This is a genomic window from Kitasatospora griseola (genome assembly GCF_044999035.1).
Classification (GTDB): domain Bacteria; phylum Actinomycetota; class Actinomycetes; order Streptomycetales; family Streptomycetaceae; genus Kitasatospora; species Kitasatospora griseola.
Genome location: NZ_CP173360.1, coordinates 6,716,438 through 7,639,183 on the forward strand (window position 1 = coordinate 6,716,438; position 922,746 = coordinate 7,639,183).

Sequence of the window (922,746 nt, forward strand, 5' to 3'; positions counted from 1 at the left end):
TTCCGGAGAGCTCAGGGCGATGCAAACCACGCCTTGACCGTGGCTGCGGGACGGCCACACCCGGACGTCGCCGGTACCGGTCGGTCGGTGCAGCCCCTCCGCGAGGAGGTCGCGGGCGAACACCCACTCCACGGTCTCGTCTGCTCCGGTGTGGAACGTCGCATGCACGGCATAGGGGTCGGCAGTGTCGTAGCGCAGGCCCGCGGGGACGGGCAGTGAGGACTCGCTGGACACGATGAGGCGCAGGTGCAGCTCGCAGCTGACCGTGGTGTTCATAAGCGCCAGGGCCTTTCGCTCAGTGTGCGCTCGGGGAATCGCACGTCGGCGAACGGACCATCCCACCTGAAAGCCCGGTGTAAACCCGTCTGTCCCGATTCCGGTGCGAGTCGTACCCCTTCCGGCGCATTGCGGAATCCCCCGAACGGCCCGACCTGCCGCCGACCGACCCGGTAACGGCACGGATTACCGGCGGTCGCACCGGACCGGTGCCCGGACGACTGGAGGAACGCACGAAGCTGCCGCCGCCGGACCCGCCCCGGGGCGGTGCCCCGCCCGCGGCGCTCCCGGCCGGCCCGCCGACGCCGCTGGTCGGGGCCGTCGGCCGGACCGGGGGCGCAAGCCGGGCGCGGACCGGGCACGACGAGGGGCGGGGGTGGTCGGAGCACCCGCGCGGATGGGGTAATGTTCTTTCTGCACCCGGGCGATTAGCTCAGCGGGAGAGCACTTCGTTCACACCGAAGGGGTCACTGGTTCGATCCCAGTATCGCCCACCGGAATGCAAAGGCGTAGGGCCTCGACTTGTTTATCAGGTCGGGGCCCTACGCCTTTTCCGCGTTCCCGGCCCGAGTTCTGACGGGCATTCAACAGGCCCGCCCCGCCCGGGAGCTATTCAACGGACGTGCCCGGCACGGGATCTGGGGGGCCGTCGGGGAACGGATTGGATGCCGGGGCCCAAGTGGTGCTACTGTTCATCTCGTTGCCCGGGCGATTAGCTCAGCGGGAGAGCACTTCGTTCACACCGAAGGGGTCACTGGTTCGATCCCAGTATCGCCCACCGAGCACAACACGGAAGGCCCCGACCATCAGGTCGGGGCCTTCCGTGTTGTGGCGTCCCGGCGGCCCGTCAGGCCGCCAACTCGCAGGCGTGGCCCGGCTCCAGGCGCGCACCGCACCGGCAGCGGGCCGGCCGCAGCGGCCACGCCGTGTCCACCCGCTCCGGCGTACCCGCCCGCTCGAACCAGCGCTCCAGCCCGCGCGCCTGCGCCGCGTGCCACACCGCCTGCCGCAGGTGCAGCTCCGCCGGCGACAGCCCGCCCAGCCGCTCCGGGTGCCGGGCCGCCACCGCGCGCACCAACTCCATTGCCGCCACCGCGTCCGCCGCCGCGTCGTGCGCACCCACCAGCGGGACGCCGTAGTGCCCGCACAGGTCGGTCAGGGTGCGGCGGCCCTTGCGGTAGCGGTCCACCTGCTTGTCCAGCACCCGTGGATCCAGCACCAGCAGCTCCGCGCCGCCCAGCACCTCCGTCAGCGAACCCGCCCCGTGCCGGCGCAACTCCCGGTCCAGCAGCGTCAGGTCGTACGGGGCGTTCATCACCACCAGCGGCACCCCCGCGCGGGACTGCTCGGCCAGCGCGAGCGCCACCTCCATCGCCACCGTGCGCGGCGGCCGGCCGTGCGCCCGCACCCGGTCGTCGGAAATGCCGTGAACGGCCCGGGCCTGCTCCGGAATGGGCACACCCGGATTGGCCAACCAACTGCGGACGGCCGCCGCCCCGCCCGCGGCGGACTGCACCACCAGGGCGGCCGAGACGATCCTGTCCTGCTCGACGTCCACACCCGTGGTCTCGGTGTCGAACGATGCCAACGGACCGTGGAACCAGGAACGGAGCTGCTGCATGACGCACCCTCAGACGCCGCGCGAACCCTTGCCGGGCGGCGCTGCCACCGAGGACCAGCGGAGCGCCGCGCCGTGTCGAAGTGATACCGCAGTTGACGGGAGGTCAACCGTCCCGGGCGACCTCTTGTGGCAGAAAGTGACCGAACGATCACCGCGGCCGCCCCGGGCCTTGGCGACGGGGACCTGGCCCGGCTCGGTACCATGCACAACGCAGCGGTTGTGCTGCGCCCCATAGCCAGAACGTCAGGAGAGACCGGTGACGGACGTCCGGATCATCATCAACCGCGAACCCGATCGGGAAGAGCGCGTGGTGACCACGGGCACTACGGCCGCCGAGCTCTTCGCCGACGACCGCGCCGTGATCGCCGCCCGGGTCGGCGGCCAGCTCAAGGACCTCGCCTACGCCGTCCAGGACGGCGACGAGGTCGAACCCGTCGAGATCTCCAGCCCCGACGGCCTCGACATCCTGCGGCACTCCACCGCGCACGTGATGGCCCAGGCCGTCCAGCAGGTCTTCCCGGAGGCCAAGCTCGGCATCGGCCCGCCCGTCCGCGACGGCTTCTACTACGACTTCGACGTCGAGAAGCCGTTCCACCCGGACGACCTCAAGACCATCGAGAAGAAGATGCAGGAGATCATCAAGCGGGGGCAGAAGTTCTCCCGCCGCGTGGTCACCGACGAGGCCGCCCGCGAGGAGCTCGCCAAGGAGCCCTACAAGCTGGAGCTGATCGGCCTCAAGGGCTCCGCCGCGACCGCCGGCGACGGCGCCGACGTCGAGGTCGGCTCCGGCGAACTCACCATCTACGACAACGTCGACCCGAAGACCGGCGACGTCTGCTGGGGCGACCTCTGCCGCGGCCCGCACCTGCCCAGCACCCGGCACATCCCGGCGTTCAAGCTGATGCGCTCCGCCGCCGCGTACTGGCGCGGCAGCGAGAAGAACCCGATGCTGCAGCGCCTCTACGGCACCGCGTGGCCCACCAAGGAAGAGCTGAAGGCCCACCTCGACTTCCTGGAGGAGGCCGCCAAGCGCGACCACCGCAAGCTCGGCACCGAGCTCGACCTGTTCTCCATCCCCGAGCAGATCGGCTCCGGCCTCGCCGTCTTCCACCCCAAGGGCGGCATCATCCGCCGCACCATGGAGGACTACTCGCGCAAGCGGCACGAGGAAGAGGGCTACGAGTTCGTCTACACCCCGCACGCCACCAAGGGGAAGCTGTTCGAGACCAGCGGCCACCTCGACTGGTACGCCGACGGCATGTACCCCCCCATGCAGCTCGACGAGGGCACGGACTACTACCTCAAGCCCATGAACTGCCCGATGCACAACCTGATCTTCGACGCGCGCGGCCGCTCGTACCGTGAACTGCCGCTGCGCCTCTTCGAGTTCGGCACCGTGTACCGGTACGAGAAGTCCGGCGTGGTGCACGGCCTGACCCGCGCCCGCGGCTTCACGCAGGACGACGCGCACATCTACTGCACCCGCGAGCAGATGGCCGACGAGCTGGACCGCACGCTGACCTTCGTGCTGGACCTGCTGCGCGACTACGGTCTGAACGACTTCTACCTGGAGCTGTCCACCAAGGACCCGGAGAAGTTCGTCGGCAGCGACGACGCGTGGGAGGAGGCCACCGCGGTCCTCGCCAGCGTGGCCGAGAAGCAGGGTCTGCCGCTGGTGCCGGACCCGGGCGGCGCGGCCTTCTACGGCCCGAAGATCTCGGTGCAGGCGCGGGACGCGATCGGCCGCACCTGGCAGATGTCGACCATCCAGCTCGACTTCAACCTGCCGGAGCGGTTCGAGCTCGAGTACACCTCGGCGGACGGCTCGCGGCAGCGGCCGGTGATGATCCACCGCGCGCTGTTCGGCTCGATCGAGCGCTTCTTCGCGGTGCTGCTGGAGCACTACGCGGGCGCCATGCCGCCGTGGCTGGCCCCCGTCACCGTGACCGGCATCCCGATCACCGACGAGCACGTGCCGTACCTGCTGGAGGTGGCGGCCGAGTTGAAGAAGCACGGGATCCGGGTGGACGTCGACACCTCGGACGACCGGATGCAGAAGAAGATCCGCAACGCCCAGAAGTCGAAGGTCCCGTACATGCTGATCGCGGGCAACGACGACGTCGAGGCCGGCGCGGTGTCGTTCCGCTACCGCAACGGCGAGCAGAAGAACGGCGTGCCGCGGGCCGAGGCGATCGCCGAGATCGTCGAGGCGGTGCGCAGCCGGGTGCAGGTCTGACACCGGTAGAGCGATGTGACGTGCGGGGCGGTCTCCTCCGGGAGTCTGCCCCGCACTGCTGGTTTCACGAGGTGCGGAGCATATGCTGGCGGGCATGACGAGTGAGCCGGAACTGCAGCGGGGCGTGGGGGAGCCGGACGGCTTCCGTCGCCTGTGGACACCTCATCGGATGGCGTACATCCAGGGCGAGAACAAGCCCACCGGGCCGGCTCCGGACGACGGTTGTCCGTTCTGTTCGATCCCGAAGCTGAGCGACGAGGACGGGCTGATCGTGCAGCGCGGCGAGTCGGTGTTCGCGGTGCTGAACCTGTACCCGTACAACGGCGGGCACTTGATGGTGGTGCCGTACCGGCACGTCGCGGACTACACCGAGTTGGACGGGCCGGAGACGGCGGAGCTCGGGGAGTTCACCAAGAAGGCGATGACGGCGCTGCGGGCGGCGTCGGGGGCGCACGGGTTCAACATCGGGATGAACCAGGGTGCGGCGGCGGGGGCCGGGATCGCGGCGCACCTGCACCAGCACGTCGTGCCGCGCTGGGGCGGGGACACCAACTTCATGCCGGTGGTGGGGCACACCAAGGTGCTGCCGCAGCTGCTGGCGGACACCCGGAAGGTGCTGGCCGAGGTGTGGCCGGTCTGATCCGGTGACGGGCCAACGGCAGGGGCCGTGCGGGAGGTGTTCCCGCACGGCCCCTGCCGTTGGTGTGTCCGGGGTCAGCCGGCGTCGTACTTGTCGGCGCGGAACGGGCGGCTGCCCTGCATCTCGGCGCGGATGACGTTGGCGCGGTTGGCGATCCGGTCGGTGGCGACGTCGTGCTCGTCGAGGAACTCGACCACGGCGGCGTGGATCAGGCCGACCACGGGGGTGGGGATGTACAGCGCGTCGTCGGACTTGAAGCGGCTGTTCCAGGCCGGGTCGGCCCAGGCCTGGCGCAGGCACAGGGGCTCGGGGAGGCCGATGGAGCCGCCGAGCCACTTCTGCAGGCCGGGGATCTTGTGGAGGGGGGCGCGGACGGCCTGTCGGACGATCTCGTCGTCGGTGACGACGGGGAGTTGGACGGTGCGGTTCTCCCAGAACCGGAGGGTCTTGGGGACGTCCTTCTCGGGGGTCTTGGGCTTGGCGCCGAAGTAGCCGGCGATCGGGCCGAGCGCGTGCGCGGTGGCGGTGACCTGCAGGCTGTGCGAGAGGACCATGATGCTGACCACCACGGTGGTGACCAACTGGCCCTTGTGCAGGACGAACTGGACGGCGATGCGGTGCCGGGTGTCGGTGCCGACGCTCTGCTTGTTGGCGAGCTCCGAGACGGCGAAGTCGCGCATCCGGTCGCCGTCCATCTCGGCGCCGGAGGGGCGGCCGATCTCGTCGGCGCCCTCGCCGGTGTCGAGCACCACCCAGTGGTTGATCTGCGGCTTGGGCAGGCCCCCGTTGGGGACTTCGGAGCCGGAGAGCGCGCCGAGGCGGTCGGAGATCCGGCGGGCCAGGTCCCAGACGTGGAAGGTACGGAAGTCGGGGTGGCCCTCGGCGGGGCGGAGGTCCTCGCGCAGCGACCACTCGGCCCAGCGGGCGCCGATGCCGAGGATGCCCTTGGGACCGGCGTAGTGCTGGACGTTGGTGTTCTGCTCGCGGGTGAGGCGGTCGAGGCCGGCCCGGAGCTCGTTGGCCTTCTTGTCGAGGTCGTCCTTGGGGACGGCCTTCGGGACGACGGCGGCGACGGCGCTGCCGCCGACCAGGTCGCCCCAGCGGGCGCGCTGCTGCATGACGGAGGCGACCACGGTGCGGCGGGCGAGGTACCAGCCGATGACGGGGCCGATCATCACGATCCGGCAGTAGAGGCCGAGCAGGCCGTCGGCCGGCGGGCGGATCGCCAGGAACAGGGTGAGGCCGGCGGCGAGCAGCAGGGCCAGCGTGCCGATGAAGCCGTCCCGGGCGGCGGACTTCTTGGCGCCGAGCCAGGCGCGGGCCTGGTACGCGGCGAGCCAGATCAGCGTGCCGGGCAGGAAGAGCAGACCGCAGACCACGCTGAGGGTGGAGAGCCGGCGGTCGCGGGCCTCGCGCAGGTCCTGGGCGGCGAGGCAGTGCTCGACGACCATCCGGACGTCGGTGCCGTGCGAGGGCACGATGGGTTTGCGGCCGCCGCCGAGGGTGCGGTCGATCAGGGCGCGGCTGAACGCCTCGCCGGCGCTGGGCCGGAACAGGGCGAACTTGCCGGGCTTGACCGAGACTCCGGCGAGCGCCCCGAGTTCGTTGTAGTCGCCGGTGCGGTAGGCGGCGGAGGAGAACGCCTGGGTGACCGCGGTCTGATGACCGACGTCCGTCCGTGGTACTTGCGCGCCCGGCGTCATGTCGAGCTGAGTCACCTGAGCAGCTCCTCCTCCCCTGATGGTCTGCGGCAGGTTACCGCGTGGCGGCCCGCCCGCGCGGATCATCAACTGATCCTGGGTCACATCTCGGCCGCGCGAACCGGTTTCGGGGTGATGTTGCCCCGCCACGGGGACTTCGACGCACGGGTTTAGGATCGCGCCATGACGAGTGCGTTCGCACCGGGCCCGGTGCTGGTTTTCGACGGTGACTGCGCGTTCTGTTCGAGCTGCGTGCGGTGGGCGGAGCGCTATCCGCGGCAGAGCCTGTCCTCGGCGGGGTGGGAGGCGGTGGCGTTCCAGTTCGCGGACCTGGAGGCACTGGCCGAGTTCACCGGCGGGCAGGTGTCGGAGGAGCGGGCGTCCCGCGAGGTGTTGTGGATCACGCCGGACCGCAAGGTGTACGGCGGTGCGCAGGCGGTGGCGCGGCTGCTGATGCGGTCGGGCGGGCCGTGGGCGTGGGCCGGCGGCCTGCTGGCGCTGGCGCCGGTGCGCCCGCTCGCCGGCGTGGTCTACCGCTGGGTGGCGCGCCACCGGGACCAGATGCCCGGTGGCACGAAGGCGTGCGCGCTGCCGCGCCGTTCCTGAGCGCCGTCAACCCGCCGTGGCGTACTGGGCGGCGAGGTGCGCGGGCATCGGCGAGTGGCGCAGGTAGCTGCGGGTGAACTGGCCGGTTCCGTGCGACAGCGAGCGCAGGTCGAGCGGGTAGCGGGCGAGTTCGAGTTCGGGGACCTCGGCGCGGACCAGGCTCAGACCCGGCCCGCCGATCTCGGTGCCGAGGACGTGGCCGCGGCGGGCGGACAGGTCGGTGAGGACGGCGCCCTGGTACTCGTCGGGCAGCAGCACCCGGACTTCGTCGACCGGTTCCAGGACCCGGACGTCGGTGTGGTCGGCGGCTTCCCTGAGAGCGAGCGCCGCGGCGGTCTGGAAGGCGGCGTCGGAGGAGTCCACGGAGTGCGCCTTGCCGTCGGTGAGGGTGACCCGGACGTCGGTCATCGGGTGGCCGTGCAGGCCGTGGGCGAGTTGGGCGCGAACGCCCTTCTCGACGGACGGGACGAAGTTGCGCGGGACGGCGCCGCCGACGACCCGGTCGACGAATTCGAAGCCGCCGCCGGGCAGCGGTTCCACGGTGAGGTCGCAGATCGCGTACTGGCCGTGGCCGCCGGACTGTTTGACGTGCCGTCCGTGGCCGCTGGCGGGGGCGGCGAAGGTCTCCCGGAGGGCGACCTCGTAGGGGACGGTCTCGACGTGGACGCCGTGCCGGTCGGCGAGCCGGTCGAGGGTGACGGCGAGGTGGGCCTCGCCGGTGCACCACAGGACGAGCTGGTGGGTGTCGGGGTTCTGTTCGACGCGCAGCGCCGGGTCCTGGGCGGTGAGCCGGCCGAGGGCCTGCGAGAGCTTGTCCTCGTCGGCCTTGGAGCGGGCCCGGACGGCGGTGGGCAGCAGGGCCTCGGGCAGCGGCCAGGGCGGCAGCACGGCGCCGTCGGTGGTGAGGGTGTCGCCGGTGCGGGCGGCGGTGAGCTTGGCGACGGTGACCAGGTCGCCGGCGACGGCCTGCGGGACGGGGCGCAGCTGGTGGCCGAACGGGCTGTGCAGGGCGGTGAGGCGTTCGTCGGTGCCGTCGGGCAGGTGGGCGGTGGTGTCGGGGCGGAGGGTGCCGGTGAAGATCCGCAGCAGGCTGAGGCGGCCGAGGTAGGGGTCCTCGCCGGTCTGGACGACCTGGGCGGTGAACGGGGCGTCGGGGTCGGCGGCGGGGAGGTCGTCGGCGCGGTCGGCGGGGGAGGGGAAGGCGGCGGCGACCAGGTCGAGCAGGGCGTCGCAGCCGGTGCCGTCGGGGGCGGTGGCCAGGACGGGGTGCAGGGTGCCGGCGAGGAACTCGCGGCGCAGTCCGGCGGTGAGCGCGGCGGTGTCGAGGTCGGCGCCGTCGAGGTAGCGCTCCATCAGGGCGTCGTCCTCGCCGGCCAGGGCCTCGACCAGGCGGGCGCGTTCGGCGGTGAGGTCGCCGGGGTGGTCGGGCTTGCCGTAGGCGCGGCCGGTGAGCAGGTCGGTGCTGCCGTGCAGGTGGCCGTCGCGCAGGTCGGGGTGGTGCAGCAGGCGGACGGTGTCGGGGGTGCCGAGGGTGTCCTGGAGCATCCGCAGGACGTCGTCGAGGCGGACCCGGGCGGAGTTGAGGTGGGTGAGGGCGAGGGCGCGCGGGAGGCGGGCGGCCTCGCAGCTCTGCCACAGGGCCCGGACGGGGCGGGCGACGGTCTCGTCGGCGGCGGAGTGGACGAAGACGGCGGCTTCGGCGGCGCGCAGGGCGGCGTGGAGTTCGCCGGCGAAGTCGGCGTAGCCGGGGGTGTCGAGCAGGTTGACGGTGAGGTCCTGCCAGGGGAGCGGGAGGAGCGCGAACTGGACCGAGCGCTGCTGCTGGTGCTCGATGTCCTCCCAGTCGGCGACGGTGGTGCCGTCGGGGACGGTGCCGGGCCTGGTCAGGGCGCCGGCGGTGAGGGCGAGGGCCTCGGCGAGGGTGGTTTTGCCGGCTCCGCCCGCCCCGACCAGGGCGAGGTTGCGGAGCCGGCCGGGTCGGTCGGCGGGTGTGGCGGGGGTGTGGGCTGTCCGGTCCGGCATGGCTGGCCTCCTGCCGCTCGATCAGCGTGGATACCATTGTCCAGCCGGGCGGGGCCATCCGCGCGGCCGCCCGGCGGGCAAGCGGCTCGCGGGTGCCAACCGAGGAGCGGAGCGGACCGGAAGGCCATGCTCAACAAGTACGCGCGTGGCTTCTTCACACGTGTCCTCACCCCGTTCGCGGCGATGCTGCTGCGGTGGGGTGTCAGTCCGGATGCGGTCACGCTGATCGGTACAGCCGGGTCGGTGGCGGGCGCCCTGGTGTTCTTCCCGCGCGGGGAGTTCTTCTGGGGCACGATCACCATCACCCTGTTCATCTTCTCCGACCTGGTGGACGGCAACATGGCCCGCCAGGCGGGCCGGTCCAGCAAGTGGGGTGCGTTCCTGGACTCCTCGCTCGACCGGGTCGCCGATGCGGCGATCTTCGGCGGTCTGGCGATGTGGTATGCCGGAAAGGGCGACAACGACATCCTGTGCGCGGTGTCGATCTTCTGTCTGGCCAGCGGCCAGGTGGTGTCGTACACCAAGGCGCGCGGGGAGTCGCTGGGCTTCCCGGTGAACGTGTCGGGTCTGGTGGAGCGGGCCGAGCGGCTGGTGATCAGCCTGGTGGCGGCCGGTTTCGCGGGCCTGCACAAGTTCGGAGTGCCGTACATCGAGTGGCTGCTGCCGGTCGCCCTGTGGGTGGTCGCGGTGGGCAGCCTGGTGACGGTGGCGCAGCGGATGCTGACGGTGCGCCGGGAGGCGGCGGAACTGGAGGCGGCGGGCGCCGCCGAGGGGGTCGAGTGAAGGAGCGGTTGGTCGACGCGGCCTATGCGGCCGGTTGGGCGGGGCTGAAGCACCTGCCGGAGCCGGTGGCCCGCGGCCTGTTCAACACCATCGCCGAGGTGGCGTGGCGACGGCAGGGCAAGGGGGTGCGGCAGCTGGAGGCCAATCTGGCGCGGGTCCACCCGGATGCGGACGCGATGCGGCTGCGGGAGCTGTCCCGGGCCGGCATGCGGTCGTACATGCGGTACTGGATGGAGTCGTTCCGGCTGCCGACCTGGAGCCGGGAGCGGGTCGCGCAGGCGATAACGGTGAAGAACCTGGATCAGCTGAACGAGGCGATGGCGGCGGGGCGCGGCGCGGTGCTGGCGCTGCCGCACATGGCGAACTGGGACCTGGCGGGCGCGTGGATCGCGTCCGCGGGCGGGTTCCCGTTCACCACGGTCGCCGAGCGGTTGAAGCCGGAGTCGCTGTTCGACCGGTTCGTGGCGTACCGGGAGAGCCTCGGCATGGAGGTGCTGGCGCTGACCGGCTCCCAGGTGTCGGTGGTGGGGACGCTGGCGCGGCGGCTGCGCGAGGGCCGGCTGGTGTGCCTGGTCGGCGACCGGGACCTGTCGGAGGCGGGTGTCCAGGTGGACTTCTTCGGCGAGCCGACCCGGATGCCGGCCGGCCCGGCGGCGCTCGCGCAGCGCACCGGTGCGGCGCTGTTCCCGGTCACGCTCTGGTACGACGGGCCGGTGTTGCGCGCGGAGGTGCACCCGGAGGTGGTGCCGTCCGGCGTGGGCGAGCGGCAGGAGCAGGTCGTGGCGATGACGCAGACGATGGCCGACGTGTGGGCGGAGTCGATCCGGGAGCACTCGACGGACTGGCACATGCTGCAGAAGCTGTGGCTGGCCGACCTGACGCCGCGGAGGGCGGAGCGGTGAGGATCGGCGTGGTCTGCCCGTACGACTGGGACGTGCCGGGCGGTGTCCAGTTCCACATCCGGGACTTGGCGGAGCATCTGATCCGGCTTGGTCACGAGGTGTCGGTGCTGGCCCCGGCGGAGGACGAGGACGCGCTGCCGCCGTACGTGGTGTCCGCGGGGCGGGCCGTCGCGGTGCCGTACAACGGGTCGGTGGCGCGGCTGAGCTTCGGCATCCTGTCGGCGGCCAGGGTGCGGCGGTGGCTGCGCGAGGGCCGGTTCGACGTGCTGCACGTGCACGAGCCGAACTCGCCGTCGCTGTCGATGCTGGCGGCCTGGGCGGCGTCCGGGCCGATGGTGGGGACGTTCCACACCTCGAACCCGCGGTCGCGGGCGATGATCGCGGCCTCGCCGATCCTGCAGCCGGGCCTGGAGAAGATGTCCGGCCGGATCGCGGTGTCGGAGTACGCCCGGCGCACCCTGGTGGAGCACCTGGGCGGCGACGCGGTGGTGATCCCGAACGGCGTGGACGTGCGGTTCTTCGCGGACGCCGAGCCGGACCCGAAGTGGCAGGGCGGCGCCGCCGAGGGCGGGCCGGGCACTATTGGCTTCATCGGCCGGATCAACGAGCCCCGCAAGGGCCTGCCGACGCTGCTGGCGGCGCTGCCGCGGATCCTCGCCGAGCGCCCCGGGGTGCGGCTGCTGGTGGCCGGCAAGGGCGACGAGGAGGAGGCGGTGGCGGGCCTGTCCGCCGAGGTGCGGGCGCAGGTCGAGTTCCTCGGCATGGTCTCGGACCGCGACAAGGCCCGGTTGCTGCGCAGCGTCGACCTGTACGTGGCGCCGAACACCGGCGGCGAGTCGTTCGGCATCATCCTGGTCGAGGCGATGTCGGCGGGTGCGCCGGTGCTGGCCAGCGACCTGGACGCGTTCCGCCAGGTGCTGGACGGCGGCGCGGCCGGCGAGCTGTTCCCGGTGGAGGACGCGGACGCGCTGGCGGCCGCCGCGGTGAAACTGCTCGGCAGCCCCGAACGGCTGCTGGCGCTGCGCGAGGCCGCCTCCCGGCACGTGCGGCGATTCGACTGGGAGACCGTCGGGGCGGAGGTGCTGTCGGTGTACGAGACGGTCACCGACGGTCGTCCGCCGGTCGCCGAGGCCGAACCGTCCGGCTGGCGCACGCGTCTTGGTCGCTGAACCACCCTGCTCGCGAGAGGTACCACCATGCCGCTGATCACCGTCGACTACACCGACCGGCTCGCCGACTGCTTCGACCGGCGCGGATTCGGGCTGGCCCTGAACCGGCTGGCGGTGAAGCTGATCGACGCCAAGCCGGAGGCCTGCAAGACCCGTTTCCGGCGCACCGAGGAGGCGGTGGTCGGCGCGGACGCCGAGACGTACACGCTGGTGGCGGTCGAGTTCGAGATCTTCCCGGGCCGGTCGGCGCAGGCCAAGGCGGCGCTCGCGGAGGCGACGGTGGCGGCGCTGCCGGAGTACCTGGGCGCCGATCCGGGGGCGGTGCAGGCCGCGGTGTCGGTCACCGAGACCGACCGGGACTCCTACCGCTCGGCGGTCTTCGGCGGCTGAGCCGGGTACCGTAACGCCCCGTGACTACCTGGATCTGGGCCCTCGCGGCCGTCGTACTGTTCGCCGTCTACCTGAGTTGGACGGCGGGCAGGCTCGACCGGTTGCACGCCCGGATCGACGCCGCCCGGGCCTCGCTGGACGCCCAGCTGCTGCGCCGGGCGTCGGTGGCGATGGAGCTGGCCACCTCCTCGCTGCTCGACCCGGCCGCGTCGATCCTGCTGCTGGAGGCCGCGCACGCGGCCCGGCAGGCGCAGGACGAGCAGCGCGAGGTGGCGGAGAGCGAGCTGAGCCTGGCGCTGCGCGCGGTGCTGGACGAGCCGGAGCAGGTCGCGGCGCTGCGGGCGGCCCCGGGCGGCGAGGACGCGGTGCGCGACCTGGTGGAGGCGGTGCGCCGGGTGCCGATGGCGCGGCGGTTCCACAACGACGCGGTGCGGGCGGCGCGGGCGGTGCGCGAGCACCGGTTGGTGCGCTACTTCCGGCTTGCGGGGCGGGCGCCGTTCCCCATGGCGTTCGAGATGGACGACGAACCGCCGACGGCGCTCACGCCCGAGGGAGCGCCCGCGTAGGCTGGGCGCTGATTTCTCGCCCACTGTTCCCCGTCCGTGGTGCTCTGGCCTGATTGTCGTATGCCGTTGGTGACGCTGGACCATGTGGCGTATGGGTCCCCACCCCCCGAGGCCTACGATAGGTCGATAGCACCGGTTCATCCCTGAGTGAGGTCTTACGTGTCCACCACCCCCACCACCGCAGACCAGCCGCAGATCGGTACCGCCCGGGTCAAGCGCGGCATGGCCGAGCAGCTCAAGGGCGGTGTGATCATGGACGTGGTCAACGCCGAGCAGGCGAAGATCGCCGAGGACGCCGGCGCTGTCGCCGTCATGGCGCTGGAGCGGGTGCCCGCCGACATCCGCAAGGACGGCGGCGTGGCCCGGATGTCCGACCCGAACATGATCGAGGAGATCATCGACGCGGTCTCCATCCCGGTGATGGCCAAGTCCCGCATCGGCCACTTCGTCGAGGCCCAGGTCCTGCAGTCGCTCGGCGTCGACTACATCGACGAGTCCGAGGTGCTGACCCCGGCCGACGAGATCAACCACTCCGACAAGTGGGCGTTCACCACCCCCTTCGTCTGCGGCGCCACCAACCTGGGCGAGGCCCTGCGCCGGATCGCCGAGGGCGCGGCCATGATCCGCTCCAAGGGCGAGGCCGGCACCGGCAACGTGGTCGAGGCCGTCCGCCACCTGCGCCAGATCAAGAACGAGATCGCCAAGCTGCGCGGCTTCGACAACAACGAGCTGTACGCCGCCGCCAAGGAGCTGCGCGCCCCGTACGAGCTGGTCCGCGAGGTCGCCGAGCTCGGCAAGCTGCCGGTCGTGCTGTTCTCCGCCGGTGGCGTGGCCACCCCGGCCGACGCCGCGCTGATGCGCCAGCTGGGCGCCGAGGGCGTGTTCGTCGGCTCCGGCATCTTCAAGTCCGGCGACCCGGCCAAGCGTGCCGCGGCCATCGTGAAGGCCACCACCTTCTTCGACGACCCGAAGGTCATCGCGGACGCCTCCCGCAACCTGGGCGAGGCCATGGTCGGCATCAACTGCGACACCCTGCCGGAGTCGGAGCGCTACGCCAACCGCGGCTGGTAAGCACTGCCGGGGAGCGGACCGGACCGACGGTTCCGGTCCGCGTCCCCCGGCCCCGGCCCGTCGCGCGAGCAATCGGCGCGGCGGGCCGCTCCGTGGGCTTTCCCGGCCCGTAGTTCGAGATGAAGAGGTAGTGACACCGTGAGCACCCCCACCATCGGCGTCCTCGCCCTCCAGGGCGACGTCCGTGAGCACCTGGTGGCGCTGGCCGCCGCCGACGCGCTGGCCCGTCCGGTCCGCCGCCCCGAGGAGCTCGCCGAGGTCGACGCCCTGGTGATGCCCGGCGGCGAGTCCACCACCATCTCCAAGCTGGCGGTGCTGTTCGGCCTGATGGACCCGCTGCGCGAGCGGGTCCGGGCCGGCATGCCGGTCTACGGCACCTGCGCCGGCATGATCATGCTGGCGGACAAGATCCTGGACGGCCGGGACGACCAGGAGACCGTCGGCGGCATCGACATGACGGTCCGTCGGAACGCCTTCGGCCGGCAGAACGAGTCCTTCGAGACCGCCATCCCGTTCGAGGGCATGGCCGAGCCGGTCACCGGCGTGTTCATCCGCGCCCCCTGGGTCGAGTCGGTCGGCGCGGGCGTCGAGGTGCTGGCCGAGGTGCCCGCCGCCGACGGCCCGGACGCCCGGATCGTGGCGGTCCGCCAGGGCAACCTGCTGGCCACCTCCTTCCACCCGGAGCTGACCGGCGACCACCGCGTCCACGAGTACTTCGTGCGGATGGTCGAGGCCGCCGCCCGCTAGGCGCGGCGCGGTGACCGTGTGCCACCCCGCAGTGCGGCACCGGTAAGATCTCCCCTGTTCATTTCCCATTGGCGACGAAAAGGAGCTGGCGATGTCCGGCCACTCTAAGTGGGCTACCACCAAGCACAAGAAGGCCGCGATCGACGCCAAGCGCGGCAAGCTCTTCGCCAAGATGATCAAGAACATCGAGGTGGCGGCTCGGACCGGCGGCGGCGACCCCGCGGGCAACCCGACGCTCTACGACGCCATCCAGAAGGCGAAGAAGAGCTCCGTCCCGATCGACAACATCAACCGGGCCGTCAAGCGCGGCTCCGGTGCGGAGGCCGGCGGCGCCGACTACTCGACGATCATGTACGAGGGCTACGGCCCGAACGGCGTGGCCGTCCTGATCGAGTGCCTCACCGACAACCGCAACCGCGCGGCCTCCGACGTCCGCGTCGCGATGACCCGCAACGGCGGCAACATGGCCGACCCGGGCTCGGTGTCCTACCTGTTCAACCGCAAGGGCGTGGTGATCGTCCCCAAGGCCGACGGCGTGGACGAGGACAAGGTCCTGGACATCGTCCTGGACGCCGGCGCCGAAGAGGTCAACGACCTCGGCGAGGCCTTCGAGGTGATCTCCGAGGCCACCGACATGGTCGCGGTCCGCACCGCGCTGGTCGACGCGGGCGTCGACTACGACTCCGCCGACGCCAACTTCGTGCCCAGCATGCAGGTCGAGCTGGACGCCGACGGCGCCCGCAAGATCTTCAAGCTGATCGACGCGCTGGAGGACAGCGACGACGTGCAGAACGTCTTCGCGAACTTCGACGTCTCGGACGAGATCATGGCCGAGCTGGACGCCTGAGTCCTCCGTCCTCGGCTCCTCCGCCCGGTGACCGCTCGCGGCCGCCGGGCGGAGGCGTGTCCGGGGACGGTTGTCCGTGGTCAGGGGTAGCCTTCCCGGGTCGGAGAGAGGTGGGGCAGGGCTCGTGCGAGTGCTGGGTGTGGACCCTGGGCTGACCAGGTGCGGCGTCGGAGTCGTCGAAGGGCTGCCCGGGCGGCAGTTGACGATGCTCGGCGTGGGCGTGGTGCGGACGCCGCCGGGGGACGACCTCGGGCCGCGACTGCTCGCCGTCGAACGCGGGCTGGAGGAGTGGCTCGACCGCTACTCGCCCGAACTCGTCGCCGTCGAGCGGGTGTTCGCGCAACACAACGTCCGCACCGTGATGGGCACCGCGCAGGCCTCCGCCGTCGCCGTGCTCTGCGCCACCCGGCGGGGGATTCCCGTCACCCTGCACACCCCGAGCGAGGTCAAGGCGGCGGTCACCGGCTCCGGTCGCGCCGACAAGGCCCAGGTCACCGCCATGGTCACCCGCCTCCTCCGTCTCGACGCCCCGCCCAAGCCCGCCGACGCGGCGGACGCCCTGGCGCTGGCCATCTGCCACATCTGGCGCGGCGGCACCACCAACCGCCTGACGGCGGCGATCAAGGCGCACGCCGCCGGCGGCAACTGGCACGGCACCCCGGCCGCGGAACCGGCCGAGCAGCAGAGCGGCGCGCCCCGGGCGGCGTACGGCAGAGTGCCCGGCCGCCCGCGCAACTCCACGCGCCCCTGACGGGGCGCACCCCCGCAGGTCCCGAAAGCTCCCACCTTCGAAAGGAAACGACTCACCATGATCGCCTTTGTGCAGGGCCCGGTTGCGGTGGTGGGGCCCGGGGTGGCCGTGGTGGAGGTCGGGGGCGTGGGGATGGCGGTGCAGTGCACGCCGTCGACGTTGGCGGCGCTGCGGGTGGGGGAGGTGGCGCGGCTGGCGACGTCCCTCGTGGTGCGGGAGGACTCGTTGACGCTGTTCGGGTTCGCGGACGACGACGAGCGGGCGACGTTCGAGGTGCTGCAGGCGGCGCCGGGGGTCGGGCCGAAGCTGGCGCAGGCGATTCTGGGGGTGCATTCGCCGGAGGCGCTGCGGGTGGCGGTGGCGAGCGGTGACGAGAAGGCGCTGATCGCGGTGCCGGGGATCGGCAAGGCGAAGGCGGCGAAGCTGCTGCTGGAGTACAAGGACAAGCTGGGCGTCCCGCACGGGACGGTGCCGGCGCAGAAGCCGGTGGCGACCGGCCCGGCGCCGTGGCACGAGCAGCTGCATTCGGCGCTGGTGGGCCTGGGCTACGCTCCGCGGGAGGCGGACGAGGCGGTGACCCGGGTGACGCCGGACGCCGAGGCGCAGGCCACGCCGGACGTGGGCGCGCTGCTGCGGCTCGCGCTGCGGGGCCTGAACCGGGCCCGCTGAGCATCGCCGAAGCAATCTGACGATCCGTCACCAAATCGACAATGGGGAGCCGTTTTCCGATGAGTCCGTACGAGTCCGAGCCCGTTGACCGCCTGGTGACGGCGTCCGCCGACGGCGAGGACCAGGCGGTGGAGGCGGCGCTGCGGCCGCGGATGCTGGAGGAGTTCATCGGCCAGGAGCGGGTGCGCGAGCAGCTCTCGCTGGTGCTGCAGGCGGCCCGTCAGCGCGGCGCGGCGCCGGACCACGTGCTGCTGAGCGGCCCGCCCGGGCTGGGCAAGACCACGCTGTCGATGATCATCGCGGCGGAGCTGAACGCGCCGATCCGGATCACCTCCGGCCCGGCGATCCAGCACGCCGGCGACCTGGCGGCGATCCTGTCCTCGCTGACCGAGGGCGAGGTGCTGTTCCTCGACGAGATCCACCGGATGTCCCGGCCCGCCGAGGAGATGCTGTACATGGCGATGGAGGACTTCCGGGTCGACGTGATCGTCGGCAAGGGCCCGGGGGCGACCGCGATCCCGCTGGAGCTGCCGCCGTTCACACTGGTCGGGGCGACCACCCGGGCCGGTCTGCTGCCGCCGCCGCTGCGCGACCGGTTCGGGTTCACCGGCCACATGGAGTTCTACGCGCCGGCCGAGCTGGAGCGGGTGGTCCACCGTTCGGCGGGGCTGCTGGACGTGGAGATCGACCCGGCGGGCGCGGCGGAGATCGCCGGCCGCTCGCGCGGCACGCCCCGCATCGCCAACCGGCTGTTGCGCCGGGTGAGGGACTTTGCGCAGGTCCGCCACGACGGTCTGGTCACCCGGGAGATCGCGGCGCGGGCGCTGGAGGTGTACGAGGTCGACGCGCGCGGACTGGACCGGCTGGACCGCGCGGTGCTGGAGGCGCTGCTGAAGCTCTTCGGCGGCGGACCGGTCGGTCTGTCCACCCTGGCGGTCGCCGTAGGGGAGGAGGCGGAGACCGTGGAGGAGGTCGCCGAGCCCTTCCTGGTAAGGGAAGGACTGCTGGCGCGTACCCCGCGCGGGCGGATCGCGACGGCGGCGGCCTGGCAGCACCTGGGGCTGACCCCGCCGCAGTCGACCCGGGCGCCGCGCGGGGCGCAGCCCGAACTCTGGGCGGACGGCCAGGCGTAACCGGGTTGCCTTATCGGCGGTTTATGTCCATGCCAAGGCTCGCCACTTTCGGCGCCGCACTGGCATGCTTGGCGTTGTCCGTTCAGTGCGGGTCGCCTAGACTCCGCCGGACCGCCCCTCTCGCCCGACGGGCCGACGTACACGCACTGGCCGCCCGGTGGGCGGCCGACAAAGGACCCTGGCTGTGAACTTCATCATCCTCCTCCTCCCGCTCCTGGCGATCTTCCTGATGTTCCGCTCGCAGAAGAAGCGGCAGGCGCAGATGCAGACCATGCAGTCCGCTCTGCAGCCGGGTTCGGGTGTCCGCACCATCGGCGGCATGTACGCCGTGGTCAAGGCGGTCAACGACGAGACGATCGAGCTCGAGGTCGCTCCCGGCGTGGTGGCGCACTACACCAAGGGCGCCATCGCGGCGGTCCTGGAGCCGCTCGAGTACGACGCGATCATCAACGGCCGTCCCGCCGAGGACGAGTCGGAGGAGGACGCGGTCGAGGCCGTCGAGGGTACGGACGCCGACGAGAAGCCGCTGAGCCTGTCCAAGGACGAGGCGAAGGCCGGCGCCGAGGCTCCCGAGAGCAAGTAGTACGGCCGGGGGGGCCTCTCTTCCCCGACCAGCGGCATCCGCCGCGAGCCCACAGGACCTCTTGGGCCGCCGTGCGTCCGTCTCTTCCGGGCCCCGCCCTGTGCGGGGTCCGGGGCCGGCCGCCGAGCGGCATGGACAGGGAGAAACGAACAAGGTGGCAACACCCAAGTCGCGGTCGCGCGACGGATACCCGGGGCGGGCGCTGGCGCTCATTCTGGTGGTCACCGTCGGCCTGGTGGCCCTCATGTTCGGGACGGGCTACACCAAGCCGCGTCTCGGTATCGACCTCGCCGGTGGCACCAGTGTCACGCTGACCGCCAAGTCGGACGATCCTTCCGCGATCAACAAGGCAAACCTCGACACCGCGGTCGGCATCATCCAGAAGCGCGTCAACGGCATGGGCGTCTCCGAGGCGGAGGTCCAGACCCAGGGCAACAGCAACATCATCGTCAACATCCCCGACGGTGGTAACACGCAGGAGTCCATCGACAAGGTCGGTGACACCGCGAAGCTGTACTTCCGCCCGGTGCTGGCCACCGCGCCGACCGGCATCAGCGCCCAGCCGCAGCCGAGCAGCGCGCCGTCGACGGCGCCCAGCGGCTCGGCCAGCCCGGCCGCCTCCGGCAGCGCCTCCGCGCCCGCCTCGCCGAGCTCCTCGGCCACCAAGGCCGGCCGCGCCCTGTCCGGCGCCCTGCAGGCCGACCCGAGCGGTTCCGCCTCGGCCCCCGCCACCGGCTCCGCCGCCCCGAGCGCCCCGACCACGCCGACCAACCCGGCCGACGTGAGCGCCGCGCTGACCCAGGGCACCGTCCCGGCCGAGCTGCAGCAGCAGTTCACCGCGCTGGACTGCTCGGTCAAGGAGCAGCGGCAGAACTACCAGAAGGCCAGCGACCCGTCCGCGCCGACCGTGGCCTGCTCGTACGACGCCGAGCAGAGCATCTGGTACAAGTTCGCGCTCGGCGGCGTCGCCGTGAACGGCCAGGACGTCACCAAGGCGCAGGCCGTCTACGACACCCAGTCCGCCAAGGGCTGGATGGTCGACCTGTCGTTCAACGACGCCGGCTCGAACGCCTTCGCGTCCACCACCGGCAAGCTCGCCACCCAGCCGGCCCCGGCGAACCAGTTCGCCATCGTGCTGGACGGCCAGGTGGTCTCCCACCCGTACGTGAGCGAGTCGATCACCGGCGGCAGCGCGGTCATCTCCGGCACCTTCACCCAGGCCGACGCCAAGTCGCTGGGCAACGTGCTCAGCTACGGCGCGCTCCCGCTGGACTTCGTGAAGAGCGACGTCACCACCGTCTCCCCGCAGCTCGGCTCCGAGCAGCTGGAGGCCGGCCTGATCGCCGGTCTGATCGGCATGGTGCTGGTGGTCATCTACTCGCTGGTCTACTACCGCGGCCTGGGCCTGATCTCGATCGCCGGTCTGGCGGTCTCCGCGATCCTGACCTGGTCGATCATGAGCCTGCTGGGCGCCGGTGTCGGCTTCGCGCTGAACCTGCCCGCGGTCTGCGGCGCCATCGTCGCGATCGGCATCACCGCCGACTCGTTCATCGTGTACTTCGAGCGCATCCGGGACGAGGTCCGCGAGGGCGCCCAGCTGCGGCCCGCCGTGCAGCGCGCCTGGCCGCGGGCCCGGCGCACCATCCTGGTGTCGGACTTCGTGTCGTTCCTGTGTGCCGCGGTGCTGTACCTGGTGTCGGTCGGCAAGGTGCAGGGCTTCGCGTTCACGCTGGGTCTGACCACGCTGCTCGACGTCGTGGTGATCTTCCTGTTCACCAAGCCGCTGATCACGCTGCTGGCCCGCACCAAGTTCTTCTCCAGTGGCCACCCGTGGTCCGGCCTGGACCCGAAGCGGCTCGGCGCCCGTCCGCCGATCCGCGGCTCCCGCCGCCGTCCCGCCCCCTCCCAGCAGACCCAGGAGGTCTGACCCATGTCGCTCCGCAACATCGGTCACCGCCTCTACCAGGGCGAGGTCTCGTTCGACTTCGTCGGCAAGCGGAAGATCTGGTACTCGATCTCCGCGGTGATCGTCCTGGTGGCCGCGATCGGCCTGGCCATGGGCCTGCACCTGGGCATCGAGTTCAAGGGCGGCTCGGTCTACACCGTGCACAAGCCCGGGCTGTCGGTGTCGCAGGCGAAGGACACCGCCAACAAGATCACCAACTCCAACACCGCGCTGGTGCAGACCACCGACAAGGGTGACGTCCGGATCCAGATCAGCGCCGAGGAGTCGGTGTCGGCGACGACCTTCACCAAGGAGTTCTCGCAGGCCGTCGGCGTCGACGAGAAGGACATCAACGCCCAGGTGATCGGCCCCTCCTGGGGTGCCGACATCTCCAAGAAGGCGCTGACCGGCCTGATCATCTTCATGGTCCTGGTCACCGTCTACCTGGCGATCGCCTTCGAGTGGCGGATGGCGGTGGCCGCCCTGGTCGCCCTGATCCACGACCTGCTGATCACCATCGGCGTCTACGCCCTGGTCGGCTTCGAGGTCACCCCGGGCACCGTGATCGGCTTCCTGACCATCCTCGGCTACTCGCTCTACGACACGGTCGTCGTCTTCGACACCGTGAAGGAGAACACCCGGGGCCTCACCAAGCAGTCCCGCCGCACCTACAGCGAGGCCGCCAACCACGGCCTCAACCAGACCCTGGTGCGCTCCATCAACACCACGGTCGTGGCGCTGCTGCCGGTCTCCGCGCTGCTGTTCATCGGCGGCGGCCTGCTCGGCGCGGGCACCCTCAACGACATCTCGCTGGCCCTGTTCATCGGCCTCGCCGCCGGCGCCTACTCCTCGATCTGCGTCGCCACCCCGCTGCTCGCGCAGCTCAAGGAGCAGACCCCGGAGATGAAGGCGCTGGCCAAGCGGGTCGCGCAGCGCCGGGCGTCCGAGGCCAAGGCGGCCGAGGAGGCCGCCGAGCGCGGCGAGGACGTGATGATCGACGAGGAGGTCCCGGCAGGTATGGTCGGACAGCGTAACCAGCCGACCAGCCGCACCCGGGGCAAGGGACGGCCGTCCGGCAAGCGCTGAACCCCGCGTCGTTAAGGAACCCCCGTGACCTCCACCATCGACCCCGCCCTGACCGAGCTGCTCAACAGCCGGATCCGGGACGTGCAGGACTACCCGAAGCCGGGCGTCCTGTTCAAGGACATCGCCCCCCTGCTGGCCGACGCCGAGGCGTTCGGCGCGCTGACCCGGGCGCTGGCCGAGCGGGCGAAGGAACTCGGCGCCACCAAGGTGGTCGGCCTGGAGGCGCGGGGGTTCGTGCTGGCCGCGCCCGCCGCGGTCGCGGCCGGACTCGGGTTCGTCCCGATCCGCAAGAAGGGCAAGCTGCCCGGCGACGTGTTCTCCCGCTCGTACGACCTGGAGTACGGGTCGGCGACGCTGGAGGTGCAGTGCGACGCGTTCGCCCCCGGCGAGAAGGTGCTGGTGGTGGACGACGTGCTGGCCACCGGCGGCACCATCGCCGCCTCGCTGGACCTGGTCCAGGAGGCCGGCGCCGAGCTGGTGGGCGTCGTGGTGCTGATGGAGCTCGGTTTCCTGACGGGCCGTGAGCGGCTCGTCCCGCACCTGCACGGTGCGCCGCTGGAGACCCTGGTCGTGGTCTGACCGATCCGATCGCAGGTGAGCCGCCCGGGAACAGATTCCGTTCCCGGGCGGCTTTCGCTGTAGGGGGTCGGCCGAACGCGGAAGCCCGTCGCGCCGCCGGTACGATGAAGGTTGATCCGTCCGCACGTAGGAGTGTCCTTGCCCGACGAGGTTGTGCCCACGGCTGCGACTGCCAGCTCCCGCCCTTCGCCCGGCGGTATGCGGGCTCGCCTGGCCCGGCTGGGCGGACAGCGCAGTTCGATGGTCAACCCGGTGCTGGAGCCGCTGTTCCGCACCATCCGGGCCAACGACCCGAAGGCCGACCCGGCCCTGCTCAAGGACATCGAGCGGGCGTACGCGGTGGCCGAGAAGTGGCACCGCGGGCAGAAGCGCAAGAGCGGCGACCCGTACATCACGCACCCGCTGGCGGTGGCGACCATCCTGGCCGAGCTGGGGATGGACGCGCCGACGCTGATGGCGGGCCTGCTGCACGACACCGTCGAGGACACCGACTACGGCCTGGAGACGCTGCGGCACGACTTCGGCGACTCGGTGGCGCTGCTGGTCGACGGCGTCACCAAGCTGGACCGGGTGAAGTTCGGCGAGGCGGCGCAGGCGGAGACCGTCCGCAAGATGGTCGTCGCGATGGCCAAGGACCCGCGGGTCCTGGTGATCAAGCTGGCCGACCGGCTGCACAACATGCGCACGATGCGCTACCTGAAGCGGGAGAAGCAGGAGAAGAAGGCCCGCGAGACGCTGGAGATCTACGCCCCGCTGGCGCACCGGCTGGGCATGAACACCATCAAGTGGGAGCTGGAGGACCTGGCGTTCGCCATCCTCTACCCCAAGATGTACGACGAGATCGTCCGACTGGTGGCCGAGCGCGCCCCGAAGCGCGACGAGTACCTGGCGACCGTGATCGACCAGGTGCAGGGCGACCTGCGCGGGGCGCGGATCACCGCGCAGGTGACGGGCCGACCGAAGCACTACTACTCGGTCTACCAGAAGATGATCGTCCGGGGCCGGGACTTCGCCGAGATCTACGACCTGGTGGGCATCCGGGTCCTGGTCGACACCGTCCGCGACTGCTACGCGGCGCTGGGCACCATCCACGCGCGGTGGAACCCGGTGCCGGGGCGGTTCAAGGACTACATCGCGATGCCCAAGTTCAACATGTACCAGTCGCTGCACACGACGGTGATCGGCCCCGGCGGCAAGCCCGTCGAACTGCAGATCCGCACCTTCGACATGCACCGCCGCGCCGAGTACGGCATCGCCGCGCACTGGAAGTACAAGCAGCGGGCGGTGGCCGGCGCGTCCAAGGTGCGCACCGACACCCCGACCCACAAGCGGCAGCACGACAAGGCCGACGCGGTCAACGAGATGGCCTGGCTGCGGCAGCTGCTGGACTGGCAGAAGGAGACCGAGGACCCCAGCGAGTTCCTGGAGTCGCTGCGCTTCGACCTGTCCAGCAACGAGGTCTTCGTGTTCACCCCGAAGGGTGACGTGATAGCGCTGCCCGCGCAGGCCACCCCGGTGGACTTCGCGTTCGCGGTGCACACCGAGGTCGGCTGCCGGTGCATCGGCGCCCGGGTGAACGGCCGGCTGGTGCCGCTGGAGTCGACGCTGGAGAACGGCGACACGGTCGAGGTCTTCACCTCCAAGGCGGAGAACGCCGGCCCGTCCCGGGACTGGCTGAACTTCGTGAAGTCGCCGCGGGCCCGGAACAAGATCCGCGCCTGGTTCTCCAAGGAGCGCCGCGAGGAGGCGATCGAGCAGGGCAAGGAGGCGATCGCCCGGACCATGCGCAAGCAGGGCCTGCCGATCCAGCGGATCCTCACCGGGGACTCGCTGGTCACGCTGGCCCACGAGATGCGCTACCCGGACATCTCCTCGCTGTACGCGGCGATCGGCGAGGGCCACGTCGCCGCGCCCGCGATCGTGCAGAAGCTGGTCCAGGCGATGGGCGGCGAGGACGGCGCGGTCGACGACCTCGCCGAGACGGCCACCCCGTCCCACCAGCCGCGTTCGATGCGCCGCCGGGCCAAGGGCGACCCGGGCGTGATCGTCAAGGGCGTGGACGACGTGTGGGTGAAGCTGGCGCGCTGCTGCACGCCGGTGCCCGGCGACCCGATCGTCGGCTTCATCACCCGCGGCAACGGCGTCTCGGTGCACCGCGCGGACTGCGTCAACGTCGAGTCCCTGCAGCAGCAGCCCGAGCGGATCATCGACGTCGAGTGGGCGGCCACCCAGTCCTCGGTGTTCCTGGTGGCCATCCAGGTGGAGGCGCTGGACCGCTCCCGGCTGCTGTCGGACGTCACCCGGGTGCTCTCCGACCAGCACGTCAACATCCTGTCCGCGGCGGTGCAGACCTCCCGCGACCGGGTGGCGATGAGCCGGTTCACCTTCGAGATGGGCGACCCCAAGCACCTCGGCCACGTGCTGAAGGCCGTCCGCGGCGTCGAAGGCGTGTACGACGTGTACCGGGTCACCTCGGCCCGCAACAAGTAGCACTCCGCGCGCAGCACTCCGGGTGCAGGCCGCCCCCGCCCCGCCGACACTGGCCGGGTGGGGGCGGCCCGCTGATTCCCGGAGGCACCGTGCACACGACTCGGACGATGACGGCGGTGGCGGGCGCGGCGGCGGCCGTCGCCGCCCTGACGGCCGGCTGCGGCGGCTCGGGCGGCTCCACCGGACCGGCCGCCGCGGCGAGCCCCGCGGCGGCCACCGCGACCGCCGGCACGCCGGCCCCCGGCGTCGACAACGGGGTGGCCGGGCTGTCGGCCGCCGAGATCCTGCAGCGCTCCGCCCAGGCGCTCCGGGACGCCCGCTCGGTGCGGGCGGTCGGCACCATCGCCGGCGGCGGACAGCCGATCACCATGGACCTGCGGCTGGACACCGACGGCAACTGCACCGGCACGCTCAGCCAGACCGACGTGGGCGGCTTCCAGGTGGTCAAGGCCGGGCATCAGCTGTGGGTCAAACCCGACCAGGCGTTCTGGCAGAGCCACGGCGGGTCCGCGCTCTCCGACCAGGTCGGCGACCGGTACCTGAAGACCACCAGCGACGACCCGGACTTCGGCGAGATCGGCACCCTGTGCGACCTCGGCGGCCTCGCCGACCAGCTCGGCGCCGCCACCAGCGACCTGACCAAGGGCGCCACCACCACCGTGCAGGGCCGCCCGGCCGTCCCGCTGGCCCGCAGCACCGACACCGGCACCGCCACCCTGTACGTGGCCGCCCAGGGGCCGCCGGTGCCGCTGCGGCTGGAGCAGGACGTCGGCGCGGTCGACTTCGGCGAGTTCGGCACACCGGTGCCGTCCGCCACCCCCGGCCCCGACCAGAGCCTGGACATCGACCGGCTCCAGCAGCCCGAGGCCACCCCGACCACGGTCTGAGGGCGGGTACGACGAAGGGGCCCGGTAGCCGTACGGCTACCGGGCCCCTTCAGTGACGCGGCGTCAGGAGGTGAACTCCTGCAGCGACTTCTGCGCCTGGTCGAGCAGTTCCTGACGGCCCGCCAGCTCCGCCTCCAGCTTGGCGGCCTTGGACGCGTTGCCGGCCGCGCGGGCCTTGTCCAGGTCGGCCTGCAGCTTGTCGACGGCGGACTGCAGCAGCGCGGTCATGCCGGTGGCACGGGCCCGGGCCTCCGGGTTGGAGCGCTGCCACTCGGCGTCCTCGGCCTCGCGGACGGCGCGCTCCACCGTGGCCAGCCGGCCGTCCAGCTTCGGGCGGGCGTCGCGCGGGACGTGTCCGATGGCCTCCCAGCGCTCGGCGACCTCGCGCAGCGCGGCCTTGGCGGCCTTCAGGTCGGTGATCGGCAGGATCGCCTCGGCCTCGACCAGCAGCGCCTCCTTGGCCTTCTGGTTCTCGCCCTGCTCGGCGTCGCGCTCGGAGAACGCGGCGGACCGGGCCTGGAAGAAGACGTCCTGGGCGCCGCGGAAGCGGGCCCACAGCTCCTCCTCCGCCTCGCGCTGGGCGCGGCCGGCGGCCTTCCAGCGGGTCATCAGGTCGCGGTAGGCGGCCGCGGTCGGGCCCCAGTCGGTGGACTCGGCGAGCTGCTCGGCCTCGGCGACCAGCTTCTCCTTGACCGTGCGGGCGTTGTCGCGCTCCGAGTCCAGGGCCGCGAAGTGCGCCTTGCGGTGCTTGGAGAACACCGAGCGGGCGTGCGAGAAGCGGTGCCACAGCTCGTCGTCGCTCTTGCGGTCCAGGCGCGGCAGCGCCTTCCAGCTGTCGACCAGGGCGCGCAGCCGGTCGCCGGCCTCCCGCCACTGGTTGGACTCGGCGAGCTGCTCGGCCTCGGCGACCAGCGCCTCCTTGGCGGCGCGGGTCTCCTCCTGGGCCTTCGCCCGGGCGGCCTTGCGCTCGCTCTGCCGGGTCTCGATCTCCCCGGCCAGCGTGTCCAGGCGCTTGGCCAGCGACTCCAGGTCGCCGACCGCGTGCGCCTCGACGACCTGCGTGCGCAGGTGCTCCAACGCGACCTGCGCCTCCTTGGCGGCCAGGTCGGTCTTGCGCACCCGGTGCTCCAGGAGGGCGGTCTCCGCCTCCAGGCCCTGGAACTTGCGCTCGAAGTAGGCGAGGGCCTCCTCGGGAGAGCCGGCCTGCCAGGAGCCGACCTGGCGTTCGCCGTCGGCCGTCCTCACGTAGACGTTCCCCTGCTCGTCGACACGGCCCCACGGGTCGCTGCTCACAGCGCCTCCTCCACATGACGCCACGCCCACGGGCGGGAGCGTCGTCCACAGTTGATGTGCGGCGAACCGATGGAGTCCGCCGTCCCGAGCCGTCGTTGTCGTGCCGAGGGTGACGGCCGACGGTCTGGGCACCCTATACAACAGCAACATAGGCGACCAGCGCCGGTGCTGTCCGCATCCGGCGCCGGTCGATTTTCGCGGCGGGTCAGCCCTTGGCCGCGGTGATGCTCTTCACGTCGACCGGAGTGGCCGGCGGGCCGTCCGTGCCGCCGCCCTTGACGCCGGCCTGGGCGAGCTTCTGGAGCGCGTCCAGGCCGCCGGTGATCTTGCCGAACGGGGTGTAGCTGGGCGGCAGTTGGGTGTCCTTGTAGACCAGGAAGAACTGGCTGCCGTTGGTGTTCGGGCCGGCGTTGGCCATCGCCACGGTGCCCGCCGGGTAGGTCGCGCCGGTCAGGTTCTCGTCGGTGAACTGGTAGCCCGGGCCGCCGGAGCCGGTGCCGGTCGGGTCGCCGCACTGGAGCACGTAGATGCCCTCGGTGGTGAGCCGGTGGCACTTGGTGTTGTCCCAGAACTGCTGGCCGGCCAGGAACACGAAGGAGTTGACGGTGTGCGGGGCCTTCGCCGCGTCCAGCGAGAAGGTCACCTTGCCCGCCGAGGTGTCCAGCGTCGCGGTGTACGGCGCCGCCGTGTCGATCGACATGGCCGGCTCGGCCGCCCACTTCTTGCCCTGCGACGACGGGGCCGGGGCGGCGGACGCCTTCTTGTCGTCCTTCTTGTCCGAGCTGAACACACCGGCCGCGGCCGCACCGACGCCCGCCAGCACCACCAGGGCCGCCACCGAGGCGACCACGGCGTTGCGCTTCTTGCGCTTGGCCGCGGCCGTGGCGCGCGCCTCCATCTGGCGCTTGTACTTCTCGCGGGCGAGCTCCCGCCGACGCTGTTCGCTGCTGACCACCGGGCGTGTCTCCTACTGCGCTGTGGGGAGTCGGACTTGTGACTGTCGGATGCGCATCGTCGCACCTGTCGGCGGCCAAGTGTAGGGACCCCGCGCGTCAGCTCGGGATCAACGCCACATGAGAAAGGCCTGAACGCGCCCGGGAACCGGTTCGCCCGCGGCCCGGTGCCGCCGGTAGGCTGCGGGGGAAAGAAGACCGCCACCGCATGAAACGAAGGACTCGCGTGTTCGTCGCCGGATTCCCCGCCGGGGCCTGGGGCACCAACTGCTACCTGGTCGCACCCGCCGCCGGCGAGGAGTGCGTGATCGTCGATCCCGGCCACGAAGCGGCAAGCGGCGTCGAGGAGTTGATCCGCGAGCACCGGCTCAAGCCGGTCGCGGTCCTGCTCACCCACGGCCACATCGACCACGTCGCCTCGGTGGTCCCGGTCTGCGGCGCCACGGGCGTCCCGGCCTGGATCCACCCCGAGGACCGGTACATGATGGCCGACCCGGAGAAGGCCCTCGGCCGCTCCCTCGGGCAGCAGCTGATGGGCTCCCTCACCGTCGGAGAACCGGACGACGTCCGTGAGTTGACCGACGGCGCCGTGCTCGACCTGGCCGGCCTGCAGCTCACCGTCGACCATGCGCCCGGCCATACCAAGGGGTCGGTGACGTTCAGGACGCCCGCCGCGGAGGCCACCTCCTCAAGTGAGTGGTGCCCGCCGGTGCTGTTCTCGGGCGACCTGCTGTTCGCCGGCTCCATCGGGCGTACCGACCTCCCGGGCGGAGACAGCGGCGCGATCATGCGCTCGCTGGCCCGGGTGTGCCTGCCCCTCGACGACGCGACCGTGGTGCTCTCCGGCCACGGCTCCCAGACCACCATCGGCCGAGAGCGCGCCACCAACCCCTACCTCCAGCAGGCAGCCGGGGCGGTCGGCGCCCCGGCCTTCCCGCGACGAGGAATGTGACGGAAGAGAAGTTGAGCACCTTCACCGCCCCCAAGGGCACCTACGACCTGCTGCCCACGGTGAACTCCGCGGCCTACCTGGCGATCCGCGAGCGGCTGTCCGCGCCGCTGCGCCGCGCCGGGTACGGCTACGTCGAGACCCCCGTGTTCGAGGACGTCAAGCTGTTCTCCCGCGGCGTCGGCGAGTCCACCGACATCGTCACCAAGGAGATGTTCACCCTCGCCAGGCGCCCGGAGAGCAGCGAGGACCTCGCGCTGCGCCCCGAGGGCACCGCCTCGGTGGTCCGGGCCACCCTGGAAGCCAACCTGCACAAGCTCGGCAACCTGCCGGTCAAGCTCTGGTACTCGGGCAACTTCTACCGCTACGAGCGCCCGCAGAAGGGCCGCTACCGGCAGTTCTCGCAGGTCGGCGCGGAGGCGCTCGGCGCCGAGGACCCGGCGCTGGACGCCGAGCTGATCATCCTCGCCGACGACGCCTTCCGCTCGCTCGGCCTGCGCGAGTACCGGCTGCTGCTGAACTCGCTCGGCGACCAGCAGTGCCGCCCGATCTACCGCGCCGCCCTGGTGGAGTTCCTCGCGGGCCTCGACCTGGACGAGGACACCCGCCGCCGGGCCGAGATCAACCCGCTGCGCGTCCTGGACGACAAGCGCGAGGCCGTGCAGGACCAGCTGGTGGACGCGCCCAAGCTGCGCGACTACCTGTGCGAGGACTGCAAGGCGTACGACGAGAAGGTCCGCGAGCTGCTCACCGCCGCCGGGGTCGCGTTCGTCGACGACCCCAAGCTGGTGCGCGGCCTGGACTACTACACCCGCACCACCTTCGAGTTCGTGCACGGCGGCCTCGGCTCGCAGTCCGCGATCGGCGGCGGCGGCCGCTACGACGGCCTGTCCGAGATGCTGGGCGGCCCGGCGCTGCCCTCGGTCGGCTGGGGCCTGGGCGTGGACCGCACCTTCCTCGCGCTGGAGGCCGAGGGCATCGAGCTCGACCTGCCCGTCACCACCGAGGTGTACGCGGTCGCGCTCGGCGAAGAGGCCAAGAACGTGCTGTTCGCGAAGACCGTCGAGCTGCGCCGGGCCGGTGTCGCCACCGACCTCGCGTTCGGCGTCAAGAGCATCAAGAACGCCATGAAGTCCGCGAACAGGTCCGGGGCGCGCTTCGCCCTGATCGCGGGCGACCGGGACCTCGCCGAGGGCGTGGTCCAGCTCAAGGACATGGAGTCCGGCGAGCAGACCCCCGTCTCCCTGGAGGCGCTCGTCACCACCCTGAAGGAGAAGCAGCTGTGATCCGCACGCACGACGCGGGCACGCTCCGACCGGAGCACGCCGGCACCACCGTCACCCTGGCCGGCTGGGTGGCCCGCCGCCGTGACCACGGCGGCGTGGCCTTCATCGACCTGCGGGACGCCTCCGGCACCGTGCAGGTCGTGGTCCGCGACCTGGAGTCGGTGCACGGGCTGCGCTCCGAGTACTGCGTGAAGGTGATCGGCGACGTCCGGGTCCGCCCGGAGGGCAACGAGAACCCGGACATCCCGACCGGCGCCGTCGAGGTCGTCGTCGAGTCCATCGAGGTGCTGTCCGAGGCCGCGCCGCTGCCGTTCCAGGTCGCCGAGTACGAGCCCGGCTCGGTCAACGAGGAGGTGCGGCTCCGCTACCGCTACCTCGACCTGCGCCGCGAGGGCCCGGCCCGCGCGCTGCGGCTGCGCTCGAAGGTCAACCACATCATCCGCACGGTGATGGAGGAGAACGACTACCTCGACATCGAGACGCCGTACCTGACCCGCTCCACCCCCGAGGGCGCCCGCGACTTCCTGGTCCCGGTCCGCCTCCAGCCCGGCCACTGGTACGCGCTGCCGCAGTCCCCGCAGCTGTTCAAGCAGCTGCTGATGGTGGCCGGCATGGAGCGCTACTACCAGATCGCCCGCTGCTTCCGCGACGAGGACTTCCGCGCCGACCGGCAGCCGGAGTTCACCCAGCTGGACATCGAGGCCTCGTTCGTCGACCAGGAGGACATCCTGGCCCTCGGCGAGAAGATCATCGCCGCGATCTGGCGCGAGGTGCACGGGTACGAGATCCCCAACCCGCTGCCGCGGATGACGTACGTCGACGCCATGTCGCGCTACGGCTCCGACAAGCCGGACGTCCGCTTCGGCCAGGAACTCACCGACCTGACCGACTACTTCAAGGGCACCGAGTTCCGGGTCTTCCAGGCCCCGTACGTCGGCGCGGTCGTCATGCCCGGCGGCGCCTCGCAGCCCCGCAAGCAGCTCGACGCCTGGCAGGACTGGGCGAAGGCCCGCGGCGCCCGCGGCCTCGCGTACGTCCTGGTGGACGCCGAGACCGGCGAGCTGCGCGGCCCGGTCGCCAAGAACCTGTCCGAGGAGCACCTGGCCGGCCTGGCCGCCGCCGCCGGCGCCAAGCCCGGCGACGCGGTGTTCTTCGCGGCCGGCAAGAAGACCGCCTCGCAGGAGCTGCTCGGCGCGGCCCGCCTGGAGATCGGCCGCCGCTGCAACCTGATCGACGAGTCCCAGTGGGCCTTCCTCTGGGTCGTGGACTTCCCGATGTTCGAGCCGATCGAGGACGACAAGGGCGAGTTCCAGGGCTGGCACGCGGTGCACCACCCGTTCACCGCGCCCACCGCCGAGTCGCTCGCCACCTTCGACACCGACCCGGGCAGCGCGCTCTCCAACGCGTACGACCTGGTGCTCAACGGCTCGGAGCTGGGCGGCGGTTCGATCCGTATCCACCAGCGCGACGTGCAGAAGCGGGCGTTCGACGCGATCGGCCTGTCCGAGGAGGAGGCGGCCTCGCAGTTCGGCTTCCTGCTGGACGCCTTCAACTACGGCCCCCCGCCGCACGGCGGCATCGCGCTCGGCCTGGACCGCGTGGTCACCCTGCTGGGCGGCTACGACACCATCCGGGACGTCATCGCCTTCCCGAAGACCTCCACCGGCGGCGACCCGCTGACCGGCGCCCCCACCCCGATCACCCCGGCCCAGCGCCGGGAGGCCGGCGTGGACGCCAAGCCGAAGGCCAAGGACGCCGCTAAGGCGGAGGCCGAGCCCACCGCCTGACGCACCGTCGGTAACTGACGGCACATCACAAAGATCACGATTCGTTCCGGCCCCGGTCGGTGCGCGCCCACCAGGAGTAGGCTCGCACCGCCCGGGGCCGGATCACTGCACGACGGGGTGCAGGGCGCAAGAGGGGTCAAGGATGACCGTACGAACCAGAGTTGAACTCCCCACCGACACCGCCGAGACCCGGCGCGTGCACATGGCGGCCTTCCCAGGCCCCGAAGAGGCGGACCTGGTGGACGCGCTGCGCCGCGACCCCGCCTGGCTGCCCGAACTCTCCCTGGTCGCCGTCGACGACCGCGAGGTCGTCATCGGCCACGCCCTTCTCACCCGGTTGAAGATCGGCAGCGGCAAGGGGCTCGCCCTGGCGCCCGTCGCCGTCGCCCCCGAATGGCAGCGCAAGGGCGTCGGCAGCGCCGTCGTCCGGGCCGCGCTGACGGCCGCCGCGGAGGCCGGCGAGCGCGTCGTGGTGGTCCTCGGCGAACCCGGCTACTACGGCCGGTTCGGCTTCGAGCCCGCCTCGGGACACCGCATCAGCGGCCCGTTCGACGTCCCCGACACATACTTCCAGGCACTCGTGCTGCCCGGCGCGGACCGCGCCCCGCACGGCATGTGCCGCTACGCCGCGCCGTTCGACGAGCTCTGACCCGCTCCGTTCGCCAGTGGCCGCCGGCCGACCTGCGTCGACCACCGGCGGCCCGTAGCCTGAGTGATCATCATCAGTGCGGTGGTCGGAAGGTGTGCGAAGTGGCGAACCCCAAGCGTGGCAAGAAGGCCGGCGGCGCCAAGGGCGTCCAGCGGGTTCCCAAGCGGATCTACGAAGCCGAACTGCTCCGGCTCCAGCAGGAACTGGTCAAGATGCAGGAATGGGTGCGCAGCGAAGGCACCCGGATGGTCGTGATCTTCGAAGGCCGGGACGCCGCCGGCAAGGGCGGCGCGATCAAACGCGTCACCGAGTACCTCAACCCCCGCATCGCCCGGATCGTCGCCCTCCCCGCCCCCACCGAACGCCAGCGCGGCCAGTGGTACTTCCAGCGCTACGTCGAACAGCTCCCGGCGGCCGGCGAGATGGTGCTGTTCGACCGCTCCTGGTACAACCGGGCCGGCGTCGAGAAGGTCATGGGCTTCTGCACCGAGGAGGAGTACTGGCAGTTCCTCCACCAGTGCCCCACCTTCGAACGGATGCTCATCGAGGCGGGCATCGTGCTCCGCAAGTACTGGTTCTCGGTCAGCGACATCGAACAGGAACGCCGCTTCCGCGACCGCCTCGACGACCCCATGCGGCAGTGGAAGCTCTCACCCATGGACGTCGAGTCCATCACCCGCTGGGAGGAGTACTCCCGGGCCAAGGACGAGATGTTCGTCCACACCGACATCCCCGAATCCCCGTGGAACGTCGTCGACAGCGACGACAAGCGCCGCGCCCGCCTCAACATGATCGCCCACCTGCTCTCCACCGTCCCGTACCGCGAGGTGGTCCGCCCCGCGGTCACCCTGCCGGCCAGGCCCGAACCGCGCGGCTACCAGCGGCCGCCGCGCGACCTCCAGAAGTACGTCTTCGACCACGCCGCGACGCTGCTCGCGCGGTGACCGCCCCCGGTTGACCGGTGCGGTTCGGCGGGCGTGCGATGGAGGGGATCCCGCAACGGCTGGAGGCACTCCATGTACGTCCGCACCGTCTACGCGACCGGCGACCCGGCCCTGCTGGAGGACAGCCTCGACGCACTGCGCGGCGAATCCGTCGAACTCCTCTCCGGCCAACCCGGCTACCGCGGCTACGGCCTGTTCGCCAACCGCCAACTCGGCACCCTCACCATGGGCTCCTGGTGGGACACCCCCGAGCACGAGGCCGCCAGTGACACCGCACTGGCCGACCGCCGCGACACCCTGCTCGTCCCCTTCGCCGCCACCGTCGCCGTCAACCGCTGGGACGTCGCCGCAGCCGAGCCCGGCCCCGCCGTCGAGAACGGCGGCTTCCGGCTGACCCGCTTCGCGTACGACCCGGCGGCCGTGGACGGGGTCGTGAAGGGTTTCGAGGAGAGCGGCCTGCCGGCGATCAGGGAGATCGACGGGTACGTGGGGGCCGCCATGCTCATCGACCGCGAGCGGTCGGTGGGCGTGGTCGGCACGATCTTCGCCGACCGACAGGCCTTCGCCGCCTCCCGCGCGGCCCAGGCGGCGGTGCGGTCGGCGGCGAGCAAGGCGTCGGGGACGGTGATCTACGGGATGGAGGAGTTCGACGTGGTCCTCCTGCACAGGTCGCAGTAGGGCGGGGCAGCAGGCGGGCGCGAAACCGGGGGCGCCTTCCGCTTCGCGCAGTTCTCCCCCAGCCCTGGCGGGCCGGGAGGCACCCCTACGCGCCCCTGTTCGTGTCCCCCCTCCCGTATAGGCTCTCGTACTGTGGACGAGCCCGACCTTTTCACCCATGCAGCCGAGGAACGTCAGAACGCCGAGCCGGGGCGCGCCCCGCTCGCGGTGCGGATGCGGCCGCGGACGTTGGACGAAGTGGCCGGCCAGCAGCAGCTGTTGAAGGAGGGGTCGCCGCTGCGGCGGCTGGTCGCGGGGGCGAAGGGGCCGGCGGCGACGAGCTCGGTGATCCTGTGGGGGCCGCCGGGGACGGGGAAGACCACGCTGGCGCACGTGATCAGCCAGGCGGTGGAGGGCAGGTTCGTCGAACTCTCGGCGATCACGCACGGGGTGAAGGAAGTCCGCGCGGTGATCGACGGCGCCCGACGGGCGGTCGGGATGACCGGTCGGGAGACGGTGCTGTTCCTGGACGAGATCCACCGGTTCTCCAAGGCGCAGCAGGACTCGTTGCTGCCCGCCGTGGAGAACCGCTGGGTGACGCTGATCGCCGCGACCACCGAGAACCCGTACTTCTCGATCATCTCGCCGCTGCTCTCGCGCTCCCTGCTGCTCACCCTGGAGTCGCTGACCGACGAGGACATCCGCACGCTGCTGCGCCGGGCGACCACGGACGAGCGGGGCCTGGGCGGCAGCGTGGAGCTGAGCGAGGACGCCGAGGACCATCTGGTGCGGCTGGCCGGGGGCGACGCGCGGCGGGCGCTGACCATGCTGGAGGCGGCGGCCGGGGCGGCGCTGGAGCAGGGCGGGGGCGTGCTGACGCTGGCGGCCACCGAGACGGCGGTGAACCGGGCGGCGGTGCGGTACGACCGGGACGGCGACCAGCACTACGACGTGGCGAGTGCGTTGATCAAGTCGATCCGGGGCAGTGACGTGGACGCCACGCTGCACTACCTGGCGCGGATGATCGAGGCGGGGGAGGACCCGCGGTTCATCGCCCGGCGGCTGATGATCTCGGCCAGTGAGGACATCGGCCTGGCCGACCCGACGGCGCTGCCGACGGCCGTCGCGGCCGCGCAGGCCGTCGCGCTGATCGGGTTCCCGGAGGCGCGGATCATCCTGTCGCAGGCGGCGATCGCGCTGGCGCTGGCGCCGAAGTCGAACGCCGCGTACCTGGCGATCGACGCCGCGCTGGCGGACGTCCGGCAGGGGTTGGCGGGCGCGGTGCCGGCGCACCTGCGGGACGCGCACTACGGCGGGGCGAAGAAGCTCGGGCACGGCAAGGGCTACCAGTACCCGCACGACCTGCCGGAGGGCATCGCCGCGCAGCAGTACGCGCCGGACGCGGTGCACGGCAAGGAGTACTACCGGCCGACCCGGCGCGGCGGGGAGGCCCGGTACGCGGACATCGCGGAGTGGACCAGGGCCCGGCTCAAGGGCGAGTGAAACCCGGGCGGTCGCAGCCTGTAGACTGTCCGCAGTGTGTCCCGGGTCCGGGGTTCCGCGAGGAACGACCGGCCGCACCAGCGGGGCAACCAACGGAGGCCTCCCGCGAGGGAGTTCTCCAGGAGCGGCGCGCACCGGTTTTCGGTGTCGCGGGCAGCCCACCACCTTTCCCGGTCGGTGGGCCTCTCGTGTGCAAGCACATAGTGCCCGGTCGCGGAGAGCGGCTGACCATCCGGCGACGGACGGTTTTTCTCCGGGCCGCGAGAAGCGTCCTCCGTCAACACCTGGTGACAGCCGTATCTGAACAGGAAAAGGAAACATGGCGAACCAGAAGCGCCCCAAGGTCAAGATCGCCCGTGCTCTCGGCGTTCCGCTGACCCCGAAGTCCGTCAAGTACTTCGAGGCCCGCCCGTACCCGCCCGGCCAGCACGGCCGTGGCCGCAAGCAGAACTCTGACTACAAGGTCCGTCTGACCGAGAAGCAGCGTCTGCGCGCGCAGTACGACCTCAGCGAGAAGCAGATGGCGCGTGCCTTCGAGGCCGCCAAGAAGGTCGAGGGCAAGACCGGTGAGGCGCTCGTCGCCCTGCTGGAGGTCCGCCTCGACGCCCTGGTCCTGCGTTCGGGCATCGCCCGCACCATCTACCAGGCCCGCCAGATGGTCGTGCACGGTCACATCGAGGTCAACGGCTCGAAGGTCAACAAGCCGTCGTTCCAGATGAAGCCGGGCTACGTCGTCACGGTGAAGGAAAAGTCCAAGGAGAAGGTCCCCTTCCAGGTGGCTCGCGAGGGCGGCAACGCCGGCGAGGGCCAGACCCCGAAGTACCTCGAGGTCAACCTGAAGGCCCTGGCCTTCCGCCTGGACCGCGCGCCGCAGCGCCGCGAGGTTCCGGTTGTCTGCGACGAGCAGCTGGTCGTCGAGTACTACTCGCGCTGACCCGCGAGCGGAACGCCCCCTCGGTCCTCGGACCGCGGGGGCGTTTCCCGTTTTCCGGGCGGTGCCGGGCGTCAGGGGCCGAGGGCGCGGCGGACGGCGGCGTCCAGGTCGAGGCGGGCGCCGAGGCGGAAGGCCTCCTCGTACTGCTGCTCGGTGAGGGCGGCGCGGGCGCGTCGTGCGCAGGCGAGGTGGGGGCCGCGGAAGGTGCGGGAGCCGAAGAACGGGGTGCCGACGGAGGTCCAGAGCCGGTGTGCGGCGCCCTGCAGGACGCGGGCCTCGTACGGGTCGGGGGCGGGGTCCTCGGCGGCTAGCAGGGCCAGCAGGTCGATCGCGAGGACCAGGCCGAGCGGATCGCGCAGCGGGTGGGTGAGCCGGATCGACTCGCGGGCGAAGCCGCGGGCGGCCCGCGGTTCGCCGGACTGGCGGCGGGCCCAGGCCATCGCGTACAGGCCGTAGCCGTGGGCCCACTGCTCGCCGTGCTGTTCGCAGCTGTCGCGGACGCGTTCCGCCCAGGCGGTGCCGCCCGGTTCGTCGCCGAGGAACAGGTGGGCCAGGGCGAGCCCGGCCATGGCCAGCAGGACGTGGGAGTCGAGCTCGCCGAGGGCGGTGTAGTGCCGCAGCGCCTCGCCGAGGAGTTCGGCGGCGCGGGCCGGGTCGTCGCCGATCAGGGCGGCGGATCCCTGGCGGTGGACGGCGTGCGCGAGGGCCCGGGCGTCGCCGGTGTCCAGGGCCTGGCGGCGGCACTCCGCGAGGGCGGGGCGGGCCCGGGCCGGGTCGCCCTGGAGGGTGGCGAGGTGGCCGGTGACCCAGAGGGCCTTGGCACGGGCGTCGGTGGGTTCGGGGGCGCGGGCGAGGGCGCGGTCCAGCCAGTGCCGGCCCTCGCCGAGCCGGCCGGTGCCGAGCCAGAAGTACCAGAGGGTGCCGGCCAGCGAGAGGGCGGGCTGCTCCTCGCCGGGTTCGGCGAGCGAGAACTCCAGGGCGGCGCGCAGGTCGGGGTGGGCGAGCCGGGTGCGTTCGGCGGTCTCGGCCTGCTGGGGGCCGAACCATTCGACCTCGCCCCAGGCAGCGACGGACAGGTACCAGTCGCGGTGGCGGCGCAGCAGCCGCCGGTGGTCGTCGCCGGCCCGCAGCCAGTGGGCGCCGTAGTCGCGCAGGGTTTCGAGCATCCGGAACCGGACGGGTTCGCCGTCGAGGCGCTCCAGCACGGACTTGTCGACCAGCGCGTCGAGCAGTTCGAGGACGTCGTCGAGCTCCAGGCCCCGGCCGCCGCAGACGTATTCGGCGGCGTCCAGGTCGAAGCCGCCGGCGAAGACGGACAGGCGGGCCCAGAGTAAACGTTCCTGCATGGTGCAGAGTTCGTGGCTCCAGCCGATCGCGGTGCGCATCGTCCGGTGCCGGGCCGGGACGGTGCGGCCGCCGCCGGTCAGCAGCCGGAACCGGTCGTCCAGCCGGGCCACCAGCTGCTCCACCGACAGGGCGCGCAGCCGGACGGCCGCCAGCTCCAGGGCCAGCGGGAGGCCGTCCAGGCGGCGGCAGAGCAGCGCCACCTCGGCGCGGTCGGCGAGGTCCAGCCGGAAGCCCGGCCGGACGGCGGCGGCCCGGTCGGCGAACAGCAGCATCGCCTCCGAGTCGGCCCGGCCCGGCGGCGGCTCGACCGGCAGTGGGGCGAGCGGCAGCAGGTGCTCGCCGGCCGCCCGCAGCGACTGCCGGGAGGTGGCCAGCACCCGCAGGCCCGGCGCGGCCCGCAGCAGCTCGTCGACCAGCGCGGCGCAGGCCTCGACCAGGTGCTCGCAGCCGTCCAGCACCAGCAGCAGGCGGCGGTCGGCGAGCGGACGGGCGCCGAGGTCGCCCTGGCCCAGCGCGGCCAGCACGGCGGGGCCGAGCAGCAGTGGGTCCCGCACCGGACCGAGCTCGGCGAGGCGCGCGCCGTCCGGGAAGCCGGCGGCCAGCCGGGCGGCGGCCCGCAGCGCCAGCCGGGACTTGCCGACCCCGCCCGGGCCGGTCACGGTGACCAGCCGGGAACGGCCCAGCAGCCCTGCCAGGGCGTCGAGTTCGGCGGCCCGGCCGATGAAGCGGGTGAGTTCGGCGGGCAGCCGACCCGGCCCGCTCGACGCTGCCGCCATGCTCTCCACGAGACGCCCCCGTCGCTAGTGCCTGCCCGGCCGATCCTGCCGGACGCGCGACCGACAGGATCGACCGGACCGGCCCTGGAACCCGTCCGACCCGCCGGCCCGTACTCCGCGAGTCACCTCCCCCAACGAGGCGACCGGGCGGTAGGTTACGCGCGGTGTTCGCACATCCGACCGGTTCGGACTCGGGCGTACCTGCCGATATCCGGTCGGGGAGCGGTCGGCAGTCACGGTAGGGTTCAGGCCTGGGATTGCACCCCGGAATTGCACGAGTGTGACTGGGACAGGCGAGGGAGCGCGCGAAGGTGTCCGTGGGAGAGCTGGCCGGTCTGCTGGTCGCCGTCTTCTGGGCGGTCCTGGTCACCCTGCTCGCCGTGGTCCTGGTCCGGCTGTCCAAGGTGCTGCGCGAGGCCACCGTCCTCGTCTCCGCCGTCACCGAGCAGGCCGTGCCGCTGCTGCAGGACGCGAACGCCGCCGTCCGCAGCGCGCACGAGCAGCTGGAGCGGGTCGACGAGATCACCGCCAACGTCCAGGACGCCGCGGCCGACGCCAAGGCGCTGTCCTCCACGGTGGCCGCCACCGTCGGCGGGCCGCTGGTGAAGCTGGCCGCGTTCAGCTACGGCGTGCGCCGGGCCGTGAACCGCCAGCAGGCCGGGCTCGCGGTGCCGCAGCAGAGCGGCGAGCGCGAGGAGCTGGCCCGGCTGGTCCGGGCCGAGGTACGGGCCGCGACCGCGCCGCGCGGCGGGCTGCTGTCCCGCGTGCGCCGGGCCGTGAAGGGCTGACGGCGATGGTGCGCAGAATCTTCTGGATGGCGGTCGGCGCGGGCGCGACCGTCTGGGCCATGAACAAGGCCAACGAGGCGGTGCACCGCCTCACGCCCGACTCGCTGTCCGGCACCGCCGCCCGCGGCGCGCTCCAACTCGGCGACGCCGCCCGGCAGTTCGCCCGCGACGTGAAGACCGGCATGGCCGAGCGCGAGCAGCAGCTGCGCGCCGACCTCGGCCTGGACGGCACCGCGGTCGTCGAACCGCCCCGCCGTCGCACGCTCAGCGGCGCGGCCGGCTCCGGCGGGGACCGAGCTATCTCGGCGGCCCCGGGTTCCCCGGCCGCCGCCCTGCCCACGTCTCGCGGCACGCGCCGTACCACCCCCCAAATCGTTGCCAAGCCCCGTCAGCGCGAGCTGCCGGGCCGCACGACCGATCGGAAGGACCCCCACTGATGGAGTCGGCAGAGATCCGCCGCCGCTGGCTGCGCTTCTTCGAGGAGCGCGGCCACACCGTCGTACCGTCGGCCTCGCTGGTCGCCGACGACCCCACCCTGCTGCTGGTCAACGCCGGCATGGTGCCCTTCAAGCCGTACTTCCTCGGCGAGGTCAAGCCGCAGTTCTCGCGCGCCACCAGCGTGCAGAAGTGCGTCCGCACCCTGGACATCGAGGAGGTCGGGAAGACCACCCGGCACGGCTCGTTCTTCCAGATGTGCGGCAACTTCTCGTTCGGCGACTACTTCAAGGAAGGCGCCATCAAGTTCGCCTGGGAGCTGCTCACCGGCTCCGTCGCGGACGGCGGCTACGGCCTGGACCCCGAGAAGCTCTGGATCACCGTCTACAAGGACGACGACGAGGCCGAGCAGATCTGGCGGGACGTCATCGGCGTGCCGTCCGAGCGGATCCAGCGGCTGGGCATGAAGGACAACTTCTGGTCGATGGGCGTCCCCGGCCCGTGCGGCCCGTGCTCGGAGATCAACTACGACCGCGGCCCCGCGTACGGCGAGGAGGGCGGCCCGGCGGTCAACGGCGAGCGCTACCTGGAGATCTGGAACCTGGTCTTCATGCAGTACGAGCGCGGCCACGGCGACGGCAAGGACGGGTTCGAGATCCTCGGCGACCTGCCGAGCAAGAACATCGACACCGGCCTCGGCCTGGAGCGCCTCGCCGCCGTCCTGCAGGGCGTCGACAACCTGTTCGAGATCGACACCAGCCGGATGATCCTCGACCGCGCCGCCGAGCTCACCGGCCACACCTACGGCGCCGACCACAAGTCGGACGTCTCGCTGCGCGTGGTCACCGACCACTTCCGCACCGCGCTGATGCTGGTCGGCGACGGCGTCACCCCCGGCAACGAGGGCCGCGGCTACGTGCTGCGCCGCATCCTGCGCCGGGCGATCCGCAACATGCGCCTGCTGGGCGCCACCGGGCAGGTCGCCAAGGACCTGATCGACATCTCGATCAAGGCGATGGCCCCGCAGTACCCGGAGCTGGAGACCGACCGCAAGCGCATCGAGACGGTCGTGGTCGCCGAGGAGAACGCCTTCCTGCAGACCCTGCGCTCCGGCACCAACCTGCTGGACGCCGCGGTCACCGAGACCAAGGCCGGCGGCGGCGTGGTGCTCTCCGGCGAGCAGGCGTTTAAGCTCCACGACACCTACGGCTTCCCGATCGACCTCACCCTGGAGATGGCCGAGGAGCAGGGCCTCCAGGTCGACGAGGCCGGCTTCCGCCGCCTGATGCAGGAGCAGCGGGACCGCGCCAAGGCCGACGCCAAGGCGAAGAAGATGGGCCACGCCGACGTCGCCGCGTACCGCGAGGTCGCCGACAGCGCCGGCGCGTCCGTCTTCACCGGCTACCACCACACCGAGGGCGAGGCCACCGTGGTCGGCCTGCTGGTGGACGGCGTCCCCGCGCCGGCCGCGAGCGAGGGCGACGAGGTCGAGCTGATCCTCGACCGCACCCCGTTCTACGCCGAGGGCGGCGGCCAGCTCGCCGACCACGGCCGGATCCGGCTGGACTCCGGCGCGGTCGTCGAGATCCGCGACGTGCAGCAGCCGGTGCCGGGCGTCATCGTCCACTCCGGCGGGGTGCTGTTCGGCGAGGTGGTGCTCGGCGCGTCCGCGTACGCCACCATCGACACCGAGCGCCGCCGGGCCATCGCCCGCGCCCACTCGGCGACCCACCTGACCCACCAGGCGCTGCGCGACGCGCTCGGCCCGACGGCCGCCCAGGCCGGCTCCGAGAACGCGCCGGGCCGCTTCCGCTTCGACTTCGGCTCGCCCGCCGCCGTGCCCGGCAGCGTGCTGGTCGACGTCGAGCAGAAGATCAACGACGTGCTGACCCGTGAACTCGACGTCACCGCCGAGGTCATGACGATGGACGAGGCCCGCAAGCAGGGCGCCATCGCGATGTTCGGCGAGAAGTACGGCGACGCGGTGCGCGTGGTCACCATCGGCGACTTCTCCAAGGAGCTGTGCGGCGGCACCCACGTCGGCAACACCGCCCAGCTGGGTCTGGTGAAGCTGCTCGGGGAGTCCTCGATCGGCTCCGGCGTGCGCCGCGTGGAGGCGCTGGTCGGCGTCGACGCGTACAAGTTCCTGGCCCGCGAGCACACCGTGGTCTCCCAGCTCACCGAGCTGGTCAAGGGCCGCCCGGAGGAGCTGCCGGAGAAGATCTCCGGCATGCTCACCAAGCTCAAGGACGCCGAGAAGGAGATCGAGAAGTTCCGCGCCGAGAAGGTGCTGCAGGCCGCCGCGGGCCTCGCCGAGGGCGCGGAGGACGTCCGGGGCGTGGCCCTGGTCGCCGCCCGGGTCGGTGACGGCATCGGCGCGGACGAGCTGCGCAAGCTGGTGCTGGACGTCCGCGGCCGGCTCGGCAACCGCCCGTCCGTGGTCGCCGCGTTCACCGTCGCCAACGACCGCCCGCTGACCGTCATCACCACCAGCGAGGACGCCCGCGCCCGCGGCATCAAGGCCGGCGAGCTGGTCCGCGCCGCGGCGAAGGCGCTCGGCGGCGGCGGTGGCGGCAAGGACGACATGGCGCAGGGCGGCGGCAGCAACCCGGCCGCCGTCGGCGAGGCGATCGAGGCCGTCCGGGCACTGGTGGCCGAGCGCGCGTGAGCGAGGAGCACAACATCGAGGAGAAGGTCTTCCGGCGCGGCCGGCGGATCGCCGTGGACGTCGGCGACGCCCGGATCGGGGTCGCGGTCTGCGACCCCGACGGGCTGATCGCCACGCCCGTGGAGACCGTCCCCGCCGGGGGCCGCTCGCAGGCCAGGCTCAAGGCGATCGTCGAGGAGTACGACGCGATCGAGATGGTGGTCGGCCTCCCGCGCTCGCTGAGCGGCAAGGAGGGCCCGGCCGCCGCCAAGGTCCGCGACTACGCGGGTCGGCTGGCCGCGCTGGTCGCCCCGGTCGGCGTGCGGCTGGTGGACGAGCGGATGACCACCGTCACCGCCGCCGCCGGGCTGCGCGCCTCCGGCCGGTCCTCGAAGAAGGGCCGCTCGGTGATCGACCAGGCCGCGGCCGTGGTCATCCTCCAGGCCGCGCTTGAGACCGAACGGGTGAGCGGCCGCGCACCCGGTGAGAGTGTCGAGCCGGTGGTCTGACCGGTCAGGTCTAGGTTCCGATCGGGGCCCGTGCGGACGCGCGTCCGCACGGGCCCCGATCGCATGCCCGCCGCCGGAGGCCCCGCCGTGACCGACCCGTACACCGCACCCGGACTGACGCCCGGTCACCTCGGCGCCCCCGTGCTCGAACCCGAGGGCGCCCCGCCCGGGCTGCCGTACGGCGTCGAACCGCCCGACCCGGGACGGCTGCGCACCGGTGCGGCCTGCTGCCTCAGCGTGGCCGGCCTGCTCGGCGTGGCGATGGCCGCCGCCGTCGCGCTGTTCCTGGTCTGGCCCGAAGGCAAGAAGCCCGCCGCCGACTACGTGGGCAGCGGCACCGGCCGGGTGCAGGTGTCGGTGGCCCAGGGCGCCAGCATCACCCAGATCGGCAGGACCCTGACGGCCAAACACGTGATCGCCTCCACCCGGGCGTTCACCGAGGCGGCCGCCAAGAGCCCGGCCGGCAACCGGATCCACCCCGGCACGTACACCCTCAGGGAGAGGATGTCGGCGGCCGCCGCGCTCAACGTGCTGCTCGACCCCGCCAACGCCAACGCCCTGACCATCCCCGAGGGCTGGCGCACCACCAAGGTCTACGCCGCCATCGACACCCGGCTCGGCCTGCCCGCCGGCACCACCAAGGCCGCCGCCGAGGAGCACCTCGCCGACCTCGGCCTGCCCCCCGACGCGACCGGCCACCCCGAGGGCTACCTGTTCCCGGCGACCTACCCCATCACCGGCGAGAGCACCCCGCTCAGCCTGCTCCAGGAGATGGTGAAGGAGGCCACCGGACGGCTCGACGGCTCCGCCGTCAACGAGGCCGCCGCCAACAACAACGTCACGCCCTACGGCCTGCTCGTCATCGCCAGCCTCGCCCAGGCCGAGGCCGACAACCCCGAGGACATGGCCAAGGTCGCCCGGGTCGTCTACAACCGGCTCGCCAAGAACATGCCGCTGCAGCTCGACTCCACCATCAACTACGCGCTCGGCCGGTCCACCCTCACCACCACCGTGACCGACACCAAGCTCGACTCCCCGTTCAACACCTACGCCCACCCCGGCCTGCCGCCCACCCCCATCGGCAACCCCGGCCGGGACGCGCTGCGCGCCGCCATCCACCCCGCCGACGGTGACTGGCTGTACTTCGTGACCGTCCAACCCGGTGACACCCGGTTCACCGACAGTTCCGACCAACAACGGAAGAACGTCGACGAGTTCAACGCACACCGTGCACAGAACCCGTCCCCGAGCGCCGCCGGCTCCTCACCGGACGTCCCCTGAACAACAGGCAGTGACGCCCGGTGGCTACGCTGCGGTACGGTAACGTCTCCCAGCAGAGGCGGCACTAGCACGCCGGTTCGACGGACACCCTGGACGCGGTAAGGGGATCGATGACTGATCAGAGCGGGCGCTACGGTGCCCAGGGCGACCAGGCGTGGTTCCCCGGCGAGCAGCAGCAGCCCCCGCAGTACGGTCAGCAGGACCTCGGCCAGCAGTACCCGCAGGGGTACGTGCAGCAGCAGGGGGTGCCGCCGCAGGGCCAGGGCATGGTGCCGCCGCAGGGGATGCCCCAGCAGCAGATGCCGCAACAGGGCATGCCGCAGCAAGGGATGCCGCAGCAGGGCTTTCCGCCCCAGCAGCAGATGCCGATGGGCGGCCAGGGCTACCCGCAGCAGCAGTTCGGCCAGCAGCCGCAGGCTTACCCGCAGCAGCAGGCCGGACAGCCGCAGGCGATGCCCCCGCAGGGCATGACGCAGGGTGGCCAACAGCCGTTCGCGCAGCAGCAGTTCGGCCAGCAGCAGGGCTTCCCGCCCGGGCCGGCGGCGACGCAGCAGCAGATGCCGATGGGCGGCCAGGGCTACCCGCAGCAGCGCGGCGCGAGCCTGGGCGGTCAGCAGCAGTTCGTCCAGCAGGGGATGGCGCAGCCGATACCGCAGGGCATGCCGCAGCAGGCGATGCCTCAGCAGGGCATGGCGCAGCAGGGTGTGCCGCAGCCGGTGCAGCCCCAGGCGGCGGGGCCGCAGGCCCGGCGGGCCGAGCCGGTCGGCGGGCCCGGTCCGGACGGGATCGACTGGGAGGCGGAGGCGGCTGCGCTCGACAACCCGGCGGCGGTGCCCGCCCCGGCCGAGCCGGACCGGTACGACGAGCACGCCGACGAGTCCGAGCAGTGGGCCGAGGACGAGTACGCCGAGGAGGAGCGCGGCTCGTTCCTCTCCGAGCAGGACAACTCCCGCGAGGCCGAACGCAAGCGCAAGGAGAAGGGCAAGAAGTCGGGCCGCCGCAACAGCGGCGCCTGCCTGGTGGTCGCCCTGGTCCTGCTCGGCGCGACCGGCGGCGCCGGCTGGTGGGGCTACGGCCAGTACCAGCAGCGCTTCGGCCCGCCGCCGGACTTCAAGGGCGAGGGCACCGGCTCGGTCAACATCACCGTCGCCTCCGGCGCGGTCGGCGGCGACATCGCGAAGGTGCTGAGGGACGCCGGCGTGGTGAAGAGCATCAAGGCGTTCACCATCGCGTACGACAAGAACCCGAAGGCTCGCGGCATCCAGCCCGGCATCTACACCATGAAGCACGAGATGTCCGGCGCGGCGGCCGTCCAGGAGCTGGTGGAGTCCAACGGCGGCAACGTGCTGATCCTCCCGGAGGGCATGAAGGCCGTCGACATCTACACCAAGATCGACGAGAAGCTGAAGCTGGACAAGGGTGCCACCGCGAAGGTCGCCAAGGACCAGGCCGGGAACCTCGGCCTGCCCGCGTACGCCAACAACAACCCCGAGGGCTTCCTCTACCCGGCCCGGTACTCCGTCACCGACGGCATGAAGCCCGAGGACCTGCTCAAGCAGATGGTGACCAACGCCGTCCAGCGCTACAACGAGCTCAAGCTGGACGAGGCGGCGCAGAAGGCCGGTCTGAAGAACGCCTACGAGGTGATCACCGAGGCGTCGATCCTGCAGGCCGAGGGCAACAACTCGGTGGACTTCGGCAAGATGGCGCGGGCCATGTCCAACCGCCTGACCACCAATGTCACCGGGCACAAGCTCGGCCTGGACACCACGCTGCAGTACCAGTTGGGCCGCAAGGAGTTGACCTACCAGGAGATCAACGACCGCTCGCTGAGGTACAACACGAACATGAACCCCGGCCTGCCGCCCACTCCGATCTCCAACCCGGGCGAGGACGCGATCAAGGCGGTCCTCGACCCGACTCCGGGTGACTGGGTGTACTGGCTGGCGGTCTCGCCGTCGGAGACCAAGTTCGCCGTCACCGACAAGGAGCACGCGAAGAACACCGAGGACTGGTGCATCGCGAAGGGCAAGCAGTACGACGCGAAGCAGGTCGTCTGCAAGTGAGCCGCGGGTGCGGCCGGTCAGTACGACTGGCCGCACCGTCGTGTCGGTGCTACCGGCACCCGCCGCCGTTGAAGTACGTGTCGACGGCGACGCTCTCGCCGTTGCAGTAGGTCATGGCGCGCTGCGCCGCCTCGCTCCGGTTGCCCACTCCCAGTGTCCGAATCGCTCGGCTGGCGCGTCCGGGAGCAGGGATGTCCGGTGGGCGGAACGGCTTTGCGGGGCAGCCGGGGGTAGCGAGTACCGTGACCCGGATGGAGACCTTGCAGACCCCGGACCCGGCCTTTCTCGAAGCCGCCCACGTGGACGTGGTGCGGGGCGGCCGGTACCTGCTGAAAGACGTGTCGTTGACCGTCCGGGCCGGCGAGCACTGGGCGGTGCTCGGGGCGAACGGGGCGGGCAAGAGCACGTTGCTGTCGTTGCTGGGGGCGGTCGAGCACCCCACTGCGGGGGCGGTGCGGGTGTTGGGGCGGCAGCTCGGCAAGGTCGATGTGCGGGAGTTGCGGGCGCATCTCGGGCACGTGAATCCGCGGCACCCGCTGCGTTCGCCGCTGACGGTGCGTCAGGTGGTGCTGACCGGGACCACGCAGTCCATCGAGCCGGATCCGTTCCGCAAGCCCACGGCCGAACAGCTCGACCACGCCGAGGAGTTGATCCACACGCTGGGCGTCGCGCACCGCGCGGACAGTGCCTGGACGACGCTGTCCCAGGGCGAGCGCGGCCGGGTGCTGATCGCCCGCGCGCTGATGCCCGAACCCCGGCTGCTGCTGCTCGACGAGCCCGCCACCGGTCTCGACCTGACGGCGCGCGAGCAGCTGCTGGAGAGCCTGGACGGGCTGCGCCGTCGGTTCCCCGAGGTCGCCTCGGTGCTGGTCACCCACCATCTGGAGGAGCTGCCGGAGACCACCAGCCACGCGCTGCTGCTGCGCGACGGCGTGGTCACCGCGGCCGGCCCCGCCGCCGAGGTGCTCACCACCGAGCTGGTGTCCGACTGCTTCCGCCACCCGATCCGGATCGGTCACAGCGAGGGCCGCTGGACGGCCCGCACCCGCCGGGACACTCCGTGACCGTCGGGGCCTGGACGCTGCGTCCCGCCACCGGCGCCGACCTGGAGCCGCTGGTCGAGCTGCGGGCGGCGGCGATGCGCCCCGACCTGGAGCGCCTCGGCCGGTACGACGAGCACCGGGTCCGGCAGCGGATGCGCGACGGGTACCGCCCGGCGCACACCTCGGTGCTGGAGGTGCCCGGCTCCCCGCCGCCGGCCGGCTGCCTGACGCTCCGCCCGGACGAGCACCGGCCCGGCGCCCTGGTGCTGGAGCACTTCTACCTCGCCCCGGCGCTGCACGGCCGCGGTCTCGGCACCGCCGTGCTGCGTGCCGCGCTGGACGACGCCGACGCCGCCGGACTGACCGTCCGGCTGACCGTGCTGCAGGGCAGCCCCGCCCGCCGCCTGTACGAACGGCACGGCTTCGCCTTCGCGTCCGAGGACCCGATCGACGTCCACCTGCACCGAACTCCCCGAAGGATCGTGTCGTGACCAACCCGCACCGGGCCGCCGTCCTCGGCTCGCCGATCGCCCACTCGCTCTCGCCCGCCCTGCACCGGGCCGGCTATGCCGCGCTCGGGATGGACGGGTGGCGCTACGACCGGTACGAGATCGACGAGGCCGGTCTGGAGGCGTTCGTCACCGGGCTGGACGCCGACTGGGCGGGCCTGTCGCTGACCATGCCGCTGAAGCGGGCGATCCTGCCGCTGCTGGACACCGTCAGCGACACCGCGCGCTCCGTGGACGCCGTCAACACCGTGGTGTTCGGCCCGGACGGGCGGCGGCACGGTGACAACACCGACGTCCCCGGACTGGTCAACGCGCTGCGCGAGCGCGGCGTCGGTCGGGTCGGGTCGGCGGCGGTGCTGGGCGCCGGGGCCACTGCCTCGTCCGCGCTGGCCGCGCTCGGCCAGATCTGCGACGGCGAGGTCACGGTGTACGTGCGCAGTGCCGAACGGGCCGCCGAAATGCGGGAGTTGGGGGAGAAGCTCGGGGTGGCGGTGCGTACCGCCGACTGGGCGGACGCGGCGCGGGCGCTGGCCGGTCCGCTGACCGTCTCCACCACGCCGGTCGGCGCCACCGACGGCTTCGCCGCGCAGCTGACGGGTGCCCCCGGGGTGCTGTTCGACGTGCTGTACCACCCGTGGCCGACCGCGCTGGCCGCGGCCTGCCTGGAGCGCGGCGGCACGGTGCTGGGCGGGCTGGACCTGCTGGTGCACCAGGCGGTGCTCCAGTTCGAGCGGTTCACCGGCGTCGAGCACGGCCCGCTGGCGGCGATGCGGGCGGCCGGCGAGGCGGCGCTGGCGTCCTCGTCCTGAGACGGCGCCCGCGCCCCGGGCCGTCGCGGGCACCGCTGAACTGCGGCTTCGCCGGTCCGTTCGGGCGTCGGCGGCGGACGCTCACTGTCCGCCACGCGGACCGTGCCTCCGACCGCCCTCCGGACGTGAAAGGATCGGTGCTTGCCCCGCCGCGTTCCGCGGCCGGGCAGGACGAGACGCCGGACCGGTCGCCGTTCACGGCGTGCGGGCCGCTGACGAAGGAGCTTTTCGGTGGGTAGCTTGCGCTGGCTGACGGCGGGGGAGTCGCACGGCCCCGCTCTGGTCGCGACGCTGGAGGGCCTGCCGGCCGGAGTGCCGGTCACCACCGCCATGGTGGCCGACGCGCTGGCCCGCCGGCGGCTCGGCTATGGTCGCGGCGCGCGGATGAAGTTCGAGCAGGACGAGGTGACCTTCCTCGGCGGTGTCCGGCACGGCGAGACCATGGGCTCGCCGGTGGCGGTCATGGTCGGCAACACCGAGTGGCCGAAGTGGGAGCAGGTCATGTCGGCCGACCCGGTCGACCCCGAGGTGCTCGCGGGCCTGGCCCGCAACGAGCCGCTGACCCGGCCCCGCCCGGGCCACGCCGACCTGGCCGGCATGCAGAAGTACTCGATCGACGAGGCCCGGCCGATCCTGGAGCGCGCCAGCGCCCGGGAGACCGCGGCCCGGGTCGCGCTCGGCGCCGTCGCCCGCTCCTACCTGAAGGAGACCTGCGGCATCGAGATCGTCAGCCACGTGGTGGAGCTGGCCGCCGCCAAGGCCCCGGCCGGGGTGCTGCCGCTGCCCGCCGACGAGGCCCGGCTCGACGAGGACCCGGTGCGCTGCCTGGACGCCGACGCGTCGAAGGCGATGGTCGCCGAGATCGACCAGGCCCACAAGGACGGCGACACCCTGGGCGGTGTGGTCGAGGTGCTGGCCTACGGGGTGCCGGTCGGCCTCGGTTCGCATGTGCACTGGGACCGCCGCCTGGACGCCCGGCTGGCCGCCGCGCTGATGGGCATCCAGGCGATCAAGGGCGTCGAGGTCGGCGACGGCTTCGAGCTGGCCCGGATCCCTGGCTCCCAGGCGCACGACGAGATCCTGCCGACCCCCGAGGGCGTCAAGCGCGCCAGCGGCCGCTCCGGCGGCACCGAGGGCGGCCTGTCCACCGGCGAACTGCTGCGCGTCCGGGCCGCGATGAAGCCGATCGCGACCGTCCCGCGCGCCCTGCAGACGCTGGACGTGCGCACCGGCGAGCCCGCCAAGGCGCACCACCAGCGGTCCGACGTGTGCGCCGTCCCGGCGGCCGGCATCGTCGCGGAGGCGATGGTGGCGCTGGTGCTGGCCGACGCGGTGGCGGAGAAGTTCGGCGGCGACAACGTCTCCGAGACCCGCCGCAACGTGCAGTCGTACCTCGACAACCTGATCGTCCGATGAGCACCTCACCCGTGGTGGTGCTGGTCGGCCCGCCCGGCAGTGGCAAGTCCACCGTCGGGCGGGTCCTCGCCGAGCGACTCGGCCTGCCGTTCCGCGACACCGACGACGACATCGAACGGACGGCTGGCAAGCCGATCCCGGAGATTTTCGTCGACGAGGGCGAACCGCACTTCCGGCAGCTCGAACGCGAGGCCGTCGAGGCCGCCGCCGCGGCTCACCCCGGCGTGCTCGCGCTCGGTGGCGGCGCCGTGATGGCCCCCTCCACCCGTGAACTGCTCGCCCCGCTGCCCGTGGTGTTCCTGGAGGTGGCGCTCGCCGACGCGGTCAAGCGGGTCGGCCTGGACGCCCCCCGCCCGCTGCTCGCGGTCAACCCCCGGGCCCGCTGGCGCGAGCTGATGGAGGCCCGCCGCCCGCTGTACCTGGAGGTCGCCACCGCCGTGGTCGACACCCAGGACCGGACGCCCGAGCAGGTCGCCGACGCCGTACTCGAAGCACTGGAGTTGAAGAACCCCCATGACTGACCAGATCGTCCGCATCCAGGTCGCGGGCAGCGACGGCCACGCCCCGTACGAGGTGCTGATCGGGCACCAGCTGCTCGGCGAACTCGCCCCGCTGATCGGCCCGCAGGCGAAGCGCGTCGCGATCATCCACCCGGAGTCGCTGGAGGCCACCGGCGAGGCGATCCGCGAGGACCTGGTCGACCAGGGCTACGAGGCGATCGTCCTCCAGGTCCCGAACGCCGAGGACGCCAAGAGCGTCGAGGTCGCCGCGTACTGCTGGTCGGTGCTCGGCCAGACCGGCTTCACCCGCAGCGATGTGATCATCGGCCTGGGCGGCGGCTCGACCACCGACCTGGCCGGCTTCGTCGCCGCCACCTGGCTGCGCGGAGTGCGCTGGATCTCGGTGCCCACCACGCTGCTCGGCATGGTCGACGCCGCGGTCGGCGGCAAGACCGGCATCAACATCGCCGAGGGCAAGAACATGGTCGGCGCCTTCCACCCGCCCGCGGGCGTGCTGGCCGACCTCGGCACCCTGGAGACCCTCGGCAAGCACGACTACGTCTCCGGCCTGGCCGAGGTGATCAAGGCCGGCTTCATCGCCGACCCGGTCATCCTCGACCTGATCGAGCAGGACCCCGCGGCCGCCACCACCCCCTCCGGCCCGCACACCCTGGAACTCATCCGCCGGGCCATCCAGGTCAAGGCCGACGTGGTCTCCGGCGACCTCAAGGAGTCCGGCCGCCGGGAGATCCTCAACTACGGCCACACCCTCGGCCACGCCATCGAGCGCAACGAGCGCTACAAGTGGCGGCACGGCGCGGCGATCTCCATCGGCATGGTGTTCGCCGCCGAACTCGGCCGCCTGGCCGGGCGGTTGGACGACGCCACCGCCGACCGGCACCGCACCGTGCTGGCCTCCGTCGGCCTGCCGCTCAGCTACCGGGCGGACGCCTGGCCGAAGCTGCTGGACGCCATGAAGATCGACAAGAAGTCCCGCGGCGACCTGCTGCGCTTCATCGTCCTCGACGGCCTGGCCAAGACCTCCGTCCTGGAGGGCCCCGACCCGTCGCTGCTGGTCGCCGCGTACGCCGAGGTCTCCGGATGACCGCCGTCCCGGTGCTCGTCCTGAACGGTCCGAACCTCGGCCGGCTCGGCTCCCGCGAACCCGACGTGTACGGCTCCACCTCGTACGCGGGGTTGGTCGCCCGGTGTACCGCGCTGGGGCTCGAACTCGGCCTGGACGTCTCGGTACGGGAGACCAACTCCGAGGCGGAGATGGTCGGTTGGCTGCACGAGGCGGCGGACGCCAAGACCCCGGTGGTGATCAACCCCGGCGCGTTCACCCACTACTCGTACGCGATGCGGGACGCCGCCGCACAGCGCACCGCCCCCCTCATCGAGGTGCACATCTCCAACCCGTACACCCGCGAGGCCTTCCGCCACACCTCGGTCATCGCGGCCGTCGCCTCCGGCACCATCGCGGGCTTCGGCCTCGGCTCCTACGAACTCGCCCTGCGGGCACTCGCCGAGCAACTGACCACCCGCTGAGCGGCCTCCGGCCCGGTGGCGGACTTGTGCCCGCCACCGGGCCGACGTGTACATTCGGCGCAGGGAGGTGACGGTGAGCCAGTACGCGCAGAGCCACCAGCCGGGGGGCCAGGTGCCGGGGGGGCAGGGCACGCCTCCGTTTCCGACGGCCCCTCAACAGCCGTACCCCGCAACGCCGCTGCCCGCCACCACCCAGGCGATCCCCACCCTCGGACCGACCGCGCCCCGACCCGACCGGCCGACCGTCCCGCTCAAGGCCGTCGCCCCCGTCGCCCCCAGCGGCACCGGATACTTCGTGCTCGCCAGCGGCGGCGCCGTCCAACTCCCCGCCCCGCCAGCGCCGATGCCCGCGCTGCCCGCCCCCCTGCCCACCGGCCCGATCGCCGTCCTCCTGATAGGCCCCGCCGGCGCCGGCAAGACCACCGTCGCCCGCCACTGGGCCGAACGCCGCCCCACCCCCACCGCGCACATCAGCCTCGACGACGTCCGCGAATGGGTCCAGGCCGGCTTCGCCAACCCGCAGTCCGGCTGGAACACCGCCTCCGAGGCCCAGTACCGCCTCGCCCGCCGCACCTGCGGCTTCGCCTGCCGCAACTACCTCGCCAACGGCATCTCCTGCATCATCGACGACGCCGTCTTCCCCGACCGCCCCGCGATCGGCCTCGGCGGCTGGAAACGCCACATCGGCCCCGGCATGATCCCCGTCGTCCTCCTCCCCGGCCTCGACCGCGTCCTCACCCGCAACGCCGAACGCTCCGGCAACCGCCGCCTCTCCGACGACGAGGTGGCCCGCATCCACGGCCGCATGGCCGGCTGGCGCACCTCCGGCCTCCCCATCATCGACAACTCCAACCTCACCGTCCCCGAAACCGCCGCCGCCCTCGACCAGGCCATCCTCACCCGCCTCCACCAGGGCTGACCCCACCCGGGCCTGGGCCTGGTCCTGGTCCGCTGCGCGGGGCTGTGCTGCGCTTGCCTTTCCGCTGCGCGAGTGTGTCCCTTGTTCGACCTGCAGGTTTCCGCTGCGCCGCTTTCGCCGGTGGCTTCGGGAGGCGGGGTTTTGGGCTCTGTCGGGGTGTCGGTGGGGGCTGGGAGAATGGGGGTGTTGGACGGGAACGGATGAGGAGTTGACGCGGGTGCCCGAGGGGCATGTGGTGCATCGGTTGGCGGGGCTGAACGGGGAGCTGTTCGGGGGGCGGGTGGTGGGGGTTTCTTCGCCGCAGGGGCGCTTCGCGGAGGGGGCGGCGCTGTTGGACGGGCGGGTGTTGGATGTCGCGGAGGCGCACGGGAAGCATCTGTTCCTGGGGTTCGGGGACGACTGGCTGCACGTGCACCTGGGGTTGTACGGGAAGTACGAGTTCGGGGTGGGGGAGGCGCCGGCGCCGGTCGGGCAGGTGCGGTTGCGGATGGTGAACGAGGGCGGGTTCGCGGATCTGCGGGGGCCGACGGCGTGCGAGGTGATCACGCCGGGGGAGAAGGCGGCGTTGCACCGGCGGCTCGGGCCGGATCCGTTGCGGGCGGGGGAGCTCGGGGACGCGGCGTGGGAGCGGATTTCCCGGAGCGGGACGTCGGTGGCCGCGTTGTTGATGGACCAGAAGGTGCTGGCGGGTGTCGGCAACGTGTACCGCGCGGAGGTGCTGTTCCGGTTGGGGATCAGTCCGCACCGGGCGGGGCGGGAGCTGCGCCGGGCGGAGTGGGACGCGATCTGGTCGGAGCTGGTGGCGCTGATGCGGGAGGGTGTCGCGGCGGGGCGGATCGACACCGTCCGGCCTGAGCACACGCCGGAGGCGATGGGGCGGCCGCCGCGGGTGGACGACCACGGTGGTGAGGTGTACGTGTACCGGCGGCAGGACCAGCCGTGTCTGGTCTGTGGGACGCCGGTGCGGACGGAGGAATTGGCGGCCCGGAACCTGTTCTGGTGCCCCCGCTGCCAGCAGTCCTGACGCTCCGTCACCAAATCGGGCCGCGGGGGAAGCCTTGACGGAAGGTTGACCGCTCCTTGGGCGAGGGCTCCGGGGCCCGCTCCTATTGTCGGGTTCATGTCCGCACAACCGTTCCGGGGCCCCCGTCCGACTCCGGCCCTTCCGGTCCTGCCGTACCGCAAACCCACCAAGGGTCGTGATTACTGGGTGCTGGACGACGTGCTGCCGGACCCGGACGCGGTGCGCGCCCGGCACCTGGCCCGTACCGACTGGGACGAGGGGTATCCGCACAAGCCGGAGTCCTGGCCTGGGCTGCGGGGGATGCCGGGCCTGGAGCCGGACGAGTTGGCGTACGTCGAGAAGCTGGTGCGGGAGACCGTCGGGGTGCCCAGGGTGTGGGCGCTGAGCGAGGCCGAGGGCGGCACCTTCAACCACAACTGCGTGCAGGTGGTGGGGGAGGGGGAGTGCGAGCCGCGTCCGCACACCGATTCGCGTTCGCTGTGCCGCTACGCGGCGGTGCTGTACCTCAACCCGAACGTGCCGAAGCGGTGCGGGACCAGTTTCTACCGGCAGAGCCTGCCGGGCGGCCGGCTCGGCGGGAACACGGTGGTCGCCCCGCACAACAACCTGGTGGACGCGCTCGGCACCCGTTTCGTCCCGCCGGACTCGTTCACCGAGGATCTGGCCGTCCCGCACCGCTACAACCGGCTGCTGCTGTACACCGCCAACCTGATGCACACCGCGACCGAGTACTACGGCACCACACTGGACGAGAAGCGGATGACCTGCGTGTTCTTCTGGATGGCCTGACCCGCCGTCACCTCGCGGGGCGGGGTGATCTGCGACACCTCCGGAGGGGTCCGCTCTTGCCGCTGCACCCGGGACGGTTCTACGGTGGACGGGCCGTGGTGTTCGGGAAGCCGGTGCACTGTGCTCGTCACAGGAGTCCGGAGCGGCCCTCGCCACTGTGATCGGGGAGTCGTCGGCTCCCACCTCGTGCCACTGGCCGTTCGCGGCCGGGAAGGCCGGGCGCCGACGCCGAACACCCCGTCAGCCAGGAGACCGGCCACGGCATCTCACGAAGTGATCCACGAGGTGCTGGAGCGTGATGCGCGGATGACCGCGTCCGATTCGACCATGCCCGGAAACGTCCCGGGCTCCCCTGTTCCTGCTTTCCGCTGGCGCCGCGAGGACACCTGGCGCACCGCCGGCCTGATGGCGGTGATCCTGGCCCTGCACGTGGCGGCGTTCGGGACGCTGCTGTTCCTGGTGGTGCCGGAGAAGTACCAGGTGGGTACCCAGGTGTTCGGCGTGGGCCTGGGCATCACCGCCTACACCCTGGGCATGCGGCACGCCTTCGACGCCGACCACATCGCGGTGATCGACAACACCACTCGCAAGCTGATGGCGGACGGCCGCCGGCCGGTCTCGGTGGGCTTCTGGTTCGCGCTCGGGCACTCCTCGATGGTGGTGCTGATGGCCGCGCTGGTGGCCGGCGGGGCCGCGCTGGCGGGCACGCTGATGGACGAGGGTTCGACGACCCATCAGGTGCTGGGCACCATCGGCACCACCGCCTCGGGGGCGTTCCTGTACCTGATCGCGGCGCTCAACCTGGTGGCCCTGCTGGGCATCCTGCGGGTGTTCCGGGCGATGCGGGCCGGCCAGTACGACGAGGCCGAGCTGGAGAAGCACCTGGATTCCCGGGGTTTCCTGGCCCGAGTGCTGAGCCGGGCGACCCGGTCGATCACCCGGCCCGGCCAGATGTTCCCGGTGGGCATGGTGCTGGGCCTGGGCTTCGACACCGCCACCGAGGTCACCCTGATGGTGATGGCGGGCTCGGGCGCGGCGTCCGGCCTGCCCTGGTACGCGATCGTCTGCCTGCCGCTGCTGTTCGCGGCCGGGATGAGCCTGTTCGACACCCTCGACGGCACGTTCATGAACTTCGCCTACCAGTGGGCGTTCTCCAACCCGGTTCGCAAGGTGTACTACAACCTGACCATCACGGGTCTGTCGATCGCGGTGGCCTTCGTGATCGGCACCATCGAGCTGGTCGCGGTGCTGCACGACAAGTTCGGCCTGGACGATCCGGTGTCCGACTGGATCGCCGGACTCAGCCTGGACAACGTGGGCTTCGTGATCGTCGGCCTGTTCGTGGTGGTGTGGGCGGCGGCGATCGGCTACTGGCGGATCGCCCGACGGTCCAAGGCGTTCGCCGGGGCGGGGGTCTGAGCCCGCGTGGCCTGACGGAACGTCAACCTGCGGCCAGGATCAGCGTTCCGGCGACCGCCAGTCCGGCGCCGACCACCTGGACCCGCAGCAGCCGTTCCTTGAGCAGGCCGCGCGCCATCAGCGCCGTCACCACGGGGTAGAGCGAGGCCAGCACCGCCGCCACCGCGACCGAGCCCAGGTGGGTGGCGGCGGCGTACAGGCCGTTCGCGGCGACGTCGGCGACGCCGACGGCGGTCAGCGAGGGCAACGAGCGGGCCGCGCCGCGCAGTTCGAGCGGCTCCCGGCGGGCGGCGGCGGCCAGCATGCCGATGCCGACCACCGCGTTGGTCAGTCGTTGCACGCACAGCGTCAGCAGCAGTCCGCCGCCGGTGCTGGCGTAGCCGATCAGGGCGAGCACCGCGCCGAACGCGAACGCGGCGGAGAGGGTGAGGACGAGCACCTGGCGGCTCACGGCCGGTCCGCCGCGCTGCGGGCCGCCCGCCAGCGCGACCCCGGCGATCGCCACCAGGATCCCCAGCCCCTGGACGACGCCCGGCCGCTCGCCGAGGAACAGGCCGACCCCGATCGGCACCAGCACGCCGACGGTGGCCAGCGGCGAGACCACGCCCATCGGTCCGAGGGCGAGGGCCCGGTAGAACGCGAGCAGGGCGAACGGCCCGAGCACGCCGGCCGCGACGGCGTACCAGAGCGCGGGACCGGCGTCCGCCCAGCCGCCGGTGGCGGTGACGGCCACCGCGAGGACCAGGGCGGCCGCGGTCTGCGAGAGCACCACGACGCCGAGCGCGGGCAGTCGGCGGGTGATCGTGCCGCCGCCGTAGTCGGCGACGCCCCAGAGCAGGCTGGCGAGCAGGGCGAGAGCGGCGCTCATGAGGCCGGGAGCGCGTCGGGTCGGGGCAGCATGGTGGACTCCGCAGTACAGTCGGTGGACCTGTCGTGCGGTCGCAGCATAGTTCACCCCCCTGAACCGACCCAACCAATATATTGGACTCAAGCGTGCCGGAACCCGATCTCGTCACCCAGGCCCTCGCCCGCAACCTCAAGCGGCTGCGCACCGAACGCGGCCACACCCTGGACGCCCTCGCGGCCCGCTCCGGCGTCAGCCGCGGCATGGTGGTCCAGATCGAGCAGGCCCGCACCAACCCCAGCGTCGGCACCGTGGTCCGCCTCGCCGACGCCCTCGGCGTCTCGATCGCCCGACTGCTCGACTACGACGAGACCTCGGTGGTGCGGATCGTCCCCGCCGAGGAGGCCGTGCGGCTGTGGAGCGGCCCGGACGGCGGCAGCGGCGTCCTGCTGAACGGCATCGAGGCCCCCGGTCCGCTGGAGCTGTGGAACTGGCACCTGCGCCCCGGCGAGACCCACGCCTCCGACCCGCACCCGGCCGGCACCGTCGAGATCGCCCGGATCGACGAGGGCGAACTCACCCTGGTGCTCGACGGCCGCGCCCACCGCATCCCGGCCGGCTCCACCGCCTCCTACGAGGCCGGCACCGCCCACAGCTACCGCAATGAGGGCGACGTCGACTGCCGCCTCACCCTGGTGGTCTCCGTCCCCCCGCCGACCGGCAAATGAGCCCGGCCGGCAAATGAGCCCGGCCGGTACGTGAGCAGCCCGATCGGGGCATGGGCAGCCCGGTCGGGGCATGGGTGGGGGCCCCGGGAGACTCCCGGGGCCCCTCACCGGCTGTCGGTCAGAGGCCGTACCTGCGGCGGTACAGCTCCACCCGGCCCGCAGTGTCCAGCAGGCGGGCCTTGCCGGTGTAGAACGGGTGGCTCGCGGAGGACGTCTCGACGTCCACCACCGGGTACGTCCGCCCGTCCGTCCACTCGACCGTCCGACCGCTCGACGCGGTGGAGCGGGTCAGGAACGACAGGCCGCCCGTCTTGTCCCGGAACACCACCGGACGGTACTCGGGGTGCACTCCCTGCTTCATCTGCTCCTCCTTCTGCAAGCCCTCGAACTGCTCAATTCCGTTGAACGTCAACGGGTTTCGCGGAACTCCACGTGCCGCCCGGCCACCGGGTCGAACTTCCGCAGCACGATCCGGTCCGGGTTGGTCCGGCGGTTCTTGCGGGTCACGTAGCTGAAGCCCGTGCCCGCCGTGGACCGGAGCGTGATCACCGGTCGCAGCTCGCTGCGCGCCATCTCGAACCTCCCAATCCCGGCAACGATTGCCGTTTTCATGTGGCCACAACACGGCCCCGCCCCTCGGCATTCCCGCCCACCGATCGGGCCCGTCCCGACGGGCGGCCCCCCGGACCCGTTCGTAGGCTCGGAGACATGTCCGACGCGCACGCCGCCCGACGCGAACGCCTCCGCGAGTACTGCAGCGCCTCCGGGGCCGACGCCGCGCTGATCACGCGCGCCGCGAACGTCCGCTACCTCACCGGCTGCCCGCCGTGCGGCGCCGCGCTGCTGCTCACCCGCGAGCGGGCGGTGCTCGCGCTGCCGGAGGACGTGCCGCCCGAGGAGGCGGTGGAGCGGGAGGTGGACGAGGAGGTCACCCGGCTGCCGGTGCCCGCCGAGACGGACGCCGCGGTCGCCGCCGCCGAGGCCGCGGCCCGGCTGCGGGTTGCGGACCTCGCCGTCGAGGAGCACGACCTGACGGTCGACCGGCACCGCGCCGTCGGCCGGCTGGCCGCGCCGGCCCGGCTGCTCGACCTGGACCGGGCGGTGGAGCGGCTGCGGGTGGTCAAGGACGAGCACGAGCTCGCCGACCTGCGGATCGCCGCCGAGATCGCCGACCAGGCGCTCGGCGAGCTGCTCGAATCGATCCTGGTCGGCCGCACCGAACGCCACCTGGCGATGGAGCTGGAGCGCCGGATGATCGACCACGGCGCCGACCGGGCCGCCTTCCCGGTCTCCGTGGGCACCGGCAGCCACTCCGGCCTGGAGCGCCACCAGCCCACCGACCGCCGGGTCGAGGAGGGCGACTTCCTCACCGTCGCCCTGGGCGCGCAGTACCGCGGCTACGGCATCTCCACCGCCCGCACCTTCGTGATCGGCGCCGCCCCGGCCGCCTGGCAGGTCGAGCTGCACCGCCTGGTGTTCCGGGCCCAGCGGGCCGGTCGGGAGGCGCTCGGGCCGGGCGTCGAGCAGCACGTCCCGGACGACGCGGCCCGCTCGATCCTGCAGGCCGCGGGCCACGCCGAGCACGCCGTCCACCCGCTGGGACACGGCATCGGCCTGGAGATCAGGGAGGCTCCGCGCCTCGGCCCCGCCGACATGGGTAAACTGGACAATCGCGTGCCGGTCACCGTCGGTCCAGGAGTGCATCTCCCGGGTCGCGGCGGAGTCCGGATCGAGGACACGCTCGTGGTGCGGCCTCCCGAGGAGGGCGGGCCCGAGCTGCTCACCATCACCACCAAGGAGCTCCTCGCGCTGTAGTCCCACAGGCTTCGGCGGCGCACTGCTTGGTGTTCTTTGACAGCGGACATATCAGGAGTAAGTGCGCCCGTGGCTACCACGAACGATCTCAAGAACGGCATGGTCCTCAAGCTGGACGGCGGCAAGCTCTGGTCCGTCGTCGAGTTCCAGCACGTCAAGCCCGGCAAGGGCCCGGCCTTCGTTCGCACCAAGCTGAAGGAGGTCCTCACCGGCAAGGTCGTCGAGAAGACCTTCAACGCGGGCATCAAGGTCGAGACCGCCAACGTCGACAAGCGGACGATGCAGTACTCGTACCGCGACGGCGAGACCTTCATCTTCATGGACATGGACACCTACGACCAGGTCCCGGTCGACGCCGCCACCGTCGGCGACGCCGCCAAGTACCTGCTCGAGGGCTTCGAGGCCCTGGTCGCGCAGAACGAGGGCGTCCCGCTGTACATCGAGCTCCCCGCCGCGGTCGAGCTGGTCATCTCCGAGACCGAGCCGGGCCTGCAGGGCGACCGCTCCACCGGTGGCACCAAGCCCGCCACCCTGGAGACCGGCGCCGAGATCCAGGTGCCGCTGTTCGTCACCACCGGCGAGAAGGTCAAGGTCGACACCCGCGACGGCAGCTACCTCGGCCGGGTCAAGTAATCGTGGCCTCTGCTCGCACCAAGGCCCGCACCCGGGCCTTCCAGATCCTGTTCGAGGCGGACCACCGCGGCGTGTCCCCCGAGCGGGTGCTCGCCGACTGGGTGGCGCGCTCGCGCGACCCCCGTCCGGACGAGGGCATTCCGCAGGTCGCGGAGTACACCATGCAGCTGGTCGAGGGCTACGCGCAGCACGCGCGCACCATCGACGACCTGATCTCCACCTACGCGGTGGGCTGGACGCTCGACCGGATGCCGATCGCGGACCGCAACGTCCTGAGGCTCGGCACGTACGAGCTGATCTGGGAGGACGGCACCCCCGACGCGGTCGTCCTGGACGAGGCCGTCGAGATCGCCAAGGAGTACTCCACGGACGAGTCGCCGGCCTTCGTGAACGGTCTGCTCGCCCGGTTCCTGGAGCTCAAGCCGACCATTCGGCGCTGAGCCCGCAGTGCCCCTCGAAGGCCGTCGGACCTGTTGGTCCGGCGGCCTTCGCGCGTAAGCTACCGGCAAGTAATGAGTTTCGCGCCTGCGCAGAAGGGCCTCAGCCATGCCGGAGATCACCAGCGAGTTCGACCGGGGCATCGCGCTCACCCCGCACCCCGACGAGCCCGGCCGCTACGACGGCGAACTCGGCGACGGCTGGCAGATCGGCGGCGGCGTCAACGGCGGACTGCTGCTCGCCTTCGCCGCGCACGCCCTCGCCCTGGAGGCCGGGCCCGGCCACCCGCACCCGCTGACCGTCAGCGGCACCTACGTCTCGCCGTCCCGCCCCGGGCCGGCCACCGTCCGCACCGAGATCATGCGCCGCGGCCGCACCCTGGCCACCGGCAGCGCGATCCTCTCCCAGGACGGCGAGGAACGGCTGCGGGTCACCGCCGCCTTCACCGACCTTGCCGCCCTCGACGGCGAGGTCGCCACCACCGCCGTGCCGCCCGTGCTGCCCGCCCCCGAACAGTGCATAGGGATCGAGCACGCGCCCAAGGAACTCATCTCCCAGGCCGCCCTGTTGCAGCGGATGGACCTGCGCCTCGACCCGGCCACCGTCGGCTGGGCGCTCGGCCAACCGTCCAAGGAGGGCCGCATCCAGGGCTGGTTCAAGCTGGCCGACGGCCGCCCCGCCGACCCGCTGTCGCTGCTGCTCACCGCCGACGCGCTGCCCCCGGTCACCTTCGACCTGGGCCGCCCCGGCTGGGCCCCCACCATCGAACTGACCGTCCACCTGCGGGCGTTGCCCGCGGACGGCTGGCTGCGGGTCTCGCACGCCACCCGCAACGTGGCCGGCGGTTACTTCGAGGAGGACTGCGAGATCTGGGACGAGGACGGCCGCCTGGTCGCCCAGTCCCGCCAGCTCGCCAAGACCCCGCGGTAGGCCCGTTCCTGACGGTCGGTTGCAGAGTTGTGACAGCCCGTGTGTGTGGGACGGGTGCGGATGGGGAGAAGTGGGTCAGCAGTTGCTCGACCGAGATCCCCGGGAGCCACCGATGTCCAGGAACAGCCGCCGGCCGCGCCGTTGCGGTGCCGAGCCCTCGCGCCGCAGCGACGAGGCCTTCGTCACCGGGATCCTGACCGACGAGGCCGACTTCGCCCGGGCGCGGGAGTGGCAGCTCACCGACGCGCCGGACTACGACACCTACCTGCGGGAGGCCGCCGGGCTGCTGGCCGGGGCGGTGGACGGGTACGCGACCGTCCGGGCCCGGATGTTCCACCCGGACGACTTCGCGGACTACTGCCTGCTGCACGGCGTCGACCCCGGCGAGCAGGCCGCCCGGGACGGCTACCTGGTCAACCCGCCGCTGCAGACCCAGCTGGTCACCTACCGCGGTGAGGACCTGGCCGACTTCGTGCCGCGCCTGGTCCGGGCCCGCGAGGGCGGTCTGACGCTGCGCCACGCCGACCTGGTGATGGACGGCGCGCTGTGCGAGGCGGAGCTGGCCGCCGCCGACCCGCGGGTGCGCTGGACGTACCAGCAGGCCTCCGAGGTGTTCCGCCGGGTGCTGGTCGGCGCCGGCTGCGGCGCGTACGAGTTCCGGGTCGCGGTGGACGCCCCCGGCGGGCCGCTGGAGGCGCACGCCCGGGTGCTGCACTGGGAGGACGGCGCGGTCCGGATCCACGACGAGGAGCTCGACCTGATCACCGCGGTGCTCTGCGCGGGCCTGTACGGCGAACTGCCGGGCGTCGCGGTGCTGCACGGGACGCAGGGCTCCGGCGCGGTGTGCGGCGAGTACCGGCAGGTCGCCTGGGCCTGGCGCAGCACCGGCTTCGACTGGTCGCCGGCCGAGCTCGCGGTGGACGGCGTCCCGGCCGGTCCGGGGTTCAGCCTCGGCACCGTGGTCTGAGCACGCGACAGCGGGGCGGGCCGCCGGAGAACCGGCCGCCCGCCCCGCTGTGACGTTTCTTCAGAACTTTTCGGAGCGCGCAGGCTCAGCTCGCGTCGTCCTCGCGGACGGCGCGCCGCGCGTCCGGGTTCAGCACGCCCCAGCTGATCAGCTGCTCGGTGAGGATCGAGGGGGACTGGTCGTAGATCACGGCCAGCGTGCGCAGGTCGTCCTGGCGGATCGAGAGCACCTTGCCGTTGTAGTCGCCGCGCTGCGACTGGATGGTCGCGGCGTAGCGCTGCAGCGGTCCGGCCTTCTCGGACGGGACCTGGGTCAGGCGCTCCAGGTCGAGCACCAGGCGCGGCGGCGGCTCGGCCGCGCCGCCCGGGGTGCCGCCGGGCAGCAGCTCCTGCACCGGGACGCCGTAGAACTCGGACAGCTCGGCGAGGCGCTGCACCGTGACGGCGCGGTCGCCGCGCTCGTAGGAGCCGACGACGACAGCCTTCCAGCGACCCTGGGACTTCTCCTCGACGCCGTGCAGGGAGAGACCCTGCTGAGTGCGGATCGCCCGGAGCTTGGCCCCGAGCTGCTTCGCGTAGTCGCTGGACATGGATCTCCCCGGACGAGATTGCGCGTGCGCTGAAATGGGAGTGACGAGCGCCCACGACGGGGCACCTTCGTAACTCACTGTGAGGTTACGTAGAGTGAGGGTGGCGCGTCAAGCCGAATGGGGCACTCGTGCGAACGCGTGTCGAGCGGGCCGAGATCAGCGCACTGCTACGATGAGCGAAGTTCTGGCTGCGGCCGGAAACCCCTTTAGACATCCTTTAAGGCCCGTCCCGTGAGGCGGGGAAGGAGGTCCGCTTCGGCATGACCACTCCCAGTTCTGCTCCGCGCGCCCCGCACCAGGTGCTGGACGCCACCGACGTCGCCCGGGTCGTCACCCGGATCGCCCACGAGATCGTGGAACGCGCCAAGGGCGCCGAGGACGTCGTGCTGCTCGGCATCCACACCCGCGGCGTCCACCTGGCCCGCCGGCTGCGCGCCAAGCTCACCCAGATCACCGGCCGGGAGATCCCGTTCGGCACGCTGGACATCACCATGTACCGGGACGACCTGCGGCTGAAGCCCGCCCGGGCCCTGGAGCACACCGAGATCCCCGCCGACGGCATCGACGGCAAGCTGGTGATCCTGGTGGACGACGTGCTGTTCTCCGGCCGCACCATCCGGGCCGCCCTCGACGCGCTCGGCGACATCGGCCGCCCGCGCGCCGTGCAGCTCGCCGTGCTGGTCGACCGCGGACACCGCGAACTCCCGATCCGCGCCGACTACGTGGGCAAGAACCTGCCCACTTCGCTGCGCGAGGCCGTGCAGGTCCAGCTCTCCGAGACCGACGGCCGCGACGCCGTCCTGCTCGGCGACCGCGACTACGCCGCGCGCTCCTCCCAGGCCCTTGCCGCCGATCCCCAGCTCCCGGAGTAAACCCGCGTGAAGCGCCACCTCGTCTCCGCCGCCGACCTCAGCCGCGACGACGCGCTGCTGATCCTGGACACCGCCGAGGAGCTCGCCCAGCTCTCCGGTCGGGCCGTCAAGAAGCTCCCCACGCTGCGCGGCCGCACCGTCGTCAACCTGTTCTTCGAGGACTCCACCCGCACCAAGACCTCCTTCGAGGTCGCCGAGAAGCGGCTGTCCGCGGACGTCATCAACTTCTCCGCCAAGGGCTCCTCGGTCTCCAAGGGCGAAAGCCTCAAGGACACCGCGCTGACCCTCCAGGCGATGGGCGCCGACGCCGTGGTGATCCGTCACCACGCCTCCGGCGCGGCCGCCCGGCTGGCCGGCTCCGACTGGCTGCACGGCAGCGTCATCAACGCCGGCGACGGCACCCACGAACACCCCACCCAGGCGCTGTTGGACGCGTTCACCATGCGCCGCCACCTCAACCCGGGCCCCGGCCGCGACCTGGCCGGCCGGAAGATCGCCATCGTCGGCGACATCCTGCACAGCCGGGTCGCCCGCTCCAACGTGCACCTGCTGACCACGCTCGGCGCGGAGGTCACCTTCGTCGCCCCGCCGACGCTGCTGCCGATCGGCATCGACACCTGGCCCTGCCAGGTCTCCTACGACCTGGACGCGGTCCTGCCGAAGGTCGACGCGGTGATGATGCTGCGGGTGCAGCGCGAGCGGATGAACGCCGCGTTCTTCCCCACCGAGCGCGAGTACTCGCGCCGCTACGGCCTGGACGGGCTGCGCCTCGCCACCATGCCGGAGCACGCCATCGTGATGCACCCCGGGCCGATGGTCCGCGGCATGGAGATCACCGCCGACGTCGCCGACTCGCCGCGCTGCACCGTGGTCGAGCAGGTCGCCAACGGCGTCTCGGTCCGCATGGCCGTCCTGTACCTGCTGCTCGGCGGCGCGGTTTTCGCCGACGGCTCAGCCGACTCCGCCCGCACCACCGACACCCCGGAGGCCGCCCAGTGACCACCTACCTGATCCGCAACGCCCAGATCCTCGGCGGCGCCCCGCAGGACATCCACCTGGCGGACGGCGTGTTCGCCGCGATCGGCGAGCAGCTCGACGTCCAGGCCGACATCGAGATCGACGCCACCGGCCTGGTCGCCCTGCCCGGCCTGGTCGACCTGCACACCCACCTGCGCGAGCCCGGCCGCGAGGACGCCGAGACGGTGCTGACCGGCACCCAGGCCGCCGCCATGGGCGGCTACACCGCGGTGCACGCGATGGCCAACACCTTCCCGGTCGCCGACACCGCCGGCGTGGTCGAGCAGGTCTGGCGGCTCGGCCAGGAGTACGGCTACTGCGACGTGCAGCCGGTCGGCGCCGTCACCGTCGGCCTGGAGGGCAAGCAGCTCGCCGAGCTCGGCGCGATGCACGACTCCGCCGCCGGGGTGCGGGTCTTCTCCGACGACGGCAAGTGCGTCGACGACGCGGTGATCATGCGCCGCGCGCTGGAGTACGTGAAGGCCTTCGACGGCGTCGTCGCCCAGCACGCCCAGGAGCCGCGGCTGACCGCCGGCGCCCAGATGAACGAGGGCCTGGTCTCCGGCGAGCTCGGCCTCGGCGGCTGGCCCGCCGTCGCCGAGGAGTCGATCATCGCCCGGGACGTGCTGCTGGCCGCGCACGTCGGCTCCCGGGTGCACATCTGCCACCTGTCCACGGCCGGCTCGGTGGAGATCGTCCGCTGGGCCAAGGGCAAGGGCTGGAACGTCACCGCCGAGGTCACCCCGCACCACCTGCTGCTCACCGACGAACTCGTCCGCAGCTACGACCCGGTGTACAAGGTCAACCCGCCGCTGCGCACCGCCGCGGACGTGGAGGCGCTGCGCGGCGCGCTGGCCGACGGCACCATCGACGCCGTCGCCACCGACCACGCCCCGCACCCGTCGGAGGACAAGGACTGCGAGTGGGCGGTCGCCGCGATGGGCATGGTCGGCCTGGAGACCGCGCTGTCGGTCGTCCAGCAGACCATGGTCGAGACCGGCCTGCTGAACTGGGAGGGCGTCGCGGACCGGATGTCGCACCGCCCGGCGCGGATCGGCCGGCTGGCCGGCCACGGGCGTCCGGTCTCGGTGGGCGAGCCCGCCAACCTGGTGCTCTTCGATCCCGCGTACCGTGGAGTCGTGAACCCCGACACCTTCGCCACGCGCTCCCGCAACAGCCCCTACAAGGGCATGGACCTGCCCGGACGGGTGCACGCCACCTTCCTGCGCGGCGAGGCCACCGTCCTCGCGGGCGAACTGGTCGAGCGCTGATGCTGCTCGCCACCGAGAAGGGCCGGGTGACCGACTGGCCCGGGTACATCGGTGCGACGGTCGGCCTGCTGATCCTGGTCGCGCTGGTCTACTGGCTGATGCGGCAGGGCTGGAACTGGCGGCGCACCCTCCAGTCCGACCTGCCGGAACTGCCCGCCGCGCCCGAGCAGCCGGGTGAGACCCTGCTGGCCGGCCCCGGCCGGTACCACGGCTCCACCAGCGCCGGGAACTGGCTGGACCGGGTCGTCGCCCACGACCTGGGCACCCGCAGCCTGGCCGAGCTGACCCTCACCGAACAGGGCCTGCTGGCCCGCCGCCCCGGCGCGGCCGACCTGTGGATCCCGGCCGGCGCCCTCACCGGCGCCCGCACCGACTCCGGCATCGCCGGCAAGGTGGTCCCCTCGGGCCTGCTGGTGGTCGGCTGGACGCACGGGGACAGCGAACTGGAAAGCGGTTTCCGGTTGGATTCCGCAGCCGAGCACGACGCCTGGGTCGAGGCCGTCGGGGCACTGGTAACACGTACGAGCACGAAGAAGACGGAAGAGGCCGCGACATGACCGCACCTGCCCCCACCACGCAGCGCACCAGGCGGGAGCGAGTGCCCGCCGTGCTCGTCCTGGAGGACGGCCGGACGTTCCGCGGCCAGGCCTACGGCGCGATCGGCGAGACCTTCGGCGAGGCGGTCTTCAACACCGGCATGTCCGGCTACCAGGAGACCCTGACCGACCCGTCGTACCACCGCCAGGTGGTCGTGATGACGGCCCCGCAGATCGGCAACACCGGCTGGAACGACGAGGACGACGAGTCGCAGCAGATCTGGGTCGCCGGCTACGTCGTCCGCGACCCCTCCCGGGTCGCCTCCAACTGGCGCTCCCGGCGCTCGCTGGACGAGGAGCTGGAGCGCCAGGGCGTGGTCGGCATCAGCGGGATCGACACCCGCGCGCTGACCCGCCACCTGCGCGAGCGCGGCGCGATGCGGGTCGGCATCTTCTCCGGCCCGGCCGTGGACGACCCGGCGGCGCTGCTCGCCAAGGTGCAGCAGGCCCCGGAGATGAAGGGCGCCGACCTGTGCGCCGAGGTCGCCACCAAGGAGGCCTACGTCGTCCCCGCGATCGGTGCGAAGAAGTTCACCGTCGCCGCCGTCGACCTCGGCATCAAGGGCATGACCCCGCACCGGATGGCCGAGCGCGGCATCGAGGTGCACGTGCTGCCCGCCAACTCCACCGCCGAGGACATCTACGCCGTCCGGCCCGACGGCGTGTTCTTCTCCAACGGTCCGGGCGACCCGGCCACCGCCGACCGCCAGGTCGACGTGCTGCGCGAGGTGCTGGCGAAGAAGACCCCGTTCTTCGGCATCTGCTTCGGCAACCAGATCCTCGGCCGGGCCCTCGGGTTCGGCACCTACAAGCTCAAGTACGGCCACCGCGGCATCAACCAGCCGGTGCAGGACCGCACCACCGGCAAGGTCGAGGTGACCGCCCACAACCACGGCTTCGCCGTGAACGCGCCGCTGGACAAGGTGAGCGACACCCCCTTCGGGCGGGTCGAGGTCTCCCACGTCTGCCTCAACGACGACGTGGTCGAGGGCCTGCAGGCACTCGACATCCCCGCCTTCAGCGTGCAGTACCACCCCGAAGCGGCAGCCGGCCCGCATGACGCCGCCTACCTCTTCGACCGCTTCGTGAGCCTTATGGAGGCCCAGCGTGCCTAAGCGCACCGACATCAAGTCCGTCCTGGTGATCGGCTCCGGCCCCATCGTCATCGGCCAGGCGGCGGAGTTCGACTACTCGGGTACGCAGGCCTGCCGGGTCCTCAAGTCGGAGGGGCTGCGGGTCATCCTGGTCAACTCCAACCCGGCGACCATCATGACCGACCCGGAGATCGCCGACGCCACCTACGTCGAGCCGATCACCCCGGAGTTCGTCGAGAAGATCATCGCCAAGGAGCGCCCCGACGCGCTGCTGCCGACCCTGGGCGGCCAGACCGCGCTGAACACGGCGATCTCCCTGCACAAGGCCGGCACCCTCGACAAGTACGACGTCGAGCTGATCGGCGCCGACGTCGAGGCGATCAACAAGGGCGAGGACCGCGAGCTGTTCAAGGGCGTGGTCGAGGCCGTCAACGCCAAGATCGGCCACGGCGAGTCCGCCCGCTCGGTGATCTGCCACTCGATGGAGGACGTGCTCGCCGGCGTCGACACCCTCGGCGGCTACCCGGTCGTCGTGCGCCCGTCCTTCACCATGGGCGGCGCCGGCTCCGGCTTCGCGCACGACGAGGAGGACCTGCGCCGGATCGCCGGCCAGGGCCTGACCCTCTCGCCGACCACCGAGGTGCTCCTGGAGGAGTCCATCCTCGGCTGGAAGGAGTACGAGCTGGAGCTGATGCGCGACAAGAACGACAACGTCGTCGTGGTCTGCTCGATCGAGAACTTCGACCCGATGGGCGTGCACACCGGTGACTCGATCACCGTCGCCCCGGCGATGACCCTCACCGACCGCGAGTACCAGATCCTGCGTGACATCGGCATCGCCGTGATCCGCGAGGTCGGCGTCGACACCGGCGGCTGCAACATCCAGTTCGCGGTCAACCCCGAGGACGGCCGGGTCATCGTCATCGAGATGAACCCGCGGGTGTCGCGCTCCTCCGCGCTGGCGTCCAAGGCCACCGGCTTCCCGATCGCCAAGATCGCCGCCAAGCTGGCCGTCGGCTACACGCTGGACGAGATCCCCAACGACATCACCGAGCAGACCCCGGCCTCCTTCGAGCCGACCCTGGACTACGTGGTCGTCAAGGTGCCCCGGTTCGCGTTCGAGAAGTTCCCGTCCGCCGACGCCACGCTGACCACCACCATGAAGTCGGTCGGCGAGGCCATGGCGATGGGCCGCAACTTCCCCGAGGCGCTGAACAAGGCGCTGCGCTCGCTGGAGAAGAAGGGCTCGCAGTTCACCTTCGTCGGCGAGCCGGGTGACAAGGACGAGCTGCTGGCGAAGGCCGTCGTCCCGACCGACGGCCGGATCAACACCGTCATGCAGGCGATCCGGGCCGGCGCCACCCCCGCGGAGGTGTTCGACGCCACCAGGATCGACCCGTGGTTCGTCGACCAGCTCTTCCTGATCCACGAGATCGCCGTCGAGCTCGGCGAGGGCGACAAGCTCGACCCGGAGCTGCTGCGCCACGCCAAGCGGCACGGCTTCTCCGACCAGCAGATCGGCGAGATCCGCGGCCTGAAGCCCGACGTGGTCCGCGAGGTGCGGCACGCGCTCGGCATCCGCCCGGTGTTCAAGACCGTCGACACCTGCGCCGCCGAGTTCGCCGCGAAGACCCCGTACTTCTACTCGTCCTACGACGAGGAGAACGAGGTCGCGCCGCGCACCAAGCCCGCCGTGATCATCCTGGGCTCCGGCCCGAACCGGATCGGCCAGGGCATCGAGTTCGACTACTCCTGCGTGCACGCCTCCTTCGCGCTGGCCGACGCCGGGTACGAGACCGTGATGGTCAACTGCAACCCGGAGACCGTCTCCACCGACTACGACACCTCCGACCGGCTGTACTTCGAGCCGCTCACCCTGGAGGACGTGCTGGAGATCGTCCACGCCGAGCAGCAGGCCGGCCCGCTGGCCGGCGTCATCGTGCAGCTCGGCGGCCAGACCCCGCTGGGCCTGGCGCAGTCGCTCAAGGACAACGGCGTGCCGGTGGTCGGCACCTCGCCCGAGGCGATCCACCTCGCCGAGGAGCGCGGCGCGTTCGGCCGGGTGCTGAAGGACGCGGGCCTGCCCGCGCCCAAGCACGGCACCGCCTTCTCCTTCGACGAGGCCAAGGCCATCGCCGACGAGATCGGCTACCCCGTGCTGGCCCGCCCGTCCTACGTGCTCGGCGGCCGCGGCATGGAGATCGTCTACGACGAGGCCTCGCTCGCGTCCTACCTGGAGCGGCACGCCGGTCTGATCTCCGAGCACCCGGTGCTGATCGACCGCTTCCTGGACGACGCGGTCGAGATCGACGTGGACGCCCTGTACGACGGCGAGGAGCTGTACCTCGGCGGCGTCATGGAGCACATCGAGGAGGCCGGCATCCACTCCGGCGACTCCGCGTGCGCGCTGCCGCCGATCACCCTCGGCGGGTACGACATCAAGCGCCTGCGGGCCGCCACCGAGGGCATCGCCAAGGGCGTCGGGGTGCGCGGTCTGATCAACATCCAGTTCGCGCTGTCCGGCGACATCCTGTACGTGCTGGAGGCCAACCCGCGCGCCTCCCGCACCGTGCCGTTCACTTCCAAGGCGACCGCCGTGCCGCTGGCCAAGGCCGCCGCCCGGATCTCGCTCGGCGCCACCGTCGCCGAGCTGCGCGCCGAGGGCATGCTGCCCCGGGAGGGCGACGGCGGCACGCTGCCCGCCGACGCGCCGATCTCCGTCAAGGAGGCCGTGATGCCGTGGTCGCGCTTCCGCGACGTGCACGGCCGCGGCGTCGACACCGTGCTCGGCCCGGAGATGCGCTCCACCGGCGAGGTCATGGGCATCGACCGGGTCTTCGGCACCGCCTACGCGAAGTCCCAGACCGGCGCGTACGGCGCCCTGCCCACCAGCGGCAAGGTGTTCGTCTCGGTCGCCAACCGCGACAAGCGCAACCTGGTCTTCCCGGCCCGCGCGCTGGTCGAGCTCGGCTTCGAACTGCTCGCCACCACCGGCACCGCCGAGGTGCTGCAGCGGGCCGGCATCCCCGCCACCGTGGTGCGCAAGCACTCCGAGGGCGAGGGCGCGGACGGCGAGAAGACCGTCGTCCAGCTGATCCACGAGGGCGCCATCGACCTCATCATCAACACCCCGTACGGCACCGGCGGCCGGATGGACGGCTACGAGATCCGCACCGCCGCGGTCTCCCGCGGCGTCCCCTGCCTGACCACCGTGCAGGCGATGGGCGCGGCCGTGCAGGGCATCGACGCGCTGCTGCGCGGCGAGGTCGGCGTGATGTCGCTGCAGGAGCACGCGGCGCTGATCAACTCCGGCCGCAACTAGGTCGACAACCGTGGGGGGCACACCGCACGTCGGGTGCCCCCCACGTCCATGCCCGAGCCCAGCCGTCGGAGGCCTTTGGTGTACAAGCTGCTGTTCAACCTGCTGTTCAAGAAGATGGACCCGGAGAAGGCCCACCACCTGGCGTTCTTCTGGATCCGGCTGGCCCACTCGGTGCCCGGCCTGCGCTCGCTGGTGCGGGCCGTCCTCGCCCCGCGCGACCCGAAGCTGCGCACCGCCGCGCTCGGTCTGGACCTGCCCGGCCCGTTCGGCCTCGGCGCGGGCTTCGACAAGAACGGCATCGGCATCGACGGCCTGTCGATGCTCGGCTTCGACTACGTCGAGATCGGCACCGTCACCGGCGAGGCCCAGCCCGGCAACCCCGCGCCGCGGCTGTTCCGCCTGGTCGAGGACCGGGCGCTGATCAACCGGATGGGCTTCAACAACCAGGGCTCCGCCCGGGTCGCCGCCCGCCTCGCCGCCCGCGCGCACACCAGCAACACCCCGGTGATCGGCGTCAACATCGGCAAGACCAAGGTCGTCCCCGAGGACGAGGCCACCGCCGACTACCTGAAGTCCGCCAAGGCGCTGGCGCCGTACGCCGACTACCTGGTCGTCAACGTCTCCTCCCCGAACACCCCGGGCCTGCGCAACCTGCAGGCCGTGCAGGTGCTCGGCCCGCTGCTGTGGGACGTCCGCAAGGCCGCCGACGAGGTGACGACGCACCACGTGCCGCTGCTGGTGAAGATCGCCCCCGACCTCGCCGACGAGGACATCGACGAGATCGCCGACATGGCGCTGCACCTCGGCCTGGACGGCATCATCGCCACCAACACCACCATCGGCCGCGAGGGCCTGCGGACGCCCGCCGCGCGGATCGAGGAGATCGGCATGGGCGGTCTGTCCGGCGCCCCGCTGAAGGCCCGCTCGCTGGAGGTGCTGGAGCGGCTCCGCAAGCGCACCGAGGGCCGCCTGACGATCGTCTCGGTCGGCGGCATCGAGACCGCCGAGGACGCCTGGCAGCGCATCCTGGCCGGCGCCGACCTGGTCCAGGGCTACTCCGCGTTCATCTACGAAGGCCCGTTCTGGATGCGCAAGCTCCACAAGGGCCTGTCCGCCCGCCTGCGCGCCGCCGGCTACGCCTCGATCGGCGAGGCGGTCGGCAAGGGCATCCGCTAGATCCCGTCCGGACGGCGACCACATTCTTGAGACTGAGGAAAGACACCGATGACTGACACCACGCCGTTCGGCACCCGCCTGCGGACCGCCCTCGACATCCGCGGCCAACTCTGCGTCGGCATCGACCCGCACGGCTCGCTGCTCACCGCCTGGGGGTTGAACGACGACCTGGCCGGCCTGGAGAGCTTCTCGCGCACCGTGGTGGAGGCGCTGGCCGACCGGGTCGCCGTGCTGAAGCCGCAGTCGGCGTTCTTCGAGCGGTTCGGCAGCCGCGGCATCGCGGTGCTGGAGCGCACCGTCGCCGAGGCCCGGGAGGCCGGCGCGCTGGTGCTGATGGACGCCAAGCGCGGCGACATCGGCTCCACCATGGCCGCCTACGCGGAGACCTTCCTGTCGCCGGACAGCCCGCTGTTCTCCGACGCGCTCACCGTCAGCCCGTACCTGGGCTTCGGCTCGCTGCAGCCGGCCGTCGACCTGGCGCACCGCAACGGCTGCGGCCTGTTCGCGCTGGCGCTCACCTCCAACCCCGAGGGCCACGAGGTGCAGCGGGCGGTCGGCGCGGACGGCGAGAGCGTCGCGCAGGCCGTGCTGCGGCGGCTCGCGGCGGAGAACTCCGGTGCGGCGCCGCTGGGTTCGTTCGGCGCGGTGGTCGGCGCGACGCTCGCCGACGCGGGCGTGGACCTGGCGATCAACGGCCCGCTGCTGGCCCCCGGCGTGGGCGCGCAGGGCGCCACCGCGCAGGACCTGCCGCGGGTGTTCGGCGACCAGGTGCGCAACGTGGTGCCCAGTGTGAGCCGTGACGTGCTGAAGCACGGACCGTCGGTGGCGGCGCTGCGACAGGCCGCGCAGGTGTTCGTCGATGATGTGAGGGCCGTCACAAACGCGTGAGCCGAGGGTGGCCAACTCGGCTGATTTGCCCGGATAAGTCCCGGGTCAGCACCTGCTGACCTGGACTTTTCGTGTTCTTTTCCTGACGCGGCGGCCCAAGTTGGGTAGTGTCCGGCGGTAGGACGCCAGTTGGCGGTGGTTCCGGCCACCGTCGCAGGTCAGAGCCTGTGGCGTCCGGGCACAACCCAGTCATGGCTCATCCCTTCCATCCACACCTGAGGTGAACGGCGTGGCTCTTCCGCCCCTTACTCCCGAACAGCGCACCGCCGCGCTCGCCAAGGCCGCCGAGGCTCGCCGGAAGCGTGCCGACGTCAAGAACCGGCTGAAGCACTCGGGCGCCTCGCTGCACGACGTCATCAAGGCCGGCAAGTCCGACGACGAGGTCATCGGCAAGATGAAGGTCTCCGCTCTGCTGGAGTCCCTGCCGGGTGTCGGCAAGGTCCGCGCCAAGCAGATCATGGAGCGCCTCGGCATCTCCGAGAGCCGTCGTGTGCGGGGCCTCGGTACGAACCAGATCGCCTCCCTGGAGCGGGAGTTCGGCGGCGCCACCTCCTGAACGGAGGCCGGTGTCGGAGAAACCTCCGCGATCCGGGATAATCGGTACATGAGTGAGCGTCCGCGGCTGACCGTGCTCTCCGGCCCCTCCGGGGTCGGCAAGAGCACGGTCGTCGCTCATATGAGGAAGCAGTTCCCCGAGGTCTGGCTGTCGGTGTCGGCGACGACCCGTCACCCGCGCCCGGGCGAGCGCGACGGAGTGCAGTACCACTTCGTCGACAACGAGCAGTTCGACAAGCTGGTCGCCAACGGCGAACTGCTGGAGTGGGCGGTGTTCGCCGGCAACCGGTACGGGACCCCGCGCCAGGCGGTCGTCGAGAAGCTCGACAAGGGCGAGCCGGTGCTGCTGGAGATCGACCTCCAGGGCGCCCGGCAGGTCAAGGAGTCGATGCCCGAGGCCCAGCTGGTCTTCCTGGCCCCGCCGAGCTGGGAGGAGCTGGTGCGCCGGCTCACCGGCCGCGGCACCGAGTCGCAGGACGTCATCGACGAGCGGCTGGCGGCGGCCCGGATCGAGCTGGCCGCCGAGGCGGAGTTCGACACGACGCTTGTCAACACCTCCGTCGAGCAGGTAGCGGCCGAACTGCTAGCCTTGCTCGGTGTAGCCTGACCGGATCGGCTGCATCCAGCCAATCCATGAAAACCACTTCGGAAGGTTCAGCGTGTCCTCTTCGATGACCGCGCCCGAGGGCATCATCAACCCGCCGATCGACGAGCTGCTCGAGGCCACCGACTCCAAGTACAGCCTGGTGATCTACGCGGCCAAGCGGGCCCGCCAGATCAACGCGTACTACTCCCAGCTCGGCGAGGGCCTGCTGGAGTACGTCGGCCCGCTGGTCGACACCCACGTGCACGAGAAGCCGCTGTCGATCGCGCTCCGCGAGATCAACGCCGGCCTGCTCACCGCCGAGGCGGTCGAGGGCGTCTGAGCCCCCGTGTCCCGTTCGAAGGCCCGTCCGACGCCCTGTGCGTCGGGCGGGCCTTCGGCATGTGCGGGCCTGTACGGGGGTGCGCGGGCCTGCGGTCGACTGCGCAGGCCCGTGCGGCCGGACGCGGGCGGGCCTGTGCGGGCCCGGAGGCGGGTTGGCCTGTGCGCGTCGACACGTCGCAGCGGTCCGGCGGCGGGTCGTAAGGTGGGCGGGTTGACCCGTCGTTAGGAGAATCGACCGCCATGACCGCGCCCCGTGTCGTCCTCGGTGTCAGCGGCGGGATCGCCGCCTACAAGGCCTGCGAACTGCTGCGCCGGTTCACCGAGTCCGGGCACCAGGTGCAGGTGGTGCCGACCGCCGCCGCGCTGCACTTCGTCGGCGAGGCGACCTGGGCGGCGCTGTCCGGCCGGCCCGCCGCCACCGAGACGTGGGAGCGGGTGCACGAGGTCCCGCACGTGCGGATCGGGCAGCAGGCCGACCTGGTGGTGGTCGCCCCGGCCACCGCGGACCTGCTCGCCAAGGCCGCGCACGGCCTCGCCGACGACCTGCTGACCAACACCCTGCTGACCGCCCGCTGCCCGGTGGTGTTCGCGCCCGCCATGCACACCGAGATGTGGGAGCACCCCGCCACCCAGGAGAACGTGGCCACGCTGCGCCGCCGCGGCGCGATCGTCATCGAGCCCGCCGTGGGCCGGCTGACCGGCGTGGACACCGGCAAGGGCCGGCTGCCCGACCCGGGGGAGATCTTCGCCGCCTGCCGGCGGGTGCTGGCCCGCGGTTCGCTGGAGCAGGACCTGACGGGCCGTCACGTGGTGGTCTCCGCGGGCGGCACCCGGGAGCCGCTGGACCCGGTGCGCTTCCTCGGCAACCGCTCGTCCGGCAAGCAGGGCTACGCGCTGGCCGCCACCGCCGCCGCCCGCGGCGCCCGGGTCACCCTGGTCGCCGCGAACACCGCGCTGCCCGATCCGGCGGGGGTGGACGTGGTCCGGGTCGGCACCGCGCTGCAGCTGCGCGACGCCGTGCTGAAGGCCACGGCCGAGGCCGACGCGGTGGTGATGGCCGCCGCGGTCGCGGACTTCCGGCCCGCCGAGTACGCCACCGGCAAGATCAAGAAGGTGGACGGGGTCGAGCCCGCGCCGATCGTGCTGGTCCGCAACCCCGACATCCTGGCCGAGATCTCCGCCGACCGGGCCCGCCCCGGGCAGCTGGTGGTCGGCTTCGCCGCCGAGACCGACGACGTGCTCGCCAACGGCCGCGCCAAGCTCGCCCGCAAGGGCTGCGACCTGCTGGTGGTCAACGAGGTCGGCGACGGCAAGGCGTTCGGCCAGGACACCAACAGCGCCGTGCTGCTCGGGGCCGACGGCTCGGAGGTCCACATTGCGGACGGTCCGAAGGAGATGCTGGCCGACGCGATCTGGGACCAGGTCGCCGCCCGGCTGGCCGGCCCGGCCGACCGGTCGGCCGACTGAGGCCCCAACGCCCGGCACAGTCCCGGCAGTTGGGTCCGGCTCGGGGTGTTCCGGCAATGTTTCCGCCGGTTTCACCCCGATGTGATCCATATCGCGGACACGTTCAAGGCGCACGGAGAGTGTCCGTGATCGGTAGCCGACCGTTACACTCCACAGCAGGAATCAAGTCTTTCCGGATGCCTCGGGACTTCCGAGCGCATTCAGTCAGCAGCCGCTGCAACCCCAGGGAGCGCTGTGTCTCGCCGCCTGTTCACCTCGGAGTCCGTCACCGAGGGCCACCCCGACAAGATCGCTGACCAGATCAGCGACACCATTCTGGACGCCCTCCTCAAGGACGACCCGACCTCCCGCGTCGCCGTGGAGACCCTGATCACCACCGGCCTGGTGCACATCGCCGGTGAGGTCACCACCAAGGCCTACGCGCCGATCGCCCAGCTGGTCCGGGAGAAGATCCTGGAGATCGGCTACGACTCGTCGAAGAAGGGCTTCGACGGCGCCTCCTGCGGCGTGTCGGTGTCGATCGGCTCGCAGTCCCCGGACATCGCGCAGGGCGTCGACACCGCCCACGAGCACCGGGTCGAGGGCGACGTCGAGGACGAGCTGGACCGCCAGGGCGCCGGTGACCAGGGCCTGATGTTCGGCTACGCCTGCGACGACACTCCCGAGCTGATGCCGCTGCCGATCACCCTGGCGCACCGGCTCTCCCGCCGCCTGACCGAGGTCCGCAAGAACGGCACCATCCCGTACCTGCGCCCCGACGGCAAGACCCAGGTCACCATCGAGTACGACGGCGACCGCGCCGTGCGCCTGGACACCGTGGTGGTCTCCTCGCAGCACGCCTCGGACATCGACCTGGAGTCGCTGCTCACCCCGGACATCCGGGAGTTCGTGGTCGAGCCCGAGCTCAAGGCGCTCGCCGACCAGGGCATCAAGCTGAACACCGAGGGTTACCGCCTGCTGGTCAACCCGACCGGCCGCTTCGAGATCGGCGGCCCGATGGGCGACGCCGGCCTCACCGGTCGCAAGATCATCATCGACACCTACGGCGGCATGGCCCGCCACGGTGGCGGCGCGTTCTCCGGCAAGGACCCGTCCAAGGTCGACCGCTCCGCGGCGTACGCGATGCGCTGGGTGGCGAAGAACATCGTCGCCGCGGGCCTCGCCAAGCGCGCCGAGGTGCAGGTCGCGTACGCGATCGGCAAGGCCGAGCCGGTGGGCCTGTTCGTGGAGACCTTCGGCACCGAGACCGTCCCGGTGCTGACGATCCAGGAAGCCGTCAGCAAGGTCTTCGACCTCCGCCCGGCCGCGATCATCCGCGACCTGGACCTGCTGCGGCCGATCTACTCCCAGACCGCCGCGTACGGCCACTTCGGCCGCGAGCTGCCGGACTTCACCTGGGAGCGCACCGACCGGGTCGACGCGCTGAAGGCCGCCGTCGCCGGCTGATCGTTTTCTCGACGACGCCGCCCGTCGAGGGGATTCCCCCTCGGCGGGCGGCGTCGTCGTTGTGTCGGCGGCGTCCGCTAGGTTGGGGGGCGTGAGCAGCGCGGACGGGGCCGGGGAGCAGTTGGCGTTCATCCGGGAGACGGTGCGCCGGGCGAAGCCCCGGGCCGCGCGCGGCGTCGTTCCGGCCGAGCGGCAGCCGGTGGCCCGGGTGCTGGTCGACAAGGGCGTGCTCAGCCTCGACCAGTACTTCGACTACGCGGTGCCCGAGGCGATGTCCGAGGACGCCCGGCCCGGCGTCCGGGTCCGGGTCCGCTTCGGGGGGCGGGTCGGCGCACACGGCCGGCGCGAGGGCGGCGCACTGCACGACGGGTTCATCGTCGAGCGCCGGGACGACTCGGACTACGCGGGCCCGCTGGCGCCGCTGGCCCGGGTGCTGTCGCCCGAGGTGGTGCTGACCCCCCGGCTGCTGCGACTGTGCCGGGCCGTTGCCGACCGGTACGCCGGCACCCTGGCCGACGTGCTGCAGCTGGCGATCCCGCCACGGCACGCCGGAGCGGAGGGCGAGCCCTCGCCGCGGCCGCTGCCGCCGCCCGGGGCGCCGGCGGTGGGGAGCTGGGAGCGGTACGCGCACGGGGCGGACTTCCTGGCCTCGCTGGCGGGCGGGCACGCGCCGCGCGCCGTGTGGACGGCGCTGCCCGGCCCCGAGTGGCCGTTCGAGATCGCCCGGGCGGTCGCCGCGACGCTCGCCTCCGGGCGCGGCGCGCTGGTGGTGCTGCCCGACGGGCGCTCGGTGGCGCGGGTGGACGCCGCGCTGCGGGGCGTGCTGGGGGAGGGCCGGCACGCGGTGCTGGCCGCGGAGGCCGGGCCGCAGGAGCGGTACCGGCGGTGGCTGTCCGTCAGCCGGGGCTCGGTGCACGCCGCGATCGGCACCCGCGCGGCGGTGTTCGCACCCGTGCGCGATCTCGGGCTGGTGGTGGTGTGGTCGGACGGCGACAGCAGCCACAGCGACCCGAACGCGCCCTACCCGCACGTCCGGGACGTGGCGCTGCTGCGGGCCGCCGAGGAGGGCGCCGCGATGCTGCTCGGCGGCGTCTCGATGACGGTCGAGGCCGCGCAGCTGGTGCGCAGCGGGTGGGCGCGGCCGCTGGCCGCCCCTCGTGAGGTGGTCCGGCAGGTCGCGCCCCGGGTGCGGACGGTGACCGAGCAGGACCAGGCGCGGGACGCCGCCGCGCAGGCGGCCCGGCTGCCCTCGGTGGCGTGGGAGACGGCGCGCGAGGCGCTTTCGCGCGGCCCGGTGCTGATCCAGGTCCCGCGCCGGGGCTACGCGCCCCGGCTGGCGTGCGGGCGCTGCCGCGAGCCGGTGCGCTGCCGTGCCTGCGGGGGGCCGCTGGAGTCCCCGGCGGCGGACGCGGCGCTGGTGTGCGCCTGGTGCGGCACCGAGGAGCACGACTGGCACTGCCTGGAGTGCGGATCGTTCCGGCTCCGGGCGCAGGTGGTGGGCGTGCGGCGGACGGCGGAGGAGCTCGGGAAGGCGTTCCCGCGGGTACCCGTGCGGACGTCCGGGCGGGACGCGGTTCTTGCCACCGTGCCTTCTTCGCCCGCGCTGGTGATCTCGACGCCGGGCGCGGAGCCGGTGGCGGAGGGGCCCGGCTATGCGGCGGCGCTGCTGCTGGACGGGTGGGCGCTGCTGAACCGTCCCGACCTGCGGGCGGGGGAGGAGACGGTGCGGCGGTGGCTGACGGCCGCCTCGCTGGTCCGTCCGGTGGGGGAGGGCGGGACGGTGGTGGTGGTCGCGGAGGCCGCGGCGCGGGCCGTGCAGGCGCTGGTGCGATGGGATCCCGCCGGGCACGCCGGGATGGAACTCGACGAGCGGGAGGAGCTCCGCTTCCCGCCGGTGTCGCGGATGGCGTCGGTGACGGGGCCTGCGCAGGCGGTCGAGGACCTGCTGGGGCTGGTGCGGCTGCCGGAGGGCGCGGACGTCCTCGGGCCGGTGCCCGTGTACGGCGGGCCCAAGGGGGAGACGGCGGAACGGGCGTTGGTGCGGGTCGCTCCCGGGCAGGGGGCGGCGCTGGCCTCGGCGCTCAAGGCGGCGCAGATCGCCCGGCTGGCGCTCCGCGGGGCGGAGACGGTGCGGATCCGGGTCGATCCGACGGACATCGGCTGAGCGGGCCCCGGCCAGGCTCCGGTCCGGGCGGGGCCGGCGTTTGTGCCGCCGTCAGCCGGCGAAGCCGCCCTTGGGCTGGATGATCTCCAGGTTGGTGCCGTCCGGGTCGTTGAAGTACGCGACCCTGGTGCCCAGCGCGGCCTCCGGGGTGACCTCGCCGGCCAGGAAGGTGTAGTCGTCGCCGAGGAACTCGTACCCGGCGTCCTTCATCCGGCGGTGCACCGCGTCGAAGTCGTCGACCCGGAAGCACAGGTGCATCGAGCCGGGGCGGTTGGCCGCGCCGTTGGTGCGGTAGCCGATCGGGTGCTGGAACTCGATCAGGTCGATGCCGAGGCTGTTGTCGAGATTGATGGTGGCGTAGCGGAGCTTCGCCGTCGGCAGGCCCTGCGAGACGCCGAACGGGACGCTGTGCATGGTCTCGTCGGCGACGACCGGCTCGCGGCCGGTCAGGGCGCGGTAGAACGCGATCGAGGTGTCCAGGTCGGAGACGGAGATGCCGACATGGGCGGCACGGGTGAGGTTCATCGGGGTGTTGGCCACGGCCATGGGATCGATCCCTCTCGTCGGCACAGGATGGCGTGCGAGATCGATTCTTCGGCGGGAGCGGGAGGGGGACAAACGGGGCCCGTGAGCTTCTACGGCCAGGTGGGCGCACGACCGGGTGGGCGCCGAACGCAGGCGGGCGCGAGAACAGGGGCGCTGGGGGCGCCCCTGGTTGCGCTCTTCTGCCTACCGGGTGCGCTGGGGCATCAAGGGGCTGGCCTGGCGGGCCTGGGGGATCGGGGGCCGGGGAGCAGGGGGCGCCGGGGGCGCCGTCTCGGTTTCGCGGGGGGCGGGGAGGAGTTCGGTGGTGGGTCGGCGGACGCCGTAGCGGCGGTGGACGGCCTGCTTGGTGACGCCGAGCGCGGAGCCGACGGAGTCCCAGGAGAAGCCGAGGGCGCGGTCGAACTCGACGGCGGCGGCAACCAGGGTCTCGACGCTCTCGCGCAGCTCCTGGGCGAGTCGGACGGTGGGGGCGGGGGCCCGGCCGTAGACCACGAAGCCGGCGGAGGTGCTGGGGCGGCGGGGGCGGTAGACGTTGCCCAGTTGGGCGGTGAGCGTGCGAAGGGCGTCGACCTGGCGCCGGACCCGTTCGATGTCCCGCACCAGCAGGTGCAGGGACGCCCTGGCCCGGGCGTCGTGGTTGATCTGCTCGGCCATGGCCTGGTTGCCACCTCTCGGTCGGGTCGCGTGCTCGGGGCGCTCGCGCGTCCCGGTCAATTCGCATTGACCAACGCACGTCGGGTCGTTGGGTCACGCCCGGAGTGCGAGTCGGGATTTGTCGGTGACCGTTCCGAACGGGTGCGGGGCATTGCATAGACTTCCCGGTAGGTCGTTGTTTCCGTCCCGTTCGGGTGGCAGAGGGAGTCGCAGTCTTGGCAGTTCAGCCGATCCGGATCTTCGGTGACCCGGTGTTGCGGTCGACCGCGAAGCCGGTGGTCACCTTCGACAAGGAACTGCGCAGGCTGGTGAAGGACCTCACGGACACCATGCTGGGGGCGCCGGGCGCGGGCCTGGCCGCGCCGCAACTGGGCGTCTCGTTGCGGGTGTTCACGTACAACGTGGACGGTGTGGTGGGGCACCTGATCAATCCGGACCTGTCGTTGACCGAGGAGGAGCAGGACGGCCCGGAGGGCTGTCTGTCGCTGCCCGGGCTGCGGTTCGACACCAAGCGGGCGTTCGGCGTGGTGGCGAAGGGCTTCAACATGTACGGGGATCCGGTGACGGTGGAGGGCACCGAGCTGCTGTCGCGGTGCATCCAGCACGAGACGGACCACCTGGACGGGATCATCTTCATCGACCGGCTGGACCGGGAGACCCGGAAGGCGGCGATGAAGGCGATCCGGGAGGCGGACTGGGGCGGGGCTCCGGCGCCGACGGTGAAGGTCTCGCCGCATTCCACGTTCGGCGTGATTCGCTGACGGACCGTCCGTTCCCGCGCAGTGTTTCGGTGGGATTGTCGGAGGGGCCGATGAGCCGAAGGCCCGATCGGACGACGATCATTTTCCGGCAATCCGATGTTCTGATCAGGGTGACTTCCTGCTGATCAGTTGGACTTCAAGAAAGGCCCATGCCCGTGCGTCTCGTCTTCGCCGGTACCCCCGAGGTCGCCGTTCCCGCCCTGGACGCCCTGCTGGCCTCCCGGCACGAGGTGGTCGCCGTGGTGACCCGCCCCGACGCGCCGGCCGGGCGCGGGCGCAAGCTGGTCGCCAGCCCCGTCGCGCAGCGCGCCGAGGAGGCGGGCATCGAGGTGCTCAAGCCGGCCCGCCCCAGTGAGCCGGAATTCATGGCCCGGCTGGCCGAGATCGCCCCCGACTGCTGCCCCGTGGTGGCCTACGGCGCGCTGATCCGGCCCGGCGCGCTGGAGATCCCGGCGCACGGCTGGGTGAACCTGCACTTCTCGCTGCTGCCCGCGTGGCGCGGCGCGGCCCCCGTCCAGCACTCGATCATGGCGGGCGACGAGGTGACCGGCGCGTCCACCTTCCGGATCCAGGAGGGCCTGGACGACGGCCCGGTGTTCGGCGTCCTCACCGAGACGGTGAAGCCCACCGACACCAGCGGCGACCTGCTCGGCCGGCTCGCGTTCGCGGGCGCCGAACTGCTGGTGCGCACCATGGACGCGATCGAGGACGGCCAGGCCCGGCCCGAGCCGCAGCCGGTGGACGGGGTGTCGCTGGCGCCGAAGATCACCGTCGAGGACGCCCGGATCGAGTGGACCCACCCCGCGCTGCGGGTCGACCGGGTGGTGCGCGGCTGCGCGCCCGCGCCCGGCGCGTGGACCACGTTCCGCGGCGAGCGGCTCAAGGTGACCGGCCCCGTGCGCCTGCTGCCCGGTGAAGTCGGCCTGGCGGCAGGCGAGTTGGCGGTGAGAAAGAACAGCGTACGGGTCGGCACCGGCAGCCACGAGATCGAGCTCGGCGAGGTCCGCCCGCAGGGCAAGAAGGCGATGCCGGCCGCCGACTGGGCGCGCGGCGCGCGGATCGAGTCCGGCGAGCGCTTCGAGGGCTGAGGCCCGTCGGATGCCGGGTTCGGCCGGGTCTCACCATAGAATTCACGGTGAGGCCCGGCCGCGCTGCCGGGTCGGACCTGATCCGCAGCACTTTGTTTCGAGGCACCCGTTGAGCACCCCCGCCGGCGCCAAGCGCGCCCCCCGTCCGCACCGCCGCCCCAAGAAGGACCCGGCCCGGATCGTCGCGTTCCGCGCGCTGCGCGCCGTCGACGAGCGTGACGCGTACGCCAACCTGATCCTGCCGTCGCTGCTCCGCGAGGCCGAGCGCAAGGGCATGGAGCGCCGCGACGCCGCGCTCGCCACCGAGCTGGTCTACGGCACGCTGCGCGGCCAGGGCACCTACGACGCGATCATCGCCGCCTGCGTGGACCGCCCGCTGCGCGAGGTCGACCCGCCGGTGCTGGACGTCCTCTCGCTCGGCGCGCACCAGCTGCTCGGCACCCGCATCCCCAGCCACGCCGCGGTCTCCGCGACCGTCGAACTCGCCCGGGTGGTGCTCGGCGACGGCCGCGCCAAGTTCGTCAACGCGGTGCTGCGCAAGATCAGCGCCCAGGACCTCGACGGCTGGGTCGCCCAGGTCGCCCCGCCGTACGAGGACGACGCCGAGGACCACCTCGCGGTCGTGCACTCGCACCCGCGCTGGGTGGTCTCCTCGCTGTGGGACGCGCTCGGCCGCTGGCAGCCCGAGGACTCCGGCCGCGCCGCGATGGAGCGCCTGCTGGACGCCGACAACGCCCGCCCCGAGGTGACCCTGGTCGCCCGCCCCGGCCGCTCCGACGTCGCCGAACTCCGCGAGGCGCTGCCGGAGGCCGAGGACGGCCGCTGGTCCCCGTACGCGCTCCGACTCGCCGAGGGCGGCGACCCCGCCGGCCTCGACGCGGTCCGCGAGAACCGGGCCGGCGTCCAGGACGAAGGCAGCCAGCTGGTCGCCCTCGCCCTCGCCAACGCCCCCGTGGACGGCCCCGACCGGCTCTGGCTGGACGGCTGCGCCGGCCCCGGCGGCAAGGCGGCGCTGCTCGGCGCGCTGGCCGCCGCGCGCGGGGCGGCCCTGGTCGCCTCCGAGAAGCAGCCGCACCGCGCCCGCCTGGTGGCCCGCGCCCTGAACGGAAACCCCGGCCCGTACGCGGTCATCACCGCCGACGGCACCCGGGGCGCCTGGCAGCAGGGCGCGTTCGACCGCGTGCTGGTCGACGTCCCCTGCTCGGGCCTGGGCGCGCTGCGTCGCCGCCCCGAGGCGCGGTGGCGCCGCCGCCCCGAGGACATCGCCGGATTCGGGCCGCTGCAGCGGGAGTTGCTCCGCTCCGCGCTGGACGCGGCGCGCGTCGGCGGCGTCGTCGGCTACGCGACCTGCTCGCCGCACCTCGCCGAGACCCGCGCCGTGGTGGACGACGTACTGCGCGGCCGCGAGGACGTGGAGTGGGTCGACGCCCGCCCGCTGCTCCCGGGCGTCCCGGAACTGGGCGACGGCCCGGACATCCAGCTGTGGCCGCACCTGCACGGGACGGACGCGATGTACCTGGCGCTGCTCCGGCGCACGGCCTGACGGCCGAGGGGCGCGAGAACAGGGGCGGGTGGGGGCCCCAGCCTTGGCGGGCTGGGAGGCGCCCCCACCCGCCCCTGGCGGTTCAGGCGCCGACGAGGACGGTGAGGAGGCGCTGGAGGTCGCGGTCGAAGACGGTGTCGGGGGCGGTGGGGGTGCTGCTCTGGGCGAGGGCGGTGGCGAGGTGGGGGTACTGGCCGGTGGCGGTGACGGTCTGGAGGTAGCGGATCAGGTCGCTGAGCCAGAGATCGCCGGCGGCGGTGGCGCGTTGCTGCCAGTCGGTGAACTGGCAGACGAAGCCGGTGAGTTGGGCGAACGCCTCCATCTTCGCGGTGCCGTCCAGCGAGGTGTCGGCGAGTGCGGCGAGATGGTATTCGGTCACCCGGAGGCCGTTCGGGCCGAGGCCGGGGCGGTGGGTGATCAGGGTGGTGGCCCAGCTGTGGCGGGTGAGGACGGTGCGCAACCGGTTGGCGAGCAGGGTGAGGTCGGCCCGCCAGTCGCCGCTGGGCTGGTCCGGCAGGTCGTACTCGCCGGCCAGCAGGTCGAGCATCAGGTCGAACAGGTGCTCTTTCTTCGGCACGTAGTTGTACAACGACATGGTGCCGGCGCCGAGTTCGGCCGCGACCTTGCGCATCGTCACGGCGTCGAGGCCGTCGCGGTCGGCGAGGTCGACCGCCGCCCGGGCGATCGACACCCGGCTGTGTGCCGGACGCGGCCCGCGGCCGGAGTATTCCGGGCGCAGCCAGATCAGCTCGGATTGCTCGCCGGACGCCATCGTTGGATCACCTCGGTGGTCAGTCTACGCAGGTGGTGGCGGTATTCGGCTGCGAGTGGGAGGGGTGGCCGCCTACGGTGGTGCACGCCGGGACGGCAGAACGTGGAAAGAGGGATCGGGTATGGACATTCCGCTGGTGGACGCGGTGGCGACGGTGCGGGACGAGCTGTTGGCGGCGGCCCGGGCCGGGGGTGAGCACCCGGATCTGGTGTTCGCGGTGGGGCCGGTGGAGATGGAGTTCGAGGTCGAGTTGCGGGCCGACGCCAAGGCGAAGGCGGGCTTCAAGATCTTCGCGGTGGGCGCGGAGACCGAGGCCGGGGTGTCCCGCGGTCGTACCCACCGGGTCTCCTTCACCCTCACTCCGCGCGCCGCGAACGGCGCGGATCTGCTGGTGCACGGCGATCCGGCCCGTCCGTCGGGCCCGGGCGACACCTCGGACCGCATCGCGGACTGACGCCCCGTCGGGGTCGGGGGATCTGCCGGAAGCGGCGGGTCCCCCTTTTGCATGCCCTGCGAGCCTTTTCTCCGTACGACGTACCCAGTAGTGTGCTGCACAGCACTACTACGTACGATGTACCTAGAAAGGGCCTGCCATGAGCGACCCGGTCATTGCCGTTCGCGGCCTGGGCAAGACGTTCGGCGCCACGCGCGCGCTGGACGGCCTCGAACTCGACGTCCCGGAAGGGGCGGTGTGCGGTCTGCTCGGGCCCAACGGGGCGGGGAAGACCACGTTGGTGCGGATCCTGGCGACGCTGGTGCGGCCGGACCGGGGGGAGGCCCGGGTGTGCGGGCACGAGGTGGGGCGGGAGGCCGCAGCGGTGCGGCGGGTGATCGGACTGGCCGGGCAGTACGCAGCGGTGGAGGAGGGGATCACCGGCCGGGAGAACCTCGAACTGCTGGGCAGGCTCCACCACTTGGGGGCGGTGAAGGCCAGGGCGCGGGCGGCGGAGCTGCTCGCGGAGTTCGGCCTGGAGGAGGCCGCCGACCGCCTGGTGCGCGGTTACTCGGGCGGGATGCGCCGCCGGCTGGACCTGGCGGCGAGCCTGATCACCCGGCCGCGGGTGCTGTTCCTGGACGAGCCGACCACCGGACTCGACCCCCGCAGCCGGCGGGAGATCTGGTCGGCGGTACGGGAGTTGGCGGCGCAGGGCTCGACCGTGCTGCTGACCACCCAGTACCTGGACGAGGCGGACCGGCTGGCCGACCGGATCACCGTGCTGGACCGCGGGCGGGCCGTCGCCGACGACACCCCGCAGCGGCTCAAGGCCGCCATCGGCACGCTGGTGGAAGTCACCCTGCCCGAGGACGCCGACCTGGAACGGGCCCGCGCCGTGCTGGCCGTGCTCACCGGCGGCGCACCGGCCGTCGACGCCGGGCAGTGCCGGGTCGGCGCCGTCTCCGACCCGGCCCGGCCGCTCGCCCTGCCGCGCCTGGTACGGGAGTTGGACGCCGCCGGGGTGGTCGCGCTGGACGTGGCGCTGCGCACCCCCTCGCTGGACGACGTGTTCCTCGCGCTGACCGGCGCGGGCGCTGCGGAGAAGACGGAGACGGCCGCATGAGCGCGACGACGATGCCCGTGGACGCCGCCGCGTCGGCCCGGCGGATCCTGCTGGTGTACCGCCACTCGCCCGGGCTGCTGGCGTCCTCGCTGCTGGTGCCGGTCGCCATGGTCGGGGTGTTCGGGTACGTGTTCGGCAGTGCGATGAACGTGCCGGGCGGCGGCTACCGGGAGTTCCTGATGCCCGGTCTGTTCGCCCTGGTCGCGCTGAACGCCGTGATGCCCGCCATGGTCGGCGGCGCGCGGGACGCCGGGCGGGGCGTCACCGACCGGCTGCGGTCGATGTCGGTGTCCCGGTTCGGTCTGCTGACCGGGCAGGCGCTGGCGGACCTGCTGGTGGCCGCCGTCGTGCTGGTGCCGACCGCGCTGGTCGGCCTGGCGGCGGGCTGGCGGATCCGGCACGGGCTGGGCCCGGCGCTCGGCGCGTTCGGCCTGCTGCTGCTGTTCCGGTTCGCCTGCGGATGGGTCGGCACCGCGCTCGGCCTGGCCGTCGGCAAGGAGGACACGGCCGGTCAACTCGCCGTCCTGACCATCCCGTTCTCGATGCTCACCAGTGCGTTCGTCCCCACCGGCGGCATGCCGGGCTGGCTGGCCGCGATCGCCGAGTGGAACCCGGTCAGCGCCGTGGTGGAGGCCACCCGGCAACTGTTCGGCAACCCGTCCGCGCCCGGGGGCGCCTGGCCCGCCCAGCACCCGGTGGCCGCCGCGCTCGGCTGGTGCGCGCTGCTGCTGGCGCTCGCGGTGCCGTTCGCCGTGCGGAACTTCGCCCGCGCCGGTCGCTGACGATCCGTCAACACGACTCCGGGCGTCAAATGCTGGACAACCCGGCCGGTGCGGCAGAGGGTTGGGCGTCATGGAGTACACCCACCTCGGCCGCACCGGCCTGTCCGTGTCCCCGCTGTGCCTGGGCACCATGAACTTCGGCGTGCACACCGAAGAGGCCGACGCGCACCGCATCATGGACGCCGCGCACGGGCACGGCATCAACTTCTTCGACACCGCCAACGTCTACGGTTGGGGCGAGAACAGGGGCCTCACCGAGACGATCATCGGCAACTGGTTCGCCAAGGGCGGCGGCCGGCGCGAGCGCACCGTGATCGCCACCAAGCTCTACGGCCCGATGGGCGACTGGCCCAACGAGGGCCGGCTCTCCGCGCTCAACATCCGCCGCGCCGTGGACGCCAGCCTGCGCCGCCTGCAGACCGACCACATCGACCTGTACCAGATGCACCACATCGACCGGGACACCCCCTGGGACGAGATCTGGCAGGCGATGGAGGTGCTCACCCTCCAGGGCAAGATCATCTACGTCGGGTCGTCCAACTTCGCCGGCTGGCACCTCGCCCAGGCCCAGGAGGCCGCCCGGGCCCGGCACTTCCTCGGCCTGACCAGCGAGCAGTCGATCTACAACCTGATCGAGCGCACCGTCGAACTCGAGGTCGTCCCCGCCGCCCAGCACTACGGCCTCGGCCTGATCGCCTGGTCGCCGCTGCACGGCGGCCTGCTCGGCGGCGTGCTGCGCAAGGAGCGCGAGGGCGTGCGCCGCACCCAGGGCCGGGCCGTCGACACCCTGAACGAGCGGCGCGAGCAGATCCAGGCGTACGAGGACCTGTGCGACGAGCTCGGCCACGAGCCCGGCGACGTCGCGCTCGCCTGGCTGCGCACCCGTCCGGCCGTCACCGCGCCGATCGTCGGCCCCCGTACCGAGGAGCAACTGACCGCCGCGATGCGCTCGTTGGACGTTGAGCTGGACGCCAAGACGCTGGAGCGGCTGGACGAGATCTTCCCCGGCCACCGCACCGCTCCGGAGCACTACGCCTGGTGACCCGGTGCCCCCGGGCGCGGCGCGCGCCCGGGGGCAGCGGTCACTGTGCGGCGGTCACTGCGTGGCCGGGAGTGGCGCGGTCGGAGGCTCGGCCGGGGTGCGGGTGAGCAGGTGGTGGCTGCCGCTGTCCGGGTCGCCGATGAAGACGAACAGCTCCAGCCGGTGCTGCCGGTCGCGCTTCACGTGGAAGCGCCAGCGGTAGGCGGTGGGCGGCTCGGTGTTCGACAGGGAGCGGCGCGCGTCGGGGCGGGTGTCGACGGCCGTGCGGGTGGTGAGGTCGAGGATGAGCCGCTGGCCGGCCTCCTCGTCGGTGAGTTCCCAGCGGCCGGCACCGGACAGTCGCCAGCCGTCGTCGTAGGCCCAGTCCTGGCCGTCCAGCCGTTCGACGGTGGCGGTGCCGTCCTGGTGGAGCGTCAGGTGGGCTTGCTGGTCGCCGTCCCAGCTGCCGGCGGCCTCGGCGACGGTGGCGTCGTGCAGCCCGGTGCCTTCGTAGTACTGCGCGACGCCGGCGCAGCCGGTCAGCAGCAGCGCGACGGCCGCGAGGACCGCCGTCCGGGGGCGGTGGCCGCGCATGGTTCGTTCCCTTCCCATGTTCCCCTCCCAAGGGTGACGGGCTCACCCTGTCAGAGAAGTTGAACGCGTTCAAGTTTCTCGCGAGAGTATGCATCGCCGCAGGTGGGAGGGTGGTCGACGGTGTCGCGGGCGAGGGTGCGGGAGAACGGGATGAAAGTACGTCAGGATGACCGGGTGAAGCCGATCAGCCATGCGGTGCCCTACTACTCCCAGTGGGAGTCGCCCGAACTCGTGCCCGACATTCTGGACGGCACGCTGCGGGCCGCCGACGATCCGCTGTGGGAGCGGTCGGGCGCGGCCGACCAGGCCGAGTACGAGTACTGGTCCTGGCGGCTGTGCGGCATGGCCTGCCTGCGGATGGTCCTCGACCACTGGTGGGGCGTCGCCCCGGCGCAGGTCCGGCTGGCCGAGGAGTGCGAGCTGGCCGGTGCGTACATCCGGCACCCCGACGGGCGGCTCGACGGACTGATCCACTCGCCGTTCGCCGCGTACGTCCGGGCCCGCTGGGGCCTGGACGCGCAGGCGGTCAGCCCGCTGCCCGTGGAGCGGCTGCCGGAGGAACTCGCCCGGGGCGTGCTGCCGATGATCTCCGTCCACCCCGCGATCCGGTCCCTGGCCCCCGAGGTCCCCCGCCTCGGCGGACACCTGGTGCTGGCCGTCGGCGCGGACGACGACGCGCTGTACATCCACAACCCGTCCGGCTTCCCCGACGGCTCCCAGCGCGCCGCCCGCGTCCCCTGGGTCGACCTCGACCGGTTCTACGCCGGCCGCGGCATCCTGCTCGGGCCGCCGCCGAAAGGTTGAACTGTACTGCGATGGACGGGTGTTGACGTTCCGTCGGCCCGGGTGCCCGCCGGTCGGTCCGGCGAGGACGTACCGGGCCGGAGGCGGCGTCAGGAGGCGTTCGGCAGACCGATCGGCGTGGTGGGCGGCAGGTCGGCGCGACACGCGGTGGAGATCGGGCGGAGCGCGTCGGCGAGTTCGTCGAGCTCGGAGCGGTGGAAGTGCGTCCAGACCCGGGACGCGGCCAGATCGGTGGCGGCCTCCAGGGCGACGTGGCGACGGCGGCCCTCGGTGGTCAGCGACCCGTCCGGCTTGAGCCACTGACGCTCGATCAGGCGGGCCGTCGCCTCGTCCCACTCGGTGTCCGTCCACCCGCGGTGCGGCTGCATGGTCTCCCGGCGGGTGTCCAGCGCGCAGCGCACCACCAGCGCCTCGCAGCCGTCCAGGCCCTCCGCGACCAGCGCCGCCACGTGCCCGTCGCCGCGGTGCTCGCGCAGCACCGTGGTGGCCTGCCACAGCCGGGCCAGCCGACCGTCCTGGGCGGGCAGCGCGGCGTTCGCGGCGGCCAGCACCCGACCCGCGCAGTCCAGGCCCTCGACTGCGCGCTCCAGCAGCTCCACCGAACGGTCGATCAGATTCGGCTTCACCTCCGCGAGCACCCGCCCGAGCGTGCCGGTCGCCCCCTCGACCCGCGCCTGCAGGGCCTGTTCGGGCGTGGCCCGGCCCCAGATCTCCGGCAGCGCGCGCTCCACCATCTGCGGCGCGAAGTTGAAGAACGCGGCCACCACCGGCGCGGCCTCCACCGCCCCCAGCGGCGCCGACCGTCCACCGAAGTAGCCGCGCCAGTAGCCGCGCAGGCCCGCCGCCTCGTACGCGGCGCGGGCCTCGGGGGAGAAGTAGGTGAGCGCGTGAACGGGTTCGAACAGCCACCACAGGGCACGTGCGGGGTGGACGACCTGGGTCATCGGATGCCTTTCGGTGAGGGTCGAGCTGAGGGTCCCACTGCTTCGTGAGCCTGCCAGAGCGGATCGGCGGCGGGAAGGGAAGATGTTGCGGCCGTGTGAACATCCCGGCGCCCCGGCAGGCGCCTGATCAGCGCTTCGTGCGACGCGAGCCGACTCCCGGGAGGCATGGTCGCCGGGGGGCTGCGGACGACTGCCGTCCCACGGGAGGCGTGGTCGCCGGGGTGCTGCGGACGACTGCCGTCCCACGGGCGGCGTGATCGCCGGGGTGCTGGGGACGACTACCGTTCCACGGGCGGCATCGCGAGCGGGTTGATCGGCATCAGCTCCCGGCAGATCGCCGCGATCGGCCTCAAGTCGGCCGTCAGGCTGTCGAGTTCGTCGGGCGACAGCCCCTCCCAGACGCGGCCGGCCGCCAGGTCGGTGGCGGCCTCGACGGCACGGTGCCGGACCAGGCCGAGCTCGGTGACCGCCCCCTGCGGCGTCAGCCAGCCCCGCTCGACCAGCCGTCCTGCGGCCGCCTCCCACTCCTCGTCCGTCCACCCGCGCATCGGCTGGAGCACCTTGCGGTCGGTGACCAGCGTGCAGTGCAGCACCGGCGCCTCGCAGCCGTCCAGCCCGGCCGCGACCAGCGCGGCCACATGGCCGTCCCCGCGGTGCTCGCGCAGCAGGTTCGCGGCGTGCCACAGCCGCCCGTGGACGTCCGCGGGCCGGGGCAGCGCGGCGTTGGCGGCCGCCAGCACCCGGCCGGCGCAGTCCAGTCGGGCCACCGCCTCCTCCAGCGCGGCCGTCGCCGACTCGACCCGCGCGGGCTCCACCGACTCCAGCAGCCGGGCCAGCGCCGCCGCCGCGCCCTCGGCCCGGGCGGCCAGCACCTGCGCCGGGCTCGCCTGCGACCACACCTCCGGCAGCGCCCGCTCCACCCGCCGCGGCGCGAAGTTGAAGAACGCGGCGATCACTGGCGGCGCGTCCGCCGCCCCCAACGGAGCGGCGCGGGCCGCGACATAGCCGCGCCAGTCGGCCTCCAGCCCCAGCGCCCCGAGCGCCGCCCGGTTCTCGGGCTGGAGGAAGGCCACGGCGTACACCGGCTCGAACAGCTGCCACAGCGCGCGGGCCGGGTGGACGGGAGCGGACATCGGGAGACCTCCCACGGAGACCTTGCCGACCGGGCGAGCCGGGTGGGCTCTCGCGGCCAACTCGGGCGGACGGCAACTTGGTTGGACGAGGGTGATCCCGGTGGGGGCCGGGGATCGTCCACGTGCTGATGACCATAGCGACGGCCGGGCAACCCCGGCCGGGATGTGATGACGATCACCCGGCGGCCGCGGTGTGCGCTAGCCGGTGACGCGGCGCGGGATGATGTGACGAGGCGCCCGGTTCCTGCGGCGCCGCCACCCCTTGCTCACGCTCTCGCACTCTCGCACGAAGGTAGTCGGTCATGGCGCAGATCAACCCCAGCATCCTGTCCGCGGACTTCGCCCGCCTCGCCGAGGAGGCCGAGGCGGTGCGCGGCGCGGACTGGCTGCACGTCGATGTGATGGACAACCACTTCGTCCCCAACCTCACGCTCGGCGTGCCGATCGTCGAATCCCTGGCCCGGGCCACCAGCACCCCGCTCGACTGCCACCTGATGATCGAACAGCCCGACCGCTGGGCCCCGCAGTACGTGGAGGCCGGCGCCGGCTCGGTCACCTTCCACGTGGAGGCCGCCGCTGCGCCCGTCCGCCTGGCCCGCGAGATCCGCGCCAAGGGCGCCCGGGCCGCCATGGCACTCAAGCCCGCCACCCCGATCGAGCCCTACGAGGACCTGCTCCCCGAACTCGACATGCTGCTCATCATGACGGTCGAGCCCGGCTTCGGTGGCCAGGCCTTCCTCGACATCATGCTCCCCAAGATCCGCCGCACCCGACAGCTGATCGACAAGCACGGCCTCGACCTCTGGCTCCAGGTCGACGGCGGCGTCGCCCCCGCCACCATCGAGGCCTGCGCGGAAGCCGGCGCGGACGTCTTCGTCGCCGGCTCGGCGGTCTACGGCGCCGCCGACCCGGCCGAGGCGATCCGGGCCCTGCGGGCCCAGGCCGAGACGGCGACGGCGGCGGCCGGATGGGGTTGCCGGCACTGAAATTGCCGCGAGGGCGGGGGCCCTGGGCGCGGGGCGGTCGCCGCAACTGCGGTGTGGGCGGGGCGGTCGGCAGCCGATCGTTCAGGGCGGACTCTTGGTGGTGGGCGTTCGGTGGCGGACTCTCGGTGGCGGACGTTCGGGGGGCCGGGCTGAAACCGGAACGTGTCCGGGCGGCGTCACGTGAGGGGTCCGGGCTGTCGTCGGGCGGCGTCATGTGAGGGGTCCGGGCTGTCGTCGGGCGGCGTCATGTGAGGGGTCCGGGCTGTCGTCGGGCGGCGTCATGTGAGGGGTCCGGGCTGTCGTCTGGCGGCACGGTCATGGTGGAGCGGAGCAGGGGTGGGGGCAAAGGTGCAGGTGGCGGTGGAAGTCGAGGGTGTGGGGGAGCAGGGGCCGGAGACGGCGGTGCCGAGTCTCGGGCGGCGGCGGTTGCTCGGGGCGCTGGCTGTCGCCGTGGTCGGTGCGGGGGCGGTCGGTGGGGCGATGGTCGAGGACGTGCTGCCCGGGGGTGCGCGACTTCGACGGGCGTTCGGGATGACCGGTCAGGAAGGCGCGGTGCCCGGCTTCGCGGCCGGGGCGGTGCGGACCGGGACCGAGCACTCCCGGGCCCGCGGCCGCGATGTCCAGCTCGTCGTCATGGACCCGCCCGGTGCGGACCGTCACGACCTGCCGGTCTGCCTGGCGCTGCACGGGCACGGCAGCGATGCGGCGGCGTTCGTCGATCTCGGGGTGCCGCAGTTCCTGGCGGCCGCGGTGGCCGCGGGCGTCCCGCCGTTCCGGATCGTCGCGGTGGACGGCGGCGACATCTACTGGCATGCCCGCAGCGTCGCCGACGACCCGATGGCGATGCTCACCACCGAACTCCCGGGCTGGCTCGCCGCCCGCCAACTGGCCGAGCCCACGCGGGTCATGGGCATCTCGATGGGCGGCTCGGGCGCCCTCCAGTACGCCCGTGCCCGGCAGGGAGGGGTGTCCGCGATCGCGCTGCTCAGCCCCGCGCTGTTCCGCAGCTGGGAGGACGCCCGCACCGTCGACGCCTACCGCGACCGGGCCGACTGGCGCGAGCACGAGCCGTTGCAGCACCTCGGCGAACTCGGCCAGGTCGGGCGGATCGGCGTCTGGTGCGGCACCGAGGACCCGTTCTGCCCGGCGGCCCGCAGACTCTCCGGCGCGCCCGGCGTCCGGACGCACTTCCCGCGCGGCCTGCACACCGGCGGGTTCTGGCGGCGCGTCATGCCGGACGCGGTGGCGCTGCTCGGGGCCCGTTGACCGTTCGGGTCACCCCGGTCTGTCGCTACGGGGGGCGGCGGGGGCGGCGGCCGATACTGGCCGCCATGAGCAACCTCGATCTCAAGCCCGCCCCGGCGGTCTGCGGGCAGCAGGCGACGACCGGCCCGGTCAAGGATCTGCTGACTGGTCGTCAAGTACCGCTGGGGGAGTCCACGGTGGTGCGGCGGCTGCTGCCGAACCTCGGGCGGCGGATGGTCGGCGCCTGGTGCTTCGTCGACCACTACGGGCCGGACGACATCGCGGACGAGCCCGGCATGCAGGTGCCGCCGCACCCGCACATGGGTCTGCAGACCGTCAGCTGGCTGCACGAGGGCAGCATCCTGCACCGCGACAGCCTGGGCAGTCTGCAGACCGTCCGCCCCCGCGAACTCGGCCTGATGACCTCCGGCCGGGCCATCTCGCACTCCGAGGAGTCCCCGCGCGACCACGCCCCGCTGCTGCACGGCGCCCAACTCTGGGTGGCCCTGCCCGACACCCACCGCCACACCGCGCCCGCCTTCGAACACCACCCCGAACTCCCCGTCGTCACCGCCGACGGCCTCACGGCCCGCCTGATCCTCGGCACCCTCGACGGCGCGACCTCTCCCGGCACCACCTACACCCCGCTCACCGGCGCCGACCTCACCCTCCGCGAGGGCGCCGCCCACCGCCTCCCGATCGAGGCGGACTTCGAGTACGCGGCCCTGTCCATGTCCGGCAGCGTCGAGATCGACGGCGCCCCACTCGAACCCGGCTCGATCCTCTACCTCGGCTGCGGCCGCCGCGAACTCCCCCTCCGCGCCCGCACCGACGCCGCCGTCCTCCTCCTCGGCGGCGAGCCCTTCGACGAACGCCTCGTCATGTGGTGGAACTTCATCGGCCGCACCGGCGAGGAGATCGCGCAGGCGCGGAGCGACTGGGAGAAGGGTTCACGCTTCGGTGAGGTGCACGGCTACGACGGGGCTCGGCTGCGCGCCCCGGAGCTTCCGAACGTCGCCCTCAAGGCGCGAGGAAATCGCGCCTGACCTGTGCGTATGCCGCACTCGGCGGTCGCGGCGATCAGCCCCTGCGAGGTGGCGTGCGACCGCCTCCGGCTCTGGGCGAGACGCCGGCGAGCGTCGCCGGCCGAGCTCCCGGCAGCAGTCCCGGAGACCTTGCCGATTCCCACCTGCGGGTGGGTTCTGCACGCTGTGGGTGGATGAATGCTGACCATTTGCTGGCTTATCTGACGAACCGTCAGTGGCGGGGGTGGGCCGTTCGCGCAGGTGGCAGACACGGGGCTGGCTGCTTCGCTGCTGCATCACCCGAGCTTTCCGGCCCGTTCTCGGCAGACCCCCGCTCGCGCGGGGAGGAGGCGGGCGGGACGCCGGTCGGCATCCGAATAGGCGTACACGCGCAGCCGCCTGCACCGCGCCGTGGTGATGATGGCCCTTGTGACGCCGCCGACGTGCGGGTCCCAGTGAGCCGCCCCGGTCGAACCGGCCGTACGGGCCCTTCCCCCTCGTCCCACGGAGGACATCATGACCATGCTGCTGATCCAGGGCTCCTTCGACGAGGCGTGAGGGAGCCCGCCATGAGCGACGCCACCGACTTCCTGGCGCTGTCCGAGCCGCTGACCGGCGAGGCATCCCTGGACGCCACGCGCTCCGACGCAGCACCTGGAGGACACCGCCCGTGCCACCGGGGTCGAGCCCCTGCCGGCCGACCTGCGCTTCCTCGGCGCCGGCCAGCTCACGGGCACCATGCGCAGGGGCACCGACAAGAGCACCTCGGTGGTGGCTCCCACCGGCCGGTCCCACGACCACCCGGGCGTCTGGGTCGCCGGCTCCTCCGTCTTCCCGACGGCCGGGACCGCCACCCCACCCTCACCCTCGCCGCCCTGACCCTCCGCACCGCGGACGCCCTCGCCAACACCCTGTGACCGGGAGGTACACATGTCCATGCTGCTCATCACCGGCACCTACCGGGTCACCGGTGACTCCCCCGACGGCGACACCGTCCGCTTCTACCCGGACGACGCGGCGTTCTGGTGCGACGTCCCCGGCATGCACAAGGTCAAGCGGAACGAGTACGGCGGGGTCTCGATCCGGCTGGACGGGATCGACGCCCTCGAAACCCACTACCCGGGCGTCGGCGACTTCGTGCACCAGCCGCTCGGGCTCGGTGCGCACGCCGCCCGGAACGAACTGCTGACGTGGCTGGGCTTCACCGAGGTCGTGCGCGACGACAAGGAGGAGGAGCGAGTCCGCTCCTCGAAGCCCGGGGCCGTGCCGGGCTACATCCTCACCAGCGGCGCCGACGTCTACAACCGCTGCATCGCACTGGTCGGCCGGGGCGACGCGCCCAAGATCGACACCGACCCGGATCCCGCGCGCAGCGGCACCCACCTCAACGTCACGGTCGACATGCTGCGCGCCACCGCCAACCACCACCTGCTCTCCCTCGGGCTGGCCTACCCGACCTTCTACAAGAACCTCCCGCCCGACCTGCGGACGGACATGACCGCCACCGCGCAGCAGGCCCGGAAGGACAAGGCCCCCGACAGCGTCTGGCTGAACGACAAGACCACCAGCGGCGCGAAGATCGAGAACCTCGAATCGCTCACCGACGACCTGGTCATGCTGCCCAAGCTCTTCCGCCACCTCGTCGACTACGTCCGCGTCTTCGGCCCGGACCTGGGCGGCGTACCCGCCTTCCTGGCGGGCAGCGCCGACGAGTACACCCTCCCCGAGGACCGCAACAAGAGGATCTTCGGCCTCCAGCACGTGGTCCAAGTGACCGACGGCACCCTCCGCATGACCCGCCCGATCGAGGACCTCATCTTCGCCGAGAAGTAGCACCAGCAAACATCCGGCGCGTCCGCGAGCCACCCCGGCCCGCGGACGCGCCGACCGCCTCCGTGGCGGCGGTAGGGGCACGGCACGGGGGGTCCCGGCGGGCTGGGGAGGGGGGTTTCACCAGGTGACGGGCAGTGACTGGAGGCCGCGGAAGACGAGTTCCGGTACGTAGGTGAGCTCGGACTCGTCGACGGCGAGGCGCAGGTTCGGGTAGCGCTTCACCACGGAGCCGATCGCCAACCGCATCTCGCGGCGGGCCAGTATCGCGCCGAGGCAGAAGTGCGGCCCGTGGCCGAAGGCGAGGTGCGCGGCCGGGCCTTCGCGGGTGATGTCGAAGCGGCCGGGGTCGGGGTACACGGCGGGGTCGTGGTTGGCCGCGACGATGACCGGCAGGACCGGTTCGCCCGCGCCGAGTTCGACGCCCTCCAGTTCGACGGGCTCGGTGGTGACCCGGACCTCGGCCGAGGTGAAGAGCCTGCTGTAGCGCAGCAGTTCGTCGACCGCCGGTGCGATCAGGTCCGGTGACGAGCGCAGCAGCGCGAGTTGGTCCGGGTGGCGCAGCAGGGTCAGGAAGGAGTTGCCCAGCTGGTTGACGGTCGTCTCGTGGCCGGCGATCAGCAGGCCTTCGAGGTTGGCCAGCAGCTCGGGTTCGGTGAGGTGGTCGCCCTCGTCGTTGGCGGCGACCATCGCCGAGATCAACCCGTCGTCCGGCTGCGCCCGCTTCTGACGGACCAGGTCGGCCAGCCAGGCCTGCATCTCGCCCTGTGCGGCCTGCAGTTCGTCCGGAGTGATGTTCGTGACGAACAGCCGCCTGGTCCACCTGCGGATGGCCTCCGCCTCGGAGTAGGGCACGCCGAGCAGCTCGCAGATGACCATCAGCGGGAGCGGGGCGCAGAGGCCTGCCACCAGGTCCGCGGTGGGATCGAGGGAGTCGAGCAGGGAGTCCACGACGGACTGCACGCGGGGTTCGAGCTGATCGACCATGCGCGGGCTGAACGCCTGCGACATCAGCTTGCGCAGGCGGGCGTGGCGCTCGCCGTCCAGGCTGGTGACCAGGAGCGGGTCGGTGGCGACGGACAGCTTCAGCGGGCTGCCCGGAAGTGTGGCCGCCTCCCGGCTGAACCGGCTGTCGCTCAGTACCTGGCGCACCGCCTTGTAGGAGAGGGCGAGCCAGACGTTCGCCGGACCGATCGTGGCGCGGACGACCGGAGCCTGCGCGAGCAGGGCCTCGGCCTCGGGCTCGTTGTCGAGGTGGTGCGGTGTGGTGAAGGGGAACGTGGCTTGCATCGCTGCCTCCTGACTGGGTGTCACCGGGCCCGGCCACCGGGTGCCGGGCGCGAACGGCCGGGACCGATGCGCGGATCGGTGACAGCTGGTTGGTGTGCCGCCGGGCGGCGCCGGCTCGCGATCGTCTCGATGTCGGTGGTGGTCGAACGGTTCGGCCGGAGCTGTCGGCGGCGCCGGTGGTCGGTTCGCCCGAACCGGGTGGTGAGCGCCGTGCGGAGGTGTTCCCGGGCGGCCGGACGATGGTCGAGGACGTTCTTCTGCGCGAGTGCGGACGGGAGTCTAGGGCGTTGTCACCGGCGGCGTCGACGGTTCCCGTGAACCCGGCCCGGTCGTGGCGGCGCTGGGCGCGGAGCACTTCCGCGACCGGGCCGGAAGGTCCATTGGCGGATTTGCGACGGGTGGCCTGTGAGGAACGACGCGTTTCATGGGGCGCACGGGACCGATTTCGCCACAGTGCCCGCTGCTTCGCAGGCATATGACGGTGTGATGTGCTCCGTTTGAGACAGCCTGTGATCGACCTATGGCGATGGTGTGACGTTGCTGCCATGCTCATCTGCGCAGCCGGACGATCATCGCCCCGGCCGCTACGCCCAGCGCTCAGCTCACCAGTGCTTTTTCCTCGAAGAGCGTCGCAGGCGCTGTCACTTTCGAGGTCCGCTCCACTGATCCAGACGCTCGAAGCGCGGTCGGGTCCGGGTTCGAACACCACCGGGTCGCCGGCTGCCCGTGCGCCCGATGATCCGGCCTCGTGCGCGGCCGGAGCCGCGGCATCGGGACGGCTACGGGAACACCCCGCCTTTCTCCATCCCTCCGGCTCACGAGGTGTCGATGTGATGCGCTTCCCCTTGGACTCGGACGCCGATCGTGTCGCTGTCATCGGCATCGCGGGCAGGCTGCCGAAAGCCCCGGATCCGGCGGCGTTCTGGCGACTGCTGTGCGACGGGACCGACGCGATCACCGCGCCGCCCGAGGGCAGGCAGGGCGCACGGCACGGCGGCTACCTGGACCGGGTGGACGGCTTCGATGCGGCATTCTTCGGCATCTCGCCCCGCGAGGCCGCCGGCATGGACCCGCAGCAGCGGCTCATGCTCGAACTCGCCTGGGAGGCCCTGGAGGACGCCCGGATCGTGCCGGGCACGCTGACGGGCGGCCCGACGGGGGTGTTCGTCGGCTCGATGTGGGAGGACTACACGTCCCTGACCTACCCCGGCCACATCACGCCGCACACGCTGACCGGCACCAGCCGGGGCGTCATCGCCAACCGCGTCTCGCACTTCCTCGGGGTGCGCGGACCGAGCATGACGGTCGACACGGCCCAGTCGTCGGCGCTGGTCGCGGTGCATCTGGCGGTCGAGAGCCTGCGCCGCGGCGAGTCGGCGCTCGCCCTGGCCGGCGGGGTGAACCTCAACCTGACCGCCGCCCGCGAGGAAGGGGCGGAGGAGTTCGGCGGCCTGTCCCCGGACGACCGCTGCTTCACGTTCGACGCCCGGGCCAACGGCTTCGTCCGCGGCGAGGGCGGTGCCTTCCTGGTCCTGAAGCCGCTGGACCGGGCCCTGGCCGACGGGGACCGCGTCTACGGCGTCATCCGGGGCAGCGCGGTCAACAACGACGGCGCCACGCAGAGCCTGACCGTGCCCAGCGCGCAGGCCCAGGAACAGGTCATCCGCGAAGCCCTGGCCCGGGCCGGCGTGCGTCCCGCGGACGTGCAGTACGTGGAGCTGCACGGCACCGGCACCGCCGTCGGCGACCCCGTCGAGGCCGCCGCCCTCGCGGCGGCCTACCGCGACCCGGCCGCGTCCGGCGACGCCGACCGCGCCCTGCGGGTCGGCTCCGCCAAGACCAACGTCGGCCACCTGGAAGGCGCCGCGGGCATCGTCGGCCTGCTCAAGACCGTCCTCAGCGTGCACCACCGCGCACTGCCGCCGAGCCTGAACTACGAGACCCCGAACCCCGGCATCCCGCTCGACGCGCTGGCGCTGCGGGTCCAGACCGCGCTGACTCCGTGGCCGCGGCCGGACGCGCCCCTGCTCGCCGGCGTGTCGTCGTTCGGCATGGGCGGCACCAACGCGCACGTGATCGTCGAGCAGGCGCCCGACGCGGCCGCGCCGGCCCGGCGGCCCGCCCCCGAGGCCCGGCCGGCGCCGTGGATCGTCACGGCGCGGACCAAGCAGGCGCTGCGGGCGCAGATCGCGCGCCTGCACGAGCACGTGCGCAGCCACCCGGAACTGACCGGCGCCGAGGTCGCGCACGCGCTGGCCACCACCAGGACCCGCTTCGCGCACCGCGCGGTCCTGCTCGACTCCGTCCAGGTCGCCGCCGACCGGGCCGGCGCCCCGGGCCGCACCGTCTTCGTGTTCCCCGGCCAGGGCGCGCAGTGGGTCGGCATGGGCCGGGAGCTGTACGCCGAGTACCCCGTCTTCCGGACCGCCATGGACGAGTGCGCCCGGGCGCTGGCCCCGTACACCGACTGGTCGCTGGCCGAGGTGCTGGACGGCGCCCCGCTCGACCGGGTGGACGTCGTGCAGCCCGCCCTGTTCGCGGTGATGGTGTCCCTGGCGGAACTGTGGCGCTCCTTCGGCGTCGAGCCCGACGCGGTGGTCGGGCACTCGCAGGGCGAGATCGCCGCGGCGTACGTCGCGGGCGCGCTGTCGCTGTCCGACGCGGCCCGGATCGTGGCGCTGCGCAGCCGCGCGCTGGTGACGCTGACCGGCCGGGGCGGCATGGTGTCCGTGGCCCTGTCCGCCGAGCGGGCCGAGGACTACGTGTCGCGCTGGGACGGCGCGCTGACGGTCGCCGTGGTCAACGCCGCCGGCTCGGTCGTGGTGTCCGGTGACACCCGGGCCCTGTCCGAACTGGTCGCCGCCTGCGAGGCGGACGGTGTCCGTGCACGCGTCGTCCCGGTGGACTACGCCTCCCACTCCGCGCACGTCGAGGCGATCCGCGAGCGGCTGCGCACCGAACTGGACGGCGTGCGGCCGCAGCAGGGCACCGTCCCCTACTACTCCGCGGTCACCGGCGGCCTCCTCGACGACACCACGGTGCTCCACGCCGACTACTGGTACCGCAACCTGCGCGAGCCGGTCCGCTTCGACCTGGCCACCGCCGCACTGCTGGCGGACGGGCACGACGTCGTGGTCGAGGTCAGCCCGCACCCGGTGCTGCTGCCCGCCCTCGAACAGAGCCTGGAAGAGGCCCGCGAGCGGACCGGTGCGCCCGGCGTCGCCACCGGCACGCTGGGCCGCGACCGGGGCGGGGCGGACGTCTTCCTGACCGCGCTGTCCCGGCTGTTCGTGGCCGGCGTGCCGGTCGACTGGTCCCCGGCCGTCGCCGGGGCCGCGCCCGTCGACCTGCCCACGTACGCCTTCCAACGTCGTTCGTACTGGCTGCCCGGAGCGACGGCCGGGCAGGGCGGACGGACCCCGGCCGACCCGGGGACGCACGCAGCGGAGCCCGCCGCGTCCGGCCGGGCGGACGGCGGCCCGGAGACCCATGACACCGGGGCGGGCGACACCGAGTCGCTCGACCTGGTCGACGTGGCCGCCGTGGTCACCGCGCAGATCGCGCTCGTGCTGGGCCACGAGGACCCCGCGGACATCGATCCCGCGCTCACCTTCAAGGAGCTCGGCCTCGACTCGGTCACCGGGCTCGAACTGCGCAACCGCCTGGCCGGCGCCCTGGACCGGAAGCTCCCCTCCGGTCTGATCTTCGACCACCCGACGCCCGCGGAGCTGATCGACTGGCTGCGCACCGGCCCCGGCGACCGGTCGGCCCCCGCAGCCCCGGCCGCCCACGACGACGACCCGGTCGTCATCGTGGGGATGGGCTGCCGCTTCCCCGGCGGGGTGGCCTCGCCGGACGACCTGTGGCGGCTGGTCGCGGACGGCGTGGACGCGATCGGCGACTTCCCGGACGACCGCGGCTGGGACCTGGGCCGCCTGTACGACCCGGACCTGCGCGGCGCGGGCACCACGTACATCGACCGGGGCGGGTTCCTGGAAGCGGTGGCCGGCTTCGACGCCCCGTTCTTCGGTATCTCGCCCCGCGAGGCGCTCGCCATGGACCCGCAGCAGCGGCTGGTGCTGGAGACGGCCTGGGAGACCTTCGAGCACGCCGGGATCGACCCGGCCTCGCTGCGCGGCAGCCACACCGGCGTGTTCACCGGCGTCTGGTCGTCCGGCTACGCGACCGGGCCGGGCCTGCCGGAGGACCTGGAGGGCTACCTGTTCACCGGCGTCGCGACCAGCGTCACGTCCGGCCGGGTCGCCTACCACCTCGGGCTGCGCGGCCCGGCGCTGTCCGTGGACACCGCCTGCTCGTCGTCCCTGGTCGCCGTCCACCTGGCCGCCCAGGCCCTGCGCGCGGGCGAGTGCTCGCTGGCGCTGGCCGGCGGCGTCACGATCATGGCGACACCGTTCGGCTTCACCGAGTTCTCCCGCCAGCACGGCCTCGCGGCGGACGGCCGCAGCAAGCCCTTCGCCGCCGCGGCCGACGGCACCAGCTGGGCCGAGGGCACCGGCCTGGTGCTGCTGGAACGCCTGTCGGACGCCCGGCGCAACGGCCACCGGGTGCTGGCGGTCGTCGCGGGAAGCGCGGTGAACCAGGACGGTGCGTCCAACGGCCTGACCGCGCCGAACGGCCCCTCCCAGGAACGCGTCATCCGGCAGGCGCTGGCGAACGCCGGGTTGGAGCCGTCCGAGGTGGACGCGGTGGAGGCGCACGGCACCGGGACCACGCTCGGCGACCCCATCGAGGCCCACGCCCTGCTGGCCGCCTACGGCCAGGACCGGGACGAGCCGTTGTGGCTGGGTTCGGTGAAGTCCAACATCGGCCACACCCAGGCCGCCGCCGGCGTTGCGGGCCTGATCAAGATGGTGATGGCGATGCGGCACGGCGAACTGCCGCGGACCCTGCACGTGGACGCGCCCTCCCCGCACGTCGACTGGGCCTCCGGCGGCGTCCGGCTGCTCACCGAGGCCCGGCCGTGGCCGGACCACGGCCACCTGCGCCGCGCCGGCGTCTCGGCCTTCGGCGTCAGCGGCACCAACGCCCACCTGATCATCGAGCAGCCCGCCGAGCCGGACTCCGGCCGCCGCTCCGAACCCGCAGGCCAGGACGCCCCCACCGCCTGGCTGCTGTCCGCGAAGACCGACGCCGCGCTGCGCGCCCAGGCCGAGCGGCTGCACGCGTACGCGACCGCCCACCCCGACGTCCCGGCCGCCGCGATCGGCCGCGCACTGGCCGCCCGCACCCGGTTCGAGCACCGGGCCGCGGTGGTCGGCGCCGACCGGGACGACCTGCTGTCCGGCCTGGCCGCGCTCCCGCCGGGACTGCCGACCCGTACCGGCGGGACGGTGTTCGTCTTCCCCGGGCAGGGGGCGCAGTGGGCGGGCATGGGACGTGACCTGTACGAGCAGTCCGAGGTCTTCCGCGCCGGCATCGACGCCTGCGCCGCCGCCCTGGACCCGTACACCGACTGGTCGCTGGTCGACGAACTGCGCCACGGCTCGCTGGATCGCGTCGACGTGGTGCAGCCGGCCCTGTTCGCCGTCATGGTGGCGCTGGCCGACCTGTGGCGGTCCCACGGCGTGCAGCCGGACGCCGTGGTCGGCCACTCCCAGGCGGAGATCGCCGCCGCGTACGTCGCCGGCGCGCTGTCGCTGCGGGACGCCGCCAAGGTCGTGGCGCTGCGGTCCAGGGCACTGGCCGCCATCGCCGACCGGGGCGGCATGGTGTCCCTCGCGCTGTCCGTCGAACAGGCCGCCGACTACCTGGCCCGCTGGGGCGAGCGGCTGACCACCGCCGTGGTGAACGGACCCGCGGCGGTCGTGGTGTCCGGCGACCTCGACGTGCTGGACGAACTGGGGGCCGCCTGCAAGGCCGACGGTGTCCGCTTCCGCCGCCTGCCCGTCAACTACGCGGCGCACTCGGCGCAGGTCGAGGCGATCCGCGAGCAGCTGCTCGCCGAACTGGCCGACATCACGCCCCGGTCGGCGGCGATCCCGTTCTACTCCACGGTCACCGGCGAGCCGGTCGACACCGCCGGCCTCGACGCCGGCTACTGGTACCGCAACCTCCGCGAACCCGTCCGGTTCGACCTGGCCACCGCCCGGCTCACCGCCGACGGCCACGACCTGTTCCTGGAGGTCGGCCCGCACCCGGTGCTGGTGCCCGCGCTGGAGGACGTCGCCGCCACCGGAACACTGCGCCGCGACCACGGCGGCCTCACCGAGTTCCTCGCCGCGGCGGGGCGCCTGCACGCCGCCGGGGTCGACGTCGACTGGACCCCGGTCCTGCCCCGCACCGCACCCGCGGCGGACCTGCCCACGTACGCCTTCCAGCGCGAGCCCTACTGGGTGACCGCGACCCCGCCGGCGCCCCGTGACGACTGGCGGTACCAGGTGGCCTGGGCGCCGACGGGCGGCACCGCGGCCCCGGTGGACCCGGCGCGCTGGCTCGTCCTCGCCACGACCGGGCACCCGTGGGCCGAGGCCCTGCGCGCCCGGGGCTTCGCGGTGGCCGACAGCTGGGACGCGGCCGACACCGGGGACGCCCGGCCGGACGGCGTGCTGTCGCTGCTGGCGCTGGACGAGGCGCCGCACCCCGACCACCCGGTGCTCCCGGCGGGCCTGGTCCGCACCCTGGACCTGGTCCGCACCCTGGACCCGGCGCGCAGCCCGGACCCGGTGAGGACGGCGGCCGTCCCGCTGTGGTGCGCGACCAGCGGCGCCGTGAGCACCTCGGGCACCGACCCGGTCACCAGCCCGGCCCAGGCCCTGGCGTGGGGCGCCGGCGCGTCCGCGGCGCTGGAGTTCCCGAACGGCTGGGGCGGCCTGGTCGACCTTCCCGCCGTGCCCGACGAGGACGGCGTGGACGCGCTGCTCGTCGTGCTCGCCGGCACGGGCGAGGACCAGGTGGCGATCCGCGGCGCCCGGCGCTTCGCCAAGCGGCTGCGCCGCAAGGCCGCATCGGGCCCGGCCGCGCAGCCCTGGCGGCCGCGGGGCACCGTGCTGGTCACCGGCGGCACCGGCGCGCTCGGCGGACACGTGGCCCGCCGCCTCGCCCGGCAGGGCGCCGAGCACATCGTGCTGGCCGCCCGCCGCGGCCCCGACGCACCCGGCGCGGCCGGCCTGCGCGACGAACTGGAGGCAGCCGGGGCACGGGTGACCGTGGCGGCGTGCGACGTGGCCGACCGGGACGCCCTGCGGGACCTCGTCGAGCGCGTCGGCGACATCCGCGCCGTCTTCCACACCGCCGGCGTCATCAGGGCGACCAGGCTGGCCGACACGACAGCGGCGGAGTTCGCCGAGGTCGTCACGGCCAAGGTCGCCGGGGCGCAGAACCTGGCGGAACTCCTGCCGGACCTCGACGCCCTCGTCCTGTTCTCCTCCACCGCGGGCGTGTGGGGCGACGGCCACGGCGCGGCCTACGCCGCCGGCAACGCCTTCCTCGACGCCCTGGCCGCACAGCACCGCGCCCGGGGCCGTGCCACCACCTCCGTCGCGTGGGGCATCTGGGCCGACGGCGGCATGGCGGCCCTGGAGTCCGTGCAGCGCCAGCGCACCCTGCTCGGCCTCGGCGAGCTGGACCCGGGCCGGGCACTCGACGCCCTGCAGGACGTCCTCGACCACGGCGAGGCCCTCGCGGTCGTCACCGAGGCCGACTGGGCGCAGTTCGCCCGCGCCTACACCCACGCGCGGCCGAGCCGGCTGCTGCGGGACCTGCCCGAGGCCCACAGCCGGCCGCAGGCCCCCCGGCCCGCGCCCGCCGCCGGCGGCGCCGACCTGCTGGAGCTGATCACCACCCACGCCGCCGGGGTGCTGGGACACGCCACCCCCGAGCGGATCGACCCCCGGCAGGCGTTCAAGGACCTGGGCTTCGACTCGCTGACCGCGGTGGAACTGCGCAACCGCCTGACCGCCGCGCTCGGGGTGAAACTGCCCGCCACCCTGGTCTTCGACCACCCCACCCCGGCCCGGCTGGCCGCCCACCTGTCCGGCGAGCAGGACGCGCCGCAGGCCCCGGCCCCGGCCGCGACGGACGAACCGATCGCGGTCATCGGCATGGGCTGCCGTTACCCCGGCGGCGTCGACACCCCCGAGGACCTGTGGCGGCTGGTCGCGGACGGCGTGGACGCGGTCGGCGACTTCCCGGCCGACCGGGGCTGGGACATCGACCGCCTGTACGACCCGACGGGAAGCCGTCCCCGCACGTCGAGCACGTCCAAGGGCGGCTTCCTCGACGCCGTCGGCGACTTCGACGCGGCGTTCTTCGGGATATCCCCCCGCGAGGCGCTCGCCATGGACCCCCAGCAGCGCATCCTGCTGGAGACCGCGTGGGAGACCGTCGAGTACGCCGGCATCGACCCGACCACGCTGGAGGGCACGTCAACCGGCGTGTTCACCGGCATCTGGTCCACCGGCTACGCCGCCGGGCCGGTCCCCGACGACCTGGAGGGCTACCAGGTCACCGGCACCGCGTCGAGCGTGGGGTCGGGCCGGCTGGCGTACCAGCTGGGCCTGCTCGGCCCGGCGCTGTCCCTGGACACCGGCTGCTCGTCGTCCCTGGTGGCCCTGCACCTGGCCGCTCAGGCGCTGCGCTCGGGAGAGTGCTCGTTCGCCCTGGCCGGCGGCGTCACCGTCAACTCGGCGCCCACGCTGTTCACCGAGATGTCCCGGCAGGGGGCGAGCGCGCCCGACGGCCGCTGCAAGTCCTTCGCCGCCGCGGCCGACGGCGCGGGCTGGGCCGAGGGCGCCGGCCTGCTGCTGCTGGAGCGGCTGTCGGACGCCCGCCGCAACGGCCACGAGGTGCTGGCGGTCGTCCGAGGCTCCGCCACCAACCAGGACGGGGCCAGCAACGGTCTGACCGCGCCGAACGGCCCCTCCCAGGAGCGGGTGATCCGGCAGGCGCTGGCCAATGCCGGGTTGGAGCCGTCCGAGGTGGACGCGGTGGAGGCCCATGGCACCGGGACCACGCTCGGCGATCCGATCGAGGCGCAGGCGCTGTTGGCGACCTACGGCCGGGACCGGGTGGAGCCGTTGTGGCTGGGTTCGGTGAAGTCGAACCTCGGCCACACGCAGGCCGCGGCCGGCGTCGCGGGCGTGATCAAGATGGTGATGGCGATGCGGCACGGTGAACTGCCGCGGACCCTGCACGTGGACGCGCCCACCTCGCACGTCGACTGGGAGTCCGGCGCGGTCCGCCTGCTCACCGAACCGGTCGCCTGGCCGAGGACCGGGCGTCCCCGCCGGGCCGGCGTGTCGGCGTTCGGCATCAGCGGCACCAACGCGCATGTGGTGATCGAGGCGGCCGATGAACAGCCCGCCGAGGCCGACTCCGCCGCACCCGCTCCCCGGGGCCGCGCGGACGACCGGGTTCTCTGGCCGCTGTCGGCCAGGTCCGAGGCGGCGTTGCGGGAGCAGGCGCGTCGGTTGGCCGCGTTCACCGCCGCACATCCGGAGGTGGGCCCGGCGGCGGTCGGGGGCGCGCTGGCCGCCCGCACCGTGTTCGAGCACCGGGCCGTGGTGGTGGGCGATGTCGCAGCCCTGGACGCCCTGGCCGAGGGTGGCACGGTGCCGGGTCTGGTGACCGGGGTCGTCCGTCCGTTGGGTCGGTCGGTGTTCGTGTTCCCGGGGCAGGGTGCGCAGTGGGTCGGTATGGGTGGGGAGTTGTACGGCTCGGAGCCGGTGTTCCGGGACGCGATCGATGCGTGTGATGCGGCGTTGGCGCCGTACACGGACTGGTCGTTGGTGGAGGTGCTGACCGGCGGCGGGTCGTTGGACCGGGTGGATGTGGTGCAGCCGGCGCTGTTCGCGGTGATGGTGGCGCTGGCCGCACTGTGGCGTGCGCACGGTGTGGAGCCGGATGCGGTCGTCGGGCATTCGCAGGGCGAGATCGCGGCAGCGTACGTGGCCGGTGCGCTGTCGTTGGAGGACGCCGCCAAGGCGGTCGCCCTGCGCAGCAAGGCCCTGGTCGCCCTGGCCGGACACGGCGGCATGGTCTCGGTCATGCTGTCCGCGGACGACGCCGCCGACTACCTGAGCCCCTGGGGCGAGCGGATCACCGTCGCGGTGGTCAACTCCGCCTCGACCGTCGTCGTCTCCGGCGAACGCGAGGCCCTGGACGAACTGCTGGCAGCCTGCGCCAAGGACGGCATCCGCGCCCGCGCCATCCCCGTCGACTACGCGGCGCACTCGGCGCAGGTCGAGGCGATCCGCGAGCAGCTGCTGACCGACCTCGCGGACATCCGGCCCCGGCCTGCGGCGATCCCGTTCTACTCCACCGTCACCGCGGAACCCGTCGACACCGCCGGCCTCGACGCCGACTACTGGTACCGCAACCTCCGCGAACCCGTCCGGTTCGACCTGGCCACCGCCCGGCTCACCGCCGACGGCCACGAGGTGTTCGTGGAAGTCAGCCCGCACCCGGTGCTGGTGCAGGACCTGGACGGCGTGGCGACCGGCACCCTGCGCCGCGACCACGGCGCCATCGGGGAATTCCACACCGCCCTGGCCCGCCTGCATGTCCAGGGTGTCGCCGTGACCTGGCCGCACGACCGCCCGCACGGCGTCAGGCTGCCGCGCTACGCCTTCCAGCGCAGCACCTACTGGCTCACCCCCGCGGCCGGCGACCACGGCACCGGGCACCCGCTGGCGGGCACCACGGTCGAACTGCCCGACGGCACCACCGTGCACAGCGGCCGGGTCTCCACCCGCACCCACCCCTGGCTGGCCGACCACGCCGTCGACGGCACGGTCCTGCTGCCGGGCACCGCCTTCCTCGAACTCGCCACCCTGGCCGGCGGGACCCTGGACGACCTCGTCCTGCACCTGCCGCTCGCGCTCTCCGACGCACCCACGGACCTCCAGGTCTCGGTCGGCGCCCCGGACGACGCCGGCCGCAGCCCGGTCACCGTGCACTCCAGGGGCGGCGACGGCTGGGTCCGCCACGCGTCCGGAACCCTCGGCGGCCGGGTGCCGGCCGGACGCCTCGACTGGCCCCCGAGGAACGCCGAACCCGTGGACCCCGAAGGGTTCTACGCCTTCCTCGACGGACTCGGCTACCAGTACGGACCCGCGTTCCGGGGCGTGCGGGAGCTGTGGCAGGGCGAGGACGAACTGTACGCCGAGGTGTCCGTCCCCGACGGCGCCCGCTTCGGCATCCACCCCGCGCTCCTGGACGCCGCGCTCCAGCCGCTGATCCTGCTCAGCCCCGACACCCGGGTCCGGCTGCCGTTCTCCTTCTCCGGCGTCGCCGTGCACACCACCGGTGTGTCGTCCGCCCGGGTCCACCTGGCCCGCACGGGCGCCGACACCTACCGCGCGACGCTGACCGACCTGTCCGGCAACCCGGTCGCGGACATCACCGCGCTGACCGTCCGTCCGGCCGCCCAGGTCCGGGCCGCGGTGCTGCACACCCAGTGGGTGCCGCTCGCCGCGAGCACACCGACCGAGGTGGTGCCGAGCCCGGTGCTCGCCGCGGAAGCCGACGCGGAGTCCGTGCACGCGCTCGTCCAGCGGGCCCGCGCGCTCGTCCAGGACTTCCTGGCCGAGCAGCCGGAGCGGGCGGCCGCACGCCTGGCCGTCCTGACCCGCGGCGTGGCCGGCGCGGCCGTCCGCGGCCTGGTCCGCACCGCCGCCGCCGAGCACCCCGGCCGGTTCGTGCTGGTCGACATGGGCGACGCGTCCGAGGAGGAGGCGATCCGGGCCGCCACGACGGCCGGCGACGAACCCGAACTGGCCCTGCGCCGGGAAGGCGTCCTCGTCCCGCGGCAGGCCAGGTACGCGCCGGAGCTGGCCGCCCCCGACGGCGCGTACCGGCTGAGCGAGTCCGGCACCGGGCAGCTGGACGACCTGGCCCTGCTGCCCTGGCCGGAGACCGCGCTGGAACCCGGCCAGGTGCGGGTCGCGGTACGCGCGGCCGGCCTGAACTTCCGCGACGTGCTCATCACCCTCGGCATGTACCCGGACCGGCCGCCGCTGGGCGGCGAAGGGGCCGGCACCGTCGTCGAGGTCGGCCCCGGCGTCACGGCCTGGCGGCCCGGCGACCGCGTCATGGGCATGATGCCCGGCGCCTTCGGGCCGCGCGCGGTCGCCGACCACCGGCTGCTGACGGCGATCCCCGACGGCTGGAGCTTCACCGAGGCGGCGTCGACGCCCGTCGCGTTCATGACCGCCTGGTACGGGCTGTTCGACCTCGGCGAACTGCGCCCCGGAGACCGGGTCCTGATCCACTCCGGCGCGGGCGGCGTGGGCATGGCCGCGGTTCAGCTGGCGCTGAACAGCGGCGCGGAGGTGTTCGCCACCGCGAGCCCCGGCAAGTGGGACGCCCTGCGCGCCCTGGGGCTGGACGACGACCACATCGCCTCGTCCCGCGACACCCGGTTCGCCGACCGGTTCCCGGCCATGGACGTCGTCCTCAACTCGCTCGCGGGAGAACTCACCGACGCCTCCCTGCGGCTGCTCGCCGACGGCGGACGGTTCGTCGAGCTGGGCAAGACGGACGTCCGCTCGCCCGAGGGCCTGATCTACCGGGCCTTCGACCTCAACCACGTCGACCCCGCGCGGCAGGGCGACATCCTCTCCAACGCCGTGGCGATGGTCGCCGACGGGACGCTGGAGCCGCTGCCGGTCACCGCCGCGGACCTCCGCCAGGCCGTCGCCTGCTTCCGGCTGATGAGCCAGGCCCGCCACACCGGCAAGATCGTCCTCACCGTCCCGCAGCCGATCGACCCCGACGGCACCGTGCTGATCACCGGCGGCACCGGCACCCTCGGCCAGGCCGTCGCCCGGCACCTGGCGTCCCGCCACGGGGTGCGGCACCTGCTGCTCCTCAGCCGCAGCGGCGCCGCGGTGCCGCACCTGGACGTGCAGGGGGACGTCGACGTGCGGGTCGTGGCCTGCGACGTCGCGGACCGGGACGCGCTGGCGGCCGTGCTGGACTCGATCCCGGCCGCGCATCCGCTCACCGCAGTCGTCCACGCCGCCGGCGTACTCGACGACACCGTCGTGGAACGGCTGACCGCGGAGCAGCTCGACCGGGTGCTGCGCCCCAAGGTCGACGGCGCCTGGCACCTGCACGAGCTGACCCGCGAGCACGACCTCGCCGCCTTCGTGCTGTTCTCCGCGGCCGCGGGTGTGCTCGGCAACGCCGGCCAGGCCGGCTACGCGGCCGCGAACTCCTACCTCGACGCGTTCGCCGCGCACCGGCAGGCCCTCGGACTGCCCGCCGTGTCGATGGCCTGGGGCTACTGGGAGCAGGAGAGCGGCATGACCGCCCACCTCACCGCGGCCGACCGGCAACGCCTCGCCCGCAAGGGCATCCGCCCCATCGGCGTCGAACGCGCCCTGGCCATGTTCGACACCGCGCTGGCTTCCGGACGTCCCGCGCTGACCACGGCCGACCTCTCGATGCCGCAGACCCTGCCGACGCCGAAGGCCTCCGCGTCGGACCTGCTGTCCGTGGTCGTCGCCCACACCGCCACCGTCCTCGGCCACTCCGATGCCGCCGCCATCACTCCCGGACTCGCCTTCAGCGACCTCGGCTTCGACTCCCTGACCGCCGTCGAACTGCGCAACCGCCTCGCCGGCGCCACCGGCCTGCGGCTGCCCGCGACCCTCGTCTTCGACCACCCCACCCCCGCCGACCTCGCCGACCACCTCACGGCCGAACTCTCCGGCGCAGTCGGGGCGGTGGCTTCGGTGGTGCCGGTCGTGGTTGCGGTGTCGGACGATCCGGTGGTGATCGTGGGTATGGGGTGTCGGTTGCCGGGTGGGGTGGGGTCGCCGGACGAGTTGTGGGGTCTGGTGTCGGGTGGGGTGGATGCGATCGGGGGGTTCCCGTCGGATCGTGGTTGGGATGTGGAGGGGTTGTTCCATCCGGATGCGGATCATCCGGGGACGTCGTACACGCGGTCGGGTGGGTTCCTGGCGGATGCGGCGGGGTTCGATGCGGATTTCTTCGGTATTTCGCCGCGTGAGGCGTTGGCGATGGATCCGCAGCAGCGGGTGTTGTTGGAGACCGCGTGGGAGACGTTCGAGGACGCGGGGATCGATCCGACGTCGTTGCGGGGCAGCCAGACGGGTGTGTTCACCGGCATCTGGTCCTCCGGCTACGTCGGCAGCCCCGATCAGGCGCCGCCCGACACCGAGGGCTACCTCGCCACGGGCATCTCGCCGAGCATCACCTCCGGCCGGGTCTCCTACCTGCTGGGCCTCCAGGGCCAGGCCGTGTCCGTCGACTCCGCCTGCTCCTCGTCACTGATGGCGATCCACCTGGCGGCGCAGGCACTGCGCTCGGGGGAGTGCACACTCGCCCTGGCCGGCGGCGTGACCGTGAGCGTGACGCCGTTGCAGTTCACGGAGTTCTCCCGCCAGCGTGCCCTGGCCGCCGACGGCCGGTGCAAGCCCTTCTCGTCGACGGCGGACGGCACGGCGTGGGGCGAGGGTTCGGGGCTGGTGCTGCTGGAGCGGTTGTCGGACGCACGCCGCAACGGTCACCGGGTGCTGGCGGTGGTGCGGGGTTCGGCGGTCAATCAGGACGGTGCGTCCAACGGTCTGACCGCGCCCAGCGGCCCCTCCCAGGAGCGGGTGATCCGGCAGGCGCTGGCGAATGCGGGACTGTCGACGGCGGACGTGGACGCGGTCGAGGCGCACGGCACCGGGACCACGCTCGGCGATCCGATCGAGGCGCAGGCTCTCCTGGCGACCTACGGCCGGGACCGGGTGGAGCCGTTGTGGCTGGGTTCGGTGAAGTCGAACATCGGGCACACCCAGGCGGCGGCCGGTGTGGCGGGTGTGATCAAGATGGTGATGGCGATGCGGCACGGCGAACTGCCGCCGACGCTGCACGTCCAGGAGCCCACGCCGCACGTCCAGTGGGACACCGGTGACATCCGGCTGCTGACCGAGGCCCGGCCGTGGCCGGAGACGGGGCGCCCCCGCCGTGCGGGCATCTCGGCCTTCGGGGCCAGCGGCACCAACGCCCACGTGGTCATCGAACAGTTCGCGGAAGAAACCCCCGAACAACCCGCCGCGGACGACTCCGCGGAGCCCACCGTGTGGCTGCTGTCCGGCAAGACGGACGACGCCCTCCGCGCCCAGGCCCGACGGCTCGCGGACCACCTCACCGCCCACCCCGAACTCCGGCTGACCGCGATCGGTCGGGCCCTCGCCACCACCCGCACCCTGCTCGCCCATCGGGCGGCCCTGGCAGGCAGCACCCGGACCGACCTCATGGCGGAACTGGCCGCCCTCGCCGACGGAGACCCCCGCGTCATCACGGGCGTGGCCGGTTCGCCGGCTCGGTCGGTGTTCGTGTTCCCGGGGCAGGGTGCGCAGTGGGTCGGTATGGGTGGGGAGTTGTACGGCTCGGAGCCGGTGTTCCGGGACGCGATCGATGCGTGTGATGCGGCGTTGGCGCCGTACACCGATTGGTCGTTGGTGGAGGTGTTGACCGGCGGCGGTTCGCTGGACCGCGTCGATGTGGTGCAGCCCGCGCTGTTCGCGGTGATGGTGGCGCTTGCCGCACTGTGGCGTGCGCATGGTGTGGAGCCGGATGCGGTCGTCGGGCATTCGCAGGGCGAGATCGCGGCGGCGTTCGTGGCCGGTGCGTTGTCGTTGGAGGACGCCGCGAAGGTGGTGGCGTTGCGGAGCCGGGCGCTGGCGGTGTTGGCCGACCGGGGCGGGATGGTCTCCATAGGCCTGGGGCATGGGCAGGCTGCCGAGTTCGTGGCCCGTTGGGACGGTCGGCTGACCGTGGCGGTGGTCAATGCCCCCGATTCGGTCGTCGTGTCGGGCGATCTGGACGCGCTGAGCGAACTGCTGACGGCCTGTGAGGCCGACGGCATCCGGGCCCGCCGGCTGCCCGTCAACTACGCGGCGCACTCGGCGCAGGTCGAGGCGATCCGCGAGCAGTTGCTGACCGACCTCGCCGGGATCGAGCCGAGGACCGCGGCCGTTCCGTTCTACTCCACGGTGACCGGCGAGGAGATCGACACCGCCGGCCTTGACGCCGACTACTGGTACCGAAACCTCCGCGAACCCGTACGCTTCGACCTCGCCGTCGAGACGCTCACGCAGCACCGCCACGGCGTGTTCGTGGAGGTCAGCCCGCACCCCGTCCTGGTGCCGGTGATGGACGGCGTGGTGACCGGCACGCTGCGCCGCGACAGCGGCCGGCAGGAGTTCCACCTCGCCCTGGCGCGCCTGCACACGCAGGGCGTGGCGGTCGACTGGACGCCGGTCTTCCCGGGCGAGCCCCACCACGTCCCGCTGCCGACGTACGCCTTCCAGCACCGGCCGTACTGGCTGAACCCCGTCGCGGCGAAGGGCGACGTGTCGGCGGCCGGCCTGGACTCGGCCGGGCACCCGCTGCTCGGGGCCGTCGTCGAACTGGCCGGGGACCAGAGCGTCCTGCTCACGGGGCGGCTCTCGACGGCCACCCGGCCGTGGCTGGCCGACCACGTCGTCCTGGGCTCCGTGCTGCTGCCCGGCACCGTGTTCGTCGAACTCGCCCTGCACGCCGGACGGCAGGCAGGCTGCGACGTCCTGGACGAACTGGTGCTGGAAGCCCCAATGATCCTGCCGGACGACGGCTCCGTGCCGGTCCAGGTCGTCGTCGGCGCACCGGACGGGACGGGCCGACGCCCCGTCACCGTGCACTCCCGGACGGGCGGCAGTTGGCTGCGGCACGCCACCGGCATGCTGGCGACCGCCGACCGCCCCCACCCGTACGACACCGGCGAGTCCTGGCAGCCGGCCGGGGAGCCCGTCGACCTGACCGACTTCTACGAGACCCTCGCCGACCAGGGCTACGAGTACGGGCCGGTGTTCGCGGGCGTGCGGGAGATCCGGCGGCAGGGCGACGAGCTCTACGCCGAGGTGGCACTGCCCGTCGACACCCGCGACCGCTTCGATCTCCACCCGGCGCTGCTCGACGCCGCACTCCAGCCGCTGACCCTGCTGGCGGCCGGCCGCCTGCCGTTCTCCTTCGCCGGGGTGTCGATGCGGAAGGCCGGCTCCACGGCCCGGGTCCGCCTCACGCCCACCGGTCCGGACACCTTCCGGGTCGCGCTCGCCGACGAAGCCGGGCCGCTGGCGGTGATCGACGCGCTGACCGTGCGCCACCGGCCGCCGGGCCTGCCGGCCGCCGGGACCGACCAGCTCTTCCGCCTCGACTGGGTGCCCGTCGAGAGCACCGGCGAAGCTCCGGCCGTCCACCACGTCACGGCCCCGGCGGGAGACCCCGTGGCGGCCGCGCACACCGTCGCCGCCGAGACGCTGGGCGTGCTCCAGGACTTCCTGCGCGACGGGGACGGCCGGCTGGCCGTCGTGACCCGCGGGGCGGTCGGGCCGGACCCGGTCGACCTGCCGTCCAGCGTCGTCTGGGGCCTGGTCCGCGCGGCCCAGGCGGAACACCCCGACCGGTTCGTGCTGGTCGACACCGACGACCGCGTCCTCGTCGCGGGGGACGAACCGCAGCTCGTCGTCCGCGACGGCGCTGCCCGCGCCGCCCGGCTGGTACGGGCCGAAGCGGCCCCGGTGCCCGGCCCGCTCGACCCGAACGGCACCGTGCTGATCACCGGGGGCACCGGAACACTGGGCCGCCTCGTCGCCCGGCACCTGCGCGAGCGGCACGGCATCCGGCACCTGCTCCTGCTCAGCAGGACCGGCGCGGAGGTGGACTTCGACGCCGAGGTGGTGGCCTGCGACGTGGCCGACCGGGACGCGCTGGCGGCCGTCCTGGACTCGATCCCGGCCGCGCACCCGCTGACCGCGGTCGTGCACGCCGCCGGCGTGCTCGACGACGGCGTCGTCGAATCCCTCACGCCCGACCGGATCGACCAGGTGCTGCGGCCCAAGGCCGACGCCGCCTGGCACCTGCACGAGCTGACGAAGGACCTCGACCTGGGCGCGTTCGTGCTCTTCTCGTCCGCCGCCGGTGTGCTGGGCGGCCCGGGCCAGGCGAACTACGCCGCCGCGAACGCCTTCCTGGACGCCCTCGCCGTTCACCGGCGCGCCCTGGGGCTGCCGGGCGTGTCGCTGGCCTGGGGCCACTGGGCCGAGGCCAGCGGGCTGACCGAGAACCTCACCGACACCGACCTCAAGCGCCTCGCCCGCGCCGGTGTGCTGCCGATGCCCACGGACCGGGCGCTGGCCCTGTTCGACCTGGCCCTGGGCGCCGAAGAACCCGCGCTGGTCCCCGCACACCTCGACCTGTCGGCGGCGTCCACCCGCCCCCTGCTCGGCCGCCTCACCCGTACCGGGCCCGCCCGGCGGACGAACCGGCCGGGCCTGGGCAGGGAACTGGCGGCCCTGCCCGAGACCGAGCAGCACAGCCGCGTCCTGGACCTGGTCACCGGCCAGACGGCCGCGGTCCTCGGCCACACCGACACCGCGGCCGTCGGCGCCGACCGGGCCTTCAAGGAGCTGGGCTTCGACTCGCTCACGGCAGTGGAACTGCGCAACCGCCTGTCCGCGGTCGTCGGGGTACGGCTGCCCGCGACGCTGACCTTCGACTACCCGACCCCCGACGCGCTGGCCGGCCACCTGCGGAACCTCCTCGTCGGCGCCCGGCGCCAGGCCCCTGCCTCGCCCGTGCCGGTCGGGGTGCCGGTGTCGGACGACCCGGTGGTCGTGGTCGGGCTGGGTGCCCGGTACCCGGGTGGGGTGGGCTCGGCGCAGGAGCTGTGGGGCCTGGTGTCGGGTGGGGTCGATGCGGTGGGCGACTTCCCGTCGGATCGTGGGTGGGACGTGGGTCGTCTCTACGATCCGGCCGGTGGTCCGGGGAAGTCGTACACGCGGTCGGGTGGTTTCCTCGCGGACGCGACGGGGTTCGACGCGGCGTTCTTCGGCATTTCGCCACGTGAGGCGTTGGCGATGGATCCGCAGCAGCGGGTGCTGCTGGAGACCGTGTGGGAGACGTTCGAGGACGCGGGGATCGATCCGACGTCCCTGCGGGGCAGCCGGACGGGCGTGTTCACCGGCATCTGGTCCTCCGGCTACGGCGCCGGGGCACAGCCGCCCGACCTGGAGGGCTACCTCTCGACGGGCACGGCGACGAGTGTGACCTCCGGGCGGGTGTCGTACCTGCTGGGGTTGGAAGGTCCGGCGGTGTCGGTGGACACGGCGTGTTCGTCGTCGCTGGTGGCGATCCACCTGGCGGCGCAGGCGCTGCGCTCGGGCGAGTGCTCGCTGGCCCTGGCCGGCGGTGTGACGGTGATGGCGACACCGGCGGGGTTCGTCGAGTTCTCGCGGCAGCGGGGGCTCGCCACCGATGGCCGGGTGAAGGCGTTCGCCGAGGCGGCGGACGGCACGGCGTGGGGTGAGGGCGCGGGTGTCGTGCTCCTGGAGCGGTTGTCGGACGCGCGTCGCAACGGTCACCGGGTGCTGGCGGTGGTGCGGGGGTCGGCGGTCAATCAGGACGGTGCGTCCAACGGTCTGACCGCGCCGAACGGTCTGTCGCAGGAGCGGGTGATCCGGCAGGCGCTGGCCAATGCCGGGTTGGAGCCGTCCGAGGTGGACGCGGTGGAGGCCCATGGCACCGGCACTACGCTCGGCGATCCGATCGAGGCGCAGGCGCTGTTGGCGACCTACGGTCAGGGGCGGGTGGAGCCGTTGTGGCTGGGTTCGGTGAAGTCGAACCTCGGCCACACGCAGGCCGCGGCCGGCGTCGCGGGTGTGATCAAGATGGTGATGGCGATGCGGCACGGTGAACTGCCGCGGACCCTGCACGTGGACGCGCCCACCTCGCACGTCGACTGGGAGTCCGGCAACATCCGGCTGCTCACCGAGGCCCGGCCGTGGCCCGACAACGGTCACGCGCGTCGCGCGGGCATCTCGGCGTTCGGCATCAGCGGCACCAACGCGCACGTGATCCTGGAGGCACCGGCCGAGGAGCCGTTGCCCGAGTCCCCTGCCGATCCCGCGCCCGCAGCCGTCGTGCCGGTGCCGTGGCTGCTGTCGGCGAAGTCGGACGAGGCCCTGCGCGACCAGGCCCGCAGGCTGCGCGGGTTCCTCGCCGAGCACCCCGAGGTCACACAGGCCGAGGTGGCCGCGGACCTGGCCGCGCGGGCCCGGTTCCCGCACCGCGCTGTGCTGACGGACCCGGCCGGCCTGGACGCGCTGATCGGCGGAGAACCCGGGATCGTCACGGGCACTGCCTCCCCGGGTAGGTCGGCGTTCGTGTTCTCCGGTCAGGGTGGTCAGTGGGCGGGGATGGGGCGTGGTCTGTATCGCGAGTTCCCGGTGTTCGCGCGGGTGTTGGACGAAGCGTGCGGGCTGTTGGGGTTGCCGGTGGAGGTGTTGTTCGAGGACGAGGAAGGAGTTCTCGGGGAGACGCTGTTCACGCAGGGCAGTGTGTTCGCGCTGGAGGTGGCGCTGTTCCGGCTGGTGGAGTCGTTGGGTGTGCGGCCGGACTTCGTGGTCGGGCATTCGGTCGGCGAGGTGGCGGCGGCGCATGTGGCGGGTGTTTTGAGTCTGGAGGATGCGTGTGCGCTGGTGGGTGCGCGTGGCCGGTTGATGCAGGAGTTGCCGGGTGGTGGGGCGATGGTGTCGCTCCAGGCGTCGGTGGCAGAGGTCGTGGGGTCGTTGGTGCCGGGCGCGGAGGTGGCGGCGGTCAACGCGGCGGATGCGGTGGTGGTGTCGGGGGACGAGGCGGCGGTCGCGGCGGTCTCGGAGGTGTGGTGGGGGCGTGGGCGTCGGGTGCGGCGGCTGGAGGTCAGTCACGCGTTCCATTCGGCGCGGATGGATCCGGTGCTGGGGGAGCTGGGCCGGGTGGCGGCGGGTCTGTCGTTCGGTGAGCCGGTGATCCCGGTGGTCTCCACCCTGACCGGGTGCCCGGTGGACATGGGCGAGCCCGGGTACTGGGTGCGGCAGGTCCGCGAGCCGGTGCGGTTCGCCGACGCCGTGGAGTGGCTGACGGGCCAGGGCGTTTCGGGGTTCGTGGAGGTCGGTCCGCATCCGGTGCTGGTGGGGAACGGGTTGATGCGGCGCGGTGGTGATTCCCCGGAGCGGTTGTTCGCAGGTCTGGGGCGGTTGTGGGCGGACGGTGCGATGCGCTGGACGCCGCCCGCGGCCACCACGGCGGGCGTGCGGGTGCCCTCGTACGCCTTCCAGCACCAGCACTACTGGCTCCAGCCCACCGCGCCGGCACCGATCGGTGACGGTCGGCTCGACCACCCGCTGCTGCGGGACGCCATGGAACTCCCCGACGACAACGGCGTGGTGCTGACGGGTCAACTCGCCACCGCCGCGCAGCCGTGGCTCACCGAACACGTCATCTCGGGCTCGCCCCTGCTGCCCGGCGCGGCGTTCGTGGACCTGGCGCTCCGGGCCGGCGAACACGTCGACTGCCCGGCGGTCGAGGACCTGACGCTGGAGACGCCGCTGGTGGTCGCGGACGGCGTGCAGGTGTCCGTGACCGTCGGCCCCGACCGGGCGGGTCGGCGCAGCGTCGCGATCCACTCGCGCGCAGACGGCGAGTGGGTGCGGCACGCCACCGGGACCCTGGGCGCCGTGCCCGTGGCACCGAGGGAGCCCTGGGCGCGGCAGTGGCCGCCGCAGGCCGAAGCGGTCGACCTCGACGCCTTCTACGACAACCTGGCCGACGCCGGGTTCGTCTACGGCACGGCCTTCCAAGGCCTGCGAGCGGCCTGGCGCGACGGCGACACCCTCTACGCGGAGGTGGCCGCGCCCCCCGGCGACAGCCGGTTCGCCCTGCACCCCGCCCTGCTCGACGCCGCGATCCAGCTCGTGACCGTCGCCGACGACCGGGCGAAGATGCCGTTCTCCTTCGCCGGGATCTCCCGGTGGCGCGGCGCCGAGCACGCCAGGGTCCGGCTGACCATGACCGGCGAGGACACCTGCGCGATCGGCCTCGCCGATCAGTCGGGCGCGCCGGTCGCCGAGATCGCCTCGCTGACCCTGCGCCGGCCGACCGGGACCACCACGCAGGACGTGCCGTACCAGGTGGCGTGGCCGGTGCTGGAAGCGGCGACCACCGAACCGGACATTCCGGTCCACCACGCCACCTCGCCCGTCGAGACCCTGCGGGTGATCCAGGACTTCCTCCGCACGGACACCCCGCGCATGGTGGTCGCCACGCGCAACGCCGTTCCGGTCCGGCCGGGCGAGGACGTCGACCCGCAGGCCGCCGCCGTCTGGGGCCTGGTCCGGTCGGCCGCCACCGAGCACCCCGGCCGGTTCGTGCTGGTCGACGGCGACGACGGCGACGAGGTCCGGCTGGCCGGCGACGAGCCCCAGCTGGCGATCCGGGCCGGCGCCGTGCACGTCCCCCGCCTCGAACGGGCGCGGACCGAACCGCTGCCGTCGCCGCTCAGCCCCGAGGGCACGGTGCTCGTCACCGGCGGCACCGGCACCCTGGGCGGCACGATCGCCCGCCACCTCGCCGTGCGGCACGGCGTGCGGCACCTGCTGCTGGTCAGCCGGAGCGGCCCGGACGCCCCCGGCGCGGCCGCGCTGGCCGCCGACCTGGCCGCGCTGGGCGCGACCGCCGACATCGTGGCGTGCGACGTGGCCGACCGCGAGGCGGTGGCGCGGCTGCTCGCCGCACACCCGGTCACCTCGGTGGTCCACGCCGCGGGCACGCTGGCCGACACCGTCGTGGAATCCCTCACCCCGCAGCAGTTCGCGCGGGTGTGGGAGTCGAAGGCCCTCGCGGCACGGCACCTCCACGAACTGACCTCGGACCTGGAGGCGTTCGTGCTGTTCTCGTCGGCGGCCGGCGTGCTGGGCGGCGCGGGCCAGGCGAACTACGCGGCGGCGAACGCGTACCTCGACGGTCTCGCCGCACACCGGCACGCCGAGGGACAGCCGGCCGTGTCGCTCGCCTGGGGCTACTGGGCGGAGGCCAGCGGCATGACCGGAGGTCTGACCGCCACCGACCGGCACCGCCTGGCCAGGGCCGGCGTCCGGCCGCTGCCGACGGCGGACGCGCTGGCCCTGTTCGACGCCGCGCTGACCGCGGGCGCCCCGGTCCTCGCCCCCGTCAGGTTCGACCTGCCGGCACTGCGCCGGGCCGGCGACCCGCCCGCCCTGCTGCGGGAGCTGGTGCGGCCCCGGCGCAGGCAGGCCGCCGACCGCGGGTGGACGCAGGCCGACGTGCTGCAACTCGTCGTGGGCCAGGTCGCCCTCGTCCTGGGGCACTCGTCACCGGAGGCGGTCAACCCCGACCAGGCGTTCACCGACATCGGGTTCGACTCGCTCACCGCCGTGGAGCTGCGCAACCAGCTCGACGCGGACACCGGCCTGCGCCTGCCCGCCACGCTCGTCTTCGACCACCCGACACCGACCCGCCTCGCCGCCTTCGTGCACACCCGGCTACACGGCGCCGCCGCCCCCGACCCGCTGCTCGCCGAACTCGACCGGCTCAGGTCCACGCTCGACGCGGCAGCCGCCGACGCCGACTACGAGACCGTCGCGGCCCGCCTCGAAGGACTTCTCGCGGCCTGGACCGCCAACCGCACCGGCTCCGCGGCCGGTGTCGACGAGGCCAGCGACGACGAGCTGTTCAGCCTTCTGGACGATGCACACCGCAGGACCGAGGTCATCCGCTCGGGCGAGTCCCGAAACGCTGAGGAGTAGTCATGTCCGACGAACAGAAGCTCCGTACCTACCTCAAGCGCGCCACGGCCGACCTGGGAGTGCTCAGCAAGCGCCTCGCCGACATGGAGGAGGCCGCGCGCGAGCCGATCGCGATCATCGGCATGGGCTGCCGCTACCCGGGCGGGGTGGAGTCCCCCGACGGCCTGTGGCGGCTCGTCTCGGACGGCGCCGACGCGATCACCGAATTCCCGCCGGACCGTGGCTGGGACGTCGTCTACGACCCCGACCCGGACCGGCCGGGCACGACCTACAGCCGGTCGGGCGGCTTCCTCGCCGACGGCGCGGGCTTCGACGCCGGGTTCTTCGGCATCTCGCCGCGCGAGGCGCTCGCCATGGACCCGCAGCAGCGGGTGCTGCTGGAGACCGCCTGGGAGACCTTCGAGCACGCCGGCATCGACCCGACCACGCTCGGCGGCAGCCGAACAGCCGTGTTCACCGGCCTGTGGTCCTCCGGTTACGGCAACCAGCCGCCGCCGGACCTCGAGGGTTTTCTCGCCACCGGAACCGCCACCAGCGCCACGTCCGGGCGGGTGTCGTACCTGCTGGGGCTGGAAGGTCCGGCGGTGTCGGTGGACACGGCGTGTTCGTCGTCGTTGGTGGCGATCCACCTGGCGGCGCAGGCGCTGCGGGCGGGGGAGTGCTCGCTGGCGCTGGCCGGCGGTGTGACCGTGATGGCGACGCCGGCGGGGTTCGTCGAGTTCTCGCGGCAGCGGGGCCTTTCCGTCGACGGCCGGGTGAAGGCGTTCGCCGAGGCGGCGGACGGCACCAGCTGGGGCGAGGGCGCCGGTCTGCTGCTGCTGGAGCGGTTGTCGGACGCGCGTCGCAACGGTCACCGGGTGCTGGCGGTGGTGCGGGGTTCGGCGGTGAACCAGGACGGCGCGTCCAACGGGCTTGCGGCGCCGAACGGTCCGTCGCAGGAGCGGGTGATCCGGCAGGCGCTGGCGAATGCGGGACTGTCGACGGCGGATGTGGACGCGGCGGAGGCCCACGGCACCGGGACCACTCTCGGCGACCCCATCGAGGCCCAGGCACTCCTGGCGACCTACGGTCAGGGGCGGAACGAGCCGTTGTGGCTGGGGTCGGTGAAGTCGAACATCGGGCACACCCAGGCCGCGGCCGGTGTGGCGGGCGTGATCAAGATGGTCATGGCGATGCGGCACGGGCAGTTGCCGCCGACCCTCCACGTGGACGCGCCGACCTCGCACGTCGACTGGTCGGCGGGCCGGGTCTCGCTGCTCACCGAGGCCCGGCCGTGGCCGGAGACCGGGCGTCCCCGCCGGGCCGGCGTGTCGGCGTTCGGCATCAGCGGCACCAACGCGCACGTGGTGATCGAGGCGGCCGATGAAGAGCCGGTCCAGGTTCCGACGGGGTCCGCAGGCGGGGTGGTGCCGTGGATGCTGTCGGCGAAGTCGGAGGTGGCGCTGCGGGAGCAGGCGCGTCGGCTGGGGGCGTTCCTGGCCGAGCATCCGGGAGTCGGCGCGGTTGCGGTGGGTCGGGCGTTGGCCGGGCGGTCGCGTTTCGAGCACCGTGCGGTGCTGAGCGGTGCGGAGGCGTTGGACGCTCTGGCTGCGGGTGGCACGGTGCCGGGTCTGGTGACCGGGATCGTCCGTCCGTTGGGTCGGTCGGTGTTCGTGTTCCCGGGGCAGGGTGCCCAATGGGTCGGTATGGGTGGGGAGTTGTACGGCTCGGAGCCGGTGTTCCGGGACGCGATCGATGCGTGTGATGCGGCGTTGGCGCCGTACACGGACTGGTCGTTGGTGGAGGTGTTGACCGGCGGTGGGTCGTTGGAGCGGGTCGATGTGGTGCAGCCTGCCCTTTTTGCCGTCATGGTGGCGCTGGCCGAGCTGTGGCGCGCTCACGGTGTGGAGCCTGACGCGGTTGTCGGGCATTCGCAGGGCGAGATCGCGGCGGCGTACGTGGCCGGCGCGCTGTCCCTGGAGGACGCCGCGAAGGTGGTGGCGCTGCGAAGCCGGGCGCTGGCGGTGTTGGCCGACCAAGGTGGCATGGTCTCCATAGGCCTCGGGCATGAGCAGGCCGCCGAGTTCGTGGCCCGTTGGGACGGTCGGCTGACCGTGGCGGTGGTCAACTCGGCGGACAGTGTGGTGGTGTCGGGCGATCTGGACGCGCTGGACGAGCTGTTGACGGCCTGTGAGGCCGACGGCATCCGCGCCCGCCGACTGCCCGTCAACTACGCGGCGCACTCGGCGCAGGTCGAGGCGATCCGCGAGCAGTTGCTGACCGACCTCGCCGGGATCGAGCCGAGGACCGCGGCCGTTCCGTTCTACTCCACGGTGACCGGCGAGGAGATCGACACCGCCGTCCTCGACGCCGACTACTGGTACCGCAACCTCCGCGAACCCGTGCTGTTCGACCGGACCACCCGGGCGCTGCTCGACCACGGCCACACCGTCTTCGTCGAGGCCAGCCCGCACCCGGTCCTGGTCTCCGCCGTCGAGGAGACCGGTCACCACCACGGCTCCGACCCCCTGGTCACCGGCACGCTCCGGCGCGACCAGGACGACTTCCTCACCTCGCTCGGCCGCCTGTACGTCCACGGTGTCCCGGTCGACTGGCGGTTCCCGGACGACACCGAGCCCGTCGACCTGCCGACGTACGCCTTCCAGCGCGAGCCGTACTGGCTGCGGCCCGTCCCGACGGTGTCGGGCGACCACCCCCTGCTCAGCACGTTCGTGGAACTGCCCGACGGCGCGGTGCTCAGCGGACGGATCTCGCTCGCCACCCACCCGTGGCTGGCCGACCACGCCGTGCGGGGCTCCGTGCTGCTGCCCGGCACCGCGTTCGCGGAGATGGCGGCCTACGCGGCCGGCCGGCTCGGCCGCGCGGTCGAGGAACTGGTGCTCGAAACGCCGCTCGTCCTCGACGACGCCCCGGTGCACCTCCAGGTCGTCGTGGGCCCCGAGGACGACGGCCGCAACCCGCTCACGGTGTACTCGCACGACGGCGACGAGTGGGTGCGGCACGCCACCGGAACCCTGGGCGAGGAGCCGGTGCTGAGCGCCTGGGACTGGCCGTCGGCCGGCGAGCCCCTCGACGTCGACGGGCTCTACGACTCGCTGTCCGTGCTCGGCTACGAGTACGGGCCGGCGTTCCAGGGCGTCACGGCGGCCCGGCGGGTCGGCGACACCGTCTACGCCGAGGTGGAGCTTCCCGCCGAGGAGCCGTTCGCTCTGCACCCCGCGCTGCTCGACGCCGCCCTGCACCCCATGGCGTTCCTCACCGACCGCACCGGCCTGCCGTTCGCGTTCACCGGGGTGGCGATCCGGTCCGCGGCCCGCGGGCCGCTGCGCGTCCGCCTGTCCGCCACCGGGCCGGACACCTACACCGTGGCCGTGGCCGATCCGGACGGCACCCCGGTCGCGGTCATCACGTCGCTGACCGTGCGGGACGCCACCACCGTCCCGGACAGCCTGTACGCACTCGACTGGGTCCCCCTCGAACCCGCGTCGACGGTCGGCGACCCTGCCGACCTGGTCGTCCACGAGGTGCCCGGGCCGGAGCCCGAGGCGGACACCGTCGAGGCGGCGTACGAGAGCGCGCAGCGCGTACTCGCCGTGATCCGGGACCACCTGGCGGGCGAGCGGACGCGGCTGGCGGTCGTCACCCGCAACGCCGTCGCCGCCGCGCCCGGTGACGTGGTCGGCCTCCACCACTCGATGGTCTGGGGCCTGGTCCGCGGCGCGCGGGCCGAGCACCCCGACCGGTTCGTCCTGGTCGACGCCGACCCGACCTGGGACCCCGCGCTGATCGCCGGCACGGACGAGCCGGAACTGGCGGTCCGCCAAGGGGCGTTGCGGGTCCCCCGCCTGGTCCGGGTCGGCGCGAGCCTCACCCCGCCGGACGGGACCTGGCGGCTGGAGGACACGGGCACCGGCAGCATCGACGACCTGGCGCTGGTGCCCCGCCCGGAGCTCACGGAGCCGCTCGGGCCCGGGCAGGTCCGGATCGCCATGCGGGCGGCCGGACTCAACTTCCGGGACGTGCTGATCGCCCTCGGCGTCTACCCCGGCGCGGCCCTGATGGGCGGCGAAGGCGCGGGCGTCGTCCTCGAAACCGGCCCGGACGCCCGGTTCCGGCCCGGCGACCGCGTCATGGGCCTGGTCCCCGGCGCGTTCGGCCCGGTCACCGTCGCCGACCACCGGCTGCTGGCCCGGATGCCCGACGACTGGTCGTTCGCCAGGGCCGCGTCGGTGCCGGTGGTGTTCCTGACCGCGTGGTACGGCCTGCGCGACCTGGGCGGGCTGGAGGCCGGTCACCGGGTGCTGATCCACGCCGGCACCGGCGGTGTCGGCATGGCGGCGATCCAACTGGCCCGGCGGCTCGGCGCGGAGGTGTTCGCCACCGCGAGCCCCGGCAAGTGGGACACCCTGCGCGCCCTGGGGCTGGACGAGGACCACATCGCCTCGTCGCGCACCCTGGAGTTCGAGCAGAAGTTCCCGCGCATGGACGTCGTCCTGGACTCGCTGTCCGGCGAGTTCGTCGACGCCTCGCTGCGGCTGCTCGTGCCCGGCGGCCGGTTCGTGGAGATGGGCAAGACCGACATCCGCGACGCGGCCGACCACCCCGACATCGTCTACCGGGCGTTCGACATCGCCGACGCGGGGCCGGAACGGCTCGGCGAGATCCTCGACGCCGTCGTACAGGCCTTCACGGACGGCGGGTTCGCGCCGCTGCCGTTGGACGTCCGCGGGGTCCGGGACGCGGTCGACGTGTTCCGGTTCATGAGTCGGGCGGCGCATGTCGGGAAGATCGTTCTCTCTGTTCCGGCGGGTTTCGATGCGGCGGGGACGGTGTTGATCACCGGTGGTACGGGGACGTTGGGTGGTCATGTCGCTCGGCATCTGGTGGTCGAGCGGGGTGTGCGGCATGTGGTGCTGGTCAGCCGTAGTGGTGGCGGGGCGGCGTTGTGCGAGGAGTTGGCGGGGCTGGGCGCGGAGGTGACGGTCGCGGCCTGTGACGTGGCGGATCGGGACGCGTTGGCGGCGGTGCTGGAGGCGATTCCGGCCGCGCATCCGCTGACCGCGGTCGTGCATGCGGCCGGGGTGCTCGACGACGCCGTGGTGGAGTCGCTGACCCCTGATCGTCTTGCCGCGGTCTGGGAGCCGAAGGCGCGGGCGGCGTGGAACCTGCACGAGCTCACCCGGGGGCTGGACCTGACGGCGTTCGTCCTGTTCTCCTCGGCGGCCGGCACGCTTGGCAGCCCCGGACAGGCCAACTACGCCGCGGCCAACACCTTCCTCGACGCGCTCGCCGCGCACCGGCGCGCCCTCGGACTTCCGGCGACCTCGCTGGCCTGGGGCTACTGGGCCGAGGCCAGCGGCATGACCGGGCACCTGACCGACGCCGACCAGGACCGGCTGACCCGAGCCGGGGTCGTGCCGCTGGCCACCGACCACGCCCTGTCGCTGTTCGACGCGGCCCTGGCCACGGACCGGGCCGCGCTGGTGCCGGTACGCCTCGACCTGTCCGTGATGGCGGGCGCCCCGGCGACCCCGGCGGCTCTCAAGGGCCTCGTCTCCCGCAAGGCGGCCCGGCGCCCGGCCCGGCGCGGTGCGATCGCCGAACGCCTGCGGACGCTGCCGGAGGCCGAACGGCTGCGAGCCGCACTCGACCTGGTCACCGCCAACACTGCCGCCGTGCTCGGTCACCGCGAACCGGGGGCCGGATGGGACCGGCAGCCGTTCAAGGACCTCGGCTTCGACTCCCTGACCTCCGTCGAACTGCGCAACCGCCTCAACACCGCCACCGGCCTGCGCCTGCCTGCCACCGTCACCTTCGACCACCCCACCCCGCGGCAACTCGCCGAGCACCTGCTGACCGAGATCCTCGGCGGGGCGGTGGCTTCGGTGGTGCCGGTCGTGGTTGCGGTGTCGGACGATCCGGTGGTGATCGTGGGTATGGGGTGTCGGTTGCCCGGTGGGGTGGGGTCGCCGGACGAGTTGTGGGGTCTGGTGTCGGGTGGGGTGGATGCGATCGGGGGGTTCCCGTCGGATCGTGGTTGGGATGTGGAGGGGTTGTTCCATCCGGATGCGGATCATCCGGGGACGTCGTACACGCGGTCGGGTGGTTTCCTGGCGGATGCGGCGGGGTTCGATGCGGATTTCTTCGGTATTTCGCCGCGTGAGGCGTTGGCGATGGATCCGCAGCAGCGGGTGTTGTTGGAGACCGCGTGGGAGACGTTCGAGGACGCGGGGATCGATCCGACGTCGTTGCGGGGCAGCCAGACTGGGGTGTTCACCGGCATCTGGTCCTCCGGCTACGGCGACCAGGCACCCGCCGACGCCGAGGGCTACCTCGGTACGGGCGCCGCGACCAGCGTGACCTCCGGCCGGATCGCCTACCTGCTGGGGCTGGAGGGCGCGGCGGTCTCGCTGGACACCGCCTGCTCGTCCTCGCTGGTGGCCCTGCACCTGGCGGCGCAGGCGCTGCGCTCGGGCGAGTGCTCGCTGGCGCTGGCCGGCGGCGTGACCGTGATGGCGACCCCGCTGGGGTTCACGGAGTTCTCACGCCAGCGCGGCCTGGCCCCCGACGGCCGGGTGAAGGCGTTCGCCGAGGCGGCCGACGGCACAGCGTGGGGTGAGGGCGCCGGTCTGCTGCTGCTGGAGCGGTTGTCGGACGCACGCCGCAACGGCCACCGGGTGCTGGCGGTGGTGCGGGGTTCGGCGGTGAACCAGGACGGCACCTCCAACGGCCTCGGGGCGCCGAACGGTCCGTCGCAGGAACGCGTCATCCGGCAGGCGCTGGCGAATGCGGGACTGTCGACGGCGGACGTGGACGCGGTCGAGGCGCACGGCACCGGGACCACGCTCGGCGACCCGATCGAGGCCCAGGCACTCCTGGCGACCTACGGCCGGGACCGGGCGGAGCCGTTGTGGCTGGGTTCGGTGAAGTCGAACATCGGGCACACCCAGGCGGCCGCCGGTGTGGCGGGCGTGATCAAGATGGTGATGGCGATGCGCCACGGGCAGCTGCCGCCGACGCTGCATGTCGACGAGCCGACCTCGCACGTCGACTGGGAGTCCGGCAACATCCGGCTGCTCACCGAGGCCCGGCCCTGGCCCGACAACGGCCACCCGCGTCGCGCGGGCATCTCCGCGTTCGGCATCAGCGGCACCAACGCGCACGTGGTGATCGAGGCGGCTGCTGAGGAGCCGGTCGAGGTTTCGGCGGGGTCCGCGGGCGGGCTGGTGCCGTGGGTGCTGTCGGCCAGGTCCGAGGCGGCGCTGCGGGAGCAGGCGCGTCGGCTGGCCGCGTTCACCGCCGCACATCCGGAGGTGGGCCCGGCGGCGGTCGGTGGCGCGTTGGCCGCCCGCACCGTGTTCGAGCACCGTGCGGTGCTGAGCGGTGCGGAGGCGTTGGACGCTCTGGCTGCGGGTGGCACGGTGCCGGGTCTGGTGACCGGGATCGTCCGTCCGTTGGGTCGGTCGGTGTTTGTGTTCCCGGGGCAGGGTGCCCAATGGGTCGGCATGGGTGGGGAGTTGTACGGCTCGGAGCCGGTGTTCCGGGACGCGATCGATGCGTGTGATGCGGCGTTGGCGCCGTACACGGACTGGTCGTTGGTGGAGGTGCTGACCGGCGGCGGTTCGCTGGACCGCGTCGATGTGGTGCAGCCTGCCCTTTTTGCCGTCATGGTGGCGCTGGCCGCACTGTGGCGTGCGCACGGTGTGGAGCCGGATGCGGTTGTCGGGCATTCGCAGGGCGAGATCGCGGCAGCGTACGTGGCGGGCGCGTTGTCGTTGGAGGACGCCGCCAAGGCGGTCGCCCTGCGGAGCAAGGCCCTGGTCGCCCTGGCCGACCAGGGCGGGATGGTGTCGGTCGGTCTCGGGCACGAGCAGGCAGCCGAGTTCGTGGCCCGGTGGGACGGCCGGCTGACGGTGGCGGTGGTCAACGCCCCTGGCTCGGTCGTCGTGTCGGGCGATCTGGACGCGCTGGACGAGCTGCTGACGGCCTGTGAGGCCGGCGGCATCCGCGCCCGCCGACTGCCCGTCAACTACGCGGCGCACTCGGCGCAGGTCGAGGCGATCCGCGAGCAGTTGCTGACCGACCTGGCCGAGATCTCGCCCCGGTCGGCGGCGATCCCGTTCTTCTCGACGGTGACCGGCGAGGAGATCGACACCGCCGGGCTCGACGCCGACTACTGGTACCGCAACCTCCGCGAACCGGTGCTGTTCGACCGGACCACCCGGCTGCTGCTCGCCTCGGGCAGCGATCCCGTCTTCGTCGAGATCAGCCCGCACCCGGTGCTCACGCCTGCGCTGGAGGAGCACGAGGCGGGTGTGGTGACCGGGACGCTGCGCCGCGACCACGGCACCCCGACCGAGTTCCTGGCCGCCGCGGCGCGGCTGTTCGTCGCGGGTGTGCCGGTGCAGTGGCCGTTCCCCGAAGGGGAGCCGGTCGCGCTGCCCACCTACCCCTTCCAGCGGACGCGGTTCTGGCTCGCCGGCGGCGCGGGAGACGTGTCCGCGGCCGGGCTCGACTCGGTGGACCACCCGCTGCTCGGCGCCGCCGTCGAGGTGGGCGAGCAGCGGGTCCTGACGGGTCGGCTCTCCCTGGCCACCCACCCCTGGCTCGCGGACCATTCCGTGCTCGGGACGGTGCTGCTGCCCGCGACGGCGTTCGTGGAACTGGTGGTGCACGCGGCCGGGGCGGCAGTGGAGGAACTGGTCCTGGAGGCGCCGCTGGTGCTGCCCGCCGACGGCGCGGTGGACGTGCAGGTCGTCGTGGGCGAGCCGGACGAGACCGGCCGCCGGACGGTCGACGTCCGGTCCCGTACGGACGGCTGGGTACGGAACGCCACCGGCACGGTGAGCGGGAAGCCGGTGGTCGGGCAGGAGCTGACGCAGTGGCCGCCGGCCGGCGCGGAACCGGTCACCGGGCTCTACGACACGCTCGCCGCGGCGGGCTACGAGTACGGGCCGGCCTTCCAGGGCGTGCAGGCGGTGTGGCGTCGCGGCGACGAGGTGTTCGCCGAGGTCACCGTCCCGGACGCGGCCCGGTTCTCCGTCCATCCGGCCCTGCTGGACGCCGCCCTGCAGCCGCTGGTGCTGCTGGCCGGTACGGAGGGCGACGTGCGGCTGCCGTTCTCGCTGGGCGGGATCGCGGTCCACCGCACCGGTGTGACCTCCGCGCGCGTGCGGCTGGCGGCGGTGCGCCCCGGCACGTACGCCGTCCACCTGGCGGACCGGTCCGGCGAGCCCGTGGCGACCGTCGAGGCGCTGACCACCCGTCCGATGGCCGAACGCGGCCCGCTGTACACCCTCGAATGGATTCCGCTGACCCCCGCCGAAGGCGTGCTCGGCGACGCCGTCGTCTCGCCCGGCTCGGTCGCCGAGGCGCTGACGGCCGTCCAGGACTTCCTGGCCGGGCCCGGCGAACGGCTCGTGGTGCACACCCGGGGCGCGGTCGCCGTCGTTCCCGGTGACGCGGTGAACGACCCGGAGGCCTCGGCCGTCTGGGGCCTGGTCCGGTCCGCGCAGTCCGAGCACCCCGGCCGATTCGTGCTGGTGGACGCCGACGAGCTGCCCGACGGCCTGTCGGTCGGCGACGAGGACCAGGTGGCGGTGCGCCGGGGAGCCGTCCACGTGCCCCGGCTCGTGCGCACCGCACCGGAGGAGGCGCTCGACGGACGGCTGACGCAGACCGGCACGGGCAGCCTGGACGACCTCGCCTTCCTGCCGTACGAGCAGGCCCCGCTCGGGCCCCGGGAGGTGCGCGTCGCCGTGCGGGCGGCCGGCCTGAACTTCCGGGACGTTCTGATCGCCCTCGGCGTCTACCCGGACCCGGCGCTGCTCGGCAGCGAGGGCGCGGGCGTCGTCACCGAGGTCGGCGCCGAGGTCACCGGCCTGCGGCCGGGCGACCGGGTCGCCGGGCTGCTGCCCGGCGCGTTCGGCCGAGTGGCCGTCGCCGACCACCGGGCGCTGGTGCGCATCCCCGACGAGTGGACGTTCACCCAGGCCGCCAGTGTGCCGATCGCGTTCATGACCGCCTGGTACGGGCTGTTCGACCTCGGCGAACTGCGCCCCGGAGACCGGGTGCTGATCCACGCCGGCACCGGCGGCGTGGGCATGGCCGCCGTCCAGCTGGCCCTGAACAGCGGCGCGGAGGTGTTCGCCACCGCGAGCCCCGCCAAGTGGGACACCCTGCGCGCCCTGGGGCTGGACGAGGACCGCATCGCCTCGTCCCGGACCTTGGAGTTCGCCGACCGGTTCGGACCCTTCGACGTGGTGCTGAACTCGCTGTCCGGCGAGTTCCTGGACGCCTCGCTGCGGCTGCTCGCGCCCGGCGGCCGGTTCGTGGAGATGGGCAAGGCCGACATCCGGCCCGGCGTGCTGGCCTTCGACCTGGCCGACGCGGGACCGGAGCGGCTGGCGGAGATCCTGGCCGAGGCCGTACGGCTGCTCGGCGCGGGCGAATTGCGCCTGCCACCGCTCACCACCTGGGACGTCCGCCGCGCGCGGGACGCCTTCCGGTTCATGAGTCGGGCGGCGCATGTCGGGAAGATCGTTCTCACTGTTCCGGCGGGTTTCGATGCGGCGGGGACGGTGTTGATCACCGGTGGTACGGGGACGTTGGGCGGTCATGTCGCTCGGCATCTGGTGGTCGAGCGGGGTGTGCGGCATGTGGTGCTGGTCAGTCGTAGTGGTGGCGGGGCGGCGTTGTGCGAGGAGTTGGCGGGGCTGGGCGCGGAGGCGAGCGTCGCGGCGTGTGACGTGGCGGATCGGGACGCGTTGGCGGCGGTGCTGGACTCGATTCCGGCCGCGCATCCGCTGACCGCGGTCGTGCATGCCGCCGGCGTGCTCGACGACGCCGTGGTGGAGTCGCTGACCCCCGATCGTCTTGCCGCGGTCTGGGAGCCCAAGGCGCGGGCGGCGTGGAACCTGCACGAACTCACCCGGGGGCTGGACCTGACGGCGTTCGTCCTGTTCTCCTCGGCGGCCGGCACACTCGGCGCGGCGGGGCAGGCGAACTACGCGGCGGCGAACGCCTACCTCGACGGCCTGGCCGCGCACCGGCGTGCCCAGGGGCTGCCGGGCGTGTCGCTGGCCTGGGGCTACTGGGCCGAGGCCAGCGGGCTGACCGGGCAGATGTCCGAGGCCGACGGTGAACGCCTCGCCCGCGCGGGGCTGCTGCCGATGGCGACCGACTACGGACTCGGGCTGTTCGACGGCGGCCTGGACACCGCGGAACCGGCGGTGGTCGCGGCCCGGCTCAAGGTGTCCGCACTGGGCGACCGGCCGGTGCTGCGCGCGCTGGCACGCGCCCGCAAACCGGTCCGGACCACCGGACTGGCGGGCGAGCTCGGATCGCTCCCCGAGGCCCGGCAACGCGAGATCCTGCTCGACCTGGTCAGCACCCACGCCTCGGCCGTGCTGGGCCGCAACGACGCAATCGGTGGCGACCTGGCCTTCAAGGACCTGGGCTTCGACTCGCTGACCGGCGTGGAGCTGCGCAACCGGCTGTCCACGGCGGTCGGGACCCGGCTGTCGGCGACGATGATCTTCGACCACCCGACCCCGGCCCGGCTGGCCGAATACCTGCGCGAGGTGGTCCTCGGCATGGAGCGCCGGACGGTCGCGCCCGTGCCGGTCGGGGTGCCGGTGTCGGACGATCCGGTGGTGGTGGTCGGGCTGGGTGCCCGGTACCCGGGTGGGGTGGGCTCGGCGCAGGAGTTGTGGGGTCTGGTGTCGGGTGGGGTCGATGCGGTGGGCGACTTCCCGTCGGATCGTGGGTGGGACGTGGGTCGTCTTTACGATCCGGCCGGCGCTCCCGGGACTTCGTACACGCGGTCGGGCGCTTTTCTGGCGGACGCGGGTGGCTTCGATGCCGCGTTCTTCGGGATCTCGCCGCGTGAGGCGTTGGCGATGGATCCGCAGCAGCGGGTGCTGCTGGAGACCGTGTGGGAGACGTTCGAGGACGCGGGGATCGATCCGACGTCGTTGCGGGGCAGCCGGACGGGCGTCTTCACCGGCATCTGGGCATCCGGCTACGCGGGCGGAGTGGACCAGATCTCGCGCGACGCGGACGGCTATGTGGCCACCGGCACGGCGACGAGTGTGACCTCCGGGCGGGTGTCGTACCTGCTGGGGCTGGAGGGTCCGGCGGTGTCGGTGGACACGGCGTGTTCGTCGTCGCTGGTGGCGATCCACCTGGCGGCGCAGGCGCTGCGCTCGGGTGAGTGCTCGCTGGCGCTGGCCGGCGGTGTGACCGTCATGGCGACACCCGCCGCCTTCATCGACTTCTCCCGCCAGCGGGGGCTCGCCACCGACGGCCGGGTGAAGGCGTTCGCCGAGGCTGCCGACGGCACGGCGTGGGGCGAGGGCGCCGGTCTGGTGCTGCTGGAGCGGCTGTCGGACGCCCGCCGCAACGGCCACCGGGTGCTGGCGGTCGTCGCGGGAAGCGCGGTGAACCAGGACGGGGCCAGCAACGGCCTGACCGCGCCGAACGGCCCCTCCCAGGAACGTGTCATCCGCCAGGCCCTCGCCAATGCCGGGTTGGAGCCGTCCGAGGTGGACGCGGTGGAGGCGCACGGCACCGGCACCACCCTCGGCGACCCCATCGAGGCGCAGGCGCTGTTGGCGACCTACGGCCGCGATCGGGACGAGCCGCTGTGGCTGGGGTCGGTTAAGTCCAACATCGGCCACACGCAGGCCGCCGCCGGTGTGGCCGGTGTGATCAAGATGGTGATGGCGATGCGGCACGGTGAACTGCCGCCGACGCTGCATGTCGACGAGCCGACCTCGCACGTCGACTGGTCGGCGGGCCGGGTCTCGCTGCTCACCGAGGCCCGGCCGTGGCCGGAGACGGGGCGTCCCCGCCGCGCGGGCATCTCGGCGTTCGGCATCAGCGGCACGAACGCGCACGTGATCCTGGAAGCACCGGCCGAAGAACCGTTGCCCGAGTCCCCTGCTCCCGAGCCCGCTCCTGCGGTCATGGTGCCGTGGCTGCTGTCGGCCAAGTCCGAGCAGGCCCTGCGCGACCAGGCCCGCAGGTTGCAGGCGTACGCGGCCAAGGCCCCCGATACGGACGGGATCGGCGCCGCGCTCGCCGCGCGGACCCGGTTCGTCCACCGGGCCGTGCTGACCGGACCGGAGGCCCTGGCGGCCCTGGTGCGCGGGGAGGCACATCCCGGGCTGGTGACCGGCGAGGCCCGTGATGCGGGTAGGTCGGCGTTCGTGTTCTCCGGTCAGGGTGGTCAGTGGGCGGGGATGGGGCGTGGTCTGTATCGCGAGTTCCCGGTGTTCGCGCGGGTGTTGGACGAAGCGTGCGGGCTGTTGGGGTTGCCGGTGGAGGTGTTGTTCGAGGACGAGGAAGGAGTTCTCGGGGAGACGCTGTTCACCCAGGGCAGCGTGTTCGCGCTGGAGGTGGCGCTGTTCCGGCTGGTGGAGTCGTTGGGTGTGCGGCCGGACTTCGTGGTCGGGCATTCGGTCGGCGAGGTGGCGGCGGCGCATGTGGCGGGTGTTTTGAGTCTGGAGGATGCGTGTGCGCTGGTGGGTGCGCGTGGCCGGTTGATGCAGGAGTTGCCGGGTGGTGGGGCGATGGTGTCGCTCCAGGCGTCGGTGGCAGAGGTCGTGGGGTCGTTGGTGCCGGGCGCGGAGGTGGCGGCGGTCAACGCGGCGGATGCGGTGGTGGTGTCGGGGGACGAGGCGGCGGTCGCGGCGGTCTCGGAGGTGTGGTGGGGGCGTGGGCGTCGGGTGCGGCGGCTGGAGGTCAGTCACGCGTTCCATTCGGCGCGGATGGATCCGGTGCTGGGGGAGCTGGGCCGGGTGGCGGCGGGTCTGTCGTTCGGTGAGCCGGTGATCCCGGTGGTCTCCACCCTGACCGGGTGCCCGGTGGACATGGGCGAGCCCGGGTACTGGGTGCGGCAGGTCCGCGAGCCGGTGCGGTTCGCCGACGCCGTGGAGTGGCTGACGGGCCAGGGCGTTTCGGGGTTCGTGGAGGTCGGTCCGCATCCGGTGCTGGTGGGGAACGGGTTGATGCGGCGCGGTGGTGATTCCCCGGAGCGGTTGTTCGCAGGTCTGGGGCGGTTGTGGGCGGACGGTGCGATGCGCTGGACGCCGCCCGCGGCCACCACGGCGGGCGTGCGGGTGCCCTCGTACGCCTTCCAGCACCAGCACTACTGGCTCCAGCCCACCACCCCGTCGGAGGGCCTCGACACGCCGGACCACCCGCTGCTGCGGTCGCTGGTGAAGCTCCCCGACGGGCAGGGCGTGGTGCTGACCGGAAAGCTCTCCGCGTCCGTCCACCCGTGGCTGGCCGAGCACACCGTGCTCGGTTCGACGCTGCTGCCCGGGATGGCGTTCGTGGACCTGGCCCTCCAGGCCGGCGAGCACACGGCCAGCCCCGTGCTGTCCGAGCTGGTCCTGGAGGCGCCGCTCGTGCTGTCCGAGCACGACGGCGTGCACGTGCAGGTCACCGTCGGCGCGCCCGACGACACCGGACGCCGGCCCGTCACCGTCCACTCCCGCACCTCCGCGGAGCCCGACGAGTGGACCCGCCACGCGACCGGCGTGCTGAGTCCGTCGACGACCCGGCCCGACCGGACGGAGGCGCCCGGGGCGGACGACGGCGAGGCCGTAACGATCGACATCGGCTCGCTCTACGACCGGCTCGCCGAAGCCGGCTACGACTACGGGCCGACCTTCCAGGGGCTCACCGGAATTCGGCGGCACGGCGAGGACCTGCACGCCGAGGTGAGGTTCCCGGCGGACCCCGCGCAGCTCACCGGCTACCGCGTCCACCCCGCGCTCCTGGACGCCGCCATCCAGCCGCTGACCCTGCTCGCCGGCCTCGCCGCCGAGGACGGCGGCGGCAGCCCGGCGCGGATGCCCTTCTCGTTCTCCGGCGTGTCGGTCACCGGGTCGGCCGCGACGGGCCGCGTGGTGCTGCACCCGACCGGGCCGGACACCTACGCGGTGCGGATCACCGACACCGCCGGGACGCCGGTCGTGAGCATCGACGAGATCGTCCTGCGGCCCGTCGAAGCGGCGGGTCGCGGGGCCGGGCGTCGGCCGAACACACTGTTCGCCGTCGACTGGACGCCGATGGCGGCACCGGACGGCCCGGACACCGAGACAGTCCTCCACGAGGCCGTCGGCGAGGGCGAGCCGGTCGCGGCCGCCCATGCGGTGACCCGCGAACTGCTCGGCACGGTCCGGGAGTTCCTGGCCACCGACACACCGGCCCGGCTCGTCGTCCTCACCGGCGACGACCCGGCCTCGGCCGCCGCCCGCGGCTTCCTGCGCAGCGCGCACAGCGAGAACCCCGGGCGGATCCTGACCGTCCGGCACGACGGCACGGCCGCGTCCCGACGGGCGATCCCCGCCGCGGTGCGGGCCGCCGTGAGCGACGGCGAGCCCGAGATCCAGTTGCGCGACGGAACCGCCCTGGTTCCGAGGCTGGTGAGGGCGGCCGCGGCCGGGCCACTGGACGGCGCGCCGCTGGACGGCACCGCACTGATCACCGGCGGCACCGGCACCCTCGGCGTCCTGGTCGCCCGGCACCTGGTCGCGCGGCACGGCGTCCGGCACGTGGTGCTCGCCGGCCGCCGCGGCGTCGAGCCGCCCGGGCTCCGGGAGGAGCTGGGCGACGCCCTCACCGTGGTCGCCTGCGACGCCGGCGACCGGGAGGCCGTGCGGGACCTCGTCGCCTCGATCCCCGACCTGCGGGTCGTCGTGCACGCCGCCGGGGTCGTCGACGACGCCCTGGTGGGATCGATGACACCGGAGCAGATCGACACCGTGCTGCACGCGAAGGCCGATGCCGGATGGCACCTGCACGAGGCCACCGAGCACCTGGACCTGCGGGCGTTCGTGCTGTTCTCCTCGGCGTCCGGAGTGTTCGGCGCCCCCGGGCAGGCCAACTACGCCGCCGCGAACGCGTTCCTCGACGGGCTCGCCGAGCACCGGCACGCGCGCGGTCTCCCGGCCACCTCGCTGGCCTGGGGCCAGTGGGCCGAGTCCAGCGGCATCACCGGGAACCTGAAGGAGGCCGACCACCGCCGGCTGGCGCGGACCGGGATGCTGCCGCTGGGCACCGAGCAGGCCCTCGACCTGTTCGACACCGCCCTGGCCGGCGGACGTCCGGCGCTGGTGCCGGTCCGCCTCGACCTCGCGGCGATCGACACCCCGCCCGCGCTGCTGCGCGGACTCGCCCGGACGCGGCGCGCGCCGGCCCCGGCGACCGGCCCCGACGACCTGCGGGCCGGGCTCGAAGCCCTGCCCGAGCCCGAGCAGCGCGCCCTGCTGCTCGACCTGGTCGTCCGGCACAGCGCGAGCATCCTCGGGATGGCCCCCGGCGGGATCGACGACCCGCGTCAGCTGTTCCGGGACCACGGCGTCGACTCGCTGACCGCCATCGAGCTGCGCAACCAGCTCAACGCGGCCACCGGGCTCCAGCTCCCGGCGACCCTGGTCTTCGACTTCCCGACGCCCGAACAGCTGGTCAACCACCTCTACGGGCAGCTGTGCTCGCCGGAGAACCGGGTGGCCGGGCCGATGGAGCGCCTGCTGCGCAAGGCCGTCGACGTGGGCCGCGCACAGGACGGCCTCGACCTGCTGGCCACGGCGTCCCGGCTGAGCGAGGCCACCGACGCGCCCAAGGTCGAGACGGTCGCCCTCGCGGCCGGCTTCCTCCAGCCGTCGCTGGTCTGCCTGCCGTCCGCGCTGGCGTCCGGCGGCGTCGAGGAGTACCGGCGGTTCGGCGCGGCGCTGGAGGCCGCCCGCGACGTCACGGCGGTCACCCTGCCGGGCTTCGCCGGCGACCCGCTGCCCGCGGACGCCGACGTCCTGGTCCAGGCACTCGCCGACGCCGCGTCGGTCGTCGCCGCGCCGGTGCTGGTCGGCCGTTCGGTGGGCGCGTGGCTGGCGCTGGCGACCGCCGGGGAACTGGAACGGCGGGGGGCCCGGCCCAGCGCCGTGGTGCTCATCGACGGCTACCCCGACGACCTGCCGGGCGTGCTCACCGGCATGCTCGACGCCGGCCACCAGGTCCAGCCGGTCGACGACGAGCGGCTGGTGGCCATGGGCCGCTACCTCGACCTGGCCGGCGCCCCGGAGCCCGTCACCGCGCCGGTGCTGCTGGTGGGCACCGGGAACCGCTCGTGGCCCCGGCTGTCCACCACCGCCCAGGAGGTGCTCACCGTCCCGGGCGACCACTTCACCGTGCTGGAGGAGCACTCCGCGGCCACGGCGCTGGCCATCAGCACGTGGCTTCTCGACTTCACCGGATACGGGGCCGGGCTGTCCGAACTCAGGGGAAAGGACTACGCATGATCTGGGACAACGTTTACATCGGTGGAACGGGGCGGTACCTGCCGCCTCGCACGCCCGCCACGGAGGCCGTGCCGGACACCGAGACCATGCGGCGGCTGCTCGCGCTGTCGGACTTCGTGTCGTTCACCCGCTCCGAGGACGTCACCGAGCACGGGATGGCCGTGCACGCGGCGATCGGAGCCCTGCGCGAGTCCGGTCTCACCGGCGCCGACATCTCGATGGCCGCCTACGCCCAGATGGACCACCAGGACCACCGGGCGTCCTCCTGCCACCTGCAGCGCGTCCTCGGCCTCGGCCACGCCCTGGTCTACGAGGTCGAGGCGACCAGCAACGGCGGCTCGGCCGCGCTGCAGTCCGCCGCCGCGCACCTGGTGGCCGACCCGGCCGCGACCGCGACCCTGGTCACGGCCACCGCCCGGTTCCTGCCGCCGCGGTGGGAGCGCTGGCAGCCCACCATCGGGATCTTCCTGGCCGACGGCGCGGTCGCGGCCGTGCTCAACCGCGAGGGCGGCCGGGCGCGGCTGATCGCGACCGCCAACAGCTCCGCGACCCAGATGGAGGTCCTCGCGGCCCCGACGATCCCGGACCCGGCGGGCCACCGCGACCGTACGCCGATCGAGGTCACCGGCCTGGCCCCGTACCTGACGCTGATGAGCGGGGCGCTGGTCTCCGCGGTCGAGCAGGCGGCCAAGGAGGGCGGCGTCGACATCGCCGACATCACCAGGTTCGTCGTCACCGGTCTGGGCCTGGCCCAGCTGGAGGTCGTCGTGCTGGAGCCGCTCGGCATCGACCTGAGCCGCACCACCTGGCCGATGCTGCGCGAGCTCGGCCACGTCGGGCCGTGCGACCAGCTGCTCGGCATCGACCACCTGCTGCACGACGAGAGCCTGAAGTCCGGCGACACCATCATGTCGATCGGCCTCGGCATGGGCTCGCGGTTCACCGCGGCCCTGCTGGAGGTCACCGAGCCGCCCAAGCCCCGTACCGCCACCACCTTCACCGAGCCGGTGCGCGTGCAGGCCCCGCCCGCCGACGCGTACGTCATCGACGCCTCGGGCGGCGACATCTTCGGCGAGGCCGCCGCCCTGCGCGAGCGCGGCCCGGCCACCCGCGTCGAACTGCCCGGCGGCGTGTCGGCCTGGGCCGTCACCGGGCACGACCTGGCGAAGAAGCTGCTGCTCGACCCGAAGGTGTCCAAGGACGCGAACAAGCACTGGCCGATGTGGCGCGACGGCGACGTCCCGCCGGACTGGCCGCTGATCATGTGGGTCGCGCTGCAGAACATGTTCACCGCCTACGGGGCCGACCACACCCGGCTGCGCAGCCTGGTGGCCAAGGCGTTCACCCCGCGCCGGATCGAGGCGATGCGGCCGCGCATCGAGGAGATCACGGCCGGGCTGATCGAAGAGCTGGCCGCGGTGCCGCCGGGGGAGCCGGTCGACCTGCGCGCACGGTTCGCGTTCCCGCTGCCGATCCAGGTCATCACCGACCTGTTCGGGGTGACCCCGCAGACGGGCGCGGACCTGCGGCGACTGGTGGACGCGGTGTTCAGCCTCGACGCGGACCCGACGGGCGTGCAGGCCGCCTCCGGCGAGCTGTACCTGCTGCTCAAGGAACTCGTGGCCGCCAAGCGGAGCAACCCCGGCGACGACATGACCAGCGACCTGATCGCCGCGCAGGAGGCGGACGGCACCCGACTGTCCGAGCGGGAGCTGCTGGACACCCTGCTGCTGACCATCTCCGCCGGCTTCGAGACGACCGTCAACCTGCTCGACCACGCCGTCCACGCGCTGGCCACCCACCCGTCCCAGCTCGACCTGGTCCGCTCCGGCGCCAGCACGTGGGAGGACGTGGTGGACGAGACCCTGCGCTGGCAGGCGCCGGTGCCGAACCTGCCGCTGCGGTACGCCGTGGAGGACATCTCCGTGGACGGCGTGCAGATCCGCAAGGGCGAGGCGATCCTGCTGTCCTTCGGCGCGGCCGGCCGCGACCCGGCGCAGCACGGGGCCGACGCGGAGGACTTCTCCGTCACCCGGTCGTCGCGGTCCGACCACCTCACCTTCGGGCACGGCGTGCACTTCTGCCTCGGCAGCCCGCTGGCGAAGCTGGAGGCGACGACGGCGTTGTCCGCGCTGTTCTCCCGGTTCCCCGGGCTGCGGCTGGCCGTCCCGTCGTCCGAACTCGAGCCGCTGGGTTCCTTCTTCACCAACGGTCACAAGACCCTGCCGGTCATCCTGGAGGAGAGCTGATGGCCCATTTCGCCTTCGTGAGCGCACCCGCGTCCGGGCACGTGAACCCGACCCTGCCGCTGGTCGAGGAACTGGTCCGGCGCGGTCACCGGGTCAGCTACGCCACCGGTCCGGCCACCATGGACGCCGCCGTCGCCGCCGGGGCGTCGCCGGTGACCCTGCCCTCGGAGCTGCCGCCCGACCTGGCGTCGCGGGGGGAGTTCACGGCGGAGCAGCTCGCCGTGACGATGGAGTACTACCTCGACGACGCGCGGGCCTCCTTCCCCGTCCTGGCCGAGCACTTCCTGGCCGACCCGCCGGACGCGGTGTGCTACGACTCGGTGACCTTCACCGGGAGGATGCTGGCGAACCTGCTCGACGTGCGGGAGGTGTCCCTGGTGCCGACCTTCGCGGAGAACGAGTCCTTCTCGGCGGCGCAGGTGTACCTGCCGGCCGACTTCGACCACGCCAACCCCCGGCTGGTGGCCGCGATCCAGGACATGGGGAAGTTCGCGCAGGGCCACAGCTTCCTCGACGACCCGAACCTGATGTTCGGCCACGTGCCCCCGACGAGCCTGGTGTTCGTCCCCCGCGAGTTCCAGCTGGCGGGGGACACCTTCGACGAGCGCTTCCACTTCGTCGGGCCGTCGCTGAGCAGCCGGCAGACCGCCGGGGAGTGGAGCCCCCGGTCGCCGGGCCCGGTGCTGCTGATCTCGCTGGGAACCGTCTTCAACGACCGGCCCGAGTTCTACCGGACCTGCATCGAGGCGTTCGGGGACAGCGACTGGCAGGTCGTCATGGCCGTGGGCGGGCTGGACCGGCAGTCGCTGGGCCCGATCCCGGCGAACGTCGAAGTGCACGCGCAGGTGCCGCAGATCGCGGTGCTGCGGCACACCGAGGTGTTCCTGAGCCACGCCGGGATGAACTCGACCATGGAGTCCCTGTACCACGGGGTGCCCTTCGTGGCGGTCCCGCAGATCCCGGAACAGCAGGCGATCGCCCGGCGGGCGGAGGAACTGCAGGTCGGCAGGACACTCACCGACCCGACCGTCCAGGGCCTGCGCGACGCCGTCCGGTCCGTCCGGGCCTACCGCCCCCGGGCGGCGGCCCTGAGCCGGGTCGTCCGCGGCGCGGGCGGCGCGTCGAAGGCGGCGGACGTCCTGGAGAAGCTGCTGACCCAGTGACGGCCGGACTCCACCGGGCGGCCCGCACCCGCCCGGTGGAGTCCGTTCCCGCGCACGGCCTCGTACGGCGTGCTCGGGCCGGGTGGTGGATCGGTCCGCTCGGGTGACGTCGCGTCAGAGGGTCGGTGCGGCGTACTCCTCGCCCGAGTGCGCGATCGCCGGCACCTTGGTCGAGGTCCACGGTCGCAGTCCCGCCGGCACCGGGCGCTTCGCGGCCGCGACGCGTGCCGGCGGGGCTCAACTCGCGCGGCACGGAAGACTTTTGGGGCCTTGCCGTCGGGGGCGGCGAAAGGCGGGAGACCGTCGGGTCGGAGGCTGCCGACCCGAACACGGCCGGTTCGGCCCGCAGCACGGCGACCTTCGCGAGACACTCCCCGCTCGACATCACGCCGGACGTGACCCCGGCGTCGAACTGCACGCCCCCACCTCCACCACCGACCTCGCCCACCGCGCCGACACCGCCCCCGGCGGCCCCACCGCCCTCCGCACGGCCGGCCCGGTCACCCTCCACCGCGTCGGCCGCTTCGTTCGCCACGCCCGCGCGGCCGCCGCCGAAGCGCTGCCGACGGCGGCCGGGCGGTGCGGATCGCGGGACTGCGAGCGTGGAAGTGTCGTGTATTCACACCGATGCCGACCCGACCGGTGTCAGCCGTCAGGCCGTGGGCACCCGTGGGGGGACCGCCGTCCCGGCCCTCGGCCCGGTGGAGCGGTCGCGGTCCTCGCGCCCGGACCGGGTCACGCTGCGGCCGCCACTCGCGCTCCTGTCGCGGCAGCCGTCCGAGCAGATCCTCCTGCTTCTCGGCGTCGAATGCCGATCACCGCTCGCGAGCTGCTCGACCTGGTCGTGGAGGTAGCAGAACCGGGCTTCTCGGTAGGGATGTTGGCCCCCTTCCGGCGTCTTGGCGCGGCCCTGCACACTGAGGCCGTTCTCCGGCACGACACCATGGCGCTCCCGTCCGACGCCCCCGAAAGGCGAGTGAAGCGATGAACCGACGCTCCGTCAGGTTTCGTCGTGAGATGCATATCTGACGCATCGGGTGCGACTTGAACGGACCGCAGCGTGAGCGTCACCAGCCCGCTCGGCGGTAGCGTCACCGACAGCGGCTGGTTGAGCGGCTCGCCCGTTGCGACCGAGGTCTACGACAAGGCCGGCGGCCAGGTCGTCAGCATGAGCGGGAGCACCAGTAGTGGCGAGCGAGCCACCGCGACACACAAGCAGTCCGGCGGCATGCCTGACCTCGTGGCCCGCTACCCCGCCGACCACGTCACCGCGACGGCCAAGAGCAAGCTCTCCGCCGGCAGTTGGCGCACCACCACGAGGGTCGTCATTAGCGACCCTGACAATGCCAACCGCGAACTGCAGATCGACGACAAGGGCGACGGCACCGCCGCCACTCCCGAGGTCTGCACCACCACCAGCTACGCCACCAGCGGCAACGCCGCGCTGGTCACCCTGGTGGACCGAAAGCTGTCGGTCGCGGGTCCCTGTGGTACGGCGGCGAACTCCTCCAACACCCTCAGCGACACCCGCACTCTCTACGATTCCAAGCCGTTCGGCCAGGCCGGCACGCTCGCCGAGCCGACCAGCGCCCAGACGCTGGACCACTACGACGCCTCCGGCAACCCGGTCTACGTCAACACCGCCACCACCGGGTTCGACGTGTACGGCCGCCCGGTGTCCAACACCCAGGGTGACGGCTCCACCTACGACAAGGACGGCAACCAGCTGACCGGGCGCGACCCGGCCGCTACCGCCGCCAAGTCCACCGTCGCGTTCACCCCGGCCACCGGGGCGATACCGACCAAGATCACCTCGACCGGCCCGACGGGCTGGATCTCCACCGTCGACCAGGACCCCGGTCGCAACCTGCCGCTGGTCTCCACAGACACCAACGGCCGCACCACCACTCAGCAGTACGACGGCCTCGGTCGCCTGACCGCCGTGTGGATCCCAGGCCGCGCTACCAACCTGTCCCCCAACAGCAAGTTCTCCTACGCGGTCAACGGCGTCACAGCGCCCTCAGTCGTGACCTCGCAGACCATCAACGAGATCGAGCAATACCTCACCACAACTCGGCTCTACGACGGCCTGGGCCGAGTCCGACAGACTCAAGCCAACTCGCCGACCACGATGGCCGGGCGCTTCCTCACCGACACCGTGTACGACTCGCACGGGTGGGCGATCAAGACCTCCGCCGCGTACTACGACAACACCGCCACCCCCAACGGCACGGTGTTCGTAGCGAACGACAGCCAGGTCCCCGCGCAGACCTGGACCACCTACGACGGCATGCAACTGGCATGGACCTCAAGGCACTTCAAGAACTTCTCGGGCACGAGTGGCTGTCCACGACGACCCGCTACATCCACGTCCGCAGCGACCACGTCGAACGCGCCTGGACGGCGGCCAACCAGCGGCTCGAAGCCCGCTTCGGAGAGGTGTGAACCAGTGCAGTGGAACCTGCGACTCAAAGCCGCGGAGCGCGGCATCTGGAAGTCGACCGACATGCGCCGCCGACTCGCCGAGGCCGGGCTGGAGATCAGCGCGGGCAAGATGTCCGCGCTGTGGACCGGCACGCCGGTCAGCATCCGCCTGGACGACCTGGACGTGATCTGCGCCGTCCTGGACTGCGACCCGACAGCGCTGCTGATCCGCGAGCCAGAGAAGGTCGCAGCCCGCCGGCCCACCGAGGCCAAGGCCGTCAACTCCTCCAGCAACGCGTCCGAGGCCGGCACGATCATCGCCCCGCGCTTCGGCCGACCCCGCTCGGAGCCGCCCGTATGAGCATCCAGCCACCTGCCAAGTGCCAGGTCTGCGGGATCAACCGCGTGGCCTGGACCAAGCCCCGCGTGGATGTCTGCTACACCTGCATGCCCGGCGGGCCGTTCACCCCGCCGCCGTGCCGCTCCTGCGGCTCGTCCGACTACTTCAGCCAGGGCCAGTGCACGCGCTGCCATCCCGGCGCCCCACTGCACATCGGGGCCTGCCGCGGCTGCCTCGCCTGGGGCGTCTACCGCCAGGTCAGCTGGCTGTGCTGGAGCTGCCGCTGGTGGCGAAGCCACTACGAGATCGCGGTCTGCCAGTTCTGCGACCGCGAGAGCCGGATCAACGGCCGCGGCGCCTGCCGCCTGTGCTGGGAGAACGCCCGGTTCCACCAGCAGGTCGGCCGCGCGCCGAACCTCGCCGAGGCCGCGCGCTTCGGCCAGCAGCTCTTCCTCGCCAATCTCCAGTACGACCAGACCGGTGCCGCCCGCCGGCGCGCGGCCCGCGAACGTGAGCTGCGTGAGCAGCGCCCGGCCCCTGAAGAAATCACGGTCACCGACGCCCGCCAACTTCTGCTCTTCCGCATGGCGGCGGGGCACGGCACCATCAAGCAACGGGCCCTGACCCAGCACTCGCCGCTTCTCCAGCACTGCGAGCCCGTCCTGCGCGAGCATGCCGAGCGGCACTCGTGGAGCACCCGTCAGACCAATAGCGTCGTCCACGCCCTCAAGCTCCTGGACGCCCAGCAGCAGTGGCACGGTGAGAAGATCCTCGCCAGTGATATCGCCGCCAGCATGCGCTACGGCGGGACGATGGTCTCCACCCTCGAAGTCCTCGACGCAGCACAGCTGTTGACTGACGATCGCGTGAGCGTCATCGAGCGCTACTTCGCCGAGCGTACCGTCGGCCTGCCCGAGCCCATGCTGGAGCAACTGCAGCTCTGGTTCGACATCATGCTCAACGGGAGCTCCACCGCGCCGCGTCGGCGCGCACGTACGAAGGGGACCATCAAGTGGCAGGTCCAGGGCATGGCACCCATCTGGCGCCGCTGGGCGGAGGAAGGGCACCGGTCCCTCGCCGAGATCACCCGTCAGCAGTTCATCGACGCCGTGCCGACGCAGGGCAGTAGCCGGGTCCACGCCGACCAGGGGCTGAGGTCCGTCTTCGACATCCTCAAGTCGCGCAAGCACATCTTCGCCAACCCGAGCCGAGGCGTACCCGGCGCCGTGTCCAACACCACCGTCCCCATGCCACTGGACACGGCCAAGGTCCGCGACGCGCTGAATTCGCCCGACACCACCGCCGCGCTCTCGGTCGCGCTGGTCGCCTTCCACGGCCTGACGGCCCCACAGATCTCCGCGATCCAGCTCACGGACATCGTCGACGGCAAGCTCGCCCTCGGAGACAAGAAGATCCCTCTGGCCGGCCCCGTCCTCACACGACTCGCGGCCTACCTCGACGAACGGGCGCGGACGTGGCCCAACACGCTCAACCCGCACCTGATCGTCACCCGCAAGACCGCCCCCAGAGCCATCGCCGCCAGCCGGCTCTTTGCGTTCCGCAAGGTCGATGTGAAGCCGCAGGCCCTGCGCGACGACCGGATCCTCCAGGAGATCTTCGACACCGGCGGTGACGTCCGCCGGATCTGCGACTTCTTCGGCCTCGGTATCGAGGCCGCCAACCGCTACAACGCCGCCCTCGGCCACCCCGCCCTGAACGGCACCAGCGACACCAGCGCCGGACAGCAGACGGGAACCCACGACCCCACGTAGACTCATCGCCGCACCTCGGGGCGCGAAACCGGAATCAACGGGGCGTCAGTTTTCGTGAACTCACGGGGTTTCGCATGCATCCGGGCGTCCGTGTCGAACAGGGTCAACTCGGCGCGGTGCAAGAGATGTTGGACCACGAAGCTGCGTCCGGCGACCTTCCACAGTCCGCGGCCCTTGCCGAGGGCGGCGATGGCGGCGGTCTCGACACCGCTGAGGCCGAGAAGTCCGGCGGTGGCGGCCAGCTGGTCGCTCTCCTGCCGGTAGATCACGCGGGTCGCGCAGTCGGTCAGCAGGCCCTCGGCGAGCGCCCGGGTCCGGGAGCCGGCGTCACCGGCCGACAGCAGGTCGGACAGGCGGTGGATGATCAGCATGTTTGCGATGCCCAGTCCGCGGCTCAGCTTCCACTGGCTCTGCATGCGCTCCAGCAGTGCCGCGTGCCGCATCACGCGCCACGCCTCGTCGTAGATCACCCACCTGCGACCACCGTTGGGGTCGCTGAGCGCGGCCTCCATCCAGGCGGACGCGCAGGTCATCGCCAGCGTCAGCGCGGTGTCGTCGCCCGAGGAGCCGAGCCGCGAGAGGTCGATTGTCAGCATCGGACTCTTCGGGTCGAACTCCGCGGTCGACGGCGCGTCGAACATGCCCGCCAAATCGCCGTTGACCAGTCGGCGCAGGGCATGGGCGAGGTCTTGGGCGGCTGCGCCGACGCGCCGGGTGGGATCGCCGAGCGCGGCGTCCAGGACGGCGGGCTGCCCGAGAACGGCCGCGACGTCGCCCAGCAGCGGGACCTGGCCCGTGCGCGCGCACCGGTCGACCACCGCGTCCAGCGCGATGTCCATCGCCGTGTACTCCATCGGCGCCAGGTCGCGCCGCAGGACCGTGCGGGCCAGCGAGCCGAGCAGCAGGAGCCTGCGCTTGCGAACCTCACCCGCCCAGTCCGCCGGGTCGACGCCGACCGGAGCGGGCGGCGCATCGAGCGGGTTGAGCCTTCCGTGAAGCCCCGGCCCCAGCGCGATGGTGGTCCCGCCGATCGCCTCCGCGACCGACGTCCACTCGCCCTTCGGGTCACATGGGACGTAGACGCGGTAACCAAATGCCGTGCTGCGCAAAGCGATGCTCTTCGCCAGCGCCGACTTCCCCTGGCCGATCACGCCGGCCACCAGCGTGTTCGGGTTGGTGAAGTTCTCAACCTTCCCGTACAGGGCGAAGGGGTCGAAGACGAACGACGCCTCGGCGTGGACGTCGCGGCCGATCAGGACGCCGGCTGACCCGAGGCCGCCCTCGGCGAGGAAGGGGTAGGCGGCCGAGGCGGTCGCGGTGGTCATGCGGTGCGCGGGAAGTCGCAGTCGGCCGCCGCGCAGGGAGGCGGGGCCGGGGCGTCCGGCTGCGGGGTAGGTGGGGAGGAGTTCGGCGTTCTCCTCGCGGCGGCTCTTCGGGCGGTGGGGGCGGTCGGCCTGGCGGGCGGCGCGGCGGGCGGCGGCGAGGTCGCGCTTGGCCTGGCGGCGGGCGGCGCGGTCCGAGCGGGTCGGGGTGAACAGGGGGGTGGCACTGGCGGAGCGGGGGCGCAGGAACGTTTCTCCTGTCAGACGCGAGGGGCTGTGGTCGGGGTGCCGCGGAGCTCGGAGGGGGTGGCGATCACCCGGACGCGGCCCGAGGTGGTGCTGTGGCGCTGGCAGATCACCATGTCGGGGGCGCCTTCCGGCAGCCGCAGCGCGCAGGCTTCGCGGGTGGGGCGGCGTCCGTCGGCCCGCGGGGCGCGGTGGTAGGCGTCGTGGAGGGCGTCGCAGGTCTGCCAGAGCCGGATGCGGGCGGCGTGGAGGTGGCCGGCCTCGGCCGGGGCGAGCGGCCGGGTGGTGCCGGTGTGGGTGTCGAGCAGCGCGAACAGGGCGACGCAGTGAGCGTGGAGCGCGTCCAACTCGCCGCGGGAGACGGGTTCTTGCTCCGGGATGGCGGTGTGGTGGTGGACGTCGACGCCCGCGGTCGCGAAGCGCAGGAGGCGGTGGTCGCTGGTGGGTGGGTGGTGCACGGCCGGCCTCCCGTCAGGTGCGGGCGAGCGGCAGGGCCGCCTGCGCGAACGCCTCGGCCTGCTGCCAGCGCAGGAGCCGCGGGTCCAGGCCGGTGCCGGCGGCGGCGGTCTCGATCGAGGCGCAGGCGCGGCGCAGTTCCTCCGGGGTGTCGGCGCTGACGACCACCAGGCCGGTCAGGTCGACGTCGGCGTGACCGGAGATCAGCTCGCGCTCGTGCTGCTTGGCGTCGGCGTACTCCATGCTGTCGGCCTCGGAGTCGACCTGGCCCTTGCGGACCCGCTCGGCGGCGTCGGCGACGATCGACGCCTTGGTGCGCTGCACCGCCTTGAGCGCGGCATCCAGTGCCTGCGGCCCGTAGGTGAGGGAGAGGGTGCGGCGGGCGCCGCCGGCGAAGACCAGCGGGTGGAGGAACCCGTGGGTAACCTCGGAGCGGGGCCACTGCTCGATCCAGTACACCGCATGGCAGGCCGTGTCGGTGGTCAGGCGGCCTGGTTCCTCGACGACCACGACGGGGCCGGCGGCGGCCGGGTCGGCGACGGCTTCGCCGCTCTCGGACCACTGCTCCAGGTTGGCGAGGGCCTTCGGGTCGTAGGCCGAGCGGATCACGGCGGCGATATCGCCGGTGCTGAGCCAGCCGCGGGGGTTGAGTCCGGCGTTGCGCAGCGACTGCTCGAAGCCGGGGACGAGCTGGGTCAGGACGCTGAACGCGCCGGACAGGCCGCCGCCGGCCTCGCCGATCAGGCGGCGGGCGCCCTTGAGGTCGAGGCTGATCGCGATGTACGCCTCGTGTGGGGCCGCGGTCGGGCCGGCGGCGGCGAGGAGTTCCTCGTAGACGGGGCCCGCGAGGGGGGCGTCGGGGCGGCCGTTCTCGGCCCAGTACCGGGCGAGGGCGTCGCCGCTGTCGGGGACGGTGCGCTCGATCACCTGGACGGTGGTGATGTAGCCGGTGCGGGCGAGCGAGGCCAGGCACCGGCCCCAGGCATTGACGTTGCCGGCCTGGGTGGAGGGGTCCAGCAGGGCGAACGCGCGGGAGCTGACGCGGATGACGGCGGTGAGGGTGTTCTTCTGGGGGTTGTGGATCGCGCCGAGTGTGCCGCCGGGGGCGGTAACGGCGCGCAGGCTGGCGTCGGTGCCGGGCAGGTGGAGCAGGCCGTCGCGGCGGGGCCGGGTGGCGGGCCGGGCGAGCCAGACGAGCTGGCCCTTGGCGCGGCGGAGGTAGTACCGGATGAGGATCGGGGCCCAATCTGCCACGGAGCGGCTGTGGAAGCGGACGATGACGAGGGCGGCGGCCAGGGCCCAGAGCGGGGTGGCGAGGGCGGCTCCGGCGAGTCCGGTGGCGACCATGGTGGCCAGGAGCAACGCGCCGGCGATGCCGACGACGGTGAGCTAGGCGGCGGTCAGCCCGAGCAGAACTCCCCGTCGGGATCGGCTGGGGAAACGGACGGTCGGTGTGGGAAGGTCAGCCGACAGGGGCGACTCCTTCGGTCAGGGCGGGGGCACCGGCCGGGGCGGGCGGTGGCCCCGGCCGGTGCTGGTCAGGAGGTCGGCGGCGTGGAGGGGCCGACGGGGCTGCTCGGCACCGAGGCCGAGCCGGTGGAGGCCACCGACGGGGCGGGACCAGCGGCCGAAGCTGGCGGGGCGGCAGGAGCCTGGGCGACGGTGCCACGTGCGGCGCTGAAGACCACCTGCGCGGCACCCCCGCTCCCACCGGCGGCGGCAACTGCGCTTGTGGGCTTGCCGGTTGCTCCTCCGCTCGCTCCGCCCCCGGAGGACTGGCCGGAGGCCGGGGCCCGGGAGATCAGCGGCTGGCCCTGGTCGCCGCCATACTGGGTGCGGCGGGTGATCAGCGCCTTTCCGATCGCATCGCCGCCGCCGGAGGAGGTGCCGGGGAAGCGGAAGGTGCTCTGCGACGGGGACGAGCCGTCGCCGGAGCCCGGGTTGCCGACGCTGCCGCCGGCCGGGGCATCCTGGCCGGGCACCTGCGCCGGGCCCTGCGGGGCGGCTCCGCCCATCGCTGCGCCGCCCGCTCCGCCGGCACCCGCGGTCGCGGCCATCCGGCCGGCCTTCTGGGCGGTCGCGGCACCGACCTGCAGACCGGTGGCGGTGCTGCGGTGCAGATCGTGGCCCTGCCCGCCGTCGCCCGCCCAGTGGACGAACTTGTAGATCGCCATCGGGCTGAGCAGCACCAGGGCCATGACGACGAGGCCGGCGATGATGTCGCTCAGCGCCTGGATGCCGTCCTTGGTGTCGCTCTGGCCGAGCGCGGAGACGCCGACGAGCATGATGATCGTCATGATCAGCTTGCTGAACACGACCGTGGCGGTGGCCTCGATCCAGCGGCGTCGCCAGTCGCGGGTCGGCTCCCACGCGCCGCCGGCCGCCGCGAAGGGTGCGAGTACGACGAGCACGAGAATCGTGACCTTGCGCAGGACCATCGCGCCCCAGTAGAGGATCGCCCCGGCCGCGCAACCGAGCGCCACCAGCGCAGGGATCGCCCAGCCCAGCGGTGACGTGATGCCGATCATCGATACCTTGACCAGGCGCCTGACCGCGTCGTCCATGCTGGAGTTGGCGATTTGGAACAGCCCGCGCGAGAGTGCGTCGACGATGACCAGGGAGACGCCGGTGAAGGTGATCGCCGTCATCGCGAACAGTGTGGCGCTCACCGTGCCGGTGACGGCCTGGCCGAGCGCCTGGCCATCCCGCCTCCAAGCCGCGCGGATCAGCTGGAAGATGAAGGTCATCACCAGCATGACCAGCGCGATCGGCAGGATGGTCGCGTAGTTGGTGCGGAACCACTCCGCGCCGAGGTCGACCGAGGTCGTCTTGTCGACGGCGCGGGAGGCGAGGTCGACCGCGGACTTGGCGAGGTCGCCGGCGCTCTTGGCGACCCAGTTGCCGATGGAGGCGGTGACGGAGTCGCTGACGCCGCCGACGATGACGTCGCAGAGCAGGCCGGAGCCGGGAATGTCGCAGAAACCGATGGGCGATCAGCTCCTCTGGTCGGGACCGATGGGGAAGGAGGTCAGGGGTAGACGGTGGTGGCGATGGAGGCGAGCGCGCAGTCGCGGCCCGGTCGGCACTGGACGGCCAGGGTGAGGCTGCGGTCCTCGGCTCCCCGGCCGCCGTCGTTCCAGCTGACGGTCTGCTTGCCGGTGACGGTGACGGCGTAGACGTAGGCGACGGTGAGCTGAGTCGGGTCCTTGCCGATGGCCTGCTGCCAGGCTGCGGGCAGGTGCGCCACGGCGGCTTCGCCGACGGCATGCTGACCGTTGTCGCGCATCCGGCTCCACAGGACCGGGTCCGGCAGCTGGGCGGCGAGGGCGTCCGGGTCGGCGTACTTGCTCTCGCCGGTCAGCCAGCCGCGGAGGCCGGCCAGCTGCTGAGGCTGGGTGGCGGTGCGGGTGTCGTAGCTCCACAGCGCGGTGGCGAACGCCGTCGCGAACTTGATGGGGTCGCTGGTGTGCGGCGGAGCAGCGACGACGGAGGGGCCCGGTGTCGCTCCGGCAGAGGGGGCGCGTCCGGGGCCGAGCGGCGAAACGGTCGAAGTCGCGGAAGCGGTAGGGGAGGAAGCGGAGTTGGCGGCGCTCGGGGCGCGGTGGTCGCCGCCCGCCAGCCGGGCGGTGAGCCCGGCCAGCAGGGCGACGACCACGAGCACGCCCAGGCCGATCAGCAGCCGGCGCAGCATGGTGGACTGGCCGGCGAGCGGCGAGGACTTCGGCATCAGTGGACGCTGGTCCCCACCGTCGAGAAGAAGCTGACGATGCCGTTCGCGGCACCCAGCAGGAGGGCGCAGCCCGCGGCGACCAAGGCGCCCTGCTTGCCCTTCTGCTCGCTGCCGTGCGAGCCGGTGTGGTGGCCCCAGGCCCAGACGATGCCACTGACGCAGAGCGCACCGACCACCGCGATGATCGCGAACAAGTTGATGCTGCCCACGGTGGACTTCAGGATGGACAGGCCGGGCAAGCCACCCTCGGACGGTGAGATACCAGGGTCGTACGCCAGCTGCGTGGCGGCGTCGGCGAGGTAGTAGGTGAGCAAACACACTCCACGGCTAGAGGGGCAGGAAGGTGCGCGGGCGGGCCGCGCTGGAAGGGGGTGAGGTGCGCGAAGTGCGCTGAGATGGACGGCAGTTGCCGTCAGGGGGCGATGCGGCGGGCGGCGATGATGTCGGCCTTCCACGAGGCGAGCGTGGAGATCTTGACGACATCGCCCGTCTTGGGGGCGTGCACCACGAGGCCCTGGCCGATGGCCATGCCGACGTGCTCCGGGCCGTTGGGGCCGGGTCGGGTGTACAGCAGGTCGCCCGGGCGGATGGCGTCGACGCTCACGCCGGTGCCGTTGTGGACCTGCTCGTAGGTCCGACGCTCGATGGTGATGCCGCCGACCTTGTACGCCTGCTGCGTCAGGGACGAGCAGTCGCAGCGGCCCATCGGGTCCTGGCCGTGCGCGTCGGTGCAGCTGCCGCCCCACTGGTAGGGCGTGCCCAGCTGGCCGAGCGCGAACTTGATGGCGCTCTGCACGGCAGGCGGGACATCGGTGGGGATCTGGTAGCCGGCCGGCAGGACGCCGGGCGGGATGACGCCCCAGTTCGTTCCGTCGTCGCCCCCGGTGCCGCAGCCGCTCGGCGTGGCCAGCGCGGACGGGCTCGGTGACGGCGTTGTGCCCGGAGAGGGAGTCGGCGTAGGAGCGGAACTCCCGGACAACACCTGGGAGATGGCCTGCTGCAAGGCGGTCGCCAGCGGCTCCCACTTGGCGTAGGCATCCGGATAGCCGGACCGCTGGACCTTCTGGGCCGCCACGGTGAGCGGCAGCTGCTCCCAGCCGGGAACCTCCAACAGGGCCTTGTAGAACCGGGTCGAGGCGTACACCGGGTCCTGGATCTGCTCGGCCGTGCCCCAGCCCTGCGACGGGCGCTGCTGGAGCAGGCCCAGGCTGTCGCGGTCGCCGTAGGACAGGTTCCGCAGGTTCGATTCCTGCAGCGCGGTGGCCAGGGCGATGACCTGCCCGCGGGCGGACACGTTCATCGAGATGCCCGTCGCTGTGATCGTCTTCGCGAAGGGGATCTGTACGGCCGGATTGTCCAGCCCGGCGACGAGTCCGACCTGGCCGGTCGCGCCGTCCAGGATCTTCTTGACCTGGGCGGCGACGGCCGCACTGTCCACAGGCTGTGGACCGGTGCCGGGGGTGCAGGTGTCGGACTTGGTGGAGTCGTTGGCGCTGACCGCCAGGGCGGGGAAGGCGATGGCGAACGGTGCCAGGAGCAGGCCGGCGAGACCGCCGCCGACCCACTTCTGCCAGCTCATCGTGCCCTCCGAACGTCACCTCCGGCCGCATCGGCGCAGGGGTCCGGCGGGCGGGGCTTGGGCATCCGCATCCGTGCGGTGGGGGCGAGCAAGGCGGGGGCTCCTGTCGGATCGTGCGGAGGGGTGCGGGGTGGGCCCGCCCGGCCGGGAGGCGGGCGGGCCGGAGGGAGCGGCAGCAAGCCGCGCTCGTAATCTCGAAAAAGGCATGGATGTCCCCTGGTAAGGGTTGGGTGGAATTCGCTTGCGGCGGCCGACGGTACCGAATCGCGGACTCGCAACCTAAAACGGTGCGGCGCCAACGATCCGGGGTATACCGGCGGCCTGCCCGGCGGACGCTAATGCCTTCTCGGCTCGCAACCAAAAACGGGTAGCTGGTCGGCATGCAGGTAGAAGGTGGTTTTCCGTCGGGGTGCCTCACCGTAGAACTGGACCGGCTCGGAACCTAAAACGGGATTCCGGGCCGGGTGATCTCCGGGGGTGCGGCAGACGATAGGCGGAGTGCGGCTCGCAACCTAAAACGATCTTCGCCAGGGTGGCTCGGGGTGCGTTTTAGGTTGCGAGCCGCACCTGGGCTAGGTTCCTGACGTAGCCGCAGCCCGAGTGTTCCGGAGCCGCCCGCCGGACTTCTGCCGCCCGCCGAAAGGCCAGGTAATTCCGCCGGTTGCCGTTGCTGCCCCATCCCCGACCAGGAGGTCAGCCCGCCCCTTGCCCTACGAAATCCATCAGGGTGACGCCCTTGTCCGACTCGCCGCGATCCCTTCGAACTCCGTCGATGCCGTGATCACCGATCCGCCCTACAATTCGGGTGGGCGCACCGCCCAGGAGCGGACCGGACGAACGGCGCGAGCGAAGTACACCTCGAACGACGCTGCCCACTCCCTCGCTGATTTCCCCGGCGAGAACAAGGACCAGAGGAGTTACACGTACTGGTTGTCCCAGCTCCTGGCCGAGTCCTATCGCGCGACCAAGAATGGCGGCGTCGCCCTCGTTTTCACCGATTGGCGCCAGCTGGCCGCAACGAGCGACGCACTGCAGGCCGGCGGCTGGATCTGGCGTGGCGCACTCGCTTGGTACAAGCCCGCCGCCAGGCCGCAAAAGGGTCGATTCACCCAGCACTGTGAATTCGTGCTGTGGGGGAGCAAGGGCCCGATCGACGGCGACGCCCACCCCGTCTACCTGCCCGGCCTCTATACCGCCTCCCAGCCCAGGAGCGGTCGGGTCCACATCACCCAGAAGCCCGTCTCGGTGATGCGGGAGCTGGTCAAGATCTGCCGCCCCGGCGGCACCGTACTCGACGTGTGCGCAGGCAGCGGCAGCACCGGAGTCGCCGCCCTGCTGGAGGGCCGCAACTTCATCGGCGTGGAGGTCACCCCGCACTACGCCGGCATCGCAGAGCAGCGACTCGCTGAGACCGAGCGGCAGATCGCCGAGGGCGCGACCGACCCTGACTCCGAGGCCGTCGAGCCGACCGAAGCCTGACCGCGCCAGCCGGGCCGCCGCCCGCGCGGCGGCCCGGTCCCGCTCCGAGCCTGAAGGAGATGACCTGTTCAAGAAGTACGGTGACCCGTCGACCTACTGGGACGCCGCCGGCAGGCCGCCCGACGGCCTCGACCGGGCGCTGCAGCCCCTGCTCGACCTCGGCGCCCACCTCACCCGCGCCGCGAAGAACACCATGGTCATCACCCCCGACCACCGGATCCACGTCGGCTACGTCTTCCCGCACTGGAGCTGGCCCTCCTGGCGGGTGCTCGTCCACGACGAGCCGTTCGAGCAGCCACTCTGGGGTGCACACCTCAACCGGAACACGCCCATCGAGGTCGTGGCCGCGGTCACGGCGACGGTCGCCCGACTCCACCAGGAGAAGCACCCACTGTTCGACTTCTGGGGCACCGCCGACCCGGCCTCCGCCCTCGACGGCTTCGCCGACGCGGGGTGGCAGAGGTCGCCCGGGCTGCGCGCCTACCCGTTCCGCTACCGGGCTGCCAACGGCGACAGGGCATTGGCCACCCACCACAACCGTGCCGGTCGGATGCTCGATCCGTTCCAGTCGGGCCAGGACGGCTGCTGGGACATCGACGGCGTCAAGGACGGCCGGTTCTGGTCGATCTCGGTGAGCGAAGCAGCCCCCGCGCCGGTCCTGACCGCCCTGGTCGACGCAATCACCCGGGTACACGACGCCCCTAACATCCTGCGCCCGGTGCTGTATCCGCCCGGTAGCACCGCAGCACTGGCCGGCACCGGTGCCGCAGGCGAGCCCGCACGGAAGGAGGCCCCCTGAGCACCCCCACCCCCGACCTCGAAGTGGTGGTCACACCAGGCCACTTGGCCGGACCGGGCGACGCCGAAGCAGCCCTCGCCCGTTTCCTCGAAACGTCCCCCACCTGGGGCCGCTACAGCCCGGGGCAGGACACCACCGTCGCGCTGCACGAGTCCCTCCTCGCCGCGATCGAACTCGACCACGACACCAGCACTGGGCCCCGCTGGACCATCGCCGCGTACGCCTCGCCCGTCGGCAAGCGGACCTGGCACGCGACCTTCTGCACCCGCACCCCGGTCGAGGTCGTCACCGCGGTGGTCGAGCGCCTCTCCCACACCCTGACCGCGACCTCCGAGACGGTGCGCGACGAACTCCTGTGGGGCCGCCGATCGCTGGACGACACCATCGCGGCCGACCTGGAAGCCGCCGACGAACCGTGGTCGCGGGAGACCAGCCCTGTCCACGGCGTCTACAGCTGCACCCGCCCCGACGCCACCGCCGGCATCGCCGTCAACCACAACATCGGCGACATCCGCGGGATCGGTCCGACCGTCACCGTCTGGGGCGGCCCCCGCGGCTACCCCAGCGAGCGCTGGCATGCCGTCTTCGCCAGCCACACCCCCACCGCCCTCATCAGCGCCGCGCTCGACGAGGTCGTCAACCCCCTGCCGGCGCTCCGCCAGCGCCTCCAGATCCCCGCCGCCAACCGCACCCAGGTCCACCTCGAACCGCGTCATCGCCGCAACCTCCCACCCGCCCGCGGCCAGCAGCCCACCCGCGAAGACCAGGGCGAGGCACCAGCCGAGCCCGGACCGGCGGACCCCGGCCGAGCCGGCCCGAACGCGGTCACCATCCGACGCACCGACGACGACGCGATCACCGCGACCGGCGGGGACGAGCGCACCGCCTTCCTCATCGGCACCACCGGGTTCGCCCCCACCCCCGGGCGCTCGAACCACTACACCCTGCCCGCCAGCCACCCCCGGTACGAGGAGAACGAGATCGCCACCGACGCGGCCGTCCTCCTCGCCACCGCCGGGTACGACGTCACCCTCGGCCCCACCCTCGGCGTCCGCCTGTCGCCACAGCCCTTCGTCCCCGTTACCGGAGAGCTCCTGCCGAGCAACACCGCGGAACGGCTGGCCGAGGGTATCGACGAGGTCACCACCCGCCTGCTGCGTGCCACCGACCCGGCTGAGGTGCGCAGGGCGGCTGGCGTCATCACCGGGGAGGGCGGCGTGCTGGACCGCAGCGCCAGGGTTCTGCGGGCGGCCGGCGGCTGGGCCCTCCACCACCGCGTTAGTGGAGACGCCGGTGAAGCGCTCCGGTTGACGGCCGAGATCGTCGCCTCCGGCCGGGAAGCGGCCGACCATGCAGTCGGCCGCCTCGGCACCGCCCACTCACCGCGGTCCGCAGCAGCCCGCACCCGAACCACGCCGACCGCACTTCCTACGGTCACCGGCCCGCTCGGCCACACAGGAGCGCCAAGCCACGACGGCCCGCGGCCGAAGTCCCGCTGACCCCCGCACCGACCCCCACGAGGCCCCGTCCATGCCCGACGACGTTCAGGTCGCCGCTTCCCCCGCTCCATCGCGCCTGCCGCAGTGACGGTCCGACCGCGCACCACATGAACCCGCCTACTTGGAGCAGTAGTTGACCACGGTCAATCCCCACTGGGCCAAGCGGGCCCGCGAACGACCCTGGCAGCAGGTCCGCATCACCCCAGCCCTGTACGCCGGCCCCACCCGGGACATCGAGCGCGCGATCCGGCCGCTCACCGACGCGGGAGCCGTACGCCTCGACGACGGCCGCGGCAACCAGCTGATCATCTCCACCGACGGCCGAATCCGGCTCGGACTCGAGCCGGAGGGCGGCGACGTGATGGGGAAGGTCGCCGTCCATGAACGCCCCTTCCGCCCGCCGCTGTGGACCGTCAGCCTCACCGAGAACACGCCGATCGAGGTCGTCGAGGCCATCACCACCGAGCTGGCCGACCGGCTGCGCACCGGCAGGCGGCTCACCGGGGGCGCTGCCGACGACGAGTGGCGCACCCCCCTCCAGGCCCACGGGTGGACCCTCATCTGGGACGCCGCGGCGGGCACTGAGACGGCGTTCGCCGAGCAGAGCCCGCAGGACAGGATCGTCCTCAACACCCAGGCGGTCCTCGACCCGGATGAGTGGGAGGAGGCCGGGCAGGAGGGATTCTGGAGCGTCGACATCGCAGGCGACTTCGACGGCTGGTCCGCCGCAGCCAGCATCTGCACGCCGGACCAGATCCTGCACACCATGGTCAGCGCGATGCTCGCCCCCGCCATCCGTGACATCGGAGACCTCGGCGACCTGGCCGTCGGCGCGGCGGTCGTCGGCGCCGCCGAACTGACGGAGATCCCCTCCAGCCCGACGCCGCTGGACACCCACCGCGCCCGAGCCGCCCGCACGACCTCCCCGACCCGCGCCGCCGCCGACTCCACCCGGATCGCCTTCTCGGCTTCCGCGCCCTTCTCGCAGCCGGCCTCTGGGCCGGGGCCGCGCTACCGCTGAACACTGGGGTGCGGCTGCGAGGCGGCCACCCCGCGGCCCGTCGCCGATCCCGAACCAGCAGCCCGCTCCGCCACCGTCACCCACGACCCCAGCCGCTGACAGCCCCCGAGGAACCGCCATCCCCGAAACCACGATCTACGTCACCCCTGCCTACCTCGCCGGGGCCAGCCACACCAACCGGGTCTTCGACCGCCTCGTCCAGCAGGGCTGGGGCCGCAGCACCGACGACGACCTGGGCCAGGAGTTCGCCTGGAGCCCGAACCACCGCTTCCGCATCGCGGACGGCCAGCTCGACCCCGGCTCCGCCTGGCGGATCACGGCCGCCCCGGAGCCCCTCGGCGTGCCGGCCTGGATGGCCGGCTTCTCGACCGAGACGCCGCCCGAGATCATCATGGCCGTCACCGACGTACTCGCCCGCACCGGGGCCACCATCGACTGGACGGGCGAGTCGCACCCCGCCCTCCAGCAACCGACCGACCGGCGGGCCCTGATCCGTACCCTCGCCGACGCCGGCTGGCGCAGCACCTACCGCGACGGTGTGCTCGACCTCGAAGCTCCCGACGAACTCGCCCGAGTCCAGGTCCGCCTGGACCCGCCCGGCGATCCGGACGACCTCATGGCCCACCCCCACCTGTACGTGGAGATCGGTCCGCGGGGCTCCGGCGGCTACCCGCCCTACTGGCAGGCCATGGTCACCACCAACGCCCCCGCGGTCGTCGTCGACGCCCTCACCCGGGCCCTCACCAACCCCACCCCCCTGCAGCGCGACCGGGACTGGATGGACGAGGAACTCCTGGCCCACCTCGGTCACCGGACGGAGGCCGGCCCAGCCGCCGCCAGCCCGTACACCGAGACGGACCTGCGGGAAGCGGCGGCCGAGCTGTGCGAGGAGGCCCTGGAGGAGGTCGAACACCTCGACTTCGTACCCGAGTGGTACATCGTGGACCGGGTCATCCCCAGCAGCCGGAGCCGCACCCCAACAACCTGGGGCCAACTTCCCTCGGAGCAAAGGGCCCTGGCGTGTTTGCTGGTGGAAGACATGGTCATCGCGGCGGCAGCGAGTGCACCGGCGCTCCTCGACCTGGACCTCGGCGCCAACCTCGACCCGCGGACCGCAAGCCGAAAGCCGACACCTCCCCTCACCGCGGCACTGAGTGAACTCCCCTTCAACATCAGCGACCTGAAGGACGCGGCAGCCTACGCCGCCGCGGCGCAGATCAACGGGACCGACCTCAGCGGGATCGCCGAAGCGCTGCACGACCGGCCGGTCGGCGACGGCACCACGTGGACCTGGGGATCGCTGCCGACCGCCCAGCACGAGCAGGCGCTCCATGCGATCGACCGTCTGCTGACCGGGGCCGCCGCGCGCACCCCGGAGCTCTTCGCCCCGGACGTCAGGCCCGCGCCGCTGGCCATCGTCGCCCCGGTCTACCTCGCCGGCCCCGGCCACGACCGCACCGCTGCGGCCAAACCCTTGACCGGCCGGGGCTGGACCACCGAGAAGCAGGGCCCCACCACGGTGTACACCAGCCCGTGCCGGCGGCTGCGCGCCCAGTCGACCACCGACGACACGGGGACGAGCTGGACTGCGTCCTTCAACTACCTGCTGAGCGGCGAGGAGGTCTGGCGGGTTACCGCAGACCCCCGCACCCCGCCGGAGATCGTGACCGCCCTGCACACCGCGCTTGCCGCCAACCCGAGCGAGTTGATCCGGACCGCCGGGAACGCCGAGGACGGTCTCGTGCCGATCATCTCCGCCGGCTGGCACGACAACAGCACCCGCGAACACCTGATTTGGGACGCACCGGGCGGCGAGATGGCCAGCGTTTACCGCTGCACCGCCCCCGCCGGGCAGATGTTCGTCGGGGAGAGCCGCGCCTGGCAGATCAGCGGCGGCAGCGAAGCCGAGGGCTGGACCATCGAGATGTCGGAGAACATCCCGGCCCCGCTCCTGGAAGCCGTCACCGCCGCGATGGCCGACCCGGCGCCGGTGGCCCGCCTCGGCCGTGACCTCACATCCGAGCACCTGCTGTGCCTCGACGTCCGCCCCCTCGTCCCCAAGGCCCCGCCCGGTCCGTCCGCGCGGTCGCTGGCCGCTCGCACCCGCGTCGGTCTCTCACAGCTGGCACCGGCTGCCAGCCGCTCGACTGCCGCCTCCAACCCACCCGACCAGCTCCGGCAGCCGGCCCGCTGACCACCGCGAGCGGCACCTGCGCCCGAACCCACGACCGATGCGGCGCGCCTTCGAGTCCCATTCGGCCACCACCCGCCGAACCCGCTGAACCCTCCACCGCCACCACGGAACAGACTCCACAAGGGACACGGCCTGATTACCACCGCCACCACCGCTCTCGACACCATCGAACGGATCGCCCGCGCTGCCGCCTACCCGCCCACCCAACGGATCATGATCCGCGGGCTGCTCGACACACCCGGCTCGTACGCTGCCCTTGCTGCTGCCGTCCACCGCGACGACCTCCGCCCGACCGCACTGGCCGCCATCCGCTCCCTCATCGAACAGGACATCGACGCGGGCCGACCCTGGCCCTCCGAAGCCGCTCGCTGGCTCAGCCGCGCCAACGCGGACTGGCGGACCAGCGCGGCGCTGGTCAACCGCTACGGTCTCTAGCCGAGCAACTGTTGTTGGTGTTGTTCGGGGCCTAGCGTCACGGGTGTGAGAACCACCTACATGCCTGGTCAGTGGATTGTCTTCCGGTACGACCTGGCATCCGTCGCGGTCAGTCCATCGCTGCCCCTCACGGACCGTCATCGCGAGCTGTTGAACGCGGTGGGAGCGCGCGGGCCGAAGGATCGGCAGCCGTTCCTGCTGTCGCCGGCGGGGTTGCCGGACCGGCGGATCAACGCTTTCTTCGAATCGCGCCGGGTCCGCAGGCGGTCGCCCCTGACCTGGGACAAGTACGCGCAGTCGTTGCGGCTGTGGCTGAACTTCCTGAACGCGACCCATGGCCGGTGGGACAACGCGACGGACGAGGACGCGGAGTTCTTCAAGGAGTGGCGGCTGACAGAGGAGCTGAACCCCCGGCGCGTCAAGCCGCCGACCTTCCGAGCCAACGTGACCTCGCTGCGGGTCTTCTACCGCTGGGCGGCGGCCGAGCACGGCGTTCCGGACCCCGTGGCCAGCTTCGACGACTTCGACCTCCAGCCCAGAGGTGCCCGCGATCGGGACATCAAGTGGCTCGACCCGGCAGGCTACGCACGCTGGCGCGACGTGGGCCTGCGCGGCAAGGACCTGGACGGCCGGACGAGCCGGGGATGGAAGGGGCGGAACGAGCAACGCGACGCGGCCTTCGCCGACGGCCTCTACTCGACAGGGCTGCGGCTGACCGAGTGGGGCAGCGTCCTGCTGCCCGAACTCCCGACCGACGAGGGGGTTCGCGGCTTCTCCACCTGCCAGCTCGCCTCGGCGAGCGCGAAGGGCCAATGGGGCCGTAAGTACTGGATCGCCCGGCTGCCACTGCTCAGGGTCCTGGACTACGTGGAGGGCGCTCGCGCCCGGGCCGTACGCAACGCCCAGGTCGCCGGCCGCTACGAGAACCAGCCGAGCGCCCGCAGGGTCGTCCGGGTCGAAAGCGGGCGGCTGAGGCTGACGGGCGCCGACGGGCGCGAGTCCGTCGTCGCGATGGACGATCTGAAGCCGCGGGAACGCCGCCGACTGTTCAGGTCGACGCCCCAGGGGCTGGAGCCGCTCGCGCTCTGGCTGAACGAGGACGGCCTACCCCGGCACCCCCACGCCTGGCACCACACGTTCGCGCAGGCCAACACCCGCATCAGGGGTATGAACCTGCCGGGCCTGTTCTGCACGCCCCACATGCTGCGGCACAGCTGCGCGCTGAGGTGGTACGCGGTCGGGCGGCTGGTCTACTCGCAGCAGTTCGCGCACCTGGACCAGGAGGAGGCGAAGGACTTCCGCGAGCAGTTCGGGGGCACCTGGCAGCTGGTGGCGACGATCCTCGGCCATGCCAGTCCGGAAACGACCAAAAAATTCTATCTTGAGCCGTTCGTCTCACTGGACGTCGAGTTCCTGCTGCAGCAGATCCACGGGATCGCCCTGGACGGCTTCCTGGCCACGTTCCTGGCCGGCCACCCGCTGGTCATCAACGACCCGCTGGCAGGCCGGCGATGAACGCGGAGGGCGGAGGACGCCCCGGAGCGCTGCCCCCGGCGGGCTACCGGCCGCGGCGACGGGTCTCGACCGAGACGCCGCTGCAGGTCCTGTTCATCCCGGAGGACGCCGAGGAGTGCTCCCGGGTCTTCGACTTCGAGCGGCTGACGGTCTCGCCGGAACTCCAACTGGCGTTCGCGAAGGGCTTCGTCCAACGCACCAAGGCGGGTGGGCGGTTGCGCAGGCTCGGCTCGGCCGAGAAGTCCTACAGGTTCTTCCGGGGCTTCGCCACCTACCTGGGCACGCTGAACACGCCGCCGGCCCGGCCGCAGGACCTGCTGCCGGTGCACCTGGACGGCTGGCGTCTGGAGCGGCTGAACTACACGTCCCTGTGGCACCAGGTGGGCGAGTTGATCAGCAACCTGCGGACCGTTCCCGGGCTGGGGCCGGAGTTCCGCACCGCGCTGAACCAGCGCCAGCCCGAGCACGCGAACCGCCGCCGGGGGCGGGCGAACTCCTCCTACAGCAGGGCCGAGAACCAGCGGATCCTGAACGCTGCCCGCCACGACGTACGGCAGGCCGCCGCCCGCATCCGCGCAGGCCAGGAGCTGGCGGACCGGTGGCGGGCGGGAGACCTGGACGGTGAACCTCCCCACCAGAGACGGCGGGGCCGACTCGCCGCCTTCGTGGAGGAGCACGCCGACGTCCCCCGCACACCCAGCGGCGGCCCCCAGTGGTGGGTGAGGCAGCTGGGGACGGTCGCCGAGCACGTGGAGGCCGTGCACCTGTCCGCGCTGGAGATCGCGGCGTTCGTGATCCTGCTGGTCCAGATGACCGGGGAGAACGAGAGCACGATCACCAACGCCCCAGCAGGACATCACCGCCCGGACGGGCACGCCGGCGGCATCGCCTCGGCCATCGTCGAGCTGGACAAGCCCCGGCGGGGCAGCCGACGCCACATGGACCGGCCGCTGGTCGACCTGCCGAAGTGGGCGGGGAGCGAGACGGAAGCCGCCGGGCCGGAGTCCGACCGGCGCGACAGGCTCCAGAGCCCGTTCGGGGTGTTCATGCTCCTGCACGAACTCGCCGAAGGTCCCCGCCGCCTACTGGGAAGCGACCGGCTGCTGGTCTGGTGGGCCCGCAGCGGCGGCGGTGGCATGGGCCCCGGCCTGCGCACCGGAGCGGCCGGCAACCTCATCCGGGCCTGGTCGCAGGCCCGGCGTATCCCCGCGGACCCAGCACCGGGCGCCGGGCCGGATGCCCAACCGCCCATCCTCGACGTGACGTTGGGACGACTGCGGCTGACCTACAACGAGTTGAACCAGGAGCCCGTCGCCCACACCGAGACGACCCTCGTCAACGACTACCTCCTGCGCAACCGCGGGAACCTGGCCGAGTACCAGCGCGTCGTCGCCGGCGCCCTGGCCCGGGAGGTCGCCAAGGCCAGGACCCACGCCGCCATGCAGGTCCTCACCGCGGAGGAGGTCGCCGAGGCGGCCGAGCACCCGGCTCGCGTCGCCGCCCGCCACGGCATGGACGCCGCGACGCTCCGTCGCCTGCTCGCCGCGGAGCTCGACACCGTGATGACCGGGTGCGTCGACCACGACAACAGCCCGCACGCACCGGCCGGACAGCCCTGCCGGGCCTCGTTCATGCTCTGCCTGTCGTGTCCGTGCGCCCGGGCGGCACCGCACCACCTGCCCCTGCAGATCCTGGTCCGGGACGAACTGGCGAACCGCCGGACCAGCACGACGCCGCTGCGGTGGGCCGAACGGTTCGCCCTGCCCCACACCCAACTGGACGACCTCCTGGACCGCGCCGACCCGCACGCCGTCGCCGAGGCCCGCGACTCCATCACCCCCGAGCACCGCCGGCTCGCCGAACGCTTCCTCGCCCGAGAACTGGACCTGCCGTGACCCAGCCGATCGACCCTGCCGACTTCCCCGACACCGCCCTGCCCGGCCCCGACACCCCGGTCCTCCTGCGCCGCAGGCTCAACCCCCAGGCCGGCCGCACCGCCCCGTCCCTGTTCCGCGACGAGCGCTGGGACCTGACCCCCGGACTCTTCGAAGGCCACATCCCGACCACCACGCTCAACTTCACCGCCGTCCCCGAGCCGTTCCGCACCCAGGTCAGGCACTACGTCTGGCAGATGATCAACCACGACATGCCCAGGCCGATGCGGCACACCCCCGGCGACCGGCCGGCCCTGCGGACCATCTCCGTAGGGTTCAGCAAGCTCAACGCGTTCATCCTCTGGCTGGCCACCCGCGGCCTGACCTCGCTCGGCCAGGTGACCCACGACGACCTTGAGGCGTATCTCGACGCCGTGGACGAGATGGAGAAGCCGGTCGGCGCCAAGGGCGACCTGCTGCTGGAGGTCCGCCGCCTGTGGACCTACCAGGAGCGCGTCCCCGAGGAGGCCCGCCTGCCGGACGAAGCACCCTGGAACGGGGACTACCCCTTCGAGCTGCTCGGCGCCTCCCGCAAGACCGGCGAGAACAGGACCCCGCGGATCCACCCCGACACCATGGAACCGCTGCTGCTCTGGGCGCTTCGGTTCGTCGGCGACTTCGCCGACGACATCATCGCCGCCCACCGCGCCTACCTGGCGCTCTCCCACCAGGGCAGCAACGACAGGGCACGACGCGCCCGCCACGGCAGCACCGCGCCCACGGCGCCCAACCAGCCGCACCAACTGGTGCCGCTCCTGGCCACCTACCTCGACGATCTGCGCCGCACCGGCAAGGCACTGCCGGGCCGGACCGGAGCGGACGGGAAGCTGGAGCCGTGCTGGCCCCACCTGGTGCGGATCCTCGACACCTCGGAGTCCGCGTTCCGCGAGCGCCGCCAGCGCGGCGCGCTCTTTCGCGCGATGGTGACCGGCTCCGGCATCCCGCTGGATGACGCCGCCTACCTCGACACCCCGGTCACCGGCCAGGTCCACGGCAGGCCCTGGCACGGCCGCATCACCTACGAACAGGCCCCGAAGCTGGCCCGACTCCTGCGGACAGCGGCGACGATTACGGTCGCCTACCTCTCCGGAATGAGACCGGGGGAAGTCCTCAACCTGGAGCGCGGCTGCAGCGCGTACGACGAGGCCACCGGCGTCTGGACCCTGACCGGGCGCCACTTCAAGGGGGTGAAGGACAGCAACGGCAACAAGATCCCCGAAGGCGAGGAGCGCAGGGACCCGTGGACGGTCATCGACGTCGTCGCCCGCGCCGTCGACGCCGTCGAGCGCCTCCACGACCACCGGCTGCTCTTCCCCGTCCACCTCGACCCGGCCAACCCCATCGGCGCCCTCAGCAGCCGGCCCGGCGAGGCCCGCACCAGCCGCGAGGCGCCCCGCGACATCGCCGCCTTCATCACCTGGGTCAACGACTTCTGCCGAACGGCCGGCCTGAGCGAGGCGATCCCGCCCGACCCGCACGGCGCCATCGTCCCCGCGAGGTTCCGCAGGACCCTCGCCTGGCACATCGTCCGCCGGCCCCGCGGCCTGGTCGCCGCCGCGATCCAGTACGCGCACGTCTACACCCAGGTCACCCTCGGCTACTCGGGCACCTACGCGTCCGGGTTCCCCGACGAGCACGCCTTCGAGGAGTGGCTCGCCCGCCTCGACCAGCTCGCCGAGGACGAACGCCTGCTGGACGCGGGCGAACACGTCAGTGGCCCCGCGGCCGACCGGTACCGGCACAGGGTCCGGGAGGGCAACGCCAAGTTCGCCGGCCGCGTCCTGACCAACCCCAAGCAGGCGCGCGATCTGGTCGCCAACCCCTTGCTGCAGATCTACCCCGGACGGGCCATGACCTGCGTCCACGACGCAGCGAAGGCCCTGTGCCGGGTGTTCACCACCCAGGGCAGCACCCGCCAGACGCCCGACCAAGACGACTGCCGACCCACCTGCCAGAACATCGCCTACACCGACCGCGACATCGCCGAACGCGAGACACGAGCACGGGAACTCCGGTTCCTGACCGCCGACGTCCTCGCCCCCTCCCCACGCCACCAGCGCGAACGCGCCGAACTCCAAGCCCTCCAGAGCATCATCGACACCCACCACCGCGGACGAGGAACACGATGAACGCCGCCACCACCTCATGGCCCAGGCCCGAGACAGCCCCCGAACGGATCGCCATCCTCACTGCGGCCGACCGCCTCCTCGCCGGCACACCCCAGCACTCCACCGGCCGACTCTCAGTCGTCCAGCTCGCCGCCGAGGCCCAGGTCAAATACTGGATCATCGCCCAGAAGCACACCGACCTGCGCGACCACTTCCAGAGACTGGCCGCCGAAGCCAAGCGGCAGCCCAAGAGCCCCGGCGAGGCCGCCGAATCGGACCACCAGGGTTCTGGCGAACTCGACCGTCTGCGGGCCCACTGCGCTGGCCTCGAAGAACTCGTCACCACCTACAGCCTGCTGATCAACGAGCTCAGCATCGAGAACGAGAACCTGCGAACACAGCTCACCGCCCCATCAGACCCGACGGTGACCTCCATCAACGGGCGTCGCACCCCACAGGACCGTGAGTGACCGTACGAGGCTGACCGTCGAACCGAGTCCGCCTGACGGGCGGAGCCCTGCCCGAACGTCGCGAGTTCGGCCCGATCGGGCCATTCGCCGTACAGCACACCATGACTTCCGGTAGATGTGCTGGCAAGCCAACGCGGCACTGTGCGAGGAGTGGTAGATGGGTGGAGAGATCCAGATCCGGAGCGGTTCGCTGGCCGCCGGGGAGTTGCGGCGTGCGGTCAGCGAGCATGTGCCGGGCGCCGCAGTACAGTTCGAGGTGCGGGAGCCAGCCAGCGACTACCGGGTTGGCATCGACGCCACCGTCGTTGTGGCCGTCGTATCCGGCAGTGCATCAGTGCTTTCGGCCCTGATCACCGGAATCTTCTCGCTCATGGCGGCTCGCCGTTCGGGCAGCGCGAACATCGTCATCCGCAGTGCCGACGGCCGGAGCATCGAATTCCCGGCGGACACGTCCGCAGAGGAGATTCCGCGGCTGGTCGAGCTGACCCGGCAGCTCGACCGCCCGAGTATCGAGCTGCCCTGAGATGGCAGCCGGCCTCTGGACACAGCGATCCGGCTCCTACGGCGGGCTTCTCGATCAATACCTCGGGGAGGAGCGGGAACCCCGCCACGTGTCCGGACTGATCGCGATGCTCGGTGTGCTCGGCGACACCGAGGGGTTGGAGGCGGTCGGCGACTGCCTCACCGAGCGGGTTCAGCTCCCAGGGGCCGGCAAGCCGGGCGACCTGGCTCCGCTCGCCCACGAGGCGTTCGTCAAGGCATTCGAGACCGGTGCGGGAGTACGGTCGGCGGCAGTGGCCGTCAAGGCTCTGGCCGTGGAGGCCCTGCTCGCGGTCCTCGAGATCGGTGGCGAGGAGGGCGAGGAGGCTCGCTCCAACATGGCCGACTGGGCGGCTCACCTGACGAGCGAGGTGGTCGGTTCAGATCCTGAGGGTGACCGATCGACGCTGCACGCCATGCTGGACGCGGCCGAACAGGCGATGGAACGGCACCTCCAACTCGCCCTCATGCTGCTCGACTGGACGGTTCGGCAGACCCGGGACCTCGGATACCACGTGACCACCGAGCCCGACCGCGAGCTGACGGCGCGTGCCGCCCGACTGCTCACGGACGGCACGCAGCGCATGGCCGACCTGATGACCCGACAGGAGTTGGACGAGGCCGCGCTGAATCTGGTGGAGCTGGAGCTCCATCGGGTGCTCTACGTCCTGCGCGAGGTCGAGGCCGCGAAACCGCTGGCGGTCGACTCCCTGCGCCGAGCAGACGCGCTGCTTGAACGGCGCACCGGCCGCGACGACCGAATCGCCCACCTGGACCGAATGCTGAAGGTCAGCCGGGTGACGGGCGATCCGGGAACCGTCGGCGACCGGGTCGAGCGCCTCGGTGAAGCCCTCCGCCACGCGGGTCATCAGGAGGAGCAGGCCGGTCGGCGGCTTGAGGCGGCCCGCCTCTACTCCAACCTCGCCTACCGCCAGTTCACCGCGGCGGAGTACACGGGAGTCACCCGTTCCTATCTACTGACGGTGTACTACTTCGAGAAGACACAGGCGTTGCGGGCGGAACACCTGTCGGACCCGCATACGGCCGATGCCCGGCATCCGCAGGCGCACCTGCGGTTCGAGGCGGAGGGGTTCATCTACGGCGCCTCGGGCCGGCTCGCACGGCCCGAGGCAGCGTCGGAGCTCTACGACCGGGCCGCGAGTGCGCATGCCCGCGCGGCAAAGCTGGCGTTCGACAACTTTGAGCTCCACACCTTCTACCTGACCGCCGCCTGTTTCTTCGATGCCCACTCCAGTCTGGCGCGGGCCACGCGTGCCGGTGGTGTCCCGGAGATCCTCGCGCTGCTGGCCGGGGCCACCGGCGCGTTCCACGAGTGCGGGGGAATGTTCCAGCACGCCTTTTCGAGCTACGAAGCGGTGCTGGGCCGAATTCTCGACAAGGCAGCCGACCCGTGCCCCGGTGACCGGGTCCGGGAGCTGTCGCGCACTCTGCATCCGGCGGCTCAAGAGGTCGCGGTCGCGTCGAGCGCGGTCGCGGCAGCCGCCGAATCCGGGAACCCGGAGGCCCTGCGGGCCGCGGTCGCCCGCCTGGCATCCCAGTTCATCTTCCTCTATCCGACAGGTTGAGCACCGACATGACCGACCGGCTCCTACCGGGGCGACTGCTCCTGGTCGAAAGACTGTCACCTGTCCCTGTGGTGGATAGGGACGGACGGTTCCTCATCGAGGGAGACGATCCTCAGGAGGCCCTGACGCTCGGTACGTTCAACGAGACGTACGACAGCACAGGTGTTGGGTATATCCGCTCCGAACGTTCCTGGCCGACCCGGCGGTGTGCGGTGGCCGAGTCGTACGCGGCGGAGTTCGAGAGGGTCCTGGGCTTCGTGCGTGCCCTGTCGGACGAGGTCTGCGTGGTGACTTCCACACCTCCCCGGTCCGTACACCCCGTGGTCGTGTTCGCCGAGCCATCTCCGGTCCCTGGTAGCGGGCCGCGTTCCGCAGGCGGGCGCCTTCGCCGGCTCCTGATCGACGCGGTGCGCGCAACCGGTGGAGCGGACGGCCCGGCCGGGTCCGGGATCGTGGATGCGGAACGCTGGTTGGAGCGCCTCGACCAGCACCTTCCGGTCGAGGCGTTGCGTCCCGACGAGCGACTCGTCGTCGGACCGGCCTTCCTGCCTGCGGTGACCGAACGGCTCAGGACGCGGGACTCCGGCGCGCGGCGGCAGATGATCCGCGCGGACCTGGGCCTGCCGACGGACCCGGAAGCCTACCGGTCTGCGGTGGCACGACTCACCGCCGAGGCCGGCGACATCACCACCCGCCTGGGCGACGCGTTCGCCACCCCCGGCCTCGCCGGATACCGCCAGGGCGCGCGGGCAGTACTCGACCTTCAGGCGGCGTACCCACGGGAAGACGGAGGGGTGCTGCTGCAGCTGCTGTTCACGAGGGGCGACGCCGGCGAGCCGTTCACGATCCCGGTGCTCGGGCTGCACATTCCGCCGCCCGCACAGGGCTATCCGTTGCTGCTGACGGACGGGAGAACCGAAATGCTGAGCAGGCCGCCGTGGCAGCTGGGGTGGAGCGTAATGCCGGAGGACAACACATGACGGCCGAGGCCCTTCCCACCGCACTGGCCCGGATCTCGACCGGGGACTGGGACGAGGCTGTGGCCCTGCTCGAGCAGGCCGACCGGGCGGCCTGCGACACGGTGGTGATCGACCTGGCCAGATGCCACGTCGCGGCATGCTGCAGCCGCCATCGCGGCCTGTTCGATCCCGCACTGGCCAGGCTCGCGGAACGCGTCGAGGTGACCGCCGACCCCGCCGTGGGCCCGACCTGGTACTACTACCGGGCGTTGGCACAGCTGATCCGGAGAGACGCCGCCGCGCCGGGGTGCGTCCAGGACTTCGTCGAGCTGGTGGACCGGCTGGGCGTCCCGGAGGCCGTCGTCCGCCTCGTGGCGGGCCTGCTCACCGTTCTCGGCCAGCTCGGCCGCACCGACCTCATGGTGCCGCTGCACCGGCTTGTCGAGGGCCGCGAGCCCACTGATCAGCCGGACTGGGCCGGCTGGGCGGAGCTCGCCGTCGGCCTGCGGGCCACCGGGGCGAGCGCCGAGGCCGAGCGCATCTGTGATGTGGTCCTGGAGCGTTCGACGGAACCGGGGCCGTGGGCACGGGCCGCCCTCACCAAGGCTGTCATGCTGGCCACCAGGCGGGACTTCGCCGCCGCGCGGGCGCTGCTGGCCCGCTCACGGAGCACCGCAGCCGCCGCCGGCCTGACACCGATGGTCGAGGCGGCCGAGGTGAACTGGGCCGTCAGCTACTTGAAGGCGGGTGATGTCGCGGGGTTGGAGAGCGCCGTACACACCTGGTTCGAAGAGTCCGTCCCGCTGCCCAGGGTGGAGCATGCGCTGCGGATGGCCCGGCTGCTCCGGGACGGCCGGAGCGACCTGTCGGCGCTCGAACTGCTCGGCCGGTACGCCGACATGGTCTGGCCGCAGGGCAGCGACACGGTGCAGCTCGCCTGGCTCGAAGCGCTGGTGCAGGTGTTCCGCGCGCTCTCGGACGACTCCACCGCGGCCGAACTCTGCCTGCGGACGATCGCTCTCGACGATCGGACCCTGCCGTCCGGATCCGCGGTGCTGGGGCCGGAGGACTACGACCGGATCGTCCGCGCGTACGAGCTCCTGGTGATGTTCAACGCAGAGCTGGAGCGGTTCGGCGAGGTCGAACACGGACGTGTTCTGGCGTATGTGGAGGCGTCGAAGGAGGCCGCGTTCTCGCGAGCACTGCCAACCGTGCACCCGGACCGGTCGGCGGTCGAGACCGCCGCCGAGACGCGCGCGCTGACCGAGGAGCTCGCAGGGCTGGAGGCCGCGGCGGAGCAGCGGCTGAGTGGCGCCCTGAGCGCGCAGGCCGACGCCCTGCGCTCGCTGGTCGACGACTCCACTCGGGCCATCGTGATCCGGGCGGCCCACGAGTACGAGCGCGAGCGCGATCTTCGGACCACCGCCGTCAGGGAACGCCTCGCCGAGCTGCGGGCGTCAGCCGGAGGGCAGTTGACGCGGTTCCCCTCGTTCCTTCGGACCACGCCGGAGAGCCTGCCCGATGCCCTGGCCGCCGCCCCGTGGCCAGAGCCGACCGCCGCCCTGGCCTACCGGCTGGACCGCACGGAGAACGAGCTGCACATCTATCTGACCGGCACCGACGGTCGGGTGTCCAAGCATGTCGGCGAGGTCAATCCGAGTGCGCTGGACGCCCTTCTGGCCGTGCTCAACCACCATCCGGAGGATGAACTCGACTACATCGCCGGGCGCCTGACCGCTGTCCTTCTCCCCGAACCCATCAGGCGCGCCCTCGACGATTCGAACGCGGGCACGCTGATGGTTTCCGCCGACGCGAGCCTGCTCACCGTCCCGTGGGAGGCCCTCGGCAAGGACGCGCACCGGCTCGGACTGCGCTTCACGCTATGCCGGACCCCCTCGCTGCTGCGGGCCGTCGGCCAGGTCTCGGGTGATCGGCGGGTAACTCAGGGCTCCGGGCGGGCGCTGATCGTCGCCGATCCCACCGGAGACCTGCGCGGGGCCAGGAAAGAGGGCGAGCTGGTGCGGGAGGTCCTGACCACTCGGGGCTTGGAGACGACCGCACCGGCCTCCTGCACCCGGGAGGCGTTCCTGGCGGCGCTGCCCGGCCACCCCCTCGTGCACTTCGCCGGGCACACCAACTACCTGCGGTCGGATCCCGCGTCCAGCCACTTCCTGTTCTCCGACGGGCCGCTCACCGTGGCCGAGTTGGCGCAGGTCGACGTCCACCCAGGTGCGTTGATCGTGCTCGGGTCGTGCGAGTCAGCCCAGTCCGGGACGGAATCCGGAGGGAACGGTACGTTCGGCATCGGCACGATGCTTCTGCTGAAGGGAGCCGCGACCGTGATCGGCACCAACTGGCCCGCTCAGGACACGGCGACCCTACGAGCCACCCAGCTGCTCTACACCCACCTGGCGGCCGGGGCAGGCGCCGGCCGGGCACTGACCGCCACCCGCCAGGAGCTGTACCAGCAAGGGGAGCCGATCTCCGTGTGGGCGCTGCTATCGGCGATGGGTCACCCGGCAACGCGGATTCCGGGACCGGCGTCGGCACCCTAGGGCTCCAGTACTGGTATTTAAGGCCAGCCGGGATACCAAGCGATTCGACGCCAGCGAACCAGCGTGACCTGGCACATGGATCTCAACAGTTTCAGACCAGAGATAGTTACCTCACCCGGTACGCCCGCAGTCGGCGTAACAGCGCCCTCGCCCACTTCGCCGGCACCGATCACTTCACCCAGCCCGGCACCGACCGCACCCACGCCCAGGCGCTCCGGCACATCCACCTCGTCGCCCTCCGCTTCGACTTCCAGTGCCGCAGCATCCAGCAGCTGCTCGACCAGGCTCCGGGGAGCGAGCGAGCCCGCTGGGATCCGTACACCCGCGCCCTCGCGGCGTTCGCCCTCCTCGGAAGCTCCGCCCCCGGTGCCCTCGAAGCCCTGGACCGTAGTCTCGCCGAGGCCGGCGACAACCTTCAGGTCTGCCACGCCCTGCTCCACGGCCTCTGGCTCGGAGACGGACTACCAGACCAGGCCGAGCGGATCCTGGAGCTGGCCGCCTGGCCCACCTTCGACGACACCGACCCGATCATGCTGTTTCGCACGGCCACCGCCTGGCGGAGCCTCGGCCGTCGATCCGAAGCCCTTGACGCGATCGACAGCGCCATCGAAGCCCTCGACCCGAACCAGCCCGACGTCCACGCTGACCTCGTCCGTGAACGCGCTCTGATCACCGCGCTGGCCCGAGAACCGCGGCACCACCGAGGACTATGACCCCGCTCGCCTCCCGGCGGCACCGGGAATCGCCACCCCCTGACGCAGAGGAGCAATACATCGAACAGCCGAACCCCAGGACCGTCAGCCCGCAGCCCCTCACCCGAGCCTTGCCGGAGGGGAGGAAGCCCGGACCTACCAGCGCGACCTGAGCCGCTGGGCCGCCCGCCGCGCCCACATCCAGCAGGCCATCAACTCGGCCTCCGCCCCGCGGGCAAGCGAACCGACCGCCACCGCACCACCCCCGCCTTCTCGGCCCCGCCGGCGGTAACCGCCTCGCTGGCCAACCCGGCACCGCTGAAGGTCACGGTCCGCCCCGCGGACCCGGCCTTTGAACGAGCGGGCCGACCAACGGCGATGGGCCGCACCCCTTCGCTTAAGTTCTAGTGGTCGTTGCAACATCCCAGCTCAGGGGATGCAATGGAATATCAGATCCGGGAGGACCGGGGCCCTCAGGGGCGGAGGAAGCTGACCGCTGAGCGGGCGGCATACTTCCAGCTCATGCAGCAGGGCTTCAACAACTCCGAGGCGTGCCGAATCGTGGGCGTCAACCGGAGGACCGGCATCACCTGGCGCAACGGGCGCAACGCGTACAAGGGCCGGCCGAGGACCGCACCCCCGGTACACCGGGAGCCGTCCTCGGCCGGCCCTTCCCGCTACCTGCGGGAGTCCGAGCGCCTCCACATCGCCGACCGGCTGCGCGAGAACGCCACGATCCGCCAGATCGCCGCCGAACTGGGCCGCAGCCCGTCAACCGTCAGCCGGGAGATACGCCGCAACGGGTCCCACTGGACGGGTGGCAGGTTCGTCTACCGGCCCCATGCCGCCCAGGCCCGGGCGGATGCCCGCAGGCCCCGTCCCAAGGCCGGCAAGATCGGCCGGAACCCCGAACTGCGCGAGTTCGTCCAGGCCCGCCTCGAACGCCGCTGGAGTCCGGAGCAGATCAGTCACATCCTGCGGCAACTGTTCCCCGGCCGGCCGGACATGCACGTGACCCACGAGACGATCTACCAGGCCCTCTACTCCCGCAAGCGCGGGGACCTCCGACGCGACCTGTCCCGTTCCCTCCGCACAGGCCGCGCCATGCGCCGCCCGCACCGTCAGTCCGCCAAGCGTCAGCCGCGCATGGCCAAGAACATGGTGATGATCAGCGAGCGGCCCGCCGAGGTCGACGACCGGGCCGTCCCCGGCCACTGGGAGGGCGACCTCATCATCGGCAAGGCCCACAAGTCCGCCATCGGCACGCTGGTGGAACGCTCCAGCCGGCTCCTTGTCCTGGTCCATCTCCCGGACGGCCGCCAGCCCGCCCAGGTCCGCGACGCGCTCATAGAGGCCGTCTCGACGCTGCCGCATCAGTTCAGAAGGTCCCTGACCTGGGACCAGGGCTCCGAGATGCACCTGCATCACCAGTTCAGCGCCGCCACGGAGATGGACGTCTACTTCTGCGAACCGGGAAGTCCATGGCAGCACGGGTCGAACGAGAACACGAACGGCCTGCTGCGGCAGTACTTCCCGAAGGGCACGGACCTGTCCCGCTACACACGCGAGGACCTGGACACCGTCGTCGCCGAACTCAACAGCCGCCCACGCAAAACGCTCGGCTGGGAGACCCCAGCCGAGCGCTTCGCTAAGCTCCTGGCCACAGCCAGTTGATCATCGTGTTGCTACGACCCCTGGAATTCGCCTCCGGGGGTGCGGGCCATCGCCGTTGACGAACTATGTGGCAGCCGCGTAGCTCGTGCGCAGCAACTCCATCGACCGATCGAGGTCCTCCACCGACCCGATCCGGACCTCCAGCTCGCCCGTCCCGAGGTGCCCGATTCTCCGGACGTCCCGGGTCCAGCCCGGGACCAGCCGGACCGTCGTCGGGTCGACCCGCAGGAAGACGACCAGAGCCTGAGCCTGTGCCAGCACCCGGACGCAGGCGAAGTTCCGCCGGCGGCGGTAGGCAACGTAGTGCTGCAGCGGCACCGCGTGGCCCTCGCCCAGGTCGAGCAGACGGGCGTCGAGCTCCTCGTACAGCCCGCGGATCTCGCCGCTGGCCTGCGCGAGGACGTCGGTGACCGTCCGACGGCTGGCCGCGACCGGGCGGGCAAGCTCCGTCCGCCCGGTCGAGAGGGCGCCGCACCCGCCAGCGACCGACGCCGCCAGCTCCAGCGTCACCAGGTCGTCCCCATAGCGCCGGTAGACCACCATGTCGATCCGGTGGTGGGACATTCCGGCCGCCGCCAGGTCGTACCGGGTGAAGTCCGCCGCGATGCACACCACCCGCGGGTTGCTCCAGTCCACCTGCTCGGCGACCTCGGCGCCGAGCCGCTGCTCGACGAGCGCCTCGAACTTGGCGCGGTTCTCCACCAGCCACGAGAGGTAGAACAGCCCCTGCGCGAGGACCGACTCGCTGCTCGTGCGCTTGTACTCGATCAGCACCGGGCTGCCGTCCTCGTCCAGACCGAGGCTGTCGATCCGGCCCCGGTGCACCGGACCGGTGGAGTACTCGCTCGCCAGGAAGCGGACGCCGCCCAGCATCTCCTCCATGTTCGCCTCGACGAGAGCCTGGAGGTGACGCTCCAGCTCCACGGTGTCGCCCTCGACACGACGAACATCCCCATCAGAAACGCGGAACACCTGCAGACCCGCCACGTACCCCCCAGCACACCATCCCCGGACCACCCAGGGATGAGCCGGACAACATACATGCCGGAAGCAGGACAATCTAGTTCTTGTTGCGTTTATCGCACTTTGCGTCAGCAAGGAATAGAGGGGAACGCCGGTGGGCCGGTGTTCTCGACGTGGCTGCTCTACTGAGGCAGTTGCGGCACCGGCAGCCCAGTAGCTGTCCCGATCCCGGTGAGAACCATGTTCTGAGCCATAGGGTTCGTCGCCACGCTCTGGATCACCGAGCCCACGCGCGCCCGGCGCTCGGTCAGACGAGCGGTTCGCGGTGGGCGGCGGCCTCGCGGACGAGCTGGGCGAAGCGCTTGCGGCTGCGCCGCTGGTGCTGTTCGACCTGTTCGTCGGTCCAGACTTCCGCGCTGGTGTCGTCGTCCTCGTCGTCGAGGTCGTCGTACTCGGTGTGGAGGAGCCAGCACGCGTGGATGCCGGTGAGGAGGTCTTCGAGGAGGTCGCGGGCCGGGCGCTTCGGGTCGAGCGGGGTCAGACGCAGTTCGACGTCGGCGAGGCCGGGCGCGTCGTCGCCGAAGTCGGCGAGGGTCTCCTCCAGGTCGTCGAGCTGTTCGCGCAGGACGTCGGGGTCGGGCAGGAGTCCGTCGGTGATGCGCAGGGCGTGGCGCACGAGGTCGGTGACGGCTTCGTACGGAGTGGCGCCGGCGTCGATGAGTTTTAGGACGAGGGTGGGGGTCTCGTGGGGCAGGGCTTCGATGTTGTCGGCTTCCTGGACGACCTGGTCGGGGTCGTGGCCGGAGGCGTCGGCAGTGACTTCGGCCGCGACGGCGAGCCAGTGGGCCGCGGCGACGGCGGCCGCGGTGGGATCGACGGCGGAGAACAGCTCGGCCGGGCCGAAGGGGTCCAGTTCGAGGAGCCGGTCGGCGGCGGCGACCTGGACGGGGGAGGCGTCCTCCCGGCTGAGGAGGACGGCCTGCTGGGCGCGGCCGGTGAGGTCGCCGAGTTCGGCGTTCTCCACGGCGGCGAGTTCGGTGGCGGCCTCGCCCAGGACGGCCTCCGTCAGCGCCGTGTCGGCGAGTTCATGGAGGGAGCGGCCGGTCTGGTGGGCGGATTCGAGTAGGCGGCTGTAGGAGGCGATCGTCGCGCCGCCGCTGGGCAGGTTCGGCTTGGCGATCGCGTCCGCGACCGCGCCAAAGTGCCCGCGTTCCTGTTCGCGGTGCCAGCCCTCGGTGTTGGGGTCCTGGGAGGCAGTGGCGCTGGCCGGGTGGGTGTAGGTACGCCACGCGGCCTCGGACAGGTGGGTGAGGGCGCGGGCCAGGCGCAGTAGCGCGTCCGTGTCCGTGCCGGCCGGGAGGGCGGCGATACGGGTGGCGAGATCACCCTCGCCGGTCCCCCAGGTGGCGATCAGTTCGTGCCGTTCGGGGTCGATGCTGTAGCGGGTCATGAAGCCGCACCTCCGGTGATCTGCTCGGCGGCGTCGCCGGGCATCGAGCCATTCTGGCGCATCGTCAGAACGCTCTGGCTCGTGCAGCTGGCTGGCGTCGACGGCTGGGAGAGGGCGAGCCCCCTCGTGGGCAGAGGCGGTTGAGCCCGGGTTGCGGGCTCCTCGGCGGATTCGGCTGAGACCAGCGGTGCGAGTGGATCGCGGAGACCATCGTGCTCGAGTGACCGCCGGATGGGAGGTTCCGACCTGCGCAAGGAGCAGGTTCGGCCCGCGTATGCCGGGGCTCGTCGGCTACCAGCGGCGGCGTTCTCGGCCGACTCCAGGAGGCACTCAGAGCGGCAGGTGGCTGCGGCTTCGGCTGTGGGGCTGGGTGTTCTTCGCCTGGTGGGACGTGCGGCTGGAGTGGCCGGTGGCTCGAAGGGGCGAGCCACGGGGGTGGGTTCCCTACTCAGGATGAGGCATCTCGAAGCATGTCATATGGTGCAGACCCGAACTCTTGGTGCCGCCATCTCGGGCTCTGGCGCGAACAGGGGAGGAGGGCTGCGCCGTGTCCGACAGTGCCGAGCCGATCCACGCACGCCTTGCGGAGCTGGCCCGCTCGCAGGAACCCGGCCAGGTTGTTGTTGATCTCGGCTGCGGTGCGGGACCGACGCTGCGGGCCGTCAGCCGGACAGCGCCGCAGGCTTCCCTCATCGGGATCGATCGTTCGGCGGCGTCGCTGCACCAGGCCCGGGCGGGTCTGGCAGGCCACAAGGGGCCGACGGCGGCGATCGTTGCGGATCTGCGCGATCCTCTCCCGTGTTCAGGCGAGAGCGTGGACATCGTCCTGTCGTACAACACCATCGAGTGCCTGCCGAACCCGCAGGCCATGCTGGCCGAGGTGGCGCGAGTCCTCCGGCCTGGCGGGCGGGCGGTCATCGCGCACGTCGACTTCGACTCGATGGTCGTTGCGGGCGCGGAAGCAGATCTCGACCGGCGGGTGTGCCACGCGTTCGTGGACGACGCGCAGAGCTGGATGGATCACGCGGACGGCAGGATCGGTCGCAAGCTCGGACTGCTCCTCGCCCGCAGCCCGCTGGATCTCGTCGGGGTCGAGCCGTTGCTGGCGTGGTCGACCGAGTTCACGGGGCACGCACGGGATCGGGTTGGCCAGGTCCGGAAGGCTCTGCTGTCCGCCGCCAGGCACGGTCGTGGCGCGGTCGCCCCTGAAGAGGTCGAAGCTTGGTACACCTCGGTGTGCGATGCGGACCGGCTGGGTGGCTTCTTCTTCTCCGAGCTGGCGTTCATCGCGGTGGCGGAGAAGGCCAGTAGCGGCCGCAGCGGGCATGGCGCAGCCTCGCACGACGGCCGGCAGGAGGTACGCGTGAGAGCCGGTTCGATGTCGGATATCCCGACTGCTGCTTGACCGACGTCTATGGGGAAGCGGCGGTCGCGAGGGCGGTGGCGGCGAACGTGCACAGGGCGTTCACGGTGGTGCTGAGCGGGGCCGTGGTGTCGAGCGCCAGCGCGGGCTGTTCGGGGCCGGACCACGACAGCTCCGGCGCGTCCGGTGCCGGATTGGTCCGGTAGGTGCGGACGGCGTCGCGGGCGTGGCGCACCGGTTCGGGGGCGTGGACGTGGATGAGGTGGAGGCGTTCTCCGAGGAGGTCTGTGGCGAGCCGCCGTTCCGCTTCGGCGGAGGTCACCAGGGTGGCGATGCCGACCTGATCCTGGCAGGCGGCGTGCGCGAGGGCGCGGAGCGTGGCGAACGCTTGCTTCCCGACGTCGGAGGGGTTCGTGCTTGTTGCTGATGGTCACTCAGGATGAGCTGCGATCAATGGTCTTGAGTGTTCAGGCTGCGCTCCGTGGCGAAGTTAATCGGGCCGTTGGCTGTGCGGGAAATGGGATACTCGGCAGACGGCGCCAGCTGACTCGACGTTGCGGCGCTGTGCGACTCCCGCGGCCCAGTCGCGGATTTGCCCTCTCACAGAAGTGGTCCTTCGTTCTATGGCTACGGTCCTCTCCATCGCCGACGCGCTGCGCGAGCGCTTCGCACAGGCGATCTCCACTGCGTTCCCCGACGCCGCGGACAGCGACCCCCAGCTGCGACGAAGTGACCGCGCCGACTTCCAGGCCAACGGCATCATGAGCCTGGCCAAGCCGCTGCGCGCGAACCCTCGCGAGGTGGCCGCGCGGGTGCTCGAGAACCTCGGTTCTGGCCAGGTGATCGCGAACCTGGAGGTCTCCGGGCCCGGCTTCATCAACGTCACCGTCACCGACGCGGCCATCCTCGAGAGCCTGGCTGCCCGTGCTGCCGACGCCCGACTCGGTGTTGGCAGCTCCGCCGAGGCCGGCGTCACGGTGATCGACTACAGCCAGCCGAACATCGCCAAGGAGATGCACGTCGGGCACCTGCGCTCGACGATCATCGGCGACGCGCTGGTCCGCACCCTGGAGTTCATCGGCGAGAAGGTGATTCGGCGCAACCACCTCGGCGACTGGGGTACCCAGTTCGGCATGCTCATCCAGTACCTCGTCGAACACCCCGCCGAGCTTGGCGACGACACCGAGCCGGAAGGCGCCGGCCCGTCGATGTCCCGTCTCAACCGCCTGTACAAGGCGTCGCGTGCCAAGTTCGACAGCGACGCCGACTTCGCCGATCGCGCGCGTCGGCGCGTCGTCGAGCTGCAGGCCGGCGACGCCGAGACCGTCGCCTCTTGGCAGGGCATGGTCGACGAGTCGAAGGTCTACTTCGAGGCCGTCTACGCCCGTCTCGGTGTCCTCCTCGAAGACGCCGACGCTGTCGGCGAGAGCTACTACAACCCGATGCTCGCCGACGTGTGCGCCGACCTTGAAGCCTCCGGCGTCGCTGCCCGCTCCGACGGCGCCCTGTGCGTCTTCTTCGACGACATCAAGGGCCTCAACGGCGAGCCCACCCCGCTGATCGTCCAGAAGAGCGACGGCGGCTACGGCTACGCCACCACCGACCTCGCCGCCATCCGCGACCGCGTCGGCCTGCTCGGCGCCGACCAACTCCTCTACGTCGTCGACAGCCGCCAGGCCCTCCACTTCCAGATGGTCTTCGAGACCGCCCGCCGCGCCGGCTGGCTCCCCGACAACGTCCGCGCCCTGCACCTCGGCTTCGGCACCGTCCTCGGCAAGGACGGCAAGCCCTTCAAGACCCGCTCCGGCGAGACCGTCCGCCTCATGGACCTCCTCGACGAAGCCGTCGACCGCGCCCGCGCCGTCGTCGCCGAGAAGAGCCCCCAACTCGCCACCGAGGAACTCGAAGACCGGGCCAAGCAGGTCGGCATCGGCGCCGTGAAGTACGCCGACCTCTCGACCTCCCGCACCCGCGACTACATCTTCGACGCCGATCGCATGGTCTCCCTCAACGGCGACACCGGCACCTACCTCCAGTACGCCTACGCCCGCATCCAGTCCATCCTGCGCAAGGCCCCCGAAGGCGTCGCCCCGACCGCCCACCAGGACCTGGCCCTGGAGCCGGCCGAACGCGCCCTCGGCCTCCTCCTCGACGAGTTCGGCGCCACCATCGACCTCGTCGCCGAGACCTTCGAACCCCACCGCCTCTGCGCCTACCTGCACAGTCTCGCGGCGGCGTACACCACGTTCTACGAGCACTGCCCGGTCCTGAAGGCCCCCAGCCGCGAGGTCGTGGAGACCCGGCTGCTGCTCTGCCAGCTCACTGGCCAGACCCTCCGCCATGGCATGGACCTCCTCGGCATCGGAACGCCCGAGAGGTTGTAGCTTTATAGGCGGCCGTCGGGGTGAGCAGCCATCTGAAGGGCGGCCTGGCGGTGGAGGGCGGCCGTGACTCTGGGGAGAGCAGGTGCGTCATGGCGGCGTCGGCCCGTACCTGCGCGGGCGCGTTCGCCAAGAGGGCGCTGGTGTTGAGGAAGTCGGCGTGGACCACGCAGCTGAACAGCATCCGCACCAGCACGTCACGGCTCAGCTCGCAGCCCAGGCCTGTCGCGCGGGCGAGCCAGGCCGGCAGGGGGATGCCTCCGGTCGGGACGATCTCCGGGGCGACGGCCGTGCGGGCGATGACCTGGAGTTCGGGGGGTCCACTGTGGTGTTCGTGCACGATGGCGCCGAACGGGACCCCCGTGTGCGAGGCGGCCAGCCAAGTGCCGGCCTCCTTGTGGGGGACGCCGATCTTGCGCTGCTGCTTCTCCGCCTGGTCCAGGCCGTGCTGCCAGGCGCACGAGCCCTTTCCGGCGTCGTGGATCAGGGTCAGGTACTCGGCCAACTCGCCTGCGCCGAAGGCCGATCCGAACCGGCGCGCCAGCGAGGCGGATCCCCGGAGATGGTCCTCCAGGGTGTGGCGGGCACCTGGTAGGTTCCGGCTGTGGGCCCACAGTGGTGCCGCTTCGCTGTTTGAACCGTCCATAGTGGCTACCTTGTTCACGGCCGGACCGTACCGCTGCTGACTGACGTCGGCGGGCAGCGGTTCGGAACCCCCAGTGTGCAGCCGACACGCGGATCGCGCCGAAGCAGGATGTCCGAAGTCTGTGGATTTGCCTGTCCGGTTGGTCGCGCAAGCGCGCGAGAGACGGTCGGTTTCCGCTGATGGGCCGGCGTGGCGGTCGCCCTTCGGGGCGGCCGAGGATCGCAACCTGATTGCGCACCTGTTGGGCGAGATCGGCCGGAGTGGCGGTCGTCCTTCGGGGCGGCCGAGGATCGCAACCCTACGTCTGGGGCGGCGGCGGCAGCAGCGGTCCGACGTGGCGGTCGTCCTTCGGGGCGGCCGAGGATCGCAACCTGTGGTCGGCGCTGTCCTACGACCCGTCCGCGATGTGGCGGTCGTCCTTCGGGGCGGCCGAGGATCGCAACTCCGTGCTGCTGGTCGCCGGCCTGGTGCTGCTCGTGTGGCGGTCGTCCTTCGGGGCGGCCGAGGATCGCAACCATCGCCACCAGGCTGCTGGTCGGCAGCGCCCGCGTGGCGGTCGTCCTTCGGGGCGGCCGAGGATCGCAACCACTCCCGAGCCAGCTCGGTTGCGGACGGCAGCGAATGTGGTGGTCGCCCTTCGGGGCGGCCGAGGATCGCAACATCCCCTCAGACACCGTCGTCACCATCCGGTGGGACGTGGCGGTCGCCCTCTGGGGCGGCCGAGGATCGCAACATGGACTACGTGTGCGACGTGACGTTGGGGACCGACGGTGGCGGTCGCCCTTCGGGGCGGCCGAGGATCGCAACCATCAGCTCGCCGTTGTCGTACCGGACGGTCATCCGGGTGGCGGTCGCCCTTCGGGGCGGCCGAGGATCGCAACAACCCGGCGACCACCGCCGTGAGTTCATCCGTGGCGGGTGGCGGTCGTCCTTCGGGGCGGCCGAGGATCGCAACACCCGGGCGAAGCTGCTGCTGAACCCGAGCGAGTTGGTGGCGGTCGCCCTCCGGGGCGGCCGAGGATCGCAACGAGAGGACCACCGTGCACACCACCCCCCGGCCCCGCCGTGGCGGTCGCCCTTCGGGGCAGCCGAGGATCGCAACCCCCGGAACCCGCCCCGCATCGCTCCGCCACCCCGACGGTGGCGGTCGCCCTTCGGGGCGGCCGCGGATCGCAACATCCCGCCCATGCTGCACCGAGTCGGTTGACCCGCCGGTGGCGGTCGTTTTGCGGGACGGCCGCGGATCGCAACGTCGCCGACGCGGCCCGGCGCGCCCACCAGATCGGACTGCGCCCAAGTGCGGTCGTCTCGTGGTCGGCGTGAGTGGAACGAGGGAGGCTCCGGGGCGGTTTCCGTGCTGAGGAGGGTTCAGAGGAGGAAGGCGGTTCGGTCTTCGGGTTGGGCGGGGTCGAGTCCGCGGTGGGGGTGGTAGGCGCCGTTCCACAGGAGGAGGTTGCCGATGATGGGTTCGGCGAGGCCGGTGGTGAGGGCGGCGTCGGCTTCGTGGCGGGGGAGTTGGGCGGTGTGGGGCTGGAGTCGGCGTAGTGGTTCCGGGCCGCACGGGTAGGGGGATCTGAGGGCGGCGATGTCGGCTTCGACGGCGGCGCGGTGGGCTTCGTCGCGGATGACGATGACGGGCCGGTTGAGGGTGTCGTCGATCATGCGGAAGGCGTCGTCGACGGCGGGGAAGTCGAGTTGGGTGCGCAGGGTGTCGATGTGGGTGCCCATGCCGGTGGGGCCGCTGCCTTGGAGGGTGTAGCGCAGCGGGTAGTACTTGTCGAGGGCGTCGAGGTTGTCGGGTCGGGCGAGGTCCGGGCCGATGTGGGCGGCAGTGGCGTCGAGTGCGGCGGTGTAGGCCTTGTCGCGGGGCTGTCCGGCGTCGTGGACCTTGAAGACGACGACGGTGCCGTGGGCCTGGTGGCCTTCGCGGTTGCACCGGCCGGCGGCCTGCTGCAGGGACTCCGCGGGCGCCCAGGCGCGGAACACACGGGGGAAGTCGAGGTCGACGCCGGCTTCGATCAGCTGGGTGGACACGACGTGGATGTCGCCGCCGTACTCCAGGAGCCTGCGGATGTGCTCGATGACCTCATCGCGGTGGCCGGCGGTCATCCGGGTGGACAGGTGCAGGACGGTACCGCTCGCCCGTTCTTCCAGGAGGCGGTGCAGGTGTGCGGCGTCCTTGGTGGTGTTCACCACCGTCAGTGTCTGGCGGCCGCTGCGCCGGCCGATTTCGTCGGCCATCGACTCCCAGGTGACGTCGGGGCCGGTGCGCCAGTCGTAGGTGACGCGCCGCAGCTCTTCGAACAACTCGGCCGGGTCGGTGATGAGTTGGCGGCGGGGGAGTCCGTCGAGCTGGGCGAGGGACCAGAAGGCGGGCTGGGTGGCGGAGGTGAGGACGACGGTGGTGCCGAAGTGGTCGACCAGGCCGCGCAGGGCGCTGAGGATCGGGGCCAGGAGCCGGTCCGGCAGGGCCTGGACCTCGTCGAGGACGATGACCGCGCCGGCCAGGCGGTGGATCTTGCGCATGGCGGCGGGCCGGTGGGAGAAGAGCGACTCGAAGAGTTGGACGGTGGTGGTGACGACGAACGGCGCGTCCCAGTTCTCGGCGGCGGTGCGCGCCCAGGTTCCCTTCGCGCCGTCCAGGTCGACCGAGCTGTGATGCTCCAGAACGGTCGGGGGAAGGTCCGGGTCGTCGGGGTCGAGCATGTCGCGGTAGGTGCGGGCGTTCTGCTGGGTGATGCTCGTGTAGGGGACGGCGACGACGACATGGCGGTGGCCGTGCGCGACGGCGTGGTGCAGGGCGAAGCCGGCGGAGGTGAGGGTCTTCCCGCCGCCGGTGGGCACGTGGAGCACGTACATGCCGGGCGCGCCGGTCGCTGCGGCCACCGCCTCCTCGTAGACCCGCCGGCGGATGCCGTCGATCTTCGAGGCGCGGCGCCGGGACAGGGCTTCGTTCCGGCGCGTGTCGAAGACTTCCAGCAGGTGCGTCATGTCGGCGTCGGCCCGGACCTGCGCGGGCGTGTTCGCGAAGTGGGCGCTGGTGTCGAGGAAGTCGGCATCGACCACGCAGCTGAACAGCATCCGCACCAGCAGGTCACGGTTCAACTTGCCTTCCGGGCCTGTCGCGCGGGCGAGCCAGGCCGGCAGGGTGATGCGTCTGGTCGGGACGATCTCCGGGACGACGGCCGCCGTGCGGGCGATCGCCTCCTCGATCAGCGCCTGGTTCGCGTGGGCGCCGGTTTTCACGGCGTGGACGAGATCTTTCACCTTCTGGAGTTCGGGGAGTCCACCGTGGTGCCCCTGCACGATGGCGCCGAACGGGACCCCCGTGTGCGAGGCGGCCAGCCAAGTGCCGGCCTCCTTGTGGGGGACGCCGATCTTGCGCTGCTGCTTCTCCGCCTGGTCCAGGCCGTGCTGCCAGGCGCACGAGCCCTTTCCGGCGTCGTGGATCAGGGTCAGGTACTCGGCCAACTCGCCTGCGCCGAAGGCCGATCCGAACCGGCGCGCCAGCGAGGCGGATCCCCGGAGATGGTCCTCCAGGGTGTGGCGGGCACCTGGTAGGTTCCGGCTGTGGGCCCACAGTGGTGCCGCTTCGCTGTTTGAACCGTCCATAGTGGCTACCTTGTTCACGGCCGGACCGTACCGCTGCTGACTGACGTCGGCGGGCAGCGGTTCGGAACCCCCAGTGTGCAGCCGACACGCGGATCGCGCCGAAGCAGGATGTCCGAAGTCTGTGGATTTGCCTGTCCGGTTGGTCGCGCAAGCGCGCGAGAGACGGTCGGTTTCCGCTGATGGGCCGGCGTGGCGGTCGCCCTTCGGGGCGGCCGAGGATCGCAACCGGCACCCGTTCCGGCGGCGCGACCGGCTACCCGGACGTGGCGGTCGCCCTTCGGGGCGGCCGAGGATCGCAACGAATAAGTCAATCGGCATCACCCCAGGTGAGCGGCCGTGGCGGTCGCCCTTCGGGGCGGCCGAGGATCGCAACCGCCCGAACACCCCGGAGCTGTGGAGCACGGTCAGTGGTGGCGGTCGCCCTTCGGGGCGGCCGAGGATCGCAACGCCGAGCTGGCGGCGCTCGCCACGAATCCGCCGGCGTGGCAGTCGCTCTCCGGGGCGGCAGAGGATCGCAACCGGGCAGAAATCCGGCCGTGTGGCATGGAGATTTCCAGTCATTTCTGTCTCCTGTTCGGTCGCGGATCGGTCGCCATTGGTCACCGGCTGGTCTCGGAGTTGGGTTTGTCGACCTTTTCGTCGGCTCTTGGTCAATGCTGATCGAACCTGTTCTCCGTGGCGGGTGTGGGGAGGTCTCTGCGCTCCGGTCGTTGTCGGTGGGCTGGTCTACGGTCGCCTCGGCGCAGCAGAACTGATGCTGCGCCATCTTCTGTGTGTGGAAAGGCGATTGTGGTGGCCGGAAGGGTTGCTGCGGCGGGGGAGCGGGATGCTCTTGCTCGTCGTCGGGGGAATTCGGGGTGGGTGTTCCCGGATCTGGTGGTGGAGGTGTGGGGGCCTCTTGCGTGTTTCACCAGGCCGGAGTTGAAGTCGGAGCGAGTGAGTTATCCGGTGATGACTCCGTCGGCTGCGACGGGGGTGTTGGAGGCGATCTACTGGAAGCCCGAGTTCCGGTATGTGGTGCGGGCGATCGAGGTGCTGCGGCCGGTTCAGTGGTTGCAGGTGCGTCGCAACGAGGTGAAGTCGGTCGTCACTGCGAAGAAGGTGCAGGAACTCCAGACGGTTCCGGGTGCCCGGTACGACGTGGAGGAGGACCGCGACCAGCGGAACACGATGGCGTTGGCGGACGTCGCGTACCGGATCCGGGCGCAGATCGTGGTGGCGCGGCACGCGAACGCGCCGGAGGAGAAGTTCCGGGAGCAGTTGCGGCGGCGGGTGGATCGGGGTGCGTGTTTCTCGCAGCCGTTCCTGGGGTGCCGGGAGTTCAGCGCGTCGTTCGGGCCGGCGAGCGAGGCGCCCGCGCTCGTGGGGCGGACCGAGGAGCTGGGTGTGATGCTGCACTCGATCGTCTACACGCCGAAGGGCGAGCGGTACCGGTGGTTCCGTGCGCGGCTGGTGGACGGGGTGATGGAGGTGCCCGAGGAGCCGCTGTCCGCGGACGCGGTGGCGTTGCCGTCGGCGCCGTGGCGTGTCGACGGCGAGGGGTGAACCGGTGCTGCTGCAGCGGTTGGCCGAGCAGGCCGAGCGGTTGGATGGCCTGCCGCCGGAGTTCTACCGGTACCGGCAGATCGACTGGGCGCTGGTGATCACGACCGGCGGCGCGGTCCCGTCCTTGGCCGATCGCCGGCCGCCGCCGAAGTCCAGGGGCGAGGCGACCGTCGAGGCGGTGCCGTACGTGCAGCGGTCGGGAACGCGCGTGCCGCCGTTCCTGCTGGTGGACACCGCCGAGTTCGTCCTCGGCCGCGCCCGCGGCGAAGGCGACGAGCACGGGCCGAGCGAGAAGGACGTGGCCGAGGCCGCCCGCAGGCGGGGGGAGTACCTCGCCCTGCTGCGCCGCTGGGCGGACGCGGTGCCTGACGATCCGTCGGCCGGCCTGGTTCTGGACGTGCTCACCCGCGGCCTCGCCGAGAGCGAGGTTCCTCCGGAGGTGGACGCCCGGCACACGGTCGGCGTGCTGGTGGACGGCCGCTGGTTGCACGAGCGCGCATCGGTGCGGGAGTTGTGGGCGCGCGTCGTACGCGAGCGCAAGGGCGCCGGCGGTGCGGAGCAGGAACTGTGCCTGGTGTGCGGCGAGCCGGGCGACCTGCTGGCGACGATCCCCGAGCCGATCAAGAAGGGCGCGATCCCGTCGACCGGCGGCAGCAACGAGGCGCAGCTGGTCAGCGTCAACTCGCCCGCGCAGGGCCGTGGCGGGGCCGTCAAGCTGGTCAACACCCCGGTGTGCGACCGCTGCGGGAGCCGCTCCATGGCCGCGCTGAACACCATGCTCGCCTCCGGCCGGCACCGCCGTTCCCTGTCCGACGGCGTGCTGCTGTGGTGGACGCGCGAACCCGTCGACGAGCCGCTCATCGAGCTCATCGACGACAACGACCCGGATCCGGACGCCGTCGCCCACCTCATCGACGCCCTCCACGAAACCCCCGACCCGGCCGCCGCCGGCCGCGTCGACCCCAACGACTTCTACGCCCTCACCCTGGGCCTGAACAACGCCCGCACCGTGGTGCGGGAATGGCTCGACGTCCCCCTGCACACCGTCAAGGCCAACCTCGGCGCCTGGTTCGAGGACCACGGCGTCCACGACGGCTGGCGCGGCACCACCCGCTACCTGCCCCTGTGGCACCTCACCCTCGCCGCCGGCCGCCACAACGGCACCCAGTACGTCAAGGGCACCGCACCCCACGGCATCGAACGCGAACTCCTGCACAGCGCCCTGCGCCGCACCCCGCCACCGGCGCGCCTGCTCCCGCTCCTGCTCCAGCGCATCCGCGCCGACCACCGCATCGACGCCCCGCGCACGGCGCTGCTGCGCCTCGCCCTCAACCGCTCCCACGACCGAACGGACCGCCCGATGCCCAGGCTCGACTCCGACAGCACCGACCCCGCCTACCTGTGCGGGCGGGCGTTCGCCGTCCTGGAAGCGATCCAGACGGCGGCCCTGCCCGACGTGAAGGCCACCATCGGCGACAAGTACTTCGGCACCGCGATGACCGCCCCGGCCGCGGTCCTGGCCAACCTCCGCCACGGAGCCAACGCCCACCTCAAGCGCCTGCGCCGCGACAAGCCGGGTGCTCACACCGCCCTGAGCGAGCGGCTGGCGCAGGTCCTCGGCGCGCTCACCGACGACCCGCCCACGCACCTGTCGCCCCGCGAGCAGGCCCGCTTCGTCATCGGCTACGAACAGCAGCGCGCCGCCGACTTCGCAGCCAAAGCCGCGGCAACGGCCGCCAAAGCCGCGGCGAAGGCAGCCAAGGCTGCCGCGAACACCCCCGACGAACAGCCCTCCTGACCGAACGTCAACCCCAGCCCGTGCGAAACCTTCTGGAGAACGAGACCGCCATGAACGACGCCCACCTCGACCCCGCCCGCAAGCACGACTTCGTCTTCCTCGTCGAGGCCGTCGACAGCAACCCCAACGGCGACCCCGACGCCGGCGGAAGCCCCCGCACCGACCCCGTCTCCGGACAGGGCCTCATCACCGACGTCGCCATCAAGCGCAAGATCCGCAACACCGTCGCCATGCTCAACCAGCACCAGCCCAAGCCCGGCTACGACATCTACGTCGAAGCCGGCGTCGCCCTCAACAGCCAGCACGAACGCGCCTACACCGCCCTCGGCCCCAAGACCCAGCAGGCCGACGCCCGCACCTGGATGTGCCAGACCTTCTACGACATCCGAATGTTCGGCGCCGTCATGAGCACCGGCAAGAAGCCCGCCGGCCGCGTCCAGGGCCCCATGCAACTCACCTTCTCCCGCTCCATCGACCCGATCACCCCCCTGGAGATCGGCATCACCCGCGTCACCCCCACCAAGCAGGAAGACGTCGACGCGTTCAACAACCCCACCGAGGACAAGAAGGGCAAGGAGACCGAGATGGGCACCAAGCACATCGTCCCCTACGCCCTGTACCGCGGAGCCGGCCACTTCAGCGCCCCGCTCGCCGCCCGCACCGGCGTCACCAGCGACGACCTCGCCATGTTCTGGCGCGCCTTCGAGATCATGTTCGAACACGACCGCGCCGCCGCCCGCGGCAGCCTCGCGCTGCGCGGCCTCTACGTCTTCACCCACGACGACGCCTTCGGCCGCCTGCCCTCCCACACCCTCTTCGACCGCATCCGCATCAAGCAACTCCACGACGCCACCGCCCGCAACATCACCGACTACGGCCCCATCGACATCGACGAAACCGGCCTTACCGACGCCGGCGTCGCCTTCACCCGCATCGTCGGATGACCCACCCCAACCCCCGACCGGGAGACGGCGACCAACCCCAAGTCGCCCTCTCCTGGCTGGAGCACTACACCTACTGCCCCCGCCAGTGCGCCCTCATCGTCCTCGAGGACGCTTTCACCGACGACGCCGCCACCACCCGCGGAACCCTCCTCCACCAACGCGTCGACACCCCCGGCAACCGCGGACGCGGAACCATCCGCACCCTGCACGCCCTCCCCGTCTGGCACGACGGCCTCGGACTCACCGGAACCTGCGACACCGTCGAACTCCACGACAACGGCACCATCCTGCCCGTCGAACACAAATCAGGCCGCTACCACCCGGGCGGCCCCGCCGACGTCCAAGCAGCAGCCCAAGCCCTTTGCTTGCAACACATGTTCCAACAACCCGTACCCCACGCCGCGATCTACTCCGCAGCCGACCGACGACGCCACACCATCACCATCACCCCCGAACTCCACCAACGCGTCGAGGCCGCCACCCGAGCCGTCCGCCAACTCCTCACCACCCATCAACTACCGCCACCCACAACCGACAACCGCTGCCGCCGCTGCTCCATGGCCACCACCTGCATCCCCACCATCCTCACCCGCACCCGCCCCTACCAGCACGCCCTCACCGACCTCTACACCCTCCCCGACGAAGAACCCACATACCCATGACCCTCGAACTCCTCAACACCCTCTACGTCCAAACCCAAGGCACCGACCTCCGCCTCGACCAGGACTCCCTCCGTATCCACCTCCCCGACACCCCCGGCCGCAAGACCCTCCCCCTGCGACGCCTCGACGCCATCGTTCTCTACGGCCACATCAACCTCTCCACCGAACTCCTCACCCGCTGTGCCCAGGACGGACGTCCCATCACCTGGATGACCCGGGGCGGACGCTTCCAAGCACGCCTCGAAGGCCCTGTCCGTGGCAACGTTCTCCTGCGCCACGAACAACACCGCGCCCACACCGACCCCGACCAGCGACTCGCCATCGCCCGCAACACCGTCGCCGGAAAAATCCGCAACAGCCGCTGGATCCTGCTCCGCGCCGCCCGCGACACCAACCCGACCGCACAGACCCGCATCCGCGAAGCCGCCGCCAAACTCGCCGAAGCACTCACCGACACCCAGCACACGGACTCGCTCGACACCCTCATGGGCATCGAAGGCAACGCCGCCCGCAACTACTTCGCCGCCCTCCGCGACATACACCGGCCCACCGACGGAATCCCCGCCTTCACCCACCGCAACCGCCGCCCACCGACCGACCCCGTCAACGCCACCCTCTCCTTCACCTACGGACTGCTGCGTAACCTCGTCCACGGCGCCATCGAACAGATCGGCCTCGACCCCTACATCGGCTTCCTCCACGGCCTGCGCCCCGCGAAACCGGCCCTCGCCCTCGACCTGATGGAAGAATTCCGACCCGTCCTCGCCGTCCGATTCGCCCTCACCCTCCTCAACCGCCGAGAACTGAGGACCCATCACTTCGACACCCTCGCAGGCGGAGCCGTCAACCTCACCGAAGACGGCCGCAAAACGGTCCTCGCCGCCTGGCAGGAATGGAAGACCCAACCCTGGGAACACCCGGCAGCCGGCCGGACAGTCCCCGCCGCACTCCTCCCGGTCCTGCAGTGCCGCATCCTCGCCCGCCACATCCGAGGCGACCTCCCCGGATACCTACCCTGGACGGCCGGCTGATGGACCTGCTGCTCACCTACGACGTCGACACCACCACACCCGAAGGCCGCCGCCGGCTCCGGAAAGTCGCGAAGCTCTGCGAAGGCCACGGCCTGCGGGTCCAGAAGTCCGTCTTCGAGATCGCCGCGACCGACGTCGACCTCCTGCACCTCCTCAACGACATCGGCAACACCATCGACGGCAACACCGACAGCATCCGGATCTACCGCCTCCCGCACAACGGCTTCAACGACGTACGGACACTCGGCATCGCCCGAGTGCAAAGCCACCGTGAGGACCTCATCCTGTGACAGAGCACGGTTCGGAACCCCAAGTGCACACACGCCACGCGGATCGCACCGAAGCGTGATGTCCGAGTTGAGTGGAATCAGCCGGTGAACGGTCTCCGCATCGCAGTCACTCGGGACGTGTTCACCCTGGTTATATGCGTGGCGGTCGTCCTTCGGGACGGCCGAGGATCGCAACTCCGAGCAGCAGCGCGCGGTCATCGAGCGGCTGCTGACGTGGCGGTCGTCCTTCGGGACGGCCGAGGATCGCAACACCACCGAGACCGGCACCTGGCTGCACCCCGAGACGTGGCGGTCGTCCTTCGGGACGGCCGAGGATCGCAACCTCCAGCACGCCGGGCGCGGACTCCACCAGCTGCGTGGTGGCGGTCGTCCTTCGGGACGGCCGAGGATCGCAACCCCGCGCCCGCGCGCGTTGCCGACGGCGTGCCGGTGTGGCGGTCGTCCTTCGGGACGGCCGAGGATCGCAACGCCCCGGCGCTGCGCGGCGGCACCCGGCAGTTCCTGGTGGCGGTCGTGCTTCGGGACGGCCGAGGATCGCAACTCGTGCGCGGCCAGGACGTCATACACGTCGCCCCAGGTGGCGGTCGTCCTTCGGGACGGCCGAGGATCGCAACGAGTCGTGGGCCGCACACCAGCTCGGCATGGATGGCGTGGCGGTCGTCCTTCGGGACGGCCGAGGATCGCAACACCCAACCGATCGTCACCTGGTGCCAGGACCCCGAGTGGCGGTCGTCCTTCGGGACGGCCGAGGATCGCAACCGCCGTACCGCGCTGGTGTCGGGCCCCACCGAGGTGGTGGGGGTCGTCCTTCGGGACGGCCGAGGATCGCAACCGCATGGAGCACGGAGCCAACCCGGTCGGCCAGGCGTGTGGCGGTCGTCCTTCGGGGCGGCCGAGGATCGCAACCCGCAGACTCCGGTGCCCGTCGTCGTCGACCTGCAGGGTGGCGGTCGTCCTTCGGGACGGCCGAGGATCGCAACCCGCAGACTCCGGTGCCCGTCGTCGTCGACCTGCAGGGTGGCGGTCGTCCTTCGGGACGGCCGAGGATCGCAACCACCCGACCGCCCGAAACACTGTCGCCGCCTTGGTCGTGGCGGTCGTCCTTCGGGACTGCCGAGGATCGCAACGGGCTCGACGAGCAGCAGGCCGCGAAGCGCCTGGACGGTGGCGGTCGTCCTTCGGGACGGCCGAGGATCGCAACGCGCCCTCGGGTCGAACGTGAAGGACTGCCGCAGCGTGTGGCGGTCGTCCTTCGGGACGGCTGAGGATCGCAACTCCCGGTCCGAGCGCAGCTCCGCGACCGTGTCGTCGAGTGGCGGTCGTCCTTCGGGAGGGCCGAGGATCGCAACCTCGCTTCGACGCTCATCGACGGCGCGATCGGCGAGGTGGCGGTCATCCTCCGGGACGGCCGAGGATCGCAACTCCTCCGGCCGGGCTGGTTGGCACGGGTGGCGGTCATCTTTCGGGACGGCCGAGGATCGCAACTACCTGGTGGGCGAGGTCACCTACGCGGTCCGCGGCGGTGGCGGTCGTCCTTCGGGACGGCCGAGGATCGCAATCTCCGGATGGTGTAGTCGGGGAGGGCGTGGAGTCCCAGGTGACGGTCATCGACGGGTTGTTCAGGTCGTACAACCCGGAGCATGGGCAGAGCGATGGCGTCAAGCCTCGGACTGGTCCCCCGAGCGGGTCACAGCGAGCCCCGAGAATTTCGGTGAGACCGAAGAAAATAGATGGGGTCTGGGTTTGATGCGGCCATTTCTGGCTGACGTTCGGCTCGGGTTGAATTGATTTAACTCCGCGATGCCGGGTCTCTGTCCGGTGACGTCCTGGGCGATCCGCGGGAATCTCTGGATCCACGGCTGGAGTGGCGCTACCCTGGAGACATGAACGCCACCCGGACCCTCCGTCAAGCCCCTGGCCTGGGGACCAGCTGGGGACCACACGTCATGCGCGCTGGCGTGCGAGGTGCACGAAACGCGCTCATCTGCACACGCACGACGTGTGCGTGAGTGCACTTCAGGCAGGAATAGGGAGACCCTTCCTGACTGGGGGTCAAGAGGTTCAACCGATGCCCGCCCATCGCGTCTGGTGCCGCAAGCGGGTGAAGAGCACCGAATCCCAGTGGGGCCGGCGACCTCGTCGGAGCTCGCCGTCGCGCAGCACCTGAGCCTCTCGTCCGGCTGCCGCTCCCTCGGTCAATGGCGTGATCGCCCGCGGCGAGATCACCGCCCGCGCCCGGTCCTGGCCGAGCGGCCGAGAGCGCGGAGGCCTTGTCCCGTTCCCTGGACGGGGCCTCCGCGCTTTCGGCCTCCCGAGTGTCGCTCGGCCAGCGCGTTCACAGGATCGCCGGGCTGTGCGGGACCCCCGGGTCAGGCGGTGGTGCTCCAGCTGTGGGCGACGTCGATGACGAGGCGGTTGTCGAGCTGGAAGACCTGGAACGGCAGGCGGGCGCGGACGCCGAGGCCGAACTGGGATTCGCCCTCCAGGCTGCCGGCGAAGCGGGCGTCCACGAAGGTGCGGTGGCCGGTCAGGTCGACGCCCGGGAGGGGGTCGCCCGAGCGGGCCGGGTAGACCTTCTGCCAGGTGGCGGGGTCGTAGGCGCTCGCGCCGACGACGATCTCCAGGACGGCGCCGCCGCTCACCGGGATCGGTGTGCCGGAGCCGGCCTGGTAGACGACGTTGGCGTTCATGTAGTGCACCCGGTAGGCGAGCGGGTTCTCCTGCGAGGTGCCCGGGACGTCGATCACCAGGCGGTCGAAGCACTCGTGGGCGCCGGTGCGGACGTTCGTCAGCGCCTGCGGCTGGTACGGGACGGTCCGGTCCTGCCGGTCCAGGCTGCCCCACACGGTCGAGCAGTCAGTGGTGGCCGTGACAGCCGAGGCCGTCGGGACCGTGGTCGCCGCCACCCCCGCGGCGAGCATCACGGCAGCCAGCGCGGTGGTCCACCGTCGCATGTCGTTCCCCCTTCCGGGCCGGCCCCGTTGGCCGGCCCGTAGTAGTCCACGCGTCGGCGGCCGGAAAGGTATCGGCCATCAGGGGGCTGCTCCTTCCGCGTTCTTGACCAAGGCGTGGTGAGCCGGGCACCCGGCACCACCCTCACCGCCCGGCCCTGCGTGCCGCCTCGCGGATCGCCTCCGCGTACGGGGTGTCGAAGGCCTGCGTCTCGGCGGGGAGGTCGTGGAAGGGGACGAGGGCGCGGTGGGTGGGGTTCACCGACTGCATCCAGGCCGACCAGGCGTCGTGGACGTCCTCGTCGGTGACCTGGGTGCCCTTGGCCCGGAGCAGTACCGCGTAGCTGCGGAACAGGTCGTCGGAGTCGGCCGGGGGCCGGGCGCTCGGCGGCAGGCAGGAGCGGATGAGTTCGGCGAGCTGGTCGAGGTAGGTCACTTGAGCATTGTCCCCAGCAGGATGAAGAGATAGACCGCGGCGAAGACCCAGGGCACGAACCGTTCGGAGACGCCCAGTTCCGCGTAGCGCCTGCGTCCGACCGGGGGCGGGTCCTGCTTGAGGTAGTTCCATTCGGCAGTGAAGACCTTGACCGGCAGGCGGTCCTCGAGTTCGTTGATGACCTTGAACTTCGCCGTGTTGAGGTCGCGGTAGCTTTGCAGTTGGAGCCACCAGGCGGTGGAGAGGGTGAGGCCGGCCGCGGTGACGGCGCCGACCGTCCACCACGCGGACGGTGCGAGCCAGGGGGCGCCGAACCCCACCACGGCGACCAGGGTGGTCTGTACGGAGAGGAAGAAGGCGTTGGCCGTGCCGCGGCGGGCGGAGACCCGGTCGGCCATCTCCACCGCGAGCTTGTACAGCTCCAGGACTTCCGGCGAAGGTTTCGGCTCGGGCGATGGCGATGGCGATGGCGACGGCGGTGCGGATGCGGTGGTCACTGGTCGTCTCCGACGGTCTGCGGCGCCTGGTTCTGCCACGCGGTGACCTGCCTGACGATGAGGACGACCAGCACGCCGGCCGCCACGGCCAGCACCGCGAACAGGAGAGACACGTTCGCGTTGGCGAGGACGTCGCTTTCACTGGTCCAGTCCTGCTTGGCCAGGCGCCACTGGATCGGCCTGACCAGGCCGAGCAGGACGAAGCATGCCCACCAGGCCTTGACCAGAGCGCCGGGGGCGGATCGCCGGGGCGAGCTGGCCTGCCAGACGTCCGAGACGATCTGGTAGGGGTACCAAAAGTTCACCACGGGGGTGATCCATGAGCCGACGATCCAGATCCGGGTGCGGCGCTGCGTGTCGCGGCCGCGGAGCGACTCGGCGTTGATGCGGGCCCGCCACAGCCAGACGAGGAACGCCACGCCCGCCGCACTCCAGGGCAGGTACGACAGCAGCGCCGACCCCGACAACGCCGTGAGGGCGTCGGCGTCGGCGGCAACGAGTTCCGCCTCGGTGGCCGTCCCGTCGAGGTAGGCGTGGATGAGCTCGTAGTCCCGCCAGTTGGCCACCAGGACCACCAGCTCCCGCAGGAGCACAATCAGGATCAGCACCGTCACCGCTGCCGCCCACCCGCTCACCGGCCTGCGCCGCGTTCCCTCGGTGGCGCTCGCGGCACCGGTACTGCCTTGCTGTGCGTTGTCCATGGTTCCCCTCTCTTGACGTCAGTTCTTCCGAAGTCACGCCGAGCGGTGCTACCAGAGGCCTGCCAGTTCGAGCAGCCGGTACGGCAGCGCCAGGACTGCGATCGCCACGGAGCCCTTGCCCAGGGTGGCGAGCGGGCTGCTGTCGCTGCGCAGCACGAACATGCGGCCGCGGACACCCGTCGCTGCGAGTGCGGCCTTCATCGCGCGGACCGTCCGACGGGCCGGCGACGGCTCCCAGAACACTGCCTGGACCGGCGTGAACGTGCGTCGAAGCCTGCCGCGAGGCGGTTCTGTGCCGGGAGCGGGCTCGATCGCCCGCACGTGCGGCGTCCAGTCCGCGCCGAACGTGACGGCGGCCGAGATCCAGGAGGTGTCCGCGGCGATCTCCTCCAACCGCAGCGGCACGGGTAGCCGGCCGTCCGTGCTGGCGGCCGTGTCGCTGACCCGGCCCGGTGTCAGCAGGACCAGCTTGCCTGCGGGCTGAGTGGCGACGGCCTGCTCGATCTCCCACCGCAGCCCCGCCCCGGTGCCCACTCGCAGCACGATGAGTCGGGACAGGTCCATCAGGTGGAGAATCGTCGGTTGCCAGTCGTCCAGTGGCAGGTAGAACCGGGCCGCGCCGAGCAGGGGCAGGGGCTCGCCCGGCCGGCCCACCGCGATCACGGGGCCGAACGCGGCCAGCGCGGCGGCGAGTTGTTCCTCCCGGGAGTGGAGGTTGAGCGCCACCCAGTCGTCGATCCTGGCGGCGGTGCCGTCGTCGGCGAAGCTGCGCAGGTAGAGCACGGGCCGACGGCCGTCGGCCTGCAGTGCACGGGCGGCGGGCCGCGCCGAGCGGGGCCGGGTGCGTCGCAGAATCAGGAAGCCTGCGCCGAGGGCGGCCAGTCCCGCGGGCAGCAGGACGAGTTGGACGGCCACCGGATTCTGGAAGCCCGACCGCTGGGCCGTGTTGACGGCGAAGTAGCCGGCGGTGAACAGGCAGTACCCGATGCTGCTCGCCGTCAGGAACAACGGTCGGCGCCACCACGGCTGCGGTTCGGCGAATCGGCTGACGGTGCGGGCGGCTTCCGCCGCAGCCGCCAGACGTTGCCGACGCAACATCAGCGCCGGTGCGGTGAGGACCACAGCCGCGACCGCGAGCCACAGCGCCGCCTGTGCTTCCGCGTCCACGGCCCGACGGAGTGCCGACCGGTCCCGTTCGACGTCCGCCTGCAGCGTGCCGGTGCGGGCCAGGGCACCCGGTCCGTCGTTCCGGCGTACGAGGTCGACGGTGGTGGAGACCGTGCTCCGGGCGCGGCCGGGCGGGGCGTTCTCCTCGAACCACTGTGCGGCCGCCACGAGTTCGGGCCGGACGGCCGTGTCGCCACTCGCGAATCGGTCCACCCGGGCGGCGAAGGCCGCGGCGCGGACCTGGGCATCACGAAAGCGGTCACCGGTCTGAATGTCCTGAGCTGCGGTGATCGCGAGGTGCAGTGTGAGGTAGCCGGCAGTCAGGGCGATCGCAGTGATCAGGCGGGCAACCGTCCGCCATCCGGAAAGCATTCAGCACCCCCTGCGCCGGAGTGTCCCCCGCTCCGGCACAGTTCGATGGTGGCACACGCTCGGACGGGACCAAGCCGCTTTCCCGAACTCGGCGCCGGGTCGACGACGGGGCGTGACTGTGCTGCCGGTCGAGGCCCGGGTAGCGGGAGTGCGGCGCCGGACCTGATCGTGCCCCACGTTCGGGTGGGCTGTCGGTACATGACACCCTGGCGGGAGCAGGGCCCCGGCCGTGGGCCGGGTGGATCGGGATCGACAGGAACGAGGCAACGTGCGACTCTCCGACGAATTCGGCGTGGTGGTCGAGGCGACGATTCCGGCGCCGCCGGAGCGGGTGTGGGAGCTGGTGGCGGACATCTCGACCTCGCCGCGGTTCAGTCCGGAGCTCCAGCGCACCGAGTGGTTGGAGGGTGCGGAGGGGCCCGCGGTGGGGGCGTGCTTCGCCGGGCACAACGCGAGGGCGGACGGGCATCGGTGGCAGACCGTCAATCGGATCACCGAGCTCAGCCCGAGTCGGCGCTTCGCCTGGTCGGTGCTGCCGGACACCGCCACCGCGCAGGGTGACGCTTTCGCCCACTGGTTCTACGAGTTGACCCCCGAGGGCGCCGGGACCAGGGTGCGCCACGGCATGGGGATGGGCAACCTGCCCACCCCGCTGCACGCTTTCGTCGCGGCCAACCCGGAGCGGGAGGAGGCGATCGTCGAGGCCCGCCTCGTCAGTCTCCGCGAGGGTATCGGGGCGGTCCTGGAGGGCATCGCCGCCGAGGTCGTCCGGGCCTGAGCCGACCGGTCAGCGGGGGGTGTCCTCGGTGGCCGCGCGGAGGTGGTGGACGACGTCGGGGCTCCAGTGCGGGATTTCGGGCCAGTCGCCGTTGTCGTCCTCCACGGGGAGGGACTTGAGGACGGCGGCCAGCCGCGGAGGGAGCCGCGGAGACATGCCCTGCTTGCAGAGGGCGAGTATTTCGGCGCGGACGCTGCGCGACACCAGGGGGCGGTCGGGGGAGGACAACTGCCAGGCAGGCTGGGGGAGTTGGGCCAGGGACTCGGCCTGGAGGCGCCAGAAGTTGGCGTCCTTGGGCTCGCCGCGGGACTGGTGCAGGAACCACAGGCAGGAGGCGGCGAGGTGGCTGCCGCCGCCGGCGGCGAACTCCCACCAGAAGCGGGCGCCCTCCTCGTAGTCGGCGAGGTTGAGCAGGACGCCCAGGACCAGGGCGCCGTCGGGGCGTTCGACCTCGCTGTCGACGAGTTTGGCGAGGGAGCTGGCCGCCGCCGGGTTGGCGAGGATCAGCGAGCACAGCATGGCCAGTTCGTGGCGGGCCTGACGGTGCGCCAGGCGCAGCGGGGCCGGGGCCGCGCCCCGGCCGCGTTCCAGGGCGACTCTGGTGGCGGCGGATCTTCCGCTCACGCGTTCCTCCGGGCGAGCTTCTCCTTGAGGCGGCTCTCGGCGTGGCGGGCGTGGGAGCGAACCGTCACGACCGTCGAGTCCAGGTACTCCGCGACCGTTTCGTCCCGGAGGTCCAGAGCGTAGCGGAGGATGATCACGTCCTGCTGGCGTTCGGGCAGGGAGAGGATCGCCTCGTAGGTGCCGAGCACGTCCGAGGCGAACCCCATGTGCATGCGGTGCATCGCCGTCCGGATCGCCACCCGCCACTGGTCCTGGGGGCCGTGCTGGTCGCGGTCGGCCGTCGCCGCGAGTCCCGCCCTGGAGATCTCCTCCTTCAGCACCCGCCAGGCCGAGGCGGCCGGGGCGGGTTCGCGCAGCAGCATCTGCCAGTCGCCCCACAGCCAGTCGCGGACCGCGTCGACCACGGCGTGGGCCTGCTCGTCGGACAGTCGGCAGGCGCGCGCCGCGGCGAGCCACGCCTGCTCGTGGGTCTCGCAGAACGCGTCGAACGTCAGCTGATCTCGCCGCTGCGGTGCCGCCAATCCGAACTCCGGGTCCACTGCCACCCCTCCCAGCGGGAGCGCCTCCCGCATCGACCGGATCGCGGCCCGCGACTCCTTCGCGCCAGACGCCGATGCCCTGACGAGGGGATTGTGCCCCCCTCACACCACCATTTCAGCGTATCGGGATCCCTGTGGTGAAAACGGAACTCTGCGAACATCCGTGGCACAGAAGCGAAAGTCGGACGGCCGGTTGAGGCTTCGTCAGCAGCAGAACCCGGTCGGCGAGTCGCGCGGGGGTTGGCCGGGGCGGGTGTGGGCATGGAGTCCGCAGGGCGCGACCAGGTCGGTTGCCCGGGCCGGTTCACGGGCGTGATCATAGGGGAATGATCGTATGACTTCCGCCCGAGGGGTGTGCCGCGGCATGTCCCCTCGGGCGGAGCAGACGGAGAACGCTCAGCGACCAGGGGGACGCGCGATGGCTGACGAGACCGCCCAGCAGACGCCGCAGATCGGCATCAACCTCAACATCCACCAGGCCCACTCGGCCCGGATGTACGACTACTACCTGGGCGGCGTGACCAACTTCCCCGCCGACCGGGAGGCCGCCGGTCGCGCGCTCGACGCCTTCCCCAACGCCCGGCTCGCCGCGCACGCCAACCGCGCCTTCATGCGCCGCGCCACCAGGACCATGGCCGAGCTCGGCATCGACCAGTTCCTCGACATCGGCACCGGCATCCCCACCTCGCCGAACCTGCACGAGGTCGCCCAGGGCGTCAACGCCGCGGCCCGGGTGGTCTACGCGGACAACGACCCGATCGTCCTCACCCACGCCGAGGCCCTGCTGGAGGGCACCGCCCAGGGCCGCACCGACTACGTCCAGGGCGACATCCGGGACGCCCGGACCATCCTCGACGCGGCCTCGCGGACGCTGGACCTGGACCGGCCCGTCGCGCTCAGCATGGTCGCCGTGCTGCACTTCGTCGCCGACCGGCCAGAGCAGAGCGCCCTCGACGTGGTCGAGGCGTTCACCTCGCGCCTCGCGCCGGGCAGTTACCTCGTCATCACCCACTTCACGGCCGACTTCGACCCCGAGGCCACCGCCCGGATGGAGAACGTCTACCGCAGCTCCGGCACCGACCTCCAGGCCCGCAGCCAGGAGGAGGTCACCACGCTCTTCCAGGGCTGGCGCCTGCTCGACCCCGGTGTCGTCGCCAGCCCCCGGTGGAACCCCGGCGGCGACGACACGGCCGTCACCGACGCGCAGGCGGGCTGCTACGGCGGGGTCGCCCAGCTGATGTGACGCCGCGAGCAGTCAACGCCGGTGCGGGACGGGCCAGTCGGGCGGGGTGAGTCCGCTCGGCAGGCCCGACCGGCACCGTCCTGTGCGCACAGGGGCTGAGCTGCTCCCGCCGGGCGGGCCGAAAACTCGTCGACGGATCGTCGGGCCTGCGGCAGACTGCGCGCGATGACTGAGCGAACCGACACGCCTCCCACCTGGGACGAGCGCACCCAGCTGACCACCTTCCTCGACTACGCCCGGGCCACCGCACGCGCCAAGTGCGAGGGGATCTCCGCCGAGGACGCCCGGCGGTCGCCACTGCCGGACTCGCCGCTGATGACGGTGTGCGGACTGATCAGCCACCTGCGGTGGAACGAGCACTGGTGGCTGGAGGCGGTGTTCCTCGGGGAGGAGCTGGTCGGGCCGTTGGCCGGGGCCACCGAGGAGGACCCGGACCCGGAGATGCGCACGGCGGTCGACGTCCCGTTGGAGCAGCTGCTCGCGGAGTACGAGGAACAGAGCGTCCGCTTCCGGAAGTTGGTCGCCGAGCACGACCTGGACGCGAAGGCCGTGCGGTCGTCCCGCAGCGGGCTGCACATGGACCTGCGGTGGATCCTGCTCCACCTGATCGAGGAGACCTCCCGGCACAACGGGCACCTCGACATCGTGCGCGAGCTGCTGGACGGGAGGACCTGGCAGTAGCCGGCCCCTGTGCGGGCACGGGGGCCGGCGGGGCGTCAGGCGTCGGCACTCGTCCAGGGGCGCAGCTTCTCCGGGTTGCGCACGCCCCAGATGTGGGTGATCCGGGCGTCGACGATCCGGAACGCGAAGACCGTGACGGTGACGCCGCCCTGCTGGGCGATCAGGCCCGGCTGGCCGTTGACGGTGCGCTCCAGGAAGGTCGTCCCGGGCACGAAGCGGGCGACGTCGAGATAGGCGCGGACGATGTTCTCCCGGCCGGTCAGCGGCTCCAGCAGGGCGCCGACCAGGCCGCCGCCGTCGGCGATCACCGTGGCGTCGGGGTCCAGCAGGTCCATCAGCGACCTGACGTCCTTCGCCTCCCAGGCCCGCTTGAAGTCCCGCACGATGCCCGCCTGGGCGCTCGACGGCGTGGCGGGCGCCGGCGAGGCGCGGATCCGGCGGCGGGCCGAGGTCGCCAGCTGGCGGCAGGCCGCCGCGGACCGGCCCAGGACCTCCGCCACCTCGGCGAACGGGTACTGGAAGATGTCGTGCAGCACGAACGCGACCCGCTCCGCCGGCGTCATCGACTCCAGCACCACCAGGAACGCCATGTGCACCGACTCGTCCAGGGTGATCCGGTCCGCGGGGTCGGCCGCCGCCCCGGCAGCCCCCTCCCGGTGCGCGGGCAGCGGCTCGGGGATCCACTCGCCCACGTAGCGCTCCCGGCGCGCCCGCGCGGAGCCCAGCAGGTTGAGGCAGATCCGCCCGGCCACCGTGGTCAACCACCCGCCGGGCGACTCGATCGCGGCCCGCTGCTGCTCGGACTGCGCGTACCAGCGGGCGTACGTCTCCTGCACGACGTCCTCGGCGTCGGCCAGCGAACCGAGCAGCCGGTACGCCAGGTTGGTCAGCCGGCGGCGCTCGCCCATGATCGCGTCGTCCAGCTCGTCCTCGTGGGTCTCGTTCACGCTGCCTCGCACTCCTCGTCGGTCGGGGCCCGGTCCCGGGCTCCCGATCGGTACGACGGAACAGCGGGTCGGAATGTGACGTCGCGCCGCCGCCTCACATTCCGTGCGGCCGCCTTGTCGTACTGGTCAGGAAGACGAACGGAGAATCCGATGACCACCTTTCAGGCGACCGCCGACCGCGTCGAGATCCAGGCGCTGCAGGCCGAGTTCACCGACGCGGCGATGATGCGGGACCGGGCCCGGCTCGCCGCGCTGTTCACCGCGGACGGCGTGCTGCGGATGCCCAACGTCCCGATCGAGCTGACCGGCCCCGAGCAGATCCGGCTCGGCGGCGAGAAGCTCCAGGAGCAGTGGGAGTTCTTCGTGCAGAACACCCACCCCGGCGCGATCGTGATCGACGGCGACACCGCCACCGGCCGCGCCCACATGCACGAGATCGCCCGGCTGCGCAATGGTATCCAGGGCCTCAACTACGCGATCTACCACGACCGTTACCGGCGCACTCCGGACGGCTGGCGGTTCACCGAGCGGGTCTACGAGCTCCGCTACCTGGACACCAGCCCGCTCGCCGGGTCCGCGCCCGAGCAGGCCGCGGCGCCGGCCACCCAGTACACCGAGCCGGTCTCCGCGGAGCGCCTGGAGCGGACGGCCGACGCGCTCGCCGCCCGCGGCTTCGGCGTGGAGATCCTGGCGGACGCCGAAGCCGCCCGCGCCCGGGTCCGGGAACTCGTCGCGGAGAAGGCCAGCGTCTACACCACGGCCAGCGAGACGCTGCGGCTGTCCGGCATCGACGACGACCTCAACGGCGACCGCTACCCCCGGTCCGTCAAGCCCCAAGTGCTGACCATGGACCGGGAGAGCGAGGCGGACGGGATCCGGCACCTGCTCGCCACCCCCGACGTGGTGATCGGCAGCGTCGCCGCGCTCACCGAGACCGGCTCCCTGGTGGTCGCCTCCGGCAGCGGCAGCCAACTGCCCGCGTACACCGGCGGCGCCGCTCGCGCGATCTGGATCGTCGGCGCGCAGAAGATCGCCCCCGACCTGCCCGCCGCGCTGCGCCGCCTGGAGGAGCACGCCCTCCCGCTGGAGACCGCCCGCACCGAGGCCGCCTACGGCGTGCCCAGCGCCGTCAACCAGCTGATGGTGTTCAACGCGCCGACCCGGTTCACCCAGGGCATCGTGCTGCTGCTCCGGGAGGCCGTCGGGTACTGAGTTCTGACGGCCGCTCAGGGGCGGCGGGTGGCCAGCAGGGTGGCGAGGTCCGGGGCGAGCCGGACCTCGGTGGTGAGCAGTGACGGATGGTCGTACCAGGCGGTGCGGCCGGTGTCCGGACGGCCCTGGTGGGTCGGCGGCCAGGCGGTGAGAGGCGTCAGGTCGTCGACCACCAGGGTGCCGGCCGCGGTCAGCAGCAGGTCCGGGTCGGCGGGCGGGGACTGCTTGCCGTTGCCGCCGCCGTCCAGCACCAGCAGGTCGAACGGGCCGTGCGCGGCGACCGCCGTCCAGTCGCCGTGCACGATCTCCAGGTCGGGGACGTCGGCGAACAACTCCCGGACGGCCGCGACCCGTTCGGCCTCCCGCTCGACACTCACCACCCGCACCCCCGGCCGCCGCCCGGCCAGCAGCCAGCCCAGGCCGACACCGCAGCCGGTGCCGGTCTCGCCGATCCGGCCCGCCGCGCCGCCCGCCAGCGCCCGGAGCAGCCGGCCGTGCTCCGGGCGGCAGGACTGGGCGAAGCCGAGACGCTCGGCCAACTCGACGGCGCGGACGACCGGTTCGGGCAGAGCGGCGCGGTCGGCGTAGGAGGCGGTTCCGGAGATCGACACGGCGGTCAGCGTATTCCTGTTCGGCGATGACGGGGAGTCAGACGGAGCGGCGGAGCAGGATGCCGCGGCTGCCCGGGGCCGGGCGGCAGGAGGCGGCGGCGCGCGGGGCCGCGAGATCGATCTCCTCGACCAGGAGCCAGCCCTGCTGGGCGGACAGCCAGGGCCGCAGGCGCCCGTCCAGGGCGGACGGGGCGAGCGCGACGAACAGCAGGTCGGTGCGCAGGGCGTGCAGCAGCTCCAGGTCCTGGCCGGCCTGCAGGGCCTCGATCAGCAGCACCGCCCCGAAGCGCCGGCGCACCGGCGGCGGGGCGGCCAGGTCGGCCGCGCTCAGCCGCAGGCGGGTGCGGCGGCCGAACGCAGAGAGCAGGCGCTGGCGCAACGCCGGATCGGGCTCGGCGGCGTGCACGGTGTAGCCGGCCTTGAGCAGCCGACCGGTCAACGCGCCGTCGCGCGCGCCGAGTTCGGCCAGCGAGCCACTACCGGGCGGACGGTGCCGGGCGACCCAGGCGGCCGTCGCATCGAGCCGGTCGGCCTCGTAGCGGGCACCGTCGGCGTCAGGCACCGCCAGAGTGTCGGTCACGGACATGTCCCGTCGCAGGTTCGAGGGTGCGGGCCGAAAACGACCCTAGCCACCGCCTTCGTTCGTGGTCCATACCACCAAGGGGGAAAGTTTACCGTTCACGGTCAATTCAAGGGAAGTGGCACGGAGGAAACAGGAGGGTGGGGCTGGAGGAACTGTTGGGGTGGGTGGGGGAGATGGGGCAGGAGGGTGGGAAGTGGATGACGGGGAGCTCCTGGGAGTGATGGGGCGCCGGGGGCGCCAAATACGTGGGAGGGGGCGGGAAGTGGCGCGGAGGAGACAGCAGGGTGGGGCTGGAGGAACTGTTGGGGCGGGTGGGGGAGATGGGACGGGAGGGTGGGAAGTGGATGACGGGGAGCTGTCGGGAGTGATGCGGTGCCGTGGGCGCCAATGCGTGGAGGGCGGCGGGAAGTAGCGGGGTGGGGCCGGCGGAACTGTTGGGGTTGCTGAGGTCTGTGCGTTGGCGGCCGACGTGCTGTCAAAAACAGCGCTGGGCAACGCCAAGGGCCCCGGCCGGGCGGGTGCCCGGGCGCGGGGCCCTTGGAGTGGTGGGTCAGGCGGGGTCGGAGAACTCGGTGAAGTCGGGGAGGTCGGTGAGGTCCGCGTCGAAGTCGTCGTCGTAGCGGTCGTCGCGCTCGGCGCGTTCCTCCCCGGGCTCGCGGCGGACCGGGGCGACCCGGCCGAGCTGCAGGGCGGAGTGCGCGGCCGACGCGCTCGCGTCGGAGATCACGCCGTCGGCGGGGTTCTCGCCGTTCTCACTGCCGTTGCCGTTCGCACCGCCGTTGCCGCCCTGGCCGCCGCCGCTGCGGCGCTGCGCGCCGCGGATGCCGCTGCCGCCGACCGGGCCGTAGCTGCCGCCGCCGGCCATGTGCATTCCGCCCATCATGCCGCCGGCCATCGGGGGACGGCCGGCCAGGCCCGCGGTGCTGGTGCCGGTACCGCCGCCGGAGCCCGAGCCGGAGCCGACGCCCGACACACCCTCGTGGTGGTCGCCCTCCAGGCTGGTGCCCAGGCGCATGGCACCGGTCTTGGAGCCGCTGCCGCCGGGCGGGGTGAGCCGGGTGGCGAAGCCTCCGGCCGCTCCGGCTCCGCCGACGCCGGGCGAGTCCGCCCCACCGCCGCCACCGCCGCCGCCACCGGAGTGGCCGCCGAGCGCGGCGCCGATGCCCTTGAGGTTCGGCTCCTTCAGGCCCAGCGTGTTGACCCCGCTGCCGCTGCCGCCGCGCGAGGACGAGCCGCCGACCGGGCCGAGCTTGGGCGACAGTGCGGCGAACGACGCGGCCAGCCCGGCGTCCGAGGAGCCGCCGCCCCCGCCGATCCGGGGCGTGCCGGCCGAATTGAGGCCGGTGCCGGTCGACAGGTCCGGGCTGAGCGGGTTCGCCACCATGGAGGCGATGCTGTTCAGCGACGTCCGGTTGCTGGCCTCGTTCTCGCTGAGGTTGCCGGCCAGCTTGTCCATCTTGCCGGCGGTGTCCCGGAACGAGCCCAGGATGCGCTTGAGCACGTCCTCGGCGATGGTCTGCAGGATCTTCTGGGCGACCTGGATCACCAGCTTGCCGAACGGGTCGCCGGACCCGCCCATCTTCAGGCCCGACACGATCCGCTTGAAGTCCATGCCGTGCGACTCGATGTCGTCCGCGCCGCGGCGCAGGTCGGCCGCGCAGGAGGCGACCTGGGCGAGATCGACGTTGAAGCCCTGGCCGTTGGAGTTGTTGGCCGGGGTCGGCACGATGTGCTGCGCCGCCTTGACGATCATGTCCTCGATCGGCTGGAGCAGCGTGTGGCCGAGCCGGCTGACCGCCTCGGACAGCAGCCGGTTCATCAGCTCGCGGCCGAGCCGGAGCACCGCCGCGGTGCTCCACGGGCCGGTCGACGAGGCCGCCGCCAGGCTCGCCTGGATGGAGAAGAGCTGGACGATCGACTGGGTCTTCGCCACCTCGATCACCACTGCTGCGGCATGCAGCACCTTGGCGATCGTCTGGCACGCCTCGACGATCACCTTGGAGTACTTGGTGATGGTGCTCCACAGCTCGGACAGTCGGTCCGCCGACGAGCCCTTGTAGACCTCGTGAAGCATCGTCAGTGCCTTGTCGGCCGCCATCTGGGCGGAGTCCAGAGCACTCGCGAACTTCTCCAGCTGGCTGGCCAGTTGGTTCAGTTCGTCTTCATTGGCATCGGGGAACCGTACGCCGAGCAGGCCTATGACCCCGTTGAGCCCCGATGGTAGTTGCACCGCCATTTGCCCGCCCCCAGCTGCTGCCCGCGGTAAGTCCCTGATAGCGCATTGCGACGATACACATACCGCACGCCGCCGACCACCTGCCAAACCCGAGTGTTATCCGCATTGTCGGCAAACCGGGACCTGACTACGGTGTGCGCATGGCATGGGGATCATGGTGGCGCGGCCGGTCCGGGACCGGTCCGGACGCCGCCGGGAGAAGCGCCGAACGGCCGTCCGCGCAGGTCGTGTTGGGTGCAGTGGCAGACGAACTGTCGGCACTGCACGGCGAGCCGTGGCGGGTCGAGGGGGAGGGCGGGGTCGAGGTCCGGGGGCCGGGAGGCATGGCGGTCCGACTCGCAGAATCGGACGATCCGCATCCGCACCATTTGGACTTGGTGTTCCTCGCGGACCGTGACCGTCCGGAGACGGCCGTCCGGGACTGCGTGACCGGCATCGGCGACGGCGACCGGGACCCGGTGCGCCGCGGCATCGAGGTGTGGGCGGCCACCACCGGCGTCTCGTTGATCGAACTCGTCGCCCACAACGGCCGGTTCGCCGGCCACCTCGACCCGCGCGACCCGGACGGCATGCCCGGCTGGCACGCCATCCACGGTGGCGTGGTCGGCTGGGGCACCGGCGCCCGCTACCACGCCGTCCAGGACTGGCTGGTGCGCAACCCGCTGCCGCCGGCCCTCGCCCCCGCGCTGGGCGGCGACCTCGGCCGGGACCAACTCGTCGGCATCAAGGTGCTGTTCGGCGGCGGGGACGGCGAGCAGACCGCCGAAGTCCGGGTGAACGGCGCACCGCACGCCGCCGCGTCCGCGGCGCTCGCCGGGCTGGACTGGCCGCGGGTGACCGGCGGCCGGGCCTGGGCCCGGACCTTCATCCTGCTGGTGCGGCGGGAGGGCACGGGCCGCGGCGCCCCGCTGCGGGCCGCCAGGCGGGCCTGAGGGCGCCCGCCGGACAGGCGGTGGCACCCCGCCCGCCAGAGCGGCGTGACGGCCCGTCAGGAGGCCGTGGCGGCCGTCAGGCGGGGTAGCGCCAGGTGCCGCCCGGGGCGCGGTACTCGGGCAGCCAGGCGGCCAGCACCTGGGCGGACGGGTAGAACATCGGCTCGGGCAGCGCGTCCACCGGGACGCGCTCCCAACCGGCGCACGCGTGCGGCTCGGTGACCAGCGCCTCGGCCAGGCTCGGCGGGGCCAGTACCGCCGCCGTCACCCTGGTCCGGCCCAGCTCGTGGTCGAGGAGCACCGCCAGCAGCCGCATCTGCCCGGCGGGCAGCACGATGCCGGTCTCCTCGGCCAACTCGCGGGCCGCGGCCTGCTCGAACGACTCGCCGGGGTGGTCGACCTTGCCGCCCGGCAGGCTCCAGGTCGGCGACTCGCCGGCCGTGGTGCGCCGTCCGATCAGCACCCGGCCGTCCCCGGTCGGCACGATCACGCCCGCGCCGACCAGCGGCGCCAGCGAGTGCGGACCGACCGGGAGTTGAGCGTCCGTCACCACTTGCCCTTCTGGTAGTCCTTCAGGAAGCAACCGTACAGGTCCTCGCCCAGCTCACCGCGGACGATCGGGTCGTACACCCGGGCCGCGCCGTCCACCAGGTCGAGCGGGGCGTGGAAGCCCTCCTCGTGCAGGCGCATCTTGTCCGGGTGCGGGCGCTCGTCGGTGATCCAGCCGGTGTCGACGGCGGTCATCAGGATGCCGTCGGTCTCGAACATCTCCTGCGCGCTGGTGCGGGTCAGCATGTTCAGCGCGGCCTTCGCCATGTTGGTGTGCGGGTGGCCGGCGCCCTTGTAGCCGCGGTCGAACACGCCCTCCATCGCGGACACGTTCACCACGTACTTGCGGCGCGCCGGGGACGCGGCCAGCGCCGGGCGCAGCTGGCTGATCAGGATGAACGGGGCGGTGGAGTTGCAGAGCTGCACCTCCAGCAGCTCGATCGGGCCGACCTCGGAGACGGTCTGCACCCAGCTGTTGGTGTCCGCCAGGTCCGGCACCAGGCCGCCGGCGTCGATCGCGGTGCCCGCGGCGATCCGCTCCGGCGAGGCCGAGCCCGTCACCAGCGCCAGCGCGGTGACCTCCTCGGCGCTCACCACGGGCTGCTCGTTGCGGCTCTGTCCGGGCAGCGCCGGCACGTCCACGGCGCCGGAGCCGAACCGGCCGATCACCGTGGACGCGGGCAGAGCCCCGGCGGGCAGCGGCGCCGACTCGGCGGCGAGCAGCTCCCGGTAGGCGGCGGGGGAGCGGCGCACGGTCTGCGCGGCGTTGTTGATCAGGATGTCCAGCGGGCCGTCCGCGGCGACCTCGTCGGCCAGCGCCATCACCTGCGCGGGGTCGCGCAGGTCGATGCCGACCACCTTCAGGCGGTGGATCCAGTCGGCGCTGTCCGGCATCGCCGAGAAGCGGCGGATCGCGTCGTTCGGGAAGCGGGTGGTGATGGTGGTGTGCGCGCCGTCGCGCAGCAGGCACAGCGCGATGTACATGCCGATCTTGGCGCGGCCGCCGGTGAGCAGCGCGCGCTTGCCGGTCAGGTCGGCGCGGGCGGTCCGCCGCTGCCGGCTGAGCGCGGCGCAGTTGCGGCACAGCTGGTGGTAGAACGCGTCCACCTCGGTGTACCGCTGCTTGCACATGTAGCAGGAGCGGGCCCGCTCCAGGATCCCCGCCAGCTCGGTGGTGGTCTCGGTGGTCAGACCGAACGCACCCGCCGTCTCGTCGTCGATCCGGCCCGGCGCGCCGGTCGCGGTCCTGGACGTCACCGCGCGGTCGTTGGCGGTCTTGCGGGCCCGGGTCTCCTGCCGGCGGCGCTGCTTGAGAGTGCGGAAGATCCCGCCGACGGCCATCCGGATCCGGATCGCGTCCGGGTGGTCCACGTGGATCTCGTCCAGCTCGGCGATCACGCTCAGGCACAGCTCAAGCCGCTCGGGGTCGATGCCCTTGCCGTAGTCGATGTCGTCCTCGACCGGTTCGGTGGCCGGCTGGGTCTGCGCGTTCGTCACTGCGGATGCTTCCTCTATCTCCCCATGGATACCGGCGAACTCTACGTGAGCGGGCCGGGCCGGGGCGAAGCCTGTGACCTGCCGCACAGGCGGTCGACGGTCAACGTCCGCCCAGCGCCCAGGCGATGCCCGACAGGGTGAGCATCGACAGCACCGTGGAGATCAGCACCGAGGAGCGCGCCAGCACCGGCGCCGCCCCGTACAGCCGCGCGTACACGTACACGTTCTGCGCGGTCGGCAGCGCCGACAGCAGCACCACCGCCAGCAGCTGCGGGCCCGGCAGGTGCAGCAGCAGCGCGCCCACCGCCAGCGCGGCCAGCGGCTGGACGGCGGTCTTCAGCAGCACCGTGACGGCCAGCTCGGCGCGGTCCGGGCGCTGCGGGGCCGCGCCGGGCGGGGCGTGCAGGGACAGGCCGAGGGTGACCAGCGCGGCGGGGACGGCCGCGCCGCCCAGCAGGTCCACCGGGTGCGCGAGCGGGCCGGGCAGCCGCCAGTGCGCCGCCGAGAACAGCGCGCCCAGGCCCGCGCCGAGGATCACCGGGTTGCGCAGCGGCAGCAGCGCCAGCCGGCGCAGCCGCTCGGCCGGGCGGGCGGCGCAGCCGGTGGCCGCGTCCAGCAGCGCCAGCATGACCGGGGTCACCAGCAGCACCTGGAACAGCAGCACCGGCGCGACGAAGGACGCGTCGCCGAGCACCTGCGCGGCCACCGGGATGCCGAGGTTGCCCGAGTTCACGTAGCCCGCCGTCATCACCGCCACCGTCCGCTCGGCGGACCCGCGCGGGAACAGGCGGCGGCCCGCCAGCAGGCCCAGCAGCGAGGCGACCAGCGTCCCGGCGGCGAACGCCAGCATCGAGGTGTTGGCGAACCCCGCCAGATCGGTGCGGGCCACCACCGTGAACAGGGCGGCCGGCATCGCCACGTGGAACACGAACCGGCCGAGCACCGTCTCGGCGTCCCCGCCCAGCAGCCCGGTCCGCCCGGCTGCCCAGCCGACCGCCGTCAGCACCCAGATCGGCGCGAACGCCGCGACCAACGCTTCCACCTGACCTCCCGCCGCAGTCAACCAGGCGTGCCCGAACGGTCGTTCGCCGGGGTCGGCGGGTGGCCCCGGTCACAGGCGGGCGGCGGCGGTGCGGCGGCGTGGGTGGCCCCGGTCACAGGCGGACGGCGGCGGTGCGGCGGCGCGGGTGGTCCGGGCCACAGGCGGGCGGGGGCGTTCGCGGGGGTCGGCGGTGGCCCCCGTCACAGGTCGGGCGCGGCGGGTGGCGGGGCGGCTGCGGCGGGTGGCCGGGGTGAGAGCCGGGCCACAGCGGACGGCCGGTGGCCGGGGTCACAGGGCGGGCCGGGCGGATGCGGTCCGGCGGCGGGCCCGGGGTGGCCCGGAGGCCTTGGCGCGCTTGGGCGCGGGCCCAAATTCCGTGTCGCCGGGCGGGGTTGGCGCTTCCTGGGAGCGTCCTGTGAGCCTCCTCATAAGCAGCTGGGAAAGTCGGCCCCGGCGGGCCGCCAGATCCCTTGTCGCGCAAGGGAAGCAGGCTGGTCGACGGGTCCGAGGTGCCCCATTTCGGGTTGTTTGCCGCTGGGTTGGGGGCTCAGGCAATGTCGTGGTTGTGCCCCGAGCCGTTCAGATGCTCACGGGGCTTCACGACGCAGCAGACCGCCACACACCAGTGCGGCGCCGCGTCCCCGGTGAGCACGAGCCGCCGGGCCGGCCGTCCCGGGCCGAGGAACCCCGCAGTACCGCGGAGTTCCGCCATGTCCAGCCCGGGTGCGGCGTGACCTGGAACACGACTCTCGGAGGTACTCGACATGCGACGCATCAAGACCAATCTCGGCCGACTGCCGCAGATCCGGATGGGCCACCACCGGATGCCCGACGCCTTCCTCGGCGTGGGCCTGGCCGGCGCCATCGCCGTCGGCGCCCTGCTGCCCATGAGCCAGGCGGTCGCCTCCCCGGCGCCCGCCAAGGCCGAGACCGCGGCGGTCGCCACCGACGGCCAGAACGCCGAGCAGCAGCCGCAGGACCAGCAGCAGCCGCAGACCCAGCCGGAGCAGCAGCCGCAGGAGCAGCAGCCCGCCCCCCAGCCCGAGCCGCAGCCGCAGCCGCAGCCCGAGCCGGCCCCCGCGCCCGAGCCCGCGCCTGCCCCCGCCCCGGCTCCGGCTCCGGCCCCGGAGCCCGCGCCGGCGCCCGCCAAGCCGACCTACGCGAACAACCTGGACGGCTGGATCGCCGAGGCCCGTGACGTGCTGGCCGCCGCCGGCAAGCCCGTCCCGTCCGCGAAGGCGATGCGCGCCGCGGCGATCGCCGAGTCCTCGGGCAACCCGAACGCGATCAACAACTGGGACATCAACGCCAAGAACGGCACCCCGTCGATCGGCCTGACCCAGATGATCCAGCCGACCTTCCGCGCCTACGCGCTGCCCGGTCACACCGACATCCGGAACCCCGTCGACAACCTGATCGCCAGCTCGCGCTACTGCGACGCCCGCTACGGCTCCATGGACAACATGGCCGCCGCCCGTGGCTACGGCGCCTACTGGCGGGGCTACTAAGTCGCCTCGTCCGCCGTCCGGCCCCCTGTGGAGCTCCTCCACCGGGGGCCGCGGCGTGTCCGGGGGTGCGGAAACCCGTAATCCGGCTGGGTGGGAAACCGCGTACCGCCGCTGAGCTGCGGATTCCAGGATGAGTGACGCCCCCGGGAGAACCGCCCGGGGGAGTGCCCATCTGAGGAGATCCCGGTCATGCAGCTCATTTCCCTGGCGACCGCACAGACGCCCACCGACGGCGTCGCCGGCTGGGCGGCCGGCCTGGTCGACACCCTCGGCGGACCCGGCGCCGGACTCGCCATCGCCCTGGAGAACCTGTTCCCGCCGCTGCCCAGCGAGGTGATCCTGCCGCTCACCGGCTTCGCGGCCGGCCGCGGCACCCTCAGTCTGCTGTCGGCCCTCGGCTGGACCACCGCCGGCTCGGTGGCGGGCGCGCTCGCCCTCTACCTGCTCGGCGCGGTCTTCGGCCGCGACCGGATGCACGCGATCTGGGCCCGGCTCCCGCTCGTCAAGGTCTCCGACCTGGAGCGCACCGAAGCCTGGTTCGCCCGGCACGGCACCAAGGCCGTCCTGCTCGGCCGGATGGTGCCGATCTTCCGCAGCCTGATCTCCGTCCCCGCCGGCGTCGAACGGATGGCCCTGGCCCGCTTCACCGCCCTCACCGCCGTCGGCAGCCTCGCCTGGAACACCGTGCTGGTGATGGCCGGCTACGTCCTCGGCGACCGCTGGGACGTGGTCGAGGGCTACGTCGGCATCTTCTCCAAGACCGTCCTGGTCCTCGCCCTGATCGCCATCGCGGTCTACCTGGGCCTGCGCCTGCGCAGCCGCGACTCCCGGCACCGCCGGGCCCGCTGAACGGCCGGGCGCCGGGCCTGCGGCGGATGCCGTCGCGGCAGGTCGGGGGACGACGACGGGCGGCGGGCGGTCGCTCACGGACAGCCGCCGGTGTCCGGTCCGCCCACCGGAGCCGAGACCCGGTCGTTCAGTTCCACGGCTCCCGGTCGATGTTCTCGCCCAGCAGCTTCGCCGCGGCCGTGCAGAGGTCCTCGCCGTAGAGCTGGTTGCTGCCCCTGTCGGAGCCCCACAGGTCGGTCGCGGCCCGGGCCACGGCGCGCCAGCTGTAGTCCTCGTCGCAGCGCCAGGTGCGGATCTGCGCCGCCATCTCCGGTGTCATCGTCGCCGGGTCGACCGTGTTGTACGCCATGGCGGCGACCCCAGGGACGCGGCGGGGACGGCGGCCACCGGATTTCGCGCGCGTCCGGCGGCGGGCAGAGCCCGGGCACCGCCGGCGGCGGGTCCTTCTCGGCGATGCGTCAAGTCGTCGACCGACGACCGATCATGACGGACAGTAGGCTCTCGTTCCATGGGGGAGGAACCGATCGTGACGGAGACCGTTCCCGTGCCGCGCCGGGCCGTCGGCGGGTTGCTGGGGATGCTGACCGCGCCGTTCGCGGCGCTGTACCTGGTGCTGGCCGGTGCGGTGCTGGGGCCGCTGCTGCCCTGGCCGGGCACAGGGGCTCGGGCCCGGACCGCGTGGCAGGGCGGCGTCGTCCGGCTGGCCGGCGTGGAGCGGGCCCGGCGGGTGGCGTGGTTCGGGGACCGGTTCCCCGAGCACTACCGGGCCGACGGCCGGAAGGTGCTGCGGTACCTGGCCCGGCGGACCGGTGTCGGGCTGGTGGCGGGCCTGGTGCTGGGCCTGATCGGGTTCGGGGCGGTGCTGGTGGTGCTGCTCGCGGCGGGGGTGCTGCGCGGCACGCTGAGCGTCGCGGATCTGCTCGGGCAGGTGCTGCTGGGCGGCGTCCTGCTGTTCCTCGCCGTACAGGGCCTGGCCTCGCTGGCCGAGCTGGACGCGCGGCTGGCCCGGGAGTGCTTCGGCCCGTCCGAGGCCGAGCTGCTGCGCCGGCGGATCGCCGAGCTCGCCGACAGCCGGGCCGCCGTGCTGCACGCCGTGGACGCCGAGCGGCGGCGGATCGAGCGCGATCTGCACGACGGCGTCCAGCAGCGGCTGGTCGCGCTGCGGCTGCTACTGGGCCGGGCCCGGCGCGGCGGGGACCCGCAGCGGACCGACGAGTTGCTGCGGCAGGCGCACCGGGAGGCCGCCGAGGTGCTCACGGAGCTGCGCGAGGTCGCCTGGCGGGTCTACCCGTCCGCGCTGGACACCCTGGGCCTGGACGAGGCGCTGACCGGTCTCGCCGAGCGCTGCCCGATCCCGTTGCGAGTGCGGCACCGGGTGGGCGGGACGCTGCCCGGGCCGGTGCTCACCGCCGCGTACTTCGTGGTCAGCGAGTGCGTCACCAATGCCGCCAAGCACTCCGCCGCCGGGGCGATCGAGGTCGCGGTGCAGCGGGACGGCGAGCGACTCACCGTCCGGGTCGAGGACGACGGGCGGGGCGGCGCGGATCCGGCGGGCGGCGGCCTGTCGGGGCTGCGCGGCCGGGTCGCCGCGCTCGACGGGACCTTGAACGTCCACAGCCCCGCCGGGGGCCCCACCGTCGTCACTGCGGAGCTGCCATGCGGGTGATCGTCGCCGAGGACTCGACGCTGCTGCGGGAGGGCCTGGTCCGGCTGCTCGCCGAGGAGGGCCACCAGGTGCTGGCCGCCGTCGGCGACGCCGAGGCGCTGCTCGCCGCGGTGGACGCGGAGCCGCCGGACGTGGTGGTGGTCGACATCCGGATGCCGCCCACGCACACCGACGAGGGGGTGCGGGCCGCGGTGCGGATCCGGGAGAGCCGGCCCGGGGTCGGCGTGCTGGTGCTCTCCCAGCACATCGAACGCGGCTACGCCGCCCAGCTGTTGGCGTCCGGCGCGGAGCGGGTCGGGTACCTGCTCAAGGACCGGGTGGCCGAGGTGGAGGAGTTCCTGGACGCGCTCACCCGGGTCGGCTCCGGCGGTGCGGTGATCGATCCCGAGGTGGTCCGCCGCCTGGTGGTGCGCACCGAGCACGCCGACCCGCTGGCCCGGCTCACCCCGCGCGAGCGCACCGTGCTCGAGGCGCTCGCCGAGGGCCACACCAACGCCGCGATCGCCCAGCGCCTGCACCTGTCGCTGAGCGCCGTCGAGAAGCACCTGAACGCCCTGTTCGACAAGCTCGACCTACCCCGCACGGCCGGGTACAGCCGCCGGGTGCTGGCCGTGCTGCGCTACCTCGGGGCGTGACGAGCGGCCGCGCCCGACGCCGCCGGGCGTCCGGCCGAAATCGTTTGTCGAGGAACCGGCCCGCTGTCAGGATCGAACGGTGAAAATGTCCCGGAACGCGCCTTCCGTGCGTCCCATCTCCGATGGCGACGTTCCCACTGCGGTCGACACCCTCGCCCGGGCCTTCGCCGACTACCCCTTCACACGGCACGTGATCGCGGCGGACGGTCACGAGGAGCGGATCCGGCGCTACCAGGAGCTGTGCCTGACGCGTATCGGCATGGTGTACGGCCGGGTCTGGGTCGCCGAGGAGGGCCGCGCCGTGGCCGTCTGGGCCGTCCCCGGCCAGGACCCGTCGCCCGTCCTCGACGAGCTCGGGCCGATCCTCGGCGAACTCAGCGGCGACCGGATGGCCGCTTCGGTCGCTGCGGACGAGGCCATGGCCCCGTACCGGCCCCGGGAACCGGGATGGTTCCTGGAGACCGTGGCGACCGCACCCGAGGTCCAGGGGAAGGGCCTCGGCAGCGCAGTGCTGCTTCCCGGCATCCAGGAGGCCGGGCGCGCCGGATGTCCGGCGTTCCTGGAGACCTCCGGTGAGGCGAACGTGCGGTTCTACGAGCGCCTCGGCTTCCGGGTCACCGCCGAGGTCCGGCTCCCCGGCGACGGCCCGCGCACCTGGTGCATGCGCAGGGACCCTCGCTGAGGGCCCGTGATCCGACCGACGGGGCGGTGCCCACCCCGACCGGGGCCGCAGCCCGCTCCCGGTCCCAGCGGCCGTCGCCATCGGGACCGGGAGACGCTCACTCGCTGCGCAGCACCTCGGCGACGGTCAGTCGGGCCGCCGAGCGGGCCGGTGCCAGCGCGCCCGCCGCCGCGATGAGCATGCCCGCGAGGCCGAGCGCGGCCAGCGTGGCGGGCGACCAGACGTGCATCATCCGGTCGGGGAGTTCGATCCCGGCGAGGCCGAAGGTGCCCGTCACCAGCAGGCGGTGGGCGAGCACGCCGAGCGGCAGTCCGACCAGTCCGCCGACCAGGCCCACCGCGGCCATCGAGGTGACCATCATCAGTGTCACCTGCCGGGGCGTCATGCCGATCGCCTTGAACACCCCGAGCTCGCGGCGGCGTTCCCGGGTGTTGAGCACCACGGTGTTGAAGACGCCGAGCGCGGTGACGGCGCCGAGCAGCAGGGTGAGGATGCCGGAGGTGCTGATCACCGCCACCGAACCGGCGTTGACGGTCGTCCCGGCGTTCGGGTAGAGCCCGGGGTCGACGGCCTTGACGGCGGTCTTGAAGGCGGCCGGGTCGGCGTCGGACGCGAGCCGGACGACGTACTGCGGGGACCGGTCGAGCGACTTGCTGTCCGGGGCGATCGCCTGCAGTCCCTGCCAGTCGGCGAACACCAGGTCGGGCGCGGAGATCAGGCAGGAGCCGACGACGGTCAGCTCGCCCTGCCGGTCGCCCACGGCGAGCGTCAGCCGGTCGCCGACGGCGAACCCGTGCTGGTGCAGGAAGCCGGCCGAGGCGACGAGTTCGCCGGGGCCGGCGAACCAGCGGCCCTTGAGGAGCAGCGGACCGAGCTGCTCGGAGTCCCCGCGCATCGCGTTCACGATGACCGGCTGCGGGTCGCCGACCAGCTGCGCCATCAGGTACGAGTCGGTCATCACCCGCTCCACGCCGGGCAGTTGGCGCAGCTTCGCCTCGATCTCCGGGTTGGTCAGGTTCGGCGCGGTCCGGTTCATCCGGCGCTGGCCGGAGTCGATCTCGACCCGTCGTTGCCCGGCGTGCTCCACCGCGTCCCCGTACGCGGTCATGGTGCTCGTCAGCCCGGTGGTCAGGGTGACGGCGGCGGACCCGAGGATCACGGCGGCCAGGGTCAGTGCGGTGCGGCCGGGCCGGGCGAACGGCAGGCCCAGGCCGAGGCTGACGGAGCGCGGCAGCCGGGCGCCGGCCAGGCGGCGCTGGATCCGCAGCGCCCGGCCGGTGCGCGGCGCGCTGCCCGCGCTGATCGCCCGGGCCGCGGAGAGCCGGTGGGCGCGCATCGCCGGGACCAGCGCGGCCAGCACCACCACGGCGGGCAGGCCGAGCAGGGTGACGGCGTCCGTCCAGGGGCTGATCACGTAGGCCGAGCCGCCGACGCCGCGCAGCGACAGGGTGACCAGCGGGACGGCCGCCAGGTTGCCGGCCACGGTGCCGAGCACGCAGCCGACCACGGCCGGTACGGAGAGCATCGTCAGGTAGACGGCGACCACCTGGTTCGGGGTGAAGCCGATCGCCTTCAGCACGCCGATGTGCCGGAAGCCGGAGACCACGGCGCCGCCGATCACGTTGCCGACGATCAGCACGGCCACGACCAGGCCGACGACGCCGAAGGTCATCAGCAGCGGGACGAAGAGCGTGGCCCCGCGGCCGGCCTGTTCCTTCACCTTCAGCCAGGACAGCCCCGCGACCAGCGAGCCGGGCGGCAGCTGCCGGGTGACCGCCTCCCGGGCGGCGTCCAGTTCGGTCGTCGAGCCGGCGCGGGAGAAGCGGTAGAGCACCTGGACGGCGGTGGGGTGGAGCGCGGTCAGCTGGGCGGGCGTCACCCAGCCGTCGGCGGAGCCGGTCACGCTGGTGGCCACGCCGACCACGGTGAGGCTGCCGCGGCTGGCCACCGCGCGGGTGGAGCCGATCAGGGTGTCCGGCGGTCGGGCGCCACGGGGCAGGGCGAGCACCAGTTCGCCGGGCGCGGTGGCCCAGCGGCCCTTCCAGACCTCCAGCCGGTCCACCGGCCCGCCCGGGTCGGCCCGGCCGACCAGGGTGGCGGACTGCTCCGGCAGGTCGCCGGTCGGGTCCTCCAGGTCCACGTGGGTCTGGCCGAACGGGCCCGCGGCGGTGGTGCCCGGCTGCTTCGCGGTCTCCACGAGCCGGTCCTCGGTGACCTTGGCCGGGTCGAAGACGGCGGTCAGATGGGCGCCGTGCTGGGCGCCGAAGGCCTGGTCGAACGGGGCGCCGGCCGCGTCGATCAGCCCGAGCGCGACCACCAGGGCGGTGGCGGAGAGGAAGACCACCAGGCCGATCACGAAGGTCTGCAGGCGGCGGCGTCTCACGGCGGCGCGGGACGCCTGCCAGACGGCGCTCATCCGGCCCACCCGTCCCGCGTCGTACCGGAGTTGTGCGTGCTCATGGCCGCTCCAGGGCGCTCTCGCGGGCCACCTTGCCGTCGGCCAGCTCGATCAGCCGACTGGCGCAGCGGATGGCCAGGCGCTGGTCGTGGGTGACCATCAGCAGGGTCTGCCCGATCTGGTTGAGGTCGATCAGCAGGTCCATCACCTGCTCGCCGGCCCGGCTGTCCAGCGCACCGGTCGGCTCGTCCGCGAGCAGCAGCGCCGGACGGTTCATCAAGGCTCGTGCCACCGCCACCCGTTGGCGTTCGCCGCCGCTGAGCGCCGCCGGGTAGACCGCGCGGCGGTCGGCGATGCCGAGCTCGTCCAGTAGCTCCAGCGCCCGCCGCCGGGCCTGCGCGGCCGAGCTGCCGGTCAACTGGGCGGCCAGCGCCACGTTGTCCAGCGCCGGCAGGTCGTCGATCAGGTTGAAGAACTGGAAGACCATGCCGATCCGGCGGCGCCGGTACAGCGCCAGCCCGGTCTCGGTCAGCCGGCCGAGGTCCTCGCCGTTCACCTCCACCAGGCCCGCGCTCGGCCGGTCGAGCCCGGCCACCATGTTGAGCAGCGTGGACTTGCCGCAGCCCGAGGGCCCCATCACCGCCACCGCCTCGCCGGCCCGGATCTCCAACGAGACCCCGTCCAGCGCGGCGGTCTCGCCGAACTCCTTGCGCACGCCGTCCAGTCGGACGACCACCTCCCCCTGCCTGCCCGGTTCCCCGCGCACGTCGCCCAACCGGACGACCACGCCCTCCCGCCTGCCCTGTTCCGTCATGGCACCGAAGCCTGCCCGACCCCGCCGGGCCCCGGCGTCCCTCCCCGGATGCAACCCCGCGCCGCCGTCATCCCGGGGATGTACGGCGCTGGACCCGGCGGATGATGCGCGCCCACCGGCGGCTCTGCCAGAGTGACGCCGTGCACGGGTATCGGGGGAGTCTGCTGGTCGGCGCGCTGCTGGCCGCGCTGGCCGCCGCCGGCTGGCTCGGCGTCGCGCTGCTGCGCGAACGCCGGCGCCACCGCAAGGCGCTGGAGGACCGCGGCTGGCTGCTGGAGCGCGAGCGGGAGAGCGCCGCCCGCGCCGCCGTCGACGCCGAACGGGCCCGGATCGCCCACGAGTTGCACGACATCGTCAGCCACAACGTGAGCCTGATGGTGGTGCAGGCCGGTGCGGCCCGCGAAGTGCTGGCGACCATGCCGGAGGCGGCCGCCGACGCCCTGGGCGCGGTCGAGGGCGCGGGCCGGGACGCGATGACCCAGCTGCGCCACCTGCTGGGCCTGCTCGCCCCGGCCGCGGACGGCAGCGACCCGGACGACACCGACCTCGCGCCGCAGCCCGGCCTGCGCGGGCTCGGCGCACTGGTGGACCGGATCGCCTTCGCCGGGCTGCCGGTGGAGGTGCGGATCTCCGGCGAGCCGCGCCCGCTGCCCGCCGGCATCGACCTGGCCGCCTACCGGATCGTGCAGGAGGCGCTGACCAACGCGCTGCGCCACGGCGACGGCGGAAAGGCCGAGGTGACGGTGCGCTACACCGACCGCTGCCTGCGGGTGGAGGTGCTGAACAGCGGGCCGAGCGTGCTGAACGGCGCCGCCCCGACTCCCCGGCGCCGGGCGGACGGCGCCGGCCGCGGCCTGCTCGGCCTGCGCGAACGGGTCGCGGTGTACGGCGGCGACCTGGACGCCCGGCACCGGCTCGGCGGCGGCTACCGGGTGCGCGCCCGGATCCCGCTGGCGGGCGCATGAGCACGCCCGTCGCCCCTTCGCCCCGGGTGCTGATCGCCGACGACCAGGAGCTGATCCGCACCGGCTTCCGGCTGATCCTCACCGCCCGCGGCATCGACGTGGTCGGCGAGGCCGCCGACGGCGCCGAGGCGGTGGCGCTGGCCGCCCGGCTGCGCCCCGACGTGGTGCTGATGGACATCCGGATGCCGGTGCTGGACGGCCTGGAGGCGGCCCGCCGGGTGCTGGCCCGGCAGCCGGGCTGCCGGGTGCTGATGCTGACCACCTTCGACCTCGACCGCTACGTCTACGCCGCCCTGGCCCTGGGCGCCAGCGGCTTCCTGCTCAAGGACGTGACGGCCGCTCACCTGGCCGCCGCCGTCCGGCTGGTCGACACCGGCGACGCGCTGCTCGCACCCTCCATCACCCGCCGGCTGGTGGAACGCTTCGCCGCCGACCGGCCGTTCGGCACCGACCCCGCCGATCCTGCCCCGGCCGTGCACCGCGACCTGGCGGCGCTGACGCCCCGCGAGTTGGAGGTCCTGACGATGCTCGGCGGCGGCCTGTCCAACAGTGAACTGGCCCAACGGCTGACGCTGAGCGAGGCCACCGTGAAGACCCACGTCGCCCGGATCTTCGCCAAGCTCACCCTCCGTGACCGGGCCCAGGCGGTGGTGCTCGCCTACGAGACCGGCCTGGTCCGGCCGGGACAGTGACCGATCCGGGACCGTCGCCCCTGGCCACGGCCCGCGTCGCGCGCGAGGATGGCGGTATGGACGCGCAGCGGTTCGCCAAGGCCCGTACCGCGCTGCACGCGGTCGCCGAGCACCTGCTGGCCGGTCCGCAGTACCGGCTCGCGGGCACCGTCCGGCTGCGCGCGTATCCCGGCGGGTTCGCCACCCGCTTCGAGCCGCGGTTGCGCGTCCGCAGTGCCCAACTGATCGCCGCCGGGCGGGCGTTGGACCTTCCGGGGGTGAGCTGCGCGGAACTCGGCGCGGCCGTCGGGATCGTCGCGGGCCGACCGGAGGGCCTGTACCGGGACGGCTCGGGCGTGGCGCTCGACCAGCCGCTGGAACTGGACGCGGCGGGCGCGGACGCCGTCGCCGCCTGCTTCGCGCACGGCGACGCGGCGCTGCGGGCGCTGTTCGCGCAGGCCGATCCGGTGCTGTGGCCCGAGCACTTCGACCTGGCGGTGACGGTGGACGGCGTGAACTACGGCCTCTCGCCGGGCGACGACTTCCTGGCCGAGCCGTACGCGTACGTCGGCCCGCCGACGCCGCGCAGCGGCGCGTTCTGGAACGCCCCGTTCGGCGCCGCCCGCACCCTCGCCGAGCTGGGCGATCTGTCGGCGACCACGGCGTTCCTGGCCGAAGGGCGCCGTCTCGCCGCCACGATCTTGTAGCTTCCTCCAAACCGTTTGTGGAAGGACGGACCTCCGGTTGTGTCGATCTTCAGGATTCGCTCGTTAGCTGGCCCTGGATCGGGGAATCCATAAGGATTGAACGCTGGGTGCGGCGCGCCCGAGATGCGCCGCACGGCACCGCCGTACCGCACCCCCGGTGAAACGTTCCTCCCCCAGCCAGAGAGCCTCTTCATGCGCTTCCTGAATGACCTCAAGCCCGCGTACGACTTGACCTACGACGATGTCTTCATGGTCCCCAGCCGTTCCGCAGTGGGCTCCCGGCAGGGCGTCGACCTCTCCTCCCACGACGGCACCGGCACCACCATCCCGCTGGTCGTCGCCAACATGACCGCGATCGCCGGACGCCGGATGGCCGAGACCGTCGCCCGCCGCGGCGGCCTGGTCGCCATCCCGCAGGACGTCCCGATCGACGTCGTCGCCGAGGTGATCGGCTGGGTCAAGCAGCGTCACCTGGTGCACGACACCGCGCTCGCCCTCGGCCCCGGCGACACCGTCGCCGACGCCCTGGCGCTGCTGCCCAAGCGCGCGCACGGCGCGCTGGTCGTGGTCGAGGGCGGAAAGCCCGTCGGCGTCGTCACCGAGGGCGACTGCCAGGGCGTGGACCGGTTCACCAGCCTCTCCGAGGTGATGTCCCGCGACCTGCTGCTGCTCGACCAGGACATCGACCCGCGCGACGCGTTCGACCGCCTCAACGAGGCGCACCGCAAGCTCGCCCCCGTGGTCGCCGCCGACGGCACCCTGGTCGGCATCCTCACCCGCAAGAACGCGCTGCGCGCCACCCTCTACACCCCCGCCGTGGACGACGCCGGCCGGCTGCGGGTCGCCGCCACCGTCGGCATCAACGGCGACGTCGCCGGCCGGGCCAAGGCCCTGCTGGAGGCCGGCGCCGACGTGCTGGTGGTGGACACCGCGCACGGCCACCAGGAGTCGATGATCTCCGCGCTGCGCGCGGTCCGCGGGCTCGACCCGCAGGTCCCGATCGTGGCCGGCAACGTGGTCTCCGCCGCCGGTGTGCGCGACCTGGTCGAGGCCGGCGCGGACATCCTCAAGGTCGGTGTCGGCCCCGGCGCGATGTGCACCACCCGGATGATGACCGGCGTCGGCCGGCCGCAGTTCTCCGCCGTCCTGGAGTGCGCCGCGGAGGCACGCCGGCTCGGCAAGCACGTCTGGGCCGACGGCGGCGTCCGGCACCCGCGCGACGTCGCGATGGCGCTGGCCGCCGGCGCGTCCAACGTGATGGTCGGCTCCTGGTTCGCCGGCACCCTGGAATCGCCCGGCGACCTGCAGACCACCGCCGACGGCCGCCAGTACAAGGAGAGCTTCGGCATGGCCTCGGCCCGCGCCGTGCGCAACCGCACCGCCGACGACTCCGCCTACGACCGCGCCCGCAAGGCCCTCTTCGAGGAGGGCATCTCGCACTCCCGGATGTTCATCGACCCGACCCGCCCCGGCGTCGAGGACCTGATCGACTCGATCGTGGCCGGCGTCCGCTCCTCCTGCACCTACGCCGGTGCGGCCGACCTGGAGGAGTTCCACCAGAAGGCGATCATCGGCCTGCAGAGCGCCGCCGGCTACGCCGAGGGCAAGCCGCTGCACTCCAGCTGGGCCTGACGGTCCCGGCCGCGGGCGGGCTCCCTCCGCGGGGGCCCGCCCGTTCATCGTCAGTTGACGGAGAGCGGGGTGAGCAGCGCCCGGCCGACCATCCCGACCGACCCCGACAGCGCGTCGGCCACCAGGCGGTACGCGGGCGGCAGGCGATGCAGCTCCCAGAGAGCCAGGACGGACGCCCAGGCGGCGTCGCGGGCCCGGTCGATGCTCCAGACGCCGAGGATGTGCAGCAGCGGGTCGCCGACGGACGGCAGCGGCAGCAGGGTGGCGCGGACCTGGGCCTCCACCTCGGCCAGCAGGCTGTTGATCCGCAGGTAGTCGGGGTGCAGCTGCTCCGGGGTGCGGCCGGTCAGCCGGCAGGTGTCGAGGACGGCGAGCGGGAGGTCGTTCTCGATGTGGGCGTTCATTCCGGCGAGCGCGAACTGCAGTGGGTGGACGTTCGCGGCGGCCCGCAGCTCGAACAGCGGCCGCCAGCAGGCCGCCGGCCGCCGCCCCGCGCGGTCGTCGTCCACGGCGGTCAGGTAGCGGGCGGCGAACACGGCATCGAGCTCCGCCATGGTGGCCGGGTCGTCGAAGTACGCGACCGCGAGATGGTCGCGGACCAGGCGGGTCACGGTCAGGTACATCGCGTTGAACACGGCGACCCCGTCCGCGACGGGCAGCTCGGCCGCGAGCTTCGCCATCCGGTCGACCACCTGGTCCACCGTCAGCACCGGTGCGGTCATATGCATCCTCCCTCGGTGACAAACCGACAAGCAGATGATGTGCCCACGATGGCAGGGGGGCGAGGGCGTGCCAAGACGAGACACCCGGAGGTGTCCCGCCCGCCGCCGCAGCGGCGGGTCCGCACGGCGGTCGTGATCGGGAAACTCCCGGGCGGACGCGAGTCGTTGGCCGGTCGGTGCGCGATTCGAGGGGGTCGTGCGGACGGGGGTGCGGGTCGGTGGTTCTGGCGTTCTCTCTCACGCTGCCGGGGTTGGCGCTGGCGTTGGTGATGTTCCTGGTCGCCTCCCGAGCGGTGCGACGGCTGGCCGGCTCGGGCCTGGTCCCGGCGCGGTACCGCAGGCGACCGGGCCGGTTCGTCGGACTGTCCTCGACGTCCACCGTGGCCCTGGACGTCTTCACCGGCTCGGTGAACACCGGCAAGGCGGCCGAGTTGGAGGAACGCTCCAGCGAGGCGATGCGACGCGACGAGGAGGGGGACGCCGCTCCGCCCCGCTCGATCGTCGATCTGGGGTCGGGCCGCGCCGTCATCGTGCTGCCGAAGCCGGCACCGGGTGCCGATCGCGGGACTGCCGAACGGAGCTCGGGTGCCGATCGCCGGACTGCCGACCGGAGTTGACGCTCCGTCTGCCGATTCTCTTCCGGGCGTCGCTGACCGCTCGCGGGTGGGCGGGAGAAAATGCAGGTGCGGGCAGGTGCGGGGATGAGGCAGGATGGGGGCTCGCGGTGGAGCCGAGGGGCTTCTGCCGCTTCCTGTTCCCGGAGGTTTCGCGTGGTGAAGCGATATTAGTGGCGGTCCCCACCGCCCTCCGGCCTGCCTGAAGTAGCGGCGGCCGGGCCTCCGGATTCTTGGACGACCTGTGGTGAAACCTGCCTGCCTGTGCGCGGGTGCGGTGTGCGGTCGTCGTTTTGGTGGTGCTTTCTGTGCGGGGCGGGTGCGTCCGATCGTCCGTTGTTCCTGTACCCCGAGAGGATGGCCATGGCCGCCACCGCATTCGACCGCAGCATCGAGCTGATGAGTGAACTGATCGAGAAGGAGGACGAGCTCAGGGAGGGTCCGGCGCTCGGCCGGCTGCTGGAGGTGCTGGCGGAGCGGCAGCGCGCGGATCTCTCCGAGCTGGCCCCGGAGCGGCAGGCCGAGCTGCTGGGGGCGCGGGCGGCGGCCGTGCTGCCGGGTGACCGGCAGTTGGCCGAACTGCTCGGGCAGGGGCGGGCGTTGACGGTGAAGTACGGGATCGACCCGACGGGGGCGGAGGTGCACCTCGGGCACGCGGTGCCGATGATCCTGGCCAGTCGCCTGCAGCGGATGGGCCACCGGGTGGTGTTCCTGGTGGGGGACGTGACGGCGCGGATCGGCGACCCGTCCGGGCGCAGCGCGGAGCGGCCGCCGCTGACCGCCGAGGACGTGACGCGCAATGTCGCGACCTACCGCGAGCAGGTCGGGCCGTTCTTCGACTTCGAGCGGGCCGAATTCCGGTTCAACAGCGAGTGGTTGGGCCCGTTGACGCTGCCGGACTTCCTCGGCGTGCTGTCCCGGCTGCCCGCCTCGGCGGCGCTGCAGCGGGAGGACTTCCGGACCAGGCTGGCCGAGGGCAGCGGGCTGACGCTGGCCGAGTTGGTGTACTCGGTGGTGATGGCGCTTGATTCGGTCGAGCTGGTCGCCGACATCGAACTCGGCGGCCTGGACCAGCTGTTGAACCTCCAGATGTGCCGCCGGGTGCAGACGGTGCACGGCCAGCAGCCGGAGGTGGTGCTCGCGACGGGCCTGATCGAGGGCACCGACGGCACCGGCGCCAAGATGAGCAAGTCCAAGAACAACTACGTCGGACTGTCCTTCCCTGCCGAGGAGATGTTCGGCCGACTGATGGCCTGCGCGGACCGGCTGCTCCCGGACTACCTCCGACTGCTCACTGAACTCCTGGACGAGGAAGTCGAGTTGCTGCTCGCCCAGGCTGCCGACGGCCGCCGCCACCCGATGGCGGTGAAGACCCTGCTGGCCGCCGCCGTCACCGCCACCGTGCACGGCGCCCCGGCCGCCCTCGCCGCCCGGGACGCCTTCCGGGCCCGCTTCTCACAACGCCGCTTCTCCGACGCCGGCCCGCTGCCCGCCGTGGACGCGGCCCGGCACGGTGCGGCGACACCGGCCGAACTGCTGGTGAAGGTCAGCGGCGAGCTGCCGAGCCTCAACCAGGTCCGCCGGGTCGCCGACGCGGGCGGCCTGAAGCTGGTGGTGGAGCGCCTCGACGGCGGGCAGCACACCGTGCCGCTGTCCCGTGCCGACGCCGACGAGCGCCTGCTGGTGGTGCTCGGCACCCACGAGCTGGCGGGCGCGAGTGCGCAGCGGCGGGTGTTCCTGCGCTGCGGGCGGAAGGTGGTGGAGCTGACGTAGCGCCGGGAGCGGCGCCATCGGGCCCCCAGGGCGGGGCCCGATGGCGAGCGCGGATGGGATCAGGCTTCGTGGAGCCGGGTCAGCGGCGGGTGAGGACGGCCGTGCCCTCCGGGGTGACGGTGACGGCGTTCTTGCGGCGGTCGGAGGGGGTGCGGGGTGCGCAGGACGAGGCCCTCCGCCTGGCGACCATGTCTTTGGGCCGACGGCCGTCCGTTGGCCCGGCCGCTCCGCCTGCCCACTGTCGCCCCGGGCGGCGCTCTGCCGTCGGCCTCGGCCGCGACGTCGCCCTCGTCCGACTCTCGATTGAAAGTGACGCATCGTCAGAAGACGTGCAGCGCAATCGGGTTGGTGAGTGCCGCCATCGGCCCCCACGGGAGGTCGGGGCCCATGGAGTTGCCCTTGCCCGGGGTGCCGTCGGGCTTGGGGTGGCGGACTTCGGCGCGGACGTAGGTTGCCAGGGAGGCGGTGGTGCGCCAGGTGATCGTGCCGGTGCCGGTGCCGGTGGCGGGGAGGGACTCCTGGTGGAGTTGGCCCTCGTCGGTGATCAGGCGGACGGTGCCGTTCGGGACGCCGGAGACGGCGAGTCGGATGTCGACGGGGGCGTCGGCGGGGACGGTGAGGCGCTCGCCGATGCCGGCCTGCCGGCCGTGGCCGGTGGCGGTGAACTCCAGCTGGACGGCCGCGGATTCGGCGATCCAGGAGCGGCCGGCGCGCAGGCCGGCCAGGATCGCGGTGCGGTGGAGGTCGTCGGCGAGGACCACGTTGTGCGGGGCGCCGATGACCTGCGGGGCGCTGTGGGCGTCGCTGTTGCCGAGGGCGGGGAGCCAGTTGCGGCCCTCGCGCAGGGCGGTGGCGAGGTTGGCGTCCCAGGTGTCGACGGCGGATTCGTCGTCGTACGTCCAGGGGCCGTTCCACACTTCGACGCCGTCGGCGTCCTGGTAGCCGAACTTCCACTGGCAGGCGACGTAGGGGCAGTAGGGGTGGGCGGCGACGACCAGGCCGCCGGACCGGTGGACCTGGCGGGCGAAGCGCGGGAACTGTTCGTCGCGGGCCCGGTAGCGCCAGTCCACGAACTGGCCGGGGGTCAGGCCGAGGGCCAGCCAGTGGCCGTTGCGGGTGGTGACCTCCTCGCCGGGGACGATCAGCAGGTCGGGTCCGGCCAGCGGTCCCCAACTGCCGTGCGAGGAAGAGGTGTTGTGGTCGGTGGAGACGATGAAGTCGAGGCCGGCGGCGCGGGCTCCGGCGGCGACCTCGGCGGGCAGGCGGCGGCCGTCGGAGTGCACCGTGTGCAGGTGGCAGTCGCCGCGGTACCAGGCCCGGCCGCGGCCGCGGGCCCGCTCCGGCGGGTAGGCGGGGGTGAAGGCCGGGCCGGGTGCGCCGAACCGGAGGGTGACCTGCACGGTGTAGGTCAGCCCGACGGGGGCGACCTGGTACGGGCCGAGGACGACGTGCCAGGTGCCGGGGTTGATCGGCCCGGGCAGGTAGCCGGGCGTGGCGGCCTCGCGGGACAGGCTGAACTCGGTGCGGAAGCCGCCCGACCAGCCGCGGAAGCCGTCGCCGCCGAGGGCGGTGCCGCGCTCGTCGAAGATGCCGATGTCGCAGGAGTTCCCGGGGGTGCCGGGCGGGACGGCGGGCCGGTCGTAGCAGTAGGAGACCGCGATCTCCCGTACGCCGCGCGGCACTTCGACGGGAAGGTAGACGAAGTCGGGCGCGCCGGTGAGGAGTCGGCCGGTGAGCGTGAGCACCTGATCGTCGGAGGGCGTCTCGGCGTGCGCCCGCCCGGCGGATCCGGCCAGTCCGACGGCGGCGACGGCGCCGGTGGCCAGGCCGGTGCGCAGCACGGCGCGACGTCCGGGCAACGTGCCGTCGGTCGAGGGGAGTTGGGAGTCGGGCACGGCGGCCTCCGGAGCTTCGGCGGGCGGGACGCAAGGCTGCCTACCCGGCGGGGTGAACCGGCGGTGAGGTGCGGCCCACCGGTGGGCGGAGAGGTGGTGAAAGTCGTCCGGACGTCCGGCGCGGAGGTTCGGTGTGTCGCGTGAACGCCCGGCATGAATATGACGAACTGATCATCCGTCAGTAATATGCCGCTTAAGGCTCGTTCCTCCTGTCCGGAGGCGCGGGCCGTGTCGCTGTCGGTCTTCGAGCGCGGCCCTAGCACCATCACAGGGCCTGCCGTGCGAGGAACGCCGCGACTGCCGCTCGTCCGGGTGAATCCGGGCCGGGAGGCTGCTGTGGGGTGCCCGGTGCGACAAGCCTAAGAGCCCCGGCGAGGGGCGCACGAACCTTTCCGCCGCGTGTTCGACACCTCCGTCGACCGGCACAACTCTGCTGGTGGAACGGGATGCTGACGAACCGTCGGAGCTGTCGTGCACCGGCTATGCTGCTTCGCGCCCGGGCCCCGCCGCACCGCCCGGACCCGCGTTCCCATCCCTTTGACCGTATGAGGACACCGATGCTTCGACCCGGATCGTCGCCAGGAACCCGGCTGCCCGCAGCCGTACTCGTCGGCCTGCTGCCCGCGGTCGTGATCGGCGTGACGGTGGCCCTCGCCAAGACCGCCGGGCCCGGACAGTCGATCTCGGGAATCCTGCTGTGCGGTCTGGTGGGAACCCTGACGGTGGCGGCGGTCGGCTTCGCGGCGGCCCACCGGGGCGGCGCCCTGGAACAGGCCCTCGCGGACGGCGCCCGGCAGGGCGAGGAACTGCGCGCCCGGCTGGCCCGTCAGCAGGCCGGCATGCTCGACCTGGCCAAGAACGAACTGCCCGAGGCGGTCGACCGGCTCCAGCGCGGCGAGTTCATCACCGACGTGCTCCGCTCCTACGAGCAGCGCCACCTGGCCGAGGCCGGCGAGGACTTCCACGAGGCCCGGCACGCCGTGCTGCGCGCCGTCCTCGACGCCGTCGACAACGAGGAGGCGATGCGCGAGTCCGCCCAGCGCGCGTTCGTGAACATCGCCCGCCGCGTCCAGGCGATCGTCCACCGCCAGGCCCTCGACCTGCGGCAGATGGAGGAGAGGCACGGCGACCTGCCCGCGGTCTTCGACGACCTGCTGATCCTCGACCACGGCAACGCGCTGATCGGCCGCCTCGCCGACTCCATCGCGGTGCTCGGCGGCGCCCGTCCCGGCCGCCAGTGGAGCCGTCCCGTCCCGCTGTTCAGCGTGCTGCGCGGCGGCATCTCCCGCATCCTCGACTTCCGCCGGGTCGAACTGCACCCGGTCTCCGAGGTCGCCGTCGTCGGCCCCGCCGTCGAACCGCTGATCCACGCGCTGGCCGAACTGCTCGACAACGCCACCCGCTACTCGCCGCCGCAGACCGACGTCCACCTCACCGCGGTCGAGGTGCAGACCGGCATCGCGATCGAGATCGAGGACGGCGGCCTCAGCCTCGGCGAGGAGGGCCGGGCCCGCGCCGAGCGGATGCTGGAGGAGGCCCAGTCCGGCATCGACCTCAACGACCTCGGCGAGACCCCGCGGCTCGGCCTCGCGGTCGTCGGCCGACTGGCCCGCGCCTACGGCTTCCAGGTCTCGCTGCGCCCGTCCGCGTACGGCGGCGTGCGCGCCGTGCTGATCGTCCCGCAGCGCTACATCACCACCGCGCCCGCGCCCAGCCGCGCGCACGGCATCGGTCGGATGGCCACCGGCCACCCGTCCGTGATCCAGCAGCACCCCAAGCACCCCGAGAACCCGGTGTGGAGCCCGCCGGCCGAGCAGCCGACCGCGACCCACACGCCGTCCGGCGGATTCGCCGCCGCTGCGGCCTTCCCGCCCGCCGAAAGCCGGCCGCGGGTGCCCGCGCCGTCCCCGGCCGAGGACGACTACCCGGTGGTGACCGAACGCACCGCCAACGGCCTGCCGCAGCGCCGCCGCCACGCCGCGCCGCTGCGCCCGGGCGGGTCGGCCCCCCGACGGCAGGCGCCCGCGCCCGCCGCCGAACCGGTCCAGCCCGGCCTGTGGTTGGCCGCGTTCACCGACGGGGTCAACGGCAGCACGCCCAGCGATCCGTCGGACGGCCGCCACGCCAGTGAAGAGTCAGCAGGGAAAGGCGAGAAGTGATTCAGCAACGGACCAACATGGACTGGATGCTCAGGGACCTCGCGGAGAGCGTCCCGCACGCACGGCACGCCATCGTCCTGTCGGCCGACGGCCTGCGGCTGGCCCAGCACGGCACCGACCCGGACACCGCCGACCGGCTGGCCGCGGCCTGCGCCGGACTGCAGAGCCTGGCGCACGCGGTCGGCAGTGAGTTCCCGCACGGCGACGGCCGGATGCGACTGGTGGTGATCGAGGTCGGCGGCGGCTTCTTCTACCTGATGGCGGCGGGCTCCCGGGCGTTCCTCGCGGTCCTCGCCGACGAGGGCGTGGACGCCGGACTGGTCGGCCAACGGATGCGGGACCTGGTGGCCCGGATCGGCGAGCACCTCACCACACCCGTCCGCACCGGCGAACAACTCGCGTGAGTCGGGGACTCCGATGAGCAACTGGGAAGAGGTCGGCCCCGAGCGGTTCTTCGTGATCACCCGGGGCCGCGACCGGCAACACGCCGTGACGGACTTCGACCTGGTCACGCTGGTCGTCGCCCGCTCCCGGCCCGAACCCACCATGCAGCCCGAGCACGCGGCGATCCTGCGGATCTGCGGCTCGCCGCTGTCGGTGGCCGAGATCTCCGCATACCTGAGCCTGCCGAACAGCCTGGTCATCGTTCTGCTGTCCGAGCTGCTCGGCACGCACAAGATCGAGGCCCGCGCCCCCATCCCGGCGGCAGCCCTTCCCGACCTTTCCCTGTTGGAGGCAGTGATCCATGGACTTCAGCGGCTCTGAGCCGGTGCGCGGGCCGCGCGAGGCCGAACTGCTCCCGGCCACGGTGGCGGCCGCCGTCAAGGTCGTCATCGTCGGCGGCTTCGGGGTCGGCAAGACCACCCTGGTCGGCTCGGTCAGCGAGATCCGCCCGCTGACCACCGAGGAGACCATGACCGAGGCCGGCGTCGGCATCGACGACTTGGCCGGGGTGGAACGCAAGAGCTCCACCACCGTCGCGATGGACTTCGGCCGGATCACCATCAGCGAAGAACTCGTGCTGTACGTCTTCGGCACCCCCGGTCAGGAACGCTTCTGGTTCCTGTGGAACGGCCTGTTCGAAGGCGCGCTCGGCGCCGTCGTGCTGGTCGACACCCGCCGTCTGGAGGTCAGCTTCGACGTCCTGGGCCGGCTGGAGGACCGCGGCGTGCCGTTCGTCGTCGCCGTCAACTCCTTCCCCGAGTCCCCGGCCTACCCGCTCGACGAACTGCGCGCGGCGCTCGACCTGCCGCCGCACGTCCCGATCGTCGAGTGCGACGCCCGCACCCGGGAGTCCAGCCGCGACGTGCTGATGGCCCTGATGCGCTACCTGTACGAGCTCGCCGCCCAGCCCGTCGGCTGACGCCCCGCACCGTCCCGATCTCCTGGAGAACTTCCGTGATCCCCGAAGAGCGCACGTACAACGGCGCCGTCCCCCCGCCGGGTTGCCCGGCCCACGGCGCCACTCCCCTCCAACAGGACGACCTGCGGCGGCTGTTCGGGCCGGAGGCCGAAGCCGACCCGGCCGGCCTGTACGAGAAGCTGCGCGCCGAACACGGCGAGGTCGCGCCCGTGCTGCTGCACGGCGACCTGCCGGCCTGGCTGGTGCTCGGCTACTCCGCCAACCTCACCGCGATGCGCACCCCGTCCCGGTTCTCCCGCGACTCCCGGCGCTGGACCGAGTTCCAGGAGGGCCGGGTCGCCCCCGACTCCCCGGTGCTGCCGGTCATCGCCTGGCAGCCGACCTGCTCGTTCGTCGACGGCGAGGAGCACCGCCGGCTGCGCACCGCCGTCACCGACGGCCTCAACAACTTCGACCGGCGCGGCATGCGGCGCTACGTCACCCGCTTCGCCGACCAGCTGATCGCCGAGTTCGGCTCCATCGGCAAGGTCGACCTGGTCTCCGAGTTCGCCGAACACCTGCCGATGCTGGTGATGACCCAGCTCGTCGGCATGCCCGAGGAGTACGGCCCGCGGCTGGTCGAGGCCGCCCGCGACCTGGTCCGCGGCACCGAGACCGCCGTCGCCTCCAACGAGTACGTGGTCGAGTCGCTGCGCCGCACCATGGACCGCAAGCGCTCCGACCCCGGAGCCGACCTGGTCACCCGGCTGATGCAGCACCCGTCCGGCCTCACCGAGGACGAGGTGCTCCAGCACGTGCGCTCGGTGCTGCTGGCCGCCAACGAGACCACCATCAACCTGATCGCCGAGACGCTGAAGATGGTCCTCACCGACGGCCGCTTCCGCGCCCACCTGTCCGGCGGCCAGATGACCCTGCCCGACGCGCTCGACCAAGTGCTGTGGGACTCCCCGCCGTTCATGCTGGTCCCCGGCCGCTGGGCGACCGGGGACACCGAGCTCGGCGGCCGGCACATCAAGGCCGGCGACATGCTGCTGATCGGCCTGGCCGCCGGCAACGCCGACCCGGCGGTGCGACCCGACCTGAACCAGCCGCTGTTCGGCAACCGCTCGCACCTGGCGTTCGGCAGCGGCCCGCACGAGTGCCCCGGCCAGGAGATCGGCCGGGCCATCGCCGAGACTGGCATCGACATCCTGCTCACCCGCCTTCCCGACCTGCAACTCGCCGTGGAGGAGAAGGAGTTGGTGTGGCGTGGCAACTGGATGTCGCGGCACCTGACGGAACTCCCGGCCCGCTTCACCCCGCGCGTCGCGTTCCAGCCGCAGGACCCGACCACCACCACCAGCGCCCCGGTCGTCTCCACGCCCGAGCCCGCGCCGCACACCCCGCCCGCCGCGACCGTCCCGCCGGCCGCGCCCGCGCCGGTCGTGCCGGAGCAGCGGCGCGGCTGGTGGGCCGGTCTGATGGCCAAGCTGCGCGGCTGAGACCTCGGGTGAACAGGGCGACGCCTCCTGTGCCGGTCTTCCGGTGCCGGGGGCGTCGCTTTTGGCGTCCGGTCGGGCATCGGTCGAATGACCAGTCGTCGGTGGTGGCGCCGTCCGGGCCCCGGCCTCGTTCCGGGTGGCATCGGTGCAGGTCAGAGCAGGTTTTGGTGCGCCGGCAGGTGACCGGCGAGTCGCGGGCTCGGGCGGGTGGGTGGTTGGCCGGCGCCGGAGTGGCCCGGTAGGAATGTCGCAGAGCGAGGGGGCGCGACGCAGCCCGGACGGACTCCGACCGGCGCGCTCCTCGCCCGGCCCGCCCACTGCACGGCGTGAACGTTCGACGCACCGATCCCGCACCGATCGGACGTGGTCGAACTTTCCCGGAGCGAGGCCGCATCCACCTTCGGAACGACACGATGGGACCCTCCCATGCACCACTCGGGCACCGGCGCACTCCTGTCCGCCCCCACCGAACCCTCGACCACCGCCCCGGCGGCGGGCTCCGGCAGCGGCCGCCTCGACCTGCTGCCCGTGCCGCAGGGCGCCGACGACGCGCACTGCGTCCACGTCACCCTGCACCTGGCCGGGGGAGCGGTCCTGCGCCGCCCGCACGGCGAACTGCCCGTCGCCGCAGGCGACCTGGTGATCAGCGGCGGCCCGCACCCGGTCAACCTGCTGCGCGGCGCCGACTGCGCGAGCCGGGTCTTCCGGGTGCCGTGCCAGGCACTGGGCATCTCCGCGGCCGAGGTACGGGCCGCCGGCGCCCTGCACGCCCCCGGCTCCACCGGCGTCGGCTCGCTCGCCTCGCAGTTCCTCGCCACGCTGGCCGCGCACTCCGACGGCCTCGTCCCGCTGGCCCGGATCCGACTGGCCCGCAGCGCCGCCGACCTGCTCGCACTCCTGATCACCGACCTGCTGGACGAGGACGCCCCCGGCCGGTCGGGCGGCTCCGCCGCGCTGCTCACCCGGATCCGGGCCCACATCGAGGGGGCCCTGACGAGGCCCGACCTGTCGCCGGAGTCCGTCGCCCGCGCCCACTGCATCTCGGTCCGCTACCTCCACAAGCTGTTCCAGCAGGACGGCACGACCGTCGGCCAGTGGATCCGCCACCGCCGACTCGAAGCCTGCCGCCAGGAACTCGACCGGCCGCCCCACCGCCGAGTCCCGGTCGCAGTCGTCGCCGGGCGCTTCGGCTTCGCCAGCCCCTCGCACTTCAGCCGGGTCTTCCGCGAGGCCTACGGCCTGACCCCGACCCAGTGGCAGGCCCGCACCGACGCCCGGCTCGCGGGGGTGCAGGCCGGCTGACGGTGGTCGGGGGCCGCGTACCTGGGTCCGTCCGGGCTGTGGCTGCCGAGCGGTTCGGGATGCCCCCGGCGGCCGCGTGACGGAGGGCGGGGTGTCGCGTGGCAGGATGGGCGGGACTTGACGGATCAGTGGAACGACGAGGTCAGCGACGTGACGACCGCCCCTGCCGGCACCGGATCGGGGGGCCTGCGTAGGCCGTCCGAGGTTTCGGGGGCCGGTCGCCCCCAGGTTCCGGGGGAGCAGTCGTTGCTCGGCCGGGACGCCGAGTGGGCGCAGATCGCCGAGTTGGTGGAGTCGGCGGTCGGTGCGGGCCGGGGGTCGTCGGTGCTGGTGGTGACCGGTGAGCCCGGCGCCGGGAAGACCTCGTTGCTGGACCGGGCTGCGGACCGGGCGGCCGCGGGCGGGGCGCTGGTGCTGCGGGCCCGGGGCAGTGAGAGTGAGCACGGGATCGGCCTGGCCGGGCTGCACCAGTTGGTGCGGCCGCTGCTGTCCGGTGCCGGGCGGTTGCCGGAGAGCCAACGGCGGGCCGTGCGCGGTGCGTTCGGCATCGGGGCGGGGGCGGGGGAGCCGGTCGATCCGCTGCACCTGCGGGTCGGGGTGTCGACGCTGGTCGGTGACGCGGCCGCCCGGCGGCCGCTGTTGCTGGTGGTCGACGACCTCCAGTGGCTGGACCTGGGCTCGCTGGACCTGCTGGCCTTCATCGCCCGTCGGCTGGACGGCGAGGCCGCCGCACTGCTGGCCGCGGCCCGGGAGGACACCGTCCCGCTGCGGTTCGACCGGGACTTCCCGCAGGTGACCGCCGGGCCGCTGGACCGGGCCTCGGCGGGGCTGCTGCTGGACGCCCAGCCGGTTCCGCCGTGCGGCCGGGCGCGGTCGCGGATCCTTCAGGAGGCGGCGGGGAACCCGCTGGCGCTGGTGGAGCTCAGCCGGGCCCTCGCCCACGGCCGGGTCGAGTCCGGCGGCAGCAGGGCGCTGCCGTTGACGAAGCGGCTGGAGAACCTGTTCGCAGCGGACCTGCCGGACCTGCCGGCGGACACCCGGCGGGCGCTGCTGCTCGCCGCGGCCACCGACACCGGCGAGCTGTCGGACGTGGTCGGCGCGGCCGGCGGCCTGGACTGCCTGGGCGCGCTGGAGCCCGCCGAACGCGCGGGGCTGGTCCGCATCCAGGACGGTCTGCTGCGGTTGCGGCACCCGCTGGTCCGGTCCGCGATCTACGGAGCGGCGTCGTTCACCGAGCGCAGGTCCGCGCACCTGGCGCTGGCGGGTGCGCTCGTCCATGAACCGGACCGGCGGGCCTGGCACCTGGCGGCCGCCGCGACCGGCCCGGACGCGGAGGTCGCCGACGCGCTCGCCGCCAGCGCCGAACGCGCCCGCAGCCGGGGCGGGCACGCCGCCGCCGCGGCCGCGCTGGAACGGGCCGCCGACCTGACGCCCGATCCGGAGCTGCGCTGTCAGCGGCTGCTGGCCGCGGCCCGGTCCGCGATGTTCGGCGGACACCCGCAGTGGGTGGGCGAGTTGACCGCCCGGGTGCCCGGGTACACCGACCGGCCGGACCTGCGGGCCCAGGCGGGCGTGTTCTCCGGCTGGGCGCTCGGGTTGACGCTCCGTCATGACGCGGCGCTGGAGACCCTGTTGGCCGTCGCCGAGCAGCACGTGGCGGCGCTGCCGGACGCCGCGCTGTCGGCGCTCGGGATCGCCGCGACCTCCGCCTTCGCCTCCGGCGACCCGTTCCACCGGGCCGAACTGCGGCGGCTGGCCGAGCGGTTGGCGGACCTGCCCGAACCGAACAGCCAGGCCTGGATCGCGGCCGCCACCGCCCCGCACACCGGCCGCGCCCGCGCGCTGGAGCTGCTCGCGGCGGCGAACGCGGCGATGGGGGAGGACGACCTGAGCGCCCTCACCGTCCTCGGCGGCACCGCCTGGTGCATGGACGAGACGGCGCTCGCCGTGGAGCTGCTCGGCCGCGCCCTGGACCATCTGCGCCGCGCGGGCACGGCCGGTACCAACGCCACCGTCTCGCAGGCCATCGCGCTCGCCCAGTACGAGTCGGGGGCCTGGACGGCGGCCCGCAACAGCACCGAGGACACGCTGTGGATGGCCGCCGAGGCGGGCGCGGAACTGTCCGCCGTCGGCACCCGGATCCTGCAGGCCACCCTGGACGCCCGGCAGGGCGACCCGGCGGCCCGGGAGCGGGCCGAGGCGGCGGTGCGCGGCGTCGACCTGCGCCGTTCGCTGGCCCTGCAGGTGCGCCACCGGGTGGCGCTGTCGATCGCGGCCACCGCGGCCGGCGACCACGCCGAGGCGTACCGGCAGGTCCGGGCGCTGTTCACGCGGGACATCCGGCCCCGGCCGGTGCACTACCACGCCTCGCTGTACTACCTGGGCGATCTGGCGGCGGCCGCCGTGCACGCCGACGAGGTCGCGGACGCCCGGGCGGTGTTCGAGTCCGTCCAGCCCGACCTCGGCGACGACCGCTCGCCGCGGCTGCACGCGATCGTCGAGCGGGCGGCGGCGCTGCTGGCCGAGGGCGAGGACGCGGAGCGGCACTTCCGGGCGGCGCTGGCCGATCCGGCCGGGGCCGGCTGGCCGTTCGAGCGGGCGCTGGTCCAGCTGGACCACGCGGAGTGGCTGCGGCGCCGGCGGCGGTCCGCGGAGGCCCGTCCGCTGCTCGGCGCGGCGCTGGAGACGTTCCGGCGGTTGGACGCCGGGCCGTGGCGCGACCGGGCGGCCGCCGAACTGCGGGCGGCCGGCGCGGAGGTGCCCGCCGCCGACGCCGGGGCGGCGCAGGAGCCGCTCACCCCGCAGGAGCGCCGGATCGCCGAACTCGCCGCCCAGGGACTGACCAACCGGGACATCGCCGCCCGGCTCTACCTGTCGCCGCGCACCGTCGGCTACCACCTGCGGAAGGTGTTCGCCAAGCTCGGCATCCGGGCGCGCGCCCAGCTGCGGGACGCGCTGGGCGGGCTCGCCTGACCACCGGACCGCCTGGCGGCCCTCCCCCACAGGGAGCCGCCGGGCGGTCGTCGTGTCACATCGAGCCGGGACTGCTCGCCGGGGCTACTTGCAGGCCCCGAGGTCCTCCCAGACGCCCCACTGGCCGGTGGAGCCGGGCTGCTCGCCCTGGGTCCACCACTTGGCGCGCCAGTTGTGGTTGCCGTAGGAGGCGCCGTCGCCGCTGTTGTAGACCCGGGCCGGGTCCCACGCGGCGGCCGTGCAACTGCCGTTGCCGCCACCCGGGGTGCCGCCGCCGGTGCCGCCGATGTTGACGTCGATGCAGGAGTAGAAGGCGTTGGCGGTGTCGGAGACGTTCCACACCGCGAGGACCTTCTGCCGGCCGGTGTAGCTGCCGAAGTTCACCTGGTGGCTGACGTCCGCCGGGGGCTGGGCGTTGTTGCCGGAGAACTGGGCGATCAGCTGGCTGCCGATGAAGTACTGCCAGTTCGCGGTGGCGTGCCGGGCCGACAGGTGCCAGCTGAAGGTCTGGGTGGAGGACACGTTGGCGACCTGCCAGCCCTTGGAGTCGTCGTCCAGCTCCGCGTACTCGGAGTGGCCGCCGCTGCAGCTGAACAGGCCCTTCGGGCCCTCGACGCTCTGCGGTTCGTACTTGATCTGCCCGCAGACCACGACGCCGTTGGCGCACTGCGCCTGGCGGCTGGCCGGGTCGGTGACCCAGCCGTGGGCGCTGGCGGTGCCGGCCGACAGGGTCAGCCCGAGCAGCGGGGCGACCAGCGCGCCGATCGCGGCGGTCACCTTTCTGTTTGCCTTCATTTCCGTGCCTTCCTGATGTGGGGTCAGGGCGATCCCTCCCGACGCCGATGGGGCGGGCCGGGAGACGGCCATAGGTCTAGACCGGATGCCGAGGGAGACGATAGCGCCGTACCGGGCGGGGTCAAGGGGGTGCGCCGGACGAGGACGCCGTGCGCTGCGCGAACGTGGTAACTTCCGGGCGTGCCACAGCGACTCTTCCTGACCACCCGGGGGCACATCGACCTCCTCCGGGTGTGTTCCGCTGCCTGTCGCCGCTCCTGAGCGACCGCCCGTCCTCCCTCGCCCGCCGCGCGACTCTCCGCGGCGGCGCCCCCGCGTCCCGGCCGCCGTGCGACCGTCCGCCCCCGCGTCCCGACCGCCCCCGGCGGTGCCGCGCACCGTCTTGCAGCAGAGGATCGATCCGTTGTCCGACCGCGCCCCCGTGTTCCACTGGTTCCTGCCCACCGGAGGGGACGGCCGCGACCCCGGCGGCGTCACCGCCGTGCAGGGCCGGACCGGCGCCGCCACCCGGCGGCCCGCCGACGTCGGATACCTCGCGCAGGTCGCGCAGGCCGCCGAGCAGGCGGGGTTCGTCTCGCTGCTCGCCCCGGTCGGACTCGGCTGCGTCGACCCGTGGATCCTGGGAGCGGCGCTCACCCGGCACACCGGCCGGATCGGCTTACTGATCGCCTTCCGGGCCGGTCTGGCCAGCCCCACCCTGATCGCCCAACAGGCCGACGCCTTCCGTCGGTTCGCCGGCGGACGGCTCCGGCTGAACGTGGTCACCGGCGGCGACCCCGCCGAGCAGCGCGCGTACGGCGACCGGCTCGCGCACGACGAGCGCTACGCCCGGACCGATGAACTGATGGCCGTGCTACGGGAGTTGCTGGCCGGGAAGCGGGTCGACCACCGGGGCGCCCACCTGCACCTGGAGGGCGCGCAGCTGGTCGATCCGGCGGTCGAGCACCCCGTCCCGCTGTACTTCGGCGGCGCCTCGCCCGCCGCCGAGCAGGTCGCCGCCCGCCGCGCCGACGTCCAACTGCTGTGGGGCGAACCGCCGTCGGCGATCGGCGAGCGGATCGGGCGGCTGCGCGCGCTGGCCGCCGGGCAGGGGCGGACGCTGCGGTACGGGCTGCGGCTGCACGTGATCAGCCGGGACACCGCCGAGCAGGCCTGGGCGGAGGCCGACCGGATCCTCGCCGGGATCGACCCGGCGGCGGTGCGGGCCAGCCAGGCCCGGTTCGCCGCCATGGACTCCACCGGTCAGGCCCGGATGGCCGCTCTGCACGGCCACGGCATCGGCACCGGACGGGAGTTGGTAGTCGCCCCGAACCTGTGGGCCGGCATCGGCCTGGTCCGGGAGGGCGCGGGCACCGCCCTGGTCGGCTCGCACGACGAGGTCGCCGCCCGGCTCGCCGAGTACCACGCCCTGGGCATCGAGGAGTTCGTGCTGTCCGGCTACCCGCACCTGGAGGAGGCGTACCGGGTCGGCGAGGAGGTGGTGCCCCGGGTCAGGGCCCTTGTTGGGCAAGGAGATTGACGCTCATTCAATTATCCGGGTGCAGCTGCCAGACCCGGGCCGGGGGAAGGTTCGCCAGCACGGTGCGGCACTCGGTCCGGCCGCCGCGCAGGTGCGCGGCCATCGCGCGGTCGACCGCCGCGTGCCGGTGCAGCTCGGCGCGGGTGGCGAACATCGCTCGGGCGCGGCGGGTGCCGAGGTAGGCGAACCAGGTCAACGTGCCGCCCGGGTGCAGCAGTTCGAGGTAGCGGGCCATGATGCGGTCGACCTGGGCGGGCGTGAAGTTGGTCAGCGGCAGGCCGGAGACGATCACGTCGTAGCGCCGGTCGGTGGCCAGCTCCTCCACGTACGCCTGGTGCACCGTCACCCGGGTCGTGCTCTGCGCGGCCACCAGGTCGCGCAGCCGGTCGGCGAAGCGCGGATTGGCCTCCACCACGTCCAGGCGGGCGCCGCGCGGCAGTTGGGGCAGCAGGACGCGGGTGACGGCGCCGGTGCCCGCGCCGGCCTCCAGGACGTCGATCGGGTGCGGGGCACGGGCCCGGACGGGGGCGGCCAGGGCGTGGGCCAGGGCCCGGCTGCTGGGGGCGACCGCACCGGTGGTGCGCAGGTCGCGGACGGCTTCACGGAGGAACGCCCAGCCGTCGGCCCGGGGCCGCGGCGGGGGAGAGGTCTGCTCGGTCATGGCTTCGACGCTAGGAACCGTGAGGACGCGGCAGATCCGCCGTGCGGCGGCCGTCCGGACCGACGAAAGTCGGTGGTGGGAACGGCCGTTCGTCGATTCCGCGAGCCGGGCAGGCTGCCTAGCATGGACGTCGTGAGGTGGTGGCGGAGCCCGCTGTGGGCGACCTTGGGGCGGGCGGCGGTGCTGGCGTTCCTGGTGGCGGCGATCGACAACAACGGCGCCAAACTCGGCGACGGACACCGGCACTTGACGGTGACCGTGGCGGCGACGGTGTGCGCGCTGATCCTGGCGGTCCCCCGACTGCGGCTCACCGTCGCGCCGTTGGCGGCCGTCGCGGTCACCGCGTGGTGGGGCTGGCTGACCGACCTGCTGCTCGCCGTGGTGATGTTCGACCTGGCGGTGGCGCGGCGGACCCGGCTCGCGCTGCTGTGCGCGGCGCTCGCGCTGGCCGGAAACCTGGCGGGGGTGCGGGCCGCCTCGGTGTGGGTCGGGCAGCGCTGGCTGTCCACGCTGACGGTGCTGCTGTTCGGGCTGGTGCTCGGCCTGTGGCAGGGCAACCGGCGCCGACTGGTGCACACCCTGGCCGGGCAGGTCGAGCAGCTGCGGGTGGAGGCCCGGCTGCGGGAGGACGCGGCGCGCGCCGCCGAACGGTCCCGGATCGCCGCCGAGATGCACGACGTCCTCGCCCACCGGCTCAGCCTGATCGCCCTGCACACCGGCGTCCTCGCCACCCGCGGCACCGCGCTGCCCGGCCCGGTCGCCGACCGGCTGGCGATGCTCCGCACCACCTCCGTCGAGGCGCTCACCGACCTGCGCGAGGTGCTCGGCGCGCTCCACGACCCGCACGCCGGGCCGGCCGACGCGCCCGCCGTCCGCGAGGTCGCCGCGCTGGTGGCGGACGCCCGCGCGGCCGGGCAGCAGGTCGCGCTGACCGTCACCGGCCGGGCGGCGGACGCGCCGACCACGCACCGGCTGGCCGCGTACCGGATCGTCCAGGAGGCGCTGACCAACGCCCGCAAGCACGCGGACGGGGCGGCGGCGGAGGTCCGGGTCGACTACCGGCCGCCCGCCACCCGGGTCGAGGTCACCAACGGCGCGGGCGCCGCCGGGGCCGCCGCCGTTGACTCCGGCTACGGTCTGGTCGGCCTGCGCGAACGCGTCACCGCGCTCGGCGGCCATCTGGACGCCGGCCCGGCCGGCACCGGCTCCTGGCGGCTGTCCGCCCGCCTCCCGCACCCCGCCCCGAAGGACGGTCCGGCATGACGCGCGCACCGGACGAGCCGGTGGCGGGCAAGCGCTTTCCGCACGGCTCACCGAAGGGCGGCACCCGATGATTCGCACCCTGGTGGTCGACGACGACGCACTCGTCCGTCTCGGCCTGACCGACCTGCTCGACGGCGACCCCGGCATCGAGGTGGTCGCACAGGCCGCCGACGGCCTTCAGGCGATCGAACGGGCAAGCGCTTTCCGCATCGACGTCGCGCTGGTCGACGTCCGGATGCCCCGGATGGACGGCATCACCGCCACGGCCCGGCTGCGCGCCCTGCCGCAGCCGCCGCGGGTGATCACGCTGACCACCTTCGACCTCGACCGGTACGTCTACGACGCGCTGGCCGCCGGGGCCGACGGGTTCCTGCTCAAGGACACCGACCCGGCGGAGATCCTGCGCGCCGTCCACCTGGTCGCGGCCGGCTCCGCGATGCTCCACCCGGCCGCCGCGCGCCGCGTCATCGACCGGTACCACGCCACCGGCCGCACCGCCGCGAGCGCGGCCCGGTCCCGGCTCGACCGGCTCACCCCGCGCGAGCGCGAGGTGCTGGCGCTGCTGGCCGAGGGCCGCGCCAACGCCGACATCGGCGAGCGGCTCGCGATGCGGGAGAGCACCGTGAAGGCGCACGTCAGCCGGATCCTCACCGCGCTCGGCGTCAGCAACCGTGTCCAGGCGGCGCTGCTGGCCCGGGACGCGGGGCCGGTCGGTTGACGCGCCGTCACACCAGCCGGACGTGCTCGACCGGCGGCAGGACGGCGCGCTCGGCGTCAGCAACCGCGTCCGGGCGGCGCTGCTGGCGCGGGACGCGGGGCTGGTCGGTTGACGCGCCGTCACACCAGCCGGACGTGCTCGACCGGCGGCAGGACGGTCGGCATGTCGTCCGTCACCCAGGCGTACTCGAGCGCCGACAGCGTCCGGCCGGCGTCGTCCGTCCACAGCAGCAGCTCGCCGATGTACTCACCGTCCTCGTCGATGACCGCCGCGCCGACCGGCGCGAGCCGGGACGGCCCTGTGTGCCGGCCCGGCTCGTCCACCCGCAGGTCCACGCTGACCGAGCCCGGCGCCCAGGGGCCCACCACCTCGGTGCGGTCCAGCTGGGCGCGCAGCTCGGCCGCGCCGTCGAACTCCGCCGAGAGCAGGTGCTCCAGCAGCGCGCGTTCGGCGGAGTTCAACGGGCGGAGGGCCATCCCGGTCAGCTCTCGGGACGGCTGTTGTCGTCGTAGCTGCTGGTGCCCTCGTCCAGCAGCGGGCCGTTGGCCGGGCTGGGGTGCTTGAGGTGCGCCGGGGCCATGGCGCGCAGGGTGTGGTAGCCGGTCAGGACGATCAGGGTGCCCAGGGCGATGCCCCCGAGCTCGAAGTTGTCGGTGATCTTCAGGTTGACGTTGCCGATGCCGACGATCACGCCCGCGGCGACCGGGACCAGGTTCAGCGGGTTGGTCAGGTCCACCTTGTTGTGGATCCAGATCTGCGCGCCGAGCAGGCCGATCATGCCGTACAGCACCACCGTGATGCCGCCGAGCACACCGCCGGGGATGGCCGCGATCACCGCGCCGAACTTCGGGCACAGGCCGAACAGGATCGCGAAGCCGGCCGCGCACCAGTACGCCGCCGTCGAGTACACCCGGGTCGCCGCCATCACGCCGATGTTCTCCGCGTACGTGGTGGTCGCCGGACCGCCGACCGCCGTGGACACCATGGTCGCCGCGCCGTCCGCCATGATCGCGGCGCCCATCTTGTCGTCCAGCGGGTCACCGGTCATCTCGGAGACAGCCTTCACGTGGCCGGCGTTCTCGGCGATCAGCGCGACCACCACAGGCAGTGCCACCAGGATCGCGGACAGCGAGAAGCTCGGAGCGTGCAGCGACGGCAGGCCGATCCAGTCGGCCTTGCCGACGCCCGACAGGTCCAGACGCCAGTGGTCGACGGCCGCGCCGCCGCCCACCGGGGAGTTGATCTTCCCGAAGACCCGGTCGAACAGGAAGGACACCAGGTAGCCGAAGACCAGGCCCAGGAAGATCGCGATCCGCGACCAGAACCCGCGCAGCACCACCAGCGCCAGCCCCGTGAAGAACATCGTCAGCAGCGCCACCCACTGGTCCTGCGGCCAGTACGTGCCGGCCGCGACCGGCGCCAGGTTGAAGCCGATCAGCATGACCACCGCGCCGGTGACGACCGGCGGCAGCACCGCGTGGATCACCTTCGCGCCGAAGCCCTGCACCACCGCACCGCACGCCGCCAGCACCGCACCGACCACCAGCAGCGAACCGGTCAGCGTCGCCGCGTCCCCGCCCTGCGCCTTGATCACGGCCGCCACACCGACGAACGACAGGCTGGAGCCCAGGTAGGACGGGATCCGGCCGCTGGTCACCAACAGGAAGAAGATCGTCGCGACACCGGAGACCATCACCGCCAGGTTCGGGTCCAGGCCCATCAGCACCGGGGCGACGAAGGTGGCGCCGAACATCGCCACCACGTGCTGCGCCCCCAGCCCGATCGTGCGCCCCCACGACAGCCGCTCGTCCGGCTTGACCACCGCCCCGGGCTGCGGGGCGCGGCCGTCCCCGTGCAGCTTCCACCCGAACGCGACCTTCATGTCCTTGCCTCGTCTCTGTGCTCTGCCGTGCGAAACCCTGGTGGGCGACCATGCAACCGGTCGCGACATGATCTCCTATCGCTCCCACCGCCCTGACCTCGGGGGATCACCCGCCCGGCGGTACCGCAGAACCCACCATCCCCGGTTACCCACCGTCACTGAAGGCGGCAGTGAAGAGGGGGGATCGGCATCAACGACGAATACGACCGCGTCGACCGAACCGCGCGGTACACGCTGCCGGCCAGCACGGCTGTCTACGCAATGAAGCCACATCGGCCGGCGCTCCGAGTCGAAACCCGGCAGAGCCAACGTCCCACTCGTCGGCGGGTAGGCGGGAACCGACCGGGCGCGCGTTCGGCCCTCCCTCGACAACATGACTCGCCAACCGACCCAAAGCGGAGCATCTGCCAGTGGAGCCCGGCCGTACGGCCGGGTTCCACTTACTGGGCGTTTCACCCCGGATTCCGATGGTCAGGTTCCGCGCCAGGTGGGGGTGTTTTCGCCGGTGAGTCGGCGGGTCATGAGGCTGATCATCGCGACGTGGACCATGGCTTCTGAACGGGCGGGGAGGGCTTCGTAGTCGCGGGCGAGACGGCGGTGGTTCATCAGCCAACCGAAGGTGCGTTCGACGACCCAGCGGCGGGGTTGGACGACGAATCCTTTGGTGGTGGGGTCGCGGCGGACGATCTCGACGTCGATGCCGAGGGTGGCGCCGTGTTCGACGACGGCGTTCTTGTAGCCCATGTCCGTCCAGGCCTTGCGGACGGCGGGGTGCTCGGTGGCGACCGCGGTCAGCAACTGCTTGCCGGCGGTGCCGTCCTGCACGCTCGCGGCGGTGACCAGGACCATCAGCAGCAGGCCGATCGTGTCGGTGACGATGTTGCGTTTCCTGCCCACGATCTTCTTGCCGGCGTCGACGCCCTGCGAGAAGGCGGGGACGTTCGTGGAGGTCTTCACGCTCTGCGAGTCGACGATGCACGCCGTCGGCTCCGGATCGCGGCCCTCGGCGGTGCGGACCAGACGCCGCAGCAGCCCGTTGAGCTGCTCGAACACGCCTTCCTTCTGCCATCGGGCGAAGTAGGCGTAGACGGTTTCCCAGGGCGGGTAGTCGTGGGGGAGGTAGCGCCAGGGGATGCCGGTGCGGTCGACGTAGAGGATCGCGTCCAGGAGGTCGCGCAGTTCGTGCTCGGGAGGCCGGCCGAACGCGAGGGCGCGCTCGGTGCGTGCCCGGCGCCAGGCGGTGAGGGTGGGCTCGACCAGGGCCCAGCGGGCGTCGGACAGGTCGCTCGGATACGGTCGACGATCCGTCATGACAACGGCATACTGCGGGATTGCCGTGCTTCCCAGGACTCGCGGCATCCGAGGGACAAAAGCCCGTGCGCTCGACTTCTTGGGACGAGACAGGAGGAACCGCGCAGTTCCGGCGGACATAGGTGCAACAGTGGCACTCCTGCCACCAGGACCCCAAGCGTCACCGAACACCAGCAGCCCGAGCTCCCCGAAAATCGGGATGTACCATCCCAACTACGGGTGAAACGCCCAGTTACTGGGCGTTTCGTCCCTGACTTTGGACGAAACGCCCAGTAAGCGAGGACCGAAGGTCCTCCAAAAACGGGATCATTCCCTGGCCTTCCCGCCGTCCAGCACGCAGAACAGGTCGGCGCCGTCCATGGTGACGGACGTCGTGCAGCGGTCGTACTCGCAGCGCGCTGGGGGTGAAGCCGCTGACCGCGATGTAGAGGCCCAACGCGTTGTGGCCCTTGCGATTGACCTTCTTCTCGAAGACATCGAGCGGCTCACGCTCCATCGGGCCTCTGTGCCACTTCGCCTCAATGATGGCCGGCACCGCAGCCGCCGTTACCACTCTGCGCACCGCCTCCGCATGCGCAACCCCCGCCGACGCCACCAGTCAGCCGTCCCCAGACCCGGCTGGTAGCTCGACGCGGCGTCAACTTCCTTGCGTTGCAATACCCACCCGAAACACCCGTGATGCCCACCGAGCAATTGCGCCACCTGACAGGCGCCGCCGCCGCTGCCCGGCGAAGAGGCGCTCGTCCAAATGGCCAGGTACATGGGCTGGTTCACCGGTGTGCTGGCCGCAGCGAATGCCTCCGGCGCAGCCGTCCACGACGCAGGTGCCGCCGCCAGCTGCAAGCCCGCCGCAACGGTGTCGCGGGCGCTGCCGGGCCGCGGCTCGTCAGTGCTTCGCGGCGAGGTCGTGGACGTTCTTGCCGAGCTGGTCGACGAGCTGATCGCCGGTCAGTGCGGTCGCGCCCTTGAGGTCGACTCCCGCGGGTGGGTCTACGACGGCGAAGCGGACGTGCGGCGAGACCTTGACGGCGGCCGGAACCGCGCCGTCGAAGGCGCTGCCCGCGGTGACGATCAGGGTGCAGTGCTGAGCGACCAGACCGGACAGGTAGGGCGCGGCCTCCTCGGGGCCCTTGGCGGTGACGACAAGTTGCTGGACGTTGACTGGGTTGTCCTTGCCGGCCTGCTGGAGGACCGTCCAGGTGTGCTGGACGACCTGGGCGGAGGCCACCGAGTCGTCCGCCGCGAGGCACGCCGTTGGCCGGCCGGAGTAGTCGTTCGCGGCGACTTTCGGCACGGCGTGGCTGTTGTCCCACGGCTGGAGCCAGGCGGTGAGGGCCGTTCCCAGCAGGATGACGGCCAAGGTCGCCAGAACGAGTCCGCGCCGGGTCGGCGGACGGGATGCGAGCTTCACGGGATCACCGGTTTCTGTGCACCTTGTGAGCGGCGTGTCGATTCCGTCCGGTCGCATTCTCCGGGCCGGCGGGATTCTGAGCATGCCATTTGAGCCATTGGCGAAATGCAGGCGGATGTGACGCCGGTCGGTACGCCGACCACTGTCGCGGCATTGTTTGAGACCGCTGCGACGAATTTCGGAACGGGATTCCTCACCTGGCCTTTTCGGCCGTTTTTGCGGCGTTCCTGGTGTTCTTCCCATTCCTCGGGGGCTGGCCTGGAGCCGACTGTCCGCGCGCATTGCCGACGCTTTTCGGTGTGACCGGCGGGTGTGACGGCATAGCGGCGGCCCAGGTGGTCCGGCGTCGCCTCGTGACGATCGCGGCGACCGCGACGCTCAGCACCGCCAGTACGGCCGCCGTCCAGCCGAGCCAGGCCGGCCATCTGGAGGCCGAGGCCCGCGCGGGCGCGGCGGTCGGAGAGTCGAGAGGGTTACCTGTGTCGGTGGTGTCGATCGTGGCGCTCAGGGCCGCGAAGGGGTCGAGCAGGCCGTAGCCGAACTTGGGGTCCGGCCTGTTGCGGTGGTCCTTGGTGGCGCCGATCAGGCGGCGGACCGCCTGGCCCTGTGTCAACTCGGGCCACCGCGAGCGGATGAGGGCGGCGGTCGCGGAGACGTACCCGGCGGCGTAGCTGGTGCCCTCCGCGTGGACGTACTGGCCGATGTCGTTGGTCGAATAGATGTCGCTGGCCGGGGCGGCGACCGCCACTCCGGCGCCGGATTCGCTGGGCGTCCAGAACGAGTCGTCCTCGTTCACGCCGGAGACCGACACCACGCCGGGAAAGGCGGCCGGGTACTGGACCGGGTTCCCGGCCGTGCCGTGGTTGCCGGCGGCGGCGACCACAACCGCGTCCTTGCGTAGCGCGTACGCCACGGCCTGCTTCAGCAGCGGATCGGGCGTCGTGGTGCTCAGCGACACGTTGATGACGCGGGCGCCGTGGTCGGTGGCCCAGACGATCGCCTGGGCTACCACGGAGGGCAGCATCTGCTCGCCGGAAGCCACTTTGACGGGCAGGATCTTTGCCCCCGGGGCGAGTCCGAACATGCCCTGCCCGTCGGTCCCGCCGGTGCCGGCGATGATGCCGGAGATTGCGGTGCCGTGGGAGTCCTCGGAGGTGTCGCTGCGGCCGTCGCCGCCGTCGCCCAGCAGGCTCGTGCCGGGCAGCACCTGCCCTGCCAGATCGGGGTGGGAAGCGGCGACTCCGGTGTCCACCACGGCCACTGTTACGCCGTCACCACGGGACACGGTCCAGACCCTGTCCGCGTCGAAGTGCCGCGCATCCAGTGGCCACTCGGCGCCGCGTATCGGCTCGGCAGAGGCTGGCACGGCAGCGGCCCAGAGAGTGACTGCGGCAGCGGCACCGGCCGCCCAACTGCGCCAATGGCCTGACACGAACTCTTCCCCCTCGCATTTCCTGGGCCTTCAAGTAAGCCATCGCTCGGCAAATTTCGGCCAATGGTCGGTGCCATGGCGGCAGCTGATCCTACAGAACGGGATGGGCGGAACGAAAGACCCATTTTGTGTCGGGCTCCGGGCGGCAGTTGGCGGAGGATTTCCCATTGAATCCCCATGGATAGGAAAAGGATTGGCAAGATCATTTCGGTCGAAGTCTGCCTTGAGTCGTCGAAACGGGGCAATTTGCTCTGGAGGTCCTCTAGACGGGACATGTGTGCGAACGGTAAGTGTTCGCCGTCAGCCCTGTGAGGGGTGTGGCTTTGAATCTGTCCAGGGGAGATCCGACGTGCGTCGCTCGTCCGTGAAGTCCGTTGTCCAACGTGCCGCCCACGCGGCCAGGACGCCGATGGCACGTCACAGCACCACCCCTGTCGCCCGGGCCGGCCGGTGGGTTGCGGTCGTTGTCGGTCTGGCCATGGTGCAGACTGCGATTGCCGAGCCGGCTACGGCGTTCACTACACAGCAGAGCGCGAAGGCCGCCACCGCCCGGGCCGCGGCCGACACGCCCCATCAGCTCGAGGGCAGCGCCGACGGTCGATCCGGCAGCGTTCCGGCCTCCGCCACCTCCAGGTCCGGTGCGGGCGCGGGCAAACATAGCCCCGCTCCGGGTGAGCTGCCGGCCGACACCGTGACCGACGGGGCCGGTCCGCAACCGTCCGAAGGCGGCCGCGGCGCCATCGCCGCCCAGCCGGTCGCGCCGCCCGACAGCCCGCGAAGCACCGGGACTCCAGTCTCCCAGGCGGAGAAGGACGGCAACCCCGCCTACCGCGGCCAGTCCGCCGCCGACACCACCGCGCTACCCGGGCCCGCCTCCGACGGTGCCGAGGTCGTCGGCGCCCGCAACCGGGACTCCGCGACCTTCACGAACCCCGACGGCACGAAGACAACGCGCGTCTACTCCCGTCCGGTGCACTACCGGAAGCCCGACGGGACCTGGGCGAATATCGACACCAACTTCACCACTGCGGCGGGCCGGTGGACCGAGACGGCCAACAGTCAGGACATCTCCTTCGCGGCCCGGGCCGACGACCGGACCCTGGTGACCCTGGCCGTCGACGCTGACCACAAGGTGTCCTACGGGTTGCAGGGCGCGGCCCCCGTCAAAGCGACGGCCAACGGCGACACCCTCACCTACCCGCGAGCCGCCCGCTCCACCGATGTCGTCTACAACGGCCTGGCCAACGGCATCAAGGAAACGCTCGTCCTCAACGACGCCGACGCCCCTACCAGTTGGACCTTCCCACTGGACCTGACCGGCCTGACTCCGGTCGTCGGCAGCCTGGGCGACCTGGAATTTCGGGACGCTTCCGGTGCCGTTCGCCTCACCATGCCGCGCGGCAGCATGGAGGACGCGAACGTCGACGTCCACAGTGGCCAGGGCGCGATATCGACGGGCGTGAACTACACGCTGATTACGGTCGACGGCAAGCCAGCTATGCGGATGGATCTGGACGCAGCCTGGCTGCACGACAAGGCGCGCGCCTACCCGGTCCGGGTAGACCCGACCAGTGCCGGCAACGTCAACGCAGGCCGGACCACCTTCGTCGAGTCCGGAGCCGGCGGCTACAACGGCAACAACTCCGGTGCCGCCGAGCTGCGAGTGGGCACCTACGACAACGGCGGCCACGTCGACAACAGCTACCTGTACTTCCCCGGTGTCGGCAGCGCCCTACACAATCAGTTCGTGGTGGGCGCCAAGCTTCACGCGGTCAACACCCACTCATGGAACTGCGACGGCGCACCGGTCTACATCAACAAGATCGACAGCGGGTGGGACCCGTCTACGATCCACGACTTCCCCGGTCTGACGATCGGCCAGCAACTCGCCGTCAACACGGCATCCGCCGGCGACAAGTGCTCCGTCGGCATCAGGGACGAGATCTTCCAACTGGGCAAGAACCAGCTCGACCCGGGCACCGCGCTGGTCAACAGTTGGGCCAACGACGGCGCCAACTACGGTCTGGCGATGACAGCGAGCTCCACCGACGTCAATGGCTGGAAAAAGTACGACAGCGTCAACACCTCCTACCCGCCCTACCTGGAGATCACCTACGCGGACTGGGCGGCCGTCTACGGCAACCCCACCAGCTACACGCCGCCGACCGCGACGCAACCCGGCTCCATGCCGCTTACCATGACCAACCGGTCAGTGAACTGGTGGAACAGCTCGTCGATGCAGGTCAAGCCGCGGTTCTACAACTCCAACAACATAGAGGTGTTCCCTGCGGCGAACGTGCCGCTCACCGGCGTGCCCGGCCTGGTCAAGACCGGTGAAACCGTCACCTTCAACGCGACCATCCCGCCGCTGCCCGCTGGTCAGAACTACCAGATGTGCTGGGACGGACAGGTCAACGGCAACACCTCGCTCGCCGACTCCTACAACGTCATGATGGGCGCCTGCGTCTGGATCCAGTCCCAGAACGCGAACCCCCAGATCGACACGGTCCTGCCACTCGGGAACACCCAGGTCGGCACCATCACACCGGAGCTGTACGCGTCCGGCCACGATCCCGACAACTACCCGGGCAATGGCCTCGACTACGACTTCCAGGTCTATTCGACCCCTGTCTCGGGCAGCCCTCAGAAGCTCGCCGACTCCGGTTGGCAGCCCAGCAACTCCTGGCGGGTGCCCGCCGGAATCCTTGCTTGGAACTCCACCTACACCTGGACCGTCAAGGTCGGCGACCACATCGGGGAGAGCCTCCCGACCACCCCGATCCCCTTCAGCACCACGGTCCAGCAGCCGCTCATCACCTCCCGCCTCGGCGGTGCTGTCGGCAACGGCACTACCCGGAGCTTCGACCCGCAGGCCGGTAACTACACCACCGGCACCACTGATGCGTCGGTTGTTGCGGTCGGCCCGGCGCTGGCCGTCAACCGGACCTACAACTCGCTCGACCCGCGCACTGCGTCGTTGTTCGGCGGTGGCTGGTCCTCTCTGTACGACATGAGCGTGGTGCCGGACGCGGACGGCAGCGGCGGTGTCGTACTGACGACCGCCAGCGGCCGTGCCGAGCGGTTCGGGCGCAACGACTTTCAGCTCACCAAGCTGGCTGGCGCGGGGGACCAGACCGGCGACGGCATCGACGACGCGGTGGCGGTCGACTCCAGCACCGGCAAGCTGTGGCTCTACCCCGGGCCGGACTTCTCCCAGGCCAAGCGTCGCCTGCTCGGTGACGGCTGGAGCGGCATGTCGCGGATCGCTGGCGGCGACGTCACCGGCGACGGTGTCGGTGAGGTGCTGGCGGTGGACGGTTCGGGCGCTCTCAAGCTGTACCCGGGCCGGGCCGGCACCAGCCTGGGAACCCCGGTCACTCTCGCTGCCGACGGCTGGAACGGCATGACTGGTCTCGCCGTCACGCCGCCGCTGGCCGCCGACGGCAAGAAGGACCTCGTCGCGGTCGACCCCGCCACGGGCACGCTCTACGCCTACCCGATCGCGGCCGACGGCTCGTCGATCGGCGCGCGCACCGCACTCGGCGGCAGCTGGAACGGTCTGCGTGAGCTGACCGGCGGCGACTTCAACCACGACGGGCGCGGCGACCTCGTCGCCATCGACGGCTCCGGCAACCTGCTGCTCTACCCCGGCATCGGTAACGCGACGCTCGGCTCCTCCACTCTCGGCAGCCCCGTCCAGCTCGGCACCGGGTGGGACGGCATGCGGGACCTGACCCCGGTCAACGGCATCGCCGGCGATCCGGGGACTGACATCCTCGCTGTCGACAAGGCCACCGGCGTCCAGTACCTGTACCACTCCGGCAGCACCCCGCAGTGGTCGGCGGCGGCGCGCACCACCACCGGCATGGCCGTCTACACCTCGCCCGCCGGCGAGTTCGAGACGCTGGCCGCCCGGGCGGGCGGCGGCTTCACCCTCGCCGACAAGACCGGTACCGTTTACACCTTCGCCCAGCCCGCCGGCGCCGGGTTCCTGCTGACGCAGATCACCGACCGCCAGCAGCACACACAGGCGCTGCGCTACACGGGCGGCAAGCTCGACACCGTCACTGATCAGGCCTCCGGCCGCGCCCTGCACTTCACTTGGACCGCCGACGGCCGGCACGTCGCACAGGTCGCCACCGACCCGGCCATCGCCGGCGACGCGAGCACGGCGCTCGCCTGGACCTACAGCTACGACACGGCCGACCCGGACCGGCTCGCCCAGGTCTGCACCCCGCCCGCGGGCACCAACACCGCCCGCCCCTGCACCGCCTACACCTACACCACCGGATCACACCTGAGCTCGGCCGTCCTGGACGCCGGGCCGGTCTCCTACTGGCGCCTGGGCGAGGCCTCCGGCACCACCGCCAAGAGCGAGGCGATCGCCAACCAGGGCACCGACACCGCCGCCTACTCCGCGCAGGGCGTCGCCCTCGGCACCGCGGGCCCCGGCAATGGGTCTGCCGCCACGGCCGCCACGTTCAACGGCACTTCCGGCGTCGTCACTCTGCCCCGCAATCTGCTGGATGCCTCCGCCTACGCCACCATCGGCCTGTGGTTCAAGACCACCGGCCAAGGCGTGCTGTTCGGCTACCAGACGGATGCCTTCCCCGCCGCCACCACGACCGGCAACTACACGCCGGCGCTGTACGTCGGAACCTCCGGCAAGCTCTACGGCGAGCTGTGGAACAACTGGGTCAACCCGATCGCCTCCGCCAATCCCGTCAACGACGGCAAGTGGCACTACGCGCTGCTGACCGGTGCCGGCGACACCCAGACCCTCTACCTCGACGGCACTGCCCAGGGCAGCCGCACCGGCCAGATCGTCGCGCCCGGCCAGCGCGTCGCCACTGTGGGCGCGGGCTTCACCGGCGGCATCTGGCCCGACGAACCGCTGTACAACGGCAGCGACAACACCGGACGGCCGTCGTACTTCAACGGCTCGATCAGCGACGTCGCGTTCTACAACCGCACCATCGGCGCACCCGCCGTGACCACGCAGTGGACCGCCGCGCAGAAGCCCTCCGCTGAACTCACCAATATCGCCCTGCCGTCCGGCAAGACCAAACTCGCCGTCACCTACGACACCGTCAACGACCGCGCCACCCAGTACACCGACCCCAACGGCGGCGTCTGGAAGCTCAACCAGCCCGCCGTGGCTGGCTCCGAACAGGAGTATCGCAGCGCCGTCCTCGGCTCCCGCCCCGCCGGCTACTGGCGCCTGGCAGAAGGAAAAGCCGGCCAGGCCACCAACGCCGTCTACAGCCCGCGCCCCACCCCGAACAACGGCACGTACTCCAACGTCGCGCTCGGCGCCGCCGGGCCCACCACCGGCAGCACTGCAGCGACCTTCGACGGCACTACCTCCTGGGCCGAGATCCCCGCCGCCTACGCGCCCACCACTGGCACCGGCGCCTTCGCCCTGTGGTTCAAGACCACCGGCCCCGGCGTTCTGATCGGCTACCAGTCCTTCCCCATCGGGGGCGCCCACACCGGTGGCGTCGACAAGTGGAACCCCGCACTGTACGTCGGTACCGACGGCAAACTCCACGGACAGTTCTGGACCGGCGACCCTTCGAAGACCCTCGTGACCACCGCCACCGTCACCGACGGAAAGTGGCACCAGGCCGTGCTGTCCGCGGACAACCCCACCAGCCAAACCCTCTATCTCGACGGCCAGGCGGCAGGCACCCTCACCGGAGACATCAAGCCCAACGGGCAGACCCACGTCTACCTCGGCGCCGGCACCTTCGACGGCGGCTGGCCCGGCAAGTCGACCGACCCGTCCGGCCACTTCAACGGCCAGATCGCCGACGTCGCCGCCTTCGACCACGGCATCAACGCCGCCGCCCTGTACGCCCAGGCCGCCAATGGCACCGCCGCGTACGACGGCGCCGTCGTCGACGCCCACCCGTCCGGCTACTGGCGCCTGAACGACACCGCCGGAAACCAGGCCGCCGACCTGCTCACCTCCCAAGCCCTCGCCCAGAACCAGGGCACCTACTCCAACACCACCCAGGCCGCCGGCGGCCCCTATAGCACCGGCAGCACCACCACGGCCACGTTCAACGGCACCACCTCCTACGTCCAACTGCCCCCGAACGCCGCCCCGCACATCGGCAACACCGCCACCGTCGAAGTCTGGTTCAAGACCGCCAAGGCCGGCGTCATCTACAGCTACCAGTCCGACCCCATCGGCGGCGCAACCCCGGCCACCTACACCCCGGTCCTGTACGTCGGCGCCGACGGCAAACTCCGCGGCCAGGTCTGGAACGGTGACAACACCAACACCGCCGTCTCCGCCACTGCCGTCAACGACAACGCCTGGCACATGGCCGACCTCGTCGTCGGCTTCGCGAACGGCTCCTTCTCCCAACAGCTCTTCCTCGACGGCGCCGCCACCGGAAGCACCATCACCGGCCCCACCAAGTACACCAGCCCCCAGTACTCCTACCTCGGCGCGGGAACCGTCACCGGCTGGCCCAGCCAACCCACTGACGCCAACGGGCACTTCACCGGCCAGATCGCCGACTTCTCCTACTACGGCTACGCCCTGGAGACCAACACGATCGGCCGTCACTACAGCTACGCCACTGCCCCCGCCGGCGAGGCCGGCAGCCAGTCCGCGAACTACCGCACCGGAGTCATCGACTCCACCCCCGAGGCCTACTGGCGGCTGAACGAGCCCGCCGGCGCCAAGATCGTCCAGGACACCCTCGGCACCGCCCTGCCCGAACAGGGACACGGCACCTACACCAGCACCAACCTTGGCGTCACCGGCCCCTCCGGCAGCTCCGACGGCACCGCCGCCTCCTTCAACGGCACCACGTCCTCCCTCCAACTGCCCGCCTCCGCCATACCTGTCCGCGGCCCCAACAGCATCGAGCTGTGGTTCAAGACCAGCAACGCCGGTGTGCTGTACGGCTACCAGTCCTTCCCGCTCGGCGCCGCCCACACCGGCGGGGTGGACCAGTGGAATCCCGCCCTGTACGTCGGCACCGACGGCAAGCTCTACGGCGACCTGTGGACCGGCGACGCCGCCAACACCCTGACTTCCACCCAGAACGTCAACGACAACACCTGGCACCACGCCGTCCTCGCCGGCGACGACAACGGCCAGACGCTCTACCTTGACGGCGCCAAGGAGGCGGGCAGCACCACCAAGCGCACCGTGTTCGCCAACGGCACTGCCTACGCCTACGTCGGCGCCGGCACCGCTGACGGCACCTGGCCCAACCACCCCACCAGCCCCGACGGACGTTTCACCGGCACCATCGCCGAAGTCGCCTACTACCCCTCCGTGCTGAACGCGGACGCCGTCACCGCTCACTACAAGGCCATGGGCAGCGCCGCCGCCCAGACCAAGATCACCACCGCCACCGCCAGCGACCCGCTCTCCCACACCCTCACCTGGCGCTGGGACGCCCGCACCGGCCAACTCACTGCCACCACCGACGCCAACGCCGCCACCACCCGCTACAGCTACGACACCCACGGCTTCCTCTTCAGCGTCACCGACCCTGACGGCCACACCACCACCACCGGCCACGACGAACGCGGCAACACCGTTTCCACCACCACCTGCACCGACGCCGCGCACTGCCACACCGCCTACGCCACCTACTCGCTCGACCAGGCCAACCCCTTCAACCCCGCCAGCGACAGGCTGCTGACCAGCAGCGACGCCCGCGCGAAGAACGTCAACGACACCACGTACGCGACCAGTTACGCGTACAACGCGCTTGGCGACCCCACGTCGACGACCACCCCCGCCACCTCCGACTTCCCCAGCGGCCGCACCGCCACCGTCACCTACACCACCGGCACCGAGGCGGCCGTCGGCTCCACCGGCACCCAGCCCGCCGCACTTGTTGCCACCAGCACCGACACGGCGGGGGCTACCACCGCCTACGCCTACGACAAGGCCGGCAACCTCAACCGCACCATCGCTCCCACCGGCCTGGTCACCACCTACACCTACGACAACCTCGGCCGCCGCACCACCGCCACCACCACCTGCACCGACTGCGGCCCCGCCGCGGCCAGCACCACCACCACCTCCACCTGGGACGGCCTCGGCAACCTGCTGACCCGCACCGACCCCGCCACCACCGACGCCATCACCGGCACCGTCCACACCCGCAAGACCACCACCGGCTACGACACGGACGGCAACCCCACCACCCAGACCGTCTCCGACACCACCGGCGGCGACAGCCCCCGCACCACCACCTGGGCCTACAACACCCACAACCAGCTCTTCAAGACCACCGACCCCGCCGGCCGCGCCACCAGCTACCTCTACGACGCGGAAGCCCACCCCATCAACCGCACCGACCCCGCCGGCACCTCCTGGAGCTACACCTACGACGGCAACGGCCGACTCCTGCGCACCGGCATCAACAACTACACCGGCAGCCCGCTCGACCCCGTCCCCTCCCGCTTCCAGATCCTCGAAGCCCGCGCCTACGACCCCGCCGGCCGCCTGGCCACCGTCACCGACGCGATGGGCCGCACCACCCACACCTACTACAACGACGACAACTCTGTCGCCGAGACCGACCTCGACGCCTACCGGAACCCCGACGGCACCCAGCGCGCCATCGTCCTGCAGCAGAACACCTACGATGCCGCGGGCCATCTCACCCAGCAGACCAGTGGCGGCGGCAAGACCACCGTCGTCACCGCCTATGACGCCGCAGGCCGCACCACAGCTACAACGCTCGACCCCGGCGGCCTGAACCGCACCACCGCCTACACGTACGACGCCGGCAACAACATCCTCACCAGCGTCCTGGCCGGCGGCGGCGAGAGCCGCGAAACCGACGCCACCTACAACAAGGTCGGCCAAGTCCTCACCCAGACTGTCAAGAACACCCCCGCCGACTCCGTCGTCAAGAACACCTACGACCAGCGTGGCCTGCCGCTGACCACTACCAGCCCCCTCGGCAACGTCACCGGCGCCGACCCCACGGCCTACACCACCACCTACAGCCACGATGCCCTGGGCCGCCTCACCCTCACCACCGCGCCGCCCGCCGACACCACCACCGTCGACCCGGCCACCGGCACCGCCACCGTCCTGCACGGCACCCGGGCCATCTCCCGCGTCGGCTACGGCATCGACGACCAGCCGACGTCGACCCAGGACCCGACCGGCAACGTCACCACCCTGACGCACACCTGGGACCAGACGACCGGGCACCACGAGTCCGCTGCCCGCACCGCCTACACCGCCCCCCGGCAGAACACTGCCGTCACGGCCGTCACCCAGGTCGACTACGACGCCCTCGACCGTCCCAAGACCCTGCACGACGCCAAGAACAAGCTCACCACCCAGACCTACGACCAACTCGGCAACCTCGTCGAGACCGACTTCCCTCAGGTCGACGGCATCACCCCGAAGTCACTCACCACCTTCGACCTGGCCGGCGAGACGCTCTCCGCCACCGGTCCGACCGGCGCCCGCGTCGAAGCCACCTACGACGACCTCGGCCGGCAGATCACCGCCACCGAACTCGTCCGCCGCACCACCACGACCGACGCCTACACCAGCACCGTCACCTACGACGACGCGGGCAACGCCACCTCCGTCACCACCCCGGCCGGGCTCCGCAGCACCGCGGCCTTCAACGCCGCCGGCGAATCCACCTCGGCCACCGACTCGCTGAGCAACACCACCACCAGCACCTACAACCTGGCGGGCCAGCCCACCAGGATCACCCAGCCCGGCGACCAGCCCGGCACCGCCGGCCCCGCCGCCGTCACCACCTACGACCGGGCCGGCCAGGCCAGGACCACCTCCCGCCTGTCGACCACCGGCACCGTGCTGGCCACCACCAGCACCGGCTACGACGTTGCAGGCAACGCGGTCACCGCCACCGACGCCGACGGCAACACCACCACCGCGGCCTTCGACGCCGTCGGCCACGTGGTGCGCCACGTAGAGCCGGTCTCCGCAACAGCGAGCATCACCACCGCGTTCGGCTACGACGCGGCTGGCCACCGCACTGCCTACACCGACGGCAACGGCAACACCACCTACTACACCTTCAACACCCTCGGCCTGCCCGAGTCCACCATTGAGCCCGCGACCTCCGCCTACCCGAACGTCGCGGACCGCACCTACACAACCGCCTACGACATCAACTCCGCGCCCGCCACTCGGATCGAACCCGGCGGCGTCACCCTCACCAACACCTACGACGCCCTCGGCAACGTCACCGGTCAGAGCGGCACCGGCGGCGAAGCCACCACCAGCCCGGCCCGCACCTTCGGCTACGACCTGGCCGGCCGCCTGACCTCGCTGTCCACCCCGGGCGGCACTCAGACCTTCGCCTACGACGACCGCGGCCTACTGGCCACCGCCAACGGGCCCGCCAGCCAAGCCAGTTACACCTACGACGCGGATGGCAACCTCACCACCCGCACCAACGAATCGGGGAGCGCCACCTACAGCTACGACGGCGCCGGACGCCTGAAGACCTTCGCTGAACCGCTCACCGGCACCGCGCTCACCTACGGCTACACCGCCCGCGGCCAGACCTCCACCGTCCAGTACGGCACCGGCGACAAGCGCACCTACACCTACGACGACCTCGGCAACGTCACCGGCGACAGCCTCGCCACCGCCACCGGCACCGCCGTCTCCTCCCTTACCTACACCTACTTCCCCTCCAGTCGCCTCAAGACCAAGACCACCGTCGGCCTCGCCGGAGCGACCACCAACACCTACAGCTACGACCAGGCCGGACGACTCAGCACCTGGAACAACGGCGCGACCCCCACCACCTTCGGCTACGACGCCAACGGCAACCTCACCGCTAACGGCGCAAACACCGCCACCTACAACCAGCGCAACCAGCTCATCTCCAACAGCCTCGGCGCCAGCTATACCTACACTGCCCGCGGCACCCGCTCCACCAGCACCACCGGCGGCACCACGACCACCGCCACCTACGACGCCTACGACAAACTCACCGCCCAACAGGGCCAGACCTACAGCTACGACGCCCTCGGCCGCCTTGCCCAGTCCGGCACCCACGCCTTCACCTACGACGGCGACACCGGCACCCTCACCTCCGACGGCGCCGAGCACTACTCCCGCACCCCCGGCGGCACCCTCACCGCCATCGGCGCCACCGGCGCGGCGGCGCTTGCCTACACCGACCGCCACGGCGACCTGATCGGCACCTTCACTCCCACCGCCACCGCCCCCGCAGGCTCGACCTCCTACGACCCGTGGGGCAAGCCCACCGCCCAGACCGGCACCACCGCCAACCTCGGCTACCAGGGCGGCTGGACCGACACCGCCACCGGCCAGGTCAGCACCTCAAGCCGCTGGTACGACCCGGCCACGTCCGGCTTCACCAGCCGCGACACCGTCCTCCTCGACCCGATGTCGTCGGCCCGGGCCAACCGCTACCAGTTCGGCGACGCCGACCCCGTTCAGAACGCCGACCCCGACGGCCACTCCGCCGGCTGCGCCGGCGCCAGGCACACGGTGATCGCGTCCGGGGCGGCCGCAGTGGCCGCGGTGGCCGGCGCCGCAGTGGCCATGGAGAACTACGAGCTTGGCCCTGCGCCGAAGAACCCGAGCAAGTACCGGTGGTTCTCGTCCGGGCCGCAGTACACCTTCAACTACAACGCCTTCTACGCATCGGCCAACCTCCAGGCCCTCGGCTACTTGAGCAGCGGCGGCGGGTCCTCGCTGTATGTGTCCATGTCGCAGGCGAACAAGCACGATGTCCTCCAAGGGCTCGGCATGGGCCTGTCCGCGGTCGCCGCCGGAATGTACATCGGCAGCAAGATGACTCCGCTGGGGATGGCCACGTCCGGCTACTCGAGCTGTGACGTCGCAGCGCCGGTCGTGAAGATCGACCGCACCAAGATCGCCCCGGGCAAGGCGATCGGCGGAGCGGAAGGCACCTACACCGCCGGCGCAACCTACGGTGTGGCCGCCGCGGCCACTGCGACCGCCACTGTCACGGCCACCGCTAACCCGACCGCTGGGGCCGCGGCCTTCACCGCGGACGCCGCACAGGAAGCGGCAGGTCTAATCTCGACCACCTTCCCGGCAATCGCCGGCGCGGGTGCATGGGGAACGGTGAGCCCAAATCTGGGGGCGGTCACTGGAACACTCCTGGACAACCCGATCGACGTAGCGGCCGGTGCGCCAAAACTTCTGGACAACCCGGTCAATGCGGCAGCGGCCCTCGGTACGGTGCTGGTGAGCCCAGCAGTCGCACGAGCCGGCGATGTCCTAACTCGCGAAAATATTTACTACCATGATATTCAGCAGGGATGGGGGACGCGCGGCCCGCGGGGAGACCTCGGATTGCCGGGCGCTATAGTTATGCAGACCGAAGGTATGGGCTGGGAGGAGATGCTTCAGGCGGCGACCGCGCTTGCTACGGGCATGCTGACGGATGCGGCAGTCCATTTGAACTCCAGTGACCGCCTTCTTGCGAAGAGAGCGGGCGCCACGTATGTAGGTGCAGTTAACATGGAGACTAGGCAGATTGCGGCAACATGCTCCGGGAATGGATCATGTGGCGAGATAAACATAATGGAGAGCACCGGGTGGGGGCTTGCGGGTCTTATCTTCGGGCGAGCCTTTGAGGCCATTCCAGATTCAGTCGGGGGGTATTCTATTGAGCAGAGGGATGTTTGCGTGCAATGTCAGAGGAGGATTCCGGGGTGGGCATTTGGTCCCGACGTCTTCTTTGATCCAGGGTATGAAGGTGGAATCCTTCCCGCGAATCCTTTGAAGTGGATGCGTCAGTGAACCTTTCATTGATCGAGATTGATCGCGTCGACTGGAATTCATATCAGTGTGGGTGTGGCCGCCCGGCGGGTCATCTTGCGAAGATTCTGCAAATCCTAGTGTCTGCAACTACGGAGGATCAGATATCTAGGGTTGACCTGTCTGGGCATGTTGAAAATCAATCAATTCCATCCGATGTGGCGCCGGCTGCTATATCCGTAATGATGGCCGCGCTAGGTGAAGAACTGCATCCAGCGGCTCGTCACAAGATCCATCTTGCAATCCATCGATGCCTTTGTGGGGAGGAGCCGATTCTGGTTGACGGTATCCCGGTGTCGGCATGCGAAAGCGCAGCCCGCGAAGGGCTCTGGCAGCTATATCGAGATGCCGCTGCCGGCTTCGGGGTGGCCCCATTGGTAATCAATCTTATCTGCGGGGAGCGGTCGCGCCTTGACTATTTCATTAGTCGACTTGAAAATCCCCCAAGGTGGGTGGAGAGTTGGAATTCGAAAGTGTCAAATTCGTGAGCCTGAAATAGCTCTTCAATGAGTGGACTTGGGGCGGTGGTCGGAAGGACCATGCTCGCCATGGACGATGAGAGTCACACCACTGCTTTGAAGGAGCTTCAGCGCACTGTCGATTCCCTGACAACGGCCGTGCTGCGCCGAGCTCCCAAAACTGTGCCGCGCATCAGCCGCCGGCGGCATGCCTTCGAACGCGGTCTGCGGCGACATTGGGGTAGAGGACTGGGTCTCTACCACCTGACCCTTGATCAGGCCCGTGAACTTGGCAGCGAGATCAACCGTGTGGTCGAACCTGCGGAGCGCGACCAGGTGTTCCAAGTCCTGACTCGCTTGCATGCCCGGGCGTGCCGGATCGCCGACGAGGTCTACTGCCTGTTGGGCTCAGGTCACGGCGACGGCGCGATGAACGGTGCGGCTGCTCTACGATCGGGGGATTAGGTGGTCGGACCCTTCTCGCCGCCTCCTTGGATTTCATGGGTCTGAATAAGTCGTGACCGTATATAATGTAATTGGTAGGCGCTCGAGCTTGGGGGTCTCGAACCCGGCGGCATCATCCCCGCGCGGGCGGGGCGCGGGGTCGTCCATGTCGGAATTGCCGGATGGACCATCCCCGCGCGCAGGGAGCAGTCCATCTTGCGGATCAGTCGGGTGAGCAGGACGGGGTCATCCCCGCCGACGCGGGGATGACCCCTCGTGGCCGACGAACACGTACTGGCACTCCTCCTGCTCCCCGCGTCGGCGGGGATGGTCCCGGCATTACGGCGCGCAAATGGGTCGGGCCCGCTGCTCCCCACGTCCGCGGGGATGGTCCCGCCCGCGACGGCGCCGCGTACGGCCGTCAGGCCTGCTCCCCGCACCCGCGGGGATGGTCCTCGGGCCACCGGTCGGCGGTGTTGGACCGCTGGCCCCTGCCGGAGCGTCAGTGGGCTCCGCAGATCGCTGGCGATTCGTGAGGGCGGGGGAGCTGTTCGAGGCCTTGCCGGGCGAGGCCTGCGACTTCTCGCTCCGCCGGGGATAGGTAGCGCGGCTAGTTACTAATCGGACTTCGGTCTCATCATGCTTTGGCCGGGGCGACGAAAGTGGCCCCAAACATAGCCACGACGTGCTGCGCCCCCAGCCCGATCGTGCGCCCCCATGACAGCCGCTCGTCCGGCTTGACCACCGCCCCGGGCTGCGGGGCGCGGCCGTCCCCGTGCAGCTTCCACCCGAACGCGACCTTCATGTCCTTGCCTCGTCTCTGTGCTCTGCCGTGCGAAACCCTGGTGGGCGACCATGCAACCGGTCGCGACATGATCTCCTATCGCTCCCACCACCCTGACCTCGGGGGATCACCCGACCGGCGGTATCGCAGAACCCACCGTCCCCGGTTACCGACCGTCGCTGAAGGCGGCAGTGACGCCGCCCGCGCGGCTGCTGCGAGTGCGTCATGCCCGGACCGGGGGACGTGGTCGGAGCGGGTCCACGGCTCCTACCTGCGGCCCAGCTGCCAGCGGCCCGTGACGGTTGCTCTGCGGGTGCACCGCTTCGCCTGCCGGGCCCTGGTGGGCCAGGGCCGCCGCCTTCGGCAGTGAACTCGCGACAGGTGACATGTCACACCCTATTGATCGCCCCGTCGGTCCTGTGAGACGGTGCGTCACGCGCTTCGGATGCCTCCCACATTTCGACGTCCGTGGCGCTCCGTTCGCGCTTCCCCCACAAAGGAATAGACGATGCGGCAGCTCTCACGCATGCCCAGGCTGCTGGCCGTGAGTGCCGCGGCAGGCACCGTCCTGCTCGACATATCCGCCGGACCGAGCCAGGCCGCCCCCACGCCGGTCACCCCCGCACCGGTCACTGCCGGCCCGCATCAGCCTTCCGGCAGCTCGTCGGAGGTGCCCGGCAGTCCGTTCGCCGATCCCGAGAGCCCGGGCGCGCCGCAGTCCCGCCGGCTCACGGCCGCGCAGCTGCCGCTGGTCCACCCGCTGTCCGTCACGGCCCCGGCGGAGACCGGCGCGGACAAGGGCCTGGCCAAGGCCGCACCGCGCGCGCTCGCGGCGGCACCGGCCACCGCCCAGTCGTGCACCCCGGCCGACTTCGCCGGCCGGACCGGAGCCGCCCTGGTGTCCTACGTCAAGGCCTCGACCCCCCAGTGCATCGGCTCGCTGTTCTACACCGCGGGAAGCCCGTACGCCTCGACCCTGTTCCGCCAGAGCCAGATGGCGACGATGGCCGACGCCTTCCAGAGCGCCGCCACCTCTTACCCCGGCGACAACTCCACCGCGACCTGGCAGGTCGTCCTGTACCTGCGCGCCGGCTACTACGTGCAGGACAACGACCTCGCACACGTCGGGCCCTACGACGCGACGCTGACCGCCGCCGTGACGCGCGGCATCGATGCCTTCCTGGCCGGCCCGCACGCCGCGGACGTCACCGACGCGAACGGCCAGGTCGCGAACGACGTCATCATCCTCACCGACAGCACCGGGCAGCAGGGCCGCTACCTGAACACCTACCGGCAGGTGCTGAACGGCTACACCAGCGCGTACGACAGCTCGAAGAACCTGCTCACGTACGTCAACAGTGCCCTCTCCGCGCTGGACCGCGGCCATCAGAACAAGGCCTTCGTCGACGCCGTGACCGCGGACCCGGGCATCGTCGACACCCTCGACGCGTTCACCCGCACCCACCACGACCTGCTCGGAACCTATCCCGGCTTCCTGGTCTCCAACGCCGGCATCGAGCTGACCCGGTTCGTCAAGTACCCGGCGTTCCAGGCCAGGATCCGCCCGCTGGCCAAGGCCCTGCTCGACAGCTCGTCGATGACCGGCCCCACCGCCCCGCTGTGGGTCGGCACGGCCAACACGGCCGCCTTCTTCGACAAGGACCAGTGCTCCTACTACGGCGTCTGCGACCTGAAGCAGCGGCTGACCAAGGCCGTGCTGCCGATGAGGCAGACCTGCAACGCCACCCTCACCGTCCTGGCCCAGGACCTCACCGCGGCCGAACTCGCCGCCGTCTGCGCCGACCTCAGCGGCGAGGACGCCTTCTTCCACAGGCTGGTCCGCGACAACGGCCCCATCCCCGGCCAGTACGAGTCGTCCGTGCAGCTCGTCGTCTTCGCGAGCCAGGCCGACTACCAGACCTACGCCGGCGCGATGTACGAGGCGAACACCAACAACGGCGGGGTCACCCTGACCGGGACCCCGAGCGACCCGGCCAACCAGCCGGTCTCCCTCATGTACCGGCACCCGAACGAGAACGGCTTCACCGCCCGGATCTGGAACCTCAACCACGAGTACGCCCACGTCCTGGACGCCCGCTACGACATGAAGGGCGACTTCTTCCAGCAGACCAGCGTGCCCGACCTGTGGTGGATCGAGGGCGTCGCCGAGTACGTCTCCTACACCTACCGTGGCGTCACCGACGTCAACGCGGTCTCCCTGGCCCCCAAGCACACCTACGCGCTCAGCACCCTGCTCCAGAGCACGTACCAGAACAGCGACGTCGTCCGCACCTACCACTGGGGCTACCTGGCCGCCCGCTACATGATCGAGCGATCCCCGGGCGCCGTCCAGACCATGCTCGGCCTCTTCCGCACCGGCGACTACGCCCGCGCCTACGCGTACTACAACGGCATCGGCACCGCCTACGACGCCGACTTCACCAGGTGGGTCGACACCTGCGCCACCGACACCTGCCTCACCGCGGGCACCCCGAAGGCGGCCTTCGACGCCGCGGTACGGGACCTGAACGTCCAGCTGACCGACCGCTCCACCGAGACCGCCGGCAAGGGCAGCATCACCGGCTGGGCCTGGAACTTCGGCGACGGCACCACCGGCACCGCGGCCTCCCCGTCGAAGTCCTACCGCGCTGCCGGCACCTACACCGTCACCCTCACCGTCACCGACAGCAACGGCAGGACGGCCACCACGACCCGGACCGTCACCGTCACCGCCCCGGCCGCACCGGCGGCCTGCACCGACCCCGACGCCCGGAAGATGGACTACAACTGCTTCCGCACCGGCCGCGCCGCCGACGCCGGAAGCTCGGACCAGATGTACATCTACCTGCCGGCCGGCACCACCACGCTGACCGTCTCCACCACCGGCGGCACCGGGACCGCCTACCTCTACTACAGCCCGGACCGCTGGGCCACCAACACGGACTACGCCGCCTCCTCCACGAACAGCGGCACCGCCCAGACCGTGACCGTCACCAACACCACGGCCGGCTACCGCTACATCACCCTCTACGGCAAGACCGCCTTCAGCGGCGTCACCGTCACCACCCAGTACTGACCGGCGCGTGAGCCCGGATGCCCTGGCTCGCGCATCCCCGGGGATGGGTGAGCCAGGGCATCCGTGTGGGCCGCCGCGGCGGGCGAGGTCCATGCAGGCCGCTGCGGCGGCCGAGCCCGGGATGCGGACAACTCCCGGGCCCGACGTTCACGTTGATGAAGCGTCAGCAGGCCACCGGAACTTCCACCACCGGCCGAGTGCCATATGGGCCGCTTCCCTGCACCGAGAAGGTCGCACGCACGGTCGAACCGCACGGGGCGGTGGCGGTGAAGCCGTTCACCTGCACCGTGGTGGAGTGGAACGCCGTGCTCCCGTTCACGGAGCCGAGCGAGTTGCCGCCGACCACCTCGGCCGACAGATTGGTGTACAGGGTCTGCCACGACACCGGACCGTCGGGCGGGCCGGCAAGGCCGATCTTCCCGTAGATCACGATGCTGCTGCCGGTGACGTCTGCGCAGGCGTAGGTCGCCAGCCCGGCCTGGAGAGCGTACTTGCAGGTCGTGACCGTGGCGGCGGCGGTGTCGGCGCCGGTCGCGGCGGCGAAGGCCGGCACGGGCGTCGTGAGCAGGGCGGCGGCACCAGTGGCGCCCACCGCGATGCGGGTGATGCGGTTCATGGTCTTCTCCTTCAGACGATGTGAGAAACCGGTCGGAGACAGGCACTTTTGGCCATGTGACATTTCACGTGTGCCATGACCTAAACCTTGCCATGCGATTCCAAGGCTCCGGACCAATCCTGCCTTCGAAGTGTCAGCCCGTCTGAAAGTTCATCCTGGATGACGTAAATCCGCCCGGCTGGGCCAATGCGGCTACCACCCCGGGCGAACCCGCGTCGAACGCCGGGTGAACCACCTCCCCGCCGTCCGGCTCGCGGCCTCCGCCGTCGGCCAGGCCTCCAGGCTCGACGCCTCCCGGTCGGGCAGCAGGTCCACCGGCCGGCGGGTCTCGGCGTCGACCAGCACCGTCCCGTAGGCGCGGCCCTTGCGCGTCGCGTCAGCCGCAGTTGTCGGTGTTGATCACGGTGGAGGACAACGGTTCGTCGGGGCTGCTGATGGTGTCGATGGAGATGCACGGGTTGTCGTTGGTCCCGCTGAGGATGCCGACGTCCGAGTCGGCGGAGGCGCCGCCTGCCATGGTGAACATCGCGGCCGAGGCGAGCACGGCAGCGGCAAGCACGGTGCGGATACGCATAGGAGTCTCCTGACGTCCTGGGTGCGGGTCGCCCTGTGCGGCCCGACACGCCAGGGGCACTGCCCAAGGAGACCCCGAGCGCAGCCGGCGTGATCCCGGCACTCACTCCGAGGGGCGAACGCTCACGCCGGTGCACCGGAGGCGAAGGCGGGGGCGAAGGCGGCGGCTGAGGGGCTGGGACGGCGGGAGCTGCTGCCGCTGCGCATGCAGCAGTGCGAGCAGTCCGCGGTGCGCTCCGGTGACGGCGTGTACACGCTCGCGCGGGACCCGCAGGCCGGACGGCCGCTGCTGCGCACCCTCGACCCCGGGTTCTTCTTCCCGGAGTGGGGCGACGAAGTCGATGCCGCCGAGTTCCCCGCCGGGGTTCACTTCGCGTGGGAGCTGCCGGAGGACCCGCGCACCGGCCGCAAGGCCCGGCTGCGGAGGGTGACGTACGAGCTGGGGTCGATCGGAGCGGCGACCCGTCCGCGCATCTACCCGTGGGCGCCCGGCAAGCCGTCACAGGTCACCTGCTGTTCCCGCCGACGCGGAGTGGCTTCTCGAAGACCTCAAGGCCGCACACGAGGTCTACAACCTGTCGGTGGACAAGGCCGTGTACCGGGTCCGCGCGGACGGTGAAGTCCTCCAGGGGCCGGACCTGCAGATCGACTTCGTGTGTTCGAGCCTTGCCGGGCGCAGCGCGCGACCTCTCGGTCCGCCTGGTGTCCTTGCCTCGTCTCTGTGCTCTGCCGTGCGAAACCCTGGTGGGCGACCGTGCAACCGGTCGCGACATGATCTCCTGCCGTTCCCACCATCCCGACCTCGGGGGATCACCCGACCGGCCGAGTCACCCAACGCGATCGGGGCGCTCCGCAGGGGAGCGCCCCGAGGCGCGGAGGAGGCCGTTCCGCTACTGAGCGGGGCGCGCCTTCCGGGGCTTCCACTCGTCCGAGAGCAGACCGAGGACGGCCTGGTCCACGTACTCGCCGTAGACCCAGGCGGAGCGTCGCAGGGTGCCCTCCAGGGTGAAGCCCGCGGCGGTCGCGGCCGCGAGCATCGGGGCGTTGTCGGTCAGGGTCTCCAGTTGCAGGCGCTGGAAGCCGCGGACGGCGAAGCCGTACTCGCACAGGGTGTGCACCACGTCGACGGCGAGGCCGCGGCCGCGGAACGCGGGGCGCAGGGCGAGCCCGAGGTGGGCGGTGCGGCTGTGCGTGTCGATGCCCCAGAGCAGGGCCTCGCCGGCCAGTTCCGCCGACTCCAGTTCCACGACGGAGAAGAAGGCCACCTCGTCCGACGGCCCGGCCACCACGAAGGGCGAGTGGCCCGAGGTCGCGGCAATGGGCTGCCAGGGGCGGGAGTCGGCGCGCGACCGGGTGGCCACGTCGTCGTAGAGCTCGGAGTGCAGAACCGGGATGTCGTCCTCGTGTCGGGCCCGCAGCCCGATCCTTTCGCCATGAAGCATGGTCAATTGCTATAGGAGGAGTGGTAGTTGATCAAATGAATTGCCCCGCTGTTATGGCCGGCATCGGATCCGGGGCCCGGGGCCCGGTCAGTTCTCGCTGTCCAGGTGGGCCATCTGCGCGGCCGCGTAGCGGGTGCCGGCGGCCGAGTCGGCGGGGACGGCCTGCTCGACGGCGGTGAGGTCGGCGGCGGTGAGGTCGAGGGTCGCGGCGGTGAGCGCCTCGGCGAGGCGGTCGCGGCGGCGGGCGCCGACCAGCGGGACGACGTCCTTGCCCCGGGCGGCGACCCAGGCGATGGCGACCTGGGCGACGGTGGCGCCCCTGGCGTCGGCGACGGCGCGCAGGGCCTCGACCAGGGCCAGGTTGTGGTCGAGGTTCTCGCCCTGGAAGCGCGGGCTGTGGCTGCGGAAGTCGCGCGCGCCGATCTCCCGCTGCCGGCTCCAGTGACCGGACAGCAGACCGCGGGAGAGTACCCCGTACGCGGTGATGCCGATGCCCAACTCGCGGGCGGTGGGCAGGATTTCGGACTCGATTCCGCGGGAGAGCAGCGAGTACTCGATCTGCAGGTCGGCGATCGGGTGGACGGCGTGGGCGCGGCGCAGCGTCTCGGCGCCGACCTCGGACAGGCCGATGTGGCGGACCAGGCCGGCCTGCACCAGCTCGGCGATCGCGCCGACGGTCTCCTCGATCGGGACGGCCGGGTCGAGGCGGGCCGGGCGGTAGATGTCGATGTGGTCGGTGCCGAGGCGGCGCAGCGAGTAGGCGAGCGAGGTCTTGACGGCGGCCGGGCGGGTGTCGATGCCGAGCATCGCGCCGAGCGCGTCGCGCTGGACGCCGAACTTGACGCTGATCACGGCGTTGTCGCGGCTGCGGCCGCGCAGGGCGTCGCGCAGCAGCAGTTCGTTGTGGCCCGCGCCGTAGAAGTCGCCGGTGTCGAGCAGGGTGATGCCGGCGTCGAGCGCGGCGTGCACGGTGGCGATCGACTCGGTTTCGTCGGCCGCGCCGTAGGCGTCCGACATGCCCATCAGGCCGAGGCCGAGGGCGGAGACGACCGGTCCGTCGGTGCCGAGGGTGCGCGTGTCCATGGGAGGTTCCCCGTTCGCTCGTTAGCGGCGTTGTCGATAAGACCGTAGCACCGATAATTCGCCGCTAACAAGAATCCGGTAACGTTGCTCCACATGAACGCAGACGCCGCCCCCGACCCCCGCGAGCGCATCCTCGCCGCCGCCGCCGAACTCCTCGCGCAGGGCGGCAGCGAGGCCATGTCGACCCGCGCCGTCGGTGCCGCCGCCGGCGTCCAGGCCCCGACCCTCTACCGGCTGTTCGGTGACAAGCAGGGCCTGATCGACGCCGTGGTGAACTACGGCTTCGAGCGCTACCTCGCCGAGAAGACCTCCCGCACACCCGGCCCCGACCCGGTCGACGACCTGCGCCGCGGCTGGGACCTGCACGTCGAATTCGGCCTGACCCACCCGTCGTTCTACCCGCTGATGTACAGCTCCGACCGCTCCGGCGAGGCCGCCGAGGCCGCTGAGCGGTCCGGACGGGTGCTCGCCACGATGCTGGAGCGCGTCGCCCGGGCCGGCCGACTGATGGTGCCCGTCCCGGCGGCCGCCCGGATGATCCGCGCCACCGCCCTCGGCGTCACCCTCACCCTGATCGCCGAGCCGCCCGCCACCCGCGACGTCGCACTCTCCACCCGGATGCGCGAGACCGTCCTCGCCGCGATCACCGGCGCCCCCGCCGCGGAGGTGTCCACCCCCGCCGCCCTCGCCATCGCCCTGGACGCGACGCTGCCCGAGCGGCCGCACCGCTTCACCGCCGCCGAGACCGCCCTGCTGCGCGAGTGGCTGCGCCGCCTGACGGACGTCAGCCCGGAGAGTTGAGCGCCAGCATGATCAGGGCGGTGAGCTCCTGCCGTCGGCTGACACCGGTCTTGGTGAACACCGACTTCAGGTGGTCCTGCACGGTGTAGGGCGTCATCGCGAGGCGCTGCGCGACCTCGCGGGTGTCCGCGCCGCGGATCAGCAGCAGCGCGACCTCCTGCTCGCGGCCGGTGAGACCGTACGCCGCCAGGTGCAGCGGAATGACCTGCGCCGGGGAGGCCGGGGAGGCGACCACGGTGACCTCGTCGGCGGCCGGATCCGCGGGCAGGGTGTCGCGCAGCGCGGCGGCGTGCAGCAGGTACCAGTGGCCGTCGTGGGTCCGGATCCGGACCGGGACGTGCGGCGTGGGCAGGCCGTGCGCGGCCCGCCGGGCGTGCTCGGCGGCCATCGCGATCGCGGTCGGCACGCGCAGCGAGGTCGGCGACGGATCGGCGAGCCGGGCCAGCAGCTCCTCCGCCGGGCCGGACAGCGCCCGCGGACGGTTGTGCCGGTCGAGCAGGAACACCGCCGGCGCCGGATCGGCCCGGCCCGGCGCGGCCGCCGGGATGTGACTGGCGCGCAGCGCCTGGCCGAGCAACTTGGCTGCGGCGTCCGCGAGTTCACGCTGCTTCGCCGGGAAGGGCCCCCGGTCGGCGGCCCGCATGAACGCCGCGCACCCCCACATGCCGCCGGCCGCGTCGAACACCGCCCGCAGCTCGTCCCCGAAGCCGTACCGGGAGATCTGCTCCCGAAACCGAATGCTCTGCTGCGGCGCGCCCCGGCTGGCCCGGCTCAACGTCTCCGCGTGCACCCCGCTGTTCCGGATCTTCGGGAAGGTGGCCAGGTCGTCCGCCCACACCTCCAGATATACCGCGTCGTGGAACTGGCCGAGGTTGAGGTCGTCGCTCTGCACCGAGTTGACCAGCCCCGTGGCCGGGTCGCTGGTGTGCCAGCAGACCGCGTCGAACTCCAGTACGGGGCGCAGGAGTTCATCGGCGCGACGGAAGATCTGACTGCTCGCCAGGCCAGGTGCGGTGAGCTCCCGCAGGCCTTCGATCGCTGCGCGCGCGGCGGCGCGCTGCGGTCCGCGTAATCCCATGCGCGGACGGTAGCACTTGTGTTCGGGGTGTGGCGACGGCGTGTGCGCGAGTGCTCACTTGGCGGCGGCGGTGACCTCCTCGACGGCCGTGCTGTCGGCCGCGAACGGTGCGCCCCGGATGACCCGCAGGGCGAGCGGGGTGACCAGCAGGACGGCGACGACGGCGGCGCCCGAGAGCGCCCACAGCGCGGGGCGGACGCCGAGCAGGTCGCCCAGCAGGCCGCCGGTGAGCGCTCCGACCAGGCCGAGCGCGCCGATGTAGACGTGCAGGGTCGCGGTGACCCGGCCGAGCACGTCCTCGCTGGTCTCCGCGAGCAGCACGGGGCTGAGGGCGATGTTGGCGATGGAGCCGAACAGGGCTGGAATGCCCACGCCCAGGCCCGCCACCACCAGGGCGAGCGGCAGCGGACCGCCGGCGGCGGGGTACAGCAGTTCGGACAGCATGCCGGCGACGTAGCACAGGACGACGACCTGCCGGGCGTCGCGCTGCGGAGTGAGTATCCGGCCGGCCAGCGTCGAACCGAGCAGGCCCAGCAGCCCGGCCGCCATGCCGACCAGGCCGTACACGCCGGTCGGGACGCGCAGGGTGTGCAACAGGTAGATCCCGCCGAGGGTTCCGCTGCCTGCGGCGGTGAGCACCGGGACGGACAGCATCAGCATCAGCACGCGGAGGAACCGGTTCCGGCACAGGATGCGGCCGCCGACCAGTGCATCGCGCAGGAACGTCGACTTCCCCGTGCGCGGCGCACGTTCCAGCGGAGCGGCCGGGCCCATGGCCAGCAGGGCGGCGGCGCTGAGCAGGTAGCTGACGACGTCGATCACCAGTGCGGTCGCAGTGCCGAAGGCAACGATGGCCGGGCCGGCCACCAGTCGGCCGACCAGGCCCGCGCCGAGCTGCCCGCTCTGCAGGCGGGCCCGGGCCCTGGTGAGCTCGCCCGCCTCGACAACCTGGTTGAGGTGCAGGAAGTACACCACCTCGGTGACCACCGACACCGCGCCGGACACCAGCGCGAGGGCGATCAGCCAGGGGATCGAGACCACGTCGCCCGCCACGGCGGCGGCCACCGCGGCGATCGCCAGCGCGGAGACGGTGTCGAGCAGGACCAGGGCGTGGCGGGGCCGGCGGATCCGGTCGGCCAGCACACCGGCCGGCAGCCCGAACAGCAGGGCCGGCAGGGTGCTCGCCGCGCCGATCAGGGAGAGCTGGCCGGGGGACGCATCGAGGTGGACGACGGCGACCACGGGCAGCGCGACGGCGGTGAACAGGGAACCGACGGTGGAGGCGGTCTGCCCCCACCAGTAGAGCGTCAGATCGCGGGCCACGGGTTCACTCCGCAGGTGCGTCGAGGGTGAACAGCAGGTCGGCGCGCGGCGCGAGGACCTGGTCGAGCGCCAGCAGGACGCCGGCCGAACCGGTCCACAGCTCGGTGCTGAACCGCAGCAGGCCCATGCCGAGGAATCGCACCGTCCCGTCCTCCTGCGGCACCGCGTGCTTGTACAGCCTGCGGGCGGACCGGACGGCCCCGGCGCGGGAGGCCTCGTCGCCGGTCAGCAGGGCGTGCTCGGCGAGGACGAAGGCGAATCCGGCGCTGCCCGCGAAGAGCGCCGGCAGCGCGGTGTGGCCGCCGTGCAGCGGGGCGAGCAGGCGCGGCATGGTCTCGGCCAGCCGCGCGTCGGGGACGGTGCGCAGATACCGGGTGGCGACGTGCACCAGGCCCGCCGAACCGCAGTACAGGTACGGCATGGCGCGCTTGTCCTCGGTGGAGACCGGGAACAGCAGGCCCGCCGCGTCCGGGTCGGTGGCCCGGTCGAGTTCGGCGTGCAGCAGCTCCACACCCCGGGCGAGCAGCGAGGTGTCGCCGGTGACCTGGGCGAACTGCTGGTACGCGAGAGCCAGTCCGGCGCGCCCGTTCAGCAGGCCGGTGGAGTCGTCGCGGCCGAGCCGGGGCACCAGGTCCGCGCCGTGCGGCTGGGCGGCCAGCAGGGCGTGCGCGCGGCCGGCGTGGTGGGCCTCGCCGGTGCGGCGGTACAGCGCGAGGTGGCCCATCGCCAGGCCGGCCGCGCCGCCGTGCAGGGTGGCGCTCTGCCCGACCAGCGGGTGCGCGTCGGCGGTGTCCAACAGGCTTCGGGCCTCGTCGATCAGCCCGTGCTCGGCCAGCACCCAGGCGATCCCGGACAGGCCGACGTACAGGCCGGGGGCGAGTTTCCCGGCGTCGGCGAGGGCGTCGCGGCGCAGCCGCTCCAGGGCGCCCTCGGGTGCCTCGATTCCGCAGCGGTTCAGCGCGTGCAGCACGCCCGCTGCTCCGTAGACCACGCACAGCGTGTTGCTGCCGTATCCCTGCGGGACGGTCGGGAAGGTCCGCAGCGGGTGCTCCGGGTCGGCGGCGGCGAGCAGCCCCGTCGCCACGGCCTCGCGCAGGTCGGCCAGGTGGCGCAGCGGGTCGGCGGCGATCTCCTCCGGCGACGGCAGCACCGGGGACTCGCTCGGCGGGTGGTAATGGGTGGCGCGCTTCCACAGCGCGTCGGTGACCGGGGCACGCTCGGTCAGGTCGTGGTGGAAATGGGTCAGCGAGTCCGGGGTGCGGTCGGAGGTGTACGGCAGGGAGCCCACCAGCAGCTGCGCCAGGCTACTGACCCCGTAGTCGTCGTAGGCGGTGCGGCCGTCGCGCTCCACGATGTGCTGCGGGGGGACGTACCCGGGCGTGCCCATCACCCCCGGGGTGTCGTCAGGGCCGCACGCCGTCTCGAAGTCGATCAGTCTGATCTCGTCGTCGGCTGTGACCAGCACATTGGCGGGGCTGACGTCCATGAACGTCCAGCCGAGGGCGTGCAGGCGCTCCATCGCGGCCTCGACCGAGCCGAGGATTCGCTCGCAGCGCGCGTAGTAGGCCGCGAAGTCGTCCGGGGTGGTGTCGGTCTTCAGCAGCGGGTGGCCGGTGGGGGGTATCCGGTTCAGGGGCTTGCCGTCGATGAACTCGGTGACCATGAACGCGTGGCCGCCGGCCGCGAACAGGGCGATCGGCTCCGGGACCAGGCCCGGCGCGAGCCCGTGCAGCGTGGTCAGCGTCTGCCACTCCTGGTGCAGCCGGGCGACCGAGTCGTCCTCGCCAGCGCCCAGGCCGTGGAACGGGCGCGCCTCCTTGAGGAACACCTTCCGGCCGGTGGCGACCTCCAGCCCCTCGTAGGTGCCGCCACCGCTGGAGTGGACGACCGCGCGCTCGATCGAGAAACCGCGCAGCACGACCGGCCCCTCGGGGCGGGCCGTGGCCGGGGGAAGGGCCGCGGCGAACGGGTCGGTGAGGCCCTCCGGCAGGTGGAACGAAGCGCCGCGCCGGTCCGGCACGGCCTCGCCGTTGGCGTCCCGGGTCAGCGAGGTGCGGCTGCCCTCCGCGTCCACCCGGTCGCGGGTCAGGTACGCCCCGTACCGGTACTGGACCGTCTCACTGCCCTGGAAGCGCCGGTCGGTCAGGATCAGCGGGCCCTGTTCACCGTCCAGCGCCTCCCGCAGCGCCTCCATCAGCCGGCGGGCCGCATCGGCGTCCGCCGGGTACGCGGCGATGAACTTGCCGCTCTGCGGCCGCGACGCGTGCTTGCGGTGCAGCCACCAGTACCAGTGGTCGGTGGCGAGGTGCTTGAACGCCACGTCCTGCGCGAAGCAGATCTCCGCGACGGTGTCCAGCACCGCGGCGGCCCGCGAACGGCGCGCCGACACGTGCACCTTCCAGCCGTCGTCGGGAAGTTCCGGCATCCCTTCCCGGTGCCACATGGTCCAGATCCCGCTCACCGTTCCGTGCCAGCCCTCGGCGGCCCGGCCCGGCGTGAACGCTTCGCCCTTCGGCGCGGCGGTGTCCAGCGGCTCGTAGTACTCCCGGTCCGCGACGGCGAATTCCGCCAGCGCCTCGGCCATGAACGTTCTCCTTGTCGGGTGGTGGTTCGAGGTGTCAGCTGGCGGTGGTGACGGGGGGCTTGATGACGCAGGTGATGCTGAGCGTGCTGTAGGAGGCGACCTGGTGGGCCTCCACCTCGGCGTCGCTGTCGGCGGTGGGCGCTTCCTGGAGGGAGAGGACGGCCTCGGTCTCGGCGTCGGTGTCCTCGGGGGTGCGGTCGGTGCTCATGTGCGGGCTCCCGTCGGCCGGTGGCGTCAGGACTCGGTCCGGACAGTCTTGGTGACGGTGATGTTGCAGCCGATGGTCCAGGTGCTGGCCTCGTGGGCCTCGACCTCGTCGCCGGTCTCGGTCTCCTGGAGGGAGAGGACGGCCTCGGCCTCGGCGGCGTTGTCCTCAGGGGTCTGGTCGACGCTCATCGCGATCTCCTGATCTGGTGATTGGTCGGCTCAACTGCCGTTGAAATTAAGGTAGTTGGCTTCGCTTCAAGACCGGTACGAGCCCGGTTCAGGGCCGGTACAGACCAGCGGCCGTCACCGGTCGGCGTGGTCGCCGATCAGCCGCTGGACCTCCGCCAGCAGACGTACCGCCCGGTCCCGGTCGTCCGCGCCCGTGGCCGTCGCGGAGCCGTCCACGGCCACCCGCAGCGCCACCGCGGCCTGGCGGGCGAACAGCGCCAGCAGCTCCAGCTCCGGGAGGCCGGCTCGGGTCGGGCCGGGGGCCGGGTCCAGGACTTCCAGGACGCCGAGCACCCGGTCGCCATGGATGAGCGGGGCGGCCATCAGGGCGTCCGGCACGTAGCCGGTGGACTCGGCGGTCTCGTGGTCGAAGGTCGCACTGCGGCGCAGGTCGTCGACGATCATCGGTTCGCCCGATCCGGCCACCCAGCCGGCGATGCCCTGGCCGGCGGGGAAGCGGCGGCCGATCAGGAACTCCTGCCCCTGGCCGGACACGGCCTGGAAGACCAGTTCGAAGGACTGGTGGTCGAGCAGCATGATCGAGCCGGCCTGGGCGCCGAAGATGGCGCGGGCCACGTCGACCACCGACTGCAGGAGCTCCGCCACCACCGGATCGGTCGGCAGTGCGGCGGGGGCGGTTGGCTGGGTCATCTCGACCACGGTCCCTTTCTCACGGCGCACGGCCCGGCGCTCACCGGGTACCGCCGACGTGGACGTTCGCTGCGGACAGGTACAGGGCGTGCTTCAACTGAAAAGGCGTCAGTCGGGGCCGCTCGGAAAGGATCCGTGCGCACAGGCCCGCGATGAACGGCGTCGCATAGCTGTTGCCGCTGGAGCGCACGGTGGCACCGCCGAGCCAGGCCACCTCGACGTTGACGCCAGGGCCGAAGAACTCGACCGGCGGCTCGGGGTTGTAGAGGTGCAGATCGGGGGCGTCCTCCAGGTGGCTGCCCACCGAGATCACCGAGGAGAAGCGCCAGGGGAAGCTCTCCACCTGTGCGTTGTGGGCGGACGCGACGATCGTGCTGCGCCCGAAGTACGCCTCGTCGGCCAGCGCGTGCAGGTCCTCCGAGTAGCGGGTGCGGGTGGTCGAAAGGCTCAGGTTGATCACCTCGAAGCCCTGTCGGATCGCCCAGCGCAGCCCCGTCAACAGCACGTCGCCGCTTCCGGTGAACCGCTCGCCGAGCACGCGGACGCTGTGGATCTCGCAGTCCGGCGCGGCTCGTCGGACGATGCTCGCGCAGGCTGTGCCGTGGCCGGAGACATCGCCCGGGTGGTCCGCGCCGACCTCCTCGACCCGGACCGTCCCGTCCTCGTCCTTGCGCACCACGTGCGCACTCGCCACCCCGCCGACCAGCGGATGGCTCCCGTCCACCCCCGAGTCGACCACGCAGACCCGCACGCCCCGCCCCGAGCCGCCGACGAGGGCGCCCGGGGTGGGGCGGTCGGGGAGGGCGTCCGCCTCCGTCCGGACGTCCTCGGGCGTCCTGCCGGTGAGGCGCCAGGTCAGGCCGCGCGGGGGCGCGGCGTCGGGCAGGGTCGTCATCAGGAGACTGCCTCTCTGCGGGGATGGTGGTCGGCCAGGGCCTCGGCGAGCCGCACGCCCGGGCCGTGCCCCTTGGCCGTGAAGCGGCCGGCGGCCGCGGTGGCGGCCAGGGCGCGCTCCCGTTCCAGGCCGAGCAGTGCGGCGGTGCGGGCCAGGTCGGCGGCGGCCAGGCCCTGGAGGATCGGCGAGTCCGTCCGGCCGGCCTCGGCGACCGCGCCGCGGGCCAGTTTCAGCGCCGCGTCCCGGTCGCGGCCGGTGGCCGCCAGCCGGGCCAGCAGGCCGTCGCGTTCCGCCACCGCCGCGAACGACAGCCGCTCGCCGGTGCGGGCCCGCTCCTCCTCCAGCGCGGCCAGCGCGGCCCGGGCCGGCGCCCGCTCGCCCAGGTCCAGGCGCAGGCGCGCCGTGTCGAGCAGCGCACCGCTCAGCAGGGCGCCCCCGCCCAGCTCCCGGGCGGCCGCGGCCGCCGCGGTCAGCAGCTCCAGCGCCTCCCGGGGCCGTCCGCCGAGCGCGGCCACCGTCGCGCCGAACAGCGGCAGGAACGCCGCCGCCTCCGCGTAGCCCAGGCGCTCGGCGTGGTGCCCGGCCTCCGCCAGGCAGGCCGCCGCGCCGGCCTCGTCGTCGCCGAGCGCCAGCAGCACCGCCAGCGGGCAGTTCAGCGTCACCCGCACCGCCCGGCGGCCGCGGCCCTGCGCCGCCAGCAGCTCCCGGCAGCGGGCCACCGCGGCCGGCGCCGGGACGGGGCCGCGCCACAGCGACACGCCGATCGCGCCCAGGGCCGACGCCCGCTCCTGCTCGCCGTCGGAGCGCTCCGCGTGCCGCAGCGCCCGGGCCAGCAGCCGGGTCGCCGCGGCGTGCCGCCCGTCGGTCTGCTCCTGCTGGGCGAGCCGCAGGCAGGCCCGGGCCTGGCCCAACTGGTCGCCGGCCCGTTCGAACACCGGCAGGGTCTGCCGGGCCACCGGCGCGGGCGCCCGCTGCTGGCCGACAGCGGCCAGGCTGAGCCGGGCGTGCGCCGCCTCCACCGGGTCCTCGGCGCTCGCCCCGACCTCGGCGAGCAGTGCCCGGCCGGGCTCGACCCGGCCCAGCGCGAGCAGCGCCTCGCCGAGCCGCCGGGCGGCCGGGAGCCGGCCGTCCTCGCCGGGGCGCAGCAGGCCGGTGGCCCGGGTCAGCAGGTCGACCGCCCAGCCGGGGTCGGTGCGGGCCGCCGCCCGCGCGCCCGCCTCGGCCAGCGACGACGCGGCCGCCCGCCGCAGGCCCTCGGTGCGCGCGCCGGCCAGGCCCAGCTCGGCCCGGTAGCGGTGGGCGCGCTCCAGGTGGCCGCCGAGGGCCGCCGGTCCGGCGGCGCGCACCGAGCGCAGCGCCGCCGCCCGTTCGTGCCGCTCGGCCCGCCCCTGCTTGGACAGGCACTCGTACGCGACCTCCTGCACCACGCCGCTGGCGAACCGGAACGAGGCGCCGTCCGACACCACCAGCCGGTGCCGGACGAGGCGCCGCAGCGCCGCCGACAGGTCCGGCCCGCCGGTGTCCAGCGCGGCCAGCTCGGCGGCGGCGAACTCCCGGCCCAGCACGCACGCCAGGTCGACGGCCCGCCGTTCGGCCGGGTCCAGCGCGTCCAGCCGGGCCCCGATCAGGGTCTGCAGGGTCAGCGGCACTCCGTCGCCGCCCGCGCCCGCCGGGGCCGCGAGCAGCTGCTCCAGGTGCAGCGGATTGCCGCCGGCCCGCTCCAGCAGGTGCGCGGGCGGGGCGTCGGAGAGCGCCCGGGCGAGGCGCAGCGCCTGCGCGTCGGGCAGTCCGCCGAGGGTCAGCACCCGGTGCGCGCCGGCCGGGCGGACGTCCAGCAGTTCGGGGCGGCCCAGTACGGCGACCAGCACGGGCGCGTCGGCGAGGGCGGCGACCACCCGGTCCAGCAGGTCGAGCAGCAGCGGGGCCGCCCAATGCGCGTCGTCGACCACCAGTACCACGGGCGCCGGGTCGGCCAGCGCGGCGAGCACCTCGACCAGCGCCGCGCCGGTGTCCTCCAGCGACGGGGTGGGCGTGCCGTCGGCCAGCAGGCCCTGGGCGAGGACGTCCAGGCCGGGCGGGTGCGGACGGTCGGGCGACCTGGCGAGCAGCGAGGTGACGGCGTCCGCCAGCGGCTGGAGGCCGGCCCGCTCGCCGGGCGGGCGGCAGCGGCCCGCGCCGAACCGCCTCGCGCCGGCGCTCGCCAGCCAGTGGCGCAGCAGCCGGGTCTTGCCCTGGCCGGGTTCGCCGCCGAGCACCAGCAGCCGGGCCGAGCGGCGCTCCGCAGCCTTTGTGAACTCCCGATCCAGCAAGGAGAGTTCCGGCTTCCGCCCGACGAACGGCAGGTCGACCCGGAGGCTGTCGGGCATGCCGCGGTCCAGGCCGAGCAGCCGGTGCGCGGTCACCGCCTGCGCCTTGCCCTTGAGCTGCAGCGGCCCGACCTCGGCGGTCCGCACGCCCGGGCCGGCCGCCCGCAGGGTGTCGGGGCCGATCAGCGCCTCGCCCGGGGCGGCGTTCTGCTCCAGCCGGGCGGCGACGTTCACCACCTCGCCGGAGACCAGCGCCTGCCGCGCCGACGCGTCCGAACCGGTCACCACCCGGCCGGTGTTGACCCCGATCCTGATGGCCAGTCGGATGCCCGGCTCGGCGTCCAGCTCCTCGTTGAGGGCCCGCAGCGCCGCCAGCATGCCGAGCGCCGCCGCCAGCATGCCGAGCGCCGCCGCCACCGCCCGCCGGGCGTCGTCCTCGCGGACGGCCGGCACGCCGAACACCGCCATCACCGCGTCCCCGATGAACTTCTCCACCGTCCCGCCGTGCTCCTCGATCGCCGCCCGCATCGCGTCGAAGTACCGCAGCGTCACCCCGCGCAGTGCCTCCGGGTCGAGCGTCCCGGACAGCGCGGTGGAGCCGACCAGGTCGCAGAACAGCACGGTGACGATCTTGCGGCCGGCGGTGGTGGGGCCGCGCAGCTCGGCGCGCGCGGTCCCGCACGCCGCGCAGAACCTGGCCTCGGCGGGCAGCGGACGGCGGCAGCCCGGGCAGCGGTCGTCGGCCGGGCCCGGGCCGGCGCCGAACGCGTCAGAAGAGAGCACCGCCCGCCACCTCCGCATGTCCCTGGACCTCGGGCCCGGCCTCCTCCAGCCGTCCCTTGAGGTCGGCCAGCAGGGCCAGTTCCTGATCGGTGAGCGAACGGAGCACGGCGTGCTGCTCCTCGGTGAGACCGCTCAGGTCGAACCCGGCGGCGGTCAGCGCGGCCAGGGCCGGGCCGGGGTCGGCGCCGTTGGTGCGGTCGGTGCGGTCGGTGCGGTGGTCGGTCATCGCTGTCCTCCGGTGTCCGCGGCGAGCTGGTGGAAGAGCCGGGCGAGGATGCCCGCGGTGTGCAGGGCGCTGACGGCGACCTCGGTCTGCTGGTCGGACGTCAACGGCAGCCGGTCGAGCTGGCGTTCGACCTCGGCCAGGTGCTCGGTGTCCAGGTGGGCGTGATCGCGCACGGTGCGGAACGCGGCCGCGGGCAACCCCGTCCGGGCGGCCAGCGCCCCCGCCAGCACGGGCGACGGCGCCTGGCCCTCCAGCACGGCCAGGTAGCCCAGCAGCGCGGCCGGATGCCGGTGCGCGATCCGGTAGTACTGCGCGCCCGCCAACTCCACCACCAGCGGCGGCGCCAACGGGCGCTCCGGCCCCACCGGCTCCCCGGCCGCGACCAGATCCGCCAACAGCCAGGCGTCGTGGCCGCGTTCCTCCTTCGCGTGCTCCGTGAAGTACGCGGCCAGTGACGGCGCCCACGGGTCGTCCAGTCGCGCGCAGGCCGCCGCGGCGCACTCCAGCAGCGGGACGGACGCGGTGGTCAGCGCGTGCATCGCCCAGAGGTAGCGGAGATAGCGCCTCGTCAGGTCGCCGTCCGGACGCCACAGGTGGGCGCTCGCCCGGTGCAGGGCGGGTGTGGCCAGGGCGAGACGCGCGTTCAACGCGCGGGAGAACGGGATGCTCACGGGGTGCCCCCGGGGCGGACCCGCGGCCCGTGCGGGGGCGGAACGCTCATGCCGTCCCCCCGGGTCGGACCAGGTGGGCGTACGGGGCGCAGCCGTGGCGGCGCAGCAGGGCGGCGGGGCCCTGGGCGCGCAGGCGGGCGGCCGAGAGCTGGTCCAGCAGGCGGCCGGCCGCGCCCGCGGCGGCGGCGTCGTCCGGGCCCGGCTGCTGCGGGAGGGCGCGGCAGCCGGCGCAGTAGCCGCCCGGGGCCGGGCCGGCGCCGCCGCGGACGCGCAGCCGGTCCGGGCCGAGGGTGCGGATGAGGCGCAGCCGGGGCGAGTCCAGGGTGCGGCGGCGGACGGCCGGCCAGTCGTCCTCGGCGATGTGACCGAGCGTCAGGTGCGGCGGGGCGGGCCGGACGTCCACGGTGCGCTGGTTGCAGCAGGCGAGCACCGTGCCGTCCGGGGCGACGGTGGGCCACGCGGCCATCGCGCACGGCCCGCCCGGGCCGGTCGCCGTCCGGCCGGTGGTGGCGCGGCCGACCGGGCGCACCTCGTTGACCAGCATCGGCACCCGGTCGCCGAACTCCCGGAGCACTGCGGCCGTCGCGTCCGCGAGGTACGGGTCGTCGGGGCCGGCGCCGGTCAGGTGCAGGCTGACGGGGACGCCCGCGTCCAGCGCCTGCGCCAGCACCCGGAACACGTCCGCGCGCGGCACCTCGCGTTCGTGCGGGGCGTCCAGGCTGGCGGAGAAGTGGTCGAGCGCGGTGATCGTCCGCAGGATCGGCGCGGGGATCCGCCCGCCGTCGCGGGCGAAGAACAGCCCGCTCAGCAGCGAGACCCGTGCCCCGGCGTCCTGCGCGGCGCGCGTCAGGTCGTACGCCAGGCCCGGCAGCAGCAGTGGCTCGCCGCCGGTCAGCAGGACCACGTCCGGCCGCGACCCGGGTGTGAACGAGCGGACGAAGCGCAGCAGTTGGGCGCGGCGTTCGCGGTCCGGGTGGTCGGGGGAGTCCATCGACGAGTCGGTCGAGCAGTGCGCGCACGCCAGCGGGCACCGCCGGGTCAGTGCGACCAGCAGGCCGCCGGCGGGCTCGGGCCGCAGGTCGAGGATCTCCGACAGCTCCACGTCCGTCCCCTCCGTCCGAGCGAGTGTCAACTGGACTGTGGGGGGCGGTGGTTGCGGGCCGGTACAGGAACGCCTAAGTCGCGGTACAGCGGGCGGGCGCCGGGCTGGTCCCGGGTGGTGGATCACGGTCCGCACCGCCGGGGGAGTCCCGTTCAGGTCCACCGCCCCGGCCGGTGGGGCGTCAGCCGGTGGGCGGGCGGTTCCCACCCACGGTGACCAGGCCCGTCTCGTAGGCGATGACGACCAGCTGGGCCCGGTCGTGGGCGTGGAGCTTGGCCAGCAGCCGCCGGACATGCGTCTTGACGGTCGCGATGCTCAGCCCCAGCTGCTCGGCGATCGCGGGGTTGGGAAGTCCCCGGGCCACCAGGCGGAGGACCTCCCGCTCCCGCGGGGTCACGCCCGCCAGGTCCAGGGCGAGGTGCGGGCGCGGCTCGTGGCGTCCGGCGAACTCGCCGATCAGACGGCGGGTGACCGCGGGCGCGAGCAGGGCGTCGCCGGCGGCGACCACCCGCAGGGCGGTCAGCAGGTCGGCGGGGAGGATGTCCTTCAGGAGGAATCCGCTGGCCCCGCCGCGAAGTGCCGCGTACACGTACTCGTCCAGGTCGAACGTGGTGAGGACCAGCACCCGGGTACCGGCGGCGGCCGGGTCCGCGCAGATGCGCCGGGTGGCCTCCAGACCGTCCGTGCCCGGCATCCGGATGTCCATCAGCACGATGTCGGGCCGCAGCCGCAGGGCGAGTTCGACGGCCTGCTCGCCGCTGACGGCCTCGCCCACGACGGTGAGGTCCGGCACGCTGTCGATGAGCAGGCGGAAGCCCGCCCGCAACAGCGCCTGGTCGTCGGCGACGAGAATCCGGACCGACCGGTTCACCGTGCTGCCTCCGATCCGCAGGGCAGCCGCGCATGCACCCGGAACCCGCCCGTCGCCAGGGGGCCGGCGGAGAGGGTCCCGCCGCACATGGCCGCCCGCTCCCGCATCCCGACGAGTCCGTGCCCGCCGCCGGGCCGCCGGGACGGGGTCCGGGACGGGGGCCGGGCCGGCGCGTCGTTGACGACCTCGATCTCGACCGCCCCGGGATCCGTCCGGGACAGGTTCACCCGGCAGTCCGCCGATCCCGCGTGCCTGACGACATTGGTGAGGGCTTCCTGAACGATCCGGTAGACCGCCAGTTCCACACCCGGGGGGAGCGGCGGGTCCGGGTCGACGGACAGCTCCACGCGCGGGCCCGCGCCGTTCGCGAGCGCGGGCAGGTCCGCCAGCCCGGGGGCGGACCCCAACTCGGCCCCGTCGCCGGGTGATCGCAGCACGCCGAGCATGCGGCGCATCTCGGTGAGCGCCGTCCGGCCCGCCGTCCCGACCAGGGCGAGGGTCCGCTCGGCCTCCTGCGGGTCGGCGGCGGCCACCGCACGGGCCACCTCGGCCCGTACCGCGATGACCGTCAGATGATGGGCCACCACGTCGTGGAGCTCGCGGGCGATCCGCAGGCGCTCGTCCGTCAGGGCCTGCCGGGCGGCGAGTTCCGCGTACGACCGCTGCTCCCTCAGCGCGGTGCCCACCAGCCAGGGCAGGGTCATCATCACGGACGCGAAGACGACGTCCCCCGCGACCCCGGAGGCCGGGACCGGTCGCGGTACGAGGGCCATCGCCGCCGCGACGGCGCCCAGCGAGCAGCCGAGCGCCGTCGCGGACCGGCGCCGCGGTTCCCGAGCCGCCACCGTGTACAGGGCGACCCCGACGGGGATCCAGGACTCCTCCCAGCCGGTGAACGCCAGGGCGAGGACCGCTCCGGCCAGGACCGTGTACAGAACCCCGACGGGCCGGCAGCGCCGTACCGCGACCGGCAGCCAGACCACCGCCGCCACGGCTCCCGCGCCCCAGCCACCGCTCCGCGTCCCGCTCGCGCCGAACGCCAGGGCGAGGAGCACGGCCGCGACCGTGTCCACGCCGTGCCACTGTCCGTCCCGCAGACGTCCGGCCACCAGCGGCCGTGACTCCCCGTCGCCCATGCCGGCCACGCTATCCACGCGGGGGCCCGCGGCCCGTCAGCCCGGAGGACGTCATCCCGCGGGCCGAGTCATCCGCGCGGCCGATGCCCGTCGTACCCTCCTGGGCTGACACCGGGTTCGTCCCCGGGGGCGAAGCCGCCGGGCTCGTCGGACGGAACAGTGGAGCGCATGAATCGGAGAACACTGCTGTCCTCGGGCGCGGCACTGGCCGCCGCCATGATCCCGGGTCCGCTCGCGCCGGTGGCCGTCGCGCGACCGGGGCAGGAGGAACCCGTGCGGTTCCGACTGCCCGCCCCGAACGGACCGTACCCGCTGGGAACGATCGCGCTGCACCTGGTCGACACCGCGCGGCCGGACCCCTGGGTGCCCTCCCGCCCCTGCCGTGAGCTGATGATCAGCATCTGGTACCCCGCCCGCGACTGCGCGGCCCGCCCCACCGCTCCCTGGCTGCCTCCGGCGGCGGCCGACCGGTACTTGAGCCTCCTCGGCCTGCCTCCCGGCCGGGTGCGACTGGGCGGCACCCACGGCCACGAGGGCGCTCCCGTCGGCGGCCCACCGGGCCCCCTGCCCGTCGTGCTCTACTCTCCCGGCGCCGACGCGTCGCGGTCGTTCGGCACCGGCGTCGTGGAGGACCTCGCCAGTCACGGCTTCCTGGTGGTCACCGTCGACCACACCTACGACGCGGCGGTGGTCGGCTTTTCCGGTGGACGCGTCGAGACGAATCCGCTGGGCGGGGTCAGCGACTACGCCAAGGCCCTCGAGGTCCGTACCGCCGACATCCGCTTCGTCCTGGACCGGCTCGCCGTCCTCCGCTCGGGCGGCCGGCCCGGCGTCGGCCGCACCCCGCTGCCCACCGGCCTGCGCGGGGCGCTCGACCTGCGGCGCGTCGGGATGCTCGGCCACTCCCTGGGCGGCGCCACCACCGCCGCGACGATGCTCGTCGACGCGCGGATCACGGCGGGGGCGAGCCTGGACGGGGGCGCGGCGGGCCCGGTGGTGGACGCCGGGCTCGACCGTCCGTTCCTGGTCGTGGACACCCCGGGCAAGGGCGGCATGGAGAACAACCCCGCCCTGCGCGCGTTCTGGTCGCACCTGCGCGGCTGGCGCCTGCACCTGACCGTACGGGGAGCCGCGCACCAGTCGTTCGGCGACGACGTGCTGATCCTGCCGCTGCTCGCCCCGCTCCTGGGCAGGTCACCGGCCGATCTGGAGGAGGACGTCGGGACGATTCCCGGGCACCGGGCACAGGCGTTCCAACGCGCCTACCCGCGAGCCTTCTTCGACCTCCACCTCCGCGACCGGGGGCGGCTGCTCGACGGTCCCTCCCCCGACTTCCCCGAGGTCGACTACGCCCGGTGAACGCCTTGGCGCCGGTCCCGCCCGTCCGGGCTCCGGGGCGCGACGTCAGGAGCGGGCGGGCAGTTTGTCGGGGGTGAAGAAGACCAGCCGGGCCAGCTTCTCGGCCTGGGTGAACTCGGGATCGGTGGTCGCGGGCAGCAGGATCTCGTGGTGGAGGGTGAAGCCCGTCCGTTCCAGGCGGGCGAGGACCTTGGCGTTGCGGGCGTCCGGTTCACCCACGATGCGGCTGTGGCCCGTGAGCGCGTGTCCGAGGAGTTCGGGGAACAGCACGCTGGTGAAGCCCGCTTCCGCGGCGCCGGGGGTGGGGCCGAGGAGCAGGTGGATGCCGACGTCCCCGGGTTCGACGGGGTAGCACGCGCTGATGCGGTCGTCGGCCGGCTCGTAGGTGTGGAACAGCGCCACCGGGGTGTCGTCACGGTAGGCCAGGTGCGCCTGATGGGTGGGCAGGGCGTCCAAGTGGCGGTAGATGCCCAGGACTTGAGTGTGGCTCAGTTCGCCCATGCCCCAGAAGCTCGCCCGGGGCTCCGTGACCCACGCGTGGATCAGGCCCACGTCCTCCACGGGATCCACCGGACGCAGACGGACCGTCCCAAAACCGTCGACTGCCCGTTCGTAGACCCAACCGGCCCGTAACGCATCACCAGAAAGCATTTCTGCACACTATCGAAGACCGATGACCACCGAGCAGGAATCGGCAGGACCCGAACAGCCGCTGCCCGGCAGTCCCGGCGCCGCGTCCGCTTCGACCCGCGCCGTTCTCCACCCGGCCGGTGCGGTCACGGTGTTGACGGGGCGTCAGGCCTGCAGGTGGGCGTGCAGGTGGGTGAGACGGGGGAGGGCGTAGTGGGCGGTGTGGGCGGAGACCTCTTCGGTGGGGCAGAGCAGGACGCCGGCCAGGATGAGGCGTTCGAGAGCGGCGAGGGCGGGGGCGGAGGGCAGGGTCAGGGCCCGGCGGGCGTGGGCGAGGTCGAAGGTGGGGGTCCAGGGGTGGTGGGAGAGGCGGGTGAGGGTGTGGCGCTGCTCGGGGGCGAGGGTGTGCCACTGGGTGTCGAGGCGGTCGCGGAGGCGGGTCTCGCCGACGGCGAGTTCGTCGAGGGCGCGGTGCGGGTCGGCGAGGCGGTCGGCGAACTCGGCGAGCGGCAGGTGGCGCAGGGCGGCGAGTTTGTAGCCGGCCAGGCGGACCGCGGCGGGGAGCAACCCGCAGGCGGTGACGAGGCGTTCGGCGGCGGCGGGGGCGGCGTGCACCCGGTGGGCGCCGACCAGGAGCGACAGCAGGGCGAGGGCCTCGGGGGCGGTGAACGGAGCGAGGTCGATGCGGTGGGCGGCGCCGAGGCCGGGGAGCGCGGTGCGGCCGGTGACCAGGGCGGTGGCGGGGCCGTCGGGCGGGAGCAGGGCGCGGGCGGTGCGTTCGTCGGCGACGCCGTCGAGGACGACCAGCGCCCGGTGTTCGGCCAGCCACTCGCGCCAGCGGGCGTGCGTCCGGGCCGGGTCGGCGGGGTCGGCCGGCTGCGGCCGGTCGTCGGGGGTCAGCAGGCGGGCCAGGTCGGCGGCGACGGAGTGCGGCTCGCGGGGGTGGCCGGAGGCGTCGCCCAGGCGGACCAGGAGGCGGCCGTCGGGAAAGTCCTCGCGCAGCGCGTGGGCGGCGCGGATCGCCAGGGCGGTCTTTCCGACGCCGACCGGTCCGGTCAGCACCACGGGCCGTTCGGCGCGGCGCACCGCGTGGACCAGTTCGGCCGTCTCGGCCTCGCGGCCGGTGAACGCGGTGGTGTCCGGCGGCAGTACGGTCCGCCCGGTGCGGCGGGCGGGTCGTGGCGCGGGGCGGTCGGCGAGCAGTTCGCGGTGACAGGCCTCCAGCTCGGGGCCCGGTGACAGGCCCAGTTCGCGGGAGAGCTGCTGGCGGAGCTGGGCGAACGCGGCCAGGGCCTCGGCGCGCCGCCCGGCCCGGTGCAGGGCCAGCAGGTGGACGGCCTGCAGGCGTTCGCGCAGCGGGTGACGGTCCGCCAGGTCGGCGAGCGTGTGGGCGACGGGTGCGGCGTGGCCGAGTCGCAGTTCCACTTCCGCCCAGTCCTCGACCGCGCCCAGGTAACGGGACGTCAGCCGTTCGGCGACGGCCCGCAGGACGGAGGAGTGGCGTAAGCCGGGCAGCGGCGGGCCGTCCCAGAGCCGCAGCGCCTCGCCGAGCAGCCCGGCGGCCTGCTCGTCCGCCTGCCGGGCCGCCGCCTCCCGGCCGGCCCGCACCAGGGCGTCGAACTGCTGGGCATCCAACTCCTCGTCCGTGACCTGGAGTTCGTAGCCGCCGGGGCGGTGCACCAGGCGGTCCGCGCCGAGTGTCCCGCGCAGGCCGGAGACGTATACCTGGAGGTTCTTGCGGGCGGAGCGGGGCGGCTCGTCCTCCCAGACCGCCTCCGTCAGCAGGTCGGTGGAGAGCAGGGTGTTGGGGTGGCCGAGCAGGGCGGCCAGCACGGCCCGCTGCTTGAACGAGCCGAGGTGGAGCGGGCCGCGGTCGGTCTCGGCGGCGAGTTGCCCCAGCAGGCGGAACCGCAGCGCCGGGCGGGCGGCGACCGCGGTGGTGGGGGCGGTGACGGAGCGGCCATTCAGGGCGGCGACCACGAAACCTCCTCGTGCGCACGGTGCACCGTTGCTGCGTGCGTCCATGACAGATCAGCCTGTCAGAGGGGTGCGGGCCCGGGATATCCCAGCTTTCTGGGATGCGCCGGGTCGGGTGGCCAGGCCAGCGCGAGCAGGGCGGCGTCGTCGTCGGCGCCGCCGGTGGCGAAGGCCCGGGCGTCCCGGTGCAGCCACGCCAGCAGGGGCGCGGGGTCGGGGCCGTCGGGGTGCGCCGCCAGGTGGGCGGTCAGCCGGGGGAGCAGCGGATAGAAGGAACCGTCGGCGGCGCGGGCCTCGGTGAGGCCGTCGGTGTACAGCAGCAGGGTGTCCCCGGGGCACAGCCGGACGGCGGGCGCGGGGTCGTCGGCGGGGAGCGGGAGCAGACTGCTCAGGCCGAGCGGCGGCCGCGGGGAGACCGGGAGTTCGGTGACCGTCGTGCCGCGCAGGACCAGCGGCGGCGGGTGCCCGCAGGACAGTCCGTGGGCCGTTCCGTCGGCGGCGATCTCGACCAGGAAGGCGGTGCCGAACGCCTCGGAGTCGTTCAGGTGGCGGCGCAGGCTGGTGTCCATCCGGTCGGCGAGGTCGGCCAGCCGGGCGTGGTCCTGGGCGGCCTCGTGGAACGAGCCGAGGATGACGGCGGCCGTGGCGACGGCGTCCAGGCCCTTGCCGCGGACGTCGCCGATCAGGGCGCGGACGCCGTAGGCGGTGTCGGCCACCGCGTACAGGTCGCCGCCGACGCGGGCGTACTGGGCGGCGGCGCGGTAGGCCGCGGCGGTGCGGAACGGCCCGACGACGGGCGGGGGCGGGCGCAGGATCGCGCGCTGGGCGGCCTCGGCGACCGAGCTGATCTCCACCAGGTGCGCGGCCGCCTGCTCGCGGCGGTGCACCAGGTAGATGCCCAGCGCGGCGATGATGGCGATCACCCCGGTGGTGCCGATCGCGGCGCCGACCCGGCCGGGTTCGTCCGGCACGAAGGCCCAGCGGGTGCCGATCGCCAGCACCGCCGACGCCACGATCATCGCCGGCGGGAAGGCCATCGAGACCAGGGCGGGCACCGCGACCACCACCGACGGGGTCTGCCAGCCGGCGGGCGCGAACTGCAGGCCCACCATCACGCAGTACATCAGGGCGGCCGTCCCCAGCGACACCGCCCGCCCCACCCGGCCGACCCCGTACCCCGCGCCGTCCGCCTCGCGGTCGCTCCGCACCCCGTGCTCCTCCCGCCCGCCCGTGCACCGCTGCGTGCACGACCGCCCGCATCCTCCCGCGCCGGAGGGGCCGGTGGGGGCGCGCCACACCGCTGCGCGGCCGAAGCCGACCGCGGGCCGGCCCGCTCGCGGGCCCGATCGCACCGCTGCCGGGCGGACCCGGCGGCGGAGTCCGGCGCGCGGCGCCGGTCCCGGCCGCGCGGCCGCGAGTTCGCCGGCGCCGTGGTGACCGTCACGCCGCCGGTCGGCATGTTCCTGCCCGCCCGGCGGTACACCGTCGGGGACGCCGCCTCCGGCGGCCGCGACGGCCGACCCGGCGTCACCACCGCACCACGGCAAGGTCCGACGCACCTCTCCCCCCTCGTCAGGAGCGTTCCGTGAAACCTCGCACCACCGCGCTCGGGCGCGCGTCCGCCGCACTCGTCGCGGCGTCCGCCCTCCTGCTCGGCGCCCTCGCCCCCGTCGCGTCCGCCGCGACCGTCCCCCCTGCGGCCGGCCCGACCGCGGCGCCCGTCCTCACCGGCCCGCAGCTCGCCGCCTCCTGGACCGGCCCGCTGTCCACCCGGGGCCGGTACGTCGTCGACGCGAACGGCGAGCGGTTCAAGCTCAAGTCCGGCAACTGGGCCGGTGCGCAGGGTACTTGGCAGGGCAGCGGCGACGTCCGCGACCCGGCGAACCACCAGGCCCGGCAGCTGTCGAACAACATCCCGCTGGGCCTGGACCGGACGCCGATCGCCCGGATCCTGGCCGACTTCCACACCATGGGCCTGAACAGTATCCGGCTGCCGTTCGCCAACGCGCTCGTCCACGACACCGCCGCCGTCCCGGACTCCGCCGTCGCCGCCAACCCGCAGCTCAGGGGCAAGACGCCGTTGCAGGTGATGGACGCCGTGGTCGCGGCCCTGACCGCGGACGGCTTCGCGGTGATCCTCAACAACCACACCACCAGCTACCGGTTCTGCTGCGGCCTGGACGGCAACGAACGCTGGAACAGCGGACAGTCCACCCAGCAGTGGATCGACGACTGGGTGTTCCTGGCCCAGCGGTACCGGGACGACAAGCGGGTGGTCGGCGCCGACCTGCGCAACGAGGTCCGCCGCGACACCTGGAACGACGCCAACTGGGGCTGGGGCGACGACCACGACCTCAACCAGGCGCTGGAGGACGCCGGCAACCGGATCCTGCGGACCGATCCCGACCTGCTGATCGTCATGGAAGGCATCAACTGGCAGGGCATCCCCACCGACGTGACCCCGCACTGGCGTCCGACGCTCACCCCCGTCGCCACCCTGTCCAACACCCTGATCCGCTCCGACAAACTCGTCTACTCCGCGCACTTCTACGGCTACACCGGCCCCCGGCACACCGGCGCCACCGGCACCGGCGAGACCCACGACCCGCGCTACGAGGAACTCACCCCCGACCAGCTCGCCCAGGCGGTCGACGACGAGGCGCTGTTCGTGACCCGCACCGGCCAGCACTTCACCGCACCGGTGTGGATCAGTGAGTTCGGCGCCGCCGGCCGCGGCCCCGTCGACGCCCGCGAACGCGCCTGGTTCGACACCTTCACCGACCTCCTGGTGCGCAACGACACCGACTTCGCGATCTGGCCGCTGGTCGGCTGGAGCGACTCCGCCGGCACGCCGCAGGACAACTGGGCGATGGTCAACTACACGGCGGACGGCGCCCGGCTCGGCGTCATGGACCCCGGCGACTGGCGCGCCGCCGACTGGAGCAAACTGATCGACGCCCCCGCCCGCAGCGGGCCGGTCGCCGACGGCCCGCGCTGGAACATGCTCAACCTCGACCACTACGACGCCAACGCCTCCGCCACCATGCCGGCCGGGCCCGACTGGTCACCCGGCAACCGCAAGGGCAACTGCCCCGACACCCAGCGCCTGGCCGGCCTCGGCCGCAGCGACAGCCGCGGCCTGTGCACCGACGCCGGCCGGCCCGCCAAGGGCGCCGGCGCCTGGACGACCGTCACCGACGAGCGCTACGTCACCCACGGCGACTGGGCGAGCGGCTACAACAAGCTCCAGTGCCCGGACAACGCCTTCGCCGTCGGCTACAGCGTCAACCGCAACGCGATGTCCGCGCTGCTGTGCGCGCCCTCCGCCGCCGCGCTGCCGCTGACCGGGCGCAACGTGTGGTTCGACGGCGGCGACAACCGGCCCGCCACCGGCGGCTCGACCGCCAGCGACTGGGCGCCCGGCTACTACAAGGGCCAGTGCGCCGACAACGAGTACCTGGCGGGCGTCGCCTACACCTGGAAGTGGAACCACGGCGGCGTGCCCGACGCGCTGCTGTGCCGCCCGCTGAACTGATCCGTCGGTCTCAGTGCGGGAGCGCCGTCGGGAGGCGCATCCGGAGCAGCGAACCCCCGTGCGGGGCGGGGGAGATGCTGAGGTCGCCGGCGTGGGCGTCGAGGACGGCGCGGACGATGGCCAGGCCCAGGCCGGTGCCCGACAGGCCGGTGGCGGGGGAGTGGGCGAAGCCGACGCCGGTGTCCTCGACGTCGAGTTCGGCGCCGTGGCCGGCGGTGCGGCAGCGCAGCGTGATGGCGTCGCCGGGGGCGGTGTACTTGACCGCGTTCTCCACCAGCGCGTCGAGGGCGGCCTCCAGTCGGGACTCGTCGCCCTCGACGCGCACGGCGGGCGCGTCCAGGTGCCAGCGGCGGTCGGTGGCGGGCCGCCAGCGCTGGACGGTGCGGTGCACCAGCACGTCGAGGTCGACCGGGCCGAGTTCGGGCGCGGCGGGGTGGTAGGCGTCCGCCAGGACCAGCAGCCGGCCGGACAGCCGGGCGAGCCGGTCGAGTTCGTCGAGCACCACGTCGAGGTCCTCCCGCCCGGCCCCGGCGGGCAGTTCGCCCTGCACCAGCTCCGCGTAGCAGCGGGCCACGGTGATCGGGGTGCGCATCTCGTGGGAGCAGGTGCGGACGAACAGCTCCTTGTCCTGCTGGGCGCGGCGCTCCCGTTCGGCGGCGGCCCGGACCTCGGCGAGGGCCGCGGCCCGGCGGCGCACGTGCCAGGCCATGGCGAGGAACACCAGGGCCATCAGCGGCACTTCGGCGAGTTCGTCCCAGCCGAGCAGGCCGTGCGCGGCGTACGCGGCCATGGTGCCGCCGGTGACCAGGGTGACGGCGGTGAGCACCACGGCCGTCCGGCGGGTCGACCAGGCCTGGAAGCCGTAGACGATGGACATGCTGATCCACACCAGGTGGAACGCCACCGTCTCCAGGTGGGGCGCGACGAACAGCACCAGCTGGGTGCCCGCCACGAGCAGCACCCAGCCTACGAAGAGCGCGCGTTCGCGTATGCCGCGGTCAGCAGGCACTGAACGCGTATCCGACGTTGCGCACCGTCTCGATGATCGGCCGCGGAGCCTTGCCGCGGATCCGACGGACCGTCACGTCGACCACATTGCTGGCCAGGTCGTCGCTGCAGCCCCAGACGCCGGCCAGCAATTCGTGCCGGCTGCACACCTGTCCGGCCTGCCGCATCAGGTGGCCGAGCAGCATGAACTCCCGGTGGGAGAGCGGGATCTGCCGCCCGTCGATGCCGAGCGCCTGCCGTTCCAGGTCGAGTGCGACGTCCCCGACGCGCAGCCACCGCTGGGGCGCGCCGACGGGGGCGGTGCGCAGCCGGGAGCGGACGCGTTCGACCAGTTCGGCGGTGGCGAACGGCTTGCCGAGGAAGTCCACGGCGCCGAGCCGCAGGCAGCGCACCCGGGTGGCGACGTCCACCACGGCGGACAGCACCAGCACCCGCTGCTCGGGGCGGAGTTCGAAGGTCTGGCGCATCACCTCGAAGCCGTCGAAGCCGGGCAGCATCAGGTCGAGCACGACCAGGTCGTACGGGTCCTCGCGCAGGCGGTGGACGGCCTCCGGGCCGGAGCCCGCGCCCTGGACGAGGTGGCCGTCCGCGCTCAGCGTGCGGGTCAGGTAGGCCCGCAGCCGGATCTCGTCCTCGACGACCAGCAGTCGCGCCATGCTCGGTGCTGCCCCTCCCGCCCTCCGGACGCCGATCACGCCCAAGTTGCGGACGATTATCGCACTTTGTGTGCGGCCTGCGGAGCTGATGTGCCGTCATGACGTCCTCATGACAAGACTGTCATCTTCTCCGGCCCGGCCGCGGGCCGTCCGCACACTGGGGGCCGCATCCGCCGCAGCTCGTGGCCGGCCGGCGGCACGGCCGTCCACACCCCCGTGGCACCCGCCGTCGTCCGCCGCGCCGGAAGGGACGGACCCGCGCGACGGCGGCCGGGTGCCGACAGGGAGGAGAAACGGCGTGTTCACGCGCCAGACAACGAGGCCGCCGCGCCGCACGCGGCGGGCCCTCACCGCGATGGCCGGCGTCTGGGCAGTGGTGGCGGCAGCCCTGCTCGGACTGCCGCCGACGCAGCCCCAACCGGCGGCCGCCGCCCCGGCCGGACCGACCGACGCGACCAAGGTCCCGCACTACTTCGGCCCCTGGCCGAACTGGGCGAACAGCCCGCTGACGGTGTCCCGCGCCAAGGTCTCGATCACCAACAGCGCCACCACCGCGCAGGTCGGCAACCCGCTGACCGCCCGCGCCTACGCCACCGACTACGCGACCCCCAAGGGCCAACTCGGGCCGGTGTTCGTGGTTCTGGCCGGCACTCCGCTGCCCACCGGCACCCTGAAGGGCTTCCGCAGCTGGAACCAGACCGACCCCGGCGGCAGCCCCAGCAGCTCCGAGGGCGGCCTGTTCCACGGCTACGTGCTGCGCCCGACCGGCACTGCCGACCAGTACACGGTGGTCGCTGACAGCGGACCGCGCACGGTGCCCGCGTCGGGGGCCCCCGGCGGCGAGGTCACCGCGTACGACATGCCGGACACGCCCGTCCAGGCCGGCGACCTGATCGCCTTCTACGGCGAGGGCGTCCCCGTCGACACCGGCGTGGCGCACCCGACCGACACCCTGGTGTACCCGGCCGGCGCGGACAGCAGCACCAGCCCGCCGACCGGAGTCGCCCCCGTCAAGGACGCCGCCGTGACCGTCGGCGCACCCGGCTGGGAGCGCTACGCCGTCCAGGACCGGACGTACTCCTTCGGCGCCCAGGTCGCCCTGGCCGCCGGCGGCAGCGGCGCGGAGGCCACCGCCACCGTGGACCCGCGCACCGGCGGCATCGCGAGCATCGAGGTGACCACGCCCGGCCACGGCTACGTCGAGGGCGCGACCACCGTCACCGTCGAGGGCGGCACCACGGCGGCCACCGCCACCGCCGCCGTCCAGCAGACCCGCAGCGTCGTCGACTACCGGGTCGGCGCGGGCGGCAGCGGCTACGGCGGCTTCGCGGTCGCCGTCACCGGCGGCGGCGGGAGCGGGGCCGCGGCCACCGCCTCCGGCGGCGTGGCGGCCGTGAACATCACCGACAGCGGCGCGGGCTACACCATGCCGACCGTCGACTTCGACCTGCCCGCCCGGCCGGACGGCACGGTGGCCAAGGGCCACGTCGACCCGGCCGACCTCACCCCGTCCGGCGGCGTCGCCAAGGTGACCGTGGACGACCCCGGCAGCGGCTACACCGCCGCACCCGGCGTCACCGTCCGCAACGGCACGCTGGCCGACCCGATCCCCGGCGCGACGCCTGCGGCCGCCGCCAGCGGCCTGAAGCTGCTCGCGCTCACCGTCGACACGCCCGGCACCGGCTACGCCTCGACACCCGACGTCACCGTCACCGACCCCACCGGCAACGGCGGTTCGGGGGCCGCGGCGAGCGCCGTGACCAACCTGGGCGCGATCAGTTCGGTCACCGTCACCAGCCCGGGCGCCGGCTACCTGACGCCCGGCATCAAGAAGTTCCAGGACCGGCTGCCGACCACCTGCAACCCCGGCGCGAACGGCGCCGGCTGCCCGGACGTCCAGCAGCTCGCGGACCCGAGCACCGACCCGGCGGCGAAGTTCATCCCCGAGGCGGTGCCCGAGACCGTCACCACCAGCGGCAAGCAGGCCGACCAGTACGTCATCGGCCTGGTGCAGTACCGCACCCGGTTCTCCTCCGACCTGCCGCCCACCCTGGTGCGCGGCTACGTCCAGCTCTCCACGGACGCGGTGCCCGGCCGCAAGGTCCCGCTGTACAACGAGCTGATGGACGGCACCCGGCAGCAACTGCCGTACACCGGCGTCGCCGCACCGCAGTGGATGGGGCCGCTGATCGCCGCCACCAAGGACCGGCCGGTGCGGATCGTGTTCCGCAACCTGCTGCCCACCGGCGCGGCCGGCGACCTGTTCCTGCCCGTCGACAGCACCGGGATGGGCGCCGGCATGGGCCCGATGACGATGCCCGCGCCCGGCAACAGCTCCACCGTCACCGACGAGGTCCGCAACCCGGCCTGCACCGACGCCAAGCCGGGCTGCTACACCGACAACCGCGCCACCCTGCACCTGCACGGCGGCATCACCCCGTGGATCAGCGACGGCACCCCGCACCAGTGGATCACCCCCGCGGGCGAGCACACCGACTGGCCGCAGGGCGTCGGCGTGCAGAACGTGCCCGACATGGTGGACCCCAGCGGCGCGACGCTGTGCGCCGCCGCCGACGACGGCTGCTCGACGTTCTACTACTCGAACCAGCAGAGCGCGCGGCTGATGTTCTACCACGACCACTCCTACGGCATCACCCGGCTGAACGTGTACGCGGGCGAGGCCGCCGGCTACACCATCACCGACGACACCGAGAAGGCCCTGATCAGCAGCGGCACCATTCCCGACGCCGCGTCGACGCTGCCCCTGCTCGTCCAGGACCGCACCTTCGTCCCCGACGACGCCCAGCTCAAGGACCAGCTGGACGCGGGCGGCGACCGGGTCTCCTACGGCCAGGACCCGACCTGGGACGCCAAGCGCTGGGGCGGGAAGGGCAGCTTCTGGTACCACCACGTCTACATGCCGGCGCAGAACCCCGGCGACCCCAGCGGCATGAGCTCCTACGGCCGCTGGATGTACGGGCCGTGGTTCTGGCCGCCGGCCGGCGACACCACGTACGGGCCGATCCCCAACCCCTACCACGACCCGCACTGCAAGCTCGACGACCCGACGACCTGGCAGTACCAGGCGGCTCCCTACTGCGAGCCCGAGCAGATCCCCGGCACCCCCAACATCTCCATGGGCATGGAGCAGTTCAACGACACGCCCCTGGTCAACGGCGTCGCCTACCCGAAGACCACCGTCCAGCCGAAGACCTACCGGCTGAAGATGCTCAACGCCGCCAACGACCGGTTCTTCAACTTCCAGTGGTACACCGCCGACCCGAAGCAGGGCGACGGAACCACCGAAGTCGCCCTGAAGCCCGATGAGTTGAAGGCCGCGCAGACCGATCCAAATGTGGCGCCCACCCCCGTCGACGCCAACAACGGTGCCGCCGGGCCGAGTTGGATCCAGATCGCCAACGAGGGCGGCTTCCTGCCCGCCCCCGCCGTCATCGACGGACAGCAGCCGACCACCTGGATCACCGACCCGACCCGCTTCGACGTCGGCAACGTCGACAAGCACTCACTGACCCTCGCCCCCGCCGAACGGGCCGACGTGCTGGTCGACTTCTCGAAGTTCGCGGGCAAGACGCTGATCCTCTACAACGACGCGCCCGCCGCCTACCCCGCCCGGATCGCCTCCTACGACTACTACACCGGAGCCCCCGACCTCGCCCCCGCCGGGGCGCCGAAGATCATGCCCGGCTACGGCCCCAACACCCGCACCGTCATGCAGGTGACCGTCGCCGACATCACCCCCGCCCCCGCGTTCAACCTGTCGAAGCTCCAGGCCGCGTTCCGCCACCACGCGGACGGCTCCGGCGTCTTCGAATCCGGCCAGAACCCGGTGATCGTCGGACAGGCCGCGTACAACTCGGCCTACGGCACCGGCTTCGCGGCCGGCAGCAACTGCAACACCGCCAACACCGCGGTCAAGACCTGCGACGGACTGGTCCGGGTCAACGACACCACGGCGTTCAACTTCAACACCCTCAAGGCGCCGAACGCGAAGAGCACCCTGACGCTGCAACCCAAGGCCATCCACGACGAGATGAACGCCACCAGCTTCGACGCCTACGGCCGGATGCAGGCCACCCTCGGCGTCGAGGCCCAACCGCCCACCCCGGGCGCCCAGAACGTCACCCTCTACCCGTACATCAACCCGCAGACCGAACTGATCGACGGCACCGCGCTGCCGAGAGCGGACGCGAAAGTCACCCCGATCGGCTCGACCGCCGACGGCACCCAGATCTGGCGGTTCACCCACAACGGGGTGGACACCCACCCGATGCACTTCCACCTCTACGACGTCCAAGTGCTCAACCGGGTCACCTGGGACAACATCATCCTGCGGCCGGACGCCAACGAACTCGGCTGGAAGGACACCGTGCGGATGAGCCCACTGGAGGACACCATCGTCGCGCTGCGCCCGGTGGTGCCCACCACGCCCTTCGAAGTGCCCAACTCGGTGCGGCTGTTGGACCCGGCGATGCCGGCCGGCGACACCTCGATGTTCAACAACGTCGACCCGCAGGGCAACGGGACCGCGCCGATCACCAACCAGCTGGTCAACTTCGGCTGGGAGTACGTCATCCACTGCCACATCCTCAGCCACGAGGAGATGGACATGATGCGGCCCGAATCACTGGTCCTGCCCCCGGCCAAGGCCGACGGGCTGACCGCCTCGGTGATCGGCCAGGGCGGCAACGCCAGGGTGCAGCTGCGCTGGCGGGACAACTCGATCAACGAGACCTCGTTCACCGTCCAACGCTCCACGGACGGCACGACCTGGACCGACGTCGGGACGATCGCCTCGCCGCTGGACCAGCCGAACATCCACCAGGACCGCACCTTCGTCGACATGACCTCCTCGACGACGACCCCGTACGCCTACCGGGTGGTCGCGCTCAACACCGCCGGCTACGGCGGGCAGTTCCCCAGCATGACCGCGAAGTCCCTCTCCGACCCGCTCCAGGTTCCGGCGGCGGTCAGCCCCAACGGGCGGATCCCCGCCTGAGCAACCGACCCGGGAGGGTGGGCGGTCGACGCCCTCCCGGGTCAGCGGATCTCGTTCTCCGGGTGCTCCAGGTCGTAGGCGTGCCGGGCCTCCGCGATCGCCGCGCGATGGGCCAGCGACCAGTCGGCGAGCGCCTTCACCAGATGGGTCAGACCCGCGCCGGTCTCCGTCAGCCGGTAGTCCACCTGCGCCGGGACGGTCGGGTAGACCGTGCGCAGCACCAGGCCGTCGCGCTCCAGACGACGGACGGTGAGGGTCAGCATGCGCTGCGAGATGCCCTCGACGGCGCGCTGCAGCTCCCTGAACCTCCTTGGCCCGCCCGCGAGTTCGACGACCACCAGGACGGACCACTTGTCGCCGATCCGGTCCAGCACGTCCCGGATCCCGCAGTCCGGATGGTCCTGCCGCCCGCACGGTTCGAGCTCGGCGGGGGTGGCGGGGGTGGTTACCTCCGTGTGCGTCAGTGACATCGAACTGCCTCCTTGTGGGCGGTCGTCGCGCGGGCCGAGGATCAACCGTAGTGACTGGTTACCGAGGAGAACCAGCGCCCGACGGCGCGAAAGGCTGTGACCGATCATGATTCTGGTGACCGGAGCGAACGGAAACCTCGGCGCGGCCACCCTCGCCGCGCTGCGCCTGGCCGGCGTACCGGCGCAGGGCGGCAGCCGCACCCCCGCCGGGGGCATGCGACACCTCGACTTCGACGACCCCGCCACGTTGGACCTGCGCGGCGTCGCCACCCTGCTGCTGATCTCCGCCGGCTACGCGGAGGACGACATCGTCCTCGCCCGGCACGCCGCCGTCCTCGACGCGGCCGCCCGCGACGGCGTCGGCCACGTCGTCTACACCAGCCTCACCACCGGCGGCGACCACCTCGCCTTCGCGGCCGCGCACCGCGCCACCGAACGGCTGATCCGCGACAGCGGCCTGCCCTGGACGATCCTGCGCAACGGCCTCTACGCCGAACTCTTCGGCGGCCTGCTCACCTGGACCTCCGACGGCCTGGAATCCCCCTTCGGCGACGGCGCCCTCGCCGCCGTCGCCCGCGCCGACCTCGCCCAGGCCGCCGCCACCGTCGCCGCCGACCCCACCCCCCACACCGGGCTCGTCCACGACCTCGTCGGCACCCCGATCACGGCGACCCGGATCGCCGCCGCCCTCGCCGTCCCCCACCGCACGCTCGACCTCACCACCTACCGCGACCGCCTCCTGAACGCCACCCCGGGCCTGCTCCCCTTCCAGCCCCCGATGCTCAGCTCCATCGCCACCGCCGTCCGCCACGGCTTCCTGTCGGCCACCGGCCCCGACCTGCCGAACCTCCTCGGCCGCCCACTGACGGACCCACTGGCCGTTGCCGCCGCCGCCGCCTCGGCGTCGCACCGAGCCGCGAGCGGGCACGAGCCCGGGGGCGCGGGCGGGGGCGAACCTGAGGGCGCGGGCGGGTGCGAAGCCGGGGGCGCGGGGAACTGCGCGAAGGGGAACGGGACTTCGGGAAGTTCCGGGATTCCGCAGCAGCCCGAATCCTGGCTCCGGCCCACCCGAGGGGTGCACGCCCCGGGCGGGGCCGGCCAGGTGCGACCGGCTGTCGGACAACGGATCCCACGGACGTGTTCGTCCCCCTTCGCGCTGTTCCCCGCGCCTCGGGTGAGCACCTGCGCGCGAGCCGGCCGTGCCGGGATGTTTCGGTCAGCTGTCGAAGCCCAGGCCGAAGCGGTCGAGGGTGCGCAGCCACAGGTTGCGGTGCCCGGCGTTGGCGTCGGCCCGGGTGAGGGCCCACTGGGTGATGCCGATGCCGACCGAGCGGACCGGCTCCGGCGGGAACGGCAGCGGCTTGCGACGGACCATCTCCAGCTCGGTGCGTTCGGTGCGCTCCCCGGCGAGCAGGTCGAGCATCACCTCGGCGCCGAACCGGGTGGCGCCGACGCCGAGCCCGGTGTAGCCGGCGGCGTAGGCGACCTTCCCGCGGTGGGACAGGTCGAAGAAGGCCGAGAACCGGGTGCAGGTGTCGATCGCGCCGCCCCAGGCGTGGGTGAAGCGCAGGCCCGCCAGCTGCGGGAAGGTCCGGAAGAAGTGCCGGGCGAGGGTGGCGAAGGTCTCCGGCCGCTGGTCGCGTTCGGCGCTGACCCGGCCGCGATACTGGTGGACGACGTCGTAGCCGCCGAACAGGATCCGGTTGTCGGCGGACAGCCGCACGTAGTGGAAGTGGTTGGCGCTGTCGGCCCAGCCCTGCCGGTTCTGCCAGCCGACGGAGGCGAGTTGGGCGTCCGTCAGCGGCTCGGTCATCAGCGCGTAGTCGTAGACCGGGACGGTGTACGGCCGGTGGCGGCGCAGCAGCGACGGGAAGGCGTTGGTGGCGAGCGCGGTGCGGCGGGCGGCGATCCGGCCGTAGGGGGTGCGGACGGCCAGGCCGCCGGGGGTCTCGGCGAGGGCGGTGGCGGGCGTGTGCTCGTGGATGCGGACGCCGAGGTCGAGGCAGGCGCGCTTGAGGCCTCAGGCGAGGCGGGCCGGGTCGAGCATGGCGACGCCGTCGCGGTCCCAGAGGCCGCCGAGGAAGGTGGGGGAGTCGACCTCGGCGCGCACGGCGTCCTGGTCGAGGACGTCGAGGTGGCTGCCGTAGCGGGCCGCGAGCTCGGCGAACTCCCGCAGTTCGTCCACCTGGTGGGGCTCGGTGGCGATGCTGAGGGAGCCGTTGCGCCGCCAGTCGCAGTCGATGCCGTGGCGGCGGACGGTCTCCTGCATGGCGTCGAGGTTGGCCTGTCCGAGGCGTTCCAGGGCGGCGAGTTCGCCGGGCCAGCGCTGGTGGCCGTTGGCCAGGCCGTGGGTGAGGCTGGCCTCGCAGAAGCCGCCGTTGCGTCCGGAGGCGGCCCAGCCGGCCTCGCGGGCCTCGATCAGCAGCACGTCCAGTGAGGGGTCGCGCTCCTTGGCGATCAGCGCGGTCCACAGTCCGCTGTAGCCGCCGCCGACCACCAGCAGGTCGCAGCGGGTCTGGCCGACCAGGGCGGGCTCGGCCTCGGGCCGGTCGGGGGAGTCCAGCCAGAACGGTACGGGCTGGGCGTCCCGGAGGGCGTGGACGGGGTCGGCCATGGCGGGGCTCCTTCGGCGGTGCAGGGGACGCCGGGCCCCGGAGCGGGGTTGCGGGACCCGGATGCCGTCATCAGACCGTTCCCCGTCGGCCAACGTCAATGGCGTTGACATAAGCGCGCCCGGGACGCCGCAGACTCCGGTGGGCGGCCGCCCGTCGCGCCCGGCCGTCAGCCGCGCGGGCGAGCGGCGTCCGGCAGCGGCGTGCCGGCGGTGGACAGGGCCCGGTACAGCCGGTCCAGGTAAGCGTGCAGCTGGCCGGGCATGTCCACGGACTGGTCGAGCACCCATTGGAGCTGCAACCCGTCCATGACGGCGAGCAGTTGGCGGGCCTCGGCCGGGCAGTCGGTGTCGGCGCGCAGCTCCCCGCTGTCCACGCCGCGGTGCAGCGACTGGGCGGCGTCGGCGGTCAGGGTCCGGTAGCGGCGGGTGAAGAAGGCGTGCGCGGGGTGCTCCGGGTCGCCGGACTCGCCGACCAGGGCGTTGAACATCCGGGTGCGTTCGGGCCGATCGGCGTTGTGGGCGGCCAGGTCGACCAGGCGGTGGAACCATTCGGCGACGGTGGCGCACTCCTCGGCGAAGAACTGCTCGATGTCGTTCTCGTCGCTGGCCTCCAGCACCGAGACCAGCAGCGCCTCCTTGGTGCGGAAGTGGTGCAGCAGGCCGCCCTGGGTCAGGCCCGCGTCCTTGGCGATCCGGGCCAACGAGGTGCCGCGGAAGCCGAGTTGGGCGAAGTGCGCGACAGCGGTGTCCAGGATTCGGGTGCGGCGCTCGTCGCCGACCGCGTAGCTGCCGCGGCGGGCCGGCTCGTGCTTCACGTCCATGGCTGCCACCTTAGCCAACGCGCCGCACAGCCCTGTGCGGTGTGATCCAGGCCACAAAATGAATACCTACTGACCACTCGGTTTTCGTGCTTTGCTGGTCCGGCCCCGCCGCCGTGCCCGTTCCGGCCGGACGGCCACCTGACGTGCCGTCCGTCCGCCGTGCCGCACCCTGCGCGCGGGGCACCCCCACCCTTCACCCTCCCGCCGCACGGGACCGTGGCCACCCCAGGAGGCCGGTCATGACCACCGCCGACGACGTCGCTTCCCACCCGAGAACCGCCGGCCGGGCGCTGCTGCCGATGCTCACCCTCGGCAACTCCGCGCTGTACCTGGTCTACCTCGGGGTCGGCGGCGTCCTGCTGCCCGCCCAGATCGAACTGCTCGACCCGGACGGCAAGGTCGGAAGTCTCGGCCTGGTCTCCGGCGTCGCCGCCGTGTTCGCCACCCTGTTCAACCCGCTCGCCGGACTGCTCTCCGATCGCTCCGGGCGCCGCAACCCGTGGATCCTCGGCGGCGGCCTCGCCTCCTTCGGCGCGCTCGCCCTGCTCGGCCAGGTCCGCACCATCCTGCTGGTCACCCTGGTCTGGTGCCTGGTGCAGGCCACCATGAACTGCTTCCAGGCCGCCCTCACCGCCGTGGTCCCCGACCGGGTGCCCGCCGAACGCCGCGGAGTGGCCTCCGCGATGGTCGGCATCGGCACTCCGATCGGCTCGGTGGTCGGCATCCTGCTCGCCGCCCGGTTCGTCCCCGACGGCCTCGGCACCGGCTACCTGCTGATCGGCGCCGTCATCGCGCTGGCCGCCGTGCTGTTCACCGCACTGGTCCGCGAAGGGCGCCCGGCGAAGACCGAACCCGTCCCGCTGCGCCGTCAACTCGCCGCGTTCGCCGAGACCTTGAAGGTCGCCGACTTCCGCTGGGCGTTCATCGGCCGGTTCCTGATGATGCTCGGCTTCTTCGCCGTCTCGCTGTTCCAGTTCTACATCCTGCAGGACCACATCCGGCTCCCCGACGGCATGGACGCCCCCGGCGCCCAGACCTACCTCGCGCCGGTGGACGCGGTCTCCACGCTCGCCGCCACCGCGCTCGGCGGCTGGCTGTCCGACCGGCTCGGCCGCCGCAAGCCGCTGATCGCCGTCTCGTGCGTCCTGGCCTCCGCCACCATGGCCGTCCCCGTCCTGCTGCCCACCTGGACCGGCATCCTGCTGTACACCGTGCTCGCCGGGATCGCTTTCGGCTGCTACATGGCCGTGGACACCGCCCTGGTCACCCAGGTGCTGCCGAGCGCCGCCGACGCCGCCCGCGACCTGGGCGTGCTGAACATCGCCAACGCCGGCCCGCAGATCCTCGCCCCGCTGGTCGCCTCCGCGGTGGTCGGCCTGGCCGGCTACGACGCGCTCTACCTGGCCGGCGCCCTGATCATCCTGGGCGGCGCGCTCGCCGTCGTCCCGATCCGCGGCGTCCGCTGACCCGCCCTCAACACCCCTCGCCCCTCGTACCGGAGAAACACCATGCACCGCACCTCCCTCCCCTACCAGGACCCGGCCCGGCCGGTGGACGAACGCGTCGAGGACCTGCTCGGCCGGATGACGCTGGAGGAGAAGGCCGGCCTGCTGTTCCACACCATGCTGCCGATGCACGCCGACGGCCGGCCCGTGGAGGACGGCGACGACGGCGACTTCCCCACCGACACCACCGGGCTGATCCGCCGTCAGGGCCTGAGCCACTTCAACCTGCTGGGCACCGCCGCGCCGCGCCGGATCGCCGAGTGGCACAACGCCGTCCAGGAGATCGCCCACGGCACCAGGCTCGGCATCCCGGTCACCGTCTCCACCGACCCCCGCCACTCCTTCACCGCCAACATCGGCGCCTCGATCCGGGCCGGCGCGTTCTCCGCCTGGCCCGAGCCGATCGGCCTGGCCGCCGTCCGCGACCCCGAACTGGTGCGCCGCTTCGCCGACATCGCCCGCCGCGAGTACCTCGCCGTCGGCCTGCGGGTCGCCCTGCATCCGCAGCTCGACCTCGCCACCGAACCGCGCTGGTCGCGGCAGACCGGAACCTTCGGCTCCGACGCCGCCCTCACCGCCGAACTCGCCGAGGCCTACATCCGCGGCCTCCAGGGCGAGCGGCTCGGCCCGGACAGCGTGGCCGCCATGGTGAAGCACTTCCCCGGCGGCGGGCCGCAGAAGGACGGCGAGGACCCGCACTTCCCGCACGGCAAGGAACAGGTCTACCCGGGCGGGATGCGCGAGCTGCACCTCGCCCCGTTCCGGGCGGCCGTCGCGGCCGGCGCCGCCCAGATGATGCCCTACTACGGGCAGCCGATCGGCACCGACTGGGAGGAGGTCGGCTTCGGCTTCAACCGCGGCGTGGTCACCGGCCTGCTGCGCGAACAGCTCGGCTTCCGGGGCGTGGTGTGCACCGACTGGGGCCTGCTCAACGACGACGAGATCTTCGGCGAGCCGCACCGCGCCCGCGCCTGGGGCGTCGAACACCTCACCCCCGCCGAACGCGCCGCCAAGGCGCTCGACGCCGGGGCCGACCAGTTCGGCGGCGAGGAGTGCCCCGAACTGCTGGTCGCCCTGGTCCGCGACGGGCGGATCACCGAGGAGCGGCTCGATGCCTCGGCCCGGCGCCTGCTGCGGGAGAAGTTCGTCCTCGGCCTGTTCGACGACCGCCGCTACGTGGACCCCGACGCCGCCGAACTGATCGTCGGCAACCCGGAGTTCCGGGCCGCCGGGGCCGCCGCGCAGCGCCGCTCGCTGACCGTCCTGGTCAACCGCGCCGACACGCTGCCCGTCACCCGCCCCGCCCCCCGGCTCTACACCGAGGGCCTCGACCCCGCCGTCGTCGCCCGCCACGGCCGGGCCGTCCAGGACCCGGCCGAGGCCGACCTCGCCGTGCTGCGCCTGTACACGCCGTACGAGCAGCGGCCGAACCTCTTCGAGTCGCTGTTCCACTCCGGGTACCTGGACTTCCCCGCAGACGAACTCGCCCGCATCCTCGCCGTGTTGGACGCCGTGCCGACCGTCGTGCTGATCAACCTGGAGCGGCCGGCGGTGCTCCCCGAGATCGCCGAGCGGGCGCACGCCCTGGTCGCCGACTACGGCGCGCAGGACGACGCCCTGCTCGACGCGGTGTTCGGACTGGCCCGCCCCGAGGGCCGCCTGCCGTTCGAACTCCCGCGCTCGATGGCCGCCGTGGCGGCCTCCCGCCCCGACGTGCCCAACGACACCGCCGACCCGGTCTTCCCGTACGGTCACGGCCTCGACCTGTGACCCCCCGTCAGAGAGGGACCCGCGCATGAGACGCACCGCCCGCCTGCTCGCTGCCGCCACCGCCGCCGGCACCCTGGCCGTCACCGTCCCCGCCGACGCCGCGCCCGCCGTCCCCGCACCGGCCGTCCGGCCACTGGCGGGCCTGCGGGTGCTGCTCACCAACGACGACTCGATGCGGGCCGCCAAGGCCGCGCAGTCCGACGGCCTCGGACTGTACGAGCTGCGCCGCGCCCTGTGCGCGGCCGGCGCGGACGTGGTGGTGATGGCGCCCTGGCAGGTCCAGTCCGGCAAGGGCACCGCCGTCAGCAACAGCGGCACGCTGGCCCTGGCCCGCCGCGGCGAGCTGCCCGCCGGCTACGGCGCGGACTGTGCGGGCGCGCCGTCCGGCGGGGCCGTGTACGGGGTCTGCCTGGACGACGCCTGCCGGCCCGACAGCCCCGCCGCCACCCCCGTGGACACCGTGCACCTCGCCCTGCGGGCCGCCCTCGCGGACCGGGCCAGCTGGTCCGGCGGGCCCGACCTGGTGGTCTCCGGCATCAACTCCGGGGCCAACGTCAGCGCCCAGGTCAACGACTCCGGCACGGTCGGCGCGGCGCTCGCCGCCGTCGACGACGGCGTCCCGGCGCTCGCCTTCTCCACCACCGGCGACGACAGCGGCGAGTACTTCCCGACCGCGGACTACCGGGCCACCGCCGACTACGCCGCCCGGCTGATCGCCGGCCTGCGCGGACACGACCTGCTCAGCCGCGCCTTCGCCCTCAAGGTGGACTACCCGGACATCACCGCCGGCCGCCCCGCCGGGCCCGCCCGGTGGACCTCCGTCGGCCGCGGCCGGGAGGTCTGGCACGCCTACGAGCCGACCGCCGCCGGCGCCTACGCCATCAGCCTCGGCTGGTGCGAGCACCGGCCCGGCGACAGCTGCACCGAGACCGTGCCGGACGCCGACGCCACCGCGCTGCTGCGCGACAACCGGATCTCCGTCACCCCCGTCACCCCCGACCGCACCTACGGCGCGCGCCCGGCCGACCCGGCCGAGCTCAACCGCGTCCGCCACTACGTCGAACACCAGGGGCCCACCCCGTGACCCGTCCAGGAGCAGAACAGATGACCGTCGTCCCCACCCGCAGCGGCCCGGTGCGCGGCGAGCGCCGCGCCGACGGGAGCGTGCGCTTCCTCGGCATCCCGTACGCCCAACCCCCCGTCGGGGCACTGCGGTTCGCCGCGCCCGTGGCGCCCGAGCCGTGGACCGGGGTGCTCGACGCCACCGCGTACGGGCCGACCGCGCAGCGCCGGCCGTTCGCCGAGATCACCACCATCCCCGAGCCGACGATCCCCGGCGCGGGCACGCTCAACCTGAACGTCTTCACCCCCGCCACCGACCCGGCGGCCGGCCTGCCGGTGCTGGTGTGGATCCACGGCGGCGGCTACGTCGCGGGCAGCGCCGCCAGCCCCTGGTACGACGGTACGGCCTTCAACCGGGACGGCGTGGTGCTGGTCACCGTCGGCTACCGGCTCGGCGTCGAGGGCTTCCTGCACCTGCCGGACGCGCCCGACAACCGGGGTGTGCGGGACTGGGTCGCCGCCCTGGAGTGGGTCCGCGACAACATCGCCGGCTTCGGCGGCGACCCCGCGAAGGTCACCGTCGCCGGGCAGTCGGCGGGCGGCGGCGCGGTGCAGACCCTGCTGGCCGTGCCCGCGGCCCGCGGGCTGCTGCGCGCCGCGATCTCCGCGTCCGGCGCGGTGCTCGAACCCGACGCCCCGGCCGTCGCCCGGACGCTGGCCGAGCGCACTGGAGCGGTGCTCACGGCCGCGGCCCTGCAGGACGCGAGCGACGAGCGGCTGCTCGAACTCCAGGACGCCCTGAGCGCCGACGACTCGCTGCTGGCCCTCGCCCCGTGCGTGGACGGCGAACTGGTGACCCGTCCGGTGGCCGAGGCGGTCGCCGAGTCCGAGGTGCCGCTGCTGCTCGGCTTCACCGCGCACGAGTTCGCCGCGCCCGGGCCGGCCGTGCCGGGTGGTCCCGAGGTGGACGCGATGCTCGCCGCGTTCGGCCTGGACCCGGCGCGCGCCGCCCGGTTCCACGCCGAGAACCCGCGGGCCGCATCGGGCGAGGTGCTCACCGACTGGCTGTTCCGGGCCCCCGCGCTGGCCCTCGCCGAGGCCCGCGTCGCCCTCGGACGTCCCACCTGGCTCTACCAGTTCGAGTGGACGGGCAGCGCCCCTGGCCGGTCCGGTCAGGCCTACCACTGCACCGACCTGCCGTTCGCCTTCGACGCGCTGACCGCAGAGGGCGTCGAGGAGGCGCTGGGCACCCGCCCCCCGCAGGACCTCGCCGACGCGATGCACACCGCCTGGGTCGCCTTCGTCCGGGACCTCGACCCGGTCTGGCCGCCCTACCGCGACGGCCGCGCCACCATGCGGTGGGGCTCGGAGGCGCGGGTCGAGCGCGACCCGCTGCGGGCCGTCCGAGAGATCTGGGCCGGCTGACCGTCGGCCGTCGGGACATGGGTTCGGCGAGGCGGCGCAGCAGGGTGAGCAGGGTGGCGCGGTCGGCGGCGTCGAGCGGTTGCAGCAGGTCGTCGGTGACCCGGCGCTGTCGCTGTCGGCCGTGCGCAGCAGCTCGCGGCCGGCCTCGGTGAGCACCACGATCCGGTTGCGGCGGTCGGCGGGGTCGGCCCGGCGTTCGGCCAAGCCGAGGCGCTGGAGGTCGTCGAGCAGGGTGACGACGGCGCTCGGGTCGTAGCCGAGGCGGTCGGCGAGTTCGCGCCGGCGGTCGCCGTCGACGGTGGCCAGGTAGCGCAGGATCGCGTGGTGGCGCAGGCGCAGGCCGTGCTGTTCCAGGGCGGTGTCGAGCAGGCTGCCGGACCGCCGGCCGAGCCGGTACAGCAGGTATCCGGCGTCGGTCTCGCCTACGCCACCGCCCTCGCCCGCGCCGCCGTCGTGACCAACGACCTGGACGCCGACACCGCCGAGCGGGCCGCCGCCACGATCCGGGACGCCGGCGGCAAGGCGGTCGCCCAGGCCGCCGCGGTCGGCACCGCCGAAGCCGCGCAACTCCCGGTGGACCGGGCCGTAGAGGCCTTCGGGAGGCTGGACGTGATGGTCGCAAACGCCGGCATCCTGTGCGACAAGGTGCTCTGGGAGATGACCGACGACGACTTCGACGCCGTCGTCGCCACCCACCTGCGCGGCACCTTCACCTGCGCCCGCGCCGCCGCCGTTCGGATGCACGAACAGGGCGACGGCGGCCGGCTGATCACGATCGGCTCCCCGGCCGGGCAGTGCGGCACCTTCGGGCAGACCGGCTACGCCGCCACCGCGATGACGGGGACGATCCCCGCCCCGCCCACCGCCCGACCGGACGGTGACCCGGCCCGACCGTGCCGCCGCCCGCCGAGCGGAGGGCTCGACGGGCGGCGGTGGCGGCGGTGCGGACGGTCATCTGCTGGGGTGCGACTTCGCCCATGCGGGGGAGACGAAGGCGACCAGCGCGACCGCGAAGCCGAGCTGGAGCAGATGGCGGATCCAGTCGATGCCGGAGGTGTGCCGGACGCCGATCCAGCCGGCCACCGCGTTGCCCAGCCAGGCGCCGGCCGCGCCGAGCAGCATGGTCAGCCACCACGGGATGGCCTGCGGTCCGCGCAGGATCAGCTTGGCCAGCACACCCAGCACGAAGCCGATCAGCAGAATCCAGAGGAGTTGGAACATCGAATCCCAGCCTTTCCGGTAGGGCGCCGGCCGATCGGCGGCGGGCCTCGGAGCGAGCCCCGGCAGTGCGGTCGGACGCGGACCGTCGGAGGGCGGTCCGCACGTGCCATGGTCGCGCGCCGGGTGCGGCCCGGCATCTCGGCGAAAGCCCCGGTCAGGTGGTTTGCGGAGGCCGCCGTGCGGGTAGCCGCGCACGCGGCCGGGGGCCGGTGATTGCCCCGGGACGGCCTGTGGTGGGATAAACGACTGAACGGGCGTCAGGTTCTACGGGGGAGCAGACACGACATGACAGGTTTCGGCGTCACGCTGAGCGAGCTCGCGAAGATCCAGAAGGACTTCCAGGCGATCCAGCAGCGAATGAACGAGATGACCCAGCAGACCGGCCGGATCAAGGGCGTGATCGGCAAGGCGGTCGCCACCGACCTGGCCGCCGGAGCGCTCGGCAACATCATCGGCTTCGGCGCCGTGGTGGCCCAGGTCCGCGAGCAGGTGAACGCGATCAACGAGCAGGTCGCGGCGCTGGAGGCGACCAAGGCGAAGCTCACCAAGGAACTCGCCCAGGACACCCAGAAGATCGGCACCGTGATCAAGCGGTACCAGGAGGCGGAGAAGCACGCCCACGACATCGTCACCAAGCCCACCCCCTCCAAGCCGCAGCCGAAGAGCCCCGGCAAGGGCGGCGAGCACACGCCGACCGGCAAGCCCGCCGAGAAGAAGCCCAGCACGCCGCAGCCGAAGAGCCCGAACAAGCCCGGCGGCCACGGCGGCGGCGGCGGCGACCACGGTGGCGGCAGCGACCCGAAGATCGAGATCTCGCACGCCGGAGCGATCAAGACCAGCGAGGTCACCTACGGCGGCAAGGGCAAGTTCAAGAGCGGCGAGGCCGCCTGCCGCGACTACATCGCGCAGGCGCTGGACGCGATGGGCATCACCGACCCGGCGGCCCGCGAGGCGTGGACCAAGGGCATGCTGACCATCGCCAAGCGCGAGTCGACGTACAACGCGGCCGGTTCGCAGGTGAACCTGTGGGACACCAACGCGCACGGCGCGAAGCAGGCCGACGGCGCGCCGCTGAACAGCTCGCGCGGCGGCTGGCAGACCATCCCGCCCACCTTCGCGGCGTACCACGTCAAGGGCACCTCCACCGACATCTACGACCCGGTGGCGAACGTGGCGGCGTCGATGAACTACATCCGGAGCCGGTACCACGTCTCGGCGGACGGCCACGACCTGGCGTCCAAGGTGCAGCAGGCCGACCCGAACCGTCCGGCCCGCGGCTACTGATCCGCCCGCGATCCGCCTGCCGCCGCCCGTCCACCGGTCGGCGGCGGCAGGCGGGACCGGCCGGCACCACCGTCCAGCGACTTCGAACCCGGGGATCCACGTGCGTCCGCTCCGCCTCGCCGCCACCGCCGCGGCCTGCCTGTCCGCCGTCCTCGTCCTGACCGCCTGCGACCCCGACGGGACGGGCGGGAGCGACACCGCGAAGACGAGCGCCGCGGCGCCCGCCGGCAGTGCGACGCCGTCGAACGCCGCCGCGGAGTCCGGCAGCCCGAAGCCCGGCCGGAGCGCGCCCACCGGCGGCGGGAAGGCCTCGACGGTGCCGGCGGCGGCCTGGATCGGCGCCCAGCAGGTGCCGCTGAACACGGCGCTGCACTGGACGGCGCCCGCTTCCTCGGCGAAGAGCCTGGGCGCCGAGGGCCGGTTCCGGATCGAGCAGCTATGCCACGGAAAGCGCTCCGACGACTGGGCGAACACCGTGCCCGGCGTGGACACCGCCTCGCTGGGCGGCGCCGAGGGCGACTGGAAGGCCGACCAGAGCATCGCGACCTTCGGCGACGCCGCGAAGAGCAGCGCCGCCGCGCAGTCCGCGTTCGGCCTGCTCGGGGCGCTCAAGGACGAGGTGCGCAACTGCGCCACCACCGTCCCCGGGGCCAAGGCCGAGATCACCGGCGACGACAGCGAGTTCCTGGTGGCGACCGTGACGCTGCCGCAGTCCGGCGGCGGCACGGTGCAGGTGCACGAGTACCTGACCACCTCCGGCGGCGCAGTCGTCGAGCTCACCCTGCAGGCGGAGGTCGCCAAGGGCGGCCACCCGAAGACCGCCTGGTCCGCGCCCGCCGACAGCGCCGTGCTGAGCGCGCTCGCCAAGCCGGTCTGCACCGCCTACCAGGACTGCTGACAAGCGCCGTCGCCCCGCGCCAAGGGCCGGCCACCCTCCGGGGAGGCCGGCCCTGGGCCTGTTCCCGGCCAGGATTTTGCCCGCGCACCCCTCCGATACCTCTCACCCAGAGCTAACCTCGACAGTGTGGACGACACCGAGGAGTTCTCCGCCCTGCTGGTCGGCATCCAACGGCTGATCCGCCGCCGACTGCGCTCCGGCCTGGAGCACCCGCCGCTGCGCGGCGCCCAGGTCGAACTGCTGCGACTGGTCCAGGACACCCCCGGCCTGCGCGTCTCGGACGCCGCAGAGGAACTGTTCCTGGCCGGCAACTCGGTCTCCACCCTGGTCAACCAGCTGGTCGGACAGGGCCTGCTGCGCCGCGAGACCGACCCCGCCGACCGGCGCGCCGCACTGCTGTACCCCACCGAGGAGGCCGCCCGACGGCTGGCCGACTGGCGGGCCCGGCGCATCGCGCTGGTCGGCGAGGTACTGGCCGAACTCCCCGCCGACCAGCGGACCGCACTCACGCAGGCGATGCCGGCGCTGCGCACCGTCGCGGCCGGGCTGCGCACCAGGGCGAACGACCGGAAGGTGGCTCCATGAGCGACCAAGTAGCCGTCGAATGCCGGGAGTTGGTGTACACCTTCGAACGCGGCCGGAAGAAGGACGGCGGCGCCAGGGCAGTGGACGGCATCGACCTGACGGTCCGGGCCGGAGAGGTCTTCGGGCTGCTCGGGCCGAACGGCGCGGGCAAGACCACCACCATCCGGGCCATCACCACCCTGCTGCCCACCGCGCGCGGCATGGTCGCCGTGTTCGGCCACGACTGCAGCGCCGAGCCCGTCGCGGTGCGCCGCCTGCTCGGCTACGTGCCCCAACAGCTGTCCGCCGACGCCGGGTTGACGGGCCGGGAGAACGTCGAACTGTTCGCCCGGGTCTTCGACGTCCCGCGCGCCGAGCGGGCCGAACGGGTCGTCCAGGCGCTGGCCGCCGTCGACCTCACCGAGGCCGCCGACCGGATGGCCGCCACCTACTCCGGCGGCATGGTGCGCCGGCTCGAACTCGCCCAGGCGCTGGTCAGCGCCCCCCGGCTCCTTGTGCTGGACGAGCCGACCATCGGCCTCGACCCGATCGCCCGGGCCGGCGTCTGGGAACGGGTGGACGCGGTGCGCCGAGCCACCGGCATGACGGTCCTCGTCACCACCCACTACATGGACGAGGCGGACCGCCACTGCGACCGGGTCGCCCTGATGGACCGCGGCCGGATCCGCGCCCTCGGCACCCCCGAGGAGCTGAAGGCCCGGGTCCGCGCCGAGGACCCGGCGCGGGCCGAACCCACCCTGGACGACGTGTTCCGGCACTTCTCGGGCCGCACGCTGGCCGACGCCAAGGAAGGGGACTTCGGAGATGTCCGCCGCACCCGCCGAACCGCAAGTCGCGTCGGCTGAACCGGACTTCGGGCTCCTGCTGGTGCCGCCGAAGGCCCGGACCGGCTGGCGGGTGGTGCCCGCCCGGGTGGTCGCGATGTGCACCGTCGAGCTCCAGAAGCTCCGGCACGACCGCACCGAGCTGTACACCCGGGCGGTCCAGCCCGCGCTCTGGCTGCTGATCTTCGGCGAGACCTTCACCCGGCTGAAGGCGATCCCGACCGGAGGCATCCCGTACCTCGACTTCCTGGCGCCCGGGATCATCGCCCAGTCCGCGATGTTCATCGCGATCTTCTACGGCATCATGATCATCTGGGAGCGCGACTCCGGGGTGCTCACCAAACTGCTGGTCACCCCCACCCCGCGGGCCGCACTGGTCACCGGCAAGGCGTTCGCCGCCGGGGTCAAGGCGGTCGTCCAGGCCGCCGTGGTGGTGGTGCTGGCCGCCGTGCTCGGCGTCGGCATGACCGCAAACCCGCTGCGGCTGCTGGGAGTTGCCGTCGTGGTCATCCTCGGCTCGGCGTTCTTCTCCTGCCTGTCGATGACCATCGCCGGGATCGTCCTCACCCGGGACCGGCTGATGGGCATCGGCCAGGCCATCACCATGCCGCTCTTCTTCGGCTCCAACGCCCTCTACCCCGTCGACCTGATGCCCGGCTGGCTCCAGGCCGTCAGCCGCGCCAACCCCCTCAGCTACCAGGTCGACGCCCTGCGCGGCCTGCTCATCGGCACCCCCTCCCACCTCGCCCTGGACTTCGGCGTCCTGGCCCTCGCCACCGCCGCCGGCATCACCGCCGCCTCCGCCCTCCTCGGCCGCCTGGCCCGCTGACCTGCGGACACGGGAAACGGCTGTGCGCCGCCCTCGCGAAGGGCGGCGCACAGCGGATCGAGGTGGCCCCGGCCGACCAGGGAAGCGTCGGCCGGGGTCCGGGTCAGCGCCGGCGGGTGGTGGTCCAGCCGGACCAGGAGCCGTTGCTGTTGCGGTGGTCGTAGTAGCGGGTGCCGTTCATGCCGATGCAGGTGACGTTGAACTGCCAGCCGTTGACGTCCCAGACGTCCACGGAGTGGTTGCCGGGATCCTTGCAGGAGCCGTTGTTGAGGAGCTTCCAGCCGCTGAGGCCGGAGCTGGAGCTCCACTGGGTGTAGACGCCGTGGTCGGTGCCGATGACGAAGGCCTGCCAGTACCCGTTGGGGAGCTTGATCTTGACGTTGCTGTCGCAGTAGAAGGTCCCGCCCCACGGGCTGGCGTAGTGGCACCAGCCGCCGGTGCTGGTCTCGGCGACGACGTCGCCCGGGTCCGCTTCCGCGGCGGAGGCCGGCCCGGCGGCACCCAGCAGGGAGAGCGACAGGCCGATGGTCGCGGCTGCGGCGCCGGCCCACTTGCGCAGGGACCCGGTCCTGGTGATCTGTCCGTTGGAGGTCATGTCCGGAACCATAGGAATCCGGGTGGGGGCCAGGAGTCGCCCAGCGGGTTGAAACACGGTGTACAACCGAAACGGCAGGCCGAAGAACCGTCCACCGTCCGGTGTATCCGCCCACCCCGCCTTCCAGCGGGTTGCCACGGTGTCGCCGCAGTTCGGGCGGGGCTCAGCCGATGCTGAACCGGTCGGTGGTGCCGAAGACTTCGGTCCTGTCCTGGTCGCAGCCGGAGCCGACCGGGTCGAACAGGGTGGAGCGGCTGACCGCCTTGCCGATGCCGCTGCCGTCGGTGACGGTGCCCGTGCTGACGGTGCGGAAGCGGATCACGTTGCCGCCGGCGTCCTTGGTCGTCGTCACCTTGTCGTAGGTGACGGTGGTGCTGTCGCCGGAGTCCCAGACGTAGGTGACGGTCTCGGTGCCGGACGCGGGGAAGGGGTCGGTGCAGCTCGCCGTCCACTGGACGGGCGTGTTCTGGTTCAGGGTGCTCTTGGCGCTGCCGGAGCAGCCGCTGTAGCTGGTCCGGTGGGTGGCCGTGACGGTGCGTCCGTCGGTCGAGGGGGCCGGGACGAACACCCAGCTCTCGATCTGCTGGACGCCGCCGCCGGTGGTGGCGCACTGGACGGCGAAGTCCGGGTTCGGCGCGGCGACGGGGCGGGTCGCCGTCGGGCCGGCGGGGTCCGCGGTCGCGGCGGTCGGGAGGAGGGCGGCGGCGGTGGCCGCCAGGGCGGTGAGTGCGATGCTGATTCGGCGTTCCATTCGGGGTGGCTCCGTTCGTCCGGGGAAGTGGGGTGCGGCGCAAGCGGGTTGACGGTGGCGGGGCGAACAGGGGTCAGGCCGCCGGCCGTGCCCGGAGGCAGGGCCGGCGGCCTGGGCTCACGTCGCCGGTGTCGCCAGGTGCTTACGACAGGTCGAAGGCGCCGCCGCCGACGGCCACGCCGACCGGGCAGACCAGGCGGACGCGGAAGAGGCCGGAGAACGCGACGGTGGAGACGTAGCGGTTGCCGTCCGAGCAGTCCACGAACGGCTGCCAGAGCGGGCCGTTGCAGGTCTCCAGGAAGGAAGCTCCACTGAACACGAAGTTGCCGCAGGCGAGGTTCAGCGGCGCGATGCTCGTGACCGTCCCGTCGGCGTGGATGGCCGGCTTGTTGGTCGGCTTCGCCAGCGTGATCGCCGGGGTCTGGACGTCCGCGGCGGCGTCGGCCGCCGGCACGACCGCGGTCTGGGTCGCGGGCTGGGCGGCCGGTGCGGTGTCCGCGTAGGCGGCGGAGCCGACCGCGCCGAGGGCCGTGAACGCGAGGGCCGACGCAACGCCGATGGTGCCGAGCATCTTTCCGAATGCCATGTCTTTCCACTTTCACTGAGATGTGACCGAGAGTGATTGGTTTGACAGGGGGCGCCCACCTGCAGATCCCCGTCCGACCGGGGCGAGACCCACGCTAGGTCAGCTGTCGAGGGGGCGCGCGGTGAGATCGGCGAAATAAATCCGTGCACGTCCGATTGGCTCTGGCGGGGGCGTGCGGCGGGGCCGCCGCGCCCCGGCCGGGTGACCCTCGGACGGCGGCGGTACCGTGGCCTTCATGTGTGCTACAAGGGAGTTGACGGACGGCGAGGGATGCGCGGTACGGCTCGGGGAGGTCCGTCGGATCGTCTCGCTGGTCCCCTCGCTCACCGAGGCGGTGGCCGCCACCGCGCCCGGCCTGCTGGTCGGCGCCACTGACTGGTGCACCCACCCCGCCGAGCTGGACGTGCCCCGGATCGGCGGCACCAAGAACCTGGACGTGCTGCGGATCGTCACGCTCCGTCCCGATCTGGTGATCGCCAACGAGGAGGAGAACCGCGCCCCGGACCTCGCCGCGCTGCGGGCGGCCGGCCTGGCCGTGTGGACGACCCGGATCCGCGACCTCGACCAGGCGTTCGACTCGCTGCGTCGCCTGCTGGTCGAAGTCTGCCAACTGCCGGAGCCCGCCTGGCTGTCGGCGGCGCGGCAGGCCTGGGGGAGGGTGCCGGACCCGGCGGCGGGAGTGCGGGCGGTGGTGCCGATCTGGCGGCGGCCGTGGATGGTGCTCGGTGCGGACACCTTCGCCGCCGACCTGCTCCGGCGCCTCGGCGTCACCGTCGTGACCGCCGGCCACCCGGGCCGGTACCCCCGCATCCCGCTCCCCGAACTCCTTCACGCCGGCGCCGAGTTGCTGGCGCTCCCGGACGAGCCGTACCGCTTCACCGCCGCCGACGGCCCGGAGGCGTTCCCCGGCCTCCCGTACGCGCTGCTGAGCGGCCGCCATCTCACCTGGTACGGGCCCTCGCTGGCCGAGGCGCCCGCCGTCCTCGCCGCCCAGCTCGCCGGCGCGGAAGTCTCGGGCCGGTGAGGTGGCGATGCCGGTGATGTAGAGATCCGCCCGGCGGCCTCGACCGTCGGGCGAACGGTGCCCGTGAGCACCGCAGTCGAGAACTGGGAAGGCGCCACGTCATGCAGCAGCTCGTCCAGCAGGCCATTGACCAACTGGTGGAGTCCGGCGAGGAGTTGGGCATCCAGGTCGCGGTGTACCGGCACGGCGAGAAGGCGGTGGACGCGGTGGCGGGCGTCGCCGACCCGGCCACCGGCCGTCCGGTCGCCTCGGACACCCCGTTCTTCAGCGCCTCCACCGGCAAGGGCGTCACGGCGACCGTGGTGCACGTCCTCGCGGAGCGCGGCGCCCTCGACTACGACACGCCGATCGTGGAGCTCTGGCCGGAGTTCGGCGCCCACGGCAAGGAGAAGGCGACCCTCCGGCACGCGCTGACCCACTCGATCGGCGTGCCTGCCGTCCCCGCCCACCTCACGGCGCCGGACCTGGCCGACTGGGACGGCATGTGCGCCCTGATCGCCGACTCCGAGCCCTGGTGGGAGCCCGGAACCCGCACCGGCTACCACGCGGTGACCTGGGGATACGTGCTGGGCGAAGTGGTCCGCCGAGCCACCGGCCGACGGATCTCGCAGGTGCTCCGGGAAGAGGTGGCGGCGCCGCTGGGCATCGCCGACGAGCTGTACTTCGGCGTCCCCGCCTCCGCGCTCGGCCGGCTCGCCCGACTTGAGGACGCCCCCGGCAGCGCCGAGACGATGGCGGCCATGCCCGCCGACCTGCCCCTGTTCAAGGCCACCCCGCCCGCCCTCACCCCCAGCGCGGCCTACGGCAACGACTCCCTAGTGCTCACCGCCGACATCCCCTCCGGCGGCACCATGTCCGCCCGCGCGGTGGCCCGGATGTACGCCGCGCTGCTCACCGAGGTGGACGGCGTCCGCCTGCTCCCCGAAGCGCGCCTGCGCGAGATCACCGCACTCGCCACCGCCGAGACCGACCGGATGGTCGGCTTCCCCACCCCCCGCGCCCTCGGTTACAACCTGGGCCGCCCCGGCGCCGACCCTCACCGAACCTCGACCGTCTTCGGCATGCCCGGCATGGGCGGCAGCGCGGCCTGGGCCGACCCGGCCACCGGGCTCTCCTTCGCCCTCACCAGGAACCGCTTCTTCCCCGGCCCCGCAACGGCGGTCGACCGCATCGGCGCCCTGGTCGCCGAAGCCGCAAGGGAATGACGCCCGGGCGCGGGGGAGCACAACCGGGGGCGGGGAACTGCGCGAAGGGTTGACGCACCGCACCGCAGGATCGCGACGCGGGCGATGACCTGCACGCGGGCGGACCCGAGCACGTGCCGGCCCGTCGGTGGAAGGGGCCCGCGCCGGCCAGTACCTCCTTCGCCACTGCGGCCGGTTGCCGCCGGCAGGCTTCGCTTCCGCCACTGCGGCCCGCCGCCGGCGGGCTCCGGGACGAGTCGCACCGAGTCGGCCGTGGCAGCCGGATCGGCCACGAGTCCGCCACGCCCATCCGTGCTGCGCGAGCCGACGCAGCCGGTCGCTCACGACCGGGACGGCCAGGGAAGCCGTGCGGGGAACGGCTGCGGCACCCGGCGGCAGACGCGACCGTCCGACGGTCCGGGCCTTCGCTCGTCGAAGTCTCCCGTCAGCGGCGGGACTTCGGGGCCCGGGTGAAGACGCAGTCGCCGCAGAGGCCGCCCGACGGGGTGCGGTAGTAGAGGCAGCAGGAGGTGCGGCGGAAGGCGAGGGGAGCGGGGGGCGGGGTGGGGGTGCCGGTGGGGGCGAGGGCGGGGGAGGCGAGGAGGGCGCGGGCCAGGGCAGTGGCGGGGGTGCGGAGGGGTGGGACGGTGGCGAGTTGGCGGGCGGCGCCGACCAGCGCGGAGGCGGCGTTGCCCGCCAGGAGGCCCGGGGCGAGTGGGGTGAGGGCGCGGACGGCATCGGCGAGGGGGTGCAGGTGGCGGTCCATCACCAGGACGTGGAGCGCGGCCGGGGTGGCTTCGGGCCCGAGCGGGTCGGGCAGCCAGAGGTCGAACGGGCCCTCGGGCGGGAGGGCGAACCGGGCGGCGTCCAGGTCGGGAAGGCGTCCGGTGGTGACGGCGGCGCCGAGGGCGACCGACCAGAGGCGGGCGGCCAGGCCCAGGTGGGCGGTGGAGGCGGCGACGCGGGTCTCGTCCGTGCCCAGCAGTCGGGCCACCTCGGCGATCCGGGCCGCCAACGGGCCGTCCGGGGCGGACAGTTCGTACAGCGGCCGGAACCCGGTGGGCGGGTCGCCGGCGAGGGTCGCGAAGTACGGGCCCAGGGCGGACAGCGGCGGGGGGACGGTCATGGCGCGGAGTGTAGTCCTCCCGTTCGGGAGGACCGGATTCCACTGGCTTCCGGCGGCCCCGCCGCCTATCGTCGCGAGCTGAGGGACTTTCGGCGCGGAGGAGGAACGGCGAATGCGGTACCGGCAGTTGGGGCGCAGCGGGGTCGAGGTGTCGGAGGTCGGCTTCGGGGCGTGGGGGATCGGCGCGTCGGGCTGGATCGGGGCGCGGGAGGACGAGTCGCTGGCGGCGCTGCACCGGGCGATCGACCTGGGGGTGAACTTCATCGACACCGCCCGCGGGTACGGCGAGAGCGAGCGGCTGGTGGGCAAGGTGGTGCGGGAGCGCGCCGCGGCCGGGCAGCAGGTGCGGGTGGCCACCAAGGTGCCGCCGCTGAACCGGCAGTGGCCGGCCCGTCCGGGGGTGGACCCGGCGGAGACCTTCCCGGGAGCGCACATCCGGGAGAGCGTGCAGACCTCGCTGCGGGCCAGTGGGCTGGAGCGGTTCGACCTGGTGCAGTTCCACGTCTGGCACGACGAGTGGATGGGCCGCGGCGACTGGCTGGAGACCGTCACCGAGCTCAAGGAGGAGGGGCTGATCGGCCTGTTCGGCGTCTCCGTCAACGACCACGAGCCGCACAGCGCCGTGGAGTTGGTGCGCAGTGGCGTGGTGGACGCGGTGCAGGTGATCTTCAACGTCTTCGACCAGTCGCCGCTGGACGAGCTGTTCCCGGCCTGCCAGGAGCACGGCGTCGGGGTGATCGTCCGGGTCGCGTTGGACGAGGGCGGGCTGACCGGCCGGCTGACGCCCGACACGGTGTTCCCGGACGGCGACTTCCGGCAGCGCTACTTCCGGGGCGACCGGCTGGCGGAGGTCGAGCGCCGGGCCGCCGCGATCGCCGCCGACCTGGGCATCGGGGCGGACGGGCTGGCGGAGGCGGCGCTGCGGTTCGTGCTGAGCGAGCCCGCGGTGTCCACCGTGATCCCCGGCATGCGCTCGGTGCGCAACGTCGAGCGCAACGCCGCGGTCGGTGACGGAGTGCCGCTCGGCGAGGGCGAGTTGAAGGTGCTGGCCGGACACCGCTGGGACCGGAACTTCTACTCCTGAGTCGTCCAGGATCGCGTGGGGTGCGTGCGGTTGTCGGGGTTCGGTGGCAGGGTGGGGCGCATGTGCGGTCGCTTCGTCTCCACCACCGAGCCCGGTGACCTGGTCGCCCTGCTCGACGTCGCGCGTTGGAACCCCACCGAGGCGCTCGCGCCGAGCTGGAACGTCGCGCCGACCGACCCGATCCCGGCGGTGCTGGAACGGGTCGACCACGACACCGGCGAGGTGGTGCGCCAGCTGCGGACGCTGCGCTGGGGCCTGGTGCCGTCCTGGGCGAAGGACCGTTCCGGCGCGGCCCGGCTGATCAACGCCCGTTCGGAGACCGTCGACCAGAAGCCCTCGTTCCGCAAGGCGTTCGCCGCCCGGCGCTGCGTGATCCCCGCCGACGGCTACTACGAGTGGCGGCCCGTCCCGGCGGGCGACGGCCGCAAGGCGTACAAGCAGCCGTACTTCCTGAGCACCGGCGAGCTGATGCTGATGGCCGGGCTGTACGAGTTCTGGCGGGACGCGAGCCTGCCGGAGGACGACCCGGCGGCCTGGCTGGCGACGGCGACCATCCTGACCACCGACGCCACCGACAGCGCGGGGCGGGTGCACGACCGGATGCCGCTCACCATCACCCGCCAGGACGTGGACAGTTGGCTCGACCCGGCGCACAGCGACCGGGCCGACCTGCACCACCTGCTGCACCAGCCCGCCGACGGCAACATCCTGGTCCGGGCGGTGCCCACGGCCGTCAACCGGGTCGCCGAGAACGGCCCGCAGCTGCTTGCCGAGGCCCCCGACCCACTGGGGATCGCGGACTGACGCGCCGTCGGTCTCAGTCCGTGTCGCCCGAGTCGTTCCGGTGGCGGCGCTGCTCGATCGCCCGGCGACGCGCGGCCCGCCGGGTCACCTCGCCCGCGCCGAGCGTCGCCCGCGACACGGCACGGACCCACGCGGGCCCGCCGCGCTCGGCCCACACCACGCAGCCGCAGCCGCCCACCACCAGCAGCAGTACGACCACCAGCAACACGCCGATCATGGCTTCCCCTTCCGCGAACCTGCCTTGATCATCGCAGGAGGGGACGGCGTCACGCGCGACCCAGGCCGAGCCGGACGGCGCGTTCCACCGGCGAGTACGCCCCGTCCGCGCGCTCCAGCACCAGGTCGGTGGTGGACAGCAGCGCCGGCTGGGCGAGGAAGCGGGGCTCGGTGCCGTGGTGCGGCTGCGCGGCGTGGATCAGGAACGGGTGGCACAGGTACACGTCCCCCGCCCGTCCGGTGGCGAGGGCGGTCTCCCGCTCGGGGCTGTCGAGCACTCCGGCCCGGTCGAGTTCGGCGCAGAACGCGAACATCTCCACGCCCTTGTCCCCGGCCGGCTCCAGCAGGCGCGGCAGGTCCAGGTGCGAGCCGACCTTGATCCGGGTCGGCGCGTTCGCCTCGTCCACGTCGGACAGCAGGAACAGCATCAGCAACGACCGGCCGTGCGAGACCAGGTTGAGCCAGTAGCCCTGTTCGCCGTCCGGGGTGAAGCTCGCGTCCATGTGCCAGCCGGCGTCGCCCGGGTCGTCCGGGTGCGGGAAGCGGATCGGGAAGCTGCCCAGCCACGGCTGCGGCGTCCAGCGGCCCGCGCCGACCAGTTGGTCGAACGCGCCGTGCAGGCGCTCGGTGGTCGCGGCCCGCCGGAACGGCTCCTGCCCGAACCCCTCCAGGCGCACCACCGGCTGCGTCCAGCCCGCCGGATCGGCCGGGTCGAGGCCCATCTCCTGCCACAGGAACTCCCGGCACCCGGCGGCCAGTTCGGGCGAGAACGCACCCTCCAGGCGGACGAAGCCGTCCGTGACGAAACGCTCGATCTGCTGCTCGGAAAGGACACTCATGGGAGCGGATTCTCGATCGGTCCACGCGGTGTCGCAAATGAATTACCGCCCACCGGGCCGGACTTGACGGACCGGCGCCCGGCGCGCTTCGGTGGGGGCCATATGACCACGCCTGCCCCGCACACCGGCCCCGCGTTCGACGCCCTCCAGGGCCTGTCCGTCGGCGACGCCCTCGGCGCCCAGTTCTTCGTCCCCGCCACCGCCCGCGCCCACTTCGCCGCGGGCACCGTCCCGCCCGGCCCCTGGCCGTGGACCGACGACACCGAGATGGCCTGCTCGGTGTACGCCGCGCAGACCGAGCGCGGCGCCGTCGACAGCTACGACCTCACCCACGCCTTCGCGTACCGCCACGACTTCGACCGCGGCTACGGGCCCGCCGCGAACCGCCTGCTGCGGCTGATCCGGGAGGGCGGCGACGCCCGCCGGCTGGCGGCCGAACTCTTCGACGGCCAGGGCTCGTTCGGCAACGGCGCGGCCATGCGGGTGGCCCCGCTGGGCGCCGCGTACGCCGAGGACCCGGCCGCCGTCGTCCGGCCGGCCGCAGACACCGCCGTGATCACCCACACCCACCCGGACGCGGTGGACGGCGCGATCGCGGTGGCCGTCGCCGCCGCCCACGCGGTGCGCTGCCGCACCGAGCCGCTCACCGCGGAGCGCTTCCTGTCCGCCGTCGCCGACCTCACCCCGTACGGCGTCGTCCGCGACGGCCTGTACCAGGCCCGGCAGTTGCTCGACCGCAGCGACGCCCGCGAGGTCGCGGCCGTGCTCGGCAACGGCAGCCGCACCAGCGCCCTCGACACCGTCCCGCTCGCGCTCTGGTGCGCCGCCCGGTGGCTCGACGACTACCCGACGGCCGTCCGGTCGGCGATCGGCGCCGGCGGCGACATGGACACCGTCGCCGCGATCACCGGCGGCGTGGTCGCCGCCCGCACCGGCGCCGCCGGCATCCCCGCCGCCTGGCTGGACGCCCGCGAACCGCTGCCGGGCTGGGCGTTCCCCGCCCCCGGCGGCATTCCCGCGCCGCTGCCGCACCTCACCCGGATGCGGCTGCCCCGGCCCCACCCCGTCCCGGAGGCGATGCACTTCCCCGAGGAGCAGTGGAACCGCTACCGGGTCGGTTACCGGGCCGCGCGCTGGGTGGCCCGGGCCGAAGAGGGCGTCCTGCACCTGCACTTCGCCGTCTCCGGGGACGAGGTCGCCGCCATCCGCGTCGTCCCGTCCGGCAGTGGGCAACGGGCCGTCGGCGTCGAGGTCGAGTCGCACCCGTCCCACTACAACGGCGCCCGCCGGCCCGGCGCACTGCTGGCCGCCGTCATGGAACTGGAGGGTCGGCTCCAGACCCGCGGGCCCCTGCCGGCAGGGCCCTGGTGACGGTCCGTCGGCACGCCGGATAGGGTGACGGTGCAGGCAGGACAGGCCGAGGAGGGGCGGATGCGCATCGAGGCGGTGCTGTTCGACCTCGACGGCACGCTGATGGACCACGACGGGGCGGCCGAGGCCGCCGTGCTGGCCGGCGCGGCCGCCGAACTCCCCGGGCGGGAGCTGGACCGCGACGGGCTGCTGCGGTTCTGGCGGGAGCTGGAACAGCGCGAGTACGACCGCTACCTGGCAGGCGAGTTGACGGTGCAGGAGCAGCGCCGGGTCCGCGCGCTCGGCCTGGCCCGGCACCTCGGGCTGGGGGAGTGGTCGGACGAACAGGCCGACGCCTGGTTCGCCGGCTACCTGCGCAGGTACCGGAGATCCTGGCGGGCGTTCCCCGAAGTGCCGCGCGCCATAAGCGAGTTGGGGGCCGGGCGGCGGCTCGGCGTGATCACCAACGGCGAGGGCGACATACAGCGCGACAAGCTGCGCACCGTCGGCCTCGGCGTCCTGGCCCCGCACACCACCGCCTCCGCCGAGGCGGGCTGCGCCAAACCCGACCCGGCGATCTTCCACCTGGCCTGCCGCACCCTCGGCGTCGCCCCCGGGCGCACCGCGTACGTCGGCGACCGGCTGGACGTGGACGCGCAGGCCGCCACCGAGGCCGGGCTGCTCGGCATCTGGCTGGAGCGCGAGCCCACCGGCGTCGCCGTCGAGGTGCCCCGGGTCCGCACCCTGGCCGAGGTCGCCCCGCTCCTGGACTGACCCCCTGCGCGGCGTGCCTCCGGGCCGCCCGGGCCCCCCTCCGCGTACCGTCGGGCCGGAGGGCTGACGGTTCGTCAGCGAAGGGACCCAGGGAGGCCGGTATGGATGCGCGACAACGAGTGGCGGTGCTGGTGGCGGACGCAGGGACCACCCACGCCGAACAGGCAGGCATCGAGATCGCCGACCGCCCCGCCGAACTGTGGCAACTGCTGATGCTCAGCAACCTGGTCTCGGCCCGGATCCAGGCCGAGATCGCCGTCACCGGCACGGCCTCCCTGGTCGCGGCCGGTGCCGGCACGCCCGCCGGCACGCTGGAACTCGACTGGCAGCAGCGCAAGGACGCGCTGATCGCCGGCCGCTACCAGCATTTCGCCGACGGCACCGCCACCCGGCTCGGCGAATGCGCCCGGCTGGCCGAGGGCGAGTACGGCGGCGACCTGCGCAAGCTCGCCGCCGCGTCCCAGGGCCGCCCCGAGCGCACCCGCGCCCTGCTGCAGCGCTTCCCCGGCATCGGCCCGGCCGGCGCGGCCGCGTTCTGCCGCGAGGCCCAGGCGGTCTGGCCGCACCTGCGCCCCGCCCTCGACCCCCGCGCCACCGCCGGCGCGGAACGCCTCGGCCTCCCCACCGACCCCGCCGAGCTCGCCGACCTGATCGACCCCGCCGACCTCCACCGACTGGCCGACGCCCTGGTCCGCGCCGCCCTCGACCCCGCGATGGCCGAACGCGTCCTGGCGGCCTCCCCCGACAGCGCGGAGCCCGCCGGGGTCTGACCCCCCGGGAACGCCGAGCGCCCCCGCCCTGACGGTGGGCGGGGGCGCGGTCCGGGTCGGCGGCCGGAGAGGGGGCTCAGCGGCCGGAGGCGGGGCTCAGCGGCCGGAGGCGGGGCTCAGCGGCCGAAGATCCGGCTCAGCCACGAACCCGAGGCGGCCTTGTCGGCCAGGGTGCAGGAGCAGCGCTGGGACTTGGGGATGCCCGCGAGGACCTGCTCGACGTGCATGCCGCAGCCGGCGTAGGAGGGCTTGTTGCAGGTCTTGCAGGTGATGCGACGACACATGGTGGTGGGTCCTTTCGGGGGAGGGGGTGTCAGGAGTGCGAGAAGGGGATGTTGGGGAGGACGCGGTCGAGCCAGCGGGGCGTGTGCCAGGCGGCGCGGCCGGTCAGGCGGAGCAGGACGGGCAGCAGGACCAGGCGGACCAGGGCGGCGTCCAGCAGGACGGCGACGCCGAGCACGATGCCCATCTCCTTGGGGGGCAGCGGGCCGGAGATGGCGAAGGTGAAGAACACCGCGACCATCACGGCGGCCGCCGCGAAGATCACCCGGCCGGAGTGGGACAGCGCGCCGACCATCGCCTTGCGCGGGTCGCCGGTGCGCTCGTACTGCTCCTTCGCGGAGGCCAGCAGGAAGACGGTGTAGTCCATCGCGATCGCGAAGATCATCGCGAAGAAGAACACCGGCGCCCAGCCGTCCAGGAAGCCCTGCGGGGTGAAGCCCAGCAGTCCTGAGCCGTGGCCGTCCTGGAAGACCAGCCGGGCGACGCCGAACGCCGCGCCGGTGGACAGCAGGCTGGCCGCGGTGCCGAGTGCCGCGATCAGCGGGGCGCGCAGCGCGAGCAGCAGCAGCACGAAGCCGAGCGCCATGACGACGCCGATCACGAGCGGGGTCTTCTCGGTCAGCAGGTGCTGCAGGTCGAGGTTCTCCACCGCGGCGCCGCCGACCAGGGTGTGATCGGGCAGTTCGGCGCGCAGCGTGTTCACGGTGTGGCCCAGCTGCGGGTCGGACGGGTCGACGGACGGGACGGCCTGGATCATCGACCAGTTCGCGCCGTCGGCGGCCGGCATCGCGGGCATCACGCCGGCGATCCCGGGCGTGTTGGCGACGGTCTGCGCGGTGGCCGCGGCCTGGTCGGTGGGGGTGAGGATCTGCAGGGTGCCGGGGGCGCCGTCGCCGAACGCCTGCTGGACGGCGGTGTAGCCGGCCTTGGCGCTGGCGTCGTCGGGCAGCACGTTGATCGAGGGCATCGCGGTGCGCAGGCCGATCACCGGCGCGGCCAGTGCCAGCAGGGCGACCAGGGCCAGTGCGCCCCAGCGCAGCGGCTGCTTCCACAGCCGCTCGCCCCAGGCCTCGAACCGCGGCGAGGTCTGCGCCTCGCGCTTGGCCCAGGGCAGCGACACGGCGTCGACGCGGTGGCCGAGCCTGCCGAGTACGGCGGGCAGCAGGGTCAGGGTGGCGGCCAGCACGAACAGCACGGCCAGCATGATGCCGCCGGCCATCGAGCGGAACGCGGGGGACGGGACCAGCATCACGGCGGACAGGCTGACCAGCACGGTGGCGCCGGAGAGCAGCACGGCCTTGCCCGCGGTGTCCATGGTTTCCGCGACCGACCGTGAACTGTCGCTGCCGCGTTCGGACTTGGCCCGGGCGGCGCGGAACCGGACGACCAGGAACAGCGCGTAGTCGATGCCCAGCGCGAGGGCGAACATCATGGCGAAGTTCATCGCCCAGATGGAGACCGGGAACAGGTGGCTGATCAGCACCAGCGAGCCGGCCGAGGCGGCCAGGCCGGCCATGGTCAGCAGCAGCGGCAGTCCGGCGGCGACCAGCGAGCCGAACGCCAGCACCAGGATGGCCAGGGTGACCGGCCAGGACATGATCTCGGACTTCATCATCGCGTCGTGGTTGGCGGTGTTGAAGTCGCTCCACAGCACGGAGGCACCGGTCGCGGTGACGTCCACGCCGCCGCCGGACAGCTCGCGCAGCGGCTCCTTCAGGTCGTCGGCGGCGCGCACCATGTCGTCCGGCGAGGCGTTGGCGCCGGCCAGCAGCACGGCCGTGCGGCCGTCCTGGCTGATGGTCGCGCCGGGCTGCGGCGGGACGACGGTGGAGATCCGGGAGTCGGCGGCGGCCAGCGCGGTGACGCGGTCGACCACCTGCTGCACGCCGGGGTCGGTCACCGGGCGGTCGGCGTGCACCACGATCTGGATCGCGGAGGAGGCGTTGCCCGCGAAGTGCTCCTCGGCGAGGGTGCGGACCTTCACCGAGTCCGAGCCGTTGGCCTGCCAGCCCGCGCCGGAGAGCGCGGAGGTGACCTTGGGGGCGAAGGCGCCGAGGCCGATCACCACGATCAGCCAGCCGACCAGCACGGTCTTGAAGTGGTGGACGGACCAGACGCCGAGGCGGCCGAGCAGCCCGTCCCGGGGCGGGGCGACGGCCGGGGGCGCGGAGGCGGCCGGCGCGGGGGCGGAGCGGTTCACAGGTGTTTCTCCAAGCGGGCGGGGGGATCCGCCGATCCAAGGGTAATACCTAGGGGGGTATATGCGGGGGCAGGCGGAGGCCGGGGTGTGAATGCAAGGGGGGCGGGGGGCGTGGGGGCGCCCCCTGCCGGGGTGTGCGGGTCAGGCCTTCAGGGCCGCCATCGCGGCGCGCAGCTTGGCGGCGGCCTCGTCGGCCACGGCGCCGAGCTCGGGACGGCCGGTGAACTGCACCATCAGCTGCGGGTCCATGGCCTCGACCAGGATGCCGCCGCCGATGTCGCGCACCACCACGTTGCACGGGAGCAGCAGGCCGACCCGGCGGTCGATCTCCAGGGCGCGGTGCGCGATCGGCGGGTTGCAGGCGCCGAGGACCAGGTAGTCCTCCATCTCGACGCCGATCTTGGCCTTCAGGGTAGCGGTCATGTCGATCTCGGTGAGGATGCCGAAGCCCTGCTCGGCGAGGGCCGCGCGGACCCGGTCGGCCGCGTCCGTGAACGGGTGGTTCAGGAGGGCGGTGAAGTCGTCGGTCATGTCGCCGAGCCTCTCTGGTCGATGCCGCGGTTGTCCGAATTGGGGCGCTTCGATACCCCCATGGGTATTCAGCGTACGTCGGGTGCAACCGGACCGCCGGGAGGTGCATTCCCGGGCGCGCCGGGTGACGTGCGTCTCACCCGGCCGGCCGGACGTCGATCAGCCGCCGTAGCGGTGGCGCAGATTGGGGTCGTCCAGCCACCACGGCCGGTCGCCCGCCGGGGCCTCGCCCGCGTCCACCGCCCGCTCGGCGGCCTGTTCGGCGGCGTCCAGCGCGGCGTCCACGGCGGCGGTCTCGGCCCGGCCGGTGACGATCAGGCGGCGGATCAGCGCGACCAGGAACGGCAGGCCGACCAGGTCGCCGAGGATCCAGATCGCGTTGCCGCCGACGAACTGGTCCCGGGCGAGCGAGGGGCCCCAGTCACGCGCCAGCGAGGCGTAGTACGGTTCGGCGATCAGCCGGCCGCCGTACAGCAGCACCAGGGCGAGCGCCGCGTCGAACACCACCTCGACGAAGGTGATCACCACGCTCAGCAGCAGCGGGTACTCGTGCGCCACCGGGTCCAGTTGCAGGCGCGGCCAGAAGTACAGCAGACCGAGCAGCACCAGCAGCAGGTGGAAGCCGATGTTCCCGGCGGTGCTGGTCAGCGTCTCCCGGTACCAGGGCGTGAAGTACAGCAGCCACGGCGGGGCGACCAGCAGCACGGTCGACACCAGCGGGAACATCAGCACCCGGGAGACCCGGCCGCCGAGCGCCGCGCGCAGCCGCTCCCGGCCGGCCGCCGGCAGCGTGTCGGCCAACAGCGAGACGGGGGCGCCGAGCGCCAGCAGCAACGGGACCAGCATCAGCAACAGCACCAGCTGCACGGCGCGGTCGGTGAACAGCACCCGCTCGTACACGCCCAGGCCGGAACTGGTGGTCCACACCCACACCGCGAGGCCGCCGAGGAACGCCGCCGTCCGGTACCAGGGCCAGCCGCCGCGGCGGCGGACGCCCACCAGGTAGCTGCCGGCCAGCAGGACGGTCAGGGCGGCGACGGCCGGCTCCAAGGTCCAGGTGTCGGCCAGCGCCGACCAGTGCCAGGGCGCGGAACGGGACATGGCGGTGGCTCTCCTTCGGTCGTTCTGCGGCCGCGCCGCCCGGCGGGTGGAACCGGAGGCGGGTGCCCGGCGTCGTCGCAGCGCCGGGTCCGTGCGAGGATCCGGCATTGAAGTTCTACACGCCTGTAGAAATCTACTGGGAGGGGGGCCGGGTGGGACGCACCGAACGCAGTGTCGGCAGCCGCCGCGCCGCACACCGCCGGAACGTCGAACTCGGCCTGCTGACCCTCGCCGTGACGGTCTGCCTGGCCGGCTGGTGCACCGCGAACCTCGCCCTGCGCGGCATCCTCCCGCCCGGCCTGCTTCCCTACGGCGCAGGCCTGACCGCCCTCGCCGCCGTCCTGCACCTCGTCGTCCGCCGCTTCGCCCCCTACGCCGACCCGCTGATCCTGGCGCTGGCGGTGCTGCTCACCGGCTTCGGCCTGGTGCTGCTCGACCGCCTCGACCACTCGTACGCGATCTGGCACGCCGCCAAGGGCGACTGGCAGAAGATCCCCGCCGCGCCGAGCCAGGTGCAGTGGACGGTGATCGCCATGCTGGCGGCCGCCGTGCTGCTGGCGGCGGTCAAGCACCACCGGCTGTTCCAGAAGTACGTCTACCTGATCATGGCGGGCGCCCTGGTGCTGCTGGCCGCGCCCGCGTTCTTCCCCGGCGACAGCTTCGGCGCCAAGCGCTGGATCCGGCTCGGCGGGCTCTCCTTCGAACCCGACGAGTTCGTCAAGGTCGCCATCGCGGTGTTCTTCGCCGGCTACCTGACGGCCAACCGGGACGCGCTCGCGCTGACCGGCCGCAAGGTGTGGGGCGTGAACCTGCCGCGCGGCCGCAACCTCGGGCCGGTGCTGGCGATCTGGGTGATCAGCCTGCTGGTGCTGATCTTCGAACGCGACCTCGGCACCTCGCTGATCTTCTTCGGCGTCTTCGTGGTGATGCTCTACACCGCCACCGAACGCACCGGCTGGGTGCTGATCGGCCTGCTGATGGCCGCCGCCGGCGCGTCCGTGGTCGGCGACCTGGAACCGCACGTGCACGGCCGGGTCGAGGCCTGGCTGCACCCGCTCGACTACTACAAACCGGTGCACAACCCGGCCCTGGTCTCCGACCAGCCCGCACAGGCGATGTTCAGCCTCGGCAGCGGCCAGGTGCTGGGCACCGGACTCGGCCAGGGCAAACCCTTCCTGATCGGCTTCGCCGGACGCAGCGACTTCATCTTCACCACCATCGGCGAGGAACTCGGCCTGGCCGGCGGCATGGCCGTCCTGCTGCTCTACGGTCTGTTCGTGCAGCGCGCCCTGCGCACCGCCGTCGCCGTCACCGACCCGTTCGGCAAACTCCTCGCCACCGGCCTGGCCGCCGCCGTGGCGCTCCAGGTCTTCGTGGTGGTCGGCGGCGTCACCGGGCTGATACCGCTGACCGGCAAGGCCCTGCCGTTCCTCGCCGCGGGCGGCTCCTCGCTGACCGCGAACTGGCTGCTCACCGCCGTCCTGATCAAACTCTCCGACGCCGCCGGCCGGGCCGAACTGCAACCCGCCCCGGAACCGCTCGACGCGGCCCGGGGCGGGTGAGGGTTCGTCGGCTGCGCCGTCAGTGCCGGCGTCGGCGGGCCGCCGCGAACAGGGTGCCGCCGGCGATCAGCAGCACGGTGGCCGACACCGCGACCAGCAGCGGCAGCGGCGAGGAGCCGGTGCTGGGCAGCGCATGGTGGCCGGGCGTCCCCTCCACCTCCTCCGACCCGGGACCCTCCGGGGCGGACGGCTGCGGGCCGCCCGGGGCGCCGGCGGACGGGGGCGGCGTCGGAGTCGGCGTGGGCGACGGGGACGGCGACTGCGACGGGGCCCGGCGGGTCATCCGGTTGGTGACGGTGACCGTCGAGGTGTGCTCGGCGGGGACGGTGAACTCCTCGCCCAGCGTGATCGGCGTGCTGCTGCCGTCGTCGCTGGTCAGCACCGCGCTGGTGAAGACGGTGACGCCGTCGGCCGCGCCGGTGGCGGGCTCGGTGAGGACGCAGGTGGCCGGCGGGACGGAGGTGCGCACCTCGATCTCGCCGCGGTCCGTGCCCGGCGGGACGTCCAGGCCGAGCGGCTCGGCGTAGGCGGGGCACCGCAGGTCCAGGTGGGCGGTGCCCGGGCGCAGCCCGGTGTCGTCGCTGGTCACCTTGACCACGTCCAGGCCGGTGAAGTGGTGCAGCCGGTTGGTGAACCGGCAGGTCGGCGTCGGGTGGTCGGCCGTCAGGTTCACCTCGACCACGGCCTGCTCCAGGTCCGTCCGGCCCTGGCCGGGCCCGCAGTCCGCGGCCTCCAGCTCCCACCAGCCGTCGTCGGGCGGCGCCGGCAGCAACTCCTGGACGACGTACCGCACTCCGGGGCCGACCGGGAGCAGGTCGGCGGCCGGGCCGGAGGAACCGTCGGCGGGGTGCGCGGTGGTCGGGGTGCCCTCGGCGGTGGTGGTGACGACGGCGGACTGCGGGTTCGGGAACGCGACGCTCTCGTCCCGCGGCTCGGGGCCGGCGCTGATCGTGTAGCGGAAGGTGCCGGTGCCACCCTCGGTGACCTTCTCGATGTCGATCCGGCCGCCGGGCACGGGCGGCCGCGAGCTCGTTCGCGTCCAACTGCACCGTGACCGCGCCCTCCAGCGTGCGGCCGGTCGGGTTGCCCTGCGCGTCCAGCTCCGGGGTGCTGTCCTGGGTGGTGATGCCGGTCCGCAACTGCATGGTCACGGCGGTCAGTTGGAGCGTCGCCGGGGACTTGGCGGTGAACCCCGTCCCGGTGCTGAACGACCACCCGGGCAACGGACGGCACGGCGGGACGGGCGTCCCCTCCGCCTCGGTGGTCGGATTAACCGCCACGCCGGGGGCGTAGTTCGAATCCGGGCCGAGATCCCGCAACGACTCCTGGATGTTGTTGCGGGCCTTGTTGGCCATCACCTCGTCGTACTTGTCGCACACCCGCGCGACGTACGTGACCAGCAAGTGTCGGAAGCCTACGGTGCAGCCGCGGCCGCACCGGGGAGTGCCGCGAGGACCGCAGCGATGAGCAGGAACCGCAGAGTGCGCATGACGACCCGTCGGATCGGCGATAGGGGCGTCCTGAGCTGAACATGCGGCCGCGAAGTACAGGAGCGAGTGCGGGGCCTGACGCAGCGCCAGTCGCCCGAGCGGGCGCGAGACGCTCATGCGGAAGGCCGCGATCACATCTGGTTGTGCCGTGCGCCCCGGATCGCGCTGAGGGCGGCGACGGCCATGGTGGTGGCGCGGTCGGTGGTGGGGGCGTACGGGGCGCCGGATTCGAGGGCGGTGACGGTCGCGTTCACCAGGCCCTGGAGGAGTTGGGCGGTGAACTCCGGTCTGTCGTCGCCGAGTTCGACGAGGGCGGTGATCAGGGGGGTGAGCAGTTCGCGGTGCGCGTGGCCGGCGGCCTCGCGCAGGGCGGCGGCGTCGCGGTCGCCGGCCAGCGCGCGGGCGATGCGGTGCTCGCCGTCGCGGACCAGCTCGCACTGGGCGCGGACGTAGGCGGCGACCCGTTGCTCGGGGGTGTCGGCGGCGGCCATCGCGGCGGCGATGCGCTCCGTCCAACGGGGGGCGGACTCCCGCACCACGGCCGAGAGCAGTTCGGCGCGGTCCGCGAAGTACTTGTAGACGCTGTTGCGGGCCAGGCCGGTGCGGCGGGCGACCGCGGCGAAGGTGACGGCCGCCGCGTCGCCCTCGCTCTCCAGCAGCTCGCGGGCAGCGTCGACCAGCGCCCGGCGCTGCTGGGCGCGATGGTCGGCGACCGTGGCGGCGCTGATCTTCGGCACCCCGACAGTCTAGAAGGCGGTACCCCCGGTGTTGGGGACGCAGTGTCGCCATGTTTATCTTGGGGACGCACTGTCCCCATCACTGTTCGCCTCTCGGAAGGAGCACGGTGTACCTCGCCCTGCTCGAACTCAAGGCCGCCCGCGGCCGCTTCCTGCTCATGGGCTGCGTCGTCCTGCTGGTCGCCGCCCTGGTCGGAATCGTCTCCGGGTTCACCACCGGACTCGGCGACGACACCGTCTCCGCGCTGCGCCGCCTGCCCGCGACCCACCTGGCGTTCTCCCCGGACGCCAAATCCGACCAGTTCGCCCGCAGCCTCGTCCCCGCCGAGACGCTGGCCGGCTGGCAGCAGCGCCCCGGCGTGCAGGCCACCCCGCTCGGCGTCACCATCACCCGCGGCACCACCGACCGGCACGCCGAGGTCGACCTCGCCGCGTTCGGCGTCGAGGTCGGCTCGTTCCTCGACCCGGCCGTCGAGGACGGTCAACGCCTCGGCGGCGACGGCCAGTTGGTGATCTCGCGGAAGCTCGCCGAAGAAGGCGTCGCGATCGGCGACACCCTCACCGTCGACCGGCTCGGCATCGCTCTCAAGGTCACCGGCATCACCGGCCGCGCCTCCTACGGCCACGTCCCGGCCGGCTACGTCACCACCGCCACCTGGCAGGCGATCCGCTTCACCGCCCCCGGCGCGAGCACGCCCGCCGCCGGGCTGCCGCAGCAGTACAGCGCGATAGCCCTGCGGGCGGCGTCCGCCGCGAACCTCGACGGCGCGGACGGCGAGCTCGGGACCAGGACCGTCGCGGTGACCGACGCGTACGCCGCCGCGCCCGGCTACACCGGCGAACGCGTCACCATGACGTCCATCCAGTTCTTCCTGTACCTGATCGCCCCACTGGTGGTCGGCGCGTTCTTCGGCGTCTGGACCGTCCAGCGGCAACCCGAACTCGCCCTGCTGCGCGCGATGGGCGCCTCCCGGCGCCGACTCCTCGGACACACCCTGGTCCAGGCCGCGGCCGTCGTCCTCGGCGGCACTCTGGCCGGCGCGGCACTCGCCTCCGCCGTCGGCCTCCTGGTCGGCACCGAAGTCCCGTTCAGCCTCCCCGGACTGGCCCTCACCGCGACCATGGCCACCGTCGCCCTCGCCGCCCTCGCAGGCGCCGCCCTCACCCTCCGCCGGGTCGCCACCGCCGACCCGATGACCATGCTGGGAGCCGGACGATGACCTCACTCACCCTGCGCCAGGTGTCCGTCTCGCTCGGCCACGGCGACGCGAGGACACCCGTCCTGCGAGACGTCTCCGCCGCGTGCCGCCCCGGCGAGCTGACCGCCCTGGTCGGACCGTCGGGCTCCGGAAAGTCCACCCTGCTCGCCGTGGCCGGTGCGCTGCTGCGACCCGACAGCGGACAAGTGCTGCTCGGCGACACGGACTTGGCGCAGCTCGGGGACGGAGAGCGGGCCAAGGCCCGGCGCGAACGGATCGGCTACATGTTCCAGAGCGGCAACCTGCTCGGCGGACTCACCACCGTCGAACAGCTGCTGGCGGCCGCGTCCATCGCCGGGCGCCCCGCCAGGCGGCTGCGCGCCGCGGCGGAGACGGCCCTCGGCGACGTCGGCCTCGGCCACCGCCTGCGCCACCGCGCGGACCAGCTCTCCGGCGGCGAGAGGCAACGCGTCGCCCTGGCCCGCGCCCTCTTCCTCGAACCCCAGCTCCTGCTGATCGACGAACCCACCGCAGCCGTCGACCGCGACCAGGCCGGCACCCTCACCGACCTGATCGCCCGCACCGCCCGCGCACGCGGCTGCGTGGCACTGGTGGCGACCCACGATCCGGTGGTCGTGGACGCGGCGACAGAGGTGATCACGATGTAAGGGATGCACCGACAGGGGCGCGTGGGGGTACCTCCCGGCCCGCCAGGGCTGGGGGAGAACTGCGCGAAGCGGAAGGCGCCCGACCGCAAAATCGCGACGCAGGACAATGACCTGCACTTGATCGCGACCTTGCGGACGGGTTCCGCGCTTGTCGCGCAGTTCCCCGCGCCCCTGTTTGCGCGCCTGCCCGCTCTCGCGCCTGCTGGCTACTGAGGCTTGCGCTCGGCAACCCTGTCGCTCGCCGAGGCGTCGAGCATCGCCACCCGGTCCACGACCTTCACCCGCTCGCGGCCCGAGGCACCGCCGAGGGCCTTCTCGTGGGCGTCGAGCCGGTGCCACCCCTCCCAGGTGGTGAAGTCGACGCCGCGGGAGCGGAGGAAGTCGACCACCGCGTCCTCGGCGGGCTCGGTGGCGGGGCGGAGGCGGCCGGAGGCGTGGTCGGCGACGAGGCAGGCGACGGTCTCGTTGGCGTCGCCCTTGGTGTGGCCGATCAGGCCGACGGGGCCGCGCTTGACCCAGCCGGTGACGTAGACGGAGGGGAGGTGGGCGCCGTTCTCGTGGACCCGGCCCGCCTCGTGCGGAACGGTCGAGGAGAGGGCGTCGAAGGGCAGCTTCGGCAGCTCGTCGGAGCGGTAGCCGACCGCGCGGTAGACCGCCTGGACGGGCCACTCGCGGAAGGCGCCGGTGCCGACGGTGTTGCCGGTGCCGTCGAGTTCGGTGCGCTCGGTGCGCAGGGCGACGACCCGGCCGTCCTCGCCGAGGACCTCGACGGGGTTCTCGAAGAAGTGCAGGTGGATGCGGTGCGGGCGGTCGCCGATGTCGCGGATCGCCCAGTTCTCCAGGGTCGAGGCGACCATGTCGGCCTGCTTGTTGGCGCGCCGGGTGGCGATCGAGGCGTCGTCGTAGTCGATGTCCTCGGGGTCGACGATCACCTCGATGGTGGGGGAGTGGTCGAGCTCGCGGAGTTCCATCGGGGAGAACTTGGCCTGCGCGGGGCCGCGGCGGCCGAACACGTGGACCTCGACGGCGCGGTTCGCGGACAGGCCCTCGTACACGTTCGGCGGGATCTCGGTGGGCAGCAGCTCGTCCGCGGTCTTGGCGAGCACCCGGGCGACGTCCAGGGCGACGTTGCCGACGCCGAGGACGGCGACCTGCTCGGCCTCCAGCGGCCACTCGCGGGGGACCTCGGGGTGGCCGTCGTACCAGGAGACGAAGTCCGCGGCGCCGTAGGAGCCGTCGAGCTCGATGCCGGGTATCGCCAGGTCACGGTCGGCCTCGGCGCCGGTGGCGAAGACCAGGGCGTCGTAGAAGCGGTGCAGCTCGTCGAGGGAGAGGTCGCCGGGGTAGTCGACGTTGCCGAGCAGGCGGACCTGCGGCTTGTCGAGGACCTGGTGGAGGGCGGTGACGATGCCCTTGATCCGCGGGTGGTCGGGGGCGACGCCGTAGCGGATCAGGCCGAAGGGGGCGGGCAGCCGCTCGATCAGGTCGATGGAGACACCGGGGGCGGTGGCCAGCTCGGACTTCAGCAGCGCGTCGGCGGCGTAGATCCCGGCGGGGCCGGCACCGACGATGGCCACCCGGACGGGGCGGGACATGGGCAGGTACTCCTGTTCGGCTCTGGGCGCGTACCGCCAGCCTTCCGGCGTGCGGGCGCGCCCGGTACGGTGCTTCGGCTTATGTCGTCATAAGCCGAAGCTATGGCCCCCCAAAGTTCTGCCTATGCGGCTTTCCCCGTGCCCTCCAGCATGCACGAAGCCCCGCCCCGCCCCCGGACCGGCCCCGACTCACTCGTAGCGCAGGCGCAGCGACTCCTCCTCGGCGGCCAGGATCCGGTCGAGCGTCAGCGACGGGTCGTCCAGGTGGGACAGGGTGATCTCGGCGGAGCTGGGCATCGCGTCGGCGGGCAGCCACTGCTCGGGATTCCAGGCCGAGCTGCGCAGCAGTGCCTTCGGGCAGTGCCCGTAGACCTCGTCGGTGGACACCACGATCGCGCTGCGCGGCGGCTTGCCGACCGGGGTGAGCTGTTCCAGCAGCCGCGGGTCCGTGCTGACGCAGGCCCGGCCGTTGATGCGCAGGGTGGCGGCCCGGCCCGGCGCCAGGAAGATCAGCCCGGCCTTTCCGGTGGCGACGATGTTGTGCAGGCTGTCCAGCCGGCGGTTGCCGGTGGCGTCGGGGACGGCGATTGTCCGCTCGTCCAGCACGGAGACGAACCCGGGCGGGCCGCCGCGCGGGGTGGCGTCGCAGTTGCCGTCCGCGTCGGCGGTGGCGACGAACACCAGGGAGGCGCAGCCGATCAGCCGGCGGGCCGCCTCGTGCAGGCGGTCGACCTGCTTGCGCTGCACCAGCGGGCTCGGCTGCTCGTACAACTCCCGCAGTCGGGCCGGGTCGTGGATCGCCTCAGCGGCGAGGGCGTCGAAGATCACGCGACCCGACCCTATCCCTGTTCACCGCGTCCGCGGCGAGCGGGTCAGATCTGCAGCGGAACGGGGTGCACCTCGTCGGCGGGGTGTCCGGTGCGCTCGTGGACGCGCTGGACGGCCTCCTTGGACGGTGCGGAGGACAGGCAGTAGACGGTGCCGGACTCCGGGTCGGCCCAGGCCTGCCGGAACTCCACGCCTTCCCTGTCCTGCACCGCGAGGTCCGCCTCGTGGGCGGCCTTCAACTGTTCGGCGGTGATGCCGGCCATCCCGTGGTGGACGTCCATGAACATCGTCATCGTCGCTCAACTCCTCGGCCGGGAGCCCCCCGTGCGGGGGCGCTCACCTCCACCCTGCGCCCCGGGGCGTGAACCAGGCCACAGGGAGCGTTTCTTGCCTTCGACGTACATGCGCGTGCAAGAATGCTGGTGCAGTAGCAGTGACGTTCAGCGCACTCCGGGGTCGGTGAAATTCCGAGCCGGCGGTTACAGTCCGCGACCCGTCCGCAGCCAGCGGCCGGTTGACCAGGTGAAATTCCTGGACCGACGGTTAAAGTCCGGATGGGAGGCGTGCGCGGCGGACAGGTGTGTTCACACCACGGCCCACCCGAGGGCCGGGGTGCGGAAGCACGGCATTTCCGGCGGCGAACCCGTGCCACGACGACGAGTCATGGCCTCGCGGGGGCGTCCTCGGCACGCCACGTCCGCAGTCAACTCCCGAATGCCGCCCCGGAGTCCGCGCCCTAAGCGCGAGGAGAACCCGGGTGTTCACTGGCATCATCGAAGAGCTCGGCGAGGTTGTCTCCATCGAGGAGATCGGCGAATCCTCGCGAATCCGCCTGCGCGGCCCGCTGGTCACCGCGGACGCCCGCCACGGCGACTCCATCGCGGTCAACGGCGTGTGTCTCACCGTCGTCGACGACAGCGAGCAACTGGCCAAGCGCGACGGCGAGTTCAGCGCCGACGTGATGCGCGAGACGCTGCGCCGCTCCAGCCTCGGCGCGCTGCGCCCCGGCTCCCGGGTCAACCTGGAGCGGGCGATGGCGCTCGGCGCCCGACTCGGCGGCCACCTGGTGCAGGGCCACGTCGACGCCACCGGCACCCTGCTCTCCCGCGAGCCGGGCGACCTGGACGCCGACGGGAATCCGCGCTGGGAGGTGGTGCGTTTCTCCCTGCCGCAGCCGATCTCGCGCTACCTGGTGGAGAAGGGGTCGATCACCGTGGACGGAGTGAGCCTCACCGTCGTCGAGGCGGCCCTGGACAGCTTCACCGTCTCGCTGATCCCCGCCACGCTCGCCCTGACCACGCTCGGGGTGAAGGCGGTGGGCGACCCCGTCAACCTGGAGGTGGACGTGCTCGCCAAGTACGTGGAACGACTGCTCGAAACCCGTGCACTGCCCGACACCCTGGGGGAATCCAAGTGAGCGCGATCGCAGATCTGACCTTCACCGCCTTCGGCGAGAAGGTGAAGGTGGCCGACATGGTCGGCAACCTGATAGGGCTCGCCGGGCTGGCGTTCGGCTGGCGGCGCTCCGTGCTCACCTGGCCCGCCCAGCTGCTGGCCGGCGCCGTGCTGATCAGCGTGTTCCTCGGCGGGCAGGTGCCCGGCCTGATCGGCAAGCAGGTGATCGTCGTGGTCACCGCGGTCTGGGGCTGGACCCAGTGGAACCGCGGCCGCCGCGACACCGGCGAGATCGAGGTCCGGTTCGCCGGCTGGCGGCAGCGCGCCGTGCTGGTCCTGGCCACCGCGGCCGGCACCGCCGCCGTCGCCGCGCTGTTCAACGCCTTCCCGAAGCTGTCCTGGAACCCGCTGCTGGACGCGTACATCTTCACCGGAACGCTGGCCGCGATGTACGCCCAGGCCCGCGGCTGGGTGGAGTTCTGGTTCGCCTGGATCGCCGTCGACGTGATCAGCGTGCCGTACAGCTACGCCCATGGCTACGTGTTCTCCGCGCTCACCTTCACCGTCTACTTCGTCCTGGTGGTGGCCGGTCTGGCCAGCTGGTGGACGAAGGCCCGCACCGTCCGAACCGTCCCGCGCGCCGAGGGAGTTGCCGCATGAGCGCCGACCAGCCCGAAGAACCGATCGCCCTCGACCCGGTCGAACGCGCCATCGCCGACATCGCGCTCGGCCGTGCCGTGGTCGTGGTCGACGACGAGGACCGCGAGAACGAGGGCGACCTGGTGTTCGCCGCGTCGGCCGCCACCCCCGAGCTGATGGCCTTCACCATCCGCTACAGCTCCGGCGTGGTCTGCGCCCCGATGACCGGCGCCGAGCTCGACCGGCTCCGGCTGCCCCCGATGACCCAGGTCAACGAGGACCGCAAGGGCACCGCCTACACCGTCTCGGTGGACGCCCGCGAGGGCATCGACACCGGCATCTCCGCCGCCGACCGGGCCCGCACCGTCCGGCTGCTGGCCTCGCCAGGCACCGAGCCCGGCGACCTCACCCGGCCCGGCCACGTCTTCCCGCTGCGCGCGGTGGACGGCGGCGTGCTGGCGCGCGGCGGGCACACCGAGGCCGCCGTCGACCTGGCCCGGCTGGCCGGCCTCGCCCCCGCCGCGGCGATCGCCGAGGTGGTCAACGACGACGGCACCATGGCCCGGCTGCCCGAGCTGCACGCCTTCGCCCGCCGGCACGGCCTGGCGATCATCTCCATCGCCGACCTGATCGCCTACCGGCGCCGCACCGAACTGCACGTCGACCGCGTCGCCGTCACCGGACTGCCCACCGACCACGGCGAGTTCACCGCCGTCGGCTACCGCGGCACCATCGACGGCGTCGAGCACCTGGCCCTGGTGGCCGGCGGCCTGGACGCCGACGGGAAGCTCCCCGACGGCGAGGACGTGCTGGTGCGGGTGCACTCCGAGTGCCTGACCGGCGACGTGTTCAGCTCGCTGCGCTGCGACTGCGGCCCGCAGCTGCACGCCTCGCTGCGCGCCGTCGCCGAGGCCGGCCGCGGCGTGGTGCTCTACCTGCGCGGCCACGAGGGCCGCGGCATCGGACTGACCCACAAGCTGCGCGCCTACCAGCTCCAGGAGCAGGGCCGTGACACCGTCGATGCCAACCTCGACCAGGGGCTGCCCGCCGACGCCCGCGACTACTCGATCGGCGCGCAGATGCTCGCCGACCTGGGGGTGCGCTCGCTCACCCTGCTCTCCAACAACCCGGCCAAGCAGGCCGCGCTCACCGAGCACGGTCTGAAGGTCGCCGCCCGCCGCCCGCTGCCCACCGCCGCCGGCGCACACAACCTGCGCTACCTGCGCACCAAGCGCGACCGAATGGGCCACGACCTGCCGTGGCTAGAGGACGACAACAAATAGCCGTCGACGACAAGCAGCCGTCGAAGCACCCGTTCTGACGCACCGTCGAAAGAGGAACTGAAATGGCCGGACACGGAGCCCCCGTGCTGTCCCCGCAGAACTGCGCCGACCTGCGGGTCGCGATCGTCGCCGCGCAGTGGCACGACCAGGTGATGAACGGGCTGCTGGAGGGCGCGCTGCGCGCGCTCAAGGAGGTCGGGATCGAGGAGCCGAGCGTGGTCCGCGTCCCCGGCACCTTCGAGCTGCCGGTCGCGGCCAAGCAGCTGGCCGGTCGCGGCTACGACGCGATCGTCGCCCTGGGCGTGGTGGTGCGCGGCGGCACCCCGCACTTCGACTACGTCTGCCAGGGCGCGACGCTCGGCCTGACCCAGGTCGCGGTGGACACCGGCGTCCCGGTCGGCTTCGGCGTGCTGACCTGCGACACCGAGCAGCAGGCGCTGGACCGGGCCGGGCTGCCCGACTCCGTCGAGGACAAGGGCCACGAGGCGGCGACCGCCGCCGTCGCCACCGCGGCCGCGCTCCGCGAGGTCGTCGAGCCCTGGCGTTGATCGGCTGATCGCACCGTGGCGGTCCGTTCGGATGTCCAACGGACTGTCCACGGTGCGGAACCGTTTACCGCCCGTCAGCCCGCACCCCGTAAGGTGAGGTCATCATGGCTTCCAAGACATTCGAGGAGCTCTTCGCAGAGCTCCAGCAGAAGGCCGCCACCGGCGACCCCGAGACCTCCCGCACCGCCCAGCTCGTGCAGCAGGGCGTTCACGCCATCGGCAAGAAGGTCGTCGAGGAGGCCGCCGAGGTCTGGATGGCCGCCGAGTACCAGTCGCCCGAGGAAGCGGCGGAGGAGATGTCTCAGCTCCTCTACCACGTCCAGGTGATGATGATCGCTCGCGGGCTGACGCTCGAAGACGTTTACAAGTACCTGTAAATCCCACCGCAGTCGACGAAGGGTTCGCCTCTCATGCTCCGCATCGCCGTCCCCAACAAGGGTTCGCTCTCGGGTCCCGCGGCGGAGATGCTCCATGAGGCCGGCTACCGGCAGCGCAAGGACCCCAAGGAACTCGTCCTGGTCGACCCGGACAACCAGGTCGAGTTCTTCTTCCTGCGCCCGCGTGACATCGCCGTCTACGTCGGCTCCGGCCGGCTCGACATCGGCATCACCGGCCGGGACCTCCTGCTGGACTCCGCCTCGGACGCCGAGGAGGTGCTCGCCCTCGGCTTCGCCGGCTCGACCTTCCGGTTCGCCAAGCCGGTCGGCGCCGAGATCGCCACCGTGCAGGACCTCGACGGCCTGCGGATCGCCACCTCGTACACCGGGCTGGTCGAGCAGCACCTCGCCGAGCACGGCGTGAAGGCCACCGTCACCAAGCTGGACGGCGCGGTGGAGACCGCCGTGCACCTCGGCGTCGCCGACGTGATCGCCGACGTGGTGGAGACCGGCACCAGCCTGCGCAACGCCGGCCTGGAGGTGTTCGGCGACCCGATCCTGATCTCCGACGCCGTGGTGGTCCGGCCCAAGGGCGCCGGTCAGGACGCCGGCGTCGACCAGTTCCTGCGCCGCCTGCAGGGCGTGCTGGTGGCCCGCCGCTACGTGCTGATGGACTACGACATCCGGGCCGAGAACGTCAGCGCGGCCGTCGCGCTCACGCCCGGCCTGGAGTCGCCGACCGTGTCGCCGCTGCACACCGCCGGCTGGGTCGCGGTCCGCTCCATGGTGCTCCGCAAGGAGGCCCAGCGGATCATGGACGACCTGTGGGCGATCGGCGCCCGCGCCATCCTGGTCACCAACATCCACGCCTGCCGCATCTGATCCGTCACCGGAACGGGGGTCGCCCGCCCGGCGGCCCCCGCTTCTTCTTGGAGCCACCCGTGTCGACCCCCCTCACTCTGCCCGTCACCTGGGCCCCCCGCCGCAACCGTGCCGTGCTGCTCACGCTGGGCGCCCTGATGGTGGTGCTGTTCGCCGTGCTCGCCGTCGTGCTGCCGGAGAACTGGCAGCTCAGGGACCGGGTGATGATGGTGATCAGCGGGCTGCTGTTCGCCGCGGTCGGCCTGATGCTGGCCCGGCCCAAGGTGGTCGCCGACGCCGACGGGCTGACGGTGGTCAACTTCGTCCGCAGTCGCCGGCTGGCCTGGGCCGAGGTGGTCCGGGTCAACCTCAAGCACGGCGACCCGTGGGTGATGCTCGACCTCGCCGACGGCACCGCGCTGGCCGCCGTCGGCATCCAGCCCGCCGGCGGACGCGACCAGGCCGTCACGGCCGCCCGCACGCTGCGCGACCTGGTCGAGGAGCGGGGCGCGGCCCGGGGCTGACACGCCCCCGGCAGCCCGGCCGAACAGCGCCGGAGGACCGTTCGGGTATCGTCTACGCTGGTAAAACCGCGGCAAAGCCCACCAGTGTCAGGCCTGCCGCGTCCACCCGCGACCTGAGGAGTGACACCTCCCCTCGATGGACGATCCGTCCGGTAGTACCCGCGCCGCCATGCACATTCCGAGCCAGGGAAGGCGGGCGGCCCGATGACCACCGCCTGGCTCCTGCTGCTCGCGGCCTTCCTGCTCATCCTCGCCAACGGCCTGTTCGTGGCCGCCGAGTTCGCGTTCGTGACCGCCGACCGCGGTACCGTCGAACGCGCCGCGGCCACCGGCGACGGCCGGGCGAAGGGCCTGGCCAAGGCCCTGCACGAACTGTCCTTCCAGCTCTCCGGCGCCCAGCTGGGCATCACCATCACCTCGCTGGTGGTCGGCATGCTCGCCGAGCCGGCGCTGTCCACCCTGCTCTCGCCGGTGTTCACCGGCGTCGGCCTGCCCGACTCGGCGGCCCGCGGCACCGCGCTGATCGTCGGCCTGGTGCTGGCCACCGTGCTGCAGATGGTGATCGGCGAACTCGTCCCGAAGAACTGGGCGATCTCCCACCCGATGCAGGTCGCCTACGCCGTGGTCGGACCGCAGCGGGTGTTCTCCGCCGCCTGCCGCCCGCTGATCGCGTTCCTGAACGGCTCCGCCAACCGGATCGTCCGGCTCTTCGGCGTCGAGCCGCAGGAGGAACTCGGCCACGCCCGCACCGCCGACGAACTCCTCGCGCTCGCCCGGCACTCGTACCAGGCCGGCGCGATGGACGAGGAGTCGGCGACGCTGTTCGTGCGCACCCTGGGCCTGCGCGAGCTGACCGCGGAATCCGTCATGACGCCGCGGATCGACGTCGCCGCGCTCCAGCAGGACGCCACCGCCGGCGACGTGCTCAACCTCACCCGGGCCACCGGGCTGAGCCGCTTCCCGGTGTACAGCGACAGCCTGGACAACGTCACCGGCACCGTCACGCTCAAGGACGCCCTGGCCGTCCCCGCGGACCGCCGCGACCACACCAAGGTCCGCCACCTGGCGTCCCCGCCGCTGCTGGTCCCCGAGACGCTGCCCGCCGAGCGCCTGCTCGACCTGCTGCGCGGCCGCGAACCGATGGCCGTGGTGGTCGACGAGTACGGCGGCACCGCCGGCGTCGCCACCATCGAGGACATCGTCGAAGAGGTGGTCGGCGAGGTCCAGGACGAGCACGACCCCGCCGACACCCCCGACCTGCGCCCGCTCGCCCCGCGCGACGGACTGCCGGTCTGGGACGCCGACGGCCGGGCCCGGCTCGACCAGCTCGCCATGATCGGCCTGCACGCCCCCGACGGCCCCTACGAGACCCTCGGCGGACTGCTCGCCGACCTGCTCGGCAAGCTCCCCGCCGTCGGCGAGAGCGTCGAACTGCCGGGCTGGGAACTGACGGTGACCGCCGTCGACCGCCACCGCACCAGCCGGGTCGAGGTGCGCCGCACCCGCTCCGAGGACGACCACGAGGACCAGGACAGCAACCGATGAGCGCCCTGCAACTCGCCTTCTCGCTGCTCCTGCTGCTCGGCAACGCCTTCTTCGTCGGCGCCGAGTTCGCCGTCATCTCGGTGCGCCGCAGCCAGATCGAACCGCTCGCCGAGGCCGGCAACCGGCGGGCCCGCACCGTGCTGCACGCGCTGTCCAACGTCTCCGCGATGCTGGCCGCCGCCCAGCTCGGCATCACCGTCTGCTCGCTGCTGCTCGGCGCGCTCGCCGAGCCGACCATCGCGCACCTGCTGGAGCCCGCCTTCCACGCGCTCGGCGTGCCCGACTCGGCGATGCACCTGCTCAGCTACGCCATCGCGCTCAGCCTGGTGGTGTTCCTGCACATGGTGATCGGCGAGATGGTGCCGAAGAACCTGGCGCTGGCCGGACCGGAGAAGGCCGCGCTCTGGCTCGGCCCGCCGCTGGACCGGCTGGCCCGCTGGCTGGCCCCGGTGATCACCCTGCTGAACGCCTTCGCCAACGGCGTGCTGCGGCTGTTCCGGGTCGAGCCCAAGGACGAGGTCAACTCGGTGTTCACCAGCGAGCAGCTGCTGCACCTGCTGGCCGACTCCGGCGAGGCCGGCCTGCTCGACGACACCCGTCGCGAACGCCTGGAGGACGCCCTGGAGATGGGCAGCCGCCCGGTCACCGAGGTGCTGCTGCCCGCCGACCAGCTGGTCACCGTGGGCCGTGATGTCACCGGCGACCAGATCCAGCAGCTCGCCGTGCGCACCGGCTTCTCGCGGTTCCCGGTCGCCGACGAGCAGGGCATCGTGCTCGGCTACCTGCACGTCAAGGACTCGCTGGAGGTCGACGACCTGACGGCGCCCGTCCCGGACCGGCTGTGGCGGCCGATCACCGTGGTCCGCTCCGGCCTGCGGCTGGACGACGCGCTCGCCTCCATGCGCCGCGCCGCCGCCCACCTGGCGGCCGTGGTCGACGCGGACGGCCGCCAGCTCGGCCTGGTCGCCCTGGAGGACGTGCTGGAGGAGCTGGTCGGCGAGGTCCACGACCCGGACCACCGACACTGATCACCCGCTGCTCCCGGCCCCGTCGCACTCGTTGCGGCGGGGCCGCCGCCGTTCACGGCAGTTCCACCGGGTACGGCTCGGCGAAGTCGGCGGAGCGGCTGACCTGCTCCCAGGCGGTCGCCTCGGCGAGCTGGCGGCGGGACCAGTCGAGCGCCATGGTCACCGCGTTCACACCGAGCAGCAGGTGGCTCGGGGCGTCGCCGCGCTTGACCGTGCGGACGATGATCGCGGCGGCGCGCTCCGGGTCGCCGGCGGCCCCGGCCTCGCCCTGGCGCATCCGCCGGTTCATCGCGCCGACCGTTTCGTCGTAGGCCTCGGGGACGGGAAAGGCGGTCATCGAGGCGCCCGCCCAGTCGGTGGCGAAGCCGCTCGGCTCGACCACCAGGTACCGGATGCCGAACGGCGCGGTCTCGGTGGCCAGCACCCGGGTGAAGCCGTCGACGGCGAACTTGGCGGCCTGGTAGGAGGCGATGCCGGGGGAGCCGCCGACCCGCCCGCCGACCGAGGAGAACTGCACGACGGTGCCCGACCCCTGCCGTCGCAGTGCGGGCAGCGCCGCCTTGGTGACGTGGTAGACGCCCCAGAAGTTGGTCTCGAACTGGGCGCGGAAGTCGGCGTCGTCCGAGGTCTCGACCGGCGAGACGTTCGCGTAGCCGGCGTTGTTCACCAGCACGTCGATGCGGCCGAAGCGGGCGAGCGCGGCGTCGATCGCGCTCTGCGCCGCCACGGGGTCGGTGACGTCCAGGGGCACGGTGAGGACGCGGTCGCCGTACTCGGCGAGTTCCGCGGCGAGGGGCTCGGGGCGGCGGGCGGTGGCGACGACCAGGTCGCCCGCTTCGAGGGCGGCGGTGACCAGGGCGCGGCCGAAGCCGCGGGACGAACCGGTGATGAACCAGACCTGCTGCTGGGTGGTGCGCGCTTCATCGCTCATGGGTTTAGTACAACACCGTTCTCTTAATAGCGCAACACTGTTGCGTTAGCGGCTCCTAGAATGGCCCCATGACTCAGCCAGCCTTCCGACGGGCGCGCAGCGCCGAGGCCAAGCAGGCGCGCGAAGGGGCGATCCTGGACGCGGCCCGCGCGCTCGGCGAAGGGCGCGGCATCCGCGACGTCACCCTCACGGACATCGCCGCCGAAGTGGGCATGCACAAGTCGGCGCTGCTCCGGTACTTCGAGACCAGGGAGCAGATCTTCCTCGAACTCACCGCCCAGGGCTGGCGCGAGTGGTCCGGCGCGCTGCGCGCCGATCTCGCGGCCCGCGCGCACGCCACCCCCGCCGAGATCGCCGAGGTGCTCGCCGCCACCCTGTCGGCCCGCCCGATGTTCTGCGACCTGCTCGCCCAGGCCCCGCTCAACCTGGAGCGCAACGTCTCACTGGACGCCGTGCGCGCCTTCAAGCTCGTCACGCTGGACGAAGTCGACCTGATCGGCGCGGAGTTGAACCGCCTCCTCGGCCTGACGGAACAGCAGGTGCTCGACCTCGCCGCCACCGCCACCGGCATGGCCGGCGCCCTCTGGCAGATGGCCACCCCCGGCCCCCGCCTGCAGGCCCTCTACGCCTCCGACCCCCGCCTCGGCCACGCGATCGTCGAGGTCGAACCGCGGCTGCGACGCGTCCTCACCGCTTTCCTGACCGGAGTGCGGGAGACCGCCCCGGCGCCCTGAGCCCACGCCTGGCGGCTGCCGTCCAGCGGGTGCATCCTCCTCCCGGCGGACGCCGCGCCCGCGGTGCCGTCCGCCGGAAGGAGACGGCCCTCGTGCGCCGTGCCGACAGCGGCTCCTGCCCCGGGCCGATGGCGCGCGGCAGCGCGGGCGGAAGGATTGCGGATGTCGGACGAGGTGCCCGACTCCCTTTTCAGTATGGAGGATTGACGATGCGCAAGTCCGCTTCCACCGCCCTGGCCGCCGCCGCCACGGCAACGCTGATCGCCGGGACCGTCGGCGCCGCCGGCCCCGCCGCAGCGGCCCAGGACTCCGGTCGGCACCTGAGCGTGCACAGCTGGACGCTGTTCAACCAGAGCGGCCCCGGCCCCAACCCGGGCCAGCGGTTCACCGCCCGGGTGGAGGCCCGCACCGAGCACGGCCGAACCAGCGGACACGTCATCGCCGAGCACGTCTTCGACGGTGAGGGCACCGCCCGGGTCGAGTTCGACGTCGACTGCCTGGTCGTCGACGGCGGCGTCGTGACCGTCACCGGGCCGGTGACGAGCGCCTCCGCCACCCCCGCCGACGGCAGCGCGCCGACCACCGGACCGGCCGGCTGGCACCCCGAGACCGGATTCAGCTTCTACCCGGCCGACGCCGAGGGCCACCTCCGAGCGGGCTGGGCCGGCGCCGACCTGCTGCACCCCGAGAACCCGCCGCGCGCCACCAGGTGCACCCCGACCCCGGCCAACATCTGGGTGATCGGCGGCCGCACCGTCGTCCACCGCTGACGGGCGCGACCCCGCTCCGTCACTGCCGGCCGTCGATCAGCTCGCCGTACGCCTGGAGGAGGTCGGGCAGGCGCAGGGTCGACAGGTCCTCGCGGGACGGGATGCCGCGTTGGCCGGAGAGCCGCAAGTCCCGGTAGGCGCAGGACTTTTCGTAGAGGGTGCGGATGAAGCGGCCGTTGCCGAGCTGGTCGATCCAGCCCTCGGTGACCACGTGGGCGCAGATCGAGGCCAGCTCCTCGGCCGCGTCGACGTCCCAGTCGTCGCCGTCGGCGCCGGCCAACTGGGCGCCGATCTCGGCGAGTTCGGCCGGGCGGTAGGAGGGGAAGTCGACCCGGGTGGTGAACCGCGAGTTCAGGCCCGGGTTGGTCGCCAGCAGCCGGTTCATGCCCTCCGGGTAGCCGGCCAGGATCACCACCAGCCGGTCCCGGTTGTCCTCGGCGCGCTTCAGCAGCACCTGCAGGGCCTCGTCGCCGAACGCGTCACCCTTGCTGTAGCCGGAGTTGGCCAGCGAGTAGGCCTCGTCGATGAACAGCACGCCGTCCAGCGCCGAGTCGATCAGCTCGTTCGCCTTCACCGCCGTCTGCCCGAGGAACTCGCCCACCAGGTCGGCTCGTTGCGCCTCCACCAGGTGGTCGCCGGAGAGCAGCCCGAGGGCGTGGAAGACCCGGCCGAGGATCCGCGCCACCGTGGTCTTGCCGGTGCCCGAGGGCCCGGAGAACACGAAGTGCCGTTTCGGCGGCTGCACCGGCAGCCCCCGGTCCGCGCGCAGCCGAGCCATTCGCAACTGCGCCGACAGCGCCCGTACTTGACGCTTCACCGGGTCGAGGCCGACCATCGCCTCCAGCTCCGCCAGCGCCTGGTCCAGCTCCAGCCGGGCCGCCGGACCGGGGTTCGGACCGGCCGGCGGAATCGCCGCCGCCGCAGGCCAGTTGCCCAGCCGCAGGGGTAACGGCGAAGCGGCGGACGCCCGTTCGGCCAGCTGCCCGCCGCGCGGCTCCCCGGCCGGCGGCTGGGCCCGCTCCGGCTCGACGTCCCCCAAGGTCTCGACCGCGGTCTCCACCACCGCGCCCCGGTACTCGCCGTACGACTCGCCCGACAGCGCCGCGCCGTCCAGCAGCCCGTCCTCGGCGGAGATCGCCGCCAGCCGCTGCTCGGTGTCCATGAACGCCGGATCGGCCCGGTGCACCGCCCGGTACAGCGGCAGCGCCGCCGCGCTGCGCCCCGCGCCCTCGTACGCCCGGCCCAGCCAGTAGCGCAACTCCTTGCGCTGCGGCTGCTCGGAGCGGCAGCGGGCCAGCGAGGCCGCCAGCGGGCGCTGCGCCTGCGCACACATGTCGAGCCGGACCCGGGCCATTCCCGCGAACAGGCCGGCCTCGATGCCCAGCACCGGATCGTCGAGCAGCCGGTCGGTGTCCCGGATCAGCTGCTCCCAGTCCTTCAGCAGGTAGGAGCGACAGGCGTGCAGGAACCGCACCGCGGGCTCCTGCTCCGGCGTCGGACAGGACGCCAACGCCTGGTCCAGCTCGGTGAGATGACGCCCGTCCAGCCAGTGCGAGGCGTGCGCCAGGGCGAGGTCCTGCGCGCTCTCCAGCACCGGCTGCACCCACCAGCCCAGCCAGTACCAGGAACTGAGCGGGCGCCGGTGCCGCTCGCGCTGCTCGCCGAACCGCTCCCGGTGCCGGTGCATCGCCAGCAGCGCGCCGGCGGTGTCGCTGCGCAGCGCGTGCAGGCCCAGCCAGGCGTCCGCCATGCCCGGGTCGACCCGGACCGCGGCCTTGAACTCCTCCTCCGCGCGGGCGTAGGAACCGGCCGTGTAGGCGTCCATGGCACGCGACCACGAGCGGTCGGCCTCCGGATCCGGCCCCGCCGCGGCGGGCCCCTTGCCGCCGGAACTCTCCACCGTCACTGACGCCCCCCGCCAGACCTCGGGCCGCTTCAAACGGGCCTGCGTGGGCATGGTACCGGCGCGGAGCTGATCCGTAAGGGTGGCGCGCGGGTCAAATGGCGCGAGACGATCGGGTGTTGGGGGCGCGAACACCACACCGGGCGCAAGGGAACGGCGTCTCCGGCTCACGGGGGAACAAGCCGGAGACGCCGTGTCTGTGGTTGCGGATTCAACTGATTTCCGCGACAGGCTGAACTTAGATCCTGGCGACGTCGCAGGTCAAGAGTGGTTCAAACGGTTCACTCAGGGTGTCCCCGACGATCCGCCTGGTGATCCCGTCGACCCGCAGCGAGGCGAACGGACGGCTCGGATCGGCGGCGAAGTGCGCCCGTTCCGCGACCGCCCAACCCGCCCAGAACTCGGCCAGTTCCGGACCGTCCCGCAGCTCGCCGCGGGCCCGCGCCGCCGCCGCGTCCAGCTCCATCCACAGCAGCGCCGCCAGCGCCGGGCGCACCGCCCGCCGGCCCGCGCCCACTCCCTCCAGCAGCACCACGGGGGCCGGCGGCACCGTCACCACGTCGTCGAACTCCCGGGCCGTCCAGTCGTACACGCCGTGCCGGGCCGACTCGCCCCGTCCCAGCGGCTCCAGCACCTGGGCGCGCAGCCGGTCCACCCAGCCGAACGGTTCCCGATGGGTCGCCAGATCGTCCAGGTGCACCACCGGTGCGCCGCCCAGCGCCACCGCCAGCCGGCCGGCGAAGGTGGTCTTGCCGGAACCGGCGTGCCCGTCCACCGCGACCAGTCGCACCGGGCCCAGCGACGGCGGCAGCGCGAGCAGGCCCGCGGCCAGCGCGGACAGGTCGGGGAAGGCATCGGTCATCCGGCCAGCCTACGTGGCCGGGCGGGGGGCTCCCGGAGGGCACCGGAGCCGCGGCGCCCTCGACGGGAACGGGCGGGTCAGGCCGCCCGGCGGTCGCGCTGCGCGGGCACCAGGGCGCGCACCGCGCGGTGGGCGCCCGCGTGCGAGAACGGCTGGGTGCGCCAGTCCAGCGCCGTGGGCAGCGCCACCAGGTTCTCGACGGCGCCCTGCTCGGGCTGCTCCACGCTCTCCGGCAGGTCGGCCGTCGGCGTGCCGGTGCCCCGGCAGATCGCCGATTGGAAGGGGTTCCACGCGGAGGGCAGCACCGCGTGCTGCGGCAGGCTCTCCTCGTCCCCGATCAGGGCGATCGGGCGGTCGCAGGCCGGGCAGTGCACCCGGACGATGTCCCAGTTGTCGGCCGCGCCCGGGTCCGTCCCGAAGGGCGGCTCGGACGCGACGGGTTCGTCCTCGACGTCGGGACGCTGGTCGGTGGAAGGCATCTGATCCCCCTCGGATCGGGCCGGAATCACTCGTTGACCGGGCCACCAGCAGCACTTCCCGCTGACGACGCGTCATAACCCTGCGCTCCGGCGCACGGTGATGCACCAAGTGTGTTCCTCGCCACATTCCGTTGGCATGTGCCCCCCGAATGCGCCCCCAGCGAGCTGTCTGCACAGCCCGGCCGTCCATCGAGTAGGTTGACGCCTTGTGGAGGAACTCGACCAGCGCATCGTCCAGCTGCTGCTGCAGGACGGACGGATGAGCTACACCGACCTGGGCAAGGCCACCGGCCTGTCCACCTCGGCCGTGCACCAGCGGGTGCGCCGCCTCGAACAGCGCGGCGTCATCCGCGGCTACACCGCCATCGTCGACCCCGAGGCGGTCGATCTGGCGCTCACCGCGTTCATCTCCGTCAAGCCGTTCGACCCCAGCGCCCCCGACGACACCCCCGAACGCCTGGTCGCCCTCCCCGAGATCGAGGCCTGCCACAGCGTCGCCGGCGACGAGAACTACATCCTCAAGGTCCGCGTCCCCGGCCCCGGCGACCTGGAGGACCTGCTCGCCCGGATCCGCTCCGCCGCCGGCGTGTCCACCCGCACCACCGTCGTCCTCTCCACCCCGTACGAGGCCCGCCCCCCGAAGCTCTGACCCCCCGACTGTGCGATCGGCCAGGGTGCGAGACTGGTCGCCATGACCGAACGCACCGACCGGACCGTCCTGCTGCGCGGCGGCAACGTCTACAGCCCCGCCGACCCCTTCGCCACCGCCATGCTGGTCGAGGGCGAACACATCGCCTGGGTCGGCAGCGACGGAGCCGCCGAGGCGTACGCCGACGTCGCCGACGAGATCGTCGACCTGCAGGGCGCCCTGGTCACCCCCGCGTTCGTCGACGCCCACGTGCACGCCACCTCCACCGGCCTCGCCCTGACCGGCCTCGACCTCACCGCCGGCGCCTCGCTCGCCGAAGCGCTCGCCGCGATCGCCGAGTTCACCGCGGGCGGCGCCGACGGCGTCCTGCTCGGCCACGGCTGGGACGAGACCCGCTGGCCCGAGCACCGCGCCCCCTCGCTCGCCGAACTCGACGCCGCCGCCGGCGGGGCCGCGCTCTACCTGTCCCGCACCGACGTCCACTCCGGCCTCGCCACCAGCGCCCTGCGCGCCCTCGTCCCGGCGCTGGCCGACTGCGCCGGGTACTCCGTCGACGGCCCGCTCACCCAGGACGCCCACCACGCCGTCCGCCGCGCCGCGCTCGCCCACCTCACGCCCGCCCAGCGCCGCGACGCCCAGCTCGCCACGCTGCGCCGCGCCGCCGAACTCGGCATCGGCGCGCTGCACGAGTGCGCCGGCCCCGACATCTCCTCCGCCGAGGACCTCGCCGCGCTGCTCGCCCTCGCCGCCGAGACCCCCGGCCCCGAGGTGTTCGGCTACTGGGGCGAGCTCGGCGCCGCGGGCGTCGAGACCGCCAAGCGGCTCGGCGCGGTCGGCGCCGGCGGCGACCTGTTCGTCGACGGCGCGCTCGGCTCGCACACCGCCTGCCTGCACGAGGACTACGCCGACACCGACCACACCGGCGTCGCCTACCTGACGGCCGGGCAGATCGCCGAGCACGTCGCCGCCTGCACCGAGGCCGGCCTGCAGGCCGGGTTCCACGCCATCGGCGACGCCGCGATCACCGCCGTCGTCGAAGGCGTCCGCGCCGCCGGCGACAAGCTCGGCGCCGAACGCGTCAAGGCGATGCGCCACCGCGTCGAGCACGCCGAGGCGCTCACCCCGGAGACCCTCGCCGCGTTCGCCGAACTCGGCCTGACCGCCTCCGTCCAGCCCGCCTTCGACGCCGCCTGGGGCGGCCCCGACGGCATGTACGCCGAACGCCTCGGCGCCGACCGCGCCGCGCGGCTCAACCCGTTCGCCGCGATGCTGCGGGCCGGCATCCCGCTGGCCTTCGGCTCCGACGCGCCCGTCACCCCGCTCGACCCGTGGGGCACCGTCCGCGCCGCCGCGTTCCACCGCACCCCCGAGCACCGGATCTCGGTGCGCGCCGCGTTCACCGCCCATACCCGGGGCGGCCACCGCGCCCTCGGCCACGACGCGGACGGCGTCCTGGTGCCCGGCGCGATCGCCTCCTACGCGATCTGGGCCACCACCGACCTGGTCGTCCAGGCCCCCGACAACCGCATCGCCGGCTGGTCCACCGACCCCCGCTCCGGCACCCCCGGCCTCCCCGACCTCACCCCCGGCGAGCCCCTTCCCACCTGCCTGCGCACCGTCGTCCGGGGCCGGACGGTCCACACCCACCAGGGCCAGCAGACCGTCTCTTAGGGTGAGGTACCTTTCGGGGGACGTCGTACGAAGTAGAGAGATGGTGCGCAGGTGGCACTGCCCGTTTCGCAGGAGCACCCCGTGACCGAGGGGCAGGCGGACAGCGCGCCGCAGCGCCCCGGCCGCGGGGGATGGTGGGCCCGGACGGGGCTGGCCGCGGTGTGCGGGACGGCGATGGCGTTCGCCTTCCCGCCGTACGACGTGTGGCCGCTGTCGATCCTCGGGGTGGCGGCGCTGACGCTGCTGACCCGGGGGCGGCGGGCCCGGCACGGGGCCTGGCTGGGCTTCGTGTTCGGAGTGCCGTTCTTCGTGGTGCTGCTGTCCTGGCTGCGGGTGGTGGGCTGGGACGGCGTGATCGGCCTGTCGGCGATCGAAGCGCTGTTCCTCGCGCTGATGGGCGCGGGCCTGGCGCTGACCTCGAAGCTGCGCGGCTGGCCGCTGTGGGCCGCGATGCTCTGGGTGACCCAGGAGTGGGCCCGTGACCGGCTTCCGTTCGGCGGCTTCCCCTGGGGCCGCCTGGCGTTCGCCAACACCGCCAGCCCGTTCACGCCGCTCGCCGCGCTCGGCGGCGCCCCGCTGGTGACTTTCGCGGTGGCCGGCTGCGGCACGCTGCTCGCCTGGGCGGCGCTGTGCGTGCTGCGGGCCCGCCGGGCCGGCACCGCCGTGCTGCCGTGGCGCACCGTCGCGGGCGGCCTGGCGGCCGTCGCGCTGGTGCTGATCGGCTATGTCGTGCCGGTGCCGACCGCGGCCGCCGACACCGTGAAGGTCGCGATCGTCCAGGGCAACGTGGACCGGCCCGGCATGGACTTCCTGGGCCGGCCGATGCTGGTGCTCAACAACCACGCCAAGACCACCGAGCAGCTCGCCGCGGACGTCGCCGCCGGCCGGGTGCCCAAGCCCGACGTGGTGATCTGGCCGGAGAACGCCTCCGACCTCGACCCGTTCACCGACCCGGCGGCCTACGCCCGGATCGACGAGGCCGTGAAGACCATCGGCGTCCCCACCCTGGTCGGCGCCCTGGTCGACGGACCGGACCAGCAGCACGTGCGCAACGAGGGCATCGTGTGGGACCCGACGACCGGCCCGGGGGAGTCCTACACCAAGCAGCACCCGGTGCCGTTCGGCGAGTACGTGCCGTTCCGCGCCGAACTGTCCAAGGTGATCACCCGCCTGCAGCGGGTCGCCCGCGACTTCTACCCCGGCACCGGCAGCGGCGTCATGCACCTCGGCCCGGCCCGGATCGGCGACGTGATCTGCTTCGAGGTGGCGTACGACGAGATCGTCCGCGACACCGTCAACCAGGGCGGCCGGGTGCTGGTCGTCCAGACCAACAACGCCACCTACAACCGGACCGGCCAGACCGAGCAGCAGCTGGCGATGTCCCGACTGCGCGCCGTCGAGCACGGCCGGGCCGTGCTGATCGCGGCCACCAGCGGCGTCAGCGCCGTGATCACCCCGGACGGCGAGGTCCAGCAGCGCACCGCGGAGCTCGACCAGGAGGTCCTCAACGCCGTGGTCCCGCTGCGCGACGGCCAGACCATCGCCGACAAGGTCGGCGCCGGCCCCGAATGGATCCTCGCCCTCGGCGGCCTGCTGGCCTGCGCCTTCGCCGCCGCGACGGGCCTGCAGCGCCGCCGGGCGGCCAAGCAGGCCTGAGCGGGCGGCGGGGCACGGAGTGCCGCCGGGCGAGGGCGGGAGGTTTGCGCTCAGTGGCCCGTCGGCCTTCGGCTTCGCGGCCCCGGGGCGCCACGCGGGTCCGATGTCGGGCAGTGGGGCTGTGGGCAACGGAGCGTGGGGCCGGAGCGGGTCCCTGCCGCTGCCCGGCCTGCCGCCTTGCAGCGGGCGGGAAGCATCCCTGAGGCAGGTCCGACACCGAGTAGCCGAGCAGGCCCGGGCGGGCGGCGGGACGCGTCAGGGCCTGGGCGGTGGAGCAGGAGCGTCGCCCGGGCGAGGGCGGGAGGTTTGCGCTCGGTGGCCTGTTGGCCTTCGCGACGGGCCTGCAGCGCCGCCGGGCGGCCAAGCAGGCCTGAGCGGGCGGCGGGGCACGGAGTGCCGCCGGGCGAGGGCGGGAGGTTTGCGCTCAGTGGCCCGTCGGCCTTCGGCTTCGCGGCCCCGGGGCGCCACGCGGGTCCGATGTCGGGCAGTGGGGCTGTGGGCAACGGAGCGTGGGGCCGGAGCGGGTCCCTGCCGCTGCCCGGCCTGCCGCCTTGCAGCGGGCGGGAAGCATCCCTGAGGCAGGTCCGACACCGAGTAGCCGAGCAGGCCCGGGCGGGCGGCGGGACGCGTCAGGGCCTGGGCGGTGGAGCAGGAGCGTCGCCCGGGCGAGGGCGGGAGGTTTGCGCTCGGTGGCCTGTTGGCCTTCGCGACGGGCCTGCTGCGTCGCCGGGCGGCCAAGCAGGCCTGAGCGGTCGACAGGTCGCGTCACAGTTCGGGCGGCGGGGCGCGGAGCGTCGCCGGGCGAGGGCGGGAGGTTCGTGCTCGGCGGCCCGTCGGCCTTCGGCTTCGCGGCCCCGGGGCGCCACGCGGGTCCGATGTCGGGCAGTGGGGCTGTGGGCAACGGAGCGTGGGGCCGGAGCGGGTCCCTGCCGCTGCCCGGCCTGCCGCCTTGCAGCGGGCGGGAAGCATCCCTGAGGCAGGTCCGACACCGAGTAGCCGAGCAGGCCCGAGCGGGCGGCGGGGCGGGCGACGGGCCCGCACGGCGGAACACGCGGGCCCGGTGGGCCGTTGTGCAGGGTGGTGCCGTGAATGCGGCCGGAGTCGCCGGTCGTCGCTGAGAGCACCGCGATGGAGTGGATCCGTACCGTGTCCCAGCAAGCAACCCCGGCCCGTCCGACCCGGCGTGGGCGCCTTGCCCGGATCGTGCCGCTGTTGATCGCCGTCTGGCTGGTGCTGGAGATCTGGCTGGTCACCGTGGTGGCCGGCTGGGTGGGCTGGTTCCTGACGTTGGTGCTGTTGCTGGCCGGGGTGTTCCTGGGCGGCACGGTGATCAAGCGCGCCGGGGCGCGGGCGTTCCGCGCGGCCGTCGAGCTGTCCAAGGACCCGCAGTCCGCGCAGCCGCAGACCGGCACCTCGATGACGGTGCTGGCCGGTGTGCTGCTGATCCTGCCGGGCTTCCTGTCGGACCTGCTGGCCGCCACCCTGCTGCTCCCGCCGACCCGCGCCGTGTGGCGCGCCGTCGCCCGCCGGCTCACCGGCAGCGTGCTGCGCTCCACCGCCCCGGTCGGTGCGGACCGGTTCGCGGACGCGATGCGCCTGCAGGAGCAGCTGCGCATCCACCGCCCGGACGGCAAGATCGTCCAGGGCGAGGTCGTCGACCCGCCGGCCGGCCCGAAGGGGCCGGACACCGAGTACCGGCCGCCGATCGCCCCGTGATCCGCTCCTGATCCCGGCAGCAGGCAACAGCAGGCAACAGCAGGCAACGCCGAAGGGCCCCGGAACTTCCGGGGCCCTTCGGCAGTGGTGCGGGTTTCGGTCCGTCAGGCGGACTTGCGGGAATCCCGCGGGTGGACCGCCAGGTTCATCCCGCCGGAGCGGAGGACGGCCAGGCGCTCGGCCAGGACCTCCTCGAGCTCTTCGCGGGTCCGGCGCTCCATCAGCATGTCCCAGTGGGTACGTGTGGGCTTGGTCTTCTTCTCCTCCGGCTCGTCGCCGTCGAGGAGTGCGGCCTCCTGGCCACAGAAACGGCACTCCCACACCACGGGGATCTCCGCCTCGACCGAGAACGGAACCTCGAATCGGTGCCCGTTCTGACATGCGTATTCGACGGTCTGGCGCGGTGCCAGATCAATGCCGCGGTCGGTCTCGTAGCTGGTCGCCCCGAGTCGCGTGCCGCGGAGAGCTCGCTCGCTCATGAATCGTGCCTCCCGGGCTTCTTGCCCACAGGACTAGTGGTCGCTGTCTTCGTCGATGGGTCCAACGCCCGACCTCCGACGAAGATTCCCGTCCGGGACATACGTCGCCTGTCGTGCCGCCCCTGTTTGTACCCATGGTCGCCCGATTTGTCACATCTGAGCGGTGATATCACCCGGCGTGTCACATTTTGTGCACTTCTGGTCGGCGCGCGCAGAGCGTTCGAAGAGATGGTCGAGGGAACGTCGAGGAAAGGCCGAGGGCGGGTCGTCAGGCCATCCCGGGCTGCGCGGGGGCGTGGTCCTTGGTCAGCCGGACCTCGGCCCGCTCCGGCTCGGTCCCGGCGGCCTGCGCCCCCGTGACCTCCGCTCCGGCGGACGGGGACTCCTCGGTGCGGGTGTCACGGTGCGGCAGCAGCGCGACCACCGCCTCGCGCAGCGCCTGCGGGGCCTCCTCGTCGAGCGGGTCCACCGTGACCGGGACCTGCACCCGGACGGGGGCCGCGGTGCCGATCCGGGCGTAGCCGCGGCCGGGCGGGGTGTGCGCGGCGGGCGCGATGTCCAGCGGGACGCCCAGCCCGGCGGAGCCGGACTCGGAGGTGATCGGACCGAGCACCACCCGGGCCCGGGTGCAGGCGTGCACGGTGGCGGCGATCCGGTGGCGGGCCTCCAGGTCGTCGACGAACACCACCGTGACGCGCGCCGACCGGCCGTGCCGCAGCGGCACCTCCAGCAGCTCCTGCGGGTCGGTGCGGCCCTCGGCGTGGGCGAGCTCGGACAGCTCGGTGAGGTGGTCCAGCAGGATCCACAGCGGCCGGGTGACGTCGGCCGGCGCGGCCACCCCGTGGTGGCGGGCCGCGTTCAGCGCGATCAGCCGGCGCTCGGTCTCCTTCGCCACCCAGTCCAGCGCGGCCAGCGCCCCGTGCAGGCTGGTCTCCACGGTGTACACGCCGGGACGGTTCACCAGGCAGGCGTGCTCGCCGGTGCTCGCCCCGTCGACCACCACCAGGTCGCCGTGCGGCAGCGCCTGCAGGGCGATCGAGCGCAGCAGCGTCGAGGTGCCGTACCCGGCGGTGCCGAGGGCCAGCAGGTGCGGTTCGGCGGAGCGCGGGCCGACCCGCCACACCACCGGCGGCTGCTGCTCGGTGGCCCCGCCCTGCTCGACCGGAATGGTGCGGTTGCTGCCCGCGCCGTCGGTGAAGCCGAGCACGATCTCGCCCGGCGCGGTGACGAACCGCTGCGCCACGATGTCGGCGGGCAGCGGGGCGAGCGCGCTCACCCGCAGCCGGTTGATCTCCTCGTCCCAGTCGAAGCGGTACTCCCGGGAGCGGCCGGCCTTGCCCTGCACGACCTGCTCGATCCGGGCCCGGGCGGCGGGCTCGGTGTCGGTGAAGTACGCCGGGTAGGAGATCTCCAGCGCGGTGAGGCGGCCGTCCGGGTCGAACTCCCAGCCGGAGAACGCCGCCCGCCACTCGCCGTCCAGCCGGTACAGCGCGAACGGCTCGTCGATCCCGCCGAGGTACGGGGTGAGCGCCGCGTACAGCGCGGTCAGCTTGGTGTCGGCGAGGTCCGCCTCCGGTTCGGGTTCGGACTTGGGGCCGCGGCCGGCCCAGGCGGCCGAGGCGACCAGGGCGACGAGCGCCATCAGCGGGCCGTGCGGCAGCAGGAAGACGCCGATCGTGACGGCCGCGCCGACCAGCAGCGTCGGGCCGCGGCGCTCCTTCGGGGTGGCCGCCCAGCGGGCCTTGGTCCAGTCGGCGTGGCGGCGCAGGCCGCGGCCGATCACGGTCAGCGGTGCGAACACGTCGGCGGCGTGGTCGCCGGCGGTGCGGGCGAGGTCGCGGCCCCGGTGGAAGTGGCGGGTGAAGGACATGCGGGCTCCGGTGGCGGGATGGGGTGGTGGCGGTGGGTCGGGCGGGGGCGGGGTCGGCCCGGGTCGGCGAACGGCCCGGGGCGGTGGGACCTCCGCGCCCGGGCCGCCGGGAGCCGGGACGGTTCAGAACTTCAGGCCGCCGATCAGGCTGGCCAGGCTCGCGCCGCCCGCCTGGATGCTCGGGGCGATCGAGGAGCCCGCGACGTAGAAGCCGAACAGCGCGCACACCAGGGCATGCGAGATCTTCAGCCCGTCCCGGCGGAAGAACAGGAAGGCGATGACGCCGAACAGCACGATGCCGGAGATGGAGAGAATCACGGGACGCTCCTCACAAAGGGCGGGGACAGTGTGACAGAAAGTGCCTTTATGGTGACAAAAAGTAATAGATGATGGTGTGCGGCAAACGGGTGGATCTCACCGGGCCGCCCGCCGCGACCGCGCCCCGCCCGTCCGGAGATCGCCCGAACGGCCGTCCGGAACCACGCCCCGAGTGGCGTCCGCTACCGTTCGCGCATGACCGACCACACTCCGCCCGACCCCGAGGTCGTCGCCCTCGCCGGCCGCCTGTTCGACGCCGCCCGCACCGGCGACACCGCGCTGCTGGCCGCCCACCTCGACGCCGGCGTGCCCGCCGACCTCACCAACGACCGCGGCGACACCCTGCTGATGCTCGCCGCCTACCACGGCCACGCCGCCACCGTCACCGCACTGCTGGAACGCGGCGCCGAACCCGATCGGGCCAACGACCGCGCCCAGACCCCGCTGGCCGGCGCCGTCTTCAAGGGCGCCGCCGAGGTCGTCGACGCCCTGCTCGCCCACGGCGCCGACCCGCACGCCGGCACGCCCTCCGCGCTCGACGCCGCCCGACTGTTCGGCAAGAACGATCTGGTCGCCCGCCTCACGGCCGCCCGATAGCGGCCCGTACCCTTGACCGACATGGAGATCCGCACCACCGGCTTCGGACACCCCGACGCCCAGCAGCTCGCCGCCGACGTCCAGCAGGAGTACGTCCTGCGCTACGGCGACGGCGACCAGACCGCCATGCACACCGACCACTTCGACCCGCCCGCCGGGCTGTTCGTGATCGGCTACCAGGACGGCGAGCCGGTGGCCTGCGGCGGCTGGCGGGTCAAGGAGCGCGACGCGGACGGCCTGCGCGACGGCGACGCCGAACTCAAGCGGATGTACGTCGTCCCCGCCGCCCGAGGCAAGGGCTACGCCCGCACCCTGCTGCGCCACCTCGAAGCCGCCGCGATCGCCGCCGGCCGCACCCGGCTGGTGCTGGAGACCGGCACCCTGCAGCCGGAGGCCGTCGGCCTGTACACCTCCGAGGGCTACGCCGAGATCCGCAAGTTCGGCTTCTACAAGGACCACGAGCTCAGCATCTGCATGGGCAAGGAGCTCGGCGCGCTGTAACTTTCGCACCCGCCGGGCCGGTTGGAGCGGCCGTCGACCCGTGATCCGCGGGCGGCGGCCGCTCCGCCGTTCTCCCGGCCCGCCGCAGGTCGGGGCTCGGGCGGGGCTGACTTCCGTCGAACGTCCTTGTGTATCAAGCCCGTTGACGCTGCCGACCGGTGCAGCGGCGGTCCGTTGCCCGGGGAGCGCACCCGACCGTACGGTCCGTCCACCCACCCACCCCCGGAAGGACGAACCATGGCTGCACAGTTGCGCGCAGCACTCCGGCGCGGGCGCGCCCTCGCGGCGCTCGCCGTCGCCGCCGCCGGCGGACTGCTGGCCGCCGCCACCCTCGGCAGCGGCCCCGCCGGAGCCGCCGGCGGCACCCTGCACGACCTCGCCGAGGCCAAGGGCCGCTACTTCGGCACCGCCCTCACCCAGTCCAACCTGAGCAACTCCACGCTCACCGCCGTCGCCGGCGCCCAGTTCGACATGGTCACCCCCGGCAACGAGATGAAGTGGGACACCACCCAACCCTCCGCCACCACCTTCAACTTCGGCCCCGGCGACCAGATCGTCTCCTTCGCCAAGGCCCACAGCATGCGGGTGCGCGGCCACACCCTGGTCTGGCACAGCCAACTGCCGTCCTGGGTCGGCAGCCTGCCCGCCGCCCAGGTGCAGGCCGCGATGGAGAACCACGTCACCACCCAGGCCACCCACTACAAGGGCCAGGTCTACTCCTGGGACGTCGTCAACGAGCCCTTCAACGAGGACGGTTCGCTGCGCACCAGCGCCTTCTACAACGCCATGGGCAGCGGCTACATCGCGGACGCGCTGCGCACCGCGCGCGCCGCCGACCCGAGCGCCAAGCTCTACCTGAACGACTACAACATCGAAGGCGTCAACGCGAAGAGCGACGCCATGTACCAGCTGGTCTCCTCGCTCAAGTCGCAGGGCGTGCCGATCGACGGCGTCGGTCTGGAGAGCCACTTCATCGTCGGCCAGATCCCGAGCACCATGAAGGCCAACATCCAGCGCTTCGCCGCGCTCGGCCTGGACGTCGCCGTCACCGAACTCGACGACCGGATGCAGGTGCCCGCCAGTGCCGCGAACCTGGCCCAGCAGGCCACCGACTACGCCACGGTGATCGCCAACTGCCTGGCCGTCAGCGGCTGCGTGGGCATCTCCCAGTGGGGCGTCGGCGACGCCGACTCGTGGATCCCCGGCGCGTTCGGCGGCTACGGCGCCGCCACCATGTACGACGACAACTACCAGCCGAAGGCCTCCTACCGCTCGGCCGTCACCGCGCTCGGCGGCACCGCGGGCTCGCCCTCGCCGTCCTCGTCGCCGTCGTCCTCCTCCTCGCCGTCCACGCCGCCGACCGGCTCCGGGTGCCGGGTGAGCACCCAGATCAACGCCTGGGCCACCGGCCTGACCGAGAACGTCACCGTCACCAACACCGGCGGCAGCGCCGTCAACGGCTGGTCGGTCAAGTTCACGCTGCCCGGCGGACAGACCGTCACCAGCGCGTGGAACGCCGCCGTCAGCCCTGCCGGCGGGCAGGTCACCGCCACCGACCTGGCCTACAACGCGGCCATCCCGGCGGGCGGGTCCACCGGCTTCGGGTTCAACGCAAACCACACCGGCAACGCGGCCGCCGCCACCGGCTTCTCGCTCAACGGAGTGGCCTGCACGGTCGGTTGATCCCGCGTCGGGCCCCAGTCGGCCGCGCCGCCGCCCGTCCGAACCGAAAAACCTCCTCGCGAGGGCGGGGGCGGTGCGGCATCCTGACGGGCGATGAACGAGAACACCGGAAACAGCGAAGCGATCGAGGACGAGATCGGGCGGCTCGCCGCGCGGCTCGCCGGGATCGACGGCATCGTCGGCGTCTGCCTCGGCGGCAGCCGGGCCCGCGGGGCGCACGTCGACGGCTCCGACTACGACCTCGGCCTGTACTACCGGGCCGGCGAACTCGACACCGCCGCGCTGCGCGCCCTCGCCGCCGAACTCTGCGGCCACCCCGTCGAGGTGACCGAACCCGGCGGCTGGGGGCCGTGGGTGGACGGCGGCGCCTGGCTCGATCTCGGCCCGGCCCGCGTCGACTGGATCTACCGGGACATCGCCCGGGTCCGCCACTACGCCGCCGAGGCCCGGGCCGGCCGCTACCTCGCCGGCCAGCAGGCCGGGCACCCGTACGGGGTGCCGTCCTACGCGTACGTCGGCGAGCTGGCGCTGGGGCGGGTGCTCGCCGACCCGGACGGCGCGCTGGCCTCGCTCCGGGCCGAAGTGCGGGAATTCCCGGTCGAGTTGACGAAGCGCCTGGAGGCGGACGCCGCGTGGGAGGCGCCGTTCGCGCTGGCGGTCGCCCGCAAGGGCGCGCGGCGCGGCGACGCCGGCCACGTGCAGGGCTGCCTGTTCCGGGCGGTCGGGCTGCTGGTGCACGCGCTGCACGCCCGGGCCGGGCGGTGGCTGGTCAACGAGCAGGGCGCGATCGCATCGGCCGGTCAACTGGCCTGTGCGCCAACGGACTTCGAGCGTCGGGCGCAGGCCCTGTTCGCCCCCGGCGCTGTCGACCCGGCCGCGCTCGGCGCGGTGCTGGACGCGGCGGAGGCACTGGCGGCCGAGGTGCTGGCCGGGGCGGAGGTCCGACATGGCTGAGTTCGTCGAACTGGCCACCCCCCGACTGCTGTTGCGCCAGTGGAAGGACAGCGATCTGGACCGCTGGGCGGAGCTGAACGCCGACCCCGAGGTGCGCCGTCACTTCGGCAGCCTGCTGACCCGCGCCGAATCGGCCGGCTCCCTGGCGGCCTTCCGGGCGGAGCTCGCCGACCGCGGCTGGGGCTGGTGGGCCGTCCAACTCCGCGACGGAGGACGGTTCCTGGGTTTCGCCGGGCTCGACCCCGTGGACGAGGAGGCGCCCGTCGAGGGCGTCGAGGCCGGCTGGCGCCTGCACCGCGACGCCTGGGGCCACGGCTACGCCACCGAGGCCGCGCGGGCCGTACTCGGCTACGGCTTCCAGGAGTTGGCGCTGCCGGAGATCCTGGCCCTGATCGCGGCGGGGAACACCCCGTCGTGCGCCGTGGCGGAACGCCTCGGCATGACGCACGACCCGTCGGCGGACTTCGACGACCTGACCCTGCCGCCGGGCCCGCACCGCCGGACGGTGGTGTACCGGCTGAGGTCGAGTGGGAGTTAGAGCACCGCCGCCCAGAAGGACGCCTCGTACGCCTGCATCAGGTGGGCGGCGTGCCGGGCGTCCTCGGCGGACTCGCCTTCGTCGAGGGCGTGTTGGAGGAGTCCGAGGGCGGTGGGCTCGAAGTCCGGGGGCAGGGTGGCGAAGAAGCGGAAGAAGGCGGTCGCCTCGGCGGAGAGCCCGTAGCGGCGGGGGAGGGCGGCGGCGAGACGGCCGCAGTAGCCGCCCCAGAAGCCGAAGTTGGCGAGCAGGGCGAGGACGGTCTCGGCGATCGTGCCGAACTGCGCCAGCCAGGCGAGGTGGTGCGGGTAGGTCTGGGCGGCCGCGCGGGGGCGGTAGGCGGCCAGCTCGGCGGGGGAGAGGCCGACGGCGGCGGCGAACGGCGGCAGCAGGTCGAGCGCCTGGCCCTCGCCCTGCGAGAGCCCGAGGAAGAACGGGGCGGCGGTCGGGCCGGAGTCCGCGAAGCGGGCGGCGAGCAGGGCGAACGAGCGGCGGTCGCTGCGGATGATCCGGTCCTCCTCCCCGGCGATCCGCTGCAGCGCCCCGACCGGTGCGGTGCCCGCCTCCACCTGCTCGACCAGGCGGTTGTGCGCGGCGGCCGGGGTCAACTCGGCGACGGTGCGTTCGTACAGTTCGCGTGCGCTGGTCAACGGGGTACCTCCGGCGCGCGAGCGGCAGGGCCGCTGCTGACGGCTGCGGGCACCGCCATGCTAGAGGCGGGTGCCCGCAGCCGCCGGAGTGCCACACCGGCGGTGCTTCAGCAGTGTCAGGCAGGCACCCGGACGAAGGTGCCGACGATGCTGGTCGCCCCGAGGACGTACGGCTCGATGGCGGCCGTGACCTGCTCGTACGTCAGGCCCGCGGACGGGAGGGTGGGCGTGGAGAGCGCGTAGAGCGTGAACACGTAGTGGTGCGGCTGACCGGTCGCGGGCGGGCACGGACCGCCCCAGCCGACCACCGGCCTGCCGTAGACGTCGAAGCTGTTGGCGCCCTGGGTGAACTGGAGGGCGCCGTGGCCGTCGATCCGGTGGGTCGAGCCCGGGATGTCGTACAGCACCCAGTGGTGCCAGCCGCCGGCCAGCGGGGCGTCCGGGTCGTTCACCAGCAGCGCGTAACCGGTCGTGCCGGCCGGGGCGTTGCGCCAGTTCAGCTGGGGCGCGAGGTTCTTGCCGTGGCACGACGCGCCCTCGGAGCCCGGCCCGCCGAACTCCGTCCAGGCCGGCAGCCTGCCGCCGTCGCGGAAGTCCGGACTGGTCAGAGTGAACGGCGTGAGACGGTCCTTCGAGGCGGCGTCCGCGGTGCTCGCGGGCGCGGCGGCGGTGAGCGTGCAGCTGACGGCCAGCGCGGCGGCGGCGACGGCCGCCGTCCGGAGCGCGGGCAGGCGAGAGATGATCAACTTGACCCCCGTGTCGTTGATGTGACGCCCCGTCGGGAAAGACCGGGCGGCGGCCGTCAGCTAAGCCGCCGAACGGCGGAGGGTCAAGAGTTTGCACACCGATTTCCGGTGTCCCGCGTGCCCGGGGTGGCCGACCGCGGCGGTGCTCAGGCGCCGGCGTCGTCCGCCGGATCCTTCCGGGGCGGCGGGTTCTGGCCGATCAGGTCGAGCAGCCCCGGGAAGCGTGCCTCCAGGTCCTCCCGGCGCAGGTGCGCCTTGCGGCTGTTGCCCCGGTTGATCTGCTGGACCAGCCCGGATTCGCGCAGGACGCGGAAGTGGTGGCTGAGCGTGGACTTCGAGACCCCGAGCTCGAAGGACAGGCAGGTCCGCTCGGTGCCCTCCGGCAGCTCCGCGAACTCCTGGACGACCCGGTACCGCAACGGGTCCGACAGGGCGTTCAGGACCGCCGCGAGCTCCATCTCGTCCCGGCTCGGGTGACCTTCCGCGTCGACCATCTCTCCGTCTTTCCCGTCGCTCGCCCGCCGCAATCGCGGGTCAGGTTCGACTTGCATGATACCTCTGCTTCCTGTCAGTCTCAGGTTCGACAAAAACCGAACCTGAGGTTCGGAGTCCTCGGAGTCCTCCGGAACGGGAGCCCCCTCAACCATGGCTGCACAGACCGAAGTTCCCCTCGTCGGGGTAGGCGCCGGGCCTCAGGGGCCGGGGCGCCGACGGCAGACGTTGATCCTGGTCGCCGTCCTGCTGGCCGTCCTCGTCGTCCCCATGTCCATCTCCGGCACCGGCGTCGCGCTGCCGTACATCGGCTCCGACCTCGACGCCGGCCTGGTGCCCCTCCAGTGGGTCGTCAACGCCTTCAACGTGGCGTTCGCCTGCTTCACCCTCGCCTGGGGATCCGTCGCCGACATCATCGGCCGCGTCCGCGCCTTCGCCCTCGGCGCCACGATCTACGCGGCCGCCTCGCTGGTCAGCGTGTTCGCCGGCAACGTGATCCTGCTGGACGCCGCCCGCGCCCTGGCCGGCATCGGCGGCGCCGCGATCTTCGCCTGCGGCGCCGCGCTGCTGTCCACCGTCTTCGAAGGTCCCGCCCGCGGCCGGGCGTTCGCGCTCTTCGGCACCGTCGCCGGCGTCGGCGTCTCCTTCGGCCCGTCGTTGTCCGGCGTGCTGATCGAGAGCGCCGGCTGGCGCTGGGTGTTCGCCGTGCACGCGATCGTGCCGGCTCTGGTGCTGCTCGCCGTCCCGACCATGCGCCGCGCCGTTCGGGAGACCCGCGCCGAAGGCGCGGGCATCGACGTCCGCGGCTCCGCCCTGTTCGTTCTCGCCATGCTGCTGCTCACCACCGGCATCGCCCAGGGCTCGCAGTGGGGCTGGGCGAGCCCGGGCGTGCTCGGGCTGTTCGCCGGCACGATCGCGGTCCTCGCGATCTTCGCCGCGGTGGAGAAGCGCACGGAGCACCCGATGCTCGACCTGGGCATCGTCACCGACCGCCGGTTCATGGCGCTCTGCCTGGTGCCGGTGGCCGGCTCCTTCGGCTTCGTCACCATGCTGACCTATCTGCCCGGCTACCTCACCGCCGCCGGCGGCTGGTCCAGCGGCGCGGCCGGGGCGACCATGCTGATGCTGACGGCCCCGATGCTGGTCCTCCCGCTGGTGACCGCCAAGCTCGTCGCCAGGGGCGTCCCCGCGATGCGCATCATCCGCCTGAGCGTGGTCCTCCTGGTGGTCGGCGCCGTCGGCCTCCAGCTCTTCCGGCCCGGGATCAACCTCGGGCTGGTCGCCCTGCCGATGCTGATCACCGGCGCCGGCTTCGCCCTCGCGGCCGGCCTGGTCGACGGCCAGGCCCTGGCGCTCGTCGCCCCGGAACGGGCCGGCATGGCCGCCGGTCTCCTCAACACCCTGCGCCTCGGCAGCGAGGCCGTCGCCGTGGCCGTCTACGGCTCGCTGCTCGCGACCGTCATCAGCGGCAGGACCCGGGACGGCATCGCCGACTTCGCCGACGCCGGCGACCCGACCACCGTCGCCGGCACCGTGGCGAGCGGCAACATCTCCGGCCCGGTCGGACACGTCGCCGAGGCGCGGCGCGGCAGCTTCACCGACCTCCTGGTCCACGCCTACGACGGCGCCTTCCACACCGTCCTGTGGGTGCTCGGCGGCATCTGCCTGGCGCTGCTCGTGCTCATCGTGGCCCTGCTGAGGGGCCGCAGGACCGAGCAGGCAGCGGCCGACTGACCCCGGTGCCCGACCTGCCCTACGCGGGGTGCGCCGCCTCGACGGCGTCGCGGAGGCGGGCGAGGGTGGCGCGCATGCCGGCGCTGTTGAGGGCGGCGCGGTCGGTGGGGCGGGTGCCGGTGAAGACCCGGCCGAGGAGTTCGGTCAGGCGGGAGCCGCGTCCGGTGCGCAGGTCCTCCCAGTACTCGGTGACGCGGACGGCGTCGGGCCCCTCCGGTTCGACCAGGTAGCCCCAGGTGGCCACCGGCAGGCCGAACGTGGACACCCGGAAGGCGAATTCCTGCGCGGCCCGGGCGGTGGTGACCCGGCAGTCGGTGAACCACAGGAACAGGCCCTTGCGGTTGAAGCCCAGGAAGCGGGTGCCTTCGGCGACCGGACCGCCGCCGAGCCGCCGGATCGCGATGCACTCGGGGCTCCAGCGGGCCAGGTTCTGCAGGTCGCCGAGGGCGGCGTACACCGCTTCGGCGGACGCGTGCACCGTGACGCTCTCCCGGAGGGTCCATTGACGGGTCACGCGGGCCTCCGCGGTTGGAAGTGACTGGCGAGCAGGGCTGGGCGTCCCGGACTGTAATCGCTCGCTGAAGCGCCTCGCAAGGGGCCAAAACCGGCTCCCGGAACGGCACTTGACGGCCCGTGCGGGGTGTCGCTAGCGTGCGGACGAGACGACCCGTTCCGACCTGCGGCGCGGGTGGCGACGGACGGCGGAGGAATCGATGGCGGCGGAGCCGATCGCGGAGCCGGAGAAGCTGCGGATACCGGTGCCCGGCGCCGAGCCGCTGGCCGCGACGGTGACGGCGCCGGTCGGCCCGCCGTCGGCGGTGCTGGTGCTGTGGCCCGCGCTCGGGGTGCCGGCCGGCTACTACGGGCCGTTCTGCGCCGAGTTGGCCGCCCGCGGGGTGGCCGTCGTCGCGGTCGACCTGCGCGGCCAGGGCGAGAGCGGTCCGCCCGCCGCCCGCCGTTCGACGCACGGCTACCACTCGCTGGCGTCCCGGGACTTCCCGGCGGCGACGGCGGCCGCCCGGGGCCGGTTCGGCCGCGACGTGCCGCTGTTCCTGCTCGGCCACAGCATCGGCGGGCAGAGCGCGGTGCTGGCCGCCGCGCGCGAGCCCAAGGCGGTGGACGGCCTGGTGCTGGTCGCGTCCGGCTCGGTGGACTTCCGGGGATTCACCGGCGCCGCCCGCTGGCGGGTGCTGGCCAACACCCAACTCGTCGCCCTGGTCGCCGCCCTGTGGGGCTACTGGCCCGGCGACCGACTGGGCTTCGGCGGCCGCCAGCCGGCCCGACTGATGCGCGACTGGGCCCGCCTCGGCCGCACCGGCCGCTACGCGCCCACCGGCGCCGACCTCGACTACGAGCAGGCCCTCGCCGCGCTCACCCTCCCGGTGCTCGCCGTCTCCCTCCCCGACGACCACCTCGCCCCCGCCACCGCGGTCGACCGGCTGGTCGCCAAGCTCCCCGCCGCGGACGTGGATCGCCGGCACCACGTCCCCGCCGAGGGCGAAGCCGCCGACCACGTCCGCTGGGCCCGCTCCGGCGGCGGCATCGCCGAACTGATCACCGGCTGGCTGGCCGGTCGCTGAGCAGAGACACCACGGAGGCGACACACCATGGGGGAGAAGCGCAACCTGCTCCCGCTGTCCGACGAACAGGGCGCTCCCGTCCGGGACCTGGCGGCCCGCGAGCGGATCCTCGCGACCACGCTGCGGGTCCTGTCCCGGGTCGGCTACCCGAAGGCGACGGTCGGCGGCATCGCGCAGGAGGCCGGCGTCGGCAAGGCCACCGTCTACCGCTCCTGGCCGCACAAGGCCGCCCTCACCCTGGACGCCGTCCGCACCCGGCTGCCCGACATCCCGGTGGACGACCTCGGCGACAGCCCGCGCGAGATCCTCGCCGTGGCCCGGGCGCTGGCCGGCCTCTACGGCGCCCCGCAGGTCCGGGCGATCCTCCCCGCCCTGATCGCGGACGCCGCCACCGACCCCGAACTCGCCCACCGCCTGCGCACCGAACTGATCGAACCCCGCCGCGAACGCTCCGCCACCGTCCTGCGCCGCGCCGTCACCCGAGGCGCCCTCCCCGCCGACACCGACGTCCTCACCCTCCTCGACATGTGGGCCGGCCTGATGCTCTTCCGCGGCCTGCTCCTCGCCGGCGACCTCGACGACCACGCCGTCCGCGCCCTGGTCGCGGCCGCCCTGGCCGCCCCGCCGCGAATCCCCTGACGCCCCGACCCCTCGAAACGCCGAACGGGCCTCCCCCGGGAGGGGGAGGCCCGTTCGAGCCCTGACGACCGGTCAGATCAGCGTCGACCAGTAGTACCAGAAGCGGGTCAGGATCATCAGGGCTATCGCCAGGTAGACGGCGAGCGGGACGAGCCACTGGTGGCGGAGGGCGGCCAGGCGGCGGAGGGCGGGTGGGGCGGGGAGGACGCCGGTGCGGATGTTGTGGACGGTGGTGGACCAGAAGAGGGTGATGACCACGGCCCAGACCACCATGCAGTAAGGGCAGAGGGCGCCGATCTCGTAGAGGGCCTCGTGGATCAGCCAGGCGACGAAGCCGAGGCCGGCGAGGGCGCCGCCCTGGAGGGAGAGCCAGAACCAGCGCCGGTGGGAGGCGCCTGCGAGGAGGCCCGCGCCGATGGCGGCGAGGGCTCCGAACGCGGCCAGGCCGATGACCGGGTTGGGGAACCCGAAGACTTCGGCCTGCTCGGTGCGCATGACCGATCCGCAGCTGATGATCGGGTTGATGTTGCAGTTCGGCTGGTAGGCCGGGTTCTCGATCAGCCGGATCTTGTCCAGGGTGAGCTGGGCGGACGCGGCCAGGCCGATCAGTCCGCTCAGCAGGATCAGCCACGAGAAGCGGCGACTCGCCCCCACCGGGGCGTTCCGGGCCGTGGTCATCGGGTCACCCGCCGATGCTCTGCTTGACCAGCGCGCCGAACTGGTCGCCGGAGAGCGCCTTGCCGTCCTTGCCGATCACGTCCAGCGTCCTGCCGTCGAGCTTGACGGTCGGGGTGCCGGAGACGCCGCTCTTGTTGAAGGCGCTCGCGACCTTGGCGGCCCAGCCCTTGTAGGTGCCCTCGGTGACGGCCTTGGTGAACGCCTCGGTCTTCAGGCCGGGGACCTGGCCGGCGAGGTCCAGGATGTGGTTGACGTCGCCGAACGCGTCCTCGCGCTCGGACGGCTGGTTCGCGTACAGCACGTCGTGGAAGGCCTTGAACTTGTCGACGCCCTCGTTCAGCGCGGCGCCCGCCGCGGCCAGCGCGGTGCGCGAGCCCTTGCCGCCGAGGTTGTTGTCGAGGAACGCGGCCAGGTGGTACTCGATCTTGTACTGGCCCTGGTCGGCGAGTTCCTTCACGGTCGGGCCGGCCGAAGTCTCGAAGGACTCGCAGACCGGGCAGCGGAAGTCCTCGTAGACGGCCAGGGTGTGCGGGGCGTCGGCCTTGCCGTACACGACCACGGTGCTGTCGGGGCCGGAGGCGTTGGCCGGGACGGCGACCGTGCCGCTGCCGGAGTCGGAGTCCTTGGACGCGTTCACCGCGAGGGTGGTGCCGCCGGCGATCACGGCGACGGCCGCGACCACCGAGACGCCGATGGTGAGGGTGCGGCGGCGCTTGGCGCGCAGCGCCTCCGCCTGCTGAGCCTGCTTCAGGCGCTCGCGGGCGGTGACGGTCTTGGCGGACTTGTGGGTGCTGGGCATGGTGATCCGTCTCCTCTGCGCCCCGGGGCGGCGCGACGCGGCCCGGCTCCGGCAGGTGGTCCCACCTGGTCAGGTGGTTCCATCCGGACGGGAGCAGGGGCGGGCGGCCCGGCGGGGTGCGGGGTCGAAAAGAAAGGGGGCAGGGTGCGATGCCCGGAGACGGCCGTGTACGCGTCGTGCGAGGTGACGGGCCGTCAGCAGGCGAAGGCCGGCTGCGGCGGTCCGCGACGCGGGGCGGGGGAGTGGACGGCGTCCTGCGGACGCCGCGGGGCGGGCTCGGCGCCGGCCCGGGGCAGCAGCGCCGCCGGGCAGGCCGGGCGGGCGGCCAGCAGCAGCGAGCGCCAGCAGTGCGGCAGCAGCCGGGCCATGGTGCGCAGTGCCTCGCCGACCCCGTCGAGGGCGGCGTCGGCGAGCCGGAGCCAGGCCGCGGCGGCCAGCGCGACCGCCAGGTGCACGCCCAGCACCAGCAGGCGCAGCGTGCCCGCCGAGTTGTGCGTCCACTGCGCGAAGAGTTCGGAGCCGCTGACTTGGTCGCCGCCGCAGACCAGCAGGTCCACGCCGTGGACGGGCCGGGAACAGGCGTCCTGGCCGAGGTTGAAGGCGGTGTTCAGCAGCAGTTCCACCGGCACCAGCACCGCGGACAGCAGCAGGAAGCGGCGGCGTGCGCCGTCCAGCAGGACCGCGAGCAGGAAGACCGCGACGCAGGCCACGGCGACCAGGGTGAGCGGCAGGGCACGGCCGGTGATCACCACCTGGCCGAACGCGGCCAGCGGCACGGCGAGCGCGGTGAACACCGCGCCCCGCAGGGCTCTGGTCGCGTGAATGCCGGTCATGGCTCCGGAGTATGCCACGCCGAAGGTCCCCCGCACGAGGGGCCGTTCGGCCCCTCACCTGCGGATAAGCCCTGGATAAAGGGGACTTCGGCGAGTGGTGGGCGGCGTCGGGGCGTTCGGCGCCCGCCCCGGGCCGGGGGTGCGGCGTGGGACTTGTCACGTTCCCGCGGTGGCCCGCGCCACACCCCCGGCGGGTCTCACCACAGGTCGACGGCGTGCGCCCCGACCTTCGCCGCGATCCGCTCCAGCACGTCCGCGGCGGGCAGCGGATCGAGCCGGCGGCCGTCGCGCAGCCGCACCGCGAGGGAGCCGTCGGCGGCCTCGCGTGGCCCGAGCACCACCTGGTACGGGGCCGGTCGGGCGTCCCGGACCCGCGCGCCCAGCGAGCCGCGGTCCGCCGCCAGCACCTCGGCCCGCAGATCGAGCTCCAGGCAGCGGGCGACCAGCTCGCGCGCCGCGCCCTCCTGCTCCTCGCCCAGCGGCAGCACCGCCAGCTGCACCGGCGCCAGCCAGGCCGGGAACGCCCCGCCGTGCTGCTCGACCAGGTGCGCCACCGCCCGCTCCACGCTGCCGATGATCGCCCGGTGCGCCATCACCGGCCGGTGCCGCGCCCCGTCCGGGCCGATGTAGTGCAGGTCGAACTGCTCGGGCTGGTGGAAGTCGACCTGCACGGTCGACAGGGTCGACTCGCGACCCGCGGCGTCCACCACCTGCACGTCGATCTTCGGCCCGTAGAACGCCGCCTCGCCGACCCCCTCCTCGTACGGCACGCCCAGCTCGTCCAGCACCCGCACCAGCAGCGCGGTCGCCCGCTCCCACAGCTCCGGCCGGGCCACGTACTTGCCGCCGCCGCCCGGCAGCGACAGCCGGTAGCGGGACGGGACGATGCCCATCGCCCGGTACGCCACCGCGATCAGCTCCAGCGCGCCGCGCGCCTCCTCGGCCACCTGGTCCGGGGTGCAGAAGATGTGCCCGTCGTTCAGCTGGATCGCCCGCACCCTGGTCAGCCCGCCCAGCACCCCGGACCGCTCGGAGCGGTACATGCCGCCCAGCTCGGCCATCCGAAACGGCAGTTCGCGGTAGCTGCGGGAGCGGGAGCGGAACATCACGGCATGGTGCGGACAGAGGCTGGGACGGAGCACCAGCTGGTCGTCCTCGCCCATGGACAGGGGCGGGAACATGTCGTCCCGGTAGTGCGCCCAGTGGCCGGAGAGCTCGTACAGCTCGCGTTTGCCCAGCACCGGCGAGTACACGTGCCGGTAGCCCGCACGCCGCTCCAGGGTGCGGACGAAATCCTCCAGGCCCTGCCGCACCACGGCGCCGTCCGGCAGCCAGAACGGCAGACCCGCGCCGATCAGCGGATCGGTGTCGAACAGGCCCAGCTCGCGGCCCAGCTTGCGATGGTCGAACACGGCGGTCTCCTCACCGGATGGGGGACGAGCCGCCACGGCCGCACGTGCGAAAGCCCCGGGCGCTCGGCCCCGGGGCTTGATCAGAACAGCAGTCAGCGCGCCGGGACATTCTCCCGCGTCGTCGTCGGCATCGCAGCGCGCTTCATGCCCCGGACGGTAGCAGCCGCACCCCCGCTCCGCACCCGAATTGACGCGCCGACCGGCGGGCCGCGACGGGCCGGTGACCGAAGGGGGCCCCAGCGCCTGACGACCGGTCAACTCGACAATCTGTTGGACCTGGTGGGCGTCCCGCGCGGAGGATGGCCACCGATCGGCTCCGATGCCCCACCGAGAGGGAGTTGTCCACCATGCAGAGCACTTCCGCCGACCGTCCCAGCCTGCTCGTCCTGGGCGGCACGCGGTTCGTCGGCCGGGCCGTGGTCGAGGCCGCGCTGGCCGACGGCTACCGGGTCACGATGTTCAACCGCGGCCTGACCGACCCCGGGCTGTTCGCCGACGCCGGCGTCGAGACGGTGATCGGGGACCGCACCGAGGACCTGTCCGCGCTCGACGGGCGCCGCTGGGACGCGGTGATCGACGTCGCGGGCTACCTGCCCGAGGTGGTGCGGCGCTCGGTCGACGCGCTCGGCGACCGGGTCGGCCGGTACGTGTTCGTCTCCACGATCTCGGTGTTCGCCGACCTGTCCACCGTCCAGGACGAGGACGGCGCGGTGCTGGAGGTCGTCGACGGCCTGTCGCGGATCCAGCTGTACGGCGCCAACAAGGCCGCCTGCGAGCGGATCGTGCTGGACGCGTACGGCGAGCGTGCGAGCATCGTCCGCCCCGGGCTGATCGTCGGCCCGCACGACCCGACCGACCGGTTCGCCTACTGGCCGCGGCGCTTCCGGCGCGGCGGCCGGGTGCTGCTGCCCGGCGACCCGGCCGCCCCCACCCAGTTCATCGACGTCCGCGACCTCGCGGCGTGGATCCTCGGCTGCGTCGCCGCCGAACGCGCCGGCGTCCACATCGTCACCGGCCGCTCCATGCCGATCGGCGAGTTCTTCGCCGCCTGCCAGGCCGCCGTGGGCTCCGACGTGGAAGGGGTCTGGGTCGACACCGAGACGCTGCTGAAGGAAGGCGTCGAGCCGTTCATGGGCGTCCCGCTGTGGAACGGCGACCCGGAGTTCGCGGCCGCCGAGCGGATCGACATCTCGCGCGCCCTGGCCGCCGGCCTGACGCTCCGTCCGCCGGCCGAGACCCTCGCCGACACCGCGGCCTGGGACGCCGCCCGCGGCGTGCCCGAGAAGGAGGGCCTCACCCCGGCGGAGGAAGAGCGGCTGCTGAACGCCCGCTGATCGCACACCGGCGCGAGGTGCCCACGCTCCGTTAAGGTGGGCACCGTCCGGACGGGTCGGCAGGGGAGAGACGTGATGGTGACGGCAGCGGACAGCACCCTTCCGGAACTCGACGCCGAGGAACTGGTCCGCTGGCGGGCCGACGGCGGGCGGCTGGTCGACCTGCTGACGGCCGCTCAGCGACTCGGCCCGGTCGCCGGGTTCCGGATCGGGGACCGGCAGGTGGTGCTGGTCACCGGGCCCGAGGAGGTCCAGCACGTGCTGGCCCGCAACCCCGACACGTACGTCAAGCACGGCCACCGCGCGAAGGTGCTGCTCGGCGACGGCCTGCTGTGCGCCGCCGGCGAGCCCTGGCGGCGTCAACGCAAGCTGCTGCAACCGCAGTTCACTGTGCGCGGGATCCGTGCCTACGAGCCGCAGCTGCGCGCCGCCGTCGCGGCCGTCGCCGACCGCTGGCGGGCCGCCGCGGACGCCGGCGAGATGCGCGAACTCGACGCCGACCTGCGGTACTTCTCGCTCGACGTGATCTGGCGCTCGCTCACCGCCCGACCGCTGGACGAGCCCACCTACCGGCAGCTGGTCGCCGCCGGGGACAGCCTCGCCGCCATCCCCGCGTTCGCGCCCGCCACCGGCGAGAGCGACGCCGACTTCAGCCGGGCCGTCGCCGACGCCGACCGCGCCGCCGAGCACGCCATCGCGCTCGCCCGGCAGGCCGACGAGCCCACCCTGATCGGGGTGCTGCTCCGCGCCGCCCGCGAACTGCCCGACTACGACGAGACGTTGGTCCGCGACGAACTGCTCACCCTGATGGTGGCCGGCTACGAGACCACCGCCACCACCCTCGGCTGGCTGTTCCTGCTGCTCGACGCCCACCCCGAGCAGCGCGACCTGGTGCTGTCGGCCGGCCCGGCGGGCTCCGCCGAGCGGGCGGCCGCGATCCGCGCGCTGATCGACGAGACGCTGCGGCTCTACCCCGTCGCCTGGCTGATGCCCCGGCACGCCGCCGAGACCGGCGCCGTCGGCGGGCACCTCGTCCCCGCCGGGGCGACGGTGCTGCTCTGCCCCTACCTGACCCACCGCGACCCGGAGGTCTGGCCCGACCCGGAGACGTTCCGTCCGCAGCGCTTCCTGGCCGCCGAACGCCGCCCCGCGCCCGGCAGCTACTTCCCGTTCGGCCTCGGCCCGCGCGCCTGCATCGGCGCCCAGTTCGCGGTCCGGGAGATGACGCTGCTGCTGGAGGAACTGCTCCCCGCGTTCCGGCCGGAGATCCGGGAACAGCCCACCGAGGCCGGCTACCGGCTGACCGTCCACCCCGACGGGCCGGTGCGGGCCGTGCTGCACCGGGCCGAAAACCGTTTGTGAGCACGCCCGACGGGCCGACAGGATCGGCGGCGATGAAGACCGATCAGCAGCACACCCCCGCCCGTCCGGTCGCCCTGGTGACGGGAGTCGGCCGGACGGTCGGCATCGGCGCCGCGATCGCCGAGCAACTCGCCGCCTCCGGTTGGGACATCGCGCACACCCACTGGACGCCGTACGATGCCCGGATGCCCTGGGGCGTCGAGCCGGACGCCGTCGAGGCCGTCGGCGCGACGCTCCGCGCGCACGGCGCCCGGCAGCTCGCGGTGCCCGCCGACCTCGCCGACCCCGGGACGCCCGCCCGGCTGTTCGACCGGGTGACGGCCGAACTCGGGCCCGTCACCGCGCTGGTGATGAGCCACGCCGAATCCGTCGACTCCGGGCTGCTCGACACCACCCTGGACAGCTTCGACCGGCACTTCGCCGTCAACACCCGGGCCGGCTGGCTGCTGATCCGCGAGTTCGGGCTGCGCTTCACCGGCCCGTTCGGCACCGGCCGGATCGTCGCCCTCACCAGCGACCACACCGTCGGCAACCTCCCCTACGGCGCCAGCAAGGGCGCCCTCGACCGGATCACCCTCGCCGCCGCCCGCGAACTCGCCCACCTCGGCATCACCGCCAACGCGGTCGACCCCGGCCCCACCGACACCGGCTGGATGGACGACGCCGTCCGCGCCGACGTCCTCGCCCACACCCCCCTCGGCCGCCTCGGCACCCCGCAGGACGCGGCCCGCCTGATCGACTTCCTCTGCTCCCCGTCCGGCCAGTGGATCAACGGCCAACTCCTGCGGAGCAGCGGCGGCTTCCAGTAGTCCTCGGTCGTCCCACGGGCCACTTCCACGGCCGCGGCCCGAGTCCGCGCTCCTTCGCTGTTCCGTCCCGTTCGACGTCGCCGCGGCGGCGGTCAGGCCCGGTGCTCGGCGCGGTCGCGCAACTCGCGGGTACGGGCGGCGAGTTCGTCCAGGGTGAGGGCGGCGGTGCCGTCCGTCAGACTGCCGAGGGCGGAGCCGTCCGCCCAGGCGCAGACCGGGAGTTCGCGATCGCTGTCGTCGATCAGTGCGCAGGCGATCGCGCCGCCGAGCGGGCCGGGCTCGAAGGTGCGCAGGCCCGTGACGGCCGTGCCGTCGCGGAGCGTGGTGGCACCGTCGGGGGAGTAGCCGCCCAGCATCCAGGTGGCCGCCTGCGCGGCGTCCGGCACCGAACCGCTCATCGCCACCACCAGGAGCTCCGCCTCCGCGAGGCCGACCGCCCCCGGCTGTCCGTACGCCGCCACCTCAAGGCTCCGAGGGGCGTACCGCTCGGCGTTGTCCCCCTCGTACGCGGCCCGCACCCGGGCCAGGTCCTGATCCTCCGTCACCCGGGACAGCCCCGCGAACTCGCTGACCAGGGGTGATGTGCAGGCCCGGGCTGGTGTTGCGAGGCGGTGGGGCGGGCGGTCCGGGGTGGGTGCAGGCCCGGGGGCGGGACGGGTGCGGGCGGAGGCGTGCGGGCGGGCGGTCAGGCGGCGGTCCGGGCCGGAGGCCGTTCGCGGAGGGCCGGGCCGAGCAGGAGCGCGGCGGCGGTGAGGGCGGTGGCGGCGTACAGGGGGCCGGTGGGGGAGGGGAGTGCGGCGGCGGCGAGCAGGGGGCCGATGGTGGCGCCGAGGTTGAGGGCGGCCGTCGCGTACGCCCCGGCCATGGTGGGCGCGTCGGTGGCGGCGGTGGCCAGGACACGGGTGATCAGCGTTCCGCCGACGGCGAAGGAGAGGGCGCCGAGCAACGGCACCAGGACCGGCAGCGCGGCCGGACGGTCCGCCAGCGCGGCCAGGGCCGCCCAGCCGAGCGGCAGCAGCGGGCCCGCCACGGCGAGCAGCCGCAGCGGATGGCGGTCGGCGAGCCGCCCGGCGACGTTGATGCCGAGCACCGTGCCGAGGCCGAACAGCACCAGCACCACCGGCACCCAGCCCCGGCCGAGCCCGGCCGGGCCGGTCACCACGGGGGCGAGGAAGGTGAACGCGGCGAACGTCCCGGCGTTCACCAGCGCGCCCAGCAGCAGCACGTGCAGCAGCCGGGGCCGGGCGAGCACGGCCAGCTCCGCACGCAGCGCCGGCCGGCCGTCCGCCGACCCGCGCCCGGCGGGGACGCCCAGCAGCACCCCGACGGCGGCCGGTGCGCAGAGCAGCGCCACCGCCCAGAACGAGGCCCGCCAGCCCAGCAGTTGACCCAGCAGCGCCCCCGCCGGGACGCCCACCACGGTGGCCGCCGTCGTCCCCGACAGCAGCACGCCCACGGCGCGCCCCCGCCGCTCGGGCCCGACCAGCGTGCCCGCCGCCGTCACCGCCAGCGCGAGGAACCCGGCGTTCGCGAACGCCGCCACCACCCGGGCGGCGCACAGCACCGGGAACGACGTCGTGGTGGCGCCCACCACGTGGGCCGCCGCGAACAGCACCACGCCGCCGAACAGCCCGGAGCGGCGCGGCCAGCGACGGGTCAGGGCCGCCATCAGCGGGGCGCCCGCGACCATGCCGACAGCGAAGGCCGAGGTCAGCAGGCCGGCCGTGCCGACGGGGACGCCGAGCTCGGCGGCGAGATCCGGCAGCAGGCCGGACAGCATGAACTCCGAGGTGCCCATGGCGAACACGGCCAGGGCGAGCAGATACAGGGCAAGAGGCATCGCACGGTACTCCGAGGTGAGGAGAGGAAACGGACAGCCGTCTCGTCACCCGGAGCCCGGGGCACTCCTCCGCACCGCGCGGCCCTCGACGGGGCGGCGCGGGCAGAGGCAGGGCGGACTCAGGTGCTCAGGGGCCGACGGCGGGGCCGCAGACCCCCACCTCGTCCGACTCGGGGCTCACCACGCTGCGCACGCTACCGGAACACCGTCCGGCCGGTCATCCCGATTTCCGCTGCCCGAGCGGATGCTGACCGACCGTCAGACCGTCTTGCGCAGCGCCATGGCCGCCACCTGGTAGCCGTTGGCGCGGTACAGCGCGATCGCGGCCTCGTTGCCGCCGAACACGTTCAGCCCGAGCGCCGTCCAGCCTTCCCGGGCGGTCAATGCCTCGGCGGCGCGCAGGATCGCGGTGGCCTGCTCCTTCCGTCCGGATGGCTGCACCTACGAGCCTACGCCGACGCCCAACTCGCCCACCGGGAGCGGGAGGTGCGATGCACGGTCTCTTGCCACAACCGGTTTGCTGTGCAAACCTGACGGCATGACAGACGCATCGGTGCCCGTGAACGGCACCCCGCACGAAGTCCTCGCCGGACTGGGCGAGTTGACCCGCAAGGTGCGTGCCGCGCAGCGCGGCACCTGGTTCCCGCTGCTGCTGCTCGGCGGCCTCACGACGGGCGGCATCCTGGTCGCCCGCCTCACCCACCAGGTGCTGACCGTCCCCTGCGTCGGCGAACCGGCGGGCGCCGACTGCACCCTGGTCAGGCAGGGCTCGCCGCTCTACTGGCCGATCGGTCTCGCCCTCGCCTATCTCGCCACCGCCGTCTTCTACGTCCGCCGGGCCCGCAACCGCGGCGTCGGCACGGCGATCCGGCCCTACGTCCTCACCGGCATCGCACTGCTCGCCACGGTGTCCGCCACCTCGCTCTGGGCCACCCGGAACGGGATGCCGCAGCCCGGCGCGCCGCTCGACCTGTGGGGCCTGCACCTCGACCCCGCCGCCCCGGCGACGCGACTCCTGCAACGGCTGATGGGCGACGCCCTGGCCGTCGGACTGCCGCTGCTGGTGCTGGCCCGGGTGGAGCGCAGCCGCGCCCTGCTGCTGCTCGCCGTGCTCTACTTGGCCGTCGAACTGGTCCCGCTCAGCACCGGCTGGGCGGGCATCCCGATCACCTCGCCGTGGTCCGCCCTGCCGCGCTACGCCGTCCCCGGCGCACTGCTGCTGCTCGGCGCCCTCGGCTTCGCCCTGGCCGAACGACCCCGGGAACGCACCGCATCATGACCGAACCGCCCGAGCAGGTCGAACAGCACCCTGCCGCCGGCCTGGACGACGTCGTCCACCAGCGCGTCCGCCTCGGCATCCTCACCGTCGCCCACCAGGCCCGCCGGGTCGAGTTCGGCTTCCTGCGCACCGCGCTCGGCCTCACCGCCGGCAACCTCAGCCAGCACCTGACCGTCCTTGAGAAGGCCGGCCTGATCGCCGTCGAAAAAGGCTACGAGGGCCGCCGCGCCCGCACCTGGCTGACGCTCACCGCCGCCGGCGACCGCGCCCTCCAGGACGAAGTCACCCAGCTCAAACGCCTCATCCAGCAGATCGAGAACGGACGCCCGGAGCCTTCTGCGAACGGCAGTTGACACTCCGTCCGAGGCCCGCGGCCGGCCACCGGCCGCGGGCCGTCCGTCGTAGGCTGCCGGATCCGGCCCACCCGCCCGTGACGAGGACCCAGCCCATGCCCAGCAGTACCCGCATCCGCCTGATAACGCCCGCCGACGCCGTCCCGATCGCCGCCCACTACGCCCGGGACGTCGAGGCGTTCCGACGCTGGGAACCGGCCCAGCCCGTCGAGTTCTTCACCCCCGAGGGCCAAGCCGCACGGATCGACCGGCTGCTGACCGGCCACGAGGCCGGAACGATCTGGCCCGGCGTCGTCCTCGCCGACGACCGACCGATCGGCCAGATCACCATTTCGACCATCCTCCCGCAGCCGTTCCTGCGCCGCGCCTCCCTCGGCTACTGGATCGCCACCACCGCCCAGAACCAGGGCCACGCCGGCCGCGCCGTCTCCCTCGCGCTGACCGTGATGACGGACCGGCTCGGCCTCCACCGCATCGAGGCCTCCACCCACCTGGAGAACCTCCCCTCCCAACGGGTCCTGCGCCGCAACGGATTCACCCCGTACGGCGTCGCCCACGCCGCGATCCTGCTCGACGGCCGCTGGCAGGACTCGCTGCTCTGGGAGCGGATCCTCGACGAGCCAGGCACGGGGGAGGGGGCGGCGTGAACGCGGTGGATCGGGCGGATTCCCGAGGGAGGGACCGACCGTGAACGGCGGCCCGGGGCGGCCCCGTCGCGCACCTGCGCGCCTCGACCGCCGACTGTGTGCCGAGCTCGGCGGGTGGCCGAAGGGGAGTTGACGTGACGTCACCCGGACGGGCGGAACGGCGGTCGCCCTCCGTCGGGAAGTGATCGACGGGGCATACGGTGGGGCGCATGCGCATTGTCATCGCTGGTGGTCATGGTCGGATCGCGCTGCGGCTGGAGCGGCTGCTCGGCGCGCGGGGGGACGCGGTCGCGGGGATCGTCCGCAGGCCGGAGCAGGCGGGGGAGTTGCTGGCGGCGGGGGCCGAGCCCGTGGTGTGCGACCTGGAGTCGGCGACGGTCGCCGAGGTCGCCGGGCACCTGGAGGGCGCCGACGCGGCGGTGTTCGCGGCCGGGGCCGGGGCGGGCAGCGGGGCGGCACGCAAGGAGACGGTCGACCGCGGGGCGTGCGTGCTGTTCGCGGACGCGGCGGAGGCAGCGGGTGTGCGGCGGTTCGTCGTGGTGTCCAGCATGGGGGCGGACCGTGAGCCGCCGGCGGGGACCGACCCGGTGTTCGCCGCCTACCTGCGGGCCAAGGCGGCGGCGGACGCCGACGTGCAGTCCCGTCCCGGTCTGGACTGGACGATCCTGCGGCCCGGACGCCTGACCGACCGGCCGGGCACCGGCAGGGTGACGCTGGCCGCGGCCACGGGGCGCGGGGAGGTCCCGCGCGACGACGTGGCCGCGGTGCTCGCCGCGCTGCTCGACGAGCCCCGGACGGCCGGGCTCACGCTGGAGCTGGTCGGCGGCAACTCGCCGGTCGACGAGGCGGTTTCGGCGCTCGCCGGTTCCTGACGGGCCGTCGCGGGCCGTCGCGGTCCGTCAGGCCGGAACCGTCGCGGGTGCGGCCATCGCCAGGAGCGTCTCGCGCAGGGTGCGCCGGAGCCGGGCCATGGTCCGGTGGGCCTGCGGGAGGTCGACGTGGACGGTGTGGATGTGCAGACCGTCCTCGTCCCGCTGGAACCACGAGGTGGTGCCGTTCACGCGCGACACCCACACATGGGCCATCGGCTGCCAGCGCGCGTGGTTCTCGGCCCCGGGGCACTTCCGCATGTCGATGTAGGAGAGGAAGTTCACCGGGAACGGCCAGCAGTGGCCGGTGAAGTGCTCGGGTGCGAGCAGCTCCCAGGCCCGGACGAACGGCACGTCGATGCTCTCCATCATCGCGGCGAACCCGTCCCGGACGCCCGCGACGAGCTGCGCGAAGTCCAGTTCCTCGGCCACCGAGAACTCGATGGGCAGGGTGTTGACGAACCAGCCGAGGGAGTGCCGCCAGGTGCCCCGGCCGCGTTCGCTGAGCGGCATCAGCGCACGGTAGACGTCCGGCCCGCCCTCCTCGCGCAGGGCCACCGCGACCGCGGCGAACAACCCCATGAAGAACTTCCCGCCGACCTCCTCGCAGCGGGCCTCCAGCGCCGCGGTCTGCCGGGCGTCCAGCAGGGTCGCGGTGTCGCCGACCGCCGGATACAGCCGGCTGGGCTCCGTCCCGAGGTCCAGCGGGAACCGGGGGAAGAGGCTGCCGTTCCGGGCGATGAACGACTTCCAGTAGGCGAGACGGTCGTCGTCGACGCCGATCGAGGTGTACCGGTGGCGCTGCTCCCGGGCGAACTCCATGTAACTTCCCGCCTCCGGGAGGTCCGGTTCCGTTCCGTCGCAGTACGCGGCGTAGGCGAGCTGGACGTCCCGCACGACATTCGGCATCGACATTCCGTCGGACACGATGTGGTCGAATGCGAGGTAGACCGTCGTGGGGCCGTCGTCACGGACGACGGCGCCCATGGTGAACGCGGGCCACTCCAGGGTGTCGATGTGTTTCCGGAAGCTGTCCGTCAGGAACGCGTGGACTTCCCTGGGCGTGTCGAATTCGCCCATGCCGACGGCTTCCAGTTCGATTTCCTCGGGCCGGTGCACCGCGTACGACAAATCCTCCACGAGGCGCTGGAACTCGCAGCGCAGGACATGGTGCCGCCGCACCAGGAAGAGCAGCGCCGACTCCAGTGCCCGCTGGTCGAGCGGCCCTTCGATCTCGAAGGTGACGGCAAGCCAGGAGGCCAGCGGCTCCTCGCTGTTGCGGGTCTCGTCGATCAGCGAGTGGTGCTTGTCCTGATTGAACGACGCGCTCCCGGCGTATTCCTCGCCGGGGCGGTCCGCGCATGCCGAACCCCAGGATCTGATATTCCATTGGACAATGTGCCCCGGTGCAATATCGGCGGCTTCCAACGGTGCCTGGCGCATGCTGATGCTCTCCCGAGCCGAAGGGAATTTTCGCGAATCGGCAGGCGGCAGCGACGGAACAAAGGCAGGCGACCGGCCGATTCAATACAGAATGTAACACCGCGCATTCGGAAAGTGGTTGATCCGGCGCGACACGGACTGCGGTGATCCGGCTCCGGCGGTCAGCTCCGGAATGCTGTTCGGTCTCCGTCCGGCAGGGCGTGGCGGGCCAGGGCCGCGGCGCCGACGAGGCCGGCGTCGGTGCCGAGGCGGGCGGGGGCGAGGGCGAGCCGGCGGGTGAAGGGGAGGGTCGCGTAGCCGGCGAGGTGGCGGGCGAGGGGGGTGAAGAGGACGTCGCCCGCGCCGGCGACGCCGCCGCCGATCACGGCGACGTCGAGTTCGACCAGGGTGGCGGTGGCGGCGATGCCGGCCGCGAGGGCCCGCGCGGCGCGGTCGAAGGCCGCCAGCGCGAGCGGGTCGCCGGACTTCGCGGCGCGGGCGACACCGGTCGCGGTGGTGTCGCCGTCGGGGCCGGGGCGCCAGCCGCTGTCGGCCGCGGTGCGGGCGATGGCCGTGCCGGAGGCGAGCCCTTCGAGGCAGCCGCGGGAGCCGCACGGGCAGGGGCGGCCCTCGAAGTCGACGCTGATGTGGCCGAGATGGCCGGCGTTGCCGGTGGTGCCGGTGTGCAGGCGGCCGTCCAGCACGAGCCCGGCGCCGACGCCGGTGGAGACCACCAGGCAGAGCGCGTTGCGGTAGGGGCGGGCCGCGCCGCGCCAGTGCTCGGCGGCGGTCATGGCGACCGCATCCCCGCCGAGGACCACGGGCAGGTCGCCGGCGGCGGGGTGCCGGGCGGCCTCGGCGCGCAGCGGGAACTCGCGCCAGCCGGGCAGGTTGACGGGGCTGACGGTGCCCGCGGCGATGTCGACCGGCCCGGCGCTGCCGATGCCGAGCGCCTGCACCCGGGGCCACTCGGGCCGCCGGGCCAGCTCGTCCAGGACGTGCGTCACGGTGGCCATCAGCTCGTGCCGGTCGCCGGTCGCGGGGGTGGGCACCTGGAGGCGGTGCAGCAGGGCGCCCCGGGGGTCGACCAGGCCGCCCGCGATCTTCGTGCCGCCGATGTCGAGCGCCGCGAGCAGTGCTTCGCCGGTACCTGCCGGGTGATGGTTCATGGTGACGTCTCCGCAGGTGGAACGGGGAGCGCCGTGGTGCGTGGCAGGGCGCCGTCGGATCGGTCCTGTGATTCTGACCCGCTTTGACAACGTTGTCCAGCAGGCATCGCCGCAGCCCGGGGCATCCGTCGAGGGTCGGATCCGGGGGTACCCGCACTATTCTCCGTGGCATGACGAGCAGCCTCCGAACCGGTGTCCGACTGCGCACCGGTGTTCGACCGACCATGAAGGACGTCGCCGCGGCGGCCGGGGTCGGACTGAAGACCGTCTCACGGGTCGTCAACGGCGAGTCCGGGGTGACGGACGGGACGGCGGAGCGGGTGCGGGAGGCGATCGAGGCGCTCGGGTTCCGGCGCAACGACAGCGCGCGGCTGCTGCGGACCGGGCGCACCGCGAGCGTGGCGCTGGTCCTGGAGGACATCAGCGACCCGTTCTCCTCCGCGCTGTCCCGGGCCGTCGAGCAGGTCGCGGCCGCCGAGGACTGCCTGCTGTTCACCGGTTCCAGCGGCGAACGGGCGGACCGGGAACGGGAGTTGGCGCTGGCGTTCTGCGCCCGCCGGGTGGACGGGCTGATCGTGGTGCCGGCCGGCGACGACCACCGGTACCTGCTGCCGGAGATCGCGTCCGGCACGCCCGTGGTGTTCCTGGACCGACCCGCGGGCGGCATCGACGCGGACGCCGTGCTCAGCGACAACGCGGGCGGCGCCCGCCGGGGCACCGCGCACCTGATCGCCCACGGCCACCGCCGGATCGGCTTCATCGGCGACCTGCGGGCGATCCACACCGCCGCCGAACGCGAACGCGGCTACCGCGCCGCGATGGCGGAGGCCGGACTGCCGGTGGACGACCGCTGGGTGGACTGCGGCCCCACCGACCGCGCCCGGGTCGGCGAGGCGGTGCGCCGCCTCACCACCGGACCGGACGCCGTCACCGCGCTGTTCACCGCCAACAACCGCGTCACCCTCGCCGCCCTGCACCACCTCCCCGCCGAGCGCCGCCCGGCCGTGGTCGGCTTCGACGACCTGGAGCTCGCCGACCTGCTCACCCCCGGCCTCACCGTGGTCGCCCAGGACCCGGCCGCCCTCGGCGCCCTCGCCGCCCGCCGCCTGTTCGCCCGACTGGCGGGTGACATCGGCGCGCCCGCCAGCTTGGAGGTGCCCACCACGCTGATCCCCCGGGGCTCCGGCGAGATCCTCCCCTGACGGTCCGTCAACTCTCCCGAGGCGGAGGGGAGACGATCAACTCCAGCCAGTACCGCTGATCCACCGGGATCCGGCCCGGCGGCAGGGCGAGCAGCCACTCCGTCAGCTCCGGGCCGGCCTCGAACTCGCCGTAGAAGCCGAACTTCAGGGTGAGCACCTCGCCCCAGTGCAGCCATCCCTCCACCGCGTCGGCGAGGTGCCGGTCGGCCGTCGGCGTGGCCGTGTCCGCCCAGGTGCGCAGCCAGGGGGCAAGGGTGTCGGTCGTCGCGGCCACCGTCTCCAGGACCGTCGGCACGTGCGTCGGCGGCGCGGGCTGCTCCAGGGTGGCGGACCACCAGGCGTCCAGCACCTCGGTGACCAGGTCGGCGTGGGGCCACTTCCGCCAGTCGGCGGCGCGCAGCCGGGTGGCGATCAACTCGCCGTCGGCCAGCACGCCGGTCGTCAACTGCCGCAGGATGCGCGGCGCGAGGCGCCGGTACAGGGTGGGGAAGTCGTACCAGAGGTCCGCGTTCTTCACCGCGGCCCGGCGGAGCAGTTCGTTCGGCAGTAGGTCCGGCGGCCCGGACAGCAGTGCGAGGTCCTCGGCGGTCCAGCAGTGTTCGCAGCCGCCCACCGGAGGGCCGGGGTGGGCACTGCGGCCGGCGGTGTCGAGGGCGTCCAGGGCGTGGTGCAGGCGCTGCTGCGCGGTCGTCATGGTTCCTGCCAACGGGACTCCGCCGGTGCGGACGGCGAAGAGCGTGACGCTACCAGAGGCGGTGGGCGGGCGCCTCGATCGGTGGCGTGGCGATCATCACACGGTTGGGTCGCGACGTGACGGTCGGTCAGCACGTCCCAAGTCTGCGGGAGAGATTTGCCAATCGAGCAGATCGGGGAACGCATGGTGTCCGGCGAGCCGAGGGACGCGGTCGGGGCAGAGGGATCGGACGGAGCGGCGGAGCGTGCGGGGCGACGGCCCGCCCGGAAGCCGAGACCGAAGCCGGAGCCCGAGCCGGGATCGGGTCGGACCGGGCGGCGCCGGGCGTCGAGACTGCGGCCGGACTACCCGCGCGCCGGCCGCCGGGGGCTACGGCGCTGGCTCCCGTCATGGCGTCAACTGGTGCTGCTGACCACGGGGTCGGTCGGCGCGCTCGCCGTCGCGGCCGTGGTGATGTACGCGCGGACGGACGTCCCCAAGGACCTCAACTCCTTCGCCACCCAGCAGAACAACGTCTTCTACTGGGCGGACGGCACCGAGATGGCGCGCACCGGCCTGGTCAACCGGCAGGACGTGCCGCTGGAGCAGGTGCCGGAGCACGTGCAGTGGGCGGTGCTCGCCGCGGAGAACGAGGACTTCTACTCGGACCCCGGCATCTCGATGAAGGGGATCGCCCGGGCGTTCTACCGGATGGGGTCGGGCGGTGACACCCAGGGCGGCTCGACCATCACCCAGCAGTACGTGAAGAACGCCTACCTGAACCAGCATCAGAGCTTCTCCCGCAAGCTCGACGAGATGTTCATCGCGGTCAAGCTGGACCAGCAGGTCGACAAGAAGGACATCCTCAGCGGCTACCTGAACATCAGCTGGTTCGGCCGCGGCAGCTACGGCATCGAGCGGGCCGCGCAGGCCTACTACGGCAAGCACGTGTCCCAACTCGACCCGAGCGAAGGGGCGTTCCTGGCGGCCGTGCTGAAGGGCGCGTCGCTGTACGACCCGGCGCTCGGCGGCGACAACCGGGACCGCGCGGTGGAGCGCTGGGCATGGATCCTGGACCGGATGGTCAAGATCGGGAAGCTGTCCGCCGAGGAGCGGGCCCGCTACACCGTCTTCCCGGAACCGCAGACCCCGCCGCAGCAGGCCGGCCTGAGCGGGCAGACCGGCTACCTGGTGGACCTGGCGAAGGCCTACGCGCTGAGCCACGCGGACATCACCCCGGCCCAGTTCGACCTGGGTGGCTACCAGATCCGCACCACCTTCGAGAAGCCCCGGCAGACCGCGCTCACCCAGGCCGTCCAGGACGCCGCGAAGAACCTCGACCCGGACCGTCGCCCCGCCGACCAGAACGTCCACCTGGGCGCGGCCTCGGTCGCCACGGACGGGCGGATCCTGGCCGTCTACGGCGGACCCGACTACCTGAAGCAGGGCTTCAACAACGCCAACACCGCGAACGTGCCCGCCGGTTCGGCCTTCACCCCGCTGGTGTACGCCGCCGGGCTCGACCGGGGCGTCCAACGCGAACGGCAGGGCAGCAGGACGCCGGTGCTGCCCACCACCCGCTACAACGGCGACAACGGCGTCGACCTGCAGACCCCCGAAGGGCCGTACTGGGGGCGCGACGGGAAGAAGGCCAAGGCGGCCAACGACGGCGACCGCAACTGGGGCCAGGTCAGCCTGCGGACCGCCGTCGAACAGTCCGTCAACGGTGTGATGCAGCAACTCGGCATGGACGTCGGCCTCGACAACGTCCGCCGGGCCGCGCTCGGGTTCGGGCTGCTCCCCGACAGCATGGGCGACCTGGTCCCCGGCTTCGCGCTGGGCAACTCCACGCCCAGCGCGATCCGGCTGGCCGACGCCTACACCGCGTTCGCCGGGCAGGGCATGCGCACCGACCCGTACTCCGTCGACCGGGTCAGCCGCAACGGCGCCGAACTCGCCGTCGGGCGGCCGGTCGCCGTCCGGGCCGCGCCCGCGGGAGTGGCCGGCGAGGTCGACGCCGCGCTGCGCGGGGCCGCCAAGGACGGCACCGGCAAGGAGGTCGGACAGCTCGTCCCCGGCGCCGCCGGCAAGACCGGCGGCAACCAGGCCCGCACCGCGGGCTGGTTCGTCGGCTACCGCGGACCGGTCACCACCGCCGTGTCGCTGTTCCGGATGGATCCGAAGACCCTGGCGCTCCTCCCGCTGACCGGGGTGGCCGGCGCCGACCCGGCCACCCCCGACTACACCACCCCGGCCGCGATCTGGGCCGCCTACACGAAGGCCGTGGGGTGAAGTCCCCGATGCGTCGCGCTACTTGAGGTAGGTCGGCCAGTCCGGCGCCTGGGCCGGATCGAGCCGGCGGAGCTGGTCCAGGACCTTCGGGTCCTGGGCGTCCAGCCAGTCGGCGAGCTCCTTGAACGACACGCAGCGCACGTCCTCCTTCGTGCAGACGCCCTTCATCACGTCCTCGACGGCCTGCATGTAGATGCCGCCGTTCCAGGTCTCGAAGTGGTTCCCGATGAACAGCGGTGCCCGGCTGCCGTTGTAGACCCGGGCGAACCCGTCGAGGTACCCCTCCCGGGTCTGCTTCTCCCAGGCGTTGTACTTCTTCGGGTCGCCCTGGGTGCTGTCGCCGGACTGGTTGGCCAGGAAGTTGAAGTCCATCGACAGCACCTGGGAGTTGCCGAACGGCAGCAGCTGGAGCGGGAAGTTCCACACCCCGCCGGTCTTCGACGGCCAGACCTGGAACTCTCCCGGCGAACTCGCGTCGTAGCGCCAACCCAGGGCCTTCGCGGCCGGAATCAGGTTCTTCTGCCCCTCCAGGCACGGGGCGCGACCGCCCGCGAGGTCCTTGCGGTAGTCGAACGGCAGCGGCGCCTCGTCGGCGAACCCGGTGTTGGTCTTCCAGTTGGTGACGAACGAGTACGCCTGGTCGATCTCGCTGCGCCACTCGTCGGTGCTCCAGTCCCCGCCGCCCTTCGCGCCGCAGAAGTGCCCGTTGAAGTGAGTGCCGATCTCGTCGCCGTCCTTCCAGGCCTCGCGCAGCTGCTCCAGCGTCTCCTTCACGTGCTTGTCGGTGGGGAAGGAGATGGCGGCGCTGCCCGGATCGTGCTGCGGCGGCCGGTAGAGCCCGTGCTTCTCCTCCGGGAGCAGGTAGATTCCGGTGAGGAAGAACGTCATGGTCGCCCGGTTCTCCTTCGCCAGCTTCCGGAACCGGGAGAACAGGTGGTCGTCGTTCTCCAGCGCGCCGTCCCAGGAGAACACCACGAACTGCGGGGGCTTCTCCCCGGGTTTCAGCTTCTCGATCTTCAACTGGTTCGGCTGCGGCCCCGTGTCGGACGTCGACCCGTCCCCGAGCACCTTCACCTGTCCGTCCCAGGTCGCGGACGGGCTCGGGCTCGGGCTCGGGCTCGAAGCGGCGCTCGGCGGCGGTGTGTCGGCGCCCGTGGTCGCCGACATCGACTGCTGCGCCGGGGTCGAACTGCCGCCGGTCGTCAGGCCCACCACGAGCGCGGTGGCCGCACCGGCCGCGACCACGACCGCCGCGACCTGAGCGGTTCTCGCCCGTCCCCTGCCACCACCGCTGCGCTTGTCGTCGCTCATCGCTCGCCGTCCCCTCGGTACACGGCTGCCTGGCTGGCAGGCCGTCCGACTGGTATGACGATTCGGATGATCGGATTGGTTACCGCTGGATCCGGTTACATGACAGTTCGTCACGCCTCGCGTGAGCGGCCGACATCGGATTGACCGGTTCTACGGCCAGGCGTCGGATTGACCGGTTCTACGGCCAGGCGTCGCGGTCGGCGAGGTGGAGGACGAGGGCCGCGATGTTCCAGGCGTCGTCCTCCCCGCGATGGTGACGGCCTTCGAGCGGCAGGCCGGCGATCTCCAGGGCCTGCGCCATGCCGGGGCGTTTGCGCAGCCCGTGGGCCTCGGTGAAGACGGCCTTGGCGTTGGTGTGGTGGCGGCCGAACGGGTAGGGCGTGCGAGTGGCCCCGCACTGGCGGGTGAACTGGTGGCGGTCGTAGTCGCCCCAGCTGATCCACGGCCGGGCGCCCGCCCGGTGCTCGGCCGCCAGCAGCCGGCACGCCTCGGCGAAGCCCACGCCCCGGTCGACCTCCTGCTGGGTGAGGCCGGTCAGCTCGGTGCAGAACCTGCTGACCGCCGACCGGACGGGCCTGACCACGATCCGGTGCCGGGCGAGGCGCGTGCCGGCGCCCAGGTCGACGACGGTCAGGCCGATCTCGATGATCTCGCTCACCGCGCCGGGCGGCGGCGCACCGTCCCAGCAGGTGGCTTCGACGTCCACGACGTTGACGAGGCGCGCGGCCCGGGTGCTGTCCACGGTGGGAAGCGTAGGGAGGAGCGGCGGTCGGGGCACCTGGTTTTCGAAGCCCGGGCCGGTGACCCGCACACTTGTGGGGTGAACTGGTACGAGCAGGCCCGGGCGGCGGAGCAGCGGCAGGACTGGGACGCGGCGATCGCGTTGGTGAGCGCGCGTGCCGAGTGCTACTCCGCCGACTTCCACCGCCACGACAACCACCTGTGGCACCTCGACCTGCTCGCCCGTGCGGGGCGGATCGCGGAACTGGCGGAACTGGCCCTGGCGGACCGCCACGCCCGTCGGCGGCTCAACAGGGCGTCGAGCGAGCGGGGCGTCGGTGAGTCGGGGCCGGGAAGCCCCGCTCCGTCGACCGGTGCACCGTGAGTATCAGCGGTTGTGGGGATGTCATACCTCGGTAGCCTCCGGCGAGTTGGCTCTGCGGTGTGACGGTTTCACCCCCGCCCCGCCCGTACCTTCTTTCCCGTGCCGAGGAGCACACCGAGGACGAGAACAAGGGGACGGGCGATGCGCAAGCGGGGACGGGCGATGGCGACGGTGGTGCTGGCGGCGACGGTGGCGCTGGGGGTGGCCGGGGCTCCCGGTGCGATGGCGGTGGCGCCCGCGCCGGTCGGGAAGTCGGCGACGGCGGCGCTGCCGGCGCCCACCGGGCCGTACGCGGTCGGCACCACCAGCGTGCACCTGGTCGACCCGGGCCGGGAGGATCCGTGGAAGGTCGGGCGGCCCCGGGAGTTGATGATCAGTCTCTGGTACCCGACCGGCCGTCCCGCGCTCGGCGACGAACGGGCGCGGTACATGACGCCCGACGCGGGGGCGCACTTCGGCAGCGCCGGGAGCGTCACCCAGCTGAACCAGGGCTTCGAACCCGACCGCACCGACTGGTCGGGCGTGCGCACCCACGCCCGCGTCGACGCGCCCGCGCTGCCCGGCCGGGCCCGGCCGGTGGTGCTGTACTCGGCGGGGCTGGGCGACCCGCGCACCTGGGGCACCGGCCTGGTGGAGGACCTGGCCTCGCGCGGCTACGTCGTGGTGACCGTCGACCACACCTGGGAGGCGTCCGAAGTGTCGCTCCCGGACGGCGAGTTGGCCACCTCGGTGTTCCCGGAGCTGGCCAAGGACCCGAACCTCGACGTCGGCGCGCTGCTGCGCAAGATGATCGGCACCCGGGTCGACGACACCAGGTTCGTCCTCGACCAGCTGGCCCGGCTGAAGTCCTCCCGGACCCTGCCGCCCGGCGTCGGCGCCGCCCTCGACCTCGGCCGGATCGGCATGGTCGGCCACTCCGGCGGCGGCTCCACCGCGCTCCAGGCCATGCACGACGACCCGCGGATCGCCGCAGCCGTCAACATGGACGGGCAGCTGCAGTTCCCCGGCCCGGACGGGAGGACCGGCGTCTACCTGACCGACGTGGCCGAGAAGGGCCTGGACCGCCCGTTCCTGCTGCTCGGCACCCGGAACGACGACTCCGGCCCCTACCGGCAGCAGCCCGGCTGGGACGCGCTGTGGCACCGCAGCACCGGCTGGCACGCGGACTTCACCCTCGACGGCTCCCGCCACGGCTCGTACACCGACGCCGAGTCCCTGCTGCCGCAACTCGCCGACCAGGGCGCGATCTCCGCCGATGCGCTGCACGGCGACATCGGTGCGGTCCGACCCGACCGGGCGGTGCTCGCGACCCGGACGTACGTCGCGAGCTTCTTCGACCGCTGGCTGCGCGGCCACGACGACCACCTGCTGGACGGGCCGTCGGCGAGCTTCCCGGAGATGGTCCACGAGCCCTGACCGACACCTGCGCCCGGCGGCCCGAAACCGGTTCGTGGACATGCCGGACGGGGCGGGGCTACGGTGCTGCACGCGTCGCACATCCGCACCGAGGAGCCGCACAGATGAAGGACACCACCCCGCTCGACCAGGGCTGGAACCTGCACCACGACGGGGAGTTGCTGCCCGCCACCGTGCCCGGCTGCGTGCACACCGACCTGCTGGCGGCCGGTCGGATCCCCGACCCGTACCTCGACGCCAACGAGCTGGAGGTGGCCTGGATCGGCCGCCGCGACTGGACGTACAGCCTCGACCTGCCCGCGCACGGCAGCACCCACGAACGCACCGACCTGGTCTTCGACGGCCTGGACACCGTCGCCACCGTCACCCTCGGCGACACCGTGCTCGGCGCCACCCGGAACATGCACCGCCGGTACCGCTTCGACGCCACCGGGCTCGGCGGGCCGCTGACGGTGCGTTTCACCAGCGCCTACACGGAGGCCGAACGAGTCCGCGGGATCGTCGGCGAGCGGCCCAACGAGTACCCCGAGCCGTTCCAGTACATCCGCAAGATGGCCAGCAGCTTCGGCTGGGACTGGGGCCCGACCCTGCCCACCGCCGGCATCTGGAAGTCCGTCCGGTACGAGCACTGGTCCACCGCCCGGATCGCCGACGTCCGCCCGCTGGTCACCGTCGACGGCGCCACCGGCCGGGTCGAGGTGCACCTCACCGTCGAACGCACCGCCGCCGGCGCCGGCCGTCCGCTCACCGCCCGTGCCACCGTCGCCGGCGCCGAGGCGGAGACGGTCTTCGACGGCGACAGCGCCGTGCTCGTCCTGAAGGCCGCCGACGTCGCGCGCTGGTGGCCGCGCGGCCACGGCGACCAGACCCGCTACGAACTCGCCGTCACGCTCGCCGACGGCGCCGGCCGACTCGACGCCTGGCAGCGGCAGATCGGCTTCCGCACGGTCGAGCTGCACCGCACCCCCGACGCCACCGGCACCCCCTTCACGCTGGCCGTCAACGGCGAACCGCTGTTCGTCCGCGGCGCCAACTGGATCCCCGACGACACCCTGATCACCCGTGTCACCCCCGCGCGCTACCGCACCCGCCTGCTCCAGGCCGTCGACGCCAACGTCGACCTCATCCGGGTCTGGGGCGGCGGCGTCTACGAACAGGACGCGTTCTACGACCTCTGCGACGAACTCGGCCTGCTGGTCTGGCAGGACTTCCCGTTCGCCTGCGCCGCCTACCCCGAGGAACAGCCACTGCGCGGCGAGATCGAGGCCGAGGCCCGCGACAACGTGGTCCGCCTGATGCCGCACCCCTCGCTGGTGCTGTGGAACGGCAACAACGAGAACCAGTGGGGCTTCCGCGACTGGGGCTGGGAGGAGAAGCTGCGCGGCGACTCCTGGGGCGAGGGCTACTACCTCGGCCTGCTGCCCCGGATCGTCGCCGAACTCGACCCCACCCGGCCCTACAGCGCCGGCAGCCCCTGGTCCGGCAGTTGGGACCACCACCCCAACGACGTCGACCACGGCACCCACCACTCCTGGGACGTGTGGAACCGCGAGGACTTCGCCGAATACCGCGCCACCGTTCCCCGGTTCGTCGCCGAATTCGGCTGGCAGGCCCCGCCCGCCCACGCCACGCTGCGCCGCGCCCTCCCGCACGAGACGCTCACCGCCGACTCGCCCGGCATGCTGCACCACCAGAAGGCCGGCGACGGCAACGGCAAACTCCGCCGCGGCCTGGAACGCCACTTCGACGTCCCCGACGACTTCGACCGCTGGCACTACCTCACCCAGCTGATCCAGGCCCGCGCCATCGCCACCGGCATCGAACACTGGCGCTCCCACTGGCCGCACTGCGCCGGCACCATCGTCTGGCAGCTCAACGACTGCTGGCCGGTCTCCTCCTGGGCCGCCGTCGACGGCGACGGCCGCCGCAAGCCCCTGCACCACGAACTGCGCCGCCTCTACGCCGACCGGCTGCTCACCCTGCAGCCCGCCGACCGCGACGGCGCACCCCGCGCCGCCCTGGTCAACCAGTCCGCCGAGCCCTGGACCACCACCCTCCGGCTGCGCCGCCTCGACACCACCGGGCGGCAGCTCGCCGAACACACCGAGGAGATCGCCGTCCCGCCGCGCGCCGTCCACCAACTCCCCTTGCCTGATGGGATGTTGATGGATCAGGGGACGGTCAAGGAGTACCTGGTGGCGGACGCGGACGGTCTGCGCGCCGTGCACTTCCCGGCCGCCGACCGGCACTTCGCCTACCCGCGGCCCGATTTCGACCTCGACGTGACGGCGGCCGGCGACGGCGCGGTGGACGTCCGGATCACCGCCCGCACGCTGATCCGCGACCTGCTGCTGCAGCCCGACCGCCTGCACGCCGACGCCACCGCCGACCGCGGCCTGACCACGCTGCTGCCCGGCGAGCAGGTGGACATCCGGGTGCACGGCGCGGGCGCCCCGAGCGCCGAGCAGGTCCGGCGAGCGGTCTTCTGCGTCGAGCCGTCGTGAACGCGCGGGTGCCGCCGATGAGCTGACGGTGCGTCCGGTGTCGGCCCCGCCGCCGTGCGGGTCCGGCCCGGCCGTGCCTTGATGGGCGAGGTGCCCGCCGTCCCCCGGGCGCGAGCACCCCGCCCATGTCGAGGCACTCGATCGGAGACACCCATGCCGCACTGCACGACCCGCGACGGAGTGGAGCTCTTCTACAAGGACTGGGGCCATGGCCGCCCCGTGGTCTTCCTGCACGGCTGGCCCCTCAACGGCGACGCCTGGCAGGACCAGCTGAAGGCCGTCGCCGACGCCGGATTCCGCGGCATCGCCCACGACCGGCGCGGCCACGGCCGGTCCACCCCCGTCTGGGACGGCTACGACTTCGACACCTTCGCCGACGACCTGAACGACCTGCTCACCAGCCTCGACCTGCGGGACGTCACCCTCGTCGCGCACTCCATGGGCGGCGGCGAACTCGCCCGCTACATCGGCCGGCACGGCACCTCCCGGGTGAAGTCCGCCGTCCTGCTGTCCGCCATCACCCCGCTGCTCGTCCAGGGCCCCGACAATCCCGAAGGCGTGCCCGACAGCGTCCTCGACTCGCTCAAGGCCGGCATCCTGCGCGAACACTCCCAGTTCTGGAAGGACACCGCCGTCACTTTCTTCGGCGCCAACCGCGTCCACACCAGAGCCACCCAGGGCAACCTGGACGCCTTCTGGCACATGGCGATGGCCGAGACCGTTCAGGGCGCCGTCGAATGCGTGGACGCCTTCGGCCACACCGACTTCCACGCCGACCTGAAGAAGTTCGACCTCCCCCTGCTGGTGGCGCACGGCGACGACGACCAGGTCGTCCCCATCGACGCCACCGGCCGCAGGACCGCCGCCCTCGTCCCCGGCGCGGTGCTCAAGGTCTACGAGGGCGGGTCGCACGGCCTGGCCATGGTGCCCGGCGACAAGGAGCGCTTCACCCAGGACCTGCTCGACTTCCTCAAATCCTGACGGCCGGGCCGCACCGGCGGTCTCGTTCGATCCCTTCCGCCGTCCCCGGCCTCTGGCGGCGGGGGCGGGTCAGGTCGTGGGGGTGTCCAGCAGGGCGAGGTGGGTGGGGGTGAGGCGGAGGGTTGCGGCGGTGAGGTTTTCGGTGAGGTGGGTGGGGTTGGTGGTGCCCGGGATGGCGAGGACGTGGGGGCCGCGGTGGAGGGTCCAGGCGAGGCGGATCTGGGCGGGGGTGGCGTCGAGTTCGGTGGCGACGGTGGTGATGCGGTGGTCCCGGTCGGCGGCGGGGGCGGCCTCGCGGTGGAGGCCGGAGATGGCGAAGAAGGGGACGAAGGCGATCCCCAGCTCGGCGCAGAGGCCGAGGACGCCGGTCTCCTCGGCGCGCCGCCAGTCCAGGCCGAAGGAGTTCTGCACGCACACCACGGGGGCGATCTCCCGCGCCTCGCGGATGTGCTCGGGGCGGACGTTGGAGAGTCCGAGGTGCCGGATCAGTCCGGCCTCGCGGAGGTCGGCGAGGGCGCCGAAGTGCTCGGCGACCGAGTCGCAGTCGGGGCCGTTGCGGCGCAGGTTGACCACGTCCAAGTGGTCGCGGCCGAGCTGGCGCAGGTTCTCCTCGACCTGGCCGCGCAGCTCGTCCGGCCGGGCCATGGTCCGCCACTCGCCGGACGGGGTGCGCCCGGGGCCGACCTTGGTGGCCACCACCACGTCGTGGCCCCGCCAGGAGTCCAGCGCCCGGTTGATCAACTCGTTGGCGGAGCGCCGCGGCGAGAAGTAGAAGGAGGCCGTGTCGACGTGGTTCACGCCCTGCTCGAACGCGGTGTGCAGGAGCCGGACGGCGAAGTCGCGGTCGATCGGGGCGCCGTCGGAGTTGCCCATCATGCCGTTGCCGGTCAACCGCATCGCGCCGTAGCCGAGCCGGTTCACCATCAGGTCGCCGAGCTGCCAGGTGCCTGCCGCCGCCGCTGTCGTGGTCATGGGTTTCCTCCCCGTGGGCCGTGCTGTCCGGACCCGGAGTATGGGGTCCGGCGGGCGGCCCGGAACAGGTCCGGCGGGTGCGCCGAATGTCACCCGCGGACCGGGAACGAACCGGAGGCCGCCGCGAGTTGGACCGGGTGTGGGCGAGCGAGGGGGAGGAGCGTCCGAACCCCCGTTGAGCTGCTGCTGAGGGAGGCGCTCGGCCTGCGGGCCGGGAGCGGCTAGGCTGGCCGGGCTCGGGCCCTTTACCGAAGCTTTTCCCGTGTGCCGCCGTGCGTCGGCCGCCTGTCCCTGCCCTGACGGAGGTACTCCGCCTTGCACCTCGACCAGTGGATCGAGAGCGTTCCGCCGACCTCGGTGTACATCCTCATCGGCCTGATCATCGGACTGGAGAGTCTGGGCATTCCGCTGCCCGGCGAGATCGCCCTGGTCTCCTCCGCGCTGCTCGCCGCCAAGGGCATCGTCAGCCCGTGGGGCGTCGCGGGCTGCGCGATCGCCGGCGCGATCATCGGCGACTCGATCGGCTACGCGATCGGCCACAAGGGCGGCCGGCCGCTGTTCGAGAAACTCGGCCGCAGGTTCCCCAAGCACTTCGGACCAGATCATCTGGCCACCGCCGAGCGGGCGTTCCACCGCTGGGGCATGTGGGCGGTGTTCTTCGGCCGGTTCATCGCGCTGCTCCGGATCTTCGCCGGTCCGCTGGCCGGCACCCTGCGGATGCCGTACTGGAAGTTCCTGATCGCCAACGTGCTGGGCGGCGTGGTCTGGGCGGGCGGCACCACGCTGCTGGTCTACCAGGTCGGCAAGGTCGCCGAGGAGTACCTGAAGGGCGCCTCGTACATCGGTCTCGCCGCGGCCGCGGTGTTCGGCGTCGGCTCGGCGCTGGTGCTCAAGTGGCGGGCGAAGAAGTCCCGGGCCGAGCACCCCGAGCAGTCCGGCGGCAAGAGCGGCGAGCCGCTCAGCGAGACGCTCGTCGACTGACCCCGGAAGCCGCACCCGAAGGCCGCCGTGTCCCGCCCCGGACGCGGCGGCCTTCGCCGTGTTCGAGGGCGGCCGCGCGCCGGACAGGGAGTAGGGTCGCAGCGCGAAGCGATCACGGAGGTGGGGAATGAGCACGCAGGAGAACCCGCAGCAGCGGTGGACGGCGGTGGACGACTACACCGCGGACCGGCTGATCGGCGAGGACGCGGTGCTGGACGCGGCCGTCGAGGCCGCCGACCGGGCCGGGCTGCCGCCGATCGCGGTGGCCCCGAACCAGGGCAAGCTGCTGCACCTGCTGGCCCGCATGCAGGGCGCCCGGCGGATCCTGGAGATCGGCACCCTGGCCGGCTACAGCGCCATCTGGCTGGCCCGTGCCCTGCCCGAGGGCGGCGCCCTGACCACGCTGGAGATCGACCCGGCGCACGCCGCGGTCGCCGCCGCCAACCTGGAACGGGCCGGTCTCGCCGACCGGGTCGAGATCCGGCTCGGCGCGGCCCGCGACACCCTGCGGCAGCTCACCGAGGAAGGCGTCGAACCGTACGACCTGGTGTTCGTCGACGCCGACAAGCCGAACATCCCGCACTACCTGGAGGCGTCGCTGGCGCTCACCCGGCCCGGCTCGGTGATCGTGATCGACAACGTGGTGCGCGGCGGCCGGCTCGCCGACCGGCAGAGCACCGACGAGGCCGTGCGCGGCGTCCAGCAGCTGCACGAGCTGCTCGCCGGCGACAAGCGGCTGGACGCCACCACCGTGCAGACCGTCGGCGCCAAGGGCTACGACGGCTTCACGCTGATCCGGGTGGAGGGCTGAGCACCGTGCGGATCGGACTCCTCGGCACCGGGCCCTGGGCGAGCCTGGTGCACGCCCCGGCCCTCGCCGCCCACCCCGACGTCGAATTCGCCGGCGTCTGGGGCCGTCGCCCCGAGGCCGCCAAGACCCTCGCCGCCGCCCACGGCGTCCCCGCCCACCAGGCGGTGGACGACCTGCTGGCCGACGTGGACGCCGTCGCCATCGCCCTGCCACCGGACGTCCAGGCCGAGTACGCGGTGCGCGCCGCCGCGGCCGGCAAGCACCTGCTGCTGGACAAGCCGGTCGCCTCGACGGTCGACGCCGCCCGCGCCGTCGAGGACGCGGCCGCCGCGGCCGGCGTCGCCTCGGTGGTGTTCTTCACCGTCCGGTTCGGCGGCGCGCAGGGCGACTGGATCGTCGAACAGGCCGAGCGGGGCGGCTGGTTCACCGCGCACTGCCACTGGATCGGCTCGGTGTTCACCACCGACAGCCCCTACGCCGCGTCCCCGTGGCGCCAGCAGAAGGGTGCGCTGTGGGACGTCGGCCCGCACGCCCTGTCCGTGCTGCTGCCCGTCCTCGGCGACGTCGAACGGGTCGTCGCCGCGCCCGGCCCCGGCGACACCGCGCACCTGATCCTCCGTCACGAGGGCGGCGCGTCCAGCACCGTGACGCTCAGCCTGACCGCCCCGCCCGAGGCCTCCGCGCTCGGCGCGGGCGCCGAACTGCGCGGCGCCGCCGGCGTCACCCGGCTCCCCGACCGGGACGGGCCGCCCACCGCCGCGTACGGGCGCGCGCTGGACGCCCTGCTGGCGGCGGCCGCGACCGGCACCCCGCATCCGTGCGACGTCCGGTTCGGGCGGCGCGTGGTGGAGGTGCTGGCGCAGGCGGAGGAGCAGCTGCTGCGGTAGCTCCCGCCGACGGCCGGTCAGGGATTGACCGGGCGGCGGTCGGCCGGGCGGCGCGGCGGGATCGGGGTGGCGGGGAAGTCCCGCGGCCCCGTCCACAGCGCCGGCACCGCGTCCGCGCGGCGGGCCAACTCGTAGGCGATCGCCTCGTAGTTGACCCGCCAGCCGCGGAAGTGCGCCCAGGCGTCCGCGACCGGCCGCTCCAGCCGCATCCCGGCAGCCGTCACCATCGCCACCGCTGCGTCGAACTCCGCGAAGGTCAACCGGATCGGCTCCTCCGGCTCCGGATCCGGTTCGAACGGGATCCGCAGCGCGGTCGCGATGTCGCGCAGCGCCGTGAACCCGGCGCGCAGCAGCAGCCGCGCCTCCGGCGGGGCCGAACGCGGGTTCAGCGCCAGCTGCATGGCCGCCGCGTCCATCACGGCGATCAGGCCCACCACCCAGTTGCGGTACGGCTGCGGCGAGCGGAACGAGATCAGCACCGGATAGTTGGAGTGCCCCTCGCCGAGGTCCGCCGCCAGCCGCTCCCAGTCCCGGTACAGCTCCGGCAGCTCGCTCTCGGTCCGCACCAGCGCCTGCCGGGCCAGCAACTCCGGCCCCCAGGCCGGCTCACCGGCCCGCGACTGCAGCAGCGTCACCTCCAACTCCCGCCGGTTGTAGGCCGAGTAGAGCGTCGGCAGGTAGGCGATCAGCAGCGCGATGATCAGCGGGCCGTTGGCCGCCGCGAGGAAGTCGATCACCGACAGGTGCAGCCGGTCGCCGCTGGCGAAGCCCAGCGTGAACAGGCTCGACCCGGCCTCCCGGAACGCGACGTGCCACGGCAGTTCGGACGTCCCTATCAACAGCAGGGTGTACGCCATCAGCGTCGACAGCAGCCAGCACCCCAGCATCCCGAGCAGCGTCAACGGCGCCAGCCAGGTCTGCGCCCGGTCGATCGCCCGGTACCCGCCGAACGGCGCCGCCACCGTCCGTACCACCACCCGCAGCGACGACCACAGTCGGATCGCCAACGCCGAGTACAGCCCGCGCGGCACCACCAGCGTCCGCAGAATGCTGCCCGCCGTCCAGACCAGCAGTGCCACCCCGAGCACGGTGAAGATCACTCTCATCCGGCCATTGTGACGCCCCGCCACGGCCTTTCCGAGATGCGACGGCCGCCGGAGGTGAACAGAACGGCCCAGAACATGCGGTAAGCTTCTCAGCAGGTCGAACCGAGCACACAGGCAACCGGCGGCTACACTCTTTGCGCGGGTGGCGGAATAGGCAGACGCGCTGGATTCAGGTTCCAGTGCCCGAAAGGGCGTGGGGGTTCAACTCCCCCCTCGCGCACAGCGGGTCGTACGACCCAGAACGGCCGATCGGTCCGACAACATGTCGGGCCGATCGGTCTTTTTGCATTCCCGGTCGAGGTTTTGACGGTCCGTGGGGCAGGAGACCCGGACGGCTGCCTGGAAGGTTCCGGCCCCCAGGCAGCCGGTCTGTGACGGGCGGTCAGTTCGCCGGGGTGAACTTCTTTCGCCAGGCGAGGGAGACGTGGACCAGGGCGATCAGCACCGGGACTTCGATCAGCGGGCCGACCACGCCGGACAGCGCCTGGCCGGAGGTGACGCCGAAGGTGCCGATGGCGACGGCGATGGCGAGTTCGAAGTTGTTGCCGGCGCCGGTGAACGCCAGGGTGGCCGTCCGGTCGTAGGAGAGGCCGAGGCCCTTGCCGAGGGCGAAGGTGCCGAACCACATGATCGCGAAGTAGGCGAGCAGCGGCAGCGCGATCCGGGCGACGTCCAGCGGCTGCGAGGTGATCGTCCTCCCCTGGAGGGCGAACAGGATCACGATGGTGAACAGCAGGCCGTAGAGGGCCCAGGGGCCGATCCGCGGCAGCACCTTCGCCTCGTAGCGTTCGCGGCCGAGCTTCTTCTCGCCCAGGCGGCGGGTGAGGAAGCCGGCGGCGAGCGGGATGCCGAGGAAGACGACGACGTTGAGCGCGATCCTCCCCATCGAGACGTCCAGGTGCTGCCCGTCGCCGAGACCGAGCCAACCCGGCAGCAGGTCGAGGTAGAACCAGCCCAGGACGCCGAACATGACGACCTGGAAGACGCTGTTCAGCGCGACCAGGACGGCGGCGGCCTCGCGGTCGCCGCAGGCGAGGTCGTTCCAGATGATCACCATGGCGATGCAGCGGGCCAGGCCGACGATGATCAGACCGGTGCGGTACTCGGGCAGGTCCGGCAGGAAGATCCAGGCGAGGGCGAACATCACCGCGGGGCCGACCACCCAGTTGATCACCAGCGAGGAGACCATCAGCCGACGGTCGCCGGTGACGGCGTCGAGCCGGTCGTAGCGGACCTTCGCCAGCACCGGGTACATCATGACCAGCAGGCCCAGCCCGATGGGCAGTGAGACCCCGCCGATCTCGACCGCGGCGAGGGCGTCGTTCAGGCCGGGGATCAGGCGGCCGAGGCCGAGGCCGACGGCCATCGCGGCGAGGATCCACGCCGCGAGGTAGCGGTCGAGGAAGGACAGCTTGCCGGTGACCGACGCCGCTTCCACCGGTTCGACGGGGGCCGCCATCAGCAGGACCTCTTCACGCCGGCGTTGGCGCGGGCGGTGGCGGCGAGGTCGGCGAACTGCCCCGACATCGACTCCAGTACCTCCGGCCTCAGCCGGTAGTACGTGAAGCGGCCGCAGGGTTCGGTGTCCACCACGCCGGCCTCGCGCAGCACCTTGAGGTGGTTGGAGAGGTTGGTCTGGCGGGCGCCGGTCTCCTCCACCAGGTGCGTGGTGCACAGGGTTTCGCGGGCCAGCAGGGTCACGATGTGGAGCCTGAGCGGGTCGGCCAGCACCCGCAACAGTTCAGTGTCGACTGATATCACCATGGGCTGATACTTTCACATCGGCCGGGACTGGCCGAACAGCAGGGCCGCCGGTACTCGCTCCGGCCCGGACAGCTGCTACCCCGAACGAAGGACCCTCCACCGATGACCACCGCGCCGCTCGCCTCCGTGCTGTTCGTCTGCGTCCACAACGCCGGCCGCTCCCAGATGGCCGCGGGCTTCCTCGCCCACCTCGCCGGCGACCGCGTCGAGGTCCGCTCCGCCGGCTCCGCGCCGGGTCGGGAGGTCAACCCGGCCGCCGTCGCGGCGATGGCCGAGGTCGGTGTCGACATCTCCGACCAGAAGCCGAAGATCCTCACCTCCGAGGCCGTCGAGGCCTCCGACTACGTCATCACCATGGGCTGCGGCGACGCCTGCCCGTACTTCCCCGGCAGGACGTACCTCGACTGGAAGCTGGACGACCCGGCCGGCCAGGGCGTCGACGCCGTCCGGCCGATCCGCGACGCGATCAAGGCCCTGATCGAGCAGCTGATCGCCGAGATCGACGCCAACGCCGTGGCCGGTCACGAGAGCTGATCGTCGTCGGACAGTCGGACAGTCGGAGCGGACGACCGGCGAAAGTCGCGTGACCCCGCGGACCGCACCGGCGACACTGACGCCATGACCGTTGACCGTGAGGCGTTGCAGGCCGGCTGGAACCGGACTCGGGGCCACCTCGACACTGATCGGGCCCGCCTGGCGGGCCGACCCGGCATCGATCTCTCGGTGACGCTCGATTTCCTGGAGCACAACGAGCTGGGCCTTGCCTTCGACTGCCTGGTCGATCTCGGTGACGACCACGACGCGCCGCTCGCCTTCTGGCAGGACCTGGACCGGGCGGCCCGTGAAATGCGGCTCTGCGGCGACGCACTCCACAAGCCCCACCTCACCTCGGCCGACCTCTGCCGTCGCCGTCTCGCGGCCGCCTCCGAACAGGACTGACCCCTCGGCCCGGCGAACCTTCCCGGTGGTCGGGTTCGCGCGAACCGCCGGCGCCGTGACCGGGCACGGAAGACTCGCGGCACGTGGTGGACGCGTTCAGCGGGTGGCGGTGAGCAGCCCGGCCATTGCGGCCAGCGGCCCCGGGACGACGCGGTAGTAGACCCAGGTGCCGCGCCGTTCGGAGGTCAGCAGGCCGGCCTCGCGGAGCTTCTTCAGGTGGTGGGAGACGGTCGGCTGGGACACGCCCACGTCCTGGATGTCGCACACGCAGGCCTCGCCGCCCGGGTGCGAGGCGACCCGGGAGAAGAGGCGCAGCCGCACCGGGTCGGACAGCGCCTTGAACATCGCAGCCATCCGCTCCGCGTCCGCCTCCGACAGCGCCGCCGCCGTCACCGGCGGGCAGCACGGCGCTGCCGATGCGTCGACGATCGGCAGCTCGGCGGACATCAAGTTCGACATACGTCTATGTTGACACTCGTCGAATCAGTGGGCAAGCTCGGCTGTATCGACGAGCGTCAATGCAGCGCTCATCCGTCACGCACCAGCCCGGAGAACCGAGATGAGCGAGAACGCCTCCACCGCCCACCTTCCCGTCGCCGTCATCGGCGCAGGCCCGATCGGCCTGGCCGCCGCCGCACGCCTGATCGAGCGCGGCATCGAGCCCGTGGTGCTGGAAGCCGGACCGAGCGCCGCCACCGCCGTGCGCGAGTGGTCGCACGTGCGCCTGTTCTCGCAGTGGTCCGAGGTCGTCGACCCCGCCGCCGAGAAGCTCCTCGCCCCCACCGGCTGGGTGCGCCCCGACGCCGACGCCTACCCGCTGGGCGGCGACTGGGTGGCCCGGTACCTGCAGCCGCTGGCCGACGCGCTCGGGGGCCGGGTCCGCTACGACGCCCGCGTCACCGGCGTCGCCCGGGCCGGACGGGACCGCATCGTCGACGCCGACCGCGAGGCGCAGCCGTTCACCGTCCACGTTCAGCACGCCGACGGCTCCGAGGAGCGACTCCTCGCCCGCGCCGTCGTCGACGCCTCCGGCACCTGGTCCACTCCCGGCCCCGGCGGCGGCAACGGGCTGCCCGCCCTCGGCGAGCGCGCCGCGAGCGCGAAGATCTCGTACTGCGTCCCGGACTTCGCCGACCCTGCGGTGCGCTCGCGGTACGCCGGCCGGCGGACGGCGGTGGTCGGCTCCGGCGCGTCCGCGTTCACCGCGCTTGCGCTGCTCGCCGACCTCGCCCAGGACGCGCCCGGCACCCACGCCCTCTGGGTGCTGCGCCGGGGCATCTCCGGATCCACCTACGGCGGCGGCGCCGCCGACCGGTTGCCCGCCCGCGGCGCACTCGGCCTGCGCGCCAAGGCCGCCGTCGAGGCCGGTCACGCCGGTGCGCTCACCGGTTTCCGCACCGCCGCCGTCGAGCCCGACGGCGAGCGCCTGGTACTGGTCGCCGAGGACGGCCGTCGCAGCGAGGCCGTCGACGAGATCATCGTCCTGACCGGCTTCCGCCCCGACCTCTCCTTCCTCGACGAACTGCGCCTCGGCCTCGACGAGCGCCTCCAGGCCCCGCTCGCCCTCGCCCCGCTGACCGACCCCAATCAGCACTCCTGCGGCACCGTCCACCCGCACGGCGCGAACGAGCTCGCCCACCCCGAGGGGGAGGTGTACCTGGTCGGCATGAAGTCCTACGGCCGCGCGCCCACGTTCCTCGCCCTGACCGGCTACGAGCAGGTCCGCTCCGTCGCCGCCGCCCTCGCCGGCGACCACGAGGCCGCCGCCCGCGTCGAGTTGACCCTCCCGGAGACCGGGGTGTGCGGCGGCGCCGGCCTCTTCGACGAGGACGCCGTCCAGGACGGCGGCTGCTGCTCGACCCCGGCCGAGCCCGAGACCCTCACCGTCGGAACCAGGCCGAAGCTGATCATCCTCGGAGCCGAGGAGTCCACCGACTCCTGCTCCCCGACCGGTGGTTGCTGCTGACCATGGTGAACACCACCCGCACCGAGGGCGGGGCCGCGACCGACGCGCCCGTCCGGTTATCGCCCCGCGCCGCGCTGCCCGCCCTGTGCCTCACCCAGATCACCGGCTGGGGCATCCTCTTCTACGCCTTCCCCGTCCTGCTCTCCCGCATCACCCACGCCACCGGGTGGTCCACCCAGGCCACCACCGGCGCATTCTCCGCCGCGCTGCTGACCTCCGCGCTGGTCGGCATCCCCGTCGGGCGGCTGCTGGACCGTCGTGGCCCGCGCGTGGTGATGACCGCGGGCTCCGCGCTCGGTGCCGTCGCCCTGGCGGGCGTCGCACTCGCACCGAATCTGCCGGTCTTCCTCCTCGCCTGGCTCGCCGCCGGCACCGCCATGGCCGCCACCTTCTACCAACCCGCCTTCGCCGCCGTCACCCGCTGGTACGGACCGCGCCGGGTACGGGCGTTGACCACCGTGACGCTGGCCGGCGGCCTCGCCTCCACCGTCTTCGCACCCCTCACCGCCGCACTGGCCGACCACCTCTCCTGGCGCACCACCTACCTGACCCTCGCCCTGCTGCTGGCCGTCGTCACCGTCCCCGCGCACGCCCTCGCGCTGCGCCACCCCTGGCCGCCACCGCCGCGCGACACCGTCTCAACCTCCGTGCAGGTCAGGTCGGTTGAGCGCGACCTCGGCTTCTGGCGACTCGCCGCAGCCTTCACCCTCTCCACCCTGGCCATGCACACCGTGGTGTTCGGCCTCGTCCCGCTGCTCACCGCCCGCGGCGCCGGACCCACCCTCGCCGCCTGGGCGCTCGGCCTCGGCGGCCTCGGCCAGACCCTGGGCCGCACCCTGTACGCGCCGCTCGCCGCCCGCACCCCGGTCCGGGCGCGCACCGCCGTCCTGATCGCCGCAGGCGGCGCCACCACACTCGCCCTGGCCGCAACTCCCGGACCGGCAGCTCTACTTGTCGCACTGGCCGTCCTCGCGGGAACCGTCCGCGGCAACCTGACCCTCCTTCAGGCCACCGCCGTCGCCGACCGCTGGGGCACCGCCGCGTACGGCCGCCTCAGCGCCCTCCTCGCCGCCCCCGCCACGATCGCCGCCGCTCTCGCCCCGTGGGCCGGCGCCGCCCTCGCCGGGCCGCTCGGCGGCTACCCCCAGCTGTACCTCCTCCTGGCCGCGACCTCCGCCCTCGCCGCCCTGCTGGCGCTCGACTGACCGACGAGGCGTCAGCGGCCGCCGCCGCTCAGCCCCAGCTCTGTCGACGCTCGGCCAGGAAGTCGACGGCGTGGGCGAGTTGGGCCGCGAGGAAATCGGCGGTGGCGCCGGGGCCGGTGAAGGTCGGCGAGCCGTGCGGTCCGTGCCGGGTCTGCCGTCAGTGCCTGACCGAGCAGCAGGCGGGTGGACTCCACCTGCTCGTACCGGTCCTGGCTGATCGGGTCCGCTACGCCGGTCAGCAGCGCGGCGAACTCGTCGAGTGCGGTGGCGAGTTCGGCGTCCTTGTCGTTCAAGACTGCTCCTCGGGGGGCGGGGGCTTGAGCGTAGCCGGGGCGGCGGGCGAGGGGCGTCCGCGTCGCGAGTACGCTGCGGACCGGCACGATTCCGGTCGAGGGAGTACGTTCGATGGTCCGCACCAGCCCGCCCCGTCCGCTTGACGTCGAGGCGCTGTTCCCCGAGGTGGCGGCGCTGCGGCGGGACGCCGTGCGGCTGCACCCCCGGCGGGGGGAGCCCGGGCCTGGGGAGAGTTCGCTGGGCGGCCCGGTGCGGTGGCCGCGTGCGGAGCCGTGGCCGTCCTGCTCCGACGAGCACCCGCGCACCGGGTACGCGCCGCCGCGCGGTGCGGGGCCCGTGCCGCTGGTGCCGGTGGTGCAACTGCTCGCCGTCGATGTGCCCGAACTGCCGTTCCCGGACGGCGCGGACGTGTTGCAGGTGCTGTGGTGCCCGTTCGACCACGAGGAGGGCTACGCGCCGCGGCCGCAGGTGTACTGGTGGGACGGCTCGCGCGCCGACCTCGAACCGGCCGACCCGCCCCGGCCGGACGGCGCCCACCACCACTACCTGCCCGACCCGTGCGTCCTGCACCCCGAGCGCGTCACCGAGTACCCCTCCTGGGACCTGCCGGAACACCTCCACGACGCCCTGGAGGAACGGTTCGAGCAGGTCGAGGAGGAGACCGGCTGGTCGTACGAGTACCACCTGTCGGTGGCCGACGGGACCAAGGTCGGCGGCTACCCCGCCTGGAGTCAGGACCCGGACTGGCCCCACTGCCCCCGTTGCGAGCGGCGGATGGACCACCTGCTGTCCGTCGACAGCGCCGAGTTCGACGGCGAGAGCTGGCGCACCTGGCTTGCGGTCGAGGACACCCCGGCCACCGGTACCGTCTGGGAACTGCCTCACGAGGAACGGAAGTCGATACAGCGGGCCGCCGACCTGCTGCTCGGCGACCTGGCCGGCCTGCACCTGTTCACCTGCACGCACTGCCCCGACCGCCCGTACGCCCACCGCGCCGGGGCCTAGACCGGACCGGACCGGAGCTCAGGCCGGACCGGCGGGCCCCGTCCCCTCGGGCACGGCGAACGCGTCGTCGTAGAGCTGGAACAGGCGGGGCGGTGACGCGGGGGCGCCGGGCTCCGGGGGGAGGGCGCTCAGGGCGGCCCAGCAGGCCCGGGCGAGTCGGCGGGCGCGGCGGCCGGGCCAGTGCGGGGGGAGCAGTTCCGGCGGCAGGAGGGGATCGGGGGTCATGGCGTCGCTGAACCCGGCGGCGAGTTCCAAGGCCAGGGTGAGCCGCTCGGCCCCGGAGAGGGCCGTGCCGTCGATGGTCCCGGCGCAGGCCTCCGCAAAGGCCGCGAGACGCTCGTGCCGGGCGGCGATGGCGTCCAACGGCCATATGCGGGCGGCGAGTCGGACTGGCTCGGTGAGGTCTCCGAGGCGCAGGTCGGTGCTGGTGAGGAAGGTGACGGAGTCGAGCGCGTCGAGGCTCCGGGCCCGGGCCTCGACCAGGTCGGCGATCGGGTTGGCCGCGACGTACAGTCCGCCCTGGACGGGCGCCGCGCCCAGGTGCAGGAGGGTCTCGCGCAGCGCGTCGCGGACGGTGCGGCGGGCCTCCGGCACGGCGAAGGCGAACAGGTGCCAGGTGCCGTCCCAGGGGGCGAGCCCGTCGTCCTGCCGGTACGCGTGCCGGATGTGCTCGGCGTCGGGGGCGAGGGCGCCGCTCGTGGCGTCGGACACGGCCCGCAGGACGGCCCTGCGCCCGCGCCCGTCCTGGCGGAACCTCTCCTCGGCGACCAGGCGTCCGACGCACAGTCGGACCTGCTGATCGGTCATGCCGAGGAGCCCGGCGACGGTGTACAGCTCACCGGCGTCGACCGTCCCGTCCGCGCGGACCAGGGCGTGCACGAGCAGCCGGGTGGGGATCTCGGGTCGCGAACGGCTCACGGGTGGGCTCCTCCGCCCGGGCCGTCGGGGACGACGGGCCGGTGCATGGTGGTGACGGCCCCGAATCCCATCAGGTTCCGCAGGAACGGGGTCCGGTGGGTGTGCGCGGCGCGGAAGCCGTGACGCTCGTACAGGGCCCGGGCGCGCGGGTTGGTGTCGATGACGTCGAGCCGGATCCGGGCCCGGGCCTGCTCGGCGGCGACGGCGAAGATCTCGTGCAGCAGCAGGCTGCCGATGCCGGTGCCGCGCTGCGCCGCCGCCACGCAGATGCCGTCCATGACGAGTTCGTCCTCGGCGGCTCTCCGGGTGAGCAGGGCGAGGAGCGCCAGTCGGGGCAGCCCGCCCAGGACGCCGAACGCGGACAGCACGTCACGTGCCGAGCCGCCCGTCAGGCCGCGCCCCGCGAGGTAGTAGCCGGCGACGCCGAGGACACGGCCCGTGCCGTCGAGCGCGACGACGCCCCGGTCGTGCTGCAGGTGGGCGGCGAGGAACGCCCGGCCCCGGTCGGGCGGGCCGAGCGCGGGGCCGAGCTTCCGCCCGAACGCCTCCCAGTAGAGGGCGGCGACCTGCTGCTCGGCCCCTTCGGGGACCCCTCGGCGAAGCTCGGGAATCCGCGCCGCCGGTTCGTTCGGTACGCCCATGGCTCTCCTCCGCCGATCGTTGTCCGCGACACACAGTACGCTCGTTCCGAGAACGGTCGTTTGTCATTTGATAGATTTTGCTCAGGGAGGGGCGCATGACCGAGGCCGACCGAGATGCGGCGATCACGGTTCGACAGAGGACGTCGGACCGCGTGCTGGTGGCGGCCGGATTCCCGGTCCTGGGAGCCGGGGCCGGATTCCTGCTCAAACTCCTGGCCGTCCGGGCGTCCAGCTGGCCCTGGATCCCGTGGCAGGGGCCGGTCGACCTCGTCGCCGAGGCGCCCGAACCGGCGGCCACCGTGGGCAGTCTGCTGCTCGGGACCGTGATCGGCGGCGTCATCGTGTTCCTCGCCGAGCAGGGGTACGTCACTGTCACCGTCGAGCGGGACCGGATCACGACGGACCGCGCCGGCTCCAGCCGGAGCGCACCCCGGACGGCGGTCAGCGGCGTGTTCGCCGACCGCAAGCGCCTGGTGGTGCTCGGCGCGCAGGGCGAGGAACTGATCGCCGAGTACAAGAACGAGGGCGCCGACCTCCCGTCGGTCGCACGACTCGCGGAGGCCTTCCGCGCCCACGGATACCCGTGGCTGCCCGACGGCGACCCCTACCGGGACGCGTACCGCCGCTGGGTCGAGGACATGCCGGGCCTGCCGCCCGCCGGCAACGCGCTCCTCAAGGCGCGGGCCGCGGCGCTGAAGGAGAGCGAGGAGAAGGAGATCGGCGAACTGCGCCGCGAACTGGCGAAACTCGGCGTGGTCGTCCACGACGCGGACGGCCGCCAGTGGTGGCGCGAAACCGGGTCACCCGCCCGCCCGTGACGCGACCCGCCCCCCGCGGCGGGCTCCGGGTGGGGCTGGGGCGCAATATCCTGAGGGCTACAGAGAGGAGCCGTTGATGAGCGTCGACGCGGTCATGCACACCGAGTTCCCTGCTGGGTATGCGGTCTTCTTCGGCAAGGACGGGAAGGTGGTCATGACTCCGCAGAGCGTGGAGCACTCCAGCACCATCAAGGTGATGCAGTACGGCACGATCCTGTCGTTCGGACTGCATGCCAAGGCCTTCTCCGACGTGTACATCGACTTTCCGGCCGACGAAAACTCCGCCCCCGACCTCGTGATCATGCGGGAGGACGCCCAGCGGCATGGCAAGCGTTACGGGTTCGAGGACGTGCTGCTGATCGCCGAGGTGGTGTCGGTCTCCTCGGCGCGCAAGGACTACGACGACTGCACCGCGAAGTACGGCCGCTACAACATCCCGGTCTACGTGGTGGTGGACCCGTACGCCGGGGAGGTCGTCGTCCACACCCGGCCCACCGGCTCCGGCTACATCGCCGCGCACACCCACAAGTACGGCTCGGGCAAGCTGCCGATCGAGTTGGCCGACGGGCGGACGTACACGCTCGACCTGGATGAGCTGCCCCGGCCCGAGCCGGGCGTCGGCTGACGCGGGCGGGTCGACGAGTGGGGGCGGTTCAGGTCGCGTACTCGGGGGTCATCGCCGCCGCCAGGGCGAGGTGCACGGCGGCCTCCTCCGTGCGGCCCTGGCGGGTCAGGGTGCGGCCGAGCAGGAGTCGGGCGTAGGAGTCGTCCGGTGCGTGGGCGACGAGTTCCTCCAACACGGTTGCAGCGCGGCCGAGTTGGGCGGAGGCGAAGTACCCGCGGGCGGCGAGGAGTTGGACGCTGGGCTCGTCGCCGTACTCCGTCAGCAGTGGCTGGAGCAGGGTCAGTGCGCCCAATGGGTCGCGCTTGTCGAGCAGTGCGTCGGCGTACCGGAGGCGCTCGACCTCGGCGGGGAGCCGGCGGTGGGGCTGCCCGGCGGCGTCGCGCAGGAATCGGGTGACGGTCTCCGGGGACTGCGCGCCGGACAGGGCCCGGTCGCCCACGACCAGGGTCGGGGAGGTGGCGACGCCCCGGGCCTTGCCGATCAGCAGCAGTTCCTTGACCTGCTGGTCGGCGGCGCCGTCGGCCAGCAGCGCGGCGGCCTCGGGGAACCCGGCGTCGGCGGCGAGTTGCCCCAGCGTCTCGGCGAGGCTGATGTCGCGACCCTCGGTGAAGTGCGCCTTCATGACGGCTTCGGCCAGGGCGTGCTGCAGTTCGGCGCCGCCGTGCCGGTGGGCGAGGGCGAGCAGCCGGTGCGCGTCGTGGCTGCTGGCGCGCCAGGCGGCGCCCCAGGTCGACCCGAGGCCCTCGGCGGCAGCGATCTCGGCGATCGGGGGCGTCTGCGCCGCGGTGGCGGCGGGCCCGACGGCGCACGCCTGCGCGGCTTCGGCGTCGTCCCGGTCGCCCAGGATGCCGAGGTCGCGCAGCAGTTCGTCCTCCGTCGACCCCTCGTGCGAAGTGGCGGGGACGGGCGCGGTCGGATCGATGCGGAACGGTCGCCAGACCAGCTCGACCGGCTCGCCGTCCCAGTCGGCGAGGGCCTTGTCGAGCCGCCGCTTGCCGATGTACGCCCAGGGACAGACCACATCCGCCCAGATCTCGATTCGCATACCTTCGACAGTAGGCGACATCCGTCGGCTAAACAACACTCGTCGCCTAGCCGACGGCTGTCGTACAGTACTGCCATGAACCTGGACGACCCCCGTGTGCAGCGCACCCGAGCCCGACTCCGGGAAGCGATCCTGGAGCTGGCCGCCGAACAGGACCTGGACGCGATCACCGTCTCCGCGGTGGCCAAGCGCGCCGGGATCAACCGCGCCACGGTCTACCAGCACTACCCGGACGTGGACGCGCTGGTGGTCGACGCGATGGACGACGCGATCGCCGACATCGCCCGCGCGGCCCGCCAGTGCCCGGCCGACGCACCGCCCGGCCGCACCCCCGAGACCCTGGTCGCCCTGTTCGAGCACATCGCCGCCAGGGCCGCCGTCTACCGGTGCGTCCTCGGCGACCAGGGCAGCGCCGGCTTCGCCGGCCGGATGCGCGACCAGGTGACCGCCGCCCTGGCCGCCCGCTTCCGCGAGGGCAACCGCCCCGCCGGATTCGACGACGTCCCGGTCGACCTGCACGCCGCCTACCTGTCCGGCGCACTGCTGGGCGTCGTCACCCACTGGATCACGGGCGAACACCCGGCGCCCGCCGCCGACACGGCGGCGGCGTTCTGGCGGCTGTTCCGCGCCTGACTCCGACCTCGGGCCGACGGCCGTCGTGGTCGGCCCCTGGATTGCGCTCGAAAACCGCTTGGGGCAAGGCCGTTGGGGCGGATAAAAAGGCCGGGTTTGCCGTCGAAGTCGACAGTGGAGGAGGGGGACATGGCATTCCCGGACGGAATGACGGTGCGCCCGGCGGTGGTTGGGGACGCCGAGGCCGTGTGGGTGCTGCTCAATCAGGTGGACGAGATCGAAGTGGGCCGGGCCTTCACCGACTTGGCGGAGGTCGAGGAGGATCTCGGGCACGTCTCGGTGGACCTGGAGCGCGACTCCTGGCTGCTGCACGACGGCGACGGGCGGCTCGTCGGCTACGGCCTCGTCCGTGACCGCTCGGCGGGGGAGCGGATCAACCTCGACCAGTACCTGCTGCCGGGGCACACCGCCGCCGGCCTGCAGCTGTTCGAGCTGATGGAGGCGCGCGCCGCCGAGCTCGCCCGCCGCAACGGCGCCGAGCGGGCCGTGCTGCACCTGATGCTCACGGCTCGACCGACCATCGACACCGAGGCGTTGGCCGGTCGCGGCTGGCAGCGGATGCGCCGCCACCACGTGCTGAACCGCGACGTGGACCCGAAGACCGACCCGTTCCCGGAGGCCCCGGCGGGCCTGCGGCTGCGGGCCTGCGCGAGCGAGGACGACCGGCGTACCGTGCACCGGCTGATCCACGAGACCTTCGCCGACCACTTCGACTTCCAGCCGCGCAGCTACCAGAAGTGGTGCACCGACACCGGCGCGGACAGCGCCGACTGGTCGGTGGTGTGGATCGCCGAACTCGACGGCCACGGCGACGTCGCCGTGCTGCGCACCCGCGACGACCGGTCCGACATGCCCTGGGCCTCGCACATCGGCGTGAGGTCCGAGCTGCGCGGACGGGGTCTCGGCGGCTACCTGCTGCGGTACTTCTTCGCGTTCTACGCCGATCGCGGCCGCACCCGGGTCGGCCTCGGCGTGGACACCGGCAACGCCACCGGCGCGCCCGCGCTGTACCGCAACAACGGCATGGTGCTCGATTTCGCCGTCGACACCTGGGAGTTGATCGTTCCCGCCGCGTGACGGAGGAGCCTGCCCGCGACCGGAGCGGGGCGAAATCCGGCCGCGGACAGGCGATCTGACGAAGAGTCAGCCGTTGGCGAGCGCAACGACGCGGTCCAGGGCGCCGTTGAAGTAGTTCTGGTCGCCGGGCAGGGTGCCGGAGTCGGCGTACTGCCAGATGGTCTGGTACGACCAGCCGGCCGGCAGGGTGCCGACCGAGGAGGCGTACCGGGCGATCCACAGCGGGTTGGTGGCGCCGAAGGAGCTGTTGTTGCCGGTGCAGGTGGTCCACCAGTCGGTGGTGGTGTAGATCACCGGGTAGCGGCCGGTCTTGGTGTGCACGGTGTTGGAGAAGTCCCGGATCCAGCTGACCATGCCGGCCTGGCTCAGGCCGTAGCAGGTCGCGCCGTACGGGTTGTACTCGATGTCGAGCGCGGGCGGCAGGGTCTTGCCGTCCTTGGACCAGCCGCCGCCGTGGGCGACGAAGTACGCGGCCTGGGTGGCGCCGGACGAGGCGTTCGGCAGCGCGAAGTGGTAGGCGCCGCGGATCATCCCGACGTTGTAGGAGCCGTTGTACTGCTGGGCGAACGAGGGGTTGGTGTAGGTGGTGCCCTCGGTGGCCTTGACGTAGGCGAACCGGCCGCCGTTGGCGTAGGCGGTGCTCCAGGCGACGCTGCCCTGCCAGTTGGAGACGTCCATGCCCTTGGTCTGGGTGACGGCCAGAGCGGCGAGCGAGTTCGCGGCGGCAGGAGAGGTGTCCCGGCCCTCGTGGGCGGCGACGGTGGAGCCCGCGTAGTCGAGCTCGGGGTGGAAGTTGGCGGGGGTGCCGGGCTTGGCGGCCTGGGCGGGGGAGGCGGCGGCGATCGCACCGACCAGGAGGGCGGCGGACGCGGCTGCGGTGGCGGCGCGGCGGAACATACGGCTGGTGTTGCCGGATGCAGGCATGACGAGTCCTCAGTGGGGTGAAGGCAGCCGGTTTTCGGCCGCTGCGGAGAACATATAGTCATGGACCCGTCAGTCAACAGAGTGTTGAAACCACACAACGTCCAAAGGTATGTAGAGCGAACAGACATACGTGCGACTGCCGAAAACCTGTGGTTCCACCGGATGTTGACGGTACGACAGAAACCGGTTGTTGCTGGCGTTGTCGACCCCTCGGCGGTAGCGTGTCAACGCGTGTCCCACTGCCGGGATGCGTTGACGGACACGCGCCGGCATCGACGGACACGGGCCGGCGCGCGCCGGTCGACACGGAACTGGGGGAGCGGTGGCGGACGGACGCCTGCTCGCAGTCAGCGACCTCCACGTCGGCGTCGCCGAGAATCGGCCGGTTCTCGACGTGCTGCGACCGACCGGCCCGGACGATTGGCTGATTGTCGCCGGTGACGTCGCCGAACAGGTCGACGTCGTCGAGGACGCCCTGCGCATCCTGGCCGGCCGCTTCGCCAAGGTGATCTGGACCCCGGGCAACCACGAACTGTGGACCACCACCCGCGACCCGGCCCCCATCGACGCGCCCGAGCGCTACCGCCAACTGGTCGAGCGCTGCCGGGCGATCGGCGTCGCCACCCCCGAGGACCCGTACCCCGTCTGGACCGGCCCGGGCGGGCCCTGCGCCATCGCCCCGGTGTTCACGCTCTACGACTACAGCTTCCGGGTGCCCGGCGTGCACACCAAGGCCGAGTCGCTGGAGCGCGCCCGGGAGAACGGCGTGGTCTGCACCGACGAGTACCGGCTCGACCCCGCGCCGTACTCGGGCGTCGACGAGTGGTGCCGGGAGCGCGTCGAGGCCACCGAGAAAGCGCTTTCCGCACACGATCCGGAACTGCCGCTGGTGCTGGTCAGCCACTGGCCGCTGGACCGCCGTCCCACCGACGTCCTGTACTACCCCGACTTCGCCCAGTGGTGCGGCACCGAGCTCACCGCCGACTGGCACCGCCGCTTCAATGTCGCCGCCGTGGTCTACGGTCACCTGCACATCCCGCGCACCACCTGGTACGAGGACGTCCGCTTCGAAGAGGTCTCGCTCGGCTACCCGCGCGAGTGGCGCCGCCGGGGCCACCCGCGCGGACTGCTCCGCCAGATCCTGCCCTACCCCGGCCCGGCCGAGCAGCCCGTCCCCGCGCCCGAACCGCCGGACGCCACCGGCTGACCGGGCGCGTTCCCGCGGGCCCGTCCGGGCGGCGGACGGCCCTCGGGGCGAGGACGGGCACTGTGGCACGATGGCCGTTCGAGCACCCGAAGGAGCGCACCGAATGACCGCCGAGCCGACCGCCTCCCGCACCGCCGACGCGGACCCCGACACCGCCGCCGGGCCGGCCTTCCGCGCCGCGCGGCCGCAGGACGTGCCGCAGGTGGTCGCGCTGGTCGAGTCGGCGTACCGCGGCGACGCCAGCCGGGTCGGCTGGACCACCGAGGCGGACCTGCTGGACGGGCAGCGCACCGACGAGGCAGCCGTGGCCGAACTGCTCGGCAGGGCCGAATCGGTGGTGCTGCTGGCCGAATCCGACGGCCGCCTGCTGGCCTGCTGCCACGTCGAACGGCGGGGCGCCACCGGCTACTTCGGCATGTTCTCGGTCTCCCCGTCCGCCCAGGGCGGCGGCCTCGGCCGACAGGTGCTGGCCCGCGCCGAGGAGTGGGCCAGGGCCGCCTGGGGCGTCGGCGCGATGGAGATGACCGTCATCGAGCAGCGGGCCGACCTGATCGCCTGGTACGAGCGCCGCGGCTACACCCGCACCGGCGTGTACGAGCCGTTCCCGTACGGCGACGAGCGGTTCGGCACCCCGCTCCGGTCCGACCTGCGCTTCGAGAAGCTGGTCAAGTCGCTGTAGCGGCGGGCGGGAGCGGGCTCAGCCGTCGGCGGGCAGTTCGCCGGCGGCGGCGTGGCCGCGGTGCGCCCACTCCAGGTACCGGCCGGACTCCCGGGTCAGGCCCATCAGGAACCACAGCAGCAGGCCGGTGTCGTCGCTCCAGCCGAGCACCGGGATGAAGTCCGGGATCGCGTCGATCGGGCTGACCAGGTACACCGCGACGACGAACGCCAGCAGCAGCAGCTTGCCCGGGCCCACGCCCGGGTAGCGGCGCAGCAGCACGTCCCGCAGCAGACGCGGCAACGCCCCCGCCCGGGCGGCCAACCCGGGCGCGCCGGGCCGCCGGGTCTCCCGGTACAGGCCCCACGCCGAGCGCGTCACCGCCAGGCCGTCCAGCCCGCGCATCCGCGCCGCCGCCGACCCCTTCGACGTCTTGCCCTTGCTCACGAGGACCTCCCGACGAACCCTCCGACCGGCTTCCACGGTACGGGACCGGCCGCCGTCCGCGGCAGGCCGTGGCGGACCGTGGCAGGTCCGTGACGCGCCCGGCGCGGCCGGGGCCGAACGGTGACACCTGTGTGGGCGTGCCCGGCGCGGCCGGGGCCGAACGGTGACACCTGCGGCGGGCATCGGCGGTGCGGGCGTGCGCCGGGCGGGGAGGCGGTCGAAGCTGGCGGCATGACGACCAGCAGCAACATCACCAGCAGCAGCGGGGCAGGCACGGCCGGCGAGCCCCTGGTGCGGGTCGCGGAGTTCCGCACCGACAGCCGCTACCGACTCGTCCACTTCAAGGACGCCGGCTGGAAGCCGCTCGCCCCCGAGGAGTTCGAACCGGAGGTGAGACAGCACTTCCCCGACCTCGACCCGCACGACCCGGTCCGGGTGCGGTGGGACGACCGCCCCTGGGAGTGGCCGGCCTGGCACCCCGGCGAGGCCTGAGCCCCCCTGCGCCGCGTCTCAGCGGGACTTCGCCAGCAGGTCGAGGATCTCCTCGGTGGTGCCGGTCTCGCCGAGCCGCGGGAAGATCCGCTGCACACTGCCCCGGTGCGCCTCCGGGTCCATGTCGGTCATCGCGTCGACCGCCAGCGTCACGTGGTAGCCGTGCTCGAACGCGGCGCGGGCGGTGGACTCCACGCCGATGCTGGTCGCGACGCCCGTCAGCACGATCTGCGTCACCCCGCGCCGGCGCAGCTGCACGTCCAGGTCGGTGCCGTGGAACGCGCCCCAGTTGTGCTTGGTGACCACCAGGTCGGACGGCTCGTGGAGCTCGGGGATCGGGGCGTCCCAGCCCTCGGGGTAGGAGAGGGCAGACCGGGGCTGCTCGGTGCGGCCCGGCACCACGTCCCCGCCGTCGGGCGCGAAGGACACCCGCACCAGCACCACCGGCAGTCGCGCGGCGCGGAACGCCCCGGCGAGGCGGATGTTGCGGTCCAGCACCTCGCGCACCGGGTACGGGCTGCCGGGGAGGCCGAGGAAGGCCTGCTGGAGGTCGACGACCACCAGGGCGGTGGCCGGGTCGAGCGCGGTGACGGACACAGGAGTGCCTTTCGTCGTAACGGGGGCAGCCGGAACGGGCCCGGACTGTCCAGTCTCACTGCGCAGGTTACCTGTACAGTTCGGCCGCCCGAGGGCGGAACCGGACAATCCGCGCCCGTCCGCTCCGGCCGTCAGCCGCGCAGCTGCGCCTCGATCGCGGCCACCAGCTCCGCCGCCTCCGGCTCGGTGCGCGGACCGAACCGCCCGACGACCTCACCGTCCGCGCCGACCAGGAACTTCTCGAAGTTCCAGGTGATGTCCCCGGCCTGGCCCGAGGCGTCCGCCACCTGCGTCAGCCGCTCGTAGATCGGGTGCCGGTCGGGCCCGTTCACGTCGATCTTCTCGAACAGCGGGAACGACACCCCGTACGTGGTCGAGCAGAACTCCTGGATCTCCTCCGCCGACCCCGGCTCCTGCCCCGCGAACTGGTTGCACGGGAACCCGAGCACCGTGAACCCGCGCTCGCCGTACGCCTTCTGCAGCCGCTCCAGGCCCGAGTACTGCGGCGTCAACCCGCACTTCGACGCCACGTTCACCAGCAGCAGCACCTTGCCCCGGTACTCCGCCAGCGACGACGGCTCGCCCGCCAGCGTCCGGATCGGAAGCTCGAACAACGACTCCACCTGCCCCACCTGCCCTCTGTACGCCGGACCCCGGACACCCCGGGACACCGGACGGGAACACCAACCCCCCGAACCTACCCCGCCCGCACCCGGGACCGGGCGACCCCGGCCGCCCGGGACCGACGGCCCTGGCCGGACCGCGCGCGGCGAGGTGCACTGGAGAAGGAAAGCCGCAGGCCGAGCGGAGGAGACACCCATGGCAGCGCACACCGCGCCGAGCGAACAGGGCGGCGCCCGACAACTGCTCAGCGGAGGCGGCATCGAACCCGTCCTGCTCGGCGTCGTCACCCTCGCCACCCTCACCGGCCTGATCGCCTGGGCGGCCGGAGCCCGCGGATTCGCCGACCAGTGCTGGATCGTCGCCACCGCCGCCGCCATCGCCCCCGCCCTGATGTGGGTCGTCCAGGCGCTGCGGCGCGGCCGGGCCGGGGTCGACCTGATCGCGGTCCTCGCCCTGGCCGGCACCCTCGCCACCGGCGAGTACCTGGCCGGCGCGCTGATCGCCCTGATGCTCACCAGCGGCCGCTGGCTCGACGCCGCCGCCGAACGCCGCGCCACCCGCGACCTGCGCGCCCTGCTCCGGCACGCCCCCCGCACCGCCCGTCGCCGCACCGGCGACACCACCGAGACCGTCCCGCTCGCCGACGTCCGGATCGGCGACCGGCTCGTCGTCGGTCCCGGCGAGACCGTCCCCGTCGACGGCCGGATCACCGGCCACCGCGCCGTCCTCGACGAATCCGTGCTCACCGGCGAATCCGCCCAGGTCACCCGCGAGATCGGCGACCCCGCCCGGAGCGGCGCCGTCAACGCCGGCAGCGCGTTCGAGCTGCGCGCCACCGCCACCGAGGAACACAGCACCTACGCCGAGATCGTCCGCCTCACCCAGCAGGCCGGCGCCGAACGCGCCCCCGTCATCCGCCTCGCCGACCGCTACGCCGCCTGGTTCCTGCCCATCGCCCTCGCCGCCGCCGGCCTCGCCTGGCTGCTCACCGGCGACGCGATCCGCGCCGTCGCCGTCCTGGTCGTCGCCACCCCCTGCCCGCTGCTGCTCGCCGCGCCCGTCGCCATCGTCTCCGGCATCTCGCGCGCCGCCCGCAAGGGCGTCGTGGTTCGCGACGGCGCCGCCCTGGAGACCCTCGGCCGGGCCCGCACCGTCTGCCTCGACAAGACCGGCACGCTCACCAGCGGACGCCCCCGCGCCTTCGACATCGCCACCGCCCCCGGCCGCACCCCCGCCGAGGTCCTCGCGCTCGCCGCCGCCGTCGACCAGTACTCGCCGCACGTCCTCGCCGAAGCCATCACCGCCGCCGCGGCCGAACGCGGCCTCACCCTGCCCCCCGTCCACGACGTCACCGAACAGCCCGGCCGCGGCGCCGTCGCCACCCTCGCGGACGGCGCCACCGCCACCGTCGGCCAACGCGGCACCGCCGACCTGCCCGCCTGGGCCCGTGCCGCCGACAACCGCGCCGCGCTCGACGGCGCCGCCGTCGCCTGGGTCGCCGTCGACGACCGGCTCGTCGGCGCCGTCCTGCTCCGCGACCCCGTCCGGCACGACGCCCCGCGCACCGTCCGCCGCCTGCGCGAGGCCGGCGTCACCCGACTCCTCATGATCACCGGCGACCGCCCCGAACCCGCCCGCGAAATCGCCGCCGTGGTCGGCCTCGACGACGTCCGTGCCCAGCAGACACCCGCCGACAAGGTCGCCGCCGTCCGCGCCGAACGCGAACGCGCCGTCACCGTCATGGTCGGCGACGGCGTCAACGACGCCCCGGCCCTCGCCGCCGCCGACGTCGGCGTCGCGATGGGCGCCCGCGGCGCCAGCGCCTCCTCCGAGGCCGCCGACATCGTCCTCACCACCGACCGCGTCGACCGCCTCGCCGACGCCGCCCAGATCGCCACCCGCTCGCGCCGGATCGCCGTCCAGTCCGCACTCGGCGGCATGCTGCTGTCCGCCGCCGCCATGGTCCTCGCCGCCTTCGGGCTCCTCCCGCCCGCCGCCGGCGCCCTGCTCCAACAACTCATCGACGTCGCCGTCATCCTCAACGCGCTGCGCGCCCTGCGGCCCGGCCGCGGCGTCGGGCCCGAGATCGACGCCGACACCGAGGAACTCGTCCGCCGCTTCTCCGCCGAACACGACGACCTGCGGGACGTCCTCGAAGCCGTCCGCGAAGCCGCCGACCGCCTCACCGCAGCCGACTCCACCGACGCCCTCGCTGCCGTCCGCCACGTCGACCACCTGCTCACCACCCGCCTGCTCCCGCACGAGGAAGCCGAGGAGCACGAGCTCTACCCCGCCCTCGCCGACGCCCTCGGCGGCCCCGAGACCACCGCCACCATGAGCCGCGCCCACACCGAGATCCACCGCCTCGCCCACCGCATCACCACCCACCTCGCCCACGCCGAACCCACCGGCGCCCTCGCCCCCGAACAACACGACGACCTGCGCGCCTGCCTCTACGGCCTGCACTCCGTCCTGCAACTGCACTTCGCTCAGGAGGAGGAGAACTACTTCTCCCTGAGCGCCGCCTGACCACCCGTCACCCCCGCGCCACGGCGTGCCGCGCCACCCACCGGCGCGCACCCGTGGTGCGATGGCCTCCCCCCGCCGTGCCTGCCCACGAAACGGACGCCGATGGCCACCTACACCGACCTGCGGGCGGTCTTCGTCAACTGCACCCTCAAGCGCTCACCCGAACGCAGCCACACCCAGGGCCTGATCGACCTCAGCGCCGCCCTCCTGCGCCGCGAGGGCGTCCAGGTCGAGGAGATCCGCGCCGTCGACCACGACATCGCCACCGGCGTCTGGCCCGACATGACCGAACACGGCTGGGACACCGACGACTGGCCCGTCCTCTACTCCCAGATCATGAACGCCGACATCCTCACCCTGGCCGGCCCGGTCTGATCCGGCGATACATGCTCTCTGGCCGGTTTGGACAGTACGCGAGGTTTCCGGCCGCACAACCGGGCCGGTCAGGGCAGAGCCTGCCCGCGGACCTGGACTCGTAGCCGCTTACCGAAGCCTCTACCGGCTCGTCGATTCAGCGCTGTCCGCACGTCGCAGCACCTGCATCCCACCCCGCACCTGGCCTGGAGGAATCCGATGACCGACACCGCCACGTCCTATGGCGACCTGCGTGCCCTGCTGATCAACTGCACCCTCAAGCGATCGCCGGAGCGGAGCCACACTCAGGGCCTGATCGACATCAGCACCGGCATCATGGAGCGCCAAGGCGTGCAGGTCGAGGTGCTCAGGGCAGTGGACATCGACATCGCGACGGGCGTCTGGCCGGATATGACGGAGCACGGCTGGGAGACCGACGAGTGGCCGGTGATCTACTCGCAGGTCATGGCCGCAGACATTCTTACGCTCGCCGGCCCTGTATGGCTGGGAGACAACTCTTCCGTGATGAAGCGAGTGATCGAGAGGCTGTACGCGTGTTCGTCGATCCTGAACGAGCGCGGGCAGTACGCGTACTACGGGCGGGTCGGCGGCTGTCTTATCACGGGCAACGAGGACGGTGCGAAGCACTGTGCGATGAACGTGGTCTACAGCCTGCAGCACCTGGGGTATGTAATCCCGCCGCAGGCCGACGCGGGGTGGGTCGGCCCGGCCGGGCCGGGGCCGTCGTACCTGGACCCTGGGTCGGGCGGGCCGGAGAACGACTTCACCAATCGCAACACGACCTTCATGACGTGGAACCAACTGCATCTGGCGCGCATGCTGAAGGACGCCGGTGGCATCCCGGCGTACGGCAACCAGCGCTCCGAGTGGGACGCGGGCTGCCGCTTCGACTTCGAGAACCCCGAGCACCGCTGAGCGCAGACCAGGGGAATGCGGCCGAGCGTGGGACGAGCTGCCTGAGGTGATGAGGATCATGAAGCGACAGGGAGAAGGATTCACGCTTCGGTGAAGTGCACGGCTACGACGGCACCAGGCTGCTGGTTCCGGAGTTCCCCGACATCCCGCTGAAGGTCCGAGGCCGAGAGCATTGACCCGCGGAGATGCGGTTGGATGGACGTTCCGAAGCCAAGCTGCTCCTCGGTCGATTTCCTGCTGACCGGCCCCGTCCTCCCGGCCCTGGTCACCCATGAGGTCAAGTGGCGGATCAAGAACACCGGACGGCGCGTCACCACCGCCAAGTACCGTGCGTGCGACAGTTCGGTGCCGCTTGCCGACCGCACCGCGTGGGAGGCCGTGAAGGAAGGTCTTCTACCCGCGCTCGACCAGAAGTCGATCGTCGGCGAGTTGTAGCAGATCCTGCTGGAGCAGTCTCACAGCGCCGATCAGTGCTGGCTGCTGGAACTGCTGTGCGACGACGCCGAACGGCACATCGAGGCGATCCGCTCTGGGCTCGAACTCGCCGCGAGTGACGTCCTCGTGGACGGCAAGTTCACCCTCGATGCGGAGAAAGGCCTCACCATCGAGATCGACTTCGGCGTCCCGGCGGGCAACATGCCGACCGTCGCGAGGCCCTGGTCCGACCCGACCTCGGACCCGATCCGCGACGAACATCCGAACGGTCACCACCGTGCTGATCGCGGGACTGAGCAGGCGGTCCCACCACCGTCACTGGACTCAAACCAGCTCCGAAGCGGCCACACCGACATTCCCGCCAAGCTCCGCACCCTGGGTGTCGATACTGCCTAGGCCACCCGGTGGTTCCTGGCTGCCATGACCGAGTGCAGGTACTGACCGTTAAGGGGGAATGATGAGTCACCTTAATTGGTCGGCCAGGAAGGGCAGCTGACGTGCGGTCAAAACGTGGAGCCTGTGACTCGGTTGGCTTGGCCTCTCGAGAAGGCTGACACCTTGGAAAATCGATTTCATACGTTTTGGGTAGTGATTCGAAGGATTCTCCTCGTATGTCTTTGCCTGTCATTTCCGTTTCCTCGAAAGATCGTTGACAAAGACATGGGTCTTTCGTGAGGATCTGGCTTCGCATGTGATGATCACCAGACCCTGTGGGATGTGACGTGGAGAGATCCGTGCGGAGGAGGAGGCTGCGTGGGTGGACCGCGGCTGTTCTCTCCGTTGGCATAGTGGCGGGCGTGTTCGGGATACCGGGTGCGGCGAGCCCTGCGATGGCGGCGGATGAGGCGCCGGCGCAGAGCCCGACGGCGTCGGCGCTGTCGAACGAAACGGCGGAGGCGCTGGCGGTCGCGGAGGCTCGTCGGACCGGGAAGCCGGTGGAAGTGGAGGCCCTTCGGGGTGAGAGCTCCGACGTTGTGGCACAGCCGGACGGCAAGTTGTTGTCGACGATCTATGTGCAGCCGAAGCGGGTGCGCAAGGCGGGCGGGTGGGTGGATCTCGACCCCACGCTTGCTGTGTTGTCGAGCGGTGCGGTGGCGCCGAAGGCCGCGGCTGCCGAGGTCGAGTTCTCCGGTGGCGGCAGCGGGCAGCCGCTGGTGCGGATGGTGCGAGCCGGCAAGGAGTTGAAGATCTCCTGGCCGAAGGCGCTGCCGAAGCCGGTGGTGGACGGCTCCACGGCCGAGTACCGGTCGATCCTGCCGGACGTGGACCTGCGGCTGACCGCGACGAAGACCGGTTTCGCGCAACTCGTCGTGGTGCACACGGCCGAGGCCGCGAAGAACCCCGAGCTTGATCAGCTTCGACTGGGCTTGGAGACGGTCGATCTGACCGTGCGCCAGGAGGGCGACGGCTCGCTGACGGCGGTGGACATCTCAGGTGGCGGCACCGTCTTCGAGGCGCCGCCGCCGGTGATGTGGGATTCCTCGACGGCTGCCGCTGCGACCCCGGCAGGGTTGTCGGCCAAGACGCAGGCCGCGGCGAGTGGCGCGGCCGGAGCGTCGCCCACGGTTGGGGACATTCCGGGCGATGGCGCCAGGGTCGCGCCGCTGAAGGTCGATCTCGCGGAGAATGAAATGGTCCTGACACCGAATCAAGCCCTGTTGGACGATCCAGCGACGGTCTTCCCGGTGATGATCGACCCGGCGTGGGACGCCCCGCACGCCGCCGACTGGGCGGGTGTGTCGCGGTACTACCCGAACCAGACGTACTGGCATTTCACCTACACCCCGGACGACGTGCACGACTGGGGCGTCGGCTACTGCGGGGACTCCACGAGGTGCAAGCTGGGCGACGTGAAGCGGGCGTTCTTCCAGGTCCCGAGCGGCATGTTCATCGGCAAGCAGATCCTGAGGGCCACGTTCGGCACCTACGAGAGCCACACCTACGACTGCGCTCAACCGCGCCCGGTCGAGCTGTGGAACACCAGCTACATCAGCCCCGGCCTGACCTGGAACGCGCAGAACGCGTCCGGGTTCTGGAGTCGCAAGCTGCAGACCGTCACCACCGCCAAGGGGAACTCCGGTTGTGACGCGGGCTGGATCGAGTGGGGCGGCGACGACGCCGGGGTGAAGAACCTGGTGCAGGACGCCGCGAACTGGGGTTGGCAGACCACCACCTTCGGCCTGAAGGCGCAGAACGAGAGCGACCTGAACGGCTGGAAGCGGTTCACTGATGGTGCCTACCTGCAGGTCCAGTACAACCTGAGGCCGAACCAGATCCCGAACATCGACATGTCGATGTCGCCGGGCTCGGAGTGCAGGCCTCAGCCGGTCCGCATCAACAAGGTGCCGCAGGTGACTGTCAGAGCCACTGACCCCGACGGCGAGGCGATCGGAGTGCAGTTCGCCGCGTCCTGGGACGCCGGCGACGGTATGCGGCGGCGCTGGTGGTCCACCGGTTCGGAGGGCGCCGCACCCGGGTTCAACGCGTTCAAGGGCTCCGGCTCGATCTTCTCGTGGACCCTGCCCGCCGACCTGCCGCAGGGAACCCAGCTCAGCTGGGAGGCCCGGGCCTGGGACGGCGCTTCGTGGGGCGAGTGGTCCTCGGAAGGGGATCCGACCGCCTGCTACTTCACCCTCGACACCGCTGCCCCGCAGGGCCCCATGATCACGTCCCCGACCTATCCGGGCTCCAGCGACGCCACCGCAGAGCTGCCGTGGACCGACGGCGTCGGCAGGTACGGCTCGTTCACCCTCAAGTCGGCGTCCACCGACGTCGTCAAGTACCAGTGGGGGCTGGACACGTCGACGACCGCCACGGGATCGGTCTCGACCACCGGCGGCGCCGCGCAGACCATCAAGGCGCTTCCGGAGACTCCCGGCCTGCACCGTATTTGGGCCCAGGCGATCGACGGGTCGAACAACGCTTCGCAGCCCGAGACGTTCTACTTCAACGTCCTGGCCGGACAGGGGCAACGCGCCGGCTGGAACATGGACGGCAACCTGAACGGCAGCGGTGCGGAAGTCCCCGCAGTGCTCGGATCCGGCGCGACCGCAGGGTCCGCAGGTCGAGTCAACAACGGCATGGCGTTCAACGGCGACGCAGGGACCGGCTACGCGCAGACCGAGGCGGCGGTGCTCGACACCTCGCGGAGCTTCTCCGTCTCGAGCTGGGTGATGTTCAACGGGGCGACCACGAGCCGGGTGGCGGTGAGCCAGAACGGAACCAACTACTACGCGTTCACCCTCGGCACGTACGTCGTCGGCACCGACAACCGCTGGGCGTTCAAGGTCCAGAGCGCGCCGGGCGACTCCGACAGCACCACCTTCGTGGTCAGCGCGAACACCGCGCAGACCGGCCAGTGGACCCATCTCACCGGCGTGTACGACTCCGCCGCGCACTCGATCCTGCTGTACGTCAACGGCGTGCTGGCCGGCTCCACCCTGGTGCCGTCCGCGCTGTGGGACGGCCACGGCCCGGTGCAGTTCGGACGTGACCGCTGGCAGGGCCAGTGGGCCGCCGCATGGCCCGGCTCGGTCGACGAGATCAAGCTCTGGGACCGAGCCCTGACGGGCACCCAGGTCACCCAGGTCGCCGCAGACCAGACCGCCACCGGCACCCCGGCGAAGGCCGTCTGGCACCTCGACGAGAGCGCAACCGCCACCGTCAACGGCGCGCCCGAAGCGGACGCCCTGAAGCCCAACGGGTCGGTGCAGACCGGTGTGACCGGTGTGGCCGGCCAAGCCATCCGCCTCGACGGCACCACTGGCTACCTGCGCACCGCAAGGCCGCAGGTCGACGGTGCCCGGGACTTCTCGGTCGCGGCGTGGGTGAAGCTGCCCAAGCCCGCGGCCGGCGACACCATGGCCAAGGTCGCGATCAGCCAGATCGGCCAGCACAACAGCGAGTTCGCGCTCTACTACTCCGCTGCCGCAGGCCGGTGGACGTTCGGCCGGTACAAGGAGGACACCGCCGCCGACACCCAGGTGCGCGTCGCCCAGCCCGACTGCGCCACCGGCACCCTGATCAACGGCGTCCCCTGCCTCACCGGCACCACCGAGGACTGGACGCACCTGCTCGGCGTCAACGACACCACCGCGAAGAAGTTGCGCTTCTACCTCAACGGTTACCTGGTCGCGGAGTCTGCCTACACCCAGAACTCGCCCTGGGCCAACCCCGGCCCGCTGCAGATCGGATCCGCCAACCGCGAGGGCGCCAACACCGAGTTCTTCCGCGGCGACATCGACGACGTGCGGCTCTACGACCGGATCGTCACCGGTCCGGAGGCCGCCGCCATGGTCCAGCAGCGGCCGCGGTTGGCTGGCCGCTGGAAGCTCTCCGCCGCTGCCGGTACTCCGGCGGTCACCCCCGGCGAGGTCCCGGCCAACGGCGGCACCAGCTCCAACATCGGTGCCACCCTCAACGGCGGGGCGTCCATCAACGCCGGCGGTGGCCTGCTGCCCAACCCGGGCACCTTGCTGCTGAACGGCACCACCGCCTACGCGGCAACCAGCACCGCCCCCGTGCACACCAACCAGAGTTTCACCGTGGCCGCCTGGGCGAACACGGCGGGCACCCCCATCCGGGACATGACGGTGCTCTCCCTGCCCGGAGCCAACAACAGCGCGGTGACGGTGCGCTGGCACTACCTGGGCCTGGACGCCAACCAGCAGCCCAGCGGCGAGTGGCAGGCCGAGGTCCGCGACTCCGACGGCGGCGGAGCCATCCGGACATCGGTGGCGCGCGCCCCCGGCTACTCGCTGCTGGAGAACTGGACCCATCTGGCCGTCGGCTACGACGCCCTCGCCGGCCGGATCACCCTGTACGTCAACGGCACCACAGAGAACGTGTACTGCCCGGGAAGCCCCACGAACTGCACGCCGCGCACCGCCGCGACCACCGCCCCGGCGCCTTTCGAGGCCAGCGGCGGCCTGCAGTTCGGCCGCACCCGGTCGGGCGGTGCCTGGGGCGAGTACTTCTCCGGCGAACTCGATGACGTCTGGCTCTACCAGGGCGTCCTGACCAGAAACCAGATCGCGCGCCTCGCGAACTACACCAACGAGACGCCCACCGATCCCGGCGTCTGACCCCACCTCTCCCCGATCTCCGGGCCGGGCGGCACCCTGCCGCCCGGCCCGGCCTTGGTACAACCCGCCCGGCACCTGCTGGGCGGGTCCGTTTCGAGCAAGGAAGCCCCGTACATGAGTACTGGAAGGTCCGTCGCGCGGCGGACCCGGAGCAGAGTGTCCGCGATCATCGCGGCCACCCTGATCGGGTCACTGCTGCCGACGCTGCCACTGGCCGCGGCTGCGGCCGCCGAGCCCTACACGCCACCTTCGGCGGTCTCGCCCGAGAAGCCGGTCAAGACGTCCAACGCCAAGACGAAGGGCCGCCCCGCCGACACCACCGTCAGCAAGCCGGACAGCAAGCACGGTGCCCTGCCCGGCAAGGGCAAGGCCGCTGCTGACGTCCCGGGAGAGAAGGGGAAGGCGGTCAAGGCCGGCAACCTGCCGGTGTCGGTGACTTCGTCAGGCACTGCCGCGAAAGCCCAGGTCGAGGTGCTCGGCCAGGACACGGCCGCCAAGGCCGGGATCACCGGCATGCTGTTCACCGTCACGGGCGTGGACGAGCACACCGGCGTGGCCGTCGACTACTCGTCGTTCACGCAAGCCGCAGGCTCCGGGTACGGCTCCCGACTGAAGCTGGTGCGGCTCCCCGACTGCGCGCTGACTACCCCTCAACTCGCCGAGTGCCGCGTGCAGACGTCGCTTCCCGGCGGCAACGACCTCGAGGCGCAAACGGTCAAGGCGGACACCCTGACCGCGGCCCCGGCCGGCTCGACCCGCATCCAGGGCGCGGGCAGCCCAGTTGTGCTCGGCCTCAGCAGCGGCTCGGCAGGGCCGGGCGGCGACTACACAGCCACCCCGCTCTCCTCGGCTTCGACCTGGTCGACCTCGCTGAACAGCGGATCGTTCACCTGGTCGTACGACATGCCGCTGACGGCGATGCCCGGCGGCCTCACCCCGAAGCTCGGCCTGTCCTACAATTCCGGTGCCATCGACGGCCGGACATCCAACAGCAACAACCAGGCGTCCTGGGCCGGCGACGGCTTCGACCTGGCCCCTGGCTTCGTCGAACGCTCCTACAAGCCGTGTGCGGACGACGGCGCCCCGAAGACCGGCACCGTCAGCCCGGGCGACCTGTGCTGGGGCACCGACAACGCCACCATCAGCTTCGCCGGCCACTCAGGCGAACTGATTCCCGTCTCCGCCGACGAGTGGCGGATCAAGAACGACGACAACACGAAGATCGTCCGAGTTCGTGACACCGCCCGCGGCAACGGCGACAACGACGGCGAATACTTCAAGGCGACCACCACTGACGGCACCATCTACTACTTCGGGTACAACCGCCTGCCGAACTGGTCCACCGGCAAGCCGGAGACCAAGTCCGTTTATACAGTTCCGGTGTTCGGCAACAACGCCGGCGAACCGTGCAACGCCTCGACCTTCGACGCGTCGTGGTGCCAGCAGGGCTGGCGATGGAACCTCGACCTGGTCGTCGATGCCCACGGCAACGACATCACCTACTGGTACACACCGGAGACCAACAACTACGGCCGCAACCTGAAGGCCACCAACCGCACCCCGTACATCCGCGGCGGCCGTCTCGACCACATCGAGTACGGCCAGCAGAAGAACGACATCTACTCCGGGACCGTCAAGCCGATGGCCCGGGTCGAGTTCGGCACGACCGAACGCTGTCTGGAGAGTCCCACCCTCTGCGCCGCGGGTTCGATCGACACCAACCGGCTGTACTGGTACGACACTCCGTGGGACCAGAACTGCAAGGACGGCACCGACTGCGCCAGCACGTACTCGCCGACCTTCTTCACCCGCACCCGCCTGACCCAGGTCGTCGCCAAGACCCTCCAGGCCGACGGTAGCTACGCCGCCATCGACACCTGGGACCTGACGCACAAGTGGGGCACCGCCGACTTCGACTACCAGCTCCTGCTGGACTCGATCAAGCACACCGGCAACTCCGCAGCCCCCGCCGTCCCGCTGCCGAAGACCACCCTCGCCTACAAGCAGATGGTCAACCGGCTCGACAAGACCGGCGACGGCCGGATGCCGTTCGTCAAGCAGCGCCTGGGCACGATCACCGACGAGATCGGCGGCCAGATCGACGTCAACTACTCCGGCGAGGCCTGCACCTGGGGAAGCCTGCCCACCCCGCAGACCAACACCACCCGCTGCTTCCCGCAGATGTACCAGGCATCCGAGACAAGCCCGGTAACCACAGAGTGGTTCAACAAGTACGTCGTCGAATCGGTCATCGGCACCGACCGCACCGGCGGCGCACCAGAGATGGTCACCCACTACACCTACCTCGGCGACGCCGCCTGGCACTTCGACGACGAGGACGGCCTGACCAAGGAGAAGCTCAAGACCTGGTCCCAGTGGCGCGGCTACGCCCACGTCCGGGTCGAGACCGGCGGCAACGCCGCCATGTCCACCCAGGCCGACCACTGGTACCTGCGCGGCATGGACGGCGACCGCAACAACCCGTCCGACAAGAACAGCAAGCGCACCGTCACGGTGAACGACGGCGAGGGCACCACCCTCACCGACGACAACGCCTGGGCAGGCGTCGAGTACCGCACCGAGCAGTACGACAAGCCTGGCGGCACCATCCTCGGCAAGTCCGTCAGCACCCCGTGGAAGGCGGTGACGGCCACCCGGGTGCGGGACTGGGGCACCACCACCGCCAACCTGACCGGCGCCAGCAGCGCCCGCTCCTTCACGTCGCTTGACAAGGGTGCGGGCAGCAATTGGCGAGAGACTCGCATCAACACCACGTACGACACGTACGGCCGGGCCACCGCGATGGAGAGCCTCGGCGATGTGTCGGTCACCGGTGATGAGAAGTGTGCTCGCTCCACCTACCTGAACAACACCTCGGCGTGGATTCTCAAGTTCACCTCCCGCATCGAGACCGTCGCGGCAACCTGCGGGGCCACCGTCGATCGCGACACCAAGGCCGATGGCACGTCCACAGTGTTGTCGGACGTCCGGTACCGGTTCGACGGGCAGGGCTACGGCACTGCCCCGACAAAGGGTGACATCACGCTGACGGAGACCCTCAAGTCCCGCACCGGCACCAGCGCCACCTACCTGGACAACTCCGCCACCTACGACGCCTATGGTCGGGTCCTGAGCGCCACTGACCTGGCATCCAGCACCGTCTACGACACCACCGGCGCGACCAGCCCGGTCACCACCGCCTCGTCGTACGCCCGGACCACCACCACCGTGTTCACCCCGGCCACCGGCCGGCCCACCAAGTCGGTCGTGACAACCCCGCCCGCAACGGCCGGAAACAGCGCCACCGCACAGACCACCACCACTGACTTCGACCTGATGCGTGGTCAGGCGAAGGACAGTGTTGACACCAACAACCGTCGGACAGAGGTCCAGTACGACGCGCTCGGACGCACCCTCAAGGTCTGGCTGCAGGACCGGATAGGCCAGGGAAACCCCAACCAGGAATACGTCTACACCGTCGCAGAGAACGCGCCCGCCGCCGTCGCGACGAAGACGCTCAACGACGAAGACGGCACGCAGCAGACCTCCTACACCATCTACGACGGCTTCGCCCGCGCACGCCAGACCCAGGTACCCGGAGAGAACGGCGGCCGGATCCTCACCGACACCTTCTACGACGAACGCGGCCAAGCCGCCCTCTCCTACTCCCCCTACTACAGCAAGAACGCACCCTCAGCAGTCCTGAGCAAGGCTGACGACCTCACCAATCTGGAGACCCAGACCGCGGTCGCCTACGACGGCCTCGGACGCACCGTCAAAACCACGGCTCTGTCGGGCAATGGCGTCGGCACCCCGCTGTACTCCACGCTCACCGAGTACAACGGCGACCGCGTCACCGTCACGCCTCCCGCAGGCGGCACCCCCACCACCACCATCACCGATGCCGCGGGGCAGACCACCGAACTGCGTCAGTACAAGTCCGCCACACCGACCGGTGCCTACGACGCCACCAGCTACGGCTACGACCAGGCCGGCCATCTCAGCAAGCTGACCGACCCGGCCGGCACCACCTGGACCTGGTTGTACAACCAGCTCGGCCAGCAGACCAAGGCCGTCGATCCCGACAGCGGAACGGCCGTCAAGACCTACAACGACCGGGGCGAGGTCACCAGCACCACCGACGGACGCGGCAACACCATCGCCAACGTCTACGATAACCATGGCCGCCTGACCGAAACCCACAGCGGCTCGGCCACCGGACCCCTGCTGACCTCCCAAGCCTGGGACCCGGCGAACAACAAGGGCCTGCTGGCATCCAGCACCCGCTACAGCACCGTCAGCGGAACCACCTACCAGTACACGACCACCTACTCGCTGTTCGACGCCCTCGCCCGCCCGACCCGCACGACAGTGACGATCCCCTCCGTGCCCGGACAGGAAGGCCTCGCCGGCACCTACATCAGCGGTACCATCTACCGCGTCGACGGCCAGGCCAGGACCACCAGCTACCCGGCGGCCGGCAACCTTCCCAGCGAATCGCTGGCATTCACCTACGACGCCCTGCGCCGGCTCACCGGCGTCGACACTGCAGGCGGCTACGCCTACCAGACCGGCCAGAGCTACAGCCTCACCGGCAAGCCGGTGCAGACCAAGCTCAACAGCACGGCCGGCAAGGAAATCCTGGTCACCAACACCTACGAGTGGGGAACTCAACGCCTGGCCACCAGCCGCACCGACCGGTACGGCATCGCCACTCCGGCGCGGGCCGCGGCCTACACGTACGACCAGGCCGGCAACGTCACCTCGGTGACCGACAGCTCCAGCTCCGGCACAGACCAGCAGTGCTTCCAGTACGACTACCTCACGCGCCTCACCGAGGCGTACACCCCCAATACCGGTTCCTGCTCCGCCCCTGACGGCACCAAGCTCGGCGGCCCGGCCCCGTACTGGACCAGCTGGACCTACAACACCAACGGAACCCGCGCCACCGAGACCCGGCACAACACCACCGGCAACACCGGACAGGACTCCACCACCACCTACACCTACCCGGCCGCCACCGCTGCCCGCCCGCACAGCCTCACCTCCACCAGCACGGTCACCGGCGCCGCTGGCACCCCCGTGGCGGAGAGCTACGACTACGACAACGCAGGCAACACCACTGGCCGTCACCTGAAGCCGGCCGGCAACCAGACCAGCGACCAGACGCTGACCTGGGACAACGAAAGCAAGCTCTCCAAGATCACCGACATGGTGAAGACCACTGTCGGCTCGACCACCACAACCACCAGCAAGACCACCGACTACCTCTACGACGCAGGCGGCAACCGACTGATCGGCCACACCCTCGACACCGCCAACCCGGCAGCCGAGAACTGGACGCTCTACCTCGGAAACACCGAACTCAAGCTGGTCAAGGGCGCCGCCAAGGCCACCGCGACCCGCTACTACCCGCTCAGTTCCGGCACCGCAATCCGTACCGACGACAACAAGGTCACCTTCCAGACCACCGACCACCACGGCACCGCCGAAGTCAACATCGACGCCACCACCGGCGCCATGGACCAGCGCCACTCCCTCCCCTTCGGAGCCACCCGCGGCACCAACCCCACCACTTGGGCCGGCACCCGCGGCTTCCTCGGCGGCACCAACGAACCCACCGGCCTCACCCACCTCGGAGCCCGCGACTACGACCCCACCACCGGACGCTTTACCAGCGTTGACCCTCTGCTCAACCCTGCCGACCCACAGTCACTCGGCACATACACCTACAGCAATAACAATCCACTCACCTATAGCGACCCGACCGGGCTCCTCCTGAATGCCATTGACGACCGCGGCCCCTGGGAGGTGCTCGCCCCGCCCAAGAAGAAGGACAAGGGGTTCCTGAGCGGATTCATCGGCAAGGCGCTAGAAGCAGGGGAAGGATTCCTGTCGAGCGAGGCGCAGATCTTCGGTGACGCAAAGGCATGCGTTCTCGATTTTTCTGGCAATGCATGTAAGAACACTGCGGTGAGGGCCATGCCGGTTCTCTCCGTCGTGCAGAACGGGCCGGCCCTGATTGATGGAATAGCAAACGACGTCGGTGAAATTATCGACGACTACTCGGAGGGTAGGCCCGAGCAGGCAACAGGAGAGCTCGCCTTCTTTCTCCTTTCGAATGTAGAAACCTCCGGCGAAGGTTCCGGGCTCCGTGCGGCAAAAAAGGTAAACGAAGGCGCGAAAAGTGCTAGCACAGCTGAAAAGCTTTCGGACCTTCTCGAAAAAGCGAAATGTGCGACAAGGGGCCACAACAGCTTTCCGGCAGGAACTGTCGTTCTTCTGGCTGACGGAACCGAGAAGCCGATAGAAGACGTTAAGCCGGGAGATGAAGTCCTTGCGACAGAGCCCGAGACGGGTGAGACTGCAGCAAAGGAGGTGGACGCAACTCTCATCACGCCCGATGATCGTGAATTCACCACGATCACTCTTGATGGCGACGGATCCACTCTTACCGCCACCGACCATCACCCGTTCTGGGCGGCGAACCGCGGTGCATGGGTCGACGCCTCCAACCTGCTGGCAGGCGACACCGTTCGCACCGCGGACGGAACCCTTGCGCGCGTGGCCGCAACGACCCACGTGCTTGCGCTGATGCCCGCCTATAACCTCACTGTTCGCGGCATCCACACGTACTATGTACTGGCCGGGACCACGCCGGTCTTGGTGCATAACGCTGGCAAGGGCGGCGTCTGCGGACCTGGGGATATTCCTAACGTTGTCCATGACGGCGTCGATGACATCATCAATAATGGACGCCCTCCGCGACTCACACCCCAGGGCAACGTCGATACATTCACCGTGCGCCCCAATACTCCGCCCGCTATAGCCAGGAAATGGGACGGCGCAACCATCTACGACATCCCGGGCGGAGGTAACAGGTACCGCGTCTTGATCAACAAGTATGGCGATATTGGCTGGGTTGATAATCACGACTACACCAAGATCATGCCCTACTTCCCGCATCCATAGCTTTCGGTGAATTGGCGGCGGGCTTCGGGCGATACTCGGAGCCCGCCTGCCATGCTGTGCGGATGAAATGTTCGATCGGCATTGTATTGGCTCGGAGGTTTTTCATGAACGACCGGAAGCTGTCGGAAGCGTTGGCGCCGGCCGGGATCCGCTTTCGCGGCGTCGACGAGACGCCGGCGACGCTACCCGTCAGAGCTGCATGGATCGCCGTGAGTTGCGGACGTGACGACGGTCGACGCGATGTTGTTCTTGATGTCAGCGATGCAGACGTGGTTACTAATGCAAATCTGAGCTGGTTTGGCTTGGCGAGTGAGAGTGGCCTGTTCAGTGGGCCGAATGGGGAATTCCTGCTGGGAGTCGACCTGGCCGATGATGAATCGACGCCAATTCTTCGATGGGCTAATGTTGAGCTGATGGAAGATTGGGACGTTATGGGCCATGGCGCGGCTAGCGGAATGCTTGGATCCGGTGCGGGTAGACCCGAATTCGTGATGATGTCAATCGGTGGGGAAGTTATATTGCGGGGAACAACCTGGGAGGATGCTATTGGTGTCCTTGTGGTCCCCATGCCCGATCGCGTAAAGCTCATTAGGGACTACGCTGGGCGGCTTGCTTCAAATCCGAGATCCGATTCCCATGAGCGTCAATCTGCTCTCGAATGGCTTCACCGGCTCTAAGCGGTGGAAGAGTTCAGGAAGCCCCACCGGATAGAATTCCGGTGGGGCTTCCTTGGGTCTTGACGGCAGTAGTTGACGGCAACGTCAGCGGACGGGTGCTGCACAAAGCGGTGGCTCGTCGCCGTCGTCGGGGTCGGTGGCGGCCCCGGAGGACTGTCCGAGGGTGCGGCCGAGGAGGTCGATGGCGTCGCGCTGGAGGCGGAGGCGGACGTGTGCGTAGACGGTGGCGGTGACGCCGATGTGGGCGTGGCCGAGGAGCTCCTTGATGACGACGAGTTCGACGCCCTGTTCCAGGAGCAAGATCGCCGCGGTGTGCCCGAGATCGTGGAACCGGATGCGGCGGATCCTGGCTGTTCGGCACAGCGGGGTGAACCGCCGGGTCAGGGTCGACGGCTCGATAGCCGAGCCGTCCGGCGCGGTGAAGACGTATCCGCTGTCCCTCCAAGCCTTTTCGGCGGTCTCACGCTCGCGGTCCTGCCGTGCCCGGTGGTGCTTGAGCGAGTGGACGTACTCGGTGGGCAGGGCGATGCGGCATTCGGAGCCGACGGTTTTGGTAGGCAGGGTGTTCAGGCCGCCGGTTGGTGTGCGCTGGAGGGGAGCTTGACCATCTCCTCCATCGCGCCGCCCCTACCGGCGGCCGGGACAGCCAGGCGACCTGGGGCAACAACCCGAGCTGGGACAACACCCCCGTCATCCCGTGGAACGACTGGCACAACGGCCCGAGTTGGTCGGACTTCGCGAACAACTGGTAGCAACCCGCGCTCCTGCCAGGATCAGCACCATCGGCCGGGCCCGCACCACCGCGGGCCCGGCACCCGCCCCAACGCCCCGGAGCACCACCGTGAAGACCCGCGCCTACGGCACCATCCGCGTCACCCTGCCCAGCCTCGACTCGACCGACCAGCATCTGGAGCCGGTCAGCCGCCTCGGCGGCGAAACCGCCCGCGACTTCGTCCTCGCCGACGCCGACGTGCGCGACCTCGACCTCGCCGACACCGCGCTCCTTGCCGGCCGCATCCGCAGCCTTTCGCTCAGCGCACCACCCTGACAGGTGTCCGCCTATCCTCCGTTGAGATCACCGCCAGCACCATCGCCTCCCTTACCTGGTGCGGCAGCCGCGCGACCCAGGCCCACTGGGCCAGGAGCCGCGTCATGGGCGCCGTCACTCTCAACGACGCTCTGTTCGAGGGCTGCCGCCTCGATTACGCCGCCTTCGAGAACGCCTGTTCCTCTGACACTGTTTCCTTCGACCGCTGGGTCCTCACCGACGCGACCTTCACCGGCGGCGTTCTGCTCGACCTCGCCCAGTCCGACCAGCTCGCCCGGGCGGTGCTCACCGACCTCGGCGCCACCATCCGCTCGCTCGACCAGCCCTGACGAGGAGACCCGCCGTACCCAATGCCGTCCCGCACTTCGGCCTGAACGCCGCTGGCCGTCCGTGGTGAGACCGGAACGTTCCGCGCCGAGAACCGCGACCCGGCCTGATTCGCAGGGTAAAGGCTGTCTCGTAACTCCGTGGGCTGGGCTGCGTTGGTCTGGGTGTGCAGGTGCTGTCGGCGGAGCGTCGTGAGCTCATCGAGGTGTTCACCGGGCTGCGCCCGGTCCAGTTCCGGCGCCTGGTCCAGGCGGTGAAGTACCGCGGCGGCCGCACGCTGGACCCCTCCAGGCCCGGGCGCCCCTGGGCCCTGTCGCTGGAGGACAGGGTTCTGCTGGTCGCGGTCTACTACCGGACGAACCTCACGATGCGCCAGCTCGCGCCGCTGTTCGGCGTCTCAACGGCGGCCGCCCACCGGATCATCGACCGGCACAGCCCGTTCCTGGCCCTGGCCCGCACCCGTCGCCACCCCACGGCTGACGAGGTCGTCATCGTCGATGGCACCCTGGTCCCCACCCACGACCGCAGCGTCGCGGCTCCGTCGAAGAACTGCCGGCACTCGGCGAACCTGCAGATCCTCGTCGACGCGCACACCCGCCTGGTCCTGGCCGTCGGCAGGCCTGTGCCCGGCAACCGCAACGACTGCCAGGCGTTCGCCGAGTCCGGCGTCGACGCCGCCTGCGGCGACGCCGTCGTGCTTGCGGACGGTGCCTACCGCGGCACCGGCACGCTCATCCCGCACCGACGCCGACCAGGCCAGGACCTGGACGACTGGCAGAAGGACGACGACCGCTCCCACCGACGTGTGCGAGCACGCGTCGAACATGCCATCTCCCGCATGAAGAACTGGAAGATCCTCCGCGCCTGCCGACGCAAAGGCTTGGCCGTCTACTGGGCGGCCAGCGGCATCGCCCGCATGCACAACCTCGCCCTTGCCGGCTGAACTCCGCCGAACCAGCGGGATCTGACCCCACGCCGTCAGCCGAGTTACGAGACAGCCTTTAGGCAGCCGAGGCAGGGAATCAGCGACCTGTGCGAGGCGCGCTAGAGAATGTTCCATCGCATCTCGGCGTCCGCTTCTCGGATTCCGGCGATTCTTCGCCGCACCTCCGAAAGGGTCTCGCTTCCGGCCGGGGCGCGTTTCGCGTTCGTCGTCACCATCCGCAGCTCACGGAGGTCGCGAAGAACCGGGTAGCCGTCCCACTCGGTCGCGTCGAAGCCGTACCTGTCCGCGAATTCCTCGTAGTGGGACCGGCCATACCCGAATCTCCTGCAATGGATCTCCACCGTCACAAGGTCGAGTTCAGGTGGGCCGAAACACACGGTGTCCCAGTCACACAACACCGCCGCGCCGTGGCAGTGCAGTGCGTTCCGATGCTGTGGATCACCTTGCAGAAGCCCGGGTTTGAGCACGTACCGGACCTGGGCGAGCGCGGCTTCGAGCGAGGACACCCGTGCGCTGAGGAAGTTCAGATCACTTGCCGGCAGCTCAGTAGTAGCGGCGATGGATCGCCGGATGGCTGCGACGGTGTCGAGCGGACGGACTTCGATGGGAGGAAGCGGTAGTTGATGGAGGGAGCGTAGCGGGCCGGCGAGGTAGGCGGCCGGTACGGCTCGCTGGGGCTGGGGAAGATGCCGCCAGAACGTGACAGCGTGCCGACCGACCAGGACGGGCTGCTCCACGGGCAACAGCTCAACAGTCGGGAACTCCATGGCCATCAGCCATTGCACGAGCGCCACCGTCCGGCGGACATCGTCGACTTCGGTTCCCGCTCGGGCGATCTTGACTACCGCTCCAGCGGCTTCCAGCAGGTAGACGGCGTTGGTGTGGCCACGCAGCAGCTTGGCATCGGAGGCGTCGACTCCAACGTGTCGGCAGGCGGTTTCGAGGACGGCGAACACCTCGGACTCGGCGAATCCGCCGATCCGGGTTTCCGGAACAGTCGTCATGCCCGTAAGGCTGACGGGCCGAGGCCGATCCTGTCATATCCGGCCGGTGGGCAGAGCGAGAAGTTCACCGAGCTGTCGAGCAGTACGGGTCTCGCGGACCCGCACAGGCATTATCCGGATCACCTCCATGGTGCGTACGTCCAGGATCTCCGTCCGTAGCTCCTCGGGCACCGCCAGGTAGGTGCTGCTGGCAAGCTCGCAGGCCTCACCGAATTCATCTGACCAGCCATCAGCTATGTTCTCCGACACGCAATCCTCAACGAGGCGCAGGGTCACCAGGTCACGGAGTGTCGTTGCAGTACTAACCCGAATCCCTGTACAGCCTCCAGCACCTCGGCTTCGTGATCCCGCCGCAGGCCGACGCGGGCTGGGTGGGGGAGGCCGGGCCGGGGCCGTCGTGCCTGGATCCCGGGTCGGGTGGGCCGGAGAACGACTTCACCAATCGGAACACGACGTTCATGACGCGGAATCAGCTGCACCTGGCGCGGATGCTCAAGGACGCCGGGGGCATTCCGGCGTACGGCAACCAGCGTTCGGAGTGGGACGCGGGCTGCCGCTTCGACTTCGAGAACCCCGAGCACCGCTGAGCGCGGACCGGGGCGGGTGGGAGTCGAGCGGAATCCGGCGTCTGCTGCTCCACTGCTCCCCGCGCCCGCGGGGATGGTTCCCGGCCGGTCGAGGCGGGCTGCGCTGCGGATCGCAGAGGCCGTCGGCGGTCCGGCGGGGGTGAGGTCGGCGCGGCCGGACGGAGCACGTGGCGAGGCCCGGCAGGAGCGAGGAAGGCCGCCGAGCGCGGCTGTGCCGGCCCTTGCCGGAATCCGGGGAACCACCGCCGTGAGCATCGGGAGGATCCCGCCGCCCGGAGTCGCAGGGGCGCGTGAACTGTTCGTCGACCGCTTGAGGATCCCTTCGCCGACCACTTCGACTTCCGGCCGAGTAGCGGCGAACAGCGGTGGGAGGACGTGGACGGCGCCCACTCCGGCCGGTCCCCAGTGCTGCCAGGGGTCGGGGACGCGGCGGTGCCGCGTACCGGCAACGATCGGACCGGCCTGGGCCGGTCGGGCGGCCTCGGGGTGCTGCCCGCTGCCTGCGGTCGGGGCATCGGCGGGTGTCCGCCGCGGCGGTTCTTCGGCCGCGACGGCGATGCCGCGCCCGGCCGCGACCGGGTGGGCCTCGACGCCGATAGAGCCGACAGAGCCGGCAGCGCCGACAACGCGGACAGCGCCGACAACGCCGGGGCCCTCGTCCGGTGCGAGCGCCACGGCACGGCGCTCGACTTCGCGGTGGACGGCCGGGAGTCGGTCCTCCCGGTCCGGTCCCGGCCGCAGCGCCGGGTCGTGGCGCAGGATGGCCTGCTGGGTGCCGGCGAGTTCGGCGCCCGGCTCCACGCCGAGTTCCGCCACCAGCCGCCGGCGGGAGCGTCGGTAGAGCGCCAGAGCGTCGGCCTGCCGGCCGGTGCGGTAGAGCGCGAGCATCAGCCGGGCCAGGGCCCGTTCGCGCAGCGGGTGCTCGGCGACCAGCGCGGTCAGCCGGGCCGCCGCGTCGTCCGGGCGGCGCAGCGCCAGCTCGGCCGCGGCCGCCGACTCCACCGTCAGCAACCGCAGTTCCTCCAGCCGGGCGCTGTCGGCCCGGAACGAGCAGTGGTCGTGGAACTCGCCGAGGGCGGCGCCGCGCCACAGGCCGAGGGCCTCGCGCAGCAACTCCAGGGCGCGGTCCGGCCGGCCGCCCGCCAACTGCTCCCGGCCGTCGGCGGCGGCGCGTTCGAAGCGCCGGGCGTCGATCCGCTCCGGGGTGACCAGGAGGCGGTAGCCGGCCGGGTCGTACCCCAGGACCGGCGCCCCGGAGGCGGCGACGAGTCGGGTGCGCAGCCGGGAGAGGTGGCTCTGCAGGCTGTTGAGCGCGCTCGGGGGCGGCTCCTCCTCCCAGACCGCGTCGATCAGTTCGGCGGCCGGGACGGTCCGGCCAGCGGCCGCCGCCAGAGCGGTCAGCGCGGCACGCTGGCGGGTGCTGCCGAGGGTGAGGACGCACCCGTCGTAGCGGACCTCCAGCGGCCCGAGCACGCCGAACTCCCACCCCGTGCGGCCGCCCATCGGCGTACCTCCCCGCTCTGCTGAAGCTTCGTCCGTTGACTCTGCTTGCCCGGACTGGGCATCGAATCAACGCGGGATCAACGGACTGATGCGTTCGTGTTCATCACCCCGCCCACATGCGAGCTGCACGCCATCCACAAGTCCTCCTCGCCAAGCTGACGAATCGTCACCACGAGAGGACTCCCATGAACCGGCAGGACATGACCGACCCCACCGATCCGACCGCCGATCCGACCATGCTTCCCCCGGTCGACGACCCGAACTGGCCGCCGCCCCCGCCGACGCCCGTGCTCTCCGTGAAGATCAACGGGGCGGGCGTCAGCGCCCCCCAGCCGGGCGCCTGGTTCGAGCTGAGCGGCTCGGTCACCGTGAAGTACGCGTCGGACCTGTCCGTCGTCGTCCGGTTCGACGGCCGGACCTACGACGTCACGCTGTCCGGTTCCGGCTACACCAAGTCCTGGCGGGCGAACGTCCAGGCCTACCGCCCCGGGAACTTCATCGCGACGGTCTCCGCCGACGCGCAGGGCGAGGAAGGCGCCTACGTCGAGGCCCAGGCCAGTGCGTCCGTCCAGATCACGCTCGGCAGCACCGAGCCGGACCTGACCGTGGTCGCCCCGGCCGCCGGCGCCCTCGGCGTGCCGATCGGCGGGCTGCCGCTGGACATCACCGCCTCCACCTCCACCGGTTTCGGTGCGCGGACGATGAGCTGGGAGCTGGTCGGCACCGGCTCGGGCGGCCTGGTCGAGGGCCCGACCGGCACCTTCAAGGGCACCTTCCAGCTGCCCGCAGCGCCGCTCGGCGCCCGGGTGCTGCGGCTGCGCTGCCGCGACGCGGTGGGCAACACCGCGACCCGGGACGTCACGCTGGCCGTCCAGGACATCACCCCGCCCACGCTCACCGTGCAGAGCCCCACCCCCAACAAGGAGTTCACGCTCAAGGACGGCGTGGCGACGATCCCGGTCACCGGCGCCGCGGTGGACGGCCAGAGCGGGGTCCGCATCGTCCAGTACCGGGTGGACGGCGGCGCGTGGACCGACGCCGTCGCGGCCTCGCCCGGCTGGGCGGCCTGGAGCGCCTCGCCGAACATCTACGGCTACGGCACGCACACCATCGGGGTGCAGGCCGTCGACGCCGCGGGCAAGGTCACCGCGACCGACATACCGGTGCGCGCCGTCAGTGAGTACCGTCCGGCCTCGCTGGAGGAACGGCTCTCCCAGCGCGCCTACCTGGACTCGCTGCTGGGCTTCGCCCAGGGGCAGGCCACCGTGCCCGGCGGAGCCCTGCTCTCGAAGCGCATCGCGGAGGTGTTCCGCCAGCAGTTCGCCGAGCTGAGCACCGCGCTGGCGGCGCACGGCGACGCCGGACACCGGCCGGTCAACGAGCTGACCGGGGTGATCGACGTGCTGCGCCGGCACGTCGAGGACAAGAGCCCCAAGCTGGCCGGCCACTGGACCTTCGACGACGACGCGATCTGGGAGAACGAAGCCGGAGACCGCTCCGGAAACGGGCACACCCTCACCTTCCCGGCCGGTCTGGTCCGCGCGCCGGGCCGCAGCGGCCAGGCCGTGAGCTTCGACGGCAGCACCAACGGCGGTCTGCTGCCGCACACCGACAGGTTCGAGATCGGCTGGAACGGCACCGACTTCACGGTCGGCTTCTTCATCAACGTCCGGCAGGGCCCGACCGGCCTGTGGCGCAAGGTGATGCACAAGGGGAACGACAACCTGCAGCGCACCTTCGCGATCTGGCTGCAGCCCGACGCGCTCAGGCTGCACGCCCGGTTCAGCACCACCACCGAGTACAACTCCGGTCTGAACGGCACCGCGCCGCTGCAACTGAACACCTGGACCCACGTCACCTTCGTCAAGCGCGGCAACCAGGCGCTGCTGTACCTGGACGGGAAGCTGGACAGCTCCGCCCCCTTCACCGGACGGGTGGTCGGGAACGACGGCCCGCTGCGGGTCGGCGGCGCCCCGTGGGGCCCCGGCTTCAACGGCATGCTCGACGACCTGCGGGTCTTCACCTACGCGGTGGACGAGGCCGGGGCCGCCAAGCTCGCCGCCGGTGCCAACCTCCCGACCCCGGAGACCGTGCCGGTCGCCGCCGAGGCCGAGTACCGGTGGACCGCCTACCAGACCCTGCTCGGCGAACTCGGCACCTCCTACGAGGAGTTGCGCCTGGTGCGCGGCGCCGACCAGGCCTCCCGGCAGGCCCTCGCCGAGCGGCTCGGCCTCCCGCTCTCGCCGAGCCGGCCGGACCAGCTGGACGCGCTCACCCTTGAGCCCGCCGTGCTCACCGAGGACGCCCTGGAGCGGCTGTTCGGCCTGCGCGACACCGGCACCGCCAAGCCCCAGCTGCGCCAACTCCCGCGCGGCCAGGTCCTGGAGTGGCGGGAGGAGTGGATGCGCGTCCGCTGGGCGCGGCAGGACCGGACCGCCACCGGACGGGAGTTCGCGGTCATCGTCGACCCCGACCTGCTGAGCGACCTGGACGTCCGCCCGGCGAGTCAGGCGGCCGCGCTGCTCGCCGCCCGCCGTACCACCCTGGGCGGGGTGGTCCAGGGCCTGAGGACGCGGCGCGAGGCCGCCGCCGACCCGGCCGCCGGCTACCGCGCCGTCCTCGCCGACGCCCTGCCCGCGACCGACCTCGACGCCCTGGACGCGCAGGAGCGGGCCGGGGCCGACATCGAGCCGCAGCTGACCGCCGCCGGGCTCACCCGCGAGGCCTTCCTGCTGCTGCGCCGGATCAAGGCGCTGACCGCCGCCGTCGGCGCGCAGGTCACCGCCGCCGAGTGGGACAGCCTGTACGCCGTCCTCACCCAAGTGAAGAAGGTCGCGCAGTACTACCCGCAGTGGCGCTCCGAGGAGTCGGCCCTCACCCTGTCGCCCGACCAGTTCGTGCCCGGTGCGGCGGCGCCCCGGCTGCCCGCCTGGCGGGCCCGCCAGGCCGCCCGCCGCGGCTGGGAGACCGTCCTGCGCTCCCGCGCCCAGGAGCACCGCGCCCTCACCGACGGGCACGCCGCGCTGCTCGCCGCCACCGAGGAGAGCGCCCTGCCGGTGCTCCGCGACGCCCTGCTGGACGCCGCCCGGATCGGCGCCCGCCCGGAGGCCGCCGACGCGCTCGGCGAGCGCTACCAGCTGCCGGTCGGCGCCGGCGGCGCGCTGCGCACCACGCGCATCCTGCAGGCCGTGGAGACCCTGCAGAACGTCATGTTCTCGCTGCGGGTCGCCCGCTTCGGCAACGGCCACCCGGCCGGCGGCTGGAAGCTCACCAGCGAGAGCGACTTCGACGCCGACTGGGCCTGGATGGGCGGCTACGACACCTGGCGCGCCGCCCTGCTCGCCTTCCTGTATCCCGAGAACCAGCTGGATCCCACCCGCCGCACCGCCGTCTACACCCCCGATCCGACCCGCAGCGAGCCGTTCACCAACCTGGTCGGCCGACTGCGCTCGGTCGCCCGGCTCAGCCCGGTCGAGGCCCGCCAGCAGGCGGCCGCGTACTGGCAGGAGCTTCCGCAGGCGCTGCGCGACCGGTTCGGCACCGGCTTCCAGCTCACCGACGTGCAGACCGACACCCAGCTGCTGGCCCTGCGCGAGCTGTCGCAGCGCCTGCTGTCCCCGTTCGAGATCCGCGACACGACCGGCGTCCCGAAGGCGCCGTACCTGCAGCCTGCGGCGGTGGACCTGCTGGAGGTCCTGTACTTCGTCCCGCTGCTGCTCGCCCAGGGGCTGCAGGCCTCCGGCGAGTACGTCACGGCGCTGGACTGGCTGCAGCGGGTGTACGCGTACCACCGGCCGACGGCCGAGCGGAAGGTCTGCCACCTGCTGGCCCTGGAGCAGCACGGCCCGGCCGACCTGACCCTGCCGCCGCGCTGGACCAAGAACCTCAACCCGCACACCGTCGCCGCCGGCCGGCCCAACCCGTACACCCGCTACACCCTGCTCGCCCTGATCCGCTGCTTCGTGGACTTCGCGGACTCCGAGTTCGCCCGGGAGGAGACCGGCCGGGCCCGCGGGCTGTACGGCGCCGCGCTCGACCTGCTGGCGCTGCCGGACCTGTGGCCGACCGGCGTCACCACCGGTGACGTCGCCTTCCCCAACCAGGACGCCGTCGCGCTCGGCGCCCGGGCCCGCGCCCAGCTCGCCAAGATCGGACAGGGCCGGAACATCGCCGGCATGCTGCGCACCGTCGACCTCGGCCAGGCGATGACGGCGGGCGCCGGCGCCGCGGCCCGGCGTGCCGTCGCGCCGCCGACCCCGTACCGCTTCCGCTCGCTGGTCGAGCGGTCCCGGCAGCTGGCCGGGCAGGCGAGTGCCGTCGAGGCCCAGTACCTCGCGGCGTTGGAGAAGTACGACGAGAAGACCTACCGGCGGTTCGAGGCCGACCAGGCCGTCCAGCTGAGCGCCGCCCAGGTGACGCTGGCCGCCCGCCGGCTGACCGAGGCGGAGACCGGCACGGAGCTCGCCACCGCCCAGCAGGAGCGGGCGGCCTACCTGGCCGGCCACTACGCGGACCGGTTGCAGGCCGGGCTGAACAGCTACGAACAGCGGATGCTGAAGGGCTACAAGCAGGTCCGCGACATGCGCAACGTGATCGGCGCGCTGGACGCCACCATCGGCGTGGCCCAGCTGGCGGCACAGTCGGCCAGCCTCGTCGACTTCATCGGCAGTTTCGGCATCAAGCAGGTCGCCAACGGCGTCGCCAGCGCGGCGATGATCGGCAAGGCGGTGGCCGGCGGCAAGCTCAACCTGCTGGAGGAGCAGCTGCAGGCCAACACCTTCATGGCCGGGATGGAACGCCAGAAGGACGACTGGCGGCTCCAGTTGGGCCTGGCCGAGAAGGACGGCAACATCGCCGCCAAGCAGGGCCAGGCCGCCGCCGCCCACCTCGACGTGGTCGCGCAGGAGAAGGCCGTCGCCGAACTCCAGGCGAGCCAGGCCCAGGCCACCCTGCTCTTCCTGGACGGGCAGTTCACCAGCGCCGAGCTGTACCACTGGATGGCCCAGGTGCTCGGCGGCGTGTACCGCTACTTCCTCCAGCAGGCCACCGCGGTCGCCCGCCTCGCGCAGGAGCAACTCGCCTTCGAACGCCAGGAGTCCGTCTCCGCCTTCGTGCGCACCGACTACTGGCAGGCGCCCGGCGACGGCGCGGACGCCGACCGGCGCGGGCTGACCGGCTCGGCCCGGCTGCTCCAGGACGTCCAGGGGCTCGACCAGTACGCCTTCGACACCGACCGGCGCAAGCTGAACATCACCCAGACCTTCTCGGTCGCCCAGCTCGCCCCGGTGGAGTTCGCCCGCTTCCGGCAGACCGGCGAACTGGACTTCGCCACCCCGATGCGCTGGTTCGACGAGGCCTTCCCCGGCCACTACCTGCGCCTGGTGCGGCGGGTGAAGACCTCGCTGGTGGCCCTGGTGCCGCCCGGCCAGGGGATCAGGGCCACCCTCGCCTCCTCCGGCATCTCCCGGGTAGTGGCCCGCTCCGGCGACGCGGGCGCCACGCTCACCGAGACCGCGCTGCGCCGCGACCCCGAGCTGGTCGCCCTGACCTCGCCGGTCTCCGCCACCGGAGTGTTCGAGCTGGACGCCCAGTCCGAGATGCTGCTGCCGTTCGAGGGCACCGGCGTGGACACCACCTGGCGGTTCGAACTGCCGCGCGCGGCCAACGCGTTCGACTACTCCTCGATCGCCGACGTGGTGCTCACGGTGGAGTACACCGCCATGCACAGCGAGGAGCACCGGGCCCGCGTCGTCGAACGCCTCAACAGCGCCCAACAGCGCAGCGGCGAACGGATGTTCAGCCTCCGCGAGGACTTCCCGGACCTCTGGTACGCGCTGCACAACCCGGAGACCGCCGGCCCGCGCGGCGCCGGCCTCACCCTGGCCCGCCCGGACTTCCCCGCCCAACTCGACCAGCTCGCCGTCGGATCGGTGGCGCTGTGCGTCCTCGACCTCGACAGCTCGGAGGAGATCCCGAAGATGGGCGTCACCCTCACCCGCGGCGCCCTCGGCGGCGAGGCGCAGACCTACCAGGGCGTCGCCTCCACCCGCCGCGGCAACGCCGCCGCCTGGACCGCCCTGTGCGGCCAGCCCCCGGCCGGTGACTGGCAGCTCGCCTTCGGCCCGGAAGCCGACGAGCTGTTCGACTCCGGACGGCTCGACGACATCCTGCTGGTGGTCGGCTGGATCGGGCAGGCCCCGAGGTGGTCGGCATGAGCGTGAAGGCCCCCGTCATCGACCTGCCGAGCGGTGGCGGCGCGATCGCCGGCCTCGGCGAGGCGTTCCGCGCCGACCCGCAGACCGGCACCGGCACCTTCACCCTCCCGGTGGAGCTGCCGGCCGGCCGGGCCGGCCTCACCCCGAAGCTCGCCCTCGAGTACAGCTCCGGCAACCCCAACGGCCCGTTCGGCATGGGCTGGCGGCTCAGCCCGCCCGACGTCCGCCGCTCCACCCGGCGCGGCCTGCCGCACTACGACGAGCGCGACACCTTCCTGCTCTCCGGCGCCGAGGACCTCGTCCCGGTGCCGGGGTGCGCCCCCGGCCGCACCCGCTACCGCCCCCGCACCGAGAGCGGCTTCGCCCGGATCGAGCACGTCACCGCGGACGGCCAGGACTACTGGGAGGTCCGCACCGGCGACGGGCTGACCAACCGCTACGGCACCGTACGCCCGCCGCAGGCCGCACCCGACTGGCGCGACCCCGCGGCCCTCACCGACCCGGCCGACCCGGCCCGGATCTTCGGCTGGCTGCTCAGCGAGAGCGCCGACCCGCACGGCAACCGGGTGCTCCACCGCTACCGACGCGACGCCGGACCCGGACACGAGCAGCTGCACCTCGCCGACATCCGCTACGTCGAACGCGGCGACGGCGAGTTCCTGGTCCACGTCGTGCTCGACCACCAGGAGCGGGCCGACCGGACCAGCGACCGCCGACCCGGCTTCGAGCTGCGCACCGCACTGCGCTGCACCCGGATCGAGACCTGGATGCACCACGGCGAGCAGCCCGTCCTCGCCCGCCGGGTCGAGTTCGGGTACACCGAGGCCGCCAACTCCGCGTCCCTGCTCACCCGGGTCACGGTCAGCGGGCACGACGGCGAGGCCGTCCAGAGCACCCCGCCGATCGAGCTCGGCTACTCCGGCTACGACCCGGCAGCCCGCCGCCACCGCCCCCTCGGCGCACCCGCCGGCGCGCTGCCCGCCACCTCGCTGGCCGACCCGACGCTGGAACTGGTCGACCTGTTCGGCGAGGGCCTGCCCAGCCTGGTCCAGCTCACCGGCCAGTACGCCCGCTACTGGCGCAACCTCGGCGACGGGCGGTTCGCCCGGCCCGTCCCGCTGACCGCCCCCGACGGCCTCGCCCTGGCCGACCCGGGCGTCCAGCTCGCCGACTGCGACGGCGACGGCCGCACCGACCTGCTGGTCCCCGGCGGCCACTACCCGCCCGCCCCGAACGGAGGCTTCGACCCGGCCCGGTTCGTCCGGCACGCTGCCGCGCCGCCGTTCGACCTGGACGACCCCGCCGTCAAACTGGTCGACCTGGACGGCGACGGCATCACCGACGCCGTCCGCAGCGGCGGCGCGGGCCTGGAACTCTTCCTCCAACAGCCCGGCCGGGGCTGGACCACCGCCCGCCGGGCCCCGGCCGCGCCCCCCGTCCCGTTCACCGACCCCCGGGTCCACCTCGCCGACATGACCGGCGACGGACTCTCCGACATCGTCCTGGTCGAGCACCGCCGGGTGCGCTACTGGCCGTACCTCGGCCACGGCCGCTGGGGCGCCGAGATCCGGATGACGGCCGGCCCGGTGTTCGACGAGGGCACCGACTTCGACCCGCGCCGGGTCCTGCTCGGCGACCTCGACGGCGACGGCTGCGCCGACCTGGTGTACGTCGGCGACGGTCACCTCACCCTCTGGCTCAACCGGTCCGGCACCGGCTTCGCCCCGCCGCTCACCCTGCACGGCACCCCGGGCGTCACCGACCTGGACGCCGTCCGGCTGGTCGACCTGCTCGGCCACGGCACCCAGGGCATCCTGTGGAGCCGCGACGCCGGACGCGGCACCGGCTACGCCTTCCTCGACCTCACCGGGGGAACCAAGCCCTACCTGCTCACCTCGGTCGACAACCACCGCGGCATGCGCGGCGAGATCCGCTACGCGCCGTCGACCCGCTTCCGGCTGGCGGACGCGGCCGAGCGGCGGCCCTGGGCCACCGTGCTGCCCTTCCCGGTGCAGGTGGTCGCCGGGACCACCGTCCGGGACCAGCTGGCCCGCTCCGCGCAGAGCACGGTCTACCGCTACCACCACGGCGCCTGGGACGGCGCGGAGCGGGAGTTCCGCGGCTTCGGCCGGGTCGACGTGTTCGACGCCCGGACCGACCGGGCCGGCGAGCAGTCGACCCCGCCCACCGAGACCCGCACCTGGTACCACCTCGGCCCGCTCGGCCCCGCCGAGGGCGACTGGAACGCCCCCGACCTGCGGCCCGAGCACTGGTCCGAGGACCCGGCCCGGCTCGGCCCCACCGAGTACCGCCTGCCCGAGGACGCCCCGCGCCGGGCACTGCGCGACGCCGCCCGCGCGCTGCGCGGCCGGGTCCAGCGCAGCGAGCTGTACGCCGCCGACGGGCACCCGGTGCTCGGACCGCGGCCCTACACCGTCACCGAGTACCGCCACCGCGTCGCCGCCGTGCTGGACGGCGCCGCCGGGGCGGCCGGACGCTGGGCGGCGCGGCCGGTCGTCCACGCGGCCGAGACCGCCCACCGCAGCACCGATTGGCTGCGCGGCGACGAGCCCATGCACCGCTTCGGCTGGAGCGACGACTTCGACGAGTACGGCCGCCCCCGGCTCACCGGCGAGGCCGGCGTGCCGCGCGGACAGGACCCGGCCGCCCCGACCGGCGGCGGCGAGCCGTACCTGGTCGGCGCGGTGCGGACCGAGTACGCCGCCGGCGACGACGGGCAGGCGCCGCGCCTGGACCTGACCGCCGCCACGACCCGGCTGCAGGTCACCGACCCCGGCACGCTGCCGCTCGCCGAGCTGTGGCGCACGGTGGGCGCCGGCACCGCCGCCACCGTCCTGCTCGGCCACGAGCGCACCCACTACGACGGCGAACCCTTCGAGGGCCTGCCGCTCGGCCGGGCCGGCGCCCGCGGCCTGCCCGCCCGCACCGAGACCCTGGTGCACACCGCCCGCACCCTCACCGCCGCCTGGGACGAGGAGGCGCCGCCCTGCCTGGCCGGGACGGAGTCTCCCGCGGACTACCCGGCCCAGTGGCGCGACGCGCTGCCACCGTACGCCGGCTACCGGTACGTCGCCGGAGAACCCGGCCGCCCCGACGGCTGGTACGCCGTCACCTCGCGGCTGCGGCACACCGACCGCGGCCAGGTCGCCGTCCAGCTGGACGCCCTCGACGGCCGCACCGAAGTCGCCTACGACCGCTACGAGTTGCTTCCGGTGCGCACCACCGACCCGGTCGGCCTCACCAGCACGGCCGAGTACGACTACCGGGTGCTGCGCCCGGCCCTCGGGACCGACCCGAACGGGAACCGGACGCTCCTCACCTACAGCCCGCTCGGCCTGCCGACCTCGATTGCCCTGCTGGGGCGGTCGGGGGAGGAGGACGGCGACACCCCGGAGCAGCCCGGCACGGTCTTCGAGTACCGCCTCGACGCCTGGGACGTCGAGGGCGGGCCGGCCTGGGTGCACACCAGCCGCCGCACCGAGCACCGCTGGGCCGTGGTCCTCGCCGAACGCGCCCGCCGCCTGGCCGCCGGGCGGCCCGCCCCCACCACGGCGGAGATCGCGGCGCTGTTCCCCACCGACGAACGGGAGCGCCACCCGGAGCGCTTCGTCCAACAGCGAGAGGCGACCGACGGGTTCGGGCGACTGCTGCAGACCCGGGTGCAGGCCGACGAGCTGACCGTCGCCACGCTCGGCCTGCCCGCCGACCCGGCCGCGACCGTCGGCGAGGCGGTGGGCCTGCTCGGGCAGGCCGGCGCGCCCCGGGTCGCCGTCACCGGCTGGCGGACCTACGACGACAAGGGCCGGGTGACCGTCGCCTACGAGCCCTACTACGCCGAGGGCTGGAACTGGACCCCGCCCGAGGAGCAGCAGCCCGACCTGGCCCGCGTCACCACCCACCGCGACCCGCGCGGCGAGGTGGTCCGGGTCACCGCTGCGGACGGCTCCGAGCTGCGCACCGTCCACGGGCGCCCGGCGGCCCTCGGCACGCCCGACGAGTTCCGGCCCACGCCCTGGGAGACCTGGACCTACGATGCCAGCGACAACGCCGGCCGCACCCACCCCGGCACCTCCGGCACCCCGGCCGGCCACCACGACACCCCGACGACCGCCCTGCGCGACGCCCTCGGCCGGACCGTCGCGACCGTGGAGCGCCTGGCCGACCGCGCGCTGACCACGCGCACGCGCCTCGACTTCGAGGGCCGGGTGGTGGAGACCGTCGACGCCCTCGGCCGGACCGGCTCGCGCACCGCGTACGACCTGCTCGGCCGCCCCTGGCGCACCGAGCACCGCGACTCCGGGGTGCGCCGCCGGGTGCTCGACCCGCTGGACGGCCCGCTGGAGGAGCACGACGCCCGCGGCGCCGTGCTGCTCACCCGCTTCGACGCCGCCCACCGGCCGGTGCGGCTGTGGGCCCGCGACGACGCCGACAGTCCGATCACGCTGCGGGTGGAGACCGTCTACGGCGACACGCTCACCGCGCCGGACGCCGGGGCCAACCTGCTCGGCCGGGCGCACGTCGTGCGCGACGAGGCGGGCGAGCTGACCCACGAGGCGTACGACCGGGCCGGGCGGCCGCTGGAGACCGTCCGGCGGCTGCCCGGCGAGGAGCTGCCGCTGCCGCTGCCCGGTGACTCCGGTGGCCCGACCGACCCCGGAGGCTCGGACGGCCCGGGCGGCCCGCCCGGCTCGGGCGATCCGATGAGCCTGACCGGCACCGGTGCCGCCACCGTCGCCGCCACCGGCACCGGCGGCGGCGTCGAGGGCCCGGCACCGCTCGACCTGGCGACCTACCGGCTCAGCAACCGCTACGACGCGCTCGGCCGGCGCACCCTGCTGCGCTGCCCCGAGGACGTCACCGGCCACCGGGCCGAGATCACCGCGGGCTACGGCCGCTCCGGCGCGCTCGCCGAGCTCGCCCTCGACGGCGTGCCGCACCTGCGCCGCGCGGCGTACGACGCCCGGGGCCGCCGGGTGCTCACCCTGTACGGCAACGGCGTGCTGACCCGCGCACTGTACGACCCGCACAGCGGCCGGCCGGCCCGGCTGCGCAGCGAGCCGGCCACCGAGTTCACCGGCGCCGACGGGGCGCCGCACTGGCAGTCGCGGGGGCCCGCCGTGGAGGACCGCGCCTACCGGCACGACCTGGTCGGCAACGTGCTCACCGTCACGGACACCCACTCCGGCTCGGGCCTCGCCCCGACCCCCGACCGGCTGATCCGCCTGTTCGACCACGACCCGCTGTACCGGCTGGTCGCGGCCACCGGCCGGGAACACGAGATCCGGCCCGCCACGCCGTGGAGTGCGGGCCCGGCCGGCACCGACCCGACCCGTACCCGGGCGTACCGGGAGAGCTACGAGTACGACGACGCCGGCAACCTCACCACGCTGACCCACGCGGCCGACGGCGCCGGCCGGGTCCGCCGGATGCCCACCGAGCCGGGCCACGACCGGCCGGCCGCGCTGCTGGTCGCGGACGTCCGCTACGAGCACCGCTGGGACGCCTGCGGCAACCTGCTCTCCGACGCGGACAGCCGGCACTTCGGCTGGGACGCCGCCGGCCGGCTCACCGGCTACCGCGAGCAGGCCGGGCGGCTGCCCACCCTCCAGGTCGTCAACCGCTACGACGCCGCCGGGCAGCGGGTGCTGAAGACCCGTCAGGACATGGGCGGGGCCCGGCGGCTCACCGTGGACATCGACGGGGTCTTCGAGCGGATCGTCCTGGTCGCCCCGACCGGCGCGGTGTCCGCCCACGACACCGTCCACCTGCCGGACGGCGAGTCCCGGGTCGGCTCGGTGCGGTTCGGTCCGGCCCTCCCCGGGGACCTCACCCCGGCGGTGAAGTACGCGCTCCACGACCACCTCGGCAGCGTCGGCGCCGTCCTCGACCAGGCCGGCGCGCTGGTCAACCGCGAGGAGTACACGCCGTACGGGGAGACCTCGTTCGGCTCCTACGCCGCCAAGCGCCACCGCTTCACCGGCATGGAACGCGAGGAGGAGAGCGGCCTCGCCCGCCACGGCGCCCGGCACTACGCGCCCTGGCTCGGCCGCTGGACCTCACCCGATCCGGCCGGCGAGGCGGACGGGTCCAATCGCTACGCCTACACCCGCGGCAACCCGCTGCGGCGGGTCGACCGGACCGGCACGAGCGGCAAGGAAGCGGACGAGGAGAAGTCGAAGGCCGGCGCGGAGAAACCGCCGAAGCTCTCGCTCTCGCAACAGATCCGCCGGCGGATCGGCAAGGCCGGGCAGGAGACCGCGACCTTCCTGCCGCCCGCTCCCGGCACGGGGCCGTCCGACTCGGAGATCGCAAAGGACCTGCTGAAGTCCGCGGCGGTCAACGCCGTCCAACAGCACCCCGTGGTGCAGGCGGCGAAGCTCGGGCTGGAGCTCGCCGAGAAGTCCGGGGTCGACGTCCCGGGCGTCGCCCAGCACGTGGTGGACGGCGTGACCGAAGGTCCGCACGCCGCCGGCGTGCAAGTCGGCCTCGGCCTCAACCTCTGCCCCGGCGTCTGCCTCTTCGTCATGGACGTCAACGTCGGCGTGTACTTCACGCCGCCCACGCTCAACAACCAACTGTTCGACTCCATGCACTTCTTCGCGGGAGGGGGCAGCGCCGAGGCCGGCCTCACGGGCAGCGACACGAGCATCCCCGGGCCGACGCTCGCGGGCATCCCCCTCGCCGTCGGTGCCAGCGCCGGTGGCGGCCCGTACGCGAATGTCTTCTGGACCCAGGCGGCGACCCCGGGCGACTTCCGCGGGGAGGCCCGCAACGTGGCCGCAGGTTACGGCGACTGGGGCGGCGGAGTGAGCGTCAACTCCTCCAAGCAGATGACCTACAGCGCCGGCACGGCCAAGGGCGGCTTCGGCGGCGGGGTCTTCACCTTCGACAGCTACACGTGGATGAGCGACAACGTCTGGCCGTTCCCGAGCTACGCCGACATGGAGTTCTCGACCCGCCGGTTCCTCGGCATCCCCTACTGATCGGAGGCCCGTCATGTCCAGAATGCCCGGCGCGCGATGGCGCCCGGTACGCAACCGCCGCCCCGGCGGGACGCGCGAGCACCGCGGACTGGTGCTGCACGTCCAGGAGGGCGACAACAGTCCGTTCGGCTGGTTCGACAACCCCGAGTCGCAGGCCTCCTCCGACTTCTGGGTCGCCAGGGACGGCCGGATCGAGCAGTACGTGGAGACCGGCGCCGACCTGGCCTGGGCGCAGGCCGCGGGAAACGCGTACTACGCCTCGGTCGAGACCGAGGGCTACCCCGGGCAGCCCCTGACGGGCGAACAGGTCGACGGTGTGGCCAGGATCTACGCCTGGGGCCACCGCGAGTTCGGCTGGCCGCTCGCGGTGGTCGACTCCACCACCGAGCACGGCCTGACCTACCACGGCGCCGGCGGCGCCGCCTGGGGCGGCCACACCGGCTGCCCCGGCGAACTCCGCCGGGCTCAGCGCGGTGCGATCATCGCCCGGGCCCGGGAACTGCTGGACGACGCCGCGGAGCGCCCCGGACCGCCGCCCCCGCAGCAGCCGGCCGCACACCCGGCCTGGCCCGGGCGGTACCTGCGGGCGCAGACCCCGATGCTGCACGGCGACGACGTGCGGCAGTGGCAGCAGCGGATGCGCGACCGCGGCTGGCGGATCGACGCCGACGGCTGGTACGGCCCCGCCTCCGCCGAGGTGGCCCGCGCCTTCCAGTCGGAGAAGGGCCTCGGCGCGGACGGCGTCGTCGGCCCCCGCACCTGGGACGCCGCCTGGACCGCCCCCGTCAGCTGACCCGTCGCCGGACCCAGGGTCGGCGGCTCCGGCCCGACAGCCCGGACCCGCCGACCCGGGTACCCGGCCGCAGACGGTCTCGGCGCCACCCGGGCTACGGCGGGGAAGTCCCGCCGGTCAGCGTCGCCACGGCGTCGAGGAGGAGCGTCCGGGTATCCTGTTCGGCCGCGCCGAGCAGGTCCAGGACGGGGGTGGTGTCCAGCGCGGCGGGTGTCTCGACGTCGTCGACGCGGACCACCAGCAGGTTTCCCCGGGCGGCTGCCGCCGCGACCTGCTCCCACCACCCCGGGTGGCCGGCGGTTCGGGCGACGGCCGCGCGGGAGAGCAGCAGGACGGTGCGTTCGGCGTTGCGGACGGGACCCACGGGGAGTCGCGGGCCGGCCTCGGAGTCCAGCAGGACCGTCTCCACCGCGTAGTGCTCGGACAGTTGGCCCTGGATCCACGACGCCCAGGCAGCGTCGGCCCGGGTGCGGCTGAGGTGGACGTCGGGGCGGGCCGAGCGCACCGGCAGGACGGGCAGGCGGGACAGTTGCTGGAAGCTCTCGGCGACGTCCTCCGCGCTGCCCGGCCGGCGGGCCGGGTCCGGGTCGGTGAGGTCGGCGATCAGCTCCCGGACCGGTTCGGAGACCGCGGACCGGAGATCGGCGAGGACGGTGGCGCGCGGGTCGGGGTCGGCCGGCGCTGCGGCCGCCGGCGTCAGGAGCGCGCCGGAGACCAGCGCGAGTGCGACCCGGCCGAGGGAGTAGAGGTCTCCGGCCGGCCGGCCGTCCTGGCCGTCCTGCCGCTCGGGCGCGGCGTACGGCGCCGCGTGCCACAGGGGTTCGCCGGTCCGGTCCATGGGGCTGGGGGCGGTGATCCTGGCGTTCCCCCGGTCGTCGATCAGGACTTCCTGCGGGGACAGGCTTCCGTGCACCTCCCCGGCCAGGTGCAGTGCGGCCAGCGCGGTGGCGATCTGGGCCAGCCAGCGCAGTCGGCGACCGATCGGCACGGTCGCGACGGCCCCCGAGGCGATCGTCCGGGACAGCGCCCGGCCGGTTCCCCAGGCCGACACCGTGTAGGCCTGGTCCGCGTCGACGCCCATGGCGAGCAGCGGCAGCAGGTGCGGGTGGGGCGGAACGGGCCGCAGGGGCTCCTCGGCCAGGACGGCGTTCCGGTCGTCGGCCGCCGGACGGGTCCTGATCAGGACGGGCGTGTCGCTGCCGATCGCCTGCGCGATCCACAGGCCGTCGAGGTCGTTCAGGATCCGGTAGTCGACGCCCCCGACGGCGAAGGCGGTCAGCGGACGGGGCCGGGCGCCGCCCTCGGACGGTTCCGGTGCCGGCGGAGCGGCGGTGGCCGTCGTGACGGGGTTCGGCCTGGTGCGGATCGAGTCCGGGTTCCACAGCCGGGGGCGGCGGTCCGCATCGGCGACCAGGACGTGCGGCGCCCCGCTGTGGGTGACGGCGCGGGCGATGTGCCCGTCGGGGACGGCCGTGCTGCCGTACAGGAACCCGGAGGACAGTTCCCAGCGGCGCACCGTGCGGTCGTCGGAGACGGTGATCGCGGTCGCGCCGCCCGCTCCCACGACGAGCTGGGTGACCGGGCCGGTGTGTCCGGTCAGGACTCTGCGGCACCTGCCGTTGTTGGCGCTCCAGACCCGGACGGTGCTGTCGTCGCTGATGGTGACGGCCTGCGGCTGGCCCTGGACGATGTTCAGGGCGATCCGGTTGACCGGCTTGGTGTGACCCGACATCACGATCTTGGACTGCCCGTCCAGCAGGTCCCAGCCCCGGCAGGTGCCGTCGGCGGACGCGGTGAACACGTAGGTCCGGTCGTACACGGTGGTCACGGCGGCGTGGGTGACGGGGCCGCGGTGGCCGGTCAGCACGTTCCGGCAGGTTCCGCCGGTGAGGTCCCAGACCCGCGCGGTGCCGTCCGCCGAGGTGGTGATCGCGTGCGGGCGACGCTCGAAGACGGTGGTGGTGGCGAAGGTGACGGGGCCGCGATGCCCGATCAGCACGTTCCGGCAGGAGCCGTCGACGAGGTCCCAGATCCGGGCGGTGCCGTCGGCGGACGCGGTGATCGCGTGCTGGCGGCGATCGAGGACCGCGGTGGTGACGAAGGTGACCGGCGCCTCGTGGCCGGTCAGCGCGTACTCGCGCTGCCACCGCACCATGCTCCAGACCTCCACGGAGCCCGAATCGGTGCACACCAGCGCGTGGGGGTGGCCCTTCACCACCGCGGCCTCGACGTGGCTCACCCCCTGCGGGAAGCCCGTCCGCCGGCCGGACCACGGGCTGTAGGCGTCCGGCGGCCAGAGCCTGACGCCCCCTCGGTCGTGGACCACGCTGTAGGTCATCCCGTTGGCCGCCACCATGGCGACGCCGAGGTCCGGCAGGACGTCCGCGGCCGTCGCGGACGCGGAAGCCTCGGGCTCGGTCACCGGAGGTCCTGCGGGCTCGGAATCCGCAAGCCCGGCGGACTCGACGGGCTCGGAAGCCGCAGGCTCGGAAGCCGCAGGCTCGACAGGCTCGGCAGCCGTCGCGGCCGGTTCCGCGTCGCTCTCCAGGCTCACCCCGAGGTGCCGCAGCAGCGCCGGCCCGATGGTGGCGAACGCGGTGCCGTCGGGGACGGGCTCGCCGAGCAGCCGGACCAGCCAGCCGTGCTCCTCCGGCGACAGCAGCGTGGGGATGCCCAGCATCCGGCCGTGCGCGGCGAGGCGGTCGGCGGCCCCGGGGTGCGCGGGGCGCAGGGACTCGCAGAGGGCCGCCAGCGCGCGCGGCGTGTCGGCGAGCGCCGCCGCGAGTTCGTCCGGGGCGGGTCCGCTGTCCTCGGCGCCGAGCACGGTGAGTCCGCAGGCGTCGGCCATCGCGCGGGCGTGCCGGCCGCGGAGCGCGGCGGTCGACAGTTCGGCCCGGATGATCGCGGCGAGCCGACGGTGGCTCTCCCGGCCGGCCGGCGTGTACGGGCCGTCCGCAGGCGCCGCGGGTGCGGGCGGGAGCAGCCGGTGGGCGGCCGACTCCCCGAGCCGCTCGGCGAGTTGCTCGGCGAGTTGCTCGCGGGCGACCAGCCAGGGGATGGCCAGGCCCCGGTCGTCGTAGCCGGCGCCGGTCAGCTTGCCGACGACCAGGCCGACGACGGCCTCGTCCGCGGGCGACCAGAGCGGGCCGCCGCTGTAGCCGGGGACGATGCCCGGCCCGGTGGCGAGGGCCCGGTCGAGGTAGAACAGCGCCGGACCGCAGGCGGTGACGGTGGTGTCCACGTAGCTCTCGGGGGCCCGGCCGCTGTACCAGGCGCGGACGTTCTGGCCGCGGCGCAGGCCGAGCCAGCGCTGTTCGACGACACCGGGCGGCGGGTCTCCGTCGAGTTCGAGCAGTGCCAGGTCGCCGTGCCACTCCGGCGTGCCCGCCGTGACGGGGCCGCCGCCCGGGGCGCGGGGTGCGACCCACACGGTGCAGCGGGCGGTGGCGGTGCCACTGCGGAACCCGAGCCGCAGCGGGGCCGGGCCGGGATCGGACGGGTCGAGTTGGCTCCGGCCGAGCGCGTCGTTGACCACGTGGGCGCAGGTCAGGACGTGTCGCCCGGTCAGGTACACCCCGCAGCCGGAGGCCTGACCGGTTCCGGTGAGGACGGTGGCCAGCGAGGAGAGCAGCTCCCGTTCCGCGGTGTCCCCGCCGGTCCCGAACCAGCCCATGGCGCTCAGTCGCCGTCGGGCTGTGCGGGCGGCGCGGGGGGCAGCTTCCAGGTCGCCGAGACGGTCAGGGTCGCCTCGGCCTTGCCGCCGACGATGCCGAGCTTGAGATCGGCGCCGAACTGCACCCCGAATTCGACGGACACCTCGTCCGGGCGCGCCGGGACGGCCGCCACGGTGTCGTGGACCTCCTGCAGCAACGGCACCAGCGGCCGAAGGGCCAGCCGCAGCGCGTCCCGCGCGAGTTCCGCCGTCCGGGCCCCCGCCCCACTGGAGACCGGCACGGCCCCGACCAGGTCCGGCGGCCTGCCCCAGTCCGCTTCCGCCGCCCCCTGCGCGCCGTCGGCCGGCCGGGCCGCGACCCGGCCGATCGGGAAGACCCGCAACATGATTGACGTGTCGTCAGAGAGGCCGAGCTCGATGTACTCCGTCACGCCGACGAGTATGGCGGCGGCCGGACCGGCGTGTCGGCAAAACCCAAAAGGCTTTGCGGAGCGGTGACTTCACCGTGCTCACGGCTCCCGGCCGGGTGGTGCAGGGCGGCGGGCGCGCCCAACAGGGCGCACTGCAGGCGCTGTTGCTAGGGTCTGCCGGTTCGACTTCGAGCTCCCCGAGCACCCGGAGGCGCGAGGAGGGCGGACCCCCGGCGCCCTGCCGGTGATCAGGCCGGTGGCCCCGTCGGGGCGAGGAGGGTGTGGAGGGAGCGGTTGTGGTGGCGCAGCCAGGCCCGGTAGGCGGGGTTGACGCTGGCGAGGTCGAGGTAGGCGTGGCAGAGGTCGACCCAGAGGCCGTCGAGTGCCGGGCCGCCGACGGTGTCGGGGCGCCAGGTGAGGAGCAGCCGGACGGCCAGCGGGTCGCCGTGGACGGGGCGCAGGACGGTGCCGGGGCCGGGTGGTGAGGTGGGCTGGCAGGGGCGGACGGCTTCGCCGGCGGCGACGAGCTCGGCGGCGGTGGCGTTGTCGCGGACCTGGACGACCCGCGGGTCGAGCCCGGCTTCGGCGAAGATCCGGCGCAGTGCGGCGTACTCGTGGTCGGCGGTCGGGTCGACCATCCAGGTGTCGTCGGCGAGGTCGGCGAGGTCGACGACCGGTCGGCCGGCGGCGGGGTGGGTCTCGGCGAGGGCGACGAACTGGGGTTCGCGGGCGACCAGCACCCGCTGCTCGGTGCCGGTCGGCACGTGCAGCGGAAAGCCCTCGCTCTCGTGGACGAAGGCGATGTCGAGCTGTTCGGCGGCGACCAGGTGGATCAGGGCGATCGCCGAGATGTCGATGTGGATGGTGGTGTCGGTCTCCGGGAGCCGGTCGTGGATGCGGCGCAGCCAGGCGGGGACGGCGCGGCTGCCGACGCTGCCGATCCGCAGTCGGCGGCGGCCGGGTCCGGCGGCCTCGGCCCGGGCGGTGGCGACGAGGGCGTCCATCTCGGTGATCAGCGGTCGGGCCCGGGAGAGTACCGAGTGGCCGAGGGCGGTGGGGCGGCTGCCGGTCTGTTCGCGGGTGAACAGCCGTCCGCCGATGGCCCGTTCGATGCGGTGCAGCTGGGTGGTCAGCGACGGCTGGGCCATGCCGAGTCGACGGGCGGCCTTCCGGACGCTGCCGGTGTCCGCGATCGCGCACAGCACCCGCAGGTGTCGGACGTCGAGCTCCATCACGGGAGCATAGCCAGGCGTCCATTGCTTGCCAAGAGCATGTCAAGAGTAGATCGGCGATCCGTCAAATCAAGGGTTCTGCACGGGTATTGCCCCGAGCTATCGCCGGTTGCCATCTCCGCGCCCCGCCCGCCCTGCCCCAAGCTCGGTGCAACACCTTGCCACCGCGTCCCGGACGGCCTCCCCATGCCCCCGGGACCCGCGAAATGGAGTCCCCACATGAACCGCTCCATGACCGTGCTCGCCGCCGCCCTCGGGCTGGTCCTCGCGGCCGGCACCGCCGCCGTGCCCGCCGCCGCAGCCACCACCGCCCAGGGCTACACCCCTGCCGTGGGCATCGCCGCCAAGTCCTCCGAGGACGCCAACAACAAGGCGTTCTACGAGGCCGTGATGAAGTCGGCCCGTGCCAAGCAGGCGGCCAACCCCTACCTGCTGGCCGTCACCGTCACCTACGACGCCAGCCAGGCCCCGACCTTCCGCACCGTCATATCCCAGAGCGCGCAGATCTGGAACTCCTCGGTCACCAACGTCCAGCTCCGCTCCGGCACCAACGCCGACTTCCGCTACTACGAGGGCAACGACTCCCGCGGCTCCTACGCCTCCACCGACGGCCACGGCGGCGGCTACGTCTTCCTCGACTACGCGCAGAACCGGCAGTACAGCTCGCTGCGCGTCGTCGCCCACGAGACCGGCCACGTGCTCGGCCTGCCCGACCACTACTCCGGCCCGTGCAGCGAGCTGATGTCCGGCGGCGGCCCCGGCACCTCCTGCACCAACCCGAACCCGAACAGCGCCGAGCGGAGCCGGGTCAACAGCCTCTGGCTGTACGGCCTGGCCGTCGCCGGCTGACCCCCGCCAGTCCAGGACGCCGGCCCCGCCCCGAGCCGGGTCGGCGTCCGACCTGCCGCAGGACCCCCGCCGGCGTCGGGCGCCTCGCCCCGGGAGCGGGCTAGACGAGTAGTTCCGAAGTCGGTCAGTGGTCGTAGGCGATGAGTGAGCGGGTGACGGGTCGGCCGGTGGTGCGGTTGTGCCAGATCGCGCAGGTCATCGCCAGGAGTCGCTGGCCGACCCGGGCGCCGACGCCTTCGATGGTGCGCCCGCCGTGCTGTTCGAGGCCGAGTTGGCCTTTGAGGGTGTCGTTGACGGACTCGATCAGCTGACGGACGGACTTCAGCAGGTGTTCGCCGGGGCGTGGGGGGCTGGTCCGGTAGGACGGTCGCAGCAGGTGGGCGCCGTGCTGGTCGAGGAAGCGGTCGAGTTCGGCGGAGACGTAGCCCTTGTCGGCGAGGATCAGCAGGCCGGGCCGTTCGCGGACGAGGTCGGGTTCGGTCTCGATCAACGCGGCCAGCACCTCGCGTTCGTCGACTTTCGGGCCGGCCAGGGCCCAGGTGACGGGCAGTCCGGCCGGGGTGCACACGAGGTGGAGCTTCAGGCCCCAGAACCAGCGGGAGTGGGATCGGCTGTAGCCGTAGCCGGCCCATCCGGCGAGGTCGGAGCGTCGGACGGTGTCGCGGGAGCGTCCGCATTCGACCGGGGTGGAGTCGGTGATCCACACCGGGTCGGCCCACAGGTCGGTGGCCTTCGCGAGGTCGCGGACGGCCTGCTGGAGCAGGGGCCGGGCGGCACGCAGGCGCTTGTTGTAGGCCGGGCGCTGGGGCAGGTTCGGGAACATGCCGCGCAGGTGGGCGTGGGCGAATCGGATCCAGCGGGCCTCGGAGTGGTATCCGAGCAGCACTTGGGCCACGGCCAGGCAGACGAGCTCGGAGTCCGTCAGCCGCGGCGGGCGGCCCAACCCCCGTGTTCGGGGCAGGTGATCGTCGATTTGCACGTAGAGTGCGGTCAGGAGGGTGTCCAGCTCTTCGGTCGTCACAACCCGAATGTTGGACACCCTCCCTGCATGCCCGGAGCAGAACCGGCAAACCCAACCGACTTCGGAACTACTCGTCTAGGCGGCATGCGGCGGCCGGGGTCACAGGCAGGGCACCCGGTAGCGGATGCTGCCGTTGAGCCGTCCGACGCGGAACGCGGTGTCGAAGCACCACCGGCCGGCCTGTTCGCGGTCGGCGAGTTCGGGCAGCCGGCGCAGCAGCCGCAGCCAGGTGCGCGCGGCTTCCGCGGGAGCGACGGCCGGGAGGCCGTGGACGCGGAAGTCACGCATCAGCCGGGCGTTGCCGACGCCATAGCCGTAGGCCTGTCCGACCAGCGGTCCGAGGCGTTCGCGCAGTCGGTACCGCATCACCGCGTCGGGCGCGTAGGCGAGGGTGTAGTCGGCGAGGAGGGCGCGCCAGCAGAATTCGACCTCGTCGCCGCCACCCGCGTAGCCCTCGTCGAACCCGCCCAGGGCGTGGTAGACGTCCGTGCGGACGCCGAGGCTGCAGCCCATCGCGAAGGGCAGGTAGTCCAGGGCGACGGGGAGCCGGTCGCGGGGCTGCGGTGTCCGCCAGGAGCGGGCGTGGTGGTTGGCCGTGGTGTACGGGGCCGGGTAGCCGCCGACGAGGTGGGCGGTGCCGACCGCCCGGGCCATGGCACGGAGCCAGCCCGGTGTCGCGGTGTCGTCGGCGTCGCAGAAGACCAGGACGTCGCCGCGGGCGGTGACGGCACCGATGTTCCGGGCGTGGTTGATGCCGGGGCGCGCCGAGGCCGCGACGACCCGCAGGCCCGGCAGCCGGTCGGCCCATCGCAGGGCGGTGGCCGCCGTCTCGTCGGTGGATCCGTTGTCGGCGACGATGACCTCCCACGAACCGGTGTGGTCCTGCCGACTGAGTGCGGCCAGTTGCCCGGGAAGGAGGGCGGCGGCGTCGCGGGCCGGGATGATCACGCTGAGCAGTTCGGGTGCGGGGAGGGCGGACGGGAGCGGCTCTCGGCCCATGATCACGTCTCCTGCCGCAGCCTGTCCGCCTGTGCCGCGGCGTGCCGCAGCGCCCGGTGCGGTGTCGGGGCCAGGTGGGTCGGCGGCCATCCGTGCCGGTGGCGCCAGGTGTTCCGGTAGCTGCTGATCTTCCCGTTCCGGTCGTCGAGCACGGTGTGGGGGATGCCCAGGAGCAGGCAGAGCAGGTGCGCGTGGAGCCGGTCGGTCACGACCGCCCCGGCACTGCCGAGCAGCCGGCAGCCGCGGCGCAGCTGCAGCCGGGCATGGGCGTCGAAGGCGTCGGCCAGGGCCTCGGCCGACCGGTCGGAGGGGGTCCGGCGGAGGGCATCGGCCGCCGCCCGGATCGCCGTGCGGACGCTTCGGAGCTGCTCCGGCCAGTCGGGACCACCGCCTTCACCGGCGTTCCAGTCGGTGCGGTGCACCGTGCGGTCCGGAGCCGGCTCGGCGTGCGGGGCGGCCTCGTGGTCGGTCCGGGCGAGCCACAACAGGCGGCGGTGGGGTGTTCCGGCGGCCGGCAGGTCCTGGAGTGCGAAGACGGAGTCGGGGACGAGGACGCTGCGGGTCGCGAACGCGTCGCGGGCCTGCCGCAGGCTGTGCGCGTCGCGCAGCAGCAGCGTCAGATCGGGGTGCGCGTCGAAGACCGCCCGGGCACGGGCGAGGTTCCGCGGGTCGTCGAAGTGCACGGACTGCGGGAGTTGGACGATCCGGTGCCGTGGAAACGCGCGGACGACCCGTTCCCGCAACTGCTGGTGATGGGGCCACAGATCGCCGAGGTTGCCGCCGCCGTGCAGCACGATGGCGCCGGTCGGCAGGCGCCGGGCGAGGTCGGCCTCCGCGAAGGTGTGCCGGTCGCAGACGTAGGCGAGGTCGACGTCCAGTTCCCGCAGCAGGGCTCGCTCGCCCAGCCAGATCGCGGAGTCGCCGACGTTGGCGTGGTGGGGGAAGTCCACCAGGGCGCACCGGGTGCCCGGCGGGAGGAGTCCGCGGAGCACCGCGGTCGACTCGGCCCCGGCCTTCGCCCGGATCGCGGCCGCCGGATCGACGTCCCGCCGACCGGTCACCGGACGGCGCCCTGGTACAGCCGCTGCGCGGCGCTGCGGTGGGCGTGGTCCGCGGCTTCGGCGATGTCGCGCCGTCCACGGGCGGTGGCGTCCTCGGCGAGCGAGCGCATCGACTCCATCGCACCCTCCGAACGCAGCGGGGCCGTCCGGAGCCGGTCGAGGTCGAGCACCGTCGGCAGGGTGCGGCAGTGCCGGAGCGAACCCGCCATGTCGAAGGCGGCCATGGTCCGCAGGCACTTCTCGCAGATCCCGCAGTTGTGGGCGGGCCGGCTCAGCCAGCACACTCCGAGGTTCTCCCACACCAGGGGCGAGGCGGCGAGGTGCCGCTCGACCTTGTCGGTGCGGGTGGCCTCGGCGCCGTCGTGCACGATCTCCAGACCCTCGGTGGACCACAGGTGGTCCAGCAGCGGGTGGGAGCCGAGCGGCGGCAGCCGGCTGTACTGGTCGCTGGCGGCGATCAGGCACCGACCGAGCAGCCCCTGCAGGGCCAGCGCGACGGCGGCCAGCGCAGCCCCGTGGAACTCCTCCCAGTGGACCAACTCGGCCGTCGCGGCCCGGACGTCGGTCTCCACCACCACCGCCGCGCAACCGGATTCGGCGGCCACCCGGCGGACCCGGGAGAGCAGTCGGTCGTAGTCCGCGCCCCGGTGCCGGTCGAAGTTGGCGTGCACCAGCGCGTCTACCGGCCGGTGCCCGGGCCGGCCGTGCCGGTCGCGGTCCTTGAGCAGGCTGTAGAAACAGTCCACCCCCGTGCTGAAGAACAGCCCCACGCCGTCCGCAGACGCCTCCGCCGGCGCCTCCTCCGCCACGGCGAACCGCACCGGCCGCAGCCGCGCTCCCCACCACGCGTGATAGATCTCCATCGCGGTCTGCGCGGACCTGAGCAGGCGCGGCGAGACCGGGGCGGCGACGGTCAGGTCCTCGCCCAGCGCCATGGCCGGCATCACCAGTGCGGCGAAGAAGGCGTCGCCGCGCACCGGCAGCCAGTCGCGCTCGCCGCCGCGCACGGTGAAGTACAGGTGCCGCCCCTCGGGCCACGACGCGGTGCGGACGGTGGCGGACAGCCGCCAGCCGTCCGCCACCGGAACGCGAACGACGTCGTCAACGAGCACTGGGATCACATCCGTTCACCGAGGGCCCGGCCCCGACCGCCGGGGCGTCTTCGAGGACCGCGCCGGACAGCAGGGGCCGAAGACCCGTCAGACGATCAGCATCGAGTCACCGAACTCGTGGAACCGGTACGCGCCGGGCACCAGCTCCCGCCGGTAGACGTCGAGCAAGGGCTCACGGCCGGTGAACGCGGACGTGAGCAGCAGCTCCGAACTCCTGGGCCGGTGCAGGTTCGTGATGAACGCGTCGCAGGCCCGGAACCGGTGCCCCGGGGTGATCCGCAGTTGCGTGGAACCGCTCCCCTCCGACACCACGCCGTCCGGGCCGGTCACCGTCTCCAGGGTGCGCAACGCCGAGGTGCCGCACACCACGACCCGGCCGCCCCTCGCCCGGCGCTCGTTGATCGCCTCCGCGACGGGCGCGGCGACCTCGTAGCGTTCCGCCCGCGGGAAGTCGAAGCCCTCGGTCCGGGCCGCACGGTCCACCCGGTCCTCCGCGGCGACGTCACCGGCGCCGCCCTCGGCGACCCGCTTGCGGACGGCCTGCCCTCCCAGTCCGGCAGGACGCCCGCTCCCGATGCCCTCCTGGTGGCGCCGTTGACCGCGAACATATTCAACAAGTGGTCCGCCGGGACCTGCGACACGCTCGCCCTCGGCGTGTTGACCGAAGGGATCGGCCTGCGCCTGCCCATCGTCGCGCTGCCGCACTTCAACACGGCCCTGGCCGCACACCCTGCCGTCCGACGCAGCGTCACCGTCCTGCGGGAGGAGGGAGTGACGGTGCTCCTCGGGGAGAACGGCTTCACGCCCCACCCGCCGGAGCGGGGGAACGTCGCCGCCTACCCGTGGGCGACCGCCGTCGCCGCCCTGCCGGCGAGCAGGTGACCGACCCCGTGTCGGAGGTCAGCCCCGCAGGTGCTCGTACGCGGCCCGGGCGTCCAGCAGCGGCGGCACCACCGAGCGCCGTGCGGACGGGCGGGCGGCGCCGCGGAGGACGGCCGCGCGGACCTCGGCCGGGGTGGCGTGCGGGAAGCAGGACAGCAGCAGGGCGAGGGTCCCGGTGACGAAGGGGACGGCCACGCTGGTGCCCGAGAGGACGAGCGGGCGTTCGGCGGGGTTCAGGTGCACCACGGCCTGTCCCGGTGCACCGACACCGCGGGCGCCGATCGAGCCGCCGAGGTTGGACAGGTCCATCGGGCGGCGCAGGCTGTCGTACCCGACGACCGGGATGGTCCAGGGGTGGCGGGTCAGCACCGAGCTGCCCAGCCGGCCCTGGTTGCCGGCCGCGACGACGGTGAGTACGCCGCGCGCCGCCGCGTGGTCCAGGGCGGCCGTCAGCTCGCGGTGGCCGCTACTGGACGGCCGCTCGGGCGCGACGCTCAGGTTGAGCACCCGGGCTCCGGCGTCGACGGCCTGGACGACGGCGGCGGCCAGCTCCTCGGTCGAGGCGTCCAGCGGGGTGGGACGACCGGCCGGTGCGGCGGGCGGGTCGGCGCGGTGGCCGGCGAAGACGGGGCGGATCAGCAGCGTGCAGTCGGGGCAGATGCCCGGCGACGGCGAGGCGCGGTCGGCGCTCAACACGCCCGCGACGAAGCTGCCGTGCACGCAGGGGCCGTCGCCGGCGGTTGTGCAGACCGGCCCGCCGGCGGCGTCCGGACGGCCGGGCAGAACGTGCAACCGCCGCCCGGCGAAGGCGGGTTGTCCGACGGCGACCAGGCCGTCGAGCAACCCGACGACGACCTCCGGCCGGCCGGCACTGCGCGCCATCAGCGGCGCCAGCCCGACCAGGTCGAGCGGCCTCACCCGCTCGAGTCCGGCGGGCAGAGGGCGTGGCAGTTGCTCAAGCAGCCCCGGCACCGCTGGCTGCGCGGGCTGTTGATGCAGAACGGGGCACAGACCCCGCGGCACTTGGCGACGCAGAACACGCTGGTCGAAGACCCCGCGCCCCCGCCCGACCGTGCGGACGGCACCAGGGTGTTCACACCTGCCGGCCCACCCCGGGACGGTCCGGGGCGGTAGTGCCCCCGGCTCCGGTAGACCGCCGCTTCGGCGGTGAAGCCTGGCATCCTCATCGGTACACACCTCGTCTCAGAGCAGATTCACACCGTCGGTGGGCGCAGGCAGATGTCCATGCAGGGGGTGAAGCACACGTCGCACTGCTCGCTGAGCGGGTTGTGGCAGAACGGCCGGCATCGGTTCTCACACCGCCGGGCGCAGACCATCTCCTTGTCGAGGGTGCCCGTCCGCCGGACGGCTCCGGCCTGTGGCACCATGCCCGGCTTTCCCTGTGCCTGGGCGCCGTACCCCGTCCAGCACTCTCCGCTGTCTCGGTGGGTCACCGTGTCCGCGGTGAAACCCGGAATGCTCATCGTCGCTCACCTCGTCTCGGCCGGTGGCCGGTCGGTGGCCGGTCAGCGGTCGTAGTAGGGCGTCAGTTTCGTCACCACGAAGGGGAACTCCTCGGTGCAGTCGAGCCGCACGAAGTACTTCTCGGTGACGTCGTTCCGGCGGTGCGTGTAGGAGAGCACCACGTCGAGGATCCGGCGGGCGCCGCTCAGCCTGGAGTCGAGGACCTCGACCGCGCTGAGCGCGGAGTCGGCCGCGAACGCCTCCACGGTCCGGTGGTAGATCTTCTCGTACCGAACGGCCAGGTAGTTGAGCGCGCGGTGCTCGTCGGTGTCGCCGGCGTTGTCGCCCAAGTGCAGGATCCGCCTGAGGAGTTCGTGGGAGGCGGACTCGAACCGGTCGGCCGGGATCGCTGCGGGCCGCTCGATCGCGCGGATCAGCTCCGCGCCGTCGAAGGAGTAGAGCTGGTCGAAGAAGACCACGGGGAGTGTCAGGCCGTTGCAGAGCGACGGCGGCGCCAACGGCCCCCGCAGGCCGATCACCACGTCCAGGTCCGTCGGACGCGGGTCGGGCCGGACGGCGTCCACCAGCAGCGCGACGTCGGCCGGATCGCGGGGGCGCAGCAGGTAGGTGTCGATGCCCTGGATGTTCAGCACGTAGCACAACTGCCGTGCGAGGTAGCGGTTCTCGGGGCGGGAGATGATCGAGTGCACGGTCTGGCGGTCGGTCAGCCCCGAGGTCTCCGCGCGACCGACGGCCTGCGCCAGCTCCTTCTCGACGCCCAGGCTCGGGAAGCGGACGTCGACCTGGCCGATCGCGTAGACGAAGGTGGGCCGGTCCGGTTCCCGCTGCCCTTCGGCCGTGTCGGCGCCCGAACTGCCGCACCCGCAGGCCGGACTGACCGGCGCGGACGCGGGTTCGAGGGGGCCGGGCGGATCCGTCCGGGTTCCGCGGAGGTCGGGGTCCGGTGCCGACTGCCGTTCGTCCGGCGGTGGTTCGGGCACCTGCTGGTCCGCTCCCGGCGCTTCCGGGGGGCGGCCCTGCACCGGCCGGCTGAAGTCCTGGTCCTGTTCCATCGCTGGCTCCTCGGAGGTCAGTTCCGCTGCCGACGACTCGGCCCACCGGACACGACCAGCAGGCGGTTCAGCGCGGCGGCGCGCCGCTCGCACCCGCCGCAGGGCCGGATGCCCAGCGTCGAGGTGACCCGCTTGACGGCGTCGCCGAGCCCGATGTCCTCGTCCGTGACGAAGCCCGGCAGCCGGAGCCGCCGCGGCGCACTCCCGGCGGTCTGTTCGCGGCGGTCGCGCTTCTCGCCCGTCGTCATGTCGGACACTCCTCACCTGGTGGGGACGCAGGACACCACCCGCACGCCGAGACCGTTCCGGAGACCGTGACCCACCCCACCGGACGTGCGCACCCCCGACGTCCCGCACTTCCAGGCTGCGTCCGCGCCCCCGCCCGCGCACCTCGGCGGGCCGTCCTAGCCTGGAGAGCGAGAGCTCCGGGCCCCACGAGGCCGAGACGGGAGGATCCGCCATGACCATCCCCGGTTTCCGCGCCGAGGTCGCCGTCCGACTCCGCACCGGGGCGTACCGGCCCCGCGGCCGGCTCCGCGCCGCGCCCGCCGACCGGATCGCGCCGATGTTCACGCAGGAGCAGCTCGACCTGATCAACGCGTGCGAGCACTCCTACGAGATCTGCGAGCAGGGGTGCGACCCGCTCCGGGACAACTTCGACGCCTGGCAGCCGTGCAACACCGACTGCCTGCAGTCGTGGCGGATCTGCATGAACCCGGATCCGGGTTCGCAGTAGCAGCGTCAACCGACGAGGCTCGCCGCCCGTGAGGCGCGGGTGACTTCGTCGTACCAGTTCACGAAGGCGGGCCCGTGCTCGCCCGCCAGGTCGGCGTGCACGCTCCGGCAGAGGCTGCGGAACGGGGCCGGGTCCCAACTGCGGCCCTGGGCGGACAGCGGCGCCTCGTGCAGGTTCCCGAGCGCGAACCGGCGGTCGAACCCGTAGGCGAAGGGCACGACCGTGCCGTCCGTCTCGACCACGAGCGGTGACAGCCAGGAGCTGAGGCGTTCGGCCGGCCCGTTTCCCCGAACGTCGCCGTCGTCGAGCAGGAAGCGGTCGGCCTGGGACACGAGGTTCCCGCGTTCCACCAGGTCGAGCTGGATCACGAGGTCCGTCGAGGTCCGCAGCCGCGCGGCCTCCAGTACCGAGAAGAGCATCTCGGTCACATCGGGCACCGCGTCGGGAAGGGCCTCCGCCGCGTTGCCCTCGGCTTCGAGCGGGTGGATCTGCAGCAGGGTCGCCCCTGCGGCGACGGCGAAGTCGGCCACCCAGGCCAGCTCGTGGATGTTGAACTGGGTCAGGGTGAAGATGAAGCCGAACGGGATCCCGGAGGCCCGGACCAGCGGGAGCCTGCGTTCCATGGCCGCGAAACTCCGGGGATCCCGGCGCATTCGCACGTGACTGTCCGGCACGCCGTCCAGCGAGATGGCCAACACGTCGACCAGACCGGCCAGTTCGGAGAGCCGGCGGCCGGTGAGCAGCATGCCGTTGCTGGTGACGGTGGTCCGCATGCCGTACGAGCGGGCCGTTCGCAACAGCTCGTCCAGCGGCCGGTAGAGCGTCGGTTCACCCCCGGACACCCCGAGCACGTCGTACCCGAGGGCCGCTGCGTCGGCCACCGCCCGCTGCAGGACGGGCAGTTCGGTGGTCTCCGCGACGTCGGGCCCGGAGGAGGAGTAGCAGTGCAGGCAACGGAGGTTGCAGCGCCGGGTCGGGTGGACCTGCAGGAAGGCCCGGCCGGGAAGAGTCATCGGGGTGTCCGGTCGGGGATCAGTGGACGAGGTTGCCGGCCCCGACGGACACCTCGATGATCTGGGCGTCGACGACCGGCGGGAGTCCGCGGGTCAGCACGGTGAAGGCACTGTTGTGGGCGACGTTCGTCCGGTGGGCCAGGTCCACCATCTGCTGGACCACCGACCCGATCTGCGCGCCCTGGCTGTCGCCGTCGGCCCGGAACGTGGCGTGCAGGCCGTCGGGGCGGGGGATGCCGCGGATGAGGATCCGCTCCAGGACGAGCTCGGACGTGATGTCGGCGAGGCCCGAGACGAACTCGTCGCTGATCGGCTGGCCGGCGTCGCGCCAGGCCTGCAGCAGGGCCTCGGATCCGCGCTTGGCGTTGGTCATCGCTGTCCTCCGGTGACGGGGAGAGGGGAAGGGGGAGTCCCGGGGGGAAGTCTGTGTGCGACTCGCCGGGCCGGACAAGCCACCACGCGGGTGAAGCAGGGGACGTCGTGGATGGTGGGACGATCGACGTCGACCATGCCGGTGATATCAGAATGCGATCATTGTTTTTCGGCTTCGATTTCGTATCACCCTATCGGGGAGTGGCGTTGTTCGATTTTTGGGCGCAATGATTCACTTCGCCGCCCCGGGCAATTGCACATGGGATTGCCCGGGCCGCTGATCTGCGGAGGTCCGAAAAAGTATGACTGGCGGACCGGCGGGCGGGATTCATCGGAGAGGAGACGGGCCGTGGACGTTGTCGGAGCGTTCTACAACGGGATGCCGGCGGACGGCATCGACTCGCCCCACCCCTGGCAGGTGGCGCAGAAGAGTCAAGGTTCCGGCGAGTGCGTGGAGTTGCGCCGCCTGGCGGACGGTCGGGTGGCCGTGCGGCAGAGCAAGGACCCGTCCGGTCCGGCGCTGATCTTCACACGGGCGGAGATCGACGCCTGGCTCGACGGCGCGAAGCGGGAGGAGTTCGACCACCTGTTGGCCTGATCGAAGGGGGTTTCCCCACCCCGGGAAACCTCCGGTATGACGCAGTGGCCCTCCTTGTGCCAAGCTTGCCGATCTAATTGGCTTGTGCAAGGGGGGCCCTTGTGGTCGCTGACATGTTCGACGGCGAATATTCGAACGAAAATGTGATCCCGATTTGCCGGGGTCGTGACTCCGGCGCGCCGGAATGGTCCGTCCCCGCCGCGCAGGTCGGCATCGACCTGCGGGCGCTGCGCGGCGGGCGGACCTTGGCGTGGGTGGCGTCACGGGCCCACATCTCGGTGTCGAAGCTGAGCCGGATCGAGAACGGCCAGCGCCGGCTGAACAACCCGGAGGACGTCGCCCGCATCCTCGACGCCCTGGAGGTGGAGCACGGGCCCCGTCGCGCACGCCTGATGGAACTCGCGGTCGCCGCCTCGCAGAAGAGCCAGCCCGGCTTCCACCGGGACGCCGGGGCGGGCGCGCAGCAGCGGCTGTCCGGGATGGTGCAGGAGGCTCGGCAGCTGATCGCGGTCGACTCCCAGGTGGTTCCGGGCGCCCTGCAGACCCGGGCGTACATGGAGGCCGTCACCAGGGCCACGCTGGTGCGCAGCCGGCAGCACGAGGTGCCGGGCGTGGTCAGGTCCCGCCTGGTGCGGCAGCGGGTGGTGTTCGAGTCGGGGATCCGGGCGGTCTTCTGCATGCAGCAGGCCGCGCTGCACCGGGTGATGGGCAGTCACGCGCTGATGGTGGAGCAGCTGGAGAAGCTGCTGGAGTACACCGAGACGCCGAACATCGGCGTCCGGATCATTCCGGTCGAACTGCCGCTGGCGCTGCAGGTGACGAACCTGACCAAGCTGGACTTCGACAAGCCCGGGACGATCACGGAGCTGATCTACGTGGAGACCGGCGACCGGGAGGGCCACTACTACTACCCGGACCGGGCGGAGGACTCGGCGGGCTTCGAGGACTACAAGGAGATCCTGAACGACGTCGCGGTGCGCGCCCGCCGCCGGGAGCCCAGCCGGGAGCTGATCCGCGCCGCGATCGCCTGGCACGGCGAGCGGGCGGGGAGCCGGCCGGCGCAGTGAGTGCGGCCGTGCCCGCGCATCGGCGGGCGGTGTCACAGGACGACGGCGAGGCCGCCGAACTCGATCCACTCGTCGGTGCGTTGCCGCGGGTGGACGTCGCGGTCCGGACGCCAGTGCGTCACGTCCAGTAGGCCCGGCTCCTCGATCCGCAGCCGGTCGAGGTCGAAGAACGCCCGCACCTCGCTCTCGGTGCGCACCCGGCCCCACTTGTCGCCGGTGCCGTCCCGCATGAGGCGGGTGACGTCCTCGCGCATCCGCTCGTCGTCGCTGACGAGTTGGCACACCACGACGACGCTGCCGGCGGGGAGTGCGTCGACGGTGCGGCGGATCATGGCGGCCGGGTCCTGCTCGTCGGTGAGGCAGTGGGTCACCGACACGAACAGCGCCGCGGTGGGTTCGCGCAGGTCGATCAGGGAGCGGAAGTCCGGGTCGGCGAGGATGTCCTCGGTCCGGGTCATGTCGGTCTTCAACAGGGCGACCTGCGGGTTCTCGTCCAGCAGCAGGCCGCTGTAGGCGTGGACGTGCGGATCGTCGTCGATGTAGACGACCCGGCACGACCCGTCGACGCGCTGGGCGACCTGGTGGACGTTGTTCCGGGTGGGCAGCCCGGAGCCGTGGTCGACGAACTGCCGGATGCCGTAGTCGCGGGCGATGACCTCGACGGCGCGGCACAGGAACGCCCGGTTGTTCAGCGCGAGTTCCCTGGTGCTGGGGGCGATTTTCAGCAGTTGCTCGACGGCGGCGCGGTCGGAGGGGTGATTGAAGCGCCCGCCCAGTAGATGGTCGTACATTCTCGCGGCGGTCGGCCTGCTGACGTCGATCCCGCCCGGTAGTGAATCGGTCACCCGTTCCCCCTTCGAGCCGTCCAAGTGCGGTGACTGCCACCGAATGTGACGACCCGTCATGCTATCGGCCGGACATGGCGAAGCGGCATCACCCGCCGGGGTGTTGCCTGGCGCAAGCATGGCGAGCCCCGGCGCGGGCCGTGGCGCGAGCCGCGCCGGCGCACCCCTCGGGGGACGGAGTGCGCCGGTGGCGACGGCCGGGCGGCTTCGGCGCCGGGGCCGCCGTGTCGGGGCCGCTGTGGGGGCCGGGGTGTCGGTGTCAGGCGGTGGGGCGGCTCCTCGCTCCGGTGCGCAGGCGGCGGGCGGTGCGCAGTTCGACCTGCAGCTCGGGTTCGCCGAGTCCCATCAGCTCGGCCGCCGCACCGGTCGGCATCCCCAACTGCTCGTGCAGGAGCGCGGCGTCCGCGGCGCGGGCGGGCAGGGTCCGGTGCAGCGCGTCGGCGCCCGGGCGGCCCGAGCGCGCCAGGGCGTCCGCGACCGTCTCGCCCAGCACCCGCCAGGCGAACGCGTCCGGATCGGAGGCCAGCACCGCGGGCCAGCTCAACTCGGTTCGCCGCAGGGCCTGTTGGACGACCCGGCGGCTGAGGTCGAGATCGCCCAGGCGGGCGTGGGCGTACTGCTCGTACGGGTGGTGGCGCAGCTGGACGAACGCCGCGTACCCGAGTGCGGGCGCGGTCCGGTGACCGGACACCGTGACTCCTTCGGCGTCAACTCGGCGGAAAGGAACCGCCGTTCGAGACGGGGGCGCGGGGCGGCACGGCCCGGCGCGCGGACGGCGCCCCGCGCGCAACGGCGCGCCGGGGCGCAGGGTCGGCCGGGCGCGACGCCCGGCCGGCCTCCGGATCGATCAGCGCCGGTCGAGCAGCACTCCGCTGACCTGCGCATCCTGCGCGATCCGCAGCAACGCCAGGACCAGCGTCACCCGTTCCCAACCGATCGGCCCCTCACCGGCCGCCGCCCACAGCAGCGCCGGAACCGCCAGCAGTGCGCCCAGCCGCGCGGAGAATCGGACCGCGCGCAGCCGGGGCAATCCCTCACTCAACCTCCACACCCTGCTAGCGTGTGGAGCCATCGACGGCATGATCGCTCGATCCCGAGCGGGTCCTTCAAGCATCTCTCAGAGTCCTTGCTGTGAATGGCCCTTCGTCGTGGTCGGTGTTCGCCTCACCGACCACGACAACCCACCGCACGGTGAGTTCCGGCCTGGACACGGAACGCTACCTCCGGCCCGTCGGTCGATCGCACCAAAACGCCCCTTGTGCAAACGCAGGCAAAAGACCGCCCGGAATGTCGGGCTTGTCTCGGGCGGCCTTGAGCGGGCTCGGCGGACTTCAGCGGATGAGGCGCAGCACGAGGGTCGAGTCGACAGTGGCCTTCCCGGCCGCGACGCCGCAGCCGGTGCCGGTGCTGGTGCCCACGGCGTGGACGGTGTCGCCGCCGAAGCGCGTGCTGTCGGCGGTGACGGCGCCGTCGGCGATCAGCGAGGCGGTGCCGTTCGCCGTCACGACCTTGCCCTTGCCGTAGCGGACGGTGGAGGCGGTTCCGTCGCTCCACCGGACGGTGGTGGAGGCGTCCTCGTCGCCGTCGCACTCGGTGTCCGACACGGCGACGGACCGTGCGAAGGTCCCGGCGGCGACGGGCGCGCCGGCGGCGTCCACGCAGGTCGCGGTGCCGGTCATCGTCAGCGTGCCGGAGCCGCGAACCTCGACCCCGTGGCCGTGGAGGACGCACGTCGCGTCGGTGGTGGGCGGCTGGAAGCGGGCCGAGGCGTCGACCATCAGCGGGACGGCGGCGAACAGCGGAGCGGTGGCCAGCAGGGTGCCGCGGAATGCGGTGTTCATGAATGTTCCCCCTGGTGTTCCGGTGCGTGCGGTGGCCGCGTCGCAGGGACAACGACCGCCGGACGCACCGGTTTCCGGCCGTCCACCGGACGGGTGGCGCACTGGGCCGAACGGCGGTACGGCCACGACGCCGGGTCGACGTGCGGTGGGGCGCTCCGGAGCGCCCCACCGCGCCGGATGCTCAGACGGTCAGCGCGGTGGGCTGGGCGTCCGGGCGCATCGCGGCGTCGGTGCCGCCGTCGACGAACAGGGTGGCTCCGGTGGTGAAACGGGCCTCCGGCCGCAGGAACTGGTGCACCCAGAAGGCGATGTCCTCGGGGCGCCCGAAGACGCCCAGCGGCATCGGGGTGGGGAAGTCGTCGGCGTCCGGCTCCTCGCCCGCGCCGGTGGAGCCGAGCATCAGCGGGGTGATCACCGCGCCCGGGGCGATGACGTTGAGCAGCACGCCTTCGCGGGCCCACGACGGCGTGACCGCCGTCCGGCGCACCCAGCGGGCCAGCGCGAACTTGGAGGTCGCGTAGGCGGAGATGCTCGGCGCGGACTGCCCCAGCTCGGCGGGGAGCGCCGCCTGGGCGGACCGGGCGTGGTCGCGGGCCGCGTCCTCGTCGCCCGCGAGCAGCAGGTCGACCAGCTTCTCGTCGATCATCGGGACGGTGGTCGAGGAGTTGGAGCCGATCACGACGGCGCGCCCCGCCGAGGAGCGGGCGAGCGCCGGGCGCAGGCCCTCCAGCAGGGCGACCGGGCCGAAGTAGTTGATGGCGGCGACCGCGCCGGCGTCCTTCATCGCGGGGCCGACGCCGGCCACCGCGGCCACGCCGTCCAGGAGCCCGCCGGAGGCGTCCAGGATTCCCTGGACGGCGGACCGGCGGCCCTCCGCGGTTCCGAGGTCGGCGGTGATGTCGGCGTCGTGGAGGTCGACGCCGATGACGGTGTGCCCGTTCTCCCGGAGGACGGCGGCGCTGGCGGCGCCCATTCCCGAAGCGGAGCCGGTGACGGCGTAGATACCCATGGTGCGAGCCTTTCGATCACTGTGCGCGGGGGCGTACGGGACTGGCCGGAACGTCCCCTCGAACGTCTGCCAATCGGAATTCAATCACTGATTGGATGGTAACCCGAGCTCCCGTGATGCAATGGCGGCATGCCGGACGAACCAGCCCAGAACCCGACCCAGACCCCCGACCCCGCCACCACCCGGGACCGGCTGCTCGCGGCCGCCGAGCGACTCTTCCTCCAACGCGGGGTCGGCCAGGTCTCGGTGCGGGCGATCAACGCGGAGGCCGGACTCAACCCCGGCGCGGTGCACTACCACTTCGGCTCCCGGGACGGCCTGGTCGCGGCACTCCTCGGACGCGAGCTGCTCCCGCTCTGGCACGACCGGCTGGAGGCCGCCACCCGCCACCCCGCCACCACCGGGCCGGCGCAGGTCCGGACGCTGGTCACGGCCGTCGCCGGACCCTTCGACGAACTGGTGCGCACCGAGCGCGGCCAAATGCTCTGCCGCCTGCTCGCCCAGACCATGCTGGCCGCCGACCGCCCGCTCAACAGCTCCCCGTGGGCAGGCACCGCCCCGTTCGAGGTCGTCCTCGGCCGCGCGATGCCCGACCTGACCGTCCACGAGCTCACCGACCGCTGGCGGCTCGCCTTCACCACCCTCCTGGAGACCTACGGCCGCCCCCTCGCCACCGACGCAGCCTCCGCCCCCGTCCCGCCCTTCCCCGAACTCCCCACCGTGGTCGCCTTCCTGACGGCAGGACTGACGGCGCCCCGGCTCGACTGACGGGACGTCGGCCGGCCCTCCCCGGCCCGGCCCGCGGGTTACGGCATGTCCTCGTCGGAGGGGGCGAGGTGGGCGGTGATGACGAAGTTGTCGACGGCCGGGGTGTTGTCGGGCTTTTCGAGGCAGGTGAGGACGACCAGGCGGCCGGGGATGTCGGCCCAGATGGTGGTGGCGGTCGGGAGGTCGGCCTTCGGGATGGTGGTGGCCCGGTCGACGAGGTAGTGGGTGCCGCCGGCGTTGATGGTGGCGCCGGGGGCGAGTCTGGAGGCGCCGGTGTCGAGGGCGAAGAGGTAGTTGCCGGGGCCGATGGCGCCCCGGCGGAGGGAGTGCATGGCGACGTAGACGGTGCCGGCTTCGGGAGCGGTGGGCGTGCCGAGGTTGGTGATGCGGTAGGCGGAGGTGAAGCCGGGCGGGACGACCGATCCGTCGACCTCGTTCATGGTCCCCAGGGGCACGTCGAGGCCGACCGAGGGGACGATGAACCGGCCTGCGCCGTCCGGTTCGGCGTCCTGTTCCCGCTGCTGTCCCGGGAGCGGGGCAGCGCCCTGGTCGAGTCGGACGGGCCTGCCGTTCATGTCGAGGCCGGCGACCTGTCCGGCGGGTGGCGCCGGCCGGTGGTGGGGGAGCGCGTGGCGGTCGAGCAGTCCGGCGGCGGCGAGCAGCAGGATCAGCGACCCGGCCCGTAGTGACCGACCGGCGGGGGTGTCGCGGTGGTGCACCGTCATGGGCGTTCGGCCTCTCTGGGACAGGTGCGCCCGCCGGCCCGGGAGGGCCGGCGGGCGGTCGGGCGGTGTGCTGGTGGGTCAGGGGCGGCGCCTTCTGCGCAGGAGTGCGGTGGCGGCCAGGACGCCGGCGGTCAGCAGTACCGCCGCGCCGGTGACCGGCCAGGCCAGGGGCGAGGCGATGGTGTCGGCCAGTGAGCCGCCGGTGTTCACCTCCGGGCCCTCGGGACGGTGGCCCGGAGGCCGGGTGGGCTGGTGCGTCGGCCGGTGGGTGGGAGGCGGCGTGGGGCCGGCCGGCGTGATCGGCAGGGAGGTGGTGGCCGGTTCGGAGCTGAAGGTGGCGCCGTCGGGCAGCAGGCCGGAGGCGGTGGCGGTGTTGCGCAGGGATCCGTCGGCGGCGATGTCGGCCTCGGTGACCGTGTAGGTGGCGGTGCAGTGGGTGGAGGCTCCCGCGGCGAGGGTGCCGCCGAGCGGGGTGGGGGCGCAGGTGATCGGGCCGGGGGCGCCGGTGCCGGAGAACCCGGTTTCGGTGATCGTCAGGGCGCCGAACGGCACGTTGCCGGTGTTGTGCACGTCGAAGGCGTAGGTCACGACGTCACCGGCCTCGGTGAGTTCGTCGATCGGGTGCCCTTCGGCGTTCGTGGCGGTCGCGGTCTTGGCGAGGGTCAGCCCGGGGGCCGCCGCGTCGACGACGATGGTGTACTCGCGGGTCGAGGTGCCGTCGACGGGGTCGGAGACCTGGACGACGAACGTGTAGCTGCCCGCCGCGGTGGGGGTGCCGGTGATCGTCCCGTCCGGGTTCAGCGTCAGCCCGGGCGGGAAGTCGCCGGAGAGGACGGTCCAGGTGAGCTCCGGGTCGGGGTTCTCGGTGACCGCCTCGACCACGTCGGTGTAGTCGACGCCGACCGTCCCGTTGTGCAGGGACGGGGTGATGATGCACGGCGGCTGGGTCAGGCCCCCGAACAGGTTCTGGTTCCAGCCGGAGAAGGTGTTGCAGATCAGGGTGGTGGTCGCGGCGGCGCCGGAGTAGCCCGCGATGCCGTAGCCCCAGAAGTCGCGCAGCGGCGGCTGGATGGGAGAGCGGGTGATGTCGTTGAAGGAGATGGTGATGTTCGTACCGCCGGTGACGTTGATCCCGACATCGGCGCCGTTCGGGCCGGTGATGCTGTTGTGATCGACCGTCACGTTGTTCGCGGTGAACAGCAGCATCCCGGTGGAGCTGCTCGCCGAGTTGTTGGCCGTGTACGTCACCACGGTGTTGTCGGTGAAGGTGCCGCTGGAGTTGAAGTACTGCACCGAGTTCTGCGCGATGTTGCCCGTGATCGGCGGCGCGGGCAGCGGAATGGCCATGTCCGGCGGGCCGAGGGTGGAGCCGGTGACGTTCATGGTCGCGGCGCCGTTGGCGGTCAGGCCGTTCTTCTGGAAGTCCGACACGTGGACGCCGGTGACGGTCACGGTCCGCGGGCCGCCACTGGTGGCGTCCACGTTGATCGCCTGGCCGAAGTTGTAGGTCTGGTGCCGGGTGATCCCGGTGACCGTCACGTTCGACAGCGACCCCGACGCGGACAGGAACCTGATCCCGAAGTACGGGGCGTTCGTCCGGGAATCGGCCGGATCGCGGGGCAGGTAGTCGCCCCGGACGGTCAGGTTCTCGATGTTCATCGTGGTGGCGCCGGCGGCGTTGCCCACCACCGGACCCAGCAGCGGGTCGGCCAGGGAAGGGTCGGTCGCGGTGATCGTGTGGCCGGCGCCGTTCAGGGTGTACCCGTCGGGGACGGTGAGGTTGTCCGTGGTGGTGCAGTCCCCGGTCAGCGTGATCGTCGTGCCGGAAGTGGACGAGGCGGTGCACACGGTGCGGATGTCCACCGTCGCCGCCGAGGCGGGGGTCGCCGTCAGGATCGGCGACCCCGCCACCGCGACGCCGCCCACCGCAGCGGCTGTTAACCGGCGGCGCAGGCCGGACCACCGTCCTCGTGGGCGCAGGCGCGCGGGCGCGGCCGTGGTGACTGAGTGTGACGCTCCGATAATCATCATGTGACAACCTCCCCGGGCAGGCTAGGACCATGACAAACCAGGCAGAAGTCAACACACCGGACACTCGGTCACCCGGCGCGTCATTCACCCGGTGGGGTGCGGGTGCTGATCGGGGCGCGGGCGCTGGGCGGGAACGGTGCGGTCGGCCTGGAGGTCGAGGAGTTCGCGGAACAGGCCGTCGCAGTGGGCGAGTTCGTCCCAGGTGCCGGTCTGGACGATGCGGCCCCGGTCGACCACGATCACCCGGTCGGCGAGGCGGGCGTTGGCGAGGTTGTGGGTGACCAGGAGGGTGATCCGGCCGGGGGCGAGGGCGCGCAGGGAGTGCAGGATGCGGTGCTCGGCGCGGGGGTCCAGGTCGGAGGTCGGCTCGTCGAGGATCAGCAGGCCCGGGCGGCGGGCGGTGCGGAAGAACGCGCGGGAGACGGCGCCGCGCTGCCAGCCGCCGCCGGAGAGTTCCGCGCCGCCCTGCCAGCCCTGGGCGAGCAGGGTCCGCCAGCCGGAGCGCAGCCGGGCGACGGTCTCGTCGAAACCGGTCAGGGCAGCGGCGGCGGCGACCGCCGGGGCCGGGTCGCCGTCGTACTGGCCGAGGTGGACGTTCTCCGCCGCCTGCAGCGGCCAGCGGGCGAACTCCTGCGGGACACGGGCGACTTGACGGAACAGCGCGTCGGCGTCGAGGTCGCCGATCGGGACGCCGTCCCAGCTGATCCGCCCGCCGCCGGGCTGCGGCAGGTACAGGCCGGAGAGCAGCTTCAGGAAGGTCGACTTGCCGGAGCCGTTCTGCCCGATCACCGCCACCACCTCGCCCTGGGTGAGCGTCAGGTCGATGCCGCGCAGCGCCGGTTCCTGCTGCCCGCCCGGGTAGGTGTAGGTCAGGCCGGTGACCTCGATCGTCTTCGGCGGGCCGGGGACGATGCTGCCGCGGGCGATCCGGTGGCCGCCGGCCTCGTCCAGGAAGGTGAAGTAGTCGTCCAGGTAGAGCCCCATCCGGTACAGCCGGGCGCCGTTGCCGACCATGCCCTGCACGCCGCCGGCGGCCGTGCGCAGCGCGAACGTCGCGGAGCCGGCCGCGGCCAGGCCGATCCGGCCGGAGGAGACCAGGTAGAGCAGCGCTCCCCACATCAGCGCCGCCCCGGCGCCGGTGCCCAGCGCGGCGAACAGCGAGACCCGCGCCGCCTCGCGCCCGGCGCGGTCGGTGACGGTGACGATCCGGGCCTCGGCCTTGCGGTACTTGTCCAGCATGAACGGCAGCACCTGGTCGGAGCGCACCTGGTCGGCCCGGCCCTTGTCGATCAGGTACCAGCGGTAGATCCGCAGCGCCTGGCGCTCGTCGCCGGTGGTGATGGCCGCCAGGTAGTGGATGCGGGCGGTGCGCACGGCGGCGACGCCGGTGGGCACCGACCCGAGCAGGAGGAACGGGACGAGCAGCGGGTGCAGGGTGGCGAGCACGCCGGCGGCGGCGAGCAGCGAGACGGCGGAGGCGATCACGTCCTGGGCGGAGGTCAGCAGGTCGGGCGTGGTGGACGCGCCGCGGTCCGCCGCCTCCCACCGCTCGCCGTACTGGGGCTCGTCGTAGGCGGCGAGTTCGGCCGAGCAGCCGGCCTCGATCAGCGCCATGTCGGCCTCCCGGTTGATCCGCGGCGCGACCCGCCCCGACAGTGTCAGGACGGCGATGCCCAGCACCGCCCGGAGCGCGGCGGAGCCGGTCAGGACCGCCAACGACGGTGCGGCGTCCCGGAGATGGACGGTGACCGGGCCCGGGCGCAGCAGCGCCGCGAGCGTCCCGGTGGTGGCGTACAGGGCGAGCGCCCCGAAGATGCCGCTCGCCGCCTGGGCGAGCAGCAGCAGGACGGTGGAGCGCCGGTCGGCGCGCCAGGCGAGGTGCAGGGCGCGGCGGATCAGCTGCGGCAGGCGGCGCACCATGGTTCCGGTGGAGATGGACCGGCCGACGAGCTGCCGCTTGTCGCCCGGGTGGCGGTAGCGCAACTCCTCGTCGTGCTCGGTCGGTTCGGTGCCCTCCGGTGGTCCCTCGGGCCCGGGGCCGGCCTTCCGGGGCGGGGTCGTGCGGGTCTCGTTCACGTTGCTCCCTGGTTCGACGGCGAAGCGGCAGCGCCGCGTGCGTGCGAGGGCAGGCCGGAGTGGCGGCGGTGCCGGACGGCGCGCTGCTTCGAGGTGGGGTTGCGGGTGCGCCCCGATCCTGGCAGGGCTCCGTCGGCGTGTCCGGCGTGTCTCGGCCGGTCTCACCCGATCCGGGTAAATCTGTGTCGCGCCCGGCGAGTTGACGTGTGACGACGGCAAAAGAAGACGGCGGTGGCCGCTCCGTTCGGAGCCGCCACCGCCGTTGATCGGTCGGTGCTACAGGACGATTTCGTACCCGAGGTCCTCGGTCTCGGCCGGTTCGAGGATCAGCTCGCCGACCCGGCCCGCGGAGCACACGTCCGGCGCGACCTGCCGCAGCGCCTCCAGCAGGTCCGCCGGGCCCCGAGCGGTCACCTTGGCCACCTGCGCCCGCATCGACAGCTGCGCGCTGCTCTTCGCCCGGCGCACCGCCGTGATGGCGCCGCCCGCGACGTCGAGCAGGGCGGCGTCACCGCCGCGGAGCTCGGCCGACGCCCCGGCCGGCCACGGGGCGCGGTGCACGGAACCGTCCTGCCACCAGCTCCACGCCTCCTCCGTCGCGAACGGGAGGTACGGTGCGAGCAGCCGCAGCAGCACCGACAGGGCGTACGACAGCGTGGCCCGCGCCGAGGCCGCGCCCGGGTCGTCGCCCGCCCCGTAGGCGCGGTTCTTCACCAGCTCGACGTAGTCGTCGCAGAAGACCCAGAAGCACCTCTCGGTGACCTCCAGCGCGCGGGCGTAGTCGTAGCCCTCCAGCAGCGCCGTCGCCTCGCCGGTGACCTGGTCGAGCCGGGCGAGCAGGGCCCGGTCGAGGGGCTCGGTCACGGCGGCCCGCGCACCGGTGTCGAGCCCGAGCCCGAGGACGAACTTCGTCGCGTTGAGGATCTTGATCGCCAGGCGGCGGCCGATCTTCATCTGCGCGACCTCGAAGGCGGTGTCCGTGCCCGGCCGGGCCGACACCGCCCAGTACCGCACCGCGTCCGAGCCGTGCTGGTCGAGCAGGTCCAGCGGGGTGACCACGTTTCCCTTCGACTTGGACATCTTCTTGCGGTCCGGGTCGAGGATCCAGCCGCTGATCGCGGCGTTGCGCCACGGCAGTTCGTCGTGCTCCAGCTCGGCGCGGACCACGGTGGAGAACAGCCAGGTCCGGATGATCTCGTGCGCCTGCGGGCGCAGGTCCATCGGGAAGACGCGCCGGAACAGGTCGTCGTCGAAGCCCCAGCCGCCGGCGATCTGCGGGGTCAGCGAGGAGGTCGCCCAGGTGTCCATCACATCCGGGTCGCCGGTGAATCCGCCGGGGGCGTCGCGCAGGTCGGCGGTGAACCCGGGCGGGACGTCGCTGGTCGGGTCGACCGGCAGCGTCTCCTCCGGCGGCAGGATCAGCTCGTCCGTCGCGTTGCCCGCCGCGTCGCAGCGGTACCAGATCGGGACGGGCACGCCGAAGTACCGCTGACGGCTGATCAGCCAGTCGCCCGCGAGGCCCTCGACCCACGCCTGGTAGCGGCCGTGCATGTGCTCCGGGTGCCAGGCCAGCTCCCGGCCGCGGGCCAGCAGCCGCTCGCGCAGCTCGGCGTCCCGGCCGCCGTTGCGCAGGTACCACTGGCGGCTGGTGACGATCTCCAGGGGCTTGTCGCCCTTCTCGTAGAACTTCACCATGTGGTTGAAGTGCCGCGGCTCACCCACCAACGCGCCCTCGGCGCGCAGCAGTTCGAGGATCCGCTCGCGCGCCGTGTGCGGGGTCGCACCGGCCAGCGCCCGGTACGCCGCCGAGGCCTGCTCGCCGTCCAGCCCGGCCGGGGCGTCCGGCAGGAAGCGGCCGTCGCGGCCGAGGACGCTGCGGGTCGGCAGGTCGAGCTCGCGCCACCACACCACGTCGGTGGTGTCACCGAAGGTGCACACCATCACCAGGCCGGTGCCCTTCTCCGGGTCGGCCAGGCGGTGCGCGAGCACCGGCACCTCGACGCCGAAGACCGGCGTGGTCACCGAAGTCCCGAACAGCGCCCGGTACCGCTCGTCCTCCGGGTGCGCGACGACGGCCACGCACGCCGGGAGCAGCTCGGGCCGGGTGGTCGCGATCTCCAGCGGTCCCTCGGACCCGTCGCGACGGAACAGCAGGTGGTGGTACGCGCTCGGCCGCTCCCGATCCTCCAGCTCGGCCTGGGCGACCGCCGTCCGGAAGGTGACGTCCCACAGGGTCGGCGCCTCCGCCCGGTAGGCCTCGCCGCGCGCGAGATTGCGCAGGAACATCCGCTGCGACACCGCCCGGGCGTTGCCGCCGATCGTCTGGTAGGTGCGCCCCCAGTCCACCGAGAGCCCCAGCCGGCGCCACAGGCTCTCGAAGACCTTCTCGTCCTCGACCGTCAGCCGTTCGCAGAGCTCGATGAAATTCCGCCGGGAGACCGGGAGTTGCTGCTTGCCTGGAGTCTCCGGCGGGGTGAAGTCCGGCTCGTACGGGAGCGACGGCTCGCACCGCACCCCGAAGTAGTTCTGCACCCGCCGCTCGGTGGGCAGCCCGTTGTCGTCCCACCCCATCGGGTAGAAGACCTGCTTGCCCCGCATCCGCTGGAAGCGGGCGATCGCGTCCGTCTGCGTGTAGCTGAACACGTGGCCGACGTGCAGCGAGCCGCTGACCGTGGGCGGCGGGGTGTCGATCGAGTACACCTGTTCACGCGGCGCGGAACGGTCGAATACGTGCACACCCTGCTCGTCCCAGAAGGGGGCCCACTTGGCCTCGAGGCCGTCGAGAGTGGGCTTGTCGGGCACGCCCGGGCGAGGAGAGGTGTTGGTCATGCCAGCAGATGGTAACCGCTCGCTCCGCCGGACAACCAACGCTTAATCGGCGCGCCCTGACCCGTCGTCAACGCTCCCCGGCCAGGCGGGCGGCACCGCCCCGCGGAGGCTGCCCCGGCCTCACAGCCGACGGGGTCCGACGCCGTCCTCGGCGAGTGCGTCGCCCGGATTCAGCAGGGCGCAGGCCTTCATGGAGAGGCAGCCGCAGCCGATGCACCCCGTGAGTTCGGCTTCGAGGCGCTCGATGGTCCGGCGGCGCTCCTCCAACTGCCGCATCCAGCCGCGGGAGGCGCGCTGCCACTCGTGGTGGCTCGGCGGGCGGTCGAGGGGGACGTCGGCGAACGCCTCGCGGAGGTCCTGCAGGGGGATGCCGATGCGCTTCGCCACCGAGATCAGGGCGATCCGGCGCAGCATGTGGCGCGGGTAGCGGCGCTGGTTGCGGGCGTCGCGTTCGGAGGCGATCAGGCCGAGCTCCTCGTAGAACCGCAGCGCGGACACGGCAGCCCCGGTGCGCGCGCTGACCTCGCCGATGCCCAGCCAGTCGTCCGGGGCGGCTCCGGCGTCGTCGCGTGCGTGGCCCGTCATGGACAGCCCTCCTGTTGACCTCAACATTACTTGAGGTCCTACGGTCGGCAGCGCCGGAGCGGCAATCAACGGAGACCCGGAAAGGAGGGCGGCCGGATGACGTTCGTCATCGCCCTGCCCTGTGTGGACGTCAAGGACAAGGCCTGCGTCGACGAGTGCCCGATCGACTGCATCTACGAGGGGCCGCGGATGCTCTACGTCAACACCGACGAGTGCATCGACTGCGGCGCGTGCGAGCCGGTGTGCCCCGTCGAGGCGATCTACTACGAGGACGACGTCCCGGCGGAGTGGCAGCAGTTCACCACCGCGAACGTCGAGTTCTCCGCCGACCTCGGCACCCCGGGCGGCAGCGCGCGGCTCGGCCCGATCGGCCACGACCACCCGGTCGTGGCGGCGCTGCCGGTGCAGGACGGCGTCTGATCGCCTCGCCGGGCGCGCCTGGACGACAGGCCCTGCCGGGAACCGGGCGGACTTGAGGGTCCGCCGCTCGGAGCCCGGGGCCCGGCCGGCGCCGGTACGTGTGGTTCCCGGCGCCCTTGGCCGTGGTGGTCCGATGGCTCGTCAGAGGCGGTACGCCCGAAGGCTGTTGCGGGTCGGGGCGAGCAGGCGGCCGCCGCCGAGGTCGTGGACGGCTGCGATGCGGATGCCGAGGCGAGTGGTGGTGCCGTCCGGGTGGAGGACGGTGCTGGCCTGGGTGACGACGGTGGCCGGGGGGAGGATGCCGTGGGCGAGGGGGTGGCGGGCGTCGATCCGGTGGACGACCGTGCCGTCGGCCGGGTCCACGGCGACGGCGCAGTCGGGCCGGTGGCCGCGGAGCCACAGCAGGCCCTGGGCGAGCAGGGGTGGCTCGTAGTGCAGCGGGGCGTCGTGGGTGAGCAGCAACTCCGCGCGAGGGGCATCGCGTTGGAGGAGCGCGACGCCGGAGGTCCCGCAGCGGACGGCGCAGCGGTCGGCGTCGACGGCGGTGAACAGGTCCTGAAAATCCGTGTCCGGCAGGGGCTCGGGCAGCTGCCAGGACTGTTGCTCCCGGCCGGTGAGCGGGTCGATCAGCCGGGCCCGGGTCCCGTTGCCGAGCAGGAACCCGCCGGCCCAGGCCACCGGACGGTGAGTGAGGACGGGCGCCGGGAACTGCCATCGAAGTCGGCCGTCGGCGAGGTCGAAGGCATGCTGGGCGGTGTAGCCGCGCCAACCTCCGGCCAGGGCAAGCCCGTTGGCGGCCGCGAGATGCCGAGTCCAGGGCGGCATCTCGGCCCGCCAGTGAGTGGCGCCCGTGGAGCGGGACAGGCAGTGCAGCGCCCTGCCCGGCGCGAGCACCAGGACGCGCGGCCCGACGACCAGCAGTGCGTCCGGCCAATGCCCCACCCGGGCCTCCCACTTGAGGGCTCCGTCGGCCGGATCGATACAGACCAGGCGGGTGCGCTCGTGCACCAGGACCGACTCGTCCGTGACCGCCACTTTCGTCGCCGCGCCGCGCTGGTGCAGCACCCGCTCCCACAACTCCGTTGCCATGGCGGCCTCCTGACACTCGGCCGGCCCTGGGTCGGCGTGCGCCCCGGTGGCGAACCGGACAGGATACGTCATCGTTGACGTCAGGACCTCGGGGCCCGGTGGCCGAGGGCCGGGGTACGCGGTCGCGGGCGCTCTCCCTGCGGCCCGAACATGACCAGGTATTCGACCGGTCCGTCGGGTCCGGCGTTCGCGACCCCGTGGGCGGTTCGGGTGTCGAACTCGGCCACCTCGCCGGCGCTCAGGACGAGGTCCTGCTCGCCGAGGGCCAGCCACAGCCGCCCGTACAGGACGCACAGCCACTCGTGGCCGTCGTGGGAGCTCTGCCGGGGCCGCGCCGGCGGCGCGTCGAGCGCGGGCAGGACGTGCTTGTGGGCGTGCAGACCCCCCACGTACGGGGTCAGCGGCAGCACCACCTTGTCGTCGCCGGTGCGTTGCCGCGGCGGGATGCGCGGTGCGGCCGCGGTGCCGGCCAGCTCGTCCAGGGAGGCGCCGTACGCCTTCGCGAGCTGCAGCAGCACCTCCAGGGTCGGCTTGCGCCGACCGGTCTCGATCCGCGACAGCGTGCTCATCGAGATGCCGGTCGCGCGGCTGACGCCGGTGAGCGTGGCACCGCGCTGCTCGCGGGCGGCCCGCAGCCGAGGGCCCATGGCCGCCAGTGTCTCGGCCGTGCCGTCGTCCATCGTCATCGTTGCGCTCCCTCCGGCCGTGTCGTTGCCACCGTCCTGTCCTGCAAGCTTGCCAGAATGGCAAGAGTGTTCGCGTCGGGCGGTCGCCGCGGCGGAAGATCGGCGGACCACCGCGGCCGCCCGTGAACCGAGGAGAAGCCATGCACCAGCCCGCGCCGTCCGCCGACCTGCGCCACCGCACCATCGAGGCGCCCGCCGGGCGCCTGCACCTGGTCGAGCAGGGCGCAGGACCGCTGGTCCTGCTCGTCCACGGCTTCCCCGAGTCCTGGTACTCCTGGCGCCGGCAGCTCCCGGCCCTCGCGGCGGCGGGGTACCGGGCCGTGGCGCTCGACGTGCGCGGCTACGGCCGCTCCTCGAAGCCGGTCGGGACTGACGCCTACCGGATGCTCGATCTGGTCGTGGACAACGTCGCCCTGGTGCGCGCCCTGGGCGAGGAGACGGCGGTGGTCGTCGGGCACGACTGGGGAGCCAACATCGCGGCGACCTCCGCGCTGCTCCACCCCGAGCTCTTCCGCGCCGTCGGACTGCTGAGCGTCCCCTACGCGCCGCCCGGCGGCCCCCGCCCCACCGACGTCTTCGCGCGGATGGGCGGCGACCAGGAGTTCTACGTCTCGTACTTCCAGGAGCCCGGCCGGGCCGAAGCGGAGATGGAGCCGGACGTCCGGGGCTGGCTCGCGGGCTTCTACGCGGCCATGTCCGCCGACACCATGCCCGCCGACGGTGCGCCGGACCCGCACTTCGTGGCCCGCGCCGGCGGCCGGCTGCGCGACCGCTTCCCCGACGGTCGGCTGCCCGCCTGGCTGACCGAGGACGATCTCGACGTGTACGCCGGGGAGTTCGAGCGCACGGGCATGACCGGGGCCCTCAACCGCTACCGCGCCATGGACCGCGACTGGGAGGACCTCGCCCCGTACGCCGGCGCTCCGATCGAGCAGCCGTCCCTGTTCGTCGGCGGCGCCCTGGACGCTTCCACGACCTGGCTGGCCGAGGCGATCGACGCCTTCCCGACCACTCTCCCCGGCCTGACCGCCGCTCATGTCCTGGACGGCTGCGGACACTGGATCCAGCAGGAGCGCCCCGACGAGGTGAACCACCTGTTGACCTCCTGGCTCGCGTCCCTCCCCGGCTGAATCGTCAGCCGCCCAACAGGTCCCAAGTCCCTTGGCACCGGCTCTCGTTCCGACGGTCCTTGCCCTCCGTTCCGGTGAGGTCGGCAAGGCGGCGGAGGAAGGCGAGCACTCCGGCGGTGCCGGTCGCATAGGGGAAGGCGGGGCCGGTGAGGCCGGGGTCGGGGAAGACGGGGCGGGACGGTGGGCCGGCGGCGCGGGTGCGGAGGAGGGCGGCGACGGTGCCGGCGGCGGCCCGGAACTCCTCGGCGGCGGGCGCGAGTTCGAGCATCAGAGTTCCGACGCCGGCCAGGCCGCAGCAGTGGGTGACCAGGGGCATCCGCGGGGCGATGGCCAGGCAGGTGCGGGCGGACTGTTCGGCGAGGGTGCGGCACCCGGGGTCGTCGAGCCGGTCGGCGGCGCGGGCCAGCACCGTGCCGATGCCGGCCAGGCCGCGGCACCAGGAGCCGTAACGGCGGGTGGCCGCAGGGTGGTTGGCGGCGGCGATGATCGCGGGGGTGGCGGCGGCGAGCTCGGCGCAGGCGCGGTGCGCGTGCTCCAGCGCGGCCGGGTCGCCGGTGGTGCGGGCGTACTCGAGGAGGAAGTGCGCGACCCCGGCGTCGCCGTGGGCGAGTCCCTGTGCCAGGGCGGCGTCGCCCGGGCGCGGCGCGTCGGCGGGGGTGAGGCGGGCGCGGCCGGTGGTGAGTTGCTCGTGGCAGGCGGTGGCGACGGCGAGGTGCCGGTCGTCGTGGCGGGCGAGGAGCAGGTGGCCGAGGCCGATGCCCGCGACGCCGTCGATCAGGTCGGCCTCCGGCGGGCCGCCGTCCGGGCCCCGGGCCGGGAGGGCGATCGTGGTGTCGGGAGGGAGCCCGGCGGCGGTGAGGAAGAGGTCGACGCCCGTCCGGCCGGAGTACAACCCCGCCGGCAGCGTGCGGTTCTGGCGCGAGGTCCAGTCGGCGAGCGCGGTGACGGTGTCGCGGACGCCCGGGCGGTCGAGGTGCTGGAGGAGTTCCAGGCCGAGCCCCGCGCTGCCGCCGTAGAGGTCGATCGGCGTCGGGACGGCCGCGCGGGCGGCGAGCTCGGGGTCGGCGATCCGGCGGGCCTCGGCTACGCAGTACGCCGTGGTGTGGTCGAGGATCTCGGCGAGCAGGTCGGCGGAGAGGCGCGGGTCGGAGCGGATCAACTCCGGTGCGGACGAGGAAGGTTGGCCGGGGTTGCGGAGACGGTCCGCGCCCGCCGTGCGGACCGTCGGCGCGAGGTCCGTCAACTCGCCGACGAGCGTGCGGACCTGGCGGTGCGCCGGGCCGGGCAGGGCGAACTCCAGGGCGGCAAGGGTGCGTTCGCGGTTGACGGCGTCGTCGGGGTCGAGGATCACCGGGTCCATGCCGGTGGCCGCGAAGTACAGCGTCATGCCCAACCCGTAGTAGTCGTCGGCGGGTTCGGGCGCGACGCCGGGCCGGACGACGGGGTCGCTGTAGCCGGGCGTCGACCCGGCGGGGCCGGTGCCGCGGACGGCGCTGGTGCCGAAGTCGATCAGCCGGGGGCGGCCGTCGGGGGCGAGCACCACGTTGTTGGGCTTCAGGTCGCGGACGACCACGCCGCGACGGTGGATGCCGTCCAGGATCCGGAGCAGCTCGCGGGCCAGCGGAAGCAGGCTGCGCGGGCCCGACTCGGCCTCGGCGCAGGGGCCGTGGGTGTGGACGTCACGGCGCAGGTCGCGGTCGCCGCAGCTGGTCATCACCAGGTACTCGTCGTCGCGGTGCCGGAAGTAGTCGAGCTCGCGCGGCACCCCGGGCGTGTCGGCCAGCAGGGCGAGGACGGCCCGCTCGTGGCGCAGGCGGTCGCGGGTGTCGGCGCCGTGCTCGTCCTCGGCGACGTACGCCCGGGCCTGCTTGACCACCACGGGGGCGCCGGTGGTCCGGTCGAGGGCCCGGTAGACGTTGCCCTGCGGCTTGCGGGTGATGCCGCCGGTGACGCGGTAGCGGCCGCCGCCGAAACCGGAGTCGGCGCCGGAGGACGGCGACGCGAACGGGTCCTCGGCCCAGGGCGGGCAGCGGTACGCGGTGCCGGCCAGGCCGTCGAAGGCGCGGCCGTCCGGGCCGGTCATCACGGACTCCAGGCGTCCGCTGCGGCCGGTGCGGTAGTCGCCGGTGAACGGGCCGTACCGGTAGTACACCGGGGCGTCCGGGTCGATGCGGCGGTCGCTGACGATCTGCGGGCCCCGGTGGCCGCGCAGCGCGGTGACCAACGCGCGGGCCAGCGGCCGGAGTTCGTCCGGCGCGGGGTAGATCGTGAACGCCTTGCCGACCGAAGCGGCGTTCTTGGTCCCGGAGTTGAGGGCGCGCAGGGTGGCCGGGTCGCGGGCCCACTTGGCGTGGCAGACGTGCTGCTCCAGCAGCGGCAGGACGACGGCGTGGACGGCGTCCAGGGTGCCGGGGCGGGCGGAGACGTGGAGCTTCCACCCGTGCTCCATCGCCGGCATCCGCGGATCGTGCCGGTACGACCAGATCTCGTCGGACCAGGCGCGGCGGCCGGCGATGGGCGCGGTCACCGTCAGCGGTCGCAGGCGATGCGGGTGGTGGCGGTGACCCACGGGTCGGCCAGGCAGGCCGTCGGGTCGTGGTCGGCGCGGTCGTCGTCCTCGAAGACGAGGATCTCGTCGTCGACCAGCAGCGGACCGGCGTCGCGAATCTCGGTGAGGGTGGCAACGGGCATGTGACGCCTCCAGGTTGTGGTGTCTCCGGCGTTGCTCCGCGGCTCGGGTGAACGCCGTGGACGGTTCCGGCCCGGTGGGGCTGGAGTCCTGGAGGATGAAGGTAGGGAGCATTGGTGCACCTGACAAGAGGGCGGGACACACCGAGTTCACAGTTCGCACACAAGTGGGACGTGTGCGCTCGGATTCCGACGCGCGATCAACTCCCCTCGGAGGGTGCGGCGCCGGTGCCTTCGGTGTCGATGTGCGGGAGCACCCGGTCCATCCACCGGGGCGTCCACCAGGCGGCGCCGCCGAGCAGCGTCATCGCGGCGGGGACCATCAGCAGCCGCACCACCGTCGCGTCGATCAGCACGCTGACGGCCAGGCCGAGGCCCATCATCTTGATCACCACGTTGTCGCTGACGATGAACGCCGCGAACACGCTCACCATGATCAGCGCCGCGCAGCCGATCACCCGAGCCGTGGTCTCCAGCGCGTGCGCCACCGAGCCCCGGCTGTCGCCGGTGAGCAGCCAGCGCTCGTGCACCCGGGACAGCAGGAACACCTCGTAGTCCATCGAGAGTCCGAACACGATCGCGAACATCATCATCGGGACGTAGCTCTCGATCGGGACCTTGCCCGCCACGCCCAGCGCCGGCCCGCCCCAGCCCCACTGGAACACCGCGACCAGCACCCCGTACGAGGCGGCGATCGACACCAGGTTGAGGACCGCCGCCTTCAACGCGACCAGCGGCGCCCGGAAGACCAGCAGGATGATCAGGAAGGCGAGGGCGACGACCACGGCGATGATCGGCAGCAGCCGGCTCGCCACCAGATCGAGGAAGTCCACCTGCGCGGCCGTGGTGCCGGTGACGTACGTGGCCGCCGACGTCCCCCGGGCGGCGTCCGGCAGCACCGTGTCCGTCAGGTGGCCCACCAGGTCGGTGGTCGCCCGGTCCTGCGGGACCTGCGCCGGAGTGACGGTGGCGAACAGCACGTCGCCGTCGCCGCTGGTCTGCAACGGCGCGGTGCTCGCCGTGTTCGGGACGTTCGTCAGCGCCTGCTGCACGGAGGACGCGAGCGCGGGACGGTCCGCGGCCGGGACCGTCGTCTGGTCGACCACCACCGTCAGCGGCCCGTTGGAGCCCGGCCCGAACGCGGCCGACATCAGGTCGAACGCCCGCCGGTCGGTGAACGACACCGGATCCGCCCCGTCGTCGATGTGGCCCAACTGGATCGACGGCAGCGGCACCGCCAGGACCGCCACCGTCGCCAGCCCCGCCGCCAGGTACCACCACGGGCGGTGCTCGACCCGCCGCGCGTAGCGGTGCCACATGCCGGTTGCCGACGCCTCGTCCGCCCCGGTGCCCTCCGCGACCGGCGTGCGCACGGTGAAACGATCCATCCGGCGGCCGATCAGGCCCATCATCGCGGGCAGCAGCGTCAGCGCGCCGCACACCGCCGTCACCACCGTAACGCCCGCGGCGAGGCCCAGCTTCGCCATGAACGCGATGCCCGACACCGACAGGCCCGCCAGCGCGATCACCACCGTGCAGCCGGAGATCAGCACCGCCCGCCCGCTGGTCGCCACCGCGTGGCCGGCGGCTGTCGGCGGGTCCGCGCCGTCCATCAGGTTCTGCCGGTGACGGGTCAACAGGAACAGTGCGTAGTCGATGCCGACGCCCAGCCCGATCATCGTGGCGAGTGTCGGTGCGACCGTCGCGAACGTGGTCAGCGCGGCCAGCAGACCGAGCAGCCCCAGCCCCACCACCACCGCGACCAGGGCGCTGACCAGCGGCAGCCCCGCCGCGATCACGCTGCCGAACCCGACCAGCAGCACCAGCACCGCCACCGCGAACCCGATCAGCTCGCTCACCCGGTCGTCCGGCGCCGGCCGTGCCAACTCGCCCAGCGGCCCGCCGTACTCGACCTGCACCCCCGCCTGCCGCAGCGGCGCCACCGCGGCGTCCACCTGCGGCAGGTAGTGGCTGCCGAAGGTGGACGGATTGGCGTCGAACCGGACCGTGATGTACGCCGTACGCCCGTCCGAGGAGAGCGGGCCGCCGGGCGGCGCGCTCTGCCCCGGCGGGGGCAGCGGGTCCTGCGCGGACAGCACGTGCGGCAGGTGCTGCAGGGACGTCACGGCCTGGTTCACCTGGGACTGGAAGTCCGTCAGCGGCTGGTCGTCGTGCAGCACCACCTGCGCGCTCGTCCCGCCCGCGGACGGTTCGTGGGCCTGGAGCACGTCGCGGCCGTGCTGCGACTGCGAACCGGGCAGCGAGAAATCGTCCGAGTACGTACCGCCGACGGTCCGGTTGGCCGCCTGCACGCCCGCCAGTACCAGCAGCCACCCGACGATCACCACCACCGGATGCCGCGCGCACCAGCCGCCCACCCGCCACAGCAGCCCCCGGCGCGGTGCCGCCGGAGGGTGCTCGGACCGGTTCGATGCGGACGAGGACATCAACCCTCCCATCGGCCCACCGTCACCACGCACAGTGACCGGGGGTCCCACGGTAGGCGGACCCGGGTCCCGGTCGGGCGCGCGGGTGCCGCGACACGGACGGACCACCCGAACGCCGGGATCGGCGGCCGACCGGAGGGGGCGTCAGACCGCGGGGGAGTGGAGGGCGTCGGTCCAGGCGCGCTGCTCGGCGGTGTCCGGGACGGGCAGGCCGCGGGCGTGGGCCAGGCGCTCCCACGCGGTGTCGGCGTCCATGCCGTCCAGGATCAGGACGGAGACCGCGAGCAGCGAGGACCGGCCGATACCGGCCCGGCAGTGGAACACCAGCTGCCCGCCGGCCCGCAGTCGGCCGGTCAACTCGTCGAGCTTGGGCCGCACTTGGGTGTGCGAAGGGGTGGTGTAGTCCGGTATCGGCAGGCTGTGGAAGCGCAGCCCGGCGGCGACGGCGAGCTCCGGCTCCGCGGTCAGTCCGAGCTCGGCGCACTCCGTCGAGGTCAGGGCGCTGACCAGGTCGGTGACACCGGCGGCGGCGAGCGCGGCCAGCTCGTCCGGCAGCCAGTCGCCGCCGCGCGGCCGGGCCATGGTGCTCAGGCGGCCCGGGCCGGGCCGCTCGACGGTGAACAGGGTGGGGCGCATGCGGAAGCGGACCTCTCCGGTCGATGGGGTGCGGTGCGCCGCTGCGTCGGAACGGACCGGGACTGCCGCTCGACGGCGGGCAGTCGATATGTCATCGGGCCGGGAACAGTGCGTCGGGCGCGCGGGGCTCCGGCCCTTCGGCGCGCCGGGGCGGTATCCACCCGCTGCGGCTCGCGCAATGCTGCCAGAAACCTCCCGTCGAGCGCCAGCAGCGGCCGCGCCACCGCGATCGGCGCCGGCAGCGGCCACCGCGACCGGGCCGACCGCAGCGGCCGCGCCACCGCGACCGGTACCGGCAGTGGCCACCGCGACCGGGTCGACCGCAGCGGGCTCAGCGGGCCCCGAGGAGGTGTTCCAGGGCGAGCTGGTCGAGCTGCTCGAACGCCATGCCGCGCTCGGCGGCGGCGGTGACGTCGAAGTCCTCGAACGCGGTGCGGTCCGCGAGCAGGGCGGCCAGGCCGTCCGCAGCCGTGGGCTCCGCGAGCCGGTCGAGTCGGGCCGCGCGCAGCGCGGCCTGCACCTCGGGGTCGGCGCGGAACGCCCGGGCGCGCTCCTTCAGCAGCAGGTAGTTGTGCATGCAGCCGGCCGCGGAGGCCCACACGCCGTCGAAGTCCTCGGTGCGCGACGGCTTGAAGTCGAAGTGGCGCGGGCCCTGGTAGCCGGCCGACTCCAGCAGGTCGACCAGCCAGAACGCCTGGCGCAGGTCGCCCGCGCCGAACCGGAGGTCCTGGTCGTACTTGATGCCGGACTGGCCGTTCAGGTCGATGTGGAACAGCTTGCCCGCCCAGAGCGCCTGCGCGATGCCGTGCGGGAAGTTGAGGCCCGCCATCTGCTCGTGGCCGACCTCCGGGTTCACGCCGACCAGTTCGGGACGCTCCAGCCGCTCGATGAACGCCAGCGCGTGGCCGATGGTCGGCAGCAGGATGTCGCCGCGGGGCTCGTTCGGCTTCGGCTCGATCGCGAAGCGCAGGTCGTAGCCCTGCCCGACGACGTACTCGCCGAGCAGGTCGAACGCCTCCTTCAGTCGGTCCAGCGCGGTGCGGACCTCCTTCGACGCGCCGTGCTCCGCGCCCTCGCGGCCGCCCCACGCGACGTAGACGTCGGCGCCCAGCTCGACGGCCAGATCGATGTTGCGAATGGTCTTGCGCAGCGCGAAGCGGCGCACGTCGCGGTCGTTGGCGGTGAACGCGCCGTCCTTGAACACCGGGTGGGTGAACAGGTTGGTGGTGGCCATCGGCACCCGCAGGCCGGTGGACTCCAGGGCGGCCGCGAACCGCTTGACGACCGCCGTGCGCTCGGCGTCCGAGGAGCCGAACGGAATCAGGTCGTCGTCGTGGAACGTCACGCCGTACGCGCCCAGCGACGCCAGCCGCTCCACCGTCTCGACCGGGTCCAGCGCCCGCCGGGTGGCGTCGCCGAACGGGTCGCGGCCCTGCCAACCGACCGTCCACAGGCCGAAGGTGAACTTGTCGGCGGGGGTGGGGGTGAGTCGGCTCATCGGGCACTCCAAACACTGGGGATCGACCGCGGCGGATCGACCGGGAACGACGCGAGTCTATTCGTAAGGCCGGAAGACAAATTAATATGGGTCGGCCCGCGGGGGAAGCCCCCGCGCGGAACCGGTCGGGCAGGACGTGCTCGGGCAGGGCACATCCGGGCAGGACCTGGCCGGGTAGTACGCGCTCGGGCCGGGTCCCTCCGGGGCAGGACAGGTTCGGGCAGGACACATTCGGAAGAGACAGGAGTGGCGAGCCCATGGCACACCCGCAGGTGGTGATCGGCGTCGACAGTTCGACCCAGTCCACCAAGGCGCTGGCCGTCGACACCGGCACCGGACGCATCCTCGGCGAAGGCCGCGCCGCGCACCGGGTCGACTCCCGGCACGGGCAGGAGAGCGACCCCGAGCAGTGGTGGGACGCCCTCAACACCGCCGTCGCCGCCACCGGTTGGGCCGGCCGCGCCCAGGCGCTGGCGATCGGCGGACAGCAGCACGGACTGGTCACCCTGGACGCCGCCGGCCGCCCCGTCCGGCCCGCGCTGCTCTGGAACGACGTCCGCTCCGCACCCCAGGCCGCCGAACTGGTACGGGAGTTCGGCGCGCAGTGGTGGGCTGCCGAACTCGGCAGCGTCCCCGGCGCGTCCTTCACCGCCGCCAAATGGGCCTGGCTGCGCGCCCACGAACCCGCGAACGCCGACCGCACCGCCGCCGTCCGACTCCCGCACGACTACCTCACCGAACGCCTCACCGGGCACGCCGTCACCGACCGCGGCGACGCCTCCGGCACCGGCTGGTGGACCCCCGACGGCCCGCACCCCGCCGTCCTCGCCCGGATCGGACTCGACCCCGCCCTGCTCCCCGCCGTCGCCCCCACCGGCACCCCCGCCGGCCAGGCCCGGGCCGGCGGACCACTGCGCCCCGGCACCCCGATCGCCACCGGCACCGGCGACAACATGGCCGCCGCCCTCGGACTCGGCCTCACCGCCGGCACCCCCGTGCTCAGCCTCGGCACCTCCGGCACCGTCTACACCGTCGCCCGCACCCGCCCCGCCGACCCGAGCGGCACCGTCGCCGGCTTCGCCGACGCACTCGACAACTGGCTGCCCCTCGCCTGCACCCTCAACTGCACGCTCGCCGTGGACCGGGTCGCCACCCTGCTCGGCCGCGACCGGGAAGCCGTCGAACCCGGCGGCACCGTCGTCCTGCTGCCCTACCTCGACGGCGAACGCACCCCCGCCCTCCCGCACGCCAGCGGACTGCTGCACGGCCTGCGCCACGACACCACCGCCGGTCAACTCCTCCAGGCCGCCTACGACGGCGCTGCGTACTCCCTGCTCGCCGCCCTCGACGACGTCCTCGCCGTCGACCGGCCCGCCGGCAGCTCCGACAGCGCCGGCGCCACCGGCGCCACCGGCACCGCCGGCAGCGCCGACACCCCCGACCCCGCGCAGCCGCAGCCGCAGCCGCAGCCGCTGCTGCTGATCGGCGGCGGCGCCCAGGGCCCGGCCTGGCAGCACACGGTGCGCCGGCTCTCCGGCCGCCCCGTCCAACTGCCCGCCGCCCGCGAACTCGTGGCCCTCGGCGCCGCCGCCCAGGCCGCCGCGCTGCTCACCGGCGAACCCGCCGACGCCGTCGCCCGCCGCTGGGGCACCGCCGACGGGCCGGTGCTGCCCGCGCTCGAACGCGACGACGCGGCGCTCGAACGGATCGCGACTACCATTTCGCAGACGGCGGCCCTGCAGAGCGGCGGCCGGTAGCAGCGGACGGCGAACAGACCCGGACTCGGCACGGGCGGCAGTGGAGCGGAGACCGATCGACGTGGCAGCGGACGGGCAGCAGCCGGCCGACAGCGCACCCGCACCGCGGCGCGGCCCCGCCTCCCAGCAGGACATGCGGCGGCAGAACCTCGCCCTGGTGATGCGCACCGTCGTCGCCGCGAACCCGCTGTCGCGCGCCGACGTGGCCGGCCGGACCGGACTGACCCGCACCGCCGTGTCCAGCCTGGTCGACGAACTCATCGGCGGCGGACTGCTGGTGGAGGGCGAACTCGCCCGCAGTGGCCGGGTCGGCCGGCCCGGTCGGGCTCTCGTCCTCCCCGACAGCGGACCGGCGGGGCTCGGCCTGGAGGTCGGCGTCGAGCACCTCGGCGCCTGCGTCCTCGACCTGCGCGGCGACGTCCGGGTCGAACTCCACCGACCCGCCCCGAACGCCGCACGCTCCGCCGAGCAGACCCTCACCGAACTCGCCCGACTCGCCGCGCAGGCCGAGGCGGAGGCTGTCGCCCTCGGGCTGCGGGTGGTCGGCCGGGTGCTCGCCGTGCCCGGCAGCGTGCGCGTCCCGCTCGACGGCCCCGGCCACTACCTGGAACACGCCCCGAACCTCGGCTGGCACCACCTCGACCTCCCCACCGCGTGGCCCGGCCCGGGCGCCGCCCCCGCGATCGAGAACGAGGCCAACCTCGGCGCGCTGGCCGAACTCCGACAGGGCGTCGGCTCCGGCACCTTCGTCCACATCTCGGCCGGCGAGGGCATCGGCGGCGCACTCGTCCTCGACGGACGCCTGTTCCGCGGCGTCCAGGGCTTCGCCGGCGAACTCGGCCACCTCACCGTCCGCCCCGACGGCCGCCCCTGCTCCTGCGGTGCCCGCGGCTGCCTCGAACCGTACGCCGGTCTCGCCGCCGTGTTGCGCACGGCCGATCTGACGGTCCATCACTCTGCTGACGCCGTCGGTGAGTTGGTCGTCCGGGCGGAGGCCGGCGACCCCGCCGTGCTGCGCGCACTGCGGCACGCCGGGACCGCCCTCGGCACCGCGCTCGCCGCCGCCGTCCATCTGATCGACCCGGCCACCCTGGTGCTCGGCGGCGCCTACGCGGACCTCGCGCGCTGGCTGCTGCCCCCCATGCGGACCGAACTCGCCGCGCTGATCCGCGTCCGCCCGTGGCCCGAAGACGCCCTCCGCGCCTCCCCGTTGGGCCGCCGCGGCCCCGTCCTCGGCGCGGCCCTGACCACCGTCCGCCGCCTCCACACCGACCCCGCGTCGCTCTGGCTCCCCGAAGCCTCCTGAGGTGTCAACGGACGGCTTCGACTGACTCCCGGATTGGCTCTCCGCCGCCTCGACCACCGACCTCGCGCGTCAGCCCGACTGGCATCGCGCTACGACGAGCAGACTGGTGACCTCGTCCATCGGCACAACCACCGCGTTCACCGTTCCCGCTACTTCAATCCGCATGTTCCTGCCGTCAGCGCTCTTCAACGTTCCGCAGGTCGTGGCTCCACCGTGGGTGACCGTCACGTAGGTGGCCGGAGCCGGCGCGGCCACTGGTGCCCACCAGGTCGTGACGATCCCCAGCAGGAAGCACACCAGCGCGGCGGCCACCGCGCTCCGGCCCCTCCTCAGCCGGACTGCGGCGGCATCGGCAAGGGCGACCTGGTAGGCCGCGACCGATGCGTGGCGGCGGTGGATGTCGGCGAGGGTCACCGTGCCTTCGCGGGTGCCGGCCTGGGCCGCGAGGGCCTGCCAGAGTCCCGCCAACGAGAGGGCGATACCGCCGCCGATGAGGAGGGTGACCGCGATGCGCCAGCCGGTGGTGAGATCGGCCGTGGTGTCTCGGCCCTTGATCACTGCGCCGGTGGTGACAACCGTGACGAATGCAGCGAGGCCGTTGCGCCAGGCTTCCGCATTGGCGCGCACAGTTGGCAAGGAGGATTCGGCCAGAGCGGCGAAGCGATCCCGCTCGGTCAGGTCCGTAGGGGCCGGCGGGCGTTCCGGCTTGCGCGGCCGCAGGGATGTCCCGGTCACGGCCGCCCACCCGCGGTTGCGGGGCCGGCGAGCTCGATGCGGAAACTGACACCGCAGCCTCCGGCAGTGTTCGAGCCGGCGGCCCCGGATGCGTCGATCGGATGCGCCACACCGCAGGAGCAGGTGATGTCCAGGACCACCTGGTAGCCGTCCGTGCCTCCGGGTTCCCCCAGGTGCGTGCCACCCATCCCCTGTGCGCCGGAGCGGCTCCCCCCGATCCCACTGGTAACGACGGTCAGCGCCCGCCGGTCGGCGAACTGGTGCACACAGCGTGGACACGCACCCTCGACAACGGCCGAAGAGACGTTGTCATTGGTCATCACCCGTGCGGTGAGGGCCCCCGACTCCAGCAGTTCGAACGCGGCCTCCGTCCAACGGTAGTCCGAGGTCTGTTCATAGGGGATCGGATCATGGGTCTGACTGGTCATGGTCACCTCGGTCTGTGCGTCGCCGTGAGACTGGGATGGATCAGGAGCCGATGTGAACGTACGACGCCCACTTCATCGGATCGGTGGGGTCACTGTTGTGCAGCGCTCGAACAGCTCGGTGGAGCGCCATGGCGGGCTGTCCACCACTGTCGGCCGACGCCAGCTCCCGGTAGAAGTGTTCTGCCGTCTCTGCTGCGGAGGAATCGCCGACGGCCCAGCTGGTGGCCACGATGTGCCGACAACCCGTCAGTTGCAGCGCCGCCGCGAGATGAATGACCTCGTCCGCGAGGTCGGGTACGCCCATAGCCGTCTGGCAGGCCGACAGATACGCCAGTTCGCTGGCAAGTCGCAGCTCCGCGATGTCCGCTATCGACAACAGACCGTCATGAAGACGGAAAGCGCTTGCGGCCGGATCGGCAAGGTCCTGGGCCGCGTGGCAAGCGAAGTGAATCCGCTCGCAGCGACGAAGCTCGTCGAGGACAGCTCGCCGGGTCGCATCCGCCCCGACGAGACGCGTCACCTCGATCGAGTTCGCCGCGTACCGGGACAGGGCAGTCAGTTCGTGGGCGACCGCCGGGAGTGCTGCGAGACCGGGGGTTTCCGGCAGCCCGATCGCGAGGTGCCGTCGCGCTGCTGGCTCCGGGCGTCGGATTCGGCTTCGGGACAGCGCGGCCAATGTGGGTGTGTACGAGGAGATCACCAGGTCGGCCGTCCACGTGCCACCGGGATGCGCTGTCGATGAGTGGCGGGGGTGGTGACCCGCAGCATGCAGCGGCAGGAGGCTGAACAGGCCGACCGGATACCACCACAGCCGTGGCGCATCGGCCGACCGGGCAGACGGCGGGTGAGCCGAGTGCCCGAGTCGCGTCAAGACCGGCCACACGATCCTGTCCCACAGCCAGCCGAGAACGTCGTGGCTGACGTGGCGGGCCCGCTCGCGGGCCAGGAACGACGTTCCGGGACTGGTCTGAGCACTGACGGCGGACAGCAGATCCGAGGCTTTGCCGGACACGTCCTGGAGTGAGACCTCGGAGAGTTCCACGACCTCGGGCTCGGGCGCATCGTGACGGACGATCAGCGCATGGCAGCCGTACCTACTGGCGTTCACGACCACCACCGGACCGCCGCGGGCCGCGTCCTTCAGCTCGCCGTACGGCGTCGGCCGGAGGAAGTGTTCGAACCCTTCGATCCCGCGGACCTGCACAACCGCCTCGTCCCATTGACGGGCCAGGTCCCGGCGCCGCTCGCCGGCTTCCGTGGAGGATCCCCGGGTCGGTGGCCCACCGGTCAGACTGATCAGCCCGTGCGGCTCGCCGGCGAGCGAGAAGGTGTCGAGTCGGCCCCGCAGCGCCGTGATCCGCTCGGCCAGGTCGGGGTGGGAACCGGCCAGATCGCTCAGGTCGCTGCGGAGGTCGAGTGCCTGAGTCCAGATGACCGACCTGCCCTGTTCCAGGACCTCGATTGCGGTCACGGGTTGTCCAGCAGCAATCGCGGCCCCGGCGGCTTCAGAGGCAAGACCCGACCATCTGCGGAGGGTGTCACTGCGCACCTCGGTCCGCATCCCGTGCCACGCGACCGTGGGCAGCTGCTTCACTGCGAGACTGTAGTCGGCGACTGCGCCGTCGATGTCGCCCTTCCCCGCCGCGAGCCGGCCGGCGCGAACAGCACACCGCATGACCATGTCCGGTGCCCCGTAGCGGTCCCGGGCAGCCTCGCGCCAGCATGCCAGGGTGGCCTCCAGGTCGGCGCGATTCCCCGTGACGTCGTAGCGCTTCTGCCGGATCAGCCCCAGTGACCACAGCCACTCGGCCCGGCGGGCGTCCCCGGGGCGGGTGGCATCCACGGCCTGCTGAGCAGTGTCGACCGCCTCGTCCAGCAACAGTGCGTCTCGCCGGACCTGAGCTGCCGTCACGAGCGCTGCCGCGCGGTTGCGGAGGAGTAGACCGTAGTTGTGGGAATCCGGGTGAGTCGCATCGATCATTCGCATGCTGACCCGCAGCATCTCGGCCACGTCCGCGGGGTCGGGATCACCAGGGAGATCAACCCGCGTGCGAAGAAGCCAGGAGAGGATCGAGAGCGGCTGGCTGACGTTGCCCCCGTGCTCCGGGAAGTCGGGCTCCGCCGCCACGGCCAGGGTGATCGCCTCGTCCAGGACCGCCTTGTCCCTGGTCCGCTCGAACAGCAAGCTGAGCGTGTTTGCCAGTCCGAAAGCGGCTGTCGCCCGCATCAGAGGATCTGCAGCCGCCTCCTGGAGCGAGGTTCGGTGGGCCTCGACCGCCGAATGCAGGTCGGCATCCTCACCGAGGTGCGAGTGCCGGACACGCAGCGCGAGTCCCAGGCTGTAGAAGTCGAGGGAACGCCCCGGGTCGTCGGGCGATCGTGCACTCGCCACTTCGCGCAGCTCCACCACAGATCGGTCGAGATCTGCGGACGATCCGGTCAGGAGGGCCCGTACGTGCACGTAAACAGCGTGGTTGTGCAGTTGGACGAGCCGAGCCTCGTCGCCGACAGGTCTGTCCGCGAGTGCCCTCTCCAGAGTCGAGATCGCTTCATCGAGGTCGGCCGCGTTCCCCATCTGCTCGTAGCGGGTGAACAGCACTGACGCAAGGCGCGAGAGCAGCGGGGTGGACCGAGTTCCACTCCCTGCCTCCAGATTCACCGCCTCCCGTGCAGCGCCCACGGCCGCGTCCAAGTCGGCTCGGTCACCGGTGTGGTGGAACCGCCACTCGAAGACCCTGGCCAGTTCGCTCAGACTCGACGACCGGCAGTCCGGTGCCGGACGCTCATTGGCCACCGCGCTGCGGACGACTGCCACAATGTGCTCCAGGCCGCCCGCGCTCCTGCGGTCGTCATAGCGGAGCCGAAGGGCGGACGTCAGCTTCGGAAGGTACTCGGCACGAGCAGGGGCAGTCGGAAGAACGGTACGGAAAGCCCGTTCGTAGGCCTCGATCGCAGCATCCAGGTCAGACGGGTTGTCGTCCCTCAGGAATCCGGTGACGAGAATCTCCCCGAGGTTCAAGAGAAGGACGCTGTACTGCGCATCGTCCGGATCCGCCGCCGCGAGTGCTTCCCTCATCACCCTGACGGCCTCGGAGCCGTCCCCGGCCACGCCCGTGACCCGGTACCGGGTTCCGAGCGCCACCGCGAGAAGGCTCCAGCGGAGTTGGAGATGAGCCTTGTCTGCCGCAGTTCGTGGCATGGCAGACCGGGCCAGCTCGACGAGAGTGTCCATCGCGTCGAGTTCCGCCACGCTGCACGAAAGCACTCTGAGCCGGGCATTGTCGAGTTCGAGTCCGATCTGCGGTGTGCGCTCGCTCTGGTCGGCCCGGATGCCGAGACGGTGGGCGACCCGGTGCAGAGTCTCGGCCAGCTGCCCGAAATCGGGACGCACATCGGCAAGGCAGTCGCGGGCGGCGGCAAACACGCGCTCCAGGTCGGCCCGATCCCCGGTGTGCTCGAAACGCATTTCGAGGACGTCCAGGTTTCCGGCGAGCCGCGGCCCTCGCTCCGGGTGGTCGGCCGGCGTTTCCGCGAGGATCTTCGTCCAGAGTTCCAACGCCTCATCCAGGTACGCCGGCTCGCGGTCCTTGCCATAGCAGGCGATGAGTGCGTTCAGAAGATTCGAGTACGTGATGATCCCGTCTTCTCCCCCGTCCGGGGAGGTGAGCCCCACCGCGATGCGCCCGACCCGGACCGAGTCCTGCAGATCGGCAAGGTCCCCGTCGTGCTCGAATCTGCGGCGCAGCAGAAAGCAGAGATAGGACAAGTACCGAACCGACGAAAGGCCGCCCTTTGGTGCTGCGGCGGCCGCAGCCGCGCACACTTGGACGCTCTCCCGAAGATCGGCCGGGTCGCCTTCGCTGTCGAAACGGCGCTGAAGGGCGGCACTGAGACCCTCGAGGAAGTCTGCCGTCCGGGCGGAATCCCCGGCAATCCGGGTGATCGCCGTCCGCCACAGAGCGACGACCTCGTCGAGGTCAGCTCTGTCGTGAGCCTTCGCGTGCCGGGCCCGGAGGCTCTTGTCGAGCGTCGTGAGAGTGGACCCGTAGTCCGCGTCCGAGCTGTCGATCGTGACGCAGGCGAGCCGTGCCCATCGCACGGACGCGTCGAAGTCGGCGATCGAGCCCGTGACTTCGGCCAATCGTCGGTATGCCTGCCCCAGCCGCTGATGCCGGAGCCCGAGGAACTGGTCGCCAGGCGGTGTCGTGGCGACCGACTCCTCCAGGACACGAACGGCGTCTTCAAGGAGTGGCTTCTCCCTGGTCTGTTCGTACAGGGCCGCCAGCGAACCGGCCAACAACGACAGCCTGCGTGCCCGATTCCTGCCCTGCGGCGAGAGATCGACGGCTTCTCGGTGGACAGCTACAGCGTTCCGTGCGTCGGCCACGTCTCCTGATCCCTGATAACGCTCCTGGTAGGCCCGACCCAAGCGCCCGAGAGCGAGGATCCGGTCCTCCGGATCCGTGGACGCCGTCTCCAGCGCCCGTCGAACACGGTCGATGGCCTTGTCGAGTCGCTCGATGTCGGTACCGGCCGCAAGGGACAGCAACGTGTCGGCGCAGCTGACCGTCCAGCGCAGTCGGTGCGTCGCGTTCGTCGCGAGAAGCTCGACGAGATCGGCCACCTCGGCGGGCACCAGGTCCGGCACCGCTTGCCGCAGCCCGAGAAAGAAGCTGACGGCATCGTCAGCCTCGGCCTGTCCTTCGAGCGTGCCGGACGCCGTGCCGCGCCAGAAGCGGAACCGGGCCAGATCCGCCATCGCGGCGATGTTGAGCTGCCGCTCGCCCGCATGATCGACGCGGACTGCCGCCGCCATGGCCGCGGCATACTCGCGTTCCGCCTCCGGATCCGTCAGATGCCGAAGGTCTCCGGACTCCCCGAACAATGTGATCCTTCGGCGGATCGCCAAGAGAGGGGTCGGCGCTGAACGGGATGTCGGGTCCTCCAGCATCGTCTCAGGCTACTGAGAACGTGCTCTGAAGAACCGGTGCTTGGCCAAATGTATCGACACTTCCGCTTTCTCTTCGAAGACCGACCAGGCGTCGACCGTCTCCGTCCCCGTGTGCTTCAGGTGCCGCCGAGACGCCGGGCCAGGACGCGGGCGCGTTCGGCCCGGACTGCCGGGGCTCTGCGGCGGCGCGACCTGGTCGGACCGCACGCCGCGGGCATCGTCGCCCGATCCGACAGGTGATCCGAACGAACCACCTGGCACTACGTCAGGAAACGGCCGTTCAGAGGGGCGGGATCTGTTCCGGTACGAGTCCGGCCTGCCGGAGGAGTCCGTACAGGTCCGTCTCGCCCCAGAACTCGACGATCCGCCCGTTCTGGAGCCGGTAGGACTTGATTCCTGACATGGTGAGGTCCCGGCCGCTGCGGTCGTGGGTGTAGGTGAGGGTGAATGCCACGGTGACCCGGTCGCCAGCTGCGAAGAGGTCGTCCACCCGGACGCGGCAGTTGGACAGCCCGGGCGTCAGCACCGCCCCTTCGGGATAGTGCCGACCCTGTCCGTGCTGCCCTGCGCCGTGAACGAGGACGTCCTCGGCGACGAGTTCTTCGATTTGGGAGACGTCCTTGCTCTCGAAGACCCGAAGGTAGCGGCGGACGACTTCGGCGTTGCGCGTGCTGGTGGCGTCGGCTGAGTCGGTCACGGAAGGCCCCTACCCATGGGCCGGCCGGCCTCACACGATCCGGAAATGAGGGGCTGAAGGAACTCGACGAAGAACGGGCCGCCATTGGTGGGGTGGCTCCGCCGCGCTGACTGGCCGACAGTGTGCGACGGGGTGGTCCGTCGGTGGCCGGGCGTGGTGCATGGCGGGTGTGCCCGGCCACCGGAGGCGGGTGGGTGCGTGTCCTGCGTGTCCGCACGGGGACTGCGAAGTTTCGGGGTGGGGCCGAATGTTCCGGCGGGCTGCGGACGACGGTAGGGGAGGGCGCCGGGCGGCGTCAGCGGGTCGGCGTCAATCGGTCGACGGAAGCGGGCAGTCGGCGTCAACGGGTCGGCAGGGGTGGGGAGTCGGCCGGCGGCGGGGCGGTGGAGGCGCGGACGACCAGGCTGGTGGCGAGGTCGACGCGGGTGGCGGCGGGGTGTTCGCCGCGGCCGAGTTCGACGGCCAGGCGGGCGGCGGTCTCGGCCATCTCCACCAGCGGCTGCCGGACGGTGGTCAGCGGCGGGCCGACCCAGCGGGCCAGCGGCAGGTCGTCGAAGCCGACCACCGAGAGGTCCTGCGGCACTCGTAGGCCGAGTTCGCGGGCCGCCTCGTAGACGCCGAGCGCCTGCAGGTCGTTGCCGGCGAAGATCGCGGTGGGCCGGTCGTCGTGGGTCAGCAGGGCGCGGGCGGCGGCGTACCCGGCCTCGTGGTGGAAGTCGCCCTCGTGGATCAGTTCCGGGTCGACCGGCAGCCGGGCGGTCTCCAGCGCGGTGCGGTAGCCGTCCACCCTGGCTCGGCTGCACATCATGCCGGACGGGCCGGAGATCACGGCGATCCGGCGGTGCCCGAGGTCGAGCAGGTGTCGGGTGGCGGCGAGGCCGCCCTGCCAGTTGCCGGTGCCGACGGCGGGCACCCCGTCCGCGGGGTCGCCGGCCGGGTCGAGCACCACGAACGGGATGTCGCGGCTGGTGAGTTGGTCGCGCTGGGCGGCGTCCAGGTCGGACAGCACGAGCACCACCCCGGCGGGGCGGCGGGCGAGGACGCCGTCCACCCAGGTCTGGCCGGGGGTGAGCCGGCCCGCGGACTCGGAGAGCACGATGCTCAGCCCCTCGTCCCGGGCGACGTTCTCCACGCCGCGGATCACCTCCACCGCCCAGGCGCTGTCGAGTTGATGGAAGACCAGGTCGAGCAGCCGGGACGGCGGCGCGGTGGTGCGGCGGCGGCGGTAGCCGGTGCGGCGCAGGATCTCCTCGACCTTGGCGCGGGTGGCGGGGGCGACATCGGTCCGTCCGTTCAGGACTTTCGAAACTGTCGGCGCCGAGACGCCGGCCGCCCGGGCGATCTCCGACAGCGTCGGCGCGGGGTCGGGTTCGAGTTCAGCGGCGCTCATGGCACGGATAGTAGCGCCCGCGGCCCGCCCGGCAAGGTGGTGCACGAACGGCGGTCCGGTTCGGTCGGAGGCCTTGACTCGTCCGCTCGGTCGCCGTAGCTTCCTCGCAACATTCGAACAGCCAGCGAAACATTCGTACCGTTCGATCGTGCCGCCTCGCGCCGCCCCGCGACGGCACCTCTCGCAGCTCAGCACTGTTGCGCCACCTTTGGCCCCACTGAGTCCCGGCACCGCCCGTGTCACTGGTCCCGAAACTTTCGAGCCGCTCCCTGCCCCAGGAGGCCCGCACCATGTTCGTCCGCAGACGCCCGCCCGTCGCCGCGGCCGCCGCCGTCGCGCTCACCCTGCTCACCGCCTGCGGCAGCGGCGGTACCGGGAGCGGAGGCGGCGCGCTGACCTGGTGGCACAACGGCACCCAGGACCCGCTGAGGACCGTCTGGGCCCACGCGGCCGCCAACTACCAGCAGGCCCACGCCGGTTCGAAACTCGACGTGGTGCCGATCCAGAACGAGCAGTTCCCCACCAAGGTCCCGCTGGCCCTGCAGTCCGACAACCCGCCGGACGTCTACTTCAACCAGGGCGGCGGCCTGCTCGCCACCCAGGCGCAGTCCGGCCGGGTCGCCGACCTGACCTCGCTCACCGCCGACTGGATCAAGGACCTCGGGCCCGCCGCCCAGGGCTGGGCCGCCGACGGCAAGCAGCTCGGCGTCCCCTACGACTCGCACGTGGTCGGGTTCTGGTACCGCAAGGACCTGTTCGCCAACGCCGGCATCGCCCAACCTCCCGCCACCATGGACGAGTTGAAGGTCGACATCGGCAAGCTGAAGGCCGCCGGCAGCACCCCGATCGCGCTCGGCGGCAAGGACCGCTGGCCGGACGCCTTCTACTACGACTACTTCGCCGTCCGCGAGTGCGCCGTCGACACCCTCAAGTCCTCGGTGAAAGCGGCCAGGTTCACCGACCCGTGCTTCACCAGGGCCGGTCAGGACGTGCTCGATCTGATCGCGCTGAAGCCGTTCCAGGAGGGCTTCAACGGCACTCCCGCCCAGCAGGGCAGCGGCAGTTCGGCCGGGATGGTGGCCGCCGGGCAGGCCGCGATGGAACTCCAGGGCGACTGGAACCCCAGCGTCATGCAGGGCCTGGCCGCCGACCCGTCCTACCGGGGCCAGTTGGGCTGGTTCCCGTTCCCGGCGGTCGCCGGCGCGGCCGGCGACCCGAGCGTGGCGCTGGGCGGCGGCGACGGCTTCTCGTGCACCGTGAAGCGGGCCGCCGACTGCGCGCAGCTGCTCAAGTACCTGACCAGCGCCGAGGTGCAGACCGAACTGGTCGACTCGGGCGCCGCCACCATCCCGGTCAACCCGGCGGCCGTCGCCGCCGTCAAGGACCCCGTGGTCAAGCAGATCTTCGAATACAACGCCCGGGCGAGCTACATCCAGGTGTACTTCGACGTCGCGCTGCCCACCGCCGTCGGGCAGGCCCTCAACGACGCGGCCGCGGACCTGTTCGCCGGCAAGGGCGACGCCGGTTCGGTGGCCCGCGCGGTGAACGCGGCGGGGTGAGGATGAGCACCGTCGAGGAGCGGGCCGCCGCCCCGGCCCGCTCCGCCACCCCGTCGCGGGGCCCCGTCCGACGGCGCACCGGCCGCCGCACCCGGGCCGAACTCGCCCTGCTGCTCGGCCCCGCGCTCGCCCTGTTCGCACTGTTCGTGCTGGTGTCGATCGCCGCCGCCGTCTACTACAGCTTCTTCGACTGGAACGGCTTCGGCCCGCCCAGCAGGCTCGTCGGACTCGCCAACTACCGCAAGGCGCTGGCCGATCCGGTGTTCCAGGGCGCCGTCGGGCACAACCTGGTGTTCGCCGTGCTGTCGGTAGCGGTCCAACTGCCGCTCACCGTCGCCCTCGCGCTGCTGCTCAACGGCCGACTGCGCGGCCGGGCGCTGCTGCGGCTGATCGCCTTCACGCCGTACGTGCTGTCCGAAGCGATCACCGCCGTCGCCTGGCTGGTGCTGCTCCAGCCCGGCGGGGCCGTCGACCGGGGGCTCCGCTCGGTCGGCCTCGACTCGCTGGTGCACCAGTGGCTGGCCGACCCCGACCTGGTGCTGTACACCCTGTTCGCGGTCTCCACCTGGAAGTACCTCGGCTTCGGCATCATCCTGTTCCTCGCCGGACTCCAGGGCGTGCCGACGGAGTTGCGTGAGGCCGCCGCCCTGGACGGCGCGTCCGCCTGGCAGACCACCCGCAAGGTGGTGCTGCCGCTGCTCGGCCCGACCGTCCGGATCTGGATCTTCCTCTCGGTGATCGGTTCGCTGCAACTCTTCGAACTGGTCTGGATCATGACGCTCGGCGGTCCCGCCGGCTCCTCCGCCACCATGGCCACCTACGTCATCGACCGCGGCTTCCGCCGCTACCAGTTCGGCTACGGCAGCGCCGTCGCGGTGGTGCTGTTCGCTGTCTGCTTCGTCTTCGCGCTCGCCTACCAGCGGTTCGCGCTGCGCCGCGACACCGACGGCGCGCTCACCGGAAGGATGGACTGATCCCGTGACCGCACCGCCCGCCGCGCAGCGGCAACCGATGATCACCGCGCGGCAGTTGACGCTGTCCGGCCGGTACCTGGCGGCCCTGCTGGTGGCCGGGGTGACGCTCGTCCCGATCGCCTTCGTGGTGCTCGGCGGCTTCCGCACCAACGCGCAGCTGAATGCCGACCCGACCGGGCTGCCGAGCCCCTGGGTGCTGGACAACTACCGTTCCGTGCTGGGGTCCTCGGTGTTCTGGCGGCTGATGGGCAACAGCGCCCTGATCGCCGTCACCGCCACCGCGCTCACCTGCGGACTCGGTGCGGCGGCCGGGTACGCGCTGGCCCGCTACCGGTTCCGCGGCCGGGAAGGCGTCTACACGCTGTTCACCGCGGGCCTGCTGTTCCCGCTCGGGGTGGCCTCGCTGCCGGTGTACCTGCTGCTGCGCCAACTCCACCTGCTGGAGAGCTGGTTCGGCGTCGCGCTGGCCGAGGCGGCGTTCGGGCTGCCGGTGACGGTGGTGATCCTGCGGCCGTTCATGGCCGCGATCCCCGGGGAGTTGGAGGACGCCGCCGCCGTCGACGGCTGCGGGCGGCTCGGCTTCCTGTGGCGGATCATGCTGCCGCTGGCCCGGCCCGCCCTGGTCACCGTCGCCGTGCTCGCCTTCCTCGGTTCCTGGAACGCCTACCAACTGCCGATGCTGGTCTTCAACCAGCAGGCGCACTTCACCCTGCCGCTCGGCGTCGCCGCCTTCCAGTCCCAGTACTCGCAGGACACCGCCGGGATCCTCGCCTACACCGCACTGTCGATGCTGCCCGCGCTCGGCTTCTTCGTGTTCGCCGAGCGCCGCATCGTCGGCGGCATGGCCGGCGCCGTCAAAGGCTGAGCGGCCTGCCCGACCGTCCACCACCCCGCAGCGGAAGGACCCAGCCGTCCGATGACGACCCACCCCGCACCGGCCGCCGACGATCCGCGCCCGGCCGGACCCTGGCGCGACCCCGCGCAGGACCCGCACGTCCGGGTCGCGGACCTGATGGCCCGGATGACCCTGGAGGAGAAGACCGCCCAGCTGTACGGCGTGTGGGTCGGCGCCGACACGGGCGGCGACGGCGTCGCTCCGCACCAGAACGAGATGTGCGACCCGGTCGACCTGAAAGCGCTTTCCACGCACGGTCTCGGCCAGCTCACCCGCCCGTTCGGCACCGCCCCCGTCGACCCCGCCGTCGGCGCCCTCGCACTGGCCCGCGCCCAGCAGCAGCTCACCGCCGCCGGACGGTTCGGCATCCCCGCCGTCGCCCACGAGGAGTGCCTGGCCGGCTTCACCGCCTGGGGCGCCACCGCCTACCCCGTGCCGCTCGCCTGGGGCGCCACCTTCGACCCGGAGCTGATCGCCGAGATGGCCCACCGGATCGGCCGCGACCTGCGCTCCGTCGGCATCCACCAGGGCCTCGCCCCCGTCCTCGACGTGGCCCGCGACCTGCGCTGGGGACGCGTCGAGGAGACCATCGGCGAAGACCCCTACCTGGTTTCCACCATCGGCACCGCCTACGTCCGCGGACTGCGCTCCGCCGGCCTCGTCGCCACCCTCAAGCACTTCGTCGGCTACTCCGCCTCCGCCGGCGCCCGCAACCTCGCCCCCGTCCGGGTCGGGGCCCGCGAACTCGGCGACGTCCTGCTGCCCCCGTTCGAAATGGCCCTGCATGAAGGCGGCGCCGACTCCGTCATGCACTCCTACACCGAGATCGACGGCCTGCCGGTCGCCGCCGACCCCGCCCTGCTCACCGAACTGCTCCGCGACACCTGGCAGTTCACCGGCACCGTGGTCGCCGACTACTTCGCCGTCGGCTTCCTGGAGACCCTGCACCGGGTCGCCGCCGACCGTGCCGACTCCGCCCGGCTCGCCCTCACCGCCGGTGTGGACGTCGAACTGCCCACCGTACGCGCCTACGGCGACACCCTGGTCGAAGCCGTCCGCGACGGGCGGATCCCCGAACGGCTGGTCGACCGGGCACTGCACCGCGTCCTGCTGCAGAAGTGCCGACTCGGCCTGCTCGACCCCGACTGGAGCCCGCTGCCGCCCGCCCTGCCCGCCGGCTGCGGCGCCGACACCGCGCCCGAGGACGTCCGCGGCGGCATCGACCTCGACCCGCCCGGCAACCGGGCGCTCGCCCGCCGGATCGCCGAACAGTCCGTCGTCCTGCTCGCCAACCCGGCCGGCGCCCTGCCGATCGCCCCCGGCACCCACCGGATCGCCGTCGTCGGACCGCGCGCCCACGACCCGCTCGCGATGCTCGGCTGCTACTCCTTCCCCAGCCACGTCGGCGCCCACCACCCCGACATTGCGCTCGGCCTCGACATCCCCACCGTCCTCGACGCCCTGCGCGACCGACTGCCCGGCGCCGCACTGGAGTTCGCGCCCGGCTGCCCGGTCGACGGCACCGACACCGCGGGCTTCGCGGACGCCGTCCGGGCCGCCGCCGGAGCCGAACTCTGCCTGGCCGTCCTCGGCGACCGGGCCGGACTGTTCGGACGCGGCACCTCGGGCGAGGGCTGCGACGCCCCCGACCTCCGACTCCCCGGCGTCCAGGGCGACCTGCTCGACGCGCTGCTCGCCACCGGCACCCCCGTGGTGCTGGTGCTGCTCACCGGCCGCCCGTACGCGCTCGGCCGTTGGCACGGACGCTGCGCCGCCGCCGTACAGGCGTTCTTCCCCGGGGAGGAGGGCGGACCGGCGCTGGCCGCCGTCCTCACCGGCGACGTCGACCCGTCCGGCCGACTGCCCGTCAGCATCCCGCGCGCGCCCGGCGGCCAGCCCTGGACGTACCTGCAGCCCCCACTGGGCCTGGCCAACGGCGTCAGCAGCCTCGACCCCACGCCGCTGCACCCGTTCGGCCACGGCCTGTCCTACACCCGCTTCGAGTGGACGCCCGGGCCCGACCCGCTGCCCCGACTCGCCACCGACGCGGGCACGGACGTGCAGCTCACCGTCCGCAACAGCGGCGGGCGGGCCGGCATCGAGACCGTCCAGCTCTACCTGCACGACCCGGTCGCCCGCACCACCCGGCCCGACGCCCGGCTGATCGGCTACGCGCGGGTGCCGCTCGGGCCCGGCGAGACCCGCCGGGTGCGGTTCCGGTTCCACGCCGACCTCGCCTCCTGCACCGGCCCCGACGGGCGCCGGACCGTGGAACCGGGCGAGATCCAGCTGCGGCTGGCCGCCTCCAGCGCCGACGTCCGCCACACCGTCAGGCTCGAACTCACCGGCCCGGAGCGGGAACTGGACCACCGGCGGCGGATGAGCTGCCCGGTGGCCGTCGAACGACCGCCCAACCGGCACACTTGACCCCATGAGTGCACTCACCCACGCCGCCGACGCCGACGGGTCGACCGCCGCCCCGACCACGCGCGGAAGCGCCCGGCCGCCGCTCACCGACGCCCGGCGGGCCGAGCTGCTGGACTCGCTCAACGCGGCCGTCCGGCACCCCGAACTCCTCGGCGGCACCGCGGCCGTGGTCGAGCTGCTGAACACCCTGGCCGCCGCCGACCCGGACAGCGGGCTCGGCACCGCCTGGATCCCGGACACCGCCTCCCGCACGGTCAGCACGCTGCTGCGCGGCAGCTTCGGGGACGCCGACGCGGCGCTGGTCGCCTCCCAGTACGGCGAGGACGCCCACCGGCGGGGCTGGCTGCGGCTGGACCGCGCACTGGGCGAGGAGGAACTCGGGCAGCTGCTCGACCGGGTCCTGGACTGGTCCGAGGACCGGCGCCGACTGGCGGACGTGCTGGCCGAGTTCGGCGAGCCCTCGGTGGTGTACGGGGACCCGGCGCCGGACGCCCCGAAGACCCTCGCCTACACCGGCGAGGACCGGGAGGCCCGGATCGCGGTGTTCCACCTCGGGGCGCACGGCGAGCTGTACGCGGTGCGGATCGGCGAGAGCCTGCTCGGCGACTGGACGCTCACCCCGGCCGGCCAGAAGCTGTTCGTCTGACGCCGCCGGCTACGGCAGCCGCTGACGGTGGGTCAGCGACCAGGTGGCGATGCCGACGCGGTTGCGGGTGCCCAGCTTGCGCTGGATGTGGGCCAGGTGGTTCTTGACCGTGCCGGGGGAGAGGAACAGCTCGGCCGCGATCTCGGCGTTGGTGGCCCCGTCCGCGACCAGGGTGGCGATCTGCCGCTCGCGCGGACTGAGCGCCTCGCGCGGGGCCTGCTGGGACGGCTCCGGCGGGGCGTAGTGCCGCAGCAGACGGAGCGTCAACTGCGGGCTGATCAGGGTGTCGCCGGCCATCGCGGCGCGGATCGCCTCGGTGAGCAGTGCGGGGCTGGAACGTTTCAGCAGGAACCCAGCGGCACCGTTGGCGAGCGCCGTGTGGACGTACTCGTCGAGGTCGAAGGTGGTGACGACGACCACCCGCAGCGGGTCGGCGACGTCCGGGCCGGCCAGCTGGCGGGTGAGGTCCAGGCCGTCGAGGTGCGGCATGCGGATGTCCGCGAGGACGACGTCCGGCCGGATGCGGCGGGCGAGCCGGAGCGCGGTGAGGCCGTCGGGGGCGTCGGCGACGACCTGCATGTCCGGCTGGGCGTCGAGGATGATCCGGTACGCGGTGCGGATGTCCTCGTGGTCGTCGGCGAGCAGGATCCGGGTGGTCACGGGGTCTCCGGGAGAGGGGTCGGGGTGGGGAAGGTGGCGGTGAGCTGCCAGCCGTCCGGGACGGGCCCGGCCCGGAAGGTGCCGCCGAGGGCCTCGACCCGGGCGGCCAGGCCGGCCAGGCCGTGACCGCCGCGGGGCCGTGAACGCCGGGCGGCCGCCGAGCCGTCGTTGTGCACGACCAGCTCCAACCGGTCGGCGGTGCGGGCGAGTTCGATCCGGACGGTACGGGCGGTCGGGGCGTGCCGGCGGACGTTGGTGAGCGCCTCGACGGCGATCCGGTGCACGGTGGCGGCGCTCTCGCGTCCCACCGGGCCCGGGTCGAGCGCGAGTTGGACCCGCGGGCCGCCGGTGGCGGTGAACCGGGCGGCCAGGTCCGGGAGTTCGTCCAGGCCGCCGAGCGCCGCGCGACCGCCGCCGTCCTGCTGGTCGGGGGCGCGCAGCAGGTCGACGGTGCGGTCCAGTGAAGCGAGGGCCTGCTGCCCGGCCTGCTCGATCCGGGCGAACAGCGCAGCCGCCCGCTCGGGCGACTGCTGGACCAGCAGCGCCCCGGCCTGCGCCTGGGCGACCATGCCGCTGACGTCGTGGGCGACGAAGTCGTGCAGGTCGTGGGCGAGTTCGAGCCGCTGGGCGTGCCGGGCAGCGGCCACGGCCTGCTCGCGCTGCCGGTCCAGGGCGTGCAGGTACCGGCCGGCCGTGCCGGCGGCGGCCAGCGCGAGCGCGCCGAACACCGGCAGCAGCGGATCGAAGCCGACGAAGCGCATCGGCCAGCCCAGGACCGCGAGCGCCGTCCAGAGCGCCGACCGGTACCGGCCGTGACGCACCGCCGGCACCACCAGGCCCACCAGCGCGGCGAGTTCGACCACCCCGGCCAGCCCCACCACGGGCGCCCCGCCCCGGTACGGACCGGCCCACCCGGCGGCGCAGCTCAGCGCGAGCGAGAGCTCGGCCGCGGGCCAGGCCTGCCGGGGCCGGTACAGCGTCCACCCGGCGACGGCGGCAGGGACGATCAACCCCGCCGCGTCCCAGGCGGGTTCGCCGCTCATGAGGCGGCCCCGGCAGGCGTGGGCGCAGCACCCGGACCGGATGGATTCGTGCTGGGGCGCTCCCGCGTGCGCGCGGCTACCCCCGTGTCCCCGTTCATGTGATCACCCTAGGGGCGGGTGGGGCGTGGCGGGTGTGCCGATCGGCACATTGGAGCGACAGTCGAGTGGCCGTTCGACATCTGCCGACGGGGTGGGGCCGGGCGGCAGAGTCCTCGGTGTGGCCGGCGGTCGGACCGGCGGGAGTCGAGAAGAGGGCCTGAGATGGTGGGGAACACGGAAGCGGCGCCGCGGTGGGCCGTGCGGGCGGCGCAGGCGGCGGCGTGGTCGGTGGTGCCGTCGGGCCTGTGGCGAGTGGCCCTGGGCTTCGGTCTGCCGGTGGGCTTCCACGGCGAGTTGGAGCGGATGTTCGGCCGGTGGATGCCCGGCTGGGGCACGGTGTACGTGGTGGTGCTGAGCGCGGTGGCGGAAGGGCTGGCGTTCCTGACGCTGGGTCTGGTCCGACCGTGGGGGCGCCGGGTGCCGCGCTGGGTCCCGTCGCTCGGCGGACGGACGTTCCCCGCGTGGACGGTGCTGGCTCCGGCCGGCCTGGGAGCGCTGGCGGTGACGGCGGTGACCTGGTCGGCGGCGCTCGGCCCGTGGCAGCGGAACATGAGCGACCCGGACTCGCCGCACGGCCTCGCGGGCATGGTGATGACGCTCTGCTACCTGCCGCTGGTGGCCTGGGGCCCGCTGCTGGCGGCGGTGGCGCTGGACCACGCCCGCCGCGCCCGGGCCGGACGCCGGACGGCGCGGTGTCGCCTCATGGAGGCGGTCGGCGAGAGCGTCAGGAGCTGAGTGCGGGGCGACCGTTGAAGGGTGTCGCGGTGGTCCGTTGGGGAGACCTCCGCGACGCGACGGGCGCACCGGCGCGCGGCATTCCCGCGCTGCTGTCCCGGATCGCGTACGGGGACGGGCGGACGGCGTGCGCCGCCGGACCGGACGCCGCCGTTCCTGGGGAGTTGGAGCGCGGCGCAGTAGGAGCGCGCCCGTCCGCGGTCGACGCTCAGCCGCCGAGGACGGCGTCCTCGACCAGCCGCGCCGCGTTGGCCTGGCCCTTGGCGTTGGGGTGCACGTAGGCGAGCCTCAGCGGGGAGACGCTGCTGAGCACGCCGTCCACCCAGCGGTCGGAGTCGCAGACGCTGTGGCCGGCGCTGGCGGCGTACAGGTCGACGAAGGTGTCGCCGTGGGCGGCGGTCACCTGCCGGATGACCGCGTTGAGCGGTTCCAGGGCGGCGCTGCGGGACCAGTCGAGGTCGCCGGTGGTGATGGTGTGGAACTGCTGGATGTCGCCGAACCGGCAACTGCCGGCGTTCTCGGGGACGATGTGCGGATATCCGACGGTGATCACCTTGGCGAGCGGCGCCTTGGAGTGCAGTGCGGTGAGCATCTGGTCGTACTGCCGGCGCAGGTTCTCCAACCGGCCGGGCAGGCTCGCCGCGAACTCGTCCTTGCAGGGCGTGCCGGTGTTGTCGCTGCCGTCGCCGAGCTCCGTGCACCTCTTGAGGATCTCGGCGAAGCCCAGGGTGTTGCCGCCGATCCCGACGGTCAGCAGGTTCGTGCTCGGGCCGACGGCGTCGATCTGCGGCGGAACGGGCGGGAACGGGCCGTCCGGGTCGGTGCTGCCGGGCGGCGCCGGCCGGCCGGGCGGGGTCTGCTGTGTCCGGGCGACGTCGGCGACGGTCGCGGACCCGCAGCTGACGTTGCGCAGGGCGACCAGGGTGCGGAGCTCCCGGCGGACGATCTCCGGGTACGACTGCACAGTGCGGGCGCAGCCGTCCGGCGGGTTCTCGAAGACCTCCCCGGTCGCCGGGATCAGCCCGGAGGTGTACGAGTCGCCGAGGGCGACCCACCGGAGGGCGTCGGACCGGCCTTCCGCGTCGGCCGTGGAGGGGACGGCGAGGCCGGCGGCGAGGGCCACAGTGCCGGCGGCAACGGCCAGGCGGGACAGGGTACGTGGCACGGTCTCTCCTCGGTGAACAGACGGAGGCCGTGATGGTCGCCCCCCGGAGGGAATCGTCCTGGTGCGCCGCGGACTTGAGGGCGCAGACGAGTGAACGGTCGTCAGCGGCGGACGATGTCGCGGCAGCGCCCGCAGGACCGTCGGCCGCGCAGGGTCGGCAGGCGGCGGGGCAGGAACAGGCGGCGGTAAACGGTGATGCGTGCGTTCGGGATGCCGCACAGCGTCCCGCGCGCGCCCGCCGCGTGCTCCACGCCGGGGACGCCGTCCTCCTCGCACGCGGCGAACCGCGCGGGCCTGCGCGCGGCGGTGAACGACCGGTCGTCGTCGGGGAGTTCTGTCACGCGTCCGAGCATGTCACGGCCGCCGGCGCGGCGGGTCGCCGGGTCGGGGCGCACCGACCGTCGGCGGCGCATTAACAAGGGAGAACTTCGGGGCGAACAGAGGCAGCTCAGGAGGCATTCCACTTCCGGTGGTCATCTGTGCACACATAGCGTTCGCAGCGTGACGATGTGCGTCCGGTTCGTGAGGGATACGGCCGGACGGGCCATGCGGTGCTGCGGCCCAGGACGGGCCTCGGGCCGGCGGAGACCCGGGGGGTAGCGGGCGGTGCGCGGGGAGGGTCTGTTCACGGAGCGGGCGGCGAACGGACGGTTCCAGTGGCAGCTGAAGGCGATGAACGGGCGGGTGGTGGCGGTGTCCGCCTCCGTCTACGACTCCGCCGGGGACGCGGAGCGGGCGTTCGCCGAACTGGTCGCCCTGGGGCCGGCGTTAACCGCCCGGATCACGCATGTGCGGGGCGGGCCGGGCTGGACCTGGGTGGTGCCCGGTGCGCGAGGCAATCCGCTGGTCAAGTCCAGCCGGGCGTACGAGCGTTACGCGACCTGCCAGAACGCGTTCCGGCGGTTCATGGCGCTGCTGGCCCGGATGGCGGAGGCCGCTCCGCTGCCGGGCGGTGCGCCGTGAGCGCGGCCGAGACGGGCCGCGGCCCGCGACTGGTGCCGGTGCGCGGCGCGGACGGGCGGGCCGGGTGGTCGTTGGTGGCCGCGAACGGGCGGCGGCTGGCCGCCGCCGTCCGCGGCTACCGCTCGGAGCAGGAACTCGCGGCGGGCGTGGCCGAGTTGCTGGCGGAGCGGGCGGCCCTGCGGTTCGTGCTGAGCCAGCGCGAGGACCGGCAGTGGGCCTGGATCGCGTACCTGCCGGCCCGGAGCACCCGGGCGGGATCGGGCGGCGGCGAGGCGGTGGCCCGCAGCGCCCGCGGCTATCTGCGGCGCGACCAGTGCTGGCAGAGCGTGACCGGCTTCCTGCAGGGCGTCGAGCACGTCCAACGAATGCGGCGAACGGCCGGAAGCCCCTGGTGAGTCGGCGGCGCGGGAGCCCTTCCCGCGCCGCCCCGGGGTTCGGGCACGTCCGGTCGGCGCCGGCGAAGCGGAGGTGTCGGTGGTGCGGGGGTGAAGCGGAGATGGCCGAGGTGCCCCCGTGAGCACACCTGGAGAAGAACGTGTCCAGGTCGGGGAGGAGGCGTGAAGGACCGTCAACCAACCTTCTGACCAGCGGAGTTCGGACGCGGTGACGCCACCGGAGGACGGTGCGGGCGAACCGGGAGAGGCTTCCGGACGGCAGTCGACGGCGGCGAGGATCACTCCGCCGGGAAGCCGCGGAGCTGCCCGGTACCGGACCCCGCCAGGACCGGTCAAGCGAGGCACGATCCCCCTCGGAGGAAGAGGACCATGCGTCACACCGCTGCCAAGGCGCTCGCGGCCGTTGCGATCACCGCCGCCCTGACCACCGTCGCCGCCGTTCCCGCCATGGCGGACCCCGCCGTGACCCCCGCCGCCAAGGACATCGTGGGCGTGGGCTCGGACACCACGCAGGCGCTGTTCAGCAAGTTCTCCACCGACTACAACGCGACCCTGCCGGCGACCGACACCACCACGCCGCGCCTGTACAGCTGGGACGCCACCGGCACCCCCAGCACCATCACCCCGAAGACCGGCGGCTCCTCGATCCCCCGCCCGAACGGCTCGGGCGCCGGCATCGGCGCGCTGAACACCACCACCAACACCACCCTGGACTTCGCCCGCTCCTCCCGCGCCGCCCAGGCCACCGACCCGTCGACCTTCGACTTCATCGCCTTCGCCAAGGACGCGGTCACCTGGTCCGCCCCGACCGGCGGCTACGCGCCGAACAACCTGACCACCGCGAACCTGGTGGACATCTACACCTGCGTCAAGACCGACTGGTCGCAGCTCGGCGGCACCGCCGGCGCCATCAAGCCGTACCTGCCGCAGACCGGTTCCGGCACCCGCTCGTTCTTCCTCCAGGCGATCGGCAACATCACCCCGGGCGCCTGCGTCACCAGCACCCCCGAGGAGAACGAGGGCACCGACCCGGTGTTCGCCAACCTGGGCAGCGTCTTCCCGTACTCCGTCGGCCACTACGTGGGCCAGCTGAACGGGCACGCCAGCGGCAGCGACGCCCCCGGCGTCCTGACCCTGCGCAACATCAACAACGTCTCGCCGCTGACCGCGACCAACACCCTGAACCCGGCGTTCGCCGGCGGCAGCTACGGCCGAGTCCTGTTCAACGTGGTCCGGGACGGCGACTACACCGCCAACACCACCCAGGGCACTGCGCTGCGCGCCATCTTCAGCCCCACCGGCTGGATCTGCGGCACCACCGGCCGCGCCGACATCGCCAGCTACGGCTTCCTGAACCTGCCGGGCACCGGCTGCGGCGCGATCATCCACTGACGCCCCGGCACCACCGCTCCACCCCGCGCCACACGCCGTTTCCGCACCACACCGCCGCCCGTCCCGCAGCACCGGGGACGGGCGGCGGCCCGTAGCGGCACACCCGCCGTGCACGACGCACCTCGCACCGCGAGGCGCCCGCACCACCAGCACGCCGCACCAGATGCCCGCCCGCACCACGCCACACCTGCACCACGCCACACCTGCACGACGAGAACCCCGTACGACGAGAACCCCGCACGACGAGAACCCCGCACGACGAGAACCCTGCACTCCCGCACTCAGCACTCAGCTTGAAGGAGCCACGATGTCCCGCACGTTCGCCCGTGTCGCCGCCGCTGCCGCCGGCCTCGCGCTCGCCGTCACCGCCGCCTCCGCGACCAGCGCCTCGGCCGCGCCGGCCGCCGGCAACGCGGTGATCCACGAGAGCAACGCGTTCTTCCAGCAGGCCGCCCAGGCCGGCATCGTGGCCGTGCCGCTGCCCACCGCCACCGCCGGGTACGACCCCGCCAGCGGCCTGTCGGCGAGCTTCCCCGTCACCAACGGCTCCGGCAGCCTGGCCGAGTTCTGGGGGAGCATCCAGTTCGGCGGCGGCCTGCTGTTCGTGGACGCGCGCACCGGCAGCGCGGTGGCCTTCCGCCAGCTGGCGTTCTCCTCCGACACCTACCAGGTCGTCGGCGTGCCGGACGGCTCCACCGCCCCCGTCGCGCTGTTCACCCCGGCGGGCGAGACCGTGGTCACCCGGACCGGCACCACCCAGAACCTGTCCGCCGCCTCGCTGGCCCTCGACCCGGCCGGCGCGCAGTTCCTGGACAGCAAGCTGCGTACCTCCTTCTTCACCGCGGGCCAGAGCGTCGGCACCTTCACGGTGACCTACACCCCGGCCTCCTGACCCTTCGCACCGGGCGCACCACGCGCCACACCCGCACCGCCCGACCCGCACGGTCGGGCGGTGCGCGCGTCTTCGGACCTGATGACACGTCAGATCCCTTGATTCGAGCACTAATTGGGGCCTCGTACATCTGGTGGACAGCATCCGGTCAGACGTCACTGGCCGAATATCGTCGGAGCCGCCGAACGCCGCCGCTCCGCTCCCTGTCACCCGTGCGTGCCTGCTCCGGCGCGCCCGTCGCCGGAGGTGCTGTGCCCATGAGAGTCCGCCCGTCAGGGCCGAGAATCGGATCACGACCGCTGCAGGCCTGGCTGGCGGCCGTCCTGACGTGGACGCTGGGCGCCGCCGCGGTGCTGCTGCCGCTCGGCGGGACCGGTGTCCAGCAGGCGCAGGCCGCCGCCGGCACGACGGTGCCCGGCCCCGCCCGCTGGGACCCGTTCACCTGGACCAGCGGCCCGGCCGGCTCCGTCACCGTGACGCCGACCAGCGGCCTCGGCAACCAGGTGCTGCACGTGACGTGGAGCGGTTTCACGCCGACCGTGGACGCCGACTTCCAGTCCGTCCCGGTGGTGCTCAACCCGCACGGGAGCTCGGGCTTCGACAAGGTCGCCCGCTACCCGGTGCGGATCTACCAGTGCAAGGGCGAGCAGCCGCAGATCACCGACTGCTACGGCTCCAGCCTGTACGGCGCGGACCCGGCCAAGGGCTTCCTGCAGGACTTCCCGAAGCCCGGCACCACCACGCCCGAGTTCCCGTCCAACATGGTGATCGCCGCGACCCGCCCGGACGGCACCGGGGAGGCGGACATCGAGGTGTGGACAGCGCAGCAGAGCCAGACCCTGGGCTGCGACCCCACGCACAAGTGCTCGCTGGTCATCGAGGCGAACTACGGCGGCGACTCGGTCGGCGCCTACCAGTTCCCGGCCGGCGAGATCAACTGCGACGACCACTCGCCCGACTCCGACGGCCTGTTCAACACCGCCAGCGACAACGTGGTGGCGGTGGAGAACACCGGCGGCAAGCGCTACGCGAGCGGTGAGGCCTGCGCCTGGAAGAACCACGTCGTGGTGCCGCTGAGCTTCGGCCCCACCCCGGCGGCCTGCACCGCCCGGAACTCCGACTTCTCCGCGATCGGCCTGGAGATGGCCGACCGCGCCGTCCAGCAGTGGCGGACCGGCCTGTGCCAGGACGGCAGCCCGCTGACCGTGCAGTACACCTCCGGCGGCGGCGAGCCGCAGGCCCGCGGGTCCTTCCTGCGCCGCTCCGGCGGCGACATCGCGCTGACCGCGATCCCCGACCGCAACCCGCCGACCCGCCCGTACGTGTACGCGCCGCTGGCGACCAGCGCGATCTCGGTGGTCTACCTGGTCGACGACGGCGTCAGCCGCCGACAGATCCGCACCCTGCGGCTCAACCAGCGGCTGCTGGCCAAGATGCTGACCCAGAGCTACCGGCTCGACGCCGGCGACGACACCGACAGCGTCAAGGGCAACCCGATCTGCCTGTTCGCCGACCCCGAGTTCCTGAAGCTCAACCCCACCGGCGACAACGGCCCGAACTGGCCCGGCTGCCTGGCCGGCGGCAGTTTCGCCGCCACCGCCCCGATCGTGGTCGGCGGCACCACCGACCTGGTCACCCGGCTGACCACCTGGATCGCCGCCGACCCCGACGCCGCCCAGTTCCTGCAGGGCGCCGCCGACCCGTGGGGCATGCACCTGGACACCAAGTACCTGCGCTCCAGCTACCCCGGCTTCCCGGCCGACGCGTTCCAGCCCCAGGACTTCAGCGGTCCGAAGAACTGGAAGCAGTACGAGTGGAACCCGGTGCTCGGCGGCCTCGGCCAGGTGCTGCGGATGGCCCTGGAGGTCCGGCCGTCCTGCCTGAGCCCCGACGAAATCCAGGGCCAGCACGCCAAGTGCCGCAGCCAGGACAACGGCCAGCGGGCCCTGTTCGCCGTCATGGACGCCGGCCAGGCCCAGGCGATGAGCCTGCCCGAGGCCGAACTCCCCAACCCCGCAGGCGCCTTCACCACCCCGACGATCGGCTCCATGCAGGCCGCGGCCGCCGACATGCCGCTCGACGCCGTCACCGGCACCCAGCAACTTCCGTACGGTGACGCCGAATCGGCGTACGCCAAGGACAGCAGGGCGTACCCGCTGACCATGGTCCAGTACGCCATGCTGCCCACCCAGGGCGTCTCCGCGGACAAGGCGGCCGCCATCGCCCGCTTCGTGCGCACCGCCACCGACCCCGCGCAGGGCCAGATCTACGGCCGTCAGCCCGGCCAACTCGCCGTCGGATTCGCAGGCCTGACGAGCAGTCAGATCGCCGCCGCGAAGGCCGCGGCCGGCCACGTCGCCGCCCAGGACGGCGCACTGCCCGGCAACCAGACCGCACCCGGCAACGGGAACGGACCCGCAGCCGGCGGCGAGGGCCAGGGCAGCGGCACCGGAACCGGCGCAGGCACCAACTCCGGTACCGACAACGGCTCCTACACCAGCGCCGACACACCCGCCGGGGCCGGCGTCCCGGGCGCCACCGGCCCCAGCACCGGCGCCAGGGCCAGTGCCGGGGCGTCGCCCCGGCTCGGCGCCGCGGCCGCCGGCCAGGCCGCCGCCGACCGGGCCGGCCTGGCCCGGCTGATGCTGCCCGTGGTGCTCGCCACCGGCGCCGTGCTGCTGGTCGGCGGACCCGCCGCGCTGCTGCTGGGCGGCACCTCCGCCGGCGCCGCACTGCGCCGCGGGACCGGCCGGATCCGCGCCCGCCTGTTCGGCCGCAACGGCTGATCCGTCCCGCCGGGCGGGCGCCCCGCGCGCCCGCCCGGCCCACCGGGGGCCACCCCCGCCGTCCCACCCCACGAACCCTCACCGCGCGGAGAGTTGACACCATGACCGCCGCCGTCCAGCCGACGGAGTACCGCGTTCCACCGCCCGAAGCCGACCGTCCCCGCCCGATCAGCGCCCCCGCCTCGCCCGCCGACCGGGCCTTCCGCGGGCTGCTGCGCGCCGCCGGCCTGTCCGTGTTCGCCCTGATGGGCCTGATCGCGTTCTTCCTGCTGCTGCGCGGCACCGAGGCGCTGGACGCCGTCGGCTGGTCGTTCCTCACCGAGCAGCGCTGGCGCACCGCCGCACACTCCTTCGGCATCGCCGCGGTGCTGCCCGACGGCATCCTGATCGCCGTCATCGCGCTGTGCATCGCGGTGCCGGTCGCGCTCACCGCCGCCCTGTTCATCTCCGAGTACGCGCCGGTCCGGCTGCGGCCGACGCTGATCTCGCTGGTCGACCTGATGGCGGCCATCCCCAGCATCGTCTACGGCCTGTGGGGCCTGTTCTTCCTGCAGCCGCGGATCGTCGGCCTCTGCCGCTGGCTGGCCGTCCACCTCGGCGGCGCGCTGCCGTTCCTGGAGGTGCGCACCGGCGACATCGCCACCTCCTACACCTCGTCCACGTTCATCGCCGGCACCGTGGTCTCCCTGATGATCATTCCGATCATCGCGTCGCTCAGCCGCGAGGTGTTCTCGCAGGCCCCCGCAGGCGAACGCGAAGGCGCGTACGCGCTCGGCTCCACCCGTTGGGGCATGGTCCGCACCGTGGTGCTGCCGTTCGGACGCGGCGGCGTTATCGGCGCCGTGATGCTCGGCTTCGGCCGGGCGATGGGCGAGACCATCGCCGTCGCGCTGATCATCTCGCCGGTGTTCCGGGTCTCCTGGCACGTGCTGGAGAACGGCGGCAACTCGATCTCCTCACTGATCGCGCTGCGCTTCAGCGAGTCCGACAGCCTCTCGCTGTCCGCGCTGATGGCCGCCGGGCTGGTGCTCTTCGCCCTCACCCTGCTGGTCAACGTGGCCGCCGGGTTCATCATCAGCCGGTCCCGGTCCGGCGCCACCACCTCGGACTGACCGGAGGCCACCGATGTCCGCACCCGTCACCACCCGCAGCGTCCCCGACGCCCCGCCGAGCGCCGACGCCCCGCCGAGCGCCGACGCCCCGCCGAGCGCCGACGCCCCGCCGACCGCCGACGCACCGCCCGCTCCCGAACAGCAGCGGATCCGGCTCGGCGGCGTCACCCGCGAGGAGGTCCTCACCCTGGCCGGCGCCGGCGCGGGCTCGCTCGCCCTCGACTGGCTGCTGTACGAACGCATCCTGCCGTTCAGCGGCGCGTTCGGCTTCCTGCTCTGCTGGTACCTGCTGTTCCTCGTCCTCTACACGATCGCCGGCCGCCTCCAGTGGGACGCCCTGACGGTCCGCGAGCGCCTGGCGACCGCGCTCGCCTGGAGCTCCGGCCTGCTGGTGCTCGGCGTCATCGCCGACCAGATCGGCTACGTGCTGGTCCGCGGCCTGGACGCCGCCCGGCACCTGAACTTCTTCACCGAATCCATGCGCAGCACCGCCGCGCTCTCCCCGATCACCTCCGGCGGCTGCCTGCACGCCGTGGTCGGCTCGCTCGAACAACTCGGCATGGCCACCCTGTTCTCGGTGCCGCTGGGCATCCTCACCGCCGTCTTCCTGGTCGAGGCCGGAAACACCCGGCGCGGCGCCCGCCTGGTCAAGCCCGTCCGGGTCCTGGTCGAGGCGATGACCGCGCTGCCGTCGATCGTCGCCGGACTGTTCGTCCTCGGCGTGGTCATCCTCACCCTCGGCGTCGAGAAGAGCGGCTTCGCGGCCTCCCTCGCGCTCACCGTGATGATGATGCCGATCGTCACCCGCGCCGCCGAGGTCGTGGTCCGGCTCGTCCCCGGCACCCTCAAAGAGGCGTCCTACGCGCTCGGCGCCAGCCAGTGGCGCACCGTGTGGCACGTCGTGCTGCCCACCGCCCGGCCCGGCCTGACCACCGCCGTGGTGCTCGGCATGGCCCGCGGCGTCGGCGAGACCTCCCCGGTGCTGCTCACCGCCGGATTCACCGCCCGGCTCAACCTGGACGCCTTCCACGGCAACCAGGCCAGCCTGCCGCTGTTCATCTGGAACTACGTCAAGCAGCCCTACCCCGACATGGTGGCCCGGGCGTTCGCCGGCGGACTCACCCTGATGGCCGTGGTGCTGATCCTGTTCGTCACCGCCCGGGTCCTCGGCCGCCACCGCACCCCCGGCGACCGGCGCACCCGCCGCCCGCTGCGCCGGGCCCGCACCGCGGCCGCTGCGCCGACTGCCGCCCTCGTGGCCAACTCCACGGTTCGGGCGGCGAGCTGATGAATCGTCAATTCCTCGGTACGAGAAGGAAGACCGGTCCCGTGCGACTCCGTCACCTGACGTCGGCGCTGCTCGCCGTCGCGCTCGCCCTGCCCGCCGTGCTGCTCGGCGCGACACCCGCGCAGGCCTCCACCTCGCTCAAGGCCGACGGCTCCAGCTGGGCCGGGCCGGCCATCGACCAGTGGCGGCACGACGTCCAACCGATGGGCATCGAGATCGACTTCAGCCCGATCGGCTCGGCCGCCGGCCGCGTCCAGTGGTCGATCGGCCAGGACGACTTCACCGCCTCCGACGTGCCGTTCCGCTCGAAGGCCGACAGCGGCGTCGGCGGCGGCCGGGCCAACACCGGGCAGGGCCAGGCGGAGAACCCGGTGTACGGCTACTCGTACGTGCCGATCACCGCCGGCGGCACCGCGCTGATGTACCACCTGGAGGTCGGCGGCAAGAAGGTCACCGACCTGCGGCTGTCCCCGGACACCATCGTCGGCATCTTCACCAACAAGATCACTTCCTGGGACGACCCGAAGATCACCGCCGACTACGGGCGGGCACTGCCGAAGATCCCGATCACGCCGGTGGTGCGCTCCGACGGCTCCGGCGCCAGCGCCCAGTTCACCCGCTGGATGGAGCACACCCACAAGAGCGAATGGGACGCCTACTGCACCCAGGTCAACGGCGTCAGCTGCGGCGACTACACCGAGTTCTACCCCGCCGCGGGCCGGATGACCGCGCAGAACGGCTCCGACGTGGTGGCGGGCTACATCCAGTCGCCGACCGGCATCGGGGCGATCGGCTACGACGAGTACGCGTTCGCCAAGCGCAGCGGCTGGCCCGTCGTCAAGGTGCTCAACCCGGCCGGCTACTACACCCTGCCGAGCGCCTCGAACGTCGCGGTCGCGCTGACCGCCGCGAAGATCCGCGGCGTGGACGACAACACCTCCGCCAACGACCCGGACTACCTGCAGCAGAACCTCAACGGCGTCTACACCAACAACGACCCGCGCTCCTACCCGATCTCGTCCTACAGCTACCTGATCGTGCCGCGGGCCGGCTCCGACCTCCCGGTGACGCCGAAGTTCACCAACGACAAGGGCAGCGCGCTCAGCCGCTACCTCGCCTACGTGCTGTGCGCCGGCCAGGCCGAGGCCGACGACCTCGGCTACTCGCCGATCCCGCGCAACCTGGTGCGCGGCGGACTGATGCAGACCCAGCACATCCCCGGCAACGCCAGCCCCGTCGACCCGAACAGCCTCAACAACTGCCCCAACCCGACGTTCGACTCGTCCGGTGTGCTGACCGTGCTGAAGAACGCGCCGCAGCCCAGCCCGTGCGACAAGAAGGGCAGCCCGCTGGACTGCACCGTTCAGAACGGCCAGGCCGTGAAGGCCGGCAACGGCGGCAACTCCGCAGGCAACAAGGGCGGTTCGGGCAGCGGCGGCACCGGCAACGGCGGCGGGACGGGCGGGGCCGGGACGACCGGTGACGCCGGACCGCAGGCGGTCGACCCGCAGACCGGTGAACTCGTCGCCGACTCCGGCACCGGCGGCGGTGCGGGCGGCAACGCGCCCGGCACGGTGGTCGCGCTCGGCGGCCGCCCGCAGGACTGGCTGCTGTCCACCCTCACCGCGCTCGAACTGCTCGGCGTGGTCACCGTCCCGCCGCTGCTGGCCGCCTGGTGGCGCCGCCGCAACGCCCCGGCGGGGCCCCGATGAGCGACCGCCGGCACAGCTCGACCTGCCTATGGACAGCACGAGTTCGACCGCCGGCAGGCACAGCCGGCAGCGCACCCGAGGAGACCGGATGACCGCGACCGCCCTGGAGCGGCCCACCTCGGCCCCGGCCGGGGCCGCCACCGCCCCCGAGGTTGCCCCCGCACCGGCGGGCGGTCCCGCCCGGCGCCGACTGGCCGCCGTCGCCTGGTCGGTGACGCTCGCCGCCGTGCTGCTGCTCGGCTTCGTCGGTTACCTGTTCGCCCTCTCCGGGCTGCAGGAGGCGCGCCACCAGTCCACCGCGTACGCCACCCTGCGCGACCAGCTCGGCAAGGCCACCGCGCCGACCGGCCCGACCACCGACGGCGCGCCGCTCGCCGTGCTGGACATTCCCGCGCTCGGCCTCCACCGGGCGGTGGTGGTCGAAGGCACCGGCGGCCGCGACCTGATGCGCGGCCCCGGCCACCGCCGCGACACCGTGCTGCCCGGACAGCCGGGCGTGGCCGTGCTGTTCGGCCGCTCCACCGCGTTCGGCGCACCGTTCGCCGGCCTCGCCGGACTGCGGGACGGCGACGGCATCGACATCACCACCGGCCAGGGCAGCTTCCACTACACCGTCAACACCTCCGGCGACGGCGACCACCCGATCACCGACACCGCGCCCAACCGGCTGGTGCTGGTCACCGGAGACTCCGACTGGATCCCCACCAGCACCGTGCTGATCGGCGCCCGGCTCGACGGCGACCCGCAGCCGCTCGGCGCCCGCCGCCCCGCCGCCGCGCCCACCGACAAGGCGCTGGCCGCCGACAAGGGCGCCCTGTCCGCACTGCAACTCTGGTCCCTGGCCCTGCTGTTGGCCGTCGTCGGCGCCGGCGTCGCGGCACGCCACTGGCGTCGCGGCGCGAGCTACCTGTGCTTCGCGCCGGTGGTCGCCGCGCTGCTCTGGGCGGTGTACGAGAACGCCGCCGCCCTGCTGCCCAACGTCTACTGACCCGCTCTGCTCCTTCCGCACTTCCCGCTCGCCGGAGAGGACCCGCCCGACGATGACCGACACCGCACAACCCCCGTACCCCGCCGCCGCGTTCGACAAGGGCCCGGTCGGCTCGCCGCCGGTCGATCCGCCGACCGTTCCGCTGCCGGTGGTGCCCGCCGACGGGCCGTCGGGGCCGCTGTCCGGCCTGGAGACCCGCGACCTGACCGCCTGGTTCGGGCAGCGCAAGGTGCTGGAGCGCGTCTCGCTGCAGATGCGGGCCGGCGAGATCACCGCGCTGATCGGTCCGTCCGGCTGTGGCAAGTCCACCTACCTGCGGATCCTCAACCGGATGCACGAGATGGTGCGCGGCGCGGCGCTGGCCGGCGAGGTGCTGCTCGACGGCGAGGACGTGTACGCGACCGGCCGACGCCCCGCCGAGGTCCGGCGGCGGATCGGCATGGTGTTCCAGCGGCCCAACCCGTTCCCCGCGATGTCGCTGTACGACAACGTGATCAGCGGGCTGAAGCTGGCCGGCATCAAGGCGAGCCGCGACGAGCGCGACCACCTGGTGGAGTCCAGCCTGCGTCAGGCCGGCCTGTGGAACGAAGTCAGCAACCGCCTCGGAACCCCGGGCGGCGCACTCTCCGGCGGCCAGCAGCAGCGCCTGTGCATCGCCCGCTCGCTGGCGGTCTCCCCGGACATCCTGCTGATGGACGAACCCTGCTCGGCGCTCGACCCGACCTCCACCCGCCGCATCGAGGAGACCATCGCCGAACTGCGCCACCGCCTGACCATCGTCATCGTCACCCACAACATGCAGCAGGCGCAGCGGGTTTCGCAGTCCTGCGCGTTCTTCCTCGCCTCCCACGACACCCCCGGCCGGATCGTCGAGGCGGGTCCCACCGAGCGCCTGTTCACCGATCCGGCCGACCCGCGCACCGCGGACTACGTCAACGGCCGCTTCGGCTGAGCGTCGCGGCTCCGGGGGAGTGCGGCTGCGGGTCCGGCCCGGGTGACGGTGTGTCACATCCGGGTCGGACCGCGGGAAGCGCCTAGCGTGGACGGGTGCGAGCGGGGCGAGCGGCCTCCGGTGCACCCGCCGGAGCCACCTCGCCACGTCGTCATGCCGTTTCGCCGTCACGTCGTCATGCCGTCACGTCACGAGGAGAGCGCCGACCATGTCCGCCAGCCTGACCGAGCTCACCGGGGACTACGTCCTCGACCCCACGCACACCCGGATCGGCTTCGTCGCCCGCCACGCCATGGTCACCAAGGTCCGCGGCGCCTTCCACCAGTTCGAGGGCACCGCGCACCTGGACGGCGCCGACCCGTCGCGCTCCACGGGCGAGGTGGTGATCAAGGCCGCGAGCATCGACACCGGCGTCGAGCAGCGCGACCAGCACCTGCGCACCAACGACTTCCTGGACGCCCCGAACTTCCCCGACATCACCTTCCGCGCCACCGCCGTCGAGAAGCGCTCCGACAGCGACTACCGGGTCACCGGTGACCTCACCATCAAGGACACCACCCGCTCCGTCACCATCGACTTCGAGTACACCGGCAACGCGGTCGACCCGTACGGCAACCTGCGGGTCGGCCTGGAGGGCTCGGTGACCATCAGCCGCAAGGACTACGGCGTCACCTGGAACGCCGCGTTGGAGGGCGGCGGCGTGCTGGTCGGCGACAAGGTGGTGCTGGAGTTCGACGTCTCCGCCATCAAGCAGGCCTGACTGACCGCCAGGTCTTCAGCGGCGCGACTTCGCGGTCCGACCGGGTGTCCGGGCGGGCCGCGCGCACGCGGTTCGAGGGCCTTCGCCCGCACCCGGCGCGGCTCCGTCACGGGCCTCCCGGCGCGAGGCGCCGCCCGGACGTTCGGTCGTCCCGCCCTGGCCGTACCATGTGGGCCCGCCCGTCCGGGCTTCGGACGCATGCAACACCCCACCCGGGGAAGGCGGTTGCGGACATCGGAACCAGGAGACCCGCCTGATGCGCACGTGCGTCGAACGCCACCTGCCCGTCCACGTGTTCGGCCCGACCGGGGGACGGCGCGCCATGGTCCTCGGCTACCACCCGGGCGACCCGTACGCCGTCCGGCTCACCTTCCCCGACGGCGCCCCCGACGGCGGCGTGACCTGGCTGATCGCCCGCGACCTCCTCGCCGCCGGCCTGACCGGCCCCGCCGGCAACGGCGCCGTCCGGATCCGCCCCTGGCCCAACGGCCGCCTCCGCCTGGCCTTCCGCGGCGCCGACGGCACCCGGGCCACCGTCCTCGCCCCCACCGCCCTCCTCGCGGAATTCCTCACCGCCACCCACACCCTCGTCCCCCCGGGCGCCGAGCCCGCCCACCAGCCCGCCCCCACCGACCCGTCCACCCTCTTCCCGGGCCCGCACCCGCCCCTGACGACCGATCACCCGTGACGCAGGCGCTGCCCGACCAGGTCGGCGCCCCGCGCGGCTCCACCCCCGCGCAGCACGGCTCGACGCATTCCCGCCAGGCTGCCGCGCACCACCGGGTCCGAGCCGACCCGGCCGATCGCCGCCCGCGGCGCTTCGACGCCCACCGCGCCGACGTCCAGCCACTCACCCATGATGTCGACCTGCCGAAGTCCCGCCCAGGAGGCCGCTGACCGTGATCGCCGTGCAACGCCCCGACTACCAGGACCTGTTGGCCGAGGCCCGGTGCCGACTGGCCGCGGGAACCGACGTCGAGGCACTCCTGGAATGGTTCAAGGAGATCGGCTTCCACCAGGGGGACTGCATCTTCGCGGTGGTCCACCTGGAGCTCGTCCCCCGGTCGGAGGCCAAGCGCCTGGTGCACTACAGCCGAGCCTGGAGCACCACCCGCAAGCAGAGCGAGGAACTGCACGAAGCCCTGCTCCGGGAGCTGGCCGACGACCCCGACCTGGACGTCCGTATCGACCTCGATGGACAGCGCTGGACGGTGACCATCCCTCTCCCCGACCCGGCCGCCACCGACTCCGGATCGCCCACGACCGCACCGGAACTCTGAGGCGGGGAGCGGCGGATGACCGTCGAAGGGCCTCGGCGGTCGTCACTTGCCGACTGCGACGGCTCTCAGCACGGCCACCACGAGGAAGACGACACCGCCGGCGAGGACGACGCCGACCATGGCCAGTGCCTTGACCGGGGCGGACAGCTTGGTCCTGGCGACGGCGGCGTTGCCGAACGCACCGAGCGCGCCGATGGCTCCGCCGATCGCACCGCCGAGGAAGAGCAGACCGAGCGGGAGGAGGGTGAGGGCGAGCTGCCAGCCGTTCAGGTGACCGAAACGGCCGCCCTCGGCGCTGTGGCTGTCGAGTGGCGGGAGGGAGGGCTGGTTGGCCATGGAGTCTCTTTCGGACGAGTCGAGGACGGCGTTGTGCCGGATGCGGGGAATCGCGTCGGAGTGACCGATTTCCGTTGGGAAATAGTCGAGTTGACGCCTGCGCAGGTGGATCGGGGGAAAACCCGGGACGGACGACTGCGGCTGAGCGCCCGCCCCCCGGGACGTCGAGCTCGCCAGGTCCGTTGCGGACGTGCGGGCAGCCCTGGAAGTGTGGCGCGCGATGCGCGACGAGGCCGCTGACGCGGGGGATGTCCTGCAGACCGCCGAGGCTGTGCCGTACTGCGCTGGGCCCTGCGCCACCGGTCGGCTCGAAGGAGCGAACGCGGGCGGAGGCGGTGGTCGACCGGGCGCCGGAGGAGCTGGTGCGGGCGTTGTTCCGGAACCCCGGAGTGTCTGGCCGAGAGGGCGGTTGACGGTGGTTCGTGAACACTGCGACGGGTGCGAACGGAACCGCCGCAGAGTCGTTCGGTCCATTCGGGACTGCCGGATCACCGGGCGATCGGTCGTTCACGTGCTGCGGAGGCCGATGACTGAGCGCGGGCTTTCGTCCCCGGACCGCACCGGCGTCCGCCGCAGGCCGCAAAGTCGTATCGGCCGGACCTGACGCCCGGGCTTCGTAGTACTGTCCGCGAAACCGATCATCAAGGGGGGACCGGATGACAGCGGTGCGGCGCAGCTGGATCGCGTGGGGGTTGAGGGGCCTGGCGGTGGTGCCGATTGCGGCGTATCTGGTGGGGAGTCAGGCCGCGCGCTCGGGTGGGCTGGTGGAGGTGGAGCGCTGGTTCAACAATCCGGTGCAGTTGATCGGGGCCGCGGTCGGGCTGGTCGTGGCTTCGACGATGGTGGGGGTCCGGGGCTGGTGGTCGCGGACCGGGTGCCTGATCTCGCTGGTGGTTATCGGGTTCGCCGCGGTGCCGCTCCTGTTCGTGTGGTCCGTTTTCGGCGTGGAGTGGCGGGACATGGACCGCAAGCCCGGCCCGGAGCAGCCGGGGCACGTGCTGGCCGTGACCGAGCTCGTCACGCTCGATCCGGTCTACCGCATCCAGGTGCTGACGGGCAGCGGCTGGTCCGCCCGGCACTGTGACCTGGGGCTGTGGGGGGAGGGGGACGGGCGCGGCTACTTCCGGGGCGCCGAGTGGTCCGGGCCGAACCAGGTCACGGTGACGTCGGAGAAGGAGGTCGTGGTCTTCACCGTGGACCCCGTCAGCGGTCGGCCGGGCGAGCCGGTGGCGACGCGGCGATAGCGGGCCCCGCGGTGCGTCGGGTCGGCCTCCCGTGAGGCGCGTGTGCAGGCTGTGGCCCGTGGTGTACGAATGGGCGTGACGGGACGGCAGTGTGCGGCCCGGGCCAAGTGACACGGACGACGGATGCGGGAGGGCGGTTGCTGATGGGTGCGGACGGCGACAGCTATGACCTGGTGGTGCTCGGGGCAGGGCCGACCGGGGAGAATCTGGCGGATCGGGCGCGGGCCGGCGGGCTGACGGTCGCGGTCGTCGAGCAGGAACTGGTGGGCGGCGAGTGCTCGTACTGGGCGTGCATGCCCAGCAAGGCGCTGCTGCGGCCGGCGGCGGCGCTGGCCGATGCGCGGCGGCTGCCCGGAGTGCGGGAGGCCGTCGGCGGGGAGCTCGACGCGGGGGCGGTGCTGAAGCGGCGGGACGGGTTCGCCTCGAACTGGCAGGACGACGGGCAGGTGGCCTGGCTGGAGTCCGTGGGCGTCGAGCTGGTGCGCGGGCACGGGCGGCTCGACGGCGAACGGCGCGTCACCGTCGAGACCTCGGACGGCGGCTCGCGCACGCTCACCGCGCGGCACGCCGTCGCCGTCTGCACCGGGACGCGGGCCGCGCTGCCGAAGCTCCCCGGGTTGGCCGAGGCCAAGGTGTGGACGAGCCGGGAGGCCACCTCGGCGAGCAGTGTGCCCGGGCGGCTCGCAGTGGTCGGCGGCGGTGTCGTCGCAGTCGAAATGGCCACCGCCTGGCGGGCGTTGGGCAGTGAGGTCACGCTGCTGGTGCGCGGCGGGCGGCTGCTCGACCGGACGGAGGACTTCGCCGGGCAGCTGGTCGCGGACGGGCTGCGCGAGGCCGGGGTCGACGTCCGACTCGGCGTCTCCGTCACCGCCGTGCACCGCGCCGAGGACGGCACGCTCACGCTCGACCTGTCCGACGGCACCCGGCTGCCCGCCGACGAGGCGCTGTTCGCCACCGGACGCGTCCCGAACACCGCCGACCTCGGGCTGGACAGCGTCGGCCTCACGCCCGGCGACTGGATCGCCACCGACGACAGCGGCGTGGCCACCGGCGTCGCCGGCGGCTGGCTGTACGCGGCCGGCGACGTCAACCACCGTGCGCTGCTCACCCACCAGGGCAAGTACCAGGGCCGGATCTTCGGCCAGGTGATCGCCGACCGCGCCGTCGGCCGCCCGCTCGACCTCGCGCCGTGGGGCCGCAGCGTCGCCACCGCCGACCGCACCGCCGTCCCGCAGGTGGTCTTCTCCGACCCCGAGGTCGCCGCCGTCGGACTGACCCGGCGCCAGGCCGAGGACGCGGGCCTGCGGGTCCGCGCCGTGGACTACGAACTCGGCAACGTGGCCGGCGCCTCGCTGTACGCCGACGGCTACCGGGGCCGCGCCCGTGCCGTCGTCGACCTCGACCGGGAGACCCTGGTGGGCGTCACCTTCGTCGGCCCCGGCGTCGCCGAGCTGCTGCACTCCGCCACCGTCGCCATCGCCGGCGAAGTCCCGCTCTCCCGGCTCTGGCACGCCGTCCCCGCCTTCCCGACGATCAGCGAGGTGTGGCTGCGGCTGTTGGAGACCTACCGGGGTTGACGGAACGCCGGAAGCCCAGGCGCGGCACGACCCGGCGGGCCGGAGCCTGCTCGGCGGCGGCCTCCGCCGGGGCGTCGACTGCGCCCCGGCGACCCCGTCGGGTGGGACGGCCGGATTTCGCACCATTGCGGCGGGATTGCACCGCGTCACAATCACCCGCCGCCCCGTTGATCGCGCCGCCCCCGGTGTGTGAGCGTGACGGAAGCGGGACGGGCGGCCGCACGGGGTCGCCGCCGTGCAAGGAGGAACCCGGTGCCCACCCCCGACCGGCCACTGCGTTCGCTGGGCTTTCTGACCATCGGACTGTTCGACGAGCGCCGCCCCGCCGAAGGCCACGAAGCGACGCTGCGCCTGATCGAACTCGGCGAGCAACTCGGCTTCGACAGCGCCTGGTTGCGCCACCGGCACCTCCAGTACGGCATCTCCTCGCCGCTCACCGTGCTCGCCGCCGCCACCCAGCGCACCCGGCGGATCGCCCTCGGCACCGCCGTCACCCCGCTCGGCTGGGAGAACCCGCTGCGCTACGCCGAGGACCTGGCGACCGTCGACGTGCTGTCCGGCGGTCGGCTCAACCCCGGTGTCAGCGTGGGCGTCCCCGCGCACTACGAGGACGTCAAGGACGCGCTGTACCCCGACACCGCCGACCGCGAGGACTTCGGCTACGGCCGGGTCGAGCGCCTGCTCGGCCTGCTGCGCGGCGACACGGCAAGCGCCTTCCGCGGCGTCGAGGGCATCGAGTCGTACTCCGAGCGCGTCCAGCCGCACGTCCCCGGACTGGCCGGGCGGGTCTGGTACGGCGGCGGCAGCCTGCGCTCCGCCCGCTGGGCCGGGCAGCAGGGCCTGCGCCTGCTCACCAGCAACGTGGTCAAGGCCGAGCAGGACGGCGAGAGGTTCGCGAGCATCCAACTCGGCCAGGTCCAGGCCTTCCGGGCCGCCCACCCCGACGGCGAACGGGCCCGGGTCTCACAGGGCCTGGTGGTGATCCCGACCGACAGCGCCACCCCCGCCCAGCGCGCCAAGTACCGGGAGTACGCGGCCTCCCGGCACGCCCGGACGCTCGTCCCGCACGGCCCCGCCCGGCTGCTGTTCGCCCCCGACCTGGTCGGCAACGCCGAGCAGCTCGCCGAACTGCTGTACGCGCACGAGGCGTTCCGCGAAGTGGACGAGGTGGCGGTCGCGCTGCCGTTCACCTTCGAACCCGAGGACTACACGCAGATCCTCACCGACCTGGCCACCCGCCTCGGCCCGCTGCTCGGCTGGAAGCCCGCCGTCGACTGACGGCAGGAGCAGGCGGGTTCACCGGAAACGGGCGACAGCGGCGGCCGCCAGCAGCAGGAACACCAGCGGGAACGCCAGATTGTGCAGCACCCGGGCCCGCAGGTGCGCCAGCACCGCGCAGACGAAGAACAGCACCAGGCCGACGGCCGCCGCCAGCCCCAACTGCCGCAGCCCGCACAGGCCGGCCAGCACGCCGACCGCGCCCGCGCCCTCCAGGACAGCCAGCGCGGGAATCCAGCGCGGCGCCAGGCCCACCTCCGTGGCGTTCTGCACCACGAACCGGGCCCGCAGCGCCTTCGCCCCGACCTCGAAGGCGTTCGCCAGCACGCAGCACACCGTGACGGCCGACAGCACCGCCTGCGTCACCCCGCTCACCGCCGCCGCCCCAGGTCCGACGAATCCGCCTGCCAGGACGGGGGATCGGCGCACAGTACACTCATCACGACTCCACGATTCACTTCGAAGGTGCAGGTGGGACCGGGCGGAAACCCGTCCGGGCCCCGGCCGGTCGCTCTCTCGCCCCTCCTGACGACCCCCGCACCCGAAAGGTGACCCCTGTCGTGGAACTGATCGAACACTTCGAGGCGGCCCGGCCCCGACTGCTCTCGCTGGCCCACCGCGTCCTCGGCTCCCAGCAGGACGCCGAGGACGCCGTGCAGACCGCCTGGACCAGGGTCCACGCCCTCGACACCATCACCCTGGACAACCCCGACGGCTGGTTGACCACCGTCACCGCCCGGCTCTGCGTCGATCAGCTGCGGGCCCGCGCCCGGCGGCCGCGAGGCGGGTCGTCAGGGCAGGATGGCGGGATGCCGGATCTGCTGTGGGACGACGTCAGGGACTTTCTCGACCCCGATCTGATGGGCGCTCTGCCCGACCTGTCCGTGCCGGATGTCTCGGTCGAGGACTGGCAGGCGCTGTTCGACCTGGTCGAGGCGTCGGGGTGGGCGTGGGAGTGGCGGGTCGGCGTCAGCCCGGGCGGGGCGCTTCCGGCTGCTGCGGAGGTGTTCGCGCGTCCGGTCGATGCGGAGACGGTCGAGCTGCGGGTTCAGCCGGTGGCGGGGGTGCTGGTGATCTTCCGGCCGAGGTCCGAGGACGAGATCGACTTCGACGTCGACCTGCGCGAGCTTCAGGGGCAGGCGGGGGTGGACCTCCTGTGCGGCCTGCTGCGCACGATCGGGCGCCGGTTGGGCAAGGTGGTGGCGATGACGGCCGAGGGTGACCACGGGAATCCGGTGCTCGGGTTCGACCCCGTCGCGGACCGGGTGGTGCTGATGGCGGAGCCGCGGCCGGCGGGTCGTGTCACTGGGCGGGAGGCGGGGGCACGATTCCGGCCGGCGGGTTTTGGGTGAACATGAACTCCTCCAGGACTGCGACGAGTTCGGTCCGGCTCCGGGTGGTCCAGGTGCCGAGCCAGGTGTGCACGCCGGTGGGGGTTCCCTTGCGCGGGAACCCGGCGAGTTGCAGGAAGTCGACCTGGTAGCAGCCGTCGGGATCCCCCTCCGGCTCCCAACGGGCGTCGAAGCAGAGCCCGTTGTGCACCAGGTGGCCGCTGATCAGCACGGATCCGTAGAACCACTCCATGGTGTCGGGCGACGGGTCCACGGCGTAGAGGCTGTTCATGTCGATCGCCCAGGCCGGCGCCACGCGCAGGGGTTGGAGTTGCCGCCAGGTGTCTGCCATGTCGTCCTCGCGTCCTCGCTGCTCAGTGGTTCGCCGGTGTCGGCGCCCGGATTTCGACGATGATCGCAGAGTCGGCCCGAGGCTGTCCTCGCCGAGGAGGCTCCGTGGGCACCACCGGGGCAGCGACGACGCCCGAGCCGTGCGGCACGATCGGGTCCGGGCCGACGCCGTTGCCGCGCGAGGTCCACCAGGTCCGCCCCGGACGGCCCCGACGACCCGTTGCGCGGGTTCGCACCGGAGCCGGTCACGGACCGGAACTGCGCCTGGATCCGACGCCGCGCCGCTCAGCAGGACTGGCGCACCACCAGGTGGGTGGGGAGGACGACCGAGCGGGTCGGGGACGGGTCGCGGAGGAGTTCGACGGCGCGGGCGCCGAGGTCCTCGACGGGTTGGCGGACGGTGGTCAGGCCGGGGCGGGCGGAGGCGGCGGCGGGGGAGTCGTCGAAACCGACCACGGCGACGTCGTCCGGGACGCGGCGGCCCAGTCGGCGCAGGGCGCGCAGGGCGCCGACGGCCATCGCGTCGGAGGCGGCGAACACGGCGTCCACGTCCGGGAACTGGTCGAGCAGCCGGACCATGGCGTGCTCGCCGGAGCGGGACCCGAAGTCGCCGTAGGCCACCGCGCAGCGGGCCGGGTCGCCGTGGTCGAGCAGGGCGCGGCGGTACCCGGCCAGGCGGTCGGCGCCGGCGGCGGTGTCGGGTGGGCCCGCGATGGTGGCGATCCGCCGGCGGCCGGCCCGGTGCAGCAGACGGACGGCGGCGCGCGCGCCGCTCAGGTTGTCGGCGTCCACGTGCGCCAGGCGCTGCGACTGCGGGGGCCGCCCCAGCGCGACCACGGGCACGCCCGCCGCCTGCACCAGCCCGGGCAGCGCGGGATCGCCCCACCGCCCGACCAGCAGCACCCCGTCCACGTGGCCGCCGCACAGGTACCGCACCAGCGACGGCCTGGCCGGCCCGGGCCCCGCCGTGAGGACCACCAACTCCCGATCGGGGACGACGCGTTGCGCCCCGGCGAGGAGCCGGACGGGGAACTGGTCGGCGTGGAAGCGCAGGACGTCCGCGAAGGCGACGACGGCGATCGCACCGGTGTCGCGGGAGGTCGCGGCGGACGCCCGGCGGCGGACGTAGCGCAGCTCGCGGACGGCGGACTCGACACGCGCGGCAATTTGCGCCGAGACCGGCGCGGACCGGTTCAGCACCCGGGACGCGGTGGCGCTGGACACGCCCGCGTGCGCGGCGACCTGAGCGAGCGTCGGGCCGGGCCCGGACGACGGCCGCTCAGGATCGGGCCGGTCGGGCCGGTCGGGCCGTTCGGATCGTTCGGGCCGGTCGGGTCGGTCGAGGATCGGGAACGGGTCGGCGCCGCCCGGCTGGGGGCTGGCGCCGCTCGGGTGGGGGAGCGGGTGAACGGGCAACGCGGCCGCCCTTCCTGGCGCGGAACGGGGGATGCCGTGGCCACCCGCCCGGGGCCACCGGTGTCCGCACCGTAGGTGTTGGTCGATGCACCGTCAAGAGTTCGCGCAGCGCCGAGTCCGTGCAGCGCCGAGTTCGCGCCGGGTCTCCTCTCGGCAGCCGGGGCCGGTGCGTCCCGGCGCGGGTCAGCCGCCCTGCTGGATGGGGCCGATCAGCCAGTTCCCGGGCGCGTTCTCGTCGCTGCTCAGGTAGAACTCGGTGATGGCCGTCCGGAACTCGTCGTGGCTGATCACCCCGTTTCCGTCGCGGTCGAGCCGCCGGAACGCATCCTCCGAGTGCACGGGCGGGATCCCCAGGGCGTCGTACATGCGCACGTACTCGTCCTTGCTCAGGACGCCGTCATGGTCGGTGTCCAGCGCGCGCATCAGCGCGTCCGCGATCGCCGGCACCGCCTTCTCGAAGTGCTCCGGAGCAGTGATGTCGGCCGCCATCAGGTCGAGGAACTCCTTGCGGTCGATCTGCCCGTCCCCGTTGGCGTCGCCGCGGGCGAGCAGCACGCGCCACCACTCCTCGAACGCGCTCCGCATCGCCGAGGCGTTCTCCCGGTCGTCCGGCGCGGCCGGCCTGCCGAAGAGTGCCCCCATCGCCCGGAAATCGTCGTGCGTGAGCACGCCGTCGCGGCCCTGGTCGAACCAGTCGAAGAGCATGGTGAACTTCTGGTTCTTCACATCAGCAGGCATTCCTGTCTCCGCTCTCTCGCCCGGGCGGCGGGGCGCGCCTGCCCGCCGAAACTCCCGGAGCACGGTGGATCGGCGACGAATCATCAGGCAATCGCCCGGAGGGAACTTCACCCTGTCGACGGAGCCGAGTGCCGGTGCCGGCGATCGGTCTTCGCCCGCAGCGTGCGCGCACCGGCACGCCGGAGCGGGAAAGCGTTTTCCGGCTGCTGCGCCCCGACCCGGGATCACCGGCCGGGGCGCAGCCGAGGAAGGATCAGTCCTCGTAGTAGTTGTTGACGACCACGTCCGGCGCGTCGTCGGAGAAGGCCTCGTTCAGCAGGGCGCCGCCGACCAGGCCGGCCGCGCCGGCGCCGATCAGCGCGCCGGTGCCGAAGCGGCGGCCCTGGGGCTGCTCGGGCGGGTAGCCGCCCTGCTGCGGGTAGCCACCCTGCTGGGGGTATCCGGGCTGGGCGGCGGGGTAGCCCTGCTGCGGGTAGCCGGCGGCCGCGGGGGCGGTGTAGTACGGCGGCGGGGTGGTCTGGACGCGCTGGGCGCAGGCGCCGCAGGACTGGATCTGGCGCGGGACGCCCCACTGCGGGGACCACAGGACGGCCGCGGTGCCGGGGCCGTGGGCGGGGTCGAAGAAGCAGGTCACCGGGGAACCTCCGGAGGGCTCGGGCAGGACGGCGGCAGGCACCGCCACCGTGGGCGTGGGCAATGGCGCGGGAAGCGGTGCGGGGACGGCCGCGGGGGCCGGGGCAGCGGCAGGCATCGGCGGCACGGCAGGAGCCGCGGAGGCCGCGGGCGGGGCGGGTGTCGCGGGCGCGGCCGGCGCCGGGGCCAGGACCGCGACGCCGAAGTCGGTGGCGATGCCGGCCAGGCCGGACGAGTAGCCCTGGCCGATGGCGCGGAACTTCCAGCCGCCGCCGTGCCGGTAGAGCTCGCCGAAGACGACGGCGGTCTCGGTGGTCAGCTCCGGGCCGAGCTCGTAGCGGGCGAGCTCGCCGCCGCCCGCCGCGTCCGCCACCCGGACGTACGCGCCGTGCACCGAGCCGAACGCCTGGTGGCGCTGGTCGGCCTGGTAGATCGCCACCGTGAAGACGATCCGCTCCACCCGGGCCTCGACCGCGCCGAGGTCGACGCGCAGCCGTTCGCGGTCGGTGCCGTCGCCCGGGTCGCCGAGGTGGGTGACGGCGCCGTCGGGGCTGGTGAGGTTGTTGAAGAAGACGAAATGCTGGTCGGAAACCGCTTTCCCGTCGGCGTCGCACAGCAGGGCGTTCGCGTCCAGGTCGTACTCGCCGGCGGCCTGCCACCCGAGGCCGATCAGGACGCTCGCCGAGCCCTTGCCGTCCCGGAGCACAGGAACGTTGGCGCCCTTGGCCAAGGCCGTTGACATGCTGGTCCTCCACTTGAACCGAAGATCGTTCCGTGCCGACAACGCCCCGCCTGAGCTGGGGGTTCCCCGGTCCGTGGACGGGTGGTGACGTAGTGTCGGTCCGGGCGGGTGGCGGCGCTCACCCGTCCGGGCCGGTGCGGTCGTCGGGCGGCGGAGCGGGCCGGAACAGTGGCAGGGAACGCCGAGCGGAGAGGGGCGAGGGTTGTACGGGCGAGCCGAGCAGGCCGACTGGGGCGAGGCGCTGCGCCGTACCGTCCGCCGGCTGCGCGAGGAGCACCCCGCCCGTTGGCCGGAGCTCGCGCCCGGACCGCCGCCGATCGTCCCGGACGCCGCGCTGGACCCGGACCTGGCCCGTCCGCCGGAGCAGGACCTGCACCGGCTGCTGGACGCCGTCCCGCAGGCGGCCGTGCTCGCCGAACCCGTCCGGGGCTCCGACGGCGCGGTGCTGGACCTGGCCGTGGTGATCGCCAACGAGGCCGTCGTCCGGCACCCGCACCACCCGGAGCAGCTGTCCGGGCGGGCTGCCGAGGGGCACGGCGTGTCGCTGCGGGAGGCGTACCCGGGGCTGTGGACGGAGCCGGTCGCGACCGCCGTCGAGGAGGTGCTGCGCACCGGGCACGCCGCGCGCGGCGTGCCCGTGCGGTGGGACGGCGCCGGGCCGGACGGCAGCGCCCGCAGCCGCCGTGAGCGCCTCACCGTGCACCGGCTGGGCCGCCGTCTGCTGCTGCTGTGGACCGACGACCGGACCGAGGAGGTGGCCCGGGCCGCGCAGCGGATCGCCCGGGTCGGTTGGGCCGAGTGGACGCTGCGCGACGGCCGGCTCGACATCTCGCCGGGCCTGGCCGTGCTGCTCGGCCGCACCCCCGACACCGAGACCCTCACCCTCCACGAGATGCTCGGCCGGGTCACCGAGACCGCCCGCCCCGCGCTGTACCGCGCCCTGGACCGGCTGCTCACCACCGGCGCCGACATCGACGTGCTCACCGAGCTGTACGGCGTCGGCCGGCCCCGCCGGGTCCGGCTGGTGGCCGAGGTGGTCCGCGACGAGGGCGGCCCGATCGAGGGCCTGCGCGCCGTCCTGCAGGACGTCACCGAGCTGTACGAGAGCCAGCGCCGACTGCGCGAGCAGCAGGAGGAGACGGAGCGTCAGGCCCGCCGCGCGGACGCCGAGCACTCCGTCGTCCAGCGCCTCCAGGACGCCCTGCAACCGCGCTCCGCGACGCTGATCGGCCTCGGCGTCACCACCGCCGTCGCCTACCGCCCGGCCGAGGGCCGGGTCGGCGGCGACTGGTTCAAGGTCCGCCAACTCCCGGACGGGCGCGCCCTGTTGGCGGTCGGCGACGCGCGGGGCCACGGGCTGGACGCGGTCGCGCTGATGTCCATGCTGCGGCACGCGCTGGCCGGGCTGGCGTTCACCGGCGCCCTGGTGGAGTCGCTCGGCGGCTGGCTCAACCGGATCGCCTGCGACGACAGCGACGAGTCCACCGCCACGGCGATCGTCTCCCGCTACTACCCCGACCGGCACCTGCTGCGCTGGATCTGCGCCGGCCACCCGCCGCCGGTGCTCCTGCGCGACGGCCGGGCCACCCTGGTGCCCGCCGAGATCGGCCCGCCGTTCGGCGTCCTGCCGAAGGCCGCCTACCGCGCCGCGGAGACACTCGTCCGACCCGGCGACACCGTGCTGCTCTATACCGACGGCCTGATCGAACGCCGCGACCAGGACATCGACGTGCGCCTCGACGCCCTGTGCGCGGCCGTCGAGGCGCACGCCGCGGAGCCCACCCTGCAGGACCTGGTGGACGCCGTGGTCCGCGACATGTCCGGCCCGCTGTCGGAGGACGACGCGACGCTGCTGGCGTTCCGCTTCGACCGCTGACGCCTCGTCAACTGTCTTGCTTGGCTGGTCAGTCGACGAGGTAGAGCGCGGCCAGGCGGGGCAGGCGGCGGTGCATCTCGGCGTCGTCGTCGAAGTCGAACGGTTCGCCCATGCCCGCGTCCCGCTCGACCGGCCCGACCCGGGCGACGCCCAGCTCGGCGCGGTGGCGCTCGTAGGCCAGGTGGAAGCCGGCCCGGTCGCCGGTGCGGCGCTCGAAGGCGTACGACGCGGCGTAGTTGACGGCCTCGTTGAAGAACACGTCCTCCGCCTCGAAGCGGTCCTCGCCGACCGCCGCCGGGTGCTCGGCGATCACGTCCGGCCCCGCGAGGACCTTCTCGTACCAGGCGCGGCCCTCGGAGATCACGCCGGCCCGGAAGTCCATGAACGAGTCGTCGGAGCAGCCGCCGCCGATCAGGTACGCCGCCGCCCAGACGTCCCACCGGTACAGGGCGTGGTGCAGGCGGTCGAAGCAGGCCTCGAAGCGCAGGATCTCCGGCTCCGGGCGGGTGGCCAGCACGTCCACCAGGGCCCGCTCGAAGGACGGCGGGCGTGGCCGCCGCCCGGGCGGAGTCGATCAGCTGCCAGAACTCGTCGTTGTCCATGCCGGTCAGCCTGCCCGCCGGGTACGACAACGCGCGGCCGCCCCGTCGCCACCCGGAGGCGGTGGGTGAGGACGGGGCGGCCTGGCGACCCGGCCCGGGGGAGGGGCCGGGAGTCGAGGGGGTGTCAGTCGTGCGGGACGACCGCCACCGGGGACTGCGCGTGGTGGATCACCGCGTGCGCGACCGAGCCGAGCTTCGGGCCGATGTTGAGGGCGCGGCGGCGACGGCCCACCACCACCAGGTCCGACTGCGCGGACGCCTCCACCAGGGCGGCCGCGCCGCCACCGGTCCGGACGTCCTCCAGCACCAGCGTCCGCGGGTACTTCTCCCGCCACGGCGCGACCGCGTCGGCGACCATGCCGACGGCCAGCGCACCGAGCTCCTGGCGCTCGGTCTCCACCGGGACCCAGCCCGCGTAACCGTAGGTCGGCGGCAGCTCCCAGCCGTGCACCACCCGCACCCGGGCGCCGCGCAGCTGCGCCTCCTCGAACGCGAACTCCAGGACGGCGTCCGCCGGTTCGAGCGCGTCGAAGCCGACCGTCACCTCCGGCTCGGGCGACTCCAGGGCCGGGCCGCCCTCGCGGACCAGCACCACCGGCGTCTTCGACCGGCCGGCCACGCCCAGGCTCACCGAGCCGACCAGCAGCCCGCGGAACCCGCCCAGGCCCCGGGTGCCGATCACCAGCAGCTGCCCCTCCTCGGCGGCCTCCGTCAGACCGTCGATCGCCGAGTCCGGCACCAGCGCCGAGGAGACCGCCACCCCCGGGTACGCCGCGGCCAGCTCCTGGACGATGTCGCCCAGCATGCTCTGCGCGCCCGTCTCCAGGTCGTCCATCTTGACCAGGTCGTTGGCCTTGCGGCCGAGGTACGGCCAGGCGTGCAGCAGCCGCAGGGGAGCGCCCCGCCGGCCGGCCTCCTGGGCCGCCCAGTGAGCGGCGGCCCGGCTGCGGACGGACGCGTCGACGGCGGCGAGAACGGGACGAGTCATGGCAGTGCCTTTCCCTGTTCGGGTTCCCCGCGGGCCTCTTGGCCCGCCTCGGGATCGCTGACCACTCTTCCCCCACGCCAGAAGGCCCGCCAGGGTCGCGGGGCCCGGCCGGGTGGGACGTTGGTCCCTTCGGCGGATCGGGCGTCGCGGTGGGTCCAAACGGGCCCAACGCCTCTGCCGGAGTCGCCCCCGGGCGCGCACCATGGGGGTACCGCCACCGTCAGGGAGGTGACCGAAGTGACCAACGAACACGCAGCCGGTGCCCCCGCCCCGCAGACCGCGCGCGCCCGGCGCTTCGCCGACCGCCTCGCCGACCTCGGGCTGACCGAGGCGCAGGCCGCGACCCGGGCCGGCATGTCGATCGCCTACCTGCGCCGGGTGCTGGAACTCGACAGCGACTTCGACCCGCCGGCGCTGCTGCGCCTCGCGGCGGTCCTCGGCCTGGACTACCAGGAACTGGTCTCCGGCCGCCCCGCCGAACGCGTCCACGGCGCGAGCGCCGCGCCCCGCTCCGACAGCCTCCCTATGGTCGGACCTCCCGTCCTCGGCGAACTCGGCACCGCCGACTGCTGGGACCGCATCGGCGCCAGCGGCCTCGGCCGCCTCGCCCGCACCGGCCCCGACGGCCCGGTGGTGCGACCGGTCAGTTACCTGGTGCACGACCGCACCGTGCTCTACCGCACCAACCCGGACGGGGTGCTCGCCCCGGCCGCGGGCGGCGAGGCCGCCTTCGAGGTGGACCACGCCGACCCCGACCTGCGCCAGGGCTGGAGCGTCCTGATGGTCGGCCCCCTCGCCTACGTCACCGAACCCGCGCTGCTCGCCGAACTCCCCCAGCCCCCGGCCCACGGCCGCTGGGTCCGCCTGACCCCCGCGACCGTCACCGGACGGACGATCAGCACTGCGTCGGCCACCTGACGGAGTCGCCTGCGGTGAAGGCGGGTCGAGCCGGTGCGAACGCCTGCTGACATGATCCGCCCATGAATCTCCGTGAGGGCCTGGACGACTGGACCGATTGGGACGGCGCTGCCTTCGAGCTCGGCCGCGCGCTCGGGCTGTTCGCCGAGCCCGTGACGTTCACGCAGGTCAAGCGGATCTTCTGGACCGACAACCCGTTGGGGAACGCGCTGCACGAGATGCTTCTTCAGCTGGTCTCCACAGGCGTTTTGGAGCGGCGGGACGAACCCGACGACGAGCAGTTCCGCTGGTCGGGTCGCGGCTGGTAGCGGGCGTTCACCCGTCGGACGCGGGCTCTGCGGCTCGCGGTCCGACGAGTGTCGTGGCGGCCGTCAGGGCGGCGGCCGCGGCGAGGGTGGCCGGGACGGAGTGGGTGGCGAGCGGGCCGGCCAGGGCAGCGCCCAGGGCGAAAGCGGTGATCTTGAGACTGGCGCCCGTGGTGAAGATCTGCCCCCGCAGGTGGGCCGGCGCCTCGCGGTGCCGGACGGCGAACAGGCCGGTCAGCAGCGGCCCGTCGCCGAGGCCCGCCAGGGCGGCCGCCGCGAGCAGCACCCACGGCCGGCCGTTCGCGCCGGTCGCGGCCAGGGCCAGCGCGACGGCCTGCAGCAGCGCGCCGAGGCGGACCGCCGAGTCCGGTGTGAGCAGGTGGGGGCGTCGGGCGAGCGCCGCGTTCGCCAGCAGGGCGGCCACCGCCGTGCACGTCAGCAGCAGCGGGCCACGACTCGCGCCGCCCAGTGCGCGTTCGCCGAGCAGCGGGAGGCAGGCCGCCAGCATGCCCTGGGCCGCACAGACGCCGACCGAGACGAACGTCGCCCGGGCCAGCGCCGGGCGGGACGTCAACAACCTTAGGCCGGCGGCGAGTTCGGAGCGGATCGAGCCGGATTTGCGGGCTGGGCGGGTGCCGTTCGGGTCCTGGTCGGAGCGGGGATCGTCGTGGTGCGAGGCGGCGTGCCGGTCCGGTCGGGCGCGGTGACGGTCGGGCTGGGGGTCCTGGCCCGGGCAGGCGTCGACGGGGCGTGGGCGGGCTTCGTCGCCGTCCGGCCGAGGCTCGTCGTGGCTCGACCTGGTGCCATGTTCGGGGCGGGTGCGGTCGTGGTTCGGTCGGGTTCGGTCTCGGCTGGAGTGGGCTTCGTCGCCGTCCGGTCGAGGCTCGTCGTGGCTCGACCTGGTGCCGTGTTCGGGGCGGGTGCGGTCGTGGCTCGGTCGGGTTCGGTCCCGGTCGGAGCGGGCATCGGTGCTGTCCGGCCGGGCTTCGTCGCGGTCCGGCCCGATGTCCCGGCTGGGGCAGTCGTCATGGTCGGATGCGACGTCCCGGCCCGGGCGGGACCTGCCGGAGGCGTTGTCGCGGGCGGGCAGCGTCCAGGCCGCCGGCAGGGCGGCGGCGATCAGGGCTGCCGCGAGGAGGACCGCCGCGTCCGCCCCGAGGGTGGCCGCGACCGTGCCGGCCAGGGCCGGGCCCGCCAGGGCTGCCGTGTCGTACGTCATGGCGTCGAGGGCGTTCGCCCGGGGGAGGCGGTCGGGCGGCGCCACCCGGGGGAGTTGGGCCGTCCAGCCGCCGGAGAGGGCGGGGCCGAGCAGGCCGGTCGCGGCGGCCATGGCCAGGACCGCAGGCAGCGGGAGCCGGCCCAGGGCTGTGAGGACGGCGAGGAGGCCTGTCGCGTACAGCGCGAGGGCCCGGGCGAGCAGGCGGCCGGGGTGGCGGGCGCGGTCGAGGTGGACGCCGAGCAGGGGGCCGCCGAGCGCCGATGCGGCGGTCAGCGCCGCCAGCAGGGCCGAGGCCTCGCCGGTGGAGCCCGCTGCGGCGAAACCCACCAGCAGCAGGGCGGGCCCCGACATCTCGTCGCCCGTTCGGGCCATCGCGGCCCCCGTCAGACACCGTCCGAGGAAAGAACACCTGATCACCTGCCGGACGCTACGTCGGTAACGGAAAACTCGACAAGATGCGTTACATTGCCGACGTGCCGACCACACCCGCCGCCACCGACCCGCCGCTGCGACCGTCCGTCCTCACCTCGGCCCGGCGCGCCACCGCCGTGATCAACGCCTTCGCCGGAGACCCGGCCCCCGCCGACCTCGCCGCGATCCTGCGCGCCCACGGCGAACCCGACCCCGTCGATCTCACCGCCGAGGACGTGGACGCCCTGCGCGCCGCCGCCGCCCTCCTGCGGGAGGTGTTCGTCGCGCCCGACACCGACGGCGCGGCCGCCGTCCTCAACCGCCTGCTGCGCGAACGCACCGGCCCGCTGCGGCTCACCGCCCACGGCGGCGCCACCGGCTGGCACCCCCACCTCGACCACGACGACGACGCACCGTGGGACGAATGGCTGATCGCCTCGTCCTGCCTGGCCCTCGCCGTCCTGCTGTGGGAACGCGGCCGCCCGCCCGGCGGGAGCTGCGCCGCGTCCCGCTGCGGGAACGTGTACCTCGCCCAGGGCAGCGGCATCGAGCGCCGCTACTGCTCCCGCCGGTGCGCCACCCGCGAACGCGTCGCCGCCCACCGCCGCGCCCGGACCGCCGGGACCCGCGCTGGCCGGGACGGCGATGATCGGCTGAACTGACCGGGGCGGACCGAGGAGGCGGTGGTGGCGGTGCGGTGTCTGGTGACGGGGGCGACGGGGTATCTCGGGGGGCGGCTGGTGCCCGAGCTGTTGGCGGCCGGGCACGAGGTGCGGTGTCTCGTGCGGGAGCCGGCGCGGCTGCGGGACCATCCGTGGCGGGGGGCGGTGGAGGTCGTCGCAGGGGACGTCACCCGGGGCGGGACGCTCGACGGGCCGTTCGACGGGGTGGACGTCGCGTACTACCTGGTGCACTCGCTCGGCACGGGGCCGGACTTCGAGGCGGTGGACCGGGACGCGGCCCGCGCGTTCGGGCGGGCCGCCGCACGGGCGGGGGTGCGGCGGATCGTCTACCTGGGCGGGCTGGTGCCCCGTGACGTGCCGGAGGGGCAGCTGTCGCCGCACCTGCGGTCCCGGGTCGCCACCGGGCGGGCGCTGCGCGAGGGCGGGGTGGCCGTCACCGAGTTGCGGGCGGCGGTGGTGATCGGCTCCGGGTCGGCCTCGTTCGAGATGCTGCGGCACCTCACCGAGCGGCTGCCGGTGATGGTCACGCCGCGCTGGGTGGACACCCGGATCCAGCCGATCGCGGTGCGTGACGTGCTGCGGTACCTGGTCGGCGCGGCCGGCCTGCCGGACGGCCCGGACACCGACCGGGTGTTCGACATCGGCGGGCCGGAGGTGCTGACGTACCGGGCGATGATGCAGCGCTACGCCCGCGCGGCGGGTCTGCGGCACCGGCTGATCCTCGCGGTGCCGGTGCTCAGCCCGGGCCTGTCCTCGCAGTGGGTCGGCCTGGTGACGCCCGTCCCCGGCGGGCTGGCCCGGCCGCTGGTGGAGTCGCTGCGGTACGAGGTGGTGTGCGCCGAGCACGACCTGGCCCGGTGGATCCCCGACCCGCCCGGCGGCGCGATCGGCTTCGACCGGGCCGTCACCCTCGCGCTGCGCCGGATCCGCGACGACGAGGTCGCCACCCGCTGGTCCTCCGCCGCGCTGCCGGGCGCGCCCAGCGACCCGCTGCCCACCGACCCCGACTGGGCCGGCGGGAGCCTGTACCAGGACGTCCGGGAGCGGCACGTGGACGCCGACCCGCAGGCGCTCTGGCAGGTGGTGGAGGGCATCGGCGGCGAGCACGGCTGGTACTCCTTCCCGCTCGCCTGGTGGGTGCGCGGCGCGCTCGACCGGCTGGCCGGCGGCGTCGGGCTGCGGCGCGGCCGGCGCTCGCCGGGGCGGCTGCGGGTCGGCGACTCGCTGGACTTCTGGCGGGTCGAGGAGATCGAACCCGGCCGGCTGCTGCGGCTGCGCGCCGAGATGCGGCTGCCCGGCCTGGCCTGGCTGGAGCTCACCGTCACCCCCGAGGGCGCCGGCGCGCACTACCGCCAGCGCGCCCTGTTCCACCCGCACGGCCTGGCCGGCCAGGCCTACTGGTGGTCGGTCGCGCCGTTCCACGCGGTCGTCTTCGGCGGGATGGCCCGCAACATCGCCGCCCGGGCGGAGCGTCGTTGAGCGCAGGCGGGCGCCGGTGAACGGGCTCCGGAGCGGGCCGGTGGGGCCGGTCGGTGCGACGCGTACGGGGGGTTGGTTGCGGAGATGCCCCCGAGTCGAGATATCTTGACGTCAAGACGTTGCAGACGTGGAAGCTGGAGCTACGGTGACTGACTCGACCATCATCTACACCCACACGGACGAGGCCCCCGCCCTCGCCACGTACTCCTTCCTGCCGGTTGTCCAGGCCTACGCCGCCACCGCAGGTGTGAGCGTGGAGACCCGTGACATTTCGCTGGCCGGTCGGATCATCGCCGTCTTCCCGGAGTACCTCCAGGAGGACCAGCGCATCGCGGACGCCCTCGCCGAGCTGGGCGAGCTGGCCAAGACCCCCGGCGCGAACATCATCAAGCTGCCGAACATCTCGGCCTCCGTCCCGCAGCTGAAGGCCGCCGTCGCGGAGCTGCAGGCCCAGGGCTACGCGCTGCCGGAGTACCCGGACGAGCCGAAGACCGACGAGGAGCGCGACGTCCGCGCCCGCTACGACAAGGTCAAGGGCTCCGCCGTCAACCCGGTGCTGCGCGAGGGCAACTCCGACCGCCGTGCCCCGCTGTCGGTGAAGAACTACGCCAAGACCCATCCGCACCGGATGGGCGCCTGGTCGGCCGACTCGAAGACCAATGTCGCCACCATGGGCGTCAACGACTTCGCCTCCACCGAGAAGTCCGCCGTGATCGGCGCCGACGGCGCGCTGCGCATCGAGCTGGTCGCCGAGGACGGCGCCGTCACCGTGCTGCGCGAGAAGGTCCCGGTGCTGGCCGGCGAGGTCGTCGACGCGTCCGTGATGCGCGCCGCCGCGCTGAACGAGTTCCTGGCCGCGCAGGTCGCCCGCGCCAAGGCCGAGGGCGTGCTGTTCTCGGTGCACCTCAAGGCCACCATGATGAAGGTCTCCGACCCGATCCTGTTCGGCCACGTGGTCCGCGCCTTCTTCCCGAAGACCTTCGCCGCGTTCGGCGCCGACCTGGCCGCCGCCGGTCTGAACCCGAACAACGGCCTCGGCGGCATCCTGGCCGGCCTGGACAAGCTCGCCAACGGCGCCGAGATCAAGGCCTCCTTCGACGCCGAGATCGCCGACGGCCCGGCCCTCGCCATGGTCGACTCCGACAAGGGCATCACCAACCTGCACGTCCCCAGCGACGTCATCGTGGACGCCTCGATGCCGGCCATGATCCGCACCTCCGGCCACATGTGGGGCCCGGACGGCCAGGAGGCCGACACCCTCGCCGTCCTGCCGGACAGCTCCTACGCGGGCGTCTACCAGGCCGTCATCGACGACTGCCGCGCCCACGGCGCGCTGAACCCGGCCACCATCGGCTCGGTCCCGAACGTCGGCCTGATGGCCCAGGCCGCCGAGGAGTACGGCAGCCACGACAAGACCTTCGAGATCGGCGCCGCCGGCACCGTCCGCCTGGTCGACCTGAACGGCGAGACCGTTCTTGAGCAGCCGGTTCAGCCGGGCGACATCTTCCGCGCCTGCCAGACCAAGGACCTGCCGATCCAGGACTGGGTCAAGCTGGCCGTCACCCGCGCCCGCGCCACCGGCGACCCGGCCGTGTTCTGGCTGGACTCGAACCGCGCCCACGACGCCGTGCTGATCGAGAAGGTCAACAAGTACCTCCCCGAGCACGACACCGAGGGCCTGACCATCCAGATCCTCTCCCCGGTCGAGGCCACCAAGCTCTCCCTGGAGCGCATCCGCCGCGGTGAGAACACCATCTCGGTCACCGGCAACGTGCTGCGCGACTACCTGACCGACCTGTTCCCGATCCTGGAGCTGGGCACCAGCGCCAAGATGCTGTCGGTCGTCCCGCTGATGGCGGGCGGCGGCCTGTTCGAGACCGGCGCCGGCGGCTCCGCCCCGAAGCACGTCCAGCAGCTGGTCAAGGAGAACTACCTGCGCTGGGACTCGCTCGGCGAGTTCTTCGCGCTGGCCGCCTCCTTCGAGCACCTGGCCGCCACCACCGGCAACGCCAGCGCCAAGGTCCTCGCCGACACCCTGGACCGCGCCACCGGCACCTTCCTCAACGAGGACAAGTCGCCGTCGCGCCGCCTGGGCGGCATCGACAACCGCGGCAGCCACTTCTACCTGTCCCTGTACTGGGCCCAGGAGCTGGCCGCCCAGACCGAGGACGCCGCGCTCGCCGCCGCGTTCGCGCCGCTCGCGCAGGCCCTCGCCGAGCAGGAGCAGGCCATCGTCGAGGAGCTGATCGCCGTCCAGGGTCAGCCCGCCGAGCTCGGTGGCTACTACCAGCCCGACCCGGCCAAGGCCGCCGCCGTGATGCGCCCGTCGAAGACCTTCAACGACGCGCTCGCCACGCTGGCCTGACGCTCCGTCAGGTTCTGACACCGGCACGCCGCCGCCGGCCCCTTCGCGGGGTCGGCGGCGGCGTGCCGCGTCGGTGCGCCCGTCCGGTCGCGTAGGGTGCGGGGCATGGCGACCCCGAAGTTCATCCTCGACCTGCGCGAGCACATCGGACACGCCCCGCTGTGGCTGTCCGGCGTCACCGCGGTGATCGTGGAAGAGGGCAGGATCCTGCTCAACCGCCGCTCCGACAGCGGGCGTTGGGCGCTGCTGCACGGAATCGTGGAACCCGGCGAGCAGCCCGCCGGCGCGGTGGTGCGGGAAGTCCTGGAGGAGACCGGCGTCACCGTCCGCCCCGAGCGGATCACCAGCGTGCACACCCTCCCCGCCTCGGTCTGCGCCAACGGCGACCAGGTCCAGTTCCTCAACGTCGCCTTCCGCTGCCGCTTCCTCTCCGGCACCGCCCACGTCAACGACGACGAATCCCTCGCCGTGGACTGGTTCCCGCTGGACGCCCTGCCGCCGCTCTCCGCGAACGACGCCTTCCTGCTGGAGAAGGCCCTCGCCGACAGCCCCGCCCCGTGGTTCTCCCCGGGCTGAGCCGGACGCGGAACTCCCCGGCCGTGCGGCGCCGTTGACGGCGGGGCGGGCCGGTGCGTCTCGGCGGCCGAGACCTGCTTCGTCCGGGTGGAGGTCCGGCGCCCGGACGGGCGGATGGCTGCGGTGATTAACCCGATCCTGCTGTCCTGACGAGGGGGAGAGCACCTCGTCGTCCCGGGGCGGCCGATCAGTCGGCGGTCGGCGACTCCCAGGGCCACCGGTCGAGGCCGCCGGCCTCCAGCAGCGGCACCAGGCGGAAGGCGGCGTCGGAGAGGCCGCCGAAGAGGTGGCGGTGCGGTCCGGTGGGGGCGTGGCCGAGTCGGTAGCCGCCCAAGTTCCATGTGTAGACCGGGACTTCGGGCGGCACAGGGGCGAACGGGTCGGCCGCGCCGGAGTAGTGCGGCTGCTCGTCGGTGATCACCACCACCCGGTCGTGGCCCTGGTAGCGCCGGGCCACCGCGCCCGCCGTGTCGGTGCCGCCCAGGTCGTGGAAGCGGTCCACGGTGCGCAGCAGCGAGCCGTCCGGCGCCGGCGGCACGTTGCGGCTGTCGGTGCCGAACTCGATCAGGTCGGCCTGTTCGGCGCGCAGCGCGAGCGCGCTGCCGAACACCGCCGCCGCGTCGGCCCTGGTGAGGGAGGTGCGGCTTTCGGGGGTGAAGAACATCGACCCGGAGCGGTCCACCAGGACCAGCGTCCGGCCGGGCAGCGCCGGGACGTTGGCCAGCGAGTGGCCGAGCGCCGCCTCCAGTGCGTCCGCCCAGTGCGCGGAGCGGGCCGCGCGGTGGGCGGCCAGGAAGCGGAACGGGAACTGGCGGGAGCGGGCGACCCCGGCCGGGTCGGAGATCCGTGCGGCGACCTCGGCCACGGCCCGGTCGTCGATGCCGGCCTCGTCGAAGTTGCGCAGGTTGCGCACCAGGGCCATCGGGCCCATGGACGGGATGACCGCCTCCCACGCCGCCGCGTCCATCGGCCCCTGCAGCCAGCCCGCCAGCGCCTCCCAGGTCATTCCGGCGGCAGCGAGCATCCCCGCGGCGTCCGGGCCGTCCAGTAGGGCGCCGCGTTCCGCGACCGGCACGGCGAGCAGGCGGTGATGGGCCGTCAGCATCGGCTCGGCGGCGGGCGGGAGGGCGTGCCGCGGGCGGTGGCGGCGGTCCAGGGCGTAGCGGAACAGCTCGCCCTGCCAGGGCCGGTCGGCGGCGGGGGAGGGATGGGTGAGCTCCAGCACGTCGCCGAAGCGGAACGCGTGCGACGGGGTGTCGTACTTGAGCAGGGCCCGGCCGGTGTACAGGCGGCGCACCGCGTCGCCGAGTCCGCGGCGGACCGGCTGGGGCAGCCGGCGGCCGTACCGGGCGGTCCAGAGAGCGAGGAACTCGCCCGGCTCGTCCGGGCGTTGGAGCACCGCGTCGACGGCCTGCCGGGAGTGGCCGGGGGCCTTCGCCTCCGCCCTGGCCCGGGCGAACTCGACTGCGCCGGCCACCGCGGCGGACCGGATGTGGGCCTCGGCGCGCAGCCAGCGCAGCAGGCCCAGCGTCCACTCCGGATCCTCCAGGGCGAAGCGGCGCACCAGCGACGTGAAGCGTGCCTCACGGCTGCCGGCGCTCTCGTAGAAGGTCTGCTGGCCGGAGAAGTGCGTCACGGCGAGCACGAACAGCTCCGACCGGGGCTCACGTTCCCATCCGGGCCCGCCCTGGTGGTTGACCAGCGGGAGGCCGAGCTGCGGCATCGGCGACCGGACCGGCGCCGGTGCGGCCCGCGGGACGACCGGCCACCGCCCGTGCATCACCAGCGCCCCGCTGGCGCCGCCTGCGAACAACTCCGGTGTCTCGGTGCGGATTTCCGCCCTGGTCTCGGCCTTGCTGCGCTGACGGTTGAAACGGGCCATGCAGAAGTCCCCCAGGCGGGTCGGTCGAGTGAGTGGCGGCCGGAAAACACGGCAGGCCGAGGAAACGCCCCCCGTGGTCGAAGCGGGTGCCGGTGCGTCATAGTCAGGAAGTAACCGGAAGACCCAGCGCATCGGGAGGCGTCCGGGAGACACCGTAGGCGGCGCTCGTGGCACTGTCATCCGAATTAATCGCGCAGCCGACTCGCGGTCGGCCCCCGGGGCGCGGCGCCCGGCGGGCGGGCGCGCCCCGCCGGGCGGCAGCGGTGGGCGGGGGCGGCTTCGGCCGGGTGTGCGCGGCCCGGTGACGGTGCGCGTCGTGTCGCCTACTGTACGGGGCATGAGTCCTGCGGGGAGGGCGGTCGGGGACCGCGGCACGGCGGTGGTGATCGGCGGTGGACCGGCGGGGTGCCTGGCCGCGTGGGCGCTGCGCGGTGTCGCACGTCGGGTGGTGGTGCTGGAGAGCGACCGCTACCCGGACGGCGTGGACTTCCGGGTCGGCGTGCCGCAGGCCCGGCACGGGACCCTGCTGCTGGAGGCCGGGCACCGCACCATCGACGAGCTGATGCCGGGCGCCCGGGCCGAACTGCTCGCCGCCGGAGCCCAGCTGGTGCCCGTCCCCGGCGGGTTGCGGTGGCTCACCTCGGCGGGCCGACTCGCCTCCCACGACAGCGAGTTGGCGATGCTCAGCTGCAGCCGTCCGCTGCTCGACCGGGTGGTGCTGGACCGGGTCCGCAGCGAGCCGACGATCGAGATCCTGGAGGGCACCGAGGCGGTCGGCCTGCTCGGCGGCCGACGGGCCGTCACCGGCGTGCAGCTGCGCGAGCGCGGCCGGGACGGCGCGCCCGTCACCGAACTCTCCGCCGAGCTGGTGATCGACGCGTCCGGTCGCGGCACCCGCTCCGGGCGCTGGCTGATCGGGCTCGGCTTTCCCCCCACCCCCGCCGAGCGGATCGACGCCGGCGTCTCCTACGCCAGCCGCTTCTACCACCGCCCGCCCGGCCGCGAGCACCAGCCCGCCCTGTACGTGCAGTGCCGGGCCCCCGAACACGGCCGGTTCGGCGTGCTGCTGCCCGTCGAGGGCAACCGGTGGCTCGTCGGCATCGGCGGCATGCGCGGGTTCGAACCGTCAATCCAGCCCGAGGAGTTCGAGAAGCAGCTCGGCGAACTCCGCGACCCCGCCATCGCCGAGGCCATCGCCGACGCCCGACCCGTCGGCCCCGCCCGCGGGTTCGTCGCCGGTCCCAGCGTCCGACGGCACCACGAACGCACCGACCCGGCCGGCTTCCTCGCCCTCGGCGACGCCGCCTGCACCTTCAACCCGGTCTACGGGCAGGGCATCACCGTCGCCGCGCTCGGCGCCCGCGCCCTGCGCGAAGCCGCCCGCCGGCACGGCGGACTCGGGCCCGCCACCGTCCGCGAGGCCCGCCGGGCGATCGCCGCCACCACGAGGAACTCCTGGGTGATGGCCGGCAGCGAGGACGTCCGCTTCGCCGGCACCACCGGCGGCCCGCGCGGCCCCGTCGCCCGGCTCCAGCACCGCTTCCTCGACCGCGTCCTCGCCCGCGCCACCACCGACGCCGCCGTCTCCGCCGCGTTCCACCGCGTCACCGCGATGGTGGAACCGCCGAGCGCGCTGTTCCGTCCCTCCGTGCTGGGACCTGTCCTGTTCGGCCGCTGACCCTTCCTCAAGAGGTTTCCCGCAGGCCGAGGTTCGGACCGGCACCCCGGTTCCGGCTCCGCACACCCGTGTGGCAGCCTGTGCGTCGAAACTGTGAAAGATGTAAGGGTGGGGCGGCGGCCATGAGTGAGATCTACTTCAGCAACAACTACCGCGACCTGAGCGAACAGCACGGCACCGGCGCGGGATTCCAGTTCGAGTTCTCCTGCTCGCGCTGCTACGACACCTGGCGCTCGCCGTTCGAGCCGTTCCGCACCGGGCAGGCCGCGAGCTGGATCAACAAGGGCGTCAGCGCCGCGTGGAGCCTGCTCGGCGGCAGCGCCTCCAGCGGCCTCACCAACGCCGCCGACGGCCTGGCCGGCGCCAGCTGGGGCAGCGGCCGCGACACCGCCTTCCAGCGTGCCATCGGCGAAGCCCAACAGCACTTCAACCGCTGCGCCCGCTGCACCCAGTACGTCTGCGGGCGCTGCTGGAACGCCGCCCAGGGCCTGTGCCTGGGCTGCGCCCCCGACACCGCCGCCGAAGCCGTCGCTGCCCAGCAGCGCGGCCTCAACGACGCCGTCACCCAGAACGCCTACGAGCACGGCCAGTCCCAGGCCCAGCACTTCGACGTCACCGCCCCGCGCCAACTCGTCTGCCCCCAGTGCAGCGCCGACACCCACGGCACCCCGTTCTGCCCCTCCTGCGGCTTCCGCCTCGCCCAGCCCCCGCAGTGCACCTCCTGCCACGCGGACGTCCCCGCCGGCTCGGCGTTCTGCCCCAGCTGCGGCACCAGGCGCTGACGCTGAGGCCTGCGAGCGGCGCCGACCGGTGCGCGGGGCGAGCGCACCGTCCGGTTTTGCGTGCGCGGGCGGGTCTCTGCTGAAGTATGGGCACCAGTCGACGGATGTGGGGAGCTCGTCGTGCAGCGGACCGTGATCGTGGTGACCGGGGGCGCGGTGGCCCTGTTCGCCGGAGTGCTGTCGTTCCTGACCTGGGACCAGGCCAACAAGGTGTCCGGCGTGGTCTCCGGCCTGGTCGCGATCGCGGCGCTCGGCGCGGCCGTCGCCGCGCTGGTCCCCGCCCGCGGGTCACGGCCCGGCGCGATCGAGGTCGCCAACACCGGTGCGGCAATCGCCACGGGCAGCGGAAGCATCGCCAACACCGGTCACCAGGGCGACGGCTCCGCCCCGGCGGCGGGGCAGGTCCGCGTGACGGGCACCGGGGAGGCCCGGGCCGAGGACGGCGGCGTGGCCAACTCCGGCCACCGGCAGGGCTGATCGGTCGCGCCGTGAGCGGGGCGACGGTACGCGGGAGCGGCACGGCGAGCGCCCGGACGGGCGGCTACGCCAACAGCGGCGTCCACCTCGGCGACGTGCACCTCGGCGCCGGCCGGTCGATCGCCGTCTCCGGCTACCTGCACCAGGTGCGGGCCCTCGCCGCGGGCGCATTCGTCGGCCGGGAACAGGAGTTGGCGCAGCTGCGCACGTTCTGTGCGGAGCCCGGACCCGGTGGGTACTGGCGGTGGCTCGCGCCCGCCTGGGCGGGGAAGTCGGCACTGCTGGCCGAGTTCGTGCTGCACCCGCCGGACGCGGTCGACGTGGCGGCGTTCTTCATCACCTCCCGGCTGGCCGGTCAGGCCGACGTCGCCGCCTTCTGCGAGGTGGTGCAGCGTCAGCTGTACGCCCTGCTGGGGGAGGAGGAACCCCTCAGCACGCCGCACAGCCGGGACGAACAGTTCCGCCTCGCGCTGGACCGCGCCGCCGAACACTGCGCCCGGCGCGGCCGCCGCCTGGCCCTGGTGATCGACGGCCTGGACGAGGACCGCGGCGTCCGCCCCGGCCCCGACTGCCACAGCATCGCCGCCCTCCTCCCGCACACCCCGCCGCACGGCCTGCGCCTCGTCCTGGCGGGCCGCCCGCACCCGCCCGTGCCCGGCGACGTGCCGTCCGGGCACCCGCTGCGGACGACGGACATCGACCATCCGCTGGAGCTGTCGGAGGCTGCGCAGGCGATCCGCTGGGAGGCGGAGGAGGACCTGCTGCGCCTCCGGGAAACGGGCGGCCTGGGCTGGGAGCTGGTCGGGCTCACCGTCGCCGCCGGTGGTGGTCTGAGTGCGCACGACCTGGCCGAACTGGTGGACCGGCCAAGGCGATTGGTGGAGCGCGAGCTGTCGGCGGTGCACGGCCGCAGCTTCCAGCGGCGGGCCGGCCAGTGGGACGCCGCCGGCCCCGGGGTGTACCTGCTGGCGCACGAGGAGATCCGGCGCAGCGCCGAGGAGTTGCTGGACCGCCGGGAGCTCGCCGAGCACCGGACGCGGCTCCACCGGTGGGCGGACGGCCACCGCGCGGCGGGCTGGCCGGCCGGAACGCCCGAGTACCTGCTGCGCGGCTACGGGCGCCTGCTGGGCGAACTCGGCGAGGACGAACGGCTGGTGGAGCTGGTCGCCGACCGGGCGCGCCAGCATCGACTGTGGGAGGTCAGCGGCTCCGACTTCGACGCGCTCGGCGAACTCGGCTCGACCGCGGGCCAGTTGGTGGCCCGAGCCGGCCGGGGTGGCGAGGTGTCGGTGGAGCGGGCGCTGCGGCTCGCGGTGTCCCGGGACGGGCTGCACGACCTCACGTCCCGGATGCCGACCGAACTCGTCGCCTGCTGGGCGACGTTGGGCCACCCGGACCGGGCGATCAACCTGGCGCTGTCGCACCGGGACCCGTACGACCGGATCGCCTCGCTGACCGAGGTCGCCCGGGTGCTGGCGAAGGACGGCGAGCTGTCGCGGGCGAAGGCGGTCGCCGACGGGCTGGACGCCGCGATCGACCGCGACAGGTGCCGGGAGGGGGTGGTGCGCGGGCTCGTCGACGCCCGGCGGTTCGGGGAGGCGTGGCAGCTGGGCCGGAGCCTGGCCGATGCCGGGTGCCGGGCGGGCGCGCTGACCGCGCTGCTCGGCGCCATGGCGGCCGACCGCGTCGCGGTGGAGCACCCGGAGTTCGCCGGGGCCGTCGCGCACGACGCGTTGCTGGCCGCCGCCGGGATCGAGAGCGGTCTGCGGCAGCTGGAGCTGCTGGCCGCACAGGCCGCCGCGCGGGATCTGCTCGGCGACCGGGGACGGGCGGAGGAACTGCTGCTCCTGGCGGAGGGCATCGCCGACGCCGAGTCGGACGACAGTGTGCGGGCGGTGTGGTTCGCGGAGATCGTCGGACGTGCGGCGGGCGGCGACGGAGTTCGGGAGCCGCTGCGAAGGTGCCGGCAGGCGGCGGTGGCGGCGGTCGGGCGGTTGGACCCCGCCGAACTGGAGTGGTCGCTGGCGGACATCGTCGAAGACCTGGCCCGGGGCGGTTTCCACCAGGACGCGCGGGGGCTGGTGGAGCGGTCGGAGCTCGCCGGGGAGGACCGGGCGTACGCGCTCGCGCGGATCGCGGCGGGGCGGGCCCGGGCCGGTGACGTCGACGGGGCGGTGGCGGCGCTCGACGGGATCACGGAGCCCGACAACCAGTGGATGGTCTGGTATGCGGTCGCGCGGAGGCTGCTGCGCGACGGCCGGGTCGACGAAGCCGTGGCCGTCGTCGTGGAGCACGGCAGCGCGCTGGCGCCGCAGCTGGCCACCGATCGCGAGGGGGCCCTGCTGCGGGTCCGGACGGCCGACGTGCTGTGGCAGGCCGGCCGCGGTCGGGCGGCATCGGAGGTGCTGAGCATCGCGGCGGCCGTCGCGCGGCGCGGTGCGGTGGCCGTCTCGAACAGCCGGACCCTCGGAGAGGCGGCGGTGACGCTGGGCCGACTGGGCCACCGCGACAGTGCGATCCGGCTGGTCCGCCACCTCCAGCGTCAGGACGACTATCTGGACGACCACTTCGGCGGAACGCTCGACCGGCTCGGTGTGGCACTGGGCCTGCACGCGGCCGGGCTCGGGGACGAGGCCGGAAGCCTCCTGCTGGCCGAGGCGGAGCGCGGTCGGCGGATGGAGCACCCGGCGGAGCGCGGCGATTCGCTGGCGGAGGTGGCGCGAACGTTCGGTGCGATCGGCGACCGCGGCTCGGCGGGGCGGATCGCGGACGAACTGCTGGCGGGGGTGGCGGCGGAGCGCAGCCCGACCCGGTTGGTGTGGCTGCGGAACGCGGCGGCGCAGGCCTGCCTGGCGGCCGGGCGGCTGGACCGGTGCCTGGAACTGGTCAAGAACTTCGCCAACGGCTGGGACGCGGCCGTGGTGCTCCACCTGGTGGTGGAGTCGCTGGTGGACCAGGGCGAACTGGACTCCGCCGAGGCGCTGGTGGCCGACGTGCACTACGAGGTGGAGTGGAACAACAGCGCCGCCGCCATGGTCCGGGGCGCCGCCGCCGCGGGCGACGTCGCCCGCGCGGAACGGTGGCTGGCCGAACTGGAGGCGTCGCCGCTGAAGGAGCGCACCGTCCCGCACCTGGCGGCCTGCCTGGCCGACGACGACCAGTGGCCGGCCGCCAGGGAACTCGCCGACGGGCTCAAGGACCCCGCCTCCCGGGGCCGGGCGCTGGCGATGCTCGCGGCCCGGCGCGGGCCGGGCCCCGCAGGCCGGCTGCTGCTGGCCGAGGCGCTGGCGCTGACCCCGTGGGACGAGGTGGTCGAGGAGTTCGCCCGGGTCGCCCCCGAGCTCGTCCCGCTGCTGGTGGACCTGGTGCTGGACGCCGAGGAGTCGGCGCCGGCGGCGGCCGACTGACCGTCAGGTCCCGATGCTGGGCAGCAGCAGGATGCGGTCCGGGTCGTACGGGCACCACACCGGCTCCGCGCCGATGAGGCGCAGGCGGCACCAGGGGGTGCCGTCGGGGGCCTGCCACCAGGCGTTGATGCGCCCGAGCGTCCAGGTGCCGGTTGCGGTGTCGTCGAGGCGGACCTCGACGGGCTGGTAGGCGGGGCGGACTTCGGGTTCCGGCGGGGACCAGGTGGGGTCGGTCTGCAGCTGCGGAGGGAGCACTGCGGCCTCCTTCGAGTCCGATCGGTGGAGATCACTCTACAGAGGTGTAGATAGTGGTGGCGGGGAATCCCCGAGCATGGCGCAACGTCGCCGTGCGGGCAGCGGGTTCGCGCCACCGGGCTCTTTCGGGTACGACCGTTGGTCATAGACTCGGCGGATGACTGCTGAGGACGACTCGTACACGGTGCTGGGCGCGCTTGCGGACCCGGTGCGCCGGCGGCTGTACCGGCAGGTGGCCGGGGCGCCGGAGGAGGTGGGGCGGGACGCGGCGGCGGAGGCGGCCGGGGTCTCCCGGTCGCTGGCGGCGTTCCACCTGGACAAGTTGGTGGAGGCCGGGCTGCTGGCGGTCTCCTATCGGCGGCTGTCCGGTCGGACCGGGCCGGGTGCGGGGCGGCCGGCGAAGCTGTACCGGCGGGCGGAGGGGGAGTTCGCGGTGTCCGTCCCGCCGCGCTCGTACGACACGGCGGGCCGGCTGCTCGCCGAGACGGTGGAGCGGGCCGGGCTGGACCGGGAGTTGCAGGCGGCCGCGAAGGCCGCGGGCGCGGCGGACCCGGAGGGCGCCGGTTCGGGGGCGGACCTGGAGGAGGTGCTGCGGGCGCGCGGGTACGCGCCGTTCTGGGACGGCGAGGTGCTGCGCCTGCGGAACTGCCCGTTCCACGCGCTGGCGGAGGAGTTCCCCGGGCTGGTGTGCGGGATGAACCTGGCGCTGCTGGACGGCCTGGCGGGGGAGGAGTGGTCGCCCGCGATGGACGCGTGCGCGGGCGGGTGCTGCGTGGCACTCTCTAAAAACAAAAACCATTGACGTTAGAACACCGGCCGGGCCATGCTTGGCCCATGACCGGTTTTCACCTCGCCCAGATCAACGTCGGCCGTCTCGTCGCCCCGCCCGGCGACCCGCGGGTCGCCGAATTCGTCGGCCAGCTCGGCGAGATGAACGCGCTCGCCGAGCGCAGCCCCGGTTTCGTCTGGCGGATGGTGGACGACCCGGACGCGGCGGCGGTGGCCGCCTTCCCCGAGGTGGCCGATGCGCGGTTCCAGATCAACTGCTCGGTGTGGGAGTCGGTCGAGGCGCTCTGGGAGTACGCGTACCGCAGCGACCACCTGCGGGCGCTGAGCCGCCGCCGGGAGTGGTTCGAGCGCCCGGCCGGCCCGCACCAGGCCCTGTGGTGGGTGCCGGCCGGCCACCGCCCGGGCCTGCCCGAGGCGATGGGCCGGATCGCCCGGATCCGCGACCTGGGCACCGGCCCGGACGCGTTCACCTTCCGCGACCGCCACCCGGCGCCCGTCGCCGTCCGAAGCGGCCGCGAGCGTCACCCGGCACCGCTACGGTCCCAGGGGTGAGGACCTGGACGGAGCCGCCCGCCAAGACCGACGTCGAGGCGGAAGTCCGCCGCTACGGAGCGACCTGAGCGCGTGCCGGACCGGCGGGTGCTCGACGAGTTGCTCGGCCCCCGGGATCCTCCCGGCCGGGTCGTCGCGGGACCGTCCACCCTCCGGTAGGACGCGCCCGCGCCCTGCCGGGGGGCGGTCAGCTCCCGGTCGGGCGGGGGAGCCAGTGCGCGGCGGCGGCCAGGAGAGCGGTGACGCCGACCCGGATGGTGGGGTCGGGGAGCGGGGCGTAGTGCGGCGAGTGGTTGGTGGGGACGGAGTCGGGCAGGCCGTTGGCCACCAGGTCCTCGGGGCTGATGCCCTGGAAGAGGGCGTGGTCGGTGCCGCCGAAGTGCCACAGCACGGAGGGGACGCCGAGAGCGGTCCCGAAGGCGCCGAAGTCCTCGCTGCCGGTGATGGGCTGGGGAAGGACGACCACACTGTCCCGGCCCAGGGCGCCGCCGAGGGCGGTGACCACGGTGGCGGTGGCGTGCGGGTCGTTGAGGGTCACGGGGAAGGAGGGCAGGGCGGTGATCTCCGGGTCCCTCGGGGCGTTGGAAGCCGCCGCCTCGGCGCGGATGATGCGCTCGACCGCCTCGACGACCCGGTCGCGCACCGCGGGGGTGGTGCTGCGGACGTTGATCAGCAGTTCCGCGGTGTCGGGGATGATGTTCTCCTTCGTGCCGGCGTGGATCGCGCCGACGGTCACCACCGCGGTCTCGGTGCCGGCGACCTCGCGCGAGACGACCGTCTGAAGGCGCACGACGATCGCGGCGGCCATCACGACCGGGTCCACGGTCAGCTGCGGGGCGGCGCCGTGGCCGCCCCGCCCGTGGAGGAGGACCCGGAAGCTGTCGGAGGCGGACATGATCGGTCCCGGGCGGGTGGCGACCATGCCGACGGGGGCCGGCAGGACGTGCTGGGCGAGGCACACGTCGGCCCGGGGGAAGCGGTCGAGGAAGCCGTCCTCGATCATGGCGGCCGCTCCGCCGCCGACCTCCTCGGCGGGCTGGAAGACCGCGACGACGGTGCCGCTCCAGTGCTCCGGGCGGGCCGCGAGCTGTGCGGTGGCGCCGAGCAGGCAGGTGACGTGCATGTCGTGGCCGCAGGCGTGCATGACCGGGACCTCGTTGCCGTCGCCGTCGACGCCCCTGGCGGTCGAGGCGTACGGCAGGCCGGTCTTCTCCTCGACGGGAAGGGCGTCCATGTCGGCGCGCAGCAGGACCACCGGGCCCTCGCCGTTGGCGAGGACGCCGACCACGCCGGTGCCGCCGACGTGCTCGGTCACCTGCCAGCCCTGTTCGCGCAGCCGCTCGGCGACGATGCCCGCGGTGCGGATCTCCTGGAAGGACAGTTCGGGATGGGCGTGCAGGTCCTCGTACAGGGCCCGCAGCGCGGGGACGCGTTCGGCGACGCCGGTGAACAGATCGGTGGTGGTGGCGGCGGTGGTGGCGGAGTCGGTGGTCATGACTGCTCCGAGTCGGTGGTCGGGCGGATGCGGGCGGACGCGCCGAACGCGGCGCGGAAGGAATCGGAGTCCTGCGGGGTGAGGACGGCCATCAGCGCGGCGACGAGCGCGCCGACGACGAGGGAGGCGAACGCGACCTCGAACGAGAAGGCGTCGGTGATCACGCCCATGACGGGCGGGACCACCATGCTGGCCACCTGCCCGCCGAGGACGATCACGGCGCTTCCCACGCCGACGTAGGCGGGCGGCAGGCCGCTCAGCGGCGCCGCGAGGATCGGCATGTAGGCCAGGGAGGCGGCGATGACGACGACCGTGGCGAAGACCACGAAACCGACGGGCGAGGAGGAGAAGGCCATCGCGGGCAGCGCGAGCGCGGCGACGGCCATGCTCGGCACGATCAGCTTGCGGTGGTGACCGCCCAGCCGGTCGGAGAGCCGCCCCCCGATGATCGTCGCGGCGGCACTCGCGACGGCCGGCGCGATCATCAGCACGCCGACCGTGGTGAGCGGGACGCCGAGCTCGGTCCTGAGGTACGACGGGGCCCAGGTGAGGAGTCCGCCCAGGACGACGTTGAGGCCGAACAGCATCGCCGCGAAACGCCAGAGCACGCCGATCCGCAGGACGTGCCGCATGCCGTGCCGCTCCTCCGCCGCTCCGGGTCCGCCGCGGTGCAGGGGAGCCGGCAGCCAGGCCCGGATCGCCAGGACGACGAACACGCCGAGCGCGGCGGCCGAGAAGAACGCCGAGCGCCAGCCGAAGACGGCGGCGAGCGGGGCGACGGCGAGCGGAGCGGCGATGGCGGCGACGGCGTTGGAGCTCATGATCAGACCGTTGGCGCCCATGCGCTGCTCGGACGTGGTCCGTTCGACCAGCACCTTCATCGAGGCCGGCGGGAAGACGCCCTCGGCCGCGCCGAACAGGAAGCGCACGGCCAGCAGGGCGGCGAAGGACCAGGCGAAGCCGGTCAGCGCGGTGAACAGGGACCAGGCGAGCAGGGCCCAGGTGATGACCCGGCGGGCGCCGAAGCGGTCGGTGAGCACGCCGCCCGGGATCTGCGCCAGGGCGTAGGCGAGGAAGAACGCCGAGACGATCAGGCCCTGCTGCCCGTGCGTCAGGTGGAACTCCTCGCCGACCGAGGGCAGCACGAAGTTGATGACCAGTCGGTCCGCGTAGTCGATCAGCCAGGCGGTGAAGAGCAGGACGACCGTGGTCCTGACGGCACGTTCGGCCGCGGCGGACCGGCCGGCCGGGGCGGCCGGGTCGACGGCAGCGGGATCCGTGTGCGAGGGCGGCACAGCGGGAGCAGACATGGAACTCCTGTCACCAGTGGCCGCAGCAGGATTTCGGCCGGGAAGTGCACCTAAGATCCGGCTCGCGGGCGCACCGCCCGCCGAATTGCAGGAAAACTACGGGGAAGAGCTGATCATGCAGGATTCCGGCGCTCCGGCCCACGGCATCGGGGCCGACGTGCAGTTCACCGAGCAGGACCTCGCGCTCGTCGACGCCCTGCAGTCGGCGCCGCGGGCTCCGTGGTCGGCCGTCGGGCGGGCCCTGGGCATCGACGCGACGACGGCCGCCCGCCGCTGGGAGCGGCTGACGGCCGGTGGGCTCGCCTGGGTGACCGCCTACGACTCGGCCAGGAACGGCGCCGTGGGCTTCGTCGAGGTGAGCAGCGAACCGGGTGCCCACCACGCCGTGAGCGCGCAGGCGTGCGCGCTGCCCTGGGTGTTCAGCGTCGACGAGACGTCGGGCGAGTTCGATCTCCTGCTGTCCGTGGGCGCCTTCCGCCCGGCCGACCTCGGCCGGGCCGTGCACCGCGCCGTCGGCGGCCTGCCGGGCGTGCGGGCGATGCGGATGCAGATGGGCGTCACCCTGTTCGGCGAGGGCGGCGACTGGCGCATCCGGGCCATGGAACCGGCCGGCCGCGCCGGACTCGGCGCCCCCGGCGTGCCGAGCCGTACGCCGTACGCCGTCCGCACCGGCACCCGGGGAGCGGCGCCGGACGAGGCGATCCTGACGGCGCTGAGCGGCGACGGCCGGCTCGGCTACGCGGCGCTCGCCGCCGCGACCGGGCTGAGCGAGCACGTGGCCCGCCGCGGGGTGCAGCGGATGCTCCGGGACGGCGACCTGAGGCTGCGCTGCGACTTCGCCCACCCCCTCGCCGGTCTGCGGACGACGGCCGTGTACCGGATGGCGTCCCCGCACCGCCTCCTCGCGCAGGCCGGGCAGGGCCTGACCCGGCTGAGCCAGGTCCGGCTGTGCGCCTCGGTCACCGGCCCGCACAACCTCCTCGTCCAAGTGCTGCTGCACAGCCTCTCCGACATCGACCAGTTCGAGGCGCAACTCGCCGCCTCCTTCCCGGCGTTGGAGATCAAGGACCGCACGATCGTGCTGCACACCCCGAAGCGGATGGGCTGGCTCCTCGACGACCACGGCCGCGCCGTCGGCCGGGTGCCGCTGGCTCCGCCCACGGACCACCCCGCCCCGTGACCGACCGGACGGCTACCGGGCGGGGGCGCGGTGGACGTCGAGTCGACGCTGCCCGGCTGCGCCCGCGGCGCGCCAGTCGGTCCAGCGGCCCGCCGACACGGCCGCCAGCAGGTCGAAGACCTCACCGACCCGGTCGACCGCGACGGCCAGGGCGCACAACCGGTCCACCAGCGCCGGATCCGGGACGCCGGCGGCGGCCGTGCTGCGCAGGGCCCGCACCAGGGCGACGGTGGCCGCGATGCGTTCGGGGCCGGACAGCTCCCCGGCGAGCAGTCCGTCGAGGGCCTCCGCGTCCGCGGGGAGCGCGGCGATCTCCAGCAGGGGGCGCAGCGCGGCGGCGTCCGGGACGGGCATCCGGTCCAGGCAGCGCTGCCGCCGCCCGGCGTCGAGGCGGGCGAGGGTGTGCAGGACGGCCCACCGCTCGCTGTCCGGGCGCCGGGCGTCCGGCGCGGTGGGGACACGGGCAGGGGCCCGGGCTCCGCGTCCAGCAGTTCGGCGGCCAGGGCCAGGTTGACGGCGCTGCGCCGGTCGTCCGGGACGGTGTCGGTCTCGTGGGCGGCCAGTTCGGCCCAGCGCCCGGCCAGGATCAGCGCCGCGGGCCGACCGCCCGGGTCCGGCAGGGCCAGGGCCGGTTCGAGGAGGCGCCCGGCGGCCTCCGAGTCCGGGGTGGCCCGCAGCAGTTCGTCCCGCACCCGCCCGGAGAACCAGGACGCGAGGCTTCCGTAGGTGTGCCCGGCCGGGAATCCGTGCGCCCGGGGGCTGCGCAGCCGCAGCTGGGCGTCCTGCAGCTCCGTGGGGTCGAGCCGGTCGCAGGCCCGTTCGGCCGCGGCCCGCCGCACGCGGCGGCACAGCACGGCGATCGTCAGGTCGAGGAAGTCCCCCGGGGCCGGGTCGGCCGGGCCGGCCTCCGGTGCGGGGAACCACGGCAGCTCGGCGAGCGGCAGCCACTCCTGGGCGTCGACGAACGATCCGAGGGTGTAGTCCCGGTGGAATTCCTCGGTCTCGTCGGCCAGGTGGATCAGCTCGCCGTCGTTGCCGAAGCTGTCGAACCACACCGTGCCCGCCCAGGGGCCGTTGAGCACCAGCCGGGCCAGGAAGTGGCTGCGGGTCGCGCCCAGGAGCAGGGTGCCGTCCCGTGTACCGGGCGCCCGCCGGGAGGTCGTAGAAGGCGTCCTCCGGATCGTCGAACTGGCTGTAGAACTCGCCCGGTCCGTCCTCGAAGAAGTCGGTCCCCTCGGTCTCCTCCCAGTCGGTGATCTGTGCCGACAGGCCGGCCCAGGGGCGGTCGAGGGGGAAGGGCTCGGCGGGCCGCGGGCCCTTCTGCTCGGCGACGAGCCGTCCGGCGTACGACATCAGCAGGTGGGCGGGCTCGCCGAACTCCAGCAGGTACCGGCGGTAGTTCTCCGGCAGCCGCAGCCCCAGCCGGGTCTCCGCCGCCACCACCTCGGCCTCCGTCAACGCGGAGAAGCCGGTCCGCCACACCTCGCCGTCGCCCGGCCGCAGGGCGGCCCATCGGGCCATCAGTTCGCGTATACGGGCCAGGCGCCGGTCGATCCGCTCGTCGTCCAGCGGTTGCCGGGACACGGGCTCAGCAGTCATCACAGGGTCCTCGGACGTAAGGGGGAGGTGGGCTGTTGCGGGATGCGTACAAGGGGGACGAACTCCGCCGACAGCGGAGCCGGTCGAGTGCCGCCGCCCCGCACGGGCGAGGCGGCGGGTGCGGGTGTCAGGGGCGGGGGCCGGCAGCCAGGGGGCTCAGGCGGACGACGGCGAGGTCGAGCTGGCCGAAGCCGTCCTCCCAGCCGATGACCGGCTCGCAGCCGAAGTCGTCGAGGCCCCAGGCCGGGGCGTCCTCGACCATCGGCATCAGGCCCTCCTCGCCGTCGGTGAGGAAGTAGGCGAGGTGGGCGCGCAGTCCGGGGTGCTCGACGGCGGCGAGGTCCTCCTCCCAGTCGTCGGCGGGGGTGGCCTCGAACGGCACCAGGTCCTCGGGGGAGCGGCCGGTGTCGAGCGCGGCGCGGAACGCGTCCAGCAGGGTGCCGTCGGAGCGCAGCCGGGCGAAGAAGACCGCCCAACTGCCCTGGTGGTCGGCCAGGTCGACGCCGTGCTCGACCACCAGCGGGGCGAGGTCCGCACCCCGGATCAGGCCCTCGGCGAAGCAGGCCGCGGCGACGGCGGAGGCGAACGGCTCCGGCAGGGCCGGCGAATCGCGGTCGGCCGGTATCGCGAAGATCGAACGGGCGGCGTCGAACACCGGGGTGCGCTCGCTGTCGTCGAACAACGAGCAGTCCCAGCGCACCGGTTCGGCGCCGCTCAGCGCCTGCGGTCGCACCCACGCGGCGTCCCGGTCGAACTCGACCTCGTGGATCAGGTTGCCGCCGACGCCTGCGGCGTACACCGCGTCCGGGTCGTACTCGTGCAGGGGGCGGCCGAGCATCACCGCGAAGGCGTCGGCGAGTTGACGGTCCCAGTCGCTTGCGGCCGGGGTGTGGTGTGAGGTCATGGGCGGCACCGTAGTGCCGCCGTCCGACAGTCGGAAATCGAGAGCTGACGCAGCGTCAGGAGAGCGTGCCCGGGTCGGTGTTGGCCCCGCACAGCACCACGCACACCCGCTCGCCGTCGGCGGGCCGGTACGCGCCGCCGGTGAGGGCGGCGAGCGCCGTCGAGGCGGCGTGCTCGACCGCCAAACGGTGGCCGTCCCACAGGAGTCGGCGGGCGCGGACGATCTCGGAGTCGGCGACCAGGGCGGTGCGCACGCCGTCCTGGCGGGCGGCCCACAGGGCGGCCGCGGAGGCCCGGCGGGCGCCGAGGGCGTCGGCGGCGACCGAGTCGACGGGGACGTCGACCGGGCGGCCCGCCGCCACCGCGGCGTGCAGGGCCTGCGAACCCTCCGGCTCGACGGCGACGGTGCGCACCCCGTGCTCGCGGGCCGCGGTGGCCACGCCCGCGAACAGGCCGCCGCCGCCGACCGACACCACCACCGTGTCCAGGGAAGGGAGTTGACGGCGGATCTCGTCCAGCAGGGTGCCCGCGCCGGCCGCGACCAGCGGGTGGTCGTAGGCGTGCGAGGCGAGCGCCCCGGAGGACGCCGCGAACTCCTCGCAGGCCGCCAGCGCCTCCGCGTACTCCCGGCCCGCCAGCCGCACTTCGGCCCCGTAGCCGCGCAGCCGGGCCACCTTCACCGCCGGGGCGTTGGCAGGCAGGAACACGGTGGCCCGGACGCCCTGCTCCTGCGCCGCCCAGGCGCACGCCAGGCCGGCGTTGCCGCCGGACGCGATGGTGACGCCCGCGTCGGGGAGCGTGCCGGCCTCCCGGTGCGCCCGGACGAAGTTCTGCGCACCCCGGGCCTTGAACGAGCCGGTGTGCTGCAGGAGTTCGAGCGCCGCCCAGACCTCCCCGCTGGCGACGTCGAGCGGGGCCACCGCGACGGGCCGGACCCGGCCGGCGATCCGGTCGCCGGCCGCCTTGATGTCGCCGTACGTGAGCTGGTGCACGCTGTCGCTCCTGTCGCATCGAGGGTGCGCGGGCCCGCGAGGCCCGCATCGGTCGAACCCGACCGTACCTTCCGGCCGCACCTCGCCGGTGCGGCGCGGTGACGGGTCGCCGCTGCGGGTCGCGGCTACGGACGGCGGCTACGGGTTGCGGCCCGTCGCGGACGCGAAGCCCAGCCAGGTGTGCCGGTTGCCCGCCCAGCACCAGCCGACCTTCGGGGCGTTGCGGCGCTCGCGGCCGTCCCGCCCGGTGCCGTTGCTGATCCAGATCGCCGGGGTGCGGGCGTCGAGCGTGCCGTTCGGCCGGCGCAGCCGGGAGCCGATGGTCATGAAGCAGTGACTGCGTGCCAGGACCTCGGGTTGTTGCAGCACCCAGTGGATGCCCTCGGTGAGCAGCAGCGGGGTGCGGTCCTCGGCCGCGAGGGCCGGCAGTGCCTCGTCGGGGCTCCAGTTGGCCATCCGGTCGCCGCGGTCGAGCCCGGTGACGAGGTAGAGCGGGGCGTCGGGCAGTTCGACGGTGTCCAGCGGGGCGAAGGCGTCGACGTCGGGCATGTCGACGACGACGAAGCCCGGCCTGCCGTCGCGGCGCAGCAGCGGCGCTAGCACGGAGGCGGGAGCGCGGTCCGGATGGACGGCGAGCAGGGCGCCGTCGGCGGGCGCGGTGGTCTCGGCGGCCGCGGCGAAGGCGCGGAGTTCGGCGGCGGACAGGCCGACGATCTCGTGCACCCCCAGCTCGACCAGGCGTTCGGCCTGCACGCGGAGCGGCGTGAGGCGGGAGTGCGCGGCGGGCGCGGCGGACATGGCGGGCGTGGCTTCGGGCATGGTGCTCCCAGGGCAGCGAGGCGACGGGACCTCGGAGGAACGAGGCGGCCCGCCGAGATGTTCCCGCGCGCGGCGTACCGTCCACGGGCAGTCGGTGTCCGGCGCTCATCCGCGGCGGTGTTCGCGCCGATGAGCAGAGGGGGACGGCCGTCCCCGGCGGCCCGCCCGGTCACTCCGGGCGACCGCTCGTTCCACGCCCGCCGGGCCGACCATGGAAGCCGCGCACCGAGATGACCCTCGCCGTCGTCCTGTTCACCCAGGACCTGCGTCTGCACGACAACCCCGCCCTGCATGCCGCCCGCGCCGCGGCCGACCAGGTGGTGCCGCTGTTCGTCACCGACCCGGCGATCGCCGCCGCCGGCTTCGCCGCCCCCAACCGCCTTGCCTTCCTGGCCGGTTGCCTCACCGACCTGGACGCCTCGCTGCGCCGCCTCGGCGGCCGGCTGCTGGTGCGCGAGGGCGACACCGCCGAGCAGACCGCCCGACTGGCCGCCGAACTCGGCGCGGTGGCCGTGCACGTCGCCGCCGGGGTCAGCGGCTACGCCCGGCGGCGCGAACAGCGGCTGCGCCGCGCACTCGGCGACCGCCTGCGGGTGCACGAGGGATCGCTGACGGCCGTGCCGCCCGGCGCGGTGACACCCGCGGGTCGCGACCACTACGCGGTGTTCACCCCGTACCAGCGGGCCTGGCAGCAGGTCGGCCGCCGCGCCCCGTTGCCCGTCCCGGGGCCGCTCAACACCCCAACGGGGTTGCAGGGAACCGATATTGGCAGCGTGAAGCCCACCGCCGGCAGCCTGCCCGCGGCCGGCGAGAGCGCCGCCCGCCGGGCCTGGCAGCACTGGCGCGTCGCGCAGTACGCGCAGCTGCACGACGACCTGGCCGCCGACGGCACCTCACACCTGTCGCCGTACCTGCATTTCGGCTGCCTGTCCGCGAACGAGCTGGTCCACCTCGCCGAACGGCGCGGCGGGCCCGGCGCGGAGGCGTTCGTCCGGCAGCTGGTGTGGCGCGACTTCCACCACCAGGTGCTGGCCGCCCGCCCGGCCGCCGCGCACGCGGACTACCGTACCCGGCACGACAGTTGGCGCACCGACGAGGCGGAGTTCGCCGCCTGGCAGCAGGGCCGCACCGGGTTCCCGATCGTCGACGCCGGGATGCGGCAGCTCGCCGAGACCGGCTGGATGCACAACCGGGCCCGGCTGCTCACGGCGAGCTTCCTGGCCAAGTCCCTGTACCTGGACTGGCGGCTCGGCGCCCGGCACTTCCTCGACCACCTGGTCGACGGCGACCTGGCGAACAACCAGCTGAACTGGCAGTGGGTGGCCGGCACCGGCACCGACACCCGCCCCAACCGGGTCCTCAACCCGCTTGCCCAGGCCGACCGTTACGATCCGGACGGCGCGTACGTCCGCCGCTGGGTGCCCGAACTGGCCGCGCTGCCCGGCCGGGAGATCCACCGCCCCTGGCGGGCCCGGCACCGCCCGGCCGACTACCCCGCCCCGCTGATCGCCCCCGAGAGCACCGGAGTTCGCTTCCGCGAGGCGCGCGATAGCCTCAAGGGCGGTCAGGACGGGGGGAATTGACGGTCCGTCAGGCGACAGGGGCCTCCGCCGGGGTCATCAGCACGAAGTCCGCGCCCGCGCCGTCCGCGCACACCGCCATCCGTCCGATGCCGGGCGCGTCCGACGGGCCCATCAGCACCTCGCCGCCCTTGGTGCGCACGGTCGCGGCGGCCGCGTCGCAGTCGGAGACCGTGAACACCGGGTGCCAGGAGGGCAGGCCCCGGGACAGCGACAGCTGTTCCGGCGGCACCTGCAGGACACCGCCGTGCATCCGCTCGGCGGGCTGCCCGGCCGGGGTGACGATGGTGTAGGTCTCGCCCCCGCCGCCCGGCATCTTCATGTCCTCGCGCTGCCAGCCGAACACCGTCTCGTAGAACGCCAGCGCCGCCGACGCGTCCGTGGTGTACAGCTCCGTCCAGCACAGTGCGCCCGGGTCGTCGGTCGCCTCCAGGCCGCGCGCCCGGCCCGGCGTCCAGGCCGCGAACTGGCCGCCCTGCGGGTCGGTGAACTGTGCCACCGACGCCCAGCCGTCCGCGTCCTGCGGCTCCACCCGCACCGTGCCGCCCGCCCGCAGGACGGAGGCGGCGGTCTCGTGGACGTCCGGGGTGAAGAAGTAGACCATCCACGCCGAGCGGGCGCCCCGCTCGGTGAGCAGCCCGATCCCGGCAGCCGTGCGACCGCCCGAGGTGGCCAGCCCGAACGCGCCGTCGGAGCCCTCCATCGGCGCGAACTCCCAACCCAGCACCGCACTGTAGAAGTCCCCGGCGGCGGACACGTCCGGCGCGCCGAGGTCCAGCCAGCACGGTGAACCGGGCACGAAGTCGGTGGTGATCATGGCGGTCTCCCTTCGCCGGGCACTCCCTACCCAGCCTGTCACCGGCCCCCGCCCGGCGCGTCCCGGCCCGGACGGCGGGCGACGATCTCCGGTACCGCCAAGCGGAGGAAATCCTGTGCAGATCGTCGGGTGGAGCATGGAATTCGACCGTCAAACGGAGCCCGGGCATGACATTTCGCGGAAATTCCTCCCTCTGACCGCGAAATCGTCACCAGGAACAGGGTTCGGGCCGCCGGAATCGGGCAGAGGCCGCATACCCCCAGCGAAACCACGAGAAAGGCACCAGAGTGGCACTGAGCGTGAGCTATGGGGAGCGATACGGCTGGACGGTCGTCCAGGTCGCCGGCGAGGTGGACATCAGCGGGGTCTCGGCACTCCGCGAGCGCCTGCAGCGACTGGTCACCGAAGGCTGTCTGCGCATGGTGGTGGACATCAGCCGGGTCGACTTCTGCGACTCCACCGGATTCGCCGTCCTGGTCGCCACCCGCCGCATGCTGTCCTCCCGCGGCGGCCGGCTCCGGCTGGTCCTCCCCGGCCCCGAGACCCACACCCGCAAGATCCTCCAACTCTTCGGCATCCAGCGGATCTTCGACGTCCACGACTCGGTCGACGACGCCCTCGCCGACCTGCGCGAGACAGTCATGAACGAGACCAGGCCGCCCGCGGCCGCGGACGGCGCCGAGGCCGTCCCGCGCCCCCGCGAGGGCAGCCGCGCCGTCGCCGACTGACCCGCACCGACCCGCCCGGCGGGCGGGCGGCCGTCAACGGCGACGGCCGCACCCGCAGCGGCAACCGTCCGTGCGCGGCGGTGACGGCAGCGGCGACCCCGCAGCGTCGACGACGCCCGCGCACCACCCGCATCGGCAGCAGCCTCGGTGGCCGCGGGGCCCCGTCAGCCCGGAGTGCCGAAATCCTGCGTCCACCAGGGCCCACCCGTGCCCTGGTGCACCCCCACGCCCAGCTCGGTGAACGCGCAGTTCAGGATGTTCGCCCGATGGCCCGGGCTGTTCATCCAGCCGGCCATCACCGCGGCGGCGTCCTTCTGGCCGCGCGCGATGTTCTCGCCCCAGCCGCTCCACTGGTACCCGGCGGCGTCGATCCGCTCCTCCGGGCCCGCCCCGTCCGGGTTGGTGTGGTCGAAGAACGCGCGCTCCGCCATGTCGTCCGACTGCTCCTGGGCCGCCGCCGCCAGCTGCCCGTTCGCCTTGACCGCTTTACAACCAGACTGCGCGCGCTGGGAGTTGACCAGATCCAGCACCTGCTGCCCGAGATCCGCCACCCGCTTCGCGGCCGGCGTCGAGGTGGACCGCGGGGAGGCCGTCGCGGACGGCGCCTTGCCGGCCACGGACGCCGACGGCGAAGCCGACGGCTTCGCGCTCGGGGAGGCGGACGAGGACGGTGCGGCGGACGGCGACGGTGCGGTGCCGCCCGCCGGGACGGCCAGCGCCTCCACCTGCTCGGGACCGGCCGCCGCCGGCTGCCGCGCCGCCTCCGACCCGCCCGTCGTCGAGGACGACTCCGGCAGGCCGACCGCCACCAGCAGCCCCACCGCGACCGTCACCACCACTCCGCCGCCCACCAGCACCCGCTGCGGGCCGCGACGCGCCGCCGCCCGCCGGCCGTGCCGGGACCCCGCCCGGTGCGAGCCGCCGCGCGGCCCGCCGTCCGCCGGGCCGCGCCGGTGCGGGACCGCGCCCTGCGCCGAACCCGCGGGCTCCAGCGGCAGCGCGGCGAGACTGTCCGGCAGCGGCACCATCGCCAGACCCGCCAGCAGCCCCTCGGCCGGCATCAGCCCGCGCCGGTGCTCGCCGCACCCCGCGCACTCGCGCACATGACGGCCGATCCGCTTGCGCCACAGCGCACTCGGCACGCCGTCCCAACCCGCCGTCAACTCCGCCAGCCACGTGCACACCGGCACCGCGGCCAGCGCCCGCACCGCCACCCGGGCCGCCTCCAGCTGACCCTTCATCCGCTGCACCCGCACCGCCGCGTGCTGCGGCGACACCTCCAGCGCCGCCGCCAGCTCCGCCCGGGACAGCTCGCCCGCCGCCTCCAGCCACCACAGCGCCAACAGGTCCCGGTCGCCCTCGTCCAGCCAGCGGGTCGCCTCCGCGACCTCCCGCCGCTGCTCCGACAGCCCCAGCCGGACGATCGTCAGCCCGACGAAGTCCGCGGCCGGGTCCGCGACCGCCACCGGGTCCGGCACCTGGCGCGCCGCGCCCTCGACGCCCTCGTCCCGGAACCGGCGGCGCACCTGGTTCAGGGCGATGGCCACCAGCCAACTGCGGAACCCGGCCGGATCCCGCAGCCCCGACAGCCCGTCGACCGCCCGCAGCATGGTCTCCTGCACCACGTCGTCGGTGTCCGGATGCCCCGACAGCGCCCGGCCCACCACGTTGTACACCAGCGGCAGGTGGCCGCCCACCAGCTCCGCCACCGCCTGCCGGTCGCCGTGCTGGGCCCGACCGACCAGCGTCGCCACCTGCCCACTGTCCACAGCCCTGACCGTCCTCGTGTTCTCGCGTCGTGCCCTCACACCCATCGGAGATCCACCGGCGGCCGGCGGATAACGGAAAAGTGCGGGGCAATCTCCCGACCTGGGGAAATCTCCCCGATCAGGGCCGGAGACGACCCTACGACCTGGCGGACGGGCCGTGTCACGAGGGTCGGGCGGGGCCGGTGGGGGTTCATCCGGGCCGCCCGGGTTTTTCGGCCGGTCGGCGGTACGGCCGGTCGGGGCAGGTCAGGGGCGTCCGCGCACGGTCACCTTCCGGATCGCCGCCAGGACCGCTTCCGGCGCCCGCAGCGGCGGCAGGTGGTCGACGCCCGGGAGCCGCACCAGTTCGCAGCCGAGCCGCTCGGCGGTCCGCTCGGCGCAGTCGATCGCCGGGGGACGGTCGAGGTCGCCGATCAGCACCACCGCGGGCAGGCCGGACAGTTCGCCGAGCCGGTCGAAGACCGGTGGGTCGGGCCGCTGGTGGACGTCCTCGCCGGGCCAGGCCCGGGCGGCGGAACGCAGTTGGGCCGTGGCCTGCGGGTCCGCACCGGCCGCCGCCCACTCGCGCAGGCCGAAGGCGGTCAACCCCGGCAGGTCGCCGGCGGCCACCAGCCGGTCGTACTCGGCGTCCGACTCCGGTTCTTTCGGCCACGGGTAGCCGACCACGCCGGGGCAGAGCAGCGTCAGCGACGCGACCCGCCCCGGGTGCCGGAGAGCGAAGCCGAGGGACGTTCCGCCGCCCATGCTGCAACCGACCAGATGGACCCGGTCGAGCCCGAAGCGGTCCAGCACCGCGTGCAGGTCGGCGAGGTTCGAGTACCCGGCGACGGGCTCCGGCGAGCGCCCGTAGCCGCGCACGTCGTACCGGACCAGCCGGTGCTGCGCGGCGAGTTCGGGCCACAGGCCGTCCCAGATCCGGGAGTCGCCCACCCCGGGGTGCAGCAGCACCAGGGGCGGGCCGTCGCCCCCGCTGTCCTCGGCCCAGACGGCGCCGTCGCCGAGTTCGATCAGTCCGTTCGAAGTCATGGCGGCCATTGTCGGAGCCGGGTCGGTGGCCCCGCACCCGAATTCGTCGCGCCCCTGCCGCTCCCGCCGACCTGCGACGTTCCGCCCATCGGGCGGCCGGTGACCCGTCCAGGCGGGCAGGTCGGGCGGCGACGGCGGCGGATCCTCGGTCGCCGGCCCGTCATCAGGTATGACTGACGGACTGTCGGATGTCGCGGGTGGCCTGGAGGAGGCACGGTGACGGACTGTCGGGACGGCTGGCGCAGGGCGCTGGAGGCAGGGTTCTCGATCGGGTCGGTGGGATCGTTCCTGTCGATCGGATCGGCGTACTCCGTGCTGTCGATCGGTTCGGTGGGGTCGGCGCTGTCGCTCGGCAGCGTCGGCTCCGCGTGCTCGGCGCTGTCGGTGGGCTCCTGGCGCAGCGCCGCGTCCGTGCTCTCGGCGGAGTCGGTGCTCGCCCTGCTGTCGTACCGCTCGGTGCTGGCGGTGCGGGCCGCGCACCGGCGCGGCGAGTGTTCCGACCGGTCGGACACCGGAGACGCGAAAACGAGGTGCAGGCGGTCGGGTCGGGACGCCATCGTGGAGGAATGACGACAGGCGCGGCGGTCGAAGGCGTGGTGGCCGGACTCGGGGTGGCGGTGCCGCTCGGGGCGGTCGGCGTGCTGCTGCTGCAGGAGGGCCGCCGCGGCTGGGCCCCCGCCGCCGGCGGAGCGACGGCGGTCGCGGCGGTCGACGGCGGGTACGCCGCGGTCGCCGTGCTGGCCGGCTCCCGGGTCGCCCACCTGCTGGCCGGCCACGAGAGCGCGGTGCGGGTCGTCTCCGCGCTGCTGCTCGGCGCGATCGCCGTCCACGGTCTGCTGGGCCTGCGCCGCACCGTCGAGCCCACGGACGCCCCGTCACCCGGGAGCGCTGCCCGCGCCTTCGCCCGCTTCACGCTGCTCACCCTCGTCAACCCGACCACCGTGGTCTACTTCACCGCCCTGATCGCCGCCCGCGGCTCGGACACCGGCGCAGGCGCGACCGCCTTCGTCACCGGTGTCTTCCTCGCCTCGCTCGCCTGGCAGCACCTCCTCGCCGCCGCGGGCGCGTTCGCCGGCGCGAAGCTCGGCCCCCGGCTGCGCCGTTCCACCTACGCGGCGGGCTACGGCCTGGTCGCGGTGCTCGCGCTACGGATGGCTCTCCGCGGCTGAACGGGCAGTGGCTGCCGGTGTGGTGACTGGTGAGTCGCGCTCTCCAGCAGCTTCAAGCTGCTCGGCCCTCGTGACAGCGGTCGGCGGCGGGCAGCCCGTAGGGTGCAGGCGTGATCGGGATACCGGAGGAGTTCGCGCGGAACGTCGTGGCGCGGGAGGGCGAGGCCGGGCGGGAGTGGCTGGCCGGGCTGCCCGGGTTGGTCGGGGAGCTGGGGGAGCGGTGGGAGTGTCGGCCGGACGGGGAGGTGGGGCACGGGCAGGTCGGAATCGTGGTTCCGGTGACGGTGATTGACGGCACGTCGGCCGTGCTGAAGGTCTCCTTCCCGCACCCCGGCAATGTGCACGAGCCGGACGCCCTCGACGTCTGGGGCGGTCGCGGGGCGGTGCGGCTGCACCGGCGCGACGACCCGCGGTTCGCCATGCTGCTGGAGCGGGCCGACCGGCGCACGCTCGCCGATCGTCCGGAGGTGGGCGTGGACGAGGCCGTCGCCGTTGCCGGTCGCCTCGCCCGGAGGCTCGCGGTGGCCGCGCCGCCGGGCCTGCCGAGGCTGAGCGACCGGGCCGGGCAGTGGGCGGAGCGGCTTCGCGACGACGCCGACAGGCTGCCCCGGCCGCTGCCGCGCCGGGTGGTGGACGCCGCGATCGCCACCGTTTGCGAACTCGGGCCCGACCAGCCCGGCACCCTCGTCCACGGCGACCTGCACTTCGCCAACATCCTGCGGGCCGAGCGCGAACCCTGGCTGGCAGTCGACCCCAAGGGCCAGGCCGGCGACCCCGCGTTCGACGCCATCGCCTTGATCCGCAGCCGGTTCGAGGAACTGCTCGCCGCGGACGACCTGCACCGTGCGGTGCTGCGCCGGCTGGCGATCTGGGCGGAGGCCGCCGAACTCGACCACGAGCGGGTCCGCCGGTGGGCGCAGGCCCGCGCGGTGCGCGCCGCGCACTGGGGGCGGGAGCACGGCGATCCGGACTGGCTGGTCGAAGTCACCGACCGGATCGCCGAGTTGCTGTGCCGCTCGGCGCCGGGCCGGAGGTGAGGGCTCGCCTCAGCGCTGCGGCAGGGGGACGCCCGCCGCGCGGAGCCTGGCCTCGGTGAGTGCGGTCAGTCGGGCCGCGACCGGTGCCCGGTCCTCGCGGTGGTTGTTGATCAGCCGGTACTGGGCCGGGGCGTTCGCCCAGGCCCGCAGGCTGGCGTTGTCCCCGAGCAGCGCGGGGTCGGCGAGGTAAAGCGGTCGGCCATGGCGGTCGCGAGTTCCTCGATTCCAGGATCGTCCGGCTGCCAGCTCTCGGCCTCCCAGGCGCGCCTGGTCAGCTCGACGAACTCCCGGTCGTGCAGCCCCCGTTCGAGCTGACTCAGGAAGCCGTCGAAGCCGGCCGGGACCAGCGCCCGGGCCAGCACCAGGGCCTCGCGCTGGGCGGCCACGTAGCCGGGGTCGAGGCCGAGGTCGCGCATCCGGTCCAGGACCGCGCAGGCGCGGTCGGGCAGCAGTGCCCGGTCGCCGTCGGCGAGCCGCTGCAGGGTGTCGCGGCGGGCGACCAACTCGTCGATGCGTTCGGTGAGTTGCCGCCCGACATCGGCGAGCGCCGCGCCGAACTGCGCGGCCTCGGCGTCGAGCACGGCCCCGATCCCGGCGAGCGGCACGCCCGCGGCGGCCAGCGTCCGGACCTGCACCAGCTGCAGCAACTCCGCGGACCCGTACCGGCGGTAGCCGGAGCTGTCCCGCTCCGGCTCCGCGACCAGGCCGAGCCGGTGGTAGTGCCGCACCGTCTTCACCGTGACACCGACGAAGGCCGCCGCCCGACCGATCGTCACTCCGTTGCTCATCGGGCCAGTGTGCCGCAGAACACCGCGTCGACGAGCCGCTGTTGGGCGGTCAGGAACGCGGGGGCGATCGTGAGGTCGGCGTCGTTCACCCAGGTCAGCCCGGCGGTCAGGGTCCGGGCGCCGTCGGCCGTGCCGTACATCAGCGCCGCCGAGCCCATGGTGGCGCCGTTGTGGTGGTAGACGGTCCCGGCCTCCGTCTGCTGGGCGAACAACCCCAGGCCGTAGCCGGCCGTCGCCTCCGGCGCGCGCATCTCGGCCAGCAGCTCGGCGGGCAGCAGCCGGCCGCCCATCAGTGCGGAGAAGTAGGTGTGCAGGTCGCGCGTGGTCGAGATCAGATCGCCGCCGGCGCCGACCCAGGACGGGTTCTGCCGGGTGACGTCGACGATCCGCTCCCGCCCGGCGTCCGGGTAGCGGTAGTAGCTGCGGTTGTGCGGCTGGGGGACCTCGGGCGAGACGCCCGGCGCGACGGTGCCGGTCAGCCCCAGCGGACCCAGCACCAGCCGCTGCAGCTCCGCCGCGAACGGGCGGCCGGCGACCCGCTCGATCACCAGTCGGGCCAGCACGTAGTTGGTGTTGGCGTAGCTCCAGCCCGCGCCCGGCGCGAACCGCGGCGGCCGGGACAGCGACAGCCGCACCAGGTCCTCGGGCAGGTAGGTTCGGAAGCGGCCCTCCACCCACTCCTTGCCCTGCCAGGGGACGCCCAGGACGATCGTTCCGTCCTCGTAGAGCTCGCCGGTGTGGTTGAAGATCCCGCTGGTGTGCTGCAACAGCATCCGCACCGTGATCCGCCCGTCGAGGCCGAACCCGGGCAGGTGGTCGCCGGCCGGGTCATCCAGGCCGAGCCTGCCCTCGGCGACCAGCAGGAGCACCACGGCCGCGACCAGGTTCTTGGTGGTGCTGCCGATGCGGAAGTGCCCGTCGACCGTCGGCCCGGCGCTGCGGTCCAAGGCGCGCGCACCGCCGCCGCCGACCCATTCGCCCCGTTCGTCGTTCACCCGGAGCCGGACCCCGACGAAACCGGACTCGACCAACTCCCCGATGACCTGCAGGAGTTCAGGGCGCTCCGGCCCCCGGTCGGACACAGTGGTGGACATCTTGTTCGGCTCCTTCGCATCGTGTTGCCGGATCGGCGCGGCGCCGATACGAGGAGCCTCCACCCTGCCCCGAGGTCAACCTCAACCGTGACCCGGCCCACACCCGGTTGTCGGCGGCCGGTGGGACAGTGCTCCGATGGACACCCGTCTGCACGCCATCGCCGAGTACTGGAACGACGCCGCCCCCGCCTTCGACCAGGAGCCCGACCACGGGCTGGCCGCCGAGGTCACCCGGCAGGCCTGGGAGCGGAGACTGCGCGCGTGGGTGCCCGACGGGCCGCTGGACGTGCTCGACGCGGGCTGCGGCACCGGTTCGCTGTCGCGGCTGCTGGCGGAGGCCGGGCACCGGGTGACGGGGGTCGACCTGGCGGCCGGCATGGTCGAACGGGCCCGGGCGAAGCTGGCCGGTGCGGGACTGCCCGGCCGGTTCCTGGCCGGCGACGCGTCGCGGCCGCCGGTGGGCGCCGAACGGTTCGACGCGCTGCTCTGCCGCCACCTGCTGTGGACGCTGCCCGACCCGGACGCGGCGCTGCGCCACTGGACGACCCTGCTGCGCCCCGGCGGCCGGCTGGTGCTGATCGAGGGCCGCTGGCGCGAGGCGGTCACCGAGCCGTACACCCCGGGCGCGGGCGAACTGCCCTGGGCCGGCGGCGCGAGCGCCGATCAACTGGCCCGTGCGGTCAGGCCGTTGGTGCGCGAGCTGCGGGCGGAGCCGCTGTCGGCGGACGCCGCACTGTGGGGCGGTCCGGTGACGGACGAGCGGTACGCCGTGGTGGCGACCGTCTGACGCCCCCGGTCAGCCGGCGGCGCGCCGGTCGTCGGCGACCACGCCCAGCCAGACCTGCGCGGCGTCGTCCAGCGGCACGTCGAGCGCGGCGCACAGGCCGACCACGGTGCCGAAACCGGGGCTGGGGAGCCGACCCATCTCGATCTTGCGGAGGGTCTCGGGGGAGATGCCGGCGCTCTGCGCGACGGCGACCGGGTCGCGGCCGGCCCTGGTTTCGCGGAACAACGCGCCCAGACGCCGGCCGGCCTCGATCTGCTCGGGGGTGAGGGGGACTCGCACCATGCCGCCACGCTACTGAACGCGGCGGCCCCGCGTCGCATCGCCCGGGGAGGCAGCCGGTCTCAGCGCACCGGCAGCTCCGGTTCGTCGTCCTGCCGGGGGCCGAGGATGCGGCGGTCGGCGGCGTCCATCCGGACGTCGTCGATGCTCGCCTCGCGCCGCCGCATCAGCCCGTGCGGGTCGAACTCCCACAGCTCGTTGCCGTGGCTGCGCCACCACTGGCCCTCGTCGTCGTGCCACTCGTACTGGAAGCGGACGGCGATCCGGTCGCCGTCGAACGCCCACAGGTTCTTGCGCAGCGCGTACTCGTGCTCGCGGGCCCACTTGGCGGTGAGGAAGGCGACGATCTCGGCGCGGCCGGTGAGGAAGGCGTCGCGGTTGCGCCACACCGAGTCGGGTGTGTAGGCGAGGGCGACGCGCTGCGGGTCGCGGCTGTTCCAGGCGTCCTCGGCGGCCCGGACCTTCGCGAGGGCGGTGTCGCGGGTGAACGGCGGGCGGGGCGGGCGGTCCTCGGTCATGGCGGGCTCCTCGAAGGGTGGGAGAGGTGGAGAACGTGCGTTCTCGACCGGCAGTGGGCGCTAGAGTAGGGAACGGCCGTTCTCCACGTCAATCCGTCACCGCCGATCCGCCACCGCCGATCCGTCACCGCCGATCCGCCACCGCCGATCCGTCACCGCCGATCCGTCACCGCCGATCCGTCACCGCCGATCCGTCACCGTCGATCCGCCGCAGGAGTGCGCCGATGCCCGCCCCGCTCACCGAGGAACAGGCCCGCCAGGACCACGGGAAACTGCTCGACGCCGCCGAGGCGCTGTTCTACGAGAAGGGCATCCGGGCCGTCGGCATGGACGAGGTGCGGGCCGCCTCCGGACTGCCGCTCAAGCGCATCTACCGCCTGCACCCCACCAAGGACGACCTGGTGGTGGCCGTGCTGCGCCGGCGGGACGGGCGCTGGCGCGGGCGGCTGGTCGCGGCCGCCGAGGCGCACGCCGACCCGCGGGCCCGACTGCTGGCCGCGTTCGACTGGCTGGCCGGGTGGTGCGCCGAACCGGGCTTCCGGGGCTGCGCCTGGATCAACGCCTTCGGCGAACTGGGCCCCGCCTCGCCGGCCGTGCTCGCCGAGGTCCGCTCCCACAAGGAGGCCTTCCACCGGCACCTGGCCGACTGGTCCGGCGCCGCCGGCCTCGCCGAGCCGGCGCCCGTCCAGCTGCTTGCCGAGGGTGCCATCGTGACCGCCGCGATCTCCGGCAGTCCCGACCCGGCCCGGCAGGCGCGTGCCGCCGTCGAGGCGATGTTGGCGGGTGGCGGGCCCCGGAGCGGTATTTAAATACCGCCCTGCTGCTAGGGTGTCCCCGTCCCGCCGGTATTCAAATACCGGCAGCGTCATCGAGTGGGCGGCGCGCCGCCGCTGTTCAGGAGCTGTGTCGTGATCGAGTACAAGACCCCGCAGGCGATCGAGAAGATGGCCGTCACCGGCCGGTTCGTGGCCGAGACGCTGGCCGAGCTGTCGGGCCTGGTCGAGCCCGGCCGCCAGGTGATGGACCTGGAGCACCGGGCCCGGAAACTGGTCGAGAACCGCGGGGCGGTCTCCTGCTACTGGGACTACGCGCCGTCGTTCGGCCGCGGGCCCTTCCGCAACGTGATCTGCCTGTCGGTGAACGACGCGGTGCTGCACGGGCAGCCGCACCCCTATGTGCTGCGCGACGGGGACGTGATCAGCCTGGACTTCGCGGTGTCCATCGACGGCTGGGTCGCCGACTCCGCCGTCACGGTCGTCGCGGGCACGGCAGCCGAGCAGGACGTCCGGCTGATCGACTCCACCCGGGCCGCGCTGGACGCGGCGATCGCCGCGGCCGTGCCCGGCAACCGGATCGGCGACCTCTCGGCGGCCATCGCCGAGGTCGGCCACGGGGCCGGCTACCGGATCAACACCGACTTCGGCGGCCACGGCCTGGGTCGCACCATGCACGAGGACCCGCACGTCGCCAACGTCGGCCGCTCCGGGCGCGGCCTGGAACTGCGCCCCGGGCTGACCCTGGCGCTGGAGCCGTGGTGGTGCGCCGGCACGGCGGAGCTGCGGACCGACCGGGACGGCTGGACGCTGCGCTCGGCGGACGGCTCGCGCGGGGCGCACTCCGAGCACACCGTGGCGATCACCGAGGACGGGCCGCGAGTGCTCACCGCACTGTCCTGAGGCGGCAATTCGGCCACGCCGGGTCACTTGGAAGTGGGCGGAGCGTGACCGTTGTGGCCCGGCCCATAGCCCGGAGGCGGGTCGGTCGACGGTCGGCCACCGCCGGGTCGCGCGGCGTGTGCGGTTCCCCGGCGGATGGGGTCCAAAGCCGGTGAGGCCGGTCACAGGACGGGCGGGCCGGGCCCGAGAAATCGCGGGGCAGTGCGCCCCGGAACCCCGATGTACCGCCGGTAACGCGGCTCTGACCTGCGCAGACCTTCGAATGCTTGGACATCGGCCGAAACGCCCGTAACTTCGTAACCAGTGCAGGGCGCACTACCCGGGATCACCCGACACCAACGCCCCGGAACGGCCACCGAGCCGGACCGAACGGGCAGGGTGACCGCGACGGAGAGCAGGTCGGCAAGCGACGGCCCCGTCCGATCCACAAGCGTGAAACAGCCGGCCCGCCAGGGCCCTGGTTCCGCCTTGCCTGCCCGGGGCAGCCGAAAGGAATCGCATGATCTTCCGTAACGAGACCGCCGCCGCCACGACCGCCACCACCGCCAAGAAGGGGAGCCGCACCCGCAGCCGCGTCCGCGCCGCCATCGTGGCGGGCTCCGCCGTGGCCGTCCTGCCGGTGGCCGGTCTCCTTACGGCGACCTCGGCCCACGCCGCCGACGTGTCCACCTGGGACAAGGTCGCGCAGTGCGAGTCGACCGGCAACTGGTCCATCAACACCGGCAACGGCTTCTACGGCGGCCTGCAGTTCACCTCCTCCACCTGGGCCGCATACGGTGGCACCGCCTACGCGCCGCAGGCCAACCAGGCCACCAAGGCGCAGCAGATCGAGGTCGCCGAGAAGGTGCTCGCCTCCCAGGGCCCCGGCGCCTGGCCGGTGTGCTCCGTCAAGGCCGGCCTGACCCGCTGACCCGGTGACGCGCTGACCCCGCGGGACCACCCGCACCCGCCGACGGCCGCTCCCTCCTTCCCGGAGGGAGCGGCCGTCGGTGTTTCCGCGTCCGCCCGGGCACGCGGATCAGTCGAACCAGTCGGGCTCGGCGGCGTCGATCAGCTCGCGCAGCGTCGGCCGGTCGCGGAACGCCGCGGACAGCAGCGCGCCGAGCTCGCGCAGGGCCTCCGCGTCCTCGCCGTACGCGACGAACATGCCGGCCTCCGGGTCGTACCGGAACCGGCCCTCCAGCTGCGGGGCGCGCGAACGCACCGCGGAGCGGGCCACCGCCTCCCAGCCGTAGCCGCCGTTGTCCTGACCGGCGGCCTCGAACACCTCGTCCACCTCGACCATCCGATCGTCCGTCAGCATCAGACAGTACGAGCCGGGCCGGTGGTCGTACTCGAAGAACCTCAGCGGGGCGTACGTCTCACGATCAGTCATGATCCGGACGGTACCGGCGGCCACCGACACTTCGCCGGGCCCGACGGTCAGCGCCCCTTCTCCGGTCCGTCGTCCTCGTCCTCGGGCCCACCGTCCTCGTCCTCGGGTACCTCGAACTCGACCTCCACGCGCTGTTCGGGCCGGCGTTCCTCCTGGCGGGCCAGCAGGGCCAGCACCTCCTGGTCCGGGCCGGTCAGCGGCGGTTGGAGCAGCGAGCGCGGCCACAGCCGGCGAGCCAGCACCACGTTGGTCTCGGCCGCGTACACGGTGATCTGGGACGCCAGGTAGAGCCACGACAGCAGGCCGATCACCGTCGCGAAGAAGCCGTACACGGCGCTGGCGTGCCGCAGTTGATGCGCCACCAGGGCCGCGCCGAACGCCTGCAGGACGGTGAACAGCGGGCCCGCCACCAGGCTGCCCGGCAGCAGGCGGCGGGTCCGCACCTCCTTCGGGGTGAGGATCCGCAGACAGGCCACGAACACGGCGGTGTTCAGCACCGCCGACAGCAGCAGCCCGCCGACCCGGGCCAGGGTGCCGCCCGCCGTGGTGCCGACCAGCGCCGCGGCCGCCGCGGTCACCACCAGGCCGAGGCCGAGCGCGCCGAACAGCGCCAGGCTGCGCGCCAGCCGCGGCCAGTAGCCGGGCCGCCGCACGCCGGGCACGTTCCACACCTCGGCCATCGAATGCTGCAGCACCTGCGCGATGCCCAGCGCACCGTAGAGCAGGCCGAGGATGCCGATCACCAGCGCCAGTCCGCTGCCCTGCACGGAGTGCACGTTCTCCCGCAACTGGTCGCCGATGATCGGGAAGTCGGCCAGCGCGGAGTCGACCACGGCCTCCTGCGCCTCCGGATGACCGTGCAGCACGAACCCCAGCACGGTGGAGAGCAGGAGCAGCAGCGGGATCAGCGACACGAAGCCGTAGTAGGTGATCAGCGCGGCCAGCAGCCCGCCCCGGTCGTCGCCGTACTTCTTGATCACGCCGAACACTGCGGCCGGCACCCGGTGCCGCTGCTGCGTGCGGTCGACTGCGCGCAGCGCGCGTTCGATCGGATTCACGGGCCCGTCCCTCCTCGCTGATCGGCACCCCGCGTATGCCCGACCGTGCCGCACCCACCGCCCACCGGCGCGGACCGTCACCCGGGGGTGTGAACCCCGCGCGGCGGAAAGGCCGCCGCACGGCCCCGGTCGCCCGGTCGGAGCCCGGGCGGGCCGCGGTGCGGACGGTGAGGAGGCGGACGGCGTGCGGCGGAGTGCGGTACGGCTCGCGATGGCGGGCGCGACGGTGGCGCCGGTGCTCCACGCCTGCGACCGGGTCGCCGAGGTGACGACGCGTCGGCCGGCCGGCCGCCCGGTCCGCCACCGCCCTGCGACTGCTGCGCGGCTGTCGGCTGCCGGCTGCCGGTCCTCGCGGTGACGGCGTGTGCGCTGCTGCCCGCCGCCCGGCGCCGGGTGCGGGCGCCGGAGGGGATCGGCCACCTGCTGGTGCTCGCCGCGATCGGCTCCTGCGGGTGGCTGACCGCCCGGGCCGCCGTGCTGGTGCTGGTGCTGGACGGCGCGGTGCGGCTCGCGGTGCGCCGGTGCGACGCCGTCCGGGCCGGGCGGGCCCGCACCCGGGCCGACCTGCTCGGCCGGATCCCGCAGGCCGGGATCGCGTTGCTCGCACTCGCCGTGATGCTGATGACGTTCCCCGCGGTGCGGGTGGTCGGCACCAGCCTGCTCGCCTCCGCCGGACCGGTCGGCGTGGTGGCCGGCATCGCCGCGCAGAGCGTCCGGTCGAACCTGTTCGCCGGCCTCCGGACGGCCGTCGGCGACCTGACCCGGATCGGCGACGCGGTGATGGTCGGCGGCGAGCGGGGCACCGTCGAGGAGATCACCCTGCCCGCCGTGGTGACCGCCACCTGGGGCCAGTGACGGATCGTCATGCCGACGTCGTACTTCGCCGGCCGCCCGTTCGAGAACCGGTCGCGCCGCTCCTCCCGGATCACCGGCACCGCCCTGCTGCACCTGGACCACCGCACGCCCGTCGACCTGCTGCGCGCCGAGTCCGACGCCCACCTCGCCGAGCACCCGCGCCGGGACGGTCGAGGGCTGGTGGTCCGCGCCGGCGACGGCCGCCTACGCCGACGACGCGTTCGCTCTCCGCCGCGACCTGCGCGAACACCCGGTGGCGTTCCTGCGCGAGCAGCACCCGCACGCGCTGCCCCGGATCGCGGTCTCCACGGCGTCACCCGCCGCGACGCGGACTTTCCCCCGAACGGGGCCGTTCCCCCGAACGGGGGAGGGGCGTCCCCTGTCCGGGGGAATCGGGGCCGCGCTGTCGGTTGCGAAGGTCGTGGCATGACGACAATGCAGAACTTCGGAAGCCCGGGCCGTCTGCGGACGGCGGTCTGCGTCGGCACGATCGCCGCCACGCTGCCCTACCTCGCGCTGAAGATCGCCTGGGTCACGGGCAGCGGGATCGGCGTGCACGGCGACGGCATGCGCAGCGGCACCATGATCGGCGCCAACCTGGCGACGCTCGGCATGGACGCGATCGCCGCCGTGCTGGCGCTCGCGCTGGCCCGGCCGTGGGGCCGGCGGGTCCCCGGCTGGCTGCTGGTCCTGCCGATGTGGGTGGCCACCGGGCTGCTCGCGCCGATCGCCCTGGTGGTGCCGGTCGCGGCCGTGGTCGGGGCGTTCACCGGCGGCTTCTCGTCCTCCGGGGACCCGAGCCAGGACCTCATCGAGGGCTGGGTGTACGCCGTGGTCTACGGCGGCTTCGGCCTCCAGGCGATCGGCCTGGTCGCCGGGTTCGTGATGCACGCCCGCGAGCGCTGGGCCGGCGTGTTCGCGCTGCGGCTGCGCGACCTGCCCGCCGGGCCGGCCGCCGGGACGCGGCGGCTGATCGTGGCCGGGGTCGCCGCGTTCGGACTGATCCCGGTGGCCGTCCAACTGTCCTGGGCGTTCGGCAGCCACGCCCTGCGCCCCGAGGACACCCGCACCGCGGCGGAATCCCTGGTCATCGACAGCGGCTTCGCGCTCCTCGTCCTGGCCGGGCTGGTCGCCATGGTGGCACTGACCCGACGGCCGGACGGCCGGCCGGCCCTGCGGACGCTGATCACGGCCTGGGTCGGCACCGGCACGGCGTTCGGCTGGGGGTTGTTCTGGCTGCTGACCTCCACCCTCCACACCCCGCTCAACGAGGGCCAGGACATGCGCGGCCTGGCCCTGGTCGGCGGCCTGCAGACACTGGTGGGCGCGGTGCTCGCCACCGTGCTGGCCCTGCTGGTCACGGAGGCGGCGGGGGCGTCGGAGAACGCGGCCGACCGCAGTGGGATGATCCAGGCGTGACTCGACGGGGGGAGTTCCGCCGGACCGCCCTGGCCCTGTGCGGCCGGGCGGGCCTCGCCCTGTGCGGCCGAGCGGCCCTGCGGCGCTGGGCGCTGCTGATCCTGGGCGGCGCGATGATGACGCCGTTCTGGTTCGTGATGAACGTCGCCCTCGCGCCGCTGTTCCGAGCCACCTCGCTCGGCGGGACGCTGCTGATCCAGTTCGGGGCGTACCTGGCGGCGCTGCCCCTGGTCGCGGCGGCCGCGGCGGTCCTCCCGTTCGTCCGGCAGCTGGAGTTCGTGATCGTCCGGACGCTGCTGCCGGCCGGGACGCTGGGGGAGCGGCCGCAGGACGCCGAGGCCTCGCGCGGACGGACCGTCGCCTGGGCCGTGCTGCACCTCGGCCTCGGCGCGCCCGTCTCCGGGGCGACCATGGCCGTTCCGCCCGCCGTCGTCGTGCTGCTGACGGTGCGTCCGTTCCTGGACGATCCGCCGGGCTGGCTGAACGCGGTGCCCGCCGGGCTCGGACCGGTCGCCGGGGTGCTGCTCGCGCTGCTGCTGCCGACCGCCGCGTGGGCGGCCGGCCGGGCCCTGGAACGCTCGGCGCCCGCACTGCTCGGGCCGTCCGCCGCCGAGCGGCTCGCCGAAGCCGAACGCCTCGGCGCCCGACTCGCCGAACGCAACCGGCTGGCACGGGAGTTGCACGACTCGGTCGGCCACGCGCTCGGCGTGGTGACGCTGCAGGCCGCCGCCGCGGGCCGGGTCCTCGACCGGGACCCGGCGTTCGCCCGCAGCGCCCTCGCCGCGATCGAGGAGGCCGCCCGCTCGGCCGCCGACGAACTCGACCACGTCCTCGGGCTGCTCCGCGAGGAGAGCCCCGGCCGCACCCCCCAACCGGACCTGCGCGACGTGCACCGCCTGGCCGACTCCGCCCGCGCCGCCGGTTCACCCGTCGCCCTCACCGTCGGCGACCTCGACGCGATGCCCGCCGTGGTCTCCCGCGAGGCCTACCGGATCGTCCAGGAAGCCCTCACCAACGCCCTTCGGCACGCGGCCGGTTCACCCGTCGACGTGACGATCGACGCCGCTGCGGGCGAGCTGCGCCTGCAGATCGGCAACCCGCTGCCGGCCTCGCGCCGCACCGGCCACCGCGGTGGCCGCGGCACCCGAGGCATCACCGAACGCGCCCAACTGCTCGGCGGCCACGCCGAGTTCGGACCAGTCGACGGGCTGTGGCGGGTGGCCGTCCGGCTACCCCTCACCCTCGGCCGGGCCAACGACCGCCCCGGGAGGGAACCTTGAGCACCACACCGATCCGGGTCCTGATCGCCGACGACGAACCCCTGGTGCGCTCCGGTCTGGCGGTGATCCTCTCCGCCGAACCGGACATCGAGGTGGTCGGCGAGGCCGAGAGCGGTGCCCGGGCCGTCGCCCTGGCCCGCGACCTGACACCCGACGTGGTGCTGACCGACGTACGGATGCCCGCCCTCGACGGCATCCAGGCCGCCCGGCGGATCCTCGACACCGTCGTCCCCGCCCCGCGCGTCGTCGTGATCACCACCTTCGAGAACGACGACAGCGTCCACGACGCGCTGCTCGCCGGGGCCGCGGGCTTCCTGCTCAAACGCTCCCGCCCGGAGGCGATCGTGCAGGCCGTCCGGCTGGCCGCGTTCGGCGACACCCTGATGTTCCCGGACTCGGTGCGCGACCTGGCGCTCCGACACCGCCGCGAGACCACCCCGTTCCCCCATCCGCTCTCCGACCGCGAACAGGAGGTGCTGCGCCTGATGGCCGCCGGCCTGGGCAACGCGGAGATCGCCAGGACCCTGTTCCTCGGCGCGGAGACCGTCAAGACCCACGTCGCGAACATCCTCACCAAACTCGCCGCCCGCAACCGCACCCACGCCGTGGTCATCGCCTACCGCTCCGGTTTCGTCACCCCCTGAGCCCCGGACCCTCGGCGGCGGCCAGGATCACCTCCAACCGCAGGTCGGCCGCCCACAGCGCGGACGCGTCGTCGTCCGGGCCGGCCGGCAGCCAGGCGGTGGCGACGGGCAGCAGCAGGTGCTCGCCCGGCAACAGGTCCGGCAGGGTCCAGCGCAGGGCGTGCCGGTCCCACCGGTACTCCTCGCCCCACCCGTGGCGGTGCTCCTCGACCGCCGCCGACTCCCCGGCCCAGCGGGCCGGGACGCCCGTCCCGTCGGCCGCGCGGCGGCAGATCGCCTCCGCGTCCTCGCCCGCCAGGACGAGGTCGTGACCGGCGCCGGTGATCTCCAGGGCGGCGAGGTACTGGCCGCCGCCGTAGCCGCTCTCGGTGCCCGGCGGCGGATCGGCGAGCCGCACGGCCGGCGCCGGACGGCGCACCGTGCGGTGGGCGCGCAGGTGCCAGACCGCTGCCCAGGCCTCCGCGACGACCCGGGAGAAGCCGGTCGGCTCCGGCAGGTACGCGGTGAGCAGCAGCTCCAGGTCGGCGTCGGGCCCCGCCCAGCGGGCGATCCGGGCGCCGGACGGCAGCCGCCACAGCGTGTCGGGGACGCCGGGCAGCGGACGTCCGTCGAGCGCGGCGGCGAAGGTCAGCGGCCCGAGCGGCGTACGGACGACGGGCTCGACGGCGGGCACGCGCTCGCGCGGAACGTGCGGCAGCAGCTCGACGGCCATCGGCGACCGGCCGACCCGGTGCGCTGTCCTCGACGTGTCGTCAGGGGGCGTTCCACGCACGGGCTCAGAGCTCCGCAGGCAGGCCGGCGGCCAGGACGTGCTCCGGGCCGAGGAAGGAGACGATCTCCGCCACCGAGTCCCGACGCAGCGTCAGGACGGTGAGGGACCAGGCCGGGTGCGGCGCGTCCGGGGCCGCTCCCAGGTAGAACGCCACCGCGGGCTGGCCGTTGGCGGTGGTGAGGCGGTGGCGCCAGCTCGGGCAGCGGGTGAGGGGGACGGCCGCCGCGAAGTCCATGACCGCGCCGAGACCGGCGTACCAGTGCGCCAGCGGAGGCATCGACCAGGTGACGTCCTCGGTGAGCAGCGCGACCAGGGCGTCGGCGTCGCCGCGTTCCAGGGCGGTGGCGAACGAGGTCGCGACGTCCCGGACGCGGGTGTCGCCGAGGATTCGCAGCGTCTGCTGCTGGGACACCTCGGGCAGCGTCGCCGCGAGTTTCCGCCGGGCCCGGGCCAGGGCGGAGTTCACCGAGGTGGCGGAGGTGTCCATCATGGCGGCGATCTCCTCGGCGGAGAATCCCAGCACGTCGAACAGGAGCAGCGCGGCCCGCTGATTGCCCGACAGGTGCTGCGCGGCCGCGACGAACGCGAGCTCCACGGCTTCGCGCTGCTCGTAGCGGGCGGCGGGGCCGGCGGGCCCGATCGGCAGGCCCGCGTCGGGGTACGGGCCCAGCCAGGCGACCTCCGTCAACGGCGTGGCGTCGAGCACCGCGTGCGGGGAGGCCGGGCCCAGGTCGATCGGCAGCGCCCGCCTGCCGCGGCGGTCGACGGCGTCCAGGCAGGTGCGGGTGGCCACCGTGTACAGCCACGCGCGCAGGGAGCTGCGGCCCTCGAACCGCTCCAGGCCGCGCCAGGCGCGCACCAGCGCCTCCTGCAGCGCGTCGTCCGCGTCGTGGGTGGAGCCGAGCATGCGGTAGCAGTGCGCATGCAACTCGCGGCGCAGCGGCGCGACCAGGCGGGTGAAGGCGGCGTCGTCGCCGTCGCGGGCCAGCGTCAGGTCGTCGTCGGCGGCGACGGGCGGTGGGGTCGCGCAGGATTCCTCGCTCACGGGCGACGATTCTGCCGCACTGCGGGAGTCACCTCTTCGACCGGCTTTTTCCGTACCCGAGGAGGACCTCATGACCAGCGCCACCACCGGCAACGCCGAATTCCCGTCCACACCGGCCTGGTTCGACATCTCCGCGGTCGATGCGCCGCGCGCCCACCGCTTCTACCGGGAGCTGTTCGGCTGGCAGGTCGACGCACTGGACGCCACCTACGCACTGGTCGGGGCGGCCGACGGCGAACCGGCCGGCGGGATCGGCCAGTCCGGCCCCGGCAGCCCCTACACCGGGATCGTGGTGTACTTCCGGGTCGCGGACGTGGACCTGGCGCTCGCCAAGGCCGAGGAGCTCGGCGGCCGTCGGCGACTGGAGCCGCAGGCCGTGCCCGGACGAGGCCGGATCGCCGTGTTCGACGACCCGGACGGCAATCCGGTCGGCCTGCTCGGCGCCTGAGCGAAGGGATCCGTCATGACGATCACCGACCCCGGGACCGACCTGCGCCGCCACCTGCCGGAAGCCTGCGAGGCCGTCCGGTGGAAGCTCGACGGCCTGCCGGATCGCGACCTCCGCCGCCCGCCCACCCCGACCGGGACCAACCTGCTCGGCCCGGCCGAGCACCCGGCGGGCGTCGAACTGCTCTGCCTGGGCCGGGTGCTGGTCACCTGATCGCCGGGACCGAGCGGCACGCCGGCCGCGCCGGCCACGCCGACGTCGTCCGCGAGCCGATCGACGGCGGGGCCGGCCACCGGCCGGGCGACGGGCGGATGCCCGCGACGGACGACACGTGGTGGGCCCGGTACCGGGAGCGGGCCGTCGCGGCGGCCGGGCAGAACTGACGTGCGGCGGGCCGGCGGGGCGAGCCGCCCCTCCGGCCCGGCGGTCAGAGGTAGTCCTCCAGGCGGCCGATCGCGAAGCCCTCGGCGGTGGCGGTGTCGATGACGCGGCGGAGCATGTCGGCCATGGTGCCCTTCCAGCCCGGGGCCGGGTCGCGGAAGTGGGTGAGGATGATGTCGCCGGGGTGGAGCTTCTCGTCGGAGTAGCGGTATTCGAGGTGGTCCGGGAAGGCCTCCTCGGTCCACAGGGCGACGGCAGTGACGCCGCAGGAGGCGGCGGTGCGCAGCGCGGCGGTGGTGTACTCGCCGTAGGGCGGCCGGAACAACCAGGGGCGGGTACCGATCTCCTGTTCGAGGCGGTCCTGCTGGCCGCAGATCTCGCGGCGGAGCGCATCGGCGCCGAGACGGCGCAGGTCGGGATGGTTGATGGTGTGGTTGTTGACGGACACGCCGCGGTCGCGCATGGCGCGGAAGTAGTCGTAGTCGGAACGCGCCAGGTAGTCGGAGAGGAACACCGACAGGGGCACGTCCAGGTCGGCGGCCATCTCGGCGAACTCCGGATCCTTCGTCGCGCCGTCGTCGACGGTCAGGAACACCACGTTGTCCTCGGTGGGAACGCGGCGAACCACCGGCGGCAGACCGTCCGCGAGCAGGACGTTCGGCCCCGCGACGAGCTCCGGCTTCTCCGCGGGCGCCACGGGCGCCTTCAGCGGCAGCGCCGCCAGCCCCCAGTGCCGGGCGGCCGCGAGCTCGGCCTGCTGCTGCCTCGACTCCCGCTCGGCCACCCCCAGTCGACCGTTCACCTCCTGCCCCGCCGCACCCTGCGGAACGGCCACCGCCGGCTGCCCCGCGACCGGCGGCGCAGCAGGGGCGGAGGCGCGCCCACCGCTTTCGTCCCGGGCCTGCAGGGCGGAGCAGCCGACACCGAGGACGGCCAGCGCGGCGAGCGCGGCGAGGTGACGGCGGCACGGGCCCCTGCGGTCACGGTCTTTCGTCGACATACCGGCCGATGATCCCCTCGCCGTACAGCCACCAACCCGCCCGTCACCCGGCCGGACGCCTGCCGTCGCCCGTTCGCCACGCTCCGTGGTCGGGCGGTCGTCGCGAGAGCGCCAGTGCGAACGGTGCGCCCCCATACGACCCGACGCGCCCTACTGTCGGCGGACGGGGGACGGGAAGATGGGCTCTTCGCGGCGTGCGCGGCGGTCGTCGTCAAGGGAGGAGTGGTCGCGATGGGTGAGCACGAGAAGCCCGCACCGGACCCGGGTGAGGGCACCCCGCCGCCCGGGAACTCGGACGGGCAGGTCCCGCCCCCGCCGCCGGGCACCGGCAAGCGGCGCAAGTAGACGCGGTGGCCGAGGAATTGGACCTGCCCGCGTACCGCTCGCGGCTCGACCGGGTGATGGCCGAGCGCGGGGCCTGGCCCGAGGGATCGCCGTGGGTGCGGGAGGCGGTGGCGGCGCTGCCCCGGGACGGGTTCGCGCCGGAACGGCTGTGGCGGTGGAGCGGCCGGGCGTGGGAACCGGTGGACCGGGCAGCCGATCCGGCAGGCTGGGCGTGGGAGTTGTACCGCTCGCCGGACGAGGCGGCGGTGACACAGCTCGGGGACGGCCTGCCCACGTCGAGCCTGTCCTGTCAGGCCGTGGTCGCCGACATGGCGGACAGCCTGCGCCTGGAACCCGGGCACCGCGTCCTCGAACTCGGCACCGGCAGCGGCTGGAACGCGGCCCTGCTGGCCTACCGCGCCGGCCCCGGCCGGGTGGTCGGCGTCGAGGCGGATCCGGTCCTGGCCGCCGCGGCCGACGTACGTCTGGTCGCCGCCGGCCTGGAGGTGCAAGTCCGCACGGGAGACGGCGACTTGGGGGTGCCTGACGAGTTCCCGTTCGATCGGGTGATCGCCACCTACGCCGTCGAGGAGATCCCCTGGGCCTGGGTCGAGCAGACCGCGCCCGGCGGGCGGATCGTCACTCCGTGGGGCCGCCTCGGCCACGTCGCGCTCACTGTCGCCGAGGACGGCAAGTCCGCCACCGGTTGGCTGCAGGGCCTGGCCCGGTTCATGCCCACCCGCACCCAACACGCCCACCGGCGACGGACGTTCGGCGAAGTCCGCGGCACCGCCGAACCCGGCCGCAGCGGCAGCACCGACCGCGACCCGACACAGCTCGCCGACCCGTGGGGGCTGGGCTTCGCACTGCGCGTCGCCCTCCCGGACCTGTCCGTGCATACCGGCCACGACGCGGACGGCACCAGCGCATGGATCACCGACGGCCACACCTCCTGGGCCGTCCTGTCCGCCCGCACCACCGGCGGCGCCTGGACCACCGGGGGCGGACCGCGACACCTCGCCGAAGAGGTCGAAGCCGCCTGGTCCCAGTGGGAGGCGGCAGGCTGCCCCGGCGTCTACGACTACGGCCTCACCCGCACCCCCACCGAGCAGTTCGTCTGGGCCGACGACCCCCGCACCGGCCCGCGTTGGCCCGCCGCCACGCACCCGGAGGAGGAGAGGAGCGACCCGGCCCCGGTGTGAGCGACGGCACCGGTGAGCACCACGAACCGACCGTGCCCCGGTGGCCCACCCGCGAGCGGACCGACGCTGTTCGGCTCCTCCGCGCCGTCAAGGCCTGTCGGCATGCCGGGCATCGACGGCGCGTACCTTCTGCCGGTGGTGCCTCGAACCCGTCGACCTGCTCCTGGAGTTCGGTGCGACCGCGGCATGTGGTGGCCCGGCGGCGCTGCGCAGGCGCGTCGGCGGCCGGGGCCGGGTGGGGCCGGGGGTGGGCCGGGGCGGCTAGGGTCGGGGGGTGATGCGGATGTGGGTGGAGCGGGCGGTTCCGGGGCCTTGGGTTTGGCGGCTGGTGGTCCGGGAGGTGCTGGGCGGGCTCGTGGTGTGCGGGCTGGCGGCGCTGTTGCAGGCGATGGACAGCGGCGGTTGGCCGTCGGGGCTGGTGGTGGCGGCCGCCGGAGTGCTGTTCTTGTTGCGGCGGGGGCTGCCGGGGACGGTGCTGGTGCTGGCGTCGGCGGGTGTCGGCGGGCCGGGCGGGTTCCTGCCGCTGCTGGTAGCGGCGGGGTACTCGGCGGGTCGGCGGATCACCCGGCCCTGGTACGCGCCGGCGGTCTTCGGGCTCGGGTTCGTGCTGAACTTCGCGGTGGGCGTGCTGCAGAACCGCCGCGACCACTTCCCGGTGCCCGCGCTGCTGGGCATCAGCGTGGTCGGGTTCCTGCTGCTGGGCGTGCTGCCCGCACTGCTCGGCCGGTACCGGGCGCAGCGCAGCGCGCTGCTGGACAGTCTGCGGGAGCGCAACGAGCAGCTGGTGCGCGAGCGGGTGATGATCGCCCGTCAGGCGCGGCTGCGCGAACGCCACCGGATCGCCCAGGACATGCACGACAGTCTCGGGCACCAGCTGGCGCTGATCGCCGTGCACACCGGCGCGCTGGAGGTGGACCGTACGCTCGACGAGCGGCAGCGCGAGGCGGTGGGCGTGCTGCGGCAGGCGGCGACCGGCGCGATGCGGGAGCTGCGCGAGGTGGTCGGTCTGCTGCGGGACGACTCGGTGCCGGCGGCGGGCGGCGTGGACGCGATCGACCGGCTGGCGGAGAGTTCGCAGGCGGCGGGCACGCTGGTGGAGCTGCGGCACGAGGGCACGTCGCGCGAGCTCGCCGCCGCGACCGGTCACGCCGCGTACCGAATAGCCCAGGAGGGCCTGACCAACGCCCACAAGCACGCGCGGGGCGCGCGGATCGTGCTGACGGTGCGGTACGAGCGCGACGCGGTGATGGTGGAGGTGCTGAACGGGCCCGGCGGGGACGGTTCGGCGGCGGTCTCCGGCGGTCAGGGCCTGACCGGTCTGCGGGAGCGGGCCCGGCTGCTGGGCGGGTCGATCCACGCGGACCGGGAGTCGGACGGCGGGTTCCGGTTGAGCGGCCGGCTCCCGTACACCTCGGACGGGGCGCTGGACGCCGTCCCCGAGGACGAGGAACTGCGCGAGCTGGCAGGGAAGTTGATCGGCCCGGAGAAGCGCCGCCGGAGCCCCGCGACGGGCTGTGCGCTGGGCGCGCTCGCGGTCCTCGGCGTGGTTGGGGTGGTCGGCGCGATCGGGGCGCTGATGTTCGTCGGCGCGATGCGGGACGCCACCGTGTCGACCTCGCTGTACGACTCGATCGAGGTCGGCCAGTCCGAGGGCGTGGTGAACGCCCGGCTGCCGATCGGCAGCGACTTCCTGACCGGCGATTTCAAGAAGTACGGCCCGCCGGCGCCGGACGGCGCGCACTGCCGATGGTTCGCGGGCGACGTCGAGACCACCTCCAGCGAGGGGCAGGACGTGGTGCGGTTCTGCTTCGACAACGGCCTGCTGGTGGACAAGCAGCACTTCCGCAGCCGGGCGCAGCCGGACGGGGCTGCGCCCGGCCGGAGCGTCAACCCGTCGGCATCCGCAGCTCGTTGAGGCGCTTCGCGTGCTCGTGACGGATCCGGGCCAGCGCCTCGGCACGGCACGGATCGTCGGCGGGGATCGCCGCGGCCGCCTCCAACGCCTCTTCCAACAGGCGCAGTTGGAGGTCGCGGCGGAGCAGTAGCGGGTGGTGGCGGGTCAGTTCGACGGCCGCGAGGGCCAGCTTCGGCAGGTGCACCGCCGGGTTGTCGTGGGCCAGCAGGCGGTGCGCCCGGTAGGCCTGCCACGGGGTGGGCGGTTCGCTGCCGGCCAGCAGCACCCGGGCACGCAGGGCCATTTCCTGATCGACGTGTGCGGACACACGACTCCCATCGACTCGTCCAAAGGGGGGAATGCGGACGAGTCTGCGGCCGAACCGGCCGCCCGGACAAGGGCGGAGAAGTGTGCGTCCGGTCCTACCGCGCGGGCGCGTGAGCAGGCAGAATGGGGGTCGACACGCTGCCGGAGGCATCGCCCGCGACCGGTGGCCGTCCCGGATCGGCGGCCGCGCCGTCGACGTCCCGGGCCGGAGCGCCCGCGACGACCGCGGCCAACCGGGCCTCGACCGAGTCGAGTTCGGCGGACGCCTGGGCGCGCAGCGCGGGCAGCAGGGTGAGGGCGGCGCGGGCCGCGTCCGGGTCGGGCTGCGGGTCCTGGTGGGCGGCGGCGACGGCGGTGCGCAGCGGCAGGGTGGCGAGCGCCGTCTCCCACGCGGCGCGGTGGACGCCCGTCGCGTAGCGGGACGTCAGGTACTCCAGCGGGCTCAGCGCGAGGGCGTCCCGCTCGGCGGGCCCGGCGAGCCGGTGCTCGGGCAGCAGCCGGGCGATGCCGTCGCGGGCCACCAGGTCGAACGCGCGGGCCAGGTCCGGTGCGGCGGCGCCGTGGACGCGGGTGGTCGACGAAGCCTCCAACAGGCGCTCCAGCATGGCCGCTTCGCGCGGGTCGGCGGTCCGGTCGGGGTGCTCCTGGTCGGCGAGCAGCTGCTCCAGGTGGTAGCGCTGGCCCCAACTGCCCACCGAGCGGTGCATCGCCCCGGCCCGGGTCTCCCGGATCGCGGCCAGCACCAGCGCCCGGGTGGTCAGGTCGCGCCGCACCGCGAGCCGCTCCCCGTCCGGGAACAGCCGCTCCAGCGCGCAGCGCACCGCCCCGACGGTCGGACCGTCGTACCAGCGCAGCGTCCAGCGGTGCCCGGCCTGCTCGTACTGCGGCTCGATCGGGACGCGGAACTGCACGGACAGCCGGTCGGCGATCCGCCGCACCTGCGGGCCGCGCGGCGGCCGGGAGGAGGCGGAGGCGTCCGCAGCGGCGGCGTCCGGAGTGCGGTCGGGGGTGCGCATGGCCGGAGACTAGCCAGCGCGCGGCCGGGCGGCGGGCGACGCGCGGACCGGCTCAGCCGTTCGCCGCAGCGCCCGCCGCCGTCCGGGCCGGCAGCTGCGTCCGGCGGGCCGCGGGCACCCGGTGACGGGGCGTCACCCGCGGGTCGACCGCGTGGCCGGTGAACTCGATGGCGGCCAGCCGGGCCGCCGACGCGCGCGGCAGCAGCACCGCCGACGCCACCCCGGACGGCAGCGGCCCGTCCGCGGTGACCAGGCCGCGCAGCGCGGCGCCGGCCCGGCGGTGACGGGCGAACGCGTACCGGGAGACCCGGCGGCCGCGCCGCCGCTGCCCGTCGGCGGCCTGCGCGGGCGTGGCGTCCAGCAGCAGCAGGTGCAGCCGGCGGCCCTGGCGGTGCGCGGTGCGGGCGACGACCAGGCGCACCCACGGCAGCGCCCCGCAGTCGTGCACCACCAGCGGTCCGCCGGCCCGCAGCGCGGCGTGCAGCCGCAGGTAGTGGGCGGCCCGGACCAGCGGCCGGTACAGCGGGTACGGGACGCCCGGCAGGGCGGCGGCGAAACGCTGCCGGGTGTGCTGGGAATCGATCACCCGGGCCCGGGCGCAGCGCGCCATCAGGGTGCTCTTGCCGCTGCCCGGCAGGCCCGAGACCACCAGGACGTCGTCCACCGGGTAGGCCAGCACGGCCGGTGCCGGACGGTCCGTCAGGTCGTGCCGGGCGTGCGGGCGCAGCTGTGAATGCACACGGTCCCCCTCAAGAGTGTGCCAAGAGAACGTCATGTCAACGACATGCCCAGGGCAAAGGGTTCCAGACCTGCGGCAATACGGCTGTGACGTGCCTGTGGCCGTTCCCGGACACCCTGGCCGCTCTCGCGCCGAACTTCCGTGACAGGGTGGACGGATGTGAACGGCCCCACGGCACGCGCACGGGGGGACAGAGGGGAATGGGTGGGCACAGATGAGGTTCTGCTTCCTGGTCGAGGAGCACTATTGCCACGACGGGATGCCGCTGGAGGTGGTCCATCACCTGCGGGCGGCCGGCCACACCGTGGACGTGCTGCGCCCCGGCGCCGAACTGCTGGACCTCGCCCGGCTGGTGCGCGGCGGCGCGCACGACGCATGGGTGCTGAAGACCGTCTCCGGCGGGCCCGGACTCGGCCTGCTGGAGTCCGCCGCGGCGGCCGGCCTGACCACCGTCAACGACGCCCGGGCGATCCGCCCGGTCCGCGACAAGGCGCAGACCGCCGTGGTCGCCGCCCTGCACGGGCTGCCGATGCCGCGCACCTGGGCCGCCGCCGACCCGGCCGCGTTCGCCGCGATACCCGAGCGGCACTACCCGCTGGTCGTCAAACCCGCCGACGGCTCCTCCGGGCGCGCCGTCCACCTGATCCAGCATCCGGACCGGCTCGCCGAGTTGGCAGCGCCCGCGGACGGCGCGCTGCTGATCGCCCAGCCGTACGTCGCCAACGACGGACTCGACCTCAAGGTCTACTGCGCGGGCGGCGAGTTCTTCGCCACCCAGCGCACCTCGCCGCTTCACTTGCACCGGCCCGCCACCGAACGGCCCGTCCCGCTGCCGCGCGAGGTCGCCGCGCTCGCCGCGCAGGTCGGCGAGGTGTTCGGCCTCGACCTGTACGGCCTGGATGTGCTGCTCGGACCGGACGGCCCCACCGTCGTCGACATCAACGACTTCCCGAGCTTCCGCCAAGTCCCGCACGCCGTCGAGCGGGTGGCCGACGCGGTGGTCCGTCTCGCCCGCACCGGATCCTCCTGGCCCACCCCCGGCGCCGGCTCCCTGCTCACCCCCGCCCCCGCCGCCCGGTGACGCCGCTGCGCATCGCGGTCCTGGCCCGCGACCTCGACCATCCGCTGCTCGCCGCCACTCGCCGACTGCTCTCCGCGCAGGGGCACTTGACGGTGCCGGCGGGGCAGGACGCGGACCTGCTGCTGCTGAAGGCGCGCAGCGCCGCCGCACTCCAAGTCGCCCGCGGCTACGAGGAGTCCGGCACGCCGGTGCTCAACTCGGCCACCGCCACCGCGTTCTGCCAGGACCGGGCGGCCATGGAGCGGCTCGCCCGCGCCGCCGGCATCCCGTTCGCGGCCACCGTCGCCTCCGGTCCGATCGGTGGACTCGCCTGGTCCGGGCCGGTGGTGGTGAAGAGCAGGCACAGCCGGCGCGACGACCTGGTGGCCCGCGCCGACACCGCCGAGCAGTGGCAGTCGCTGGCCGACCGGTGGCCCGGCGAGCCGGTGATCACCCAGCGGCCGGTGGCCGGCGACGGCTGGGACCGAAAACTCTGGGTGGTCGACGGGCAGCTGTTCGCCGAACAGCGCCGCTCCGAACTCCACCCCGGCGGGCCCGCCCGCCGCCCCTGGACCCCCGGCCCCGAGGAGAGCGCCCTCGCCCTCGCCACCGGCCCCGCCTTCGGCCTCGACGTGTACGGCGTCGACCTGCTGCCCGGCCCCGACGGCCCGATCGCCGTCGACGTCAACGCCTTCCCCGGCATCCGCCACCAGCCCGGCGCGCCCGAGGCGCTGGCCGCCCTGGCCGTCCGGACCGCCCTCGCCGCCCGGGAGGCGAGGGTCGGCTGACATGCGGATGTGCCCGCGGTGGGCCCGCTGCCACCCGTGATCCGCCCCATACCTGCCCCTTTGTGACCCTTCCGACGACCCCGTGGGTCCACTCCCGCCGCCCCGTCTGCGAGAATCGGGCGGCGAGCTGGGCCCACGGACGAGGAGGAACGCAGTGCGCGAGGAGGAACCGCGGTCGCGGCTTCCCCAGCTTCGGCTGGACGAACTGCTGGCCGAACTGCAGGCCCGGATCGACGTGGCGCGCGGCACCCGCGACCGGGTGCACAGCCTGCTGGAGGCCGTGCTCTCGGTCGGCCGGGAGCTGGAACTCACTCAGGTGCTGCGCCGGATCGTCGAGGCGGCCGCTGTCCTCGCCGACGCCAAGTACGCGGCGCTCGGCGTGATCGGCCCCGACGGCGACACTCTCTCGCAGTTCCTCACCGTCGGCCTCAGCGACGAGGAGATCGCCAGGATCGGCCCCTACCCGACCGGCAAGGGCCTGCTCGGCGAACTCATCCGCCACCCGCAGCCGTTGCGTCTGGACGACCTGAGGGAGCACTCGGCGTCCACCGGCTGCCCCGCCCACCACCCCGAGATGCGCACCTTCCTGGGCCTGCCGGTCCGGGTCCGCGACGAGGTGTTCGGCAACATCTACCTGACCGACAAGCGCGGCGCCGTCGGGTTCGACGACGACGACGAGTCGGTCATCGCCACCCTCGCCGTGGCGGCGGGCGTGGCCATCGACAACGCCCGCCTGTACGAGGAGGCGCAGCGCCGGCAGCGCTGGCTGACCGCCACCGCCGAGATCAACCGCCGCCTGCTGTCCGGGAGTTCCCGCACCCAGGTGGTCGAGCTGATCGCCCAGCGGGCGTGCGACATCAGCGGCGCCCGGCAGGCCGACGTGCTCACCGTGCTGCCCGCCGGGAACGGCCTGCACGTGGAGCTCTCGCTCGGCGGCGACCTGACCGGCCGGGTCGGCGCGGACATCCCGCTGGAGGGCACCATCTCGGGCGCGGCGTGCGTCGAGGGCGCGCCGGTGACCTCGCACGACCTCGCCGAGGACCGGCGCTTCCCGGCCCGGGCGGACCGGTACGCGGGCCTCGGCCCGGCCGTCGCGGTGCCGCTCGGACGCGCCGAGGGCCACACCGAGGGCGTGCTGCTGCTGGTGCGCGGCCCCGGCGAGCCGGAGTTCACCGAGCGAGAGACCGATCCGCTGCTGGCCTTCGCCGACCAGGCCGCGCTGGCCCTGGAACTGGCCGAACGGCGGCGCGACGCCGAGCAGTTGGCCGTCCTGGAGGACCGCGACCGGATCGCCCGCGACCTGCACGACCTGGCCATCCAGCGCCTGTTCGCCACCGGCATGACGCTGCAGAGCGCTTCCCGCTTCATCGACCACCCCGGGGCCTCGGACCGGGTGCTGCGGGCGGTCGGCGACCTGGACGAGACCATCAAGATCATTCGGTCGACGATCTTCGGCCTGCGGGTCCGCGAGGCCGGCGTCGGCCAGGGCCTGCGGGCCCGCGCCGTCCACGTGGTCGAGGAGGCCCACTCCGCGCTCGGCTTCGCCCCCCGCCTCAGCATGGAGGGCCTGCTCGACACCGACGTCCCGCCCGCCGTCGCCGACCACCTGGTCGCCGTCCTCGGCGAAGCCCTCAGCAACGCCGCCCGCCACGCCAAGGCCGGCCGCGTCGAGGTCGCCCTCCAGGCCACCGGCAGCCAGGTCGTCCTCACCGTCCAGGACGACGGCGTCGGCATCCCCGCCCAGGGCCGCCGCAGCGGCCTGCGCAACCTCGAAGAACGCGCCCGCTCCCTCGGCGGCACCCTCACCGTCACCGCCCCGCCCAACGGTGGCACCACCCTCAACTGGACGGCCCCACTGGGGCATTGACACCCCGCCGACCGACAACGGGCGGGCGGGACACCGATGAGGCGTCCCGCCCGCCCGTTCCTGCCGGGGCAGCTCGGGCGGAGGTTCCGCTCGCCCGGACGGCGTTGCCGATGTCCTCGCCGGAGACTGCCCGGGCGGGCCGACGAGGGTGGTGTCGAGGGCGGCGTCCGGCTCAGCGGGATTCGCGGAGGCGGGCCAGGGCGGTGTCGAGGGCGGCCTCCAGGTGGGTGGAGTCGCCGGTGGTCATCAGGATCAGCACGCCGCCCTGGACGCCCGCCAGTAGCGCCGCGGCCTCGCGGTCGGCGTCCAGGTGCGGGGCGATCGCCCCGTCGGACTGCATCCGGCGGATGCCGTCGGCGAGTTGGCGCTGCCACCGGGCGAGCAGTTCGCGGGCCACCGACCGGGTGGCGTCCGTGACGCCGCCGAGCTGGGCCAGGGCGGTGTGCAGAGGGCAGTCGCTGCCCTGGGTGCGGTAGCGGGCCAGGACCTTGTCGCGCCACCGGTGCCAGGCGTCCCAGGAGGTGAGCGAGCCCAGTTCGGGCTGCTGGTCCTCGATCACCCGGTCCGCCTCGTGCCGGGCCACGGCGAGCAGCAGATCGTCCTTGCCGCCGGGGAAGTAGTGGAAGAGCTGGCTCTTGCTGGTCGAGGTGCGGGCCATCACGTCCTCCAGGCGCACCGCGAACACCCCGTGCTCACGGATCTGCTCGGCCGCACCGTCGACGATGCGCTGCCTGGTCGCGAGGCCCTTGCGGGTCAACGTCATGGATCCTCCAGCCGTCGACGTCGTCCGGAACCCGCCCGGACTCCGGTGCCAGTCTGTCAGGGCACGAGGACCAACTTGCCGGTGGTGCGGCGCGATTCGATGTCGGCGTGGGCTCGGGCGGCCTCGGCGAGCGGGTAGCGGCCGGTGACCCGCAGCGTCAGCTGCCCGCTCCGCACCAGGTCGAACACCTCGCCGGCCCGCCGGACCAGCGCCTCGCGGGTGGCGACGTGATGGTGCACCACCGGGTAGGTCAGCAGGATGCTGTTGGGCAGATCGGTGGGCCGCAGCGTCGGCACACCCATGAACGGCCCGTAGTACGCGTGCACGCCGTGGGTGCGCAGCGCCAGCTGGGAGGAGCGGAAGGTGTCCGCGCCGCCGCCGTCGTAGACCACGTCGGCCCCCCGTCCGCCGGTGAGTTCCCGCACCCGGTCCTCGAATCCGGCGCCGGAGTGCACCAGCACGTGGTCCGCGCCGACCTCCTTGGCCACCGCCGCCTTGTCCGCCCGGGAGACCAGCCCGATCACCGACCCGCCACGGGCCTTCACCAGTTGGGTGAGCAACTGGCCCACCCCGCCGGCCGCCGCGTGGACCACCGCCGTGTCGCCCGGCCCGATCGGGTACGTCTCGGTGCTCAGGTGACTCGCCGTCAGACCCTGCATCAGCAGACCGCCGGCCACCTCGTCCGACACTCCGTCGGGCACCTTCACCAGCGACGTCGCCGGAACCGCCAGCAACTCGGCGTAGCTGCCCGGGTGGTAGAACCACGCCACCCGGTCGCCGACGGCGAACTCCGTCACATCCGCACCGAGAGCCGTCACGTACCCCATCCCCTCGGCCCCCAACACCACCGGCGCCGCCCACCCCGGCCCGCCCGACGCCCGTGCACCGGCATCCATGTAGTTGACGCCCGCCGCCCCCAACCGCACCAGCACCTCCCCGGTGCCGGGCACCGGATCCGGCAGCTCGGTCCAGCGCATGACCTCGGGGCCGCCGTGCTCCTCGATACGAATCGCATGCATGGGATGACACCTTCCTGTGGAGGCCCGCTGTTCCGGGCGCAGTCCGTACGTTAGGGAGGTGAAAATGGACCAACAAGTCCAGAAATCCCGCGTCGTCTCGCGGCTCGGCGGCCGGGGCGAGGTGACGTGCGCCGATCCGGCGGGGTGGCCCTATGCCTGGCGGGACTGGCGTTCGCGGGCCCAGGTGGCCAGTGGTTGGAGTGCGTCGTTGAGGCGGAGGCCGTCCTCGGTGAGCGAGTACTCGACGCGGGGCGGGACCTCGTCGTAGGAGACGCGGCGCACGACGCCGTCGGCCTCGAGTTCGCGGAGGTGGGAGGCCAGCACCTTCTCGGTGATCCCGGGGAGCAGTCGGCGCAACTCCCCGAAGCGGCGGCACGGTTGCTCGTGCAGTGCCCACAGGATCAGGACCTTCCACCGGCCGCCGATCACCTCCATCGCGGTGTCGATCCCGCAGACGTGTCCCTCCGCCGTGCCCGGCCGGTTCAGCGTCGCCATGCTCCCACCCCTTCCGACGTGCTCACTCACCCCGGGGTAACCACCCACTGCGAAGTGCGTACTTGATCACCTTCGGGCCGTGGACCAGCCTAATCCGCATGGCACAGAACACCATTGAGATCGACACCGCCCACGCTGTCGAGAGGACTCCCGTCGCCCTGCTGGGCCTCGGCACGATGGGCACCGCGCTGGCCCGCACCTGGCTCGCCGCCGGCCACCCGCTCACCGTCTGGAACCGCACCGCGGCGCGCGCCGAGGCCCTTGTCGGCGAAGGGGCGACGGTTGCCGGGACGGCGGCGGAGGCGGTCGCCGCGAACACCCTGATCGTGCTCTGCCTGCTGGACGACGCCTCGATCGGCGACGTCCTGGGCGAGAGCGCGACCGACACCGGGATCGACCTGACCGGCCGGGACGTGGTCAACCTGACCACCAGCACCCCCGCCCAGGCCCGCGCCCGCGCCGAGTGGGCCCGCGAGCGCGGGGCCCGCTACCTCGACGGCGGCATCATGGCCGTCCCCCCGATGGTCGGCGTCCCGCAGGCCGGTGGCTACGTCTTCTACAGCGGCTCGCAGGACCTGTTCGACCGTCACCGCTCCACCCTCGCCGTCCCCCTCGCCACTGCCTACGTCGGCGAGGACGCGGGCTTCGCCGCCCTGCACGACATCGCCCTGCTCAGCGCCATGTACGGCATGCTCGCCGGCGCCGCGCACGCCTTCGCCCTGATCCGCAAGGAGAACATCGACCCCGCCACCCTCGCCCCGCTCCTCGCCGACTGGCTCACCGCGATGGCCCCCTCCGTCCACCGCACCGCCGACCAGCTCCGCACCGGCGACTACACCACCGGCGTCGTCTCCACCCTCGCCATGCAGGTCGCCGGCACCCCGACCTTCCTGGACACCGCCGAACAGCAGGGGGTCAGCCCCGAACTCCTCACCCCCTACTTCGACCTGATGCGCCGCCGCCTGGCCGAAGGCAGTGCGGACGAGGACCTCACGGGCGTGATCGACCTCCTGCTGCGCTGACCGGCCCGACCGGCGTGCGAACTCGTCGGCGGACCGGCTTCCGGGCTGAAGGAATCATTGAGCTATTTCAGCGTTGGAGCTCAAGAGTGAGGCGTTCGACCGGGTGGCGGAGCCGGGCGTGGGCCCGGTTCAACGATTGCTGTGTGATGCCGAGTTCGAAGGTTCCGCCCGCGCCGGTGTGCGCGATGTCGGCCGGGGCCGGGATCTGGAGTCGGATGCAGGTCTTCACGATGCGGTGGGTGCGGGCGGCGGTCAGGTCGTGGGTGCGCCCGGGCAGGGCACGGGGGATCCACACCAGCCTTCCGGTCGGGCCGGTGATGATCTGGTGGTTCATCCCGTGGCGACGGTGCTTGCCCGAACAGTGGGCACGGCCGTCGCCGAGACGGTCGCACTCCACGAGGGTGCCGTCGACCAGGACGTACTCGGGGTCGGCCTCGCGCGGGGCCCGGGGCCTTGCGGGCGAGGAGGCCCGGTGACCTGGTGGGCGTGGGCGGTGCCGACGCTGATGCGGAAGCCGTCCGCGGTCTGCGCGGGCGTGTAGCGCTTGCGCAGGTGCACCGGCGCGACCGGCGCTCGCTGGGACGGTCGGAGCTTGCGGCGCCGCTCACCCTCCTGGGTGACGATCGGCATGGTGACCCACTGGACGACCGCGTGCGGCAGGTCCAGTGCGGCAGGACAGGTAACCATCAGGGCTCCTCGGCAGCAGAGTTGAGACGTCGGATACCTCACTCAACTGCCGGGGAGCCCTGCCGGTACTTTCTCGCCCGGGAGCACCTGATCGGTGGCCGCCCTGAAAAGGCTCATTCGGCGCCCGGTTTCCAGTGGCGCCGACTCGCCGGCGTGGTCGGCGGACTGCAGGAACGCGGCAGGCGTGGCCGGCGCTCGTTCCCGATGCCGGACGTGCCAGGCGGGCTCCGGCCGCTGCGCGACCCGGAGCAGGTCGGGACGTGAGCGCGGAGGCCGGGTGGGCGGTCCCGTCGACGGGTGCTCCCCAGTGGCGTTCGCGTCGGTCACCGGGGTGGGAGCGGGGTGCGGGAACAGTCGCGCCGGGACTCACCGGCCGGCTTGCCGCCAGGGAAACGGAGCGAGATCCGGTTCGACCCAGCCGGTTCTGGCCGGGTCGCCCGCCAGCGTCGACGAGCGGTAGAAGCGGGTGAGTAGCTTCTTGTCGAGCAGCGCGGGGTGCTGCTCGACGAAGGCGTCGAAGTCGGCGGTGGCCGACTGCCCGGCGTGGTGGCCCACGAGTTCGACCCAGGCCCGGCTGACGGTGGCGTTGTACTTCTGCGGTACGCCCGCGTAGCGGGCGGTGCGCCGGATGCCGTCGCTGACCAGGTCGACAGCCGCACTGGTGCCGTAGCGTCGGACGGCCAGCCAGGTCAGCCGGATGTGCTGGCGGTGCCCGAACCGCTCGGCGGTCGCCATCGTCTCGCCCATCAACTCGGCGAACGGTGAGGGCTCGGTCTCCGTGCTGTTCGCGTCGTGGCCGGAGTGCGGGCCGTGGGTGTGCGTGGTCATGAGCCCACCTTGACCAGCGCGTCCAGAACGGCGTGGAAACCGGCGACTGCTTCGGCGGGCAGGCCGTCCATCGCGCGGTTCTCGATGGCCGCCAGCGTCCGGGTGATGGCGGCGGCCGTCGCGCGCCCGGAGTCGGTCAGTTCGACGAGCACCGAGCGGCGGTCGCCGGTGCGGGTGCCGCGGGTGATGTGGCCGCGGCGCTCCAACCGGTCCAGCACGCCGGTGAGCGTCGTCGGGCGGGTGCCGACCGCGGCCCCCAGCTGGGAGACGGTGCGGCCCCGGCCGTCGGCGAGGTTGGCCAGCGCATTGATCTCGGAGGCGGTCAGATCGAGGTCGACGAGTTCGGCGGCGATCAGCTGCAGGGTGGCATGGGTCGCGCGCTGCAAGGCCAGCAGCGCCGACTCGCTTGATGATTCGGATTCGGACTTCACGGTTTCGAATATTACGATATCGGAGTACTTAGTGGCAAAATGTTCTCGGCGTCGCCCGGCGCGCCGGTCCCACGCTCCGCCAGGTGCACCGGTCCCGCGCTCCGCCAGGTGCTCGGAGCGGAGAGCGGCACGGCGAACCTGCCCGGTCGGAACGCCGGACGTTCGAGCCGGTGGAGGCGGCGGCGCCGGTCCGCTTGGCGTCGCAGGCGTCCGGTGCGGGATCGTGGGTGTTTTCGCGTTCGCGGCCGGTGGGCGGGACATCGACGAAGGGTGAGGCCATGAAGAAGGTCGCCGTGAAGCTCTGGCGGATCATCCGGGGGCCGATGCAGTGGCGGGTGCTGTGGGTGTGGCACGCGAAGTTCATGGTCGGGGTCACCGGGATCGTGCGTGACGACGAAGGCCGGGTGCTGCTGCTGAAGCACCGGTTGTGGCCGGAGGGGCGGCAGTGGGGGCTGCCGAGCGGCTATGCGAACAAGGGGGAGAGCTTCGAGGAGACGGTCGTCCGGGAGGTTCGGGAGGAGACCGGGCTCACCGTGAAGGTGGGTGAACTGGCGTACCTGAAGAGCGGGTTCAAGCTGCGCCTCGAAGTCGCGTACGAGGCGCTGCTGGTCGGTGGACGGATCGAGGTCGAGTCGTTCGAGATCCTGGAGGCTCGGTGGTTCTCGCCGGACGACCTCCCCGAGGGCCTGCAGGAGTCGCACCGGGAACTGATCCACCGTCAGCGGCAGCCCTGAGGTGTCGGCCCACCCTCACGTCCGAGGGTGGGCCGGTTCGGGTTCAGGAGGCGGTCAACTGCTCCAGGTCGGCGAGCAGTTCGGACGCGGTGACGGCATCGAGGTCGGCGAAGCGGTGGTGCTGGGCGGCGCTGGGGAAGCAGTCGCCCGGGCGGGTGCCCAGCCAGACCTCCTGCACGGTCTGTTCGGGGGAATCGGCCGTCACCGGGACGCTGTAGCCGGGGTCCAGGGTGACGGACAGCCATCGGCCGCCCGGCAGCGACTTCGAGAGCGAGGATTCGACGCCGTTGTCGGAGGCGCCGTTGCGCTGCCAGCCGCGCTTCACCAGGCCGAGGAGGGCGCCGACGGGGACGGTGCGGTTCTCGTGGCGGTGGAGTCGGTGGCCGGCTGCTTCGCCGGGGGTCAAAGTGCGAACGGGGCGGGCGAGTTGGGGGAAGGGCTGGCTGAGTTCGCAGTCCGCGAAGAGCTCGGTCCAGCCGGGGAGGTCCTCGGCGAGGTGGAGGGGGTGGGGGAGGCGGACGCCGGCGTCGTCGGGGAGGGTGAAGGCGTGGCCGTGGAGGTCGGCGAAGGTGCGGTCCCCGGCGATGCGGAAAGCGGTTTCCGTGGTGGTCCAGACGAGGCGGCGGACGAGGTGCGAGAGCAGCGGGTGGGCGACGAGAAGGTCGCGGAACTCGGCGGCGGTCCAGGTCCGGCCGGTGAGCATCGCGGCTTCGAGCCGGTGGCTCTGGTCGGCGGCGAGGGCGCGGACGTCCTTCTTCAGGGCGGTGAAACGTTTCCGTTCGGCGGATGCGAGCTGCGGGTCGTCCTTGGCACCGAGTGCAGGGAGATCCCTGAGGTGGCTGCCGTCCGCGGCGAGGACGAACGGGTGGAGCTGCTCGTCGAAGCCGACGGTGAAGGTGCGCGAGCCGTAGTCGATGACGGTGGTGCCGTCCGCGGACAGGCCGAGGTCGGGAACCAGGCGGTCGGCGAGTTGATCGGCCGTCAGGCCCAGGTGTTCGGCGACCTCGGCGATCTTCTCGGCCGCCCGGGCCCTGAGCGCGCCGTACTTCACCCGCTGGGCCAGCAGGTGCAGTTGGCGGAGCGCGGTATCGGTGCCGATCGCGGCGAGGACGTCCAGCCCCTCCACGGCCCGTCGGTGCGCGCCCTGGCCGGGCCATTCGCGCAGGACGGCGGCCAGCCGGCAGGCGGTCCCGTCGTCGCCCCACTCGCCGAGCAGGGTGAGCGTCCAGCTGTCCGAGGCGGGCAGGCCGGCCCGCCGCCACTCCTCGAACAGCGCCCAGGCGAAGGCCGGGAGGCTGTCGGGACGGCAGGCGTGGGCGACGGTGGCGAGACCCGGGTAGGGGGCGTCGGGCCTGCCCAGGGCCGCCATCACCACCACATGACGCACCGCCGACTCCGGCAGCGCCGCCTCCGCGCCCGCCAGCAGCAGTTGCGGCAACGCGACGGGCTCCAGCCACTCGGGGTCCTGCGGCAGCCGTGCGGGCAGGGCGCTCTCCAGCGGGTCCACCGCCAGCATCGCGCCGATCGCCGCCGACGCCGCCGCGCCGTACCGCTCGGCCACGGCCCGCAGCAGCGCCTCGCCGTCGTCGGGCGCGGCCACCAGGCGCAGTGCCGCCTCGGCGGCCGCCCGGTCCCGGCCCGGCTTGGCGAGGGCGTCCGGGACCAGCAGCAGCGCGCCCGCCACGCCGTGCCGGGCGAACCACGAACGTGCCGTCGCCCGAACGGACTTGAGGCGGGTCAGGCCGGCGGCCAGCAGTCGGGCCGCCTCGATGTCGAGCAGCGGCAGCAGCAGCGGAGACATGGTGGCCGGGCTGGAGCGGGCCGCGTGCAGGGCCATCGGCACGGCGGCGGGGCCGTACTTGCCGAGCACCGGCCGCAGGTACTCCAGGCCCAGGTTGAAGCGGCGCGGACGCCAGGCGGCGACCAGCGGGGCCAGCACCTCCACCGGGCCCTGGTGCAGCAATCGGCAGGAGTACCACAGGCCTTGGGGTTCCAGACCCTTTGCCGCCTCGGCCGCCCAGTCGGTGTCCTCGCCGTAGCTCCACCAGTCGTCGAAGTGCCGGGTGTCCGCCCAGGCCTCCTGTTCGCCTTCCCGCCACAGCAGTTGACGAGACTCGTCGAGCGGGAGACCGGTGATCACCGCCGGCTTGCGGGCTCGGCGCGGGCGCGTCCACGGTGGGGAGACCAGCAGTTCGGGCAGCGCGGCCGGTGCGGCGGTCGGTACGAGCGGCTGCGCGCCGTCCAGGGAGCGGACGAACCGGGCGGTGGGGGAGTCGAGTTGGGCGAGGATCTCGGGGAGTCGGGCCGACGAGACCCGCAGGTGCCGGTCGAGGGTCTGCCGGGCGGCTTCGCCGCCGCCCCAGGCGGCCGAGGCCAACAGGCGCGCCCCGCGCACCGGGTCGCGGCGCAGCGCTTCCTGCAGGACGGGGGCGACCTGCCGGATCTCCAGGCCGGCCAGCAGCGCCCGGAACGCCTCGTCCGTGCGGAACTCCAGCAGGAATTCCGCGCGTTCGTGCATCCACAGGGTGTTCTCCGACGGATCCGACACGGCGGCGAGCAGCGGAACGCACGCGTTGCCCAGGCCGTCGGCGAGGGTGGCGACGGTGCTGGTGGTCCAGGCCCGCCACGTCACCGTCGGGCGGTGCCCGAGCCGGTCGAGCTGGGCCCGGCTGCCGAGCGCGGCCAGCAGCAGCGTCCGGAGGACCGGGCCCGCGTGGTCGTACGTCGGCTCCTCGGCCAGGCAGTCGTCCACCCACTCGGTGACGTCCGGCAGCAGGTGGGCGGCCAGGACACGGCGGCCGGGCGTGGTGCGCAGCGCCTCCAGCGTGGCGCGGGCCGCCAGGTACGCGGGCTCGTCGGCGATCGTCAGCAGGTGGCGCGCCCAGCGGACCAGGCCGTACTCGTCGGGGACGGCGTGGTAGTGCTCCCGCAGCACGTCCTGCCGGACCAGGTCCCCGAACTCCGTTGCGCTGCACCGCGTCACGTCCAGCGCCAGGACGGCCGCGTGCACCGCGAACGCCAGGCCGTGCCGGGCCGTCCACGCGTCGACCAGGTCGGCCCACCGCCCGTCGCCCCACCACTCGCCGGGCGGCAGCAGCCGCGGCAGCACGGCCGCCCCCAACGGGTCGGCCGCACCGGCGAGGTACGCCCGGGCGGCGGCCACCAGCTCCGGATCGTGGGAGCCGGTCGCGAGCACCCGCTCGATCGCCTCCCGATGCTCCGCGATCAGGGCGTCCTCGGCGGCGACCGCCTCGGGGCCCGGCAGGTCCGCCACCGACGCGACGCTGCCGCCGCGCCTGGGCAGCACCAGCGGGCGCCACGACGCGGGCATCACGAAGTCCTCGTCGAACGGCGACTCCTCGCCACAACCGAGCTGCCGTTCAGCGGCGTCGACGTTCTGCACCGGTCCTCCTGACCCACCCGACCGGCCGGCGTCCCGAGCGGCGGTTCGGAGGCGCAGTGGGTCGGACGAACTGTTGCGGGAGACATTAGTCAGCCGCGCCGACAGCCCGGCCCTGCTCCTGGGCGCAGGGCGCGGTCCGCCCGGCGGCGGAGGCCGGATCCGTCCGGGAGCGGACCCGGCGCTCCGCTCCCGAGCAGACGTCAAGTGGCGTGCGCGCAGCCTAGGTTCAAGGACATGACCAGTCTTCGCCGCGCGGCCGTGACCGCCGCGCTCGCCTTCGTCCTGCCGCTGCCGATCGTCGCCGCGGCCCCTGCTTTCGCCACCGCCGCGCCGCCGTCGGCCGCGGCCCCGGCATCGGTAGGCTCCGTCGTCTCGCTGCCCCGTCCGACCGGGCCGTACGCGGTCGGACGCGACCTGCTGCACCTCGTCGACCGGAACCGCCAGGACCCCTGGGTGCCGTCGGCGGGAGCCCGGCAGCTGATGGTGTCGATGTACTACCCGGCCCGGGCCGGGAGCGGGACGCCCGCGCCCTACATGACCACCGAGGAGGCCCGGCTGTTCCTGGCGGCGAAGGCCCCGGGATCGGGCATTCCGCCCGAGACGATGGCCGGCACGGGCACCTGGGCGCGGGCGGACGCCCGCCCGGTGGGCGGCCGGTTCCCGCTGGTGCTGCTCTCGCCCGGCTTCACGTTCCCGCGGGCCGCGTTCTCCGGCATCGCCGAGGACCTGGCCGGCCGCGGGTACGTGGTCGCGCTGATCGACCACACCTACGAGTCCACCGGTGTCACCTTCCCGGACGGCCGGACGCTCGAATGCGCCATCTGCGACCGTCCGCCGACGGGCGGTCCGGCGGCCATCGCCGAGAGCCGGGCGAAGGACGCCTCGTTCGTCATCGACCAGTTGACGTCGGAACGGTCGCCGTGGGCGCACGCCCGGCTGATCGACCGCCACCGGATCGGCATGGCCGGGCACTCGATCGGGGGTGACGCCGCCGCCGTGACGATGGCCGCCGACCCCCGGGTGCAGGCGGGGGTGAACATGGACGGCACCTTCTTCGCGCCGGTCCCGGCCACCGGCCTGGGCGGGCGGCCGTTCCTGCTGTTCGGCGCCCAGCCCGGCGAGACTCCGGGCACGGACCCCAGCTGGGACGACGCCTGGGCCGCGCTGGACGGCTGGAAGCGCCGGCTCACCGTCGTCGGAGGCGAGCACGGCACCTTCAGCGACCTGCTGGTACTCGCCCGGGCCGTGGGCATCCCCGCCAAGCCCGGAGCGATCGACCCCGTGCGCGGCGTGGAGATCACCCGGACGTACCTCGGCGCCTTCTTCGACCAGCAGTTGAAGGGGAAGCCCGAGCCGCTGTTCGACGGGCCGTCCCCGGACATGCCGGAGGTCACCGTCCAACTCCCGTAGCGCACGCGATCGGTGGCCGGTGCCCCCGTCCGGGCGGGTTCAGCCGGACGGGGACACCAGGCCCGCGTCGTAGGCGGCGATGACGAGATGGACGCGGTCGCGGGCGTCCAACTTGGCCAGCAGCCGGGCGACATGGGTCTTGGCGGTGGCGGGGGCGATGAACAGCTGCTCGGCGATCTCGGCATTGGACAGACCGCGACCGACCAGGACCAGGACCTCGCGCTCGCGTTCGGTGACGCCCGGGAGGCGGCGCTTCGGCGCGACCGGTGCGGGCCGGGCGGTGAGGTCGGCGATCAGGCGCCGGGTGACGCTCGGGGCGATCAGGGCGTCGCCGGCCGCGACCACCCGGATCGCCGCGAGGATCTCCGCCAGCGCCATGTCCTTGACCAGGAAGCCGCTCGCACCGGCCCGCAGCGCGGCGTAGACGTTCTCGTCGTCGTCGAAGGTGGTCAGGATCAGCACCCGGGGCACCGGGCCGGCCGCGCCCGCGGTGAGCAGCCCGGTGGCCTCGATCCCGTCCGTGCCGGGCATCCGAATGTCCATCACCACGACGTCCGGGCGGACCTCGGCGGCCCGTTGGACGGCCTCGGCGCCGGTGGCCGCCTCACCGACGAGCTCCAGGCCGGGGGAGTGGCCGATCGCCATGCCCAGCCCGGCGCGCACCAACTCCTGGTCGTCGGCGAGCAGCACCCGGATCGCCGAGCCGACGCCGTCGGCCGTTGCGCGGTCACCGGGCGTCAGGTCGGCGGCGGTTCGGACAGTGGCGGTCCGGCCGGCGGCAGTTCGGTCGGTGGCCGTCATACGGGCAGCCTCGCGGCGACCCGGAAGCCGCCCTCGGGGCGGGAGCCGGCGCTGAAGCGGCCGTCCAGCAGGGCGACCCGCTCGCGCATCCCGGCGATGCCGTACCCGGTGCCGCCGGTGCGGCGGTCGGGCGCGCGGCCGTGGCCCTCGTCGATCACGTCGATGGCCAACTCCTCCTCGTGGTAGGCGATGTGCACCTCGCAGCGGTCGGCGCCGGCATGCCGGAGCACATTGGTGACCGACTCCTGGACGATCCGGAAGGCGGCCAGGTCGATCTCGGGCGGCAGCGGGCGCGCCCGTCCCCGCCACTGTACGTCGACCTCGACGCCGGCCTGCGCCATCGTCGCCGCCAGCCGGTCGACGGCCTCAAGTCCGGCGAGCGGCACGGCGATCGAGGGATCGTCGGCGCCGGTCTCGGCGTGCCGCAGCGAGACGAGCATCCGGCGCAGACCGGCCAGCGTCTCCCGGCTGGTGGCGTCGATGGCGTCCAGCGCCCGGCGGGCCCCGGCCGGCTCCACGTCGAGCACCATGCTCGCCGCACCGGCCTGGATCGCGATCACGCCGATGCTGTGCGCCACCACGTCGTGCAACTCCCGGGCGATCCGCAGCCGTTCGACCGTGATCGCCTGACGGGCGGCGTACGCGCGCAGGTCGCTGCTGTAACGGCGTTGCTGGTGGACCGAGTTGCCGATCGCCCACGGAATCGCGATGCCGGCAGCGAACGCCGCGGCGCTGCTCACGACGTCGCCGGTCGTCACCGCGCCGCGCCTCGTTATCGCCAAATCGACCAGCCAGAAGGCGAATTCGGCGAGGCCCGCGGGAATGGAGACCCGACCCGGGCGGACCGCCGCGAGGTAGCCGATCAGGACGTCCATCGCCATGAACAGCGGCCAGGTCCGCTCACCGAGCAGCAGGACGACCGCCGCCTCGGCCAGCAGCACCCCGAACACCTGCGTCGGCCACCGCCTGGCCCAGCAGACCGGCAGCGCGAGCACCACGGCCAGGGCCGCCCGCAGGGCGAGGCCCGCCACGGAGGGCGGGTGCCGGAGTCCGAGCGGCGGGGCCAGCTCGAACGTCGTCGACATGAAGAGCAGCAGGGCCAACTGCCCGGCGGCGCACCAGGCCAGCGCCGTCCAGACCCCCGACGGCAGTCGCCTCAGCCACGGCGCGCGCGGCACGTCCCGATCCATGCGGCGATGGTAGTGATCTCCGCCGCCGCCGGGCGTCCGCCCGTGGGCGGACACCCGCAGGCGGACGGCGGTGCCGGGGTGCGGGCGGTCAGCGGCCGAACAGCTTCGCGGCGTTGTGGTGGCAGACCGCCCGCAGCCAGTCGGATCCGAGGTCCAGCCTTTCCAGGGCCCGGAGTTGATGCAGGTACGGGTAGGGGATGTTCGGGAAGTCGGTGCCGAGCAGGATGCGGTCGCCGAGGTCGGCGAGCCGGGGCAGCGCCCGCCGGGGGAAGGGCATGAAGCTCTCGGTGAAGTCGGTGAACGCCATGGTGGTGTCGAGGTGCACCTGCGGGTACCGCTCGGCCAGGTCCAGGAACTCGTCGTACTCGGGCATGCCCAAGTGGGCGACGATCAGCCGCAGTCGGGGGTGCCGGGCGAGCACCCGGGCGGCGGACTCGGGCCCGGTGAACCGGCCGGGCGCCGGCCCGGAACCGCAGTGCATCACCACCGGGACGCCCGCCTCCGCCAACATCCCCCACGCCGAGTGCAGTTGCTCGTCCGCCGGGTCGTAGTCGCCGACCTGCACGTGGGCCTTGAACACCCGGGCGCCCGCGTCGAGCGCCGCCCGGACGTACTCATCGGTGTCCGGCTCGGGGTACAGCGTGGCCGTGTGCAGGCAGTCCGGCGTGCGGCGGGCGAAGTCGACGGCCCAGTCGTTCAGCCACCGGGCCATGCCCGGCTTGTGCGGGTAGAGCATCGAGGTGAACGCCAGGACACCGAAGTCCCGCAGTACGGAGGTGCGTTCGGCCTCCTCGGTGCGGTAGGTGATCGGCCAGGCCAGTCCGCCGACCAGCGGCCCGTTGGCGTCGAAGTACTCCCACACCTTGCGCAGCACCCGCTCCGGCATGAAATGGGTGTGCACGTCGATCAGCCCGGGCAGCCCGAGCCCGCCCCAGAACCGGCGCACCTCGTCCGCCTCCGCGCGGAACCCCTCGCCAGGCTTCTCGGGGAACTCCTCGCCGGACTCCTCGTTCGGGGGCTCGACACTGTGCGGCCGGCGGGGTGAACTCACCTGAACTGCCTCTCTCCTGAACGTGCGGACCGAGCGAAACGCGCGAAACCGGATCAGCGTATGCCGCTCCCGGTTCCCGCCCGCGTCCGCCCTCCGTTCTCGGCTCCCACCTCCGCTCCCGCTCCGCCGGCGGGCGTTCCTCCGTCCGGCCGCACCCTGGGCGGCCCAGCCTGCCTGGCAGGCGGCCGCGGACCCTTCGACCATGGAGCGTGTGCGTCGATCGCGCAGCCACCTCGTCGAGTGCTCGGCCACCCGGAGCGACTGATGCGACCGCCCCGACGGCTGCACCGCGCAGCCGGCCTCGTCACTCCCGTTCGGAGCCCAGCGGAGGAAGCATGACCACGACCCCAGGAAACTCGACCCCCGACCAGGTCGTCGCAGCGCCCACCTATCTGGCGGACATCCGCTTCTACTTCCGGCCCGAGGACGTCTCCCACATGGCCGCCAAGGGGATCGAGCTCGGAACCTACGACGGGGTGAAGAAGAACGCGCTCGCCATCCTCGCGCAGACTTCCTCGCCGAACCCGCAGATGCCCCCGGACCAGGCCGGGCAGTGGAGCGCCGAACGCTCCCAGACGTTCAAGAACTGGATCGTCAACGGCATGCCGCTCGGTACGGCGACGGGCGGCGGCTCCACGGGGGGCGGACCGGCCCCGACCAGGCTGCGCAAGGACGTCACTACACTGACCGACGCCGAGTTCACGCTGCTGAAGACCGCGTTCAGCGGCCTGATGGCCCGCGACCCGTCGGCGGCGGACAGCTACTTCGTGCTGGCCGGGCAGCACGGTCTCCCGCAGAGCTGGTGCCTGCACCACGAGGACCGGTTCAACCCCTGGCACCGCCAGTACCTGATCGAGTTCGAGGACGCGCTGCGCTCCGTCCCGGGCTGCGAGACGGTGACGCTCCCCTACTGGGACATCACGACCGACCTGCCGGACCGGCTCCAGCACCCGCCGCTCGACCAGTACGTCCTGCCGGCCGACCCCGGTGCCACCGCGACGCCGCAGCCCGTCACCGGGTACTTCCCGTACACCACCCAGCGGTTCTCCGTCGCGACCATCACCCAGAACGTGAAGGACTTCGGGGTGCTGGACGACATCACCACCTCGTTGACCCAGTCGCTCTGGGGCGCGTACAACGTGAACGGGTACCAGGACTTCTCGATCCAGGCCCACGACGGCGGCCACGGCTCGATCGGGCCGACGATGGCCGACCAGAACGTCGCGTCGTTCGACCCGGTGTTCTGGTTCTTCCACTGCAACATCGACCGCCTCTGGCTGAGCTGGCAGACCCGCGCCCAGGCGACCACGCTGACCGGCTTCCGGTCCACCCTGGGGACCGACACCGGCTGGCTCACCGCGCCGTTCAACGCCCTGCCGCCGTTCACCACGACGGCCGACCAGACGATCGAGACCACCGTCTCGTACGACCGGCTGGACGTCCCCGCCCCCGGCCCCGCGGAGAGCGTCATGGAGAACCTGACCGGAAGCACCGACGCCGCCAGCCCCTTCGCGTTCCGCAGCGCCGACCCGGTGTCGGTGCGGGTGAAGGGCATCGACCGGCTGAACATTCCGGGGTCGTTCTTCGTGACGCTGCTCGCCGACGGCGAGCCGGTCGCGAAGCGCTACTTCTTCCAGCCGAAGACCCCGCGGAAGTGTCCGACCTGCGTGAAGCACGGCATCATCAACCTCGATTTCCGGATGCCGCAGGAACAACTCCAGGACCGGAAGCTGTCCGTCCGCATCGACGTGCCCGGGCACCCCGAGGAGATCGGCACCGCGTTCCCGCTCGCCCAGGCCGGCAACCCGACCGTCAACGCGCGGCTGCTGGTGCAGGACGCGTAGCCCGGTGGCGGTGGCGGTGGCGCGGCCGGCGCCGGTGGTGCTGCTTCCGGTACCGGGTTCGGTGGCGGTGGCGCGGCTGCGGAAGGGAGGTTCCGGTGCGAGAACCTGTGATCGCCACCGCCCTGCTGATCGTCCTGACCGGCTGGTGCGTGCTGCACGGCGTGTCCGGCATCGCGGGCGGCCGATGCGCGGACCGCCGACTGGAGGCGGCCGAGATCGTGATGGCGCTCGCGGTGGTCGCGATGATGGCACCGGCGTTCGACCCCCTGCCGCCGGGCCTGTGGGCGGCCCTGCTCGCCGCGTCCGCGGCCTGGCCGGCCCGCCGACGCCCGGCCCGCCCCGGGCGTCACCACGACGGCGACCCGGCGTCGCCCGGGGCCCGGGCGCACTACGCCCACCACGTCGTCGGCGCGTCCGCGATGGCCGCCCTGGCCGTGGCGCCGAAGCACCGCCACACCGGCGGCAGCGGTGTCCACGAGGCGGTCCACGCCGCGGTGCCGGCCTGGACGCTGTTCCTGCTGGCCGCGTACTTCCTGGCGTACGCCGCCGTCGGAGTCGCCTCCCTCCTGCTGCCCCGTCCGACCGCAGGCCGGTATCCGGCCCCTGACCGCGGACCCGGGCCGCTCGCCCCGCTCCGACTGGTCTCGGCGCGGCGCACGGTGATGGCCATCGGCATGTTCTACATGCTGGTCGGCATGAGCTGACCCCGGCTTCCCGGGCGGCGGCGGCCCGACCGCCCAGGGATTCAACGCCGCACGCGGTAGCGGAGGTTGACGACCTTCGAGGGGAAGGTGCGGGTCTCGACGAGGTCCAGATCCACTCGGTGCCCGTCCCGAGGGAAGAACGGGGTGCCGCCGCCGACCAGCACCGGGTGGACCCTGGCGCGGTACTCGTCGATCAGGCCCGACTCGGCCGCCTGCACGGCGAGCGTCGGGCCGCCGATCGCGATCTCGCCCGGCCCCGGCTCGGCCCGCCACCGCCTGATCTCCTCGGCCAAGCCCCCGGTGGCCAGGCGGGCGTTGCCCCGGACCGACGACAAGGTGGTCGAGAAGACCACCTTGGGGAGCGCATTCCAGAGCGCGGCCCACTCCCGCCTCGGGGCGTCGAGCGACGGATCCCGACCGGCGGTCTCCCAGTACAGCATCGTCTCGTACAGCCGCCGTCCGAGCAGGTAGACGGCGACCCCGCGAATCTCGTCGGTGACGAAGCGGAACAGCTCATCGTCGGGCGCCGTCCAGCCGAACTCGCCGTCCGGCCCGGCGACATAGCCGTCGAGCGAGACGCCCATCGAGCAGATCACGCTGCGCATCGGAAGCCCTCCTCGGTGCCGCCTCCCACCGTACGACCCGCCCGACCGCCGGACCGGGAGGCTCGTGGCGGTCCCCGGAGGGGTTCTCAGTCGGCCGTCAGTTCCTCCAGGTCGGCGAGGAGTTCGGAGGCGGTGACGGCGTCCAGGTCCGCGAACCGCTCGCGGTACTCGCGGCTCGCCCGGTAGTCGTAGGCCCGGGTGTCCACGAACACCACGCGGAAGGTCTGCTCGGCGAACTCGGCCACCGCGCCCACGTAGATGCCCGGGTCGAGGTCGAGCACCAGGTGCCGGCCGTCCGGCAGCGGCTTGTGGAACCAGCGCTCCACCCCCGCGTCCTCGGGCGTGCCGCGCTGCCAGCCGCGCTTGGTCAGGCCCAGCAGCCGGCCCACCGGAACCTTCGCCCCCTCGAAGCGGTGCAGCCGGTGCCCGGCCGCCTCCTCCGCCGTCAACGCGACCACCGGACGGGCCAGCTGACGGAACGGCTGGCGGAGCTCGTGGCGGGCGAACAGCTCGGTCCAGGCGGCCAGGTCGGCACCGAGGTGCAGCGGGTGGGCGAGCCGGACCGCGGCGTCCTCGGGCAGCGTGAACGCCGCGTCGTGGACGTCGGTGAAGGTGCGGTCCTCGGTGACGCGGAAAGCGGTTTCCGCAGTCGTCCAGACCAGTCGTCGGACCAGGTGCCGGAGCAGCGGGTGGTCGACCAGCAGGGTGCGGAACTCGGCCGCCGTCCAGGTCCGCCCGGCGAGCATCGCGGCCTCCAGGCGGTTCAGCCGGTCGGCCGCCAGCGTCCGGACGTCCTTCTTCAGCGCGGCGAAGCGCTTGCGCTCGACCGGCGCGAGCTGCGGGTCGTCGGCGGCGCCGGGCGCGGGCAGATCCGTGCGGCGCTTGCCGGCCGCGTCCAGCACGAACGGACGCAGCTGCTCGTCGAACCCGACCGTGAACGTCCGCGCCCCGTAGTCGACGACCGTCGTGCCGTCGGCGTCCAGCCCCAGGTCCGGCACCAGCCGGTCGCCGAGCTGATCGGCCGTCAGACCGCGCGCCTCGGCGATCTCGGCGACCTTCTCCTGCGCCCGCAACTTCAGCGCCTTGAACTTCACCCGCTGCGCGACGCCGTGCAACTGCAGCAGCGCGACGTCGCTGCCGATCGCCGCCAGCACGTCCAGGCCCTCCACCGCCCGGTGGTGCGCACCCGCGCCCGGCCACTCGCGCAGCACCGGCGCCAGTCGGCGCGCCGTCCCGTCGTCGCCCCACTCGCCCAGCACGTACAGCGCCCAACTGTCCGCCGCCGGCATGCCCGCCTGCCGCCACTCCTCGAACAGCGTCCAGGCGAACGCGGCCGCCGATTCCGGCCGGAGCAGCTCCGCCACCAGCGGCAGCCCCGGATACGGGTCGCGCAGCTTCGACAGCGTCATCATGGTCACCACCTGGCGCACCGCCGACCGCGGCAGCGCCTCGCCCGAGCGCAGCACCAGCTGCGGCAGCGCACCGAGCAGCAGCCAGTCCGGGAACTCCGGCATCCGCGCGGGCAGCGCGTTGACCAGCGGGTCCGCGCTCAGCGCCTCCGCGACCACGGCCGCCACCGCCTCGCCGTAACGCTCCTGCACCGCCGCGAGCAGCGCGTCCGCGCCCTGCTCCGCCGCGACCAGCCGCAGCGCGCTCTCCGCGGCCGACCGCGCCCGGCCCGCCCGGCCGACCGCGTTCGGCACCAGCAGCAGCGCACCCGCCAGGCCGTGCCGGACGAACCACGAACGGGCCGTCGCCCGGTGCGACTTGAGCCGGACCAGGGCATCCGCCATCACCGCCGCCACGGTGGCGTCACGGAACGGCAGCAGCAGCGGCACCACGTGGCCCGGCTGGGCAGCCGCCCCGTCGCGCAGCAGCGGCAGCGCGGCCAGACCGAACCTGGCCACCACCGGGCGCAGCGACTCCGCCGCGTTCCAGTACTCGCCGGGCCGCCAGCCCGCCAGGTACTGGCCCACGATCTCCTCGGGGCCGTGCGCCAGCAGCTCCGCGCCGTACCAGAGGCCGCCGGCCTCCGTCAGACGGCTCCTCGCCTCGGCGGCCCAGTCGAAGCCCGGACCGAAGGACGACCACGGGGCCGACCTGCCCTCCTGCCACTGCTCCGACTCGCCGTCCTTCCACAGCAGTTGGGCGGTGTCGTCGGCGGTGATCCCGGCCAGCACCTTCGGCTTGCGGACGGGACGCGGACGGGACCACGGCGGCGAGGTCAGCAGCTCCGGCAGCGTGCTCGTGCCGGCCTCCGGCAGCTGCTGCTGCGTGACGTCCAGCGCGGCGACGAACTCGGCGGTGTCGGCGTCGAGTCGGGCGAGGACGGCGGGCAACTGCGGCCGGAGCGCGCCGACCTGACTGACCAGCAGCTGCCGTGCGCTCGCCGCCTCCGGGCCGGTGTGCTGCCGGACGAACTCCGCCAACAGCCGTACCGCACGCACCGGGTAGCGACGCATCGCGTGCAGCAGACCGGGCCGGACGTGCCGGACGGCGATCCGGTCGAGCAGCAGCCGGAACGCCTCGTCGCCGGGGAACTCGGCGATCTGGAGTGCGAGTTGACGGACCTTGTCGTGGTCGTACTGGGTGTCCAGGGCGCGCTCGAACAGCGGCACGCACGCGGCGCCCACCGCATCGGCCAGCGTGGGCAGTTGGCTCGGTGGCCAGTCCATCCAGGAGCGGAGCGGGTGCTGCGCGATCCACGCGACCTGCTCCGCCGTGCCGATCGAGTGCACCAGCTGCGCGTACGAAACCTCACTGACCTTCCCGAACGTCGGCAGCTCGGCCAGACACTCGTCCACCCAGCCCGGCGCCTCCGGGGCCAGGAAGGCGGTCGCCGCCCGGCGATCCCGCCGGGTCCGGATCGCCGTCAACTCGGCCAGCACGGAGCGGTATTCGGGCTCGTCGGCGAGCGCCAGCGCCTGCCGCACCCCCTGCGCCAGCACGAATCCGAACTCCGCCCCGCGCAGCTCCCGGCGGCCCGACCCCTCCGAGATCAGCCCGATCCGGTGGTGGTTCGGCCGGGCGCAACCCGAGTCGAACTCGAAGGACGCCACCGCGGCGCGGGCCGCGAAACCCAGCCCGAACCGGGCGATCCAGGAGTCCAGGACCTGCTGGATCCCGCCCTTCTGCCAGGTTTCGCGCAGCATCGCCGCGACCGCCGCCGCCCCGATCGGGTCGGGCATCCCGCGCAGGTACGCGCGGGCGGCCCGCACCAGGTACCGCTCGGAGTTGGGGTCGTCGAGCACCCGCTCGATCCAGGTCTCGTTCTTGGCGATCCGCAGCGACTCCAACTCCTCGGCCGCCGCCGCGTCCACCAGCGGCCGGGCCGGCCCCGCGGGCACCCCGCCACCGCGGCGCGGCACCACCAGCGGGTACCAGGACTCGGGCAGCACGAAGGCGTCCTCGTCCGGTAGTTCGGCGAACTCGGCGTCCTGGACGGTGCCTTCGGGCGCGTCTTCGGGCGTGCGTTCGGGCGCGTCCTCGCGGGTGCCTTCGAAGGGCTGCGCGGGCTCACCAACGGTCGGCGAGCCCAGGCGGGCCTGGGCGCCTGCTGCCGTGGCAGTGACCGGGGCTGCCGTTGGAGCGGCGGCAACTCCCGTCTCCCGGTAGCCCTTGCGCTCCTTCTCGGCGATCTGCTTCGCCAGGTGCGCCTCGGCGGCGGCCGGGTCCGCGAGTTCCTTGACCTGGACGCGTCCCGCGGTGCCGATCCGGCCGTAGCGGACCTGCACGGACGCGCCGTTGGCCCCCGCCTCCCAGAACTTCGCCGAACCGTCCCCGACCAGTTCCCAGCGCCGCACTGTTCCTCCAGACAACCGATGGCTTACGGGCGGCCGCCACGGTCGGCCGGCCACCCGGGGGAACCCTAACGAGCGGCCCCGACACCACCGGCCCCGGAACGGGACCGTCCCGCGATCAGGCGCCGCGCTCGGAGGAGTGCGCGCTCAGCGTCTGGGTGGCGATCACCGCGGCCTGCACCCGGCGCTCGACGCCGAGCTTGGCCAGCAGTCGGGAGATGTGGTTCTTGACGGTCTTCTCGGCGAGGAACACCCGCTCGCCGATCTGCCGGTTGGTCAGGCCCTCGCCGATCAGGGCGAGGATCTCCCGCTCCCGCTCGGTCAGGTTGGGGAAGTCGGGGGCGGGCGCGGGGGCCTCGCCGCGCAGGCGGGCCATCAGCCGGGTCGCCGCGCCCGGGTCGAGCATGGACTGACCGGAGGCGACGGTGCGGATCGCGGTGACCAGGTCGGTGCCGCTGATCTGCTTGAGCACGTAGCCGGCCGCGCCCGCCATGATCGAGTCGAGCAGCGCCTCCTCGTCGTCGAACGAGGTGAGCATCAGGCAGGCGAGTTGCGGCATCCGTGAACGCAACTCCCGGCACACCGAGACGCCGTCGCCGTCGGGCAGCCGCATGTCGAGCACCGCGACGTCCGGACGCAGCGCCGGCACCCGGGCCAGCGCCTGTTCGACGGTGCCGGCCTCGCCGACCACGTCCAGGTCCGGCTCGGAGTCCAGCAGGTCGTGCACCCCGCGGCGGACCACCTCGTGGTCGTCCAGCAGGAACACCCTGATCGGTGCCGAACCCTCGGACATGGCAGCAACTCTCCTCGCGCAAATCGCGGACGTCCGGACCGGCGTCCGGACGCAGACACCCTGCAGTCTGCCAAACGCTACCCGCAGGCCGACAGGGCCCTCCGCCTCCGACCGTCCCCGGACCGGGGCCGGTCGGCCCTTGACAGCCATCGTCCGGACGTGCTCGAACGACTGCGGCTTCGTCCGGCAGGTCGACGGGAGGAGCCGTCGGGCCCGCACCGCTTCGTGCCCGACCGGCCGGGCAAACAGCAGCCCAACGCCACCCCAACGGGACGTCAAGCCGCCGGGACCGCTGCCGACCTGCGCAGATGGGGGACGTTACGATCCAGCCTGCCCTGGACGGTGGCGGAGGTGACCTACATTGACGTGGGAGTCCGCCCGGTGGGCCGGAGCATCCGGCGGCCCGGGGCTCCCGACCTCGCGACAGGAGCAAGACAGTGGTCGATTCCGCCCCCGCGGACGCCGGCTCGGCGCGACAGCGCCTGCGGGCCTGGCTGCTGGAGGGCCTGTCGGACATGGCCAAGCAGCACCCCGGCCCGCACGCCCAGGCCACCGACCAGCAGCACGGGCAGCGCTGGTGGCGGGTGATGTGCCTGACCGGCCTGGACTACTTCTCCACCCTCGGCTACCAGCCCGGCATCGCGGCGCTCGCCGCCGGCCTGCTCTCCCCGATCGCCACCATCGTGCTGGTCGCCGTCACCCTGCTCGGCGCACTGCCCGTCTACCGGCGGGTCGCCCAGGAGAGCCCGCACGGCGAAGGCTCCATCGCGATGCTGGAACGGCTGCTGTCGTTCTGGAAGGGCAAGCTGTTCGTCCTGGCGCTGCTCGGCTTCGCCGCCACCGACTTCCTGATCACCATCACGCTGTCCGCCGCCGACGCCACCGCCCACCTGGTGGAGAACCCGCACCTGACCAAGGCGCTCAGCGGCCACCAGGTGCTGATCACGCTCCTGCTGGTCGCCCTGCTCGGCGCGGTCTTCCTGAAGGGCTTCAGCGAGGCGATCGGCGTCGCGGTCGTCCTGGTCGCGGTCTACCTGACGCTGAACGTGGTGGTGGTGGCGGTCGGCCTGTGGCACGTCGTCACCGCATCGTCGGTGATCACCGACTGGGCGCACGCGCTCAGCATGGAACACGGCAACCCGATCGCGATGATCGGCGTCGCCCTGGTGGTCTTCCCCAAGCTCGCGCTCGGCCTGTCCGGCTTCGAGACCGGCGTCGCCGTGATGCCGCACATCGAGGGCGACCCCGACGACACCGAGGACCGGCCCACCGGACGCATCCGCGGCGCCCGCAAGCTGCTCACCACCGCAGCCGTGATCATGAGCTGCTTCCTGATCACCACCAGCTTCATCACCACGCTGCTGATCCCCGCCGACGACTTCAAGGCCGGCGGCCCCGCGAACGGCCGCGCCCTCGCCTACCTGGCCCACCACTACCTGGGCAACGCCTTCGGCTCGGTCTACGACCTGTCCACCATCGCCATCCTGTGGTTCGCCGGCGCGTCCGCGATGGCGGGCCTGCTCAACCTGATGCCCCGCTACCTGCCGCGCTACGGCATGGCCCCGCACTGGGCCCGCGCGGTGCGCCCGATGGTGCTGGTGCTCACTGCGATCGCCTTCCTGGTCACCTGGCTGTTCGACGCCAACGTCGACAAGCAGGGCGGCGCGTACGCCACCGGCGTGCTGGTGCTGATCACCTCCGCGGCGATCGCCGTCACCATCGCCGCCCGGGCCGCCCGGCAGCACCGGTGGACCATCGGCTTCGCGATCATCGCCGCGGTGTTCGTCTACACCACCGTCATCAACATCGCCGAACGCCCCGACGGCGTGAAGATCGGCGCCTGCTTCATCGCCGGCATCGTGCTGGTCTCGCTCGCCTCCCGGCTCGCCCGCGCCTTCGAACTGCGGGTCACCGACGTGCAGTTGGACGAGGTCGCGGAACGCTTCGTGCGGGACACCGCGCACCGCACGATCCGTTTCATCGCCACCAAGCCCGCCACCCGCGACCTCGCCGAGTACCGCGACAAGGTGCACCAGATCCGCGCCGACAACGACATCCCGGTCGAGGACGACCTGGTGTTCGTCGAGGTCACGGTGCTCGACCCGTCCGACTTCGAGGCCGAACTGAAGGTCCGCGGCGAGGTGCTGCACGACCGCTACCGGGTACTGACGCTCGAACACTCCAGCGTGCCGAACGCGCTCGCCGCGATACTGCTGCACGTCCGCGACACCACCGGCCAGCTCCCGCACATCTACTTCGAGTGGACCGAGGGCAGCCCGTTCGCCCAGTTCCTGCGGTTCTTCCTGTTCGGCCAGGGCGAGGTCGCCCCCGTCACCCGCGAGGTGCTGCGCGAGGCCGAACCCGACCGGGCGCGGCGGCCGCGGGTGCACGTCGGCTAGGACCTGTTCGGGCGTCCGTTCAGGGGCAATCGAAGTGGGAAAACGCTTTCCGGGTGTGCCTCGGAAAGCGTTTTCCGTTTCCGTGCGGGGAGTCGCTCAGGACTGCGGGACGTCCTCCCGGGTCCACGCACCCACGCCGAGGCGGCCGGTGGTGCCGAGGTCCAGCTCCGGGGTCACCGTCACCGGTGCCGCGTCGGGCGTCGCCCGCACCCGCAGGTACGGGGCGTTCACCGGGTCCGAGGCGACGTTGTCGTTGGTGTTGCGCCACACCACCGCGGACCGCGCCCCCTCGCCGGTCCTCAGCACGATCCGCTGCGGCGGCGTGTCCGCCCCGGTGCCCGTGGCGATCGCCGCGCCGCCCTTCAACACCTGCAGCGAGTCCACCGCCCGGTGCTTCTCGTCCAGCGCCTGCACCTGCGGGTAGCCGTCCACCGTCACCGGCGACGTCCCGCAGTTCACCAGGTGCAGGCCCACCACCCGCAGTCCCATCGCCGCGTCGCCCTGGTCCGCGTACAGCCGCACCCCGGACGCCGGACAGGGCCCGCCCTTCGACGGCGCCTCGGCCGTCGGCACGCTGCGCACCCGGGAGATCTTCACGCTCGGGACGATCGGCGGCCGGGACCCGTCCGCGCGCTTCGGGGCGCCCACCTCGATCCGGCCGCGGACGGTCGCGCCGGGCGGCACCGCCGTCACGGTGCCGGTCGGGCTGGTGTCCAGCCGCTGGTCGACACCCGTCCACCCGAACAGCACCGAGAAGTCCGCGGCCTCGCTCCCCGCGTTGGTCACCTCGAACTCGGCGCAGGCGTCGTTCACCGAGACGATCCGCACCTCGTCCCGGACCCACCCCTCCAGCGGGCGCTCCAGCGGCACCCCGCACGGCCCCGCACTCGCCGACGGCCCGGCCGCCCCGCCGCCGGCGGTCGTCACCGACCCGCACCCCGCGAGCAGTGCGGCGGCGACGACGGTGAGAGCGGTGACGGTGACGGCGGGGCGCACGGCGGAAGCAGACATCCGACGAGTCGATCACGCCGCGGGCCGGCCGGTCCGTGACCCGGCTCACAGTGCGGGCAACAGCCCTGCAACGGTCGTCGGTTCACGACCGTCGGCGCTCGCAAGCGGTTCGCGGTCGTCGGTTCACGACCGTCGGTTCACGGTCGTCGGCTCGCGAAAGCGGCTCACGGTCGGCGGCTCACGGCCGACGGGCGAAGAGCAGTGCCCCCGGCACCTCCGCGTCGGGGTCGGTCAGCAGGTGGGCCTCCACCGTGAACCCGGCGTCGCGCAGCCAGGCCGCCACCCGGTCGGGTCGGCGGCGGTGGACGTGGACCCTCATCGGGTGGCCGCCGTAGCCCTGCGTCTTCAGCCGGGACCCGGTGCCGACGTGGAAGCCCACCAGCAGCGGCCCGCCGGGACGCAGCACCCGCCGGAACCGGTCGAAGACCGCGGGTACCGCGTCGTCGGGCAGGTGGATCAGCGACCAGAACGCGAGCAGCCCGGCGACCGACCCGTCGGCAAGGTCGAGGTCCGTCATCGAGCCCACCTCGAACCGCAGGTCGGGACGGTCACGGCGGGCCACGTCGATCATCGCGGGCGACAGATCGATGCCGAACGCGTCGAGGCCCAGCCCGTGCAGGTGAGCGGTGACGTGTCCGGGACCGCAGCCCACGTCCGCCACCGGCCCGCCCCCGTCGGCGTGCACCAGCTCGGCGAACAGGGCCAGCGCCGCCCGGAGGTACGGCGCTCCGGCCAGCACCCCGCGCATGCGGTCGGCGTAGTCGGCCGCGACGGTGTCGTAGGAGTCCCGGATGTCCGTCAGCCAGTCGTCCGTGGTCATGCCCGCCACCGTAGCCCAGGGCTCAACTCCGTTTCCCCGCCGCCGGATTGCAGTCGTTCGGCGGCGGGGCGCCACGGCGGGCATCGAAGCAGGTCACATCGGCAGCGAGTGCAGCCGGACCGGGCCTTCGGGCCAACCGGCCTCGGGTGTCAGCGACTTCCACATCGCGCCGATCGGGACGGCGGCCGGGCCGTCGGGCTGATCGGCCGTCACGGGGGTGGGCAGGGGCAGCCAGCCGAGGTGGGCGTAGAGCGGCGCGCGGTCCGGCAGGCAGAACAGCAGGGCCCGGTCGAGGCCGTCGGCGCGGGCGGCGTCCAGCGCGCCGGTGACGGCGAGCCGGGCCAGGCCGTGGCCGCGCATGGCCGCATCGACGATGACGCCGCCGATGCCCGCGACGTCGAAGCGCTGCCCGCCGACCTCCACCGGCGCCACCACGAACCCGGCGTGCGCGACCACCCGACCCTCGTGCCACACCCCGAAGTGCCGGTCCTTGGGACGCCACGTCACGTTCAGCGACCCGGTCTCGAACGGGTCGGCCGCACCGCCGCCCAGCGCCCGGACCTCCGGCCAGCCCCAGTCGGCGAGTTCGGCCGTCGTGAACTCCGGTGTGTCACCCATGATGTGCTCCATTCGTTTCCGGTCGCGGGCTACGAGCAGTCGCATCCGCCGCAGTCGCACCCACTGCAACAGCCGTCGTCGCAGGAGCAGCACTGGCAGCACTCCGGGTCGCAGCCGTTGCAGCAGTCACAACAGTCGCAGCAGGAGTCGCAGTTGCGCTGACAGAACCCCTTCTGGCGCTCCCGGGAGAACGGATTGTCGTGCTCGCAGCACAGCAGCTGGCACGTGCAGGCCATCGTCAACCAGACCGCGCAGCCCACGATCGTGTCCCGGCGCGGCTTCTGCGGGCCGGACGGCGGCAGGTCCGGATCGGCGGGCGCGTCGGGGTCCGTACCGGGCGGCGCGGTGCTCGCGCAGATGTGCCCGGCGCGGCCGAAGACCCGGTCCACCGCCTCGCCGGTCTCGTGCGCCAGCAGACGGTGCACCAGCGCCCGGTCGGTGAACTCGACCTCCGCCAGGGCGAGTTTGATGCCGTGCACGGCGTCCCGGCAGAGCCGCCGCGCCTCCTCCTGCGAGGTGCCCGACACGGACAGCGGATTCCACAGGCCCTGCGCCTCGTCCTGCTGCCGGTCCTCGGCCGCGTCCAGCAGGTGCGCCAACCGCCCGAACAGGCGGCCGGCCTCGGCGAGCGCCGCGGCGTTGCCCGGACGGCCCGCCAGCACCGCCGTGTGGGCGAACGCCGCTGCCGTCGCCTCCTCGGTCGGCGCGGTCGCCAGCAGCAGCGGACCGCCCGCCGTCACCAGCCGCTCGGCCTCCTCCTGGCGTCCGGCCGCCGCCAGCAGCACCCCGGTGTCGAACCCGACCGCTGCCGCGCTGCCCGTGCTCTGCCGCTCCCACCGCCGGGTTATTCGCCGCGCCCCCGCCGCGACCGGCCGGCGCGCGAACACCCCGTCCCCGTCCAGCACGTGGTCCCGGACCTTCACCGAGGCCAGCGCCAGCGAGACCGCCGCCGCCAGCCGCGCCCCCTCGCCGCGCGCCACCGGCGCCGTCCGCATCCCGCGCAGCGGGCACGGGCCCGCGGTGCGGCGGTCGGCGGCGCGCGGCGACTGCGCCTCCACCAGCACCGAGATCACCAGGCCGTCGTAGTTGGTCGCCGTCCGCGCCAACTGCCCGTGATCGTCCCGCAGCGCCAGGCACAACCCGCACAGGTGCGCCAGCCACGAAGCGTGCAGCCGCTCCGACAGTCGGTGCCGACACGGCCTGATGATCCCGAACAATGCCCCCGCCCCCCTCTACGGCCGGCCATCCCGACCGGCCGCCATCCTAGTGACGCGTTCCCACCTGCCGAGGTTCCGGCCCCGGGCCGGTCACGGTGCCGGCCGGTCACGGTGCGGGCCGGTCACGGTGCGGGCCGGTCACGGTGCGGGCCGGTCACGGTGCGGGCCGGTCACGGTGCCGGCCGGTCACGGTGCGGGGTGATGACGGCGCGGGTCGGTGACGGCGAGCGTCAGGCGGCCGGCGTCGCGGCCAGCCGCAGGATCTCCGCGGCGACGTCCTCCGGGTGCGCGGCGACGGTCGCCGCAGCGAGGCCGTCGAGGGCGGGGTGGGCGCCGACCCGGACGGCGTGGCGGGCGTGCTGGAGCAGGGTGCGGTCGTTGATGTCGTTGCCGAAGGCGTTGTAGTGGTCGATGCCCAGGGAGACGAGGGCCTCCCGCTTGTCGGTGGTGCCGGGCGCGAAGTCGACGATCGCCTCGTCGACGTGGTGGTTGACGGACATGCCGAGGGCGCGGCAGGACTCGGCGAGGGCGTGCAGGTCGGTCGCGGAGACCGCCAGGAGCTTCACCACGGCGGGGAGTTCGGCGACCTCGACGCGGCGGGCCACCCGGTTCTGGTCGATCCGGTCGAGGATCGGGTGCTCGGCGGGGCCGGTGTACGCGTAGTCCCACGGGCCGTCGGCGAGGTAGCCGGCCTTGAACCGTTCGAGCTCGGCCAGCAGCTCGGCGAGTCTCCCGGTCGAGAACGCGGCGCGCATCCGGACCCGCCCGCCGACCGAGACCAGACTCCCGTTGCCGCCGATCAGCGTCGCGGACGGGAACGCGCCCTCCAGCACGGGGAGCAGGTCGCGGATCGGTCGGGCGGAGGCGAAGACCAGCTCGTGGCCGGCCCGCTCACAGGCGTCGAGGGCGGCGAGGATGCGGGGGTCGATCGACCTGCCGTCGAAGCAGAGGGTGCCGTCGATGTCGAAGACCGTGGTACGGGCGGGCGAAATGATCATCGTTGGAGCGTAACGAGTCCGACGTCCGGCCCGACCTCCACCCCCGTGACCTGCCGCGCAGCCGGGCGGCAGCGCGCCTGCTCAGGCAGCAGGCCCGTCCATGCAGCAGGCCCGTTCACGCGGCGGGCCCGTTCGCGCGGCGGGCCCGTTCACGCGGCGGGCCCGCCGTCCGGTCCGCCGGTGAAGAGGACGCCGTCGGGGGAGGCGAGCTGCCACGGGTGGACGGGGCCGTCGGGGGCCGGATCGGGGGCCACGGCGAGCGTGTGCCCGGTGTCGAAGACGAGGTGCAGGCCCCCGGCGGGGGTGACGGTTGCCCGGGTGACCGTGGCGTCCGTCAGTGTGCCGAGCGCGCCGGACGGGGTGACGCCGAGCGCGGGGTAGAAGTGGTCGACCTTCGCGCCGCGCAGCAGCCGGAAGTCGTTGCGCACCGTCAGCAGCAGCCCGCCGTCCAGGCGCAGCACCAGCCGGTCGCCGCCGCCCAGCGACCGCACCGCGCACCCGTCCAGGCCCAGGCCCGGCTCCGTCGATCGTTCCATCCGTACCTCCCTGCCGCTGATCCTTCCCGGGTCGGGGGCCCGGCTACCCGTGCGACCCGCCCGGGTGGGTGACCGAGGCGACCGACGGCGAACCGGACTCGGGCACGCCGTCCAGCAGTTCGGCCGGACCGGCGTCGGGCGGCAGGTCGCGGACGGCCAGGCACGCGGCCATCCGCCGCCCGGCGGGCCCGTGCAGCAGGCGCCGTGCCTCCTCGGGGGTGAACAGTCCCCACTCGGCGAGCTCGTCCTCCTGGAGGCGGATCGTCGACAGCAGCTCGGACGTCACCGTCCCACCGTCGAACACCAGGACGGTGCGCGGGAGTTGGTCGTCGAGGCCGGGCACCCAGTCGATCGCCAGCAACCGGCCCGGCTCGCGCCGCCAGCCCAGTTCCTCCAGGGTCTCCCGCCGGGCGGCCTCCCGGGGCAGCTCGCGGTCCGCCTCGATCGAGCCGCCGGGCAGCACCCACGCGGACTCGCCGTTCCACGGCGTCAACCGCACCAGCAGCACCCGGCCGCGCTCGTCCGTGAACAGCATCCGCGCCTTCCCCCGGATCCGCGGCCGGCTCGCGTAGTACGTCTCGCGGTCCATCGGCGGCGGCGGAGCGGGCCGGTCGCCGCCGGGCGGCAGCAGCGACGCGATCCCGGCGGGGCCGGTGTACGGGGGCGCGGGCCACGGCCGCAGGTTCCGGGCGGTGTGACCGGCCGGCAGGCCGTCCGCGAGCTCCAGCGGCGCGGCCGAACGCGGCGCCAGCGCGCACGAGCCGACCCGCCGGGAGAGCAGCGGCGGCAGCGCCGACAGCAGCTGGTCGGGCGTCAGGTACACCAGCGCGTCCAACTCCTCGGCCTCCAGCCGGATCGCCGCCCGCTGCGCCTCGGTGAGCGGGTCGGCCCAGTACAGGAACGCCGCGATGGGCGGCCGGTGGTGGTCCCGGGACCAGTCCAGGCAGGCGAGTTCGCGCAGCACCGGGGTGATGCCGAGCTCCTCCTGGATCTCCCGGACGGCGGTGTACCGGGGCGACGGATCGGACGCGTCCCAGCCGCCGCCCGGCACCTCGATCGGGTGCTTCGTCCGGTACGACACCCGGGCCACCATCACCCGCCCCTGCTCGTCCGGGAACAGCACCCCCGCCGCCGCCAGCAGTTCACGCCCCGCCATCGTCAACCCCCTCGCCCGGTCCGCTTCGCCGTTCCCAGCATGCCGCAGCACCGGGCGCGCGAACCGTCATGACGACGAGCCCGTGACAACCCTTCGGGTCGGTCACAGGCTCGCCACTCCGGGCCCGCGCGGGGGCCCGGTGTGCTGCCGCGCGTATCGGGCGGCAGCGGTCCGGGTCGGGCGCTCGCGCCGCGCGGGCGCGGGGAGCGCCGTCCGGGTCAGGCGTTCGCGCCGGTCTCCTGGAGCTGCGCGTACGGCGCGAGCTTCCGGATCGACTCGATGCTCTTCAGGCACTGCTCGCGGGACTCCTCCGGGTCTCCGGTCACCACGATCGCGCCGTTGGCCGCCTTCAGGCGGAAGCGGTGGTTGCCCATGTCGTCCACGTACAGCTCGAACTTGCCAGCCATGCCAGTGCGTACCTCTCGCTCGGGAAGCCCCCCGCAACGGCACCGTACGGACTGCCCGGGAGCGTCGCGCGTCGGATCGGCCATCGGATGCAGCCCCGGGCGGGACGACGGTCGGGGCCTCAGATCGGGGGCTCAGGCCGGGGGCTCGCGGACCACCTCGGCCGCCGGGCGGTCGGTGCGGACACCCTGGTAGCGGGGTGCCCGGAGGCGGCCGTCGCGGGTCCACTCGGTGAAGCCGACCTGCACCACCAGCTCCGGCCGCACCCAGTGCGACGTGCGCTGCGGAACGTCCTCGGTAGGGTCGAACGGGCTGACGGGGGAGGCGAGTTGGAGCATGGCGCCGTGCAGGGCGTGCAGCGTACGGGTGTCGAATCCGGTGCCGACCTTTCCCGCGTAGCGCAGCCGGCCGTGCTCGTGATAGCCGATCAGCAGAGCGCCGAACGCCTCCCGACTGCCCGCCGGATCGGTCCAGCCGCCGACCACGAACTCCTGCCCCCGCTCGCACTTGAGCTTCAGCCAGTCGCCGGACCGGGCCGCCAGGTACCGCCCGGCGGCGCGCTTGGCGATCAGTCCCTCCCAGCCGTGCGCGCACGCCTCGGCGAGCGGGACGGGGACGCCCGGCTCGGCGACGGTGAACTCGGACAGCCGCAGCGGTGCGTCGAACTCCACCGCCTCGGCGAGGAGTTGCTTGCGATCGAGGAGCGGAAGGCCGGTGGTGTCGTGCCCCTGCAGGGCCAGCAGGTCGAACAGCACGTAGTCGACGGCGATGCCGCTGGCCGGCGCCCGGACCGGATCGTGCAGCCCCATCCGCTGCTGGAGCCGGGCGAAACTGGTCCGGCCGCCCTCGAAGGCGACGATCTCGCCGTCCACCGCGAACCTGGGCACCGGCTGTGCGGCGAGGGCCGCCACCAGCTCCGGGTAAGCGCTTTCCAGTTGCTGCCCGGTCCGCGACCGCAGAGTCACCCGGTCCCCGTCCCGCACCGCCAGCGCCCGAATCCCGTCCCACTTCCGCTCCAACACCCACCCCTCGTCGAACACCCGACGGCTGCTCGACACCGCCAACATCACTCCACCATCGCTCACCCCGCCACCCGTTCCACCCACCGCCCCACCCGAACCCGCTTGGCGGCCCTGTCCGCTCTGCCGGCGCACCGTCAGCTGCCGCCGTTCGCGGCCAGTGAATACGCAAAGCGATGACCGAGAAGAGGACGTTTCTCTGACCCACTGCCAGCTGTGCCGGTTTCGCACCGACCGGAACATGGAGGGGGCGGCGGACGACGGAGGATGGTCGTTCGCCCGTCCACCGGTTGCGGTCATGCTCTAATCGCCGGATGACGAGGATCGAACCAGAGCTGATACGACGTTGGCTGAACGGCTGGACCGTAGCCCGCTCGCTGCCTGAGGCCGAGCCGGCCGAGTCTGCTGGGGACGGCCTGCGGTCCAAGTGCGACCAACCCGGCCGTGAGGTCGAGGTGTTCGCGCTGCGTGCGGATGAGGACCCCGAATCCTTGGAACGGCTGGCGGCATCCGTCGCCGCCGCGCAGCAGATCACCTGGCTCACGGTGCCCACGCTGCGCCCACGCGCCGTCGAAGCCGTCGTCAGCGCTGCCGGACTGGAGTTGCTCCACCGGTCCGAGTGGTTCATGACGACCGATCTGACCGAGCACCCGCAGCACGCACCCGCCGCGCCGTACGAGAGCGAGGTCCGCACGGAGGGAGCAGTCACGGTCGTCTCCGTCCACGGCCCCTCCGGAGAGATCGCAGCGCGCGGCACCATCGCCGTGATCGGCCCCGACGCGATCGCCGATCGCATCGAGACAGACCCGGCGCACCGCCGACGCGGCCTGGGCCGCGCCATGATGAGCACTCTGGCGGCGGCCGCCGTGGCCCGCGGCGCCCGTACCGGTCTTCTCATCGCCAGTGCGGAGGGCCAGCGCCTCTACTCCTCCCTGGGCTGGCACCACGAAGCCGACGTCCTGATCGCCCGGCGGCCGGCGGTTCCCTCCAACAGGTAGGACTCACTCACGCGGCCTGTCCGCAACCACGCACGGCGTACTCGTGCGGATTGGCCTCCAATCACGGCCCCCTGTCAGAGGGTGTTCGATACCGATTTAGGCTGCTGCGAGCGGTTTCGGGCGGAGGTATTGCCCGGTTCTGTCCGAGCTGGCGGTCAGCCGGTTGGCCATGGAGTTCACCATGGCCCATTGGATCATCGAGCGTGACCGGTCCGGCAGTTCCTCGTAGTCGCGATGGAGCCGCCGGTACCGGGACATGATCCCGAAGGTCTGCTCAACGCGCCAGCGGATCCGGTCCTGAGTAGTAGCGGTACAGCGGTTAGCGCTAAGGCCCCGGCCCAGGTCAGTGGCGGTAAGTTCTTGATCGCGGTTCGGTAAACCGCCCTCGTGGCGTGTAGTTGCGTGCGTACGGTCGGTGGTCGTGCCCGTTGAGTTCTTGACTGATGATCAGGCTGCGTCCTACGGCACCTTCAAGGAGGTGCCGACCCGCCCTGAGCCGGAGCGATTCTTCTTCCTCGATGACGAGGACCGCCTGCTGATCTCGAAACGGCGGGGTGACCACAACCGTCTGGGCTTCGCCCTGCAGATCTGCACGGTCCGGTACGTGGGGGTGTTCCTGCCGGACCCGCTGGACGTGCCGTGGGCGGTGGTGGACTACCTGGCCGAGCAGCTGGGCACCGAGGACGCCTCGTGCGTGAAGCGGTACACCGAGCGGCAGATGACGCCGTACGAGCACGCCTGGGAGATCCGGGACGCCTACGGCTACCACGAGTACGAGAACCCTGCGTGGGGCCGGGAGTTCCGGACCTTCCTGCACGGCCGAGCCTGGACGCACGCCGAGGGACCGGTGGCACTGTTCAACCACGCGGTGGCGTGGCTGCGGCGCAACCGGGTGCTGCTGCCGGGTGTGAGCGTGCTGGCCCGGCAGGTCTCGGAGGCCCGGGCGGTGGCGGAGAAGCGGCTGTTCACCACGGTCTCCAGGGCCGCTCACCGGGCCGATCCGGCGCTGGCGGCGGAGCTGGTGCGACTGCTGGAGGTGCCGGACGGCGCACGGATCTCGGAGCTGGAGCGGCTTCGCCGGCCGCCGACCCGTACGACGGGCACCGCGATGGCGCGGGCGCTGGACCGGGTGAACGAGATCTCCGCGTTCCAGCTCGGGCGGGTGAACCTGACGCGGGTGCCGGTGAACCGGCTCTCCACGCTGGCCCGCTACGGCCTCGCCTCGAAGGCCCAGACGCTGGAGCGGACCGTGGAGCCGAAGCGGACCGCGCTGCTGACCGCGGTGGTGCGAAGCCTGGAGGCCGCGGCGATCGACGACGCGCTGGACCTGTTCGCCCTGCTGATGGCGACCCGGCTGATCGGCCCGTCCAAGCGGGCCTCGGACCGGGAGCGGCTGGTGATGCTGCCTCACCTGGAGAAGGCGTCGCGGACCCTGGCCAAGGCCGCTCGGGTGCTGGTCGGGCAGCTGGAGCTGACCGAGGAGGCCGGCGCCGACCTGGACGTGGCCGCGCTGTGGCGGGCGGTGGAGGAGGTCGCCTCCCGCGCGGCGGTGAACAACGCGGTGCGGGTGGTCGAGCAGCTGGTCCCCGAGGACGACGGGTCGGCGGAGATCGCGCTGCGCCAGCAGCTGACCGGCCGCTACAACACAGTGCGGCCGTTCCTGGCGCTGCTGGGCGAGAGCGACGCGCTGGGCGCCGCGCAGGGCGGGCGGCGGGTGCTGAAGGCGGTGCGCCGGCTGCCGGTGCTGGCCCGGCGCAAGGTCGCCCAGCGCCCGCTGCTGCCCAAGGAGATCGACGCCGAGCTGGTGCCGCCCGCGTGGAGGAAGGCGGTGTACTCCAACACCGCACTGCCCGAGGGCGCGGTGGACCGCGACGCCTACGTGGTGTGCGTGCTGGAGCAGCTGCACCGCGCGCTGACCCGCCGCGACGTCTTCGCCTCGCCGTCGAACCGCTGGTCGGACCCGCGGGCCCGGCTGCTGGACGGCGCCCGGTGGGAGGCGGTGCGCGACGAGGTGCTGGCCGGCCTGAGCCTGCAGCAGGGCGTGGACGAGCACCTGGAGAGCCTGACCCGGGGCCTGGACGCGGCCTGGCGCCAGATGGCGGCCCGGCTGGAGGAGGCGGGGCCGGCGGCGAAGGTGGAGATCGTGGTGCCGCCGGACGGCGGCCGGGCCCGGTTGAGCGTGGACAAGCTCGGCGCGCTCGGCGAGAGCGAGTCGCTGCGGTGGCTGCGCAGGACCACGCTGGCGATGCTGCCGCGCATCGACCTGCCGGACCTGCTGTTCGAGGTGCACTCCTGGACCGGGTTCCTGGACGCCTTCACCCACGTGTCCACCAGAGCGACCCGGATGGAGGGCCTGCCGGTCAGCCTGGTGGCGCTGCTGGTCTCCGAGAGCTGCAACATCGGGCTGACCCCGGTGACCAACCCGGCCTACCCGGAGCTGACCCGCGACCGGCTCTCCCACGTCGACCAGAACTACCTGCGCACCGACACGATCGCGGCGGCGAACGCGGCGCTGATCGCCGCCCAGGCCAGGGTGCCGCTCGCGCAGTCCTGGGGCGGGGGCCTGCTCGCCTCGGTCGACGGGCTGCGGTTCGTGGTGCCCAAGCGCAGCATCAACTCGGCGCCCTCACCCAAGTACTTCGGCCAGAAGAGGGGTCTGACCTGGCTAAACGCACTCAATGACCAGGTCTCGGGGATCGGCGCGATGCTGGTGCCCGGCACCCCGCGCCACTCGCTGTTCATCCTGGACACCCTGCTGAACCTGGACGGCGGCGTGCGCCCGGAGATGGTGGCGACCGACCACGCCTCGTACTCCGACATGGTGTTCGGGATCTTCAAGATGCTCGGCTTCCGCTTCGCGCCGCGCTTCCGCGACCTGGCCGACCAGCGGTTCTGGCGCGCCGACATCCCCGGCGACCAGTCGCAGCCCGGCTACGGGCCGCTGGAGGCCATCGCCCGCAACAAGGTCAACCTCAAGAAGATCCGCGAGCAGTGGCCCGACATGCTGCGGGTGGCCGGATCGCTGATCACCAACCAGGTCCGCGCCTACGACCTGCTGCGGATGTTCGGCCGCGAGGGCCACCCCACCCCGCTGGGCCAGGGCTTCGCCGAGTACGGCCGGATCGAGAAGACCTTCCACCTCTTCGACCTGGTCGACCCGGTGGACGACACCTACCGCTGGCGGATGAACCGCCAGCTCACCGTCCAGGAGTCCCGCCACACCCTCGCGAGGGCGATCTGCCACGGCAAGCGCGGACACATCCACCAGGCGTACCGCGACGGTCAGGAAGACCAGCTCGCCAGCCTCGGCCTCGTGCTGAACGCCGTGGTGCTGTGGAACACCCGCTACCTGGACGCCGCAGTCACCGAGCTCCAGCGGGCCGGCCACACATCGCCGAGGAGGACCTGGCCCGCCTGTCCCCGCTCAAGGCCGGCCACTTGAACGTCCTGGGCCGGTACGCCTTCACCGCCTCCCAGCCCGAGAACGGCCTGCGCCCGCTGCGCGATCCGGACGCGGTGGACGACGAGGAACAGGCAGGGGAGTAGCCCCAACGGGGCGCACCGCGAAGAACTGGCACGCCGGGGTGCCGTTGGGCCGGTGCGCGGGCCCCGGCTCGGGGGACGGCAATCGACGGGGCGAAGGCCCTGATCAGGGAGATCAGGGCCTTCGATCGCACGGGACCGGGCTCAGGCCTTGTGCTCGTTGACGTAGCCGATAACCGCCTGGACGGTGCTCAGCCGCGCTTCGTCCTCGCTGAGCGTCTGGTCCAGGTCGTCTCCGTCGCGGGTGATCTTCAGGTCGAACTCGTCTTCCACAGCCTTGAGGATCTCCCTGATGGACAGCTCATCCGCACCGAGGTCATCGGCGAAGGACTTCTCTCGGGTGACCTCCTCTTCCTTCACTCCGAGCTGCTCGGCGACGATCTTGATCACGCGCTCTGCGATCGTGGACATGCGATCCCCTCTCCTGGTTGCGGATGGTGTGGTGTTACGGCAGCCGTCACACGACACCGCACGTGATCATTCCGGAAACGAGACTGCTTCGTGGCGGAATCGGACATCAGCCTCGGGGATCAAGTGGTCACGGCCCAGCGCCTGCGCGACGCCCCTGCCGCCGCCGACCGAGCCTCGCTCGCATAGCTACGGCGAAGTGCTTTGTAGCTGAGCGTGACGATAGTTGCGGTGGGTGATTCGCAGAAATGATCAGATGTGCGAGTTCTGCGAGAGGCCCGAACCGTGTCCGATTCGCCCCGGTCCGGTCTCGCAGAAGACCTCTCAGAACTCCGCACTTCTGCGAAGCACTTCTGAGAGACTTCCGCCATGGATCTGACGCCCGATCGGGCAGCATCTGCGGTAGAACGGCACGAATGCCCGAAGTGCGAGGCGCCGCCCGGCAGTCCGTGCCGGACCCTCGGAGGGAAGACCGCCTCGAAGTACCACACACCGCGCTTCATCCTCGTGCCCGCACTGCGCGAGGACCTCGAAGTCCTCGTCCCCGCCGACCGCGGCCCGGGCCGGACCTGGCAGCCGGGCCCGGCGCTCGCCGTCGTCCCCGAGCCCGCCGCCGGGAGCCGGCCCGTGCGGATCGGGTACGCCCGCACGTCCATGGTCAGCCAGGAGCTGGCCAGCCAGATCGAGGCCCTGGAGGCGGCGGGCTGCACGAAGATCTTCCGGGAGAAGATCAGCACCCGCGTCAAGCACCGCCCCGAGATGGCCGCCGCGCTCAAGCTCGCCGCCGAGTTCAAGGAGGCGGCACCCGACCAGGTCGTCATCCTCACCGTCCACGAGATGAAGCGCCTGGCCCGCAACGCCGCCGAGCTGATGCAGCTCTCCGCCGACCTGGAGGGAGCCGGCATCCTGCTCGAACTCCTCACCGGCCCGCTCACCGGCGTCTACGACCCCAACGGCATGGGCTCCATGCTCTTCGCCGTGCTGGCCGTCGCCGCCCAGCTCGACCGCAACTACATCCGGGAGAAGACCCTGGAAGGCCAGCAAGCCGCCGCCCGCAAGGGCAACCACGGCGGCCGGCCCAAGGTCATCGACGACGACATGCTGACCTTCGCCGTCGCACTCAAGGACAAGGGCACCCCGGTGCCTGAGATCGCCAAGAAGCTCGTCATCAAGACCGGCAAGAACGCCGGCGAGCACCCGTCGGTGGCCTCGGTGTACCGCGCGCTCGCCGACGCCGAGGAAGCCGCCGCGCTCGCCGCGGCGGGCGACGGCCTGCCGCTGCGGCCCAAGCCCGCGCGGGTCCTCCAGCCCAGCAACCCGCCCACCCCCGAGGAGATCGACCTGCGCGAGCGCCTGGTCGCCCAGCGCGCCCAGCTGACCGCCGCCGACGAGGGGTGAGCGCGGTCCGGGCGGCCGTCACCCGTCGGGCCGTCTCGACCGCACGGCCCGGCGGGTCCGACTCCCGGGGCTGGGAAGGCCACATCCCGGCAGAGTCAGGACTGTGCCTCGGTCGTCGTGGGCTGGCTCCTGAGATCGGAGAAGCCGGCGACAGGCTTCATCGTCCAGTAATCGGGCCGTCCTGGTCCTTGCTGACGAGATCCGGGTCGGTGGGCACGACGTAGAACCCATTGGTGGGGACGTGAGCGACGAGGCTGATGCTGTGGCTCACGTCCCCGGCGCGAGCGTGGACGGCTGGCACAGCGACAGCCACCGTGTCAGTGGTCACCAGGGTGTAGGAACGGGCGAGTTCCAGCAGTGATGCAGATGCCTGGCCTCGGAGGTTCTCGGCAATGAACTGGGCCTCGGTGCCGATGGCGACCAGGAGCTGGTCACGGGCCCCAGCGCCGACAGGGATGGGAAAGGGGTCGACGCCGGGGACAAACCTCGGCGGTACCACGTTGCCCTCGAAGTCCATAAAGGCCGCGGAGATGCTGGTCACCGCGGTGTACGCGCGGGCGAGTTCCGCCAGCTGAGTGGACACCTGACCTCGGAAGTTCTCGGTAAAGAACTGGGCCTCGGCGCCGATGGCGGCCAGGAGCTGATCACGGGCCTCGACGGCAGCAGGTGACTCTGGCGGAATGGTGATCGGCGCCGGGCCCCGGCCGTCGGCGTCAGGCTGCACTGCTGTCGTGCTGTCAGGCATGCTCTCTCCCATGGGCTTTGAGCAGTTGCGTACTGCTACCCGGGCAGCCTATCCATTGAGCCACCCTGTCATGCGGCGTTCAAGCCCGGCACTCCGAACGGGCCTTCAGCGCCGGCGGTCGCCAGGGGTCAGCAGGCCGGTGACCTCGGCGATGGCTTCAGGTGATGGCTTGCAGTACCAGCGGACGTGCCTTCTTGTGGCGCGACTTCGCCATCAGCTTCAGCAGGCTTGCCCCGGCCTCGCCGAGGTGGGTCAGGGAGAAGTGCCGCCACTCATGCAGGTCCCAGCCCGTGCCCGGCCCGCGCACCGCGGTGTGCTCGTCCAGCAGCGCGCGGGCCTGCCCGTAGGACAGGCGGGCCAGGCCGGTGATCTGGGCTTAGCGCCAGTTTCCGTTCCGATGTTCCTCAAGCACACATGCGCCGGATACCAAGATCATCCCTTAGCGCTAACGGCTGTACCGCTACTACTCAAGACCGGGATCGGCTGGACGACGAAGCCCTTCTGGGCCTTGTCGCGCGTCACGACCTCGACGTCTATGGCGTGTGCGGCGCCGTGCTTGACGACGCCGTTGTTGTAGCCGGCGTCCACCCAGGCCTTGGTCACGGTGGGCCACCGGTCGGCGAGCGCGTCCAGGACCTGCTTGCCGCCTGCGGAGTCCTGGACGCCCGCGGCGGTGACGATCAGGACCAGGAGCAGGCCGAGGGTGTCGGTGGCGATGTGGCGCTTGCGGCCCTTGACCCGCTTCCCGCCGTCGTAGCCCTGACTGTCGGCCGGGGCGTTGGGCGAGGCCTTCACCGACTGGGCGTCGATGATCGCCGCAGTCGGCAGGATCCGGCGGCCCTTCTTCGCTCGCAGCCGGTCACGGAGGGTGTCGTGGATCCGCTCGGTCGTGCCATCGCGTTCCCACTCCTTGAAGTAGCCGTAGACGGTGGTGTGGGGCGGGAAGTCATGCGGCAGGTACCGCCAGGCGATCCCGGTCCGGGCGACGTAGAGGATCGCGTTCACCACCTCGCGCAGCCCGGTCGTCGGCTCACGTCCTTCCGTGCGGGTGCGTCGCCACTCCACCAGCATGGGCTCGATGATCCCCCACTGATCGTCCTTCAAGTCCGAGGGATACCTGCGTCGTTCCGTCACAGTTGATCAATATCGCGGACACGGACCCTGCCGCCACGAGATCCTGGAACCGGGTCCGTGCCGCATCGAGAAAAGCCGGACAGTTGGGGGGAATCCCCTATCGAACACCCTGTCAGAGATCACCCACAGGAAGGCGAAGCACGCTGTCGTCCGGGCGATCCCGCGGAGGGCCTGCACATCACGAGGGTCAAGCCTTCGTAGGCGTGAGTCCGGACAGCTGATGGGCCCCGTGAGCCTCGGTGACGGGGAGCGGGGGTCGCCTTTCCGGGAGACGTCGATGGTGCTGTCGGGCTCCGCCGAGGCGAAGGGCGCGCTGCCCGGCGGGCGCATGCCGTGGTTGCCTGCCGGCCTGGGCGGGGCCGCCGGGGTGGTGGGCGGTGCTGCGGACAATCAGCTGCCGGCCGCGATCTCGCCGGCCTTGCTCCCGATGACGGTCCATGCCCGCGGGCCGGAGCCGGTGCCGTTCCACACGGAGGCCGCGCTGAGGAGTTTGCCCGGCTGACCCCCACTCGCGCGGGGAGGACGGCTTCAGCAGTCTGGCCTGACGCGCCATCACCGGCGCGCTCCCAGCGATCTCTCGCGGTTCCAGCGGGGGACCATTCCTGCTTCGCCGACTTGATGTTCCACGAGCCGTCCGGCTTCTAGGCTGATGGAGGGTCGGCCAGGTGGGCTGCCCCGCTGGGGAGGGCATCGTGACCACCGACCAGATCGTCGCCGCCGTCGCGGCAGGAGCAGGCGTGCTCGCCGCCGGCATCGCCGGCTGGCAGGCCGGCATCGCCCGGAGACAGGCACGGGACGCGCGCGAGGACGCGGCAATCGCGCAGGCGGCCGCCGAAGCGGCCCGACGTCAGGCTGACGCCGCCGAACAGCAGGCCCGGTCCGGGGAAGAGCAGGTGAAGGCGGCCGAGGCCCATGTTCGGGCGGCAGAGGAGCAGGTGCGGCTGCTGCAGCGTCAGCTGGACGCTCAGGAGGCCGAACGCCACGAAGCACGCGGCCCGCAGTTCATCATCAGGAGGGGATGGGTCGATCGCCGCACTCAGCGCGGTCGCGTCACGGCCCGGGTCTACCTGGAGCAGACCGCCGGCCCCGGCCTGGACACCGTCATCGCCACAGCCACCGGCCCGGTCATGCGCGACGCCGAGAACAACACGACGAGGTGCCGCTCGCTCGCAGTCGGCGGCGACGCCCGCCTGACCTTCTACCTCAGCCAGAACGCCCCCGAGAGGGGAACGATCGTCCTGGACCTCGAGTGCACCGCTGCGACCGGCGAGATCTGGCGCCGGTCGATCTCCCACGACCTCTCCACTCGCGACCCCTACGACCCGTTCGAGCCGGGCGCAGTGACCTCGCCCAATCCGAATTGGAACGACCCTCGATGACCACGCTCATGCTGCAGGCGGCGGGCCCACCGGTACCCACCGTCGCGCCCGACGCCTGCAGTACTTGGCCTGCCGAAGCCCGCCGGCTGCACGAGGGTTGACGGCGCGCTGCTCGGCGTCGCCAGCGACTGGATCGCTCACTACCGCTCGCCCAACGCCCGCTGTGTCGCGCCAGACCAAGTACAGGACCGCCCGCCTGGCGGCCGATACGGATGCTGGCGGAGGTCGACGACGCCGGAGTGGACGGGGCGATGCAGGTCGGGCACGCCTCAGGTCCCCGTGCGGGAGTCAGGGGTTGCGTCCGAGGAAGTTCAGGAGCCTGGTCTGGTCGTCCGCGGAGTTCGCGGCCGCCACCTTTGGGCCGTAGGCGTTCGGCAGGCGGATATCGCTGTCCTCGGGTGTGAGCATCTCGGTGGCGAGTTGGACGGCTTCGGCATCCAGTCGTTCGTTCTGCCGTGTTGCCCGGGCGAAGTCCCAGGTGTGGATCAGGGTGTCGGCGCAGGCCATGCGGTTCACGAAGGCTGCGAACGGCATGTTGCCGAAATCGTCGCCGAGCATGGTCGCGGCCCTGGAGGGGTCGAGCAGTGCGGCCTTGACCTCGTCGGATGCCGAGTGCCAGGCCGCCGGCAGGTCCTCTCCTCGCGAGGGGCTTTCATAGTCGGACCCGTCCAGTCCGGCGAGAGCTCGACGATGGTTCCCGATCACGTGTGCGGCAACGTCCCAGGCAGTCCAGCCGGGACACGGCGAAGGCTCCTCCCAGCGGTCCGGCGGGCATCCGACCAGCAGGGCAGTGAAGTCGTCGGAAATGCGTGCGTAGAGGTCATGAACGGTTGTCATGGGAGGGCATTCTCCCGGTGTGTGCTCCCGCCGGCTTCCCCCAATGTGCGGGTTCCGCAGTTGAATGCCGCGCCGTCAGCGGGGCTGGGATCCTCGTCGCGGCGGGGATGAGGGTCAGGACATGGCGGCTTTGCACTTGGTGGTGGCGAGGCGGAACGAGTCGGTGCCGGTCTCGATGTCTGGGGCCATCCCCGCGCGGGCGGAAAGCAGACTCATCGATCTGGGATTCTAGGCACCCGCAAAACGTCCACCGCGACTGACCCGGGCGGCATTGTCCATGAACGCCCCGCCGTGGACTTCCCGGCCGCTCCGATCGTCCACGGCCGCCTACGGCCCATCAGCCGATCGCGCCTGGATGGCCGGCACCATCGCCGATCGCTCCCACAGCGCATGGATGGATCGGGCGACGATCCGCAGTGCGTCGACCGCCCGGCCAGCCCTGTCGCGTCGTTCGGCGCACTGTCTGTCAGGTGTCGTACTCGCCGTTCCACGGAGCCGAGAAACCCAACCCGTCGGGATACAACTCAGCCCAGTCCTCCTCGCCGTCCGCGTCATCGGCATGGCACTCGGTGATGAGACCGAAAACCACACCGTCAACGGTGACCTGGAAGGGGCGAATCGCGATGTCACAGTATTCGCGCTCTGCGAGACCTGCGAGGACGGCGGCCAGCCGCGCTTCTGCGCGGGCAACCACGGAGTGCTCGTCGCGCGGACGCGTCATCTGCTCCGCCCAGGTACCCGCGCACCAGATGTCGGACTCCTGATGGTGCCCGTCATGGTCGAACCTGTGGACCGCGACGAAGAGCCTCTTGTGCTCCTCCCAGCCGCCTCCCATCACGAACCCGTCGGGCAGTGCATAGGTGATCGACGCCAGGAACTGACCGTCACGGAACCGGCCGATGGTGCTCGTTCGACAGTCCGGCTCATACGCGACAGGGATGATCTCAGGGACAGCCATGACGGCACCCTAAACACCTGGTTGAACCCCGTCGTCACCGGGGCTGGGCGCCCGTCACCCCGCCGAACGCCGCCTCCGGGTCACGGTTCGCCGTCAGCGGCTCCGACGGAGCGCTGCTCACCACCGCCCCTCCCTCCGGGGGCGTGACGACGATGCCGTACATCAGCTGGTTCCCCGGCATGTATCCGAACCGCACCGCGTGGGTCAGCCGGCCGTTCTACCCCTTCCAGACCCTCGCCCTGCAGGCCGGGCCCGCGAACGCGCCCGGAAGTCGGTACCTGACGGACTGTCACGCGTCCAGTTGCACCCTTCAGGGAAGCCGGATCGGCACCGTCTCGGCCGGCAACCCGAACCTCTCCGGCGACCTCTGGACGTTCCACGACGCCGGCGGCGGCCGCTTCTGGGTGGCCAATCCGGGCCATGACGGGCACCTGCAACGTCCCGGCAGCCGAGGGGTGGAACGTGACCGCCCTGCCCGCCCGGCTCGGAATCCTCCCGGAGGACGACGACTAGAACCCCTTCCGCCTCTGATCCCGCGGCACTTCCGACGGTCCCCACCCCCGCGGTGGGGGACCGTTCGGCTCTCGTGCGCCGCGTGTCGCCGTCGTGCGGGCGGTCGGTGTGCCGGGGCGATGCCCGCGAGGGCGGTGTCGAGCATCCGGTCGAACTCCGCCTCCGGGCGTCGGCCGGCGGCGGAGTGGGTGCGGTCGGGGGAACGGGGCGGGTGAGGGTCCGGTGGGGTCGGCGAGGCGGCGGAGGAAGGCGAGAAGGCCCGCGGTGCCGGTGGGTGGTCTCCAGGGTTGCGCAGAGTGGGTCGAGCAGTTTCGAGCAGGCGTCCCCGCCCAAGGCCCCGGAGTTCGCCTGGAGAACGTGGACATGCGTCCTCCCGGCCGAGCGTCCGGTGAGAGGGGCGGCCCCGGCCCGACGTACACGGCCGTTCGGTCCGCGAGGCCGGTGCGGAGATCGGTCTTGACTTCAACTTCGCTTGAGGTTCTACGGTGCTTGCACCAGCGATCGTTTCCAGGGGGCACCTCGCATGACGAGCCAGCACACGTCCGACGCCGAACTCGCCGCTCAGTCGGCTGCGTACTGGACCGGGGTGGCCTATGAGGCCGTCATCTCGTTCACCCGGTCCCAGCAGGCCGAACTGGGCTTCACCCAGCCTCAGTTCTGGCTGCTGCGCAACCTGTCGAAGAACGACATCTCACCCGACGGCCGCGGCATGACCGTCCCCGAACTTCAGCAGGCCATGCGCTCCTACATCCGGCCCGAGGACGACCTGGAGGCAGCGGCCGGAGTCCTGCTGGAGCGCGGTTGGGTCACCCGCGATGCGGGGGAACGGCTGTGGATCACCGAGTCGGGCGAGGAGGCCCGTGTCGGCCTCAAGCAGCACGCCCCGGCGATCCGGGCCCGCATTCACCAGGGCATCGACGACGCCGACTACGTCACCGCACTGAAAGTGCTCCAGCAGATGATCCGGAACACGGGCGGCACCGTCGCTTAGCCGTATCTGCCGTGCCCGGAACGGGGCTCTCCGCGGGCCGGCAGGCGGGTTTCGGGCGGGGACTCGGAGGCGTGATTCCGTCGTACTTGTAGGCTCGGGTGGGACAGCTCTGATTCTTGAAGGGGGAGCCCGGTGCGCGCCCGTCGGTGGATAACTGTGGTCGCTGGAGTCGTCGCGCTGAGTGGCCCGACGGTTGCGTACGCCCGTGGCGGGGGCGGTAGCCACGGGTTCACCGGTGGTGGGGGCGGGGGCGGTGGGGGCGGCGGCTACCACGGGACGACCGGTGGCGGCTTCGGCTACGGGTTCGTGGCCGGTGGCGGGGGCGGCGGGTTCGTCCCCCTGCTGGTGATCGTGGCTGTCATCCTCCTGGTCCTGTGGCTCAGCTACCGGCGCCGGAAGGCGAAGCGGACGGCCGATCTGAACACGGTGTCGGACCGGACGGCGCACCGCGCGGACGAGCAGGCGCGCGAGCGTGCCGTCCAGGTCGGGGCCCGGGTCGATGCCATCGCCGACACGGATGCGACGTTCGATCGCGCCGCGCTCGAGCGCCGGGCCGTCTGGCTGTACACGATCGCCCAGCAGGCCTGGACCCAGAACGACCACGCCACGCTGCAGCAGATCCTGTCCCCGGTGCTCTACGGCAAGTGGGCCGACGAGCTGCACGACTACGCGTCGCGCGGCGAGGTCAACGTCGTGGAGATCGTCTCCGGCCCGGTGGTCGAGCTGGTCGACGTCGCGAACCGCGCGGGCGAGGTGAACGACACCGTCACCTTCCGGATCACCGCGACGCTCAACGACTACGTGCGCCGCGACTACGGCCCGGACTCGGTGCGCAAGGACGACTCGACGCGCCCGGTCGAGTACTGGACGCTGCGCAAGAACCAGGCCGGAGAGTGGATCGTGTCGTCGATCGAGCAGGCGGCCGAGGGTGCGTACCACCTGACCAACGCCATCGAGACGGACGGCTGGGACCAGAAGGAGATCGCTCGCGAGGCGGTGCTGGAGGTGGCCGGGAAGACCGCGGTCAAGGGTGCGACCGACATCCTGTCGCTCACCAACATCTCGTGGAGCACGGACGCCGACGCCGCCGTCGGCGACCTGAGCGTGCTCGACGGCCGGTTCGACCGGGCGGTTCTCGAGGTCGCCGTCGAGCGGTTCCTGGAGGAGTGGGTCATGAACGACGGCAGCCTGGACTTCACGTCCGTGCGCACGGTCGATCGGACCGTCATGCGCAACGCCGTCGTCAAGTCGGTCACGGTGCGTTCGCTGGTCTCGCGCGACCCGATCGTCTTCCGGGTCGCGGTCGACGCGGAGGGCGTCTACTACGAGGTCGACCGGCGCAGCGAGCAGGTGCTCCGCGGTGACGCCCGCGAGCGCAGGCCGATCGCCTTCGCGTTCGATCTCCGGCTGGACGACACGTCGACCAACGGGTGGACCGTGATCGCCACCCACGTGGAGTAGGCGGAGCCCCCGCCGGCGGTCCGACCGTCGGCGGGGCGGGACGTGAGTCGGACCGGCGTCATTCCGGCGGGTCCGTCAGGACTTCAACGCGCGCTCCAGCAGGGGGCGTTGGTCGGAGATCCAGGACTCCAAGGCGGTCCCAGCGCGCCCAGCCGCCACTGGCGTCGAAGTAGGCGACGAAGGCCGGCTCCGCGGCGGCCAGCCGGCGGGCGACGAAGGCTCGGCAGACGGCCGTGGCCCGGGCCAGGACGGTCGGGAGGGCGGTGCGGTCGGCGGGGGAGAGACCGTATGCGTCGGCGAACAGACGGAGGCGGTGCGGGACTCGGAGGTGGGCGCGGGCGGTCTCGGCGGCCGTGGTCGGGTCGAGGGCCGGTAGCCAGTAGCGGGCCGTCATCGCCACGTCCCACACCGGCCGGCCGGGGGCGGCCAGGTCGAAGTCGATCAGCGCGGCCGCCGCGCCGGACCGGAACACCACGTTCTCCACGCACACGTCGTTGTGGCAGAGCATCGAGCCGCCCTCCGGGTCCGCCAACTCCCGTGACCAGCAGGCGTCCTGGTCGAACGGTGTGCGGGCGGAGGCGTCGTGCCAGCGGCGCAGCAGGCGGCCCACCGACACCAGCGCCTCCTCGCCGAGCGCCCAGGCCGGGTACGGCAGCACCGCGACGTCCCCGGGCAGGAACTCCAACTGCTCACGCCCGCCTGCCGGTTCACCGACCGGAAGCGGCGCGCCTGCGAACCCGCCGGCCCGCAGCGCCCGCAAGAACCCGCGCCGGGCCCGCGCGTTCGGCCCGGCGGGCCGCTCGACCACCGTGCCGCGTCGCAGGACCGCACCGGCGTTGGCCAGCCCGCCGGTCAGCAGCTCGTCGTCCATTCCCCGTACCCCTCTCTCCCGGGCGTCGTGGGGGAGCGCCATGTCGTGGCCGGATCGTCCGGCGTCACACCAGTCGGGCCGTCACCGTCTTGGGCCGCTGGTACTCGCGCAGGGCGAGGGTGGACAGGTCGGTGCCCGCACCGCTGGAGCGGCGGCCGCTGTGGGGGAGTTCGGCGGATTGGGCGAGGTGGCAGTTGAGCCAGACTTCGCCCGCGGAGAGACGGTCGGTGAGGGCGAGTCCGGTGGTGAGGTCGGTGGTCCAGACGGAGGCGGCGAGGGCCTGGGGAACGGACTCGGCGAGGGCGACGGCCTCGTCGAGGCTCCCGGCGCGCTGGACGGTGAGCAGGGGGCCGAACACCTCCTCGACCACGGCCGGGTCGTCGGCGGGCAGGTCGGCGAGGACGGTCGCGGGCCGCCACAGGCCGTCGGTGCGGCCGGGCGCGGTGCGGACGGTCTTCGCGGCGCTGGCGGCCACGATCCGGTCGTAACGGGCCGCCTGGTCGGGGTTGTTGAGCGGTCCGAAGTCGCGGCCCGCGTGGCGTTCGGCCATCGCGGCGGCGAGTGCGGTCACGGCGTCGCCGTACGCCTCGTCGAGGACGATGACCCGGGCGGGGACGGCGCAGCTCTGGCCGGCGTTGTAGGTGCAGGCGGCGGCGAGCTGCTGCCAGGTGTCGGCGGGGGCGTCGGGCAGCACCAACACGGGGCTGTTGCCGCCGAGTTCGAGGCTGACGGGGGTGAGGCTGGCGCGGGCGGCGATTTCGGCGCCCGCGGCGGGGCTGCCGGTGAAGGCGATCAGGTCGCAGCCGGAGCCGACCAGCAGTCGACCGGTGTCGCGGTCGCCCGGCAGGGCGGTCAACACGCCGGGGCCGAGGGCCTGTTCGGCGTGCGCGGCGAGCAGCAGCGCGGTGTCGGGGGTGGTCTCGGCGGGCTTCAGGACCACCGTGTTGCCGGCCGCGAGGGCGGGGGCGCAGCGCCAACCGGCCATCAGCAGCGGGTAGTTCCACGGCACGACGGCCGCGACCACGCCGACCGGCTCCCAGCGCACCCAACTCTGGTGCCCGGCCAGGTAGTCGCCCGCGGCGGGGGAGGTGCCGGCCCGCACTGCGCCGCCGTAGAACCGGAACAGGTCGGCGACCTCGGCGATCTCACCGGCCGCCTCGGCAACGGGCTTTCCGGTCCCGGCGCACTCGGCGTCCGCGTACGCGGAGGCGTGCTGCTCGATCAGGTCGGCGAGCGCGGCGAGCCTGCGGTGCCGCTCGCGCGGGGTGAGCGCCGACCAGCCGGGCCGGGCGGCGCGGGCGGCGGCCACGGCGGCCGACACTTCGGTGGCACGCCCGGGCGCGAGGGTGCGGCGGACGGCGCCGGTGCGCGGGTCGATCAGGTTCATCAGTGGTGCTCCATCGGTCACAAGTCGTAGGCGCGCAGCCAGAGTTCGAGGGTGAGCAGCAGCCACAGCTTGCCGCCCTGGCGGGGCAGCAGCAGTCCGCCGCCGCGCATCCAGGTCTCCACCGTGTCCGCCCGGAACAGTCCGCGAGCGCGGGCCCCGGCGCCGAGCAGCAGGTCGCCGGTGAGTTCGCTGAGCGGGCCGCGCAGCCACTGCTGCACCGGCACCCGCATGCCGCTCTTGGGCCGGTAGGTGACGGTGTCGGGCAGCAGGTCGCGGACCGCCTCCTTGAGGATCCACTTCTCCTCGGTGGCGCGGAGTTTGAGCGCCGGCGGGGTGGCGAACGCGTGCTCCACCACCTGCCGGTCGAACAGCGGCGAGCGGCCCTGGACGCCCTGCGAGGCGGTCAGCCGCTCCACCTTGGTGAGGATGTGGTGGGCGCCCTTGGTGCGCAGGTTGCAGTGCAGCAACTGGTCGAGCAGCGAAGGCATTCGGCGGTCCGTCAGGTACGGTGCGACGTGCCGGCGCGGGTGCGCGGCCGGGCCGAGGGCGTCCAGTTCGGCCAGGGCCTCGCCGGTGAGCAGCACCGGCAGGTCCTCCCAGCACTTGCGGTAGGTGTGCAAGTAGGCGTCGGCGCGGGCCTGTTCGGACGGGTCGTCGCGGAGCAGCTCGAAGACCAGCATCGCCAGGTTCTTCGGTCCGCCGAACACCGGGTCGCCGCCCTCGCCGTTCAGCGACACGGAGAGCCCGTCGCCGGCCACCGCCTCGGCGAGCATCAGGTTCGGCACCGTCAGCGGGTCGCCGACGGGGCTGTCCAGCAGGGCGACGGTGTCGGCGAGGCGCGCCGCGACCTGCTCGCCCGGCACGGTCAGCACCCGGTGCCGGGTGCCGCAGTGGGCGGCGACCAGGCCCGAGTAGCCCAGTTCGTTGGGCAGTTCGTTGCCGAAGCTGATCGAGTAGGTGTGCACCGGCCGGTCGTGCAGCCGGGCGGCCAGCGCCGTCACCAGCGAACTGTCCACCCCGCCGGACAGCAGCACCGCCACGTCCTGCCCGTCCGGCAGCCGCCGCGCCACCGCCCGCTCCAGCAACTCCCGCAGGCCCGAGGCGTACTGGTCGTCCGTGCGGTCGAGCGTCCGCGCCTGCGGCTCCCAGAACTCCTCGATGCGCACCGAGCCGTCCGCGCCCAGCCGGGTCACCCTGCCGGGCAGCAGTTCGGAGACCCCGCGCAGCAGCGTCTCGGTGCCCGGCAGGTAGGCGAAGGTGAGGAACGAGCGGACGGCGGCGAGGTCCAACCCGGTGTCCACGTCCGGGCGTCGGCGCAGCGCGCGGAGCGAGCTGGAGACCGCCCAGCCGCCGTCCCGGGTGCGGCAGTGGAAGGCCGTCCGGGCGCCGGTGTGGTCACGGACCAGCACCAGGTCCGGGCCGTCCAGCACCGCGAGGGTGAACATGCCGTCGGCCGCGCGCAACCCCGCCGGGCCGAGTGTCAGCCAGCAGCGCAGCAGCAACTCCCCGTCCGGCGTGCCGGGTTCGGCGGGGCGCCCGGCGGCGGCCAGGGCGGCGTGCAGCTCGTCCCGGTTGTGCAGGGTGACCTCGCCGACCGCGGTGCGGCCGTCCACGGTGAACGGGCCGTCCGCGAAGCCGGGCACGCCGGTCAGCAGCGCCACCGAGACGGCCCGGCCGCCGACCTCGAACGGGCCTGCCACCAGGCCGGACTCGGACGGGCGGCGGACGTCGGCGGGCAGCGACAGCACGGTGTAGCGGGCCGGGCGGGAAGCGGTGCGGACCCCGGCGGACCCGGACCCGGGCGCGGCCGGGCGGTGCGGCTCAGCCAAAGTCGTCCCCGTCCCAGGCGTCGCCGTGGGCGCCGTGATCGTCCCCGCCGTCCCCGGCCGTGCCGAAGCCGCCGTGATCGTCGAACCCGTCGTCGAACCCACCGTCGTCGCCGCCGTCGCTGCTGCCGCTTCCGTCACCGCCGCCGCCGTCGCCGCCCGAGCTGCGGGCGCGCTCGGCCTCCCGGCGCAACTCCTCCTCCTCGTCGGACGACAGCAGCTCCGGCGCGTACTGAACGGCCGCGATGCCCGCGCCCAGGCCGAGCGCGCCCAGCACCACGCCGAGCCGGCCCGGGAACGAACTGCGGTTGACCAGCACGTACTGGCCCTGGCCCCAGACGGTGCGGCCGTAGCCGATGTCGCGCCCGTAGCCGGCCCGGCCGTCGGCGTGGGAGCGCTTGACCAGGTCGCGGCCGAGCCGCTCGTCGGTACCGGAGTCGCCCCGGTCGTCGCGCCAGTGGATCCGGCCGTCGGAGCTGCGGCTGCGCCATTCGTTGCGGCCGTCGGAGTACCGGCGGTGCACCGTGCCGTCGGCCAACAGCTCGTCGCTGTAGGTGATTTCGGGTGGCTGGGTCATCGTCCAGGGTCCTCGGGGGTCAGGGCGTCGGCCAGGTCAGGAAACCGGTGTCGCGGGCCCGGGTGGGCGCGGCCGGTCGGGCGGGCGGAGCGAAGCCGCCGCCGCGGACGGTGCGCAGCACGGTCCGCAGCAGCCGGGCCGGGCGGACGGCCGCCAGCTCGGCGACCCGGCCGCGGGCCAGCCAGGCCCGCTCGGCGGCCGGCAGCTCCGCGGGCAGGTCGTCGGCGTCGCAACGGGGTCGACCGGCGAGCGCGGCCAGGTGCAGGGCTGCGGCGTGGCGTGGCAGCAGGCCCATGGTGCGCACCCGCAGTCTCGGGCCGGCGTGCTCGCGCACCTGCCGGAACAGGTCGAGTCCGGCGGGCGAGGCGTCGTGCACCACGTGCACCACCGCGTCCTCGGCGCGCTGCAACGCGGCCAGCAGCCGGGTGTCCAGCGGCAGCCGCTCCGGGGCGAGGATCGGACAAGCCCCCTCCAGGTGCAGGCGGTTGGCGATCAGCATCGCGGCGATCGCCGGATCCTGGCAGACCAGCAGCCGGGGGAACGCGTAGTCGTACAGGTCGCCCTCCGGCCCCGGCCGGTGCGGACGGGACGCCACCAGGTCGGGCAGTACGGGCAGTTGGGGGTTCCGGGCGAGCGCCGCCGCGAAGCGCTCCGCCGACAGCAGCGGCCGGGTGGTGTAGCGCAGCCGGCGCGGGCCGCGGTGCAGCGGCAGCAGCGTGCGGTCCGTCTCGTAGTACAACTGCCGTGCGGTGAAGGCGAGACGGCCCGGATGGGCGCAGCGCTCGGCCGCTCGCCGGACGGCCCGGTCGAGCAGTCGGTCGGGTATCGGGGTCACGCCGTGTCCCTCCGTCATCGGGCACCGTCCGCAGGCCGGGTCGGTGCAGCCTCCGGCCAGGTGAGGAAGCCGATCCGTTCGGCGCGCCGCCGGGTCTCGGCAGCGGTCTCCACCGTTCGGGCAGGGGCGGCGACGGCGCGTTCGACGGCCTTCTCGGCCAGGGCGAGCAGCTTCGGCGGCGGCAGGGTGATCAGCGGCGAGCGGAAGCCGGCCGTCAGCCACTCCCGTTCCCGGTCGGCCAACCGCTGCCAGCCCGGTGCGGCCGCCAGCGCCGCCGGAAGCCGCGGCCTGCTCAGGTCGCGCAGCCGCACCGCCTTCGCGGGCTCCAGCACCGCGCGCGGCGCGAGCCCGCAGTCCACCACCCGACGGCCGGGCAGCGCCGACCGGATCACCATCGTGCGGGCCAGCGCGGCCAGCGACAGGTCACGCAGCACCGCGACCGGCAGCGCGGCCGGGACCTGCGCCAACTCGTCCGCCAGCAGCACCTGGTGACGTTCGGCGAAGTCGTTGGCGCGCAGGAAGCCCGCCACGGCGGGGACTTCGCACAGCACCACGGCCCGGGCCTCGACCGTGCCGACCGTCGGGCCGGCCGGCGGATGCTCGATCAGCCCGGTCGGCAGCCCGCCGTAGACCTCCCGCCAGCGGTCGATCACCTGCTGCTGGAACCCGATCTCCGAATGGCGCGGACGGAACGGCGCCCCGACCCTCAGGCGCCACGCCGTGTGGAACTCCCGCACCGCGACCACCGCGCCCAGACCAGCGGCGAACAGCCAGACCTGCCCGTCGGCGCCGCGTGCGAACGAGCCGGCCAGCAGCGCGCCCGCGGTCACGACGGCGCCGATCACGAGGTGCCTGCGGAGCGCCTTCGGGCCCGGAAACCCGTGCAGGCGGCGCTCGTTGAGCCAGTACAGCTGCTCCACGGTGATCCGCAGGCGGCCGCCGGTGCCCTTGGTCACCAGTTCCCGGAACTTGAGGTCGTGCAGGCGGCCGGACTCCGACTTCGGGTCCAGCGCGAAGGTCCGGCCGCAGCGCGAACAGCGGTGTCCGTGACGTTCGCGCCGCCCGACGCTCTCCCGGCAGTTCGGGCAGATCATCGCGCGCCGTCCGCGGGCCGGGCCGATGCGCCGTCCGCCTGCCGGACCGACGTGGCGTCGGCGGGCGAGTGCGGCGCGGGCAGGGCCTGCGGCCAGCTGAGGAAGCCGATCCGCTCCGCGCGCCGCCGGGTCTCGGCAGGGTCCTCCGCCGCGGGTGCGGGGGCGGTGGTGGCGCGTTCGACGGCCTTCTCGACCAGGGCGAGCAGCTTCGGCGGCGGCACGGTGATCAGCGGCGAGTACCAGCCGTTCGCCAGCCAGTCGCGCTCCCGCTCGGTCAGCCGCCGCCAGCCCGTCGACGCGCCCAGTGCCGACGGCGCCTGCCGCGGGCCCGCGTGGTCACGCAGTCGCACCGCCTTCGCCGGGGCGAACACCGCGCGCGGCGCGAGCCCGCAGTCCACCACCCGCCGACCGGGCAGCGCCGCCCGGACCGCCACCGTCCGGGCCAGTGCGGCCAGCGACAGGTCGCGCAGCACCACCACCGGAAGGTCGGCCGGGACCTTCGCCAAGTCGTCGACCAGCAGCACCCGGTGGCGCTCCGCGAAGTTGTTGGTGTGCAGGAAGGCCGCCACGGCGGGGAGTTCGCACAGCACCACGGCCTGCGCCTTGACCGTCGTCGGCTTCGAGCCGTCCGGCGGGTACTCCACCAGCCCGGCCGGCAGCTCGCGGTGGACCACCCGCCAGCGGAAGATCACCCGGCGCTCGAAATCGCTCAAGGTCACCTGCGGCCGCATCGGAGCGTCGGCCCGAAGCTGCCGGGCGCCCCGGAACTGCTGCACCGCCAGGCCCGCGGCGACCAGCATCACCGGGCCCAGCAGGAACCAGCTGAAGCTGCCGATCCCGATCGCCAGCGAGCCGGCGATCACCGCGACCACCGCCAGCGCGGCGCCGCCCACGTTGCTGCCGGCGCGCTCCTCGCTGGTCGGGAAGCGGTGCAGACGGCGCTCGTTGAGCCAGTACAGCTGCTCCACGGTGATCCGCAGGCCGCCGGGGGTCCACTTGGCCACCAGCTCACGGAACTTGAGGTCGTGCAGGCGCCCCGGCTCCACCTTCGGGTCCAGCGCGAACGTTTTCTTGCAACTGGAGCAGGTGTGGTCGGTGCGCTCGCGCTGGCGTCGGTCGGTCCGGCAGTTCGGACAGATCATCGGGCGTTCTCCCGGGTCATCGGGCGTGCTCGATCGGCGGATTGGTCGTCATGGTGGGTGATGCGGGCGAAGTGGTGCGCGTGGTCGGCGACTTCGACGGAGGACGGGCGGGCGCCGACGTCACCGGGAGTCCTCCAGGGCCGCCGCGATCCGGTGCAGCCGGTGCGCCAGGCGCTCCCGCACGGTCACCGTACCCACCCGCTGACGCGACGTCACCTCCCGCAGCGCTGCCGCGAGTTCGACCTCGCCGCGCTGCTGGGCGACCTCCGCGGTGATCGCGTAGTCCTCGTGGTCGATGCCGTAGCCGGTGTTCGCGGCCAGGATCGCCAGCCGGTTGTCGCTGCGGTTGCCGAACGAGTGCGGCATCAGCTCGGGGATCCGGATCAGCGTGCCCGGCGCCAGGTCGACGGCCACCACCCGGCGGCGGTGCGCGTCGTACAGTCCGCAGGACGCCGGGCCGAGCGCCAGCACCAGGTGCTCGCCGCCGTGCGCGTGCGGGGTGAACGCGGTGTGCGGCGCGACCAGGCCCAGCTTGTAGGTGGCGTTCGACGGGCGTTCCGGCGAGGTCGCCGCGTCGCCGATGAAGTAGTGCGCGTACTGCTGTTCGTCGATGAAGCGCAGCAGCCCGCTGTCCGGGTCCTGCGGTCCGAGTTCCCGCGCCCCCGCGCGGTCGGCGCGCAGCACCCGGCCGTCCGGGCGCAGCCGGAACAGCTCGGCGCCGTCCGGCAGCGCGGACGCCTGTCGTTCCAGGCTGCGCAGCCCCCCGCGTATCGACACTCACGACCCCCTCGTCGGTGCTCGCGGCGATGCTACCCGGGCTGCCGGGTCCGCCGACCGGCGGGATACTCGAACAGATGCCCAACTTTTCGGAGGTGAGAGCCATGCCCGCGACTGCTGCCGGAGCCACGGGACCCCGTCCGGTGCGGGGGACGTACGCCTGGCTGACCGAGAAGCACAACTCCTCGCTGGTCTTCCTGCTGGCCCTCTCGCTGGGCCTGGCCCTGGTCGCCCCGCAGGTGACCCAACTCTGGCTGCTGATCGTGTTCGCGGTGGTGTGGGGCGTGACCGTGGTGGCCTTCGTCTCGCAGTTCTGGGGCCGCCACGAACACGCCCATCCGCACCAGCCACGACACGCCTGATCGGCCTCCGCCGCGGCACGCCCGACCGGCCTCGCCGCGCACTCCCGTCAACTCGCGCACACAATTGTTCGGGGCCTGTTCGGAAAACGCTTTCCGAACAGGCCCCGAACCGTGTCCTGCGCGCTGCCGGCGGTCAGCTGCCGGACCACACCGTGGTGATGTTGCAGAACTCGCGGATGCCGTGACCGGACAACTCCCGCCCGTAGCCGGAGCGCTTGATCCCGCCGAACGGGAACGCCGGGTGGGAGGCCGTCATCCCGTTGAAGAACACGCCGCCCGCGCGCAGGTCGCGCACACAGCGCTCCCGGTCGTTCCCGTCGCGTGTCCAGACGTTGGAACTCAGGCCGAACGGCGAGTCGTTGGCGATCGCCACCGCCTCGTCCAGGTCGGCGACCCGGTACACGGTGGCGACCGGGCCGAACGCCTCCTCGTGGTGGATCCGCATCCGCGGCGTCACGTCGGTGAGCACCGTCGGCAGGTAGTACCAGCCGTCGGCCAGCGCCGGGTCGTCCGGTCGCGCGCCGCCGCAGGCCAGGTTCGCGCCGAGCCGGACCGCGTCGGTGACCAGTTCCTCGATGTCGGTGCGGCCCTGCTCGGTGGCGAGCGGGCCGACCTCGGTGGACTCCGCCATCGGGTCGCCGACCGTCAACGCCCGCATCCGGGCGGTGAAGCCGGCCAGGAACTCGTCGTACACGTCGGTGTGCACGATGAAACGCTTCGCCGCGATGCAGGACTGGCCGTTGTTCTGCACCCGGGCCGTCACCGCCTTGGCGATCGCGGCCGGCAGGTCCGCCGACGGCAGCACCAGGAACGGGTCGCTGCCGCCCAGTTCGAGGACGGTCTTCTTCACCTCGTCGCCGGCCACCCGGGCCACCGCGCGGCCCGCGCCCTCGCTGCCGGTCAGCGTCACCGCCGTGACCCGCTCGTCGCGGATCACCGCCTCCACCGCGCGGGAGGGGATCAGCAGGGTCTGGAAGCACCCCAGCGGGAACCCGGCGCGGGCGAACAGGTCCTCCAGTGCGAGCGCCGTCCGCGGCACGTTCGAGGCGTGCTTCAGCAGGCCCACGTTGCCCGCCATCAGTGCGGGCGCGGCGAACCGGACCACCTGCCAGAACGGGAAGTTCCACGGCATCACCGCCAGCACCGGGCCCAGCGGCCGGTAGCGGACGAACGCCGACCCGCCGCCGGAGTCCACGACGTCCTCCGCCGCCGGGTGCTCGTCGGCGAGCAGCGCCTCCGCGCGGTCCGCGTACCAGTGCATCGCCTTCGCACACTTGGCGGCCTCCGCCCGTGCCTGGGCGAGCGGCTTGCCCATCTCCAGCGTCATGGTGCTGGCCACCCGGTCGTTGCTCTTCTCCAGCAACTCGGCTGCCCGGTGCATCAGTTCGGCGCGCTGCGCGAAGGTGGTCAGCCGCCAGGACTCGTACGCGGACTGGGCGCGTGCCAACCGGGCCTCCACGGCGGCCTCGTCCAGCGGATCGAAGACCTCGACAGTGCGGCCGTCGGCCGGATTGACGGTGGCGATGGGCATCGGAAAACCACTCCTCCTTCGATGCCGCCCGGCCTCTTCCGGGCGGGGGCGGACCTCGAAGGGAGCGAGGAGGTGGAGACAGGAATCGAACCTATGTGCGCGGCCCTGCAAGCCGCTGCCTCGCCGCTCGGCCACTCCACCGGGCTCCCTCGCGTGACTCAGAAACTAGCAGCGGGCCGGGACGCGATCAACGAAGCAACACGCCGGAGTGTCGCCCTGACCACGGCTTTGACGCCTGCTCAGGTGGGCGCGGTGTGATCACCGGGTGATCGACAACCGGGTCGCCGCACCGCCCTTGGCGCTAGCCTGGGCGGCGTGCAGATCGACGACCTGAAGCGGCTCCGCAAGGCCCGCGACACCATGGACCGCGACTACGCCGAGCCGCTGGACGTCGCGGCGCTGGCCAAGGTGGCGCTGATGTCCGTCGGCCACTTCCAGCGCAGCTTCCGCACCGCGTACGGCGAGACGCCGTACAGCTACCTGATGACCCGGCGGATCGAGCGCGCGAAGACGCTGCTGCGGCGCGGCGACCTGTCCGTCACCGAGGTCTGCATGGCCGTCGGCTGTACCTCGCTCGGGTCGTTCAGCACCCGGTTCACCGAACTGGTCGGCGAGAGTCCCAGCGCCTACCGGGCCCGCGACCACAGCGCCGCCGAGCACATCACCGCGTGCGTGGCGATGTACCTCACCCGCCCGATCCGCGGCACCGGCACCGGGCGGCCGGGCGCCGCCGCGGCGAAGGAGATCAGGAACGGAGAAGCGGAAGCGGACGCCGGTCAGTAGCGTCGGGGTCATGGACATCAAGCTTTCGCAGTGCTTCATCGCCGTCGACGACCACGACGCCGCGCTCGGCTTCTACCGGGACGCGCTCGGACTGGAGGTGCGCAACGACGTCGGCTTCGAGGGGATGCGCTGGGTGACCCTCGGCTCGCCGACCCAGCCCGACGTGGAGGTCGTGCTGGAACCCCCGGTCGCCGACCCGGGCGCCACCGACGCCGACCGGCAGGCCGCCGCCGAGCTGCTCGCCAAGGGCCTGCTGCGCGCCGTCAACTTCCGCACCGCCGACTGCGACGCGACCTTCGAGCAGATCCGGGCCTCCGGCGCGGACGTGCTCCAGGAGCCGATGGACCAGCCGTACGGGGTGCGCGACTGCGCGTTCCGCGACCCGGCGGGCAACATGGTCCGGTTCGCCCAGCCGCGCCGCTGAGACCTGCCGCGCTGCTGAGACCTGTCGCCGGCCCCTTCCGCGGACCCTGCCGAACGGGTGCCGTCCGGACTCCTCCGGGCGGCACCCGTCCGTGTACCGGCCACTGCTGCCGGCGACCGATCAGCCGGCGATCACCGGGTAGTGGTCGGACAGGTCGGTGTAGGTGTACGAGGTGCCCCAGCTGCTGACCGTCCACGGCGCGCTGTGGAAGCGGTGCACGGTGTTGGTGTACTGCTGCGGGCGCGCGTGGTCGGCCCGGTAGAGGACGTAGTCCAGGTCCTCCTTGGGGTCGCCGGGGTAGCGGTAGGAGGCGATCGAGTTGTCGGCGGTGTCGAAGGAGTTCGTCCAGCCGTCGCGGGTGGCGGCCGGGGCCAGGTTGCCGTTGGACAGCAGCGCCGGGTACTCGCTGCCGTGCGAGTCGATGTTCAGGTCGCCGGCCAGCACGATCGGCTCGCTCGCCGGGATCTGCTTGGCGTCCAGGAAGGCCTTCATGGCGCGCAGCTGCTTGCCGCGGATGTCGGCGGCCTGGCCGCCGGCGCAGCCCGAGTCGGTGGACTGCAGGTGGGTGCCGACCACGTGGGTGCGCTGGCCGTTCACATCGATCTGCGCGTAGACGAAGCCCTTGTTGGACCACCAGTCCGAGCCGCAGGCGTCCTTGAAGACGTACTGCTCCTTGCGCAGGATCGGCCACTTGCTGAGCAGCAGCACCCCGCCGTCCTCCGGCGTGGCGCTGCTGTAGCTGCCGGCGGTGGCGTCCCAGCCGCTGGTGGAGCGGCCGACCACCGGGGTGTGGTACGGGTAGGCGGCCGAGGCCTTCGCGACCAGCGTGTCGGAGGTCGCGTTGTCGAACGCCTCCTGCAGCACCACCACGTCGTGGCCCTGGAAGAAGTCCGCGCCCGCGATGGCCTGCGCCCGGTAGGCCTGGCCCCAGTTCGGGTAGAGCGAGGTGCTCATCAGGAAGGTGTTGTAGGTGAGCACGTTCAGCGGGGCGACGGTGAGCGGGGCGCTCTCGGCGTGCGCGACGGCCTGAGGAACCGTCAACAGGGCTGCTGCTGCGGTGAGTACGGCGGTGAGGCGGGCGGCGCGGGTGGCGGGCATGGGGGCTCCGAGGGTGTCGGGCGATCGATGTTGTGCAGTCAACTGGGGTCTCTGTGACACGGACAAGACAGCGGACGGCGGGCGGGTGAACTCGACCGAAACAGCCCCTACTGGCCGGTAGAAAACGGCCGGTACGACAACTGTCAACCGACGGTTGACACCTCCAGACTGTCAACCTAGGGTTGCCTCATGGCTGACACCGCAGGAGCGAAATCCTCCATCCGGCTCGACGACCTGATCGAGGGCATCAAGAAGTCCTACCCCGAGGCGCTCGACCAGCTGTCGAACGCCGTCCTGGTCGCCGACCACCTCGGCGACATCGCCGACCACCTGATCGGCCACTTCGTCGACCAGGCCCGCCGCTCCGGCGCGTCCTGGACCGACATCGGCCGCAGCATGGGCGTCACCCGCCAGGCCGCCCAGAAGCGCTTCGTCCCCAAGGACCCCGGCGAGGTCACCGAGATCGACACCGCGCAGGGCTTCAACCGCTTCACCCCCCGCGCCCGCAACGTCGTGATGGCCGCCCACCAGGCCGCCAAGGACGCCCACAACGACGAGGTCCGCACCGAGCACCTCGTGCTCGGCCTGCTCGCCGAACCCGAGGGCCTCGGCGCCGCCTACCTCGCCACCCGGGGCATCGCCCTCGATGCCGTCCGCGCCGCCGCCGAAGCGGCCCTGCCGCCCGCCGTCGAGGACGCCCCCGAGCTCGTCCCCTACGACGCCGGAGCCAAGAAGGCCCTCGAACTGACCATGCGCGAAGCGCTGCGCCTCGGCCACAACTACGTCGGCACCGAGCACCTCCTGCTCGCCCTGCTGGAGCACGAGGCCGGCGCCGGCATCCTCACCGGCCTCGGCCTCGACAAGGCCGCCGCCGAGGCCGCCCTCCTCGACGCCCTCGCCCAACTCGCCCCCGACGTCTGACCCCACCGAGACCCGGCGGGCCCGCCCGGGACGGGAGCGGGCCCGCCGCCCGGATGGTGAAACCCGGTTGACGGTCGGTCGCGGCGGGCGGTTCGCTGGCGATCACGATCGGCGGGCGGACGGAGGGGGAGCGGGATGGGGTACCGACTCGAAGGGCCGGTGCTGGAAGGCCGGTTGGTGGGGCTGGAGCCGTTGGAGCAGCGGCACGCCGGGGAGCTGGCGCGGGCGGTGGAGGAGGCCCGGGACAGTTACGGGTTCACCTGGGTGCCGCGGGCCGAGGAGGTCGCCGGGTACATCGAGGCGCAGCACGCGCGGGCCGCGGACGGGCGGCTCGCGCCGTACGCGCAGATCGCGGTGGCGAGCGGCCGGGCGGTCGGGGTGACGGCGTACTGGGAGCCGCGGACGCTGCCGGACACCGACATGCTGTTCGCGGTGGAGATCGGGTTCACCTGGCTGGCGGCCTCGGCGCAGGGCACCGGCGTCAACGCCGAGGCGAAGCTGCTGCTGTTCCAGCACGCGTTCGAGCAGTGGGGCGTGGCCCGGGTGGACCTCAAGACCGATGCGCGCAACGCCCGTTCGCGGGCCGCGATCGCCGCCGTCGGCGCCCGGTTCGAGGGCGTGCTGCGGAGGTCGGGCCGGTCCTGGGTGCCCGGCGAGGACGGCGGGTTGCGGGACGCCGCGATCTTCTCGATCATCGACAGCGAGTGGCCGCAGACCGGGGCCGCCCTCCGCGAGCGGGTCGCCCGCTACACCTGATCGATCGTCACTTACCGTGCGGGGGCGGTGGGTTGGCCGGGCCGGGTGGCGGCGGGGGAGCGCCGCCCATGCCGGACGGGTTGCCGGACGGGGATTTCTGCGGGGCCACGGTGCTCCTTCTCGGGCGGGCCGCGGGCGGGCCGCGGGAACGGTGCCGTCCTCTGCTGAGTGCCCGACCGGGCGGCCGGCCATGCGGGCGGGGCGGTTCCGGCCGTCCGGTGTCACCCGTTCGTGTTCGAGAGGTCTCGGAGCGGCCTCGGAGATTCCGAACAACGCGCTGCGGCAAGGGTGTTGTGCCGGATGCCGGACGAGGAGTACATCGAGGAGACCGGCCCCGGCTACCACCGGCGGGTGCGGTACCAGAAGAAGCGGTGGCAGTTCGGCCCGTTCTGCTCGCACGACACCTACGGGTACCGGCAGGGCGGGAGCTTCGACGACTTCTGAGCGGCGCGGCCGGTCCGCGGGCGTCGTGGCGACGGCCGCGGACCGGCGGCGGGCCGTCAGGGGGCGGTGGTCGCCCACTGGTGGGCGGCGCCCTGGTGGAGGGCGGCGTAGACGCGGTCGCGCAGTGCGTTGGCGTCGGAGTCGGTGAGGGTGCGGTCCAGGTGGCGCAGCACCACCTTGACCAGCAGGTTGTGCTGGTCGGGGCGGGCCCCGAGCCGGGTCAGGGCCTGCGGGGGGAGCTCCCGGCAGGGCGTGCTGGAGAGGATCTCGACGCTCTCCACGCAGTCCGCGTCCGGGCCGAGCGCGTCGCGGACCCGGTCGCCGAGGTCCTCCGCCAGCTCGGTGCGGTCCACGGCGACGGACAGGTCGCGGCGGACCGCCGGCAGCGCGGAGACCGGCCGGTACGGGGCGAGGTCGGTGAGCTGGGCGGCCACCGCCGGGTCGGCGGAGCGCAGGATCCGGATGTCCGGGATGCCCTTCAGCAGCATCAGCACCCGGTCCAGCCCCATCCCGAGCGCCAGCCCGCTCCACTCCGGCCCCAGCCCCGCCCCCGCCAGCACCTGTGGGTGCGCCAGCCCGCACTCGGCGACCTCCACCCACTCCTCGCCGACCCGCACGTCCAGTTGACGGCCCGCCAGGGTGTACGGGTGGACGCGCTCCTCGGTGCGGTACTCCGCGCCCGGCAGCAGGGCGTCCGCCAGGACGGCGATCATGCCGGTCAGGTCGTCGGGCCCGGCGGGCAGCCGGCGGCGGGTCAGGTACCAGAGGTCGAGCTGGTGCGGCGTGCCGGTGTGCAGGCGGTCGATGCTGTCGCGGCGGTACACCAGGCCCGGGCAGACCAGCAGCACCGAGTCGCCGGCCGGCCCGGCGGCGAGGGCGCGCAGCGCGCCGGGCACCAGGGCGCTGGAGTGGCTGCGCAGCATCCGGCGGCCGTCCACGTACCGGGTGTACCGGGTGTCCCGAGTGACGTCGTCGGCACGGTAGTTGAGATGGTCGTAGTTGTCGGCGACGGTGACGGTCCGCTCGCCGCGGTGCACGCGCGCCGGGCAGGACCAGTGCCGGGACAGCGCGTCGGCGGCGCGGCCGACCAGCAGTTGCACGGCGTGCGGGCCGGCGGCGGGATCGGTCAGGTCGCGGACCGCGAGATCGCGGGCGAGCTGCTCGGCGGACAGCGGAACGGGAACGGCGACGGACATGGCGGAGCCTCCGGGGCTTCGGCGGGAAGGGTGGGAACCTCACACCCCCCGGCCCCTGGGCACGATCCGCCGACCGGGACCGACCCGCTCAGCCGAACTGCCCTACCGGCGTGGCGAAACCCGACCCCTGCGGCACCCATCGGGAGCCGGGGGGCCACTAAATCGGCGAGAGATCGCTACGACGGCCACGGGCAGAGTGTAGACACCCCACCCGCCGAATCCGCAACCGGTTTTTCCCGCTAGGCTCGGCGCTCTCGTGAAGACAGGAGGCGGCGCGGATGGCGGACGAGCAGACCGGGGTCGGGCAGGCGTACGACGCGGTGGCGGAACTGTACGCGACCATGTTCACCGGCGAACTCGCCAGCAGGGATGATGAGTTGGCGTTGATCGGCGAGCTGATCGCGGCGCCGCCGGTGGCGGTCGGCGGGCTGCCCGTCGGCGACCTCGGCTGCGGCCCGGGCGAGGCGACGGCGCTGCTCGGCGGGCTCGGCATCCGGGCGTTCGGGCTCGACCTGTCGGCCGGCATGCTGGCCCAGGCCCGCCGCCTGCGCCCCGCCGAGACCTTCGTGCGCGGCTCCCTGCTGGCCCTGCCGTTCGCCGACGCGAGCCTCGGCGCGATCCTCGCCCGCTACTCGCTGATCCACCTCCCGCCCGCCGAACTCCCGTACGCCTTCGCCGAGTTGCGTCGCGTCCTGGCCCCGGGCGGCCGCCTCCTGCTCGGCTTCTTCGCCGCCGACCCCGCTCGCGGCGACACCGACCACCCCGTCCCGTTCGACCACAAGGTCACCACCGCCCACCGCTGGCCCGTCGACGCCCTCGCCGCGCTGCTCCCCGCCGCGCGCCTCACCGAGACCGCCCGCACCGTCCGTCTGCCCGGGCCGGGCGAGCGGTATCCGCAGGCGACGCTGCTGGCCGAGGCACGGAGCTGACGGAGCGTCGGCCGTGGTTCGTCCGCGCCGTGCGGGCGTACGTCCAATGGCGTGACATCCGGCGGTGGGACACATCGTCGGACGCCCCGGGCGGAACCCGGAGTGGGCACGACCTCTCCATCCGGTGAGGCGGCCCATTCCCAGGGAGCACGCATGGCGACGGAGCACGACGCATCGATCATGCCGCAGGTGGCCATGACGCTGGCGGCGATCGCGGCGACCGCGGCGACCCCGAGGCCGTCGGGCGAGACGACGGCCGAGCAGCGCAGCCGGATCCTCCAGGGCGTCGGGCGGCAGCTGGCCGAGCCCTCCCTCGCGACCGGGAACGACTGGTTCCCGATCTGGCTGGCGCTGAGCCCGGACAACGCGAACATGGCGTACCTGGCCGCGAGCCGCTCCACCAACGCGTTCGCGGTGGTCCTGCGCGGCACGGTCGGCAGCGTCACCGACCTGACGGAGGACCTCGGCGTGGGCACGGTGGTGCCGTTCACCGCCGTCGGCTCGCCGCCGGCCCCGGTGGCCGTCGCCAAGGGGGCGATGGAGGCGTTCACCCAGGTCGTCACCATGAGCGCGTCGGGCGTCACCCTGGTGCAGGCACTCGCCGACGCCCTGGCGCGGACCGCGCCGAACCCCACCGTCCACGTGATCGGCCACAGCCTGGGCGGCTGCATCGCCACCATGGTCGCGCCCTGGCTCCGGGCGCAGACCTGGCAGGGCGTCACCCCGCGGTTCGGCCTCCACACCTTCGCCGCCCCCACCGCCGGCAGCCCGGAGTTCGCGGCGTACGTCGACTCGCTGAAGTGGGTCGCCCACGAACGCCACTTCAACGCCTGGGACGTGGTGCCGCAGGCGTGGACCGGTCTCGACGACGTGAAGAAGTGGTACCCCCATCCGCCCGGCCCGGAGGCGAACGAGGAGGTCAAGGTCGTGATCACGGCGATCGCCGGGCTGCCCGGCCCGCACGCCTACGCCCAGCCGGGCAGGGCGCACAAGCTCCACCCGGACTACAGGAGCGACTACGACCGGGCCATGGTCAGGAAGACGCTCCAGGACTTCATGGGCCAGGTCGCCTTCCAGCACGCCAACGCCACCTACCTGGGTCTGCTCGGCGCCCCCGACGTACTGCCCGGCCCGGCGGTGCGGGCCCTCAGCAGCAACGCGGGCAAGGCCGGCAGCGCGCTCGTCATCGCGGGCAGCGGCTTCGGCCCGGGCGCGGCGGTCGACTTCGGCGCCGTCCCGTGCCCGGACCCGGTCGTCAGCAGCGACGGCCTCGCGATCAGCGTCCGCGTGCCGCCCGGCGTCGGCGTGGTCGCCGTCCGGGTCACCACCGACCTGGGCACCTCGCCGGCCGTCCCGTTCGGCCAGTTCGCCTACGACGGGCCCGCGCCGGTGATGGTCACCGGCATCGCCCCGGACAGCGGCCGGACCGGCCGGAGCGTCACCGTCACCGGCGTCAACTTCGGCTCCGACGCGCAGGTCTTCTTCGGCGACAACCCCTCGCCCTCCGTCAGGATCGAGCGCACCGGCGCGCCCGGCGAGGTCGTCGCCACCGCACCCGCCCCGACCACCGGCGCCGGCAAGCCCCGCACCGTCGACATCACCGTGCTGTCGAACGGCTACTCGTCCCCGACCGGCCCGGTGGCCGAGTTCACCTACCAGGAGCTGTGACGCCGGCCCGCCGGGGCCTCAGTCGACCCAGCCGCGGCGGTGGGCCTGCCAGCCGAGTTGGATGCGGGTGTCGGCGCGGGCCAGGGACATCAGACGGCTGATACGGCGTTGGACGGTGCGCAGGCCCAGGCTGAGTTGTTTGGCGACGGCGGGGTCGGTGGCGCCGGAGAGGAGGAGGGCGAGGATGCGGCGGTCGGTCTCGTCGGGGTCGCCGGCGGGGACGGGGCCGACGGCGACGGTGGCGGAGCCGGTGCGGCCGAGCGGGTGGGCCCACTCCCAGGTCTGTTCGAACAGGACGGTGAAGACGGTGACCAGGGCGGGGGCGCGGACCACCAGGGCGACGGGGTCGGCGGTGGAGCCGGTGAGCGGGACGAGGGCGAGGGAGCGGTCCGCGACGATCAGCTTGGTGGGGACCTGGTCGACCACCCGGATCTGCTGCTGACGGTCCATCGCCTCGAACAGCGGCGCCGCGGCGCCCGGTTCGTCCAGCGCCCGGCGCTCCAGCACCACCCGGTAGCCGACGCCGCGTTCCACGGCCGCCGACTCGGCCCCGGTCTCGTCGGCGGGCACCACCTGGTGACGGCCCGTCACCAGCGCGAGGAGTTCGTGCTCCGCGCCGGCCTGCAACTGCGCGACGCGGTGGCTGATCGCGGCCCGCCCCGCCACCACCTCGATCAGGTCGCGGTGCGCCCGGTCCTGCCGGGCGGTCGCCGAACGGTAGGCCTCGGTGAGCGTGGAGGCCGTCAACTCGGCCTCCCGCAGGGCGTGTCGCTGGCCGGTGAGCAGGGCCTCCAGGGCGACCGCCGGGGGAGCGGCGGTGTAGCGCAGGCCGGCGCCGGGGGCGACCAGCCCGCAGGCCTGGAGCAGTTCGAGCGAGCCGGTCGGCACCGGGCCGCAGCGGGCGGCCAGTTCGGCGAGGGTCGCCGGGCCGTGGGCCACCAGGTGGGTGTAGACCCGCTCGGCGTGCTCGTCCAGACCTATCGCCGCCAGCATCCGCGCTCCGTTCCGCCGTGCCCAGGGCCGCCGCCCGTGCCCCGCGCACCGCCGTGCGGGCGGTGGCGGTTTGCCGCCGGGCGGTGACCCGCCAGGCCACATCATGACCGGCCGGCCCGGTTTTCTGCCAGGCTCACCGGCCATGACCCGACACCTGGAGGCGTTCATGACACAAAGGGCGCGCATACGCGGCGCGATGGCCCTGACGGCGGCGGGCATCCTCGCCGTCGGCACGCTCACCTCGACCGGTCAGGCCCTGGCCGCCCAGCCCGGAAACCCCGGCTCCACCCTGACGGGACGTCAGAGCGCCGCCCCGCGCACCGTCACCCTGATCACCGGCGACCGGGTGCAGGTCGGCACCGGCACCGACGGCCGCACCACCGTCACCGTCCTGCCCGACGAACACGGCAACGTCCCGCTGACGTTCACCCAGCAGGAGAACGGCGACCAGTACGTCGTCCCGCAGCACGCCTCCGCCGCGCTCGCCGCCGGCACCGTCGACCGCGGCCTGTTCAACGTCAGCTCACTGCTGCGCCAGGGCTACGACGACGGAAGCGTGAAAACGCTCCCCCTCATCGCCACCTACCGGGACGCGCAGGCCGCCGAGGCCAGCCCGCAGGCCCGGTCCCGGGCGGCCGGCACCAAGCAGCTGAAGGCCGTCGACGGCGTGGCGTTCACCCCTGCCAAGGACGACGCCGCCCGCACCTGGAACCAACTGATCGGCCCGGACGGCAAGGGCCGCGACGGCCTGACCAAGCTGTGGCTGGACCGCAAGGTCCGCACCACCAACGACGCCGAGACCCGGCAGATCGGCGCCCCCGCCGCCTGGGCCGCCGGACTCGGCGGACAGGGCGTCAAGGTCGCCGTCCTCGACACCGGCATCGACGACCAGCACCCCGACCTGGCCGGACAGGTCGACGCCCGCCGCAACTTCACCGCGGACACGGTCGACGAGGACGTCCACGACGCCGTCGGCCACGGCACCTTCGTCGCCTCCGAGATCGCCGGCACCGGCAAGGCGTCCGGCGGCAGGGAACGCGGCGTCGCCGACCGGGCCGAGCTGCTGGTCGGCAAGGTCCTCGACGACAACGGCTCCGGCACCGAGGCGCAGATCATCGCCGGCATGCAGTGGGCCGCCGACTCCGGCGCCGACGTGGTGTCGATGTCCCTCGGCAGCCCCGAACCCACCGACTGCACCGACCCGATGTCGGTCGCCGCGCAGCGCATCGCCGAACAGTCGAAGGCGCTGTTCGTGGTCGCCGCCGGCAACCTCGGCCAGTACCAGTCCGTCAGCTCGCCCGGCTGCGCGCCCGCCGTGCTCACCGTCGGCGCCGTCGACGGCAAGGACAACACCGCGAGCTTCTCCTCGCACGGCTCCGTCACCGGCAGCCACACCCTGAAGCCGGAGATCGCCGCGCCCGGCGTCGACGTCAAGGGCGCCGCCGCCGGCGGCCGCGGCGTCTACGCCTACACCTCGATGTCCGGCACCTCGATGGCCACCCCACTGGTCGCCGGCAGCGCCGCCCTGGTCAAGCAGCGCCACCCCGAGTGGAGCGCCGCCCAGCTCAAGGCCGCCCTGGTCTCCTCCGCGCTGGCCGCCGTCCCCGGCGACGTCCAGCAGACCGGCGCCGGCCGGCTGCGCGTCGACGTCGCCGCCGGCCAGAGCGTGCTCGGCGCGCCCTCCGTCGGCTTCGGCGACTTCGCGTACCCGCAGCAGAAGTCCGACACCCGCACCGTCCAACTCCCGTACACCAACACCTCCGACCGGCCCGTCACGCTCAAGCTGGCCGTGCAGCGCACCGACGGCGACGACGAGTCCGCCGTCAAGTCGAAGGTCGTCAGGCTCGGCACCGACAAGGTCACCGTCGCCGCCGGCGCCACCGTGCAGGTGCCGCTCACCTTCGACGGCAACGCGAAGCTGACGGGCGGCCAGTACGGCGACGTCACCGGCCGGGTGCTCGCCACCGCCGACGACGGGACCACCGTCTCCACCCCGTTCAACGCGTACGTCGAACCCGAGACCCTCGCAGTCCGGGTCAAGCTGATCGACCGCGACGGCAGGCCCGCCGCGTCCGAGGCGGGCACCAGCATCACCGTGATCGACCTCGGCCAGGCCACCGGCACCCGCCGGGCCCCCGACGCCAACGGCGAGATCGTCTACCGGCTGCGCCCCGGCAGCTACTCGCTGAGCGGCTACGTGGTCACCCCCGAGCGGGGCGACACCACCGGCGAGGCCGCGCCGAAGGCCGTCACCGCGCTCGCCATGCCCGAGCTCCAGCTGACCAAGGACACCGTCCTCACCCTCGACGCCCGCCAGGCCGGTCGGATCGAGGTGCAGGCCGACCGCGACCTCCAGGTGCGCGGCGCCTCGCTCGAACTCGGCCGCTGGTGGGGCGACAAGTGGGTGGACTCCACCGGCGTGCGGGCGGGCGTGCTGCCCGTCGAACTCTCCGCCTGGGGCTCCGGCAAGGCCCGCACCGGCGGCTTCGAGTTCGGCAGCTACCTGCGGATGGCCGCCCCCGAGGTGGTGCTCAAGGGCGCCGGCCTCACGCTGCAGCCGCACTACGCCCAGTTCGCCGCCGAGGCCCAACTGCCCGCCACCGGAAGCGCGTTGCTGACCCACGCCGCGAGCGCGACCCCGGCCGACCTGGCCGCGGCCGACGTCAGGGGCAAGCTGGTGCTCGTCCCCGACGACGGCACCTCGCAGCGCACCGTCTCCGCCAATGCCGAGAACGCCGGCGCCGTCGGCGTGCTGACCTACCGTCAGAGCCCGGGCGTGTACGGCAAGAACGACGTCAGCCTGGACGCCCCCGTGCTGCCGATCACCGCCGACGAGGCCGCGAAGCTGAAGGCCGCCCTCGGCAAGGGCGCCGTCACCCTGGCGTGGACCTCCGCCGCCGACAGCCCCTACGTCTACAACCTGGCGTTCCACGACGCCGGTTCGATCGGCGCCAAGCAGCGCCGCACCGTCCGCGACCGCGACCTCGCCACCGTCACCGAGAACTGGCACTCCACCGGCACGCCGGTCCGGATGAGCGACTACCTGAGCATCGAGCGCCCGTGGAACCCGTACGCGGGCAGCGCCGTCGGGCAGGGCCTGGTCGCCACCCCGTCCACCCGGACCGCGTACTACACCGCCGACGACACCACCTGGCTGCACGACGGACAGAGCAGCTGGCCGTTCACCGAGTTCATGCAGGACCTGCCGCGCCGCTACCAGGCCGGGCAGCACCGCACCGAGGAGTGGTACCAGGGCATCCTGCGGCCCACCGCCGGACGCGCCGCCGACGGCTCCGCGCTGCTGGTCGGCGAACGCCAGGCCGACCTGATCGGCGTCGACTTCACCCGCACCCTGTGGGGCGACGGCAACGCCGACCACACCGGCAGCCAGTCCTACTTCGGCGACGCCGCCGGCGTCGAACTGTTCAGCGGAGGGGCCTCGTTGGGCCGTTCCTGGTTCGGCCCGTCGTTCGTCTGGCAGCTCCCGGACGAAGACCGGGACTACACCCTGGTGCTCGACCAGGCCCGGTTCCACCACCGCGACCTGTGGCAGCGCTCCACCGCCGTCCGCACCGAGTTCGGCTTCCGCTCGGCGACCGACCCGGCCGCGTACTCGCAGTCGCTGCCGCTGCTGTTCCCCGCCTACCGGATCGACCTCGACGGCAACAACACCGTCGCCGCCGGACCGCTGCGGGCAGCGCTCTCTGCCACCGGTCAGAGCGGCTACACCCCCGGCGCGCTGACCGACGCCCGGCTCGCCTTCTCCTACGACGGCGGCGCCACCTGGACGGACGCCCCGGTCGGCGCCGACCACGTCGCCGTCCTGGACCACACGGGCGCCACCGGCAAGACCGTCAGCCTGCGGATCACCCTGGCCTCGGCCGACGGCGCCAAGGTCACCCAGACCGTCACCGACGCGTACGCCGTGCGCTGACCGCGTTCTCGGACCCCGGGCCCCACCGGCACTGCGCCGGTGGGGCCCGCTCGCTCGCTCAGGCGGCCAGGCCGTGCAGGAACTCCGCGACCAGGCGGTGCAGTTCGGCCGGGTGCTCCAGATGGACGTCGTGGCCCGCGCCGGGCAGGCTCACCGCGTGCGCGTCCGGACGCAGCGTCAGCATCCGCTCGGCGTCCGCCGCCGCAATGATGCCGTGCTGCCCGAACAGCAGCAGCGCCGGGCAGTGCGCCGCGCCCGCCCAGTCCTCCCAGCGCTCCCGGACGGCGTTCTCGGCCAGCGCCGCCACCATCACCTCCGGGTCGAACCGCGGCCACCAGCCGTCGCCGCGCTGCTCCAGGCCGTCCGCCCACACCTCGCCGAGCGGGCCGCCGCCGAAGAACCGCACCGCCGCGGTGCGCTCCGGGAACGGCACCGGCCAGTCCGCCAGCATCGCCCCGATCTCCGCCGGCGCGCCCGGCGACGCCCCGGCCGCGGCCTCCACCAGCACCACCCCCGCGAACCGCCCCGGATGCGCGGCGGCCGCCAGCAGCGCCGTGTGCCCGCCCAACGACTGCCCCACCAGCAGCGGACGCTCCAGACCGAGGGCGTCCACGACCGCGAGCACGTCCGCCACGTACGCGTCCCGCCCGAGATCCTCCGGCCGACGGGTCGAGCGGCCGTGACCACGCTGATCGACGGCCACCACCCGGCGCGCCGGCGCGAGCGCCGCCGCCAGCGCGTCCCACTCGCCCGCATGCCCCGCCAGCCCGTGCAGCAGCAGCACCGGCCGCGCGTCGGCCGCGCCCGCCCAGTCCCGGCAGTGCAGGTCGACTCCGGCCCCGGCCACCGTCCGGGCCGTCCACGGGCTCTGCGTGCTCATCCGCTCATCTCCCAACGTTGCGGGGCCGGTCGGCCACGGAGTGTGAGGCGACAATGCCACGTGGCGCGATGTCGATCAATGAGACCCGCGAGTAGCGAACTCCCCGGTCGGAGCGCCGGGTGACGGGCCGTCAGCAGCGCTCGGACGCTCCGCCACCGCTTCGTCGACCGGGCGGGCGGCGCCGGCGAAGGTCGGTTGATCCATCGCTCCCACGGGGTCTAACGTTCCCCGTGCGGACCGTTCCGGATCGGGAACGCCCGCCCGAAACGCCCTGCGCCCCCGAGGAGTTCTGGTGGAACCGACCGCCCTGCCGGCCCGCAGCGCCCAGGTCGCCGACGCACTCGCCGCGGCCGGCCTCCCCGGCGCCGTCCGGGTCCTCGACGACTCCGCCCGCACCGCCGCCGAGGCCGCCGCCGCCCTGGGCTGCGAGGTCGGCGCGATCGCCAACAGCCTGGTCTTCCACTCCGACGGCGAACCCGTCCTGGTGCTCACCAGCGGCCGCCACCGCGTCGACACCGCCGCCCTCGCCGCCCGCTGGGGCCGCGGACCGCTGCGCCGCGCCACCCCCGAGCAGGTCCGCGAGGCCACCGGCCAGGCCATCGGCGGCGTCGCCCCCACCGGCCACCCCCGCCCGCTCCCCACCGTGGTCGACCAGGCCCTCACCGACTACCCCGAGATCTGGGCCGCCGCCGGCACCCCGCACACCGTCTTCCCCACCACCGCCGCCGAACTCCTCCGCCTGACGGGCGGCACGCTGCTCCCGGTCGGCCCCTGAGGGTCCGCCAGGAGGGCGGCGGCGAGCAGGCCTTCGAGGGTCCCGGGTGCCGCCGAAGCCTCACCGACCCGGCTGTCACTGCCGACTGAGATAGGTGAGCACCGCGAGCACCCTGCGGTGGCCGCTGTCGGCGGGGGAGAGGCCCAGCTTGGTGAAGATGTTGCCGATGTGCTTGTGGACGGCGTTGTCGGTGATGACCAGGCGGGTGGCGAGAGTCGCGTTGTCCTTGCCCTCGGCCATCAGGGCGAGGACCTCGCGCTCGCGCGGGGTGAGGGCGGCGATCGGGTCGTGGGCGGGGCGGGTGAGGAGCTGGGCGATGACCTCCGGGTCCATGACCGTGCCGCCGGCCGCCACCCGGCGCAGCGCGTCGACGAACTCGCTGACCCGCCCGACCCGGTCCTTCAGCAGGTAGCCGACCCCGCCGCGCCCGTCGGAGACCAACTCGCCCGCGTACTGCCGCTCGACGTACTGCGAGAGCACCAGCACGGGCAGCCCGGGGTGCAGGCGGCGGGCCTCGATGGCCGCGCGGACGCCCTCGTCGCGGAAGCCGGGCGGCAGGCGGACGTCGACGATGGTGACGTCCGGGCGGTGTTCGGCGACGGCGGCGAGGAAGGCCGCGGCGTCGCCGGCGATGGCCGCGACCTCGAAACCCTTGGCGGTGAGCAGGAGTTCGAGACCGCCGGCGAGCAGCACGTTGTCCTCGGCGATCACGACCCGCACGGCAGCCCCACCTCGATCACGGTCGGCCCGCCGACCGGGCTGTGCACCCGCACCGTACCGTCCAGCGCCAGGACCCGGTGGCGGATCCCGGCGAGGCCGGTGCCGCGCGACTCGTCCGCGCCGCCCACCCCGTCGTCGGAGACCACTACCGTCAACCGGTCGCCGTCCCGGCCCACCCGGACGTCCGCCCGGGCCGCCCCGCTGTGCTTGGCGGCGTTGGTGAGCGCCTCGGCGACCGTGAAGTACGCGACCGCCTCCACCGCCGCCGGGACGTCCCCGCAGTCGGCGGTGTCGAGGTCCGTGGTGATCGCCGCGCCCGCCGCCAGTGCGGCCAGCGCCCCCGCCAGGCCCCGGTCGGCGAGGATCGGCGGGTAGATCGTCCGGATGACGGCGCGCAGCTCCGCCATCGCGTCCTCGGTGCCCTGCTGCGCCTCCGCCAGCAGCCTCGACACCGACTCGGGCTGCTCGTCGAGCAGCTCGCGGGCCACCCCGAGCCGCATCGCGATCGCCACCAGCCGGGCCTGCGTGCCGTCGTGCAGGTCCCGTTCGATCCGCCGCAGTTCCGCGCCGTGCGCGCTCATCGCACCGGCCCGGGTCTCGGTCAGCGTCGCCACCTGCCGGGCCAGCCGCTCGGTCGCCGACGGCGACAGCAGCAGCACGCACAGCCGGGCGTGCAGCCGCGCCAGCAGCGGGACCGCGACGTACGTCAACGCCGCGAACGCGGCCAACTGGGCCGTCCCGAGCGTCAGCGCGGTGCCCCAGCCGGTCAGCGGAACGCCCGCCGCGAAGCCGCCCGCGCGGGTGCCGGCCGGCAGCGCCCACCACAGCGGGAGGGTGACGGCCGTGGTCACCGTGTTGCCCGCGCACAGGGCGGTGAACGCGCCGAACGCCAGGCCGGTGACGGCGTGCGAGCCGGTCCACGCCAGCAGCCGCCACCAGCCGACCCGGACCGGGCCCGACGGTGCGGCGAGCAGCAGCCGGTCGGCGCGCCGGCGGTGCCAGGACGCCCAGCCGCGCGCCGCCCTCGGCGCCGGCAGCACCGGCAGCGCGACCAGCGTGGCCGCGCCCGTGCCGAGACCGCCCAGCAGATACCCCAGGCCGCGCCACCACGCCGACAGCCGTCCGCCCCTGTGATCATTCATTCGGACAAGTCTGAGCCATCGTCACCGCGCCGGGCACTACAGCCAGCTGCACCCTTTTCCCACCAGTACGGGGCACCGACCGCACCACCCCGCGGCGCCTAGCGTCGACGACCATGACGAACACACCGAACGAGACCCCTCGCCGCTCCCGCCGCCGTACCCTGCTGCTGTCCGCCCTCGCCGCCGGAGCGGTCACCGCCGGCCTGCTGGGCGCGACCGTCGCCGAGCGGCGGGGCGACGGCGGACACCGCACGAACGCCGCGCTCCAGCGCGACGTGGACGCGCTCACCGCGCTCGGCGCGACCGGCGTGCAGGCCCGACTGACCGGCCCCGACGGCCCGGACGCCACCGCCGTCGGCGGCGTCGCCGACGTGACGACCCGACAGCCGGTGCCCGCCGACGGGTACTTCCGGATCGCCAGCGTCACCAAGGCCTTCGTGGCCACCGTGGTCCTGCAACTCGTCGCCGAGGGAAAGCTGACGCTGGACGACACGGTGGAGAGCCGACTGCCCGGCGTGGTGTCCGGCAACGGCAACGACGGGCGGGCGATCACCGTCCGTGACCTGCTCCAGCACCGCAGCGGCCTGCACGACGACTACCCCGACTACACCTCGGCGGAGGACTTCCAGCAGCACCGCAACGACACCGTCACCGCCGAGCAGACCGTCGCCCGGGCCGTGGCCCACCAGCCGGACTTCCGCCCCGGCACGCAGTGGAGCTACGGCAACACCGGCTACGTGCTGCTCGGCATGATCGTCGAACGGGTCACCGGACACCCCTGGCACCAGGAGGTGCACGACCGGATCGTCCGGCCGCTCGCCCTCGCCCACACCTCCCGTCCCGGCGCCACCCCCACCCTGCCGCAGCCGCACGCCGCCACCTACCAGCGCTTCCAGGACGGCGGCCCGCTGGTGGACGTCACCGAACAGGTCGGCATGGGCACCAACGGCGAGGCCGGCCTGATCTCCACCACCGCCGACCTCGACCGCTTCTTCGCCGCCCTGCTCGGCGGCAAGCTGCTGCCGCCCGCCCAACTCGCCCAGCTGCAGCAGACCGTCCCCGTCGGCCAGGACTTCGAACAGCTGATGCCGGGCGCCCGCGACGGACTCGGCCTGTTCTCCCGCCCCCTGTCCTGCGGCGGCGTCTACTGGGGCCACGAGGGCGGCGACTCCGGCTGGATCACCGCCACCGGCACCACCACCGACGGCCGCCGCGCCGTCACGGTCTCACTCTCGGGGGTGACCATCGCCTCCCCGGAGGACGTGGCGCGCATCGCCGCAGCCGAGAACACCCTGATCGACCACGCGCTGTGCGGCAGCGACTGACTGCCCGTCAGGACGGGGGAGCGGCGCGGCCGTAGAGGCAGGTGAGGGACGGGCGGCGACAGGGCGGGCCGGGTGGCGGGCTCGTTCTCCAGGCGTACACGGAGCGACCGGGTCATCCTCCGAGTTGATGATCGCCTCGACGGGGTCGGCCAGCATGGGGGCCGACAAAGGACGGGATCCGGGCGGCAGGTGGGCGGTCCGGGCGGAGGGGGCGGGCAGTGCGGCGGAGGACGAAGGTGGTGGGCGCCTTCCTGGTGCTCGGGGCGGTCTTCGGGGGGCTGGCGGCCTGTCGCGCCAACGGCCCGGCGCACGGTGAGCGGGTCATCGAGTCCGACGCGGTCAAAACCACCGGGCTGCGTACCGACATGGCGCCGATGGTGACGCGCTTCCACCGGTTCGGTGAGCTGGTGGACGCGCAGTGGGTGCTGCACTGGCCGGGGGGCGAGCGGGAGTTGGTCCCGAGCAACGAGCATCCGCTGTTCGCGGTGCTGCACCTGAAGCCCGGTCAGGTGAAGCGACTGCTGGACGGCCGGCGCACCGAACCCGCGCGCAAGCCCGTCCTCGCCGCCGACGACCTCCCGCACGGCGGCGACGTCCCCGCCTCGCTCGCGCCGTACCTGCCGGCGGACGCCGCCTGGGTGCTCGCCCCGGAGCTCGACGAGGTGCTGGTGCGGGCGCGCAGCACGGCGGCGGTGCAGTACGACCCGGCCAGCGACACCGTACTGGTCTTCTGCATCAACCCCAACGACCCGGACGAGGTGCGCACGATGGTGGACACCGGGGGCAGGACCAGCCTGGTCACCCCGTCGCCGTTCGTCCCGCCGTCCTGACGACCCGTCGGCGCGGTCGGCCGCAGCGGCGGTCGCAGGGCGGTCGCTCAGCCGGCCCGCAGCAGGTCGTGCAGCGTGCGGGCCACCCGGGCCAGCACGGCCTCCGCCGTCGGCCGGACCGCCGCGGGCACGGTGGACTCCGTCAGCGCCGCGACGGCGTACCGGGAGCCGTCGTCGTGCTCGACCACCCCGATCTCGTGGCGCAGGTTGAGCAGCGTGCCGGTCTTGGACGACCACCGGGAGGAGTCCGTCCGCGAGCTCGACCAGCCGCCTCGCCGACGGCAGCAGATCCCGCCCGAACGGGGTCAGCGCGGCCCGGCGGCCCGAGCGGTCGAACAGCAGACCGCCCAAGTGCCGCTCCAGCGCGGCGATCCGCCGGCTCGCCACCGGCTGCGGCACCCCGGCCGCCGCAGCGCCCAGAGTGAGGCTCCCGCGCTCGCCCATCTGGACGAACACCCGGCACGCCCCCACCAAGTCCACTGGCGCATCGTATGCGTCGAACGCATGAGAAGTGTCAATCCCGTCTTTGTGCAACCGAATCGGCCGGCGCAGGCTGTCGGCCATGCACTCCACGAAGCCCCGCACCGCCCTGCTCGCCGCGCCGCTGCTCGCGGCCGCCCTGCTGACCGGATGCGCACACCCGCCGCCGGCTCCCAGGCCCGATCCCGCTGCCGCAGCGCCCGTCGCCGACCCCTTCCACCAGCTCGAACAGCGTTTCGGCGCCCGCCTCGGCGTGTACGTGCTGGACACCGGCAGCGGCCGCGAGATCACCCACCACGCGGACGAGCGCTTCGCGTTCGCCTCCACCTCCAAGGCCCTGGCCGCCGGCGCCCTGCTGCGCCGCGCCTCCGACGCCGACCTGGAGAAGGTGGTGACGTACCGTCAGGCGGACGTGCTGAAGTGGGCCCCGGTCACCTCGAAGCACGTGGACACCGGCATAACGCTGCGCGACCTGCTCGCCGCGTCCCTGGACCACAGCGACAACACCGCGGCCAACCTCGTCACGGCCGAGGTCGGCGGCCCCGCCGCAGTCCAGCAGGCCCTGCGCGACCTCGGCGACATCACCACGCACGTCGACCGTACCGAGCCGACGCTCAACGAGACCGCCCCGGGCGACACCCGCGACACCAGCACACCCCGCGCGCTGGCCGCCGACCTGCGCCAGTACGTCCTCGGCGACGTCCTGCCCGCCGACCGGCGCCGGCTGCTCACCGACCTGATGCTCGCCAACACCACCGGCGGCCCGTACATCCGAGCGGGCGTCCCCGCCGGTTGGAAGGTCGCCGACCGGACCGGCAACGCCGACCACGGCACCCGCAACGACATCGCCGTCGCCTGGCCCGACGGCGGCCGCAGCCCCGTGGTGATCGTCGTCCTGTCCGACCGCGCCCGACCGGACGCCGCCTCGGACGACGAGCTGATCGCCCGGGCCACCGAGGCCGCGCTGAACGCCCTCGGCTGACCACGTACCAGCACCCCCCCCGCGCAGGCCGCCGCAGCCGCCGTCGAGGCGCAGGACCACTACGACCGCGCCCGTGAACCGGCAGGCGCCGACCCGGCGACGATCAAGTACGTCGTCACCCAGGGCCACTACGACCACCTCGGCGGCGCGCAGCTGCTCGCCGACCGGTACGGCGCCCGAGTCCTGATGCACCCCGCAGACCGGGACCTGATCGCCCGCACCGCACCCGCCGACGCCCCTGCCCGGGACCTGGACATCCTCGACGGCCAGCGCCTCACCCGGCCGTGCTGGACCTGATGCCGCGCGGCCGGACCGCCTACGCCGAGGAGGCCGCCGGCGTCCGGGCCGAACCGGGCGGGTGCTGCTGACGGCAGGTCGGTTCGGGCCAGGTCCGCCGGCGCCGGTCACCCCGGCGAGCAGCTCTCCTGACGTCCTGTCATGTCGTGCAACCACCCGCAGGGCCGGTCGGCCGGTGCCCGCACGGGAACTGGAAGCGTCGCTCCCGGGGCCCGGGCGGGCCCGCATCTAGCCTGGCGGGATGAGCGAGCAGCACAGTGGCCGGGCCCGGCGGCCGCACTACCGGGCGTTGTCGCCGCTGCGGGAGCACCTGCGGGAGTCGTTCTGGTTCGGGCCGCTGGTGGCGTGCGTCGCGGCGGTGCTGCTGGCCGGACTGACCGACCTGATCGACCAGGAGATCTTCGCCGAGGCGACGGCCGAGCAGACCGCCGACACCCTGCTGTCGTTCGCCACCGCGGCGAAGAGCGTGGTGTCGACCATCAGCTCCGCGATGCTCACCTTCATCGGCGTGGTGTTCTCGATCTCCCTGGTGTCGCTCCAGATGGCCGCCGGACAGATGAGCCCCCGGGTGCTGCGCCTGTACGTGCGCAGCCGGCTGACCAAGGCGACGTTCTCCACCTGCCTGGCGACGTTCGTCTTCACCCTGCTGGTGCAGCTCGGCTACGACGACACCACCGACCCGACGCGCGCCGTCTCCGTCCCGATCGTGTCGACAGTCGTCGCGCTCGTCCTGGTGATGCTCAGCCTGGGCCTGTTCGTGCTGTACGTGCAGGCGACGCTTCGGCTGCTGCGCGTGCCGCACGTGATCGACCGGGTCACCCGCGAGTCGCTGCAGGTGCTGCTCGCCTACCGGTGGCTGAACCCGGAACCCGCCGACGGCCTCGGCCCGCAGGGGCCGACGCTGCTGCACGAGGGACGGGCCGGCGTGCTGCGGGACGTGAACATCCGCCGGCTGGTGCGGGTCGCCCGGCGGCACGGCACGGTGCTGCACCTGGTGCCCCGGATCGGCGACTTCATCGCGTCCGGCACCCCGACCGTGCTGGTCGTCGGCGGCACCCCGCCCCGGCCCGGGTGGATCACCACCGCGCTGAACGTCGGCGTCGACCGCACCATGCACCAGGACCTCAGCTTCGGCTTCCGCCAGCTCGTCGACATCGCCATCCGCGCCCTGTCGCCCGCCGTCAACGACCCCACCACCGCCGTGCAGGCCGTCGACCGGATCCACCAGCTGCTCGCCGTTCTCGCCCCCTACCACCTGGGCGAGCTGCGCCACCGCGACCGGGACGGCGCGGTGCGGCTGGTGCAGCCGGTGCCGGGGTGGGAGGCGACGGTGGACCTGGCGTTCACCGAGATCCGGATCTGCGGCGCCGGCCAGCCCCAGGTCACCCGCCGCCTGGTGGCCGCCCTCGACGACCTGCTGCGGATCACCCCCGAGCCGCGGCGCCCCCCGCTGCTCGTCCAGCGGCAGCTGCTGGAACGGGCCGTCGCCGAGGCCGTCCGCGACCACGACAACCGGCTGTTCGCGCTCGCCCCGGACCGCCAGGGCATCGGCTGAGCGCCCCGGGAACGCGAAGTCCGCCCGGAGGAGCTCCGGGCGGACTTCGAGGAGGAACTGCGGTCAGCTCGCGGCGCCGCGGTTCAGCGAGGCCAGGTACTTGTTGTACGCCACCAGCTCGGCGTCGCCGTCACGGTCCGCGGCCCGGTCGCGGCGGCGGGCCTGCCGTTCCTCGGACTTGGCCCACTGGAGAGTCAGGGCGATCAGCACGATCGCGGTGGGGATCTCGCCGAACGCCCAGGTGATGCCGCCGGCCAGTTGCTGGTCGGCGTGCAGGTCGGTGCCGACCGGGGCCAGCTCGGAGGTGAAGGTGTTGACCAGCTGCCCGGAGGCCATCATCACGGCCACGCCGAAGAAGGCGTGGAACGGCATGCCCATGAACAGCTCCAGGATCCGCATCACGAAGCCGGGGCGGTGCGGGCCCGGGTCGACGCCCATGATCGGCCAGAAGAACAGCATGCCGACGGCGAGGAAGTGCAGCATCATCGCCAGATGCCCGATCTGGTACTTCATCAGGTAGTCGAACAGCGGGGTGAAGTACAGCCCGTACAGGCTCGCGATGAAGATCGGGATGGTGTAGGCGGGGTGCGAGACGATCCGCACCAGCCGGCTGTGCAGCAGCGCGACCAGCAGCTCGCGCGGCCCGCGCCCGCTGCCCTTGCGGGCCGGGCGCAGCGAGCGCAGCGTCAGCGTGATCGGCGCGCCGAGCAGCAGCAGGATCGGGGACAGCATGGACAGCACCATGTGCTGCATCATGTGGGCGCTGAACAGCACCATGCCGTAGTCGTTGAGCTTGGTGTTGGTGACCAGGAACACCGTGCCGACACCGGCCGTCCAGGCCACCAGCCGGCCGACCGGCCACTTGTCGCCGCGCCGCCACAGCCGGACCGCCCCGAACAGGTACAGGCCGAAGGCGAGCGCGCAGAAGGCCAGGTACGGCCAGTCCGGCGACAACTCCATGGCCCGCGAGAGGGTGAACGACGGCAGGGGCCCCCCGCCGTGGTGGTGCATCCCCGTCATGCCGTCGCCCATCGGGCGGCCCCGCTTTCGTCCATGCCGTCCGTCCCCACGCGGTGCCGCGGGTCCGGTTTGGTCGGTTTCGTTCGGACCCAGCCTAGGCGTCGCTTACGGCGCGCCGGTCAGCGCCCCCGGCGACGGGGGTGTTTCCGCCGGTGCCGCCGGCGCTCCCGCTCACAGGAAGTAGAGGCGGACGTGGAAGTGCGAGGTCACCGAGATCGGCACCGAGGCGGTGTTGCGGACGGTCAGGGTGCGGACCGGCCGCGGCGCGGGCTCGGCGCCGCGGCCCGGCAGCACGGCACCGGGCGCGGCCCCGCCGAGGTCGCCGCCGCCGAACGGGTCGGCGACGACGGCGAGCCGGGTGCCGTCCTCGAACACCGCCTCGACCTGGATCTCGGGTATCAGGTCGGGGACGCCGGGCAGGACGTCGGCGGGGGAGAGGGCGGTGCGTCCGCGCTCGACGGCCTCGGCGAGGCGCAGGCCGTCGCGGGCGGCTTCGCAGACGGCGTCCGAGATGAGCGCGGTGGCCTCGGGGACGTTCAGGCGCAGGCCGCGGCCGCGGCGGGCGCGGGCGAGCTCGGCGGCGGTGAAGATCAACAGCCGGTCGCGCTCGGTGGGGGTCAGCTGCACGGGGGTCCCTGCGATGCGGTGCAGTGCGGTGCGGTGCGGAGGTCAGCCGGCGGGCTGGTCGTGGGTGGCGCAGTGGATGCCGCCGCCGCCGGAGGCGAGGGTGTCGATCCGCAGGGGGACGATCTCGCGGCCCGGGAACTGGTCCTGGAACACCTCCCGGGCGTGCCCGTCGGCCCGGGAGTCGCCGAACGACGGCAGGTAGACGCCCTTGTTGCCGATGTAGAAGTTCAGGTACGAGGAGACGAAGGCGTCGCCGCGCCCGGTGATCCGGTCGGGGTCGGGCTGGCTGATCTCGATCACCTTGGGCCGGCGGCCGGCCGCGTCGGTGGCCTCCGCCAGGACGGCGCGGGCCTGGTCGGCGGAGCGGGACCAGACGTCGGGCGGGGTGCCGGGGAACGCCCGGTCCAGCAGGACGACACCGGGCGCGGCGAAGCGGGCCAGGCAGTCGACGTGGGCATCGGTGATGTCCTGGCCCCGGACGCCCGCCAGCCAGATCACCTTGGTGACGCCCAGCGCCTGCTTGAGCTCGGCCTCGACCCGGTCGCGGTCGAGCCCGGGGTTGCGGTTGGCGTTCACCACCGAGCTCTCGGTGACCAGCAACGTCCCCTGCCCGTCGCTCTCCAGGGAGCCGCCCTCGGCGACGAGCGGGGTCGTGATCCGCTCCGTCCCGTACCTGGCCAGCACGGCCCGGGCGACCCGGGCGTCGTCGCCGTGCTGCTGCTTGCCGCCCCAGCCGTTGAAGTTGAAGTCGACGCCCTTGACCTTCCCGCCCTCCTCGACGAACACCGGCAGGGTGTCGCGGGCCCACAGGTCGTCCATCGGGAGGGACAGCAGCTCGACGTCGCTGCCGCAGGCGTTCCGGGCCGAGTCCTCCTGGCCGGGGCGGACCAGCAGGACCACCGGCTCGCGCCCGCCGACGGCCCGCGCCACCGAGGCGATGTCCTTGCGGACGGCCCCGAGCTGCTCGCCCCAGACGTCCTCGGAGGCGGGCCAGGCCATGAAGGTCCGCTCGTGCTTCTCCCACTCGCCGCCGAACCGTCGCCCGGGGGCAGGGCCGGTGGGTGCGGTGGGGGACGCCGGGCCGCTCGCGGACGGCTCCGTCAGCACGTCGTCGACGGCCGCGCAGGCGGTCGCGCCGGCCGCGATCAGGCCGGCGCCGGCGAGGGAGCGCAGCACCGTGCGGCGGGAGGGAGAGGGGTGGAACACGAGGAACTCCGGTGGGGCGAGGGTGGATCGGGCCGGTGCGGCGGGCGGGGCACTGCGTGCTGCCGTGCGCGGCGCCGGCAGGCGGTGGGCGCGGTCGCCCGACATCGCCGGAGCTGCACTCTCGCACTGACTGAAAATTCAGTCAAGTTTGGCGCGCCGGGTCGGCCGCACCCGGTGGCGGGGGTGGTTCGGCTCAGCTTGGCGGGTGCTCCAGCTCCCGCCGAAGTCGAAGTCGACGTCGACGGCTACGGCAGGGGCTCGTGCATGGTCGAGCAGTGGATGCCGCCGCCCCCGGCCATCAGCCGGTCGACGTCGAGCTGCACCACCTCGCGGCCGGGGAAGGCGGCGGCGAGCGCCTCCTTCGCGGCGGCGTCCTTGTACGGGTCGCCGAACCGGGTGGTGACGACGCCGCCGTTGACGAGGTGGAAGTTGAGGTAGGAGTCGACGAACTTCGAGCTGCGGGAGCGGACGGTGTCCGGCCCGTGCACGGGGACGACCTGGAGGCGGCGGCCCCGGGCATCGGTGGCGGTGGAGAGGATCGCGAACTGCTCGCGGGCGTCCCGCGCCCAGACGTCGTCGCGGTCCGGGGGCGGCAGCTGCACCATCACCACGCCGGGCCGGACGAACCGGGAGGTGACGTCCACGTGGTCGTCGGTGATGTCCCGGCCCTTGATCCCGGGCAGCCAGATCATCGTGTCCGCGCCGTAGGCGTCCAGGACGGCCTCCTCGACCTCGTCCCGGCTCATGCCGCGGTTGCGGTTCTTGTTGACCAGGCTGCTCTCGGTGGCCATCACGGTGCCGTCGCCGTCCGTCTCGATCGCGCCGCCCTCGCCGACGAAGTCCGCGTGGACGTACCGCAGGCCCCGATGGGCGGCGACCAGTCGGGCGACCCGGGCGTCGTCGTAGTGGACCTGCTTGTCGCCCCAGCCGTTGAAGTTGAGGAGCACGGCGTCCAACCCGCCGCGGCCGTCCCGGCGGAACACCGGCGCGGTGTCGCGCATCCACAGGTCGTCGGTGGGGATCGAACTGATCACCTCCACCCCGGAGCCGCACCGGGCCCGGGCCTTGCCCGCCGTCCAGTCGTCGGGGGCGCACATGACCACCGGTTCGAACTCGGCGATCGTGCGGGCGATCAGCGCGATGTCGTCCTGGACGCCCCCCAGCCGCAGTCCCCACACGCCCCGGCGGGAGGGCCAGGACATCCAGGTCCGTGCGTGTGGGACGTCGTCCGCCGGCACCCGGGGGCGGGCGTCGTGGTGGTGGGTCATCGAGGGTCTCCGGATCGTGTGACGGTGCCGACGGACAGCACCTCTCCTGCGGGTCCAGGTTCGCACTGACTGAAAAATCGGTCAAACATCCGAGGGCTCCGGCGTGCCCTCGACGGCCGACGCGTGCCGATCCCGGTGGATCAGGAGCCGAGCCGGGCCACCTCGACGTCGACGGCGTCGGCCATGAGCGTCCGGGCGTGCGCCAGCGGCAGGCTGCCGCTGAGCCACCGCGTGCTCAGCCCCTCCAGCAGCGCCGTCAACCGCTCGGCCGTGCCGGCCAGCGCCACCGCCGAGGCCATCGGCCGGACGGCGCCGAGGAGTTCGGCGATCTCCTGCACCCAGATCCGGGTGGCCCGGGCCAGGTCCTCGCGCAGCGTCTCGTCGAACACCGCGCTCGCCCGCAGCTCGCCCCAGGCGGTGCTGTTCTCCCGCACCGCGGCGGTGTCCTGGAGCTCCAGCAGCAGCGTCTGCTCCAACTCCTCGCGGGCCGTCAACGGCGGGGCGTCCGCGGCGCGCTCGGTCGTGTACCGCTCCGCCCGGTCGTTGATGAACTCCAGCGTCTGCCGGAGAATCCCCGTCCGGTCCTTGAAGTGGTAGTAGATCAGCGCGGTGGACACCCCCGCCTCGGCCGCGAGCTCCTCCACCCGCAGCCCGCGCACCCCGCGCCGCGCGATCACCCGCGCCGCTGCTTCCATGATCGACGTTTTACGACTGGCCACGACCCACCACCCTACCGGGGCACCCTGCGGGCATCGGACCGGGCTGTCCGAATCATCGGTCAGCCCGGGCCCGGCAGCGCGCCTCCGGCGGTGCGGCGTGATCCGTCAGGCCTTCGGCACCAGGGTGTTCTCGTTGGTGCGGCCGGCGGCGAAGTCGTCGATGTTGCGGGCGGTGGCGTCGATGATCTGGCCGACGGCGGTGTGGGTGAAGTAGGCCTGGTGGCTGGTGACGAGGACCTGGGGGAAGGTGATGAGGCGGGCGAGGGTGTCGTCGGTGATGCCGTGGATGGAGCGGTCGGTGAAGAAGACGCCGGTCTCTTCCTCGTAGACGTCGAGGCCGACGCCGGAGAGGCGTCCGGCGCGGAGGGTTTCGACGAGGGCGGCGCTGTCGAGGAGGCCGCCGCGGCTGGAGTTGATGAGGATGGCGTCGTCCTTCATCCGGGCCAGGGCGGCGGCGTCGACGAGGTGGTGGGTGGCGGGGAGGAGGGGGACGTGGAGGCTGATCAGGTCGGCCCGGGTGAGGAGTTCGGGGAGTTCGGTGTAGTGCATGCCGAGGTCGAGGCAGGCGGGGTTGGGGGCGATGTCCCAGCCGAGGAGGTGGGTGCCGAAGCCGGCGGCGATGCGGGCGAAGCACTCGCCGATCTTGCCGGTGCCGATGACGCCGACGGTCATGCCGTGGATGTCGCGGCCCATCAGGCCGTCGAGGCGGAAGTCGAACTCGCGGGAGCGGTTCGAGGCGCGGGCCAGGCGGCGGTTGACGGCGAGGGCGAGCGCCCAGGCGTGCTCGGCGACCGCGTACGGGCTGTAGTGGGAGACCCGGGCGATGGTCAGGCCGAGTCGGGCGGCGGCGTCGAGGTCGATGTTGTTGAAGCCGGTGGCGCGTTGGGCGACCAGCCGGGTGCCGCCGGCGGCGAGGACGGAGAGGGTCTCGGCGTCGAGGACGTCGTTGACGCTGCTGCTGACGGCCGGGTAGCCGGCGGCGAGCGGGGCGGTGTCGCGGTCGAGGAACACGGCGAGGGTGCGCAGCGAGTGCCGGCCCTTGAAGGCCTGCTCCAGAAGCGGCTGCTCGTCTGCTTGGACGCCGTACGCGAGGATCTCCATGCGGCGAAGGCTATCCCCGGGGGCGTGCGGGGTGAACCACGACGCGCCCCCGGGGTGACGAACCGTCAGATGACGGTCTCCGCCTCCAGGTAGCGGTCGGACGGGACCGTCTTCAGCTCGGCGACGGCCTCGCCCAGCGGCACCAGCCGGATGTCGGTGCCCTGCAGGGCGGTGATGTGGCCGAACGCGCCCTTGTGCGCGGCTTCCACGGCGTGCCAGCCGAAGCGGGTGGCGAGCACCCGGTCGTAGGCGGTCGGGGTGCCGCCGCGCTGGGTGTGGCCGAGGATGACCGGGCGGGCCTCCTTGCCGAGGCGGTGCTCCAGCTCGCGGGAGAGCTGGGTGGCGATGCCGGTGAACCGCTCGTGGCCGTACATGTCCTTGGTGCCCTCCTCCCAGGCCATGGTGCCGGGCTCGGGCTTGGCGCCCTCGGCGCACACCACGATCGCGAACTTCTTCTGCCGGTCGAAGCGCTCGCGCACCACGTCCGTCAACTTGTCGATGTGGAAGGGCCGTTCGGGGACGACGATGGCGTGCGCGCCGGCCGCCATGCCCGCGTTCAGGGCGATCCAGCCGGTGTGCCGGCCCATCACCTCGACCACCATGACGCGCTGGTGCGACTCGGCGGTGGTCTTCAGCCGGTCCAGCGCCTCGGTGGCCACCGACACGGCGGTGTCGAAGCCGAAGGTGACGTCGGTGCAGGCGATGTCGTTGTCGATGGTCTTCGGCACGCCGATCACCGGCAGGCCCGCGTCGCTCATCAGCTTCGCGGCCTTCAGGGTGCCCTCGCCGCCGATCGGGATCACCGCGTCGATGCCCAGGTCCGCGCAGTACTTCTTGGCGCGCTCCACGCCGTCGCGCAGGTGGCTGGGCTGGACCCGGGAGGAACCCAGGATCGTGCCGCCCTGGGCGAGGATGCCGCTCACCGAGTCGAGCGTCAGCGGGCGGTGGACGCCCTCCAGGAGACCGCGCCAGCCGTCCTCGAACCCGATGATCTCGTCGCCGTGGTCGACCACCCCCCGGTGGACCACGGAACGGATGACGGCGTTCAGGCCGGGGCAGTCACCGCCACTGGTCAGGACACCAATACGCATTGCTTTGCCAACTCCCGAGCAGGATTCGGACGGCCGGACTGGTGGGTGAGAATCGGACATAGCGCCCGAATCGGACCTGCTGCACAGCATACGGTTCCTGCGTCCGGCCGAGCCGAAACCGACGCGGGGGCGGCTTCCTCGACGCACCACACGTAACTGCGACCCGACCGCCGAGGAGGGTGTTGCGCCCGGGCTCTCCTTATTCTCCTATGAAGTTGTCCCACCGGGGACGGCCGACCACATGGCGGTCAGCCGTCCACCGGGCCAACGGCCGGCGGCTACGCCGGGCGGGCCGCCGAGGCGATCCGCTCGGTACGCAGCGCGTCGTACCAGGTGGTGTCCGCCGGCGGCAGCGCGTTCACGTCCAGCGCCAGCTTGATCAGCAGGTCGGCGACGGCGGGGTTGCGGGCCATCACCGGGCCGTGCAGGTAGGTGCCGAACACGGTGTCGCGCCAGGCGCCCTCGGTGCCGTCGCCGGTGCCGTTGCCCCGGCCGACCTGCACCGTGGCGAGCGGCTTGACGCCCTCGCCGAGGTGCGTGATGCCCTGGTGGTTCTCGAAACCGGTCAGCTGCGGCAGACCCAGCTGCGGATTCACCTCCGCCAGCACGTCGCCGACGCAGCGCGCGCCCTCGCCGCGGGTGGTCCACACGTCCAGCAGGCCCAGGCCCGCCTCGCGCTCGCCGAGGTCGTTGATGAACTCGTGGCCCAGGATCTGGAACCCGGCGCACACCGAGAAGATGATCGCACCGTTCTCGGCGGCCCGGACCAGCCCGCCGTCGTTGCGCAGCCGCTCCGCCGCGAGCCGCTGCGGACGGTCCTCACCGCCGCCGATCAGGTAGATGTCGCCACTGGTCGGCACCGACTGGTCGGAGCGCACGTCGATCCGCTGCACCCCGAGCCCGCGCTGCTGCGCCCGGCGCTCCACCACCAGCGCATTGCCGCGGTCGCCGTACGTGGACAGCAGGTCCGGGTACACCCAGACCACCCGCAGGCTGCTCTCGCTCATCCTGGAAGACCTCCCGTACTGCGGCGCCGCCTCCGGCGCACCGCCCCCGTACTGCTGCTGCGGCTCGTCGAACCCCCGCTGCCGTCCGGCGAACTGCTGCCCGTCGTACTGCTGCCGGTGCTGCGGCTCCGCGAACGACTGCTCGCCGTACGCCTGCTGCTCGCCGTACGACTGGTCGCCGTACTGCTGCTGCTGGTACTGCTGGTCGTCGAACTGCTGCCCGTCGTACGGCTGCCCGCCGTACTGCTGGTAGTGCTGCTGGTCGCTCATCAGGCCACCACGGCCTTGCGCAGCTGCTGGAACGCCGTGTAGTTGGCGATCGCCTCGATGCGGCCCTCGGGGGCGGCGTCCACCGCCTGGGAGAGCGAGTCGACGACCTGGAACTGCAGGCCGGCGACCTCCAGACGGACCGCCAGGTCGAGCTTGCGCTGGCCCATCACGAAGATCGGGTGACCGGCCAGGCGCTCGTAGTCGACGTCCCACAGCCAGGAGGTGTCGGTGCCGTCGGCGTCCATCGCGTTCACCGACAGGATCACCGGCGCCGGCGGGCCGTCGATCAGCGAGAAGGTCTCCAGCCAGCCGGCCGGGTTCTTCGCCAGCAGCAGCCGGATGTCGCGGCCGCGGAACTGCACCACGTCGTAGCGGCCGGCCACCGCCGCCACCGCCTGCATGCGCTGCAGCGCGACCTGCGGGGCCACCCCGAACACCGCGGCGACCGCCGCCGAGCTGGTCGCGTTGGCCAGGTTGGCGCGGCCCGGCAGCTGGAGCTGGATCGGCCAGGCGCCGCGGTGCGGGTCGATCACGTGGGTGCCCTGCAGCGCCCAGTGCGGGTTCGGACGGCGGAAACCGCACTCGCCGCAGAACCAGTCGTCGCCCGGACGCTGCATCACACCGCCGCACGACGGGCACGACCAGGCGTCCTCCTTCCACGCCTGCCCGGCGGCCACCCAGACCACCTTCTTGCAGGACGAGGCGGCCCAGGTCACCAGCGGGTCGTCCGCGTTGGCGATGATCACGGCCTCGGTGTCCTTCAGGCCCTCGCGCCACTTCTCGGCCATCATCCGGGTCTCGGCGGCCCGGTCGAGCTGGTCACGGGAGAGGTTCAGCAGCGCTATCGCCTTCGGCCGGGTGTCCCGGGCGACCATCGGCAGGTACTTCTCGTCCACCTCGATGACGCCGAACCGGGCGTCCGTGCCGCCCGCCAGCGCCGCCGTGATACCGGCCGGCATGTTCGCGCCCAGCGCGTTGGAGACCACCGGGCCCGCCGCCCGCAGGGCCTCGGCGATCAGCCGGGTGGTGGTGGTCTTGCCGTTGGTGGCGCTGACCAGGACCACGTCCAGGTGCTCGGCGAGGGTCTTCAGCAGATCCGGGTCGAGCTTGAGCGCGACCTTGCCGCCGATCACCGACCCACTGCCGCGCCCGGCCTTCTGGGACAGCGCGGCCGCCATCTTGCCGGCCGTCACGGCGATCTTTGCGCGGGCGGGCAGCGAGGCGTCGCGCGCGGCTTCCGAATCGGTGCCTGGCATGCTCAGGGGTTCCTCCTTGCTGCGGCACCGCCCAGGTCGTTCGACGACCCACGGGCGGCATGGACGGACTCAGCCTACCGACTCCCGCCCGCACACTTGAGCAGGGGCGACATACCGGCCCGCGCCACACCCGGCCGAGGCGGCGCCGCGACGGGCCCGGAGGACGTGCCACCGGGCCCGACGGGCCGTCAGCGCGCCGCCCACGGCGCGGGCAGTTTCTCCGCCGCCTCCGACAGGTGCGCGGTGATCACCAGGGTGCCCTCCTCCACCTGGTAGTCCAGCGGCGCCGACAGCCGGCGCATGGTCGAGATCAGCCCGGTGTTCGCCGCCGTCGTCACCGCGTACACCGTGCCCACGCCCGCCTCCAGTGCCAGCGCCGCCATCCGCCGCACCAGGTCCACCCCCAGGCCGCGGCGCTGCCAGGCGTCCTCGACCAGCAGCGCGATCTCCGCGCCCTCGTCGTCCCACATCAGGTGCGCCAGCGCCACCAGCCGGCCCTGCGCGGTCTCCACCGCCAGGGTCTGCCCGTGCCGCGGGTCCAACAGGTGGTCCAGGTAGCGGTCGGCGTCCTTCACCGGCCCGTGGTAGCGCCGCCGCAGCGACTCCGGCGAGCACCGGGCGTGCATCGCCACCGCCGCCTCCTTGTCGGCCGGCGTGGCCCGGCGCACCGTCAGGTCGTCGCCCGCCGGGCGGCTGATCCGCGCCGCGACCTGCGGCACCCGCGGGCCCAGCAGGGTGTCCAGCTCCACCAGCGCCCGGGCCCGGGCGAACTCGGTGGGCGTGAACGGCAGGCTCGGCCGGGACAGCTCCAGCAGGTCCCCGTTCGGCAGCGGCAGCCGCATCACGTGCCCGTCCACGCCGGGCTGCGCCGCGGCGCCCCGCCCCGGGTACTGGCGGATCGCCGCCCGCCCGAACAACTGCCGCAGCGCGACCGGCAGCTCCGCCGCGTCCAGCGCGGTACGGGTCGCCAGCGCCAGCACCTGCCGGGGCACGTCCACCAGCTCGTGGGCGTCCGCCCGGTCCGACCAGATGTCCCGGCCGCCGCCCGCCGCGACCGCCGCCACCAGCTCGGCCCGGGCCAGCGAGGCCGGCGCGCGCACGATGAACTCGTCCACCGTGCAGTCGGGCAGCGGGTGCGCCTGCATCGAGACGATGTTCACCCGCCGCTCCGCCAACGCCGTGCACACCCGGGCCAGGCTGCCCGGCGCGTCCGCGACACTGGTCCGCAGCCGCCACAGCACGGTCGGCTCCTCGACGGTGCTCACCTCGGGCCCGCCCGGTGGTGCGAGGGCGTCCGGGCCGGGCGGGTGCCGGTGCGCCAGCCGGACGCGGAACAGCGTGGCGGCGAGCAGCGCCCCGGCGGAGGCGAACAGCAGCACCGGCCCGTCGTGGCCGTGCACGACGACGTTCGCGACCAGGTCGGCGGCCGCGACCGCCGCGAACACCGCCGCGAGCTCGACCGCCTCCCGGCGCCAGCGCTGCCGCTTCGTACCGAATCTGTGGGTGTACGCCGTGTCATCCATGCCTGAATGGTGGCGCTCCGCTGTTTCACGATCACGAACCCCCCGTGACCCGACGGTTAATGTCTGCGCGGCCCCCGTCGGATCGGCGCTGATCCGCTCCCGCGATCACTCTGACGTGCGGCCCCGGTCCAGGAGTTCCGCACCGGCCGATTTCACCTCGGCCAGCAGCAGCCGCAGATCCTCGTCCGTGGTCGCGGAGTTCAGCAGACACGCCCGCAGCATCTCCCGCCCGCGGTACACCGCGCCGGTCACGAACACCCGGCCGCGCTGCTGGACCGCCACCGGCAGAAGGGAGTTGAGCTGCTGCGTCGCCTCCTCGTCGAGGCCGGACGGGCGGTACCGGAACGCGACGATCGACGTCTCCACCGGCGCCAGCAGCTCCAACTCCGGGTCCTGCTCGACCCACGCGCCCAGCCGCCGGGCCTGCGCGGTGCAGTGAGCGACGTCCCGGGCCACCCCCGAACGGCCGCGGTGCGCGATCGACGCCCACACCTTCAGCGAGCGGAACGGACGGGTCTGCTCGGTGCCGTACTCCGAGAACCAGCCCAGACCGCCCGCGTCCTCGTCCCGCAGGTACGACGGCACCAGGCTGAACGTGCCCCGCAACTCCGCCGCGTCCCGCACCAGCGCACAGCCGCAGTCGACCGGTACGCCCAGCCACTTGTGCGGATCCAGCGCGAGGGAGTCGGCGCGGTCGAGCCCCTGGTAGCGGTGCGCGATCTCCGGGTCCAGCACCCCGAACGCGCCGTACGCGCCGTCGACGTGGAACCACAGCCCTTCGCGGGCGGCCAGCTCGGCGATCGGCTCGAACGGGTCGACGGCGCCGGTGCCGACGGTTCCCGCGGACGCCACCACCAGGAACGGCAGCCGGCCCGCGGCGCGGTCCTCGGCGATCGCCGCTTCGAGACTGTCCAGCCGCAGGTGGCCGTCCTCGTCGGCGGCCACCACCCGCAGGTGCTTCGACCCCAGCCCGAGCAGCTCCGCGGCCTTGCGCACACAGCTGTGCGCCTCGCCCGTGACGTACCCCACCAGCGGCGGCATCCCCGCGAGCCCGTCCTCCCGGACGTCCCACCCCGCGGTGCGCGCCGCGCGGCCGCGGGCCGCGGCCAGGCAGACGATGGTCGCCATCGACGTTCCGGACGTCAGCAGACCGCCGCCGGGCGGGTGCGGGAAGCCCACCAGCTCCGCGATCCACCGCACCACCGCCCGCTCCAGATGGACGTCCGCGTGGTCGCCGCCCGCCGAGCTCGGGTTCATCGCGGACGCGGCCAGCGTCGCCAGCACACCCGCGGGCTGCGGCGCGGAGTTCACCCACCCGAAGAACCGGGGGCTTCCGTTGCCCATCGGATACGGCATGATCCGCGACTCGACTGCCGTCAGCAGCTCCTCGAAGCCCGCCCCGTCCTCCGGCAGCTCCAGCTCCAGCAGCGCGGAGCGCTCCGCGGGGTCCATCGGCTGCCACACCGGGCGCGAGGGCAGCGCGTCGAGATAGTCCGCGACCAGCTGCGCGGCGGCCTGGGCGGCACTTCGGAAGTCGTCGTTCATGGGAGCGAATGCTAAGGGCGCGGGAGCGAGCAGGTGCGACACCAGTGGCGCGTGGGGGTACCTCCCGGCCCGTCAAGGCTGGGGAGAACTGCGCGAAGCGGAAGGCGCCCACCCGCAAGGTCGCGACGCAGGACCATGACTTGCACCTGATCGCGACCTTGCGGACGTGGTGTGCGCTTGTCGCGCAGTTCCGCCCCCTCGGCTTCGCCTGGGGGTACCCCCAGCGCCCCCTGGTTGCTCCTCAGTCCAGGGTGCTGGACAGCCCGCCCGCGGAGCGGCAGTAGCCCTGGATCTCCTTGTCGGTGATCTTGGCGCAGAGGCGTCCGGCCGCGCCGTTGTCGGTGTAGTTGACGGTGTAGTAGCTGACCAGGCCCTGGGCACAGGCCTTGCGCTGCCAGGCGTCCTTGGCGGTGGCGCACTGCTGGGCTGCCCAGTCCTCGCGGTCGAGGTTGTACTTCATGGTGCGGGAGCCGACGCCGCGGGAGCAGTCGTTCTCGCCGCCGCTGGCCTGGGCGTTGAGGCACCACTGGAGGGCCTGGGCGAAGGCCTCGGGGTGATTGGGGTAGTCGTGGGAGGAGAGGTAGAAGGTGGGGGCGTAGAAGAAGCAGGCGGACTGGTAGAGGGACGGCTGCTCGGGGCAGGGGTAGAGCGGTTCGGCGGCGAGCTTGTCCGCGGGGAGGTTCGCCTTGGCCTTCTCGTCCTCCTCGTCGGGGGCGAAGAGCTGCATGAAGACGCCCTCGGAGCAGGTGATGCGGCGGTTCTGGGAGGGGAACTTGTCGCACAGGGCGCGGGCGGAGGGGATGTCCTGCTTGGTGACGAACATGATGCCGTGGCCGACGCCGTGGATGCAGGGGCCGGTGTTGGCGGGGGCGCACAGGGTGAGGATGTCGTGCTGGGGGTCCTGGGAGTTGGCGAGCATCTCCTCGACCGCGCCGTGCAGGTAGCCGGCCGCGCAGGTCTCGTGCGGGAAGGAGATGACCTTCTGGAAGTCCTGGTGGTAGCGCTTCACCGCGGCGTGCCCGAGTTCGTGGGCGATGGGGTGGCAGAACCGCACGGTGTACGGCTTGGCCTTGGAGATCTTGTCGAGGTCGGCGAGGGCGACGCCGGGGTCGGTGGCGTCCATCTCGGACATCAGCTTGTTGCGCAGGGTGGAGCGGGTCCACACCGCCGGGTCGCCGGTGGGGGAGGGGGACGCGGAGCCGGGCGCGGCGGCGGTGCGGCCCGCCGGGTCGGCGGAGGTGGCGGCGGTGGCCGGTCTGGGCGTCCAGTCGGTGACCAGGACCGCCCCGAGGCCGAGGGCGGCCAGCAGGACGGCGGTGACGACGGCGAACACACGCGGTTGCATGACGGACGGTCCCCCTGTGATCGACACGGACAGTACGCGGCCCATCCTGCGGGGTGACCGCCGGAAACCGCCGGTCGGACACCGCCGACGGATGCAAGCGCCGGGCCACGATCACCCGTACACCGGCTGCGCACCGTCCTTCAACGACGGCCCCCCATCCCGGGCACGCCCCTGCTCACCCGTTCGGCCGTCGTTGAAGCACTACGCGCCGCGGCGGCCATCGGTTGCGCCCGGGGACACAGGGGAGTCGAGCCGGTGCGGCGCCGCGTCAGGGTGTCCGCAGGAAGCGGGCCAAGTGGTCGTCGGCGGTGGCGATGCCGTCGGCGAGCCCGGGGGCGGGGACGGCGGGCGGCGGGTCGAACAGGGTGATGTCGGCCCGGCCGTGGCGCGGGGACCAGGTGCCGCGGGCGAGTCCGTCGACCAGGACGGCGGCGTGGATCCGGCCGCCGCCGGGCCGGATCCGCTTCTCGTGGGCGGCCGGGACGGAGAGCGCCGAGGAGCGGTAGCCGACCAGGTAGTTGTCGTATCCGGGCAGCAGTCGCACGTCGGGGGCGGGCAGCGGGGCCAGGTCGAGTTCGTCGGCCCGGTCGGCGGGGAGCGCGCAGTCCTGCTCGCGGACCCGGACGTGGAGGAGTTCGCCGGACGTGTCGAGGGTCAGCCAGGCGCGTCGGGCGGCCGTGACGGGCAGGCCGGACCAGCCCGCGAAGTCCTCGGGTGCGGCCGGCCCGTAGGCCCGCAGGTAGCGGCGGGCCAGTTCGGTGACGGCGGTCTCCCCGGTGGGCCCCTCGGGGGCGTCGGGCAGCCAGTCGGCGAGCAGGACGGCGGTGGCGGTGCCGTTCCGGGACGGACCGTGGCAGATCAGGCCGCGCAGGGCCGTCCGGCGGATCAGGTGGAACGCCTCCTGGCCGCGCGTCGGGACACCGATCGCGGCCAGCCGGTCCGTCAGCTCCTCGCGGGTGGACGGGCCGTGGGCGGCCAGGGTGGCCGTGATCACCGCCTCCGCCCGGTCGCACAGGGCCTCGTCCAGGCCCAGCTCGCGGTGGCGGCGGGCGCTCAGGCGCAGGAAGCGCGGTCCGAGCAGGGCGAGCAGCCAGTGCAGGTCGGCGGTGGTGACGATGTGCAGGGTGCCGCGCAGGAACCAGCCCCGGACCAGGGTGCGGTCCTCCTCAAGGGCCAGCCGGACATCGGCGGCGGTGCTGCCCCGGGTCCTGACCCCGATGCCGACCGCGGCGGGCCGGGCGTCCTGGGCCTGGATGCCGACCACCCGTTCGACCGTCTCGGCCGCGGTGCGGAAGGTGACTCCGCCGCCGATGCCCTGCCCCCGGGTGCGCAGGGCCCGTACCTGATCGTCGTCCAGTGCGCGCATGCCCTCACGGTACCGAGCGGGCGGGCTCCAGCTCGCCGTCCTGCCCGATTTCGGGCAGGATCTTTGGCAAATGGACACTTCACGCCTAGGCTCACCGACCGTGCCTGTCTCACCACACCCTCATGAGGACCTGCTCGCCCATCTCTCCCGGACCACAGCGCTGGCCCCCGGGGAGGCGGCCCGGGTCGTCGCGGAGGTGCTGGCGTACTTCTCCGAGACCACGGAGGAGTACGTGCGCCGCCGTCACGGTGAGCTCCAGGCCAGGGGCCTGACCAACGATCGGATCTTCGCCCGGCTGGGCGCGGAGCTGGCCGCCCGCCGGGTGGCCGCGCCGGAGCTGTCGGTGCGTCAGCTGCGGCGGCTGGTCTACGGCTGACGGCCGAAGCGGCGCAGGCCCCGAGTCCACCCGAAAACCCTCGAACACCAGGAGTCCACGCCCATGTGCGGAATCGTGGCCTACATCGGCCCCAAGGACGCGTCCCCCTTCCTGCTGGAGGGCTTGCAGCGACTGGAGTACCGGGGATACGACTCGGCGGGCGTGGCGGTGGTCGCCCCTGCCACCAAGTCCGTCCCGGCGAAGTTGAAGGTGTGCAAGGTCAAGGGTCGGGTCGCGGACCTGGCGGCGGCGCTGCCGGCCCGGTTCAAGGGCGGGGCCGGCATCGGCCACACCCGCTGGGCGACCCACGGCGTGCCGTCGGACGCGAACGCGCACCCGCACACCGACAACGAGGGCCGGATCGCGGTGGTGCACAACGGCATCATCGAGAACGCCGACGAGCTGCGCGCCAAGCTGGCCGCGGACGGCGCGGTGTTCCGCTCGGAGACCGACACCGAGGTGCTGGCCCACCTGATCGCCGCGCACCGCGCCGACGGCGGCGAGCTGGAGGACGCGGTGCGGGCCGCGCTGAAGCTGGTGGTCGGCACGTACGGCATCGCGGTGCTGGACGCCGAGCAGTCCGACCGGATCGTGGTGGCCCGCAACGGCAGCCCGATCGTGCTCGGCATCGGGGAGAAGGAGATGTTCGCCGCGTCCGACGTCTCCGCGCTGGTCCGCTACACCCGGCAGGTGGTGCACCTGGAGGACGGCGAGCTGGCGACGGTCCGCGCCGACGGCTTCCGGACGTTCACCGAGGACGCCCGGACCGTCACCCGGCAGCCGTCCACCGTCGACTGGGAGATCGGCTCGTACGACACCGGCGGCTACGCGCACTACCTGCTGAAGGAGATCCACGAGCAGCCTGGCGCCGTCGAGCGCACGCTGTCCGGCCGGCTCGACGAGCGGTTCTCCACCGCGCACCTGGGCGGGCTGAACCTGGACGCCCGGGAGCTGCGGGAGATCCGCCGGGTGAAGATCCTTGGCTGCGGCTCGGCGTACTACGCGGGCGAGATGGGCGCGCAGCTGATCGAGGAGCTGGCCCGGATCCCCGCGCACTCCGAGCCGGCCTCCGAGTTCCGCTACCGCAACCCGGTGATCGAGGCGGACACCCTGTACGTGGCGGTCAGCCAGTCCGGCGAGACCTACGACACCCTGGCGGCGGTGCAGGAGATCAAGCGCAAGGGCGGCCGGGTGCTGGGTGTGGTGAACACCGTCGGCTCGGCGATCGCCCGCGAGTGCGACGGCGGCATCTACCTGCACGCTGGCCCGGAGATCTCGGTCGCCTCCACCAAGGCGTTCACCTCCACCGTGGTGGCGTTCGCGCTGCTGGCGCTGCACTTCGGCCGGATCCACGACCTGTCGCCCGCCGACGGCCGGCGGATCGTCAATGCGCTGAAGGCGCTGCCGGAGCAGATCCGGGAGATGCTCGGGCAGCAGGCGGAGATCGAGAAGCTCGCCGCCGAGTACGCCGAGAGCCAGGGCATGATGTTCGTCGGCCGGGTGCGCGGCTACCCCGTGGCCCGGGAGGGCGCGCAGAAGCTCAAGGAGATCTCCTACGTGCACGCCGAGGCGTACCCCGCCTCCGAGCTGAAGCACGGCCCGCTGGCGCTGATCAGCCCCGAACTGCCGACGGTGGCGCTGGTGCCGGACGACGAGCTGCTCGACAAGAACCTGACCACGCTCGGCGAAATCAAGGCCCGTTCCGGGCGGGTGCTGGCGATCGCCCACCGGCCGATCGAGGCGAAGCTGGCCGACCACTGCGTGGTGGTCCCGAAGAGCGAGCCGGAACTCGACCCGCTGCTGCTCAACATCCCGCTCCAGCTGCTGGCCTACCACGCCGCGGTGGCCCTCGACCGGGACGTGGACAAGCCCCGCAACCTGGCCAAGAGCGTCACCGTGGAGTGACGGTGGACCTGGTTCCCCGCCGTCGGCTCACGGGCCGACGACTCACGGGCCGACGGCTCACGGGCTGACGGCTCACGGGCTGACGGCGAGGACCAGGTAGGCGCCGAGGATCGCCAGGTGCACACCGCCCTGGAGCGGGGTGGCGCGCTTGGGGATGACGGTGAGGGTGCCGACCGCCACCGTCAACGCCAGCAGGATCATGTGATTGGCGCCGAGGCCGAGTTCGAGCGGCCCGCTCAGCCAGGTGGAGGCGATCGCGACGGCCGGAATGGTCAGGCCGATCGAGGCCAGCGCCGAGCCGAGCGCCAGGTTGAGGCTGATCTGCACCTTGTTGCGGACGGCGGCCCGGACGGCGGCGATCGACTCCGGCAGCAGCACCATTAGCGCGATCACCACGCCGACCACCGCGTTCGGCAGCCCCGCCGACTCCACCCCGCGCTCGATGGTCGGGGACACGCCCTTGGCCAGGCCGACCACCGAGACCAGGGCGACGGACAGCATCGCCACGCTGACCAGCGTCATCTTCAGGGTCGGCGGGTCGGAGTGCTCGTCCGTCGGGTCGACCACCTCGCCCGCCGGGGTGACCGGCAGGAAGTAGTCGCGGTGACGGACCGTCAGGGTGGAGACGAACAGCCCGTAGATGACGATCGAGGCGGTCGCCGCGAACACCAGCTGGGTCGGCGAGAACTCCGGACCGGGCGTGGAGGTGGTGAACGTCGGCAGCACCAGGCTCAGCGTCGCCAGCGTGGCGATCGCGCCGAACGCCGCGCCGGTGCCCTCCGCGTTGAACACCGCCACCCGGTACTTCAGCGCGCCGACCAGGATGGACAGCCCGAGGATCCCGTTGCAGGTGATCATCACGGCGGCGAACACGGTGTCCCGGGCCAGGCCCGCGGTCTTGTCGCCGCCGCCCGCCATCAGCGTCACGATCAGCGCCACCTCGATGATGGTGACGGCGACCGCCAGCACCAGCGACCCGTACGGCTCGCCGACCCGATGGGCGATCAGCTCCGCGTGGTGCACGGCCGCCACCACCGACGCCGCCAGGAAGCACGCCACCAGGGTCACCACCGGCCACGGCATCTCACGGTGCCAGGTCGCCAGGAGCAGCATGAACGCCATCACCGGGGCGACGGTGGTCCACTGCAGATAGAGCGGTCGGTTGGGAGAAGCCATACGGCCGAGCTTGGCAGATGGCACCCACCCGGCCCGGAAGTGACACTCGTGGCGGTGGTCACGATGAACGGTGACGAACGGTCAGGAGCGGAGCAATGGTCGGACGGCGAACGGTACTGGCAGCGGCCCTCGGACTCGCGGCGGGCTGCGCCCGCGCCCGCCCGGAACCGGCGGCTCCCGAGGCAGCCGATCCGTCCCCGCCGCCGTCCCCGCCGCCGTCCCCGTCACCTTCGGTCAGCGCGTCCGCCACCTCCGCGCCGCCGAGCCGCGAGGCGGTGCTCGCCCGGTACGCGGGGCAGCGGCCCACCCGGTGGGGGACCGACCTGCCCGGGGTGGTCGCCGGGGTTCCGGACGGGGCGCTCGCGCTGACCTTCGACGCCTGCGGCGGGTCGGGCGGGAACGGCTACGACGCGGCGCTGATCGACACCCTGCGCCGGCACCGGGTGCCCGCCACGCTGTTCCTGAACGCCCGGTGGATCGACGCCAACCCCGGGCCGTTCGGCGAACTGGCCGCCGACCCGCTGTTCGAACTCGGCAACCACGGCACCGCGCACCGCCCGCTGTCCGTCACCGGCCGCTCGGCGTACGGCATCACCGGCACCGCGGACGCCGCGGCCGCCTACCAGGAGGTGGCGGACAACGCGGCCAAGCTGGCCGGGCTGCTCGGAACGCCACCGCGCTGGTTCCGCTCCGGGACGGCGCACTACGACGAGGTCGCGGTCCGGATCGTCGGCGAACTCGGCGAGCGGGTGGCCGGGTTCGCGGTGAACGGCGACGCCGGGGCGACGTTCACCGCCGACCAGGTGGCGCGGACGGTGGCCGCGGCCCCACCCGGATCGGTGGTGATCAGCCACTTCAACCACCCCGACGCGGGCACCGGCCCCGGCTACGCGCAGGCGCTGCCCCGGCTGCTGGACGCGGGCCGCCGCTTCGTCCGGCTGTCGGACTGAAGGACTGTCGGACGGGCGGGCGAATGGGCGGATCGTCAGACCGTGCCCGGGGCGTCGAGCTCGTCCAGTCGGCGCAGCAGGCCGTGCACCCCGAGCAAAGCAGCGCCACCGGCGCCGCACCCACGACGGGGGCCACCAGCAGCGCCCGGGCGCTGCCGAAGCGGGAGTTCGGCCGAGGGGTGAGCGCCGCGCCGAGCGGACTGCCCACGCCCTCGGTGGCCGTCAGCACACCCGCCACCCCGGGCGGCGCGCCGAGCGTGCGGACCAGGAACACCGGGGTCGGCGTCACCAGCGCGCCGCGTTCGCCGCCCACCAGAACATCCCGCTCCCGCTCCTGTCCGACGCCGCGCTGCGCCTGACCACCTTCCGGGTCGGCGGCGCCGAACAGCTCAAGCGCCTCCCCCTGCTGATCGACGCCACCCGCACGGTGCGCAGCGTGCTGCACCCCGTCCCCGTCCCGGGCGGCTCGGTGCAGGACGCGCTGGCGCTCATCGATGTTGTGGGGAGCGGGAGTTGACGGCGGTTCGGCGGGCCCGGGCGTACAGCAGGACGGAGGCGACGGCGGCCAGCGCGCACCAGGTGGAGACGAACGCCAGCCGCCACAGCAGGCCGCAGGCGAGCGCGCCCACGCCGAGCACCACGCCGAGGCCGCGCAGCCGGCGGTCGCCCGAGCAGAGCAATGCGCCCACGGTGGCGGCCAGGTAGCCCGCCAGCAGCAGGCCGGCGGCCGGGACGCCGATGGCGTAGTCGAGGGTGTGGCCGTGCGGGTGTGCCGTCACCGGGTGCCGGGCGAGCGCAAGGGTCAGTGGGACGGCGACGGCCGCGCCCAGCGCGGTGAACCATGCCGCCGAGCGGCGGCCGGTCGCGCACCACACCGCCGCCGGCACGTACACGGGCAGCAGCGGCAGTGCGATCACCGCCCACGCCGTGCGGGCCCACGCCCAGCCCGACCACCCGCCCGCCTCCACCAGCTGGTGCACGCCCAGCAGCAACGGCAGTGCGGCCAGCGGCAGTTGACGCCCCGGTCCGGCGCGCAGCACCGCCGCGACCCCGACCGCCGTGACGGCGCTGCCGACGAGCAGATCGGCCCCGGCGCTCCAGCACACCCCGCCAGCGTACTGAGCGGACCCCGCGATCAGTACGACTGAAGCTCGATCAGCGTGCCCTGCGGGTCGCGCAGATGGGCGCTGCGCAGCGTCGGCCCCCACTCGGGGCGGTCGGTCGGCGCCAGCACGGGCGTCGCGCCGTGCGTCAGGCAGAGCGCGTACGCGGCGTCCACGTCCGCGACCCGGCAGACGAACATGCCGGTGTCGGCCGGGGGAGCGTCCGCCGGCGCCGGGGCGGTGCCGAGGGTGGCGGCCATCGCCGCCCGGTCGAACAGCACCAGCACGGCCTGCTCGACCACGTCCCAGTGCGCGTACGGCCCGGCGGCCGTGCCCTTGACCAGGTGCGCGCCGAGCAGCGGGGGCAGGACGGCGTCGTAGAAGGCGAAGCAGGCGGCGAACTCGGCGACCAGCAGGCGGGGATGGAGCGCGTCCACGGGCAATCCCTCCGGAGCGAATCGTGGGTCTGGACCCACTATAGGGCGACCCCTACCATGTTCGACATGGCAGACCCGACCGAAACCCCGCCCGCACTGCTGGAGTTGACGACCTATCTGCTCTCCAGGGTCGGCAAGGACGCCCGCAACCGCCTCGCCGAACTCCTCGCCGCCGACGGACTGCGGCTCCACCACCACGCGGCCCTCGCCGCCCTCGCCGACTTCGGCCCGCACACCCAGCGCGACCTCGCCACCCGTCTGCGCCTCGACCCCAGCGACCTCGCCAAGGCCGCCGACCAGCTCGCCGCCGCCGGCTGGCTCGACCGCACCCGCGACCCCGCCGACCGCCGCCGTCTCACCCTCACGCTGACCCCCGTCGGCGCCACCCGGCTCGCCGAGCTCGACGCCCTGGCCCGCGACGTCCAGGACGCCGTCCTCGCCCCGCTGACCGCTGCCGAACGCGCCACCCTGCACGGCCTGTTGTTGCGCGTGCACGGCTGAGGGGGCGGAGTTCGGTGCCGCCGTCGCCCCGGTGGGCGGGCGCGCGGTCAGCGACGGCGGCCGAGTGCCTGCCGCGGCCGGCGCACCACGACGCGGCCGAACTGCTTCTCGCCGACCAGCTCCACCCGCAGCGTGGTCGGCGCCGCGGCGTCCGACGCCCGGTTCCTGACCCTGCTGTGCTGCAGCATCAGGCCGTCGGTGTCGACCACCGTGTCCGGCCCGACGATCAGTGTCAGCGTCTTGCCGCGCATGTCCAGGTCGATCTGCAGGGTGTCCTGGGTGATCACCGCCTCGGTGAGGTCGAGCGTCACCGCGCACCACTCCACGTCGAGCACCAGCCGACGCGGCACCACCCAGCGGCCCGTCCGCTTGACCGGGCTCCACTTCTGCTCGATCCGGAGGACCTCCTTGGCCTCGGCCACCACCCCGTCGGCAGCGAACGAGACGGCCGGCAGGTCGACGGTGAGCTCGGCCAGTTCGCGAACCGTCCGTGCGGAGAGGGCGACCTCCAGGCGCTGGTCCAACTCCTCCGCGGTCAGCCGTCCGTCACCTGCCGCCACCCGCAGGACATCGGCCACCCGATCCCGATCCGCATGCGAAGCCCGCATCTCGGGCTGTGAGTTGAGGCCAGAGGGCTTCTCGGCGGGCGCGATCTCTCCCGGCATACTTCCCGTCCTGAATTTGACGTAGGTCTCCCCGCAATGGGGCCGGCGACGAGAACTTACGATATATCGCGATAGGTGTTCCCGCCAGGGTCGGGTTCGCCAACGGCCGGGTGCGGGACGCGAAGAGCGGTACGACGACCAGCGGCACGCCCGTCGCCGGTGCGCCGTACGTGCCGGAGCCTCCGTGACAGACCGTCACCGATGCGGCGGCCGGCACGGTGAAGCTCAGAAGAAGTTGAACCGGACGGCATTGGGGAGGACGGAACCCCAGGACATTCCGGTCTTGGGCGGAAGCGTGTCCAGGGCGGGACCGCTGCAGTCGGTGTTCTCGTAGACGGTCGCCGAGGAGTTCGTCTCGTTGTCCGCACCGGTCACCGGGAGGCCGAAGCTGATGCACTCACCGCTCGGCGGGTCGACCAGGGTGTGGTCCTCCCCGTCGATGTCGGTGTAGGTGAATTCGCCGGTGGCGGCGTTGGCGCTGGTGGCGATTCCGATGACGAGCGTGAGCGCGGTGCAGGCGGCAAGAGCGAATCGGCAGACGTTCTTCGCAGCAGTCATGGGGCGTCCCGTCATCTTCGAATGGGGGGGTGAGCCACCAGGATTCAGTCCGCTCGGGGCCTCGGCGGAGTCGGTGAGCGCCGGTGGTGTGGTCCAGCGCGGCGAGCAGGTGAATTTTCCGGCTGCGGGCCGTCGGTCGTGGGTCGTGAGCCGTGACTCGCCGCGGATCCGGCCGGGAATCAGACCCGTCGCATCCGGTAGACGCAGGTCCGGTAGGGCATCTCGACGCCGTCGCGGTCGGCCAGGGCCGGGTCGGTGGCGGCCAGCTCGCCGACCTCCCGGTCCAGGCGGGCCCGCTCGGCGGCGTCGGCGGTCAGATAGTACGAGCGGGACCGCACCAGGTCGATCAGCCGGTTCGTCGGGACGGTCACAGTGTGCTCGGTCAGGACGAGTTCGGGTTCGGTGAACCACGGCGTCACCGGCCCGTACTGCCAGGCGCTCTCCAGGCCGTAACCCTCGGTGCCGATGACGCCGGAGAGCGCGGCCACCCACGGGGTCCGATCGTCGCGGACGTTCCACATCGGGGCGAAGACGCCGTCCTTGCGCAGCACCCGGTGGATCTGCGGCAGCGCGTCCTGCGGAGTGAACCAGTGGTACGCCTGCCCGACCACGACGGCGTCCACGGACCCGTCCGGCAACGGGATGTCCTCGGCGCTGCCGGCGAGCACCTGCGTGCCCGGGTGGCGCTCGGCGGCCACGGCGCGCATCTGCGCGTCGGGCTCGACCGCGATCACCTCGTGGCCGGCGGCGCGCAGCACGCCGGTCAGCAGCCCGGTGCCGGCGCCCAGGTCCAGGACGCGGACCGGCTCGCTGCCGATGGCCCGGGCGACCGCCTGCGCCGGGTAGGTGGGCCGGATCGAGTCGTAGAGGCGCGCGGCGGAACCGAAGGACAGCGCAGAGGTCGACATGCCTGCGAGCGTAACCGGATCCGGGCCGCCGGTCCGGGAGTTCCGGCAGCCGCGGTCGGCGGAGGTGCCTGCGGGTGTTGCAGGTCCGAACGGCTCGGCGCAGGGCCGGAGTCGGGCGGGACGGTGCTGCGGCGCGCCCGGTGGGGTGACGGGGCGTCAAGGGTTCTCGAAGTCGTGGATCTTGTCGGCCGCGGACCAGAGTTGCCGTCCGGCGGTGTCGAAGGCGGTGAGGTCGGTGGCCGTGCCGGGGGTGGTGGCGTAGGCGAAGAAGGACCTGCCGCCGTGCGGGGCGGTGAGCGGGACGGGGCGCGGCGGAGTGGCGGTGAGGCGGGCGACGGTGGGGGCGGCCGCGCCGTAGAGGAGCAGGACACGGGGGTCGAGGGCGTCCAGGGCGACGTTGACGGGGGCCTGGACGGAGACGGGCGGTTCGCAGCCCTGGCCGGCGGGACGGTTGTCGACGGTGGCCCGGGTACAGAGCTCGCCCGCCACGGAGACCAGGTCGACCCGCCAGCGGACTCCGTCCTGGGTGCCCTCGGCGATCAGCGCGACCTGGGTGACGGAGGCCGACACGTCGACGGTCGGCGGCGCCGGGTGGCGGGTCGGGGCGCAGGCGGCGAGCAGGGCCGCCAGGCAGGACAGGACGACGAGGACGCGCCGGGACGTCACGGGATCTCCTCCGGGCTGTGCGGCGGACGGCCGGCCCCGGCCCGGGGAGGGACCGGGGCCGGCCGTCGGGGACTACACGGTGTAGGCCCCCGCACAGGGGGCGGACGCGCTGTGGCCGCCGTTGTCCCTGCCGTACCAGCGCAGGTAGTACGAGGAGCCGGTGTCGACGCCGATGCCGCGCGGGTCGGTGTGGCCCCGGCCGTCCGCGCCGTAGCTGTAGCTGGAGAACACCTTGGTGCTGTTGTGGGTCCGGACGAGTTGGACGTAGAAGCTGCGGGCGGCACCGCCGGTGCAGCCCTTTCCGCCGATCCTGATGGTGCCCGAGGTGGGGACGAAGTCCTTGCTGGCGTGGTAAGAACCGCTGCCGAAGGACTGGGAGAAGGCACCGGCCGGGGCCGCTGCGAGGGTGAGGACGCCGGTGGCGGCCGCCGTCACTGCGGCGACGCGGGTGACAGAACGCCAACGAATTGCCATGCGACCGACGGTAGGAGCGCGGCGATCGGTCGACAACGAATTGAACCGCGATTCACCGGAACAGGGGACGCGGCGATTGTTTGTTCGTGCCGCAACTCCGCGCCTACGGCGCGGAGTTCGGCGTCAACATGCGCGTCCGATCAGGCGGTGATCACCTGGAGGACCGGCGGGTACGCGGCGTTCTCCCGGCTGTTGAGGTTCACCGCCAGCCCGACCCGTCCGGCCGGCTGACCGACCGTCAGGGTCAGCGCCGGATCGGCGGTGACGGCCGCGGTGACGTCCAGGGCCACCCAGTCGGCGGCGGTGGAGATCCGGCCGGTGCCGAGCGCGGCGGCCGGGGCCGGGCAGCGGTTCCAGGTCGCGGCGGTCTCCTGCCAGGCGCCGGGCGCGGTGGCGAACGCCTGGAGGTCCGTCTCGGTGCCGCCCGAGTCCGCGACCGCGCCGCGCACCCAGAGCACCGCGCGCCGCACCGTCCCCGTCAACTGCGAGGTGTCGAAGGCCAGGAGCGCCCGCCGCGAGAAGCCGGACCCGGTGGTGTCGGTGTTCTTCACCGTCAGCACGGTCGCCGTCCCGTAGTTGGCGTCGCCGTACGAGCCGTCCCGGACATAGGTGTCCTGCACGGGGGCGAGCAGCACGGCGGTCGCGGCCGCCGGCGCGCCCGAGGTGCGCAGCGTCACGGTGCGCCCGGCGCCCTGCGTGCCGCCGAGCTCCGCCAGCAGCTGCACGGAGGATCCGGTGGCCAGGACCGTGACGCCCGTGGCCGGGTCCGCCGAGACGTAGCCCGGGCGGTCCACCGTCACCCGCACTGTGGCGGACGTGCGGGACGGGTCGGCCACCGAGACGCTCAGCGTGCCGCCCGACTCCCGGACCAGCACCGAGCACGGCGCCGAGACGGTGACCGGACCAACGCTGCCCGGGGCGAAGAAGTTCGCCGCCGTCACACCCGAGGCGGAGTCCGAAATCGCCTGCACGGACGACGAGTTGGCGAGGATCGTGACCGTCGGGGCGGCCGCCCGGGCCGCCGTGGCCGCGGCGTCCGCACCCGGCAGCAGCAGGTACGCGTACCCGGCGTTCGACGGAGCGGCGCCGTGGTCGAACCAGAGCGTCAGGTAGCGACGGGTCAACGCCTCGGACGTGCCACCGGAGTTGATGTCGTGCCAACTGCCCGTCCGCGCCTCGCGCTTGGCCTGCACCGTCGCGCCGCCCGGGAACACGTAGCCGCCGAAGCCGGCGATCGCCATCGACTTCGCGCCCGCGAACTGCTGCGACCAGCCGAGCGTGACCGGCTGCGCCACCCCGTCCACCGTGAACGCGTGGGTGCCGGACGCGCCCAGGTTGCGGTTCTCCACCACCGTCTCCACCGGGACGCCGTCGGTGCAGCTGATGCCCGCACCCAGGCAGACCACCGAATCGTCCAGCAGGAACCAGGACTTCCAGCCCGACAGCGTCGACGACAGCCCGCGCACCGCCTGGCCGACCGCCGCGTACGTGCCGTCGCTCGCCCCGCCCGCCCACACGGCGTCCGGCCGGGCCGCGCCCCACACGCCGCCCGCCGCGTCCGCCAGCTTCTTCGTAGAGACGGTCGTCCCCGGCAGCCGGTACGGGTCGACGGTCGGCCAGAACGCGTCCGCGTACTGGCCGTTGCCCGTGGTCGCGTTCCACCACGCCAGCAGACCGTTGTTGGTGTGCCAGCCGCGCACGTTCTCGCCGTTGCCGGTCTCGTAGAACGTGGTGCGCGCCGAGCACATCGACAGCGACACCGCCCAGCCCGGACGGCGCACCACCGCCCGGTCCATCGCGAACACCCGTGCCCCCACCGGCTCCGCCGACGCCGCCACCGCGCCGTCGCCCATCAGCGCCTGCGCCCGCGCCAACTCCGGGACGTCCACGGCCGCGTCCGAGAGGTACGGCCGGTAGTAGTCACGGCCGATCCAGCCCTTCACCGCCGCCCGCCACCGCGCGGACTGCACCGCCGGCGCGGCGCCCGAGTCCGCCAACCGCAGGATGTGCCCGATGATCGTGTGCCCGCGGCCGTGGTCGTCCTGCTGAAGGTGCAGCAGGTCCGAGGACTGCAGACCCCGACTGCTCGCCCGGCCCACCACCGAGTCCATCACCAGGCCGTTGAACAGGAACGGCGCGTACGCCGAGTCCACCGCGTCGAACACGTTCTGCCGCTGCGGATCCGTCACCTCCCACGACGACCCCGCCAGCAGCGCGAACAGCCGGCTCAGCCCGCTCAGCAGCACCTCCCCGTACGAGCCCGTGTACGGCACCCAGGTGTGCTGCACGAACGACCCGTCCGGGTACAGCCCGTCCCCCGTCAGCACGTACGGGAACACCGGCGACAGCGCCGCCGACGCCGTCGCCAGCTTCGCCGCGCTCTTCCCGACCACCCCGCGCAGCGCCAGGACCCGGCAGAGGTCGACCCGGTTCGCCCCCGTGCTCGTCCCCGAGTACGCGGCCACCCTGGAGTCCGGGACGGCGTGGTCCACGGCCGCGCAGTAGGTGCTCACCTGAGTGGCCGTCAACTGCGGCAGCACCAGCACGCAGGTGTCCAGCAGCGCCTGCGGCGAACCGATCTGCCAGTCCCACCAGTTGTCGTACGCCGTCGCCGTCGCGGTGTACGCGGAGGCGCACAGCCGGTCCAGGCCGGTCGTGACGGCCGCGGCCAGCGTCGCGTCGCCCGTCAGCCCCGTGCCCGGCTGCGCCCACGCCAGCGCCATGGTGCGCAGCCGTACGAAGCTGCCGGTGATGTTCGCCGAGACCGACCCCAGCGGCAGGTCCGGCCAGAGCGACCCTGTCGTCGGAGCCATCGCCTGCTGCTGCGCCCGGGCCCGATCCCCGAGCGCCCGCAACGCGGAGCCGAACGGCTCGGCGGCCGGATCGAACCCGGTGCCGGTCAGCAGCGCCAGCCACCGCAGGCGGAGCGTCTCGTAGGGATCGGCGGTCGCGGCACCGGCTGCGGTGGCGGTGGTGCCGGTGACGGCGAGGGCGAGAGCACCGGCGGTGCCTGCCTGGAGCAGGGTGCGACGGGACAGGGCAGACAGGGACACGACGCCTCCGTGAGGGGGGTGGGAAAGCGCTTTCCGGGAGCCGACGGTAAGCGCTTTCCGGTCGGGGCGTCAACGGTTCGGCACGGCATTCGGTAAGCGCTTTCCACCGCGCTTTCCGCCGTCCTGGCCACCGCTCCCGCGTGCAGGTTTGCGACCGTGGCGGCACGCGCGGCCGCGGTCGGCATGGGTGGCGCAGGGGCGGCCGGGGTCGCATGGTGGTGGGCGGGGGAGCCGGGGGAAGGGTGCCCGGGGCGGGGCGAGTCAGGTGATCTGACCATGCGTCAGGTACGGCTCGGATAGGGTGCGTTCGGATTTTCGGGATCGGCCCGAGGCGGTACGGACGGGGACGGAGCAGCAATGCGGATCGGAATCATCGGTACCGGTACGGTCGGGCAGACTCTCGGCAGCAAGCTGGTCGCGCTCGGCCACGACGTCACGCTCGGGTCGCGCAGCAAGGGCAACGCCGCCGCCACCGACTGGGCGGAGCGCAGCGGCCCGGGCGGCCGGGCCGGGACGTTCGCGGAGGCGGCCGAGTTCGGCGAGCTGGTGATCGTCGCCACCGGCGGCACCGTCGCGCCCGCCGCCGTGGAGCTCGCCGGTGCGGAGAACCTGGCCGGGAAGGTCGTGCTGGACCTCTCGAACCCGCTGGTGTTCTCGCCGACCGGGGAGCTGACGCTCGACCCCGTCAACACCGACAGCGTGGGCGAGCAGCTGCAGCGCGCGCTGCCCGGGAGCCGGGTGGTGAAGGCGCTCAACACCGTGACCGTCACCGTGATGGTGGACCCCGACCGGATCCCGGGCGAGCACCAGCTGTTCGTGGCCGGCGAGGACGCCGACGCCAAGGCGCAGGTCACGGCGCTGCTGGGCGAGTTCGGGTGGCCCGCGGAGCGGGTGCTCGACCTCGGCGGGATCGACGCGGCCCGCGGGATGGAGATGCTGATGCCGTTCTGGATGCGGCTGATGCGGCACTACGGACACGCCGACTTCAACTACTCGATCCGCACCGCGAACTGAACCACGGCGCGAGCCGGGCCGCACTGCGAGCCGCACCGAACCGCGCACCGAACCGCGCCGCGAACCGAACCGCGCCGCGGGCTGAACCGCACCCGCGAGCTGGGCCGCACCGCGAACCGAACCGCACCGCGAACTCAACCGGGTCGGAACCGAACTCGGAACCGAAAAAGGAAAGGCGTCACCATGAGCACCCCCGCCGAGCAGCCCCCGTTCCGCCCGCTGGACGAGGACTGGGAGACCGCCCTCGCGATCGTCGCCCACCCCGACGACATGGAGTACGGCGCGGCCGCCGCCGTCGCCCGCTGGACCGCCCAGGGCAAACGCGTCAGCTACCTGATGGTCACCAGCGGTGAGGCCGGGATCGACGGCATGGAACCCGAGCTGTGCCGGCCGATCCGCGAGCGCGAACAGGTCGAGTCGGCGGCCCTGGTCGGCGTGGACACCGTCGAGTTCCTCGGCTACCCGGACGGCATCGTGGAGTGCGGGCTGCCACTGCGCCGCGACCTGGCGCGGGCGATCCGACGGCACCGGCCGGAGATCGTGATCACCACCAACTTCCGCGACACGTACGGCGGGGTGTTCCCGAACCAGGCCGACCACATAGCCGTCGGCCGGGCCACGCTGGACGCGGTGCCGGCGGCCGCGAACCGCTGGGTGTTCCGCGAACTCACCGCCGAGGGCCACGAGCCGTGGAACGGCGTCCGGCAGGTGTGGGCGGCCGGCTCGCCCGACGGAATGCACGCCGTCGACACCACCGAAACCTTTGCGGCGGGCGTCGCCTCGTTGGAGGCCCACCACGCCTACCTGGCGGGCCTCAGCGGGGAGATGGCCAACGCCGCCGAGTTCCTGGAGTCGATGGGCCGGATCGCCGGAAGCCGCCTCGGGACCACGTTCGCCGCCTCGTTCGAGGTGATCAACTTCCGCTGAGCCGCGGGGCCGTTCCGTCGGGCCGGTCGTCGTTCCCGCCGCTGTCACCGTCATCGGCGCCCGGGTCGTCGGCACCTGGGTCATCGGAGCCCGGGTCGTCGTCGCCGAGGACGAGCGCGAGGTCGCCGAGGCCGAGGGCCCCGAGGTCGCCGTAGTGCCGGACGCCGGGCGCGAGCAGGGCGACCGCGGAGGCCAGCAGGAACGGGTCGATCCGGCACAGGGTGGTGTCACGGCGCACCCGTACGGACGTCCGGTAGGTCTCCCCCGGACACGACCAGGCTCCAGAGGACGGCGAACCGCGTCCATCTGGACCGGATCACGTACGAACCGCCGAACTCGTGCTCGCTCGTCATGATCGACATCCTGTCGCGCGCCGGAGCGGGCGTACAGAGTGATCACGGCCCGTTGCGACGGAACGTCACCGTCGGCCGTCGGCCGGCACGTCCTCGCCGCTGTCCTGGTGCGGGATCCGGTCGCCGGCGTCCACCGGCGGCCGACGGCGGTGGCGGAGCCAGGCGCGGGTGCCGACCAGGGCGAGGACGGCCACGACGGCGATCAGCAGCAGGACCTGGTAGCGGACGGCCTGCCGGTACAGGACGGTGATGTTGCTGCCCGCGGAGTAGCCGACCGCGGCCCAGACGCCCGACCAGAGGACGGCGCCCGCGGCGTTCGCGGGCAGGAAGCGCCGCAGCGGCATCCCGGTGGTGCCGGCGACCAGTCCGTTGGTCTGCCGCAGACCGTCCACGAAGCGGGCGCCGGTGACCACCAGGGTGCCGCGGCGGCGGAAGAAGTCCTCGGCGCGGGCCATCCGCTCCGGCGTGAGCCGCAGGTAGCGTCCCCAGCGGTGGACGAACGCCAGGCCGCCGGCGCGTCCGATCAGGTAGGCCAGGCCGTTGCCGGCGAACGCGGCCAGTACCGCGACGGTCACCACCACGGGCAGCGACAGCTGCCCGGCGCCCGCGTAGACCGCGGCCAGCACCAGGATGGTCTGGCCGGGCACCGGGATCGCGCAGTTGTCGAAGAAGACCAGGACGCCGACCGCCAGGTAGCCGTAGTCGTCCAGCAGCGGGGCGAGCTGGGCCAGCGGGCCCGGCAGGGGTGGGGGCAAGGGGGACCGCTCCTCCCACCGGGCCGCGGCCCGGGATCAGCGCTGCTCTTCGCCGGGCCGGTGCTCGACGAGGCAGTCGGGGCCGGGGTAGACGAGGCCTTGGTGTCCGTCCTCGAAACGGACCAGGTAGGGCGGCGAGCCGTCGGCGCCGCGCACCTCGACGATCTCGCCCTTGCGGTCGGTCATGCCGACCGACCGGCTGTACATGTGGACGTGGTCTCCCACTGTGGCTTGCATCGCTGCTCCTGCGGTTCGGCGGGACCGGTGGCCGGGACCGGTGGGACGGGGGCGGACCCCTGTTTCCACTGTGCGGCGGCGCTCCGGGCGGTGCAATGGCGGAACCGGTCAGCCCACGGTGCGCACCGGAACGGTCACCCGAGCGGCACCGGTCGCTCGGCGGTCGGCGGAGTGGCGAGGTAGCTGCGCACCAGGCGCTTGCACTCGGCGATCAGCAGCGGGTCGCCGTCCGGGTCGGCGCGGAAGGCGAGCTTGAGGACGGCGTCCGCGCACTCCATGGCGACCCGTAGGGCGATGGCGTAGCCGGGGGCGGCGAAGAGTTCGCCGCCGATGGTGCGCAGGCGCAGCGCGACGGCCGCGTTGTTGTCGAGTTCGGCGTCCAGCAGGTGCAGGTCGTCGATCTCGGCGGGGACGGCGTCGACCAGGCCGAAGTCGAGGTGGCCGAAGCCGGGGAGGGTGCGCTTCATCGCCACGAACTCCTCGACCGCGTGGTCGGTGAACTCGGCGACGCCCGGGTGGTCGGCGGCGTCGACCCGGCGGGCCAGGCCGTCCATGAAGGACGCCAGGTTGCGTTCGGCGAGGGCGGCGAGCAGGCCCTCCTTGCCGGAGAAGAACTGGTACAGGGTGCCGATCGGCACCTCGGCGCGCAGCGCGACCTCCTTGGTGGTCAGCCCTGCCGAGCCGACCTCGTCGAGCAGACCGGCGCAGGCGTCCAGCAGCCGCTCGTACCGCTCCTGGCTGCGCTGCTGCACCGGGCGGCGGCGGGCACCGGCCGCCGGGGCGCGGGAGGCGGTGGCGGGGGCGGAGGGCTGCGCGGTCATGGCGGACACTCTGCCGCATCGGGTCGCGTCGCGGCCAATCCCGGTGCCGGGCACGCGGGGCGGTGTGATTGGCTGGCCGTTCGACGACGGACGGGAACGTTCCGGCAGGCCCGGGGCGGTGGCGGAGGTGGCGGGTGTGGACGGGCGGCCGGTGACGGTGCAGCGGGCCGGGCGGCTGGAGGACGGCGGGTGCCGGCACCTGCTGGTGTGGCGGGCCGGTCCGGGCTGGCGGATGGTCAGCTCCGGAGTGCTCGGCGGCGGGCTGGGCGAACGCCACTGGGTGCTGAACGCCCAGGTCCGGGCCGGCTACGAGCGGCTGGACCCGGATGCGCACCTGGCCGAACTCGCCGCCGCGCAGGGCCTGGTGGGCCCCGGGGTGGGCCTGATGACGGCCGCCGAGGTGGACGCCTGCACCTGGGCGGAGGACGGCGGGGTGACGGCCGTGGTCACCACCGGAATAGGCGTACCGACCTGGGCCGCCGAAGCTGACGCAGCGTCAACTTCCCTTGCTCCAAGGGATTCCTGGGCGCCGGGGACGATCAATGTGCTGGCGGTGGTCCCGGCGGCGGTGGCGGACGCGGGGCTGGTGAACCTGCTGGCGACGGCCACCGAGGCGAAGGTGCAGGCCCTGCTGGAGGCCGGCCGCGACTGTTCGGGCACTCCGTCGGACGCGGTCTGCGTCGCCGTGCGGACGCCGGTGGCGGGCGAGCCGGTCGAGCCGTTCGGCGGCCCGCGCTCGCACTGGGGCTCCCGGCTGGCGCGGGCGGTGCGGGCGGCGGTGTTCGAGGGGGCGGTGCTGGACCGCGAGCGCCGCGCCGAGTGGGACGGTCCGCCGGTGCACCCGACGACGGTGCCGGGCTGCGAACTCGCGGACGTGCTGACGGGGCGTGGCCTCCGGTAGGGCCGTCAGGTGCCGGGCAGCCGGTCCTGGTCGATCACGTAGACCCGGGTGCGCTCGGGCGCGTCGGCGCAGTGCCGGCCGAGCTTCTCCCAGCGGGACTCGGGGGAGTGCAGCGGCCGGTGGCACCGACGGCACCGGACGACCGGGGCAGGACGGCGCTCGACGGCTGTCCCCGGCAGCGGCGGTTCGACGGTCTTCAGGTCGGTGCTCATCCCTCCAGTTCATCATTCCGGCCCGGCGGCGGTGCGACGGGGGCCGCCCCCGCGCCCGCGGGCCCGGAGCGGCGGTGCGCCGCGAACGTCGCGCCGGCGGGCAAGGGCTCGCGACTCCAAGGCCGTTCGGGGTGGCGCGGGTATCCTGGGCGCTCTGTGCGGACGGGGGAAATCGGGACGTCATGGTGAGAGTGCTGCTGGCCGAGGACATGCACCTGGTGCGCGGCGCCCTGCGGGCGCTGCTCTCCGCGGCCGGCGACATCGAGGTGGTGGCCGACACCGGGCACGGCGACCAGGTGGTCGCCGCCGCGCTCGCCCACCGGCCCGACGTGGCCGTGCTGGACGTCGACATGCCCGGCGCCGACGGCCTCACCAACGCGGGCGTGCTGCGTGAACGGCTGCCCGGGTGCGGGGTGCTGATCCTGACGGCGCATCGGCGGCCCGAGGTGCTGCGGGCCGCGCTGGCCGCCGGGGCGACGGGGTTCATGCCGAAGGACGCCCCGCCGGAGCGGCTCGCCGAGGCGATCCGGACGGTCGCGGCGGGCGGCACCGCGATCGACCCCGAACTCGCCGCCCGCGCGCTCACGGCCCCCGCCAGCCCGCTCACCGAACGCGAGGCGCAGGCCCTCGCCCTGGCGGCGGACGGCTGCGAGCCGCGCGAGATCGCCAAGCGACTGCACCTGTCGGCCGGCACCGTCCGCAACTACCTGGCCGCCGCCCAGGTCAAACTCGACGCCCGCACCCGCCTGGACGCCGTCCGGATCGCCCGGGAGGCCGGCTGGCTGCCGACCCCGGTCTCAACTTCCGCTCGGTGACGGGCTGTTGCGCAGGACGCGCAGGCCCCGGACCTGCCAGGAGATCTGGCGGACGTCGGGCCTCGGGCGCAGGTGGCCCCACTGGCCGGCCGACACCGACAGGTTGACGATGATCCAGGCCCGCCAGTCGGCGCCGACGCCGTGGCCGTCCGCGAACACCTGGCGGCCGTCCACCGACCAGACCACCGAGTCCGCGCCGAAGCGGCAGGTGACGGTGAACCAGGTGCCGGGAGTGACCAGACCGTCCAGGTAGGCCGGGCTGCCCGGGTTGACGTGGTTGCTCAGCTCCAGCATCCGCGGGTGGTCGGGGTGGTACTCCAGGACGTCCACCTCGCCGTGCCCGGGCTGCGAGCGGCCCGAGGCGGTGTCCCGCCCCCACGTCCAGAGGGCGGGCCAGGCGCCCTGGGTGGCCGACAGCAGGCACTGCGCCTCCAGCACGTCCTCCGGCCGGAGTTCGAAACCGCCCCGGGTGTTCTCCGTGGTCACCAGCGGGGTCCGCCAGCTGAACGGGTTCTCCCGCACCGCCGTGAACACGTCGCCGTCCGGGCCGAAGCCCGCCACCAGGTGGTCCAGCTTGTTGTCACCGCTGTTGCGCCCGTCCGGCGGGTACGCGGACGAAGCGCCGGCGGCCCACTGCGAGGCGTCCGAGAACGGGGCGTCGAAGACGACGACGGGGGCGGGCGTTCCCGGGGCGAGGTCGGCGGAGTCGGTGGGGGCGGCGGAGTCCGTGGGGTCCGTGGGGCTGCCGTTCGGGGGGATCACTTCGGTCACCGGACACTCTCCCGGGTCGCGCGATTGGTTCATCCGGGGGCATTCCCGGCAAAAGCGTTCCACGACCGTCCGCGCCACCGGCGCACTGAGGTGCGAGCGCCGGCGTGGGGGCGCGCAACGGCGTGCGACGGACCGGGCGGGCCGGGCCGGGTGTGACACAGTGGCGCGATGAAGACGATCGGCCTGCTCGGCGGCATGAGTTGGGAATCCACGGCGGAGTACTACCGGCTGCTCAACGAGTTCACCCGCGAACGCCTCGGCGGGCTGCACTCCGCCAAGTGCGTCCTGCACTCGGTGGACTTCGCGGAGATCGAACACCTCCAGGCCACCGGACAGTGGCAGGCGGCGGGCGAACTGCTCGCCGCCGCCGCGAAATCCGTCGAAGCGGGCGGCGCGGACCTGCTGCTGATCTGCACCAACACCATGCACAAGGTGGCCGACCAGGTCTCCGCAGCAGTCGGCATCCCCCTGCTGCACCTCGGCGACGCCACCGCAGAAGCCGTACTGGCCGCCGGAGTTCGACGGGTCGGCCTGCTCGGCACCGCGTTCACCATGGAACAGGACTTCTACCGCGACCGCCTCGCCGCCCACGGCCTGGACGTGATCGTCCCGCCCCCCGCCGACCGGGACCTGGTGCACCGGGTGATCTACCAGGAGCTGTGCCTCGGCGTGGTCCGGGACGAGTCCCGCGAGGCCTACCGCGCAGTGATCGCCGCCCTGGTGGCGGCCGGCGCACAGGGGGTGATCCTCGGCTGCACGGAGATCGAGCTGCTCATCGGCGCGGAGGACAGCCCGGTGCCGGTCTTCCCCACGACACGGATCCACGCGGCCGCGGCGGTGGCGGCGGCACAAAGCGAGGGTGAGAACCACCAGGGGAGCGTAGGGGGCGCCTCCCAGCCCGCCAGGGCTGGGGGAGAACTGCGCGATGCGGAAGGCACCCGGCCGCGAGATCGCGACGCAGGACCATGACCTGCACGTGATCGCGACCCGGCCGGCGCTCACGCCCTGCTCGGGCGGTGCGCCGCGCCCCTGACCTTCAAGTCGAGCGTCCAGTGATCCGGCGGTGTCGGCCCCGTGGTGAGGCTCGCGCCGAAGGCGCCGGCGCGGGCCGTGAGGTTGGGGGTGCCGTTGCCGGGGTGGTGCGGGCCCGGGCGGGGGTGGTTGTTGGTGAGGTGCAGGCCCTCGGGGTGGAGGGTGAGGGTGCAGTGGGTGGCCCGGCTGTGGCGGAGGAGGTTGGTGACGCCCTCGCGCAGGACGGCCGCGAGCAGGGGGCGGGCCTCGGCGGGGGTGGTGTCGGGGGTGCCGGTGAGTCGCAGGTCGATTCCGGCGGCGGCCAGCAGGGCCTTCGTGGAGGCGAGTTCACGGTCGAGGTCGAGTTCGGTGTGGTCCGCGGGGATGGCGCGCAGCTCGGCGAGAGTGCGTTCGGCGAGGGCGGCGGCCTGCGGCAGGTGTTCGGCGGCGGGTTCGCGGAGGGCGAGCTCGGCGGTGACGGCGACGGCGGTGAGGCCGGAGCCGAGCAGGTCGTGGACGTCGCGGGCGATCCGTCGTCGTTCGCGGGCGACGGCCAGTTCGGCCAGCGCCCGGCGGGCCTCGCGGACCCGGTGCACCAGGGTGGTGAGCAGCGTCAGGCCGTAGTACACGAGGGCGATGGTGACGACGTCGACGGCCGCTGTCCCGCTCACCGTGCCGGCCGCGACCACCGCTGTGCCGAACGCGGGCCACCCGGCGGCGGGCGGCAGCAGGACCAGCGCGGACGCGGCGGCGAAGGCGAGCAGTTGCGGGTGCGGGCCGGCCGGTCCGAACAGCACGGCGACCGCGAGGGCGCACTGGAGTGCCCACGTCCAGCGGTACCCGGGCGGGTGGACTCCTGGCGGGCGGTGGAGCGAGTGGTGCACCTGGAGGCCGGTGACGACGGTCAACGCGCCGATGGCGACGGCCAGATGGAGCGGGGTGAGGTCGAGGTCGGCGAGGAGGGCGAGGCCGGCGGCCAGGTAGCCGAGGTGGACGGCGATCAGTACGGGCAGCACCGGTGCGGGCATCGGGCCGTCCGGCGGGTCGGCGGGGCGGGGCGGTTCGGGGGTCGCGCGGACCCGGGCGGCGGCCCGGCGGGCGGTGGCCGCGACGGCGGCGGCGTCCCCGTCGGCGGCCAGCCGCAGGACCGCGGCCAGTGGCACCCCGATCGCGGCGTGCAGCTCACGGGCCGCGCGCTGCCGCTCCTGCGTGACCTGCGCGGCGGCCAACTGGTCGCGTGCGGCGTGGAGTTCGGCGTACAGGTGGAAGAGCCTGGTCAGCGCGTAGACCGTCAGGCCCTGGGCGAGGGCGTTGCTCGCGGCGTTCGCCGCCCGGTGGCCGGTGTCCCCGGCGAGTACCGCGGCGCCTGCCACCACCAGGGCGAACAGCACCCAGCGCACCGGCCGGCGGACCAGCAGGAGCACCGACGCGGCGGCGAAGCCCGGCACGCCCGACCAAGGGGCGAGCAGCAGTTGGGCGGCCAGCGTCCACGCCCCGCGCAGCCGGGTCGTCCACGGCAGGCAGTGCACGGCCTGCACGGCCAGCGCCACCAGGGCGGCGGGCGCGGGCCACCATCCGCCGTCGGCCGGTGCGGCCATGCCGAACATCGCACCCAGCAGCACCAGCGACAGCACCACCGGGCCGGGCAGGCCCTCGTCCTCGTCCTTCGTTACCCCCAACACCCGGCCATTGTGCCCGAGTTGATCATGCGACTCGCGCCCCGGCCGACCGGTGGACGGTGCGGCGCGCGCCGGGGCGCCGTCGGCGGGAGGCTGGAATGGAGGCACGGACTCGGAGGAGGTTGCCATGACTCAGCAGGCCCAGTGCGGGCCGGAGCGGGATCCGGAGTTCTTCAAGGACGTGGCTGCGGTGTTCGCCAAGTACCCGGAGTCGTCGAAGAGATACTCGGTGCGGTGTCTGGCCGCCGAGACCGAGGTGCTGGGAGTGGACTTCACGAAGCAGGTCGGGGTGTCGCGCATCGAGGGCGGGCGGATGGTGACGGAGTTCGTCAGCCGCGACGACTTCGGGAACGAGTCCGAGGACGGACCGTTCTGCTGTGAACTCGCCGGCGAGGCACCGCACATGTTCTGCGTCAGGTACTGCAAGCTCTGAGCGCCCGGGTGCGCTCCGCAGGTGGGGGAGGTGCAGAATGCATGCCGACAGGTGCGCCGGGCACTGCACCGACCCCCGGGCCGGGGACGATCGTTGACGCATGATCAGTCGTCGAACCGCCGTCCTCGGCCTCGTCCTCGCCGCCGCTCTGCTGCCGACCGCCGCACCCGCACACGCCGCCCCTGCTCCGGTCGTCCCTGCCACGCTGGCCGGGCTGATCGACCGGACGGTGACGGCGCAGCTGAGCCGCGACCGGATACCGGGGGCCGCCGTCGCCGTGGTCGGCGCCGACGGGAGTGTGCTCACCCGGGGCTACGGCGTCGCCGACATCGCCGCCGGGACGCCCGTCGATCCGGACCGCACCGGGTTCTATCTCGGCTCGCTGGCCAAGTTGTTCACCGCGCAGGCCGGCGCCCAGCTGATCGTGGAGGGGCGGCTCGACCCCGGCGCCGACGTCAACCGCTACCTGCCGCCCGCCGACCGTCTGCCCGACAGCTACCCCGGGCGCCCCGTCACGACCGACCACCTGCTCACCCACACCGCCGGCTTCGACAGCGATCTGGTCGGCGTCAACTCAGCTGAACCGCAGGGGATTTCCAGTCTGGCCGACAGCCTGGCCGCGCACCGCCCGGCCCGGGTCCGGCCGCCCGGGACGGTCGTCGCCTACGACAACTACGGTGCCGCGCTGGCCGGTCTGGTGGTCGAACGGGTCAGCGGCCGCCCGTTCGCGGAGCAACTGCGCATGCGCGTCCTGGACCCGCTGGGGATGACCCGCACCTCGTTCGTCCAGCCGCATCCAGAGGGCCTGCAACCCGCCCGCGGCTACCGGCCCGACGGCGCGGACGGCTGGGTCGAGGACCGCGGCCAGTACGGGCCGTGGACGCCCAGCGGCCCCGGCGGCCTCACCACCGCCGCCGACATGGCCCGCTGGCTGCGCGCCCAGCTCGCTCCCGACGCCGCCGGACGCCTGATGCAGACCACGCACTACCGGCAGGACCCGGCACTGCCCGGTGTCGGGTACGCCTACGAGGGCTGGACCCGGGACGGTTTCACCGGCTGGTTCAAGGACGGCGACCTGCCCGGCTTCCACGGCAACCTGCTGGTGCTGCCCGAACAGGGCCTCGGCATCTACGTGGTGTACAACGGCGACGGCGTGGACGGCAGCGCCAACTGGGACGGCAAGGAGCTGATCCGCGCCGTGGTCGACGCCCTCCCCGGAGCCGAGGCGCCGGCGGGCGGCGGACGTTCGGGCAGTGCGGCGGAGGCCGGGAAGGTCGCCGGGACGTACCGGGCCGCCCGGGTCAGCCGGGACAGCCTGATGCGGACCGAGGAGCTGTTCGGCTCGGTCACCGTCACCGCCGAGGGCAGCGGCCTGCGCACCGACGGCCTGGCGCTCGACCCCCGGCACCCCGAACAGCACTGGCTGCCGCTCGGCGGCGACCGCTACCGGGAACGCGACGGGCAGGCGGAAATCGCTTTCCGCAACGGGGTGCTGACCGCCTCCGACAACCCGTCCACCGCCTACCGGGCACTGACCTGGCGGAATCGGCCCGGCCCGCGGCTGGCCGTTCTCGGTGTCGCCCTGACCGTGCTGCTGGGCGCGGCCGTCGCCGTGCCCGCCACCGCGCTCACCCGGCGACTGCGCCGGCGGCCCGCCCACCCGCGGCCCGCGCAGGCCGCCCGGGCCGCCGCCGCCCTCGCCGGGCTGCTCGCCGCGGGGTTCCTCACCGCGCTGCTCGCCCTGGTGTCCGACGGCAACGCCATGATGGAGGCCGTCCCGCTCGGCACCCCGCTGGCCCTCGCCCCCACCTGGTGGGGCGCGGCCTTCCCGCTCGTCGCGCTCGCCGTCACCGCCGGTGCGGTGGCCGGCTGGCTGCGCCACTGGTGGCGGCCGGCCGGCCGGCTCGCGATGACCGCCACCGCGCTCGCCTGCTGCGCGCTCACGGCCTTCCTGGCCCAGTACCACCTGATCGCCGGGCCGCTGGGCGCGCTGCTCGGCTGAGCGGGCTCAGACCACGGTGGAGATGCAGAACGGGTGGCCGGCCGGGTCCAGCAGGACCCGCCAGCGCTCGGCGTCCGGCTGGAACTCGGGGGCGACGGCCCCCAGTTCGACCAGTCGGTCCTGCGCGGCGTTCAAGTCGTCGACGCCGAACTCCAGGTGGGCCTGCTTCCCGCCGGACTGGTCCGGCCAGCTCGGCGGCCGGTGGTCGGCCACCTGGTTGAACCCGAGCCCGGCCGCGCCCTCCTGGCCGAGCAGGACGAAGCCGTCGGTGGAGTACACGACGGGCAGGCCGGTGGCGGCGGTGTAGAAACGGGCGAGTTCGGCCGGATCCGGGCAGTCGAAGGTGACGGCGGACCATCGGAGGGCAAGTGCGGAGGTGTTTCCGGTGCTCATGGGGAAGACGCTACGACCGGACCAGGACAGGTTCGGTCCTGGTCGTGCGGCACACTGCGAAAGGTGATCACCACCTCCGCCCGGCTGCTGCGCCTGGTCTCGCTGCTGTCCACCCGCCCGTCCTGGACCTGCGGCGAACTGGCCGAACGGCTCACCGTCACCGAGCGCACGGTGCGGCGGGACATCGCCCGGCTCCGCGAACTCGGCTACGGTGTCGAGTCCGACCCCGGCCCCTGGGGCGGCTACCGGCTGCGCGCCGGGTCCCGCGTCCCGCCGCTGATCCTCGACGAGGAGGAGGCGCTCGCGGTGGCCGTCGGGCTGCGCGAGGCCGCGCTCAGCGGCGTCCTCGGCGGCGACCAGGCCGCGCTGTCGGCGCTGCTGAAACTGCGCCAGGTGCTGCCGCCGCGGATCGCCGAACGGCTGGGCGAGCTGGACACGGCGCTGGTGCACACCCCCAGGACCGGTGAACCGCCGCTCGCGCCGGGCCAGTTGCTGGAGCTGGCCGCCGCCTGCCGCGGCGGCGAACGCAGCCGCCTGACCTACCGCGACCGGCAGGGGAAGGCCACCGTCCGGGACGTCGACCCGTACCGCCTGGTCAGCACCGGCCGCCACTGGTACTTCGTCGCCCGGGACGTGGCGCGCGACCAGTGGCGGACCTTCCGCGCCGACCGGGTCGGCCGAATACGCCCCACCGGGCACCCGGTCGACATCACCGACCCGCCCGACCCGGCGCTGCTGGTCGCCGACTCGCTCGGACGCGCCAGCTACCCGCTCCACGTGACGATCCGGCTCCCGTTGCCGCTCGACCGGGCACTCGAACTGATCCCGCCGGCGGTCGGCACCCACCGCCCCGACGGCCCCGACGCCACCGTCGCCGAGATCGGCGGCCCCGACGCGGACGGCCTCGCCCGCTACCTGCTCGGCCTCGCGACACCCCTGCGCGTCCTGGCGCCCGACGAGGTCCGCGACGCCCTGCTGCGCCGCACCCGGGAGCTGCTGGAGGCCAACGAAGCCAGCGAGGGCAACGAGACCAGCGAGGGCAGCGAGATCAACGAGATCGACGAGGCCGACGCGACGGGCTGAGCCGCGCCGGCTATCCGCGCAGCGTCCCGGCCAGCAGGTCGAGCGCGGCGGCGGACGGCGAGTCGGGCTCGGCGCTGTACAGCAGGACGCGGTGGTCGCTGCCGTCCGAGGTGCGCAGGCTCTCGAAGGCGAGGTCGAGCTCGCCGACCAGCGGATGGTGGAACTGCTTGCGGCCGACGGTGCACTCGCGCACCGGGTGCCGGGCCCACAGGGCGGCGAACTCCGGGCTGTGGATGGCGAGATGGCCGACCAGTTCGGCCAGTCGACGGTCCTCCGGGTGCCGGCCGACGGTCAGTCGGAGTGCGGCGAGGGCGACCTTCGTCTCGCTCTCCCAGTGGGTGTACAGCTCCCGGGTGTGCGGGTCGAGGAACAGCAACCCGGTCAGGTTGGGGCGGTCGGCCGGACGGTCCGGGCCCGACGGGTCCAGGTGCCCGGCCAGCAGGGCGTGGCCCAGCGGGTTCCAGGCCAGCACGTCGTTGCGGCGGTCCAGGACGACGGCCGGGACGCGGTCCATCGCCGCGATCAACTGCCGGGTCGCAGGCCGGACCCGCTCCGGCCTGGGCGCGGACCCGCGGTTCGCCGGGGCCTTGCGCGGGCGGGCCAGGTCGCGCAGGTGGGCCTGCTCGTCGCGGTCCAGGCGCAGCGCCCGGGCCACCGCGTCCAGCACTCCGTCCGAGGCGTTGACGCTCTGCCCCTGTTCGAGCCGGGTGTAGTAGGTGACGCTCACCCCGGCGAGCAGCGCGAGTTCCTCGCGGCGCAGGCCCGGCACCCGGCGGCGGGTGTCCGCGGCGTTCAGCCCCACGTCCTGCGGCCGGAGCAGGGCCCGGCGGCTGCGCAGGAACTCCCCGAGAGCGGTCGAAGTGTCCATGCGCACCAGTGTGCCCGGGGAGGGGCGGGCGCGTCTGCGGCCGAGGGTGTCCCTGTCAGTGCCACCCCTCCCGAAGGTGGCCTCGGCCGGGGACTGCCTCGGTCGGGCGGATCGGAGCAGGCTCCTCCTCGAAGCGAACACCCCGAGCAGGAAGGCCGATCGACATGTCGACAGTGGAAGTACTGGGAAGCGCGGAGGCGCGGGCCGCGGAGCCGGCGCCACGGCTCGCGGGGCGGACCCTGGTGATCCTGGTGGTGCTGCTGGTCGCCCAGTTCATGCTGGCCGTGGACTTCTCCATCCTGAACGTGGCCCTGCCCGCCATCGGCACCGGCATGGGCCTGTCGATCGGCCGCCTGCAGTGGATCGCCACCGCGTTCGCCCTGCCCGCCGCCGGATTCACCCTGCTGTTCGGCCGGGTCGCGGACCTGTTCGGCCGCCGCCGGCTGTTCCTGCTCGGCCTCGCCCTGCTGGCCGCCGCCTCGCTGGCCGGCGGCCTCGCCACCGACCCGGCCGTGCTGATCGCCGCCCGCGTCGCCCAGGGCCTGGCCACCGCCGCCGTCACGCCCGCCGGACTCGCCCTGCTCACCACCGCGTTCCCCGAAGGCCCGCTCCGCGAAAGGGCGTTGGGCCTCAACGGCGCACTGATGTCGGCCGGGTTCACGGCCGGCGCGGTCCTCGGCGGCGTCCTCACCGACCTGCTGTCCTGGCGCTGGGCGTTCCTGATCAACGTCCCCGTGGCGCTCGCCGTCCTGCTGATCGCACCCCGGGTGCTCGCCGAGAGCCGCCCCGACGCCGCCGCCCGCGAACGCCTCGACCTGCCCGGCGCGATCACCGTCACCCTCGGCCTGCTCGCCCTCGTCCTCGGCCTCACCGAAGCCGGCCAGTACGGCTGGACCCACCCCGCCGCGCTGCCCGTCCTGCTGCTCGGCGTCGCCCTGCTCGGCGCCTTCCTCGCCGTCGAACGCCGCGCCGCCGCGCCGCTGGTGCCCCCCGCCGTGCTGCGCCGCCCGACCGTCCGGCTCGGCAACCTGGTCGGCCTGCTGGCGTTCCTCACCGAGACCTCGCTGGTCTTCCTGCTCACCCTGTACCTGCAGGAAGTGCTGGACTTCTCCGCCCTCGCCGCCGGTCTCTCGTTCGGCGTCCTCGGCCTCGGCACCGTCCTCGGCGGCACCCTCGCCGCCCGGGTGATCGGCCGGCTCGGCACCCGCGGCGCGCTGCTGGCCGGCGGACTCGTCCAGGCCGCCGCGACGGGCGCGCTGCTGGCGCTCGGCCCCGGCGCGGGCTGGCTGTGGCTGCTGCTGCCCGCGACCTTCCTGGGCGGCGTCGGCAACATGCTGGTGATCGTCGGCTTCATGGTCACCGCGACCGCCGGCCTCCCCGACCGCGAACAGGGCACCGCCGCCGGGCTCGCCACCATGACCCAGCAGATCGGCATCACCATGGGCACCCCGGTCATGAGCGCGATCGTGGCCGGCGCGGCCCCCGCGCACGGCGTCCTGACCGGCATCGCGATCGCCGTCCTGGCCAACACCGTGCTGGTCCTGGTCGCCGTCCTGGCCTCGACCCGCCTGCGGCAGCGGAGCTGAGCGCTTTCGCGGACGGCCGCCCCGTTGCGGGGGCGGCCGTCCGCGCGTTGAGGAGGGTGGACCCCGCTGCGGACCCCGGGTGACGGGGCTCACTTGAAATAGCCAGCGCCTGCAATTATTGTCAATGCAAGTAACGGCGTTTGCATCGAATGCTTCGCCCTTCGGCTCCACTGCAAAGGCATCGCAATGACCCTCAAGAACCTCCTCCCCGGCAAGCTCGGCTTCGGAACCGCCCCGCTCGGCAACATGTTCCGCGCGATCCCCGACGAAGAGGCCGCCGCCACCGTCCAGGCCGCCTGGGACCAGGGCATCCGCTACTTCGACACCGCCCCCTTCTACGGCGCCGGCCTCGCCGAGGAGCGCCTGGGCGAGGTGCTGTCCGCCAAGCCGCGCGACTCCTACGTGCTGTCCACCAAGGTCGGCCGGGTCATCCTGGACGAGCACGAGACCGACGTCCCCGACTTCGGCGAGAAGGGCGGCCTGTTCGAGCACGGCAACCCGAACCGGATCGTCCACGAGTGGACCGCCGACGCCACCGAGCGCTCCATCGAAGGCAGCCTCAAGCGCCTGGGAACCGACCGCCTGGACATCGTCTGGGTCCACGACATCGCCCAGGACTTCCACGGCGACGCCTGGCTGGGCAAGTTCGAGGAGGCCCGCACCGGCGCCTTCCGCGTCCTGTCCCGGCTGCGCGACGAGGGCGTCATCAAGGCCTGGGGCCTGGGCGTCAACAAGACCGAGCCGATCGAGCTGACCCTCGCCCTCGACGAGCCCCGGCCCGACGGCTTCCTGCTGGCCGGCCGCTACACCCTCCTCGACCACGAGCACGCCCTCCAGCGCCTGCTGCCGATGGCCCAGCAGCACGGCGCCGAGATGGTCGTGGGCGGCCCCTACAGCTCCGGCATCCTGGCCGGCGGCACCCACTTCGAGTACCAGCAGGCCCCCGCCGAGATCGTCGAGAAGGTCTCCCGGCTCAAGGCCCTCGCCGAGAAGCACGGCGTGTCCATCAAGGCCGCCGCCCTGCAGTTCTCCCTCGCCCACCCGGCGGCCGCCGCCGCCGTCCCCGGCGCCACCCGGCCCAGCCGGATCGCCGAGGACACCGCCGCGCTCAACGAGACCGTCCCCGCCGCGTTCTGGCACGAGCTGCGCGCCGCCGGACTGGTCAGCCCCGCCGCCCCGCTGCCCGCGGGCGCCTGAGCCCCACCCACTACCCGATCCAGGAGGATCGACCATGGCTTCCACCTCTGTCAGCCGCATCGTCCCCGCCACCCCAGAACGGGTCTGGAACCTGATCGGCGGCTTCGACGCCCTGCCCGACTGGCTGCCCTACATCCCCGAGAGCACCGCCCTCGAAGGCGGCCGCGTCCGGCGCCTGACCAACCCCGAGGGCGAGGTCATCGTCGAGCGCCTCGTCGCCTTCAACGAGGCCGAGCGGCACTACAGCTACGCCATCCTGCAGGCGCCGTTCCCGGTCGACGGCTACGTCTCGACCATCCGGGTCCACGCCGTCCCCGGCCGCGACGACCTCGCCGAGGTCCAGTGGTCCGGCCGCTTCAACCCCGTGGACGCCACCGAGCAGCAGGTCGTCGACCTGTTCACCGGCATCTACGCCGACGGCCTCGACGCCCTGCACACCACCCTCGCCGGCTGACGCCACGCCTCCACCCGCACGGCCCGGACACGCCCCCGCGTGGCCGGGCCGCGGCATGTCCACGCAGCTCCGAGGGGTGGGTGGCCGGGACGGGAGCAACGGCGGGGCTACACTGGGCGGCGGTCGTGGCACCCGTGCGCGTCCGGAGCGTACGGAGGTGAGAGCAGTGGAGTGCAGTAGTCCGGGCCGAAGTCGGCCCCGCTCCGGGAAGTTCTCACCCACTCACGGCCCCCGGAACCCCCGCCCGCGCACCACCCGCTGAACGCCTCGCGTTCCCCGGGCCTCCTGCCGCGCGGACGGCCGTCCAGGGCCGGCCGTCCCCCTCGCCACCGCGCGGCGTGACGGACCCAGACCCGTGGAGGTACCCGCCATGTCCGACTGGCGTGTGCGCGCCGTGCGCGCGAGCAAGCGACCGTTCAACCGCAGCCCCCGGCTCGTCGCCGACCACTCCGCGGCCCCCGAGCACTCCATGGACCCACGCTCCGAGCAGAACACCGACGACCGCGAACCCGCCTCGGTGGAGCGCTCCGTGGTCGACGCCGCCGTCTACCGCGACGGCCGCCGGATAGCGGCCCCCGCCGGCCTCGCCGAGATCTACCGCGAACTCCCGGGCAAGCCCGGCACCATGGCCTGGATCGGCCTCTACCGCCCCGCCGAGTCCCAACTCGTCGAAGCCGCCGAGAAGTTCGACCTGCACGAACTCGCCATCGAGGACGCCATCGTCGCCCACCAGCGCCCCAAGCTGGAACGCTACGGCGACACCCTCTTCGTCGTGCTGCGCGCCGCCCGCTACCTCGACGACGTCGAAGAGGTCGACTTCGGCGAGATCCACCTCTTCGTCGGCCCCGACTTCGTGGTGACCGTCCGCCACTCCCAGTCGCCCGACCTCTCGATGATCCGCGGCCGCCTCGAAGCCGACCCCGACCTGCTCGCCCTCGGCCCCGAGGCCGTCCTCTACGCCGTGCTGGACGCCGTCGTCGACGGCTACGCCCCCGTCATCGCCGGCCTCCAGCACGACATCGACGAGATCGAGACCGAGGTCTTCGGCGGCGACCCCCGGGTCTCCCGCCGCATCTACGAACTCTCCCGCGAGGTCATCGAACTCCAGCGCGCCACCGGCCCCCTCCTGGAGATCATGCGCGCCCTCGAAGCCGGCTTCCAGAAGTACCGCACCGACGAGGAGCTCCAGCGCTACCTCCGCGACGTCGCCGACCACGCCACCTACGCCGCCGAGCGCGTCGACGGCTTCCGCCAGATGCTCCAGAACATCCTCACCGTCAACGCCACCCTGGTCTCCCAGCGCCAGAACGAGGAGATGAAGCAACTCGCCGAAGCCGGCCACGCCCAGAACGACGAGATCAAGAAGATCTCCTCCTGGGCCGCCATCCTGTTCGCCCCCACCCTCATCGGCACCGTCTACGGCATGAACTTCGACGAAATGCCGGAACTCCACTGGATGTTCGGCTACCCCTTCGCCGTCGGCCTGATGGGCGTGGTCTGCGTCAGCCTCTACCTCGTCTTCAAGAAGCGCGACTGGCTGTAGCGGGACCGGTCGGCCGTCAGAGTGTCCAGTCCGGGCAGTACTGGACGTGGAGGCGGCCGGCGACGGGGGAGCGCGGGGTGGGGTACTTGCGCCAGGGGCCGGCGTCGAGTTCGGTGCAGTGGTGGACGGCGGGCCAGGTGTGGTGGTCGGCGGGGGCCTCGGTGAGGAGGGTGTGGAGGCCGACGCCCTCGAAGCGGAAGGCGGCGGGGCTGCCGGTGACGACCAGGGTGCGGGCGGCGCGGTCGAAGCGCAGGTGGTCGTGGACGCCCCGGCCGTGGCGGCGGGCTTCGGGGTACTCGGCGGGGAAGTCCGGGTCCGGCGTGGCGGTGGTGTGGGGGCGGCCGGGGCCGAGGCGGGCGCGCAGGGACTTCCAGTCGGCGGGGCGGAACTGGAGGCTGTGGTGGACCAGCAGGAGGTCCAGGGCGACCGGCGTGATCTCGTTCGAGAGGGCGTCCTGGTAGCCGGCCGGGGCGGGTTGGGCGCGCAGCGGCAGGTGGACCAGGGAGTGCGCGGAGCGGGTGGCCAGAGACCAGACGGCGGTCAGTCGGGCCAGGCCGTCGCGGTCGGCGAACATGTCCAGGCAGTAGTGGCGGTCGTACAGGGCGATCCGTCCGGGTCCGTCGGCGGCCCGGATCACCCGGTACTCGGTCGGCCCCGTCCGGATGTGCTGGACCGTCACCCGCTGCTGCATCGATCTCCCCGTGGTGGTTGGCAGATCGGACTCTAGCGGGTGACGGAGCGGCGCTCACCAGGGTTTTCAGCCGGCCGGGACGACCAGCGCCAGGTCCCCGTCGAGACGGCGGTAGAGCAGGCGGCCGCGGTGGGTGACGGGGTCGGCGAAGAAGAGGTAGGGGAGTTCGGCGGCGGTGAGCCGGGCCGCGGCCTGGCGGTCCGTCAGGGGCGGGGCCGGGTGCGGGCTGAGGGTGAGCGGGGTGGCGGGTCGCTGCGGCGGCGCCGCGGGCCGGGTGCGGGCCAGCCGGTAGCCGGTGGGGCCGACCCGGTGGACGACGGCGTCGGTCTCGGTCGCCGGGTCGGTGAACAGGTGGATGTCGTAGTCCATCGCGTCCAGGGTGCGGACCGCCGCGTCGGGCGAACACCACACCAGCGGTGCGGACTTGACCCGGACGATGCGTTCGCTGCCGGTGGTCGGCACGCCGATCGCGCGGTCGCCCGCGGACGGCCAGGGCCGCGGCCGCCAGCTCGCGGAGACGGCGCGGATGCGCCGGCCCAGCCCGTCGGCGAGCCGGTCGGCGGCCTCGCCGATGTTGCGCGCGGCCAGTTGGACCCGGACCCGGCGCCCGTCGACCTCGGCGTTGACCTGGGCGAGCACCCGTCCCGGTGCGCCGGCCAGGCGGATCCGGACGGCTTCGACCAGCGCGGAGGCGTCCTGCGTGACCGCGGCGATCCGGGTCCGGGCGAGAGCGGCCGCCTCGCCCGGCAGGCCGCCCGGGTGCAGGGTGATCGACTCGGCGACGTCCATGGCTGTGCTTCCTCCGGGGGAGAGCGGGGTCAGTGCGGGCGGGTGCGGTTCAGGGCGACCAGCAGGATCAGCAGGCACAGTCCGACGGACCCGGCGACGGTCACCACCGCGGAGCCGGTCGGCCCCGGGTTTCCGGCCAGCAGGGTGGCGGCGGCGGTGGCGGCGGCGACCGCGAGCCCGCCGGTCACCCAGCCGACGGCGGCGGCGGAGGGCCGCACGCCCCGGACGGTGGGCAGCTCGTACGGCGACAGGCCCCAGGCGCGGTCCTGTTCGCGCCGGTCGGCGCGCCGCTCGGAGGCGGCGAGGACCCGCAGCGCCGCACCCGACAGCGCGCCGGTGAGGGCCGCGCCGAGCGGAACGTGCCAGCTGAGCGGGGTGGTGAGCAGCAGCGCGGCGGCGGCCAGGCCGCTCCACCAGAGCAGGCAGCCGGTGGCGGCGAGCCGGACGGCGCGCGGGCGGTCGGCGCCGGCCCGCAGGTCGAGCAGCGCGGGCAGGTACCAGGCGCTGCCGGCGGCGGTGAGTGCGGCGGTGCCGAGGGCCAGGACGGGGTGGGCCATGGCGGGTCCTCCAGGGCTGAGGGATGCCGTCCCCGCCCCGCCCGGGCCGGGAGAGGGGGCGGGGCGGGGACGGCGGTCGATGAACCGTCGGCCGGGCCGACGGGAGGGTGGGCCGGCCGGTCAGTCCTCGGACGAGGACGCGGCGAGCCGACGGCGTTCGCGCTCCGGCAGGTCGAGCTTGGCCGGGGTGACGTCGCCGAGGTGCGGCGCCGGCTTGCCGTGGTTCTCCAGGTAGTCCAGCGCGGCGATCTCCGGGTGGTGGAGGTCGAACGCCGGGGACTCGGAGCGGACCTTCGGCAGCTTGGTGAAGTTGTGCCGCGGCGGCGGGCAGGAGGTCGCCCACTCCAGCGAACGGCCCCAGCCCCAGGGGTCGTCCTCCTGGACCTTCGGCGCGTACTTGGCGGTCTTCCAGACGTTGTAGAGGAACGGCAGGATCGACAGGCCGAGCAGGAACGAGCCGATGGTGGAGATCATGTTGAGGGTGGTGAAGCCGTCCGCGGCCAGGTAGTCGGCGTAGCGGCGGGGCATGCCCTCGGCGCCGAGCCAGTGCTGGACCAGGAAGGTGGTGTGGAAGCCGATGGTCAGAGTCCAGAAGGTGATCTTGCCGAGGCGCTCGTCCAGCATCTTGCCGGTGAACTTCGGCCACCAGAAGTGGAAGCCGGCGAACATCGCGTACACCACGGTGCCGAACAGCGTGTAGTGGAAGTGCGCGACGACGAAGTACGAGTCGGAGACGTGGAAGTCCAGCACCGGCGCGGCCAGCAGGACGCCCGTCAGGCCGCCGAACAGGAAGGTGACCAGGAAGCCCGTCGCCCACAGCATCGGCGTCTCGAAGGACAGCGAGCCCTTCCACATGGTGCCGACCCAGTTGAAGAACTTCACACCGGTCGGGACCGCGATCAGGAAGGTCATGAACGAGAAGAACGGCAGCAACACCTGGCCGGTCACGTACATGTGGTGCGCCCACACCGTCACCGAGAGGCCGGCGATGGCGATGGTCGCGGCGATCAGGCCGGAGTAGCCGAACATCGGCTTGCGGCTGAACACCGGGACGATCTCCGAGACGATGCCGAAGAACGGCAGCGCCAGGATGTACACCTCGGGGTGGCCGAAGAACCAGAACAGGTGCTGCCACAGCATCGGCCCGCCGTTCATCGGGTCGAAGACGTGCGACCCGAACTTGCGGTCCATCTCCAGGGCGAGCAGCGCGGCCGCCAGCACCGGGAAGACCATCAGCACGAGCAGCGAGGTCAGCAGCACGTTCCAGGCGAAGATCGACATCCGGAACATGGTCATGCCGGGGGCGCGCATGCAGATGATCGTGGTGATGAAGTTGACCGCGCCGAGCACGCTGCCGAAGCCGCTGAACGCCACACCCATGATCCACATGTCGGCGCCGACGCCGGGGGAGTGGATGGCGTCGGACAGCGGCGCGTAGGCGAACCAGCCGAAGTCGGCCGCGCCCTGCGGGGTGAGGAAGCCGGCCGCCGCGATCAGCGAGCCGAACATGAACATCCAGTACGACAGCATGTTCAGCCGCGGGAACGCCACGTCGGGCGCGCCGATCTGCAGCGGCATGATCCAGTTCGCGAAGCCGGTGAACAGCGGCATCGCGAACAGCAGCAGCATCACCGAGCCGTGCATGGTGAACGCCTGGTTGAACTGCTCGTTGGAGAGGATCTGCGTCCCCGGGCGGGCCAGCTCCGCCCGCATCACCAACGCCAGCACGCCGCCGATCAGGAAGAACGCGAATGCGCTGACCAGATACATCGTGCCGATCGTCTTGTGATCGGTTGTGGTGAGCATCCGCACTATCGCGCTGCCCGGTGTGCGTCGTGGAGCGGCCTCGGCCGCCCCCCGACTCGCCTCGATGGCAGCCATCGGCCGCCCTCCTTCGTCCTTGCCGAACCTGGTGGCGCCACCGCCCGACGGACCGTCACCTGCCATGACAGGAGACCGGTGACGTCCGGGGCGGGCGGCGGCGCAGTGCCGGACCACCCGGTCCACGGGGTGCTTCCGGGGAGTGGAGCACCCCCGCCGAGCGGTGGCGATCCATGCTCGTTCGCGGACGGGTCGCGACCCCAGGGCCGATGGTCCCGCCGCGGGCGGCCGGGCGTCCCCGGTCCGCAGGCCCTCCCGCGCCGAACGGCCCGGGAGCGGGAGGGACTGACGGACCACCAGGTCAGGACGCCGGAAGGGCCCGAACGCGGCTCGCGGGGACGCCGCCGGGGAACGGGCGGGACGGCTCCTGGCGCCGCGGGAACGCGAACGGGCGTCGCAGGGACGCCCGTTGGGTGCGCAGGGACGCGGACCGGCCCGGTGCCTCGCGCGGACGGGGCGTCAGGCGTCCGGGCGGGGCGTCAGACCGCGGGGCGTCAGGCGGCTGCGCGTCAGGCCGCGGCGCGGTGCGCGACGTGGTGCGCGACGTGGTGCGGGTGATGGCTGCGGGCGTCCGCGCCGTGCAGCGTGCGCAGGCCCGCCATCAGCAGCGCCGGGTCCTGGCGCAGCCAGAGTCGGACCGCCGCGCCCAGCGCCGCGCACGGGGAGGCCGGGCGGACGCCGCTCAGGTCGGTCATCCGGTCGACCAGCGCGGGCAGCAGCTCGGCGAGCTCCGGCGGCAGCCACACCGTCACCGCGCAGGGCGCGAACCGCCGCAGCTCGTCGGCGAGTTGGGGAGTGCCGCCGGTGAGGACGGCGGGCAGGACGTCCAGCAGGGCGTCCGCCACCACCTCGGACACGTCGCCGCGGTGTCCGTGCGCCAGCCGCCGTAGCAGCGTCCGGTCGGCGGTGGTGAGCCGGACAGCCAGCATGACCTCGTCGGATTCCATTGCTCGGCCTCTCCGGGCGCTCGCGCCCAACCGACCGGCCCGCCGCGTGCGGACCGGACACAGCCAACGCTGACCTGTTGACCTGGGTGTCACTGTCCCCAAGCCGGAAACGGCGGGGGAAGGGCCGAACGGCCCCGTTCGCCGGGGCCTGACGGCGGCCCCACCCGGCCGGACCGCAGCCCACCGCGACCTACTGCGGTCCGGCCGCCGGAAACGGCCGCCGGAAACGGCCGCCGGAAACGGGCGGCCGGACCGGACGGTTGCCGCAGCGGTCGGGGGCTACCGCGAGACGCCGGTCGACCCGTCGTAGCGGATCCGGTGGCCCGGCACACCCGCGTCCAGCAGCAGCGAACGGGCCCCGGCGACCATCCCGGACGGGCCGCTGAGCAGCGCCAGCCCCGGCACGCTCTGGTGACCGCGGAGCAGCGCCGCCAGGCCCTCCAGGTCCGGTCCGAGCATCGGGGTCAGCTCCAACCAGGAACGGTTGGCGGCCAGTTCGACCAGCGCCGGCCAGTCGTACAGGTCGTCCCGGCCGCGCGCCGCGACCACCAGCCGCACCCGCCGGCCACGGGCCCGGTGCGCCGCGGCGAACTCCTCCACCAGTGCCTTCATCGGAGCCAGGCCCGTTCCGCCGCCGACCAGCAGCAGATCGCGGTGGACGTCCGAGCCTTCGAGGTCCAGCGAGAGCGAGCCGCGCGGCGGCCCGACCCGGATCTGGTCGCCGACGCCCGTGCCCTCCACCAGTGCCGCGCTCACCCCGCCGGGCGAGGTCCGGCGGACGTGGAACTCCAGCACCCGGTCCTCGCGCGGTGCGCACGCCACCGAGTACGTCCGCCAGGTGTGCGGCAGCAGCGGTGACTCCAGCGCTGCGTACTGGCCCGCCCGGTACGGGTACGGCTCGCCGGTGCGCACCCGCAGCACCGCCAGGTCCGGGCGCCGCCGCTCGTGCCCGACCACCTCGCCGTGCCAGAACGGCGGCTCGGTGGCCGCGCCCTCCGCGCCCGCGACCATCGCCGCCACCGCGAACCGCAGCATCCGGATCCAGGCCGCCTCGACCTGCCCGGTCCACAGCTGCCCGCCGCGCACCCGCAGCGCGCTGATCAGCGACTCCTCGAATGCCTCGTAGTGCGCGGGCCACACCCCGAGCTTGCGGTGGTCCGCGCCCAACGCCCGCAGTCGCGCGTCGAGTTCGACCGGCCGGTCGAGGTGGTCGATCAGGTGCTGGAACATGTGCGCCAGGTGCTGGCGCTGGAAGTCCATCGACTCCGGGAACAGCCGCCGCAGGTACGGCCGCCGGACGAACATCGCGTCGTACAGCACCTCGATCAGTGCGTCGAACGGAAGCAGCGGCGCGAGGTGACGGAGGATCAAGTCCCGGTCGCCGGGTTCCGGTGGCTCCACCGCGGGCCCCTGCGGGGCGGACGACCGGCCGGTCGGGGCCAGGATGCTGCGGCGCAATCGCATCGCGTGGTGGCGGGCGAGCAGTCGATCGTACTCCGGGCTGAACGCGTCCTCGTCGTAGGAGCCGGCGGTGGTGGGGGTGGCGGTGCGCGGGCGCGTGGCGCCGCTGCTGATGTACTCCATGAACGTCAGGTTAACCACCCGCGAAGGCGAGTTGATCATGGACTGTTCGGCCGCCCGAAGGGGGGACGTTCGGCCCTTGACCTGGTGCGATGCGCATTGCCGCAGGCCCGTCGGAGGCCTCGGGAGAGGCATCCGACGGGCCCGCGGCGCGAGCTTCTCAGGCAGTGGCGACGGCCGGGACGCGGCGACGGAGCAGGGAGCCCAGCGCCAACCCGCCCGGTCCGACGGCAGCGATCAGCAGGAACGCCCAGCAGAACATCGCGGCCGACTCGCCGCCGTTCTGGATCGGCCACAGCGCGTGCTCCTGGTGCACGCTGAAGTACGCGTACGCCATCGAACCCGAGCACAGCAGCGCCGCCGGGCGGACCGCGACGCCCGCCAACACCAGGATGCCGCCGGCCAGTTGAATCAGCGCGGCCCACCAGCCCGGCCACTCCCCGACCTGCGGGGCCTTGCCGTGCGGGCCGCCGAGCACCCCGAACAGGGTGGCCGCGCCGTGGCAGGCGAACAGCAGCGACACGACGATCCGGGCCAGGCCGAGCACCGTGGGGCGGGCCCGATCGGCGAGCCGCGACAACTCTTCGAACATGTGTGAACTCCTCGTGTGGGGGCGAGACGGTTGACGACCGGCTGCAGGGAGCCCACCGGAGAGGGGAACAGGTCGGAACCCGCCCCCGATTTGACGAAGTGGCGACAATTCTGACGGTGGGTCAGGGTGGCGGCCAAGCGCCCCCAGCTATGAGATTCCTATGAGTGCGGGCGCCCTGCGCGGCCCGGGAAGGTGGGCGGCCGCGAGGGTGTGTCCTACGCTGGGCAGCATGTCGAACCTCGATGGGTTGCTCGTGGACATCGCCGCGATGGTCGAGTCCGAGCACAGCAACCAGATGTCCCTCACGGTGGTCGTCCCCGGCGCCGTGATCACCGGTCGGCTGGCCCCGGTGGCCCTGTGGTGGGAACGCGTGGCCGACGTCCTCCAGGCCTCCGACCACCTGAAGCCCTTCGCCGCCCTCTTCGCCCAGCCCACCGCCGGCCCCCCGGCCCGCCCCACCCACCTCCACCTGCACCGGGCGAGGATCCTCCAGGGCGACTTCGGCCTCCCGCACACCGGCGGCATGTACCGCATCGCCATCGGAGACATCAGCGCCTGGTCGGTCGGCGACCTGAGCTACTCCGACGCCTGAGCTACTCCGACGCCTGAGCTGCGCCGGAACCTTGCCCCGCGGCGGCACGGCGGTGCGACGGCACGGTGGCGCGGCGGCGCTGCTCGGCCGGCCGGCACCGACGTCGGTGCCGGTCGCGGGGTCGGCCTGGGGGAGGGCGGCGGGCGGGCCCGGCAGGATCCGGAGGGCCGTGCCGTCGGCGAACACCCCTGCACCCATGCCGACCCCGTCGGCTGCCCCACTTCCGCGACCTTGGCCGCCGCCCGTGCCGGCCTGCCAACTCCGTTCCGGGAACGACCGGTTGAAGCTACAAATCGCCCCGTCCCAGTCGGGCGACCAGGTCCACCACGCGGCCCGCGCCGTCCTCCTTCGCCATCCGGGCGGCGGCCGCGGCCGCGCACTCCCGGTGGGGCGGGTCGGTGACGGCCTGTCGGATCGCCGACGCCAGGCGCTCCGCGGTGAGGTCGCGGAACGGGATCGGCGCCACCGCCGCCCCGATCGCCGTCAACCGCCGCGCCCAGAACGGCTGATCGGCCGTCACAGGGACGGGAACGGAGGGCGCTCCCGCGCGGAGCGTCGCCGCCGCCGTGCCCGCGCCCGCATGGTGGACGACGGCCGCCACGCGCGGGAACAGGGCGGCGTGGTCGAGCTGCCCCACCGTCAGGACGTCCTCCGCGTCCGCCGTCAGCCCCGCCCAGCCGGCCTGGAGGATCCCCCGCTGCCCGGCCGCGCGCAGCGCCTCCACCGCGAGGCGGCCCAGGTGTTCGCCCTGGCCCGCGCCCATGCTGCCGAAGCCGATGAACACCGGCGCCGGGCCGGCCGCGAGGAACTCCTCGACCTGGTCCGGGAGTTCACCCGACCCGACCGGCCACCAGTTGCCCACCACCGCCAACCCCGGCCGCCAGTCCGCGGGTCGGCGCACCAGCGCCGTGCTGAAGCCGTGCAGGGCCGGCCACTGCTCGCCGACCAGTCTGCGGCGCATCTCCGGCCCGGAGAGCGGCGGCAGGTCGAGCCGGGCCCGCAGCTGCGCCACGGCGTCCCGGTGCAGGCGGTCGACGACCCCCAGCGCGGCCCGCCCCGCCGCCCGGTTCCCCCACCGGCCGAGCGACCTGGTGCCGCCCACCACCGGCCCGAACTCACCGGTGGGCTCCACCGGTTGGAGATACACCCCCGCACTGGCCGTCCCCAGCGCCTCCGCCACGTGCCACCCCAGCGGCGCCGTCGAGGTGGACAGCAGCAGCACGTCCGCCCCCGGCTCGGCCGCCTGCGCGATCCCCTGTCCCAGCTCCCCGACGAACTCCTTCGCCCGGCGCAGCATCCCGCCCTTCCCACCGCCGTCCTTCCCGCCGCCGCCCTGCGGGTCGCCGGGCAGCAGTCGGAACTCCAGCCCGCACCGCTCCACGGTCTCCGCGTAGCTGCCGTGCGTCGCCAGCGCGACCTCGTGCCCCGCCTCGGCCAGCCGAACGCCGAGCCCCGTGTACGGTGCGACGTCGCCGTGCGAGCCCGCCGCCGTGACCAGAATCCGCATCTCTTCTCAACCCTCCATCGTGCGACGGGCGTTGGCCTCGATCGCGACATGCAGGAACCGGGCCAGCCCGGGCAGCTGCTCGGACGGCGGCACGAGCATCGCGAACGCCCGCGGATCGGTCAGGTAGTCCGCCGCGATCAACCGGTGCGCCTCCGGCGGACACGGCGTGAACCACCGCTCCACATGCGCCCGGTGCTGCTCCGCCAGGTCCATCGCCCGCTCACCGTCGGCCGGTTGGCCGTCCTCGAACGCGACGATCAACTCCCGCCGCCACTCCGTCGATTCGGCCATCAGCTGCCGCCAGTCCGCCTTGCTGTGCCGGGCCGCCCGCTCCATCGACTCCCGCTGCCGCGGACTGTCCGCCCACTTCAGCTGCGCGTCCGTCGCGTAGCTCAGATCCCAGCGGACCTCGCCGAAGATGTCGAACCGCTCCTCCGGCGAGAGTCGCACACCGGTCCGCTCCACCTCGATGGCCTGCTCGGCGACCTCCACCAGTTTCTGCAAGGTGGCGATCTGCTCGTTGAGTTGGCGGTGCCGTTCCTTCAGGTGGCTCAGCGCGGTCGCCCGCGGGTCGGCGAGGATGCTCCGGATCTCCTCGATCGGAAACCCCAACTCCCGGTAGAAGAGGATCTGTTGGAGCCGTGCCAAATCCCGGTCGTTGTACAGCCGGTACCCCGCCGCACTTCGCTCGCTCGGCGACAGCAACCCCTCCCGGTCGTAGTAGTGCAACGTCCGCACCGTCACCCCGGCGAACCCCGCCACCTGCCCCACCGAAAAGCTCGCACCCTGCTCGGCCACGCCCGTTCTCCCTTCGAACGCCCCCATGCTGAACCCTGACGCCAGGAGAGGGTCAACCCGGGACCGGCCGCCGCGCGGGATCGCGGGCCGCCCGTTCGCCGAAATCCGGCTGACGGTCGCCTGGTGGTGCGTCAGGATGTCTGCCTGCCGTACCGACGAGCGAGAGGCCGCCCGCATGCCGCACCCCGAGCCGACCGACCCGCTGACCGCCGAGCTGGTGGTGGACATCGCTGCCGCCGTGACGCCGGCCGTCTCGCCGGACGGCCGACTGGTCGCCTACGGCGTGGTCGCGCACGGGGGTGCGGGCGGGCGGCCGTCCGGGACCGTCCTGGTCGCCGCCGTCGACGGCAGCGCCGCTCCGCGCAGGCTGACCGACGGCGCGGCCCGCGAGCTCGCGCCGAAGTGGGCGCCGGACTCGGCGGCTCTGTTCTTCACCTCCGACCGCGAGGAGGAGGGCGGCGCGCAGCTCCGGCGGATCCGCCTGGACGGCGGCGAGGACACGGCCGAGACCCTGACCGGCCGGCGCGGCGGGATCGTCGACCACTGTCCGCTCCTCGACGGCCGCACCGTCGCCCTGCTCGCCGCGGACGAACCCACCGCCGAGGACGAACGGCGGGAGGCCGAGCGCGACGACGCCAAGGTCTGGGGCCGGCACCTGCCGCCCACCCGGCTGCGCCTGCTCGACCTGACGAGCGGCGTGGTCCGCACCGTGGACGGCCTCGGCGACCGGCATGTGGTCGAGGTGACCCAGCGTCCGGACGGCGGTCCGCTGGCGGTGCTGAGCTGGTCCACCCCCGAGCTCGGCCACGGCGTCATGACGGCGGAACTGCACGTGGTCGACCCGGGCTCGGGGGCCGTCCACGACCTGGGTCCGGTCGGGGCCGAGGCGCAGTCCCCGGCCTGGTGGAAGCACGACGGCGGCTGGCACCTGGCCCATCTGGCAGTGACTCCCGGGCATGTGATCGGCGGGCTCGCCGTGGTCGACACCGTCCCGCCGACGACCGGCCCGGCCGTCGAACACCGCAACCTCACCGCCGGCATGTCCGTCTGCCCGACCGAGCTGGTGCAGGTCGCGGACGGGCCCCCGCTCGCGCTGTTCGCCGACGGACTGGACACCGCGCTGTACCGGCTCGACCCGGAGACGCTGCGGTTCCAGCAGCTGTCCAAGGCCCCCGGCCTGCTCGCCGGGCTCACCGCGAGCCGCTCCGGGGACACCGTCGCCCTGCTGGCGGGCACGGCGTACGAGCCCAAGGACGTCCACGCCGGACCCGTCGGCGGACCGCTGGTCCGGATCGGCGACACCGCACCCGAACTGCGGGGGATTCGCTGGGGAGTTCAGGAACGCCTGAGTCACCGGGCCGCCGACGGGCTCCAGTTGGACGGCCTGCTGATCCTGCCGGTCGGCCGGGCCCGGGACGACGGCCCGTTCCCGCTCGTCACCCTGGTCCACGGCGGCCCCTACTCCCGGTACGCCGACGAATTCGCCCTCAACGCGGTCGACTGCGGCCAGTGGCTGGCGGCCGCCGGGTACGCCGTCCTCCTGCCCAACCCCCGGGGCGGCGCGGGGCACGGCCACGAGTTCGCCGCCACGGCCGCGGGCGCGGTCGGCGGCGACGAGTGGACCGACGTCCTCGGCTTCATCGACCTGCTGGTGGCGCAGGGCGTCGCCGACCCCGAGCGGCTGGGCATCGGCGGCTGGAGCCACGGCGGCTTCCTCGCGGCCTGGGCGATCGGACGGACGGACAGGTTCAAGGCCGCCATGATGGGCGCCGGCATCAGCGACTGGGGCGCGCAGGCCGGGACGGGCGACTGGGGGATCCTCGACGCGGCGCTCGGCGGCAGCAACGGATGGGACGGCCCGGGGCCGCACCTCCACGACCGGAACAGCCCCCTCTCCCACGCGGCCCGGATCCGCACCCCGATGCTGATCCTGCACGGCGAGCAGGACACCAACGTCCCGCTCGGCCAGGCGATCCACTTCCACCGCGCCCTGCGCCACTTCGGCGTCGAGCACGAGTTCGTCGTCTACCCCCGCGAGGGCCACGGACTGGAGGAACGCGCCCACCAGCTCGACGCCCTCCGGCGCGTCCGCGCCTGGTACGACCGCCTGCTGCGAGCCCGCGCCGGGGCGTGAGCGAGGACGCCCCGATGGTCCGGGTCAGGAACCCGACCCGGACCACGATGCGACAAGTGCCCTACCCTCACGTCATGGTGGCGCCGAGCCGCTTCCCGGCCCTGCCGATCGACAGCGTGCCGGCCGAGAAGCCCGAACGCCCGGCCGCTTGACGCCGGGGCGGCCCGGCGGCCTCCCGCTGCGCGTGCGGACCTCACCGTGTTCGGGGTGGTGGCCCGTCAGTGAACCCTCGGCGCGCCCGGCAGGTTCACCAGATGCCGCCGGCGATGGCTGCGCCCGTGAAGGACAGGCCGAGGCCGAGTGCCACGGCGACCACCACGTAGAGGGCGGCGATCGCGACCCGGCGGGTGGAGGTGAGGGTGAACACCTCGTAGGAGAAGGTGGACCAGGTGGACAGGGCGCCGCAGAAGCCGGTGGCCAGCAACAGTTCGGGGTCGGGGCCGAGCCGGTCGCGCAGGACCGCCTCGGAGAGGAAACCGAGGATCAGGCAGGCGGCGGCGTTGGCGGTCAGCGTTCCGAACGGGAACGGGCTGTGCACCCGGGATTTGACGGCGACTCCGGTCAGGTAGCGGGTGGGTGCGCCGAGCATGCCGCCGGCCAGGACGAGCAGCCAGTCAGTGACCACGGGGCGCCTCCTGGTGCGCGGGGGTGCCCACGACGGCGCGGGCCGCGAACACCCCGAGCGTGACGCCGGCCAGCGCCGCGGCCACCGTCAGCAGCAGGTAGGCGAAAGCCGTGCCGGGGGCGTGGGCGTGGAACAGCTCCCGGACGCCGTTCTCGTAGTGCGAGAAGGTGGTGAAGCCGCCGAGGAACCCGGTGCCCAGCAGGGCGCCGGCCAGCTTCTTGGCCTGCGGGAAGCGGGCGGTCAGCACCGTCATCAGCGCGCCCATCACGGTGCAGCCCACCGCGTTGACGGTCAGGATCGGCCAGGGGAACGCGGTGCCGGACGTCACCCAGGCGCGCTCCACCGCGTAGCGGGCGACGGCGCCGAGACCGCCGCCGGCGGCCACCGCGAGGACGATCGGCAGCTGGCGGCCGGGCGCGTGCTCGGAGTGGGCGTGGCCGGGCGGGCGGAGCGGACGGTCCTTCAGGTCGAAGTAGGGGTTGGTCACGGGAGCGCGTTCCTTCCATCGGAACCCGAACGTGGGCTGATCAGGCGAAAACCGTCGGTCACCGTCCGCCACCGCATGCGGGTGACCGTCCGGGTCGGTTAGACATGACTGCCGGACAGAAACCTTGCAGATCAACGTATTTCACAATGTTCGGCGCGGATGGGACATTCAGGGGAAATCGTGACACAAGGTGACGCCGACGGTGCAGGGCAGGACACTCGCCGGATCTGGGACCGGGAGCCGTTGGCGTACCTGGTCGCCTCGCTGCGCGGCGTCGGCCAGGTCGATCTGCAGCCGCAGCTGCTCACCGGTGCGTTCATCCTGGCCGCCCTGTGGGCCGCGGGCTGGAAGGTCGGTCTGTTCGCCACCCTGGGCACCCTGATCTCCACCGCCACGGCCTACCTGCTCGCCGTCGACCGCGGCTCCATCGCCCAGGGTCTGCAGGGCTATTCAGGTTGTCTCACCGGCATCGCCATGGTGGTCTTCCTCGGCAACCACCTCTCGACCTACCTGCTCACGGTGGCCGCCTGCGTGATCTGCACCGTCCTCACGGCGACGGTCACCCACTTCATGAAGCCCTACGGTCTGACTGCGCTGACCTCGCCGTTCTGCATCGTGTCCGGCGTGATGGTGCACGGCGCGCCCTCCTTCGCGCGGATCTGGCACGGCGCCCCCTCGCCGGTCGCCAACCCCACCATGGGCGACACCGGAATCGCCTGGTCGGACCTGTGGCGCGCGTTCTTCTCCAACGTCTCGCAGATCTTCCTGGTGGACAGCTGGTACGTCGGGCTGATCATGCTGGTGGGCCTGGCGTTCGCGGGGATGCGAGTGCTGCTCGCCGCTGCCCTGGGCAGCGTGGTGGGCATCGTCTCGGCCTGGGCGCTCGGCGCCCCGACCGAGCTGATCCGCGAGGGCATCTACGGCTACAACGCCGTCCTGGTCGGCATCGCCGTCGGCGCGGTGTTCCTCGCGGGCACGGTCTGGAACGCCTGCTACGCCGCATTCGGTGCGGGCGTGTCCACCGGGCTGACCGCGGCCATCACCACGCTCTTCAAGCCCTTCCACGGCCACACCTTCACGTGGCCGTTCATCCTCACCACCTGGATGCTGATGGCTGCCGTCCCCCTGCTGCCCAGACTCCGGCATGCCGAGGCCGGCTGACACCCCGTCACCCCTCGCGCGAGGTGCCCCCGGCCGCCGCCCCAGACCCGTTTCCCCAGTCCCGAGGAAGGAACCCGATGAACCTCGCGCCCCGCGAACTCGACAAGCTGGTCGTCTACGTCGTCGCCGACCTGGCCCGCAAGCGCCAGGGCCGCGGCCTCAAGCTGAACTACAGCGAAGCGGTCGCCCTGATCACCGAGGCCATCCTGGAAGCCGCCCGGGACGGCAGGTCCGTCGCCGACTGCATGGAACTCGGCCGGCACGTGATCGGCCCCGACGCCTGCATGGACGGCGTGCGGCAGATGCTCCCCCTGCTCCAGGTCGAGGCGTCCTTCGTGGACGGGACCAAGCTGGTCTCCGTGCACGATCCCATCGGCGGCTGACCGATGGCCCGCCCCCACGCCCACGTCCTTGCGGTCTGCGGCCACGAATCCGCCAACGGCGCCGCGCTGCGCCGACTCGCCGGGCCCGGGACCGGCGTGGTCACCGGCGGACGGGAGCTGGCCCGGGCGCTCGCCGCCCGCCCCGCCGGGCAGGACGTCGTGGTCGTCCCGATGACGCTGGGCCGCGACCTCGAACTCGTCGCCGACGCCGCCCGCACCGTCCGCGGCCTGCCGCCCGAGTCGCGCCGGGGCGTGGCCGTCGCCCGGCCGTTCGGCACCGCCGAGCACCTGATCGGCTGGCTGCGCGCCGCCGCGACGACCGTGCCCGCGGACGCGGCGCTGCTCGTCACCGCGCCCGCCGGCGACCCGTACGAGGACGCGGAGCTGTACCGCGTCGCCCGGCTGGTGCGCTGCTACGGGCGGCACCGGCTGGTGGAGACCGCGTTCGTCGGCGGCGACCCCGACCCCGTCGAGGGGGTGCGGCGGTGCGCGCTGCTCGGGGCGCGGCGCATCGCCCTGCTCCCCGCCTCGTTCACCCCCGTCCCCCGGCCGTCCGCGATCGACGGCGTCCGGGTGCTCGACGCCGGTCCGATGCTCAGCCCGGCCGCGCTCGCAGCGGTGCTCGCCGCCCGGGTCGCCGACGCCGTCCGCCTGCTGCGCGAGGGCGAGGACGACGGAGTCGACCGTGCGCTCGGCGCCGCCCACGGCCACGGTCTCGGCCACACCCACGGACCGGGGGAGGGCCACACCCACACCCACGGACCCGGTGCGGACCACCACCATCACCACGGTTCCGGGGAGGACCGGTCCCACGGTCACTCCCCGCAGGCCCACACGTACGTCCACTCGCCCACCCCGCCCCCCCACACCCGACCCGTTGCCTCGGCGGGCGCAAGGAGCCACCCATGACATTCGGAAAGTACCTGTACGGCGACGGCGACATCGAGATCAACGCCGGCCGCCGCACCGTCACCGTCGAGGTGGTCAACACCGGCGACCGGGCGATCCAGATCGGCTCGCACTTCCACTTCTTCGAGGTGAACCCGGCGCTGCGGTTCGACCGGGACGAAACGCTCGGCATGCACCTGAACATCCCCGCGGGGACCTCGGTGCGGATCGAACCCGGAGGCACCCGCCAGGTCGAGCTGTGCGAGTACGCCGGCACCGGCCGGTTGGTCGGCTTCAGCGGTCTGATCAACGGCAGCGTGGTCTCCCACCCGGCCCGCATCGAGGCCTTCCACCGCGCCCTGGAACTGGGCTTCGAAGGAGCCGAAGGGCCGAAGGACGAGAAGAGCGCCGCCAAGGGCTCCGCGAAGAAGAAGGGTGCGCACTGATGCCGATCCTGTCCCGCAAGCAGTACACTGACATGTTCGGGCCCACTGTCGGCGACCGGTTCCAACTGGCCGACACCAACCTGATCGTGGAGGTGGAGAAGGACTACAGCGAGGGCCTGTACGGTGACGAGATCGTCTACGGCGGCGGAAAGTCGATGCGCGACGGCATGGGCTCCGACCCGCAGGCCACCGCCGCGCAGGGCGCACTGGACACCGTGATCACCAACGTGGTGGTGATCGACCCGGTCCTCGGCATCGTCAAGTGCGACATCGGCATCAAGGACGGCTTCATCGCGGGCATCGGCAAGTCCGGCAACCCGCAGACCCAGAACAACGTCCACCCGAAGCTGGTGGTCGGCCCCGGCACCGAGGCGATCTCCGGCGAACACCTGATCGCCACCGCCGGCGCGATCGACACCCACGTCCACCTGATCTCCCCGCAGCAGGCCCAGCAGGCGCTGACCAACGGCATCACCACGCTGATCGGCGGCGGCACCGGCCCGTCCGACGGCACCAACGGCACCACCTGCACCCCCGGCCCGTTCAACATCGCCCGCTTCCTGGAGGCGGCCGAGAAGGTGCCGGTCAACATCGGCATCATGGGCAAGGGCAACGGCAGCCTGCCCGGCGCGCTGGACGAGCAGATCGAGGCAGGCGCCTGCGCGCTCAAGGTGCACGAGGACTGGGGCGCGACCCCGGCGGTGATCGACAACGCGCTGAGCGTCGCCGACCGGCACGACGTGCAGGTGGCGATCCACACCGACAGCCTCAACGAGTCCGGCTTCTTCGAGGACACCCGCTCGGCGATCGACGGCCGCACCATCCACACCTTCCACTCCGAGGGCGCGGGCGGCGGTCACGCCCCCGACATCCTGCGGGTCACCGGCGAGGCCAACATCCTGCCGTCCTCCACCAACCCGACGCTGCCGTACACCAAGAACTCGGTGGACGAACTGCTCGACATGGTGATGGTCTGTCATCACCTCAACCACGACATCCCGGAGGACGTGTCCTTCGCCGACAGCCGGGTGCGGGCCGAGACCATCGCCGCCGAATCGGTGCTGCACGACCTCGGCGTGATCAGCATGATCTCCTCCGACTCCCAGGCCATGGGGCGGGTCGGCGAATCCGTCACCCGCTGCTTCCAGATCGCGCACCACTGCAAGGACAAGCGCGGCCCGCTGGACGGCGACAGCGCCCGCAACGACAACCAGCGGGTGCTGCGCTACCTGGCCAAGGTCACCATCAACCCGGCCATCGCCACCGGCATCTCCGAGTACATCGGCTCGTTGGAACCCGGCAAGCTCGCGGACATCGTGCTCTGGCCGATCCACTCGTTCGCCGCCAAACCCAAGATGATCATCAAGGGCGGGATCATCTCCTGGGCGCAGATGGGCGACCCGAACGCCTCCCTGCCCACCCCGCAACCGGTGATCTACCGGCCGATGTTCGGCCAGTTCGGACGGGCCCAGGAGTCCACCCACGTCACCTTCATGTCGCAGGCGGGCATCGCCGCCGGCGTCCCGGAGAAGCTGGGCCTCAAGCGCAGAGTGCTGCCGGTGCGCGGCACCCGGGTCATCGGCAAGCACAACATGGTCCGCAACAACGCGCTGCCGAAGGTCGAGGTCGACCCGGAGACCTTCAAGGTCTCCCTGGACGGCGAGGTCACCACCATCGAACCCGCCGAGACGCTGCCGCTGAACCAGCTGTACTTCGTGGTGTAGCGCGGATGTTCCCCCGCCCGGACCACCCGGACACCGCGGCGCAGGCCCCCGAGCAGGCCCTGTCCGAGGGGCTCTCGGCCCTGCTGGTCAGCCTGCAACTCGCCGACTCCGCCTTCCCCAGCGGCTTCTACACCCTCTCGCACAGCCTGGAGGGCTACGCCCAGGCCGGCGCCGTCACCCCCGACACCCTCCCCGCGCTGCTCGCCGACCTGCTCCGGCACGGTGTCGGCCCCGGCGACGCCACCGCGCTGGCGCTCGCCCACCGGGCCTGCACGGAAGGGGAGTTGACGGATGCCGTTCGGGTCGACCGGCGGCTGTACGCGGGCAGGCTGAGCCGCGAGATGCGGCAGGCCGCCACCCGGACCGGGCGGCAGCTGCTCGACCTGTCGGCGGAGGTCTTCGACCACCCGGCGATCCCCGCCTACCTGCGACTGGTGAAGGACCGTCGGGCGCCCGGCTGCCAGGCCGTCGCCGCCGGGATCGTGTACGCCGCCGCCGGAGTGCCCGCCGCGCAGGCCGTCGCGAGCGACCTGTTCGCGTTCAGCGCCAGCTTCGCCGGGGCCGCGCTGCGGCTGCGGCTCACCGACCACCGCAAGGCCCAGGTACTGCTGCGCGGCGCCGCCCCGGTGATCGAGGAGACCGTCCGGGCGGCGCTGGCACGGGAGCCGGCGGACCTCGGTTCGACCGCCTTCGCCGCCGACATCATGTCCGGCCGCCACGAGCGCGCCGAGGCCCGACTGTTCGCCAGCTGAGAGTGGCCCGGAGCCACCTCGCACGACAAGGAGCACTGTGGACGACAACGTACTGCGGATCGGGATCGGCGGGCCGGTCGGCTCCGGCAAGACCGCGCTGATCGAGGCGCTGGTGCCGGTGCTGATCGCCCGCGGCCACCGCCCCGCCGTGATCACCAACGACATCTACACCCAGGAGGACGCCCAGCACGTCCGCCGCACCCTCGACGGCGTCCTCGACCCCGAACTGGTGGTCGGCGTGGAGACCGGCGCCTGCCCGCACACTGCCGTCCGCGACGACCCGACGATGAACCTCGCCGCCGGCGCCGAACTGCTGGAACGCTTCCCCGAGGTCGACACCCTGCTGTACGAATCCGGCGGCGACAACCTCACCCTGACCTTCAGCCCCGCCCTGGTCGACGTCTTCGTGTTCGTCCTGGACACCGCAGAGGGCGAGAAGATGCCCCGCAAGCGCGGCCCCGGCATCACCGAGTCCGACCTGCTGGTCATCAACAAGATCGACATCGCCCAGTACGTGCGCACCGACATCGAGGTGATGGAGGCCGACGCGCACAAGGTCCGCGACGGCCGGCCGGTCCTCCTCACCAACTCGCTCGACGGAGTCGGCATCGAGGAGCTCGCCTCCTTCCTCGGCGCCCGGCGCAAGGCACTGATCTGACATGACTCTCGCTCCGCCCCGGCCGGCCGCCGACCGACCCACCGAGACCCGGCAGGCTCCCCGACATGTCCCCACCGGCATGACCTCCGTCCCGGCGCGGCCGGCCGTCGACCGGCTCGCCGAGCCGTACTGGTCGGCCGGCCGCCTCCCCGCCGAGGTGGCCGGCTGGGCCGGTCGGCCCGACACCCTCGCCCCCGGCTCGCCCGCCAAGGTCGGCATCCTCGACCTCGGCTTCGAACTGCGCGGCGGCCGCACCGAGTTGGTCGAGCGCTACCAGAAGACCCCGTTGCAGATCATGCGCCCGCTGCGGCTCGACCCCGCCCACCCCGACGCCGCGTACGTCTACCTGATGGCCACCGGCGGCGGGGTCACCCAGGCCGACCGCTACCGGATCGACGTGCGCTGCGGCCCCGGCACCCACGTCCACCTCACCACCCAGGCCGCCACCAAGGTGTTCCGGATGGAACAGGACTACGCCACCCAGCTCGTCAACCTGCGGGCCGGCGACGGCGCGTACCTGGAGTACCTGCCCGACCCGCTGATCCCGTTCCGCGACGCCCGGTTCTACCAGCGCACCACCGTCGCCGCCGCCCCCGGCGCCACCGTCGTCCTCGGCGAGACGATCACCGCCGGCCGGCTCGCCCGCGGTGAACGCCACGACTACCGGGTGCTCGCCACCGACCTGGAGATCGCCCGCCCCGACGGCACCCTGCTCGCCGTCGACACCCTGCGCCTGGTCCCCGACGGCGACCGGAGCGCCGTCACCGGGCCCGCCGTGTTCGCCGGACACGACCAGCTGGCCACCCTGTTCGTCGTCAGCGACCTGCGCCCCGCCGCCGAGATCGCCGACGCCCTGCACCGCGCCCTCGACGGACACGGCCTCCACTTCGGCGTCTCCACCCTCCCCGAGGACAGCGGGGCCTGGCTGCGCCTGCTGGAGGACAGCCCCGTCCGCACCGCCGCCGCGCTCGACACCGCCTGGCGCGCCGTCCGCCTGCTGCTCACCGGCAGCCCCGCGCCCGTCCTGCGCAAGACCTGACCCGCCGTCCTGGAGGTAGAACCCGTGCTGACCGCGCCCCCGCCGATGCCCCCGGCCTACAACGCCGGCGACACGGCCTGGCTGCTGGCATCCACCGCCATGGTGCTGCTGATGACGCCCGGACTGGCGTTCTTCTACGGCGGCATGGTCCGGGTCCGGCACATCCTGATGATGATCAAGATGAGCTTCGCCGCGCTCGCCTTCGGCACCCTGGTCTGGTGGGCGCTCGGCTACACCCTGGCCTTCGGGCCGGACGTCGGCGGGGTCGGCCTGATCGGCAACGCCGACCGGGCGTTCTTCCGCGGCATCCAGCTCACCACCCTCACCGGCGCCATCCCCACCTACATCTTCGCCACCTTCCAGATGGGCTTCGCCATCGTCACCGTCGCCCTGATCAGCGGCTCCATCGCCGACCGGGCCCGGATGCGCGGCTGGCTGGTGTTCGTCCCGCTCTGGCTGCTGATCGTCTACGCGCCCGCCGCGCACTGGGTGTTCGACTCCCAGGGGTGGATCCACCACCAGCTCGGCGCGCTCGACTTCGCCGGCGGCCTGCCGGTCGAACTCGCCTCCGGCGCCGCCGGACTGGCCGTCGCGCTCGCCCTGCGCGGCCCCCGCGACTGGGCCCGCCGCGAGGAGCGCCCCAACAACATCCCGCTGGTGGTGATCGGCGTCGGGCTGCTCTGGTTCGGCTGGTTCGGCTTCAACTCCGGCTCCGCACTCAGCGACCAGGGCACCGCCGCCGCGGCTTTCCTCAACACCCAGCTCGGCGCGGCTGCCGCCATGGTCACCTGGCCCCTGGTCGAAAAACTGCAGACCGGTCGGGTCAGCACCACCGGCGTGGTCTCCGCCGCGGTCGCCGGCATGGTCGCCATCACCCCCGCCTGCGGCGAGATCAACCCGCTCGGCGCGGTGATCACCGGCCTGGTCGCCGGCGCGGTCTGCGCGTTCGCCATCACCCTCAAGTACCGCTTCGGTGTGGACGACACCCTTGACGTGGTCGGCGTGCACGGCGTCGGCGGCATCACGGGCCTGCTGATGGTCGGCCTGTTCGCCACCGCCCGGATCAGCGGCCAGAAAGGCCTGTTCTACGGTGGCGGCTGGAGCCTGCTCGGCAAGCAGGTCCTCGCCGTCCTCGCCGTGGGCGCCTTCTCGTTCCTGCTCAGCTGGCTGCTCGCCAAGGCCGTCGACCTGACGATCGGCTTCCGGGACGCCACCGAGTACGCCCACGTTCCGGGCGCGGAGGCCGAGACCGCCTACGACACCCTCACCGCCGAACGCCTCGGCACCCTGGTCGCCGAGGGCGCCGGCCGCAGCGACAGCGAACTCGTCCGAAAAGTCGCCGAACTGCTCCGCACCCGCCGCCAGGACTGACGCGCGTCGTCGGCCGTCACGCAGCCACCTCGCCGGGATGCCTCAGACGGACCCTGCGCCGCTGACCGGATCGGCCCTGTCGTCGTCCTCCTGTGTGCCGTCCCCGCCGCCGGTGCCGCTCTCCAGGATGGAGACGATGGAGAACAGCGAGAAGCAGATGCAGCCGAGGCCGACCAGGACCCGGGCCGGGACGATCACTGCAGGACCGGCGGACTCGAACAGGAAGGAGGAGAGGAACAGGCACAGCAGGGCCGTGCCGACCGGGATCAGCGGGACCCGGTTCGCCAGCGGGGCGTCCCGGCGCCAGACCAGCGCGAGCAGCAGCACCTTGCTGAGGATGCTCCAGCAGATCAGCCCGAGCCCGATCAGCACGTAGGCGGCGGCCAGTTGGGCGGACCGGGTGTGCACGGCGAGGACGATCACGGCCCAGACGACGGCGACCGCGCCGCAGGCGGCGGCCACACCGGGCCAGAGCACCCGCTCCCGGGCGGAGTACGTGTTCTGGATCTGCCGCAGAATACTGGCCACCAGCCCGATCAGGCAGGTGCAGACGAGCGCCAGGCCCACCATCACGTGTCCGGCGGTGAACCGCCCGTCGCGGTCCCCGCCGCCTCCGCCCGCCAGCAGGACGACGGCCCACACCCAGGTGATCACGGCCGCCAGGACGGGGAGCGCCGGCAGAGCCCGGACGGTGAACGCGCCGAACGGCGCCGGCGACAGCGGCGGCGAGCCCTCGGGCAGTGCGGAGTTCTCGGTGATCTTCACGAACCGGGTGGAAGCTGTGGCGACGCACGAGACGCAGACGCAGATCATGCCGACCCCGAACACCACGTGCCCGGCGACGAAGTCCGGTGCCGGCCGCGGAGTCTCGGCCAGCAGGGAGAGCCCGTAGCCGATGGTGACGCCACTGACCGCGAACCCGAACACCGGGTACAGCACCTTGTCCAGCGCGGTGAAGCGGCCGATGAGCTGCCTGATGATCGTCGCTGCCGTCGCGAACAGGCACAGGCAGATGGCGGCCAGGAAGACCAGCACCAGGCCCGCGACGCGGGCACTCGGCCCGGAGGCGTGGGCGAGGACGTAGCCGCCCAGCGCCGCCGACACCGCGCCCATCAGCACGGGAATGGCACGGAACAGGACGCTGATCTTGTCGTTCACCAGGCCTCCCGGTGGTGGCGTCGCCCTCATCCTCGGGCCGGTCCGGCCCGGTGGCCACCGGGAAGCGGACGGCCCGGTCCGCCGGCCCGGAAGGCAGCCCTGCTGCCGCGGGGTGCGCCCGGGCGAGGACACCGCCGCTGCTCGGATCCGGTGTGCGGCCACCGACCTGCGCCGACGCACCGGCGTGACGCGGTCCGACAGTCGGTGCGCTCATGCCCGGGGTCGAGCTGGTCCCGGCCGCCGGGTGGCACCTGGCGGTGCGTCAGTACGAGGGACGTTCGCTCCTCCCGGTGCGGAGACCGGCAACGGGTGAGGAGGGCGATGGCGGCTCGCCGTCCAACCGCCCTGCCGGTGCACCCGTCCGGGTTCGGACCTAGGGTCGGTGGCATGGCGGAGGACGACGGGCCGGTGGAGCCGGACTACCCGCTCACGATGGCGAACGAGCGGACGTTCCTGGCATGGATCAGGACGGCGCTGGCTCTGCTCGCGGGCGGGGTGGCGTTGGACCAGTTGGCGCCGGAGCTCGCGCCGGCTCCGGTGCGAGCGGCGCTCGCGGTGGCCCTGGCGATGGGCGGGGCGGTGCTCGGGATCGCGTCGTACCGGCGGTGGGTGCGGACGGAGCGGGCGATGCGCGCGGGCGAGCCGCTGCCGGCGGGCCGGATCATGCTCGTGCTGACGGTGTGCGTGGCGGCGGCCGCGATCGTGTTCTCGGTACTGATCATCGGCTGGGCCCGGTGAACGGACACGGCGAGCGCACCCTGTTGGCGTGGAGCCGCACTGCGCTGGTCCTCGCGGTGGACGCGCTGCTGGTGCTGCGGACCGCTCTGATCGGCGACGAACCCGGCCTGTTGGCCGTGGGCGGGGGGTTGGCGCTGGCAGCAGTGGGGTTCTGCGTCCTCGGCATGCGCGGGCGCGGCCCGGTGGCCGGCGAGTGGCCGGTGCGGGCGCTGACCGCGGTGGTGGTGGTCGCGGCGGTCGGCACCGCATGGTGCGCCCTGGTGTCCCGGACGCGGTGACGGGTCCGCGCACCGGTCCGGTCGGGTTGCCGCCGGGAAGCAGGCGGCCCGCACGCGGTGACGGACCCGGACGGGCCGACGGGTACGGGCCCGGTGCCCGCTACCGCCGAGGGCACGGTGTCACGGTGCGCCGTGCACGGCGGCCGGGAGCGGCTTGGCGTAGCAGCGGCTGAGCTGCTTGTCCTGGTAGGGCGGGTAGTTGGGGATGGAGGTGTAGCCGGAGCGGGTGTAGAGGGCGATGGCCTCGGGCTGGTGGACGGCGGTCTCCAGGCGGATCTCGGGGTGCCCGAGCCCGGCGGCCAGGTGCTCGGCCCGGGCCAGCAGCCGGGTGGCGATGCCGCGGCCGCGGGCCTCGGGCGCGACGTACATGCGCTTGAGCTCGGCTGCGCCGTCGGGGAACGGCTGGACGGCGCAGCAGCCGACCGGGCGGGCGCCTGCCTCGGCCAGCAGGAAGCGGATGCCGGGGTGGATGTGGGCGCCGCCGGTGCAGGGCTCGTCCGGGTAGCGGGCGTTCAGGTCGGCGTCGAGGTCCCGTACCAGCTGCCGGATTCGCGGGTCGTCGGCGGCGACCTCGGCAATGGTCAGGTCGTGGGTAGTCACGGGCGGCGGTTCCCTTCGAGAACGAGGTCCAACTGGGTTTCCAGAACCTGCTGTTGGAGGTCCGGCGGGTAGGCGTCCGGGTCGGTCACGGCGTTGAGGGCGAGGCCGTCCAGGCAGGCGACCAGCGCGCGGACCCGCCGGTGCAGGTCGGACGGCTCCAGCGGCACGGGAAGCGCGGCGTCGACCAGTTCGGTGAGACGGCGCACCCAGGAGGCGTGGCTGGCGGCGTGCTCCTGGATCAGCTCGGGGTCGGCGCGGCCGGCGAGCTGGAAGTGAGACCAGACCGCGGCCTCCAGCCGCCGCTCCTCGTCCAGAGGCAGCGCCTGCTCGGCGACGGCGTACAGCGCCTCGCGCGCCGTGCCCCCGGCGGGCATCGCGTCGATGCGCTCGGCCATGCGGTGGTGCATGACCGAACGGGCGTGCGCGAGCAGCGCCTTCTTGTCGGGGAAGTAGTGCATGACCCGGCCCGTCGTGCAGTCGGCCGCGGCGGCGACCGCCCGCAGCGTCAGGCCCTCCAGGCCGCTCTCCGAAACCACCAGCCACACGGCCGCCGAGATTTCCGAGCGGCGCTGCGCATGGTCGACCTGTCTGGGCACGCGGACTCCTGTTGCGGAACAGATGTTACGTAACGGATGCTACGGCATGGGTCGGGCCCTCCGGTACGGCGGGGACGACCGCATCGCGGCACCGCACCACCGGGCGGGACGCCATCGCAGGAGGCCGCAAGCCCGGTGGCCGTCGTCCGGCCCGGCCGTGCGGCTGCGGGTGTGGAACGTGAGACGCGCCCGCAGGGCAGCCGCCTGTATCGGAATCCGTCGATCAGCGGGAGGCGGCCGTCCCGACGGGGCTCGGCGTGCGCCACCGCCTTCACGCGCTGGACCCTCCGACCGGGCGAGGCCCCGACGTCCCGCCTGGCCGGGGCCGGTCGGCCCTCGCCCGCCCCACCGGGCGCGCCTACCGTGGGAATCGGCCGACCTTCGTCGGACCACGACCGGCGCAGCGGGGGAGGAGTCATGACATCGCCCACCGAGCCCCGCCCGATCGTGCCGGGCGCCCGTGCCCGGCGGGGCGGCCGGGCTGCCGAGCCGAGCGGCGCGGGTTTCGCCGGGCGCTCCGCCGCGTCGTCGCCGTTCCCGTGTTCCCGTCGGGCGTGGCGCCGACAAGCCGCTGACCAGAGAGAGGTGAACGAACGATGCTTGCCGTGATCGTCTACGAGAGCATGTACGGCAACACCGGGCAGGTCGCCAAGGCGATCGCCGACGGCATTCGGACGACCAAGCCGGACGCCGACGTGCGGTGCCTACCGGTCGCCGAGGCCGGCACCGGGGTCGTCGGGGACGCGGACCTGCTGGTGGTCGGCGGCCCGACACACATGCGGGGCATGTCCACCGGCCTCAGTCGCACCCTGGCCGCGAAGGCGGGCGCACCGGAGGAGAGCCCGGGCCTGCGCGCCTGGTTCCGCTCCCTGCCGGACGACGGTGCGGGCGTCCGCGCCGCCGCGTTCGACACCCGGGTCGAGACGAAGCACGCCGGGGCGGCGGCCGACGGCATCGCCGCGCGCCTCACCCGCCACCACTACGACCTCACGTCCGACCCCGTCGGCTTCCTCGTGGAAGAGATCAACGGACCACTGCGCGACGGCGAGCTGGACCGGGCGAAGGCCTGGGGCGGCGCGCTCGCCTGAGGTCGCCGCGACACCGGACCGGCGCGGTTGGCGGCTTCTGCCTCCGCGGCTGCGATTCTGCTGCCCTTGGCCACCGCCACTGCCGTCCCGGCTCCGTCGAACCGGACCGTGCAGGCCGTTCCCCGCAGCCGCCACCACGGCGCCGCGATCGGTCGACGAACCGCACTTCGCGGGGGAGTGGATCGACTCCAACTCCGCGACACGCGGGAGATGAAGAGCTGGCTGTGCCTGTACGACGCCGGGGATTCCGAGAACGTCTATGCGGGCCTGTGGACCGAGTGTCGCTGGTGGAAGATCATCGGCTGTCGGATCCGGGAGCCCAGCTCCTACAAGCTCACGGCACCCGACGGCACCGTGTACGAGGGCACCTTCCCTGGTGCGTCCGGTTCGAGCTCGGCCGCATCGGAGAGCAGCCGCGTCCCCTGCCAGGACGGCGCCTGGAAGGTGCCGTCCGGCTCGGCTGTGCGGCCCGGTCCTCGAAACCGTCGAGGACCGGGCCGCAGCCACTTCGTTCGCGCCGTGAGATTGCCGTCGGGGTGCACGCGGGAGCCCGCTCAGTACCCCGGTCCTTGTTCCGCGAGCGGGTTGCGCACCGACGGACGGATTCGGCCGTCGTCGTTGCGCGGGGTCAGCGGCGCAGCGGGCCCTCGCACGAGTAGTTCGCGGTGCCGGCCTGGCCCGAGGGCCAGACCTCGACCTTGCCGAACCAACAGTTCATGTCGGCCATGTTGTTGCTGGCGGCGCCACCCCGGTCGAGGAGGAAATGGTCGACGGTGGCGGCCATTTCCTTGCGGTTCCGGCCGGGGTCGGCGGAGTTGGTGAGGTTGGCGGTGATGCGTCCGGTGCAGGTGAAGCGCATCTTGTTGTTCCAGTCGCCGTTGTCCTTGCAGTCGGGGGTGTTCTGCGTGGCGGCGGCGAAGGCGTTGCGGACCTCGGACGCCCAGGCGTAGTTCAGCTGCCCGTTGGGCGTGTAGGCGGTGACGGGGACGAAGAGGCTGTCCGCGAGCGGGATTTCGGCGTCCAGGTAGGCGGTGTACTCCTGCTGGAGGCCGGCGTCCCGGCCCAGGCGGTCGCGCCAGGCGTCGTAGCCGGCGCGGTCGTCGGCGCGCAGCAGGCGGTACATCTCGGCGAGTTGCTCGGGGTGCTTCTCGCCGAGCAGGTTGAAGAAGGTCGCGGCGTAGGGGTAGGCGCGGAAGCCCAGTCCGTTCCAGGTGGCGTGCAGGACCTGGTCGACGGTCAGGCGGGGGGTGCGGGCCTGGTCGTCCCAACCGATCTGGCGGACCATGTACTTGCGGGCCTTGACCCCGCTGTCGCGGGTGGCGCCGGCGAAGTACTCGGCGGTGCCCTCGTTCATGGCGAAGGTGGCGTCGCTGGGCCAGCGGGTGGTGTAACCCTCGCCGGGGATCGCCCAGCGGGCGTTGAGGTAGTGGGTGTACTCGTGCCGGAACAGCTCCTCCAGGCTGAAGTACGACTCCTGGGTGGTGCGTTGGTAGGTGTAGAAGGTGGAGTTCTCCTCGATGAACATCCCGCCGTTCTGGACGTCCCCGATGCCGAACAGCACGCGCTGGAGGGCCTGGTAGTTGCTCTTGGTGTCGTACAGCTGGACGGTCAGCGCCGGGTGGTTGTCGTCGGCCAGCGGCTGGTCGGTGCCCAGGGTCCGGAAGAACTGGGCCTTGACCTGCTTGGTGGCGTAGTAGAGCTGGTCGGCGGTGGCCTTGTCGAGCGCGGTGCGCACGATCAGGGTGTTGTTGTCGTAGCTGTAGGTGTGGGGGAAGATCTGGCGCTCCAGGTCGGTGCGGCAGACCCCGTACTGGCCGCAGAGCCCGAGGTCGTTGACCGGGCCGACCAGGTTGGCCCAGGGCAGGGTCATCCGGCCGAAGGTCGCTGCGGCGAGCTGCAGTTGCGAGCCGATCCGCTGCTTCATCTCGGACTTGAGGGCGTCGATCCCGGCGAAGCGACCGTACTCCAGCATGGCGTCGCCGGCGGCCCACTCGCTGTTCGTGCCCTTGAGGTGGGTGTAGCCGGCGTAGACGCGGAACGCCTCGCGGTAGTCGGCGTCGGCGGCGACGGCGGCCCGGAACCGGCCCTCGGGGTCCTCGCCGACGTTCTCGATGCCCTGGAAGTTGATCTGGAGGGCGCCCTGGACGGCCCAGTTCCAGCCGCGGTCGCCGACCACGGGCGAGCCGGGGGCGAACGTCCGCATGACCTGCTTCACCAGGGGCAGCCGGGCCAGCCGGAGCTTGGGGGCGCTGCTGGTCTGCAGCAGCTCGCCCATGGTGTCGCCGTTGGTGGTGGTGGGGTCGAACACCCGGGGGTTGGCGGTGTAGTCGCGGATGGCGCGGTCGAGGGCGGCGACGGTGGTGTCGTCGCCGAGGTCGACCTCGGCGTGGTAGAAGTCGAAGTAGACGGCGATGTGCAGGTAGTACCAGAGTTCCTGCTGGTTCAGGTTGTTGGCGCTGTCGAAGGACGGCGCGAGGGAGCTCACCTTGGCGGCGACGGCCCGGACGTGGTCGGGCGTCATCACCTTCGCGGTCCGCGGGTCCCAGTTGACCAGCAGCGGTCGCAGGCAGTCCTGGTAGGTGTGACCGCGGTCGGTGAGGAAGTCGACCAGCGCGGCGGGGGAGAGCGAGGTGAACGCCTCCGGGGTGCAGGCGGCGCTCTTCGCGACGCCGGCCGCCGGGAGCGATTCGGCGGTGTCGGCCGGATCGCCGGACTGCAGGCCGGTGGTCGGCTGGCGCGCGGCCATGCCGGGCCAGCCCTGCGGGCCGGCCGAGGTGCCGCCGCCCGGGGCGCCCTGGTGGGCGACGTGGTCGCCGGCCTGCTGCGGGGCGGGCGCAGTGCGGGACGCCGCCGGGACGGTACGCGCAGGCGAGGCAGTGGCCTGGGCGCTGTGCAGCAGCGGGACCGCGAGGGTGGCGGCCAGCGCGGCCGAGAGCAGGGTGTTGCGCACGGTGGCTGATGAGGGCACCGAGATCTCCTCGTTGGTGTGGGGGTGGTCTGGTGGTGCTGTGTGCGGGGCGCACCGGGCGAGGAGCGAGGCAGCGAATGCTGCCGAAACCGGTGCGGGGGCGTGAGGGAACGGGCAGCCCGGGAACGGGTGACCACGCCGGTGGTGCGGAGCCCGAAGCCCGTACGGAAATGCGACGGAAGCGGTGGACCGGCGCCTTCGTACGGACGTCGGGGCTCCGGCTAGGCCCTCTCTTACGGATCTTGTCGGAGCTTGTCGGATCGGCGCGTGGCTCCCCCGACTCTTGGGGGTCGGGAGGTGCCCGCGGTTCGCGCCCGGCTGGGAGTGCCGGCGAACTGTCCTCGTACTGGGCGTACTTGGACGGTTTGCCGGTGCTTCCGCGGGAGCGCATCCTGGCCCGCCAGGGCCGGGGGAGGGGCGATCCGGCGTTGCGCGCCCGGCAAGATCCGGAAGAGAGGGCCTAGGGGCCCGGCGGGCGGGTGCGGGCGTTGCCCGTCGTCGGGGCGGGCGTGACTCGGCGCGTGGCGCGAAGAGTTGACACCGATTCTCCTGTGGGGGGAGGTGGGGCGGAGTCGATGGCCGAATGGGGCAGTGGCCGTCAGATGGGGAGCCAGTTGACGGATGTGAAATGTAACATGGCAATGTGAAATTTCACTAGTGTTTACCTGCCCATGGGGCGAGGCTCGGCGGCCTGGCGGAACGGCCGACCCACCGGCGCCCGGCCGAGGGGGCCGTCCGCCGGCCCTGGCGGCTCGGAGCATCCGTCACCCACGTCGACATGTTGATGCAAAGGGGGTGCGATGCGGCCAACAAGGTAATTTCCCGCCCGGCTCCGCGAGGTGACGGACGTTCAGGAGCGGGAGATGAGGGAGTGTGTCACTACTCGACCTGGTCGAAAAGTGACAGAACGTCATGATTCGACCTGGAAGGTCCCCTCACCCTCCCGTACCCTCGAAGATCTCCTGGAGCCTCCGTGAGAGACCGCACGCCACCCGCCACGCGCGGGAAACGCCCGGCATTCGGAAACCGGGTCCGCCGCCTGCCCGGTCGCGCGGTGATCGGTGCCGTCGCCGCCTCGGCGCTGGCGCTCGTCCCCTCCGCGCCGCTCGCCGCCCCGTCGGCCGCCTCCTCCTTGGACCAGGTCCAGGCGCGGGCGGACACGACCGGCACGGCGGTTCGCGGTCTCGGGACCGAGCGGCCGATCGGCCCGGATCCGGTAGTGGACCTGCTGGCGCACGGCAACCTCACGATGGCGTCGAACTCGGTGCTGACTTGTGACGACAGTGACGGCTCGGTCTGCAACGACACCGAGGGCTCCAACAACAACCGCACCAAGTACGTCAAGATCGACCCGAACGCGCCCGGGAACAACGCGTCCTCCGCGCAGCTGGTGATCCCGGCCGGCGCCCAGGTGTTGTCGGCCCGGCTGTACTGGCAGTTCAACCCGACCAACACCAGCACCATGGGCGGCACTTCCGGAGACATCAACACCGGCAACCACGTGTTCTGGAAGGTCCCGGGCAGCTCCTCCTACGAGCAGCTCACCGCCGACACCTACGACTGGTTCGACCAGCAGGTCGGCGGCACCCCGCCGGAGCCGCTGCTGGCCGGGGCGGGCGTGAAGGACGTCACCGCCGAGGTGAAGGCCGCCGGTGCGGGCAGCTACACCGTCGCTGACATCCAGGCATGCGCCGGACGTTCCTCCGCGCAGAACTTCGGCGGCAACAACGTGGGCTGCTGGGGCGGCTGGTCGCTGGTGGTCGCCTACGAGGACCAGGCGGAACCGCTGCGCTACCTCCAGGTCTGGGACGGCTTCCAACTGCTGCGCAGCCCCAACAACCTCGCGACGATCACCCTGGCCGGCATCCGCACGCCCGCCACCGCCCCGCCGGCCACCCTGGGCGTCACCGTCGGCGACGGCGACGCGCCGATCGCGGGCGACCAGTTGCTGGTCGGCTCCTCGGTCGACGACCTGACGCTGCTGCCGATGCCCGACCCGGCCGGCGGCGTCACCACCGACAACGCCTTCACCAGCCGGATCGACCACGTCGCCGTGGACGGGACCGGCACCAACATCACCACCCGCGATCCCGCGCCGGTGAACAACTACGGCTACGACGCCCGGATGATCGACGTCACCGGCAAGATCCCCGCCGGCAGCACCCAGGCCGTGCTGCGGATCAACGGCGCGGGCGACGCGCTCGAACCCCAGGCCGTCTGGCTCGCCGTCGACGCCCTCGAACCGGACCTGCAGATCACCAAGGCCAACGACCCCGCCGGCTCCACCACGGACAACCCGCCCGGCACCGTCGACCCCGGGGCCGAGATCACCTACACCTTCACCCTCACCAACCGGCACAGTGACGGCAGCACCGCCGGCCTGGACACCGCCACCGACGTCACCCTGACCGACGCGCTGCCCGCCGGCACCACCTACGTCGACGGCTCCGGCGCCGGCTGCACCGCCTCCGGGCGGAACGTCACCTGCACCGCAGCCGACCTTTCTCCGGGCGCCGAGGCCACCGTCTCCTTCCGGGTCAGGGTCGACGCCGGGCTCGCACCGGGCACCAAGCTCGACGACACCGCCTCGCTCTCCTACCGCGGTATCCAGACCGACCGCGAGCAGCTGCGCACCAGCAACACCGTGCGCAACACCGTCGCCGAGCACGCCGGCTACCGGCTCGCCAAGAGCTCCGACAAGGCGCAGGCCCTTCCCGGTGACACCGTCGAGTACCAGGTGGACATCACCAACACCGGCAACGCGCCGCTCACCCGACTGACCGTCACCGACGACCTGAGCGCCGTCCTCGACGACGCCACGTACAACGACGACGCCACCGCCACCACGGGCGCGCCGTCCTACGCCCGCCCGGTGCTCAGCTGGACCGGCGACCTGCCGGTCGGCGCCAGCGCCCGGGTGACCTACACGGTGACGGTCAACGACCCGGCCACCGGGGACCACACGCTGCGCAACACCGTCGTGGCCGACCAGGCGGGCGGCAACTGTCCGGCCGGTTCCACCGCCGCCGAGTGCACGGCCACCGTCACCGTGAACACCCCGACCAGTTCGCCGAGCCCCGGCCCGACCTCCCCCGCCCCGACCGGGAGCGGCAGCCACGGCCCGGGGCACGGCGGCAAGCCGGGCCACCCGACCGGCGAAGGTCTGGCTGACACGGGCAGTCGGGTCGCTCTGACCGGGGGCATCGCCACGGTCCTCGGCCTCGGCGGAGCGCTCTTCCTGGCAGCCTCCCGCCGCCGGCGCCACCGGCACTGACACCCCGTCCGGACCCGCCGCGAGGGCGGCCACCGAATCCGTCGGTGGCCGCCCTCGCACGTGCCCGGACGGGACGAGGGCCCTTGTCATTCGCGATGTAGCCGAGCGCGGTGTCCAGCTGGGTGTGGATGACGTTGGCGCTCAGCATGCAGCCGAGGACGAGCACGAGGGTGTAGATCTGTGGCCGGGCGCTCCGATCGAAACCCGTCACCAGTGGCGCGGGTCCGCGCGACGCGTCGGCGGTGCTGGAGTGGTCGGCGGGTCGGCGGGTCGGCGGGTCGGCGGGTCGGCGGGTCGGCGGGTCGGCGGGTCGGCGGGTCGGTGGATCGGCGGGTCGGTGGATCGGGTGTCCCTGCCTCTGGACCCGCACTCTCCGTCTTCCTAACATGAGCACTGCTCGCATTTTGTGACTCGTGTTGTCTGGAAGGACCCTCATGACGGACCGTTACGACCTCCCCGCCGGCTTCCGCTGGGGCGCCTCCACTGCCGCGTACCAGATCGAGGGGGCGGTCGACGAGGGCGGCCGGGGCCCGTCGGTCTGGGACACCTTCTGCGAGCGGCCGGGTGCGGTGAAGAACGGCGACAGCGGGCGGGAGGCCTGCGACCACTACCACCGCTGGCCCGAGGACGTGGAGTTGATGCGCGGACTCGGGCTCGACACCTACCGGTTCTCGCTCGCCTGGCCGCGCGTCCAGCCCACCGGCCGGGGCCCCGTCAACGCTGCCGGGCTCGACTTCTACGACCGGCTGGTCGACGGGCTCCTCGCGGCCGGCATCACGCCGCTGCCCACCCTGTTCCACTGGGACCTGCCGCAGGCACTGGAGGACGAGGGCGGCTGGATGCAACGGGAAACCGCTTTCCGTTTCGCCGAGTACGCGTCCGTGGTGGCCGACCGGCTCGGCGACCGCGTCCCCGCCTGGATCACCCTCAACGAGCCCTTCGTGCACATGGTCTACGGCTACGCCCTGGGCATCCACGCGCCCGGCCACAGCATGATGCTCGACGCACTCCCGGCCGCCCACCACCAGCTGCTCGCCCACGGCCTCGCCGCCGCCGAGCTGCGCTCCCGAGGCCTCGACGTCCTGATCGCCAACAACCTGACGCCCGTCCGGCCCGCGACCGACTCGGCCGAGGACCGGGCCGCCGCCGACGCCTACGACGCCCTGCACAACCGCCTGTTCACGGACCCGCTGTTGCTCGGCCGCTACCCCGACCTGTCCGCGTACGGAGTGGGGGAGGACCTGCACGGTTCCGTCCGCGACGGCGATCTCGCGCTGATCGCCGCCCCCGGCCTCGACGGACTGGGCGTCAACTACTACAACCCCACCCGCATCGCCGCCCCCACCGACCCGGGACTCCCGTTCGCCGAGGCCCCCATCGACGGCGTCCCCCGCACCCACTTCGGCTGGCCCGTGGTCCCGGACGGCCTGCGCGAACTCCTGCTGCTCCTCCGGGACCGCTACGGCGCCGCCCTGCCCCCGATCACCGTCACCGAGAGCGGCTGCTCCACCGACGACACCCTCGACGACACCTTCCGCATCGACTACCTCGCCGGCCACCTCGACGCCCTGGCCCGCGCCGCCGCCGACGGCATCGACGTCCGGGGCTACTGCACCTGGTCCCTGCTCGACAACTTCGAATGGGCAGAGGGCTTCAGCCAGCGCTTCGGCCTGGTCCACGTCGACTTCACCACCCAGCGCCGCACACCGAAGGCGTCGTACGGCTGGTACCGCGACCTGATTGCTGCTCACCGGGCGAAGGCCGCCGCGCGGTAGCAGCGTCCGGCAGGCTCCGGTGTCGGCGGGGCGCGGCGCCCACCCGTCGGGCGTGCCCCGCCGTCAGAGCTGCGCGGTGGGTCCGGGCAGTGAGTGGCGTTCGGTGCGGCTGGCGGTGATGCGTTCGGTTGCCAGGGTCCGGGCACGGTCGTGGTCGTCGTCGGTGAGTCGGGCGAGGATGGTGGCGAGGGGCCTGATCTGTCCGTAGCCGCCCCAGTGGCCCTCGGGGATCTCGGTGGGGAAAACCCAGATGCGGGCCGCGTCGCGGGGCCAGGCGCCGTCCTCGGCGTCCAGGATGGCCTCGGTGACGTCGGCGATGACGCCTGCATGCTTGTCGGCGTCGAGCTGTCCCTCATCCCCGACGGGGCGTTGCGCCGCTTCGGCCTCCGGGCGCAGCGCACCGTCGGGGATGTGGACATCGAGCATCGGCATGGCCGCGACCTCCTGGACCTGCGGCCCACCGTGATCGCCCTGCTGGAGTGGGGGGACAAGTACCTCGCCGACGAGCAGGGGCCGTCGGTCGTCGTACGGCACCACAGCCCCGAGGGGTCGGGCTGCGACGAACCGGTCGCCCTCGTCCTGCAGTGCGCCGCCGGCCACACCGACCTGCCGCCCGCCTCCGTCTACCGCGCTCCCGGCCCGGGCGCCCGCTTCCTGCCCGCCTGAGCCGGCGGCGCGGCGGGGTCGAGGGTTCCGGTCGGCGCTTCGACCCGGTGCGCCCGGCAGGGCGACCGGAGTGCGACGGTGAGTCGGGGCCGCCGCGGCGGTCGGCCCCAACATCCGCGTGTGAAACGGGTGTTGTGACGCCGGCATGGTCGGCTATCGGGCGTGGATCTCCCTGACGAGGCGGGAGGACCAGTCGCACCACGTGTAGCCGGGCAGGAAGGCGCCGCCGGCCTCGTCGAGGTGCTCCTCGACGTACGGGATGGTCGCGTCGCAGACCTCGGTGGCGCTGTCGAAGAAGTGCGTGGTCCCGGGGTCGGTGTGGTAGCTCCATCGGGGGTTGTAGCGAGCCGGCCGCGGAATGATCCGTGCGATCACGTGGGGACGGTCGGGGGTCTCGCCGTGGACGAGTCTCCGGGCGTGCTCGATCTCGTCGTGCTCCGTCAGCTCGATGACGAACTCCTCCTCCGTGACGTCGGTCATCACGAAGTAGGCGTGGTGCGCGCCGGCCGCCCGGACCGGCTGGTCGGCGGTGGTGCTGGCCTGTGAGGGCTGTGCGGTGGCGAAGGCCAGCACGCCGACGGCGGCGAGGCCGACCACCTTGGTGAACACGCGGGGCATAGGGGTTCCCTTCTTCTCTCCGGGCGTCGTGCACGGCACGACTCGGCACCCTGCGCATTGAATCAGCGACGATGAGTGACTGGGTCGATGGTGCGGTTCGCGTCCGGGTGGTTCTCGCCGGTGCGCGAGGGAGCCGTCCCGTCGCCTGCACTCCGTCGCCTGCACTCCGTCGGCGTCGAGGCGTTCGCGGCCCTCGAGTGCTCCGCCGGGCAGTGCGCGGAGGCCGACGAAATCCGGCCGTGAGGAATGGGGCCGAACGGCCCCAGACACCGCCGGGGCGGCGAACCTACGGTGGCGTTACCTACGGGACCGTAGGTTTGTTCGTCGATCGAGAGTTGAACCCGTGAGCAGCACCTCCTCCCACGCCCGGTGGACCGACGCCCGACTTCTGGAGGCCCTGGAGGAGGTGGTCGAGCGCGAGCTCAACCGCCACCTGCAGGTCTTCAAGGAGTGGATGCCGCACGAGTACGTGCCCTGGAGTCGGGGTCGGGACTTCGACGGGCCGCTCGGCGGCGAGGCGTGGTCGGTCGAGCAGTCGCCGCTGACCGAGGTCGGCCGGGTCTCGCTGGTGGTGAACCTGCTGACGGAGGACAACCTGCCCAGCTACCACCACGAGATCGCGACCCTGTTCGGCCGGGACGGGGCCTGGGGCACCTGGGTGCACCAGTGGACAGCAGAAGAGGCGCGGCACTCGATGGTGCTGCGCGACTACCTGATCGCCTCCCGCGCCGTCGACCCGGTGGAGCTGGAGCGGGCCCGGATGACCCACATGCAGAACGGTTTCGTCTCCGACAACCGGCACTCGCCGCTCCACACCGTCGCCTACGTCGCGTTCCAGGAGCTGGCCACCCGCATCTCCCACCGCAACACCGGACACGCCTCCGGCGACCCCGTCTGCGACCGGATGCTGGCGCAGGTCGCCAACGACGAGAACCTGCACATGATCTTCTACCGGAACCTGCTCAAGGCCTCGTTCGAACTCGCCCCCGACCAGACGATGCAGGCCGTCAACGAGGTGGTGACCAACTTCCGCATGCCCGGCCACGGCATGCCCGGCTTCGAACGAGCAGCCGCGCGGATCGCCATCGACGGCGTCTACAACCTCCGCGTCCACCTCGACGACGTGCTGCTCCCCGTACTGCGCCACCTCAAGGTGATGGAAATGGGCGGCCTGGGCCCGGACGGGGTCAGGGCCCAGATGGAGCTCGGCCTGATGCTCGACGGCCTGACCGCCCAGGCGACCCGATTCGACGAACGGCAGGCGGCGATCCGCGCCCGGCGGGCCGCGGCCAGGGGCTGACGCCGACGCCTCCGACACCTGCAGCCTCTGCCCGCGACCGCCGGCGGAGGCCGCGGGCGCCGGTGACCAGCAGGGGTGTTTGTGTCGGGCACGGAGTTGGAGTACTGTTCACCAGTCGCTCGGCAGGGAGCACCGGACACGCATCTGTGTGGACGGTCCCGGGGCGGCCAATCCTCAAGAACCACCCAGTTGATCCGTGCCGGGTCGCGTCCTTTTCGCGTCTCCGTTCGTATTTGCTGTGCGTGTTTTCGGAGATTGCGGCGGATTCGCTTTTCGGAGCGGGGATCGGCTAGAGTTTGAAACGTCGGACGGGCCGTCAGGTCGGGAAGACGAACAGCAAGTCGGATCGAAACTCCGGAAAACGGAGCGGAAAACATCTGATAAGCTGGAAACACGAAAGAACGAAGCGCCCGGAGGGCCGGTCGGAAGGCCGCCTGAAGGAAGTGTCCGTTCCTTGAGAACTCAACAGCGTGCCAAAAGTCAACGCCAGATATGTTGACATCCCCGGCCGGTCCTTATGGATCGGTTGGAGATTCCTTTATGAAGTATCACTAGCGAGGACGCAGTGCGCAGGACCGCCTTATTCCGGTGGTTGCTGTGCCGCTCTTTCGTGGAAGCATTCACGGAGAGTTTGATCCTGGCTCAGGACGAACGCTGGCGGCGTGCTTAACACATGCAAGTCGAACGGTGAAGCCCTTCGGGGTGGATCAGTGGCGAACGGGTGAGTAACACGTGGGAAATCTGCCCTGCACTCTGGGACAAGCCTTGGAAACGAGGTCTAATACCGGATATGACCTGCTCCTGCATGGGAGTGGGTGGAAAGCTCCGGCGGTGCAGGATGATCCCGCGGCCTATCAGCTTGTTGGTGGGGTAATGGCCTACCAAGGCGACGACGGGTAGCCGGCCTGAGAGGGCGACCGGCCACACTGGGACTGAGACACGGCCCAGACTCCTACGGGAGGCAGCAGTGGGGAATATTGCACAATGGGCGAAAGCCTGATGCAGCGACGCCGCGTGAGGGATGACGGCCTTCGGGTTGTAAACCTCTTTCAGCAGGGAAGAAGCGCAAGTGACGGTACCTGCAGAAGAAGCACCGGCTAACTACGTGCCAGCAGCCGCGGTAATACGTAGGGTGCGAGCGTTGTCCGGAATTATTGGGCGTAAAGAGCTCGTAGGCGGCCTGTCGCGTCGGATGTGAAAGCCCGGGGCTTAACCCCGGGTCTGCATTCGATACGGGCAGGCTAGAGTGTGGTAGGGGAGATCGGAATTCCTGGTGTAGCGGTGAAATGCGCAGATATCAGGAGGAACACCGGTGGCGAAGGCGGATCTCTGGGCCATTACTGACGCTGAGGAGCGAAAGCGTGGGGAGCGAACAGGATTAGATACCCTGGTAGTCCACGCCGTAAACGTTGGGAACTAGGTGTTGGCGACATTCCACGTCGTCGGTGCCGCAGCTAACGCATTAAGTTCCCCGCCTGGGGAGTACGGCCGCAAGGCTAAAACTCAAAGGAATTGACGGGGGCCCGCACAAGCAGCGGAGCATGTGGCTTAATTCGACGCAACGCGAAGAACCTTACCAAGGCTTGACATACACCGGAAACTGGTAGAGATATCAGCCCCCTTGTGGTCGGTGTACAGGTGGTGCATGGTTGTCGTCAGCTCGTGTCGTGAGATGTTGGGTTAAGTCCCGCAACGAGCGCAACCCTTGTTCTGTGTTGCCAGCGAGTAATGTCGGGGACTCACAGGAGACTGCCGGGGTCAACTCGGAGGAAGGTGGGGACGACGTCAAATCATCATGCCCCTTATGTCTTGGGCTGCACACGTGCTACAATGGCCGGTACAAAGGGCTGCGATGCCGTGAGGCGGAGCGAATCCCAAAAAGCCGGTCTCAGTTCGGATTGGGGTCTGCAACTCGACCCCATGAAGTTGGAGTTGCTAGTAATCGCAGATCAGCATGCTGCGGTGAATACGTTCCCGGGCCTTGTACACACCGCCCGTCACGTCACGAAAGTCGGTAACACCCGAAGCCGGTGGCCTAACCCGTAAGGGGAGGAGCCGTCGAAGGTGGGACCAGCGATTGGGACGAAGTCGTAACAAGGTAGCCGTACCGGAAGGTGCGGCTGGATCACCTCCTTTCTAAGGAGCACATAGCCGCTTGCGAGCGAATGTCTCGCACGGTTGCTCATGGGTGGAACGTTGACTATTCGGCACACACGGTGATGACCGCAAGTACTGCCCTCTTGGGGGCGTGGAACGCGGGTTCGGAGTCGGGTGTGTCGGGCACGTTGTTGGGTCCTGAGGGAACGAGTGATCGTTTCTTCTGGGATGCCGGCCTCATGCGAGGCGCCCGCAAGGGTTGCCGAGTTTGGGTGTCTGGTCGTTGTTTGAGAACTGCACAGTGGACGCGAGCATCTGTGGCCAAGTTTTTAAGGGCGCACGGTGGATGCCTTGGCACCAGGAACCGATGAAGGACGTGGGAGGCCGCGATAGGCCCCGGGGAGCTGTCAACCGAGCTTTGATCCGGGGGTGTCCGAATGGGGAAACCCGGCAGTCGTCATGGGCTGTCACCCGCTGCTGAACACATAGGCAGTGTGGAGGGAACGCGGGGAAGTGAAACATCTCAGTACCCGCAGGAAGAGAAAACAACCGTGATTCCGGGAGTAGTGGCGAGCGAAACCGGATGAGGCCAAACCGGCATGGTGTGAGACCCGGCAGGGGTTGCCATGTTGGGGTTGTGGGAAAGTTCTTCAGTCGTCTGCCGGCGGCTGGGCGAGTCAGAAACCGTATGGGTAGTCGAAGGACATGCGAAAGGTCCGGCGTAGAGGGTAAGACCCCCGTAGACGAAATCTGTACGGCTCGCTTGAGCTTCTCCCAAGTAGCACGGGGCCCGAGAAATCCCGTGTGAATCTGGCGGGACCACCCGCTAAGCCTAAATATTCCCTGGTGACCGATAGCGGATAGTACCGTGAGGGAATGGTGAAAAGTACCGCGGGAGCGGAGTGAAATAGTACCTGAAACCGTGTGCCTACAAGCCGTGGGGGCAGCCTTCGGGCTGTGACTGCGTGCCTTTTGAAGAATGAGCCTGCGAGTTTGCGGTGTGTAGCGAGGTTAACCCGTGTGGGGTAGCCGTAGCGAAAGCGAGTCCGAACAGGGCGTTTGAGTTGCATGCCCAAGACCCGAAGCGGAGTGATCTAGCCATGGGCAGGTTGAAGCGCGGGTAAGACCGTGTGGAGGACCGAACCCACCAGGGTTGAAAACCTGGGGGATGACCTGTGGTTAGGGGTGAAAGGCCAATCAAACTCCGTGATAGCTGGTTCTCCCCGAAATGCATTTAGGTGCAGCGTCGTGTGTTTCTTGCCGGAGGTAGAGCACTGGATAGGCGATGGGCCTCACCGGGTTACTGACCTTAGCCAAACTCCGAATGCCGGTAAGTGAGAGCACGGCAGTGAGACTGTGGGGGATAAGCTCCATGGTCGAGAGGGAAACAGCCCAGAACACCGACTAAGGTCCCTAAGCGTGTGCTAAGTGGGAAAGGATGTGGAGTCGCAGAGACAACCAGGAGGTTGGCTTAGAAGCAGCCACCCTTGAAAGAGTGCGTAATAGCTCACTGGTCAAGTGATTCCGCGCCGACAATGTAGCGGGGCTCAAGCACATCACCGAAGTCGTGTCATTGCAGCAATACTCCCAACGGAGGCTGTGATGGGTAGGGGAGCGTCGTGTGCCGGGTGAAGCAGCCGAGGAATCGAGTTGTGGACGGTTCACGAGTGAGAATGCAGGCATGAGTAGCGATACAAGAGTGGGAAACTCTTGCGCCGATTGACCAAGGGTTCCTGGGTCAAGCTGATCTGCCCAGGGTAAGTCGGGACCTAAGGCGAGGCCGACAGGCGTAGTCGATGGACAACGGGTTGATATTCCCGTACCCGCTTTGAAGCGCCAACGCTGAACCTCTTGATGCTAAGCCCGTGAAGCCGGCCCGGAGTCTTCGGACAATGGGACGTGGTGGAGCCGGTGACCCAACGGGGTAGTAGGTGAGCGATGGGGTGACGCAGGAAGGTAGTCCAGCCCGGGCGGTGGTAGTCCCGGGGTAAGGGTGTAGGCCGTGAGGTAGGCAAATCCGCCTCACATCAAGGCTGAGACCTGATGCCGAGCCGATTGTGGTGAAGTGGATGATCCTATGCTGTCGAGAAAAGCCTCTAGCGAGTTTCATGGCGGCCCGTACCCCAAACCGACTCAGGTGGTCAGGTAGAGAATACCGAGGCGTTCGGGTGAACTGTGGTTAAGGAACTCGGCAAAATGCCCCCGTAACTTCGGGAGAAGGGGGGCCATTGCTGGTGATGGGACTTGCTCCTTGAGCTGGTGGTGGCCGCAGAGACCAGCGAGAAGCGACTGTTTACTAAAAACACAGGTCCGTGCGAAGCCGTAAGGCGATGTATACGGACTGACGCCTGCCCGGTGCTGGAACGTTAAGGGGACCGGTTAGTCCGATTTCGGTCGGGCGAAGCTGAGAACTTAAGCGCCAGTAAACGGCGGTGGTAACTATAACCATCCTAAGGTAGCGAAATTCCTTGTCGGGTAAGTTCCGACCTGCACGAATGGCGTAACGACTTCTCGACTGTCTCAACCACAGGCCCGGTGAAATTGCATTACGAGTAAAGATGCTCGTTTCGCGCAGCAGGACGGAAAGACCCCGGGACCTTTACTATAGCTTGATATTGGTGTTCGGTTCGGCTTGTGTAGGATAGGTGGGAGACTTTGAAGCCGTGACGCCAGTCATGGTGGAGTCGCCGTTGAAATACCACTCTGGTCGTGCTGGATGTCTAACCTGGGTCCGTGATCCGGATCAGGGACAGTGTCTGGTGGGTAGTTTAACTGGGGCGGTTGCCTCCTAAAGAGTAACGGAGGCGCCCAAAGGTTCCCTCAGCCTGGTTGGCAATCAGGTGTTGAGTGTAAGTGCACAAGGGAGCTTGACTGTGAGACTGACGGGTCGAGCAGGTACGAAAGTAGGGACTAGTGATCCGGCGGTGGCTTGTGGAAGCGCCGTCGCTCAACGGATAAAAGGTACCCCGGGGATAACAGGCTGATCTTCCCCAAGAGTCCATATCGACGGGATGGTTTGGCACCTCGATGTCGGCTCGTCGCATCCTGGGGCTGGAGTAGGTCCCAAGGGTTGGGCTGTTCGCCCATTAAAGCGGTACGCGAGCTGGGTTTAGAACGTCGTGAGACAGTTCGGTCCCTATCCGCTGTGCGCGTAGGAGTGTTGAGAAGGGCTGTCCCTAGTACGAGAGGACCGGGACGGACGAACCTCTGGTGTGCCAGTTGTCCTGCCAAGGGCATGGCTGGTTGGCTACGTTCGGGAGGGATAACCGCTGAAAGCATCTAAGCGGGAAGCCTGCTTCGAGATGAGCACTCCCACCTCCTTGAGAGGGTAAGGCTCCCAGTAGACGACTGGGTTGATAGGCCGGATATGGAAGCCCTGTGAGGGGTGGAGTTGACCGGTACTAATAGGCCGAGGGCTTGTCCTCAGTTGCTCGCGTCCACTGTGTTGGTTCTGAAACCACGAACAGAACCCTGTCCCGTTGATCGGGTCGGGTCCGGTTCGACAGTTTCATAGTGTTTCGGTGGTCATAGCGTGAGGGAAACGCCCGGTTACATTCCGAACCCGGAAGCTAAGCCTCACAGCGCCGATGGTACTGCAGGGGGGACCCTGTGGGAGAGTAGGACGCCGCCGAACAATTATTCAGGGAAAGCCCCTCGCCTTTACGGCGGGGGGCTTTTTCGCGTTCCCGGAGGAATCCGGAGACGTGGGGCTCCGACCTGCGGGGACGAAACGGGCCGGGCCGACCCGGGCGGGTACTGCTCCGACGGCCTCCCACTCCTCGGCGCTCAGCTGGGCGGGGGCGACAGGGAAGGCACCGTCCTGCTCCTTGAGGTGGTGCCGAGAGCGGGGCGACTGGCGGGAGGACGAAGCCGAGGGCGGCCAGGGGCGGCGTCAGGGTTCGCTCTCCGGAGGTTGGCGCGGTGGGTCTGTCGGCGGCACCGCCGTCGGGCCGGCGGACTTCCTGCACCGCGCGCTCACCGAGACGGACGCCCGCCTGCCGGTCGACTCCGCGGCCGCTCGCCTCGGCCACCCGCACGACAACCGCCTCCTCCCGGTGACGCTCACGGCGGGCACCGCCCCTGCCCCTCGCCGTTCGACGGCCCGCCGTGCTCCGCGGCCTGGCCCTCGCCGACGCCCTGGCGGTCGTCCCCCCGGGCGGAGTCGCGGCCGGGGGGACGGTGGAGGTGCTGGACGTGCCCGGCCGCTGATCGGGGCCGGGGTACTGCGTCAGTTCCAGATGTCGTTGAGCGGGGTGGCGAACTGGTCGTTCTGGGTCAGGCGGCCGGGGAGGCCCAGGCCCTGTTCGACGGTGCGCAGGATGCTGTAGTGGTTGTACGGGGCGGGGGAGCGGTAGCCGGGCTTGGTGAGGCCGGGCGAGCTCGTGACGATGGTGGGGATGCGCTGGCCGTGGTTGTTGTCGTCCTCGTCGAAGGTGATGACGAGCACGGAACGCTGCTGCGTCCAGGCGGGGGAGGCGAACAGCTTCGGGAGGTTGGTCCGCATCCAGGTGTCGCCGGTGGCGACGTCGCAGTTGTGCATGGTGTTGCAGCTGTTGGGTTCGAACCAGACGAAGTCAGGGGTGGTGGCGGTGGATTGGAGGTCGGACCAGAGCCGGGTGATCGGCTGCAGCTTGTCCTGGCAGCGGGCCGCGTCTCCGGTGACGTCCTTGAAGTAGACGAACGGGATGTTGTCCGCGTCGTAGTTGCCGTTGGAGCTCAGGTTGCAGGGCGACTTCATGTCCTCGACGTAGCCGCGCCAGGTCCGGCCGGCCTGCTCGACCAGGTTGCCGAGGTGCGGCGAGGTGAGCGCGCCGGTCAGCGCCGGGTAGGGGTTGTCGGTCCGGCCGAAGGTGGAACCCCCGGACACCGCAAGGTAGTTGGGGTCGCTGGGGTGGACGACGCCGTAGGACTGGGTGAGCGTGACGCCGCTGTTCGCCAGCTGGTTCAGGTAGGGCGCGGTGGAGCTGCCGATCACCTGGTCGTAGGACCTGTTCTCCAGCATCACGAAGAACACGTGGTCCAGCGACGGCACTTGGGACGCGACCGGGGCCGGCAGGGCGGGGGCGGGGACGGCGGCCGATATGGTCAGCGACAGGTTGTCGGCGTAGGCGTCGTTGTACGCGGTGCCGGTGCGGCTCGACTCGCGGGTCAGCTGCAGGACGACGGCGATGCTGCGGGTGCCGGCGGGCAGCGTGCCGGTGGCGGTGCGCTGGAGCAGGGCGGTGGCCAGACCGCGGTCGGTGGCGCTGACCGGCCCGATCCGGGTGGTGCCGAGGGACGCGCCGGAGCCGCCCCGGAACGTGGCGGTGAGGGTGGCGGTGGAGTTCTCCACGGCGTAACCGCCCAGCCAGCCCGAGAGGTTGTAGGTCACCCCACCGGCGTCGATCCGGTCGGCCGCCGCCGACACGTCGGCGGTCTGCGAGAGCGTGGAGCTGCCGACCGGGCCGCCGGAGAAGAAGGCGTTGCCGCGGTTGCCCGGCCCGGGGGTGCCGGTCGACGGGAAGCCGTTCGGCGCGCCGTAGGCGACGGCGGTCGGCACGCCGACGGCCTGCCAGCCCGGGAGCGTCACGCCGTCGTAGCCGCTGACGGAGGCGTCGGCGCACTCGGCGTCCCCGTTGACGATCAGGTTGGCGCTGCCTGTGGTCCCGGGCGCGGTGACGGAGAAGCGGGCGGGGCGGGTGAGCGCGGTGTAGCCGCCGCTGTAGAGGTAGTCGGCCAGGTAGGCGCCCGGGGCGAGCGCGTCGGTGGCGAGGGACACCGAGCCGGTCCCGTTCGGCGCGTAGGCCCAGGCGAGTGCCGGACTCCCGCCCGGCTGCTGGCCGTTGTCGGGGTAGATGCCGATCCAGTTGGTCGCGGCGACCCGGCCGGTGCCGTAGGAGGCGACCACGGCCTGGCCCTGCGCGTAGGAGGCCTGGCCGACGCACAGCATGCTGCTCTGGGTGTCGAGGACGGTCGAGGAGGAGCTGCCGCCGCGCGGCGTGCTGCTGCTGGACGGACCGTTCCTGCTCGGCCGCTGGCTGCCGTTCGAACTGACCGTGCACCTCACCCAGTCCTCCGCCGCGCTCGCCCGCCGCACGCCCGCCGACCAGCACTGGACACTGTCCGCCCACGAGCGCTACCGCACCGAGACCGACCCGGCCGCGCTCGCCGACCTCACCGTCCGGGTGGACGACCCCCGCCACCCGGCCCTGGTCGAGCAGGACTGACACCCCTCAGCCGCCCGCGCCCGACAGCGGCAACAACCGACCGCCGCCCGGCACCGACGATCGACCGGCGCTGTCAGCCGGTCGGCGCCGGACCGCGCTGGCAGCGCGGGCACCAGTACGCGGTGCGGTCCTGTGCGTGGGTGCCGGTCCGGATCGGTGTGCCGCAGCGCACGCAGTTGCGGCGGGCCCGGCCGTACACCCAGTTCTGGCAGCCGGGCCGGGTGTCGCCGGTGGTGATGTGGCCGTGCCGCAGCTTGTTGGCGTCCAACAGCTGGTGCGCCCGGTGCAGCAGCCGGTCCAGGTCCGGCAGTTCGGCGACCGGCAGCCACGGGGTGACTCCGGCCAGGAAGCTGAGTTCGTTGGCGTACACGTTGCCGATGCCTGCCAGGTTCCGCTGGTCCAACAGCGCCGCTCCGACCGGGCGTTGCGGGGCGGCGAGCAGACGGCGGCGGACCTCTGCGACGTCCCAGTCGGGGCCGAGCAGGTCGGGGCCGAGGTGGCCGACCACCCGGGCTTCCTCGGCGGTGCGCAGCAGTTGCACCACGGGCAGCCGGTAGCCGACCGCGGTGCCCTGTTCGGTGCCGAGGATCGCCCGGATCTGGAACGCGGGCCCGCTGCGCCAGCGTTCGCCGGGCCGGAACACCTGCCAGCGACCGTCCATCCGCAGGTGGGTGTGGAGCGTCACGCCGCCCTCGAACCTGGTCAGCAGGTGTTTGCCGCGCGGCACCGTCTCCAGTACCCGGCGGCCGGTGAGGTCGGCGGTGGCGTGGGCGGGCACGCGCAGGTCCGCCACCGTCAGGACCCCGCCGGCGAGCGCGTGGTTGAGCTGGGTGGCGACCAGGTAGATGCTGTCTCCTTCGGGCACTCCCCCATCATGCCGCCCGCCGCGGACACCGCGTCCCGGCCTGCCCCCACCCGTCTGCCGACAGGAAATTCCCTGGTCGGGCGGCACGCCGCTGTTCTAGGTTGGCTCGATGACGATCACTCACGAGGTGGCCGGCACCGGCCCCGCCGTACTGCTGCTGCACTCCTCCGTCTGCGACCGGCGGATGTGGGACGGCCAGTGGGACGCGCTGCGCGAGGCCGGGTACCGAGTCGTGCGGTGCGACTTCCGCGGTTTCGGGGAGACCCCCTGCGCCGACGCGCCGTACAGCAACCTGACCGACCTGGAAGAGCTGCTCGACGAGCTCGGCATCGACCGGGTCTCCCTCGTCGGCGCCTCCTTCGGCGGCAACGTGGCCGCCCAGTTCGCGGCCCTGCGCCCGGAGCGGGTGCACTCGTTGACGCTGCTCTGCCCGGGCAGTTCGACGCACGAACCGAGCGCCGAGCTGGTGGAGCTGGGCGAGCGGGAGGTCGACCTGGTCGAGTCCGGCCGGCTGGACGAGGCGGTCGAGCTGATGGTGGACACCTGGCTCGGGCCGGACGCGGACGAGGCCGCCAAGGCCAAGGTCAGGCTGATGCAGCGCCACGCGTACGAGGTGCAGCTCGCGCCCGAGGAGGAGATCCACCCGACCGAGATCGAGGTGGACCTGCGCAACGCCGTCGCCCCCGCACTGGTCTTCGGCGGCCGGCACGACGTGGACGACTTCCGCCGGATCGCCGCCGACACGGCGGCTGTGCTGCCGGCCGGCGAGTATCGCGAACTCCCCTGGGCCGGCCACCTGCCCGCTCTTGAGCGCCCGGCCGAGGTGGCAGAGCTGCTGATCTCCCACCTCGCCGAGGTGTGGAAGGCCTGACGGCACGTCAGCGGCGCACTATCCGAATTCCCTCCCTCGGGTGAACTCCTGCATTCTGTTCGGACCTCGGAGCCCGCTCGCAGCCACCCGTGGGAGGCCCCTACACCTCGCTTTCGCACCCCACCTGGCCAATCGCCGCATCGCAGAACCGATTCGGCATTGGACAACCACACCGGCCAGTCGGATCGAACGGGCCATGCGAAGGGTTCGAAAAAACGGATGCACGCGTCCGATCGCGCTGATTTGATTCCGCATGATCAACCTCCACGAGAGGACGCACCACACCCTTGGACGGCACGATGCGCAACACCCTGCACGACACCGACGTCACCCCCACCCCTGAGGGGGAGGCCGGCGGGCCGTCGGCCGTCCTGGCCCGGCTCGAAGAGTTCTACGACGCCGTTCCCCGGTTCTCCGCGACCGCCGAGGAACACGGCCCGCTCACCCTGTTCGTCCGCACGGGGCCGGGCTGGCACTACTACGGGCGCCCGACCCTGGGCGGCAACGGGCCGTTCACCGTGGCCGACGTCGACCTGGTCCGGGCCCGCCAGCGCGAGTTGGGCGCACCGGAGAGCTTCGAGTGGGTGCACGAGACTTCGCCGGGTCTCCGCGCCGCAGTCGAGGCTTCCGGTCTGGAGGTGCACGAGCACCCGCTGCTGGTTCTGGAGCTCGACGGCCCGTCGACTGCCGCCCCGGCGGCGGAGGACGGCCCGGAGGTCCGAGTGCTGACGATCGACGACCCGCTGCTGCCGAGCGCCGTCGCCGTCCCGCACCTCGCTTTCGCCGAGCCCGGCACCACGGTCGGCGAGGCCGGCTTGGAGCAGCTGGCCGAGGCAACCAGGACGGGGATAGCCGACGGTCTGGTGACGCGGATGATCGGGCGGATGGAAGCCGGCCGCACCGTCATCGCCGCGACGGTCGGGCCGGACGGTCAGGCCACCGCCTCCGGCTGCCACCAGCCGGTCGGCGAGGTCAGCGAGATCGTCGCGGTGGCGACGCTCCCGTCCCTGCGACGGCAGGGCCTGGCGCGCCGAGTCACCGCACACCTGGTCGAGCACGCCCGGGCCACCGGGATACGCACGCTCTTCCTGTCCGCGAGCGACGACGCCGTGGCCCGGATCTACGAGAGCGTCGGCTTCCGCCGCATCGCCACCGCCCTGATCGCCGAACCCGCCGCGGAGACCGCCACGTCCTGACACCGCATCACCGCCCGCGCCCGCCGGGCCCACGGACCAACAGGCCCACGGGTCTGCGAGCCCACACGTCCACGGCCCCACAGTAAGCAGGCCGTCCGGGCCGGTCGGCCACCCCTGTCGATCGACCGCTCGGATCAGCCGTCGCGGTCCGGCAGCGCCTGGTCGTCGCTGAGCAGATCGGCCAGCAGGTCGCCCTGTTCGGCGAACCGGTCGAGCACCTCCTCCGGGCTGAAGGTCAGCTCGGCCGGATCGGTGCACTGCTCGACCTCGCTCCAGCTCACCGGGGCCGACACCCCGGGGATGCTGGTGGCGCGGAGGGTGTAGGGCGCGGCGGTGGTCTTCGCCGTCGCGTTCTGCGACCAGTCGACGAACACCTTTCCCCGGCGCAGCGCCTTGGTCATCCGGGACACGACCAGGGCGGGGTGCTCACGGGCGAGGCGTTCGGCGAGGGCGCGCGCGTAGTCGCCGACCTGCCGGGCGGGGGCTGGGCGCAGCGCGGCATAGAGGTGCAGTCCCTTGCTGCCGGAGGTCTTGGGCCAGCAGACCAGGCCGTCGGCGGCAAGGGCTTCACGGATCAGCAGGGCGACCTGGCAGCAGTGGGTGAGGTCGGCGCCGGGTCCGGGGTCGAGGTCGACGACCAGGCGGTCGTGGGCGTCGGGTCCGCTCTCGGCGGTCCACTGCGGGACGTGCAGCTCCAGGGCGTAACCGTTGGCGACGGTCATCAGTGTCGGCAGGTCGTCCACGGCGACGCGCTGCTTCGGTCCTTCGTGGCTGGGTGCGGTCACCGTGTGCACCCAGGCGGGCAGACCGGGTGGCGGGTTCTTGGCGAAGAACCCCTCCTCGCCGATCCCGGAGGGGAAGCGCAGAAAGCTGGCGGCGCGGCCGCGCAGGTGCGGCAGCATTGCGGGGGCGATCTGCGCGTAGTAGTAGAGCGCTTCGCCCTTGGTCCATCCGGTGGCGGGCCACAGGACCTTGTCGAGATGGGAGAGGACCAGGCGGCGGCCCTCGACTTCCGTGACCTGTCGCTCGGGCATACCGTGGGAAATCCCCGCGAAAGGGCCTTGCCATGCCACAGGTCACCTGGAAAGGCGTCATCACGTTCGGGCTGGTCAGCGTACCGGTCCAGCTGTATGCCGCCACCGAGGAGCACAGCGGCCCTGCTCTGCACCAGGTGCACGCGAAGGACGGCTCACGCATCCGGCTGAAGCGGTTCTGCGAGGCGGAGGAGAAGGAGGTTCCGTACAGCGAGATCGCCAAGGGGTACGAGTCCCCGGACGGTCGGCAGGTGGTGCTCGACGACGAGGACCTGGCGGAGCTGCCGCTGCCGAGCAAGAAGGTGGTGGACGTGCTGGCGTTCGTCCCCGCCGAGTCGATCGACCCGCTGATGTTCTCCAAGGCCTACTACGTGGCCACGGCCGACAAGGCCCCGGCGAAGCCGTACGTGCTGCTGCGGGACGCGCTGCGCGAGTCGGGGCAGATCGCGGTGACCAAGGTGACCATGCGGACCAGGGAGTCGCTGGCGGTCCTGCGGGTGCACGAGGACACCTTGGTGCTCCAGACCTGTCTGTGGCCGGACGAGGTCCGCTCGGCGCAGGGGATGGCGCCGGACGAGAAGGTGACGGTCCGTCCGCAGGAGCTAAAGATGGCGCGTTCGCTGATGGACACGCTGTCGGAGGACTTCGACCTGTCCGCGCTGCACGACGAGTACCAGCTGGCGCTCCAGGAGGTGATCGACGCCAAGCTGGCCGGAGTGGAGGCCCCTCATCTGGAGGAGCAGGCCGAGGGCGGCGAGGCCGAGGTGATCGACCTGATGGCGGTGCTGCGCAGCAGCGTGAAGGCCGCCAAGGGCGAGCACGGCCGGGGCGCGAAGGGCGGTCGGGCCGCTGCCGGGTCGGAGGCGGATGCCGAGGCGACAGACGCGGGTGCGTCGACGGGCGACGGTGCCGCGAAGCATACCGGGAAGGCGGCGGCAGGCGGGGCGGCGGCGAAGAAGACCGCCAAGGCACCGACGCCCACCAAGAAGTCCGCGGCGAAGAAGTCCGCTGCACGCAAGGCATCCTGACGCCCCGCCGGTTCCACGCATCCCGGGAGCCCTGGAACCCCCAGGGCTCCCACACCTCCCGGGTGCAACGGAACTCCGGCGATTCCGGGAACAGCGAGCAGGCACGGCTCCGGGCGCGCAGCCCCGGCTGGGGCGAGGCTGCGCGGCAGTGCGGTGCGGTGCGGTGCGAACGGACCGCAGGTCAGGAGAAGATGACGGAGCGGAGCTTGAGGCGGTCGGAGGCGCGGCCGCCTGGGCGGAGCGAGTAGTAGTCACCGTCGCAGTCGGGGCCGGTGAACATGGTGGCGGTGGCGCTGGTGAGGTTCTGCGGCGCGAAGGCGGGTTCGGTGGTGTGGGGGTCGGCGACCTCGGGGAGGGTGTGGCAGTCCCGGCTGTCCGGGTCGACGAGGACGCCCGGTGCGCGGTTGCCGAAGTCGTCGTAGTAGGTGTACCGGAATTCGCCGACGGCCGCGGCGGCGGGGCATGGCGTGGCGAACAGCAGGGCGGGCGAGGCGACGGCGGCGGCAGCCGTGTGACGCAGGTGCATGGGGGTGGTACGGCCTTTCCGATCAGGCGCCGGAATCGGCGGGTCCGGTCCGGCGCGAACCACCGTAGTGAGGGGGCTCGGTGGCGAATCGGTTCTCCCGTGCACGTCGCGCGCCGTCGCACCGGCCGTGCACGAGCTGCCGGGAGAGGTGCGACGGGGGCCGATGGGATGGGCGCGGCGCGCGGGGCATATGGGTCGTCCGGGGACGAAACGCCAGCGCTAGCAAGGCGGTTCGGCCCGACGTTCGCATGTTAGAACCGGCGTCCAGCGGGCAGATCTGTTCCTACCTGGGACGTAGGGACGCGCCGGCAGGGGACGCCGGTCGCGCCTGCCTGGCGGCGCGGAGGTGGTTGATGGACGGACCGGCACTCTCCCCGCGTGAGCTCCTGATCCTTCATCAGATCGAGGCCGAGCTGGGGAGCGATCTGGAGCTGGAACGCGAGCTGCGCACGATGCGACCGGCGAGGTTGGCACGGCTTCGACGGTCGCTGGTCGCCAGGCCACGATCAGTGGTCGCGGTGATCGCAAGCTGTCTGGCCGTGTCGTTCGGACTGTTGGGACTGGCGGTGGCGCTGCGGGCGCCGGCGCTGCTGGTCGCCGTGGTGGCGGCCTGGGGTACGGCGCTGGCGGTCCTGCTGGCGCTGGCACGCTTCACTCGGCGCGCCCGGAATCGATAGCGGGCGGGGCCGACAGCGGCCGGGATCGACAACGAGCAGGGTCGACAACGGGCGGAGTCGCCGGCGAGGGACCCTGATGGCGGGCGCACCGCCCGCGCAACGAACGTGATCGGCCGACGCACCGCCGCAGAACGACGGGCGTCGGCCGATCGACGTCGCAGGGCCCGATGCGCGCCCGATGCCACCGGAACGGGCCGCGGACTCAAAGGCCCGAGCGTCGGAGCAGCGGCCGGCGTCAGACCCCGGGCAGGCCGGTCTCCACGCCGTCCAGGGCGTGCGAGCAGAGGCAGTCGCGGGTGGCGGGCAGCGATTCCAGGGTCTTGAACAGGACGCTGCGCAGGCGGTCGACGTTGCGGGCGAAGACCTCCAGCACCTCGGCGTGGGTGACGCCCTCACCGGTCTCCACCCCGGCGTCGAGGTCGGTGACCAGCGTCAACGAGGTGTAGCAGAGGCCGAGTTCGCGGGCCAGCGCGGCCTCGGGGTGGCCGGTCATGCCGACCACCGACCAGCCGTTGGCGGTGAACCAGCGGGATTCCGCGCGAGTGGAGAAGCGCGGTCCCTCGATCACCACCAGGGTGCCGCCGTCGACGGGTTCCCAGGCGAGCGAGCGGGCGGCGGCCAGCGCGGCGTTCCGGCCGTCGGGGCAGTAGGGGTCGGCCATCGGGATGTGCACCACCTCCGGCATCGAGCCGTCGGGAAGGCTCCGGCCGTCGTAGTAGGTCTGCATCCGGCCGGAGGTGCGGTCGACGAACTGGTCGGGCACCAGCAGCGTGCCGGGACCGTACTCGGGGCGCAGCCCGCCGACGGCGCACGGGCCGACGATCTGGCGCACCCCGAGCGAGTGCAGCGCCCACAGGTTCGCCCGGTAGTTGATGCGGTGCGGCGGCAGCCGGTGGCCGCGGCCGTGCCGGGGCAGGAAGGCGACCCGCCGGCCGGCTGCCTCGCCGATGAACAGGGCGTCGCTGGGCGGCCCGTAGGGCGTCTCGACGCGCACTTCGGTGACGTCGTCGAGCAGCGCGTACAGTCCGGATCCGCCGATGACGCCGAGTTCGGCGGTCGGGGCGCCGTCGGTGCGGGGCGGGTGGACGTCGGCCATGGCTCTCCTAGGCTCTTCCGGTCGATCGCGGGCCCGGCACGGCCCGGCGCGCCCGGCGGGTCTGCGGCTGGGGTGCCGTCCGGCGGGCGTGCGACCCGCCGTGGGCACGGTGTCACCCTACGAGCAGTCAGGCCCGGCGTCCCGCACCGGACCTGACCGGTTCGACCCCACCTTCGGCCTCCCTTCGGCATCTCTTCGACCTCCCTTCGGCATCCCTTCGACTCCCCGTGCCCGACAGCCGAATGCTCCGCCTGCCCGACGGCCGAACACTCCGCGTACCCGACCGTCGCGGCCCCGTGTGCGCGGGCGTCGGGCGGTACGGGCGCTCCCGGTCGGTGGTGGCGTCCGCGTACAGTGGCAGCCCAGGTCGGCGCGGTGACGGGACGGTGTGATGAACGACGGGCGGCTGGCGGTGCACTCCGGCGGTGTCGGGGCGAGGGCGGCGCACCGGGCACTGTCGTGGCGGGTGCGGCCGCCGGCGCCGGACGCGGCGGTGCTGGTGTTGCACGGCGGGCGGGAGTTCGGCCCGGAGCCGGTGCCGGCGCTGAACCTGCCGGGCCTGCGGATGCGCCCGTTCGCGCGGGCCGTGGAGCGGGCGGTCCAGCACGGTCCGGGCGGGGACGCGGGCCGGTCGCTGGCGGTGGGCACGGTGCACTACCGCTGCCGTGGCTGGAACGGTGAGCGCGCGGACGCCGCGCGTGACGCGGAGGCGGCGCTGGCGGAGTTGGCGGAGACGCTCGGGCCGGTGCCGACGGTGCTGATCGGGCATTCGATGGGCGGCCGGGCGGCGCTGCGGGCGGCCGCCCACCCGTGTGTGCAGGGAGTGGTGGCGCTGGCGCCGTGGTGTCCGCGGGACGAGCCGACCGAGCACCTGCGGGGCCGGTCGGTGCTGATGCTGCACGGCGACCGCGACCGGGTGACGCCGCCTGCGGACACCGATCTGTTCGCGCTGCGGGCCCGCGACCACGGCGCGCGGGTGGCCGGCTACCGGGTGTTCGGCAGCGGCCACACCCTGATGCGCCGGGCCGGCGACTGGCATCGCACCGCGGCAGGGTTGGCGCTGGCCCTGCTGGGCTTGGCGGCACTGCCCGAGGAAATCGGCACCGCACTGGCCGTGGCGGCCGGCGGTTCGGACGGCGTGTGCATTCCACTCGCCGGCCGCCGATGAACCTGCCCCGGTAGGCCCGCCGGCCGCCGCTGAACCCGTCCCGGCGGGACGGCCGGACACGCGCCTCGGGCGTGCGGCGCCTGCGGCCGGGTGACCGGTCGATGACGGGCGGTGCGGGCCGGTTCTCCGGCTCGACGCGGGCGGGTCGGGGGCGCACACTCCGGGAAGGAGACGTCCGCCAACCGTATGAGGGAGGACCCGGCCATGGGGATCAGCCTGACCACTGATCGGCTCGTCGTCCGCGACTGGACGCCCGACGACGCCGAGGACGCGCTGGCCGTGTACGGCTCCACGGACGTCGCCCGCTGGCTGACGCCCGCGATGGCCCGGGTCACCGACGTCGACGCGATGCGGACGGTGCTGCAGGCCTGGGCGCAGGAGCAGCCCGGGTTGCTGCCGCCGCGCGGGCGCTGGGCGGTGGAGCGCCGGGAGGACGGGAAGGTGGTCGGCGGGTTCGGCATCCGGCCGCTGCCGCCCTACGAGGAGGACCTGGAGATCACCTGGCAGCTCGCCCCGCACGCCTGGGGCCAGGGGTATGCGACCGAGGCGGGCCTGGCCCTGTTGCACTGGGCGTTCACCAAGGACGTCGAGGAGATCTTCGCGGTGGCCCGGCCGAAGAACGAACGGGCGCACGCGGTGGCGAAACGGCTCGGGATGCGCTGGGTCGGCGAGACCACCAAGTACTACGACCTGAACCTGCAGGTGTACCGGATCCGCCCCGCCGACCTGCCCTGATCTTCCGTCCCGCACCGCCCGCCGCCCGCACCGCCGGCCTGCCCTGATCCCCCGTCCCGCCCCGCCGACCGCCCGCCCCGCCGGCCGCCCGCTTCGCCCGGGCGGGTTTCGGCGGGCTTTCAGACTCGGCAGAGGCGCGCGGCGAGGTCGGCGGGCAGCGGGTAGCGGCGCTCGTCGGGGAGCAGCCGGCGGGCCTGTTCGGTGCGGCCGGCGCGGACCAGCTCGGCGGCGCGCCGGATCTGCGGGGTGAGGTCGGTGAGGGAGACGATCCACTCGTCGACGAAGGTGCGGACGGTCTCCCGTCCCAGGCCGACCTGGATGCTGTAGTGGTTGAGCGCCGCCCCGCGCAGCGACCGCTCCGGATCCCACTGGACGTGCACTTCGGCCGCCGCCAGGCGCTGCTGGTCCCCGGTGGTCAACTCGGCTTCCGCCAGGGCGCGTTCCCAGCCCCGGCGGGTGATCCGGACGGCCAGGATGCGTTCCTGCCCCGGCTTGGTGGCCCAGTTGCTGCGGTGCAGCAGCCAGGACAGCGAGGGCTTGATCCAGGTCATCCGCCGGAACGAGAACGGTGCCACGAACCGCTGGGCGCGCAGCGCGGGTTCGGCGATGGCCGGCGCGTACGCCTGGTAGACCACGATCGTGCTGTCGTCGAAGTCGGCGCGCACCGCGTGCAGTTCGGACGACTGCCCGGACGCGACGGGGCCGCGCGGCGAGTGCCGGGACGGCGACTGTCGGGGTGAGCTGGGCTGCTGAGCCATCCTCCGACCCTGCCATCCGCCCGGGCCCACCGGCCACGCACTTTCCGGTCCGGCGGCCGGGCGGCTGTTCGCAGGGGGCTTGCTGTGCCGACGGACCGTCAGCCCTTGGCGGGCACGCGGGCAGGCCGGACCGGGTGCTTGCTCAGGATCGAGACGCGGTTGAAGGCGTTGATGGTGACGGCGACCCAGATCACGGCGGAGATCTGCTCGTCCCCGAACACTTCCCGGGCCTGCGCGTACGCCGCCTCCTGGGCGGTGGAGTCGGCGGGGTGGGTGGTCGCCTCGGCCAGCGCCAGGGCGGCCCGCTCGCGCTCGTCGAACACCTCGGTGTCGCGCCAGGCGCTCAGCACGCCGAGCCGCTGCACGCTCTCGCCCGCCTGCAGCGCGGCCTTGGTGTGCAGGTCCAGGCAGTAGGCGCAGCCGTTGAGCTGCGAGACCCGCAGGTTGATCAGTTCGACCAGACGGCGGTCGAGGCCGGCCTCCGCGCCGGCCACGCGGACCGTCTCGGCGGTGGAGAGCATGGCCCGGAAGACCTGCGGGTGCTGCTTGTCGATGTAGACCCGCCGGCCGGTCGTGATGGTCGCCACCTCGGTCACCTTGAGCTCCTCCGCCTACGCGCTGGTGTTTGTCGGACGATACACTCCATAATAGTTGAAGCTGAAACGATTTGCCGCGCGCGCAGGACAATCAGAACACGTGAAACGAGCGGAACGAGTCGCACGGAAGCCCCGGCTTCCGGACGGCACGGGAGGGAGCACCACCATGAGCACCGCCGAGAACGGGCCCCGCCCGGCCACCGTCCGGGTCCTCCCGCCGCGGGACGTCCCGCTCGGCGGACCGCGCGCGATGACCGTCCGTCGCACCCTCCCCCAGCGCGAGCGCACCCTGATCGGCGCCTGGTGCTTCATCGACCACTACGGCCCCGACGACGTCGCCACCACCGGCGGCATGGACGTCGCCCCGCACCCGCACATCGGACTGCAGACCGTCAGCTGGCTGTTCAGCGGCGAGATCGAGCACCGCGACAGCCTCGGCGTGCACGCCTTCGTCCGCCCCGGCGAGCTCAACCTCATGACGGCCGGTCACGGCATCGCCCACTCCGAGACCTCCACGGCCGCCACCAGCATCCTGCACGGCGTCCAGCTCTGGGTCGCCCTCCCCGACGAACACCGCCACACCGCCCGGGACTTCCACCACCACGTCCCGACTGCCGTCACCTTCGACGGCGGCGAGGCCCGCGTCTTCCTCGGCACCCTGGCCGGCGACACCTCCCCCGTCCCCACCTTCAGCCCGCTCCTCGGCGCCGAAATCACCCTCGACCCGGGTGCCACCCTCACCCTCGACGTCGACCCCGCCTTCGAGCACGGCCTCCTCGTCGACCAGGGCGACATCACCTTCGCCGGCACCCCCCTGCACCCCGCCGACCTCGGCTTCCTCCCCGCCGGCCCCACCACCCTCACCTTCACCAACCCCTCCCCCACCCCCGCCCGCCTCGTCCTCCTCGGCGGCACCCCCTTCGAGGAGGAGATCGTCATGTGGTGGAACTTCATCGGCCGGTCCGGTGAGGAGATCGTGCAAGCACGAAACGACTGGGAGAAGGGGGTCCGGTTCGGCGAGGTACAGGGCTACCCGGGCGACCGACTGCCCGCCCCGGAGCTCCCGAACGTGGCCCTCAAGGCGCGCGGAAACCGCATCTGACCTGCCAAGACTCCCTCTCTGCACAACTCTGGCCGCGGGTGCTGGGAGGCACCTCGCGGCCAGCCCCGCCGTCGGCGCCGGGAGGCCGCGACCAGCTCCGCCGCGGGTCCCACCGAGGAGCGTCACCGCCTCGTCGATTCCCATCTGTGAGCCCGTTTTGCAGGGTCTGGGCGGATGAATGCTGACTTTTTGCTGACTTTTCTGACGGCCCGTCAGTCGCTGGAGCCTTGCCCCTCAGACGCTGGAGCGGTCGGCGGAGCCGAGGCGCACTGCGCTGCTGACCGCGGTGGTGCGCAGTCATGAGGCGGCGGCGAACGACAACCGTTAGTGGCCGGTTCGGATTCCCCGCTCGTGGCCACTTGATGGGAAGTCATCTGGCCGCGGATGTCACAACGCGTGGTCAGGGCAGATCGGCGGCTCGGCGTGGTGCTCTCGCGGAGGCGCGTCTGATCAGCCCTGCTGTCCGTCGGCGGACTGGCCGGCCCCCGGCCGGCCGAGGTGTGCGAGGATGCCCGGTCCCGGCTCGGGTGCGATGTCGTGTGCGGTGACGTCGGTTCCGCAGGCGTCGCAGGTGAGTCTGGCGTGGGCCTCGCCGGTGCAGTCGTGGTGGCGGTAGTGCGCGGGCGGCCCGTCGGGGGCCATGACACCAAGCCCGCCAGCGTTAAACAACAAGCTAAGAAAGTGGACGGCATCTCCCGTCCCTGGGACACGGTGCTCGTCACGGCGCTGCCGGCAGGCCCTGTCGACGTGCACGCACGGGGATCGACTCGACGCGTTCAGCACCATCGGCGGCAGTTGCATCAACGGCTCCCACCGGAGTGAACACTCGGAGGTTTGCGTCGCCCCGGCCACCGTCGCGGCAGTCGTCGGCGCCGCCGACCTGTCCCTGGTTGGCTTCCTCGGCACCCGGCCCCGCTACGTTCGGCCCGCGCTCCTCGCCGCCTGCGCCATGCCGGTCACCACGGGGCTGCTCCTCCGCCCCGCCGGGGCCGGACCTGTCACCCTCGCGTTCCTACTCGCCGCAGGGCTGGCCACGTTCGTCTGGCGCAGCGATGCCATCGCCGACGCCAGGCTCCGGGCGAGCCGCGGGCTTCCGCCACTCATGCAGGGTAACGCGGCGACGCGCGGCCTCCATGACGTCGCCTGGCTGCCCAGGTACCGCGCGAGGATGCGGGCGAATCCCGTTGCCGGACTGGGAAACTGACAATTGATCAAAGGGGGGGCGTGTATACGGGTGCTGACTGCTGAACCGTGCCCGCCCTGACGCCGAGTCAGATTTTGCGCTGCCACCGTTGATCGACCATGTGAAGGCTGAACTCGACGCCACTATCGACCAAGACCTCAGTCGATGTCGGATTTGCACACCTTTACACCTCATACACAAGTGGACTTGCCAGGTCCTGATGGGTAACGCCTCCATCACTTTTACGTTTCGTTGAATAGAAGTAGGCCTTGGCTTTTGGCGACTAGTCACCACATCGACCGTTTTGCCCTCACCCTACGATTCGTGCACGCCCCGCCAAGTTGACTGGGCGGTAACAAGGAGTGAATGTGCACAGAAGCATGTCGGAACGCCGCAGACGGCCGCAGCCGCCGGGCGTCCGGGGGGTGAGTCTCGCCGTGGCGATGGCTGTCGCGGTCTCGTTGCTGGCCGGCACGGAGAGCGCGCTGGCCGCGCCGAAGCCGGACAAGTCCGGTGGGACGCAAGGCGCGAAGGGTGCGCAGTGGGCCACGTCGGCGGCCGATGTGCCGTCGGCGCGAGTCGCGGCGCGGCTGTCCGGGCAGCGGGTGGAGGCGCTGTCCGAGCGGACCGAGACGTCGACGACCTGGGTGAACAAGGACGGGTCGCTGACCACGGAGCTGTTCGCCGGGCCGGTGCGTTTCCAGCGCGACGGCCAGTGGACGGACGTGGATCTGACGCTGGAGCAGCAGGCGGACGGCTCGGTCGCGCCGAAGGCGCACCCGGGCGGGCTGAAGCTGGCCGCGCCGGGCGGTGCCCGGGCGAAGTCGCTGGCCGACTCGCAGGCGGGCAAGGGCGAGGACCGCACCCTGGTGACCCTCGGCGAGGGCGACCAGCAGGTCGAACTGCAGTGGAAGGGCGGCCTGCCCAAGCCTGAGCTGGACGGCACGAAGGCGACGTACAAGGACGCGATCAGCGACGGCGCCGCCGACCTGGTGGTGGAGGCCACCCGGACCGGCTTCGAACAGTTCACCGTCCTCAAGCAGCGCCCTGCGGCGGCCGGTTACTCGTACACGATGCCGATGAAGGCGAAGGGCCTGAAGGCGGAGGCGCAGGCGGACGGCAGTGTGCTGTTCACCGACCGGAAGACCGGCGAGAAGCGGGCCGTGCTGCCCGCGCCGGTGATGTGGGACGCCACTTCGATCGACGGCTCGCGCGAGCACCCGAACCGGGCGAAGGTCGACCTGAAGGTCGTTCAGCACGGAGAGAACATCGACCTGGTGTTCACGCCCGACGCGGCGTTCCTCGCCGATCCGAAGACCCAGTACCCGGTCACCGTCGACCCGTCGACGACCGCGCTGGGCAACGTCTTCGACACCCGGGTGCAGAAGGGCGAGACCGTCGACTGGTCGGCGGACACCGAGCTGTACTGGGGCAACCCGGGCACCAAGAACGCGGACGGCTCCTCGCGCGAGGCCCGTGCGTTCATCAACTGGAACACCGCTCCGATCGCGGACGCGCTGGTGATGAACGCGACGCTGAGCCTGTGGAACTTCCACGCCGGCAACAGCGACTGCGCCGGCTATGCCTGGGACATCTACGACACCGGCCTGGCGTCCACCGCCTCCCGCTGGACCTCGCAGCCGTCCTGGACGTCGAAGCTCGCCTCGTCGAACGAGACCGCCGGCCGTCCCGGCTGCCAGAACGACGGCTGGATCAACGCCGACGTCACCAACCTGGTGCAGACCTGGACTTCGGCGAAGAAGGCGACGTCCGGCATGGGCCTGCGCGCGCCGGACGAGACCAACACCAAGTACTGGAAGGAGGTCAACTCCTCCGAGGCCGGCTCGAACGTGCCGAAGCTGACGGTCACCTACAACTACCGTCCGCGTACCGGCACCGACCAGCAGGCCGGCTCGCCGTTCTACAAGGACGGCAATGGCACCTGGTGGGTCAACTCGACCACGCCGACGCTGCGCGACACCTTCGTCGACCCGAACAACGACAAGGTCGACGGCACGTTCCAGATCTTCGACAACGACACCAACGCGCAGGTCGGCAACGTCCTGGTCTCCCCGTACGTCGCCTCGGGCCAGCCCGCCTCGGTGACCGTCCCGGCGGGACTGCTGACCAACGGCAGGACGTACCGGTTCCGCACCTCGCCCTACGACGGCATGCACTACAACCTGGGCTGGTCGCCGTGGGCGTACTTCACCGTGGACACCTCCGCGCCGTCCGCGCCGAGCGCCGTCTCCTCGACGGACTACCCGTCCGGGCAGTGGGTCAAGGGCGCCGGCCAGGCCGGCGTGTTCACCCTGACCCCGCCGTCCGGTGACCAGAGCGCACTGGAGTGGACGCTCGACGGCACCAACTGGACGAAGGTGCCCACCGGCGGCTCCACGGCCCCCGTCAACCTGACGGTCACCCCGGACAGGGCCGGCACCCAGACCCTCCAGGTCCGCGCCGTGGACAAGGCCGAGAACAAGTCCGAGGCGGTGTCGTACGCCTTCCAGGTCGGCGCCGGCGGCGTGATCTCGCCCAACGACGGCACCCGCACCGCCGCCCGTCTCCCGCTGATCGCCGAGGCCGACGCCGCGAAGTACAACGCCGTCAGCTTCTCCTGGCGCCGCTCCGACGCCGACCCGTGGACCACTGTCCCGGCTGCCGATGTCACCAACGGCGGCAACCCCGTCACCTGGCCGGTCGCTCTGAACAGCGGCAAGAGTCCGTCGCTGACCTGGAACGCCACCTCCACCGTCAACCCCGACGGCACCGTGCAGCTGCGTGCCGACTTCACCGGCCCGAACAACGCCGCCGTCTCCTCCGAGGGCGTCAAGGCCGTCATCGACCGCAAGGCGACCGGCGCCGCGACCCAGCAGGTCGGCCCGGGCACGCTCAACCTGCTGACCGGTGACTTGACGGTCTCCGCCACCGACGCCTCGTTCTTCGGTCTGACGGTCGGCCGCACCAACTCCTCTCGCGACCCGAAGGCCGCGGCGGGCAAGGACGGCCAGGCCCCGATCTTCGGCCCGAACTGGACCTCCGGCGTGGCGTCCGAGGTCTCCCAGTCCGGATTCACGGAGATCCGCAAGACCTCGAACACCTCGCTGGACGTGGTCCTCGCCGAGGGCGACACCATCGGCTTCACCGCCAACACGGCCGGCAACGGCTGGGTCCCGGAGCCCGGCAGCGAGGCGCTGACCCTTCGCGGCTCCTTCGCCAACGGCGACTTCACCCTGTCCGACACCGACGGCACCGTCACCACCTTCGCCAAGGTCGACCCGGCCGCCGCCACCTGGACGGTCTCCTCCAGCCTGCTCGACGGCATGGCCAACACCACCACCACCGTCATCTCCGAGAAGACCGTGGCGGGCGGCAAGACCCTGGCCCGGCCGAAGTACCTGATCGCGCCGACCTCCGCCGCCACCGCCGCCGCCTGCGCGGCCGACCCGGCCGCCAAGGGCTGCCGTGTCCTGCAGTTCGTCTACGCCACCACCACGACCGCGACCGGCTTCAACACCGCCGGCGAGTTCGGCGACTTCGCCGGCCAGGTCAGCGCCATCAAGCTGTGGGCCACCGCCCCCGGCGCGGCGAACGCCACCGCCACCGACGTCGCCACCTACCGCTACGACCTCGGCGGCTCGCTCCGCCAGACCTGGGACCCCCGGATCGGCCAGCAGGCCCAGACCCAGTACTCGTACGTGGTCGGCGGCGCCTCCGACGGCGCCGTGTCCGCGGTGCTCCCGCCGGGCATGAACGGCGGCTACCACATGGCCTACGGCAACATCGCGGCCAACCCTGCGGCCGGCGACGGCATGCTCACCAAGGTGTGGACCAACACCCTCGCCCCGGGCACCAACACCGTCAACGGCACCGCCAACACCACTGTCGTCTACGGTGTGCCGACCAGCGGCAGCAAGGCGCCCGAGGACCTGTCGGTGACCGCCGGCGCGACCTGGGGCCAGACCGACCTGCCCACCGACGCCACCGCCGTCTTCCCCGCCGACCAGGTCCCCGCGTCCAACAGCGGCGCCGACCTGAAGGCGGGCGACTACACCCGGGCCACCGTCAACTACCTGAACGCCTCCGGCCGCCAGGTCAACACCGCCACTCCCGGGCACCGCATCACCACTACCGAGTACGACAAGTGGGGCAACAGCGTCCGCACGCTGACCGCCGCCAACCGCGAACTCGCCCTCGGAGCCACCGACGCCGCCAAGGCCCAGCTGGCCGACCTCGGCATCAACACCCTGCCCAGCGGTGAGCGCGCTCAACTGCTCTCCAGCACCAGCGTGTTCAGCGCCGACGGACAGCGCGAGACGGAGAGCTCCGGCCCGCTGCACCGCGTCACCCTGGCCGCCGACGTGGCATCCGGCGGCGCGACCGTCGCCAAGGCCGGCACCCAGACCGTCGCCCGCACCCGCACCGTGAAGACCTACGACGAGGGCCGGCCGACCGACGGCACCGCCAAGGTCAAGGACCAGGTCACCACCACCGTCACGGGCGGCGCGCTGCGCGCATGGCCCGAGGTGTTCGCCGAGACCCGCACCGACAAGAGCGCCTTCGACTGGGTGCTCGGCGTCGCCACCAAGCAGATCAAGGACGCCGGCGGGCTGAACCTCACCACCGTCACCGGCTACGACAACCAGGGCCGGGTCACTTCCCAGTCCCTGCCGAAGTCCAACGGCTCGGACGCGGGCGCCACCCGCACCACCTACTGGTCCGCCACCGGCACCGGCACCTGCGCCGGCCGACCCGAATGGGCCGACCTGCTCTGCCAGACCGGCCCCGCGGGCGACATCACCGGCGGCGGCTCCAACCCGGTCCAACTGCCCGTCAAGACCGTCCAGTACGGCCTGTTCGGCCAGAACACCCAGACCGACGAGACCGCGGGCGGCGTCACCCGCACCACCACCATCACCTCCGACGCGGCCGGCCGGCCGGTGACCACCACCGTCGGCGGAGGCCTCGGCACCGCCGTCCCGGCGGTCACCACCACCTACGACTCCGTCACCGGCAAGGTCACCAAGCAGGGCTCCGCCGAAGGCGGGACGACCACCAAGGCGTACGACGCGCTCGGCCGCCCGACCTCCTACACCGACGCCGACGGCGCAACCACCACCACCGAGTACGACGCCCTCGACCGGCCCACCAAGGTCACCGACAGCGCCCCCTCCACCACCACCTACACCTACGACACCGCCGTCGACCCGCGAGGACTGGCCACCTCGGTCACCGACTCGATCGCCGGCACCTTCACCGCCCGCTACGACGCCGACGGCAAGGCCGTCACCCAGGGCCTGCCCGGCGGCTACACCACCACCGACACCTACGACCCGACCGGAACCGCGGTCTCCCGCGTCCACACCCGGAACAGCGACGGCGTCGTACTGGTCTCCGACAGCATCACCGAGACCGTCCAGGGCCAGTGGGCCACGCACACCGGCACCCCCGGCGTCACCGCGGCCCAGACCTACACCTACGACAAGGCCGGCCGCCTGACGACCGTCCAGGACACCTCCCCCGACGCCGTCTGCACCACCCGCAGCTACGGCTTCGACAACAACACCAACCGCACCTCGCTCGCCACGGCCGTCGCCGCCCGCGGCGCCGACTGCACCACCAACGGAGCGGCCACCCAGACCAGCACCTACGACAGCGCCGACCGCCTGGTGAACCCCGGTCACACCTACGACGCGTTCGGCCGCACCACCGCGCTGCCCGGATCCACCGTCGCCTACTTCACCAGCGACCTGGTCCAGCAGCAGACCACCGGTGCCAACCGCGCCACCTGGACCCTCGACTCCGCCCAGCGCCTGCGTGCTTGGACCACCGAGACCAACAACGCCGGCGTCTGGACCGCCGTCCGGACCTCCACCAACCACTACGGCTCCGACAGCGACAACCCCCGCTGGACCGGCGACAACCTCGGCAACTTCACCCGCAACGTGGCCGGCCCGAACGGAGACCTCGGCGCGACGACCGCCAACGGCGGCATCGTCACCCTGCAACTCGCCAACCTGCACGGCGACACCACCCTGCAACTCCCCCTCGCCGGAGGCACCCCCACCGTCCTCGACTACGACGAGTACGGCGCCCCCCGCACCGGCCAGAGCACCGTCCGCTACGGCTGGCTCGGTGCCAAGCAGCGCGCCTCCGACACCCCCTCCGGCCTCACCCTGATGGGAGTGCGCCTCTACAACCCGCTCACCGGACGCTTCCTGTCCATCGACCCCGTCTACGGCGGCAACGCCAACGCGTACGACTACGTCCACGGCGACCCGCTGAACAGGTTCGACCTCGACGGCCGGATCAGCTGCGGCTGGTGCAAGAAGGCCGCCAAGGCAACCTGGAGCGGCGTCAAGACAGGCGCGAAGTGGACCTGGAACAACCGCAGCCAGATCGCCTCGGCAGTCGGCGTCGGAGTCTGCATCTACGCGACCGTGGGCGTGTGCGCCGCGGCCTCTGTCGCCGTATACGCCATCGGCGTCCAGCACAACGGCTTCACCAAGCGAGGACTGGCCGTCAACGCGCTCACCATCGGCTGGGGGGCAAAGGTCGGCCTGCTGACGCGCGGCGTCACCTTCGCCACCAGATGGGGCGGATACGCCTTCAACGCCCTGTACACCGTCCCGTCGATCGCCTGCACGATCCGATGGGGACGATGCCCGTGATCCAGTGATACGGTCTGCCGGCACCGCCCAAAGGACCTGCACCATGGATGCCAAGAAATACAAGAACCCCACCTACCGCTACCTCTGGCCGCTGTTCGCCGGATTCGGCATCGTCATAGCCCTCCTTGCCACCAATTCCGACGACACCGCCCAGGCAATCGCGCAGGCCGCAGCCGGGCTGGTCCTCGTCGCATTCAGCGTCCTGATGATCCGGACCGGACTCACCGCCACCCGCACCGGATTGATCGTCCGCAATGCGTTCTCCACCAAGGTGATCTCCTGGGAGCAGGTCGACAGCTTCGACGTCGACCTCTTCCTGGTCGTAAGGTTGACGAACGGAAAAGCCGTCCGCTGCAGCGCGGTCCAGCCGGCCAACGCATCCCACATCACCGGGCGGGGCTACGCGTATCGCGTCGCCACCGAACTGAACTCCGAACTCGCTGACCGCCGAGCTCGCCTCAACGACTGACTGGGCGTTTCGCCCATAGGTGGGCTGTTTGGTCCTGTTCTTCGGTCCACTCAGTTCCTGGTGTTCAGCGGCTTCTGGGGCGGCGGTGACAGGAGAGCCGCTGTTGCGCTTCCGTCCGCCGGAACTGCGCGGTTGCTCCTGTCTCATCCCAGAAAGCCGTGCTCGTTGGCTTCTGTCCCCCGAGTGCCGCAAGCCCTGGGAAGTGCGTCGATTCCGCAGTATGCCGTTGTCATGACGGATCGTCGACCATATCCGAGTGACCTGTCCGACGCCCGCTGGGCCCTGGTCGAGCCCACCCTCACCGCCTGGCGCCGGGCACGCACCGAGCGGGCCCTCGCGTTCGGCCGGCCGCCCGAGCACGAACTGCGCGACCTCCTGGACGCGATCCTGTACGTCGACCGCACCGGCATCCCCCTGGCGCTGCCTCCCGCACGACTACCCGCCCTGGGAAACGGCCTACGCCTACTTCGCCCGATGGCGGAAGGAGGGGGTGTTCGAGTATCTCAACGGTCTGCTGAGACGTCTGGTCCGCGTTGCCGAGGGCCGTGATCCGGAGCCGACGGCCTGCATCGTCGACTCCCAGAGCGTGAAGACCTCCACGAACGTCCCCATCACCACGCAGGGTGTCGACGCGGGCAAGGAGATCATGGGCAGGAAGCGGAACATCGTCACCGACACGATCGGCCTGCTGCTGATGGTCCTGGTCACCGCCGCGAGTGTGCAGGACAGCCCCGCCGGCAGGCAGCTGCTGACTGCCGTGGCCACCGAGCACCCCGCCATCCGCAAGGCCTGGACCGACATGGGCTACAAGAACGCCGTCGTCGAACACGGCGCTGCCCTCGGCATCGACGTCGAGATCGTCCGCCGCGACCCCACCACCAAAGGATTCGTCGTCCAGCCCCGCAGATGGATCGTCGAGCGCACCTTCGGCCGGCTCATGAACCACCGCCGTCTCGCCCGCGACTGCGGAGCCCTCCCAGCCCGCCCCGAAGCCATGATCCTCGGGGGCGTCGGTGCCGCGACCTGCGTACGGGCGCGAAGGCGCTCCCGCAGTGGCGGGGCGGCTCGGCAAGGTTCACAACATCGGGTGATCTTCTGCCGGGGATCGACCTCGCCTGCATCATGTGCCGACGACCTCGAAGCTAGCGTGTGCAGTTGAGCGGGCCGCGGTGTCGGCGACCAGTCCTGCGGGAGCGCGTCATGGCCGCTGATCAGGCCTTGGGTGTTCTACTCCGGAATCTCGTCGGCGCTTCCCCGCACAACCGAGTCGAGATGGGCGGTACGTGCCGGCGATGGACGGCGCCCGCTCTCGGGAGGGCGGGGCAGGGGTTCCCTGCCCTGTGTCCCGGACTCCCGCTCCCGCTCCCGCTCCCGCGCGAGCACATCGAGTGCCCGCCTGGCCGGTGAGTCCCGTCGGCTCGTACCGTCCCGCCACGAGAGGAAGACCGTGACCCTCCAGCAGACCCCTGTACCGATCCTGATCAACAACGTACGTGTCTTCGACGCCGTACGCTCCGGGCCGACCCCGCCGACGTCGGTGTTCATCCAAGGCCGAAGGATCGCCGCGATCGGTACGCGGAACCCGCCGGAGGGGACCGTCGTCATCGAGGGCGGCGAGCGGGTGCTCATCCCCGGCCTGACCGACGCGCACGTCCACCTCTTCGCGACCGGGACCTCCCTCGCGGGCCTGACCGCCGGCGCCACCGGCACGGGCTACTACACCGCGCTCGCCGCGGCCGAGCGGATGCTCATGCGCGGCTTCACCACTGTCCGGGACATGGCCGGCGACGTCGCCTCGCTGCGGCAGGTCCTGGACGCGGGAACGTTCCCCGGCCCGCGCATCTACCCCAGCCAGGCCGCGATCTCCCAGACCTCCGGCCATGGCGACTTCTCCGACGTCTACGAGGACGCGAACACCTTCTCCTGCGGCGTGCACGCCCGCGCCGAGCAGATCGGGTTCCTGCGCGTCGCCGACGGCCGCGACCAGGTGCTCGCGGCCGTACGCGAGCAGCTGAAGAAGGGTGCCTCCCAGATCAAGGTCATGGCGGGCGGCGGGGTCGCCTCCGCCTACGACCCGCTGGACGTGCTGCAGTACACGCCGGACGAACTCAAGGCCGCGGTCGAGGCCGCCACGGACTGGGGCACCTACGTGGCCGCGCACGTCTACAACGACGAAGGCGTCCGCCGCGCGATCGCCGCCGGGATCAAGTCGATCGAGCACGGCCACCTGGTCGCCGGCGCCGAGACCGTCAAGCTGATGGCCGACAGCGGGGTGTGGCTGAGCACCCAGCCCTTCCTCGAAAACGACCACGAGTACCCCAACCCGGAGAGCACCGAGAAGAACAAGCAGGTCTGCGAGGGCGTCGCGAACTCCTTCACGTGGGCGCGGGAGCAGGGCGCGAACATCGCCTTCGGCACCGACCTGATGCTCGAACCGGAGAAGGCCGGACTGCAGAACGAGATGCTCACCCGGCTGTCCACCCACTTCGACTTCACGCCCGTCGAGGCACTGAGGATCGCCACCTCCGGCAACGCCGAACTCTTCCGGCTCTCCGGCGAGCGCGACCCCTACAAGGCGGCTCCCCTCGGCCGGATCACCGAGGGCGCCTGGGCCGACGTCCTCCTCGTCGAAGGCGACCCCACCCAGGACCTCACCGTGCTCGGCAACCCGGACAAGAACCTCGCCGTGATCATCAAGGACGGCCGCATCTACAAGAACACCCTCGCCTGACCCCGCACAGCACCGCCGTCCACCAGGGCCGCGGATCACTCGAACCGCACCCCCTCCATATCCGGACCCGCCCCGGGCGACCGCCGCAGACGGGAGAGAGCAGTGCCCGCGCAGCTCCGCTCGCTGTGACCGTCCATCGTCCGGGCCCGGACCTGAGTGAGCGACAGACCGCGGCCGCCCTACCGAAGCAGCGTGCGCCGCCGGCAGGCCCATTCCCGTCCACCGGCGGCGTCTGCTGCAAGTACGGCGAGGACCAGGCCGAAGCTCACCATCACCGAACTGTGAGCACAGGCGCGTGTGCCGCCGCAGGGCCTACGGATCTGCGGCGGCACGAACAGCATCCAAGGGGACGTCAGCCACCCTCCGCGAAGCCGTTCTCCGCGGCGGACTTGTCCTGAAAGGAGCGGGGAGGGTCGCACTCCCCTGGAGGTCCTCCCAGGTCCCGGGCGGTTTCGCGCCAGGTGGACGATGACCTCGTTGGCGTTCTTGCCCTGCTGAGCGGCGCACTCGCGGAACGGCCTCTCCAGCGCCCTCCGAAATACCTTGTTCCAGGTCGGTGGCAGTGGGGCCGCGGGGACCTTGGTCGAGGTGGTGGCTCTGTCCAGTCGTCACGATTTCCATGTTGACCATATTGTCGTCCGCCTTGACCGGAGCGACGGTGGGGGCGGGCACGAGAGCGGCCGACGGGGCGCGTCGTCAGACGTTCTTCCTCAGGCCGACGTGCCTGGCTGGGACGACCGTTCGCCAACTCGACGGCCTGCTGCAGTGGGGCACCGACCTGTACAGCGCTGTCCTCTCGCGGCCCAGCCTGTGGGCGAAGAATGGCCCGCCGGGAGCCCGTTCGGCATTTGTCGGCAGGCACGGAGAACCTGACGACAGCGGCGCAGATGCCGATGGACGTGTCGGCGTATCGGTCGACGATCCGGAGGGACCGGGGTCGCTCGGACGGTTCAATGCGTCGGTCATGACGGGTCGAGTTCTTTCGTTCGGCTCTGCGGGCGGCCGGGCACCGTGCCGTGGGCAACCGTCAGCGGCCGGCAGTGAACCGGTAGACCGTGGTGGAGCGGTATTCCTCCCCCGGGCGCAGGACGGTGGAGGGGTATTCGGGATGGTTCGGGGAGTCGGGGAAGTGCTGGGTCTCCAGGGCGATGCCCGCGTGCGCGCGGTAGGGGCGGCCGGAGCGGCCGGTGATCGCGCCGTCGAAGAGGTTGCCGGTGTAGACCTGAAGGCCGGGTTCGGTGGTCCGGATTTCGAGGCGGCGGCCGCTGGCCGGGTCTGTGAGGACCGCGACGGTCCGCAGGCCGGTGCCGTCCAGGACCCAGTTGTGGTCGTAGCCGCCGCCGGCCAGGTCGAGCTGCGGGTGGCGGTCCGTCAGTCGGTCGGCGATCGCCCGGGTTTCGCGGAGGTCGAAGGGGGTGCCGACGACGGGTTCGACCGGGCTGCGCGGGATCAGGTCGTCGTCGACAGGGAGGTAGCCGGCGGCGTCGACCCGGAGCAGGTGGTCGAGGACGGTGCCGCTGCCCTCGCCCGCAAGGTTGAAGTAGGCGTGGTTGGTGAGGTTGACGACAGTGGGCGCGTCGGTGACGGCCCGGTAGTCGATGGTCAACTCGCCCGCAGCGTCGAGCAGGTAGGTGACCTGGGCAGTCAGCGCGCCGGGGAAGCCCTGGTCGCCGTCCGGGCTGTGCAGGCGCAGGCGGACGCCGACCCGCCGGTCCTGCCGGACGGGCGTGCCCTCCCACAGGCGGGTGGCATAGCCGTCGGGTCCGCCGTGCAGGGTGTGGCCGGTGTCCTGGGTGGCGAGGCGGTGCACGGCGCCGTCCAGCGGCAGGGTGCCGTGGGCGACGCGGTTGGCGTACCGTCCGACGGTGGCGCCGAAGTAGGCGGCGTCGCCGAGCAGTTCCGCGACCCGGTCGCCGCCGAGCACGACGTTGCTGCGGTGACCGTCGCGGTCGGGGGCGTGCAGGGCTTCCAACCGGGCGCCGAGGCTGAGCACCTCCGCCGTGACGCCGCCCGGGGCGCCGAATGTCCAACGGGTGATCCAGCGGCCGTCGGGGAGGGTCGCGACCTCGGCCTGAGTGATCCTCGGTCGGGCGGATGCTTCGGGCGGCACGGGCGGGCTCCGTTCGGCGTGCAGGCGGCAGGGGACGGGGGCAGGCAAGCGGGCAAGCAGACGAACTGGTGCGGAAACGGGTGACGACGCCCGCGGGCGGGCGGGCGTCGTCGGTCCTCGGTGACAATCCCTCAGGAACCCGGGTCAGAGGCCCTGGGCGAGGCGGTGGTACGCCTGGTTCCAGCGCAGTTCGCGGGTGAAGCGGCGCATGGTGGTGTCCTGTTCGATGAGGACGAGCTCGACCTTGAGCATTTCGGCGAGGTCGTCGAGGTGGTCGCTGTCGAGGGCGCTGGTGAGCACGGTGTGGTGGGGGCCGCCGGCGGTGAGCCACGCTTCGGTGGAGGTGCGCAGATCGGGGCGGGGGTGCCAGACGGCGCGGGCGACGGGGAGGTTGGGCAGCGGCTCGGTGGGCGTGACGACGTCGATCTCGTTGGCGACCAGGCGGAAGCGGTCGCCGAGGTCGGCCAGTCCGACGACGACGGCTGGGCCGGGCGCGGCGTCGAAGACCAGCCGGACGGGGTCCTCCCGGCCGCCGATGCCCAGCGGGTGGATCTCGCAGGAGGGGGTGGCGGAGGCGATGCTCGGGCAGACCTCCAGCATGTGCGCGCCGAGGATCAACTCCCTTCCGGGCTCCAGGTGGTAGGTGTAGTCCTCCATGAAGGAGGTGCCGCCGGGCAGGCCGGTGGCGGCGGTCTTGAGGGTGCGCAGCAGGACGGCGGTCTTCCAGTCGCCCTCGCCGCCGAAGCCGTAGCCGTCGGCCATCAGGCGCTGGACGGCGAGGCCGGGGAGCTGGCGCAGGCCGCCGAGGTCCTCGAAGTTGGTGGTGAAGGCGCCGAAGCCGCCGTCCTTCAGGAAGCCGCGCAGGCCGAGTTCGATCCGGGCGGCATAGCGCAGCGAGTCGTGGCGCTCGCCGCCGGGGCGCAGTTCGGGGGCGAGGCGGTAGAGCTCCTCGTACTCGCGGACGAGCTTGTCCACGTCGGCGTCCGCGGTGGCATCGACGGCGGCGACCAGGTCGTTGACGGCGTAGGTGTTGACGGAGACGCCGAAGCGCAGTTGGGCCTCGACCTTGTCGCCCTCGGTGACGGCGACGTCGCGCATGTTGTCGCCGAAGCGGGCGAGCTTGAGCGAGCCGAGGTCGGCGCGGCCGGCGGCGGCCCGCGACCAGGTGGCGATGCGGCCGGCGACGGCGGGATCGCCGACGTGGCCGGCGACGGTCTTGCGGGCGACGCCGAGGCGGGACTGGAGGTAGCCGAACTCGCGGTCGCCGTGGGCGGCCTGGTTCAGGTTCATGAAGTCCATGTCGATGGTCGACCACGGCAGGTCGCGGTTGGCCTGGGTGTGCAGGTGCAGCAGCGGCTTGCGCAACGCGTCCAGGCCGGCGATCCACATCTTGGCGGGCGAGAAGGTGTGCATCCAGGCGATCAGGCCGACGCAGGCGTCGTCGGCGTTGGCCTCCAGGCACACGCGGCGGATCGCGTCGGCGTCGGTGAGGACGGGCTTCCAGATCGGGCGCACGGGCAGGCCGGTGCGGGCGAGCTGGTTGATGACCTGCTGGGACTGCTCGGCGACCTGCTGCAACGCCTCGGGCCCGTAGAGGCCCTGGCTCCCGGTGAGGAACCAGATCTCGCGTCCGGTGAAAACCTCGGTCACTGGTGGTACTCCTTCACTGGGCCGCAGGGCGCTGGCCGTAGACGTTCTGGTAGCGGAAGTTGAGGCGGTCGATGTCGTCCTGCGCGATGGGCAGCGGCTCGCCGAGCTGGCGCGAGACGTGCACGGTGCGCGCGACGTCCTCGCACATGACGGCGGCCTTGACGGCGGCCTCGGCGTCCTTGCCGATGGTGAACACGCCGTGGCTCTTCATCAGCACGGCGGGCGAGCGGTGCCCGGCCAGGGTCTCGACGATGCCGCGGCCGATCGAGTCGTCGCCGATCAGCGCGAACGGGCCGATCGGGATCTCGGCGCCGAACTCGTCGGCCATCGCGGTCAGCACGCACGGCACCGGCTCGCCGCGCGCGGCCCAGGCGCTGGCGTAGGTGGAGTGGGTGTGCACCACGCCGCCCACGTCGGGGCGGTGGCGGTAGACGTAGGCGTGCGCGGCGGTGTCGGAGGACGGGACGTGCCCGCCCTCGACGACGTTGCCGTCCAGGTCGCACAGGATCATGTTCTGCGGCGTCAGCTCGTCGTAGGAGACGCCGCTGGGCTTGATGACCAGCAGGTCCTCGCCGGGGACGCGGGCGGAGACGTTGCCCGCCGTCCACACGACCAGGCCGTAGCGGACCAGTTCCTGGTGCAGGTCGGCGACTTGGCGGCGCAGCAGGTCGATGGTGTCGCTCATGGGGTGTCAGTCCTCGGTGTCGTGGCTGAGGGCGGTGTTGCGGATGGCGCGCAGGCGGTGCAGCAGCAGGTCGGGGCCGGTGCCGAAGTGCTCGTGCAGCAGGCGGTACTCGGCGTACAGGGCGTCGTAGGCGTCCGCGCGGGCCGGATCGGGCAGGTAGGCGTGGCGCTGGACGCGGCCCATCGCGGCGGCGGCGGTGCGGACGTCGGGGTGGGCACCGGCGGCGACGGCGGCGTGGACGGCCGAGCCGAGGGCCGGGCCCTGTTCGGAGGCCGCCAGCGAGACCGGGCGGCGCAGCACGTCGGCGTGGATCTGCATGAGCAGGGCGTTCTTCTTCAGGCCGCCGGTGACGACGAACTCGGTGACGGGGACGCCACCGTTCTCCAGGGCTTCGACGATGGTGCGGGCGCCGTAGGCGGTGGCCTCCAGCAGGGCGCGGTAGACGTCCTCGGGGGTGGTGGCGAGGGTGAGTCCGGCGATGACGCCGGAGAGGTGGTGGTCGACCAGGGTGGAGCGGTTGCCGTTCATCCAGTCGAGCGCCACCAGGCCGTGGGCGCCGACGCGTTGGGCGGCGGCCTTGCGGGTGAGCAGTTGGTGCGCGTCCTCGCCGTTGGCCTCGGCCTCGGCGAGGTGGTCGGCGGGCAGGCCCTGGCGCAGCCACCAGGCGAAGATGTCGCCGACCGCGCTCTGTCCGGCCTCGTAGCCCCAGGCGCCCTCGGCGATGCCGCCGTCGACGACCCCGCAGATGCCGGGGACGTCCGCCAGGGCGGGGCCGTTGACGACGTGGCAGGTGGAGGTGCCCATGATCGCCAGCAGCCTGCCGTTCTCGACGGCCTGCGCGGCGGGGGCCGCCACGTGCGCGTCCACGTTCCCTGCGGCGACCGCGATGCCCTCCGGCAGGCCCGTCCACGCGGCGGCCTCGGCGGTCAGCGAACCGACCCGGGTGCCCAGCGGCGCGAGCGGGTGCTCCAGCCGGGTGCGGGCGAAGTCCGCGAAATCGGGATGCAGGGCGGCCAGGTACTCCTCGGACGGGTAACCGCCGTCCTGGAAGATCCCCTTGTACCCGGCGGTGCAGGTGTTGCGGGACTCCGTGCCGGTCAGCTGCCAGACGATCCAGTCGGCGGCCTCGATCCAGCGCTCGCACGCCGCGTAGACCTCGGCGTCCTCCTCCAGCACCTGCAGGGCCTTCGCGAACTGCCACTCCGCGGAGATCTTCCCGCCGTAGCGGTGGATCCACTTCTCGCTCCGGGCGTGTGCCAGGGCGTTGATCCGGTCCGCCTGGCCCTGGGCGGCGTGGTGCTTCCACAGCTTGGGCCAGGCGTGCGGTCTCCGCGCCCACTCGGGCAGTTCGGCGAGCGGGGTGCCGTCGGCGAGGGTGGGCAGCACGGTGCAGGCGGTGAAGTCGGTGGCGATGCCGATCACGGCGGCCGGGTCGACGCCGGCGGCCGCCAGCGCGGCGGGGACGGCGGTGCGCAGCACCTCGCGCCAGTCCTCGGGGTGCTGGAGCGCCCAGTCAGGGGGCAGGCGGCGGCCGGTGCCGGGCAGGCGGTCCGCGATGACGGCGTGCGGGTAGGCGTGCACGGCGGTGCCGAGCTCTTCGCCGTCGCTGGTGCGGACCACGACCGCGCGCCCCGACAGGGTGCCGAAGTCCACGCCGACGACGTAGCTCTCCGACGCGTTCGCCTGGTCGTGGTGGGAAGTCACGCTCACTGTCTCTTCCTTGGCATCGGGTGGGGGCGTGGACGGTGGGGGTCGGCGGCCGCCGGCGGTTCCGCGTCCTTGCGGGCCGGCGGCCGACCGGTGCTCCCGGCCCGCGCCGTTGACGGGCGCGGACCGGGAACCGCGCGGGCCGTCCGACGAAGCGGGGTGCCGTACGGCCCGGCGGGGTCGGCGGAATTGGTAGCGCTCACATTCAGGTGCGCGCCGCGGCCCGGTGACGCAGGCCCCGGGCCGCAGACCGGAGGCCGTCAGCGTCGGCGGGCGGTGATCAGGCGCTGCAGGACGATGAAGACGAACAGCAGGGCGCCGATGACGATCCGGGTCCACCAGGAGCTGAGGGTGCCCTGGAAGCTGATCACAGTCTGGATCAGGCCGAGCACCAGCACGCCGAGCAGGGTGCCCAGCAGGTAGCCGGAACCGCCGGTCAGCAGGGTGCCGCCGATGACGACCGCGGCGATCGCGTCGAGTTCCAGACCCACCGCGTGCAGGCCGTAGCCGGACAGCATGTAGAAGGTGAGCAGCACGCCGCCGAGCGCGGAGCAGAAGCCGCTGATCGCGTAGACAGTGGTCTTGGTGCGCTGCACCGGCAGGCCCATCAGCAGTGCGGACTGCTCGCTGCCGCCGAGCGCGTACACGTTGCGGCCGAACCGGGTGTAGTGCAGGACCACGAAGCCGGCGGCGACCACCAACAGGGCGATCAGCGCGCTCGGGGAGACGAACAGGTCGCCGAGCGGGATCCTGGTCTGCGCCATCGCGGTGTACTGCGGGTCGGTGATGGAGATCGACTCGACGCTGATGGTGTAGCACAGGCCGCGGGCCAGGAACATGCCGGCCAGGGTGACGATGAACGGCTGGATCTCGAAGACGTGGATGATCCAGCCCATCAGCCAGCCGCCGGCGGTGCCCATCAGCAGGACCAGCGGGATCACCAGCAGCGGCGGCCAGCCGTGCTGTTCGACCAGCCAGGCGGAGACCATGGTGGACAGCGCCACCACCGCGCCGACCGACAGGTCGATGCCGCCGGTGAGCACGACGAAGGTCATGCCGACCGCGACGACCAGCAGGAAGGCGTTGTCGATCAGCAGGTTGAGCACGACCTGGCCGGAGAAGAAGCCGTCGTACTGCACCGAGCCGACGCTGAACATCGACACCAGCAGGACCGCGGTGACAAGCAGCGGGAGCTGTCCGCGCAGGCGGGTCAGCAGGGCATGGGCGTTCATGCGCCGACCTCCCGGTTGGTGGGGGCCGCGGCGTGCGGCCGGGCGGTGCGCCGGGTGCGAGCGCCGCGGGCGGCGAGCTTGGCGCGGAAGACGGGCGACTGGATCAGGCAGACCGCGATGACCACGAACGCCTTGAAGACCAGGGTGGTCTCCGGCGGGATGCCGATGGTGTAGACGGTGGTGGAGAGGGTCTGGATGATGAGCGCGCCCAGGACGGTGCCGCCGATCGAGAACCGTCCGCCGTTAAGCGAGGTTCCGCCGAGCACCACCGCGAGGATGGCGTCCAGCTCGATCCACAGTCCGGCGTTGTTGCCGTCGGCGGCCGAGACGTTGGAGGACACCATCAGGCCGGCCAGCGCCGCGCACAGCGCGCTGAACACGTAGACCAGGGCCACCAGGCGCATCGCCCGGATGCCGACCAGCCGGCTGGCCACCGGGTTGCCGCCGACGGACTCCAGCAGCAGGCCGAGCGCGGTGGATCGGGTCAGCAGGACGGTGGCCAGCACCACCAGGGCACTGAGCAGGATCGCGAACGGCATGGTCAGCCAGTGGCCGCCGCCGATCAGCTTGTACGGGTCGCTGGTGACGGTGATGATCTGGCCGTCGGTGATCAGCTGGGCCACGCCGCGGCCGGCGACCATCAGGATCAGGGTGGCGATGATCGGCTGCACGCCGGCCTTGGCCACCAGCAGGCCGTTGACGGCCCCGAGCACCAGGGCGGTGCCGAGCGCGATGCCGACGGCGGTCAGCACGGTGGCGAGGCCGCCCGGGTCGGTGGACTCGCTGATGTGCAGGCAGGCCAGGGCGCCGGAGATCGCGACGGTGGAGCCGACCGAGAGGTCGATGCCGCCGGTGGCGATCACCAGGGTCATGCCGAGGGAGACCAGGATCAGTGGGGCGCCGAAGTGCAGGATGTCGATCAGGGAGCCGTAGAGGTGGCCGCCCTGGAGGCGGACGGCGAGGAAGTCGGGGGTGAAGGCGAGGTTGGCGACCAGGAGCACGGCCAGCACCACGGCCGGCCAGAACAGCCGGGACCGGGTCACCGCCTTCACCGGGCTCGCCGCCGTTGCCGTGCTCATTGGTCCGCTCCGCTCGCGATGGTGGCCATGACGCGCTCCGGGGTGAGCTCGCCGTCGTTGTCGAGCTGGGCGACCATCCGGTGGTCGCGCAGCACGCCGATTCGATGGCTGAGCCGCAGCACCTCCTCCAGTTCGGCGGAGATGAACAGCACTGCCATGCCGTCCTCGGCGAGGTTCGCCACCAGCTTCTGGATCTCGGCCTTGGCACCGATGTCGATGCCGCGGGTGGGCTCGTCGAGGATCAGCAGCTTCGGGTCGGTGATCAACCAGCGGGCGAGCAGCACCTTCTGCTGGTTGCCGCCGCTGAGGTTGCGCACCAGCGCCTCGGGGTGGCCGGGGCGGATGTCCAGGGCGCGGATCCAGCGCAGCGCGTAGGCGTCCTGCGCGGTGCGCGAAAGCGGGCGGGTCCAGCCGCGGGAGGCCTGCAGGGCCAGCACGATGTTCTCGCGGACGGTCAGTTCGCCGACCAGTCCCTCGGTCTTGCGGTTCTCCGAGCAGAACGCGATGCCGTGCGCGATCGCGTCGCGCGGGCTGCGCAGCGCGGTCACGGCGCCCTCGATCCGCAGGGTGCCGCCGTCGCTCTGGTCGGCGCCGAACAGCAGCCGGGCGGCTTCGGTCCGTCCGGAGCCGAGCAGTCCGGCCAGGCCGATCACCTCGCCGGGGCGGATGTCGAGGTCGTACGGTTCGACGGCGCCGCGCCGGGTCAGCCGGTCGGCCTGCAGGAACGCCTTGCCGGCGGGGGCGGTGCGTTCGCGCCGCTTGCCGCCGCCGAGCTGGTCGAGTCCGGCGAGTTCGGCGCCGATCATCCGGGAGACGAGTTCGACCTGGTTCAGTTCGCTGGTCAGGTACTCGCCCTCCAGGCGGCCGTTGCGTAGCACGGTCATCCGGTCGCAGATCTCGTAGACCTGGTCGAGGAAGTGCGAGACGAACAGGATCGCCACGCCCTGGTCGCGCAACCGCCGTATGACGGCGAAGAGTTGGCGCACTTCGTCGCGGTCCAGGCTGGAGGTCGGCTCGTCCAGGATCAGGACCTTGGCGGAGACGTCGACCGCGCGGACGATCGCCACCAGCTGCTGGACGGCTATGGAGTAGCTGTTCAGCGGGGCGCTGACGTCGATGTCCAGGTCGATTCCGCGGACCCGTTCGGCGGCCCGGCGCCGCATCGCCGCCCAGTCGATCAGGCCGAACCGGCGGGGTTCGCGCCCGATGAAGATGTTCTCCGCGACCGAGAGGTTCGGGCAGAGGTTCACCTCCTGGTAGACCGTGCTGATGCCGGCCTGCTGGGCCTGGAGCGGCCCGGCGATCCGCACCGGTTCGCCGGCCAGCTCGACCTCGCCGCCGTCCGATGGGTGGACGCCGGTGAGCACCTTGATCAGCGTGGACTTCCCGGCGCCGTTCTCCCCCATCAGGGCGTGCACCTCGCCGGGGAAGAGCCGGAAGTCGACCCCGTCCAGCGCCACCACCCCGGGGAACTCCTTGCGGATCCCCCGGACTTCCAGGACCGGTTGCTGCCGCACCCCGGCTCTCCTCTCGTGTCTCCCGGGTCGGGCCGCCCGAGGGCGGCCCGACCCGGCGGGGTGGGTCAGTACTGTCGGTTGGGCAGGGCCGCGGTGGCCTGCTCGGGAGTGAAGGCGCCCTCCTCGGTCTTGATCCGCCGCGGCACGCTCTCACCCGCCTTGACCTTCTTCACCAGGTCCATCAGCTGGTCGCCGAGCAGCGGGTTGCACTCGACGTCGTAGTTGATCTTGCCCTGACTCATCGCGGTGAAGGCGTCCTTGACGCCGTCGACGGAGACGATCCTGATGTCGGCGCCGGGCTTCTTCCCGGCCTCCTCGATCGCCTGGATCGCGCCCAGCGCCATGTCGTCGTTGTGCGCGTACAGCACGTCGATCTTCGGCTGGGACTTCAGGAAGGCCTGCATGACCTCCTTGCCCTTGGCGCGGGTGAAGTCGCCGGTCTGCGAGGCGACCACCTTGAACTTCGGCTCGCCCTTGACGGCGTCCGCGAAGCCGGACTTGCGGTCATTGGCGGGCGCGGAGCCCGTGGTCCCCTCCAACTGGACGACGTTCACGTCACCGGGCTTGCCCTGGTACTCCTTCACCAGCCAGTCGCCGGCCTTCTTGCCCTCCTCCACGAAGTCCGAGCCGAGGAAGGACACGTACAGCGACTCGTCCTTGGAGTCGACCGCGCGGTCGGTCAGGATCACCGGGATGTGCGCGTCCTTCGCCTCCTTCAGGACGGTGTCCCAGCCCGACTCGACCACCGGCGAGAAGGCGATCACGTCGACCTTCTGCTGGATGAACGAGCGGATCGCCTTGATCTGGTTCTCCTGCTTCTGCTGCGCGTCGGAGAACTTCAGCTCGATGCCGGCCTTCTTCGCCGACTCCTGGATCGACTTGGTGTTGGCCGTGCGCCAGCCGCTCTCCGCACCGACCTGCGAGAAGCCCACGACGAGCTTGTGACCGGAACCCTTGCCGGCAGAGCCACCGCCGCCGCCGGAACCACACGCGGTGAGGACAGCGACCATCGCACCGGCGACCAGGGCCGCCGCAGCTCTCTTGGACATGTGAGGACTTCCTCTCGGGGATCGTCGATCGCACGGACGGCGGAGACCGGCCGGCGTTCACGGGACCGGGCGGGACGACCGGGGCTGGGCCCGGCCGGGAAGGCCCGCCATCTCGTCGATGTGAACGCGGCGTGGCGGCGCCGTTTCGCTCGAGTGAGATTGTTAGCGTTCACAATCGGCTGCCACAAGCCCCGCCACCGCCCGTTACCCAATCTTGACCGGCCATGCACACCCCTCTCCGGCACACGGCGCTCGCGCCCGAACCCGAACCGGCCGCGGGCCACGATCAAGTCGCCCCGACCTCCTTGACGCCCCGCCACCACCGTGCTTTCCTCCGTGTCACGACCTGTACGCAGGACCGCAGTTGGCGATCACGGTCGCGCTTCCCCACTCCGAGAACGGCGCTCCACCGGGCCGACGATCACGGCCGTCCGCCGCACTCCTGGTCGCGGGCGACACCGGCGACGCCTCGGCGCCGACGGTCGACACGGCCAGGTGGCACGTCCGGGCGAGTCGCAGCAGCGGCCCGGCCGCCTCCGCAACCCTGGCCGTCAACTCGGGCAGGCTGCCGTACGCCTACCGGAGCGCCGCCCCTTCCGTCACTGGCGACCGCCTTGAACTGCCTTACTGCACAAGCCTGTTGGCGTGGAACCACAGCCGCCGACGATCACCCCCAGCCCACTGCGCGAGGTCGATTGTGAGCGTGAACAATAATCGGCGGTACCCTGAAGCATCGGCGCGAGGCCACTGCCGCTCCCCTTTGCTCTGCACGAGGCGGGCCGGCCGCCCGGTGGTTGTCCGCAGTCATTGAGGGAGAGTCGAGTTGGGGACCGAAACGGCCGACCTGGCGTCGCGTCAGCCGGTGATGGCGGACGTTGCGAAGTTGGCAGGGGTGTCGCACCAGACGGTGTCGCGGGTCCTCAACGGCGCGCCGCACGTCCGGCCGGGCACCCGGGACCGGGTGCTCGCCGCCATCCGGGAGCTCGACTACCGGCCGAACTCGGCCGCCCGGGCGCTGGTCACCCGCCGCTCGCAGACCCTGGGCGTGGTCAGCTTCGAGTCCACGCTGTACGGGCCCGCCTCGATGTTGGACGGCATCGAGCGGGCGGCCCGCAGCGCCGGGTACTTCGTCAGCGTCGCCAGCCTGCGCTCGCTGGACAGCCGCTCCGTCCAGGAGGCCGTCGACCGGCTGCGCGACCAGGGCGTCGAAGGAGTGGTGGTGATCGCCCCGCAGACCTCCGCGGTCAGCGCCGTCGCCAAGCTCTCCAGCTCGATCCCGGTGGTCGCGGTCGGCTCCGGCACCCGCTCCAGCATCCCGACGGTCTCGGTCGACAACCTCTCCGGAGCGGTCGCGGCCGTCCAGCAACTCCTCGATCTCGGCCACAGCACCGTCCATCATCTGGCCGGCCCGGCGGGCTGGCTGGAGAGCCAGGACCGCCAGGAGGGCTGGCGCCGCACTCTGGAGGCCGCCGGCGCGCGCGTACCCGCCGTGGAGACCGGCGACTGGAGTGCCCGGTCGGGCTACGAGGCGGGCCAGCGGATCGCCGCGCACGCCGACGTCACCGCGGTGTTCTGCGCCAACGACCACATGGCCCTCGGCCTGCTGCGCGCTCTGCACGAGGGCGGCCGCTCGGTACCGGACGACATCAGTGTGGTCGGCTTCGACGACATCCCTGAAGCCGCGTACTTCATCCCTCCGCTCACCACCGTCCGGCAGGACTTCGGCGAACTCGGCCGCCGCGCCCTGGAACTGCTGGTGGCCGAGCTCGGCGGCGCGACACGGCCCAGTGCCCGGGTGCGGGTCACCCCGGAAATAGTGCTTCGCCGCAGCACCGGCCCGGTCCACCGCGTCTGACCGCATCCACCGGCCGGGCCGACAGCGACGACCCGGCCCGTCCCCGCGGCAGTACCGCGCCCGGTCCGGCCGCGGGCCCCTGCTCGGCATGCCCGCAGCGAAAGACATGCCGATGGCCTTCTCGTTTCTCGGCACGCCGTCCGGCAGGCCCGGAGGAAGGAGTGCGCGCCCGCCACGGCCTGACGCCCCGTCGGCACTGCGGGCCGACCCGTCGGCGACGGCCGAGCTCAGCCGCGCGGGCCGTGGATCAGTGGTGGGCGTTTGACCGTTACACGGGCAGGTCATCGCCGGCGCCTCGACCGTGCCGAAGGAGACCGACCTTCGTCCGATGTCGTGTCTCTGGCCACGCCGGCCCGCGGCCAGGTCCGGGTGAAGCACCTGTTGCAGACCCGGCCGGTGGACGGCGTGAGGCCGGCGTCCCTGCGCGGGGGCGATCCGCTCACCCGGCCGGCCCCGGGGACCGACGTCCCCGCGGCGTTCGGTCGCCCGGGCGATCCGGGCACGCCCCGGTGTGCCCGCCGGCCATCCATGATCGTCAACTCTCGCCGATTTACCGCCTCTTGACGCATCACCGGTCCGGCTGGCTTCATTGGGGCGATTGGGAGCGCTCCCACAGTGAGTGCTCCCACCCCCTGCGCTCCTCTCCCCACCGAAGGAAGGCCCCCACCCATGCCTCCCGTCCCCTCCGGCCGCGGGCTGCCCCGACGCGCGGCCGCCCTGCTCACCGGCCTGGCCCTGGCCGCCGTCGGCCCGACCGTCACCGCGCTCGCCCCGGCCACCGCGTCGGCCGCCGCGGTCGCGGACTTCCCGGTCCGGGTGAACCAACTCGGCTACCTGCCGGACGGCCCCAAGCGGGCCACGGTGGTCAACTCCGCGACCACCCCGATCGCCTGGCAGTTGCGCGACGCCTCCGGCGCGCAGGTCGCGGCCGGCGCCACCACCGTGCACGGCGCCGACCAGGCGTCCGGGCAGTCCACCCACCTGGTGGACTTCGGCGCGTACGGCGGCACCGGCACCGGCTTCACCCTGGTCGTCGGCGGCGCGGCCAGCCACCCGTTCGACATCTCGGCGTCGCTGTACGACGGGCTGCGCGCCGACAGCCTGAACTTCTTCTACCAGCAGCGCAGCGGCATCGCGATCGACGCGGCCCTCGCGGGAGGCAGCGCGTACGCGCGCCCCGCCGGGCACCTGGGAGTGGCCCCGAACAAGGGCGACACCGGCGTGCCGTGCCAGACCGGGGTGTGCGACTACCAGCTGGACGTCCGCGGCGGCTGGTACGACGCCGGCGACCAGGGCAAGTACGTCGTCAACGGCGGCATCGCGACCTGGGAGCTGGTCAACTCCTTCGAGCGCGCCCGCCGCTCGGGCGGCGACGCGGCACTCGGCGACTCCACCCTGCGGGTGCCCGAACGCGGCAACGGCGTGCCGGACGTCCTGGACGAGGCCCGGTGGGAGCTGGAGTTCCTGCTGCGGATGCAGGTCCCGGACAGCAAGCCGATGGCCGGGATGGCCTTCCACAAGGTCCACGACGCGCAGTGGACCGGTCTGCCGACCCGCCCCGAACTCGACGACCAGCAGCGCGAGTTGCACAAGCCGTCGACCGCCGCCACGCTCAACCTGGCCGCCACCGCCGCCCAGTGCGCCCGGGTCTACGCACCGTACGACGCCGCCTTCGCCGCCCGCTGCCTGGACGCGGCCCGCCGCGCCTGGACGGCCGCCAGGGCCAACCCGAACGTCCTCGCCCCGGCGACCGACAGCACCGGCGGCGGCGCGTACGAGGACGCCGACGTGTCCGACGAGTTCTACTGGGCGGCAGCCGAACTCCTCGCCACCACCGGCGAGTCGCAGTACCGGGACGCCGTCGTCTCCTCACCGCTGCACAGCAAGCCGGTGGACGGGTTCTGGTGGGGCGGCACCGCGACGCTCGGCCGGATCACCCTGGCCACCGTGCCCGGTGTGGCGCTGCCCGCGGATGACGTGACCCGGCTGCGCGGCCTGCTGACCTCGGCCGCCGACGGCTACCTCGCCACCATGGCCGGCCAGGGCTACGCAGTGCCGATCGCCGCCGACGCCTACGTGTGGGGGTCGAACAGTTCAGTCGCCAACAACGCGATGGTGCTGGCGGTCGCCTACGAGCTGTCCGGCGCCGCCCGGTACCGGACCGGCGCACTGGAGACCATGGACTACCTGCTCGGCCGCAACGCCCTGGACCGCTCCTACGTGAGCGGCTACGGCGAGCGGGCCTCGGAGAACGAGCACCACCGGTTCTGGGCGCACCAGAACGACGCCTCGCTGCCGCACCCGCCGGCCGGCTCCTTCGCGGGCGGCCCGAACGCCGGCCTGGAGGACCCGGTCGCCAAGGCCCAACTGGCCGGCTGCGCACCGGCCGCCTGCTACATCGACGACATCGGCTCGTACTCGACCAACGAGGTGGCGATCAACTGGAACGCCTCGCTGGCCTGGCTGACCGCGTTCGCCGCCGAGCGGCGTGCGACCCCGACGGCGCCCGCGGTGCAGGTGACGCCGACGGCGGTGACCGTCCCCGAGGGCGGCTCCGCGAGCGTGGGAGTGAAGCTCTCGGCCGCCCCCGCCCAGAACGTCACGGTGACGGTCACCCGCACCTCGGGCGACACCGACCTGTCGGCGGCCACCTCCCCGCTGGTCTTCACCCCGGCCAACTGGGCCACCGCGCAGCAGGTTTCGCTGTCGGCGGCGCAGGACGCGGACACCCTCGCAGGCAGCGCGGTGTTCACGGCGGCCGGTCAGGGCGTCCAGGCGGCGACCTTCACTGCGACCGAGGCGGACGACGACACGGCTCCGCCCACCGCCGCCTGCGCGGTGGCGTACAAGGTGGAGAACGCCTGGGGCAGCGGGTTCACCGCCACGGTGACCGTGAAGAACACCGGGGCCGCCACCGTCTCCGGTTGGACCCTCGGGTGGAGCTTCGGCGGCGACCAGCGGATCTCCAACGCCTGGAACGCCACCGTGTCGCAAACCGGCAGCTCCGTGACCGCGCGGGACGCCGGGTGGAACGGAACCCTGGCACCCGGCGCGAGCGCGAGCTTCGGCTTCCAGGCGTCGTACTCCGGCGCCAATCCGGCACCGGCCCGGTTCACCCTGAACGGCGCCGACTGCGCCTGAGCACCCGCTGCCCGCCGCACCGTCACGGTGCGGCGGGCAGACCGGTTCTCAGCAGCGGGCCGAAGGGGACACCGGCCGCGGGCCCCGCGCACCACGGTGGCAATCGGAAGCACCCCCGACAGCCGGCCCGCCGGAGCGCCCGCTCACGGGGTGCCTCGGCGGGCCGGCCGACCACGGTGCGCCGGCGTCAGCCGCCCAGCTTCCACTGCTGGTTGCTGCCGCCGCTACAGCTCCACAGTTGCACGGCCGTGCCGTCTGCGGTGCCGAGCCCGGCCACGTCCAGGCAGAGCCCCGACTGCACGCCGGTGATCGTGCCGTTCGCGTTCGCCTGCCACTGCTGGTTGGGCTGGCCGTTGCAGGACCACACGATCACCTTGGTGCCGTTGGTGGTGCCCTTGGCGTTGGCGTCCAGGCAGAGCGTGCTGCCGCCGACGGTCACGGTCAGCTGGTTCGACGCCGTGCGGGTCCAGGTCTGGTCCGCAGCCCCGGTGCAGGAGCGGATCTGCTGCTGGGTGCCCGCCGCCGTGTTCGCGCCGGTCAGGCACTTTCCCGCGGCCACCGCGCGCAGCGCGCCGCTCGTGCTGCCGGGGGAGGTCGTGTCCAGGCCCATGAAGTGGACCGCGTTGGCGGCCATTCCCGCACCCTGGACCGGGAGTTGGTGCCCGGCCCCGGCGATGCTGTACGCCTCGACCTGGGTGCCGGCGCCGTTGTTGTACCGGGTCCTGGTCCAGCCGGAGGCGGGGGTGTCGGTGGCCGACGGCGTCTGGCTCACGCCGAGGACGTCGGTCCACTGCTTGATCTCCTCGCCGAGGTTGTTGTAGCTCAGGACGGTGTCGGCCGTCCCGTGCCAGAGCTGCACCCGCGGCCGCGGACCGGTGTAGCCGACGTAGGCGTTCCGCACCAGGCCGCCCCACTGCTGCGCGGTCATCGACACCTGCCCCTGCGCGCAGGGGCCGTTCCAGCCGCGCACCGAGCCGGTGTAGAAGCAGTGGTGCGGCACGCCCATGAACGCCGCACCGGCCTTGAACACGTCCGGGTGGTCGGCGAGCATCACGTTGGTCATCATGCCGCCGGAGGACTCGCCGGTGACGTACACGGCATCGGGGTTGCCGCCGTAGTGCTGCTCGGTGTAGGTGATCATCGACATCAGCCCGACCGGGTCACTGCCGCCGCCCCGGGTCAGCGCCTGGTCGGAGGAGACGTCCCAGCAGCTCCCGTTCGGGTTGGTCGACGGATAGATCACCAGGAAGCCGTACTGGTCGGCCAGCGCGCCGAAGTCGGTGCTCGAGTACATGTACGGGCCGTTCCCCTGGCAGCCGTGCATGGCCAGCAGGATCGGCGGGTTGGGCTTGACCGAGGCCGGCACGTACAGGTGCATCAGCAGGCCGGTCGGGTTGGTGCCGAAGTTCGTGATCTGGGTCAGCGAGGCGGCGGCGGCCCGTGGGGCCGTCTGCAGGTTCAGGCCCACCGCCAGGGCGAGCACGGCGAGAACGCCGATCAGCCTGGATGCGAACGAACGGGATCGGGACATGGGACCTCTCCGTCGGGTTTGCCTTGAGCGTGAGAAGGTTCCGGCGCCACCACGGATGAAGCGCCCACGATACTCGGGCCGGGCCGCTGTCCGCGTCAACCATCGCCGCGGCGGCACGGTGGACGTCCGGACGCCGGCCCGCCAACTGCGGATTCACCGATCGCGGGAGACGCAGGTTCCCGCTGTGCGGCGTGAAAGTTGCATGCGTGGCCGCAACGGGAGGGCAGCCGACCGCCCCGAGCCGGCGGGGCCGGGGCCGGACCGATCGCCGCGGGCGGGCCGCTGCGCGGAGTATTGACAAGACGCACCGCCTCGGACAGATTTCACCGGGGCAACCTTCACAGCTCTGCTTCACAAACGATTGTTAGCGCTAACAGGCATGATCGAGGGTCCGGCGCCCACCCCTCCCCCTCGACCTCCTGGCACCCATCCCCATGCGCCCCGCCCGGCAGGAACGGCCCGGCGGAACGCGCGTTCGCCCGACCGCCGGCAGGAGGCCCCGCCTCCTCGGCGTGCAGTCTCTCCCCCACCCAAGGAGAACGATCCGTCATGCCATGGCTCAACGGAAAGACCCGTCTCCGCACGCTCCTGACACCGGCCGCCTGCGCCGCGGTCGGCCTGGTCGCCGTCCTCACCGCCGGCCCCGCAGCCCAGGCCGCCGGGGCGAACACGCTCGGCGCGGCAGCGGCCGGAAGCGGCCGCTACTTCGGCACCGCGGTGGCCGCGGGCCGGCTCGGCGACTCGACCTACGCCACCGTTCTCGACCGGGAATTCAACATGATCACCCCGGAGAACGAGATGAAGTGGGACACCGTCGAACCGTCCCGGGGCAACTTCAACTTCGGCCCCGGCGACCAGATCGTCAACCACGCCACCGCGAACGGCCAGCGGATGCGCGGCCACACCCTGGTCTGGCACTCCCAACTGCCCGGCTGGGTCTCGTCGATCGGCGACGCCAACACCCTGCGGAGTGTGATGAACAATCACATCACCCAGGAGATGACCCACTACAAGGGCAAGATCTACGCCTGGGACGTGGTCAACGAGGCATTCGCCGACGGCGGCAGCGGCCAGCACCGCAGCTCGGTGTTCCAGAGCGTGCTGGGCAACGGCTTCATCGAGGAGGCGTTCCGCACCGCACGGAGCATCGACTCCTCCGCCAAGCTCTGCTACAACGACTACAGCATCGAGAACTGGACGGACGCCAAGACCCAGGGCGTCTACAACATGGTCAAGGACTTCAAGTCCCGCGGCGTGCCGATCGACTGCGTCGGCTTCCAGAGCCACTTCGGCTCCGGCGGCGCGCCGGCCGCCTTCCAGACCACCCTGTCGAGCTTCGCCGCGCTCGGCGTGGACGTCCAGCTCACCGAGCTCGACCTCGCCCAGGCCTCCCCCACCGCGTACGCGGGCGCCGTCCAGGCGTGCCTCAACGTCGCCCGCTGCACCGGCATCACGGTCTGGGGCATCCGCGACAGCGACTCCTGGCGCACCGGCGAGAACCCGCTGCTGTTCGACAACTACGGCAACACGAAGGCCGCCTACGGCTCGGTGCTGACCGCCCTGAACAACGCCGGCGGCGGCACCACGCCGCCGCCCGGCGGCATCGTCTCCGGCACCGTCTACACGCTCACCGACGTGGCGGCCGGCCGCGTCCTCGACGAGCCGGCCGGGCAGAACGCCAACGGCACCCAGCTCCAGGTGTGGGACGCCAACGGCACCGCGGCCAACCAGCAGTGGCGCGCCACCCAGAACGGCGACGGCTCCTGGACGCTGACCAACGTCGCCAGCGGCCGGGCACTGGACGAACCGGGCGGCCAGACCGGCAACGGCACCCGGGTGCAGGTCTGGGACTCCAACGGCGGCGCCAACCAGCACTGGAGGGCCGTCCGCAACGGCGACGGCTCCTATGCGCTGACCAACGTCGCCAGCGGCCGGGCGTTGGAGATCCCCGGCGGCCAGACCGGCAACGGGTCCCCCGTCCAGATCTGGGACTCCAACGGCGGCGCCAACCAGCACTGGAACTTCAAGTGAGCCGAGCCGAGCCCGAGTTCGCCACGCGACCGGGCTCGGCTCCGCACTTCCCCCGCGCCACCTCCGCCCCTGAGCCCGGCGCGGGGGCCCCTCCCCGGCCCCTGAGCCAACTTCCGGGCCGGTCCCCTGTACGGCGGCACGTGCAGCGGCGACTGTGAGCGCTCACCGCCCGTGTCGCGGCTCCACCCCTTCCCCACCCCGAGGAGGTCCCATGCACCGACCACGCTCCCCCCGCCGGCAGCTGTCCGTGATGTTCACCGCCGCGGTCGCGACCGTCGCGGCCCTGGCCGCGATGCTGGTCGCAGGCCCGGCCCGGGCCGCCACCACCGGCGCTCTGAAGGGCACCGGTTCCGGCCGCTGTCTCGACGTGACGGGCGCCGGCCAGAGCGACGGCGCGCTGCTGCAGATCTACGACTGCTGGGGCGGCGCCAACCAGCAGTGGACGCTGACGCCGAGCAGCCAGCTGACCGTCTACGGCAACAAGTGCCTGGACGTCCCGAACCACGCCACCACGGCCGGCACCCGGGTGCAGATCTACACCTGCAGCGGCGGCGCCAACCAGCAGTGGCGGCTCAACGCGGACGGCTCGATCACCGGCGTCGAGTCCGGCCTCTGCCTGGACGTCACCGGCGGCGCCACCGCCAACGGCAGCGCCGTCGAGCTGTGGACCTGCAACGGCCGCAGCAACCAGCAGTGGTCCGGCCTGACCGCGACCACTCCCCCGACCACGCCCCCGCCGACCGGCGCCTGCCCCCTCCCGTCGACCTACCGGTGGTCGTCCACCGGCGCGCTGGCGCAGCCCGCCAACGGCTGGGCCTCGGTGAAGGACTTCACCGACGTGGTCTACAACGGCAAGCACCTGGTGTACGCCTCGAACGTGAACGGCTCCTCGTACGGCTCGATGGCGTTCGCGCCGTTCACCGACTGGTCCGACATGGCCTCGGCCGCGCAGACCGGGATGAGCCAGTCCGCAGTGGCGCCCACGCTGTTCTACTTCGCACCGAAGAACATCTGGGTCCTCGCCTACCAGTGGGGCGCCTGGCCGTTCATCTACCGCACCTCCAGCGACCCGACCAACCCCAACGGCTGGTCCGCGCCGCAGCCGCTGTTCACCGGCAGCATCCCCAACTCCGGGACCGGACCGATCGACCAGACCCTGATCGCCGACGACCGGAACATGTACCTGTTCTTCGCCGGCGACAACGGCAGCATCTACCGGGCCGACATGCCGATCGGGAACTTCCCGAGCAGCTTCGGCTCCTCGTACACCACCGTCATGAGCGATACCGCGGCCAACCTGTTCGAGGCGCCGCAGGTCTACAAGGTCAAGGACCAGAACCAGTACCTGATGATCGTCGAGGCGCAGGGCTCCGGCGGCCGCTACTTCCGCTCCTTCACGGCCACCGGCCTGAGCGGCTCGTGGACCCCGCAGGCCGCCGCCGAGTCCAACCCGTTCGCGGGCAAGGCCAACAGCGGCGCCAACTGGACCAACGACATCAGCCACGGCGACCTGGTCCGCAACAACCCCGACCAGACCATGACCGTCGACCCCTGCAACCTGCAGTTCCTGTACCAGGGCAAGTCCCCCACCGCGGGCGGCCCGTACGACCAACTGCCTTGGCGCCCGGGCGTACTGACGCTCCAGCACTGACCGCACCGACGGTGCACCCCGGCCGCCTCCGGACGGCCGGGGTTCACCCGCGTCCGTGGCGGGCGAGCGTCTCCAGCGGGCGGGCCAGCAGCTCGGCGAAGGCCAGCTCGGCGGCGCCGATCAGCACGGTGTCGCCGCCGAGTTCGCTGACCCGCAGGCGCAGCCTCTCGCGCACGGCGGCGAGGGCGTTGGTGTTGATCCGGCTGCGCACCTGGGCGGCGGAGCCGAGGAAGACGTCCCGGAGGGTGCCGCCGAGGACGACCAGGTCCGGGTCGAAGAGGTGGGCCAGGTTCGCGATGCCGATGCCGAGCCAGTCACCGACCCGGTGCAGGGCTGCACGCGCGGTGACGTCGCCGAGGTCGGCGGCCGCGACCACGGACCGCACCGCCTCGGCCCCGGCGGCCAGGCCGTCCCGGCCGGCGGCCTCCAGCAGGGCCCGCTCGCCGGCTTCGGCCTCCAGGCAGCCGCGGGCGCCGCAGCCGCACGGCCGTCCCTGGAACGGGTTGACCGTCATGTGGCCGATCTCGCCCGCGTAGCCGCGCTCGCCGCGCAGCAGTTCGCCGCCGCTGATCACCCCGGCGCCGATGCCGATCTCGCCGTGCAGGTAGACCAGGTTCTGGCTGCCGCGGCCGATGCCGCGGCGGTGCTCGGCGAGCGCGCCGAGGTTGGCCTCGTTGGCGACCAGGACGGGCAGGTCCGACGGGAGCCGCTCGGTGAGCGCGCCGGCCAGGTCGACGTCCTGCCAGCCGGAGTTGGGGGCGAGGGCAACCCGTCCGTCGGGGTGTCGGACCAGGCCCCGGACCGCCACGGCCACCCCGACGCAGACGCCGCCGTCCGGCGCACGGGCGAGCATCTGGTGGGCGAACTCGGCGATGAGTGAGGCGACTTGGGACGGCTCTCGGGACTGCCCGGACGGCCACTGGCGTTCCCGGCGGTCCAGGAACACGCCGCCGAGTCCGATCAGGGCGGCTGCCAGGCGCTCCACACCGAGATCGACCGCGAGGACATGTGCGCGGCCGGACTCCGGCCTGACGACCAGTGACGGCCGCCCGGCCCGCCCGTTCTCCTGCGGGAGTTCCTCACGAACCAGCCCGGCTGCCGCCAGGTCGCCGACCAGGCCCAGGATGGTGCTGCGGTTGAGGCCCAACTCGGCGGCCAAGACGGCGCGCGAGGTGGGCCCCTCGAAGTGGACGTGGCGCAGCAGCGCGCCCAGGTTGTGCTGGCGGACCTCTTCCTGGGAAGGACCGGCTTTCATCGCAGGCGGCTCTCATCGTCGGGCTGTGCGGCGGCGGGACATGGCGTCCACGCCGGCGGCCACCAGCAGAACCGATCCCGTGACAGCGTACTTGACCCCCGAGCTGTACCCCATCAGTCCCATGCCGTTCTGGATCACCGCGACCACCAGGCCGCCGAGCACCGCGTCGACCACCCGGCCGCGGCCGCCGAACAGGCTGGTGCCGCCGATGACGGCACTGCCGACGGCGAGCAGCAGGACGTTGCTGCCACCGGTGTTGGGATCCACGGAGTTGCCCCGGGAGGCGGCGATGATGCCGCCCACGGCGGCCAGGCAGGAGCAGACGACGAAGGCCGAGGTGCGGATGAAGGCGACGTTGATGCCGGCCCTGCGGGCGGCCTCGGGGCTGCCGCCGACGGCGTACACGTGCAGGCCGAAGCCGGTCCGCTGCAGGGTGAACGTGCCGAGCAGCAGCAGGGCGCCGATCACCGGCACCACCAGCGGCACGCCCTTGAGCGAGCCGACCAGGACGTTGCGGCTGCGCTCCTGGTTGAGCAGGTACACCGCGGCGGCGCCGATCACGGCCACGGCGCCGGTCCGAACGGCGAGCAGTGCCACCGGAGTTCCGGCGAGGCCGCGGCCGCGCCGGTCGCGGCTGCGGCGCACCTGGAGGACGGCGTGGCCCGCGACGCAGCAGGCCAGCAGCAGCCAGCCGAGGACGGGGCTGAGGTTGTCGTTGGCGACGGCCAGCACCGTCGGGTCCTTGACGGAGACGTTGGTGCCCTCCTTCAGCAGCATCAGCACCACGCCCTGGAAGCCGAGGAACGCGGCCAGCGTCACCACGAAGGACGGGATGCCGACCTTGGCGACGAGCGTGCCGAGCAGCAGGCCGATGGCCGCGCCGGTCAGTACGGAGGCGGCCACCGCCGCGTACCAGGGCCAGCCGTGGTCGGTCAGCAGGATGGCCAGGACCGCGGCGCAGACGCCGCTGGCGTATCCGGCCGACAGGTCGATCTCGCCGAGCAGCAGGACGAAGACCAGCCCCATCGCGATGGCGATGCTGCCTGCGCTCTGGGTGAGCAGGTTGGCGAAGTTCAGGTTGGACAGGAAGACCGGGCGCAGCAGCGCGAAGAACACGCACAGGACGACCAGTCCGGCGACGGCCGGCAGCGAGCCCAGCTCGCCCGCGCGGACCTGGTCGAGGTAGCCGCGGCCGGCGGCGGCCAGTCCTCCGGTCCGGTCGTCCGCGGGGCCGGTGGTGCGGTGCGGCCGCTCGGGCTTCTCCGGGGCGAGGGCGGTCATGCGGCGGCTCCCTTGGAGGTGTTCTGCGGGCCGAGGTCGCCGCTGCGTCCCGAGGTGATCAGTTCGACGACCTGGGCGTGCGTCGCGTCGGACGCCTTGACCTGGGCGGCCGTCCGGCCGAGGTAGAGCGCGGCGATCCGGTCGGACACCGCGAAGACGTCGTTCATGTTGTGCGAGATCAGCACGACGGCCAAGCCGTTGTCGGCCAGTCGGCGCACGAGTTCCAGGACCTGGGCGGTCTGGGCGACGCCGAGGGCCGCGGTGGGCTCGTCGAGGACGACCAGCTTGCTGTTCCACAGCACCGCCTTGGCGATGGCCACGGTCTGGCGCTGGCCGCCGGAGAGGCTTGAGACCTTCTGGCGCAGCGACTTGACGGTGCGTACGGAGAGGCTCTGGAGGGTGGCGGCGGCCATCTCCTCCATGGTCGAGTCGTCGAGCACCAGCCCGCGGCGTTTCTCCCGGCCCAGGAACATGTTCTGGACGATGTCGAGGTTGTCGCACAGCGCGAGGTCCTGGTAGACGATCTCCACCCCGAGGGCGGCGGCGTCGCGCGGGCTGTGCACCTGCACCGGCCTGCCTTCGAAGAGGTAGTCCCCGGCGTCGGCGGAGTGGATCCCGCCGATGCACTTGACGAGCGTGGACTTGCCCGCGCCGTTGTCGCCGACGAGGGCCGTGACCTCTCCCGCGTAGGCACTGAGCGCGACGTCGTGCAGGACCTGGACCGGGCCGAAGCTCTTGTCGATCCCGCGCAGTTCGAGAGTCGGTGTTTCTGTCATGGGTGGGGCTCCTGGGGAGTTCGACGGGGCCGGCCCCGTGCCCCTGGCGGCACGGGGCCCGCTGGCGACGGCCGGGCGCTACTTGATGCCGGCCTTCGTGCACAGCGCCTCGTAGTCGCCGGTGCACAGCTGCGCCTTGGTGACGTAGCCGTCGGTGACGACGTCCTGGATGTTGTCCTTGAAGACGGCTTGCGGGGTGAGCAGCGCCGACGGCACGTCCCGGTTGCCGGTCGGGTCGTGGACGGTGGAGTTGCTCTGGCCCTTCTTGCCGTGGGCCAGGTCGACCGCGAGCGCCGCCGCCGCGTCGGCCTCCTTCTTCACGGCCTTGTAGACGGTCATGCACTGGTCGCCCGCCAGGATGCTCTGCAGGCCTTGCACGGTGGCGTCCTGACCGGTGATCGGGACCTGCCCGTTGCGGTGGTTCTTGCGGAGCACTGCGATGGCCGCGTTGGCCAGGCCGTCGTTGGCCGCGAGCACCCCGGCGATGTCCGGGCGGCTGGTGTACATCTGCTCGAAGATGGTCTGCGCCTGGGCGTTGTCCCAGTCCGGCACCGACTGGTTGGGGCCCTTGGTGTACTGGCCGGAGGCGTACATCGGGTCGAGCACGCCGTTGTAGCCGTTGGCGAACAGGGTGGCGTTGTTGTCCGTCGGGGAGCCGTTGAGCTCGGCGACGACGGGGTTCTTGGCGCCCATGTCGCCCAGGCACTTGGCCAGGCCCTGTCCCTGGAGCTTGCCGACCTGGGTGTTGTCGAAGCTGACGTAGTACTGGGCGGAGCCGCCGAGGGTGAGCCGGTCGTAGTCGATGGTGGCGACGCCCTGGGCCTTGGCCTTGTCGAGGACGGCCTTTCCGGTGCCGCTGTCCAGGTTGACGATGACCAGCACGTTCACGCCGTTGGTGATCATCTGGTCGGCGATGGTCTGGAACGCCTGCTTGTCGCCCTCGGCGTTCTGGATGTCGTAGTCCATACCGGCGGCCTTGAACGCCGCCGCGAGGTACGGCCGGTCCGCGGTCTCCCAGCGGACGGACGACTTGCTGTCCGGCAGGATCACGCCGATCTTCGGCTTCTTGCCGCCCGCCGAGTCGGAGCCCGTGCCCGAGGAGGAGCAGGCCGTGGCCGTGGTGAGCAGGGCCGCCGACATGGCGGCGGTGGCGAACAGGAGCCCCTTGCGCATGGGCAGGGTCCTTTCGAGGCGTGTCCGACCTGCGCCGGACGTGCGTGGGTGGGATGGGGGGATGCGCGCGAGCGTCGAGCACGGAAGGCGGCCGGCCTATTTGTTGCCCGCGACAACTTACGGCTTGCGGGGAGGCCCGCCAAGCCCTCGCACCGGCGCACGTGCGTAACGATCGCGTTACCGAAGCCCCGCCGGGCACGCACCGCCGAGTCGCAGGTCACGTGCTCAACTCGACGGGCGGGCAACGGAGAAGGCGACTCAGGGCCCTTCGCCGAGGCAGCTTTGCTCCGCTGTTCGGCTACCGGGGCTGGGACGCACTGGTCACCGTCGACGAGGAGGCCGAGGACGCCGCCGACGTCCCGGCCACCCCGCACCGCCGCTGCTCGGGCCGGCCCCGGCCGCCGCCGTCAAGCTCGCCGCCTGTGTCAGCACTCTGCCCACGATGCTCACCTGCCTGCTCGGCAGTGGACGCAGCCTGCTGTCGACGACCACTCATGGCGCACTGCCGAGGGCCTTCGCCCGAATCCACCCGCGCCGTTCGGCACCCACCGTCGGCACCGTCCTCTTCGACGCCTTCACCCCTGTGACCGTGGTGGCACTCGAACTGGCCTCCCCGCGATTCCTGGGCGATGCGGCCCTCTCCGTCGGCCTGCTGATCGCCTGTCACTTACGGTGCCACCGCGTTCGCCTGCGTCCGGCCATCCCGCCGACGCCTGCTCACCACTTCGCGCAGCCTTCTGCGCGAATGCGTACTACCGCTGCTCGGCGGCCCGGTGATGCTCGCCGTATCACCCGCAGCGCGCACGACATGGTCGCATCCGGCTACGGCAACGCTTCCTGCCGCGGCATCAGCGGCCTCCTCCTGCTCGGAGTCGGATCCGCCGCTCGCGGCCTGCCGGTCATGCTGCTCGTCCGCTTCCGCCCCCCTTCGCGGCAGAAGGACCACTGTCGTCCGAGCAGCCACCGCCACCACCGATTCCACCGATTTCACCGAGGACTGGATCTGCCGCAGGCCAACGCCCGGACCAACCAGCTCTACGTCGTCAACGCCTCCGACCCGGCCGGCGTCGGCCGACGCACGATCCTCGGCCCCAAGAGCATCGTCCGCCGCCCCCCATGCATGCCGGCACGGTCCGCCCCCGGGCCGGCTCGACGAAACGACAGAGCGCCGACCTGCCCGACCGACGTCCGAGACGACCCCGCGGTGCGATGCGCAGAGGACGGCGGGTGCGGGGCGCCCGGACATGCTCCACCGGACGCCGGACCGGCCACATGCCTCGTCGGGGTATCCGTCTATCGGGCCGGGCCGGCGGCGTCCGAGAACCGGGCCGCCACGCTGCCCGGCCCTGGCCTGCGGCCACCGGCGGTGCTGGCCCTGACGACCAGGTGCGGCGCGATGGTCACGTGCGAGACCGGTGTGCCGGGTTCGTCGATCAGCCGCAGCAGCAGGTCGATCCCGGCGCGGCCGACCGCGGTGAAATCCTGCCGGACGGTGGTGAGTGGCGGGGTGATGTACGCGCCCTCCGGGAGGTCGTCGAAACCGGCGACGGCGATCTCGGCGGGCATCCGCACCCCGGCCTCGTTCAGCGCTCGGACCACACCGAGGGCCATGTGATCGTTGGCGGCGAACACCGCCGTCGGCCGCGGGCCCGCGCCGCCCCGGAACGCTTGCGCGACAAGGCGGCCGGCCGCGTGGCCGGAGGCCGGGCTCCAGTCGCCGGTCAGGTGCGGCGGGACGGGGAGGCCGGCCGACTCCAGCGCCGCCCGCCAGCCCTGCAGGCGGCCCTCCGCCTCGATCCACTCGCCGGGGCCCGCCACGTGCCAGATGGTGGTGTGGCCCAGCGAGAGCAGGTGTGCGGTGATCGCCCGCGCCCCGGCGAACTGGTCCACGGCCACCCCGGGCAGGTCCAGGTCGTGCCCGCCCTCCACCGTCACGATCGGGAACGGCTGGGGCAGCCGGGCCAGCGCCGCCACCGTGTGCCGGTGCGGCGTCATCACCACCACGCCGTCCACCCCCCAACTGCCCAGCCGCTCCAGGGCCTTGCGGAGCGCATGCTCCGTCAGTTCCTCCAAACCGACCGAGGCCACCAGGTAGTCCTCCTGCCGGGCCGCGCGCTCCAGACCTGCCAGGATGCTCGCCGGGCCGAACAGCGTGGTGTTGGCTGCCACCACGCCCAGCGTCCGGCTGCGCCTGGTCACCAGCGTCCGGGCCGCCGAGTTCGGCCGGTAGCCCAGCTCCGCGATGGCCTGCAGCACCCGCGCCCTGGTCGCCTCGCGCACGTTGGGGTGGTCGCTCAGAACCCGGGAGACGGTCTGGTGCGACACGCCCGCGACCTCCGCGACGTCCGCCATCGTCGGCGGCCGCCGCTCCCCAGCCCCGTCCATGCTGCTCCCCGCTCTCCCGGTGCCCACGGTGACGGCCTTCACCCTACTGGCCGTCTCCGCCGGACGACCTGCGCCCTCCCGACGCGAACCCGGCGCCGCCTCGCAAGACTCGCGGGGTTCGCGGAGCAGAAAGCGGCCGCAGCAGCGTCGTTCCCGGAACAGCTCGGGAGCCCGTCACCGCTGTTCCTGGAGACCAGCGGCGCACTCCCGGTGCTGGTCAAGCAGACCCTCGGCTGGACCGCTCCGAGACTGCGGGAAGCCGAGGCGGCGGACCGCTGGACCTGGCTGATCGTCACCGCCTGCACCCAGCTCCGCCTCGCCCGCTCTCTGACCACCGACCTGCGACGGCCGTGGGAGAAGCCGGCCGAACCGAACAACTCACCCCGGCCCGAGTACGACGCAGGTTCCGAGACCTGCACGCCAGAACCTCAACACCGGCCGCAGTGCCGAAACCCACCCGTCGCGGCCCCGGGCGCCCGCCCGGCTCCAAGAACCGCCGCCCCGCGAACCGCTACGACGAACGCCTGCTCCTGGTCACCGGCGAAACCTACCCCCGACCGGCTCACCACAAGGTCGGCACCAAACCGCGCCACGCCGGATAAATCACAAGCTCAGTACCTGTGTTCAATCCTCAGGCGTGCATTTGCCCAGGTCAGGAATCGAACAGGCTGGGATTGGCGAGCAGATCGGCGAGGTGGGGAAGAACAGCTACCGGGTATGGAGAGCGCACTGTTCGGAGCGAGGGCGGCATACCTTCGTCACCTCGCTTCGCACGCTCCCCTCGTACGCCGCCATCCGCCCTGTCCCCGTTGGCCAGCGTGGGGATATGTTCGCGCCCAGTCAATCTCCGGCGGCGGTCTTACCGCCCGACCCGAAGAGGTTCAGCCTTGATGCGCCAGCGTGTGAAACTCTCCCTGGCAGCGGTTGCTGCACTGGCCGCGGCCCTGATTCCGGCCGGTTCCGCCGACGCGGCCCCTGCTCTCACCGGCACTGCGGCCTGCCCGTCCGGCTACCTGTGCGTGTGGGACCAGCCCGACTACCAGGGCAAGATGTACCAGTTCAGGAGCGACAACTTCTCGTGGTGGGGCTGGGACATCGACGACAACGACCGCTCCTGGTACAACAACGGCACCAGCGGCAAGTACGCCTGTGTGTGGCAGTTCGCCAACTACAGCGGCAGCGTGAAGGCCATCGCGCCCCACACGTCCTCGCCCCACGACTACAACCACGAGACCCGTGGCAGCTCCAACGACTGGCGAGCGGGCGGCTGTAACTGAGTCGTGCCGCCGGCCGGGGCGAAACGCCCCGGCCGGCGGCTTGCGGATACCTGGATGTCACCCCCGGCCGGGACGAGCGGGCTGACGAGGGGTCAGCGGCCGTGGGATGGTGGGCTCCGGCCGGTCGTCCGAACCGCTCCCGGCGGCGGTCTCCATGGAGACCGCCGCGGTTAGGGCCTGTCTCGTAATTGATCTTGACGGTGGTCACTGCTCCTCGGCTCGAAGCCAGAAGATCAGTGAGGCGAGGACGACGCCGGTTCCAGGTGCAGGCCGAAGCAGCGGCGGCGTCGCTGGTCGTAGACCCGCAGCGATGGGGGGCGGGCCGGATCGAGCACCGGCCGCCTCGCTTCCTCGACGAACTCCAGGACGCGGTGATCAGCGGCGTCCAGGTGTCGCTCGGCTACGTCGACAGCAAAGGCGTCGAAACCCGGAGAACCGTCCACCCGCTGGGCATCGTCGCCAAAGGTCCTGTGTGGTACCTCGTCTCCAACACCGAGACCGGCCGACGGATCTTCCGGATCGACCGCGTGTCGTCCGCCGACCCGACCGGCGACCCTGTGCACCGACCCGGGGACTTCGACCTTGCCGAGAGCTGGAACGAGATCGCCAAAGAGGTCGATCACAAACGAACGCCGCTGGAGGTCCAGGCGGTATGCACACCCGACGGGATAGGCATACTCCGGATGGCGCTCGGCGACCGGCTCGACGTGGGAGGTTCCACGACCGATGGCCGCATCGAGGTCGTGATCCGCGGCCCCAATGAGTACATCCTCGCCGGCGAGCTCTCCGGGCTGGTCGAATGGGTCGAGGTGACCGGCCCTCCGGAGGTCCGAGACCACCTGGCCTCGATCGGCAACGCCCTCGTCGAACGATACGGCCGGCCGCGCACCAGCGGAGACCTTCACCCGTCTTGAAGCGGACGAGGCAGAGCTTCGAGAACAGTTCCGCTCAACAGGGTGGGTTTGTCCGTTCCGGCAGTCGCCCGGTCACGAGTCGGCGGGTCTGCCGGCCTGGCTCGCTGCGGGTGGACCGTCTCGGGCCGGGCCGGCATCGCCACGCACTCGGCGCGCTTCCGAGGTCGAGGTCGCGACGGGCGGAGCAGGTTGTGGCGGCTGGCGCCTCGTAGGCGGTGCCGTCGATCACGGGCCGTGGGCCATGCGCGGCCAAGGCCGGCCCGAGGGGTTCCCGGAGCGGCAGGTCCCGCGCTGGACGGCCGAGCCGGAGGGCTACGCGATCGCGCTCGGCCTGTTGCAGCGGGCCCTCAGGTTCCAGGTCGCCGGAACGGCTTGAGCCGCACCCCCTCCAGGCTGTCGGCGATCAGCTGGTCCAACCGCCGCTCCCGGATCTCGTCCCGCTTGGCACTGATCACATGGTGGACGGCCGACTTGCGGTAGGACGGCGCCTGCCGGCTGAACCACTCCCACGCCCGCGGTTCCGCTTGGAAGCGAGCCATCTGCGCCGCCTCGAACTCCCAGACCGGCTTCTCCTCGCGGTCCCGGTCACGGGCTTCGAACACCGCGATGCCGGCCGGTCGCATGAGCCCCTGCGCGATCAGCTCCTCGATCTTGCGGAGGTTGACCAGGCTCCAGTTGCTGCGCGGCCTGCGCGGGGTGAACCGGATCGTCCAGGAGAAGTCGTCGATCGGGCTCTGCCGACCGTCGATCCAGCCGTAGCACAGGGCCTGGTCGACCGCCTCCGACCAGCTCAGCGTGGGCTTGCCCGTTCCCTTCTTCCACAAGCCGACCCGGCATTCGGAGGCAGTCGCGTGGTGCTCCTCCAGCCAGTCCCGGAACTCCTCAGGACTTGAGAAGAAGGTTGGCTCCATGCGCGGTGCTCCCGTTGGTCGTCCCGTCGGCTCCATTGAACCTGTCGGGTACGACAATCCGAGAGCTTCACCGCGCCGCCCAGGATCTGCGCCGGGGTGTCATCACCATGACGGGCAGGCAGCCACAGGAGCCGAGCGGGGGCGGATCGGCCGCAGGCCCCTCGTTCGAGGGAGCGGAAGAGGCGTGGGCCTCGCCGACGCGAGTGGACAGCTCAGCTCAGAGTGCGCCGACCTCTTGGCAGGACGCCCCGACCTGCTGGCGGCGCTGACCGACGGCTACGGCCGCCCCTTCGCCGCCGCGGAACTCGAGTACCTGACCGTGCTGGAGGCGCTGGACGCGGTGTCCGGCATTCAGTACGGCGCCGCCACCGGCGACCCCGAACTGGTGAAGCGCGGCCTGCAGACCCTCACCCGACTCGACGCCACGGCCAAGGCGGCGGCACAGCAGGAGAGCACGACGTGACGCGGCTGCTCCGCGACCCGTCCCTCGGCGGCCTGACCCTGGTCGTCATCGACTTCGAAGGGCTCACCCCCACCGGGCGGCCGGCGGAGCCGACCGAGGTCGCCGCGCTCGCGCTGCGCCCCGAGCACGGGCGCCTGGTGGAGGTCGGCCGGTTCGAGTACCTGATCCGGCCGCCCGCCACCGGGCGATGCCGGACGTCACCGTCACCGCCAGGCTGCTGGAACGCCTGCCCGCCGACGGGAGTGCCGCCGGGCGGTGGAACACCCTGCTCGACCTGGATGCTGCCGCCGGTGGCGCTGGAGTCCCTGAGGACCGCCGGGCCGATTCGACGGGATCACCGTCCCGAGGCCCGACCTGCCTGCTGCCTTCGCCGCGGGCCCCTGGGCGCAGGCGCGCAGCACGTCCGCGCCTGGCGGGCCGTGACGAACGGGATGTGACGGTACGTCAGGCGTCCGGTCCAACACCCGCGTCTGCGGAGGACTTCGACCGCGAGTTCCGTCGACATGGTTGACCGCATTGAAGTGACCATGGCATTTTCGTGCGGCGCGGACGTGCACCAACCGGTCGCACGCCTGCAATCCCCCACAAGGAGAGCCATGTTCAAGAGATTCGCCGCCGCGCTCGGCGCGGTCGCGGTCGTCGCGGGTGCCCTGACACTCGGTGCCGCTCCCGCGCAGGCCGTTCAGGCAGGCGACCTGACCTCCACCATCGCGCTGAGCAACTGCTCCGCCTCGCTGGTCCGCTACCCGAGTTCGGTGGACACCGACCGGGCGATGATGCTGACCAACGGCCACTGCCTGCCGACCATGCCGTCGGCCGGCCAGGTCATCCAGAACACGAGCGCCAGCCGCAGCGGCACGCTGCTCAACTCCGCCGGCACCTCGCTCGGCACCGTCCAGGCGGACAAGGTGCTGTACGCGACGATGACCGGCACCGACGTCGCGCTGTACCAGCTCACCGACACCTTCGCCGCCATCACCACCAAGTACGGGGCGACGGCGCTGACGATCAGCGACACCCATCCGGTCGACGGGTCGGCGATGTACATACCGTCCTCGTACTGGAAGCAGGTGTGGAACTGCTCGATCAACGGGTTCGTCGACACGCTGCGCGAGGACCAGTGGACCTGGCACGACTCGCTGCGTTACAGCGCGGGCTGCAACACCACGCACGGCACGTCCGGTTCGCCCATCGTCGACGCCGCCAGCAAGAAGGTCGTCGGCATCAACAACACCGGCAACGACGACGGCGCGATGTGCACCCTGAACAACCCCTGCGAGGTGGCCGCGGACGGCACCACGACCGTCACCAAGGGCCAGAGCTACGGTGAGGAGACCTACTGGTTCACCACCTGCCTGGGCACCGGCCGGGTGATCGACCTGAACGTCAGCGGCTGCCTGCTGACCAAGCCGGCCGGCGCGGCCGTGTCGGTGACCAACCCGGGCAACCAGTCCACCGTGGTCAACGGTTCGGTCAGCCTGCAGATCCAGGCGTCCGGCGGCACCGCCCCGCTGAGCTACTCGGCCACCGGCCTGCCCGCCGGCCTGTCGATCAACGCCTCCACCGGTCTGATCAGCGGCACCCCCACCACCTCGGGCGGCTCCTCGGTGACCGTCACCGTCAAGGACGCGGCCGGTAAGACCGCCTCCACCACGTTCTCCTGGACGGTCACCACGAACCAGGGCACCTGCACCCCGGCGCAGCTCCTCGGCAACGCGGGCTTCGAAACCGGCACCGCAGCCCCGTGGACCACCACCAGCGGCGTGGTCGACAACTCCGCCTCGCAGGCCGCGCACGGCGGTTCGTGGAAGGCCTGGATGGACGGCTACGGCTCCAGCCACACCGACTCCATCTCGCAGACCGTCACCATCCCGGCCGGCTGCAAGGCGTCGCTGAGCTTCTGGCTGCACATCGACACCGCCGAGACCACCACGTCGAGCGCGTACGACAAGCTCACCGTCACGGCGAACGGCACCTCGGTCGCCACGTACTCCAACCTCGACAAGAACACCGGCTACGCCCAGAAGACCATCGACCTGTCGGCCTACGCCGGCCAGACCGTCACGGTGAAGTTCAACGCCGTCGAGGACGCCTCACTGCAGACGTCCTTCGTGATCGACGACACCGCGATCCAGACCAGCTGAGTCCCACAGCCCGGCGGAGCCACCCGAACGCTTCGGCGGCTCCGCCGGGCTCGCCCTCGCCCGGCTCCGCATCGCGGCCGACGAGCCCGGTCGCCGTTCCGTGCTACCCGGCCCCACGTTGTCGGCACACGGGTTCTGACGCCTCGCCGGTCCGGTTGGCGCGCGCCCAATCGGATTCGTCGGCCCGGAACCGGTTCTGACGTTCGGTCAGTCCCGGTGACGGGCATGGATCAGGGCGCCTGTCCGCCGGACCGGTTCGCTGTCGCTGCGGACGGGGTGGCGCGCAGTGGCAGCACCCTGCGGTGCAGGCCGCGTTCCTCGGGGATGCCGGCGACAATCCCGGCCCACGGCGTAGCGCTGCGGGCCCGCCGGTCGGGACCCCCGAGGGTCGCGGACCGAGGCGTGGCGTCAGTTCGCGGTCTCCGTCAGCCGCGCGGCCACCAGGTCGACGCCGGCTTCCACCGGGACGAGGGTGGCGGGCTGGTCGGCCACGAGGCTTCGGCTGACGGGGAGTTGGGTCTCCAGGAGGTCGAGGAGTTCCGGTGCGGTCAGGTCGGGGGCGGCGGCCGCCGTGAAGCGGACCCGTGTCCCGCTGCCGTCGCGGGCTTGGACGACGCAGGACTCGACCGCTGTCGGCGGGTTCGGTGTCCGCCCCGCTGCCAGGTTCCATGCCACGCACCGGTTGAGGGGGACGCCCAGGAGGAGGGCCTGGACGCGGCCCTGGTAGGGCTTCACAGCCGCCGTAGCCGGAACGGCCTGGCCCAAGCCGCCCGGTTCCCGGTGACAGCTCCAGGCTGCGCCGAGACACACCGGCGGCCACATGGCAGGACCGAGCGCCGGCGACAGCGGGCGGTGGTGGGTGTGAGAATTTTGACCTGCGACCCTGCCTCGCGCTCGCCGCGGCGCAGCCGTCGCCGCCCGTCCTGGGCCTCGTCCTCGTCCTGCTCTTCGCGATCCCGTGGGGGCTCGCCGTCACCTACCGCCTGCGCCGCCAGGGGGGAGCCGCCCGGGAACAGACCCGGGCGGAGTCCGGCCGATCGACGCCTACGCCTGGAGGGACTTCGCGGCGTCGCGGATGACGTCGAGGACGAAGTCCGGGTTCGAGAGCATCGGCACGTGGCTGCTGTCGACGTCGTAGGCCTTGGCGCCCATGCGCTCGGCGGCAGCCCGCTCCAGGTCCGGGTGCACCGTCCGGTCGTTGTTCGCGACGATGCTCCAACTCGGCTTGGTGCGCCAGGCGGTGCCGGGCACCTGCTGGTCGAACAGGTCGGGGACCGGCACGGCGCCCACGGCCCGGACGAGCTTCTGCTCGGCCGGCGGCAGATCGCCGCAGAAGTCGCCGGTCCCCGACTCCTTGAGCCAGATCCGGCCGTGGGAGACGTCGATGTGATCGAACACGGGCGTGCGGGGGAACTTGCTCTGCTGGTCCTGCGAGGTCTCGTCCTCGTCCGGGCTGAGCGCGGCGACGTAGACCAGTGCGCCCACGCGGTCGTGAACGCCGGCCTTGGTGATCAGGGTCCCGCCGTAGGAGTGACCGACGAGCACGACCGGGCCGGGCACATAGTCGATGGAGCGGGTGACGCACGCGACGTCGCTTTCGAGCGAGTCGAGGCCGTGCTGCGAACTGGAGACCACATGCCCCTCGGCCTGGAGCGCGGGGATGAGCTTGTTGAAGCACGACCCGTCGGCCCAGAGGCCGTGGGCGAAGACGATGCTGGCCCTGCTGGCCATGGGTTCCTCGTTTCGTCGTCATCGAGCCGTGGTGACCCGGCTACACCGAGTGGTCACGCTATGACTCATCGAGGTCGGCCGCGACTGCTGGTCCGTCGTGCCGGCTGTCCAGGGCCTGCAGACGATCCTGTCCGACGGGACACCGCTCTGGTACACGCTCCCGATCGGCTCGGCCATCGCGCCGGCCATGGTCGGCCACGACCTGCTGCACGCCGTCCAGCGCGGGCTGACCTACCTGCTGATCGCGGTCTTCGGCGTTCTGGCCGTCGGCGCGCTCGCGCATCTGCACCCGCACGCCGGGACGGCATCCGGCGCCGGCGGCGGAAGCGCCGGCGATGGCGGAAGCACCGACGCCCAACCGGTCGGCCTCGCCGGCTCCGGCTCCGGCTCCCGGCACGACGGCCAAGCAGCTTGCCCCGACCGTGTCGGCCGGGTGCGGCGGCGGGAACCGGGGCGCCGGCGTCAACGACCGCCCGGCCGACCTTCGACGTCGGGCTGTGCACCGTGTACGGCGGGCAGCACCCGGCCGAACCGGACCATCGCGGGCTGCAGACCCATTCCCAAGCGGGTGTCCCGCAGGCAGGCGCCCGCGCCTGCCGGGGGGCCGGGTCGGTGAGGCGCTGCAGCGCTGCGGCCGCGGTGTAGCACATGCGGCCGGTGGTACTTGCGCGGGTCGTGGCCGAGGGTGTCGGTCAGTGCCTCGTGGCGGCCTTGGACGGTGGAGTGGTGCATGCCGAGGGTGGCCGCCGCGGAGCGGCATCGGCCGACGCCAGTGCCTGGCACCGCAACCTGTGGCTGCGCACCCTCGACCGCTTGGGCCTCGGCTTCGACAGCTGACCGCGCCGGCCTCGGCGCACGGCGGGACACCCGAAGCGCGGGCGTCCCGCCGCATATCCCCGGAACGGATTGGGCATGAACGGGACAACATTCAGGCAGGGTCGACCGAACCCCGGGGGGAATCCCATGGCCGTCGCACGCCGCACGCTGCTGACCAGCGGCGCCCTCGTCGCCGTCGCCACCGCGCTCGGCGGCCTGCTCCCGGCTCCCGCCGCCCGCGCGGCGGTCGGCTCCGCCGGCACGCCCGGCGGGAAGCCCACCGCCGACTGGATGTCGTACCTCGCGCCGGAGCGCTCCCTGCTCGGCCTGACCATTCCCGGCACCCACGACTCCTGCTGCACCGACCCCGCCCACGGCACCGAGTGGTCCCACACCCAGAACTGGGGCGTCCCGGAGCAGCTCACCCAGGGCGTCCGGTTCCTCGACATCCGGTGCAACGGCCTGCAGGGAACGGCCGACGAACTCGGCATCTACCACTCCGACGCCTACCAGTACGTCCGTCTCCAGGACGTCCTGGACCAGTGCCGCGCCTTCCTGACGGCCCATCGGGGCGAGACGCTCGTCATGCGGCTCAAGAACGAGAACGCGGGCGGCCAGGCCCTGGACGCCGCCGAGTTCCGCCGCCGGGTCGACCACTACCTCGACGACCTCGGGTACCGCGGCCTCTTCCACCTCTACGGCTGGCCCACCCTCGGCGCCGCCCGCGGGCGGATCGTGCTGCTCGCCGACTTCGCCAACGACTGGGGGCTGATCCAGTGGTCCAGCGGCACGAACCAGTACTTCCGCACCCAGGACCTCTGGCAGACCGACCAGTTGTTCCCGCTGCGGGTCAAGGGCCGGGCGATCACCCAGCAGTTCGACGCGGCGACCGCCGACCCCGACTCCCCGCAGATGTACGTCAACTTCCTCAGCTACGCCGGTGGCCTGTGGCCCAAGACCGCCGAACAGACGCTGATGGACCAGTCCGTCTACCCGTACCTGAACGCCCGCACCGGCCAGGCCGCCCGCTACGGCATCGTCCCGATGGACTTCCCCGACTTCCACGTCAACGTCCTGCAGATGCTCATCGACAAGAACTTCGCCGCCTGACCGCGGGCAGCAGCTCGAGCGGCTGCTGCACCGGTGCGGCGGGCAAGTGCCGGGGACCTGCGGGCGGGCGTTCTGTCGGTGGGTTCACTGCTGCAGTCGCTTCGACCAGTCGCCCCGGAATGGTAGTCACGGCCGTCGCCGGGCTGCTTCGTCCCCCGGGGAACGACGTCCTCGTGGTACGGGTACTGTTCCGTCACCGCCGCCAGCAGGAACTCCAGGAACCCGCCCTCGAACACGTCCCGTTCCCGCATCGAGTCGAACTTGGCGGCGACCGGCAAGCTGCCCTGGGACGCGGCCGCCTTCCTGGACGACGCCTACCGCCGGGGGTGCTGCGCCGGACCGGTGCGGTGTACCAGTTCCGCCACATCCGGCTGCAGCACCACCTCGGCCACACGTACCGCCGGCGGCGGACCAACTACAGACCGGCCGGATTCCCCTCCGCGCAGGCCTGACCACCGTGACGGCAGGCGCCCGACAGCCGGCCGGAGCCGAAAGCCTGCAGGTCGTGACGGCCGGTCATATCCGGCCGGTGCCCTGGCCTGTCCGCCGAGCTGCCGGAACACCACGATCGGAGCAGCCGGAGGGCATGACCGCCCGTGGACGAGGGAGTCCGATGAAGGCCCTGCGTCCGACCGCTGTCGCCGCTCCGGAACCCGGCCGACCGGACCTGGCGCTGCCGGCCGCACTCGCGCTGCTCCTGCCCCCTGGGCGCCGCCGGACTCGGCCCCGCGCCACGTCGGCGCCCACCCCACCGACGACCGGGCCGCTCGGCGAGCCCGCCGAGGACGGCGGCGGTCGAAGGCGGCGGTGAACTCCACGTCCCGGTCCCGGATCAGGCAGCCGATGCCGGAGAGATTCGACCACCCACAGGAAACGGAGAGAGACATGAGCATGTTCGACGGTTTCAAAGCCACCGCTGCGAACGGCACGGAGCGCCGGGGTGCGGCCGGTACGGCCGAACGGCCCCCGCGGAGCCCGCGGAGCCCGCGGCATCGGCGGTGGCTGCTGACAGTCGCCGTCACGGCCTGCCTCGTGCCGGCCGGTGTGGGCCCGGCGGCCGCGGCCGCCCCGACCCCGGCCGCCCTCCTGCAGGCCGGCGCCGAACGGGGCGTCGCCGACGGCTATCCGGGCGTGATCGGCCTGGTACGCCAGGACGACACCGCCCAGTACGTGCACGCGGGTGTCGGCGACCTTTCCACCAAGGTGCCCGCCGACCCGAAGGCGAAGTTCCGGATCGGCAGCAACACCAAGGCCTTCACCGCCGCCGTGCTGCTCCAACTGGAGGCCGAGGGCCGGCTCTCCCTCGACGACACGGTGGCCAAGTGGCTCCCCGGCGCGGTCAACGCCAACGGCTACGACGGCTCCAGGATCACCATCCGCGAGCTGCTCAACCACACCTCCGGCCTGCCGGAGTACGCCAACGGGGCCTTCGGCACCCAGTACGCACTGAACACCCAGCCCAACCAGCCCTGGCCCCCGCAGAGTCTGGTGGACCTCGCGCTCTCCAAGCGCGCGCCCGTCTCCGCGCCGGGTCGGCAGTGGAGCTACGCCAACACCAACTACGTCCTGGCCGGCATGGTGATCAAGGCCGTCACCGGTGACGAGGCAGCCACCGAAATCCAGCGGCGCATCATCGAACCGCTCGGGCTGCACGACACCAGCTTCCCCACCGCCGATCCCGCGCTGTACGGCAACTACCTCCGCGGCTACCTGCACCCGGTGATCTTCTACACCCAGGACGTCACGGTCTCCAACGTGCAGGTCTACGGGAGCGCCGGCGCCATGGTGTCGACCCTGGACGACCTGGCCGCGTTCTCCCGTGCCCTGCTGACCGGACAGCTCCTGGCGCCCGCACAGATGGCCGAGCTCAAGAGCACCGTACCGATGGACAGTTCAGGCACCTCCGGGTACGGGCTGGGCGTCGAACACCTGCAACTGCCCTGCGGACAGTGGGCCTGGGGACACAACGGCGCCGTACTCGGCTACCTCAGCAACTGGCTGAGCAGCGAGGACGGCGCCAAGCAGGTGCTGTACGCGAACAACGAATTCCACCTGATGGGCGGAACCCAGGGCCAGCGCGACACCGTCAACGCCGCGTTCGACGCCTTCTGCGCGCTGTAGCCCCGAACTCGAACCGCAGTCCCGGGCCGATGCGGCCCATGCCTGACGAGCCGAGCCCTCGACCCCGGAGGGCTCGGCTCGTCAGATCCTCTGATCGCACGACCGAGCAGGCTGCGGGGCGATCGGGCCTCTCCTCACCGGAGCCCCACCCCGGAAAGCCGCCCGATCGGGGGCGGGGCTCCGCACACGTACGGTTCGCGGTCAGCCGAGGCCGCGGGTGTCCTGCTTCAGCGCGGTGTCCACGGTGAGCGCGGTCGCCACGACGAGGCTGATCAGCGGGTCGGGGAGCGGGCGGTGGATCTGGAGCACGTAGTTGTCGGCCGTGGTGAACATCGTCTTCGCCAGGCCTTCCCAGGTCTTGGTGATCCGGGCGACCTCGGTGTCCGTCTCGTCGACGATGGAGAAGTTCCAGGCCCGCCAGTTCTCCGCCTTGATGGCGCCGACCTTCCGACCGCCGACCTCCAGCGCGAAGTTGATCTTCCCGATGACGTTCTGCTGGATGATCTGGCCGACCTCCTGGCCGTCCGGCCGCTGCACGATCACCCGCGACTTGATGATCTTCGCCGGGCGGGTCAGCAGCAGCACCGGGGTGCCGTGCGCGTCACGGATCTCCAGCTTGTGGGTCAAGCACTGGTCGACGGAGGAGAGCAGCCGGAGCGCCTTGCGCAGGCTGCTCTGGCCGACCTGGACCACCGAGCCCAGCGTGCCGCCCCGCTGGTCGAAGACCGCGTACTCGTTGGTCAGCTCGATCAGCTTGACCTTCTGGTTCACCACCAGGACGGGCTCGGAGAAGAGGGTGCCGCCGCCACCGTGGACCGGTCCGACGCCCGCCTGCTGCTGCACCTGGCGCTGCACCTTGGCGGAGTCGCCGACCGGAGCGGCCGGCTGCCCGGGGAAGCCCGGGGTGTTCGTGTTCTGGGACATGGCGGGCAGGCTAGGGCCAATCCCCGGTGGGTAGCCAGACCGTTTCGGACGGCCGCCGGGCCCGTCCGGGGCGTCGAGCGGTGAACTCGACCTGCGGGTTCGGGTGTTGCGATCGCCGACCGGCACTCGGCAGAACCGCTGTGGCTGATGTCACATCACATCCACTGATCGCGCACGGACGACGGCCTGCCTCATGGCAGGCCGACCCGGCCGTCTGTCGCGCCACCTCGCTGTCGTTCGCCCGCGGCGGATCACGGGTGCAGCTCGCCGAAGTCCTCGAACCGGAACTCCGGCACGGTCAGCGGCTGTTCGGCCCAGATGACCTTGCCCCGGGCCGAGTACCTGGTCCCCCACCGTTCGGCCGTCTGCGCCACCAGGAACAGGCCCCGGCCGCCCTCGTCCGTGGTGGCTGCGTAGCGCAGGTGCGGGGCGGTGCTGCTGCCGTCCGAGACCTCGTGGACGAGGCTGCTGTCGCGCAGCATGCGGACCCGGATCGGCTCGGCGCCGTAGCGGATGGCGTTGGTGATCAGTTCGCTGAGGATCAGTTCGGCGGTGAATGACAGGTCCTCCAGTCCCCAGGCGGCCAGTCGGTCGGCGCACTCCTTCCGGATCCGTGACACCGAGGCGAAGTCGAGCGGCACGTCCCAGGCGGCCACCTGGTCGGGCTCCAGCAGCCGGGTGCGCGCGACGAGGAGCGCGATGTCGTCGGTGGGGCGCGGCGGCACCAGCGCGTCGGACACGGCCTGGCAGATGTCGTCCGGGGAGCGCCGGACGTCGGCGCCCGCCAGGGAGCGGCGCAGTGCCTCCAGCCCGGTTCCCAGGTCGCGGTCGCGGTTCTCGACCAGCCCGTCGGTGTAGAGCACCAGGGCGGTTCCGGGGGCCAGCCGCAGCTCGGTGGTTTCGAAGGGCAGTCCGCCCACGCCGAGCGGCGGCCCGGCCGGCAGGTCGACGAACTCGGCGCTGCCGTCGGGCTCCACCAGCACCGGCGGCGGATGTCCGGCCCGTGCCATGGTGCACTCGCCGGACGTCGGATCGTAGATGGCGTACAGGCACGTGGCGCCCGTGACGGCCGCCCGCTCGCCCCGGCCCTCCATGTCCTGCTCTCCCCCGGAGTTCTCCGCCGGGTCGAGGCGGGTGACCAGTTCGTCGAGGCGGGCGAGCAGTTCGTCCGGGGGCAGGTCGAGGGCGGAGAGGTTGAGGACGGCCGTGCGCAGGCGGCCCATGGTGGCGGCGGCGTGCAGGCCGTGGCCGACGACGTCCCCGACGACGAGCGCGACGCGGAAGCCGGGCAGCGGAACGACGTCGAACCAGTCCCCTCCCACCCCGTGCAGCGCCGGCAGGTAGCGGTAGGCCGCCTCCAGGGCGCTCTGCTCGGGCAGTGCTCCGGGCAGCAGGCTGCGCTGCAGCGTCTCGGCCATCGTGCGCTCGCGGGTGTACCGGCGGGCGTTGTCGAGGCAGACCGCCGCGCGGGCGGCCAGCTCGTCGGCGAAGGAGAGGTCGTCCTCCTCGAACGGCTGCGACCCCGCCCGCCAGAAGTGGACCGTGCCCAGGGTCGTGCCACGGGCCCGAAGGGGTGCGCAGACCAGCGAGTGGACCCCGTACGAGAGCACCCGGTCGGCCGCCTCCGGGCTCCGCGCCCGCCAGGCGTCGGACCCGCGCAGGTCGGCGACGAGCGCGGCGCGCCCGGTCTCCAGCGCGATCTCCTCCGGGGTGCCGGGGCGCGGGTCGAGCCGCGAGCCGATCGGGAAGAACGGCCAGTCCTCGTCGACGCCGCCGACCGCGACGCGACGGATCCACAGGCCCTGCGCGGCGCCGGGGTCCGGGGGCTCCTCGCCGTTCAGCACGGCGTCGGCCAGCTCGACCGTGGCGAAGTCCGCGAAACCGGGAACGGTCACGTCGGCCAGCTCCTGCGCGGTCCGCGCCACGTCCAGGGTGGTGCCGACCCGCAGCCCGGCGTCGTAGAGCAGTTGCAGTCTGGCCCGCGCGGTCTCGGCCTGCCCGGCCAGTGCCCGCAGTTCGGTGGTGTCGCGGACGGTCGCGACGCTGCCCGCCTCTCCGCCGAACGGTGCGGTGGGGCGGTTGTTGACGGCGAGCAGCGTGTCCCCGGCCCGGTGCACCTCGTCGGTGGCGGCCCGCCCGGACGCCAGCAGCTCGGCCAGTGCGGGGGCGAGCCCGAGTTCGGAAGCGGCCCGTCCCTCCACGTCGGGCGGCAGTTCGAGCAGCCGGCGGGCCTCGTCGTTGGCCAGCAGCACCCGTCCGTCCCCGCCGACGATCAGCACACCCTCGCGGACGGCGTGCAGCACCGCGTCGTGGTGCTCGTACATCCGCGTCATCTCGGCCGGGCCCAGGCCGTGCGTCTGGCGTCGCAACCGCCGCCGGGCCAGCGCCGCCCCGCCCGTGCCGACCGCGAGCGCGGCCGCCGCACCGCCGATCAGGATCGGCAGCTGCCGGCCCACCGCGCTGCCCACGTGGGCGACGGTGATTCCGACCTGGACCACGCCGGCGACCGAGCCGTCCGGCCGGTGGACCGGCGCGCCGGACTCGACGACCCGCCCGACGGGCGTGAGGAAGCTGTCGGTGGTCGGCCCGGCGAGGGTGCGCTCGAACGGGCCGATGACGTGCTTCCCGATCAGGTCGGGGGTCTGGGCCGAGTAGCGGATCCCGGCCGGGTTGGCGAACACCACGTAGTCGACGCCGCCCTTCTGCACGACCTTGTCCGCCAACGGCTGCAGCACCGCGGTCGGATCGGGACCGTCCATCGCGCTCACCACGCCGGGGGCCTGCGACAGGGCGACGGCCGCGGCCCGGGTGCGGCCCGCGGCCTCACCGGTGGCGGACCGCCGGGCCTGCAGCACGAGCGCCGCCAGCGCCACGCCGACCAGCAGCAGCACGACCACCAGCAGAACCACGAACACCTGCCCGGCGACGGTGCGCACCCGCAGCCGCGAGCCCACCCCGCTTCGGGCGGATCGCTGTCCGTCCGACCCGCCCGGTCCAGCACTCCGAGCGGCATCGCCGTCCGCTGCATTCATCCAGGCCATCCCCGCACATCCGGGTCTCAGCTCCCTCCACGCTGCCACCCCGCCCGGTGTCGCGCACAGCGGGAGGATCACCTGAGCTCCGACGAGGACGCCGACCGGGTCCGTGCCGAGGGTGCACGGCGTCCTCGTCTCGGCGGGGGCCGCGTACTGCGGGCCGCGCCACCGTGCGCGGACGCCCTCGGCGAGCGTCGCGCCCCGCCGGCGCCGCGAACTGGATCAAGACCGTGCCCGGCCACGACTGGTTCGCCGTCGTCCGCTTCCACGGCCCCGAAGAAGCCTTCTTCGACCGCCAGTGCACCCTTGGCGACTTCGAGAAACTCCCCCGTGTCCGGCGTCCGGCCGGAGGGCCGGACTCGGGCCCCGGGGGACCGGCCGGTGCCCCCGCCCGGGTGGTGCTTCGAGCCGATCCGCGATCCCGGAACGGGCGCTGCACTACTGTCCGGAGCCGAGGACCCCGTGACCAGTACTCGCACCGGAGCACCCCATGGCGACTGCCCGATTCGGTCTCGAAGCGGCCCCGAACGACGACGAGTTCATCTTCCGGCTGGACGACGAGGAGAAGATCGGGCAGGCCCGGGCGATCCTCGCGGGTACCGAAAGCTCCAAGGTCCACGTCCAGGGCCGGGTCGTCGCGGAGACGGCGGACCACAACCCGGACTGGAACTTCCACCTCGACCCCGGCACCGTCACCTTCTTCGAGGAGGCGGACGCGGACTGCGACGCCTCGGCGCACTACGTCGCGACGCAGCTGGACGACATCGGCCAGGAGGGCTTCCTGCCGGGCCACATCTGGGCGCCCGCACGTTCGAAGATCACCCGCGAGCTGGACGGTTGAGCCCCCCGTCCCGTCACTGCGACGCGCATAGCGCAGGCAGGGCGGGTGCGGGCGCAGATCGCGACAACATCACTGGTTCCGGTGAATGCTGACGGTACGTCAGTTCGGCTCCCTCTCGGCCCGACCATGATGCGGATCGGCATCCGTTCGCAGAGAAGGTGGTTCCGAAATGACCAGTGACCCGATTCCGTCGGTCACCGAAGCGACGCTCACCGACGTCGCCACCAATGGCGTCTGGGGCCCGGGCCACAGCGTCAACCAGGCCGTCGTCGACGTGTCCCGGGCCCTGCTCGCCGCCGCGCAGGGCGAGGAGGGCGTCGAACTCCCTCCGGAGCTCGCGGAGTTGGTGGCCGATGTCCAGCGGATCGGCAGGATCGCGCTCCCCCGCATCGTCTCGCACGACGGCACCCGGCTGTCGGCGTTCTCGATCAAGCTGAAGGGCGACGCCCCGCGCCCGGTGGTGATCGTGCCCGCCGGCTGGAACCCGTACGGCTGGCTGCCCTTCCTCCACGCGTACCTCAAGCTGGCGCAGCGCGGCTACCACGTGCTCGCCTACTCGCCGCGCGGCATCGGCATCAAGGGCTGGCTGTCGACCTCCGAGGGCTTCGTCGACGTGGCCGGTCCCAACGACTGGGCCGACGGCACGGTCGTGATCGACTACGCGCAGGAGGCCTTCGAGCCCAGCCGGACCGGGTTCCTCGGCGAGTCCTACGGCTCCGGGATCAGCCAGCTGGTCGCCGCGCACGACCCGGCCGGACGCGTCGACGCCGTGGTCGCGCTGAGCACTTGGGGAAACCTCGCCACCAGCCTGTACAACAACGGCACCCGACACCTGGAGGCCGTACAGGCGCTGATCGACTTCACCGGCGGCCCGCTGGAGGAGAAGTTCGACGAGGGGACGCAGCAGCTCCTCAAGGACTTCCTGAGCGGTCGGAACCTCGACGAGGTGGTCGCCTGGGGCACCGAGCGCTCCCCGCAGGCGTACGTCGACCAGACGAACGCGCGGGGCATCCCGACGTTCCTCTCGAACACCTGGCACGAGACGCTGTTCCCGGTCAACCCGGTGGTCGAGCTCTTCGAGCGGCTCACCGTACCGAAGCGGCTGAACCTGTGGATCGGCGACCACGGCGCCCCCGAGGGCCCCGGCCTGGCCGGGCTGGTGACCGGCCTGCCGTTCCCCGGGCTGGCGGAGCCGACGCTGGAGGCGTACCGGTGGCTGGACCACCACCTGCTCGGCACGGACAACGACGTGCCGAACTGGTCGGCGGTGAGCAGCCAGAGCATGTTCACCTACCGGACGGTCGCGATCCCGGGCGGCACCAAGCTGATCACCGTCCCGGCCCACCGCGAGACGTACGTGTCCTGGGACGAGGCCACCACCGGCAGCGAGCGCTGGTACCTCACCGGCGCCGACGACACCGGTGACGGCGCGCTGACCGACAAGCCGACCGCCGGCTGGTCGCGGGACTTCGCGGCGGGCGCCCTCACCTCCTCCGTCGCGGGCGAGCTGCTCAAGACCGGACAGCAGGAGTGGTTCGGCAACCCCAGGACGTACGAGCCGGCGAACTTCGAACGCGACCAACTGCTGGTCTGGTCGACCGAACCGCTGACCGGCTCCGACGAGGCGGCCCGCCGGATCCGGGGCACCGCCACCGTGCACCTCACCGTGCGCAGCAGCACCGACGCCGCCACGGTGATCGCGTACCTGTACGACGTCGCCCCGGACGGCACCGCCCGGATCATCACCCACGAGCCGTACACGGCCACCGACCTGACGCCGGAGGTCGACACCACCATCGCCTGGCACCTCCAGGCCGTCTCCTACGACCTGCCGACCGGGCACCGGCTCGCCCTGGTGGTCAACAGCCGTGACCCGCTGTACTCGTACGCGGGCTCGGACCTCCCCGCCCTCACCACCACCACGGTCAGCTCCGCGAACGGGAACGAGGCCCGACTGGACCTGCCGCTGGGCTGACCTTCCCGAGGTGCCTCCACGGCCGCCTGCGGACCGCGCATCCGCACGGTTGCCACCGCCGGCGGCCGGTCCCCCGCCCCCGAGCACCCCGGGGGCGGGGGACCGCGCCGTTCCACCCCGCTTGAGCGCCAAGTCTCCGCGCAACCCGCCGGTCGACATGGCCGCGAAGAAGACCCTGCTGACCGTGGCCGTCTCATCCGTCGGGCTGGTGCTCGCCCGCGCCGGGCCGGCCTCCGCCGGTACGGCCGTGACTCCGACCACCCGGCCGTGCCCCGGCCCCGACCAGTACTACAGCGATCCCAACAACGCGGTGATCGCTCTGCGGGGTGCGCCAAGAGGTCGGCACATCGGGGGAACTGCTGTCCGGTGACCGGGGGCCATCTGCGGGGTGGAGGGAGCGGGCGAGCGCGGCGCGGAGACGGCCCTGCGGCTCGGGTGGGTGAGCCGCAGGGCCGTCTACTGGCGTTACGGGTGGGTGGGGATCACGGCAGCTTCCACTGCTGGTTGATGCCGCCGTCGCAGTCCCAGAGATCCAGCCGGGTCCCGTTGGTGGTGACGGCGGCCGGGTCGTCGAGGCAGCGGCCGGACTGGGTGCCCTTCAGGGTGCCGTCGGCCTGCGGGATCCACTGCTGGTTGGCGCCGCCGTTGCAGTCCCACAGCTCGACCTGGGATCCGTTGGCGGTGGCTGCGCCGGTGACGTCGAGGCACTTGCCGTTGTGGGTGAGAGTGCCGTTGGACCAGGTCCACACCTGTGCGCTGCCGCCGTTGCAGTCCCACAGCTGCACGGCGGTGCCGTTGACGGCGGAGTCGCCGTTGTCGTCGACGCACTTGCCCGGCAGGCCGGAGCTGATCGGGCCGGTGTGGTTGCTGGGCGTGCCCTGGGTGAGGTCGAAGTTGTCGAACTGGTCGGTCCGGTAGCCGGTCACGCCGAGGCCGGCCTGGCCGTTGGTGAAGCTGCCGTCGGTGGCGCTGCCCACGGTGCGGCCGTCGATGGCGGCCGTGAGGGCGGTGTTCTGCATCGACAGGCTGATGGTGTGCCAGTGGCCGGTGCCCAGCGGAGCGGTGGTGGTGCCGCTCGCCAGCGTGGTGAACTTCCAGCTGGTGTCGCTCTTGACGATCGACCAGGCGCCGGTGTCGCTCACCCGCAGGTGGTAGGCGTTGAGACCGTTGTTGTTGCGGCCCTGCTGGTTGACCCGGCCGAGCAGCTCGACGGTGCTCGACTGCTCGAACATGGTGTCGGCCGTGACGGTGTAGTTGGACCAGCTGCCGTCGCCCATGATGGTGTAGGGGGCGTCGTAGGACTCGTCGGTCCAGCGGATCGGAGTCGTCGGGGCCATCTGGCGCAGGCAGGTGCCGGTGCGGCCGCCGCCGCACCGGACGGTCTGGAAGGCGCCGTTCATGTCCGTGAAGTACTTCGGGGACGTGGTGGCAGCCGGCGTCTCGAAGCCGTCCGCGTAGGGCAGTTGGAGCGGCGCGGCGGCCGGCGGGGTGGCGGTGCCCTTGCCCTGGCCGGTGGTGGTGGTCACGGTGTAGACGTAGCCGGGCTGCAGGCCGAGGGTGTAGCTGCCGTTGACCGGGGTGATGTCCTGCTGGTGGACGAACCAGTCGGCCGGGTCGCTGGAGTTGAGGTTGGTCGCCCAGACGTGCACCTTGCCGGTCGACAGGCCGCCGGTGACGCTGAACTTCGCGGCCTGGGGAGCGCCGGCGTCCATCGTCTCGATGACGGTGCTGTAGTCGCGGTTGTTCGGCGACTTGAGCGTGACGTAGCTGCCGTTGGCCCGGTCGCCGCCGAGGTAGCCGTCGGCGGAGTCGATGTACTTCCAGCCCGGCTGGGTGAACTGGGTGGTCTGCGCGGTGACCCAGGTGGTCTTGCCGATCGTGTAGTTGCCGGACCAGGGCTGGTTGGCGATCGACATGCCGTCGGTGGAGAAGAACAGGTTGGGGTAGAGCGCGGCGATGACCGGCCAGTTGATGAACGAGGTCATCCTGCCGTCGATGTAGCCGCGGTTGATCCCGCGCGCCACCGAGGCGGCGCCGTCGTTGGCGTCCTCCGAGCCGTTCTCGCTCGCCCAGAGCGGCTTGCCGAGCGCCTGGGCGTTCGCGGTGCTGGGGCAGCTGGTGAAGGAACCGAGGTAGCCGCAGGGGTAGTGGACACCGACGACGTCGACGGCGTTCTTGAACGCGGGATCGGCGGCCATGTCGTCGGCCACCGACCAGTCGGAGTCGGCGGCGACCACCTTGGTGGCGCCGTAACCGCGCGACACCAGCGTCGACTTGAGGTTCTCGTACCAGGTCTTGTCGTAGCCGCGCTCGTTCCAGCCACCGAGGTAGCTGATGTCCAGGTGGTGCTTGCCGGCGCAACCCATCCAGTCCATCAGGTAGTCGATGGTGTCCTGGGACCAGAAGGAGCCGCCGCTGCCCGTGTTGCCGATCCAACCGGGCGCGCCCCAGGACAGGCCGAGGAACTTGATGTGCGGATTGCGGGCCTTGGCCTGTTCGGCCAGCCACCACTCGTAGCCCTGGTTGCAGTCGACCGTGCCCTTGGTGTGCTCGATGCTGGGCTCGGCGCCGTCGGTGGAGTTGGTGTCGCCGCCGATCTCCAGTTTCAGCGTCTGGAGGGCGGCTCCGTAGCCCGGTTTGAACAGGTAGTCGAGCAGTTGGCTGCGCTGGGGCTCCGGATAGTCCACCAGCAGACGGGAGTTGCCGCCGCCGCCGGAGATCGCGCCGACGCCGTCGAAGGTGAGGCCCGGTTTGGTGCCGTCCACGGCGATGGGAGTGGAGACGGCGGCCGGCGTGGCGGGTGCGACGGCCACGGCAGCGGGGGCGGCCTGTCCGGCGACGAGTGTGCCGGACAGGAGGAGGGAGGCGGCGACGGCCGCCCTTCTGAGGATGCGTCCGGGGCTGACCAGGACACGGAGGGATCCGCGCATGGGGATGCCTTTCGTACGACGCCGGAAAGCGGCATGCCGAACACCGCTGCCCGACGGTGGGGGTGGGAGACCTGAGTCACTCAGAAACAAACGAAGACGACCAGAAACGAACAGTAGGGCGACAGAGAGTTGGCGGTCAACGGTCCTGCCGCAGACTCCGTTCAAGATCCGAGTACGCAGTCTTTTCGCCGAACCGGGTCGGCCTGTCCGGACCTGCGGGTCGAATGCCGCGATGACCGCCCTCGGACGGATGCGCTTTGGGGTGCGGATTCTCCGGGCGCACCCGGTCCGGGGCCTTCCGGCCGCGCGGACGACGCTGCAGGCCGGCTGCTCTCGGCGCTCCGCTGCGGGCCACGGAGCAGTGGAACCCTCCGTACCGCCATAGGATCCGTATACGCAATCAATGGGTCGGGAATTATTGAGTAGTACTTTTCATGAGTATTTTCCGACCTCCCTCCCCGGCGGCCCTGGAATCCGCTGGTCAGGGCATCGATAACAATGGGATATCGGCCACGGGCGAATTTTTTCAGCTTCTTGACGGGCGGGTGAACGGACCGTTTTCCTTTGATCGCAGCGTTTGAAAGTGATGGGACGTGATCGGTTCTGTTGCATCCGGTCCCGCCTGCACCCGTTCACCCTGGAGCCGCCCCATGTCCGCCGTCCGTGCCCGCCTGTTCCCCGCCGCCGTGCTGGGTATCGCCACCGTCCTCAGCCTCACCGCGTGTTCCACCGGCCAGACCTCCGGCGGCGCGGACACCAAGGCCGCACCCGTCAGCGGGAAGATCTCGAAGGGTGACCTGGTGCCGCGGATCGGCTTCTCCGGTCAGCAGATGGGCCAGCAGGTCGGCCGGCGCGCGGCCCAGGAGTTCCAGAAGGCCGGCTGGAACCCGGCCGACACCAGGATCATCTCGGCCTGGCAGCAGGACGTGACGGTCTGCGGTGACCGTGTGAACGCCGCCAAGGACGCCTTCGAGCAGACCGTGCAGGGCGTGCAGAACATCGATGTCGCCACCGACAACACCCCGACCGGCGCGCAGGACAAGGTGGCGGCGACGATCACCGCGAACCCGGGCGTGAAGCACTGGGTGGTCTGGGGCTGCAACGACGAGAACGTGCAGGGTGCGGTGACCGCGCTGCAGAACGCCTCGGTCACGCCGGACAACATCGACGGCGTCGGCCTGGGCGCCTACCTGGCCTGCAAGAACTGGCAGTCGGGCAAGCCGTCGGGCATGAAGGCGGCGCTGTTCATCAACGGCAAGGACGTCGGCGCGCTGTCGGTGCAGACCCTGTTCGACAAGCTCAAGAACGGCAAGGACTTCCCGCAGGAGGCCTTCGCCCCCACCAAGATGGTCGACTCCACCGACTGGCAGTCCTCCGGCGTGAGCTGCAGCTGACCGGCACTCGGACCGGGCCGGTCCGGCGGCACCGTCCCGGAGCCGCCGCGCCGGCCCCCGCCTCTGACCCAGCCGCACTCCACACGTCAGTGAGACCTTGATGCCCGCATCCGAATCCTCGCCACGCACGTCACCCGGCGCCTCGCCCGGCCTGACGGCCGAAGGCGTCTCCAAGCGTTTCGGCACCGTCCAGGCCCTGGAGGACGTCACCATCGGCTTCCCGCCCGGTCAGGTCACCGCCCTGATGGGCGAGAACGGCGCCGGCAAGTCCACCCTGCTGCGGGTCCTGACCGGTGACCACCGCCCCACCGAGGGGCGCGTCCTGCTGGACGGCAAGCCGGTCGACCTGCACTCCCCGCAGGACGCCCGCCGTGCCGGAATCCGGATCATCCCGCAGGAGCCGGAGATCATCCCGCACGTCTCGGTCGCCGAGAACGTCTACGCGGGCTCGCTGCCCCGCGCGGCCGGACGCCGCCTGGACCGCGCCGAACTGCGCCGCCGCATCAACGCCGACCTGGAGCGCCTCGGCTTCGCCAAGGTCCTCGACCCCGACCTGCTCGGCTCCCGGCTCACCGCCGCGCAGCGGCAGTTGGTGGAGATCCTGCGCGCCCTGACCGGCGAGGTCCCGCCGCGGGCGATCGCCTTCGACGAGCCGACCTCCTCGCTGTCGGAGTTCGAGGTCGAGGCGCTCTTCGCCCTGATCGGGCGGCTGCGCGACGAAGGCATCGCCGTCGTCTACGTCTCGCACCGGATGAAGGAGATCTTCCGACTCGCCGACCGGATCGCCGTCCTGCGCGACGGTCGGGTCGCGGGTGTGGTGGAGGCCGCGGCCACGGACGAGAGCGCCCTGGTGCGGCTCATGGTCGGGCGCGACCTGTCCACCCTGTTCGTCCGCCAGCAGGTCGCCACCGACCGCGTCGTGCTGGACGTCAAGAACCTCACCACCGACGATGTGCGCGACATCAACCTCCAGGTGAGGGCGGGCGAGGTCGTCGCACTCGCGGGCCTGATCGGCACCGGACGCTCCGAATTCGCCCTCGCCCTGGCCGGAGACGCCCAGGTCCGCTCCGGCAGCGTCGAACTGGGCGGCAAGGTCCTGCGCCTGAAGAACCCGCGCGCCGCGATCACGGCCGGCATCGGCCTGGCCCCCGAGGAGCGCAAGGCCCAGGCACTCTTCCTGCACCGGACGATCCGCGACAACACCTCGCTGGTCAGCCTCGGCCGGCTTCGGCGCTGGCGCTTCGTCAAGCACCAGCAGGAGCGGGCCCTGGCCCAGCAGTTCGCCGACCGGCTGCGGGTGCGCGCCCCTTCCATCGAGGCCGAGGTCCGCACCCTTGTCCGCAGCACCGTGTCCGCGGCAACGGTGGACTCCGCGGTGTCGCGACCCTCGCCCGACAGTGCCCTGAACGTCGCGGGGGTGCCCGTCAGGGCCCGGGCCTGCTTGAGGCAGGACCCCCGGCCTGGGTCCTGCTGTCCGCCGCCCGGGAGCGGGCGGGCCTGCTGGCCGTCGGGCACCGCGGCCTCGGCGGTTTCGAGGGGCGCCCTGCTGGGCTCCGTCGGGCAGTACTGCGTGCAGCACTCGCCCTGCCCGGTCGTGGTTGCATGCACCGAGCCCTGACGGCCGCTACGCACCTCTCCGGACGGGCCGCTCCGGTGGTTCCGGCTCGCCGTATCCGCCGCCGCCCGGGGTCTCGACCTCCAGGACGTCGTCCGGTTCGACGTGCACGGTCGCGAAGCCGGCCAGTGGCTCGACCGTGCCGTCCCGGCGCAGCAGCCGGTTGGAGCCGAGGGCGCCGGGTGCGCCGCCGGCCATGCCGTACGGGGGGACGCGGCGGTGGCTCGACAGGATGCTGACCGTCATCGGCTCGCGGAAGCGGATCCGCCGCACCACGCCGTCACCGCCCCGATGGCGGCCTGTTCCGCCGCTGCCGGACCGGACGGCGAACTCGTCGAGGAGGACGGGCAGTCGCCACTCCAGGACTTCCGGGTCGGTCAGCCGTGAGTTGGTCATGTGGGTCTGGACGGCGGCGGCTCCGTCGAAGTCTGGGCCCGCGCCGGCACCGGAGGCGATGGTTTCGTAGTACTGGTGGCGGTCGTTGCCGAGGGTGAGGTTGTTCATCGTGCCGGACCCCTCGGCCTGGAGGCCGAGGGCGGCGTAGAGCGCGCCGGTGACGGCCTGTGAGGTCTCGACGTTGCCGGCGGCGACGGCGGCCGGCGGGCGCGGGGCGAGCATCGAGCCGGGTGGGACGACGATCCGCAGCGGGCGCAGGCAGCCGTCGTTGAGCGGGATGTCGTCGGCCACCAGGGTGCGGAAGACGTACAGCACCGCGGCGTTCACCACGGCGGACGGCGCGTTGAGGTTGCTGTCGAGTTGGGCCGAGGTGCCGGTGAAGTCCACGGTGGCGGTGCGCCGGTGGCGGTCCACCCGGATCCGTACCGCGATCACCGCGCCAATGTCGGTCTCGTACCGGTAGGAACCGTCGGCGAGTTCGCCGATCGCCTCGCGCACTGCCCGTTCGGCGTTGTCCTGCACGTGCCGCATGTAGGCCTGGACCACGTCGAGTCCGAACTGCTCGACCATCGCGTTGACTTCGTCGATTCCCTTGCGGTTGGCGGCGATCTGGGCCCGCAGGTCGGCGAGGTTGGTGGCCGGGTCGCGCGAGGGGTGGGGTGCGTCGGTGAGCAGGCGCAGCGTCTCGGCCTCGCGGAGCCGGCCGTCCGCCACCAGCAGCCAGTTGTCGAACAGGACGCCTTCCTGCTCGATCTCCCGGCTGGTCGCCGGCATCGAGCCGGGGGTGATTCCGCCGATCTCGGCGTGGTGCCCGCGGGAGGCGACGAAGAACAGGATCTCGCGGCCGGCCGGGTCGAAGACCGGGGTGACGACGGTGATGTCGGGCAGGTGGGTGCCGCCGTGGTACGGGTCGTTGACGGCGTAGGAGTCGCCCGGCCGCATCTTCGGCCCGCGGCGGCGGAGCACTTCCTTGACGGTGGTGCCCATCGAGCCCAGGTGCACCGGGATGTGCGGGGCGTTGGCGACCAGGTTGCCCTCCGGGTCGAACAGTGCGCAGGAGAAGTCCAGTCGCTCCTTGATGTTGACGGACTGGGCGGTCGACTCCAGCCGGGCTCCCATCTGCTGCGCGATCGCCATGAAGAGGTTGTTGAACACCTCCAGCAGCACCGGGTCGGCCTCGGCGGTGACCGCGGGCCCGGCCCGGTCGGCGATCTGCTCGATCTGCAGGTGGCCGGCGGGGGTGACGGTGGCGCGCCAGCCGTCGTCCACCACCGTGGTGGCACCGGCCTCGGCGATCACGGCCGGCCCGGTGACGGTGTCGGCCGGACGCATCCGCTCGCGTTGCAGCAGCGGCACCTCGCGCCACCGGCCGCCAGTGGCCATCCGGACCGCGGGGCGCACGGCAGGTCCGTTCCGGTGGACCTGCGGCGCGCCCAGGTCCGGCTGCTCGGTGAGGCCGGTGGCCTCCACCGCGAGGGCTTCGACGACGATCGGACGGTCCATCAGGAAGGAGTAGGTGGCCCGGTGCCGCTCCTTGAACTCCCTCTCCATGTCGTGGAGTTCGCCGAGAGCGACGTCCAGGGTCGTGTCGGTGCCGTGGTACCGCAGCCGGGCCCGGCGGGCCAGCCGGATCCGGTCCGGCGCGATCCCCTGCTCACGCAGCTCGGACGTGGCGCCCGCCGCCAGTTCCTCGGACAGTGCGCGCAGGTCCGCCATGGCCTCGGCCTGCAACCGGCGTTCGACGGCGTGCTCGCGCAGCACGGTGGTGTCGGCCAGGCCGATGCCGAGTGCGGAGAGCACCCCGGCCATCGGCGGGACCAGCACCGTGCGGATGCCGAGCGCCTCGGCAACCATGCAGGCGTGTTGGCCGCCGGCGCCGCCGAAGGTGGTCAGCGCATACCTGGTGACGTCGTGGCCCTGCTGCACCGAGATCCGTTTGATCGCGTTGGCGATGTTGCCGACCGCGATCCGCAGAAAGCCTTCCGCGGCCTGTTCCGGCGAGCAACTCGTCCCCGAGTCCGCAGCGATCCGGTCGGCCAGGACGGTGAATTGACGGCGAACCAGGTCGAGGTCGGGCGGCTGGTCGCCGTCCGGCCCGAGGACGCGCGGGAAGTGCTCGGCCTGGATCCGGCCGAGCAGCAGGTTGGCGTCGGTGACGGTGAGCGGCCCGCCCCGCCGGTAGCAGGCGGGCCCCGGGTCGGCGCCGGCCGAGTCCGGGCCGACCCGCAGCCGCCCGCCCTCGAAGCGCAGCACCGAGCCGCCGCCGGCCGCCACCGTACGGATCGCGAGCATCGGCGCCCGCAGCCGCACCCCGGCGACCTCGGTGGTCACCACCCGCTCGAACTCGCCCGCGTAGTGCGACACATCGGTGGACGTGCCGCCCATGTCGAAGCCGATCACCCGCTCGAATCCGGCCAGTCGGGACATCCGCACCATGCCGACGATGCCGCCGGCCGGGCCGGACAGGATCGCGTCCTTGCCGCGGAAGTGGCCGGCCGCGGCGAGACCGCCGTTGGACTGCATGAACATCACCGGTACACCGCTCAACTCCCCTTCCACCTGCCGGACATAGCGCCGCAGGCCGGGCGAGAGGTAGGCGTCGGCCACGGCCGTGTCGCCGCGCGGCACCAGTCTCATCAGCGGACTCGCCTCGCTGGACAGCGACACCTGGCCGAAGCCGAGCCGCTCGGCCAGCCGGCCGATCTCCCGCTCGTGCGCGGGGTGCAGGTAGCTGTGCAGGCAGAGCACCGCGAGCGCGCCGATGCCGTCCCTCCGGCACTGGCGCAGCTCCGCTTCGAGCCGGTCCAGGTCGGGCCGGCGCAGTACCGTGCCGTCGGCGGTGATCCGCTCGTCCACCTCGACCACCCGGGCGTACAGCGGTTCGGGGAGGGTGATCTCCCGGGCGAAGATCTGCGGGCGGTTCTGGTAGCCGATCCGCAGCGCGTCGGCGAAACCCCGGGTCACCACCAGGGCGGTCGGTTCACCCGCTCGCTCCAGCAGGGCGTTGGTGGCCACCGTGGTACCCATCCGCACCGATTCGATTCGTTCGTCGCCGGACGGGAGCAGGGCGCGGATGCCGGCGACGGCCGCGTCGCGGTAGCGGGCCGGGTCGTGCGAGAGCAGCTTGCGGGTCAGCAGCCGGCCGTCGGGCGCCAGCGCGACCACGTCCGTGAAGGTGCCGCCGCGGTCCACCCAGAACTGCCAGCCCCGGCCGGGCATTTCGGCCCCTTCCGCCGCCTCGGGACGCAGGTTCGGCGGGCCACGCCCGACGGCGCCCCTCGTCGAGTATCCGCCCGGAGGAGCCGGGGTCGCAAACAAGGACATACTGAACATACGGCCAGCCCTGGAGGGCGGTGAGACGCACATGGAGACCGGAGCACCCCGGACCGTCGGCGTTTTCCGGGAGACCGTGCCGGGCGAGCGACGGGTGGCCCTCGTGCCCGACGTGGTTCCCGCCGTCGGACGGCTCGGGCTGACGGTCCTGATCGAGCCCGGCGCCGGTGCCCAGGCCTGGCTGCACGACGAGGCGTACCTCGCGGCCGGAGCCGAACTCGCCCGACACGCCGAGCTGTTGCACCGTGCCGACGTGCTCCTCGGGGTGCATCCGCCGGCCCTCGACCGACTGCACGACCTGCGCCCCGGGCAGCTGCTGATCGCCCTCCTGCGCCCCACCGCGATCCCCCGCCCGGTGGGGCAGTGGGCCGACCGGGGGGTCACCGCGATCGGCCTCGACCTGGCGGACACCCGGCTGCCCGCGGCCCGTCCGATGGACGCCACGACGTCCCAGGCACGGATCGCCGGCTACCGGGCGGTGCTGCTCGCGGCCGAACGGCTGGGCCGGTGCCTGCCGCCGTGGGGCACGGCGGACACGGCGTTCGCGCCGGTCCGGACGCTGGTGGTCGGCGCCGGGCCCGAGGGGCTCCAGGCCGTCGACACCGCCCGCCGCCTCGGCTCCCGCGTACAGGTCGTCGAACTGCGCCGCCAGGAGCGGGCGCAGGCCGTCGCGCTCGGTGCCGAGCTGGTGGCCCTGCCCGGATTCGACCCGGTGGCCGGCGACCTGGAACTGGGCGACACGCTGGCGCACCGCCGCTCCGCGCTGGGCGAGGTGCTCGCGGCCGCCGTGCCCCACTTCGACCTCGTGGTGACCGCACTCGACGTGCCCGGCGGGGAGCCGCCGATGCTGCTGCGCACCGACGCGGTGGCGGCCATGCGCCCCGGGTCGGTCCTGGTCGACCTGACGGCCGGGCCCGCGCGCGTCCCCGCCCCCGCGGACAGCTGGGCGCAGGGCAACCTCGAGTGCGCCCGGCCGGGCGCCACGACGCTGGTCGGCGACGGGGTGATCGTCATCGGCGCCGGTGAACTCGCCGCCCAGGTCCCCGGGACGGCCTCGGAGGCGTACGCGCACAACGTGCTGGCGTTGCTGACCCACCTGACCCGGCGCGACGGGCTCCGCGTCGATCCGACCGATCCGGTGCAGGACGCCATGGTGGTGACCCACCGCGGAGCCGTCCGACACGCCGCGACACGACGACTGCTCGCCGACGCGACGGCGGCGGCCGGTCCACCTCCGCCTTAGCTTCGACGCCTCAGCTTCGACCCCGTCCTGGCGACGAGGGGCCGGTGAACAGCAGGGCGTACCGCCCGATCGCACCGGCGTGCTCCGCGCACTGCTGGTAGTGCCCGGACAGCAGGACCAGGTCGGCGGCGGTGCCGACGTCGACCGGAGCCTCTGCCGCGAGCAACCTCTCGTACAACAGGCGCTGCCGCCGGACCGTCTCGGGCACGTCCGACAGCAGGTCCGCGACGGCCTCCGGTGCGGCCTGCTCCAGGACGTCGGCCGCCCTGCCGACCAGGCCGACGGCCGTCTCGGCGATGGCTCGCAGGCTCGTGAGCAGCTGCTCCGGAAACGGCTCGCGGTCCTGCCGCGCCCAGGCCACCTCCAGCAGCCGCTGGGCGAGCACCCCCAGCCACTCCACCTCGCGGCCCACCTGAACGCCGGCCACCACGGCCCGCAACCCCGCGGGCGCGGCACCCGCGTCCTCCTCGATCCGCGCACGGAGTTCCGCCAGCGCCTTCTCCGACCGCACCGCCGCGTCCGCCGCGCCGACCTCGGCCGTCAGCGCCGCGGTCGCTCCGTCCAACGCCTCTGCGGCGAGCCGGACCAGACCTGCCAACTCACCGACAAAATCCCCCAGTTCACCAACACCGGTATCCGACATCGGTCGGCTCCCGTCTCGCTCGGAACACCGGGCCCGCCCGCTCGGCCACGTCGCACAGCCCCTCCCCGCCAGTCTCCTCCCGGCGCCCGCCCGGCAACCACCGCGAGACGCGACCGTCACGCCCCACGTCCAGCCGACCACTCCACGCGAAAGCACCGCGGCGGTCGGCGGTTCGCTTCCGGTCCGGCGACGAACGCGGCGAAGTGCCGGAATGGAACGCAGGTACGGGGCGACATCTGCGGCTGAGATGGCCGCCCGCGCGGCGGAGGCCATGGTCGGCGCCACCGAGGAGAGGACGGCTCCGCCTTCCCCCGTCGCTGGTTGCGTCCGGCAGGAACCTCGCCCGGACAGGCGGAACCTGCAAGGTGGGCTCCCTTCGCCGGCATTGTCCGGATCAGGTGGTGGAGGTCGCCTTCCGGTCTCACAGACCTTCCAGCCTCTCAGCCCGACCGCCGACAGACGTCCCGCGCGGCGTCTCCGCCCAGCGCCAGGGCCATCCGGTCGAACTCCCTCGCTCGCCCTGCAGGCTTCTTCCCACGATACTCCCGCCGCCCCGTCCGGAAACCGGGGGCGAGCGGACCCGTCGCTGCCCGGGCGAACCGGCCGACCGGCCGGGGCCTAACAGGCAGTGGCCCGCCGTCCTGCCGCCGCGAGAACGGCGCCCACCACGGTCGCGAGCCCAGCCGGAAACCAGCTCTGATCCACCTGCTGCCGCGTGCCACCGGCAGCGGGCGCACCCTGCGGAATCCCGGGAGACGGCCGGCTCCGGGGGGGCCGGACGGCCGGGCACCGTCAGGTCCGTATGAAAATCACCGCCCGCGCCGTCAAGGTGCCGTAGCGGGCGGCTCCCGCAGGCGGGACCGCGCGGACGATCACGGTGACAGTTCTTCGATCCGCGGAGGTCCCCCCGATGTTCGTCCCGATGGATCCGGCATCCACCGTGGTCCGGCCCGATGTCGCAGCCGAGCACGCCGCAGCCGTCGAGGAGCGGCACCGTCTCACCGCGTTCGGCGGCCTGGCCGCGCTGTCGCTGGACGCGATGGCCTCGGTGGCGTACGGACCCGAGTCGATCGTGCTGGTGCTGGCAGCGGCCGGCTCGTACGGGCTCGGGTTCACGCTGCCGGTGACGGTGGCGATCGCGGTGCTGCTGGCGGTACTGGTCGCGTCCTACCGGCAGGTGATCGCGGCGTTCCCGGACGGCGGCGGCGCGTACGCGGTGGCGAAGGCGCAGCTGGGGCGGCGCACCGCGCTGGTGGCGGCGGCCTCGCTGGTGGTCGACTACGTGCTGAACGTCGCGGTGTCGGTGACGGCCGGGGTGGCGGCGCTGACCTCGGCGTTCCCGGAGCTGTACGGACACCGGGTGTGGCTGTGCCTGGGCGTGCTGGCGGTGGTGACGGCGGTCAACCTGCGCGGCATCGCCGAGTCGGCGCGCTGGTTCATGGCGCCCACGGCGGTGTTCGTCGGCTCGATCCTGGCGGTGATCGTGATCGGCCTGTTCCGGGACGCGCCGGCGGCCACGGCCGCCGCCGGACACGCCTCCGCGCTTGCCGGCAGTGCGTCGACGGTCGGCGCGCTGCTGCTGCTACGAGCGTTCGCGGCGGGCTGCTCGGCGCTGACGGGCGTGGAGGCGATCGCCAACGCGGTGCCCTCGTTCCGGGCCCCGCGGGTGCGGCGGGCCCAGCACACCGAGATGGCGCTCGGCGGCCTGCTCGGCGTGGTGCTGATCGGCCTGGCCGTGCTGATCGGCCGTTTCCATCTGCACCCGGTCGAGGGCGTGACCGTGCTGGCGCAGCTCGCCGACGCCTCGCTCGGCCACGGGTTCGGCTTCTACGTGGTGCAGTTCGCCACCGTGGTGCTGCTCGCGCTGGCCGCGAACACCTCCTTCGGCGGCCTGCCGGTGCTGCTGCACCTGCTGGCCCGCGACAACCACCTGCCGCACCTGTTCGCGCTGCGTGCCGACCGGCAGGTGCACCGGTACGGGGTGCTGTTCCTGGCGCTGGTGTCGGCGCTGCTGCTGGTCGGCTCCGGCGGCGACGTGAACAGCCTGGTGCCGCTGTTCGCGATCGGCGTGTTCGTCGGCTTCACGATCTGTCAGGTCGGCATGGTCCGGCACTGGCTGCGGCGCGGCGAGCGGGCCCGGGCCGCGCTGAACGGCTTCGGCGCGCTGCTCACGGGCGTGGCGATGCTGGTGGTGACGGGCAGCAAGTTCACCGAGGGCGCGTGGGGCATCTGCCTGGCCCTGCCACTGCTGGTGCTGCTCTTCGAGGCCGTTCGCCGCGCGTACGCCCGCCTCGGCGAGCGCCTCGAACAGGGCCGCGTCCCGGCCGCCGTGGCCCGGCAGCGTTCACTCGTCCTGGTCCCTGTGCACAGCATCACCCGGCTCACCCGGGACGCCTTGTGCGCGGCCGTCTCGCTCGGCGACGAGGTCCGCGCCGTCACCGTCGTCCCCGCCCACCCCGATCCGGAGGACCGGGAGGCGATCGAAGCGCTGCGCCGCGACTGGGAACTGTGGCGGCCGGGCGTCCCGCTGATCGAGCTCACCGACCCGCACCGCCGCCTCGGCCGGCCGCTGGCCGCCCACGTCAACGCCCTCGCCGCCGAACACGCCTACGACCGCCTGACCGTCCTCGTGCCCGAGGTCGAGCCTCCGCACTGGTGGCTGCGCCTGCTCCAGAACCAGCGCGGCGCCGTCATCGCCCGCGCCCTGCGCCGCCATACCGATGCGGTGGTCTGCCGCCTGCGGATGCGGATGTAGTCGGTGCTCGCGCGTCAGCCGCGGTGCTCGCACAGGCGCGGGCGGAGCCGAGGGCGTAGCTGATGAGGGTGTTGAAGTCCGCGTTGTTGGCGACCGCCTCCTTGAGGCGCCCTTGAGCCACCGACGCACGGGTGGTCCGGTCGGTCCGGTTGGTAGCACTGGAAGGCCGCCAGCACCGCCTCGGCGGCGTCCTGTTCGCCGAGGAAGGTGATGTTGCGCAGTTCGGTGCCGAGGAGACCGTCGAACGGCACCGCGGATTGCTGGGCACGGTGGGTGTCGGCGAACGGCCGGGCGCTGGCGCGCGTCGTAGGTCGCCGGGATGGCCCCGTCGAACCGGACGACGGCCCGGGTCTTGTCGAGGAAGCTCTGCTCGTACGCGGCGACCCGGGCGGGGCTCGTGTCGCAAACGGTCGTGCGGACGCGGCTGCGCACGATGGCGGAGCCGTATGCGTTGCTGTGCGCGACGGACAGGTGGTGCCGGGCGCGGGCGGCGAGGGTGAGCCCGCCGATCAGGGCGCCCGCGGTGAGCGGGATCGCCAGGGCTGGCAACGGGTCGACCAGCCTCCGGAAGCGGACGGTCGGGGTGCACCGGAGAACGCCGAGCGCGAGGAGGCCGGCGGCCGGCCCCCACCATCGGCCCGCCGCCAGGTCGGAGCGGCGGGCGGCGGCTGTCCCGACGGCAGTGACCCGGTCCGCGGCCGGTGCCGGCCGCCGGCGGAGCAGGTCCGTCGCCTGCCGGAAGGTAGCCGGCGCCTCGTAGCGGCCGAGCTGATCGATGACGGAATGGCCGGACTGCCGGCCGGCCGGATCGTCTCCGGAGGTCGCCGCCCGCCTCGGTGCGGCGCTGCTCGTACACATCGAGGGTCTGCCGGCGCAGGGCAGTGAAGTCGAGGTCGGCGCCGAACAGCAGCAGGTTGGCGGCCTGAGCGTCCAGCTCGTTCAGCGCGAAGGACAGGTCGGCGGAACGGACGGCCTGCGGTGCCCCCGATGGCCGATGGCGTCGATGCCGCTACACGCGCCGCCGAGGACGGGCGCCAGGACGGCGGCGAGGAGCAGCACCGAGGTGAGTGCGGTGGCGGTGAGCGCGCGAACCAGGCGCGAGGTGTTCCACCGGGCGCGCAGCAGCCGTGGCGGACGGCGGACGCGCGGCAGTGGCGCCGGCGCGGCCGTTCCCGGTGCCGCCGTCTCCCCCGAGACGGCGGTGCCCGTCGAACTGTCGTGCCGTGCGCGCCCGAGGCCGCGCGTCCCCCTTATCCCCTCTGGCCGCCGGAATTCGGCCCCGGTCGCTGACCGGGGTGTTGGGTTTCCGGCCCGCGGCCCGCCCGATCCTCATCGGATCGGGGCGAGCCGCTGTCCGGAAGAAACACTACGGCGGCGGGTGGCCAATCCTTGCTGTCCTGACGGCGCTCTGACGTGCGGACAGCGGGTGCTGACGAATCATTAGCGCGGTCTGCGACGCAGCAGGCGGCCGTCAGCCGGTCGAGGCCGCCGACCATGCGGGGTGACAGCCCGTCCGTGAGGGCAGTCACCGCGCTCCGTCCCCGTCCCCGGGCCCGACGGCCACCACCGCCACCGGGCGCGGCCGCGTTCCAGCTGCAGCTCGGGCTTGGGCACCACCAGTCCCGGCACGCGGCCTGCCTGACGCAGTGGGCCGTGACCGCGGGGCGCATACCGCGGCGCAGTCATCCCGCCCGGATCGCTCCCACCACCAGGAGGTCGCCGGGGTCGTCGGGGAGCACCGTCCGCCGCCACGGACTCCGCTTCACCGCCGCAGCAAGCGAATTGATTACCCCGGACACTGGATCTGTGGATTCGGCTCGGAGCCGCCTCGACGCCTTGCCGGCATCCGATGCTCCGGATCACCCGACATCCTGGACGGGAACGGTTCGAGCGTCTACGCGTCCGTCCCCGCCAACTCCGACAACCCGTACCAGATCTGGACCGACGTATAGCCGATGAACGTGTGCCGCCCGCCCATCACCCGGGCGGCACATGCCTCGCCCGATCGTGGACGACCCCGACTCGGCTTCCCTTGCGAGTGATTGCCTCGCACGCTCGTCCCTCGGACATGGCGGTGCGCCGACCGTCGGGGCGGCCTGACCGTCCGGCACCGGCGGCGCCCGGCGTCTCGTCTGCCGTCTTCTCGCTCGCTCAGCCCTTGGCGGGAATGCAGTAGGGGCGGTTGTGGGCGGCCACGGGAGCTGACTGGTAGGTCCAGACGCCGGCGGCGCGGGAGTCGGCGAGGAGGTCGGTGAGGTGGCGGCCGACGCCGTCGGCGGGGTCGGTGACGGTGAGCCGGACCCGGGCGCGGGTGGTGTCGTCGAGCAGGTGGTACTGGTAGGGCTGGTAGACGTTCATCGGACCGGCGAGCAGGCCGCCCACCGGGTCGGTGCCGTAGCCGGTGATGGGGGTGTTGTTGACGGGCTCGGGGGTCAGGCCGGTCAGGTCGGCCTCGAAGGAGAACAGGGCCCGGTCCCGGCGGTCGATGCCGGTACGGTCCTCGGTGAATCCGGCCTGTCGACAGGTGACCGACCAAGTCGGTTGGTGCGTCGGACCGTTGAGGGAGGGCATGGTGGTCTCGAACCACGCCGGGTACTTGGGTTCGGCGTAGAGCCTGCGGCCGGCGTCGATGGCGAGCGGGTTGTCGCACAGGACGTGGATGCGGGCGATGCCCAGGTTTGGTCTGGTCGAAGCCCCGCGCGTACTGCTCGTAGCCGACCTCCGGCAGTCGGCCGACGGCGCCTGCGGGGTGGGCGACGATGTTGACCTCGATCTCCTGGGTGATGCCGCCGCCGTTCGGGTACTGGGCGAAGTAGAGCTGGTAGTTGAGCGAGACGCAGGCTCGCCCGTCGAAGTCTGCGGCGACCAGGTCGGGGTGGTGCTCGGCGAGGACCTCCCGGACGGGGCCCGGATCGGTCAGCCAGTCGAGGCCGATGTTGTGCAACGCTCCGTAGTGGAACGGCAGTTGGTACGGCGCAGGGACGGGCGGCAGGGGCAGCGGCTGGTCCGGGCTCATCGGCGGTCGGCTCCTCGGAGTGCGGGGTCGGCAGTGCCGCCCGGCCCGCGGACGGAGCCGGGGCGGCGGCGGGCGAGCAGGTCGCGGTGGATCTCGTCGCTGCTGCGCAGGGCGAGGGCGGCCATGGTCAGCGAAGGGTTGGAGGTGGCGACGGTGGGCATGCTGCCGCAACCGACGGCGTACAGGTTGGGGTGGTCCCAGCAGCGCTGCCACTCGTCGACCACGGAGGTCGCGGGCGAGTCGCCCATGATGTGGGTGCCCGCCCCGTGCCCGGCGCCCCGGTAGGCGTAGGACCGGCCCTCGTACTCGAAGTGGCCCGGCCAGGCCGGTCCCGCATCGAAGCGGGTGTGGTCCTCGGCGCCGAGCAGGCCGAAGAGTTGGTCGGAGACGCTCTTCGCGGCGACGATGCCGCGTTTGACGTGGTCGGACAGGTTGTAGTGCAGCACCGGGCGCGGGTTGCCCAACGCGTCCCGGTGGCGGGGGTCGATGGTGACCCGGTTGGCCGGGTCGGCGTCCTGTTCCATCTCGAACTGGAACGCGAACTCCCGGCCGATCCGGTCGGCCAGGGTGCGCCGCAGTTGCGGGCCGAACAGGCCGCGGCCGTCCGGGCCGCCGCTGCGCAGGAGTTCGGCGACCCGGCCGTCCGGCGGGCCGAGTGCCCAGCTCCAGCCCCAGTTGCCGATCTCGATCCGGAACGGGGCGCGACGGGCCCTGGCCGCCCCGAAGCGGAAGCCCTCCAGGCCGGAGGTCGAACCGGGGCCCCGGTAGGGGCCGATCTGACGCGGCATCAGTCCCCAGGTCAGCAGGACCGGGTGGTCCATCAGGTTGCGCCCGACCTGGTCGCTGCTGTTGGCCGCGCCGGAGGCCAGCAGCAGCCTCGCGTTCTCGATCGCGTGCGCGGCCAGTACGACGAGGTCGGCGTCGGCGGTGTGCGTGCTCACCGCGGCGGGCGTGACGGCGTCGTCGCGGCAGGCCCGGTACTCGACACCGGCGGCCCGGCCGTTGCCGGCGATCCGCACCCGGGTGACGACGGCCCGGGTGACCAGGGTGACCGACGGGCCCCACCGGGCCTGGGTCCGCAGGGGCGTGTACTTGGCGCGGGACGGGCAGATCGGCACACAGCTGGCGTGGCCCTGGCACGGCCGCCCGGCGGCCGGCTCGTCGGGGTCGGCGTCCGGGTGGGGCAGTCCGTTGCGGGCGTGCGGGGTGGTGACGACCCGCAGGCGGGTCGGGCCCTGCGCGCCCGGCTCCTGCACCGACCTGCCGTCCAGCGCCTTCGCCATCACCTCGTCCAGGTAGCTGCGCGGGATCGACCGCATCGGGAACCGGTACCCGTCGGGGAACGGCAGGCCGACGCCCGCACGCTGCTCGTCGACGTCGCCGGCCACCCCGATCTCCCGTTCGGCGGCCCGGTAGTACGGCTCCAGGTCTCCGTAGCCGATCGGCCAGTTCCGGCCGTGCCCGAAGTCCGCCGCGCGGAAGTCCTCCGGGTGCATGCGCGGCGCGAGTCCCGTCCAGGCCAGTCCGGTGCCGCCGTTGGCCCGCAGGTATCCGCTGGCGTACGGCAGCGGGCCGCGCTGCACGAAGTACCCGTCCGAGCGGAACCCGCCGCCGGTGTCGCCGGAGAGATCCGTCACGTCCGGCGAGTCGATCCAACGACCGGCTCCATAAGGAGAGTTGGGCACCTTTGCCATGGCCGAACGGTAGGACTCCACCGCATCGAGATGCCCCTGCTCGGCATCGGGTGCGCCTTGGCCGGCCTCCAGCACCAGGACTCGCCAGCCCCGCGCACCGAGCTGCCCGGCGACCAGGGAGCCGGCGAACCCGGCGCCGACCACGATCACGTCCCAGTGCCGCGCGTCCGGCGCGCTCACCACTGCTCCGCCGATGCGGCGTCCGCGTGGCGGGCGGCCCCGAGGGCCGGCGCGGCGGACCAACTGCCGTGCCCCTGCGCCACCGTGCCCGGCGCGTGCCCGTGGAAGGTCCGCCACACCAGGCCTTCGGCGTAGGCGCGCGACGAGACCACGAAGGGCTCCCCGTCCGACAGTCCGGGCCATGTCCCGAGATACCACAGGTGGGCCACGGCCCGGGCCAACTCCCGCACCGGCTCCCGGAGGAGCTCCACCGAGCCACCGGCCGCCGCGGCCTCCAGCCGGCCCAGCCGCTCCGCGCCCGCCCGTTCCAGCACCACGGCCCGATAGTCACCCGCCATGCCGGTCGCGCGCAGTTCCTCGGCACTGAAGCCGGTCAGCTCCGCCGACACCGCGATGAACCGATCGACAAACACGGCCCGCCCCCATTGATCATCATGCACATGACGCCCATGCTGTCGTGACCATTCCTCGGACCGACCACGATCATGCACACCTCCGCAAACCGGCCGGATCACACCGCCGACACACGGCGTGCGCCACGATCCGCGCGCCGCCCCCGCACCCCGCGAGCCCCCAGATCGGCCGGCCGTCCCGGCGTCGACGGCCCGCCCGGGCCAGGACCCCGCACCGCCGGCGCAGGGAACACCGCCACCAGCCGCTGCCGCCAGCACCAGGGCAAGGAGGACGACACACGCAAGGCTTCCGGCGACGAATTCGTTCGGGCCCGTCCGGCTCGCCGCGCTCGGCCTCGTCGCAGATGTGCGCGATCCTGGACTCGATGAGCCCGAGCCGCCGATTCGCGACCGCTCGGACGGCCGCGGTCCTGTCGTGACCGATCACGCGCCGCGACACAGGCACATCGGGCGCCACCGGCGACCCGGGCGGAGGTCATACGGCTGATGAGCGGCAGCGAGCACGAGTCGTCAGGAGCGCGGGACACCACCGAGGGCCGCGTCTACACCGTCACCGGCAGCAACTGGGGCGAGGTGGTCGACGCCGTCGCGCGGGCCGACGACGAGCGGATCATCGTCAACATGGGGCCGCAACACCCGTCCACGCACGGCGTGCTGCGGCTGATCCTGGAGATCGACGGCGAGACGGTGAAACAGGCCCGCTGCGGCATCGGCTACCTGCACACCGGCATCGAGAAGAACATGGAGTTCCGCAACTGGGTCCAGGGCACGACCTTCGTGACCCGGATGGACTACCTGATGCCGCTGTTCAACGAGACCGCCTACTGCCTGGCGGTGGAGAGGCTGCTCGGCATCACCGAACAGGTCCCGGAGCGAGCCGACGTCATCCGGGTGCTGATGATGGAGCTCAACCGGATCTCCTCGCACCTGGTGGCGCTGGCCGCCGGCGGGATGGAGATCGGCTCCACCACGCTGATGGTCTACGGCTTCCGGGACCGCGAGGTCGTTCTCGACATCCTCGAACTGGTCACCGGCCTGCGCATGAACCACGGCTACGTCCGGCCGGGCGGCGTGGTGCAGGACCTGCCTGCCGGCGCCGTCGACAAGATCCGCGAGGGCGTGAAGCTGCTGCGCTCGCGGATGCACGAGTACGACAAACTGGCCACCAGGAACCCGGCCTTCAAGGCGCGGCTGGTCGACGTCGGCCACCTGGACCTGGCCGGCTGCCTGGCGCTGGGTGCCACCGGGCCGATCCTGCGGGCCACCGGCCTGCCGCACGACCTGCGCAGGTCCGACCCCTACTGCGGCTACGAGAACTACGAGTTCGAGGTCGCGACGGCCGACACTGCGGACGCCTACGGGCGGTTCCTGATCCGGCTGGAGGAGATGCGCCAGTCGCTGCGGATCGTCGAGCAGTGCCTGGAAAAGCTGGCTCCCGGCCCGGTCATGGTGGGCGACAAGAAGATCGCCTGGCCCGCCCAACTGGCGCTCGGCCCGGACGGGTTGGGCAACTCGCTCGACCACATCCGGAAGATCATGGGCGAATCCATGGAGGCGCTGATCCACCACTTCAAGCTGGTGACGGAGGGCTTCCGGGTCCCGGTCGGCCAGGCCTACGCGGCGGTCGAGTCCGCCAGGGGCGAGCTGGGCGCGCACGTCGTCTCCGACGGCGGCACGCGGCCGTACCGGGTGCACTTCCGCGACCCGAGCTTCACCAACCTCCAGACGATGGCGGCGATGTGCGAGGGCGGCCTGCTCGCGGACGTCATCGTCGCGGTGGCGAGCATCGACCCGGTGATGGGAGGCGTGGACCGGTGAGCACGGCCGAGTGTTCCTGACCGCATCCGGCCCGGAGGCGCCCGCCGAAGTCCGGGGCCGGGCGCCCCCTGCGACCTGCCGTCGCCGTGGGCGACGGTTCAGTAGAGGCCCTCGGGGGACGAGCTGGCGATCTGGAGGGGGCGGACGTTGGCGACGCCGTCGGTGGGCCAGCGGTCGGTCGGGTGACGGAGGGCCTGGTCGCGTTCCAGGATGTTGGGGAGGAAGAGGTCCTCGTGGAGGACGGTGAGCCGGACCTGGCCGACCGTGCCGGGGGCGACCTGGGTCGAGGGGTCGCCCTTGTCGACCACCGCCATGGTGACCTGCGGGTAGTTCGGGACGTAGCTGATCAGTTCGCCGTCCCGCTCGATGTCCAGGCAGGCCGCGTTGCCGAAGGTGTTGCCGTAGGTCAGCCCGCAGATCCCGCCCTGCAGGGCGGCGGTGAAGGTCCGGTACATGTCGGCGCTGATCTGGGTACCGCTCAGGCGCACGCCGTCGAGGGCGGCGACCAGGTCGGGCCGGCGCTGGCGGAGGGCCTGGAAGAGGGCCGGGGTGGTGTTGACGTAGTGGACCCGGCCCGGCGCGAGGACGTCGGCGATCTGCTCCAGCAGGTGGGTGGTGTAGTCGCCGACCTCGGAAAGGCGTCCCGCCCGGATCAGGCGCTTCACCCACCGGGGGTCCATGTCCACGGCGTACACCTGGCCGGCGTGGAGTTCGGAGACCTCGTGGACGCCGTTCCCGATCAGGTGCGGTCCGGTGGGGGTGGCCTGCAGCCAGGTGCGGCCCGGCGCGAAGCCCTCCCGGACGAAGGACCAGCGGCGCCAGAGCGCCCGGTGCCGCAGCATGTCGGGGGTGTAGAACGCCCGGCAGGGGGTGCCGGTGGTGCCACCGGAGTCCCAGACCCGGCCGACGAGCGGCCTGGGCACCGACAGCGGGACGAGGTCCGCGGGGTCCTCCGTGCGCAGCCGGTCGAGCGGGAACGGGCCGAAGGCCACGAGCTGGTCGTAGCGGGTGATGTCGCGCGGGTCGAAGTCCAGCCGGGGGGCCTGCGCGAGCCAGTAGGGGCTTCCGGACACTGGGTCGAAGTGCCGCCGGACCACGGTGCGGGTCCACTCGTCGAGGTCGGTGTCCAGCCATCGGGCGATCTGGGCGTCCGGGTCGGTGCCGGTGGCGGCGGTGGCGGCGGTCACGACAGGGCCGGGGCGCCGGTGAGGTCGATGCCGAGCTCGTAGGCGGTGGTCAGGGCCTGCTCGACGTGCTCGGGCCGCTCGATGTGCACCACCGGGAAGGGGAACGCCAGGATGCCCTCGGGAATCGAGGGGCCCATCACCAGCCCGAGCTGAACGCCCTGGTCCTTCATCCCGGTGTAGACGTCGACCAGGCTGATCGGGTCCGTGGAGTTGCGCTGGAAGAGGTCCCTGACGTCGTCGGCGGTGCGCAGGACCTTGGACTCCAGGCAGGACAGCAGGGGGAGCTCGGGGGCGCTGAAGGGGATCGCGTCGATCCGCGGGGCCATGAAGTCGCGGTAGGGCCGGCGCAGCGGGGTGTGGACGGCGATGGTGCGGCCGGGGAGCGGGACGACCGTTCCCGGCGGGGCCTCGGCGGCGAGCGCGCCGAGTGCTTCGGCGTGGCCGGCGAGCATCATGATGCGCTTGGTGCCGTCGACCGTGGGGCCGAAGTCGCCCGCCAGGTAGACGCCGGGGACGTTCTCGCCGGGGTGGGCGGGGGCGCCGTCGGCGAGGGAGCCGAAGGCGATGGCTATGCCCTGCTGCGGGTCCTCGGCGGGCGGTTCCGGGGTGTCGCGGGATCCGGCCAGCATCTCGAACAGCTCCCGTCGCCCCAGCGATCCGGCGAGGCAGCTGGCGGTCATCGCGCCGAGGCTGAGGCCGCCGATGGCCGCGGGGCGCAGGTTGAACGAGGCGAGCACGTCGTGCACGCCGATCGCGAGGGCGGCTTCGCGGACCGTGCCGACGCTCTGGCGCTCCTCCTGGGCGGTCGGGAGGTCCTCCTCCAGGATCTGTCCGACCGTCAGCCCGGTCCACGCGGAGACTTGCTCGTACCAGCCCTGCACGACCTCGTAGGTCCGGTAGAGCTCCAGGCCGTGCGGCTCGGTCCCGACGCCGCCGCCGAACAGGTACCCCAGACTCATGACAGCTCCTGTGAATTGGTGTGAAAGGAGGGAACGGTGGTGCGGCTGGGGCGCAGTGCGACAGAAGTGAACCCGACCGCACAATGCCGCAGAATCCGGCGTCCGGCGGACGCTCGGCAACGCGTCTCGCGATGCGATATCGAGACGATATCCGGATCTGGGAAAATCCCCGGCACCGCGGCGGCGGAGGATATTCACCGCCTTCGGAAGGGATTTTCCCGGCCCGTACTCCGGGGAGCTCCCACGACGGGGGCGAAGGAACGGCGCGCCCCTCCCTCTTCCGGGAATCGAGGAATTCCGGGAGAACGCGAGGTGGCCGGATCCTGACGCCGAGCACCCCCGAGGAGGGAGTGCACCCGGAAAACCGACGCTGGCCGGTTCACGGCCCGGAGACGGCGAATCAGCCCGGCCCGACCTGCTCGGAGGTCGCCGACGGCGCCACTCCCCGACCCCCCTCCCCCGCCGTCCGCGCTTTCAGGCGCGCAGCGCGCCGGTGAGGTGGTCGCGGAGCACGGCGGTCACCTCGTCCGCCCGGCTGGTGAGGTAGAAGTGCCCGCCGGGGAAGACCTTGAGGTCGAACGCGGCCGTCGTGCGGTCGCGCCAGCGGGCGGCCTCGGGGACCGGCGCCCAGTGGTCCTGGTCCCCCACCAGGGCGGTGACCGGGCAGCTGACCGCGGCGTCGCGGTCGGCGCGGTAGGCCCCCACCGCGCGGTAGTCGCCGCGCAGCGCGGGCAGCACCATCCCCAGCAGTTCCTCGTCCTCCAGGAGTCGGGCGTCGGTGCCGCTCATGGCCTTGAGTTCGGCCACGATGCCCTCGTCGTCGACCGGGTGGGAGGCGTCGGGCCGGTCCGCGGACGGCCCCTTGCGGCCGGAGAGGAAGAGGTGGTCGACCCGGCCGCCCGCGCGCTCGATCCGCCGGGCCACCTCGAAGGCGACGAGCGCGCCCATGCTGTGCCCGAAGAGGGTCAGGGGGAGGTCGTCCCAGCGGCGCAGCGCTTCGAACACCTCGTCGGCCACGCGGTGCAGGTCGTGGATGCCGGCCTCCTCCCGACGGTCCTGCCGGCCGGGGTACTGCACGGCCAGGACGTCGACCGGGCCGTGCAGTGCGGCGGACACCGGGAAGTAGAAACTCGCCGAGCCGCCGGCGTGCGGAAAGCAGACCAGTCGGCGCGCGGCCGTCGGCGAGGGATGGAAGCGACGGCACCACAGGTCGCTGTCCAAAGAGAGGGAGGTCATGTCGGCCTTTCATTCTCTTCTCGAAATCCGCGCAGTGCCGACGGGCGGGGTGTGGTGATCGGGCAGGACATCCTTCGCACCGGCGGGCCGTCTCGTGCGCGCTTATACAGGGAGCTTCGATCGACGGTGATCGGACACTCACGGGCACCGCATATGACAGCCTGCCATACCGCTCGGAATGTCAGCAAGTACTCACCGGAGCGCATCGATCCGCTCAGGACCGGGTTCAATTCCGGCCATCTCTTCGGTGATTGGTGGGGACGTTGCGATGCGGAGCAATCCCGTGGGATTTACTTGGCACCGACTCGGCGGCACCACCCCGACCGGACCGCGCCCCGCGGATCCGGTCGGGGTGGTCGGCCACCGCCGCGAGCCGCGGCGGACGGGCCGGCGGTCCCGACCGTCGCGACGGTGTCGCGCAGCGCAGACCCGGCACGAGCGCAGGACCCGCACTCCAAGCACCCCCTGGACCCGACAGAACCCGCAGACCCGACAGGACCGTGTTGACGCGTACACGGTCCCCCAAGAGGCCGGAGGCAGTCTTGCCCGCCGGCCGCGTGACGAAGAGGACTCTCCCCCTTGAACTTCCTGCTGCTGGGCCCGCTTTCCATCCGGTTGAACGCGTGTGAGGTGCACGTGTCCGCGCCGAGGCAACGCGTGGTCATGGCAGCGCTCCTCTTCAACGCCAACCGGGTGATCTCGGTCGACCGGATCGCCGAGTACGTCTGGGACGGCGCCCCGCCGCCGAGTGCCGCCGCGACCGTCCGCACCTACGTGATGCGCCTGCGGCAGTCGCTGGGCGAGATCGCCTCCGCCCGGATCCTCACCCGGGCGCCCGGCTACCTCCTCGAACTCGGCGAGCACGAGAGCGACCTCGGGCAGTTCACGGCCCACCGCCGGCGCGCGGCGGAGCTGGCCGAGCGCGGCGACCTGGAGGGCTCCTCCGCCGAGCTGGCCGAGGCGCTCGCCCTGTGGCGCGAGGAGCCGCTGGCGGACATCCCGTCGCAGACGCTGCGCGACGTGGAGGGCCGCTACCTCCAGGAACTCCGCCTGCAGACGATGGAGCTGCGGTTCGACACGGAACTGGCGCTGCTGCGGCACGCCGAGGTCGTGCCGGAGCTGGTGCGGCTGGTGCGCAAGCACCCCTTGCGGGAGGCCCTGGTGGGCAAGCTGATGCTGGCGCTGTTCCGCTCGGGACGGCAGTCGGAGGCCCTGGACCTCTACCGGCGCACCCGGGTGCTGCTCGTCGAGCAGCTCGGCACCGAACCGAGCGCCGATCTGCGCGAGGTCCACCGGCGCATCCTCTCGGTCCACGACCGGCCCCGTACGCCCGGCCCGCAGGAGCCTCCCGCGCCGGCCCGGGCGGCGGCCCCCGCGCCGACGCCGGTCGCCGCCCGGGAGAGATCCCGCTGGCCGAGTCCGGCGCAGCTCCCCTCGGTGCCCCTGCCGCTGTCGGCCCGCTCCGGTGCGCTGGCCAGGCTGCAGCACTTCCTCACGACCGGCCCGATGCCCGCGGGCATGGTGGCGACGGCGGTGGTGACCGGCCGGGGCGGTGTCGGCAAGAGCGCGCTGGCCCTGCACGTGGCGCACGCCGTGCGCGGTTCCTCGGTGCACGGCCAGCTCTACGCGGATCTCGGCGGAGCCGCGCGGCCGCTGACCGCCCGGGCGGTCCTGCCGCGGTTCCTGGCCGACCTCGGGGTGCCCCGGGACGAGATACCCGAGGAGGCGTCGGAGCGGGAGAGCCTGTACCGCTCGCTCACCGCGGGCCGCCGCCTGCTGGTGGTGCTCGACAACGCCTCCAGCACCGCGCAGGTACGGCCGCTGATACCGGGCAGCGGGGGCAGCCGGCTGCTGGTGACCAGTCGGCGGCGACTGGCCGACCTGGACGGGGCGCACACCCTCCAGCTGGGCCCGCTCGACGAGGCCGGGTCGCTGGAGCTGCTGGGCGGCATCGTCGGCCCGGCCCGGGTCGGCGCCGAACCGCAGGCGGCCCGTACGGTGCTGACGGTCTGTGCGGGCCTGCCGCTGGCGATCCGGATCGCGGGGACCCGGCTGCTGGAGCGCCCGCACTGGAGCATCGGGTACTTCGCCCGGCGGCTCACCGAGGCCCCTCTGCTGTTGGACGAACTGCACGCGGGCGACCTCGGCGTCCGGCCCTGCCTCGACGCCGACCACGCCGGGCTCCGGCGGACCGCTCCGGCCGGGGTCGACCCGGCCGAGGTGTTCACCGCGCTGGGGGCCGCCGGGGCGAGTTCGGTCTCCGCCGGCCGGGTCGCGGTGATGTTCGGCTGCTCCGAGGAGCAGGCCGAGGAGGCCCTGGACGCCCTGGTCGAGGCGAACCTGCTGGGCGCGCCGGCGGGGGGCCGCTACCGGCTGGACGCACTGCTGCGGGCCTACGCCCACGAGCGGGCGCAGGCGGTCGCCGTGCGGCAGCACGACCACCCGTACATGCGCGCCGGGTGACCTCCCGGCGGCCCGCTCCCGCCTTCGCCCCGATCCTTTTCGACCCGATCCTTGTCGACCCGATGTCCCCCGATCCGATCCCCTCCGAGAGGACCCTTCGCCATGGCCGACCAGACGACAGCCACCCGCGACCTGCTCGCCTACGTCCGGGAGGTCTCCCTCCGCGACGACGACCTGCTCAGGGAGCTGCGGGAGACCACCGCGGACCTGCCGGGCGGGACCGCCATGCAGGTGATGGCGGAGGAGGGCCAACTGCTGGCCCTGCTGGTCGGGTTGACGGGGGCCCGGGCGGTGCTGGAGATCGGCACCTTCACCGGCTACAGCACCCTGTGCATGGCCCGCGCCCTCCCGGCCGACGGGGTGCTGGTGTCCTGCGACATCGAGGAGCGGTGGCCGGCCATCGGCGCCGAGTTCTGGAAGCGGGACGGGGTCGACTCGCGGGTCGACCTGCGGATCGGCGATGCCGCCGCGACCCTGGACGCGCTGCTGGCGGAGCGCGGGCCGGAGAGCTTCGACCTGGTGTTCATCGACGCCGACAAGACCAACTACGTGCGCTACTACGAGAGTTCGCTGGCGCTGCTGCGCCCCGGCGGTCTGATCGTGGTCGACAACACGCTCTTCTTCGGCCGGGTCGCCGATCCGGCCGCCGTGGACCCGGACACCGCCGGGGTCCGGGCGCTGAACCGGGTGCTGCACGAGGACCCCCGGGTGGAGCTGTCGCTGCTGACGATGGCCGACGGGATCACCCTCGTCCGCAAGCTCTGAAAGAACGACGGGCCGGGGCCCGGCGCTCCTGGGAGACGCTGTTGGTAAATCCGGGCTTGTGCGTGACGTCGGTCTTCAAGACTCAGTTGTGGTCTTGAAGGCCGACGTTGTCGTTTGGGGTGGGTGCGGGTGTCGATGCAGCCGAAGGGGTCTGGGGAGATCCCGGCGGAGACGGTGCGGGTGGCGCGGGCGGCGTTCCCGAAGGGGAGCCTGGCGATCCGGGTCAGGGACGAGCTGGGGCCGCTGTTCACCGATGAGGGGTTCGTGGGCCTGTTCGCGGTGCGGGGCAGGCCTGCCTGGTCGCCGGCGCGGCTGGCGCTGGTGGCGGTGCTGCAGTTCGTCGAGGGCCTGACCGACCGGCAGGCCGCCGAGTCGGTGCGGGCCCGGATCGACTGGAAGTACGCGCTGGGGCTGGAACTGACCGATCCGGGCTTCGACTTCTCCGTGCTGTCGGAGTTCCGGGACCGGCTGGTGGGCGCGGACGGCGGCCGGTCGGTGCTGGACGGCATCCTGGCCGCCGCCCGGGAGAAGGGGCTGGTCGGCAAGGGCGGCAGGGCCCGGACGGACTCCACCCACGTGCTGTCCGCCGCGCGGGAGCTGAACCGGCTGGAGCTGGTCGGGGAGAGTCTGCGGGCGGCGCTGAACGCGGTGGCCCGAGCCGAGCCCAACTGGCTCGCCGTCCACGCCCCGCCGGAGTGGTTCACGCACTACGCGACCCGGATCGAGGACTCCCGCTTCCCGAAGGCCCAGGCCAAGCGGGCCGAGGTGGGGCGCCGGATCGGTGCGGACGGGACGCGACTGCTGGAGATGACCCGGGCGGACGGAGCGCCCGCCCGGCTTCGGGCACTCGCGGAGGTGGAGTTCCTGCGCAGGCTGTGGGTCCAGGAGTTCCACCTGGTGGAGGGCGAGGTGGTGCCGCGGGACCCAAAAGACCGGCCGCCGGGCGCGAAGCGCCTGGTCACGCCCTATGACCCCGACGCGAGGGGCAGCGTCAAGCGCGACACCTTCTGGGACGGCTACAAGGTCCATCTCACCGAGACGTGCGAGCCGGGGCACGTGCACCTGGTCACGAACGTGGCCACCACCGTCGCCACCGTCCCCGACGACCGGATGGCCGCCGTGGTCCATGCCGGCCTCGCGGGGCGCGACCTGCTGCCGGACGAGCACTGGGTCGACACCGGCTACGCCAACAGCGGCGCGATGGTCGCCGCCCGCCGTGACCGCGGGGTCGCGCTGCACGGGCCACTGAAGGCCGTGACCGTCCCGCACGCCCGCGGCGAGGCCGCCTTCGGACAGGACGCGTTCACCATCGACTGGGACAACCGGCGCGTGACCTGCCCGAACGGCACCACCAGCACACAGTGGCACCAGCGCCGCTCGGAGGACGGCCTGCCGACCGTCCGGGTCCGCTTCTCCCCGGCCGACTGCCGCACCTGCCCCCAACTGCGGCAATGCGTCAACTCCCCGACGGCCCAACGCCGGGAGATCAACCTCAGGCCCCGCGACGAATACGAAGCACTCCAACAGGCACGAGCTCTCCAGCGGACCGACGAGTGGAAGGACCGCTACAAGATCCGCGCAGGGGTCGAGGGGACCGTCTCCCAAGCAGTACAGGCCTGCGGCCTGCGCCGATCCCGCTACCGAGGCCTGCCGAAGACCAGCCTCCAACATCAACTCACCGGCGCCGCCGTCAACCTGATCCGCATCGACGCCTGGCTCACCGGCAAACCCCACGCCCGCACCCGCACCAGCCCCCTGACAGCACACCGCCCCGCCGCATAAGCAACGGGGCGAAGTGCCATCAGGCCCGCATTAACCAACAGCGTCTCCTGGGAGCGCCGGGCCCCGCGGCCGTCACGGCGTTCCCGGGCCCCCTTCCGGCGTGCTCAGGTCGGGTGCGTCCACGCTGATGACGGTGGACACCACGCGCGGGCCGGGAACCAGGTGCAGGCGCTGGAGTCCGCTGTCCTCCGCGGCCGGTGCGAGGGCGTCGGCGCACGGGCACGGGGCTTCGTCCAGGCCCTCGAAGCCCGCGAAGCGGTAGGCGATCTCCATCATCCGGTTGCGTTCGGTCGCCCGGAAGTCCGCGACCAGGTGGACGCCGGACCGGGCGGCGGCGTCGGCCAGCCAGTTCAGCAGGGTCGCGCCTGCGCCGTAGGCGACGACCCGGCAGGAGGTGGCGAGCAGCTTGAGGTGCCACAGGCCCGGGTGCCGCTCCAGCAGCAGGACGCCGACCGCCCCGTGCGGGCCGAACCGGTCGGTGAGGGTGACCACCAGGACCTCGTGTCCGGGGTCGGTGATCAGGCCGCGCAGCACCGCGTCCGGGTAGTGGACCCCGGTCGCGTTCATCTGGCTGGTGCGCAGGGTGAGTTCCTCGACCCGGGACAGCTCCTCGCCGGTGGCCCGGCCGATGCGCATCCGCAGGTCCAGGGAGCGCAGGAACTCCTCGTCGGGGCCGGGGGCGGCCGCCCGCTCGGCGTCGCGGAGGAAGCCCGCCTGGTACATCTGGCGCCGCCGCCGGGAGTCGACGGTGCTGGTCGCGGGGGTGAACTCGGCGAGTTCGGGGAGGTCGAGGACCTGCTCGGCCGGGTAGCACCGCACGTCGGGCAGGTGGAAGGCCACTTCGGCGCGTTCGGCGGGCCGGTCGTCGACGAAGGCGATGGTGCTGAGCGCGAAGTTCAGCCGGTCGGCGATCCGGCGCACCGACTCGGACTTGGCGCCCCATCCGATCTCCGGCAGGACGAAGTACTCGGCCAGGCCGAACGCCTCCAGCCGGGCCCAGGCGTGCTCGTGGTCGTTGCGGCTGGCGACGGACTGCAGGATGCCGCGGGAGTCGAGCTCGATCACCACCTTGCGCACCTCGTCCGGCAGGTGCACCTCGCCGTCCTCCAGCAGGGTGCCCTGCCAGAGGGTGCCGTCCAGGTCCCAGACCAGGCACTTGACGGTTGCAGCCATGTCGTCCTTCCTCGTCTCGTCGGCCGCGGGCCCGCTCACGGCGCGCCCGGAGCGGAGAGGGCGTGCTGCGCCAGCATCAGCCGGCACAGCTCGTTGCTGCCCTCGATGATCTCCATCAGCTTGGCGTCCCGGTACGCCCGGGCCACCGTGTGCCCGTCCCGGGAGCCGGCCGAGGCCAGCACCTGGACGGCCGTCGCCGCGCCCTGGGCGGCCTGGGTCGCGCTGACGTGCTTGGCCAGCACGGTCGCCACCACCTGGTCCGGCGAGCCTTCGTCCCAGCAGCGGCTGGCGTGCTCGCAGACCCGCGTGGCCACCTGCTCGGCCGTGTAGAGGTCGGCGAGGTGTCCGGCGACGAGCTGGTGCTCCGCGAGCGGCCTGCCGAACTGCTCCCGTCCGGCGGCGTGCGAGGTGGCCGCGGCCAGACAGGCCCGCAGGATGCCCACGCACCCCCAGGCGACGGACATCCGCCCGTAGGCCAGCGCGGTCGTCACCAGCAGGGCGGGCGGCAGTCCGTGACCGCCCAGGACGCTGTCGGCGGGCAGCCGCACCCCGTCGAGGTGCACGTCGGCGTGGCCGGCCGCGCGGCAGCCGAGCGGGTCGGCGATCCGCTCGATCCGGACGCCGGGTGCGTCGGCGGGCACCACGACGGCCACCGCGCCGTCCTCGTAGCGGCCGACGACGACCAGCAGGTCGGCGTAGTGGGCGGCGGTCACCCACTTCTTGTGCCCGTCGACGACGACCGTGTCGCCGTCGCGGCGGACGGTCGTCGTCATCGCCGAGAGGTCGCTGCCGGCGCCGGGCTCGCTGAACCCGACCGCCGCCAACTCGCCGCCGGTCAGCCGGGGGAGGTGGGCGGCCGCCTGCTCGGCGGTGCCCAGGCGCTGGATGGTCCACGCCGCCATGCCCTGGGAGGTCATCACGCTGCGCAGCGAGCTGCACAGGCCCCCCACGTGGGCGGTGTACGCGCCGCTGTCCGTGCTGCTGAGCCCCCAACCGCCGTACTGCGACGGGACTTCGGCGCACAGCCGGCCCTCGGCGCCCAGTTCGCGGAGCAGGGCCGCCGGGATGAGGCCGGTCCGGTCCCACTCCCCCGCCAGGTCGCCGACCCGCAGGGTGACGGCGGTCATCGCGCCGCTCAGGTCCTCACCCACGCCGGCCCCCGGCGGCGGGCGCCTGGAGCCGGGCCACCAGCTCGGCCATCCGCCGCACGGTGCGGAAGTTGTCCAGCCGCAGGTCCGCGCCGCGGACGGCGATGGCGTAGGTCTTCTCCAGGTGCACCACCACCTGCATGGCGAAGAGGGACGACAGCCCGCCGGCGTCGAACAGGTCGGTGTCGGCGTCCCAGGCGGTCCCGGTGCGTCCTTCCAGGAACTCCAGCAGCTCCTTCTCCAGGGCGTGGGTGTCGGGCGTGTTCGTCGTGCTCATGGCCGTCTCCTTGTCGGGGTGATCAGGGGTGATCAGGGGTGGTCGGGGTGGTCGGGGTGATCGGATCTGGTCGGGGTGATCAGGTGTAGTCGTAGAAGCCGCGCCCGGACTTGCGGCCCAGCCGGCCCTCGCGGACCAGCCGGAGCAGCAGTTCGGCGGGGCGGCAGCCGTCGTCGCCGGTGCGCTCGTGCAGCACGGTGAGGGAGTCGACGAGGTTGTCGATGCCGATCAGGTCCGCGGTGCGCAGCGGGCCGGTGGGGTGTCCCAGGCAGCCCTGCATCAGGGCGTCGACGTCCTCGGCGGTCGCCGTGCCCTCCTGCACGACCCGGGCGGCGTCGTTGATCATCGGGTGCAGGATGCGGCTGGTCACGAAGCCGGGTGCGTCCCGGACGACCACCGCCTTCCGCCGCAGTGCCGTGAGCAGGCCCGCCACGGCGGCCATCGCGGAGTCCCCGGTCCTGGCGCCGCGGACCACCTCGGCGGTGCCGATCAGGTAGGGCGGGTTCATGAAGTGGGTGCCGACCAGTTCCGCCGGCCGCTCCAGGGCCCCGGCCAGTTCGTCGACGGGGATGGAGGAGGTGTTGGTGATCAGCAGGGTTCCGGGCCGGACCAGTCCGGAGACCTCGGACAGGACGGCGGCCTTGATCGCGGCGTTCTCGGTGACCGCCTCGACGACGGCGGTGGCTCCGGCGGCGGCCTTGAGCGAGGTGCCGGTGGCCAGGGCGCCGAGGGGCGTCCCGGCGGGCAGCGCGCCCATCAGCTCGGCCAGCCGGAGTTCGTCGCCGATCAGGTCCGCGGCCCGGTCGAGCCGTTCCCGGTCGACGTCGACCAGGTGGACCGGCAGGCCGTGCCCGAGGGCGAGGACGGTGATTCCGACGCCCATCACCCCGGCTCCCAGCACGGTGAGGGCGTGCCGCGGGGGGGAATCGTCGTACGGGGCGGTGGTCAACGGGTTCTCCTTCGTTCTCACTGGTCTTCGGGGGTGCCGAGGGTGTCGGGGGTGCACAGGGTGGCGTCGAGCCAGTCGGCGACGGCGTCGCCGGTGGTCGCGACGTGCTGCTCCATGAGCGAGAAGTGGTCTCCGGGGACGTCGACGACGGTGTCGGCGCCGTCCCAGGACGCGCGCCAGTCACCGGCGTCGGCGGACGGGCGGCCGAGCGGGGTGGAGGCGCGGACCAGCAGCAGCGGGGCGCGGACCGCCGGGGGCTTCCAGTCGTCGAGCAGCCGGAAGTAGCCGCCCATCGCGGTCAGCCGGGTCCCGTCCATCGGGGCCGCCCGGTCCTCGCGGGCGAACATGCCGCCCAGCAGGACGTCGTTGAACTGGGTGATGCCCTGGTTGTCGGAGAGGTAGGTGTCCAGCAGCACCACGGCCGCCGGGCCCGCGCCGCGCCGCTCCAGCTCGGCGGCCACGCCGTGGGCGAGCGTGCCGCCGGAGGAGGAGCCGGCCAGGACGAGCGTCCGGCCGGACAGTTCCCGGAGCAGGGTCGTCGCCTGGAGGTCCAGCAGGGCCGACATGTCGGCGGGCAGTTCCTCCTCGGGGGTGAACCCGGGGGCGTCCAGCGCGGCGACGGCGTAGCGGTCCCGGAAGCGGGAAGCGAAGCGGGCGTACTGGTGGGCGCCGCCGAGGGCGACGACGGAGCCGAAGCAGACGAGCACGGGGGCGTCGGCGCGCTCGTTCAGGCGCAGCAGTCGCGGGCCGGCGCCGGCGGCCGCGAGGTCGCTGCCGCTGTGGAAGGCCGGGCGCAGGGCGGAGGCGTGCTTGAGCAGGGCGATGCCCTCGTCGATCCGGCCGAGTGCGCAGGCCCGGCGGAACAGCACGCTCGCCGGGTCGGCGTCGGCGGCCTCGGCGCCGGCCGCGTCGGCGCCGGTCGCGGGTGCCGCTTCGGGCCGGGGGGTGTCGTCCGTCCGGACCTCGGCGGCGAGGCGCGCCGCGAGCGCGGCGGGGGTGGCGCTGTCGAAGACCGCGGAGGGCCGCAGCCGCACCCCGGTGGCGGCGGCCAGCCGGTTGCGGAGCTCGACCGCGGTCAGCGAGTCGAATCCGACGGAGAGGAAGGGCGCCGTCGCGGACAGCGCCCCGGAGTCGGCGTGGCCGAGGACTTCAGCGGCCTCGGCGAGGACGAGGTCGCGCAGCACCAGCTCGCGTTCCTGCGCGTCGGCGGCGGCGTCGAGCCGCCGCCGCAGCGCTGCGGCGGCGCTCGGCGCCGCCTTCGCTCCGGTCGTCGCGGCCGGGCCGCGCCGGACCAGGGAGCGCAGCATCGGGTGCACCGGGCCGTCGCCGCGCACGGTGAGGTCGAGGTGGGCCAGGACGACGGGGCTCCCGTCCCCGGGCGGGGCGGCGTCCGCGGCACACACCGTGTCCAGCAGGGCCACGGCCTCCTCGTCGGACAGGCCGCGGGCGCCGCGCCGGTCGATCCGCCGCCGGTCGGGGCCGTCGAGTTCCGCCGTCATCCCGCTCACCCGTTCCCAGGGCCCCCAGGCCAGGGACAGGCCGGGGAGCCCGAGCCGTCGGCGTTCCGCGACGAGGGCGTCGAGTGCGGCGTTGGCGGCCGAGTAGGACGCCTGGCCCGGGCTGCCCAGCACGCCGGCGGCGGAGGAGAAGACGACGAACGCGGCGAGGTCCGCTCCGCGCGTCAGCTGGTCGAGGTGGTGGGCGGCGTCGAACTTCGGCCGCAGGACGGCGGCCATCCGCTCCGCCGTCAGCCCGTCCAGCAGGCCGTCGTCGAGCACTCCGGCGGTGTGCACCACGGCGCACAGCGGGCGGCTCTCGGGGATGGCCGCCAGGGCGGCGGCCAGGGCCCGGCGGTCGGACACGTCGCAGCCCAGGGCAGTCACCTCGGCTCCGGCCCCGGCCAGCTCCGCCGTCAGCTCCGGCATGCCGGGGGCGTCGGCTCCGCGGCGGCTCAGCACGAGGAGGTGACGCACCCCGTGCGCGGCGACCAAGTGGCGCGCCAGGACCGCCGCGAGGGCGCCACCGCCGCTCAGCAGCACCGTCCCCTCGGGCGGCCCGAACGCGCCGGCCGGCCGGGTCGCGGGTGCGGGTGCGGGGGCCGCCGTGGGCCGTACCAGTCGGGGGGCGTACAGGACGCCGCCGCGCAGCGCCGCCTGCGGTTCGCCCATGGCGAGGAGGTCGGCGAGCGCGTCGCCGAGACCGTCCTGGTCCGGCCCTTCGGTGTCCAGCAGCACGAACCGGTCGGGGTGTTCGAGCTGAGCGGCCCTGAGCATGCCCCAGACGGCCGCCGCGCCGGGGTCCGCCGGCTGCGGCCGCGCGCCGAGCGGGCCGGTCGCGCCCCGGGTGAGCACCACCAGGGGCGTCCGGGCGGTGCTGTCGTCGGCCAGGTGGGCCTGGAGGCGGTCCAGCACCCCGGCCGCGACCGCGTGCACCGCCGCGGGGTCCACGTCCGCGCTCGCGGTGTCGGCGGACGGGGGGCAGGTCAGCAGCACCGCGTCGGGTGTCGCGGACCGGGGTTCGACGGGGAAGGCGGCCGGCAGCACTCGCTCGTCCCGCGGGCCGAGGAGGCCCCAGCGGGTGACCGGGCGCGGACCGGGCCCGGCGGTGACCGGCGTCCAGCCGACGTGGAAGACGGAGCCGGCGGACGCCCGCAGCGCGGCGGTGGACGCCGCGCGCAGGGTGAGCGAGCCGACCGTCGCCACGGTGCGTCCGGCGGGGTCGGTGATCCGCGCGGCGACGGCGTCGGGGCCGTCGGGGCGCAGCCGGACGCGCAGGACCGGCGCGTCGGAGGCTTCGATCGCGACGCGCTGCCAGGAGAACGGCAGCGGGACGCCGTCGGCGGGCCCGCCGGTCGCGGCGCCTTCGCGCAGACCGGTCGTCTGGAGGGCCGCGTCCAGGAGGGCCGGGTGCATGACGAATGCGCTGTCGAGGAGGCCGTCGGGCAGGGCCACTTCGGCGTGGATCGCGTCCGCGGTGCGCCAGGCGGCGCGCAGGCCCCGGAACGCCGGGCCGTAGGCGACGCCACGGGCTTCGAGCAGCCCGTACAGCTCGTCCACGTCCAGCGGGACCGCGCCGGGCGGGGGCCACGCGCCGACCGCCCCGGCCATGTCGTCCAGATCGGCCGAGGGTCCCCGGTCGGCCGAGGCGTCGCGGGGGCCGACCGTGCCGGTCGCGTGCCGGGTCCAGGGCCGGTCGGCGGTGCCGGGGTCGGCCTCGGGCCGGGAGTGGAACTCCACCGGGCGCCGGCCCGTGCCGTCCTCGGCCCCCACCCGTACGCGCAGCTGTACGGCGTGGTCGTCGGGCAGCAGCAGCGGGGTGGCGAGGGTCAGTTCCTCCACGAGGGCGCAGCCGTGGTGGCGGCCCGCGTACGCGGCCAGCTCGACGAGGGCCGCGCCGGGCAGGATGACGGCTCCGGCCACGGCGTGGTCGACGAGCCAGGGATGGGTGGCCGGAGAGAGCCGGCCGGTGAAGAGGGTGCCCGCGTCGTCGGGCAGTTCGATCGCGGCGCCGAGCAGCGGGTGGTCCGCGGCGGACTGGCCGGCGGCCGCCTGGTCCCGGTCGGCCGGCAGGGCGTCGAGCCAGTAGCGGCGGCGCTGGAAGGCGTAGGTGGGCAGGTCCACCCGCTGGGCTCCGGTTCCCGCGAACAGCCGCTCCCAGTCGACGCGCAGGCCCCGGACGTGTGCCCCGGCGAGGGCGAGCTGGAGCCGGCGGAGCCCGCCTGCTCCGCGCCGCAGGGTGTCGAGCACCACCGTCTCGGGGGCGCCCTCGTCGGCGGCCGTGTCCTCGATCCCGTACATCAGGGCCGGCTGGGGGGCGGCCTCGATGAAGACGCGGTGCCCGGCCGCGAGGAGCGCGCGGGTTGCCTGCTCGAACTCGACGGTCTGCCGGAGGTTGCGGTACCAGTACTCGGCATCCAGGGCCTTCGTGTCCAGCAGGCCGCCGGTCACGCTGGAGTAGTACGGCACCGCGCCCGGGAGGGGGGTGATGCCGTCCAGGTCGGCGAGCAGGCGCTCGCGGATCTCCTCCACGTGCGAGGAGTGCGACGCGTAGTCGACTTCGATGGGAGTCGCCCACACCCCTTCCTCCAGGAGTTCCTCCACCAGCGCGGTGACCGCGTCCGCGTCGCCCGACACCGTCGTCGACGACGGGCCGTTGACCGCGGCCACCGAGAGGCGGCCCGCAATGCGCTCCCGCACCGCCTCCACCGGCAGCGGCACCGAGGCCATGCCACCGCGACCGGCCAGTGCCCCGACCGCACGGGAACGCAGCGCGACCACCCGCGCCCCGTCCTCGATGCTCAGACCACCCGCCACCACGGCGGCCGCGATCTCGCCCTGCGAGTGGCCGACGACGGCATCCGGAACGACGCCGAACGAGCGCCAGACCTCCGCCAGCGACACCATCACGGCCCACAGCACCGGCTGCACCACGTCGACCCGCGCCAGCAGCGCCTCCGAGCCCAGCGCCTCGACCAACGACCAGTCGACATACGGCGCCAGCGCCCGCTCGCACTCGGCCATCCGCGCCGCGAACACCTCCGATTCACCCAGCAGCTCCACGGCCATCCCGACCCACTGCGAGCCCTGACCCGGGAACACCAGCACCGAACGGCCCGGGAGCGGACCGCCGCCGACCAGCACGGCCGCCGAGCCCTTGCCCCGCGACAGGGCGGCGACACCGGCCAGCAGCTCGTCGCGGTCCGCCCCCACCACCACCGCGCGCTCGGTGAACCGCGAACGGCCCGCCAGCAGCGAATGGCCCACGTCCAGCACGCTCAGGCCCGGCTCCGCCGCCACCCGCTCGTACAGCGCCGCCGCCTGGGCGCGCAGCGCCTCCGGGGTGCGCGCCGACAGGACCCAGGGCACCGCCGGCAGGGGGGTGCGCTCGGCCGGCGGGCCGTCGTTCTCCAGGGGGGCCTGTTCGAGGATGACGTGGGCGTTGGTCCCACTGGCGCCGAAGGAGGACACCCCGGCCCGGCGCGGCCGGCCCGTCTCGGGCCAGGGGGTGGCCTCGGTGAGCAGGGAGACGGCCCCCTCGGTCCAGTCGATGCGGGGCGAGGGGCGGTCGACGTGCAGGGTGCGCGGCATCACGCCGTGCCGGATCGCGAGCACCGACTTGATCACCCCGCCGACGCCCGCGGCGGCCTGGGTGTGGGACAGGTTGGACTTCAGCGATCCCAGCCGCAGCGGCTGCCCGGCGGGCCGGTCCTGCCCGTAGGCGGCCATCAACGCCTGGGCCTCGATGGGGTCGCCGAGGACGGTGCCGGTGCCGTGCGCCTCCACCATGTCCACCTCGGACGGGGCGAGTCCGGCGTGGGCGAGCGCCCCGTTGATGACGCGCTGCTGCGCGGGCCCGTTCGGGGCGGTCAGCCCGTTGCTGGCGCCGTCCTGGTTGACGGCCGAGCCGCGGATGACGGCCAGGACGGGGTGTCCCGCGCGCCGGGCGTCCGAGAGCCGTTCCAGCAGGAGCAGCCCCAGGCCCTCCCCGAACCCGGCGCCGTCCGCCGCGGCCGAGAAGGACTTGCTGCGCCCGTCGGGCGCCAGGCCGCGCTGGCGGCTGAATCCGACGTACAGGCCGGGGGTGGACATCACGGTCACCCCGCCGGCCAGGGCGAGGGTGGTGTCGCCGGAGCGCAGCCCCTGGCAGGCGAGGTGGACGGCGACCAGTGAGGACGAGCAGGCGGTGTCCAGGGTTACCGCCGGGCCTTCCAGGCCCAGCGTGTAGGCGATCCGGCCCGAGGCGACGCTGGGGATGGTGCCGGTGCCGAGGAAGCCCTCCACTTCGTCGGGCACCCGGCCGAGGCGGGACCCGTACTCGCTGTAGATCACTCCGGTGTAGACGCCGGTGCGGCTGCCGCGCAGGGTCGCCGGGTCGATGCCCGCGCGCTCGATCGCCTCCCAGGACGCTTCCAGCAGCAGCCGCTGCTGCGGGTCCATGGCGAGGGCCTCGCGCGGGGAGATGCCGAAGAAGCCGGCGTCGAAGCCGGTCGCGTCGTGCAGGAAGCCGCCTTCGCGGACGTAGAAGGTGCCCGGGGCGTCGGGGTCGGCGTCGAAGCCGCCCTCGACGTCCCAGCCCCGGTCGGCGGGGAACGGCGAGACCGCGTCGCGCTCCTTGACCAGCAGGTCCCACAGGTCTTCCGGGGTGCGCACGCCACCGGGGTAGCGGCAGCTCATCGCCACGACGGCGATGGGCTCGGCGGAGTCGTCGCGGAGCCGCCGGTTCTCCTGCCGCAGGCGCTGGTTGTCCAGCAGCGAGGCGCGCAGGGCGGCGACCACCTGGTCCGTGTCGGTGGGCATGGGGTTGGGCTTCTCCTTCTGCGGCTGTCGGTCAGTCACGTTCGCCGCCCAGGGCCATCCGGACGAGGTCGTCGACGGCCATGGCATTGATGTCGGCGGCGGGGGCCGGTGCTTCCGACCGGTCGGCGAGGTCCAGGAGCGCGTCGAGGAGCCCGGCCCGGCGCAGGGCGGCGGGTGGGATCGCGGCGAGCAGGGAGCTGATCTCGTGGTCCGCGCGGTCCGTCCGGCCCGCCGTTCCGGTGGCCTTCCCGGTGGCGGCGGGGCCGCCCGGCCCGTCGGGGACCAGGCGCCCGGCGAGGTAGGCGGCGACGGCGGCCGGGGTGGGGTGGTCGAAGACCAGGGTCGCGGGCAGCCGGCGGCCGGTGGCGGCGCCGAGCCGGTTGCGGAGCTCGACGGAGGTGAGCGAGTCGAAGCCGAGGTCCTTGAACGCCTGGTCCGGGTCGACGGCCCCGGCCCCGCCGTGGCCGAGGACGTCCGCGGCCCGGCTCCGCACCAGGTCGAGCAGGGTGGCGAGGCGTTCCTCCGGGGCGAGGTCGGTCAGCCGGCGGCGCAGCGAGTCCGCCTCGGCGGCGTCCGCCCCGGAGGCGGGACGGCGGGCGGCCCCGGGGACCAGGGCGGAGAGCAGGGCCGGGACGGGCCCGGTCCGGGCCGCCGTCCGGAGCCGGCCGAGGTCGATCCGGACCGGGACGAGCAGCGGTTCGTCCAGGGTGAGCGCCGCGTCGAACAGGGCCAGGCCCTCTTCGCTGTCGATGGCCGCGGTGCCTCCCCGGGACATCCGCCGCAGGTCGGCGGCGCTGAGCGTGCCGGTCATGGTGCTGCGGCGCGCCCACAGGCCCCAGGCGAGCGACTGGGCCGGCAGGTGCAGGGCACGCCGGTGCTGGGCGAGCGCGTCGAGGAAGGCGTTGGCGGCCGCGTAGTTTCCCTGCCCGGCGTTGCCGACCGTGGCGGACGCGGAGGAGAACAGGACGAAGGCCTCCAGCGGCAGGTCACGGGTGAGGGCGTGCAGGTTGAGGGCCGCGTCGACCTTGGGCCGCAGGACGTGGCGCATCCGGTCGGGGGTCAGCGACTCGACCATCCCGTCGTCCAGGACGCCGGCCGCGTGGACGACCGCGCTCAGCGGACGGTCGGCGGGGATCCCGGCGAGCAGGGCGGCGAGCGCGTCCCGGTCGGCGACGTCACAGGCCGCCACGTCCACCCGGGCGCCGCGTCCGCACAGTTCGGCAGCGAGGTCGGCCAGGCCCGGGGCGTCGGCGCCGCGCCGGCCGACGAGCAGCAGGTTCCGTACGCCGTGCGCGGTCACCAGGTGCTGGGCCACCAGGCCGCCGAGCGCGCCGCCGGCCCCGGTGACCAGGACGGTTCCGCCAGCCGCGCCGATACCGGACGAGGTGTCCGGGTCCGCCGGGACGATGGCCCTGGTGAGGCGGGCGGCGAGGAGCCGTCCGGCGCGGATCGCCAGTTGGGGTTCCGCTCCGGCCAGCGCCTCGGGCAGCAGGTCGGCCACGGCTGCCGGGTCGTCGGTGTCGATCAGCAGGAAGCGGTCCGGGTGCTCGGACTGGGCGGAGCGGACGAGGCCGCGGACCGCCGCGCCGGTGAGGTCGGTGACCTCCTCGCCGGCCGCCGTGGAGACCGCGCCCCGGGTGACGAGCACGAGCCGGGTGCCGTCGTCCCAGCGGGGGTCGGCCAGCCAGTCCTGGACGAGCCGCAGGGCGTCGTCCAGCGCGGTGTGCACGGAGGCGGCGTCGGGCGGGGACGGGAGGTCCGGGGTGTGGTCGCACCAGGCCAGCACCGCGGCGGGCGACGGCGCTCCCCCGTCCAGCGCGGCGCCGAGCGCGGCCAGGTCCGGATGGCTGTCCGGGAAGAGCTCCCGGCCGCCGAGGACGGCCCAGGCCCCGAGGGGGGCGGCGGGTGCGGTGGCGGGCGCCGTCGACCACTGCAACCGGTAGAGCGACTCCGGGCCGCCGGCGGGGCGGAGGGCGTCGAGGTCGATCGGGCGGACGGCGAGCGCCTCGACCGACACCACCGGGAGGCCGTGCGGGTCGGTCGCGTCGATCGACACCGATCCGTCCGGCCGGAAGCCGAGCCGCACCCTGAGCGCGGTGGCTCCGGTGGCGTGCAGCCTGACCCCGCTCCAGGAGAACGGCAGTCCGGCGGACGGCCGGTCCGGGCCCGGCCCGGTCTCCGGCTCGGCGCTCAGGAACAGCCCCTGGAGGGCGGCGTCCAGGAGCGCGGGGTGCACGCCGAAGGCGGCGGCGGACCGGTTCCGGTCCTCGGGCAGGCACACCTCGGTGAAGATCTCGTCGCCCCGGCGCCAGGCGGTGGTGAGCCCGCGGAAGGCGGGTCCGTAGCCGTAACCGGAGGCGTCGAACCGCTCGTACAGGTCGTCGACGGGGATCGGGACGGCGCCGGGCGGGGGCCAGGAACCGGCGTCGTCCGGAACGAGTGCCGGCGACGGTGTGCGGGTCGCGGCGTCGGCGGTGAGCCGACCGGTCGCGTGCGCGGTCCACTGCGGGGTCGCCGCGTCCTCCCGGCAGGAGAACAGGTCCAGCGAGCGGCCGCCGTGCACGTCCGCGGCTCCGACCCGCACTTGCAGGCGGACGGCGGTGTCGGCGGGTATCAACAGCGGCTGCTGGAGCGTCAGTTCCTCCACCGCGTGGCATCCGGCCTCGTCCGCGGCGCGTACGGCGAGTTCCGCGAAGGCCGCGCCGGGCAGCAGGACCGCACCGGCCACGGCGTGGTCGGCGAGCCAGGGGTGGGTCCGCAGCGAGATCCGGCCGCTGAGCAGCAGCTCACCCGTGTCGGCCAGCTCGACGGCCGCCCCGAGGAGGGGGTGGGAGGCCGGGTCGAGCCCGGCCGAGCCCACATCGGCCACCGTGGCGGGCGCCGGCTCGGGCCAGTAGCGGGTGCGCTGGAAGGCGTACGTCGGCAGTTCCACGCGCCGAGCGCCCGGGAACGCCGTGGACCAGTCCACCTCCAGCCCGCGCTCCCAGCCGCGCCCGACCGCACGCAGCACCTGCGCCAGGCCACCCTCACCGCGACGCAACGTCCCCAGCGCCACGGCATCCACGCCCGCGGCCTCCACCGACTCCCCCACCGCCACACCCAGCACCGCATGCGGGCTGGACTCGACGAAGAACCGGAAACCCTCCCCCAGCAACGCCTCCGTGGCGTTCGCGAACTCGACCGTCTCCCGCAGGTTCCGGTACCAGTACTCGGCGTCGAGCGACTTCGTGTCCAGCCAACTACCCGTCACCGTCGAGAAGAACGGCACTGAGCCCGAGAGAGGGGTGAGACCGTCCAGGTCGGACAGCAAGCGCTCACGGATCTCCTCCACGTGCACGGAGTGCGACGCGTAGTCGACCTCGATCAGACGCGCCCGCACACCCTCCGCGACCAACGCGTCGACGAACTCCGCGACCGCGTCCGCGTCACCCGACACCACCGTCGACGACGGGCCATTGACGGCAGCCACCGACAGCCGACCCAGGCGATCCCGCACCACGTCCACCGGCAACGGCACCGACGCCATGCCACCACGACCGGCCAACGCCCCGATCACACGGGACCGCAGCGCAACCACCCGCGCCCCGTCCTCCAGACTCAGACCACCCGCCACGCACGCGGCAGCGATCTCACCCTGCGAGTGGCCCACCACCGCGTCCGGAACGACACCGAACGAACGCCACACCTCGGCCAGCGACACCATCACCGCCCACAGCACCGGCTGCACCACATCCACCCGAGCCAACAGCGCCTCCGAACCCAGCGCCTCCACCAACGACCAGTCGACATACGGCGCAAGCGCCCGCTCGCACTCCGCCATCCGCCCGGCGAACACCTCCGACCCGGACAGCAGCTCCACGGCCATCCCGACCCACTGCGAACCCTGACCCGGGAACACCAGCACCGAACGGCCGTCGACCGGGCGACCGCCGTCCCACGCCCCCGAGTCGTCGTCGGCCATCCGGCCCAGCAGGGTGTGGAGCTCGTCCCGGTTCCCGACCAGTGCCTTCCGGTACTCGAAGGCGGTGCGCGCGTGCAGGGCGGACCCGATGTCGCGCGCGTCGGACCCGGGGTCGCCGTCCAGGTGGCGGCGCAGCCGGTCGGCCTGGGAGCGCAGTGCCTGCGGGCTCCTCGCCGACAGCAGCCAGGGCACCTCCGGCACGGGGGTGCGCTCGGCCGGCGGGCCGTCGTTCTCCAGGGGGGTGTGTTCGAGGATGGTGTGGACGTTGGTGCCGCTCAGGCCGAAGGAGGACACACCGGCCCGGAAGGGGCGGCCGTGCTGCGGCCAGGGCTGCTGCTCGGTCGCGAGGGCCAGCGCTCCGCGCGTCCAGTCGACGTGGCCGGAGGGCCTGCCGACGTGCAGGGTGCGGGGCACCTGCCCGTGCTGCATGGACAGCACCGTCTTGATGACCCCCGCCACGCCCGACGCCGCCTGGGCGTGGCCGAGGTTGGACTTGAGGGATCCGAGCAGCAGGGGCTGTTCGGCGGGCCGGTCCTGGCCGTACGTGGCCAGCAGGGCCTGCGCCTCGATCGGGTCGCCGAGGGTGGTGCCGGTGCCGTGCGCCTCCACCACGTCCACCTCGGACGCCGTCAGACCCGCGTCCGCCAGCGCCGCCCGGATCACCCGCTGCTGCGACGGACCGTTGGGGGCGGAGAGCCCGTTGCTCGCGCCGTCCTGGTTGATCGCCGATCCACGGACGACCGCCAGTACCGGGTGCCCGTTGCGGCGGGCGTCCGACAGCCGCTCCAGCAGCAGGACGCCGACTCCTTCGCCCATGCCCATGCCGTCCGCGTCGTCCGAGAAGGCCTTGCAGCGGCCGTCCTCGGCGAGTCCCCGCTGACGGGAGAAGCTGATCAGGGCACCGGGGGTCGCCATCAGGGCGACGCCGCCGACCAGGGCGAGCGAGCAGTCGCCGCCGCGCAGCGCACGGCCGGCGTAGTGCATGGCGACGAGGGAGGAGGAGCAGGCCGTGTCGACGGTCACCGCGGGGCCTTCGAGGCCCAGGGTGTAGGCGACCCGGCCGGAGACGACGCTGGGTGCGCTGCCGGTGAGCAGGTGGCCGTCCCCTTCCTCGGACTGGGCGACCACGGCCGCGTAGTCGGCGTAGTTGACGCCGGTGAACACGCCGGTGCGGCTGCCGCGCAGGGCGACCGGGTCGATGGCGGCGCGTTCGATCGCCTCCCAGGTGGTCTCCAGCAGCAGCCGCTGCTGCGGGTCCATGGCGAGCGCCTCGCGCGGCGAGATCCCGAAGAACTCGGCGTCGAAGTCGGCCGCGTCGTGCAGGAAGCCGCCCCGCCGGGTGGTCGAGGTGCCTGGGCGGTCGGGGTCGGGGTCGTAGAGGGCTTCGAGGTCCCAGCCGCGGTCGGTGGGGAAGTCCGAGACGGCGTCGCCGCCGTCGGCGAGCAGGCGCCACAGGTCTTCGGGGGTGCCGATGCCGCCGGGGAAGCGGCAGGCCATGGACACGATCGCGATCGGCTCGTCGTCGGACGCGGGCGGCTGCGCGGCGCTGACAGGGCCGACGGAGGCCGGCTCGACGGCCTGCCGGCCGAGCAGTTCGGCGCGGATCTCCCGGGCGAGCGCGGTGGACGACGGGTGGTCGAAGATCAGGGTGGACGGCAGCCGCAGTCCGGTGGCGGTGTTGAGCCGGTTGCGGAGTTCGACCGCGGTGAGGGAGGCGAAGCCCAGGTCCTGGAAGGCCGTGCCGGGCCGGATCGCGTCCGCCCCGGAGTGGCCGAGGACGGCTGCCGCGTGGGTGCGGACCAGGTCGAGCAGCAGGCGGTGCTGTTCGGATTCGCCGAGGGCGGCGAGCCGTTCGCGCAGCTGTGCGGCGGCGGGCGCCACCGTGTCGCCGGCCGGGGCCTCCAGGGCGCGGCGGGCTTCGGGGACGCCGGTCAGCAGCGGGCTGGGGCGGGTGGAGGTGAAGACGGCGGCGAACCGTTCCCAGTCGACGTCCGCGACGGCGAGCACGGTCTCGTCGTCGTCCAGGGCCTGGCGCAGCGCGTGCAGCGCGAGGTCGGGGGCGATCCGGGGCAGGCCGTGCTCCTCCAGTTTGAACAGGTCGGCGTCGGCTCCGGCGACGCGGTCCTGGTAGGGGTTCTCGGCCTGCCAGATGCCCCAGTCGACGGTGGTGGCGGTGAGGCCGCGGGCCCGGCGGTGCTGGGCCAGCGCGTCGAGGTAGGCGTTGGCCGCGGCGTAGGCGCCGTGGTCGCCGCTGCCCCAGACTCCGGCGATCGAGGAGAACAGCACGAAGGCGTCGAGTTCGCGGTCGAGCAGGGCGTCGAGGTGTTCGGCGCCGGCGGCCTTGGCGGCGACGATCTGTTCGAACGCGGACATCGGCGTGCCGTCCAGGGGGGCGAGCGCGACGAAGGCGGCCGCGTGGACGACCGCGGTGACCGGGTCGCCCGCCGTCTCCAGGCCGGTGAGCAGTGCCTCGACGGCCTGCCGGTCCGCCAGGTCGCAGACGGGCATGGTCAGCCGGACGCCGAGGGCGGCCAGTTCCGCGGCGAGTTCGGCCGCGCCGGGCGCCTGGGGGCCGCGGCGGCCGGGGAGGACGAGGTGGGTGGCGCCGCTGCGGGCCAGCCAGCGGGCGAGGTGCGGGCCGACGGCCCCGGTGCCACCGGTCAGCAGGACGGTGCCGCGGGGCTTCCAGTGCTGCGCACGGCTCTCGTTGCGGCCCTCGTTCCGGGGGGCGCGCCGGAGGCGGCGGGCCAGCAGGCCGGTGGGGCGCAGGGCGAGTTGGTCCTCGCGGCCGGGGGCGGAGGCCGTCAGTACGGCGGCGAGCCGGGTCCGGGCGCGGGCGTCGAGGTCCGGCGGCAGGTCGATGAGTCCGCCCCAGCGGGCGGACAGTTCGAGCGCGGCCACCAGTCCGGTGCCCCAGACCAGTGCCTGGCGGGGGTGGGTGACCGGGTCGTCCGGGCCCGTCGACACGGCCCCGGCGGTGGCGCACCAGAGGGGCGCCGTGAGGGCGAGGTCGCCCAGGGCCTGCACCAGGGCGACGGTGAGTGCCGTCCCGGTGGGCAGGGCCGGGTGGTCGGGGTGGGGCCGGTCGGCGGCGGCCAGCAGCGACAGCACTCCCGTCGGGACGCGGTCGCCGAGGGCGGTGGCGAGCGTGTCCGCGAGGTCCGTGCGGCGGACGGCGTCGGCCGTGAGCTCGGCCGTGACGACGGTGGCGCCCGCTTCGGTGAGGGCGAGCAGCGGGCCGCGCACCCGGGCGTCGTCGTGGTGTCCGGCGGGCAGGACGACCAGCCAGGTGCCGGCGGCGGCGGGGGCGGCGGCCGGCGGGTCGGGCAGGGGCTGCCAGCCGATGCGGTAGCGCCAGGAGTCGATGACGCTCTCGTCGCGCCGCTGCTTGCGCCAGCCGCGCAGGGCCGGCAGGACGGGGGTGAGTGCGTCCTCGTCGACGGCGAGGTGGGCGGCGATCTCGGCCGGGGCCTCGTGGTCGACCATGTGCCAGAAGGCCGTGTCGTGCGGGTCGGCGGCCGACCCGGTGTCCGGCAGCGCCTCCGGCTCCAGCCAGTAGCGCCGCAGCTGGAAGGGGTACCCGGGCAGGGCGGTCGGGCGGGCGCCGGTGTCGGCGTACACCGCGGACCAGTCGACGGCCGCGCCCGCCACCCACAGTTCGGCGGCCGAGCGCAGGGCCCGGCGCAGTCCGCCGTCGTCGCGGCGCAGGGTGCCGACGACCACGGGCGGTTCCTCGGCGCCGGTGGCCTCGACGGTGTCCTGGAGGGCCATGGTCAGCACCGGGTGCGGCGACACCTCGACGAAGACCTCGTGGCCCTGCTCGACCAGGGAGCGCACGGCCGCGTCGAAGCGGACGGTCCCGCGGAGGTTGCGGTACCAGTAGTCGGCGTCCATGGCGGTGGTGTCGAGCCGGTCGCCGGTGACGGTGGAGAACAGCGGGATCCGGGCCGGGAGCGGGCGTACGTCGGCCAGTGCGGCCAGCACCTCGGACCTGATCCGTTCGACCTGGGCCGAGTGCGAGGCGTAGTCCACCGGCACGGACCGGGCCCGCACGCCCTGTGCGGCGCAGTGGGCGAGCAGTTCGGCCAGGGCCTCGGTCTCCCCCGAGACCACCACGGCGGCGGGCCCGTTGACGGCGGCCACCGACAGCTTCCCGGCCCAGGGGGCGAGCTCGGCGCGGACCCGGTCCTCGGGCAGGGGCACCGCGACCATGCCGCCGAGTCCGGCCAGCGCCCGGATCGCCCGGCTGCGCAGGGCGACGACCTTCGCCCCGTCCTCCAGGCTCAGCGCTCCCGCCACCACGGCGGCGGCGATCTCGCCCTGTGAGTGGCCGACCACGGCGTCCGGCCGGACTCCCCAGGACTCCCAGTGCGCGGCCAGTGCCACCATCACCGCCCACAGCACCGGCTGCACCACGTCGACGTGTTCCAGTGAGGGCGCGCCGGGGGCGCCGCACAGGACGCCTTCCAAGGACCAGTCGACGTGGGTGGAGAGAGCAGTGCCACACGCGGCGAGGCGGTCCCGGAAGACGGGGCTGGTGGCGAGCAGGTCCCGGGCCATGCCGTCCCACTGGGAGCCCTGGCCGGGGAACACCAGGGCCGTCCGGCCCTCGACGACCCGGCCGGTGCCCACGACGACGTCGGCGGGGGCGGTGGGGAGGTCCGTACCGGGTCCGGACAGGGCGGCGAGCCCGTCCAGCAGTGCGTGCTGCCCGTCGCCGATCACCACGGCCCGGTGTTCGAAGGCGGACCGGGTGGTCGCCAACGAGAACCCGATGTCGGCCGGCCGGGCGGGCGCGTCCGCGGCGAGCCGGGCGCGCAGCCGGGCCGCCTGGTCCCCGAGCGCGGCCGCGGTGCGGCCGGACAGCACCCAGGGCAGCACGGCCCCGGGCGCCGCTTCCGGCCGGTCCGCCGGTTCCGGCTCCGGCGCCTGTTCGAGGACGACGTGCGCGTTGGTGCCGCTCATGCCGAACGAGGACACCCCGGCCCGGCGCGGCCGGTCGACGGCGGGCCAGTCGCGGGCCTCGGTGAGGAGTTCGACGGCGCCCGAGGACCAGTCGGCGTGCGGGGTGGGCGCGTCCACGTGCAGGGTGCGCGGCAGGACGCCGTGCCGCAGCGCGAGGACCGTCTTGATGACCCCGGCGACCCCGGCGGCGGCCTGGGTGTGCCCGATGTTCGACTTCAGCGACCCGAGCCAGAGCGGACGCCCGGCGGGCCGGTCCTGGCCGTAGGTGGCCAGCAGCGCGTCGGCCTCGATCGGGTCGCCGAGGGTGGTGCCGGTGCCGTGCGCCTCCACCGCGTCCACCTCGGACGCCGTCAGCCCCGCGTCGGCCAGCGCCGCCCGGATCACCCGCTGCTGGGAGGGGCCGTTGGGGGCGGTCAGGCCGTTGCTGGCGCCGTCCTGGTTGATCGCCGAACCGCGCAGCACGGCCAGCACCGTACGGCCGTTGCGGCGCGCGTCCGACAGCCGCTCCAGCAGCAGCATGCCCACGCCCTCGCCCCAGCCGGTGCCGTCCGCGGCCGCCGCGAACGGCTTGCAGCGGCCGTCGGGGGACATCGCGCCCTGCCGGCTGAACTCGACGAACACCGCCGGCAGCGCCATCACGCTGACCCCGCCGGCGAGGGCGAGCGAGCACTCGCCGGCCCGCAGCGCCCGCGCCGCGAGGTGCAGCGCCACCAGCGAGGACGAGCAGGCGGTGTCCACGGTGACGGCGGGGCCTTCGAGGCCGAGCGCGTAGGACACCCGCCCGGACATCACGCTCATCGAGTTCCCCGTCATCAGGAACCCCTGGACGGCTTCGGCGGCGCCGGAGCCCAGCGTCGCGTAGCCCTCGTCGACGGCCGCGGCGTACACCCCGGTGCGGCTGCCCCGCAGGGTGAGCGGGTCGATGCCGGCCTGCTCGACGGCCTCCCAGGCCGTCATCAGCAGCAGCCGCTGCTGCGGGTCCATGGCAAGCGCCTCACGGGGCGAGATGCCGAAGAACTCCGGGTCGAAGTCCGCCGCGCCGTCCAGGAACGCCCCCCGCCCGGGGATCGTGCCGCCGGACGGCCAGGCGCGCTCCCAGCCCCGGTCGCCGGGGACGGGCGCGCTGGTGTCGCGGCCCTCGGCGAGCAGGTCCCACAGCTCCTCCGGGGTGCGGACCCCGCCGGGGAAGCGGCAGCTCATCGCCACGATCGCGATCGGCTCGCTCAGGCGGGCCTCGGCCTCCCGGAGCCGCTGCCGGGTGTCCCGGAGGTCGATGGTCACCCGGTTGAGGTAGTCGCGCATCCTCTGGTCGCTCACTGGACACCGCTGCTTTCGTCTCGGGCTGCTCGGGTCTCGTCCCGAAGGACGCGGGGGTCGCGGGGGGCGCGGGCCGGTGCCCTGGTCATGCGGACCCCAACTGCCGGTCGAGGTACTCGAACATCTCGTCGTCGCTGGCCGCCTCGATCAGGTCGGGAGCCAGGTCGTCCGGGTCGTCCGCGGGGCGGACGGCGGCCGGTGTCCCGCCGGGCAGCGGGCGGGACAGCACGTCCCGGATCCGGGCGGCGAGCTCGTCGCTGACGCCGTCCGGCGGCAGGGCGTCGAGCAGGGTCTCCAGGGCGTCGAGCCCGGCCCGGACCGCTTCGTCGCCGGTCGGACGGGCGGCGCCGGCCCGCTCGGCGAGGTGGCGGGCCAGGGCCTCCGGGGTGGGGTGGTCGAAGACGAGCGCGGCCGGCAGCCGCAGCCCGGTCGAGGACGCCAGCCGGTTGCGCAGTTCGACCCCGGTGAGGGAGTCGAAGCCGACGTCCTTGAACGGGCGGGCCGGGCGGACCAGGTTCGGCGAGCTGTGGCCGAGCACCGCCGCGGCGGTGCCGCGCACCAGGTCGAGCAGGGTCCGGTACAGCTCGGCCTCGGGCAGCTCGGCGAGCTGCCGCGCCATCGAGCGGGCCGGCCCCTCCGCGGCGGCGGCGGTCCGGGCCGGCCGGACCAGGCCGCGGAGCACGGCGGGCAGCCGGTCGTCCGCCCGCAGCACGGACGGGGCGATCCTGGCCGCGAGCCGGTAGGCGTACGGGGAGTCGAGCGCCGCGTCGAACAGGGCGAGGCCCTCCGCCGAGGTCAGCGCGCCCGCCCCGGCGCCCCGGCCCGGGGCGACCGCCGCGGTCATCCCGCTGCGCTCATCCCACAGGCCCCAGCCGATGGACAGGCCGGGCAGCCCCTCGGCCCGGCGTTCGGCGGCGAGGGCGTCGAGGACCGCGTTGGCGGCGGCGTAGTTCGCCTGCCCGGCCGCGCCGAACTGGGCGGCGCCCGAGGAGAACAGGACCAGCGCCGCGAGGTCGAGGTCCCGGGTGAGTTCGTGCAGGGCCAGCGCCGCGTCCGCCTTGGGCCGCAGGACGCGGTCGAGCCGGTCCGGGGTCAGCCCGGCGATCGTGGCGTCGTCCAGGACGCCGGCCGCGTGGACGACGGCGGTCAACGGGTGCGCGGCGGGCACCGACCCGAGCAGGGCGGCGAGCGCGTCCCGGTCGGCGACGTCGCAGGCCGCGACGGTCACCGATGCGCCGAGCCCGGTCAGTTCCCGGACCAGTTCCGGCATCCCGTCGGCGGATTCGCCCCGACGGCCCGCCAGCAGCAGGTGCCGGGTGCCGTGCGCGACGACCAGGTGCCGGGCCAGCAGCCGTCCCAGGGTGCCGGTGGCCCCGGTGACCAGGACGGTCCCCTCGGGGTCCGGCCGGGCGGGCAGCAGCAGGACGTTCTTGCCGACGCCCCGGGCCTGGCTGAGCGAGCGCAGCGCGGCCGGGGCCTGCCGGACGTCCCACCCGGTGACGGGCAGGGGACGCAGCACTCCCCGCTCGAACAGGTCCAGGATCTCGGCGAGCATCTCGCCGATGCGCTGCGGACCGGCCTCCATCAGGTCGAACGCCCGGTAGCGCACCCCGGGGTACTGCCGGGCGACCGCCTCGGGGTCGCGGACGTCCGTCTTGCCCATCTCCACGAACCGGCCGCCGTTCGGCAGCAGCCGCAGGCCGGCGTCGACGAACTCCCGCGCCAGGCTGTCGAGCACCAGGTCGACGCCCTGCCCGCCGGTGGCCGTCAGGAACGTCTCGGCGAAGTCGGTGGTGCGGGACGAGGCGATCTGCGCGGCGTCCAGTCCACCGGCCCGCAGGACGTCCCACTTGGCGGGGGACGCCGTCGCGAACACCCGCGCACCGGCGTGCCGGGCGAGTTGCACCGCCGCCATGCCGACGCCGCCGGCCGCGGCGTGGACCAGGACCGACTCCCCGCGCTGCAGTCCGCCGAGGTCGAACAGGCCGTAGTGGGCGGTGAGGAACACCACCGGCACGGACGCCGCGCGGGCGAAGGACCAGCCGGCCGGTATCCGGGCGACGGTGCGGCGGTCGGCGACGGCCGTCGGGCCGAACGCGCCCGCGAAGATCCCCATCACCCGGTCCCCGGGCGCCAGGTCGTCGACGCCCGGGCCCACCTCGATGACGGTGCCGGCGCCCTCGCTGCCCAGGCCCTGCTGTTCGGGGTCGGGGTCCAGGCCGAGCGCGGCGATGACGTCGTGGAAGTTCAGCCCGGCGGCGCGCACCGCGATCCGCACCTCGCCCCTGCCCAGCGGGGCGAGGGCCGCGGGGGCGGGCTCCGCCACGATGTCCTCCGGGGAGCCCTGACCGTCGCTGGTGAGCCGCCAAGCGGCGCCGTCCGGCAGGGACAGCGTGCCGTCCGGCCGTCCGCCGCGGACCAGCCGCGGCAGCAGCGGCGGGCCGGTCCGCAGCGCCAGTTCGGATTCCCCGGCGGCGAGCGCCGCGGGCAGGGCCTCGGCCGGTTCGGCGGTCCCGGCCGCGTCGATGAGGACGAAGCGCCCGGGGTTCTCGGCCCGCGCGCTGCGCACCAGGCCCCACAGGGCGGCCTGGGCGGGATCGACGGGACGGTCGACCGGTCCGGTGCGGACGGCGTCCCTGGTGAGCAGGGCCAGCCTGGCCGCGGCGAACCGCTCGTCGGCCAGCCACTGCTGCACCAGGGCGAGGCCCTGGTGCGCGGTGGCGCGGACCCGGTCGGCGGGGTCGGGCAGGTCGGCGGTGGCGACGGCCGCCACGATCACCTCGGGGAGGGCGGCGCCCGCGCCGAGGTCGGCACCCAGGGCGTCGAGGTCCGGCCAGGACACGGCGGCACCGGGGACGGCGCCGCCGAGGGCGGCCCAGGTCGGCACGGCGGCGTCGGCCGGGTCGGTGGCCGGGGTCCAGTCGAGGCGGTACAGCAGGTCGGCGTGAGCAGCCCCGGCCAACGGCCCGTTCGCGGCCGGCGGCCGCAGCAGCAGGCCCTGTACGCCGATCACCTGCCGTCCGGACAGGTCGTGGGCGTGCAGGCTCACGGCGTCCGGCGCGTCGGCGGCGAGCCGCACGCGCAGCGTGGTGGCCCCGGTGATCCCGCTGGTCACCCCGTTCCAGCTGAACGGCAGCCGGGCCCCGCCGTCCTGGTCGGGCAGCAGCGCGGCGGTCTGGAGCGCCGCGTCCAGCAGCGCGGGGTGCAGCACGCATCCGGCGGCGTCGGCGTGCTGCTGTTCCGGCAGCACCACCTCGGCGAACACCTCGCCGCCGCGGAGCCACGCGGCACGGATGCCGCGGAAGGCGGGGCCGTAGTGGTAGCCGGCCTCGGCGAAGCGCTCGTAGAGGTCGCCGGTGTCCACGGGTTCGGCACCGGACGGCGGCCAGCTCAGCAGACCGGCCGCGGTTCCGGCCGGGTCCCCGGCGGGCCGGGGTGCCAGGGTGCCGGTGGCGTGCTCGGTCCAGGGCGCGTCGGCGTCCCGCGTCGTCCGGGCGAACACGCTCAGCCTCCGCCGGCCGTCGCCGTCGGGCCCGCCGACCCGGAGCTGCAGGTGGGCGGCGTCCTCGTCCGGGAGCACGAGCGCCGATCCGAGGGTGAGTTCCTCGACCACCGGGCAGTCCGCCTCGGCCCCGGCGCGCAGCGCGAGTTCGAGGAACGCCGTGCCCGAGAGGAGCACGACGCCCGACACGGCGTGGTCGGCGAGCCAGGGGTGGGTGCGCAGCGAGATCCGGCCGCTGAGCAGCAGCTCACCGGAGTCCGCGACCTGCATCGCCGCACCGAGCAGCGGGTGCCCGGTCGTGGCGAGCCCCGCCGAGGCGACGTCCTGGCTCGTGGTCGGCACGTCGAGCCAGTAGCGGGTGCGCTGGAAGGCGTACGTCGGCAGCTCCACGCGCCGAGCGCCCGGGAACGCCGTGGACCAGTCCACCTCCAGCCCGCGCTCCCAGCCGCGCCCGACCGCACGCAGCACCTGCGCCAGGCCACCCTCACCGCGACGCAACGTCCCCAGCGCCACGGCATCCACGCCCGCGGCCTCCACCGACTCCCCCACCGCCACACCCAGCACCGCATGCGGGCTGGACTCGACGAAGAACCGGAAACCCTCCCCCAGCAACGCCTCCGTGGCGTTCGCGAACTCGACCGTCTCCCGCAGGTTCCGGTACCAGTACTCGGCGTCCAGCGACTTCGTGTCCAGCCAACTACCCGTCACTGTCGAGAAGAACGGCACTGAGCCCGAGAGAGGGGTGAGACCGTCCAGGTCGGACAGCAAGCGCTCACGGATCTCCTCCACGTGCACGGAGTGCGACGCGTAGTCGACCTCGATCAGACGCGCCCGCACACCCTCCGCGACCAACGCGTCGACGAACTCCGCGACCGCGTCCGCGTCACCCGACACCACCGTCGACGACGGGCCATTGACGGCAGCCACCGACAGTCGACCCAGGCGATCCCGCACCACGTCCACCGGCAGCGGCACCGACGCCATGCCACCGCGACCGGCCAGCGCCCCGATCACACGGGACCGCAGCGCAACCACCCGCGCCCCGTCCTCCAGACTCAGACCACCCGCCACCACGGCGGCCGCGATCTCACCCTGCGAGTGGCCGACAACCGCGTCCGGAACCACACCGAACGCACGCCACACCTCCGCCAGCGACACCATCACCGCCCACAACACCGGCTGCACCACATCCACCCGAGCCAGCAGCGCCTCCGAACCCAGCGCCTCCACCAACGACCAGTCGACATACGGCGCGAGCGCCCGCTCGCACTCCGCCATCCGCGCCGCGAACACCTCCGACCCGGACAGCAACTCCGTGGCCATCCCGACCCACTGCGAACCCTGACCCGGGAACACCAGCGCCACCCGACCGGACAGCAGCCCACCACCGACCACGGCGGTGCCCTGCGCCAGCGCGGTCAGGTGGTCGGCGAGGTTGTCCTCCGCGCCCACCAGCACCGCGCGGTGTCCCAGCGCGCTGCGGCCGGTGGCCAGGGAGAAGGCCACGTCCGCGGCGCGGACGCCCGACCCGTCCCCGATCCGGGCCGCCAGCGCTGCGGCCTGGGCGTGCAGGGCCTCGGGGGTGCGTGCCGAGAGGAGCAGGGGGACGGCGGTGGGTGCGGCCTCCGGTGTCCCGGGCTCCTCGGCGAGCGGGTCGGCCGGGGCCTGTTCGAGGATGACGTGGGCGTTGGTGCCGCTGACGCCGAAGGCGGACACGCCTGCCCGGCGCGGACGACCCGTGTCGTCCCACTCCCGGGCCTCCGTCAGCAGTCGGCCGGCGCCCGCCGACCAGTCCACCTCGGACGTCGGGCCGTCCACGTGCAGCGTCCTGGGCATCACGCCGTGCCGCAGGGCCAGCACCGACTTGATGACGCCCGCCACACCGGCGGCGGCCGAGGTGTGGCCGATGTTCGACTTCAGCGAGCCGATCCACACCGGACGGTCCGCAGGCCGGTCCTGCCCGTACGTGGCCAGCAGCGCCTGCGCCTCGATCGGGTCACCCAACCGCGTCCCCGTACCGTGCGCCTCCACCACGTCCACGTCCGACGCGGTCAGACCCGCGTCCGCCAGCGCCGCCCGGATCACCCGCTGCTGCGACGGACCGTTGGGGGCGGTCAGGCCATTGCTGGCGCCGTCCTGGTTGATCGCCGAACCGCGCACCACCGCCAGCACCGGGTGCCCGTTGCGCCGCGCGTCCGACAGCCGCTCCAGCAGCAGCATGCCCACGCCCTCGCCGAAGGCGGTTCCGTCGGCGGCCGCGGCGAAGGACTTGCAGCGGCCGTCCGGGGCGAGTCCGCCCTGCCGGCTGAACTCGACGAACAGTTCGGGGCTGCACATCACGTTGACGCCGCCGGCCAGGGCCAGCGAGCACTCGCCGGAGCGCAGCGCCCGGACCGCGAGGTGCAGCGACACCAGCGAGGACGAGCAGGCCGTGTCCACGGTGACCGCAGGGCCTTCCAGGCCGAAGAAGTAGGCCAGGCGTCCGGAGACGATGCTTCCCGAGTTCCCGGTGCCGAGGAATCCCTCGACGTCCTCGGGGATGTAGGGCAGCAGCCGGGCGGCGTAGTCCTGCTGCATCAGGCCGACGTACGTGCCAACCGGGGCGCCGCGCAGGGTGGACGGGTCGATGGCCGCGCGTTCGAAGAGCTCCCAGGTGGTCTCCAGCAGCAGCCGCTGCTGGGGGTCCATGGCCAGTGCCTCGCGCGGCGAGATGCCGAAGAACTCGGCGTCGAAGTCGGCCGCGTCGTGCAGGAAGCCGCCGTGCCGGGTGATGGAGGTGCCGACGCGGTCGGGGTCGGGGTCGTAGAGCGCGTCCGGGTTCCAGCCCCGGTCGGTGGGGAACTCGGAGATGCCGTCGCGGCCCTCGGCCAGCATCCGCCACAGCTCCTCGGGCGAGCGGACGCCTCCGGGCAGGCGGCAGGCCGCGGCGACGATCGCGATCCGGTCGTCGTCCGCGTCCCGGTTCCGGTCGGCGGGCACAGTGGGCACGACAGGCGTGGCCGTGTCCGTGAGTCCGGCGCCCAGGAAGGCCGCGAGCGCGGCCGGGGTCGGGTGGTCGAACACCAGGCTGGCGGGGAGCCGCAGGCCGGTGGCGGCGTTCAGGCGGTTGCGCAGTTGCACCGAGGCCAGCGAGTCGAATCCCAGCTCGCGGAAGGCCCGTCCGGCGTCGAGGGTGTCCGGGGAGGCATGGCCGAGGACAGCCGCCGCGTGGGTGCGGACGAGTTCGACGAGCAGCCGGGTCCGTCCGGTGCCGTCGAGGGCCGCGAGGCGCAGGCGCAGGGCGTTGTCGTCGGCCTCCGCCGCGGTGGCCGCGGCCGCCCGGCGCGGCGGTGTGCGCACCAGGCCGCGCAGCAGCGGCGGCAGGGTGCCGTCCGCCGCGGCGGCGCGCAGAGCAGCGGTGTCGAGGCGCATCGGGACCAGGGCGGCCCGGTCCACGGTGAGGGCGGTGTCGAGGAGGGTGAGTCCCCGCTCGGTGGAGAGCGGCGGCATCCCGGACCGGGCGAGGCGCCGTACGTCGTCCTGGTCCAGGTGTCCGGTCAGGGCGCTGGGCTGCTCCCACAGGGTCCAGGCCAGGGACTGGCCGGCCAGCCCCGCCGCCCGGCGCCGGGTGGCCAGGGCGTCGAGGAAGGCGTTGGCGGCGGCGTAGTTGGCCTGTCCGGGGCCGCCGAAGGTGCCTGCGGCCGAGGAGAACAGCACGAAGTGCGTGAGGTCGAGGCCGCGGGTCAGTTCGTCCAGGTGGAGGGCGGCGTCGACCTTGGGGCGCAGCACGGCGTCCACCCGCTCGGGGGTGAGGGCGGTGACGACGCCGTCGTCGAGGGCGCCGGCGGTGTGGACCACAGCGGTCAGCGGGTGCGCGGGCGGCAGGTCCGCGAGGACGGCGGCCAGGGCGTCCCGGTCGGCGGCGTCGCACGCGACGACGGCGGCCTCGGCTCCCAGCGCGGCGAGTTCGGCCCGCAGTTCCTCGGCTCCGGCGGCGGCCGGGCCGCTGCGGGAGAGCAGCAGCAGGTGCCGGACGCCGTGCCCGGTGACCAGGCGGCGGGCGACGTGGGAGCCGAGCAGGCCGGTGCCGCCGGTGACGAGGACCGTGCCGTCCGGGTCGAAGGCCCGGAGCGGCCCGGCCGCGTCGTCCGAGGTGTCCTGGTCGTTCCTGGGAACCCGGGCCAGTCGGGGGACGAGGACGTCGCCGCCGCGGACCGCGGACTGCGGTTCTCCCGAGGCGAGGGCCGCGGAGGTGCCGTGCTCGTCGTCGGTGTCGAGGTCGAGCAGGGCGAACCGGCCGGGGTGTTCGGACTGGGCCGAACGGATCAGGCCCCAGAGCGCGCTGTGCGCGGGATTGCGGACGTCCTCCCCTTCCCGGGCGGCGACCGCGCCCCGGGTGGCGAACACCAGGCGCGAGCCGGCGAAGCGGTCGTCGGCGAGCCAGGTCCGGACGTCGGCGAGGGCCTGGTGGACGGCCGCGCGGACCGCCGCGGCGGCGGGCTCCGCGGTCTCCGCGCAGGTGAGCAGGACCGTCTCCGGCACCGGGGCACCGGCCTCGACGGCGGCCAGCAGCGCGGCCAGGTCCCCGGTGCGCTGGGCGGGTGCGGCGGGTGCGCCGCTGCCGCGCGCGGGTGCGGCGACCCACTCCGTCGCGTAGAGGTCCCGGTGGTGGCGGCCGCTGGGGGCAGCAGCGGCGCCGATCGTGCCCGCCGGCCGCAGGACCAGCGCGTCCACGGTCGCCACGGGGGCGCCGGTCGCGTCGGCGACGGCGAGCGCCACCGCGTCGGGTCCGGCCGGGGCGAGCCGGACGCGGATCGCCCCGGCGCCGGTGGCGTGCAGGGTCACACCGTTCCAGGAGAACGGCAGCCGTCCCTCGGGGTGGGCGTCCGCGCCGGGGGTGCCGGGGACGCCGGTGGCGTGCAGGGCCGCGTCCAGCAGGGCCGGGTGCAGACCGAAGCGGGCGGCCTCGGGTGCGGGCCCGGCGGGCACGACGGCCTCCGCGAACAGTTCGTCGCCGCGCCGCCAGGCCGCGCGCAGGCCCTGGAAGGCGGGGCCGTAGGCGAATCCGCCCGCCGCGAAGCGGTCGTACAGCCCGTCGAGGGCGAGGGGTTCGGCGCCGGACGGCGGCCAGGGCATCGGCCCGGCGGCCTCGGCGCCGTCCGCGCCGTCCTGGGCCAGGATGCCTTCGGCGTGCCTGGTCCACTCGTCGTCGGGGTCGCCGTCGGCGGGTGCGTCCGGCCGGGAGTGCAGGCTGAGCGGGCGGTGGCCCCGGGAGTCGGGGGCGCCCACGGTGAGGCGCAGCACGGTGCCGCCGTGTTCGGGCAGCACCAGGGGGGCCTGGAGGGTGAGTTCCTCGACCCGGGGGCAGCCGATCCGGGCACCGGCCTGGAGCGCGAGTTCCAGGAAGGCGGTGCCCGGGAGCAGCGCCCGGCCGCCGACGGCGTGGTCGGCGAGCCACGGGTGGGTGCGGGCCGACAGGCGGCCGGTGAGGAGCAGACCGTCGCTGTCGGCGAGGACCACGACGGCGCCCAGCAGCGGGTGATCCGCGGGGGTCAGTCCGGCGGAGCCGACGTCGGCGGCGGGCGCGGCGCCGTCCTCCAGCCAGTACGGGTCGCGCTGGAAGGCGTAGGTGGGCAGTTCCACCCGGCCGGGGCGGCGGCCGGCGAAGACCGCGTCCCAGTCCGGGGCGACTCCGCGCAGGTGGAGTTCGGCCAGCGACTCGGTGAACCGGCGCAGGCCGCCGTCGTCGCGGCGCAGGGTGCCCACGGCGGTGGCGTCGGCGCCCGCGTCCTCGGCGGTCTCCAGGACGCCCACGGTGAGGACGGGGTGCGGGCTGCTCTCCAGGAGGACCTGGTAGCCGTCGGCGAGCAGGGCGCGGGTCGCCTGTTCGAACCGGACGGTCCCGCGGAGATTGCGGTACCAGTAGTCGGCGTCCAGGACGGTGGTGTCCGCCAGCAGGCCGCCGGTGAGGGTGGAGTAGAAGGGGACGGCGGAGGGGCGGGGGGTCAGTCCGTCGAGCCGGGCGAGCAGGTCGGTGCGGATGTCCTCGACGTGGACGCTGTGCGAGGCGTAGTCGACGGGGATGCGCCGGCTGCGGACGCCCAGGGCCTCCGTCCGGTCGAGGAACGCGTCGAGCGCGTCGGTGTCGCCGGAGACCACGGTGGAGTCGGGTCCGTTGACGGCGGCGACGGAGAGCCGGCCGTCCCAGGGGGCGAGGTGTTCGGCGACCTGTTCGGCGGGCAGGGCCACCGAGGCCATGCCGCCGCGGCCGGACAGCGCACGGATCGCCCGGCTGCGCAGGGCGACGACCTTCGCCCCGTCCTCCAGGCTCAGCGCTCCCGCCACCACGGCGGCGGCGATCTCGCCCTGGGAGTGGCCGACGACGGCGCCGGGGGTGATGCCGTGGGAGCGCCACAGTTCGGCCAGCGAGACCATGACGGCCCACAGCGCCGGCTGCACCACGTCGACCCGCTCGGCCGGCGGGGTGCCGGGGGCGCCGCGCAGGACGGCTTCCAGCGACCAGTCGACGAAGGGGGCCAGGGCGCGCTCGCAGTCCGCGATCCGGGCGGCGAAGGCGGGGGCGGAGTCGAGGAGTTCGACGGCCATGCCGGCCCACTGGGATCCCTGTCCGGGGAACACCAGGGCGACTTCGCCGCCGGTTCCGGCGGTGCCGAGGACCAGGCCGGGGGCGTCGAGGCCGGCCGCCAGGGCGTCCAGACCGGCCCGGAACTCGTCGGGGCGGGCGCCGATCAGGACCGCCCGGTGCTCGTGCGCGGCGCGGGTCGTCGCGAGGGCGTGGCCTACCTCGGCCGGGCCGGGTCCGGGATGGGCGTCGAGGTGGTCGCGGAGCCGTGCGGCCTGGGCGCGCAGCGCTTGCGCGGTGCGGCCGGAGAGCACCCAGGGGAGGACGGCGGGGGCGGCGGGTTCGTCGGCCTGTTCCGGAACGGGTTCGTCCGCCTGTTCCAGGACGACGTGTCCGTTGGTGCCGCTGACGCCGAAGGAGGACACCGCGGCCCGGCGCGGCCGTCCGGTCTCGGGCCAGGGGGTGTTCTCGGTGACCAGGCGCACCGCGCCCGCGGTCCAGTCGATCTGCGGGGACGGGTCCTGCGCGTGCAGGGTGGGCGGGACGGTGCCGTGCCGCATGGCGAGGACGGTCTTGATGACGCCGCCGACGCCGGCCGCCGCCTGGGTGTGCCCGATGTTCGACTTCAGCGACCCGAGCAGCAGCGGCTGCCCGTCCGCGCGGTCCTGCCCGTAGGTGGCCAGCAGGGCCTGGGCCTCGATCGGGTCGCCCAGCGGGGTGCCGGTGCCGTGCGCCTCGACCACGTCCACGTCGGCGGGGGTGAGCCCGGCGTTGGCCAGGGCGTGCCGGATGACGCGCTGCTGGGCGGGGCCGTTGGGGGCGGTGAGCCTGCTGCTGGCGCCGTCCTGGTTGACGGCGGTGCCGCGGACCAGGGCGAGCACCGGGTGGCCGCCCCGCCGGGCGTCGGAGAGGCGCTCCAGCAGGAGCATGCCGACGCCCTCGCCCCAGCCGGTGCCGTCGGCGGCGGCGGAGAAGGACTTGCACCGGCCGTCCCGGGCCAGACCGCCCTGGCGGCTCATCTCGACGAACGGGACGGGTGTCGACATGACCATCGCACCGCCGGCCAGCGCCAGGGTGCAGTCACCGGCCCGCAGGGCCTGGGCGGCGAGGTGGATGGCGACCAGCGAGGAGGAGCAGGCGGTGTCGATGCTGACCGCCGGGCCCTCCAGGCCGAAGGTGTAGGCGACACGGCCCGAGGCGACGCTGTCGGAGCTGCCGTTGCCGACGTAGCCGGCCACGTCGTCGGGGACGTGGCGCAGCCGTACCGCGTAGTCCTGGTACATCACTCCGGCGAAGACGCCGGTCCTGCTGCCCCGCAGGGTCGCGGGGTCGATGCCGGCCCGTTCGAACGCCTCCCAGGTGGTCTCCAGGAGCAGCCGCTGCTGCGGGTCCATCGCGAGCGCCTCGCGCGGCGAGATCCCGAAGAATCCGGGGTCGAAGTGCCCGACGTCGTCGAGGAAGCCGCCCAGGGCGGTGTGGCTGGTGCCTTCGCGCAGCTGTTCCGGGTCGTCCAGGTGGTCCAGGTCCCAGCCCCGGTCGGCGGGGAAGCCGGTGATGGCGTCGGTGCCGTCGGTGACCAGGCGCCACAGGTCCTCGGGGGACCGTACGCCGCCGGGGTAGCGGCAGCTCATCGCGACGACCGCGATCGGTTCGCGGCTCGCCTCCTCGGCCTCGGTCAGGCGCCGGCGGGTGTGGTGCAGGTCCGCCGTCACGCGCTTGAGGTAGTCCCTCAGCTTGTCGTCGTTCACCATCGGGATTCGCCGTCCTGGTTCGGGTGTCGGGTCGGTGTCATGACAGGCCGAGTTCGTTGTCGATGAGGTCGAAGAGTTCGTCGTCGCTGGCGCCGTCCATGCGGTCCTCGATGGAGGCGGTCGCCGTGCCGTCGCCGTCGGCCGCGGTGGCCGCCGGGTCGAGGCTGCGCAGCAGCTCCCGGAGCCGGTCGGCCAGCCGTTCGCGGTCCGCCGGGTCGTCGGGGATGCCGTCGAGGGCGCCCGCCAGCCGGTCCAGTTCGGCGAGGCCGGGGAGCGGGCCGGGGCCGGCGTCGGGGAGCAGTTCGGCGGCGAGGTGTTCGGCGATCGCGGCCGGGGTGGGGTGGTCGAAGAGCAGGGTGGCCGGCAGCGGGTGGCCGGTGGCGGCGCGCAGCCGGTTGCGCAGTTCCACCGCGGTCAGCGAGTCGAAGCCGACCTCCAGCAGGCCGCGTCCGGGCTCGACCGCGGCCGGGCCGCTGTGGCCGAGCACCAGGGCGGCGTGCGAGCGGACCAGGTCGAGCAGGACCCGGCCGCGCTGGGTCTCGTTGAGGGAGCCGAGGCGCTGCTTGAGGGCCTCGGGCCCGTCGGAGCCGGTGCCGGCCGCCGGGACCGCGGCGCCGCGCCGGGCGGCGGGGCGCACCAGACCGCGCAGCAGGGCGGGGACGCCGCCGGTGGCGGCCTGGGCGCGGACGGCCGCGGTGTCGAGCCGCAGCGGGAGGACGACCGGCTCGTCGAGGGTGCCGGCCGTGTCGAACAGCGCCAGTCCCTGGGCCGGGCTGAAGGCGACGATCCCGCCCCGGGCGATCCGCCGCAGGTCGGCCTCGGTGAGCCCGCCGGTCATCCCGGTGCTGTTGGCCCACAGGCCCCAGGCCAGCGAGCGGCCGGGCAGCCCGTCGGCGCGGCGCCGGTGGGCCAGCGCGTCCAGGAAGGCGTTGGCGGCGGCGTAGTTGCCCTGGCCCATGCCGCCGAAGACTCCGGCGATGGACGAGAACAGGACGAACTCGGACAGGTCCAGGTCGGCGGTGAGTTCGTGCAGGTTGACCGCCGCGTCCACCTTGGGGCGCAGGACGTGGTCCAGCTGCCCGGGCGTCATGGTGGCGACGACGCCGTCGGCCAGGACGCCCGCGGCGTGCACCACCCCGGTCAGCGGGTGCGCGGGGGGCACGGCGGCCAGCAGGGCCGCGAGGGCGTCGCGGTCGGCGGCGTCGCAGGCGGCGATCTCGGCGTGCGCGCCCAGGGCGGCGAGTTCGGCGAGGAGTTCCGCCGCGCCCTCCGCGTCGGGGCCGCTGCGGCTGGTCAGCAGCAGGTGCCGGACGCCGTGTTCGGCGGCCAGGTGGCGGGCGACGTGGGCGCCGATGGCACCGGTGCCGCCGGTGATCAGGACGGTTCCGTCGCCACCCCAGCCGGGGGTGCGCCCGGTGGCGGCCAGCGGCACCCGGGCCAGCCGGGCGACGTGGACGGCTCCGGCCCGGATCGCGAGCTGGGGTTCCCCGGACGCGAGGGCTTCGGCGAGCAGGGCGGGCGGGGTGTCGTGGGCGTCCAGGTCCAGCAGGACGAAGCGGTCGGGGTTCTCGGTCTGCGCCGAGCGGACCAGGCCCCAGAGCGCGGCCAGGGCCGGGTCCGGGATGTCGTCGCCGGTCACCGGGACCGCGCCCGAGCTGACCAGGACCAGCTTGGCGCCGGCCAGGCGCTCCTCGGCCAGCCAGTCGCGCAGCAGGGCGAGGAGCGTGCCGAGGCCGTCGTGGACCGCGTCGCGGAGGGCACCGGGCGACGCGTACGGGGCCGGGGCGGGCGGGCAGGCGGCCAGCACCAGCCGGGGCGCCGGGGTACCCGCGTCGAGCAGGGCGGACAGCGCGGCGAGGTCGGCGACCGCACGGCCGGGGAGCGGCGCGGCGCCGAGCACGGTCCAGGACTCCGGGCCGAAGACCGTGCCCGTCGCGGCGCGCCCGGGCAGGGCCTGCCACTCGGGGCGGAACAGTTCCTCGTGGTGTCCGGCGCGGGTGGCCTTGAAGCGGTCGGCCGAGACGGGCCGCAGGACGAGCGAGCGGGCCGAGACCACCGGCCGCCCGGTGGCGTCCGTCGCCGTTACGGCGACGGCGTCGCGGCCCGTGGGGGTCAGCCGCAGCCGGAGTTCGGCGGCCCCGGAGGCGTGCAGGCGCACCCCGTTCCAGGAGAACGGCAGCCAGCCCTGCGCGGGACCTTCCAGGACGTCGAACACCAGTGAGTGCAGGGCGGCGTCCAGCAGGGCCGGGTGCAGGCCGAACGCGGCGGCGTCCGGCCGCTGCTCCTCCGGCAGGCTCGCGAGGGCGTACACCTCGTCGCCGAGCCGCCAGGCCGCGCGCAGGCCCTGGAACGCGGGGCCGTAGGCGAACCCGCCGCCCGCGAAGCGGTCGTACAGGCCCTCCGTGTCGAGCGGGACGGCTCCGGCCGGCGGCCAGGCCTCGGGGTCCTCCGGGTCGGCCGGGTCCGTGGCTCCGGCGGAGCCGAGCAGGCCGCTCGCGTGCCGGGTCCAGGGGGCGTCGGGGCCGTCGTCGACGGCCCGGGCGTGGACGCTCAGCGGGCGGGTGCCCGCGGCGTCCGGGCTGCCGACGGTGAGCTGGAGTGCGACGGCTCCGCCCGCCGGGAGCACCAGCGGCGCCTCCAGGGTCAGTTCCTCGACCTGGTCGCAGCCGACCTGGTCGCCCGCGCGGACCGCGAGTTCCAGGAACGCGGTGGCGGGGAACAGCACGCCCTCGTAGACGCCGTGGTCGGCCAGCCAGGGGTGGCTGCGGACCGAGAACCTGCCGGTGAACAGGAAGCCGTCGGAGTCCGCGAGTTCCGTTCCGGCGCCGAGCAGCGGGTGGTCGACCGCCTGCAGTCCGGCCGCGGGCAGTCCGGCCGCGGCCGGGCCGGCCTGGAGCCAGTAGCTGCCGCGCTGGAAGGCGTAGGTCGGCAGGTCGACGGCGGAGCGGGACGGGCCGCCGGCCCGGACGGCGTGGACGGCGTCCCAGTCCACGGGGACGCCCGTGACGTGCAGCCGGGCCAGGGCGGCCGTCGCCGCGGGTGCTTCGGGCCGGTCCTTGCGCAGCAGGGGCACCAGCACCGGGCTGCCGGCGGCGCCGGTCAGGCAGTCCTGGCCCAGGGCGGTGAGCGCGCCGTCGGGGCCGAGTTCGAGGAACGCGGTGACGCCGTCGCGCTCCAGGTGGCGCACGCCGTCCTGGAAGCGGACGGTGCCGCGCACGTGCTCCACCCAGTAGTCCGGCGAGCCGAGCTGCTCGGCGGTGGCCGGCTCGCCCGTCAGGTCGGAGATCACCGGGACGGCGGCCTCCCCCGGGACGATCCGGGCCACGACCTCGCGGAACTCGGCGAGCATCGGCTCCATGAGGGGCGAGTGGAAGGCGTGGGAGACCCGCAGCCGTCGGGTCTTACGGCCGCGCGCGGCGAGCTGGGCGGCGATCTCGTCCACCGCCGCCGCGTCGCCGGAGACCACGGTCGAGGCCGGGCCGTTGACGGCGGCGAGGCCGACGTCGCCCTCGCGGCCCGCGAGCAGCGGCAGCACCTCCTCCTCCGCGGCGGCGATGGCGACCATCGCGCCGCCCGCCGGGAGGGCCTGCATCAGCCGTCCCCGCGCGACCACCAGCGCCGCGGCGTCGGGCAGGGTGAACACCCCGGCGACGTGAGCGGCGGCCAGCTCTCCCACGGAGTGGCCGAGCAGCCGGTCGGGGCGCACGCCCCAGTGCTCGACGAGGCGGAACAGGGCGACGCCGAGGGCGAACAGGGCGGGCTGGGCGTACTCGGTGCGGTCCAGCAGGCCGTGGCCCGGGTCGCCGGGGGCCGCGTCGATCACCTCCCGCAGCGGGCGGTCGAGCAGCGGGTCGAGTTCCGCGCAGACCGCGTCGAAGGCGTCGGCGAAGACCGGGAACCGCGCGTACAGGTCGGTGCCCATGCCGGTGCGCTGGCTGCCCTGGCCGGGGAACAGGAAGGCGGTCTTCGCGGCCGGGCCGGTGACCCCGCGCACCAGGTCCGCCGACGGCTCGCCGGCGGCGAGGGCGGCGAGCCCCTGGAGCAGGGTCTGCCGGTCCGTTCCGGTGAGGGCGGCCCGGTGTTCGAAGGCGCTGCGGTGCAGCGCCAGGGAGCGGCCCAGGTCCGCGACGGCGAGTGCCGGGTCCTGCTCGACGTGCCGGAGCAGCCGGGCCGCCTGCTCGCGCAGCGCGTCCGCGCTGCGGCCGGAGAGCAGCCAGGGCAGGGCGGGGGCGGCAGCCACGTCAGCGGTGGACGCCGGGGCCGGTTCGGTGGGCTGTTCGAGGATGGTGTGGGCGTTGGTGCCGCTGACCCCGAACGAGGACACCGCGGCCCGCCGGGGGCGGCCGGTCTCCGGCCACGGGGTGTCGTCGGTGAGCAGCCGGACCGCGCCGGCCGACCAGTCGACGTGCGGGGTCGGCGTGTCGATGTGCAGGGTGCGCGGCAGTGTCCCGTGCTGCATGGCCTGCACCATCTTGATGATGCCGGCGACTCCGGCGGCGGCCTGGCTGTGTCCGATGTTCGACTTCAGCGACCCCAGCAGCAGCGGCTCCCGCTCGCCGCGCTCCCGGCCGTAGGTGGCCAGCAGGGCCTGGGCCTCGATCGGGTCGCCCAGCTTGGTGCCGGTGCCGTGCGCCTCCACCGCGTCGACCTCGGCGGCGGTCAGTCCGGCGTCGGCGAGGGCCGCCCGGATGACCCGCTGCTGGGAGGGCCCGTTGGGGGCGGTCAGGCCGTTGCTGGCGCCGTCCTGGTTGACGGCGGAGCCGCAGACCAGGGCGAGCACCGGGTGGCCGTTGCGCCGGGCGTCCGAGAGGCGCTCCAGGACGAGCAGTCCGGCGCCCTCGGCCCAGGAGGTGCCGTCGGCGGCGGCCGCGAACGGCTTGCAGCGGCCGTCCTCGGCGAGCACCCGCTGCCGGCTGAACTCCACGAACGCGCCCGGGGTCGACATCACGGTCACGCCGCCGGCCAGCGCCAGCGAGCATTCGCCGGCCCGCAGCGACCGGGCCGCGAGGTGGACCGCGACCAGCGACGAGGAGCACGCCGTGTCGATGGTCACCGCGGGCCCTTCGAGGCCGAGGCTGTAGGAGATCCGCCCGGACGCCACGCTGCCCGCGCTGCCGATGCCGAGGTAGCCCTCGAACTCCTCGGAGGGCTCGGTGACGCGCGACCCGTAGTCGTGGTGGCTGCAGCCGACGAAGACGCCGCTCGCGCTGCCCTTGAGGGAGAGCGGGTCGATGCCGGCCCGCTCGAACGCCTCCCAGGACAGTTCGAGCAGCAGCCGCTGCTGGGGGTCGATGGTCAGCGCCTCGCGCGGGGAGATTCCGAAGAAGGCCGGGTCGAAGCGGTCGGCGTCGTGCAGGAAGCCGCCTTCCCGCGCGTAGGTGCTGCCGGCCCGGTCCGGGTCCGGGTCGTAGAGGCCGTCCAGGTCCCAGCCGCGTCCGGTGGGGAAGCCGGTGATCGCGTCCCGTCCGTTCGCGACGAGCTCCCACAGCTCCTCGGGGGTGCTGACGCCGCCGGGGTAGCGGCAGCTCATGGCGACCACGGCGATCGCCTCGTCCTCGGGCACCGCGACGGCCGCGGGCGGCTGCCCGGGGGCGTCGGACGCCTCGGTGGCGGGCGCCCCCGGCAGTTCGGCGCGCAGGTGTCCGGCCAGGGTGGTGGCCGTGGGGTAGTCGAAGGCCAGGGTCACCGACAGGCGCAGGCCGGTGGCCGCGGCGAGCCGGTTGCGCAGTTCGACGGCGGTCAGCGAGTCGAAGCCGATGTCCTTGAACGCCTGGTCGGGTCCCACCGCCTCGGGCCCGGGGTGGCCGAGCACGGCGGCGACCTCGCGGCGGACCAGGTCCAGCAGCGCCCGGTCGCGTTCCACCGGGGGCAGTGCGGCCAGCAGCAGGGCCGGCGGCTCGGCGCCGTCGGCCGTGCCCCGGGACCCGGCCGCGGCGGCGAGCGCGTCGCGCACCTCGGGCAGGTCCCCGAGCGCGGCGCTGGGCCGGAGCGCGGTGTACGCCCGGGTGAAGCGGTCCCACGCGAAGTCGGCGACGATGACGGCCGTGTCGTCGTGGTCGAGGGCCCGGCGCAGCGCGGTGGTGGCCGCGGCGGGGTCCATGGCGGGCAGGCCGTCGCGGATCAGCCGTTCGGCGACCGCTCCGGAGGCGAGGCTCTCGCCGCCCCACAGGCCCCAGGCCACCGAGGTGCCGGGCAGTCCGAGGTCGCGGCGCTGCCGGGCCAGGGCGTCGAGGTAGGCGTTGGCGGCGGCGTAGCTGCCCTGGCCGGTGCCGCCGAGGGTGCCGGCGAGCGAGGAGAACAGCACGAAGGCGGTCAGGTCGAGTCCGCGGGTGAGCGCGTCGAGGTTGCGCGCGCCGTCGAGCTTGGGGCGCAGGACGCCGGCCGCGCGTTCGGGGGTGATCGAGTCGATCACCCCGTCGTCGAGGACGCCCGCCGTGTGCAGGACGGCGCGCAGCGGGCGCTCGGCCGGAATGCCGGCGAGCAGTTCCGCCAGTGCGTCGCGGTCCGCGACGTCGCACGCCACTGCGGTGGCCTCGGCGCCGAGTCCGCGCAGTTCGGCCAGCAGGGCTTCGGCTCCCGGAGCCTGTGCGCCGCGCCGGCTGGTGAGCAGCAGGTGCGCGGTGCCGGTCCGGGCGAGCCGGCGGGCGATCTGGGCGCCGAGGCCGCCGGTGCCACCGGTGATCAGGACCGTGCCCTCGGGTGTCCAGTCGCGGGCGGGGGCGGTGTCGCCGAGTCCGGCGTGGACGACCCTGCGACCGTAGAGACCGGTGGCGCGCACCGCCAGCTGGTCCTCGCCGTCGGGGTTGGCCAGGGCTTCGGCGAGCCGGGTCGCGGCCCGGTCGTCGAGCCGGCGCGGCAGGTCGACCAGGCCGGCCCAGCGCTGCGGGTACTCGACGCCGGCGACCCCGCCGAGGCCCCAGGCCAGGGCCTGGAGGGTGCTGTCGATCCGGTCGGAGCGGCCGACCGACACCGCGCCCCGGGTGGCGCTCCAGAGCGGGGTGTCGGTGCCGAGGTCGCCCAGGGCCTGGAGGAGCGCGACGGTCAGGGTGAGGCCGAGGGGCAGCGCCGATCCGTCGCCGTGCGGTTCCTCCACCAGGGCGAGCAGCGACAGGATTCCGGCGGGCGGCCCGTCGACGCGGTCGTGGGCGTCGCGGAGCAGCGCGGCGAACCGGGTCCGGTCGGTCGCATCGGGGCCGGCCTCGACCAGGACGGGGGTGGCGCCGTGTCCGCGCAGGGCGTCCGCGGCGAACGCGACGGCCGGGTCGTCGGCGGCGCCGGTCGGGGCGACGAGGAGCCAGCTGCCGGTGAGCCGGGGCCGCTCGGGGGCCGGCAGGGGCTTCCAGGCGACCCGGTAGCGCCAGCTGTCGGCGGTCCGGTCGTCGGCCCGGCCGCGCGCCCACTCGGCGAGGGTGGGCACCAGGGAGGCGAGGGAGGCCCGCAGTTCCCCGTCCTCGACCCGCAGCGTGGTGGCGAGGGCGTCCAGGTCCCCGTGGTCGACCGCCGCCCAGAAGCCGGAGTCGGCCGGGCCGGTGCCGGTCGCGGCGGCAGTGCCGGCCGCGGTGTCGACGGACCGGGCGGGGGTGTCGTCCAGCCAGTAGCGCTGTTGCTGGAAGGCGTAGGTGGGCAGGGGCCGCTTGCGCGCGCCGGTTCCGGCGAACACCGCGTCCCAGTCCACCGGCAGGCCGCGGACCTGGACCTCGGTGAGCGCGGCGAGGAAGCGGCCGGGGCCGCCCTCGGTGCGGCGCAGGGTGCCGACGACGGCCCCGTCGCCGACCCCGGCCGCTTCGACGGCCTCCTGGATCCAGACGGTCAGCGCGGGGTGGGTGCTGCACTCGACGAAGGTGTGGTGCCCGTCGGCGACGAGCGCGTCGAGCGCCCGGCCGAACTCCACCGGCCGGCGCAGGTTCTCGTACCAGTACGCGGCGTCCAGGCCCAGGGTGTCCACGGGGCCGCCGCTGACCGTCGAGTAGAACGGGACGGCGGAGGTCCGCGGCGCGATGCCGCCGAGGAGGCCGAGCAGTTCCTCGCGGAGCTGCTCCACCTGGGGCGAGTGTCCGGCGAAGTCCACGCCGGGGACGGGCCAGGCCAGGACGCCCGCCTCGGCGTACTGCTCGCGCAGCCGCTCCAGTGCCACCGGGTCGCCGGAGACCGTCACCGACGTCGGCCCGTTGACCGCAGCGACGTCGAGCGCCCCGGCGTGGGCGGACAGTGCCTCGCGCACGGCCTCGACCGGCTGCGGCACGAACAGCATGCCGCCGTGTCCGGTCAGGGCCAGCAGGGCCCGGCTGCGCAGCGCGACGATCCGGGCCGCGTCGTCCAGCGAGAGCGCGCCGGCCACGCAGGCGGCGGCGATCTCGCCCTGGGAGTGGCCGACCACGGCGTCGGGGACGATCCCGTGCGCCCGCCACAGCTCGGCCAGCGACACCATCACCGCCCACAGCACCGGCTGCACCACGTCCACCCGCTCCAGCGGGGGCGCGTCGGGCTCGTCGCGCAGGACCGCGAGCAGCGACCAGTCCAGGTACGGGGCGAGGGCGCGCTCGCAGGCCGCGATCCGGTCGGCGAAGGCCGGGGCGTGGTCGAGCAGTTCCCGGGCCATGCCGGCCCACTGGGAGCCCTGGCCGGGGAAGACGAAGACGGTCCTGGCCGACCGGGCGACGGTGCCCCGGACCAGACCGGGTGCCCGCTCTCCCGCGGCCAGCGCGGCCAGGCCGCCCAGCAGGGTCTCCCGGTCGCCGCCGACGACGGCCGCGCGGTGCTCGAAGGCGGTCCTGGTGGTGGCCAGGGAGTAGCCGATGTCGGCGGACGCCAGCTCCGGCCGCTCCGTCAGGTACGCGTGCAGCCGCTCCGCCTGGTCCTTCACCGCCTCGGCGGTCCGCCCGGACAGCACCCACGGGACAGCGGACGACGAGGGCACGGGCTCGGCGGACGCGGGCTCGGCGGGCGGCTGTTCGATGACGACGTGCGCGTTGGTGCCGCTCAGGCCGAACGAGGACACTCCGGCGCGGCGCGGCCGGCCGGTCTCCGGCCAGGGGGTGGCCTCGGTCAGCAGGGCGACGGCGCCCGCCGTCCAGTCGACGTTCGGGGTCGGCGCGTCGATGTGCAGGGTGCGCGGCAGTTCGCCGTGCTCCATGGCCAGCACCATCTTGATGATGCCGCCGACGCCGGCGGCGGCCTGGGTGTGCCCGATGTTCGACTTCAGCGACCCGAGCCGCACCGGCCGGTCGGCGGGCCGGTCCTGGCCGTAGGTGGCCAGCAGCGCGTCCGCCTCGATCGGGTCGCCCAGCCGGGTGCCGGTGCCGTGCGCCTCGACGGCGTCCACGTCGGCGGCCGACAGCTCGGCGTTGGCCAGCGCGTCGCGGATCACCCGCTGCTGGGCCAGGCCGCTGGGCGCGGTCAGCCCGTTGCTCGCGCCGTCCTGGTTGATCGCCGAGCCGCGCAGCACCGCGAGCACCGGGTGGCCGTTGCGGCGGGCGTCGGAGAGGCGTTCCAGGAGCAGCAGGCCCACGCCCTCGGCCATGCCGAAGCCGTCCGCCGAGGCGGCGAAGGACTTGCAGCGTCCGTCCTCGGCGAGCCCGCGCTGCCGGCTGAAGCCGGTGAACGACAGCGGGGTGCCCATCACCGTGGCACCGCCCGCCAGGGCCAGCGTGCACTCGCCCGAGCGCAGCGACTGAGCAGCGAGGTGGACCGCCACCAGGGACGAGGAGCAGGCCGTGTCCACGGTCACGGCGGGCCCCTGGAGGCCGAGCTGGTAGGCGACCCGCCCGGACAGGACGCTGGTGGAGATGCCCGCGATGAACAGGCCCTCCAGTTCCTCGGGGATGTCGCGCAGACTGCCGCCGTAGCCCTGGTAGGAGGCGCCGGCGAAGACGCCGGTCGGGGTGCCGCGCAGGGTGGACGGGTCGATGCCGGCGCGCTCGATCGCCTCCCAGGAGGTTTCGAGCAGCAGCCGCTGCTGCGGGTCCATGGCCAGGGCCTCGCGCGGGGAGATCCCGAAGAACCCGGGGTCGAAGCGGTCCGCGTCCCGGACGAATCCGCCTGCGGCGGCGTAGCTCCGGCCGGGCCGGTCGGGGTCCGCGTCGTACAGCGCGTCGAGGTCCCAGCCCCGGTCGGACGGCAGCCCGGAGACGGCGTCGTGCCCGTCCGCGACCAGGCGCCACAGGTCCTCGGGGGTGCGGACACCGCCGGGGTAGCGGCAGCTCATGGCGACGATCACGACGGGGTCGTCGTCCGCGGCGGGCGCCGCCGTCGGGGGCTGCCGGACGGCGGCGGGCTCCCCGGCGGCGCCCAGCAGCCCGGTTTCCAGGCGTCCGGCGAGCGCGGCCGCCGACGAGTAGTCGAAGACAACGGTGACCGGGAGCCGCAGGCCGGTGGCGGCGTTCAGCCGGTTGCGCATGTCCACGGCGGTCAGGGAGTCGAAGCCCAGCTCGCGGAAGGCCCGGCCGGGGGCGATCGCGTCCGGCGAGTCGTGGCCGAGGACGGCGGCCGCGTGGGTCCGGACCAGCTCGACCAGGACCCGGGTCCGCTCGGCCGCCGGGAGCGGCTCCAGCCGCTCGCGCAGCGCCGAGGGGGTCCCCCCGGCGCCGGCCTCGCCGGTCTCCGGTCCGGCGGCCAGCGCGGCGCGCACCTCGGGGAGTTCCCCGATCAGCGGGCTGGGGCGCGCCGAGGTGAAGACCGTCGCGAAGCGGTCCCAGTCGATGTCGGCGACCACGACCACCGTCTCGTCGTGGTCCAGGACCTGCTGGAGCCCGGTGATCGCGACCGCGGGCGGCATGAAGAGCACGCCGTGGCCGCGCAGGGTCTCCTCCGCCAGTTCGGCCGCCATCCCGCCGGCCCCGTCCTCGGGGCTCCAGATGCCCCACACCACGGAGGTCGCGGCGAGGCCGCGGCTCCTGCGGTCCTCGGCGAGGCCGTCGAGGTAGGCGTTGGCGGCGGCGTAGGCGCCGTGGACGGCGCTGCCCCACACCCCGGAGATGGAGGAGAACAGCACGAGCGCGTCGAGCGTGTCCCGGTCGAAGAGCAGGTCCAGGTTCCGGGCCCCGCCGACCTTGGCGTGCAGGGTGTCGGCGAACTCGTCCGCGTCGGTGTCGGGCAGCGGCACCAGCAGCCCGGCGCCCGCGGCGTGGAAGACGGTGCTGATCCGGTGGCCGTCCTGTTCGAGGCCGTCCTTCAGCGCGCGCAGGGCCTCCAGGTCGGCGACGTCGCACGAGGCCAGGGTGACCCGGGCACCGAGCGCGGCCAGTTCCTCGGCGAGCTCCGGCGCACCCGGCGCGTCCGCACCGCGCCGGCTGACCAGCACCAGGTGCCCGGCTCCCCGCCGGGCCAGCCAGCGCGCGATCTGCGCGCCGATCCCGCCGGTACCGCCGGTGATCAGCACGGTGCCCCCGGGCCGCCAGCTCCGCAGCGGCGCGGTGTCGCCCAGGGCGGACCGGACCAGCCGCCGGCCGTGGCAGCCGGTGGCCCGGACGGCCACCTGGTCCTCGTCCCCGGCCCGGCCGGCCAGCACCCGGCACAGCCGAGCGGCGGTGTCCGCGTCCAGGACCTCCGGGAGGTCGACCAGACCGCCCCAGCGCTGCGGGAACTCCAGCGCGGCGACTCGGCCCAGGCCCCAGAGCAGGTTCTGCGCGGCGCTGACCCTGCTCCCGGTGTCCGTGCCCCCGACCGACACCGCGCCCCGGGTGGCCCACCAGAGGGGCGCGCCGATCCCGGCGTCGCCGAGTGCCTGTACCAGGGCCAGGTTGAGCGCCGTGCCCAGCGGGACGGCGGGGTGCGCCGAGTGCGGGCGCTCGTCGAGGCCCAGCAGCGACAGCACTCCCGCCACCGGGCCGGGCAGCGCGTCGAGGGACGCGCGCACCCGGTCTGCCAGCACGGCGCGGTCGGCCGCCGCCTCGGTGATCCGTACGTGGACCACCGAGGCCCCGGCCTGCTCCATGGCGCGGACGGTCGCCTCCGACCGGCGCTCCCCGTCCTCGGACTGGCCGTCCGACGACAGCACGAGCCAGCTGCCGTCCAGTGCGGCCGCCGAGCCCTCGGGCAGGGCCCGCCAGGTCACGCGGTAGCGCCAGGAGTCGACCACCGAACGCTCGGTGCGCTCGGTGCGCCAGGTGGCGAGCGCGGGGAGCACCACGTTCAGCGGGTCCTCGGGGGCCACCCCGAGGGCAGTGGTGAACCGGTCCAGGTCGCCCCCGCCCAGGGCCTCCCAGAAGTCGTCGCCCGCCGCGGACGTCCCGGACCGACTGCCGGCCGCGGGGGCGGTGTCCTCCAGCCAGTACGGGCGACGCTGGAAGGCGTAGGTGGGCAGGGAGACGCCGCCCGGACGGCGTCCGGCGAACACCCGGTCCCAGTCGGGCAGCAGGCCGCCCACGTAGACCTCTGCCAGGGACGTCAGGAAGCGGTCGAGGCCGCTCTCGCCGCGCCGCAGCGTGCCCACGACCACGGCGGGGCCCTGCGCGGAGCCGGCCGTGTCGGCCGCGTCGGCGGTCTGCTGGACGCCGAAGGTGAGCACGGGGTGCGGGCTGGACTCGACGAAGAACCGGAAGCCCTCCCCCAGCAGCGTCTCGGTGGCCTTCCCGAACTCGACCGTCTCCCGGAGATTGCGGTACCAGTACTCGGTGTCGAGGGACTTCGTGTCCAGCCAACTGCCCGTCACCGTCGAGAAGAACGGCACCTCGCCCGAGGCAGGAGCGATCCCCTCCAGATCGGCCAGCAGGCGCTCACGAACCTCCTCCACGTGCGCGGAGTGCGACGCGTAGTCCACCTCGATCAGACGCGCCCGCACCCCCTCCTCGACCAACGCGTCGACGAACTCCGCCACCACGTCCGCATCACCCGACACCACCGTCGACGACGGACCGTTCACCGCCGCCACCGACAGTCGGCCCGCGATGCGCTCGCGCACCACCTCCACCGGCAACGGCAGCGAAGCCATACCGCCACGTCCCGCCAGAGCGCGGATCGCCAGGGAACGCAACGCGACCACCCGCGCCCCGTCCTCCAGACTCAGACCGCCAGCCACGCAGGCAGCGGCGATCTCACCCTGCGAGTGACCCACCACCGCGTCCGGAACGACGCCGAACGAGCGCCAGACCTCCGCCAGCGACACCATCACGGCCCACAGCACCGGCTGCACCACATCGACCCGCGCCAGCAGAACCTCAGAGCCCAGCGCCTCCATCAACGACCAGTCGGTGTACGGCGCCAGAGCCCGCTCGCACTCCGCCATCCGCGCCGCGAACACCTCCGACCCCGCCAGCAGCTCCACCGCCATCCCAACCCACTGCGAGCCCTGACCCGGGAACACCAGCGCCACCCGACCGGAGGACACACCGTCCCCCAGCACCAGGCCCGGCACCGTGCGCCCCTCCGCCAGCGCCTGCACACCGTCGAGCAGCCGGTCCGGGTCGGTGCCCACCACCACCGCCCGCCGTTCGAAGGCGGTGCGGGTGAGGGCGAGGGCGCGGCCGGTGTCGGCGGCCCGCAGCGGTGCGGGATCGGCGCCCAGGTGGGCCAGCAATCGGGCCGCCTGGTCGCGCAGCGCCTCGTCGGTGCGCCCCGACAGCACCCAGGGCAGCGGGTACGCGTCGCCACCGGCCGCCGGTTCGGCTTCCTCCGCCGGGGCCTGTTCCAGGATCAGGTGGGCGTTGGTGCCGCTGACGCCGAAGGCGGACACGCCGGCCCGGCGCGGGCGTCCCGTGTCGTCCCAGGCGCGGGCCTCGGAGAGGACTTCCACCGCGCCCGACGACCAGTCCACCATGGGGGTCGGCCGGTCCGCGTGCAGGGTCCTGGGCAGTTCGCCGTGCCCGATCGCCAGCACCATCTTGATGACGCCGCCCACGCCGGCCGCCGCCGAGGTGTGGCCGATGTTCGACTTCAGCGAGCCCAGCCACAGCGGCCGTTCGGCGGGCCGCCCCTGGCCGTACGTGGCCAGCAGGGCCTGCGCCTCGATCGGGTCGCCGAGAGTGGTGCCGGTGCCGTGCGCCTCCACCACGTCCACCTCGGACGCCGTCAGCCCCGCGTCCGCCAGCGCCGCCCGGATCACCCGCTGCTGCGCCGGGCCGCTGGGCGCCGTCAGGCCGTTGCTCGCGCCGTCCTGGTTCGTCGCCGAACCGCGGACGACGGCCAGCACCGGGTGCCCGTTGCGGCGGGCGTCCGACAGCCGCTCCAGCAGCAGGACACCGGCGCCCTCGGACCAGCCGGTGCCGTCCGCGTCGGCCCCGAACGCCTTGCAGCGGCCGTCGGCCGACAGCGCGCGCTGGCGGCTGAACGCCACGAACGGGTCGGGGGTCGCCATCACCGACACCCCGCCCGCCAGGGCCAGCGTGCAGTCGCCCGCCCGCAGCGCCCGGATCGCCAGGTGCAGGGCGACCAGCGAGGACGAGCAGGCCGTGTCCACGGTCACCGCGGGCCCTTCCAGGCCCAGGGTGTAGGCGATCCGGCCGGAGACCACACTGGTCGCGGTCCCGGTGTCCAGCAGGCCCTGGACCTCGGGGAGGTGGCGCGATCCTTCGCCGTAGCCGTTGCCGATCGCCCCGAGGAAGACGCCCGTGGCGGTGCGCCGCAGCGTGCGGGGGTCGATCGCGGCCCGCTCGACCGCCTCCCAGGCGGTCTCCAGGGCCAGCCGCTGCTGGGGGTCCGTGGCCAGCGCCTCGCGCGGCGAGATGCCGAAGAACTCGGCGTCGAAGTCGGCCGCGTCGTGCAGGAAGCCGCCTTGTCGGGTGTAGGACGTGCCGGGCCGCTCGGGGTCCGGGTCGTAGAGGCCCTCCAGGTCCCAGCCGCGGTTGACCGGCCAGGAGGAGACCGCGTCGGTGCCCCGGGAGACCAGGTCCCACAGCAGTTCGGGCGTCTCGGCGCCGCCGGGGTAGCGGCAGGCCATCGAGACGATGGCGATCGGTTCGTGGCGGGCCTGCTCGGCCTCGCGCAGCTGCCTCCGGGCGTCACCGAGGTCCGCGGTGGCGCGCCTGAGGTAGTCGAGCAGCTTCTTGTCGTCGGACATCAGTGCCAGCTCTCTCTCAGACGTTCCCGAAGTCGTTGTCGATCAGGGCGAACAGCTCGTCCGCTGTCGCCGTCTCCATCGCTGTGGCGGTGTCGTCCACCGGTCCTGGCGGCGGTGCCTCGCCGGCGCGGCGGCGCCAGCCGCGCAACAGTTCGTCCAGTCGTTCGCCGACCCCGTCGCTGTCTGCCGCTCCCGGTGGGACGGCCGTGAG

Annotated in this window: 727 protein-coding genes, 4 tRNA genes, 3 rRNA genes, 25 pseudogenes, 1 CRISPR repeat array and 2 riboswitches (2 of these 762 only partly in view); of the genes and pseudogenes, 405 read left to right on the plus strand and 354 right to left on the minus strand. The window is 72.9% G+C overall.

Annotation, left to right across the window (positions count from 1 at the left end):
• On the minus strand, positions 1-276 hold the 5' portion of the coding sequence (locus ACI1MP_RS30445) for an SsgA family sporulation/cell division regulator (protein WP_030056266.1). 138 nt of this gene lie to the left of the window's left edge; 276 of the gene's 414 nt are visible here — the first part of the coding sequence; its start codon is at positions 274-276; the stop codon falls past the left edge of the window.
• Between the two features lie 422 nt (positions 277-698).
• Between ACI1MP_RS30445 and ACI1MP_RS30450 the strand changes: the two genes are divergently transcribed.
• Both ACI1MP_RS30450 and ACI1MP_RS30455 read left to right on the plus strand, forming a co-directional pair.
• Positions 699-770, plus strand: a tRNA-Val gene (locus ACI1MP_RS30450).
• A 212-nt stretch (positions 771-982) separates the two neighbouring features.
• Positions 983-1,054, plus strand: a tRNA-Val gene (locus ACI1MP_RS30455).
• A gap of 69 nt (positions 1,055-1,123) precedes the next feature.
• Here the strand turns inward: ACI1MP_RS30455 and ACI1MP_RS30460 are convergent.
• Positions 1,124-1,897, minus strand: a complete 774-nt coding sequence (locus tag ACI1MP_RS30460) for a 3'-5' exonuclease (protein ID WP_404869964.1) — start codon at positions 1,895-1,897, stop codon at positions 1,124-1,126.
• A 256-nt stretch (positions 1,898-2,153) separates the two neighbouring features.
• Here ACI1MP_RS30460 and thrS (ACI1MP_RS30465) point away from each other — a divergent pair, with 256 nt between their 5' ends.
• Together thrS (ACI1MP_RS30465) and ACI1MP_RS30470 are read left to right on the plus strand one after the other, a co-directional pair.
• A complete protein-coding gene (gene thrS, locus ACI1MP_RS30465) occupies positions 2,154-4,133 on the plus strand; it encodes a threonine--tRNA ligase (protein WP_404869965.1) in 1,980 nt (659 codons plus the stop codon).
• An 82-nt stretch (positions 4,134-4,215) separates the two neighbouring features.
• Positions 4,216-4,773: an HIT domain-containing protein gene (locus ACI1MP_RS30470; RefSeq protein WP_043908607.1), complete on the plus strand. Its 558-nt coding sequence runs from the start codon at positions 4,216-4,218 to the stop codon at positions 4,771-4,773.
• A gap of 74 nt (positions 4,774-4,847) precedes the next feature.
• Here ACI1MP_RS30470 and ACI1MP_RS30475 read toward each other — a convergent pair whose 3' ends face one another.
• On the minus strand, positions 4,848-6,491 hold the full coding sequence (locus ACI1MP_RS30475; protein WP_404869966.1) for a hypothetical protein: 1,644 nt from the start codon (positions 6,489-6,491) through the stop codon (positions 4,848-4,850).
• Between the two features lie 165 nt (positions 6,492-6,656).
• Between ACI1MP_RS30475 and ACI1MP_RS30480 the strand changes: the two genes are divergently transcribed.
• Entirely contained in the window at positions 6,657-7,079 is a 423-nt protein-coding gene (locus tag ACI1MP_RS30480; protein ID WP_189272861.1) for a thiol-disulfide oxidoreductase DCC family protein, read from the plus strand.
• A gap of 6 nt (positions 7,080-7,085) precedes the next feature.
• On the opposite strand, the gene ACI1MP_RS30485 is transcribed toward ACI1MP_RS30480, so the two are convergent.
• Positions 7,086-9,101 (minus strand): elongation factor G, encoded by a 2,016-nt coding sequence (locus ACI1MP_RS30485; protein WP_404869967.1) that lies wholly within the window; start codon positions 9,099-9,101, stop codon positions 7,086-7,088.
• Positions 9,102-9,227: 126 nt separating this feature from the next.
• Here ACI1MP_RS30485 and pgsA point away from each other — a divergent pair, with 126 nt between their 5' ends.
• The 17 genes from pgsA to ACI1MP_RS30570 all read left to right on the plus strand — a co-directional run bounded on the left by pgsA (position 9,228) and on the right by ACI1MP_RS30570 (position 25,699).
• The gene (gene pgsA, locus ACI1MP_RS30490; protein ID WP_380344171.1) at positions 9,228-9,884 is read left to right on the plus strand and encodes a phosphatidylinositol phosphate synthase; all 657 of its coding nucleotides are present in this window, start codon (positions 9,228-9,230) and stop codon (positions 9,882-9,884) included.
• Positions 9,881-10,786: a phosphatidylinositol mannoside acyltransferase gene (locus ACI1MP_RS30495; RefSeq protein WP_380344169.1), complete on the plus strand. Its 906-nt coding sequence runs from the start codon at positions 9,881-9,883 to the stop codon at positions 10,784-10,786. Before pgsA ends, ACI1MP_RS30495 begins: the two co-directional genes overlap by 4 nt.
• Positions 10,783-11,955: a glycosyltransferase family 4 protein gene (locus tag ACI1MP_RS30500; protein WP_380344166.1), complete on the plus strand. Its 1,173-nt coding sequence runs from the start codon at positions 10,783-10,785 to the stop codon at positions 11,953-11,955. Before ACI1MP_RS30495 ends, ACI1MP_RS30500 begins: the two co-directional genes overlap by 4 nt.
• 27 nt (positions 11,956-11,982) lie before the next feature.
• Positions 11,983-12,345 carry an isomerase gene (locus ACI1MP_RS30505; RefSeq protein ID WP_100585070.1) on the plus strand — a complete coding sequence of 121 codons (363 nt, stop codon included), beginning with the start codon at positions 11,983-11,985 and terminating at the stop codon, positions 12,343-12,345.
• Between the two features lie 20 nt (positions 12,346-12,365).
• Complete coding sequence (locus ACI1MP_RS30510; protein ID WP_043908590.1) at positions 12,366-12,911, plus strand: membrane protein; 546 nt, start codon at positions 12,366-12,368, stop codon at positions 12,909-12,911.
• A 159-nt stretch (positions 12,912-13,070) separates the two neighbouring features.
• Positions 13,071-13,982 carry a pyridoxal 5'-phosphate synthase lyase subunit PdxS gene (gene pdxS, locus ACI1MP_RS30515; protein WP_100585071.1) on the plus strand — a complete coding sequence of 304 codons (912 nt, stop codon included), beginning with the start codon at positions 13,071-13,073 and terminating at the stop codon, positions 13,980-13,982.
• A 138-nt stretch (positions 13,983-14,120) separates the two neighbouring features.
• On the plus strand, positions 14,121-14,729 hold the full coding sequence (gene pdxT / locus ACI1MP_RS30520; RefSeq protein ID WP_043908585.1) for a pyridoxal 5'-phosphate synthase glutaminase subunit PdxT: 609 nt from the start codon (positions 14,121-14,123) through the stop codon (positions 14,727-14,729).
• A 91-nt stretch (positions 14,730-14,820) separates the two neighbouring features.
• A complete protein-coding gene (locus ACI1MP_RS30525; protein ID WP_073817010.1) occupies positions 14,821-15,576 on the plus strand; it encodes a YebC/PmpR family DNA-binding transcriptional regulator in 756 nt (251 codons plus the stop codon).
• A gap of 124 nt (positions 15,577-15,700) precedes the next feature.
• On the plus strand, positions 15,701-16,327 hold the full coding sequence (gene ruvC / locus ACI1MP_RS30530) for a crossover junction endodeoxyribonuclease RuvC (protein WP_404869969.1): 627 nt from the start codon (positions 15,701-15,703) through the stop codon (positions 16,325-16,327).
• 57 nt (positions 16,328-16,384) lie between these two features.
• Positions 16,385-16,996, plus strand: coding sequence for a Holliday junction branch migration protein RuvA (gene ruvA / locus ACI1MP_RS30535; protein ID WP_380344157.1), 612 nt, complete (start codon positions 16,385-16,387; stop codon positions 16,994-16,996).
• A gap of 59 nt (positions 16,997-17,055) precedes the next feature.
• A complete protein-coding gene (gene ruvB / locus ACI1MP_RS30540; protein ID WP_043908574.1) occupies positions 17,056-18,129 on the plus strand; it encodes a Holliday junction branch migration DNA helicase RuvB in 1,074 nt (357 codons plus the stop codon).
• 184 nt (positions 18,130-18,313) lie between these two features.
• Positions 18,314-18,712 (plus strand): preprotein translocase subunit YajC, encoded by a 399-nt coding sequence (gene yajC / locus ACI1MP_RS30545; RefSeq protein WP_043908573.1) that lies wholly within the window; start codon positions 18,314-18,316, stop codon positions 18,710-18,712.
• Between the two features lie 154 nt (positions 18,713-18,866).
• Positions 18,867-20,639 (plus strand): protein translocase subunit SecD, encoded by a 1,773-nt coding sequence (gene secD, locus ACI1MP_RS30550; protein ID WP_380344152.1) that lies wholly within the window; start codon positions 18,867-18,869, stop codon positions 20,637-20,639.
• Positions 20,640-20,642: 3 nt separating this feature from the next.
• Positions 20,643-21,743 (plus strand): protein translocase subunit SecF, encoded by a 1,101-nt coding sequence (gene secF / locus ACI1MP_RS30555; RefSeq protein ID WP_380344149.1) that lies wholly within the window; start codon positions 20,643-20,645, stop codon positions 21,741-21,743.
• 24 nt (positions 21,744-21,767) lie between these two features.
• Positions 21,768-22,322, plus strand: coding sequence for an adenine phosphoribosyltransferase (locus ACI1MP_RS30560; protein ID WP_043908563.1), 555 nt, complete (start codon positions 21,768-21,770; stop codon positions 22,320-22,322).
• Between the two features lie 198 nt (positions 22,323-22,520).
• Positions 22,521-24,812, plus strand: a complete 2,292-nt coding sequence (locus tag ACI1MP_RS30565) for a bifunctional (p)ppGpp synthetase/guanosine-3',5'-bis(diphosphate) 3'-pyrophosphohydrolase (RefSeq protein WP_189272864.1) — start codon at positions 22,521-22,523, stop codon at positions 24,810-24,812.
• 89 nt (positions 24,813-24,901) lie between these two features.
• Positions 24,902-25,699: a hypothetical protein gene (locus ACI1MP_RS30570; RefSeq protein WP_157815430.1), complete on the plus strand. Its 798-nt coding sequence runs from the start codon at positions 24,902-24,904 to the stop codon at positions 25,697-25,699.
• A gap of 63 nt (positions 25,700-25,762) precedes the next feature.
• Here ACI1MP_RS30570 and ACI1MP_RS30575 read toward each other — a convergent pair whose 3' ends face one another.
• On the minus strand, positions 25,763-26,992 hold the full coding sequence (locus tag ACI1MP_RS30575; RefSeq protein ID WP_404869970.1) for a DUF349 domain-containing protein: 1,230 nt from the start codon (positions 26,990-26,992) through the stop codon (positions 25,763-25,765).
• Positions 26,993-27,197: 205 nt separating this feature from the next.
• Entirely contained in the window at positions 27,198-27,947 is a 750-nt protein-coding gene (locus ACI1MP_RS30580) for a peptidylprolyl isomerase (RefSeq protein WP_380338777.1), read from the minus strand.
• Between the two features lie 224 nt (positions 27,948-28,171).
• On the opposite strand from ACI1MP_RS30580, the gene ACI1MP_RS30585 reads away from it, so the two are divergent.
• The 8 genes from ACI1MP_RS30585 to rpsD all read left to right on the plus strand — a co-directional run bounded on the left by ACI1MP_RS30585 (position 28,172) and on the right by rpsD (position 36,654).
• Complete coding sequence (locus tag ACI1MP_RS30585) at positions 28,172-28,897, plus strand: MBL fold metallo-hydrolase (RefSeq protein WP_380338774.1); 726 nt, start codon at positions 28,172-28,174, stop codon at positions 28,895-28,897.
• A gap of 11 nt (positions 28,898-28,908) precedes the next feature.
• Positions 28,909-30,180 carry a histidine--tRNA ligase gene (hisS, locus tag ACI1MP_RS30590; protein ID WP_380338772.1) on the plus strand — a complete coding sequence of 424 codons (1,272 nt, stop codon included), beginning with the start codon at positions 28,909-28,911 and terminating at the stop codon, positions 30,178-30,180.
• Positions 30,177-31,967 (plus strand): aspartate--tRNA ligase, encoded by a 1,791-nt coding sequence (aspS, locus tag ACI1MP_RS30595; RefSeq protein ID WP_043908554.1) that lies wholly within the window; start codon positions 30,177-30,179, stop codon positions 31,965-31,967. The genes hisS and aspS overlap by 4 nt, the downstream gene beginning before the upstream one ends.
• A 142-nt stretch (positions 31,968-32,109) precedes the next feature.
• Positions 32,110-32,616: a GNAT family N-acetyltransferase gene (locus ACI1MP_RS30600; protein ID WP_380338767.1), complete on the plus strand. Its 507-nt coding sequence runs from the start codon at positions 32,110-32,112 to the stop codon at positions 32,614-32,616.
• 167 nt (positions 32,617-32,783) lie between these two features.
• The gene (ppk2, locus tag ACI1MP_RS30605) at positions 32,784-33,560 is read left to right on the plus strand and encodes a polyphosphate kinase 2 (protein ID WP_380338791.1); all 777 of its coding nucleotides are present in this window, start codon (positions 32,784-32,786) and stop codon (positions 33,558-33,560) included.
• Positions 33,561-33,632: 72 nt separating this feature from the next.
• Complete coding sequence (locus tag ACI1MP_RS30610; RefSeq protein ID WP_189272870.1) at positions 33,633-34,238, plus strand: hypothetical protein; 606 nt, start codon at positions 33,633-33,635, stop codon at positions 34,236-34,238.
• Between the two features lie 132 nt (positions 34,239-34,370).
• A complete protein-coding gene (locus ACI1MP_RS30615; RefSeq protein ID WP_387998517.1) occupies positions 34,371-35,720 on the plus strand; it encodes a replication-associated recombination protein A in 1,350 nt (449 codons plus the stop codon).
• Between the two features lie 319 nt (positions 35,721-36,039).
• A complete protein-coding gene (gene rpsD, locus ACI1MP_RS30620; protein WP_035860039.1) occupies positions 36,040-36,654 on the plus strand; it encodes a 30S ribosomal protein S4 in 615 nt (204 codons plus the stop codon).
• A 71-nt stretch (positions 36,655-36,725) separates the two neighbouring features.
• Here rpsD and ACI1MP_RS30625 read toward each other — a convergent pair whose 3' ends face one another.
• Positions 36,726-38,777 carry an ATP-binding protein gene (locus tag ACI1MP_RS30625; protein WP_404869972.1) on the minus strand — a complete coding sequence of 684 codons (2,052 nt, stop codon included), beginning with the start codon at positions 38,775-38,777 and terminating at the stop codon, positions 36,726-36,728.
• 311 nt (positions 38,778-39,088) lie between these two features.
• On the opposite strand from ACI1MP_RS30625, the gene ACI1MP_RS30630 reads away from it, so the two are divergent.
• The 17 genes from ACI1MP_RS30630 (at position 39,089) to ACI1MP_RS30710 (ending at position 56,479) form a co-directional block, all read left to right on the plus strand.
• Complete coding sequence (locus ACI1MP_RS30630; RefSeq protein ID WP_100585086.1) at positions 39,089-39,565, plus strand: DUF948 domain-containing protein; 477 nt, start codon at positions 39,089-39,091, stop codon at positions 39,563-39,565.
• Positions 39,566-39,570: 5 nt separating this feature from the next.
• A complete protein-coding gene (locus ACI1MP_RS30635) occupies positions 39,571-40,002 on the plus strand; it encodes a DUF6167 family protein (protein WP_100585087.1) in 432 nt (143 codons plus the stop codon).
• Positions 40,002-42,668 (plus strand): alanine--tRNA ligase, encoded by a 2,667-nt coding sequence (gene alaS, locus ACI1MP_RS30640; RefSeq protein ID WP_404869973.1) that lies wholly within the window; start codon positions 40,002-40,004, stop codon positions 42,666-42,668. Before ACI1MP_RS30635 ends, alaS begins: the two co-directional genes overlap by 1 nt.
• On the plus strand, positions 42,665-43,156 hold the full coding sequence (gene ruvX / locus ACI1MP_RS30645; protein ID WP_229847633.1) for a Holliday junction resolvase RuvX: 492 nt from the start codon (positions 42,665-42,667) through the stop codon (positions 43,154-43,156). Before alaS ends, ruvX begins: the two co-directional genes overlap by 4 nt.
• 87 nt (positions 43,157-43,243) lie before the next feature.
• Positions 43,244-44,437: an endolytic transglycosylase MltG gene (gene mltG, locus ACI1MP_RS30650; RefSeq protein ID WP_380338754.1), complete on the plus strand. Its 1,194-nt coding sequence runs from the start codon at positions 43,244-43,246 to the stop codon at positions 44,435-44,437.
• A gap of 110 nt (positions 44,438-44,547) precedes the next feature.
• Positions 44,548-46,503 carry an endolytic transglycosylase MltG gene (gene mltG / locus ACI1MP_RS30655; protein WP_380338751.1) on the plus strand — a complete coding sequence of 652 codons (1,956 nt, stop codon included), beginning with the start codon at positions 44,548-44,550 and terminating at the stop codon, positions 46,501-46,503.
• 251 nt (positions 46,504-46,754) lie between these two features.
• Positions 46,755-47,567 (plus strand): ABC transporter ATP-binding protein, encoded by an 813-nt coding sequence (locus tag ACI1MP_RS30660; RefSeq protein WP_380338748.1) that lies wholly within the window; start codon positions 46,755-46,757, stop codon positions 47,565-47,567.
• Positions 47,564-48,037, plus strand: coding sequence for a GNAT family N-acetyltransferase (locus ACI1MP_RS30665; RefSeq protein WP_404869974.1), 474 nt, complete (start codon positions 47,564-47,566; stop codon positions 48,035-48,037). Before ACI1MP_RS30660 ends, ACI1MP_RS30665 begins: the two co-directional genes overlap by 4 nt.
• Positions 48,034-48,864 carry a shikimate dehydrogenase gene (locus tag ACI1MP_RS30670; protein ID WP_100585092.1) on the plus strand — a complete coding sequence of 277 codons (831 nt, stop codon included), beginning with the start codon at positions 48,034-48,036 and terminating at the stop codon, positions 48,862-48,864. Before ACI1MP_RS30665 ends, ACI1MP_RS30670 begins: the two co-directional genes overlap by 4 nt.
• A 231-nt stretch (positions 48,865-49,095) precedes the next feature.
• Complete coding sequence (gene aroC / locus ACI1MP_RS30675) at positions 49,096-50,280, plus strand: chorismate synthase (protein WP_100585093.1); 1,185 nt, start codon at positions 49,096-49,098, stop codon at positions 50,278-50,280.
• Positions 50,277-50,801 carry a shikimate kinase gene (locus tag ACI1MP_RS30680; protein WP_100585094.1) on the plus strand — a complete coding sequence of 175 codons (525 nt, stop codon included), beginning with the start codon at positions 50,277-50,279 and terminating at the stop codon, positions 50,799-50,801. Before aroC ends, ACI1MP_RS30680 begins: the two co-directional genes overlap by 4 nt.
• A complete protein-coding gene (aroB, locus tag ACI1MP_RS30685) occupies positions 50,794-51,885 on the plus strand; it encodes a 3-dehydroquinate synthase (protein ID WP_404869975.1) in 1,092 nt (363 codons plus the stop codon). The genes ACI1MP_RS30680 and aroB overlap by 8 nt, the downstream gene beginning before the upstream one ends.
• Positions 51,882-52,328, plus strand: a complete 447-nt coding sequence (gene aroQ, locus ACI1MP_RS30690; protein WP_380338734.1) for a type II 3-dehydroquinate dehydratase — start codon at positions 51,882-51,884, stop codon at positions 52,326-52,328. Before aroB ends, aroQ begins: the two co-directional genes overlap by 4 nt.
• 73 nt (positions 52,329-52,401) lie before the next feature.
• On the plus strand, positions 52,402-53,247 hold the full coding sequence (locus tag ACI1MP_RS30695; protein ID WP_404869976.1) for an AAA family ATPase: 846 nt from the start codon (positions 52,402-52,404) through the stop codon (positions 53,245-53,247).
• Between the two features lie 217 nt (positions 53,248-53,464).
• A complete protein-coding gene (locus ACI1MP_RS30700; protein ID WP_404869977.1) occupies positions 53,465-54,271 on the plus strand; it encodes an Fpg/Nei family DNA glycosylase in 807 nt (268 codons plus the stop codon).
• 96 nt (positions 54,272-54,367) lie between these two features.
• Positions 54,368-55,060 (plus strand): DUF6445 family protein, encoded by a 693-nt coding sequence (locus ACI1MP_RS30705; RefSeq protein WP_380338725.1) that lies wholly within the window; start codon positions 54,368-54,370, stop codon positions 55,058-55,060.
• A gap of 79 nt (positions 55,061-55,139) precedes the next feature.
• Positions 55,140-55,336, plus strand: a riboswitch (cobalamin riboswitch).
• A gap of 51 nt (positions 55,337-55,387) precedes the next feature.
• Positions 55,388-56,479 (plus strand): HoxN/HupN/NixA family nickel/cobalt transporter, encoded by a 1,092-nt coding sequence (locus ACI1MP_RS30710; RefSeq protein WP_404869978.1) that lies wholly within the window; start codon positions 55,388-55,390, stop codon positions 56,477-56,479.
• 22 nt (positions 56,480-56,501) lie between these two features.
• Here ACI1MP_RS30710 and ACI1MP_RS30715 read toward each other — a convergent pair whose 3' ends face one another.
• Positions 56,502-57,347, minus strand: a complete 846-nt coding sequence (locus ACI1MP_RS30715) for an EamA family transporter (protein ID WP_404869979.1) — start codon at positions 57,345-57,347, stop codon at positions 56,502-56,504.
• A 125-nt stretch (positions 57,348-57,472) separates the two neighbouring features.
• Here ACI1MP_RS30715 and ACI1MP_RS30720 point away from each other — a divergent pair, with 125 nt between their 5' ends.
• Positions 57,473-58,051 (plus strand): XRE family transcriptional regulator, encoded by a 579-nt coding sequence (locus ACI1MP_RS30720; protein ID WP_404869980.1) that lies wholly within the window; start codon positions 57,473-57,475, stop codon positions 58,049-58,051.
• A gap of 118 nt (positions 58,052-58,169) precedes the next feature.
• Here ACI1MP_RS30720 and ACI1MP_RS30725 read toward each other — a convergent pair whose 3' ends face one another.
• Together ACI1MP_RS30725 and rpmG are read right to left on the minus strand one after the other, a co-directional pair.
• A complete protein-coding gene (locus ACI1MP_RS30725; RefSeq protein ID WP_073816854.1) occupies positions 58,170-58,412 on the minus strand; it encodes a type B 50S ribosomal protein L31 in 243 nt (80 codons plus the stop codon).
• Between the two features lie 47 nt (positions 58,413-58,459).
• Entirely contained in the window at positions 58,460-58,624 is a 165-nt protein-coding gene (gene rpmG, locus ACI1MP_RS30730) for a 50S ribosomal protein L33 (protein ID WP_100585102.1), read from the minus strand.
• A gap of 135 nt (positions 58,625-58,759) precedes the next feature.
• Between rpmG and ACI1MP_RS30735 the strand changes: the two genes are divergently transcribed.
• From ACI1MP_RS30735 to ACI1MP_RS30755, 5 genes are all read left to right on the plus strand, one after another.
• Positions 58,760-59,866 (plus strand): aminopeptidase P family protein, encoded by a 1,107-nt coding sequence (locus tag ACI1MP_RS30735; protein WP_100585103.1) that lies wholly within the window; start codon positions 58,760-58,762, stop codon positions 59,864-59,866.
• 69 nt (positions 59,867-59,935) lie between these two features.
• On the plus strand, positions 59,936-60,499 hold the full coding sequence (gene efp / locus ACI1MP_RS30740) for an elongation factor P (protein ID WP_043908517.1): 564 nt from the start codon (positions 59,936-59,938) through the stop codon (positions 60,497-60,499).
• Between the two features lie 2 nt (positions 60,500-60,501).
• On the plus strand, positions 60,502-60,939 hold the full coding sequence (gene nusB / locus ACI1MP_RS30745; protein ID WP_043908514.1) for a transcription antitermination factor NusB: 438 nt from the start codon (positions 60,502-60,504) through the stop codon (positions 60,937-60,939).
• Positions 60,940-61,045: 106 nt separating this feature from the next.
• Positions 61,046-61,867 carry a thioesterase family protein gene (locus tag ACI1MP_RS30750; RefSeq protein WP_404869981.1) on the plus strand — a complete coding sequence of 274 codons (822 nt, stop codon included), beginning with the start codon at positions 61,046-61,048 and terminating at the stop codon, positions 61,865-61,867.
• A gap of 112 nt (positions 61,868-61,979) precedes the next feature.
• Positions 61,980-62,834, plus strand: a complete 855-nt coding sequence (locus ACI1MP_RS30755; RefSeq protein WP_380338704.1) for a hypothetical protein — start codon at positions 61,980-61,982, stop codon at positions 62,832-62,834.
• Positions 62,835-62,919: 85 nt separating this feature from the next.
• Here the strand turns inward: ACI1MP_RS30755 and ACI1MP_RS30760 are convergent, their stop codons facing one another.
• Positions 62,920-63,423, minus strand: coding sequence for a transcriptional regulator (locus ACI1MP_RS30760; protein ID WP_043908507.1), 504 nt, complete (start codon positions 63,421-63,423; stop codon positions 62,920-62,922).
• A gap of 260 nt (positions 63,424-63,683) precedes the next feature.
• Here ACI1MP_RS30760 and pyrR point away from each other — a divergent pair, with 260 nt between their 5' ends.
• The 14 genes from pyrR to ACI1MP_RS30830 all read left to right on the plus strand — a co-directional run bounded on the left by pyrR (position 63,684) and on the right by ACI1MP_RS30830 (position 80,219).
• Positions 63,684-64,295: a bifunctional pyr operon transcriptional regulator/uracil phosphoribosyltransferase PyrR gene (pyrR, locus tag ACI1MP_RS30765; protein ID WP_073816829.1), complete on the plus strand. Its 612-nt coding sequence runs from the start codon at positions 63,684-63,686 to the stop codon at positions 64,293-64,295.
• Positions 64,296-64,301: 6 nt separating this feature from the next.
• Entirely contained in the window at positions 64,302-65,294 is a 993-nt protein-coding gene (locus ACI1MP_RS30770) for an aspartate carbamoyltransferase catalytic subunit (RefSeq protein WP_380338700.1), read from the plus strand.
• Entirely contained in the window at positions 65,291-66,583 is a 1,293-nt protein-coding gene (locus ACI1MP_RS30775) for a dihydroorotase (RefSeq protein ID WP_100585107.1), read from the plus strand. Before ACI1MP_RS30770 ends, ACI1MP_RS30775 begins: the two co-directional genes overlap by 4 nt.
• The gene (locus ACI1MP_RS30780) at positions 66,583-67,140 is read left to right on the plus strand and encodes a hypothetical protein (RefSeq protein ID WP_380338698.1); all 558 of its coding nucleotides are present in this window, start codon (positions 66,583-66,585) and stop codon (positions 67,138-67,140) included. Before ACI1MP_RS30775 ends, ACI1MP_RS30780 begins: the two co-directional genes overlap by 1 nt.
• Positions 67,137-68,294, plus strand: coding sequence for a glutamine-hydrolyzing carbamoyl-phosphate synthase small subunit (gene carA, locus ACI1MP_RS30785; RefSeq protein WP_380338695.1), 1,158 nt, complete (start codon positions 67,137-67,139; stop codon positions 68,292-68,294). The genes ACI1MP_RS30780 and carA overlap by 4 nt, the downstream gene beginning before the upstream one ends.
• Positions 68,287-71,595 (plus strand): carbamoyl-phosphate synthase large subunit, encoded by a 3,309-nt coding sequence (gene carB / locus ACI1MP_RS30790; RefSeq protein ID WP_380338692.1) that lies wholly within the window; start codon positions 68,287-68,289, stop codon positions 71,593-71,595. The genes carA and carB overlap by 8 nt, the downstream gene beginning before the upstream one ends.
• 78 nt (positions 71,596-71,673) lie before the next feature.
• Positions 71,674-72,771 carry a quinone-dependent dihydroorotate dehydrogenase gene (locus tag ACI1MP_RS30795; protein WP_100585110.1) on the plus strand — a complete coding sequence of 366 codons (1,098 nt, stop codon included), beginning with the start codon at positions 71,674-71,676 and terminating at the stop codon, positions 72,769-72,771.
• Between the two features lie 48 nt (positions 72,772-72,819).
• The gene (pyrF, locus tag ACI1MP_RS30800; RefSeq protein ID WP_404869982.1) at positions 72,820-73,659 is read left to right on the plus strand and encodes an orotidine-5'-phosphate decarboxylase; all 840 of its coding nucleotides are present in this window, start codon (positions 72,820-72,822) and stop codon (positions 73,657-73,659) included.
• A gap of 229 nt (positions 73,660-73,888) precedes the next feature.
• Entirely contained in the window at positions 73,889-74,215 is a 327-nt protein-coding gene (gene mihF / locus ACI1MP_RS30805; protein ID WP_043908492.1) for an integration host factor, actinobacterial type, read from the plus strand.
• A gap of 48 nt (positions 74,216-74,263) precedes the next feature.
• The gene (gene gmk / locus ACI1MP_RS30810; protein ID WP_043908490.1) at positions 74,264-74,821 is read left to right on the plus strand and encodes a guanylate kinase; all 558 of its coding nucleotides are present in this window, start codon (positions 74,264-74,266) and stop codon (positions 74,819-74,821) included.
• 52 nt (positions 74,822-74,873) lie between these two features.
• Complete coding sequence (gene rpoZ, locus ACI1MP_RS30815; RefSeq protein ID WP_033258145.1) at positions 74,874-75,140, plus strand: DNA-directed RNA polymerase subunit omega; 267 nt, start codon at positions 74,874-74,876, stop codon at positions 75,138-75,140.
• A 242-nt stretch (positions 75,141-75,382) separates the two neighbouring features.
• Positions 75,383-76,609, plus strand: a complete 1,227-nt coding sequence (coaBC, locus tag ACI1MP_RS30820) for a bifunctional phosphopantothenoylcysteine decarboxylase/phosphopantothenate--cysteine ligase CoaBC (RefSeq protein WP_404869983.1) — start codon at positions 75,383-75,385, stop codon at positions 76,607-76,609.
• Positions 76,610-76,843: 234 nt separating this feature from the next.
• Positions 76,844-78,055, plus strand: coding sequence for a methionine adenosyltransferase (gene metK, locus ACI1MP_RS30825; RefSeq protein WP_100585113.1), 1,212 nt, complete (start codon positions 76,844-76,846; stop codon positions 78,053-78,055).
• A gap of 91 nt (positions 78,056-78,146) precedes the next feature.
• A complete protein-coding gene (locus tag ACI1MP_RS30830) occupies positions 78,147-80,219 on the plus strand; it encodes a primosomal protein N' (protein ID WP_380338682.1) in 2,073 nt (690 codons plus the stop codon).
• A gap of 51 nt (positions 80,220-80,270) precedes the next feature.
• Here ACI1MP_RS30830 and ACI1MP_RS30835 read toward each other — a convergent pair whose 3' ends face one another.
• A complete protein-coding gene (locus ACI1MP_RS30835; protein WP_380338679.1) occupies positions 80,271-80,765 on the minus strand; it encodes a VOC family protein in 495 nt (164 codons plus the stop codon).
• Positions 80,766-80,948: 183 nt separating this feature from the next.
• Entirely contained in the window at positions 80,949-81,419 is a 471-nt protein-coding gene (locus ACI1MP_RS30840) for a hypothetical protein (RefSeq protein WP_100585116.1), read from the minus strand.
• A 215-nt stretch (positions 81,420-81,634) separates the two neighbouring features.
• On the opposite strand from ACI1MP_RS30840, the gene def reads away from it, so the two are divergent.
• From def to ACI1MP_RS30855, 3 genes are all read left to right on the plus strand, one after another.
• Positions 81,635-82,180 carry a peptide deformylase gene (def, locus tag ACI1MP_RS30845; protein WP_100585117.1) on the plus strand — a complete coding sequence of 182 codons (546 nt, stop codon included), beginning with the start codon at positions 81,635-81,637 and terminating at the stop codon, positions 82,178-82,180.
• A 155-nt stretch (positions 82,181-82,335) separates the two neighbouring features.
• The gene (gene fmt / locus ACI1MP_RS30850) at positions 82,336-83,268 is read left to right on the plus strand and encodes a methionyl-tRNA formyltransferase (RefSeq protein ID WP_404870852.1); all 933 of its coding nucleotides are present in this window, start codon (positions 82,336-82,338) and stop codon (positions 83,266-83,268) included.
• A gap of 109 nt (positions 83,269-83,377) precedes the next feature.
• Complete coding sequence (locus tag ACI1MP_RS30855; protein ID WP_380338675.1) at positions 83,378-84,811, plus strand: RsmB/NOP family class I SAM-dependent RNA methyltransferase; 1,434 nt, start codon at positions 83,378-83,380, stop codon at positions 84,809-84,811.
• An 82-nt stretch (positions 84,812-84,893) separates the two neighbouring features.
• Here ACI1MP_RS30855 and ACI1MP_RS30860 read toward each other — a convergent pair whose 3' ends face one another.
• Complete coding sequence (locus tag ACI1MP_RS30860; protein ID WP_380338672.1) at positions 84,894-85,583, minus strand: TetR/AcrR family transcriptional regulator; 690 nt, start codon at positions 85,581-85,583, stop codon at positions 84,894-84,896.
• A gap of 121 nt (positions 85,584-85,704) precedes the next feature.
• On the opposite strand from ACI1MP_RS30860, the gene ACI1MP_RS30865 reads away from it, so the two are divergent.
• From ACI1MP_RS30865 to ACI1MP_RS30880, 4 genes are all read left to right on the plus strand, one after another.
• Positions 85,705-86,037, plus strand: a complete 333-nt coding sequence (locus ACI1MP_RS30865; protein WP_404869984.1) for a trypco2 family protein — start codon at positions 85,705-85,707, stop codon at positions 86,035-86,037.
• Positions 86,038-86,176: 139 nt separating this feature from the next.
• Positions 86,177-87,142, plus strand: a complete 966-nt coding sequence (locus tag ACI1MP_RS30870; RefSeq protein WP_404869985.1) for an ATP-binding cassette domain-containing protein — start codon at positions 86,177-86,179, stop codon at positions 87,140-87,142.
• Entirely contained in the window at positions 87,139-87,924 is a 786-nt protein-coding gene (locus ACI1MP_RS30875; protein WP_380338666.1) for an ABC transporter permease, read from the plus strand. The genes ACI1MP_RS30870 and ACI1MP_RS30875 overlap by 4 nt, the downstream gene beginning before the upstream one ends.
• Positions 87,925-87,994: 70 nt before the next feature.
• Entirely contained in the window at positions 87,995-88,966 is a 972-nt protein-coding gene (locus ACI1MP_RS30880; RefSeq protein WP_100585123.1) for an aldo/keto reductase, read from the plus strand.
• Positions 88,967-89,020: 54 nt separating this feature from the next.
• Here the strand turns inward: ACI1MP_RS30880 and ACI1MP_RS30885 are convergent, their stop codons facing one another.
• On the minus strand, positions 89,021-89,557 hold the full coding sequence (locus tag ACI1MP_RS30885) for a hypothetical protein (RefSeq protein WP_404869986.1): 537 nt from the start codon (positions 89,555-89,557) through the stop codon (positions 89,021-89,023).
• A gap of 132 nt (positions 89,558-89,689) precedes the next feature.
• Between ACI1MP_RS30885 and ACI1MP_RS30890 the strand changes: the two genes are divergently transcribed.
• A complete protein-coding gene (locus ACI1MP_RS30890; RefSeq protein WP_380338660.1) occupies positions 89,690-90,343 on the plus strand; it encodes a C39 family peptidase in 654 nt (217 codons plus the stop codon).
• Positions 90,344-90,432: 89 nt separating this feature from the next.
• Here the strand turns inward: ACI1MP_RS30890 and ACI1MP_RS30895 are convergent, their stop codons facing one another.
• Complete coding sequence (locus tag ACI1MP_RS30895) at positions 90,433-91,287, minus strand: SCO6745 family protein (protein ID WP_404869987.1); 855 nt, start codon at positions 91,285-91,287, stop codon at positions 90,433-90,435.
• Between the two features lie 278 nt (positions 91,288-91,565).
• Entirely contained in the window at positions 91,566-92,420 is an 855-nt protein-coding gene (locus ACI1MP_RS30900; protein WP_380338654.1) for an SCO6745 family protein, read from the minus strand.
• Between the two features lie 302 nt (positions 92,421-92,722).
• Between ACI1MP_RS30900 and rpe the strand changes: the two genes are divergently transcribed.
• From rpe to ACI1MP_RS30925, 5 genes are all read left to right on the plus strand, one after another.
• Positions 92,723-93,406, plus strand: a complete 684-nt coding sequence (gene rpe / locus ACI1MP_RS30905) for a ribulose-phosphate 3-epimerase (RefSeq protein WP_380338651.1) — start codon at positions 92,723-92,725, stop codon at positions 93,404-93,406.
• A gap of 360 nt (positions 93,407-93,766) precedes the next feature.
• Positions 93,767-94,672 (plus strand): alpha/beta hydrolase, encoded by a 906-nt coding sequence (locus ACI1MP_RS30910; protein WP_404869989.1) that lies wholly within the window; start codon positions 93,767-93,769, stop codon positions 94,670-94,672.
• A 65-nt stretch (positions 94,673-94,737) separates the two neighbouring features.
• Positions 94,738-95,697 (plus strand): pirin family protein, encoded by a 960-nt coding sequence (locus tag ACI1MP_RS30915; protein WP_404869990.1) that lies wholly within the window; start codon positions 94,738-94,740, stop codon positions 95,695-95,697.
• A 681-nt stretch (positions 95,698-96,378) separates the two neighbouring features.
• Positions 96,379-96,555: a GMC oxidoreductase gene (locus ACI1MP_RS30920; RefSeq protein ID WP_404870853.1), complete on the plus strand. Its 177-nt coding sequence runs from the start codon at positions 96,379-96,381 to the stop codon at positions 96,553-96,555.
• 51 nt (positions 96,556-96,606) lie between these two features.
• On the plus strand, positions 96,607-97,509 hold the full coding sequence (locus ACI1MP_RS30925) for a nuclease (RefSeq protein ID WP_404869991.1): 903 nt from the start codon (positions 96,607-96,609) through the stop codon (positions 97,507-97,509).
• Between the two features lie 117 nt (positions 97,510-97,626).
• On the opposite strand, the gene ACI1MP_RS30930 is transcribed toward ACI1MP_RS30925, so the two are convergent.
• Entirely contained in the window at positions 97,627-98,796 is a 1,170-nt protein-coding gene (locus tag ACI1MP_RS30930; protein WP_404869992.1) for a cytochrome P450, read from the minus strand.
• 833 nt (positions 98,797-99,629) lie between these two features.
• Here ACI1MP_RS30930 and ACI1MP_RS30935 point away from each other — a divergent pair.
• From ACI1MP_RS30935 to ACI1MP_RS30960, 6 genes are all read left to right on the plus strand, one after another.
• Positions 99,630-122,396: an SDR family NAD(P)-dependent oxidoreductase gene (locus ACI1MP_RS30935; protein WP_404869993.1), complete on the plus strand. Its 22,767-nt coding sequence runs from the start codon at positions 99,630-99,632 to the stop codon at positions 122,394-122,396.
• A gap of 2 nt (positions 122,397-122,398) precedes the next feature.
• Positions 122,399-139,705: an SDR family NAD(P)-dependent oxidoreductase gene (locus ACI1MP_RS30940; protein ID WP_404869994.1), complete on the plus strand. Its 17,307-nt coding sequence runs from the start codon at positions 122,399-122,401 to the stop codon at positions 139,703-139,705.
• Complete coding sequence (locus ACI1MP_RS30945) at positions 139,702-141,954, plus strand: cytochrome P450 (RefSeq protein WP_404869995.1); 2,253 nt, start codon at positions 139,702-139,704, stop codon at positions 141,952-141,954. Before ACI1MP_RS30940 ends, ACI1MP_RS30945 begins: the two co-directional genes overlap by 4 nt.
• The gene (locus ACI1MP_RS30950; protein ID WP_404869996.1) at positions 141,954-143,117 is read left to right on the plus strand and encodes a macrolide family glycosyltransferase; all 1,164 of its coding nucleotides are present in this window, start codon (positions 141,954-141,956) and stop codon (positions 143,115-143,117) included. Before ACI1MP_RS30945 ends, ACI1MP_RS30950 begins: the two co-directional genes overlap by 1 nt.
• Positions 143,118-144,177: 1,060 nt before the next feature.
• On the plus strand, positions 144,178-145,902 hold the full coding sequence (locus tag ACI1MP_RS30955) for a helix-turn-helix domain-containing protein (RefSeq protein WP_404869997.1): 1,725 nt from the start codon (positions 144,178-144,180) through the stop codon (positions 145,900-145,902).
• Complete coding sequence (locus ACI1MP_RS30960; protein ID WP_404869998.1) at positions 145,899-147,653, plus strand: hypothetical protein; 1,755 nt, start codon at positions 145,899-145,901, stop codon at positions 147,651-147,653. Before ACI1MP_RS30955 ends, ACI1MP_RS30960 begins: the two co-directional genes overlap by 4 nt.
• A gap of 2 nt (positions 147,654-147,655) precedes the next feature.
• On the opposite strand, the gene ACI1MP_RS30965 is transcribed toward ACI1MP_RS30960, so the two are convergent.
• The 4 genes and pseudogenes from ACI1MP_RS30965 to ACI1MP_RS30980 all read right to left on the minus strand — a co-directional run bounded on the left by ACI1MP_RS30965 (position 147,656) and on the right by ACI1MP_RS30980 (position 152,325).
• Positions 147,656-149,221 carry an ATP-binding protein gene (locus tag ACI1MP_RS30965; RefSeq protein WP_404870854.1) on the minus strand — a complete coding sequence of 522 codons (1,566 nt, stop codon included), beginning with the start codon at positions 149,219-149,221 and terminating at the stop codon, positions 147,656-147,658.
• Positions 149,222-149,235: 14 nt separating this feature from the next.
• Complete coding sequence (locus ACI1MP_RS30970) at positions 149,236-149,679, minus strand: DUF6238 family protein (RefSeq protein WP_359820886.1); 444 nt, start codon at positions 149,677-149,679, stop codon at positions 149,236-149,238.
• 13 nt (positions 149,680-149,692) lie between these two features.
• Positions 149,693-151,150: pseudogene (locus ACI1MP_RS30975) on the minus strand (SCO6880 family protein).
• Positions 151,151-151,215: 65 nt separating this feature from the next.
• Entirely contained in the window at positions 151,216-152,325 is a 1,110-nt protein-coding gene (locus ACI1MP_RS30980) for a type IV secretion system protein (RefSeq protein ID WP_404869999.1), read from the minus strand.
• Between ACI1MP_RS30980 and ACI1MP_RS30985 the strand changes: the two genes are divergently transcribed.
• Entirely contained in the window at positions 152,306-152,464 is a 159-nt protein-coding gene (locus tag ACI1MP_RS30985; protein WP_189278182.1) for a hypothetical protein, read from the plus strand. The genes ACI1MP_RS30980 and ACI1MP_RS30985 overlap by 20 nt on opposite strands.
• A 241-nt stretch (positions 152,465-152,705) precedes the next feature.
• Here ACI1MP_RS30985 and ACI1MP_RS30990 read toward each other — a convergent pair whose 3' ends face one another.
• The 3 genes from ACI1MP_RS30990 to ACI1MP_RS31000 all read right to left on the minus strand — a co-directional run bounded on the left by ACI1MP_RS30990 (position 152,706) and on the right by ACI1MP_RS31000 (position 154,986).
• Positions 152,706-153,404, minus strand: coding sequence for a hypothetical protein (locus ACI1MP_RS30990; RefSeq protein ID WP_404870000.1), 699 nt, complete (start codon positions 153,402-153,404; stop codon positions 152,706-152,708).
• On the minus strand, positions 153,404-153,721 hold the full coding sequence (locus ACI1MP_RS30995) for a DUF6112 family protein (RefSeq protein WP_404870001.1): 318 nt from the start codon (positions 153,719-153,721) through the stop codon (positions 153,404-153,406). Before ACI1MP_RS30995 ends, ACI1MP_RS30990 begins: the two co-directional genes overlap by 1 nt.
• 98 nt (positions 153,722-153,819) lie before the next feature.
• Positions 153,820-154,986, minus strand: a complete 1,167-nt coding sequence (locus ACI1MP_RS31000; RefSeq protein ID WP_404870002.1) for a C40 family peptidase — start codon at positions 154,984-154,986, stop codon at positions 153,820-153,822.
• Between the two features lie 705 nt (positions 154,987-155,691).
• Here ACI1MP_RS31000 and ACI1MP_RS31005 point away from each other — a divergent pair.
• From ACI1MP_RS31005 to ACI1MP_RS31080, 16 genes are all read left to right on the plus strand, one after another.
• Positions 155,692-156,465, plus strand: coding sequence for a DNA-methyltransferase (locus ACI1MP_RS31005; RefSeq protein WP_404870003.1), 774 nt, complete (start codon positions 155,692-155,694; stop codon positions 156,463-156,465).
• Between the two features lie 193 nt (positions 156,466-156,658).
• Positions 156,659-157,264, plus strand: coding sequence for a DUF317 domain-containing protein (locus ACI1MP_RS31010; RefSeq protein WP_404870004.1), 606 nt, complete (start codon positions 156,659-156,661; stop codon positions 157,262-157,264).
• A 44-nt stretch (positions 157,265-157,308) separates the two neighbouring features.
• Positions 157,309-158,763 (plus strand): DUF317 domain-containing protein, encoded by a 1,455-nt coding sequence (locus ACI1MP_RS31015; RefSeq protein ID WP_404870005.1) that lies wholly within the window; start codon positions 157,309-157,311, stop codon positions 158,761-158,763.
• Between the two features lie 133 nt (positions 158,764-158,896).
• Positions 158,897-159,784: a DUF317 domain-containing protein gene (locus tag ACI1MP_RS31020; protein ID WP_404870006.1), complete on the plus strand. Its 888-nt coding sequence runs from the start codon at positions 158,897-158,899 to the stop codon at positions 159,782-159,784.
• Between the two features lie 232 nt (positions 159,785-160,016).
• A complete protein-coding gene (locus ACI1MP_RS31025) occupies positions 160,017-161,978 on the plus strand; it encodes a DUF317 domain-containing protein (protein WP_404870855.1) in 1,962 nt (653 codons plus the stop codon).
• A gap of 213 nt (positions 161,979-162,191) precedes the next feature.
• Positions 162,192-162,413 (plus strand): hypothetical protein, encoded by a 222-nt coding sequence (locus tag ACI1MP_RS31030; RefSeq protein WP_404870008.1) that lies wholly within the window; start codon positions 162,192-162,194, stop codon positions 162,411-162,413.
• 45 nt (positions 162,414-162,458) lie between these two features.
• A complete protein-coding gene (locus tag ACI1MP_RS31035; RefSeq protein ID WP_404870010.1) occupies positions 162,459-163,928 on the plus strand; it encodes a site-specific integrase in 1,470 nt (489 codons plus the stop codon).
• Complete coding sequence (locus ACI1MP_RS31040; RefSeq protein WP_404870011.1) at positions 163,925-165,823, plus strand: hypothetical protein; 1,899 nt, start codon at positions 163,925-163,927, stop codon at positions 165,821-165,823. Before ACI1MP_RS31035 ends, ACI1MP_RS31040 begins: the two co-directional genes overlap by 4 nt.
• Complete coding sequence (locus tag ACI1MP_RS31045) at positions 165,820-167,991, plus strand: hypothetical protein (protein WP_404870012.1); 2,172 nt, start codon at positions 165,820-165,822, stop codon at positions 167,989-167,991. Before ACI1MP_RS31040 ends, ACI1MP_RS31045 begins: the two co-directional genes overlap by 4 nt.
• Positions 167,988-168,440 (plus strand): hypothetical protein, encoded by a 453-nt coding sequence (locus ACI1MP_RS31050; RefSeq protein ID WP_404870013.1) that lies wholly within the window; start codon positions 167,988-167,990, stop codon positions 168,438-168,440. Before ACI1MP_RS31045 ends, ACI1MP_RS31050 begins: the two co-directional genes overlap by 4 nt.
• Positions 168,441-168,597: 157 nt before the next feature.
• Complete coding sequence (locus ACI1MP_RS31055; protein WP_404870014.1) at positions 168,598-168,963, plus strand: hypothetical protein; 366 nt, start codon at positions 168,598-168,600, stop codon at positions 168,961-168,963.
• An 88-nt stretch (positions 168,964-169,051) separates the two neighbouring features.
• The gene (locus tag ACI1MP_RS31060; RefSeq protein WP_404870015.1) at positions 169,052-170,566 is read left to right on the plus strand and encodes a hypothetical protein; all 1,515 of its coding nucleotides are present in this window, start codon (positions 169,052-169,054) and stop codon (positions 170,564-170,566) included.
• An 8-nt stretch (positions 170,567-170,574) separates the two neighbouring features.
• A complete protein-coding gene (locus ACI1MP_RS31065) occupies positions 170,575-171,546 on the plus strand; it encodes a hypothetical protein (protein WP_404870016.1) in 972 nt (323 codons plus the stop codon).
• Positions 171,543-174,080 (plus strand): CHAT domain-containing protein, encoded by a 2,538-nt coding sequence (locus ACI1MP_RS31070; RefSeq protein WP_404870017.1) that lies wholly within the window; start codon positions 171,543-171,545, stop codon positions 174,078-174,080. The genes ACI1MP_RS31065 and ACI1MP_RS31070 overlap by 4 nt, the downstream gene beginning before the upstream one ends.
• Entirely contained in the window at positions 174,014-174,793 is a 780-nt protein-coding gene (locus tag ACI1MP_RS31075; RefSeq protein ID WP_404870018.1) for a hypothetical protein, read from the plus strand. Before ACI1MP_RS31070 ends, ACI1MP_RS31075 begins: the two co-directional genes overlap by 67 nt.
• Positions 174,794-175,213: 420 nt before the next feature.
• Positions 175,214-176,446, plus strand: a complete 1,233-nt coding sequence (locus tag ACI1MP_RS31080; RefSeq protein ID WP_404870019.1) for an IS30 family transposase — start codon at positions 175,214-175,216, stop codon at positions 176,444-176,446.
• A gap of 63 nt (positions 176,447-176,509) precedes the next feature.
• Here ACI1MP_RS31080 and ACI1MP_RS31085 read toward each other — a convergent pair whose 3' ends face one another.
• Together ACI1MP_RS31085 and ACI1MP_RS31090 are read right to left on the minus strand one after the other, a co-directional pair.
• Complete coding sequence (locus tag ACI1MP_RS31085; RefSeq protein WP_404870020.1) at positions 176,510-177,370, minus strand: DUF5655 domain-containing protein; 861 nt, start codon at positions 177,368-177,370, stop codon at positions 176,510-176,512.
• A gap of 346 nt (positions 177,371-177,716) precedes the next feature.
• Complete coding sequence (locus ACI1MP_RS31090; protein ID WP_404870021.1) at positions 177,717-178,859, minus strand: hypothetical protein; 1,143 nt, start codon at positions 178,857-178,859, stop codon at positions 177,717-177,719.
• Positions 178,860-179,406: 547 nt separating this feature from the next.
• On the opposite strand from ACI1MP_RS31090, the gene ACI1MP_RS31095 reads away from it, so the two are divergent.
• Positions 179,407-180,264, plus strand: coding sequence for a methyltransferase domain-containing protein (locus ACI1MP_RS31095; protein ID WP_404870022.1), 858 nt, complete (start codon positions 179,407-179,409; stop codon positions 180,262-180,264).
• Between the two features lie 7 nt (positions 180,265-180,271).
• Here ACI1MP_RS31095 and ACI1MP_RS31100 read toward each other — a convergent pair whose 3' ends face one another.
• Positions 180,272-180,544: a hypothetical protein gene (locus tag ACI1MP_RS31100; protein ID WP_404870023.1), complete on the minus strand. Its 273-nt coding sequence runs from the start codon at positions 180,542-180,544 to the stop codon at positions 180,272-180,274.
• 301 nt (positions 180,545-180,845) lie between these two features.
• On the opposite strand from ACI1MP_RS31100, the gene argS reads away from it, so the two are divergent.
• Positions 180,846-182,606, plus strand: coding sequence for an arginine--tRNA ligase (gene argS, locus ACI1MP_RS31105; protein ID WP_404870024.1), 1,761 nt, complete (start codon positions 180,846-180,848; stop codon positions 182,604-182,606).
• Here argS and ACI1MP_RS31110 read toward each other — a convergent pair.
• Positions 182,542-183,249: a CRISPR-associated endonuclease Cas3'' gene (locus ACI1MP_RS31110; RefSeq protein WP_404870025.1), complete on the minus strand. Its 708-nt coding sequence runs from the start codon at positions 183,247-183,249 to the stop codon at positions 182,542-182,544. The genes argS and ACI1MP_RS31110 overlap by 65 nt on opposite strands.
• A gap of 1,368 nt (positions 183,250-184,617) precedes the next feature.
• A complete protein-coding gene (locus tag ACI1MP_RS31115) occupies positions 184,618-186,861 on the minus strand; it encodes a CRISPR-associated endonuclease Cas3'' (RefSeq protein ID WP_404870026.1) in 2,244 nt (747 codons plus the stop codon).
• A gap of 393 nt (positions 186,862-187,254) precedes the next feature.
• Between ACI1MP_RS31115 and ACI1MP_RS31120 the strand changes: the two genes are divergently transcribed.
• The 7 genes from ACI1MP_RS31120 to cas2 all read left to right on the plus strand — a co-directional run bounded on the left by ACI1MP_RS31120 (position 187,255) and on the right by cas2 (position 193,131).
• Positions 187,255-187,521 carry a hypothetical protein gene (locus ACI1MP_RS31120; protein ID WP_404870027.1) on the plus strand — a complete coding sequence of 89 codons (267 nt, stop codon included), beginning with the start codon at positions 187,255-187,257 and terminating at the stop codon, positions 187,519-187,521.
• Between the two features lie 225 nt (positions 187,522-187,746).
• Positions 187,747-188,406, plus strand: coding sequence for a type I-C CRISPR-associated protein Cas5c (gene cas5c, locus ACI1MP_RS31125; RefSeq protein WP_404870856.1), 660 nt, complete (start codon positions 187,747-187,749; stop codon positions 188,404-188,406).
• Between the two features lie 4 nt (positions 188,407-188,410).
• A complete protein-coding gene (cas8c, locus tag ACI1MP_RS31130) occupies positions 188,411-190,204 on the plus strand; it encodes a type I-C CRISPR-associated protein Cas8c/Csd1 (protein WP_404870028.1) in 1,794 nt (597 codons plus the stop codon).
• Between the two features lie 20 nt (positions 190,205-190,224).
• Entirely contained in the window at positions 190,225-191,148 is a 924-nt protein-coding gene (gene cas7c, locus ACI1MP_RS31135; RefSeq protein WP_404868378.1) for a type I-C CRISPR-associated protein Cas7/Csd2, read from the plus strand.
• Entirely contained in the window at positions 191,145-191,810 is a 666-nt protein-coding gene (gene cas4, locus ACI1MP_RS31140; protein WP_404868377.1) for a CRISPR-associated protein Cas4, read from the plus strand. The genes cas7c and cas4 overlap by 4 nt, the downstream gene beginning before the upstream one ends.
• Positions 191,807-192,841 (plus strand): type I-C CRISPR-associated endonuclease Cas1c, encoded by a 1,035-nt coding sequence (gene cas1c, locus ACI1MP_RS31145; protein WP_404868376.1) that lies wholly within the window; start codon positions 191,807-191,809, stop codon positions 192,839-192,841. The genes cas4 and cas1c overlap by 4 nt, the downstream gene beginning before the upstream one ends.
• Positions 192,841-193,131 (plus strand): CRISPR-associated endonuclease Cas2, encoded by a 291-nt coding sequence (cas2, locus tag ACI1MP_RS31150; RefSeq protein WP_404868375.1) that lies wholly within the window; start codon positions 192,841-192,843, stop codon positions 193,129-193,131. The genes cas1c and cas2 overlap by 1 nt, the downstream gene beginning before the upstream one ends.
• A gap of 138 nt (positions 193,132-193,269) precedes the next feature.
• A CRISPR array of direct repeats spans positions 193,270-194,690; the repeat unit is 37 nt; unit sequence GTGGCGGTCGTCCTTCGGGACGGCCGAGGATCGCAAC.
• Positions 194,691-195,500: 810 nt separating this feature from the next.
• Here cas2 and ACI1MP_RS31155 read toward each other — a convergent pair.
• From ACI1MP_RS31155 to ACI1MP_RS31175, 5 genes are all read right to left on the minus strand, one after another.
• On the minus strand, positions 195,501-196,085 hold the full coding sequence (locus tag ACI1MP_RS31155) for a hypothetical protein (RefSeq protein WP_404870029.1): 585 nt from the start codon (positions 196,083-196,085) through the stop codon (positions 195,501-195,503).
• A 142-nt stretch (positions 196,086-196,227) separates the two neighbouring features.
• Positions 196,228-196,518 carry a hypothetical protein gene (locus ACI1MP_RS31160; RefSeq protein WP_404870031.1) on the minus strand — a complete coding sequence of 97 codons (291 nt, stop codon included), beginning with the start codon at positions 196,516-196,518 and terminating at the stop codon, positions 196,228-196,230.
• Positions 196,515-197,015: a hypothetical protein gene (locus ACI1MP_RS31165; RefSeq protein WP_404870032.1), complete on the minus strand. Its 501-nt coding sequence runs from the start codon at positions 197,013-197,015 to the stop codon at positions 196,515-196,517. Before ACI1MP_RS31165 ends, ACI1MP_RS31160 begins: the two co-directional genes overlap by 4 nt.
• Complete coding sequence (locus tag ACI1MP_RS31170) at positions 197,012-197,716, minus strand: DUF4328 domain-containing protein (protein ID WP_404870033.1); 705 nt, start codon at positions 197,714-197,716, stop codon at positions 197,012-197,014. Before ACI1MP_RS31170 ends, ACI1MP_RS31165 begins: the two co-directional genes overlap by 4 nt.
• Before the next feature lie 48 nt (positions 197,717-197,764).
• Positions 197,765-199,255: a transferase gene (locus ACI1MP_RS31175; protein ID WP_404870035.1), complete on the minus strand. Its 1,491-nt coding sequence runs from the start codon at positions 199,253-199,255 to the stop codon at positions 197,765-197,767.
• Between the two features lie 268 nt (positions 199,256-199,523).
• On the opposite strand from ACI1MP_RS31175, the gene ACI1MP_RS31180 reads away from it, so the two are divergent.
• Positions 199,524-200,033: an SRPBCC family protein gene (locus tag ACI1MP_RS31180; protein ID WP_380344652.1), complete on the plus strand. Its 510-nt coding sequence runs from the start codon at positions 199,524-199,526 to the stop codon at positions 200,031-200,033.
• Positions 200,034-200,042: 9 nt separating this feature from the next.
• On the opposite strand, the gene ACI1MP_RS31185 is transcribed toward ACI1MP_RS31180, so the two are convergent.
• Both ACI1MP_RS31185 and ACI1MP_RS31190 read right to left on the minus strand, forming a co-directional pair.
• A complete protein-coding gene (locus ACI1MP_RS31185; protein WP_380344655.1) occupies positions 200,043-200,657 on the minus strand; it encodes a hypothetical protein in 615 nt (204 codons plus the stop codon).
• Positions 200,654-201,202 (minus strand): RNA polymerase sigma factor, encoded by a 549-nt coding sequence (locus ACI1MP_RS31190; RefSeq protein ID WP_404870037.1) that lies wholly within the window; start codon positions 201,200-201,202, stop codon positions 200,654-200,656. The genes ACI1MP_RS31185 and ACI1MP_RS31190 overlap by 4 nt, the downstream gene beginning before the upstream one ends.
• Before the next feature lie 412 nt (positions 201,203-201,614).
• Between ACI1MP_RS31190 and ACI1MP_RS31195 the strand changes: the two genes are divergently transcribed.
• Together ACI1MP_RS31195 and ACI1MP_RS31200 are read left to right on the plus strand one after the other, a co-directional pair.
• Entirely contained in the window at positions 201,615-202,439 is an 825-nt protein-coding gene (locus ACI1MP_RS31195) for an SAM-dependent methyltransferase (protein ID WP_404870038.1), read from the plus strand.
• Positions 202,440-202,604: 165 nt separating this feature from the next.
• Positions 202,605-203,120: a DinB family protein gene (locus tag ACI1MP_RS31200; RefSeq protein WP_380344664.1), complete on the plus strand. Its 516-nt coding sequence runs from the start codon at positions 202,605-202,607 to the stop codon at positions 203,118-203,120.
• Between the two features lie 35 nt (positions 203,121-203,155).
• Here ACI1MP_RS31200 and sigJ read toward each other — a convergent pair whose 3' ends face one another.
• Complete coding sequence (gene sigJ, locus ACI1MP_RS31205) at positions 203,156-204,028, minus strand: RNA polymerase sigma factor SigJ (RefSeq protein WP_380344674.1); 873 nt, start codon at positions 204,026-204,028, stop codon at positions 203,156-203,158.
• Between the two features lie 189 nt (positions 204,029-204,217).
• Between sigJ and ACI1MP_RS31210 the strand changes: the two genes are divergently transcribed.
• Positions 204,218-205,279, plus strand: a complete 1,062-nt coding sequence (locus ACI1MP_RS31210) for an LUD domain-containing protein (protein ID WP_404870039.1) — start codon at positions 204,218-204,220, stop codon at positions 205,277-205,279.
• Positions 205,280-205,293: 14 nt separating this feature from the next.
• Here the strand turns inward: ACI1MP_RS31210 and ACI1MP_RS31215 are convergent, their stop codons facing one another.
• The 3 genes from ACI1MP_RS31215 to ACI1MP_RS31225 all read right to left on the minus strand — a co-directional run bounded on the left by ACI1MP_RS31215 (position 205,294) and on the right by ACI1MP_RS31225 (position 208,709).
• Positions 205,294-205,890, minus strand: coding sequence for an O-methyltransferase (locus tag ACI1MP_RS31215; RefSeq protein WP_404870040.1), 597 nt, complete (start codon positions 205,888-205,890; stop codon positions 205,294-205,296).
• A 37-nt stretch (positions 205,891-205,927) separates the two neighbouring features.
• Positions 205,928-206,470, minus strand: a complete 543-nt coding sequence (locus ACI1MP_RS31220; RefSeq protein WP_152644867.1) for a hypothetical protein — start codon at positions 206,468-206,470, stop codon at positions 205,928-205,930.
• 553 nt (positions 206,471-207,023) lie between these two features.
• Positions 207,024-208,709 carry a hypothetical protein gene (locus ACI1MP_RS31225; protein WP_404870041.1) on the minus strand — a complete coding sequence of 562 codons (1,686 nt, stop codon included), beginning with the start codon at positions 208,707-208,709 and terminating at the stop codon, positions 207,024-207,026.
• 323 nt (positions 208,710-209,032) lie between these two features.
• Between ACI1MP_RS31225 and ACI1MP_RS31230 the strand changes: the two genes are divergently transcribed.
• Positions 209,033-209,641 (plus strand): DUF6348 family protein, encoded by a 609-nt coding sequence (locus ACI1MP_RS31230; RefSeq protein WP_404870857.1) that lies wholly within the window; start codon positions 209,033-209,035, stop codon positions 209,639-209,641.
• Between the two features lie 76 nt (positions 209,642-209,717).
• Here ACI1MP_RS31230 and ACI1MP_RS31235 read toward each other — a convergent pair whose 3' ends face one another.
• The 3 genes from ACI1MP_RS31235 to ACI1MP_RS31245 all read right to left on the minus strand — a co-directional run bounded on the left by ACI1MP_RS31235 (position 209,718) and on the right by ACI1MP_RS31245 (position 212,729).
• Positions 209,718-210,191: an NUDIX hydrolase gene (locus ACI1MP_RS31235; RefSeq protein ID WP_404870042.1), complete on the minus strand. Its 474-nt coding sequence runs from the start codon at positions 210,189-210,191 to the stop codon at positions 209,718-209,720.
• Positions 210,188-211,687 (minus strand): SDR family NAD(P)-dependent oxidoreductase, encoded by a 1,500-nt coding sequence (locus tag ACI1MP_RS31240; RefSeq protein ID WP_100585170.1) that lies wholly within the window; start codon positions 211,685-211,687, stop codon positions 210,188-210,190. Before ACI1MP_RS31240 ends, ACI1MP_RS31235 begins: the two co-directional genes overlap by 4 nt.
• A gap of 100 nt (positions 211,688-211,787) precedes the next feature.
• Positions 211,788-212,729 (minus strand): AEC family transporter, encoded by a 942-nt coding sequence (locus tag ACI1MP_RS31245; protein WP_404870043.1) that lies wholly within the window; start codon positions 212,727-212,729, stop codon positions 211,788-211,790.
• A 764-nt stretch (positions 212,730-213,493) separates the two neighbouring features.
• On the opposite strand from ACI1MP_RS31245, the gene ACI1MP_RS31250 reads away from it, so the two are divergent.
• The gene (locus tag ACI1MP_RS31250) at positions 213,494-214,237 is read left to right on the plus strand and encodes a transglycosylase SLT domain-containing protein (protein ID WP_404870044.1); all 744 of its coding nucleotides are present in this window, start codon (positions 213,494-213,496) and stop codon (positions 214,235-214,237) included.
• Positions 214,238-214,426: 189 nt separating this feature from the next.
• Complete coding sequence (locus tag ACI1MP_RS31255; RefSeq protein ID WP_100585174.1) at positions 214,427-215,086, plus strand: DedA family protein; 660 nt, start codon at positions 214,427-214,429, stop codon at positions 215,084-215,086.
• A 127-nt stretch (positions 215,087-215,213) separates the two neighbouring features.
• Here ACI1MP_RS31255 and ACI1MP_RS31260 read toward each other — a convergent pair whose 3' ends face one another.
• Entirely contained in the window at positions 215,214-215,435 is a 222-nt protein-coding gene (locus ACI1MP_RS31260) for a hypothetical protein (RefSeq protein ID WP_404870045.1), read from the minus strand.
• A gap of 177 nt (positions 215,436-215,612) precedes the next feature.
• On the opposite strand from ACI1MP_RS31260, the gene ACI1MP_RS31265 reads away from it, so the two are divergent.
• The 3 genes from ACI1MP_RS31265 (at position 215,613) to ACI1MP_RS31275 (ending at position 218,069) form a co-directional block, all read left to right on the plus strand.
• Positions 215,613-216,752, plus strand: coding sequence for a sensor histidine kinase (locus tag ACI1MP_RS31265; RefSeq protein WP_404870046.1), 1,140 nt, complete (start codon positions 215,613-215,615; stop codon positions 216,750-216,752).
• A complete protein-coding gene (locus tag ACI1MP_RS31270) occupies positions 216,743-217,387 on the plus strand; it encodes a response regulator (protein ID WP_402510167.1) in 645 nt (214 codons plus the stop codon). The genes ACI1MP_RS31265 and ACI1MP_RS31270 overlap by 10 nt, the downstream gene beginning before the upstream one ends.
• A gap of 85 nt (positions 217,388-217,472) precedes the next feature.
• On the plus strand, positions 217,473-218,069 hold the full coding sequence (locus tag ACI1MP_RS31275; protein WP_380333693.1) for a GNAT family N-acetyltransferase: 597 nt from the start codon (positions 217,473-217,475) through the stop codon (positions 218,067-218,069).
• A 97-nt stretch (positions 218,070-218,166) separates the two neighbouring features.
• Here the strand turns inward: ACI1MP_RS31275 and ACI1MP_RS31280 are convergent, their stop codons facing one another.
• Together ACI1MP_RS31280 and ACI1MP_RS31285 are read right to left on the minus strand one after the other, a co-directional pair.
• Complete coding sequence (locus ACI1MP_RS31280) at positions 218,167-220,485, minus strand: FtsX-like permease family protein (RefSeq protein ID WP_404870048.1); 2,319 nt, start codon at positions 220,483-220,485, stop codon at positions 218,167-218,169.
• A 40-nt stretch (positions 220,486-220,525) separates the two neighbouring features.
• Complete coding sequence (locus ACI1MP_RS31285) at positions 220,526-221,281, minus strand: ABC transporter ATP-binding protein (RefSeq protein WP_404870050.1); 756 nt, start codon at positions 221,279-221,281, stop codon at positions 220,526-220,528.
• Between the two features lie 140 nt (positions 221,282-221,421).
• Between ACI1MP_RS31285 and ACI1MP_RS31290 the strand changes: the two genes are divergently transcribed.
• From ACI1MP_RS31290 to ACI1MP_RS31305, 4 genes are all read left to right on the plus strand, one after another.
• A complete protein-coding gene (locus ACI1MP_RS31290) occupies positions 221,422-222,246 on the plus strand; it encodes a sensor histidine kinase (RefSeq protein WP_380333677.1) in 825 nt (274 codons plus the stop codon).
• Positions 222,243-222,938: a response regulator gene (locus ACI1MP_RS31295; protein ID WP_404870051.1), complete on the plus strand. Its 696-nt coding sequence runs from the start codon at positions 222,243-222,245 to the stop codon at positions 222,936-222,938. Before ACI1MP_RS31290 ends, ACI1MP_RS31295 begins: the two co-directional genes overlap by 4 nt.
• Before the next feature lie 56 nt (positions 222,939-222,994).
• Complete coding sequence (locus ACI1MP_RS31300; protein WP_100585181.1) at positions 222,995-223,624, plus strand: hypothetical protein; 630 nt, start codon at positions 222,995-222,997, stop codon at positions 223,622-223,624.
• Between the two features lie 192 nt (positions 223,625-223,816).
• The gene (locus tag ACI1MP_RS31305) at positions 223,817-225,256 is read left to right on the plus strand and encodes a GuaB1 family IMP dehydrogenase-related protein (RefSeq protein ID WP_404870052.1); all 1,440 of its coding nucleotides are present in this window, start codon (positions 223,817-223,819) and stop codon (positions 225,254-225,256) included.
• A 50-nt stretch (positions 225,257-225,306) separates the two neighbouring features.
• On the opposite strand, the gene ACI1MP_RS31310 is transcribed toward ACI1MP_RS31305, so the two are convergent.
• Positions 225,307-225,978 carry a DUF5995 family protein gene (locus tag ACI1MP_RS31310; protein ID WP_404870053.1) on the minus strand — a complete coding sequence of 224 codons (672 nt, stop codon included), beginning with the start codon at positions 225,976-225,978 and terminating at the stop codon, positions 225,307-225,309.
• Between the two features lie 218 nt (positions 225,979-226,196).
• On the opposite strand from ACI1MP_RS31310, the gene ACI1MP_RS31315 reads away from it, so the two are divergent.
• Positions 226,197-226,595, plus strand: a complete 399-nt coding sequence (locus tag ACI1MP_RS31315) for a DUF6191 domain-containing protein (protein WP_404870054.1) — start codon at positions 226,197-226,199, stop codon at positions 226,593-226,595.
• Positions 226,596-226,955: 360 nt separating this feature from the next.
• A complete protein-coding gene (gene tyrS / locus ACI1MP_RS31320) occupies positions 226,956-228,365 on the plus strand; it encodes a tyrosine--tRNA ligase (protein WP_404870055.1) in 1,410 nt (469 codons plus the stop codon).
• Positions 228,366-228,685: 320 nt separating this feature from the next.
• On the opposite strand, the gene ACI1MP_RS31325 is transcribed toward tyrS, so the two are convergent.
• Positions 228,686-230,260, minus strand: coding sequence for a CehA/McbA family metallohydrolase (locus ACI1MP_RS31325; protein ID WP_404870056.1), 1,575 nt, complete (start codon positions 230,258-230,260; stop codon positions 228,686-228,688).
• 557 nt (positions 230,261-230,817) lie between these two features.
• On the opposite strand from ACI1MP_RS31325, the gene ACI1MP_RS31330 reads away from it, so the two are divergent.
• From ACI1MP_RS31330 to ACI1MP_RS31360, 7 genes are all read left to right on the plus strand, one after another.
• Positions 230,818-232,419 (plus strand): sensor histidine kinase, encoded by a 1,602-nt coding sequence (locus ACI1MP_RS31330; RefSeq protein WP_189275520.1) that lies wholly within the window; start codon positions 230,818-230,820, stop codon positions 232,417-232,419.
• Positions 232,416-232,823, plus strand: a complete 408-nt coding sequence (locus ACI1MP_RS31335; protein ID WP_083462070.1) for a roadblock/LC7 domain-containing protein — start codon at positions 232,416-232,418, stop codon at positions 232,821-232,823. The genes ACI1MP_RS31330 and ACI1MP_RS31335 overlap by 4 nt, the downstream gene beginning before the upstream one ends.
• Positions 232,824-232,836: 13 nt before the next feature.
• The gene (locus ACI1MP_RS31340; protein ID WP_043908365.1) at positions 232,837-233,184 is read left to right on the plus strand and encodes a DUF742 domain-containing protein; all 348 of its coding nucleotides are present in this window, start codon (positions 232,837-232,839) and stop codon (positions 233,182-233,184) included.
• On the plus strand, positions 233,165-233,782 hold the full coding sequence (locus ACI1MP_RS31345; RefSeq protein ID WP_380333669.1) for an ATP/GTP-binding protein: 618 nt from the start codon (positions 233,165-233,167) through the stop codon (positions 233,780-233,782). The genes ACI1MP_RS31340 and ACI1MP_RS31345 overlap by 20 nt, the downstream gene beginning before the upstream one ends.
• 35 nt (positions 233,783-233,817) lie before the next feature.
• Complete coding sequence (locus ACI1MP_RS31350) at positions 233,818-235,263, plus strand: cytochrome P450 (protein ID WP_404870058.1); 1,446 nt, start codon at positions 233,818-233,820, stop codon at positions 235,261-235,263.
• 426 nt (positions 235,264-235,689) lie between these two features.
• The gene (locus ACI1MP_RS31355; RefSeq protein WP_404870059.1) at positions 235,690-236,565 is read left to right on the plus strand and encodes a helix-turn-helix domain-containing protein; all 876 of its coding nucleotides are present in this window, start codon (positions 235,690-235,692) and stop codon (positions 236,563-236,565) included.
• 246 nt (positions 236,566-236,811) lie between these two features.
• Entirely contained in the window at positions 236,812-239,538 is a 2,727-nt protein-coding gene (locus ACI1MP_RS31360; RefSeq protein WP_404870060.1) for an ATP-binding protein, read from the plus strand.
• 84 nt (positions 239,539-239,622) lie between these two features.
• On the opposite strand, the gene ACI1MP_RS31365 is transcribed toward ACI1MP_RS31360, so the two are convergent.
• On the minus strand, positions 239,623-240,333 hold the full coding sequence (locus ACI1MP_RS31365) for a lytic polysaccharide monooxygenase (protein ID WP_380333665.1): 711 nt from the start codon (positions 240,331-240,333) through the stop codon (positions 239,623-239,625).
• A 403-nt stretch (positions 240,334-240,736) separates the two neighbouring features.
• On the opposite strand from ACI1MP_RS31365, the gene ACI1MP_RS31370 reads away from it, so the two are divergent.
• Positions 240,737-241,852: an LLM class flavin-dependent oxidoreductase gene (locus tag ACI1MP_RS31370; RefSeq protein ID WP_404870061.1), complete on the plus strand. Its 1,116-nt coding sequence runs from the start codon at positions 240,737-240,739 to the stop codon at positions 241,850-241,852.
• Between the two features lie 7 nt (positions 241,853-241,859).
• Here the strand turns inward: ACI1MP_RS31370 and ACI1MP_RS31375 are convergent, their stop codons facing one another.
• Positions 241,860-242,513 (minus strand): class I SAM-dependent methyltransferase, encoded by a 654-nt coding sequence (locus ACI1MP_RS31375; RefSeq protein ID WP_404870062.1) that lies wholly within the window; start codon positions 242,511-242,513, stop codon positions 241,860-241,862.
• Between the two features lie 123 nt (positions 242,514-242,636).
• Here ACI1MP_RS31375 and ACI1MP_RS31380 point away from each other — a divergent pair, with 123 nt between their 5' ends.
• Together ACI1MP_RS31380 and ACI1MP_RS31385 are read left to right on the plus strand one after the other, a co-directional pair.
• Positions 242,637-243,776 carry a sensor histidine kinase gene (locus tag ACI1MP_RS31380; protein ID WP_380333662.1) on the plus strand — a complete coding sequence of 380 codons (1,140 nt, stop codon included), beginning with the start codon at positions 242,637-242,639 and terminating at the stop codon, positions 243,774-243,776.
• Positions 243,777-243,843: 67 nt separating this feature from the next.
• Positions 243,844-244,494, plus strand: coding sequence for a response regulator (locus ACI1MP_RS31385; RefSeq protein WP_380333661.1), 651 nt, complete (start codon positions 243,844-243,846; stop codon positions 244,492-244,494).
• A gap of 119 nt (positions 244,495-244,613) precedes the next feature.
• Here the strand turns inward: ACI1MP_RS31385 and ACI1MP_RS31390 are convergent, their stop codons facing one another.
• From ACI1MP_RS31390 to mycP, 5 genes are all read right to left on the minus strand, one after another.
• Positions 244,614-244,970, minus strand: a complete 357-nt coding sequence (locus ACI1MP_RS31390; RefSeq protein WP_380333660.1) for a hypothetical protein — start codon at positions 244,968-244,970, stop codon at positions 244,614-244,616.
• 5 nt (positions 244,971-244,975) lie between these two features.
• A complete protein-coding gene (locus tag ACI1MP_RS31395) occupies positions 244,976-246,376 on the minus strand; it encodes a uracil-xanthine permease family protein (RefSeq protein WP_380333659.1) in 1,401 nt (466 codons plus the stop codon).
• A 471-nt stretch (positions 246,377-246,847) separates the two neighbouring features.
• Positions 246,848-247,687, minus strand: coding sequence for an IS5 family transposase (locus ACI1MP_RS31400; RefSeq protein WP_404870063.1), 840 nt, complete (start codon positions 247,685-247,687; stop codon positions 246,848-246,850).
• Between the two features lie 886 nt (positions 247,688-248,573).
• Positions 248,574-249,098 (minus strand): hypothetical protein, encoded by a 525-nt coding sequence (locus ACI1MP_RS31405; protein WP_404870064.1) that lies wholly within the window; start codon positions 249,096-249,098, stop codon positions 248,574-248,576.
• Between the two features lie 193 nt (positions 249,099-249,291).
• The gene (mycP, locus tag ACI1MP_RS31410) at positions 249,292-250,530 is read right to left on the minus strand and encodes a type VII secretion-associated serine protease mycosin (RefSeq protein ID WP_404870065.1); all 1,239 of its coding nucleotides are present in this window, start codon (positions 250,528-250,530) and stop codon (positions 249,292-249,294) included.
• Between the two features lie 478 nt (positions 250,531-251,008).
• On the opposite strand from mycP, the gene ACI1MP_RS31415 reads away from it, so the two are divergent.
• Positions 251,009-263,317 carry a LamG-like jellyroll fold domain-containing protein gene (locus ACI1MP_RS31415; protein ID WP_404870067.1) on the plus strand — a complete coding sequence of 4,103 codons (12,309 nt, stop codon included), beginning with the start codon at positions 251,009-251,011 and terminating at the stop codon, positions 263,315-263,317.
• A gap of 566 nt (positions 263,318-263,883) precedes the next feature.
• Positions 263,884-264,258, plus strand: coding sequence for a hypothetical protein (locus ACI1MP_RS31420; RefSeq protein ID WP_404870068.1), 375 nt, complete (start codon positions 263,884-263,886; stop codon positions 264,256-264,258).
• Between the two features lie 628 nt (positions 264,259-264,886).
• On the opposite strand, the pseudogene ACI1MP_RS31425 reads toward ACI1MP_RS31420, so the two are convergent.
• Positions 264,887-265,042: pseudogene (locus ACI1MP_RS31425) on the minus strand (nitrate reductase); the annotation flags it as partial.
• 523 nt (positions 265,043-265,565) lie between these two features.
• Between ACI1MP_RS31425 and ACI1MP_RS31430 the strand changes: the two are divergent.
• Positions 265,566-268,097, plus strand: a complete 2,532-nt coding sequence (locus tag ACI1MP_RS31430) for a collagenase (protein ID WP_404870069.1) — start codon at positions 265,566-265,568, stop codon at positions 268,095-268,097.
• Between the two features lie 163 nt (positions 268,098-268,260).
• On the opposite strand, the gene ACI1MP_RS31435 is transcribed toward ACI1MP_RS31430, so the two are convergent.
• The 4 genes from ACI1MP_RS31435 to ACI1MP_RS31450 form a co-directional block, all read right to left on the minus strand.
• Positions 268,261-268,713, minus strand: a complete 453-nt coding sequence (locus tag ACI1MP_RS31435; protein WP_404870070.1) for a hypothetical protein — start codon at positions 268,711-268,713, stop codon at positions 268,261-268,263.
• Positions 268,714-269,089: 376 nt separating this feature from the next.
• Positions 269,090-269,287 (minus strand): hypothetical protein, encoded by a 198-nt coding sequence (locus ACI1MP_RS31440; protein WP_404870071.1) that lies wholly within the window; start codon positions 269,285-269,287, stop codon positions 269,090-269,092.
• 889 nt (positions 269,288-270,176) lie between these two features.
• Positions 270,177-270,728: a GNAT family N-acetyltransferase gene (locus tag ACI1MP_RS31445; protein WP_404870072.1), complete on the minus strand. Its 552-nt coding sequence runs from the start codon at positions 270,726-270,728 to the stop codon at positions 270,177-270,179.
• Between the two features lie 87 nt (positions 270,729-270,815).
• On the minus strand, positions 270,816-271,811 hold the full coding sequence (locus ACI1MP_RS31450) for an aldo/keto reductase (RefSeq protein ID WP_404870073.1): 996 nt from the start codon (positions 271,809-271,811) through the stop codon (positions 270,816-270,818).
• Between the two features lie 93 nt (positions 271,812-271,904).
• On the opposite strand from ACI1MP_RS31450, the gene ACI1MP_RS31455 reads away from it, so the two are divergent.
• The gene (locus tag ACI1MP_RS31455) at positions 271,905-272,612 is read left to right on the plus strand and encodes a TetR/AcrR family transcriptional regulator (protein ID WP_404870074.1); all 708 of its coding nucleotides are present in this window, start codon (positions 271,905-271,907) and stop codon (positions 272,610-272,612) included.
• Here the strand turns inward: ACI1MP_RS31455 and ACI1MP_RS31460 are convergent.
• The 13 genes from ACI1MP_RS31460 to ACI1MP_RS31520 form a co-directional block, all read right to left on the minus strand.
• Positions 272,596-273,690 (minus strand): helix-turn-helix transcriptional regulator, encoded by a 1,095-nt coding sequence (locus tag ACI1MP_RS31460; RefSeq protein ID WP_380333652.1) that lies wholly within the window; start codon positions 273,688-273,690, stop codon positions 272,596-272,598. The genes ACI1MP_RS31455 and ACI1MP_RS31460 overlap by 17 nt on opposite strands.
• Before the next feature lie 54 nt (positions 273,691-273,744).
• The gene (locus ACI1MP_RS31465; protein WP_404870075.1) at positions 273,745-275,013 is read right to left on the minus strand and encodes an MFS transporter; all 1,269 of its coding nucleotides are present in this window, start codon (positions 275,011-275,013) and stop codon (positions 273,745-273,747) included.
• A 4-nt stretch (positions 275,014-275,017) separates the two neighbouring features.
• On the minus strand, positions 275,018-277,597 hold the full coding sequence (gene lanKC, locus ACI1MP_RS31470) for a class III lanthionine synthetase LanKC (RefSeq protein ID WP_404870076.1): 2,580 nt from the start codon (positions 277,595-277,597) through the stop codon (positions 275,018-275,020).
• 34 nt (positions 277,598-277,631) lie between these two features.
• A complete protein-coding gene (locus ACI1MP_RS31475; protein ID WP_404870077.1) occupies positions 277,632-277,805 on the minus strand; it encodes a hypothetical protein in 174 nt (57 codons plus the stop codon).
• Between the two features lie 26 nt (positions 277,806-277,831).
• A complete protein-coding gene (locus ACI1MP_RS31480) occupies positions 277,832-277,993 on the minus strand; it encodes a hypothetical protein (protein WP_404870078.1) in 162 nt (53 codons plus the stop codon).
• 114 nt (positions 277,994-278,107) lie between these two features.
• The gene (locus ACI1MP_RS31485; protein WP_380333646.1) at positions 278,108-278,683 is read right to left on the minus strand and encodes a GAF domain-containing protein; all 576 of its coding nucleotides are present in this window, start codon (positions 278,681-278,683) and stop codon (positions 278,108-278,110) included.
• Positions 278,684-278,723: 40 nt separating this feature from the next.
• Positions 278,724-279,578, minus strand: a complete 855-nt coding sequence (locus tag ACI1MP_RS31490; protein WP_404870079.1) for a S8 family peptidase — start codon at positions 279,576-279,578, stop codon at positions 278,724-278,726.
• A complete protein-coding gene (locus ACI1MP_RS31495) occupies positions 279,578-282,667 on the minus strand; it encodes an adenylate/guanylate cyclase domain-containing protein (protein WP_404870080.1) in 3,090 nt (1,029 codons plus the stop codon). Before ACI1MP_RS31495 ends, ACI1MP_RS31490 begins: the two co-directional genes overlap by 1 nt.
• Positions 282,654-282,893 carry an aroma-sacti cluster domain-containing protein gene (locus tag ACI1MP_RS31500; protein WP_387998808.1) on the minus strand — a complete coding sequence of 80 codons (240 nt, stop codon included), beginning with the start codon at positions 282,891-282,893 and terminating at the stop codon, positions 282,654-282,656. Before ACI1MP_RS31500 ends, ACI1MP_RS31495 begins: the two co-directional genes overlap by 14 nt.
• Entirely contained in the window at positions 282,890-283,564 is a 675-nt protein-coding gene (locus ACI1MP_RS31505; protein WP_363480597.1) for an iron-containing redox enzyme family protein, read from the minus strand. Before ACI1MP_RS31505 ends, ACI1MP_RS31500 begins: the two co-directional genes overlap by 4 nt.
• Before the next feature lie 46 nt (positions 283,565-283,610).
• A complete protein-coding gene (locus ACI1MP_RS31510) occupies positions 283,611-284,666 on the minus strand; it encodes a radical SAM protein (protein ID WP_404870082.1) in 1,056 nt (351 codons plus the stop codon).
• A 181-nt stretch (positions 284,667-284,847) separates the two neighbouring features.
• Positions 284,848-285,537, minus strand: coding sequence for a response regulator (locus ACI1MP_RS31515; RefSeq protein WP_404870083.1), 690 nt, complete (start codon positions 285,535-285,537; stop codon positions 284,848-284,850).
• Positions 285,534-286,673 (minus strand): sensor histidine kinase, encoded by a 1,140-nt coding sequence (locus tag ACI1MP_RS31520; protein WP_404870084.1) that lies wholly within the window; start codon positions 286,671-286,673, stop codon positions 285,534-285,536. Before ACI1MP_RS31520 ends, ACI1MP_RS31515 begins: the two co-directional genes overlap by 4 nt.
• 168 nt (positions 286,674-286,841) lie before the next feature.
• Here ACI1MP_RS31520 and ACI1MP_RS31525 point away from each other — a divergent pair, with 168 nt between their 5' ends.
• On the plus strand, positions 286,842-288,032 hold the full coding sequence (locus ACI1MP_RS31525) for an alpha/beta hydrolase family protein (protein ID WP_404870085.1): 1,191 nt from the start codon (positions 286,842-286,844) through the stop codon (positions 288,030-288,032).
• A 45-nt stretch (positions 288,033-288,077) separates the two neighbouring features.
• Here the strand turns inward: ACI1MP_RS31525 and ACI1MP_RS31530 are convergent, their stop codons facing one another.
• From ACI1MP_RS31530 to ACI1MP_RS31540, 3 genes are all read right to left on the minus strand, one after another.
• On the minus strand, positions 288,078-288,593 hold the full coding sequence (locus tag ACI1MP_RS31530) for a GNAT family N-acetyltransferase (RefSeq protein WP_404870086.1): 516 nt from the start codon (positions 288,591-288,593) through the stop codon (positions 288,078-288,080).
• A 234-nt stretch (positions 288,594-288,827) separates the two neighbouring features.
• Positions 288,828-290,642: a BTAD domain-containing putative transcriptional regulator gene (locus ACI1MP_RS31535; RefSeq protein WP_404870087.1), complete on the minus strand. Its 1,815-nt coding sequence runs from the start codon at positions 290,640-290,642 to the stop codon at positions 288,828-288,830.
• A 59-nt stretch (positions 290,643-290,701) separates the two neighbouring features.
• Complete coding sequence (locus ACI1MP_RS31540) at positions 290,702-291,847, minus strand: PP2C family protein-serine/threonine phosphatase (RefSeq protein WP_380333636.1); 1,146 nt, start codon at positions 291,845-291,847, stop codon at positions 290,702-290,704.
• 377 nt (positions 291,848-292,224) lie between these two features.
• Here ACI1MP_RS31540 and ACI1MP_RS31545 point away from each other — a divergent pair, with 377 nt between their 5' ends.
• Positions 292,225-294,174, plus strand: a complete 1,950-nt coding sequence (locus tag ACI1MP_RS31545) for a glycoside hydrolase family 5 protein (RefSeq protein ID WP_380333635.1) — start codon at positions 292,225-292,227, stop codon at positions 294,172-294,174.
• Positions 294,175-294,184: 10 nt separating this feature from the next.
• On the opposite strand, the gene ACI1MP_RS31550 is transcribed toward ACI1MP_RS31545, so the two are convergent.
• Positions 294,185-295,183, minus strand: coding sequence for a sensor histidine kinase (locus tag ACI1MP_RS31550; protein WP_404870088.1), 999 nt, complete (start codon positions 295,181-295,183; stop codon positions 294,185-294,187).
• Complete coding sequence (locus ACI1MP_RS31555; RefSeq protein ID WP_404870089.1) at positions 295,173-295,838, minus strand: response regulator transcription factor; 666 nt, start codon at positions 295,836-295,838, stop codon at positions 295,173-295,175. The genes ACI1MP_RS31550 and ACI1MP_RS31555 overlap by 11 nt, the downstream gene beginning before the upstream one ends.
• Positions 295,839-296,136: 298 nt before the next feature.
• Here ACI1MP_RS31555 and ACI1MP_RS31560 point away from each other — a divergent pair, with 298 nt between their 5' ends.
• Positions 296,137-300,855, plus strand: coding sequence for a multicopper oxidase domain-containing protein (locus ACI1MP_RS31560; protein ID WP_404870090.1), 4,719 nt, complete (start codon positions 296,137-296,139; stop codon positions 300,853-300,855).
• A gap of 41 nt (positions 300,856-300,896) precedes the next feature.
• On the opposite strand, the gene ACI1MP_RS31565 is transcribed toward ACI1MP_RS31560, so the two are convergent.
• Complete coding sequence (locus ACI1MP_RS31565; RefSeq protein ID WP_380333631.1) at positions 300,897-301,325, minus strand: winged helix-turn-helix transcriptional regulator; 429 nt, start codon at positions 301,323-301,325, stop codon at positions 300,897-300,899.
• A 214-nt stretch (positions 301,326-301,539) separates the two neighbouring features.
• Here ACI1MP_RS31565 and ACI1MP_RS31570 point away from each other — a divergent pair.
• Positions 301,540-301,884: pseudogene (locus ACI1MP_RS31570) on the plus strand (NmrA family NAD(P)-binding protein); the annotation flags it as partial.
• 657 nt (positions 301,885-302,541) lie between these two features.
• On the opposite strand, the pseudogene ACI1MP_RS31575 reads toward ACI1MP_RS31570, so the two are convergent.
• Together ACI1MP_RS31575 and ACI1MP_RS31580 are read right to left on the minus strand one after the other, a co-directional pair.
• A pseudogene (locus ACI1MP_RS31575) lies at positions 302,542-303,939 on the minus strand (NAD(P)/FAD-dependent oxidoreductase).
• A gap of 167 nt (positions 303,940-304,106) precedes the next feature.
• Complete coding sequence (locus ACI1MP_RS31580) at positions 304,107-304,760, minus strand: TetR/AcrR family transcriptional regulator (protein WP_189274700.1); 654 nt, start codon at positions 304,758-304,760, stop codon at positions 304,107-304,109.
• Between the two features lie 239 nt (positions 304,761-304,999).
• Between ACI1MP_RS31580 and ACI1MP_RS31585 the strand changes: the two genes are divergently transcribed.
• Genes ACI1MP_RS31585 through ACI1MP_RS31600 form a run of 4 tightly spaced genes read left to right on the plus strand, consistent with a single transcriptional unit; the run spans position 305,000 to position 310,522 of the window.
• Positions 305,000-306,226 carry an MFS transporter gene (locus ACI1MP_RS31585; RefSeq protein WP_404870091.1) on the plus strand — a complete coding sequence of 409 codons (1,227 nt, stop codon included), beginning with the start codon at positions 305,000-305,002 and terminating at the stop codon, positions 306,224-306,226.
• Between the two features lie 42 nt (positions 306,227-306,268).
• Positions 306,269-308,035, plus strand: a complete 1,767-nt coding sequence (locus ACI1MP_RS31590) for a glycoside hydrolase family 3 protein (RefSeq protein ID WP_404870092.1) — start codon at positions 306,269-306,271, stop codon at positions 308,033-308,035.
• A 25-nt stretch (positions 308,036-308,060) separates the two neighbouring features.
• A complete protein-coding gene (surE, locus tag ACI1MP_RS31595) occupies positions 308,061-309,119 on the plus strand; it encodes a 5'/3'-nucleotidase SurE (protein WP_404870093.1) in 1,059 nt (352 codons plus the stop codon).
• A gap of 20 nt (positions 309,120-309,139) precedes the next feature.
• Complete coding sequence (locus tag ACI1MP_RS31600; protein WP_404870094.1) at positions 309,140-310,522, plus strand: carboxylesterase/lipase family protein; 1,383 nt, start codon at positions 309,140-309,142, stop codon at positions 310,520-310,522.
• 22 nt (positions 310,523-310,544) lie between these two features.
• Here the strand turns inward: ACI1MP_RS31600 and ACI1MP_RS31605 are convergent.
• Positions 310,545-310,924, minus strand: a pseudogene (locus ACI1MP_RS31605) (MarR family winged helix-turn-helix transcriptional regulator); the annotation flags it as partial.
• Between ACI1MP_RS31605 and ACI1MP_RS31610 the strand changes: the two are divergent.
• From ACI1MP_RS31610 to ACI1MP_RS31635, 6 genes are all read left to right on the plus strand, one after another.
• Positions 310,847-311,956 carry an SDR family NAD(P)-dependent oxidoreductase gene (locus ACI1MP_RS31610; protein ID WP_404870858.1) on the plus strand — a complete coding sequence of 370 codons (1,110 nt, stop codon included), beginning with the start codon at positions 310,847-310,849 and terminating at the stop codon, positions 311,954-311,956. The pseudogene ACI1MP_RS31605 and the gene ACI1MP_RS31610 overlap by 78 nt on opposite strands.
• 72 nt (positions 311,957-312,028) lie before the next feature.
• The gene (locus tag ACI1MP_RS31615) at positions 312,029-313,027 is read left to right on the plus strand and encodes a hypothetical protein (RefSeq protein ID WP_404870095.1); all 999 of its coding nucleotides are present in this window, start codon (positions 312,029-312,031) and stop codon (positions 313,025-313,027) included.
• Between the two features lie 100 nt (positions 313,028-313,127).
• Positions 313,128-313,925 carry a hypothetical protein gene (locus ACI1MP_RS31620; RefSeq protein WP_404870096.1) on the plus strand — a complete coding sequence of 266 codons (798 nt, stop codon included), beginning with the start codon at positions 313,128-313,130 and terminating at the stop codon, positions 313,923-313,925.
• Positions 313,926-314,051: 126 nt separating this feature from the next.
• Entirely contained in the window at positions 314,052-314,510 is a 459-nt protein-coding gene (locus ACI1MP_RS31625; protein WP_404870097.1) for a MarR family winged helix-turn-helix transcriptional regulator, read from the plus strand.
• Complete coding sequence (locus tag ACI1MP_RS31630; RefSeq protein WP_380333626.1) at positions 314,507-315,355, plus strand: ATP-binding cassette domain-containing protein; 849 nt, start codon at positions 314,507-314,509, stop codon at positions 315,353-315,355. Before ACI1MP_RS31625 ends, ACI1MP_RS31630 begins: the two co-directional genes overlap by 4 nt.
• The gene (locus ACI1MP_RS31635; protein WP_380333625.1) at positions 315,315-316,163 is read left to right on the plus strand and encodes an ABC transporter permease; all 849 of its coding nucleotides are present in this window, start codon (positions 315,315-315,317) and stop codon (positions 316,161-316,163) included. Before ACI1MP_RS31630 ends, ACI1MP_RS31635 begins: the two co-directional genes overlap by 41 nt.
• 103 nt (positions 316,164-316,266) lie before the next feature.
• On the opposite strand, the gene ACI1MP_RS31640 is transcribed toward ACI1MP_RS31635, so the two are convergent.
• The 3 genes from ACI1MP_RS31640 to ACI1MP_RS31650 form a co-directional block, all read right to left on the minus strand.
• Positions 316,267-316,758 (minus strand): hypothetical protein, encoded by a 492-nt coding sequence (locus ACI1MP_RS31640; protein WP_404870098.1) that lies wholly within the window; start codon positions 316,756-316,758, stop codon positions 316,267-316,269.
• 163 nt (positions 316,759-316,921) lie between these two features.
• On the minus strand, positions 316,922-317,509 hold the full coding sequence (locus tag ACI1MP_RS31645; protein WP_404870099.1) for a hypothetical protein: 588 nt from the start codon (positions 317,507-317,509) through the stop codon (positions 316,922-316,924).
• Between the two features lie 142 nt (positions 317,510-317,651).
• Positions 317,652-318,095: a hypothetical protein gene (locus tag ACI1MP_RS31650; protein WP_380333622.1), complete on the minus strand. Its 444-nt coding sequence runs from the start codon at positions 318,093-318,095 to the stop codon at positions 317,652-317,654.
• A gap of 235 nt (positions 318,096-318,330) precedes the next feature.
• Between ACI1MP_RS31650 and ACI1MP_RS31655 the strand changes: the two genes are divergently transcribed.
• Positions 318,331-319,119 carry a helical backbone metal receptor gene (locus ACI1MP_RS31655; RefSeq protein ID WP_404870100.1) on the plus strand — a complete coding sequence of 263 codons (789 nt, stop codon included), beginning with the start codon at positions 318,331-318,333 and terminating at the stop codon, positions 319,117-319,119.
• A 101-nt stretch (positions 319,120-319,220) separates the two neighbouring features.
• Positions 319,221-320,324: a serine hydrolase domain-containing protein gene (locus ACI1MP_RS31660; RefSeq protein ID WP_404870101.1), complete on the plus strand. Its 1,104-nt coding sequence runs from the start codon at positions 319,221-319,223 to the stop codon at positions 320,322-320,324.
• Between the two features lie 424 nt (positions 320,325-320,748).
• Here ACI1MP_RS31660 and ACI1MP_RS31665 read toward each other — a convergent pair whose 3' ends face one another.
• Positions 320,749-321,429 (minus strand): (2Fe-2S)-binding protein, encoded by a 681-nt coding sequence (locus ACI1MP_RS31665; RefSeq protein WP_404870103.1) that lies wholly within the window; start codon positions 321,427-321,429, stop codon positions 320,749-320,751.
• 112 nt (positions 321,430-321,541) lie between these two features.
• Between ACI1MP_RS31665 and ACI1MP_RS31670 the strand changes: the two genes are divergently transcribed.
• Both ACI1MP_RS31670 and ACI1MP_RS31675 read left to right on the plus strand, forming a co-directional pair.
• Complete coding sequence (locus tag ACI1MP_RS31670; RefSeq protein WP_404870104.1) at positions 321,542-322,513, plus strand: aldo/keto reductase; 972 nt, start codon at positions 321,542-321,544, stop codon at positions 322,511-322,513.
• Positions 322,514-322,573: 60 nt separating this feature from the next.
• A complete protein-coding gene (locus ACI1MP_RS31675; protein ID WP_404870106.1) occupies positions 322,574-323,317 on the plus strand; it encodes an SOS response-associated peptidase in 744 nt (247 codons plus the stop codon).
• A 13-nt stretch (positions 323,318-323,330) separates the two neighbouring features.
• Here the strand turns inward: ACI1MP_RS31675 and ACI1MP_RS31680 are convergent, their stop codons facing one another.
• Positions 323,331-323,534: a hypothetical protein gene (locus tag ACI1MP_RS31680; RefSeq protein WP_404870107.1), complete on the minus strand. Its 204-nt coding sequence runs from the start codon at positions 323,532-323,534 to the stop codon at positions 323,331-323,333.
• A gap of 49 nt (positions 323,535-323,583) precedes the next feature.
• The gene (locus tag ACI1MP_RS31685; RefSeq protein WP_380333615.1) at positions 323,584-324,372 is read right to left on the minus strand and encodes a phytanoyl-CoA dioxygenase family protein; all 789 of its coding nucleotides are present in this window, start codon (positions 324,370-324,372) and stop codon (positions 323,584-323,586) included.
• Positions 324,373-324,474: 102 nt separating this feature from the next.
• Here ACI1MP_RS31685 and ACI1MP_RS31690 point away from each other — a divergent pair, with 102 nt between their 5' ends.
• The 3 genes from ACI1MP_RS31690 (at position 324,475) to ACI1MP_RS31700 (ending at position 327,266) form a co-directional block, all read left to right on the plus strand.
• Positions 324,475-325,743 carry an ADP-ribosylglycohydrolase family protein gene (locus tag ACI1MP_RS31690; protein ID WP_404870108.1) on the plus strand — a complete coding sequence of 423 codons (1,269 nt, stop codon included), beginning with the start codon at positions 324,475-324,477 and terminating at the stop codon, positions 325,741-325,743.
• A gap of 60 nt (positions 325,744-325,803) precedes the next feature.
• Complete coding sequence (locus ACI1MP_RS31695) at positions 325,804-326,496, plus strand: HAD family hydrolase (RefSeq protein WP_404870109.1); 693 nt, start codon at positions 325,804-325,806, stop codon at positions 326,494-326,496.
• Positions 326,497-326,597: 101 nt separating this feature from the next.
• Positions 326,598-327,266 (plus strand): endonuclease, encoded by a 669-nt coding sequence (locus ACI1MP_RS31700; RefSeq protein ID WP_380333612.1) that lies wholly within the window; start codon positions 326,598-326,600, stop codon positions 327,264-327,266.
• 116 nt (positions 327,267-327,382) lie between these two features.
• Here ACI1MP_RS31700 and ACI1MP_RS31705 read toward each other — a convergent pair whose 3' ends face one another.
• The 4 genes from ACI1MP_RS31705 to ACI1MP_RS31720 form a co-directional block, all read right to left on the minus strand.
• Positions 327,383-327,550: a hypothetical protein gene (locus ACI1MP_RS31705; RefSeq protein ID WP_404870110.1), complete on the minus strand. Its 168-nt coding sequence runs from the start codon at positions 327,548-327,550 to the stop codon at positions 327,383-327,385.
• 29 nt (positions 327,551-327,579) lie between these two features.
• The gene (locus ACI1MP_RS31710; protein WP_404870111.1) at positions 327,580-329,748 is read right to left on the minus strand and encodes an MMPL family transporter; all 2,169 of its coding nucleotides are present in this window, start codon (positions 329,746-329,748) and stop codon (positions 327,580-327,582) included.
• 141 nt (positions 329,749-329,889) lie between these two features.
• A complete protein-coding gene (locus tag ACI1MP_RS31715; protein WP_380333610.1) occupies positions 329,890-330,279 on the minus strand; it encodes a DUF302 domain-containing protein in 390 nt (129 codons plus the stop codon).
• Between the two features lie 159 nt (positions 330,280-330,438).
• The gene (locus ACI1MP_RS31720; RefSeq protein WP_380333609.1) at positions 330,439-331,380 is read right to left on the minus strand and encodes a cytochrome c oxidase assembly protein; all 942 of its coding nucleotides are present in this window, start codon (positions 331,378-331,380) and stop codon (positions 330,439-330,441) included.
• A gap of 152 nt (positions 331,381-331,532) precedes the next feature.
• On the opposite strand from ACI1MP_RS31720, the gene ACI1MP_RS31725 reads away from it, so the two are divergent.
• A complete protein-coding gene (locus ACI1MP_RS31725) occupies positions 331,533-332,942 on the plus strand; it encodes an FtsW/RodA/SpoVE family cell cycle protein (RefSeq protein ID WP_380333608.1) in 1,410 nt (469 codons plus the stop codon).
• 19 nt (positions 332,943-332,961) lie between these two features.
• On the opposite strand, the gene ACI1MP_RS31730 is transcribed toward ACI1MP_RS31725, so the two are convergent.
• On the minus strand, positions 332,962-333,957 hold the full coding sequence (locus ACI1MP_RS31730; protein ID WP_404870112.1) for an LPXTG cell wall anchor domain-containing protein: 996 nt from the start codon (positions 333,955-333,957) through the stop codon (positions 332,962-332,964).
• 35 nt (positions 333,958-333,992) lie between these two features.
• Between ACI1MP_RS31730 and ACI1MP_RS31735 the strand changes: the two genes are divergently transcribed.
• Positions 333,993-334,235 carry a hypothetical protein gene (locus ACI1MP_RS31735; RefSeq protein WP_404870113.1) on the plus strand — a complete coding sequence of 81 codons (243 nt, stop codon included), beginning with the start codon at positions 333,993-333,995 and terminating at the stop codon, positions 334,233-334,235.
• 328 nt (positions 334,236-334,563) lie between these two features.
• Here ACI1MP_RS31735 and ACI1MP_RS31740 read toward each other — a convergent pair whose 3' ends face one another.
• Positions 334,564-335,169 (minus strand): TetR/AcrR family transcriptional regulator, encoded by a 606-nt coding sequence (locus ACI1MP_RS31740; RefSeq protein WP_404870114.1) that lies wholly within the window; start codon positions 335,167-335,169, stop codon positions 334,564-334,566.
• A 107-nt stretch (positions 335,170-335,276) separates the two neighbouring features.
• Between ACI1MP_RS31740 and ACI1MP_RS31745 the strand changes: the two genes are divergently transcribed.
• Together ACI1MP_RS31745 and ACI1MP_RS31750 are read left to right on the plus strand one after the other, a co-directional pair.
• Complete coding sequence (locus tag ACI1MP_RS31745) at positions 335,277-336,389, plus strand: ABC transporter permease (protein ID WP_387998737.1); 1,113 nt, start codon at positions 335,277-335,279, stop codon at positions 336,387-336,389.
• On the plus strand, positions 336,386-337,036 hold the full coding sequence (locus tag ACI1MP_RS31750) for an ABC transporter ATP-binding protein (RefSeq protein ID WP_404870115.1): 651 nt from the start codon (positions 336,386-336,388) through the stop codon (positions 337,034-337,036). Before ACI1MP_RS31745 ends, ACI1MP_RS31750 begins: the two co-directional genes overlap by 4 nt.
• 206 nt (positions 337,037-337,242) lie before the next feature.
• On the opposite strand, the gene ACI1MP_RS31755 is transcribed toward ACI1MP_RS31750, so the two are convergent.
• The 3 genes from ACI1MP_RS31755 to ACI1MP_RS31765 form a co-directional block, all read right to left on the minus strand.
• Positions 337,243-338,631 carry an FAD-dependent oxidoreductase gene (locus ACI1MP_RS31755; RefSeq protein ID WP_404870116.1) on the minus strand — a complete coding sequence of 463 codons (1,389 nt, stop codon included), beginning with the start codon at positions 338,629-338,631 and terminating at the stop codon, positions 337,243-337,245.
• A 189-nt stretch (positions 338,632-338,820) separates the two neighbouring features.
• Positions 338,821-339,459, minus strand: coding sequence for an MSMEG_1061 family FMN-dependent PPOX-type flavoprotein (locus tag ACI1MP_RS31760; RefSeq protein ID WP_404870117.1), 639 nt, complete (start codon positions 339,457-339,459; stop codon positions 338,821-338,823).
• A 44-nt stretch (positions 339,460-339,503) separates the two neighbouring features.
• On the minus strand, positions 339,504-339,752 hold the full coding sequence (locus ACI1MP_RS31765) for an SCO4226 family nickel-binding protein (protein ID WP_380333601.1): 249 nt from the start codon (positions 339,750-339,752) through the stop codon (positions 339,504-339,506).
• Positions 339,753-339,901: 149 nt separating this feature from the next.
• A riboswitch (FMN riboswitch) is annotated at positions 339,902-340,029 on the plus strand.
• 187 nt (positions 340,030-340,216) lie between these two features.
• Here ACI1MP_RS31765 and ACI1MP_RS31770 point away from each other — a divergent pair.
• The 9 genes from ACI1MP_RS31770 to ACI1MP_RS31810 all read left to right on the plus strand — a co-directional run bounded on the left by ACI1MP_RS31770 (position 340,217) and on the right by ACI1MP_RS31810 (position 347,659).
• Positions 340,217-340,876 (plus strand): riboflavin synthase, encoded by a 660-nt coding sequence (locus ACI1MP_RS31770; RefSeq protein ID WP_380333600.1) that lies wholly within the window; start codon positions 340,217-340,219, stop codon positions 340,874-340,876.
• Between the two features lie 56 nt (positions 340,877-340,932).
• Positions 340,933-341,514 (plus strand): nicotinamide riboside transporter PnuC, encoded by a 582-nt coding sequence (locus ACI1MP_RS31775; RefSeq protein WP_404870859.1) that lies wholly within the window; start codon positions 340,933-340,935, stop codon positions 341,512-341,514.
• Complete coding sequence (locus ACI1MP_RS31780; RefSeq protein ID WP_100585252.1) at positions 341,511-342,776, plus strand: bifunctional 3,4-dihydroxy-2-butanone-4-phosphate synthase/GTP cyclohydrolase II; 1,266 nt, start codon at positions 341,511-341,513, stop codon at positions 342,774-342,776. Before ACI1MP_RS31775 ends, ACI1MP_RS31780 begins: the two co-directional genes overlap by 4 nt.
• Positions 342,777-342,838: 62 nt before the next feature.
• Positions 342,839-343,324 carry a 6,7-dimethyl-8-ribityllumazine synthase gene (gene ribH / locus ACI1MP_RS31785; RefSeq protein ID WP_043908255.1) on the plus strand — a complete coding sequence of 162 codons (486 nt, stop codon included), beginning with the start codon at positions 342,839-342,841 and terminating at the stop codon, positions 343,322-343,324.
• Positions 343,325-343,428: 104 nt separating this feature from the next.
• Positions 343,429-343,701, plus strand: a complete 273-nt coding sequence (locus ACI1MP_RS31790; RefSeq protein ID WP_043908254.1) for a phosphoribosyl-ATP diphosphatase — start codon at positions 343,429-343,431, stop codon at positions 343,699-343,701.
• Positions 343,702-343,734: 33 nt separating this feature from the next.
• Positions 343,735-344,583: an ATP phosphoribosyltransferase gene (gene hisG / locus ACI1MP_RS31795; RefSeq protein WP_043908251.1), complete on the plus strand. Its 849-nt coding sequence runs from the start codon at positions 343,735-343,737 to the stop codon at positions 344,581-344,583.
• Between the two features lie 59 nt (positions 344,584-344,642).
• On the plus strand, positions 344,643-345,086 hold the full coding sequence (locus tag ACI1MP_RS31800) for a PH domain-containing protein (RefSeq protein ID WP_380333598.1): 444 nt from the start codon (positions 344,643-344,645) through the stop codon (positions 345,084-345,086).
• A gap of 204 nt (positions 345,087-345,290) precedes the next feature.
• Positions 345,291-346,631 (plus strand): hemolysin family protein, encoded by a 1,341-nt coding sequence (locus tag ACI1MP_RS31805; RefSeq protein WP_380333597.1) that lies wholly within the window; start codon positions 345,291-345,293, stop codon positions 346,629-346,631.
• Positions 346,628-347,659 (plus strand): hemolysin family protein, encoded by a 1,032-nt coding sequence (locus ACI1MP_RS31810; protein WP_380333596.1) that lies wholly within the window; start codon positions 346,628-346,630, stop codon positions 347,657-347,659. Before ACI1MP_RS31805 ends, ACI1MP_RS31810 begins: the two co-directional genes overlap by 4 nt.
• 52 nt (positions 347,660-347,711) lie before the next feature.
• Here ACI1MP_RS31810 and ACI1MP_RS31815 read toward each other — a convergent pair whose 3' ends face one another.
• Positions 347,712-348,590 (minus strand): SDR family NAD(P)-dependent oxidoreductase, encoded by an 879-nt coding sequence (locus ACI1MP_RS31815; protein ID WP_404870118.1) that lies wholly within the window; start codon positions 348,588-348,590, stop codon positions 347,712-347,714.
• Positions 348,591-348,658: 68 nt separating this feature from the next.
• On the opposite strand from ACI1MP_RS31815, the gene ACI1MP_RS31820 reads away from it, so the two are divergent.
• Positions 348,659-349,324 (plus strand): TetR family transcriptional regulator, encoded by a 666-nt coding sequence (locus tag ACI1MP_RS31820; RefSeq protein WP_404870119.1) that lies wholly within the window; start codon positions 348,659-348,661, stop codon positions 349,322-349,324.
• Positions 349,325-349,533: 209 nt separating this feature from the next.
• The gene (locus tag ACI1MP_RS31825) at positions 349,534-350,094 is read left to right on the plus strand and encodes a hypothetical protein (RefSeq protein ID WP_404870120.1); all 561 of its coding nucleotides are present in this window, start codon (positions 349,534-349,536) and stop codon (positions 350,092-350,094) included.
• A gap of 19 nt (positions 350,095-350,113) precedes the next feature.
• Here the strand turns inward: ACI1MP_RS31825 and ACI1MP_RS31830 are convergent, their stop codons facing one another.
• The 3 genes from ACI1MP_RS31830 to ACI1MP_RS31840 form a co-directional block, all read right to left on the minus strand.
• Entirely contained in the window at positions 350,114-351,919 is a 1,806-nt protein-coding gene (locus ACI1MP_RS31830) for an AAA family ATPase (protein ID WP_404870860.1), read from the minus strand.
• Positions 351,920-352,235: 316 nt separating this feature from the next.
• On the minus strand, positions 352,236-352,859 hold the full coding sequence (locus tag ACI1MP_RS31835) for a uridine kinase (protein ID WP_404870121.1): 624 nt from the start codon (positions 352,857-352,859) through the stop codon (positions 352,236-352,238).
• Positions 352,860-352,936: 77 nt separating this feature from the next.
• On the minus strand, positions 352,937-353,338 hold the full coding sequence (locus ACI1MP_RS31840) for a hypothetical protein (RefSeq protein WP_380333592.1): 402 nt from the start codon (positions 353,336-353,338) through the stop codon (positions 352,937-352,939).
• A 208-nt stretch (positions 353,339-353,546) separates the two neighbouring features.
• Here ACI1MP_RS31840 and ACI1MP_RS31845 point away from each other — a divergent pair, with 208 nt between their 5' ends.
• The 4 genes from ACI1MP_RS31845 to fxsA all read left to right on the plus strand — a co-directional run bounded on the left by ACI1MP_RS31845 (position 353,547) and on the right by fxsA (position 359,030).
• Positions 353,547-353,987, plus strand: coding sequence for an Lrp/AsnC family transcriptional regulator (locus ACI1MP_RS31845; protein ID WP_035859581.1), 441 nt, complete (start codon positions 353,547-353,549; stop codon positions 353,985-353,987).
• 42 nt (positions 353,988-354,029) lie between these two features.
• The gene (locus ACI1MP_RS31850; protein ID WP_404870122.1) at positions 354,030-355,658 is read left to right on the plus strand and encodes an amidohydrolase; all 1,629 of its coding nucleotides are present in this window, start codon (positions 354,030-354,032) and stop codon (positions 355,656-355,658) included.
• Between the two features lie 81 nt (positions 355,659-355,739).
• Positions 355,740-357,314 carry an apolipoprotein N-acyltransferase gene (lnt, locus tag ACI1MP_RS31855; protein WP_380333590.1) on the plus strand — a complete coding sequence of 525 codons (1,575 nt, stop codon included), beginning with the start codon at positions 355,740-355,742 and terminating at the stop codon, positions 357,312-357,314.
• A gap of 1,146 nt (positions 357,315-358,460) precedes the next feature.
• On the plus strand, positions 358,461-359,030 hold the full coding sequence (gene fxsA, locus ACI1MP_RS31860; protein WP_043909382.1) for an FxsA family membrane protein: 570 nt from the start codon (positions 358,461-358,463) through the stop codon (positions 359,028-359,030).
• 104 nt (positions 359,031-359,134) lie between these two features.
• Here fxsA and ACI1MP_RS31865 read toward each other — a convergent pair whose 3' ends face one another.
• From ACI1MP_RS31865 to ACI1MP_RS31875, 3 genes are all read right to left on the minus strand, one after another.
• Positions 359,135-359,509, minus strand: coding sequence for an RNA polymerase-binding protein RbpA (locus ACI1MP_RS31865; protein ID WP_043908226.1), 375 nt, complete (start codon positions 359,507-359,509; stop codon positions 359,135-359,137).
• A gap of 268 nt (positions 359,510-359,777) precedes the next feature.
• On the minus strand, positions 359,778-361,379 hold the full coding sequence (locus ACI1MP_RS31870) for a hypothetical protein (RefSeq protein WP_404870123.1): 1,602 nt from the start codon (positions 361,377-361,379) through the stop codon (positions 359,778-359,780).
• Between the two features lie 123 nt (positions 361,380-361,502).
• Entirely contained in the window at positions 361,503-361,697 is a 195-nt protein-coding gene (locus ACI1MP_RS31875) for a hypothetical protein (RefSeq protein ID WP_014134294.1), read from the minus strand.
• A gap of 195 nt (positions 361,698-361,892) precedes the next feature.
• Between ACI1MP_RS31875 and ACI1MP_RS31880 the strand changes: the two genes are divergently transcribed.
• The 5 genes from ACI1MP_RS31880 to ACI1MP_RS31900 all read left to right on the plus strand — a co-directional run bounded on the left by ACI1MP_RS31880 (position 361,893) and on the right by ACI1MP_RS31900 (position 365,970).
• The gene (locus ACI1MP_RS31880; RefSeq protein WP_404870124.1) at positions 361,893-362,294 is read left to right on the plus strand and encodes an ankyrin repeat domain-containing protein; all 402 of its coding nucleotides are present in this window, start codon (positions 361,893-361,895) and stop codon (positions 362,292-362,294) included.
• Positions 362,295-362,315: 21 nt separating this feature from the next.
• The gene (locus ACI1MP_RS31885; RefSeq protein ID WP_363480382.1) at positions 362,316-362,795 is read left to right on the plus strand and encodes a GNAT family N-acetyltransferase; all 480 of its coding nucleotides are present in this window, start codon (positions 362,316-362,318) and stop codon (positions 362,793-362,795) included.
• Between the two features lie 237 nt (positions 362,796-363,032).
• Complete coding sequence (locus ACI1MP_RS31890; protein ID WP_404870125.1) at positions 363,033-364,478, plus strand: endo-1,4-beta-xylanase; 1,446 nt, start codon at positions 363,033-363,035, stop codon at positions 364,476-364,478.
• Between the two features lie 93 nt (positions 364,479-364,571).
• The gene (locus ACI1MP_RS31895; RefSeq protein WP_404870126.1) at positions 364,572-365,432 is read left to right on the plus strand and encodes a DNA polymerase subunit beta; all 861 of its coding nucleotides are present in this window, start codon (positions 364,572-364,574) and stop codon (positions 365,430-365,432) included.
• Positions 365,425-365,970: a GNAT family N-acetyltransferase gene (locus ACI1MP_RS31900; RefSeq protein WP_404870127.1), complete on the plus strand. Its 546-nt coding sequence runs from the start codon at positions 365,425-365,427 to the stop codon at positions 365,968-365,970. The genes ACI1MP_RS31895 and ACI1MP_RS31900 overlap by 8 nt, the downstream gene beginning before the upstream one ends.
• Here the strand turns inward: ACI1MP_RS31900 and ACI1MP_RS31905 are convergent.
• The 3 genes from ACI1MP_RS31905 to ACI1MP_RS31915 all read right to left on the minus strand — a co-directional run bounded on the left by ACI1MP_RS31905 (position 365,967) and on the right by ACI1MP_RS31915 (position 367,857).
• Positions 365,967-366,617, minus strand: coding sequence for a transcriptional regulator (locus ACI1MP_RS31905; protein WP_404870128.1), 651 nt, complete (start codon positions 366,615-366,617; stop codon positions 365,967-365,969). The two genes, ACI1MP_RS31900 and ACI1MP_RS31905, sit on opposite strands and share 4 nt — an antisense overlap.
• A gap of 116 nt (positions 366,618-366,733) precedes the next feature.
• On the minus strand, positions 366,734-367,363 hold the full coding sequence (locus ACI1MP_RS31910; protein WP_404870129.1) for a YbhB/YbcL family Raf kinase inhibitor-like protein: 630 nt from the start codon (positions 367,361-367,363) through the stop codon (positions 366,734-366,736).
• Positions 367,364-367,509: 146 nt separating this feature from the next.
• Positions 367,510-367,857, minus strand: a complete 348-nt coding sequence (locus tag ACI1MP_RS31915; protein WP_380333582.1) for an ArsR/SmtB family transcription factor — start codon at positions 367,855-367,857, stop codon at positions 367,510-367,512.
• 226 nt (positions 367,858-368,083) lie between these two features.
• Here ACI1MP_RS31915 and ACI1MP_RS31920 point away from each other — a divergent pair, with 226 nt between their 5' ends.
• Positions 368,084-369,589: an MFS transporter gene (locus ACI1MP_RS31920; RefSeq protein WP_404870130.1), complete on the plus strand. Its 1,506-nt coding sequence runs from the start codon at positions 368,084-368,086 to the stop codon at positions 369,587-369,589.
• 19 nt (positions 369,590-369,608) lie between these two features.
• On the opposite strand, the gene ACI1MP_RS31925 is transcribed toward ACI1MP_RS31920, so the two are convergent.
• The gene (locus tag ACI1MP_RS31925; RefSeq protein ID WP_380333580.1) at positions 369,609-370,103 is read right to left on the minus strand and encodes an SRPBCC family protein; all 495 of its coding nucleotides are present in this window, start codon (positions 370,101-370,103) and stop codon (positions 369,609-369,611) included.
• A 199-nt stretch (positions 370,104-370,302) separates the two neighbouring features.
• Between ACI1MP_RS31925 and ACI1MP_RS31930 the strand changes: the two genes are divergently transcribed.
• Entirely contained in the window at positions 370,303-371,169 is an 867-nt protein-coding gene (locus tag ACI1MP_RS31930; protein ID WP_404870131.1) for an alpha/beta fold hydrolase, read from the plus strand.
• A gap of 27 nt (positions 371,170-371,196) precedes the next feature.
• A complete protein-coding gene (locus tag ACI1MP_RS31935; RefSeq protein WP_404870132.1) occupies positions 371,197-371,808 on the plus strand; it encodes a TetR/AcrR family transcriptional regulator in 612 nt (203 codons plus the stop codon).
• Between the two features lie 72 nt (positions 371,809-371,880).
• On the opposite strand, the gene ACI1MP_RS31940 is transcribed toward ACI1MP_RS31935, so the two are convergent.
• The 4 genes from ACI1MP_RS31940 to thrS (ACI1MP_RS31955) all read right to left on the minus strand — a co-directional run bounded on the left by ACI1MP_RS31940 (position 371,881) and on the right by thrS (ACI1MP_RS31955) (position 375,530).
• Positions 371,881-372,486: a vitamin K epoxide reductase family protein gene (locus ACI1MP_RS31940; RefSeq protein ID WP_404870133.1), complete on the minus strand. Its 606-nt coding sequence runs from the start codon at positions 372,484-372,486 to the stop codon at positions 371,881-371,883.
• Positions 372,487-372,490: 4 nt separating this feature from the next.
• Entirely contained in the window at positions 372,491-373,285 is a 795-nt protein-coding gene (locus ACI1MP_RS31945) for a DsbA family protein (RefSeq protein ID WP_380333576.1), read from the minus strand.
• A gap of 194 nt (positions 373,286-373,479) precedes the next feature.
• Entirely contained in the window at positions 373,480-374,118 is a 639-nt protein-coding gene (locus ACI1MP_RS31950; protein ID WP_387998683.1) for a hypothetical protein, read from the minus strand.
• Between the two features lie 197 nt (positions 374,119-374,315).
• Entirely contained in the window at positions 374,316-375,530 is a 1,215-nt protein-coding gene (thrS, locus tag ACI1MP_RS31955) for a threonine--tRNA ligase (RefSeq protein WP_404870134.1), read from the minus strand.
• 347 nt (positions 375,531-375,877) lie between these two features.
• Here thrS (ACI1MP_RS31955) and ACI1MP_RS31960 point away from each other — a divergent pair, with 347 nt between their 5' ends.
• From ACI1MP_RS31960 to ACI1MP_RS31970, 3 genes are all read left to right on the plus strand, one after another.
• On the plus strand, positions 375,878-376,864 hold the full coding sequence (locus ACI1MP_RS31960) for an NAD-dependent epimerase/dehydratase family protein (RefSeq protein WP_404870135.1): 987 nt from the start codon (positions 375,878-375,880) through the stop codon (positions 376,862-376,864).
• Between the two features lie 75 nt (positions 376,865-376,939).
• A complete protein-coding gene (locus tag ACI1MP_RS31965; protein ID WP_380333572.1) occupies positions 376,940-378,226 on the plus strand; it encodes a cytochrome P450 in 1,287 nt (428 codons plus the stop codon).
• A gap of 32 nt (positions 378,227-378,258) precedes the next feature.
• On the plus strand, positions 378,259-379,035 hold the full coding sequence (locus ACI1MP_RS31970) for an SDR family oxidoreductase (protein WP_404870136.1): 777 nt from the start codon (positions 378,259-378,261) through the stop codon (positions 379,033-379,035).
• Positions 379,036-379,127: 92 nt separating this feature from the next.
• On the opposite strand, the gene ACI1MP_RS31975 is transcribed toward ACI1MP_RS31970, so the two are convergent.
• From ACI1MP_RS31975 to ACI1MP_RS31985, 3 genes are all read right to left on the minus strand, one after another.
• Positions 379,128-379,580, minus strand: a complete 453-nt coding sequence (locus ACI1MP_RS31975) for a hypothetical protein (protein ID WP_404870137.1) — start codon at positions 379,578-379,580, stop codon at positions 379,128-379,130.
• Positions 379,581-379,720: 140 nt separating this feature from the next.
• A complete protein-coding gene (locus tag ACI1MP_RS31980; protein WP_404870138.1) occupies positions 379,721-380,875 on the minus strand; it encodes a Cmx/CmrA family chloramphenicol efflux MFS transporter in 1,155 nt (384 codons plus the stop codon).
• A gap of 258 nt (positions 380,876-381,133) precedes the next feature.
• On the minus strand, positions 381,134-381,316 hold the full coding sequence (locus tag ACI1MP_RS31985; protein WP_404870139.1) for a hypothetical protein: 183 nt from the start codon (positions 381,314-381,316) through the stop codon (positions 381,134-381,136).
• A 97-nt stretch (positions 381,317-381,413) separates the two neighbouring features.
• Between ACI1MP_RS31985 and ACI1MP_RS31990 the strand changes: the two genes are divergently transcribed.
• The 4 genes from ACI1MP_RS31990 (at position 381,414) to ACI1MP_RS32005 (ending at position 384,026) form a co-directional block, all read left to right on the plus strand.
• Complete coding sequence (locus tag ACI1MP_RS31990; protein ID WP_404870140.1) at positions 381,414-382,154, plus strand: hypothetical protein; 741 nt, start codon at positions 381,414-381,416, stop codon at positions 382,152-382,154.
• Complete coding sequence (locus tag ACI1MP_RS31995) at positions 382,151-382,507, plus strand: winged helix-turn-helix domain-containing protein (RefSeq protein WP_404870141.1); 357 nt, start codon at positions 382,151-382,153, stop codon at positions 382,505-382,507. The genes ACI1MP_RS31990 and ACI1MP_RS31995 overlap by 4 nt, the downstream gene beginning before the upstream one ends.
• A 95-nt stretch (positions 382,508-382,602) precedes the next feature.
• On the plus strand, positions 382,603-383,154 hold the full coding sequence (locus ACI1MP_RS32000) for a GNAT family N-acetyltransferase (RefSeq protein WP_404870142.1): 552 nt from the start codon (positions 382,603-382,605) through the stop codon (positions 383,152-383,154).
• Between the two features lie 209 nt (positions 383,155-383,363).
• Entirely contained in the window at positions 383,364-384,026 is a 663-nt protein-coding gene (locus ACI1MP_RS32005) for an NAD(P)H-binding protein (RefSeq protein ID WP_404870143.1), read from the plus strand.
• 27 nt (positions 384,027-384,053) lie between these two features.
• Here the strand turns inward: ACI1MP_RS32005 and ACI1MP_RS32010 are convergent, their stop codons facing one another.
• Together ACI1MP_RS32010 and ACI1MP_RS32015 are read right to left on the minus strand one after the other, a co-directional pair.
• Positions 384,054-385,466 (minus strand): condensation domain-containing protein, encoded by a 1,413-nt coding sequence (locus ACI1MP_RS32010; protein ID WP_404870144.1) that lies wholly within the window; start codon positions 385,464-385,466, stop codon positions 384,054-384,056.
• Positions 385,467-385,627: 161 nt separating this feature from the next.
• The gene (locus ACI1MP_RS32015; RefSeq protein WP_404870145.1) at positions 385,628-386,614 is read right to left on the minus strand and encodes an ROK family protein; all 987 of its coding nucleotides are present in this window, start codon (positions 386,612-386,614) and stop codon (positions 385,628-385,630) included.
• A gap of 170 nt (positions 386,615-386,784) precedes the next feature.
• Here ACI1MP_RS32015 and ACI1MP_RS32020 point away from each other — a divergent pair, with 170 nt between their 5' ends.
• A complete protein-coding gene (locus tag ACI1MP_RS32020) occupies positions 386,785-387,816 on the plus strand; it encodes a LacI family DNA-binding transcriptional regulator (protein WP_404870146.1) in 1,032 nt (343 codons plus the stop codon).
• A 7-nt stretch (positions 387,817-387,823) separates the two neighbouring features.
• Here ACI1MP_RS32020 and ACI1MP_RS32025 read toward each other — a convergent pair whose 3' ends face one another.
• Positions 387,824-388,510 carry a hypothetical protein gene (locus ACI1MP_RS32025; protein WP_404870147.1) on the minus strand — a complete coding sequence of 229 codons (687 nt, stop codon included), beginning with the start codon at positions 388,508-388,510 and terminating at the stop codon, positions 387,824-387,826.
• Positions 388,511-388,912: 402 nt separating this feature from the next.
• Here ACI1MP_RS32025 and ACI1MP_RS32030 point away from each other — a divergent pair, with 402 nt between their 5' ends.
• Positions 388,913-390,781, plus strand: a complete 1,869-nt coding sequence (locus ACI1MP_RS32030) for a transglycosylase domain-containing protein (protein ID WP_404870148.1) — start codon at positions 388,913-388,915, stop codon at positions 390,779-390,781.
• Between the two features lie 18 nt (positions 390,782-390,799).
• Here the strand turns inward: ACI1MP_RS32030 and ACI1MP_RS32035 are convergent, their stop codons facing one another.
• A complete protein-coding gene (locus tag ACI1MP_RS32035) occupies positions 390,800-392,092 on the minus strand; it encodes a hypothetical protein (RefSeq protein WP_404870149.1) in 1,293 nt (430 codons plus the stop codon).
• Positions 392,093-392,270: 178 nt separating this feature from the next.
• The gene (locus ACI1MP_RS32040; protein ID WP_387998646.1) at positions 392,271-392,834 is read right to left on the minus strand and encodes an exonuclease domain-containing protein; all 564 of its coding nucleotides are present in this window, start codon (positions 392,832-392,834) and stop codon (positions 392,271-392,273) included.
• Positions 392,835-392,912: 78 nt separating this feature from the next.
• On the opposite strand from ACI1MP_RS32040, the gene ACI1MP_RS32045 reads away from it, so the two are divergent.
• The 4 genes from ACI1MP_RS32045 to ACI1MP_RS32060 all read left to right on the plus strand — a co-directional run bounded on the left by ACI1MP_RS32045 (position 392,913) and on the right by ACI1MP_RS32060 (position 398,098).
• A complete protein-coding gene (locus ACI1MP_RS32045) occupies positions 392,913-393,197 on the plus strand; it encodes a hypothetical protein (RefSeq protein WP_404870150.1) in 285 nt (94 codons plus the stop codon).
• Between the two features lie 141 nt (positions 393,198-393,338).
• Positions 393,339-394,613: an alpha/beta hydrolase family protein gene (locus ACI1MP_RS32050; protein WP_404870151.1), complete on the plus strand. Its 1,275-nt coding sequence runs from the start codon at positions 393,339-393,341 to the stop codon at positions 394,611-394,613.
• Between the two features lie 104 nt (positions 394,614-394,717).
• The gene (locus tag ACI1MP_RS32055) at positions 394,718-397,117 is read left to right on the plus strand and encodes a glycoside hydrolase family 2 protein (protein ID WP_404870152.1); all 2,400 of its coding nucleotides are present in this window, start codon (positions 394,718-394,720) and stop codon (positions 397,115-397,117) included.
• Between the two features lie 153 nt (positions 397,118-397,270).
• Positions 397,271-398,098, plus strand: a complete 828-nt coding sequence (locus tag ACI1MP_RS32060; protein ID WP_380333553.1) for an alpha/beta fold hydrolase — start codon at positions 397,271-397,273, stop codon at positions 398,096-398,098.
• Between the two features lie 69 nt (positions 398,099-398,167).
• On the opposite strand, the gene ACI1MP_RS32065 is transcribed toward ACI1MP_RS32060, so the two are convergent.
• Complete coding sequence (locus ACI1MP_RS32065; RefSeq protein ID WP_380333552.1) at positions 398,168-399,070, minus strand: aldo/keto reductase; 903 nt, start codon at positions 399,068-399,070, stop codon at positions 398,168-398,170.
• Between the two features lie 315 nt (positions 399,071-399,385).
• Between ACI1MP_RS32065 and ACI1MP_RS32070 the strand changes: the two genes are divergently transcribed.
• From ACI1MP_RS32070 to ACI1MP_RS32080, 3 genes are all read left to right on the plus strand, one after another.
• On the plus strand, positions 399,386-400,051 hold the full coding sequence (locus tag ACI1MP_RS32070) for a DedA family protein (RefSeq protein WP_380333551.1): 666 nt from the start codon (positions 399,386-399,388) through the stop codon (positions 400,049-400,051).
• A 127-nt stretch (positions 400,052-400,178) separates the two neighbouring features.
• Entirely contained in the window at positions 400,179-400,862 is a 684-nt protein-coding gene (locus ACI1MP_RS32075; RefSeq protein WP_189271813.1) for an O-methyltransferase, read from the plus strand.
• Between the two features lie 5 nt (positions 400,863-400,867).
• Positions 400,868-401,749 (plus strand): Gfo/Idh/MocA family protein, encoded by an 882-nt coding sequence (locus ACI1MP_RS32080; protein ID WP_404870153.1) that lies wholly within the window; start codon positions 400,868-400,870, stop codon positions 401,747-401,749.
• 17 nt (positions 401,750-401,766) lie between these two features.
• Here the strand turns inward: ACI1MP_RS32080 and ACI1MP_RS32085 are convergent, their stop codons facing one another.
• Complete coding sequence (locus ACI1MP_RS32085) at positions 401,767-402,855, minus strand: hypothetical protein (RefSeq protein ID WP_380333549.1); 1,089 nt, start codon at positions 402,853-402,855, stop codon at positions 401,767-401,769.
• A 136-nt stretch (positions 402,856-402,991) separates the two neighbouring features.
• Between ACI1MP_RS32085 and ACI1MP_RS32090 the strand changes: the two genes are divergently transcribed.
• Positions 402,992-403,075: transfer RNA gene (locus ACI1MP_RS32090), tRNA-Leu, on the plus strand.
• 162 nt (positions 403,076-403,237) lie between these two features.
• On the opposite strand, the gene arsB is transcribed toward ACI1MP_RS32090, so the two are convergent.
• Complete coding sequence (gene arsB / locus ACI1MP_RS32095; protein ID WP_404870154.1) at positions 403,238-404,314, minus strand: ACR3 family arsenite efflux transporter; 1,077 nt, start codon at positions 404,312-404,314, stop codon at positions 403,238-403,240.
• The gene (locus ACI1MP_RS32100) at positions 404,314-404,619 is read right to left on the minus strand and encodes a metalloregulator ArsR/SmtB family transcription factor (protein ID WP_363482354.1); all 306 of its coding nucleotides are present in this window, start codon (positions 404,617-404,619) and stop codon (positions 404,314-404,316) included. The genes arsB and ACI1MP_RS32100 overlap by 1 nt, the downstream gene beginning before the upstream one ends.
• A gap of 102 nt (positions 404,620-404,721) precedes the next feature.
• Between ACI1MP_RS32100 and ACI1MP_RS32105 the strand changes: the two genes are divergently transcribed.
• Together ACI1MP_RS32105 and ACI1MP_RS32110 are read left to right on the plus strand one after the other, a co-directional pair.
• The gene (locus ACI1MP_RS32105; RefSeq protein WP_404870155.1) at positions 404,722-405,153 is read left to right on the plus strand and encodes an arsenate reductase ArsC; all 432 of its coding nucleotides are present in this window, start codon (positions 404,722-404,724) and stop codon (positions 405,151-405,153) included.
• An 84-nt stretch (positions 405,154-405,237) separates the two neighbouring features.
• Positions 405,238-405,558 carry a MafI family immunity protein gene (locus tag ACI1MP_RS32110; protein WP_380333546.1) on the plus strand — a complete coding sequence of 107 codons (321 nt, stop codon included), beginning with the start codon at positions 405,238-405,240 and terminating at the stop codon, positions 405,556-405,558.
• A gap of 96 nt (positions 405,559-405,654) precedes the next feature.
• On the opposite strand, the gene ACI1MP_RS32115 is transcribed toward ACI1MP_RS32110, so the two are convergent.
• The gene (locus ACI1MP_RS32115) at positions 405,655-406,017 is read right to left on the minus strand and encodes an ArsR/SmtB family transcription factor (RefSeq protein ID WP_404870156.1); all 363 of its coding nucleotides are present in this window, start codon (positions 406,015-406,017) and stop codon (positions 405,655-405,657) included.
• A gap of 100 nt (positions 406,018-406,117) precedes the next feature.
• Between ACI1MP_RS32115 and ACI1MP_RS32120 the strand changes: the two genes are divergently transcribed.
• The gene (locus tag ACI1MP_RS32120) at positions 406,118-407,524 is read left to right on the plus strand and encodes an NAD(P)-binding domain-containing protein (RefSeq protein WP_404870157.1); all 1,407 of its coding nucleotides are present in this window, start codon (positions 406,118-406,120) and stop codon (positions 407,522-407,524) included.
• 2 nt (positions 407,525-407,526) lie between these two features.
• Positions 407,527-408,729: an MFS transporter gene (locus tag ACI1MP_RS32125; RefSeq protein ID WP_380333543.1), complete on the plus strand. Its 1,203-nt coding sequence runs from the start codon at positions 407,527-407,529 to the stop codon at positions 408,727-408,729.
• A gap of 11 nt (positions 408,730-408,740) precedes the next feature.
• Here ACI1MP_RS32125 and ACI1MP_RS32130 read toward each other — a convergent pair whose 3' ends face one another.
• Positions 408,741-409,022: a hypothetical protein gene (locus ACI1MP_RS32130; protein ID WP_404870158.1), complete on the minus strand. Its 282-nt coding sequence runs from the start codon at positions 409,020-409,022 to the stop codon at positions 408,741-408,743.
• A 112-nt stretch (positions 409,023-409,134) separates the two neighbouring features.
• On the opposite strand from ACI1MP_RS32130, the gene ACI1MP_RS32135 reads away from it, so the two are divergent.
• The gene (locus tag ACI1MP_RS32135) at positions 409,135-410,028 is read left to right on the plus strand and encodes a DUF1963 domain-containing protein (RefSeq protein WP_380333542.1); all 894 of its coding nucleotides are present in this window, start codon (positions 409,135-409,137) and stop codon (positions 410,026-410,028) included.
• Between the two features lie 18 nt (positions 410,029-410,046).
• On the opposite strand, the gene ACI1MP_RS32140 is transcribed toward ACI1MP_RS32135, so the two are convergent.
• The gene (locus ACI1MP_RS32140; RefSeq protein WP_404870159.1) at positions 410,047-410,946 is read right to left on the minus strand and encodes a PaaX family transcriptional regulator C-terminal domain-containing protein; all 900 of its coding nucleotides are present in this window, start codon (positions 410,944-410,946) and stop codon (positions 410,047-410,049) included.
• Positions 410,943-411,587: a GNAT family N-acetyltransferase gene (locus tag ACI1MP_RS32145; RefSeq protein ID WP_380333540.1), complete on the minus strand. Its 645-nt coding sequence runs from the start codon at positions 411,585-411,587 to the stop codon at positions 410,943-410,945. The genes ACI1MP_RS32140 and ACI1MP_RS32145 overlap by 4 nt, the downstream gene beginning before the upstream one ends.
• 95 nt (positions 411,588-411,682) lie before the next feature.
• Between ACI1MP_RS32145 and ACI1MP_RS32150 the strand changes: the two genes are divergently transcribed.
• Positions 411,683-412,405, plus strand: coding sequence for a hypothetical protein (locus ACI1MP_RS32150; protein WP_404870160.1), 723 nt, complete (start codon positions 411,683-411,685; stop codon positions 412,403-412,405).
• 76 nt (positions 412,406-412,481) lie between these two features.
• Entirely contained in the window at positions 412,482-413,030 is a 549-nt protein-coding gene (locus ACI1MP_RS32155; RefSeq protein ID WP_380333538.1) for a Uma2 family endonuclease, read from the plus strand.
• Between the two features lie 28 nt (positions 413,031-413,058).
• Here the strand turns inward: ACI1MP_RS32155 and ACI1MP_RS32160 are convergent, their stop codons facing one another.
• On the minus strand, positions 413,059-414,075 hold the full coding sequence (locus tag ACI1MP_RS32160) for a DsbA family protein (protein ID WP_380333537.1): 1,017 nt from the start codon (positions 414,073-414,075) through the stop codon (positions 413,059-413,061).
• Between the two features lie 75 nt (positions 414,076-414,150).
• On the opposite strand from ACI1MP_RS32160, the gene ACI1MP_RS32165 reads away from it, so the two are divergent.
• Positions 414,151-414,708, plus strand: a complete 558-nt coding sequence (locus ACI1MP_RS32165; RefSeq protein WP_380333536.1) for a TetR/AcrR family transcriptional regulator — start codon at positions 414,151-414,153, stop codon at positions 414,706-414,708.
• A 129-nt stretch (positions 414,709-414,837) separates the two neighbouring features.
• Positions 414,838-415,785, plus strand: a complete 948-nt coding sequence (locus ACI1MP_RS32170; protein WP_404870161.1) for a GNAT family N-acetyltransferase — start codon at positions 414,838-414,840, stop codon at positions 415,783-415,785.
• Between the two features lie 66 nt (positions 415,786-415,851).
• On the opposite strand, the gene ACI1MP_RS32175 is transcribed toward ACI1MP_RS32170, so the two are convergent.
• The gene (locus tag ACI1MP_RS32175) at positions 415,852-416,709 is read right to left on the minus strand and encodes a lysozyme (protein WP_380333530.1); all 858 of its coding nucleotides are present in this window, start codon (positions 416,707-416,709) and stop codon (positions 415,852-415,854) included.
• 322 nt (positions 416,710-417,031) lie between these two features.
• Here ACI1MP_RS32175 and ACI1MP_RS32180 point away from each other — a divergent pair, with 322 nt between their 5' ends.
• The gene (locus ACI1MP_RS32180) at positions 417,032-417,916 is read left to right on the plus strand and encodes a metallophosphoesterase family protein (RefSeq protein ID WP_380333529.1); all 885 of its coding nucleotides are present in this window, start codon (positions 417,032-417,034) and stop codon (positions 417,914-417,916) included.
• 103 nt (positions 417,917-418,019) lie between these two features.
• Complete coding sequence (locus ACI1MP_RS32185; RefSeq protein WP_380333528.1) at positions 418,020-418,595, plus strand: GNAT family N-acetyltransferase; 576 nt, start codon at positions 418,020-418,022, stop codon at positions 418,593-418,595.
• A gap of 119 nt (positions 418,596-418,714) precedes the next feature.
• Here ACI1MP_RS32185 and ACI1MP_RS32190 read toward each other — a convergent pair.
• Positions 418,715-418,811, minus strand: a pseudogene (locus ACI1MP_RS32190) (YkvA family protein); the annotation flags it as partial.
• A gap of 441 nt (positions 418,812-419,252) precedes the next feature.
• Between ACI1MP_RS32190 and ACI1MP_RS32195 the strand changes: the two are divergent.
• A complete protein-coding gene (locus tag ACI1MP_RS32195; protein WP_380333527.1) occupies positions 419,253-419,513 on the plus strand; it encodes a hypothetical protein in 261 nt (86 codons plus the stop codon).
• Positions 419,514-419,531: 18 nt separating this feature from the next.
• Here the strand turns inward: ACI1MP_RS32195 and ACI1MP_RS32200 are convergent, their stop codons facing one another.
• Together ACI1MP_RS32200 and ACI1MP_RS32205 are read right to left on the minus strand one after the other, a co-directional pair.
• The gene (locus tag ACI1MP_RS32200) at positions 419,532-420,110 is read right to left on the minus strand and encodes an isochorismatase family protein (RefSeq protein WP_404870162.1); all 579 of its coding nucleotides are present in this window, start codon (positions 420,108-420,110) and stop codon (positions 419,532-419,534) included.
• Positions 420,111-420,241: 131 nt separating this feature from the next.
• Complete coding sequence (locus ACI1MP_RS32205; protein ID WP_043908114.1) at positions 420,242-420,733, minus strand: glutathione peroxidase; 492 nt, start codon at positions 420,731-420,733, stop codon at positions 420,242-420,244.
• A 196-nt stretch (positions 420,734-420,929) separates the two neighbouring features.
• On the opposite strand from ACI1MP_RS32205, the gene ACI1MP_RS32210 reads away from it, so the two are divergent.
• From ACI1MP_RS32210 to ACI1MP_RS32250, 9 genes and pseudogenes are all read left to right on the plus strand, one after another.
• Positions 420,930-423,263 carry a heavy metal translocating P-type ATPase gene (locus ACI1MP_RS32210; RefSeq protein WP_404870163.1) on the plus strand — a complete coding sequence of 778 codons (2,334 nt, stop codon included), beginning with the start codon at positions 420,930-420,932 and terminating at the stop codon, positions 423,261-423,263.
• Positions 423,264-423,365: 102 nt separating this feature from the next.
• Positions 423,366-423,635 (plus strand): annotated as a pseudogene (locus ACI1MP_RS32215) (flavodoxin family protein); the annotation flags it as partial.
• A 201-nt stretch (positions 423,636-423,836) separates the two neighbouring features.
• The gene (locus ACI1MP_RS32220) at positions 423,837-424,553 is read left to right on the plus strand and encodes a flavodoxin family protein (RefSeq protein ID WP_404870164.1); all 717 of its coding nucleotides are present in this window, start codon (positions 423,837-423,839) and stop codon (positions 424,551-424,553) included.
• 65 nt (positions 424,554-424,618) lie between these two features.
• A pseudogene (locus ACI1MP_RS32225) lies at positions 424,619-424,729 on the plus strand (pirin family protein); the annotation flags it as partial.
• 19 nt (positions 424,730-424,748) lie between these two features.
• On the plus strand, positions 424,749-424,988 hold the full coding sequence (locus ACI1MP_RS32230) for a hypothetical protein (protein ID WP_404870165.1): 240 nt from the start codon (positions 424,749-424,751) through the stop codon (positions 424,986-424,988).
• Between the two features lie 45 nt (positions 424,989-425,033).
• Positions 425,034-425,384 (plus strand): major capsid protein, encoded by a 351-nt coding sequence (locus ACI1MP_RS32235; RefSeq protein WP_404870861.1) that lies wholly within the window; start codon positions 425,034-425,036, stop codon positions 425,382-425,384.
• A gap of 680 nt (positions 425,385-426,064) precedes the next feature.
• A complete protein-coding gene (locus tag ACI1MP_RS32240; RefSeq protein ID WP_404870166.1) occupies positions 426,065-430,072 on the plus strand; it encodes a LamG-like jellyroll fold domain-containing protein in 4,008 nt (1,335 codons plus the stop codon).
• Between the two features lie 156 nt (positions 430,073-430,228).
• Positions 430,229-437,044 carry a polymorphic toxin-type HINT domain-containing protein gene (locus ACI1MP_RS32245; RefSeq protein WP_404870167.1) on the plus strand — a complete coding sequence of 2,272 codons (6,816 nt, stop codon included), beginning with the start codon at positions 430,229-430,231 and terminating at the stop codon, positions 437,042-437,044.
• 104 nt (positions 437,045-437,148) lie between these two features.
• The gene (locus tag ACI1MP_RS32250; RefSeq protein ID WP_404870168.1) at positions 437,149-437,721 is read left to right on the plus strand and encodes a hypothetical protein; all 573 of its coding nucleotides are present in this window, start codon (positions 437,149-437,151) and stop codon (positions 437,719-437,721) included.
• Positions 437,722-437,805: 84 nt separating this feature from the next.
• Here the strand turns inward: ACI1MP_RS32250 and ACI1MP_RS32255 are convergent, their stop codons facing one another.
• Positions 437,806-438,291, minus strand: coding sequence for a tyrosine-type recombinase/integrase (locus ACI1MP_RS32255; RefSeq protein ID WP_404870862.1), 486 nt, complete (start codon positions 438,289-438,291; stop codon positions 437,806-437,808).
• Between the two features lie 271 nt (positions 438,292-438,562).
• Here ACI1MP_RS32255 and ACI1MP_RS32260 point away from each other — a divergent pair, with 271 nt between their 5' ends.
• The 3 genes from ACI1MP_RS32260 to ACI1MP_RS32270 all read left to right on the plus strand — a co-directional run bounded on the left by ACI1MP_RS32260 (position 438,563) and on the right by ACI1MP_RS32270 (position 440,039).
• Complete coding sequence (locus tag ACI1MP_RS32260) at positions 438,563-438,769, plus strand: hypothetical protein (RefSeq protein WP_404870169.1); 207 nt, start codon at positions 438,563-438,565, stop codon at positions 438,767-438,769.
• Positions 438,770-438,873: 104 nt separating this feature from the next.
• Positions 438,874-439,098, plus strand: a complete 225-nt coding sequence (locus ACI1MP_RS32265; RefSeq protein WP_404870170.1) for a hypothetical protein — start codon at positions 438,874-438,876, stop codon at positions 439,096-439,098.
• 164 nt (positions 439,099-439,262) lie between these two features.
• The gene (locus tag ACI1MP_RS32270; protein ID WP_404870171.1) at positions 439,263-440,039 is read left to right on the plus strand and encodes a transposase; all 777 of its coding nucleotides are present in this window, start codon (positions 439,263-439,265) and stop codon (positions 440,037-440,039) included.
• Positions 440,040-440,140: 101 nt separating this feature from the next.
• Here ACI1MP_RS32270 and ACI1MP_RS32275 read toward each other — a convergent pair whose 3' ends face one another.
• Positions 440,141-441,046 (minus strand): phosphotransferase family protein, encoded by a 906-nt coding sequence (locus tag ACI1MP_RS32275; protein ID WP_404870172.1) that lies wholly within the window; start codon positions 441,044-441,046, stop codon positions 440,141-440,143.
• Between the two features lie 33 nt (positions 441,047-441,079).
• Positions 441,080-441,322, minus strand: a complete 243-nt coding sequence (locus ACI1MP_RS32280) for a hypothetical protein (RefSeq protein WP_404870173.1) — start codon at positions 441,320-441,322, stop codon at positions 441,080-441,082.
• Positions 441,323-441,360: 38 nt separating this feature from the next.
• On the opposite strand from ACI1MP_RS32280, the pseudogene ACI1MP_RS32285 reads away from it, so the two are divergent.
• Positions 441,361-441,633: pseudogene (locus tag ACI1MP_RS32285) on the plus strand (flavodoxin family protein); the annotation flags it as partial.
• Positions 441,634-442,401: 768 nt separating this feature from the next.
• Here ACI1MP_RS32285 and ACI1MP_RS32290 read toward each other — a convergent pair.
• Positions 442,402-443,136: pseudogene (locus ACI1MP_RS32290) on the minus strand (BTAD domain-containing putative transcriptional regulator); the annotation flags it as partial.
• A gap of 185 nt (positions 443,137-443,321) precedes the next feature.
• On the opposite strand from ACI1MP_RS32290, the gene ACI1MP_RS32295 reads away from it, so the two are divergent.
• Genes ACI1MP_RS32295 through ACI1MP_RS32305 form a run of 3 tightly spaced genes read left to right on the plus strand, consistent with a single transcriptional unit; the run spans position 443,322 to position 457,148 of the window.
• Positions 443,322-449,351, plus strand: coding sequence for a LamG-like jellyroll fold domain-containing protein (locus ACI1MP_RS32295; RefSeq protein ID WP_404870174.1), 6,030 nt, complete (start codon positions 443,322-443,324; stop codon positions 449,349-449,351).
• A complete protein-coding gene (locus ACI1MP_RS32300; protein WP_404870175.1) occupies positions 449,348-456,355 on the plus strand; it encodes a SpvB/TcaC N-terminal domain-containing protein in 7,008 nt (2,335 codons plus the stop codon). The genes ACI1MP_RS32295 and ACI1MP_RS32300 overlap by 4 nt, the downstream gene beginning before the upstream one ends.
• A gap of 13 nt (positions 456,356-456,368) precedes the next feature.
• The gene (locus ACI1MP_RS32305; protein ID WP_380333510.1) at positions 456,369-457,148 is read left to right on the plus strand and encodes a peptidoglycan-binding protein; all 780 of its coding nucleotides are present in this window, start codon (positions 456,369-456,371) and stop codon (positions 457,146-457,148) included.
• A 94-nt stretch (positions 457,149-457,242) separates the two neighbouring features.
• Here the strand turns inward: ACI1MP_RS32305 and ACI1MP_RS32310 are convergent, their stop codons facing one another.
• From ACI1MP_RS32310 to ACI1MP_RS32320, 3 genes are all read right to left on the minus strand, one after another.
• Positions 457,243-460,821 (minus strand): trypsin-like peptidase domain-containing protein, encoded by a 3,579-nt coding sequence (locus ACI1MP_RS32310; protein WP_404870176.1) that lies wholly within the window; start codon positions 460,819-460,821, stop codon positions 457,243-457,245.
• Between the two features lie 5 nt (positions 460,822-460,826).
• Positions 460,827-461,252 (minus strand): CU044_2847 family protein, encoded by a 426-nt coding sequence (locus ACI1MP_RS32315; RefSeq protein ID WP_380333506.1) that lies wholly within the window; start codon positions 461,250-461,252, stop codon positions 460,827-460,829.
• A 227-nt stretch (positions 461,253-461,479) separates the two neighbouring features.
• Complete coding sequence (locus ACI1MP_RS32320; RefSeq protein ID WP_404870177.1) at positions 461,480-462,463, minus strand: LysR family transcriptional regulator; 984 nt, start codon at positions 462,461-462,463, stop codon at positions 461,480-461,482.
• 219 nt (positions 462,464-462,682) lie between these two features.
• Between ACI1MP_RS32320 and snpA the strand changes: the two genes are divergently transcribed.
• Positions 462,683-463,312 (plus strand): snapalysin, encoded by a 630-nt coding sequence (gene snpA, locus ACI1MP_RS32325; protein ID WP_404870178.1) that lies wholly within the window; start codon positions 462,683-462,685, stop codon positions 463,310-463,312.
• 124 nt (positions 463,313-463,436) lie between these two features.
• On the opposite strand, the gene ACI1MP_RS32330 is transcribed toward snpA, so the two are convergent.
• From ACI1MP_RS32330 to ACI1MP_RS32350, 5 genes are all read right to left on the minus strand, one after another.
• Entirely contained in the window at positions 463,437-464,333 is an 897-nt protein-coding gene (locus tag ACI1MP_RS32330; protein WP_404870179.1) for an IS982 family transposase, read from the minus strand.
• A 99-nt stretch (positions 464,334-464,432) separates the two neighbouring features.
• A complete protein-coding gene (locus ACI1MP_RS32335; RefSeq protein WP_404870180.1) occupies positions 464,433-465,332 on the minus strand; it encodes a glycosyltransferase family 2 protein in 900 nt (299 codons plus the stop codon).
• A gap of 2 nt (positions 465,333-465,334) precedes the next feature.
• Entirely contained in the window at positions 465,335-466,393 is a 1,059-nt protein-coding gene (locus ACI1MP_RS32340) for a polysaccharide pyruvyl transferase family protein (RefSeq protein ID WP_404870181.1), read from the minus strand.
• On the minus strand, positions 466,390-467,505 hold the full coding sequence (locus tag ACI1MP_RS32345) for a hypothetical protein (protein WP_380333502.1): 1,116 nt from the start codon (positions 467,503-467,505) through the stop codon (positions 466,390-466,392). The genes ACI1MP_RS32340 and ACI1MP_RS32345 overlap by 4 nt, the downstream gene beginning before the upstream one ends.
• 87 nt (positions 467,506-467,592) lie before the next feature.
• Positions 467,593-467,988 carry an S-adenosylmethionine:tRNA ribosyltransferase-isomerase gene (locus ACI1MP_RS32350; RefSeq protein ID WP_380333501.1) on the minus strand — a complete coding sequence of 132 codons (396 nt, stop codon included), beginning with the start codon at positions 467,986-467,988 and terminating at the stop codon, positions 467,593-467,595.
• A gap of 111 nt (positions 467,989-468,099) precedes the next feature.
• On the opposite strand from ACI1MP_RS32350, the gene ACI1MP_RS32355 reads away from it, so the two are divergent.
• Positions 468,100-468,387 (plus strand): hypothetical protein, encoded by a 288-nt coding sequence (locus tag ACI1MP_RS32355; RefSeq protein WP_404870182.1) that lies wholly within the window; start codon positions 468,100-468,102, stop codon positions 468,385-468,387.
• An 18-nt stretch (positions 468,388-468,405) separates the two neighbouring features.
• Here the strand turns inward: ACI1MP_RS32355 and ACI1MP_RS32360 are convergent, their stop codons facing one another.
• The 4 genes from ACI1MP_RS32360 to ACI1MP_RS32375 all read right to left on the minus strand — a co-directional run bounded on the left by ACI1MP_RS32360 (position 468,406) and on the right by ACI1MP_RS32375 (position 471,172).
• A complete protein-coding gene (locus tag ACI1MP_RS32360) occupies positions 468,406-469,305 on the minus strand; it encodes a S8 family serine peptidase (protein ID WP_380333500.1) in 900 nt (299 codons plus the stop codon).
• Between the two features lie 296 nt (positions 469,306-469,601).
• Entirely contained in the window at positions 469,602-469,871 is a 270-nt protein-coding gene (locus ACI1MP_RS32365; protein WP_380333499.1) for a hypothetical protein, read from the minus strand.
• 42 nt (positions 469,872-469,913) lie between these two features.
• Positions 469,914-470,924 carry a hypothetical protein gene (locus tag ACI1MP_RS32370; RefSeq protein WP_404870183.1) on the minus strand — a complete coding sequence of 337 codons (1,011 nt, stop codon included), beginning with the start codon at positions 470,922-470,924 and terminating at the stop codon, positions 469,914-469,916.
• A gap of 17 nt (positions 470,925-470,941) precedes the next feature.
• Positions 470,942-471,172, minus strand: a complete 231-nt coding sequence (locus tag ACI1MP_RS32375; protein ID WP_380333497.1) for a hypothetical protein — start codon at positions 471,170-471,172, stop codon at positions 470,942-470,944.
• 212 nt (positions 471,173-471,384) lie between these two features.
• On the opposite strand from ACI1MP_RS32375, the gene ACI1MP_RS32380 reads away from it, so the two are divergent.
• Entirely contained in the window at positions 471,385-471,660 is a 276-nt protein-coding gene (locus ACI1MP_RS32380) for a hypothetical protein (protein ID WP_404870184.1), read from the plus strand.
• A 5-nt stretch (positions 471,661-471,665) separates the two neighbouring features.
• On the opposite strand, the gene ACI1MP_RS32385 is transcribed toward ACI1MP_RS32380, so the two are convergent.
• Both ACI1MP_RS32385 and ACI1MP_RS32390 read right to left on the minus strand, forming a co-directional pair.
• Positions 471,666-472,673, minus strand: a complete 1,008-nt coding sequence (locus ACI1MP_RS32385; protein WP_404870185.1) for a radical SAM protein — start codon at positions 472,671-472,673, stop codon at positions 471,666-471,668.
• Between the two features lie 19 nt (positions 472,674-472,692).
• Positions 472,693-473,046, minus strand: a complete 354-nt coding sequence (locus ACI1MP_RS32390; protein ID WP_380333494.1) for a hypothetical protein — start codon at positions 473,044-473,046, stop codon at positions 472,693-472,695.
• A 348-nt stretch (positions 473,047-473,394) separates the two neighbouring features.
• Here ACI1MP_RS32390 and ACI1MP_RS32395 point away from each other — a divergent pair, with 348 nt between their 5' ends.
• On the plus strand, positions 473,395-473,643 hold the full coding sequence (locus tag ACI1MP_RS32395; RefSeq protein ID WP_229847413.1) for a DUF397 domain-containing protein: 249 nt from the start codon (positions 473,395-473,397) through the stop codon (positions 473,641-473,643).
• Between the two features lie 143 nt (positions 473,644-473,786).
• The gene (locus ACI1MP_RS32400) at positions 473,787-474,710 is read left to right on the plus strand and encodes a Scr1 family TA system antitoxin-like transcriptional regulator (protein ID WP_380333493.1); all 924 of its coding nucleotides are present in this window, start codon (positions 473,787-473,789) and stop codon (positions 474,708-474,710) included.
• Between the two features lie 32 nt (positions 474,711-474,742).
• Here ACI1MP_RS32400 and ACI1MP_RS32405 read toward each other — a convergent pair whose 3' ends face one another.
• From ACI1MP_RS32405 to ACI1MP_RS32425, 5 genes are all read right to left on the minus strand, one after another.
• Entirely contained in the window at positions 474,743-475,555 is an 813-nt protein-coding gene (locus tag ACI1MP_RS32405; RefSeq protein WP_404870186.1) for an SAM-dependent methyltransferase, read from the minus strand.
• Positions 475,556-475,814: 259 nt separating this feature from the next.
• Complete coding sequence (locus ACI1MP_RS32410) at positions 475,815-476,246, minus strand: hypothetical protein (protein WP_404870187.1); 432 nt, start codon at positions 476,244-476,246, stop codon at positions 475,815-475,817.
• A 156-nt stretch (positions 476,247-476,402) separates the two neighbouring features.
• Positions 476,403-476,597, minus strand: coding sequence for a hypothetical protein (locus ACI1MP_RS32415; protein ID WP_157815458.1), 195 nt, complete (start codon positions 476,595-476,597; stop codon positions 476,403-476,405).
• Between the two features lie 289 nt (positions 476,598-476,886).
• Complete coding sequence (locus tag ACI1MP_RS32420) at positions 476,887-477,396, minus strand: hypothetical protein (RefSeq protein WP_380333490.1); 510 nt, start codon at positions 477,394-477,396, stop codon at positions 476,887-476,889.
• Positions 477,397-477,577: 181 nt separating this feature from the next.
• A complete protein-coding gene (locus ACI1MP_RS32425) occupies positions 477,578-478,405 on the minus strand; it encodes an SDR family oxidoreductase (RefSeq protein ID WP_380333489.1) in 828 nt (275 codons plus the stop codon).
• Between the two features lie 129 nt (positions 478,406-478,534).
• On the opposite strand from ACI1MP_RS32425, the gene ACI1MP_RS32430 reads away from it, so the two are divergent.
• Entirely contained in the window at positions 478,535-479,173 is a 639-nt protein-coding gene (locus tag ACI1MP_RS32430) for a TetR/AcrR family transcriptional regulator (protein WP_404870188.1), read from the plus strand.
• 38 nt (positions 479,174-479,211) lie between these two features.
• Here ACI1MP_RS32430 and ACI1MP_RS32435 read toward each other — a convergent pair whose 3' ends face one another.
• From ACI1MP_RS32435 to soxR, 5 genes are all read right to left on the minus strand, one after another.
• Positions 479,212-479,898 (minus strand): class F sortase, encoded by a 687-nt coding sequence (locus ACI1MP_RS32435; protein WP_404870189.1) that lies wholly within the window; start codon positions 479,896-479,898, stop codon positions 479,212-479,214.
• 78 nt (positions 479,899-479,976) lie between these two features.
• On the minus strand, positions 479,977-481,824 hold the full coding sequence (locus tag ACI1MP_RS32440; RefSeq protein ID WP_380333486.1) for a hypothetical protein: 1,848 nt from the start codon (positions 481,822-481,824) through the stop codon (positions 479,977-479,979).
• A 189-nt stretch (positions 481,825-482,013) separates the two neighbouring features.
• Positions 482,014-484,005 (minus strand): ATP-binding cassette domain-containing protein, encoded by a 1,992-nt coding sequence (locus ACI1MP_RS32445; RefSeq protein WP_380333485.1) that lies wholly within the window; start codon positions 484,003-484,005, stop codon positions 482,014-482,016.
• Positions 484,006-484,281: 276 nt separating this feature from the next.
• Positions 484,282-486,834 (minus strand): valine--tRNA ligase, encoded by a 2,553-nt coding sequence (valS, locus tag ACI1MP_RS32450; protein ID WP_380333484.1) that lies wholly within the window; start codon positions 486,832-486,834, stop codon positions 484,282-484,284.
• Positions 486,835-486,954: 120 nt separating this feature from the next.
• Positions 486,955-487,419 carry a redox-sensitive transcriptional activator SoxR gene (gene soxR, locus ACI1MP_RS32455; RefSeq protein ID WP_404870190.1) on the minus strand — a complete coding sequence of 155 codons (465 nt, stop codon included), beginning with the start codon at positions 487,417-487,419 and terminating at the stop codon, positions 486,955-486,957.
• A 96-nt stretch (positions 487,420-487,515) separates the two neighbouring features.
• On the opposite strand from soxR, the gene fdxA reads away from it, so the two are divergent.
• The gene (gene fdxA / locus ACI1MP_RS32460) at positions 487,516-487,839 is read left to right on the plus strand and encodes a ferredoxin (RefSeq protein ID WP_100585350.1); all 324 of its coding nucleotides are present in this window, start codon (positions 487,516-487,518) and stop codon (positions 487,837-487,839) included.
• A gap of 141 nt (positions 487,840-487,980) precedes the next feature.
• Here the strand turns inward: fdxA and ACI1MP_RS32465 are convergent, their stop codons facing one another.
• Together ACI1MP_RS32465 and ACI1MP_RS32470 are read right to left on the minus strand one after the other, a co-directional pair.
• Positions 487,981-488,928, minus strand: coding sequence for a PQQ-binding-like beta-propeller repeat protein (locus tag ACI1MP_RS32465; RefSeq protein ID WP_404870191.1), 948 nt, complete (start codon positions 488,926-488,928; stop codon positions 487,981-487,983).
• 80 nt (positions 488,929-489,008) lie between these two features.
• Complete coding sequence (locus ACI1MP_RS32470; protein WP_404870192.1) at positions 489,009-489,614, minus strand: helix-turn-helix domain-containing protein; 606 nt, start codon at positions 489,612-489,614, stop codon at positions 489,009-489,011.
• Between the two features lie 140 nt (positions 489,615-489,754).
• Between ACI1MP_RS32470 and ACI1MP_RS32475 the strand changes: the two genes are divergently transcribed.
• The gene (locus ACI1MP_RS32475; protein WP_404870193.1) at positions 489,755-490,744 is read left to right on the plus strand and encodes an alpha/beta fold hydrolase; all 990 of its coding nucleotides are present in this window, start codon (positions 489,755-489,757) and stop codon (positions 490,742-490,744) included.
• 4 nt (positions 490,745-490,748) lie between these two features.
• Here the strand turns inward: ACI1MP_RS32475 and lanL are convergent, their stop codons facing one another.
• The 5 genes from lanL to xylA all read right to left on the minus strand — a co-directional run bounded on the left by lanL (position 490,749) and on the right by xylA (position 498,013).
• A complete protein-coding gene (gene lanL / locus ACI1MP_RS32480; protein WP_404870194.1) occupies positions 490,749-493,271 on the minus strand; it encodes a class IV lanthionine synthetase LanL in 2,523 nt (840 codons plus the stop codon).
• 2 nt (positions 493,272-493,273) lie between these two features.
• The gene (locus ACI1MP_RS32485) at positions 493,274-493,435 is read right to left on the minus strand and encodes an SflA family class IV lanthipeptide (RefSeq protein WP_198520389.1); all 162 of its coding nucleotides are present in this window, start codon (positions 493,433-493,435) and stop codon (positions 493,274-493,276) included.
• 197 nt (positions 493,436-493,632) lie between these two features.
• On the minus strand, positions 493,633-495,879 hold the full coding sequence (locus tag ACI1MP_RS32490; protein WP_404870195.1) for an MMPL family transporter: 2,247 nt from the start codon (positions 495,877-495,879) through the stop codon (positions 493,633-493,635).
• A gap of 144 nt (positions 495,880-496,023) precedes the next feature.
• Complete coding sequence (locus ACI1MP_RS32495; protein WP_380333477.1) at positions 496,024-496,515, minus strand: tyrosine protein phosphatase; 492 nt, start codon at positions 496,513-496,515, stop codon at positions 496,024-496,026.
• A gap of 331 nt (positions 496,516-496,846) precedes the next feature.
• Entirely contained in the window at positions 496,847-498,013 is a 1,167-nt protein-coding gene (xylA, locus tag ACI1MP_RS32500; protein WP_380333476.1) for a xylose isomerase, read from the minus strand.
• A gap of 257 nt (positions 498,014-498,270) precedes the next feature.
• Here xylA and ACI1MP_RS32505 point away from each other — a divergent pair, with 257 nt between their 5' ends.
• Both ACI1MP_RS32505 and ACI1MP_RS32510 read left to right on the plus strand, forming a co-directional pair.
• On the plus strand, positions 498,271-499,770 hold the full coding sequence (locus tag ACI1MP_RS32505) for an FGGY family carbohydrate kinase (RefSeq protein ID WP_404870196.1): 1,500 nt from the start codon (positions 498,271-498,273) through the stop codon (positions 499,768-499,770).
• A 61-nt stretch (positions 499,771-499,831) separates the two neighbouring features.
• A complete protein-coding gene (locus ACI1MP_RS32510; protein ID WP_404870197.1) occupies positions 499,832-501,076 on the plus strand; it encodes an ROK family protein in 1,245 nt (414 codons plus the stop codon).
• Positions 501,077-501,145: 69 nt separating this feature from the next.
• Here ACI1MP_RS32510 and ACI1MP_RS32515 read toward each other — a convergent pair whose 3' ends face one another.
• From ACI1MP_RS32515 to ACI1MP_RS32535, 5 genes are all read right to left on the minus strand, one after another.
• Positions 501,146-501,811, minus strand: coding sequence for a hypothetical protein (locus tag ACI1MP_RS32515; protein ID WP_380333473.1), 666 nt, complete (start codon positions 501,809-501,811; stop codon positions 501,146-501,148).
• Complete coding sequence (locus ACI1MP_RS32520) at positions 501,808-502,239, minus strand: hypothetical protein (protein WP_380333472.1); 432 nt, start codon at positions 502,237-502,239, stop codon at positions 501,808-501,810. Before ACI1MP_RS32520 ends, ACI1MP_RS32515 begins: the two co-directional genes overlap by 4 nt.
• A gap of 40 nt (positions 502,240-502,279) precedes the next feature.
• Complete coding sequence (locus tag ACI1MP_RS32525; RefSeq protein WP_404870198.1) at positions 502,280-507,190, minus strand: CHAT domain-containing protein; 4,911 nt, start codon at positions 507,188-507,190, stop codon at positions 502,280-502,282.
• Positions 507,191-507,470: 280 nt separating this feature from the next.
• On the minus strand, positions 507,471-507,887 hold the full coding sequence (locus tag ACI1MP_RS32530) for an ester cyclase (RefSeq protein WP_404870199.1): 417 nt from the start codon (positions 507,885-507,887) through the stop codon (positions 507,471-507,473).
• 340 nt (positions 507,888-508,227) lie between these two features.
• Entirely contained in the window at positions 508,228-509,277 is a 1,050-nt protein-coding gene (locus ACI1MP_RS32535; RefSeq protein ID WP_404870200.1) for a LacI family DNA-binding transcriptional regulator, read from the minus strand.
• 290 nt (positions 509,278-509,567) lie between these two features.
• Here ACI1MP_RS32535 and ACI1MP_RS32540 point away from each other — a divergent pair, with 290 nt between their 5' ends.
• From ACI1MP_RS32540 to ACI1MP_RS32560, 5 genes are read left to right on the plus strand one after another with little or no spacing between them, the layout of a single operon-like run.
• Entirely contained in the window at positions 509,568-510,836 is a 1,269-nt protein-coding gene (locus ACI1MP_RS32540) for an extracellular solute-binding protein (protein WP_404870201.1), read from the plus strand.
• Positions 510,837-510,838: 2 nt separating this feature from the next.
• A complete protein-coding gene (locus ACI1MP_RS32545; RefSeq protein ID WP_380333467.1) occupies positions 510,839-511,810 on the plus strand; it encodes a carbohydrate ABC transporter permease in 972 nt (323 codons plus the stop codon).
• 4 nt (positions 511,811-511,814) lie between these two features.
• Positions 511,815-512,675: a carbohydrate ABC transporter permease gene (locus ACI1MP_RS32550; protein WP_387995291.1), complete on the plus strand. Its 861-nt coding sequence runs from the start codon at positions 511,815-511,817 to the stop codon at positions 512,673-512,675.
• Between the two features lie 51 nt (positions 512,676-512,726).
• Positions 512,727-515,132, plus strand: coding sequence for a glycoside hydrolase family 3 N-terminal domain-containing protein (locus ACI1MP_RS32555; RefSeq protein WP_404870202.1), 2,406 nt, complete (start codon positions 512,727-512,729; stop codon positions 515,130-515,132).
• Between the two features lie 4 nt (positions 515,133-515,136).
• Positions 515,137-515,778 carry a hypothetical protein gene (locus ACI1MP_RS32560; RefSeq protein WP_404870203.1) on the plus strand — a complete coding sequence of 214 codons (642 nt, stop codon included), beginning with the start codon at positions 515,137-515,139 and terminating at the stop codon, positions 515,776-515,778.
• Positions 515,779-515,787: 9 nt separating this feature from the next.
• On the opposite strand, the gene ACI1MP_RS32565 is transcribed toward ACI1MP_RS32560, so the two are convergent.
• Complete coding sequence (locus ACI1MP_RS32565; RefSeq protein WP_043908059.1) at positions 515,788-516,438, minus strand: response regulator transcription factor; 651 nt, start codon at positions 516,436-516,438, stop codon at positions 515,788-515,790.
• On the minus strand, positions 516,435-517,481 hold the full coding sequence (locus tag ACI1MP_RS32570; RefSeq protein WP_404870204.1) for a sensor histidine kinase: 1,047 nt from the start codon (positions 517,479-517,481) through the stop codon (positions 516,435-516,437). Before ACI1MP_RS32570 ends, ACI1MP_RS32565 begins: the two co-directional genes overlap by 4 nt.
• Before the next feature lie 261 nt (positions 517,482-517,742).
• Here ACI1MP_RS32570 and ACI1MP_RS32575 point away from each other — a divergent pair, with 261 nt between their 5' ends.
• Positions 517,743-518,315 (plus strand): hypothetical protein, encoded by a 573-nt coding sequence (locus ACI1MP_RS32575; RefSeq protein WP_404870205.1) that lies wholly within the window; start codon positions 517,743-517,745, stop codon positions 518,313-518,315.
• A 208-nt stretch (positions 518,316-518,523) separates the two neighbouring features.
• Here ACI1MP_RS32575 and ACI1MP_RS32580 read toward each other — a convergent pair whose 3' ends face one another.
• Positions 518,524-519,480, minus strand: coding sequence for an SGNH/GDSL hydrolase family protein (locus ACI1MP_RS32580; RefSeq protein ID WP_404870206.1), 957 nt, complete (start codon positions 519,478-519,480; stop codon positions 518,524-518,526).
• A 101-nt stretch (positions 519,481-519,581) separates the two neighbouring features.
• Entirely contained in the window at positions 519,582-519,821 is a 240-nt protein-coding gene (locus tag ACI1MP_RS32585; protein WP_404870207.1) for a hypothetical protein, read from the minus strand.
• Between the two features lie 265 nt (positions 519,822-520,086).
• Between ACI1MP_RS32585 and ACI1MP_RS32590 the strand changes: the two genes are divergently transcribed.
• From ACI1MP_RS32590 to ACI1MP_RS32645, 12 genes are all read left to right on the plus strand, one after another.
• On the plus strand, positions 520,087-520,443 hold the full coding sequence (locus tag ACI1MP_RS32590) for a DUF1508 domain-containing protein (protein WP_380333459.1): 357 nt from the start codon (positions 520,087-520,089) through the stop codon (positions 520,441-520,443).
• Positions 520,440-520,838: a hypothetical protein gene (locus ACI1MP_RS32595; protein WP_404870208.1), complete on the plus strand. Its 399-nt coding sequence runs from the start codon at positions 520,440-520,442 to the stop codon at positions 520,836-520,838. Before ACI1MP_RS32590 ends, ACI1MP_RS32595 begins: the two co-directional genes overlap by 4 nt.
• A gap of 369 nt (positions 520,839-521,207) precedes the next feature.
• Positions 521,208-522,230 carry a substrate-binding domain-containing protein gene (locus tag ACI1MP_RS32600; protein WP_404870209.1) on the plus strand — a complete coding sequence of 341 codons (1,023 nt, stop codon included), beginning with the start codon at positions 521,208-521,210 and terminating at the stop codon, positions 522,228-522,230.
• Positions 522,231-522,537: 307 nt separating this feature from the next.
• The gene (locus tag ACI1MP_RS32605; protein ID WP_363479979.1) at positions 522,538-523,122 is read left to right on the plus strand and encodes a hypothetical protein; all 585 of its coding nucleotides are present in this window, start codon (positions 522,538-522,540) and stop codon (positions 523,120-523,122) included.
• A 257-nt stretch (positions 523,123-523,379) separates the two neighbouring features.
• On the plus strand, positions 523,380-525,908 hold the full coding sequence (locus tag ACI1MP_RS32610) for a hypothetical protein (RefSeq protein ID WP_404870210.1): 2,529 nt from the start codon (positions 523,380-523,382) through the stop codon (positions 525,906-525,908).
• A 101-nt stretch (positions 525,909-526,009) separates the two neighbouring features.
• Complete coding sequence (gene pstC, locus ACI1MP_RS32615) at positions 526,010-527,020, plus strand: phosphate ABC transporter permease subunit PstC (RefSeq protein WP_083462051.1); 1,011 nt, start codon at positions 526,010-526,012, stop codon at positions 527,018-527,020.
• A 13-nt stretch (positions 527,021-527,033) separates the two neighbouring features.
• Positions 527,034-528,308: a phosphate ABC transporter permease PstA gene (gene pstA / locus ACI1MP_RS32620; RefSeq protein ID WP_404870211.1), complete on the plus strand. Its 1,275-nt coding sequence runs from the start codon at positions 527,034-527,036 to the stop codon at positions 528,306-528,308.
• Positions 528,309-528,349: 41 nt separating this feature from the next.
• Complete coding sequence (locus ACI1MP_RS32625) at positions 528,350-530,020, plus strand: substrate-binding domain-containing protein (protein ID WP_404870212.1); 1,671 nt, start codon at positions 528,350-528,352, stop codon at positions 530,018-530,020.
• 88 nt (positions 530,021-530,108) lie between these two features.
• Positions 530,109-531,008, plus strand: a complete 900-nt coding sequence (locus ACI1MP_RS32630) for a sortase domain-bontaining protein (protein ID WP_380333452.1) — start codon at positions 530,109-530,111, stop codon at positions 531,006-531,008.
• Positions 531,009-531,060: 52 nt separating this feature from the next.
• Positions 531,061-531,960, plus strand: coding sequence for a phosphate ABC transporter ATP-binding protein (locus ACI1MP_RS32635; protein ID WP_404870213.1), 900 nt, complete (start codon positions 531,061-531,063; stop codon positions 531,958-531,960).
• Between the two features lie 208 nt (positions 531,961-532,168).
• Positions 532,169-532,720, plus strand: a complete 552-nt coding sequence (locus tag ACI1MP_RS32640) for a YceI family protein (protein WP_380333450.1) — start codon at positions 532,169-532,171, stop codon at positions 532,718-532,720.
• 256 nt (positions 532,721-532,976) lie between these two features.
• Positions 532,977-533,408 carry an SsgA family sporulation/cell division regulator gene (locus tag ACI1MP_RS32645; RefSeq protein ID WP_380333449.1) on the plus strand — a complete coding sequence of 144 codons (432 nt, stop codon included), beginning with the start codon at positions 532,977-532,979 and terminating at the stop codon, positions 533,406-533,408.
• Here ACI1MP_RS32645 and ACI1MP_RS32650 read toward each other — a convergent pair.
• On the minus strand, positions 533,399-533,578 hold the full coding sequence (locus ACI1MP_RS32650; protein ID WP_404870214.1) for a hypothetical protein: 180 nt from the start codon (positions 533,576-533,578) through the stop codon (positions 533,399-533,401). The two genes, ACI1MP_RS32645 and ACI1MP_RS32650, sit on opposite strands and share 10 nt — an antisense overlap.
• A 41-nt stretch (positions 533,579-533,619) precedes the next feature.
• On the opposite strand from ACI1MP_RS32650, the gene ACI1MP_RS32655 reads away from it, so the two are divergent.
• Positions 533,620-534,000 (plus strand): hypothetical protein, encoded by a 381-nt coding sequence (locus ACI1MP_RS32655; RefSeq protein ID WP_404870215.1) that lies wholly within the window; start codon positions 533,620-533,622, stop codon positions 533,998-534,000.
• A 42-nt stretch (positions 534,001-534,042) separates the two neighbouring features.
• Here the strand turns inward: ACI1MP_RS32655 and ACI1MP_RS32660 are convergent, their stop codons facing one another.
• A complete protein-coding gene (locus ACI1MP_RS32660; protein WP_404870216.1) occupies positions 534,043-534,336 on the minus strand; it encodes a hypothetical protein in 294 nt (97 codons plus the stop codon).
• Positions 534,337-534,992: 656 nt separating this feature from the next.
• On the opposite strand from ACI1MP_RS32660, the gene ACI1MP_RS32665 reads away from it, so the two are divergent.
• The 3 genes from ACI1MP_RS32665 (at position 534,993) to ACI1MP_RS32675 (ending at position 538,435) form a co-directional block, all read left to right on the plus strand.
• Entirely contained in the window at positions 534,993-535,580 is a 588-nt protein-coding gene (locus tag ACI1MP_RS32665) for a hypothetical protein (RefSeq protein WP_404870217.1), read from the plus strand.
• A 143-nt stretch (positions 535,581-535,723) separates the two neighbouring features.
• Complete coding sequence (locus ACI1MP_RS32670) at positions 535,724-537,157, plus strand: dihydrolipoyl dehydrogenase family protein (RefSeq protein WP_404870218.1); 1,434 nt, start codon at positions 535,724-535,726, stop codon at positions 537,155-537,157.
• A 252-nt stretch (positions 537,158-537,409) separates the two neighbouring features.
• A complete protein-coding gene (locus ACI1MP_RS32675; RefSeq protein ID WP_404870219.1) occupies positions 537,410-538,435 on the plus strand; it encodes an LLM class flavin-dependent oxidoreductase in 1,026 nt (341 codons plus the stop codon).
• An 18-nt stretch (positions 538,436-538,453) separates the two neighbouring features.
• On the opposite strand, the gene ACI1MP_RS32680 is transcribed toward ACI1MP_RS32675, so the two are convergent.
• Positions 538,454-538,810, minus strand: a complete 357-nt coding sequence (locus tag ACI1MP_RS32680; RefSeq protein WP_232733857.1) for a DoxX family protein — start codon at positions 538,808-538,810, stop codon at positions 538,454-538,456.
• Positions 538,811-538,995: 185 nt separating this feature from the next.
• On the opposite strand from ACI1MP_RS32680, the gene ACI1MP_RS32685 reads away from it, so the two are divergent.
• The gene (locus tag ACI1MP_RS32685) at positions 538,996-539,787 is read left to right on the plus strand and encodes a sigma factor (protein ID WP_404870220.1); all 792 of its coding nucleotides are present in this window, start codon (positions 538,996-538,998) and stop codon (positions 539,785-539,787) included.
• On the opposite strand, the gene ACI1MP_RS32690 is transcribed toward ACI1MP_RS32685, so the two are convergent.
• The 4 genes from ACI1MP_RS32690 to ACI1MP_RS32705 all read right to left on the minus strand — a co-directional run bounded on the left by ACI1MP_RS32690 (position 539,738) and on the right by ACI1MP_RS32705 (position 543,646).
• A complete protein-coding gene (locus ACI1MP_RS32690; RefSeq protein ID WP_380333440.1) occupies positions 539,738-540,118 on the minus strand; it encodes a hypothetical protein in 381 nt (126 codons plus the stop codon). The genes ACI1MP_RS32685 and ACI1MP_RS32690 overlap by 50 nt on opposite strands.
• Positions 540,119-540,402: 284 nt before the next feature.
• Complete coding sequence (locus ACI1MP_RS32695; RefSeq protein WP_404870221.1) at positions 540,403-541,533, minus strand: LacI family DNA-binding transcriptional regulator; 1,131 nt, start codon at positions 541,531-541,533, stop codon at positions 540,403-540,405.
• A 183-nt stretch (positions 541,534-541,716) separates the two neighbouring features.
• Positions 541,717-542,271: an EF-hand domain-containing protein gene (locus ACI1MP_RS32700; protein WP_404870222.1), complete on the minus strand. Its 555-nt coding sequence runs from the start codon at positions 542,269-542,271 to the stop codon at positions 541,717-541,719.
• Between the two features lie 253 nt (positions 542,272-542,524).
• Complete coding sequence (locus ACI1MP_RS32705; protein WP_404870223.1) at positions 542,525-543,646, minus strand: TerD family protein; 1,122 nt, start codon at positions 543,644-543,646, stop codon at positions 542,525-542,527.
• Positions 543,647-543,848: 202 nt separating this feature from the next.
• Here ACI1MP_RS32705 and ACI1MP_RS32710 point away from each other — a divergent pair, with 202 nt between their 5' ends.
• Positions 543,849-545,522, plus strand: coding sequence for a PP2C family protein-serine/threonine phosphatase (locus tag ACI1MP_RS32710; protein ID WP_380333437.1), 1,674 nt, complete (start codon positions 543,849-543,851; stop codon positions 545,520-545,522).
• A 28-nt stretch (positions 545,523-545,550) separates the two neighbouring features.
• Here the strand turns inward: ACI1MP_RS32710 and ACI1MP_RS32715 are convergent, their stop codons facing one another.
• Complete coding sequence (locus tag ACI1MP_RS32715; protein WP_404870224.1) at positions 545,551-546,045, minus strand: DUF4240 domain-containing protein; 495 nt, start codon at positions 546,043-546,045, stop codon at positions 545,551-545,553.
• Positions 546,046-546,248: 203 nt separating this feature from the next.
• Complete coding sequence (locus tag ACI1MP_RS32720; protein WP_380333435.1) at positions 546,249-547,112, minus strand: universal stress protein; 864 nt, start codon at positions 547,110-547,112, stop codon at positions 546,249-546,251.
• A 237-nt stretch (positions 547,113-547,349) separates the two neighbouring features.
• On the opposite strand from ACI1MP_RS32720, the gene ACI1MP_RS32725 reads away from it, so the two are divergent.
• Together ACI1MP_RS32725 and ACI1MP_RS32730 are read left to right on the plus strand one after the other, a co-directional pair.
• A complete protein-coding gene (locus ACI1MP_RS32725; protein WP_380333434.1) occupies positions 547,350-548,030 on the plus strand; it encodes a pyridoxamine 5'-phosphate oxidase family protein in 681 nt (226 codons plus the stop codon).
• Between the two features lie 62 nt (positions 548,031-548,092).
• Positions 548,093-548,338, plus strand: coding sequence for a hypothetical protein (locus ACI1MP_RS32730; protein ID WP_404870225.1), 246 nt, complete (start codon positions 548,093-548,095; stop codon positions 548,336-548,338).
• Positions 548,339-548,345: 7 nt separating this feature from the next.
• Here ACI1MP_RS32730 and ACI1MP_RS32735 read toward each other — a convergent pair whose 3' ends face one another.
• Entirely contained in the window at positions 548,346-549,926 is a 1,581-nt protein-coding gene (locus ACI1MP_RS32735) for an MFS transporter (RefSeq protein ID WP_404870226.1), read from the minus strand.
• 83 nt (positions 549,927-550,009) lie between these two features.
• On the opposite strand from ACI1MP_RS32735, the gene ACI1MP_RS32740 reads away from it, so the two are divergent.
• The 4 genes from ACI1MP_RS32740 to ACI1MP_RS32755 all read left to right on the plus strand — a co-directional run bounded on the left by ACI1MP_RS32740 (position 550,010) and on the right by ACI1MP_RS32755 (position 555,068).
• The gene (locus ACI1MP_RS32740) at positions 550,010-550,627 is read left to right on the plus strand and encodes a CGNR zinc finger domain-containing protein (protein ID WP_404870227.1); all 618 of its coding nucleotides are present in this window, start codon (positions 550,010-550,012) and stop codon (positions 550,625-550,627) included.
• Between the two features lie 30 nt (positions 550,628-550,657).
• Positions 550,658-552,127: an SDR family oxidoreductase gene (locus tag ACI1MP_RS32745; RefSeq protein ID WP_404870863.1), complete on the plus strand. Its 1,470-nt coding sequence runs from the start codon at positions 550,658-550,660 to the stop codon at positions 552,125-552,127.
• A gap of 145 nt (positions 552,128-552,272) precedes the next feature.
• Positions 552,273-554,492: an NADP-dependent isocitrate dehydrogenase gene (locus ACI1MP_RS32750; protein WP_404870228.1), complete on the plus strand. Its 2,220-nt coding sequence runs from the start codon at positions 552,273-552,275 to the stop codon at positions 554,490-554,492.
• A 105-nt stretch (positions 554,493-554,597) separates the two neighbouring features.
• Complete coding sequence (locus ACI1MP_RS32755) at positions 554,598-555,068, plus strand: NUDIX domain-containing protein (protein ID WP_380333429.1); 471 nt, start codon at positions 554,598-554,600, stop codon at positions 555,066-555,068.
• A gap of 187 nt (positions 555,069-555,255) precedes the next feature.
• On the opposite strand, the gene ACI1MP_RS32760 is transcribed toward ACI1MP_RS32755, so the two are convergent.
• Entirely contained in the window at positions 555,256-556,848 is a 1,593-nt protein-coding gene (locus tag ACI1MP_RS32760) for a TROVE domain-containing protein (protein ID WP_404870864.1), read from the minus strand.
• A gap of 439 nt (positions 556,849-557,287) precedes the next feature.
• On the opposite strand from ACI1MP_RS32760, the gene ACI1MP_RS32765 reads away from it, so the two are divergent.
• From ACI1MP_RS32765 to ACI1MP_RS32780, 4 genes are all read left to right on the plus strand, one after another.
• A complete protein-coding gene (locus ACI1MP_RS32765) occupies positions 557,288-558,628 on the plus strand; it encodes an NAD(P)/FAD-dependent oxidoreductase (RefSeq protein ID WP_404870229.1) in 1,341 nt (446 codons plus the stop codon).
• 122 nt (positions 558,629-558,750) lie between these two features.
• Positions 558,751-559,410 (plus strand): double zinc ribbon domain-containing protein, encoded by a 660-nt coding sequence (locus tag ACI1MP_RS32770; protein ID WP_380336978.1) that lies wholly within the window; start codon positions 558,751-558,753, stop codon positions 559,408-559,410.
• 120 nt (positions 559,411-559,530) lie between these two features.
• Positions 559,531-559,887 carry a hypothetical protein gene (locus ACI1MP_RS32775; protein WP_232733860.1) on the plus strand — a complete coding sequence of 119 codons (357 nt, stop codon included), beginning with the start codon at positions 559,531-559,533 and terminating at the stop codon, positions 559,885-559,887.
• Between the two features lie 11 nt (positions 559,888-559,898).
• A complete protein-coding gene (locus ACI1MP_RS32780; protein ID WP_404870230.1) occupies positions 559,899-563,294 on the plus strand; it encodes a hypothetical protein in 3,396 nt (1,131 codons plus the stop codon).
• 3 nt (positions 563,295-563,297) lie between these two features.
• On the opposite strand, the gene ACI1MP_RS32785 is transcribed toward ACI1MP_RS32780, so the two are convergent.
• Entirely contained in the window at positions 563,298-563,549 is a 252-nt protein-coding gene (locus ACI1MP_RS32785) for a hypothetical protein (RefSeq protein ID WP_232733861.1), read from the minus strand.
• A 157-nt stretch (positions 563,550-563,706) separates the two neighbouring features.
• On the opposite strand from ACI1MP_RS32785, the gene ACI1MP_RS32790 reads away from it, so the two are divergent.
• Together ACI1MP_RS32790 and ACI1MP_RS32795 are read left to right on the plus strand one after the other, a co-directional pair.
• The gene (locus tag ACI1MP_RS32790; protein ID WP_100585398.1) at positions 563,707-564,351 is read left to right on the plus strand and encodes a metalloregulator ArsR/SmtB family transcription factor; all 645 of its coding nucleotides are present in this window, start codon (positions 563,707-563,709) and stop codon (positions 564,349-564,351) included.
• A 32-nt stretch (positions 564,352-564,383) separates the two neighbouring features.
• Complete coding sequence (locus tag ACI1MP_RS32795; protein ID WP_404870231.1) at positions 564,384-564,890, plus strand: DUF3291 domain-containing protein; 507 nt, start codon at positions 564,384-564,386, stop codon at positions 564,888-564,890.
• A gap of 187 nt (positions 564,891-565,077) precedes the next feature.
• Here the strand turns inward: ACI1MP_RS32795 and ACI1MP_RS32800 are convergent, their stop codons facing one another.
• Together ACI1MP_RS32800 and ACI1MP_RS32805 are read right to left on the minus strand one after the other, a co-directional pair.
• Positions 565,078-566,385, minus strand: a complete 1,308-nt coding sequence (locus ACI1MP_RS32800) for an amidohydrolase (protein WP_404870232.1) — start codon at positions 566,383-566,385, stop codon at positions 565,078-565,080.
• Positions 566,382-567,695, minus strand: a complete 1,314-nt coding sequence (locus tag ACI1MP_RS32805) for an MFS transporter (RefSeq protein ID WP_380336996.1) — start codon at positions 567,693-567,695, stop codon at positions 566,382-566,384. The genes ACI1MP_RS32800 and ACI1MP_RS32805 overlap by 4 nt, the downstream gene beginning before the upstream one ends.
• Positions 567,696-567,810: 115 nt before the next feature.
• Here ACI1MP_RS32805 and ACI1MP_RS32810 point away from each other — a divergent pair, with 115 nt between their 5' ends.
• Complete coding sequence (locus ACI1MP_RS32810; RefSeq protein WP_404870233.1) at positions 567,811-568,875, plus strand: Lrp/AsnC family transcriptional regulator; 1,065 nt, start codon at positions 567,811-567,813, stop codon at positions 568,873-568,875.
• 12 nt (positions 568,876-568,887) lie between these two features.
• Here the strand turns inward: ACI1MP_RS32810 and ACI1MP_RS32815 are convergent, their stop codons facing one another.
• The 4 genes from ACI1MP_RS32815 to ACI1MP_RS32830 all read right to left on the minus strand — a co-directional run bounded on the left by ACI1MP_RS32815 (position 568,888) and on the right by ACI1MP_RS32830 (position 573,188).
• Positions 568,888-569,229, minus strand: a complete 342-nt coding sequence (locus ACI1MP_RS32815) for a hypothetical protein (protein ID WP_404870234.1) — start codon at positions 569,227-569,229, stop codon at positions 568,888-568,890.
• 1,372 nt (positions 569,230-570,601) lie between these two features.
• Positions 570,602-571,378 carry a hypothetical protein gene (locus ACI1MP_RS32820; RefSeq protein ID WP_380337005.1) on the minus strand — a complete coding sequence of 259 codons (777 nt, stop codon included), beginning with the start codon at positions 571,376-571,378 and terminating at the stop codon, positions 570,602-570,604.
• A gap of 55 nt (positions 571,379-571,433) precedes the next feature.
• Entirely contained in the window at positions 571,434-572,369 is a 936-nt protein-coding gene (locus tag ACI1MP_RS32825; RefSeq protein ID WP_404870235.1) for a serine/threonine dehydratase, read from the minus strand.
• Positions 572,370-572,507: 138 nt separating this feature from the next.
• Entirely contained in the window at positions 572,508-573,188 is a 681-nt protein-coding gene (locus tag ACI1MP_RS32830) for a DUF5701 family protein (protein WP_380337011.1), read from the minus strand.
• 230 nt (positions 573,189-573,418) lie between these two features.
• Between ACI1MP_RS32830 and ACI1MP_RS32835 the strand changes: the two genes are divergently transcribed.
• Positions 573,419-574,771 (plus strand): cryptochrome/photolyase family protein, encoded by a 1,353-nt coding sequence (locus ACI1MP_RS32835; RefSeq protein ID WP_404870236.1) that lies wholly within the window; start codon positions 573,419-573,421, stop codon positions 574,769-574,771.
• Positions 574,772-574,778: 7 nt separating this feature from the next.
• Here the strand turns inward: ACI1MP_RS32835 and ACI1MP_RS32840 are convergent, their stop codons facing one another.
• On the minus strand, positions 574,779-575,585 hold the full coding sequence (locus ACI1MP_RS32840; protein WP_404870237.1) for a VOC family protein: 807 nt from the start codon (positions 575,583-575,585) through the stop codon (positions 574,779-574,781).
• A gap of 287 nt (positions 575,586-575,872) precedes the next feature.
• Between ACI1MP_RS32840 and ACI1MP_RS32845 the strand changes: the two genes are divergently transcribed.
• Entirely contained in the window at positions 575,873-576,313 is a 441-nt protein-coding gene (locus ACI1MP_RS32845; RefSeq protein ID WP_100585410.1) for an STAS domain-containing protein, read from the plus strand.
• Between the two features lie 164 nt (positions 576,314-576,477).
• On the opposite strand, the gene ACI1MP_RS32850 is transcribed toward ACI1MP_RS32845, so the two are convergent.
• Both ACI1MP_RS32850 and ACI1MP_RS32855 read right to left on the minus strand, forming a co-directional pair.
• Positions 576,478-578,067 carry a sigma-70 family RNA polymerase sigma factor gene (locus tag ACI1MP_RS32850; RefSeq protein ID WP_404870238.1) on the minus strand — a complete coding sequence of 530 codons (1,590 nt, stop codon included), beginning with the start codon at positions 578,065-578,067 and terminating at the stop codon, positions 576,478-576,480.
• 261 nt (positions 578,068-578,328) lie between these two features.
• Positions 578,329-579,108, minus strand: a complete 780-nt coding sequence (locus tag ACI1MP_RS32855; protein WP_404870239.1) for an alpha/beta fold hydrolase — start codon at positions 579,106-579,108, stop codon at positions 578,329-578,331.
• 216 nt (positions 579,109-579,324) lie between these two features.
• On the opposite strand from ACI1MP_RS32855, the gene ACI1MP_RS32860 reads away from it, so the two are divergent.
• The 3 genes from ACI1MP_RS32860 (at position 579,325) to ACI1MP_RS32870 (ending at position 581,314) form a co-directional block, all read left to right on the plus strand.
• Positions 579,325-579,678: a hypothetical protein gene (locus ACI1MP_RS32860; RefSeq protein WP_404870240.1), complete on the plus strand. Its 354-nt coding sequence runs from the start codon at positions 579,325-579,327 to the stop codon at positions 579,676-579,678.
• Positions 579,675-580,277: a LysE family transporter gene (locus ACI1MP_RS32865; RefSeq protein ID WP_404870241.1), complete on the plus strand. Its 603-nt coding sequence runs from the start codon at positions 579,675-579,677 to the stop codon at positions 580,275-580,277. Before ACI1MP_RS32860 ends, ACI1MP_RS32865 begins: the two co-directional genes overlap by 4 nt.
• A 110-nt stretch (positions 580,278-580,387) precedes the next feature.
• Positions 580,388-581,314 (plus strand): aminoglycoside phosphotransferase family protein, encoded by a 927-nt coding sequence (locus ACI1MP_RS32870; RefSeq protein WP_404870242.1) that lies wholly within the window; start codon positions 580,388-580,390, stop codon positions 581,312-581,314.
• A 110-nt stretch (positions 581,315-581,424) separates the two neighbouring features.
• On the opposite strand, the gene ACI1MP_RS32875 is transcribed toward ACI1MP_RS32870, so the two are convergent.
• Positions 581,425-582,102: a MerR family transcriptional regulator gene (locus ACI1MP_RS32875; protein ID WP_404870243.1), complete on the minus strand. Its 678-nt coding sequence runs from the start codon at positions 582,100-582,102 to the stop codon at positions 581,425-581,427.
• A complete protein-coding gene (locus ACI1MP_RS32880; protein WP_404870244.1) occupies positions 582,099-583,196 on the minus strand; it encodes a serine hydrolase domain-containing protein in 1,098 nt (365 codons plus the stop codon). Before ACI1MP_RS32880 ends, ACI1MP_RS32875 begins: the two co-directional genes overlap by 4 nt.
• Positions 583,197-583,332: 136 nt before the next feature.
• Between ACI1MP_RS32880 and ACI1MP_RS32885 the strand changes: the two genes are divergently transcribed.
• The gene (locus tag ACI1MP_RS32885; protein ID WP_404870245.1) at positions 583,333-583,983 is read left to right on the plus strand and encodes a class I SAM-dependent methyltransferase; all 651 of its coding nucleotides are present in this window, start codon (positions 583,333-583,335) and stop codon (positions 583,981-583,983) included.
• A 9-nt stretch (positions 583,984-583,992) separates the two neighbouring features.
• Here the strand turns inward: ACI1MP_RS32885 and ACI1MP_RS32890 are convergent, their stop codons facing one another.
• Positions 583,993-584,265 carry a helix-turn-helix transcriptional regulator gene (locus ACI1MP_RS32890; RefSeq protein WP_043907991.1) on the minus strand — a complete coding sequence of 91 codons (273 nt, stop codon included), beginning with the start codon at positions 584,263-584,265 and terminating at the stop codon, positions 583,993-583,995.
• A 59-nt stretch (positions 584,266-584,324) separates the two neighbouring features.
• The gene (locus ACI1MP_RS32895; protein ID WP_404870246.1) at positions 584,325-584,780 is read right to left on the minus strand and encodes a DUF1348 family protein; all 456 of its coding nucleotides are present in this window, start codon (positions 584,778-584,780) and stop codon (positions 584,325-584,327) included.
• Positions 584,781-585,004: 224 nt separating this feature from the next.
• Here ACI1MP_RS32895 and ACI1MP_RS32900 point away from each other — a divergent pair, with 224 nt between their 5' ends.
• The 3 genes and pseudogenes from ACI1MP_RS32900 to ACI1MP_RS32910 all read left to right on the plus strand — a co-directional run.
• The gene (locus ACI1MP_RS32900; protein WP_404870247.1) at positions 585,005-585,589 is read left to right on the plus strand and encodes a TetR/AcrR family transcriptional regulator; all 585 of its coding nucleotides are present in this window, start codon (positions 585,005-585,007) and stop codon (positions 585,587-585,589) included.
• A gap of 99 nt (positions 585,590-585,688) precedes the next feature.
• A complete protein-coding gene (gene map, locus ACI1MP_RS32905; protein WP_404870248.1) occupies positions 585,689-586,456 on the plus strand; it encodes a type I methionyl aminopeptidase in 768 nt (255 codons plus the stop codon).
• Positions 586,457-586,955: 499 nt separating this feature from the next.
• A pseudogene (locus tag ACI1MP_RS32910) lies at positions 586,956-587,363 on the plus strand (transglycosylase family protein); the annotation flags it as partial.
• Positions 587,364-587,474: 111 nt separating this feature from the next.
• On the opposite strand, the gene ACI1MP_RS32915 reads toward ACI1MP_RS32910, so the two are convergent.
• Both ACI1MP_RS32915 and ACI1MP_RS32920 read right to left on the minus strand, forming a co-directional pair.
• Positions 587,475-587,831: an immunity 51 family protein gene (locus ACI1MP_RS32915; RefSeq protein ID WP_380337052.1), complete on the minus strand. Its 357-nt coding sequence runs from the start codon at positions 587,829-587,831 to the stop codon at positions 587,475-587,477.
• Positions 587,832-587,878: 47 nt separating this feature from the next.
• Positions 587,879-588,889: a YihY/virulence factor BrkB family protein gene (locus ACI1MP_RS32920; protein ID WP_380337055.1), complete on the minus strand. Its 1,011-nt coding sequence runs from the start codon at positions 588,887-588,889 to the stop codon at positions 587,879-587,881.
• Between the two features lie 354 nt (positions 588,890-589,243).
• Between ACI1MP_RS32920 and ACI1MP_RS32925 the strand changes: the two genes are divergently transcribed.
• From ACI1MP_RS32925 to ACI1MP_RS32940, 4 genes are all read left to right on the plus strand, one after another.
• Entirely contained in the window at positions 589,244-589,744 is a 501-nt protein-coding gene (locus tag ACI1MP_RS32925) for a mechanosensitive ion channel domain-containing protein (protein WP_404870249.1), read from the plus strand.
• A gap of 426 nt (positions 589,745-590,170) precedes the next feature.
• Positions 590,171-591,163 carry a hypothetical protein gene (locus ACI1MP_RS32930; protein WP_404870250.1) on the plus strand — a complete coding sequence of 331 codons (993 nt, stop codon included), beginning with the start codon at positions 590,171-590,173 and terminating at the stop codon, positions 591,161-591,163.
• Positions 591,160-592,443, plus strand: coding sequence for a sensor histidine kinase (locus ACI1MP_RS32935; RefSeq protein WP_404870251.1), 1,284 nt, complete (start codon positions 591,160-591,162; stop codon positions 592,441-592,443). Before ACI1MP_RS32930 ends, ACI1MP_RS32935 begins: the two co-directional genes overlap by 4 nt.
• Complete coding sequence (locus tag ACI1MP_RS32940) at positions 592,440-593,087, plus strand: response regulator transcription factor (protein ID WP_189271693.1); 648 nt, start codon at positions 592,440-592,442, stop codon at positions 593,085-593,087. Before ACI1MP_RS32935 ends, ACI1MP_RS32940 begins: the two co-directional genes overlap by 4 nt.
• Here the strand turns inward: ACI1MP_RS32940 and ACI1MP_RS32945 are convergent.
• Together ACI1MP_RS32945 and ACI1MP_RS32950 are read right to left on the minus strand one after the other, a co-directional pair.
• A complete protein-coding gene (locus ACI1MP_RS32945; RefSeq protein WP_404870252.1) occupies positions 593,077-593,799 on the minus strand; it encodes a hypothetical protein in 723 nt (240 codons plus the stop codon). The genes ACI1MP_RS32940 and ACI1MP_RS32945 overlap by 11 nt on opposite strands.
• A gap of 64 nt (positions 593,800-593,863) precedes the next feature.
• Positions 593,864-594,904 carry a sigma-70 family RNA polymerase sigma factor gene (locus ACI1MP_RS32950; RefSeq protein ID WP_404870253.1) on the minus strand — a complete coding sequence of 347 codons (1,041 nt, stop codon included), beginning with the start codon at positions 594,902-594,904 and terminating at the stop codon, positions 593,864-593,866.
• 70 nt (positions 594,905-594,974) lie between these two features.
• On the opposite strand from ACI1MP_RS32950, the gene ACI1MP_RS32955 reads away from it, so the two are divergent.
• Positions 594,975-595,352 carry a VOC family protein gene (locus ACI1MP_RS32955; RefSeq protein ID WP_189271690.1) on the plus strand — a complete coding sequence of 126 codons (378 nt, stop codon included), beginning with the start codon at positions 594,975-594,977 and terminating at the stop codon, positions 595,350-595,352.
• A gap of 15 nt (positions 595,353-595,367) precedes the next feature.
• A complete protein-coding gene (locus tag ACI1MP_RS32960; RefSeq protein WP_404870254.1) occupies positions 595,368-595,565 on the plus strand; it encodes a DUF664 domain-containing protein in 198 nt (65 codons plus the stop codon).
• Between the two features lie 214 nt (positions 595,566-595,779).
• Here the strand turns inward: ACI1MP_RS32960 and ACI1MP_RS32965 are convergent, their stop codons facing one another.
• Positions 595,780-596,733 (minus strand): polysaccharide deacetylase family protein, encoded by a 954-nt coding sequence (locus ACI1MP_RS32965; RefSeq protein ID WP_404870255.1) that lies wholly within the window; start codon positions 596,731-596,733, stop codon positions 595,780-595,782.
• Positions 596,734-597,083: 350 nt separating this feature from the next.
• Here ACI1MP_RS32965 and ACI1MP_RS32970 point away from each other — a divergent pair, with 350 nt between their 5' ends.
• Both ACI1MP_RS32970 and ACI1MP_RS32975 read left to right on the plus strand, forming a co-directional pair.
• Positions 597,084-598,259: a methyltransferase domain-containing protein gene (locus ACI1MP_RS32970; protein ID WP_404870256.1), complete on the plus strand. Its 1,176-nt coding sequence runs from the start codon at positions 597,084-597,086 to the stop codon at positions 598,257-598,259.
• A 340-nt stretch (positions 598,260-598,599) separates the two neighbouring features.
• Positions 598,600-600,174: a sensor histidine kinase gene (locus ACI1MP_RS32975; protein ID WP_404870257.1), complete on the plus strand. Its 1,575-nt coding sequence runs from the start codon at positions 598,600-598,602 to the stop codon at positions 600,172-600,174.
• On the opposite strand, the gene ACI1MP_RS32980 is transcribed toward ACI1MP_RS32975, so the two are convergent.
• The 3 genes from ACI1MP_RS32980 to ACI1MP_RS32990 all read right to left on the minus strand — a co-directional run bounded on the left by ACI1MP_RS32980 (position 600,146) and on the right by ACI1MP_RS32990 (position 602,235).
• A complete protein-coding gene (locus tag ACI1MP_RS32980) occupies positions 600,146-600,457 on the minus strand; it encodes a hypothetical protein (RefSeq protein ID WP_404870258.1) in 312 nt (103 codons plus the stop codon). The two genes, ACI1MP_RS32975 and ACI1MP_RS32980, sit on opposite strands and share 29 nt — an antisense overlap.
• A 118-nt stretch (positions 600,458-600,575) precedes the next feature.
• Positions 600,576-601,496 (minus strand): hypothetical protein, encoded by a 921-nt coding sequence (locus ACI1MP_RS32985; protein WP_404870259.1) that lies wholly within the window; start codon positions 601,494-601,496, stop codon positions 600,576-600,578.
• A gap of 52 nt (positions 601,497-601,548) precedes the next feature.
• Positions 601,549-602,235: an AAA family ATPase gene (locus ACI1MP_RS32990; RefSeq protein ID WP_404870260.1), complete on the minus strand. Its 687-nt coding sequence runs from the start codon at positions 602,233-602,235 to the stop codon at positions 601,549-601,551.
• Positions 602,236-602,449: 214 nt separating this feature from the next.
• Between ACI1MP_RS32990 and ACI1MP_RS32995 the strand changes: the two genes are divergently transcribed.
• The 3 genes from ACI1MP_RS32995 (at position 602,450) to ACI1MP_RS33005 (ending at position 605,950) form a co-directional block, all read left to right on the plus strand.
• The gene (locus tag ACI1MP_RS32995; RefSeq protein WP_404870261.1) at positions 602,450-603,316 is read left to right on the plus strand and encodes a RimK family alpha-L-glutamate ligase; all 867 of its coding nucleotides are present in this window, start codon (positions 602,450-602,452) and stop codon (positions 603,314-603,316) included.
• Positions 603,313-604,083, plus strand: coding sequence for a RimK family alpha-L-glutamate ligase (locus tag ACI1MP_RS33000; protein WP_404870262.1), 771 nt, complete (start codon positions 603,313-603,315; stop codon positions 604,081-604,083). The genes ACI1MP_RS32995 and ACI1MP_RS33000 overlap by 4 nt, the downstream gene beginning before the upstream one ends.
• A 154-nt stretch (positions 604,084-604,237) precedes the next feature.
• Positions 604,238-605,950, plus strand: coding sequence for a GAF domain-containing protein (locus ACI1MP_RS33005; RefSeq protein WP_380337101.1), 1,713 nt, complete (start codon positions 604,238-604,240; stop codon positions 605,948-605,950).
• A 172-nt stretch (positions 605,951-606,122) separates the two neighbouring features.
• On the opposite strand, the gene ACI1MP_RS33010 is transcribed toward ACI1MP_RS33005, so the two are convergent.
• The 3 genes from ACI1MP_RS33010 to ACI1MP_RS33020 all read right to left on the minus strand — a co-directional run bounded on the left by ACI1MP_RS33010 (position 606,123) and on the right by ACI1MP_RS33020 (position 608,227).
• On the minus strand, positions 606,123-606,713 hold the full coding sequence (locus tag ACI1MP_RS33010; RefSeq protein ID WP_387995131.1) for a TetR/AcrR family transcriptional regulator: 591 nt from the start codon (positions 606,711-606,713) through the stop codon (positions 606,123-606,125).
• Between the two features lie 56 nt (positions 606,714-606,769).
• Positions 606,770-607,732 carry a quinone oxidoreductase family protein gene (locus ACI1MP_RS33015; protein ID WP_380337107.1) on the minus strand — a complete coding sequence of 321 codons (963 nt, stop codon included), beginning with the start codon at positions 607,730-607,732 and terminating at the stop codon, positions 606,770-606,772.
• Between the two features lie 150 nt (positions 607,733-607,882).
• Positions 607,883-608,227, minus strand: coding sequence for a winged helix-turn-helix transcriptional regulator (locus ACI1MP_RS33020; protein ID WP_404870263.1), 345 nt, complete (start codon positions 608,225-608,227; stop codon positions 607,883-607,885).
• 98 nt (positions 608,228-608,325) lie between these two features.
• Between ACI1MP_RS33020 and ACI1MP_RS33025 the strand changes: the two genes are divergently transcribed.
• Positions 608,326-609,249 (plus strand): NAD(P)-dependent oxidoreductase, encoded by a 924-nt coding sequence (locus ACI1MP_RS33025; RefSeq protein WP_404870264.1) that lies wholly within the window; start codon positions 608,326-608,328, stop codon positions 609,247-609,249.
• Positions 609,250-609,340: 91 nt separating this feature from the next.
• Here the strand turns inward: ACI1MP_RS33025 and ACI1MP_RS33030 are convergent.
• From ACI1MP_RS33030 to ACI1MP_RS33040, 3 genes and pseudogenes are all read right to left on the minus strand, one after another.
• Positions 609,341-609,936: pseudogene (locus ACI1MP_RS33030) on the minus strand (transposase family protein); the annotation flags it as partial.
• 366 nt (positions 609,937-610,302) lie between these two features.
• Positions 610,303-610,764, minus strand: coding sequence for a hypothetical protein (locus tag ACI1MP_RS33035; RefSeq protein WP_380337115.1), 462 nt, complete (start codon positions 610,762-610,764; stop codon positions 610,303-610,305).
• Positions 610,761-611,195, minus strand: coding sequence for a MarR family winged helix-turn-helix transcriptional regulator (locus tag ACI1MP_RS33040; RefSeq protein ID WP_404870265.1), 435 nt, complete (start codon positions 611,193-611,195; stop codon positions 610,761-610,763). The genes ACI1MP_RS33035 and ACI1MP_RS33040 overlap by 4 nt, the downstream gene beginning before the upstream one ends.
• A gap of 278 nt (positions 611,196-611,473) precedes the next feature.
• Here ACI1MP_RS33040 and ACI1MP_RS33045 point away from each other — a divergent pair, with 278 nt between their 5' ends.
• Complete coding sequence (locus tag ACI1MP_RS33045) at positions 611,474-611,929, plus strand: NUDIX domain-containing protein (RefSeq protein ID WP_404870266.1); 456 nt, start codon at positions 611,474-611,476, stop codon at positions 611,927-611,929.
• A gap of 43 nt (positions 611,930-611,972) precedes the next feature.
• Here ACI1MP_RS33045 and ACI1MP_RS33050 read toward each other — a convergent pair whose 3' ends face one another.
• Positions 611,973-615,332 carry a DUF4132 domain-containing protein gene (locus ACI1MP_RS33050; RefSeq protein WP_404870267.1) on the minus strand — a complete coding sequence of 1,120 codons (3,360 nt, stop codon included), beginning with the start codon at positions 615,330-615,332 and terminating at the stop codon, positions 611,973-611,975.
• 234 nt (positions 615,333-615,566) lie between these two features.
• On the opposite strand from ACI1MP_RS33050, the gene ACI1MP_RS33055 reads away from it, so the two are divergent.
• Positions 615,567-616,742 carry an alpha/beta hydrolase family protein gene (locus ACI1MP_RS33055; protein ID WP_404870268.1) on the plus strand — a complete coding sequence of 392 codons (1,176 nt, stop codon included), beginning with the start codon at positions 615,567-615,569 and terminating at the stop codon, positions 616,740-616,742.
• Between the two features lie 39 nt (positions 616,743-616,781).
• Here the strand turns inward: ACI1MP_RS33055 and ACI1MP_RS33060 are convergent, their stop codons facing one another.
• From ACI1MP_RS33060 to ACI1MP_RS33070, 3 genes are all read right to left on the minus strand, one after another.
• Positions 616,782-617,543 (minus strand): response regulator, encoded by a 762-nt coding sequence (locus ACI1MP_RS33060; RefSeq protein ID WP_404870269.1) that lies wholly within the window; start codon positions 617,541-617,543, stop codon positions 616,782-616,784.
• Positions 617,540-618,733, minus strand: coding sequence for a sensor histidine kinase (locus tag ACI1MP_RS33065; protein ID WP_404870270.1), 1,194 nt, complete (start codon positions 618,731-618,733; stop codon positions 617,540-617,542). The genes ACI1MP_RS33060 and ACI1MP_RS33065 overlap by 4 nt, the downstream gene beginning before the upstream one ends.
• A gap of 88 nt (positions 618,734-618,821) precedes the next feature.
• Entirely contained in the window at positions 618,822-619,679 is an 858-nt protein-coding gene (locus ACI1MP_RS33070) for an amidohydrolase family protein (protein WP_404870865.1), read from the minus strand.
• A gap of 440 nt (positions 619,680-620,119) precedes the next feature.
• On the opposite strand from ACI1MP_RS33070, the gene ACI1MP_RS33075 reads away from it, so the two are divergent.
• Positions 620,120-621,628: a tyrosinase family protein gene (locus ACI1MP_RS33075; protein WP_380337133.1), complete on the plus strand. Its 1,509-nt coding sequence runs from the start codon at positions 620,120-620,122 to the stop codon at positions 621,626-621,628.
• Positions 621,629-621,723: 95 nt separating this feature from the next.
• Complete coding sequence (locus tag ACI1MP_RS33080) at positions 621,724-622,332, plus strand: DUF5134 domain-containing protein (protein WP_380337136.1); 609 nt, start codon at positions 621,724-621,726, stop codon at positions 622,330-622,332.
• Positions 622,333-622,373: 41 nt separating this feature from the next.
• On the opposite strand, the gene ACI1MP_RS33085 is transcribed toward ACI1MP_RS33080, so the two are convergent.
• The 3 genes from ACI1MP_RS33085 to ACI1MP_RS33095 form a co-directional block, all read right to left on the minus strand.
• Positions 622,374-622,937, minus strand: coding sequence for a dihydrofolate reductase family protein (locus tag ACI1MP_RS33085; protein WP_380337139.1), 564 nt, complete (start codon positions 622,935-622,937; stop codon positions 622,374-622,376).
• An 86-nt stretch (positions 622,938-623,023) separates the two neighbouring features.
• The gene (locus ACI1MP_RS33090) at positions 623,024-626,740 is read right to left on the minus strand and encodes a DUF4132 domain-containing protein (RefSeq protein ID WP_404870271.1); all 3,717 of its coding nucleotides are present in this window, start codon (positions 626,738-626,740) and stop codon (positions 623,024-623,026) included.
• Between the two features lie 115 nt (positions 626,741-626,855).
• A complete protein-coding gene (locus ACI1MP_RS33095; protein ID WP_043907951.1) occupies positions 626,856-627,530 on the minus strand; it encodes a response regulator transcription factor in 675 nt (224 codons plus the stop codon).
• A 515-nt stretch (positions 627,531-628,045) separates the two neighbouring features.
• Between ACI1MP_RS33095 and ACI1MP_RS33100 the strand changes: the two genes are divergently transcribed.
• On the plus strand, positions 628,046-629,929 hold the full coding sequence (locus tag ACI1MP_RS33100) for an amino acid transporter (RefSeq protein ID WP_404870866.1): 1,884 nt from the start codon (positions 628,046-628,048) through the stop codon (positions 629,927-629,929).
• A 96-nt stretch (positions 629,930-630,025) separates the two neighbouring features.
• On the opposite strand, the gene ACI1MP_RS33105 is transcribed toward ACI1MP_RS33100, so the two are convergent.
• The 9 genes from ACI1MP_RS33105 to ligD (ACI1MP_RS33145) form a co-directional block, all read right to left on the minus strand.
• Positions 630,026-630,940, minus strand: coding sequence for a DUF4232 domain-containing protein (locus ACI1MP_RS33105; protein WP_404870272.1), 915 nt, complete (start codon positions 630,938-630,940; stop codon positions 630,026-630,028).
• Positions 630,941-631,118: 178 nt separating this feature from the next.
• Complete coding sequence (locus tag ACI1MP_RS33110) at positions 631,119-631,760, minus strand: class I SAM-dependent DNA methyltransferase (protein WP_404870273.1); 642 nt, start codon at positions 631,758-631,760, stop codon at positions 631,119-631,121.
• Positions 631,761-631,853: 93 nt separating this feature from the next.
• Positions 631,854-632,378: a GNAT family N-acetyltransferase gene (locus ACI1MP_RS33115; RefSeq protein WP_387995098.1), complete on the minus strand. Its 525-nt coding sequence runs from the start codon at positions 632,376-632,378 to the stop codon at positions 631,854-631,856.
• Between the two features lie 29 nt (positions 632,379-632,407).
• Positions 632,408-633,595 (minus strand): DUF5685 family protein, encoded by a 1,188-nt coding sequence (locus tag ACI1MP_RS33120; RefSeq protein ID WP_404870274.1) that lies wholly within the window; start codon positions 633,593-633,595, stop codon positions 632,408-632,410.
• Between the two features lie 230 nt (positions 633,596-633,825).
• Positions 633,826-634,593, minus strand: a complete 768-nt coding sequence (locus ACI1MP_RS33125) for an HAD family hydrolase (RefSeq protein ID WP_189271662.1) — start codon at positions 634,591-634,593, stop codon at positions 633,826-633,828.
• Between the two features lie 149 nt (positions 634,594-634,742).
• Positions 634,743-635,129, minus strand: a complete 387-nt coding sequence (locus ACI1MP_RS33130) for a DUF6188 family protein (protein WP_404870275.1) — start codon at positions 635,127-635,129, stop codon at positions 634,743-634,745.
• 43 nt (positions 635,130-635,172) lie between these two features.
• A complete protein-coding gene (locus ACI1MP_RS33135) occupies positions 635,173-636,285 on the minus strand; it encodes an NUDIX hydrolase (RefSeq protein WP_404870276.1) in 1,113 nt (370 codons plus the stop codon).
• A gap of 218 nt (positions 636,286-636,503) precedes the next feature.
• A complete protein-coding gene (locus tag ACI1MP_RS33140) occupies positions 636,504-636,692 on the minus strand; it encodes a DUF1508 domain-containing protein (RefSeq protein ID WP_043907943.1) in 189 nt (62 codons plus the stop codon).
• Positions 636,693-636,824: 132 nt separating this feature from the next.
• Positions 636,825-637,757, minus strand: a complete 933-nt coding sequence (gene ligD / locus ACI1MP_RS33145; RefSeq protein WP_404870867.1) for a non-homologous end-joining DNA ligase — start codon at positions 637,755-637,757, stop codon at positions 636,825-636,827.
• Positions 637,758-638,023: 266 nt separating this feature from the next.
• On the opposite strand from ligD (ACI1MP_RS33145), the gene ACI1MP_RS33150 reads away from it, so the two are divergent.
• Positions 638,024-638,707 carry a GNAT family N-acetyltransferase gene (locus ACI1MP_RS33150; protein ID WP_404870277.1) on the plus strand — a complete coding sequence of 228 codons (684 nt, stop codon included), beginning with the start codon at positions 638,024-638,026 and terminating at the stop codon, positions 638,705-638,707.
• A gap of 96 nt (positions 638,708-638,803) precedes the next feature.
• On the opposite strand, the pseudogene ACI1MP_RS33155 reads toward ACI1MP_RS33150, so the two are convergent.
• Positions 638,804-639,112: pseudogene (locus tag ACI1MP_RS33155) on the minus strand (transposase); the annotation flags it as partial.
• 16 nt (positions 639,113-639,128) lie between these two features.
• Here ACI1MP_RS33155 and ACI1MP_RS33160 point away from each other — a divergent pair.
• Positions 639,129-642,253: pseudogene (locus ACI1MP_RS33160) on the plus strand (Tn3 family transposase).
• Between the two features lie 141 nt (positions 642,254-642,394).
• Here the strand turns inward: ACI1MP_RS33160 and ACI1MP_RS33165 are convergent.
• Positions 642,395-642,661: an acyl carrier protein gene (locus tag ACI1MP_RS33165; protein WP_404870278.1), complete on the minus strand. Its 267-nt coding sequence runs from the start codon at positions 642,659-642,661 to the stop codon at positions 642,395-642,397.
• A gap of 504 nt (positions 642,662-643,165) precedes the next feature.
• On the opposite strand from ACI1MP_RS33165, the gene ACI1MP_RS33170 reads away from it, so the two are divergent.
• The gene (locus ACI1MP_RS33170) at positions 643,166-644,056 is read left to right on the plus strand and encodes a recombinase family protein (protein WP_404870279.1); all 891 of its coding nucleotides are present in this window, start codon (positions 643,166-643,168) and stop codon (positions 644,054-644,056) included.
• Between the two features lie 157 nt (positions 644,057-644,213).
• Here ACI1MP_RS33170 and ACI1MP_RS33175 read toward each other — a convergent pair whose 3' ends face one another.
• The 3 genes and pseudogenes from ACI1MP_RS33175 to ACI1MP_RS33185 all read right to left on the minus strand — a co-directional run bounded on the left by ACI1MP_RS33175 (position 644,214) and on the right by ACI1MP_RS33185 (position 645,905).
• Complete coding sequence (locus ACI1MP_RS33175) at positions 644,214-644,801, minus strand: hypothetical protein (protein WP_404870280.1); 588 nt, start codon at positions 644,799-644,801, stop codon at positions 644,214-644,216.
• 105 nt (positions 644,802-644,906) lie between these two features.
• A pseudogene (locus ACI1MP_RS33180) lies at positions 644,907-645,168 on the minus strand (site-specific integrase); the annotation flags it as partial.
• Between the two features lie 65 nt (positions 645,169-645,233).
• The gene (locus ACI1MP_RS33185) at positions 645,234-645,905 is read right to left on the minus strand and encodes an IS5 family transposase (protein WP_404870281.1); all 672 of its coding nucleotides are present in this window, start codon (positions 645,903-645,905) and stop codon (positions 645,234-645,236) included.
• Between the two features lie 307 nt (positions 645,906-646,212).
• Here ACI1MP_RS33185 and ACI1MP_RS33190 point away from each other — a divergent pair, with 307 nt between their 5' ends.
• Positions 646,213-646,437, plus strand: coding sequence for a hypothetical protein (locus ACI1MP_RS33190; RefSeq protein WP_404870282.1), 225 nt, complete (start codon positions 646,213-646,215; stop codon positions 646,435-646,437).
• A 190-nt stretch (positions 646,438-646,627) separates the two neighbouring features.
• Positions 646,628-647,314 carry a hypothetical protein gene (locus tag ACI1MP_RS33195; protein ID WP_380337163.1) on the plus strand — a complete coding sequence of 229 codons (687 nt, stop codon included), beginning with the start codon at positions 646,628-646,630 and terminating at the stop codon, positions 647,312-647,314.
• A 288-nt stretch (positions 647,315-647,602) separates the two neighbouring features.
• Here the strand turns inward: ACI1MP_RS33195 and ACI1MP_RS33200 are convergent, their stop codons facing one another.
• The 3 genes from ACI1MP_RS33200 to ACI1MP_RS33210 all read right to left on the minus strand — a co-directional run bounded on the left by ACI1MP_RS33200 (position 647,603) and on the right by ACI1MP_RS33210 (position 649,290).
• Positions 647,603-648,151, minus strand: coding sequence for a TIGR03086 family metal-binding protein (locus ACI1MP_RS33200; RefSeq protein WP_404870283.1), 549 nt, complete (start codon positions 648,149-648,151; stop codon positions 647,603-647,605).
• 466 nt (positions 648,152-648,617) lie between these two features.
• Positions 648,618-649,109: a hypothetical protein gene (locus ACI1MP_RS33205; RefSeq protein ID WP_404870284.1), complete on the minus strand. Its 492-nt coding sequence runs from the start codon at positions 649,107-649,109 to the stop codon at positions 648,618-648,620.
• Positions 649,110-649,143: 34 nt separating this feature from the next.
• Positions 649,144-649,290, minus strand: a complete 147-nt coding sequence (locus tag ACI1MP_RS33210) for a hypothetical protein (RefSeq protein ID WP_380337171.1) — start codon at positions 649,288-649,290, stop codon at positions 649,144-649,146.
• Positions 649,291-650,145: 855 nt separating this feature from the next.
• On the opposite strand from ACI1MP_RS33210, the gene ACI1MP_RS33215 reads away from it, so the two are divergent.
• Both ACI1MP_RS33215 and ACI1MP_RS33220 read left to right on the plus strand, forming a co-directional pair.
• The gene (locus ACI1MP_RS33215) at positions 650,146-650,613 is read left to right on the plus strand and encodes a MarR family transcriptional regulator (protein WP_404870285.1); all 468 of its coding nucleotides are present in this window, start codon (positions 650,146-650,148) and stop codon (positions 650,611-650,613) included.
• 351 nt (positions 650,614-650,964) lie between these two features.
• A complete protein-coding gene (locus ACI1MP_RS33220; RefSeq protein ID WP_404870286.1) occupies positions 650,965-652,074 on the plus strand; it encodes a Tim44 domain-containing protein in 1,110 nt (369 codons plus the stop codon).
• Between the two features lie 58 nt (positions 652,075-652,132).
• Here the strand turns inward: ACI1MP_RS33220 and ACI1MP_RS33225 are convergent, their stop codons facing one another.
• The 8 genes from ACI1MP_RS33225 to ACI1MP_RS33260 form a co-directional block, all read right to left on the minus strand.
• Positions 652,133-652,945: a phosphotransferase gene (locus ACI1MP_RS33225; protein WP_404870287.1), complete on the minus strand. Its 813-nt coding sequence runs from the start codon at positions 652,943-652,945 to the stop codon at positions 652,133-652,135.
• A 64-nt stretch (positions 652,946-653,009) separates the two neighbouring features.
• Entirely contained in the window at positions 653,010-654,332 is a 1,323-nt protein-coding gene (locus ACI1MP_RS33230) for an aldehyde dehydrogenase family protein (RefSeq protein ID WP_404870288.1), read from the minus strand.
• A 17-nt stretch (positions 654,333-654,349) separates the two neighbouring features.
• Positions 654,350-656,161, minus strand: coding sequence for an asparagine synthetase B family protein (locus ACI1MP_RS33235; protein WP_404870289.1), 1,812 nt, complete (start codon positions 656,159-656,161; stop codon positions 654,350-654,352).
• Positions 656,154-656,735, minus strand: coding sequence for a hypothetical protein (locus tag ACI1MP_RS33240; RefSeq protein ID WP_404870290.1), 582 nt, complete (start codon positions 656,733-656,735; stop codon positions 656,154-656,156). Before ACI1MP_RS33240 ends, ACI1MP_RS33235 begins: the two co-directional genes overlap by 8 nt.
• 19 nt (positions 656,736-656,754) lie before the next feature.
• Positions 656,755-657,570: a hypothetical protein gene (locus ACI1MP_RS33245; RefSeq protein ID WP_404870291.1), complete on the minus strand. Its 816-nt coding sequence runs from the start codon at positions 657,568-657,570 to the stop codon at positions 656,755-656,757.
• A gap of 14 nt (positions 657,571-657,584) precedes the next feature.
• Positions 657,585-658,664 carry a hypothetical protein gene (locus tag ACI1MP_RS33250; protein ID WP_404870292.1) on the minus strand — a complete coding sequence of 360 codons (1,080 nt, stop codon included), beginning with the start codon at positions 658,662-658,664 and terminating at the stop codon, positions 657,585-657,587.
• Entirely contained in the window at positions 658,661-659,806 is a 1,146-nt protein-coding gene (locus ACI1MP_RS33255; protein ID WP_404870293.1) for a hypothetical protein, read from the minus strand. Before ACI1MP_RS33255 ends, ACI1MP_RS33250 begins: the two co-directional genes overlap by 4 nt.
• Positions 659,807-659,926: 120 nt before the next feature.
• A complete protein-coding gene (locus tag ACI1MP_RS33260) occupies positions 659,927-660,583 on the minus strand; it encodes a cupin domain-containing protein (protein WP_380337193.1) in 657 nt (218 codons plus the stop codon).
• A 104-nt stretch (positions 660,584-660,687) separates the two neighbouring features.
• Here ACI1MP_RS33260 and ACI1MP_RS33265 point away from each other — a divergent pair, with 104 nt between their 5' ends.
• The gene (locus ACI1MP_RS33265; protein ID WP_157815474.1) at positions 660,688-660,945 is read left to right on the plus strand and encodes a hypothetical protein; all 258 of its coding nucleotides are present in this window, start codon (positions 660,688-660,690) and stop codon (positions 660,943-660,945) included.
• 133 nt (positions 660,946-661,078) lie between these two features.
• Here ACI1MP_RS33265 and ACI1MP_RS33270 read toward each other — a convergent pair whose 3' ends face one another.
• Positions 661,079-662,476: an NADP-dependent succinic semialdehyde dehydrogenase gene (locus ACI1MP_RS33270; RefSeq protein ID WP_404870294.1), complete on the minus strand. Its 1,398-nt coding sequence runs from the start codon at positions 662,474-662,476 to the stop codon at positions 661,079-661,081.
• 70 nt (positions 662,477-662,546) lie between these two features.
• Positions 662,547-662,617 (minus strand) — tRNA-Cys (locus ACI1MP_RS33275).
• Between the two features lie 219 nt (positions 662,618-662,836).
• Between ACI1MP_RS33275 and ACI1MP_RS33280 the strand changes: the two genes are divergently transcribed.
• Positions 662,837-663,259 carry a helix-turn-helix transcriptional regulator gene (locus tag ACI1MP_RS33280; protein ID WP_380337437.1) on the plus strand — a complete coding sequence of 141 codons (423 nt, stop codon included), beginning with the start codon at positions 662,837-662,839 and terminating at the stop codon, positions 663,257-663,259.
• Between the two features lie 10 nt (positions 663,260-663,269).
• Complete coding sequence (locus ACI1MP_RS33285; RefSeq protein WP_043907915.1) at positions 663,270-663,683, plus strand: VOC family protein; 414 nt, start codon at positions 663,270-663,272, stop codon at positions 663,681-663,683.
• A gap of 120 nt (positions 663,684-663,803) precedes the next feature.
• Here ACI1MP_RS33285 and sph read toward each other — a convergent pair whose 3' ends face one another.
• Complete coding sequence (gene sph / locus ACI1MP_RS33290) at positions 663,804-664,781, minus strand: sphingomyelin phosphodiesterase (protein WP_404870295.1); 978 nt, start codon at positions 664,779-664,781, stop codon at positions 663,804-663,806.
• A gap of 189 nt (positions 664,782-664,970) precedes the next feature.
• Here sph and ACI1MP_RS33295 point away from each other — a divergent pair, with 189 nt between their 5' ends.
• From ACI1MP_RS33295 to ACI1MP_RS33305, 3 genes are all read left to right on the plus strand, one after another.
• The gene (locus ACI1MP_RS33295) at positions 664,971-665,702 is read left to right on the plus strand and encodes a Clp protease N-terminal domain-containing protein (protein ID WP_404870296.1); all 732 of its coding nucleotides are present in this window, start codon (positions 664,971-664,973) and stop codon (positions 665,700-665,702) included.
• Positions 665,703-665,837: 135 nt separating this feature from the next.
• A complete protein-coding gene (locus ACI1MP_RS33300) occupies positions 665,838-666,458 on the plus strand; it encodes a GNAT family N-acetyltransferase (protein WP_404870297.1) in 621 nt (206 codons plus the stop codon).
• A gap of 300 nt (positions 666,459-666,758) precedes the next feature.
• On the plus strand, positions 666,759-666,902 hold the full coding sequence (locus tag ACI1MP_RS33305; protein WP_380337204.1) for a hypothetical protein: 144 nt from the start codon (positions 666,759-666,761) through the stop codon (positions 666,900-666,902).
• 56 nt (positions 666,903-666,958) lie between these two features.
• On the opposite strand, the gene ACI1MP_RS33310 is transcribed toward ACI1MP_RS33305, so the two are convergent.
• Positions 666,959-668,098, minus strand: a complete 1,140-nt coding sequence (locus ACI1MP_RS33310) for a hypothetical protein (protein ID WP_380337207.1) — start codon at positions 668,096-668,098, stop codon at positions 666,959-666,961.
• A gap of 278 nt (positions 668,099-668,376) precedes the next feature.
• On the opposite strand from ACI1MP_RS33310, the gene ACI1MP_RS33315 reads away from it, so the two are divergent.
• Together ACI1MP_RS33315 and ACI1MP_RS33320 are read left to right on the plus strand one after the other, a co-directional pair.
• Complete coding sequence (locus ACI1MP_RS33315; protein ID WP_380337209.1) at positions 668,377-669,027, plus strand: class I SAM-dependent methyltransferase; 651 nt, start codon at positions 668,377-668,379, stop codon at positions 669,025-669,027.
• 153 nt (positions 669,028-669,180) lie between these two features.
• Positions 669,181-670,695 carry a lipase family protein gene (locus tag ACI1MP_RS33320; RefSeq protein WP_404870298.1) on the plus strand — a complete coding sequence of 505 codons (1,515 nt, stop codon included), beginning with the start codon at positions 669,181-669,183 and terminating at the stop codon, positions 670,693-670,695.
• Between the two features lie 18 nt (positions 670,696-670,713).
• Here ACI1MP_RS33320 and ACI1MP_RS33325 read toward each other — a convergent pair whose 3' ends face one another.
• Complete coding sequence (locus tag ACI1MP_RS33325) at positions 670,714-671,688, minus strand: hypothetical protein (protein ID WP_100585488.1); 975 nt, start codon at positions 671,686-671,688, stop codon at positions 670,714-670,716.
• A 142-nt stretch (positions 671,689-671,830) separates the two neighbouring features.
• Between ACI1MP_RS33325 and ACI1MP_RS33330 the strand changes: the two genes are divergently transcribed.
• Positions 671,831-675,622 (plus strand): S8 family serine peptidase, encoded by a 3,792-nt coding sequence (locus ACI1MP_RS33330; RefSeq protein ID WP_404870299.1) that lies wholly within the window; start codon positions 671,831-671,833, stop codon positions 675,620-675,622.
• Positions 675,623-675,680: 58 nt separating this feature from the next.
• Here ACI1MP_RS33330 and ACI1MP_RS33335 read toward each other — a convergent pair whose 3' ends face one another.
• Entirely contained in the window at positions 675,681-676,502 is an 822-nt protein-coding gene (locus tag ACI1MP_RS33335) for an alpha/beta fold hydrolase (RefSeq protein WP_189271635.1), read from the minus strand.
• Between the two features lie 292 nt (positions 676,503-676,794).
• Between ACI1MP_RS33335 and ACI1MP_RS33340 the strand changes: the two genes are divergently transcribed.
• Positions 676,795-677,277: a YbaK/EbsC family protein gene (locus ACI1MP_RS33340; protein WP_100585491.1), complete on the plus strand. Its 483-nt coding sequence runs from the start codon at positions 676,795-676,797 to the stop codon at positions 677,275-677,277.
• Between the two features lie 75 nt (positions 677,278-677,352).
• Here the strand turns inward: ACI1MP_RS33340 and ACI1MP_RS33345 are convergent, their stop codons facing one another.
• Both ACI1MP_RS33345 and ACI1MP_RS33350 read right to left on the minus strand, forming a co-directional pair.
• Positions 677,353-677,997, minus strand: a complete 645-nt coding sequence (locus ACI1MP_RS33345) for a response regulator (RefSeq protein ID WP_380337220.1) — start codon at positions 677,995-677,997, stop codon at positions 677,353-677,355.
• On the minus strand, positions 677,985-679,139 hold the full coding sequence (locus ACI1MP_RS33350; RefSeq protein WP_404870300.1) for a histidine kinase: 1,155 nt from the start codon (positions 679,137-679,139) through the stop codon (positions 677,985-677,987). The genes ACI1MP_RS33345 and ACI1MP_RS33350 overlap by 13 nt, the downstream gene beginning before the upstream one ends.
• 113 nt (positions 679,140-679,252) lie before the next feature.
• Between ACI1MP_RS33350 and ACI1MP_RS33355 the strand changes: the two genes are divergently transcribed.
• Complete coding sequence (locus ACI1MP_RS33355) at positions 679,253-680,464, plus strand: serine hydrolase domain-containing protein (RefSeq protein WP_380337225.1); 1,212 nt, start codon at positions 679,253-679,255, stop codon at positions 680,462-680,464.
• Positions 680,465-680,700: 236 nt separating this feature from the next.
• Positions 680,701-681,294 (plus strand): hypothetical protein, encoded by a 594-nt coding sequence (locus tag ACI1MP_RS33360; RefSeq protein WP_404870301.1) that lies wholly within the window; start codon positions 680,701-680,703, stop codon positions 681,292-681,294.
• Between the two features lie 47 nt (positions 681,295-681,341).
• Here the strand turns inward: ACI1MP_RS33360 and ACI1MP_RS33365 are convergent.
• Both ACI1MP_RS33365 and ACI1MP_RS33370 read right to left on the minus strand, forming a co-directional pair.
• A pseudogene (locus ACI1MP_RS33365) lies at positions 681,342-681,545 on the minus strand (serine hydrolase); the annotation flags it as partial.
• A gap of 52 nt (positions 681,546-681,597) precedes the next feature.
• Positions 681,598-681,858, minus strand: a pseudogene (locus ACI1MP_RS33370) (LysR family transcriptional regulator); the annotation flags it as partial.
• Here ACI1MP_RS33370 and bla point away from each other — a divergent pair.
• From bla to ACI1MP_RS33385, 3 genes and pseudogenes are all read left to right on the plus strand, one after another.
• Positions 681,857-682,756 carry a class A beta-lactamase gene (bla, locus tag ACI1MP_RS33375; RefSeq protein WP_404870302.1) on the plus strand — a complete coding sequence of 300 codons (900 nt, stop codon included), beginning with the start codon at positions 681,857-681,859 and terminating at the stop codon, positions 682,754-682,756. The pseudogene ACI1MP_RS33370 and the gene bla overlap by 2 nt on opposite strands.
• A gap of 78 nt (positions 682,757-682,834) precedes the next feature.
• Positions 682,835-683,053 (plus strand): annotated as a pseudogene (locus ACI1MP_RS33380) (MBL fold metallo-hydrolase); the annotation flags it as partial.
• Between the two features lie 241 nt (positions 683,054-683,294).
• Positions 683,295-684,608, plus strand: a complete 1,314-nt coding sequence (locus ACI1MP_RS33385) for a DUF2254 domain-containing protein (protein WP_380337235.1) — start codon at positions 683,295-683,297, stop codon at positions 684,606-684,608.
• A gap of 63 nt (positions 684,609-684,671) precedes the next feature.
• Here the strand turns inward: ACI1MP_RS33385 and ACI1MP_RS33390 are convergent, their stop codons facing one another.
• From ACI1MP_RS33390 to ACI1MP_RS33450, 13 genes and pseudogenes are all read right to left on the minus strand, one after another.
• The gene (locus ACI1MP_RS33390; protein WP_189271856.1) at positions 684,672-685,619 is read right to left on the minus strand and encodes a cytochrome c oxidase assembly protein; all 948 of its coding nucleotides are present in this window, start codon (positions 685,617-685,619) and stop codon (positions 684,672-684,674) included.
• Positions 685,620-685,820: 201 nt separating this feature from the next.
• Positions 685,821-686,255, minus strand: a pseudogene (gene ureA, locus ACI1MP_RS33395) (urease subunit gamma); the annotation flags it as partial.
• Positions 686,256-686,297: 42 nt separating this feature from the next.
• Entirely contained in the window at positions 686,298-687,461 is a 1,164-nt protein-coding gene (locus ACI1MP_RS33400; RefSeq protein ID WP_404870303.1) for an agmatine/peptidylarginine deiminase, read from the minus strand.
• A 245-nt stretch (positions 687,462-687,706) separates the two neighbouring features.
• Positions 687,707-688,729, minus strand: a complete 1,023-nt coding sequence (locus tag ACI1MP_RS33405) for an agmatine/peptidylarginine deiminase (protein ID WP_380337237.1) — start codon at positions 688,727-688,729, stop codon at positions 687,707-687,709.
• 140 nt (positions 688,730-688,869) lie between these two features.
• Entirely contained in the window at positions 688,870-689,424 is a 555-nt protein-coding gene (locus ACI1MP_RS33410) for a TetR/AcrR family transcriptional regulator (protein WP_369879968.1), read from the minus strand.
• A 129-nt stretch (positions 689,425-689,553) separates the two neighbouring features.
• Complete coding sequence (locus ACI1MP_RS33415; protein ID WP_380337241.1) at positions 689,554-690,549, minus strand: 2-hydroxyacid dehydrogenase; 996 nt, start codon at positions 690,547-690,549, stop codon at positions 689,554-689,556.
• A 65-nt stretch (positions 690,550-690,614) separates the two neighbouring features.
• Positions 690,615-691,640: a 6-phosphofructokinase gene (locus tag ACI1MP_RS33420; RefSeq protein ID WP_043907892.1), complete on the minus strand. Its 1,026-nt coding sequence runs from the start codon at positions 691,638-691,640 to the stop codon at positions 690,615-690,617.
• A gap of 278 nt (positions 691,641-691,918) precedes the next feature.
• Positions 691,919-692,647 (minus strand): type 1 glutamine amidotransferase, encoded by a 729-nt coding sequence (locus tag ACI1MP_RS33425; RefSeq protein ID WP_043909294.1) that lies wholly within the window; start codon positions 692,645-692,647, stop codon positions 691,919-691,921.
• Between the two features lie 269 nt (positions 692,648-692,916).
• Positions 692,917-694,173: a MurT ligase domain-containing protein gene (locus ACI1MP_RS33430; protein WP_043907891.1), complete on the minus strand. Its 1,257-nt coding sequence runs from the start codon at positions 694,171-694,173 to the stop codon at positions 692,917-692,919.
• Positions 694,174-694,361: 188 nt separating this feature from the next.
• A complete protein-coding gene (locus ACI1MP_RS33435) occupies positions 694,362-695,696 on the minus strand; it encodes a GNAT family N-acetyltransferase (RefSeq protein ID WP_404870304.1) in 1,335 nt (444 codons plus the stop codon).
• A 105-nt stretch (positions 695,697-695,801) separates the two neighbouring features.
• Positions 695,802-697,241, minus strand: a complete 1,440-nt coding sequence (locus ACI1MP_RS33440) for a pyridoxal phosphate-dependent decarboxylase family protein (protein WP_380337245.1) — start codon at positions 697,239-697,241, stop codon at positions 695,802-695,804.
• A gap of 241 nt (positions 697,242-697,482) precedes the next feature.
• Positions 697,483-698,586, minus strand: a complete 1,104-nt coding sequence (locus tag ACI1MP_RS33445) for a hypothetical protein (RefSeq protein ID WP_404870305.1) — start codon at positions 698,584-698,586, stop codon at positions 697,483-697,485.
• A gap of 268 nt (positions 698,587-698,854) precedes the next feature.
• Positions 698,855-699,952, minus strand: coding sequence for a winged helix DNA-binding domain-containing protein (locus tag ACI1MP_RS33450; protein WP_404870306.1), 1,098 nt, complete (start codon positions 699,950-699,952; stop codon positions 698,855-698,857).
• A 70-nt stretch (positions 699,953-700,022) separates the two neighbouring features.
• On the opposite strand from ACI1MP_RS33450, the gene ACI1MP_RS33455 reads away from it, so the two are divergent.
• Entirely contained in the window at positions 700,023-700,328 is a 306-nt protein-coding gene (locus ACI1MP_RS33455; protein ID WP_404870307.1) for a hypothetical protein, read from the plus strand.
• A 63-nt stretch (positions 700,329-700,391) separates the two neighbouring features.
• On the plus strand, positions 700,392-702,233 hold the full coding sequence (glmS, locus tag ACI1MP_RS33460; RefSeq protein WP_380337255.1) for a glutamine--fructose-6-phosphate transaminase (isomerizing): 1,842 nt from the start codon (positions 700,392-700,394) through the stop codon (positions 702,231-702,233).
• Between the two features lie 72 nt (positions 702,234-702,305).
• On the opposite strand, the gene ACI1MP_RS33465 is transcribed toward glmS, so the two are convergent.
• The gene (locus tag ACI1MP_RS33465) at positions 702,306-703,409 is read right to left on the minus strand and encodes a calcium:proton antiporter (protein ID WP_380337258.1); all 1,104 of its coding nucleotides are present in this window, start codon (positions 703,407-703,409) and stop codon (positions 702,306-702,308) included.
• A gap of 95 nt (positions 703,410-703,504) precedes the next feature.
• Here ACI1MP_RS33465 and ACI1MP_RS33470 point away from each other — a divergent pair, with 95 nt between their 5' ends.
• Both ACI1MP_RS33470 and ACI1MP_RS33475 read left to right on the plus strand, forming a co-directional pair.
• The gene (locus ACI1MP_RS33470; RefSeq protein WP_404870308.1) at positions 703,505-704,359 is read left to right on the plus strand and encodes a polysaccharide deacetylase family protein; all 855 of its coding nucleotides are present in this window, start codon (positions 703,505-703,507) and stop codon (positions 704,357-704,359) included.
• 23 nt (positions 704,360-704,382) lie between these two features.
• A complete protein-coding gene (locus ACI1MP_RS33475; protein ID WP_404870309.1) occupies positions 704,383-704,718 on the plus strand; it encodes a hypothetical protein in 336 nt (111 codons plus the stop codon).
• A gap of 129 nt (positions 704,719-704,847) precedes the next feature.
• Here the strand turns inward: ACI1MP_RS33475 and ACI1MP_RS33480 are convergent, their stop codons facing one another.
• A complete protein-coding gene (locus ACI1MP_RS33480; RefSeq protein ID WP_404870310.1) occupies positions 704,848-705,465 on the minus strand; it encodes a DUF6629 family protein in 618 nt (205 codons plus the stop codon).
• Positions 705,466-705,494: 29 nt separating this feature from the next.
• Positions 705,495-705,899 (minus strand): VOC family protein, encoded by a 405-nt coding sequence (locus tag ACI1MP_RS33485; RefSeq protein WP_404870311.1) that lies wholly within the window; start codon positions 705,897-705,899, stop codon positions 705,495-705,497.
• Between the two features lie 66 nt (positions 705,900-705,965).
• Here ACI1MP_RS33485 and ACI1MP_RS33490 point away from each other — a divergent pair, with 66 nt between their 5' ends.
• A complete protein-coding gene (locus ACI1MP_RS33490; protein WP_404870312.1) occupies positions 705,966-706,400 on the plus strand; it encodes a MarR family winged helix-turn-helix transcriptional regulator in 435 nt (144 codons plus the stop codon).
• A gap of 47 nt (positions 706,401-706,447) precedes the next feature.
• Here the strand turns inward: ACI1MP_RS33490 and ACI1MP_RS33495 are convergent, their stop codons facing one another.
• From ACI1MP_RS33495 to ACI1MP_RS33520, 6 genes are all read right to left on the minus strand, one after another.
• Positions 706,448-707,065, minus strand: coding sequence for a DUF1707 domain-containing protein (locus ACI1MP_RS33495; protein WP_380337275.1), 618 nt, complete (start codon positions 707,063-707,065; stop codon positions 706,448-706,450).
• A 225-nt stretch (positions 707,066-707,290) separates the two neighbouring features.
• Positions 707,291-707,623 (minus strand): hypothetical protein, encoded by a 333-nt coding sequence (locus ACI1MP_RS33500; RefSeq protein WP_404870313.1) that lies wholly within the window; start codon positions 707,621-707,623, stop codon positions 707,291-707,293.
• Between the two features lie 179 nt (positions 707,624-707,802).
• Entirely contained in the window at positions 707,803-708,531 is a 729-nt protein-coding gene (locus tag ACI1MP_RS33505; protein ID WP_404870314.1) for a class I SAM-dependent methyltransferase, read from the minus strand.
• A 156-nt stretch (positions 708,532-708,687) separates the two neighbouring features.
• Positions 708,688-709,197: a hypothetical protein gene (locus tag ACI1MP_RS33510; RefSeq protein WP_380337284.1), complete on the minus strand. Its 510-nt coding sequence runs from the start codon at positions 709,195-709,197 to the stop codon at positions 708,688-708,690.
• 72 nt (positions 709,198-709,269) lie between these two features.
• Positions 709,270-709,671, minus strand: a complete 402-nt coding sequence (locus ACI1MP_RS33515; RefSeq protein ID WP_157815479.1) for a hypothetical protein — start codon at positions 709,669-709,671, stop codon at positions 709,270-709,272.
• Between the two features lie 140 nt (positions 709,672-709,811).
• Positions 709,812-712,724 (minus strand): polysaccharide lyase family 8 super-sandwich domain-containing protein, encoded by a 2,913-nt coding sequence (locus tag ACI1MP_RS33520; protein ID WP_404870315.1) that lies wholly within the window; start codon positions 712,722-712,724, stop codon positions 709,812-709,814.
• Positions 712,725-713,081: 357 nt separating this feature from the next.
• On the opposite strand from ACI1MP_RS33520, the gene ACI1MP_RS33525 reads away from it, so the two are divergent.
• Both ACI1MP_RS33525 and ACI1MP_RS33530 read left to right on the plus strand, forming a co-directional pair.
• On the plus strand, positions 713,082-713,738 hold the full coding sequence (locus ACI1MP_RS33525; RefSeq protein WP_380337293.1) for an NADPH-dependent F420 reductase: 657 nt from the start codon (positions 713,082-713,084) through the stop codon (positions 713,736-713,738).
• A 183-nt stretch (positions 713,739-713,921) separates the two neighbouring features.
• On the plus strand, positions 713,922-714,665 hold the full coding sequence (locus ACI1MP_RS33530) for a PIG-L deacetylase family protein (RefSeq protein WP_404870316.1): 744 nt from the start codon (positions 713,922-713,924) through the stop codon (positions 714,663-714,665).
• On the opposite strand, the gene ACI1MP_RS33535 is transcribed toward ACI1MP_RS33530, so the two are convergent.
• The 5 genes from ACI1MP_RS33535 to ACI1MP_RS33555 all read right to left on the minus strand — a co-directional run bounded on the left by ACI1MP_RS33535 (position 714,652) and on the right by ACI1MP_RS33555 (position 716,831).
• Complete coding sequence (locus ACI1MP_RS33535) at positions 714,652-714,903, minus strand: hypothetical protein (RefSeq protein WP_404870317.1); 252 nt, start codon at positions 714,901-714,903, stop codon at positions 714,652-714,654. The genes ACI1MP_RS33530 and ACI1MP_RS33535 overlap by 14 nt on opposite strands.
• Positions 714,893-715,018, minus strand: a complete 126-nt coding sequence (locus tag ACI1MP_RS33540; protein WP_404870318.1) for a hypothetical protein — start codon at positions 715,016-715,018, stop codon at positions 714,893-714,895. The genes ACI1MP_RS33535 and ACI1MP_RS33540 overlap by 11 nt, the downstream gene beginning before the upstream one ends.
• Positions 715,019-715,083: 65 nt before the next feature.
• Positions 715,084-715,773, minus strand: a complete 690-nt coding sequence (locus ACI1MP_RS33545; protein ID WP_404870319.1) for a DedA family protein — start codon at positions 715,771-715,773, stop codon at positions 715,084-715,086.
• Between the two features lie 36 nt (positions 715,774-715,809).
• Positions 715,810-716,010: a DUF1918 domain-containing protein gene (locus ACI1MP_RS33550; RefSeq protein ID WP_380337304.1), complete on the minus strand. Its 201-nt coding sequence runs from the start codon at positions 716,008-716,010 to the stop codon at positions 715,810-715,812.
• 134 nt (positions 716,011-716,144) lie between these two features.
• Complete coding sequence (locus tag ACI1MP_RS33555; RefSeq protein WP_404870320.1) at positions 716,145-716,831, minus strand: TetR/AcrR family transcriptional regulator; 687 nt, start codon at positions 716,829-716,831, stop codon at positions 716,145-716,147.
• Positions 716,832-716,967: 136 nt separating this feature from the next.
• On the opposite strand from ACI1MP_RS33555, the gene ACI1MP_RS33560 reads away from it, so the two are divergent.
• On the plus strand, positions 716,968-717,732 hold the full coding sequence (locus ACI1MP_RS33560) for an adenosylcobinamide amidohydrolase (protein WP_404870321.1): 765 nt from the start codon (positions 716,968-716,970) through the stop codon (positions 717,730-717,732).
• Between the two features lie 5 nt (positions 717,733-717,737).
• Here ACI1MP_RS33560 and ACI1MP_RS33565 read toward each other — a convergent pair whose 3' ends face one another.
• Positions 717,738-717,944 carry a DUF6011 domain-containing protein gene (locus tag ACI1MP_RS33565; protein WP_043907866.1) on the minus strand — a complete coding sequence of 69 codons (207 nt, stop codon included), beginning with the start codon at positions 717,942-717,944 and terminating at the stop codon, positions 717,738-717,740.
• 182 nt (positions 717,945-718,126) lie between these two features.
• On the opposite strand from ACI1MP_RS33565, the gene ACI1MP_RS33570 reads away from it, so the two are divergent.
• Positions 718,127-718,759 (plus strand): response regulator, encoded by a 633-nt coding sequence (locus ACI1MP_RS33570; RefSeq protein WP_100585533.1) that lies wholly within the window; start codon positions 718,127-718,129, stop codon positions 718,757-718,759.
• On the opposite strand, the gene ACI1MP_RS33575 is transcribed toward ACI1MP_RS33570, so the two are convergent.
• Positions 718,742-719,530 carry a beta-glucanase gene (locus ACI1MP_RS33575; RefSeq protein WP_404870322.1) on the minus strand — a complete coding sequence of 263 codons (789 nt, stop codon included), beginning with the start codon at positions 719,528-719,530 and terminating at the stop codon, positions 718,742-718,744. The two genes, ACI1MP_RS33570 and ACI1MP_RS33575, sit on opposite strands and share 18 nt — an antisense overlap.
• A 168-nt stretch (positions 719,531-719,698) precedes the next feature.
• On the opposite strand from ACI1MP_RS33575, the gene ACI1MP_RS33580 reads away from it, so the two are divergent.
• The gene (locus ACI1MP_RS33580) at positions 719,699-720,499 is read left to right on the plus strand and encodes an aspartate/glutamate racemase family protein (RefSeq protein ID WP_404870323.1); all 801 of its coding nucleotides are present in this window, start codon (positions 719,699-719,701) and stop codon (positions 720,497-720,499) included.
• 29 nt (positions 720,500-720,528) lie between these two features.
• Here ACI1MP_RS33580 and ACI1MP_RS33585 read toward each other — a convergent pair whose 3' ends face one another.
• Positions 720,529-722,223: a sensor histidine kinase gene (locus ACI1MP_RS33585; protein WP_404870324.1), complete on the minus strand. Its 1,695-nt coding sequence runs from the start codon at positions 722,221-722,223 to the stop codon at positions 720,529-720,531.
• A 124-nt stretch (positions 722,224-722,347) separates the two neighbouring features.
• Between ACI1MP_RS33585 and ACI1MP_RS33590 the strand changes: the two genes are divergently transcribed.
• Both ACI1MP_RS33590 and ACI1MP_RS33595 read left to right on the plus strand, forming a co-directional pair.
• Complete coding sequence (locus ACI1MP_RS33590) at positions 722,348-722,653, plus strand: hypothetical protein (RefSeq protein ID WP_100585536.1); 306 nt, start codon at positions 722,348-722,350, stop codon at positions 722,651-722,653.
• Positions 722,654-722,753: 100 nt separating this feature from the next.
• Positions 722,754-724,655 (plus strand): serine hydrolase domain-containing protein, encoded by a 1,902-nt coding sequence (locus ACI1MP_RS33595; protein WP_404870325.1) that lies wholly within the window; start codon positions 722,754-722,756, stop codon positions 724,653-724,655.
• 6 nt (positions 724,656-724,661) lie between these two features.
• Here the strand turns inward: ACI1MP_RS33595 and ACI1MP_RS33600 are convergent, their stop codons facing one another.
• Positions 724,662-725,048, minus strand: coding sequence for a VOC family protein (locus ACI1MP_RS33600; RefSeq protein ID WP_380337324.1), 387 nt, complete (start codon positions 725,046-725,048; stop codon positions 724,662-724,664).
• A 63-nt stretch (positions 725,049-725,111) separates the two neighbouring features.
• On the opposite strand from ACI1MP_RS33600, the gene ACI1MP_RS33605 reads away from it, so the two are divergent.
• Positions 725,112-726,131, plus strand: a complete 1,020-nt coding sequence (locus ACI1MP_RS33605) for a helix-turn-helix transcriptional regulator (RefSeq protein WP_380337326.1) — start codon at positions 725,112-725,114, stop codon at positions 726,129-726,131.
• Positions 726,132-726,141: 10 nt separating this feature from the next.
• Here ACI1MP_RS33605 and ACI1MP_RS33610 read toward each other — a convergent pair whose 3' ends face one another.
• A complete protein-coding gene (locus ACI1MP_RS33610) occupies positions 726,142-726,999 on the minus strand; it encodes a helix-turn-helix domain-containing protein (RefSeq protein ID WP_380337328.1) in 858 nt (285 codons plus the stop codon).
• 164 nt (positions 727,000-727,163) lie between these two features.
• Here ACI1MP_RS33610 and ACI1MP_RS33615 point away from each other — a divergent pair, with 164 nt between their 5' ends.
• The 4 genes from ACI1MP_RS33615 to ACI1MP_RS33630 all read left to right on the plus strand — a co-directional run bounded on the left by ACI1MP_RS33615 (position 727,164) and on the right by ACI1MP_RS33630 (position 731,779).
• Complete coding sequence (locus tag ACI1MP_RS33615; RefSeq protein WP_380337330.1) at positions 727,164-728,585, plus strand: MFS transporter; 1,422 nt, start codon at positions 727,164-727,166, stop codon at positions 728,583-728,585.
• Between the two features lie 186 nt (positions 728,586-728,771).
• On the plus strand, positions 728,772-729,782 hold the full coding sequence (locus tag ACI1MP_RS33620) for an aldo/keto reductase (RefSeq protein WP_380337333.1): 1,011 nt from the start codon (positions 728,772-728,774) through the stop codon (positions 729,780-729,782).
• A gap of 34 nt (positions 729,783-729,816) precedes the next feature.
• Entirely contained in the window at positions 729,817-730,236 is a 420-nt protein-coding gene (locus tag ACI1MP_RS33625; RefSeq protein WP_387994930.1) for an SRPBCC family protein, read from the plus strand.
• A 370-nt stretch (positions 730,237-730,606) separates the two neighbouring features.
• Entirely contained in the window at positions 730,607-731,779 is a 1,173-nt protein-coding gene (locus tag ACI1MP_RS33630; protein WP_100585544.1) for a magnesium and cobalt transport protein CorA, read from the plus strand.
• A gap of 16 nt (positions 731,780-731,795) precedes the next feature.
• Here the strand turns inward: ACI1MP_RS33630 and ACI1MP_RS33635 are convergent, their stop codons facing one another.
• The 7 genes from ACI1MP_RS33635 to ACI1MP_RS33665 form a co-directional block, all read right to left on the minus strand.
• Positions 731,796-732,470, minus strand: a complete 675-nt coding sequence (locus ACI1MP_RS33635; RefSeq protein WP_404870326.1) for a hypothetical protein — start codon at positions 732,468-732,470, stop codon at positions 731,796-731,798.
• Positions 732,471-732,536: 66 nt separating this feature from the next.
• Complete coding sequence (locus ACI1MP_RS33640) at positions 732,537-733,259, minus strand: sigma 54 modulation/S30EA ribosomal C-terminal domain-containing protein (RefSeq protein ID WP_043907850.1); 723 nt, start codon at positions 733,257-733,259, stop codon at positions 732,537-732,539.
• Positions 733,260-733,288: 29 nt separating this feature from the next.
• Positions 733,289-733,816: a hypothetical protein gene (locus ACI1MP_RS33645; protein ID WP_189277565.1), complete on the minus strand. Its 528-nt coding sequence runs from the start codon at positions 733,814-733,816 to the stop codon at positions 733,289-733,291.
• A gap of 120 nt (positions 733,817-733,936) precedes the next feature.
• Positions 733,937-735,697 carry a cytochrome c oxidase subunit I gene (gene ctaD / locus ACI1MP_RS33650; protein ID WP_380337343.1) on the minus strand — a complete coding sequence of 587 codons (1,761 nt, stop codon included), beginning with the start codon at positions 735,695-735,697 and terminating at the stop codon, positions 733,937-733,939.
• A 509-nt stretch (positions 735,698-736,206) separates the two neighbouring features.
• Positions 736,207-736,644 carry a hypothetical protein gene (locus tag ACI1MP_RS33655; RefSeq protein ID WP_387994924.1) on the minus strand — a complete coding sequence of 146 codons (438 nt, stop codon included), beginning with the start codon at positions 736,642-736,644 and terminating at the stop codon, positions 736,207-736,209.
• Between the two features lie 279 nt (positions 736,645-736,923).
• The gene (locus ACI1MP_RS33660) at positions 736,924-738,228 is read right to left on the minus strand and encodes a globin domain-containing protein (protein ID WP_404870327.1); all 1,305 of its coding nucleotides are present in this window, start codon (positions 738,226-738,228) and stop codon (positions 736,924-736,926) included.
• A gap of 157 nt (positions 738,229-738,385) precedes the next feature.
• The gene (locus ACI1MP_RS33665) at positions 738,386-738,817 is read right to left on the minus strand and encodes a DoxX family protein (protein WP_043907846.1); all 432 of its coding nucleotides are present in this window, start codon (positions 738,815-738,817) and stop codon (positions 738,386-738,388) included.
• Between the two features lie 229 nt (positions 738,818-739,046).
• Between ACI1MP_RS33665 and ACI1MP_RS33670 the strand changes: the two genes are divergently transcribed.
• Positions 739,047-739,409 carry a hypothetical protein gene (locus ACI1MP_RS33670; RefSeq protein WP_380337353.1) on the plus strand — a complete coding sequence of 121 codons (363 nt, stop codon included), beginning with the start codon at positions 739,047-739,049 and terminating at the stop codon, positions 739,407-739,409.
• Between the two features lie 286 nt (positions 739,410-739,695).
• Here ACI1MP_RS33670 and ACI1MP_RS33675 read toward each other — a convergent pair whose 3' ends face one another.
• Positions 739,696-740,916: a glycosyltransferase gene (locus ACI1MP_RS33675; protein ID WP_404870328.1), complete on the minus strand. Its 1,221-nt coding sequence runs from the start codon at positions 740,914-740,916 to the stop codon at positions 739,696-739,698.
• A 6-nt stretch (positions 740,917-740,922) separates the two neighbouring features.
• The gene (locus tag ACI1MP_RS33680) at positions 740,923-741,714 is read right to left on the minus strand and encodes a MerR family transcriptional regulator (RefSeq protein ID WP_404870329.1); all 792 of its coding nucleotides are present in this window, start codon (positions 741,712-741,714) and stop codon (positions 740,923-740,925) included.
• Between the two features lie 136 nt (positions 741,715-741,850).
• Between ACI1MP_RS33680 and ACI1MP_RS33685 the strand changes: the two genes are divergently transcribed.
• Entirely contained in the window at positions 741,851-743,848 is a 1,998-nt protein-coding gene (locus tag ACI1MP_RS33685; RefSeq protein ID WP_404870330.1) for a S9 family peptidase, read from the plus strand.
• A 247-nt stretch (positions 743,849-744,095) separates the two neighbouring features.
• Here ACI1MP_RS33685 and crcB read toward each other — a convergent pair whose 3' ends face one another.
• Together crcB and ACI1MP_RS33695 are read right to left on the minus strand one after the other, a co-directional pair.
• Positions 744,096-744,473: a fluoride efflux transporter CrcB gene (gene crcB, locus ACI1MP_RS33690; protein ID WP_100585562.1), complete on the minus strand. Its 378-nt coding sequence runs from the start codon at positions 744,471-744,473 to the stop codon at positions 744,096-744,098.
• The gene (locus tag ACI1MP_RS33695) at positions 744,463-744,960 is read right to left on the minus strand and encodes a fluoride efflux transporter FluC (protein ID WP_380337368.1); all 498 of its coding nucleotides are present in this window, start codon (positions 744,958-744,960) and stop codon (positions 744,463-744,465) included. The genes crcB and ACI1MP_RS33695 overlap by 11 nt, the downstream gene beginning before the upstream one ends.
• A gap of 159 nt (positions 744,961-745,119) precedes the next feature.
• Between ACI1MP_RS33695 and ACI1MP_RS33700 the strand changes: the two genes are divergently transcribed.
• The 9 genes from ACI1MP_RS33700 to ACI1MP_RS33740 all read left to right on the plus strand — a co-directional run bounded on the left by ACI1MP_RS33700 (position 745,120) and on the right by ACI1MP_RS33740 (position 753,382).
• Positions 745,120-746,121: an urea transporter gene (locus ACI1MP_RS33700; protein WP_404870331.1), complete on the plus strand. Its 1,002-nt coding sequence runs from the start codon at positions 745,120-745,122 to the stop codon at positions 746,119-746,121.
• 77 nt (positions 746,122-746,198) lie between these two features.
• Positions 746,199-746,504 carry an urease subunit gamma gene (locus tag ACI1MP_RS33705; protein ID WP_100585564.1) on the plus strand — a complete coding sequence of 102 codons (306 nt, stop codon included), beginning with the start codon at positions 746,199-746,201 and terminating at the stop codon, positions 746,502-746,504.
• A gap of 3 nt (positions 746,505-746,507) precedes the next feature.
• Positions 746,508-747,413 carry a sirohydrochlorin chelatase gene (locus ACI1MP_RS33710; protein ID WP_404870332.1) on the plus strand — a complete coding sequence of 302 codons (906 nt, stop codon included), beginning with the start codon at positions 746,508-746,510 and terminating at the stop codon, positions 747,411-747,413.
• A complete protein-coding gene (locus tag ACI1MP_RS33715) occupies positions 747,410-747,838 on the plus strand; it encodes an urease subunit beta (RefSeq protein WP_404870333.1) in 429 nt (142 codons plus the stop codon). Before ACI1MP_RS33710 ends, ACI1MP_RS33715 begins: the two co-directional genes overlap by 4 nt.
• Positions 747,838-749,562: an urease subunit alpha gene (gene ureC / locus ACI1MP_RS33720; protein WP_404870334.1), complete on the plus strand. Its 1,725-nt coding sequence runs from the start codon at positions 747,838-747,840 to the stop codon at positions 749,560-749,562. Before ACI1MP_RS33715 ends, ureC begins: the two co-directional genes overlap by 1 nt.
• A 5-nt stretch (positions 749,563-749,567) precedes the next feature.
• On the plus strand, positions 749,568-750,314 hold the full coding sequence (locus ACI1MP_RS33725) for an urease accessory protein UreF (protein ID WP_404870335.1): 747 nt from the start codon (positions 749,568-749,570) through the stop codon (positions 750,312-750,314).
• A gap of 37 nt (positions 750,315-750,351) precedes the next feature.
• Positions 750,352-750,972, plus strand: a complete 621-nt coding sequence (ureG, locus tag ACI1MP_RS33730) for an urease accessory protein UreG (RefSeq protein ID WP_100585568.1) — start codon at positions 750,352-750,354, stop codon at positions 750,970-750,972.
• Between the two features lie 79 nt (positions 750,973-751,051).
• Positions 751,052-752,011, plus strand: a complete 960-nt coding sequence (locus ACI1MP_RS33735) for an urease accessory protein UreD (protein WP_404870868.1) — start codon at positions 751,052-751,054, stop codon at positions 752,009-752,011.
• A gap of 24 nt (positions 752,012-752,035) precedes the next feature.
• A complete protein-coding gene (locus ACI1MP_RS33740; protein ID WP_404870336.1) occupies positions 752,036-753,382 on the plus strand; it encodes an ammonium transporter in 1,347 nt (448 codons plus the stop codon).
• 42 nt (positions 753,383-753,424) lie between these two features.
• Here ACI1MP_RS33740 and ACI1MP_RS33745 read toward each other — a convergent pair whose 3' ends face one another.
• Positions 753,425-754,540 (minus strand): DUF2776 family protein, encoded by a 1,116-nt coding sequence (locus ACI1MP_RS33745; protein ID WP_404870337.1) that lies wholly within the window; start codon positions 754,538-754,540, stop codon positions 753,425-753,427.
• 387 nt (positions 754,541-754,927) lie between these two features.
• Between ACI1MP_RS33745 and ACI1MP_RS33750 the strand changes: the two genes are divergently transcribed.
• Positions 754,928-755,278: a YidH family protein gene (locus ACI1MP_RS33750; RefSeq protein WP_380337389.1), complete on the plus strand. Its 351-nt coding sequence runs from the start codon at positions 754,928-754,930 to the stop codon at positions 755,276-755,278.
• Complete coding sequence (locus tag ACI1MP_RS33755) at positions 755,275-755,556, plus strand: DUF202 domain-containing protein (RefSeq protein WP_380337392.1); 282 nt, start codon at positions 755,275-755,277, stop codon at positions 755,554-755,556. The genes ACI1MP_RS33750 and ACI1MP_RS33755 overlap by 4 nt, the downstream gene beginning before the upstream one ends.
• A gap of 120 nt (positions 755,557-755,676) precedes the next feature.
• Here ACI1MP_RS33755 and ACI1MP_RS33760 read toward each other — a convergent pair whose 3' ends face one another.
• Both ACI1MP_RS33760 and ACI1MP_RS33765 read right to left on the minus strand, forming a co-directional pair.
• Complete coding sequence (locus ACI1MP_RS33760) at positions 755,677-756,156, minus strand: GNAT family N-acetyltransferase (RefSeq protein WP_380337395.1); 480 nt, start codon at positions 756,154-756,156, stop codon at positions 755,677-755,679.
• A complete protein-coding gene (locus tag ACI1MP_RS33765) occupies positions 756,153-756,752 on the minus strand; it encodes a TetR/AcrR family transcriptional regulator (RefSeq protein WP_380337398.1) in 600 nt (199 codons plus the stop codon). Before ACI1MP_RS33765 ends, ACI1MP_RS33760 begins: the two co-directional genes overlap by 4 nt.
• 596 nt (positions 756,753-757,348) lie before the next feature.
• Between ACI1MP_RS33765 and ACI1MP_RS33770 the strand changes: the two genes are divergently transcribed.
• Positions 757,349-757,840 (plus strand): flavodoxin family protein, encoded by a 492-nt coding sequence (locus ACI1MP_RS33770; protein ID WP_404870338.1) that lies wholly within the window; start codon positions 757,349-757,351, stop codon positions 757,838-757,840.
• Between the two features lie 628 nt (positions 757,841-758,468).
• Here the strand turns inward: ACI1MP_RS33770 and ACI1MP_RS33775 are convergent.
• On the minus strand, positions 758,469-760,808 hold the full coding sequence (locus ACI1MP_RS33775) for a collagenase (RefSeq protein WP_404870339.1): 2,340 nt from the start codon (positions 760,806-760,808) through the stop codon (positions 758,469-758,471).
• A gap of 1,054 nt (positions 760,809-761,862) precedes the next feature.
• On the opposite strand from ACI1MP_RS33775, the gene ACI1MP_RS33780 reads away from it, so the two are divergent.
• Both ACI1MP_RS33780 and ACI1MP_RS33785 read left to right on the plus strand, forming a co-directional pair.
• Positions 761,863-764,082: a hypothetical protein gene (locus ACI1MP_RS33780; protein ID WP_380337407.1), complete on the plus strand. Its 2,220-nt coding sequence runs from the start codon at positions 761,863-761,865 to the stop codon at positions 764,080-764,082.
• Positions 764,083-764,516: 434 nt separating this feature from the next.
• A complete protein-coding gene (locus tag ACI1MP_RS33785; RefSeq protein WP_404870340.1) occupies positions 764,517-765,857 on the plus strand; it encodes a GH1 family beta-glucosidase in 1,341 nt (446 codons plus the stop codon).
• 63 nt (positions 765,858-765,920) lie between these two features.
• Here ACI1MP_RS33785 and ACI1MP_RS33790 read toward each other — a convergent pair whose 3' ends face one another.
• Positions 765,921-766,289, minus strand: coding sequence for a hypothetical protein (locus ACI1MP_RS33790; RefSeq protein ID WP_404870341.1), 369 nt, complete (start codon positions 766,287-766,289; stop codon positions 765,921-765,923).
• Between ACI1MP_RS33790 and ACI1MP_RS33795 the strand changes: the two genes are divergently transcribed.
• Positions 766,269-766,523 (plus strand): hypothetical protein, encoded by a 255-nt coding sequence (locus ACI1MP_RS33795; RefSeq protein ID WP_404870342.1) that lies wholly within the window; start codon positions 766,269-766,271, stop codon positions 766,521-766,523. The genes ACI1MP_RS33790 and ACI1MP_RS33795 overlap by 21 nt on opposite strands.
• Positions 766,524-766,676: 153 nt before the next feature.
• Here the strand turns inward: ACI1MP_RS33795 and ACI1MP_RS33800 are convergent, their stop codons facing one another.
• Entirely contained in the window at positions 766,677-767,141 is a 465-nt protein-coding gene (locus ACI1MP_RS33800; protein WP_404870343.1) for a calmodulin-binding protein, read from the minus strand.
• Between the two features lie 343 nt (positions 767,142-767,484).
• On the opposite strand from ACI1MP_RS33800, the gene ACI1MP_RS33805 reads away from it, so the two are divergent.
• The 5 genes from ACI1MP_RS33805 to ACI1MP_RS33825 all read left to right on the plus strand — a co-directional run bounded on the left by ACI1MP_RS33805 (position 767,485) and on the right by ACI1MP_RS33825 (position 774,747).
• On the plus strand, positions 767,485-768,441 hold the full coding sequence (locus tag ACI1MP_RS33805) for an acyl-ACP desaturase (protein ID WP_380337422.1): 957 nt from the start codon (positions 767,485-767,487) through the stop codon (positions 768,439-768,441).
• A gap of 619 nt (positions 768,442-769,060) precedes the next feature.
• Positions 769,061-770,577 (plus strand): 16S ribosomal RNA (locus ACI1MP_RS33810).
• A gap of 280 nt (positions 770,578-770,857) precedes the next feature.
• Positions 770,858-773,963: ribosomal RNA gene (locus ACI1MP_RS33815) — 23S ribosomal RNA — on the plus strand.
• Between the two features lie 92 nt (positions 773,964-774,055).
• Positions 774,056-774,172 (plus strand): 5S ribosomal RNA (rrf, locus tag ACI1MP_RS33820).
• Together the 16S, 23S and 5S rRNA genes form the textbook arrangement of a ribosomal RNA operon.
• A 473-nt stretch (positions 774,173-774,645) precedes the next feature.
• Positions 774,646-774,747: a hypothetical protein gene (locus ACI1MP_RS33825; RefSeq protein ID WP_404870344.1), complete on the plus strand. Its 102-nt coding sequence runs from the start codon at positions 774,646-774,648 to the stop codon at positions 774,745-774,747.
• 19 nt (positions 774,748-774,766) lie between these two features.
• On the opposite strand, the gene ACI1MP_RS33830 is transcribed toward ACI1MP_RS33825, so the two are convergent.
• Positions 774,767-776,467: an alkaline phosphatase family protein gene (locus tag ACI1MP_RS33830; RefSeq protein WP_404870345.1), complete on the minus strand. Its 1,701-nt coding sequence runs from the start codon at positions 776,465-776,467 to the stop codon at positions 774,767-774,769.
• Between the two features lie 10 nt (positions 776,468-776,477).
• Between ACI1MP_RS33830 and ACI1MP_RS33835 the strand changes: the two genes are divergently transcribed.
• The gene (locus ACI1MP_RS33835) at positions 776,478-776,744 is read left to right on the plus strand and encodes a hypothetical protein (protein WP_404870346.1); all 267 of its coding nucleotides are present in this window, start codon (positions 776,478-776,480) and stop codon (positions 776,742-776,744) included.
• 73 nt (positions 776,745-776,817) lie between these two features.
• Here ACI1MP_RS33835 and ACI1MP_RS33840 read toward each other — a convergent pair whose 3' ends face one another.
• Positions 776,818-777,609, minus strand: coding sequence for a DNA-formamidopyrimidine glycosylase family protein (locus ACI1MP_RS33840; protein ID WP_380338327.1), 792 nt, complete (start codon positions 777,607-777,609; stop codon positions 776,818-776,820).
• Positions 777,610-777,718: 109 nt separating this feature from the next.
• Between ACI1MP_RS33840 and ACI1MP_RS33845 the strand changes: the two genes are divergently transcribed.
• On the plus strand, positions 777,719-778,480 hold the full coding sequence (locus ACI1MP_RS33845; RefSeq protein WP_380338324.1) for an alpha/beta fold hydrolase: 762 nt from the start codon (positions 777,719-777,721) through the stop codon (positions 778,478-778,480).
• Positions 778,481-778,767: 287 nt separating this feature from the next.
• Positions 778,768-779,676: a GNAT family N-acetyltransferase gene (locus ACI1MP_RS33850; RefSeq protein ID WP_404870347.1), complete on the plus strand. Its 909-nt coding sequence runs from the start codon at positions 778,768-778,770 to the stop codon at positions 779,674-779,676.
• A gap of 134 nt (positions 779,677-779,810) precedes the next feature.
• Here the strand turns inward: ACI1MP_RS33850 and ligD (ACI1MP_RS33855) are convergent, their stop codons facing one another.
• Positions 779,811-780,710, minus strand: a complete 900-nt coding sequence (gene ligD / locus ACI1MP_RS33855; protein ID WP_404870348.1) for a non-homologous end-joining DNA ligase — start codon at positions 780,708-780,710, stop codon at positions 779,811-779,813.
• A gap of 32 nt (positions 780,711-780,742) precedes the next feature.
• Between ligD (ACI1MP_RS33855) and ACI1MP_RS33860 the strand changes: the two genes are divergently transcribed.
• Complete coding sequence (locus ACI1MP_RS33860; RefSeq protein WP_404870349.1) at positions 780,743-781,738, plus strand: Ku protein; 996 nt, start codon at positions 780,743-780,745, stop codon at positions 781,736-781,738.
• Between the two features lie 181 nt (positions 781,739-781,919).
• On the opposite strand, the gene ACI1MP_RS33865 is transcribed toward ACI1MP_RS33860, so the two are convergent.
• A complete protein-coding gene (locus ACI1MP_RS33865; protein WP_404870350.1) occupies positions 781,920-782,264 on the minus strand; it encodes a hypothetical protein in 345 nt (114 codons plus the stop codon).
• Positions 782,265-782,617: 353 nt separating this feature from the next.
• On the opposite strand from ACI1MP_RS33865, the gene ACI1MP_RS33870 reads away from it, so the two are divergent.
• Positions 782,618-782,941 (plus strand): hypothetical protein, encoded by a 324-nt coding sequence (locus ACI1MP_RS33870; RefSeq protein ID WP_404870351.1) that lies wholly within the window; start codon positions 782,618-782,620, stop codon positions 782,939-782,941.
• A 235-nt stretch (positions 782,942-783,176) separates the two neighbouring features.
• Here the strand turns inward: ACI1MP_RS33870 and ACI1MP_RS33875 are convergent, their stop codons facing one another.
• The gene (locus ACI1MP_RS33875; RefSeq protein ID WP_404870352.1) at positions 783,177-784,037 is read right to left on the minus strand and encodes an S-methyl-5'-thioadenosine phosphorylase; all 861 of its coding nucleotides are present in this window, start codon (positions 784,035-784,037) and stop codon (positions 783,177-783,179) included.
• Between the two features lie 391 nt (positions 784,038-784,428).
• Between ACI1MP_RS33875 and ACI1MP_RS33880 the strand changes: the two genes are divergently transcribed.
• Positions 784,429-785,205 (plus strand): alpha/beta fold hydrolase, encoded by a 777-nt coding sequence (locus ACI1MP_RS33880; RefSeq protein ID WP_404870353.1) that lies wholly within the window; start codon positions 784,429-784,431, stop codon positions 785,203-785,205.
• A 204-nt stretch (positions 785,206-785,409) separates the two neighbouring features.
• Entirely contained in the window at positions 785,410-785,940 is a 531-nt protein-coding gene (locus ACI1MP_RS33885) for a GNAT family N-acetyltransferase (RefSeq protein WP_100589877.1), read from the plus strand.
• A 119-nt stretch (positions 785,941-786,059) separates the two neighbouring features.
• Here the strand turns inward: ACI1MP_RS33885 and ACI1MP_RS33890 are convergent, their stop codons facing one another.
• Together ACI1MP_RS33890 and ACI1MP_RS33895 are read right to left on the minus strand one after the other, a co-directional pair.
• A complete protein-coding gene (locus ACI1MP_RS33890) occupies positions 786,060-786,698 on the minus strand; it encodes a DUF4291 domain-containing protein (protein WP_380338303.1) in 639 nt (212 codons plus the stop codon).
• A 98-nt stretch (positions 786,699-786,796) separates the two neighbouring features.
• Entirely contained in the window at positions 786,797-787,294 is a 498-nt protein-coding gene (locus ACI1MP_RS33895; protein ID WP_380338301.1) for a carboxymuconolactone decarboxylase family protein, read from the minus strand.
• A gap of 166 nt (positions 787,295-787,460) precedes the next feature.
• Here ACI1MP_RS33895 and ACI1MP_RS33900 point away from each other — a divergent pair, with 166 nt between their 5' ends.
• Positions 787,461-788,396, plus strand: coding sequence for a pirin family protein (locus ACI1MP_RS33900; protein ID WP_404870354.1), 936 nt, complete (start codon positions 787,461-787,463; stop codon positions 788,394-788,396).
• Between the two features lie 450 nt (positions 788,397-788,846).
• On the opposite strand, the gene ACI1MP_RS33905 is transcribed toward ACI1MP_RS33900, so the two are convergent.
• On the minus strand, positions 788,847-789,038 hold the full coding sequence (locus tag ACI1MP_RS33905) for a hypothetical protein (protein WP_404870355.1): 192 nt from the start codon (positions 789,036-789,038) through the stop codon (positions 788,847-788,849).
• A 984-nt stretch (positions 789,039-790,022) separates the two neighbouring features.
• On the opposite strand from ACI1MP_RS33905, the gene ACI1MP_RS33910 reads away from it, so the two are divergent.
• The 4 genes and pseudogenes from ACI1MP_RS33910 (at position 790,023) to ACI1MP_RS33925 (ending at position 799,450) form a co-directional block, all read left to right on the plus strand.
• The gene (locus tag ACI1MP_RS33910; RefSeq protein WP_404870869.1) at positions 790,023-796,250 is read left to right on the plus strand and encodes a DNRLRE domain-containing protein; all 6,228 of its coding nucleotides are present in this window, start codon (positions 790,023-790,025) and stop codon (positions 796,248-796,250) included.
• A gap of 43 nt (positions 796,251-796,293) precedes the next feature.
• Positions 796,294-796,719: a PH domain-containing protein gene (locus ACI1MP_RS33915; RefSeq protein ID WP_380342033.1), complete on the plus strand. Its 426-nt coding sequence runs from the start codon at positions 796,294-796,296 to the stop codon at positions 796,717-796,719.
• Positions 796,720-796,950: 231 nt separating this feature from the next.
• A pseudogene (locus tag ACI1MP_RS33920) lies at positions 796,951-797,719 on the plus strand (IS5 family transposase); the annotation flags it as partial.
• A gap of 447 nt (positions 797,720-798,166) precedes the next feature.
• On the plus strand, positions 798,167-799,450 hold the full coding sequence (locus ACI1MP_RS33925) for an amidohydrolase family protein (protein ID WP_404870356.1): 1,284 nt from the start codon (positions 798,167-798,169) through the stop codon (positions 799,448-799,450).
• 1,027 nt (positions 799,451-800,477) lie between these two features.
• Here ACI1MP_RS33925 and ACI1MP_RS33930 read toward each other — a convergent pair.
• The 8 genes from ACI1MP_RS33930 to ACI1MP_RS33965 form a co-directional block, all read right to left on the minus strand.
• Positions 800,478-801,560: an aldose epimerase family protein gene (locus ACI1MP_RS33930; RefSeq protein WP_404870357.1), complete on the minus strand. Its 1,083-nt coding sequence runs from the start codon at positions 801,558-801,560 to the stop codon at positions 800,478-800,480.
• A gap of 144 nt (positions 801,561-801,704) precedes the next feature.
• Positions 801,705-803,210, minus strand: a complete 1,506-nt coding sequence (araA, locus tag ACI1MP_RS33935; protein ID WP_404870358.1) for an L-arabinose isomerase — start codon at positions 803,208-803,210, stop codon at positions 801,705-801,707.
• 13 nt (positions 803,211-803,223) lie between these two features.
• On the minus strand, positions 803,224-803,895 hold the full coding sequence (locus tag ACI1MP_RS33940) for an L-ribulose-5-phosphate 4-epimerase (RefSeq protein WP_404870359.1): 672 nt from the start codon (positions 803,893-803,895) through the stop codon (positions 803,224-803,226).
• 6 nt (positions 803,896-803,901) lie between these two features.
• Entirely contained in the window at positions 803,902-805,599 is a 1,698-nt protein-coding gene (locus tag ACI1MP_RS33945) for a ribulokinase (RefSeq protein ID WP_404870870.1), read from the minus strand.
• 263 nt (positions 805,600-805,862) lie between these two features.
• Complete coding sequence (gene yjfF / locus ACI1MP_RS33950; protein ID WP_380342020.1) at positions 805,863-806,834, minus strand: galactofuranose ABC transporter, permease protein YjfF; 972 nt, start codon at positions 806,832-806,834, stop codon at positions 805,863-805,865.
• Positions 806,831-807,913, minus strand: a complete 1,083-nt coding sequence (locus ACI1MP_RS33955) for an ABC transporter permease (protein WP_380342017.1) — start codon at positions 807,911-807,913, stop codon at positions 806,831-806,833. Before ACI1MP_RS33955 ends, yjfF begins: the two co-directional genes overlap by 4 nt.
• On the minus strand, positions 807,910-809,430 hold the full coding sequence (locus ACI1MP_RS33960) for a sugar ABC transporter ATP-binding protein (RefSeq protein WP_380342015.1): 1,521 nt from the start codon (positions 809,428-809,430) through the stop codon (positions 807,910-807,912). The genes ACI1MP_RS33955 and ACI1MP_RS33960 overlap by 4 nt, the downstream gene beginning before the upstream one ends.
• 65 nt (positions 809,431-809,495) lie before the next feature.
• A complete protein-coding gene (locus tag ACI1MP_RS33965; RefSeq protein ID WP_380342013.1) occupies positions 809,496-810,479 on the minus strand; it encodes an ABC transporter substrate-binding protein in 984 nt (327 codons plus the stop codon).
• 865 nt (positions 810,480-811,344) lie between these two features.
• On the opposite strand from ACI1MP_RS33965, the gene ACI1MP_RS33970 reads away from it, so the two are divergent.
• Together ACI1MP_RS33970 and ACI1MP_RS33975 are read left to right on the plus strand one after the other, a co-directional pair.
• Positions 811,345-812,334: a LacI family DNA-binding transcriptional regulator gene (locus tag ACI1MP_RS33970; protein ID WP_404870871.1), complete on the plus strand. Its 990-nt coding sequence runs from the start codon at positions 811,345-811,347 to the stop codon at positions 812,332-812,334.
• A 669-nt stretch (positions 812,335-813,003) separates the two neighbouring features.
• Positions 813,004-815,475 (plus strand): glycoside hydrolase family 9 protein, encoded by a 2,472-nt coding sequence (locus ACI1MP_RS33975; RefSeq protein WP_404870360.1) that lies wholly within the window; start codon positions 813,004-813,006, stop codon positions 815,473-815,475.
• A 187-nt stretch (positions 815,476-815,662) separates the two neighbouring features.
• Here the strand turns inward: ACI1MP_RS33975 and ACI1MP_RS33980 are convergent, their stop codons facing one another.
• Positions 815,663-817,006 carry a PHB depolymerase family esterase gene (locus ACI1MP_RS33980; protein ID WP_404870361.1) on the minus strand — a complete coding sequence of 448 codons (1,344 nt, stop codon included), beginning with the start codon at positions 817,004-817,006 and terminating at the stop codon, positions 815,663-815,665.
• A 549-nt stretch (positions 817,007-817,555) separates the two neighbouring features.
• Between ACI1MP_RS33980 and ACI1MP_RS33985 the strand changes: the two are divergent.
• Together ACI1MP_RS33985 and ACI1MP_RS33990 are read left to right on the plus strand one after the other, a co-directional pair.
• A pseudogene (locus ACI1MP_RS33985) lies at positions 817,556-819,034 on the plus strand (endo-1,4-beta-xylanase); the annotation flags it as partial.
• Positions 819,035-819,248: 214 nt separating this feature from the next.
• A complete protein-coding gene (locus ACI1MP_RS33990) occupies positions 819,249-820,688 on the plus strand; it encodes a non-reducing end alpha-L-arabinofuranosidase family hydrolase (RefSeq protein ID WP_404870362.1) in 1,440 nt (479 codons plus the stop codon).
• A 43-nt stretch (positions 820,689-820,731) separates the two neighbouring features.
• Here ACI1MP_RS33990 and ACI1MP_RS33995 read toward each other — a convergent pair whose 3' ends face one another.
• The 5 genes from ACI1MP_RS33995 to ACI1MP_RS34015 all read right to left on the minus strand — a co-directional run bounded on the left by ACI1MP_RS33995 (position 820,732) and on the right by ACI1MP_RS34015 (position 827,558).
• On the minus strand, positions 820,732-821,943 hold the full coding sequence (locus tag ACI1MP_RS33995) for an ROK family protein (RefSeq protein WP_404870363.1): 1,212 nt from the start codon (positions 821,941-821,943) through the stop codon (positions 820,732-820,734).
• Positions 821,944-821,955: 12 nt separating this feature from the next.
• Positions 821,956-823,224 (minus strand): sugar ABC transporter permease, encoded by a 1,269-nt coding sequence (locus ACI1MP_RS34000; RefSeq protein WP_404870364.1) that lies wholly within the window; start codon positions 823,222-823,224, stop codon positions 821,956-821,958.
• Complete coding sequence (locus ACI1MP_RS34005) at positions 823,221-824,000, minus strand: ATP-binding cassette domain-containing protein (RefSeq protein WP_189275008.1); 780 nt, start codon at positions 823,998-824,000, stop codon at positions 823,221-823,223. Before ACI1MP_RS34005 ends, ACI1MP_RS34000 begins: the two co-directional genes overlap by 4 nt.
• Before the next feature lie 78 nt (positions 824,001-824,078).
• Positions 824,079-825,173 (minus strand): sugar ABC transporter substrate-binding protein, encoded by a 1,095-nt coding sequence (locus tag ACI1MP_RS34010; protein ID WP_404870365.1) that lies wholly within the window; start codon positions 825,171-825,173, stop codon positions 824,079-824,081.
• 1,293 nt (positions 825,174-826,466) lie between these two features.
• Positions 826,467-827,558 (minus strand): LacI family DNA-binding transcriptional regulator, encoded by a 1,092-nt coding sequence (locus ACI1MP_RS34015; protein ID WP_189275013.1) that lies wholly within the window; start codon positions 827,556-827,558, stop codon positions 826,467-826,469.
• A gap of 213 nt (positions 827,559-827,771) precedes the next feature.
• Between ACI1MP_RS34015 and ACI1MP_RS34020 the strand changes: the two are divergent.
• From ACI1MP_RS34020 to ACI1MP_RS34030, 3 genes and pseudogenes are all read left to right on the plus strand, one after another.
• A pseudogene (locus tag ACI1MP_RS34020) lies at positions 827,772-828,160 on the plus strand (transposase); the annotation flags it as partial.
• A gap of 288 nt (positions 828,161-828,448) precedes the next feature.
• Positions 828,449-828,835, plus strand: a complete 387-nt coding sequence (locus ACI1MP_RS34025) for a peptidase inhibitor family I36 protein (RefSeq protein ID WP_404870366.1) — start codon at positions 828,449-828,451, stop codon at positions 828,833-828,835.
• 254 nt (positions 828,836-829,089) lie between these two features.
• Positions 829,090-829,749: pseudogene (locus ACI1MP_RS34030) on the plus strand (helix-turn-helix transcriptional regulator); the annotation flags it as partial.
• A gap of 347 nt (positions 829,750-830,096) precedes the next feature.
• Here the strand turns inward: ACI1MP_RS34030 and ACI1MP_RS34035 are convergent.
• Positions 830,097-830,660, minus strand: coding sequence for a YdeI family protein (locus ACI1MP_RS34035; protein WP_380341987.1), 564 nt, complete (start codon positions 830,658-830,660; stop codon positions 830,097-830,099).
• A 184-nt stretch (positions 830,661-830,844) separates the two neighbouring features.
• Between ACI1MP_RS34035 and ACI1MP_RS34040 the strand changes: the two genes are divergently transcribed.
• The 4 genes and pseudogenes from ACI1MP_RS34040 to ACI1MP_RS34055 form a co-directional block, all read left to right on the plus strand.
• Positions 830,845-831,123: a hypothetical protein gene (locus tag ACI1MP_RS34040; RefSeq protein WP_380341984.1), complete on the plus strand. Its 279-nt coding sequence runs from the start codon at positions 830,845-830,847 to the stop codon at positions 831,121-831,123.
• Positions 831,120-831,560, plus strand: a complete 441-nt coding sequence (locus ACI1MP_RS34045) for a hypothetical protein (RefSeq protein WP_380341981.1) — start codon at positions 831,120-831,122, stop codon at positions 831,558-831,560. Before ACI1MP_RS34040 ends, ACI1MP_RS34045 begins: the two co-directional genes overlap by 4 nt.
• Positions 831,561-831,899: 339 nt before the next feature.
• Positions 831,900-832,337 (plus strand): annotated as a pseudogene (locus ACI1MP_RS34050) (serine protease); the annotation flags it as partial.
• Positions 832,338-832,538: 201 nt separating this feature from the next.
• Positions 832,539-833,267 (plus strand): annotated as a pseudogene (locus tag ACI1MP_RS34055) (putative Ig domain-containing protein); the annotation flags it as partial.
• Positions 833,268-833,675: 408 nt separating this feature from the next.
• Here the strand turns inward: ACI1MP_RS34055 and ACI1MP_RS34060 are convergent.
• From ACI1MP_RS34060 to ACI1MP_RS34070, 3 genes are all read right to left on the minus strand, one after another.
• Positions 833,676-834,002 (minus strand): hypothetical protein, encoded by a 327-nt coding sequence (locus ACI1MP_RS34060; protein WP_404870367.1) that lies wholly within the window; start codon positions 834,000-834,002, stop codon positions 833,676-833,678.
• Between the two features lie 309 nt (positions 834,003-834,311).
• Positions 834,312-834,998 carry an alpha/beta fold hydrolase gene (locus ACI1MP_RS34065; protein ID WP_380341978.1) on the minus strand — a complete coding sequence of 229 codons (687 nt, stop codon included), beginning with the start codon at positions 834,996-834,998 and terminating at the stop codon, positions 834,312-834,314.
• A 58-nt stretch (positions 834,999-835,056) separates the two neighbouring features.
• Positions 835,057-835,404 (minus strand): hypothetical protein, encoded by a 348-nt coding sequence (locus tag ACI1MP_RS34070; protein ID WP_404870368.1) that lies wholly within the window; start codon positions 835,402-835,404, stop codon positions 835,057-835,059.
• Positions 835,405-835,961: 557 nt separating this feature from the next.
• Between ACI1MP_RS34070 and ACI1MP_RS34075 the strand changes: the two genes are divergently transcribed.
• Positions 835,962-836,924 carry a phosphatidylinositol-specific phospholipase C gene (locus tag ACI1MP_RS34075; protein WP_404870369.1) on the plus strand — a complete coding sequence of 321 codons (963 nt, stop codon included), beginning with the start codon at positions 835,962-835,964 and terminating at the stop codon, positions 836,922-836,924.
• A gap of 1,032 nt (positions 836,925-837,956) precedes the next feature.
• Entirely contained in the window at positions 837,957-839,045 is a 1,089-nt protein-coding gene (locus ACI1MP_RS34080; protein WP_404870370.1) for a serine hydrolase domain-containing protein, read from the plus strand.
• A 201-nt stretch (positions 839,046-839,246) separates the two neighbouring features.
• Here the strand turns inward: ACI1MP_RS34080 and ACI1MP_RS34085 are convergent, their stop codons facing one another.
• On the minus strand, positions 839,247-840,095 hold the full coding sequence (locus ACI1MP_RS34085; protein WP_380341967.1) for an LURP-one-related/scramblase family protein: 849 nt from the start codon (positions 840,093-840,095) through the stop codon (positions 839,247-839,249).
• 125 nt (positions 840,096-840,220) lie between these two features.
• Positions 840,221-843,001, minus strand: a complete 2,781-nt coding sequence (locus ACI1MP_RS34090) for a SpoIIE family protein phosphatase (RefSeq protein ID WP_404870371.1) — start codon at positions 842,999-843,001, stop codon at positions 840,221-840,223.
• Between the two features lie 493 nt (positions 843,002-843,494).
• Between ACI1MP_RS34090 and ACI1MP_RS34095 the strand changes: the two genes are divergently transcribed.
• From ACI1MP_RS34095 to ACI1MP_RS34105, 3 genes are all read left to right on the plus strand, one after another.
• Positions 843,495-843,845 (plus strand): calmodulin, encoded by a 351-nt coding sequence (locus ACI1MP_RS34095; RefSeq protein WP_380341962.1) that lies wholly within the window; start codon positions 843,495-843,497, stop codon positions 843,843-843,845.
• 169 nt (positions 843,846-844,014) lie between these two features.
• Positions 844,015-845,820, plus strand: a complete 1,806-nt coding sequence (locus ACI1MP_RS34100; protein ID WP_404870372.1) for a CocE/NonD family hydrolase C-terminal non-catalytic domain-containing protein — start codon at positions 844,015-844,017, stop codon at positions 845,818-845,820.
• Between the two features lie 121 nt (positions 845,821-845,941).
• The gene (locus ACI1MP_RS34105; RefSeq protein ID WP_404870373.1) at positions 845,942-846,190 is read left to right on the plus strand and encodes a hypothetical protein; all 249 of its coding nucleotides are present in this window, start codon (positions 845,942-845,944) and stop codon (positions 846,188-846,190) included.
• Between the two features lie 112 nt (positions 846,191-846,302).
• Here the strand turns inward: ACI1MP_RS34105 and ACI1MP_RS34110 are convergent, their stop codons facing one another.
• The gene (locus tag ACI1MP_RS34110) at positions 846,303-848,750 is read right to left on the minus strand and encodes a ricin-type beta-trefoil lectin domain protein (protein WP_404870374.1); all 2,448 of its coding nucleotides are present in this window, start codon (positions 848,748-848,750) and stop codon (positions 846,303-846,305) included.
• Between the two features lie 650 nt (positions 848,751-849,400).
• On the opposite strand from ACI1MP_RS34110, the gene ACI1MP_RS34115 reads away from it, so the two are divergent.
• Positions 849,401-850,144 (plus strand): substrate-binding domain-containing protein, encoded by a 744-nt coding sequence (locus ACI1MP_RS34115; RefSeq protein WP_404870375.1) that lies wholly within the window; start codon positions 849,401-849,403, stop codon positions 850,142-850,144.
• A gap of 100 nt (positions 850,145-850,244) precedes the next feature.
• A complete protein-coding gene (locus ACI1MP_RS34120; RefSeq protein WP_404870376.1) occupies positions 850,245-851,762 on the plus strand; it encodes an ATP-binding cassette domain-containing protein in 1,518 nt (505 codons plus the stop codon).
• Between the two features lie 6 nt (positions 851,763-851,768).
• Here ACI1MP_RS34120 and ACI1MP_RS34125 read toward each other — a convergent pair whose 3' ends face one another.
• Entirely contained in the window at positions 851,769-855,374 is a 3,606-nt protein-coding gene (locus tag ACI1MP_RS34125) for a hydantoinase B/oxoprolinase family protein (RefSeq protein WP_404870377.1), read from the minus strand.
• Positions 855,375-855,519: 145 nt separating this feature from the next.
• Here ACI1MP_RS34125 and ACI1MP_RS34130 point away from each other — a divergent pair, with 145 nt between their 5' ends.
• Positions 855,520-856,731, plus strand: a complete 1,212-nt coding sequence (locus ACI1MP_RS34130) for an NAD(P) transhydrogenase subunit alpha (protein ID WP_404870378.1) — start codon at positions 855,520-855,522, stop codon at positions 856,729-856,731.
• A 10-nt stretch (positions 856,732-856,741) separates the two neighbouring features.
• Here ACI1MP_RS34130 and ACI1MP_RS34135 read toward each other — a convergent pair whose 3' ends face one another.
• On the minus strand, positions 856,742-857,329 hold the full coding sequence (locus ACI1MP_RS34135) for a hypothetical protein (RefSeq protein ID WP_404870379.1): 588 nt from the start codon (positions 857,327-857,329) through the stop codon (positions 856,742-856,744).
• 967 nt (positions 857,330-858,296) lie between these two features.
• Between ACI1MP_RS34135 and ACI1MP_RS34140 the strand changes: the two genes are divergently transcribed.
• Positions 858,297-860,129, plus strand: coding sequence for an APC family permease (locus ACI1MP_RS34140; RefSeq protein WP_404870380.1), 1,833 nt, complete (start codon positions 858,297-858,299; stop codon positions 860,127-860,129).
• A 2,151-nt stretch (positions 860,130-862,280) separates the two neighbouring features.
• On the opposite strand, the gene ACI1MP_RS34145 is transcribed toward ACI1MP_RS34140, so the two are convergent.
• The 3 genes from ACI1MP_RS34145 to ACI1MP_RS34155 all read right to left on the minus strand — a co-directional run bounded on the left by ACI1MP_RS34145 (position 862,281) and on the right by ACI1MP_RS34155 (position 865,432).
• Positions 862,281-862,700 (minus strand): hypothetical protein, encoded by a 420-nt coding sequence (locus ACI1MP_RS34145; protein WP_404870381.1) that lies wholly within the window; start codon positions 862,698-862,700, stop codon positions 862,281-862,283.
• A gap of 441 nt (positions 862,701-863,141) precedes the next feature.
• Positions 863,142-865,019 (minus strand): GMC family oxidoreductase, encoded by a 1,878-nt coding sequence (locus tag ACI1MP_RS34150; protein WP_404870382.1) that lies wholly within the window; start codon positions 865,017-865,019, stop codon positions 863,142-863,144.
• Positions 865,016-865,432, minus strand: a complete 417-nt coding sequence (locus tag ACI1MP_RS34155; RefSeq protein ID WP_404870383.1) for a hypothetical protein — start codon at positions 865,430-865,432, stop codon at positions 865,016-865,018. Before ACI1MP_RS34155 ends, ACI1MP_RS34150 begins: the two co-directional genes overlap by 4 nt.
• Positions 865,433-865,918: 486 nt before the next feature.
• On the opposite strand from ACI1MP_RS34155, the gene ACI1MP_RS34160 reads away from it, so the two are divergent.
• A complete protein-coding gene (locus tag ACI1MP_RS34160) occupies positions 865,919-867,250 on the plus strand; it encodes an NADH-quinone oxidoreductase subunit D (protein ID WP_404870384.1) in 1,332 nt (443 codons plus the stop codon).
• 98 nt (positions 867,251-867,348) lie between these two features.
• On the opposite strand, the gene ACI1MP_RS34165 is transcribed toward ACI1MP_RS34160, so the two are convergent.
• The 3 genes from ACI1MP_RS34165 to ACI1MP_RS34175 all read right to left on the minus strand — a co-directional run bounded on the left by ACI1MP_RS34165 (position 867,349) and on the right by ACI1MP_RS34175 (position 870,632).
• Positions 867,349-868,437 (minus strand): arylcarboxylate reductase, encoded by a 1,089-nt coding sequence (locus ACI1MP_RS34165; protein WP_380341927.1) that lies wholly within the window; start codon positions 868,435-868,437, stop codon positions 867,349-867,351.
• Positions 868,434-869,396 carry an ACP S-malonyltransferase gene (locus ACI1MP_RS34170; RefSeq protein ID WP_380341925.1) on the minus strand — a complete coding sequence of 321 codons (963 nt, stop codon included), beginning with the start codon at positions 869,394-869,396 and terminating at the stop codon, positions 868,434-868,436. The genes ACI1MP_RS34165 and ACI1MP_RS34170 overlap by 4 nt, the downstream gene beginning before the upstream one ends.
• 474 nt (positions 869,397-869,870) lie before the next feature.
• Positions 869,871-870,632, minus strand: a complete 762-nt coding sequence (locus tag ACI1MP_RS34175) for a thioesterase II family protein (RefSeq protein ID WP_404870385.1) — start codon at positions 870,630-870,632, stop codon at positions 869,871-869,873.
• Positions 870,633-871,268: 636 nt separating this feature from the next.
• On the opposite strand from ACI1MP_RS34175, the gene ACI1MP_RS34180 reads away from it, so the two are divergent.
• The 3 genes from ACI1MP_RS34180 (at position 871,269) to ACI1MP_RS34190 (ending at position 875,642) form a co-directional block, all read left to right on the plus strand.
• Positions 871,269-873,095 (plus strand): BTAD domain-containing putative transcriptional regulator, encoded by a 1,827-nt coding sequence (locus ACI1MP_RS34180; protein ID WP_404870872.1) that lies wholly within the window; start codon positions 871,269-871,271, stop codon positions 873,093-873,095.
• Positions 873,096-873,197: 102 nt separating this feature from the next.
• On the plus strand, positions 873,198-873,860 hold the full coding sequence (locus tag ACI1MP_RS34185) for an O-methyltransferase (protein WP_380341919.1): 663 nt from the start codon (positions 873,198-873,200) through the stop codon (positions 873,858-873,860).
• A gap of 129 nt (positions 873,861-873,989) precedes the next feature.
• Positions 873,990-875,642, plus strand: a complete 1,653-nt coding sequence (locus ACI1MP_RS34190; protein WP_404867862.1) for an IS1182 family transposase — start codon at positions 873,990-873,992, stop codon at positions 875,640-875,642.
• Between the two features lie 72 nt (positions 875,643-875,714).
• On the opposite strand, the gene ACI1MP_RS34195 is transcribed toward ACI1MP_RS34190, so the two are convergent.
• The 9 genes from ACI1MP_RS34195 to ACI1MP_RS34235 form a co-directional block, all read right to left on the minus strand.
• On the minus strand, positions 875,715-876,815 hold the full coding sequence (locus tag ACI1MP_RS34195; RefSeq protein ID WP_404870386.1) for an HAD-IIIC family phosphatase: 1,101 nt from the start codon (positions 876,813-876,815) through the stop codon (positions 875,715-875,717).
• A gap of 35 nt (positions 876,816-876,850) precedes the next feature.
• The gene (locus ACI1MP_RS34200; RefSeq protein ID WP_380333419.1) at positions 876,851-877,966 is read right to left on the minus strand and encodes an acyl-CoA dehydrogenase family protein; all 1,116 of its coding nucleotides are present in this window, start codon (positions 877,964-877,966) and stop codon (positions 876,851-876,853) included.
• Positions 877,959-878,240, minus strand: coding sequence for an acyl carrier protein (locus tag ACI1MP_RS34205; protein WP_380333418.1), 282 nt, complete (start codon positions 878,238-878,240; stop codon positions 877,959-877,961). Before ACI1MP_RS34205 ends, ACI1MP_RS34200 begins: the two co-directional genes overlap by 8 nt.
• 79 nt (positions 878,241-878,319) lie before the next feature.
• Positions 878,320-879,189, minus strand: a complete 870-nt coding sequence (locus tag ACI1MP_RS34210; protein WP_404870387.1) for a 3-hydroxyacyl-CoA dehydrogenase family protein — start codon at positions 879,187-879,189, stop codon at positions 878,320-878,322.
• Positions 879,190-879,206: 17 nt separating this feature from the next.
• Complete coding sequence (locus tag ACI1MP_RS34215) at positions 879,207-885,485, minus strand: type I polyketide synthase (protein ID WP_404870388.1); 6,279 nt, start codon at positions 885,483-885,485, stop codon at positions 879,207-879,209.
• Between the two features lie 31 nt (positions 885,486-885,516).
• Positions 885,517-895,728, minus strand: a complete 10,212-nt coding sequence (locus tag ACI1MP_RS34220; RefSeq protein ID WP_404870389.1) for a type I polyketide synthase — start codon at positions 895,726-895,728, stop codon at positions 885,517-885,519.
• Positions 895,729-895,813: 85 nt separating this feature from the next.
• A complete protein-coding gene (locus tag ACI1MP_RS34225) occupies positions 895,814-907,540 on the minus strand; it encodes an SDR family NAD(P)-dependent oxidoreductase (RefSeq protein WP_404870873.1) in 11,727 nt (3,908 codons plus the stop codon).
• Between the two features lie 40 nt (positions 907,541-907,580).
• Positions 907,581-922,535, minus strand: a complete 14,955-nt coding sequence (locus ACI1MP_RS34230; protein ID WP_404870390.1) for a type I polyketide synthase — start codon at positions 922,533-922,535, stop codon at positions 907,581-907,583.
• 16 nt (positions 922,536-922,551) lie between these two features.
• On the minus strand, positions 922,552-922,746 hold the final stretch of the coding sequence (locus ACI1MP_RS34235) for a type I polyketide synthase (RefSeq protein WP_404870391.1). Its footprint extends 14,028 nt past the window's final position; the window shows 195 of its 14,223 coding nt (coding positions 14,029-14,223); the start codon falls outside the window, past its right edge — the gene reads right to left on this strand; its stop codon occupies positions 922,552-922,554.

Excerpts from the sequence above, each read along its gene's own strand:
- ACI1MP_RS32630 (WP_380333452.1), top strand. The coding sequence starts at position 530,109 with ATGACCGCGACCGCCCTGGAGCGGCCCACCTCGGCCCCGGCCGGGGCC.
- ACI1MP_RS32385 (WP_404870185.1), bottom strand. The coding sequence starts at position 472,673 with ATGACTCTTCCCGGCCGGGCCTTCCTGCAGGTCCACCCGACCCGGCGC.
- ACI1MP_RS31585 (WP_404870091.1), top strand. The coding sequence starts at position 305,000 with ATGACCACCGCCGACGACGTCGCTTCCCACCCGAGAACCGCCGGCCGG.
- ACI1MP_RS32930 (WP_404870250.1), top strand. The coding sequence starts at position 590,171 with ATGACGACAATGCAGAACTTCGGAAGCCCGGGCCGTCTGCGGACGGCG.
- ACI1MP_RS33425 (WP_043909294.1), bottom strand. The coding sequence starts at position 692,647 with ATGAGCGAGAGCAGCCTGCGGGTGGTCTGGGTGTACCCGGACCTGCTG.
- ACI1MP_RS31980 (WP_404870138.1), bottom strand. The coding sequence starts at position 380,875 with ATGCCTCTTGCCCTGTATCTGCTCGCCCTGGCCGTGTTCGCCATGGGC.
- ACI1MP_RS33205 (WP_404870284.1), bottom strand. The coding sequence starts at position 649,109 with ATGGCTGTCCCTGAGATCATCCCTGTCGCGTATGAGCCGGACTGTCGA.
- ACI1MP_RS31680 (WP_404870107.1), bottom strand. The coding sequence starts at position 323,534 with ATGATCGGCGTGTTGCTGGTGGTCGTACTGCTGCTGGTGGTGGGCGGC.
- ACI1MP_RS32390 (WP_380333494.1), bottom strand. The coding sequence starts at position 473,046 with ATGACCAACGCCAAGCGCGGATCCGAGGCCCTGCTGCAGGCCTGGCGC.
- ACI1MP_RS33995 (WP_404870363.1), bottom strand. The coding sequence starts at position 821,943 with ATGAAAGCCGGTCCTTCCCAGGAAGAGGTCCGCCAGCACAACCTGGGC.
- ACI1MP_RS33300 (WP_404870297.1), top strand. The coding sequence starts at position 665,838 with ATGGGGTACCGACTCGAAGGGCCGGTGCTGGAAGGCCGGTTGGTGGGG.
- ACI1MP_RS33670 (WP_380337353.1), top strand. The coding sequence starts at position 739,047 with ATGTCGAACCTCGATGGGTTGCTCGTGGACATCGCCGCGATGGTCGAG.
- ACI1MP_RS34075 (WP_404870369.1), top strand. The coding sequence starts at position 835,962 with ATGGCCGTCGCACGCCGCACGCTGCTGACCAGCGGCGCCCTCGTCGCC.
- ACI1MP_RS33355 (WP_380337225.1), top strand. The coding sequence starts at position 679,253 with ATGACGAACACACCGAACGAGACCCCTCGCCGCTCCCGCCGCCGTACC.
- ACI1MP_RS32770 (WP_380336978.1), top strand. The coding sequence starts at position 558,751 with ATGAGTGAGATCTACTTCAGCAACAACTACCGCGACCTGAGCGAACAG.
- ACI1MP_RS32855 (WP_404870239.1), bottom strand. The coding sequence starts at position 579,108 with ATGACTTCGAACGGACTGATCGAACTCGGCGACGGCGCCGTCTGGGCC.
- ACI1MP_RS32645 (WP_380333449.1), top strand. The coding sequence starts at position 532,977 with ATGCGCACGTGCGTCGAACGCCACCTGCCCGTCCACGTGTTCGGCCCG.
- ACI1MP_RS31110 (WP_404870025.1), bottom strand. The coding sequence starts at position 183,249 with ATGGACGGTTCAAACAGCGAAGCGGCACCACTGTGGGCCCACAGCCGG.
- ACI1MP_RS33060 (WP_404870269.1), bottom strand. The coding sequence starts at position 617,543 with ATGACGGCCACCGACCGAACTGCCGCCGGCCGGACCGCCACTGTCCGA.
- ACI1MP_RS33435 (WP_404870304.1), bottom strand. The coding sequence starts at position 695,696 with ATGGATGACACGGCGTACACCCACAGATTCGGTACGAAGCGGCAGCGC.
- ACI1MP_RS30525 (WP_073817010.1), top strand. The coding sequence starts at position 14,821 with ATGTCCGGCCACTCTAAGTGGGCTACCACCAAGCACAAGAAGGCCGCG.
- alaS (WP_404869973.1), top strand. The coding sequence starts at position 40,002 with ATGGAGTCGGCAGAGATCCGCCGCCGCTGGCTGCGCTTCTTCGAGGAG.
- ACI1MP_RS31195 (WP_404870038.1), top strand. The coding sequence starts at position 201,615 with ATGGCTGACGAGACCGCCCAGCAGACGCCGCAGATCGGCATCAACCTC.
- ACI1MP_RS33130 (WP_404870275.1), bottom strand. The coding sequence starts at position 635,129 with ATGGAACGATCGACGGAGCCGGGCCTGGGCCTGGACGGGTGCGCGGTG.
- ACI1MP_RS33625 (WP_387994930.1), top strand. The coding sequence starts at position 729,817 with ATGGCTTCCACCTCTGTCAGCCGCATCGTCCCCGCCACCCCAGAACGG.
- ACI1MP_RS31170 (WP_404870033.1), bottom strand. The coding sequence starts at position 197,716 with ATGGACAACGCACAGCAAGGCAGTACCGGTGCCGCGAGCGCCACCGAG.
- ACI1MP_RS32425 (WP_380333489.1), bottom strand. The coding sequence starts at position 478,405 with ATGGGTATCTACGCCGTCACCGGCTCCGCTTCGGGAATGGGCGCCGCC.
- ACI1MP_RS33225 (WP_404870287.1), bottom strand. The coding sequence starts at position 652,945 with ATGGACGACGAGCTGCTGACCGGCGGGCTGGCCAACGCCGGTGCGGTC.
- ACI1MP_RS33910 (WP_404870869.1), top strand. The coding sequence starts at position 790,023 with ATGGCTGTCGCGGTCTCGTTGCTGGCCGGCACGGAGAGCGCGCTGGCC.
- ACI1MP_RS33015 (WP_380337107.1), bottom strand. The coding sequence starts at position 607,732 with ATGCATGCGATTCGTATCGAGGAGCACGGCGGCCCCGAGGTCATGCGC.
- ACI1MP_RS31485 (WP_380333646.1), bottom strand. The coding sequence starts at position 278,683 with ATGACCCAGCCAACCGCCCCCGCCGCACTGCCGACCGATCCGGTGGTG.
- tyrS (WP_404870055.1), top strand. The coding sequence starts at position 226,956 with ATGGCCGCCACCGCATTCGACCGCAGCATCGAGCTGATGAGTGAACTG.
- pstA (WP_404870211.1), top strand. The coding sequence starts at position 527,034 with ATGTCCGCACCCGTCACCACCCGCAGCGTCCCCGACGCCCCGCCGAGC.
- ACI1MP_RS30940 (WP_404869994.1), top strand. The coding sequence starts at position 122,399 with ATGTCCGACGAACAGAAGCTCCGTACCTACCTCAAGCGCGCCACGGCC.
- ACI1MP_RS32830 (WP_380337011.1), bottom strand. The coding sequence starts at position 573,188 with ATGCCCGAAGCCACGCCCGCCATGTCCGCCGCGCCCGCCGCGCACTCC.
- ACI1MP_RS31675 (WP_404870106.1), top strand. The coding sequence starts at position 322,574 with ATGTGCGGTCGCTTCGTCTCCACCACCGAGCCCGGTGACCTGGTCGCC.
- ACI1MP_RS34160 (WP_404870384.1), top strand. The coding sequence starts at position 865,919 with ATGAGCGGCAGCGAGCACGAGTCGTCAGGAGCGCGGGACACCACCGAG.
- ACI1MP_RS33240 (WP_404870290.1), bottom strand. The coding sequence starts at position 656,735 with ATGACCCAGCCACCCGAAATCACCTACAGCGACGAGCTGTTGGCCGAC.
- ACI1MP_RS32170 (WP_404870161.1), top strand. The coding sequence starts at position 414,838 with ATGGCATTCCCGGACGGAATGACGGTGCGCCCGGCGGTGGTTGGGGAC.
- ACI1MP_RS32485 (WP_198520389.1), bottom strand. The coding sequence starts at position 493,435 with ATGCCCGTTGCCACCCTCACCGAGATTCGCGACGCCGGTCCGCTGCTG.
- ACI1MP_RS34015 (WP_189275013.1), bottom strand. The coding sequence starts at position 827,558 with ATGGACGGGGCTGGGGAGCGGCGGCCGCCGACGATGGCGGACGTCGCG.
- ACI1MP_RS30635 (WP_100585087.1), top strand. The coding sequence starts at position 39,571 with ATGGTGCGCAGAATCTTCTGGATGGCGGTCGGCGCGGGCGCGACCGTC.
- ACI1MP_RS33990 (WP_404870362.1), top strand. The coding sequence starts at position 819,249 with ATGCACCGACCACGCTCCCCCCGCCGGCAGCTGTCCGTGATGTTCACC.
- ACI1MP_RS32230 (WP_404870165.1), top strand. The coding sequence starts at position 424,749 with ATGGACGTTCCGAAGCCAAGCTGCTCCTCGGTCGATTTCCTGCTGACC.
- ACI1MP_RS31715 (WP_380333610.1), bottom strand. The coding sequence starts at position 330,279 with ATGACCGACGACTTCACCGCCCTCCTGAACCACCCGTTCACGGACGCG.
- ACI1MP_RS33965 (WP_380342013.1), bottom strand. The coding sequence starts at position 810,479 with ATGTCCAAGAGAGCTGCGGCGGCCCTGGTCGCCGGTGCGATGGTCGCT.
- ACI1MP_RS32690 (WP_380333440.1), bottom strand. The coding sequence starts at position 540,118 with ATGGCAGACACCTGGCGGCAACTCCAACCCCTGCGCGTGGCGCCGGCC.
- ACI1MP_RS33975 (WP_404870360.1), top strand. The coding sequence starts at position 813,004 with ATGCCTCCCGTCCCCTCCGGCCGCGGGCTGCCCCGACGCGCGGCCGCC.
- ACI1MP_RS33065 (WP_404870270.1), bottom strand. The coding sequence starts at position 618,733 with ATGGATCGGGACGTGCCGCGCGCGCCGTGGCTGAGGCGACTGCCGTCG.
- ACI1MP_RS32635 (WP_404870213.1), top strand. The coding sequence starts at position 531,061 with ATGACCGACACCGCACAACCCCCGTACCCCGCCGCCGCGTTCGACAAG.
- ACI1MP_RS33455 (WP_404870307.1), top strand. The coding sequence starts at position 700,023 with ATGGACACTTCACGCCTAGGCTCACCGACCGTGCCTGTCTCACCACAC.
- ACI1MP_RS33495 (WP_380337275.1), bottom strand. The coding sequence starts at position 707,065 with ATGCCGGGAGAGATCGCGCCCGCCGAGAAGCCCTCTGGCCTCAACTCA.
- ACI1MP_RS33255 (WP_404870293.1), bottom strand. The coding sequence starts at position 659,806 with ATGATCTGTCCGAACTGCCGGACCGACCGACGCCAGCGCGAGCGCACC.
- ACI1MP_RS33700 (WP_404870331.1), top strand. The coding sequence starts at position 745,120 with ATGGGACATTCAGGGGAAATCGTGACACAAGGTGACGCCGACGGTGCA.
- ACI1MP_RS34005 (WP_189275008.1), bottom strand. The coding sequence starts at position 824,000 with ATGACAGAAACACCGACTCTCGAACTGCGCGGGATCGACAAGAGCTTC.
- ACI1MP_RS34195 (WP_404870386.1), bottom strand. The coding sequence starts at position 876,815 with ATGGCTGCAACCGTCAAGTGCCTGGTCTGGGACCTGGACGGCACCCTC.
- ACI1MP_RS32470 (WP_404870192.1), bottom strand. The coding sequence starts at position 489,614 with ATGACGATGGACGACGGCACGGCCGAGACACTGGCGGCCATGGGCCCT.
- ACI1MP_RS31990 (WP_404870140.1), top strand. The coding sequence starts at position 381,414 with ATGACAGACGCATCGGTGCCCGTGAACGGCACCCCGCACGAAGTCCTC.
- ACI1MP_RS33660 (WP_404870327.1), bottom strand. The coding sequence starts at position 738,228 with ATGGAGTACATCAGCAGCGGCGCCACGCGCCCGCGCACCGCCACCCCC.
- ACI1MP_RS33645 (WP_189277565.1), bottom strand. The coding sequence starts at position 733,816 with ATGGCCCACCCCGTCCTGGCCCTCGGCACCGCCGCACTCACCGCCGCC.
- ACI1MP_RS33875 (WP_404870352.1), bottom strand. The coding sequence starts at position 784,037 with ATGGCCGACGTCCACCCGCCCCGCACCGACGGCGCCCCGACCGCCGAA.
- ACI1MP_RS32125 (WP_380333543.1), top strand. The coding sequence starts at position 407,527 with ATGGTGAACACCACCCGCACCGAGGGCGGGGCCGCGACCGACGCGCCC.
- fdxA (WP_100585350.1), top strand. The coding sequence starts at position 487,516 with ATGACGTTCGTCATCGCCCTGCCCTGTGTGGACGTCAAGGACAAGGCC.
- ACI1MP_RS30980 (WP_404869999.1), bottom strand. The coding sequence starts at position 152,325 with ATGACGGCGATCACCTTCACCGGCGTCTCCCTGGTCATCGTCGACGCA.
- ACI1MP_RS33655 (WP_387994924.1), bottom strand. The coding sequence starts at position 736,644 with ATGGAATCCGACGAGGTCATGCTGGCTGTCCGGCTCACCACCGCCGAC.
- ACI1MP_RS33190 (WP_404870282.1), top strand. The coding sequence starts at position 646,213 with ATGGTGCTGTCGGGCTCCGCCGAGGCGAAGGGCGCGCTGCCCGGCGGG.
- ACI1MP_RS32835 (WP_404870236.1), top strand. The coding sequence starts at position 573,419 with ATGACCCTCGCCGTCGTCCTGTTCACCCAGGACCTGCGTCTGCACGAC.
- ACI1MP_RS31385 (WP_380333661.1), top strand. The coding sequence starts at position 243,844 with ATGATTCGCACCCTGGTGGTCGACGACGACGCACTCGTCCGTCTCGGC.
- ACI1MP_RS32050 (WP_404870151.1), top strand. The coding sequence starts at position 393,339 with ATGCGCAAGCGGGGACGGGCGATGGCGACGGTGGTGCTGGCGGCGACG.
- ACI1MP_RS32720 (WP_380333435.1), bottom strand. The coding sequence starts at position 547,112 with ATGACTCGTCCCGTTCTCGCCGCCGTCGACGCGTCCGTCCGCAGCCGG.
- ACI1MP_RS32965 (WP_404870255.1), bottom strand. The coding sequence starts at position 596,733 with ATGTCGACGAAAGACCGTGACCGCAGGGGCCCGTGCCGCCGTCACCTC.
- ACI1MP_RS31250 (WP_404870044.1), top strand. The coding sequence starts at position 213,494 with ATGCGACGCATCAAGACCAATCTCGGCCGACTGCCGCAGATCCGGATG.
- ACI1MP_RS32475 (WP_404870193.1), top strand. The coding sequence starts at position 489,755 with ATGCACCAGCCCGCGCCGTCCGCCGACCTGCGCCACCGCACCATCGAG.
- ACI1MP_RS31500 (WP_387998808.1), bottom strand. The coding sequence starts at position 282,893 with ATGACCGACCACCGCACCGACCGCACCGACCGCACCAACGGCGCCGAC.
- ACI1MP_RS31010 (WP_404870004.1), top strand. The coding sequence starts at position 156,659 with ATGGTCATCACCCCCGACCACCGGATCCACGTCGGCTACGTCTTCCCG.
- ACI1MP_RS31835 (WP_404870121.1), bottom strand. The coding sequence starts at position 352,859 with ATGACCGATGCCTTCCCCGACCTGTCCGCGCTGGCCGCGGGCCTGCTC.
- ACI1MP_RS33125 (WP_189271662.1), bottom strand. The coding sequence starts at position 634,593 with ATGATCATTTCGCCCGCCCGTACCACGGTCTTCGACATCGACGGCACC.
- ACI1MP_RS32110 (WP_380333546.1), top strand. The coding sequence starts at position 405,238 with ATGACCGTTGACCGTGAGGCGTTGCAGGCCGGCTGGAACCGGACTCGG.
- ACI1MP_RS33750 (WP_380337389.1), top strand. The coding sequence starts at position 754,928 with ATGGCGGAGGACGACGGGCCGGTGGAGCCGGACTACCCGCTCACGATG.
- ACI1MP_RS31080 (WP_404870019.1), top strand. The coding sequence starts at position 175,214 with ATGGAATATCAGATCCGGGAGGACCGGGGCCCTCAGGGGCGGAGGAAG.
- ACI1MP_RS31995 (WP_404870141.1), top strand. The coding sequence starts at position 382,151 with ATGACCGAACCGCCCGAGCAGGTCGAACAGCACCCTGCCGCCGGCCTG.
- ACI1MP_RS33500 (WP_404870313.1), bottom strand. The coding sequence starts at position 707,623 with ATGACTGCTGCGAAGAACGTCTGCCGATTCGCTCTTGCCGCCTGCACC.
- ACI1MP_RS33705 (WP_100585564.1), top strand. The coding sequence starts at position 746,199 with ATGAACCTCGCGCCCCGCGAACTCGACAAGCTGGTCGTCTACGTCGTC.
- ACI1MP_RS33350 (WP_404870300.1), bottom strand. The coding sequence starts at position 679,139 with ATGAATGATCACAGGGGCGGACGGCTGTCGGCGTGGTGGCGCGGCCTG.
- ACI1MP_RS32915 (WP_380337052.1), bottom strand. The coding sequence starts at position 587,831 with ATGACTGATCGTGAGACGTACGCCCCGCTGAGGTTCTTCGAGTACGAC.
- ACI1MP_RS33490 (WP_404870312.1), top strand. The coding sequence starts at position 705,966 with ATGGCAGACCCGACCGAAACCCCGCCCGCACTGCTGGAGTTGACGACC.
- ACI1MP_RS33530 (WP_404870316.1), top strand. The coding sequence starts at position 713,922 with ATGAGCACCCCCGCCGAGCAGCCCCCGTTCCGCCCGCTGGACGAGGAC.
- ACI1MP_RS31865 (WP_043908226.1), bottom strand. The coding sequence starts at position 359,509 with ATGAGCGAGCGAGCTCTCCGCGGCACGCGACTCGGGGCGACCAGCTAC.
- ACI1MP_RS34000 (WP_404870364.1), bottom strand. The coding sequence starts at position 823,224 with ATGACCGCCCTCGCCCCGGAGAAGCCCGAGCGGCCGCACCGCACCACC.
- ACI1MP_RS33150 (WP_404870277.1), top strand. The coding sequence starts at position 638,024 with ATGACGAGGATCGAACCAGAGCTGATACGACGTTGGCTGAACGGCTGG.
- ACI1MP_RS33100 (WP_404870866.1), top strand. The coding sequence starts at position 628,046 with ATGGCCAAGCAGCACCCCGGCCCGCACGCCCAGGCCACCGACCAGCAG.
- ACI1MP_RS32705 (WP_404870223.1), bottom strand. The coding sequence starts at position 543,646 with ATGTCAACGGCCTTGGCCAAGGGCGCCAACGTTCCTGTGCTCCGGGAC.
- rpe (WP_380338651.1), top strand. The coding sequence starts at position 92,723 with ATGGCGCAGATCAACCCCAGCATCCTGTCCGCGGACTTCGCCCGCCTC.
- ligD (WP_404870867.1), bottom strand. The coding sequence starts at position 637,757 with ATGTTGGCGGTGTCGAGCAGCCGTCGGGTGTTCGACGAGGGGTGGGTG.
- ACI1MP_RS33710 (WP_404870332.1), top strand. The coding sequence starts at position 746,508 with ATGGCCCGCCCCCACGCCCACGTCCTTGCGGTCTGCGGCCACGAATCC.
- ACI1MP_RS33635 (WP_404870326.1), bottom strand. The coding sequence starts at position 732,470 with ATGCAGCAGCGGGTGACGGTCCAGCACATCCGGACGGGGCCGACCGAG.
- ACI1MP_RS31065 (WP_404870016.1), top strand. The coding sequence starts at position 170,575 with ATGACCGACCGGCTCCTACCGGGGCGACTGCTCCTGGTCGAAAGACTG.
- ACI1MP_RS33630 (WP_100585544.1), top strand. The coding sequence starts at position 730,607 with ATGTCCGACTGGCGTGTGCGCGCCGTGCGCGCGAGCAAGCGACCGTTC.
- ACI1MP_RS30610 (WP_189272870.1), top strand. The coding sequence starts at position 33,633 with ATGTACGTCCGCACCGTCTACGCGACCGGCGACCCGGCCCTGCTGGAG.
- ACI1MP_RS30710 (WP_404869978.1), top strand. The coding sequence starts at position 55,388 with ATGCCCGGAAACGTCCCGGGCTCCCCTGTTCCTGCTTTCCGCTGGCGC.
- ACI1MP_RS33610 (WP_380337328.1), bottom strand. The coding sequence starts at position 726,999 with ATGGACACTTCGACCGCTCTCGGGGAGTTCCTGCGCAGCCGCCGGGCC.
- ACI1MP_RS33885 (WP_100589877.1), top strand. The coding sequence starts at position 785,410 with ATGGGGATCAGCCTGACCACTGATCGGCTCGTCGTCCGCGACTGGACG.
- ACI1MP_RS30990 (WP_404870000.1), bottom strand. The coding sequence starts at position 153,404 with ATGCCGAAGTCCTCGCCGCTCGCCGGCCAGTCCACCATGCTGCGCCGG.
- valS (WP_380333484.1), bottom strand. The coding sequence starts at position 486,834 with ATGACCAACACCTCTCCTCGCCCGGGCGTGCCCGACAAGCCCACTCTC.
- ACI1MP_RS33390 (WP_189271856.1), bottom strand. The coding sequence starts at position 685,619 with ATGCACCACCACGGCGGGGGGCCCCTGCCGTCGTTCACCCTCTCGCGG.
- ACI1MP_RS31445 (WP_404870072.1), bottom strand. The coding sequence starts at position 270,728 with ATGCTTCATGGCGAAAGGATCGGGCTGCGGGCCCGACACGAGGACGAC.
- ACI1MP_RS33210 (WP_380337171.1), bottom strand. The coding sequence starts at position 649,290 with ATGCCGGGGAACCAGCTGATGTACGGCATCGTCGTCACGCCCCCGGAG.
- ACI1MP_RS33525 (WP_380337293.1), top strand. The coding sequence starts at position 713,082 with ATGCGGATCGGAATCATCGGTACCGGTACGGTCGGGCAGACTCTCGGC.
- ACI1MP_RS31850 (WP_404870122.1), top strand. The coding sequence starts at position 354,030 with ATGACCGAACGCACCGACCGGACCGTCCTGCTGCGCGGCGGCAACGTC.
- ACI1MP_RS30725 (WP_073816854.1), bottom strand. The coding sequence starts at position 58,412 with ATGAAGCAGGGAGTGCACCCCGAGTACCGTCCGGTGGTGTTCCGGGAC.
- ACI1MP_RS31790 (WP_043908254.1), top strand. The coding sequence starts at position 343,429 with ATGGCTTCCAAGACATTCGAGGAGCTCTTCGCAGAGCTCCAGCAGAAG.
- ACI1MP_RS32640 (WP_380333450.1), top strand. The coding sequence starts at position 532,169 with ATGTCCGCCAGCCTGACCGAGCTCACCGGGGACTACGTCCTCGACCCC.
- ACI1MP_RS32185 (WP_380333528.1), top strand. The coding sequence starts at position 418,020 with ATGACCGCCGAGCCGACCGCCTCCCGCACCGCCGACGCGGACCCCGAC.
- ACI1MP_RS31815 (WP_404870118.1), bottom strand. The coding sequence starts at position 348,590 with ATGAGCGATGAAGCGCGCACCACCCAGCAGCAGGTCTGGTTCATCACC.
- sph (WP_404870295.1), bottom strand. The coding sequence starts at position 664,781 with ATGCCCGCCACCCGCGCCGCCCGCCTCACCGCCGTACTCACCGCAGCA.
- ACI1MP_RS33515 (WP_157815479.1), bottom strand. The coding sequence starts at position 709,671 with ATGGCAATTCGTTGGCGTTCTGTCACCCGCGTCGCCGCAGTGACGGCG.
- ACI1MP_RS31490 (WP_404870079.1), bottom strand. The coding sequence starts at position 279,578 with ATGACGACCCTGCCCGACGCCGCGCCCCCGCGCGGCCTGACCTGGCGC.
- ACI1MP_RS34095 (WP_380341962.1), top strand. The coding sequence starts at position 843,495 with ATGGCGACTGCCCGATTCGGTCTCGAAGCGGCCCCGAACGACGACGAG.
- ACI1MP_RS33475 (WP_404870309.1), top strand. The coding sequence starts at position 704,383 with ATGGGCGGATCGTCAGACCGTGCCCGGGGCGTCGAGCTCGTCCAGTCG.
- ACI1MP_RS32575 (WP_404870205.1), top strand. The coding sequence starts at position 517,743 with ATGGTGGGGAACACGGAAGCGGCGCCGCGGTGGGCCGTGCGGGCGGCG.
- ACI1MP_RS31645 (WP_404870099.1), bottom strand. The coding sequence starts at position 317,509 with ATGGAACGCCGAATCAGCATCGCACTCACCGCCCTGGCGGCCACCGCC.
- ACI1MP_RS32610 (WP_404870210.1), top strand. The coding sequence starts at position 523,380 with ATGAGAGTCCGCCCGTCAGGGCCGAGAATCGGATCACGACCGCTGCAG.
- ACI1MP_RS31590 (WP_404870092.1), top strand. The coding sequence starts at position 306,269 with ATGCACCGCACCTCCCTCCCCTACCAGGACCCGGCCCGGCCGGTGGAC.
- ACI1MP_RS32815 (WP_404870234.1), bottom strand. The coding sequence starts at position 569,229 with ATGCCCGTCCCGGACGCCGCCGCGCTGCGCCCCCTGCTGGAGATCGCC.
- ACI1MP_RS32435 (WP_404870189.1), bottom strand. The coding sequence starts at position 479,898 with ATGACGGTGCACCACCGCGACACCCCCGCCGGTCGGTCACTACGGGCC.
- ACI1MP_RS33410 (WP_369879968.1), bottom strand. The coding sequence starts at position 689,424 with ATGGAAGCAGCGGCGCGGGTGATCGCGCGGCGCGGGGTGCGCGGGCTG.
- ACI1MP_RS31915 (WP_380333582.1), bottom strand. The coding sequence starts at position 367,857 with ATGGTCGACGCGGAAGGTCACCCGAGCCGGGACGAGATGGAGCTCGCG.
- ACI1MP_RS32540 (WP_404870201.1), top strand. The coding sequence starts at position 509,568 with ATGTTCGTCCGCAGACGCCCGCCCGTCGCCGCGGCCGCCGCCGTCGCG.
- ACI1MP_RS33250 (WP_404870292.1), bottom strand. The coding sequence starts at position 658,664 with ATGATCTGCCCGAACTGCCGGGAGAGCGTCGGGCGGCGCGAACGTCAC.
- pyrR (WP_073816829.1), top strand. The coding sequence starts at position 63,684 with ATGACCACTCCCAGTTCTGCTCCGCGCGCCCCGCACCAGGTGCTGGAC.
- ACI1MP_RS31655 (WP_404870100.1), top strand. The coding sequence starts at position 318,331 with ATGTGTGCTACAAGGGAGTTGACGGACGGCGAGGGATGCGCGGTACGG.
- ACI1MP_RS33140 (WP_043907943.1), bottom strand. The coding sequence starts at position 636,692 with ATGGCTGGCAAGTTCGAGCTGTACGTGGACGACATGGGCAACCACCGC.
- ACI1MP_RS32005 (WP_404870143.1), top strand. The coding sequence starts at position 383,364 with ATGCGCATTGTCATCGCTGGTGGTCATGGTCGGATCGCGCTGCGGCTG.
- ACI1MP_RS31275 (WP_380333693.1), top strand. The coding sequence starts at position 217,473 with ATGTCCCGGAACGCGCCTTCCGTGCGTCCCATCTCCGATGGCGACGTT.
- ACI1MP_RS32800 (WP_404870232.1), bottom strand. The coding sequence starts at position 566,385 with ATGACCACCGACTCCGCCACCACCGCCGCCACCACCACCGATCTGTTC.
- ACI1MP_RS33135 (WP_404870276.1), bottom strand. The coding sequence starts at position 636,285 with ATGGCGGGGCGTGAACTGCTGGCGGCGGCGGGGGTGCTGTTCCCGGAC.
- snpA (WP_404870178.1), top strand. The coding sequence starts at position 462,683 with ATGAACCGCTCCATGACCGTGCTCGCCGCCGCCCTCGGGCTGGTCCTC.
- ACI1MP_RS31650 (WP_380333622.1), bottom strand. The coding sequence starts at position 318,095 with ATGGCATTCGGAAAGATGCTCGGCACCATCGGCGTTGCGTCGGCCCTC.
- ACI1MP_RS31475 (WP_404870077.1), bottom strand. The coding sequence starts at position 277,805 with ATGAGCACCGACCGCACCCCCGAGGACACCGACGCCGAGACCGAGGCC.
- ACI1MP_RS31580 (WP_189274700.1), bottom strand. The coding sequence starts at position 304,760 with ATGGACGTGAAGCACGAGCCGGCCCGCCGCGGCAGCTACGCGGTCGGC.
- ACI1MP_RS33420 (WP_043907892.1), bottom strand. The coding sequence starts at position 691,640 with ATGCGTATTGGTGTCCTGACCAGTGGCGGTGACTGCCCCGGCCTGAAC.
- ACI1MP_RS31840 (WP_380333592.1), bottom strand. The coding sequence starts at position 353,338 with ATGCCTTCCACCGACCAGCGTCCCGACGTCGAGGACGAACCCGTCGCG.
- ACI1MP_RS31270 (WP_402510167.1), top strand. The coding sequence starts at position 216,743 with ATGCGGGTGATCGTCGCCGAGGACTCGACGCTGCTGCGGGAGGGCCTG.
- ACI1MP_RS32420 (WP_380333490.1), bottom strand. The coding sequence starts at position 477,396 with ATGAACACCGCATTCCGCGGCACCCTGCTGGCCACCGCTCCGCTGTTC.
- ACI1MP_RS30565 (WP_189272864.1), top strand. The coding sequence starts at position 22,521 with ATGCGGGCTCGCCTGGCCCGGCTGGGCGGACAGCGCAGTTCGATGGTC.
- ACI1MP_RS31895 (WP_404870126.1), top strand. The coding sequence starts at position 364,572 with ATGAACGAGAACACCGGAAACAGCGAAGCGATCGAGGACGAGATCGGG.
- ACI1MP_RS32320 (WP_404870177.1), bottom strand. The coding sequence starts at position 462,463 with ATGGAGCTCGACGTCCGACACCTGCGGGTGCTGTGCGCGATCGCGGAC.
- ACI1MP_RS32805 (WP_380336996.1), bottom strand. The coding sequence starts at position 567,695 with ATGTCTGCTCCCGCTGTGCCGCCCTCGCACACGGATCCCGCTGCCGTC.
- ACI1MP_RS32310 (WP_404870176.1), bottom strand. The coding sequence starts at position 460,821 with ATGGGCTGGTTCGGGACCGGCGGGGACACCGCGGAACGGGAGCTGCTC.
- ACI1MP_RS30735 (WP_100585103.1), top strand. The coding sequence starts at position 58,760 with ATGTCCGACGCGCACGCCGCCCGACGCGAACGCCTCCGCGAGTACTGC.
- ACI1MP_RS31040 (WP_404870011.1), top strand. The coding sequence starts at position 163,925 with ATGAACGCGGAGGGCGGAGGACGCCCCGGAGCGCTGCCCCCGGCGGGC.
- ACI1MP_RS33770 (WP_404870338.1), top strand. The coding sequence starts at position 757,349 with ATGCTTGCCGTGATCGTCTACGAGAGCATGTACGGCAACACCGGGCAG.
- ACI1MP_RS33055 (WP_404870268.1), top strand. The coding sequence starts at position 615,567 with ATGACCAGTCTTCGCCGCGCGGCCGTGACCGCCGCGCTCGCCTTCGTC.
- ACI1MP_RS33640 (WP_043907850.1), bottom strand. The coding sequence starts at position 733,259 with ATGGACGTCGCCGAGTCGATCACCCTGCACCCGGGCGGCCTGCCGGGC.
- ACI1MP_RS34125 (WP_404870377.1), bottom strand. The coding sequence starts at position 855,374 with ATGCCCGGCCGGGGCTGGCAGTTCTGGGTGGACCGCGGCGGCACCTTC.
- ACI1MP_RS30935 (WP_404869993.1), top strand. The coding sequence starts at position 99,630 with ATGCGCTTCCCCTTGGACTCGGACGCCGATCGTGTCGCTGTCATCGGC.
- ACI1MP_RS34110 (WP_404870374.1), bottom strand. The coding sequence starts at position 848,750 with ATGCGCGGATCCCTCCGTGTCCTGGTCAGCCCCGGACGCATCCTCAGA.
- ACI1MP_RS32795 (WP_404870231.1), top strand. The coding sequence starts at position 564,384 with ATGACCGGTTTTCACCTCGCCCAGATCAACGTCGGCCGTCTCGTCGCC.
- ACI1MP_RS33310 (WP_380337207.1), bottom strand. The coding sequence starts at position 668,098 with ATGTCCGTCGCCGTTCCCGTTCCGCTGTCCGCCGAGCAGCTCGCCCGC.
- ACI1MP_RS33105 (WP_404870272.1), bottom strand. The coding sequence starts at position 630,940 with ATGTCTGCTTCCGCCGTGCGCCCCGCCGTCACCGTCACCGCTCTCACC.
- ACI1MP_RS32560 (WP_404870203.1), top strand. The coding sequence starts at position 515,137 with ATGAGTGCACTCACCCACGCCGCCGACGCCGACGGGTCGACCGCCGCC.
- ACI1MP_RS32195 (WP_380333527.1), top strand. The coding sequence starts at position 419,253 with ATGACGACCAGCAGCAACATCACCAGCAGCAGCGGGGCAGGCACGGCC.
- ACI1MP_RS32880 (WP_404870244.1), bottom strand. The coding sequence starts at position 583,196 with ATGTCCACCACTGTGTCCGACCGGGGGCCGGAGCGCCCTGAACTCCTG.
- ACI1MP_RS33335 (WP_189271635.1), bottom strand. The coding sequence starts at position 676,502 with ATGAGCACGCAGAGCCCGTGGACGGCCCGGACGGTGGCCGGGGCCGGA.
- ruvB (WP_043908574.1), top strand. The coding sequence starts at position 17,056 with ATGAGTCCGTACGAGTCCGAGCCCGTTGACCGCCTGGTGACGGCGTCC.
- ACI1MP_RS33415 (WP_380337241.1), bottom strand. The coding sequence starts at position 690,549 with ATGGAGATCCTCGCGTACGGCGTCCAAGCAGACGAGCAGCCGCTTCTG.
- ACI1MP_RS32890 (WP_043907991.1), bottom strand. The coding sequence starts at position 584,265 with ATGGTGCGAGTCCCCCTCACCCCCGAGCAGATCGAGGCCGGCCGGCGT.
- ACI1MP_RS30925 (WP_404869991.1), top strand. The coding sequence starts at position 96,607 with ATGTCCATGCTGCTCATCACCGGCACCTACCGGGTCACCGGTGACTCC.
- ACI1MP_RS30945 (WP_404869995.1), top strand. The coding sequence starts at position 139,702 with ATGATCTGGGACAACGTTTACATCGGTGGAACGGGGCGGTACCTGCCG.
- pyrF (WP_404869982.1), top strand. The coding sequence starts at position 72,820 with ATGACTGACACCACGCCGTTCGGCACCCGCCTGCGGACCGCCCTCGAC.
- ACI1MP_RS31420 (WP_404870068.1), top strand. The coding sequence starts at position 263,884 with ATGGACGATGAGAGTCACACCACTGCTTTGAAGGAGCTTCAGCGCACT.
- ACI1MP_RS31690 (WP_404870108.1), top strand. The coding sequence starts at position 324,475 with ATGACCACGCCTGCCCCGCACACCGGCCCCGCGTTCGACGCCCTCCAG.
- ACI1MP_RS30950 (WP_404869996.1), top strand. The coding sequence starts at position 141,954 with ATGGCCCATTTCGCCTTCGTGAGCGCACCCGCGTCCGGGCACGTGAAC.
- ACI1MP_RS32100 (WP_363482354.1), bottom strand. The coding sequence starts at position 404,619 with ATGGTGATATCAGTCGACACTGAACTGTTGCGGGTGCTGGCCGACCCG.
- ACI1MP_RS30660 (WP_380338748.1), top strand. The coding sequence starts at position 46,755 with ATGGAGACCTTGCAGACCCCGGACCCGGCCTTTCTCGAAGCCGCCCAC.
- ACI1MP_RS34120 (WP_404870376.1), top strand. The coding sequence starts at position 850,245 with ATGCCCGCATCCGAATCCTCGCCACGCACGTCACCCGGCGCCTCGCCC.
- ACI1MP_RS33790 (WP_404870341.1), bottom strand. The coding sequence starts at position 766,289 with ATGCCGATGCTCGATGTCCACATCCCCGACGGTGCGCTGCGCCCGGAG.
- ACI1MP_RS31200 (WP_380344664.1), top strand. The coding sequence starts at position 202,605 with ATGACTGAGCGAACCGACACGCCTCCCACCTGGGACGAGCGCACCCAG.
- ACI1MP_RS33085 (WP_380337139.1), bottom strand. The coding sequence starts at position 622,937 with ATGCGCAGCGTGATCTGCTCGATGGGCGTCTCGCTCGACGGCTATGTC.
- ACI1MP_RS32665 (WP_404870217.1), top strand. The coding sequence starts at position 534,993 with ATGACAGCGGTGCGGCGCAGCTGGATCGCGTGGGGGTTGAGGGGCCTG.
- ACI1MP_RS32160 (WP_380333537.1), bottom strand. The coding sequence starts at position 414,075 with ATGCGAATCGAGATCTGGGCGGATGTGGTCTGTCCCTGGGCGTACATC.
- ACI1MP_RS33880 (WP_404870353.1), top strand. The coding sequence starts at position 784,429 with ATGAACGACGGGCGGCTGGCGGTGCACTCCGGCGGTGTCGGGGCGAGG.
- ACI1MP_RS30915 (WP_404869990.1), top strand. The coding sequence starts at position 94,738 with ATGAGCAACCTCGATCTCAAGCCCGCCCCGGCGGTCTGCGGGCAGCAG.
- ACI1MP_RS32015 (WP_404870145.1), bottom strand. The coding sequence starts at position 386,614 with ATGAACCATCACCCGGCAGGTACCGGCGAAGCACTGCTCGCGGCGCTC.
- ACI1MP_RS30600 (WP_380338767.1), top strand. The coding sequence starts at position 32,110 with ATGACCGTACGAACCAGAGTTGAACTCCCCACCGACACCGCCGAGACC.
- ACI1MP_RS32945 (WP_404870252.1), bottom strand. The coding sequence starts at position 593,799 with ATGGCCGTCGAGCTGCTGCCGCACGTTCCGCGCGAGCGCGTGCCCGCC.
- ACI1MP_RS31555 (WP_404870089.1), bottom strand. The coding sequence starts at position 295,838 with ATGGCGCGACTGCTGGTCGTCGAGGACGAGATCCGGCTGCGGGCCTAC.
- ACI1MP_RS30470 (WP_043908607.1), top strand. The coding sequence starts at position 4,216 with ATGCTGGCGGGCATGACGAGTGAGCCGGAACTGCAGCGGGGCGTGGGG.
- ACI1MP_RS32275 (WP_404870172.1), bottom strand. The coding sequence starts at position 441,046 with ATGACGACTGTTCCGGAAACCCGGATCGGCGGATTCGCCGAGTCCGAG.
- cas1c (WP_404868376.1), top strand. The coding sequence starts at position 191,807 with ATGACCCTCGAACTCCTCAACACCCTCTACGTCCAAACCCAAGGCACC.
- ACI1MP_RS33270 (WP_404870294.1), bottom strand. The coding sequence starts at position 662,476 with ATGCCCATCGCCACCGTCAATCCGGCCGACGGCCGCACTGTCGAGGTC.
- ACI1MP_RS33110 (WP_404870273.1), bottom strand. The coding sequence starts at position 631,760 with ATGACCACGGACGACTGGCTGACGGACATCCGGGACTCCTACGACACC.
- ACI1MP_RS33600 (WP_380337324.1), bottom strand. The coding sequence starts at position 725,048 with ATGAGCACCGGAAACACCTCCGCACTTGCCCTCCGATGGTCCGCCGTC.
- ACI1MP_RS32960 (WP_404870254.1), top strand. The coding sequence starts at position 595,368 with ATGACGATCACCGACCCCGGGACCGACCTGCGCCGCCACCTGCCGGAA.
- ctaD (WP_380337343.1), bottom strand. The coding sequence starts at position 735,697 with ATGGCTGCCATCGAGGCGAGTCGGGGGGCGGCCGAGGCCGCTCCACGA.
- ureC (WP_404870334.1), top strand. The coding sequence starts at position 747,838 with ATGCCGATCCTGTCCCGCAAGCAGTACACTGACATGTTCGGGCCCACT.
- ligD (WP_404870348.1), bottom strand. The coding sequence starts at position 780,710 with ATGCCCGAGCGACAGGTCACGGAAGTCGAGGGCCGCCGCCTGGTCCTC.
- ACI1MP_RS32730 (WP_404870225.1), top strand. The coding sequence starts at position 548,093 with ATGAATCTCCGTGAGGGCCTGGACGACTGGACCGATTGGGACGGCGCT.
- aroB (WP_404869975.1), top strand. The coding sequence starts at position 50,794 with ATGACTGACCAGATCGTCCGCATCCAGGTCGCGGGCAGCGACGGCCAC.
- ACI1MP_RS32755 (WP_380333429.1), top strand. The coding sequence starts at position 554,598 with ATGGCGACCCCGAAGTTCATCCTCGACCTGCGCGAGCACATCGGACAC.
- ACI1MP_RS33230 (WP_404870288.1), bottom strand. The coding sequence starts at position 654,332 with ATGAACCTGATCGACCCGCGCACCGGCGCCGTCCGCCGCACCCTCGCG.
- ACI1MP_RS30680 (WP_100585094.1), top strand. The coding sequence starts at position 50,277 with ATGAGCACCTCACCCGTGGTGGTGCTGGTCGGCCCGCCCGGCAGTGGC.
- ACI1MP_RS32985 (WP_404870259.1), bottom strand. The coding sequence starts at position 601,496 with ATGCGCACCCCCGACCGCACTCCGGACGCCGCCGCTGCGGACGCCTCC.
- ACI1MP_RS30900 (WP_380338654.1), bottom strand. The coding sequence starts at position 92,420 with ATGTCCGCTCCCGTCCACCCGGCCCGCGCGCTGTGGCAGCTGTTCGAG.
- yjfF (WP_380342020.1), bottom strand. The coding sequence starts at position 806,834 with ATGAACGCCCATGCCCTGCTGACCCGCCTGCGCGGACAGCTCCCGCTG.
- carA (WP_380338695.1), top strand. The coding sequence starts at position 67,137 with ATGACCGCACCTGCCCCCACCACGCAGCGCACCAGGCGGGAGCGAGTG.
- ACI1MP_RS33465 (WP_380337258.1), bottom strand. The coding sequence starts at position 703,409 with ATGGCTTCTCCCAACCGACCGCTCTATCTGCAGTGGACCACCGTCGCC.
- ACI1MP_RS33045 (WP_404870266.1), top strand. The coding sequence starts at position 611,474 with ATGAAGAAGGTCGCCGTGAAGCTCTGGCGGATCATCCGGGGGCCGATG.
- ACI1MP_RS31340 (WP_043908365.1), top strand. The coding sequence starts at position 232,837 with ATGAGCAACTGGGAAGAGGTCGGCCCCGAGCGGTTCTTCGTGATCACC.
- ACI1MP_RS33555 (WP_404870320.1), bottom strand. The coding sequence starts at position 716,831 with ATGACCGCGCAGCCCTCCGCCCCCGCCACCGCCTCCCGCGCCCCGGCG.
- glmS (WP_380337255.1), top strand. The coding sequence starts at position 700,392 with ATGTGCGGAATCGTGGCCTACATCGGCCCCAAGGACGCGTCCCCCTTC.
- ACI1MP_RS31665 (WP_404870103.1), bottom strand. The coding sequence starts at position 321,429 with ATGACCGTCCCCCCGCCGCTGTCCGCCCTGGGCCCGTACTTCGCGACC.
- ACI1MP_RS32155 (WP_380333538.1), top strand. The coding sequence starts at position 412,482 with ATGAGCGTCGACGCGGTCATGCACACCGAGTTCCCTGCTGGGTATGCG.
- ribH (WP_043908255.1), top strand. The coding sequence starts at position 342,839 with ATGGCCGGACACGGAGCCCCCGTGCTGTCCCCGCAGAACTGCGCCGAC.
- ACI1MP_RS31030 (WP_404870008.1), top strand. The coding sequence starts at position 162,192 with ATGATCCGCGGGCTGCTCGACACACCCGGCTCGTACGCTGCCCTTGCT.
- ACI1MP_RS33020 (WP_404870263.1), bottom strand. The coding sequence starts at position 608,227 with ATGGCGACGCTGAACCGGCCGGGCACGGCGGAGGGACACGTCTGCGGG.
- ACI1MP_RS32165 (WP_380333536.1), top strand. The coding sequence starts at position 414,151 with ATGAACCTGGACGACCCCCGTGTGCAGCGCACCCGAGCCCGACTCCGG.
- ACI1MP_RS32145 (WP_380333540.1), bottom strand. The coding sequence starts at position 411,587 with ATGGGCGTACCGAACGAACCGGCGGCGCGGATTCCCGAGCTTCGCCGA.
- ACI1MP_RS33035 (WP_380337115.1), bottom strand. The coding sequence starts at position 610,764 with ATGACCACGCACACCCACGGCCCGCACTCCGGCCACGACGCGAACAGC.
- ACI1MP_RS30505 (WP_100585070.1), top strand. The coding sequence starts at position 11,983 with ATGCCGCTGATCACCGTCGACTACACCGACCGGCTCGCCGACTGCTTC.
- ACI1MP_RS31670 (WP_404870104.1), top strand. The coding sequence starts at position 321,542 with ATGCGGTACCGGCAGTTGGGGCGCAGCGGGGTCGAGGTGTCGGAGGTC.
- ACI1MP_RS33115 (WP_387995098.1), bottom strand. The coding sequence starts at position 632,378 with ATGGGTGACACACCGGAGTTCACGACGGCCGAACTCGCCGACTGGGGC.
- ACI1MP_RS30865 (WP_404869984.1), top strand. The coding sequence starts at position 85,705 with ATGGACATTCCGCTGGTGGACGCGGTGGCGACGGTGCGGGACGAGCTG.
- ACI1MP_RS32380 (WP_404870184.1), top strand. The coding sequence starts at position 471,385 with ATGACCATCCCCGGTTTCCGCGCCGAGGTCGCCGTCCGACTCCGCACC.
- ACI1MP_RS31765 (WP_380333601.1), bottom strand. The coding sequence starts at position 339,752 with ATGACGATGTTCATGGACGTCCACCACGGGATGGCCGGCATCACCGCC.
- ACI1MP_RS31935 (WP_404870132.1), top strand. The coding sequence starts at position 371,197 with ATGGGGGAGAAGCGCAACCTGCTCCCGCTGTCCGACGAACAGGGCGCT.
- ACI1MP_RS31400 (WP_404870063.1), bottom strand. The coding sequence starts at position 247,687 with ATGACGGATCGTCGACCGTATCCGAGCGACCTGTCCGACGCCCGCTGG.
- ACI1MP_RS32660 (WP_404870216.1), bottom strand. The coding sequence starts at position 534,336 with ATGGCCAACCAGCCCTCCCTCCCGCCACTCGACAGCCACAGCGCCGAG.
- ACI1MP_RS34025 (WP_404870366.1), top strand. The coding sequence starts at position 828,449 with ATGCGCCAGCGTGTGAAACTCTCCCTGGCAGCGGTTGCTGCACTGGCC.
- ACI1MP_RS32025 (WP_404870147.1), bottom strand. The coding sequence starts at position 388,510 with ATGACGACCGCGCAGCAGCGCCTGCACCACGCCCTGGACGCCCTCGAC.
- ACI1MP_RS32150 (WP_404870160.1), top strand. The coding sequence starts at position 411,683 with ATGACCGAGGCCGACCGAGATGCGGCGATCACGGTTCGACAGAGGACG.
- ACI1MP_RS33025 (WP_404870264.1), top strand. The coding sequence starts at position 608,326 with ATGGCACAGAACACCATTGAGATCGACACCGCCCACGCTGTCGAGAGG.
- ACI1MP_RS30705 (WP_380338725.1), top strand. The coding sequence starts at position 54,368 with ATGTCCGCACAACCGTTCCGGGGCCCCCGTCCGACTCCGGCCCTTCCG.
- ACI1MP_RS33685 (WP_404870330.1), top strand. The coding sequence starts at position 741,851 with ATGTCTGCCTGCCGTACCGACGAGCGAGAGGCCGCCCGCATGCCGCAC.
- ACI1MP_RS31460 (WP_380333652.1), bottom strand. The coding sequence starts at position 273,690 with ATGGGATTACGCGGACCGCAGCGCGCCGCCGCGCGCGCAGCGATCGAA.
- ACI1MP_RS32520 (WP_380333472.1), bottom strand. The coding sequence starts at position 502,239 with ATGACCAGTCAGACCCATGATCCGATCCCCTATGAACAGACCTCGGAC.
- ACI1MP_RS32740 (WP_404870227.1), top strand. The coding sequence starts at position 550,010 with ATGCGTTACATTGCCGACGTGCCGACCACACCCGCCGCCACCGACCCG.
- ACI1MP_RS32295 (WP_404870174.1), top strand. The coding sequence starts at position 443,322 with ATGAACCGGCAGGACATGACCGACCCCACCGATCCGACCGCCGATCCG.
- cas2 (WP_404868375.1), top strand. The coding sequence starts at position 192,841 with ATGGACCTGCTGCTCACCTACGACGTCGACACCACCACACCCGAAGGC.
- ACI1MP_RS33725 (WP_404870335.1), top strand. The coding sequence starts at position 749,568 with ATGTTCCCCCGCCCGGACCACCCGGACACCGCGGCGCAGGCCCCCGAG.
- ACI1MP_RS31520 (WP_404870084.1), bottom strand. The coding sequence starts at position 286,673 with ATGGGCGACGGGGAGTCACGGCCGCTGGTGGCCGGACGTCTGCGGGAC.
- rpsD (WP_035860039.1), top strand. The coding sequence starts at position 36,040 with ATGGCGAACCAGAAGCGCCCCAAGGTCAAGATCGCCCGTGCTCTCGGC.
- ACI1MP_RS33590 (WP_100585536.1), top strand. The coding sequence starts at position 722,348 with ATGACTCAGCAGGCCCAGTGCGGGCCGGAGCGGGATCCGGAGTTCTTC.
- ACI1MP_RS31720 (WP_380333609.1), bottom strand. The coding sequence starts at position 331,380 with ATGTCCCGTTCCGCGCCCTGGCACTGGTCGGCGCTGGCCGACACCTGG.
- ACI1MP_RS31310 (WP_404870053.1), bottom strand. The coding sequence starts at position 225,978 with ATGACCGCACCGGTGCTGACGGTGGACCAGGTGGTCGACCGGATGGCG.
- ACI1MP_RS32105 (WP_404870155.1), top strand. The coding sequence starts at position 404,722 with ATGACCACCGCGCCGCTCGCCTCCGTGCTGTTCGTCTGCGTCCACAAC.
- ACI1MP_RS33715 (WP_404870333.1), top strand. The coding sequence starts at position 747,410 with ATGACATTCGGAAAGTACCTGTACGGCGACGGCGACATCGAGATCAAC.
- ACI1MP_RS30835 (WP_380338679.1), bottom strand. The coding sequence starts at position 80,765 with ATGGCCGTGGCCAACACCCCGATGAACCTCACCCGTGCCGCCCATGTC.
- ACI1MP_RS31900 (WP_404870127.1), top strand. The coding sequence starts at position 365,425 with ATGGCTGAGTTCGTCGAACTGGCCACCCCCCGACTGCTGTTGCGCCAG.
- ACI1MP_RS31230 (WP_404870857.1), top strand. The coding sequence starts at position 209,033 with ATGGCGGTCCGACTCGCAGAATCGGACGATCCGCATCCGCACCATTTG.
- ACI1MP_RS31345 (WP_380333669.1), top strand. The coding sequence starts at position 233,165 with ATGGACTTCAGCGGCTCTGAGCCGGTGCGCGGGCCGCGCGAGGCCGAA.
- ACI1MP_RS31380 (WP_380333662.1), top strand. The coding sequence starts at position 242,637 with ATGGACGTCGTGAGGTGGTGGCGGAGCCCGCTGTGGGCGACCTTGGGG.
- ACI1MP_RS33665 (WP_043907846.1), bottom strand. The coding sequence starts at position 738,817 with ATGTTCGAAGAGTTGTCGCGGCTCGCCGATCGGGCCCGCCCCACGGTG.
- ACI1MP_RS32065 (WP_380333552.1), bottom strand. The coding sequence starts at position 399,070 with ATGACCACGACAGCGGCGGCGGCAGGCACCTGGCAGCTCGGCGACCTG.
- ACI1MP_RS30860 (WP_380338672.1), bottom strand. The coding sequence starts at position 85,583 with ATGGCGTCCGGCGAGCAATCCGAGCTGATCTGGCTGCGCCCGGAATAC.
- ACI1MP_RS31970 (WP_404870136.1), top strand. The coding sequence starts at position 378,259 with ATGAAGACCGATCAGCAGCACACCCCCGCCCGTCCGGTCGCCCTGGTG.
- ACI1MP_RS34130 (WP_404870378.1), top strand. The coding sequence starts at position 855,520 with ATGGAGACCGGAGCACCCCGGACCGTCGGCGTTTTCCGGGAGACCGTG.
- ACI1MP_RS31890 (WP_404870125.1), top strand. The coding sequence starts at position 363,033 with ATGGCTGCACAGTTGCGCGCAGCACTCCGGCGCGGGCGCGCCCTCGCG.
- ACI1MP_RS30880 (WP_100585123.1), top strand. The coding sequence starts at position 87,995 with ATGGAGTACACCCACCTCGGCCGCACCGGCCTGTCCGTGTCCCCGCTG.
- ACI1MP_RS32055 (WP_404870152.1), top strand. The coding sequence starts at position 394,718 with ATGAAGGACACCACCCCGCTCGACCAGGGCTGGAACCTGCACCACGAC.
- ACI1MP_RS31660 (WP_404870101.1), top strand. The coding sequence starts at position 319,221 with ATGCAGCAGCTCGTCCAGCAGGCCATTGACCAACTGGTGGAGTCCGGC.
- ACI1MP_RS31755 (WP_404870116.1), bottom strand. The coding sequence starts at position 338,631 with ATGTCCCGCCCCGTCCGGGTGGCCATCGTCGGTGCCGGCCCCGCCGGG.
- ACI1MP_RS32175 (WP_380333530.1), bottom strand. The coding sequence starts at position 416,709 with ATGCCTGCATCCGGCAACACCAGCCGTATGTTCCGCCGCGCCGCCACC.
- argS (WP_404870024.1), top strand. The coding sequence starts at position 180,846 with ATGGCTACGGTCCTCTCCATCGCCGACGCGCTGCGCGAGCGCTTCGCA.
- ACI1MP_RS30485 (WP_404869967.1), bottom strand. The coding sequence starts at position 9,101 with ATGCCGGACCGGACAGCCCACACCCCCGCCACACCCGCCGACCGACCC.
- ACI1MP_RS30895 (WP_404869987.1), bottom strand. The coding sequence starts at position 91,287 with ATGACCCAGGTCGTCCACCCCGCACGTGCCCTGTGGTGGCTGTTCGAA.
- ACI1MP_RS31255 (WP_100585174.1), top strand. The coding sequence starts at position 214,427 with ATGCAGCTCATTTCCCTGGCGACCGCACAGACGCCCACCGACGGCGTC.
- ACI1MP_RS34175 (WP_404870385.1), bottom strand. The coding sequence starts at position 870,632 with ATGACCTCCCTCTCTTTGGACAGCGACCTGTGGTGCCGTCGCTTCCAT.
- ACI1MP_RS33315 (WP_380337209.1), top strand. The coding sequence starts at position 668,377 with ATGGCGGACGAGCAGACCGGGGTCGGGCAGGCGTACGACGCGGTGGCG.
- ACI1MP_RS32085 (WP_380333549.1), bottom strand. The coding sequence starts at position 402,855 with ATGAGAGTGATCTTCACCGTGCTCGGGGTGGCACTGCTGGTCTGGACG.
- ACI1MP_RS31950 (WP_387998683.1), bottom strand. The coding sequence starts at position 374,118 with ATGACCGGCATTCACGCGACCAGAGCCCTGCGGGGCGCGGTGTTCACC.
- ACI1MP_RS31685 (WP_380333615.1), bottom strand. The coding sequence starts at position 324,372 with ATGAGTGTCCTTTCCGAGCAGCAGATCGAGCGTTTCGTCACGGACGGC.
- ACI1MP_RS31780 (WP_100585252.1), top strand. The coding sequence starts at position 341,511 with ATGAGCGCCGACCAGCCCGAAGAACCGATCGCCCTCGACCCGGTCGAA.
- ACI1MP_RS32900 (WP_404870247.1), top strand. The coding sequence starts at position 585,005 with ATGCCCGCCCCGCTCACCGAGGAACAGGCCCGCCAGGACCACGGGAAA.
- ACI1MP_RS30960 (WP_404869998.1), top strand. The coding sequence starts at position 145,899 with ATGAGCATCCAGCCACCTGCCAAGTGCCAGGTCTGCGGGATCAACCGC.
- ACI1MP_RS33320 (WP_404870298.1), top strand. The coding sequence starts at position 669,181 with ATGGCGACGGAGCACGACGCATCGATCATGCCGCAGGTGGCCATGACG.
- ACI1MP_RS31940 (WP_404870133.1), bottom strand. The coding sequence starts at position 372,486 with ATGACCACGGCCCGGAACGCCCCGGTGGGGGCGAGTCGCCGCTTCTCG.
- ACI1MP_RS31000 (WP_404870002.1), bottom strand. The coding sequence starts at position 154,986 with ATGAGCTGGCAGAAGTGGGTCGGCGGCGGTCTCGCCGGCCTGCTCCTG.
- ACI1MP_RS31630 (WP_380333626.1), top strand. The coding sequence starts at position 314,507 with ATGAGCGACCAAGTAGCCGTCGAATGCCGGGAGTTGGTGTACACCTTC.
- ACI1MP_RS31295 (WP_404870051.1), top strand. The coding sequence starts at position 222,243 with ATGAGCACGCCCGTCGCCCCTTCGCCCCGGGTGCTGATCGCCGACGAC.
- ACI1MP_RS33095 (WP_043907951.1), bottom strand. The coding sequence starts at position 627,530 with ATGTCCGAGGGTTCGGCACCGATCAGGGTGTTCCTGCTGGACGACCAC.
- ACI1MP_RS33280 (WP_380337437.1), top strand. The coding sequence starts at position 662,837 with ATGGACCGCGACTACGCCGAGCCGCTGGACGTCGCGGCGCTGGCCAAG.
- ACI1MP_RS30625 (WP_404869972.1), bottom strand. The coding sequence starts at position 38,777 with ATGGCGGCAGCGTCGAGCGGGCCGGGTCGGCTGCCCGCCGAACTCACC.
- ACI1MP_RS31750 (WP_404870115.1), top strand. The coding sequence starts at position 336,386 with ATGACCTCACTCACCCTGCGCCAGGTGTCCGTCTCGCTCGGCCACGGC.
- ACI1MP_RS31820 (WP_404870119.1), top strand. The coding sequence starts at position 348,659 with ATGACTCAGCCAGCCTTCCGACGGGCGCGCAGCGCCGAGGCCAAGCAG.
- ACI1MP_RS31395 (WP_380333659.1), bottom strand. The coding sequence starts at position 246,376 with ATGAAGGTCGCGTTCGGGTGGAAGCTGCACGGGGACGGCCGCGCCCCG.
- ACI1MP_RS32790 (WP_100585398.1), top strand. The coding sequence starts at position 563,707 with ATGACTGCTGAGGACGACTCGTACACGGTGCTGGGCGCGCTTGCGGAC.
- ACI1MP_RS33785 (WP_404870340.1), top strand. The coding sequence starts at position 764,517 with ATGACGGACCGTTACGACCTCCCCGCCGGCTTCCGCTGGGGCGCCTCC.
- ACI1MP_RS30885 (WP_404869986.1), bottom strand. The coding sequence starts at position 89,557 with ATGGGAAGGGAACGAACCATGCGCGGCCACCGCCCCCGGACGGCGGTC.
- ACI1MP_RS32250 (WP_404870168.1), top strand. The coding sequence starts at position 437,149 with ATGAACGACCGGAAGCTGTCGGAAGCGTTGGCGCCGGCCGGGATCCGC.
- ACI1MP_RS34035 (WP_380341987.1), bottom strand. The coding sequence starts at position 830,660 with ATGGAGCCAACCTTCTTCTCAAGTCCTGAGGAGTTCCGGGACTGGCTG.
- ACI1MP_RS31450 (WP_404870073.1), bottom strand. The coding sequence starts at position 271,811 with ATGGACACGCGCACCCTCGGCACCGACGGACCGGTCGTCTCCGCCCTC.
- soxR (WP_404870190.1), bottom strand. The coding sequence starts at position 487,419 with ATGACGGGCCACGCACGCGACGACGCCGGAGCCGCCCCGGACGACTGG.
- ACI1MP_RS32765 (WP_404870229.1), top strand. The coding sequence starts at position 557,288 with ATGAGTCCTGCGGGGAGGGCGGTCGGGGACCGCGGCACGGCGGTGGTG.
- ACI1MP_RS30755 (WP_380338704.1), top strand. The coding sequence starts at position 61,980 with ATGTCCAGGAACAGCCGCCGGCCGCGCCGTTGCGGTGCCGAGCCCTCG.
- ACI1MP_RS33675 (WP_404870328.1), bottom strand. The coding sequence starts at position 740,916 with ATGCGGATTCTGGTCACGGCGGCGGGCTCGCACGGCGACGTCGCACCG.
- ACI1MP_RS32120 (WP_404870157.1), top strand. The coding sequence starts at position 406,118 with ATGAGCGAGAACGCCTCCACCGCCCACCTTCCCGTCGCCGTCATCGGC.
- ACI1MP_RS32000 (WP_404870142.1), top strand. The coding sequence starts at position 382,603 with ATGCCCAGCAGTACCCGCATCCGCCTGATAACGCCCGCCGACGCCGTC.
- ACI1MP_RS33385 (WP_380337235.1), top strand. The coding sequence starts at position 683,295 with ATGAGCGAGCAGCACAGTGGCCGGGCCCGGCGGCCGCACTACCGGGCG.
- surE (WP_404870093.1), top strand. The coding sequence starts at position 308,061 with ATGAGACGCACCGCCCGCCTGCTCGCTGCCGCCACCGCCGCCGGCACC.
- ACI1MP_RS32010 (WP_404870144.1), bottom strand. The coding sequence starts at position 385,466 with ATGCGCCAGGCACCGTTGGAAGCCGCCGATATTGCACCGGGGCACATT.
- ACI1MP_RS32885 (WP_404870245.1), top strand. The coding sequence starts at position 583,333 with ATGGACACCCGTCTGCACGCCATCGCCGAGTACTGGAACGACGCCGCC.
- ACI1MP_RS33615 (WP_380337330.1), top strand. The coding sequence starts at position 727,164 with ATGTCGACAGTGGAAGTACTGGGAAGCGCGGAGGCGCGGGCCGCGGAG.
- ACI1MP_RS33405 (WP_380337237.1), bottom strand. The coding sequence starts at position 688,729 with ATGACCCACCACCACGACGCCCGCCCCCGGGTGCCGGCGGACGACGTC.
- ACI1MP_RS32265 (WP_404870170.1), top strand. The coding sequence starts at position 438,874 with ATGGGCGCCGTCACTCTCAACGACGCTCTGTTCGAGGGCTGCCGCCTC.
- ACI1MP_RS33970 (WP_404870871.1), top strand. The coding sequence starts at position 811,345 with ATGGCGGACGTTGCGAAGTTGGCAGGGGTGTCGCACCAGACGGTGTCG.
- ACI1MP_RS32605 (WP_363479979.1), top strand. The coding sequence starts at position 522,538 with ATGTCCCGCACGTTCGCCCGTGTCGCCGCCGCTGCCGCCGGCCTCGCG.
- ACI1MP_RS31280 (WP_404870048.1), bottom strand. The coding sequence starts at position 220,485 with ATGAGCGCCGTCTGGCAGGCGTCCCGCGCCGCCGTGAGACGCCGCCGC.
- ACI1MP_RS33955 (WP_380342017.1), bottom strand. The coding sequence starts at position 807,913 with ATGAGCACGGCAACGGCGGCGAGCCCGGTGAAGGCGGTGACCCGGTCC.
- ACI1MP_RS30480 (WP_189272861.1), top strand. The coding sequence starts at position 6,657 with ATGACGAGTGCGTTCGCACCGGGCCCGGTGCTGGTTTTCGACGGTGAC.
- ACI1MP_RS31930 (WP_404870131.1), top strand. The coding sequence starts at position 370,303 with ATGGCGGCGGAGCCGATCGCGGAGCCGGAGAAGCTGCGGATACCGGTG.
- ACI1MP_RS31415 (WP_404870067.1), top strand. The coding sequence starts at position 251,009 with ATGGTGCAGACTGCGATTGCCGAGCCGGCTACGGCGTTCACTACACAG.
- ACI1MP_RS31700 (WP_380333612.1), top strand. The coding sequence starts at position 326,598 with ATGGATGCGCGACAACGAGTGGCGGTGCTGGTGGCGGACGCAGGGACC.
- ACI1MP_RS31440 (WP_404870071.1), bottom strand. The coding sequence starts at position 269,287 with ATGCGTATCCGCACCGTGCTTGCCGCTGCCGTGCTCGCCTCGGCCGCG.
- ACI1MP_RS30715 (WP_404869979.1), bottom strand. The coding sequence starts at position 57,347 with ATGAGCGCCGCTCTCGCCCTGCTCGCCAGCCTGCTCTGGGGCGTCGCC.
- ACI1MP_RS31705 (WP_404870110.1), bottom strand. The coding sequence starts at position 327,550 with ATGTGTCGTCGCATCACCTGCAAGACCTGCAACAAGCCCTCCTACGCC.
- ACI1MP_RS32875 (WP_404870243.1), bottom strand. The coding sequence starts at position 582,102 with ATGAGCAACGGAGTGACGATCGGTCGGGCGGCGGCCTTCGTCGGTGTC.
- ACI1MP_RS32810 (WP_404870233.1), top strand. The coding sequence starts at position 567,811 with ATGCAGGATTCCGGCGCTCCGGCCCACGGCATCGGGGCCGACGTGCAG.
- ACI1MP_RS31870 (WP_404870123.1), bottom strand. The coding sequence starts at position 361,379 with ATGTCCTTCACCCGCCACTTCCACCGGGGCCGCGACCTCGCCCGCACC.
- ACI1MP_RS33550 (WP_380337304.1), bottom strand. The coding sequence starts at position 716,010 with ATGCAAGCCACAGTGGGAGACCACGTCCACATGTACAGCCGGTCGGTC.
- ACI1MP_RS32555 (WP_404870202.1), top strand. The coding sequence starts at position 512,727 with ATGACGACCCACCCCGCACCGGCCGCCGACGATCCGCGCCCGGCCGGA.
- ACI1MP_RS34145 (WP_404870381.1), bottom strand. The coding sequence starts at position 862,700 with ATGCCCTCCCTCAACGGTCCGACGCACCAACCGACTTGGTCGGTCACC.
- ACI1MP_RS32375 (WP_380333497.1), bottom strand. The coding sequence starts at position 471,172 with ATGACGACGGGCGAGAAGCGCGACCGCCGCGAACAGACCGCCGGGAGT.
- ACI1MP_RS34140 (WP_404870380.1), top strand. The coding sequence starts at position 858,297 with ATGGATCCGGCATCCACCGTGGTCCGGCCCGATGTCGCAGCCGAGCAC.
- ACI1MP_RS32060 (WP_380333553.1), top strand. The coding sequence starts at position 397,271 with ATGCCGCACTGCACGACCCGCGACGGAGTGGAGCTCTTCTACAAGGAC.
- ACI1MP_RS33595 (WP_404870325.1), top strand. The coding sequence starts at position 722,754 with ATGATCAGTCGTCGAACCGCCGTCCTCGGCCTCGTCCTCGCCGCCGCT.
- ACI1MP_RS33330 (WP_404870299.1), top strand. The coding sequence starts at position 671,831 with ATGACCCGACACCTGGAGGCGTTCATGACACAAAGGGCGCGCATACGC.
- ACI1MP_RS33325 (WP_100585488.1), bottom strand. The coding sequence starts at position 671,688 with ATGCTGGCGGCGATAGGTCTGGACGAGCACGCCGAGCGGGTCTACACC.
- ACI1MP_RS31455 (WP_404870074.1), top strand. The coding sequence starts at position 271,905 with ATGAACGCAGACGCCGCCCCCGACCCCCGCGAGCGCATCCTCGCCGCC.
- ACI1MP_RS31210 (WP_404870039.1), top strand. The coding sequence starts at position 204,218 with ATGACCACCTTTCAGGCGACCGCCGACCGCGTCGAGATCCAGGCGCTG.
- ACI1MP_RS31640 (WP_404870098.1), bottom strand. The coding sequence starts at position 316,758 with ATGACCTCCAACGGACAGATCACCAGGACCGGGTCCCTGCGCAAGTGG.
- ACI1MP_RS32495 (WP_380333477.1), bottom strand. The coding sequence starts at position 496,515 with ATGCGCCCCACCCTGTTCACCGTCGAGCGGCCCGGCCCGGGCCGCCTG.
- coaBC (WP_404869983.1), top strand. The coding sequence starts at position 75,383 with ATGACCGCGCCCCGTGTCGTCCTCGGTGTCAGCGGCGGGATCGCCGCC.
- ACI1MP_RS31390 (WP_380333660.1), bottom strand. The coding sequence starts at position 244,970 with ATGGCCCTCCGCCCGTTGAACTCCGCCGAACGCGCGCTGCTGGAGCAC.
- mltG (WP_380338751.1), top strand. The coding sequence starts at position 44,548 with ATGACTGATCAGAGCGGGCGCTACGGTGCCCAGGGCGACCAGGCGTGG.
- ACI1MP_RS34205 (WP_380333418.1), bottom strand. The coding sequence starts at position 878,240 with ATGAGCACGACGAACACGCCCGACACCCACGCCCTGGAGAAGGAGCTG.
- ACI1MP_RS32735 (WP_404870226.1), bottom strand. The coding sequence starts at position 549,926 with ATGGCCCGAACGGGCGACGAGATGTCGGGGCCCGCCCTGCTGCTGGTG.
- ACI1MP_RS34100 (WP_404870372.1), top strand. The coding sequence starts at position 844,015 with ATGACCAGTGACCCGATTCCGTCGGTCACCGAAGCGACGCTCACCGAC.
- sigJ (WP_380344674.1), bottom strand. The coding sequence starts at position 204,028 with ATGGGCGAGCGCCGCCGGCTGACCAACCTGGCGTACCGGCTGCTCGGT.
- ACI1MP_RS30870 (WP_404869985.1), top strand. The coding sequence starts at position 86,177 with ATGAGCGACCCGGTCATTGCCGTTCGCGGCCTGGGCAAGACGTTCGGC.
- ACI1MP_RS31775 (WP_404870859.1), top strand. The coding sequence starts at position 340,933 with ATGGTCGGCAACCTGATAGGGCTCGCCGGGCTGGCGTTCGGCTGGCGG.
- ACI1MP_RS32075 (WP_189271813.1), top strand. The coding sequence starts at position 400,179 with ATGAGCACGCAGGAGAACCCGCAGCAGCGGTGGACGGCGGTGGACGAC.
- ACI1MP_RS32365 (WP_380333499.1), bottom strand. The coding sequence starts at position 469,871 with ATGAGCATTCCGGGTTTCACCGCGGACACGGTGACCCACCGAGACAGC.
- ACI1MP_RS31480 (WP_404870078.1), bottom strand. The coding sequence starts at position 277,993 with ATGAGCGTCGACCAGACCCCTGAGGACAACGCCGCCGAGGCCGAGGCC.
- ACI1MP_RS32995 (WP_404870261.1), top strand. The coding sequence starts at position 602,450 with ATGAGGTTCTGCTTCCTGGTCGAGGAGCACTATTGCCACGACGGGATG.
- ACI1MP_RS34090 (WP_404870371.1), bottom strand. The coding sequence starts at position 843,001 with ATGAATGCAGCGGACGGCGATGCCGCTCGGAGTGCTGGACCGGGCGGG.
- ACI1MP_RS33450 (WP_404870306.1), bottom strand. The coding sequence starts at position 699,952 with ATGCGCGCACTGGACGACGATCAGGTACGGGCCCTGCGCACCCGGGGG.
- ACI1MP_RS32760 (WP_404870864.1), bottom strand. The coding sequence starts at position 556,848 with ATGCACGGGCGGTGGCCGGTCGTCCCGCGGGCCGCACCGGCGCCGGTC.
- xylA (WP_380333476.1), bottom strand. The coding sequence starts at position 498,013 with ATGAGCCGACTCACCCCCACCCCCGCCGACAAGTTCACCTTCGGCCTG.
- ACI1MP_RS34185 (WP_380341919.1), top strand. The coding sequence starts at position 873,198 with ATGGCCGACCAGACGACAGCCACCCGCGACCTGCTCGCCTACGTCCGG.
- ACI1MP_RS34170 (WP_380341925.1), bottom strand. The coding sequence starts at position 869,396 with ATGAGTCTGGGGTACCTGTTCGGCGGCGGCGTCGGGACCGAGCCGCAC.
- ACI1MP_RS33295 (WP_404870296.1), top strand. The coding sequence starts at position 664,971 with ATGGCTGACACCGCAGGAGCGAAATCCTCCATCCGGCTCGACGACCTG.
- ACI1MP_RS32220 (WP_404870164.1), top strand. The coding sequence starts at position 423,837 with ATGACCGACACCGCCACGTCCTATGGCGACCTGCGTGCCCTGCTGATC.
- pgsA (WP_380344171.1), top strand. The coding sequence starts at position 9,228 with ATGCTCAACAAGTACGCGCGTGGCTTCTTCACACGTGTCCTCACCCCG.
- ACI1MP_RS33890 (WP_380338303.1), bottom strand. The coding sequence starts at position 786,698 with ATGGCTCAGCAGCCCAGCTCACCCCGACAGTCGCCGTCCCGGCACTCG.
- ACI1MP_RS32955 (WP_189271690.1), top strand. The coding sequence starts at position 594,975 with ATGACCAGCGCCACCACCGGCAACGCCGAATTCCCGTCCACACCGGCC.
- ACI1MP_RS33845 (WP_380338324.1), top strand. The coding sequence starts at position 777,719 with ATGACGATCACTCACGAGGTGGCCGGCACCGGCCCCGCCGTACTGCTG.
- ACI1MP_RS30840 (WP_100585116.1), bottom strand. The coding sequence starts at position 81,419 with ATGGCCGAGCAGATCAACCACGACGCCCGGGCCAGGGCGTCCCTGCAC.
- ACI1MP_RS32600 (WP_404870209.1), top strand. The coding sequence starts at position 521,208 with ATGCGTCACACCGCTGCCAAGGCGCTCGCGGCCGTTGCGATCACCGCC.
- ACI1MP_RS31155 (WP_404870029.1), bottom strand. The coding sequence starts at position 196,085 with ATGCGACGGTGGACCACCGCGCTGGCTGCCGTGATGCTCGCCGCGGGG.
- ACI1MP_RS32895 (WP_404870246.1), bottom strand. The coding sequence starts at position 584,780 with ATGACCGAGGACCGCCCGCCCCGCCCGCCGTTCACCCGCGACACCGCC.
- ACI1MP_RS31090 (WP_404870021.1), bottom strand. The coding sequence starts at position 178,859 with ATGACCCGCTACAGCATCGACCCCGAACGGCACGAACTGATCGCCACC.
- ACI1MP_RS33175 (WP_404870280.1), bottom strand. The coding sequence starts at position 644,801 with ATGCCTGACAGCACGACAGCAGTGCAGCCTGACGCCGACGGCCGGGGC.
- ACI1MP_RS31330 (WP_189275520.1), top strand. The coding sequence starts at position 230,818 with ATGCTTCGACCCGGATCGTCGCCAGGAACCCGGCTGCCCGCAGCCGTA.
- ACI1MP_RS31070 (WP_404870017.1), top strand. The coding sequence starts at position 171,543 with ATGACGGCCGAGGCCCTTCCCACCGCACTGGCCCGGATCTCGACCGGG.
- ACI1MP_RS33905 (WP_404870355.1), bottom strand. The coding sequence starts at position 789,038 with ATGGCCCCCGACGGGCCGCCCGCGCACTACCGCCACCACGACTGCACC.
- ACI1MP_RS31435 (WP_404870070.1), bottom strand. The coding sequence starts at position 268,713 with ATGAACCGCATCACCCGCATCGCGGTGGGCGCCACTGGTGCCGCCGCC.
- ACI1MP_RS32465 (WP_404870191.1), bottom strand. The coding sequence starts at position 488,928 with ATGGCAACGGAGTTGTGGGAGCGGGTGCTGCACCAGCGCGGCGCGGCG.
- ACI1MP_RS31960 (WP_404870135.1), top strand. The coding sequence starts at position 375,878 with ATGCAGAGCACTTCCGCCGACCGTCCCAGCCTGCTCGTCCTGGGCGGC.
- ACI1MP_RS31225 (WP_404870041.1), bottom strand. The coding sequence starts at position 208,709 with ATGGCGGTGCAACTACCATCGGGGCTCAACGGGGTCATAGGCCTGCTC.
- lanKC (WP_404870076.1), bottom strand. The coding sequence starts at position 277,597 with ATGGCCGAGGCGCTGGCGGAATTCGCCGTCGCGGACCGGGAGTACTAC.
- ACI1MP_RS33580 (WP_404870323.1), top strand. The coding sequence starts at position 719,699 with ATGAAGACGATCGGCCTGCTCGGCGGCATGAGTTGGGAATCCACGGCG.
- ACI1MP_RS34065 (WP_380341978.1), bottom strand. The coding sequence starts at position 834,998 with ATGGCCAGCAGGGCCAGCATCGTCTTCGCCCACGGCCTCTGGGCCGAC.
- rpmG (WP_100585102.1), bottom strand. The coding sequence starts at position 58,624 with ATGGCGCGCAGCGAGCTGCGACCGGTGATCACGCTCCGGTCCACGGCG.
- ACI1MP_RS33200 (WP_404870283.1), bottom strand. The coding sequence starts at position 648,151 with ATGACAACCGTTCATGACCTCTACGCACGCATTTCCGACGACTTCACT.
- ACI1MP_RS33940 (WP_404870359.1), bottom strand. The coding sequence starts at position 803,895 with ATGAGCGACACCATCGACCTGCTGCGCCGCCAAGTCGCCGACCTGCAC.
- ACI1MP_RS33215 (WP_404870285.1), top strand. The coding sequence starts at position 650,146 with ATGACGAGCCAGCACACGTCCGACGCCGAACTCGCCGCTCAGTCGGCT.
- ACI1MP_RS32820 (WP_380337005.1), bottom strand. The coding sequence starts at position 571,378 with ATGACCTCACACCACACCCCGGCCGCAAGCGACTGGGACCGTCAACTC.
- ACI1MP_RS33570 (WP_100585533.1), top strand. The coding sequence starts at position 718,127 with ATGGTGAGAGTGCTGCTGGCCGAGGACATGCACCTGGTGCGCGGCGCC.
- ACI1MP_RS33010 (WP_387995131.1), bottom strand. The coding sequence starts at position 606,713 with ATGACGTTGACCCGCAAGGGCCTCGCGACCAGGCAGCGCATCGTCGAC.
- ACI1MP_RS31825 (WP_404870120.1), top strand. The coding sequence starts at position 349,534 with ATGCGCAAGTCCGCTTCCACCGCCCTGGCCGCCGCCGCCACGGCAACG.
- ACI1MP_RS32430 (WP_404870188.1), top strand. The coding sequence starts at position 478,535 with ATGCCGGACGAACCAGCCCAGAACCCGACCCAGACCCCCGACCCCGCC.
- ACI1MP_RS31635 (WP_380333625.1), top strand. The coding sequence starts at position 315,315 with ATGTCCGCCGCACCCGCCGAACCGCAAGTCGCGTCGGCTGAACCGGAC.
- ACI1MP_RS31565 (WP_380333631.1), bottom strand. The coding sequence starts at position 301,325 with ATGTCACTGACGCACACGGAGGTAACCACCCCCGCCACCCCCGCCGAG.
- ACI1MP_RS33900 (WP_404870354.1), top strand. The coding sequence starts at position 787,461 with ATGAGCACCGCCGAGAACGGGCCCCGCCCGGCCACCGTCCGGGTCCTC.
- ACI1MP_RS32490 (WP_404870195.1), bottom strand. The coding sequence starts at position 495,879 with ATGTCCTCGTCCGCATCGAACCGGTCCGAGCACCCTCCGGCGGCACCG.
- ACI1MP_RS32670 (WP_404870218.1), top strand. The coding sequence starts at position 535,724 with ATGGGTGCGGACGGCGACAGCTATGACCTGGTGGTGCTCGGGGCAGGG.
- ACI1MP_RS32300 (WP_404870175.1), top strand. The coding sequence starts at position 449,348 with ATGAGCGTGAAGGCCCCCGTCATCGACCTGCCGAGCGGTGGCGGCGCG.
- ACI1MP_RS32650 (WP_404870214.1), bottom strand. The coding sequence starts at position 533,578 with ATGGGTGAGTGGCTGGACGTCGGCGCGGTGGGCGTCGAAGCGCCGCGG.
- ACI1MP_RS31050 (WP_404870013.1), top strand. The coding sequence starts at position 167,988 with ATGAACGCCGCCACCACCTCATGGCCCAGGCCCGAGACAGCCCCCGAA.
- aroQ (WP_380338734.1), top strand. The coding sequence starts at position 51,882 with ATGACCGCCGTCCCGGTGCTCGTCCTGAACGGTCCGAACCTCGGCCGG.
- ACI1MP_RS32020 (WP_404870146.1), top strand. The coding sequence starts at position 386,785 with ATGACGAGCAGCCTCCGAACCGGTGTCCGACTGCGCACCGGTGTTCGA.
- ACI1MP_RS32370 (WP_404870183.1), bottom strand. The coding sequence starts at position 470,924 with ATGGAACAGGACCAGGACTTCAGCCGGCCGGTGCAGGGCCGCCCCCCG.
- ACI1MP_RS30890 (WP_380338660.1), top strand. The coding sequence starts at position 89,690 with ATGAAAGTACGTCAGGATGACCGGGTGAAGCCGATCAGCCATGCGGTG.
- ACI1MP_RS31695 (WP_404870109.1), top strand. The coding sequence starts at position 325,804 with ATGCGCATCGAGGCGGTGCTGTTCGACCTCGACGGCACGCTGATGGAC.
- ACI1MP_RS32335 (WP_404870180.1), bottom strand. The coding sequence starts at position 465,332 with ATGGGCCGAGAGCCGCTCCCGTCCGCCCTCCCCGCACCCGAACTGCTC.
- ACI1MP_RS31615 (WP_404870095.1), top strand. The coding sequence starts at position 312,029 with ATGACAGGTTTCGGCGTCACGCTGAGCGAGCTCGCGAAGATCCAGAAG.
- ACI1MP_RS33735 (WP_404870868.1), top strand. The coding sequence starts at position 751,052 with ATGACCTCCGTCCCGGCGCGGCCGGCCGTCGACCGGCTCGCCGAGCCG.
- ACI1MP_RS33285 (WP_043907915.1), top strand. The coding sequence starts at position 663,270 with ATGGACATCAAGCTTTCGCAGTGCTTCATCGCCGTCGACGACCACGAC.
- ACI1MP_RS33980 (WP_404870361.1), bottom strand. The coding sequence starts at position 817,006 with ATGTCCCGATCCCGTTCGTTCGCATCCAGGCTGATCGGCGTTCTCGCC.
- ACI1MP_RS32505 (WP_404870196.1), top strand. The coding sequence starts at position 498,271 with ATGGCACACCCGCAGGTGGTGATCGGCGTCGACAGTTCGACCCAGTCC.
- ACI1MP_RS31285 (WP_404870050.1), bottom strand. The coding sequence starts at position 221,281 with ATGACGGAACAGGGCAGGCGGGAGGGCGTGGTCGTCCGGTTGGGCGAC.
- gmk (WP_043908490.1), top strand. The coding sequence starts at position 74,264 with ATGAGTGAGCGTCCGCGGCTGACCGTGCTCTCCGGCCCCTCCGGGGTC.
- ACI1MP_RS31305 (WP_404870052.1), top strand. The coding sequence starts at position 223,817 with ATGCGCTTCCTGAATGACCTCAAGCCCGCGTACGACTTGACCTACGAC.
- ACI1MP_RS33860 (WP_404870349.1), top strand. The coding sequence starts at position 780,743 with ATGCCACAGGTCACCTGGAAAGGCGTCATCACGTTCGGGCTGGTCAGC.
- ACI1MP_RS33305 (WP_380337204.1), top strand. The coding sequence starts at position 666,759 with ATGCCGGACGAGGAGTACATCGAGGAGACCGGCCCCGGCTACCACCGG.
- arsB (WP_404870154.1), bottom strand. The coding sequence starts at position 404,314 with ATGGCGGCCCCCGTCGAACCGGTGGAAGCGGCGTCGGTCACCGGCAAG.
- ACI1MP_RS31175 (WP_404870035.1), bottom strand. The coding sequence starts at position 199,255 with ATGCTTTCCGGATGGCGGACGGTTGCCCGCCTGATCACTGCGATCGCC.
- ACI1MP_RS32525 (WP_404870198.1), bottom strand. The coding sequence starts at position 507,190 with ATGCTGGAGGACCCGACATCCCGTTCAGCGCCGACCCCTCTCTTGGCG.
- ACI1MP_RS31300 (WP_100585181.1), top strand. The coding sequence starts at position 222,995 with ATGGACGCGCAGCGGTTCGCCAAGGCCCGTACCGCGCTGCACGCGGTC.
- ACI1MP_RS33445 (WP_404870305.1), bottom strand. The coding sequence starts at position 698,586 with ATGCAACCGCGTGTGTTCGCCGTCGTCACCGCCGTCCTGCTGGCCGCC.
- cas4 (WP_404868377.1), top strand. The coding sequence starts at position 191,145 with ATGACCCACCCCAACCCCCGACCGGGAGACGGCGACCAACCCCAAGTC.
- ACI1MP_RS33830 (WP_404870345.1), bottom strand. The coding sequence starts at position 776,467 with ATGCTGTGCGTCGGCCAGGCCTCCTACGCGCAGGGCCAGGCCGTGGTC.
- ACI1MP_RS30750 (WP_404869981.1), top strand. The coding sequence starts at position 61,046 with ATGCCGGAGATCACCAGCGAGTTCGACCGGGGCATCGCGCTCACCCCG.
- ACI1MP_RS31945 (WP_380333576.1), bottom strand. The coding sequence starts at position 373,285 with ATGCCCAGCACCCACAAGTCCGCCAAGACCGTCACCGCCCGCGAGCGC.
- pstC (WP_083462051.1), top strand. The coding sequence starts at position 526,010 with ATGACCGCCGCCGTCCAGCCGACGGAGTACCGCGTTCCACCGCCCGAA.
- ACI1MP_RS33440 (WP_380337245.1), bottom strand. The coding sequence starts at position 697,241 with ATGAACGACGACTTCCGAAGTGCCGCCCAGGCCGCCGCGCAGCTGGTC.
- ACI1MP_RS31810 (WP_380333596.1), top strand. The coding sequence starts at position 346,628 with ATGAGCGCCCTGCAACTCGCCTTCTCGCTGCTCCTGCTGCTCGGCAAC.
- ACI1MP_RS32545 (WP_380333467.1), top strand. The coding sequence starts at position 510,839 with ATGAGCACCGTCGAGGAGCGGGCCGCCGCCCCGGCCCGCTCCGCCACC.
- ACI1MP_RS33430 (WP_043907891.1), bottom strand. The coding sequence starts at position 694,173 with ATGCCAGGCACCGATTCGGAAGCCGCGCGCGACGCCTCGCTGCCCGCC.
- ACI1MP_RS31115 (WP_404870026.1), bottom strand. The coding sequence starts at position 186,861 with ATGGACGGTTCAAACAGCGAAGCGGCACCACTGTGGGCCCACAGCCGG.
- ACI1MP_RS30875 (WP_380338666.1), top strand. The coding sequence starts at position 87,139 with ATGAGCGCGACGACGATGCCCGTGGACGCCGCCGCGTCGGCCCGGCGG.
- ACI1MP_RS31525 (WP_404870085.1), top strand. The coding sequence starts at position 286,842 with ATGAATCGGAGAACACTGCTGTCCTCGGGCGCGGCACTGGCCGCCGCC.
- hisG (WP_043908251.1), top strand. The coding sequence starts at position 343,735 with ATGCTCCGCATCGCCGTCCCCAACAAGGGTTCGCTCTCGGGTCCCGCG.
- ruvA (WP_380344157.1), top strand. The coding sequence starts at position 16,385 with ATGATCGCCTTTGTGCAGGGCCCGGTTGCGGTGGTGGGGCCCGGGGTG.
- ACI1MP_RS32980 (WP_404870258.1), bottom strand. The coding sequence starts at position 600,457 with ATGGCCCTGCGTGCCCGGGTGCTGCTGGCCGGCAGCGAACCGCCCACC.
- ACI1MP_RS33565 (WP_043907866.1), bottom strand. The coding sequence starts at position 717,944 with ATGAGCACCGACCTGAAGACCGTCGAACCGCCGCTGCCGGGGACAGCC.
- ACI1MP_RS32865 (WP_404870241.1), top strand. The coding sequence starts at position 579,675 with ATGACGACAGGCGCGGCGGTCGAAGGCGTGGTGGCCGGACTCGGGGTG.
- ACI1MP_RS33470 (WP_404870308.1), top strand. The coding sequence starts at position 703,505 with ATGGTCGGACGGCGAACGGTACTGGCAGCGGCCCTCGGACTCGCGGCG.
- ACI1MP_RS34010 (WP_404870365.1), bottom strand. The coding sequence starts at position 825,173 with ATGCGCAAGGGGCTCCTGTTCGCCACCGCCGCCATGTCGGCGGCCCTG.
- ACI1MP_RS33265 (WP_157815474.1), top strand. The coding sequence starts at position 660,688 with ATGCCCGCGACTGCTGCCGGAGCCACGGGACCCCGTCCGGTGCGGGGG.
- ACI1MP_RS33620 (WP_380337333.1), top strand. The coding sequence starts at position 728,772 with ATGACCCTCAAGAACCTCCTCCCCGGCAAGCTCGGCTTCGGAACCGCC.
- ACI1MP_RS31880 (WP_404870124.1), top strand. The coding sequence starts at position 361,893 with ATGACCGACCACACTCCGCCCGACCCCGAGGTCGTCGCCCTCGCCGGC.
- secF (WP_380344149.1), top strand. The coding sequence starts at position 20,643 with ATGTCGCTCCGCAACATCGGTCACCGCCTCTACCAGGGCGAGGTCTCG.
- ACI1MP_RS30760 (WP_043908507.1), bottom strand. The coding sequence starts at position 63,423 with ATGTCCAGCGACTACGCGAAGCAGCTCGGGGCCAAGCTCCGGGCGATC.
- ACI1MP_RS31365 (WP_380333665.1), bottom strand. The coding sequence starts at position 240,333 with ATGAAGGCAAACAGAAAGGTGACCGCCGCGATCGGCGCGCTGGTCGCC.
- ACI1MP_RS33800 (WP_404870343.1), bottom strand. The coding sequence starts at position 767,141 with ATGCCCCGCGTGTTCACCAAGGTGGTCGGCCTCGCCGCCGTCGGCGTG.
- ACI1MP_RS32840 (WP_404870237.1), bottom strand. The coding sequence starts at position 575,585 with ATGATCACCACCGACTTCGTGCCCGGTTCACCGTGCTGGCTGGACCTC.
- ACI1MP_RS30930 (WP_404869992.1), bottom strand. The coding sequence starts at position 98,796 with ATGCAAGCCACGTTCCCCTTCACCACACCGCACCACCTCGACAACGAG.
- ACI1MP_RS33165 (WP_404870278.1), bottom strand. The coding sequence starts at position 642,661 with ATGTCCACGATCGCAGAGCGCGTGATCAAGATCGTCGCCGAGCAGCTC.
- ACI1MP_RS32210 (WP_404870163.1), top strand. The coding sequence starts at position 420,930 with ATGGCAGCGCACACCGCGCCGAGCGAACAGGGCGGCGCCCGACAACTG.
- ACI1MP_RS31355 (WP_404870059.1), top strand. The coding sequence starts at position 235,690 with ATGCACCACTCGGGCACCGGCGCACTCCTGTCCGCCCCCACCGAACCC.
- ACI1MP_RS32135 (WP_380333542.1), top strand. The coding sequence starts at position 409,135 with ATGGTCCGCACCAGCCCGCCCCGTCCGCTTGACGTCGAGGCGCTGTTC.
- ACI1MP_RS31830 (WP_404870860.1), bottom strand. The coding sequence starts at position 351,919 with ATGGACGCCTACACGGCCGGTTCCTACGCCCGCGCGGAGGAGGAGTTC.
- ACI1MP_RS31600 (WP_404870094.1), top strand. The coding sequence starts at position 309,140 with ATGACCGTCGTCCCCACCCGCAGCGGCCCGGTGCGCGGCGAGCGCCGC.
- ACI1MP_RS33865 (WP_404870350.1), bottom strand. The coding sequence starts at position 782,264 with ATGCACCTGCGTCACACGGCTGCCGCCGCCGTCGCCTCGCCCGCCCTG.
- ACI1MP_RS31375 (WP_404870062.1), bottom strand. The coding sequence starts at position 242,513 with ATGACCGAGCAGACCTCTCCCCCGCCGCGGCCCCGGGCCGACGGCTGG.
- ACI1MP_RS32035 (WP_404870149.1), bottom strand. The coding sequence starts at position 392,092 with ATGAGCGACGACAAGCGCAGCGGTGGTGGCAGGGGACGGGCGAGAACC.
- ACI1MP_RS33870 (WP_404870351.1), top strand. The coding sequence starts at position 782,618 with ATGGACGGACCGGCACTCTCCCCGCGTGAGCTCCTGATCCTTCATCAG.
- ACI1MP_RS31805 (WP_380333597.1), top strand. The coding sequence starts at position 345,291 with ATGACCACCGCCTGGCTCCTGCTGCTCGCGGCCTTCCTGCTCATCCTC.
- ACI1MP_RS31965 (WP_380333572.1), top strand. The coding sequence starts at position 376,940 with ATGGTGACGGCAGCGGACAGCACCCTTCCGGAACTCGACGCCGAGGAA.
- ACI1MP_RS33915 (WP_380342033.1), top strand. The coding sequence starts at position 796,294 with ATGGATGCCAAGAAATACAAGAACCCCACCTACCGCTACCTCTGGCCG.
- bla (WP_404870302.1), top strand. The coding sequence starts at position 681,857 with ATGCACTCCACGAAGCCCCGCACCGCCCTGCTCGCCGCGCCGCTGCTC.
- ACI1MP_RS32535 (WP_404870200.1), bottom strand. The coding sequence starts at position 509,277 with ATGAGCGCCGCTGAACTCGAACCCGACCCCGCGCCGACGCTGTCGGAG.
- ACI1MP_RS33540 (WP_404870318.1), bottom strand. The coding sequence starts at position 715,018 with ATGACGAGCGAGCACGAGTTCGGCGGTTCGTACGTGATCCGGTCCAGA.
- ACI1MP_RS30460 (WP_404869964.1), bottom strand. The coding sequence starts at position 1,897 with ATGCAGCAGCTCCGTTCCTGGTTCCACGGTCCGTTGGCATCGTTCGAC.
- ACI1MP_RS34230 (WP_404870390.1), bottom strand. The coding sequence starts at position 922,535 with ATGTCCGACGACAAGAAGCTGCTCGACTACCTCAGGCGCGCCACCGCG.
- ACI1MP_RS31885 (WP_363480382.1), top strand. The coding sequence starts at position 362,316 with ATGGAGATCCGCACCACCGGCTTCGGACACCCCGACGCCCAGCAGCTC.
- ACI1MP_RS34215 (WP_404870388.1), bottom strand. The coding sequence starts at position 885,485 with ATGCCCACCGACACGGACCAGGTGGTCGCCGCCCTGCGCGCCTCGCTG.
- ACI1MP_RS33505 (WP_404870314.1), bottom strand. The coding sequence starts at position 708,531 with ATGTCGACCTCTGCGCTGTCCTTCGGTTCCGCCGCGCGCCTCTACGAC.
- ACI1MP_RS32305 (WP_380333510.1), top strand. The coding sequence starts at position 456,369 with ATGTCCAGAATGCCCGGCGCGCGATGGCGCCCGGTACGCAACCGCCGC.
- ACI1MP_RS34115 (WP_404870375.1), top strand. The coding sequence starts at position 849,401 with ATGTCCGCCGTCCGTGCCCGCCTGTTCCCCGCCGCCGTGCTGGGTATC.
- ACI1MP_RS31055 (WP_404870014.1), top strand. The coding sequence starts at position 168,598 with ATGGGTGGAGAGATCCAGATCCGGAGCGGTTCGCTGGCCGCCGGGGAG.
- ACI1MP_RS33075 (WP_380337133.1), top strand. The coding sequence starts at position 620,120 with ATGACCACGACCCCAGGAAACTCGACCCCCGACCAGGTCGTCGCAGCG.
- ACI1MP_RS32570 (WP_404870204.1), bottom strand. The coding sequence starts at position 517,481 with ATGAGCGGCGAACCCGCCTGGGACGCGGCGGGGTTGATCGTCCCTGCC.
- ACI1MP_RS32700 (WP_404870222.1), bottom strand. The coding sequence starts at position 542,271 with ATGCCTGCTGATGTGAAGAACCAGAAGTTCACCATGCTCTTCGACTGG.
- ACI1MP_RS30780 (WP_380338698.1), top strand. The coding sequence starts at position 66,583 with ATGCTGCTCGCCACCGAGAAGGGCCGGGTGACCGACTGGCCCGGGTAC.
- ACI1MP_RS31260 (WP_404870045.1), bottom strand. The coding sequence starts at position 215,435 with ATGGCGTACAACACGGTCGACCCGGCGACGATGACACCGGAGATGGCG.
- ACI1MP_RS32115 (WP_404870156.1), bottom strand. The coding sequence starts at position 406,017 with ATGTCGAACTTGATGTCCGCCGAGCTGCCGATCGTCGACGCATCGGCA.